828 protein-coding genes, 6 tRNA genes, 1 other RNA gene, 3 pseudogenes, 5 riboswitches and 2 other annotated features (2 of these 845 cut by a window edge) are annotated in these 922,746 nt (G+C 51.6%); of the genes and pseudogenes, 619 read left to right on the forward strand and 219 right to left on the reverse strand.

Annotated elements, in window-relative coordinates; all coding sequences use genetic code 11:
* Positions 1-436, reverse strand: partial view of a G1 family glutamic endopeptidase gene (locus NST84_RS09535; protein WP_342565352.1) — the 5' portion only. The gene continues 362 nt to the left of window position 1, outside the view; the window shows 436 of its 798 coding nt (coding positions 1-436); its start codon is at positions 434-436; its stop codon lies off the left edge, out of view.
* Positions 437-538: 102 nt separating this feature from the next.
* Between NST84_RS09535 and NST84_RS09540 the strand changes: the two genes are divergently transcribed.
* The 4 genes from NST84_RS09540 (at position 539) to NST84_RS09555 (ending at position 3,802) form a co-directional block, all read left to right on the forward strand.
* Positions 539-1,720, forward strand: coding sequence for an MFS transporter (locus NST84_RS09540; protein ID WP_342565353.1), 1,182 nt, complete (start codon positions 539-541; stop codon positions 1,718-1,720).
* A gap of 53 nt (positions 1,721-1,773) precedes the next feature.
* Positions 1,774-2,307 carry a thioesterase family protein gene (locus tag NST84_RS09545; RefSeq protein WP_342565354.1) on the forward strand — a complete coding sequence of 178 codons (534 nt, stop codon included), beginning with the start codon at positions 1,774-1,776 and terminating at the stop codon, positions 2,305-2,307.
* Positions 2,304-2,702 (forward strand): FxsA family protein, encoded by a 399-nt coding sequence (locus NST84_RS09550; protein WP_342565355.1) that lies wholly within the window; start codon positions 2,304-2,306, stop codon positions 2,700-2,702. The genes NST84_RS09545 and NST84_RS09550 overlap by 4 nt, the downstream gene beginning before the upstream one ends.
* A gap of 866 nt (positions 2,703-3,568) precedes the next feature.
* Positions 3,569-3,802, forward strand: coding sequence for a hypothetical protein (locus NST84_RS09555; RefSeq protein ID WP_342565356.1), 234 nt, complete (start codon positions 3,569-3,571; stop codon positions 3,800-3,802).
* Between the two features lie 44 nt (positions 3,803-3,846).
* On the opposite strand, the gene ytvI is transcribed toward NST84_RS09555, so the two are convergent.
* The gene (ytvI, locus tag NST84_RS09560) at positions 3,847-4,962 is read right to left on the reverse strand and encodes a sporulation integral membrane protein YtvI (RefSeq protein WP_342565357.1); all 1,116 of its coding nucleotides are present in this window, start codon (positions 4,960-4,962) and stop codon (positions 3,847-3,849) included.
* A gap of 400 nt (positions 4,963-5,362) precedes the next feature.
* On the opposite strand from ytvI, the gene citZ reads away from it, so the two are divergent.
* The 4 genes from citZ (at position 5,363) to NST84_RS09580 (ending at position 9,541) form a co-directional block, all read left to right on the forward strand.
* Positions 5,363-6,475 (forward strand): citrate synthase, encoded by a 1,113-nt coding sequence (citZ, locus tag NST84_RS09565; protein WP_342565358.1) that lies wholly within the window; start codon positions 5,363-5,365, stop codon positions 6,473-6,475.
* Positions 6,476-6,646: 171 nt separating this feature from the next.
* Positions 6,647-7,942: an NADP-dependent isocitrate dehydrogenase gene (gene icd / locus NST84_RS09570; RefSeq protein WP_342565359.1), complete on the forward strand. Its 1,296-nt coding sequence runs from the start codon at positions 6,647-6,649 to the stop codon at positions 7,940-7,942.
* Between the two features lie 108 nt (positions 7,943-8,050).
* On the forward strand, positions 8,051-8,992 hold the full coding sequence (gene mdh, locus NST84_RS09575; RefSeq protein ID WP_342565360.1) for a malate dehydrogenase: 942 nt from the start codon (positions 8,051-8,053) through the stop codon (positions 8,990-8,992).
* Between the two features lie 123 nt (positions 8,993-9,115).
* Positions 9,116-9,541: a hypothetical protein gene (locus tag NST84_RS09580; protein ID WP_342565361.1), complete on the forward strand. Its 426-nt coding sequence runs from the start codon at positions 9,116-9,118 to the stop codon at positions 9,539-9,541.
* Between the two features lie 364 nt (positions 9,542-9,905).
* Here NST84_RS09580 and NST84_RS09585 read toward each other — a convergent pair whose 3' ends face one another.
* On the reverse strand, positions 9,906-10,331 hold the full coding sequence (locus NST84_RS09585; RefSeq protein WP_342565362.1) for an NUDIX domain-containing protein: 426 nt from the start codon (positions 10,329-10,331) through the stop codon (positions 9,906-9,908).
* Positions 10,332-10,571: 240 nt separating this feature from the next.
* Here NST84_RS09585 and NST84_RS09590 point away from each other — a divergent pair, with 240 nt between their 5' ends.
* The 7 genes from NST84_RS09590 to NST84_RS09620 all read left to right on the forward strand — a co-directional run bounded on the left by NST84_RS09590 (position 10,572) and on the right by NST84_RS09620 (position 19,624).
* A complete protein-coding gene (locus NST84_RS09590) occupies positions 10,572-11,441 on the forward strand; it encodes an SDR family oxidoreductase (RefSeq protein WP_342565363.1) in 870 nt (289 codons plus the stop codon).
* A gap of 56 nt (positions 11,442-11,497) precedes the next feature.
* Positions 11,498-11,599, forward strand: a riboswitch (TPP riboswitch).
* A gap of 125 nt (positions 11,600-11,724) precedes the next feature.
* Complete coding sequence (locus NST84_RS09595; protein WP_342565364.1) at positions 11,725-12,354, forward strand: thiamine phosphate synthase; 630 nt, start codon at positions 11,725-11,727, stop codon at positions 12,352-12,354.
* Positions 12,351-12,554 carry a sulfur carrier protein ThiS gene (gene thiS / locus NST84_RS09600; protein ID WP_342565365.1) on the forward strand — a complete coding sequence of 68 codons (204 nt, stop codon included), beginning with the start codon at positions 12,351-12,353 and terminating at the stop codon, positions 12,552-12,554. The genes NST84_RS09595 and thiS overlap by 4 nt, the downstream gene beginning before the upstream one ends.
* 90 nt (positions 12,555-12,644) lie before the next feature.
* A complete protein-coding gene (locus NST84_RS09605) occupies positions 12,645-13,409 on the forward strand; it encodes a thiazole synthase (RefSeq protein ID WP_342565366.1) in 765 nt (254 codons plus the stop codon).
* A gap of 33 nt (positions 13,410-13,442) precedes the next feature.
* A complete protein-coding gene (thiH, locus tag NST84_RS09610; RefSeq protein WP_342565367.1) occupies positions 13,443-14,552 on the forward strand; it encodes a 2-iminoacetate synthase ThiH in 1,110 nt (369 codons plus the stop codon).
* A 211-nt stretch (positions 14,553-14,763) separates the two neighbouring features.
* Complete coding sequence (locus NST84_RS09615; RefSeq protein WP_342566385.1) at positions 14,764-16,416, forward strand: fumarate hydratase; 1,653 nt, start codon at positions 14,764-14,766, stop codon at positions 16,414-16,416.
* A gap of 214 nt (positions 16,417-16,630) precedes the next feature.
* Complete coding sequence (locus NST84_RS09620) at positions 16,631-19,624, forward strand: carbohydrate binding domain-containing protein (RefSeq protein WP_342565368.1); 2,994 nt, start codon at positions 16,631-16,633, stop codon at positions 19,622-19,624.
* A 74-nt stretch (positions 19,625-19,698) separates the two neighbouring features.
* On the opposite strand, the gene NST84_RS09625 is transcribed toward NST84_RS09620, so the two are convergent.
* Entirely contained in the window at positions 19,699-20,715 is a 1,017-nt protein-coding gene (locus NST84_RS09625; protein ID WP_342565369.1) for a LacI family DNA-binding transcriptional regulator, read from the reverse strand.
* Between the two features lie 222 nt (positions 20,716-20,937).
* On the opposite strand from NST84_RS09625, the gene NST84_RS09630 reads away from it, so the two are divergent.
* From NST84_RS09630 to NST84_RS09670, 9 genes are all read left to right on the forward strand, one after another.
* Positions 20,938-22,731 (forward strand): ATP-binding protein, encoded by a 1,794-nt coding sequence (locus NST84_RS09630; protein WP_342565370.1) that lies wholly within the window; start codon positions 20,938-20,940, stop codon positions 22,729-22,731.
* 190 nt (positions 22,732-22,921) lie between these two features.
* Complete coding sequence (locus NST84_RS09635; RefSeq protein ID WP_342565371.1) at positions 22,922-23,650, forward strand: response regulator transcription factor; 729 nt, start codon at positions 22,922-22,924, stop codon at positions 23,648-23,650.
* Positions 23,651-23,847: 197 nt separating this feature from the next.
* Entirely contained in the window at positions 23,848-24,603 is a 756-nt protein-coding gene (pstB, locus tag NST84_RS09640) for a phosphate ABC transporter ATP-binding protein PstB (RefSeq protein ID WP_039871790.1), read from the forward strand.
* 67 nt (positions 24,604-24,670) lie between these two features.
* A complete protein-coding gene (gene phoU, locus NST84_RS09645) occupies positions 24,671-25,330 on the forward strand; it encodes a phosphate signaling complex protein PhoU (protein WP_090715259.1) in 660 nt (219 codons plus the stop codon).
* Between the two features lie 221 nt (positions 25,331-25,551).
* Positions 25,552-28,212: a DNA polymerase I gene (gene polA / locus NST84_RS09650; RefSeq protein ID WP_342565372.1), complete on the forward strand. Its 2,661-nt coding sequence runs from the start codon at positions 25,552-25,554 to the stop codon at positions 28,210-28,212.
* Positions 28,213-28,263: 51 nt separating this feature from the next.
* Positions 28,264-29,106 carry a DNA-formamidopyrimidine glycosylase gene (gene mutM, locus NST84_RS09655; RefSeq protein ID WP_342565373.1) on the forward strand — a complete coding sequence of 281 codons (843 nt, stop codon included), beginning with the start codon at positions 28,264-28,266 and terminating at the stop codon, positions 29,104-29,106.
* A gap of 172 nt (positions 29,107-29,278) precedes the next feature.
* Positions 29,279-30,028 (forward strand): manganese efflux pump, encoded by a 750-nt coding sequence (locus NST84_RS09660; protein WP_342565374.1) that lies wholly within the window; start codon positions 29,279-29,281, stop codon positions 30,026-30,028.
* Positions 30,029-30,037: 9 nt separating this feature from the next.
* Positions 30,038-30,634 (forward strand): dephospho-CoA kinase, encoded by a 597-nt coding sequence (coaE, locus tag NST84_RS09665; RefSeq protein WP_342565375.1) that lies wholly within the window; start codon positions 30,038-30,040, stop codon positions 30,632-30,634.
* Positions 30,631-31,194, forward strand: coding sequence for a lytic transglycosylase domain-containing protein (locus NST84_RS09670; protein WP_342565376.1), 564 nt, complete (start codon positions 30,631-30,633; stop codon positions 31,192-31,194). The genes coaE and NST84_RS09670 overlap by 4 nt, the downstream gene beginning before the upstream one ends.
* Positions 31,195-31,275: 81 nt before the next feature.
* Here the strand turns inward: NST84_RS09670 and NST84_RS09675 are convergent, their stop codons facing one another.
* Positions 31,276-31,494 (reverse strand): alpha/beta-type small acid-soluble spore protein, encoded by a 219-nt coding sequence (locus NST84_RS09675; protein ID WP_039871799.1) that lies wholly within the window; start codon positions 31,492-31,494, stop codon positions 31,276-31,278.
* A gap of 164 nt (positions 31,495-31,658) precedes the next feature.
* Between NST84_RS09675 and nrdR the strand changes: the two genes are divergently transcribed.
* The 4 genes from nrdR (at position 31,659) to NST84_RS09695 (ending at position 32,767) form a co-directional block, all read left to right on the forward strand.
* Positions 31,659-32,135, forward strand: coding sequence for a transcriptional regulator NrdR (gene nrdR / locus NST84_RS09680; RefSeq protein ID WP_342565377.1), 477 nt, complete (start codon positions 31,659-31,661; stop codon positions 32,133-32,135).
* Positions 32,136-32,373: 238 nt separating this feature from the next.
* Positions 32,374-32,449 (forward strand) — tRNA-Ala (locus NST84_RS09685).
* A 16-nt stretch (positions 32,450-32,465) separates the two neighbouring features.
* A tRNA-Lys gene (locus NST84_RS09690) sits at positions 32,466-32,538 on the forward strand.
* A gap of 37 nt (positions 32,539-32,575) precedes the next feature.
* Positions 32,576-32,767, forward strand: a complete 192-nt coding sequence (locus NST84_RS09695) for a hypothetical protein (RefSeq protein WP_342565378.1) — start codon at positions 32,576-32,578, stop codon at positions 32,765-32,767.
* A gap of 418 nt (positions 32,768-33,185) precedes the next feature.
* On the opposite strand, the gene NST84_RS09700 is transcribed toward NST84_RS09695, so the two are convergent.
* Positions 33,186-33,833, reverse strand: a complete 648-nt coding sequence (locus tag NST84_RS09700) for a transcriptional regulator (RefSeq protein ID WP_342565379.1) — start codon at positions 33,831-33,833, stop codon at positions 33,186-33,188.
* 127 nt (positions 33,834-33,960) lie between these two features.
* Here NST84_RS09700 and NST84_RS09705 point away from each other — a divergent pair, with 127 nt between their 5' ends.
* The 3 genes from NST84_RS09705 to NST84_RS09715 all read left to right on the forward strand — a co-directional run bounded on the left by NST84_RS09705 (position 33,961) and on the right by NST84_RS09715 (position 38,707).
* Positions 33,961-34,827 carry a calcium-binding protein gene (locus tag NST84_RS09705; RefSeq protein WP_342565380.1) on the forward strand — a complete coding sequence of 289 codons (867 nt, stop codon included), beginning with the start codon at positions 33,961-33,963 and terminating at the stop codon, positions 34,825-34,827.
* Positions 34,828-34,932: 105 nt separating this feature from the next.
* The gene (locus NST84_RS09710) at positions 34,933-36,255 is read left to right on the forward strand and encodes an amino acid permease (RefSeq protein ID WP_342565381.1); all 1,323 of its coding nucleotides are present in this window, start codon (positions 34,933-34,935) and stop codon (positions 36,253-36,255) included.
* A 253-nt stretch (positions 36,256-36,508) separates the two neighbouring features.
* On the forward strand, positions 36,509-38,707 hold the full coding sequence (locus NST84_RS09715) for a rhamnogalacturonan lyase (protein WP_342565382.1): 2,199 nt from the start codon (positions 36,509-36,511) through the stop codon (positions 38,705-38,707).
* Between the two features lie 77 nt (positions 38,708-38,784).
* Here NST84_RS09715 and NST84_RS09720 read toward each other — a convergent pair whose 3' ends face one another.
* Positions 38,785-39,939, reverse strand: coding sequence for an MFS transporter (locus NST84_RS09720; protein ID WP_342566386.1), 1,155 nt, complete (start codon positions 39,937-39,939; stop codon positions 38,785-38,787).
* 287 nt (positions 39,940-40,226) lie between these two features.
* On the opposite strand from NST84_RS09720, the gene NST84_RS09725 reads away from it, so the two are divergent.
* Positions 40,227-40,826, forward strand: a complete 600-nt coding sequence (locus NST84_RS09725; RefSeq protein ID WP_342565383.1) for a TetR/AcrR family transcriptional regulator — start codon at positions 40,227-40,229, stop codon at positions 40,824-40,826.
* Positions 40,827-40,949: 123 nt separating this feature from the next.
* Here NST84_RS09725 and NST84_RS09730 read toward each other — a convergent pair whose 3' ends face one another.
* The gene (locus tag NST84_RS09730) at positions 40,950-41,315 is read right to left on the reverse strand and encodes a VOC family protein (protein ID WP_342565384.1); all 366 of its coding nucleotides are present in this window, start codon (positions 41,313-41,315) and stop codon (positions 40,950-40,952) included.
* A gap of 149 nt (positions 41,316-41,464) precedes the next feature.
* Here NST84_RS09730 and NST84_RS09735 point away from each other — a divergent pair.
* A tRNA-Lys gene (locus NST84_RS09735) sits at positions 41,465-41,537 on the forward strand.
* Between the two features lie 100 nt (positions 41,538-41,637).
* Here the strand turns inward: NST84_RS09735 and NST84_RS09740 are convergent.
* Together NST84_RS09740 and NST84_RS09745 are read right to left on the reverse strand one after the other, a co-directional pair.
* Complete coding sequence (locus NST84_RS09740; RefSeq protein ID WP_342565385.1) at positions 41,638-42,405, reverse strand: ABC transporter ATP-binding protein; 768 nt, start codon at positions 42,403-42,405, stop codon at positions 41,638-41,640.
* Positions 42,405-43,511, reverse strand: coding sequence for an iron ABC transporter permease (locus tag NST84_RS09745; RefSeq protein WP_342566387.1), 1,107 nt, complete (start codon positions 43,509-43,511; stop codon positions 42,405-42,407). The genes NST84_RS09740 and NST84_RS09745 overlap by 1 nt, the downstream gene beginning before the upstream one ends.
* Positions 43,512-43,710: 199 nt before the next feature.
* On the opposite strand from NST84_RS09745, the gene NST84_RS09750 reads away from it, so the two are divergent.
* The 3 genes from NST84_RS09750 to NST84_RS09760 all read left to right on the forward strand — a co-directional run bounded on the left by NST84_RS09750 (position 43,711) and on the right by NST84_RS09760 (position 47,339).
* On the forward strand, positions 43,711-44,790 hold the full coding sequence (locus NST84_RS09750; protein ID WP_342565386.1) for an ABC transporter substrate-binding protein: 1,080 nt from the start codon (positions 43,711-43,713) through the stop codon (positions 44,788-44,790).
* A gap of 170 nt (positions 44,791-44,960) precedes the next feature.
* Entirely contained in the window at positions 44,961-46,013 is a 1,053-nt protein-coding gene (locus NST84_RS09755; protein ID WP_342565387.1) for an LLM class flavin-dependent oxidoreductase, read from the forward strand.
* An 18-nt stretch (positions 46,014-46,031) separates the two neighbouring features.
* Positions 46,032-47,339: a DUF1963 domain-containing protein gene (locus NST84_RS09760; RefSeq protein WP_342565388.1), complete on the forward strand. Its 1,308-nt coding sequence runs from the start codon at positions 46,032-46,034 to the stop codon at positions 47,337-47,339.
* Between the two features lie 45 nt (positions 47,340-47,384).
* On the opposite strand, the gene NST84_RS09765 is transcribed toward NST84_RS09760, so the two are convergent.
* Complete coding sequence (locus NST84_RS09765; RefSeq protein ID WP_342565389.1) at positions 47,385-47,921, reverse strand: CDP-alcohol phosphatidyltransferase family protein; 537 nt, start codon at positions 47,919-47,921, stop codon at positions 47,385-47,387.
* Between the two features lie 154 nt (positions 47,922-48,075).
* Between NST84_RS09765 and NST84_RS09770 the strand changes: the two genes are divergently transcribed.
* A complete protein-coding gene (locus NST84_RS09770; protein ID WP_342565390.1) occupies positions 48,076-48,996 on the forward strand; it encodes a CPBP family intramembrane glutamic endopeptidase in 921 nt (306 codons plus the stop codon).
* Between the two features lie 94 nt (positions 48,997-49,090).
* Positions 49,091-49,642, forward strand: a complete 552-nt coding sequence (locus tag NST84_RS09775) for a hypothetical protein (protein WP_342565391.1) — start codon at positions 49,091-49,093, stop codon at positions 49,640-49,642.
* 67 nt (positions 49,643-49,709) lie between these two features.
* On the opposite strand, the gene NST84_RS09780 is transcribed toward NST84_RS09775, so the two are convergent.
* Positions 49,710-50,084, reverse strand: a complete 375-nt coding sequence (locus NST84_RS09780; protein WP_342565392.1) for a VOC family protein — start codon at positions 50,082-50,084, stop codon at positions 49,710-49,712.
* Between the two features lie 229 nt (positions 50,085-50,313).
* Between NST84_RS09780 and NST84_RS09785 the strand changes: the two genes are divergently transcribed.
* The gene (locus NST84_RS09785) at positions 50,314-50,979 is read left to right on the forward strand and encodes a hypothetical protein (protein WP_342565393.1); all 666 of its coding nucleotides are present in this window, start codon (positions 50,314-50,316) and stop codon (positions 50,977-50,979) included.
* Between the two features lie 492 nt (positions 50,980-51,471).
* Here NST84_RS09785 and NST84_RS09790 read toward each other — a convergent pair whose 3' ends face one another.
* Positions 51,472-57,273 (reverse strand): bacterial Ig-like domain-containing protein, encoded by a 5,802-nt coding sequence (locus NST84_RS09790; protein ID WP_342565394.1) that lies wholly within the window; start codon positions 57,271-57,273, stop codon positions 51,472-51,474.
* A 239-nt stretch (positions 57,274-57,512) separates the two neighbouring features.
* On the opposite strand from NST84_RS09790, the gene NST84_RS09795 reads away from it, so the two are divergent.
* Positions 57,513-58,232: a glycosyltransferase gene (locus NST84_RS09795; RefSeq protein WP_342565395.1), complete on the forward strand. Its 720-nt coding sequence runs from the start codon at positions 57,513-57,515 to the stop codon at positions 58,230-58,232.
* Between the two features lie 120 nt (positions 58,233-58,352).
* On the opposite strand, the gene NST84_RS09800 is transcribed toward NST84_RS09795, so the two are convergent.
* Together NST84_RS09800 and NST84_RS09805 are read right to left on the reverse strand one after the other, a co-directional pair.
* On the reverse strand, positions 58,353-60,044 hold the full coding sequence (locus NST84_RS09800; protein ID WP_342565396.1) for a M3 family oligoendopeptidase: 1,692 nt from the start codon (positions 60,042-60,044) through the stop codon (positions 58,353-58,355).
* Between the two features lie 87 nt (positions 60,045-60,131).
* The gene (locus NST84_RS09805; RefSeq protein WP_342565397.1) at positions 60,132-61,025 is read right to left on the reverse strand and encodes a LysR family transcriptional regulator; all 894 of its coding nucleotides are present in this window, start codon (positions 61,023-61,025) and stop codon (positions 60,132-60,134) included.
* Between the two features lie 160 nt (positions 61,026-61,185).
* On the opposite strand from NST84_RS09805, the gene NST84_RS09810 reads away from it, so the two are divergent.
* The 13 genes from NST84_RS09810 to NST84_RS09870 all read left to right on the forward strand — a co-directional run bounded on the left by NST84_RS09810 (position 61,186) and on the right by NST84_RS09870 (position 70,905).
* Positions 61,186-62,205, forward strand: coding sequence for an aminoglycoside phosphotransferase family protein (locus NST84_RS09810; RefSeq protein ID WP_342565398.1), 1,020 nt, complete (start codon positions 61,186-61,188; stop codon positions 62,203-62,205).
* A 213-nt stretch (positions 62,206-62,418) separates the two neighbouring features.
* The gene (locus NST84_RS09815; protein ID WP_342565399.1) at positions 62,419-62,985 is read left to right on the forward strand and encodes a YdeI/OmpD-associated family protein; all 567 of its coding nucleotides are present in this window, start codon (positions 62,419-62,421) and stop codon (positions 62,983-62,985) included.
* 47 nt (positions 62,986-63,032) lie between these two features.
* Complete coding sequence (locus NST84_RS09820) at positions 63,033-63,497, forward strand: DUF1801 domain-containing protein (protein ID WP_342565400.1); 465 nt, start codon at positions 63,033-63,035, stop codon at positions 63,495-63,497.
* A 52-nt stretch (positions 63,498-63,549) separates the two neighbouring features.
* A complete protein-coding gene (locus NST84_RS09825) occupies positions 63,550-63,933 on the forward strand; it encodes a DUF1801 domain-containing protein (protein WP_342565401.1) in 384 nt (127 codons plus the stop codon).
* Positions 63,934-64,244: 311 nt separating this feature from the next.
* Positions 64,245-65,075, forward strand: coding sequence for a metallophosphoesterase (locus NST84_RS09830; RefSeq protein ID WP_342565402.1), 831 nt, complete (start codon positions 64,245-64,247; stop codon positions 65,073-65,075).
* Between the two features lie 222 nt (positions 65,076-65,297).
* Entirely contained in the window at positions 65,298-65,519 is a 222-nt protein-coding gene (locus NST84_RS09835; RefSeq protein WP_342565403.1) for a hypothetical protein, read from the forward strand.
* Between the two features lie 444 nt (positions 65,520-65,963).
* Entirely contained in the window at positions 65,964-66,119 is a 156-nt protein-coding gene (locus NST84_RS09840; protein ID WP_342565404.1) for a hypothetical protein, read from the forward strand.
* Complete coding sequence (locus tag NST84_RS09845) at positions 66,094-66,357, forward strand: hypothetical protein (RefSeq protein WP_342565405.1); 264 nt, start codon at positions 66,094-66,096, stop codon at positions 66,355-66,357. The genes NST84_RS09840 and NST84_RS09845 overlap by 26 nt, the downstream gene beginning before the upstream one ends.
* 65 nt (positions 66,358-66,422) lie before the next feature.
* Entirely contained in the window at positions 66,423-66,608 is a 186-nt protein-coding gene (locus NST84_RS09850; protein WP_342565406.1) for a hypothetical protein, read from the forward strand.
* Between the two features lie 35 nt (positions 66,609-66,643).
* Positions 66,644-67,378, forward strand: a complete 735-nt coding sequence (locus tag NST84_RS09855) for a metallophosphoesterase (protein WP_342565407.1) — start codon at positions 66,644-66,646, stop codon at positions 67,376-67,378.
* On the forward strand, positions 67,375-67,758 hold the full coding sequence (locus NST84_RS09860; RefSeq protein WP_342565408.1) for a hypothetical protein: 384 nt from the start codon (positions 67,375-67,377) through the stop codon (positions 67,756-67,758). The genes NST84_RS09855 and NST84_RS09860 overlap by 4 nt, the downstream gene beginning before the upstream one ends.
* A gap of 143 nt (positions 67,759-67,901) precedes the next feature.
* Complete coding sequence (locus NST84_RS09865; protein ID WP_342565409.1) at positions 67,902-69,911, forward strand: helix-turn-helix domain-containing protein; 2,010 nt, start codon at positions 67,902-67,904, stop codon at positions 69,909-69,911.
* 97 nt (positions 69,912-70,008) lie between these two features.
* Complete coding sequence (locus NST84_RS09870; RefSeq protein WP_342565410.1) at positions 70,009-70,905, forward strand: GNAT family N-acetyltransferase; 897 nt, start codon at positions 70,009-70,011, stop codon at positions 70,903-70,905.
* Between the two features lie 99 nt (positions 70,906-71,004).
* Here NST84_RS09870 and NST84_RS09875 read toward each other — a convergent pair whose 3' ends face one another.
* Positions 71,005-71,895 (reverse strand): helix-turn-helix domain-containing protein, encoded by an 891-nt coding sequence (locus tag NST84_RS09875; RefSeq protein ID WP_342565411.1) that lies wholly within the window; start codon positions 71,893-71,895, stop codon positions 71,005-71,007.
* A 134-nt stretch (positions 71,896-72,029) separates the two neighbouring features.
* Here NST84_RS09875 and NST84_RS09880 point away from each other — a divergent pair, with 134 nt between their 5' ends.
* The 7 genes from NST84_RS09880 (at position 72,030) to NST84_RS09910 (ending at position 80,166) form a co-directional block, all read left to right on the forward strand.
* Positions 72,030-72,944: a nucleotidyltransferase gene (locus NST84_RS09880; protein ID WP_342565412.1), complete on the forward strand. Its 915-nt coding sequence runs from the start codon at positions 72,030-72,032 to the stop codon at positions 72,942-72,944.
* An 18-nt stretch (positions 72,945-72,962) separates the two neighbouring features.
* Positions 72,963-75,833, forward strand: a complete 2,871-nt coding sequence (uvrA, locus tag NST84_RS09885; protein ID WP_342565413.1) for an excinuclease ABC subunit UvrA — start codon at positions 72,963-72,965, stop codon at positions 75,831-75,833.
* Between the two features lie 177 nt (positions 75,834-76,010).
* Entirely contained in the window at positions 76,011-76,409 is a 399-nt protein-coding gene (tnpA, locus tag NST84_RS09890; protein WP_342563054.1) for an IS200/IS605 family transposase, read from the forward strand.
* Between the two features lie 9 nt (positions 76,410-76,418).
* Positions 76,419-77,492: an IS200/IS605 family element RNA-guided endonuclease TnpB gene (tnpB, locus tag NST84_RS09895; RefSeq protein WP_342565414.1), complete on the forward strand. Its 1,074-nt coding sequence runs from the start codon at positions 76,419-76,421 to the stop codon at positions 77,490-77,492.
* A 223-nt stretch (positions 77,493-77,715) separates the two neighbouring features.
* Positions 77,716-77,862 (forward strand): GNAT family N-acetyltransferase, encoded by a 147-nt coding sequence (locus tag NST84_RS09900; protein ID WP_342565415.1) that lies wholly within the window; start codon positions 77,716-77,718, stop codon positions 77,860-77,862.
* A gap of 53 nt (positions 77,863-77,915) precedes the next feature.
* Entirely contained in the window at positions 77,916-79,256 is a 1,341-nt protein-coding gene (locus tag NST84_RS09905) for an amidase (protein ID WP_342565416.1), read from the forward strand.
* Positions 79,257-79,380: 124 nt separating this feature from the next.
* Positions 79,381-80,166: a nucleotidyltransferase domain-containing protein gene (locus NST84_RS09910; protein WP_342565417.1), complete on the forward strand. Its 786-nt coding sequence runs from the start codon at positions 79,381-79,383 to the stop codon at positions 80,164-80,166.
* Between the two features lie 63 nt (positions 80,167-80,229).
* Here the strand turns inward: NST84_RS09910 and NST84_RS09915 are convergent, their stop codons facing one another.
* Both NST84_RS09915 and NST84_RS09920 read right to left on the reverse strand, forming a co-directional pair.
* Positions 80,230-80,577, reverse strand: a complete 348-nt coding sequence (locus NST84_RS09915) for a pentapeptide repeat-containing protein (protein WP_342566388.1) — start codon at positions 80,575-80,577, stop codon at positions 80,230-80,232.
* A gap of 28 nt (positions 80,578-80,605) precedes the next feature.
* Positions 80,606-81,775 (reverse strand): copper amine oxidase N-terminal domain-containing protein, encoded by a 1,170-nt coding sequence (locus tag NST84_RS09920; RefSeq protein WP_342565418.1) that lies wholly within the window; start codon positions 81,773-81,775, stop codon positions 80,606-80,608.
* Positions 81,776-82,051: 276 nt separating this feature from the next.
* Between NST84_RS09920 and NST84_RS09925 the strand changes: the two genes are divergently transcribed.
* Positions 82,052-82,870, forward strand: coding sequence for an alpha/beta hydrolase (locus NST84_RS09925; RefSeq protein ID WP_342565419.1), 819 nt, complete (start codon positions 82,052-82,054; stop codon positions 82,868-82,870).
* A 102-nt stretch (positions 82,871-82,972) separates the two neighbouring features.
* Positions 82,973-83,614 (forward strand): hypothetical protein, encoded by a 642-nt coding sequence (locus tag NST84_RS09930; RefSeq protein WP_342565420.1) that lies wholly within the window; start codon positions 82,973-82,975, stop codon positions 83,612-83,614.
* A 65-nt stretch (positions 83,615-83,679) separates the two neighbouring features.
* On the opposite strand, the gene NST84_RS09935 is transcribed toward NST84_RS09930, so the two are convergent.
* Entirely contained in the window at positions 83,680-84,948 is a 1,269-nt protein-coding gene (locus tag NST84_RS09935; protein WP_342565421.1) for a S8 family peptidase, read from the reverse strand.
* 199 nt (positions 84,949-85,147) lie between these two features.
* Here NST84_RS09935 and NST84_RS09940 point away from each other — a divergent pair, with 199 nt between their 5' ends.
* From NST84_RS09940 to NST84_RS09990, 11 genes are all read left to right on the forward strand, one after another.
* Positions 85,148-85,495, forward strand: coding sequence for a hypothetical protein (locus tag NST84_RS09940; RefSeq protein WP_342565422.1), 348 nt, complete (start codon positions 85,148-85,150; stop codon positions 85,493-85,495).
* A 121-nt stretch (positions 85,496-85,616) separates the two neighbouring features.
* The gene (locus NST84_RS09945; protein WP_342565423.1) at positions 85,617-86,585 is read left to right on the forward strand and encodes a hypothetical protein; all 969 of its coding nucleotides are present in this window, start codon (positions 85,617-85,619) and stop codon (positions 86,583-86,585) included.
* Between the two features lie 173 nt (positions 86,586-86,758).
* On the forward strand, positions 86,759-88,180 hold the full coding sequence (locus tag NST84_RS09950; protein WP_342566389.1) for an NAD(P)/FAD-dependent oxidoreductase: 1,422 nt from the start codon (positions 86,759-86,761) through the stop codon (positions 88,178-88,180).
* Between the two features lie 148 nt (positions 88,181-88,328).
* Positions 88,329-90,164, forward strand: coding sequence for a UbiD family decarboxylase (locus NST84_RS09955; protein ID WP_342565424.1), 1,836 nt, complete (start codon positions 88,329-88,331; stop codon positions 90,162-90,164).
* A gap of 363 nt (positions 90,165-90,527) precedes the next feature.
* Positions 90,528-91,145, forward strand: coding sequence for a GNAT family N-acetyltransferase (locus NST84_RS09960; RefSeq protein WP_342565425.1), 618 nt, complete (start codon positions 90,528-90,530; stop codon positions 91,143-91,145).
* 1 nt (position 91,146) lies between these two features.
* Complete coding sequence (locus NST84_RS09965; protein WP_342565426.1) at positions 91,147-92,067, forward strand: YafY family protein; 921 nt, start codon at positions 91,147-91,149, stop codon at positions 92,065-92,067.
* Between the two features lie 67 nt (positions 92,068-92,134).
* On the forward strand, positions 92,135-92,716 hold the full coding sequence (locus tag NST84_RS09970; RefSeq protein ID WP_342565427.1) for a GNAT family protein: 582 nt from the start codon (positions 92,135-92,137) through the stop codon (positions 92,714-92,716).
* A 64-nt stretch (positions 92,717-92,780) separates the two neighbouring features.
* On the forward strand, positions 92,781-93,044 hold the full coding sequence (locus NST84_RS09975) for a hypothetical protein (RefSeq protein WP_342565428.1): 264 nt from the start codon (positions 92,781-92,783) through the stop codon (positions 93,042-93,044).
* A gap of 477 nt (positions 93,045-93,521) precedes the next feature.
* Positions 93,522-97,322, forward strand: a complete 3,801-nt coding sequence (locus NST84_RS09980) for a PAS domain S-box protein (protein ID WP_342565429.1) — start codon at positions 93,522-93,524, stop codon at positions 97,320-97,322.
* A gap of 3 nt (positions 97,323-97,325) precedes the next feature.
* Complete coding sequence (locus tag NST84_RS09985) at positions 97,326-98,402, forward strand: two-component system response regulator (RefSeq protein ID WP_342565430.1); 1,077 nt, start codon at positions 97,326-97,328, stop codon at positions 98,400-98,402.
* A gap of 430 nt (positions 98,403-98,832) precedes the next feature.
* Positions 98,833-99,261 carry a hypothetical protein gene (locus NST84_RS09990; protein WP_342565431.1) on the forward strand — a complete coding sequence of 143 codons (429 nt, stop codon included), beginning with the start codon at positions 98,833-98,835 and terminating at the stop codon, positions 99,259-99,261.
* Between the two features lie 47 nt (positions 99,262-99,308).
* Here NST84_RS09990 and NST84_RS09995 read toward each other — a convergent pair whose 3' ends face one another.
* Positions 99,309-100,553, reverse strand: a complete 1,245-nt coding sequence (locus NST84_RS09995; RefSeq protein WP_342565432.1) for a glycosyltransferase family 1 protein — start codon at positions 100,551-100,553, stop codon at positions 99,309-99,311.
* A 112-nt stretch (positions 100,554-100,665) separates the two neighbouring features.
* Here NST84_RS09995 and NST84_RS10000 point away from each other — a divergent pair, with 112 nt between their 5' ends.
* The 3 genes from NST84_RS10000 (at position 100,666) to NST84_RS10010 (ending at position 107,347) form a co-directional block, all read left to right on the forward strand.
* On the forward strand, positions 100,666-104,739 hold the full coding sequence (locus NST84_RS10000) for a choice-of-anchor I family protein (protein ID WP_342565433.1): 4,074 nt from the start codon (positions 100,666-100,668) through the stop codon (positions 104,737-104,739).
* Between the two features lie 158 nt (positions 104,740-104,897).
* Complete coding sequence (locus NST84_RS10005; protein WP_342565434.1) at positions 104,898-105,308, forward strand: VOC family protein; 411 nt, start codon at positions 104,898-104,900, stop codon at positions 105,306-105,308.
* 245 nt (positions 105,309-105,553) lie between these two features.
* Positions 105,554-107,347 (forward strand): methyl-accepting chemotaxis protein, encoded by a 1,794-nt coding sequence (locus NST84_RS10010; protein WP_342565435.1) that lies wholly within the window; start codon positions 105,554-105,556, stop codon positions 107,345-107,347.
* On the opposite strand, the gene NST84_RS10015 is transcribed toward NST84_RS10010, so the two are convergent.
* Both NST84_RS10015 and NST84_RS10020 read right to left on the reverse strand, forming a co-directional pair.
* The gene (locus NST84_RS10015; RefSeq protein WP_342565436.1) at positions 107,327-108,220 is read right to left on the reverse strand and encodes an NAD-dependent epimerase/dehydratase family protein; all 894 of its coding nucleotides are present in this window, start codon (positions 108,218-108,220) and stop codon (positions 107,327-107,329) included. The two genes, NST84_RS10010 and NST84_RS10015, sit on opposite strands and share 21 nt — an antisense overlap.
* Before the next feature lie 29 nt (positions 108,221-108,249).
* A complete protein-coding gene (locus NST84_RS10020; RefSeq protein ID WP_342565437.1) occupies positions 108,250-108,999 on the reverse strand; it encodes an RNA polymerase sigma factor in 750 nt (249 codons plus the stop codon).
* 201 nt (positions 109,000-109,200) lie between these two features.
* On the opposite strand from NST84_RS10020, the gene clpP reads away from it, so the two are divergent.
* From clpP to nspC, 8 genes are all read left to right on the forward strand, one after another.
* Positions 109,201-109,782, forward strand: a complete 582-nt coding sequence (clpP, locus tag NST84_RS10025; RefSeq protein WP_342565438.1) for an ATP-dependent Clp endopeptidase proteolytic subunit ClpP — start codon at positions 109,201-109,203, stop codon at positions 109,780-109,782.
* 20 nt (positions 109,783-109,802) lie between these two features.
* On the forward strand, positions 109,803-110,009 hold the full coding sequence (locus NST84_RS10030) for a hypothetical protein (RefSeq protein WP_342565439.1): 207 nt from the start codon (positions 109,803-109,805) through the stop codon (positions 110,007-110,009).
* Between the two features lie 282 nt (positions 110,010-110,291).
* Positions 110,292-115,844 (forward strand): Ig-like domain-containing protein, encoded by a 5,553-nt coding sequence (locus tag NST84_RS10035; RefSeq protein ID WP_342565440.1) that lies wholly within the window; start codon positions 110,292-110,294, stop codon positions 115,842-115,844.
* 142 nt (positions 115,845-115,986) lie between these two features.
* On the forward strand, positions 115,987-117,651 hold the full coding sequence (locus NST84_RS10040) for an AraC family transcriptional regulator (protein WP_342565441.1): 1,665 nt from the start codon (positions 115,987-115,989) through the stop codon (positions 117,649-117,651).
* A 105-nt stretch (positions 117,652-117,756) separates the two neighbouring features.
* Positions 117,757-118,773 (forward strand): iron ABC transporter permease, encoded by a 1,017-nt coding sequence (locus NST84_RS10045; protein ID WP_342565442.1) that lies wholly within the window; start codon positions 117,757-117,759, stop codon positions 118,771-118,773.
* A 7-nt stretch (positions 118,774-118,780) separates the two neighbouring features.
* A complete protein-coding gene (locus tag NST84_RS10050) occupies positions 118,781-119,815 on the forward strand; it encodes an iron ABC transporter permease (RefSeq protein ID WP_342565443.1) in 1,035 nt (344 codons plus the stop codon).
* A gap of 739 nt (positions 119,816-120,554) precedes the next feature.
* Positions 120,555-121,754, forward strand: a complete 1,200-nt coding sequence (locus NST84_RS10055; RefSeq protein WP_090715366.1) for a saccharopine dehydrogenase family protein — start codon at positions 120,555-120,557, stop codon at positions 121,752-121,754.
* A gap of 11 nt (positions 121,755-121,765) precedes the next feature.
* Positions 121,766-122,911 carry a carboxynorspermidine decarboxylase gene (gene nspC / locus NST84_RS10060; RefSeq protein WP_342565444.1) on the forward strand — a complete coding sequence of 382 codons (1,146 nt, stop codon included), beginning with the start codon at positions 121,766-121,768 and terminating at the stop codon, positions 122,909-122,911.
* 371 nt (positions 122,912-123,282) lie between these two features.
* Here nspC and NST84_RS10065 read toward each other — a convergent pair whose 3' ends face one another.
* Positions 123,283-124,857, reverse strand: a complete 1,575-nt coding sequence (locus NST84_RS10065) for a stalk domain-containing protein (RefSeq protein WP_342565445.1) — start codon at positions 124,855-124,857, stop codon at positions 123,283-123,285.
* Between the two features lie 167 nt (positions 124,858-125,024).
* On the opposite strand from NST84_RS10065, the gene NST84_RS10070 reads away from it, so the two are divergent.
* From NST84_RS10070 to NST84_RS10135, 14 genes are all read left to right on the forward strand, one after another.
* Positions 125,025-125,648: a deoxynucleoside kinase gene (locus NST84_RS10070; protein ID WP_342565446.1), complete on the forward strand. Its 624-nt coding sequence runs from the start codon at positions 125,025-125,027 to the stop codon at positions 125,646-125,648.
* A complete protein-coding gene (locus NST84_RS10075; RefSeq protein ID WP_342565447.1) occupies positions 125,645-126,298 on the forward strand; it encodes a deoxynucleoside kinase in 654 nt (217 codons plus the stop codon). Before NST84_RS10070 ends, NST84_RS10075 begins: the two co-directional genes overlap by 4 nt.
* Before the next feature lie 423 nt (positions 126,299-126,721).
* On the forward strand, positions 126,722-132,253 hold the full coding sequence (locus NST84_RS10080) for a hypothetical protein (RefSeq protein WP_342565448.1): 5,532 nt from the start codon (positions 126,722-126,724) through the stop codon (positions 132,251-132,253).
* Positions 132,254-132,279: 26 nt separating this feature from the next.
* Positions 132,280-140,049: an S-layer homology domain-containing protein gene (locus NST84_RS10085; RefSeq protein WP_342565449.1), complete on the forward strand. Its 7,770-nt coding sequence runs from the start codon at positions 132,280-132,282 to the stop codon at positions 140,047-140,049.
* An 81-nt stretch (positions 140,050-140,130) separates the two neighbouring features.
* Complete coding sequence (locus NST84_RS10090; RefSeq protein WP_342565450.1) at positions 140,131-148,836, forward strand: chitobiase/beta-hexosaminidase C-terminal domain-containing protein; 8,706 nt, start codon at positions 140,131-140,133, stop codon at positions 148,834-148,836.
* Between the two features lie 22 nt (positions 148,837-148,858).
* Entirely contained in the window at positions 148,859-149,548 is a 690-nt protein-coding gene (locus NST84_RS10095) for a serine protease (RefSeq protein ID WP_342565451.1), read from the forward strand.
* A 122-nt stretch (positions 149,549-149,670) separates the two neighbouring features.
* Positions 149,671-150,033, forward strand: a complete 363-nt coding sequence (locus tag NST84_RS10100; protein WP_342565452.1) for a response regulator — start codon at positions 149,671-149,673, stop codon at positions 150,031-150,033.
* Positions 150,034-150,109: 76 nt separating this feature from the next.
* Positions 150,110-151,288, forward strand: a complete 1,179-nt coding sequence (locus tag NST84_RS10105; protein ID WP_342565453.1) for a MalY/PatB family protein — start codon at positions 150,110-150,112, stop codon at positions 151,286-151,288.
* A gap of 10 nt (positions 151,289-151,298) precedes the next feature.
* The gene (locus tag NST84_RS10110) at positions 151,299-151,448 is read left to right on the forward strand and encodes a hypothetical protein (RefSeq protein WP_342565454.1); all 150 of its coding nucleotides are present in this window, start codon (positions 151,299-151,301) and stop codon (positions 151,446-151,448) included.
* A complete protein-coding gene (locus tag NST84_RS10115) occupies positions 151,438-152,373 on the forward strand; it encodes a nucleoside hydrolase (protein WP_342565455.1) in 936 nt (311 codons plus the stop codon). Before NST84_RS10110 ends, NST84_RS10115 begins: the two co-directional genes overlap by 11 nt.
* A gap of 150 nt (positions 152,374-152,523) precedes the next feature.
* Positions 152,524-153,768: a stalk domain-containing protein gene (locus tag NST84_RS10120; protein ID WP_342565456.1), complete on the forward strand. Its 1,245-nt coding sequence runs from the start codon at positions 152,524-152,526 to the stop codon at positions 153,766-153,768.
* A 164-nt stretch (positions 153,769-153,932) separates the two neighbouring features.
* Entirely contained in the window at positions 153,933-154,892 is a 960-nt protein-coding gene (locus tag NST84_RS10125) for a radical SAM protein (protein ID WP_342565457.1), read from the forward strand.
* Between the two features lie 220 nt (positions 154,893-155,112).
* The gene (locus tag NST84_RS10130) at positions 155,113-157,146 is read left to right on the forward strand and encodes a methyl-accepting chemotaxis protein (RefSeq protein WP_342565458.1); all 2,034 of its coding nucleotides are present in this window, start codon (positions 155,113-155,115) and stop codon (positions 157,144-157,146) included.
* Positions 157,147-157,259: 113 nt separating this feature from the next.
* On the forward strand, positions 157,260-158,507 hold the full coding sequence (locus tag NST84_RS10135) for an AraC family transcriptional regulator (protein WP_342565459.1): 1,248 nt from the start codon (positions 157,260-157,262) through the stop codon (positions 158,505-158,507).
* A 55-nt stretch (positions 158,508-158,562) separates the two neighbouring features.
* Here the strand turns inward: NST84_RS10135 and NST84_RS10140 are convergent, their stop codons facing one another.
* Positions 158,563-159,879: a histidine--tRNA ligase gene (locus NST84_RS10140; protein ID WP_342565460.1), complete on the reverse strand. Its 1,317-nt coding sequence runs from the start codon at positions 159,877-159,879 to the stop codon at positions 158,563-158,565.
* A gap of 308 nt (positions 159,880-160,187) precedes the next feature.
* Between NST84_RS10140 and NST84_RS10145 the strand changes: the two genes are divergently transcribed.
* The 5 genes from NST84_RS10145 to NST84_RS10165 all read left to right on the forward strand — a co-directional run bounded on the left by NST84_RS10145 (position 160,188) and on the right by NST84_RS10165 (position 165,355).
* Positions 160,188-160,850: an HD domain-containing protein gene (locus NST84_RS10145; RefSeq protein ID WP_342565461.1), complete on the forward strand. Its 663-nt coding sequence runs from the start codon at positions 160,188-160,190 to the stop codon at positions 160,848-160,850.
* A gap of 33 nt (positions 160,851-160,883) precedes the next feature.
* Positions 160,884-162,329, forward strand: a complete 1,446-nt coding sequence (locus NST84_RS10150) for a DEAD/DEAH box helicase (RefSeq protein ID WP_342565462.1) — start codon at positions 160,884-160,886, stop codon at positions 162,327-162,329.
* Positions 162,330-162,576: 247 nt separating this feature from the next.
* Positions 162,577-163,875, forward strand: a complete 1,299-nt coding sequence (locus NST84_RS10155; protein ID WP_342565463.1) for a M20 family metallopeptidase — start codon at positions 162,577-162,579, stop codon at positions 163,873-163,875.
* A 302-nt stretch (positions 163,876-164,177) separates the two neighbouring features.
* Complete coding sequence (locus NST84_RS10160; protein WP_342561736.1) at positions 164,178-164,471, forward strand: transposase; 294 nt, start codon at positions 164,178-164,180, stop codon at positions 164,469-164,471.
* Between the two features lie 11 nt (positions 164,472-164,482).
* Positions 164,483-165,355: an IS3 family transposase gene (locus NST84_RS10165; protein ID WP_342566390.1), complete on the forward strand. Its 873-nt coding sequence runs from the start codon at positions 164,483-164,485 to the stop codon at positions 165,353-165,355.
* A 644-nt stretch (positions 165,356-165,999) separates the two neighbouring features.
* Here NST84_RS10165 and NST84_RS10170 read toward each other — a convergent pair.
* The gene (locus NST84_RS10170; protein ID WP_342566391.1) at positions 166,000-167,715 is read right to left on the reverse strand and encodes an ABC transporter ATP-binding protein; all 1,716 of its coding nucleotides are present in this window, start codon (positions 167,713-167,715) and stop codon (positions 166,000-166,002) included.
* Between the two features lie 207 nt (positions 167,716-167,922).
* Here NST84_RS10170 and NST84_RS10175 point away from each other — a divergent pair, with 207 nt between their 5' ends.
* Entirely contained in the window at positions 167,923-168,024 is a 102-nt protein-coding gene (locus NST84_RS10175; protein WP_342565464.1) for a YjcZ family sporulation protein, read from the forward strand.
* A 202-nt stretch (positions 168,025-168,226) separates the two neighbouring features.
* Positions 168,227-169,459 carry an MFS transporter gene (locus NST84_RS10180; protein WP_342565465.1) on the forward strand — a complete coding sequence of 411 codons (1,233 nt, stop codon included), beginning with the start codon at positions 168,227-168,229 and terminating at the stop codon, positions 169,457-169,459.
* A gap of 67 nt (positions 169,460-169,526) precedes the next feature.
* Here the strand turns inward: NST84_RS10180 and NST84_RS10185 are convergent, their stop codons facing one another.
* The 3 genes from NST84_RS10185 to NST84_RS10195 all read right to left on the reverse strand — a co-directional run bounded on the left by NST84_RS10185 (position 169,527) and on the right by NST84_RS10195 (position 171,454).
* Complete coding sequence (locus tag NST84_RS10185) at positions 169,527-170,285, reverse strand: methyltransferase domain-containing protein (RefSeq protein WP_342565466.1); 759 nt, start codon at positions 170,283-170,285, stop codon at positions 169,527-169,529.
* 99 nt (positions 170,286-170,384) lie between these two features.
* Positions 170,385-170,990, reverse strand: a complete 606-nt coding sequence (locus NST84_RS10190; protein ID WP_342565467.1) for a LysE family transporter — start codon at positions 170,988-170,990, stop codon at positions 170,385-170,387.
* Positions 170,987-171,454, reverse strand: coding sequence for an Lrp/AsnC family transcriptional regulator (locus NST84_RS10195; RefSeq protein WP_342565468.1), 468 nt, complete (start codon positions 171,452-171,454; stop codon positions 170,987-170,989). The genes NST84_RS10190 and NST84_RS10195 overlap by 4 nt, the downstream gene beginning before the upstream one ends.
* 204 nt (positions 171,455-171,658) lie before the next feature.
* Here NST84_RS10195 and NST84_RS10200 point away from each other — a divergent pair.
* From NST84_RS10200 to NST84_RS10215, 4 genes are all read left to right on the forward strand, one after another.
* Positions 171,659-171,742, forward strand: a tRNA-Leu gene (locus tag NST84_RS10200).
* Between the two features lie 227 nt (positions 171,743-171,969).
* Positions 171,970-174,738: a PAS domain S-box protein gene (locus tag NST84_RS10205; RefSeq protein ID WP_342565469.1), complete on the forward strand. Its 2,769-nt coding sequence runs from the start codon at positions 171,970-171,972 to the stop codon at positions 174,736-174,738.
* A 24-nt stretch (positions 174,739-174,762) separates the two neighbouring features.
* Positions 174,763-174,951, forward strand: a complete 189-nt coding sequence (locus NST84_RS10210) for a hypothetical protein (protein WP_342565470.1) — start codon at positions 174,763-174,765, stop codon at positions 174,949-174,951.
* Between the two features lie 85 nt (positions 174,952-175,036).
* On the forward strand, positions 175,037-175,435 hold the full coding sequence (locus NST84_RS10215) for a NusG domain II-containing protein (RefSeq protein WP_342565471.1): 399 nt from the start codon (positions 175,037-175,039) through the stop codon (positions 175,433-175,435).
* Positions 175,436-175,442: 7 nt separating this feature from the next.
* On the opposite strand, the gene NST84_RS10220 is transcribed toward NST84_RS10215, so the two are convergent.
* The 3 genes from NST84_RS10220 to NST84_RS10230 are packed head-to-tail and all read right to left on the reverse strand — an operon-like array spanning position 175,443 to position 178,396.
* Positions 175,443-176,309, reverse strand: a complete 867-nt coding sequence (locus NST84_RS10220) for a TIGR03943 family protein (protein ID WP_342565472.1) — start codon at positions 176,307-176,309, stop codon at positions 175,443-175,445.
* Between the two features lie 21 nt (positions 176,310-176,330).
* The gene (locus tag NST84_RS10225) at positions 176,331-177,320 is read right to left on the reverse strand and encodes a permease (RefSeq protein WP_342565473.1); all 990 of its coding nucleotides are present in this window, start codon (positions 177,318-177,320) and stop codon (positions 176,331-176,333) included.
* A 32-nt stretch (positions 177,321-177,352) separates the two neighbouring features.
* Positions 177,353-178,396 (reverse strand): GTP-binding protein, encoded by a 1,044-nt coding sequence (locus tag NST84_RS10230; RefSeq protein WP_342565474.1) that lies wholly within the window; start codon positions 178,394-178,396, stop codon positions 177,353-177,355.
* Positions 178,397-178,621: 225 nt separating this feature from the next.
* Here NST84_RS10230 and rpmG point away from each other — a divergent pair, with 225 nt between their 5' ends.
* The 9 genes from rpmG to NST84_RS10275 all read left to right on the forward strand — a co-directional run bounded on the left by rpmG (position 178,622) and on the right by NST84_RS10275 (position 185,553).
* The gene (rpmG, locus tag NST84_RS10235) at positions 178,622-178,771 is read left to right on the forward strand and encodes a 50S ribosomal protein L33 (protein ID WP_342565475.1); all 150 of its coding nucleotides are present in this window, start codon (positions 178,622-178,624) and stop codon (positions 178,769-178,771) included.
* A 45-nt stretch (positions 178,772-178,816) separates the two neighbouring features.
* The gene (locus NST84_RS10240; protein ID WP_342565476.1) at positions 178,817-180,025 is read left to right on the forward strand and encodes a GTP-binding protein; all 1,209 of its coding nucleotides are present in this window, start codon (positions 178,817-178,819) and stop codon (positions 180,023-180,025) included.
* A 513-nt stretch (positions 180,026-180,538) separates the two neighbouring features.
* Complete coding sequence (locus NST84_RS10245) at positions 180,539-181,246, forward strand: metal ABC transporter ATP-binding protein (protein ID WP_342565477.1); 708 nt, start codon at positions 180,539-180,541, stop codon at positions 181,244-181,246.
* Complete coding sequence (locus NST84_RS10250) at positions 181,192-182,055, forward strand: metal ABC transporter permease (protein WP_342566392.1); 864 nt, start codon at positions 181,192-181,194, stop codon at positions 182,053-182,055. Before NST84_RS10245 ends, NST84_RS10250 begins: the two co-directional genes overlap by 55 nt.
* A gap of 40 nt (positions 182,056-182,095) precedes the next feature.
* Positions 182,096-183,244, forward strand: a complete 1,149-nt coding sequence (locus tag NST84_RS10255) for a zinc ABC transporter substrate-binding protein (RefSeq protein WP_342565478.1) — start codon at positions 182,096-182,098, stop codon at positions 183,242-183,244.
* Positions 183,245-183,268: 24 nt separating this feature from the next.
* On the forward strand, positions 183,269-183,538 hold the full coding sequence (gene rpsN, locus NST84_RS10260; RefSeq protein ID WP_342565479.1) for a 30S ribosomal protein S14: 270 nt from the start codon (positions 183,269-183,271) through the stop codon (positions 183,536-183,538).
* A 155-nt stretch (positions 183,539-183,693) separates the two neighbouring features.
* The gene (locus NST84_RS10265) at positions 183,694-184,113 is read left to right on the forward strand and encodes a DUF6157 family protein (RefSeq protein ID WP_342565480.1); all 420 of its coding nucleotides are present in this window, start codon (positions 183,694-183,696) and stop codon (positions 184,111-184,113) included.
* A 22-nt stretch (positions 184,114-184,135) separates the two neighbouring features.
* A complete protein-coding gene (locus NST84_RS10270) occupies positions 184,136-184,888 on the forward strand; it encodes a GNAT family N-acetyltransferase (protein ID WP_342565481.1) in 753 nt (250 codons plus the stop codon).
* A gap of 38 nt (positions 184,889-184,926) precedes the next feature.
* Entirely contained in the window at positions 184,927-185,553 is a 627-nt protein-coding gene (locus NST84_RS10275; protein WP_342565482.1) for a class I SAM-dependent methyltransferase, read from the forward strand.
* 98 nt (positions 185,554-185,651) lie between these two features.
* Here NST84_RS10275 and NST84_RS10280 read toward each other — a convergent pair whose 3' ends face one another.
* Positions 185,652-186,236: a helix-turn-helix transcriptional regulator gene (locus tag NST84_RS10280; protein WP_342565483.1), complete on the reverse strand. Its 585-nt coding sequence runs from the start codon at positions 186,234-186,236 to the stop codon at positions 185,652-185,654.
* Positions 186,237-186,400: 164 nt separating this feature from the next.
* Here NST84_RS10280 and NST84_RS10285 point away from each other — a divergent pair, with 164 nt between their 5' ends.
* The 11 genes from NST84_RS10285 to NST84_RS10335 all read left to right on the forward strand — a co-directional run bounded on the left by NST84_RS10285 (position 186,401) and on the right by NST84_RS10335 (position 194,544).
* Positions 186,401-186,688 (forward strand): Dabb family protein, encoded by a 288-nt coding sequence (locus NST84_RS10285; protein WP_342565484.1) that lies wholly within the window; start codon positions 186,401-186,403, stop codon positions 186,686-186,688.
* Between the two features lie 217 nt (positions 186,689-186,905).
* Entirely contained in the window at positions 186,906-187,346 is a 441-nt protein-coding gene (locus tag NST84_RS10290; protein WP_342565485.1) for a HepT-like ribonuclease domain-containing protein, read from the forward strand.
* A gap of 60 nt (positions 187,347-187,406) precedes the next feature.
* Positions 187,407-188,078, forward strand: coding sequence for a metalloregulator ArsR/SmtB family transcription factor (locus tag NST84_RS10295; RefSeq protein WP_342565486.1), 672 nt, complete (start codon positions 187,407-187,409; stop codon positions 188,076-188,078).
* A 103-nt stretch (positions 188,079-188,181) separates the two neighbouring features.
* Complete coding sequence (locus NST84_RS10300) at positions 188,182-188,643, forward strand: YtxH domain-containing protein (RefSeq protein ID WP_342565487.1); 462 nt, start codon at positions 188,182-188,184, stop codon at positions 188,641-188,643.
* 295 nt (positions 188,644-188,938) lie between these two features.
* Positions 188,939-189,745: a glutamate racemase gene (racE, locus tag NST84_RS10305; RefSeq protein WP_090711066.1), complete on the forward strand. Its 807-nt coding sequence runs from the start codon at positions 188,939-188,941 to the stop codon at positions 189,743-189,745.
* A gap of 164 nt (positions 189,746-189,909) precedes the next feature.
* On the forward strand, positions 189,910-190,215 hold the full coding sequence (locus tag NST84_RS10310) for a hypothetical protein (protein WP_342565488.1): 306 nt from the start codon (positions 189,910-189,912) through the stop codon (positions 190,213-190,215).
* Between the two features lie 919 nt (positions 190,216-191,134).
* A complete protein-coding gene (locus NST84_RS10315; protein WP_342565489.1) occupies positions 191,135-192,349 on the forward strand; it encodes a M14 family zinc carboxypeptidase in 1,215 nt (404 codons plus the stop codon).
* Positions 192,350-192,455: 106 nt separating this feature from the next.
* Entirely contained in the window at positions 192,456-192,707 is a 252-nt protein-coding gene (locus tag NST84_RS10320) for a hypothetical protein (RefSeq protein WP_342565490.1), read from the forward strand.
* A gap of 134 nt (positions 192,708-192,841) precedes the next feature.
* Positions 192,842-193,144 carry a heme biosynthesis protein HemY gene (locus NST84_RS10325; protein WP_039871960.1) on the forward strand — a complete coding sequence of 101 codons (303 nt, stop codon included), beginning with the start codon at positions 192,842-192,844 and terminating at the stop codon, positions 193,142-193,144.
* A gap of 39 nt (positions 193,145-193,183) precedes the next feature.
* Complete coding sequence (locus NST84_RS10330; protein ID WP_039871963.1) at positions 193,184-193,426, forward strand: DUF1450 domain-containing protein; 243 nt, start codon at positions 193,184-193,186, stop codon at positions 193,424-193,426.
* Between the two features lie 293 nt (positions 193,427-193,719).
* Positions 193,720-194,544, forward strand: coding sequence for an aldo/keto reductase (locus NST84_RS10335; RefSeq protein ID WP_342565491.1), 825 nt, complete (start codon positions 193,720-193,722; stop codon positions 194,542-194,544).
* A 114-nt stretch (positions 194,545-194,658) separates the two neighbouring features.
* Here NST84_RS10335 and NST84_RS10340 read toward each other — a convergent pair whose 3' ends face one another.
* Positions 194,659-195,798: a class I SAM-dependent RNA methyltransferase gene (locus NST84_RS10340; RefSeq protein WP_342565492.1), complete on the reverse strand. Its 1,140-nt coding sequence runs from the start codon at positions 195,796-195,798 to the stop codon at positions 194,659-194,661.
* A 190-nt stretch (positions 195,799-195,988) separates the two neighbouring features.
* Here NST84_RS10340 and NST84_RS10345 point away from each other — a divergent pair, with 190 nt between their 5' ends.
* Positions 195,989-196,618, forward strand: coding sequence for an O-methyltransferase (locus NST84_RS10345; protein ID WP_342565493.1), 630 nt, complete (start codon positions 195,989-195,991; stop codon positions 196,616-196,618).
* A gap of 16 nt (positions 196,619-196,634) precedes the next feature.
* Here NST84_RS10345 and NST84_RS10350 read toward each other — a convergent pair whose 3' ends face one another.
* Entirely contained in the window at positions 196,635-197,855 is a 1,221-nt protein-coding gene (locus NST84_RS10350) for an MFS transporter (protein ID WP_342565494.1), read from the reverse strand.
* A 240-nt stretch (positions 197,856-198,095) separates the two neighbouring features.
* Between NST84_RS10350 and hemE the strand changes: the two genes are divergently transcribed.
* From hemE to NST84_RS10400, 10 genes are all read left to right on the forward strand, one after another.
* Positions 198,096-199,157, forward strand: a complete 1,062-nt coding sequence (hemE, locus tag NST84_RS10355; protein WP_342565495.1) for a uroporphyrinogen decarboxylase — start codon at positions 198,096-198,098, stop codon at positions 199,155-199,157.
* 19 nt (positions 199,158-199,176) lie between these two features.
* Positions 199,177-200,127 carry a ferrochelatase gene (gene hemH / locus NST84_RS10360; RefSeq protein ID WP_342565496.1) on the forward strand — a complete coding sequence of 317 codons (951 nt, stop codon included), beginning with the start codon at positions 199,177-199,179 and terminating at the stop codon, positions 200,125-200,127.
* On the forward strand, positions 200,124-201,575 hold the full coding sequence (gene hemG, locus NST84_RS10365) for a protoporphyrinogen oxidase (protein WP_342565497.1): 1,452 nt from the start codon (positions 200,124-200,126) through the stop codon (positions 201,573-201,575). Before hemH ends, hemG begins: the two co-directional genes overlap by 4 nt.
* 327 nt (positions 201,576-201,902) lie before the next feature.
* Positions 201,903-203,219, forward strand: a complete 1,317-nt coding sequence (locus tag NST84_RS10370; RefSeq protein WP_342565498.1) for a CapA family protein — start codon at positions 201,903-201,905, stop codon at positions 203,217-203,219.
* 90 nt (positions 203,220-203,309) lie between these two features.
* Complete coding sequence (locus NST84_RS10375; RefSeq protein WP_342565499.1) at positions 203,310-204,041, forward strand: glycerophosphodiester phosphodiesterase family protein; 732 nt, start codon at positions 203,310-203,312, stop codon at positions 204,039-204,041.
* A gap of 39 nt (positions 204,042-204,080) precedes the next feature.
* Entirely contained in the window at positions 204,081-204,704 is a 624-nt protein-coding gene (locus tag NST84_RS10380) for a fumarylacetoacetate hydrolase family protein (RefSeq protein WP_342565500.1), read from the forward strand.
* A gap of 19 nt (positions 204,705-204,723) precedes the next feature.
* Entirely contained in the window at positions 204,724-205,524 is an 801-nt protein-coding gene (locus NST84_RS10385; RefSeq protein ID WP_342566393.1) for a DUF92 domain-containing protein, read from the forward strand.
* Between the two features lie 61 nt (positions 205,525-205,585).
* Entirely contained in the window at positions 205,586-206,206 is a 621-nt protein-coding gene (locus NST84_RS10390) for a TetR/AcrR family transcriptional regulator (RefSeq protein ID WP_342565501.1), read from the forward strand.
* 36 nt (positions 206,207-206,242) lie between these two features.
* The gene (locus NST84_RS10395) at positions 206,243-208,150 is read left to right on the forward strand and encodes an ABC-F family ATP-binding cassette domain-containing protein (RefSeq protein WP_342565502.1); all 1,908 of its coding nucleotides are present in this window, start codon (positions 206,243-206,245) and stop codon (positions 208,148-208,150) included.
* Between the two features lie 63 nt (positions 208,151-208,213).
* Positions 208,214-208,705, forward strand: a complete 492-nt coding sequence (locus NST84_RS10400; RefSeq protein WP_342566394.1) for a tetratricopeptide repeat protein — start codon at positions 208,214-208,216, stop codon at positions 208,703-208,705.
* A gap of 1,184 nt (positions 208,706-209,889) precedes the next feature.
* Here the strand turns inward: NST84_RS10400 and NST84_RS10405 are convergent.
* The 6 genes from NST84_RS10405 to NST84_RS10430 all read right to left on the reverse strand — a co-directional run bounded on the left by NST84_RS10405 (position 209,890) and on the right by NST84_RS10430 (position 214,594).
* Positions 209,890-210,720 carry a hypothetical protein gene (locus tag NST84_RS10405; protein WP_342565503.1) on the reverse strand — a complete coding sequence of 277 codons (831 nt, stop codon included), beginning with the start codon at positions 210,718-210,720 and terminating at the stop codon, positions 209,890-209,892.
* A complete protein-coding gene (locus NST84_RS10410; RefSeq protein ID WP_342565504.1) occupies positions 210,704-211,747 on the reverse strand; it encodes a M42 family metallopeptidase in 1,044 nt (347 codons plus the stop codon). Before NST84_RS10410 ends, NST84_RS10405 begins: the two co-directional genes overlap by 17 nt.
* Positions 211,748-211,798: 51 nt before the next feature.
* The gene (locus tag NST84_RS10415; RefSeq protein ID WP_342565505.1) at positions 211,799-212,098 is read right to left on the reverse strand and encodes a lipopolysaccharide assembly protein LapA domain-containing protein; all 300 of its coding nucleotides are present in this window, start codon (positions 212,096-212,098) and stop codon (positions 211,799-211,801) included.
* Between the two features lie 95 nt (positions 212,099-212,193).
* A complete protein-coding gene (pepF, locus tag NST84_RS10420; RefSeq protein ID WP_342565506.1) occupies positions 212,194-213,984 on the reverse strand; it encodes an oligoendopeptidase F in 1,791 nt (596 codons plus the stop codon).
* 199 nt (positions 213,985-214,183) lie between these two features.
* Positions 214,184-214,354, reverse strand: a complete 171-nt coding sequence (locus tag NST84_RS10425) for a hypothetical protein (RefSeq protein WP_342565507.1) — start codon at positions 214,352-214,354, stop codon at positions 214,184-214,186.
* A 6-nt stretch (positions 214,355-214,360) separates the two neighbouring features.
* Positions 214,361-214,594, reverse strand: coding sequence for a hypothetical protein (locus NST84_RS10430; RefSeq protein WP_039872008.1), 234 nt, complete (start codon positions 214,592-214,594; stop codon positions 214,361-214,363).
* A 171-nt stretch (positions 214,595-214,765) separates the two neighbouring features.
* On the opposite strand from NST84_RS10430, the gene NST84_RS10435 reads away from it, so the two are divergent.
* Complete coding sequence (locus NST84_RS10435) at positions 214,766-214,963, forward strand: cold-shock protein (protein ID WP_342565508.1); 198 nt, start codon at positions 214,766-214,768, stop codon at positions 214,961-214,963.
* A gap of 183 nt (positions 214,964-215,146) precedes the next feature.
* On the opposite strand, the gene NST84_RS10440 is transcribed toward NST84_RS10435, so the two are convergent.
* Positions 215,147-216,457, reverse strand: coding sequence for an MFS transporter (locus NST84_RS10440; protein WP_342565509.1), 1,311 nt, complete (start codon positions 216,455-216,457; stop codon positions 215,147-215,149).
* Positions 216,458-216,660: 203 nt separating this feature from the next.
* On the opposite strand from NST84_RS10440, the gene NST84_RS10445 reads away from it, so the two are divergent.
* Both NST84_RS10445 and pfkA read left to right on the forward strand, forming a co-directional pair.
* Positions 216,661-217,743, forward strand: coding sequence for a tetraprenyl-beta-curcumene synthase family protein (locus NST84_RS10445; protein WP_342565510.1), 1,083 nt, complete (start codon positions 216,661-216,663; stop codon positions 217,741-217,743).
* Between the two features lie 65 nt (positions 217,744-217,808).
* Positions 217,809-218,780: a 6-phosphofructokinase gene (gene pfkA, locus NST84_RS10450; RefSeq protein WP_342565511.1), complete on the forward strand. Its 972-nt coding sequence runs from the start codon at positions 217,809-217,811 to the stop codon at positions 218,778-218,780.
* 139 nt (positions 218,781-218,919) lie between these two features.
* Here the strand turns inward: pfkA and NST84_RS10455 are convergent, their stop codons facing one another.
* From NST84_RS10455 to NST84_RS10470, 4 genes are all read right to left on the reverse strand, one after another.
* Positions 218,920-220,278 (reverse strand): MATE family efflux transporter, encoded by a 1,359-nt coding sequence (locus tag NST84_RS10455; RefSeq protein WP_342565512.1) that lies wholly within the window; start codon positions 220,276-220,278, stop codon positions 218,920-218,922.
* 108 nt (positions 220,279-220,386) lie between these two features.
* Positions 220,387-221,613 carry a putative glycoside hydrolase gene (locus NST84_RS10460; protein ID WP_342565513.1) on the reverse strand — a complete coding sequence of 409 codons (1,227 nt, stop codon included), beginning with the start codon at positions 221,611-221,613 and terminating at the stop codon, positions 220,387-220,389.
* A 236-nt stretch (positions 221,614-221,849) separates the two neighbouring features.
* On the reverse strand, positions 221,850-222,044 hold the full coding sequence (locus tag NST84_RS10465; protein WP_342565514.1) for a hypothetical protein: 195 nt from the start codon (positions 222,042-222,044) through the stop codon (positions 221,850-221,852).
* A gap of 162 nt (positions 222,045-222,206) precedes the next feature.
* Positions 222,207-223,040, reverse strand: coding sequence for a YitT family protein (locus NST84_RS10470; protein ID WP_342565515.1), 834 nt, complete (start codon positions 223,038-223,040; stop codon positions 222,207-222,209).
* A 316-nt stretch (positions 223,041-223,356) separates the two neighbouring features.
* On the opposite strand from NST84_RS10470, the gene NST84_RS10475 reads away from it, so the two are divergent.
* Positions 223,357-225,006 carry a DEAD/DEAH box helicase gene (locus NST84_RS10475; protein WP_342565516.1) on the forward strand — a complete coding sequence of 550 codons (1,650 nt, stop codon included), beginning with the start codon at positions 223,357-223,359 and terminating at the stop codon, positions 225,004-225,006.
* A 99-nt stretch (positions 225,007-225,105) separates the two neighbouring features.
* Here the strand turns inward: NST84_RS10475 and NST84_RS10480 are convergent, their stop codons facing one another.
* Positions 225,106-225,204 carry a YjcZ family sporulation protein gene (locus NST84_RS10480; protein ID WP_342565517.1) on the reverse strand — a complete coding sequence of 33 codons (99 nt, stop codon included), beginning with the start codon at positions 225,202-225,204 and terminating at the stop codon, positions 225,106-225,108.
* A gap of 179 nt (positions 225,205-225,383) precedes the next feature.
* On the opposite strand from NST84_RS10480, the gene NST84_RS10485 reads away from it, so the two are divergent.
* From NST84_RS10485 to NST84_RS10495, 3 genes are all read left to right on the forward strand, one after another.
* Positions 225,384-226,238: a DUF624 domain-containing protein gene (locus tag NST84_RS10485; RefSeq protein ID WP_342565518.1), complete on the forward strand. Its 855-nt coding sequence runs from the start codon at positions 225,384-225,386 to the stop codon at positions 226,236-226,238.
* Between the two features lie 104 nt (positions 226,239-226,342).
* Positions 226,343-226,535, forward strand: a non-coding RNA gene (ssrS, locus tag NST84_RS10490) — 6S RNA.
* A gap of 199 nt (positions 226,536-226,734) precedes the next feature.
* Positions 226,735-227,124: a DUF1499 domain-containing protein gene (locus tag NST84_RS10495; RefSeq protein WP_342565519.1), complete on the forward strand. Its 390-nt coding sequence runs from the start codon at positions 226,735-226,737 to the stop codon at positions 227,122-227,124.
* Positions 227,125-227,274: 150 nt separating this feature from the next.
* Here the strand turns inward: NST84_RS10495 and tpx are convergent, their stop codons facing one another.
* The gene (gene tpx, locus NST84_RS10500) at positions 227,275-227,793 is read right to left on the reverse strand and encodes a thiol peroxidase (RefSeq protein ID WP_342565520.1); all 519 of its coding nucleotides are present in this window, start codon (positions 227,791-227,793) and stop codon (positions 227,275-227,277) included.
* Between the two features lie 111 nt (positions 227,794-227,904).
* Between tpx and NST84_RS10505 the strand changes: the two genes are divergently transcribed.
* The gene (locus NST84_RS10505) at positions 227,905-228,531 is read left to right on the forward strand and encodes a rhomboid family intramembrane serine protease (RefSeq protein ID WP_342565521.1); all 627 of its coding nucleotides are present in this window, start codon (positions 227,905-227,907) and stop codon (positions 228,529-228,531) included.
* Between the two features lie 13 nt (positions 228,532-228,544).
* Positions 228,545-229,456: a LysR family transcriptional regulator gene (locus NST84_RS10510; protein ID WP_342565522.1), complete on the forward strand. Its 912-nt coding sequence runs from the start codon at positions 228,545-228,547 to the stop codon at positions 229,454-229,456.
* A 40-nt stretch (positions 229,457-229,496) separates the two neighbouring features.
* On the opposite strand, the gene NST84_RS10515 is transcribed toward NST84_RS10510, so the two are convergent.
* On the reverse strand, positions 229,497-230,162 hold the full coding sequence (locus tag NST84_RS10515) for a zinc metallopeptidase (protein ID WP_342565523.1): 666 nt from the start codon (positions 230,160-230,162) through the stop codon (positions 229,497-229,499).
* Positions 230,163-230,195: 33 nt separating this feature from the next.
* A complete protein-coding gene (locus tag NST84_RS10520) occupies positions 230,196-230,627 on the reverse strand; it encodes a MerR family transcriptional regulator (protein WP_342565524.1) in 432 nt (143 codons plus the stop codon).
* A gap of 593 nt (positions 230,628-231,220) precedes the next feature.
* Between NST84_RS10520 and NST84_RS10525 the strand changes: the two genes are divergently transcribed.
* From NST84_RS10525 to NST84_RS10535, 3 genes are read left to right on the forward strand one after another with little or no spacing between them, the layout of a single operon-like run.
* On the forward strand, positions 231,221-232,615 hold the full coding sequence (locus tag NST84_RS10525) for an ammonium transporter (RefSeq protein WP_342565525.1): 1,395 nt from the start codon (positions 231,221-231,223) through the stop codon (positions 232,613-232,615).
* A 35-nt stretch (positions 232,616-232,650) separates the two neighbouring features.
* Positions 232,651-233,724: a DUF294 nucleotidyltransferase-like domain-containing protein gene (locus tag NST84_RS10530; RefSeq protein WP_342566395.1), complete on the forward strand. Its 1,074-nt coding sequence runs from the start codon at positions 232,651-232,653 to the stop codon at positions 233,722-233,724.
* On the forward strand, positions 233,721-234,470 hold the full coding sequence (locus tag NST84_RS10535) for an exonuclease domain-containing protein (protein ID WP_342565526.1): 750 nt from the start codon (positions 233,721-233,723) through the stop codon (positions 234,468-234,470). Before NST84_RS10530 ends, NST84_RS10535 begins: the two co-directional genes overlap by 4 nt.
* Here NST84_RS10535 and NST84_RS10540 read toward each other — a convergent pair.
* Positions 234,452-234,925: a M67 family metallopeptidase gene (locus NST84_RS10540; protein ID WP_342565527.1), complete on the reverse strand. Its 474-nt coding sequence runs from the start codon at positions 234,923-234,925 to the stop codon at positions 234,452-234,454. The genes NST84_RS10535 and NST84_RS10540 overlap by 19 nt on opposite strands.
* A 135-nt stretch (positions 234,926-235,060) precedes the next feature.
* On the opposite strand from NST84_RS10540, the gene NST84_RS10545 reads away from it, so the two are divergent.
* Positions 235,061-235,618, forward strand: a complete 558-nt coding sequence (locus tag NST84_RS10545; protein ID WP_342565528.1) for a TlpA disulfide reductase family protein — start codon at positions 235,061-235,063, stop codon at positions 235,616-235,618.
* 89 nt (positions 235,619-235,707) lie between these two features.
* On the opposite strand, the gene cimA is transcribed toward NST84_RS10545, so the two are convergent.
* The gene (gene cimA, locus NST84_RS10550; RefSeq protein WP_342565529.1) at positions 235,708-237,327 is read right to left on the reverse strand and encodes a citramalate synthase; all 1,620 of its coding nucleotides are present in this window, start codon (positions 237,325-237,327) and stop codon (positions 235,708-235,710) included.
* 284 nt (positions 237,328-237,611) lie between these two features.
* Here cimA and NST84_RS10555 point away from each other — a divergent pair, with 284 nt between their 5' ends.
* The 3 genes from NST84_RS10555 (at position 237,612) to NST84_RS10565 (ending at position 240,935) form a co-directional block, all read left to right on the forward strand.
* Positions 237,612-238,904, forward strand: coding sequence for a DNA polymerase IV (locus NST84_RS10555; RefSeq protein ID WP_342566396.1), 1,293 nt, complete (start codon positions 237,612-237,614; stop codon positions 238,902-238,904).
* 159 nt (positions 238,905-239,063) lie between these two features.
* Positions 239,064-239,306 (forward strand): ferredoxin, encoded by a 243-nt coding sequence (locus NST84_RS10560; protein WP_342565530.1) that lies wholly within the window; start codon positions 239,064-239,066, stop codon positions 239,304-239,306.
* 186 nt (positions 239,307-239,492) lie between these two features.
* A complete protein-coding gene (locus NST84_RS10565) occupies positions 239,493-240,935 on the forward strand; it encodes a L,D-transpeptidase (protein ID WP_342565531.1) in 1,443 nt (480 codons plus the stop codon).
* On the opposite strand, the gene NST84_RS10570 is transcribed toward NST84_RS10565, so the two are convergent.
* Positions 240,932-241,069, reverse strand: a complete 138-nt coding sequence (locus NST84_RS10570; protein WP_342565532.1) for a hypothetical protein — start codon at positions 241,067-241,069, stop codon at positions 240,932-240,934. The two genes, NST84_RS10565 and NST84_RS10570, sit on opposite strands and share 4 nt — an antisense overlap.
* A gap of 210 nt (positions 241,070-241,279) precedes the next feature.
* On the opposite strand from NST84_RS10570, the gene NST84_RS10575 reads away from it, so the two are divergent.
* The 6 genes from NST84_RS10575 to NST84_RS10600 all read left to right on the forward strand — a co-directional run bounded on the left by NST84_RS10575 (position 241,280) and on the right by NST84_RS10600 (position 246,972).
* Positions 241,280-242,374: a quinone-dependent dihydroorotate dehydrogenase gene (locus NST84_RS10575; protein WP_342565533.1), complete on the forward strand. Its 1,095-nt coding sequence runs from the start codon at positions 241,280-241,282 to the stop codon at positions 242,372-242,374.
* 28 nt (positions 242,375-242,402) lie between these two features.
* Positions 242,403-243,215 (forward strand): GTP pyrophosphokinase family protein, encoded by an 813-nt coding sequence (locus tag NST84_RS10580; RefSeq protein ID WP_342565534.1) that lies wholly within the window; start codon positions 242,403-242,405, stop codon positions 243,213-243,215.
* On the forward strand, positions 243,181-243,657 hold the full coding sequence (locus NST84_RS10585) for a DUF309 domain-containing protein (RefSeq protein WP_342565535.1): 477 nt from the start codon (positions 243,181-243,183) through the stop codon (positions 243,655-243,657). The genes NST84_RS10580 and NST84_RS10585 overlap by 35 nt, the downstream gene beginning before the upstream one ends.
* A 99-nt stretch (positions 243,658-243,756) precedes the next feature.
* Positions 243,757-245,274: an RsmB/NOP family class I SAM-dependent RNA methyltransferase gene (locus NST84_RS10590; protein ID WP_342565536.1), complete on the forward strand. Its 1,518-nt coding sequence runs from the start codon at positions 243,757-243,759 to the stop codon at positions 245,272-245,274.
* 2 nt (positions 245,275-245,276) lie between these two features.
* Positions 245,277-246,047 (forward strand): pseudouridine synthase, encoded by a 771-nt coding sequence (locus NST84_RS10595; protein WP_342565537.1) that lies wholly within the window; start codon positions 245,277-245,279, stop codon positions 246,045-246,047.
* Positions 246,048-246,174: 127 nt separating this feature from the next.
* On the forward strand, positions 246,175-246,972 hold the full coding sequence (locus tag NST84_RS10600; protein WP_342565538.1) for an HAD family hydrolase: 798 nt from the start codon (positions 246,175-246,177) through the stop codon (positions 246,970-246,972).
* Positions 246,973-248,267: 1,295 nt separating this feature from the next.
* Here the strand turns inward: NST84_RS10600 and NST84_RS10605 are convergent.
* Positions 248,268-248,357, reverse strand: coding sequence for a sporulation protein YjcZ (locus NST84_RS10605; RefSeq protein WP_198536574.1), 90 nt, complete (start codon positions 248,355-248,357; stop codon positions 248,268-248,270).
* Between the two features lie 116 nt (positions 248,358-248,473).
* Positions 248,474-249,865, reverse strand: coding sequence for an RsmB/NOP family class I SAM-dependent RNA methyltransferase (locus tag NST84_RS10610; protein ID WP_342565539.1), 1,392 nt, complete (start codon positions 249,863-249,865; stop codon positions 248,474-248,476).
* A gap of 185 nt (positions 249,866-250,050) precedes the next feature.
* On the opposite strand from NST84_RS10610, the gene NST84_RS10615 reads away from it, so the two are divergent.
* The 3 genes from NST84_RS10615 (at position 250,051) to NST84_RS10625 (ending at position 255,859) form a co-directional block, all read left to right on the forward strand.
* Positions 250,051-251,187 (forward strand): glycosyltransferase family 4 protein, encoded by a 1,137-nt coding sequence (locus NST84_RS10615; protein WP_342565540.1) that lies wholly within the window; start codon positions 250,051-250,053, stop codon positions 251,185-251,187.
* 5 nt (positions 251,188-251,192) lie between these two features.
* Positions 251,193-252,548 (forward strand): DNA repair exonuclease, encoded by a 1,356-nt coding sequence (locus tag NST84_RS10620; RefSeq protein WP_342565541.1) that lies wholly within the window; start codon positions 251,193-251,195, stop codon positions 252,546-252,548.
* A gap of 68 nt (positions 252,549-252,616) precedes the next feature.
* Positions 252,617-255,859, forward strand: a complete 3,243-nt coding sequence (locus NST84_RS10625; protein ID WP_342565542.1) for an AAA family ATPase — start codon at positions 252,617-252,619, stop codon at positions 255,857-255,859.
* A 66-nt stretch (positions 255,860-255,925) separates the two neighbouring features.
* Here the strand turns inward: NST84_RS10625 and NST84_RS10630 are convergent, their stop codons facing one another.
* On the reverse strand, positions 255,926-257,041 hold the full coding sequence (locus NST84_RS10630; protein WP_342565543.1) for a hypothetical protein: 1,116 nt from the start codon (positions 257,039-257,041) through the stop codon (positions 255,926-255,928).
* A gap of 179 nt (positions 257,042-257,220) precedes the next feature.
* On the opposite strand from NST84_RS10630, the gene NST84_RS10635 reads away from it, so the two are divergent.
* The 4 genes from NST84_RS10635 to ltrA (NST84_RS10650) all read left to right on the forward strand — a co-directional run bounded on the left by NST84_RS10635 (position 257,221) and on the right by ltrA (NST84_RS10650) (position 260,408).
* Positions 257,221-257,793, forward strand: coding sequence for a xanthine phosphoribosyltransferase (locus tag NST84_RS10635; protein WP_342565544.1), 573 nt, complete (start codon positions 257,221-257,223; stop codon positions 257,791-257,793).
* A 104-nt stretch (positions 257,794-257,897) separates the two neighbouring features.
* A complete protein-coding gene (locus NST84_RS10640) occupies positions 257,898-258,215 on the forward strand; it encodes a hypothetical protein (protein ID WP_068728180.1) in 318 nt (105 codons plus the stop codon).
* An 85-nt stretch (positions 258,216-258,300) separates the two neighbouring features.
* Entirely contained in the window at positions 258,301-258,519 is a 219-nt protein-coding gene (locus NST84_RS10645) for a hypothetical protein (RefSeq protein ID WP_277470584.1), read from the forward strand.
* Positions 258,520-259,007: 488 nt separating this feature from the next.
* Positions 259,008-260,408 carry a group II intron reverse transcriptase/maturase gene (gene ltrA / locus NST84_RS10650; RefSeq protein ID WP_342561760.1) on the forward strand — a complete coding sequence of 467 codons (1,401 nt, stop codon included), beginning with the start codon at positions 259,008-259,010 and terminating at the stop codon, positions 260,406-260,408.
* A 92-nt stretch (positions 260,409-260,500) separates the two neighbouring features.
* Here the strand turns inward: ltrA (NST84_RS10650) and NST84_RS10655 are convergent, their stop codons facing one another.
* Entirely contained in the window at positions 260,501-260,956 is a 456-nt protein-coding gene (locus NST84_RS10655; RefSeq protein WP_342565545.1) for a hypothetical protein, read from the reverse strand.
* A gap of 178 nt (positions 260,957-261,134) precedes the next feature.
* Between NST84_RS10655 and NST84_RS10660 the strand changes: the two genes are divergently transcribed.
* The 3 genes from NST84_RS10660 to NST84_RS10670 all read left to right on the forward strand — a co-directional run bounded on the left by NST84_RS10660 (position 261,135) and on the right by NST84_RS10670 (position 263,750).
* Positions 261,135-261,218: transfer RNA gene (locus NST84_RS10660), tRNA-Leu, on the forward strand.
* A 191-nt stretch (positions 261,219-261,409) separates the two neighbouring features.
* Entirely contained in the window at positions 261,410-262,435 is a 1,026-nt protein-coding gene (locus tag NST84_RS10665; RefSeq protein ID WP_342565546.1) for an ROK family protein, read from the forward strand.
* A gap of 115 nt (positions 262,436-262,550) precedes the next feature.
* Positions 262,551-263,750 (forward strand): MFS transporter, encoded by a 1,200-nt coding sequence (locus NST84_RS10670; RefSeq protein ID WP_342566397.1) that lies wholly within the window; start codon positions 262,551-262,553, stop codon positions 263,748-263,750.
* Here NST84_RS10670 and NST84_RS10675 read toward each other — a convergent pair.
* Complete coding sequence (locus NST84_RS10675) at positions 263,747-264,628, reverse strand: SDR family NAD(P)-dependent oxidoreductase (RefSeq protein WP_342565547.1); 882 nt, start codon at positions 264,626-264,628, stop codon at positions 263,747-263,749. The two genes, NST84_RS10670 and NST84_RS10675, sit on opposite strands and share 4 nt — an antisense overlap.
* Positions 264,629-264,752: 124 nt before the next feature.
* Between NST84_RS10675 and NST84_RS10680 the strand changes: the two genes are divergently transcribed.
* Positions 264,753-265,211, forward strand: a complete 459-nt coding sequence (locus tag NST84_RS10680) for a MarR family transcriptional regulator (protein ID WP_342566398.1) — start codon at positions 264,753-264,755, stop codon at positions 265,209-265,211.
* A gap of 60 nt (positions 265,212-265,271) precedes the next feature.
* Here the strand turns inward: NST84_RS10680 and NST84_RS10685 are convergent, their stop codons facing one another.
* The 3 genes from NST84_RS10685 to NST84_RS10695 all read right to left on the reverse strand — a co-directional run bounded on the left by NST84_RS10685 (position 265,272) and on the right by NST84_RS10695 (position 267,695).
* Complete coding sequence (locus NST84_RS10685) at positions 265,272-266,426, reverse strand: DUF2812 domain-containing protein (RefSeq protein WP_342565548.1); 1,155 nt, start codon at positions 266,424-266,426, stop codon at positions 265,272-265,274.
* Complete coding sequence (locus NST84_RS10690; RefSeq protein ID WP_342565549.1) at positions 266,423-266,755, reverse strand: PadR family transcriptional regulator; 333 nt, start codon at positions 266,753-266,755, stop codon at positions 266,423-266,425. The genes NST84_RS10685 and NST84_RS10690 overlap by 4 nt, the downstream gene beginning before the upstream one ends.
* Before the next feature lie 97 nt (positions 266,756-266,852).
* On the reverse strand, positions 266,853-267,695 hold the full coding sequence (locus tag NST84_RS10695; protein WP_342565550.1) for a YihY/virulence factor BrkB family protein: 843 nt from the start codon (positions 267,693-267,695) through the stop codon (positions 266,853-266,855).
* 157 nt (positions 267,696-267,852) lie between these two features.
* On the opposite strand from NST84_RS10695, the gene NST84_RS10700 reads away from it, so the two are divergent.
* Positions 267,853-268,782 carry a hypothetical protein gene (locus NST84_RS10700; protein ID WP_342565551.1) on the forward strand — a complete coding sequence of 310 codons (930 nt, stop codon included), beginning with the start codon at positions 267,853-267,855 and terminating at the stop codon, positions 268,780-268,782.
* Positions 268,783-268,875: 93 nt separating this feature from the next.
* On the opposite strand, the gene NST84_RS10705 is transcribed toward NST84_RS10700, so the two are convergent.
* Entirely contained in the window at positions 268,876-269,754 is an 879-nt protein-coding gene (locus tag NST84_RS10705; protein WP_342565552.1) for an SDR family NAD(P)-dependent oxidoreductase, read from the reverse strand.
* 221 nt (positions 269,755-269,975) lie between these two features.
* Here NST84_RS10705 and NST84_RS10710 point away from each other — a divergent pair, with 221 nt between their 5' ends.
* Positions 269,976-270,479, forward strand: a complete 504-nt coding sequence (locus NST84_RS10710) for a MerR family transcriptional regulator (RefSeq protein ID WP_342565553.1) — start codon at positions 269,976-269,978, stop codon at positions 270,477-270,479.
* A 115-nt stretch (positions 270,480-270,594) separates the two neighbouring features.
* Complete coding sequence (locus NST84_RS10715) at positions 270,595-271,512, forward strand: divergent polysaccharide deacetylase family protein (RefSeq protein WP_342565554.1); 918 nt, start codon at positions 270,595-270,597, stop codon at positions 271,510-271,512.
* Here NST84_RS10715 and NST84_RS10720 read toward each other — a convergent pair.
* Entirely contained in the window at positions 271,499-272,272 is a 774-nt protein-coding gene (locus NST84_RS10720; RefSeq protein WP_342565555.1) for an N-acetylmuramoyl-L-alanine amidase, read from the reverse strand. The genes NST84_RS10715 and NST84_RS10720 overlap by 14 nt on opposite strands.
* Before the next feature lie 198 nt (positions 272,273-272,470).
* Here NST84_RS10720 and NST84_RS10725 point away from each other — a divergent pair, with 198 nt between their 5' ends.
* On the forward strand, positions 272,471-272,662 hold the full coding sequence (locus NST84_RS10725) for a YqzE family protein (protein WP_342565556.1): 192 nt from the start codon (positions 272,471-272,473) through the stop codon (positions 272,660-272,662).
* Between the two features lie 561 nt (positions 272,663-273,223).
* On the opposite strand, the gene NST84_RS10730 is transcribed toward NST84_RS10725, so the two are convergent.
* From NST84_RS10730 to NST84_RS10740, 3 genes are all read right to left on the reverse strand, one after another.
* Positions 273,224-274,306, reverse strand: a complete 1,083-nt coding sequence (locus tag NST84_RS10730) for a hypothetical protein (RefSeq protein ID WP_342565557.1) — start codon at positions 274,304-274,306, stop codon at positions 273,224-273,226.
* A 154-nt stretch (positions 274,307-274,460) separates the two neighbouring features.
* A complete protein-coding gene (locus NST84_RS10735) occupies positions 274,461-275,513 on the reverse strand; it encodes a YqhG family protein (RefSeq protein WP_342565558.1) in 1,053 nt (350 codons plus the stop codon).
* Complete coding sequence (locus NST84_RS10740; protein ID WP_342565559.1) at positions 275,510-277,255, reverse strand: SNF2-related protein; 1,746 nt, start codon at positions 277,253-277,255, stop codon at positions 275,510-275,512. The genes NST84_RS10735 and NST84_RS10740 overlap by 4 nt, the downstream gene beginning before the upstream one ends.
* A gap of 333 nt (positions 277,256-277,588) precedes the next feature.
* Here NST84_RS10740 and NST84_RS10745 point away from each other — a divergent pair, with 333 nt between their 5' ends.
* From NST84_RS10745 to NST84_RS10765, 5 genes are all read left to right on the forward strand, one after another.
* Complete coding sequence (locus tag NST84_RS10745; protein ID WP_342565560.1) at positions 277,589-280,228, forward strand: adenosylcobalamin-dependent ribonucleoside-diphosphate reductase; 2,640 nt, start codon at positions 277,589-277,591, stop codon at positions 280,226-280,228.
* A gap of 356 nt (positions 280,229-280,584) precedes the next feature.
* Positions 280,585-281,169: a TetR/AcrR family transcriptional regulator gene (locus NST84_RS10750; protein WP_342565561.1), complete on the forward strand. Its 585-nt coding sequence runs from the start codon at positions 280,585-280,587 to the stop codon at positions 281,167-281,169.
* A 158-nt stretch (positions 281,170-281,327) separates the two neighbouring features.
* Positions 281,328-283,265 carry an NAD(P)/FAD-dependent oxidoreductase gene (locus NST84_RS10755; protein WP_342565562.1) on the forward strand — a complete coding sequence of 646 codons (1,938 nt, stop codon included), beginning with the start codon at positions 281,328-281,330 and terminating at the stop codon, positions 283,263-283,265.
* A 345-nt stretch (positions 283,266-283,610) separates the two neighbouring features.
* Positions 283,611-283,991 (forward strand): ATP-binding protein, encoded by a 381-nt coding sequence (locus tag NST84_RS10760; protein WP_342565563.1) that lies wholly within the window; start codon positions 283,611-283,613, stop codon positions 283,989-283,991.
* A gap of 432 nt (positions 283,992-284,423) precedes the next feature.
* The gene (locus tag NST84_RS10765; protein WP_342565564.1) at positions 284,424-284,894 is read left to right on the forward strand and encodes an NAD-dependent epimerase/dehydratase family protein; all 471 of its coding nucleotides are present in this window, start codon (positions 284,424-284,426) and stop codon (positions 284,892-284,894) included.
* A 590-nt stretch (positions 284,895-285,484) separates the two neighbouring features.
* On the opposite strand, the gene NST84_RS10770 is transcribed toward NST84_RS10765, so the two are convergent.
* Positions 285,485-285,676 carry a hypothetical protein gene (locus tag NST84_RS10770; RefSeq protein WP_342565565.1) on the reverse strand — a complete coding sequence of 64 codons (192 nt, stop codon included), beginning with the start codon at positions 285,674-285,676 and terminating at the stop codon, positions 285,485-285,487.
* A gap of 66 nt (positions 285,677-285,742) precedes the next feature.
* Entirely contained in the window at positions 285,743-285,970 is a 228-nt protein-coding gene (locus NST84_RS10775) for a helix-turn-helix domain-containing protein (protein WP_342565566.1), read from the reverse strand.
* A 251-nt stretch (positions 285,971-286,221) separates the two neighbouring features.
* On the opposite strand from NST84_RS10775, the gene NST84_RS10780 reads away from it, so the two are divergent.
* The 6 genes from NST84_RS10780 to NST84_RS10805 all read left to right on the forward strand — a co-directional run bounded on the left by NST84_RS10780 (position 286,222) and on the right by NST84_RS10805 (position 294,766).
* The gene (locus tag NST84_RS10780; protein WP_342565567.1) at positions 286,222-288,009 is read left to right on the forward strand and encodes a histidine kinase; all 1,788 of its coding nucleotides are present in this window, start codon (positions 286,222-286,224) and stop codon (positions 288,007-288,009) included.
* Positions 288,003-289,598, forward strand: coding sequence for a response regulator (locus NST84_RS10785; protein ID WP_342565568.1), 1,596 nt, complete (start codon positions 288,003-288,005; stop codon positions 289,596-289,598). Before NST84_RS10780 ends, NST84_RS10785 begins: the two co-directional genes overlap by 7 nt.
* Positions 289,599-289,731: 133 nt before the next feature.
* Complete coding sequence (locus NST84_RS10790; protein ID WP_342565569.1) at positions 289,732-291,261, forward strand: ABC transporter substrate-binding protein; 1,530 nt, start codon at positions 289,732-289,734, stop codon at positions 291,259-291,261.
* A gap of 86 nt (positions 291,262-291,347) precedes the next feature.
* Positions 291,348-292,277, forward strand: a complete 930-nt coding sequence (locus NST84_RS10795) for an ABC transporter permease subunit (RefSeq protein ID WP_342565570.1) — start codon at positions 291,348-291,350, stop codon at positions 292,275-292,277.
* Between the two features lie 22 nt (positions 292,278-292,299).
* A complete protein-coding gene (locus tag NST84_RS10800; RefSeq protein ID WP_236334732.1) occupies positions 292,300-293,190 on the forward strand; it encodes a carbohydrate ABC transporter permease in 891 nt (296 codons plus the stop codon).
* A 22-nt stretch (positions 293,191-293,212) separates the two neighbouring features.
* Positions 293,213-294,766 carry a glycoside hydrolase family 43 protein gene (locus NST84_RS10805; RefSeq protein ID WP_342565571.1) on the forward strand — a complete coding sequence of 518 codons (1,554 nt, stop codon included), beginning with the start codon at positions 293,213-293,215 and terminating at the stop codon, positions 294,764-294,766.
* A gap of 114 nt (positions 294,767-294,880) precedes the next feature.
* Here NST84_RS10805 and NST84_RS10810 read toward each other — a convergent pair whose 3' ends face one another.
* Together NST84_RS10810 and NST84_RS10815 are read right to left on the reverse strand one after the other, a co-directional pair.
* Positions 294,881-296,053, reverse strand: a complete 1,173-nt coding sequence (locus NST84_RS10810) for an alpha/beta fold hydrolase (RefSeq protein ID WP_342565572.1) — start codon at positions 296,051-296,053, stop codon at positions 294,881-294,883.
* A 235-nt stretch (positions 296,054-296,288) separates the two neighbouring features.
* Complete coding sequence (locus tag NST84_RS10815) at positions 296,289-296,465, reverse strand: hypothetical protein (RefSeq protein WP_342565573.1); 177 nt, start codon at positions 296,463-296,465, stop codon at positions 296,289-296,291.
* Between the two features lie 187 nt (positions 296,466-296,652).
* Between NST84_RS10815 and NST84_RS10820 the strand changes: the two genes are divergently transcribed.
* The 8 genes from NST84_RS10820 to NST84_RS10855 all read left to right on the forward strand — a co-directional run bounded on the left by NST84_RS10820 (position 296,653) and on the right by NST84_RS10855 (position 307,748).
* Positions 296,653-297,477, forward strand: a complete 825-nt coding sequence (locus NST84_RS10820; RefSeq protein ID WP_342565574.1) for a polysaccharide deacetylase family protein — start codon at positions 296,653-296,655, stop codon at positions 297,475-297,477.
* A 180-nt stretch (positions 297,478-297,657) separates the two neighbouring features.
* Positions 297,658-300,045 (forward strand): beta-galactosidase GalA, encoded by a 2,388-nt coding sequence (galA, locus tag NST84_RS10825; protein ID WP_342565575.1) that lies wholly within the window; start codon positions 297,658-297,660, stop codon positions 300,043-300,045.
* A 29-nt stretch (positions 300,046-300,074) separates the two neighbouring features.
* Positions 300,075-301,808 (forward strand): sensor histidine kinase, encoded by a 1,734-nt coding sequence (locus NST84_RS10830; protein ID WP_342565576.1) that lies wholly within the window; start codon positions 300,075-300,077, stop codon positions 301,806-301,808.
* A 41-nt stretch (positions 301,809-301,849) separates the two neighbouring features.
* Positions 301,850-303,412: a response regulator gene (locus NST84_RS10835; RefSeq protein ID WP_342565577.1), complete on the forward strand. Its 1,563-nt coding sequence runs from the start codon at positions 301,850-301,852 to the stop codon at positions 303,410-303,412.
* Positions 303,413-303,595: 183 nt separating this feature from the next.
* Positions 303,596-304,522, forward strand: coding sequence for an ABC transporter permease subunit (locus tag NST84_RS10840; protein WP_342565578.1), 927 nt, complete (start codon positions 303,596-303,598; stop codon positions 304,520-304,522).
* Between the two features lie 44 nt (positions 304,523-304,566).
* The gene (locus NST84_RS10845) at positions 304,567-305,466 is read left to right on the forward strand and encodes a carbohydrate ABC transporter permease (RefSeq protein ID WP_342566399.1); all 900 of its coding nucleotides are present in this window, start codon (positions 304,567-304,569) and stop codon (positions 305,464-305,466) included.
* A 65-nt stretch (positions 305,467-305,531) separates the two neighbouring features.
* On the forward strand, positions 305,532-307,115 hold the full coding sequence (locus NST84_RS10850) for a DUF3502 domain-containing protein (RefSeq protein WP_342565579.1): 1,584 nt from the start codon (positions 305,532-305,534) through the stop codon (positions 307,113-307,115).
* 108 nt (positions 307,116-307,223) lie between these two features.
* Positions 307,224-307,748 carry a glycosyl hydrolase 53 family protein gene (locus tag NST84_RS10855; RefSeq protein ID WP_342565580.1) on the forward strand — a complete coding sequence of 175 codons (525 nt, stop codon included), beginning with the start codon at positions 307,224-307,226 and terminating at the stop codon, positions 307,746-307,748.
* 385 nt (positions 307,749-308,133) lie between these two features.
* Here the strand turns inward: NST84_RS10855 and NST84_RS10860 are convergent, their stop codons facing one another.
* Positions 308,134-309,483 (reverse strand): APC family permease, encoded by a 1,350-nt coding sequence (locus NST84_RS10860; protein WP_342565581.1) that lies wholly within the window; start codon positions 309,481-309,483, stop codon positions 308,134-308,136.
* A 237-nt stretch (positions 309,484-309,720) separates the two neighbouring features.
* A riboswitch (guanidine-I (ykkC/yxkD leader) is annotated at positions 309,721-309,829 on the forward strand.
* Positions 309,830-309,903: 74 nt separating this feature from the next.
* Between NST84_RS10860 and NST84_RS10865 the strand changes: the two genes are divergently transcribed.
* The 9 genes from NST84_RS10865 to NST84_RS10905 all read left to right on the forward strand — a co-directional run bounded on the left by NST84_RS10865 (position 309,904) and on the right by NST84_RS10905 (position 319,458).
* Complete coding sequence (locus tag NST84_RS10865) at positions 309,904-310,620, forward strand: urea amidolyase associated protein UAAP1 (protein WP_342565582.1); 717 nt, start codon at positions 309,904-309,906, stop codon at positions 310,618-310,620.
* On the forward strand, positions 310,620-311,294 hold the full coding sequence (locus NST84_RS10870) for an urea amidolyase associated protein UAAP2 (RefSeq protein ID WP_342565583.1): 675 nt from the start codon (positions 310,620-310,622) through the stop codon (positions 311,292-311,294). Before NST84_RS10865 ends, NST84_RS10870 begins: the two co-directional genes overlap by 1 nt.
* A complete protein-coding gene (gene uca, locus NST84_RS10875; protein ID WP_342565584.1) occupies positions 311,287-314,928 on the forward strand; it encodes an urea carboxylase in 3,642 nt (1,213 codons plus the stop codon). The genes NST84_RS10870 and uca overlap by 8 nt, the downstream gene beginning before the upstream one ends.
* Positions 314,925-316,676 carry an allophanate hydrolase gene (atzF, locus tag NST84_RS10880; protein ID WP_342565585.1) on the forward strand — a complete coding sequence of 584 codons (1,752 nt, stop codon included), beginning with the start codon at positions 314,925-314,927 and terminating at the stop codon, positions 316,674-316,676. The genes uca and atzF overlap by 4 nt, the downstream gene beginning before the upstream one ends.
* A gap of 226 nt (positions 316,677-316,902) precedes the next feature.
* Entirely contained in the window at positions 316,903-317,211 is a 309-nt protein-coding gene (locus NST84_RS10885; protein ID WP_342566400.1) for a PadR family transcriptional regulator, read from the forward strand.
* Entirely contained in the window at positions 317,208-317,555 is a 348-nt protein-coding gene (locus tag NST84_RS10890) for a DUF1048 domain-containing protein (RefSeq protein WP_342565586.1), read from the forward strand. Before NST84_RS10885 ends, NST84_RS10890 begins: the two co-directional genes overlap by 4 nt.
* An 11-nt stretch (positions 317,556-317,566) precedes the next feature.
* Positions 317,567-317,917, forward strand: a complete 351-nt coding sequence (locus tag NST84_RS10895) for a DUF1048 domain-containing protein (protein WP_342565587.1) — start codon at positions 317,567-317,569, stop codon at positions 317,915-317,917.
* Positions 317,918-317,932: 15 nt separating this feature from the next.
* A complete protein-coding gene (locus NST84_RS10900) occupies positions 317,933-318,691 on the forward strand; it encodes an ABC transporter ATP-binding protein (RefSeq protein ID WP_342565588.1) in 759 nt (252 codons plus the stop codon).
* Positions 318,691-319,458 carry an ABC transporter permease gene (locus NST84_RS10905; protein WP_342565589.1) on the forward strand — a complete coding sequence of 256 codons (768 nt, stop codon included), beginning with the start codon at positions 318,691-318,693 and terminating at the stop codon, positions 319,456-319,458. The genes NST84_RS10900 and NST84_RS10905 overlap by 1 nt, the downstream gene beginning before the upstream one ends.
* Positions 319,459-319,524: 66 nt before the next feature.
* Here NST84_RS10905 and NST84_RS10910 read toward each other — a convergent pair whose 3' ends face one another.
* Positions 319,525-319,914 carry a hypothetical protein gene (locus tag NST84_RS10910; protein WP_342565590.1) on the reverse strand — a complete coding sequence of 130 codons (390 nt, stop codon included), beginning with the start codon at positions 319,912-319,914 and terminating at the stop codon, positions 319,525-319,527.
* On the reverse strand, positions 319,911-320,435 hold the full coding sequence (locus NST84_RS10915) for a hypothetical protein (RefSeq protein WP_342565591.1): 525 nt from the start codon (positions 320,433-320,435) through the stop codon (positions 319,911-319,913). Before NST84_RS10915 ends, NST84_RS10910 begins: the two co-directional genes overlap by 4 nt.
* A 620-nt stretch (positions 320,436-321,055) precedes the next feature.
* Between NST84_RS10915 and kdpA the strand changes: the two genes are divergently transcribed.
* From kdpA to NST84_RS11040, 25 genes are all read left to right on the forward strand, one after another.
* The gene (gene kdpA / locus NST84_RS10920; protein ID WP_342565592.1) at positions 321,056-322,732 is read left to right on the forward strand and encodes a potassium-transporting ATPase subunit KdpA; all 1,677 of its coding nucleotides are present in this window, start codon (positions 321,056-321,058) and stop codon (positions 322,730-322,732) included.
* 15 nt (positions 322,733-322,747) lie between these two features.
* Positions 322,748-324,781 (forward strand): potassium-transporting ATPase subunit KdpB, encoded by a 2,034-nt coding sequence (gene kdpB / locus NST84_RS10925; RefSeq protein ID WP_342565593.1) that lies wholly within the window; start codon positions 322,748-322,750, stop codon positions 324,779-324,781.
* Positions 324,782-324,808: 27 nt separating this feature from the next.
* Positions 324,809-325,432 (forward strand): potassium-transporting ATPase subunit KdpC, encoded by a 624-nt coding sequence (gene kdpC, locus NST84_RS10930; RefSeq protein WP_342565594.1) that lies wholly within the window; start codon positions 324,809-324,811, stop codon positions 325,430-325,432.
* Positions 325,433-325,436: 4 nt separating this feature from the next.
* A complete protein-coding gene (locus NST84_RS10935; protein WP_342565595.1) occupies positions 325,437-327,773 on the forward strand; it encodes a histidine kinase in 2,337 nt (778 codons plus the stop codon).
* Between the two features lie 101 nt (positions 327,774-327,874).
* Positions 327,875-329,479 carry a response regulator gene (locus NST84_RS10940; protein ID WP_342565596.1) on the forward strand — a complete coding sequence of 535 codons (1,605 nt, stop codon included), beginning with the start codon at positions 327,875-327,877 and terminating at the stop codon, positions 329,477-329,479.
* Entirely contained in the window at positions 329,476-331,281 is a 1,806-nt protein-coding gene (locus tag NST84_RS10945) for a sensor histidine kinase (protein ID WP_342565597.1), read from the forward strand. Before NST84_RS10940 ends, NST84_RS10945 begins: the two co-directional genes overlap by 4 nt.
* Positions 331,282-331,325: 44 nt before the next feature.
* Entirely contained in the window at positions 331,326-332,906 is a 1,581-nt protein-coding gene (locus NST84_RS10950; RefSeq protein ID WP_342565598.1) for an ABC transporter substrate-binding protein, read from the forward strand.
* A gap of 103 nt (positions 332,907-333,009) precedes the next feature.
* Positions 333,010-334,527 (forward strand): family 43 glycosylhydrolase, encoded by a 1,518-nt coding sequence (locus NST84_RS10955; RefSeq protein WP_342565599.1) that lies wholly within the window; start codon positions 333,010-333,012, stop codon positions 334,525-334,527.
* Positions 334,528-334,826: 299 nt separating this feature from the next.
* Positions 334,827-335,693, forward strand: a complete 867-nt coding sequence (locus tag NST84_RS10960) for an ABC transporter permease subunit (protein ID WP_342566401.1) — start codon at positions 334,827-334,829, stop codon at positions 335,691-335,693.
* A gap of 21 nt (positions 335,694-335,714) precedes the next feature.
* A complete protein-coding gene (locus NST84_RS10965) occupies positions 335,715-336,620 on the forward strand; it encodes a carbohydrate ABC transporter permease (protein ID WP_231576452.1) in 906 nt (301 codons plus the stop codon).
* Between the two features lie 66 nt (positions 336,621-336,686).
* The gene (locus tag NST84_RS10970) at positions 336,687-338,297 is read left to right on the forward strand and encodes an extracellular solute-binding protein (RefSeq protein WP_342565600.1); all 1,611 of its coding nucleotides are present in this window, start codon (positions 336,687-336,689) and stop codon (positions 338,295-338,297) included.
* Between the two features lie 12 nt (positions 338,298-338,309).
* Positions 338,310-339,260: a hypothetical protein gene (locus NST84_RS10975; protein ID WP_342565601.1), complete on the forward strand. Its 951-nt coding sequence runs from the start codon at positions 338,310-338,312 to the stop codon at positions 339,258-339,260.
* Positions 339,261-339,391: 131 nt separating this feature from the next.
* Positions 339,392-340,234: an AraC family transcriptional regulator gene (locus NST84_RS10980; RefSeq protein ID WP_342565602.1), complete on the forward strand. Its 843-nt coding sequence runs from the start codon at positions 339,392-339,394 to the stop codon at positions 340,232-340,234.
* Positions 340,235-340,358: 124 nt separating this feature from the next.
* Positions 340,359-341,459, forward strand: a complete 1,101-nt coding sequence (locus tag NST84_RS10985; protein ID WP_342565603.1) for a glycoside hydrolase family 88 protein — start codon at positions 340,359-340,361, stop codon at positions 341,457-341,459.
* 144 nt (positions 341,460-341,603) lie between these two features.
* A complete protein-coding gene (locus tag NST84_RS10990) occupies positions 341,604-342,236 on the forward strand; it encodes a universal stress protein (RefSeq protein WP_342566402.1) in 633 nt (210 codons plus the stop codon).
* Positions 342,237-342,269: 33 nt separating this feature from the next.
* A complete protein-coding gene (locus NST84_RS10995; RefSeq protein ID WP_342565604.1) occupies positions 342,270-345,134 on the forward strand; it encodes a Na+/H+ antiporter subunit A in 2,865 nt (954 codons plus the stop codon).
* Entirely contained in the window at positions 345,122-345,457 is a 336-nt protein-coding gene (locus NST84_RS11000) for a Na(+)/H(+) antiporter subunit C (protein WP_342565605.1), read from the forward strand. Before NST84_RS10995 ends, NST84_RS11000 begins: the two co-directional genes overlap by 13 nt.
* Positions 345,454-346,938, forward strand: coding sequence for a Na+/H+ antiporter subunit D (locus NST84_RS11005; protein ID WP_342565606.1), 1,485 nt, complete (start codon positions 345,454-345,456; stop codon positions 346,936-346,938). The genes NST84_RS11000 and NST84_RS11005 overlap by 4 nt, the downstream gene beginning before the upstream one ends.
* A gap of 5 nt (positions 346,939-346,943) precedes the next feature.
* Complete coding sequence (locus tag NST84_RS11010; RefSeq protein WP_342565607.1) at positions 346,944-347,423, forward strand: Na+/H+ antiporter subunit E; 480 nt, start codon at positions 346,944-346,946, stop codon at positions 347,421-347,423.
* A complete protein-coding gene (locus NST84_RS11015) occupies positions 347,420-347,716 on the forward strand; it encodes a Na(+)/H(+) antiporter subunit F1 (protein ID WP_342565608.1) in 297 nt (98 codons plus the stop codon). Before NST84_RS11010 ends, NST84_RS11015 begins: the two co-directional genes overlap by 4 nt.
* Complete coding sequence (gene mnhG / locus NST84_RS11020) at positions 347,706-348,062, forward strand: monovalent cation/H(+) antiporter subunit G (protein ID WP_342565609.1); 357 nt, start codon at positions 347,706-347,708, stop codon at positions 348,060-348,062. The genes NST84_RS11015 and mnhG (NST84_RS11020) overlap by 11 nt, the downstream gene beginning before the upstream one ends.
* A 1-nt stretch (position 348,063) precedes the next feature.
* Positions 348,064-348,198, forward strand: a riboswitch (cyclic di-AMP (ydaO/yuaA leader).
* A 60-nt stretch (positions 348,199-348,258) separates the two neighbouring features.
* A complete protein-coding gene (locus tag NST84_RS11025) occupies positions 348,259-348,537 on the forward strand; it encodes a hypothetical protein (RefSeq protein ID WP_342565610.1) in 279 nt (92 codons plus the stop codon).
* Between the two features lie 127 nt (positions 348,538-348,664).
* Entirely contained in the window at positions 348,665-350,185 is a 1,521-nt protein-coding gene (locus NST84_RS11030) for a spore germination protein (protein ID WP_342565611.1), read from the forward strand.
* Positions 350,182-351,384, forward strand: a complete 1,203-nt coding sequence (locus tag NST84_RS11035; RefSeq protein ID WP_342565612.1) for a Ger(x)C family spore germination protein — start codon at positions 350,182-350,184, stop codon at positions 351,382-351,384. Before NST84_RS11030 ends, NST84_RS11035 begins: the two co-directional genes overlap by 4 nt.
* Before the next feature lie 265 nt (positions 351,385-351,649).
* Positions 351,650-352,711 carry an endospore germination permease gene (locus NST84_RS11040; protein ID WP_342565613.1) on the forward strand — a complete coding sequence of 354 codons (1,062 nt, stop codon included), beginning with the start codon at positions 351,650-351,652 and terminating at the stop codon, positions 352,709-352,711.
* Positions 352,712-352,746: 35 nt separating this feature from the next.
* On the opposite strand, the gene NST84_RS11045 is transcribed toward NST84_RS11040, so the two are convergent.
* The 3 genes from NST84_RS11045 to NST84_RS11055 all read right to left on the reverse strand — a co-directional run bounded on the left by NST84_RS11045 (position 352,747) and on the right by NST84_RS11055 (position 356,826).
* The gene (locus NST84_RS11045) at positions 352,747-355,215 is read right to left on the reverse strand and encodes a DsrE/DsrF/DrsH-like family protein (protein ID WP_342565614.1); all 2,469 of its coding nucleotides are present in this window, start codon (positions 355,213-355,215) and stop codon (positions 352,747-352,749) included.
* Positions 355,212-355,526: a metalloregulator ArsR/SmtB family transcription factor gene (locus NST84_RS11050; protein WP_342565615.1), complete on the reverse strand. Its 315-nt coding sequence runs from the start codon at positions 355,524-355,526 to the stop codon at positions 355,212-355,214. The genes NST84_RS11045 and NST84_RS11050 overlap by 4 nt, the downstream gene beginning before the upstream one ends.
* A gap of 112 nt (positions 355,527-355,638) precedes the next feature.
* Positions 355,639-356,826: an ROK family protein gene (locus tag NST84_RS11055; protein WP_342565616.1), complete on the reverse strand. Its 1,188-nt coding sequence runs from the start codon at positions 356,824-356,826 to the stop codon at positions 355,639-355,641.
* Between the two features lie 284 nt (positions 356,827-357,110).
* Here NST84_RS11055 and NST84_RS11060 point away from each other — a divergent pair, with 284 nt between their 5' ends.
* The 14 genes from NST84_RS11060 (at position 357,111) to NST84_RS11125 (ending at position 379,986) form a co-directional block, all read left to right on the forward strand.
* Complete coding sequence (locus NST84_RS11060; protein ID WP_342565617.1) at positions 357,111-357,746, forward strand: chromate transporter; 636 nt, start codon at positions 357,111-357,113, stop codon at positions 357,744-357,746.
* A 13-nt stretch (positions 357,747-357,759) separates the two neighbouring features.
* Positions 357,760-358,293, forward strand: coding sequence for a chromate transporter (locus NST84_RS11065; RefSeq protein WP_342565618.1), 534 nt, complete (start codon positions 357,760-357,762; stop codon positions 358,291-358,293).
* 39 nt (positions 358,294-358,332) lie between these two features.
* Positions 358,333-359,226 carry a prolipoprotein diacylglyceryl transferase gene (lgt, locus tag NST84_RS11070; RefSeq protein WP_342565619.1) on the forward strand — a complete coding sequence of 298 codons (894 nt, stop codon included), beginning with the start codon at positions 358,333-358,335 and terminating at the stop codon, positions 359,224-359,226.
* Positions 359,227-359,532: 306 nt separating this feature from the next.
* Positions 359,533-362,829, forward strand: coding sequence for a DUF5689 domain-containing protein (locus tag NST84_RS11075; RefSeq protein ID WP_342565620.1), 3,297 nt, complete (start codon positions 359,533-359,535; stop codon positions 362,827-362,829).
* Between the two features lie 212 nt (positions 362,830-363,041).
* The gene (locus NST84_RS11080; RefSeq protein WP_342565621.1) at positions 363,042-368,864 is read left to right on the forward strand and encodes an S-layer homology domain-containing protein; all 5,823 of its coding nucleotides are present in this window, start codon (positions 363,042-363,044) and stop codon (positions 368,862-368,864) included.
* 362 nt (positions 368,865-369,226) lie between these two features.
* Positions 369,227-370,723 carry a WG repeat-containing protein gene (locus NST84_RS11085; protein ID WP_342565622.1) on the forward strand — a complete coding sequence of 499 codons (1,497 nt, stop codon included), beginning with the start codon at positions 369,227-369,229 and terminating at the stop codon, positions 370,721-370,723.
* A gap of 47 nt (positions 370,724-370,770) precedes the next feature.
* Complete coding sequence (locus NST84_RS11090) at positions 370,771-371,343, forward strand: phosphotransferase (RefSeq protein WP_342565623.1); 573 nt, start codon at positions 370,771-370,773, stop codon at positions 371,341-371,343.
* A gap of 148 nt (positions 371,344-371,491) precedes the next feature.
* Positions 371,492-371,947 carry a GNAT family N-acetyltransferase gene (locus NST84_RS11095; protein ID WP_342565624.1) on the forward strand — a complete coding sequence of 152 codons (456 nt, stop codon included), beginning with the start codon at positions 371,492-371,494 and terminating at the stop codon, positions 371,945-371,947.
* A gap of 293 nt (positions 371,948-372,240) precedes the next feature.
* Complete coding sequence (locus NST84_RS11100; protein ID WP_342565625.1) at positions 372,241-373,842, forward strand: response regulator; 1,602 nt, start codon at positions 372,241-372,243, stop codon at positions 373,840-373,842.
* A 37-nt stretch (positions 373,843-373,879) separates the two neighbouring features.
* Positions 373,880-375,655 carry a sensor histidine kinase gene (locus tag NST84_RS11105; RefSeq protein ID WP_342565626.1) on the forward strand — a complete coding sequence of 592 codons (1,776 nt, stop codon included), beginning with the start codon at positions 373,880-373,882 and terminating at the stop codon, positions 375,653-375,655.
* A gap of 139 nt (positions 375,656-375,794) precedes the next feature.
* Positions 375,795-377,150 (forward strand): ABC transporter substrate-binding protein, encoded by a 1,356-nt coding sequence (locus NST84_RS11110; protein WP_342565627.1) that lies wholly within the window; start codon positions 375,795-375,797, stop codon positions 377,148-377,150.
* Between the two features lie 24 nt (positions 377,151-377,174).
* A complete protein-coding gene (locus tag NST84_RS11115) occupies positions 377,175-378,107 on the forward strand; it encodes a sugar ABC transporter permease (protein ID WP_342565628.1) in 933 nt (310 codons plus the stop codon).
* The gene (locus NST84_RS11120) at positions 378,107-378,943 is read left to right on the forward strand and encodes a carbohydrate ABC transporter permease (RefSeq protein WP_342565629.1); all 837 of its coding nucleotides are present in this window, start codon (positions 378,107-378,109) and stop codon (positions 378,941-378,943) included. The genes NST84_RS11115 and NST84_RS11120 overlap by 1 nt, the downstream gene beginning before the upstream one ends.
* Before the next feature lie 224 nt (positions 378,944-379,167).
* Positions 379,168-379,986, forward strand: coding sequence for a DUF2935 domain-containing protein (locus NST84_RS11125; protein ID WP_342565630.1), 819 nt, complete (start codon positions 379,168-379,170; stop codon positions 379,984-379,986).
* A gap of 54 nt (positions 379,987-380,040) precedes the next feature.
* On the opposite strand, the gene NST84_RS11130 is transcribed toward NST84_RS11125, so the two are convergent.
* Positions 380,041-380,454 carry a cupin domain-containing protein gene (locus NST84_RS11130; protein WP_342565631.1) on the reverse strand — a complete coding sequence of 138 codons (414 nt, stop codon included), beginning with the start codon at positions 380,452-380,454 and terminating at the stop codon, positions 380,041-380,043.
* A gap of 201 nt (positions 380,455-380,655) precedes the next feature.
* On the opposite strand from NST84_RS11130, the gene NST84_RS11135 reads away from it, so the two are divergent.
* The 24 genes from NST84_RS11135 (at position 380,656) to NST84_RS11250 (ending at position 410,116) form a co-directional block, all read left to right on the forward strand.
* Positions 380,656-381,204 carry a TetR/AcrR family transcriptional regulator gene (locus NST84_RS11135; protein ID WP_342566403.1) on the forward strand — a complete coding sequence of 183 codons (549 nt, stop codon included), beginning with the start codon at positions 380,656-380,658 and terminating at the stop codon, positions 381,202-381,204.
* Between the two features lie 139 nt (positions 381,205-381,343).
* Complete coding sequence (locus NST84_RS11140; protein WP_342565632.1) at positions 381,344-382,027, forward strand: response regulator transcription factor; 684 nt, start codon at positions 381,344-381,346, stop codon at positions 382,025-382,027.
* Between the two features lie 19 nt (positions 382,028-382,046).
* Positions 382,047-383,456, forward strand: coding sequence for a HAMP domain-containing histidine kinase (locus NST84_RS11145; protein WP_342565633.1), 1,410 nt, complete (start codon positions 382,047-382,049; stop codon positions 383,454-383,456).
* Positions 383,453-383,863, forward strand: coding sequence for a flagellar basal body rod protein FlgB (gene flgB, locus NST84_RS11150; RefSeq protein ID WP_342565634.1), 411 nt, complete (start codon positions 383,453-383,455; stop codon positions 383,861-383,863). The genes NST84_RS11145 and flgB overlap by 4 nt, the downstream gene beginning before the upstream one ends.
* 187 nt (positions 383,864-384,050) lie before the next feature.
* Positions 384,051-384,902, forward strand: a complete 852-nt coding sequence (locus NST84_RS11155) for a hypothetical protein (RefSeq protein ID WP_342565635.1) — start codon at positions 384,051-384,053, stop codon at positions 384,900-384,902.
* Between the two features lies 1 nt (position 384,903).
* Entirely contained in the window at positions 384,904-386,394 is a 1,491-nt protein-coding gene (locus tag NST84_RS11160) for a hypothetical protein (RefSeq protein WP_342565636.1), read from the forward strand.
* Between the two features lie 137 nt (positions 386,395-386,531).
* Positions 386,532-388,043: a spore germination protein gene (locus NST84_RS11165; protein WP_342565637.1), complete on the forward strand. Its 1,512-nt coding sequence runs from the start codon at positions 386,532-386,534 to the stop codon at positions 388,041-388,043.
* Between the two features lie 23 nt (positions 388,044-388,066).
* Positions 388,067-389,329, forward strand: a complete 1,263-nt coding sequence (locus NST84_RS11170; protein ID WP_342565638.1) for a Ger(x)C family spore germination protein — start codon at positions 388,067-388,069, stop codon at positions 389,327-389,329.
* Positions 389,330-390,421 carry an endospore germination permease gene (locus NST84_RS11175; RefSeq protein ID WP_342565639.1) on the forward strand — a complete coding sequence of 364 codons (1,092 nt, stop codon included), beginning with the start codon at positions 389,330-389,332 and terminating at the stop codon, positions 390,419-390,421. It abuts the gene before it with no gap.
* Between the two features lie 497 nt (positions 390,422-390,918).
* Complete coding sequence (locus tag NST84_RS11180; RefSeq protein ID WP_342565640.1) at positions 390,919-391,953, forward strand: LacI family DNA-binding transcriptional regulator; 1,035 nt, start codon at positions 390,919-390,921, stop codon at positions 391,951-391,953.
* A 16-nt stretch (positions 391,954-391,969) separates the two neighbouring features.
* Positions 391,970-392,896: a ribokinase gene (rbsK, locus tag NST84_RS11185; protein ID WP_342565641.1), complete on the forward strand. Its 927-nt coding sequence runs from the start codon at positions 391,970-391,972 to the stop codon at positions 392,894-392,896.
* A gap of 137 nt (positions 392,897-393,033) precedes the next feature.
* Entirely contained in the window at positions 393,034-394,545 is a 1,512-nt protein-coding gene (locus tag NST84_RS11190; protein WP_342565642.1) for a sugar ABC transporter ATP-binding protein, read from the forward strand.
* A complete protein-coding gene (locus NST84_RS11195) occupies positions 394,542-395,504 on the forward strand; it encodes an ABC transporter permease (protein ID WP_342565643.1) in 963 nt (320 codons plus the stop codon). Before NST84_RS11190 ends, NST84_RS11195 begins: the two co-directional genes overlap by 4 nt.
* A complete protein-coding gene (locus NST84_RS11200; protein WP_342565644.1) occupies positions 395,501-396,436 on the forward strand; it encodes an ABC transporter permease in 936 nt (311 codons plus the stop codon). The genes NST84_RS11195 and NST84_RS11200 overlap by 4 nt, the downstream gene beginning before the upstream one ends.
* 15 nt (positions 396,437-396,451) lie before the next feature.
* On the forward strand, positions 396,452-397,495 hold the full coding sequence (locus NST84_RS11205) for an autoinducer 2 ABC transporter substrate-binding protein (RefSeq protein ID WP_342565645.1): 1,044 nt from the start codon (positions 396,452-396,454) through the stop codon (positions 397,493-397,495).
* Between the two features lie 28 nt (positions 397,496-397,523).
* Positions 397,524-398,033 (forward strand): ureidoglycolate lyase, encoded by a 510-nt coding sequence (locus NST84_RS11210; protein ID WP_342565646.1) that lies wholly within the window; start codon positions 397,524-397,526, stop codon positions 398,031-398,033.
* A gap of 72 nt (positions 398,034-398,105) precedes the next feature.
* Positions 398,106-399,416 carry an ArgE/DapE family deacylase gene (locus NST84_RS11215; protein WP_342565647.1) on the forward strand — a complete coding sequence of 437 codons (1,311 nt, stop codon included), beginning with the start codon at positions 398,106-398,108 and terminating at the stop codon, positions 399,414-399,416.
* A 75-nt stretch (positions 399,417-399,491) separates the two neighbouring features.
* Positions 399,492-400,220, forward strand: a complete 729-nt coding sequence (locus NST84_RS11220) for a glutamine amidotransferase (protein ID WP_342565648.1) — start codon at positions 399,492-399,494, stop codon at positions 400,218-400,220.
* Between the two features lie 922 nt (positions 400,221-401,142).
* Complete coding sequence (locus NST84_RS11225) at positions 401,143-401,607, forward strand: phage tail protein (protein WP_342566404.1); 465 nt, start codon at positions 401,143-401,145, stop codon at positions 401,605-401,607.
* 96 nt (positions 401,608-401,703) lie between these two features.
* Positions 401,704-402,930, forward strand: coding sequence for an MFS transporter (locus NST84_RS11230; protein WP_342565649.1), 1,227 nt, complete (start codon positions 401,704-401,706; stop codon positions 402,928-402,930).
* Between the two features lies 1 nt (position 402,931).
* Complete coding sequence (locus tag NST84_RS11235; RefSeq protein ID WP_342565650.1) at positions 402,932-404,236, forward strand: alkaline phosphatase family protein; 1,305 nt, start codon at positions 402,932-402,934, stop codon at positions 404,234-404,236.
* A 299-nt stretch (positions 404,237-404,535) separates the two neighbouring features.
* Positions 404,536-406,599: a beta-galactosidase gene (locus tag NST84_RS11240; RefSeq protein WP_342565651.1), complete on the forward strand. Its 2,064-nt coding sequence runs from the start codon at positions 404,536-404,538 to the stop codon at positions 406,597-406,599.
* Between the two features lie 365 nt (positions 406,600-406,964).
* On the forward strand, positions 406,965-408,815 hold the full coding sequence (locus tag NST84_RS11245; RefSeq protein ID WP_342565652.1) for a sensor histidine kinase: 1,851 nt from the start codon (positions 406,965-406,967) through the stop codon (positions 408,813-408,815).
* Positions 408,812-410,116 carry an ABC transporter substrate-binding protein gene (locus NST84_RS11250; protein ID WP_342565653.1) on the forward strand — a complete coding sequence of 435 codons (1,305 nt, stop codon included), beginning with the start codon at positions 408,812-408,814 and terminating at the stop codon, positions 410,114-410,116. The genes NST84_RS11245 and NST84_RS11250 overlap by 4 nt, the downstream gene beginning before the upstream one ends.
* A 107-nt stretch (positions 410,117-410,223) precedes the next feature.
* Here the strand turns inward: NST84_RS11250 and NST84_RS11255 are convergent, their stop codons facing one another.
* Positions 410,224-411,396 carry a glycosidase gene (locus NST84_RS11255; RefSeq protein WP_342565654.1) on the reverse strand — a complete coding sequence of 391 codons (1,173 nt, stop codon included), beginning with the start codon at positions 411,394-411,396 and terminating at the stop codon, positions 410,224-410,226.
* Positions 411,397-411,655: 259 nt separating this feature from the next.
* On the opposite strand from NST84_RS11255, the gene NST84_RS11260 reads away from it, so the two are divergent.
* The 10 genes from NST84_RS11260 (at position 411,656) to NST84_RS11305 (ending at position 421,693) form a co-directional block, all read left to right on the forward strand.
* Entirely contained in the window at positions 411,656-412,423 is a 768-nt protein-coding gene (locus NST84_RS11260; RefSeq protein ID WP_342565655.1) for a response regulator, read from the forward strand.
* 311 nt (positions 412,424-412,734) lie between these two features.
* Positions 412,735-414,105, forward strand: coding sequence for an extracellular solute-binding protein (locus NST84_RS11265; RefSeq protein WP_342565656.1), 1,371 nt, complete (start codon positions 412,735-412,737; stop codon positions 414,103-414,105).
* Between the two features lie 148 nt (positions 414,106-414,253).
* Positions 414,254-415,135, forward strand: coding sequence for a sugar ABC transporter permease (locus NST84_RS11270; RefSeq protein ID WP_342565657.1), 882 nt, complete (start codon positions 414,254-414,256; stop codon positions 415,133-415,135).
* A 3-nt stretch (positions 415,136-415,138) separates the two neighbouring features.
* A complete protein-coding gene (locus NST84_RS11275; protein ID WP_342565658.1) occupies positions 415,139-415,972 on the forward strand; it encodes a carbohydrate ABC transporter permease in 834 nt (277 codons plus the stop codon).
* A gap of 41 nt (positions 415,973-416,013) precedes the next feature.
* Positions 416,014-417,036, forward strand: a complete 1,023-nt coding sequence (locus NST84_RS11280; RefSeq protein WP_342565659.1) for a glycoside hydrolase family 130 protein — start codon at positions 416,014-416,016, stop codon at positions 417,034-417,036.
* 23 nt (positions 417,037-417,059) lie between these two features.
* Positions 417,060-418,019 (forward strand): alpha/beta fold hydrolase, encoded by a 960-nt coding sequence (locus tag NST84_RS11285; protein WP_342565660.1) that lies wholly within the window; start codon positions 417,060-417,062, stop codon positions 418,017-418,019.
* Between the two features lie 221 nt (positions 418,020-418,240).
* Positions 418,241-419,263 (forward strand): FtsH protease activity modulator HflK, encoded by a 1,023-nt coding sequence (hflK, locus tag NST84_RS11290; RefSeq protein WP_342566405.1) that lies wholly within the window; start codon positions 418,241-418,243, stop codon positions 419,261-419,263.
* On the forward strand, positions 419,260-420,126 hold the full coding sequence (locus tag NST84_RS11295) for a protease modulator HflC (protein ID WP_342565661.1): 867 nt from the start codon (positions 419,260-419,262) through the stop codon (positions 420,124-420,126). The genes hflK and NST84_RS11295 overlap by 4 nt, the downstream gene beginning before the upstream one ends.
* Before the next feature lie 197 nt (positions 420,127-420,323).
* The gene (locus NST84_RS11300; protein WP_342565662.1) at positions 420,324-421,484 is read left to right on the forward strand and encodes a glycoside hydrolase family 27 protein; all 1,161 of its coding nucleotides are present in this window, start codon (positions 420,324-420,326) and stop codon (positions 421,482-421,484) included.
* A 50-nt stretch (positions 421,485-421,534) separates the two neighbouring features.
* Complete coding sequence (locus tag NST84_RS11305; protein WP_342565663.1) at positions 421,535-421,693, forward strand: hypothetical protein; 159 nt, start codon at positions 421,535-421,537, stop codon at positions 421,691-421,693.
* Here the strand turns inward: NST84_RS11305 and NST84_RS11310 are convergent.
* Positions 421,690-422,490, reverse strand: coding sequence for an AraC family transcriptional regulator (locus NST84_RS11310; RefSeq protein ID WP_342565664.1), 801 nt, complete (start codon positions 422,488-422,490; stop codon positions 421,690-421,692). The two genes, NST84_RS11305 and NST84_RS11310, sit on opposite strands and share 4 nt — an antisense overlap.
* A gap of 24 nt (positions 422,491-422,514) precedes the next feature.
* Complete coding sequence (locus NST84_RS11315) at positions 422,515-423,372, reverse strand: helix-turn-helix domain-containing protein (protein WP_342565665.1); 858 nt, start codon at positions 423,370-423,372, stop codon at positions 422,515-422,517.
* A 107-nt stretch (positions 423,373-423,479) separates the two neighbouring features.
* Here NST84_RS11315 and NST84_RS11320 point away from each other — a divergent pair, with 107 nt between their 5' ends.
* Positions 423,480-426,260 carry a sugar-binding domain-containing protein gene (locus NST84_RS11320; RefSeq protein WP_342565666.1) on the forward strand — a complete coding sequence of 927 codons (2,781 nt, stop codon included), beginning with the start codon at positions 423,480-423,482 and terminating at the stop codon, positions 426,258-426,260.
* A 109-nt stretch (positions 426,261-426,369) separates the two neighbouring features.
* Here the strand turns inward: NST84_RS11320 and NST84_RS11325 are convergent, their stop codons facing one another.
* Entirely contained in the window at positions 426,370-426,768 is a 399-nt protein-coding gene (locus NST84_RS11325) for a cytidine deaminase (protein WP_342565667.1), read from the reverse strand.
* Between the two features lie 540 nt (positions 426,769-427,308).
* Between NST84_RS11325 and rhaM the strand changes: the two genes are divergently transcribed.
* The 7 genes from rhaM (at position 427,309) to NST84_RS11360 (ending at position 435,713) form a co-directional block, all read left to right on the forward strand.
* Complete coding sequence (gene rhaM, locus NST84_RS11330) at positions 427,309-427,623, forward strand: L-rhamnose mutarotase (RefSeq protein WP_342565668.1); 315 nt, start codon at positions 427,309-427,311, stop codon at positions 427,621-427,623.
* Between the two features lie 391 nt (positions 427,624-428,014).
* Entirely contained in the window at positions 428,015-428,590 is a 576-nt protein-coding gene (locus tag NST84_RS11335) for a hypothetical protein (RefSeq protein WP_342565669.1), read from the forward strand.
* Positions 428,591-428,818: 228 nt separating this feature from the next.
* A complete protein-coding gene (locus NST84_RS11340) occupies positions 428,819-430,165 on the forward strand; it encodes an extracellular solute-binding protein (RefSeq protein ID WP_342565670.1) in 1,347 nt (448 codons plus the stop codon).
* Positions 430,166-430,267: 102 nt separating this feature from the next.
* The gene (locus NST84_RS11345) at positions 430,268-431,158 is read left to right on the forward strand and encodes a sugar ABC transporter permease (RefSeq protein WP_342565671.1); all 891 of its coding nucleotides are present in this window, start codon (positions 430,268-430,270) and stop codon (positions 431,156-431,158) included.
* Positions 431,159-431,170: 12 nt separating this feature from the next.
* Positions 431,171-431,995: a carbohydrate ABC transporter permease gene (locus tag NST84_RS11350; RefSeq protein WP_342565672.1), complete on the forward strand. Its 825-nt coding sequence runs from the start codon at positions 431,171-431,173 to the stop codon at positions 431,993-431,995.
* 36 nt (positions 431,996-432,031) lie between these two features.
* Complete coding sequence (locus NST84_RS11355) at positions 432,032-434,035, forward strand: beta-galactosidase (protein ID WP_342565673.1); 2,004 nt, start codon at positions 432,032-432,034, stop codon at positions 434,033-434,035.
* Positions 434,036-434,060: 25 nt separating this feature from the next.
* Entirely contained in the window at positions 434,061-435,713 is a 1,653-nt protein-coding gene (locus NST84_RS11360) for a glycoside hydrolase family 43 protein (protein WP_342565674.1), read from the forward strand.
* Between the two features lie 294 nt (positions 435,714-436,007).
* Here the strand turns inward: NST84_RS11360 and NST84_RS11365 are convergent, their stop codons facing one another.
* Entirely contained in the window at positions 436,008-437,612 is a 1,605-nt protein-coding gene (locus NST84_RS11365) for a response regulator (protein WP_342565675.1), read from the reverse strand.
* Positions 437,605-439,419: a sensor histidine kinase gene (locus tag NST84_RS11370; protein WP_342565676.1), complete on the reverse strand. Its 1,815-nt coding sequence runs from the start codon at positions 439,417-439,419 to the stop codon at positions 437,605-437,607. The genes NST84_RS11365 and NST84_RS11370 overlap by 8 nt, the downstream gene beginning before the upstream one ends.
* A 296-nt stretch (positions 439,420-439,715) precedes the next feature.
* Here NST84_RS11370 and NST84_RS11375 point away from each other — a divergent pair, with 296 nt between their 5' ends.
* Complete coding sequence (locus tag NST84_RS11375) at positions 439,716-440,810, forward strand: AI-2E family transporter (RefSeq protein ID WP_342565677.1); 1,095 nt, start codon at positions 439,716-439,718, stop codon at positions 440,808-440,810.
* A 28-nt stretch (positions 440,811-440,838) separates the two neighbouring features.
* The gene (locus NST84_RS11380; RefSeq protein WP_342565678.1) at positions 440,839-441,186 is read left to right on the forward strand and encodes an Asp23/Gls24 family envelope stress response protein; all 348 of its coding nucleotides are present in this window, start codon (positions 440,839-440,841) and stop codon (positions 441,184-441,186) included.
* Between the two features lie 84 nt (positions 441,187-441,270).
* Here NST84_RS11380 and NST84_RS11385 read toward each other — a convergent pair whose 3' ends face one another.
* The 3 genes from NST84_RS11385 to NST84_RS11395 form a co-directional block, all read right to left on the reverse strand.
* Positions 441,271-442,698, reverse strand: coding sequence for a HAMP domain-containing sensor histidine kinase (locus NST84_RS11385; RefSeq protein ID WP_342565679.1), 1,428 nt, complete (start codon positions 442,696-442,698; stop codon positions 441,271-441,273).
* Positions 442,679-443,389, reverse strand: a complete 711-nt coding sequence (locus tag NST84_RS11390; protein WP_342566406.1) for a response regulator transcription factor — start codon at positions 443,387-443,389, stop codon at positions 442,679-442,681. The genes NST84_RS11385 and NST84_RS11390 overlap by 20 nt, the downstream gene beginning before the upstream one ends.
* Before the next feature lie 83 nt (positions 443,390-443,472).
* Positions 443,473-444,324, reverse strand: a complete 852-nt coding sequence (locus NST84_RS11395; protein WP_342565680.1) for a sugar phosphate isomerase/epimerase — start codon at positions 444,322-444,324, stop codon at positions 443,473-443,475.
* A gap of 300 nt (positions 444,325-444,624) precedes the next feature.
* Here NST84_RS11395 and NST84_RS11400 point away from each other — a divergent pair, with 300 nt between their 5' ends.
* Positions 444,625-445,866 (forward strand): RICIN domain-containing protein, encoded by a 1,242-nt coding sequence (locus NST84_RS11400; RefSeq protein ID WP_342565681.1) that lies wholly within the window; start codon positions 444,625-444,627, stop codon positions 445,864-445,866.
* A gap of 122 nt (positions 445,867-445,988) precedes the next feature.
* On the opposite strand, the gene NST84_RS11405 is transcribed toward NST84_RS11400, so the two are convergent.
* A complete protein-coding gene (locus NST84_RS11405; RefSeq protein ID WP_342565682.1) occupies positions 445,989-446,540 on the reverse strand; it encodes a hypothetical protein in 552 nt (183 codons plus the stop codon).
* Between the two features lie 140 nt (positions 446,541-446,680).
* On the opposite strand from NST84_RS11405, the gene NST84_RS11410 reads away from it, so the two are divergent.
* Positions 446,681-447,268, forward strand: coding sequence for a TetR family transcriptional regulator C-terminal domain-containing protein (locus tag NST84_RS11410; protein ID WP_342565683.1), 588 nt, complete (start codon positions 446,681-446,683; stop codon positions 447,266-447,268).
* Between the two features lie 610 nt (positions 447,269-447,878).
* Here NST84_RS11410 and NST84_RS11415 read toward each other — a convergent pair.
* Positions 447,879-449,618 (reverse strand): SGNH/GDSL hydrolase family protein, encoded by a 1,740-nt coding sequence (locus NST84_RS11415; protein WP_342565684.1) that lies wholly within the window; start codon positions 449,616-449,618, stop codon positions 447,879-447,881.
* 265 nt (positions 449,619-449,883) lie between these two features.
* Between NST84_RS11415 and NST84_RS11420 the strand changes: the two genes are divergently transcribed.
* Positions 449,884-452,739, forward strand: coding sequence for a glycosyl hydrolase 115 family protein (locus NST84_RS11420; RefSeq protein ID WP_342565685.1), 2,856 nt, complete (start codon positions 449,884-449,886; stop codon positions 452,737-452,739).
* Here the strand turns inward: NST84_RS11420 and NST84_RS11425 are convergent.
* Positions 452,705-453,484, reverse strand: a complete 780-nt coding sequence (locus NST84_RS11425; protein WP_342565686.1) for a helix-turn-helix domain-containing protein — start codon at positions 453,482-453,484, stop codon at positions 452,705-452,707. The two genes, NST84_RS11420 and NST84_RS11425, sit on opposite strands and share 35 nt — an antisense overlap.
* Positions 453,485-453,520: 36 nt before the next feature.
* Positions 453,521-454,624 carry an endospore germination permease gene (locus NST84_RS11430; protein WP_342565687.1) on the reverse strand — a complete coding sequence of 368 codons (1,104 nt, stop codon included), beginning with the start codon at positions 454,622-454,624 and terminating at the stop codon, positions 453,521-453,523.
* A 164-nt stretch (positions 454,625-454,788) separates the two neighbouring features.
* Between NST84_RS11430 and NST84_RS11435 the strand changes: the two genes are divergently transcribed.
* From NST84_RS11435 to NST84_RS11445, 3 genes are read left to right on the forward strand one after another with little or no spacing between them, the layout of a single operon-like run.
* Entirely contained in the window at positions 454,789-456,303 is a 1,515-nt protein-coding gene (locus tag NST84_RS11435; protein WP_342565688.1) for a spore germination protein, read from the forward strand.
* Positions 456,300-457,508: a Ger(x)C family spore germination protein gene (locus NST84_RS11440; RefSeq protein ID WP_342565689.1), complete on the forward strand. Its 1,209-nt coding sequence runs from the start codon at positions 456,300-456,302 to the stop codon at positions 457,506-457,508. The genes NST84_RS11435 and NST84_RS11440 overlap by 4 nt, the downstream gene beginning before the upstream one ends.
* A gap of 7 nt (positions 457,509-457,515) precedes the next feature.
* The gene (locus tag NST84_RS11445; RefSeq protein ID WP_342565690.1) at positions 457,516-457,749 is read left to right on the forward strand and encodes a hypothetical protein; all 234 of its coding nucleotides are present in this window, start codon (positions 457,516-457,518) and stop codon (positions 457,747-457,749) included.
* 90 nt (positions 457,750-457,839) lie between these two features.
* Here the strand turns inward: NST84_RS11445 and NST84_RS11450 are convergent, their stop codons facing one another.
* Positions 457,840-458,073: a ferredoxin gene (locus NST84_RS11450; RefSeq protein WP_342565691.1), complete on the reverse strand. Its 234-nt coding sequence runs from the start codon at positions 458,071-458,073 to the stop codon at positions 457,840-457,842.
* A 337-nt stretch (positions 458,074-458,410) separates the two neighbouring features.
* Between NST84_RS11450 and NST84_RS11455 the strand changes: the two genes are divergently transcribed.
* On the forward strand, positions 458,411-459,322 hold the full coding sequence (locus NST84_RS11455; protein WP_342565692.1) for a hypothetical protein: 912 nt from the start codon (positions 458,411-458,413) through the stop codon (positions 459,320-459,322).
* A 104-nt stretch (positions 459,323-459,426) separates the two neighbouring features.
* Here NST84_RS11455 and thiD (NST84_RS11460) read toward each other — a convergent pair whose 3' ends face one another.
* The 3 genes from thiD (NST84_RS11460) to NST84_RS11470 form a co-directional block, all read right to left on the reverse strand.
* On the reverse strand, positions 459,427-460,239 hold the full coding sequence (gene thiD / locus NST84_RS11460) for a bifunctional hydroxymethylpyrimidine kinase/phosphomethylpyrimidine kinase (RefSeq protein ID WP_342565693.1): 813 nt from the start codon (positions 460,237-460,239) through the stop codon (positions 459,427-459,429).
* A gap of 154 nt (positions 460,240-460,393) precedes the next feature.
* The gene (locus NST84_RS11465) at positions 460,394-461,752 is read right to left on the reverse strand and encodes a DUF4850 domain-containing protein (protein ID WP_342565694.1); all 1,359 of its coding nucleotides are present in this window, start codon (positions 461,750-461,752) and stop codon (positions 460,394-460,396) included.
* Positions 461,749-462,285: an RNA polymerase sigma factor gene (locus NST84_RS11470; protein WP_342565695.1), complete on the reverse strand. Its 537-nt coding sequence runs from the start codon at positions 462,283-462,285 to the stop codon at positions 461,749-461,751. The genes NST84_RS11465 and NST84_RS11470 overlap by 4 nt, the downstream gene beginning before the upstream one ends.
* A 211-nt stretch (positions 462,286-462,496) precedes the next feature.
* Here NST84_RS11470 and NST84_RS11475 point away from each other — a divergent pair, with 211 nt between their 5' ends.
* A complete protein-coding gene (locus NST84_RS11475) occupies positions 462,497-463,624 on the forward strand; it encodes a glycosyltransferase family 2 protein (protein WP_342565696.1) in 1,128 nt (375 codons plus the stop codon).
* 131 nt (positions 463,625-463,755) lie between these two features.
* On the opposite strand, the gene NST84_RS11480 is transcribed toward NST84_RS11475, so the two are convergent.
* The gene (locus tag NST84_RS11480) at positions 463,756-464,799 is read right to left on the reverse strand and encodes a glycosyltransferase family 4 protein (protein ID WP_342565697.1); all 1,044 of its coding nucleotides are present in this window, start codon (positions 464,797-464,799) and stop codon (positions 463,756-463,758) included.
* 144 nt (positions 464,800-464,943) lie between these two features.
* Here NST84_RS11480 and NST84_RS11485 point away from each other — a divergent pair, with 144 nt between their 5' ends.
* Positions 464,944-465,441 carry a DinB family protein gene (locus NST84_RS11485; protein ID WP_342566407.1) on the forward strand — a complete coding sequence of 166 codons (498 nt, stop codon included), beginning with the start codon at positions 464,944-464,946 and terminating at the stop codon, positions 465,439-465,441.
* A gap of 15 nt (positions 465,442-465,456) precedes the next feature.
* On the opposite strand, the gene NST84_RS11490 is transcribed toward NST84_RS11485, so the two are convergent.
* A complete protein-coding gene (locus NST84_RS11490; RefSeq protein ID WP_342565698.1) occupies positions 465,457-466,269 on the reverse strand; it encodes a sugar phosphate isomerase/epimerase family protein in 813 nt (270 codons plus the stop codon).
* Between the two features lie 145 nt (positions 466,270-466,414).
* On the opposite strand from NST84_RS11490, the gene NST84_RS11495 reads away from it, so the two are divergent.
* Entirely contained in the window at positions 466,415-466,798 is a 384-nt protein-coding gene (locus NST84_RS11495) for a YkvA family protein (protein WP_342565699.1), read from the forward strand.
* Between the two features lie 11 nt (positions 466,799-466,809).
* Here NST84_RS11495 and NST84_RS11500 read toward each other — a convergent pair whose 3' ends face one another.
* Positions 466,810-467,208, reverse strand: a complete 399-nt coding sequence (locus NST84_RS11500) for a winged helix-turn-helix transcriptional regulator (RefSeq protein ID WP_342565700.1) — start codon at positions 467,206-467,208, stop codon at positions 466,810-466,812.
* Positions 467,209-467,353: 145 nt separating this feature from the next.
* Between NST84_RS11500 and NST84_RS11505 the strand changes: the two genes are divergently transcribed.
* The 3 genes from NST84_RS11505 to NST84_RS11515 all read left to right on the forward strand — a co-directional run bounded on the left by NST84_RS11505 (position 467,354) and on the right by NST84_RS11515 (position 469,433).
* Positions 467,354-468,037: an NAD(P)H-dependent oxidoreductase gene (locus NST84_RS11505; protein WP_342565701.1), complete on the forward strand. Its 684-nt coding sequence runs from the start codon at positions 467,354-467,356 to the stop codon at positions 468,035-468,037.
* Positions 468,038-468,330: 293 nt separating this feature from the next.
* Complete coding sequence (locus tag NST84_RS11510; protein WP_342565702.1) at positions 468,331-468,747, forward strand: CidA/LrgA family holin-like protein; 417 nt, start codon at positions 468,331-468,333, stop codon at positions 468,745-468,747.
* Entirely contained in the window at positions 468,744-469,433 is a 690-nt protein-coding gene (locus NST84_RS11515) for an LrgB family protein (RefSeq protein ID WP_342565703.1), read from the forward strand. Before NST84_RS11510 ends, NST84_RS11515 begins: the two co-directional genes overlap by 4 nt.
* A gap of 11 nt (positions 469,434-469,444) precedes the next feature.
* Here the strand turns inward: NST84_RS11515 and NST84_RS11520 are convergent, their stop codons facing one another.
* Positions 469,445-470,959 (reverse strand): alpha-N-arabinofuranosidase, encoded by a 1,515-nt coding sequence (locus NST84_RS11520; RefSeq protein ID WP_342565704.1) that lies wholly within the window; start codon positions 470,957-470,959, stop codon positions 469,445-469,447.
* A gap of 143 nt (positions 470,960-471,102) precedes the next feature.
* On the opposite strand from NST84_RS11520, the gene NST84_RS11525 reads away from it, so the two are divergent.
* The 8 genes from NST84_RS11525 (at position 471,103) to NST84_RS11560 (ending at position 475,894) form a co-directional block, all read left to right on the forward strand.
* Positions 471,103-472,005 carry an ArsR family transcriptional regulator gene (locus NST84_RS11525; protein WP_342565705.1) on the forward strand — a complete coding sequence of 301 codons (903 nt, stop codon included), beginning with the start codon at positions 471,103-471,105 and terminating at the stop codon, positions 472,003-472,005.
* A gap of 109 nt (positions 472,006-472,114) precedes the next feature.
* Entirely contained in the window at positions 472,115-472,288 is a 174-nt protein-coding gene (locus NST84_RS11530) for a hypothetical protein (protein ID WP_342565706.1), read from the forward strand.
* Between the two features lie 157 nt (positions 472,289-472,445).
* Positions 472,446-472,631, forward strand: coding sequence for a hypothetical protein (locus NST84_RS11535; RefSeq protein WP_342565707.1), 186 nt, complete (start codon positions 472,446-472,448; stop codon positions 472,629-472,631).
* Between the two features lie 197 nt (positions 472,632-472,828).
* On the forward strand, positions 472,829-473,401 hold the full coding sequence (locus NST84_RS11540; RefSeq protein WP_342565708.1) for a putative ABC transporter permease: 573 nt from the start codon (positions 472,829-472,831) through the stop codon (positions 473,399-473,401).
* 130 nt (positions 473,402-473,531) lie between these two features.
* On the forward strand, positions 473,532-473,990 hold the full coding sequence (locus NST84_RS11545; RefSeq protein ID WP_342565709.1) for a hypothetical protein: 459 nt from the start codon (positions 473,532-473,534) through the stop codon (positions 473,988-473,990).
* A gap of 52 nt (positions 473,991-474,042) precedes the next feature.
* A complete protein-coding gene (locus NST84_RS11550) occupies positions 474,043-474,516 on the forward strand; it encodes an NUDIX domain-containing protein (protein WP_342565710.1) in 474 nt (157 codons plus the stop codon).
* A 49-nt stretch (positions 474,517-474,565) separates the two neighbouring features.
* Entirely contained in the window at positions 474,566-474,994 is a 429-nt protein-coding gene (locus tag NST84_RS11555) for a DUF2809 domain-containing protein (protein ID WP_342565711.1), read from the forward strand.
* A 105-nt stretch (positions 474,995-475,099) separates the two neighbouring features.
* Positions 475,100-475,894, forward strand: coding sequence for a lipid II flippase Amj family protein (locus NST84_RS11560; RefSeq protein WP_342566408.1), 795 nt, complete (start codon positions 475,100-475,102; stop codon positions 475,892-475,894).
* A 54-nt stretch (positions 475,895-475,948) separates the two neighbouring features.
* On the opposite strand, the gene NST84_RS11565 is transcribed toward NST84_RS11560, so the two are convergent.
* Entirely contained in the window at positions 475,949-476,743 is a 795-nt protein-coding gene (locus NST84_RS11565) for a hypothetical protein (RefSeq protein ID WP_342565712.1), read from the reverse strand.
* Positions 476,744-476,935: 192 nt separating this feature from the next.
* Between NST84_RS11565 and NST84_RS11570 the strand changes: the two genes are divergently transcribed.
* The 5 genes from NST84_RS11570 (at position 476,936) to lepB (ending at position 480,691) form a co-directional block, all read left to right on the forward strand.
* Positions 476,936-477,802: an SDR family oxidoreductase gene (locus tag NST84_RS11570; RefSeq protein ID WP_342565713.1), complete on the forward strand. Its 867-nt coding sequence runs from the start codon at positions 476,936-476,938 to the stop codon at positions 477,800-477,802.
* Positions 477,803-477,861: 59 nt separating this feature from the next.
* Positions 477,862-478,539, forward strand: coding sequence for a response regulator transcription factor (locus tag NST84_RS11575; protein ID WP_342565714.1), 678 nt, complete (start codon positions 477,862-477,864; stop codon positions 478,537-478,539).
* The gene (locus tag NST84_RS11580) at positions 478,536-479,543 is read left to right on the forward strand and encodes a HAMP domain-containing sensor histidine kinase (protein ID WP_342565715.1); all 1,008 of its coding nucleotides are present in this window, start codon (positions 478,536-478,538) and stop codon (positions 479,541-479,543) included. Before NST84_RS11575 ends, NST84_RS11580 begins: the two co-directional genes overlap by 4 nt.
* A 196-nt stretch (positions 479,544-479,739) precedes the next feature.
* Positions 479,740-480,141 (forward strand): DUF4265 domain-containing protein, encoded by a 402-nt coding sequence (locus NST84_RS11585; protein WP_342565716.1) that lies wholly within the window; start codon positions 479,740-479,742, stop codon positions 480,139-480,141.
* A 52-nt stretch (positions 480,142-480,193) separates the two neighbouring features.
* Positions 480,194-480,691 carry a signal peptidase I gene (gene lepB, locus NST84_RS11590; protein WP_342565717.1) on the forward strand — a complete coding sequence of 166 codons (498 nt, stop codon included), beginning with the start codon at positions 480,194-480,196 and terminating at the stop codon, positions 480,689-480,691.
* Between the two features lie 27 nt (positions 480,692-480,718).
* Here the strand turns inward: lepB and NST84_RS11595 are convergent, their stop codons facing one another.
* Positions 480,719-481,024 carry a Dabb family protein gene (locus NST84_RS11595; protein ID WP_342565718.1) on the reverse strand — a complete coding sequence of 102 codons (306 nt, stop codon included), beginning with the start codon at positions 481,022-481,024 and terminating at the stop codon, positions 480,719-480,721.
* A 250-nt stretch (positions 481,025-481,274) separates the two neighbouring features.
* On the opposite strand from NST84_RS11595, the gene NST84_RS11600 reads away from it, so the two are divergent.
* From NST84_RS11600 to NST84_RS11630, 7 genes and pseudogenes are all read left to right on the forward strand, one after another.
* Positions 481,275-482,303 carry an HD domain-containing phosphohydrolase gene (locus NST84_RS11600; protein WP_342565719.1) on the forward strand — a complete coding sequence of 343 codons (1,029 nt, stop codon included), beginning with the start codon at positions 481,275-481,277 and terminating at the stop codon, positions 482,301-482,303.
* A 168-nt stretch (positions 482,304-482,471) separates the two neighbouring features.
* Positions 482,472-483,209, forward strand: coding sequence for a GTP pyrophosphokinase family protein (locus tag NST84_RS11605; RefSeq protein WP_090718067.1), 738 nt, complete (start codon positions 482,472-482,474; stop codon positions 483,207-483,209).
* 80 nt (positions 483,210-483,289) lie between these two features.
* Positions 483,290-484,156, forward strand: coding sequence for an HAD hydrolase family protein (locus NST84_RS11610; RefSeq protein ID WP_342565720.1), 867 nt, complete (start codon positions 483,290-483,292; stop codon positions 484,154-484,156).
* The gene (locus NST84_RS11615) at positions 484,149-485,786 is read left to right on the forward strand and encodes a glycoside hydrolase family 9 protein (RefSeq protein WP_342565721.1); all 1,638 of its coding nucleotides are present in this window, start codon (positions 484,149-484,151) and stop codon (positions 485,784-485,786) included. Before NST84_RS11610 ends, NST84_RS11615 begins: the two co-directional genes overlap by 8 nt.
* Entirely contained in the window at positions 485,783-486,460 is a 678-nt protein-coding gene (locus NST84_RS11620; RefSeq protein WP_342565722.1) for an HAD family hydrolase, read from the forward strand. Before NST84_RS11615 ends, NST84_RS11620 begins: the two co-directional genes overlap by 4 nt.
* A gap of 258 nt (positions 486,461-486,718) precedes the next feature.
* Positions 486,719-488,311, forward strand: a complete 1,593-nt coding sequence (locus NST84_RS11625) for a sensor domain-containing diguanylate cyclase (RefSeq protein WP_342565723.1) — start codon at positions 486,719-486,721, stop codon at positions 488,309-488,311.
* 138 nt (positions 488,312-488,449) lie between these two features.
* Positions 488,450-488,977 (forward strand): annotated as a pseudogene (locus NST84_RS11630) (cupin domain-containing protein); the annotation flags it as partial.
* A 323-nt stretch (positions 488,978-489,300) separates the two neighbouring features.
* Here NST84_RS11630 and NST84_RS11635 read toward each other — a convergent pair.
* Positions 489,301-490,293 (reverse strand): acryloyl-CoA reductase, encoded by a 993-nt coding sequence (locus tag NST84_RS11635; protein ID WP_342565724.1) that lies wholly within the window; start codon positions 490,291-490,293, stop codon positions 489,301-489,303.
* A gap of 140 nt (positions 490,294-490,433) precedes the next feature.
* Between NST84_RS11635 and NST84_RS11640 the strand changes: the two genes are divergently transcribed.
* The 5 genes from NST84_RS11640 to NST84_RS11660 all read left to right on the forward strand — a co-directional run bounded on the left by NST84_RS11640 (position 490,434) and on the right by NST84_RS11660 (position 493,159).
* Positions 490,434-491,030, forward strand: a complete 597-nt coding sequence (locus NST84_RS11640; RefSeq protein ID WP_342565725.1) for a TetR/AcrR family transcriptional regulator — start codon at positions 490,434-490,436, stop codon at positions 491,028-491,030.
* A gap of 94 nt (positions 491,031-491,124) precedes the next feature.
* Positions 491,125-491,670 (forward strand): AAA family ATPase, encoded by a 546-nt coding sequence (locus NST84_RS11645; RefSeq protein WP_342565726.1) that lies wholly within the window; start codon positions 491,125-491,127, stop codon positions 491,668-491,670.
* Positions 491,671-491,674: 4 nt separating this feature from the next.
* Complete coding sequence (locus NST84_RS11650; protein ID WP_342565727.1) at positions 491,675-492,139, forward strand: hypothetical protein; 465 nt, start codon at positions 491,675-491,677, stop codon at positions 492,137-492,139.
* Entirely contained in the window at positions 492,136-492,681 is a 546-nt protein-coding gene (locus NST84_RS11655; protein WP_342565728.1) for a histidine phosphatase family protein, read from the forward strand. Before NST84_RS11650 ends, NST84_RS11655 begins: the two co-directional genes overlap by 4 nt.
* A 34-nt stretch (positions 492,682-492,715) precedes the next feature.
* A complete protein-coding gene (locus tag NST84_RS11660; protein WP_342565729.1) occupies positions 492,716-493,159 on the forward strand; it encodes a GNAT family N-acetyltransferase in 444 nt (147 codons plus the stop codon).
* Between the two features lie 62 nt (positions 493,160-493,221).
* Here the strand turns inward: NST84_RS11660 and NST84_RS11665 are convergent, their stop codons facing one another.
* From NST84_RS11665 to NST84_RS11675, 3 genes are all read right to left on the reverse strand, one after another.
* The gene (locus tag NST84_RS11665; RefSeq protein WP_342565730.1) at positions 493,222-494,013 is read right to left on the reverse strand and encodes an ABC-2 family transporter protein; all 792 of its coding nucleotides are present in this window, start codon (positions 494,011-494,013) and stop codon (positions 493,222-493,224) included.
* A gap of 9 nt (positions 494,014-494,022) precedes the next feature.
* Positions 494,023-494,853, reverse strand: a complete 831-nt coding sequence (locus NST84_RS11670) for a hypothetical protein (protein WP_342565731.1) — start codon at positions 494,851-494,853, stop codon at positions 494,023-494,025.
* A 64-nt stretch (positions 494,854-494,917) separates the two neighbouring features.
* Positions 494,918-495,733 carry an ATP-binding cassette domain-containing protein gene (locus NST84_RS11675; RefSeq protein WP_342565732.1) on the reverse strand — a complete coding sequence of 272 codons (816 nt, stop codon included), beginning with the start codon at positions 495,731-495,733 and terminating at the stop codon, positions 494,918-494,920.
* Between the two features lie 383 nt (positions 495,734-496,116).
* Here NST84_RS11675 and NST84_RS11680 point away from each other — a divergent pair, with 383 nt between their 5' ends.
* Both NST84_RS11680 and NST84_RS11685 read left to right on the forward strand, forming a co-directional pair.
* On the forward strand, positions 496,117-496,608 hold the full coding sequence (locus tag NST84_RS11680) for a DinB family protein (protein ID WP_342565733.1): 492 nt from the start codon (positions 496,117-496,119) through the stop codon (positions 496,606-496,608).
* A gap of 99 nt (positions 496,609-496,707) precedes the next feature.
* On the forward strand, positions 496,708-498,864 hold the full coding sequence (locus NST84_RS11685; protein WP_342565734.1) for a CotH kinase family protein: 2,157 nt from the start codon (positions 496,708-496,710) through the stop codon (positions 498,862-498,864).
* A gap of 602 nt (positions 498,865-499,466) precedes the next feature.
* Here NST84_RS11685 and NST84_RS11690 read toward each other — a convergent pair.
* Together NST84_RS11690 and NST84_RS11695 are read right to left on the reverse strand one after the other, a co-directional pair.
* The gene (locus NST84_RS11690) at positions 499,467-499,925 is read right to left on the reverse strand and encodes a DIP1984 family protein (protein ID WP_342565735.1); all 459 of its coding nucleotides are present in this window, start codon (positions 499,923-499,925) and stop codon (positions 499,467-499,469) included.
* Positions 499,926-500,011: 86 nt separating this feature from the next.
* Positions 500,012-501,715 carry an ABC transporter substrate-binding protein gene (locus tag NST84_RS11695; RefSeq protein WP_342565736.1) on the reverse strand — a complete coding sequence of 568 codons (1,704 nt, stop codon included), beginning with the start codon at positions 501,713-501,715 and terminating at the stop codon, positions 500,012-500,014.
* A gap of 112 nt (positions 501,716-501,827) precedes the next feature.
* Here NST84_RS11695 and NST84_RS11700 point away from each other — a divergent pair, with 112 nt between their 5' ends.
* The 8 genes from NST84_RS11700 to NST84_RS11735 all read left to right on the forward strand — a co-directional run bounded on the left by NST84_RS11700 (position 501,828) and on the right by NST84_RS11735 (position 514,779).
* Positions 501,828-503,336: a DUF4173 domain-containing protein gene (locus NST84_RS11700; protein WP_342565737.1), complete on the forward strand. Its 1,509-nt coding sequence runs from the start codon at positions 501,828-501,830 to the stop codon at positions 503,334-503,336.
* A gap of 118 nt (positions 503,337-503,454) precedes the next feature.
* Positions 503,455-504,153, forward strand: coding sequence for a cyclic nucleotide-binding domain-containing protein (locus NST84_RS11705; RefSeq protein ID WP_342565738.1), 699 nt, complete (start codon positions 503,455-503,457; stop codon positions 504,151-504,153).
* Positions 504,154-504,464: 311 nt separating this feature from the next.
* Positions 504,465-506,162: a methyl-accepting chemotaxis protein gene (locus tag NST84_RS11710; protein WP_342565739.1), complete on the forward strand. Its 1,698-nt coding sequence runs from the start codon at positions 504,465-504,467 to the stop codon at positions 506,160-506,162.
* A gap of 539 nt (positions 506,163-506,701) precedes the next feature.
* Positions 506,702-510,553 (forward strand): discoidin domain-containing protein, encoded by a 3,852-nt coding sequence (locus tag NST84_RS11715; protein ID WP_342565740.1) that lies wholly within the window; start codon positions 506,702-506,704, stop codon positions 510,551-510,553.
* A gap of 156 nt (positions 510,554-510,709) precedes the next feature.
* Positions 510,710-511,627, forward strand: coding sequence for an AraC family transcriptional regulator (locus NST84_RS11720; RefSeq protein ID WP_342565741.1), 918 nt, complete (start codon positions 510,710-510,712; stop codon positions 511,625-511,627).
* A gap of 178 nt (positions 511,628-511,805) precedes the next feature.
* Positions 511,806-512,681 (forward strand): DMT family transporter, encoded by an 876-nt coding sequence (locus NST84_RS11725; protein ID WP_342565742.1) that lies wholly within the window; start codon positions 511,806-511,808, stop codon positions 512,679-512,681.
* A 118-nt stretch (positions 512,682-512,799) separates the two neighbouring features.
* Positions 512,800-513,720, forward strand: a complete 921-nt coding sequence (gene cysK, locus NST84_RS11730; RefSeq protein ID WP_342565743.1) for a cysteine synthase A — start codon at positions 512,800-512,802, stop codon at positions 513,718-513,720.
* Positions 513,721-513,786: 66 nt separating this feature from the next.
* The gene (locus NST84_RS11735; RefSeq protein ID WP_342565744.1) at positions 513,787-514,779 is read left to right on the forward strand and encodes a hypothetical protein; all 993 of its coding nucleotides are present in this window, start codon (positions 513,787-513,789) and stop codon (positions 514,777-514,779) included.
* 622 nt (positions 514,780-515,401) lie between these two features.
* Here NST84_RS11735 and NST84_RS11740 read toward each other — a convergent pair.
* From NST84_RS11740 to NST84_RS11755, 4 genes are all read right to left on the reverse strand, one after another.
* Entirely contained in the window at positions 515,402-515,977 is a 576-nt protein-coding gene (locus NST84_RS11740) for a VanZ family protein (protein WP_342565745.1), read from the reverse strand.
* A gap of 73 nt (positions 515,978-516,050) precedes the next feature.
* Positions 516,051-516,914: a M15 family metallopeptidase gene (locus NST84_RS11745; RefSeq protein ID WP_342565746.1), complete on the reverse strand. Its 864-nt coding sequence runs from the start codon at positions 516,912-516,914 to the stop codon at positions 516,051-516,053.
* Positions 516,915-517,028: 114 nt separating this feature from the next.
* Entirely contained in the window at positions 517,029-518,123 is a 1,095-nt protein-coding gene (locus NST84_RS11750) for a HAMP domain-containing sensor histidine kinase (protein ID WP_342565747.1), read from the reverse strand.
* The gene (locus NST84_RS11755; protein ID WP_342565748.1) at positions 518,116-518,811 is read right to left on the reverse strand and encodes a response regulator transcription factor; all 696 of its coding nucleotides are present in this window, start codon (positions 518,809-518,811) and stop codon (positions 518,116-518,118) included. Before NST84_RS11755 ends, NST84_RS11750 begins: the two co-directional genes overlap by 8 nt.
* Positions 518,812-519,144: 333 nt before the next feature.
* Here NST84_RS11755 and NST84_RS11760 point away from each other — a divergent pair, with 333 nt between their 5' ends.
* From NST84_RS11760 to NST84_RS11790, 7 genes are all read left to right on the forward strand, one after another.
* A complete protein-coding gene (locus tag NST84_RS11760) occupies positions 519,145-519,969 on the forward strand; it encodes a histidine kinase (protein ID WP_342565749.1) in 825 nt (274 codons plus the stop codon).
* A complete protein-coding gene (locus tag NST84_RS11765) occupies positions 519,938-520,603 on the forward strand; it encodes a response regulator transcription factor (protein ID WP_342565750.1) in 666 nt (221 codons plus the stop codon). The genes NST84_RS11760 and NST84_RS11765 overlap by 32 nt, the downstream gene beginning before the upstream one ends.
* A 43-nt stretch (positions 520,604-520,646) precedes the next feature.
* Positions 520,647-521,297 (forward strand): DUF1775 domain-containing protein, encoded by a 651-nt coding sequence (locus tag NST84_RS11770; RefSeq protein WP_342565751.1) that lies wholly within the window; start codon positions 520,647-520,649, stop codon positions 521,295-521,297.
* A gap of 277 nt (positions 521,298-521,574) precedes the next feature.
* Positions 521,575-522,006 (forward strand): SMI1/KNR4 family protein, encoded by a 432-nt coding sequence (locus NST84_RS11775; RefSeq protein ID WP_342565752.1) that lies wholly within the window; start codon positions 521,575-521,577, stop codon positions 522,004-522,006.
* A gap of 790 nt (positions 522,007-522,796) precedes the next feature.
* Complete coding sequence (locus tag NST84_RS11780; protein ID WP_342565753.1) at positions 522,797-523,072, forward strand: hypothetical protein; 276 nt, start codon at positions 522,797-522,799, stop codon at positions 523,070-523,072.
* Between the two features lie 73 nt (positions 523,073-523,145).
* Positions 523,146-523,601 (forward strand): hypothetical protein, encoded by a 456-nt coding sequence (locus NST84_RS11785; RefSeq protein ID WP_342565754.1) that lies wholly within the window; start codon positions 523,146-523,148, stop codon positions 523,599-523,601.
* Positions 523,602-523,826: 225 nt separating this feature from the next.
* Positions 523,827-524,180 carry a hypothetical protein gene (locus tag NST84_RS11790; RefSeq protein WP_342565755.1) on the forward strand — a complete coding sequence of 118 codons (354 nt, stop codon included), beginning with the start codon at positions 523,827-523,829 and terminating at the stop codon, positions 524,178-524,180.
* A 73-nt stretch (positions 524,181-524,253) separates the two neighbouring features.
* Here NST84_RS11790 and NST84_RS11795 read toward each other — a convergent pair whose 3' ends face one another.
* A complete protein-coding gene (locus NST84_RS11795) occupies positions 524,254-525,357 on the reverse strand; it encodes a PRK06851 family protein (RefSeq protein WP_342565756.1) in 1,104 nt (367 codons plus the stop codon).
* 358 nt (positions 525,358-525,715) lie between these two features.
* On the opposite strand from NST84_RS11795, the gene NST84_RS11800 reads away from it, so the two are divergent.
* From NST84_RS11800 to NST84_RS11830, 7 genes and pseudogenes are all read left to right on the forward strand, one after another.
* Positions 525,716-526,111 (forward strand): DUF4440 domain-containing protein, encoded by a 396-nt coding sequence (locus NST84_RS11800; RefSeq protein WP_342565757.1) that lies wholly within the window; start codon positions 525,716-525,718, stop codon positions 526,109-526,111.
* An 11-nt stretch (positions 526,112-526,122) separates the two neighbouring features.
* Positions 526,123-526,788, forward strand: a complete 666-nt coding sequence (locus NST84_RS11805; RefSeq protein ID WP_342565758.1) for a hypothetical protein — start codon at positions 526,123-526,125, stop codon at positions 526,786-526,788.
* A 62-nt stretch (positions 526,789-526,850) separates the two neighbouring features.
* A pseudogene (locus NST84_RS11810) lies at positions 526,851-527,268 on the forward strand (DUF2441 domain-containing protein).
* 37 nt (positions 527,269-527,305) lie between these two features.
* A pseudogene (locus NST84_RS11815) lies at positions 527,306-527,788 on the forward strand (DUF2199 domain-containing protein); the annotation flags it as partial.
* Between the two features lie 610 nt (positions 527,789-528,398).
* Complete coding sequence (locus NST84_RS11820; protein ID WP_342565759.1) at positions 528,399-529,112, forward strand: hypothetical protein; 714 nt, start codon at positions 528,399-528,401, stop codon at positions 529,110-529,112.
* A gap of 34 nt (positions 529,113-529,146) precedes the next feature.
* Positions 529,147-529,563 carry a hypothetical protein gene (locus NST84_RS11825; RefSeq protein ID WP_342565760.1) on the forward strand — a complete coding sequence of 139 codons (417 nt, stop codon included), beginning with the start codon at positions 529,147-529,149 and terminating at the stop codon, positions 529,561-529,563.
* Positions 529,564-529,851: 288 nt separating this feature from the next.
* On the forward strand, positions 529,852-530,352 hold the full coding sequence (locus NST84_RS11830; RefSeq protein WP_342565761.1) for a hypothetical protein: 501 nt from the start codon (positions 529,852-529,854) through the stop codon (positions 530,350-530,352).
* A gap of 317 nt (positions 530,353-530,669) precedes the next feature.
* Here NST84_RS11830 and NST84_RS11835 read toward each other — a convergent pair whose 3' ends face one another.
* From NST84_RS11835 to NST84_RS11845, 3 genes are read right to left on the reverse strand one after another with little or no spacing between them, the layout of a single operon-like run.
* Positions 530,670-532,532 (reverse strand): CotH kinase family protein, encoded by a 1,863-nt coding sequence (locus tag NST84_RS11835; protein WP_342565762.1) that lies wholly within the window; start codon positions 532,530-532,532, stop codon positions 530,670-530,672.
* A 17-nt stretch (positions 532,533-532,549) separates the two neighbouring features.
* A complete protein-coding gene (locus NST84_RS11840) occupies positions 532,550-533,287 on the reverse strand; it encodes a DUF4956 domain-containing protein (RefSeq protein WP_342565763.1) in 738 nt (245 codons plus the stop codon).
* A 2-nt stretch (positions 533,288-533,289) separates the two neighbouring features.
* Positions 533,290-534,003, reverse strand: a complete 714-nt coding sequence (locus tag NST84_RS11845) for a polyphosphate polymerase domain-containing protein (RefSeq protein ID WP_342565764.1) — start codon at positions 534,001-534,003, stop codon at positions 533,290-533,292.
* 227 nt (positions 534,004-534,230) lie between these two features.
* Between NST84_RS11845 and NST84_RS11850 the strand changes: the two genes are divergently transcribed.
* On the forward strand, positions 534,231-535,478 hold the full coding sequence (locus NST84_RS11850) for a metallophosphoesterase family protein (protein ID WP_342565765.1): 1,248 nt from the start codon (positions 534,231-534,233) through the stop codon (positions 535,476-535,478).
* A 95-nt stretch (positions 535,479-535,573) separates the two neighbouring features.
* Here NST84_RS11850 and NST84_RS11855 read toward each other — a convergent pair whose 3' ends face one another.
* Positions 535,574-535,978 carry a hypothetical protein gene (locus tag NST84_RS11855; RefSeq protein WP_342565766.1) on the reverse strand — a complete coding sequence of 135 codons (405 nt, stop codon included), beginning with the start codon at positions 535,976-535,978 and terminating at the stop codon, positions 535,574-535,576.
* Positions 535,979-536,993: 1,015 nt separating this feature from the next.
* Here NST84_RS11855 and NST84_RS11860 point away from each other — a divergent pair.
* Positions 536,994-537,617 carry a hypothetical protein gene (locus NST84_RS11860; RefSeq protein WP_342565767.1) on the forward strand — a complete coding sequence of 208 codons (624 nt, stop codon included), beginning with the start codon at positions 536,994-536,996 and terminating at the stop codon, positions 537,615-537,617.
* Between the two features lie 48 nt (positions 537,618-537,665).
* Here NST84_RS11860 and NST84_RS11865 read toward each other — a convergent pair whose 3' ends face one another.
* Positions 537,666-538,406, reverse strand: a complete 741-nt coding sequence (locus NST84_RS11865; protein ID WP_342565768.1) for an SDR family NAD(P)-dependent oxidoreductase — start codon at positions 538,404-538,406, stop codon at positions 537,666-537,668.
* A gap of 125 nt (positions 538,407-538,531) precedes the next feature.
* Between NST84_RS11865 and NST84_RS11870 the strand changes: the two genes are divergently transcribed.
* Positions 538,532-539,383, forward strand: a complete 852-nt coding sequence (locus NST84_RS11870; protein ID WP_342565769.1) for a LysR family transcriptional regulator — start codon at positions 538,532-538,534, stop codon at positions 539,381-539,383.
* Between the two features lie 37 nt (positions 539,384-539,420).
* Here NST84_RS11870 and NST84_RS11875 read toward each other — a convergent pair whose 3' ends face one another.
* Entirely contained in the window at positions 539,421-540,038 is a 618-nt protein-coding gene (locus NST84_RS11875; protein ID WP_342565770.1) for a nitroreductase family protein, read from the reverse strand.
* Positions 540,039-540,361: 323 nt separating this feature from the next.
* Between NST84_RS11875 and NST84_RS11880 the strand changes: the two genes are divergently transcribed.
* From NST84_RS11880 to NST84_RS11935, 12 genes are all read left to right on the forward strand, one after another.
* The gene (locus tag NST84_RS11880; RefSeq protein WP_342565771.1) at positions 540,362-540,805 is read left to right on the forward strand and encodes a DUF1641 domain-containing protein; all 444 of its coding nucleotides are present in this window, start codon (positions 540,362-540,364) and stop codon (positions 540,803-540,805) included.
* A 45-nt stretch (positions 540,806-540,850) separates the two neighbouring features.
* Complete coding sequence (locus NST84_RS11885) at positions 540,851-542,029, forward strand: NAD(P)/FAD-dependent oxidoreductase (RefSeq protein ID WP_342565772.1); 1,179 nt, start codon at positions 540,851-540,853, stop codon at positions 542,027-542,029.
* Positions 542,030-542,261: 232 nt separating this feature from the next.
* Positions 542,262-542,894 carry an SGNH/GDSL hydrolase family protein gene (locus NST84_RS11890; protein WP_342565773.1) on the forward strand — a complete coding sequence of 211 codons (633 nt, stop codon included), beginning with the start codon at positions 542,262-542,264 and terminating at the stop codon, positions 542,892-542,894.
* Between the two features lie 269 nt (positions 542,895-543,163).
* Positions 543,164-543,910: a type I methionyl aminopeptidase gene (map, locus tag NST84_RS11895; protein ID WP_342565774.1), complete on the forward strand. Its 747-nt coding sequence runs from the start codon at positions 543,164-543,166 to the stop codon at positions 543,908-543,910.
* Between the two features lie 121 nt (positions 543,911-544,031).
* Positions 544,032-544,616, forward strand: coding sequence for a DJ-1/PfpI family protein (locus NST84_RS11900; protein ID WP_342565775.1), 585 nt, complete (start codon positions 544,032-544,034; stop codon positions 544,614-544,616).
* A 26-nt stretch (positions 544,617-544,642) separates the two neighbouring features.
* Positions 544,643-545,431 carry a hypothetical protein gene (locus NST84_RS11905; RefSeq protein WP_342565776.1) on the forward strand — a complete coding sequence of 263 codons (789 nt, stop codon included), beginning with the start codon at positions 544,643-544,645 and terminating at the stop codon, positions 545,429-545,431.
* A gap of 59 nt (positions 545,432-545,490) precedes the next feature.
* Positions 545,491-545,913, forward strand: coding sequence for an Rrf2 family transcriptional regulator (locus NST84_RS11910; protein ID WP_342565777.1), 423 nt, complete (start codon positions 545,491-545,493; stop codon positions 545,911-545,913).
* 449 nt (positions 545,914-546,362) lie between these two features.
* The gene (locus NST84_RS11915; RefSeq protein ID WP_342565778.1) at positions 546,363-546,749 is read left to right on the forward strand and encodes a hypothetical protein; all 387 of its coding nucleotides are present in this window, start codon (positions 546,363-546,365) and stop codon (positions 546,747-546,749) included.
* Between the two features lie 181 nt (positions 546,750-546,930).
* Positions 546,931-547,803, forward strand: a complete 873-nt coding sequence (locus tag NST84_RS11920; protein ID WP_342565779.1) for a VOC family protein — start codon at positions 546,931-546,933, stop codon at positions 547,801-547,803.
* Between the two features lie 35 nt (positions 547,804-547,838).
* Positions 547,839-548,474, forward strand: a complete 636-nt coding sequence (locus NST84_RS11925; protein WP_342565780.1) for an NAD(P)-dependent oxidoreductase — start codon at positions 547,839-547,841, stop codon at positions 548,472-548,474.
* A gap of 114 nt (positions 548,475-548,588) precedes the next feature.
* On the forward strand, positions 548,589-550,613 hold the full coding sequence (locus tag NST84_RS11930; protein WP_342565781.1) for a Na+/H+ antiporter: 2,025 nt from the start codon (positions 548,589-548,591) through the stop codon (positions 550,611-550,613).
* Between the two features lie 2 nt (positions 550,614-550,615).
* Positions 550,616-551,140: an N-acetyltransferase family protein gene (locus NST84_RS11935; protein WP_342565782.1), complete on the forward strand. Its 525-nt coding sequence runs from the start codon at positions 550,616-550,618 to the stop codon at positions 551,138-551,140.
* 94 nt (positions 551,141-551,234) lie between these two features.
* Here NST84_RS11935 and NST84_RS11940 read toward each other — a convergent pair whose 3' ends face one another.
* The 4 genes from NST84_RS11940 to NST84_RS11955 all read right to left on the reverse strand — a co-directional run bounded on the left by NST84_RS11940 (position 551,235) and on the right by NST84_RS11955 (position 553,756).
* Complete coding sequence (locus NST84_RS11940; RefSeq protein ID WP_342565783.1) at positions 551,235-551,657, reverse strand: threonine/serine exporter family protein; 423 nt, start codon at positions 551,655-551,657, stop codon at positions 551,235-551,237.
* A 30-nt stretch (positions 551,658-551,687) separates the two neighbouring features.
* Complete coding sequence (locus NST84_RS11945) at positions 551,688-552,455, reverse strand: threonine/serine exporter family protein (RefSeq protein WP_342565784.1); 768 nt, start codon at positions 552,453-552,455, stop codon at positions 551,688-551,690.
* A gap of 81 nt (positions 552,456-552,536) precedes the next feature.
* A complete protein-coding gene (locus NST84_RS11950) occupies positions 552,537-553,118 on the reverse strand; it encodes a YitT family protein (RefSeq protein WP_342565785.1) in 582 nt (193 codons plus the stop codon).
* Positions 553,119-553,234: 116 nt separating this feature from the next.
* Positions 553,235-553,756, reverse strand: a complete 522-nt coding sequence (locus tag NST84_RS11955) for a DUF3231 family protein (protein WP_342565786.1) — start codon at positions 553,754-553,756, stop codon at positions 553,235-553,237.
* 186 nt (positions 553,757-553,942) lie between these two features.
* On the opposite strand from NST84_RS11955, the gene NST84_RS11960 reads away from it, so the two are divergent.
* Positions 553,943-554,161, forward strand: coding sequence for a hypothetical protein (locus tag NST84_RS11960; RefSeq protein WP_342565787.1), 219 nt, complete (start codon positions 553,943-553,945; stop codon positions 554,159-554,161).
* On the opposite strand, the gene NST84_RS11965 is transcribed toward NST84_RS11960, so the two are convergent.
* On the reverse strand, positions 554,153-555,025 hold the full coding sequence (locus NST84_RS11965) for an AraC family transcriptional regulator (RefSeq protein WP_342565788.1): 873 nt from the start codon (positions 555,023-555,025) through the stop codon (positions 554,153-554,155). The genes NST84_RS11960 and NST84_RS11965 overlap by 9 nt on opposite strands.
* Before the next feature lie 126 nt (positions 555,026-555,151).
* Here NST84_RS11965 and NST84_RS11970 point away from each other — a divergent pair, with 126 nt between their 5' ends.
* Together NST84_RS11970 and NST84_RS11975 are read left to right on the forward strand one after the other, a co-directional pair.
* Entirely contained in the window at positions 555,152-557,104 is a 1,953-nt protein-coding gene (locus tag NST84_RS11970) for a beta-L-arabinofuranosidase domain-containing protein (RefSeq protein ID WP_342565789.1), read from the forward strand.
* A gap of 212 nt (positions 557,105-557,316) precedes the next feature.
* Positions 557,317-557,823, forward strand: a complete 507-nt coding sequence (locus tag NST84_RS11975) for a hypothetical protein (RefSeq protein WP_342565790.1) — start codon at positions 557,317-557,319, stop codon at positions 557,821-557,823.
* Positions 557,824-558,369: 546 nt separating this feature from the next.
* Here NST84_RS11975 and NST84_RS11980 read toward each other — a convergent pair.
* The gene (locus NST84_RS11980; RefSeq protein ID WP_342565791.1) at positions 558,370-560,805 is read right to left on the reverse strand and encodes a glycosyl transferase; all 2,436 of its coding nucleotides are present in this window, start codon (positions 560,803-560,805) and stop codon (positions 558,370-558,372) included.
* 138 nt (positions 560,806-560,943) lie between these two features.
* The gene (locus tag NST84_RS11985) at positions 560,944-562,002 is read right to left on the reverse strand and encodes a LacI family DNA-binding transcriptional regulator (RefSeq protein ID WP_342565792.1); all 1,059 of its coding nucleotides are present in this window, start codon (positions 562,000-562,002) and stop codon (positions 560,944-560,946) included.
* Between the two features lie 299 nt (positions 562,003-562,301).
* Between NST84_RS11985 and NST84_RS11990 the strand changes: the two genes are divergently transcribed.
* The 7 genes from NST84_RS11990 (at position 562,302) to NST84_RS12020 (ending at position 569,970) form a co-directional block, all read left to right on the forward strand.
* Positions 562,302-563,327 (forward strand): LytTR family transcriptional regulator DNA-binding domain-containing protein, encoded by a 1,026-nt coding sequence (locus NST84_RS11990; protein ID WP_342565793.1) that lies wholly within the window; start codon positions 562,302-562,304, stop codon positions 563,325-563,327.
* A gap of 130 nt (positions 563,328-563,457) precedes the next feature.
* Positions 563,458-564,306: an ABC transporter ATP-binding protein gene (locus tag NST84_RS11995; RefSeq protein WP_342566409.1), complete on the forward strand. Its 849-nt coding sequence runs from the start codon at positions 563,458-563,460 to the stop codon at positions 564,304-564,306.
* Positions 564,303-565,013 carry an ABC transporter permease gene (locus NST84_RS12000; RefSeq protein WP_342565794.1) on the forward strand — a complete coding sequence of 237 codons (711 nt, stop codon included), beginning with the start codon at positions 564,303-564,305 and terminating at the stop codon, positions 565,011-565,013. Before NST84_RS11995 ends, NST84_RS12000 begins: the two co-directional genes overlap by 4 nt.
* 259 nt (positions 565,014-565,272) lie before the next feature.
* On the forward strand, positions 565,273-566,253 hold the full coding sequence (locus NST84_RS12005) for an ABC transporter substrate-binding protein (protein ID WP_342566410.1): 981 nt from the start codon (positions 565,273-565,275) through the stop codon (positions 566,251-566,253).
* A 119-nt stretch (positions 566,254-566,372) separates the two neighbouring features.
* Entirely contained in the window at positions 566,373-567,974 is a 1,602-nt protein-coding gene (locus tag NST84_RS12010; protein WP_342565795.1) for a helix-turn-helix domain-containing protein, read from the forward strand.
* 59 nt (positions 567,975-568,033) lie between these two features.
* Positions 568,034-568,819 carry a 5-oxoprolinase subunit PxpB gene (gene pxpB / locus NST84_RS12015; protein WP_342565796.1) on the forward strand — a complete coding sequence of 262 codons (786 nt, stop codon included), beginning with the start codon at positions 568,034-568,036 and terminating at the stop codon, positions 568,817-568,819.
* Positions 568,816-569,970: a biotin-dependent carboxyltransferase family protein gene (locus NST84_RS12020; protein WP_342565797.1), complete on the forward strand. Its 1,155-nt coding sequence runs from the start codon at positions 568,816-568,818 to the stop codon at positions 569,968-569,970. The genes pxpB and NST84_RS12020 overlap by 4 nt, the downstream gene beginning before the upstream one ends.
* Here NST84_RS12020 and NST84_RS12025 read toward each other — a convergent pair.
* Positions 569,914-570,519, reverse strand: coding sequence for a hypothetical protein (locus NST84_RS12025; RefSeq protein ID WP_342565798.1), 606 nt, complete (start codon positions 570,517-570,519; stop codon positions 569,914-569,916). The two genes, NST84_RS12020 and NST84_RS12025, sit on opposite strands and share 57 nt — an antisense overlap.
* A gap of 70 nt (positions 570,520-570,589) precedes the next feature.
* Here NST84_RS12025 and NST84_RS12030 point away from each other — a divergent pair, with 70 nt between their 5' ends.
* From NST84_RS12030 to NST84_RS12045, 4 genes are all read left to right on the forward strand, one after another.
* Positions 570,590-571,357, forward strand: a complete 768-nt coding sequence (locus tag NST84_RS12030; RefSeq protein WP_342565799.1) for a 5-oxoprolinase subunit PxpA — start codon at positions 570,590-570,592, stop codon at positions 571,355-571,357.
* Positions 571,358-571,388: 31 nt separating this feature from the next.
* A complete protein-coding gene (locus NST84_RS12035; protein WP_342565800.1) occupies positions 571,389-571,715 on the forward strand; it encodes a hypothetical protein in 327 nt (108 codons plus the stop codon).
* Positions 571,716-571,796: 81 nt separating this feature from the next.
* A tRNA-Val gene (locus tag NST84_RS12040) sits at positions 571,797-571,868 on the forward strand.
* Positions 571,869-572,031: 163 nt separating this feature from the next.
* On the forward strand, positions 572,032-572,703 hold the full coding sequence (locus NST84_RS12045) for a DUF1796 family putative cysteine peptidase (RefSeq protein WP_342565801.1): 672 nt from the start codon (positions 572,032-572,034) through the stop codon (positions 572,701-572,703).
* Positions 572,704-572,706: 3 nt separating this feature from the next.
* Here NST84_RS12045 and NST84_RS12050 read toward each other — a convergent pair whose 3' ends face one another.
* Positions 572,707-573,456, reverse strand: coding sequence for a hypothetical protein (locus NST84_RS12050; protein ID WP_342565802.1), 750 nt, complete (start codon positions 573,454-573,456; stop codon positions 572,707-572,709).
* 60 nt (positions 573,457-573,516) lie between these two features.
* Positions 573,517-573,717: a DUF6199 family natural product biosynthesis protein gene (locus tag NST84_RS12055; RefSeq protein ID WP_342565803.1), complete on the reverse strand. Its 201-nt coding sequence runs from the start codon at positions 573,715-573,717 to the stop codon at positions 573,517-573,519.
* Positions 573,718-573,823: 106 nt separating this feature from the next.
* On the opposite strand from NST84_RS12055, the gene NST84_RS12060 reads away from it, so the two are divergent.
* Both NST84_RS12060 and NST84_RS12065 read left to right on the forward strand, forming a co-directional pair.
* The gene (locus NST84_RS12060) at positions 573,824-574,030 is read left to right on the forward strand and encodes a hypothetical protein (protein WP_342565804.1); all 207 of its coding nucleotides are present in this window, start codon (positions 573,824-573,826) and stop codon (positions 574,028-574,030) included.
* Positions 574,027-574,452, forward strand: a complete 426-nt coding sequence (locus NST84_RS12065; protein ID WP_342565805.1) for an NUDIX domain-containing protein — start codon at positions 574,027-574,029, stop codon at positions 574,450-574,452. Before NST84_RS12060 ends, NST84_RS12065 begins: the two co-directional genes overlap by 4 nt.
* Positions 574,453-574,463: 11 nt before the next feature.
* Here the strand turns inward: NST84_RS12065 and metG are convergent, their stop codons facing one another.
* Positions 574,464-576,131, reverse strand: a complete 1,668-nt coding sequence (gene metG / locus NST84_RS12070) for a methionine--tRNA ligase (protein WP_342565806.1) — start codon at positions 576,129-576,131, stop codon at positions 574,464-574,466.
* Positions 576,132-576,189: 58 nt separating this feature from the next.
* Positions 576,190-576,453 (reverse strand) — a binding site (T-box leader).
* Between the two features lie 115 nt (positions 576,454-576,568).
* Between metG and NST84_RS12075 the strand changes: the two genes are divergently transcribed.
* The 3 genes from NST84_RS12075 to NST84_RS12085 all read left to right on the forward strand — a co-directional run bounded on the left by NST84_RS12075 (position 576,569) and on the right by NST84_RS12085 (position 577,672).
* On the forward strand, positions 576,569-576,793 hold the full coding sequence (locus NST84_RS12075) for a hypothetical protein (RefSeq protein WP_342565807.1): 225 nt from the start codon (positions 576,569-576,571) through the stop codon (positions 576,791-576,793).
* 112 nt (positions 576,794-576,905) lie between these two features.
* Complete coding sequence (locus tag NST84_RS12080) at positions 576,906-577,349, forward strand: GNAT family N-acetyltransferase (protein WP_342565808.1); 444 nt, start codon at positions 576,906-576,908, stop codon at positions 577,347-577,349.
* Positions 577,350-577,435: 86 nt separating this feature from the next.
* The gene (locus NST84_RS12085; protein ID WP_342565809.1) at positions 577,436-577,672 is read left to right on the forward strand and encodes a DUF3892 domain-containing protein; all 237 of its coding nucleotides are present in this window, start codon (positions 577,436-577,438) and stop codon (positions 577,670-577,672) included.
* Positions 577,673-577,877: 205 nt separating this feature from the next.
* Here NST84_RS12085 and NST84_RS12090 read toward each other — a convergent pair whose 3' ends face one another.
* A complete protein-coding gene (locus NST84_RS12090; protein WP_342565810.1) occupies positions 577,878-578,615 on the reverse strand; it encodes an MBL fold metallo-hydrolase in 738 nt (245 codons plus the stop codon).
* Between the two features lie 167 nt (positions 578,616-578,782).
* Here NST84_RS12090 and NST84_RS12095 point away from each other — a divergent pair, with 167 nt between their 5' ends.
* Both NST84_RS12095 and NST84_RS12100 read left to right on the forward strand, forming a co-directional pair.
* Positions 578,783-579,334 carry a copper amine oxidase gene (locus NST84_RS12095; RefSeq protein WP_342565811.1) on the forward strand — a complete coding sequence of 184 codons (552 nt, stop codon included), beginning with the start codon at positions 578,783-578,785 and terminating at the stop codon, positions 579,332-579,334.
* Between the two features lie 89 nt (positions 579,335-579,423).
* Positions 579,424-579,747, forward strand: coding sequence for a DUF1292 domain-containing protein (locus tag NST84_RS12100; protein WP_039872519.1), 324 nt, complete (start codon positions 579,424-579,426; stop codon positions 579,745-579,747).
* 109 nt (positions 579,748-579,856) lie between these two features.
* Here NST84_RS12100 and NST84_RS12105 read toward each other — a convergent pair whose 3' ends face one another.
* Entirely contained in the window at positions 579,857-581,332 is a 1,476-nt protein-coding gene (locus NST84_RS12105) for an aminotransferase class I/II-fold pyridoxal phosphate-dependent enzyme (protein WP_342565812.1), read from the reverse strand.
* Positions 581,333-581,428: 96 nt separating this feature from the next.
* Between NST84_RS12105 and NST84_RS12110 the strand changes: the two genes are divergently transcribed.
* The 5 genes from NST84_RS12110 to NST84_RS12130 all read left to right on the forward strand — a co-directional run bounded on the left by NST84_RS12110 (position 581,429) and on the right by NST84_RS12130 (position 586,029).
* The gene (locus tag NST84_RS12110; RefSeq protein WP_342565813.1) at positions 581,429-582,715 is read left to right on the forward strand and encodes an MFS transporter; all 1,287 of its coding nucleotides are present in this window, start codon (positions 581,429-581,431) and stop codon (positions 582,713-582,715) included.
* A 300-nt stretch (positions 582,716-583,015) separates the two neighbouring features.
* Positions 583,016-583,612 carry a hypothetical protein gene (locus NST84_RS12115; protein ID WP_342565814.1) on the forward strand — a complete coding sequence of 199 codons (597 nt, stop codon included), beginning with the start codon at positions 583,016-583,018 and terminating at the stop codon, positions 583,610-583,612.
* Positions 583,606-583,872: a hypothetical protein gene (locus NST84_RS12120; protein WP_342565815.1), complete on the forward strand. Its 267-nt coding sequence runs from the start codon at positions 583,606-583,608 to the stop codon at positions 583,870-583,872. Before NST84_RS12115 ends, NST84_RS12120 begins: the two co-directional genes overlap by 7 nt.
* A 22-nt stretch (positions 583,873-583,894) precedes the next feature.
* The gene (gene gndA, locus NST84_RS12125; RefSeq protein ID WP_342565816.1) at positions 583,895-585,307 is read left to right on the forward strand and encodes an NADP-dependent phosphogluconate dehydrogenase; all 1,413 of its coding nucleotides are present in this window, start codon (positions 583,895-583,897) and stop codon (positions 585,305-585,307) included.
* A 176-nt stretch (positions 585,308-585,483) separates the two neighbouring features.
* On the forward strand, positions 585,484-586,029 hold the full coding sequence (locus NST84_RS12130) for a shikimate kinase (protein WP_342565817.1): 546 nt from the start codon (positions 585,484-585,486) through the stop codon (positions 586,027-586,029).
* Positions 586,030-586,056: 27 nt separating this feature from the next.
* Here the strand turns inward: NST84_RS12130 and NST84_RS12135 are convergent, their stop codons facing one another.
* Positions 586,057-586,365: a rhodanese-like domain-containing protein gene (locus NST84_RS12135; protein ID WP_342565818.1), complete on the reverse strand. Its 309-nt coding sequence runs from the start codon at positions 586,363-586,365 to the stop codon at positions 586,057-586,059.
* A 115-nt stretch (positions 586,366-586,480) separates the two neighbouring features.
* Between NST84_RS12135 and aroA the strand changes: the two genes are divergently transcribed.
* The 8 genes from aroA to NST84_RS12175 all read left to right on the forward strand — a co-directional run bounded on the left by aroA (position 586,481) and on the right by NST84_RS12175 (position 595,923).
* Positions 586,481-587,773 carry a 3-phosphoshikimate 1-carboxyvinyltransferase gene (aroA, locus tag NST84_RS12140; RefSeq protein ID WP_342565819.1) on the forward strand — a complete coding sequence of 431 codons (1,293 nt, stop codon included), beginning with the start codon at positions 586,481-586,483 and terminating at the stop codon, positions 587,771-587,773.
* Between the two features lie 333 nt (positions 587,774-588,106).
* Positions 588,107-588,541 (forward strand): CoA-binding protein, encoded by a 435-nt coding sequence (locus NST84_RS12145; protein ID WP_342565820.1) that lies wholly within the window; start codon positions 588,107-588,109, stop codon positions 588,539-588,541.
* Between the two features lie 257 nt (positions 588,542-588,798).
* The gene (locus NST84_RS12150; RefSeq protein WP_342565821.1) at positions 588,799-589,464 is read left to right on the forward strand and encodes a hypothetical protein; all 666 of its coding nucleotides are present in this window, start codon (positions 588,799-588,801) and stop codon (positions 589,462-589,464) included.
* Between the two features lie 294 nt (positions 589,465-589,758).
* Positions 589,759-589,968 (forward strand): hypothetical protein, encoded by a 210-nt coding sequence (locus NST84_RS12155; protein WP_342565822.1) that lies wholly within the window; start codon positions 589,759-589,761, stop codon positions 589,966-589,968.
* Between the two features lie 193 nt (positions 589,969-590,161).
* Positions 590,162-592,045 (forward strand): glucose PTS transporter subunit IIA, encoded by a 1,884-nt coding sequence (locus NST84_RS12160; RefSeq protein ID WP_342565823.1) that lies wholly within the window; start codon positions 590,162-590,164, stop codon positions 592,043-592,045.
* Complete coding sequence (gene ptsP, locus NST84_RS12165; RefSeq protein WP_342565824.1) at positions 592,042-593,799, forward strand: phosphoenolpyruvate--protein phosphotransferase; 1,758 nt, start codon at positions 592,042-592,044, stop codon at positions 593,797-593,799. The genes NST84_RS12160 and ptsP overlap by 4 nt, the downstream gene beginning before the upstream one ends.
* A 194-nt stretch (positions 593,800-593,993) precedes the next feature.
* Positions 593,994-594,530 carry a sigma-70 family RNA polymerase sigma factor gene (locus NST84_RS12170; protein ID WP_342565825.1) on the forward strand — a complete coding sequence of 179 codons (537 nt, stop codon included), beginning with the start codon at positions 593,994-593,996 and terminating at the stop codon, positions 594,528-594,530.
* Positions 594,517-595,923: a hypothetical protein gene (locus NST84_RS12175; protein ID WP_342565826.1), complete on the forward strand. Its 1,407-nt coding sequence runs from the start codon at positions 594,517-594,519 to the stop codon at positions 595,921-595,923. The genes NST84_RS12170 and NST84_RS12175 overlap by 14 nt, the downstream gene beginning before the upstream one ends.
* A gap of 89 nt (positions 595,924-596,012) precedes the next feature.
* On the opposite strand, the gene NST84_RS12180 is transcribed toward NST84_RS12175, so the two are convergent.
* A complete protein-coding gene (locus tag NST84_RS12180) occupies positions 596,013-596,537 on the reverse strand; it encodes a type 1 glutamine amidotransferase domain-containing protein (RefSeq protein ID WP_342565827.1) in 525 nt (174 codons plus the stop codon).
* A gap of 207 nt (positions 596,538-596,744) precedes the next feature.
* Here NST84_RS12180 and NST84_RS12185 point away from each other — a divergent pair, with 207 nt between their 5' ends.
* The 3 genes from NST84_RS12185 to NST84_RS12195 all read left to right on the forward strand — a co-directional run bounded on the left by NST84_RS12185 (position 596,745) and on the right by NST84_RS12195 (position 599,290).
* The gene (locus NST84_RS12185) at positions 596,745-597,197 is read left to right on the forward strand and encodes a hypothetical protein (RefSeq protein WP_342565828.1); all 453 of its coding nucleotides are present in this window, start codon (positions 596,745-596,747) and stop codon (positions 597,195-597,197) included.
* Between the two features lie 274 nt (positions 597,198-597,471).
* Positions 597,472-598,482, forward strand: coding sequence for a catabolite control protein A (gene ccpA / locus NST84_RS12190; protein ID WP_074088561.1), 1,011 nt, complete (start codon positions 597,472-597,474; stop codon positions 598,480-598,482).
* Between the two features lie 106 nt (positions 598,483-598,588).
* Entirely contained in the window at positions 598,589-599,290 is a 702-nt protein-coding gene (locus tag NST84_RS12195; RefSeq protein WP_342566411.1) for a 5'-methylthioadenosine/adenosylhomocysteine nucleosidase, read from the forward strand.
* Positions 599,291-599,299: 9 nt separating this feature from the next.
* Here NST84_RS12195 and NST84_RS12200 read toward each other — a convergent pair whose 3' ends face one another.
* The gene (locus NST84_RS12200) at positions 599,300-599,932 is read right to left on the reverse strand and encodes a GNAT family N-acetyltransferase (RefSeq protein ID WP_342565829.1); all 633 of its coding nucleotides are present in this window, start codon (positions 599,930-599,932) and stop codon (positions 599,300-599,302) included.
* A gap of 161 nt (positions 599,933-600,093) precedes the next feature.
* Here NST84_RS12200 and acsA point away from each other — a divergent pair, with 161 nt between their 5' ends.
* Positions 600,094-601,821 carry an acetate--CoA ligase gene (gene acsA / locus NST84_RS12205; RefSeq protein ID WP_342565830.1) on the forward strand — a complete coding sequence of 576 codons (1,728 nt, stop codon included), beginning with the start codon at positions 600,094-600,096 and terminating at the stop codon, positions 601,819-601,821.
* Between the two features lie 70 nt (positions 601,822-601,891).
* Here acsA and NST84_RS12210 read toward each other — a convergent pair whose 3' ends face one another.
* Positions 601,892-604,849, reverse strand: a complete 2,958-nt coding sequence (locus tag NST84_RS12210) for a transglycosylase domain-containing protein (protein WP_342565831.1) — start codon at positions 604,847-604,849, stop codon at positions 601,892-601,894.
* 138 nt (positions 604,850-604,987) lie between these two features.
* Positions 604,988-605,252, forward strand: a binding site (T-box leader).
* Positions 605,253-605,310: 58 nt separating this feature from the next.
* Here NST84_RS12210 and tyrS point away from each other — a divergent pair.
* Positions 605,311-606,564 (forward strand): tyrosine--tRNA ligase, encoded by a 1,254-nt coding sequence (gene tyrS / locus NST84_RS12215; RefSeq protein ID WP_342565832.1) that lies wholly within the window; start codon positions 605,311-605,313, stop codon positions 606,562-606,564.
* 72 nt (positions 606,565-606,636) lie between these two features.
* On the opposite strand, the gene rpsD is transcribed toward tyrS, so the two are convergent.
* Positions 606,637-607,236, reverse strand: coding sequence for a 30S ribosomal protein S4 (rpsD, locus tag NST84_RS12220; RefSeq protein ID WP_342565833.1), 600 nt, complete (start codon positions 607,234-607,236; stop codon positions 606,637-606,639).
* A gap of 391 nt (positions 607,237-607,627) precedes the next feature.
* On the opposite strand from rpsD, the gene NST84_RS12225 reads away from it, so the two are divergent.
* The 6 genes from NST84_RS12225 to NST84_RS12250 all read left to right on the forward strand — a co-directional run bounded on the left by NST84_RS12225 (position 607,628) and on the right by NST84_RS12250 (position 614,513).
* Positions 607,628-609,631 carry a diguanylate cyclase gene (locus NST84_RS12225; RefSeq protein WP_342565834.1) on the forward strand — a complete coding sequence of 668 codons (2,004 nt, stop codon included), beginning with the start codon at positions 607,628-607,630 and terminating at the stop codon, positions 609,629-609,631.
* A 452-nt stretch (positions 609,632-610,083) separates the two neighbouring features.
* Positions 610,084-611,484 carry a group II intron reverse transcriptase/maturase gene (gene ltrA, locus NST84_RS12230; protein ID WP_342565835.1) on the forward strand — a complete coding sequence of 467 codons (1,401 nt, stop codon included), beginning with the start codon at positions 610,084-610,086 and terminating at the stop codon, positions 611,482-611,484.
* A 196-nt stretch (positions 611,485-611,680) separates the two neighbouring features.
* Positions 611,681-612,493: a hypothetical protein gene (locus NST84_RS12235; protein WP_342565836.1), complete on the forward strand. Its 813-nt coding sequence runs from the start codon at positions 611,681-611,683 to the stop codon at positions 612,491-612,493.
* Positions 612,494-612,586: 93 nt separating this feature from the next.
* Complete coding sequence (locus NST84_RS12240; protein WP_342565837.1) at positions 612,587-613,702, forward strand: aminopeptidase; 1,116 nt, start codon at positions 612,587-612,589, stop codon at positions 613,700-613,702.
* Between the two features lie 114 nt (positions 613,703-613,816).
* The gene (locus NST84_RS12245; protein ID WP_039872573.1) at positions 613,817-614,062 is read left to right on the forward strand and encodes an HPr family phosphocarrier protein; all 246 of its coding nucleotides are present in this window, start codon (positions 613,817-613,819) and stop codon (positions 614,060-614,062) included.
* Between the two features lie 148 nt (positions 614,063-614,210).
* Positions 614,211-614,513, forward strand: a complete 303-nt coding sequence (locus tag NST84_RS12250; RefSeq protein ID WP_342565838.1) for a YlaN family protein — start codon at positions 614,211-614,213, stop codon at positions 614,511-614,513.
* Positions 614,514-614,606: 93 nt separating this feature from the next.
* Here NST84_RS12250 and cax read toward each other — a convergent pair whose 3' ends face one another.
* On the reverse strand, positions 614,607-615,677 hold the full coding sequence (gene cax / locus NST84_RS12255; protein ID WP_342565839.1) for a calcium/proton exchanger: 1,071 nt from the start codon (positions 615,675-615,677) through the stop codon (positions 614,607-614,609).
* Positions 615,678-615,829: 152 nt separating this feature from the next.
* Between cax and NST84_RS12260 the strand changes: the two genes are divergently transcribed.
* Entirely contained in the window at positions 615,830-616,195 is a 366-nt protein-coding gene (locus NST84_RS12260) for an Asp23/Gls24 family envelope stress response protein (protein WP_019911482.1), read from the forward strand.
* Between the two features lie 79 nt (positions 616,196-616,274).
* Here NST84_RS12260 and ftsW read toward each other — a convergent pair whose 3' ends face one another.
* Entirely contained in the window at positions 616,275-617,522 is a 1,248-nt protein-coding gene (gene ftsW / locus NST84_RS12265; RefSeq protein ID WP_342565840.1) for a putative lipid II flippase FtsW, read from the reverse strand.
* Entirely contained in the window at positions 617,519-617,866 is a 348-nt protein-coding gene (locus NST84_RS12270; protein WP_342565841.1) for a YugN family protein, read from the reverse strand. The genes ftsW and NST84_RS12270 overlap by 4 nt, the downstream gene beginning before the upstream one ends.
* Positions 617,867-618,041: 175 nt before the next feature.
* Here NST84_RS12270 and NST84_RS12275 point away from each other — a divergent pair, with 175 nt between their 5' ends.
* The 11 genes from NST84_RS12275 (at position 618,042) to NST84_RS12325 (ending at position 628,882) form a co-directional block, all read left to right on the forward strand.
* Complete coding sequence (locus tag NST84_RS12275) at positions 618,042-619,211, forward strand: amidohydrolase (RefSeq protein WP_342565842.1); 1,170 nt, start codon at positions 618,042-618,044, stop codon at positions 619,209-619,211.
* Positions 619,212-619,290: 79 nt separating this feature from the next.
* Positions 619,291-619,722, forward strand: a complete 432-nt coding sequence (locus NST84_RS12280; protein ID WP_342565843.1) for a CBS domain-containing protein — start codon at positions 619,291-619,293, stop codon at positions 619,720-619,722.
* 122 nt (positions 619,723-619,844) lie between these two features.
* Complete coding sequence (locus NST84_RS12285; RefSeq protein ID WP_342565844.1) at positions 619,845-621,542, forward strand: DNA repair helicase XPB; 1,698 nt, start codon at positions 619,845-619,847, stop codon at positions 621,540-621,542.
* Complete coding sequence (locus NST84_RS12290) at positions 621,539-623,455, forward strand: helicase-associated domain-containing protein (protein WP_342565845.1); 1,917 nt, start codon at positions 621,539-621,541, stop codon at positions 623,453-623,455. Before NST84_RS12285 ends, NST84_RS12290 begins: the two co-directional genes overlap by 4 nt.
* A gap of 74 nt (positions 623,456-623,529) precedes the next feature.
* On the forward strand, positions 623,530-623,967 hold the full coding sequence (locus tag NST84_RS12295) for a YlbF family regulator (protein WP_342565846.1): 438 nt from the start codon (positions 623,530-623,532) through the stop codon (positions 623,965-623,967).
* Positions 623,968-624,009: 42 nt separating this feature from the next.
* Positions 624,010-624,273, forward strand: a complete 264-nt coding sequence (locus tag NST84_RS12300; RefSeq protein ID WP_039872590.1) for a YlbG family protein — start codon at positions 624,010-624,012, stop codon at positions 624,271-624,273.
* A gap of 194 nt (positions 624,274-624,467) precedes the next feature.
* Positions 624,468-625,376, forward strand: a complete 909-nt coding sequence (locus NST84_RS12305) for an EAL domain-containing protein (RefSeq protein WP_342565847.1) — start codon at positions 624,468-624,470, stop codon at positions 625,374-625,376.
* Positions 625,351-626,325 (forward strand): GGDEF domain-containing protein, encoded by a 975-nt coding sequence (locus NST84_RS12310; protein WP_342565848.1) that lies wholly within the window; start codon positions 625,351-625,353, stop codon positions 626,323-626,325. The genes NST84_RS12305 and NST84_RS12310 overlap by 26 nt, the downstream gene beginning before the upstream one ends.
* A 122-nt stretch (positions 626,326-626,447) precedes the next feature.
* Positions 626,448-626,885, forward strand: a complete 438-nt coding sequence (locus tag NST84_RS12315; protein WP_342566412.1) for a hypothetical protein — start codon at positions 626,448-626,450, stop codon at positions 626,883-626,885.
* A gap of 84 nt (positions 626,886-626,969) precedes the next feature.
* On the forward strand, positions 626,970-627,869 hold the full coding sequence (locus NST84_RS12320; protein ID WP_342565849.1) for a selenium metabolism-associated LysR family transcriptional regulator: 900 nt from the start codon (positions 626,970-626,972) through the stop codon (positions 627,867-627,869).
* A gap of 107 nt (positions 627,870-627,976) precedes the next feature.
* Positions 627,977-628,882: a PHP domain-containing protein gene (locus tag NST84_RS12325; RefSeq protein ID WP_342566413.1), complete on the forward strand. Its 906-nt coding sequence runs from the start codon at positions 627,977-627,979 to the stop codon at positions 628,880-628,882.
* Between the two features lie 144 nt (positions 628,883-629,026).
* On the opposite strand, the gene NST84_RS12330 is transcribed toward NST84_RS12325, so the two are convergent.
* A complete protein-coding gene (locus tag NST84_RS12330; protein ID WP_342565850.1) occupies positions 629,027-630,895 on the reverse strand; it encodes an NFACT RNA binding domain-containing protein in 1,869 nt (622 codons plus the stop codon).
* 193 nt (positions 630,896-631,088) lie between these two features.
* On the opposite strand from NST84_RS12330, the gene NST84_RS12335 reads away from it, so the two are divergent.
* The 5 genes from NST84_RS12335 to NST84_RS12355 all read left to right on the forward strand — a co-directional run bounded on the left by NST84_RS12335 (position 631,089) and on the right by NST84_RS12355 (position 638,964).
* Positions 631,089-633,908 (forward strand): calcium-translocating P-type ATPase, SERCA-type, encoded by a 2,820-nt coding sequence (locus NST84_RS12335; RefSeq protein WP_342565851.1) that lies wholly within the window; start codon positions 631,089-631,091, stop codon positions 633,906-633,908.
* Positions 633,909-633,993: 85 nt separating this feature from the next.
* A complete protein-coding gene (dapF, locus tag NST84_RS12340; RefSeq protein WP_342565852.1) occupies positions 633,994-634,830 on the forward strand; it encodes a diaminopimelate epimerase in 837 nt (278 codons plus the stop codon).
* A gap of 159 nt (positions 634,831-634,989) precedes the next feature.
* The gene (locus NST84_RS12345) at positions 634,990-636,648 is read left to right on the forward strand and encodes a spore germination protein (protein ID WP_342565853.1); all 1,659 of its coding nucleotides are present in this window, start codon (positions 634,990-634,992) and stop codon (positions 636,646-636,648) included.
* The gene (locus NST84_RS12350; RefSeq protein WP_342565854.1) at positions 636,635-637,846 is read left to right on the forward strand and encodes a Ger(x)C family spore germination protein; all 1,212 of its coding nucleotides are present in this window, start codon (positions 636,635-636,637) and stop codon (positions 637,844-637,846) included. Before NST84_RS12345 ends, NST84_RS12350 begins: the two co-directional genes overlap by 14 nt.
* A 17-nt stretch (positions 637,847-637,863) precedes the next feature.
* Positions 637,864-638,964, forward strand: coding sequence for a GerAB/ArcD/ProY family transporter (locus tag NST84_RS12355; protein ID WP_342565855.1), 1,101 nt, complete (start codon positions 637,864-637,866; stop codon positions 638,962-638,964).
* Here NST84_RS12355 and NST84_RS12360 read toward each other — a convergent pair.
* The gene (locus NST84_RS12360; RefSeq protein WP_342565856.1) at positions 638,937-639,194 is read right to left on the reverse strand and encodes a hypothetical protein; all 258 of its coding nucleotides are present in this window, start codon (positions 639,192-639,194) and stop codon (positions 638,937-638,939) included. The two genes, NST84_RS12355 and NST84_RS12360, sit on opposite strands and share 28 nt — an antisense overlap.
* Positions 639,195-639,363: 169 nt before the next feature.
* On the opposite strand from NST84_RS12360, the gene NST84_RS12365 reads away from it, so the two are divergent.
* The 16 genes from NST84_RS12365 (at position 639,364) to spoVM (ending at position 656,758) form a co-directional block, all read left to right on the forward strand.
* Positions 639,364-641,238: a bifunctional homocysteine S-methyltransferase/methylenetetrahydrofolate reductase gene (locus NST84_RS12365; protein ID WP_342565857.1), complete on the forward strand. Its 1,875-nt coding sequence runs from the start codon at positions 639,364-639,366 to the stop codon at positions 641,236-641,238.
* 38 nt (positions 641,239-641,276) lie between these two features.
* On the forward strand, positions 641,277-642,173 hold the full coding sequence (locus NST84_RS12370; RefSeq protein ID WP_342565858.1) for a YicC/YloC family endoribonuclease: 897 nt from the start codon (positions 641,277-641,279) through the stop codon (positions 642,171-642,173).
* 50 nt (positions 642,174-642,223) lie between these two features.
* The gene (locus NST84_RS12375) at positions 642,224-642,484 is read left to right on the forward strand and encodes a DUF370 domain-containing protein (protein WP_006209218.1); all 261 of its coding nucleotides are present in this window, start codon (positions 642,224-642,226) and stop codon (positions 642,482-642,484) included.
* Between the two features lie 18 nt (positions 642,485-642,502).
* Positions 642,503-643,072: a guanylate kinase gene (gene gmk, locus NST84_RS12380; RefSeq protein WP_342565859.1), complete on the forward strand. Its 570-nt coding sequence runs from the start codon at positions 642,503-642,505 to the stop codon at positions 643,070-643,072.
* Positions 643,073-643,127: 55 nt separating this feature from the next.
* Positions 643,128-643,328 carry a DNA-directed RNA polymerase subunit omega gene (gene rpoZ / locus NST84_RS12385; protein ID WP_342565860.1) on the forward strand — a complete coding sequence of 67 codons (201 nt, stop codon included), beginning with the start codon at positions 643,128-643,130 and terminating at the stop codon, positions 643,326-643,328.
* A gap of 388 nt (positions 643,329-643,716) precedes the next feature.
* Positions 643,717-644,952, forward strand: a complete 1,236-nt coding sequence (coaBC, locus tag NST84_RS12390; RefSeq protein WP_342565861.1) for a bifunctional phosphopantothenoylcysteine decarboxylase/phosphopantothenate--cysteine ligase CoaBC — start codon at positions 643,717-643,719, stop codon at positions 644,950-644,952.
* Complete coding sequence (gene priA / locus NST84_RS12395) at positions 644,952-647,483, forward strand: primosomal protein N' (protein WP_342565862.1); 2,532 nt, start codon at positions 644,952-644,954, stop codon at positions 647,481-647,483. Before coaBC ends, priA begins: the two co-directional genes overlap by 1 nt.
* Before the next feature lie 61 nt (positions 647,484-647,544).
* Positions 647,545-648,030, forward strand: coding sequence for a peptide deformylase (gene def, locus NST84_RS12400; protein WP_342565863.1), 486 nt, complete (start codon positions 647,545-647,547; stop codon positions 648,028-648,030).
* Between the two features lie 5 nt (positions 648,031-648,035).
* Complete coding sequence (gene fmt, locus NST84_RS12405; protein ID WP_342565864.1) at positions 648,036-648,974, forward strand: methionyl-tRNA formyltransferase; 939 nt, start codon at positions 648,036-648,038, stop codon at positions 648,972-648,974.
* 8 nt (positions 648,975-648,982) lie between these two features.
* Positions 648,983-650,467, forward strand: a complete 1,485-nt coding sequence (gene rsmB / locus NST84_RS12410) for a 16S rRNA (cytosine(967)-C(5))-methyltransferase RsmB (protein WP_342565865.1) — start codon at positions 648,983-648,985, stop codon at positions 650,465-650,467.
* A gap of 248 nt (positions 650,468-650,715) precedes the next feature.
* On the forward strand, positions 650,716-651,756 hold the full coding sequence (rlmN, locus tag NST84_RS12415) for a 23S rRNA (adenine(2503)-C(2))-methyltransferase RlmN (RefSeq protein ID WP_342565866.1): 1,041 nt from the start codon (positions 650,716-650,718) through the stop codon (positions 651,754-651,756).
* A 6-nt stretch (positions 651,757-651,762) separates the two neighbouring features.
* Positions 651,763-652,539 (forward strand): Stp1/IreP family PP2C-type Ser/Thr phosphatase, encoded by a 777-nt coding sequence (locus NST84_RS12420; protein ID WP_342565867.1) that lies wholly within the window; start codon positions 651,763-651,765, stop codon positions 652,537-652,539.
* Positions 652,536-654,773 (forward strand): Stk1 family PASTA domain-containing Ser/Thr kinase, encoded by a 2,238-nt coding sequence (gene pknB, locus NST84_RS12425; protein ID WP_342565868.1) that lies wholly within the window; start codon positions 652,536-652,538, stop codon positions 654,771-654,773. The genes NST84_RS12420 and pknB overlap by 4 nt, the downstream gene beginning before the upstream one ends.
* A 119-nt stretch (positions 654,774-654,892) precedes the next feature.
* Entirely contained in the window at positions 654,893-655,798 is a 906-nt protein-coding gene (rsgA, locus tag NST84_RS12430) for a ribosome small subunit-dependent GTPase A (RefSeq protein WP_342565869.1), read from the forward strand.
* Positions 655,799-655,801: 3 nt separating this feature from the next.
* On the forward strand, positions 655,802-656,473 hold the full coding sequence (gene rpe, locus NST84_RS12435; protein WP_342565870.1) for a ribulose-phosphate 3-epimerase: 672 nt from the start codon (positions 655,802-655,804) through the stop codon (positions 656,471-656,473).
* Between the two features lie 204 nt (positions 656,474-656,677).
* A complete protein-coding gene (gene spoVM, locus NST84_RS12440; protein WP_020431362.1) occupies positions 656,678-656,758 on the forward strand; it encodes a stage V sporulation protein SpoVM in 81 nt (26 codons plus the stop codon).
* A 106-nt stretch (positions 656,759-656,864) separates the two neighbouring features.
* On the opposite strand, the gene rpmB is transcribed toward spoVM, so the two are convergent.
* Positions 656,865-657,053: a 50S ribosomal protein L28 gene (rpmB, locus tag NST84_RS12445; RefSeq protein ID WP_036686205.1), complete on the reverse strand. Its 189-nt coding sequence runs from the start codon at positions 657,051-657,053 to the stop codon at positions 656,865-656,867.
* A gap of 191 nt (positions 657,054-657,244) precedes the next feature.
* Between rpmB and NST84_RS12450 the strand changes: the two genes are divergently transcribed.
* The 4 genes from NST84_RS12450 (at position 657,245) to NST84_RS12465 (ending at position 662,326) form a co-directional block, all read left to right on the forward strand.
* A complete protein-coding gene (locus NST84_RS12450) occupies positions 657,245-659,017 on the forward strand; it encodes a DAK2 domain-containing protein (RefSeq protein ID WP_342565871.1) in 1,773 nt (590 codons plus the stop codon).
* A 29-nt stretch (positions 659,018-659,046) separates the two neighbouring features.
* Positions 659,047-659,907, forward strand: a complete 861-nt coding sequence (locus NST84_RS12455; RefSeq protein ID WP_342565872.1) for a DegV family protein — start codon at positions 659,047-659,049, stop codon at positions 659,905-659,907.
* A 7-nt stretch (positions 659,908-659,914) separates the two neighbouring features.
* The gene (gene recG, locus NST84_RS12460; protein WP_342565873.1) at positions 659,915-661,972 is read left to right on the forward strand and encodes an ATP-dependent DNA helicase RecG; all 2,058 of its coding nucleotides are present in this window, start codon (positions 659,915-659,917) and stop codon (positions 661,970-661,972) included.
* A gap of 66 nt (positions 661,973-662,038) precedes the next feature.
* Positions 662,039-662,326, forward strand: coding sequence for a stage VI sporulation protein F (locus tag NST84_RS12465; RefSeq protein ID WP_342565874.1), 288 nt, complete (start codon positions 662,039-662,041; stop codon positions 662,324-662,326).
* An 85-nt stretch (positions 662,327-662,411) separates the two neighbouring features.
* On the opposite strand, the gene NST84_RS12470 is transcribed toward NST84_RS12465, so the two are convergent.
* From NST84_RS12470 to NST84_RS12480, 3 genes are all read right to left on the reverse strand, one after another.
* Entirely contained in the window at positions 662,412-663,284 is an 873-nt protein-coding gene (locus NST84_RS12470) for a YitT family protein (protein ID WP_342565875.1), read from the reverse strand.
* A 33-nt stretch (positions 663,285-663,317) separates the two neighbouring features.
* Complete coding sequence (locus NST84_RS12475; RefSeq protein ID WP_342565876.1) at positions 663,318-663,746, reverse strand: hypothetical protein; 429 nt, start codon at positions 663,744-663,746, stop codon at positions 663,318-663,320.
* A gap of 294 nt (positions 663,747-664,040) precedes the next feature.
* Positions 664,041-664,976 (reverse strand): NlpC/P60 family protein, encoded by a 936-nt coding sequence (locus NST84_RS12480; protein WP_342565877.1) that lies wholly within the window; start codon positions 664,974-664,976, stop codon positions 664,041-664,043.
* A 332-nt stretch (positions 664,977-665,308) separates the two neighbouring features.
* On the opposite strand from NST84_RS12480, the gene NST84_RS12485 reads away from it, so the two are divergent.
* The 4 genes from NST84_RS12485 to NST84_RS12500 all read left to right on the forward strand — a co-directional run bounded on the left by NST84_RS12485 (position 665,309) and on the right by NST84_RS12500 (position 669,252).
* Positions 665,309-666,346: an ABC transporter substrate-binding protein gene (locus tag NST84_RS12485; RefSeq protein ID WP_342565878.1), complete on the forward strand. Its 1,038-nt coding sequence runs from the start codon at positions 665,309-665,311 to the stop codon at positions 666,344-666,346.
* Between the two features lie 68 nt (positions 666,347-666,414).
* Positions 666,415-667,341: an ABC transporter permease gene (locus NST84_RS12490; protein ID WP_342565879.1), complete on the forward strand. Its 927-nt coding sequence runs from the start codon at positions 666,415-666,417 to the stop codon at positions 667,339-667,341.
* A complete protein-coding gene (locus NST84_RS12495; RefSeq protein ID WP_342565880.1) occupies positions 667,328-668,122 on the forward strand; it encodes an ABC transporter ATP-binding protein in 795 nt (264 codons plus the stop codon). Before NST84_RS12490 ends, NST84_RS12495 begins: the two co-directional genes overlap by 14 nt.
* A gap of 245 nt (positions 668,123-668,367) precedes the next feature.
* Positions 668,368-669,252 carry a GNAT family N-acetyltransferase gene (locus NST84_RS12500; protein ID WP_342565881.1) on the forward strand — a complete coding sequence of 295 codons (885 nt, stop codon included), beginning with the start codon at positions 668,368-668,370 and terminating at the stop codon, positions 669,250-669,252.
* A gap of 75 nt (positions 669,253-669,327) precedes the next feature.
* On the opposite strand, the gene NST84_RS12505 is transcribed toward NST84_RS12500, so the two are convergent.
* The gene (locus tag NST84_RS12505; protein WP_342565882.1) at positions 669,328-669,813 is read right to left on the reverse strand and encodes a DinB family protein; all 486 of its coding nucleotides are present in this window, start codon (positions 669,811-669,813) and stop codon (positions 669,328-669,330) included.
* Positions 669,814-669,985: 172 nt separating this feature from the next.
* Between NST84_RS12505 and NST84_RS12510 the strand changes: the two genes are divergently transcribed.
* The 6 genes from NST84_RS12510 to NST84_RS12535 all read left to right on the forward strand — a co-directional run bounded on the left by NST84_RS12510 (position 669,986) and on the right by NST84_RS12535 (position 677,260).
* Positions 669,986-670,777, forward strand: coding sequence for an SDR family NAD(P)-dependent oxidoreductase (locus tag NST84_RS12510; protein WP_342565883.1), 792 nt, complete (start codon positions 669,986-669,988; stop codon positions 670,775-670,777).
* A gap of 233 nt (positions 670,778-671,010) precedes the next feature.
* Positions 671,011-671,733 carry an MgtC/SapB family protein gene (locus tag NST84_RS12515; protein WP_342565884.1) on the forward strand — a complete coding sequence of 241 codons (723 nt, stop codon included), beginning with the start codon at positions 671,011-671,013 and terminating at the stop codon, positions 671,731-671,733.
* 84 nt (positions 671,734-671,817) lie between these two features.
* Positions 671,818-672,807 (forward strand): aldose 1-epimerase, encoded by a 990-nt coding sequence (locus NST84_RS12520; RefSeq protein WP_342565885.1) that lies wholly within the window; start codon positions 671,818-671,820, stop codon positions 672,805-672,807.
* 220 nt (positions 672,808-673,027) lie between these two features.
* A complete protein-coding gene (locus NST84_RS12525) occupies positions 673,028-674,833 on the forward strand; it encodes an LTA synthase family protein (RefSeq protein ID WP_342565886.1) in 1,806 nt (601 codons plus the stop codon).
* A gap of 171 nt (positions 674,834-675,004) precedes the next feature.
* Complete coding sequence (locus NST84_RS12530) at positions 675,005-675,673, forward strand: TraX family protein (RefSeq protein ID WP_342565887.1); 669 nt, start codon at positions 675,005-675,007, stop codon at positions 675,671-675,673.
* A gap of 69 nt (positions 675,674-675,742) precedes the next feature.
* Positions 675,743-677,260: a copper amine oxidase N-terminal domain-containing protein gene (locus tag NST84_RS12535; RefSeq protein ID WP_342565888.1), complete on the forward strand. Its 1,518-nt coding sequence runs from the start codon at positions 675,743-675,745 to the stop codon at positions 677,258-677,260.
* A gap of 82 nt (positions 677,261-677,342) precedes the next feature.
* Here NST84_RS12535 and NST84_RS12540 read toward each other — a convergent pair whose 3' ends face one another.
* The gene (locus NST84_RS12540) at positions 677,343-678,650 is read right to left on the reverse strand and encodes a metallophosphoesterase (RefSeq protein WP_342565889.1); all 1,308 of its coding nucleotides are present in this window, start codon (positions 678,648-678,650) and stop codon (positions 677,343-677,345) included.
* The gene (locus NST84_RS12545; protein WP_342565890.1) at positions 678,643-678,795 is read right to left on the reverse strand and encodes a hypothetical protein; all 153 of its coding nucleotides are present in this window, start codon (positions 678,793-678,795) and stop codon (positions 678,643-678,645) included. Before NST84_RS12545 ends, NST84_RS12540 begins: the two co-directional genes overlap by 8 nt.
* Positions 678,796-679,042: 247 nt before the next feature.
* Between NST84_RS12545 and NST84_RS12550 the strand changes: the two genes are divergently transcribed.
* Positions 679,043-679,642 (forward strand): nitroreductase family protein, encoded by a 600-nt coding sequence (locus NST84_RS12550; RefSeq protein ID WP_342565891.1) that lies wholly within the window; start codon positions 679,043-679,045, stop codon positions 679,640-679,642.
* Between the two features lie 66 nt (positions 679,643-679,708).
* The gene (locus NST84_RS12555) at positions 679,709-679,903 is read left to right on the forward strand and encodes a DUF2188 domain-containing protein (protein WP_342565892.1); all 195 of its coding nucleotides are present in this window, start codon (positions 679,709-679,711) and stop codon (positions 679,901-679,903) included.
* An 85-nt stretch (positions 679,904-679,988) separates the two neighbouring features.
* Here the strand turns inward: NST84_RS12555 and NST84_RS12560 are convergent, their stop codons facing one another.
* Both NST84_RS12560 and NST84_RS12565 read right to left on the reverse strand, forming a co-directional pair.
* Positions 679,989-681,167: a peptidylprolyl isomerase gene (locus tag NST84_RS12560; RefSeq protein ID WP_342565893.1), complete on the reverse strand. Its 1,179-nt coding sequence runs from the start codon at positions 681,165-681,167 to the stop codon at positions 679,989-679,991.
* Positions 681,168-681,408: 241 nt separating this feature from the next.
* On the reverse strand, positions 681,409-681,744 hold the full coding sequence (locus tag NST84_RS12565; RefSeq protein WP_054940276.1) for a LytTR family transcriptional regulator DNA-binding domain-containing protein: 336 nt from the start codon (positions 681,742-681,744) through the stop codon (positions 681,409-681,411).
* A 224-nt stretch (positions 681,745-681,968) separates the two neighbouring features.
* On the opposite strand from NST84_RS12565, the gene NST84_RS12570 reads away from it, so the two are divergent.
* A complete protein-coding gene (locus NST84_RS12570) occupies positions 681,969-683,075 on the forward strand; it encodes a lactonase family protein (protein ID WP_342565894.1) in 1,107 nt (368 codons plus the stop codon).
* Positions 683,076-683,152: 77 nt separating this feature from the next.
* On the opposite strand, the gene hfq is transcribed toward NST84_RS12570, so the two are convergent.
* Entirely contained in the window at positions 683,153-683,374 is a 222-nt protein-coding gene (gene hfq / locus NST84_RS12575) for an RNA chaperone Hfq (RefSeq protein WP_039872699.1), read from the reverse strand.
* 112 nt (positions 683,375-683,486) lie between these two features.
* Between hfq and NST84_RS12580 the strand changes: the two genes are divergently transcribed.
* Positions 683,487-684,131, forward strand: a complete 645-nt coding sequence (locus NST84_RS12580; protein WP_342565895.1) for a phosphatase PAP2 family protein — start codon at positions 683,487-683,489, stop codon at positions 684,129-684,131.
* Positions 684,132-684,199: 68 nt separating this feature from the next.
* Here the strand turns inward: NST84_RS12580 and NST84_RS12585 are convergent, their stop codons facing one another.
* Entirely contained in the window at positions 684,200-684,697 is a 498-nt protein-coding gene (locus tag NST84_RS12585; protein WP_342565896.1) for a hypothetical protein, read from the reverse strand.
* Between the two features lie 248 nt (positions 684,698-684,945).
* On the opposite strand from NST84_RS12585, the gene NST84_RS12590 reads away from it, so the two are divergent.
* The 3 genes from NST84_RS12590 to NST84_RS12600 all read left to right on the forward strand — a co-directional run bounded on the left by NST84_RS12590 (position 684,946) and on the right by NST84_RS12600 (position 689,843).
* Positions 684,946-685,977 carry an aromatic acid exporter family protein gene (locus tag NST84_RS12590; protein ID WP_342566414.1) on the forward strand — a complete coding sequence of 344 codons (1,032 nt, stop codon included), beginning with the start codon at positions 684,946-684,948 and terminating at the stop codon, positions 685,975-685,977.
* Between the two features lie 39 nt (positions 685,978-686,016).
* Positions 686,017-688,419 carry an RNA polymerase recycling motor HelD gene (gene helD, locus NST84_RS12595; protein ID WP_342565897.1) on the forward strand — a complete coding sequence of 801 codons (2,403 nt, stop codon included), beginning with the start codon at positions 686,017-686,019 and terminating at the stop codon, positions 688,417-688,419.
* Positions 688,420-688,574: 155 nt separating this feature from the next.
* Positions 688,575-689,843 (forward strand): MFS transporter, encoded by a 1,269-nt coding sequence (locus NST84_RS12600; protein WP_342565898.1) that lies wholly within the window; start codon positions 688,575-688,577, stop codon positions 689,841-689,843.
* 29 nt (positions 689,844-689,872) lie between these two features.
* Here the strand turns inward: NST84_RS12600 and NST84_RS12605 are convergent, their stop codons facing one another.
* The 3 genes from NST84_RS12605 to fsa form a co-directional block, all read right to left on the reverse strand.
* Entirely contained in the window at positions 689,873-691,072 is a 1,200-nt protein-coding gene (locus tag NST84_RS12605; protein WP_342565899.1) for an MFS transporter, read from the reverse strand.
* Positions 691,073-691,084: 12 nt separating this feature from the next.
* A complete protein-coding gene (locus NST84_RS12610) occupies positions 691,085-691,525 on the reverse strand; it encodes a MarR family transcriptional regulator (protein WP_342565900.1) in 441 nt (146 codons plus the stop codon).
* Between the two features lie 126 nt (positions 691,526-691,651).
* Entirely contained in the window at positions 691,652-692,305 is a 654-nt protein-coding gene (fsa, locus tag NST84_RS12615) for a fructose-6-phosphate aldolase (protein ID WP_342565901.1), read from the reverse strand.
* 216 nt (positions 692,306-692,521) lie between these two features.
* Here fsa and NST84_RS12620 point away from each other — a divergent pair, with 216 nt between their 5' ends.
* Together NST84_RS12620 and NST84_RS12625 are read left to right on the forward strand one after the other, a co-directional pair.
* Positions 692,522-692,998: a hypothetical protein gene (locus NST84_RS12620; protein WP_342565902.1), complete on the forward strand. Its 477-nt coding sequence runs from the start codon at positions 692,522-692,524 to the stop codon at positions 692,996-692,998.
* A complete protein-coding gene (locus NST84_RS12625) occupies positions 692,982-693,536 on the forward strand; it encodes a macro domain-containing protein (RefSeq protein ID WP_342565903.1) in 555 nt (184 codons plus the stop codon). Before NST84_RS12620 ends, NST84_RS12625 begins: the two co-directional genes overlap by 17 nt.
* 7 nt (positions 693,537-693,543) lie before the next feature.
* Here the strand turns inward: NST84_RS12625 and NST84_RS12630 are convergent, their stop codons facing one another.
* Positions 693,544-693,741: a hypothetical protein gene (locus NST84_RS12630; RefSeq protein ID WP_342565904.1), complete on the reverse strand. Its 198-nt coding sequence runs from the start codon at positions 693,739-693,741 to the stop codon at positions 693,544-693,546.
* Between the two features lie 73 nt (positions 693,742-693,814).
* On the opposite strand from NST84_RS12630, the gene rpiA reads away from it, so the two are divergent.
* From rpiA to NST84_RS12645, 3 genes are all read left to right on the forward strand, one after another.
* Entirely contained in the window at positions 693,815-694,501 is a 687-nt protein-coding gene (gene rpiA, locus NST84_RS12635) for a ribose-5-phosphate isomerase RpiA (RefSeq protein ID WP_342565905.1), read from the forward strand.
* Positions 694,502-694,571: 70 nt separating this feature from the next.
* Positions 694,572-694,976 (forward strand): VanZ family protein, encoded by a 405-nt coding sequence (locus NST84_RS12640; protein WP_342565906.1) that lies wholly within the window; start codon positions 694,572-694,574, stop codon positions 694,974-694,976.
* A gap of 13 nt (positions 694,977-694,989) precedes the next feature.
* Positions 694,990-695,430, forward strand: coding sequence for a GNAT family N-acetyltransferase (locus NST84_RS12645; protein ID WP_342565907.1), 441 nt, complete (start codon positions 694,990-694,992; stop codon positions 695,428-695,430).
* A gap of 235 nt (positions 695,431-695,665) precedes the next feature.
* On the opposite strand, the gene NST84_RS12650 is transcribed toward NST84_RS12645, so the two are convergent.
* Positions 695,666-696,337, reverse strand: coding sequence for a tetratricopeptide repeat protein (locus NST84_RS12650; protein WP_342565908.1), 672 nt, complete (start codon positions 696,335-696,337; stop codon positions 695,666-695,668).
* Between the two features lie 126 nt (positions 696,338-696,463).
* On the opposite strand from NST84_RS12650, the gene NST84_RS12655 reads away from it, so the two are divergent.
* Together NST84_RS12655 and NST84_RS12660 are read left to right on the forward strand one after the other, a co-directional pair.
* Positions 696,464-697,462, forward strand: coding sequence for an aldo/keto reductase (locus tag NST84_RS12655; protein WP_342565909.1), 999 nt, complete (start codon positions 696,464-696,466; stop codon positions 697,460-697,462).
* Positions 697,463-697,632: 170 nt separating this feature from the next.
* Entirely contained in the window at positions 697,633-697,791 is a 159-nt protein-coding gene (locus NST84_RS12660) for a hypothetical protein (RefSeq protein ID WP_342565910.1), read from the forward strand.
* 104 nt (positions 697,792-697,895) lie between these two features.
* Here NST84_RS12660 and NST84_RS12665 read toward each other — a convergent pair whose 3' ends face one another.
* Both NST84_RS12665 and NST84_RS12670 read right to left on the reverse strand, forming a co-directional pair.
* The gene (locus NST84_RS12665; RefSeq protein WP_342565911.1) at positions 697,896-698,201 is read right to left on the reverse strand and encodes an HNH endonuclease signature motif containing protein; all 306 of its coding nucleotides are present in this window, start codon (positions 698,199-698,201) and stop codon (positions 697,896-697,898) included.
* A 3-nt stretch (positions 698,202-698,204) separates the two neighbouring features.
* Positions 698,205-698,417, reverse strand: coding sequence for a hypothetical protein (locus tag NST84_RS12670; RefSeq protein WP_068727415.1), 213 nt, complete (start codon positions 698,415-698,417; stop codon positions 698,205-698,207).
* Between the two features lie 199 nt (positions 698,418-698,616).
* Between NST84_RS12670 and NST84_RS12675 the strand changes: the two genes are divergently transcribed.
* The 17 genes from NST84_RS12675 to NST84_RS12755 all read left to right on the forward strand — a co-directional run bounded on the left by NST84_RS12675 (position 698,617) and on the right by NST84_RS12755 (position 721,258).
* Positions 698,617-699,975 (forward strand): extracellular solute-binding protein, encoded by a 1,359-nt coding sequence (locus NST84_RS12675; RefSeq protein WP_342565912.1) that lies wholly within the window; start codon positions 698,617-698,619, stop codon positions 699,973-699,975.
* Between the two features lie 118 nt (positions 699,976-700,093).
* A complete protein-coding gene (locus NST84_RS12680; RefSeq protein WP_342565913.1) occupies positions 700,094-701,047 on the forward strand; it encodes a sugar ABC transporter permease in 954 nt (317 codons plus the stop codon).
* The gene (locus NST84_RS12685) at positions 701,044-701,907 is read left to right on the forward strand and encodes a carbohydrate ABC transporter permease (RefSeq protein WP_342565914.1); all 864 of its coding nucleotides are present in this window, start codon (positions 701,044-701,046) and stop codon (positions 701,905-701,907) included. Before NST84_RS12680 ends, NST84_RS12685 begins: the two co-directional genes overlap by 4 nt.
* 132 nt (positions 701,908-702,039) lie before the next feature.
* Complete coding sequence (locus NST84_RS12690; RefSeq protein WP_342565915.1) at positions 702,040-703,764, forward strand: sensor histidine kinase; 1,725 nt, start codon at positions 702,040-702,042, stop codon at positions 703,762-703,764.
* 35 nt (positions 703,765-703,799) lie between these two features.
* Complete coding sequence (locus tag NST84_RS12695) at positions 703,800-705,146, forward strand: extracellular solute-binding protein (RefSeq protein ID WP_342565916.1); 1,347 nt, start codon at positions 703,800-703,802, stop codon at positions 705,144-705,146.
* Positions 705,147-705,164: 18 nt separating this feature from the next.
* Positions 705,165-706,769 carry a response regulator gene (locus tag NST84_RS12700; RefSeq protein ID WP_342565917.1) on the forward strand — a complete coding sequence of 535 codons (1,605 nt, stop codon included), beginning with the start codon at positions 705,165-705,167 and terminating at the stop codon, positions 706,767-706,769.
* A 258-nt stretch (positions 706,770-707,027) separates the two neighbouring features.
* On the forward strand, positions 707,028-708,095 hold the full coding sequence (locus NST84_RS12705; RefSeq protein ID WP_342565918.1) for a fatty acid desaturase: 1,068 nt from the start codon (positions 707,028-707,030) through the stop codon (positions 708,093-708,095).
* Positions 708,096-708,226: 131 nt separating this feature from the next.
* Positions 708,227-709,366, forward strand: coding sequence for a sensor histidine kinase (locus NST84_RS12710; RefSeq protein ID WP_342566415.1), 1,140 nt, complete (start codon positions 708,227-708,229; stop codon positions 709,364-709,366).
* Positions 709,363-709,965 carry a response regulator transcription factor gene (locus tag NST84_RS12715; protein WP_039872754.1) on the forward strand — a complete coding sequence of 201 codons (603 nt, stop codon included), beginning with the start codon at positions 709,363-709,365 and terminating at the stop codon, positions 709,963-709,965. The genes NST84_RS12710 and NST84_RS12715 overlap by 4 nt, the downstream gene beginning before the upstream one ends.
* 272 nt (positions 709,966-710,237) lie before the next feature.
* A complete protein-coding gene (locus NST84_RS12720) occupies positions 710,238-711,674 on the forward strand; it encodes an SWIM zinc finger family protein (RefSeq protein ID WP_342565919.1) in 1,437 nt (478 codons plus the stop codon).
* 56 nt (positions 711,675-711,730) lie between these two features.
* Positions 711,731-713,581 (forward strand): HEAT repeat domain-containing protein, encoded by a 1,851-nt coding sequence (locus tag NST84_RS12725; RefSeq protein ID WP_342565920.1) that lies wholly within the window; start codon positions 711,731-711,733, stop codon positions 713,579-713,581.
* Positions 713,582-714,167: 586 nt separating this feature from the next.
* A complete protein-coding gene (locus NST84_RS12730; RefSeq protein WP_342565921.1) occupies positions 714,168-715,271 on the forward strand; it encodes an AAA family ATPase in 1,104 nt (367 codons plus the stop codon).
* Positions 715,268-717,613 (forward strand): DUF5682 family protein, encoded by a 2,346-nt coding sequence (locus NST84_RS12735; RefSeq protein WP_342565922.1) that lies wholly within the window; start codon positions 715,268-715,270, stop codon positions 717,611-717,613. The genes NST84_RS12730 and NST84_RS12735 overlap by 4 nt, the downstream gene beginning before the upstream one ends.
* Positions 717,614-718,825, forward strand: a complete 1,212-nt coding sequence (locus tag NST84_RS12740; protein ID WP_342565923.1) for a VWA domain-containing protein — start codon at positions 717,614-717,616, stop codon at positions 718,823-718,825. It begins immediately after the preceding gene.
* A 267-nt stretch (positions 718,826-719,092) separates the two neighbouring features.
* Entirely contained in the window at positions 719,093-720,178 is a 1,086-nt protein-coding gene (gene asd / locus NST84_RS12745) for an aspartate-semialdehyde dehydrogenase (RefSeq protein ID WP_342565924.1), read from the forward strand.
* Between the two features lie 123 nt (positions 720,179-720,301).
* A complete protein-coding gene (locus NST84_RS12750; RefSeq protein ID WP_342566416.1) occupies positions 720,302-720,475 on the forward strand; it encodes a DUF3934 family protein in 174 nt (57 codons plus the stop codon).
* A gap of 87 nt (positions 720,476-720,562) precedes the next feature.
* A complete protein-coding gene (locus NST84_RS12755) occupies positions 720,563-721,258 on the forward strand; it encodes a pseudouridine synthase (RefSeq protein ID WP_342565925.1) in 696 nt (231 codons plus the stop codon).
* An 88-nt stretch (positions 721,259-721,346) separates the two neighbouring features.
* Here NST84_RS12755 and NST84_RS12760 read toward each other — a convergent pair whose 3' ends face one another.
* Complete coding sequence (locus NST84_RS12760) at positions 721,347-723,197, reverse strand: ABC transporter ATP-binding protein (RefSeq protein ID WP_342565926.1); 1,851 nt, start codon at positions 723,195-723,197, stop codon at positions 721,347-721,349.
* A gap of 115 nt (positions 723,198-723,312) precedes the next feature.
* Here NST84_RS12760 and NST84_RS12765 point away from each other — a divergent pair, with 115 nt between their 5' ends.
* Positions 723,313-723,867: a GNAT family N-acetyltransferase gene (locus NST84_RS12765; RefSeq protein WP_342565927.1), complete on the forward strand. Its 555-nt coding sequence runs from the start codon at positions 723,313-723,315 to the stop codon at positions 723,865-723,867.
* An 82-nt stretch (positions 723,868-723,949) separates the two neighbouring features.
* On the opposite strand, the gene thiE is transcribed toward NST84_RS12765, so the two are convergent.
* The 7 genes from thiE to NST84_RS12800 form a co-directional block, all read right to left on the reverse strand.
* On the reverse strand, positions 723,950-724,615 hold the full coding sequence (thiE, locus tag NST84_RS12770; RefSeq protein WP_342565928.1) for a thiamine phosphate synthase: 666 nt from the start codon (positions 724,613-724,615) through the stop codon (positions 723,950-723,952).
* Positions 724,608-725,432, reverse strand: a complete 825-nt coding sequence (gene thiD / locus NST84_RS12775) for a bifunctional hydroxymethylpyrimidine kinase/phosphomethylpyrimidine kinase (RefSeq protein WP_342565929.1) — start codon at positions 725,430-725,432, stop codon at positions 724,608-724,610. The genes thiE and thiD (NST84_RS12775) overlap by 8 nt, the downstream gene beginning before the upstream one ends.
* 28 nt (positions 725,433-725,460) lie before the next feature.
* Positions 725,461-726,258, reverse strand: a complete 798-nt coding sequence (thiM, locus tag NST84_RS12780) for a hydroxyethylthiazole kinase (protein ID WP_342565930.1) — start codon at positions 726,256-726,258, stop codon at positions 725,461-725,463.
* 486 nt (positions 726,259-726,744) lie between these two features.
* Positions 726,745-727,800: an ABC transporter substrate-binding protein gene (locus NST84_RS12785; RefSeq protein ID WP_342565931.1), complete on the reverse strand. Its 1,056-nt coding sequence runs from the start codon at positions 727,798-727,800 to the stop codon at positions 726,745-726,747.
* Positions 727,797-728,573 carry an ABC transporter permease gene (locus NST84_RS12790; RefSeq protein WP_342565932.1) on the reverse strand — a complete coding sequence of 259 codons (777 nt, stop codon included), beginning with the start codon at positions 728,571-728,573 and terminating at the stop codon, positions 727,797-727,799. The genes NST84_RS12785 and NST84_RS12790 overlap by 4 nt, the downstream gene beginning before the upstream one ends.
* Positions 728,554-729,240 carry an ATP-binding cassette domain-containing protein gene (locus NST84_RS12795; RefSeq protein WP_342565933.1) on the reverse strand — a complete coding sequence of 229 codons (687 nt, stop codon included), beginning with the start codon at positions 729,238-729,240 and terminating at the stop codon, positions 728,554-728,556. Before NST84_RS12795 ends, NST84_RS12790 begins: the two co-directional genes overlap by 20 nt.
* Positions 729,241-729,431: 191 nt before the next feature.
* Positions 729,432-729,533, reverse strand: a riboswitch (TPP riboswitch).
* A gap of 65 nt (positions 729,534-729,598) precedes the next feature.
* Positions 729,599-730,216: a TetR/AcrR family transcriptional regulator gene (locus NST84_RS12800; RefSeq protein ID WP_342565934.1), complete on the reverse strand. Its 618-nt coding sequence runs from the start codon at positions 730,214-730,216 to the stop codon at positions 729,599-729,601.
* A 148-nt stretch (positions 730,217-730,364) separates the two neighbouring features.
* Between NST84_RS12800 and NST84_RS12805 the strand changes: the two genes are divergently transcribed.
* The 4 genes from NST84_RS12805 (at position 730,365) to NST84_RS12820 (ending at position 734,325) form a co-directional block, all read left to right on the forward strand.
* Positions 730,365-731,879 carry a DHA2 family efflux MFS transporter permease subunit gene (locus NST84_RS12805; RefSeq protein ID WP_342565935.1) on the forward strand — a complete coding sequence of 505 codons (1,515 nt, stop codon included), beginning with the start codon at positions 730,365-730,367 and terminating at the stop codon, positions 731,877-731,879.
* Between the two features lie 157 nt (positions 731,880-732,036).
* Complete coding sequence (locus tag NST84_RS12810; protein WP_342565936.1) at positions 732,037-732,870, forward strand: amino acid ABC transporter substrate-binding protein; 834 nt, start codon at positions 732,037-732,039, stop codon at positions 732,868-732,870.
* 22 nt (positions 732,871-732,892) lie between these two features.
* A complete protein-coding gene (locus NST84_RS12815) occupies positions 732,893-733,561 on the forward strand; it encodes an amino acid ABC transporter permease (protein WP_342565937.1) in 669 nt (222 codons plus the stop codon).
* A gap of 11 nt (positions 733,562-733,572) precedes the next feature.
* Entirely contained in the window at positions 733,573-734,325 is a 753-nt protein-coding gene (locus NST84_RS12820) for an amino acid ABC transporter ATP-binding protein (protein ID WP_342565938.1), read from the forward strand.
* A gap of 74 nt (positions 734,326-734,399) precedes the next feature.
* On the opposite strand, the gene NST84_RS12825 is transcribed toward NST84_RS12820, so the two are convergent.
* Entirely contained in the window at positions 734,400-735,065 is a 666-nt protein-coding gene (locus NST84_RS12825; RefSeq protein ID WP_342566417.1) for an S-layer homology domain-containing protein, read from the reverse strand.
* Positions 735,066-735,178: 113 nt separating this feature from the next.
* Positions 735,179-735,757 carry a hypothetical protein gene (locus tag NST84_RS12830; RefSeq protein ID WP_342565939.1) on the reverse strand — a complete coding sequence of 193 codons (579 nt, stop codon included), beginning with the start codon at positions 735,755-735,757 and terminating at the stop codon, positions 735,179-735,181.
* A 276-nt stretch (positions 735,758-736,033) separates the two neighbouring features.
* Here NST84_RS12830 and NST84_RS12835 point away from each other — a divergent pair, with 276 nt between their 5' ends.
* Positions 736,034-736,507, forward strand: coding sequence for a transcriptional repressor (locus tag NST84_RS12835; RefSeq protein ID WP_342565940.1), 474 nt, complete (start codon positions 736,034-736,036; stop codon positions 736,505-736,507).
* 82 nt (positions 736,508-736,589) lie between these two features.
* Here the strand turns inward: NST84_RS12835 and NST84_RS12840 are convergent, their stop codons facing one another.
* Together NST84_RS12840 and NST84_RS12845 are read right to left on the reverse strand one after the other, a co-directional pair.
* Entirely contained in the window at positions 736,590-737,270 is a 681-nt protein-coding gene (locus NST84_RS12840; protein ID WP_342565941.1) for a TIGR00266 family protein, read from the reverse strand.
* A 426-nt stretch (positions 737,271-737,696) separates the two neighbouring features.
* Entirely contained in the window at positions 737,697-738,515 is an 819-nt protein-coding gene (locus NST84_RS12845) for a helix-turn-helix domain-containing protein (RefSeq protein WP_342565942.1), read from the reverse strand.
* A 314-nt stretch (positions 738,516-738,829) separates the two neighbouring features.
* Here NST84_RS12845 and NST84_RS12850 point away from each other — a divergent pair, with 314 nt between their 5' ends.
* The 5 genes from NST84_RS12850 (at position 738,830) to NST84_RS12870 (ending at position 743,845) form a co-directional block, all read left to right on the forward strand.
* On the forward strand, positions 738,830-739,597 hold the full coding sequence (locus tag NST84_RS12850; protein WP_342565943.1) for a sugar phosphate isomerase/epimerase: 768 nt from the start codon (positions 738,830-738,832) through the stop codon (positions 739,595-739,597).
* Positions 739,590-740,693, forward strand: coding sequence for a Gfo/Idh/MocA family oxidoreductase (locus tag NST84_RS12855; RefSeq protein ID WP_342565944.1), 1,104 nt, complete (start codon positions 739,590-739,592; stop codon positions 740,691-740,693). Before NST84_RS12850 ends, NST84_RS12855 begins: the two co-directional genes overlap by 8 nt.
* An 85-nt stretch (positions 740,694-740,778) precedes the next feature.
* Complete coding sequence (locus NST84_RS12860; protein ID WP_342565945.1) at positions 740,779-741,849, forward strand: Gfo/Idh/MocA family oxidoreductase; 1,071 nt, start codon at positions 740,779-740,781, stop codon at positions 741,847-741,849.
* A 37-nt stretch (positions 741,850-741,886) separates the two neighbouring features.
* Positions 741,887-742,855: a sugar phosphate isomerase/epimerase gene (locus NST84_RS12865; RefSeq protein ID WP_342565946.1), complete on the forward strand. Its 969-nt coding sequence runs from the start codon at positions 741,887-741,889 to the stop codon at positions 742,853-742,855.
* 6 nt (positions 742,856-742,861) lie between these two features.
* Positions 742,862-743,845, forward strand: coding sequence for an aminoglycoside phosphotransferase family protein (locus NST84_RS12870; RefSeq protein WP_342565947.1), 984 nt, complete (start codon positions 742,862-742,864; stop codon positions 743,843-743,845).
* Between the two features lie 59 nt (positions 743,846-743,904).
* On the opposite strand, the gene fabV is transcribed toward NST84_RS12870, so the two are convergent.
* Positions 743,905-745,095, reverse strand: coding sequence for an enoyl-ACP reductase FabV (gene fabV / locus NST84_RS12875; RefSeq protein WP_342565948.1), 1,191 nt, complete (start codon positions 745,093-745,095; stop codon positions 743,905-743,907).
* Between the two features lie 154 nt (positions 745,096-745,249).
* Between fabV and NST84_RS12880 the strand changes: the two genes are divergently transcribed.
* The 3 genes from NST84_RS12880 to NST84_RS12890 all read left to right on the forward strand — a co-directional run bounded on the left by NST84_RS12880 (position 745,250) and on the right by NST84_RS12890 (position 748,640).
* A complete protein-coding gene (locus NST84_RS12880) occupies positions 745,250-745,789 on the forward strand; it encodes an HXXEE domain-containing protein (protein WP_342565949.1) in 540 nt (179 codons plus the stop codon).
* A 137-nt stretch (positions 745,790-745,926) separates the two neighbouring features.
* Positions 745,927-746,985: an ABC transporter ATP-binding protein gene (locus tag NST84_RS12885; protein ID WP_342565950.1), complete on the forward strand. Its 1,059-nt coding sequence runs from the start codon at positions 745,927-745,929 to the stop codon at positions 746,983-746,985.
* A gap of 221 nt (positions 746,986-747,206) precedes the next feature.
* A complete protein-coding gene (locus NST84_RS12890; RefSeq protein WP_342565951.1) occupies positions 747,207-748,640 on the forward strand; it encodes a glycoside hydrolase family 43 protein in 1,434 nt (477 codons plus the stop codon).
* Between the two features lie 100 nt (positions 748,641-748,740).
* On the opposite strand, the gene fabF (NST84_RS12895) is transcribed toward NST84_RS12890, so the two are convergent.
* Positions 748,741-749,976 (reverse strand): beta-ketoacyl-ACP synthase II, encoded by a 1,236-nt coding sequence (fabF, locus tag NST84_RS12895; RefSeq protein WP_342565952.1) that lies wholly within the window; start codon positions 749,974-749,976, stop codon positions 748,741-748,743.
* A 147-nt stretch (positions 749,977-750,123) separates the two neighbouring features.
* On the opposite strand from fabF (NST84_RS12895), the gene NST84_RS12900 reads away from it, so the two are divergent.
* Entirely contained in the window at positions 750,124-750,969 is an 846-nt protein-coding gene (locus tag NST84_RS12900) for a helix-turn-helix transcriptional regulator (protein ID WP_342565953.1), read from the forward strand.
* 122 nt (positions 750,970-751,091) lie between these two features.
* Positions 751,092-752,204 (forward strand): citrate synthase/methylcitrate synthase, encoded by a 1,113-nt coding sequence (locus NST84_RS12905; RefSeq protein ID WP_342565954.1) that lies wholly within the window; start codon positions 751,092-751,094, stop codon positions 752,202-752,204.
* A gap of 128 nt (positions 752,205-752,332) precedes the next feature.
* Here the strand turns inward: NST84_RS12905 and NST84_RS12910 are convergent, their stop codons facing one another.
* Both NST84_RS12910 and NST84_RS12915 read right to left on the reverse strand, forming a co-directional pair.
* Positions 752,333-752,620, reverse strand: a complete 288-nt coding sequence (locus NST84_RS12910) for a hypothetical protein (protein WP_342565955.1) — start codon at positions 752,618-752,620, stop codon at positions 752,333-752,335.
* 93 nt (positions 752,621-752,713) lie between these two features.
* Positions 752,714-753,058 carry a hypothetical protein gene (locus NST84_RS12915; protein ID WP_342565956.1) on the reverse strand — a complete coding sequence of 115 codons (345 nt, stop codon included), beginning with the start codon at positions 753,056-753,058 and terminating at the stop codon, positions 752,714-752,716.
* A 265-nt stretch (positions 753,059-753,323) separates the two neighbouring features.
* Between NST84_RS12915 and NST84_RS12920 the strand changes: the two genes are divergently transcribed.
* The gene (locus tag NST84_RS12920) at positions 753,324-754,091 is read left to right on the forward strand and encodes an exodeoxyribonuclease III (RefSeq protein WP_342566418.1); all 768 of its coding nucleotides are present in this window, start codon (positions 753,324-753,326) and stop codon (positions 754,089-754,091) included.
* A gap of 78 nt (positions 754,092-754,169) precedes the next feature.
* On the opposite strand, the gene NST84_RS12925 is transcribed toward NST84_RS12920, so the two are convergent.
* Genes NST84_RS12925 through NST84_RS12935 form a run of 3 tightly spaced genes read right to left on the reverse strand, consistent with a single transcriptional unit; the run spans position 754,170 to position 758,356 of the window.
* Positions 754,170-755,639: a serine hydrolase gene (locus NST84_RS12925; protein WP_342565957.1), complete on the reverse strand. Its 1,470-nt coding sequence runs from the start codon at positions 755,637-755,639 to the stop codon at positions 754,170-754,172.
* 42 nt (positions 755,640-755,681) lie between these two features.
* Positions 755,682-757,208, reverse strand: a complete 1,527-nt coding sequence (locus tag NST84_RS12930) for an amidase family protein (RefSeq protein ID WP_342565958.1) — start codon at positions 757,206-757,208, stop codon at positions 755,682-755,684.
* 14 nt (positions 757,209-757,222) lie between these two features.
* Positions 757,223-758,356, reverse strand: coding sequence for a VanZ family protein (locus tag NST84_RS12935; RefSeq protein WP_342565959.1), 1,134 nt, complete (start codon positions 758,354-758,356; stop codon positions 757,223-757,225).
* A 335-nt stretch (positions 758,357-758,691) separates the two neighbouring features.
* Between NST84_RS12935 and NST84_RS12940 the strand changes: the two genes are divergently transcribed.
* The 4 genes from NST84_RS12940 (at position 758,692) to NST84_RS12955 (ending at position 762,234) form a co-directional block, all read left to right on the forward strand.
* Positions 758,692-759,039: a hypothetical protein gene (locus tag NST84_RS12940; protein WP_342565960.1), complete on the forward strand. Its 348-nt coding sequence runs from the start codon at positions 758,692-758,694 to the stop codon at positions 759,037-759,039.
* A 178-nt stretch (positions 759,040-759,217) separates the two neighbouring features.
* Entirely contained in the window at positions 759,218-760,450 is a 1,233-nt protein-coding gene (locus NST84_RS12945) for an aminopeptidase (protein ID WP_342565961.1), read from the forward strand.
* 151 nt (positions 760,451-760,601) lie between these two features.
* Positions 760,602-761,114: a sigma-70 family RNA polymerase sigma factor gene (locus tag NST84_RS12950; RefSeq protein ID WP_342565962.1), complete on the forward strand. Its 513-nt coding sequence runs from the start codon at positions 760,602-760,604 to the stop codon at positions 761,112-761,114.
* Positions 761,107-762,234 (forward strand): DUF4179 domain-containing protein, encoded by a 1,128-nt coding sequence (locus NST84_RS12955; protein WP_342565963.1) that lies wholly within the window; start codon positions 761,107-761,109, stop codon positions 762,232-762,234. Before NST84_RS12950 ends, NST84_RS12955 begins: the two co-directional genes overlap by 8 nt.
* Positions 762,235-762,554: 320 nt before the next feature.
* On the opposite strand, the gene NST84_RS12960 is transcribed toward NST84_RS12955, so the two are convergent.
* The 3 genes from NST84_RS12960 to NST84_RS12970 all read right to left on the reverse strand — a co-directional run bounded on the left by NST84_RS12960 (position 762,555) and on the right by NST84_RS12970 (position 764,664).
* The gene (locus NST84_RS12960; protein WP_342566341.1) at positions 762,555-763,412 is read right to left on the reverse strand and encodes an IS3 family transposase; all 858 of its coding nucleotides are present in this window, start codon (positions 763,410-763,412) and stop codon (positions 762,555-762,557) included.
* A gap of 11 nt (positions 763,413-763,423) precedes the next feature.
* On the reverse strand, positions 763,424-763,720 hold the full coding sequence (locus NST84_RS12965; protein WP_342564345.1) for a transposase: 297 nt from the start codon (positions 763,718-763,720) through the stop codon (positions 763,424-763,426).
* A gap of 395 nt (positions 763,721-764,115) precedes the next feature.
* The gene (locus tag NST84_RS12970) at positions 764,116-764,664 is read right to left on the reverse strand and encodes a hypothetical protein (protein WP_342565964.1); all 549 of its coding nucleotides are present in this window, start codon (positions 764,662-764,664) and stop codon (positions 764,116-764,118) included.
* A 222-nt stretch (positions 764,665-764,886) separates the two neighbouring features.
* Between NST84_RS12970 and NST84_RS12975 the strand changes: the two genes are divergently transcribed.
* The 9 genes from NST84_RS12975 (at position 764,887) to NST84_RS13015 (ending at position 778,451) form a co-directional block, all read left to right on the forward strand.
* The gene (locus tag NST84_RS12975) at positions 764,887-765,216 is read left to right on the forward strand and encodes an antibiotic biosynthesis monooxygenase (protein WP_342565965.1); all 330 of its coding nucleotides are present in this window, start codon (positions 764,887-764,889) and stop codon (positions 765,214-765,216) included.
* Positions 765,217-765,363: 147 nt separating this feature from the next.
* On the forward strand, positions 765,364-767,313 hold the full coding sequence (locus NST84_RS12980) for a copper amine oxidase N-terminal domain-containing protein (RefSeq protein ID WP_342565966.1): 1,950 nt from the start codon (positions 765,364-765,366) through the stop codon (positions 767,311-767,313).
* Between the two features lie 445 nt (positions 767,314-767,758).
* Complete coding sequence (locus NST84_RS12985) at positions 767,759-769,000, forward strand: extracellular solute-binding protein (RefSeq protein WP_342565967.1); 1,242 nt, start codon at positions 767,759-767,761, stop codon at positions 768,998-769,000.
* A gap of 121 nt (positions 769,001-769,121) precedes the next feature.
* Positions 769,122-770,021, forward strand: a complete 900-nt coding sequence (locus NST84_RS12990) for a sugar ABC transporter permease (RefSeq protein WP_342565968.1) — start codon at positions 769,122-769,124, stop codon at positions 770,019-770,021.
* 40 nt (positions 770,022-770,061) lie between these two features.
* Positions 770,062-770,886: a carbohydrate ABC transporter permease gene (locus tag NST84_RS12995; RefSeq protein WP_342565969.1), complete on the forward strand. Its 825-nt coding sequence runs from the start codon at positions 770,062-770,064 to the stop codon at positions 770,884-770,886.
* A gap of 43 nt (positions 770,887-770,929) precedes the next feature.
* Positions 770,930-771,922: a LacI family DNA-binding transcriptional regulator gene (locus NST84_RS13000; protein WP_342565970.1), complete on the forward strand. Its 993-nt coding sequence runs from the start codon at positions 770,930-770,932 to the stop codon at positions 771,920-771,922.
* Positions 771,923-771,937: 15 nt separating this feature from the next.
* Complete coding sequence (locus NST84_RS13005; RefSeq protein ID WP_342565971.1) at positions 771,938-772,696, forward strand: alpha/beta hydrolase family protein; 759 nt, start codon at positions 771,938-771,940, stop codon at positions 772,694-772,696.
* 157 nt (positions 772,697-772,853) lie between these two features.
* The gene (gene bglX / locus NST84_RS13010) at positions 772,854-775,022 is read left to right on the forward strand and encodes a beta-glucosidase BglX (RefSeq protein WP_342565972.1); all 2,169 of its coding nucleotides are present in this window, start codon (positions 772,854-772,856) and stop codon (positions 775,020-775,022) included.
* 54 nt (positions 775,023-775,076) lie between these two features.
* Positions 775,077-778,451, forward strand: a complete 3,375-nt coding sequence (locus NST84_RS13015; protein ID WP_342565973.1) for a cellobiose phosphorylase — start codon at positions 775,077-775,079, stop codon at positions 778,449-778,451.
* 135 nt (positions 778,452-778,586) lie between these two features.
* Here NST84_RS13015 and NST84_RS13020 read toward each other — a convergent pair whose 3' ends face one another.
* Positions 778,587-779,186: a TetR/AcrR family transcriptional regulator gene (locus NST84_RS13020; protein ID WP_342565974.1), complete on the reverse strand. Its 600-nt coding sequence runs from the start codon at positions 779,184-779,186 to the stop codon at positions 778,587-778,589.
* A 291-nt stretch (positions 779,187-779,477) separates the two neighbouring features.
* Between NST84_RS13020 and NST84_RS13025 the strand changes: the two genes are divergently transcribed.
* Positions 779,478-780,245 carry a glucose 1-dehydrogenase gene (locus tag NST84_RS13025; RefSeq protein ID WP_342565975.1) on the forward strand — a complete coding sequence of 256 codons (768 nt, stop codon included), beginning with the start codon at positions 779,478-779,480 and terminating at the stop codon, positions 780,243-780,245.
* Between the two features lie 429 nt (positions 780,246-780,674).
* Entirely contained in the window at positions 780,675-781,034 is a 360-nt protein-coding gene (locus NST84_RS13030) for a hypothetical protein (protein WP_342565976.1), read from the forward strand.
* 77 nt (positions 781,035-781,111) lie between these two features.
* Here the strand turns inward: NST84_RS13030 and NST84_RS13035 are convergent, their stop codons facing one another.
* The 4 genes from NST84_RS13035 to NST84_RS13050 all read right to left on the reverse strand — a co-directional run bounded on the left by NST84_RS13035 (position 781,112) and on the right by NST84_RS13050 (position 785,494).
* Positions 781,112-781,819 carry a L,D-transpeptidase family protein gene (locus NST84_RS13035; RefSeq protein WP_342565977.1) on the reverse strand — a complete coding sequence of 236 codons (708 nt, stop codon included), beginning with the start codon at positions 781,817-781,819 and terminating at the stop codon, positions 781,112-781,114.
* Positions 781,820-781,882: 63 nt separating this feature from the next.
* On the reverse strand, positions 781,883-783,022 hold the full coding sequence (locus NST84_RS13040; RefSeq protein ID WP_342565978.1) for a toxic anion resistance protein: 1,140 nt from the start codon (positions 783,020-783,022) through the stop codon (positions 781,883-781,885).
* Between the two features lie 24 nt (positions 783,023-783,046).
* Positions 783,047-784,735, reverse strand: coding sequence for a VWA domain-containing protein (locus NST84_RS13045; RefSeq protein WP_342565979.1), 1,689 nt, complete (start codon positions 784,733-784,735; stop codon positions 783,047-783,049).
* Between the two features lie 15 nt (positions 784,736-784,750).
* Entirely contained in the window at positions 784,751-785,494 is a 744-nt protein-coding gene (locus NST84_RS13050; RefSeq protein WP_342565980.1) for a hypothetical protein, read from the reverse strand.
* Between the two features lie 189 nt (positions 785,495-785,683).
* Here NST84_RS13050 and NST84_RS13055 point away from each other — a divergent pair, with 189 nt between their 5' ends.
* On the forward strand, positions 785,684-786,667 hold the full coding sequence (locus tag NST84_RS13055; RefSeq protein ID WP_342565981.1) for a diaminopimelate dehydrogenase: 984 nt from the start codon (positions 785,684-785,686) through the stop codon (positions 786,665-786,667).
* Positions 786,668-787,005: 338 nt separating this feature from the next.
* On the opposite strand, the gene gdhA is transcribed toward NST84_RS13055, so the two are convergent.
* Together gdhA and NST84_RS13065 are read right to left on the reverse strand one after the other, a co-directional pair.
* Positions 787,006-788,379, reverse strand: a complete 1,374-nt coding sequence (gene gdhA / locus NST84_RS13060; protein WP_342565982.1) for an NADP-specific glutamate dehydrogenase — start codon at positions 788,377-788,379, stop codon at positions 787,006-787,008.
* 256 nt (positions 788,380-788,635) lie between these two features.
* Positions 788,636-789,823, reverse strand: coding sequence for an L-threonylcarbamoyladenylate synthase (locus NST84_RS13065; protein WP_342565983.1), 1,188 nt, complete (start codon positions 789,821-789,823; stop codon positions 788,636-788,638).
* A gap of 181 nt (positions 789,824-790,004) precedes the next feature.
* Between NST84_RS13065 and NST84_RS13070 the strand changes: the two genes are divergently transcribed.
* Both NST84_RS13070 and NST84_RS13075 read left to right on the forward strand, forming a co-directional pair.
* A complete protein-coding gene (locus NST84_RS13070) occupies positions 790,005-790,379 on the forward strand; it encodes a stalk domain-containing protein (protein WP_342565984.1) in 375 nt (124 codons plus the stop codon).
* 108 nt (positions 790,380-790,487) lie between these two features.
* Positions 790,488-790,600, forward strand: a riboswitch (purine riboswitch).
* Between the two features lie 87 nt (positions 790,601-790,687).
* Entirely contained in the window at positions 790,688-791,635 is a 948-nt protein-coding gene (locus tag NST84_RS13075) for a DMT family transporter (protein WP_342566419.1), read from the forward strand.
* Positions 791,636-791,718: 83 nt separating this feature from the next.
* Here NST84_RS13075 and NST84_RS13080 read toward each other — a convergent pair whose 3' ends face one another.
* Positions 791,719-791,994 (reverse strand): hypothetical protein, encoded by a 276-nt coding sequence (locus NST84_RS13080; RefSeq protein ID WP_342565985.1) that lies wholly within the window; start codon positions 791,992-791,994, stop codon positions 791,719-791,721.
* Positions 791,995-792,010: 16 nt separating this feature from the next.
* Here NST84_RS13080 and NST84_RS13085 point away from each other — a divergent pair, with 16 nt between their 5' ends.
* From NST84_RS13085 to NST84_RS13120, 8 genes are all read left to right on the forward strand, one after another.
* A complete protein-coding gene (locus NST84_RS13085; protein ID WP_342565986.1) occupies positions 792,011-792,460 on the forward strand; it encodes a cyclic nucleotide-binding domain-containing protein in 450 nt (149 codons plus the stop codon).
* Positions 792,461-792,528: 68 nt separating this feature from the next.
* On the forward strand, positions 792,529-793,461 hold the full coding sequence (locus NST84_RS13090) for a hypothetical protein (RefSeq protein WP_342565987.1): 933 nt from the start codon (positions 792,529-792,531) through the stop codon (positions 793,459-793,461).
* Between the two features lie 186 nt (positions 793,462-793,647).
* Complete coding sequence (locus tag NST84_RS13095; RefSeq protein WP_342565988.1) at positions 793,648-794,148, forward strand: hypothetical protein; 501 nt, start codon at positions 793,648-793,650, stop codon at positions 794,146-794,148.
* Positions 794,149-794,340: 192 nt separating this feature from the next.
* The gene (locus NST84_RS13100; protein ID WP_342565989.1) at positions 794,341-795,255 is read left to right on the forward strand and encodes a class I SAM-dependent methyltransferase; all 915 of its coding nucleotides are present in this window, start codon (positions 794,341-794,343) and stop codon (positions 795,253-795,255) included.
* A 144-nt stretch (positions 795,256-795,399) separates the two neighbouring features.
* Complete coding sequence (locus NST84_RS13105; RefSeq protein WP_342565990.1) at positions 795,400-796,359, forward strand: ABC transporter substrate-binding protein; 960 nt, start codon at positions 795,400-795,402, stop codon at positions 796,357-796,359.
* A 312-nt stretch (positions 796,360-796,671) separates the two neighbouring features.
* On the forward strand, positions 796,672-797,439 hold the full coding sequence (locus tag NST84_RS13110; RefSeq protein WP_342565991.1) for an SDR family oxidoreductase: 768 nt from the start codon (positions 796,672-796,674) through the stop codon (positions 797,437-797,439).
* Between the two features lie 147 nt (positions 797,440-797,586).
* Entirely contained in the window at positions 797,587-797,934 is a 348-nt protein-coding gene (locus NST84_RS13115; RefSeq protein ID WP_342565992.1) for a hypothetical protein, read from the forward strand.
* A 177-nt stretch (positions 797,935-798,111) separates the two neighbouring features.
* Positions 798,112-800,496 (forward strand): polyprenyl synthetase family protein, encoded by a 2,385-nt coding sequence (locus NST84_RS13120; RefSeq protein WP_342566420.1) that lies wholly within the window; start codon positions 798,112-798,114, stop codon positions 800,494-800,496.
* A gap of 93 nt (positions 800,497-800,589) precedes the next feature.
* Here NST84_RS13120 and NST84_RS13125 read toward each other — a convergent pair whose 3' ends face one another.
* The 6 genes from NST84_RS13125 to nikA form a co-directional block, all read right to left on the reverse strand.
* A complete protein-coding gene (locus NST84_RS13125) occupies positions 800,590-801,444 on the reverse strand; it encodes an alpha/beta hydrolase (RefSeq protein WP_342565993.1) in 855 nt (284 codons plus the stop codon).
* 138 nt (positions 801,445-801,582) lie between these two features.
* Positions 801,583-802,350: a dipeptide/oligopeptide/nickel ABC transporter ATP-binding protein gene (locus NST84_RS13130; protein WP_342565994.1), complete on the reverse strand. Its 768-nt coding sequence runs from the start codon at positions 802,348-802,350 to the stop codon at positions 801,583-801,585.
* Positions 802,347-803,138 carry an ABC transporter ATP-binding protein gene (locus tag NST84_RS13135; RefSeq protein WP_342565995.1) on the reverse strand — a complete coding sequence of 264 codons (792 nt, stop codon included), beginning with the start codon at positions 803,136-803,138 and terminating at the stop codon, positions 802,347-802,349. The genes NST84_RS13130 and NST84_RS13135 overlap by 4 nt, the downstream gene beginning before the upstream one ends.
* Positions 803,138-803,986, reverse strand: coding sequence for a nickel transporter permease (nikC, locus tag NST84_RS13140; RefSeq protein WP_342565996.1), 849 nt, complete (start codon positions 803,984-803,986; stop codon positions 803,138-803,140). Before nikC ends, NST84_RS13135 begins: the two co-directional genes overlap by 1 nt.
* Positions 803,983-804,930, reverse strand: a complete 948-nt coding sequence (nikB, locus tag NST84_RS13145) for a nickel ABC transporter permease (RefSeq protein WP_342565997.1) — start codon at positions 804,928-804,930, stop codon at positions 803,983-803,985. Before nikB ends, nikC begins: the two co-directional genes overlap by 4 nt.
* Entirely contained in the window at positions 804,930-806,438 is a 1,509-nt protein-coding gene (gene nikA, locus NST84_RS13150) for a nickel ABC transporter substrate-binding protein (RefSeq protein ID WP_342566421.1), read from the reverse strand. The genes nikB and nikA overlap by 1 nt, the downstream gene beginning before the upstream one ends.
* Positions 806,439-807,237: 799 nt before the next feature.
* Between nikA and NST84_RS13155 the strand changes: the two genes are divergently transcribed.
* Positions 807,238-807,600: a BlaI/MecI/CopY family transcriptional regulator gene (locus tag NST84_RS13155; RefSeq protein WP_342565998.1), complete on the forward strand. Its 363-nt coding sequence runs from the start codon at positions 807,238-807,240 to the stop codon at positions 807,598-807,600.
* A 2-nt stretch (positions 807,601-807,602) separates the two neighbouring features.
* On the forward strand, positions 807,603-809,744 hold the full coding sequence (locus NST84_RS13160) for a M56 family metallopeptidase (protein ID WP_342565999.1): 2,142 nt from the start codon (positions 807,603-807,605) through the stop codon (positions 809,742-809,744).
* 80 nt (positions 809,745-809,824) lie between these two features.
* Here the strand turns inward: NST84_RS13160 and NST84_RS13165 are convergent, their stop codons facing one another.
* On the reverse strand, positions 809,825-810,382 hold the full coding sequence (locus NST84_RS13165) for a DUF1697 domain-containing protein (protein WP_342566422.1): 558 nt from the start codon (positions 810,380-810,382) through the stop codon (positions 809,825-809,827).
* A gap of 192 nt (positions 810,383-810,574) precedes the next feature.
* Here NST84_RS13165 and NST84_RS13170 point away from each other — a divergent pair, with 192 nt between their 5' ends.
* The 7 genes from NST84_RS13170 (at position 810,575) to mnhG (NST84_RS13200) (ending at position 817,065) form a co-directional block, all read left to right on the forward strand.
* Positions 810,575-811,183 carry a hypothetical protein gene (locus NST84_RS13170; RefSeq protein WP_342566000.1) on the forward strand — a complete coding sequence of 203 codons (609 nt, stop codon included), beginning with the start codon at positions 810,575-810,577 and terminating at the stop codon, positions 811,181-811,183.
* Positions 811,184-811,250: 67 nt separating this feature from the next.
* Positions 811,251-814,121 (forward strand): Na+/H+ antiporter subunit A, encoded by a 2,871-nt coding sequence (locus NST84_RS13175; RefSeq protein ID WP_342566001.1) that lies wholly within the window; start codon positions 811,251-811,253, stop codon positions 814,119-814,121.
* Positions 814,121-814,456: a Na(+)/H(+) antiporter subunit C gene (locus NST84_RS13180; protein ID WP_342566002.1), complete on the forward strand. Its 336-nt coding sequence runs from the start codon at positions 814,121-814,123 to the stop codon at positions 814,454-814,456. The genes NST84_RS13175 and NST84_RS13180 overlap by 1 nt, the downstream gene beginning before the upstream one ends.
* Positions 814,453-815,934: a Na+/H+ antiporter subunit D gene (locus NST84_RS13185; protein ID WP_342566003.1), complete on the forward strand. Its 1,482-nt coding sequence runs from the start codon at positions 814,453-814,455 to the stop codon at positions 815,932-815,934. Before NST84_RS13180 ends, NST84_RS13185 begins: the two co-directional genes overlap by 4 nt.
* A gap of 6 nt (positions 815,935-815,940) precedes the next feature.
* Positions 815,941-816,420, forward strand: a complete 480-nt coding sequence (locus NST84_RS13190; protein WP_342566004.1) for a Na+/H+ antiporter subunit E — start codon at positions 815,941-815,943, stop codon at positions 816,418-816,420.
* Entirely contained in the window at positions 816,417-816,710 is a 294-nt protein-coding gene (locus NST84_RS13195) for a Na(+)/H(+) antiporter subunit F1 (protein ID WP_342566005.1), read from the forward strand. The genes NST84_RS13190 and NST84_RS13195 overlap by 4 nt, the downstream gene beginning before the upstream one ends.
* The gene (gene mnhG / locus NST84_RS13200; protein WP_342566423.1) at positions 816,685-817,065 is read left to right on the forward strand and encodes a monovalent cation/H(+) antiporter subunit G; all 381 of its coding nucleotides are present in this window, start codon (positions 816,685-816,687) and stop codon (positions 817,063-817,065) included. Before NST84_RS13195 ends, mnhG (NST84_RS13200) begins: the two co-directional genes overlap by 26 nt.
* Positions 817,066-817,177: 112 nt before the next feature.
* Here the strand turns inward: mnhG (NST84_RS13200) and NST84_RS13205 are convergent, their stop codons facing one another.
* On the reverse strand, positions 817,178-818,425 hold the full coding sequence (locus NST84_RS13205) for an MFS transporter (RefSeq protein WP_342566006.1): 1,248 nt from the start codon (positions 818,423-818,425) through the stop codon (positions 817,178-817,180).
* A gap of 237 nt (positions 818,426-818,662) precedes the next feature.
* On the opposite strand from NST84_RS13205, the gene NST84_RS13210 reads away from it, so the two are divergent.
* Positions 818,663-819,766, forward strand: a complete 1,104-nt coding sequence (locus NST84_RS13210) for a metallophosphoesterase (RefSeq protein ID WP_342566007.1) — start codon at positions 818,663-818,665, stop codon at positions 819,764-819,766.
* A gap of 70 nt (positions 819,767-819,836) precedes the next feature.
* Here the strand turns inward: NST84_RS13210 and NST84_RS13215 are convergent, their stop codons facing one another.
* The gene (locus tag NST84_RS13215; RefSeq protein WP_342566008.1) at positions 819,837-820,598 is read right to left on the reverse strand and encodes a DUF975 family protein; all 762 of its coding nucleotides are present in this window, start codon (positions 820,596-820,598) and stop codon (positions 819,837-819,839) included.
* Positions 820,599-820,853: 255 nt separating this feature from the next.
* On the opposite strand from NST84_RS13215, the gene NST84_RS13220 reads away from it, so the two are divergent.
* Entirely contained in the window at positions 820,854-822,830 is a 1,977-nt protein-coding gene (locus NST84_RS13220) for a methyl-accepting chemotaxis protein (protein ID WP_342566009.1), read from the forward strand.
* Between the two features lie 64 nt (positions 822,831-822,894).
* Here the strand turns inward: NST84_RS13220 and NST84_RS13225 are convergent, their stop codons facing one another.
* From NST84_RS13225 to NST84_RS13240, 4 genes are all read right to left on the reverse strand, one after another.
* Positions 822,895-824,553 carry an alkaline phosphatase gene (locus NST84_RS13225; RefSeq protein WP_342566424.1) on the reverse strand — a complete coding sequence of 553 codons (1,659 nt, stop codon included), beginning with the start codon at positions 824,551-824,553 and terminating at the stop codon, positions 822,895-822,897.
* Between the two features lie 262 nt (positions 824,554-824,815).
* Positions 824,816-827,107, reverse strand: coding sequence for a DEAD/DEAH box helicase (locus NST84_RS13230; protein WP_342566010.1), 2,292 nt, complete (start codon positions 827,105-827,107; stop codon positions 824,816-824,818).
* A 35-nt stretch (positions 827,108-827,142) separates the two neighbouring features.
* Positions 827,143-827,349 (reverse strand): helix-turn-helix transcriptional regulator, encoded by a 207-nt coding sequence (locus tag NST84_RS13235; RefSeq protein ID WP_342566011.1) that lies wholly within the window; start codon positions 827,347-827,349, stop codon positions 827,143-827,145.
* 227 nt (positions 827,350-827,576) lie between these two features.
* Positions 827,577-827,789, reverse strand: coding sequence for a hypothetical protein (locus NST84_RS13240; RefSeq protein ID WP_342566012.1), 213 nt, complete (start codon positions 827,787-827,789; stop codon positions 827,577-827,579).
* A 420-nt stretch (positions 827,790-828,209) separates the two neighbouring features.
* On the opposite strand from NST84_RS13240, the gene NST84_RS13245 reads away from it, so the two are divergent.
* Positions 828,210-830,048 (forward strand): serine hydrolase domain-containing protein, encoded by a 1,839-nt coding sequence (locus NST84_RS13245; protein ID WP_342566013.1) that lies wholly within the window; start codon positions 828,210-828,212, stop codon positions 830,046-830,048.
* A gap of 8 nt (positions 830,049-830,056) precedes the next feature.
* Here the strand turns inward: NST84_RS13245 and NST84_RS13250 are convergent, their stop codons facing one another.
* Positions 830,057-832,114 carry a methyl-accepting chemotaxis protein gene (locus NST84_RS13250; protein WP_342566014.1) on the reverse strand — a complete coding sequence of 686 codons (2,058 nt, stop codon included), beginning with the start codon at positions 832,112-832,114 and terminating at the stop codon, positions 830,057-830,059.
* Positions 832,115-832,210: 96 nt separating this feature from the next.
* Between NST84_RS13250 and NST84_RS13255 the strand changes: the two genes are divergently transcribed.
* The 3 genes from NST84_RS13255 (at position 832,211) to NST84_RS13265 (ending at position 834,527) form a co-directional block, all read left to right on the forward strand.
* A complete protein-coding gene (locus NST84_RS13255; protein WP_342566015.1) occupies positions 832,211-832,852 on the forward strand; it encodes a DUF4253 domain-containing protein in 642 nt (213 codons plus the stop codon).
* Between the two features lie 141 nt (positions 832,853-832,993).
* A complete protein-coding gene (locus tag NST84_RS13260; RefSeq protein WP_342566016.1) occupies positions 832,994-833,194 on the forward strand; it encodes a hypothetical protein in 201 nt (66 codons plus the stop codon).
* 175 nt (positions 833,195-833,369) lie between these two features.
* A complete protein-coding gene (locus NST84_RS13265; RefSeq protein WP_342566017.1) occupies positions 833,370-834,527 on the forward strand; it encodes an amidohydrolase family protein in 1,158 nt (385 codons plus the stop codon).
* A 120-nt stretch (positions 834,528-834,647) separates the two neighbouring features.
* Here NST84_RS13265 and NST84_RS13270 read toward each other — a convergent pair whose 3' ends face one another.
* Positions 834,648-835,931 carry a hypothetical protein gene (locus NST84_RS13270; protein ID WP_342566018.1) on the reverse strand — a complete coding sequence of 428 codons (1,284 nt, stop codon included), beginning with the start codon at positions 835,929-835,931 and terminating at the stop codon, positions 834,648-834,650.
* Positions 835,932-836,181: 250 nt separating this feature from the next.
* On the opposite strand from NST84_RS13270, the gene NST84_RS13275 reads away from it, so the two are divergent.
* The gene (locus tag NST84_RS13275) at positions 836,182-836,844 is read left to right on the forward strand and encodes a hypothetical protein (RefSeq protein ID WP_342566019.1); all 663 of its coding nucleotides are present in this window, start codon (positions 836,182-836,184) and stop codon (positions 836,842-836,844) included.
* 148 nt (positions 836,845-836,992) lie between these two features.
* Here the strand turns inward: NST84_RS13275 and NST84_RS13280 are convergent, their stop codons facing one another.
* On the reverse strand, positions 836,993-837,886 hold the full coding sequence (locus NST84_RS13280) for a sulfurtransferase (protein ID WP_342566020.1): 894 nt from the start codon (positions 837,884-837,886) through the stop codon (positions 836,993-836,995).
* A gap of 156 nt (positions 837,887-838,042) precedes the next feature.
* On the opposite strand from NST84_RS13280, the gene NST84_RS13285 reads away from it, so the two are divergent.
* Entirely contained in the window at positions 838,043-839,080 is a 1,038-nt protein-coding gene (locus NST84_RS13285; RefSeq protein ID WP_342566425.1) for a phosphotransferase, read from the forward strand.
* A gap of 700 nt (positions 839,081-839,780) precedes the next feature.
* Here NST84_RS13285 and NST84_RS13290 read toward each other — a convergent pair.
* Both NST84_RS13290 and NST84_RS13295 read right to left on the reverse strand, forming a co-directional pair.
* Complete coding sequence (locus NST84_RS13290) at positions 839,781-841,151, reverse strand: deoxyribodipyrimidine photo-lyase (RefSeq protein WP_342566021.1); 1,371 nt, start codon at positions 841,149-841,151, stop codon at positions 839,781-839,783.
* 88 nt (positions 841,152-841,239) lie between these two features.
* On the reverse strand, positions 841,240-841,611 hold the full coding sequence (locus NST84_RS13295; protein ID WP_342566022.1) for a hypothetical protein: 372 nt from the start codon (positions 841,609-841,611) through the stop codon (positions 841,240-841,242).
* A gap of 244 nt (positions 841,612-841,855) precedes the next feature.
* Here NST84_RS13295 and NST84_RS13300 point away from each other — a divergent pair, with 244 nt between their 5' ends.
* Genes NST84_RS13300 through NST84_RS13320 form a run of 5 tightly spaced genes read left to right on the forward strand, consistent with a single transcriptional unit; the run spans position 841,856 to position 845,378 of the window.
* Positions 841,856-842,827 (forward strand): ABC transporter ATP-binding protein, encoded by a 972-nt coding sequence (locus NST84_RS13300; RefSeq protein WP_342566023.1) that lies wholly within the window; start codon positions 841,856-841,858, stop codon positions 842,825-842,827.
* A complete protein-coding gene (locus tag NST84_RS13305; RefSeq protein WP_342566024.1) occupies positions 842,820-843,569 on the forward strand; it encodes an ABC transporter permease in 750 nt (249 codons plus the stop codon). The genes NST84_RS13300 and NST84_RS13305 overlap by 8 nt, the downstream gene beginning before the upstream one ends.
* A complete protein-coding gene (locus tag NST84_RS13310) occupies positions 843,569-843,949 on the forward strand; it encodes a GntR family transcriptional regulator (RefSeq protein WP_068725831.1) in 381 nt (126 codons plus the stop codon). Before NST84_RS13305 ends, NST84_RS13310 begins: the two co-directional genes overlap by 1 nt.
* 2 nt (positions 843,950-843,951) lie before the next feature.
* On the forward strand, positions 843,952-844,653 hold the full coding sequence (locus NST84_RS13315; RefSeq protein ID WP_342566025.1) for an ABC transporter ATP-binding protein: 702 nt from the start codon (positions 843,952-843,954) through the stop codon (positions 844,651-844,653).
* Positions 844,647-845,378 (forward strand): hypothetical protein, encoded by a 732-nt coding sequence (locus NST84_RS13320; RefSeq protein ID WP_342566026.1) that lies wholly within the window; start codon positions 844,647-844,649, stop codon positions 845,376-845,378. Before NST84_RS13315 ends, NST84_RS13320 begins: the two co-directional genes overlap by 7 nt.
* An 81-nt stretch (positions 845,379-845,459) precedes the next feature.
* Here the strand turns inward: NST84_RS13320 and NST84_RS13325 are convergent, their stop codons facing one another.
* A complete protein-coding gene (locus NST84_RS13325) occupies positions 845,460-845,795 on the reverse strand; it encodes a PilZ domain-containing protein (RefSeq protein ID WP_342566027.1) in 336 nt (111 codons plus the stop codon).
* A gap of 167 nt (positions 845,796-845,962) precedes the next feature.
* Here NST84_RS13325 and NST84_RS13330 point away from each other — a divergent pair, with 167 nt between their 5' ends.
* A complete protein-coding gene (locus NST84_RS13330) occupies positions 845,963-846,568 on the forward strand; it encodes a pentapeptide repeat-containing protein (RefSeq protein WP_342566028.1) in 606 nt (201 codons plus the stop codon).
* 207 nt (positions 846,569-846,775) lie between these two features.
* Positions 846,776-848,407: a diguanylate cyclase gene (locus NST84_RS13335; protein ID WP_342566029.1), complete on the forward strand. Its 1,632-nt coding sequence runs from the start codon at positions 846,776-846,778 to the stop codon at positions 848,405-848,407.
* 104 nt (positions 848,408-848,511) lie between these two features.
* Here the strand turns inward: NST84_RS13335 and NST84_RS13340 are convergent, their stop codons facing one another.
* Positions 848,512-848,637, reverse strand: coding sequence for a hypothetical protein (locus tag NST84_RS13340; RefSeq protein WP_342566030.1), 126 nt, complete (start codon positions 848,635-848,637; stop codon positions 848,512-848,514).
* A gap of 183 nt (positions 848,638-848,820) precedes the next feature.
* Between NST84_RS13340 and NST84_RS13345 the strand changes: the two genes are divergently transcribed.
* The 12 genes from NST84_RS13345 to coaD all read left to right on the forward strand — a co-directional run bounded on the left by NST84_RS13345 (position 848,821) and on the right by coaD (position 857,112).
* Positions 848,821-848,922: a YjcZ family sporulation protein gene (locus NST84_RS13345; RefSeq protein ID WP_342566031.1), complete on the forward strand. Its 102-nt coding sequence runs from the start codon at positions 848,821-848,823 to the stop codon at positions 848,920-848,922.
* Between the two features lie 162 nt (positions 848,923-849,084).
* A complete protein-coding gene (locus NST84_RS13350; RefSeq protein ID WP_342566032.1) occupies positions 849,085-849,882 on the forward strand; it encodes a glycoside hydrolase family 73 protein in 798 nt (265 codons plus the stop codon).
* 5 nt (positions 849,883-849,887) lie between these two features.
* The gene (locus NST84_RS13355; RefSeq protein ID WP_342566033.1) at positions 849,888-850,169 is read left to right on the forward strand and encodes a holin; all 282 of its coding nucleotides are present in this window, start codon (positions 849,888-849,890) and stop codon (positions 850,167-850,169) included.
* Between the two features lie 119 nt (positions 850,170-850,288).
* On the forward strand, positions 850,289-850,711 hold the full coding sequence (locus tag NST84_RS13360) for a hypothetical protein (protein WP_342566034.1): 423 nt from the start codon (positions 850,289-850,291) through the stop codon (positions 850,709-850,711).
* Between the two features lie 149 nt (positions 850,712-850,860).
* Positions 850,861-850,995 carry a sporulation protein YjcZ gene (locus NST84_RS13365; RefSeq protein WP_197071804.1) on the forward strand — a complete coding sequence of 45 codons (135 nt, stop codon included), beginning with the start codon at positions 850,861-850,863 and terminating at the stop codon, positions 850,993-850,995.
* A gap of 193 nt (positions 850,996-851,188) precedes the next feature.
* Positions 851,189-852,898 carry an alpha/beta fold hydrolase gene (locus tag NST84_RS13370; RefSeq protein ID WP_342566035.1) on the forward strand — a complete coding sequence of 570 codons (1,710 nt, stop codon included), beginning with the start codon at positions 851,189-851,191 and terminating at the stop codon, positions 852,896-852,898.
* A 174-nt stretch (positions 852,899-853,072) separates the two neighbouring features.
* A complete protein-coding gene (locus NST84_RS13375) occupies positions 853,073-853,675 on the forward strand; it encodes a hypothetical protein (protein WP_342566036.1) in 603 nt (200 codons plus the stop codon).
* 4 nt (positions 853,676-853,679) lie between these two features.
* Positions 853,680-854,210, forward strand: a complete 531-nt coding sequence (locus tag NST84_RS13380) for an accessory gene regulator B family protein (RefSeq protein ID WP_342566037.1) — start codon at positions 853,680-853,682, stop codon at positions 854,208-854,210.
* Between the two features lie 147 nt (positions 854,211-854,357).
* On the forward strand, positions 854,358-854,744 hold the full coding sequence (locus tag NST84_RS13385; RefSeq protein ID WP_342566426.1) for a LytTR family transcriptional regulator DNA-binding domain-containing protein: 387 nt from the start codon (positions 854,358-854,360) through the stop codon (positions 854,742-854,744).
* Positions 854,745-854,836: 92 nt separating this feature from the next.
* On the forward strand, positions 854,837-855,517 hold the full coding sequence (locus tag NST84_RS13390) for a hypothetical protein (RefSeq protein ID WP_342566038.1): 681 nt from the start codon (positions 854,837-854,839) through the stop codon (positions 855,515-855,517).
* Positions 855,518-855,947: 430 nt separating this feature from the next.
* A complete protein-coding gene (gene rsmD, locus NST84_RS13395; protein WP_342566039.1) occupies positions 855,948-856,610 on the forward strand; it encodes a 16S rRNA (guanine(966)-N(2))-methyltransferase RsmD in 663 nt (220 codons plus the stop codon).
* The gene (gene coaD, locus NST84_RS13400; protein ID WP_221799791.1) at positions 856,594-857,112 is read left to right on the forward strand and encodes a pantetheine-phosphate adenylyltransferase; all 519 of its coding nucleotides are present in this window, start codon (positions 856,594-856,596) and stop codon (positions 857,110-857,112) included. Before rsmD ends, coaD begins: the two co-directional genes overlap by 17 nt.
* On the opposite strand, the gene NST84_RS13405 is transcribed toward coaD, so the two are convergent.
* Positions 857,084-858,313 (reverse strand): nucleoside recognition domain-containing protein, encoded by a 1,230-nt coding sequence (locus NST84_RS13405; protein WP_342566040.1) that lies wholly within the window; start codon positions 858,311-858,313, stop codon positions 857,084-857,086. The two genes, coaD and NST84_RS13405, sit on opposite strands and share 29 nt — an antisense overlap.
* A 136-nt stretch (positions 858,314-858,449) precedes the next feature.
* Between NST84_RS13405 and NST84_RS13410 the strand changes: the two genes are divergently transcribed.
* Positions 858,450-859,499 carry a SepM family pheromone-processing serine protease gene (locus NST84_RS13410; protein WP_342566041.1) on the forward strand — a complete coding sequence of 350 codons (1,050 nt, stop codon included), beginning with the start codon at positions 858,450-858,452 and terminating at the stop codon, positions 859,497-859,499.
* Here NST84_RS13410 and NST84_RS13415 read toward each other — a convergent pair.
* On the reverse strand, positions 859,477-860,715 hold the full coding sequence (locus tag NST84_RS13415) for a nucleotidyltransferase (RefSeq protein ID WP_342566042.1): 1,239 nt from the start codon (positions 860,713-860,715) through the stop codon (positions 859,477-859,479). The genes NST84_RS13410 and NST84_RS13415 overlap by 23 nt on opposite strands.
* A gap of 150 nt (positions 860,716-860,865) precedes the next feature.
* Between NST84_RS13415 and NST84_RS13420 the strand changes: the two genes are divergently transcribed.
* The 23 genes from NST84_RS13420 (at position 860,866) to NST84_RS13530 (ending at position 885,772) form a co-directional block, all read left to right on the forward strand.
* Complete coding sequence (locus NST84_RS13420; RefSeq protein ID WP_342566043.1) at positions 860,866-861,387, forward strand: DUF177 domain-containing protein; 522 nt, start codon at positions 860,866-860,868, stop codon at positions 861,385-861,387.
* A gap of 53 nt (positions 861,388-861,440) precedes the next feature.
* Positions 861,441-861,614 carry a 50S ribosomal protein L32 gene (gene rpmF, locus NST84_RS13425; protein ID WP_019911234.1) on the forward strand — a complete coding sequence of 58 codons (174 nt, stop codon included), beginning with the start codon at positions 861,441-861,443 and terminating at the stop codon, positions 861,612-861,614.
* Positions 861,615-862,673: 1,059 nt separating this feature from the next.
* Positions 862,674-863,270: a transcription factor FapR gene (gene fapR, locus NST84_RS13430; RefSeq protein WP_342566044.1), complete on the forward strand. Its 597-nt coding sequence runs from the start codon at positions 862,674-862,676 to the stop codon at positions 863,268-863,270.
* A complete protein-coding gene (gene plsX, locus NST84_RS13435) occupies positions 863,254-864,243 on the forward strand; it encodes a phosphate acyltransferase PlsX (RefSeq protein WP_342566045.1) in 990 nt (329 codons plus the stop codon). The genes fapR and plsX overlap by 17 nt, the downstream gene beginning before the upstream one ends.
* Before the next feature lie 8 nt (positions 864,244-864,251).
* Positions 864,252-865,241: a beta-ketoacyl-ACP synthase III gene (locus NST84_RS13440; protein WP_342566046.1), complete on the forward strand. Its 990-nt coding sequence runs from the start codon at positions 864,252-864,254 to the stop codon at positions 865,239-865,241.
* Between the two features lie 78 nt (positions 865,242-865,319).
* A complete protein-coding gene (gene fabD / locus NST84_RS13445; protein WP_342566047.1) occupies positions 865,320-866,243 on the forward strand; it encodes an ACP S-malonyltransferase in 924 nt (307 codons plus the stop codon).
* Positions 866,244-866,288: 45 nt separating this feature from the next.
* Positions 866,289-867,038 carry a 3-oxoacyl-[acyl-carrier-protein] reductase gene (gene fabG, locus NST84_RS13450; protein WP_342566048.1) on the forward strand — a complete coding sequence of 250 codons (750 nt, stop codon included), beginning with the start codon at positions 866,289-866,291 and terminating at the stop codon, positions 867,036-867,038.
* Between the two features lie 123 nt (positions 867,039-867,161).
* Positions 867,162-867,395 carry an acyl carrier protein gene (locus NST84_RS13455; protein ID WP_019911228.1) on the forward strand — a complete coding sequence of 78 codons (234 nt, stop codon included), beginning with the start codon at positions 867,162-867,164 and terminating at the stop codon, positions 867,393-867,395.
* Between the two features lie 218 nt (positions 867,396-867,613).
* Complete coding sequence (gene fabF / locus NST84_RS13460; RefSeq protein WP_342566049.1) at positions 867,614-868,852, forward strand: beta-ketoacyl-ACP synthase II; 1,239 nt, start codon at positions 867,614-867,616, stop codon at positions 868,850-868,852.
* Positions 868,853-868,867: 15 nt separating this feature from the next.
* Positions 868,868-869,572 (forward strand): ribonuclease III, encoded by a 705-nt coding sequence (gene rnc, locus NST84_RS13465; RefSeq protein WP_090715744.1) that lies wholly within the window; start codon positions 868,868-868,870, stop codon positions 869,570-869,572.
* A gap of 205 nt (positions 869,573-869,777) precedes the next feature.
* Positions 869,778-873,347, forward strand: a complete 3,570-nt coding sequence (gene smc / locus NST84_RS13470; RefSeq protein WP_342566050.1) for a chromosome segregation protein SMC — start codon at positions 869,778-869,780, stop codon at positions 873,345-873,347.
* Between the two features lie 84 nt (positions 873,348-873,431).
* Positions 873,432-874,436 (forward strand): signal recognition particle-docking protein FtsY, encoded by a 1,005-nt coding sequence (gene ftsY, locus NST84_RS13475; protein WP_342566051.1) that lies wholly within the window; start codon positions 873,432-873,434, stop codon positions 874,434-874,436.
* Between the two features lie 381 nt (positions 874,437-874,817).
* On the forward strand, positions 874,818-876,281 hold the full coding sequence (locus NST84_RS13480) for a circularly permuted type 2 ATP-grasp protein (protein ID WP_342566052.1): 1,464 nt from the start codon (positions 874,818-874,820) through the stop codon (positions 876,279-876,281).
* Positions 876,282-876,344: 63 nt separating this feature from the next.
* Positions 876,345-877,304 (forward strand): alpha-E domain-containing protein, encoded by a 960-nt coding sequence (locus NST84_RS13485; protein ID WP_342566053.1) that lies wholly within the window; start codon positions 876,345-876,347, stop codon positions 877,302-877,304.
* Positions 877,301-878,167 (forward strand): transglutaminase family protein, encoded by an 867-nt coding sequence (locus NST84_RS13490; protein ID WP_342566054.1) that lies wholly within the window; start codon positions 877,301-877,303, stop codon positions 878,165-878,167. Before NST84_RS13485 ends, NST84_RS13490 begins: the two co-directional genes overlap by 4 nt.
* Before the next feature lie 154 nt (positions 878,168-878,321).
* A complete protein-coding gene (locus NST84_RS13495) occupies positions 878,322-878,567 on the forward strand; it encodes a hypothetical protein (protein WP_342566055.1) in 246 nt (81 codons plus the stop codon).
* A gap of 64 nt (positions 878,568-878,631) precedes the next feature.
* Positions 878,632-879,441: an SDR family NAD(P)-dependent oxidoreductase gene (locus tag NST84_RS13500; protein WP_342566056.1), complete on the forward strand. Its 810-nt coding sequence runs from the start codon at positions 878,632-878,634 to the stop codon at positions 879,439-879,441.
* Between the two features lie 164 nt (positions 879,442-879,605).
* Positions 879,606-879,950, forward strand: a complete 345-nt coding sequence (locus NST84_RS13505; protein ID WP_342566057.1) for a DUF1801 domain-containing protein — start codon at positions 879,606-879,608, stop codon at positions 879,948-879,950.
* 30 nt (positions 879,951-879,980) lie between these two features.
* Positions 879,981-880,373: a DnaJ family domain-containing protein gene (locus NST84_RS13510; protein ID WP_342566058.1), complete on the forward strand. Its 393-nt coding sequence runs from the start codon at positions 879,981-879,983 to the stop codon at positions 880,371-880,373.
* 118 nt (positions 880,374-880,491) lie between these two features.
* Positions 880,492-880,731 carry a class I SAM-dependent methyltransferase gene (locus NST84_RS13515; RefSeq protein WP_342566059.1) on the forward strand — a complete coding sequence of 80 codons (240 nt, stop codon included), beginning with the start codon at positions 880,492-880,494 and terminating at the stop codon, positions 880,729-880,731.
* A 101-nt stretch (positions 880,732-880,832) separates the two neighbouring features.
* Entirely contained in the window at positions 880,833-883,328 is a 2,496-nt protein-coding gene (gene hrpB / locus NST84_RS13520) for an ATP-dependent helicase HrpB (protein WP_342566060.1), read from the forward strand.
* A 569-nt stretch (positions 883,329-883,897) separates the two neighbouring features.
* Positions 883,898-884,557: a general stress protein gene (locus NST84_RS13525; RefSeq protein WP_342566061.1), complete on the forward strand. Its 660-nt coding sequence runs from the start codon at positions 883,898-883,900 to the stop codon at positions 884,555-884,557.
* Positions 884,558-885,412: 855 nt separating this feature from the next.
* Positions 885,413-885,772 (forward strand): helix-turn-helix transcriptional regulator, encoded by a 360-nt coding sequence (locus NST84_RS13530; protein ID WP_342566062.1) that lies wholly within the window; start codon positions 885,413-885,415, stop codon positions 885,770-885,772.
* On the opposite strand, the gene NST84_RS13535 is transcribed toward NST84_RS13530, so the two are convergent.
* Complete coding sequence (locus tag NST84_RS13535; protein WP_342566063.1) at positions 885,769-886,338, reverse strand: TraR/DksA C4-type zinc finger protein; 570 nt, start codon at positions 886,336-886,338, stop codon at positions 885,769-885,771. The genes NST84_RS13530 and NST84_RS13535 overlap by 4 nt on opposite strands.
* Positions 886,339-886,537: 199 nt before the next feature.
* Between NST84_RS13535 and NST84_RS13540 the strand changes: the two genes are divergently transcribed.
* The 5 genes from NST84_RS13540 to nagE all read left to right on the forward strand — a co-directional run bounded on the left by NST84_RS13540 (position 886,538) and on the right by nagE (position 892,912).
* On the forward strand, positions 886,538-886,918 hold the full coding sequence (locus NST84_RS13540) for a DivIVA domain-containing protein (protein ID WP_342566064.1): 381 nt from the start codon (positions 886,538-886,540) through the stop codon (positions 886,916-886,918).
* Between the two features lie 91 nt (positions 886,919-887,009).
* On the forward strand, positions 887,010-889,808 hold the full coding sequence (locus NST84_RS13545; RefSeq protein WP_342566065.1) for a CHASE3 domain-containing protein: 2,799 nt from the start codon (positions 887,010-887,012) through the stop codon (positions 889,806-889,808).
* Between the two features lie 205 nt (positions 889,809-890,013).
* Positions 890,014-890,880, forward strand: coding sequence for a PRD domain-containing protein (locus tag NST84_RS13550; RefSeq protein ID WP_342566066.1), 867 nt, complete (start codon positions 890,014-890,016; stop codon positions 890,878-890,880).
* 22 nt (positions 890,881-890,902) lie between these two features.
* Positions 890,903-891,409 carry a PTS glucose transporter subunit IIA gene (locus NST84_RS13555; RefSeq protein ID WP_342566067.1) on the forward strand — a complete coding sequence of 169 codons (507 nt, stop codon included), beginning with the start codon at positions 890,903-890,905 and terminating at the stop codon, positions 891,407-891,409.
* Positions 891,410-891,457: 48 nt separating this feature from the next.
* Positions 891,458-892,912: an N-acetylglucosamine-specific PTS transporter subunit IIBC gene (nagE, locus tag NST84_RS13560; RefSeq protein WP_342566068.1), complete on the forward strand. Its 1,455-nt coding sequence runs from the start codon at positions 891,458-891,460 to the stop codon at positions 892,910-892,912.
* A 228-nt stretch (positions 892,913-893,140) separates the two neighbouring features.
* Here the strand turns inward: nagE and NST84_RS13565 are convergent, their stop codons facing one another.
* Entirely contained in the window at positions 893,141-893,467 is a 327-nt protein-coding gene (locus NST84_RS13565; protein ID WP_342566069.1) for a helix-turn-helix domain-containing protein, read from the reverse strand.
* Between the two features lie 161 nt (positions 893,468-893,628).
* On the opposite strand from NST84_RS13565, the gene NST84_RS13570 reads away from it, so the two are divergent.
* The 7 genes from NST84_RS13570 to NST84_RS13600 all read left to right on the forward strand — a co-directional run bounded on the left by NST84_RS13570 (position 893,629) and on the right by NST84_RS13600 (position 899,356).
* Entirely contained in the window at positions 893,629-894,411 is a 783-nt protein-coding gene (locus NST84_RS13570; RefSeq protein ID WP_342566070.1) for a GTP cyclohydrolase II, read from the forward strand.
* 75 nt (positions 894,412-894,486) lie between these two features.
* Positions 894,487-895,542 carry an ABC transporter ATP-binding protein gene (locus NST84_RS13575; RefSeq protein ID WP_342566071.1) on the forward strand — a complete coding sequence of 352 codons (1,056 nt, stop codon included), beginning with the start codon at positions 894,487-894,489 and terminating at the stop codon, positions 895,540-895,542.
* Between the two features lie 43 nt (positions 895,543-895,585).
* Positions 895,586-896,380, forward strand: a complete 795-nt coding sequence (locus NST84_RS13580; protein ID WP_342566427.1) for an ABC-2 family transporter protein — start codon at positions 895,586-895,588, stop codon at positions 896,378-896,380.
* Positions 896,381-896,385: 5 nt separating this feature from the next.
* Positions 896,386-897,171 (forward strand): ABC-2 family transporter protein, encoded by a 786-nt coding sequence (locus tag NST84_RS13585; RefSeq protein ID WP_342566428.1) that lies wholly within the window; start codon positions 896,386-896,388, stop codon positions 897,169-897,171.
* Positions 897,172-897,367: 196 nt separating this feature from the next.
* Positions 897,368-898,357: an ROK family protein gene (locus NST84_RS13590; protein WP_342566072.1), complete on the forward strand. Its 990-nt coding sequence runs from the start codon at positions 897,368-897,370 to the stop codon at positions 898,355-898,357.
* A gap of 74 nt (positions 898,358-898,431) precedes the next feature.
* Complete coding sequence (locus NST84_RS13595) at positions 898,432-898,968, forward strand: hypothetical protein (RefSeq protein ID WP_342566073.1); 537 nt, start codon at positions 898,432-898,434, stop codon at positions 898,966-898,968.
* A gap of 49 nt (positions 898,969-899,017) precedes the next feature.
* On the forward strand, positions 899,018-899,356 hold the full coding sequence (locus tag NST84_RS13600; RefSeq protein ID WP_342566074.1) for a DUF6054 family protein: 339 nt from the start codon (positions 899,018-899,020) through the stop codon (positions 899,354-899,356).
* A 27-nt stretch (positions 899,357-899,383) separates the two neighbouring features.
* Here NST84_RS13600 and NST84_RS13605 read toward each other — a convergent pair whose 3' ends face one another.
* A complete protein-coding gene (locus NST84_RS13605) occupies positions 899,384-899,788 on the reverse strand; it encodes a DUF4395 domain-containing protein (RefSeq protein ID WP_342566075.1) in 405 nt (134 codons plus the stop codon).
* A gap of 237 nt (positions 899,789-900,025) precedes the next feature.
* Here NST84_RS13605 and NST84_RS13610 point away from each other — a divergent pair, with 237 nt between their 5' ends.
* The 3 genes from NST84_RS13610 (at position 900,026) to NST84_RS13620 (ending at position 903,056) form a co-directional block, all read left to right on the forward strand.
* A complete protein-coding gene (locus NST84_RS13610; RefSeq protein ID WP_342566076.1) occupies positions 900,026-900,604 on the forward strand; it encodes a TetR/AcrR family transcriptional regulator in 579 nt (192 codons plus the stop codon).
* A gap of 51 nt (positions 900,605-900,655) precedes the next feature.
* Complete coding sequence (locus tag NST84_RS13615; RefSeq protein WP_342566429.1) at positions 900,656-902,110, forward strand: DHA2 family efflux MFS transporter permease subunit; 1,455 nt, start codon at positions 900,656-900,658, stop codon at positions 902,108-902,110.
* 175 nt (positions 902,111-902,285) lie between these two features.
* On the forward strand, positions 902,286-903,056 hold the full coding sequence (locus tag NST84_RS13620) for a M15 family metallopeptidase (RefSeq protein ID WP_342566077.1): 771 nt from the start codon (positions 902,286-902,288) through the stop codon (positions 903,054-903,056).
* A 32-nt stretch (positions 903,057-903,088) separates the two neighbouring features.
* On the opposite strand, the gene NST84_RS13625 is transcribed toward NST84_RS13620, so the two are convergent.
* Positions 903,089-904,072 carry an ABC transporter substrate-binding protein gene (locus NST84_RS13625; RefSeq protein WP_342566078.1) on the reverse strand — a complete coding sequence of 328 codons (984 nt, stop codon included), beginning with the start codon at positions 904,070-904,072 and terminating at the stop codon, positions 903,089-903,091.
* Positions 904,073-904,302: 230 nt separating this feature from the next.
* On the opposite strand from NST84_RS13625, the gene NST84_RS13630 reads away from it, so the two are divergent.
* Entirely contained in the window at positions 904,303-905,070 is a 768-nt protein-coding gene (locus NST84_RS13630) for a stalk domain-containing protein (RefSeq protein ID WP_342566079.1), read from the forward strand.
* Positions 905,071-905,152: 82 nt separating this feature from the next.
* Here the strand turns inward: NST84_RS13630 and NST84_RS13635 are convergent, their stop codons facing one another.
* Positions 905,153-906,058 carry a DMT family transporter gene (locus NST84_RS13635; RefSeq protein WP_342566080.1) on the reverse strand — a complete coding sequence of 302 codons (906 nt, stop codon included), beginning with the start codon at positions 906,056-906,058 and terminating at the stop codon, positions 905,153-905,155.
* A 126-nt stretch (positions 906,059-906,184) separates the two neighbouring features.
* Here NST84_RS13635 and NST84_RS13640 point away from each other — a divergent pair, with 126 nt between their 5' ends.
* The 3 genes from NST84_RS13640 to NST84_RS13650 all read left to right on the forward strand — a co-directional run bounded on the left by NST84_RS13640 (position 906,185) and on the right by NST84_RS13650 (position 909,172).
* Positions 906,185-907,051, forward strand: coding sequence for a LysR family transcriptional regulator (locus tag NST84_RS13640; RefSeq protein ID WP_342566081.1), 867 nt, complete (start codon positions 906,185-906,187; stop codon positions 907,049-907,051).
* 86 nt (positions 907,052-907,137) lie between these two features.
* Positions 907,138-908,298 (forward strand): Gfo/Idh/MocA family oxidoreductase, encoded by a 1,161-nt coding sequence (locus tag NST84_RS13645; RefSeq protein WP_342566082.1) that lies wholly within the window; start codon positions 907,138-907,140, stop codon positions 908,296-908,298.
* Between the two features lie 67 nt (positions 908,299-908,365).
* The gene (locus NST84_RS13650; RefSeq protein ID WP_342566083.1) at positions 908,366-909,172 is read left to right on the forward strand and encodes a DUF3221 domain-containing protein; all 807 of its coding nucleotides are present in this window, start codon (positions 908,366-908,368) and stop codon (positions 909,170-909,172) included.
* Positions 909,173-909,237: 65 nt separating this feature from the next.
* On the opposite strand, the gene NST84_RS13655 is transcribed toward NST84_RS13650, so the two are convergent.
* Positions 909,238-910,125: an AraC family transcriptional regulator gene (locus NST84_RS13655; RefSeq protein ID WP_342566084.1), complete on the reverse strand. Its 888-nt coding sequence runs from the start codon at positions 910,123-910,125 to the stop codon at positions 909,238-909,240.
* 124 nt (positions 910,126-910,249) lie between these two features.
* Between NST84_RS13655 and NST84_RS13660 the strand changes: the two genes are divergently transcribed.
* On the forward strand, positions 910,250-911,137 hold the full coding sequence (locus tag NST84_RS13660) for a sugar phosphate isomerase/epimerase (RefSeq protein ID WP_342566085.1): 888 nt from the start codon (positions 910,250-910,252) through the stop codon (positions 911,135-911,137).
* A 15-nt stretch (positions 911,138-911,152) separates the two neighbouring features.
* On the forward strand, positions 911,153-912,226 hold the full coding sequence (locus NST84_RS13665; protein WP_342566086.1) for a Gfo/Idh/MocA family oxidoreductase: 1,074 nt from the start codon (positions 911,153-911,155) through the stop codon (positions 912,224-912,226).
* Between the two features lie 85 nt (positions 912,227-912,311).
* Here NST84_RS13665 and NST84_RS13670 read toward each other — a convergent pair whose 3' ends face one another.
* Positions 912,312-912,518, reverse strand: coding sequence for a DUF1657 domain-containing protein (locus NST84_RS13670; RefSeq protein WP_342566087.1), 207 nt, complete (start codon positions 912,516-912,518; stop codon positions 912,312-912,314).
* A 218-nt stretch (positions 912,519-912,736) separates the two neighbouring features.
* Here NST84_RS13670 and NST84_RS13675 point away from each other — a divergent pair, with 218 nt between their 5' ends.
* From NST84_RS13675 to NST84_RS13705, 7 genes are all read left to right on the forward strand, one after another.
* The gene (locus NST84_RS13675) at positions 912,737-913,597 is read left to right on the forward strand and encodes a DUF421 domain-containing protein (protein WP_342566088.1); all 861 of its coding nucleotides are present in this window, start codon (positions 912,737-912,739) and stop codon (positions 913,595-913,597) included.
* Positions 913,598-913,885: 288 nt separating this feature from the next.
* A complete protein-coding gene (locus tag NST84_RS13680) occupies positions 913,886-915,334 on the forward strand; it encodes a spore germination protein (RefSeq protein ID WP_342566089.1) in 1,449 nt (482 codons plus the stop codon).
* A complete protein-coding gene (locus tag NST84_RS13685; protein ID WP_342566090.1) occupies positions 915,331-916,491 on the forward strand; it encodes a Ger(x)C family spore germination protein in 1,161 nt (386 codons plus the stop codon). Before NST84_RS13680 ends, NST84_RS13685 begins: the two co-directional genes overlap by 4 nt.
* Before the next feature lie 22 nt (positions 916,492-916,513).
* Positions 916,514-917,605, forward strand: coding sequence for a GerAB/ArcD/ProY family transporter (locus NST84_RS13690; RefSeq protein ID WP_342566091.1), 1,092 nt, complete (start codon positions 916,514-916,516; stop codon positions 917,603-917,605).
* A gap of 94 nt (positions 917,606-917,699) precedes the next feature.
* Positions 917,700-918,677 carry a MoxR family ATPase gene (locus NST84_RS13695; protein ID WP_342566092.1) on the forward strand — a complete coding sequence of 326 codons (978 nt, stop codon included), beginning with the start codon at positions 917,700-917,702 and terminating at the stop codon, positions 918,675-918,677.
* 3 nt (positions 918,678-918,680) lie between these two features.
* The gene (locus NST84_RS13700) at positions 918,681-919,763 is read left to right on the forward strand and encodes a DUF58 domain-containing protein (protein WP_342566093.1); all 1,083 of its coding nucleotides are present in this window, start codon (positions 918,681-918,683) and stop codon (positions 919,761-919,763) included.
* Positions 919,760-921,097: a hypothetical protein gene (locus NST84_RS13705; RefSeq protein WP_342566094.1), complete on the forward strand. Its 1,338-nt coding sequence runs from the start codon at positions 919,760-919,762 to the stop codon at positions 921,095-921,097. Before NST84_RS13700 ends, NST84_RS13705 begins: the two co-directional genes overlap by 4 nt.
* Positions 921,098-921,167: 70 nt before the next feature.
* Here NST84_RS13705 and NST84_RS13710 read toward each other — a convergent pair whose 3' ends face one another.
* The 3 genes from NST84_RS13710 to NST84_RS13720 form a co-directional block, all read right to left on the reverse strand.
* Positions 921,168-921,494, reverse strand: a complete 327-nt coding sequence (locus NST84_RS13710) for an AzlD domain-containing protein (RefSeq protein WP_342566095.1) — start codon at positions 921,492-921,494, stop codon at positions 921,168-921,170.
* Positions 921,485-922,219, reverse strand: coding sequence for an AzlC family ABC transporter permease (locus NST84_RS13715; protein WP_342566096.1), 735 nt, complete (start codon positions 922,217-922,219; stop codon positions 921,485-921,487). Before NST84_RS13715 ends, NST84_RS13710 begins: the two co-directional genes overlap by 10 nt.
* Before the next feature lie 284 nt (positions 922,220-922,503).
* Positions 922,504-922,746, reverse strand: partial view of a beta-galactosidase gene (locus tag NST84_RS13720; RefSeq protein ID WP_342566097.1) — the final stretch only. 1,812 nt of this gene lie beyond the right edge of the window; only the last 243 of its 2,055 coding nucleotides appear in the window; its start codon lies beyond the right edge, outside the window; the stop codon is at positions 922,504-922,506.

Genomic DNA, 922,746 nt, shown 5'->3' on the forward strand with positions numbered 1-922,746 from the left:
TCCAGCGTTTGCTCAGATTGCACAGCCGGATGCACCATTTGCCGCGGCTCAGCTTTACAATGCTGGCCCTGATATGATCTCCGGGAGATACGGGAAGCGGAATGACAGTCTCGGCTTCAGGAAGAATCTCCCACCAGGCATAATAATGGACGGTTCCGTTCATGGATTCGTGTCCGGTGCCGCACTGGATCAGGCTGCTGTTTTTGAAGCCGTCGATTCCGATCCAAGCCGAAGAATAAGCGGGCTTAGCCGTAGGCTTTACGTAGGGGACTGTCCACTCGGCCGATATGCGCCGGAAGGCGCCTTTTTTGCCGGTGATGGCATATCCGCTCCAGTTGCTTGACGTCCAGCCGAAGCCGATGTGCCGGGTCCGGCCGGTATTGGTCTTGTCAGCAAGACAGGGCTGACTGCGCTGAAATCTATGAACTGTGCTCACTTGTCCACCGCCTTTTATAAGGTTCTGCTCTATTTAATGCGGTGAAGTCTCGTAAAGGTTGGGTTATCCGTTAAAAAGGAATGGAGAGGACTATTTGTACCTATGGAAAAATTAATGAAGCTGCGCGGCTTCTATCTTTTTTTGGGATTGGCCGGAGGCTCCTTCGGCTCTTACCTGACTCTGCTGCTGAAAGAGAATGGTATGGATCTCAGCCAGATCGGGATGATGATGGCGGCCGGTACACTGATTGCCATCTGTATTCAGCCGGTATGGGGGCTGATTGCCGACCGGTATAACCAGGCGCGTCTTGTGCTCATTCTGAGCGTAGCCGTACCGGCAGTACTGGCGGCCTTTTACCGGTTCGACTATTTTATCGTTATGCTGCTGATCTACACGGTGTCTACCATCTTCTCCGCCACACAGGCGCCTATCGCCGATTCTTACGCCATTGCTGCCGCGAACAAGGCGGGTTCCTCCTACGGCAGCATCCGGATGATGATGAGCATAGGAGCGGCTGTAGGGGCTTATGCGGGCGGGCAGTATATTGAGCTGTTTTCAGTATCGACCATCTGGCTGCCGTTTCTGCTGCTGAGCTCGGTAGCCGTAATTTTTGCCCTGACCCTGCCCAGACAGGCGGAAGAAAACCATATGATGAGCCAGTCCTTTTCACAGGGTGTAAAGCAGCTGCTCAGCAACCGGATTTTTCTGGCTTTTCTCGGCGGATGCTTTCTGGTTAACCAGACGATGGCCGCTTTCGGTACTTATTTTGTAGTCGCTTTTCAGTCAGTAGGGGGATCGGCGAGTTATGCCGGGATTGCCCTGTTTATCGCTTCTTTTACCAATGTGCCCTCCATGCTTTATGCCTCAAAGGTGATCCGCAAGCTGGGGCGCGAGCGTACACTGCTGATCGGGGCGCTGATCTATGTACTGCGCTGGGGCATCCAGGTGGCCTTCCCGTATCCTTCGGTTATGATCGGGGTGCAGGTGCTGCACGGGCTTTCCTTTGGCCTTTTCTATATCGCTGCAGTTGAATATGTATCCCAGATTACTTCTTCTGAGATTCAGGCGACCGGTCAAAGCGTGTTTAATATTGTTTTCTCCGGCTTTGCCGGCATTCTCGGCAACCTGCTAAACGGCCTGCTGCTCAGTGAGGGCGGTGTCGGGCTGATGAATCTGGCCTGCATGATAAGCGCTGCTGTCGGATCACTTCTGCTGCTTTATGTAGCCAGAAGCTCGCGCCGCAAGGTGCAGCTGCCGGTATCTTCAAACGGATTAAGCCTGTAGACGCAGGCGGCCGGCTGCAGCTTTTTAAGTAATTAGCGAAAGGGTGTTATGTTATGAAATCACGTGAACCGGTGCCGGCCAGCCGCTGGTACAGCACCGCTTTCCGCGTAAGATATCAGGAGACGGACCAGATGGGCGTGGTATATCATGCCAACTATCTGAGCTGGTTTGAAAGCGGGCGGACCGAGATGTTTCGCAGGCTTGGTTTTGCCTACCGCTCGCTTGAGGAGATGGGGGTCATGCTTCCCGTGACTGCTGCAGATTTGCAATTTAAAAGTCCGGCGCGCTATGATGATCTTATCGCCGTGTATGCACGGCTCAGCGTCTTTTCGCCTCTGAGGGTTGTATATCACTATGAAATCCGCCGGCTGGCGGACCGCACTGACAGTGGTGCTGACAACAGCTCCGGTAACAGCGTGAATTCCGGTCCGGTGGATGCGCCGCTTGCGGGCGAGCTTCTGGTCAGCGGTTCTACCTCTCATGTCTGGCTTAACAAGGACTGGAAGCCGGCAAGGCTGGACCGGGCGCTGCCCGAGCTGTACAATGCCATCACCGGGGCGCTGAGGGAAGAAGGAGGAACACAATGATTAGAAGCAAATGGCTGTGGGCTGCTATGTTTGTAATCCCGGCCGTGGAATTATTCGGGTTCATTTATGTAGCAAGTTTTCTCGGAGCACCCAAAACCCTGCTGATTATGGTAGTCACTTCAGTGATCGGCTTTCTGATGATGCAGTTTGAAGGTAAAAAGGTGCTGCAGGACAGCAAGGTACAAATGCAGGAGGGCAAGGTGCCCGGACGGACGATGCTGGACGGACTTTGTATTTTCTTCGGCGGCCTGATGCTGATCCTACCCGGCTTCGTTACGGATATAATCGGTTTTTCACTGGTATTTCCGCTGACCCGGCCGCTGTACCGGGTTTTTCTGCTGAAATGGATTGAGAAAAAAATGAAAAACGGCACTTTTACTTTTTACCGGAGGTAAAAGCGGGCGGCCGTTTGGAATGCTGGGATAGGTCAGGTAAGAGATAGCGCTTTGGTCGCAGTTTGCGGCCGGGGCGCTTTTTGTTTTCTTTGCATGGGAGCTCAATGGGGCTGGTGTGGAAGGCCGGGGAGGCATATTCCGGGTGAGTTATGACGGCGGATGCTAGAAAGTGCTTAAATTGCGGAGGACAGTACAGGCTAAAGCAATAAAGTGCCAGGCAATACTGAATAGTATTGCCTGATCCAAAAGGCAATCCCCAGATCCAAAAAGTACCTAGAATTATTGAACAGTAACTGCATAAGCCAGATGGTGCCAAGATAATGCTGAATGTGCCGGCATAGTAAGAAAGTACCTAACCGTACTGAATAGTACCGCCTGATCCTAGAAGTAACCCTCAGAAGCAAAAAGTACCTAGAAGTACTGAACAGTACCGCCAGATCCTAAAAGTAACTAGAAGTATTGAACAGTAACCACCTAAGCCAGATGGTACCTAGATATGCTGAGCAGTATCGGTTAACTATTGAAAGACCACTGGATCAAAAGTGTGTGAGTAAACTTGGGGTGTGATCTTTTGGTGCGACTATGCGTTAGTGAGCAGGCTAACGGACCGTAGCGACCTTATTTTCTCTAAAAGGAGCGTTTCGCTAAACTAACGGACCGTAGAGCCCTTATTACCTCATAAATCGCTGTTTTTGGGGGTGAATTCCTCAAATAAAGGCTCTGGTGTCCGTTAGCTTGTCCAAAACCCGATTATAGCGAAAATAAGGTCATCTGGGTCCGTTAGCACAGGTAGGGCAGCTAGATCAGCAACAAAAAGGCCCCTGATTCCGCCGCAAGCAGGCGAACGCGCCAAATCAAAGGCAAAAATGCCCCTGATCCCGCCGCAAGCAGGCGAACGCACCAAATCAAAGGCAAAAATGCCCCTGATCCCGCCGCAAGCAGGCGAACGCGCCAAATCAAAGGCAAAAATGCCCCTGATCCCGCCGCAAGCAGGCGAACGCGCCAAATCAAAGGCAAAAATGCCTCTGATTTCGCCGGAAGCAGGCAAACGTGCCAAATCAAAGGCAAAATTGCCTCTGATTTCGCCGGAAGCAACCTAACGCGCCAAATCAGCCGCAAACTAGCCTCTACCCACTCCACGCGCTTAATGCAATTTGCCATTCACAATATAGCTGTGCAGCGCCCGGAAGACGCCGGCGCGGCTGAAGGCGCCCAGCACGACGAGGACGACCGGGCCGACCAGAAGGCCGAGCATACCGAACAGCTGCAAGCCGGCGAACATGCCGATCAGCATGGAGAGCGGATCGACCCCGATGCTGCTGGCCAGCACCTTAGGCTCCAGCACCTGGCGGGTGATAAGGATAATGCCGTAGAGCACCAGCAGGCCGACGGCGAGTGCCAGATTGCCGGTCATGTAGGAATAGAGCGCCCAGGGTAGCATGATGATGCCTACTCCGAGGTAAGGGATGGTATCAATCAGGCCGATGGTGAGTCCAATCACAAAAGCGGAATTAACGCCGAGCAGCAGGAGGCCGATGATGACGATGAACGTCGTAACGGATATGAGCACTGCCTGGGCCCGCAGGTAGCCGACCAGCGCTTTGCGCAGATCATTCCAAATGTTAGTTACCGGGCGAAGAAGGGGAACAGGCAGAATTCCGGTCAGTCTGGCAGTATGACGCTCCCAGCCGGTGCTGAGGAAGAAGGCGGCCAGCACGATGACGATCAGGATCGTTCCGAGGCTGGGCAGCGCCGACACCAGCTTCAGAATCATATTGAAAAAACCGGTAATCAGCTCCGTTACGAATTGGCCGACTGTTTCTGTGGTCCGGTTAATATTGCTGTCAATTGTATCGTGATATCCCGGATTATCGTGGTAAAACTGGTTGATCTGGTTAATAATATTCTGGATACTTGCATTGCGGCTCAGTGACATCAGCAGCTCCCGCCATTCATCGGTATGCAGATCAAATGTCTGGAGCAGCACAATCAGCTCTTTGACAAGACGGGTAATCAGGGCAGTCAATACCAGTGCGGTTCCCCCGATATAAAAGAGCAGCGACAGCACGACGGCCAGCCAGCCCGGCAGCTTAAAGCCCTTCAGGATCAGCACCAGCGGATGAATGAGATAGGCCAGCAGCCAGGCGAGCAGCAGCGGATAGATCAGCGGCAGCAGCAGATATACGGCCAGCAGCAGGCCTGCACCGGCGAGGACGACCCACAGGCCGCGCAGCACTTTTTTAACCAGCGGCGAATCCATTGCCCATCCCTCCCGTCAGACTGTTTTACTCGGAATAACAGCTCGTCTTATGTATATTCAGGGATCGGATTTACAGACTATGAAACATAAAGAAGTGACGCATAACATCAAAAAACAGGACATTACATATAAACTGAAAGCGCAATCATGAAACGGGTGAGCGGAATGTTTTTTTCTATCTCTCCGATAAAATCATTTGATGCCAAACAAAGCTCCCATGTTGTTCACATAACCGTCAAAATCCGGTATGATAATTAAAGCTTCTGTTTCGAAAGTTAGTTGCAATCCCCGGAAGGGGTATTCCTGCCTATTTTTCATGATTCTTATCTTTTAAATTGTAAATGTTTTCATGATGAGAGGAACGGCTTTTACACCCTCGTTGGCAAAGGAGAGATATACTATGACAGCTACTAAAGGCCTGGAAGGCATCGTCGCTACGACTTCCTCAATCAGCTCGATTGTGGATGGCGTACTCACTTACCGCGGATATGATATTGATGATCTGGCGGCCAATGCGACATTTGAAGAGACTGCTTATTTGCTGTGGTTCGGGAATTTGCCGACTACTCCGGAGCTGCAGGCTCTGCAGCGTGACCTCAGTGCTTTTGCACAGGTTCCGGATGAGGTCATTGCCCAGATGAAGCTTTATCCCAAGGAAACGAACACGATGGCCGCGCTGCGTACCGCAGTATCGAGCCTTGCGCTGTACGATGAAGCCGCCGATGATATGAGCCGTGAAGCCAATGAAATAAAAGCAGTGAAACTGCAGGCACAAATACCTACGCTTGTAGCAGCTCTGGCGCGTATCCGTAAGGGTCTTGAGCCGGTAGCTCCCAAGGAAGGCGTTTCAATCGCCGAGAATTTCCTGTATATGCTCTGGGGCAGACAACCGGACATTGTATCTGTAAAAGCACTGGATGCGGCACTTGTGCTGCATGCCGACCATGAGCTGAATGCGTCCACTTTTGCCAGCCGGGTAACTGTGGCTACACTCTCCGACATTTATTCCGGTGTAACCTCGGCAATCGGCGCGCTTAAAGGACCGCTGCACGGCGGTGCAAATGAAGCCGTCATGAAGATGCTGGAGGAGATCGGCAGTCTGGATGCTGTTGAACCGTATATCAACGGCAAGCTGGAGCGGCGCGAGAAAATTATGGGCTTCGGGCACCGTGTTTACAAGAACGGCGATCCGCGCGCCAAACATCTGATGAAGATGTCGCAGGAGCTTGGAACCATGAAGAATGATACTACGCTCTACGATATGTCTGTAAAGATTGAAGAGCTGATTACCGGGCAAAAAGGGCTGAAGCCGAACGTCGATTTCTATTCGGCCTCCGTGTATACACAGCTGGGCATTGAACGCGAGCTGTTCACCCCGATTTTTGCAATTAGCCGGACTTCGGGCTGGACTGCACATATTCTGGAGCAATACGAGGACAACCGGATCATCCGTCCGCGCGCGGAATATACGGGAATGCTTGAACAGAAATATGTACCGGTAGACGAGAGATAGGCAGGGGACTTGCAGGCTGCAGCCCCCCTTAGTAGAATTAGAGCTATGCAAGTAATGCTATATATTGTACCGTTGAACCCGGCAGACGTTTCTGCTTCGCCTTTTCTTGAGAACGATTAAGCATTCCGGAGACGTCTGCTGCTACTATACTTTTAGGAGGAATCCCCACACATGTTGAAACTGGAGAAATATGACTTGCCTACAGAAGGCGAACAAATCACGATTGAAGACGGCAAACTGGTGGTTCCGGCTAATCCGATTATTCCGTTTATCGAAGGTGACGGCACCGGCCGCGACATCTGGAAAGCTTCCAAGCGGGTGCTGGATGCTGCTGTTGACAAGGCGTACGGCGGTGACAAGAAAATTGCTTGGTACGAAGTATTTGCCGGCGAGAAAGCCTTCAATACATATGGTGAATGGCTGCCGAATGATACGCTGGAAGCAATCCGTGAGTATATCGTAGCGATCAAAGGCCCGCTGACCACTCCGATCGGCGGCGGTATCCGTTCCCTGAACGTGGCACTGCGCCAGGAGCTGGACTTGTACGTGTGTCTGCGTCCGGTACGTTATTTTGACGGCGTGCCTTCACCGGTGAAGCATCCGGAGCTTGTGGATATGGTTATTTTCCGTGAGAATACAGAGGATATTTATGCAGGTATCGAGTATAAAGAAGGCTCCGAGGAAGTGAAAAAGGTAATCGAATTCCTTCAGAAGGAAATGGGTGTTAACAAGATCCGCTTCCCGGAAACCTCCGGTATCGGTATCAAGCCTGTATCCTCCGAAGGTTCGAAGCGTCTGGTGCGCTCTGCAGTGGAATATGCGATCAAGCACGGCCGCAAGAGTGTTACCCTGGTGCATAAGGGCAATATCATGAAGTTCACTGAAGGTGCCTTTAAGAACTGGGGCTACGAAGTGGCTGAGCAGGAGTTCGGCGACAAGGTATTTACCTGGAACCAGTACGATGTGATCAAAGAGAAGGACGGCGAAGCAGCAGCAAATGCAGCCCAGAGCGAAGCCGTTGCTGCCGGCAAAATCATCATCAAGGATGCAATTGCGGACATCGCACTGCAGCAGGTGCTGACCCGTCCGACAGATTTTGACGTTATTGCCACATTGAACCTGAACGGTGACTACCTGTCTGATGCCCTGGCTGCACAGATCGGCGGCATCGGTATCGCACCTGGAGCGAACATTAACTACGTGACCGGTCATGCTATTTTTGAAGCGACTCACGGAACAGCTCCTAAATATGCGGATAAGGATGTTGTGAATCCGGGCTCCGTTATCCTTTCCGGCGTTATGCTGCTTGAGCATCTCGGCTGGCAGGAAGCGGCGGACCTGATCTACAAGGGCATGAGCACTGCGATCAATAACAAGACAGTAACTTATGACTTTGCCCGCCAGATGGAAGGCGCGACAGAGCTGAAATGCTCCGCATTCGCTGACGAAATTATCAACAACCTGTAATTGGTAATCCGAATGAATCGGGCCGGAGGAAGCTGTATGCTTCCGAGGCCCGTTTTGTGCGAGAAGGACCATAGATAAAAATTAATCTAAAATTCAGGAGGTCCCCCAATGGCTATCAAACGTTATAAAATTACCGTCGTGGGCGCCGGTTTTACCGGAGCAACAACCGCGCTTATGCTCGCCCAGAAGGAGCTTGGCAATGTCGTACTGATTGATATCCCGCAGCTGGAGAACCCGACTAAAGGGAAGGCGCTGGATATGCAGGAAGCGGGTCCGGTTGTGAAATTCGACAGCCAGATCACCGGAACTTCGGATTATGAGGATGCGGCCGATTCAGATATCGTTATTATCACGGCAGGTATTGCCCGTAAGCCGGGAATGAGCCGTGATGATCTGGTGAATACCAATGCTTCGGTTGTCAAATCCGTATGTGAGAACATCAAACGCGTCGCTCCTGAGTCAATTGTCATTATTCTAAGCAATCCGGTTGATGCGATGACTTATGTCGCATACAACACTCTTGAATTCCCGAAGAACCGTGTGATCGGACAGTCCGGGGTGCTGGATACGGCCCGTTACTGCACCTTTATCGCCCAGGAGCTTAATGTTTCCGTAGAGGATGTACGCGGCTTCGTGCTTGGCGGACACGGTGATGATATGGTTCCTCTTGTGCGTTATTCCAGTGTAGGCGGCATTCCGGTGGATAAGCTGATTCCGGAGGAACGCATTGCCGAGATCGTGCAGCGTACCCGTGTAGGCGGCGGAGAGATTGTCAGTCTGCTCGGCAACGGCAGCGCTTACTATGCTCCCGCGGCTTCCCTGGTGCAGATGACCGAGGCTATCCTAAAGGACAAGAAACGGATTATTCCAGTAATTGCTCTGCTGGAAGGTGAATACGGCTATGACAGCCTGTTCATGGGAGTACCTGCTTTGCTTGGAGCAGACGGTATCGAGAAGATCTACGAGCTGGAGCTTACAGCAGAAGAGAAGGCGGCGCTGGATAAGTCGGCCGATTCCGTACGTGCTGTCACAGCTGCGGTAAACGTCTGATTGTCACATGGGACCAATGCCCATTCTATCATCAAAGAGAACGGGTCTTCTTTTCTTATACAGCATAGTCAGTTATAATTAGGATGTAACTTTTATCACAGCGACTAATAGAGGAGGTAAAGGATGGACCGTTTTCTGTATTTATTACATATGATCGGGACCCTGGCACTTGGCTTCTATCTGGTGCTGCCGTTTGTGCTAAGCGGGGCGCAGAAGCTCTCGGCTCCGGCAAGAGAGGGTACGCTGAGCGCGATTACCGGCTTTAACCGTTTTGCCCAGTACGGGCTGGTCATTCAGCTGCTGACCGGCGGCTACATGATGTCACAGGGTGATTATTCTGTAGCCTGGATGATCGTCGTGGTTGTGCTGCTTCTGGCCATGTTTGCGCTCGGAGGGATTATGGGCAAGCCGTTGCGTTTGGCTGCGGCGGGAATCCGCGAGAACCGTGATGTATCATCTTACACAGCCAAGCTGCGGACGATGAGTCTGCTGCTCATGATTGTTCTGCTTGCGATGATCTTCTTCATGGTGTACAGACGGATTATTTAACTGATGAATCGGGAAATAGCCCCGGCGGCTGCGGCTGCCGGGGCTATTAAATTTGTATTCGTGTAGCGGTGAAGCCCTCCTGATCGCCGGAGGCACTACGGATACAGGGCTGGTGCTGGCCCGTTCCGGTGTCCGGCTGGAGGAAAGCTCCGTGTCCGGCAAGGGTTTACTGACATTGAGGTTGCTGCGGAGCTGCAGACGGTGCTGTCGGCAACTGTAAATGATGGAGGCAAAGGCTCTCCCTTTACCCGGAAGTCCTGGAGCCGGACGGCAGCCAGAAAAACTCGGTTATAACTGGCATATTGTAACTGGAGAAGACCGCTTCCTCTGACAGCCAGCGGTCTTTAGTATAAGCGCTATACCGTTACAGCAGCTCCTCCAGAGCAAACACGCCGCTCCGCTCAAATTCAGCCAGAATGCCCGGAGGCAGCAGCATTTGCAGCTCTTGTCGGGTACACCATTTATAGGCGGTATGCTCTTCAGAGAGCAAAACATGAATATCTTCACTCCGGCAGAGGTACGTGATAATTACAACCTGTCTGCCGGGATCCGTCAGAAAGGAAGCAGCATATAAAACATTTCCGACTGTAACGCTCAGGCCGGTCTCCTCCGCAATCTCCCGCTCCAGTGCGGCTTCCAGCCCTTCGCCAAAATCAATTTTTCCTCCCGGGCATTCCCAGCTTCCCGCTCCAATTACATCAGCCGCAGCACGCCGGACGATCAGTATTTTACCTTGATGCAGTACGGCCCCCTTAACAGCCACGATGATGCTCCGTGAACTTCTGGTCATAACTCTTGCGCCTCCCTTTACGCTGCTTTTTTCCAGCCCTCTTAGACACCTTGATACATTATATCCGCACAACAGGCAGGCAACGACTGAATTTTTTTGTTTGGCCAGCTTTTAACTGTGGTAAGTAACATAGCGTAAGCGAAAAAGCGCTTAACAAACAGCGCATAAACCAGCTATCCTTAGCCATCCTAATACGATGTATAACTTCGAGAAGTGTAAAAGCGAAAGGAGAAATGGATCATGCCAGACAATCAGCAAACTAAAAAAACATTGCCCCCGCAGGTACAGGACCAGCAGCCCGGTATTGAGAGTGAGATGAATCCGTTGCCGGAGTTTGAAACCTCCACCTATAAAGCAGCAGGCAAGCTGCTGGGCAAGGCAGCGCTCATTACCGGCGGAGACAGCGGAATCGGCCGGGCGGTAGCTGTACATTTTGCCAAAGAGGGCGCCGATGTCGTTGTTTCCTATCTGAATGAGCATAGTGACGCGGAGGAAACGAAACGCCAGGTTGAGCAGGAAGGGCGTAAGTGCATTCTTGTAGCCGGAGATATCGGAGTAGAGGCTTTCTGCCAGGACCTGATAAACAAGACGGTCGAGGGACTCGGCAAGCTGGATATCCTGATCAACAATGCAGCTGAGCAGCATCCGCAGGACAATATTGAGGACATTACCTCCGAACAGCTGGAGCGGACATTCCGCACGAATATATTCTCGATGTTCTACCTGACCAAGGCAGCGATGCCGCATCTGAAAAAAGGGTCGACGATCATCAACACGACTTCGATTACAGCCTACCGGGGAAGCCCGCAGCTGCTGGATTACTCATCCACGAAGGGCGCGATTCTCAGCTTCACCCGCTCCCTGTCGATGAATCTGGCGGAAAAAGGCATCCGTGTTAACGCGGTGGCTCCCGGCCCGATCTGGACGCCGCTGATTCCTTCCACCTTTGATGCGGAAAAAGTCAGTGAGTTCGGTGCCACGCAGCCGATGAAACGTCCGGGACAGCCGGAGGAGCTTGCGCCAGCATATGTGTATCTGGCTTCCAGTGACTCCTCTTATGTCAGCGGCCAGGTCATTCATGTAAACGGCGGCGAGATTATTAACGGATGATCTGGATTTTTTATGCAAAATAGTGTTATTATATATGACGTCAGTAACAGCATATGAACTGTCACTAGGGGTGCCGCAAGGCTGAGACGAACGTTTGGTTCGGACCCTTTGAACCTGATCTGGTTTATACCAGCGTAGGGAAGTGGATGAACGTTGTTTTGCAGTGCGAACGGTCCGGAGATCCGGCTGTTATTTCTGTATACGTTTTTCACCGCCTCCTGGTTGGAGGCGGTTTTTTTGTGTGGATCTGAGAAATGAAAATGAAAGGGAAGGTGGAGGAGCGTTGGCCGAAATACATCTGCTCTCGGACGGGAAGCTGGATGCGGTTCAGTTTGCTGCCCTCGCAGCCGCTGTTCATCCGCAGCTTGACTATATTCATTTACGTGAAAAGAGGTTATCGGCGCAGGAGCTGCTTAATATGGCTTTAATCCTGCTGTCAGAGGGTGTGCCTGCCGCCAAACTGATTATCAATGACCGGCTGGATGTGGCAATGGCTCTTGGAGCTGCCGGTGTTCAGCTGGCCTGGAACAGTCTGCCTGTCTCTGCTGCACGGCTGGCAGCGGGCCACTCCCTGCAGCTGGGATCATCGGTGCATTCCGCTGCAGAGATTATAGAAGCGGGTAATCAGGGTGCTGATTATTGTCTGTTTGGACATGTGTTTGCTTCAATCAGCAAACCAGGCCTGAAGGAGCGCGGTTTAACTCTTTTGAAAGAGGCTGTGAATACTAGCAATATTCCAATAATCGCACTCGGGGGCATTACGCCGGAGAATATGCCGCAAGTGCTGCAGACTGGTGCAACAGGGATAGCGGTAATGTCCGGCATATGCGGCGCGGATGATCCTGCATCGGCTGCACAAGCCTACAGGACCGCAGCTGATGGGGCTGCCGCCAAAGGAGGTGAGAAAGCATGAATCTCATAGTCAATGGCAAAGCAGAAATATACAAAGAGAACTGCAGGACCGTGGCTGATTTGCTTAGTCTGCCTGCCTGGAACAGAAAAATGGTTATTGTTGAGCTGAACGGCGACATTGTTGCCAGGGAGAACTATAATACCGCTCTTCTGGGCGAGGGGGACAGGATTGAGGTGGTGCATTTTGTGGGAGGAGGCTAGTTTTCCTTATTAAAGTAGATGGATTCCGGGGGATATTTTGCGTAGCTTACAAAAAGCGGGTTACAAATTTAAATGCAGGAGGCTTATCAGATGTCAGATCCTTTAATAATCGGAGGCCAGGCCTTGTCCAGCAGACTGTTTATCGGAACCGGGAAATACAGCCGGAATACCCTTATCCCTGAGGTGGTGGAAGCTTCGGGCTCACAGGTCATTACAGTGGCCCTCCGGCGTGTAGACCCGGACAGCAATGATAATATCATCAGTCATATTCCGGACCGTATGATCCTGCTGCCCAACACTTCCGGTGCCCGGACTGCTGAAGAAGCGGTCCGTATAGCCAGACTGGCCAAGGCTTCCGGTCTAGGCAATTGGGTAAAGATCGAAGTAATCAATGATCAGAAATATCTGCTGCCCGATAATGCGGAAACGATCCGCGCCACGGAAATTCTGGCCTCCGAAGGCTTTGTGGTGCTTCCTTATATGAGCCCTGACTTATCCGCAGCCCTTCGCATGCAAGAAGCGGGTGCTGCAGCAGTCATGCCGCTTGGATCGCCCATAGGCACAAACCGGGGGCTAAGAACACGTGAGCTGCTGCGCATCCTGATTGCGGAGCTTGACCTTCCGGTTATTGTAGATGCCGGAATAGGCAGGCCGTCTGAAGCAGCAGAAGCGATGGAGATGGGCGCTGCCGGTGTGCTGCTGAATACGGCTATCGCCACCGCACGGAATCCGCAGCTCATGGCTTCGGCATTCCGCGATGCCGTAGCTGCAGGCCGTAAGGCCTACCTGGCCGGATTGGGCCCTGTTGAGGAGACGGCTGCAGCTTCGTCGCCACTGACGGGATTTCTGGACTGATAGACATAGGGACAAGCGCAAAGGAGGAGTGAAATGGGGTTTTATGAGACCGCCCGCCGTCTAAGCGAGCAGGCAGATTCTGAAATATGGGAGAAGTATACTAAGGACGATGTAATGCGTACACTCCGGAAAGAACAGCTGGATGAGCGTGATCTGCAGATTCTGCTGTCTCCTGCAGCGGCAGACTGCCTGGAAGAAATGGCCCGTTGTGCCCTAAGGCTGACCCGGACGCATTTCGGACATGTCATGCAGCTTTTTACACCGATGTATCTTGCAGATTTCTGCATAAATCACTGTACGTACTGCAGCTTCAGCTCCATTTATGATTTCCCGAGAAAAAAGCTCAGTCCTGAGGAAGTAAGGCAGGAAGCCAAGGCGATAGCAGCTACAGGCATCCGGCACATTCTGATTCTGACAGGGGAATCCCGCAAGGAAAGCCCCGTTTCTTATATCAAGGAATGCGTTAAAATACTCAGGGAGTATTTCTCTTCTGTCAGCATTGAAGTGAACCCGTTGTCTGAAGACGAATACAAGGAGCTTAAGGAAGCTGGTGTAGACGGGCTAACCCTGTATCAGGAAGTCTACCATGAGGAGACGTACCGCAAGCTGCATATCAAAGGGCCCAAAAAAATCTACCGCAACAGGATGGATGCACCTGAGAGGGGCTGCCGGGCCGGCTTCAGGACAGTAAATATCGGGGCCCTGCTCGGGATGTATGACTGGAGGCGGGAAGCTTTATTTACGGCTATGCATGCGAGATACCTTCAGGACAAATACCCTGAATGTGAAATCGGTGTGTCCGTACCGCGTTTCCGTCCTTTTCTGGGAGAATACAATCCGGAGCATATAGTCACTGACCGGGCTCTGGTGCAGATTATTCTGGCTTACCGGCTCTTTCTGCCCAGGGCGGGTATTACGCTGTCGACCCGCGAACCGTCTGCTTTAAGAGACCGCCTCATCCATCTGGGAGTAACCAAAATGTCTGCCGGGGTATCCACGGAGGTGGGAGGGCATACCCTGGAGGGTGGAACACCGCAGTTTGAAATCTCCGACGGACGCAGTGTGCAGGAAATAAGCAGGATGCTCAGAGCAAACAGCCTGCAGCCGGTATACAAGGACTGGGATATTCTAGAGTCTGTCTAAATGAGCGAGAACGGAAGAGAAGATATACAAAGGCCGCTTTACCTCAAAGCAGCGTAAGCTGTCCATGGTTAAGCGGCTTTTCGCGGTTCATCGTCCATTTTCCCCTAACTTTGAAGTAACCCCTTTCATGCGCGGCTGAGTGTGATATGATAATAACTAATTGCAGCAAATTTTAGACAACCTGGGACTGATGAGAGGAGCCGGAATGAAGATGCGGAATTTTGAAGAAAGCATTTATAATCTGATCGTAGAGACCTCCACTAATTTGCCGGGTGATGTGCGCCGGGCCGTTGCCAAAGGACGTGCAATGGAAGACCGCGCCACCCGTTCGGGCCTTGCCCTGACCACGATTGCGCAGAATATCGGCATGGCCGAGCTTCAGGTATCACCAATCTGCCAGGATACGGGGATGCCGACCTTTATCATTCATACGCCTGTCGGCGTCAATCAGATTGAGATGAAAAAGGATATCCACAGTGCGGTGATCCGGGCGACGAAGAACGGGAAGCTGCGGCCCAATTCGGTAGATTCGCTGACCGGTGAGAACAGCGGTGATAATCTCGGGGCAGGGACACCGGTTATTCATTTCGAACAATGGGAAGAAGAAAATATAGACGTAAGGCTGATCCTTAAAGGCGGCGGCTGTGAAAATAAAAATATCCAGTACAGCCTCCCGGCCGAGCTCGAAGGACTGGGTAAAGCGGGCCGCGACTTGGACGGCATCCGTAAATGTATCCTGCATGCCGTCTATCAGGCACAGGGGCAAGGCTGCAGCGCCGGCTTTATCGGCGTCGGCATCGGCGGAGACCGGACCACCGGCTATGAGCTGGCGAAGAAACAGCTGTTCCGCAAGGTTGAAGATATCAACCCGGTGGAAGATCTGGCCAAGCTGGAGGATTACATTATGGATAACGCCAACAAGCTGGGCATTGGCACGATGGGCTTCGGCGGGGAAGTTACCCTGCTCGGCTGCAAGGTGGGTGTGATGAACCGGCTGCCGGCCAGCTTCTTCGTGTCGGTAGCCTATAATTGCTGGGCCTTCCGCCGCCAGGGCATTCTGGTGGAGCCCGCAACGGGCAATATCGGGGATTGGCTCTATGAGCGCGGTACAGGCATTTCGGTAGAGGAAGCGGATGTGCCTGTGGCTGTAGCTGCCCACCATCCGGCTGCTGCAGAAGCAGGCGTTGTCTCCGGTGATGCGGTCATCCCGGCGGCCCCCGCGATTGCGGCTGCTGACGCTGCAGCTCCGGCCGGGTCTGACTCCGCAGCTGCTGCTGGAGGCTCGCGGGAAGTGCGGCTGACTACACCGATCAGCGAGGAGGATATCCGCAGCCTGCGGGTCGGCGACGTCGTCATTCTCTCCGGGGAAATGCATACCGGCCGTGATGCGCTGCATAAATACCTGATGGACCATGACACTCCGGTCGATCTGAACGGTGCGGTTATTTATCACTGCGGTCCGGTTATGCTGAAGGATGATGAAGGCTGGCACGTTAAGGCGGCAGGCCCGACCACCAGTATCCGTGAGGAGCCGTACCAGGGTGAGATTATCAAGAAATTCGGGATCCGCGCCGTCATCGGCAAAGGCGGAATGGGACCCAAAACGCTCACGGCGCTGCAGGAGCACGGCGGAGTCTATCTGAACGCCATCGGCGGAGCGGCGCAATATTACGCGGAATGCATTAAAAAGGTTAATGCTGTTGACTTTATGGAATTCGGGATACCAGAAGCGATGTGGCATCTTCAGGTAGATGGCTTTGCCGCCATCGTAACGATGGATTCACACGGTAACAGCCTGCATGCCGATGTAGAAAAGGATTCAGCGGCCAAGCTCGCCCAGTTCAAGGAGCCGGTATTCAAATAAACAGAATGAATCATAATCTTACAGGAAGCCTTCTTTCATATTCCGGAAAGAAGGCTTTTTGACATTAATTTAGCTTGACAGCGCATACATGGACATGGTAATTTTTACTTGGGAAACCGGTTTCCTTAATGACACCTCAGATTTGCAAGTGATGTGATTGGGATTCACAGGCAGCAGATTTCTTATGCAGTTAATAAGGAGAGGGAGATGAGGAATGAAACGCAACCGATGGTTAGCTCCGGTTCTGATCACGTCTATTGTTCTGTCTGTTATGATGAATTTGTTTGTAGTGGCGCCGCCAAAAGCTGAGGCCGCCAGCATCGGCACCATCACTGAGAATGACACGATTTATCAGATTATGGTCGACCGTTTCTATGACGGGGACAGCTCTAACAATGCCACAGGCGCCGCAATCCGTTACGGGGAAAATTCTGAAGAAGATTTTCGTTATATGAAGGGCGGAGACTGGCAGGGAGTTATCAACAAGCTGCCTTACATCGCCAATATGGGCTATACCGCAATCTGGATTTCTCCTGTGGCCGAACCGCAGATGACGAACCGTGAAAATAACGGTACAGGCAAGAATACGGCCTATCACGGCTACAACGTGAAGGACCCGAATGCAGCTAATCCCTACTTTGGAACCAAGGAAAAGCTGAAAGAGCTGGTGGATTCCGCACACGCTCTCGGTATTAAGGTCATCATTGATGTTGTGCCGAATCATATCGGTGACTATATGCTTGGGACCCAGGCTTTTTATGATATTCAAGGCTTGCAGCCTGCTGCACCGTTTAATAATCCGGCCTGGTACCACCATAACGGGGATATTAACTGGTCACTCGCCGACGGCAGATATGATCAGTGGGCGCAGGATTACCTGGAGAACCACGATCTGGGCGGTCTGGATGATATAGATTTTGATGTACCTGCCGCCAAGCAGGCCATCTTCAGCTCCATCAAAGCCTGGTTTGACTATACGGGCGCAGACGGCGCACGTGTCGACGCTGCCAAGCTGATGAAGCCGACAGACATCGGTGAGCTGCAAAACCTGCTGGGGGTTAACACCTTCGGTGAAAACTTTGACGGCAATGCCGAATTTGTTTCCCGCTGGGTCGGCGCGAACAAGGAGTGGGGCATGCTGGACTTCCCGCTGTTTTTCTCGGTGCTGAACAGCTTTGCTTACGGGCAGTCTTTTGAATCCAACATTAAGAGTACACTTGCCCAGGATTCCTATTACAACGGAAATGCGAACCACATGGTCACCTTTATCGATAATCACGACCGTAACCGGTTCCTGACGGAAGCCGGAGGCAGCGTTGAGAAGCTGCAGAATGCATTGTCCTTTATCTTCACAGTCCGCGGAACACCAGTTGTTTTCCAGGGGACGGAACAGAATAAGGGCAACGGCAACGGCCAGATTATGACTGGCGGCATAGCTGATACCTGGAACCGCTGGTCGATGGTCAAGCGGGATACTAACGGTAATGTGCTGGAAAATTATTTTAACGAGAATACCAGTACCTATAAGCATGTAGCCAAGCTGAACGAAATCCGCAAAAACAACCCGGCCCTGCGCACAGGCACCCAGCGTGAAATGTGGTCGGCGCAGAACCTGTATGCGTTCTCCCGGCGGATTGACAGCGGCACAAATGTCGGACAGGAAGTCATCTCTGTATTCAGCAACGCTTCCAGCGGTACACAGACCGTCACTATTCCGCTGCGCAGCGAAAGCACGCTGACTGTTGGTACTGTGCTGATCAATCAGCTCAATACTTCCGATACAGTGACTGTCCAGGCAGGCGGCGTTACAGGCAAGCAAATTACGGTGTCCGCTAATGCCAACTCGGCAAAAATCTATTCCAAGACACAGCCGGTAGTTGATACAGTGGCACCTACAGTTCCAAGCAACGTTACAGCAACCGTACAGAACGCTTCCAGTGCACAGATCAGCTGGGCAGCCTCCACCGACAATGTCGGAGTGACCGGCTATGAAATTTACCGCAACGGAGTCAAAGTGGGCACCTCTGCAACTACTTCCTATACGGACAGCGGACTTGCAGGACAGACCAGTTACACCTACACGGTAAAAGCTTTTGATGCGGCAGGGAACCTGTCCGCCTTCAGTGCGGCTGCTTTAATCACCACCCCGGCCGGCAACAGTGTGACGATCTACTACAAGCAGGGCTACAGTACGCCATATATTCATTACCGGCCGGCCGGCGGAACCTGGACGACAGCACCAGGTGTAGCGATTCCGGCAGCAGAAGTATCCGGTTATAACAAAATCACGATTAATATCGGCTCCGCCACCCAGCTGGAAGCCTGCTTCAATAACGGCAGCGGCACATGGGACAGCAACGGAGGCAGCAATTATCTGTTTAGCACCGGCACATGGACTTATACACCGACTGGAAACATTCAGGCCGGAGGGCCGGTGAGTCCGACGGCAACACCAACGGTAACGCCTACGGCTACGCCAACACCGACTGCAACACCAACCGTAGCGCCTACGGCCACACCTACACCGACGGTAGCGCCAACCGCTACACCAACCGCTACACCAACCGTGGCCCCAACAGCAACGCCAGTACCCACTGCTACTCCAGCTGGCAATTCCGTAACCATTTATTATAAAAATACATCGTTTACGAACTCTTATATTCATTACAGTGTGGACGGTTCCGGGGTATGGACCACCTCGCCGGGGCAGCAGCTGCAAGCTTCGTCTTACTCAGGATACAAGACAGCTACCATCCAGCTCGGCACTGCCGCCGGTCTGACGGCTGCCTTCAACAACGGTAGCGGTACCTGGGATAATAACGGCGGCAGCAATTATCATCTGACGGCCGGGACCTGGAGCCTGGTGAACGGCAGCCTGTCCTCAGGCGTGCCGCAGGCCGACAGTGTAACCTTCAGAGTCACTGTCCCAGGTACGACTCCGGCTTCCGGGCCGGTGTATCTGAGCGGTTCCTTCAACAGCTGGAATGCGGCTGATCCTGCTTATCAGCTGACCAAAGGCAGCGATGGCGTATACTCCATTACTCTCAGCCTGCCGGCAGGAACAGCGGTACAGTATAAAGTAACCCGAGGCAGCTGGACAACGGTTGAGACCAGCTCAAGCGGCGCCGAGATTGCCAATCGTACGCTCACGCCAGCCGGCGGAGCGCAGACTGTAAATCTGACCGTGCAGCGCTGGAAGGATCAATAAGCTTATAAAATATAATAACAGCGCTGCTCCGTATGGGGCAGCGCTGTTATATTTTTGATAAATAGAAGATGATATCAGCAATTAAGGCCTGCTGTAGACTCGCGGACAATCAGCTCAGGCTCTAGCAGCAGATGACGGGAGGCCGTACAGTTCTCGCGGATATGATCCATCAGCCACTGGCCGGAGGTTAGCCCGAGCTTGAAGGTGTCGATATTCAGTGAAGTAAGCGGCGGAGTGGTATAACGGGATAAAGGATATTCATCAAAAGCAGCGATGCCCAGCTGGCCCGGAACCTCTATCCCCAGCTCACGGGCCGCCTTTAATACTCCGAACGCTGTATAGTTGGTCATACAGACGACCGAGTCAGGCGGGTCTTCGCGCATTAGCAGCCGGAGTGCCGCGCGGTAGCCTTCATGCTCATCGGCCTGGCCGTTTACAATCCAGTCCTGGCGGACGATAACGCCGGACTGCTTGAGCGCCTGGAGATAGCCGCTCAGCCGTCGGCTGTAGATGCGTTCATTCCGCTGCCCGCCGACGAAAGCCGGTCTGCTGTAGCCCTGCTCCAGCAGGTGACGGGTCAGCATTCTTCCGCCTGCTTCATTGTCAAAGTCTACCCAGCTCGCTGCAGGTTCCATCTCTCCGATTGATACATATGGAAAGTTAAGCCGGTCCAGCTCATTGGCCAGCTCCTCGGTCAGTACTGAATTGTTGGCAATAATGCCGTCAACCCGCTGGTTCAGCACCAGCCTGTTCAGAAAATGATCCTCCGCAGCATGATGCTGGATGTTGCATAGCGTCAGCTCGTATCCGAGAGGACCCATCACGCTTTCGATCCCGCCGATAATATTGTAGAAAAACTGGTTCAGAAATTCACTTTCTTTGGACATGTCAACCAGCAGTCCAACCGTCTGCGAGCTTTGTCTGGCTAAACCGGTTGCGATACTGCTCGGTATATAATTCATCTGCTTCATAATCTCGCGCACGCGCTGCTTGGTCTCAGCCGATATTTTGGGTGAGTCGTTTAATACCTTGGAGACGGTGGATTTTGCCACATTTGCTGCCCTGGCTACATCCGAAATGGTTACTTTCATCGGGATCCCTCACAAAAAATAAGAGTAAAAGGTATTATTTAATAGTTTATCATTTTGCAGCGTCATATTCGACAGGCAACATTTCTGCAGAACACGGTTAGCGGCTATTTCAGATTTTACATTGCGTTGATAATTGCCCGGGGAACTGGTATTTTGACAGAAATGGAGGTAGGATGTTCACAAAGGCTCAAAGACACATGATAAGAAAGAGGACACCCTGCTATGAAACCGTTTCGCATTCGTCTCACCTTCATCCTCATGGCCCTGGTCGGTGTATCCATGATCGGAGCGGGCCTCACAATGGCCAAGCTGTTTAAGGATTCGCATATCTCGGCGCTGGAGGAGAACATGTCCCGGGAAATCATGCTGCTCTCCGGTACCTTCCAGTTTATCGATATGAACAGTCAGGAAGCAATGAGCTATTATACTGAGCATGCCAAGCATATTGCCGGGCTCACCAGCTCACGTATTACCTTTATCACAAAAGAAGGAAAGGTTATCGGTGATTCCGAACGGAATCCGCTGGAAATGGACAATCACTCTAACCGTGAAGAAGAAATACTCGCCGCAAAGGAAGGAATCGGCCGGGCTATCCGTTTCAGCGATACGCTGGACCGTGACATGCTTTATGTCGCTGGTGCAGTAACTTCGGCAGACGGTTTCGACGGCTATATTCGCCTGTCAATGGGGCTGGATGCAGTGACAGAGGGGCTAAGCAGGGCATGGATTATTATGGCGGCGGGACTGGTGCTATTGTTTATAGCAGCCACTTTTGTAAGCTATAAGGTAGCATCCAGCATGACCTCACCGCTGGAGCAGATTACAAGAGTCGCCCGGCGGATTACCGACCTGGATTATGATGCCAGGGTTCCGATGCAGCGAAAGGATGAGGTCGGACAGCTGGCCAAAGCGATTAACGCGATGGCAGACAGCCTGCAGGCCCAGCTCAAAACGATCAGGGACAATGAAGACCTGCTCCAGAGCGTACTGGATAACATGACCGGCGGTATCGTTATGGTCAATGCTGAAGGGGAATTTGCCCTGATTAACCGGGCTGCAGAACGTATGCTTGATGTGAAAAACAGTGAAATGACCGGTCATTCCTATAAAGAGCTGAAGCATCATTACGAGCTGAGCCGGTTAATTGAAGAAGGCGTAATGCGCTGCGAGCCTCTTCACGAAGAACGCAGCATTTATACTCCGGCAGAGCGTATTGTCCGGCTGGACGGGGTGCCGATGATGCAGGACGGCTCTCACCGGGGCATGCTGTTTCTGCTGCAGGAGGTTACCGAAATCCGGAGGCTGGAGAAAATGCGCAGCGAATTTGTTGCCAACGTATCCCATGAGCTGAAAACCCCGGTCGCCGCAGTCAGAGGTTTTGCCGAGACGCTGCTTGGCGGAGGTGTGACTGACGAGAAGACGGCACGCTCCTTCCTGCAAATTATTTATGATGAGAATGAACGGCTGAACCGGCTGATCGGAGATATACTGGAGCTGTCCAAAATTGAATCCAAACGGGTACAGCTGGATTGCTCCCCAATCTATTTAAAGGAGTTCTTTGAATCTGTGCTGGAAACGCTGAGCAAGGTAGCCGAGAAGAAAAAAATCTCGCTGAGTGCCAGCGTGCCGGATGAGCTCTTCATTGAAGGGGATGAGGACAAGCTGCGGCAGATCTTTATGAATCTGCTGTCTAATGCGATTAATTACACCCACGACGGAGGCAATGTCAAAATCACAATGGTTGACGGACATAAGCCGGATGGTACGGAAACGATCATCTTTACCGTCAGTGATACCGGCATGGGCATCCCACGCAAAGATCTTCCGCGGATCTTTGAACGTTTCTATCGGGTGGATAAAGCCCGGTCCAGAAGCTCCGGCGGCACGGGGCTGGGCCTGTCCATTGTGAAGCATCTGGTCGAGCTGCACCGGGGTACGATTACGGTAGAGAGCGATCTGGGGATCGGCAGCTCGTTCATCATGGAACTGCCGCTGCTGCAGGATCATGACAATTAACTGGAGGAATGCGAATCTGGCAGCTGATCAGGATAATGGATTTGCCAGAGGCAGCTTTGAGCGATACTATTGTACTGTAAAGTCATCTGCGAAATTTGTTGTTATTTTACACCAAGTTAACATTACGGTGATATGATGGGTTTGCTGCTTTTTTTGTAAATTATAAATTCATGTGAATACGGGGGAAACTATGGCACAACGATTGCTGGTCATTGAAGACGAACCGACGCTGGCCCGGCTGCTGTCTTATAATCTGACGCAGGAAGGCTATGAAGTGACAGTGGAGGATCATGGAACGGCAGGATACGACCGTGCGACTAGAGAACCTTTTGATCTGATCGTACTGGATCTGATGCTGCCGGGTATGAACGGGATCGATATCCTCGACAAGCTCCGCGGTCAGGGCATCCGTACGCCTGTTATCGTATTAACAGCTAAAAATGCCGAAGAGGATGTAGTCCGCGGCCTGAAATCCGGTGCTGATGATTATATAACCAAGCCATTTGGCGTTTCTGAGCTGCTGGCCAGAGTCAGCGCTGTTCTCCGGCGGATTTCCGGGGTGACGGAGGAGATTCAGACCGAAACACCGGTTTCCGCTTCGACCATTATTTTGGGACAGCTCGAAATTTATCCGGAACGGTATGAGGTCTCGCTGGGCGGGCACAGCATTAATCTGCGGCCCAAGGAATTCGAGGTACTGCTGTATCTGGCGCGTAAACCGGGGGTCGTGCTGACCCGCGATGATCTGATGAATGCCGTCTGGGGATTTGATTATATCGGCGGACAGCGCACCGTAGACGTTCATGTCAGCTCCTTGCGCAAGAAGCTGGAGCTCGATCCGGAATCGGTTCATATCGATTCTATCCGCGGCGTAGGCTACAAGCTGGTCGTAAACAAGAAAAGAGCACCGGTCATTTAAATGACGGTGTTCTTTTCTATATTGAAAAATGTACATAAAAATTGAAAGAATTTTATACAATAATATAACAATACAAACGCATGGACTCTGCACATGCCGGGCGATTTTACATTGCGTTAACAATTCTCTTCAACTCTATTTACACTGAAAGCTTATCATTGGGAACGAAGATGATGAGAAGGAGACTGCCAAAACACATGAAATCCATCATTGACATAGAGAAGCTTGATCTCTACTATGAGTCGTTTCACGCACTGAAGAACGTGGATCTGCAGATTCCGGAGAAACAGGTGACCGCTTTTATCGGACCATCCGGCTGTGGTAAATCCACCCTCCTGCGAACCCTTAACCGTATGAATGACATGATTCCCGGAACACGTATTGAAGGTAAAGTTAACATCGGCGGTAAAAATATTTACAGCGACGAAGTGGAAGTGGAAAGCCTGCGCAAGCAGGTCGGCATGGTATTCCAGCAGCCCAATCCGTTTCCGAAGTCCATCTATGACAACGTGGCCTACGGCCCGCGTCTGCACGGTACCCGCTCCAAGCAGGAGCTCGATGAGATTGTAGAGCAGAGCCTGCGCCAATCCGCCCTTTGGGAGGAAGTAAAGGATTTTCTGAAAAAATCTGCACTGAGCTTGTCCGGCGGACAGCAGCAGCGTCTGTGTATTGCCAGAGCGCTTGCTGTACAGCCTGATATTCTGCTGATGGATGAGGCAACCTCTGCCCTCGACCCTGTGTCCACGCTCAAGATTGAGGAACTGGTACAGGAGCTCCGCAGCAAATATACGATTGTAATGGTAACACACAACATGCATCAGGCTGCACGTGTATCCGGCCGTACTGTATTTTTCCTGAACGGTGTAATCGTAGAGGCTGCAGATACAGAAATGCTGTTCTCCAACCCGAAGGATTCCCGGACAGAAGACTACATCTCCGGACGTTTCGGATAATACCCATAGGGGCCCGTTCCTGGATTATCAGGCTGACCATACGTTTTTGAGGAGGATCGCATTATTTATGATTCGCAGAAAAGAATTCGATAAAGATCTGGAAGAATTGCGCAGCCTGCTGCAGCAAATGGGCGAACACGTAAATGATGCTCTTGAAGGTGCAATTGTGGCCCTTCAGACGCTGGACATTGTACGTGCACAGGAAATCGTAAAGGCGGATCTGCGCCTTAATGCAATGGAAGACCGTATTATGGAGATCGGTTCACGGCTGATTATTACCCAGCAGCCTGTAGCCAAGGATCTGCGCCGTATTATTGTTGCTTTCAAAATTTCCAGTGACCTTGAGCGTATGGGCGATCTTGCTCTGGATGTAGCAAAGGTTACGATGCGTATTCAGGGACAGACACTGATTAAGCCGCTTGTCGACATCCCGCGTATGGCAGAAATTGTTTCGGTGATGATCACGGAAGCGATCCAATCCTACCTGGATGAGAATACAGATCTGGCTTACAAAATGGCCCAGGATGATGATCAGGTTGACGGCCTGTACAGTGCAACAATTAACGAGCTGTACGCCTATATGGTCGAGAAGCCGGAGTCTTTGAACCAGGCTATGCTGCTGACACTGGTCGGCCGTTACATTGAGCGGATTGCCGATCATGCGACCAATATCGGTGAGAGCGTAGTGTATCTCGTAACCGGTAAACGTCCTGACCTGAACCAGTAAGATTGAGCATTGCCCAAACAGCAACCCCCTTAATAGGGTGGTTTGCTGTTTTTTTATTGCCATTCGAAGCTTTTACGGTTCAATACGGTAAAGATTGGCAATCCTGCATTTCATGCGGGATTATGCTTGGACCTGGGCGCAAATCGTGCGCTTTGGTTCATTTTGGTGCAGGGCATATGGTAAGATGTAAGGAGTAAGCATGAAAAAGGCGAGGTGCTACAGTGGACAAGTTGATTCTTATAGATGGAAATAATATTATTTACCGTGCGTTTTTTGCGATGCCGCCGCTGACGAATACAGCCGGACAGCAGACGAACGCCGTGTACGGCTTTACGACAATGCTGCTGCGTTTGATTGAAGAGCATAAGCCAAGCCACCTGATTGTGGCCTTTGATGCAGGTAAAATTACCTTCAGGCATGAAGGCTATGAGGATTATAAAGGCGGCCGCCAAAAAACACCGCCTGAGCTGTCGGAACAGTTCCCGCTGCTGAAGGACCTGCTGCGCCATCTTGGTGTGCCGCAGTTCGAGATCAGTGGTTATGAGGCTGATGATATTATCGGAAGTATCTCGCGTGAGGCTGATGCGGCCGGGCGTGAAGTGATGATCGTATCCGGGGATAAGGATATGCTGCAGCTGGCTTCGGAACATACAACCATTGCGCTGGTGCGTAAAGGCGTGACTGAAGTTGAAATGTACGGGCCGGAGCAGATCCGCGAGAAATACGATCTGACCCCTGAACAGATTATTGACCTGAAGGGCCTGATGGGCGACGCGAGCGACAATATCCCGGGTGTACCCGGCGTGGGCGAGAAAACGGCACTTAAACTGCTGCATCAGTTCGGCTCGGTAGAAGGCGTATTGGCTGGAACCGGTGAACTCAAGGGTAAAATGAAAGAGAAGCTGGAGGAGCATGCGGACAGCGCGGTTATGAGCAAAAAGCTGGCAACGATCTACCGTGAGGTTCCGCTGGAGCATGCCTGGGAGGATATGTCCTTTACGGGGATTAACCGGGATACGGCCGGGCCTGCACTGGCGAAGCTGGAGTTCAAATCCTTGCTGGAGCGTCTGTCGCTAAGTGCGCATTCCGGAGCAGCAGATGAAGTTGCAGCCGTTGAAGCCGCAGAGCTGGATATTACCATTGCCGGTGAAGCTGATCTGGAAGCGCTGATTGCCGCACTCCCTGGAATTTCGGCACTGCATGTGGAGACGAGCGGCGAGAATCCGCATCGGTCTGAGGTAATCGGTCTTGGCCTCTCCTCACCTGAGCGGCATTACTTCGTGCCGTTTGCCCTGCTGCAGAGCCCGGCAGCGGCACCGCTGCGGGACTGGCTTGGCGACAGCGATGCGCCGAAGAGCGGTTATGACCTGCACCGCGCAGATCTGGCATTACACTGGCAGGGGATTGCTTTTGCCGGAGCGGCCAATGATGTGCAGCTTGCAGCCTACCTGCTGGACCCGACGGAAGCGAACCAGAACCTGAATGATCTCACTTCCAAATACGGGCTGCCGCGTCTGTCACCGGATGAAGAGGTATTCGGCAAAGGAGCCAAATATAAAATTCCGGAGCTTGAAATCCTGGGCAATCACGTAGCCCGCAAGAGCGCCACGGTGCTCGGTATAGTAGAGAAGCAGCAGCAGGAGCTGAAGGAGACGGCAATGACGGGGTTGTTCGAGGACCTGGAGATGCCGCTGTCACGCATTCTGGCGGATATGGAGAAGCAGGGCATTGCTGTCAACAAAACAGAGCTGAAAGAGCTGGGTAAAGAGTTCGAAGCGCAGATTGCTGCTCTTGTCGCGGAAATTTATGAGATTTGCGGCACTGAATTCAACCTCAACTCACCTAAGCAGCTCGGCGAAATCCTGTTTGTGAAGCTCGGTCTGCCTGTAGATAAAAAGACGAAGACCGGGTACTCAACGAGTGCAGATGTGCTTGAGAAACTGGCTCCTTATCATGATGTAGTGCGTCTGATTCTGCAGTACCGTACGCTTGCCAAGCTTCAATCCACATATGTGGAAGGATTACTCAAGGAAATTTCCGAACAGACAGGCAAGGTGCATACCTTCTACCGGCAGACGATTGCGGCAACCGGACGGCTTAGCAGCCAGTTCCCGAACCTTCAGAATATCCCGATCCGGCTGGAGGAGGGCCGCAAGCTGCGGAAGATTTTTGTGCCGTCTGAGCCCGGCTGGTCGATTCTGGCGGCGGACTACTCGCAGATTGAGCTGCGTGTGCTGGCCCATATCTCCGGCGATGAGCGGATGAAGGAAGCTTTTCTGGAAGATATGGACATTCACACCAAGACAGCGATGGATGTATTCGGCGTAACGGCTGATCAGGTGGACAGTAACATGCGCCGTTCTGCCAAGGCGGTTAACTTCGGGATAGTATACGGAATCAGCGGATATGGACTTTCACAGAACCTGAACATTCCGCGAAAAGAGGCAGAACAGTTTATTGAGCAGTATTTTGAAATTTTCCAGGGTGTGCGCAAGTATATGGATGATATTGTGAAGGATGCCCGCAAGCAGGGATATGTTACGACCTTGCTGGAGCGCCGCCGCTATCTGCCGGAGATTAATGCCAGTAACTTCAATCTGCGCTCCTTTGCTGAACGTACGGCGATGAATACACCGATTCAGGGAACGGCTGCCGATATTATCAAACTGGCAATGGTGCATATGGACAAAGCGCTGTTTGAACGCGGACTGAAGAGCCGTATGCTGCTGCAGGTGCACGATGAGCTTGTGTTTGAGGTGCCGGAGGATGAGCTGGAGCTGATGAAGAAGCTGGTGCCTGAGGTTATGGCCGGAGCACTCAAGCTGTCTGTACCGCTTAAAGCAGAAGTGAGTTACGGGAATAACTGGTACGAAGCGAAATAGGCTCCCCGCTGCTTGCCTATATCCGTTATAATGGGGTAGAGGTGAGTTATTATGCCGGAATTACCGGAAGTAGAAACAGTCAGAAGAACACTTAATGAATTAATTACAGGCAAGCAGATAGAGCACGTCACCGTCCGGCTGCCGCGGATTATCCAGCGTCCGGACGATACCCAGGCCTTTGCCAACATGCTGGCAGGCCATAGCATTGTTACCGTTGAGCGCAGAGGCAAGTTCCTGCGGTTTGTGCTGGACGGACTCGTGATGGTCTCCCATCTGCGGATGGAAGGCCGTTACGGTCTGTACAGTCAGGATGATCTGCTGGACAAGCATACTCATGTTATTTTCCACTTCACCGACGGCACGGAGCTGCGTTACACGGATGTACGCCAATTCGGGACTATGCATCTGTTCGACCCCGGTGAAGATCTGCTGCTGAAGCCGCTGAACAAGCTGGGGCAGGAGCCGCTGGATGTTTCTTTCACGCCCGAACGGTTTAAGGAAATTGTCGGGAGCCGGAGTACCAAGATCAAGCCCTTGCTGCTTAATCAGGAATATATTGTCGGCATCGGCAATATCTATGTGGATGAGGCTCTACATCGTGCAGGGATTCATCCTGAGGAGACAGCAAAGCTGCTTTCGGACGGGCAGTTGAACCGGCTGCATAAGGCAATCGTATCAACACTGACGGATGCGGTTAATGCCGGAGGCTCTTCCGTCAAATCGTATGTTAACGGCCAGGGCGAGAGCGGCAGCTACCAGCAGCAGCATCTCATTTACGGCCGCAAGGACCAGCCGTGCACGACTTGCGGCACCCTGATTGAGAAAAGCGTCGTAGGCGGCCGGGGCACGCATATCTGCCCTACTTGCCAGCCTTTGACTGTTGTAATCATTTAAGATTAATCCTGTATTACAGGCAATACACACCGGAGCTGTTCAGCCCGGCGCAAATGTCCAGGAACCGACTGCCGGTCCCGCCCATATACTGTGTGAAGAACGCTGAAACAAGCAAACGGAGCCGGAGAGAGTCATCTTCCGGACTTCCGTTTCTTCACGGGAGGGATTGCGGGTGATCAGCCCATTGTTTTCACTGCTGCTGCTGGCTTTTGCGCTTAGTTTGGACGGTTTTGGTGTAGGTATTACATATGGTTTGCGCAAAATGAAAATACCGCTGCTCTCCATTCTGATTATCTCGCTCTGTTCGGGTATCGTCATTGGGGTCTCCATGCAGGTCGGTGTACTTCTAGCCAAGGTTGTCTCCCCGGATGCCGCCTCCATTATTGGAGCGGTTATTCTCGTCTTAATGGGCTGCTGGTCTCTGATTCAGATGCTGACCCAGAAGGAGCGCAGTCCCCAGGAAGAGGAGCAGGAAGTTTCTATTGAGCGGACAGCAGCGGCTCCGCAGGCCGGCCTGGAGGCTGGAGCTTCGGAAGTAACTGAGCTGCCTGCTGAGGCCGGAGAAGCCGGTCCTCAGCAGGCAGCGGTGTTTTCACTGGAGCTGCGGCATCTGGGCGTGGTCATTCAGATTCTGCGCACGCCTTCTTCCGCTGACATGGATTCCTCGGGCAGTATTTCCTCGATGGAGGCGATGATCCTGGGGATTGCGCTGTCGCTGGACGCTTTTGGCGCAGGGCTTGGTGCTGCACTGCTTGGCTTCAGCCCGGTGTGGACCTCACTGATGATTGCCCTGTTCAGCGGTACCTTTTTACTGCTTGGCATGAAAACCGGCCTCAAAATGTCGGGAAGCTTCTGGATGAAGCACGCTGCCGCTCTACCCGCGTTATTATTAATTGCTATGGGAATAATGAAGCTGTTATGAGGTGAGTACATGATTATGGGCTTAACCGGAGGCATTGCATCCGGAAAAAGCACCGTCTCCGCAATGCTTTTGCAAAAAGGAGCACGACTCGTCGATGCCGATGTCATCGCTAGAGGGGTCATGCTCCCGGGTCATCCCGTATTGGCTGCTGCTGTAGGGCATTTTGGCCAAGGAATCCTGCTGCCTGACGGCACGCTAAACCGGGCTGCGCTGGGGGAGATCGTCTTCAGCGACCCTGCCGCCCTGCAGGTACTGAACAGTCTGACACACCCGGCAATCCGCCGGGAAATCAAGGAACAGATGTATGCACTGGAAGAGGAAGACGCGCAGCGCCTGATTATTGTAGATATTCCTTTATTGTATGAATCCAAGCTGGACAACCTGTTCGATAAAGTTCTGGTTGTATATGTGCCGCGTGAGGTGCAGCTAGCCCGCTTAATGGAGCGTAACGGCCTTAATCCAGAGCAGGCTGCAGCAAGGCTGGATGCCCAGATGGATATTGAAGAGAAGCGCAGGAGAGCGGATTATATTATCGACAACAGCGGTGAGACTGGTGCGACTGAGCAGCAGGTAGCGATTTTGTGGGACAGGCTGGGGCTGTCATGAGCTGGCTCCGTAAAAAAAGAGTGCTGCTCCTGCTGTTCATCGGCTTTACCGCGATCCTCTTTCTCGGCACCAACTGGATGTCATGGTTTTATCCTATTCATTATAAGAACGAAATCCGTAAGCATAGCAGCACGTATGAGACCGATCCGTTTCTGGTCGCGGCCATTATCCGCGTAGAGACCAATTTCAAGACAGGCCGAGAGTCCAAAAAAGGCGCCCTCGGGCTGATGCAGCTTATGCCGGATACGGCCAAATGGGCGCTTGAGATGGCCAAGCTGCCTGATGTATCGCTGGATGAGCTCAAGGAGGAGCCGTCAGCTAATATTGAGCTGGGCACCTGGTACCTCTCCTCACTGTCCCGCCAGTTTGACGGCAACCGTACAGCGGTTATCGCCGCATACAATGCCGGACCCGGCAAAGTACAGAGCTGGCTTGATGGAGGCGACTGGGACGGTACAGAGGCTTCAGTAAAAGATATCCCGTTTGGCGAGACCCGGCACTACGTGCAGCGCGTGATTTATTATTATAATCAGTACACGGAGATTTACAGCGAATTCTAAGTTTGTTGCATATAAAAAGAAAAGAAGCATTAAACGGCTTGCGGCCGTTTAATACTTCTTTGGCAAGCTTATGGGGACAGGTTATTTGTACTGACCTGCCAGGGATTGCTCGGCGATTGTTACAAGACGCTTAGTGATGTAACCACCGATCGAACCGTTTTCGTAAGAAGTTTTATTGCCTTGGTATCCGTCTGGGGAAAGAGTGATACCCAATTCTTGGGCAACTTCATATTTCAGTTGCTCCAATGCACCGCGTGAGTTGGAAACTACCAGGTTGTTGCTGTTGTTGTTTTGGCTCATTTCTGTTCACCTCCTATCGGTTGGTAACTGTATTATGTGCCGGACCCGCCAGATTCATAACAATAATAAAACGGTGTTTTCTGGAAAAAAATTTAACCTCTAAACAACGCTGCACATTCTGCCGCAACCATTACTATTACAGCAAAAGAGGAGTGGCCTTACTTATGAAATGCCCTTACTGCGATCACACGAATACCAAGGTGCTTGACTCGCGTCCGGCCAATGAGAACAAATCGATCCGGCGCAGGCGTGAATGCGAGCGCTGCAGCAAGCGCTTCACCACCTTCGAGATGATCGAAGAGACACCGCTGATCGTCATCAAGAAGGATGGCAGCCGTGAAGAGTTCAGCCGTGACAAAATCCTGCGCGGTCTGATTCGTGCCTGTGAGAAGCGCCCTGTGTCCGTTGAACGCCTGGAATCCATTGTGTCAGAGGTGGAGAAGACGCTGCGCGGCATCGCCCTGGCAGAGATTGAGAGCCGCCAGATCGGCGAGTTCGTGATGGAGCAGCTCTATCCGGTGGATGAGGTAGCCTACGTGCGGTTTGCATCTGTATACCGCCAGTTCAAGGACATCAACATGTTCATGAAGGAACTGAAGGGGCTGCTGTCCAAAGGGGATGGCGAGCTGGAGGGACTTTAGACATGCTGCAGCACCTGTGCAAAAAACTGCTTAGTGTTATGTAGAGCTTTGCAGAGGTGCTGCAGCGGTTCTTCCGGAAATAATGCGCCGAAAATTTTTTTGCAAAAGTGTTGACATAAGTAACAGATTTCTGTATTATATAGAAGTCGGCTACGAAATAATAAATAACACGACGAAGTGAGCTTAAATCTCACATAAGAATTTAGAATACATAATGTAGTTCTAAAACGGTTAACATGGGGCCATAGCTCAGCTGGGAGAGCGCATCGCTGGCAGCGATGAGGTCAGGGGTTCGATCCCCCTTGGCTCCACCAATTATCTTAATATCATGGACTCTTAGCTCAGTTGGTAGAGCAGTAGACTCTTAATCTATTTGTCCAGGGTTCGAGCCCCTGAGAGTCCATACTAGAAGAAACGGCAGACATGCCGTTTTTTTTGTTGTGTTTAGTGATGAAGAAAGCAAGAAAAATATCAGCTGTGCTCGCGGCATCAACGATACCAAAGACTCTAAAGACTTTAAAGACTTTAAAGACTTTAAAGACTCTAATGACACCACCACTACCACCCTCGGCACCAATGCACCAACTCCACTATTGCCTCCAACTACTCTCATGATGCCTGTCCCTAACTAACCGTTTTTTTTAATTTGCTTCTTCTCCAAAGCTAATATAGTACGACTCCCACATCCTAACGGACCGTACAGCCCTTATTTCCGCCATTTGGCATGCTGGGAAAATCTAACGGATCGTACGCCGTTATTTCCTCATATCGCAGCCTTTTTGAGCCGAAATGACGCAAATAAGATCATCTGAGTCCGTTAGCCGGAGAAAACACTCGTTTTAGCGGAAATAAGGACTCCTCGGTCCGTTAGCTTGCAGTAGCGGGTGGCATTTGTTGCGGTATCTGTTTTCAGGCACACAGATGTCGTAGCAGCATTATACATCCTTAGTGCAGTTTGCATGTCTAACGTTGTAGCCTATGCATCCTTGTGCAGTTTACCTACCAAATGTAGCGCATAGTTACAACTGTTAAAGCAGCCCAACCAACGGGTTAAACCTTCAATTGATACGTCCGATACCGCTGAGCTCCGCCACCTGTGATGTCTAACAGCTTTTGTTCGGCTAACTGATGCAAGATTCGTCTGGCATGCCGGTCCGTTACATGGAGATGATCTGCGAGCTCTTGAGGAGTGAACGACCTCAGCAGGCGTCTGGCATAACGTATTGTTTCTGCTTCCAGCCAAGTTAATGAAGAAGGCACATCTGTCGCAATAAATTTGCCGATAAATGAAAGAACCAGCTGCTGGCATTGCTTAGGTTCCTCTACAATTGAAGGATAAGCGATAGGAAGAAAGGTCCAGCCATCCAAAGCCAGCAGGGAATGCCGGCGGCATAGATCCTTGAACCGCCGAACATCAAGATCCCTGGCGTGCGGCCCATATCCCTGAATCTCTATTCCACCCTTTACTCCACCTGGCATATATGCCAAATCAAGATAACGGTAACCGTTGTTAAAATCACGTACCTCCCACTCCGGCAGCAGATGATCCAAATTACCGATTGCCGGGAACCATACTCGGAGAAACTCGACTGTCCCATGCCCGAGCCCCTTTTCGAGTAACTCTCTCCGCCTGTGATTGCTTTCATTTTCAATATTAGTCAGTAACCATTCTTCATACAACGGGTTAAATCTCGACATGCGCATCATACTCCTTTTAACAATTTTTACGCAAAAAAGGAATCAATAGAGGATTGGTTTCGAGTCCTTCCGACATGTTATGCTAGGCATATAAATAGGCGAATTTTTTGGAAAACAGGAGGCAAACATGACTACAACTAAAAACCCGCATCTATTCAAAATCATCCTAAGCGACCGCAGCGGCGGAGTCCGCGGGCGTCCGTCACGCAAAATTGCAATTGCTGCTGGAGCATCATTATATGATCTTGCTGAAGCTGCTATCGAATCCTTTGATTTTGATCTGGATCATGCCTTCGGCTTTTATGACAATATTAAAAATTGGGCACGCTCTGAAGAAGGTTACGAATCGTTTGCCGATATTGGACATGGCGACAAATACCCGGGTGTTGAAAAAGTAAAAATCAGCAAAGTGTTTCGGATCCCTCAACAAAAAATGCTGCTTTTATTTGATTATGGAGAAGAGTGGCATTTTATTGTGCAGTATATGGGGGATGCAGAAGTGAAGCCGGGTCAAAAGCTGCCTCATGTTATAGAGAGCAAGGGAACAGCGCCTGATCAATATGACGATTACGAGGATTTTGATGAAGATGAAGAAGAAACGGATTGGGAAGAAGAAGCGAATGCGGAGTCTGATCCGAATGAAGACCCGGAGCGTGAAAAACGCATAAACATGGAGATCATTGTAGATGCGTACGATCCGGAAGAAGTGGCAATGGGCTGGTACTATTATCTTAAGGACAATATCCGTTTTCCCTTCAAGGCGAAGTGTAATCAGGTTCTGGTCAAGTCGCCGCTGAAGAGCGGTGAGGAAGTTACAGTTCTGCAAATGGCACCTACAAGTGAATGTACTCATAACATGTGGGTTCATATTAAATGGGCAGACAGGGAGTTTGCAGTTCCACTGGTTCAGCTGCAGCCGCTTCAGCCCGACCCAAAGACTAAATTGGCTATCGAAGACTGGGTATATTGGCTGGATAGAGGAAATCAATTTTAATATCCCTAGTGAATTTCCCCACTTCTAAATCTCACACAACATGGTAAGATAAGCAGGCGGAATTTTACCGTGATTACTGAGACAGGAAGGGTCAGAAATTACATTATGAAGACAAAGAGTGCAACAACCAAATCGCTGGGGAAAACAGTAACCTCCTTTGAAGCCCTGGCTATTGTGGTCGGGATGATTATCGGGTCGGGAATCTTTTTGAAGCCGGGGATTGTGCTAAGCAATGCGGGAACGCCGTGGATGAGTATTCTAGCCTGGGGAGTGGGCGGGATTATTACGCTGGCGTCAGCGCTGACCGTGGCGGAGATTGCTGCAGCGATTCCTAAATCCGGCGGATTATATACATATCTGGGTGAGCTGTACGGCGGCGTATTCGGCTATCTGCTGGGCTGGGTGCAGGCAGTGATCTCTTATCCGGCGTCTGTAGCGGCGCTGGCAATTGCTTTTGCCACGTATTCAGGATACTTTGTGCCGCTGAACGGCTGGCAGCAGAAGCTGCTTGCGGTTGCGATACTTGCGTTCATCCTCACTATGAATGTCATAGCCACCAGATTCGGCGGTATCATCCAGACGGTTGCGACGGTGGGCAAGCTGATTCCCGTTGCTGGAATTATCGGTGTAGGCCTCTTCTCGAATCTGGCACCCGGCTTTGACGGCATCAGTGTACCGGCAGCGGGAGCAGGCTTCGGAGCGGCAGTTCTGGGTACGCTATGGGCTTATGACGGCTGGATCAGCGTGACTAACATGGCAGGTGAAATTAAAAATCCGGCCAAAACGCTGCCAAAGGTCATCTCTTTTGGAGTTATTTTTGTGATTGCTGTGTATGTGCTGTTTAATGTGGCTGTGTTCAAAGCGCTGCCTTATGAGCAGATTATCAGTTCCCCGACTCCGGGTGCGGACGCGGCAGAAGCGTTGTTCGGCAACGGCGGCGGAGCTTTTATTACGGCAGGGATTATTATATCCGTGCTTGGTGCGCTGAACGGCTATCTGATGACAGCTGCGCGGGTACCGCAGGCGATGGGGGAGAAGCAGCAGATTCCATTTTCGCGGGTGCTGAGCAGCATTCATCCGAAGTTTCAGACTCCGGCGAATGCACTTATTTTTCAGAGTTTGCTGGCGGTAATCTACATTTTCTCGGGAACGTTTAATACGCTGACGGATCTGCTCGTGTTTGTATTGTGGATCTTTTTTACAATGGGTGTGTTTGGTGTCTTTCTGTTGCGCAAAAAAATGCCGCCCGTGCAGGGGCGCTATCGTGTACCGCTGTATCCGGTTACCCCGATGATCGGTGTGGCAGGCGGACTCTACATTCTGGGCAGCACGATTGTCAGTGACCCGCTGCGTTCGTTGATTGGGATCGGGATTACACTCGCCGGATTGCCGGTGTATTATCTTTTGTCGCGTAAAAAACATAACTAAATGCATATGTACCGCTATCCCGGATTAATGATGAAACGGCAGCTTCCTTTCTATAAGGAGCGGCCGTTTTTGCATATCACCAGCGAAGGCGCAAGAATGTGCAATCTGTACTAAAAAGTCCAAACCGCTAAAACCAGCGGGGCAAGATTGTCTTATTGCCGGAATAAGCGGAGATAAGTATGCTACTTGTGTTGATTTTTGGAGTTTTGGCGATTTTCCAATACAAATAGGCAGGTTATGGAGGAGAACGGGAATGAGCATTCAGATGGAGCGTTTGGACCGTGGCCTGGCGGCAGTCAGTACTTCGGAGGGGATATTTATCAGCTGGCGGCTGCTGGGAAATGAGGTGACTGGTGCTGCAGAGCAGGGCCTGACGGCTGCGGATTTCCGCCTGTACCGTAACGGTGAACTTATTGCGGAAATCACTGACAGCACGAATTATCTGGACCGGTCCGGCAGCAGCGAAAATAAGTACGCGGTGGCCGCAATGATTAACGGGGAGGAACAGGAGCGGTGTGCTGCGACCCGGCCCTGGGAAAATCCCTATCTGGAGATTCCGCTGCAGAAGCCGGCGGATGGGGTTACACCCGCTGGTCAATCTTATACTTACAGCGCCAATGACATGAGTGTAGGTGATGTGGATGGTGACGGGGAATACGAATATATCGTCAAATGGGACCCGTCAAATGCCAAGGATGTTTCCCATGTAGGCTATACAGGCAATGTGTATCTGGATTGTTACAAGCAAAACGGGACACTCCTGTACCGGGTCGACCTGGGCGTCAATATCCGGGCAGGCGCGCATTATACACAGTTTCTGGTTTATGACTTTGACGGTGACGGTAAAGCCGAGCTGATGTTCAAAACGGCTCCGGGTACGCGGACCATCCGTTACAAGGACGGCTCACCTGTGTCTGAAGCATTCATTACGCTGCTGCCCGAGGATGAAGCTGCCGGGTACAGCCATGACGATGATTACCGGATGAACGGAGCCGCTTATGCGGAGCATGTGGCAGATCTGTTCGAGGGCTGGCATGAACATGAGGAGGTAACAGCCGGGCACTGGCCGGCTACACTGGAGGAGTGCTTCGGTATTGCCCCCAAGTTTAAATATCCGCTGTCCAGAGAGGAGGCGGTGCGGCTCGCGGATTATTTTCTCGATGAGTATGCCCCTTCAAGAAGCGGACGCAACAAGCTGCGTGAGTTCGAAGGCTTTATTCTAAAAGGGCCGGAGTACCTTACAGTCTTCAGCGGCGAAACAGGAGCAGAACTGGCGACAATCCGCTACAAGCCGGGACGCCATGATGACGGGCTGATGTGGGGGGATTATTCCTGGAACCGGATTGAGCCGGGGAACCGGGTCGACCGTTTTCTGGCGGGAGTGGCATACCTTGATGGTAAAAAGCCTTATGCATTGTTTGCCCGCGGATATTATACCCGGGCTACAATGGCCGCGTACAGCTGGGATGGACAGGAACTGAAAGAAATCTGGTACACCGACAGCGGCTGGGTTACGATGAACAATCCATTTGCCGACACGCTGCATCTTCAGGACGGCCGGAATCCCGGCTTTGGCAGTCTGGCTAAGCAGGGCGCCCATGCCCTTTCCACCGCCGATGTAGACGGGGACGGCTGCCAGGAGATCATCTACGGGTCAGCTACAATTGACCATGACGGCAGCATCCTGTACAGCTCAGGCGGAACTCTGCCGGAGGGGAGCGCAGCTCCCGGTGAATACGCCAAACTGGGCCATGGAGATGCCTTGCATGTCGCGGTGGTCGATCCTGACCGGGACGGTCTGCAGATTTACATGGTTCATGAAGAGGGCATTCACGGCCCGTACGGATATACGCTGCGGGATGGAGCGACCGGAGAGGTGCTGTTTGGCGGTTTTGCCAAAGAGGATGTCGGCCGGGGTATGATCGGCAAAGTAGATCCGCACGTGCCCGGTCTGCAGACCTGGTGCAGCGAAAGCCATCTGGCCCATGAGCCTTCCAGGGGACTGCGCTCAGCCAAAGGTGAACAGCTGGATGAGCTGGCTCCGGGTACTAACATGAATATCAAGTGGGCGGCAGATATGACGACCCAGTTCATCAGCGGCACTTTCGACGAACCGGTTACCATTGAAGACTGGAAGCAGGGCACGCTGCTGACAGCGGAGGGCACGCGTTCCAACAATGGTACCAAGGGCAATCCTTGTCTGGTCGCAGACCTGTTCGGAGACTGGCGGGAGGAGCTGGTCGTGCGCATGGCAGACAGCTCGGCGATCCGCATTTATATGAATACAGAGGTGACAGACCGGAAGCTGTATACCTTGATGCATGATCCGCAGTACCGGACAGGAGTGGCCTGGCAGAACGTAGTGTATAATCAGCCTTGCTACACCAGCTTCTATCTGGGCACGGACATGAACTGGGCCAAGGTTCCGGTTCCCGATCTGGAGCTGCGGTAAATGAATCAAACGGGGAGCAATCAGCCTGGCGGCTGTAAGCTCTCCGTTTTTTTTGTACGTATAACTGACTCTATAAGTCAATAAAGCCTGCGGGTTAATGTCCAGAACAGCAGAGCTGCCACACTGACAACTGCTCCCAGCAGGCTCACCCCGCTCCAGCCGGCGTAATTATAGATGCTGGTTGAAGTGATGGACCCGGCAGCGCTGCCGATGGAATAAAAAATCATGTATCCGGCGGTAAGTCTGCTGCGCGCTTCAGGACGTACTCTAAAGATCAGGCTCTGGTTAGTGACATGTACGGCTTGTACCGCAAGATCAAGTATGATAATACCGAATATTAATGCGATGAGCGAATGCCGGGCATAGCTGATCGGCAACCATGAGACCAGCAGCAAGGCCAGAGCTGTGCCGGTGGTCCGTTGTCCCAGGCCGCGGTCAGCGAGCCGGCCCGCCCGCGCTGCGGCGAGTGCACCGGCAGCACCGGCGAGGCCGAACGCGCCGATTGCAGTATGAGAAAGGGAAAGCGGCGGAGCGCTCAGCGGGAGTACCAGTGAAGTCCACAAGATACTGAATGCGGTAAATATCAGGAGGGCTAATACAGCGCGGATACGCAGAACAGGCTCCTGTACAAACAGCATAAGCAATGAATGAAGCAGCTGCAGATAGGACAGTGTTTCTTTTGTGTGCTCGTGGCGGGGCAGTACCCGAAATAATAGACCTGTCATAATCAGGGTCAGTCCTGCGGATACCAGATAAACGGAACGCCAGCCAGCAAGATCAGTCAGTAAACCTGCAAAGGTACGCGCAAGCAGGATACCTATTACAATTCCGCTGGTTACCAGACCCACGGTCTGTCCGCGTTCAACCGGAGAGGACAGGGCTGCTGCGAACGCAACGAGCGTCTGGGCAACTACAGCAAGCAGCCCCACTACTGCTATGCCTATAAACAGAACTATGGCGGATGAGGCAGTACCGACGAGAATCAGGGCCAGCACGGATACAAGCATTTGACCGGTAATCAGGCGGCGCCGGTTAACCAAATCCCCGAGCGGCACCAGCAGCAGCAGACCCAGAGCGTAACACAGCTGGGTAATTGTAATGACAATACCTATGGAGGAAGGCGTGATCCCGAACTCACCTGCAAGGGTGTCCAGCAAAGGCTGCGCGTAATAAATGTTGGCAACAGCAAGTCCGCAGGTCATGGCAAATAAAAGGGCGAGCGGCCGGGGCATAGAGGCAGACGAAGGTGCTTTCTGTACTGAATCGGTTTCTGCATCTGTAAATTCTGTCATGCTGGCGATCAAAAGGTTATGACGTTTGTGCATACTGATCATTATCACTCCTTAGCATATAATAACATACTGATCGGTATGTTATTGTTTCGCTAACTATAATGGAACACCATTTATTTTGTCAATGACTGTTATCTAATCTTAATTAAATCAAGAGATTACCTTGACATAATAAACACGAAATACTACCTTTATTACATACCATTCGATATGAAAAGAGGGGTTAGATGGCAAGGCTACGGGAGTTTGACGAGGAAAAGGCCTTGGATGCAGCGCTGCAGCTGTTCTGGGAAAAGGGATTCGAAGCTACCTCATTAAGCGATTTGACATCAGCAATGGGGATTCAGCGGCCAAGCATATACTCAGCCTTCGGGGACAAAAAAGCATTGTTTGAAGCAGCGCTGCGGAAATACACGCGTTCTCATGCAGCGGACGTCCGGGCCAGGTTTCAGAATCATTCTTCGGTCAGGGAAGAATTCCGGACTTTTTTTGAAAATCTGGTGGAGACAGAGTACAGTCAGTCTACAAGCCGGGGATGCTTTTGCATCAATACGATGGTGGAGCTTTCGCCGCATGACGAGAAGTTTGAAATCCTGACAAGAGAACATCAAATGTATCTCTCGGTTATTTTTGAGGAAGCAATTGAACGGGGGCTGCAATCGGGTGAGCTGGACGACAGTGTAAATGCCAAGTCTCTGGCTCAGACTCTGACTGTATCCCTGATAGGGCTGACTGTACTTATGAAATCCCGTCCTGAACGGTCATTTGTTGATAATGCAGTGACAGTAACTCTTACATTGCTTAAGCCAAAATCGTACAGGAATTAGATGTAGAGAGCACCAGCCGGGCATTCCAGTTCATGCAAAAAAAGACTGCGCCCTTATGAGAAGGGGCAGCCTTTTTGCACATTATTTAACTGCGGGACCGGGTTGCTAAGCTAACAATTAAGACTAGCTATGCTCTGCAATCTGTACCTCAAAGCCGTCCGGGTCCAGCACATAAAAGAACCGCAGATGCGGGTTCGGCGAGATGGGGCCGCGGGCGACCGGGATGCCGTGACTGCTCAATTCTTCGATGGCATCGTCCAGTGACTCTGCTTCAAAGCCGACAGATACGCCGGATTCCGGTTTCAGTGCAGGCTCACTTCCCTGAATCAGCTCAATCTTGGGCTGCCCGTCTCGGCCTAACATCACAATCTGTCTGCCTCTGCTTTCAAATTGCCGTTCAATGGGAAGACCGAGAATCCCGTGATAGAAATGAAGGGAGGCCTCCAGATCGCGGACTCGAAGTGTAATCCAATTCAGGCTTAAGTTCATAAGACAGTTTCCTCCTCAATGTAGTTTGATAAATACCTCAAGTTTACTATGTTTAAATAAAATAAAAAAACAGTTGACATTACTCTCACCGCGAGGTATATTATAAGAGTTCCTTTTGAGAGCAATATTCAATACAGATTACATGATATGGACTCTTAGCTCAGTTGGTAGAGCAGTAGACTCTTAATCTATTTGTCCAGGGTTCGAGCCCCTGAGAGTCCATCACACAGAGAACGGCAGCGATGCCGTTCTTTTTTTATTTAGTTAAACACTAAGAGAGCGTCTCCTTAACCAACAGGAGGCGCTCTCTTTTATGCACAAATTATCTAGTCTCCAGATAAGCAATACCCAGTGCTCCGGTTACCGGATTACGATAGGTTTCGCAGGCTACGTCGAAGACCTGGCCGATCAGCTCTTTTGTCAAAATGTCCTCGGGCTTGCCGCTGGCGGCAACCTGTCCCTGCTTCATCACATACAGATAATCGCAGTATTCGGCAGCAAGTGTAAGGTCGTGGAGTGCGGCGAGGATGCCGATGTCCAGCTTTTTGACAATGTTTAGAATCTGCAGCTGGTATTTAATGTCCAAATGGTTGGTCGGCTCGTCGAGAATCATGAATTCCGGCTGCTGGGCCAGCACACGCGCCAGAATGACACGCTGCTTCTCACCGCCTGAGAGGGAGTTATAGCTGCGATCTGCATGCCCCTCCAGACTAACCTTGCGCAAGGCCCCGTTAACAATGTCCTGGTCCTGCTTATTGTCGTTCTCCAGCATCCCCTTATGCGGGGTCCGGCCCATCGCGACCATCTCACGTACAGTAAAATCAAAGCTCAGCTCATTGAACTGGCCAACAACGCCGAGCTTTTGCGCAACAAGCTTAGGGCTTGCCTTAATGACATCCAGATCAGCGAGAAAGACATCGCCCTGCTTGGGCTTGATGACTTTATAAATGCTTTTCAGAAGCGTGGATTTCCCGCAGCCGTTTGGTCCGATCAGGCCGACAAATTGCTTGTTACGGACCTTGAGCGATACATCCTTGACAATATTGATATTGGAAAAAGAAACCGTCAGATGTTCAACGTTTAAATTCATTATGATTTGCCTCCAAACGCGTAGCCTTTTTTGACCAGCATGTACATGAACATCGGTGCACCAATCAGGGCGGTGATAATCCCGATCGGCAGCTCCACATTCGGAACAATGGTCCGGGCGATAACATCTGTCCAGATCATGAAGATTGCCCCGAACAGAATGGAAGCCGGAAGCAGTCTGCGGTGGTCTGAGCCGACAAGTCCCCGGACCAGATGGGGGATAATCAGGCCGACGAAGCCGATCATTCCGCAGCTGGCGACCATGATACCGGTGATCAGGGCGGTGAGAATCATATAGGCTCTGCGGTATGCGCTTAAGGAAATTCCCAGCGTGACAGCAGCTTCATCACCAAGCAGCATGGCGTTCAGGGCGCGGAACTGCATCAGGAAGAATAAAGCGGCTACAGTGATGGATACGGCAATCAGCGGCAGCTTATCCCAGCTTGAGGCGGCCAGGCTGCCCATAGTCCAGAAGGTAACGGTTTTGATGCCTTCGGCATTGTTGGCGAAATAGACAATAAAGTTGGCAAAAGCGGTACATAACGCGTTTATGACCATACCGGCGAGCACAAGCTTGACAGAGGTCATTTTGCCGCCGGCATTGGCCAGGAGCAGTACAAGCAGGGAGGCGCCAACGGCACCGGCAAAGGCCCAGAAGGCTACGCCCGTCTGCCCGAGAAAACCCATAGTCCCAAAGCCGACAAGAATGGCGAAGGTTGCACCAAGCGACCCGCCTGAGGAAATACCTAGTATGTATGGATCAGCGAGCGGATTCTGTACAGCAGCCTGCATGATGGTACCGCACAGCGTAAGACCGGCACCGATGAACAAGGCCATAAGCACGCGCGGGAACCGGATTTTCCAGATGATATCTACAAAAGATCCGGAGGTCAGATCCTGTACGTTCCCGATTTGGATGCCTGTAATCTGATGGAGCAGAATCCGGTAGGATTGCGAGACGGGAATTTCTACTTGTCCAAAGGACACCGCTGCACCGGCAGACAGGACCGTAATGACCAGCAGCACGATAATAATAGCAGTGAATCCGTAACGACTGTTGATGATCGATTGCTTGGATGCCGGCTGCGCGGCTATCTCGGTTTGCATGACATTCATAGAGACTCCTTAATTATAGAGTTTTAATTTAAAATATACCGTATGATGAGAATCATTGTCAATGAGAATTATTATCATTGACAACTGCCCCAGCTTTCTATATTCTACGATTGTATTCCTTGCAGGACGGTAGGTTATACTGGCCCTGGCAAGGCTGTTTACCAGATATATAGAAAAGGGGATAGGAATAATGAAAAAAGGATTAAAAACGTTTATGCCGCTGCTGGCGGTTTTGCTGCTGGTAGGGATTCTTTCAGCTTGTTCATCTAACACGAAGAATGAGAACGCTTCTGCTGCTACAGCAGCACCTGCAGCGAATACAGCTGCTGAGGCGACTGAGGCTCCTACTGCTGCTCCAAGCACAAGCACGGTATATCCGCTGACTATTGAGAATTACTCGAATAACGGTGAAGGCACCGAATGGACAGCCAAATCCGTAACTTTTGACAAGGCGCCTGAGAAAGTGGTAGCCAATACCCAGGGAGCCGCTGAGCTTTTGATTAAGCTGGGCTTGACTGACAAAATGGTAGGTGTTGCTGCCCTGTATGGTGCAGGTGATCCTTCTGTCCAGGAAGAGTTCAAGAAGATCCCTGTAATCTCTGAAAACTATGCCAGCAAAGAGCTGGTTGTCGGAGCAAGTCCGGACCTGGTAATGGGACGTGCCGACCTGTTCGCTGATGCGGACTGGGGTGTAGGAACGGTTACGGGGTTGAACGAGCTGGGTATCCAAACCTATCTGCAGAATACCAGCGTAAAGGGTGCCACCCTGGAAAGCCTGTACAAGGATATCGAGCAGCTTGGTCAAATCTTTGATGTACAGGAAAATGCTGCTGCTTATATCGATGAACTGAAACAGCGTGCACAGAAGATTAAAGATGAGTCAGCTGGGAGCAACGCAAAAACGTTCGCTTATGTATCCGACGGCGGAAACGGAGCCATTGCCATTTACAGCGGAAATATTGATACATTTGCCGGCGATGTGCTGAGCCTGCTGGGCATTACTAACAGCTTCGGCGATGTTACCGGCGACGTCAGCAAAGAACAGCTGCTTGCTACTAACCCTGATGTGCTCTTGCTCTCCGTCTACACCGGCGGGGTTGATCCGCAGGAGACCCTGAAAGCTTTCTATGCTGACCCGTCGCTGCAAAGCCTGACGGCCATCAAGAATAAAGCCATCTACCTGATCGACTTCAACCAGTTCTGGGGCTACAGCTACTCTATCTTTGACGGGGCTGAGAAGCTGCTGTCCGATATTTTGGCTAACCAGTAAAACGTTAAATCTATGAAAGCAGGCCAGGCAGCGCAATAGCTGCCTGACCTGCTTTTTGCTGTGGCTGGGAGCCTAGTAAATATTAATTTTGAATGTTCAGCAATTTAGAGATAGAATGATGAAATAGTAAAAATGATAGTGATATTACAACAGCTTGGGGGAACAGATTCATGGAACTGGGAATCAGTACATTTGTGGAGACCACACCGGATGTGGTTACAGGGGAAACAATGAGCCACGCAGAACGGCTGCGTGAAGTGGTAGAGGAGATCGTGCTGGCTGACCAGGTCGGGCTGGACGTGTATGGTGTCGGGGAGCATCACCGGCCGGATTTTGCAGCTTCATCTCCGGCAGTAGTAATGGCGGCAGCAGCCAGCCTGACGAGCAAAATCCGCCTGACGAGTGCCGTTATGATTCTGTCATCGGCTGATCCGGTGCGTGTCTATCAGGATTTTGCCACCTTGGACGGTCTGAGTAACGGACGGGCTGAGATTATGGTCGGCCGGGGTTCATTTGTTGAATCGTTCCCGCTGTTCGGCTGTGATCTGAAGGACTATGAAAGTTTATTTGATGAAAAGCTGGACCTTCTAATGAAGCTTCAGCACTCTGAGCGGGTGACCTGGGAAGGCAAGCACAGACCCGCTATACATAACCTAGCAATCTACCCCCGTCCGGTACAGGACCCTCTGCCGGTCTGGATTGCCAGTGCAGGCAGCCCGGAATCTGCGGTACGCTCCGGAGCACTCGGTCTGCCGTTTGCGCTGGCGATGATTGGTCCTGTCCGCCCGCTGGATTTTGCCTCGCATGTGAAGCTGTATAAAGAAGCGGCAGCAGCCGCCGGGCATGACCTCACAAAGCTGCCAATTGCGGCGCATGCCCATGGCTTTGTAGCGGAGAGTACGCCGCAGGCAATCGGGCAGTTCTTCCCGTCGACCTTTGCCAGAACTAACGTGCGGGCGGTTGAGAAGAATCTGCCCCCGTATACCCGCGCTGATTATGATGCGGCAGTCAGACCGGAAGGCGCGTTATTCGTCGGCGATCCCCGGACCGTCGCGGACAAAATCATTCAATTACGCAAAGAAGTCGGAATCACCAGATTCCTGCTGCACGTCCCGCACGGCACCATGCCCCATGCCGAGGTGATGGAATCAATCCGGCTGCTTGGAACAGAGGTGGCTCCGCTGGTACGTGAGGAAATTGCGCGCTGGGAGGAGAATCTGTAGGGTAAAGGAGGTTGTCCAATGACAGAGCGTATCCCCTGTAAAAGTGAAGGCTGCAGCGCGACCATTCTTCCGGCTACCTTTCAGAAAACCGGCGGCTACTGCATGCCCTGTGTACAGGTTAAAGAGCGGGATGAGCGGCAGGCGTATATTTTGCAGCACCGTAAAACAGTAGATTTGTATGCAGGGGTTACAGACCCCGTTGAGGTACTGAAGATTATGCACGCATCCAGGCCGCATGATCCGTTAATGGTGTACGCGCCGTACAAAACCGGCAAGGAGGAGCTGTATAGCTCTCTTTCCGGGGAGGATGCAGGCCGGATGGAGGCTTATGCTGTTGAGCTGCTGCAGGCAGGTGATGAAGATACGTGCACCGAGGTTCTGATGTCGCTGGCCTGTTACAATAACAGGCTGCTGAGCGGCACGGGAACTCTTGCTGAGCTACTGCGCAGAGAAGTATATCATCCAGGTTTTTTGTATAAAGATGCACCTGCTGATATCCGGGATTTGCTGCTGGAGCAGGTCGATACAGACGCGGAGCACCGTAATTTCCTGCTGCTGGCTTTAAGCTGGATTGGAGACGAGGTTGTCGTTCAGCGTTTCAGGGATTGGCGGGAGCAGGCACCGGATTGGGCGGATGAGCTCTATGCCGCACCTGAGAAGTATGCTAATGAAGCCGGATGGGAGCTGACTGCGGAGGGGGAACGGCGGGATTTATTTTACCGGAATAATTATGCTGTTGAAAACCCCCCCCCCTCTTCTGCTGCAGTATACCCGGACGAACCGGCTGGAAGTTTTCTCTCTGAGAGCGGTCACCGTTGTGAGTGGTGCGGGAATCCGCTTACCATGCTTATGGATATTCATGCAGAACACACTGCGGTAAAACGTCTGCCTGTTATCGGGCAAAGGCTGCAAGTGCAGACCTGCATTATATGCAGCTGCTACGGCCCGGTATATATGGAGCTGGATTCCATGCATGGAGCACGTTGGAGTGCTTTTAACCAAAAACCTGATTATTTACCTGAGAGTGACCCGAATGAGGAGAGCCGGGAGTACCTGTCTGCCGGAAAGCAATTCCGGATAGCAGAGAAGCCGAGGAATACCTATTATGCCGCTGAGTGGACACTGGAGCCGTGGGCCTCGCAGCTTGGCGGGTATCCGACCTGGATTCAGGATGCGGAGTATCCGGTGTGCCCCTGCTGCTCGCAGAGCATGCATTTTATCGGACAGCTGGATTGGGAAGCCGTAGAGAAGTATGGGGAAGGAATCTATTATATGTTCTTATGCCCGGAAGGCCGGATGTCCGCCACGCTGTTTCAGCAGTCCTGATCTGTTTACGGACCGGTTAATGATCTGGAATTATCCTGCCTAACACTATCTTTTCCAGGTAAAATAACGGGCGTTCCTCCTTAGCTCCTTCGACCTCAGATTGACCGCCAGCTCCTCCATTGCTGATAGGCTTGCTACACTGCACAACAGGCAGGCGGTCACCGTCAGCCCAAGCAGATTGTAGAGAAAAGGGAAGCAGAACAACAGCAGTCCGGTTGCCTTATTAGCGTAAGTATGGATAAACGCCAGAGCGCGGTATCTTAACCAGCCGGCCAGTAACGAAGCAAAGCGGATGATTGCGATCCCGGCTATCCAGCCTATCGTCCACAGGGGTAACCGCAGGAGCGGAAGGAAGACCATCAGCAGCACGCCTATAAAAAAGGCATCGGCTACACTGTCCAGACTCGCGCCAGCTTCGCTGGCGCTGTTTGTTTTGCGGGCAATATAGCCGTCAAGCGCATCACTCGCCCCGCACAGGGCATAGACGGCAAGGAACAGGCCGGATAAGGGCTCAATAAACAGCAGGCCGAGTGAGCCGGTCATCCGCATGACAGTAAGCATGTTGGGGATATGTCTGATCATGGCGCCTCCAGATACGAATATTGATGTGCCGAAGTTTTTTTTATTTTGCAAATGCTGCTCATCTTAGGGAACGGTGGGGACTTTTATTATATCTGAGCCTGCTGCTTCTGTGATAGGGTAAAATTAACAATAATGGATACGGGTTGGTGAAAGCGTGCGCGGACTAAATGAGAGTTTAAAAGGAAATCCCTTATTTGCCGGGGCTGAATTCAGTAAGCTGAAGATAAGGCTGTACATGCTGGTACCGCTGTATTTTGTATTATGGATGGGGAGCCTGACTGCAGGGCGGTGGGTTTATTCAGGAGCTTCGTATGGGCTGATTCAGGTTTTTGGGCTGGGTGAAGGCGCGGTTCAGGTGTACCGGAAGGTTGTCGTATGCGGTATACAAGTGATTTTATTCTGCTTATGGATCATTATGATCGAAAAGCGTCCGCTCAGGTCGGCGGGATTCCCCGCAGTAAAACCGTTTAGAGTCTATTGGACAGGGTTCCTCATCGGGTTCGGTGCGATTTCAGCGGTAACTGCAATATTACTGGGTATGGGTATGGTGCAGGTGGAAGCTTATCATTGGGCATCCTTTATACCGCTGGCAGCTGTTATTGCTCTCGGGTGGATGGTTCAGAGTGCGGCGGAGGAGCTGGCTGTCAGGGGCTGGCTAATTCCCATGCTGGCAAAGGAAAGCTCACCGGCCTTTGCGATAATATTGTCATCGGTTATATTCGGGATCTTTCATCTGTTCAGCTCCGGGGTTACGGTGTTATCTTTTATTAATCTGATCTTGTCAGGCTTGTTTTTTGCCGGTTATGCGGTTGTTACTAAACATATTTGGGGAGTCTGCGGGATGCATTTTGCCTGGAATGTTACGCTCGGCAATCTTTACGGGTTTCCTGTAAGCGGGTTTCCGGATAACGGGCGGACGCTTGTGGAGATGAGTCAGACGGGTCCTGAACTGTTTACAGGCGGGGCGTTCGGTCCGGAGGGAGGCGTGATTACAACTTTGGTATTGCTGTCGGGGATCATCATTCTGGCAATACTCTGGAATCGGCAGCGGCTACTCTTTACTTCCACGAATTAACATTTTTCTAGTAACATTTGTAACAGTGTTTAATGCTAGAATTTGATAAAAATAGGTTGTAAGCGTTTTTTATAACTGGACTGGGGGAATCTTTGTGAAAAAAGTAACAAAACTAATGCTGGTGGCCGGAATCTCACTGGCACTTGTAGGCGTCGGCAACAGCGGTGCGCTTAACAACGTATCTTCTGCAGCGAGTGCGCCTCTGAAAGTGGGCCGTGTTGAGGCAGCAGCCCATGGTACCAAGTGCTTTACTGTAGCCGTTGCAGTCGTTCAGAACGGCGTAATCGTAGCTGCTTCCCTGGATGACTACCAGTTCCTGAGCACAGATGTGGCAACGGGAGTGCCTAACTCTGACAAGGACTTTGGACAAAACTATAAGGACCCTAACGTCGTGCTGGCTTCCAAAAAAAGCAATTCCAAGTATTACAGCGAACACATGAAGGAAGCGGCAGGCTCCACAGTTGCTTATGACAAGAACCTGGCTGCGATTGAAAAGTTCGCAACAGGCAGAACAATCAAATCATTGGAACAGACACTGACTTACAAATCGGCTGAGCAGGTAGTTGATGCAGTAAGCGGTGCAACGCTTGTAGATACTCACGGCTATCTGAAAGCAATCCTTGATGCAGCCAAGGCTGCTAAATAGGAAACAGTCTCTTGGATGTGCTACACCTTCACAGCAGCAGCTGTGAAGGTGTTTTTGCTTGCCGGGATTAAATCATGAAACACCAGCGGACGCCAAAAGTATCTGCAAACTGCACCATGCACGGACTGTAGAAAACCGGGCCCAGCGGGGTAATGGTTGTGCTTCCGGCCTTGATGCTGTCGTAAGCCTGTTTCAAAGCATCTTCGTGCTCGAATATGGCTACAAGCTCCTGGACTGACTCTGTTGGATAACCGGATGTGCCGCCGTAATCACTAAGCATGATCCGCTGGCCGAGAATGTGCATTTCTGCGTGAATGACAACTGTTTCGGGCTCTTGCCCCGGATCATACATAACCGAATCGGCAGAACTGTGAAAAGCCAGCGAGTATAGCCGGATCGCCTCGTTCGTACGCCCGTTCAAATAGAATTGCGGAATCAGCATCGAAAATCTCCTTCATAGGAATAGTGAGAGTATTAGCAGATAATTCTATAAATATTTTACAGGAAATAGTTTTCACTGTATTGTAAAAAAACGGCATGAGCTAGTATGAAATCGCGCCGCTAAAGGGTTTGTTATACGTGCGCATGTATTCCGGCTGCCGATAGGGTGAGGATTATATTTTAACCTTAGGCTGGATGATGGTATGATAGATAGCGGGGTGAAAATACGAATGAATAATGAGAATGAAACAGTAAATGAAACAGTAAATGAGACAGCAAATGAGGCTGTCAATGAGGAAACAGGCAATAACCCGTCAGGGATGACCGAAGAGAAATGGAATGAGCTGATCAAAGCGGTTCATCATAATGGCATGGTAGCGTTAAGAATGTATTTTAAAGAGGTGCAGAGCCAGATTATTAATCTGGCAGCTTTTGGACCGGTATTTGTATACCATGTGAAGGATGAAGCTGGCGATGTGTATTCGACCGGTTTCTTCCTGCGCGAGCTGGTCAACCGGTTCCAGGCGGACAAGAACCCAGAAGTATGGGTATCCTCCTTCTTCCATGAACTGATGAAGACGAAGGGAGGCCAGCCGCTTCCGAAGCAGCCGGAGAGTGAAGAGGAAGCCAAGGCGGTCATCGACAATCAGGTGATCCCGCTGTGCATCAAGACAGTCGAAGAGGAATTTGCACCTGAGAAGGTGCATGCAGGCCTGGCCTGGAATGAAGAACACGGGCCTGTATTTGAAGCAGGCTTCCCGGCTATTACAGACGGCAACAATGTCTGTGCAATTCCGCTTCAGCTGCTCTTTACACACTTCCAGCTGAACCGTGATCCATCCGAATTGCTGCTTACCGGAATGTACAACATCCGTAAACAGCATGGAATGGAATAGGACGGGCTGAGCACCACCTGCTACAGGTACACGGCAGACTATATTAAGAGAATCTAACGGACCTCAGAGGCGTTATTTGGCGGAATGGGCTCATTTAGCCGGACTAACGGACCGTAGCGCCCTTATTCTCTCTCTGGCGGCCGCTTTTGCGGCGAAAATCTGCAAATAAAGGCCGTGGTGTCCGTTAGCCGGAGAAAAGTGGTATTTTCGCAGGAATAAGGGCTGCTCAGTCCGTTAGAATCCGGTAGAAGGTGCGTGGGTGATGTGGGCGATGGCCGGAGGCTTAAGCCCCGCCGAAACGGCCTGGTTATGAAAGAAACTGAAATAATAGTGTCAGGTGTTTTACCTGATAGTGTCTTGTGTTCTACACAACTGCACATAGACTCGCACAAAGAGACGGCATTAATGCCGTCTCTTTGTGCTGTGTATAGTGCGGAACGGCGGAGTGATAACCCCGCATCCGCGGATCATTACTGGGCGGATAACTCCGCCTTATTGAGCTATCAGAATCCGGTAGAGCAATACCGCTGCTTCAGCGCGGGTGGACAGAGCTGACGGATGGAGCTGGCCTCCGGCATCTCCCTTGATGAAGCCTGCCGCAGTCAATGACGCAATGTCTGAGGCAGCGTAGCCGGCAATACCAGCCTGATCGGTAAAATTACCGGCTGCAAGGATGGCGGCTGCGGAGTCACCCTGCAGAATACCCGCAGCCCTGAGTGCTCTGGCCGTCATGACAAACATATCCTGACGGGAGACCGGATCTTGCGGATAAAAGCTGCCATCCTGCTGTCCATTGACCAGACCATGCAGCTTCGCTGTCATCAGCTCCTCATAGAAGTAATCATCCGGCTGGACATCCGTGAAGCCAGCAGCGGTGCCGCTGCCCGTTCCGGACAGATCCAGCAGCCGGACCAGCAGCAGGGCAAAGTCTGCACGGGTAATGGCTTCTCCCGGCAGGAAGCCGGCGCCGGGTACACCCTGGATAATCCCGCGCGATGCCAGCACTTCGATCTCCTTATTCGCCCAGTGCTGGCTGGAGACATCCCCGAAGGCCGGATGGTGAAGGACAGCAGCATATCGTCCGGCAGGAAGATAGGCAGTGAATACCGCTTGTCTGCCGGCGGCATCATAGCTGCTGTTCACAACAGGCGTAATGCTGCCGCTGCTGCTGACCTGCCAGGCTACGATAAAGGGATAATCGGAGGCAGATAATGCAGCCTGGTAAGGCAGCTTGAGCTCAATTGCCGAGTACAGGCTGTCAGCTCCTGATGCCTTGCCGTCAACCAGAAGCTCATAAGCTATGAGCGGAGAGCTGCCGAGCTTACCTTTGAGCTCAGCAGAAGGTTCAACGGTGTTTATCTTCAGCGTAACCGAATTTGCCCCTGTGAGCTCTGCTGCCCGGAATAGTGTACCCGGCAGCACAAAGCCGGCGATGACGGTATCCACCTCCAGCCGAAGCCGGGAGCTCCCGGCTGTAAAAGCAGCTGCGGGAAGTGTAACTTCATAGGCGCTGATGCCGGAAGCGGCATTCTCCTTCAGCTGGAGCCGGAGCAGCGTGGTGCCGTCAGCCTGGCTCTTAGCCTGATCCAGCGCCTTCTGCAGCACAGCATCTGTCAGCGCTGCCCGGGCAATGCTTTGTGCAGCCGTAACCGGCAATGTGATGCTGACGCTTCCATCCGGCTGTACAGCCGTTACAGCCGGATCGGCAGCAGCTCCGGTACCGCCCGGAATAGCCGGGGCCGGGGTAGGACTCGGACTCGGGGTAGCACTCGGGCTCGGAGATGCACTCGGGCTAGGACTCGGAATAGCACTTGGACTTGGAGTAGCACTCGGACTCGGAGTCTCAACAGGCTCTTCACCGCCGGGCCCGGTATCGCCGAATGGAACGAACTTCAGGAAGTCGCCCCAGACCACGTTCCCGGAGGCGTCTCTTGCATAGGAGCTGACCGGGGTCAGGCTGACAAAGCTGGCATCGCTGAGCTGTCTGCCGGACTTGTTCGCCGATATGGTTCCGTCATACATAAAGTTATTGTCTGCCGCAAGTCCTGCCGGATACTGGTCCTTGGCAATGCTGATGGTCCGGTAGGACAGGAAGCCGTCGATTGTGAAATCCGGCGTGATATGATCATATGTGGTGAAGCTCAAATTGCCGCGCGTATTGTTGAAGCCGATGTTGTTCTCGGCAATAACGCCGGGGTTGCTGTTGCTGGTATAGCCGTACGCCCCGTTGCCGAAAGCAACGGAATTACGGATGATATGATGGACAGAAATGCCTTCACCGCCGAGCTTGAACCCGTTCTTGTCGCCGGCGCCGACAGTTCCGTCTGTCAGATGACCGTTATTAAAGGCGGCGCTGTTCTCAATCAGCACAGGGCCGATTGCCCCGGTTCCCGCCTTGGTGTACAAATCCCACCCGTCGTCGATATTGTTGTATGACAGACAGCCTCTGAACACATTGCCGACCCCGGAGGTCAGCTTGGCCGCGAAGCCGTCGGCATTATTGTCGGAAGGGTCACGGTTATCGAACGAGGAGCTGTTCAGAATCAGATTGTACGACGGCCATTCCGCGATTTCTGCCGCGGTTCCATCTGTCCGGCTGATCTGCAGGCCGGTATCACCGTTGGCATAGAAACGGCTGTTTTCCACGATGTTATGATTTCCGCCTACTGTGAATCCTTTAGTATTGGCAGCGGTGCGGGTGAAATCCAGCCCCTTGATGTGCCAGTAGCTGCCGCTCAGCAGTACGCCTTCTGTCTTTTTGTCAAAATCAAACACCGGCCGTGCACCGGGAGCTGCCTCCAGCACCTTCGGGGCATCCACGGTCCCGTCATTATATTTCTTAATCTCCAGCTTGCTGCTGCGCACATACCGGCCGTCCAGAACGATAATATGCTGTCCGGGCTGCACGAAGTCAATGGCCGTATCGACATCGAGCGGATGCTCCGGTGTACCGTCCCCGTTGCTGGTTCCGGCAGGAGAGACGTAGATCTTGCCGGCTTCAGCAAAGCTTTTCATGGTGACGGTGAAGTTGCGGACGATTTTATCGTAGGAGGTCAGGTACTGGGTATCGTCGGGCAAAAAGCTGATGCTGAAATTCGTGTCCTGCTGTGCCGTAAGTGCAGCCGGAAGCGCAAGCCGTTTGCCGGCATCTGCCTTGATATCCCGGGCAATTACGGTTGAGCCCTGCTTCAGCGTTACGGTTCCACTGACATTCGGCCGCAGAATCAGCTGATAATCAGACTGTGAGGTCCGGCTCAGCGAGAGAATATCAAAAGCCGGCGTAACCGGATTATGCGGCGGATCTACCTTGGGGGCATCTGTTGCCGCCGAGGTGACACTCAGCTGAATGCTGCTGACGTCAATGGTAGCCAGCCGGGCTGTGTAGAAGCCGACATACATTTTGCCGTCCTGCACATTCAGAATATCCGGCGTGAAGAATATCGACTTCTGGCCGTCGTTAAGCTGGCCGGTGAAGCCGCTGTTATTCTTGGATAACGTCAGGCGGTAAGGCGCTGCCGGGAATGTATTGCCTGGAGCAGGCTGCTCATTCTTCAGCATAACGGTCTGGATGCCCTTACTGCCGGCTCCGTCAGACGATTCTACGCCGGTACGTACAAACAGCTGGGTTCCATTGCTGTTTTTGGTGCCGCCGCTGTAGCCGCCGATGGCCGCGATATTGGAAGCAAATACGCTGGAATTGCCTGCTGTGCCGATCACATCCCGGGCCATAATGCCAAAGGACTCCTGGCCGTCATAAGGTGACTTGGCATAAGCCGAGACCTGAATGTCAGCAGACAGTTCGAAGTTATCCTGAGCTGCATCAAGCACGGTGTAATAAAACGTGATGCCGTCGTGATCCTCGGTGACCTTGCCTCCGCCTTCCAGGGCAATCAGCCGGACGGAGCCGTCTTCCCGGACAATTGTCTGATTATTGGCAGCGGATGTAGACTGGCCAAAGTGGATGCTGTTCCATACCGGCTGGGCTGCTTCTCTGACCGTTACGGAGTAGGTAATCGGGTCAATCGAATGATCTGCCGGGATGATCCCGATCTCATACACACCGGCAGCTTTGCTGTTGAACTGGCTTGAATCGAGCGTATAGCTGCTGATCGTTTCCCGGTCCCCGTTATCATACACTTTGGAGACAGCCAGCCCTTCGCTGTCAAAGCTGTCGTTCAGCAGGAAGGTTGTTTGTGGATACGCAGTGACTTCAATACCGGCTAACTGTTTTATTTTCACCTGTACCGGGAAGGTCGCTGTAACGCTCTTGTGAGTCACTGTAAGATTCCTTGTCCCGGGAGCCGACGTATCAAGCGGGGAAACCGTATACTCCTCCTTCATCAGCCGCTGAGACGTCCCGTCACTGTAATACGCATAGAGCACCAGCCCCTCCAGCTTTAATGAATCTCCGATGTAGTAAAGGGTCTGCGCAGGCAGATTGCGGATCTCCAGTTTGCTAAGCGCTGCATCCTCCACCGTAATGTCAAAAGAGGTTGCAACCGCAGGTGTTTCCACCGAAGTAACAGTCACCGTATACGTCCCGGGATCGGTGAACAAAAATGGAGTCTGCTCTGTTAGCGCAACACCATTAATGGAAAGGGAGTAGAGGCTGGCATCCAGTTCCACCACCGCGTTGCTGCCGTTATAGCCGGCCTGCAGGACAAGCCCCTGCGGATCGAAGGCATCACCCGGATAATAAATGGTTTTGGCCGGATAGTATTTGACTGTGAGCGCGGAGACGGATAGCGGAAGAATCTGCAGGGTAATTGACGCAGATGCACCGTTGTAATGAATGGTTACCGTATTTGCTCCGGCTTTGCTGCTGTCAAAGCCTGTAACGATATAGTCAGCCGGTGACAGGACAGCTTCACTATTATCGGAATACAGTGCTTTTACGGTCAGTCCGGTCAAATCGAGCGCTTCCCCGATGTAATAGGAGGTTTTCTGTATTGCACTAGTATCAGCTGTTAAGGCTGTAACTTTTTTGTTCTCTAACACAATTTCAATATCGCTGAAGGCAATCACAGCATCCCTGGCTGTGTACACTCCGGCGAACAAGGTATCGCTGAAAAGGCCGTCCAGCGTAACGGTCTCCGTCTGCCCGCCGGCGCTGAGCTGCAGCGTATTACCGGATTTCTTAATGCTGAGCCCGTATTCTTCACCTGCTGCCGGGGCAGGAATACCGCTGAACGGAGCCAGCTTCACCTGCGACGCTTGTTTATAAAATCCCTTCATCACCTGATCCAGCGCTCCGACTGCGGCATAGCTAGAGGTTGCTACAGCCGGATCGCCGTTCACGCCGATGCTGTCCCGCAGCATCAACCCGAAGGACTTCTGATTAGGCGTACTGATGCTGCTGTCGCTGTTAAACGAAATGACCTTTGCCTTGGCTTTGAGCTCAAAATTGGCCTGGGCAGGGATCTCCCTAAAATAGAAGGAGAGCCCTTCTTCGCTGCCGGAGATTTTTCCGCCGTAGGTTTCCAGTGTCACGGAGGTATCAGTCACGGCAGCGGGCGGCGGATTCTTAAGTGGACTGGTGTTCCCGCCAAATGCGCTGAAGGTCCAGGGTCCAAGCTCAATTGTCTCCTCCTGAAGCAGCTGTACATTACTGAACGTAACCGTGGTGTTCCTTGCGGTATAAAGCCCGGCATATTGAACAGCACCGCCGAAGCCTTCGAGCGTTTTGCTGACACCGTCAAGGGTGAATACATACAGATTTCCGGTTTTCCGGATACTGAGGTCATAATCCTGACCGGCTGCCGGCTTGCTTGCTGTTTCAAACAGATAACCGGTCTTCTGCAGGCTCCCGCCACTCGACTTATAAAACGCTTTCATTTCTTGGTCCAAAGCGCCGACTGCGGTAAAATCCCCTGTGAACGCTCCGGACTGGTTCTCCCACACATTACTGCGCAGCATAATGCCGAACGACACCTGATTATTCGCTGCCCAGGCATCCACATGAGCTGTAGCCTTGAGCTCGAAGTCGGCTGCAGGTTCAAGCTGCTGAAAATAATAAGCGATCCCTTCGGTGCTGCCGGAGATTTTGCCGCGGTCAGCGGAGCTGCGCAGGGTTACGGTAGAATCCGCATTTTCTGTGATACCGAAGTTCGCCGCCGTAATTTTGTCCTGACCGCCCACATCACCGAATACACTGCCTTTCCAGCTGCTGCTGATATTGATCATACCGGCAGCCGGATCAGGGTCAGACACTTCTGCTGCAGAAACGGGCGGCGGAAGCGAGGATGATAATAACAGAATGGATGTGAGTACAGACAGCAAGCGTTTTTTATACAAAACCGGAATCCCCTCCATTTATACCTGTATTCGACCGGCCGGATGGCCTGATCAAGCGAAATTATACCGTACAGCCGAAAAGTGCGGCTACAATCAATAACTCACATCTTGCGGATCAGGGGAAGAATGGTAAAAATGTGAGCTAATGATACGTGGATTACCAGTACAGGACTGCCGCCCGAACGGCCTCTGGAAACAGCTCATATGTTGAATGGATAACAGGAGGGGAGAGAGGGGCAGTGGGAAAAGCGGCGGATCCGCATGTCAATGCAGTTTCTATAATTGTGTGTACGAATCGTCCGGAATTTTTTGATAATCTGCTTACCAATTTTAAGACACAGCAGGTGAAACATAAGGAACTGATTATTATCCTTAACAAAGACACCATGAAGCTGAAGGAGTATCAGAACAGGGTGAGGTCCGACCGGAATATATCTATATACAAGCTGCCTGAGTCGACCTCGCTCGGCCAATGCCTGAATGGTGCTATCACCAAGGCGCGTTATCCGCTGATTGCCAAGTTTGATGATGATGATTACTACTCCCCATATTATCTGAAGGAGCAGATCAGGGAGCTGAACCGGACCCGGAGCGATATTGTCGGCAAGCATGCCTGTCTCGTCTATCTGGAGGCAACCCGCCAGCTGATCATCAGATCGCCGAAGGAGCAGCATAAGCCGGTAGTCTTTTTGCAGGGAGGAACGCTGCTGTTCAGGAAACGGGTGACCAGGCAGGTGCTGTTCCCCGACCGCTCGGTTGGTGAGGATGTTAACTTTCTGAGACGCTGCAAAAGAAAAGGGTTCCGCACGTTTGCCACCTCAACGTATAACTACGTCTATGTGCGCAGATCTGACAAGGGCAGCCACACCTGGCGGGCCAAGGATTATTTTTACCTGAAGGGCAGCGTTCCGGTGGCGGTAACCGGGAATTTCAGGAGCTTTGCTGATAAGAGGCTATAGCTCCGGATTTAGAGTGAGCGAAGATAGTTCAGTAAAAAAAAGAGTCCCGCACTCCGGTTTATTCCGGGGAACGGGACTTTCTGTTATGTCCGCTGTCGCACAACAGACAACAACGCCGGATTACAACGCTTTATCGTCAATCGAATTCAGCCAGCTCTCTATTTCGCCGATGACGGAGCTGACGCAGCCGTCCTTAAACGGTGAGGTGAGACCGGCGAGTTCTACTAGCTCAACGAAAGACTTGCTGCCTCCAGCCTGGCAGAGCTGCAGATAATCGCTCCAGGCCTCGGCAAAGTTCTCGTTCGAACGTTTCCAGAACTGGAATGCGCACAGCTGGGCCAAAGTGTAATCAATATAATAGAACGGGGTACGGAAAATATGCGCCTGCTTGTGCCAAAAGCCGCCCTGTTCCAGATAGCTGTTGCCGTCATAATCACGGTGCGGCAGATATTTCTGCTCAATCTCCCGCCAGGCCTGCTTGCGTTCCTGCGGGGTTGCTTCAGGATTGCTGTAGACAAAATGCTGGAACTCATCAACCGCAACACCATAAGGAACGAACTCCAGACTGCCGGCCAGATGATTGAACCGGTATTTGTCGGCATCCTCTTCGAAGAACAGATTCATCCACGGCCAGGCAAAAAACTCCATGCTCATCGAGTGGATCTCTGCCGCCTCAAAGGTCGGGAAGGCGTATTCCGGCACATTGAGGCTGCGGCTGGAATAGACCTGGAATGCATGGCCCACTTCATGGGTCAGCACATCAATATCCTCGGAGGTTCCATTGAAATTAGAGAAGATGAACGGCGCCTTATATTTGTCAAAAAAAGTGCAATAGCCCCCGAACTGCTTGGAGCTTGTGCTTAACAGATCCATCAGCTCGTTGTCCTGCATAAAACGGAAAAACTCATCCGTTTCCGGCGACAGCTCCTTGTACATTCTGGCGCCATTTGCGACAATCCACTCCGGGTCACCCTTAGGTACAGCGTTGCCGCTGTTAAAGGTCAGCCCTTCATCATAGAACTTCAGAGTGTCCAGCCCCAGCCGTTCACTCTGGCGCTGCTTCAGCTTTCCTGCCGCAGGAACAATGTGCTCAAGCACCTGCTTGCGGAAGTTCGCTACCATATCCGCATTATAATCCGTGCGGTTCATCCGGTCGTAGCCGAGCTCAACAAAGCTGGGATAACCGAGCTTACGGGCCATTGCGGCACGTACGGCAACGAGCTCATCATAAATGCGGTCAAATTCAGCTTCATGTGCCGACATAAAGTCAAATCTGGCCTGAAAAGCGCCTTTGCGCACATCACGGTCCGCCGACTGTTCAAACGGAATGAGCTGTGCCAAGGTGCGCTCTGCACCGGCGAACATGATTTTGGCAGAGGCAAGCAGCTGGGTGTATTCCGTTGACAGCCTGTTCTCCAATTGCATATCTTCAATAATGTCCGGGCTGAACGTACGAAGTGAAATCTCGGCCAGGCTGATCAGCTGTGATCCCCATTCCTGCTCGAATTCCTTTTTGTATCTGGAGTTGACGATAGCCTTATAATATTCCGTTATGTACTCCTGAAAAATCGGGCCAATCTCATCAAAATAATCCTGCTCGGCTTTGTAGAATGCATCCGCTGTATTGATGGAATGGCGGACATAGACAATGTTCTGAAGCGTATCGAATTCGCTGCGCAGCTCATTCAGCGCGATGACCGAAGCCTTCTGCTCCTCCAGCGTATCTGCCTCCAGACCCTTGAGAAGTGAAGTGAACTCCTGCTTGAACCGGTCAAGGTCAGGGCGCTCATAGGGGTACTCTGTAAATTTCATAAAAGAATCAACATCCTTTCTCTGCCAGATGAAGTATATTATACTATGTGGAAGGAAAAACCAACACTCGTAAAATCGCAAACAAATTTACCGGCATGCCGCCTGCATCAGCTCGATCAGATATCCGATCGGAGGGGATAAGTGGCGGTCACGGTTATAGGAATAATAGATCCTCCGCTGGTAATGGTATTCCGGGATAGAGGCCATCATGAGCTTACCGGAGGCTACTTCCTCGGCAACAGCAAGCCGTGAAACGAACGATACATATCTGCCGCCCATCAGTGACTGCTTGATCGCCTCCAGGGAATCGAGCAGCAGAGAGGCATGGGGCTCACAGCCGCAATCCTCGAACCATTTGCTGGTAATCCGGCTGGTGCTGGACTGGCTGCTGTGCAAAATAAAATTGGCTGCTGAAATCTGCGGCGGCGTCAGCCCGGACCGGCCGGCGAATTCATGCGTCGGGGCAAATACAAGCACGAGCTCGTCTTCGCACAAAGACTGGCAATGGAGGCTGGGCAGATAAAAGGATTCGGTTGAGAGAATGCCCAGATCAAGCTCCTGATTGACCAGCATTTCTTTGATCACAGGCGAAGTCTTCACCGACAGCGAGACCGTTATCTCTGGATGCAGCTCACCGAACCGGCAGAGGATTTTAGGCAAAATATAAGTAGCCGGAACGTAGCTGGCCCCGACATTCAGTGTGCTGCGGCCTGCGTGGCTGAATTCCTTCACTACCCGTTCCGCCTCAGTGGCGAGGGCATTGATTTTGACCGCATAATGGAGGAAGGCCCGCCCGCTTTCGGTTAGAATCATTTTATCCATTCTAGGCTCGAACAGCTTTTCCCCCAGCTGCTGCTCCAGATTCTTCAGATGATAGGTTACAGTCGGCTGCTTCAGGCCGAGTACTGCGGCTACTGTGGTTATCTTTTTGTGCTTATGCAAGAGCTCAACAATCTGCAGCTTGATTAAATTCAAATTCATTCCGTTCACTCCCCCGCGCTATTAGCTACAGGTTAACATAGAAAAATTCTATGAATGTTAAAACTGATGCAGCAAAAAGTTAATATCACGCTAACATTCTGCAAATACACGTATGTTGCGGATACTAAGCTGCTTAAATGAAATGAAGGGACTAATTACAATGGCTGCTACAGATTATAGGCTGGATTTTGCGAAGCTGTGTGCCAAATATGAGCTGGGACCGCTGACCGTGGTGCCGGAGCAGGTGGTCGGGGGATTTATGCACAGAATGTACCGCGTTGTCACCGCTAAGGCGGAGTATGCGGTCAAAGCGCTGAATCCCCAGATTATGCTGCGCAGTGCAGCAATGGGCAATATGTTATTTGCTGAAAAGGTTGCGGTGCATGCACAGAAGCTGGGCATAAATGCCCTTCCGGCAATCATGTCCGGAGATACCTGCATGCATGAGACCGACGGTCAGTATTACCTTGTTTTTCCGTGGCGGGAGGGAAGGCCTTTACCTGCGGGAGGTGTTGATCTTGACTGTGCGGCAAAAATAGGCGCTGTGCTGGCGGCTATTCATACAGCTGATTTTGCTGACCTGCTGGCGATGTGGCCGGAGGAAACGTTGAATGCATCCGTGCCGGACTGGAAGGGTTATGCCACACGGTCAGGACAGCTGTCTCTGGAATATGCAGATCAGCTGGCAGGCTGTTGCCTGAGACTGCAAGAGTACACGGAGCGGGCTAATACTTCAGCTCAGCGCCTCCGCCATGAACGGGTGATCAGCCACAGAGATCTTGACCCTAAAAATGTGCTGTGGACCGGCGACCGGCAGCCGCTCATAATAGACTGGGAATCGGCAGGAGCGGTGCACCCGATGCAGGAGCTGCTTGAGGTGGGGCTATACTGGTCGGGCTTTGAAGCAGGGAATCCCAATAAAGAGGCCTTTCAGACTCTAATCCGGGCTTACCGCGAGGGTGGAGGGAAGCTCTGCCGGGACTGGACAGATGTGCTGAATCTTGGTTATCAGGGTAAGCTGGACTGGCTGGAATACAGCCTGAAACGTTCGCTTGGAGAAGAGTGCACAGATGAGGCCGAGCAGCAGCTGGGAACCAGTCAGGTCATCAGCACGATCACAGCGCTGGAGGAGTATGCGGCATTTTTACCGCTTTGCATGGAATGGCTGGCGGAGGTTTGAATGTAGCACTCCGTAACGGACCGTACAGCCGTTATTCTTAGATGTATACGCTTTCATTAAATCTAACGGACTGTAATGACCTTATTGTGTACCAGGTGGGCAATAATCGAGCAAAAATCACCAGATAAGGTCATCCGGGTCCGTTAGCTTGTGTTAACATGAGTGGTGAGTCCGGATAAGGTCATCTGAGTCCGTTAGGAGTGAATGCAAACTATGGAAAAGGAAAATATGTTATTAGCAGCAACACGCGAGGAACTGCAGAGCTGGCTGCAGGAATATAGCACAACGGAGAAATGCTGCTGGGTTATCGTAAGCATGACACCTGTCCCGGACAAGCTGCTATATCTGGATGCTGTTGAGGAGGCACTGTGCTTTGGCTGGATCGACGGAGTCAAAAAGAGCTCTGAGCAGGGTGTTGTGCAGCGGCTGTCCCCAAGATCCAAAAGAAGCTCCTGGACCGAGCTGAATAAAGAACGGGTACGCCGCCTGGACAAGCTGGGGCTGATGAGTGAGGAGGGCAGACGGGTGCTGCCGGATATGGCGCCGGAATCTTTTGTAATAGATGAAGGAATCGAGCAGAGGTTACAAGAGGACCCGGAGGTCTATGCGAACTTTCTGGCCTTCCCGCCGCTGTACCGCAGAATCCGGATTGATAACATACAAGGCTACAAGAAGCAGCCCGAGCTGTTTCAGAGCAGATTGGATAAATTCATTGCGAATACGCGCGAGAACCGGATGTACGGGGCGTGGCATGATAACGGCCGTCTAATCGATTACTAAATATTGATGCTGATCAAAATATCCCGACTGACCGAGGAGGAGCAACTATGCAATACAACGCCAGCAGTCCCGAAGATTATATCAGCCAGCTGCCGGAAGAGCGCCGGACTATTATCGCACGGCTTAGAGCTGTGATCAAAGAGAATTTGCCGGAAGGCTTTGCAGAGGTTGCAGGTTACGGTATCGAATACAAGGTTCCTCATGAGCTGTATCCGCCGGGTTATCATGTGACGCCGGAGCAGCCGCTGCCCTTCATTAGCATAGCTTCACAGAAAAATCATATCGCGCTCTACCACATGGGCATCTACATGCACCCGGAGCTGCTGTCCTGGTTCCGGGAGGAGTACCCGAAGCATATGAAAACCAAGCTGGATATGGGCAAATCCTGCATCCGGTTCAAGCCGGCAGGCACTATCCCTTATGACCTGATCGGTGAGCTAAGCCGCAAAATTACAATTACTGAATATATTCAGCTCTATGAGCGGGAAATTGCCCAAATGAAGAAGAAATAATTGAGCTGGATTTGACACAATCGGGCTATCAGAAGTCACGGAGGATGATGAAATGGACGCTAACAAGGTTACATTTGAGAGTATTGATGACTATATTGGACAGGCCGCACCGGAGGTCCGGGAGCTTTTGCAGAATATACGCAGGGTCATTCATGAAGCTGCTCCGGAAGCCACTGAGAAAATCAGCTATCAGATGCCTACGTTTGACCTGCACGGCAATCTGGTGCATTTTGCAGCGTTCAAAAAGCATATCGGATTTTATCCGGCGCCGCGGGGAATTGAGGCTTTTAAAGAGGAGCTGTCTGTTTATAAAGGGGCCAAAGGTTCAGTCCAGTTCCCGCTCGACCAGCCGATGCCGTATGACCTGATCACCCGGATTGTGAAGTTCAGGGCGGCAGAGAATATGGAGAAAGCCAAAGGAAAACGAAAATCCTGATCCGATGCGTAGGTTTACGAATACACGCCCTGCCGGGTGTGTATTTTTTTATAGCTTGCCAAGACACCTGCAGTTAGGTTTATGATCAGCACTGTTGATAATCCGAGGAGCTTCGCACAGTTCAGTATACTGTTCTTTATTCAGGAAAACGGGAAAATCATCCGCTCCCACCCATTTACTGCGGACATTAAAGGATGGTTGAGTGCTATCAATTCTAATGTTCTGCAAGCCAATGATCCATCGTCATTGATTCATAGGATTATAAAATGTGCGCTGAATATATAGTAATGTAACTTGAAAGGAGCACCCTCATGATCCAATTCGATCTAATTTCCGATATCCATCTGGACTTCTGGCTTAGGCGCAAGGGGCCGACGGCGGAGGATAATGTGCGGGAGGTTGAGCGGTTTGCAGAGCGTCTGCTGCCGCAGACAGTGTCAGAGGTGCTGGTTATAGCGGGGGATCTCGGTCACCGCAACCAGCAAAATGTTGAATTGCTGCATGCACTCAAGCGATATTATACCCATATTTTGGTGGTCGCCGGGAATCATGACTATTATCTGGTGAACAGCAAGGAGCGCTACAAGCTCCAGACTTCGATGAACCGCTGGTCAGAGATGAAGTCGCTGGGCACTGCCATCGAAGGGATACACTATCTGGAAGGTGACGTCTTTGAATGGAACGGGGTGCGGTATGGGGGAGCCGGCATGTGGTATGATTTCTCCTATGGCATCAATGTGCTGGGAAAAAGCCTCTCGGAAATGATGGGAATCTGGTCTAATCAGCTGAATGACCGCAACTACACGATTGGAGCACCGCGGCGTCCGCTGGAATTCTTCTGGGAGCAGAAGGCGCAGCTGGACCGGATTATTCATGACAGTGATGTAATTATCACGCATGTTCCCCCGGATTGGTCACATATTGCAGAGGAGCATGCTGCTGATCCGGTCAGCGGTTGTTATTATTTTGACGGTTCAGACTATGTTGCTCAAGTGGACGGCAAGGTCTGGTGCTCCGGTCATGTTCACATTAACCATTCGTACTGGAAGGACGGCTGCCTGTTTATTAATAATGCCCTCGGCTACCCGAATGAGCACAACCGTCCGCAGGGCAGGATAACATCTGTTATTGCAGAGTGTTAAGTCATTCATTAAATCCAACTCCGGTTGGACTGCTGAGAATATCCCGAACCAGAAACCAGGGTTGCCTGTTTGTAAACAATGCACTTGGCTATCCGGGAGAACATCCTTTTGCAGCTGCAGTCACCGTGCCGGTTGATCATCATAAGGCTGACGATTCCGTCAAAGCAGGAGAATAGGGAGGGACATTGAAATGGATTATGTAACGACGGCTCTGCCTTTAATATGAAGTTCCCGGAGCTGATCTTTTGCACCGAAGATTCCGGGAATGGCTGGTGGGAGAGCGATCTGGCGCTGTTTTCACATATCCGTACGCTTCACCTGTATGCCCCGACGAAAGATTTAGACTTTCTGGGCAAGTTCAATACATTGAAGGAGCTATATGTGCATGACAGTGAGACGCAGGACTGGGGCTTTCTATCCTTATTAACGGAGCTTCATTTTTAAAGCCTGTGGAGATGCCATTTCGCTGATTTAACGCCGGTCCAAGAGCTTTGCAGAAATCAGACAGAATATTTTGAGATTGCCGGAATTCGTATTCCCCGGAAATTAACAAATTTATCCTTGATTGATTGCGGAATTGAAGAACTTTCACCACTGCAGGAGTGCAGCAGCTTGTCCGATCTGAATCTTTCCCATAACCATATTACTGATATCCGTCCGCTAAAAGAAATCCAAAGTCTCTATTATCTCACATTAAGGTATAACCGCATTTCCGATATCACTGACCTAAAGGACATGTACTATCTCAATCTACGGCATATAATCCGTTTTTGTTCTATAACGATTTGATCCCGCAACCAAATAAACACTTGAAGTGCTTGTAGGTTGATAGTCTAGAATGGGACACAGAACAAGAAACGGACATGAAACGTTAGAGGAGGATTCAGTATGAACAAAAGAAAATTGATAGAGATCGTAAAGAGCCGGGAGCTGCCTTGCACAGACGGAGCGTTGCGTACGTACACCGGGACCCGGTACAGGCTGATTGAAGTGGAAAATACCAAGTCCGGCGTTCATAATGACTACAAGGAAAATACATATTGAACTGCTCTGTGAGCTGATTGCTGCGAACCGTCTGGGCCTGCCATTATCCAGAATGAAGGGTTATTTTGCTTCTGCCGACAAAAAGCGGACCCTGTTGAACGAAATGTTGGCTAATAAAAGTAAACTGCGCCAGCAGGTTGATTATATACAGAGATTACTCAGACTTACCGAGGAACTGGAACAAGGGAAGCATCACCATGTTGAACCTGAACAATTATATCTGAGGATGATGCAATAAGTGAAATCGATAGATGTCATCAGTGATCTGCATCTTGATATCAGCAGACCAATAAATTAAAGAGATTGTACTGCCTTGATGGAGACATAGTAGAGATTGAGGGGGTCAGAATCGGCGGCACCGACGGCTGGTATGACGGCTCACTGGGCAGAAGGCTTGGATGTTCGGGGGAATTCTTTGACGGAATCTGGAATACTTCTTTAGGGGATAAGGAATGGATTACGGGCTATCCGGACCCGGAGCAGCTATAACTATACTTGTGGAAGAAGAGGAGTGAGGCGGACAAATGGCAAGAACCATTGTGATTTCCGATATTCACGGCTACTATGAGCTTTTTATGAAACTCCTGGAACAGGTACAGTATGACCCGGCCTGTGATCAATTGTACCTGTTAGGAGATTATGTAGATGGAGGTCCCGAGTCTCTGGCTGTCATCCGGACAGTCATGCAGCTGACTGATGACCATAACCATGTACAAGCCATAGGAGGCAACCATGATGATATGCTGTTGCATTGGCTGGACGATAACGACTACCCCAGAATGCCCTACACCAGCCTCAAAAATGGAGGGTCCGCTACGATACGCTCCTTATGTCCCTGGTATCAGTCCGTGGCTGATGATTCCAGGGCAAGAGAGTTTATTAATGAGCACTATCCGGATGAAATCTCGTTTCTGCGCCGGCTGCCTTATTACATTGAAGATGAAAAGCACATTTATGTGCACGCAGGTATAGATCCTGAGATTGCAGATTGGCGGCAGACCTCTCCCAAAGATTTTCGCTGGATCCGCGGACGATTCTACCAGACTGACGGGAGTGCTGCAGTAACTAAAAAGGTGATCTTCGGGCATGAGGTTTGCGCGAGGCTCCATCAGGATGAGACTAATTTCGACCCGTGGTTCGGTAAGCAATTTACCGGAATAGACGGCGGCGTGAAGTTCGGGTATCAGCTGAATGCCCTGATCATTTATGAGAACGGCGGGTATCAAACGTCAAGCATACAGAGGAGGGACAGGGAATGATGCATAAACAGGAGGAACTGCTGCAGCGTTTTCCGTGGGCGGAAAGCAAGGACAGAAACGGTTGCGGCAGAGGGCATTTGGCTCCATGCTGGTGCGGGGATGGCTGGTATACCTTGATTTACAGCATGTTTGAAGAAATCGAAAACTTGTTCATAGCGGGAGACAGACTCGTTGATCTGCAGGTATATGAGATAAAAGAAAAATACGGGGAAATGAGGGTGAGTATAGGGAGTAGTCTGCAAGAAGTGTATAACATCGTTGATACATATGAGGTACGTTCGTCAAAAGTCTGCGAGGAGTGCGGTGAGGAAGGGAAGATACGTGACATTAACGGATGGCTGTCTGTCAACTGTGATTCGTGCTATCAGAAGCAGCTGTAAATGAACAGATAATTGTATCCGGTAAATAATCAATCCGGTAAACGGAAAATTGTTCGTCCAGTGTTCCAGTTCCATTGTTAGTGAGAACCATTATCATCTATAATGGATGCATGGAGTTGAGATTGGAGGCAGGACAGGCCGGAATGAATATCAATGATCATATTTTGCTATGGAATCACGTGTTTGTCAGAATAATAGATGTCCGCCACATGGTCGTAGCACCGGGGGAGGAGCTGCAGCCTTACCGTCTGCCGTCCAGTGCATTCCTCTATGTTGTGCGCGGCGAAGGCGACGTGTATCTGGACCACAGCAGGCACAGGGTAGAGCGGTTTCATGTGCTGCATGGGGGAAAAGGCACCAGACTGCAGATTCTCCAGGAAAGCGGGCTTGAGTATTATCTGCTTTTGTACCGGGCTACACCGGGTTCCGTGAATCTGAGAGAGATTGTCAGGCTGATGGAGCAGGATAATCCTTTTCTCGACCAGTATGCCTTTGTCCCGCATAATCCCTTGACATTATATAAAAAGGTTGAACTGCTGGAGCGGGAGTGGGGACACGGCTCAGGACTGGGGAAGCTGCACGTACGGGCGCTGTTCTACCAGTTCGTATATGAGCTGCTGAGCCAGCTGTACAGCCAGAATGTTCATGCGCAGAAGCCGGATCTTGTCATGCAGGCAGTGGACTATATCCGTGAGCACTATAGCTCAGCGGTCACACTGCAGCAGATTTCGGGGGAGCTGGACTGCAGCGCGGGCCATCTGTCCCGGCTGTTCAAGAACAGGATGGACACAAGTCCGATTCATTATCTGGGACAGGTGAGGGTGGAGCGGGCGATGGAGCTGCTGCTGCAGACGGACGCTACCTTACAGGAGATTGCCGAGAACGTAGGATACCCGGATGCCCATTCATTAAGCCGGAGCTTTAAAAAATATAAGGGGCTTTCCCCCATCCGCTTAAAAAAAGAGCTGCATAACCGCAAGATCAGTCAGGATATGCCCTTCCCGATGCTAAAATCTGCCGTTCAGCAGAGCCTGCTGTCAGGTTATAGTGATATTGAGAATCAATTTCACTACAGACCGAAAGGGGATCTATTCATGCAAGGAAGATTCAATCTCACCGCAATGACTCTGGTATTATGCTTGTCGCTGTTACTGACTGCTTGTTCGGGAGCAGCGGGTACCAATGCCAATACAAATGCTGCCGGTGCTGGCAGTGCCGCCAACTCCGCCAATGCAGCGGCAGAGACCGCGGCTCCTGCGTCAGCGAAGCCAACAGAACAGGCTGCTGCAGCGCAGACAACAAGAACAGTAACCACATTAATGGGGGATGTGGAGGTGCCTGCGAACCCGCAGCGTGTAGCTTCGGACCAGTATATGGGCCAGCTGCTGAAGCTGGGTATTATTCCGGTCGGTGTCCGCAGCTTTATGCTTAACGAAAGCTGGATTGCAGATTCTGGTATATCACCCGATACGATTGCCGGTATTGAGGATCTCGGCGGCTTTCCGATGAATCTGGAGAAGCTGGCCTATCTGGAGCCTGATCTGATTATCGGATCGATTGAGAAGAATATTGAGGATTACAAGAAAATCGGCGCAACCGTCTTCCTGCCGTACTGGGAAGGTGAATCCACGGCAGGACCACTGGATAAATTCCGCAGAATCAGCGAAATTTTCGGCAAGGAAGAGGTGGCAGAAGCTTGGATTTCCGAATATGAAGCCAAGGTGACAGAGGCCCGCAAGCAGATTGAAGGGATCGTCAAGGAAGGCGAAACGGTATCCAGTGTGCAGGTTGCCAACAACACCCTTTATGTGCTCGCAGCGTCCGGCGGCAATTACGGCAGCTCCACGATTTATCAGATGCTAAAGCTTCCGCCGACAGACAAAGCGCTGAATATGAAGGAAGGCTTTGAGAATATCTCGCTTGAAGTGCTTCCGGAGTATATAGGCGATCACGTATTTGTATACGGCTCCGGGGATGAAGGTGCTGCGGAAATTCTGAACAGCAGCATCTGGAAGGGGCTTCCGGCTGTAAAGAAAGGGCAAGTTTATCTGTATGGCTCATTTGGAAGTGAAGGCGATGAATTTGTTATGGAGGACCCTTATTCCCTGGAGCTGCAGCTGGATTCAATAGTTAAAGTAATGATGGGCGAATAGAAGGCTGTAAAGTTTATTTATAGTAAAATTGGGTATTTATAGAATTTGGTATTTCACCTACAATAAGGTTATAAAGAGTTGTAGGGAGGTTTCAGATTTGAATTATCATTATAGGGCTTATGAACGTACAGATATGCTGAAGGTCCGCCAGTTCCTGTCCGATGCTTACAGCAGATTTAAACGGCCAAACAGCTGGCTGATTGCCCGCTGGGAATTTGAGATTTTTTTCTTTCAGCTGAGGGCGGACACGCTGCATGAATGGGAACGAAACATCGGGCTATGGGAGGATGAGTCCGGCAGGCTTGCAGCCGTTGTCAGCAAAGACGGCGACTTCTACTTTCAGCTGGATTCGGATCATCCGCCGGACAGCCTTACCGGAGAAATGTTCGAATACATAGAGAAGAGGACCAGCCGGGAGCCTGCGGAGTATTGCAAGCTGGCCATTCCGAAATTCATGAGCAGCCTGGAAAGGCTGGCAGTGAGCCGGGGATATGAGCTGCTGCCGGATGAACACGACAGTTCGATCTCCATTACGCTCGACAAGGAATTTCCGGTGCCGCTGCCCGAAGGCTTCAGGCTGTGCAGCGGCACTGAGGTTTCTGACAAGGCCAAGGCTGAGGGCCATATTATGGCGTTTAATTATCCGGGGACGAAGGGGGCTGAACGGATGCTGCAGTTTTACGGCGGTATCCGTGAGGCACCGGGTTACTGTCCCGAGCTTGATCTGTCACTGCTTAATGAGCAGGGGGAGGTCGTAGCATTCTGTAATGTTTTTGTGGATGAAGCTAACCGGATTGGGATGCTTGAACCGGTAGGAACGCATCCTGCATACAGAAACCGCGGGCTCGGCAGGGCCGTAATCTATGAGGGGCTGAACAGGCTGCGCTCAAAAGGAATGGTGAAAGCCTTTACCGGTCCCAACCAGCCATTCTACGAACGGATCGGCTTCGTTCCGGAGGTTGAGCTGGGCGTGTGGCGCAAAAAAATAATCTGATGGCTAAGCCAGGCTCTGAACTCCGGAGCCTGGCTTGTTTATGTCTAAAACCGGTTGTGCGGGATGCTGCCCCGTAACACATTTTTCCGGCACCTCTATTCACAGCCCCGCAATCGGAAAATACAAATCACACTCGCAGTAATGTCTGTTGCCCTTGGCATAATTCACAGACTCATAGCTGAATTTCTCCTCCAGCTCAAACTGCACGGTCGGCATCCAGATTTCGAAGATATACCTCCAGATTTCACTCAGGGACTCTGCGGAGATTTCTTCCGGCCGGTGTAGGCCGATATAGGTGAACACCCCGTATTTATGCGGCTTGGTATGCCGGACATTCATATCCGGCGGGATGATGCTGCTGTGACTGATCTGCAGGGACGGCTGGTAAAAGGTCAGTCCCCGGAACGGCTCGGGGACAGCCGTGAATCCGATAAAGACATCCTTTTGTAACGGATTCAGAATCCGCATGCGGTCGAGGGTAAAGAAATCAACGCCAAGCCTGGCGGCATCCACGGAGTCGGCGCTGCGTCCGTTCTTTAATGTATATTCCGGACCGGCAATCGAAAAGGAAGGGACCACGCTAATGGAGCGGAAGAAGACCAGCCCATCGCCGGCGCGGCTCATAAAGTCGGCATTGAACCGGTCGAGGATACTTAGCTGTGACGGGGATTTGCGCCATTTTGCCGGAGTTAGGCCGTACTCTTCCTTAAAGCTGCGGTTATAGGTCCGCTCACAGCTGAAGCCGTATTTATCCGCAATAAAATCAATGCTGGTCTGCTGGGTCAGCAGATCTCCGAGTGAGCTGGCAATCCGCCTTCTCCGCACATATTCCATCAGCCCGGTTGCCGTGGCACCCTTCCAGATCCGCAGCAGATGAAACTTGGAGACGTTAACATGCTCTGAAATATCGTCAAGGCACAGCGGTTCGAGCAGATGCTCTTCAATAAAATCTGTAGTCCGGTTAATGGTTTCCAGCAAGTAATGATCCATGCGTTCCTCCTGTACTTCGCAATTAGTGTCCGGTTTGGCAAATGGATGAGGTGTATAATTCTACCATAGGCTGCTGAAAGGGCAAGCGATTTCAGTCATAGGATGAGCTGGAGTTAATAGAAGGAGGAACAGACATGGAGGAGAACGGGCTTCGGGAGCTGCAGAAGCGTTACAGGGCTGCAACGGACAGCTTTGTGGAACGGGTGAAGAAGGATGCTAATGTTATTGCGGTCATTGTGTGCGGAAGTCTGGCTTACGATACGGTCTGGGAGAAAAGCGACATCGACATGACCCTGATCATCCGCGATCAGACCCTGCAGCAGACATCATACTGCCTTGACGAGGATGGAATCATCATTAACGTGCAGCTGTTTGAGCGGAGCAGCTTTAAGCGGGGCATGGACCGGCTGCTCGGCGGCTCAATGCCGCAATCGTATTTTGCCAAGGGGCAGATGGTTTACAGCTCGGACGAGAGCCTGTATGACTATTTCGATGAGCTGAGGAGGATGGGCAGCCAGGATATTGCGCGGTCGCTGCTGTGGAGAGCCTGTGAGCTGATTGATATCTACCACAAATGCCAGAAATGGCTGACGGTGCGTAAGGACGCGAGATATACCCAGTTTTTTCTCTTGAAGGCTGCCGATCTGATCGCCGGTATGGAGCTGTGCGCGCAAGGTGAGCCGCCGACCCGCGAAGCAGTTTTGAGCATGCTGGAGCGGTCGCCGGAGCAGATGGCCCCCTTTTACCAGAATCCGTTGTCCGGGCAGTTAAGCGAAGCTGAGCTCTGGAGCTCCATCCGGGAGATTGAGCAGGTGCTGGACCGCCATCTGGAGGCCATGAGCCGTCCAGTGCTTGATTTTATGGGGGATCAGTCGCTTAAGACGATGACCATGCTGACCAGGCATTTTCATATGGAAGGGCATTTTCTGATCAATATCCTGGAGTATATGGCCGAAAAGGGGATCATCGAGAAGGTATCCCAGACGATCCGTCTTACAGCAAAAAGCAAACCGGCGGCTGAGGAAATCGGATTTCTATACATACCTTAACGGGGGGAGAACGGGTAAATGTCCATAAGAACGAGCATTGAAATCTCAGGGGCGAAGCAGAACAATCTCAAGAATGTGTCGGTGGAAATTCCGCGCGATAAGCTGACGGTGATTACAGGGGTTTCGGGCTCCGGCAAATCCTCGCTGGCGTTCGATGTGATCTATGGGGAGGGGCAGCGGCGGTTTCTCGATTCCATCTCCAATTTTGCCAAAAGCCGGATCAGCCAGCTCAAAAAAGCCAAGGTGGATTATGTACGCGGCCTGTCGCCGGTGATTGCAATTGAGCAGAAAAAAGGCAACAATAACCCGCGCTCCACGGTCGGAACGGTTACGGATACCAACGACTATCTCCGTCTGCTGTTCGCCACAGCGGGTACGGGACACTGTCCGGAATGCAGCAAGCCGATGCGCCAGCTGTCTGCTGCCCAGATTGCCGAGCACATTACAGGCCTGCCGGAGGGGACAGTTATTGAGCTGCGGGCTCCTGTCTACAAAATCTACGGGGAGGACTACAGTTACACCTTCCAGCAGCTGCGCGAAAAGGGCTTCAAGCATCTGCTGATCGACGGGGAGCCGGTATCGCTGGGGGATGAGCTGGAGACGGATGAGAGTAAGTCCCATGTGATTGAGATTGTGATTGACCGGATTACGCTGCGCCAGGATACCTATATTCAGCTTACGAAGTCGATTGAAGCGGCCATTCTGGCACTGGATGAGGATATTATGATCAAGGTGGAGGTGATTGGCGGTGCGCCAGAGGATTTCTACGAGCATTTTGCCTGCCCGGAGCATCACTTTTTCCTGTGCGATATGCAGCCGTTCCACTTCTCTTTTAACACGCCGGCGAGCGCCTGCCATACCTGTCTCGGGGTGGGGATGTCTTATGTGGTGGAGCCGCATTTTCTGGTGGTCGCCCCGGAGAAGAGCATCAGCAAAGGTGCGCTTAAGAATACGGTTTTTAACACCTCAGGCAAGGACAGCTACCGCACGGTGATGATGTACAGCCTGTCCCAGAAATACAACTTCAGTCTGGAAACCCCGTTTCATGAGCTGCCAAAAGAAATTCACGAGCTACTCTTCTACGGAACCAGAGGCGAGCTTGTGCCGATGCTGCAGCCGCCGTTTTCCCAGAAGAAAAACTGGATGACCGGCCGGGACCGGGCGTTTGGCGGGTTTGTTCATGAAATGGAGAGCTGGTACAAGCATTATATCCGCAAGTCCTCCACAACAGAGGCGTTTGAGCCGACCTTCATCAAGGACTGTATGATTGAAAAGGTTTGCCCGGAATGCGGCGGCGCCCGGCTTAAGAAGCAACGGCTGCAGGTAACGGTCGGCGGCAAAAACATCGATCAGCTCAGCCGGATGCAGCTGCAGGAGCTGCTGGCTTTTCTTACGGCGCTCACCTTTGAGCCGGAGGTGCGGGATGTGGCGGAGACCATCGTCCGCGAGCTGCATACGCGCATCAGCCTGCTGATCGAAATCGGCCTGCATTACATCAATCTGGGCAGACGCAGTGACAGTATCTCCGGCGGCGAGATGCAGCGGATCAAGATGTCCACCCAGATCAGCAGCGAGCTGATGGGCATGCTCTACATTATGGATGAGCCGAGCATCGGGCTGCATCCCCGTGATTCCGGCAGGGTCATTGAGACGATGAAAAAGCTGCGCGATCTTGGCAATACGGTAATCGTTGTGGAGCATGACCTCGAAACGATCGGCTGTGCCGATCATATTATTGAGATTGGTCCGGGTCCGGGGATTCACGGCGGTAACATCGTTGCCAGCGGAACGCTTGAGGATATAAAGGGTGCAGCAGAATCTGTCACAGGCGGCTATTTGTCCGGCAGAACGGTTATTCCTGTACCTGAGCGGCGGCGCAATCTAGGGGACTTTTTTCTCTCTGTTCAAGGCGCGCGGGAGAACAATCTGAAGGATGTCGATCTGGATATTCCGCTGAATGTGTTCATCTGCATTACCGGTGTATCGGGTTCGGGCAAAAGCTCGCTGATCAACGAAATCCTGACCAAGCAGCTCAAAATCGATAAGACAGGTGCACGAATCGTTGCCGGCAAGCACGACTATGTGTTCGGCGCAGACTTGGTGAACCATGTCATCAACATTGACCAGTCACCGATCGGGCGCAACAGCAAATCGAACCCGGCTACTTATATTGGACTGTACGATAAAATCCGCGATCTGTTCGCCTCGCAGCCGGAGGCCGTGGAGCGCGGCTATCAATCCATCGATTTCAGCCTGACCCATGCGAACGGGACGCGCTGTGAGCACTGTGCAGGAGACGGGATCATCGTCACCAGCCTGCAGTTCATGGCTGACATCGAAACAATCTGCCCGGTGTGCAAGGGCAACCGCTTTTCGGAGGAAGGGCAGGAGATCAAGATCCGGGGCAAATCGATCTCGGAGGTGCTGGAGATGACGGTGGAGGAGGCTGCTGAATTTTTTGCAGATCACAAGTACCTTAAGCATAAGCTGGGCATTATGAATGAGCTCGGACTGGGCTATCTGACGCTGGGCCAGAGCTCGACCACCCTCTCCGGCGGGGAGGCGCAGCGGGTTAAGCTCTCGAATGAGCTGGCGAAGATCAAACGGGGTGCACACAACCTGTATATTCTCGATGAGCCGACCACCGGCCTGCATCTGGCCGACATCCAGAAGCTGCTGCTGGCGCTGAACAAGCTGGTCGACGGCGGGCATTCGGTTATTGTCATTGAGCATCATCTGGATGTGATCAAGTCCGCCGACTACATCATCGACATGGGTCCGGAGGGCGGTAACGGCGGCGGATTAGTGGTGGCAGAGGGTACCCCGGAGCAGGTCGCGAAGGTGGAGACGTCGCATACCGGGCGGTATTTGCGGAGTGTGCTGGGATAGTAAGACTGGTGTACCAAGCTGTGAGTAACTGAATAGGAGCTTTTAACATTTTGCTGTCAGAATTCCCCCACTTCTCTAAGTGGGGATGAATGTCAGCGGTCTTTCTCATTGACAACTATAACCCATAATATTACAATTAAACTATTCAGTCGTATAAAAAAATGGGTTGTGATATCAGTGGAATTGGACACAAATAACCATTCAGTATTCTCCCTTAATTATCACCTTGTTCTAGTTGTAAAGTACCGTAGAAAAGTAATAGACGATGAAATATCTGAACGGTTAAAAGTGATATTTCAATCTATCCAGATGAATTACAATATTACTTTGCAGGAATGGAATCATGATAAGGATCATGTTCACATTCTTATGAAAGCTCACCCCAATAGCGATATTTCCAAGTTTCTGAATGCTTACAAAAGCGCTTCCTCTCGACTAATTAAGAAAGAATTCCATATTATTCGTAAACAATTATGGAAAGAATATTTTTGGTCAAGAAGCTACTGCTTAATAACGACTGGCGGAGCACCGATTGATGTCATCAGAAAGTATATTGAGTCACAAGGTCAGAAATGAGGTGGGCATGTGTTAAGAGCTTACAAATATCGAATCTATCCTACCCACGAACAAGAGCAGTACTTCGCTAACGTATTCGGATGCGTTCGCTTCATCTACAATAGAATGCTTGCAGATAAAATGGAGCATTACAAGCAGACGGAAACCATGCTTAAAAATACACCAGCCCAATACAAAAAGGATTTTGAATGGCTGAAAGAAGTAGATAGCCTTGCTTTAGCTAATGCCCAGCTTAACTTGGACAAGGCTTATAAGAACTTCTTCCGCAATAAGAAAGTGGGATTCCCTAAATTCAGGAGTAAGAAAACAAATAACCATAGCTTCACAACGAATAATCAAAATGGAACGATTGCGATTGAAAATGGAACCATCAAAATTCCAAAACTGAAAACTAAAATAAAAATCAAGTTGCACCGTCAATTTGCGGGTCTTATTAAGTCGTGTACGATTTCCAAAACACCAACAGGAAAATATTATGCTGCCTTATTGGTGGACACGGATATCCTCCCCTTGCTCAAATTAGATACTAAGATGGGTGTTGATCTTGGACTGAAAGACTTTGCGATTACTTCACATGGAGAATTCATACCTAATCCTAAATACTTGCGTAAGTCTGAAAAACGATTAGCCAAATTACAAAAGGACTTATCGCGCAAGAAGAAAGGGAGTCATAACCGATATAAAGCCAGGTTGAAGGTCGCCAAGCTGCATGAAAAAATAGCGAATCAGCGTAAAGATTTTTTGCACAAACTGTCCACCCAAATGATCAACGATAACCAAGTGATCGTGATGGAAGATTTGCGTGTAAAGAACATGATGCAAAATCACAAGTTGGCTAAAGCTATATCCGAAGTCTCATGGAGTATGTTCAGAGAAATGCTCGCCTACAAAGCGACATGGTACAGTAGAGAGTTAATCATTGCTCCAAAAAACTTTGCAAGCAGTCAGCTATGTTCATGCTGCGGTTACAAAAATGCAGAGGTGAAGAATCTGAGTGTACGTCAATGGGCTTGTCCTGTATGCACTACACTACATGATAGAGATGTAAATGCAGCAAAAAACTTACTTAAATTAGCAATGTAATATTGCAAAGATTGGGCTAGGAACTAGCCTATGAGCTTGGGTAAACTTAGAGCGGTAGTTCTATTGACCAAGAAGCACCCACCTCTTAGGTGGTGTGTAGTTCACAGTGAAGGGTCGGGTAAAAACGCCACTTAATTTGGATCTTGTTCAACAGAAAGGAAACCATAGAATGAACTTAAACTACAAAGTAAGATTAGCAGAGTAACCGGATCTCGACTCCTGGATGGCAATGATTGGACTTGTCCGTGACAACTTTACCAGCCTGGTCACGGCTGTGCACCCCGGCCACCGCAGACAAGGGATTGCATCAGCGATGCTTGAACGTATTGACAGCAGGTACCAGAGGCTGAGCAGGCAAGATGCTTCGTGAAAAGAATAGGAAGATAATGTAACTTTTGCTGGCGGGCTGCGTATATCAGGAGAATGTCCAAACTGAATCCTGGAGATGATGATATGCAGCTCATCCGCAATTCTCTTAAAGATCTGATACTTAACACTGAAGAGGCCGAGAGTTCACTCCGTAAGTCGATTTACAGTTATCTGACAAGATTCAGGGAACTGGAGCCGCAGCTTCATGCCTTTGTGCCCGAATCTCAGCAGGAGCAGCGATTGAAGATGGAACAGGAGCGCCTGCTGGCTTCTCTCGCCGGAACTGCCGGTAAGCCGGCTTTATGGGGAATCCCGGTCGGGATCAAGGATTTGATTCATGCTGCGGGCCTGCCCACACAAGCCGGATCCCGGCTGCCTGCTGAGACACTGGCCGGCGGGGAGGCATCTATAGTTACCCGGCTGCGTTCACTGGGAGCGGTTATTGCCGGAAAGACGGTAACCGAGGAGTTTGCCTATCACGGGCCGATCGCTACACTTAATCCGCATCATCCTGCACATACTCCAGGCGGATCCAGTGCAGGCTCGGCTGCTGCGGTTGCCGCAGGCTTATGTCCGCTTGCGTTGGGAACGCAGACGTTACGGTCTGTTCTCGCGCCGGCGTCTTTTTGCGGAGTGGTGGGTTTTAAGCCAAGCTATAACAGAGTACCGCTGGACGGGGTGATTAAGCTGTCGCCCTCATTTGACACGATCGGCTTCTTCACCCAGGATCTGTCCGGTATGGAGACAGCTGCTGAACTGCTTGTTCCGGACTGGAATGCCCGGCAGGTGAGCAGCAAGCCTGTGCTTGGTATTCCCAAGGGGATATACATGGAGCTGATGAGTACTGAGGTAAAAGCGGTTTTTACAGCGCAGATTCAATCCTTGGAGCAGGCTGGTTATCAGGTGAAGCATGTTCAAATGCCTTGGGAAGACGAGCTTATTTACGGGAATGCGATGCTGCGGTTTATTCAGGGGGAATTGGCCCGGGAGCAAGCAGAGCTGTTCGGAGCATATGAACAATATTACGGTGCCAGTGTCAGGGAAGCCATCATTAGTGGTGTGGCCATTCCGGAGGAGGAGCTGGCTGGATACCGGCTGCTGCAGCTCGATTTAAGGGAGCGTTTAAAAAGTCTCATGGTACACGAGAAAATTGATCTGTGGGTATCACCGGCACAGGGCGGGACTGCGCCCAAACTGGAGGAGGGTAACACAGGCTGGCCAGGCATGACAGCGGTCTGGGGATTTGCCGGTTGCCCGGCCATCAGTATTCCTGCGGCCAGCATAGACGGGCTTCCGCTCGGTTTTCAATGTGTCGGCAACTACGGGGAAGATGAATGGCTGCTGGCCCGGGCACGTCAGGTGGCATTGGAGCTTTGTCCGGACAAAATTGATTAATCTGACATACAATTTTTGGTATTCAGCGTATATAAGGATGTGCTATTATTTTATTAGTTATTTTATTCATTACTTAATTAATATATTCGTTAACTAATAGAACATAGCATAGGAGGGGCAGAAGGTGTATCCTCACCATCAAAAGGCAATTGAAGCCATCAGCAGTAAGCTGCAGGCCAGAGAAGAAGTGCTCGGCGTCATTATTGGCGGCTCCGTCGCGCACGGATATGCAAGTGAAACCTCGGATATTGACATCATGATTGTACTTTCTGAGGAAGACTACCAGCAGGCATTGAGGACCGGAGAGATCGGTTATTTTGAAACAGAATCCACACCGTATGAAGGCGGTTACGTAGATGGTAAATGCTTGTCGGCAGACTATATCAGAAAGGTTGCGGAAGCCGGAAGCGAACCTGCCAAATATGCGTTTAAAGATGCCTTTGTTGCCTATTCCAGAATCAACGGACTTGAAGAGCTGATCCGGGCAGCTTCCTGCTATCCTGCAGAGAACAAAGAAGAGAATATGCAGAAGTTCTACGCTCAGCTCGAGACGTGGAAATGGTATTTTTACGAAGGCTTAAAAAGAGATAACCAGCTGCTGATGGATTATTCCCGTACCAACTATGCCATGTTCGCCGGACGGCTGATCTTAGCCTATAATAACAGGCTGTTCCCCTCCTACAAATGGCTGCTCAAGGAGCTGGAGCTGTCAGAGGCTAAGCCAGACAATTTCATGGAGCTGCTGGAGGCTGTTGCTACGCTTAAGACCCCGGACTCCATCGAGCGCTTGTATGAGAGTGTTACTGGATTTCATAACTGGTATACATCTAACGAGCATTGGACTGTGAGATTTATGCTGGACAGCCAGCTGAACTGGGTAGACGGCATGGTGCCAGTTCTTGATATTTAATTAAAATAAAGCAGCCGCCGGACACGTTCTGTGTTCAGCGGCTTTTTTTTGCTGCTTCTAAATCTAGGCATTCATCTTATTATAAGCAGCCAGCAGTTCCTGCAATGGAATTCCATCGATGGTCAGACCTTCTGTGTTGCAGTGCTTGATATCCACACCTGAAAGGTCGCAGCCGATCATCCGGCTTCCTGTTAATCTCAGATCGCCGAGGAGTGAATGGGTAAGATTCAGGTTGGTGAATCTGGAACCGCTCATATTGCTGTCAGTAAATAAGCTGCCGGATAAATTAGTGTTGCTGAAGCTGGCCTGCTCCAGGTTCATATTGTAAAAATCCGCCCCGCTCATCAGGCAGTTCTCAAACTCCGCTTCCAGAAAAGCCAGTATCCCGGACTGCTGTTGCTCTGCGTATATTCATTGTGGTACACTCCAGATCTTTTAATTATTGCGGTGCAGGCAGGGTATAGATAAATTGTATATTCTTATTCTCAGGCCCTAAGTTGTAAGCGCGTATGGTTAGCTCATTGCCGTTGCGGCCTTCAAACCGCAGATCATCACCGGGGAACATGGAGTCCCACTGATCCAATATCCATTTGCTGTCGGCTGCAGGTAATTGCTCATATAAGAGCGTCTGGGTACCGGTGGAACGGTCAACAGCAGTCAAAAAGGCAGTATCACCCGGCCGGATCAGAGCAACATCAGGATAAAAAGCCTCCACATTGTAATAAACATCCCGCGTTACGCTGGTCCCCATTAATTTAGGCAGGTCGATGGTTTCTTTTACAGCACCGGTACCGTCCTCGATCAGACGCAGGGTCTGCCCGTCATTCAGCAGCAGTCTGCCCTCGGACCAGAGAGCCGGCTCGTCAAAGGTGGTATGAAAATCAGTATGTGCCTGACGAAGAAGTGCCCCGTTTTTAAGCAGATAGGTATAGTACTCCGCATAGAGATGCGGTTCACCGTAAGAGTTTCTGACCTGCAATACAGTCAATCCGCCTGGTGTATTCTCGAAGGTGAAATCCACAACATCCAGCCCCCTGCCCAGATGGGCGAGCTTACGTTTACTATCTTTGCCGGTTGAGATGTACAGGTCACCGGTATCAAGCGAGACGGAGTAACGTGTTCCTTTGTAGGTTTCTGAGTAACCCCGGTACATATGGAGACCGTTGGCCAGCAGGCTGCGGGTTTTGGCATCCCAGCGGACGCTGCCGCCTTCCAGTGCCTTAACCAGGAACTTGGCAGGCAGATACAGTACGTCCTGGACAAGGAAGGGAGTACCGCCGATGTCCATACTGACGTTATCCAGTACGCCATGTGTGCTGCCTAGCCGCACAGCAAAGCTTTTCTCCCAGCCGCTGAATGAAGCGCGTGTGCGGGTCTTGTCCCAAGTCATTTCGATTCCGAGACTATTAACGATATTAGCAGGCAGATAGGATACCCCGTTCTTAATGATAGCCGTACCTAATGAGCTTCCTGATATGCCGCTGTCACTGCTATAAGTCACATAATATCTGACTTCCTCAGTGCTTGATTTAGCAGATGCGGCGCCAGGTGCAGAGCCTGATAAGAGCATAAGCCCGACAGTGGACAAGAGCAGCAGTTTTCTGATCATAGAGGTTACCGTCCTTTCAGAATAAATAGGATCATTAACAGATATGCGATTTAAAAGATTAGACGAAGTAGAGAGGAGAATGTTTCCTTTTTTGTTATAAGAAATAGAAAAAATATACAAGTCACTTCCATGACCTGGGGAACGTACGTTCTTTACATAAGAGAGGTATAAGGATTATAATCACAACATAACGGAAACAGAGAACGCCTTGCCGATTAGTGAAGATTGTTCTTTTTTTACAAGTAAATTATAAATAGCTTAATTGGAGGAGTTCCTATGCCATATTGTCAAGTTGAGAACGCCAATATATATTACGAGGAAATGGGTACAGGCAAACCGATTATTATGATCCATGGTTTTTCACCAGACCATCGCCTAATGAGTGGATGTATGGAACCGATATTTGAAAAGATCCCCGGTTGGCGCCGTATTTATCTTGACCTGCCTGGAATGGGGCAAACAAAGGATTACGATCGGATAGGTAATTCAGATGATATGCTGGAGGCGGTTATTCAATTTATTGAAACGCTTGTCCCAAACCAAGATTATCTCATAGCAGGCGAATCATACGGTGGATATATTACAAGAGGAGTTATTAATAAACATAAAGATCGTATTGGTGGTGCTGCACTCATTTGTCCAATGATTATTCCTGAACACAAAAGAAGAGTAGTTCCCGGGCATTTGGTTGTTCATTATGATCGCGAATTTCTGGACACCTTAAGTGAGGAGCAAATAAATGATTTTAGCGCAAATCAAGTCGTTCTTAATGAATATAATTGGAAAAGGTATTCAGAAGAGATCGTTGCAGGCTGTAAGATCGCTGACTACGATTTTCTTAGCAAGCTTCAAAGAAACTATGGATTTTCGGCCAATATAGATGGACTGGTTTTTAATAAACCAACATTATTTACTCTCGGGCGGCAAGATGCAGTCGTTGGTTACAAAGATGCTTTTAGCATTTTAGACAATTATCCTAGAGCAACCTTTGCCGTTCTAGATCGGGCAGGCCATAATCTGCAGATTGAACAGGCTCAATTATTTGAGTCTCTTATGTATGAATGGCTTGAAAGAGTAGCAGAGTCTGGATTTTAATTTTAAAAATGATATAACTCAGTATTAAATGAATGTACATCAACGCTGAATCACTCAAAGTTTAATAACTAAAGGTTGCAGGAATCAGAAGGAGGAGGATTCATGGAAGCAGATGTGTTAGAGCGTTTACCAAATCCAGTCAACTTGAAAAGGTTAATGAAAATCCAGGCAACACTAAATATGATTCTCTGTCAGGATGAATGGCTTCGGTACCATAGCTTTGTTGAGGACTGGAATGCAGGTGTGAGTATGGCGAAAATAGATAATGGAGCAGGTGATCATTTAATTATTCTGTTTTCCCCTGAAGGTTCCATAATAAAGGGCTTCGATCATGAATCTGAATTAAGCCCTTATGCGCAAGATGAACATAAAGTATGGGAAGGGATCTATGATGACGTTCCGCAGGAATTACGATCTCTACTTAAAAATGAAGCAATTGAAGTAGACGATGTGACTTTTTGTATTTGGCGTAAAAATAGTGATACTAACTGGCACAAAGGTAAAGTTCAGATTCCAAAAGGTGAAAGTGATGGTTCTGATTTTTTGTTGGGATGTATCTTCCGTACACCAGACGATTTTGCAGCATTTGCAACGGATTATTTTGAGTTATCACTACCATTGAATGTTGTTGCAAAAATTTATGATGGTTTCCCCATTACGGAAGAAATGATCGCTATCTTAAATCCCGGCTGTGATGTAAAAGAGGTCTTTCTAGAATTAGGGTCATTAGGCTTAAGGGAATAGTGATGACTTAAAGGCACGGGCATTCGCCCGTGCCTTTAAGTCTTTCTGCGCTAGTAACCTGCTGCCTATTTCTGCTTCTTGCGGCAGTCCAGAAACCGCATATTCACTTCGCCGCTGCCCGCGGTGTTTGGCTTCAGCTTGAGCGGGAAAGCGTTACGCTTCAATGCAGCCTTAACCTGGCGCGGGGTCAGACAGGGACGAAGCTGCAGCAGCTGGGCGGCTGCGCCTGAAACAATCGGCGTAGATATCGAGGTACCGGACAGCTTGATGTAACATTTGCCCACCTTCAGCCCGGGCTGCTGGCGCGCCAGCCTGGAACCGGGTGCGAGGAGGGAAATGACCATTTCCCCTGGTGCCACGATATCAGGTTTTACTTTACCTCCAGGGGCTGGCCCGCGGCTGGAATAGAACGTAATCCGGTCATCTGCCTGGGTAACCGTCCGCCGGTCATTCACGGCACCGACCGTGATCGCCGAGGGGCTGACTCCCGGCGAATCTATTGTGCGGGGAGCCGGACCGCTGTTGCCGGCCGAGATGACGACCGTTAATCCGGCTTTGACTGCTTTTTCCGCTGCCTGAACCAGCAGGTCTTCTTCCGGCGAAGCCGCTGCAGGCCCGCCGAAGGACATGGACAGGATACGCAGCTTAAGCCGCTTTCTGTTGGCGATGCACCATTCTATCCCTTTTATGATGGTAGAGTCGAAGCCTTCGCCGTATTGGTCTAATACCTTCACTCCTACTATACCTGCTTTCGGGGCAGGCCCCTTGTATTTCCCCTTGCTTGACCATCCGTTCCCTGCCGCATCGCCGCTGATATGTGTACCGTGACCGTTATCATCGTATGGCTTTTTTCGGTGATTGATGAAATCTTTAAAAGCGATAATCCGGTTGACCGGCCGGGTCAGGTCAGGATGAGGATACACACCTGTATCAATAATGGCGATATGGACCCCTTTTCCGGTAACACCGCGTGTCTGCTGAAGGGCCGCTGATCCGATTGAAGGCGTTGCGATGTTCAGCGAAGCTTTTTTTACACCGTCCAGATACACTTTGCCGACTTCCCCGCAGCTGCAGATCCGCTCCAGACATTTCACGGAAACCTGTGCCGATACGGCATTCAACAGGTTGAGCTGGTGCTTTACAGGAAAGGGATGCTCCCCTAAATGCTTCCGCAGGGCTTCCATACGGGCAGGGGTCAGCTTGTGCTTGAACTGAACAATGACCGGAACCGGTTTGCGTGTTCTATCTGAGCTTCTGGAATGCTGGTGTAGTCTGCGTTTTAACGGCTTGTTAATTTTGGCGGCATGATGCCGTATCCACCCTAATTCACTCATGGCTGTCGTTTCACCTCTCCAATAGCACATCCTATGCAAAGAGCCGCCCAGGGGATACATATCTATGAAACTGTGACGATATCACATTTATTGCAAGAGTAGGTAAGCACCGCTTCAGAATGCGCAGGAATTGCATTTAATAGACTATCTTAAAAGAAAGTGGTGAAGCAAAGTGAGAGAAGCTGATAAGAAAGCATTATTGGCAAAAAAAGCATTACTGGCAAAGAAAGCACTGATGGCCCGCAAGTTTAATGCAAAGAAGGTTGTGAAAAGAAAACGCAGAATCAAACAAACCTTTAGCCGCTTTGTGGTTCTGGCAACAAGCACAGGCAATGTTAATAAGGATACTACCGGCTGGACAGCCTCTCTGACAAGCGGCGCAGTTACAACCACTACAGATTTCGACGATTTCGGAGTAGCTCAATTTCCGACGATCTCTACTCTGACAACAGTGTCTTATGTGCTGCGGATTAGAGATGAGGCAGGCAACCTTTTGACAACCAAAAGTGTTTCCGCTAACCGTGAGTTCTTTGTGGCCCGGTTCTAATAGTCCTGTAAGCCTGAAGTAGAATAGACACTTCTATATCCCCTATAATCATCCTGAATAGGATATTATAGGGGATATATTGATTTAATAGAGTTCCAATTCATAAGAGGAGGCTGACGCTTTGTTTGAATGGATACAGGACTACAGCTTACTGGAATATTGCAGCAGGCAGGAGCACATGAATTTTGGAGACCGCTCCCGGTTTTTTATGCATACAGTCACGGTAGATACTCCGTCAGGGATGACCGCGCTGGCGCAATATTTTATAGCGGGAAGTGTACTGCTTGATATGGATTTCAATATTACGGTTCCTGTACCGGCTGAACAGCTGCAGCAGCAGGTGGCTCCGCATTTCGGTGTGGTGAGACAGCTTGAACGCAAGGGGCGGATTGAATCTGTACATATGAATCAGCTGAAGCCCGGATCGGTCAAGCTGTTCCATGAAACGGAGACTGGCATTCTACTTATCATGAAGGATTTGTATCGCCATAACGACAGTGAGCACTGGTATTCCGGCCAAAAGCGCAGGCTGGTGCATTACACTGTCGATCCTACAGAGCTTGAACCATATGAGGATGCAGAGGTAAAAAAAGTTCAAGCCCTGCTGCAGCAGGCCTATTTCGGCGGTGAAGCTGTTGAATTCGGAATAATGCCGCTCGGCTGGCCGTTTGACGATTCCTTAAGACATTCAGCGGCGCTGCGTTTTGTTGCCGGGTTTGCCCCGAATCTGACCTTGTCTGTGGATGAGTACAGTAATGAAGTTATTCTGCTGAACATAGCGGCGAAAGAGCCTGTCCATAAGCTGTATCTGCCGTCAGCACAGCCGCAGCCGCCAAGAAGGGTGAATCATTATCTGTACCTGAATGTCGGCCACGGGCTGGTCTATGTGGTGAACCTGCTGGTGCAGCCGGTGATTACGAAGTGGGAGAGCTTTGCAGACGCTAAGCTGTACTCTCTTGGAGAAAATACTGATTTTGCGGATTTTGAACCCGGGACAGCGGAGTGTCTGGAAGGGATAAGCTTGTTTTTTGATGAGGATACTTTACAGAGGATGATGGATGAGGTTAACCAGGCACTGAAATTTGGTTGAAATGTACAATCATTTACTTGTTTTTTGGCTATAATGACAATTAACCTGACATATATATTTAAAAGCCAGCCCGCAGCAGATATAATATGGCCAATAAGATTACTGAAGAGCATGGGAGCAGCCTGCAAAGCTGGGAGCTCCTGATAATATGCCGGCGAAAGGTCTGAGGAATGATGAGCCTGGAAGCTTTGAATGAGCGAGTGAAAACCGATCTTTCCTATCTGGCCTACGGCGGAGCGGACTGGGTACGTCCCTTGGAGCATCCCGAAGGGCATGTGTATGATGTTGTCATTGTCGGCGGCGGGCAGAGCGGGCTTGGAGCAGCTTTTGGACTGCTGCGGGAGCGGATTTCCAATATTCTTGTTATCGATGAGAACAAGGAGGGGCGTGAAGGGCCGTGGGAGACCTATGCCCGGATGGTTACGCTGCGCACTCCCAAGCACCTGACATCCATTGATCTCGGCATACCGTCGCTGACCTTCCGCGCCTGGTGGGAGGCTGAGAACGGCCCCGGGAGCTGGGAAGCCGTTGATAAAATCCCGCGCGGTGACTGGATGAACTACCTGCGCTGGTACCGCCGGGTACTTAGCCTGCCGGTCATCAATGAAGTGACGCTGAAGCTGATCGAGCCCGGCGGGGACGGCGTGCACCGGCTGCACATTGACGGAGCAGGCGCTCCGTCAAGCCGGCTTCTCGCGCGTAAGGTGGTGCTGGCGACAGGCATCCAAGGCGGGGGCGAATGGCATGTGCCGCCGATGATTGCAGCAGGTCTGCCGGAGCACCTGTATGCACATACATCTCAAGCTATTGATTTTGCTGCCCTGGCCGGCCGGAGGATCGCCATTCTCGGTGGAGGTGCATCGGCCTTTGACAACGCCAACTATGCACTGTCGGAAGGAGCTGCAGAGGCTCATGTGTTCGTCCGCCGCGAACAGCTGCCGAATGTGAATCCGATCCGCCAGATGGAGCTGTCGGGGATGATCGAAAGGTTCCATACGCTGGCCGATGAGGACAAATACGGGGTCATCTCGCATTTCTTCAAATTCAATCAGCCCCCGACGAACGACACCTTTGCCCGCGCGGCGGGATGGCCGGGATTCCGGCTCCACCTCGGCTCCCCTTGGCTAAGGGTGGAAGCGGCAGGCGATCAGGCCGTGGTCACCACGCCTAAAGGTGAGCACACCTTTGACTTCCTGATCGTAAGCACAGGATTGCTCAGCGACCCCGCATTGCGCCCGGAGCTGCGGCTGGTCGAGCGCCATATTGCGCGCTGGAACGACCGCTATCAGGCTCCGCCGGATACGGCCAATCCGCTGCTTGACGCGCACCCTTATCTCAGCCCGGGCTTTGCGCTGCAAAGCCGTGATGAGGCAGGCGAGGGTCTGCTGCATGGATTGTTCGTTTTCAATTATTCCGCGCTGGCCAGTAACGGCTTGTCAGCCTCGGCAATCTCAGGGATGAGGAACGCGATTCCGAAGCTGGTAGGCGGTGTAGCGGATCAGCTGTTTACGGATGACCGGGAAGCGGTTCTGCACTCTTTTTACCATTATGGTGACGTTGAGTTTACCGGGGAGTGGCAGCCTGCCAAGGTCTGATCACTTCATTTATAAAGTGAAGCCTGTCCGAGTAATGATTCGGGCGGGTCTTTTTTTGCGGCTGCAGGTCGTCAGGGGTTTGACCTCGGCTCCCCGCTCATTGATAATAAAGAGGTTCATATTTCTTCTGCAGATTGGAGTAAGACCAATGACATACCGCAATTTGGAAGAATGCATTACTGACCTGGAAAAGCACGGGCATCTGATCCGGATCACCGAGGAAGTCGATCCCCATCTTGAGATGGCAGCCATTCATATGAAGGTGTATGAGGCAGGCGGACCCGCATTATTATTCGAAAAGGTAAAAGGCTCCAAATACCGAGCTGTGTCCAACCTGTTCGGGACGATCGAGCGGAGCAAGTTTATTTTCCGGGATACATGGGAATCTTCCCAGGAGGTTATAGCTTTGCGGGATGATCCCATGAAGGCGCTGAAGGCGCCGTTCAAATATGTCGGCACAGGGCTGGCTGCCCGAAAGGCGCTTCCGCTCAAGCTGCCCGGCGGACTGCCGTCAGGCTTCGAGGAGATTCAAATCTCCGATCTGCCGCAGATTAAGCACTGGCAGGGAGACGGCGGAGCTTTTGTAACGCTGCCGCAGGTCTATTCGGAGGACCCGGACAAGCCGGGGATCATGAATTCCAATCTCGGGATGTACCGGATCCAGCTCAGCGGCAATGATTATGAGATTAACAAAGAGGTCGGAGTCCATTACCAGATCCACCGCGGCATCGGCATCCACCAGAGCCATGCGGTCAAGCGGGGCGAGCCGCTCAAGGTCAGCTGCTTCATCGGCGGACCTCCGGCACATACACTCTCTGCTGTTATGCCGCTGCCGGAAGGCCTCAGCGAGATGACCTTTGCCGGCCTGATCGGCGGACGCCATTTCCGCTACAGCTATGTTGACGGCTTCTGCGTCAGCGCGGATGCGGATTTTGTGATTACGGGCGAGATCCATCCCGGGGATACGAAGCCGGAAGGACCGTTCGGCGACCACCTGGGCTATTACAGTCTGACCCATCCGTTTCCGGTGATGAAGGTGCATAAGGTGTATGCCAAAAAAGGCGCAATCTTTCCCTTCACCGTTGTCGGACGGCCTCCGCAGGAGGATACGGCCTTCGGCGAGCTGATTCATGAGCTGACTGGCAGTGCGATCAAGAACGAGGTGCCGGGGGTAAAGGAGGTGCATGCCGTCGATGCAGCCGGCGTTCATCCGCTGCTGTTCGCGATCGGCAGTGAGCGATATACGCCTTATCAGCAGCTGAAGCAGCCGGCCGAGCTGCTGACGATTGCGAACCGGGTGCTGGGTACGGGCCAGCTTAGCCTGGCCAAATATCTGTTCATTACCGCCGAGGAAGACCGGCCGGTGAGTACGCATGATATCCCGGACTTCCTGATGTACATTCTGGAGCGGATCAATCTGCACCGGGACATTCATTTTCAGACGAATACGACGATTGATACGCTGGACTACTCGGGAACGGGGATCAATACGGGGAGTAAGGTTGTTTTTGCAGCTGTAGGGGATAAGAAAAGAAACCTGTGCACAGAGGTGCCGGTGGCTCTGACATCTGTGGAAGGCTTCGGTGAAGCCAAGCTGGTGCTTCCGGGGATTGTGGCCCTGCAGGCCCCGGCCTTCACCACCTATGAGGATACGGAGCTGGAAATGCAACGTTTGAGTGCTGCTGTCGAAGCTAAGGGCCCGCTTGCGGAGTGCCCGATGATCATCCTATGCGATGACAGTGGCTTTATCAGCGAAGAGCTGAACAATTTCCTGTGGGCGACCTTTACGCGCAGTAACCCTTCGCATGATATCTACGGTGTGAACAGCAGAACCGTGCACAAGCACTGGTCTTGCGACAACGTGATCATCGATGCCCGCGTGAAGCCGCATCAGGCGCCGCCGCTCATTCCAGATCCGGATGTGCAGCGCAATATTGAACGGGTGTTTGCGCAGGGCGGAAGCCTCAGCGGCATCCGCAAGTAATTTAGGAATAGAGATGCTACGTCAGCCGGGTAACGGCTGGGCGGGCATCTCTTTTTTTTTTTCGAACAGTATGTTATTCTAACGGACCGAGTTGCTGTTATTTGCGGGTTTTACTGTGTTTTTAAATCCTAACGGATTCAGTTGCCGTTATTGCTGCTGAAATCGGACGGAATGCATGCTTTTCAACAAAATAAGATCTCTGGTGTCCGTTAGCCTGTGCGAATGCTCTAAATCTGCGGATTAGCGTCATCTGAGTCCTTTAGCCTTATCACATACCACATACCACATACCGCCTACCGCCTACCGCCTTCATATGTTCATTTGAAGAAACCCGTAAGCTCATTTATACTGGGTAGGAAAAATATGGATGGTAGTGTTGGTGCGTCCAATAACTATCGTTATGAGGTGAATACATTGGAAGTATTGGAGACAGAGCGGCTTATATTACGGCGATTTAAGCCTGAGGATGCCAGGGATTTGTATGAGTACCTTTCCAGGGAAGAGGTTGTGAAATTTGAGCCATACGGTGTACATAATGAAGCCCAGTGTGAGGCTGAGGCGCTGCGGCGTTCAGGTGATCCGGCGTTTTGGGCCGTCTGCCTGAAGGAATCGGGCAAGCTGATCGGCAACCTCTACTTTCAGCAGCAGCAGCAGCAGCCTGTCTCTTTCCGGACCTGGGAGCTTGGTTATGTGTTTAACAGCGGGTTTCACGGCTGCGGGTATGCGGCGGAAGCCTGCCGGCGGCTGCTGGATTACGGATTCACCGATTTGCAGATACGGCGAGTAACGGCTCGTTGTAATCCGGATAATGCACCGTCATGGCGGCTGCTTGAACGGCTGAAGCTGCGGAGAGAAGGCTTCTTCCGTGAGACCGGTTATTTTAAGCATGATGAGCACGGTGAACCCAAATGGCATGATACCTTTGCATACGGCATGCTTGGGAGTGAGTGGTTCAGTATGGCTGAGGAGCCGGTACAATAAGATGAAGGTAAACAGGCTGCTGGGCATAGTGGTATACCTGCTTAACAGGGACGTGGTCAGTGCACGTGCCCTGGCTGAGAAATTTGATGTTTCTCCGCGTACGATTCAGCGTGATATGGACTCGATTGGCGGGGCGGGCATCCCGGTAGGCTCCATACTGGGCAAAAACGGCGGCTATTATATACTGGACAGCTACAAAATGAACAGGCAGCTGCTCCAGTCAGAGGATTACATGTACATTCTGACCGCGTTAAAGGGGCTGGTCTCAGGCTATAACAGCAGGCGGGCAGAGGAAACAGTAGAAAAAATGATCTCCCTGTCCCCGGCGGGGCTTTCGTCTGAGCAGCCGTTCCGGCTGCAGCTGGATACGCTGCGTGAAGGCAGCGGAACCATACATTCAGTCGAAGTTATTGAAGAGGCGATCCGCAGCCGGACTGCGGTCCAGTTTCAGTACACAGATGCGCAGCAGTCTGTTTCCAGCCGTTATGTGGAGCCCTTGCTTTTGTCATACAGATGGCATGCCTGGTATCTGTTTGCCTATTGCTGCGGACGTGAGGATTACCGGCTGTTCCGTTTGTCGAGGATCAGGGAAATCCGGAATACCGGTCATACCTTTATTCATAGTCACGGAAACGCGGAGCAGCTGCTTGCTGCCCATCAGGATGTGCGGCCCTGCATCAGCATCAAGCTTGCCTGTCCTGCCGGAAGGAGGGTTCAGCTGGAAGAAGCTTTTCCGAATGCCAGAGTAGTTGAAGAACACGGTTCTGAGCTGATCCTGCAATTCAGTGTGCCTGAGACGGAAAGCGGCTGGTTCGGAATCCTGCTGCTGAACGCCGGTTCCTGTACCGTGCTGGAGCCTGAGACGCTGCGCCGGCGGCTGCAGAGCCATGCCCGGATGATTGTGCAGCAATATGAGGAATGACGACAGGCTGTTGTCCGGTTTACCTGCATATAATGGATTCATTCCCATTCAATAAGGAGGATTAACCATGAACCTTGGCATTACAGACCCTTATACCTGTTGTCCCGTATATGAAACCGGAAGCTTCAGCCTAAGGCTGGTCCAGATGGACGATGCTGCAGATTTGCTTAGATGCTATAGTGATCCCGATTCCCATCCTCTGTTCAACAGCGACAATTGCCATTCCGATTTCAGGATGACCACGCTTGAGGAAATGGGGCGTTGTATCGAAGCCTGGCTGGGAGAATATAAGACACGGGCCTATGTGCGGTTCAGTATTGTCGAACGGAAGTCAGAGCGGGCAATCGGTACCATCGAATTTTTCACAAGGAAGCTTGTGCAGGGGGATGAAAAGGGTGAGGCCGGTATTCTGAGACTGGATCTGGCCTCTGAGTATGAGCAGGCTGATGTTTTGTCTGAAATGATAGAGCTGGTAGAGCTGCAGTTTCCGCAGCATTTCACCTTCAGCGGCGTGTTAACCAAGGCGGTTCCGCAGGCGGTGCACCGGGTCGCAGTGCTTCAGAGACTGGGCTACCATAAGCTGGAGAGAAGCAGAGAGCTGCCTTTCGGGGATTATTACATAAAATATAAGCAAGAACTCTATCAATAAGTATGAATTATTGAGAGATGGAGACAATGGCATCTAAGAACTGTTTTTACAGGGGGATGCCATTATGAATGATGAAGAGGTTTATAGGCTGCATTTACAATTACTAAATGTGTATGAAAAAAGCATCCGGCCTTCCGGGGCAAGCCAGCGGCAGATTGATTATTATAAGCAGCAGCTGTTCATGTATGCAGAGGATAATGTCCAGCGGATTTTTGTGTTAAACCAGCTATTGAAGTTACATGAAGATTCCCGGGAATTTCTGGTCAAGGATTGTGCAGACCGGTACTTTTCGCGAGACCAGGATGAGGGTGCTGAAGCCAGCATGTAGCGACCACATTAATTTCACGGCCATCCCTAATAGTAGCCCGGCTAAACTCCCAGGTGGAGTCTTGGCCGGGCTAATTTTTGTGCAGAAGAATGTCGAAAAAAGTAGTAGGAATAAGATAGCATATGGAGGTAGAATGAAACAACACTATTAAGAGTCGGCAGAGTACCTGTTGTAAGGAGTTATTATAGAAATAGAGATTAAGGTGGTTAGCGGTGGATGGAGAAAGGCAGGACAAGCAGGTTATGGTTATGGACAGCTCTGGCGTGTTACATATTGGCCTGTATCTGGGTAGAGGTGCAGTACAGCAAGATACTGTGGATGATCATTATAGTAGGCGGACCGCTGCTGGTTTTCTGTGCTCACTGGAAAAGAGGGGGAGGCGGGAGGCCTGAAATAAGCCGATCACGGCACTGGATTCAGGCTGCTTTTCTGCTGTGGTCAGCAGCGAACCTCTTTATGGCTCTATTTCCCGGAGGCATGGAAATCGCATTTGGGGAAGCCCCGTATAGCGTGCTGCTGGCAGTGATGGTTCACATTCCGGCGAGAATGGCGATTCTGGTCGGCATTATGCAGATTTACATGTTGCTCAGGAAGCGGATCAGCAGGCTTCAGGTGCTGTGGGATCAGATTACAACCGCAGAGTGTATTGTGGGCAGTGTCTGGTTTATCTTTTTTCAGGATGAAACCTTTCGCTGGATGCCGGGCAGCCTGCAGGCGTTCGCCGTATTCTTTTATCTGCTCGTACCGCTGCTGGTGCTGTCCGGACTTATCCTGATCTGGATCTATATGGACAGCAGCCAGCGTACAAGCGGCTTTATGATCCTGATTTCGGGGATTGCCCTGATCGGGACACTTGATCTGATCCAGGCGCTGCACGGCGGAATGATCGCAAGTCCTTACATAGACAGCTTGTACAGGCTCTCCATCGCAAGCATTACGGCCAGCGGTATTATGATTGGGAAGCGTCAGACCAGCAAGGCCGAGACGGCAGCATTGCCGGAGAATAGTCCGCGAATGCTGAAGGGCGGGAGCCTCTTTTTAATCTACCCTGTGATGATTGTGCTGCTGAAGGGCTTCTCTGTTTATGTAGTTCTGTATTTTACGATCATCATTATGGCTTATTTCATCGTCCGCCTGTATGCCAAACAAACGATTGCCGCCAAAAAAATGCTCGAAACCGAAAGGGAGTACAACGAGAAGCTGCGGCTCTATCTGGATGTTATTGAGCAGGCGCCCTTGTCCATTCTGATTACTGATAAAGACAGGCGTATTGAATATATCAATCCTTATTTTACTGAGGTAACCGGATATTCCAAAGAGGAGATCCTCGGCAAAACACCATCTGTCCTGAAGACAGACAAGACCAGGCGTGAGATTTACAGCGAATTAAATGAAACACTGGGTGCGGGAGGGAAGTGGCACGGGGAATTTGTTAACCGTAAAAAAAACGGCGACGAATACACGGAAGCGGTGCTGATCTCCTCCATCAAAAATGAAAGCGGCGAGGTTACCCATTACGTCGGCATTAAAGAGGATATTTCCGAATACAAAAGGATGAAAAAAGAGCTGTCGGACCAGCTGTACTTCACCTCGCAGTTAATTGATACGCTGCCGCATCCGCTTTTTTATATTGATGACCGGCAATGCTTTCTTGGCTGTAATGACGCTTATGAGCAGGCTTTTCAGGTGTCGCGCAGTAGGCTTGCCGGTATTCCGATGAGTATGCTGCCGCATCTGCCGGAGGACGGGTACCGCAACCTCAGTGAGATGATGACAAAGGTGGCGGCAACAGGCAGATCCTCTGTCCGGCAGATTCTCAGAACCTTTGCTTCAGGAGAGGATCATCATATTCTGTATTCCCTGTCTGCATTCCGCTTGTCTGATCATTCGGTCGGCGGTTATCTGGGGATTATGACAGACATCAGTGACCTGAAGCATAAGGAAAAAGAGATCCTGGATAACCGGAATTTCCTTGACGCCATTATCAGCCATATACCGGTAATGATTACGGTGAAGGATGCCCAGCATCTGAAAATCTTTAAGGCCAATCAGGCGAGTGCGGATTTCCTGGGTATAACGCCTGATGAGCTGGTTGGTCTTGATCTGCAGACGGTGTTCCCGGAGGAGATTGCCCGCAGGCTGATGGAGGCCGATAAAAGAGTAATTGCCACAGGCCAGACCTTCAGCGAGATCGAGATCATTCCCGACGACGGCGAGCACTGCAACCTCAGATATGTGCTGACCACCAAGCTGCCGATTATGGACGCGGAGGGACAGCCCCTGTATCTGCTTAGCGTATCCGAGGATATCACCGAAGCCAAACGGAAGGAAGCGGAGCTGAAGTACGCGCTTAATCTGGCGGAGGAAGCGACGGCGGCCAAATCACAATTTTTGGCGAACATGAGTCATGAGATCCGCACGCCGATGAATGCCATAATCGGAATGGCCTATCTGGCGCTGAAAACCGCACTTAATCCTGTGCAGCAGGATTATATTTCCAAAATACATAATGCCGGTACTTCGCTGCTGGGCATTATTAATGAAATTCTAGAATTCTCAAAGGTGGAATCCGGCAAACTGGAGCTGGAAAACATGAAATTTACACTCATGGAGGTCATCTCTGGAGCGCTGGATCTGTCCAGCCAGAGTGCCGGGGAAAAAGGACTGCAGCTGCGGTGTGAAATTCTGCCCGATGTGCCTGCCCGGCTGAGCGGTGACCCGCTCCGGCTGGGGCAGATTATTACCAACCTGCTCAGCAATGCAATTAAATTCACCGAGGAGGGTGAGATTTCAATTGCTGTTGAACTGAATAGCGTGATTGACAGCAGAGTTAAGCTGCAGATCAGTGTGCGTGATACCGGTATCGGCATGAGCAAGGAGGCCGAAAGCAAGGTGTTTCAGGCCTTCACTCAGGCAGACAGCTCTACTACGCGGAAGTTTGGCGGAACGGGGCTGGGGCTGGCTATCAGCCGCAAGCTGGTAGGGATTATGGGCGGCAGCCTGTGGGTTGACAGTGAGGAGGGCAAGGGCAGTACCTTTGCTTTTACCGCCTGGTTCGACCTTGTGCAGCATGAGGAATTGCCGGCCGTGATGCTCCCGGAAACGGTTTCCCCCGTCCATGAAAAGGATTATAAGCTCACAGGAATCCGGGTGCTTGTTGCGGAGGACAATGAGATCAACCGGCAGATTGCCGCCGAGCTGCTGATCAGCCAGGGCCTGCTGCCGGATCTGGCCGTCAACGGAGCCGAAGCGGTGCGGATGGTGGAGGCGATGCCTGCAGACCGGCCTTACGGCATTGTGCTGATGGATCTGCAAATGCCGGAGATGGACGGCTTTGAAGCGGCTGCGAGAATCCGTGAGCTGGCACCGGGGCTGCCGGTGATCGCCATGACAGCCCGGACAATGCAGGAGGAGCGGGAGCGCAGCTTTGCGTCAGGCATGAACGGGCATGTCGCCAAGCCGGTTGATCCGGATATGCTGCTCACCACGATCGGCAGATGGGCTGCTGACGGGACGGCCAGGCGTGATGCAGAGAGTGAGGTTATTGCGGCTGGCCCGGGTGCCGGTGCGGGCGCAGATATAGTTACAGGTGTAGATACAGATACAGATAAAGATAAAGATAAAGATACAGAGGTAGATACAGAGACAGATGCTCTGTCAATCCTGCGGCTTAGCGGAATTGATACTGCCGGCGGCCTGAACCGGGTGGGGCAGAACCGGACATTATATATCAGCCTGCTGCTGAAATATGCGGACAGTCAGCGTGAAGCTGTTCAAAATCTGCGCCAGGCGCTCTGGAAAGAAGAGGCTGCGGCAGTGGAAATGCTTGCCCATAACCTTAAGGGGCTCTCGGGCAATATCGGGGTTACTCAGGTACAAAGCCTTGCCGGTACGTTGGGTAAAATGATCACAAGGGCTGCGGAGCCGGAAGTACTGGAGGTGCTGCTGCACAGACTCGAATCGGCGGTGCAGGACAGCTCTGAAGAAATACGCAGGCAGCTGGGCAGCCAAACGCGTTCTGCAGTGCCGGCAGTGGAGAGCGCACAGCTGGCAGACCCGCCTGTGCAGCTGCTTCAGCGTCTGCTGGGGCTGCTGCTGGACAATGACAGCGAAGCCGTTGATTATTATACCGCTATAAGAGGTTCGGTCACCGGTCTGATGCAGCCCGATACGGTTAACCGGCTGGAGCGAAGCATCGGCCGGTTTGAATACGAGGAAGCTGTTGAGATTACCCGGCAGACAATCCTTGAAAGTCATTATGAACAGAGGTTGATGTAAACAATGCTGGACACAAGACCTGTTATTTTAGCCGTTGACGACACGCCGGACAATATCGCACTGCTCAGTGGCCTGTTGAAAGAGAGTTACAAGGTAAAGGTGGCAACGAACGGCGAAAAGGCGCTGCAGATTGCCGGGGCTGCTCCCCCTGATCTGATTCTGCTGGATATTATGATGCCGGGCATGGACGGATATGAAACCTGCCGCAGGCTGAAGCTGGACGAGGTGCTGAGAGATATACCGGTGATTTTTTTGACGGCGAAGGAAGAAGTGGAGGATGAGAACAAAGGCTTCGATTCCGGTGCGGTTGATTATATTACCAAGCCGATCAGCGCACCGGTTCTTCTTTCACGTGTGAAGACACATCTGACCCTGAAACGCTCTAATGATTTTCTTGCCGATAAAAATCAGTATCTCGAAGCGGAAATCTCCCGGCGCATGCAGGAAATATCGCTGATTCAGGAGGTCTCGGTTATGGCGATGGCAGCGCTGGCGGAAATGCGTGATCCGGAGACAGGCAATCATATTCAAAGAACCAAGCTGTATATCAAGGAGCTGGCCACCCAGCTGAGCCGGACGGAAAAATATGCGGACATCCTTAGTCCCGAGCATATCAGCCTGATTGTTACCTCGGCACCGCTGCATGACATCGGCAAGGTGGGTATCCCTGACCATATTCTCCTGAAGCCGGGCAAGCTGACGGACGAAGAGTTTGAAGTGATGAAGACGCACACGACCCAGGGCAGGGATGCTGTGCTGCGTGCCGAGCGGCTGATGGACAGCACCGAAACGTTTCTGCGGTTTGCCAAGGAAATCGTCTATTCCCATCATGAAAAATGGAACGGTACCGGTTACCCGCAAGGACTGGCCGGAGAGCAGATTCCGTTGTCGGCGAGGCTCATGGCCGTTGCCGATGTATACGATGCGCTGACCAGCAAGCGTGTGTATAAGGAGGCGATGTGCCATGAACAGGCAGTCGAAATTATTGTCGGGGATGCCGGCCGGCATTTCGACCCCGATATTGTGGAGATTTTTGTGAAATGCTGCCAAAAGTTTCAGGAGATTTCTGAACAGTACTAGGGTTAGCGGACTGGACTTGTGCTACTATCAGGTGCCGATAGCAGGTGAAAAGCTGGTGCTATCAGCAGGGGAGTTAAGATTCCCGCTTGTAGAGCGGAGTGTCATACTAGTAATGAAGAATTGTGCACGCTGGCAGGTCGTTTGCTGATAGAACCAAAAGCTGATAGAACCAAAAGCAGATAGAACTAAAAGCAGATAGAACTAAAAGCAGATAGATTCTAAAGCTTATAGAGTAAATACTACCTAGAGTGCTAAATGAGTCCGTCCAACCTTCTATTGCAGGAGGCTGGGCGGGCTTTGTTGTTTACTTACAGCAAAGCGGTAGATGGGGGCAGTTGACTGGTGATGGCGGAGATAGTAGGAGTACTAGTTATTAGCAATCAAGGACATACGTGCCTCTGATTTCATCAGAAGCAGGCCGGATGGCGAAATGAGAGGCAAAAATGCCTTTGATTTCGGCGGAAGCAGGCCAGTTGGCGAAATGAAAGGCAAAAATGCCTCTGATTTCGGCGAAACCGGGCCGGATGGCGAAATGAAAGGCAAAAATGCCTTTGATTTCAGCAGAAGAAGGCCTGGTGGCAGAATGAAAGGCAAAAATGCCTCTGATTTCGGCGGAAGCAGGCCAGTTGGCGAAATGAAAGGCAAAAATGCCTCTGATTTCAGCAGAAGCAGGCCAGTTGGTGAAATGAAAGGCAAAAATGCCTCTGATTTCGGCGAAAACAGGCCAGATGGCGAAATGAAAGGCAAAAATGCCTCAGCTACCTCAAATTCCATCACCAATTGTCATACCGCCATCTCGCCAACCAGCCAGCCAACCCACGATCCCGACAATCCGTCGTCTTTCCATCTCATCAGCTAATTGGTCATACCGCCATCTCGTCCTTCCAACGTCCTGCAATCCCGCCGCTATGCTGTAAAAATCCCTGCGCTATCCTTCCCGCGCCGGGCCTCGATGACCTCCTCATAGTCCCTGATGAGCCGGTCAAAAATCTCATCCCACGAGCGGCTGAGCGCCAGCCGCCGGCCCTCCCGGCCCATCGCCAGCCGCAGCACCGGCTGCTGTGTCAGCCGGCAGATGGCTTCGGCCATCGCGGCGGGCTGCTGCGGCTGAAGCAGCAGCCCGCTCCGGCCGGGCAGAACCAGCTCGCCCGGGCCGCCTGCATCTGCGGCGATTACCGGCAGGCCGGAGGCCATGGCCTCCAGCACGACATTGCCGAAGGTTTCCGTACTGGACGGAAACACGAACAGGTCGCCGGAGGCATACAGCTCTGCCAGCTCCCCGCCTTGCCGGCTGCCGGCGAAGCTGACATTGCGGGGGGCGTCAGCCCGCAGCTCCGGCAGAAGCGGCCCATCGCCCACCACCAGCAGATGGACGGCATCGGCAACGGAATCCGGCAACAGGCGCATGGCCGCCATGAGGGTGGGGAGATCTTTTTCCGGAGCGACCCGTCCTACATAGAGCAGCAGCAGCGGAGCCTTGATCCCGAAATGATCCCTCACCTCTGACGAACGCTTAGCCGGATCATACAGTCCGCAGTCGACGCCTCTGGACCATTGCCGTAAGCCGGAAAAACCGTGTGCCCGCAGAACCCCGGCAGTCTCCTGGGAGGGTGCCAGCACGGCATCGCAGGTACGGTGGAACCATTTCATGTATTTCCAGTACAGCGGAATCAGCCCGCGCATCCGGTAATAGCCGAGATAACGGTCGAAATGGGTGTGGTAGGAGGCGATATGCGGGAGGTTATGCTTTTGGGCATAGCGCAGTCCGCTTAGGCCGAGGTTGAAGGGGGTAGCCATATGCAGGAGATCGGGGCGGAAGGAGCGCAGCTCATTCTGAATGGAGGATAGACCAGGCAGGGCCAGCCGGCACTCCGGATACAGGAAGAAGGGGATGCTGGAAATTTTGCGTACAGGATCGTCGCAGTTCTCCTCTGAGACCGATGTCGGGGTAAACAGCAAATGTTCGATACCGCGCCGGTGCAGATGGCCGGTCAGCCGGTGAAGCGTACGGGCAACGCCGTTAGTCTGCGGAAGATAAGTGTCTGAAAACAGGGCAAGACGCATCAATATCCCCTCCAGAGCTCTGATTGCCCTGATCATAACAGGTGAATATTTGATGGGAGTCAGCGGAATGTTAATGCTTTTTTTCAATTAGAGGGGCTTGTCCGGGTACTTTACGTTCCGTTGATACAAAACGGCATGCCAGTAAACACTCGTCTACTATAGTTATTTAAAAATTAACATAATAGGAGTGACAACGAAATTGAAAAGATCAGGTACAACCCTACTCTCTCTGCTGTTGGCTGCTGAACTCGTGCTGGTTCCCGCCTGGAGCGTAACTCCAGCTGCTGCCGCTGTGGCACAATTGCCGGGCACTCCGTATAATGCTGACGGCACTTATAATGTAAATGTTCCTCATATTATCGTGAACCAGGTGTATGGCGGAGGGGATGCGGATACTACCGGCGGTTATTTTTCACACGGCTATATTGAGCTTTATAACCCTTTAGATACAGATGTGGACCTGAGCGGCTGGTCGCTGCAATACTCCGATCCGGCAATGAGCGGGGCCTGGAGCAGGCTGGAGCTAAGCGGAACCATCAAGGCACATTCCTCATACCTCATTACGGATAGCAAAAATAACCCTACCTTCCAGAGCGACATCAGCGGGAAGGGCGATCAGACGTGGAACGGGCTTCTTTTTAATAACAAAGGCATGAAGGTTGTACTGCTGAGCAATACGGACCTGCTGACTGCAGTCAACCCGTTCACTAGCAAAACATCCGCTTACGTGGACATGATCGGCACGGCGGGTAATGACAAAGGCTCCGTCATCGACGGCTATGAAGGGGATTATCCGACAGGTAAGGAGGAGGGAACCTCCAAGCAGAAGTCCGTGCGCCGCGCAGACTTTACCGATACAGACAACAATAAAAGCGATCTGAAGCAGATCAGCTTCGACAATCTGGATGCGGCCGGAATGAATCTGATGAAGCCGCACAGCAGCACAGACGGAGCATGGGGAGTCAAGGCGCCGGCGCTCGGCGTAGGCACCACCGAACTGCCGGCGGCATCCGCAGGTGCACCATATACGGTTGCTTTGTCGGTGTATGGCGGCGTTCAGCCATACTCCTTCACAGCAGAGGGGCTGCCGGAAGGCCTTAAGCTGGATGCAGCTACCGGAACAATTAGCGGAACACCGCTGGCAGCAGGCATATCCACTGTAAGCTATACCGTTTATGACAGCTCGGCAACACCGGCCAAGGTTACCGGGATACTTAAGCTGGATGTGGGCAAGCCCGCTGCTGATCCCAAGCAGGATGTAATCAGCATTACCAAAATCGGCGGATATTCCGTTGGAACGACGAATAAGAACGGCGGTGTGGCCGAGATTGTCAGATATAACCGTGACAACGGTAAATTTTATCTGGTAAACGGTTCGGCGCAGCCGGCAACAGTAGATATCGTTAACCTTAAAGACGGTGCGCATCCGGAAAAAGAGACAAGCATCAATGTAGAGGAACTGTCCGAGACAGGCGGTTTTGTTTACGGTGATTTGACCAGCGTGGACATCAACACAGCAACCAAGCGGATTGCTGTTGCGGTGCAGGAAGCCGATGCAATGAAGAACGGCAAGGTGCTTGTGCTGGATTATGACGGCAAGCTGCTCGAAACCTTTGAAGCCGGAGTTCAGCCGGACATGGTCAAATACACGGCAGACGGCCGGTATATTCTGACTGCTGATGAAGCAGAGCCGCGTACGCTGGCAGGTGATCCTGAGGGCAGCGTGACTATTATTGACACTGTGACCAAAGTCGTAAACCGGATGAAATTCGATAACCCTGCGGTCATTGATGATCTTGTGCATATCCGCGGGGCGGTAGACCCGGAGACGAAGCTGATTACCGGTGAAGGCGCGAAGGAAGATGCCGTGCGTGATCTGGAGCCGGAATTTATCGAGCTGTCCGAAAACCAGAAAACGGCTTATGTCAGTCTTCAGGAGAATAACGCAATTGCAGCTGTAGATATTGCCTCCGGCAAGCTGCTGTCGGTTAAAGGTCTGGGAGTGAAGAACCTGAATGCTCCAGGCAACGCGCTCGACCTGGTGAATGACGGCAAGATCCAACTGGAGAATGTACCCTTCTTCGGTGTATACATGCCGGATGGAATCAGCCAGTACACGGTTAACGGTAAAACATATCTGTTCACAGCCAACGAAGGCGATGCAACGGAATGGGACAGCAAGGAAAATGCCAGCACCATCGGTAAAATAAAGGGCTCGCTCAATCCGGACTCGGATGCCGCTAAGTTCCTGGCCGGAACAACAAAGTATGACGGTGTTGAAGTGATGTCGGATATGGGGCATGACGGCATTTATCTGTACGGCGGCCGTTCCTTCTCCATCTGGGACGCTTCTGACATGAAGCAGGTGTATGACGGCGGCAGCGATTTCGAGCAGATTACGGCTGAACGGCTGCCGGCAACCTTCAATGCCAGCAACAGCAATACTACCCTGGACAGCCGCAGCAGCAAAAAAGGGCCTGAGCCGGAATATGTAAAGATCGGCAAGGTGGGACAGAAGGCGCTGGCTTTTGTCGGGCTGGAGCGGATCGGCGGTCTGATGACCTATGATGTGACCAACCCGGAGCAGCCGGAGTTTGTGAACTATATTAATACACGCGAGTTCACCCCGAAGAACAATCTGGAGACAGACACCGGTCCGGAAGGAATCGAGTTTATTGCGGCAGCTGACAGCCCGACCGGACTGCCGCTCGTGCTGGTCGCCAATGAAGTCGGAGGAACGGTTGCAATCTACCAGCTCAATGTGACCAAGGTAACGCTCGATAAGACTGCGTTGTCCCTGCAGGCCGGCAGTACGCCAGCTGTGCTTACAGCAGCAGTGCTGCCTGCGGGTGAAGGAGCGGAAGGGCTGAGCTGGAGCTCCTCCAATACAGCCGTTGCATCAGTAGATCAGGCAGGCAAGGTCACGCCGCTGACCGCGGGAACAGCCGTAATCTCTGTGTACAGTGCAGACGGCTATGGTCTGGCTGAAGCACAGGTGACTGTGCAGGCTGCCGATCCGGTCATCAGCCAGCCGGGTTCAAGTCCATCGGGCGGCTCAACTACAGGGGTAACCACACCGGCTACTGCTGTGAGCACTTCCAACGGTAAGACTGTACTGGAAGTAAAAGCAACAGTGGATACAGCAGGCAATTCTTCATATCCGGTCAGCGCTGCGGATGTGACGGCTGCTGTAGAGGCACTGAAAACCTCAGCGGCGGACGAACTGGTATTCCGCACGGCAGCGGGTGATGCTGCGGGGGCGGCTACGCTGACTATTCCTGCGGCAGCGTGGACCGAGATTGCCGGCAGCACAGCGCAGACCGTGACCTTTACAAGCGGAACCGGCTCAGTTTCCCTGGACCGTGCCGCTGTCTCGGCTATCCGGACTGCAGCTGCAGGTGAAGCAGTCAGCCTGACGATTGCTGCTGCAAATCTCACAACCGGCTCAAGCCTGATCGGCAGCCGCCCGGTAGTGAGCCTTGAGGTTAAGACCGGCAGCCGTAACGTTTCCAGCTTTGGCACCGGCGGAGCGGTAGTAAGTGTCCCTTATACACTCGCTGCGGGAGAAGATGCTGCTGCAGTGGTCGCTTATTATGTATCACCAGCAGGCGGGCTGACGGTGCTCCCGGCAAGCAGCTATAATGCGGAAACCGGCCAGCTGACCTTCGGAACTTCTCATTTCTCGGTATATGCCGTCGGTTATAACAAGCCGGCGTTTACCGATACAGCATCCAGCTACGCGCAGGATTCTATCACTTACCTGGCGGCACGCGGTATCATTTCCGGTATTTCGGCAGAGCAGTTTGGCCTGAAAAGCAAGCTGAGCCGCGGGGACGCAGCACTGCTGCTGGCCCGCCTCGCGGGTGCCGAGCTGGGTAATTCAACCTCCGGCAGCTTTACTGATGTGCAGGCAGGTGATTATTTCGCTGCTGCGGTCGGCTGGGCCAGTGTGAATGGAATCGTGAACGGTACAGGCGACGGCAAGTTTACGCCTGAGGCCAATGTTTCACGGGAGCAGCTGGCGGTGATGATTGTCCGTCTGGCTGAAGCGATGAACTGGAGCCTACCGGTGAACGGCGGGGCAGCTGCAAGCTTCGCTGATCAGGCATCAATCAGCAGCTACGCTCAGGAAGCTGCAAAAGCAGTCCAGCAGGCAGGCATCCTGTCCGGCCAGGCAGCGGCGGGCGGCAAGGTTAACTTTGCCCCGCAGGCCTCGGCAACCCGTGAAGAAACAGCGCAGCTGCTGGCTAAGCTGTTGAAGGCTGTGCAGTAACACTGGCGGACAGCAGGCAATATTCCGCGCCACAAATAAAGTGATACACATGCCGGACATTTTTTGCGGCGCGGGTATTTTAAATTTTATTGTTCTGGAACACTACATGCTATAATGGAGCGGTGCACCCCCAAATACATGTATGAGGTGATCAGCGAATGGGATTTCAGGCAGGCCAGCTGTTTATTAATTTGCCCGTAGCCAATCTGCAGAGGTCGATTGAATTTTTTACGGCAATCGGATTTGAGTTTAATCCTCAGTTTACGGATGAGAATGCAACCTGTATGATCATTAACGGTAATTCGTATGCGATGCTGCTGACACGGGATTATTTCGGCACATTTACGGACAAGACGATCATTGATGCTGCTGCCCATGCAGAGGTCATTACCTGCTTCTCCGCTGCAAGCAAAGAACAGGTGGACGAGCTGGTGCAGAAGGCGCTGGATGCCGGCGGTAAGCCGTTTAATGCTCCGGTCGATCATGGCTTCATGTATAATTGGAGCTTCCAGGACCTGGATGGGCATCTTTGGGAAGTTGTGTACATGGATGAGAGTGCTGCTCAGTAAAGCTTTTTACAAACGAAATGGTTCAGGCAGGTGCCCCCGGGGTGCTTGCCTTTTTATGTTCCATGGATGTATCCCGGTTTACAATATTGCAACAGATTCTTTACACTCCGCATACAAAACCCCGGAGAGCCGTTAATATCCAGCTTCTACAATGAGTTTGTCGCAAAAATTACATACATAAAGAAATGACAAAAGCTTTAATAGAAGGGATGATTGGCTTGAAAAGAAGGTTGCTGCACTTATCCATGAAATGGAAGCTGATTCTTAGTTTTACTGCGATTTCGCTGATCTTTTTAGGAGTTGCTCTGCTTCAGGGGCAGAAGATTAGCCAAGTGGAGCTGTCAATGGAACGCCAGAAATCGGAGATGGAAAAAAGAATTACCGTTTCGACCATCACCCAGCTGCTGCAGGAGCTGAACAGCCTGGAAACCTCACTTGCCGAATCCAGTGACCTGGAGCTGGCAGAGCCGTTTATGGACAAGCAGCAGCAGCTGAAGGAAGCTGTGGCCACGGTCAGTTTTGAAAAGGAAACCACCGCATGGAAGGATTTGCAGCTGCTGAATACCGCAATAAATATGTACACCGGTTATGTTGGTAAGCTGATAGTAACGCTTGAGGATCCCAGCCTTGACCCGTTGACTGTGCTTGAGGAGATCGACGGTCTGCATACAAAAGCCCTTGCTGTCCATCAGCAGCTGCTGAAGATCAACACCACGCTCTATACGTCGGCTGCTGATTATGCGGAGCAGGCGCAGGCTGAATCCTTCAGCTTGCTCCAGAATACCGTTTCCATTGTTTATTATGCCGCAGGTGCAGTAGTATTGTTCATGCTTATCCTTGCTGTCTTGCTGACACGTTCGTTCCTTACTCCGGTGGGTAAGCTGCAGCACGCACTGCGCAATATCGCCGAAGGCGATCTGCGCCAGCAGATCAATTCCCCGTATAATGATGAGCTGGGACGGCTCAGCTTCCATTTTGACCATATGGTAACCAGAGTGCGTGATATGCTGCGCCAGACAGTTCAGGTTGCTTCGACGCTGGCGGATTATTCCCGGTCCTTCCAGGAATCCTCAACGGTTACCGCGAATACAAATCAGGAAATTGTCAGGACGATTCAGGAAATTTCAGTGGGGGCTGACCAGCAGGCTGTACAGTCTGAACAGAGTGCACTGCTGCTGCAGGAGCTGGAGCGTGAGGTTGCAGAGATTACCGAATATACGGACGGCATGCTGGTTACAAGCGGAACAGCGGATCATAATGCACGCAAAGGCTCGGAAACCATTGGCGAGCTGCAGCGCATCTCACAACGCTCCAATACTTCTATCAGCAAAGTGTATAAGGCGCTTGAAAAGCTTGTTGAACAGTCCGGGGACATCTCACGAATCACCAATTCGATTACAGAAATCTCGAAACAGACGAATATCCTTTCGCTGAATGCTGCGATTGAAGCAGCGCGGGCAGGGGCGGCCGGCAGGGGCTTTGCTGTTATCGCCGATGAAGTCCGTCACCTCTCTGTACAGACCAGCGATTCCTCCATCCTGATCAGCCGGATTATCGGCGAGCTGCAGGAGAGCATGGCGGAATTCCAGGAGGATATGCTGGAAACCAAAAAAAGCCTGGAAGAGCAGGACTCCCAGGTTGCCGAAACACTTGCCTCCTTCAAGGCGATTGACAGCTCGATTGCCGGAATCAGCCGGCAGATTGCCCAGATCCACGGCAAGGTGGAAGTGACGCGGACCATCAATTCCCGGCTGGGCGAATCGATCCATTCCGTAGCTTCTGTAGCTGAACAGACAGCAGCAGGCGTTCAGGAGGTCAACGCATCGAGCACCCAGCAGGATCAGGCCATTCATGATATCGCCCGGCAGGCGCTGGAAATCAGCGAGATTTCACAGCGGCTGTTCAGGGAGATTAACGTATTTAAGATCGGACAGGAAGAGGATTCCAAGCCGCAGGGCGGGCAGCTGCTGATTATAGAGGAAGCCCGCAGCAGCAAGGACAACGAAGACGAGGCTCCGTTACTGGCGATCGCTGAGTGACGCGTGTAGTATTGCAGCCAGTTCAGGCAGCCAGCCGGTAAGCGGCAGGAAGACGAAGCCCGCAGAGCGGGCTTTTGTTGTATCCATATGCCAGGACTCGCTAATGCCAAACGGGGACATATCAGATTCTGCGGACCGGCCTGGGGTGATTGCCTGTCTGCCTGTAACGGCTTCGATCAGCGAGATAATTTCCTTAATTGAAATGGCCCCGTCCGAGCAGGCGTTAACAGGTCCGGTCAGCGGCGAGAAGCCCAGCCAATACAGGAAGTCAGCAGCCTCATCAGACCGGATAAGAGAGATCAGCGCTTCAGGATTCGGTATACCGACAGGCTTGCCTTCCAGAATGTGTTCAATATGAAAATGCAGCCGGCGCGTGTAATCATCTGTTCCCAGTACAATCGGAAAACGGACGGCTGCCGCAGGAAAAGCGGTCTGGTTCAGCAATATGGCCTCGGCCAGCCGTTTGCCTTCCTGATAGCTGAAATTTTCCTTGGGACCGAGGGTGACAGGATAATGTACCGGGTCAAAATCGGCTTCACGCAGCATTTGCTTGCTTGGATCATAGACAGACAGGCTGGATGTCAGAATATACCGGCCTGCAGTATCTGCAAAAATCCGGGCCGCCGCCGCCGCATCGTCTGGCGAGTAGCAGATGTTGTCGTAGACCACATCATAATGACGGCCGCGCACTGCATCAGCCAGCGCTTCCGCATCAGAGCGGTCGGCAGTCAGCCGGGTAACTTGCTCACCAAAATCATCCTCCGTCTGTCCTCTCGTTAATATGGTTACTTCCGTATCTTTATCCTTCAGCAGCCGCTGTACCAGCCGTTTACCGAAAAAACGTGTTCCTCCGAGTACAAGTATGCTTCTCATCATTTCCCTCCTCATCTGGATTTTTCCCTTTAAGAAGCCATTCTCAGCAGGCCGCCCCCGGAATTTCCGGTGCGGTCAGCAGCAGTGCGAAGCGCACTGTACCGGGCCTGGACAGTGCTGATGCCTGCCGCCATTGTAATCCCGGCGGCATTCTCCCGGCGCAGCAGCTCCAGCATGACAGGGAGCTGTCCCTGCTCATAGGCTTTGGCCAGTGCGCTCAGCAGCTGCCGGAAATCACTGCCTTCGGGCAGGGCGGGCCCATCCGCAGCCAGCTCCTTGCGCACAGCTCCGAGGGCCTGCCTTGCCCGGTACAGCGCTGCTTTGACAGCACCTTCGGTGGTGTCAAGCAGGTCTGCAGTATCCTGAGCCGGATAGCCAAGCACATCGCGCATCAGAAATACCGTCAGCTGGAGCGGCGGTAAAGCTTTAATCAAGGCATGGAAGGCCGTTTCGAGCTCTGTCAGGCTATGCGGTTCCTTATCCGCGGCGGCATCTGCCGGTTGAAGTCCACGCTCCATTGCCCTTCTGAGCGCGGATTTCCGCCGCAGGCTGTCTACCCATGTGTTTTTGGCAATCCGCAGCAGCAGGGCCTGCCGGTTAGGGCTGGCAGACCAGCCGCTGTAGTGCAGCGCCTTGGCCCAGGTATCCTGGACCAGATCCTCAGCCTCCTGTACGGAGCGGGTAAGCGCCAGGCAATAGCGGTTGAGTGCAGTGTTAAGCAGCTGTAAGCCCTCATTCGCTGCGGGTTCCGATAGATCATGTTCATCAAGTATTAACATGTGCGGTCCTCTCCTTTTTCGGCAAATCTGTTTCGGTAATCCTCACCGTATATTCAGTTCCCTCTATTATATAAGCGAACTTCTCCTGATAAAAGGTACGCAGCAGGCTCAGCTTTTTTTATCAACATTCTCCGTATCTTTTTCCGGCGGTCATCCGATTACCGGGTATCACGTGAAATGAAATCCCAGGAGGTATGGAGCATGAGTGTTATTCCTTATGTAGTAGAGCAGACAGGCAGAGGCGAGCGTTCCTACGATATTTACTCGCGCCTGCTGAAGGACCGGATCGTATTTGTCGGTGCGGCGATAGATGATCAGCTGGCCAACAGCATCATTGCCCAGCTGCTGTATCTGGCGGCAGAGGATCCGGAGAAGGATATTCAGATGTTCATTAACAGTCCCGGCGGGTCGACTACCGCAGGGTTCGGCATTTATGATACGATGCAGGTAATCAAACCGCAGGTCAGTACGATCTGCACGGGGTTTGCGGCTTCCTTTGGATCACTGCTGCTGCTAGCGGGGGCTCCCGGCAAACGGTTCGCACTGCCAAACAGCGAGATTATGATCCACCAGCCGCACGGCGGCGCACAGGGTCAGGCCAGCGATATTGCGATCAGTGCCAGGCGGATTCTGCAGATCAGGGAGAAGACCGTACAGATCACAGCAGAGCGTACCGGCCAGCCGGCTGATAAAGTCGCAAGGGATATGGACCGCGATTATTTCATGACGGCAGAAGAGGCGCTGAATTACGGCATCATCGACAAAGTGATTTCAAGTTTATAACCGAAAAGGAGCTGGGCAACATGCTGCAGGAATTGCTGGGACAGAAGGTGGCAGTACGTTTTCTGGACGGAACGAGTGTAAGGGAAGGCGTGCTGGAGGAGCTTGACGGGCAGTTCGTGAAATACCGGAGTGAATATCAGCTGCTCTATATCCCGATCTCGTCGATCCGGGCGGTTGCACTGGAGACCAAAGAGCGGGAGCGGCCGCGGGTCGGATTCGGGCAATAGCGGATGATCAAAAAATGCGCAAGCGGGCGAAAGCTCCTTGTGCATTTTTTTGCTTTTTAGACACTTCTAATTAAAAAGAAACAAGACTTTTAGCATATTTTCGAAAAAAATACCCTGTTTATGGTCTGATAAAACGGATTTTGTCGAGATTTGTTAAGAGTTTGTTTAGAGCTGCCTGATAAAATGGATCAAAGCTATGGAATAACTTTTAGATTGAATAAGGGGGAGAGCATTACATTGTTGATGAGCAGGAGTTTGAAAAAGTATACCTCGTTGTTACTCATGATCAGTTTGTTATTAACAGGAGCATTTCCTGTATATGCCCTGCCGGTAGAGACAGTTCCGGCAAGCTGGGAGAATATTAGTCCACTGCCAAGCGGTAACAAAGCAAATGGAGTAACGATAGGCGCAGGAACAGTAGTTGTAGTCGGTGAAGGGGGAAGCATTGGTACATTAAGCAACTCCACGACATGGGCGATCCGTAATTCAGGGGTAGCTGACGACTTGAACGATATTATTAATGCAGGCACAGGCGTAAACGCCAAGTTTGTGGCTGTAGGCGATAACGGGACAGTCATAACGTCTACAAATGGCACATCCTGGACACCCCAAACTACGGGTATCAATGATGACTTAAATGCAATCGTATACGGCGGCGGCAGATTAGTCGCGGTCGGCGATTCAGGAAAGGTAATTACTTCTTCAGACGACGGTGTTACCTGGTTTGCTCCTGCCTCGGGCGTTAATGTAGATCTGAACGCTGTTGTTTATGGTGACAGCAAGTTTGTTGCTGTGGGTGATAACGGCACAATCCTTCATTTCTCAGAAGGATCGGCCTGGGCGAAACAGGAATCCGGTTCGGATAAGGATCTGAATGGCATCAGTTATGGGGGCAATGTGTTTGTTGCAGCCGGAGCAGAAGGAGAGATTCTGAGCGCTCCGAACGCTTTGGGTACATGGACAAAAGGAACGAGCGGCGTTACCTCGAATCTCAACAGTGTATCTTTTAACAGCAACCGGTTTTTCATTGCCGGTGATTCAGGCAAGCTGCTATATTCAGGTGACGGCACGACTGGCTGGAACGGTTCAGTCTCGGTAGCTGGTACTACGGATAATTTGTTGAAAATCAAAGCCACTGATGCAGGCTATTATATCATTGGCTCAGAGGGTGCTATATTTTTTGCTACAAAGAGTACGAATGGAGTGAGCAATTGGGAAAAATTCAGCTCCCCTACTCCAAGCGCGCTGAAGACGATTACCTTTGCGAATAGTACCTATATTACTGCTGGTACCGACGGATTGATCGGTACTTCCACTGATGGCAGAGTATGGACTAAGGTTGTCAGCGGCACTACCGGCGATATTAACAGCATTGCTTATGGCAGCGGCAAGTTTGTAACGGTCGGAGCGAACGGACAAACCTTGACCTCCAGCAATAACGGCACAAGCTGGTCAGCAGGTACGTCGGTAGACAGTACTACGCTTAACGGCATCGTTTATGGCGGCAATCTTTTTGTTGCTGTAGGCAACAGCGGGAAAATTGTAACGTCTGCAGACGGGGTTAACTGGACGAAAGTCACTGACAGTAAGACCGTGAGTCATTTAAATGCTGTTGCATACGGCAATAACAAATATGTGGCTGTAGGTTCTGACGGCACCGTTGTCTCTTCCCTGAACGGAACGGAATGGAAAGCGGAAGTTTCTAAAGCAGACAGCAAGCTGCTGAATGATATCAGCTACGGCAGTGATAAATTCATGGCGGTTGGTGTTTCCGGAAAGGTGTTAGCCTCTCCGGACAGTACGAAAGGGGCGGCCTATACAGCCGATCCGCAGGTCAATCTGAATGGAGTTGCTTCCGGCAACAGCTTATTTATGGCAGCGGGAGACAACGGGTATGTGTATTACTCGAACGATGCGGGTCAGAATTGGCACTTGGATACATCAGGCACAACCAAAACGCTTAATGCCATCGGGTATTTTGCCGGCCTGAACCGGTTCATCGCTGTCGGTGATTCCGGTACGATGATTATGTCAAAGCCAGTGGTCAACACACCGCAGGTTATTGGCCTGTCCCCGGAGCATTCTGAAACGAATGTAGAGATCGATGCAGATCTTACGCTTACATTCAATCAGAAAGTAAAGGCGGCTAACGGAAAAATATATATTCACAGCATTTCGGATGCAACCCCGGCTGAAACCGTTCTTGTTGAAGAGATCCCGGCGAATGACAGCAGGGTAACTGTAGTAAACAATGAAGTGACAGTTAATCCGGAAAAAGATTTGGTTAACGGTACAGAATATGAAGTTACAGTAGAAGCTAATGCGTTCTATGACGAAAGTCAAAGTACGGGTAACCAAGCGATAGAAAGTGGTTCATGGAGATTTAAAACCGTTGCAGCCGTAGATACAGCTGCTCCAATTGCAGAAACCTATTCTCCAGAGAACGGGGCTACGGGAGTTGCCAGAGACGCTGTACTGACTCTTACTTTTGACGAGAAAGTAACGGCGGATAACGGTTTTATCAAAATCTTCAAAAGCGCTAATGGGGTTACTGAAGAGGTAGATACCATTCTGGCCACTACAGAAGAAAAAGTATCAGTTTCTGGCAAGACGGTGACCATTACTCCATATAATCTGTTCGAGTACGACGCTACCTATTATGTGAATATTGATAGCGGGGCGTTCCGGGATGAGGCAGGCAACGGCTACGCCGGTATCTCTGACAGCACAACCTGGAGTTTTAAAACCATTGAAGAACCGGATACGACACCGCCGGCAGTGAGCACATTGTCGCCTGCGAACGGGGCTACAGGTGTAGCTACCGGGACTAATCTTGTAGTTACCTTCAGTGAGGATGTACAAAAGGCAACCGGCAATATTGAGCTGTATAACAGCACGAATGTCACTGCCCAGCCAGTGGTCATTCCGGTCACTTCCCAGAATGTAAACATTGAAGGCAACGTGGTGACGATCAATCCGGATGATAATCTGGACTTCGGTTCAGGCTACTACGTTCATATTGCGGACAATGCATTCAAAGATACAGCAGGCAATGCTTATGCTGGTATCACGAACAATACAACCTGGAAATTTACTACGATTGGCGCACCGCCGACTGTAAGCCTGTATTCGCCTGTGAGCGGAGCAACAGGTGTTGCTAAAGATGCTAATCTGGTGCTTACGTTCAGCGAAAATGTAACGAAGGCCGATGGCAACATTAAGATTTTCAACAGTGCGGATAGCGTTAATCCGGTAATGACGATTTCTGTCAATACCCCGTTTGTAGCGGTCAAAGACAATGTGGTGACAGTTGATCTGCCGAATGATTTGGCCTACAGCTCTACCTACTTTGTACAAATCGAGTCTGGCGCATTCAAAGGTGCCGGAGGCAGCTACTTTGCCGGTATCTCTGACAGTACAACCTGGAAGTTTACAACTGTTGCTGCACCGGATACGACTGCTCCAACAGTAAGTGCATTTTCACCTGAGAACGGGTCAGCGGATGTAGCGGTTGAAACGAACCTGACGCTTACCTTCAGTGAGAATGTAGTGGCGGGTGAAGGTAACATTGTAATCTACAACAGTGCGAACAACACACCGGTAGCTACAATTTCCGCCCAGGATGCTGTCATTCTGGATAACGTAGTAACCATTAATCCGGCTAATGATCTGGGCTATGCTGCAAGTTACTATGTAAGAGTCGGATCTGGTGCATTCAAAGACACGGCAGGCAACAGCTATGCCGGCATCACGAATAACACGGCCTGGCAGTTTACAACAACAGCTGTACCTGATAGAACCTCGCCAACGGTAAGCACATATGCGCCGGAGTCCTGGGCAACTGAAGTAGCAACAAGCGCTAATCTGGCTCTTACGTTCAGTGAGAATGTAGTGAAGTCAGATGGCCGCATTGAGATTTTCAAAAGCACGGATGAAATGAATCCGGTTGTGACTATTCCGGCTAATTCCGGTAATGTCACGATCCAGAATAACGTAGTTACGATTAATCCGGTTAACGATCTCGAATATGGCACAAGTTATTTTGTACGGATTACTGAAGGAGCCTTTAAAGATTTGGCAGGCAATAGCTTTGCCGGTATCACCGGTATTACAGCCTGGCGGTTTATGACCACGAGCCTGCCGGATACAGCAGCTCCGTTAGTAACAGCCTTCAGTCCGGCAGATAATGCGGTCAATGTACCTGTCTCAACTGCGCTTACACTAAGCTTTAATGAGAATGTAACCGCCGGAGATGCAGAGATCGTGATTATGAATGCGGCAACTGATTCGGCTGTAACGGCGATTAAAGCAAATAACACAGCTCTTGTCAGCATCACAAACGCAACTGTAACGATTAAAACAAGCGGTCTGCTGGTGCAAGGAGGCAGCTATTATGTAGTGGTTCAGCCTGACGCCTTTAAGGATGAGGCAGGCAACAGCTTCGCTGGCTTTGCGGATAAAGCTGTCTGGAACTTCTCAACTGTTCCTGTGCCGGTCACACCAGATCCGGAACCGGCAAATCCCGGACCTTCAACGCCTGCAGCACCAGCACCTAGTGTTCCGTCTTCCTCGACAGAAACAATTTCTGCGAACGTTGAGAATGGTGCAGCACAAGGTTCAACAGTGTCATCCGTTGCCATCACCCGCACAAAGGATGCAAGCGGCGTGAAAAAGGATGAGCTGACGTTCACTCCGGAACAAGTGCTCCGGGCAATCAATGAGCTTAAGGCTGCCGGCTCCAATACGGCCAGAATCTTTGTTCCTGATGCAAACGATGAGGTTGCAGAAACGAAAGTCACCATTCCTGCAGCTTCCGGCAAACAAATTGCCGATAATCAGATCAATCTGGACCTCTTCACTGTGAATGCAGAAGTGAAGGTACCAGGCAGCTCCCTGATTAATTTTGTGTCAGATGTTTACTTCCATCTGGTACCGCTGAAATCACAGCAGCAGATTTCTGATGCGGAAGCCCGGGCGAGAACAGAGATTCAAAACTTGGCCAGGGGCGAGCTTGTTACGCTGGTGAGCCGCCCAATCAAGATTGATACTAACCTGCAGAACCGTCCTGTAACGCTCGTTCTGCCGATTAACAGCGCTTCGTTAACACCGGCAGAGCTTCAGCAGCTGGCAGTATATATTGAGCACAGCGACGGAACTAAAGAACTGGCCAAGGGTGAAATTGTACCCTACGGTCAAACCGGTAAGTCAGGAATTCAATTTAATGTAAACAAGTTCAGCACATTTACAGTCGTTCTTGCACAAGCGCCTGCGGTAGAAGTGAAGGCTTATATGACAGGTTATGCTGACGGTACCTTCAAGCCTGGCCAAAGTATTACCCGTGCAGAAATTGCCAGCATCATTGCCCGTACCTTTAACCAGTCAGCGGCTATTTCCGGCGCTGCTTACACTGATATTGCTGCCGGACACTGGGCGGCAAACGCAATTAATCAGGTGAGCGCTAGCGGAATCATGAAAGGTTATGAAGACGGCAGCTTCAAGCCAAATCAGACGATCACAAGAGCCGAAATGGCGACGATTCTGTCCCGTCTGATTACGGGTGCTCAAGGAAATGGGGTTAACTTCAGCGATATTGCCGGCCACTGGGCACAGGCAGCTGTAAAAGTGACAGCTGAGGCGGGTATTATCACCGGTTATGAAGACGGAACCTTCCGTCCGAACCAATCGTTAACCCGTGCTGAAACAGTAACCATCATCAACCGTGCCCTTGGAATCGCTCCATTAACCAGCGCGGCGCAAAAGTGGACTGATGTCCCTGCCCAGTACTGGGCATACGGCAGCATTCAAGCGGCCTCTGTGGATCATACCGCGGAATAATAACAATCAGAAAATCCCTTCCTTCGTCTTCTGACGGGGAAGGGATTTTTTTATTGGGAGCAGCTCGATTTCATTGCTAATGAGAATGGTTATCAATATACTTAAGGTATATTAATCAGTCAAGTATGGAGGGTGCAAGGAAATGGAATCTGTTCATTCCGTACAACGGTTAGCTTCTATAGAAGAACAAGAGGATGCAGTGGACTGGGACCGGCTCTCGTTCCGGCTTCTGTCTGTTCAGGCCCTGAAAGGGACGGGGGAGACTCCTCTGGGGCAGCAGCTGCTTTTCTCCTATGCACTTGTCGTGGTGACAAGCGGTTCTGTGCAGTTTTTCACTGATCATGCCCAGTATGAGCTGAGTGCGGGTTCAGCGCTGCTTCTTTTACCGGAACAAACCTGTGGATTCGTGCAGCCGGCCGGAGGACTTAAGATGTATATCTTGTATTTTGAAGCATATTCCTACGGCAAGTCAGGAGATACCGGACATCTGATCCCGGCGAAGGGAATCCGGTTATATGAGGGGGACGGCAGGCTGCCGTTTAATCCCTCAAGTGAGCTGGCTGCCAAATGGAGCAGGCTGTGTCAGCTCTCCGGCCTAACAGGCGGGTCAATCGGCTACCGGGATCAGCTTGCTTTCCAGGAGCTGCTGTATGAGCTCCGGACAGGCACTCTGCAGCGTCCGCGGGATACGAACTCGGCCCTGGAGCAAGCCAGGCAATACATAGAAGCCCATTATACGGAACCGCTGACCGTCGAACAGGTCGCCCAGTCCGCTGATTTCAGTGCTAAATATTTCGTGGATCTGTATAAGAAGAAGTATGGTAAAAGCGCAATGGAATACGCTGCCGAGCTGCGCCTGCAGCAGGCCAAGCGGCTGATGGCGGAGAGCGGCGCGAAGCTGAGGGAAATTGCCCATAAGGTCGGATATGCCGATGAATTTTATTTCAGCCGCAAATTTAAAAAGAGGATCGGCATGCCGCCTGCCGTCTATATGAAGAGCCGCCGGCGCAAGCTGGCTGCATATACCCCGGGTCTGCTCGGCCAGCTGCTGCCGCTGAATATTACTCCGTATGCGGCGGCGCTGCATCCGAAATGGACAGAGTATTATTACCGGAATTACCGTGCCGATATTCCTGTACATATCAGTGCTTACCGCAATAACCAGGAATGGTTGTCCAACATCGAGCTGCTGAAGCACTCCGGAGCTGAGCTTATTCTTGCCCCGCCGGGGCTTGCCGGTGAAGAGCGGGCAGAGCTTGAGCGGATAGCAGATGTGCATGATCTCTCCAGGGACAGCGCGGACTGGCGCGGACAGTTTCAGGAGCTGGCCAGGTTCCTGGGTGAAGAGTGGCAATGCGGTCAATGGCTGTCCGCCTTTGACTGGGAGGTACAGGCTGCCAAGGAACGCCTGCACGAAGGCGTAAGCGAGCGTTCTGTCACAGTGGTCCGGATGCTGGGCAGCCGGCTGTTCCTGCACTGCAACGAGGGCATGGCAAGCCTCCTGTACCGTGAGCTTGAGCTGCATCCGGCTTACGAATGCGGGCAGGAGGTGTACAATGTTCCCGTCACGCCGGCAAGGCTTGCAGAGCTGCAGCCGGATTATGTCCTGATGCTGATCCGCCAGGAATATGATACGCTTGGCGAGTGGAAGAAGCTGCAGGTTGATCCGCAGTGGCTGAGAATTCCTGCGGTCCAGCGTCATCAGGTCCATGCACTGAGCTCAGACCCATGGCGGGAGGAATCCGCGTATGCCCAGCTGCGGATGCTGCGCCAGCTTCTGCAGCTGCTTCCGGTCAATCGTCCATAGTTGTTCCGCAATTTGTCCATGGTGCTGGTTAACCACCTTCGTTATACTTCTAATTGATAATCATTATCACTTATGTTATCAATATAAAAGTACATAAAGAGTGGGATGACATTGAAACAGACAAGCGGAGTCAAGACAGCTTTCCTGCTGATGCTGGCGGCTGTGCTCATTATTATTGTTAGTGTATTATCCGTAGCCTACGGGTCGAAGTCGATGAGTTTAGCTACGGTCCGGGATGCGGTTTTTCATATGGACCCGGAGAACATTGATCATGTGATCGTCCAGACGTCGCGGATTCCCCGTACGGCCGGCGCACTGCTAATTGGTGCTTTTCTGGCTGTGTCGGGAGCCCTCATGCAGGGGATGACCCGGAATTACCTGGCCTCCCCGTCTATTATGGGGATCAGTGACGGCTCTGTATTTGCTGTTACGCTGTGCATGGTATTCCTGCCTGACGCTTCGTCCATGACGATGATTCTGTATTCGCTGGCCGGTTCCGCACTCGGGGCGCTGCTGGTCTTCGGTACGGCGAAGCTGCTGCCCGGGGGTGTATCACCGTTGACCCTGGCCGTGCTGGGCACAATCATCGGCACGTTCCTCGGCGGGGTGTCACAGGCGCTGGCCGTCTATTTTCAGGTATCGCAAAATATCAGCTTCTGGTACAATGCCCGCCTGCATATGATGGACCCGGCCATTATCAGACTGGCGATTCCATTCGCTGTTGTAGGGTTGTTGCTTGCCCTGCTGATGGCCCGGCCTGTGACGATGCTCTCACTCGGAGACGAGACGGCCGCCGGTCTTGGGCTGAAGGTGGACACGATCAAACTGCTGACGATGCTGAGTGTCGTCCTGCTGACCGGGATCTCTGTAGCTATTGCGGGTAAAATCGCATTTATCGGCCTGATTATTCCGCATATTACACGTTTTCTGATCGGGCAGGATTACCGGAAGATCGTCCCGTTTTCCGCTTTTGCCGGAGCCTTCTTCCTGGTCTTCTGTGATCTCATCAGCCGGTACATTCATTTTCCGTTTGAGACGCCGGTCGGTGTGGTAACGGCGCTGTTTGGTGTGCCGTTCTTCCTCTACCTGATCAAAACGAGAGGGGGCGGCAGCCATTCCTGAGGATATTATGAAATTGCAGCCTAAATCCAAGGCACGGACCTTCTGGAGCCTGTTCCTGCTCTTAACAGCCCTGACGGTCGTCTTAATGTATGTCAGTCTGACCAACGGCACGTTTGACATTTCGGAAGCAGATGTTGTGCGCACACTGCTGCGGTATCATCCGGTAGCCGATCACGATCTGGTCATCTTCGAATTCCGGCTTCCGCGTATTCTGCTGGGGGCACTGGTTGGCTTCGGGCTCGGCATTGCCGGGGCAGTGCTGCAGGGGATTACCCGCAACTCGCTGGCAGACCCGGGAATTCTGGGTATCCATGCGGCGGCAGGAGCCTTTGTTGTCGTATTCATGTTCCTAACCGGGGGCAGCATCAAAGCGCCGGGCTGGATCTCGGTAATGAGCATGCCGATGTTCGGATTTATAGGCGGTCTGGTATCCATCGTCCTGCTCTACCTGTTTGCCAGAAATCAGGGCGAATTTCATCCGCAGCAGTTAATTCTTGTCGGAATCGCTTTAGCGTCAGGTTTCGGTGCAGTGACGCTATATGTATCGCTCAAAATGGACCCGGAGAACTTCGAAATGGCCACTGTCTGGCTGGCGGGGAGTATCAACAATGCGAACTGGAGACAAATCCTCTCAACGCTTCCCTGGCTGGTTCTTCTGACTCCAGTCATCTGGCGGCGGGCGGCGGTGCTGGATCTGCTGCAGCTGCATGAGGTTAGCGTCAAAGGAGTGGGCGTAGCCGTAGGCAGGGAACGGCAGATTCTGCTGCTCTGCTGTGTCGGACTGGTCAGCGCGTGTGTGTCTGTCTCGGGAAGTATAGGTTTTGTCGGACTGATTGCCCCGCATATTGCCCGGCGCCTGATTGGTAACACCTACAAGTATATCGTTCCGTTATGCGGCCTGATCGGCATGCTGATGGTGATCCTGGCTGATTTTGTCGGAAAAACAGTGTTTGCTCCAAGTCAGCTGCCTGTAGGCATCGTAATATCGATTATTGGAGTGCCGTATTTCATCTTCCTGCTGTTCAGGAACCGTAGCAGATAGATATATCCCCCCCCCGATGTTCTTATAGGATTCCTTATAGGACCTTATTAGGATAAAAGTGCTGGAGCGGCAGAGATGCCGCTTCTTTTTTGTGTACTATTTTTATTCTGATTATGATGAGTATCGGGTGAATGGGACAACCTATAACAACTCTAAATAACGATTCGGATCCTCTTCCAATGCGCAGTGGTGCTGGGCCCGCAGTTAGTGGAGGGACAAAAAAGGGTAAAAGAACATATTGCGGCCTTTTTGCCGCGGTAAAAGCAGTCTTGATTGAGACCGGTTTGAACACCGTTTTGGCTGACTAAGACCTGGCAGATCTATGCGGAACGAACCGGGAGGTGAGGAGATTTTCATTCATTTTTAAATAAATTGTATGAAGAAGACCTCTGCTGTGATACAATAATCCGGTTGGCTTCATATGCGGAGGATCATCCGGCACTATCTGAATATCTGTAATTAAATTAAGCTAATAATTGCAGGAAAACGGAGTAATTGAGTGTATTCTTACGAATTGAAGAGTATTAATGGAGAAAACATTAGATTTTACAGGGAACATATCAATTTTTGTCGTTTTTTATTGATTTATTGAGAATGTTTCTGTATAATCAGCGTTGTTGATTTTTCATAGGATGTAGCCTGCCCAAGCTTGATGAAACGAAACGACTGACAACGAAACGGATCCAGAGCAGCAAGGCTAATAACTAATAACTTAAGCAAATTTAGGGGGTTATTAATTGTGGGAAAAGCGTTAATTATTGGCGCTGGCGGTGTAGCAAGCGTTGTTGTTCATAAATGCTGCCAGAACCCGGATGTATTCGAAGAGATCTGTATTGCCAGCCGTACGGTCGCGAAATGCGATGCTCTTAAGGAGAAACTGGATGGCGGCCAGACGAAGATTTCTACGGCTCAGCTTGATGCTGACAACACGGAAGAAGTTATTGAACTGATTAAGAGCTTCCAGCCGGATGTCGTGATTAATGTGGCTCTCCCATACCAGGATCTGACGATCATGGATGCTTGCCTGGCTACCGGAGTGCATTATGTAGATACAGCGAACTACGAACCGCAGGATACCGCGAAATTTGAGTATTCCTGGCAGTGGGCGTACAAGGAAAGATTTGAAAAGGCCGGAATTACAGCATTGCTGGGCAGCGGCTTTGACCCTGGCGTAACCGGTGTATTCACTGCGTATGCGCAGAAGCATTATTTTGACGAAATTCACACGATTGATATTGTGGATGCCAATGCGGGCGACCATGGTTATCCGTTTGCCACCAACTTCAATCCTGAAATCAATATCCGCGAAATTACGGCTAACGGACGTTACTTCGAGAACGGGGAGTGGATTGAAACTGCGCCGCTGTCCGAGAAAAAAGTCTACGATCTCCCGGAGATCGGTCCGAAGGATATCTATCTTTTGTACCATGAAGAGCTGGAGTCCCTGGCCAAAAATATTAAAGGCGTAAAGAAAATCCGTTTCTGGATGACCTTCTCGCAGAACTACCTGACTCACCTGAAGGTGCTTGAAAATGTCGGCATGACTTCGATCGAGCCGATCATGTATGAGGGCAAAGAAATTATTCCTTTGCAGTTCCTGAAGGCAATCCTGCCTGACCCGGCTTCCCTGGGACCAAGAACCAAAGGTAAAACCAACATCGGCTGCATCATCCAAGGCACCAAAGACGGCCAGCCAAAAACGTATTATGTCTACAATGTCTGCGATCACGAAGAATGCTACAGAGAAGTGGGCTCCCAAGCCATTTCCTACACAACTGGCGTTCCTGCAATGATCGGGGCTATGATGATCATCAAAGGCATTTGGAACAAGCCAGGTGTACACAATATCGAAGAATTCGATCCGGATCCATTCATGGATGCACTTAATAAACACGGGCTGCCTTGGCAAGAAGATTTCTCGCCGACGCTGCTGGACTAGGGCGTAAGGCAATGAAAGAAATCGATATCGACATCAGCTCGCTGCCGTCACCTGCCTATCTTGTCGATGAGCGGCTGCTCAAGAAAAACCTGGAGACCCTGAACTACGTGCAGGAGCGTACCGGAGCGAAGATTCTTCTGGCGCAAAAAGGGTTCTCCATGCACGCGCTGTACCCGCTGGTGGGCAAATACCTGCATGGTGTTACCTCCAGCTCCCTGTTCGAAGCCCGTCTGGGCTTCGAGGAGATGGGCAAGGAAGTGCATGTCTATGCACCGGCGTACATGGACCGTGAATTCGACGAGCTGCTTGGCTATACTGACCACATTGTGTTCAACTCGTTTGACCAGTGGAACCGGTTCAAGGACCGCGTACAGAATGCCGGCAAGCCAATCAGCTGCGGAATCCGTGTCAATCCGGAATATTCCGAGATTGAAGTGCCGCTGTATGACCCTTGCTACAACTACTCCCGTATGGGTGTAACGCTGCCGAACTTCCGTCCGGAAGAGCTCGACGGTATTGAAGGTTTGCATTTCCACACTATGTGTGAGCAGAACTCCGATACACTAGAGCGCACGCTCAAGGTTGTTGAGGAGAAGTTCGGTCAGTATCTGCACGGTATGAAATGGCTCAACTTCGGTGGCGGCCATCACATTACCCGTGATGATTACGATCTGGAGACACTGATCAAGTGTATCCTTCATATGAAAGAAACCTATAATGTACAGATCTACCTGGAGCCGGGCGAAGCGGTTGCGCTGAACACCGGATACCTTGTAGCTACTGTACTGGATACAATGCATAACGGCATGGACATTGCCATTCTTGACACATCGGCCGAGTGCCATATGCCTGACGTGCTGGCGATGCCTTACCGGCCGAACATCATCGGCTCCGGACAGCCTGGAGAGTTTCCGTATACGTACAGACTCGGCGGTATGACTTGTCTGGCCGGAGATATTATCGGGGATTATTCCTTCCCGGAACCGCTGAAATACGGCGACAAGCTGGTCTTCCTTGACATGGCGATTTATTCAATGGTGAAGAACCATATGTTTAACGGCGTGAACCTGCCGGCCATCGCATCTTATAACGATGAAGAAGGCCTGAAGATCATCCGCGAGTTTGAGTACAGCGACTTCAGCGGCCGTTTGTCTTAATTCTTTCTTATAATAGAGCGCCTTGTGGGCCGGCTGAAGCTGGCTTGCAGGGCGCTTTTTTACATTTGCTCGAGATAACTGCACTTTGTATACTTATTATGCTCATTTTCACTGTCGCCGCGGCTTTAGCTGCACTTTATACAATTAAAAGCGGCGAATTTGGTTCTGACGAGCAAAATGGGGGTTTTTAGTTGCACAGACTGCAGTTAAACTGAAAAATCAGCTCTTTTCGCGCCGATTAGTTGCAGAAAGTGCAGTTAAAGTATTGATGGTCTGTTTAAATGAAAAACAGCCCCGCATCACCGCATATTAGGCGGGATCCTGGACTGTTCTGTATAACTACACCATGGCTAAACCATATGAAGACTGCATCATTTCATACTAATTGCAATCTCCTCCTGCTGCGGCAGCCAGTTGACGGTGGCGCCGAGCTGTTCGCTGATAAAGCGCAGCGGAAGATAGATTGTACCGTTCACAATGAACGGCGGTGTGACGATTGTTACTGTTTTACCGTTGACGGTTGTTTCGCCGCTTACGGTATTAATTGAGATGGAGAGGGCCGGTTTGCTGGCAGCGGTGCGGGTAATGGTTACGATTTTCTCAACCTTTGAGGCTGTACCTCCATTACTGGTCGGGGTGGTCGTATGATTTTCTTTATAGGCGACGATAGCCCCCAGTTTATCAAATAGCGAGCGCAAAGGAACAAAGTTCTGGCCGCTGCGGGTAATCACACCGTTGGTCAGATTAACCGGTTCCCCGTTAAGGGTGACGGCTATCGGCTTCTGCATCGGCACCGGCTGGTCAAAGCTGAAATCATAGTTAGCGTAGCCGAGCTGCGCGTTTTTGTTGACGCCCCAGCCCCAAAGGGTGCCGTCACTCTTTTGCATGATAACATGGCGTCCGCCGCCTTTTATGGAGGTAATGTTCGTGGCTAGCAGCGAGAATTCTGCATCTGCGGTAATACGCTCTTCCCCGAGAGAAGTTGTATAGACTTTACCATCTGCTGTCAGAGCAACGATTGAACGTTCCATAATATAAGCGTCCGTTACATTGCTGATGCCGGTGAAGCGCAGCGGAACAGACTGCTCATGGAAGGTGGTGCCGTCAGAGCTGCCGGTAATGGTCATTCCGCGGAACCAGAGATTAGCGCTATTGTCGATAGCAAGCGTGCTGCGCCCGTTGTCGCGGAGGATACGGATGTCCTTCAGACTGGATGCCGGAACCGGATTCATCACATCACTGGCGGCAACCGGATTATAGATCGACTCGATCGGCCAGGTCCAGACGGTACCGTCACCGGCAAGTGCAAAATTACTCTCCAACTGGATGATTCCGCTCAGATTTCGGACGGGATGGAACGTGGCCAATTCGTCCGTCGAGGTCCAGACCGTCCCGTCCTGCTTCAGGAATAGGTATCTCTTCCAGTAGCTCTGGCTATTTTCTTCCGAATAGCCCCCGGCGGCAGTGACTCCATCGATCCCGGCTACAGGGGTGAAGGAGACCGATGTAACCCCGTATTCCGGTAATGCTGCCTGGTAGAGAGCACCCTCTCCGCATACAGCCAGGTATGTACCCTGTACCCATGCAAGATCCTTTAAGCCGGTCATTTCCGGCACTTGCACTGTTTCCAATACCAAAGTCTTGGGATTCGTCTGCCATTGCCAGACGGAAAGATCCTGCTTAACCGCAAGTCCGCCTCCTACAAGGCCAAAAGAAGCCTTAACCTCTGCGAGTCCCGGTACCTTGGTCGGAACGGAATGACTGTCGCCCCACACCCACAGGCTGCCGTCCTTTTTGATCAGGTGATCCGGCCCGTAGGCGGAGATACTGGTAACAGCGGCTGCAGTATCAGTTGCCTCCGCCCTTCCTCCGCTCCCTAGTGAAGGAATGCCTGCTGCTGTGGCTAAGCTTAGTGCGAGGCCGAGCAGCTTTGTCCATTTTTTCATATATAATCCCCTTTTACTGAAATCCATTAACTTACAATTAGACGCACATACCCTGTAAAAAGTTTCTGTACCAAAATTGTCGTCTCATTGGCGGCTGACCTGTGATACAATATCCTAGTCTGTTTTTTTAAAGTTTTGTCCGTATCTGAGGAGGAAATCAGCGTTCAATGAAACATGCACCTTTTATAGCAGTAGAAGGCCCGATCGGGGCCGGTAAAACCACCCTGACTACGATGCTGGCCGGAGAACTGGATCTGCCGATCGTTAAAGAAATTGTAGAGGAGAATCCGTTTCTGGACAAGTTCTATCAGAATATGGATGACTGGAGCTTCCAGCTGGAGATGTTCTTTCTCTGCAACCGTTATAAGCAGCTTGAAGATACCGTGACCGAGTACATAGAGAAGGGCAAGCCGGTCATCTCGGATTATCATATTTATAAGAATCTGATCTTTAGCGAGCGGACGCTGAAGGGAACGAAGCGGGACAAATACCGCGAGATTTACCATGTGCTAACCGATGATCTGCCCAAGCCGGATATTATTCTGTATATCAGAGCGGATCTGGATACTCTGCTGAAAAGAATTGCGAAGCGCGCCCGACCGTTTGAGGAAGAGATTTCCCGCGATTATCTGCAGCAGCTGATTGAAGATTATGACGATGCCATGGCTCAGCTGGCCGTCCGCGAGCCGGAGACGGTTATCGTGACCATTGATGGAAACAAGGTTGATTTTGTGGAGAATCAGGAAGATTACCGTGCAATCGCCGCACAATTAAAGGAGCTTATGAAATGAACTCATATCAAATCCCGGACAACGCCATTATTACAGTAGCCGGAACGGTAGGCGTCGGGAAATCGACTCTGACCGGAGCGTTGGCACAGCGCCTGAATTTCCAGACTTCACTGGAACAGGTGGACCACAACCCTTATCTGGAAAAGTTCTATCACGACTTTGAGCGCTGGAGCTTCCATCTGCAGATTTACTTCCTGGCGGAGCGGTTCAAGGAGCAGAAAAAGATGTTCGAGCTGGGCGGAGGCTTTGTGCAGGACCGTTCGATTTACGAGGATACCGGGATCTTTGCCAAAATGCATGCTGATCAGGGCACGATGTCGAAGACGGATTACGAAACCTATACCAGCCTGTACGAGGCTATGGTGATGACGCCGTATTTTCCGCATCCTGACGTACTGATCTATATCGAAGGGAGCCTCCCGTCGATCCTTAATCGGATCAATGAACGCGGCCGCGAGATGGAAATTCAGACCGATGTCTCCTACTGGGAGCATATGCACGGACGTTATTCCCAGTGGATCAACGAATTCAGCGCCTGCCCTGTGCTGCGGCTGAACATTGACGACTATGATGTAAATGATCCGGCTTCGATGTCTGCCATCCTGGAGCAGGTGGGCAAGGCAATTAACCGGAGTGCAGTATCGAAATAAACCTTCATATATAATGAGAGCCAGCCGGAAGCGGTTGGCTTTTTTTTTTGATTAAAAAGAGAGTGTTCAGAATCCGTGTGTGGGGACGGCGAATACTCTCTTTTTGCTATATAAGGACAAAAGAAGCCAATTTTTTTGAAGGAATAACAAAAAAAATTCATTTTCGGGCATAATACCCCCTTTTTACCCCTCTGAAACAGTATTTTGTCGAGATTTGTTAAGAGTTTGTTTAGAGCCTCCTGATAGAATGGGTTTCAGATATGAAAAAATAGGCAGCTAACATGTATTTGTTTTTTGTCCGCCGTAAGAGAGCCGAAAGGAGAGAAGGTACAGGCACATGGTAAATGAGACTTTACATTAACAATTCTTGTAGGACGGCGGACGAGGAATGATGAAACAATAAGGGGGAGCATTGATTTGCTTATGAGCAAGAGAATGAAGAAATATACCTCATTAAGTTTGATTCTCAGTATGCTGCTGTCGTTGATACCCGGTTCATGGAGCGGGCTGGCAGCGGCTGCGGGGGATGACTTTGAGGTACAGTTTAAAACCGGAGCGCATGTGGGGAATTTATCCTACCCTGCAGATAATACGTTTATCAACTTTTATAATAACCAGGTTGAAGGCTTTAAACAGACTGAGACCGATAAGGATGCCAAGTACGACTGGGCTAAGGGAGATATTTTTGCCGGGGTCGATGATAATGAAGCAACGGTTACGTTTGAAGTTCGTGTAGCGGATAATCCGATTTTGCGTGAAATGGCGCTGAGCGGACAGGCAGAAATGGTTACAGGCTTTGCCGTTCTGCGGCGCCACTCCGGGTTTATCTGGACGCGTCATTCGGCCATTACCGTGAGCATCGACGGAAGGAACATTATCAATGAAAGAACAGGCAGCAGCCAAAAATATAACAAGTCTGCTACTGCCCTCATTAAACCTGACTCTGTAATCAGAGTTTGGGTATACGGCGAAGGGGACGACGATGGTGAAGCAGCAGGCGTGCGCGGTTTCTACCTCAAGTTCCAGGATCTCAAGCGTCCGGTTCTGAACAGCTATACGTTCACCGGCAACGGTGTGGAACGCTTGAATACGAACATTAATCAGCAAGAGCTGTATGTTAAGAGAGATGAAAATATCACACTTGGCTATAACTTCACGGAGCCGGTTCAGCCGTCTTCGATCGTTCCAGCTAACTCTGATTATTTCCTGCGGCACAAGCTGTTTATCAGTGAGGACGGGACCGGACTTCCGGCTGCCGGACAGCAGCAGTATCTGACCAACATCACTTACAATAACAGCAATCTGAAAAGCTATCAGAGTAACATCAGCTACAAATATACAGGGGTGCCGTTCCATAACAGCGGAAACCGGCCATTGACACCGTTAATTACAGGCGGAACCAGCGGCGGGGCACCAATGGATATGTCGATGGAAAATAAATTAAAAGAAGCCGTGTTCCGTGATGCGGCCGGGAATAAAGCAACTGTAAATCTTAACAATCTGCCTAGCAGCGGGAGTAATGCCTATTTGAACGGCAAAAATGTAAACCCGTTTGACTATGACAGAAAAGGCTTCCGGGTCATTATCGATGCGGTGCGTCCTAAGTATTCCAAGACGGCCAACGGCATCCAGCCGGAGATTCTGACCGGAGTAACATTGAATAAAGGGGATGTCATTGACTTCACCCTGCAGCTGACGGAAGAAGCTATTATCAAAACCGGCTGGGATGAGAAGAAAACCTTCATTTTATTCAATAACGGAATGAAAGCCTATTATGTTACAGGCAAGAATACAAAAAATTGGACCTTCCGCATGACAGTGCCGGACGGACTAACCGTAGAAACACCTCTGCTCAAGGCCATTGCCGTATCGAATGATGCCAAGGGCGGCAGCTTGCCAATCAATATGGATACTGATGTTATCCAGGACTACGCAGGCAACCTGTTGATTCAGCCTGCTAACTATGACGGCCTGCATGAAGAGAAGATTGATCCGATCGGCAGCGACATCTCGCTGGCCAATTCCAAGATTGACTGGGCGAACCTGTTCATCGACAATACGAAGCCGATCATCGGTTACCGTTATGAAGAGGGCGGCGCGAGCAACACGACTTATTTAAATAAGGGCAAAGTTACGATTGATGCCAATGACCCATCGATTAAAGTTCCTTATCTTGATCCGACTGAAGCAGACCGTGGTACAGAGCGGCCGAGCCGCGGTATCTACCGTCCTTCCAACATGAGTGACGGGGCTTCACCTTCAGTTGGTCTTGTGTACTACTGGTGGAGTAAGGATAAGGCTGATCCGTTTGCTTCTGTAGCCGGAGACAATAACGCGGCAATCAAGCGTTACGCACTTTCCGCAAAACAGCCGTCGGAAGAGCTGTACCCTGGAGAGTTCCAGAATGTACAGCTGTCCGTTGTTAACAACAAGACTAACCTGCTCTCTCCTCCGGCTGAAGCATTCGAGGCCGAGAACAGCGGAGAATGGTATTTGCACACCTGGACTGCAGATATGACCTGGGATTCAGCACGGGAATTAATGCAGTATGAGAAGAAAAAGGCTTATGTCGCAAGTCACCAGGCGCAATATGATGCCTGGAAAGCAGAAGCTCCCGGCTCGGAAGCAGATAAAATCTTCTATGCCGATAACCAGGCGCTGGCAGCTGTCGGACAATATGGTGATCTGAGCGTCTGGAGTGTTGACGATTTCAAACACGATGATTCCAACTGGACGCATGAAGTCGGTATTCTGAAGCTGGATAACAATGGCCCTGCTATTACAATGGCGGCTGAGACCAGCACTACGGTACAAGCACTTGTTCAGGACCCGCACAGCGGAGTCAGCAGCGTTGAGTATCAGTGGGTGAAGGATGGCTCGACCACAGACAGCGCAAATTGGGCGCCTGCAGAATACTCTGGAACAACTGTAACACGTTCTACCTATGAAGATATCGATGAAGATGGTTCTTACTGGCTCTATCTGAAGGCAGTAGATAATGCGGGTAACGAGACGATCAAGACACCGCAGGAAAAAGCGGTTGTTGTAAGCTCTGAAGCAGAGATTCCGACGCGGTTCCTGCCGGAAGCTGATCCTGATTATGTGCAGAGCCATGATGTAAGCTTCCAGATCAGCGGAGTTACACCAAGCTTTGTAGGCTATGCAATCAGCAGCAGCTCTATTCATCCGGAGTCTGAGAGTGAATTTACCGGTCTTGAGGTTAGCAGCAACTTCATTCAGCCTATGACAATTCAATCTTTGATTGAAGGTGAAAACGGGGCTACAGATCTTGCGGCTCCAGCTGAACCTGAAGCACCAACTGTACCGGAAGTTACGGCCAATACGGGACCGGTAGCTATTCTTCAGCTCTTGTCCTCCGGACCGGTTCTGGCTTCACTGGCCTTGCTGCCGGCTGAAGAAACTCCGGCACCTGAAAGCAGTGCTGAGCCGGCGGAAACACCTGCTGCTGAAGCGGGAGCAACAGAAGAAATTGCTGCTCCGGAACCTGGGGCCATGCGTCTGAACGCTACCGTAAGTGAATCTACTTACAGTTATGTAGTTCCTGGCAACCCGGCGCTTAACGGTACGCAATACATTCACCTGATGGTGAAGCATAGCGATCGAACTTATTACTATTCCAAAGCTTATTATTTTGACAACGAAGCACCAGCAGTTACCTTAAGCATCAATTCTATTTCCTATCCGCTTCCGGAACATAAGACACGGGTGAACGTGTCGGAGTTCTACAGCACGAAAGGACTTGTCAGCAAATATCAATGGGTAAGAGAAGCTGAAGGTGCACCAGTGCCTACACAAGCATCCGGAGGCTGGCTGGATTTGCCTGCAGACGGAACAGCAGTCATTGACGGCAAGGATTTGAAGGCGGGGGAAATTGCTGATTACAAATTATATGTACTTGCGACTGACGGTGCAGGAAACAGCTCAGTTACGGCAAGTACAGGAACATTTAAAGTATCTGCATCATCCAAATCGGATACACCACCGGCTGAAGCAGACTCCTCACTCATCTATTTGTCAGGTGATGGACAGGATGGCTACACAGCCATTGTGAAGCTTAGCCTTGATACAGAGGATAAAGCGGGCTATGAATACTCGGTTTCCCCTGATAACGGGACAAGCTGGATCAACTGGAAGCCTTATACCAATTTCGTAGCCGTGAAGGTTCCGACAGGAAATCCTGAGCAGCTGCAGGTATGGGTGAAATACAGAACACCGGGCGGTTTGATCAGTGAAGCCGCCAAGCTGGATATTGAAGGTGCTTCTACATCTGTGCAGCCTGTTTATGCGCTTGCTGCTTTGAGCACTAACGGACCGGTAAATGCTACGGTAGGGGCAGATATTGAAATTACACTTCCGCCGGGTATCCGCGTAATGCCTTCGAAGATCAACCCTTCGGAGCCTGTACGCACAGGAAATAAATTTAAGATCTATGAAAATGGCTTCTATAGCTTTGATCTGACCGATCTTAGTGACACGGCCCGTACAGATACACTCTATCTGGTTGTGAAGAATATCGATGGAACCAAGCCGGAAGGCACTGTGGAGTATTCGAACTATGCTAAAACGAATAACAATGTAACCGCCTATCTCCAGAGTACTTCTGAACCGGTAACGATCACCAACAATGGCGGCAAGAACTCCTATACCTTCAAAGAGAACGGCACGTTCACTTTCGAAATTAAGGATGCTGCCGGGAATACCAATACGGTGAAGGCCGAAGTCAAAAATATTAACAAAGAAGCACCGAAAGTAGCAATTGTCCGTTCCTATCAATATGGTACGAATGGCAGCGGTACTTTTGGAACCCTGAAGGATAACTCAGGAAATGTGATGTTCTCCACTGGAGTCAGCTTAACGGCAGAGAAAGCAGACAGCTCCGATAAGCAGATCAAGATCATCAGCCAGGACAAAAATATTACATTAACTGAGAACGGAACCGTTTCATTCACAGTACTCGATGACTACGGCAATACGGCAGTCATTAAAGAAAAGGTTGACAATATTCTCTCCTCTTCACCGGAAGTCGGAAAGATAACGTATGCCTATGTAGATGCTGAAGGCAAGGCTGTTCCGGAAGACAAGATCGTTACGATCGGCGGACAGAAATATGCCAAGGGTAAAGTGAAGGTAACGCTGAGCGGTAAAGTCACTGCACCGAACAAAATGTTCTTCGGTGTAAGACCAATCTTAGACGGAGCGTCTTATACGAATCAGATCAGCGGCACTGATGGAACATTCAGTTACTCGCGTGACTTCGGAAGCAGCGGATCTGCAGTGGTTGCGATTTCGGATCTGCTGGGCAATGTGAACAAGGTTCCGGTTACGATAGCGGGACTTGACAACACACCGCCTGAGCTGACACTGAATAACGAAACAGCAGGTATTGCCCAGAACAAGAAAGACTTCAACTTCCGCTCGGATCTCGGCGGATTCACCGTTTCCGATAATGTATCGGCAGCGCCAGATGTAAAGGTGTCCGTCAGCGGATTGGATCTCAGCAAGCTTGGACGCCAGCGTGTAGCTTATACGGCGGTTGATCAGGTAGGCAACCAGACGGTTGTTTATCAGGATGTGGTAGTTGTGAAGGATGGCGGACTGCTCATCTTCGGTAACGATACCCTGATCTCGGCATCCTCCGGAGAGTCTGCACTGTTCAATACCAATACGCTTACGTTCAAGGTAACGGGCTACAACGTCATGAAGGTTGACGGTGTGGACAAGGTTAACCAGGCAGGAACCTTTGATATTCTGTATTACCCTGGTCTGTACCGTGAAGGACAGCTGAAGCTCGTGAAGGAAAAACTGACCTATAACGAACTCGTGAACAGCCAGTTTAAAGTCACCTTCCCGAAAACAGGCTGGTACACCATTGTCGTAAGAACCCAGGAGCGGGACCGCGAATTTGCGACCTTCTTTATCGGCAATCTGAAATAAATGAAAGATGAACAGGGGGAACACAGGTGAAGCTTGTTAAACGCATTACAGCGTTAATGCTCACATTTATATTGGTATTTCTGTCCACCTCAGAGAGCTTTCATGCGCTTGTAGAGGCGGCCAGCAGTACAAAGACAACCGTTATACAGAATAACTTCATTAAGGTTACTGTGGATAATGAAACCGGACGTTACGGAATCCGGACTGTGGAAGGCCAGCCCATCCGCAAAAATGATGACAACGTAAATTTACTTTTCCAGGGAGATGATCCGGAAACGTCGTTCACGACGTTCCGGATTGACGGAACGGATTATATTTACGGGAATAAGTACAAGTTCGACAACAGCCATTATTCAGAGACTACTACACCTAAAGTGGTAGAAAATTCGAACGGCACCAAGCAGCTGGAGATGATCTGGAAGATTAAAGGTGTGGAGATCAAGCAGATTCTGATGCTCTACACTGACAGCAAGGATGCTGTCAATTCCGGAAATGTCAACGTCCGCTATGAAGTAAACAACCGCAGCAATGCGGATGTTCAAATCGGAAGCCGGATCCTGCTGGATACGATGGTCGGCGGAAACGACGGGCCGCAATTTCAAATCGGAACAGCTTATAAGTCTCCGCTGCAGGTAGAGCGGAAGCTGGTGCATAATCCGGAAGATAATGCCGGAATCCCGGAAGAGGATAGAGCTTACTACAAGATTCCTTCCTACTGGGTTATGCGCGATAAGCTCGATCTGACGAACCCGCAGGCAACCAATGTTGTAGCCTATGGCTTCAATAACTTTGCCGAACAGAACATTAATATTGTTGATGAAATGATTGTCGGGCACTGGAACGGCCTGGCCAATACAAAATGGGGTTATGAAGTAAATCCGAATCTGGATTTCACCAGAGACACCAATGATTTCGGCACGGCGGATTCCGCCGTTGCCTTCTACTGGAACCCGGAGAAGCTGGCAGCCGGAGGCTTCCAGAGCTTCGAAACAGTATACGGACTCGGAGAGCTTACCGCTCCCGATAAAGTGTTCTCGATCCGTTATGTAGATCAGATTCAGCAGCTGGCTACTGCTCCTCTGAAAGAAGGGGAGACTGTAGCGTCGAGCTACGCCGACAACGGAGTCTTCACTGTCACAGCAGAGGTTGAGAATCTGCAGGCTTATAACATGGAGCATTCCAAGATTGAAGTGGAGATGACGCTGGAAAGCGGCCTCAGCTTCGTCAGGCAGGATGAAAACGGAAAAGACGTCCTTGACGCAAACGGGAAGCCTGTCCTGGAGAATGACCGCAGCAAAATGCTGGAATTCAAAAAGTCGGCCACTCCTGAAGAAGCTGCAATGGGAATTGAGCCGAAGTACAAGCCGGGTGACGCTATTACGGCGACATTCCGTGTACAGGCAAAGGGCAGACCTTGGCCGGTAACCAAGGAATATATGATTTCTGCAAGAAGCCCGGAAACACAGGGCAAGATTGAAGGCATCGAGGATGAAGGGATTAGAGCGCAATATGAATCAACGCGTACCAACTTCATTCTGCTGCCGCCGATCGGCGAAGCAACAGCTACGTATTCTTATGCTTTGTCACCGAAGGAGCTTTACAGCACAGATGTGAAGTATCTGACTGTGAACCTGTCGAATATTGAAGCCTATAATACAGGCAACGAGACTACCGCACCGAACTTTGACCTGTTCCTGAAGAATAAGGCAAACGGAGACCGGTACAAGGTGAATGTGCAGGATGCAGTGGTTATGCAGCCGACAGACGACGGGTTCTCCGGCGCTATGCGGATTACGTACCGCGGCGGAGAGCAGGTGGATAAAGGCGGCAATGTGCTGAAAAGCGGGCTTGGACCTGATCTGCCGCTTGGTGAATATCAGGTAGAAATTGATTATAAAGGTGATGCCGGGGGCGATGAGGAAATTGCGGCTTTATATGATATGACGACACCGCAATCCTTCCTGGTTACAGATAATAATGAAACGCGGATCCGCGAAGCCGGAGTACTGGCTTTATACAGAGAAGCTGTGGATGTCAGCGGTCTGGCAAACGGTTCTTCTGTAAAAGGTGAGCTGCTGGAGCAGTTGAATTCGCTGTTCCCGAACAAACCTTTTAAAGACGGCGCATTCCTGTACTCCGCTGTTACCAGCTATAAGCAAACCAAAGCTTTGATCGGGGCTGCAAGCAAAGCGGTAGATCCTTCCTTTGATCTCAAGGAATTTATGGATGATGCAGCTTTGAAAGAGACTCCAATGTATGCTTACAGATTGTTTGCAACGGAAAAAGATTACGATAAATTCGTAGCAGAAGTAGAGGACAAGAATGCTAAAATTGACCGCGAGATTCTGGTTACTGTCCGCGGGATGATCAAGCAGGTTGGTACCGGCAAGGATGAGACAGTCATCGTCGATACCAAAACAGAACCGGCGATTATCAACGATGCCGTAGCCTATACAGGCAAGGATTTGGCTTTTGTCCGCGGCAAGCTGGATATCTTCGGTAAATCCCAGCCTGCGGATATGCCGTTCCTGGATACCATGTTCATCAAGGGGGATGGAACCCTTAGCGTTGCGAGCAGCGGTTTTGTTTTCCATAAGGGTGAATGGACGCTAGACTTCTTCAACGGCTTCACCAAGTCCCTTGGAGACGGCGGGTTCAATCCTACTAATCTCCAAAAGCCTCAAACTGCGAAAAAAGATAATGAATCGAAGCATAATCCGGAAGACAGCAGTCTTAACGGCAGTCTGAAGTGGGCACTTGGCGCTGTCGGCGACAGACTGAACCCGCTGCGTCAGATTATGATCGAAGATGTTTACTTCAATAAGCAGTCGCTGTTTGGAGCTCCAAGCTTTGCCATTGACGGCTTTGGCTTCAGCTTCAATGACTATATTCTTAGAGAAGGCGGGATCTCCTTTGGAGGCTCACTGTCCCTCAAGGTTGTAAGTGCAGAAATCAAAAATGTCATCTTTAACAGCGCAGGCTTCTACGGCGTAGATGCCTCCCTTGGTTTCGGTCTTGAAAATAACATGGGCTTGTTCGAACCAGCTAAGAAGAAAAAGGATGAACCAGAATCTCCAAGCGGAGAAATTACAATCAAGCATGTGGTTCAGGGCGATGGTGAAGGAAATACCTACGGCCTGAAGTTCGATGCACAGCTGAAGAACATGCTTGGCGTAGAGGTTGAATTTGCACTCAAGAAGGTCAAGGACGGCCGGATTCTCCCGGATGTCATTGGCTTCGGGGCAACATTGCCATCTCCGGGTATCCTCATCACCGGGGCAACTTACCTGAACGAAGTACGCGGTGCTGTACGTGAACTGGCAGATACCATTGCCGGCGGTACATCTGCGGATCCGTTCCCGCTGACGATTGAAGCAGGGGTAGGCCTCCGGTTTGGTATAGCTCCGGCTTACTTCTTCGGAGATGTGGATCTGACGGTGAAACGTACGGGTCTCAAAATTGAAGGAAGACTGGATTTCTCGGCTGATGCAGATGCCGATAAAGGGGACCGGCTTCCGATGCTGACCAAAGCCCTGCTCGAAGCACAGTGGGTTACTCCATGGTTTGTGCGGGTAGAAGCGGAAATGGATATTGGCGGCTGGGATATCATCATTGGTAAAGCGGGGATCTTCGTCGGACAGAATCTGGAGAAGAACCGCACTGACTTTGAAGGCTATATCGGATCCAAAATACAGATCCCGAACAGTGTTCCGGTTGTCGGCGGCATGCCGCTGTCCAGTATGTTCCTCGGTGTGAACAATGATAAGGTATGGGGAAGTATCGGCATCCTCTTCATTTCACTGGGGATTACCTACTACTGGAGCGGAGGTATTGAGTTCGGTACTTCGAGTGATCAATTGCCTGACGGTATGATCCAGCTCGTAGTGGATGATCCAGACCTTGGACCGCGTCTCATGGTCATTGGTGAAGGGGTAGAAACACTTGCTACTTCAGCCGCCCCTAACGCAGAGGCAGAGAATCAGGAGATTATCTACCGTGAAGTAGCAGAAGGTGTAAAACTTGTTGAGAACGGATCGGTCAATGTCGGCGTAGGCGGCATTACTGTCAAGAACGGCGGCAGAATCCATGAAATTCCGATGGGCGCTGCATCCGGCAATGCGATCATTGAAATGGAATACAGCAGTAAGGCTATGCCGGAATTCAGGCTGCATGATGCTGCAGGCAAAGATTATCCGGTGGTATTCGAAACCTTTGCCAACCCGGATAAGGTTAATCCTAAGGCTAATGCTTTTACACAATATATTCCTGCAAGTGATGTATCACCGGATCCAACCAAGCTTAATGCTGAAGTGGATATCCGCAAAGCTTACATTATTATTCCTGAGAATGAAGCCAAGAAAGGCGGTACCTGGACGCTTACAGCTGTTTCACCTGTAGAAACCAAGCTGCTGAATGTTCCAACCCTGCCTCAGCTAAATGAAGTAAATCTCGCTAAGGATAACTCGAACGTTAATAAATTCACAGCATCATGGAAAGTAGCCAACGCAGCAGAAGGCGATACAGTGAACCTGTACCTGGCTGAAGATGCGGTAACTACAGAAAAGACTGTGATTGACGGGCAAGAGGTGCTCTCTCCGGGAGATCCGGGGATGCTGATTGCCAAAGATGTACCAGTAGGTGCCGGCGGCTCCGTCAGCAATGGCGTAACCAGCGGCAGCACCGTAATTGATGTAACGAATGTAACGCTGATGGGCAATCCCGAAGATATCCGCGGGCTGCTCAGACAAGGCAACTATTATCTGCGTGCAGAGCTGAAATCCAGTGCAACCTTCGGAACGAAGACTTCACCGCAGAAATTCGAGCTTATCGATCCGCTTGCACCGCAGACTGTCAGTGACGTCTCGGTTGTGCCTGCCGGTAACGGACTGTTCTCGCTCTCCTTCAAACCGGGAGCCAAAAAAGCGGGACATGCCGGTTACGAGCACAGCTTCGTAATTGATGCGCAATATGAAGTGGACGGCAAGCTGGAGTCATATTCTCCATTTGGTGAAATTTTGTACACCGAAGAAGAGCTCCAGCCTTATTGGAACGCAGCAACCGGCAAATACGAAGGTATTCTGATCGGCGGCTGGAAGGCAATGGATACTTCTAATGAAGTGGATACAACCAGTCTTGAAGGAACGGTTACAGATGTAACCAAGCTGAAGTATGTAGGTCTGGAAGTGGGAACGGAGTATGTTGTTGGTGTTACTTCCGCAACGGTTCCGACTGCTGATGCAGACAAGAATCAGAATTATCACTACGCTGAGCGCCAGGACAGCAGCAAGAAGCTGCTGCCGATTCCAAAGCTGCCTAAGCTTACTGTAGCAAGCGGAGCTGGCACAGTGCAGGATACCGGAAACTACATTAACCTCCTGACTAGTGAAACTAAGCAGAAGCTGACGCTCACTTCAGACCAGTCCAATGTGACTGTGGAAGTGTTCAATGCCGAGAAGTCTATCGGGACGGTAGCTTTAACAAACAAGACCGGCGGCGGAAGCCAAGGCGTCCTGAATCTTGACCAGTTCCAGACAGACGGACCGTTTGCGCTCGAGCTGAGAGCCAGAAACAAGACGACCCAGGACATCTCGGTCACCATGCTGTACCTGACTGTGGACACGATCGCACCGGTGCTGTATATCGACCAGCCGGTAACGGGTGAGAGAACAGAGAGCGGAGAGGTTAGTGTAGCAGGAACTACAACAACCGGAACGCTGCTTACTGCCCAGTACAAGGTGAACCAGAAGCAGGCTGACGGAACGGTTAAAGAAGTTAATATCTCTACGCCGATCACGGTGGATCCGCTGACGGGAGCTTTTGCCGGTAGCGTGAAAATTGATTCTGCAGACCCATCCGTAGCCCTTAATATTGTGGCTGCAGACGAAGCAGGCAATGAGAATACAGCGGTTGTGGATATTACAAACGCAGGCTACAAAGTTCCTGTTGCCCTGATTCTGAAGGGAGCGGAAACGCTGAAGCCTGGAGAGCTGGACAATGTGAAGGCTTATCTCAAGGTTTCGGACGGCAAGGACGAAGCTACAGGCAAGCCGAAATTCAAGGAAGAGCCGATTGCCGCAAAAGATCTGCAGAATCTGACTTATACAGTAGCCTCAGGTGATGCAATTTCATTGTCGGCAGACGGTAAAATTACTGCGCTTGCGACAGGCTCAAGCCTGATCGAAGCGGAGTATCAGGTATCTGAGGGTGTGACGCTTCAAGGCATGCTGGTCTCTACGGTAGCTGTACCTAAACCGGAGGCACTCGGCAAGCTGGAAGTAAGCTCCACGACCGTTTACGGTAATGCAAGCCGCACTAAAGTTACGGTTACTTCCTCCGGGGATATGACCGGACAGCAAATTGCTTATAAGGTTTATAACAGCAATGCGGTGTTACCGAAATTCAAAGAGGATGTAAGCACTTGGAGTCTGCTGCCGCTGGATGGAATTATCAGCGCGCAAAAAGGTGATGTTATTGTTCTGGCTAAGCGGACATCCACAGACAAGCTGGTAATGGCAGCAGGTCAAGTACCTGCCAGTGTGTGGATTGATTTACCAGGCACAAGTATCGGACCTGTAGGCGGCGGTGGTGGCGGAGGCGGCGGTGCTGTTGTCATTCCGCCAGCTGAAGAAGAAGCACCAGAAGGTGCAGCTCAGGTGTCGATTAACGGACAGCCGGTTGCCGCTGAGTGGAACGGACTTACAGCAGTAATCCGGATTACTGACAAAGAAGCAGCAGCAGGCAGTGATATCACAGTGACTTCTGCAGATACTGCCGCGCGCGCCTTCAGTATCCGTGTCGATCAGAATGTAGTGCAGCAGGCAGCAGCAGCCAAAAAGAATCTTGTCATCGAGGTTCCTATGGGCCGTCTGGTTATTACGCCAGAGAAGCTGGCCGCTGTAAATGGTGAGCTTGTGGTAGGCATTGGCCAGAACGGTAGTGCAGACCAGCAGGCGATGAAGGCCATTGCAGACCAGCAGGGCTTCACGCTAATGGCTGCAGGACAGGGCGTAACGGTTACGGCTAACCTGCCGGCAGGCAGCTGGACACCGGCGATTGCAGCTCAAATCGCCATTCCGTCGCCGCTTGCGGCTAAGGAAATTACGGCAATTGTGCTGAAGGATGCGGCGGGTAACTGGACTACCGTACCTTGGAAGCTGGATAACAGCGGAACAGCTGTGAACGTACAGCTGACCGGAGAGGGCAGCCTCTACTTCATCAGCAACCAGAAGAACTTTAAGGACATGCCTGCAGGCTGGGGCAAGGAAGGTATTGCAGCAGCATCCGCCAAGCTGTTCGTATTGGGCAAATCTGCAGATACCTTTGATCCTGCAGGTAAAGTGACAAGAGCAGAGTATCCAACGATTCTGCTGCGTGTTGCAGGTCTGATGAACAAACAGGCAGCTTCTGCAGGCTTCAGTGATGTCGGCAGCAGCAGCTGGTATAACCGCAGTGTCTCGATTGCTGCACAGCTGGGTATTGTCACCGGACTCGAAGGCGGCAAGTATGCACCGCAGGATACGCTGACACGCATTGAAGCCATGACGATGCTGGGCAGATTGCTGACCATCATCAGCACAGGCAGCGAAATCAGCGATGCTGAAGTGAACACGATTCTGGCCGGCTTCGCCGATAAGGACAAGGTTCCGGCATGGGCAAGACAGGCGGTGGCACTGAGCATCAAGAACGGTCTCATCCTTGGTGAAGGCAACAAGGTGAATCCGGCAAGCCCGCTCACACGTGAGCAGGCAGCAGCTATTGCTATCAGACTTGATCAATTCATTACAGCCGAGCAATAAGAGGAACGTGCCCGCACCAGAAGCTATTGAGTGCGGGCACACTCTGCTGGGAATTCACAATACAATATGGGTGGTGTCAACATGGCTTTGAAGCGGAAATCAATTATGGGTTATCTGATAGCGCTGGCAGTGGTTGTCGTTGCGGCAGTTGCCGGAGGCATCATGGCCAAGGCTGATCCGCAAACCTGGGACAGCAAGGCGGATACCAGCTGGTATGTCCCGACGAACCAAACCTTTAAGATTGACAGCGAGGCGAAGCTTGCAGGGGTTGCAAAGCTCGTTAACGAGGGAACCGTAGACGGTTTGAAAAACAAAATTCTTGAGATTACACGCAATATGGATCTCAAGGATTATCAATGGATCCCGATCGGTACAGCCGAGAATCCTTTCAAGGGTACTCTGATTACTGACGGCGGTTTGATCAAAACAATCTATAACATGAATACTGTTACCAATGTGTCCTTTCAGGGACTTGTCGGCAACATGGAAGGCGGCACGGTGGGCGGTCTGATTTTTGACCAGACGGGCTCAATCACCGTTACCGGTGTAACTTATGATGTATATGCAGGAGCTGCAGTAGGTAAAATGAGCGGCAGCAGTATTGTTTTTGATATCACCAATAATATCAAAATCAGCACTGACGCAGCTCCTTACAACGCCTATGCAGGCGGAATCGTCGGTATGGGCGAAGGAATGATTTCGAACTCCATTAATAACGGAACCGTTACGGCACAGGGTTCTGCTGAAATCGGCGGTATTCTGGGCTATGGCAGTTCCAGAGGCATTATTATTAAAAAAGTTACCAACAATGCAGCTATCCTTGCCCAGGGCACGGACAGTGCGGTCTTGACCGCCGGCGGGATTGCAGGTCACACTGCAGGAACGCTTAGTCTCAGTGATGAAGATACACCGATCATCAATAACGGCTCTGTCACGATTAGCGGAGGCAGCCAGGTTGCGGCAGGCGGAGTTATCGGGAAAGCCGTTAACACTGTGGTATTCTCCAACATGACTACTAATACTGGTGCAGTTACAGTGAATGCAACAGCGGCACAAAGCTCGGCAGCCGGTGCGCTGATCGGGGCAACCGGAGCCATTGCCAGTCCGGAGATCGGAATTACGTTTGTTAATACCGCTCCAGTAATGAATAACGGCGGCAATAATGTATACACCGGAGGAATTGCCGGATACACCGGCAGCAAATTCACCTGGACGCATGCATATATCAACACGCAGCCGATTACAGCTACAGGAACGCAGAATATAGCTACAGGCGGATTCGTAGGACACGCTGCAGGCGGGCTGGTAACCAGCAATGCTGCTGCAGCAGCGTTTGAGAACAAGGCGCTTCTCTCGGTTAACGGGGGAACAGCAGTATACACCGGCGGAATTGCCGGTTATGATGCAGGCGGGAATATCAGCCAGGCATCCTCCACAGGTACATTAAATGTAAAAGGTACAGCTGATGTATACACTGGCGGTATCGTAGGATATGAAGCCGGAGGAACCATCTCATCGGCTGTAACCGGTAAGACAGCAAGCGATTTGCTGGCAATCACTTCTGACGGTACGATCGGCGGAATCGCCGGCTATCTGGAAGGTACTATTAATGATGCAGCAGTTAAATATGCAACACTTCAAGTAACGTCTCAAGGCGGGGTTGTCGGCGGGATTGCCGGTAACGCGCAAGGAACAATGAACAACATCACTGCCGGAGATGCAGCTTCGCAAGGCTACAGCACCTTGATTCTGAAGGCTGCGGTGGCTGCTCCGGTTGATGGACAGGACAATATCACATTTGGCGGACTTGCAGGTGTGAATAGTAAGCCGCTTACCCTGACTGGCGGTAAGGCTGCCCGGATCAGCTTCCTGAATGAAGCCGGCAAAAGCGGCTATACCATTGGCGGCGCCGCAGGTAAGCTTACTGCAGAAGCGGTTATCGGTACTGCGGCAGTACCTGTAGACGTACGGGATATTCTGGTTGAATTGAAGGCCGATAAGGCAAGCTTCGGCGGCGGCGCAGGGAACAACTCGGCTGCCGAGTTCAACGGACACACAAACCGTATTGAAATCAAGGCAACAGGCGCTTCGGTAAAAGCGGGCGGAATGTTCGGTGAGAACCATTCGGCAGCAGCAAATCCGTACAACCATGCTGAGAAGGTAATCATCACCTCCACAGGTGCGGATAACCTGCTTGGCGGTAATACCGGCCTGAATGACGGACAACTGGTTAATGCTACAGTTACCCAGCTGTCTATTGAAGCAAAGGGTGTACGTGCAGAAGCCGGCGGGATCGCCGGACATTCGGAAGGAACAGCAGATCCTGCCGGACGGGCCGGAATCAAATCTGCTGTGCTGAATGTTCCGGGAAATGACCCGATGATTACGCTGGGCGCGGCGGAATCCAAAGCAGGAGCAATTGTAGGGGCTGCTAAAACTACGGACATTAAAGATCCGGAAGTAAACGCAGAGAATGGTGCTGAAATGTTTATCCAGGTTCTGGCTGCTAAACCGGCAGTCGGCGGCTTTGCAGGTACCCTGGAGAACAGCAGCATCACCAGTGACAGCAAAATCGTAAATCTGGAAGGCATATTCATTCTGGTTCAGCCAGCCGCTACAGATGGTTATATTGGCGGTATGGTCGGCTACAACGAATTCTCCAAGCTTGATCGTCTGACAGGTACAACGATCAGCCTGACAGTTAATGCGCCGCGTGCTACTGTCGGCGGGGTTGCAGGCTATAACCATGGCAACTCTTTTGGAATCATCGCGAACAGCTATATCAGTACGCTGAATCTGAAAGCGAACAGCGGAGCGGTTTCGTCTATGGTCGGGGGAATTGTGGGCTTGAATGCAGCCCAGACCATTGATCCCGTATTGAATCCCGCTGTAGCAGTCAGCACCATTCAGAATACACGTACGCTCGGTACGGTGTCCGCTGAGTCACCTACTTCAATTGTAGGCGGAATGGTCGGAGAGAACCGAACTCTGATTGCGAACAACAGTATTACAGATAAGATTACGGTAATCTCAAGAGGCAATTCATCCATCATCGGCGGTTTGGCTGGTGTAAATACGGCTTCAGGAACGCTCTACTATACGTATTCCAACTCCAACCTGACCATTGAGGGTACAGGTACCCATGGCGGAGGATTGGTTGGTGAGAATGCAGGGGCGGTTCTCGGTTCCTATGTAGATATCGACGTTACCGGTAATGCAAAAGGAACAGCAAGCGCTTCGGTCTACCTCGGCGGACTGATCGGCAGAAATACAGGTACCGTGGAGCAATCCTATTCTTCCTCTAAAGTTACGGCCAACAACATCTATACCATTGTCGGCGGTTTGGTCGGGGAGCACTCCAGCGGGACAATCAAGAACTCTTACGTCGCGAAAAGCGTAGCAGCTACCAAAGCTAATTCCTACGTAGGCGGCTTCATCGGCAGAATTACGAACGGTAAAGTAAGCAATGTATACTCGGCGGCGCAGGTTACTGCCGGTACAGGCGCTTATGCCGGCGGTTTCGCCGGACGTTACGACAATGCAAGCAAAGAACTGCTCTACAAGTCGTATTACATTAAAGATGAAGCACTGAATATCAACAGCGATCTGCCTGACTTTGCTGAGGGGAATCACCGCTGGCTGAATGTGCATGTCCGGCTGACTACCATTCTGTCGGAAACATTGAAGGACAGAATGGTGTTCCCAGGATTGTCGGGCTGGGACTTTGACGGAGCCTGGAAATACGGCTCGCTCAACGCGGTCTACCAGTATCCTGAGGTGAACCGTGCAGCTAATACCGGCGGCGATATCGGCAATGATGTCAATGCCAATATCAACTGGTATATGAAGGACAGAAATGCCATCCGCTTTGAGATAACTACTGAAGCGGAGCTTGCAGGTCTTGCAGCCATCGTCAACGGCACCATTGCCGGAGCGGATAAATTCGACTTTGCGGACAGAACCGTAACCGTCATGAATCCGATTCATATCCAGTCCAAACAATGGGTACCGATTGGCGACAAAGAAGAGAATCCTTTCGAAGGAACCTTTGAAGGAAGCAATCACTTGATTGACGGCCTGACGCTGCAGCCGGTGTACACTTATTCCGGATTGTTCGGGGTTATTGGAACAAAGGCTGTTGTGCAGAACATCAATCTGGAGCCGCTCTCTGTAGCCGGCAACCAGTACACCGGTGTTCTTGCCGGGATGAACCTGGGTACAGTAAACAATGTTGACCTTAAACTGCTGAATGGCATAAAAGTCAGCGGCGGAATTGTCGGCGGGATGATCGGCAGCAACTCAGGCCAAATTTCAGGCCTGCAGCTTACGCTGGACGGCGGAAGCCGGATCGAGACCATTGCTGACGGCGGCATTACCGGAGGTCTGATCGGCGAGAACAACGTGGATATTTTAGGATCTGACTATGTATTACACGATAAAGACGGCAGTATCGGCTCCACGGCAGATCAAGCGGTAGTCGGAGGACTTATCGGTGCCCAGAGCGGGGACGTAACCGATCTGAATTTTGAAGTGAACTCAAGATACAAAGTTTCCTCTACCGGAGCAGAAACGGTTACCGGCGGAATCATCGGGCATTTCCTGTCCGGTCAAGCAGCGAACCTGACGCTGACCTTTACTGACGGATCAGTGGCAGCAAGCGGTCTGGACTCCATCCTTGGCGGTATCATCGGACGGTCGGATGCCGGAAACACCATCAGCAATATTACAGTGACAGGCTCCGGCAGCGGCGTACAGCTGACTGCGAACGGTACTGTCGGTGGGGTTGCAGGTGTTAAAGAAGGCAAACTGGGCGGTAATAAGTTAGCCCGTACTGTGGAGGCTAACAGCTTTGACATCGACCATGCCGTTGTTCAAGATGTGAAACTGGCTACTACAGCAGATAGCCTGAAAGCTGTTGCCGGCGGGATCGCCGGAGCAACATCAGCAGTGGCGATCAATGATGTCCGTGCAGGTGCTGCAATTCAGGCAGCCGGTGAGACAATTTCAGCCGGAGGTATTCTGGGTGAAGGCATCAATTCGATCCTCTATAATGCGGATTCGTCTCCTGATCTTCAGGTAGCGGCCAAGAACACCGAAGTTTCAGTCGGTGGTATTGCCGGAATCATCTCAGCGGATGATATGGACCGGGGCTTTGACTTCGGAAAAGGCTATCCGTTGTACAACGGTATTTATGTTGCTAAGGTTCATAACAGCAATATTACAGTAACAGGAGCGGACAACACAGCTAATCTGTTCGTGGGCGGACTTACAGGCAAGAACAATAATGCCTCTATTTACAGCTCGGAGGTTGAATCCGGTCTGAACGTGACTGGCGGTAATACAGCTAATGTTGGCGGAGTAGCCGGATTCAGCAACGGTATCATTGTTGATACCATCGTGAAGAGCGGTCTGCATGCTGATAATAGCAGAGTGATTAATGCCGGCGGACTTGTTGGCTGGGGACTGGACGGAGAGATTCATTACAGTAAAGTAATCTCCGGCTCCGGACAAGCTCTTTCCATCGGCTCGGCAGTAACACTGGGGCAATCTGTACCGGCAACACGTGCCGGCGGAGTCATTGGCTTGGGTGATTTCATCCAAATCACACATACCCATACAGATATTCCGGTACTGGTTACAGATATCAATCAGGATAATACAATCTATGCAGGCGGCTTTGCCGGACTTCTGGGTGATACCGATACCCGCACTGGACAGATCCAGAAATCCTATGCAACAGGCAAGCTGAATGTCAGCGGCAGACTGGGTTCTTATGTCGGCGGCTTCGCTGGCTCAGTCGATCATTTCACGATCACGGATGCCTATGCTTCCGGTGATATCAGCAACACCGGCTTTGATACCCGCAGCGGCGGTTTCGCAGCATCGGTTGAGCGAAGCGGCAGCATCAGCAACTCTTACGCTTTGCAGAACAAAATTTCTACAGTAGGAGTGAAGTCTTCGACCCGCTCTTACAACGGCGGCTTTGCCGGCTATAATGACGGGACTTTGACAGGCGTATATGCAAATGTTCCGGAGATTTCAGTTAAAGTAACAGGCAATAACGTTTCTACAGGCGCGCTGGTCGGCTACAACTTCCGGGATGGCAAAATCTCCGGTTCGTCGTATACGAAAGGTACGCTGACGGCAGGCCTGAATGCTGTAGGTCATAATGCAGGTTCGGCAGCAGGTGCTGTGAGTTCAGAAGCGGTTAATCCGCTGACTTCGGACATCTGGTTCATGGATTATGACACAACATTCCTGAACGATTTGGCTGATGGAACGATTACGGTTCAAACTCCGCTGCAACTGGCGGGTGCAGTCATGTTCTATAACGAGACAGGATTGAGTTATTACAAGCTGTTCAACAGAACGGCAGAAGACAAACCGGAGCTGGCAACGATCCTGCTGGGGGCAGATATTAACCTTGCCGGAAACAAATGGATCGCATTTGACAGCTTCAAGGGAGTATTTGACGGTCAAGGCCATACGATTAGCGGACTTTCACTGAAATCGGCAGAGCAGAAGACAGCCGGATTCATTAAAGAAAACTATGGCCAGATTCTGAATGTAAACTTTACCGGAGCGGATATTTCCGGCGCAGTAACTTCCGGTATTGCTGCAGGGATCAACCACACAGGTGCAGTAATCCGCAATGTTAACGTCAGCGGTTCCGTAGCCGGCGGTACTACAGCGGGTGGAGCTGCCGGGCTGAATCAGGGAACCATCGAGAAGGTTTCTAATGACGGAGTCAAGCTTTCGGGACAGAGCCGCATTGGCGGAATTGCCGGACGCAATGCCGGTGTTATCCACAATACAGTATCCAAAGGCAATCTGGACCTCACCGCTACACTGGCAGGCGGCGGAATTGCCGGTGAGAACAGTGCGGAAGGTACAATTACCGAGTCGATGTCTTACGGAGATATCCGTGTGGCTTCGGCCCAGGCCATTGCCGGTGGAATCAGCGGCCTGAATGCAGGAGAGATAAAGAACAGCTATTCTGCCGGAGCCGTCTCCGCAGAAGGAATGTCAACAGCATGGGCTGGCGGTATTGCCGGTCTGGCTGAGAGCGGATCCATTTCTTCTTCCCTGAATACCGGGGAAGTCAAAGCTGGAGTGAAAGGACAGATTTTGCCGATGCAGGCCTTCTTCGGAGGGATTGCCGGACAGAAATCTGATCATGCAACGATCAGCCAGTCCTTATTCAACAGACAAATGCTGAAGAATAATATTGCCTACTACAACCTGGACGGCAAAGCAGTGGCTGGCAACAGCAGCAGTGCAATGGGGCTTCTCGGCACTGAACTTACCGGACCGAATCTTCCTGCAGGTCTGGATGCCGGAAGCTGGAACGCACAAACCAGCTTCTATCCGGTACTTCTGGCCTTTAATGGAACAGACGAAGGAACACTGGCATCAGCGGCAGTAATACTGAACCCGCGGGATCTGATTAACCGTGTAGGTTCGGCGTTTAACCTAAGCGCCAGCGGAGCACTGGTATGGAGTGCAGATCCATCCAAGGCTGTTGTGAACGGTGCTGCAGGATCATTGAAACAGGGAAGCAGTGCTGTGCTGACAGCAACAGCAGGCGGACATAGCAGAAATATTACCATTAATGCAGCTGCTCTGAAATACCCTGAATTTGCCAAAGCACCGGTAGCAACACCTGTTGCGAAGACCTTCACGGATGAAGTGAAGGTTGAACTGACAACGGATGAGCCGGGCGGCAGCATCTACTACACGCTGGACGGTTCAACTCCTACAGAGACTTCTCTGCCATATAGCGAAGCAATCGTTCTGAAGGCTACAACGACAATTAAGGCGATTACAATTGCTGAGGGTAAAGAGTACAGTCCGGTAACAAGCGGCACCTGGACGCTGGAAGCTCCTGTATCCAGCGGCGGCGGTGGCGGTGGTGGTGGCGGCGGAGGATTTGTACCTGCCCCGGCTCCAGAGCCGGAACCGGTAATTACAGCCATCACAAGCAATGCTACAGTAAACGGCGACAGTGAAGCACCAGTTACAGTTGCCAAGAACAGCAAGCTGAAGCTGACTGCTCCTGAAGGACAGGTAATCTACTACACGCTCGACGGCAGCACTCCAACGGTGAACAGCACGAAGTACACGGGAGAGCTTCTGATTACAGGAAATATGACGATCAAAATGATCACAGATCAGGATGATACCGTCATTACCATCGAGTACGCAGTTGAAAATGCCAAGTACAGCCTGAAGAGCACTGCCGGCGAGGTCAAGTATATGACTGCATATACAGACGGTACATTCAAACCAAGCGCAGCGATTACAAGATATGAACTGATCTCTTCCCTGGCGCCGCTGCTTAATATGGAGAATGTAAATGTAGGCAATCTGTTCAACGATGTAACAGCTGAGCATGAAGCGCTGACCGCATTCTTTGCTTCAGCCGGTATCATCCAGGGATACCCTGACGGCGGATTTGGCGGTACAAAAGGCTTGACAAGAGCCGAGTTTGCGAAGATTATGACTACAGTGCTTAATCTGGATATGAACACCGCCGGTACTACCAAACAGTCCGATCTGAAGGGCCACTGGTCCGAACAGTATGTTAATGCTCTGTCCAAAGCAGGGTATGTGCAAGGCTTCCCTGACGGAACCTTCAAACCGAACGCTCCGATTACGCGTGCAGAGGCTGTTGTTATGATCAACCGGATTGTCGGCACCAAGAAGCTGACCGTTACGGCTGTGAAATACAAGGATCTGCCTGCCACACACTGGGCGTTCAAAGATATCATGTCAGTAGTGCAATAAACGATAAAGGAATGATTAGCTGATGAAAAAGCAACTGGCCTATCTGTGCATTATAGTCTCCCTGTTGTCTGCAGCCTTCTTTTACAATGGTACTACCAATGCCGATACGCCAGTTGTCAACAATGCTGAACAGACCTATCAGCTTGCAGAGAAGGCAATGTTCTATCTGCGGGTATTGAAAAGCGACGGGACGGCAAGCTCCACGGGGACGGGAATTATCCTGTCCTCCGGCGGAACTGCGGTAACTGCGTACCATGTTGTAAAAGGTGCAGAGCGGATGGAAGGTATACTATCTGACGGGACTGTAATCAGCCCGCTCAGAGTGACCAAGTATGATGAGCTTAAAGATGTAGCTGTGCTTGAGCTGCCTTCACCGGCAGCAATGAAGCTCAAGAATAATGCCTACTCTTACCTTGAGGTGCGCAAATCTGCAGTGAAGCATGGTGAGTCGGTATTCGCGCTGGGGTACCCGCTGAAGAACACCAATATTATTACTGAGGGCATCGTCAATACGCCTGCAGCCGAGATTAACGGCCGCAGCCGGATTTTGACCTCGGCCCAGATTGCCAGCGGAATGTCCGGAGGACCGCTTATGGACGCACACGGCCAGCTGGCCGGAGTGATTTCGGGTTCCCTGAGAACGATGAATAATATTCATCTGATCATTAACAATGATGATCTCCGCAGCCTGCTGCCCGCGACGCTGAAGTAGAGGCGGCATTAGAGACAAAGGCTTTTACAATTTCAATTAAGGCTGTCCCAAGATGTCTGTTGACAGGCGCGGAGGACAGCTATTTTTTTAAATAAAATTACCTGGTGAAAGGCGGGAGAGGAATGATTAGAGCGTTTTTGCTGGATGTGAATCAGGAGGATCTCTACAATCTGGCTGCCATGCTGCACAGATCAGGAAAAATTGCTGTGATCGGGATGTCTTCTCATCCGCAGAGCGCTTTGGAGCAGATGGCCGGCCTGCAGCCGGATGTGCTGTTTCTGGATCTTCAGCTTCATGGCCTGCAGGGAGTGCTGGTTGCCGAGCAGATCAAGCAGCAGCTGCCGGAGATTCAGATCGTGGTTACGACGGGAAGCAAGCAGCATGCGCTATGGGCATTTGACCAGGCGATTGTCGACTATCTTTTAAAGCCGCTTGAAGAAGAAAGGCTGGGCCAATCGCTGGAACGGCTGCGTAAAGGCAGCTGAAGACAGTTAAGGATGCCGGAAGGACTCCCCCTGTGATACAATATTCTGAAAAGTCTAAAGATGGGGGATTGAAGAGATGTACGATTTCGAACGCAAAGTAGACCGCCGCAATACCCGATCCTATAAATGGGACCAGAGTGAAAAGCTGTTTGGCAACAGTAATATTCTGCCGCTGTGGGTAGCGGATATGGATTTTGAGAGCCCTCCAGCGGTAAAAGAAGCGCTAGTCCGCCGGATTGAATCCGGGATCTACGGCTACAGTGTGACCGGCGACTCTTACAAGCAGGCGATTGTCAGCTGGTACAGCCGGCGCCATGACTGGGAGCTTCAGCCGGAATGGATCACCGACTCCCCGGGGATCGTAACCTCGCTGAGTCTTTCCGTTGAGCTGCTTACCCAGCCTGGGGATGAGGTCATTCTGCAATCACCGGTGTATTATCCGTTTTATGATGTCATTAATATGAATGACCGTAAGGTAGCCAAGAATCCGCTGATTCTGAAGGACGGCCGCTATGAAATGGACTACGGGCATCTCGAAGGGCTGATGCAGGGCGGCGCCAAGCTGCTGCTGCTGTGCAATCCGCACAATCCGGGCGGAACTGTGTGGAAGCGTGAGGAGCTGCTGCGTCTGGGCGAGCTGTGCCTGCGTTACGGGGTAACGGTCATTTCCGATGAAATCCATTGCGATATGATCATGCCGGGACATAAGCATATTCCGTTTGCTTCACTGTCAGAGGAATTGGCTGACATTACGGTTACCACACTGGCAGCAACCAAAACGTTCAATCTGCCTGGCCTGCAGACCTCTTACATTGTGGCCAGCAATCCGGAGCTGCGCCGCAAATTCGAGCGTAAGCTGAAGGCGCTCAGCCTGCACATGTCACATTTTTTTGCCCAGGAAGCGGTAGAGGCTGCTTACAATGAAGGAGAGGCCTGGCTGGACGAGCTGATCCTGCATATTGCCGGAAATGCAGAGTATGCGATCAGCTATCTCGCGGAGCATCTTCCTGCTGTCAAGGTTATGCGTCCCGAGGCTACATATCTGCTCTGGATGAACTGCCGGGCACTCGGGCTGGATGCTGCCGGCCTGAAGAAGCTGATGTACAAGGAAGCGGAAGTTGCCTTTAACGAAGGCTCCGTTTTCGGCACGGAAGGCGAAGGCCATCTGCGCATTAATCTGGCCTGCCCGCGTTCGGTGCTTATTGAAGCCTTGCAACGCTTCAGCCGGGCGGCTGCTCCTTATGTCCAGCAGTAGAATAAACTAATTGTTACTTCACATTACAATTAAGCTTGCCGTTGGCCCCTTTGAACACAAGCTGTTCAAGAGGACCGCGGCAGGCTTTTTGCTTGACCTGGCCCAATACAGAGATGAATGGAGAGAACCTGCAAATGAGCTTAACCCGAATGATAATTGACTGTGATACCGGAATTGACGATGCGCTGGCGATCCTGTACGCGCTCCAGGTTCCGGATGTAGTGATTGAGGGGATTACCATGGTCTTCGGCAATACGAGCGTTGAACAGGCGGCTGATAATACGCTGAGACTGCTTGACCTGGCCCGGCCCGATTACGAAATACCTGTTGCCATTGGCGCCCCCAAAGCGCTGGCGCGTGAGCTTGGCGGCTTCTCGCCGCATGTGCACGGGGAGAACGGAATCGGTGATGTCCAGCTTCCCCCGTCTTCCCGGCAGCCTGTGAAAGAGAATGCCGCAGAGTTTATCGTGCGGTTGGCTAATGAACAGCCCGGTGAAATCGTGCTGGTCACGCTGGGACGGCTGACCAATCTGGCGCATGCGCTTGAACTCGACCCGGCTTTGAACGGCAAGCTGAAAAAGGTAGTCGTGATGGGCGGAACGATTTTCAAGCCGGGGAATGTGACGCCGGTGGCCGAAGCCAACCTATGGGGCGACCCGCTGGCAGCAGATCTGGTATTTACCTCAGGACTGCCTGTGCTGATGGTGGGACTGGATGTGACGCTGGAAACGCTGATTACCGCGGAGCATGTGGAGCTGCTGAAACGGCGCGGCAAGGAAGAGAAGCGGGCAGTTATCGATTTCATGGACCAGTCTCTGCAGCATTATTTCAATTTTTACCGTGAGGCGAATTACATTATTAACGCAGCACCGCTGCATGATCCGCTCGCGATGATGGCTGCGCTGCAGCCGGACCTACTGACCTGCCGGCAGATGAAGGTCCGTGTGGAGCATCAGGGTGAGCATACCTCGGGAATGGTTGTGGCCGATCTGCGGGCACAGCCAAAGGTTGGGGAGTTCATTGAAGTGGCCGTTGGAGTGGATGCCCGGCGGGCAGTCGGTGTCTTTTTAAGCGCGTTTATGTAAGTTGCCCGCTGCGCGATTCTGATAGCTATATTTCAACTTATATAGTCAAAAGTGACAATCTATTAATTTGCTAAATTGTGCTAGTTTGGTAAAATGATAGGGTCGTGATTGACCGTCATTCAGAATCTTACAGATTGGGGAATCGAATATATGAAAAGATTAAGCAAGCTGTTATTATGCGCAGCCATTACTTTTAGCGGGTTTACAGCTCTTCCTGTGCAGCCCTCACAGGCTGCCTCAAGCAGCATAACGATTATGCTGGACGGTTATCCGCTGCCGTTCCCGGCCGCACCTACGGTGATGAACGGAACAACGATGGTGCCGTTCCGGGCCATATCGGAAGCGCTTGGCATTAAGGTGGAATGGAATCAGACAGCCAAAAAAATTACCGCAACCAAAACGGAAACCGCCGGTTCTACAGTAGTCACGCTTACACTGGGCAGCAAGACGGCAACGGTGAACGGGGCGGCTGTGAAGCTGGCTGTTGCGCCGCAGAATATTAACGGTACGACCATGATTCCGCTGAGCTTTTTCGGACAGCAGTTTGGAGCAGGCGTCAGCTGGAATCAGGCGTCGAAGACTGTGTCCATCACTTCACCTAAAAGAGACCTGTATACACTCGGCTTCTACGCGCAGAAATCATACGGTGAGGTGTCGCTGATTCCAGACTTTGATGCGGTGGCCTTCGGCTGGAGCCGTATCGACCGCAGCGGCCAGTTTACAACGAGCAGTACGGACTTCTGGTGGCCGAAGGCTGACGGGGACGTAACGCCGGAGTCCATTGTGCAGAACGCCGCAGCCGGGGGCACTACTCCATATTTGATGGTCTATTCGGGAGATAAAGAGCTTGAGCTGACCAGGAATCTCGAAGATCCGGCTTTGCAGCAGCAGACGATCTCAAGCATCGTCTCGCTGGCGACCGAGAAGGGCTTTAAAGGCATTGGACTGGACCTCGAGGGGCTGGGGCTGACCGGTGACAAGCAGCAGGTGCAGAGCGAGTTTAATACGTTCGTGAAGAATCTGGCGGCGGTAGCCCGTCCGGCCGGTCTCAAGCTGACCGTTATTTTGCCGCCGCTGAACGGCTCTTATAAAGGCTATGACTACAAGACGCTGGCAACACTGGCCGATGATCTGGTCATTATGGCTTACGCCTATGAGGACGAATCCAGACCGGAGCCGCTGGCTATGGTCGACCAGGGCATCCGCCTGGCTTTAGAGCAGGTCAGTAAAGACAAGCTGATTCTCGGCATCTCGGTATATAGTGAGAATGAAACTTCAGTGAATGCGAAGATTGGACTGGCAAAGCGCTACGGCCTCAAAGGTATTGCCATCTGGCGACTGGGGCTGATCGGGCAGCCGGTGTGGAACGAAATGGGCAAATCAGTGGAATTATAATTTTTTTTTGTGAGGAAGGGACTGCCGTGTGCAGTCTCTTTTTTGCCGATTCCTATGAAGCCGGACAAGCTCACTACAACAAATGTCACATTAACCTGGGCGTGAAACCTTTATAATTTTCAGGGCTGACCGCAGAACAGAACATTTTATTTACAGGAGGACATTTGAGCATGAGCATAAAATATAAAGCACTGGAGCTTGATAAGCCGCTGACGTATGAGCTGGAGGGGCTTGAAGTAGGCGTTACCTCGAACTGCAATTTCCGCTGCGATTACTGCTGCGCCTATAATAGAAATGACGGGGAGGCCATCAACGGCAAGGAGGTTATCCGCATACTGGAGGAGCTTCCGGGGCTGAAGCGGGTCCGTCTTTCCGGCGGCGAGGTTACGCTGAAGTTCCAGGATTGTGTGGAGATTGTGGCTTACTGCTCATCCCGCGGTATCCAGACCCAGCTGAATTCCAACGGCAGTCTGCTGAATGCGGAGCGGATCGAACAGCTGGTGAAGGCCGGCCTGACTACGATACATATTTCTTTTAACTTTACGACTGCAGAAGGCTTTTCAAAATATTACAATATTCACCCGACCGTCTACGAAAAAATCAGAGAGAACATCACCATGTTCGCCAAAACGGATGTGAATGTGGTGCTGGAAACCCTGCTGTTCGATCAGACCCAGGATAATATGCAGGAGATCAGTGACCATGTCTACTCCATGGGTGTGCGGACCCACGAGATCCAGAACAGTATCATTATGGGCCATACCGGCTGGAAGGCGATTGCGGCACAGGAGAACCTGAAGAATGCTGTAAATCAGCTGATTGCTCACAGAAAAGAGGATACGACACTATACTTCACCTGCATGGACCGGTTTATGGACAGACTGGGCTTTGAGGAGCAGCCGGGTGTCTATTTCCCGCACTGTATTGAAGGCAAGAAGCAGCTGCATCTGCACGGCAACGGCGATATTCTGATCTCCGAGCTGTGCCATCCGGTTATTATCGGCAATATTTACAAGGGAACCTCGCTGAATGAGCTGTACAGCAACATGCCTAAACCGCTGGAGCGGTTTTTGGAGAAGCAGCCGTGCCCGGCGCTGGATGCGCTTTTTCCGGCAGAAGTGTAGGCTTTACAGTTAAAAGAGTATACGGCCCATTTCTCTAATTCAAGAGAAGGGGCTTTTTTTTATTTGCTAACATTCGACAAAGTGTGATGATTTTCGTCGAAAAACATCATTTCATCTACAATATTCTGCAGAATACTCCGATATAAATTGTAATAATTGTTACAAATTTAAGTCTTTTTTATGAACATTTATAAGATGAGGGTGGAAGGGTGTTTAGATAATGAAAATTCGGATGAAGCTATCGGTTTTGATGATTACCGTCACACTTATTTCTACTGCAATGATGGGCATTTCTACGTACTACAAATCTACCGGCACAATTATGGATCTCACCGAATCTGCAATGGCCCAGGTCAACACGAACAAAGCACAAACTATCGAAGCTATGATCGACAAAGAAAAGCGCAGCATGCAGCTGGTAGCCGGAGAACCGGAAATCGCTGAACTGCTGCTGAAGGATGCGGCTGGAGAATCAGCCGAGGGGAATGAGCTGCGGGCACAGATGAATGCCAGACTGCAGGAGCAGGTTAAAGATGCAGGTAATCTGGAGCATATGTTTGTAGTTAACATGCAGGGTATCGCGGTCGCTGACAGTGACACTTCACTGGTGGGCGCAGATTTCAGTGAACGGAACTATACTATTAATGTGATCAAGACCAAGGCGGCAGTAATCAGCGAAACGCTGAAGTCGAAGTCCACGGGGGCTTATGTGCTTGCTTTTGCCCATCCGGTAATGAATAACGGCGAAATGATCGGGTTCGTAGCTTCGGCCGTCAATGCGAACAGTATCATTAAATATCTGGCGGATGCCAAGGTAGCCAATGCCCCTTCTTCCTACGCTTATCTGATCGATGAGACCGGCAATATACTGTATCATCCGGATGAAAGCAAGATCGGCACCCCTGTAGAAAATGCACAGATCAAAGGTGTAGTGGAACGGATAAAGTCCGGGGAAACAGTTGCGGATGACAATGTGCAGTATGTGTACAATGGCATGCAGAAAAAAGCGGCGTATACCGTCCTCCCGGCAACCAAATGGACGCTGGTGCTGACCGGCGACCTGGATGAAGTGTTGCTGCCGGTTGATAATATGACGAATTATATTGTTTTGCTCGGACTGGGCAGCCTGCTGCTGACTCTGCTGATCGGAATAATGGTGGCTACCCGGATATCCTCGCCGATCATTAAGCTGACAGAGCTGATGAACAAGACGGCTGAGCTGGATTTGAAATATGATAAGCAGTATGTGTACCTGTCCCGGAATAAGGACGAAACCGGTACAATTGCCACGGCGATATTCCATACACGGGCCGTTCTGCGCGATATGGCCGGCAGCCTGGTCGGGATTTCAGGCAAGGTTCTGGATAATGCGGTGCTACTAGAAAAGCTGTCAGTTGACGTCCGCGAGAATGCGCACGACAACTCGGCAACTACAGAGCAGCTGTCTGCCGGGATGGAGGAGACTGCGGCCTCTACCCAGGAGATGACTGCAGCGATTTATGAGGTCCAGACTAATGTGCAGCTGATTTCCGGCCGGGTCAGGGAAGGTGCCGATGTATCCGGGCATATTACTGAACGGGCACTTGCCCTGCAGCATGATGCCATAGAATCAACAGACAGAGCTAAACGGATCTATGATGCGGTAAAGACGGAACTGGAACAAGCGATCCGGCAGTCAGGAGCAATCAATGAGATTAATGTGCTTGCAGATACCATCCTGTCGATTACGGGCCAGACCAATCTGCTTGCGCTCAATGCGGCGATCGAAGCTGCCCGGGCGGGTGAGGCAGGCCGCGGCTTTGCAGTCGTGGCAGGCGAGATCCGCAAGCTGGCGGAGAAGTCATCAGAGACGGCATCCGGCATTCATGATGTTGTCCAAAATGTCTACTCCGCTGTCGAACAGATGCGGGAGCATTCAGAGGCGGTGCTCGCTTTCATTGACCAGAACGTGCTTGGAGATTATGAGCGGCTTACCGAGGTCAGCCAGCAGTACAATGAGGATGCTTCCACGATCAATGAGCTGATGGGCCAGTTTGCCGAAGCCGCTGATCATCTGAATGAGACGGTATCCGGCATTTCCATTGCTGTGAACGAGGTTGCAGCTACGGTTAATGAAGGGGCTATCGGCGTACAGGATATTGCCGTCAAAACCGCTGACATCGTGGAGAAAACGTTCCACGAGGCGGCTATGGCAGATGAGAATACTCAAAGCGCCAGAGAGCTGCAAGGTCTGGTAGAGAGATTTAAAATTTAACTTTATTTGGCTCCCCAGCGGTTCTTCCTGGTATTTCGGTCCATAATAATAGTAAGAATATTAATGTGGATGTGAAGTGTAGTGCTTCATGCTGAAATAAAGGGGGATACGGGATGGTTGAAATCTCGTTAGAAGAGGAGCTGCTGCCGGCAAGCGGACAAGTGCGCCTGCTGCAGGAGAGCTTTCTCCTGCAATTGATCAGGGAAGACTGGCCGGGTACGGATCATGTCAGAACACGGCTGCGCCAGCTTAAGCTGGCTCCTCTTGCCGCTGAGGGGCTCAGGCTGCGGTTTGCCGCAGCAGAGCTGAAGCTGCCGGCTGAAGGCGTGTCACCTGCGGTGAGGCGCCGGCAGCTTGCCGCAGGCACCTGGTTCCAGCTTGTATGCCGGGAGGCGGCAGCCGGGTGGAAGCACATTTATCCGTTCGTAAATGAAGCTAATCCGCTGCAGGTTTTCTTCGTCATTCCTCTCAAGGAAGGTTCCGGGCATGCCGACCGGACCGGGCGCTTTCTGACAGAGCTGGAGCAGAAACTGAACGCCGCTGTGGAACAGGATTGTACTGTGGCTGTGGCAGCCGGACTTGAGATCAAGGGGCTGAAACGGCTGAGAAATGCCTTTGCTTCCTGCCTGTGTAATCTGGATTTGAATGGCCGGCCAGGTATGGGGCCAGGGGAAGCAGATGCGGCAATGCCTGTCATGACCTGGTTATCCCCGGAGGAAGAGCGCCGGCTGCTGCAGATTATTGAGACTGCGGACACCTTTGCTTTTGAGCAGGAGCTGACCGCCTTATTCGGAGCGGAAAAGCATTCAGCAGGTCTCTCTGCCGCCCAGCTGTATCAGGCGGTACGGCTCCAGCTGCTGCTCACCGTGGCCGCCGGAAAGTTTGCTTTCAGAGGCACTGCGCTCTGTAAATACCTGTGGAACAGCCATGCCATGCTTGCTGCCTGTACCTCTCCGGCACAGCTGACAGAGCAGCTGTCTGCCCTGGGGCTGCTGGTAATGGATGAAGTGAAGCTGGCCCGCCAGTCACCGGAAAGAGGTCTTGCCGAGGCCGTCCGTAAATATATAGAACGGAATTACGGCTGGGAGCTCCAGCCGGCGGCAGCGGCGCAGCTCTTCGGCGTGGAGGAGGGCAGCCTGACCAGGCAGTTCAAACAGCACGTTGGCATACCGTTTGCTGATTATACCGTCAAGATCAGGATGGGCAGAGCAGAGCAGCTGCTGCCGGATGAGAAGCTGAAGCTTACAGACCTTGCACCGCTCGTCGGCTATGCCAGCCTCAGCCATTTCGTCAGTGCATTCAAGAAATACAGCGGCAAGAGCCCGAAGGAATTCCGCGAGCGGCTGCAGAAGAGCCATTAACAGATAGATTAAAGAGGCCGCTCTGGTATGACAGATGCGGCCTTTTTTTGAGGTCTTAATCGGTAAAGTGGCTGGGAATAGCACCCTCCGGCTTCGAACAATCCCTAATCATTTCTATAGCCTCCTCCGCAGTAACCAATCGCTCGGTCTGCAGGACCATGTCTTTGAGCCGGAGTTTACCAAGCGCGGCTTCGCTTTCGCCCATCAGCAGGCACAAGCGGATGCCTTTGGCGGAGGCGGCGGCCAGTATTTTTTTGAGCTTGCGTGTACCGGTGTCCACACTTACGCGGATGCCTGCATTCCGCAGAACGGCTGCAGCTGACAGTGCCTGGGGCATGGTCCCGCCAATCGGAATCAGCAGCACACTTGAACTCGCTTCCTGCACCGGACGTTCACTCAGCAACGCCATAATCGACTCCATGCCAAAGGATATGCCGACTGTAGGAACATTGATATCGTCCCGTCCGATCAGCTTGCCGATAATGTCATCATACCGCCCGCCTCCGCCCAGGCTGGAGGTATAGCTGCCGGTGGCATCAAAAATTTCATAGACCGTTCCGGTATAAAACGACAAGCCCCGTGAGAGGAACGGGTCAAATACACATACTGTAGAGAGCCCCGTGGCCTCAATCAGCTCCTGTAGTCCTTGAACCTCAAGTGCGCCCGGCTGGCCGCTGAGCCCATATCTCTCTGTAAGAGTGCTGAAATCCGGAACTTCCGTCTCCAAAAGCCTGCTTATGGCAAGCACCGCCTGCTCGGTCAGCCCCTTGCCGCGCAGCTCGGCCAGCACACCCGGCAGACCGATTTTGGCCAGCTTGTCGAGGGTCAGCATCACCGACAGGCTTTCTTCTGCGGGAACGCCAGCCGAGGCAAGAATTTCACCCAGAAACCGGCGGTTATTCCATTTCAGAACGATGGGGATATCAAGCCTGCGGAAGACTTCCGCGGCCAGCTGCATCAGCTCGGCTTCGGCCTGCGGGCCTGCAATGCCGGCTACATCGGCGTCGCATTGCAGGAACTCGCGCAGCCGGCCTTTTTTGACTGGACCGTCCCGGAATACCTTGCCCATTTCATAGCGCTTATACGGAAATACGATGCCGGGATTCAGCGCAATGACTTTGGCAAACGGAATGGTCAGGTCATAACGCAGGCCCAGTCTCCGTCCGCCCTGGTCGGCCAGCTGGTACATCTCACGGAGAATTTCGTCGCCGCCGGCATATTTGGAGGTCAGCAGCTCCAGCTCATTCAGCAGGGCTGTCTCCATCGGTTCAAAATCATACAGCTCAAACAGCCCGCGCAGCACCGTCTGAACCTTTTGTCTTACCGCCTGTTCGCGTCCGAAATAATCATAGGTTCCTTTAATATTTTGCATAATTAGCAGCTCCCTCGAGTTTGGAATATAAAAAAACGCGCCGGACCCCGTGGTCCTGCGCGTTCCTATTCCGCAGGGAGGTCAAACGCGAATAGCGTTAGCCTCCCTGAATATGTTCAGGTGTGCTAACGCTGCTTGTGATGATGAAGCTGATTCTGTATGATGGAAATGCTGTTTATAAGGTTCACCGTGATCAGCTCCCTTGCAGATTTTGATTAATGCACATTATAGCGGATGATACGGAGCGGTGCAAGCGGCAAATGCTGCAGACGGTATAGAATGACTAATGGAAATGAGGCATTGCAATAATGGATCAGGTACAAATCGTAAAGGCAGCCGAGCATTTTGCCAAAGAGCAATTAAGTCTGGATACTACGGGGCATGACTGGTTCCATACGGACCGTGTACGTAATACTGCCGCACTGATCGCCGGTATGGAAGGGGCGGATGTGTTCATCTGCGCCGTTGCAGCCCTGCTGCATGACGTAGCCGATGAGAAGCTGAATGCTTCCAAGGAAGCGGGGCTGGACAAAGTACAGGTCTGGCTGGAGGCTCATCTGGAGGATGCAGAGCAGACCGGACATATTATGCAGATCATCGGGACAATGTCCTTCAGCGGCGGCGGGGGAGCCGGGATGGCAACGCTGGAGGGGCAGTGTGTGCAGGATGCGGACCGGCTGGATGCGCTGGGGGCAATCGGCATTGCGCGGACGATGGTTTTTTCGGGGGCCAAAGGCCGTCCGGTTTACGATCCGCTGGAGGCTCCGCGGGAAGAATCGCTGAAGAAGGAATACCGCGACTACTCCAAGGGGACGGCCGTTAATCATTTTTATGAGAAGCTGCTGAAGCTGAAGGATCTGATGAACACGCCGTACGGGCGCAAGCTGGCGGAAGAGCGGCATAACTTTATGCTGCTGTATCTCGATCAGTTTTATAAGGAATGGAACCAGGGCAGCGAGAAGCTGTTATAATGGGACAAGGCTTACAATGGAAGGAACAACTACATGAGCGAATTGCAGTTTAGAGATTATGGGTTAAATGAAGAAATCATCAAGGCGCTGGATGTGCTGGGCTATTCGAGCCCGACAGAAGTGCAGAGCAAGGTGATTCCTGTTGCCCTTAAGGGTCAGGATCTGATCGTGAAGTCACAGACCGGCAGCGGTAAAACCGCCTCGTTCGGCATTCCTGTCTGCGATCTAGTGGACTGGGCAGAGAATAAGCCGCAGGTGCTTGTACTGACACCGACACGCGAGCTCGCCGCACAGGTTAAAGAGGATATTACCAACATCGGACGCTTCAAACGGATCAAGGCCGTGGCCCTGTTCGGTAAGCAGCCGTTCGCCCCGCAGAAGATTGAACTGACGCAAAAAACACATGTCGTCGTAGGCACGCCGGGACGTGTGTTCGACCATATCGAGCGCGGCACATTGCCGCTGAATAAGATCAGGACGCTTGTCATTGACGAAGCGGATGAGATGCTCAGCATGGGCTTTGTCGAGCAGATTGAGAAGATTATCAAGCAGCTGCCCAAGGAGCGGGTTACGATGCTGTTCTCGGCCACTTTGCCGGAAGCCATCAAGAATCTGTGCCGCAAATACATGACCGAGCCGGTGGATATTGAAATTGAAGCCAGCGGAATCACGACGGCTACTATTGAGCATGCGCTGATTGAGGTCAGACAGGCGGCGAAGTTCGGGCTGCTGCTGGACCTGCTGACGGTGGAGAACCCGGACAGCTGTATTATTTTTTGCCGGACACAGGAGCAGGTAAATGACCTGTTCCGGGGGATGGCTGATCAGGAGCTGCCGGCGGACAAGCTGCACGGCGGGATGATGCAGGACGAGCGGTTTGAGGTGATGAACGCGTTCAAGCGGGGCCAGTTCCGTTATCTGATTGCTACAGATGTAGCTGCCCGCGGCATTGATATCGAGAATATTACCCATGTCATCAACTACGATATCCCGATGGAAAAAGAGAGCTACGTACACCGCACCGGCCGGACCGCCCGCGCAGGCAAAAGCGGCAAAGCGATTACGCTCGTTACGCCCAATGAGCATAAATGGGTGAAGGACATCGAAGGCTACATCGGATTTGCAATTCCGCAGATGAAGGCTCCTTCGGAGGATGCCGTAGCCTATGCCAAGCCGGCTTTTGAACAAAAGCTCGGTAAACAGCAGGTCCGCAAGGCCGGCAAAACCGAGGTGATGAACCGGAACATCATGAAGCTGTATTTCAATGGCGGCAAAAAGAAGAAGCTGCGTGCGGTTGATTTTGTCGGAACGATTGCCAAGCTTGAGGGGATGACTGCCGATGATATCGGGATAATTACCATTCAGGACAACGTAACTTATGTGGATATTCTGAACGGCAAAGGCGCAATGGTGCTGCAGGCGATGAAGGATACGACCATTAAAGGCAAGCTGCTTAAAGTGCATATCGCGAAAAAATAGCAGGTTTAAGCGGGTACCGGCCTCTGGAGCGTAATCAAAGTTTAGCTGCAGTCCGTAAATCCTGCGACAGCCCCGTTTCACTGTGGAGACTTGTACTCTGCAGGGAAACGGGGCTGTTTTTTTTGAAAGAGCAATCAAGCTGCCGTGTGCTGAAAACAACGTGACATTTTGGGCTGCAAACCGCGGCGGAATAGCGTACATTTCAACATAATTATTTGAAATTATGCTGCCAAAGGGGTTGTGGAAAATGATAGATGTGAGAAGCCGGGAATTTGCCGTTCCCTTTTTGCAGAGTCTGATTAAGGTGGATACCTGTAACCCGCCTGGGAATGAGCATCGATTAGCTCTGGTGCTGCAGGAGTATTTGCGCAGGGAAGGCCTGGAAAGCAGCGTCAGCATTGTCGGGCAGGGGCGCAGCAATCTTGAGGCGGTGATTGCCGGCTGCGGGGAACGGAAGCTGATGTTCTGCGGACATCTCGATACCGTCAGCCCATGGACTGCCGAAGCGGGAAAATACCCGCCGCATGGTGCTGTAATTGAGGACGGCCGGATGTACGGCCGTGGCACCTCCGATATGAAAGGCGGGCTGGCAGCCATGCTGCTCGCAGCCTTATCCCTGCAGCAGGAGGGTATCCGGCTTGGCGGGGATCTGATCGTGCTGGCGACAGCCGGTGAAGAGGTGGACAGCTGCGGGGCCCGGCACTATGCGGAGCAGCATAACCTGGAGGAGCTGGACGGCCTGGTGATTGCCGAGCCGACGGGCAGCCGGGTTGCTATCGGCCATAAGGGGGCGTTATGGCTGCGGATTACGCTGCATGGGCGGAGCGCCCACGGCTCGATGCCTCAGCTTGGGCTAAACGCTGTAGAGGGAATGCTGGAAGTGATAACGCTGCTCAAGCAGCATGCGCTGGAGTGGCAGGCCCATGATCCCGTTCTCGGATCAAGCAGCCTCTCCGTCAACACCATCGCCGGCGGCGTACAGACTAATGTGATCGCTGACCGCTGCAGCATCGACGTGGATATCCGGACGGTTCCGCCGCTGCAGCACAGAGAACTGCTGGCCGCAATCACGGCCAGGCTTGATGGCATGCAACTGAATGCCGGCTTCCGCTATGAGGTGCTGGAGCTGCTGGACCGGAGTGTGGTCTACACCGATCCGGGTGCGGAGCTGATCCGCACTGCGCTTGAGCTTGCCGGCGGGCCGGGGAGGACGGCTGCACAAGGAGTTGAGGCGATCGCTGCTGGCCCCAATGTGGCTGCTGATCATGCGGACGGGAACGTTGTGGCTAAAAGGGGCGGAGGAGCAGACGAGAACGTTAGCGCTACAACAGGAGGGGTTCCAGCTACTCCAGCTGTGCAGGGAGTGTCGTATTACACGGATGCTTCCGTGCTCCATAATCACGGCAAGCTGCCCGTGCTGATCTACGGACCCGGAGATCCCAAACTGGCCCATCAGCCTGATGAGTGGATCGATATTGAAGCGTATCTTGAATCGATCAGCTTTTATCGGGAGCTGGCGGTTCGTTTTCTTGGAGTAGCAAAATAGAGTCCTCGGCTACGCCGTCCACTATGCAGGCATATGCTGCCGGAGTGGGATGAATGCTGCAAGCGGTATTAACAGTATGTTTATCACTTTAGCAGAATCTTCATCTGCCCCAGCAGCATCAGTAGCAGCATCGCATCGAAATCGTCCTCCTCGAATTTGTCTATCCTAACGGACATAGATGACGCTATTCTTCGAAAAATCAGCTCTCTGCAAACCTAACGGACTCAGTGAGTTAGACTAATAAGTAGACACGGTAAATCCAACCCAAGATAATAGAATAAACTCTAAAAGAGGTGGTAACCGTGGCGGAACGGAAGCGATATAACAAACAGTTCAAAGAAGAAACGGTGAAGTATATCCAGGAACAAAGAAAATCCATGGACGAGATTGCCCTGGAACTTAATATTCCCAAGGGGACTCTCAAGAGCTGGATGATGACCTACCGGCAGTTCCCCGATGAACCGTTTGTAGGAAGTGGTAAGCTGCGTACTCAAGAACAACAGATTGTAACGCTAGAACAAAAGAACAAAGATCTCGAAGAGGAAGTCGCTATCCTAAAAAAAGCGTTGCACATCTTCAGCAAAGACCGGAGCTGAAATTTCAGTTTATTGAGGAGCACCGCTCAACATTCCGGATCGAGAAGATGTGCAGCGTACTCGGTGTATCCCGAAGTGGATATTACAAATGGCGGACAGCCCCTCCTAGTAAACGGAAGCAGAGCCGAGACTATCTGGTCGAGCGTATTAAGTACCACTTTCATGACAATGATGCGATTTATGGCAGTCCAAAAATCACCAGAAAACTGCATGAAGAAGGACTCTCGGTTGGTGAAAAAACCGTAGGTAGACTCATGCGGGCACATGAGCTCCGCTCCCAGGCGATGGGAAGATTTAAAGTCCAAACCACAGATTCAAACCATGACTCCCCCATTGCTCCGAATTGGCTAAACCAACATTTTGATGTGTGCACAAAACCTAACCAAGTTTGGGTTACAGATATTACCTATATCCGTACGCGCCAAGGCACGGTCTATTTAGCGAGTGTTCTTGACTTGTACACGCGTAAAATTGTGGGTTGGCAGCTCGGAAACCGAATGAAAGTAGAGTTGGTTTCTGCGGCGCTAGACAAGGCCTACGCAGCCCAGAAACCGGACAAGGGAGTCATTCACCATTCGGACCGGGGAAGCCAGTACGCCTCCGTAGAATACCGCAAGAAGTTAAAAGAGTACCATATGATTCGCAGTATGAGTCGCAGGGGAAACTGCTACGACAATGCGTGCATTGAATCGTTCCACAGCATTCTTAAGCGAGAAATGATTTACCGTAGGGCGACCTTCCAAACTCAGAAAGAAGCTGCAAACCATCTGTTCCGTTATATTGAGTTCTTTTACAACCGGAAACGAATACACAGTAAGCTAGGTTATCTCTCCCCGGATCGCTTTGAGTCACAGTATTACAGCACACTTAAACGTGCCAACTGACCCTTTTTACCGTGTCCACTCTGTTGACTTAAGCACACAGATGCACTTATTTGCCGCAAAACGGAGCTTTTTTGCCGGAATTGCTCCACATAAGGGCGCTGGTGTCCGTTAGAATTGGAAATGAAGCTATTTTGGTCGGATAAGGTCACTGGGGTCCGTTAGAAATCCGAAAGACTTGGCTGTTAGTTTGCAGAGGGCTTTGGACCGGTGGGGCTTACAATAGTACGCGTAGTAGTAGGATTGGAGTGGCAGTAATAGCAGATTTAGCAGTATTAATAGTGTCAGTAGTACTAGTATAGTTAGCCGAAGTAGCAAACTTAGCAGTAATAGTGGAATGAGCACAATCACAAGCAGTAAACAAAATTGTAACACCGCCGATCCGCAAAGGAACAGCCGCTGAATGGGAAGGTGTAGAAAGCCGGGTTAGTTAAAGTAACTAATTTATTGCAAGCGGCGCAGGCACAACTGCAGCAGAATGAAGATACACGCCGATCCGGTCGCCGCTTATGCCCTTTTATACCTGCACCCGCAGGTTATCATTCGTGCACCGGAGGCTTCACGCCACAACAAAACAACCTTCCGCCGGACGGCCAGCAGGCCGGGGAGCGGAAGGTTGTTTTTTTTAACCTATGTGGTTATTCAGCCTATGCGTTGTACTGGGCCTGATACAAGCGGCTGTAAGTACCGCCAGCGTTCACCAGGTCTTCGTGGCGGCCTTCCTCGGAAATGCCGTCCTCGTTCACGACAATAATCCGGTCGGCATTTTTGATCGTGGTCAGCCGGTGGGCGATAACCAGGGTAGTCCGTCCGACAGACAGCTCAGCCAGGGACTGCTGGATCGCTGCTTCTGTCTCGGTATCAAGCGCAGAGGTAGCTTCGTCCAGGATCAGAATCGGCGGGTTCTTCAGAAACATGCGGGCAATGGCCAGGCGCTGCTTTTGACCGCCCGACAGCTTCACGCCGCGTTCACCGATAATGGTATCCATGCCGTCCGGCAGGCTGTTGATCAGTTCCTCCAGATGGGCGCGTCTGGCGGCTGTCCAGATCTCATCCAGCTGGGCATCGAGCTTGCCGTAAGCAATGTTTTCGCGGATGGTACCCGAGAACAGGAATACATCCTGCTGCACGATCCCGATCTGCTTGCGCAGGGAATGCAGCTTTATATCACGGATATCCGTTCCGTCAACGGAGATGGCACCGCCGGTGACATCATAGAAGCGGGGCAGCAGGCTGCAGATGGTCGTTTTCCCGGCACCGGAAGGGCCGACAAAAGCAATGGTCTCCCCGGCATTGACCTTCAGGCTGATCTGATTCAGCACAGGCCGGTCTGCCTCATAACCGAAGCTTACGTTATTAAAGGTAATATCGCCGCGCAGAGAGCTTGCATCAACGGCCCCCGGCTTGTCGGCGATGTCCGGCTCTGTATCAATAATTTCAAGATAACGCTTGAAGCCGGCAATACCCTTCGGATAACTCTCGATAACGGCATTGATCTTCTCGATCGGCCGGAAGAAGATATTGGACAATAAAATGAAAGCGACGAATTCACCAATCTCCAGCTCCCCCTGGATAAAGAACCAGGCACCGCAGATCATTACAACAACAGTAATCAGACGGGTCATCATGTAGCTGACCGAGGAGCTTTTGGCCATCAGCTTGTAAGCCATCAGCTTGGTTTTGCGGAAATTCTGGTTCTCTACAGCAAACAGCGTCTTCTCATACTCCTCATTGGCAAAGGACTGCACAACACGGATCCCGCCGACATTATCCTCAATCCGGGCATTGAAATTACCTACATTGCCAAAAAGGTTGTGGTAGGTAGAAGTCATGTTGCGCCCGAAATAAATGATGACCCAGGCCATAATCGGCACAATAATGAAAGTAATAACCGCGAGCTGCAGATTCAGGTCTGCCATGAGAAGAAACGCACCGATGAGCGTCATGACAGCGATGAACACATCCTCGGGACCATGGTGGGCCACCTCGCCGATATCATTAAGGTCATTGGTAATCCGCCCGATCAGATGGCCGGTTTTATTGTTGTCGAAGAAACGGAAGGAGAGCTTCTGGATATGGTCGAACATTTTTTTGCGCATATTGGTTTCAATGTTGATCCCAAGCATATGGCCCCAGTAGGTAACCACGTAGTTCATAATAGTCGTCAGGGCATAAATCCCGAGCAAGGCTATACAAGCCAGCAGAATCAGCGGCCAGTCCTTGCCCGGCAGCAGATCATCAATAAATGTATTCACAGCCACCGGAAAAGCGAGCTCCAGCAACCCCGCGCCCACCGCACAGGTGAAGTCGAGAATAAACAGCCCTTTGTATGGCCGGTAATAGGAGAAAAAACGACGCAACATCTCTTGTTCACTCATTTCTGTAATAGTATGTATTGTTAGTTGAGAGTCATTCTCAACTACCTTATTCTTAGGATACTAAAGAGGGTAGCCGGATTTGTCAACCTTTGTCATACCGGAGTTGATCAGAGTTTTATGCCGCTTCACCCAGTCCAAGCTCATAAGCTTTACATATTTTATGGGTATTCCATCAAAAAAGGGGGGGTTAACATGAGCGAAAATATCGGCGGATACAGCCCGTTCACTTCTACCGGTGCCATTCTGGTTTTGTTCATCCTGCTTGTAATTATTTCTAAATCCTTTTTAGTGTAACGGAAGAAGGTCTCATGCTAAACCTGCCGGCCGTATAGCCGGCAGGTTTGCTCTGTACATATCCCGCCGGCAGTTATCCAAAAACATATGCAAATACAATCAGGCAAGGTTATAATATAACAATGTGTGTAAGAAAATTGGGTTCTAACAGCTGACAAGCCCAGGCTTGCCAGCTGTTTCTACTGCAGCCGGGAGGAACATCATGACTGTAAGATCTCAAGACAGGGCAACCGGAAAGCAGGAGATGTCCAGTGCACGTGCCGGCTCCGGCGGGCTTATGCTGGTGCTTGGCATCATTTTCGTAGCTGCCGCCCTGCGGGCACCGTTCACCTCTGTCGGACCGCTGCTCGGACTGATCCGGGACGATCTGGGTCTGTCCAATACGCTGGCCGGATTTATCACTACGCTGCCGCTGCTTGCATTTGCCCTGCTGTCGCCGTTTGCGCCGCAGCTGGCCCGCCGATTTGGACTGGGCAATGTGCTGCTGCTGGCCATGCTGACGTTAGCCGGAGGCATTCTGCTCCGCTCTGCCTCGGGCGCCGTTACCTTTTTCACAGGCACCGCGCTGATCGGACTGGCTATTGCCGTCTGCAACGTGCTGCTTCCCGGACTGATCAAGGGAAGCTTTCCGCTGCGGATCGGTCTGATGACCGGAATGTATACCGTATCTATGAATCTGTGCGCTGCGGCAGCCTCGGGCTTCAGCGTGCCGCTTGCGGGACAAGCCGGGTTAGGCTGGCGCGGAACGTTGTCGCTCTGGTTTATCATCGCTTTGCTTGCTGTTGCATTCTGGATTCCGCAATTAAAGGGCTTTGTCCAGGGTAACGGGGGAGGCGCAGCCAAATCTTCGATAAAGGTCTGGAAATCACCGCTCGCCTGGCAGGTCACATTATTCATGGGGCTGCAATCCCTGCTTTATTATGTGCTGATCTCCTGGTTCTCGGTAATTCTGGGTGAACGCGGCATGTCGGCCAGCCATGCAGGCTGGATTTTGTCTCTGATGCAGCTGGCCCAGCTGCCGTTTACCTTTTTTGTACCGCTGCTGGCCGGCCGGATGAAGAACCAGCGCAGTCTGGTCCTGATCACATCCATCCTGTTCTTTATCGGCATCCTTGGCATCTGGCTGGGCAGCACGGCCTGGATGGCGCTGTGGGCAGTCTGTATCGGCATCGGCGGCGGCTTCGCTTTCGGACTGGCTATGATGTTCTTCAGCCTGCGGACCCGCACAGCCCAGGAGGCAAGTGAGCTGTCCGGGATGGCCCAGTCTGTCGGCTATCTGCTGGCAGCAATGGGACCTGCACTGTTTGGGCTGCTCCATGATGCCACAGACAGCTGGAGTGTTCCGCTCGGCCTGCTGGCCGCTGCGGCAGTGCTTCTGTCTGCTGCAGGCCTGGGAGCAGGACGGGATAAAGTGGTTGAGAGCCGGACTTCCTAAAAGTAGCTGAATCAACCCCTGATAAAAGAAGAGCACGCCGGATTCGAACTTCCGGCGTGCTCTTCTTTTATCTTTTCACGGCAACAACCCGGATTCGCCGGTAATCCATTACCCAGACACCGTCATGGAACAGCTGCGGCCTCAGCTCCTGCTCCATAAAGGCCAGGACCTGCCCGCGCTGCACAGGAGTAAGTACGCTTAGAATGCCGTCCGCAAAAGTGTTCAGCCAGGTGACAAAACCCTGCTCGCCGCCGGCCAGCGGAGTGGGGCGGTCATAGCAGAGCGCAAGGCTTGCTGACAGCCCGCTCTGCTCAAGCAGAGTGGTGTACTCTGCGATGCCTGGGAAATACCAGGGCAGCGCAAGCTTATCCTGGCATCCGGCCGCAGCGAAGGCGAGCGGCAGCCCGTGGACGACCGACGCGATGTTGTCCTTGCCGCCGAACTCGGCAACAAAGCGGCCGCCGGTCCGCAGACTTGCGGCAATGCTGGCCGCAGCGCCCCTGGCATCGGTCAGCCAGTGCAGCGCCGCGTTGCTGAACACCGCATCGGCAGACGGCTCGGCGGTATAGCTCTGGCCGTCGGCCAGAATAAATGTAAGGTGCGGATGCTTAAGCCTGGCTGCAGCGATCATTTCCGGCGACGCATCAATGCCGGTGACTGCAGCGCCGCGGCTGGCGATAGCGGCCGCAAGATCTCCGGTGCCGCAGCCCCAGTCGAGGATGAACTCACCAGCCGCGGGCTTCAGCAGTTCAATCAGCGATTCGCCGTACTGGGAGACAAAGGCCATATCTGTGTCATAGGTTCCTGTATTCCATTTCTGGTTCATGGGGTAAAGCTCCTTTCGGTTACGAATGTTAATAACGTTGTAACACGCCGGATAGTTATAAGTAAAATATATAAACATTATAAAACTTATTGTTTTTACCTATACAAGTGCAGTGCACAGTTCATAAATGCTGAAGAGGATGAGGAAGACTGCAGACGTACGGCTCAGGATTCGGCTAAAGGATTCCGTAAGCCTGCTGCTGATCCAGCTTATGATTAAAGTCAGGAGCAGCCACCAGCAGAAAGAGCCGAGGGCTATGCCGGCAGGCAGAAGCAGGGAGCTTCCGGCTCTGCCGCCCAGGGAAGCAGCCAGCGCCATGAAGCCCAGGACTGTTGCCGGATTGGCCAGTGTCAGAAGAAAAGAAGAGAGCAGGCTGTACAGCCTGCTGCTGCGGACTGTCTCCGGCATAGCATCGGCTCCCGCTGCCCGCCAGGCGCTGATACCCAGATAAGCGATGAACAGAGAGCCGAGCAGCTTCAATGGTAAGGCGAATCCGGCTGTAAACGCACTTACCGCCTTGAAGCCTGTTACTGTTACCAGTGCATAAAAGGCGTCGGCCAGGGCAATTCCTGCTCCTGTAGCCAGGCCGGCGCTCAGACCCTGCCGCAGGGTCCGGTTCATGCAGAGCAGTGACATCGGTCCCACCGGCGCTGCAACAATGAAGCCGAAGCCCAGGCCGCTCAGCAGTGCAGACCAGAGGATCATGTTTCACCTTCTCCAAACGGCAGGACAACATTGGGTGTCTCCTTGACGGTCCCCAGAATAATGGTCGTCCGCGTGCGTACAATACCCGGCAGTCCCTTGAGCTCCTCACTGATAATCCGGTCCAGGTCCCGTGTTCCCCTGCAGCGGATTTTCAGGATATAATCATCATCACCTGCTGTATGATGACATTCCTGAATTTCCGGGAGCTTCTGTACGAGTGTAAGAAAAGCCTCCCGGTGTGACGGACGCTCAAGGGAGACGGCGACGAGTGCCGCCAGGCTGTAGCCTGTCGATTCTGCATCAATCAGAGCTGTGTAGCCTTTGATTATTCCCTGCTCCTCCAGCCGTCTTACCCGGTCAGCAGCGGCGGGGGATGACAAACCGAGCGCCCCGGCCAGTTCAGACCAGGTTACTCTTCCATTAGCGATAAGGGTGTTGACTATCTTTTTATCCAAAGCATCCATTAATATCATCCTTAATATATAAAGTGTTTATTTAATATAACCTTACAATATAAATAAAACAATAGCCTGATACTTAAAATGATAATTATCACTCAGGCGCTTTTATTAAACTTATTAATATTTTTTGTGAAAAACTCTTGCATTTCATCTCTGAAGAGTGTATATTCTTAATTACGGTGATTGAATCACTGAGATACATAATATGCGGTCGTGGCGGAATTGGCAGACGCGCACGGTTCAGGTCCGTGTGGTAGCAATATCGTGGAGGTTCGAGTCCTCTCGACCGCATTCTCTTTATCAGAAAACCCTTCGCAAGAAGGGTTTTTTCGTTTTTTAACTGCGCTTAAATACCTTTACCTGCTCTTAATCCCTCAGTCACGTCAGTGATTGAGGGATTTTGTGTAAGCAGCGGGCCCGTTCTGCCCAATGGCTTCAGATTCGCGGCAAATCAGCCGAAAAAAAGGTATACTATGAAAGAGCTATGACCCCCGAATTTTCCAGAGGAGGCAACATCCTTGTCTGATTCCCTTTATAAAACCCTATATATGCGGTCTTCCACCGGTTTTGCAGTCGTTTCTCTCAAGAACGGAATGATAGAGCTCGCGAATCCGGCCTTATGCGGTATGTTCGGTTACAGTGAAGAGGAGTTTTTGAGCCTCGGGTATCTGGACATAACCTGTGTGGAGGCGAAAGACCAGGCAGACCAGGAACGGGTGATGAAGCTCCTGCTGCAGAGTCCCGGTGCGTCTGTGGACAGCGAAGAACGGTTTATCCGCAAAAGTGGCGAAATATTCTGGGCGGCGCTGCACCTGTTTCTGACTTTTGATGAGGCTGCAGGCACTCCGGAGTATATGATTGCGGAACTGCAGGATATCACAGAACGCAAGCAGGCGGAGCAAAGGGTGCGCGAGGAATATAACCTCTATAATCTGATCACCCGGAACACGCCGGATATGATCTCATTGGCCGATCCCGAAGGAACCATTGTGTATGTATCCCCTTCTGTGGAAAAAATGCTGGGCTATCCCGCCAAGGAAATGATCGGTAAGAAAAGACTTGAATATTATCATGAAAAAGACGCCAGTGAGATGAGGGAGCCCGGTAAGCTCTTTTCCGACAATGATGTGTTCACCAGGAGAGTGCGCCACAAAAACGGTAATTATCTGTGGATTGAAAGCTCGTTTCAGATTATGCGGAATTCGCAGGGTGAAGTGGAGCAGGTGCTTACCGTAGCCAGAGATATTACTGCCCGCCGGATAATCGAGGAGCAGCTGCGCGAGAGTGAACGGAATTACCGGCTGATCTCGGAGAATTCCCAGGATTTCATTTCGCGCAATGCAACGGATAAGGATGCGACGTATCTGTATGCCTCTGCGGTCTGCCGGCAGATGTTCGGCTATACACCTGAGGAAATGGTCGGAACGAAAGGGATGGGTTATGTCCATCCTGAGGATAAGGCGAGAGTCCAGCAGTACATCCTTGACGGAATGAGCGGGCTGAAGCTGGAGCCGATCGTGTTCCGCTTTTTGTGCAAGGACGGCACCTATCTGTGGTCAGAAACGACGCTGCGCCATATCACTTACGGTTTCGGCGAGAATCCGGAAATTATCGGTGTAACCCGGGATGTCTCGGAGCGTAAGCAATATGAGCTGAAGATGATGGAGGATATCACTGAGCGGAAACGCCATCTGGAGCAGATTGAGAAGCTCAGCTATGAGCACTCACTGATTTTGAACTCTGTTACTGAAGGGATATTTGGCATAAGCCTCGAAGGAGAGACGGTGTTTATTAATCCGGCCGCCTCCGTCATGCTGGGTTATGACAGCCAGCCGGGCGGGGGCATCGAGCTGCATGCCATACAGCAGACGTGGCTGGACGGTGAGCCTTATCCGGGAGGCGGCATGACGCTGCCGGAATGGTTCGCAGAGCATCTGTCCTATGAGGAGAAGGAAGGAGTATTCTGGCGTCTGGACGGCTCCAGCTTCCTGGTCAGGTACCGGATAACTCCGCTGTTTGACAACGGGGAGCAGAAGGGCGTTGTTGTTGTATTCCGCGATATTACGGAGGAAAAAGCGATTGTGCGGGCCAAAGAGTCGGCCGAACAGGCGGACCGGGCGAAGTCGGAGTTTCTGGCGATTATGAGCCATGAGCTGCGCACGCCGATGAACGGGATTATCGGGATGACGGATCTGCTCACCACTACCGAGCTTAGTGAGGAGCAGCAGTACTATGCGCAGATTATCAACAAGAGCAGTGCATCGCTGCTGCATATCCTTAATGAAGTGCTGGATTTCAGCAAAGTTGAGGCCGGCATGATGACGGTGGATCTGCAGGCGGTTGATCTCCGGCAGGTGATGGCTAATGTAACTGAAATCTTTTATCCGCGGGTGAAGGAAAAAGGGCTTGCCCTGCATATGGAGATTGATCCGCAGCTTCCGCCGCTGCTTGTGACAGATGAGGGCAGACTGCGTCAGATTCTGATTAATCTGGCCGGCAATGCCGTTAAATTCACTGATGAAGGAACGGTCAGCATGACGGCTCAGCTGGAGGCGGTTTCTGAGAACGGAACGGTTATCCTCAAATTTACGGTAAAGGATACCGGGATCGGCATTGCGCCAGCCAGCCAGGGGCTGCTGTTCCAATCCTTTTCCCAGCTGCATCCTTCAATTAACCGCAAGTACGGCGGTACCGGACTGGGGCTTGCGATCAGCAAGAAGCTGGTCGAGCTGCTGGGCGGGGTAATCGGTGTGGACAGCCGGGAAGGGGAAGGGGCGGAGTTCAATTTTACCATTGAAGCCCTGATTCCGCGGGAGGATTATGCCCGGGAGACCTTAACGGCAGGTGAAGGGGATAAGCAGGTTACAGTACAGAACAGGCGCAGTGAGTACTCGTTCGGTGAATTTGGCCCGCTGTCCATTCTGATTGCTGAAGATCATCCGGTCAACCTGCAGATCCTGCAGGCGTACCTCAAGAAGCGGGGATATACTGCTGATACGGCCCTGAACGGACAGCAGGCAGTGGAGGCGGTACGTTTGCGCCATTATGACCTGATCTTTATGGATATCCAGATGCCGCTGATGGACGGGATTGAAGCTACAATGCGGATACGGGAGGAGCACGGGCTGTACCCGGTTATTGTTGCCGCCACTGCTTTCGCACAGAAGGAAGACAAGGAGATGTGCCTGAGAGCTGGTATGCAGGATTTCATCTCCAAGCCCATCCGTACCGAGGAACTGGACAAGATATTAAGAGAATGGTCGGCCCAGCTCCGTAAACTGGAATAACGGCGTCCGAGGGAGGTTGCGGGAATGAAAGGACTCCTGTATTTGCTGTTTGCTGCAGCGTACGTGCTGGTGACCTTTTTTGGAATGGGGCCGGTGCTATTCGCGGATGGAACGGCAGCTGAACGGGTGGTGACACTGATGACGGTGCTGCTGATCTATGTCCTGCTTACGCTCGGACTGCTGCTGGTGCGCAGGCGTTACCGAAAGCATTGACAATCTTTTCTTGGCTGGCTATATTAATATTATTCGTAACTTTTACGCATAAAATACAGGCAGCGAGAGGATTACACCACCGGATATGATGAAACGCGGAGATTTTATAGTAATTGTAGTGGTTCTGCTGCTGGCTGGCGGAATCTGTGGGGCTAAATGGCTGGATACCCGGGGTGAGAAGTATGAGCAGGGGGATTTACAGGCTGTGATTACAGTCAACGGTAAAGCCTATCAGACTGTCACGCTGACCAAGGAAGAGCAGGTCATTGATATTCAGACCAAATACGGCCATAACATCCTCAAGGTATACGACTATGGCATTCAGATGACCTATTCCGATGCCCCGCTAAGTATTGCGCTTGACATGGGCTTCATCTCCAGGCCGAAACAGCAGATTATCTGCCTTCCGGCCAGGCTGATGGTAGAGGTTGTTAATCCTGATTCCTCTATCGATAATGACGAGGAGCTGGACGCTGTTATTTAGCGTCTATTTATTCATCCGGACTGTCTGTGAGCTGATCCCAGGCGGCTACGGAATCGGCATTGGAATATACATAAGGCGTCACCGGCTGCGGAACCGGAGTTATGGTTTCGGGAATAATCTGAACAACGGCTTTCCCCTGAAATTCTGCTGTATGAAGCTTGCCCCGCACCTCAATCCAGGTGTCTGCGGGCAGGCTTATTTGCGTTCCGGGATCAAGCAGGATACCGAATGGCGTTGCGTCTGCCGTGCAGCACTGCACCAGAAAACGGCTTACGGCCAAAGAATCACCGTTTGCCCCCTGCTCCCTATACAGAAATCCGGAGACGGAAACTTCTTTGCCCTCAAACTGCTTTTTGTACAGGTCGATTGCCCCGAAGGTTTCGGAAAAGATCTCAGGATGCACCGTAATTACAGGCTGTTTATCCAGTTTTTCCGCCAGCTTGGCAAATTCCTCCTGATAGGGGCTGGAGGCGGCAAACCGCTCTTCCCGGCCTTCCTCGGGCGAAATATAGGTGAGCGAGACGCCTTTTCGTGCTGCGGCAGCAGTGCCAAGCGCCCGGTCGGGCAGTACAAAGCCGAGCAGGAGCGGCAGCAGGAACAGGCCGTATAAGGCGGTACTCCTGAGCACCGACCGGGGCAGCTGATGTTCACAGTCGCAGAGTGTGCTGCTTTTGCCGAACAGGGCTTGTAACCCCAGACTTGCGGCCATCAGCGCCAGCGGTACCGGACAGAGCGAAATCCAGCGGGCCAGCTTGGGGGCAACATAATAATGCAGCGCATCCTGCTGGCTCAAATGGGCGATATACAGCGCAAAGCCGAGCAGCAGGGCCGCCCGGAGCAGGTAATGCGCACGGATGCTTCGCGGGTCATTCATAGAAACCTCCTAGAGTAAAGACTAGAGCCAGAGAGAAGCCAGCACCGAGCCGATAAAAACGGCTGCTAAAATGAGAAAGAACAGATAGAAGGCGAATCTGGTTTTGAACAGGGAGAGCAGCATCAGCGAGTTTTTGAAGTCAAGTGTCGGTCCGAGCACCATAAAGGCCAGCAGGGAGCCGGACGGAAAGGTATGCAGAAAGGTGGCCGCAACAAAAGCGTCAGAAGTGGAGCATAGTGACAGCACGAAGGCGAGGCCCATCATGAACAGATACGAGCCCAGCGGCATGCCGCCGATGGCTTGAAGGCTGCTGTGATCCATAAAGGTCTGAATGCCCGCAGTCAGCAGGCAGCCGATGATCAGATATTTGCCCATCTCGAAAAATTCATCCGAGGTATGCACAAGCACGGAGACAAACCGGCCCCCGCGGGTGGCCAGCCGGTGTGCTTCGCCGCTCTCCCGCCGGATGGTCAGCCGCAGCGGCGACTTGGTCACAGTGGCGTATATGATAAGACCTACAGCAGCTGCCACGGCAAAAGCCAGTCCCATCCGCGCGTAAGCCAGCCAGGGATGGGTGCGGAAGGCAGTCAGCGTAGCCCCGTATACGACAGGGTTCAGGATCGGGCCGGAGAGGATGAACACAATAGCGACATACAGCGGCATCCCCTTCTGCATCAGCCGGCGGACAAGCGGAATCATTCCGCATTCGCAGACTGGGAAAATGATGCCCAGCAGGCAGCCGAACAGGATCGCCGGGACCGGGCGCCGCGGAATCCAGCGTGAGATCCATTCGTCCGGAACGAATACACGCAGCAGTGAGGAGAGCAGGGCGCCGAGCAGCACGAAGGGCATAGCCTCCAGCAGAATGCCGATAAAAGCTGCTTTAAAGCTGTGCATATAGGCGTTGTCCAGCAGCTCCGGATGTTCCGGCAGCCAGACTATGCCCAGGGTGATCAGAAAGACGGCGGGAACAAGCAGCGGCAGCAGTTTGAGCGGTGAAAATATAGTCAAGGCGTCGTCAGGCTCCTTCCCGTTTCATTGCTTCAGCTGAAAAGCTGAGACCAGCGGCTGCTCAGCTGCTCTTCATTTAAACCCAGACCGATAAATACAATATAAGGCTGGCCGGGATACCTTGAGGCTTCCCAGCTGATCCGGTTACCTGCGAACTGGACCAGCTGGACAGGCTGAAGTCCGTGCTCCTGGCCAGCCAGGCGGACATGGCCCTTGGCTCTAAGCAGGCTGGCACCCCATTGCCGCAGGAAGGCTTCCAGCTTCTCTCCCGAAATGCCCTGCTCCGCAGACTGCGGAAAGGTGAGTGTGACAGCGGATACCTGCGAGTAGGAGCCGCCGGTGCCGGTCTCCCGCTCCTGTACGGCGGTTGCTCCGGGAGTCTGTCCGGATTGCTGGCGTTTTAGCGGAACACCGCTGACAGGAAGCACACTGCGCAGGGCGGCGGCCTTACGGGGCTCCTGCGGAATTATGCCGGCGAGCAGCGGGGCAAGATTGATTTCACTGTAATGGGTAAAAACAATCTCCGAGTCCATATTGTATTTGCGGATTGTTTTTTCAATACGCCACAGCCGCTCCGGCTCGACAAGGTCGGATTTGTTGACGATCAGCAGATCAGCACCGGCAAGCTGCTTGCGGAGTGTCCGGACCAGCTGCTTGTCGGACGAGAAGCGGCTGTTGTATTCCAGCACGTTCTCCGCATCCAGTACGGAAACGGTATAATGCAGATTTACTTTTTCATTAAGCGGCTGCTCCTGCAGCGTCAGGGCGATTTCTTCAGGATCGGCCACCCCGGTAAGCTCGATATAGATAATGTCCGGCCGCCGGGCGAGTACGGCATTCAGGCTTCTGGGCAAATCCTCTTTGCGGCTGCAGCAGACACAGCCGTCCAGCAGCTTTTCCACATTGGCCCCGGTCTGCTCCTGTAAAATATAGCCGTCGACATCGCGTTTACCCAGCTCGTTCATCACAACCCCTGCATTCAGCCCCCGTGCCTTGCTCTCATGCAGCAGGGTGAGCAGGAGGGTTGTCTTCCCGCTCCCCAAAAAGCCGCTCAATATCATCACCGGTATCTTCATGGTCCACACTCCCGCCTTTTTTTTGTTATCAGTCAGTAACTGCAAGAATCATAGTTTCATAATTCCATCTATACGTGCTGCGGCGGACAGAAAGACCACAAATGTAAGAGAGTTCCTGCTGCGCTGATAGAATTTTTTTGGCACAGGCAGTTGACAGCGGGCTAAAGGAGCCTGTATGATGTGTAAATCGTAAAAATTACGATTAAATAAAAGGAGCTGATTATTGTGAGAGTAACTGTTACTTTGGCCTGTACGGAAACAGGTGACCGCAACTATACCACCGTCAAGAATAAGAAAAATAATCCCGAGCGTCTGGAAATGAAAAAATATTGTCCGCGTTTGAAGCGCGTTACACTGCACCGTGAAACCCGCTAATGCTCAAGTGTTAGTGCAAATAAAACTAAAGTAAGGGGCATAACCATGAAAAAAATTCCTGTAACCGTACTGAGCGGCTATCTCGGCTCCGGCAAAACTACACTGCTCAACCATATCCTGCAGAACAGGGATGGCCTGAAGGTGGCGGTAATCGTCAATGACATGAGTGAAGTGAACGTGGATGCCAATCTGGTCAAATCCGGTAACACTCTGTCACGGACTGAAGAGACGCTGGTGGAGATGTCAAACGGCTGCATCTGCTGCACCCTGCGCGACGATCTGCTGCGTGAAGTGAGCAAGCTGGCTGCTGAAGGCCGGTTCGACTATATCCTGATTGAATCCTCCGGGATCAGCGAGCCCGTACCGGTGGCCCAGACCTTTACTTACGCGAATCCGGAGCTGGATATTGATCTGACGGAGCTGGCCAGGCTCGATACGATGGTTACGGTGGTTGACGCGAACCGGTTCTGGCATGATTTTGCTTCAGGGGACAGCTTGCTTGACCGCAGCATGACCGCCGGGGAAAATGATTTCCGCGATATCGTCGACCTGCTGATCGACCAGATCGAGACCTGCGATGTGCTGCTGCTGAACAAATGTGATCTGGTGGAGGAACAGGAGCTGAACAAGCTGGAGGCCGTACTGCGCAGACTGCAGCCTTCCGCCAAAATAATCCGCACCGTTAAGGGTGTGGTGGATCCTAAGGAAATTCTCAACACCGGCCGGTTCGATTTTGAAAAAACAAGCATGTCCTCCGGCTGGATTGCCGAGCTGAACAAGGAGGAGCATACACCGGAGACGGAGGAATACGGCATCGCCTCGTTCGTTTACCGGCGCAGAGCACCGTTTCATCCGCAGCGGCTCAGCTTCTTCTTCAGCAACTGGCCGGAGGAAGTGGTGCGGGCCAAGGGTCTGGTCTGGATTGCCGCCAAAGGTGATCTGGCGGCAACCCTGAGCCAGGCCGGACCGTCAATCCAGTTCGGCCCGGCGGGCTACTGGCTGGCTACACTGCCGGAAAGTCAGCAGCAGGAGGTGCTGGCAACTGAGCCGGATGTGAAGGCCAAATGGGATCAGCAGTGGGGTGACCGGATGAACGAGATCGTGTTCATCGGCATCGGAACGGACCGGGCTGCATTGGAAGCGCGGCTTGACAGATGCCTCCTGTCCGCTGAAGAGATGGGAGAGGACTGGAAGCAGTTTAATAATCCGCTGCCTTGGCCTTCTGAGGAGCTGCTGGCTGCGGGGCAGGAGTAACAGTGGTGTTTAAGATGTGAACGATACAGAGGCGGAATCAAGGATCAGAATTAGAATGCTGTACGAGTAGCGCAGGCTTCGAATGATCGCATGTTACTGCTGGGGGTTCCGGTTTTCGGTTCGAGCTAAAGGAGTGAGAAGCTATAGATGTTGATTAATCGTAATTATTATGATTAATTTCGTCAAACCGGTTTACAAATCGTAATTATTACGATAAACTCATTGAAGTGAAAACGTAATAATTACTAACAACGGGTGCTGAATGCCCTTTGAATGTCCCTTGAACGCCACAGAATGACTCTAACGGACACCATAGCCTTTATTGGGCTGAAAACGAGGCTCAGAAATTTTTAACGGCATCTGAGTCCGTAAGAAATGGAAAGTGGCTCAGCAGGCGCATTTAACGGCATTGGAGTCCGTTAGAAACAGTGAAGGTGGGTGAAAGCCGGTGCGATTAAGTATGAGCCGGTGCAAGTGGATGGGAGCCGACGAGTCAAGAAGGGAGGCAGGGCCATGATATTATCGTCCATGCGTAATGTGGTATTTGGTTACGGTGAAGAGCCGGTAATTGACCGCCTCACGCTGGATATTCAAACCGGGCAGTTTATCGGCATTACCGGGCCGAACGGGGCGGCGAAGACTACATTGCTTAAGCTGATGCTGGGCCTTCTGCGGCCCTGGAGCGGGACGGTTGAACTGAATAAGGAGCTGGCTGCAGAAGGCAGGCTGAACGTCGGTTATGTTCCGCAGCAGGTAGCTTCATTTAACAGCGGATTTCCGAGTTCGGTAATTGAGCTTGTGCGGTCCGGCTGCTATGGGCAGCTGGGATTATTCCGCCGCTTTACCCGCGAACAGGATGAGCTTGTGGAGCGTTGTCTGCGGCAGGTGGAGATGTGGGACTACCGCAGCCGCAGGATTGGCGAGCTGTCCGGCGGACAGAAGCAGCGGATCTGCATCGCCCGGGCGCTGACCCAGCAGCCGCAGGTGCTGGTGCTGGATGAGCCGACAACCGGGATGGATGCGGCAAGCCGCGGCGGATTTTATAAACTGATGCGCCATTATGTAAATGCCCATGGCCGGACCGTCATTATGGTCACACACGGGCTGGAGGAAGCGGGCGCATATCTGGACAGTGTGATCAGTCTGGAACGCAAGGAGGAGGAGGGCTGGACATGTTTGGTTACGAATTCATGCAGCGCGCATTTTGGGCCGGAGGGCTGATTGGGATCATTGGCCCTTTGCTTGGCGTCTATCTGATGCTGCGGCGCCAGGTGCTGATGGCCGATACACTGTCGCATGTGTCGCTGGCCGGAGTGGCGCTCGGCTCAGTGCTCCAGCTTAATCCGGCGCTTAGCGGCTTTGCCGTCGCCGTTGCCGGCGGACTCGTCATCGAGCAGCTCCGCCGTTCCTACCGTACATACAGTGAACTCCCGGTAGCCATTATCATGACCACAGGACTGGCGCTGGCAGTGGTGCTGATGAGCCTGAAGCAGAATTTGAGCACAAGCTTCAGCTCATATCTGTTCGGCTCCATAGTCGCCGTCAGCGATACCCAGCTGAGGCTCATCGCGGTCGTTGCCGCTGTTGGCCTGGTCTATTTCATCGTACTGCGCCGGCCGCTTTACAGCCTGACCTTTGATGAAGAGACTGCCAGCATCAGCGGAGTCCGTACAGGACTTCTGTCCTTTTCGTTCGCAGTGCTTACCGGTATGACTGTCGCCGCTGCTATGCCGGTAGTGGGCGTGTTGCTGGTATCTGCGCTGATTGTTCTGCCGGCATCACTTGCCCTGCGCATTGCTTCCGGCTTCACCGCCGCTATTCTGATTGCAGTATCTGCCGGGCTGCTCGGCGTGTTCAGCGGCCTGACCGCCTCCTATTATATAAATACGCCTCCCGGAGGCACGATTGCGCTCATCTTGCTGCTGTTCCTGCTGACAGCCATTGCTATACAAAAGCTGATCAGGCTGAAACGCCGCCATAGTAAATACCGGGGCCCGCTGCGCAGCAGAAGCTCCGTTCAGGAAATATAAAGAATGAATCCATTGAAGAAAAGGAGTGTTACCCCTCATTATGCCAACGTTCAACATCCGTCATCTTGCCGTCCTTTCCCTGTCAGCCCTGCTTATTGCTGCAGGCTGCGGCAATAACAACAATCCATCGGGCAATACGGCTGCTACTAACGCTGCAGGCAATGCAAATACAACCGCTGCTGAAACGGCAGCAATTCCTGCTGACAAGCTCGATATCAAAGTAAGCTTCTACCCGATTTATGAGTTCACCCGGCAGATCGCCGGTGATCTGGCTGATGTCGAGCTGCTGGTACCGGCAGGAGTCGAGCCGCATGACTGGGAACCGACAGCCCAGGACATGGCCCGGATTACAGATGCGGACATGCTTATCTACAACGGGGCCGGAATGGAGAGCTGGACCGGTCAGGTCGTGGACGGTGCCTCCGGCAGCAAGCTGATCGCTGTGGAGGCCAGTAAGGGGCTGGAAATTATGGAGAGCGCCGAAGGCGAAGAGGCGGGTCATGACCATGAGCATGCGGAAGAGGCTCATAGCGCTGACGATCATGACCATGAACATGCAGATGAGGCTCACAGCGCTGACGATCATGACCATGAACATGCAGATGAGGCTCAAGCAGCTAACGATCATGACCATGAACACGGACATGCCCACGACCATGGCGGCCTGGACCCCCATGTCTGGCTGGCGCCTTCCCTGGCAATTCAGGAGGTACGCACTATTGAAGCTGCGCTTGCCGCGGCAGCCCCGGCACATGCTGCTGCATTCAAAGCTAACGCCGACAGCTATGTTACTGAGCTTGAGCAGCTGGATAAGGACTTCAAGGACGGCCTGTCCAATACCAAACGTAAGGATTTTATTACCCAGCATGCCGCCTTCGGCTACCTGGCTAAGGAATACGGCCTGACTCAGGTGCCGATTGCCGGCCTGTCACCGGAACAGGAGCCTTCCGCTGCCCAGATGGCTGAAATTGTTGAGTTTGCCAAGGCCAACAATGTAAAAACGATCTTTTTTGAAACTCTGGTCTCTTCCAGTGTCGCTGAAACGATTGCCCATGAAATTGGAGCAAAGACGGCCGTTCTGAACCCGCTTGAAGGTCTGACTGATGAGGAACGCAGCAGCAATCTCGATTATATAGCGATTATGCGCCTGAATCTTGAAGCGCTGAAGATAGCATTGAATAATTACTGATAATAGAAAGGAGCTTGTATAGCAATGGCCAAAAAATCCAAAGTGGTTAAAGAGCTCAAACGCCAGGAGCTGTTCGCTAAATACGCCGACAAACGCAGAGAGCTGAAAGCGAAAGGAGATTATATGGCACTGCAGAAGCTGCCGCGCGATTCCTCGCCGACACGCCAGAAGAACAGATGCGCTGTTACAGGCCGGCCTAGAGGTTACCTGAGCAAATTTAAAGTCTCCCGGATTGTTTTCCGCGAACTGGCGCTGAAGGGCCAGATTCCCGGTGTCACCAAATCCAGCTGGTAGCTTAAGCTTGCACGGAAGCAGTCTTTTACAAATAAACCTGACAGACAGCACAGACAGCCATTCCCGGTTTTTCGGGCAGTGGCTGTTTTTGTTGAATCTGGATCCCTTTACCTGATGAGTTCAGTACACTAATATAGAAGAAAGGAGGCGGGAAAATGAGCTATTCCAACACGTTTATCCGTGTCGCAGCGGATTGTCCGGTGGAGACAGGAGTCATACCGGTCAGCTCAAAACCGCAGCTGCCTGCGCATATCATCCAATACGAGCTGCTTGCAGACTGTCCCTACCGGTATACACATGAGGAGCTGCTGTATGAGGTTCATGTCCGCCACAAGCAAATTCCGGAGGAGGAGCGTACTTCCCGCAGGGCTGAATTATGGGCCGAGCTGTTCTCCAAAAAGCATCCCTGCCTCCGTGCCTCCATGCTGCCCAAGCGCTATGGCTGGGGTGTCCATTATGATGCTGAGGGCAGGATCGCCATTTACGCCATGGAATCCCCGGAATACGACGGGTTTATTTCCGGGACAGACAGCGGGCTAACCCTGCTGAATGCGATGCGGAGCAAACGGAGCTAGAGACATAAAGGAGGATGCGGCTGTGTACAAAAATATTGAAGAGCTGACCCTGAATACCTGGCCGGCGGAGCAGAGTGTGCTGCTGGATGGCTGGATTTTGCGGTCAGCCTCAGGCTATACGAAACGGTCGAATTCTGTGAATCCGTTATACGGACCGTCAGAGACGGGATATAGTCTTGATGTGGGGCAGAAAATCCGGCTTGCTGAGCAATATTATGAACAGGACGGGCTGCAGACGGTATTTAAAATCACCCCGTACATCCATCCTGCCGGACTTGATGACCTGTTAAGTGAACAGGGCTACCGGATGGACAGCCCCTCATCCGTCCGGGTTCTTGAACTGGAGCAGCTGCCGCCGCTGCAGAGCCGGCATACGCTCGTAATCAGCGGGCAGCTTACAGCTGAATGGCTTGCGGTTTTCGCCCGCCAGGCGGAGTTGTCCGAAGCACAGCGGGATACGCTCTCCCGGATGCTGTCATCCTCCAGCCTGCAGCAGGGATATGCGCTGCTCCTGAAGGACGGTGTGCCAGCCGCCTGCGGTCTTGGTGTTATACAGCATGGCTATATCGGGCTGTACGACATCATTACAGCACCTGAATACCGCAGACAAGGAATGGCGGAGGAGCTGATTCTCGGCCTGCTGCACTGGGGACGCACACAGGGTGCGTCGGCATCCTTTTTGCAGGTTGTTCTGGCTAACACCGGCGCATCCGCTCTATATGACAAGCTGGGCTATAAGGAAGCATATAGATACTGGTATAGGATTAGAGACTAGATTCTAACAGCAAAATTCCAACAGCAAAGGAGATAACCATGTCGCAATATTGGGATGGGCGCTTTGCCCGGGAAGGCATGATATGGGGTAGTGAGCCGAGTCCGTCGGCGGAGCAGGCAAGGAAGCTTTTTCTTGCAGAAGGTGTGAAATCGGTGCTGGTGCCCGGCGCAGGCTATGGACGTAACACCAAAGTATTCTCGGCGGGATTCACTGCCTATGGCGTTGAAATGAGCGCGGAGGCACTGGAGCTGGCGGCGGAGTGGGACCCGGAAACTGTTTTTATTGCCGGATCGGCGCTGGAGGTACAATTGAATACACAAGTGGACGCTGTATATTGCTATGATGTGCTTCATTTATTTATGGAGGCACAGCGGCGGCAGCTGGTTGCTGCATGCCTGGATCAGCTGCGGCCCGGCGGGCTGCTGTATTTCACCAGCTTTTCCGATGAGGACCCGAACAACGGCACAGGCAACCAACTTGAACCGGGAACCTATGAATATAAGGAAGGGAAATATGCCCACTTTTTCAGCGAGGCTGATCTAAGAGATCATTTTGCCGGAACGGAGATTCTGGAGACCGGATCATTTACCGAGCGGCTGCATAGCAGCCAGGGCGGGGCTCATGAATACATACTGCGGTACATTATTGCACGTACATTGTCCTAAATACCGAAGACGCCAATAGGCCCTTCTTTTATAGAAAGAAGGGCCTTAAGTATAGTTGTCACTAAGGAGTAAATAAGATCATCCGGGTATTATGTCCGCTATCTCAGCTCACAATCGGCGAACAAAATATGCCGCGGAATACGGAAGAAGCTCTCCGCCTTTTCCTGCAGAGCCAGGGTTGGAAGATGGCAGTGATGCAGCCATTTGCGGAAGGTGCCCGGGTGGACGCCGATCCAGATGCTGACATCCGTTACAGAGAAGTCATACACCATGCACAGCCCAGTAAGAATAACATTATTCTGCGGAGAGTGGGCAAGCGTTCTTTTCATAAAACGGGATGGGGTGGGCTGGCAGACAATCGGACTTTGCCGCAGCAGTGCCTCATTGAACAGAATATGGGACGGATAGCCCAGCAGCCGGCATACCTTGTCCAGATTGTTTCTGGAGGGGATGCGGCCTTCGTACACCCAGGCGCTTACACTGCGCGAGGATACGGAAAGCTCTTCGGCAAGCCTGGAGAGCTTCATGTCCTTGGCCATCAGAATGGCCAGCAGTACCCGGTTACGGATCTGGCTGCGTTTAGGTCTGCGGAACCGTTTTACACGTACGCCCTGTCCAAGATATTTGCGGTTGATCAGAGACCAAGCCTGAATTTTGTGAGGTTCTTGTTGATTCTTAGGCATACTTCCTCCGAATTTTTAACGTTATACTACAATACTTTCCGGTACGCTGCAATGGTTAATGCTGTAATTGCTGACATGGGGGTTAAGTTTCTTTCAGAAGTGTTGCCGTTATGATATATTTTTAGTAATCAAATTTACAATACTCACAGCAGGGAGCGAAATAGATGATCAAGCATATCGTATTTTTCAAATTAAAAGACCGGTCTCCGGAGAGTGTGGCCGTTACAGTAGGCGTACTCCGCAACATGGAAGGGAAGATTCCGCAGCTGCTCTCTATTGAGGTTGGTGCAGATGTGATTCATTCGGAGCGTTCCTTCGATATCGCGCTGGTGACTACCGTTGCTTCACTTGAGGATCTGCAGGCCTATCAGGTTCACCCTGCCCACAAGGAAGTTATTGCCCACATTAACGAGGTTAAAGAGCTTTCTATCGCTGTGGATTACGAAATTTAAGTGTAGCCGGCTGCGTAGGGCCGGGTTTTCATTTTATACCGGAAGCGGTGATGTGAATGCGTGAGCTTGAGTATCCGATGGAAGCGTTGACGTATCTGATCGTTTTTCTGGCTGCCTGTTTCATTATGCTGTTCTGGCTGAAACGCAAGGGCAGACGCGGCAAATAAGTATAGCATGTTATCGTTCTTCCACACCACCAGACTTGGAGGGTTAAGCTGTGTACTATGTTAACCGGAAACAAATTGAGAATATACTGGATCAGATTCCCGCAATCGGGACCGGTCTGCGCAGTGCTGCGGATTCCTGGGACGGTGGCATTATTAACGGACTTGTACAGGAGCGGTGTCTGCATCTGGCGATTGAGGTAGTGACGGATGTCGGCAGCTGCCTGATTGACGGCTTTATTATGCGCGATGCGGGAAGCTATGAGGATATTATTTCGATCATTAACGAGGAAACAGTGCTCGGGGACAGCGGAATGTACGATACCCTGATCGATCTGGTGGCGCTCCGTAAGCCGCTGGTGCAGGATTATTTTGTCTGGGACCGGAGCAGGCTTCACCCGCTGACCCTGCTGCTGCCGGGTATTCTGGACCGTTTTGCCCTGGAAGTGCGCAGATATCTGGATCAGGAGCTTGGGGCGGAAATACAGGTCTAATTCTATAAATGGGGTATACAATACGCGTGCGCCAGCCGCAAGGAAAGGGGGGACTTGAACATGAAAAAAGGGCAGGAGAGCGGTTCGACAAGACGCAATATTATGACGCTGCTCAAAATGAAGGGGCCGCTGACGATCGGCGCGCTGGCTGAGGAACTGGGCATTACCGAAATGGGTGTCCGCCGTCATGTGCTGCAGCTGGAGCAGGAGTCGCTGGCCAAAACGAGAGTGGTCCGCCAGGCGATGGGCAGGCCGATGCATGTGTATTCGCTGACCGAACGGGCGGAGGAGCATTTTCCCAAAACCTATCACAATCTGGCGCTGGAACTCCTGAAGGAGCTGGACCAGACGAGCGGGATTGAAGCGGTTAATGTGCTGTTTGAAGGCCGGCGCAGACGGATGCTTGCCCAGTACACGCCGATGATGGAGCACCGGGACCTGGAGGAACGGGTGGCTGAGCTGTCAGCGATCCAGAATTCCGGCGGGTACATGGCTGAATGGAGCAAGGAGGAGGACGGCAGCTTTGTGATGCGGGAGTACAATTGTCCCATCCGCCAGGTTGCCACGCAATACCGCAAAGCCTGCCAGTGTGAACAGAGCCTGTTCGAGGAGCTGCTCGGGGCAAAGGTGACGCGAAGCGAATGTATGGCCGAAGGCGGGCAATGCTGCCGGTATGCGATTACAGCGAATCCTCCGGCCAAGCGGGACAAAACGTACGAAAAGTCTTCCTGAACCAGTCACAGGACAAACTCTCTATGCTTATGATATAGCAGAACTAGGCGAACGCCCGGGGGTGACGGGCAGAGGCACTTTGAATCCAAAGGAGAGATTGACGATGAAAAAGGATACCAAAAGCTTGCTGTGGGGAATTCTGGCCGGTAGTGTAGTCGGTTCTGTGACTGCCCTGCTGTTTGCCCCTAAACCGGGAAAAGAGCTGCGCCAGGACATTGTGGACGGAACGAACGGTGCAATTGATAAGGTGCAGGAAATCGCGGGTGCAGCAGGCGAAAAAAGCACGGAGCTGTACGGGAAAGCCAAAGACGCAGTGGAGTCCGTGGTCAGCGAAGTGAAGGAATGGAGCAAGCAGTATACCCAGATTGATGCGGAGGAAGAAATTGCCGTAGTCAGCGGAATCGTTACTGAGGAAGCTGCTGTAAGTCTGGACGAAACGGAAACGGCAGAGATCATTGCGGCCGCTGCCGGGGATGCACAGGATGTGGCTGATGCGGAAGACAATGCGGACGCTGTTCTGGAAGATGGAGTTGCTGCAAAAGATGACAAGGACAGCATTCTCTAATATCGGGCGCTGAGCAGCCGGTGTGTCGGATCCAGGGGGAACCGGTTGCTGCGCTTTTGCTGAAAATGTAGACTGCCCAAACCTATAGGCTGAAGCCGGTCTCCGGCCGCTTGCCGCCGCTTCCCGCGTATCGTGCGGGAGGCGGTTTTGTATGTTTCCGGGGGTTATTTTAAATCCATTCTTGAACTGGCGCCGCAAAAAGAGTATTATCTGCAATTGGGGCTCAAACTCAGGTACACTTGTGTCTGACCTTACATAAGCTACTCAAAACAAGTAAAAAGGAAGCGGTGTGTTCGTGCAGCAGGCTATAGCTATACTAGACTCAGGTGTGGGGGGGCTTACAGTTGTCAAAGAAGTCATGAGACAGCTTCCCAGGGAAAAGATCATTTATTTTGGTGATACTGCCCGCGCCCCTTACGGACCCCGTTCGACCGAAGAAGTGAAATTGTTCACTGAACAAATCGTTGACTATTTAATTCAATTTAATCCTAAAATGATAGTAATTGCTTGTAATACGGCAACAGCAGCAGCACTCGATTATATTTCGGCCAAGGTGTCCATTCCCGTTATCGGTGTGATCCACCCCGGAGCCCGCGCGGCTATCAGCGCTACCAAAACCGGCCGGGTCGGTGTGATCGGAACGGTCGGAACCATAAAAAGCGGGGCGTATACCGCTGCGCTAAAGGAGCTGTCCCCGTTTGTAGAAGTGGTCAGCCAGGCTTGTCCGGCGCTGGTGCCCTTTGTGGAGCAGGGCATGTTCCGCTCGGAAGAGAGCCATATCGCAGTGGCTGAATCTCTTAACGGCATGAAATACGAGCCTATCGACACTATGATTCTCGGCTGCACTCATTATCCTTTTTTGGTAGAGCCGATCGGTAAAGTGATGGGGCCGGGAGTGAAGCTGATCAGCTCAGCGGATGAAACGGCGCGGGAGATTAGTACGATTCTCTATGACAAAGGCCAGCTGGCCCGGGGGGATGAAACCCCGATTCACCAGTTTTTCTGCAGCGGAGATGCCGAAATGTTCCAACGGATCGCCCGCGACTGGCTCGGCGAACAGCTCAAGCGGACCCCTGTGGTCTGGCAGGTATCCTCGCTGTAAGCCTAAGAATGACATTCGCCAGCTAAGGCGCTTGGAATGGGGACAAACCCATGCCGTATGGATGCAAATGAACCGGGAGATATTCCCGGTTTTTTTGTGTTTTTAGGGGCAAATGAAGAATAGTGTGGAGAGCGGCAAATGAGCGAAATGGACAAGTGCGCGGAATGAGAGGCAAAAATGTCTTTGATTTCGGGCAAAGTCGGCGAATGGGCGAAATGAGAGGCAAAAATGCCTTTGATTTCAGGCAAAGTCGGCGAAGGGGCGAAATGAGAGGCAGAAATGCCTTTGATTTCGGGCAAAGTCGGCGAATGGGCGAAATGAGAGGCAAAAATGCCTTTGATTTTGAGCGAAGCGGGCAAATATGCGATATGAGAGGCAAAAATGCCTTTGATTTTGGAGCCGCCTTTCGCCAACGTCTCGACGCTAGGTCATTCGGCTCAACCAGCGTTTTTGCCGCCAAACACATTTAAGTTAGTCAACTAACGTAAACAACCGGATACATTTGAGCTACTCAATCAACCTCTTCGTATCCAGACACATACGAGCTACCCAATCAACCTCTTCATATCCAGACACATTTGAGCTACCCAATCAACTTCCTCGTCGCCAAACACATTTATGCTACTCAACTAACATCCTCATATGCATACATATTTAAGTTATCCGAACCAACGCCCTGCCGCAGCCTTATTTAAGTTATTGAACCATCGCCAGTCGTATTGACAAGTTTAGCTACCCGAACCAAGTCCCTCTGCCAGCCTCATACAAGTTGCCCAACTATGATAAGTTACCTAAACAAGTATGTGTTACCAACCAGTATCCCACCGCCAAACACTTGTTAAGCTACTCAACCAACGTCTTTGCACACAAGCGCATTTGATCTCTCCGGACTAACGTACTACCACACAACCCCTTTTGGGTTCCCGAATCAATGCCTTGCTAAACAGACATTCAAGCTAACCTCACTTAAATAAACTGCCCCTAACAAAACGAGCTATCTGCTGTGACTGCCATTTTAACAATCCTTCATCTTTCACCAGGCCCTGCTGTTCACAAAACATCATGCCGATCTATCACAGTCATTTACCACATCCATTTGCAAAACCCCACTACCGTCCATTGCATGTCCTGCTCACTCACCTGTCACATACTCTGCGCTCCCACCTGTCACTTACGACACATCCACTTACAAGTATTCCTGTTTACCCGCTCCCATCCGTTATTACCATCCAATCATTTGTATGCGGTTACATTATTTATCGCTGACAGGCTATTCAGGGAGCTTTTCGTTCATGCCGGGTGCCGGGGGCTGCATACAATAAAAGGAGGCTGTGTCCCTTAGACTTGGCGGGGATGACGGCAACTAGAGAGTCTGAGAGGATGAGGCATATGCAGCAATATATTGCCCGCAAGGGAGATACAGTCGGCCGGATTGCCGCCAGGCATGGACTTACGCCGGAGCATGTCATTCAGGGAAACCCGTGGGCCGGGGGGCAGCCCTACCTGTACCCTGGGCAGGTTCTGTTCCTGCCTTCGGCCCCGCGAAAACGATACTCTGTCCAGGATGGGGACAATGCGGTGTCCATCGCTGCCCTGTTCGGCGTCGGTATAGCAGAGCTGGAGCTGCTGAATCCGGGCGTTACTTCCGGCCGGTGCTGTGTTCCGGGCAAAGTGCTGGTCATCCCCCAGTCTGCACCGGACAGCATAGTTGCAGTTAACTGTGAGTATGGACCCGTTCAGGCCGAGGAGGATATCAGGCTGCTGACGCAAAAATATCCCTTTATCACCGCCAGTAACATTGGAACAAGTGTGTTAGGCAAACCGCTGCACCTCCTGCGGATCGGCAGCGGCTCCCGCCATCTGCATGTGAATGCTGCGCTGCATGCCAATGAATGGCTGACCTCGCCTTGTCTGATGTCATTTATAGAACAATATGCAGAAGCTTATGCAACCGGCAGTGACTGGAACGGGCACGATCCGGCGCAGTGGTACGCAGACTGGACAATTTGGGCTGTACCGATGGCCAATCCTGATGGTGTAGAGCTGGTGCAGGAAGGGACGCTGCCGGGCCATCCCTATTACGCGGAGCTGATGAAATGGAACTGCGGCCGCCGCAGCTTCCGGCACTGGAAAGCCAATATCCGCGGCGTGGATCTCGGCGACCAGTTCCCCGCCCACTGGGAGAAGGAACGCGAACGCCGGCAGATTCCCGGGCCTGCTCCGCGTGACTACAGCGGTCCGGCACCGCTCAGCGAGCCGGAAGCAGCGGCACTCGCCGCACTTGCCGAGCGTTATCCGGGGGAAGCTGCCGTTTCCCTCCACAGCCAGGGGGCTGAAATCTACTGGAACTACCGGGGATATGAACCGCCGGGAAGCAGGGAGCTGGCGGCGCGGCTGGCGGCGGCAAGCGGCTACCGGGCGGTAGAGCTTACCGGAAGTGATGCCGGTTATAAGGACTGGTTCATCCAGCAGTTCCGGAGGCCGGGCTTTACAGTTGAGCTGGGAACAGGCAAAAACCCGCTGCCGCTGGCGGATTACGAAGATGCTGCACTGGAAACCGGGCTTATTTTAGCGGAAATCCTCTCGAATTTGCATAAAAATTGAAACAATAGCTGCAAATTTGCGTAATATAACAGCAAAGGGTACGGCCGCAAATCTAATTTCAATTGCTTCGCGGCCGTGTCCTTTTCTAAAGGGAGGAATGAAATCTATGAAACTAAGAAAACTGCTGTCACTGAAACAGTGGTCTCATATATTTGGAAATACCTGGAGGTACATCAGCTCGCCTGCAGTCACTATGGGGGACAAGCTGCTTTTTACTATTCCTGTGCTGCTGTACTGGGTTTTGCCTGACGTGATGCCTTTTATGCCGGTTGATGACATCGGGGTCACGATGCTGCTGATGGGCTGGTTTGTCTCACGTATGGACCGCAAATATCCTTCCTTAAGGGCCGGAAGATGAAAGTTTAAAGAATTTTGACGGTTTTTCATCCGTATAACCGCTCTCTTTTGTCCGGGAAGGTTGCTTTTACAGACGGCTTTCCTTAAAATGAATTATTGAGGTTTTAAAGTAGATGCAGAGGAGATGGATGAGAGATGAACGTCAAAATTACCCGCAATGCGGCTAAAGTTATAAAAAAAACCATGGAGCTTGAAGGCAACAGCGAGCTTAAGCTGCGCGTAGCGATTACGCATGCCCACGGCGACCACGCCCACTATGGTCTTGATTTGGACACGCCTAAAGAAAATGACATCGTGGTTTCCACCGACAAAGACATCGATGTTATTCTTGACCCGAACCAGCCGCTGCTGGACGGTGTGAAGATCGATTACTTGTATCTCCCGGAAGAAGGCTTTGTCATTACTAATCCGTCCAAAGGCAATCACGGCGACCACTAAACCGCTGCTGTAAATAAGGACAAGAAGAAGGGTTGCTCCATGGCTAACGAGATACAGATTTGTGATCAATGCAATCACACCAGAATGAAGACAATTATGCCCAAGCTGCGCAAGATGGCGCCCGATGCCGAGATCAAAGTCGGCTGCAAGTCCTATTGCGGACCTTGCGGCAAACGGGCCTTTATCTATATTAACGGACGTTATGTAAGTGCTCCTACTGAGGATGAGGTGCTGGCGAAGGCGGAAGCTTTTGTAAAGAAGCCGGCGGCAGTTAAGGAATAAATTCAGATATCGGGCTGCCGGTTGGACCGGCATACCTGAGCAGAAGTCTCCGCTTCCGGGCGGAGGCTTTTTTTGTGGCCTGCAAAATCTCCTGATTTTGGACCAGACTATGACACGTGTTATAATAGACAGGTTGTTGAATGGATTTTTAAAATATAAGGATTTACAGGTTGCACCTCATAAATGATCCTTATATTTCTCGCAGAAACGGAAACCGTCCCTTAAAGGACGGCAAAGCCGTTTCTACTTGCATAGGCGGCAGCCGCCAATAGTTGAGGAGGGAATGAAACGGTATGAAGCATCTTAATGGCAGCACGGTTCTGAATAACGGGGTTCATATGCCCTGGTTTGGTCTGGGCACGTTTAAAGCAGAGGGGGCCGAAGTGGCTAATGCGGTAACAACCGCACTTGAGCTGGGTTACCGGAGCATCGATACTGCGGCAGTATATGGCAATGAGGAAGAAGTCGGCCAGTCCATCGCAGCAAGCGGAGTGGCACGCGACAGCCTTTTCGTTACCACGAAAGTATGGAATTCGGATCAGGGCTATGACCGGACGCTACAAGCTTTTGACACCAGCTGCAAGAAGCTTGGTCTTGATATGATTGACTTGTATCTGATTCATTGGCCGGGCAGGGATAAATATAAAGACACCTGGCGTGCACTGGAGCGCTTATATGAAGAAGGCCGTGTGCGGGCCATCGGCGTCAGCAATTTCCAGATTCATCATCTGGAGGAGCTGCGCAAAGACAGCGGGATCGTGCCTGCCGTTAATCAGGTGGAGCTGCATCCGCGGTTTATCCAGAAGGAGCTGCATGACTATTGTGTCCGGCACCAGATTCAGATTGAGGCCTGGGCGCCGCTGATGAAGGGCAGACTGCAGGATAACGAGCTGCTGCAGGGTATCGCCGGTAAGCACGGCAAGACCGTATCCCAGGTGATTTTGCGCTGGGGTCTGCAGAACCGGATTGTTATTATTCCGAAATCGGTTACCCTGTCCCGGATCAAGGAGAACAGCGAAATCTTTGATTTCGAGCTGACAGCTGAAGAAGTAAGTGCTATTAGCGGACTGGATGCCGGTGAACGGATCGGGACTGATCCCGACAAGCTGATGTTCTAGGCTGGTTAAGCACAAGCACGGCTAAGCCATGAAATATAACGCACATTAAGTAATAAAAAGAGCCTTAGACCCGAACAGCGAAGCTGCGGTGGTCTAAGGCTCTTGAGCGGTCCCTTATTGCTGATTACGCGGCGGGAGCGGGCCCAGGTACTGATAGTACTGGCACTCGATCCGGCCGTTGTAGAGCTTGCGGCGTTTGTCGGCTTTGCGGCCGTAGTACTGCTCGAATTCCTTGTAGGGACTGATCGCGAAGAAGGACCAGGTCGGCAGGTACAGCATCATCTCGCCGAACTGGCGGGTCAGCTTCTCCACTTCCTTGTCATTGCTGATCCGCTCGCCGTAAGGCGGGTTCGTGATGATACAGCCGTATTCGCCTTCAGGACGCGCCTTAGCGGCGGCCATATGCTTGAATGTGATCTCGCCGGCCAGGCCTGCGCTTTTGGCAGCAGCTTCGGCAATCTCGATTGCTGCCGGATCAATGTCGGTACCTGTCAGCTGCAGCGGGTAATCATCACGTACAGCATCAAATGCCTCGTCGCGGGCTTCTTCCCATAGACGCTTCGGAATCTCCGGCCAGTGCTCGGACGGAAACGAACGGCGCAGGCCCGGTGCAATATTCCAGGCGATCATCGCTGCCTCAATCAGGAGCGTGCCGGAGCCGCAGCACGGATCATACAGCGGCCGGTGGCCGTTCCAGCGGCTGAGCTGGATGAGGGCGGCAGCCATTGTTTCCTTCAGCGGCGCTTCAGTTGCCTGGCGGCGGTAGCCGCGCTTATGCAGCGCAGGACCGGTGGTGTCCAGCGTAATCAGGGCGATGTCGTTCAGCAGAATGACTTCGACCACATAACGCGGGCCATTTTCCGGGAACCATTCCGTCCGGTAGGACTGCTTCAGCTTCTCGACAATCGCCTTCTTGACAATCCCCTGGCAGGCGGGTACGCTGGTAAGCTGGGATTTGTGGGACCGTCCTTCCACCGGAAACTCGCCGTTCTCGGGAATCCAGTCTTCCCAGTTAATAGCCTTGACGCCTTCAAACAGTTCGTCGAAGGTCCGGGCGGGGAATTGGCCCATTTTGATTAAGACCCGGTCAGAGGTACGCAGCCATAAATTACAGCGGCAGATATCAATAAGATCTCCGCTGAACAAGACCCGGCCGTTCTCGGTTGTGGTCTCATAACCCAATTCGTTTAATTCGCGTGCTACTACAGCCTCCAGCCCCATTGGGGCTGTGGCGATTAGTTGTAATTTACCCAATTTGTGTTCAACTCCGTTTAGCTTGTAGATGGTTGCTCCCAGCCAGTACAATAAGAAAAGCAGACAGTTAAAGAGGTACCCTGTGCCCTCTTCATCCTATACATGCATACGCTTAGTAAAGCTTGGCCTGTCCAATCCTTATAAGTATAGGGGAATGCGCGGGACTTCACAATATCAAAGGAGAATACATATGCTCAATCAGGAAGAATACAGTGAAATGTTGTACCAGGAAGACGAATTATTGCTTGAGGTAAAAAAAGCGATTGTGTCTAGCGGCATGCCTGAGGTCTCCGTTGCCCCGGGTTACGGACGGCTGCTGGCCATGCTCGTCCGCCTCTCGCGCTCCACGCGCATTCTGGAAATAGGCGCGCTGGGCGGATACAGCGGCATCTGCCTGTGCCGCGGCTTCGCCGGCGGAGGGCAGCTGACTTCACTTGAACTGAAGGCAGAATATGCGAAGCTGGCGCAGAGCCATCTAACCAAAGCCGGCTTCGGTGAAGCAGTAGAATACAGGATCGGCCCTGCACTGGACAGCATGAAGCAGCTGGAAGCGGAGGGCCGGACCTTTGATTTCTTTTTTATCGATGCGGATAAGCTGAACTATGCGGACTATCTGGAGTATGCAATCCGGCTGGCATCGCCGGGGGCAATTATTGCCGGAGATAATATTTTCCTGCGCGGCCGTACGCTGAATCCGGAACGTAATGGACCTGCGATCCAGGCGGTGCGGAGCTTCAATGAACGGATCGCCAGTGATGAACGGCTGATCAGCACCCTGCTGCCGGCTTACGACGGACTGGCCCTGGCGATAGTGAAGTAGGCACAGAGCCACAGCCTTAGCGGAACCATTGATGCCGGGCCGGCTTGTACAGCTTGAACCTTACCCAGACTGTATTAATCAGCAGGAAGCCGCCGGAGATGATGAACAAGCCTTCAATGCCAATATAACCCGACAAAAAACCGCCGATTACCGCACCAAGCATATTGCCGAGGGCCAGCGTGCTGCTGTTGAAGCCGAAGGCCCTGCTTTCTTTTCCGTCAGGAGTATAGGAGCGGATCAGTGCATTCACACTCGGCAGCAGTCCTCCCATAAACACACCCATCAGGAACCGGACCACAATCAGCTGCCACACACTGGTCACAAAAGCCTGCGGAATCAGGAACAGCGCGGCTCCAATTAACGCATACGTCAGTATGCGGTGGGCACCGACCTTGTCGCTCAGCTTGCCTAATAACGGAGAGGCCAGCATGTTGGAAATCCCGGTTACCGCGCTGACCATTCCCGCCCAGAAAGCGATATTAACGGCCGAGCCGTGCAGCTTTTCCACATAAATCGGCAGCAGTGACATCGGGCTGATCATCGCAAACTGCAGCAGAAAGGTTACACCGAACAGGGCAGGCAGCTGCGGCACCTTGGCCAGCTCCCTGAAGCCCTCAAGCACAGACACCTGCGGCACTTTGGCTGCTTCTACACGGTTGAATTTTTCTTTTACCAGGAACAAGGCTAGCAGTGAGGCTACAAACAGCAGGGCACCGACAACATAAAAAATCGGGCGGAACCCGATCCAGTCAGCAAGAAGGCCGCCGATAAGCGGTCCCAGGATAGTCCCGGCCACCGATCCTGACTGCATCAGACCCATGGCAAAGCCCATACGGTGCTTGGGTGTCGTACCTGACACCAGAGCAATAGAGGCCGGATTGAAGCCGGAGATCGTTCCGTTTAACAGCCGGAGCAGCAACAGCTGCATCGGAGTCTGGGCGAAGCCCATCAGCACGATGACGATGGCCATGCCGAAGCTGGAGCGCAGCAGCATGATTTTGCGGCCGTATTTGTCGGCAAGCTTGCCCCACAGCGGCTGGAATATAAATGAGGTCAGGAAATTTGCGGCAAAAATAAGTCCGGCCCAAAGTCCGATCGCCCTGTCGCCCGTAACACCCAAATCTTTAGCGAGATAAAGGGACAGGAACGGGGTAATCATAGTCATACCGGCATTTACAAGAAACTGGCCAAACCAAAGCACCATGAGGTTGATTTTCCAGGTCTCCCGATTCTTCAAAGTGCTTTCACTTCCTTTCAGCAGATTCAGAATGTTTGCGAAAAATATTCACGAAAAATTGACATTCTATCAGTATATCATAAAATTCAAGCTTCCCGGTGCAACACTTGTCATAGTAATGTCATTGGATTGTCATTCTAGGGCGGTGAGAACGGTTGTTACCATCTTTTAAAAGGGGCATAATAAGTTATATGCGTGTGCAACTATTCTATCAAATCTAAAGCTAATGGAGATCTTATCATGACCTACAATGACACTTTTATCCGCGCCTGCAGACGGCAGGAGACGGACCACGTTCCCGTATGGTACATGCGGCAGGCCGGCCGTTATGATCCCGAGTACCGTAAAATCAAGGAGAAATACTCGCTGCTCGAAATTTGCAGCCAGCCGGAGCTTGCGGCTGAAGTAACCTTGATGCCTGTGCGCAAGCTGGGTGTGGATGCGGCTATCCTGTATTCCGACATTATGAATCCGGTAGCTTCAATCGGTGTGAACTTTGACATCGTGAAGAATATCGGCCCGGTCATCGAGAACCCGATTGCGACCGCTGCCGATGTGGACCGGCTGAAACCGATCGATGTTGAGGGGGATCTCGGCCATGTGCTGGAGACAATCGCTATTCTCGACAAAGAGCTTGATGTGCCGCTGATTACCTTTGCCGGCGCTCCTTTCACAATTGCCAGCTATTTAATTGAAGGCAGACCTTCCAAGAGCTATCACCGGACCAAGGAAATGATGTTCAGCCAGCCCCGCGTCTGGGAAAAGCTGATGGATAAGCTGGGCGATATGGTCATCACTTATCTGCGTGCCCATGTAAAGAGCGGCGGCAAGGCGTTCCAGCTGTTTGACAGCTGGGTCGGCGCACTGGCTCCGCGTGATTTCGAGCGTTACGTGCTGCCAACGATTTCCCGTATTTTTGCCGAATGTTCGGATCTTGATGTACCGAAGATTTATTTTCCCGGCGTAAGCTCAGGAGAGCTCCTGCCAAGCCTGAAGGGGCTGCAGACCGATGTAATCGGACTGGACTGGCGTGTAAGCCTGACTGAAGGCAGACGCAGAATCGGAGAGGGCTATGCTGTCCAGGGGAACCTTGATCCATACCTGCTGACTGCACCGATGGAGCTGCTCAAGGAACGGGCGAAGGATCTGATTGACGAGGGAATCCGGGAGCCGGGATACATTTTTAACCTGGGGCACGGCTTATTTCCCGAGGCTTCGCTGGATACGCTAAGAGAGCTGACGGAATATATCCATGACTATTCGAAGCAGGCGCTGAAACAGGCGGCCAAGCCGCAAATCTAATAATTAGGAGCTGGAACTCATGACTGCAAAAATTGGTGTACTTGTGATGTCTTACGGCACACCCGAGAGCCTGGACGGAGTAGAGGCTTATTACACTCATATCCGGCGCGGGCATGCTCCGAGTGCAGAACAGCTCAAGGAGCTGAAGGACCGTTATGAAGCGATTGTCGGAGGCGTATTCCCGCTGCGGGAAAATACGGACCGGCAGGTTGAAGCGCTGCAGGAAACGCTGAATCAATCAGGCGGAGATGTACAATATGTGTGTTATCAGGGCTTGAAACACGCGCAGCCTTTTATCGAGGACGGCGTGGAGGCGATGGTGCGTGACGGCATCAATCAGGCGGTTGGTATTGTACTGGCCCCGCATTTTTCGGTAATGAGTGTGGGAACCTACATTAAACGTGCCCGAGAAAAAGCGGATGCCTGCGGGATCACCATGGAATTCGTGGAGAGCTACCACCTGCATCCTGAGCTGATCGATGTACTCAGCCGGCGGGTGTCGGCCAAGCTGGACCAGTTCGAAGAGACCGGCGCGGCACGCGGGGACGTCCGTGTATTGTTCAGCGCCCACAGCCTGCCGGAGCGGATTCTGTCGATTGGCGATCCGTACCGGGACCAGCTGCTGGCTACCTCGGAGGCGATTGCGGAGCAGACCGGTGTAACCAACTGGCAGTTTACATGGCAGAGTGCAGGCAGAACGGCAGAGCCGTGGCTCGGCCCGGATATTCTTGATACGCTGCGCGAGCTGGCGAAGAGTGAAGTGAAGTATGTTTTGTCGGCGCCGATCGGATTCGTATCCGATCATCTGGAAGTGCTGTACGATCTCGATATTGAAGCCCAGGCTTTGGCTTCAGAGCTGGATCTGCGTCTCATGCGCATCGAGTCACTCAACAGCGACCCGGCTTATATGTCTGTACTTAGCGATGTAGTCCGTGCGAAAGCGGGCGAATTAAAGGTGAACCAGCCATGACCGGTTCCCGCCGCAAAGTAGTAATTATCGGCGGAGGCCTCAGCGGCCTCAGCGCCGCTTTTTATGTGCGCAAGTATTACCGGGAAGTCGGCGTGCAGCCTGACATCGTGCTCCTGGAAAAAGCAAACGTCCTCGGCGGCAAGATCGAAACGCTGCAGCGCGAGGGCTTCGTTATCGAGAAAGGCCCGGATTCCTTCCTGGCCCGAAAAACAGCAATGGTCGAGCTGGCTCAGGAGCTGAAGCTTGACCATGAGCTGGTAACCACCAATCCTAATGCCAAGAAGACGTACATACTGCAAAAGGGCAAGCTGCATCCGATGCCGGCAGGCCTTGTGCTTGGCATACCCACTGAGCTGAAGCCGTTTCTGCAGAGCGGTCTGGTCTCCTTCGGCGGCAAAATGCGGGCGATGCTCGATTATGTACTTCCGCCGCGCCGCAGCACCGAGGATGAGTCGCTTGGCGAGCTGATTGAGCGCCGGCTGGGGACAGAGGTGCTGGAGAATATGACCGAGCCGCTGCTGGCCGGCATTTATGCCGGTGATATGCGCAAGATCAGCCTCCAGGCCACCTTTCCGCAATTCGGAGAGGTAGAGCGCAAGTACGGAAGCCTGATCCGCGGAATGACCACCGGCCGCAAGCCGGTGGAGACCCATACCGGGACGAAGAAGAGCGCTTTTCTCACGTTCCGCAAAGGATTGCAGAGCCTTGTGCAGGCGCTGATCCAGGAACTGCATGATGTTGAGCAGCGGACCGGAACGGCTGCGGCAGCGGTTCAGGAGAGCGGAGTGCCGGGCGCACCGCGCTATGCCGTGCAGCTGGAGAGCGGGGAAGTGCTGCAGGCGGATGATGTTTTCGTTACGGTTCAGGATTTTGCCGCTGCCGGCCTGCTCCGTCCGCATGTTGACGTGGCGCCGCTGGAGGACGTTAACTACGTTTCTGTAGCCAATGTAGTATTAGCTTTTGCCAAGAAGGATATTGTTACGGAATATGACGGCTCGGGCTTTCTGGTTCCCCGCAAGGAGGGCCGCAATATAACAGCCTGCACCTGGACCTCAACCAAGTGGCTGCACACCAGCCCGGATGATAAGGTGCTGCTGCGCTGCTATGTCGGACGCTCCGGAGACGAGCAGAACGTCGAGCTGCCGGATGAAGCCCTGACCGAGCTGGTGCTGAAGGATCTGCGCGAGATCATGGGGATTACCGCCAAACCGCTGTTTGCGGAAATCACCCGGCTCCGCCGCTCCATGCCGCAATATCCGGTCGGCCATCCGGCCCGGATTGCGGGCCTTCGCAGCGAGCTGGCGCAGAAGCTGCCCGGTGTATACGCTTTTGGCGCAGGCTATGATGCCATCGGCCTGCCGGACTGCATCAGGCAGGCGAAGGAGTCAGCCGGTGCTGCGGCTGCTACTCTCAAAGGCCAGACCGAGCTTGAGCCGGCGGCCAGATAAAGGAAACGGTGAAGCCGGGCTTCACCGTTTTTTTGTATTTTGAAGGGCAGCAGTGGGGGCGGCGGGTAAAAGTCCCGTTGCTTTGACCCGATCGCCCCGGCCGGGCTCATGCTTGTCCTATAGGGTGTTTTGCTAGATTAGCACCAGCCTTTGTAAGGTTTGGAGGGCTATGTATCAGATATGCTATAATAGAAACACTTTTATATATAAAGGAGATTATTTGTACTCATGCTTCCACCGCGATCCCAGAGTGAAGAGAAAGACAATCATAGCAGAAAACGCCGGCGCAGACCGGCTTGGGCATGGATTAACGTAAGTCTATTATTGTTGATTACCGCTATGCTAGCTTATTATTTTGCGGAAGACCGCAGCAGCCGTCCTGCCGCAGAACCTCCGGCGGCAGAGAGCACAGCCTCTCCGTCACCATCGCCATTATCGACGCCGGAGCTTCCGGCGGTTCAGCCGGCTGCAACGGCTACACCGCAGCCGGAGGCCACAGCAACCCCGGAGCCGACGGCAACGCAGACCCCGACGCCGGAGCCTACTCCAGAGGCAACCCCATCACCTACGCCTACGCCGGAGCCGGAGGTAACGTCGTCACCGGTGCCTTCACCAGAGGATAGTGAGCCTGACCAGGGAAGCAATGCTGCCCAGGGCGGCGCAACTTCCGGTTTGCCCGAGAATGCCGGCGGTCAGACGGTTACTTTAAATTTTGCCGGAGATGTGATCTTTGCCGGTAAGGTGGCAGAGCTGCTGCAGAAGCAGGGCTATAATTATTCCTACTCTGCACTAGACGGAATGTTCAAAAAGGATGATCTGACGGTTGTAAATCTGGAAACACCGATTACGACCGGCGGCGTTGGCGCCGCAAACAAACAGTATGTATTCAAAGGGGCTCCAGAGGCACTGGATGCGCTGAAAGCCGCCGGTGTGGATGCGGTCAATCTGGCCAATAATCATACGCTGGACCAGGGGGAGCAGGGTCTGCTGGACACCTTGAAACACCTCAATACACGGGGGATTCCTTACGTCGGTGCCGGAAAAAACAGCAAGGAAGCTTATACCGCCCAGTATTTTGAACGAAACGGCATCAAAATTGCCCTGCTGGGCTTTACCCGGGTAATCCCGGAGAGTAACTGGACCGCCGGTGCCAGCAAACCTGGTCTGGCTGCTGTCTATGACAGCACAGAGGCACTCAAAACAATTGCCGCTGTGAAGAAAAAAGCCGATATCGTTGTGGTAGTGGCCCACTGGGGAAAAGAGCGGGTGGAGCAATATGACTCCACGCAGCAGAAGCTGGGACGAAGCTTCATTGATGCCGGAGCCGATTTAGTTATCGGGGGGCATCCGCATGTCCTCCAGGGTATTGAACCGTATAAAGGCAAGTGGATTGCCTACAGTACGGGGAATTTTATTTTTACCCGTTCCGCAACGCCGGCAACATGGGAAACAGCGGTCTTTCAGGCGGAGTGCAGCATCAAAGGCCAATGCTCGTTGACGCTGCATCCGATGGATGCCGAACTGGGCCGGCCGGTGCCGATGAATGATGCCGACGGACAGCTGCTGCTGAACAAAGTGCAGTCACTGTCTGCAGGCCTGATCCGGATCGGCAATGACGGCCGTGTTACCCAGGCAGGCAGATAAACGACAGCCGGCGGCTTTCGCTCCATTTCATAGGCTGCACTTATACCCGCTGCCGTAGACAGACTACTTCTGCTGGAGGGATTGATGCTGATGCAAAACATATGTGTAGCCCACCGCGGTTTTTCCGGCAAAGCCCCGGAGAATACATTAGCTGCTGTACGCATGGCACTCGCCCTGCCTTTTGTCAGCTGGATGGAAATTGACGTGCAGCTGACCAGGGACGGTGTGCCGGTCGTGATTCACGACTTCACGCTGGACCGGACGACAAACGGGCACGGCAAGGTGAAAAATATGGATTTTGAGCCGATGCGGCGGCTGGATGCGGGGGGCTGGAAGGGGCGCGCTTTTCGCGGAGAGAAGGTGCCTTCGCTGGAAGAAGTGCTTACGCTAGCGTCCGGCAGGCTGAAGCTGAATATTGAACTCAAGACAAGCGGCGATATGTACCCCGGCCTGGAGAAGGCTGTAATTGATCTGATCAACTCCAAAGGTATGCGCGATGAGGTTGTTCTGACCTCCTTCGATGCAGGAGTCCTGAAGCGTGTAAAAGAGCTGGATGCCCGCTTCCGCACCGGACTGATCTATGATTCCCGGCTGGGTGACCCTGCGCGCAAGGTGAAGGAGCTGGATTGTTCCTTTCTCTCGATCAGCTTTGCCCGGATTAACCCGGTCCTGGCCAGGCTGCTGGCCGAGCGGGGGGTCAAAATGATGGCCTGGACGGTGGACAAAGCCAAGGAAATGCGCCGTCTGGCTGAGATGCACTCGGACATTATGATTTGTACGAACCGTCCGGATATCTGGGGCGACACTTTTTTGGAAGCCTGAAGAGATTTTCAATTTAAAGGGAAGAGAGCTGAAGTCAAAATGGCTGCTGATATTAATAACGTATATTGTGTTGGACGTAACTACGTTTTGCATGCGGAGGAGCTGGGCAATAAGGTCCCTGAGGAGCCGCTGATTTTTTTGAAGCCGTCCCATGCTGCGGTACCGCTGGATAAGGCTATCATTCACCTTCCGCAGGATGCAGGGATGATTCATTATGAAGGAGAGCTGGTGCTGCGCGTTGCCCGTGACTACGTTCCCGGTATGAGTGTCGAGGAGCTGGTGGACGTAATGGCGCTGGGCCTGGATTTTACACTGCGTGATGTACAGGATGATCTGAAGAAGAAGGGACTGCCCTGGACAGCGGCAAAAGGGTTCAAAAATGCGGCTCCGCTCACGCCGTACATTGCTTTTCCCGAGCAGGAGGAGCTGGAGTCTACTGACTTTACGGTCCGTAAAAACGGGGTCGAGGTGCAGCGCGGAAATGTACAGAATATGATTTTCTCTCTTCAGAAAATTGTTGAGTTTATAGCTGCCAGATACGGACTCGGCAAAAATGATCTGATTTTTACAGGTACGCCTGCCGGAGTCGGACCCGTAGTATCGGGGGATTCCTTCGAGCTGTTCTGGGGTGAGCGGCTGCTGGGCACCTGCATCATCGGATAAAGGAGCTGGCCGTTAAATGGTGTCTTGGATCATTGGCGCATTGGGCGCTATGCTGGTGGCAGGGGCGGCTTACCGTAAACATTCGCTCAGCTTCTCTGGCGCGATCGCTGCTTTTGTAATGGGGACGGTTTATTTCGGGGCAGGCAATGCGTTCTGGTTCGGCATTCTGCTGATCTTTTTCATTTCCTCCAGCCTGCTCTCTAAGCTTCATCATGAGAACAAGGCGGAGCTTGAGCTGACTTATGACAAAACAGGCACAAGAGATGCCGGGCAGGTGTTTGCCAACGGCGGAATGGGCATGCTGCTGGTTCTGCTGAACGCGGTGTATCCGCTGGAGCTGTGGGAGCTGCTGTTTATCGGCGTCATGGCTACCGTCACCTCCGATACGTGGGCGACCGAGATCGGTACGCTGGCTAAGCGGCCGCCGCGTTCTGTGCTGACCGGCAAGGTGCTGCCGGCCGGCACTTCCGGCGGCGTCTCACTGCCGGGCACGCTGGCCGCCGCAGCCGGCGGAGTCCTGATCGGTGCAGCCTCCTGGCTGCTGCAGGCGGTCTCCGGCATGGAAGAGCGCCCGTTCCTGCTGCTGACGCTGGCAGGACTGCTGGGCGGGCTCGCCGGCGCGTTCGCCGACTCGATCCTGGGGGCCACAGTGCAGCGGATGAACCGCTGCACTGTATGCGGCCGCGAGGTGGAGGCCTCGCGGCACTGCGGACAGCCTGCTGTGCATGCCAGAGGCTGGCGCTGGATGAACAATGACGCCGTCAACGCGCTTAGTACGCTGGCCGGCGGGGCTGCCGCCCTGCTGGTCCGCCTGCTCTGACCGCAGGCTGGCTGACCAGCTCCGCAAGGGGCGGGGAGATTAAGATGTGGAGGTGAACCGGTTGGGCAGCACAGTAAGTCACAAGCATACAGCCATTCTTGATGCTGGCTATGAACTCTTCGGTTCAGGAGGCTTTTACGAGACGAAGATGTCGGAAGTGGCCGAGAAGGCAGGGATTGCCAAAGGAACGGTCTATCTGTATTTTAAAAGCAAGGAAGAGCTGTTTCTCGCTGTCACCCGGCGTGATTGTGAAGGGTTCCTGGAGCAGCTGGATTTGAAACTGAAGGGGTGCGGCACTCTGCAGGAACAGCTAACCGTTATTGCAGAACACCATCTGATGTATTATTACGAGCGCAAGCAGCACACCAAGCTGTTCTTCCGGGCGCCGAACAATCATTCGGAGCTGATGGCCTATATGGCGCAGTTTATGGAGGAGTACATGCAGGCTGTGATGAAGGTTATGCAGGACAGCGGTGCTGCAGAGCCTGAGCTTTTGGCGGAATCCTATATCGGTACGCTCGACAGGCTCAAAATGGATATCATGCTGCGTCCGGGCTTTACGGAGGCGGATGCGCGCAAACGGGCGGAGTTCGCCGCAGGATTGTTTATCCACGGGGCGCTCGGCAGTCTGAAGGAAGCGCAGGAACAGGTACAGCCTGAACAAAGACAAGATGAAGCGTAATCCGCTACTAAACTATGAGGCAAGTGAGGACAGAGCATGAATATTATGACAGTGGAGCATCTTTCCAAAAGCTACGGGGAGAAGGTGCTGTTCCAGGATGCCTCGTTCGGCATGGATGAGCGGGATAAAATCGGTGTAATCGGTGTGAACGGAACCGGCAAATCAACCTTTTTGAAAATAATCGCAGGCCTCGATACGGCTGACGAAGGACAGATTGCCATCAGCAATGATGTGCGTGTCCAGTATCTGGCCCAGAACCCGCCTTACGAGCCGGACAATACGGTACTGCAGCAGGTGTTTGCAGGCGATGACCCGGATCTGCGGACGATGCGTGAATATATGGAAATCCTCAGCGGACTGGAAAAAGACCCCGCGAATACCGGGCTGGAAGCAGCCATGGTACGGGTCGGCCAAAAAATCGACGCTGCAGGCATCTGGCACCTGGAGAGCGAAGCCAAAACCGTGCTGACCAAGCTGGGCATTACACGGTTTGATGCGCTGATGGGTACGCTGTCCGGCGGTCAGCGCAAGCGGGTAGCGCTTGCTGCCGCCTTGATTACCCCTTCAGAGCTGCTGATTCTGGATGAGCCTACCAACCATATTGATACCGATTCGGTGGCCTGGCTGGAGCAGTACCTGCAGAAACGCCGCGGTGCGCTGCTGATGATTACGCATGACCGCTACTTCCTGGAGCGGGTGGCCAGCGTAATGCTGGAGCTGGACGGCGGCCGCCTGTTCCGCTATGAAGCGAACTATTCGCGGTTTCTGGAGCTGAAGGCCGAGCGCGAAGAGCGTGAAGCATCAGAGGAGCAGAAACGCAAAAATCTGCTGCGCACCGAGCTGGCCTGGATCCGCCGCGGAGCCAAGGCTCGTACAACAAAGCAGAAGGCGAGAATTGACCGGTTCGAAAAGCTGAAGGATAGTGTGGGTGGCAGCTCCGCCGGTTCCATGGATATTTCGGTGGCTTCAACGCGGCTGGGACGCAAGATTATTGAGATGAAGGATCTGACCAAGTCGATGGACGGCCGGACCCTGATCAAGGACCTGACTTATATTGCTGTTCCGCAGGACCGCGTCGGTATTGTCGGCCCGAACGGCAGCGGCAAATCGACGCTGCTTAACCTGATCGCCGGCCGGCTGCAGCCGGACAGCGGTGAGGTACAACTGGGCGCAACGGTTAAGCTCGGCTACTTCACCCAGGAGCATCAGGATATGGATGATACTATGCGTGTCATTGAATATGTAAAAGAAGAAGCGGAGATCGTACGTACAGCAGACGGAAGCGTTATTACAGCCGGCCAGATGCTGGAACGCTTCCTGTTCCCGCCTGCGATGCAGTGGACCCCGATTGCCAAGCTGTCCGGCGGCGAAAAAAGACGGCTGTACCTGCTGCGTGTCCTCATGGGCGCACCCAATGTGCTGCTGCTGGATGAGCCGACAAATGACCTGGACATCGGAACATTGGCGATACTGGAAGACTATCTGGATGAATTCCCCGGCGTAGTCTTTACCGTATCCCATGACCGCTATTTCCTGGACCGGACGATTGATAAGCTGATCGCGTTCGAGAACGGTTCAATCCGGCTGCATGTCGGCGATTATACCGAGTATGAGGAATGGCTGGCCAAAAACGTGCCGGCCTCTGTGAAAGAAGGGGCTGACAAACGGAGTGCGGTGCCGGAACCCGCTGCTGCGCCACAGGCCAAGGAGAAGATTAAGTTCACCTTCAAAGAGCAGAAGGAATATGAAACAATCGACGAAATGATTGAGCAGGCCGAGCAGCATCTGGTTGATATTTCCGCGAAGATGGAAGCGGCCTTTGCCGATTCGACCACCCTGCAGGAGCTTGTTGATAAGCAGAAGCAGGGCGAGGCGGAGCTGGAGCGCCTGATGGAGCGCTGGACATATCTGAATGAGCTGGCGGAGCGGATTGCCGGTAAATAGTTCCGGCGCTGCGGACAGCACATTGTACATCAGGAGGCGTCTACTGTGGATAAAGATAAAAGCATGCAGGATGCCATAGCCCTGCGGGAAGCCGGCCGGGCCGAAGAGGCGCTGGTGCTTCTGCTGGATTTGCTTGCGGCAGATAGCGGGCGTACCGGCGCTGGTAGCGATGCCGAATTGCTGTATCAGCTGGCCTGGACGCATGATGTGCTTGGTCTGGAGCGGGAGGCTGTGCCGTACTATGAGCAGAGCCTTGCCCTAGGCCTGCCGCCAGAGCAGCGGGCAGGGGCGTTGCTTGGTCTGGGCAGCACGTACCGGACGCTGGGCGAATATACCCGTGCCAGGATAATACTGCAGCAGGCAGCTGAGGAATTCCCGGAGCGGGCAGAGTTTCAGGCTTTTCTTGCAATGACACTGTACAACCTGGGAGAACACGGAGAGGGCATGGAGATATTGCTCAGGCTGCTTGCCGAAACCTCTGGCAACACGGGCATCCAGGACTACCGCAAAGCAATCTCGTTTTATGCGGACAAGCTGGATCAGGTGTGGAAATAACGTCTCGTTGTTTAAACAAAAAACAAGCTAAGACCGGAGCACACGGTGATTAGCTTGTTTTTTTGTTGCCACAAAAGCTGGCCTCCCGTTTGAGAGGGCCTGCTAGCAGCAGTGCCAGCTGATCAATGTCCTGCTAAGCACACGCCAACTGCTAAATGTTCTGTTATGAGCGGTCGCAGCTGTTTAAGGTCTGAATGAATACAAGCGGTATTAGCTCCTAAGTGTCTTGCTACAAGCAGCACCAGCCGGCCAATGCCCTGGGTACAATTAATGTTCTGTTAAGGGTAGCCATCAGCTATTCCTGTCCGACCGATCCGCATACGAGTAGTAACAGCTATCCAATGTCCTGCTAAGCAACATTAGCTACTAAGTATCCTGGTTAAAGACAACGCGGTTCGACGTGCTGCCAGGCATACTCCTCAGGCCGTCTATCTGTTCGCACACCTCATAACTCAGCTTCCCTGCTACTCTGCTGCTTAAACGAGCGATATGGGGAAGCAGCAAGGAGTAACGGACTGAGGGGACTTTATTTTTGCTGGGGCCCCTCATTCAGGCGGTCTAACGGACCGTATTGCACTTATTGGTGCTCAAGTTAGCATTATCGATGCAAATATGCCGAATTAAAGTCACTGGAGTCCGTTAGCCTGCAAAAAATAGCATAAGAGCGGAAATAAGAGCATCTGTGTCCGTTAGAGCAAGGGAATCCTGGTATTAGTAATGTAAGTATAGCAAAACCTATACTTATTGCTGATAGTCTACTTTCTTATCTGCTGTGCCTGACTTATTGCGGGGCAATACGGATTTCAATCACTCATTATAAATCCTACGATGTGGATTGCGTATTTACGGAAGGCTGCAGCAAGGAGCTACAGAGCAAACTAAGTGGAAAAATGCTATCTATTTATGCACACACAGCAAGTTAGAGGAATTTAGGTGAAAAAAAGCAACTTAATATTGCCGTTTGTACCCCAAAAGGGGGTTTTAAACAAAATGAAGTGCCGATTTGATAACTAATCATTAGAAATCGGCAGCCAGGGTGGAATTAGATGGCGAAAATCCATCTAGATTTGAGGAGCCGCGTAAAAAAATGCAGAACCGGCAGCCATGCTGCCTGATTCTGCATCTCATAATTCCTGCATCTCATATTTCCTTAGCTCATCAGCATGTCAAGTCAAGCCAATCCGCTATTCCCCGCCTGTCACTGCGATCATCTGCACGACCGGACGCGAGTCGCCGGTCAGCACGGCCTCATCGGCGTTCAGCTGCGAGGAGCCGTCGCCGTCGAGGAAGATGCCTTCCCGGCCTTCACCGGGAACGGCCTCGAGCACGGCCAGGCGGAAGGCCTCTGCCGTGCAAAGCGTAGGCGTGACGATCAGCCACAGCTTCCCGTCACTGTCATAGACAAGCCCCGAGCGCATGCGCTGCTCATCTGCAAAGGGGAGGTGCTCGGCCTGGCTCGCGGCCTCCCATAGCTCCTCATGCTGCAGATTCATGCTGATGCCGCCCTGGGCCCAGTAGCGGCTGCGGTCTGTGACAGCCAGCTCGTCGCCTGAGGAGACGGTCTGAACCGACAGCCTGCCGGCAGTGCCGTCCCAGACCAGCGTACCGCGGGCATATTTGGCGTTGAACCAGCCCGAGCCGTAAGCGCCTTTGTCCCCGTTAACGGGGACATCGTTCATGATCGCCACAGACAGGAGGTCTGTGCCGTAAAAGAAGCCGCCATTAATGCCGTAGGCGGCAATTTGACGCAGCGGCAGGCTGTCGGCCCGCAGGTTAACATCCTCCGGAGCTACAGCCAGCATATGCAGCTGCACCCCGTTCAGGCTCTCCGCTGACAGATACTCATAGTTATGCGGGAGCCCGCTAAAAGCCTCCCGCACCTGCTTGTCCGGCTTATTGAGCAGAACCGCCCCTGCCAGAATCAGCAGCACCAGCAGGGCGGAGCTAAGCTGCCAGCGCCTGCGCTGCCATAGCTGCCGCCATTTATGCTCTGCTGCTTCAGTTGGTACCGACATAGGCGGCCAGGAGCTTGGCTGTGTTCAGGACAGCCTGCTTATGCGTACGCTCCATGGAGTGGGAAGCATGCACTCCCGGGCCGATCAGCGCCCCGCGGATATTGTTGCCGCCACGCAGCGCAGCGGAAGCATCGGAGCCGTACTGCGGATAGATGTCTACCGCGAACGGGATCGCCAGGCTGTTCGCCAGCTCAATCAGGCGGCCGGTCATGTTGTAGTCATAAGGTCCGGAGGAATCCTTGGCACAAATGGAAACGTCCGTTTCCTTACAGCTCAAGTCATCGCCCATGGCGCCCATGTCTACAGCGATGAATTCGCTGATATCACCCGGAATCCAGGATGTACCGTGGCCGACCTCTTCATAGTTGGAGATCAGCAGGGCGAGGTTGTGCAGCGGTTTCCAGCCTTCGCGCTTGATGCTTTCCAGCAGGCCGAACAGAGCGGCAACGCTGGCTTTATCATCCAGGTGGCGTGATTTGATATATCCGCTAGGTGTGATAACCGCCCGTGCATCAAAGGAGATAAAGTCACCTACAGCAATACCAAGCTTGAGTACATCATCTTTTGTGGAGACCATTTCATCGATCCGGACTTCCATATTTTCTTCGGCGCGTTTGAAGTCACGCGCATCGGCATAGACATGCACAGAAGGGTGGGAAGTGAGAATGGTACCCGTATAAGTCAGTCCGCTGCGGGTATGAATGACGCAATATTCATTTTCGATGCTGTTCATTGTAAAGCCGCCGACAGAGGTCAGGCGCAGTGTGCCGTTTGGCTTAATTGAGCGGACCATGGCGCCAAGGGTGTCCACATGGGCACTGATACCGATGGTACGCGAAGGGTCGAGGCCCGGCACGGTGAGGATGACGCCGCCTTTTTCGTTCCAGCTGAGCGGGACGTTCAGTGCGGCAGCCTCCTCGGCTACCACGCGCATGACTTCGGCAGTGAAGCCGCTGGGACTCGGGGTATCAAGCAGTTTTTTGAGCAGGGATAGAATGTAGTCTTCATTAGGCTGGATTGTAAGCATGGGTTCAAATCCTCCATTCATCATTTAGGATAAGGCAGATGTAACAGGTGCTTAGACAGTCTCATCCGGCAGCGGTGCAAAAGAATCAAGCGAACGCTCGGCATCACGCAGCTTGGACAGCTCTGCATTCAGTGATTTGATCTGTTTCTGCAGCTTGTACTGGCGGAAAATCCCGTAGGAGCCGACGATAATGCCGCCGATCAGGGCGCAGCCCAAAATAACAAGAATCAGCGGAATGCTAACCTGGTCGAAGCCGAAGTTCACCTGAACCAGATCGACATTAATGACTGCAAATACAGCTGTAATCAGTGCAAAAATAAGACCTAAAATAAGCGACCATTGCATTTTCATATGAATATTACCCCCCATGGACGAGTGTGACAATATAAATCCCTTGCCCGAAGTGGGCAAGGGATTACAGCAGGGTTAAACGATTGGTTCGGGCTTTATTTTGTCAATTGCTCCATCTGCTCGATGACACTTTCGAATACGCTCATCGCTTCGCGGATCGGCTCAGGAGACGACATATCGACACCGGCCTTGGCCAGGATGTTGATGGAATAATCGCTGCCGCCGCTCTTCAGGAATCCGAGATAACGGTCCACCGCAGGCTTGCCTTCCTCCAGAATCTGCTTGGAGAAGCTGGTTGCGGCCGAGAAACCGGTGGCGTATTTGTATACATAGAAGCTGTTGTAGAAATGCGGAATCCGCGCCCATTCCATTTCAATATCTTTATCCACAACCATATCCTCACCGTAATATTTCACGTTAAGATCGTAGTAGATTGCCGACAGATCCTGCGGAGTCAGCGAATCACCTTCTTCAGCACGCTGGTGGATGATTTTCTCGAATTCAGCGAACATCGTCTGACGGAATACGGTGGTGCGGAACTGGTCGGCATAGTAGGTGAGCAGGTACATTTTTTCCTTAGGGTCAGTCGACTTGTTCAGCAGATAATCCATCAGCAGCGCCTCATTGGTGGTAGAAGCCACTTCCGCGAGGAAAATCGTATACTGTGCATCACGGTATTTAAGCGCATTGTCCGAATAGTAGGAATGCAGGGCATGCCCCATTTCGTGTGCCAGTGTGAACATGCTGTTCAGGTTATCATTATGGTTCAGCAGCACGTAAGGGTGTGTGCCGTAAGCTCCCCAGCTGTACGCGCCGGTACGTTTGCTTTCATTTTCGTAAATGTCGATCCAGCCGTTGTCATAGCCTTCCTGAAGCACACTGAGGTAGTCCTCGCCGAGCGGCTTAAGGCCTTCTTTGGTAATTTTCTTCGCTTCTTCAAAAGTAATGTCCAGCTTATATTCGTCCACGAGCGGAGCGAACAAATCATACATATGTAGTTCATCAACGCCGAGCAGCTTCTGGCGCAGCTTCATATAGCGGTGCATCAGCGGCAGGCTCTCGTGAATGGTGTCAATCAGGTTGGAATACACTTCCTTCGGAATATTATCGCCGTACAGCGACATTTCCAGTACAGACGGATATTTGCGTACCCGTGAGTAAAATACATTTTTGTTCACGTTCGCCCCAAGAGTAGCGGCAATTGTATTCTTTTGCTTAGCATAGGTTTCATATACCGCTTTAAAAGCGTTCTTGCGCACTTCGCGGTCAGGGCTTTCCAGGAACTGAATGTAGCTGCCGTGGGTCAGCTCGACTTCCTTGCCTTCCTCGTTCTTGATCTTCGGGAATTTAAGGTCTGCATTGTTCAGCATGCCAAAAATATTCTGCGGAGCCTGTGAAATGTTGCCGACCTGGGCCAGCAGTGCTTCCTCGGCCTTAGTGAGAACATGGGCTTTTTCCCGCTTCATTTCGGTCAGAGTAAAGGTGTACGCGGACAGGGAAGGGTCAGCGATGAACTGATCCAGCTTTTCTACAGGCAGGGACAGAATTTCCGGCGTGACAAAAGACAGCGCCTCTCCGGCTTCAACACTGAGCTTTTTCGCTTTTTGGGTAAGCGCCTGGTAGGTTGGGGCTGCAGTGTCTTCATCCTGGCGCATATGCGCGTATACATAGAGCCGTTCGGTCAGCTGTGACAGCTCATCATCCAGCTCGAAGCAGGCTTTGAGCTCATCTGCAGAATCCAGCTTACCCTGGAAGGCGGAGGCTTTCTTGATCAATGTTTTAACTTCGTTGTATTCCTTATCCCACTGCTCCTGTGACGCAAACATATCTTCAAGCTTCCAGCGGTTCTCAGCAGGCACTTCACTTCTTTTTACTAACTGTTCCATGGGAATCCTCCTTAAAAGATGGGATGGGGCAGGCATAGACTTCTGGGCCGCAGCGTTTGAGGATCCGCCCGGCAGCAGGCACAGTGCAAGCAGAAGCGGGAGAGATCTGGCGGTAAAGGGCATTACTGATGCCTCCTAAATCAATAGAGTCGGCTTAGTATGCCCTGCCAAATTCTGATTATGAACTTCTTAACAAGAGTTATGCCAGCAGGCTATAAATAATGAAAATAAAAGCAAGAGCAATCAGAATAACTGCGGTTAGAGCCATCCCCCGCTTAAGCCGCGGATGCAGTTTGTCCTTACTCATAATAAGAACGGCTCCGAGGCAGAGGACCACAACGATATAAATAACCAGACTTTCGTTATTCATACCAGCCTAGACCTGCTTGAATGCCGCAATGATATTTTTGTACTCTTCCTCGTTGTCCTTATAGGACTCTTTATTGAAGCGGTTGTTCACCCACTCCATCATGGCCGGACGGCTCATAAAGGTATGTGTTTCTTCGCCCCACTGGTCGGAAATTTCCCGGAGTATAATGTAGCGTCCCTGAACCTCAACGGTCATCATATTCCATTTGTCTGTTTTGTATATTTCGTGTTTTTTGATCATGTCATTACCACCCTGGCGATTTTTGGCTTTTGGCTCAATGATAACGCACCGGGGAAGTGAAAAGCAAATTAAATCACTAATATAGGGAAAAAGTGGATTGCTTTGCAGGAATAGCTGGGGTATAATGTAAGCATACGCCATATATGGCGGTATTTTTAGGAGGTTGTTCATTTGAAAGGTACAGTAAAATGGTTTAACGCAGAAAAAGGTTACGGTTTTCTTCAGGTAGAAGGCGGCGAAGATGTATTCGTTCACTTCTCAGCAATCCAGGGCGACGGCTTCAAGACTTTGGATGAAGGCCAAACGGTTGAATTCGACATCACTGACGGTAACCGCGGTCCACAGGCAGCTAACGTAGTTAAATTATAAGACTCGGCTGGGCAGTTTAGCTTCAGCTACAATATATATTTGATTTATGGCAGGCACTTGCAAGAGTGGTAACCATTAACTTACAAAGCGCACAGTTCTTTCGGGAACTGTGTTTTTTTATGCTTAACAGCCCTTTCAGAGTGCCACCGCTGGCGGACTGTAAGGGCTGTTGCTGACCGAAGGCTATAGTGAAGCTTTTTGTGCCGGAATAGGCTCTGCGGGCAGTGGTGTGATAACACGCTCTGATTCCGGCGGAGCTGCGGGAAGCGCCTTTTTGCGGAAATAGCTCCGGGAAGGCCCCCCGATATCCAGCAGATGTTTGGTGAAAAAGCCGATGAAAGCAAGTACGGAGAACAGTGCAGCTACCAGATAGAAAATGCCGCGTCCCGCATCCTCGTAGATCAATCCGCCGAAGGTGCCGCTGAGCAGACCTGAAGCGCTGGACCAGACTACAGTGAATATAGCCAGCCCGGTTGCCCGGAGATGATCGGGAATGATTCTGGTAATATAGCGGATCGCCGTTACAAAAAAGATACCGAATGAAATGCTGTGCAGGGCCTGAATCGCAATGATTGCGCCCGGATGGACAGCGAGTGACATGAACAGAAAGCGCAGGCCGTACATGAGACTGGCAAAAGCGAGCAAAGGCAGCTCCTTGAACCGTTCACCGTATTTACTGAGCAGGAAGAAGATCGGAATCTCACTCAGCGCGGATGAGAGCAGTGCCCACCCGATTACGTCATCGCCGGCATCCATGCTTTTGAGGCTCAAGGTCAGAAAGGCTTCATTCATCCGGTGTCCGAGGGCCAGAATAAATACACAGCCGAAGAACCACAGCACTTCCTTTTGCAGTAAAATCTCTTTCAGTCCGCCGCTTTTGGCAGCAGCCTTGGCCGGAGAGCCGGTAGCGGCTTCATCCTCTGCAGTACGTTTTACATCCTTTAACCCTATAGAAATCAGCAGGGCTGCAACAATAATAACAATACATACGCCGATGCTGTACGAGGAGCCGAGCGCTCTCAGCACATATCCGATAGTCAGGGCAAAAAAGGAATAGCCCAGGGAGCCGAATACGCGGATTGCAATAAAATTCCGTCCATGCCGCTGGGCAACTTTTATCGCCATGGTGTCCGCCAGAGGGAAAACAGGGTAATAGAAGAAGTAGAATAAGGATATTATAAGCATTACCGTGGAAAAACCAGTCGCTTTTGCCAGCATGATGGCGGAAACAAATTGCCCTGCCAGCAGAATAGCCATAATTTTTTTAATTGTTCCGAGCCGGTCGCTCATCATGCTCCAGAACAGATTGGACAAAATCGAAATGAGCGGCCCGATGGAATACAGCAGACCTACCTGGGTGCTGCTGAAGCCGAGATGGGTGTAAAAGAGCGGGAAATAGGAGACAACCAGTACACTGGTGCCAAAAAGCGTGAAGATGAAGGAACGCAGCCAATTCTGATCACTATACTGGCCGCCGGTCCGTCCTGATTCCATGTGTTTGCACTCCTTGGGGTATCAAATACGCTCAGTATAGCATAAAGACTGTACCAGATGTTTGTAAAAAGTTTATTAAAATGGAGTGATTTCTGAATTTTTCAAGGTTTTGCGAAAGTGATATTGTTGTTTGTACAAAAACGTTCCGCATATTATAATAATGATGATTTGGATAAGGAGACAACAATGTGGAGGCACTGTCATTGAATGAACTTGAGCAAGGCCGTAACCTAAGCCCGCGTGGCCCGATAGGGCTTATGAGCCGGGTTTACAAGTACGTGCTGCCGGAAGTGCGGGAGTGTCTGCACTCCTGGCGTGAGGATGCAGAAGGGATTCCCGATCCCGAGCTCCGGAAACAAGCGCTTGCCAGCATTGAAACCAAACAGTTTCATTGCGAAGGCGGCGGAATTTATGCTGCCGGCAATTTGTCGATGAGACATATACTGATTCCGCTTATTGTCGCCTATCAAACGATCAGTGATTATCTGGATAATCTGTGTGACCGCAGCACCTCGCTGGATCCGGCCGATTTCAGGCTGCTGCATCAATCGATGCTGGATGCCATTACTCCGGATGCCGAGCCTGTCAATTACTACGCGCTTCGCAGCGAGCAGAATGACGGCGGCTATCTGCACAGGCTGGTTCGTAAGTGCCAGGAGATGACGGCGCTTTTACCCGGTTATGCGGCAGCAGCAGGTGAGATCTATGATCTGGCTGTGCTGTATACAGACCTTCAGGTGTACAAGCATATCCGCCCTGAGCTCAGGGAAGATGCCCTGAAGGAGTGGTGGGCTGTGGAAGGCAAGCGTGCCCCTCATCTGGAATGGAATGAATTTGCAGCGGCAACCGGTTCAACGCTGGGGGTGTTTATGCTGTTTCTGTCAGCGTGCGATCCCCGTCTGAACAAGCCGAAAGCGGCTTTGATCCGTGCTGCGTACTTTCCGCATGTCTGCGGGCTGCATATTATGCTTGATTATCTCATTGACCAGGACGAAGACCGGGCCGGCGGTGACCTCAATTTCTGCAATTATTACGACAATACTGATACCATGCTGAATCGGATTGCTTCCATTGTGGAGTGGGCCCGCAAAGATGTCCGGAATCTGCCTGAGAACTCTATGCATCGGATGGTTATCGAGGGGCTTCTGGCACTTTATTTATCCGATCCAAAAGTCAGCGAACAGCGGGAGGTTCGTTCAGTATCCAAACGCCTGATGAGAAGAAGTCCGCTTACCCGGCTATTCTTTTTCGTCAACAGCCGCTGGATCCGCAAGCACATGTACTAAGGCTGTGAGGCTTCATTCCCGTTTACGGGAGCATGCTTCGCACAATTTAAGGAGGAACTAACAGGATGACAAACGTAAAAAAAATCGCAGTACTAACCAGTGGTGGAGACTCACAGGGCATGAACGCGGCTGTCCGCGCGGTTGTGCGCAGCGCAATCTTTTATGGTATTGAAGTATACGGAATCCAGCGCGGCTACCAGGGCCTGTTGAACCGTGATATTTTCCCGATGGATCTGCGCAGTGTAGGTGATATTATCCAGCGCGGCGGTACGATTCTGCAATCGGCACGCTGTCTGGAGTTCATCAAACCGGAAGGCCAGCAGAAGGGTGCGGACATCCTGAATGAAATGGGCATCGACGGTCTGGTAGTTATCGGCGGTGACGGTTCTTATCAAGGCGCCAACAAGCTTAGCAAGCTTGGTATCAAGACAATGGCTCTGCCGGGAACTATTGATAACGACATCTCCTTCACAGACTACACCATTGGTTTTGATACAGCGGTAGGTGTTGTTGTGGATGCCATTAATAAGCTCCGCGACACCATGTCCTCCCATGAGCGTTCTTCTATTGTTGAAGTAATGGGCCGCCACTGTGGGGATATCGCTCTGCATGCAGGTCTTGCTTCCGGGGCTGAAACAATTCTTGTGCCGGAAATGCCATATGATCTGAATGAAGTAGCAGACCGGATGAAGGATAACTTCACAAAAGGAAAACGCCACAGTATCGTGATTGTTGCTGAAGGCGTCGGCAAAGGCGAGGATGTAGCCCAGGCGCTTAAAGACCGCCATGCTTCACTCGACGCCCGCGTAACGGTGCTGGGACACATCCAGCGCGGCGGAACGCCGACTCCGGCTGACCGTAACCTGGCAAGCCGTCTCGGTGACTTCGCCGTGCGTAAGCTGATTGAAGGCGAATCTGCCAAAGCCTGCGGAATTATTAAAGGCGAATTGACAATTACTGATATTGATACTGTAGTAAATACGAAGAAGGCTTTCGATACTGAATTGTACGAATTGGCTTCCCGTCTCTCTCAATAACATCATAATAGATTACATCCGCCTAGGAATAGGCGGTTTTTTACATTTCCGGAACAAATCCGGAAATGTAAAGACGGCCCATTCCTTCCCGGGGGACCGGTGGAGGACTGGGCCGTTGCAGTGATGGTTAGCCGGTGATTTACCCGGTTGCCGAGGCGGAGAATCTCCGCTGAACTTTCATGAGCCGTGCCAGCAGCAGAATGGCTCCGATTGCCAGGCCGGCAATCAGCCCGACCCAGTAGCCGTAAGCACCCATGTCTGAATAGGTAGCAAGCAGGTAACCGGTAGGAAGCCCAATTACCCAATAAGCAATGAAGCAGATGATAAAGGCGGGATTGACATCCTTGTAGCCTCTTAGTACGCCTTGAGTCGGTGTGGCGATGGCGTCGGAAATCTGGAAGAAGATTGCGTAAATCAGGAAGTGCTGAATCAGGGCAATAACCTCAGATTCATCTGAGTAGAGACCGGCCACATGGCTGCCGGCGAACAGCAGGATGAGTGCCGTAAGCAGGGATAGGGCAGCAGCGGTACCGATGCCCATAATACTGTACTGGCGGGCGTCCTTCAACCTGCCGGACCCGCTCTCAAAGCCGACGAGAATGGTTAAGCTCATGCAGATGCTCAGCGGAATCATGTATAAAGTCGACGCGAAATTAATGGCTGCCTGATGGGCGGCTATCGTTACGGTATCAAAGCGGCTCATCAGCAGTGTCACAGCTGAGAATACAGCCGTTTCGAAAAAGATGGAGAACCCGATTGGCACGCCAATCTTAAGAAGCTCCTTGAAGCTGCTTAAGGATATCCCATAGAATTTGCGGAACAGCTGGAGGCTCTTGAACGGGTCATACCGGTAAATAAAATGCAGGGCAACTGCAAAAATAACCCAATAGGTTATCGCCGAGGCGACACCGGCTCCAACACCGCCCATCTGAGGGAAGCCGAACTTCCCGAAGATCAGCAGATAATTCAGGCCGACATTGACCGGAAGGGCAATTAGCGTAATCAGCATCGAGATACGGGTCTGGCCCAGGGCATCAATGGTGCTGCGCAGCACGGTATAACCGAACAGCGGGATAATACCGATTGAAATGGCGCAGAGGAAGCGGAAGGCGATATCCCGGACCTGCGGCTCCAGATTCATGAAATTTAACACAGGAGACAGAACAAGGCTGCCCGCCGCCAGTACAAGGAGTGAGATCAGTAAAGAAAGCCAGATCCCCTGGGTAACCTGATAGGATACATCTTTATTTTTTCGGCTGCCGATCAGGTGGGAGACGATCGGGGTTATCCCCATCAGAATTCCGCTGAGACCGGTTTGGATCGGAATCCACAGGCTCGTGCCGATTGCTACACCGGCAAGGTCATTAGTGCCGAATTTGCCGGACATATTGGTATCGAAGAAGGTAATGGCTGATAAAGCAATCTGGGTAATAAGGATCGGAAAAAGAATATGTAAGAACTGCCCGGCCTTTTGTTTAAGGGAATATGTTTGTTTCATGGATTAGCTGCCTCATTCTGATAAGATTTTGTTCAGGAAAAGACCCGGCATTCGCCGGGTCTTGAATCCGCTTAGCAGTCGGATAGGATGGATATGATAGCTGTAATATTATTGCTCGTAATCAACATCTGAGGTGTAACGGTTGTTGGCGTTCCACAGCAGGAATTCCTCTATATTCTCATCTTTAAGCGCTCGGATCTGATCTTCAACCTGCTGTTTGCCGTATTTGATGAAATGACCGCTTCCCAGCCAGCTGGCGGTGAAGTCCTGAATCCATGGACGGATAACCGGTTTGAAGCTGCCCAGCGGATCCAGCTTCTTATGGGTATCTACCATGGAGCCCTTAATAGTAGCATACGGATCTTTATCAGGGTCCTTTACATCGAACCATCCGGTGGAATAATGGCTTGGATAAACCATAGGGCTGATCACATCGACGTTCTTGGAAATTTTAACGAAATCCTGGCCGATGCCTTCAGCTGCAGGCACAGATGCCGCATATCCGAAAATGTCAACAGACACTCTGACTCCCAGCGGAGCAAGCTCAGCCTTGGCATATTTAACGAAGTCAGCAATGATTTCGACGCGCGGACGGTCGCTTTTGGTATATTTTAGCGTATCAGCACGCTTCTCAAAGCCTTCAGGGAAACGGACGTAGTCGAACTGGATCTCTTTAAACCCGAGCTTGGCTGCTTCCTTGGCTATATCCACATTGTATTTCCATACATCTTCATTATAAGGGTTAACGAAGCTGTCGCCGCCCTTGTTCTTCCAAACGCTGCCGTCAGTATTGACAAAAGATAATTCCGGGTGGTTCTTAGCCAGTACAGAATCCTTAAACACAACGATACGGGCAATCGGGTATACTTCATGCTCCTTCAGCCGTGTCATAAGCTTGTTGATATCACCGATGAAGTTCTGGGGAGTGCCCATTTCCTGCAGTTCAGCGTTGTCTGTTTTGTATGTGATGTATCCGGCGTCATCTTTAATGTCGATAACCATCGAATTCAGCTCACTTTTATCAAGCAGGGCAAGCAGTTGCTCCATCCGGGAGCCGCCCGCGCTGTAGGCTGTTACATAGATACCTTTGACCTTGGGCGCATCAGGCTGCGGGTCAGTATGAAGTGCACTATCCGCTGCAGGTGTGGCGCTTGGAGCAGGGGAAGCTGATGCATTGCCGGCTGCCGTATTCGTGGCAGCGGATCCGGCTTGTTCTGCGGTGATTGGCGGGTTAGCGGCTGATTTCAGGGTTGCTGAAACGTCTGCTTCATGTCCGCCGGACTGGACGCCAACGCCTCCCAGAGCCATCATAAGTAGTGCCCAGGTGATATTCATTGTGTTTTCTCTCCCTTTATGTACATTCCTTTAAAGTATAATGGAACGGCAGCATTCAAAAAGAACAGACTTGTAACAATCCGTTTAATTTTCGGAAGCCAGGATATTTACCGTCCTTTGTGTTTTTAAACGGTCTGTACAGATTCTAAACCTCCATATTAAAAGTAAATGCCGCCCGGAGCAGCGTTTAGCTGGCTCAGGGCGGCAACAATCAACTTGCCGTTAAGCGGTCGTGCTTATTGAAGGTACGCAGAATTCTGATGTTCACAAATGCTGTAGTGGATGATATCCATGGCATCCGCCGGTTCCAGAATGCTTAAACCGTCGCGCAGTACGATTACTGAATTCAGTTCGTCCTGCTTGAGAAACGGCATCATATCGGGATACCACCTCATGACGATTGCTGACAGTTTTACCGTTTCCATTTCCATAAGAGTCACCCTTTCCTTTTTCGAATGGTACTGAAGTGTTAATTCAGGGAACATCCGTAAAGCGAAGTGCCTGGAAAAAAGAGGGTAAAGCACAATCCTCATGAAATTATAAGATCCTGCGTGAGTCTAATATATCACAATTTTAAAATACGCGCATTTCTTTCAGTTGGATCTTCTCCGGAAGGAACCCATAACGCCTACAGTTTCCACAATATTGACAAAGGCCTGCGGGTCGCTGGCTTTGATAATCCGTCTGAGCTCTGCGAGTTCATAACGTGTCGTCACTGTCATTAGCATGTCCCGTTCAATATGAGAATAAGCACCTTCGGTTTTTATTTTGGTGACACCGCGCTGCAGCGGGAGAAGCTGCTCAAGCAGCTCTTCGGTACGGGTTGTTACAATATATACGGTAACCTTGATGTGGCTGACGTGAATCAGATCGACAACCTTACCGGTGACATAAATGGATACCATGGAGGCCAGCGCCAGGTTCCAGTTATCATCGAAATAGGCGGCAGCCAGAATCACCAATCCGTTTAGTGCAACCAATATATTCCCGATTGGAAAGTCGCGGTAACGGGTAATAATTGAACCGAGGATATCAAAGCCGCCGGAGGATCCGCCCATACGGAAGGAGATGCCGGCGCCTACGCCAACGAGCACCCCGCCGAACACAGAGGCCAGAAGCATATCAGAAGCAACAGTGACTTCCGGTATAAGGGCCATCAGCCAGGTGGTGGAGCCGACAGAAAGGATGCTGAGAATAATAAATCTCCGTCCCAGCTGAAACCAGCCGGCTGCAAGCAGCGGTATATTGAAGAGCAGATACAAAAGGCTGATATTGAACGGAGTAAAGTAACCGACCAGCATGGCCAGACCGGAGACCCCTCCGCTTAGCAGCCTGTGGGGGATCAAAAACAGGTTGAATCCGCAGGCAATCAGCGCTGAGCCGAAGATTACAGCAAGGCAGCTGCCGATTTGTCTTAGTTTTAACAAGTGTTTCACCTCTGACGTGTAATGTAAGTAATGAAAGTAAGGAATACACTGGTATTCCTAATTGGGTTTGTGATATAATGTATAGGATATTCTTGAGTAGAACGTTACAATGGTATTTTTGCATTGCTTCGGATGTGAAGCTACAATTGTTCAGGTCTTTAACCGGCCCTGATCTTACGGACATATTTTCGTCCCATACGCGTAAACCCATGCAGAGATTACGGCATGATTGGACAGCCTATAAAGGTGTTTACCGCTACTTAAGAATACAGATAAGCATGTGGAATGTCCACTGTATAGAAGGAGCATGAATAATTTGAAAACATTCGCAGAATTCGGCTTGGAGCCTAAAGTGCTTCAAGCAATCACAGAGCTAGGATTTGAAGAGTCAACACCGATTCAGGAGCAGGCGATCCCAATCGCGCTGACAGGAGCGGATATGATCGGCCAGGCTCAGACAGGTACCGGTAAAACCGCAGCGTTCGGTATCCCCCTCATCTCCAAGATCTCCCGGGAAGACGAAAGAATTACAGCACTTGTTATGACGCCAACCCGCGAGCTGGCTATCCAGGTTGCTGAAGAGATCGGCAAGCTGTCCCGCTTCAAAGGTCTCCGTTCCCTGGCCATCTACGGCGGACAGGACATCGGGCGCCAAATCCGCGGATTGAAGAAAAAGCCGCAGATTATTATCGGTACACCAGGCCGTCTCCTGGATCACATCAACCGCAAAACCATCCGCCTGGACGACGTTCAGACCATCGTACTGGATGAAGCTGATGAAATGCTGGATATGGGCTTCATGGAAGATATCCAGAGCATTCTTAAGCTGGTACCGGAAGAACGTCAAACTATGCTGTTCTCGGCAACAATGCCTCCTAACATTCAACGTCTTGCCCAGCAGTTCCTGAAGAACCCGCAGCATGTATCGGTTATCCCTAAGCAGATCAGCGCACCTCTGATCGACCAGGCTTACATTGAAGTGCCTGAGCGTCAGAAGTTTGAGGCCCTGAGCCGCCTGATTGACATGGAATCTCCAGAGCTGGCTATCGTCTTCGGCCGTACCAAGCGCCGTGTAGACGAGCTTGCTGAAGGCTTGCAGAAACGCGGATACTCCGCTGACGGACTGCATGGTGACCTGTCGCAGAACCAGCGTGATGCAGTAATGCGCAAATTCCGTGACGGCAGCATCGATGTCCTGGTAGCTACTGACGTGGCTGCACGCGGTCTCGATGTATCCGGCGTAACACATGTAATCAACTTTGACCTTCCGCAGGATCCGGAAAGCTATGTACACCGTATCGGCCGTACCGGCCGCGCTGGTAAAGAGGGTACAGCATGGTCATTCGTGACACCGCGCGAAATTGATCACCTGCACCTGATCGAGCGTGTTACCCGTCACCGCATTACCCGCAAACCGCTGCCTACAATGGCTGAAGCGATTGAAGGTAAACAACGTATTACAGCAGAACGCCTGCTGGCAATGGTTGAAACCGGGGATCAACTGAACGAATATAAAGGTATTGCAATTCAGCTGCTGGAGCAATATGATTCCGTACAGCTGCTGTCTGCAGCCATGAAGCTGCTGACTGGTGATTCCAAGGATGCGCAGGTTGAACTGACACCGGAGGATCCGATCCGTGCTAAACGCCGCGGCGGCAAATACGATATCCGCAGCGGACGCAAGCCTAACGGAGGCTATGGCGGCAACCGCTCCGGCGGAAGCGGCGGCGGCGGTTACAAGGGCAACCGTGAAGGCGGAAGCTACGGCGGCGGATACAAGGGTAACCGTGACAATGCCGGCGGCACAACTCGCGGCGGTTACAGCAGCGGATACGGCGGCAACAGCAGCAGCGGCGGCTACAAAGGCAACCGTGATGATGCAAACCGCAGCTCCGACCGTAAACCTTATTCACGTCCAAGCGGCGCAAGCACACGCCCTGCTAAGCGCGAAGACTCTGAAAATTAAGCAGCAGCCGGTATTACGGCATTAAGAAGGCGAGAACCGTTCTGCGGTTCTCGCCTTTTTTTTGAACAAATATAATGTAGGTCAGGAATGTTCTGTTGATTAAACCATGAATGTGCGGGTGATGATGACAAGCAGGATGAACAGGACCAGAATGGTGCCGGTGGAAGTCCAGAGGCCGTAGCCGACAGGTGTGGACATAGGGGTTAACCTCCTTTAAATAAGGTTGTTTCAGGGGTACGCTCCTAATATATGGACATTTCGTCAACACTGCATAGACCTTTACCCGGATTCACAAGAAATGGGCGCTGGAAAAGTCCGGGGTAAATAGGTTATAGTTAAGATACGCAGTATGCGCGAGACAGACAGGAGGAAGGGAATTGGAGTTTAAAGGAGCTATGGGCGGTTTATACCGCATCACGGAATGGATTTCACGCATTGCCTTCAGCAATATATTGTGGGGACTGTGTTCGATTCCGTTTCTGTTTATTGCTGTTATGAAGATCATTATGCTGGGTTCGGCGACTGGCGGGGCTAACGAACAGCTTACACTCAACTGGGCGCTGGGGATTTTGGCACCGTTCACAGTGTTTCCGGCTACAGCCGCACTGTTTACTGTTGTGCGCAAATGGGTGATGGGGAATACGGATGTCAGTACGTTCCGTACCTTTTTTCAGGGCTACAAAGAGAATTATCTCAAGAGCATGCTTGGGGGACTCATCTATACCGTGCTGTTTGTTGTAATGTACGTTGATGTGACCGTATACATGACTCAGATGGCCAATTTCAGAATTGTTGGAATTCTGATGCTGGTGCTGATGATTATTCTGTTTGTATCGATGTTTAACTTCTTTTCGATTGTCGTTCATTATCAGATGACCTTTAAGGAAGTGATCAAGAACTCTGTCCTGCTGACCATCGCCCGGCCTATCCGTGTGTTCTCCACATTGATTGGTTCTGCAGTGCTTGCATATATAGGTCTGCGGTACCCTGTGTTGTATGTGATCTGCATTCCTACACTGGTTGCTATGTTGGCTTTCTTTAACTTCTTTGCTACATACAACAAGCTGCAGCTGCAGGTTGAGAAGAAGCAGCAGCAGGAGCTGGAAGCCCGGGAGGCTGCAGAAAAAGAAGAGCAGGAGCGGCTTCTTGCGGAAGCCGATGACGATGATGACGACGATGATGATGACGATTACGATGACAAGGATGACTCCAAATCACCGAAGCGGATTTAACATCAGCGTTACAATCTGAGGCAAATAGGGACGAGAATTTTATTCCAGTGTAAATTAAAGCGCATACAGGTTTACTTTTTCGTCAAAACGCAATATAATAGTTATAAATCCTGCGATGTACGTTACGGTTGCTCGTTGTTTTGAACCAATGATAATGTCTCGGGAGACTTATTACGGAGCGCGGCTGAACAGCCCTGTCTATATGACCTGGGGAATTCAAAAACGACTTCTGCGGTCACCCACCTGCTCTCGCAGGTTCAGAAGACACTGTAGCCGGACGGCATAGGCGGGTTTTCTACTGATTTTGACAAGGTGCCCTGTATCCCGCAACTGCGGAGGCAGGGTACCTTTTTATTTGCAGCGTCTTTTTGGGAAGAGTGCCTGCGAATGCCTTTCTTACATAAGGATCAGGAAAGTGAGCAATGCTCTTTTGTTCCTGGGATAAGAATGTTACACTGATAATAATGAACTTGGGACTAAAAGAGGGGGAAACATTTTGTCGCTCAAAAGAACATTGGTCGGTATTTTCCGCAGTCATGACGGAACAAGCGACCGTGCAAAGGATCCGGCATTAAAGACACGTTATTACACTCTTTCGAAAGACAAGGCATGGGATGAAGTCTCTTCAACGCTGAAGAAGGTACCTGGTTACAAAGTGCTGCATGAAGTGCAGTCCGTAGGAGAAATTACCCTGGAGAAAAGAACAGGGTTTGGCCGTACGCTGGACATCACAGTATCCGTACTGAATACCTCGCCGGTACGCTGCGGCATCGATATTTATTCCGCATCCAGAGGATCGCTTGGCGATCTGGGTGCCAACTACCGTGTAATTCAGCGCCTGTATGAATCGCTGGACAAGAAGCTTGGCAAGTACAAGACGGAATAATCACACCTTCCGCTTTAGTTGTCCGGTGTTTGTATGCGGTTCCGGGAATCAATAATAGGATGTGTCATCTATATCAAAAAGCGGCGGAAGGAATAGCCTTCTGCCGCTTTTTTAACATATCATAGCTTTTAAAATGAAGGTTACAGCGGACTACAGCAGTTCCTTGACAGCGGCGACCGCTGCATCATAATTAGGGTGCTCAGTCATTTCGCCAAGGTACTCAACATAGGTCAGTTTGTCATTTTTGTCGATAACAAAGATGGAACGCATATCCAGGCGGAACTCCTTAATCAGTACGCCATAAGCTTGTCCGAATGCGGCATCCTTATGGTCCGAGAGCGTAATAACCCGGTCAATGCCGGCAGCGCCGCACCAGCGGGCCTGGGCGAATGGAAGATCAGTGCTGATCGTGAGGATGACTACGTCGTCTCCAAGCTCAGCAGCTTCGCTGTTGAAGCGGCGGGTCTGGGCGTCACATACACCTGTGTCCAGGGAAGGCACGACACTGATCAGCTTGATTTTGCCGGCATAATCACGGAGTGAAGCATCCTCCAGCAGGTTCTTGCTTACTGTGAAATCCGGAGCGCTGTCTCCGACCTTGAGTTCGGGTCCTACCAGAGTGATCGGATTACCCTTGAATGCGGCTACGCCTGTTCTTTCTTGCGTCATGTCCTTACTTCCTCCTCGAATTGCAATATTGGATTGTTACTGCCAGAATAAATTATAATCGTTTTAGAAGGCTTATGTCCAACCGGACAACATACATAAAGGATGGGTGCTATGATATTCATACGTTACGAAAACTGGAAAAGCTATTTGCGGTATTATCCCGTAACCGTTGTTCTTCTGCTGGCCAACCTGTTAATGTTTATCGTTGTGTCGCTGAACGGCGGTTCAACCAATCTGGATACGCTGGTGAAATTTGGTGCTGTCGTCGATAACGGGCCGGAAAAGGAAGAGCTATGGCGTTATTTTGCCGCTATTTTTTTACATAACGGATTTTCGCATCTGTTCTTTAACAGCTTCTCGCTGCTGGTATTTGCCCCGCCGCTGGAGCGGCTACTGGGCTGGTGGAGATATGCGCTTTTGTACATTATGGGCGGGTTCCTGGCCAATGTCCTCTCGGTTGCACTCGGGCAGACGCCTGAAGCTTATACGGCAACCGTATCTGTAGGCGCCTCAGGCGCAATATACGCTATTTATGGTGCGTTTCTATATATAGCCGTCCTGCAGAGGGGTATGATGGATGAGGGCTCACGCAAGACGCTGTACGGGCTGCTGGTAATGGGGATTGTTATGTCATTTGTTACGCCATATGTTAATTGGATAGCTCATCTGGGTGGCCTTGCCGCCGGATTTTTCCTGTATGGGCTGATTATCCGTTTACTAAAAAGAAGAAGGCGATAGGAGAGGTTAGGGAGTGGAACTTAGACAGCTGCAGTATTTTCTGAAGGTTGCCCAAAAAGAGCATGTAACCAAGGCGGCGGAAGAGCTGCATGTAGCCCAGTCTGCTGTAAGCCGCCAGATTCATCAGCTGGAGCAGGAGCTTGGGGTTGATTTGTTTATGCAAAAAGGCCGTAATCTGCAGCTTACCCCGGTAGGTCAGCTGTTTTGCAAGCGTGTAGAGACGCTGTTGAAGGATCTGGAACGTTCTGTGGCGGAGGTGCATGAATTTCTTGATCCGGAGCTGGGTGAGATCCGGATCGGCTTTCCGCATAGTCTGGGTACACATCTGATTCCCTCCATTGTTGCAGAGTTCCGCCGGCTTTATCCAAATGTCAGATTCCGCTTTAAGCAGGGGACTTACGCGTCGCTTATCAAGGATGTATTGTCGGGTGAGGTGGATCTGGCATTCATTTCCCCTTTCCCGGAAAATGACGGACATGTTGCCGGGGATATTGTGATGACCGAGGAGCTGTTCGCCATTCTGCCGCAGCACCATCCGCTGGCCGGGGAAGAAGTAATCCGGCTTGAGCAGCTGCGCGATGAGAAATTTGTTTTGTTCAGTCAGGGATACTCTCTAAGACCGATTGTCTGGCAGGCCTGTATCCAGGCCGGGTTTAAGCCAAAGATCGCCTTTGAAGGCGGGGAGACGGATACGATCCGCGGCCTGGTTGCCGCCGGCATGGGGGTCAGCCTGCTTCCGGAGACGGCCCTGTACCAGACGAATCCGATGCAGCCGGCTCAGGTCAGGGTGGTGGAGCCGGCGGTCACCCGGACGGTGGGCATTATTCACCGCAGTGACGGCAAGCTGCCGCTGGTAGCCAGATCCTTCCGTACCTTTCTGCTGACTTATTTCAAGGACAAAAACAACAAAAACCCGGAAGCCTAAAAGCCTTCCGGGTTTTTGTTTCTGAAGCGCACTGCAAATATTAGTCGCGGTTTCCGAGGAACATGGTGATCAGGCGAAGCAGCTCGAGCAGTGAGACCAGAGCGGCAGCTACATAAGTCAAGGCAGCCGCGTTCAGTACTTTGGCTACACCGCGTTCTTCTTCATTGCGGATGAAGCCCTGCTCAACCATAACCTGACGGGCCCGGTTACTGGCGTTGAACTCAACCGGCAAGGTTACAAGCTGGAACGCTACAGCAGCGGAGAAAAAGATAATTCCGAGGCCGATAAGGTTGGTTGCGCTGAAAATAAAGCCTGCCAGCAGCATGAACGGTGCGACGCCTGAAGCAAAGTTAACGACCGGGAACATCCGGTGGCGGAGCGTCAGCATCGGATAGTGTACCTTATGCTGAATGGCGTGGCCAACCTCGTGGCAGGCAACAGAGACGGCAGAAATAGAGTTTTCATAATATACCGGCTCAGACAGACGGACTACCCGGTTAATTGGATCGTAGTGGTCGGACAATGCTCCGCGTACAGGTTCAATAGGAACGTCGTACAGTCCGTTGGCATCAAGCATGCGCCGTGCCGCTTCATAACCGGTCAATCCGTTCGCATTCGGTACTTTTGCCCATTTATTAAAAGTACCCTTAACCCTGAACTGGGCCCACAAAGAAAACAGAAAGGCAACAATGACTAATAAAAACATATTTCATTCCTCCATCATGATGTGTGTAAGAAATTACATTGGCGGATTCTGCATGAGCAGAAGCTTGATCGCCTCCATACAGGCAACACCTTGCGGAATAAGGGCAGCCAGCGCACGTCTGGCTTGTACCGGCTTCAGGCCGTTAATCATAGGCTCCAGCGCTTTGACTTCGCGTTCCAGACGCTGCATTTGAAGCTCAAGCTCTACGAGTTTGTCCGAAACATCAGCTTCGGGAGCGGCTGTATTCCATTTGTCCATCATGGATTTGATTTCATCCAATGTATATTTCTCATGCTTTAGCTGATTAATACGTTCCAAGGCGGCTAAGGTTTCATGGCTGTACAGCCTGTAATTCTTCATGCTTCTTGATTCCGGCTTGATCAGGCCAAGCTTCGTATAATAGTCGATGGTCCGTTCGCTTAAGCTGGCGGCTTTGGCAAGCTCGCCAATCCGGTAAAGGATCATATCCCCATGTTAGTTCACCCCGCTGCATAATCTTCACGCTGAAAGAAGCGGAAGTTACTTATTTAAATTATTCCTATATTAAAATGATACCAAATGTCCAACCGTACAGTCAAACGTCATACTTACTTTAAGTATATGCAGCGTTAAAGGGAAAGATACTGTAACGAAACTGAAATACATGACATCATAATGTTATATATTGCATGAAAAATCATTTTGACGGACCGTTATTCTGCTGTAAACCTTGAGACAGACCAGGAATACAAGTGTTTCACAGTAATAGTAGCTTTGAAACAGGAATTTTACTTTAAAAGAAAAGGCATGTTTAAGCTAATGTGTTAATAAAAATGCAATATAAAATGACAGCCATGTGTATGCGGTTACAGAAAAATGGACCTTAAAATACTGATATTACGCCATTTTGTATGTCTAATAGTGTTTATGCCGATCAATTATTTGGAAAATATGCCATTCAAAAATAAAAGTAAAAACAATTAAAAAATTGTCTTGTCAATTTACCTGACTTCTGATTATAATGACATTAAGAGTTTCACGACTTGTTAGAAAATATAACATTGGGGAGTGGGGTTTAGATGAAGAAAAAGTTATTGATGATGTTTCTGGCTATGATTACTTTGATGATCTATCCGGTCAGCGCCTTTGCTGCTGAGGGTCCGGCAGCACCAGATCTGCAGATCGGATTGGACACAGCGTTTACCTTCCTGGCCTTTATCTTAGTATTCTTTATGCAAGCGGGATTTGCACTCCTTGAAGCCGGTTCGGTCCGGATGAAAAATGCCGGTCACGTAGCCGGTAAGACAGTACTGACACTGGCGATTGCCAGCTTATGCTTCTGGGCTGTAGGCTTCGGTCTTGGCTTCGGTAACGGTAACGGCTTTATCGGAACCACTGGTTGGTTCTACGGCGGAGATGCACAGGCATCCTCATTTGAATCATTGGCCTTCTCCGATGTAACCCTGAACATTAAATTCCTGTTCCAGATGGCTTTTGCAGCAGTATCCTTGGCAATTGTGTCCGGTGGTATGGCTGAACGTGCTAAACTGAGTGTGTACATTATCTTCGGAATTCTGTTCTCCGTTATTATCTATCCTGTCGTTGCACACTGGGTATGGGGCGGCGGCTGGTTGGCTAACCTCGAAATGCAGGATTATGCAGGTTCCACAGTTGTCCATCTCACTGGTGCAACAGCGGCTGTAGTGGCGACAATATTGCTTAAGCCACGTCTTGGCAAATTTAATAAAGAAGGCAAACCGGTTATTATCCCGGGCCACAACCAGGTGTTCACTGTACTCGGTGTAATCATTCTCTGGTTCGGCTGGTTCGGCTTCAACCCTGGTAGTGCATTGTCCCCTATGGGCGGCTTCTTCGGTCACGTAGCACTGACAACCAACATTGCAGCTGCTGCCGGCGGTCTGGCTGCACTGATTGCTTCCTGGCTGTACTTCGGCAAATCCGATATTCCGGCTATGCTGAACGGCGTATTGGCTGCACTGGTAGCGATCACCGGTGCCTGCGCATTCGTAGAACCTTGGGCGGCTATCGTTATCGGTCTGGTTGCCGGAGCATTCACTTTCATGACTTCGCAATGGCTGGAGCGTGCAGGTCTTGATGATCCAATCTATGCTTTCTCCGTACACGGTATTGCAGGTATGTGGGGTGCGTTGTCCACAGGTCTCTTCGCAACACCTGAACTGATCGAAAAAGGCGGACTCGTTGGTGAAGCAGGCCTGTTCTACGGCGGGGGCTTCCACCAGCTGGGCGTTCAGGCGCTTGGTGTAGTTGGAACCTTCGTATTCGTAGCTGTCCTGTCCTTCGTAATCCTGTATGTAATGAAGCTGGTTATGGGAATCCGCGTTACAGAAGAAGAAGAATTGATGGGTCTGGATATCAGTGAGCACGGTACTTACGGTTATCCTGAACAGATGAAGCTGATTACAGATTCCGAATCCAAAACCCACAAATTATAATTTTCTACTGACGGGAGGCGGACCGCGTGGCTGGGATGGAAACGACAGAGTGGAGCGAAGATAAGAGAATGCAATCCATCGCAACGGCCGGTTCGCCGCAGGAGCTGAAAGGCAGGCGTACAGCCTGCCAGGAGGCACTCCTGGAGCAGTTAAACGTGATACCGATTGAGGAATGGGTGTCCCGCGTCAATGCAATGCATGATCTGATTGCTGCGGCTGCGGTGAAGCTTTGTGAGGCGCAGATGAAGGAGGCGGGCTACGGCCCGCCTCCCTGCGCTTATTCCTTTATTGTATTCGGCAGTGCCGGCAGACAGGAATCCACTCTCTGGAGTGATCAGGATAACGGTCTGATCGTGGAGGGGGAGCCGGATGACGTCAAGCTGACCTACTTTACTGCTTTTGGCGAGTTGTTATCGGATATGCTTGAGGCCGTGGGTTATGAGAAATGCGAAGGCAGAGTGATGTGCTCTGAACCGCTCTGGCGCAAGACGCTGACGGAGTGGAAGGAGCAGTTAGGCAGCTGGATGAGCCAGCTGGAATGGGAGCCTATCCGCTATCTGATTATTGCATCAGATATGAGGCATGTGGCCGGAAGCGCAGAGCTGTCGGCTGAATGGAGGGAAGCCTTTCATGCCGGCTTTGTAGACAATGATAAATTGACTACGGCTGTTTTGCGCAACACTGTCCGCCACAAAGCAACACTCAATCTGCTTGGACAGGTATTAACAGAACGATTTGGCGATTATGCCGGCGGCTTTGATATTAAATACGGAATGTACATCCCGCTTGTAAATATAGTCAGGCATTTAGCCCTGCTGAATGCGGTTAAGGACAGTTCCACCCTGAAACGGATATCAAGACTCAGTGAACGGGAGGAATATGAACAGCTGCAGGAGATCCGCGGGGCTTTTTTGACAGCTTTGCGGATGCGTGTGAATACACCGTACATGGTACAGGACGGGCTTCTGTCGAGCAGTGATTATATTTCCGAAAGTGATCTAAAGAACAAACAGCTTATGTCTGAGCTGCGTGAAAGTCTGCTGCTGGTCAGAAAACTGCACAGGGCTTTACAGCGCCAGCTCCGCTCAGCGGAAAGGAGGCAGTCATGAAAGAGCCCAATAAAGGCGGCGGATTCTGGAGCAATCTGCGGCAGGGCGGTATGCCCTCCGCTATCGCATCCATCAGAGGCGGCGAATCCGCCCAGCAGACTGCGCAGCAGATGGCCTTTATCAGGTCGCTGATGCGTGAGAAGCGGCGGCCTGAAGTACTGCATACTCCGCTTTCGGAGCTGGAGACGGTTATATTCGATCTGGAAACGACCGGTTTTTCCCATCAGCATGGTGATGAAATTATGTCATTCGGGGCTATCCGGGTGGTCGGTGAAGAAATAAAAGAAGAGGAATGCTTCTATACACTGGTGAACTGCCAGACAGCTATACCGGAGGACATTACCAGATTAACAGGAATTACCGGGGAGATGACAGCTGCTGCTCCATCGCTGATTGACGGCCTTCATAACTTCATGTCTTTTGTCGGCCAGCGGGTGCTGGTGGCGCATGGCAGTGCGCATGATAAATCCTTTTTGAATGCAGCCTTGTGGAAAACCTCCAAGGTACAGCTGACCCACCGTGTCCTGGACACGATGATGCTGGCCCGCTGGCTGGAGCCGCAGCGCAGCAATTATACGCTGGATGAACTGCTCGCTGTTCATGAAATTCCAATCCAGGGGCGGCATCACGCGCTGGAGGATGCCAGAATGACGGCCCGGCTATGGGTCGCTTATCTCCGGGAGATTGCTAATAAACGTCAGGTTGACACGCTGGGCGACCTCTATGCTTATTTGAGCAGAGCCTGAAGCTCTGTATGCAGCAATTGCGCAGCAGGTTTGCCGTCTGGGCCAATCCCACGGCTGATTATAAACCCGTTAAGAAGCGGAAGGGCATTGCCTGTTCCCGGGGAGCCGATCAGATAGACCTTAAATTCCGGACCCAGAGCCTGAAGCCCCTGCATATCGGCCTGGGAGGGCCACGGCAGTGAAGCGGGATGGGAATGGAACAGGCCGATCGGGGCAGGGTCGCTGTACATTGCTTTGACCCACTCCCCCGGGTCGGGGACAAAGGTATGCAGCGGGTCAGGCGCAACGTTGCTCAAGGGCACATAGCTGCTGATGAGTATGCCTCCCGCTGCGGCAGTACCCAGCAGTAATCCGCAAGCTTCATGCGGAAGACAGGTCAGTAAATGCTTCCCCAGCATGAGCTGTACGGAGGAATCCAGCCGGATTGGCGGGGTTGTTCCCTGGAATGCTGTCATGTATTAACCCCTCTCTCTTCATAGGATTCCGTCTTTGGACGGAGTCCTCTTTTTTGTGCACGGGTAGTTTGAAATGGGCTGCATTGGGGGTACAATAGGAGCAACCCATCCCATATGTAAAGGAACAGACTACTTATGAGAGCTGTTAAAAGACGGAATGTTGCGGTCCTGGCATTAATTGTGCTGGTAACAGCCTTTGCTCTGGGACGCTGGCTGAACAATAAACCTGAGGCTGTTCCGGTAGCCCAGCAGGTCATGGCGGGCGGGACCGGCGCTGGCCAGGCAGCCCCTGCTTTTTCACTGAAGGATAACGCCGGCCGTGAGTATACGGTAGGCGGTCCGAGGGATAAGGCACTGATTGTGAACTTCTGGGCCTCCTGGTGCGGCCCCTGCCAGCAGGAGGCGCCTGACCTTAATGCGATGGCGCTGAAATACAAGGATGTGCTGGATATCTACGGAGTTAACGTGACCAGCCAGGATTATAAGCCGAATGCCGAACGGTTCATCAGGAAGTATATGCTGGCTTTTCCGGTTTTGTTCGATCTTAAAGGCGAAGTGTTCGACCAGTACAAGGGTCAGGTCTTTCCGACCAATGTGCTGATTGATAAGAATGGGGTAATCACTGAAGTTGTACTCGGTGTCCTGACCCCGGAGGAACTGGAGAAAAAAATTATAGCCCTGACCGGCAGCTGAGCAATCAGCAGCCGACAATGAAGCCCCTCTGCCATGCGGGAATTAAACTCCCGCTGCAGAGGGGCTTCGTATAATGCGGACAGTCTGCTTTAGTGGTTAACCAGACCTCTAGGTTCGCTGCTGTTCTTTGCACCATTCTCCAGGGAAATCTGCCCGAGCAGGGCATAACGCATACTGTCAACCAGTGCTTCCCAGCTGGCCTCGATAACATTGCTGGATACGCCAACGGTGCTCCAGGTATTATTGTAATCCTTGGATTCGATCAGTACGCGTACCTTGGCAGCCGTCTGATCCTGCTCATCAAGCACACGTACCTTATAGTCGGAGAGATGCATCTCATCAAGCCGCGGAAAATAAGTCTTCAGCGCTTTGCGCAGCGCATTATCCAGCGCGTTAACCGGTCCGTTGCCTTCGGCGGCGGTGTAGAGGCTGTCGCCGCCTACACGAAGCTTAACAAAGGCCTCGGAGACTACAGGATGGCCGGCATTTTTTTCGACCAGCATCTTAAAGGATTCAAAAACAAACAGCTCGTTCAGCTCACCTGTCGCTTCACGCAGCAGCAGCTCAAGGGAGGCGTCGGCTCCTTCAAACTGATAACCCTGATGCTCCAGGTTCTTAATCTTGTCAATGACCTTGCGGGCCTGCTCGCTGGTCGGATCGAGGCTAAGTCCCATATCCTGAGCTTTGGAGAGCACATTGCTCTGGCCGGCAAGCTCGGAGACGAGTACCCGCTGCTTGTTGCCGACAAGCTCGGGGGCAATATGCTCATACGTACGGGAATCCCGGAGGATTGCCGAGACATGAATGCCGCCCTTATGGGCAAATGCGGCTGTTCCGACATATGGCTGATTCACCGGCATGTTCACGTTGGCTACTTCGCTTACATAGCGGGCAGTGTTGGTCAGCTGCGGCAGGGAGTCACCCGGGATGCAGTGATAGCCCATCTTAAGCTGTAGTGTAGGGATGACGGAGCACAGATTGGCATTACCGCAGCGTTCCCCGTATCCGTTAATTGTACCCTGTACCTGACGGGCTCCCGCATTGATTGCGCTCAGCGCATTGGCAACTGCGAGCTCGCAGTCATTATGGGTGTGGATGCCCAGATCGGCGCCGGGAAGATGCCCTGAAATCGCAGTGACGATGTCATACACTTCATTCGGCAGCGTACCGCCGTTTGTATCACACATGACGAGCCAGTCTGCTCCGGCTTCGCGTGCTTTAGCTAGTACGGCAGCAGCATACACCGGATTGTTCTTGTAGCCGTCAAAGAAATGCTCGGCATCGAAGATGACCTCCAGCCCTTTTTGCTTGAGATAGGAGATGGAGTCGCCGATCATTGCGAGATTCTCCTCCAGCGTGGTCTGCAGTGCGGTGTGCACATGGAAGTCCCATGATTTGCCGACCAGCGTTGCCGCAGGCACGCCGGCATCAATCATTCTTTGCAAATTGTCGTCGTGCTCGGCAATAGAGTTTTTGCGGCGGGTGCTGCCGAAGGCGGTAATTTTGGCGTTCAGATACAATTCTTTGACCCGTTTGAAAAACTCAATGTCTTTATTGTTGCTTCCCGGGATGCCACCTTCAATGTAATGCACACCGAGATCATCGAGTTTCTTGGCAATTTTCAGCTTGTCATCCGCCGACAGACTGATGCCCTCGCCTTGTGTGCCGTCGCGAAGTGTCGTATCGAAGATGGAAATGGACTTAGACATTAAGTCTCCTCCTAAAAGTTTTGTGAGCATCTGCTCCATTGATTTCGGCTTCGGACAAAACTTGCCTCGGAAGCATATGCTTAGTTTTGTGAGCATCTGCTCCATTGATTTCGGCTTCGGAAGCATCAACTACGTATTGAAATAATTTTTATATTATAGCATTTTTACGCGGGAATGTAACAAAGAACTTTACAGGAGGGGTGCGGCCTTTATTGACCTCCCCCAGACAAAAGCGTTATGCTGAAATGAACAATGGAAACCATGAAGATAAGAAGGTAGATATTGTGCAGAATGTGGATCAGTATTATCCGGCAAGCGGCAGGGTAATCCTGCATGTGGATATGAACGCTTTTTACTGCTCTGTGCATGAAGCGGAAGACCCGGGACAGTATAAAGGTAAGCCTACTGCAGTTGCCGGCAGTGTAGAGCAGCGCAGAGGCATTATCGTAACCTGTTCCTATGCCGCACGCAGATTGGGGATCTCTACCGGAATGCAGGTGCAGAAGGCGCTGCGGATCTGCCCGTCCCTTACTCTTATTCAGCCGAATTTTCATCTATACCGCAAATATTCCAATGCCTTTATGCAAATCGCCTACAGCTATACTCCGTTGCTCGAAGCAGTCTCAATCGATGAATGTTATTTGGACATCACAGGCTCGCGGCAATTCGGTACCCCGCTTGAGATAGCCGGAGAGATTCAGCGCCGGATTATGGATGAGCTAGGGCTGCCCTGTTCCATCGGTGTTGCTCCAAACAAGCTGCTGGCCAAGATGGCATCTGATTTGAAAAAGCCTAACGGCATTTCAGTGCTGCGTCTGCGTGATGTGCCGGAGGTGCTGTGGAACAAGCCATGCGGTGAAATGTTCGGCATCGGCGGCAAAACCGCTGAAAAGCTGCGCAAACTCGGTATCTATAATATAGGCCAGCTCGCGGCCGCAGACGAGCGGATGCTGACAGATCATTTCGGCGTTATGGGCTCCTGGCTGAAGCGGGCCGGCAACGGCATTGATTATGGCGTAGTAAATCCTGAACGGGAGCAGAGCAAGTCGATCGGGCACACAACAACGCTGCCCAAGGATGTGGTCGGGCTGGCTGATGCAAGGCCGATTCTGCTTAATCTCAGCGATCAGGTGGCACGGCGGCTGCGTAAGCAGGGTCTGGTGGCCGCAGGAGTGCAGCTTACAATCCGGACTCCCGATATGAAGACTATAACGCGTTCACGCCAGCTTGAGGCACCTACCGAAACTGCGGAGGATATCTATAAGGTAGTGTGCGACCAGTTTGCCCGCCACTGGAAAGGCGACAAGCCCGTTAGACTGCTCGGTGTAACCCTGCAGAGCCTGAGCCCCAAGGAGGAATCCGCAATTCAGCTTGATCTGTTCGATTATGAACGGCAGCCGAAGAAGGAATCCCTCAATAAGGCGATGGATATGCTGCGCAACAAATTTGGTGAAAATGCCGTGCTTACTGCCGGCATGCTCAGTGACAGCCACTCGGCCCGTCTGCGTAACCATAAGGAGCGCGGCACCTCACTCCAGAAGGACAACCTGCAGCAGATGGACCCGGATAACGGCTGACAGAATCCCCCGGATTCCAGGGCGCCCGGCCGACAGATTATGCGGCAATACTGTAAACATGTTGAAATTTCATTGAAATTGTATTCTTTTTATATTAATATGAGTGAAATAACAGGCTGCTGCGGCAGGCTGTATTGTTTAACGGGAGGCAGAGATAAAATGGCTAAGTACACCTGGGTCGAAAAAGACACTTGCATCGCATGCGGTGCCTGTGGCGCAACGGCTCCTGATATTTTTGATTATGATGATGAAGGTTTGGCAGAAGTGATTTATGAGAATGACGGAAACCGCGGATGCACAGGGATTCCTGATGATCTGTTTGACGATCTGCAGGATTCGGCTGACGGATGCCCGACTGATTCCATCAAAATTGCGGACGCTCCTTTCAATAAGGAAGGTTAATCTTCCAGGCCGGCGGCTTCGCACAGGATATGAGGGCCGGATATAAGATATAGGCTTATATTTGATTCTTGTATACACATAAAGACATCCTTACGCCGGTACTGATCCGGCAGGGATGTCTTTTTTTCGTGGAGAAGCCGATATAAGGTGTAGAAGAACTTATTATCTTTACCCGCGGAGGCCCCGATGAAAAATTCGCAGCATCTCAAGGCTTATGTTCAAATGCACCCGGATAACAAAATGGCATGGTACCTGCTTGGTAAGGAATACTATAAGAACGGCCAGCAGGGAAAGGCCAACTACTGTTTTAACCAGGCCGGGGAAGTGTATGAAGCTTTTGAACGCAGTAAGGTTCCGGCAGAAATGCTGCGTGAATACGAGGATGGCCTGCTCAAGGTGGAGCATGAACGCCATCAGGCCAGGCTCAGAAAACGCCGGCTTCTGGTAGCTATGGCCGTTACCCTTTTAGTGCTCCTGCCGTCCACGGCTCCGGAAGGCACAGAAACGGGCACCCAAGCGACGCTGGCATCTCTGCTCAGCGGGGCAGATGAAACGGCTGCTGAAGCTGCAGCAGATGCATCTGAGGCTGATGAGCCGGCGTCACCGGAAGAAACAGAGCCGGAGCTGGCCTTTACCGCGCTGGCCGTTGACTCCGCGGCTTCAGGCGGGGCATTTGCGCAGCTGCTGCAAGGCGGAGCCAGGTCGGCTATAGCTATTCTGGGGATGGAGCGCTCAGGGAAATGGCTTTTGTGGAAGGATAAGCTGCCGCTGGCGGCAACGGTGGTCAAGAACGGAAAGGGGCGCGCCGTATATCAGTCCTATGACAAGACAGCCTGTGCCTGTGAGCCGCCCGAATCCGGAGCCCTGCAGCAGCAGGCCGGGCAATGGCAGCGTCAGCAGGAACAGCTGGCCGTATTGTGGAGCGCTATACGCGCCTACAAGAACAGTAAGGGAAATCTGCCGCAATCGCTGGCTGTGCTTACCGGAGCATTCCCCGGGAACTGGCTTGGCGGGACTACGCCGCTGATGAAGGAGAAATTTGCTTCTGTGCGGAGTGCAGCTGCCGCCGGAATGGCACAGCAGCCAGCCGCTGAGGCAGGCGGTAAAGATTCCTCTGCAGGCGGCGAAGCCGGCGCGGGAACGGCCCAAGCCGCTGGAAGCGGAGGGCGGGAGCTGCCCTATTTTACCGGACCGCTTACTATAATAGTAGATAAACAAAATCACCGTCTGGCAGTAACCAGCGGCTCCGTTATTTTGAGGAATTATGAGGTAGGACTGGGCGGCTCCAGGACACCGGAAGGATCTTTTACGATTACAGATAAGGTAGTAAATCCGAATGGCCGTGATAACGGGGAGTTCGGCAGCAGAGGCATGCAGCTCTCGGACAGCAATTATGCCATTCATGGAACAGATGAGCCGGAGAGTATCGGTAAAGATGAATCGCTGGGCTGTATCCGGATGAGCCGAAAGGACGTGGAGGAATTATTCGCAATGGTACCGATGGGCACGAAGGTGCAGATAAGTAAAGGGGGTCTGCCTGATGAACTGCTGGTTCCTGCGGACCGTTATCCTTCAGAAACACCCGCTAATCAGACGAACCCCAATAAAGTCTACCATTGGCTGAACTAATTGCCCGCTACCAGAAACAGCACGATAATCAGAAGAATTAACAGGACCAGGCTTGCACCAATCCACATAATGGCTTTGCGGTTCACTTCTTCTTTCTTCTGCTGAAGTGTTGGAGGTTTGCGTTTAGTTGACATAATAGCCATCCCTCTTTCTCTCTTTATCGGTGATTACCCTTACATTGTAATGGGTTTGGATGAAAATTACTATACTCCCGGCTTCAGCCCGGAAGATCGGCAGGGTAAAAAACTTTTCTTTTCGCCCGGAAACGGATAAAATTAAGAAGAAAACAAACGAAACGGGGAGTCGGAGGACGATTCGGGTAATCCCTTGAAGGAGCGAGAACGTTGCTGTATCGGCATTTAGGCAAACCTATTTTCTTTAAAATGGACCCGGAAAAGGCGCATCATCTCGTAATCGGCGGACTGCACAAGGCGGCATTTGTTCCGGGCGGCAGCGCGGCTATGCGGCTTATGTACGGTGTTCCCGAAACTGCGGATATGGCAGTTGATCTGTTCGGTGTGCATTTTCCTACGCCGGTTGGCCTTGCGGCAGGTCTCGACAAGAATGCCGAGGCAGTCGGCGGCTTCTCATCTATCGGCTTCGGCTTTATGGAGGTCGGCACAGTAACCCCTAAGGGGCAGCCGGGCAATGACAGTCCAAGACTGTTCCGCCTGATTCCAGACGAAGCGCTCATCAACCGGATGGGCTTCAATAATGAAGGTGCCGAAGCGATGGCGGAGCGCCTGAAAGGGCTGAAGCAGCGCAGAATACCGGTGGCAGTTAATATCGGGCGCAACAAAGCGACTCCGAATGAAACAGCGCACGAGGACTACCGTAAGTGTATCCGCACGCTGTATCCGTACGGCGATTTCTTTGTAGTTAATATCAGCTCGCCGAATACACCGGATCTGCGCAGTCTGCAGCATGGCAGTGAGCTGTCTAAGCTGCTCTCTGAGGTGAAGGAGGAAATGGCGGTCCAGCACAGAAAGAGCGGCACGGCCAAGAGCCTGCTGGTCAAGATTGCTCCGGATGTCAGTGACAGCGAACTGGAATTCATGGTACATACGCTTTCAGAAGCTGGAGTGGACGGCGTTATTGCCACGAACACTACGTTAAGCCGCGAGGGGCTGACCAGCGAAAAAGCCGGAGAAACGGGAGGGCTCAGCGGCAAGCCGCTGAGAGACCGGTCGACGGAAATCATCCGCAGCATTTACCGCCAGACTGGCGGCAAGCTGCCGATAATCGGCTCAGGCGGAATATTCAGCAGCCAGGATGCGTATGACAAAATCCGGGCAGGCGCCAGCCTGGTTGAAATTTATACGGCGCTCATCTATGAAGGACCGGAGGTTAACCGCCGGCTGCATGCCGGTTTGCGGCAGCTGCTGCGGCGGGACGGATTCTCTCATATCCGGGAAGCGGTGGGCGCCGATCATCACTGAAGGATGAATGGACAGGAGGACGAAGGCGATGGACGGCAGGGATTGGGGAACTTTTTTACTTCCATATGAACAGACTGTGGAGGAACTCAAGGTTAAATTCAAAACAATGCGCTCGGAACTCAAAAAGAGAGAAGAATATACGCCGATTGAGTTCGTAACCGGACGTGTGAAACGGCTGTCCAGCATACTGGAAAAGGCCAAGCGTCTGAACGTGAAGATGGAGGATCTGGAGACAGGCATTGAGGACATCGCCGGCATCCGGATCATGTGCCAATTCGTTGAGGACATCCGCAGAGTGGCGGAGTATATCCGTGCCCGCAAGGATCTTGAAGTGCTGTATGAGAAGGATTACATCACCAATTATAAGGAAAGCGGCTACCGCAGCTTCCATATGATTATTAAATATCCGGTACAGACCGCCCTGGGACAAAAGATCGTGCTGGCCGAAATTCAGATCCGCACGCTGGCGATGAATTTCTGGGCCACGATCGAGCATTCCCTGAACTATAAATACCGCGAAAGCCTGCCGGATGAAATGCGTGTACGCCTGAAGACGGCAGCGGAAGCCGCATCGATTCTGGACAGTGAGATGTCCAGCATCCGCGAAGAAATTCTGGAGGCCCAGAAGCTGTTTGAGGAAAATTCCAATACAACGACTCAGGTGCTGACGGCGATTCACCAGCTGTATTTCTATCATCTGGTGAATGAGGCGATTGAAAGCCAGAACCGCTTCAACGAGATCTGGCAGACACAGGATATGGAAGCGATGAAGCAGCTGCTGGAGCATGTGCGTGAGCTTATATCCAATGCCAAGAAGGATAGTCTGCCGGATGGCCTATGAACCGCTGTACCTGGCATACCTGGTCTACTTTAACCGGGACAGGGATTATTTTGAATGCCATGAGGTGCTTGAAGAGCTGTGGCTTGAAAAAGATAAAGACCCTTTATACAAAGCGCTGCTTCAGGTGGCAGTCGGACTCTATCATTTCCGCAACGGTAATGTGCGCGGCGGCCTGATCATGATGAACAGGTCGTATGGCGTACTGGGAACTTACCCTGCAGAAACGCTGGGCCTTGATCTGGCTAAGCTGGTCCGGGAAGTGGGGCTGTATGCTTCACAGCTGGATAGCTACGCTGAAAAGCCGTTTGCTTATTACGACCTGACGATTGAAATCGCTGATCCGGTTCTTGCGCAGGAAGTAGAGCTGGCTGCATCAGGCATTGTGCCTAACCAGCCGCAGCGGCGGGGCCCGCAAAGACCTGCGGGGGAGCACCGCAAATAACGACGTAACAATAGCAGTACCTAATCAGGAGCACCCGCAGGGGTGTTCCTTGATTATTGATCCCAAAAATTCAGGTAACACAAGCAGGAGGACGGCATCATGGCAGCACAACTGCCCGGCACTTTCACAGAGCGGATGAAGGAGCTGCTGGGAACAGAATATGAGCAATTTGCGGAAACCTATAAGGAGACACCTTATGCGGGTATCCGTGTCAATACATTGAAGATCACCGTTCAGGAGCTGCTGGAAATCTCGCCGTTCCGGCTTGAGCCGATCCCTTGGTGTCCTACAGGCTTCTATACGGAAGACGGTGCCCGTCCGGGCAAGCATCCTTATTATCATACCGGCTTGTATTACATTCAGGAGCCTAGCGCGATGGCGCCGGTTGAACTGCTGGATGTCCAGCCGGGTGACCGGGTGCTGGACCTCTGCGCCGCCCCCGGCGGCAAGTCCACCCAGATCGCTGCCAAGCTGCAGGGCACAGGACTGCTGATCAGCAATGATCTCCATCCGGACCGGACCAAGGCACTCGCCAAAAATCTGGAGCTGTACGGCGTAAGAAACGGCATCGTGCTTAATGAGAGCCCGGAGCGGATTGCTGCGTCTTTCCCGGGCTTTTTTGACCGGATTCTGATCGATGCCCCCTGCTCCGGTGAAGGCATGTTCCGTAAAGATGAAGACATGGTCAAGCAGTGGGAGCCGGGAACGCCCAAGAAGTATGCGGATATGCAGCGGGAGATCCTGCTCGCGGCAGCGTCGGCGCTGAAGCCGGGCGGGACGATTGTGTATTCGACCTGCACCTTCGCTCCGGAAGAGAACGAAGGATCGATTCTGGAATTCCTCGCCGGGCATCCGGAGTTTACAGCTGTCCCGGCGGGAGGTTCCGGCTGGTTCTCGCCGGGAATTGACGGGCTGCCCGAGGCCGCGCGGCTGTGGCCGCACAAGGTCAAGGGCGAGGGCCATTTCATGGCGGTGCTGCGCCATGAAGGCAGTGCTGCTGCGCCAGGAAGTGCCGGGGACGCGGATACCGCGCTCCCGGTTTCCGTGCGCAGCAAGGGCGGTTCAGCCGCCCGGCCGGTCAAGGCGGGCGGTGGCAGGGACCGCGAGGCCAAAGGCGGCCGCGGTCAAGGCAAGGGCGGCGGCGCGCGCGGGCAGCGGCCGCAGGGCTCCGGCGAGGAGGCGGCGCTGGCCGCATTCGCCGGGTTCTGCCGGGAGCAGCTCGGCTGGCAGCCGGCCGGCTACCCGGTGCTGTTCGGCGAGCATCTGTATCTCTCGCCGCTCCCCTCCTCAGCCCTGGACGGACTCAAAACCATCCGTCCGGGCTGGTATATGGGCCAGCTGCGCAGCGGCCGGTTCATTCCCGGCCATCCGCTGGCTACAGCGTTGAAGCCGTCCGAGTGCATCCGCAGCCTGTCGCTGGACAGCACAAGCGGCGAAGCTGTGTCCTACCTGAAAGGCGAGACGCTAGCTGCTCCTGAGCAGCGGCTGACTGTGCAGCCTGGAATTCCCCCCAAAGGATATGTCCTGGTCTGCATCGACGGATTCAGTGCGGGCTGGGGCAAATGGCAGGACGGTATGCTGAAGAATGAATATCCCGCAGGATGGAGGTGGACCTAGGTATGAGCGCACCAGGAAATGCCGGAAAAAAGCAGCGCATTGATAAAGTGCTGTCCCATATGGGCGTCGGTTCACGCAGCGATATCCGCAAGCAGGCCAAACAGGGCCTTATCACTGTAAATGGAGCCGTGGTTAAAGATAGCGGTTTTCATGTTGATCCCTACCAGGATACCATTGAGGTGGCCGGTGAGATTGTCCGCTACCGGGAATTTATTTATCTGATGATGAACAAGCCCGCAGGTGTCCTGTCAGCAACCGAGGATAAACGGGACCGGACGGTACTGGATTTACTGAAGCCCCAGCATGCCCTGTTCGAGCCTTTTCCGGTCGGCAGGCTGGATAAGGATACGGTTGGGCTCCTGCTGCTTACGAATGACGGCAAGCTGGCCCATGAGCTGCTCTCCCCCCGCAAGCATGTGCCTAAGACCTATGAGGCTACAGTAGAGGGGGATGTGGATGCTGCGGATGTGGAGGCTTTTGCCAAAGGGGTTGAGCTGGAGGACGGTTACGTGACCCTGCCCGCACAGCTGAGCATTCTTAGCCGCGAGCGCGGAAGCAAGACCATCTCGTACATTTCGCTGACGATTACGGAAGGCAAGTTCCATCAGGTAAAACGGATGTTTATCGCTGTCGGCAAAAAAGTGACGTTTCTGAAGCGGGTCTCGATGGGTGAGCTGAAGCTGGATGAGAGCCTGCCGCTGGGCTCCTGCCGGGAGCTGACCCATGCTGAGCTTGCATTGTTAACCGGCGGGGCGGAAACGTCCGCAGATTGACCCCGGGAGCTTTCAGGATGATTTTATATAAGCTTAATATAATGACGGGTTATCATTGACCTGGGTTTGATAAGCTAAGCTTGCTTAATACAGCCGGATAGAAATAGACAGACAAGGATGGTGGAGTATGAAATACAAGCTGATTGCGCTGGACGTTGACGGAACGCTGCTGAATGATGACCATAAGCTGAGTGATGAAAATAAAGAGGCGATCGCCGAGGTTACGCGCCGGGGAGGCCAAATCGTATTATGTACGGGCCGCAGCCCGCAGAACTCGATTCCTTTTATGGAGGAGCTGGGGCTGACGGGCTATGTCCTCGGCCACAACGGGGGTGCAACGGTATCGGTCAGTGACCGCAAGGTGCTTGATCAATACGGGATGGACGGCCGCGGCCTCGACCCCTATATCGAATACTGCCGGAAGCATGACATTCATTTCGATGTCAGCACAGCCTTCGAGATGTACGTGGACAACGTGGAGAACCTGACCAAGGAAGCCAACTATATGTATGAGCACTTCCGGATTATGCCGGCCTCTCTGCCGGCATGGGAGGAATTCCGCGAGCCGATCGTCAAATTCACGGTATTCACCAAGTCAGCGGTGCTGGATGAAGCAATGCGGGAATGGGGCACCTGGACCCAGCAGTATAATATGCTGCGCAGCGGAGAGTTTTTTGCCGATTTCATGCATCACGAAGCTTCAAAAGGCAATGCCCTCAAGAATCTAGCCGCAAGGCTCGGGATCGCGCAGGAAGAAGTAATGTCTATCGGTAACTACTACAATGATATCTCCATGCTGACCTATGCGGGCCTGGGCGTTGCCGTAGATAATGCTCCGGTTGAGGTTAAAGCGGCCGCTGATGCAATTACAGGAACAAACAATGAGCACGGCGTGCGGGATGCACTTGTGAAATATTGCCTCTAGTAACTCTCCCCCTTATTGCCTTATAATCCTTTTAAGCATAAACCAGTGCCGGATGGCGTTGGTTTATGCTTTTTTTTGTCTGGTTGGAAGGTGATGGGGAGAAGGGGTGCGGATAGATGAGGAAGGATGGAGAGGGCCGGTGAAATTGTGCTGGATAAAACGGTATTGGATAAAACGTGCTGGATAAAAGCTTCGGTATGTGTTAACTGCAGGCGAATTGGTTCGACTAATATTAGCTTTTTTGCTGGGGAAGCGGATTGGCTATGATTATGAGGCGTTGGGACGGTGAGGTGGTGCGGTGCGGCAGAAAGGGGGTGAGTCAGTGGGGCAGTGAGTCAGTGGCAAGTGGGGGAAGTGAGGAAGTGAGGAAGTGAAGTGATAAGGCAATGCGGCGGAGGGTATGAGCGGTGAGGCAATGAAGCGTTGAGGTTGAAGGCTAAGGACAAAGGGCGGAATTTAGGGTGTATTGTCTCCGTTTCTGCTATTTCAGCTCCGTTTTCTAGGCCGCCGACATAACTAAGTGGAAATTTGCTGCTTAAAAATTCATTAAACAACATAATTGAAACACTAGGTGGAAAAATGCTACTTAATTATGCGATTTTAGCGCTAAAGGGGGTCTGCAGGCTAAATTAGATGTCTTTTTTCCACTTAGTACTTAGAAATGTTCGAAAATCGAGAAATTAAGTAGCAAAAATCCAACTAGATAGGCTGAAATGGAATTTGTAAACAACGCAACATGAGCAACGAGAGAGTACGGAGCATGGATGGTGGGGATAGAGAGTGGAAAAGGTAAATGCAGAGCAGGTAGTGAGAAGTGGAGCCAGGTATTAGAGGCAGAAGGGGAAGCGCGGAAGAGAAATGGAGTTTTTTGATACTGTGAAAATGGAGTAGGTAGTGGGGGAGCGGATGTGGAGAATGGAAAGCGAGAACAAGGGGAAGTGAAGTGTACGTAATGGTGAAGTGTAGGCATTGATAATGTGGAAATTAGTGTAGTTAGTAGGGAATGGAGCGTGGAAAGCAGAAGGGTGAAAATGAGTTGAAGTGAAGATGAGAGTGGGTATTCAGTAAATGAAGAGTTTGGTCTGGAGTGTAGGTATAAGAAAATGAAGGGTGTGTGGTATGGAGCAGGAGTGGAGGCTGGTTAGTGGAGACTAGTTAGTGTAGACGAACCAAGTGCGGGTGGCGGATCGTCGAAAGAGTAAGTGGCGGGAAACGGAAACGCCAAATAGCGGCGGCACTGCCCTGGAAGGGCGGCGCGGCCGCTTGGTGTCACTGTCGCATTACTGCGGACGGAATTAGACAAACAACGAACGGGAAATGATGACGAGCAGGATAAAGAGCACCAAAATTGCACCGGTCGAAGTAAAGCCTGGCATTGCACCCATGTCTGATTCCTCCCTTAACTCATGTCTGGTTCCCATTACCGCGCCTGCTGCGGCTGCGGCGTCCTTGGGATAATGACATCATATGCATATGAGGGAGGTGTGAACTGGTTAGCTGCCTACACCTCGTCAATATGGGCTTTTAGAATTCTCAGGCCCTTGGGCAGATGGTTCTTCAGCTGGCCTGAGCTGGCTTTGCCCCAGCCGACGGGCAGGCCATCCACGGTGACGAGCGTCCAGCCATGAAGCTCAGCAGGAACGGGCAGGCTCTCGCCGCGCAGCCAGGCGTGAATATCCAGGCTGTCCGCTGACAGGTCGAAGCTGCGCGCAGCCTGCTCTGGTGAAAGAGCCATGGCCAGGGCATGGGCCGGTTCGATGCGGTTTTTTTTCAGATGGGCAATATGCAGTCCGGCACGGGGTACCTTGAGGCCCTCCAGCAGACCGGTGTGCAGACGCTCATTAAACGCTTCAGGCAGCAGATAAAGTGATTCTCCGAACAGTACAGGCAAGCCCTGGAAGCTGTAACCGGGCAGCTCTTTGGCGGTCCAGTCCAGAAACTGCTGGTATGCATCGCGGACTGAGGCATTCACACGCGGGCCGTTTTTGCTTTTGCCGTTGCTGCGTTTATTGCGGAAGCTGTCCGCTTCCCCGGATCCTGCTGCTTTATGCAGCAGCGCGACGAAATGTCCCTCGCCTTTTTCCAGATGCGGCCACAGCCGTTTGGCGGTAATCAGCTCCATATCGGGATAAGCAGCGGTAAACCGGCCGATTGTCTCTTCGTTCTCCTGACGGTTAAAGGTACAGGTCGAGTAGACCATACTGCCGCCCGGCTTCAGCATAATATAGGCATCCTGCAAAATATCCCACTGCCTGGAAGCGCACATCCGGACATGATCGGGTGACCACTCACGGATGGCTCCCTCATCCTTGCGGAACATGCCCTCACCGGAGCACGGGGCATCAAGCATAATCCGGTCAAATACCTCCGGAAACCGCAGGGACAGCTTGTCCGGCGCAGCGCTGGTTACGAGTGCATGGGGAATACCGAGCCGTTCGACGTTCTCGGCCAGAATTTTGGCCCGTTCGGGATGAATCTCATTGGAGACAAGCAGGCCCTGACCCTGCATCAGGGAGGCCAGGTGGGTTGTTTTGCCGCCTGGCGCAGCGGCCAGATCAAGCACGGTTTCACCGGGCTGCGGTGCCAATAGCTCGGCCGCGGACATTGCCGACGGTTCCTGAATATAATATAGTCCGGCGGTATGGAAGGGGTGTCTGCCCGGCCGGGCCGGGTCTTCATAATAATAACCTGCAGGACACCAGGGAACAGGCGTCAGGCCAAACTGCGCGATTGCCTTGGCGGCCGGGGCGCTGCCGGGGGTGTTTTTTAGAGTGTTAAACCGCAAGCCCTGGGTCCGCGGCAAGCGATAGCTGTGCAGAAAAGCGTCCGCCTCCTGCCCCAGCAGCTCTTTCATGGCAGTGGTATACGCGGCGGGCAGCCGTTCTTCGTTCATATGTCATTCTCCTCTTGTTGATTTCAAAACAGGCGCAAGTGTTCTTAATTAGTTGCTGTTTCAGGTAGATACCGATAAAATCAAGGTAAGGGACCTCAACGTGCCTGTATATGTACATATATATAACTATATCATAATTGCCAGGTCTCACCGTAATCGGGGCAATCGAAAAGGGGATGTACCTTATGAATTTGCTGCAAGCGCTATTCTTCCCGCCGGAGCAGCCCGGTGGCGTATCTTCCATGATTCCTTATCTGCAGGAACGGTTCCGCTCCAGCCGCTGGGATATGGATTTGTTCTGGCTGCCCAAGCGGATTCGGAACAAGGGACGCGAAGAGATTGTCTTTGAAACGTTTGACTGGACGGTGTACGGTGAAAGTCCGGTTGTGCAAAAATATATCCAGACCTACCGGGATTACATCTGGTGGACGAAGCTGCGGATGAGCAAGCAGTATGATCTGATCCATGCCCACCATCCGATAGCGGGCCTCGCCATGAAAAAGATTTATCCGGAGATCCCGCTGATTCAAACGCTGCACTCCAGTTACGAGCGCGAGCTCATTCTTAACGGTGTAATCGAAGAAGGCGGATTGGAGCACCAGTTTCTCGTTTCGATTTACCGCGAACTTGAGCATGTAAGTGACCGGCTGATGACGGTTTCGCGCGCTTTTGCCGATTATCTGACACCTTATACGGATCATCCTGCCGGCATCGGCATTATCCCGAACGGGTTTGACGAAAAAAGATTTAAGCCGGTTCCGCATGACAACAGCATTCCGCAGCTGGTTACGGTTACCCGTCTGGTGCCTGCCAAGGGTCTGGATATCCTGTTCAGGGCCTGTGCAGAGCTGAAAAACCGCGGACATGAATATGTACTGCATATTATCGGTGACGGGCCTTCACGCGGAGAGCTGGAGTCACTGGCGCAGGAGCTCGGAATCTATAATGAAACGATTTTTTACGGCTATACGCTGCATCCTGAGGAGTTCATGCCGTTTTTTGATATTTTTGTCCTGCCCTCACGGGCGGAGGCATTCGGTTCAGTGTTTGCGGAGGCTGCGCTCAGCTGTCTTGCCCTGGTGGGTACCAATGTCGGAGGGATTCCGGAGCAGATTGAAGACGGGGTGAACGGCCTGCTGGTTAATCCTGATGATCAGACCGCGCTGGCCGATGCACTGGAAAAAGTAATTTCAGATCCCGGCTACCGGTATGAGCTGTCGAGATCTGCCTGGGATAAGGCTAAAAGCCAGTATTCCCTGACCCGTGTCGCCAATGAGCTTAAAAAAATCTATCTGCAGTACCAGCCTGAAACAAAGGGGTGAGCCAAGTGATTCCTTTCCGGTTCCTGCATGCTGCTGATCTGCACCTGGACAGCCGCTTTGTCGGCCTGGCGCAGCTTCCGCAGGCTGTACGCTCCTATTTACGGGAGTCCACTTTCGCCGCCCTCGGGCGGCTTGTTGGCGTCGCTGTAGAGGAGGAAGTCGATTTTGTAGTCATCAGCGGGGATGTATACGATATTACGGATGCTTCGCTGCAGGGGCAGCTGCGTTTTCAGGAGGCGCTCAAACAGCTGGCCGGACACGGCATTCAGGTCTATCTGATTCACGGCAACCATGATCCGCTCGACGGGCCGCGCCTGAGTATGGAGCTGCCCGCGGGAGTCACCGTGTTTGGAGCAGGGGAGGCTGGACAAGCCGTTGCCTGCCGCCGGAGAGACGGGGCAGAGGTGGCAGTAATCAGCGGCATTTCTTATCCCACGGCAAAAGTAACGGAGAATACGGCACTGCTGTTTAACCGCAAGCCGGGCAGCAGCCTGTTTCATATTGCGCTTTTGCATGGTAATGTCGACGGAGATCTGCAGCATGAGACCTACTCGCCGTGCACACGCAAGGATCTGATCAGCCGGAGTTTTGATTATTGGGCTCTCGGGCACATTCATAAGCGCAGCATTCTGCATGAGCGTCCGGCTATAGTCTATCCGGGCAACATTCAGGGACGCAGTGTCAAGGAGACAGGCCCTAAAGGGTGTTACATAGTGGATGTGAATCCGGAGGGTCTGACCGACCTGCGGTTCCGGGAGCTGGATACCGTTCGCTGGCAGGTGAAGGAAATTCCGATCGACGGCCTAACGGATGAGGGGGAGTTGACGAATGCGGTTGAACAGGCGGTAGAGGAGATCAGGGGCGAGCTTCCGCAGCTGATGTCTGTTGTGCGCTTCCGGCTAACCGGCCGGGGAAGGGTGCACAGGATATTGTCTGAAAAAGGGGCGGCTGCCGACCTTCTATCCGAGCTGCAGCGGCGGGAGGCGGCACGTGCCGAACGAAAGGATTTTGCCGGTCTGGTGTGGACCGAAGGCTTCGCGGTAGAAACAGGCCTGCCGGTTGACAGGGAGCGGCTGCTTCAGGAGGACAGTTTCCTGGGCGAGCTGCTGCGGCTCTCCGGGACAAGCGGGGAGACAGCAGATGGCCTGGAGGAGCTGCTCTCGGCTGCACTAAAACCGCTGATGGAGAACCGTGAGCTGCGGAGGCTGCTAACCGCAATAGACGGTGTTGAAAAACAGGACTGGCTGCGCAGTGCCGAGGAGCTTGGCATTACACTGCTGAGCGGTGCGGAGGAAGCGGTGCGGGCTGGCGGCCAGCATCCGGCTTTTGCTGAGATGGGCGGTAGTGAAGAAAACGAGTGACCGACGGCAAGCAGCAGCCGGCATGTGCTTGAAGAAGCTGTATCAGGGCAGAAGCGGGGGAATGCGGGATGAAAATTGAACAGTTGCAGATCAGCGGGTTCGGCCGGCTGCAGCAGCGGGAGATGGAGCTCAAAGAAGGCGTTACTGTACTGTACGGGCGCAATGAAGCCGGTAAAAGCACTACACTGCAATTTATCCGGGCTATGCTGTTCGGGATTCCCGGCAGGGCCAATCCCGCGGAGCGGTATGAGCCGGTACAGGGCGGCCTGCATGGCGGGGGGTTGACAGCGTGTGACAACGAAGGAGCACGCTGGATCATCCGGCGCTACGCTGCCGGCGGAGAGCAGAGCCGGAGCGAAAAGCTGAGTGTCACTATCCGTTACCCGGATGGGCGGACGGAAGAGGCAACTCAGGAAGAGCTGGAACGCCGGCTGCTCGGCGGCATCTCGCGGAGCATGTTCCGGCAGCTGTTCGCGGTATCGCTGGACGAGCTTCAGGAGCTTGGCGCCCTGCAGTCTGAGGAAATGGGCAGCTACCTGTTCCACGCCGGTATGGGCGGCGGAGGAGATATTATGCGTGCAGAGCGCAGGCTGATTCAGGATGCGGAGAAGCTGTATAAGCCGCGGGGCAAAGTGCAGGAAGCGGCCAAAATCCTCCAGAGAATCGAGAAGCTGGAGCGCGAGATGGCAGAGAGCCGGTCTTTGCTGCCCAAATATAATGCGAATCTGGCTGCACTGGAGCTTGCGGAGCTGAAGCTGGCTGAGCTTGAGCTCTCGCGTACCCGTGCCGGCAGCCGGCTGACTCTGCTGCGTAAAGCGGCTGATATCCGTGAGCTGTGGCTGAAATGGCGTGAGGCCCGGTCAGAGCTGGACAGCCTTCCGGAAATCGCGGATTTTCCGGACAACGGCACGGTCCGCTGGCAGTCACTGGAGGCGGAAACGCGAAATGCGGCTGGTGCTGTCCAGCGGCTTCAACGCCAGCTTGACGAGCTTGCTGCCGAGCTGGCGCTTCATCCGCCGGACGAGCTGCTCATTGCCCAGGGGCCTTTGCTGGAGCGGCTGGACCGCGGGCGTTCAGGGTATAAAGACCGCCGCGCCGAGCGGCAGCGCCTGGAAGCCGAACTTGCGGCACATGAGGCTCATCTGGAGCGCATCCTTCGCAGCATTGGAGCTGGCTGGGGTCATGCGGAACTTGCGGCGTTTGCGGTTACTGCAGCCGAGCGCGAGGCTGCGCGGCGCTTTGCCGCCTCATTCGCCGCGTACGACCGGCGGATGGAGACCCGGGAAGCGGAGCGGCAGAGCCTCCGCTCCCGCATGGCCGCCGCCGCCGCTGCGCTGCAGGCGGCGGAACGCTCGCTTGCGCGTGAACACGCAAGCGGCGCTGATTTCGCGGGCCTCGCTCCGCGCAGCCCGCGTGAAGTGCTGCAGCTGTGGGACGAGCTGCAGCAGGCCGCCGAGCGCTGGCGCGAAGCGCAGCTCGGCATTGACGGGCCGCGCAGCGGCCCGGGGGACCGCCGGACGGCACGCTACCGGCGGGGGCTGGCCTCAGGCGCAGCGTTGACGCTGCTGCTGCCGGCGGCCCTGCAGCTGAGCGGTGCCCCGCCGCTCAGCGTCTGGTCCGCGTTCGGCCTGCTGGCCGCCGCGGACCTGGTGTTGTGGGCCGGCCTGCGCGCAGCGGGCCGGCAGGACTCCCCGCCGGGGCACGGCGGGGAGGACAGCGCAGCGGCCGCAGCGGAGATGCTGCGGCTGCGCGGGCTGCTGCTCTCCGGGGCGGAGCCGGAGAGCGGGACCGGCCGGCCTGGGCGCAGCACGGCCGGGGGCAATGATGCCGGCGCGCTTGAGGCCGGCATGCGGGAGCTGCGCCGCCTGATGGAGGCGTGGAACGCCTGGCGGCAGCGCGTGGACCGGCTGTCCGGCGAGCGCGATGCGTGCCGGACAGAAACAGAAGCGCTCGCGGGGCATGAGCGCGCCTTGGCAGAAGACCTGGAGCGTGCCGAGGCAGAGTTTGCTGAACTCGACGGCCGGTACACAGACTGGCTGCGTCAGCGCGATCTGCCGGAAGGCTTGTCTCCGGAAGGCCTGCCGGATCTGTTTGCACTGGTGGAGCAGGGAAACGAGCTGCTCCGCCAGCACGGCAAGCTGACTCAGCGGCTCCGTGAGCTTGGAGCGGAGTGCACAGCTTATGAGCATGAGATTTTATCCCTGCTGCGGCAGTCCGGGATACAGACGGACAGCAGTCTAGCTTCTGACACCGTATCGGCAAGTACGGTAGGTTCAGCACCCGGGGCCTTCTTAACAGCAGATACAGGTAACGAAGTTCAGCTGTCCACCTTGCTCAGCTGGCTGGAGAACCGGAAGCGGGAGTGGGATGAACTGCGGAATGAGCTGCTCCGCCGGGAAGGGCTATCGGCCCGGATGGCTGAAATCCATGAGGAGCTGGCCATGAACCGGCAGCAGCTGGAAGGGCTGGTGCAGCGGAGCAGCGCTCTCCTGCAGGAAGGCGGAGCTGCGGACGGTGAGGATTTTCTGCGGCGCGCTTCGGCAGTGCAGCAGAGAACAGAGCTGGTTAGAGCGATCCGTCAATGGGAGCTGGCAATGTTCACCGGCTGGGAAGGCGGCAGAGCGGAGCAATTGCAGCAGCTGCTGGAGCAGTATGATGCTGCTGCGCTTGCAGAGGAACGATCAGCGGCAGAAAATGCTGCGCTATCCTTGGAAGAAGAGCGGAATATCCTTCTGGAGCAGAGGGGCAAGCTGCTGCAGGAGCAGGACTATTTGAAGGAACGCTGCATGGGGGATACAGTCAGTCAGCAGCTGGAGGAGCAGCGTTCGGCACTGCGCCAGCTGGCAGGCCAGTATGCGGTAACGGCACTGGCGGCCGAGCTGATCGGGCGGACAAGACGGATTTATGAGCAGGAAAAGCAGCCGCAGGTGCTGCAGCTGGCATCAGGCTATTTCTCAACACTTACCGGGGGCGAATACCGGAGAATTCTTATGACGCTTGGCCATAAGGAGCTAAAAGCAGAGCATGAGACCTTCGGACTTCTGGACAGCGCTCTGCTCAGCCGCGGCACACAGGAGCAATTGTATCTTGCGATCCGGTTGGCCCTGGCCGAAACAATGACCCGGCAGACCACGCTGCCGCTGATGCTGGACGATCTGTTTGTTAATTTTGATGAACAGCGCCTGTCAGCAGCACTGGCCCTGCTGGGCGGACTGTCGGCAACCCGCCAGATCATTATGATGACCTGCCACCGCCATGTTGCGGAAGCAGCAGCGCGGATTATCCCTGCTTCAACAGTCATCTCCGTATAGCCAAACACGGGGGGTACCAACCGTACCCCAGTGTTTTTGCCCTATCTGTCTCGAATCTCCTGACCCTTATTTCCGCCCCCGCACAACGGGCTTAACAGCCACAATTGTTATGCCCTTAGCCTTGCCATTCCCTTCCGGTCCCTGAGGAGGTGGAGACAGCGGCGCGCGCAGCAGCATGCTCACCCAGACCAGGGCCAGGGCGCCGAAGATCGGGTAGAATACCCCGAGCAGGGAGCTGAAGCCGAATTGACTGAACAGATAACAGAACAGCATGAGCAGCGGAGTGACCAGGGCAGGGGCGACAGGCAGACGCTGCTGCAGCTGTACGCTGACGCCGTATATATTGGCGATGAAGGTACTGAAGATTTCAAGGAAGATCAGCAGCAGATAGATCAGCTGAACGATGGAGCCGAGCCGGAAGGCGATGCTGCCCATCGGGACTTCGAATTGCAGAATGCCCGGCATCTGTGAGCTCATCGCAAAATGTGCAGCAAGCAGCATGAAACCGATGCCGATCCCGCCCAGAATGCCGCCGCGCACCAGCGGCTGTTCATCCTCAGTATGGCGTGCCAGCGGGACAAGCACAGCCTGGGCCATACTGAGATTAAAGGCAGTGTAGAGTAAGGGTGACATCCAGGCACCGAAGGTGCTGCTGTCTGTCTGCAGGAACAGAAACCGTCCCGCTCCCGGCAGCCCGAATGTATTAAAAATGATGATCAGCGACAGAGTAAGCATCAGCGGTACGACCAGACTGTTAAGCTGCATAATCCCTGACATCCCGCGCTTCAGCAGAAAAAACGAGCCGGTCACAGTAATCAGCAGCCCCGCCTGATAAGGCAGGCCCAGATGCTCCTGAAAAATAGCGCCGGCGCCAGCCAGCATGATGCTGTTGACCCCGATCAGAATGACCATCGTGAACAGGCTGATGCGGCTGCCGGCTTTTTCACCGAACAGATGGCGGTTGAAATCCTCATAGGAATCCGCGCCGATCCGGCGGGCGATAACCATCATCTTGGTGCCGAGCCATATGAACAGGATCGCCGAGAGCATAATCGTAAGCAGGGCCCAATGGCCGTACCGCGTAAAAAAACGGAGAATTTCCTGACCTGTAGCAAACCCTGCACCTACAATAGTACCGATATAGGTAAAAGCAATTTGCAGCGTGCGGACATGCGATTTCATGGCTTCACTCCTTATATGCTGTGATTATAAAAATGGGCTTTGCCCGCCGGATTGCCTTGTGCAGTCCATATAGTACAGGTTATGATGATAGCCAGAGGGACATGACTTCCGCGCTGGGGAAATAAACGTTATCGGCTGTGGAACGTCTGGAATTATTAAGGTAATGGGGGTACTAAGTCATGGAAGTATTGAAACAGCGGATATTAGAGGAAGGGGTTGTCCTTTCAGATCAGGTGCTGAAGCTGGATGCTCTGCTCAACCACCAGGTTGATCCGATCCTGACGATGGAAATGGGACGGGAGTTTGCCGGGAGATTCGCGGAGGCAGGGATCACGCGGTTGGTTACTGTGGAATCCTCGGGTATTGCCGTGGCGTTTGCCACCGCTTTGGAGATGAAGGTGCCGCTTGTATTTGCCCGCCGCAAAAAAACACTGCTGGCTGATCCCGATATGCTGTGCGAACGGGTTCCGTCTTTTACAAAAGGGATTGTGACCGACATTATGCTGTCCCGTCAATATATCTCACCGGAAGATAAGGTCCTTTTTATTGATGATATTATTGCTAACGGTGACGCTGCGCGCGGTCTGATCAAGATTATCCAGCGTTCCGGGGCTGAGCTGGCCGGGATGGGGGTAGTCGTGGAGAAATGCTTCCAGGCAGGAGCCCGTACGATCAGAGAACAGGGAACCCGTCTGGAATCACTCGTCCGCATTACTTCGCTTGAAGACGGGAAGATTCATTTCGCCGATTAATTGGTGACAATTAAAGGAACATAGCCTATTTTTAAAACATCTTCTTTTCACCCTATAAGTTTTCCTTTATAATAAGGATTAGACATAGGAGAGGAGGCGTCACAATGGGGAAAGAACCGGTGACAGAGCAATTTTTTATTGATAAACTAACCGAGGCCAAGGATCATTTCGAGCGTGCTTTGGATTGTAAACACACAGAGTTCGACGATCTGTATCCCTATATGATTGAACATCCTCAATTTTTCTGGTATAAGCGTTATGTTGCCTGGTCGGAACTTTTAACGATCACCAGTCTGTGCCAAGAGCTGGAATTCAACTGGAAAGAGAATTTCACAGATAATCAGGTGGAATACCTGGAGCAACGTGTGATGTCCGCTAAAGTTCTTGATTTCTGGTTTGAGAAGAATGAAGCGCTGATATAGGATCTTAGTCAAGCAAGGCCCAAATGGATTCTCATTTGGGTCTTTTTTTGAAGAGACAAGCTATTTGTTAAGGAGGGTTAGGGACATGATCAGTGATGAAGAATTGGATGCTTACCGGTTGTCCGGTGAGAAGGTGCGTGTCATTCGTGACGCAATCCAGAGCAATGATGTAAGAGGCATAATCCTGGCCTGGAATGAGACCCAGGTGATGGTACGCCGTCCAAATAAGCATGTAGTGAAGCTCGACCGCAATTACATTTTTCAGCCGTATTCCGAGCCGCGCAAAGGGCTGGAGGATTTATAAGATAGAACGCGTTAAACGCAGAGAAGCCCCGTCCGGGTATGGACGGGGCTTCTCTGCTGTAGTGCGCCCGGCATGGGCGATAACTAGGCGGTGAAAGTCCGCTACAGGCTTGGCAGTAGGAACTGTTAGCCAAAGGCAAGGGTGTCCGCCGCGAGGCGGAATCTGAAGGAAGCCGGAGGCAAACCCTCGGTCTGACGAACAGAAATCACATACAAGGCATACTGGGACGGACGAGCTTGCTACATAAAGCGAAGTCCAATACTGCCCGAATCCCAGCATGTAAATGTGGCAGATAGATGAGGGGAAGGTTATCGCTCTTACCCGGGGAGGTCTCACAGACGTCCGGTAGGAAAAAAATCCGAACGACGGAGTAAAGCTTGCTGTGAGAAGTCAGCAGAGGCCATAGTACCGGGAAACTTTTTTTTTTCTCGCGGGAAGGGCCGAACAATCGTAAGTCTCGAGTACAGACCGGAAGGAGAGCTGGCGCGATGAAAGCAGAATACCGAAAGGGCTGCCCGCAAAGGGATAGCGTGGAACGCGAAGAGTATGCGGGAGTGCGGAGTGCCGGCATTCGGGAACGTAGAGAAAGAGGCGGTGCAATGGACCTGCTCGAGCAGATTCTGGACAGAGATAATCTGAACAGAGCCTACAAGCAGGTCAGACGCAACCATGGCGCGCCAGGAATCGACGGAATGACCGTCGAAGAGGCGCTGCCCTGGCTGCAGGAACACAAGGACGAGCTTTTGCAAAGCATCCGGGAGGGCCGGTACAAGCCTAGCCCGGTACGGCGCAAAGAAATCCCCAAACCAGATGGAAGTGGAGTGCGGAAGCTTGGCATCCCTACGGTGATAGACCGCGTGATTCAACAGGCGATTGCCCAGCAGCTACAGCCCTTGTTTGAGCCGCTCTTCGCAGACGGAAGTTACGGCTACCGCCCCGGGCGGAGTGCGCAGCAAGCCATCCGCAAGGTGAAAGATTACGCACAGCAAGGCTATAGCCACGCAGTCGAAATCGACCTCTCCAAATATTTTGACACCCTGAACCATGAACTGCTAATGAATCTGCTACGTAAGCAAATCCCGGATCACCGTGTAACCGAGCTGATTAAGAAGTATCTGAAAAGTGGAGTTATGGAGAACGGGGTGCATAGCAAAACAGAGGAAGGTTCTCCGCAAGGAGGCCCCTTATCTCCACTGCTTGCGAATATTTACCTGAATGAATTCGACCAGGAAATGAACAGCCGTGGAGTGAACGTGATTCGGTATGCAGATGACATCGTGGTACTAGCGAAAAGCAAACGGGCAGCGACGCGGCTTCTGGAATCCTGCCGGAAGTACCTGGAGAACAAACTAAAACTCCAGATGAACACGGAGAAGAGTAAGGTCGTGAGCGTAGTGGCGCGGAAGCATTTCAAGTTTCTTGGCTTTGCCTTGGGGAAGAACAGGGATGGGGCATATATCCGGGCCCATAGTCAATCTCTCGCCAAAGCAAAGAAAAAATTGAAAGAACTGACGAGTCGCAGTCAGGGCAGGAAGGTCAGGGAAGTGATGGAGAAGGTGAAAGTCTACATTCGCGGCTGGATTGGCTACTTTTATGTAGCCGATATAAAGCGAATTTTGCAAAGCTGGAGTCAATGGCTGCGTAGAAGACTGCGGATGTATATCTGGAAGCAGTGGAAAAAGCCCAAAACAAAGGTACAAAACCTACGGAAACTGGGAATACCGGAGTGGCAGGCCTACCAATGGGGGAACTCCCGCCTGGGTTACTGGCGAGTAGCCGGAAGCCCGGTACTGTCCCGTACGATAACAAATGAAAAGCTCGCACAGGCCGGGTATTATGACTTCCCGGCACAGTACGAGCATTTACGAAAATTGCACTTAAGCGGTTGAACCGCCGTATACCGAACGGTACGTACGGTGGTGTGAGAGGTCGGCTGCTCAGTTAATGAGCAGCCTCCTACTCGATTACACACAGATAACAATCAGATGGACAAGGCCATCTGTTCGACGCCTTCGTTGTTGGGCAGCACTGTAAGCTCGGGATTCAGTCCAAGATAAGCGCGCATCCGCTGCATCATCTCATTACGGAAGCCCGGCCACTGGATATTAATCTCGCCGGTATAGCCCCGGCAGGCATAGGAGGCTTCGACACCTTTCTGATCCTGGCGGATCGTGGTGATCTTAAGATTGTGGGAGGTCAGCTCGCGGGTTACCTCCTGAAGCATCAGCGAAGTCTTCTTCGTCGCACTTGTAACCAGCTCCATATAGAGCTGAGGGGTCTTGAATAATCCGCTCTTGCCGATTACACGGCAATCACGTTCAAATACTTTATGAATAAATGTTAGCAGCAGGTAGCTTCTGACAAGGGACAGTTCGTCTTTGGTTATATCTTCAGGAATAATTGGTGTGTTCAGAGTAGTTCTGGTAGTAGTCGCCATATAAATCACCTCATTTATAGTATGCGAACTTTTGTTCTTATTATACATTGAATTTATAATAAAAAGCAATAATTATCCAAAAAATAATGAAAAGAAATGAAAATAAAAAAGTGTTGACTCATATCCTTGTACATGGTAAGATCTATCTTGTGGCCGCGAGAGTGGTCCAACAGAATTTGCGGTCGTGGCGGAATTGGCAGACGCGCACGGTTCAGGTCCGTGTGGTAGCAATACCGTGGAGGTTCGAGTCCTCTCGACCGCATCCTAATGAAGAAAGACCCATAATCGCTCAGGCGGTTTCGGGTCTTTTTTTTTCATGAAATGGGCTTCTTTGTTCTTTTTGTCTGTATCGGCCCATTAATAAATATTCCCTTGACAGCAGCGTCCGAAGCCATTATATTTTCACTTATTAAAATAGTTTTAATAACCTGTTGCAACAGGAAGGAGACGGCAATGCCAATATCCCATAATACCGCTCAAGTCAAAAAAATGAATGTCGAGCTGGTTAAAAATTCGTTAAAGGCTGCGGGTACAGGCACGAAGGCCTCCATTGCCGGTATGACGCAGCTGAGTGTTGCTACTTGCGGCAGTATTCTGAACGAGCTGGCCCGCAGCGGTGAGGTGCTGGAATTGGAGCTGGAGGAATCAAGCGGCGGGCGTCCTGCGAGACAGTACATGTTCAATGCAGATTATGCTTATGTGCTGTGCCTGATGGTGAAGACGGAAGGCGGCCGACATTCAATCACATATCTTGTCGTCAACCTGGCCGGTGAGCAAGTGGATGAAGGGACGCGGGATTTTGACTACATAGATGCGGATACAGTTGATTCTCTGACCGGAGAGCTTGTCGGGCAATACAGCAATATAAAAGCAGCCGGCATCGGCATTCCGGGGGTCGCTCAGCGCGGGGTCATCGGAATTTGCGATGTGGCTGCACTGGCCGGAGTACCGCTGGGTGAACAGCTTGGTGAAAAGTACAATATGGACTTCATCATCGAAAATGATATGAATGCTACAGTGTACGGCTTTTATCAGCTGCAGAATCTGGAGGATGACCAGCCGTTTGCTGTCGTGACCTTTCCTGATCATCATTTTCCGGGAGCTGGCTTTATCGTTAACGGGCGTATGGTGACGGGAATAAGCCATTTTGCCGGGGAGATTTCTTACCTTCCGCTTGGAATTCCGCGAGAGGAGCAGCTGGAAAGGCTGCACAACAAGGATACGTTTGTGCCTGTAGCGGCACAGGTGCTGTCTTCCATTATTACGATTCTTAATCCGGTTGCGGTTGCGGTTACAGGCGATTTGACTCACCCTTCGATGAGGGAGGAGCTGCTTGAAAGCTGCCGTCAATACATTCCGGAGGAGCATCTGCCGGACCTGCTGATCAAAAATGATACACAGGAAGAATACAACACCGGTATCACCGCACTTACACTGGAGAGTCTGGCTTACCGGCTGCAGCTTGTGGAGCGGAAATAGCTGCCGGGATCAGACTCACGGTTTATCCGGTTTTTTTGCACCAATGCTCATCTATTATCCAATTATTCAGGAGGCCATCACGTTGAAACAGCGCACATTCAATAAAACCTATGCTATGCAGCTTGTGACGATCTTTTTAGGTTTTATCATTTTTGGTATTTCGGAAAATATTAAAGGACCCGCTATTCCGCGGATTCAGTTTGATTTTGCTTTGAACGAGGAGCAGCTGGGGAGCCTGCTGTCCCTGAATGCTCTCGGTTATCTGATAGCCTGTTCGTTTACCGCGATACTGGTACGAAAATTCGGAATCAAGGCGACCAGCATTATTTCGTTTGGCTCCATGCTGTTGTCCGGTATCTTTATCTTTATCTCCCATGCCTATCCGGCGTTTGCCGCATCCTATTTCCTGATGTATATCGGCAACGGGATGCTGGAGATTGCGCTGGCTATTCTGGGGGCACGTATTTTTGTCAAAAATGTCGGCACGATGATGAATCTGTCCCATTTTTTCTATGGACTAAGCTCAACGGTTGCTCCTCTGATTGCTACAGGAATGATGTCCGTGCACCTTTTTGGCCACGAGCTGGACTGGCGGGGAATGTATCTGGTGATGCTGTCGCTGTCACTGCTTCCGATCCTGACTGCGCTGCGCAGCTCTTTTCCAGGGGATGATATGCCGGCTGAACAACGCACGCCTTTTAAGGAATTAAGACGGGACCCGGCCTTATGGTGGATGGTATTAATCCTTTCCTTCGGCGTTGTGTCCGAGCTGGCTGTCGGCGGCTGGCTGGTCAATTTCCTGGAGAAGGCTTACGACTGGGATACCGTCAAGGCCTCGGGCCTGCTGTCTGTTTTCTTCCTGCTGTTTTCAGTCGGCCGGCTGGTGCTGGGTCCGGTTACCGATAAAATCGGCTTCACACTCTCGCTGATCATTTTCTCGGGTTTCGCGGCCGTTTGTACCTTTGCGGCGATTGCCGGCGGGGAGTCCCTGGCTTTTCTGTTTGCGGCAGCGGGTCTCGGGATTGCAATGATCTACCCGACCGTTATGGCCTTTATTGCCAAGCGTTATCCTAACGGGAGTGATACAGCCATTACTTTTACGGTTACCATGATGGGACTGGGCAGTGTAATCGGAAACTATGTGATCGGCTTTGTAATTCAGGCTGTGAAAAAGCTGTACGGTGAAAATGACCCGGTTGGCCTGCTGCGCGGGCTACAGGCGGGTTACGGCTTTATCGGGCTGTGTGCTCTGCTGTGCGCGGTGTGCGGCCTTGTGCTATACCGTTTCCTGAAGAAACGCGGCGAGCTGATCTAGACTGGCATCCGTTCATTTTTCTTACACAGCAGGTCTTCAGTGGCCTCCCACAGTTTTTTCTGCTGTACTGCATCATTACCCGGGAAGACCGGTTCGATGGACCTTCCGGTTCCGACATTGAAATAACCGCCGGTTACTTTACCGTATTCAGGCTCCAGAATGAGCCGGATGATGATATCTGTTCCTCTGCAGGGGTCGCCAATGTGAAGAATTTTTAACATTCGTTCGATTGCACCGGCGAACCTGAGCTCACGACCAAGGCCGGTTACATTAAATCCCGGATTCAGAGCATTCACAGTGATTCCGCTGCCGGTCCATCTGCGGGCCAATTCAGCAGTGAACATAATGTTGAGCAGTTTGGTTTTGCCGTACAGCGCGGATGAACCTCGGGCTGTAAAAGAGCTGGTGTCGCTTAAATCCCCGGGTAGCTGCAATATACCGTGACGGCGTGAAGCTTCAGAGGCAACATTGACCACCCGGGCCTGCCCGGCCTTCATTAAGGAAGGTTGAAGGATTTGGGTCAGCAGCCAAGGCGCGAAATAGTTAACAGCAACCATCTCGCCAAAGCCTTCAGCAGTGACTCTTAGTTCAAAGGCATGGATCCCGGCATTGTTTAACAGCACGTCGATTACGGCATGTGCTGACAGGATTTCTTGTCCGACTCTATGGACATCTTTCATTAACGAGAGGTCACCGTAATAAAAGTCGATTTGCGCCCCGGGCGTGTATTGTCTGATTTTGGTTGCTGTGGCTTCAGCGCGCTCCTTGCTCCTGGCAGTCAGAATAAGCCTGAAGCCGTGCCGGGCGAGCTCAATAGCAGCCAGCTGCCCTAAGCCGCTTGTAGCTCCGGTAATAACTGCAACGGGATTTGTGGGCATGAGTTCAGTCTCCTTAATATGATATAATTAAATAGTTGATATATATCCATCATAATAATTTAGTTGATATATGTCAACTATATTGAGGGCTCATTATGAAGCTGAATGAAGAAAGGTGAATGAATTGAAGGGAAATACCTTGCCTGATACCGGGAGAGAGGCGCTTGAAGCGGCGCTCGGGGAGCAGCTGAACGCGCTGCTTAGCGCATCACATGCCATAAATGTAAGGGCGGCGGCCAGGTTTGATGCTTCTATACAGCCTGCAGCTTTTCATCTTATACGCTGGTTGTATTCTTATGGACCAGCCAGTGCTGCTATGCTGGCGGAATCTACAGCCATGGACCGGAGTTCGGTAAGCCGCCTGATTAAACAACTGGAAGCCTTGGGATATGTGAGAAGAGAATCCTCTCCGGAGGACGGGCGGGCCGTTCAGCTCTCGCTCACTGAGCGCGGACAGCAGATGACAGCGGAGGCGCTTAAAGAAAAGGGTTCTGTCTTTTATGAGCGGATCGCTGGCTGGAAGGATGAGCAGCTGTATGATTTTGTGAAGATGCTTAAGCAGTTTAACGGCTTAAATCCTTGATTTTCTCCAACATTGCTGAAAAAAGGGTGCTTTCCTGTCATAGGAGAGCACCCTTTCCGGTTAATTCAGGCTAAGCTTAAGCCGTCTGTAATACAGCCAGGTTCTGCCCACAAACGAGCCGAAGATGATGATGGAAACGAACATCAGAAGAATATTCGTAAGCAGCGTGCTATTCCCCCAGTCGCCGCCAATAACGCTGATGAAGGTTGTCAAATTTAGAGAGTAGAGCAGCAGCATGGGCAGGAAAAGCAGCGTATAGTACATGGCAATCCTGCGGGCGTGCTTCAGGCGGTGGAAAGGATCACTGTACATCTGCGGGCGCTCCTCCCCGGCGGAGTATTCCCTGCTCCATAAAGTCCACTTCTGTGTGGAAAAGGAGGTGGTGTAGAGGTTCTTCCAGCCTGCAGACCTGTGCAGCTCGAAATAATCCGGGTCTGCGGTGAACTGGCAATCTGCATGATAACGGACCTGCCGCGGGCTGCCTTTGGTAAAATAAAAAAGCGTGCCCAGACGTCCCACTTTATACAAATTATATCCGCTGTGTTCCTGGGCTTCGAGCCATTTCTCCAGCCGGTCCGGGGAATACATCCAGCCGAGCTTGAGCCGGATGGCTTTCTGTCCTGTTGACTGAGGCAGAGAATCAGGCGTGTGCAGGTTTTGCTTTTGATGGTAAAAGTGCTTATTTTCTTTCCTGATTTTGTGCAGGGACAAGAGGGCAAGCAGCAGTAACATTAGAATTAGGACAGCAGCCAAACCGGTAACCAGCCACATAGGGCTCGGTACGATATGGACCGGCGTGCTGCTTAAGGCTGAAGCGGTCAAAAATACTAACGGAATTGCCGCCGTTGCCGCCGCATATACGGTCAAACCTGTAAAGAGCATGGAGTGGTTCCGGTTCCGCTTAAGCAGCGGTTTCCTTGACGGATAGATCTTGATCTGCTCCGGCTGCCCGCTGTTGGCATACAGAGTCCACTTGCCCTGCTGCATATGCTTCCTCCAACCGCCGGCGGCCAGAGCCCCCGGAACCTCCGGACTGCCTGCCGGATCGTAGCTGATCTGCCATGTCAGACGGGCCGGGTTATCCCGGCGGAATGTAAACTGCCGGAGCTTAAGATTCCAGCCCGCCGGCAGCCAGCCCTGGGCGGACATTTCACTTAACCAGGCTTCCGTCTGCTGCAGATCATAGCTCCAGAACGGCCGGTATACGGTCTTCAATAGAATTCCTCCTCGCAGGCGATGGCGTTACGGTGCAGCTCCTTGAGTCTGCTGATTTCCGCAGTCATCACTTTTTTGCCCTCTACAGACACCTCGTAGACGGTTTTTCGTTCCTCATCGGCAAACACGGTGATCAGCCCGTCCTTGTTCATTTTGGTCAATGTTCCGTAAACCGTTCCGGAGCCGAGTTTGAGCCGCCCGCCCGACAGCTCCTCCACATGCTTCACAATTCCGTAGCCGTGGCGCGGTCTGGACAGGGAGAGCAGAATATAAAATGCGGTTTCGGTCATCGGTACATATTTTTTAAGCAGCTTCTCGGTTGCGGACATCCTGATCACCTTTTCCTGTCATTCAGCATAGTTATTATGTCGTGATATGACTATGTCATGACGTGACTATATCACGTTGCGACATATTAAGCAAATGCTAACGGCTGATTGAGGAAGTCCGGCGGTTCAGGAGGATCGCATTGATCTCTCCGCCGACCAGAATAATAATCGAGCTGATATACAGCCAGATTAGCAGGATCATGACTCCGCCGAGGCTGCCGTAGGTCTTAGTAAAATCGCTGAACTGATTGACATAAACCGAGAAGAGTACAGAGGTGACGATCCAGCCGACCGTGGAAAAGAGCGCACCCGGCATGACCTCCTTAAGCCGCAGCCTGCGGCTGGGGGCAATCCAGTAGAGCAGCGTGAATACCACGAACATCACGAAGAGGGGAACGGCATACTGGAGCAGATCCCAGAGCTTTTGCAGACCATACGGCAGATCGGTTAATAAAAAGACCTGTGTTTTCAGCCAGCTGCCGAACACAAGCAGCAGAATGCTGAGCAGCACTACCAAGCCGATGGACAGCGTGGCGAGGAAAGCGATCCCCCGTATTTTCCAGAAGACTCTGCTCTCATCAATATCATAAGCGCGGTTAAGACCCTTAATTATGGCGTTAATTCCCTTGGAGGCGGCCCACAGTGTGGCCAGCATCCCGAACGACAGCAGGGCCTGGCTCCGTCCTTCCGAGACATCCTGCAGAATCTCCTCGATAATGGAATAGGCTTCCACCGGCATGATGCGCTCAAGCTGCCTGATCTTGTCCTCCAGGGAAATATGGGCATACCCGATCAGTGTCATAATGAAGATCAGAAACGGAAACAGGGAAAGAATCAGATAATAGGTTAATTGCGCGCTGACGCCCTGGACATCATCGTTTTTTATTTTGGTGAACAGCTCTTTGGCAAAAGAGTACATTCCCTCCGCGTTCTTTTTCATAATTCCCTCCTCTACGTAGTCTATAATATGCGCTGGTATGTTTATAATATTAACCTCATGCCGAACAACATCACAGCCATTATGCCGCCGGTGGGGTTTATAATACAAGTGTAAGGGAAGCTTGTGCAGAAGCAAATCAGATAAAAGGAGAATGAGGATGAAGCTTGCAGCGGAAGATTTTCGAGGTATCAGAAACTGGTTCTACCGTAATGCACGCCCGCTTGAACTGGCCAAATGGCAGTTTCATTTCGAGAATGGCGGAGAGGCTGCTGTCGTGAAGGCGCTGGCAGCTTACCAGAATGAGGACGGCGGATTCGGAAATGCCCTCGAGCCGGATGCCTGGAATCCGTATTCTTCACCGCTTCAGACGGCAACCGGGACGGATGTCCTGCTGGAGATTGGCTTTGAGGACAAAGATCATCCTGTTGTGCAGGGCATACTCAGGTATCTGGACAGCGGAGCCGAAATGGACGGGGACAATTGGCGGAATGTGATTGCCTCAAACAACGCTTATCCGCATGCGCCCTGGTGGAATCTGGAATCGGATAGTACGGCCCGCAACATTTTTAACCCGACCGCGAATCTGGCGGGCTTCATTCTGCTGTATGCTGACAGGGACAGCGCGCTGTTTACGCGGGGCCTCAGGATCGCGAAGGAACTTGAAGCCCTTTTTTTACAGGAACCGGGGCTCGAAATGCATCCGCTCAAATGCGTGCTTACATTGCTTGAGTACATCGCTCTGGCCGGATTGCAGGAGCAATTTGCTTATGAAGAGATGAACACAGCCGCTGAACAGCGGATTACTGCTCTGCTGCAGCGGGATGCCGGTGACTGGACCGGTTATACCTGCAAGCCTTCGTTTTTCATCCAAAAGCAGGAAAGTTTGGGCTACGTGGACAATGCAGCTATCGTGGAGAAGGAGCTGGATTATACGCTTGAAAACCGGAACAGGGAAGGTGTCTGGAACTTGAACTGGCGCTGGGCCGGCTATGAGCGGGAGTTTGCTGTCAGCGAAAACTGGTGGAAGGGCTGGATTGCGCTGGAGAAGCTGCTGTTTCTGCGGGCGTTCGGGCGGCTGGCTGAGTAGAATGAAAAGAATAAGGCGGTGCTCAAGCTGGTCTCCCTGGGGGGATGGCTTGCGGCACCGCTTTTTTTGAGAAGACACTGAGTTTAGTAGTAATTATAACACTGCTGAGCGTGTAGAGATATCCGAGAATTCCTGCCGGTAAATAGCCTGAACCTTGTTCAGGACAGCAGGGGCATGCCCGGTAAATTTAAGGCGGGATACCTGATTTTTCATCAGAAAAACACCCGGTTTATCTTTGTGACTGCCTAAAGCTGCATTATACAAGAGACCTGCGCCATAGCTCGGATGAGGGAAAAACATTTTCATTATAGGCTTGATGTAGAAGGGCAGACCGGAATTTTTATCCTTACGGATCGTATTGTTACCTCCCGGGTCGGCGCTGCGTATCATGATGCCCTCAGCAGCGAGCTGCGGGGCTATTTCCTCTGTCCACAGGGAGAGTGCCAGTTTAGAAACAGCGTAGGGACCGAACAGCTTTTTAAATGTAAGAGGCCGCTCCAGCAGGGCGGGATCGAAAGCTTTTACAGTGAGGATCGCATTGGAAGAGGTGTTGATAACGGTACGTTCAGAACCCTTCAGCAGCAGCTCTTTCAGTTCCATGGTAATAATATACGGAACCACTGTCTGAAGCTCAAAATGCAGCTCCCGCCCCTGTGCTGAATAGCTTAGCTCGGGGAAGCTGCCTCCGGCGTTATTAAAGAGCAGGTCAAGCTTGGACTCGGCGGCTTTAATCTGCCCCAGTGCTGTGCGCAGACTGCTGAAATTGGTCAGATCTGCCCTGTATATCCGCAGCCGGTTGTTGTTAATGGCTTCCGTTATCTGAGGATCATTGACGGGAAAAGCAGAACGGATCAGCGCGGCGACCTGCCAGCCCTCGTTAAGCATTTTACGGGTCAGCTCAAGCCCAATGCCGTTATTGGCTCCGGTAATCAGCGCGGTTCCGCGTGTAGCGTTTGTATATTGTTCATTCATGGCAATCTCTCCTTGGGTTGTTAATAGTGATCAGACGCGCGGCATGTAAGGCCGTTTATCTGTCAGTGGCCTCAGTCTATAACTTGGAGCCGGCTCCAAGTCAATACGTATTTTGGCGGCAGGTGAGGGGGTTGACTTGGAGCTGACTCCAAGTTATACAATAAGGTAATTGGATTATTAAGGCTGGCAGGCAAGCAATCTGAAATACGGAGGTGCAGGAAATGATGGAAGTGGTTGAAGGGATTGAAACGGTGGAAGCGGTTGGGGCGGGCCAGGCAGAAGAAGAACAAGGTAAGGTTAGCCAGGAGGGCTACTCGATTAAAAAGACAGCGGAGCTTACCGGTATAACAGAGGACACCATCCGCTACTATGAGAAGATTGGGCTGCTGCCCCGTGCCAAACGTAAAGGAAATACACACCGGATCTACAGCGGAGCAGATGTGGAGAAGATGAAGCTGATCGGCTGCCTCAAAAAAACCGGGATGCCGCTGGATGACATGCGTCCCTATTTAAGCCTGACCCCGGATACGGCGCTGAGCGAATACCCGGAGCTGTATGACAAAATCCTAACCCATAAGCAGAACATCCTTGATCAGATTGCTTCGCTGCAGCAGATTGTAGATTTTATAGATAATAAGGTGATTACGAGCGGGATTGGAACCAGAAATGAGGATTGCACGCTTACCGGAGATGCCAAACGGATGCCTGTGCGGAAAAAAGAATAAGGGGCGGCAGCCTGAATTAAACTGTTAATTATTGCGCATCCGGCCTGTACATATTCCCCCTTCGGATTTCAAACAATGAGAGCATTAGTTACAGAAGACGAAGGAGGCCTGTCTTATGAACAACGATTACCGCTCATTGTTTAGAAGCCGTAAGCTGTTCTTATATGTTACCTCAGCTTTCATAATAACCGCGCTGATTCCCGGAATTCCGTCTGCTGCAGGTGCAGGTTTAGAGGTGAGGGCGCAGGGCAGCAGGTCTGAGCTGGCTGCAAAAGCGCCCGGATCCGCCAAGCTGCCGGAGAGCGAAGAGCAGCCAGCGAAGACCGCCCGCAGCCGTGTAGCGATCATTATCGACGATTTTGGCAACAAGATGCGGGGGACAGAGGAGATGTTCGCGCTGCCGGTCAAAATTACCGCTGCAGTCATGCCGTTCCTGTCCACCACGGAGCAGGATGCCAAGCGGGCCCATGAACGCGGCTATGATGTGCTGGTGCATCTGCCGATGGAGCCACGCCAGGGTAAGCCGGAATGGCTTGGTCCAGGGGCCGTACTGACCAGTATGAGTGACGCCGAGGTGCGGGAGCGGGTGGAAGCGGCACTCGATAATGTTCCTTACGCCATTGGAATCAACAACCACATGGGCTCCAAGGTGACCGGAGATGAACGGGTAATGGGCATTGTGCTGGCAGTCTGCAGAGAGCGGGGGTTGTTTTTTGTAGACAGCCACACCAATTACCGTTCAATAGCCGGTAAGGTTGCCCGTGAGCAAGGGCTTCCCCCGGTGGAGAACCACATCTTCCTGGATGATGTCCACTCCGCAGGCCATGTTCTGAAGCAGATGCGGCTGGTCCGCGAGCATGCACTGGACCAGAGATACTGTGTAACGATCGGGCATGTCGGCATTCAGGGAAAAGAAACCGCCGCGGGCATCCGCAGCGGCATTGAAGAACTAAAAGACAGTGTCGAATTTGTCGGCATCTCGGATCTGGTCCGGGAAGAATGGAAATGGAATTCACAGCTCAAACTTCCATAAGGTATGCCGCGATCCCGCCGGCGATGGCCTCAGCAAGCTCCTCCTGGCCATGCGGTGTGCAGAGCCTGCTGCGGTCCTCCGGACTGCTTATAAATCCCGCCTCAACGATAACCGTTGTGGCGGTTATTTTGTTGAGCAGATAAAAGGGCTTGCCCGGCCTCGGATCTGCCTGCATGCCGTACAGATTGTTCAGCTGATCCTGAATGGATCTGGCCAGCAAAAAGCTGCGTCCTTCCTGGCGGTACAGTACCAGCGGCCCATGCTTGGCTGGTGAAGGCGCCCAGTTGATGTGAACGCTGACGACCACATTTGCCGGCAGAGTCTCGGCCAGCTCTTTGCGCTGGGCCAGATCGCGCAGATGGCGCGATTTGCTGCGCAGCCAGCGGTTCTCGTCGCTCGGGGCATAATCCCCGGTACGGTTAAGGATGGCGTCGAAGCCGTCACTGCGCAGCAGCAGGAACAGGCGGCGGGAAATAGCCAGGGTAATATCCTTCTCCAGAATGTCACCGTGGGAGGTTCCCCCGTCAATTCCGCCGTGTCCGGCATCAATCAGGATTATCCGCTGATCATGGCCGAGTACATGCTGCCGATCATTCTTTAGGACAGACGGCGGGGCGGAAGGTTCTTTGAGCGCGGCATCAGCTGGTCCGGCCAGCAGTGTCATCAGTCCTGCCGAAGCGAGCAGAATGATCCATCTGCGCCATGTGCGGTTAACAGCTCTATTGTCGCAGCCGGCTGTTCGCAAGCTTACATTTCTCAAGTGCATGACCTCCTTGCACATTGTTTTTGTTCATCCGTTGTAATCTTTGTTAGATTGTGCTGTAAAAGGCAAGTCTATACGGGGCGCCTCCGGTTTAGAGATGTCAGGTTCGGAGCACACTAGAAACATAGGAATCCGGCAGCTGCCGGATGAAGCAAAGCAAACTGCAGCTATCGATCTATAAAGGAGGTACGGAAAATGGCTTCCAGCGGGGATGATCTGGTGAAGTACATTACCGAAAAGGTAGTCGTCTATATGGAGGACCCGCGCGCAAGCCGGGAACGGCGTAAAGCGGAGAAGCAGCCGTGGGCGCAGAAATGGTTCGGCATGCTGCCGCTTGGACTGTCCATCTGGCGGAGCAAATGGACCAAGGAGGGCCGCCGGGATTAGGGAGATGCGGCAGGTTTATACGCAAATAAAACAACCTTCCCGGCTGTATTACGGCACTGTTCGGGAAGGTTGTTTTTGTGGGTTAGAGAGAGAAGTATCTGGATAGCGCGGGCTGTAAAACGGTAATTCGCCGCTCAAGTGATCGCAGATGGAAGCCGCAATCTGCAATCCTCAGGCTGTAAATCGTCAACTGCACCCCATATCGCCAGCCCGCTAACGGACCGTAATGACGCTATTTGTGCTGTATGAGACCGTTCGAATTTCTAACGGACCGTATCGCTCTTATTGTGCCCAAATCAGCCGTTTCAAAGGCAAAAGGGCGCATTTAACGGCGCTGGGGTCCGTTAGCATGTCCAAAAGTTGATTTTGACGGAAATAGGGGCTCTGGTATCCGTTAGCGTGGCTGATAGTAGTGGACGACCGTAAAAACGGATGATTCGCTGATGTTGCGAACGAACGTACATGAATCAGGCGCTACATCAGTGTATGCGTTACGTCACCAACTAACATAGTCTTTACAGCAGTCCCGGATTAGCAACAGCGGTCGTAATACCATTCCCGCTAACGCATCATCGTAACAGCATCAGCCTCGACTTCGTAAGCCAAGTCCTTGCCCTGGGCATCTGGCAGCTTATGCAGCGTTCCAGTCTGTTGCAGCAGCGCAAAAGGCAGGTAACGCCGGCCTTTAACACCTGTAGCGGCATAGATCACTATGTGGCTGTTTTTGGCATCGCCCTGGACGGAGGGCCGCCAGCTTTGATAGCCGGTGATCATAAATGGAGCGCCGGTCGCATCGTTCGCTCCGGGCGACTGATAAGCCAAAGCCCGGCCGCTACTCAGCAGGACGGCAACATTGCCGCTGTCCACAGCCTTCAGCTTGGAGCTGGCGAGCCACCGGAGATCCGCATAGGGATCATCCTGACCTCCGCTGAGGCTGGCAGGCATCGGTGACCAGCCGCTGCCAGGGCTAGTGGTTACAACTTCGGCGGATGGCAGTGCCGCCTTCAGTGCCGCATCAGCCTTTGCGGAATTCCACGGCAAAATTTCCAGAGTCACCGCGTTGATATAGTAGGTCTGCTTGTCCAGTGTAAGCTTCCATACCGGCAGCAGGGGCGCGTAAAGTGCAGTTAATTCGGCGGTGCCTGAATAGGATGAAGGGATAAGAGCCTCCCGCACCACATACTGGCGCAGTTCGGTCAAGCTGTAAGGAAGTCCGGTTGTGCCGGCACCGTATTCGCTGAGTGAATATCCGCCGTCTTCTGTCGCGGATATGATCAGATAACCGATGCGCTGCTCACCGCTCAGCACATTAACCAGCCAGCTGTGCGTGCCGGGTCCAAGCGGATAATAGGCGGTGCCTGCATTTTTCCAGGAAGTAAACGGAACGGCCGCGGATAGCCTGCTGATGGTGTCTGAAGTAAACTCCTGCAGGGATTTGGATGAAGGCAGCGGCTTCAGGGAGAGCTCCGGCTTGAGCACCTGTGAAACTACTTGTTTTACAGGAATCCGGCTGCCCTGGGCGATGGCTTCGCCGGCTGCGGGAAAAGCGTAGGCCACAGGCAACAGCGCCAGTCCGAGACAGAGCAGGGAAAGCAGCCGGCTGCGCCGCTTTGGCGCTGCCTGTCGTCTTGCAGATGATTTCATGTCATCATTCACCTTTCTTGGTCCAAAATCGTACGGGCTTGTCCTCTACATCTATTGTAGAAGACAAGCCCTGAAAAGGGTGTTGCTTGCTGTCGCGCGGCTGCAAGCAGCGCTGCCTGTTTTTTTGCCTGCTTTTAGCAGACCTGGTCGTATTCTATGAACTGCGCAGATGAAACAGACCATAAGTGACGGCAGAAACCGAAATTTGCGGCTCATACTGCCAGGCAGTCTCGGTCCGCCTGCTGTTATACTGCTCTTCGATCGCCTGCTTTTTCTCCTCATCCGGCTCTTTGAGCAGCTCGGTATAATAAAGATCGACAATGCTGAGCTCCAGCCGCAGCCGCTCCCGGGCTTCCTCGGCCCAGCTGTAGTCCAGTCCGGCAAGCTGACTGGTCAGATAGTTCTCCAGCCTGTCTGCACCGCCAGCTATGCTGAGGTCATAAGGCTGGATATGAATATTTTCCGGCAGCCGCGGTGTCAGCTCCAGACTATTCAGCCGGGAACCGAATTCGGCCGCTATTTTTCCCGTGGTCAGAGAGATCCCCAGAAAATGCAGCTCCTCCCGCTTCAGGTCACAGGTCATCTCGACCTTGTAACATACGCCCAGCCAAGGCTCATAGGCAGCGGAGAACAAGGTCATCCGCTGCCTGCTGCCTGGGTCCTCGAACAGCTGCAGGCATTTGCCCTCATCCCGGGCGGCTGCCCAGATCTGATTAAGCCGTTTGCTGCCGTATATTACGTCCTCGCGGCGGATCAAGCCCGGACCCAGGCGCGGAAGCGCCGGCATAACGCCGAAGTAGCGGGCGAGGATGCTGTCCTGCGGATCAGCTGACACGCCGGGCGGCACTCCGGCCGGGGTACCCCCTGGCGCTGTTCCTTCAGCGGCAGGCCCGGCAGCCGCCTCCATGTTCAAGCCGCCAGTCGGCAGATTTACACCGCCGCGCGGCCGGGCAGGTGTGGCCGACGCCTGGGCAGCGGCATGATCATACTGCTCCGGATCGAACACGAAGGTGAATGAAAGCGTCTCCGGCTCTGCGCCTGTGCGCTCCACAAAGCCCCAGTAATAGGGCCTGTCGGTCAGCATCCGGTCGGCACGGGGGGAGAGCTTGACGGTTACATGCAGCGGCGAAACCTCGATAACGGTGCAGTCAGTGGCCTCCAGATAATCCATCACATGCTTGCGGACTTCCTGTGTAGTCAGTGTCATAGCGAAGCCCCGCTTTCCTGCCGGGTTTCCTGGGTCAGCTCAGTCAGCGATTCGCCGATATGATCCAGGCTGCTGCGCAGCTCCTCGTCGCTGCGGGCCTCCAGCATGATTTTATAAAGGCTTTTTTCCAGCGATTCCTTCTGCTCAAAGCGTTCCAGAATGACATCCAGCCCCCCGATGACCATTTCAAACATGTTGATTTTTTCGTGCAGCAGGTGGAGAATATGCTCTTCAATGGTTCCTTGGGTAGACAGATTATAGATAACGACGTCATTCTGCTGGCCCAGCCGGTGTACCCGGCCGATCCGCTGCTCCACCCGCATCGGGTTCCAGGGCAGATCGAAATTGATCATATGGTGGCAGAACTGGAGGTTAATGCCCTCGCCGCCCGCTTCGGTGGCAATCATGACCTGGGCGCGCCCGCGGAACAGATCCATCATCCAGTCTTTTTTGCCGCGGTTCATCCCGCCGGAGTAAGGCACACATTGCAGCCCGTGATCACGGAAGTATTGCAGTAAATATTCCTGGGTGGCCCGGTACTCCGTAAAAACAATCACCTTTTCATTCATATCCCGGATCAGCTCCATCGTTTTCTCCGCCTTGGTGTTCGTCTTGACTGTGCGGATGCTCTGCAGCAGCTCCATCATCCGGTCGCGTTTGGGCGAATCGGCAGGCAGCTTTTTGATCAGATTAACGAGTGTGATAAAAACAGCGTCACGGCTGCTGCAGACTTCACGCTGAAGCGTTACAAGGGAGAGCATGCTGCTGAGATTGCCGCCGGATTCCTGATACGTATCTTTTACAAAAGCGGTAACGCCGTCATAGAGCGCCTTTTCCTCAGGTGAGAGGATGAGCGGGATATTCCGTACTTTACGCTTGGTAAAAGTGACAGGCCCCTCACCGCGCCGGTTGCGGATCATGACTTTGGAGAGCTCGCCGCGCAGCTGGACCTCGTTCTTCGGCTGACGTTTATCGACGACAAAATTGGCCGCAAAATCGCCCTGATTCCCGAGCTGACCCGGCTTCAGCAGTGTAATCAGATTAAACAGCTCACCGAGGTCGTTCTGCACAGGTGTGGCAGTGAGCAGCAGGCAGTATTTTTTGCGGAGCTGCTGTACGAACTGGTAATTGGTCGATTTCTTGTTCTTCAGCTTGTGGGCCTCGTCAATAATGAGCATGTCGAATTCGGAGCTTAACAGCAGCTCCTTATGCGGATCACGCTTGGCTGTGTCAAGGGACGCGACGACGATGTCGTTGCCCCAGGAGTAGGCTTTTTTCTGGGCGACGGCGGTGATTCCGAACTTGGCGTTAAGCTCACGGACCCACTGGAGCACAAGGGAGGCGGGGACCAGAATCAGCACCTTGCCCACCAGACCGCGCACCAGATATTCTTTTAAAATCAGACCGGCTTCAATCGTCTTGCCCAGCCCCACCTCATCGGCGAGAATGGCCCGGCCGGACATCTCAAACAATACTTTATGGGCGGTATCGAGCTGATGGGGGAGAGGCGACAGGCCGGACAGATGCTTCGTGCACTGCAGCTCGTCAAAGCTAGTGACAAGGCCGCATTGCTCACCCTGCACAGCCAGACGGGATAACTTCCAGTCGCCCCAGGGGCCGCCTTTTTCCAGCCTGGATTCCAGATCCTGCAGCCAGTTCCGTTCAAAGGATAGGGGAACCGGCAGCAGCGGGGCGGATATGCCTCCCTCCTGCGGTAAGGAATTGCGGGATACTTGCATCATGTTGCAGCCTCCTCCGGCAAGGTTTCATATCGGAATGCGTAAAAGTAGTATGCTCGTATTAAAGAGAATTCATAACAGAGACTAAAAAACCGCGAAATCAAGAGAAAAGGCGATCTGAATCTGTTTTTTCTGCGGAAAGGCTTCTATTTTCAAAAAGGAACTCTGTTACAATATGTGGTATAGTGATGAGGCATGTTGATACAATATATTGTTACAAAAGCTTGAATTGTTGGTGTACTGCTTATTTTTTGCAGTTGTTTTTATTGACAAGCTGGAGCAATAGCGTTACTGCAGTACCTGTGTTTACATATCACTTACCGGGAGGTTTTTGTATTGAGTACAGTGGAACCCAACCAGCGCCTTGAGGGCTTGAGCGAGAAAATATTTTTGGACCGTTATGCCTGGAAGGATGCGGACACGAATAATGCCAAGGTAGGCGATGTCGTGCTGGTGCTGACCAAGGATGACCCGAAATTTCCGACCAAGGAGGTCGGCGAAATTGTCGCGCGCAGCGGACGGATGGTGACCGTCAAGACCCGCAGCGGCGAGCTGGTGCAATCGGATGTGGAGAAGCTGACACTTAATATTGAAAAAACACCCGGGGAAATGTGGGACCGTCTGGCCGCAGCCATGGCTTCTGTCGAGAAAACGCCTGAGCTGCAGGAGGAGTGGACCGGCAAATTCCGTTCGATTCTCAATGACTGGAAGCTTGTTCCGGGCGGACGGATTGCGGCAGGCGCGGGGGCGAGCGAGGAGCTGACCTTATTCAACTGTTATGTGGTTCCTTCGCCAAAAGACAGCCGCGGCGGCATCATGCAGACCCTTTCCGAAATGACCGAAATTATGGCGCGCGGCGGAGGTGTCGGCATCAACCTGTCCTCACTGCGTCCGCGCCGGGCCATTGTCAGAGGCGTTAACGGCTCGTCCAGCGGCTCTGTATCCTGGGGCGGACTATTCAGCTACACAACCGGACTTATTGAGCAGGGCGGCAGCCGCCGCGGGGCGCTGATGCTGATGATCAACGATTGGCATCCGGATGTGCTGGATTTCATCACCGTGAAGCAGACAATGGGACAGGTGACCAATGCCAACCTTTCGGTATGCGTGAGCAACAGCTTCATGCTGGCTGTCAAAAAGGATCTGGACTGGGAGCTCGTCTTCCCGGACACCAGCGACCCGGATTACGATGAGCTCTGGGACGGGGATCTGGATAAATGGAAGGCGGCCGGCCGTGCGGTTATCCCTTACCGGACTGTAAAAGCGCGCGATGTGTGGCATACAATCATTGAATCGGCCTGGAAATCGGCGGAGCCGGGCGTTGTGTTTATGGAATACTATAACCAGATGTCGAACAGCTGGTATTTTAATCCGATTATTTGTACGAATCCTTGCGGAGAACAAGGACTACCGGGCTGGGGCGTCTGTAACCTGTCGGCGGTCAATCTTTCCAGGTTCTATGATGCGGAAAACCATGATGTGGACTGGGCGGATCTGGCGAGAACGACCCGTTATTCCGTCCGTTTCCTGGACAATGTTATCGACAAGACACCATATCATTTCCCGGAAAATGAAGCGAATCAGAAGCTGGAGCGCCGCGTAGGCATGGGCACTATGGGTCTGGCTGAGCTGATGATCAAGCTGAACATCCGTTACGGCAGCCCGGAATCGCTGGAGTTCCTGGACAAGCTGTATGGTTTTATGGCAAGGGAGGCCTATCTGGCTTCGGCAGAGATTGCCGGGGAGAAGGGCTCGTTCAAGGCTTTTGATGCAGAAAAATATTTGCAGAGCGGTTTTATGCGCAACATTACCGAGGTGTATCCGGAGGTCGGGAAATCTATCCGTGAGCATGGGATGCGTAACGTCACTGTTATTACACAGGCTCCAACCGGTAGTACGGGAACTATGGTTGGTACATCGACCGGGATTGAGCCTTACTTTGCCTTCAAATATTTCCGCCAGAGCCGGCTTGGCTATGACGAGCAGTTCGTGCCCATTGCCCAGCAGTGGCTGGAGGCCCATCCGGGTGAGGAGCTGCCGGAGTATTTTGTAACCTCGATGGATCTGTCCGCCAAGGACCATATCCGTGTGCAGGCAGCGATTCAGCGCTGGGTGGACAGTTCCATCTCGAAGACGGCCAACTGCCCGTCCGACTTCACTGTCGAGGAAACCGCCGAGCTGTACGAAATGGCCTTCGACCTCGGGTGCAAAGGCGTAACGATCTACCGCGACGGCAGCCGCGATGTGCAGGTGCTGGAAACGGCGAAGAAGGAAGAGAAAAAGGACGCACCTGCCGCAGAAGAACTTGCTGCTGAACCGGCCCCGGTGGCTTCTCCAGCTCCGGTAGTGGCAGTAAGCCCGGCACCGCAAGAAAGCGGGGGCGACAAACAATACAAAAAACGCCCGCACGTGCTGCGCGGCGCAACCTATAAGATCAACACGCCGTTTGGCATGGCGTATATCACTATAAACGACCTGAACGGCATTCCGGGCGAAATCTTCCTGAATGTCGGCAAGGCCGGCTCCGACGTCTTCGCCATGGCCGAAGCCCTGGGCCGTGTCTGCTCGCTGTTCCTGCGTTACGGCGACCACGGCGAAAAGGTCGAGCTGCTGATCAAGCATCTCAAGGGCATCGGCGGCTCCGGCGCCATCGGCTTCGGCGCCAATCGCGTCGAGTCCATCGCCGACGCTGTAGCTAAAGCCCTCGAAACCCATGTGCAGAACAACGCACATGACGACCACGTGGCCGCTCCGATCGCGGCCACCCTGGAGCTCGATTTCAATGAGGCGCTCAGCGCCGAGCTGAAATCAAGCGTGCCAGCCGCGGCTCCGGCGGATGCCGGGCACGGCGGACACGGGACGCACAGCAACTTGGCGGCTTCGCGGGATCTCTGCCCTTCCTGCGGGAGTGCATCGCTTATAAACATAGAGGGGTGTAAGACATGCGGGAATTGCGGGTATAGCCGGTGTGGTTAGGAATTTAATTGAGTTTTGTGATGGATCACCAATGCTGCAAAAAATGGCAATGAAAGCTGCAAAAAGTGAATCGCGAAAATTGATAATTATTGCGGGTATTCAGTATTCTGAATAAGATTAATCTTGTGCATATAATACTGCAAAAAAGTCCTGATTAGGGAATTCCTAAGACAGGACTTTTTTGATTTTAGAAGTATTGGGTGTTATCCAGGTTTTCTTGCTCTTTAACTTTTAAGAACAAGTGGTGCCAACTTAAAGGTCTTATTTTAATAAAGTTTTGGAAAAATAGTATCTATTGTTTATCATTATTGTTTCTAATTATAATGTCATAAGAGTGAATTATCGGAGGGGTAACAATGAGGGAGTTAAAAAATATTGAGGAACGAATTTTGGATCGTGCACTTTATCTAATGGGGAAGAATAAAAGCTGTAATATTGCGATTAGGGCAATCGCTAAGGAAGCCAATGTAAACGTGAGCGCTATTAATTATTATTTTAGAAGCAAAGACGAAATGCTCAAGCTGGTAAAAGAATTCTACATTGAAAATACCCTTGCCGTATTATCAATACTTCAAAATGAAACCTACAGTGAAAAAGAGAAACTGCTGTTATCTGCAAATGAGATCATGGAATATTCACTGCGTTTTCCCGGTAACAGAGTGATACATACGCATTCCTTAGAATGTGCGGATAATGATGAAACTTCAAGACGAATTATTGATCTCTCCCAGGAAATTGGTAACTTGCTCAAAGAATGCTTACGCAATCTTATCCCAGGAGATGAGACAAACTTCAAATTCAAATATTTAATTTTCACTTCATCTGTTAACTATCCAACGGAATACGAAGGAGTTATGAAAACAGATGGTTTAATCTTGGCCAGCAAAGAAGCTCGTATAGAGTATCTTAAATTATTGATGCATTCGTTGTTTTCTAAATAAGAGAGTTCGCGGAAATTTCAAACAAATTGTTTTAAACATATTGTAACATTCTCTTTTCTCAGGTATATTTGAGCTGTCAGTAATCAAGTAATGTTGATTATGTGAAAATTATTACAAAGTACCGGAACCTTATAAAAAGAATTAGAAGGAGAATGTTTATGGCCTATCCTACACTTTTCAGCCCAATTACAATCAGAGGTTTAGAGTTGAAGAACCGAATCATCTTTCCAGCTATGGGAACTAAAATGCCTGATGAAGAACGTTTTGTCACTCAGCAGCTGATTGATTACCATGTTGCAAGAGCAGAGGGAGGATGCGGCCTAAACTTCACCGAAGTATGCTCGGTATATGCTCCAGCTTCCCCTAAGAAGTTTTTGGCGATTTCAGAAGATAAATATATCCCGGGTTTAAAGCAGCTTACAGATGCCATTCATGAGGCAGGCGGCAAGGCAGGAATTCAGTTATGGCTAGGCGGATTGGCAGTTGCCAGTGATCCGGAGCAGATGATCATTATTCCAAGTCCCGTGCCTGTGCCCGGTACAGAATATACCATACCAGGAGCAGAGATTGAGACATTAAAAGCTGCAGCTAAAGCATTTGGAGAAGGGGCGCGGCGTGCCGTCCAAGCTGGCTTTGATACCATTGAATTTCATGCAGGCCATAACTACACCCCTCATTCCTTTCTAAGTCCCTTCTTTAACCGGAGAACCGACGAATATGGGGGAGACCTGAAGAACAGAGCCAGATTCCTGATTGAATGTATTTCGTCTATCCGCCAGAATATACCGGATGATATGCCGATTTTTATGCGTATTGACGCTCACGATGATTACCTGGAAGGTGGTCTTACTGTTGAAGATGTTATCGGATTCTGTAAGATGGCCCAAGCTGCCGGTGTCGATGTTCTCGATGTTTCCCGCGGCAATTTCTCCTCAGCAGCAATAAAATATGAGGTGCCACCTATTGACCTTCCCAGAGGGTTTAATGTAAATAACGCAGCCCGTATCCGTCGGGAAACTGGAATGCTCACTGTAGCTGTAGGTCGGATCAATGCACCTGCCCAAGCTGAAGATATTCTAGCTGATGATAAGGCGGATATGGTCGTTATCGGCCGGGCACAACTAGCTGATCCTGAGTTTTGCAATAAAGCGCGAAATGGAACAAGTGAGGATATCGTTGAATGTGTAGCCTGCAATCAAGGCTGCTACGATGGATTTGTTTCTACAGAAGTGCCATTTATCACATGTCTAAGAAATCCGGCACTGGGTAGAGAAGCTGAGTATAAACTGAAGCCAGCTGAAAAGTCTAAAAAAGTAATTATTGCTGGAGGCGGAATCGCAGGGTTGGAAGCAGCTATGGTCCTAAAACGTAGAGGGCATCAGCCCATTGTCTGCGAGGCGACTAATACATTGGGCGGTCAATTTGCCCTGGCTGGTGAAGCACCAAGAAAAGAAGAGATGAAGGCAGCGGCTATATCCCGAGGAGAACAGGTAAGTAGAGCGGGTATTGAGGTCAGACTGGATACCCCTGTTACAGAGTCATTGCTGGAAGAGCTTAACCCAGACGAAGTTATTGTGGCCATCGGTGCAGCTCCGATGCAGCTAAATATTCCCGGAAGCCAGTTGACGAAGGTTACAAATTCGCACGATGTACTATCTGGAGAAGCAATGGTTTCCGGAGAAGTCGTTATTATTGGCGGTGGCCTAGTTGGTCTTGAGGTTGCAGAATACCTTCATGGTAAGGCTTCTAAGATCACTGTAGTTGAGATGCTGGATAAAGTGGCTAAAGACTTGGGGGAGTTACGTTCGATCTGTGTAATGGAAAGCCTGCATGAATCAGGAGTTCATCTTTTGACCAGCACCAAATGCCTTGAAATTAATGAGTATGGCGTCGTCATTGAAAGCAAAGGTGTAGTTTCTGCGTATCCATGTGACTCTGTTGTTGTCGCTATCGGGGCAAAGTCACGCAGCTATGAAGGCCTTCATACTTTTTGCGATGAACGTCATATACCCATGCATGTGATCGGTGATGCATTACGTGCCCGCAGAGCTTTGAACGCCGTCAGCGAAGCGCATGAAGTGGCCAGAATGATTTAAATAAAATTGAAGCAATAACCAACTTTAGAACAACTCGAAAAACGGGTTGTTCTTTTAAGCTTTTATAATATATTTTTGAAATAATCAATCATTTGGACCAAGGGCTGAAATCAATAGTCGTACAGAAGAATCAATAAAGGAGCAGACAGGAGCCCTTATGACAGCACCAAGAGAATGCCTTCCGAAACTTAAATGGTTAAATAGAAGATGGAACAAATGGAGCCTGACCAGAAAGCTTGTTGTATTTTACCTTCCCTTATTTGTGTTGCCTTCTATAATTGGCCTTAGCCTGCTTGCCCAAAATTACAATACAGCGATTCGGGCAAACGCAGAAGCTTATTCAGGGTGTTAAATTTTCTGATTCAGCCTCTGCTTGAAAATGCTATCGTTCATGGCCTTTCTTCCATCAATCATTCTGGAGAGATTCACTTTGAGACCCGGAAAGAGGAGGGGCGGCTTCACATTAAGGTTTGGGATAATGGCAGCGGTATAGAACCTGAGCGGTTAAAACAAGTTCACGAGAACCTGAATAGCGGAGATGGCAACCATATAGGGTTATTGAGTGTAAAAGAGAGAATCGAGATCTTCTACGGGCCGCAACATGGAATGGAGATTTCAAGCCTGGCGGGTACTGGAACAACTGTCCAAGCAGAATTTATGCAGGCGAATTTGCTTATTAGGATTCCAATACAGAATATACACATAACGAAATATAAACTGTATTAGTGTGCATAAAAGCTGATTTTCTTTTAGAGGATTTATCAATTTCTATGAGCCAATCTAGGTGCTGCTGAACGAATCTAAATATCTTTATCATATTTAATGAGACATTATTCAAGTGAAATAAGGATTACCAGCCTTGTTTTTTGCAGCTTTAGTGCTCCATCATATTAGTTGGAAAATGGATAGGTATGCATCTCTAAAAAGTATACCCAAGCAAGCCCAGACCGTCATAAGTTTGGGCTTGTTTTATTGCTGATTAACCCTTTGATTTATATCATCCTCCAAGGCATCTGGTCTCCAATATGTTTCATAATGCTATCCATAATTAGATTAACAATTCTCAAACATCTCGTAATCAATCTGACAACATCTTCCCGATAGAATGTATCCAACAAGTGAGAGATCATTTGAATCATGCATGGAGGGAAATCTACTATGAAGACTAATACTATCTATTTATTGACCGGAGCAGCCGGACTGTTGGGAAATTCCCGAAAGGCTAAGAAACTGGTATACGTGAGCTCGACAGGCGCTATTCCAGAATTACCGCATGGGGAAATTATCCTTGAGCCAGAGATTCTGGATGCGGAAGCGGTTGTCGGATATTACAGTAAAACCAAAGCACTGGCGACCCAAATTGTCCAAAGAGCGGTAAAAGAGCATAATCTGGATGCGTCCATTGTTTATCCTTCAGGTATATGCGGACCTAATGACTATGCTTTTGGGCCGGTGGCGCATTTGATTATGCAATATTGCGACGGTAAAATGTCTGTAGGCTTTGAAGGCTCCTTCAACTCTGTAGATGTACGCGATTTGGCGGAAGGGGTTATCGCCTGTTCAGAAAAAGGAAACGTGCATGGTTGTAAAAGCGGATATATTGCTGCACAGCATGCCTCACCTGTTTAGCAGAGTGAAAGGAGTGGAGGTAGAAACAATCAGATTTAAAATGACCGAAGAAGTTCTCCATACAGGCATTGTCCCAGCAGTTACCCTTTCTGGACATACTCGCCTTTATCTCATATCGCTCCAGTAGTTTACTGTATTGGCAGCTAGTATATTGAAATCCTTGGTCGCTGTGCAAAAGAACACCTTTGGTGTCCCGCCGTTTTCTCGCCTTTTTGACTGTATCCAACACCAGCTTTAGATCATTCCGCGAGCTAATCTGGTACGCTACAATTTCATTGTTAAACAGATCTTTAATCGCAGACAAGTACAGCCTTTGTCCACCGAAGATAAGGTACGTAATATCCGTGACCCACTTTTGGTTCGGCTGCTCTGCTGTAAACTCTCTATTCAGGCGGTTGTCAGAGATCACGTAAGCCTCTTTCTTGCCATAGTAAGGTCTTTTCCTCCGTATAACTGCTCGAAGTCCTAGCTCGCCCATGAGTCGCTGTACACGTTTGTGATTCATATGAATGGCGTAGGTACGCTTTAGCCATACCTTCACTCTGCGGTATCCATAAATGCCTTTATTCTTCTCGTGGCATTCGACAACTTTAAGCTTCATCGCTTCGTCTTCGCGTTGCTTGGGTGAAACGAACGTTTGCCGGTTCAACCACTTGTAAAAACCACTTCTGGATACCCCAGCCAGATTGCATAGCAGGGTAAAGGCTGTATTTCTTATGAAGCAATTCCTTAATGACTGCAAGCTTTTTGCTGCTCGGAACAGCGTCCATTCCTCCTTTCACATCTGTAAGAGCTTTTTTAGCATTTCATTTTCTGCCTCAAGGCGCTTAATCTTGGCCTCTGGATCTTCAGGACGTGTTCGAGATCTGCCCATTCCTGGCCCTTTTGCTTTCCCTCTTTTTTTCTCCAAGGCCCTTTACTCCCTCTGCCTCAAAGTGCTTTACCCATCGGCGAACCAGTGAATCGTTGATGCCCATTTCACGCGCTACACTCTTATACCCCAATCCCTTTTTGAGATACAGGTCAACTGCCTTTTTCTTGAACTTCTCATCGTACGTTCTTCTCATTTCGCCCATAAAAAAATCCCCTCCATAGTAGACAGATTAAACGGCTTGCTTTTTTCTGTCTACTATAGGGGGATCATATCATTTGGGAGGCAGCCTGTTTTTTTATCCCAGAGCATCTTTTTTTCATCCCCGCCCCTTCTCACCTTACGTGAGTATCCTTTCCCACAACCAAATATACATATCGCCAATACCGGCTTAGTGATGTATTATCGTTCTGTCAGAATAGATATCGTATTCTCAGCACAGAGAGGAAGATCACCATGCTCCGTACACTCCGTATCCGGCATAATCCTTTTTTAACCTGGAAGTCCATCCGCGTGAAAATGCTGGCCGGCTTATTTCTGATTGTCACTCCGCTCATTGCATTCCTGATCTATTCCAATGTGTATGCCATTCATACGGTAAGAACCCAGGTCGCAGAATCGAGCAAGGATCTTCTGTCACTGTACAGAAGCCAGGTTGATGCCCGGCTGCAGGAAGCCGACAACTATCTGAACGGCCTGATGCTTGATCCGGAGCTGTCGGATTTTGATTTTTATACCGCGCCGGATGAGCGTCTCTTTGTAAAACAGCGGATTAACAACAATCTTTCAAATTCTATTCTGCGTTACTCTGTGCTGGACGGATTATTTGTGTTCCTGGCTTCGGATGATGCTTTTTTGTATTCCTTTCAGACCAGATCCACCTATATCGACAGGACGTACATGAAGGATTATATTGTCAATGATGTTAGCAAAAGCGAAAGCCTGCAGCGCCAGCATATGAAGAGCTGGTATGTTCAGCGCAGCGGGGACCAGACGTACCTGATGCGCTTTTTTGTAATGCCGAATCAATCGGTTGTAGGCGCATGGATCAATATGAATGCCTTTAAAACCCCGCTGGAGCTGCTGGGGATCGGCGATAAAGGAGCAGCTCTGCTCGTGGACGACCGCGGAAATGCGCTGGTTAACCAGAGCTTTATCCGTGATACAGGTGCCGAGATCAAGCTGAACGAGGGGTCCTATTATTTGACGGGGGCTAAGGAGCGTTATCTGACGGTTGGTGAACGATCCCACGAAGGAGATTTCAGCCTGTATGCGTTTATACCGGAGGAAAAAATATTGCAGCAGCTGCCGACGCTGCGGGCGATCTCGTTTATCCTGCCCTTTGCCTCCATACTCATTCTGCTGCTGGGGTTGATGCTGCTGCGCAAAACACTGCTTCTTCCGCTGAACCGCCTGTTAAAAGCAATGAACCGGATTCAGCAGGGTAACCTGGATACCCAGATTAAACAATTTCCTACTTCCAGTGAGTTCAGGGCCGTTAACGATACGTTCAACAATATGATGGAGCAGATCAAGAACCTGCGCATTAACGTCTACGAAGAGCAGCTGAACAAGCAGAAGGCAGAGCTCCAGCATTTGCAGCTGCAGATCAAGCCCCATTTTTATATCAACACCTTAAACCTGCTGCATACCCTGGCCCGGACCAAGGAAGTGAAGCTGTTGGAGGAGCTGTCGCTGTATCTGATCCGTTATTTCCGTTATATGTTTCAGAGTAATCTAAGCTTTGTCACGCTCAGGGACGAGCTGCAGCATGTGAGAAATTATTTGCGCATTCAGGAGCTGCGGTTTCCCGGTCAGCTGATTCCCGAGATCAAAGCTCCCGAATTTCTGCTGAATACGCCGGTGCCTCCGCTGGTCATTCAGACCTTTGTGGAGAACGCAGTCAAGCATGCCATTACTCTGGATGATCCGGTGTACCTGTATATCGAGCTTGAGATGAGTGAACAGCAACAGGCGGGAATCCAGATCCAGATCCGGGATACCGGGCCGGGCTTTCAGGATGAGATCATCCGCAAGATTAATCAGGAGGAGCGCATCGTTGATGAAGAAGGCGAACATATCGGCATACGGAACCTGAAGCAGAGGCTCCGCCTCCTCTATCACGGGCAGGGGGAAGTCACCCTCTGCAATGCTGTTCCGCACGGGGCAAGCGTTGGAATTACACTTCCGTTTGCTCTTGACAATCATTCAAACCATAGCCCTGGAGGTACTGCACCATGTTAACCATGCTGATTGTAGATGATGAAAAGCTGTTTGCGGATTCACTGACGAGTGAAATAGAATGGGCCTCCCTAGGGATAGGTCCCGTCTATACGGCTTATAATTCCCGCCAGGCCAAAGAAATCTATGAAAGTGCTCAGGTGGATTTCATGCTATGCGATATTGAGATGCCGCAAGGAAGCGGACTCGAGCTGCTGGCCTGGGTAAGAGAGCATTATCCGCGCACCGAATCTGTGTTCATGACCTGCCATGCCGATTTCCGGTATGCGCAGCGGGCGGTGCAGCTTGGGAGCTTTGATTATTTATTGAAACCGGTCGCTGAGGATGAGTTGCGTGATGTCGCCCGCAGGGCAGCGGAGAAAATCAACAAAGACAAGGAGACCAAGCAGTACAGCCGGTTCGGGGAGTTCTGGGCCAAGCACCAGCCGCTTCTGGCGGAGCGCTTCTGGCTGGACATCCTTAACCATACGATTCCGTCCAATCCGGAGCTGATCCGCAGGGAAGCAGAAGTACGCAACATTCCGTATGGTACCGACATGAGGCTGCTGCCTGCCCTTATATCCATCCAGCGCTACAACAAATCCTTTACACCCCGCGACGAAAAAATCATCGAATATGCCCTGATCAACTCCGGCGCCGAGCTGCTGGGTATTCAGGGCAGCGGCCTGCTGTTCGGCTTGCCGGAGCGTAAGCTGCTGGCGCTGATTCCTGTGGAGCGGAATGCACTTGAGATCCAGGAGACGCTGCAGGCACGCGGGCGTACTTTTATAGATACAGCAAGCACCTATTTCTATTGCGACATATCTGTCTACATCGGCAATGAGGTTCTTGGCCATGAGCTGACGGATATGGTAGGCCGGCTGGCGGAATGGGATCTGAACAATGTAGCCCACGGCAATAGAGTGTTGTTGTGGCGGAATAAACCCTATGGCCAGCAGAATATAGTTCTGCCGGATATGAGTACCTGGTCTGTGCTGCTGAAGGAGGGACACGGAGACAGGGTGCTGGAAGAGGCGGAGAAGTTCCTTCATAGCCTAAGCGGTGCAGAGACGATAGATGCAGACAGCTTATACCGGTTTCACCATAACTTTCTGCAGATGGTCTATTATGTACTGAAGTTAAGCGGCATTGAGGCCCAGCTCCTGTTCAACGATGAAACCTCCTCCGTGCTGTTCCAGCGGGCTGTCCGCTCCCTGACGGATATGAAGGAATGGATGAAGCATACCCTCTCCAAGGCGACCGGTTATGTAGGAACGGTTCAGCAATCACAGCCGATTATGAAGGATGCGGAGCAGTTCATCCTGCAGGAGCTGGAATCGGAGGATTTGACCCGCGAGGCTGTAGCCAGCCATGTGTTCCTGAACCCGGATTACCTGGACAGGCTTTTTAAGAAGGAATCCGGCCAGTCCGTCACGGAGTTTATTGTATCCAAAAGGATGCTGCTGGCCCGCGATTTGCTGACGGCAACCCATCAGTCGGTCAGCTCCATTGCCTCCCGCGCAGGCTACACCAACCTGGCCCATTTCTCCCGGAGATTCAAGCAGGTGGTTGGGATGAGCCCGAAGGACTACCGGAACAAGCATAAGCAGTAGAGGCATACAGGTCGAAAATGTGCAAATGTGAGGTCGAAAACAGAGTAGTGAGGAAATGTGGCCCGCTGTAACATTATAAACAGATTCGATGCAAATTCGATTCCAACTCATACACGGTACAGGGGGATGAAGAATGAAGAAAAAGCTTGGCTGGTTGAGTCTCATACTGGTATTTATGCTGGCAGTAACCGCTTGTTCAGGAAATGCCGGGGGTAACAATGCAGGTGGAGGGAACAAAGAAGCAGGCAGTGCCGATCCGTCCGGGAGTAAAGAGGAGCCTTATGAAGTGGTGTACGCTTATCCGGCGTTCTCCAATATACCGGCAGACATACAGGAGGTACAAGAGGCCATCAACAAGATTTCGGTGGACAAAATCAATGTAAAGGTCAAGCTTCTGCCGATAAGTAACAGTGCTTTCACCAACCAGATCAACCTGATGCTATCAAGCGGGGAAAAGCTGGATATGTTCGCCATGCTCAGCACCTATAGCAATCAGGTAGCCAAAGGAGCCTTGTACCCGATTGGCAATATCATGGAAGCCAATGCACAAGGGACAATCGATGCCCTTGGCGTCGATTACTATAACGCTACCAAGGTTGGCGGCGTCAGCTACGGTGTACCGAGTCTCCGCGATTTGGCGCAGGATTTCGGTATCGTAGTCCGCAAGGATATTGTGGACAAATATAACATCAACCTTGATGAGGTCACAACCTTTGATGATTTCGAGTTAATCTTTAAGGCAGTAAAAGAAAATGAGCCGGGAATGGCCGGTGCTACCAATCTGACGAACGGTTCGATTCTCAGTACTTACGGAATCCAGGACCCGCTCGGGAACAACCTGGGTGTCCTGCTGAATCATGGACTTGATGATCTGAAGGTCGTGAACCTGTTCGCTTCCGAGGAGTACAAACAGATTGTAACCAAGATCCGCGAGTGGTATCTGGCAGGCTACCTGGTCAAGGATGCTGCAACCAGCCCGGAATTAAACAATGTGATGGTGAAATCCGGCAAGGCAGCCAGCTGGTTATCCGCGATGAAGCCGGGCTTTGAAACGCAGGAAAGCCGCAATGTCGGGGTGGAAATGACTGCTGCACGTACGCAGAAGCCAGTGGCCATGACCGATACGGTGACTAACGTAGCTATCGGTGTTGCAGCCACTTCAGAGCAGCCGGAAAAAGCATTGCAGTTTCTGAACCTGATGTACACCGACAAGGACATTGTAAACCTGATCGACTGGGGCATTGAAGGCAAGCATTATGTAAAAGTCCAAGGTACGGATAATGTGATCAAATACCCGGATGGGGTCACAGGTGACAATGTCGGATACAAGAGTGACGGCTGGATGCACGGCAACCAGTTCCTCTCCTTTGTCTTCGAGGGCGATGATCCTGAAGTGTATGTGAAGATGAACGAGTTCAACCAGTCTGCGGCCAAATCCAAAGCCCTCGGCTTTACTTTTAATGGTGATTCTGTAAAGGCTGAAATTGCCGCCTGCAATGCGGTGCTTGACCAATACCGCCGGGCTATCGAGAGCGGCGTGCTTGAGCTGGACAAAGCGCTTCCCGAATTCCTGAAGAAGCTCGATGATGCCGGTATTAATACCATCATCACCGAAAAGCAGAAGCAGCTGGATGAATGGGCTGCCGGCAACGCGTCCAAATAGGAAGGCTTACGATCCAATCAGCAGAAGGCTGGTTGGATCGTATTTTTAAAATGCTATTTTGCCAAAGGAAAGGAAGTGCAGACCAAATGAAGCAGCTGAGCTTAAAGCAAGGCAGCAAGAAGCTTAAATATGCCCCCTTATACTTGCTGATGATTCCGGGAATCGTCTATCTGCTGATCAACAATTATCTGCCGATGCTGGGGATATTCATTGCTTTCAAAAATATCAATTTCACCAAAGGCATATTCGGCAGCGAATGGATCGGCTTTCAGAATTTCAAATATTTGTTCCAGACAAGTGACGCTTATATCATTACGCGAAATACGATCTTATATAATGCGGTGTTCATCGTGCTGGGAACGCTATTCGCGATCGCCTTTGCCATTCTGCTCAATGAGATCAAGAAAAAGGTGCTGTCCCGGTTCTATCAGAGTGTCATTGTTCTGCCCCATCTAATTTCATTCGTGGTTGTCGGTTACCTGGCCTATGCCGGACTGAGCCTGGAGACGGGATTTATGAATAAAACCGTCCTGCCGCTCCTGGGGATTGATCCGATTTCGTGGTACACCGAGCCGAAGTACTGGCCGTTTATCCTGACGATTATTCATCTATGGAAATCTATCGGCTTCAGCTGCATTATCTTTCTGGCTTCTATTATAAGTATTGATACGGAGTACTATGAAGCTGCAACGCTGGACGGAGCCTCCAAGTGGGCGCAGATCCGCTCCATAACGATTCCGCTGATTACGCCGGTTATTGTCATGCTGACACTGCTGGGTATCGGCCGGATCTTTTACTCCGATTTCGGGCTCTTCTATCAGGTGCCGATGAATGCCGGATTTATTTCGGATACGACGAGCGTAATTGATACTTATGTCTACAAGGGACTGATGGTATCAGGGGATATGGGGATGGCATCGGCGGCCGGCGTCTATCAGTCCATCGTAGGCTTCATCCTGGTGCTCGGGGCGAATCTGCTTGTCCGCAGGTTCAGCAAAGATAATGCGTTATTCTAAATAGAATCGGGGTGAGCGGATTATGATTAATGAGAGTAAAGCAATGAAATGGATTTCTAATATGGTCTTAGGGCTATTTGCTGCGGCGTGCCTTGTTCCCTTTGCCCTGCTGATAATTGCGTCGTTCAGCAGTGAAGAAAGTATCGTCCGGCAGGGCTATACATTCTTCCCGGAGGCGTTCAGCCTGAAGGCCTATGAGTACCTTTGGCAGCATCAGCTGGAGCTGGGCCGGGCTTACGGCATTACAATTCTTATAACAACGGTAGGAACTGCAGTAAGTCTGGCCATCACCTCGATGCTGGCTTATCCGTTGTCCCGCCGGGATATGCCGCTGAACAGGTTCTGGACCTTCATCGTCTTTTTTACCATGCTCTTTAACGGCGGTCTGGTGCCTACTTATCTGGTGTATACACAGCTTTTTGATATCAAAAACACACTCTTCGGCCTGCTCCTGCCAGGCCTGCTGATGAACGGCTTTAATATCCTGCTGGTCCGGACGTTCTTCCTGACCTCGATTCCGCCTGCACTGATTGATGCGGCAAGTATAGACGGGGCGGGGGAGATCAAAATTTTCTACCGGATCATCCTGCCGTTATCCATGCCTATTATGGCAACGATCGGACTGTTTCAGGCTATCGCTTACTGGAATGACTGGTTCAACGGCCTGATCTATATTACCGACACCCGGATGTTCGGGATTCAGACGATTCTCACCAAGATGGTGATGGACATCCAGTTCCTGACAAGCAACAGCAATGCTGCTGGCGTGAACGCCGGAGCAGCGATAGCGGAGCTCCCAAGCACTTCCGTCCGGATGGCCATTGCGGCTATCGGGGTCCTGCCGATCCTGATCGCGTATCCGTTCTTCCAGAAGTATTTTGTAAAAGGCATCACCATTGGCGCTGTCAAATAAAAAAGAGAGAAGGAGCATGGAGATGAAATTCAGCAATCCGATTGTCAGCGGAGCCTATCCGGACCCGAGCATCTGCCGGGTGGGTGACGACTATTACCTGGTTAACAGCTCGTTTGGTTATTTCCCCGGGCTGCCTATTTTCCACAGCAAGGATCTGATTAACTGGCGGCAGATCGGCCACGGCTTAACAAGGGAGAGCCAGGTGCCCTTGCTCAGCAGCGAGGGGGCAGACGGAGGCCCGTTGTTCAGCTATATGGGCATTTATGCGCCGACAATCCGCTTTCATAACGGACAGTTTTACATTGTGACAACCAATACGGTTGGCGGGCGGAACTTTATCATCCGGGCGGACAAGCCGGAGGGCCTCTGGTCTGAGCCGCTTTATCTGGACCAATGGGGAGGAATTGATCCGTCACTATTATTTGACGAAGACGGAAAAGTATATATTACAGGCACGGGAAGCTACAAGGATGCTGTTCCGGGAGTTTACCAGGCGGAAATGGATCTCTCTACTGGTGACATTCTGACAGAACGGCAGCTGATCTGGGAAGGGACCGGCGGCAGCTTTCCGGAAGGGCCGCATTTGTACCGGATAAATGACCTCTATTATCTGCTTATAGCGGAAGGCGGCACGGAGTACGGCCATATGGTGACGGTTGCCAGAAGCCGTCAGCCTTACGGGCCTTTTGAGACCTGCCCATACAATCCCGTTTTGACTCACCGAAGCATCAGCCATCCAGTCCAGGCTACCGGACATGCTGATTTCGTTCAGGCCCATGACGGCACATGGTGGACCGTACTGCTCGGCATCCGGCCGGTCGGATATCCCTTTCACCACCATCTGGGCAGGGAAACGTACCTTGCACCTGTAACCTGGACCGAGGACGGCTGGCCGCTGATTGGCGAAAACGGACGAATCGGATTGGAGATGGAAGCTCCCGGATTTTTCGGGGGCTATGACGCGGCGTTATCCCGCTTTGGCAGGGACGGCTTCAATGGCGGGGCTCTTGGCCTGCAGTGGAACTTTTTTAAGAATCCGCCTGAACAGAGCTACTCGCTTTCTGACCGGAAAAGCTGTCTTACGCTATATGGAACAGAATATACGCTGGACGACTCACAGCAGCTGGCCTTTGTCGGCCGCAGGCAGCAGGATTTCGATTGCGCGGTCTCAGCTCTGCTGCTGTTTGATCCGGTTAATGACGGTGAAGAAGCTGGATTGACCGTCTATATGAACGAAAGAGCCCATTACGAGATTGGGGTGAGAAAAGTTAACGGCCGGAGGACGCTGTTTCTGCGCCGGCGTATCGGTTCGCTGTGGAAGGTGGAGGGGGAGACGGAGCTGGAGGCAAGCGAGGTGGTACTGAGCATCCGGGCAGATTCCCTGCAGTATGTCTTCAGCTATTCTTTGGCCGGACAAGAGGCGGTTAGGCTCGGCAGCGGGGAATGCTCCTATGTGGCCACCGAGGTAGCCGGAGGGTTCACCGGGGTATACTTCGGGATGTATGCAACAGGAAACGGAAAGATCAGCCAGTCTCCTGCGCATTTTGACTATTTTGATTATTGTCAGGATATTTAAAATTACTGCAAATTAATAATGTAAAAAGGCCTGTAGCGATTGCAGCTACAGGCCTTTTTATGCCCAAAAGAAACCGGATTAAGAATTGCCCTATACCGGGAGCTTAAAGCAGCCTTACCCTCTATCAGGCACTGCCGAATAAATCCGTACAGTAAGCCCATCCGTATATCCTTCCAGCACTGCGGTTAAATCCTCCTGATTCAAGAAAGCCAGTGCCTTGCTGCCGGTTTCTATTGCGGGCTTCCACTCTCCGTTCACGTTCTGGTTGATAATATGTATCCGGCACTCCTCACCCGCATAATCGGTTCCTTCCAGAGTGTAGTCGGCCCTCATGCTCACTAATTGATCTGCAGAATAAACCTGTACATCCTCAGCCCCCGGTAATATAGCTCCTGTGAAATAGGGGGTGTCACTGTTGCCCGTGAAGAAAACCGCAATCTGCTTGTACGAGCCCTCCTCCTTGCGGCCCTCCGAGCCTGTAATCTGGACCTGGATGGTTAAAATCTCTTTTTTACCGAGCAAAAACTGCTGTATCGACACCAAGGCACTGGCACTCTGTGTTTCGGTAAAGGAATGCCCTGCCTCCTGGATCAGCTGCAGGTGACATTGCTCCGGCGCATAGGATTCCTGGGCTTTAACAGCGTAAGTATAAGGCACAGCCTGATCAGCCGTTCCGTGCATCAGCAGGACAGGACCTTTGTAAGCAACAATCTGTTCGAACGGGTCCATCTCAACTACAGCCTCATGAAACCCTTTACCAATACGCATATTCCAGCAATCGATTACCTCAGGGACATCATTGACATCATAGGAGGCGCCGGCCAGAGCACCCTCGCGGGCATGATCCGGTATGCAGAGTGCAGGGTAGATGAGTATCAGCGCTTCGACTTCATCCGGGCGCTTGGCTGCGGCCAGTGCCGAGACGAATCCGCCCTGGCTGAAGCCCATAAGCGTTATTTTGTCTGCATCAACAGCATCCAGACCCTTAACGTAATCCATAACGGCCAATAAATCAGCGCGTTCTGTCAGCACAGTCATCTCTGTGGTTGCCCCGTCACTTGTGCCTTGCCCGGGAGCACTGCCCCCGCAAAAATCAAAACAATATGCTGCATAGCCCCAAGATACCAGGGTTTGGCAGTATGTATAGAGATCCTTAGCATTGCCGCCGAATCCATGGCTTACAATGATGGCTGGAAGGTGATCCCCTGCCGGTATAAATGCTCTTCCGCGGATCGTTAACCCGTCCCGGGTACAGCTGAAATCACGTTCATCAATGATTGTATGCATCTCATCATCGCCTCTCTCTGCAAAAGTATACGCTTTCAGTATACTTGAATTCGGGCCTGATTTCTCTATTACGAAAAGGTATGAGATTATCATTCTTGTGAATTAATTAGATATTGTTATGCAACATAAAGGCTTTTACAGAGATTATGTCGAATTTAGAGCAGAAGAAAAAGAGAAGGTCGGCATTGCGCTATGGTAAGCGTAGCCAACCTGCTCCATTTGGTCACCAGCAGCTTCAGCCTGCATTTTTTATATAAACATCCTCGTTGGAGACAGGGACCGCAATAATATGGCGGAGAATGTAGCTTTGTTCTTCGTCCGATAATTGCGATTTTTGCAGCAGCTCGTGAATATTGCGTTCGATCGCTTTAACCTGTCTGAGAAATTGATCCACTTCATATTGTTCTGTCATACTTTATTCCTCCTCGGTGTGCCGGTTGCGGTTTTACAACTTTAGTGTAGCTGCTAATGATTAAATTACGGTAAAAAAAGATTAAGCAAACATAAACCTGCAGAATATTTTCCGGCAGCAAAGCTGACCCGGCTAATGCTTAATCTTCAGGAATTATCGGTGATTAAATGGACAAAGGAGCCCTCATATGAAACGGATAACCAAACTATGGCCCGGCGGTAAAACGAAAGCCTTTACATTAAGCTATGACGACGGTGTGGAGCAGGACAGAAGGCTGGTAGAAATCTTTAATAAGTACAAGCTCAAGGCAACGTTTAACTTGAATTCCGGAATTCAACATGAAGGCAGCTTCTGGGTGGATAAAGGGCATACGATTAAAAGGATGAATCGGGAGGGTCTGGAAGCCTTATATGAAGGCCACGAAGTTGCCGTTCACAGCTTGACCCATCCCGTGCTTCCAGAGCTTCCGCGAGAGCTTATGTTGAAGGAAATATTAGAGGACAAACAAAATCTGGAGCGGCAATTCGGTTATCTGGTGACGGGGATGGCCTATCCCTATGGGGCATATAATGCTGCGACTATCGAGGTGCTGAAAGCATCCGGGCTGGATTATGCCAGAACGGTTAATTCGCACTTGAGGTTTAATCTGCCGGACAATCCGTATGAATGGCACCCGACCTGTCATCATAACGAGCCTGAGCTGATGAATTTGACGGAGGCTTTTCTGGCTGGTGATTCCCACTCCTTATTCTATGTATGGGGACACAGCTATGAATTTGATGTGCAGGATAACTGGGAGCTGATTGAGGCATTCAGCCAAAGGATCAGCAATCGGGAAGAAGTCTGGTATGCAACAAATATAGAGATCGTCCGTTACTTAAAAGCTCACAACAACCTGAAATACTCCACAGACTGCACCCTTGTTTATAATCCGAGTGCCTTGTCCTTATGGATTTCTGTTGACGGTCAAGCAGTTGAGGTTCCGCCTGGTAAGACACTTCAGCTAGATTAGAGTTATTCAGTTTATCACAAACAGCACCGGTGCTTGGGCGGCCGGTGCTGTTTGGTGCACAATCGGGCCACTATCGCTGTACGCATGTTCATTTTGTGCTATTCATTAATAGGATTGTCCTAACGGAAGCCGGCGAATCTCCTCTACAATGAGAATATTATTTTACCGGGAGGTATTCGAATGAACAGTGGCAGAGGAAGAAGCAAGGTACAGTTTGACAGGGAATGGAGCTTTTATAAAGGGGATATAGAGATTCCCTATGCCGTTAAAGCCGGAATGACAGGCGGTATTACTGATGCAAGCACCCGCAAGGACGGGGAATGGCTGGATATCGCGTTTAACGATAAAGGAATGGGAGAGCAGCAGCTGGACTGGTCTTCTGTCAGCATTCCGCATGACTGGTGTGTGGAGCAGCAGTATGTTCAGGATGAGCACCTCGGTGCCAGAGACGGGAGTCACGGTTATTTGCCGGGCGGAACCGGCTTTTACCGCAAGGTGTTTGAACTGCCGGCTGAAGCTGAGGGCAGCAAATGGCTGATCCGTTTTGACGGAGTGTCGGGTACCAGCACGGTATGGGTGAACGGACATCTGATCGGCTCACATCAGGGCGGATATATCGGATACAGTTATGACTTGTCGGATGTGCTGCGTTACGGCGATGAGGGCAGAAATGTGATAGTCGTTAAGGTGGATGCGACGGAATGTGAGGGCTGGTGGTATGAAGGCTGCGGGATTTACCGGCATGTCTGGCTGGAAAATATGAATCTGCTGCATGTGGCGGAATACGGCACGTACATAACCACACCTGAAGTTGCCCAAGAACAGGCAACAGTTAATATCCGCACACGCATCCGCAATAATTACACAGAAGGTCTTCAGGTATCGCTGCAGACAGTGATTTATGACGGTTCCGGGGTGCAGGTCTGTGCCGAGCGAGCAGAAGCCTATGCAGAGTGGTACGCCGAGACGGAGCTGGAACAGAGCTTCGTGGTCGAGCAGCCGATGCTCTGGAGTCCGGATTCGCCGTATTTGTACAGGGCAGAATCGGTTATTATCCATGAAGGAAAAGAGCTGGACCGGTACGAGACGGTGTTTGGCATCCGCAGCATCCGTTTTGATGCGGAGGAGGGGTTCTTCCTGAACGGTGAGCCGCTGGTAATTAAAGGGACGTGCAATCATCAGGATTTTGCCGGAGTCGGCGTGGCCTTGCCAGATAGCCTGATTGAATATAAGCTTAAGCTTCTGCAGGAAATGGGCTCCAATGCTTACCGCAGTGCACATCATCCGCCGACCCCTGAGCTGCTGGACATCTGCGACCGGATCGGAATGCTGGTGATGGATGAGAACCGCAAGCTGGACAGCAGCCCGAACGGCTTAAGCCAGCTGGAACGGCTGCTCTACCGTGACCGCAACCATCCGTGCGTCATTATCTGGAGCATGGAGAATGAAGAGGTGCTGGAAGGAACCGTCACAGGCGCGCGGATACTCAAAACGCTGGCCGACACAACCCGCCGCATAGATCCGACACGCCCGACCTGTGCTGCGATGAATCACGGCTGGAACGAAAACGGCTATAATGATGCGGTTGATATTACAGGTTATAACTACGGACACCGGGATCATCTGGATGTCCGTGACCATGAGCAATACCCGGAACGACTGATGATTGGCAGCGAATGTGCCAGTTATACAGCTACCCGAGGCATTTATGAAGATGATCCGGTAAGGGGCTACTGCTCCGAATACGGCACGAACATTCCTTCATGGGGCTGCACGCCGCAGCAGGCTTGGAGAGACCTGGTAAATAACCGCTTTCTGACCGGCGTGTTTATGTGGACAGGATTCGATTACCGGGGAGAACCGACTCCGTATTTGTGGCCGTGTATAAACTCCCATTTCGGACTGATGGATACTTGCGGATTCCCGAAGGACAGCTATTATTATATGCAGGCTGTGTGGACGGAGGAGCCGATGGTCCATCTGCTGCCGCACTGGAATTGGCCGGGCTCGGAGGGCAAGCCTGTTGAGGTTCGGGTGTTCTCCAATACCGGTGCCGTGGAGCTGTATCTGAACGGCAGAAGCCTGGGCGAACAGCAGGTAGACAGAGACGGGTATCTGACCTGGAAAGTGATCTACGAGCCGGGGAAGCTGGAAGCAGTCGGAAAAAACAGTGGACAGGGAGTTGCACGGAAGTCTGTTGTGACAGCCGGCCAGCCTCAGCAGATTCAATTAATCCCTGACCGGCACGAGGCACGCGCGGACAGTTCGGATACGATTCCGGTACGTGTTGCTGTCCTCGACATGGATGGAAATATAGTGCCCACAGCCGATAACGAAATCCGTTTTGAGGTTTCCGGGGCCGGCTCCTTACTGGGCGTAGGCAACGGGAATCCGAGCAGTCATGAGCCGGACAAGTCCCCCCTGCGCCGTGCGTTTAACGGCTGGTGTCTGGCGCTGGTTCAAGCCTCCGGCCATGCAGGCTCTGTTAAGCTACGGGCTGTATCTGCAGGACTTGCTCCTGCAGAGCTGATGCTGCAGACCGTGTCCGGAGATCATATACAAAGCTAAAGAATTTTACACAGAGGATGGCTCGAACAATGCGCAGGTTAACGAAATACATGCCTTTCACCTACAAAATGATGATTCCCTACTTGCTTCTGGTTCTGCTGACGGATGTCTTCATTGGTTATATCTCCTACTCGATGCTGACCGATTCGCGGACAGAGATGGCAGAGACCAATGTCAGAACCGGGATGGAGCAGGCCAGAAACAATATACGGTATCAGATGGATGAGATTCAGAGGATGTCCGATAACCTGTTCGCAAGCCAGCCCTTTCAGCGCGCAATTGAGCTGAAAGGGAATCCGTTCGAGAATTACCTGACCCTGATTGATGATATTCTACCCCAGCTGACTGCACCGCTGCAGCTGTTCGGGAATAAGATCCGGTTTATGCTGTATACGCCTAATAATATTTATAATGTGATTCCCGGTGATGATCTCGATGAGCCGATAGAAGACAGCGACTATTATATCCTCCCTCTGGAGGAGATTACCGGGAAGGATTGGTTCCAGGCGCTGAAGGACTCCAAGCGGGATAATATATGGCTGCAGATTGATACCGACCAGAAGCTGAATAATATCTCGCATGTCCGCAGGCTGATCAGCTTCAGTGATAACAAAACGTTGGTTGGCTTTATACGGATCACTGTCCCGCTGGAGGATTTGTTCGGCGGCTTTGAGACCTTCCCCGTGGAAGAAGGGATTACATTGCGCCTGGTGGACAGGGCTGCCGGAACGGCTATATTTCAACGGGGAACTGCTGATTATGATGCCGGAAGCGAGAAATTTCTGAGTCTGCATGAGCAGATTCCGGGCAGTGATCTGGTCATTGAAACCCTTGTTCCGCAAAAGTATCTGACTCAGGATGCCGGCAGGCTGCGTATGGTCATTCTGGCTGCCTGTACGCTCAGCTTTGTGGTCATGACCCTGATCGGGTTTGTAGTAGCGCGTATTTCTGGGCGCAAGATGAGCCGGATCGTCGGACTTGTGCGTTCCTTCCAGGAGGGTAATTTTCAGAAGCGGATCAGGTTCTCAGGAAATGATGAATTTGTACAGATTGCCGATTCCTTTAATGATATGGCTGCTAACATTCAGGAGCTTATAGACAGAGTTTATGTGCAGGAGGTTTCGAAAAAACAGGCCGAGCTGGAGGCCCTGCAGGCACAAATCAATCCGCATTTTCTTTACAATACGCTTTCAACTATAGGCAGCCTGGCTAATCTTGGCGAAATTGAAAAGGTTACGCAGATGGTGGAAGGCTTATCGCATTTCTACCGGCTGACGCTGAACCAGGGCAATGTGTACATTGAACTGAAGAAGGAAATGGAGCAGGTGGAGACTTACCTGGACATCCAGCGGGTCAAATATGCCGATGCATTCAATCTGTATGTCGATGTTGACGAGGAGATTATGCATATGCAGGTCATTAAGCTCCTGTTGCAGCCGTTTGTCGAGAATGTATTCAAGCATGCCTGGTTTGGCAAAACGATTTCCATTCGTCTGACCGGCCGGAGAGTTGGCGATAATATTGAGCTGAAGGTTATCGACAATGGCGTTGGCATGCGGCCTGAAGAGATCAGGAGCATGCTGCACGGGCAGAGCCAGTCAGGCGGTTACGGCGTTAAAAATGTGAATGAGCGGATTAAGCTGAGGTACGGGGACGAATACGGTGTGACCATCGCAAGCATTTACGGGGCAGGAACGACTGTCCAGCTTCTGCTGCCGGCCGGGCTTACAGAAAGCGAAGAGACTGAAGGGCAACCCCGTTGATGAACGGTATAGGGCAACAGGAGCAACAGGAGGAATTCATGATGAGTACAATCAATGTACTGCTGGTTGACGATGAAGCCGTTGATCTGGAATGGCTGCGGCGCAGAGTAGTATCCAGCGGATTTGATATTGAAGTAGCGGGAACAGCAAATAACGGCTTTGATGCGCTTGAACTGCTGGAGCAGGAGCGTGTAGACGTCATCCTGTCTGATATCCGGATGCCGATTATGACCGGAACGGAATTTGCCAGAAGAGCCAAGGCAATCCATCCTAAGGTGAAAATCGTATTTATCAGCGGCCATGAGGATTTCAGCTATGCCAAGGAAGCTATTCAGATCAGTGCTTCGGGATATTTGCTTAAGCCTGTCAAGGATAAAGATTTGAACGAAATGCTGGGAAATTTATGCCATTCCATTGAACAGGAACGGGAGCAGAACCGGTCCTTGAACAAAGCCCTGTCACTTATTAACAAGGAGCTTATCTTACGCTGGTTCGATGAGGATTCACCGGAGCCTGCTGAGCCGCAGCTGAATGCTGCCCTGATTCCGCTGTTAATTAACGGGGCAACAGCAGCCATCATAGAAATTGATGATCTGGAATGGAAAATGCAGGATGTCTCCGAAGAAAATGCACGCATGATGATTCGTCAGACCCAGCAGTTGATCAGAGCCCTGCTTGAGGAGAACAAGAACGGAACGATGATTATCGGCTCCGGTCACCGGTCTATTATTCTATGCAGCCTTCCCCAAGAGGCGTTTCTGCAACAGATGGAGCTGCTGATCCGGAAAACCGCAGAGTCCTCGCTCTGCACTATAACAGCCGGCGCCGGCCGCTATGCCCGGAATGAAGCAGAGCTGCATGCATCGTATAAGCAGGCGCAGGCTGCACTCAGCGCCAAATGGCTGCTGGGCAAAAACAGGCTGATCCGCGATACGATGGAGCCTGTACCGCGCGGAACACCAGGCAGCGACGTAGACGAGATCCTGGATCAGCTGCTGGAGGCTATTATCCAGTATGATCTGGTGGCCATCGATGATCATCTATTGCAGCTTATGATGAATGCCGGCAAAAAGGATGTCTATGACCTGATTATCCGGATCACCTCAAAGCTCCATACGGATCTGCAGCAGCAGAACGAAAATCTGTACGAGCTGCTGCAGTGGGAATCCCATCAGCCGGAGATTCTGTTCCAGTTTGAGACGATACATGATATTTTGTCCTGGATGAGACGGAGATTTTTCGAGCTGTCCGAGCTGTTATACGTGAAGCGCCAGCGCCAGAAGCGCAAGCTGATTGATGAGATTATGAAGTACGTGGAAGACAATCTGGAGCAGAAGATTACACTGAAGGAAGCGGCGGTCCAGTTTAACTTTACACCGAATTACCTAGGGTATCTGTTCAAGGAAGACTATGGCATTCCGTTTATAGACTTCGTAAAGGAACGTAAAATGAGCCGGGTATTCGAGCTGCTCAAGGATCCTACACTGATGATCTATGAGATTGCCGAGCGGATGGGCTATAAGAATCTGATCTATTTTAACAGGCAATTTAAGCAGACTACCGGGATGACACCGGGAGAGTACCGTAAAAAGCATAAAGTATAACCCCTAGAAAACGTTGTCCGGGCTATTATGTCCGCGGCGGCGTTTTTTGCTGTTCAGGATAAACTTTTTATAAATGATCGTTGGAAAAGTATTAGTATTTGTTGGCGCGCTCAATCCACAAGCCTTAATCGCCTATCTATAATAATTACATAGAGATATTGAGTAGTGGAGAGGGGATTGGAGATGAAACAGAACAAATATGGATTCTGGCATAAGGTAAAAAAGAATAGAACCTTGCTGCTTATGCTAACTCCGGCAGTCTTGTTCTTCCTGGTATTCGCTTACGTGCCAATGGCCGGGATCGTACTTGCGTTCAAGCAGTACAACTATAGCGGAGGTATTTTTAACAGTCCGTGGAACGGGCTGGATAACTTCAAATTTTTCTTTGGCTCCGGTGACGCCTGGCGGGTAACCCGGAACACAGCACTGTATAATATTGCTTTTATTATCATCAATAACGTGCTGCAGATTTTTGCCGGTATTTTGTTGTTTGAGGTTGCGGGGAAATGGTTCCGGAAAATTACACAAACCATACTATTCCTGCCATACTTCATTTCCTGGGTAGTAGTCGGAGCGATTGCCTATAACTTGTTTAACTTTGATGTGGGTACGCTTAACGTACTGCTTAAAGGGCTTGGCATGCAGCCTATTGATATTTATAACACTGCATCCTACTGGCCGCTTATCCTGATCGTGGTCTCTGCCTGGAAGGCGCTGGGCTATGGTACGATTATGTATCTTGCCGCGATTACAAGCATTGATACAGAAATGTACGAAGCAGCACAGATTGACGGTGCGAATATCTTCCAGCGTATCATGAAAATCACCGTTCCGAATCTGATTCCTACTGTGATCATCCTGGTGCTTCTGGCGATAGGGAACATCTTCCGCGGAGACTTCGGCATGTTCTATAACATGGTAGGGAACAATGGACTGCTCTTCTCCAATACTGATGTTATCGATACGTTCGTATTCCGCTCCCTGACCACATCCAATGAGATCGGGATGTCAGCTGCAGCCGGCTTCTATCAATCCCTGCTGGGCTTTGCGACAATCATGTTCGCCAACTACGCCGTGCGTAAATACGATAAAGACCGTGCTCTATTCTAAACAAAGGAGGCAGCTTAATGAGTTCAACTACTATAAACGGCGATATGAAAAAAGTACGCAAGCGTGCTGATATCGATAAAATAACCTTGTCCATCATCGGATATGTTACACTAACCATTCTGGCAATATTCTGTATCGTGCCGTTCCTGCTGGTCATCTCCGCTTCTTTGAGTGATGAGAGCTCCATTATCGAGAAGGGATTCCAGATTATTCCGTCCACCTTCTCTACGGAAGCCTACAGGCTGCTCTTTGAGTATCCGGGTGAAATGCTCCGGGCCTACGGAGTGACCATTTCCGTCACTTTGATTGGTACGGTTGTCGGCCTGTTCCTGACCTCCATGACTGCTTATGTGCTCTCCCGGAGAGACTTTGAATGGCGGAACCGCTTTTCCTTCTATTTCTTCTTTACTACCCTGTTCAGCGGCGGCTTAGTGCCTTCTTACCTGCTGATCATTAACTTCCTGCAGCTCAAGGACACGCTGTTAGTCCTGATTCTGCCGATGCTGATGAATGTATTCTATATTATCGTCATGAAATCGTTCATGAGCAGCATTCCTGACGCAATCACGGAATCTGCCAAAATTGACGGAGCAGGCGACTTCCGAATCTTCATGCAGCTGATTATTCCTTTATCTAAGCCTGCGCTTGCTACTATTGGCCTGTTCATAGCTCTTGCTTACTGGAATGACTGGTACAATGCGCTGCTGTATATTTCCAAGTCTGATCTGATGCCGCTTCAGTATTATCTTTATAAAATGCTTGGTAATATGGACGGTATGCGCAAAGCCATGATGTCTTCAGGTGCGGTTGTGAATTCGGACCTGCCGACAGAAAGCTTGAAGATGGCAATGACGATTGTAGCTACAGGCCCGATCCTGCTTGCGTATCCGTTCATTCAGAAATATTTTGTACAAGGCCTCACCATCGGTGCTGTCAAAGGATAATTCCGGGGTAACCCGGTTATCAATATACTTTTCCAAACACTACTTCCTTAGGGGGAATACATGTCATGATGAAAAAGAAAAAGAAACTCACAGTCACATTGGCAACAATGATGGCATTAGGAACAATCCTCAGTGCGTGTGGAGGCGGCAATAATGCCGCTAACACAGCTGGAGAGGCAACGAATGGCAGCACTAATGCTGCTAATTCGGCTGCAAACTCCGGTGCTCCAGATACTTCCGAAGAAGTTAAGCTCAAAATGATTCTGGTCGGCGGACAGCCTGGTGATTACGATAAGGTGTTCGGAGAGCTGAATACTAAGCTGAAAGAGAAAATCAATGCTACGGTAGAAACGGAGTTTCTTGACTGGTCTGACTGGACACAGAAATATCCGCTGAAATTTGCTGCCAATGAGGATTTCGACCTTGTGTATACGGCTAACTGGGCTTTCTATAACGATCAGGCACTGAAAGGCGGCTTCATGGAGCTGACAGAAGACATGCTGTCCAAATATATGCCACAGACCTGGGCAAACATGCCGAAAGTAAACTGGGAGCAGGCTAAAGTAGACGGCAAGATCTTTATGGTTCCGAACAACAATGTTGAAGTAACAGATAAAGTGGTATTGTACCGTGAAGATCTGCGCAAAAAATACAATCTTCCGGAAATCAACAGTCCTGAAACCTATGCTAATTACTTGAAAACGGTTGCTAAAGATGAGCAGGGTGTAACTGCCTTTGGAGCAAAGCCTGCTGATGGCTGGAAGTTCCATGAGCTGGATCAGCTGCTGCTGGAGCAGAACAACGACTTCAACCTGGTGGATGCCAACCTGATGCCGCTGGCCTACAAGCTGGATGATGCAACCGGTCAGATCTTTAACATCTATGATACGCCTGAATTTACTGAATTGCTTAAGTACTATAAAGATCTCGCGGACAATGGTGCCTGGTCGAAGAACGTAGTCAGCAACAAAAATGACGTGTGGCAGGATGTTAAGGCAGGCAAGGTTTCCTCCTATGCCCATAACCTGGGTACCGTTGCTGCTAACCTTACCGAAATGCGCCGTGATAAACCCGATGTTGAGCTGGCAATTGCCGACCTGACACCGGACAAGAAGAAAATTGCTGCAATCGCTACACAGAACGGTATGTCCATCCATGCAACCTCTAAGAATCCGGAACGTGCCCTGATGCTGATCGATCTGCTGCAGAACGACAAAGAAATTCATGACTTGACCATGTATGGTATCGCTGGTACCCACTACAATCCGGAAGGCGACGATAAGTTCAGTGCAGGACCGGCAGCAGGTAACTACACAGGCTTCTCGAACTGGGGCTGGAATTCACCGCTGAACCGTCAGGATGCAGCTTACCCTAAAGAAGCTGACGACATGTTCAATGACTGGCAGGCTAACGTCTTCCACTTCCCGCTTGAAACCTTTGTCTTTGATACGGCAAATGTAAAAAATGAAGTAGCTAATATCGGTAATGTAATGCTGCGTTATGCTATTCCATTGGAATACGGCTTGATCGATGATCTTGAAAAAGGTCAGGCAGACCTGATCAAACAGCTGAAATCGGCTGGTATTGATAAGGTTCAGGCTGAAGTACAGACCCAGGTAGATGCCTTCCTGGCTGCTCAAGGACAATAAGATCAGTGCTTCGGGGCTGCGCCAAAGTTAGGCTTTGGCGCAGCCTTTTATATAAGCAAACCACCGGCTGCAGATGCAGCACAACAAAATTGTCAGGGAGGTCGTAATGTGAAACACAGAAAAAGAGTGCTGGCCATCCTTCTCTTCATCTCAATGATCTTATCTACGGTATCTGTTGGCGTACCCGCAAAAGCAGCGGCGGCCCCTGCTCCCGGCGCCTTTTCCAAAGGCGCTGATATCAGCTGGCTGCCGCAGTTAGAGGCGCTTGGGCATAAATTCTATAACGACAACGGGGAAGAACAGGATCTTCTGCTCATTTTAAAGGATCATGGAATTGATTCGATCCGGATCAGAGCCTGGGTTAATCCTTCGGATGATCCGTCCAACGGGCATAACAGTACGGAAGAGGTTGTTGCATTGGCCTCTCGTGTAAGCGCTCTCGGATTCCGGGTGATGATAGATTTCCACTACAGCGATAGCTGGGCCGATCCGGGGAAACAGGTTACGCCTGCAGCCTGGGCAGATGCTGATCTGGAGCAGCTCAAAGTTCATGTATCAGACTATACTGCCGATGTTATGAAAGCGCTGCAAGATGCAGGTGTTACCCCGGAGTGGGTACAGATCAAGGATTGATAAGCTCAGCGCTGGAGGGAATTCCGGCGCTGAGCTTACTCTGGTTACGGGCAATCCATGCCCGTATAAAGAACGGGTATGTTTGTACTGCTGGCAGGACGGCTTATGCGTAACATGGATCAGGAGAATTACGGAATTATGCTGATTTTATTCAACAATTCCCTGTTCGAATCCCACATGAAGTTCCGCCCTGGCTGATCTGGAGCCGGGGAGGCATCTGCTGATCTCCGCAGTCTGCGGGGCCCCTGCAGGCAGCCGTGCTGTTCCTCCACTGAAAGAAGCTTTGGACAGCCTTGGTATTTCACTGTCAGCACAGGGGGTTACGATTTCCCGCGAGGGTCTGTCAGACATCACTATTGAATTGTAATATCGGTAAATGCAATCATCAGACTACCAAATCCTCAGCCGGACTCTCTTTTATGATATGAGCCGGATTTTCCTTGGCGTTATATACAAATCTTCGGATTCCATAGTATATAAGGCCTGCAGCTAACCAGCCTGCACCGAGTATTAACGAAGCGGAATCGAGCAGAGCGATCAGATACAATACGAAGCCTGCGCCCAACAGCGGGCAGATGAAACGGAAAAGGATATCCCGGGGTGAACGCTGTTTCAGGCGGATCATGTAATGGGCAATGACGGACAAGTTGACGAACAGGAACGCCGTAAGAGCGCCGAAGCTGACAAACTTGATGGCAGTCTCCAGGCTGATGAAGAGTGCGGATAAGGAAACGATGCTCATCAGCACGATGTTGAAAACAGGAGTGCGGAATTTCGGGTGAACGGAGGCGAACCTTTGCGGCAGCAGCGAGGTCCGGCCCATGACGAACAGCAGCCGTGTGACGGTGGTCATGGAGGAGAGCCCTTGCGACAGGATGGAGAAGATAATAACAAAGGTGAATATACCGGCCAGCAGGCTGCCTCCGATATTCTGCATCAGCTCATATCCGGCAGAATCCACATTCACGTAGGAGAAGCCGGGAGCAGTCAGCTGGATCAGGTAAGCTGTAACAAAATACATGACGCCTGCAGACAGGACGATTAACAGAATGGCCCGGGGGATGGTTTTCTTCGGGTCTTTTGTTTCCTCTGCCATGGTCGTAATGGAATCAAACCCGAGGAACGAAAAGCATACGAGAGAGGCTCCGGCCAAAATGGCAGAGAAGGATACTCCTTCCTGGGCGGCTAATGGATTCAGGTCTGTGGTAACACCGCCCTCCAGCGCTTTATAAACCAGCAGCGCACAAAAGCCGGCGATAAAAAGGATTTGCATAAGTACGAAAAGTTTGCTGATATTGGCCAGCGGCTTAATGCCGATTACATTAATAATCATCACAATTAGCGTCAGCAGAATGATCCAAATTGAGGAAGGAACGGAGGGGAACTGGGCATTCAGATTGACGCCGAACATAAGGACAGCAACGATGCAGGAAAATAAATAATCGAGCAGGATCGCCCAGCCGACCAGGAAGCCGAGAAACGGATTCATTGCCTTGGAGACGTACGTGTAAGCCGAGCCTGATACCGGAAAAGCCCGGGCCATCTGGCCGTAGCTGGTCGCCGTGAACAGAATGGCGATAAAGGCGAGAGCATAGGCTGCCAGGAGCATGCCTCCTGAACTATCGTGCAGCACTCCGAAGCTGGTGAAAAAAATCATCGGCGACATCCACGCAAGTCCCATCGTAACGACGTGAGACAGTGATAAATCTCGTTTAAGCGTGATCGTATTATTCATATGTTCTCCAGCTCCCTCTAGTTTACGTTATAGACTGAATGTTATTAGATCTGACATCATTGAGATTGAGATGACTATAACAAGCTTTTTTTAATGTTGTAAATAGGAACATATGTTCCTTTATCAAGAAAAACCTGACATATTCATTAAAGCGAATCCGAAAAAATGATGATTTTTCATTTTATTGTTGCCTGAAGCTAAAACTTATGTTAGAGTTTGTGACATAAAAACCGAATACACAATGTCTTCTAGGGTTCCGGGATGTGTTCACATCCGGCTGGTCCGAGAGAAGACGCACCGGAGCCTGTTAGTCCGGTGTCCACGGCGGGATAAAAGCCCGGGAGAACTTTCAAAGCGATTGCGATTGCTTTGTCAGCTTCTCCCGGGCTTTTTTATTTTTATATTCGAGGAGGAGTCATCATGCTTTCATTCACCATTCAAGCCGGGGGCAAGTGGTCCGGCCGCATTGCCAAAGGGAAATTAATCACGCTGACTGCCAATAATGACCGTGCCAATCTGTCCACTCTCTTGTTCGATGCTTGGCAGCCTGCGGAACGGTATAACATGCCGGATACGCTCAAGGCGCAGCATACTGCCTTTTTGACGGCAGGCAATGTGCTGATGAGTGATCAGGGCAAGGTGCTTGCCTCGATCATCCGGGATTCGGTGGGCTGGCATGACCCTTTTGGCGGATATTCGACCAGACAGACCACAGACGGGAAATATGGGCTGACCCGCTATCAGGACCAGCGGAACGGCTGGTACCGCAGCGGTGAGGAAAATTTGATTGTGGAGCTCTACCGCCACCAATTGCTGCCGCGTGACTTAATGCCGCCGGTTAACTTTTTCTCAAAAGTGATTTGCGAGCTTGACGGCTCCATGCATTATGTTCCGCAGCTAGCCGCAGGGCGGTCAGTGACGCTCCGTACAGAAACAGATGTCCTGCTGGTCTGCTCCAATACGCCGAACCCGCTGGACCCCGGCTCTGCATATCCGGATGCGGCCATCCTCGTGGAGATAAGCCATGCGGAAGCGGTCAAGGACGATGATCTTTGTGTAACGCATTGCCCGGAGAACCGCAGAGCCTTTGAGAATACGTGGAATGTACATACTTTGCTGAGAGGAGCGAATCTGTAATGACAACCTACACATTTGAACCTGTATTAAGCAGACTGAATCCTGAAGATGCGATTTATGACAGTATTATTCCTGCTGGAGAAGGCTGGCTGCATGATCTGCTGCCGGGACAGATTTTAAGGATAGTGGATCTGGAGGGCAATCAGGCAGTAGATACCCTGTTTTATTCGGCAGATGACCCGGGCGACCATTACAGCGCGGTCCGGACCATTTCCAGCCAGCAGAATCTGTACCTGACAACGGGCTCTGTCTTGCTGGCAGAATCGGGACGTGAGCTGCTGAAAATTACCGCGGATACCTGCGGCCGCCACGATACGATTGGAGGAGCCTGCTCCGCCCAGAGCAATACAGTGCGGTATTCCCATGATACACTGCCGATGCATAACTGCCGGGATACGTTCATGCTGATGCTGTCGGGCCGCCCGGAATACTCCAAGCGTGATCTCGCTCCAAACGTAAACTTTTTCATGAACGTACCGGTGACGCCGGAGGGAGAACTGACTTTTGCCGACGGTATTTCAGGCCCCGGGCGTTACGTAGAGCTGACAGCTCTTGCTCCGGTTACTGTCCTGATCAGCAATTGTCCGCAGCTTAACAATCCGTGCAATGCCTATAATCCAACCCCGGCGCAGGTATTGATCTGGAATGGCAAAGGAGGGGAAGGCCATGTTTAAGAAGGTACTGATTGCTAACCGCGGAGCCATTTCTGTACGGATTATCCGGACGCTCAACAGGCTGGGAATTGCCTCTGTTGCTGTCTACACTGAAACTGACCGTGACAGCCTGCATGTAGAGCATGCGGATGAGGCTCTGCTCATTGGCGAGGGTCCGGCGAAAACAAGCTATCTTAATGCGGAGCTTATTCTGAGTAAAGCGCTGGAGGCCGGCGCCGATGCGATTCATCCCGGTTACGGCTTCCTCAGCGAGAATGTGGCTTTTGCCGAAGCCTGCAGAGCGAACGGGATTGCTTTTATCGGACCGGACCCGGAGAATATCAGGCTGTTCGGCTTGAAACATACAGCACGGGCAATGGCAGAGCAGGCAGGCGTTCCGCTGCTACCCGGCACGGGGCTGATTGATAGTCTGGAGGAAGCTGTAAGCAAGGCAGGGGAGATCGGTTATCCGGTGATGCTGAAGAGTACGGCCGGCGGCGGCGGAATCGGCATGCGGATTTGTTCCAGTGAAACTGCATTAATAGAAGCTTATGATTCCGTAACCAGGCTGGCTGTGGCCAATTTCAATGACGGCGGCGTGTTTCTGGAAAAATATATCGCCCGTGCCCGGCATATCGAGGTGCAAATTTTCGGCGACGGTACCGGTAATGCGGTCGCGCTCGGCGAACGGGATTGCTCCGTCCAGCGCCGGAATCAGAAGATTATTGAGGAGACGCCTGCGCCGCTGCTGCCGGAGGAGACCCGCCAGTCGATGCATGAGAGTGCAAGGAAGCTGGCGATGGAAGCCAATTACCGCAATGCCGGAACTGTAGAGTTTCTCTATGATGCCCTCACCGGCTGCTACTATTTCCTTGAGGTGAACACCCGGCTGCAGGTAGAGCACGGAGTTACCGAGGAAGTGTTCGGGGTTGACCTCGTAGAGTGGATGGTGCTTGAGGCGGCAGGAGAGCTTGGCCGGCTGCAGGGTAGAGTGAAAAAGCCGCAGGGACACAGCCTGCAGGTACGGCTGTATGCAGAGGATTGCCACCATGATTTCAGGCCGAGTGACGGCCGGATCGATGGGATTGTATGGCCGGAAGACACAAGGGTAGAGACCTGGATTCAGCCGGGACTGCAGGTAACAACGTTATATGATCCGATGCTGGCGAAATTGATCGTGCATGCGGATACCCGCGACGAAGCCATTCAAGCGATGATTGCCAGCCTGGAGCAGCTACGTGTTTACGGAATTACAACCAACCAGTCCTACATTGCAGCATTTCTGGCAACGGATGATTTCTGCGCAGGCCAGGTATTTACGAATATGCTGGGCGGCTACACTCCTGCTGAACAGGCTATAGAGGTGCTGGATGGCGGTGTTCAGACGACAGTGCAGGATTATCCCGGCCGGACCGGCTACTGGGACATCGGTGTCCCGCCGTCCGGTCCGATGGATACGCTGGCGTTCCGGATCGGCAACAGGCTGCTCGGGAACGGGGAGCAGGCTCCGGGCCTTGAGATGACGCTCCGCGGCGGAAGCTACCGGTTCCGTGGCAACATCCGGTTTGTGCTGGCCGGGGCGGATATGGATGCCCGGCTGGACGGCAGACCGGTTGTGCCATACACGCCGGTGCAAGCCGCTGCCGGTGCTGTGCTTACGCTCGGCGAGTCGGCGCTGGGGATGCGCAGCTACCTGCTTGTCGCCGGAGGCTTCGATCTGCCGCTGACACTCGGCAGCGCCTCAACCTTTACGCTAGGCGGCTTCGGCGGTTACGGCGGCGGCGCCCTGCGTCCGGGCTGCGTGCTTCGGGTCAAGTCCGGCGCTCCGCTTAGCCAACCGGAACCGGTGCGGCCGCTTCCTGAAATCTCGCAGCCGGATCTTTGCCGGGAATGGGTCATCGGGGTCATTCCCGGACCGCATTGCACAGCAGAATATCTGCTGGCAGCTTACATGGAACAGCTGACCGAAACGGTCTGGGAGGTGCATTTCAACAGCTCCCGCACAGGAGTGCGGCTCATCGGGCCGGCGCCGCTCTGGGCCCGGGAAGACGGGGGAGATGCCGGGCTGCATCCCTCCAACATCCACGACAATGCCTATGCCATCGGCGCGCTGGATTTAACCGGCGATATGCCGATTCTGCTCGGACCCGACGGCCCGAGTCTGGGCGGCTTTGTCTGCCCGGTAACGACGGCTTCAGCGGAGCTGTGGAAGATCGGCCAGCTGCGTCCGGGTGATAAAATCCGCTTCAAGCTGATAACCGTTGAGGAGGCTGAGCAGCTCAGGCTGGCTCAGGAACTCTTTTTAAATAAGATTGGGGATGGACAAAACGGGACAGAAGAGCTTAGGGTCCCAACACTGCCTGAGCAATCGAGCGGGCAATATATGCCGCTGCTGGCCTTTGAGGAACAAGGGCGCCGCTTCAAAATAGCGGTCCGCTGCTCCGGCGACGAGAATATTCTCGTAGAATACGGCGACCGTGAGCTGGATTTGCTGTACCGGTTTCAGGTCTACGTGCTGATGCAGGCTGTCAAGGACAGCGGCCGGATTCCGTATATCGAGATGACGCCGGGCATCCGTTCCCTGCAGATCCATCTGGACCGGACGCAGATCACAGTGAAGGAAGCAGCAGCGATTGTTCTTGAGATCGACCTCCATTTGCCGCCGCTGGATACAATCGAGGTGCCATCGCGCAAAGTGAAGCTTCCTTTATCCTGGGATGACCCTGCCACGCGGCTGGCCATTGAACGATACCAGCAGAACGTCAGACCTGACGCACCCTGGTGTCCGAGCAATCTGGAATTCATCCGCCGGATGAATGGCCTGGAATCGATCGATGAGGTCGCGGATGTCGTGTTTAATGCTTCTTATCTTGTTATGGGCCTAGGCGATGTTTATCTCGGCGCGCCGGTAGCGGTGCCGCTTGATCCGCGTCATCGTCTGGTGACAACCAAATACAACCCTGCCCGCACATGGACTCCTGAGAACGCAGTCGGGATCGGCGGCGCTTATCTCTGCGTATACGGCATGGAAGGACCGGGCGGTTATCAGTTCGTCGGCCGGACAGTGCAAATGTGGAATAAGTTCAGGGAGACGGCGAATTTTGAACCCGGCAAGCCATGGCTGCTGCGCTTCTTTGACCAGATTTCCTTCTACCCCGTGTCAGAGGATGAGCTTCTGCAGATGAGAGAGGACTTCCCGCGCGGAGCCTTCACGGTTGAAGTGGAAGAGACTACGTTTAATCTCGGGCAGTACTTGGCCTGGCTGGATACATTTGACCAGGAAGCAGCGGAATTCCGCAGTTCACAGCAGTCTGCTTTCCAGCAGGAGCGGGAGCTGTGGAAGGAGCTGGGGATCGCTGAGCACCTGGCTGAAGCAGAATCGGCGGCAGGATTGGATGTAAATGTGCTCCCTGAAGGCAGCTCCGGTATTAACAGTCTGATGCCGGGCAGTGTATGGAAGGTGATCGCAGAGCCGGGCCAGCGGGTACAGAAGGGCGATACTATTATAATAGAAGAAAGTATGAAAATGGAGTTCCCTCAGCAGGCGCCGTTTGCCGGTATTATTGCTAATGTGTTCGTATCACCGGGGGACCAGGTTCGTGCTGGCGATCTTATCGCGGCCATCTATCCGGAACAAGAGGAGGCGGTATCATGAGTATAAATAATGTGCCCGTACAGCTGACTATCAGTGCCCTGCAAAAGGGTTACCGGAGCGGCCGGTTCACTTTATCCGAGGTTATCTCCGTAATCGTTGAACGTTCAAAAAGGGATGAGAACAAAGCGGTCTGGATTTTGCCGCCTTCGCTGGAGCGGCTTCAGCCGTATCTGGAGCGCCTGCAGCAGCTGGACCCGCAGCAATTTCCGTTGTGGGGAATCCCCTTTGCTGTAAAAGATAACATTGAGGTCGCAGGCTGGCCGGTGACAGCCGGGTGCCCTGATTATGCCTACGTGCCGGATAAACACGCGGTTGTGATTGAACGGCTCGTTGCGGCGGGGGCCATCCCGGTAGGAAAAGCCAATCTGGACCAGTTCGCCACAGGGCTGGTTGGGGCGCGAAGCCCCTACGGAGCAACGCATAATGCGCTCCGGCCTGAGCTGATCAGCGGCGGCTCCAGCTCAGGCTCAGCCGTGGCCGTTGCACTAGGCCAGGCGGCCTTCTCGCTGGGAACTGATACAGCGGGCTCGGGCAGAGTTCCGGCAGCGTTGAACGGGCTGGTCGGCTACAAGCCGGCTGTCGGGGCCTGGCCTTCAGCAGGTGTTATCCCGGCCTGCCGCAGTCTCGATTGCGTAACGGTATTCGCGCACTCGATAGAAGATGCAGAAGCCGTCGACCGGCAGGTACGCGGTCATCTGCCGTCAGACCCCTACTCGGCTGACCGTCCGCTTGGACGTGCGGCAGATCCTCAGGTATGGCTGATTCCGTCAGCCCCGCTGGAATTCTTTGGCCCGTACGCCGCTGCCTATCAGCAAGCCTGGGAGCTTGCAAAGCAAAAATTGTTGAATTCCGGCCTGAATGTACAGGAGACGGATATCAGCCTGCTGCAGGAAGCGGCAGCGCAGCTTTATGAAGGGCCGTGGGTCGCCGAGAGATGGGCGGATTTAGCGGACTTTATTGAAAGTCATCCGGGCACTGCCCTTCCAGTCACGGAGAGCATTCTGCGTTCCGGTGAGAAAGCGGAATTTACCGCAGCTTCGCTGTTCCGCTCACAGCACCGGATAGCCGGGATCAGCAGCCTGGTCCACGAGCTGCTTAAAGGTGCGGTGCTGGTGCTGCCGACAGCAGGCGGAACCTGGACCCGCGGGCAGGTCATGGCCGATCCTGTCGTAACCAACAGCAAGATGGGACTCTACACGAATCATTGCAACCTGCTTGATCTGAGTGCCGTTTCGGTTCCGGCAGGTGAAGCGGAGGAGAAGCTGCCTTTCGGCATTACACTGTTTACTGTGCCGGAAGAGGAAGCTAATCTTGGAGCGGCAGCCCGCCTGTTTCTGAGCCAATCGGATAACATCACGGTCGCGGTCTGCGGACTCCATATGCGCGGCATGCCGCTGGAACGGCAAATGCTTAGCCTCGGAGCTGAGTTCATGGAGGTAGCGCAAACAGCGCCGTCGTATCAGTTGTATAGGCTCCCGACTACACCTCCTAAGCCAGGACTCATCCGTGTGCCGCAAGACGGTGCTTCGATCGAATTAGAGCTGTGGAGAATGCCGGCAGCATCCTTTGGAAAATGTACAGCCATGATACCGGCTCCGCTTGGCATCGGCAAGGTAGAGCTCTCAGATGGACGGCTTATATCCGGGTTTCTGTGCGAGGCTTATGCCGCAGAGCAGGCGGAAGATATTACAGCAAGCGGGGGCTGGAGGGCAGCTGTGACAGCCTCAAATGCCCGGGTGCTCTGCTGATAGTATAAGAATGGCATTTCACGCATAGTTCCTTAGATTGAGGTACACACTAAGGACAAGAATATAGTTTCTTTAGAACCCGCGCATTGCGCGGGTTTTTCTTTTTTTAGAAAGCCGGCTATTGACATCATCACTACTTAGTGTTACTTTATAGTAGTACTAAGTGATACTGCATACCAGTCATACAGAATAGTAAAGGATGATTACATTGGATAACCTGACAGAAATGCTCAAAGGCGTGCTTGAGGGCTGTGTTCTGGAGATTATAAGCCGCCAAGATACCTATGGCTACGAAATTACACGGCAGCTGAATGCCCTCGGCTTCGCAGATGTTGTGGAGGGAACGGTATACACCATCCTGATCCGGCTTGAAAAAAACAAGCTGGTGGATACCACCAAGAAGCCCTCCGAACTGGGGCCGCCGCGGAAGTTTTTTGCCATTAATGATGCGGGGCGCGAGGTGCTGCAGAAGTTCTGGGATAAATGGGAGTTCGTCTCATCGAAAATGAATGAGCTAAAGGGGAGAGAACAATGAACTTTTGGGATAAGATTACCGGCAGAGATATGACAAAGGAATTTATAGCGTTTGAATCACGGGTAAAAGAGCTCCCGGCGGATTATCAGGCGGCCTGGGAGTCCATTAAAACCAATCTTTGGCCGCATTCGGATTTCAGCGGCCGCAACCTGATGCCGGTCTTTGACGGTGTGCTCGGCCTGCTGGAAATAGCGGCAGCGGATGGCCAGAGTGTCCATGAGGTTTTGGGTGACGATATCAAAGGGTTCTGTGCAGCACTGGCAGGCGAAGAAGGCGCGAAGTCTTACCGCGACAAGTGGCGCGAGCAGCTTAATCATAATATAGCCAAAAAATTAGGCAAATAGGAGGACTGAATATGAGCATACGGGATATGATCGAGGGCAGAAAAGAGTGGAAGGCGCATATGGCGCGTGTTAAGTCACTCCCGCAGGATTACCAGTTTGTTTATAAGGAACTGCAAAAGTATCTTTTTAAAGTCGGGCCGGTGGAGCTGGGTGAGGGGACGGAGCTGCTCTCGGGAATTGTTGATCTGTTTGAAGAGGGCGCTGCCTCAGGGAAAGGGGTGCTCGAAGTGACAGGCAATGACGTCGCAGCCTTCTGTGACGAGCTGATCAAGGACTCCCAAACCTATGAGGACCTTTATCAGGAGGCGGTTGACCAGAAAGTAGCCAAGGCCATGAACCAGGCAACGGATAAATTGAAGTGAAGGGTGGTTAACGGGATGAAGAAAGCCATTCAAGTGCAGGGACTGCGAAAATCCTTTAAGCATACAGAGGTATTAAAAGGAGTCGATTTTGATGTAGAGCAGGGTGAAATCTTCGCCTTGCTCGGCAGTAACGGTGCTGGCAAGACAACGATAGTCCGCATTCTCGCCACGCTGCTCAGACAGGACGAAGGTACAGCAGCTGTTAATGGCTTCGACGTTACATCAGCTCCCGGCAAGGTGCGGCAGGCCATCAGTCTGACCGGGCAGTTTGCAGCCGTAGACGAGATGCTGACCGGACGGGAAAACCTGATCATGATCGCCAAATTGCGTCATTTGGAGCAGCCGCGTCAGGTTGCGGAGGATTTGCTGAACCGTTTTGGCTTGAAGGATGCTGCAGACCGTAAGCCCTCCACTTATTCAGGCGGGATGCGCCGCAGGCTTGATATCGCGCTCAGTCTTGCCGGGAAACCGCAGATCATTTTCCTGGATGAGCCGACTACCGGTCTTGATCCTGAGGCCCGGCTTGAGGTTTGGAAGATCGTAAAGGAGCTTGCCGCCGGCGGCACGACAGTGTTCCTGACCACACAGTATCTTGAGGAAGCAGAACAGCTTGCCGACAAGATCTCTATTTTGCATCAGGGCAGGATTATCGCGGGCGGTACACTTGCGGAACTGAAAAAACGTTTTCCGGCTGCCAAGGTAGAGTATATTGAGAAACAGCCGACCTTAGAGGAAATCTTCCTCGCAATTACCGGTAAGAAGGAGGCGATCTGATGGAGACGGCAAAAAACCATTTTTTTAGCGACATGAGTGTGATGCTGGGCCGTTCCATGCGTCATATAGTCCGGAGCGTTGATACAATCTTTACGGTCTGTATCACTCCGATTGCCATGATGCTGCTGTTTGTCTATGTGTTTGGCGGCGCAATTGAAACAGGTAGCGGTAATTATGTGAACTACCTGCTGCCGGGCATCCTTCTGATGGCGATTGCCAGCGGCGTAGCCTATGTGGCATACCGTCTGTTCTTGGATAAGCAGCGGGGCATCATTGAACGGTTCAACTCCATGCCGATTGCGCGTTCCACAGTGCTGTGGGGGCATGTGCTGACCTCAGTGGTATCCAACGTTCTATCTATTATCGTCATTATCCTCGTAGCCCTCCTTATGGGCTTTCGCTCACCGGCAGGGGTCTTAGCATGGCTTGCTGTGGCTGGTATACTTGTGCTGTTCACACTCGCCTTAACCTGGATCGCGGCAATTGCCGGTCTATCCGCCAAAACAGTGGAAGGCGCAAGTGCCTTCTCCTATCCGTTAATCTTCCTTCCCTTCATCAGCTCGGCCTTTGTGCCGACCGGATCTATGCCCAAAGCGGTGCGTGTTTTTGCTGAAAATCAGCCGGTGACCCCAATTGTTGAAGCGATCCGCGCCTTGCTCTCCGACCAGCCGGTAGGCTCTGATATTTGGGCGGCTCTGGCGTGGTGTACCGGAATCCTGATCGTTGCTTATCTGTTGGCGGTGCGTGCGTATAGACGGAATGCATAAATGGATAAAAACAAGACCCTGCCGGAAACCAATGGACAGGGTCTTGTTTTTTGATCTATCCTAACTTTACATAAGCGAATAGTAGGAAACAGCTTCTCTGAATAATACCGGGGCGTTCAGCTGACTGTGCTCCCTATTTGAATTGGCAAGCCTGTACTCAAGTGCGGCTTTAAGCAAAATAAGCTGATCAGGCGTCCATTCCCGGCCGTGTAATCGTACGTAATCATCAGCTTCCTCTATCGTGCAGTGACAGATCCCCTTCAGAAAAGAACCCCATTTGATCAAATCTACCGCATGATCACCCGCGCAGAGCACACAATCGCTATAGCAAATCTGTTTTCCGCATGTGAGCTTCAATACCCCATACCAGCAGCCGTAGGGTTCTGAATGATGCATAAAGGACGGCCGGCTGCTGAAGGCGAAAAGCTCGATACGTGACAGCCTGTCGTTAATCATAATTTTAGGCCTCCGGATGAGTCCGGCGTTTTGAATCTCCGCTGCAGATTGTGGGCTTGCTCCGCCCTGGTTATACATGCGGTTATTTCAGCTTCATTCTCACACACAGCAGCGTGCTCGAGCCAAACGGAATATCTGGTTTTGTGCACGATAGACAAGTGCAAAGGAAAGGCTTCACGCGATCGCAGCACATACCAGCCTGGAGGCGTGTCCTTCCAGGGCTTTTTAAATGCGGTCATAACAGGCAGTCTCTTGCGGGTCTCCCAATCCTGCTCCTGCTGTTTATTCCGGATGCTTGTATAAATATCAGTAAGAATTTGTTTATCCGAACAAGTAAGATGCGCGGAAAAAGCCCTGAATTGAGCGAGCACAGCAAGCTGCGCAGCCCCAAACCCGTAGCCGACAATGTATCTCTGATTATTTTCCACATACCAGAATGCGCCGAAGCTGGAATACTCCAGACTCGCCGGTTCCAGCACATTAGGGTGAATTCCGAAATAATAGACTCTATTCTCTGTCATTTTCCCTACCCCTTACAGCAATGGTTTGAAAGGAATCATACGCCGGGCCTTTCTGTTTGTAAAATACCGAAAAGATGCTCTGGTCTGGAAATAAGGACTTAAATGACCAAAAAGAAGCAAAAAATTAAAATAATAATGAGTTAACTCTGATTTTCTGGATTTATCGCGCTTTTTCCGGCTTTTTAATGCAATCTAAACAGGGACAAATGAATCTTAATGCTTCTTTAATGATGAGCTTTAGAGCAGTAAAAGGGTTCTTTACGAAATCTTAACTTGCTTAGGAGTTCTCTAACCCTGATCTAATGTTGAAGATGATAGGCTGAAATAGAAAGAGAAAAAGAGAATGTCCAAAACAGGAGAGGTGGTAAGGCGATGATGGATGTGTATATGGCAGCTGCGCTTGCAGTGATCTTCGCAGTGTTCTATGCATTTGCACAGTGGTGTGAGCGAGTGGTTGAAGACAAAGGGGGAGCGAAGCAATGACAGTGGTCATTATAGCAACCTTGCTATTGTTTCTGTATCTCGTATATGCCCTGATTCACCCGGAGAAGTTCTAACCATTTTTATACGAGATTCCTATAAAAAATATTTCTGGAGCATTAACTTAAGGAGGGGCATTCGTGGGTATTCTGCAAATCGTCATTGTCGTTGCCATACTGGTGCTGCTGGTCAAACCGGCAGGAACATATCTGTATCATGTATTCTCTAATGAGCCAAACCGTACGGACAACATATTCGGAGGGCTGGAACGGGGAATCTTCAGGCTCAGCGGACTCCGTAAACGTGGAGGAATGACGTGGAAAGGGTATGCGGTCAGCTTTTTGACCACGAATATTGTGCTGGTGGCCTTCGGCTATCTGATCCTGCGCCTGCAGGGTGTGCTGCCGTTTAACCCAAGCGGAATCGGCAAAATGGAAGAAACGCTAGCTTTTAATACAGTGATCAGCTTTATCACAAATACGAACCTGCAGCATTACAGCGGGGAAAGCGGAGTGTCCTATTTCACGCAAATGGCTGTGATGACCATGCTGATGTTTACCTCGGCGGCAAGCGGATTTTCTGTGGTGGTGGCTTTTGTCAGAGGAATAACCGGACGCAAATCGCTGGGGAACTTCTTTGAAGACTTTGTCAAAGCGCATACCCGGGTATTTATCCCGCTGGCTCTGCTGGTCACGCTTGCGCTGGTAGCCCTTCAAGTCCCGCAGACGCTGAAACCGACACTTGAAGTAACTACACTCGAAGGACAGACGCAGCAGATTACGGTGGGGCCGGTTGCCTCACTGGAATCCATTAAGCATATCGGAACGAACGGCGGCGGCTTCTTCGGTGCCAACTCGGCACATCCTTTTGAGAATCCGAGTCCATTGACTAATGTGGTTGAAATTCTGTCGATGTGGCTGCTGCCGGCCTCTCTGCCTTATATGTACGGCAAGTTCGCAAGGAACAAACGCCAGGGCTGGATGATTTTCAGTGCCATGATGACATTGTTTGTACTGCTGCTTAGTTTGAATTATTATGCGGAAAGCCAAGGCAATCCGGCAATTAACGCGATGGGGATCAATGCTTCGCAGGGCAGTATGGAGGGAAAAGAAGTCCGCTTCGGCATTGCGCAGTCTGCACTGTTCACTACAGTAACAACGGCTGCGACCACAGGCAGTGTCAACAATATGCATGATACGTTAACGCCTCTTGGAGGTATTACGCCGCTGGCTCTTATGATGCTGAACAACGTATTCGGCGGCAAGGGTGTCGGGCTGATTAATATGCTGATGTATGCTATTCTCGGTGTTTTCTTATGCGGACTGATGGTCGGCAGAACACCGGAGTTTCTGGGACGAAAGATTGAAGCCAGGGAGATGAAGCTGATTGCCATAGTCATTCTGGTTCATCCCCTGATTATACTTGCACCTACGGCGGGTGCGTTTTTGACGGACTTAGGCCATGGTTCCATATCAAATCCGTGCTTCCACGGGTTAACTCAGGTGTTGTATGAATACACCTCCTCTGCTGCTAACAACGGCTCTGGATTTGAAGGACTGGCTGACAATACCTCCTTCTGGAATATGACCACCGGTGTTGTCATGCTGATGGGACGCTACGTATCGATTATTGCGATGCTGGCGGTTGCCGGTTCTATGGTCCGTAAAAAGGCAGTACCTGAAACCATCGGAACCTTCCGGACAGACAACGGCTTGTTCACCGGTATTCTGATCGTTACGGTGCTTATTATTGGCGCATTGACATTCCTGCCGGTTATCGTGCTTGGTCCGGTTGCAGAATATTTGACTCTACGGTAGGGGAGAGAACATTAGATGAGTACTGTGCAAAAAAAGAAGCTGTTGACAGGGCCGATCCTGCAGAATGCAGTTAAAGAGAGCTTTATCAAGTTAAACCCGGTGACGCTGGTTAAAAATCCGGTCATGTTTGTGGTCGAGATCGGAACGGTGATCGTTCTGCTGATGATTTTGGCTCCGGGATATTTTGACGCCAGAGATTCGCTCGGCTTCAATCTTGCTGTATTCTGTATCCTGCTGTTTACAGTGCTGTTCGCTAACTTTGCAGAGGCACTCGCGGAAGGCCGAGGGAAAGCACAGGCGGATACACTCAAAAGAACGAAACAGGAGATATCGGCTAATAAAATATCAGGCGGCACGATAAAAATAGTCTCCTCCTCCGAGCTGAGAAAAGGTGATGTGGTTGTTGTCAGCCAGGGTGAGCTGATTCCCGGTGACGGTGAAGTCATTGAAGGGCTCGCTTCCGTAGACGAATCGGCGATTACCGGGGAATCGGCTCCTGTTATTAAAGAGGCCGGCGGCGACTTTAACTCCGTTACAGGTGGCACAAGAGTTGTAAGTGATGAAATTAAGGTGCGGATTACTAGCGATCCGGGGGAATCTTTCCTGGACCGGATGATTTCCCTGGTAGAGGGAGCCAAACGGCAGAAAACGCCGAATGAGATTGCCTTGAACACCCTGCTGATCAGCTTAACGATTATCTTTCTGATTGTGGTAGTCACACTGCGTCCGATTGCCGGATATCTGGATATTGATCTTGACATTCCGGTGCTGATCGCCCTGCTGGTCTGTCTCATTCCGACAACCATCGGGGGACTCCTGTCGGCAATCGGGATTGCCGGTATGGACCGGGTTACCCAGTTTAATGTGCTTGCCATGTCAGGTAAAGCGGTCGAAGCTGCCGGGGATATCAATACGATGATCCTTGATAAGACAGGCACCATCACCTTCGGCAACCGGATGGCCAGTGAACTGATTCCGGTTGGCCGCGAGACTGCTGAGGATCTGGCGGTCTGGGCAGCAGTCAGCTCCGTAAAGGATGAGACACCGGAAGGCCGGTCAGTCATCGAGCTGGTTAAGAAACTAGGCTGCAGCTATGATTCCGGTATGGTCGCCGGTGCACAATTTATTGAATTCCGGGCAGAGACGCGGATGAGCGGGATGGATCTGAACGACGGCCGGGTGGTCCGCAAGGGAGCGGTAGATTCCATTAAACGCTGGGTATTATCGCAGGGCGGATATATCCCGGATGATCTGGATCAGAACGCGAGTGTGATTGCCGGCAAAGGGGGAACTCCGCTTGCGGTAGCAGTAGGCAGCCGGATTTACGGGCTTATTTATCTGAAGGATACCGTTAAGCCGGGGATGAAGGAGCGTTTTGATGAGCTGCGTAAAATGGGCATCAAAACCATTATGTGTACGGGGGATAACCCGCTCACCGCTGCAACCATCGCCGCCGAGGCCGGAGTGGACGGCTTTATCGCCGAAAGCACGCCTGAGGATAAAATTGAAGTCATCCGCCGTGAACAAAGAGAGGGCAAGCTGGTTGCGATGACCGGCGACGGTACGAATGATGCCCCGGCACTGGCCCAGGCGGATGTAGGGCTTGCCATGAACAGCGGAACCTCGGCAGCTAAGGAAGCAGCCAACATGGTCGATCTGGACTCTGATCCTTCGAAAATCATCGAGGTTGTTGCCATCGGCAAACAGCTGCTGATGACCCGGGGGGCATTGACCACCTTCAGTATCGCCAATGATATAGCGAAGTATTTTGCGATCATCCCTGCGATGTTTACCCTGGCGATTCCGGAAATGAATGTACTGAACATTATGGGCCTGGGGTCACCAAGCTCAGCGATCATCTCAGCCCTGATTTTTAATGCAATCATTATTCCGCTGCTCATTCCGCTGGCGATGAAGGGTGTATCGTATAAACCGATGAGCTCCATCAGGCTGCTGCGCCAGAATATTTTTATCTACGGTTTTGGAGGGGTACTTGTACCGTTCCTGGGAATTAAACTGATTGATTTGCTAGTCAGTATCTGGATCTGATTTTAATGCACATACGCGGCAGAGAGGATGAACAAGAAAATGGATTATGATTATATACAGGAGCAAGAACAGGAGCATGAATCAAAAGCTTCCTATATTTTAAGTGTAGTGAGACTAAGTGCGATATGTATCATCCTCTGCGGGATTGTATACCCGCTGGCTTCCACAGCTATAGCACAGGCTTTAATGCCGTCCCAGGCGAACGGAAGTCTGCTGAAGGATAACAAAGGTCAAGCGGTTGGCTCAGAGCTGATTGGCCAGAGCTTTACGAACCCCGCTTTGTTCCACGGCCGGGTATCCTCAATTGAATATAACGCTGCAGGTTCCGGATCGAACAATTACGGCCCGTCCAATCCGGATATGCTGCAGCGCACAAGCGACTTCATTTATCAATGGCAGGCCGATAACCCGGATGTGCCTGTCGCTGAGCTTCCGGTTGATCTGGTTACCAATTCCGGATCAGGCCTCGACCCGCATATATCCCCGGCGGCGGCAGCAGTTCAGATTCCCCGGATCAGTAACCTGACCGGCATCCCGGCAGAGCAGCTCGAGGCACTGGTAGCAGAGTATACAGAGGGCCGCGACCTCGGGATCTTCGGTGAAGAACGTGTAAATGTGCTAAAGCTGAATATGGCTTTGCTGGATAAGTAAGCCGATGGCGCCGTACAAACGCAAGACACCTGAAGAAATTCTCTATTCCATTTCACGCCTGCACCGGGGACGGCTGAAGATTATTATCGGCTCGGTTAGCGGTTCGGGCAAAACCTATCAGATGCTGCATGAAGGAAGGCTGCTGAAGCAGCAGGGGATCGATGTTGTAATCAGCGCAGTCTCGACCATGCAGCGGGCGGATACAGTAGAGCAGTCCCTTGATCTGGAACGGGTGCCCAGCATCCGCTGGCACAAGGACGGCAAGGAGCTGAAGGACCTTCCACTGGAGGAACTGATTGAACGGAACCCGGAGGTGGTGCTGGTGGACGGACTTGCACACCGCAACCGCAGCGGGGCGCGGTTTCAGACAAGGCTGGAGGATATCCGCTATTTACTGGATCACGGAATCAGCGTCATTACAACAATCAATGTGTATGAGCTGGCCGGGGTAGCGATGATGATTTATGAAAAGACAGGGCTCCGGGCGGAAGAAACGGTCCCGCTGAACACGCTTGAGCTGGCGGACGAGGTCAGGCTGATCGATGTATCCCCCGAGACGATTTTAAACCGGATCAATGAAGGGGTGCTGGGCGATGAGCCCGACCCTGCCATATTCCACCGCGGAAACTTAGGGGTACTCCGTGAAATCTCACTTAGGCTGGTTGCGGAAGGAGTCAACGATTCCCTTGAAAAATACCGGGAGGAGCACGGGCTTATCGGCCCTTCCGGTGCTATAGAGCGGATTCTGGTATCCGCCCAATACCACTGGAATGGTTCGCTGTATGTGCGGAGGGGGCAGCAGATTGCCAAACGGCTGAACGGGGATTTGCAGGTTGTAACGTTTGTATTGCCCGACCAGAAGCTGACGAAGGATCAGCAGGTGTTCAAACGCTCTATTCAAAAGCTGGTGAAAAAGGTGGATGCCAGATTTGATGAGCTTCTGTTACCGCATCTTCGCAAGCTTCCTTCCATGCTGGTTCGTTACGCAACCCAAAATAATGTGACCCGGATTGTCATGGGGCATTCCAATAAAAACCGCTGGCAGGAATTCTGGCAGGGCTCCACCGGAAACAGGGTGCTGAGAAGAATCCGCAATATCGATCTGTTTCTGATGGCTGACCGTGCAGAGCAGGAAGGGGAGCGGATTCTTCCCGTTAAAGCGAAGCCTAAAGGGGCAGCGGATTCATTTCACCGGCTGAGCAGTACAGAAATTGAAAAGAAAATTGAAACCATCCGCCGGGGGACATTCAAAGTGTATATCGGAGCAGCACCGGGTGTGGGCAAGACCTATAAAATGCTTCAGGAAGGGAATATTCTGCTGAAAAAGGGGATAGATGCGGTGATCGGCCTTCTGGAAACACATGGCAGAAAGGAGACCATGGAGCAGCTTGGCGGGCTGCCAGTGATTCCGCGGGCCAGAATTAGCTACCAGGCAGCCCTCCTGGAGGAAATGGATACTGATGCTATTATCGCCCGTCATCCTGAGGTCGTGCTTGTCGATGAGCTTGCCCACACCAATGTCCCGGGGAGCCGCACTAAGAAGCGGTACGAGGATGTAATCCGGCTGCTGGACTGTGGGATTTCCGTGATTACAACCGTCAATGTGCAGCATCTGGAGAGTCTGAATGATGCTGTGGAACAATTAACAGGCGTCAGGGTCAGGGAAACCGTTCCTGATGCTGTTTTAAAAATGGCTGATGAGGTTGAGCTGATTGACGTCACGCCCAAAATGCTGCAGGAGCGGATGCGGGAAGGGAAAATTTATGCGCTGGAAAAGGTAAAGCAGGCCTTGGCCTCTTTTTTCAAAATGGGGAATCTCATAGCCTTAAGGGAGCTGGCGCTGCGTGAAATTGCTGATGACGTGGATGAACGGCTGGAGGCGTGGGATCGTGATATTTCATTGCGGGGGTCCTGGAGCAGGCGTGAAGTGATCTTTGTCTGTGTAGATCTGGGTCCGCGTTCCGAGAGGCTGATCCGCCGCGGCTTCCGTATCGCCTACCGCCTGAAGGCCGAATGGTTCGTCCATTATGTACATTGCGGTGCACTTAAGACAGAACAGGAGCAGAAGCGGCTGGAGGCGCTGCGTCATTTAACGGAACGGCTCGGCGGCAAAATGGAGGCAGCTGAAACAAGCCACCGGCGCAGAGTGCACAGCGATTTGCTTCAAAGAATGAATGAGGTTCAAACCACGCAGCTTATTGTCGGATACGCGCGCAAGCCGCTATGGTATACGCTTTTTAAGGAAAGCGCCGTTCATTACCTGCTGCGGAATGCCCGGCATATGGATATGCTGATTGTTGCTGATTTTGATCACGATGTGGGGGAGAAGGCGCCTTATTAAAAATCAAAGGAAATCGCAGCTTTTCAAAGTATCCAGAGTGGCCCAAATGTAATATAATACTAGCCTAGCTCATAGTTTGGTGCGTGCTCAGGGAGGTTTATATGATCAGGCTGCTAATTGTAGAGGATGAAAACAGAACCAGGGAGCTGCTGCGGAATTACATTCCCTGGGAGGAGCTCGGGATCGGCGAGGTCAGGGCAGCACGCAACGGCCTCGCCGCGCTTGAGCTGACGGCGGAGTGGACGCCGGATATTATTATTTGTGATGTGCGGATGCCCAAGCTGAACGGCATCGAATTCAGCAAGCGTTACAGGGAGCGGAATCCGCGATGCAAGATCATTTTTCTGAGCGGATTCTCGGATAAGGAATATTTGAAATCGGCCATATTTTTGAAAGCGTTAACATATCTGGAAAAACCGATCATTCTCGAGGAGGTGCAGGCGGCGGTTGAGGCTGCCGTCCAGCTGTGTACAGAGGAAAGACGGAAGCAGGCGGCGGAGCTTCAGCTGCAGGCTGAGGTTGACAGAAGTCTGCCCTTTCTCAGACAGGAAATGGTGCGCAAGCTGATTGTCCGGCCGGACTCTCCCCATGTCGGACCGGCCCTGCTCAGCAGTGAAACCTTTCTGTTACCCCTGAGCGGGCCGTATACGGTGCTCGCAGCAGAGCTGTACTGGAATCCTGCTGACCTTCCGGAGGATCCGCTACCAGTTCAGGATTCACTGCTGGATGCCATTAACCGCGAGCCGCAGATTCTGGCCTGGCGTGCGATAGCAGGCTTCGATTATGCTAACCGCCTGGTGCTTATTGTCCCGGGCGAATACCGCAGCTCTTACCGGGAGGGGCGGGAAACAGCCGAGAATCTTGCGGATGTGCTGCTGAAGCTTGCCGGACCGGCCATTGAACTGAAGATTGGCATCGGCGAACCGGCTGCTTCATTATTGGACATTCCCGCCGCGTACAGGCTTGCTGCAGATGCTTGTGCGCTGCAATATTATTACAGCCAGACGAAGCTTGTCTTTGCGGATGCCCTGGAACGTCATGAGCCGCTGGAGATGAACCGGGATGAGGTCCGCCGGATGCGCGGGCATCTGCAAAAAGGAGAGGTTGAGGCGGCGAAGGGCATCTTGCGCCAGTGGACGGAATATGCCGGCTTAAGGATGGACCTTGATATTTTGCGGTTAAAGGATACGTACTTTCAATTTCTGCTTACCGTTCTGGAATGTGCCGCCCAGCTGGGCGTTGCAGAGCTGTCTGAAGATGCGGAGCGCAGATACATGTGGAAGGAGCTGGACCGCCTATCGAGCCTTAAGGGGCTGGAGCAATATGTGCTGACTTTTCTGGAGCTGCTTCAGGAGCAGCCGGATGGGGAGCATGCGGCGGGGGCCGGGAAAATGCGGGAGATTATCCGGTTTATCCATTCCCATTTTCACGAAAAAGGGTTTACAATCAGGGATATCGCCGAGCATGTCCAGCTGAGTGAAACGTACCTGTGCGCCTTCTTCAAGAAGCAGCGGGGGCAGACGGTCAAGGAATTCATCACCGAAACCAAAATGAGCAAAGCGAAGGAACGGTTGCGTGAGCCCAATGTGAAGCTGCTTGAGATTGCACTGGACCTCGGATTCACGGACGCCAATTATTTTACTACCTTTTTCAAACGCTGTGAGGGCTGTACGCCGAGTGAATACAGGGAGCGTGCCATGAAATGAAGAAAAGAATCCGGTTCGCCAATCTCAGCATCCGTTACAAGCTTTTTGCGACCTATCTGCTTGTTATTGCGATTCCGTTTCTATTGCTTCTGTTCATCCATTTAAATCTCACCCAGCAGGAGAACAAGGAAGCGGCAGTGTACTCCTCGCGTAAAATGCTTGATGAAACAAAGTCCTACCTGGAATACAAGTCTCAGGCAATTACCGAGGTGCTCAATTTCATCTCCTTCAACTCACTGCTGCAGACCAGTGTCTCCGCTGACTCCCGGCAGTTTGAGGATGTTAACCAGTGGCATATGGAAGCGCTGCGGTTATCCCGGCTTGTCAATCAGTTCCGTTATAATGAAGATATTATTTCCATCCAGGTCTATATGAAGGACGGCCTGGCCGGTGCTACAGAAAATACGGACTTCCTGAATATGAGAAATTACAGGCAGACGGCCTGGCTGCAGCGCTTCACTGCGGAAAAGTCCGCCTTTATGTGGCTGCCCTCTGCTGATGTTGACGCGGAGTCTGGCGGAGGCGAGCTGTCCATCCTGCGCAAAATCCCGAGTGCTAATAACATTAGAGAGTTTGACGGCATTGTCCGTGCCAGAGTGCATGGCGAGGCGATGCACTCTGTGCTGGATCACGCGATTCTGACTCCGGGGACTTCTGCGCTTTTGTTCAACGAACAGGGGGAGCTGATCAGCCGGGCCGATTCCGGCCGGGATCTGCAGTATCCGGTTCAGGAGATCAATGCGCTCCTGTCAGCCGGGGAGGAGACCAGCTATTACGACGAGAATTACTCCTTTAACGGACAACGTCATCTCCTGGGCTTGCAGCACATTCCGAATACGTCGATGACGGTTGCACTGATCGTCCCCTATACGGATATTCTGGAGTCAAGCACCAAAGCGCGCAACCGGATCATTTCCATCTTTCTGCTGGTCATTCCGCTGATGCTTCCGCTTTCCTTTTTTGTGTCGGCATCGGCAACCAAACGGATCAGGCAGCTGATTCTGCATGTGCGCAAGGTCAAAAACGGCAAGTTTCAGCTCGCTCCGCTTCCGGCCAACGAAGATGAAATCGGCGAGCTTACCCATAATTTTAATATGATGGTCAATAACATGACCGGTCTGATAGAGGAGACCTATTCTCTCGGCAGGGAAGTCAAGAACAAAGAACTTAATGCGCTGCAGGCACAGATTAACCCGCATTTTCTGTACAACACGCTCGATCTGATCAATGTAATGGCCATCGAGTCGGGCTCACGGGAAATCAAGCGCGTCGTAGACGAGCTAGCCGTGTTCTATAAGCTCAGCCTGAGTAACGGAAAAGAGTATGTGACGCTGGAGAGTGAGCTGCAGCATATAGAGGCATATGTACGGATTCAGAATATGCGCTTCGGCAACGGAATTGCCCTGGTGCTTGAGGTCCCGCATGAACTGTACGAATGCGAGCTGCCCAAGATCGTCCTCCAGCCGCTCGTGGAGAATGCCATTCTTCACGGCATCATGGAAAAGGAGGAGGAAGCGGGTACCATCCGAATCACTGCCTCAGCCGATAAAGGCGATGTACGCATTGAAGTTATTGACGATGGAGTAGGGATGGACGCAGCAGCCTTGTCGGCTATTTTCCAGGAGAAAAGCGGAGGCGGGAGCAAGGGCGGAGGTTACGGGGTACGCAATATTGAAGAACGGCTAAAGCTGTCCTACGGGGTGATGTACGGGATTACCTTTGCGAGTACTCCGGGAAGCGGGACCCGTGTGTCCATGCGTGTACCTGACCGCAGAACCGGCACCGGCTTCTATTCCGCATAGCATGCAACTGACTGAGGGCGATTACAGCATTGGAGGTTAGTCCATTGAGGAGGGTTATATTCGGCTGCATATCCGTGCTGATGCTGGCAGCCGCAGTGCTGGTCTGGCTGGGCGGTGCGTTCAGGCACAGCGGCACGGAGGCAGAAGGAACTGTGCCGGCATCTGCTTCAGACCCGGCCTACAAGAATGAAGTGAAGCTGACCGGCTACCTGATCGGCGAAGCGCCTCCGGGCTTGCCGGAGGTGCTTCGTGCGCTTAATGACAAGCTGAAGCAGGATATCAATGCCACACTGGAGCTGAATTATATCGCCTGGGACGAGCTGGCCTCCAGATATTCACTGCTGCTTGAATCCGGAGAGAATATTGATTTCATATTCGCTGCCGACTGGTCCTCCTACACCGCCGAAGCGTCAAGAGGAGCATTTATGCCGCTCAGCAAGGAGCTGCTGCGTACGTACATGCCCCGTCACATGGCGCTGATGCCGGAAGAAGCATGGCGGGCGTCGCTGGTGAACGGCCAGTCTTATATGATCCCTACCGCTGTACAGGAACGCAAGATCAATCTGGCCTTATTCCGCAAGGATGTGATGGCAAAGGCCGGGCTCAGAGAAATTACTGCCTTTTCCGAGATTGAGCCGTATCTGGCCGTAATCAAAAATAGCTACCCGGGTATGATCCCCCTTAACCTGGATTCACAATTCGACCTGTCAACGCCTTACGGCTATTTATTGGCTGAACAGACAGGCTGGCCGGGCGCTCCTATAGACTCCGGAGATCCGTCCGCGCAGGGCATAGTCGGCGATATGGACGATCATTCAGGTGAGCTGTGGTCCATGGTTGAGGAGCCGATGCTCAGTATCCAAAAGAAGGCGGCTCGTACAATGAAGGACTGGTACGATAAAGGATACGTCAACAGAAACCCGTTTGCCAATCAGGTGCGGTCCAAACAGAGTTTCTGTTACGGGAAATCCGGTATAGCCTTCGGCAATACTAATGATCTGGCACAGGTGTTTACACTTTGCAAGGAAAAGGGGATCGAGGTGTATCCATTCCCCATGCTGTATCCCTCCGGTACAACGAGCCAGTCCTCCTGGCTGAATAACGGAGTGGCGATCAGCGCGAACTCCAGACATCCGGAGCGGGCGCTGCAGGCCCTTGACCTGATAATGGAAGAGCCCTCGTATGCTTTTTTGGCTTACTATGGAATTGAAGGACGGAATTATAAGATTCAGAGTGACGGCAGGATTGGACTGCCGGAAGGCGTGAGTGCCGAGAGTAATTCTTATCCGCCAGATGCCTCGGGCTTCTGGTTTGTGAACAAGCAGCTGTTTCCTCCGATGGCGGTATGGACGGACAGCTATGCAGAGATGAGGGGGCGGATCGACGGTTATCTGAAACCGACGATCTACCTGGGCTTTCTGTTTAATTCCGGAAATGTCAAAACCGAAATTGCCAATCTGAAAAGTGTCTCGATCGAGTACGCCCAGCCGATTTATATCGGAGCGGTGGAGGATGTGGATGCTGCCTTTGCCACGCTTGCCGTAAAGCTTAAAGCAGCAGGCATCGACAAGGTAAAAGCAGAGGTAAAGCAGCAGGCAGCAGTATTTTTAGAGGGGAAACAATAGGATTTAAAACAAAATCGCAGCTTTACTTACTGTTACCGGGAATCAGCTTCCTTATATAATGGGTGCGAATTAGCATAATCCATTTGAGGAAGGGTGTATGTAAATGAAGAAGGGCAAGCTGTTCATTATGTTTCAATGGGCATTGGTTGTTCTGATTACCGTATTTGCCTTCGGGCCGCTTCCGGCCAAGGCTGCAGCCGGAACGATTACCAACGACGTATTCTGGAAGGATACGGCTGGAAATCCGATTTATTCTCAGGGGGGCAACATACTCAAGGTAGGCAGTACGTACTACTGGTATGGTGTCAAATATAACGGGGCCGTTTCCTACTATAACAATCCAAGCGCCAAAAACAGTGATACCAGCTTTGCGGCGGTGACCTGCTACTCCTCAACCGATCTGGTGAACTGGACATTCCGCGGCAATGTTATTACAGCGGGTGCCGAAGGGACAACCTGGGACCCCGATTGGCTGGGCCGGCTGGGTGTCGTTTATAACACCAACACCCAGAAGTATGTGTTAATCACCCAGTACGCCGGGCCCGAGGGCAGCGGTGTGGCCTTTGCCACCAGCAGCACCCCGACCGGAGCCTTTGCCTTTCATCATGTACAGACCTCCATTACCAATGTGGTTAACAATCTCCCCGGAGACCAGTCCACCTTCGTTGATGATAACGGAAAAGCGTACCTGGTCTTCAGCAACGCGAGCGGGCGGTCACGGACCTATGTGTCAGAGCTGCGGGCTTCCGACTATCTGAACATTGAACCGGCAACCCAGGTGTTTCAGAGCACGTTAGGAGGACGGGAAGGCAATGCCATGTTCAAGTACAACGGCAGATATTACATCGCTTCCTCCGACCTGCACGGCTGGAATGCCTCTCACGCATATGTCATTTCGTCTACCAGTATAACCGGTCCGTATTCGGCGGAATCCATAATGGCCAATTCGGAAAAAGATTACTCGCATGTGTCGCAGACCGGTTTTTTCATCCATGTGCAGGGAAGTTCCGGGACGACCATCCTGTTCGCCGGTGACCGCTGGAGTGACTTCGCCGGCAACGGGCTCGGCTATAACCAGTGGATGCCGTTGTCTTTTAACGGTACGGAGCCAGTGCTGAATTCCCTGAGCAAATTCAATCTGGATGCAGCAGCCGGTACGTGGAGTGTTGCCGCAGGGAACAACTACATTATGAATCCGAGCTACGAGGCGGACCGGATTACGCTCAACACATTAACCGGCTGGTCCAACTGGAAAAATACGACGGCTGATCCCAACTCCAATATATCGCCCGGACGTACCGGACGTTATTCGATGACACAGTATAGTGATACCGCTTACAGCGCCAGCATGTACCAGAATGTATCAGGCCTGCCTAACGGGACGTATACCTTGAAGGCCTGGGTCAAGAGCGGCGGAGGCCAGCAGACAGCCCAGATTTTTGTCAAAAATTACGGCGGAGCCGAAAAAAATGCGGCGGTCAATACGGTGATGAATAACTGGACCGAGATTACGATTCCCGACATTGCAGTAACAAACGGCAGCGCACAAATCGGCGTATACAGTGTTGCGAATGCAGGCAACTGGCTGCGTGTGGACGACTGGTCGTTAACGAAAAACTGAATATTCCAAGTAAAGCAGCCGGCGGAGCATGTCACCGCCGGCTGCTTTTTTGCGTGTAAAATCCTTTACCAGCTTAAGTTTTCGAAGGTTATCGTAGCTTTGGCTCGTTACTGGCAGGGGGGCTGCTCTTTTACAATAAAAGAGGAGAGAGGCTAACAGAAACTAGACGGAAGGTGATCAATGTGAACATGAAAACCCGGCCCAAAACAGGTGCGGGAACACTGGCGGCGCCAAAGCCGGCGAGCTTACCGAAAGGGGGCTGGTTGAAGGATATCCGCTCCCATTGGGTGCTGTACCTGATGTTTGTCCCCATCGCGGTATATTTTATTATCTTTGCCTATATTCCGATGGCCGGCATTGTAATGGCGTTTCAGTCCTATACCGTGAAGGGCGGAATCTTTGGCAGTCCATGGGTAGGCCTGGACAACTTCAGCTATTTTTTCCAGTCCGGCAAAGCCTGGCTCGTAACACGCAACACGATTATTTACAATCTTGCTTTTTTAACCTGTTACACTGTCTTTTCCATTCTTGCTGCTGTCGTTATCTCGGAAATCAGGCAGAAATGGTTTAAAAAGCTGTCCCAGACCTTAATGTTTCTGCCGTATTTTATATCCTGGGTGACCGTATCTGCCTTTGTCTACAATTTCCTGAATTATGAATACGGCATCGTTAACCGGATCTTCGCCTCTTTCCATCTGGAAGCGATTGATATTTATTCGACGACCTGGTACTGGTATCTCATTCTGCCTTTCCTGTATGTATGGAAATGGGTGGGTTACGGCAGCGTGCTGTATCTGGCGGCCATCGTCGGCATCGATCAGGAAATCTATGAAGCAGCCACGATTGACGGGGCAACGAAATTTCAGAAAATAACGAAGATTACCCTGCCGCTGCTGAAGCCGACCATGATCATTCTGCTGCTGCTCGGACTGGGCCGGATTATGCGCGGGGAGTTCGATATGTTCTATCAGTTAATCGGAAATAACGGGCTGCTGATGGATGCTACAGATATTATTGATACGCTGGCCTTCCGCTCGCTGATGGGTACAGCCGATTTTGGAATGGCTTCCTCCGTCGGGTTCTACCAATCCGTACTGACGCTGATCATTATCCTTGGCGCCAACTGGATGGTACGCAGATACGACAAAGACCAGGCCTTGTTCTAACTATTATTCTTAAAAAAGCAGGTGATTACCATAGACAGCAACTCTGTTAACCCGAAGCTGAATTCGGCGCCGTTATTCACAGCCATTGCTTACACAATTGTGGGGCTTATTGCACTAATCTGTGTCCTGCCGTTCATCGTGCTGGTCTCGGGAGCCTTTTCATCCGAAAGTGCAATTCTGCAGGAAGGCTACTGGTTCTGGCCACGCGACTTCTCGCTTGAAGCGTTCAGCTATATTTTTCGTTATCCAGCAGACTTACTGAACGGTTATAAGGTCTCCATCATCGTTACGGTGGTAGGCACGGTGCTCTCGCTGTTCATCTCTATGATGGCAGCCTATGTCCTGTCCCGCAAGGATCTGAAGCACCGTAACGCCTTATCCTTCTTCCTGTTCTTTACAACACTGTTCAATGGGGGCCTGGCTCCATACTACATCTGGATCAGCCGCAACCTTGATCTGACCAACACCTATGCCGTACTGATTCTCGCGCCAATGTTCAATGTAATGTACATCCTGATTCTGCGCAGCTTTATCCGCGGGTCGGTACCGGAGCCGCTGCTGGAATCAGCCAAAATCGACGGAGCCGGAGATTTCCGGATTTTCCTGAAGATAGTGCTGCCGCTGACGAAGCCGGCGCTTGCTTCTATCGGTGTTTTTACAGCACTGGCTTACTGGAATGACTGGTGGACCGCAATGATGTTCACGAACAAAGACCACTTGATTCCGCTGCAGTATCTGTTGTACAAGATGCTGTCTTCCATCAACCTGTCGGCTGCGATGTCCCAGCATGTATCCAATCTGGATATGCCAAAGGAAACATTCAAGCTGGCAATGACTGTGATTGCCACCGGTCCGATTGTGCTGATCTTTCCGTTTGTACAGAAGTATTTCGTAAGCGGTATCACCATTGGTGCCGTCAAGGGCTGATATAGGTTCCGCCAGGCTGCGGAATGTATATAGATTCAGTTATCAGATACAAGGGAGGCCAGCATAATGAAAAGGGTAAAAAAAAGAGGGCTATTGGTATTGAGTGCAACTTTGCTGTTGACTACAGTGCTTGCGGGTTGCGGCGGGAACAACAATAACAGTACGCAGAATGCGGCTACAAATGCTCCGGCGGGAGCAGCAACCCAGGCACCGTCGGCAGAAAGCGGCAAGCCGGACAACAGCAAGGAAGTGAAGCTGTCCGGCTACCTGCTCGGTGAAGCACCAAAGGGCATGCCTGAGGTTATGGAGGCGCTTAACGAGAAGCTGAAAAAGGATATTAATGCTACGCTGGAGATCAACTATATCGGCTGGGGGGATGTAGCCTCCAAATATCCGCTGATCCTTGCTTCCGGCCAGGATGTGGACTTCATATTCACGGCAGACTGGAACTTCTATGTTTCGGAGTCGAACAAGGGCTCGTTTCTTGAGTTGAATGAAGAGATGATCAAGAGCAACATGCCGAAGTACTATGCCAATCAGGACCCGGCTGCCTACAAAGCAGCAGAGGTGAACGGCAAGCAGTATATGATTCCTACCACAACGCCAGACCGCAAGGTCAATGTGATTGTGCTGCGCAAGGATATTATGGATAAAGCCGGACTTACGAATCCGACCCGCATCTCCGAGCTTACTCCGTACTTTGAAGCGGTGAAGCAAAATTATCCCGATATGATTCCGCTTAACCTGGATTCCCAATATGACCTTCCGACCCCGTTTGGTGCACTGGCCAGCGAAAAGTTTGCTTACCCTGGTGCGCCGCTTGATTCCGGTGACCCTTCTTCAGTCGGCCTGTTCACCGACAATGAGGACCCTGAAGGCAAAATTCTCAGCATTACGGACGAGCCTGTACAAAGCGCCTTTAAATATGCGGCAGATACGATGAAGCAATGGTACGACGCGGGTTATGTGAACAAGAATCCGTATTCGAACAAGGTCCGTTCCAAGGATAATTTCGTTGAAGGCAAGGCAGGCGTTGCTTTCGGCAATTCCATCGACATCCAGGCTACCCTTGCCGCAAGCGCGGATAAAGGCATTGAAACCTATGTCATGCCGGTGCTGTCACCGACAGGCCATGCCCCTACCAGCAGCTGGCTGAACAACGGTGTTGCCATCGCTGCCAACTCGGCCAATCCGGAGCGTGCCCTGCAGGCGCTGGACCTGATTATGCAGGATGAAGCTTATGTGTACCTGGCTTACTATGGTATCGAAGGCAAAAACTACGCTGTAACCGCAGACGGCAAGCTTACCTTGCCGGAAGGCATTACACCGGAAACGAATACCTATCCCGCGGATGCGGCCGGGTTCTGGTTCGTCAACAAGGATTATTTTAAACCAAGTGTCTCTTGGACGGACTCCTACATTGAGCTGAACAACAAGATAAAGGATATGCTTGCTCCTCCAACCTATTTGGGCTTCTCCTTTAATTCGGAGAAGGTGAAATCGGAAATTGCCAACCTCAAAAATGTATCCTCCCAGTATTATCTGCCGATTACAATCGGCTCGGTAAAGGATGTGGACAAAGCGTTCGCCACTTTGAATGACAAGCTGAAGTCAGCCGGCATCGAGAAGGTAAGGGCAGAGGTGGAAGCCCAGACGAAGGCTTTTCTCGGCAAGTAAGGAAGCAGGCTGATGACACCGAACAGTCCGGTTAACATTACCGCCTCGACTTATAAAGGCTTCAATTCTCTGGTGCTTGAAAGTAGGCAGATCAGGCTGGAAACCGTGCCGGAAATCGGCGGTAAGCTGGTTTCGATTCTATATAAGCCGACGGGGAAGGAATGGATGCTGGATTCCGGCTTTCGCACTTTGCGGAAACCGGAGTATGGTTCTTCCTTCGGGGATTGGGATATGAGCGGCTGGGATGAGTGTTTTCCTTCGATAAACAGCTGTCAATGGGATGCAGGCGAGAAGGGTGCTGTGCCTGATCACGGGGAAATATGGGCGCTTTCCTGGGATTGCAGGATCAATGCAGATTCTATTATCAGCTCCGTCCGCAGTCCCCGGTTTCCGTATGTGTTCACTAGGACCATTTCCTGTCTTTCCGCAGACATCATCCGGTTCGATTATCATGTCGACAACCTGAGTAACGGCACCATGCCGTTTCTATGGGTGCCGCACCCGCAATTTGCAGTCATTGAGCCGACACGGGTGGTTATTCCTGAGACCATGAAAGAGCTGCTGTGTGTGTACGGGGGGCATGGCCTGAGGACTGGTGAGCTTTACCATTGGGATCAGCTGTCTCTGGTAGCTCCCGCAGTGACCGGAGATGGCAGGAAGCTGTATTACCCGGGTAATATTCCTCAGGGCTGTTCTGGTTTATATGGAGAATATAGCGGCGACTTCCTGTGCCTAACCGTTCCGCCTGACAAAGTGCCTTACTTGGGCATCTGGGTGGATAAAGGGATGTTCAATGACCGGGTAACCTGTGCACTGGAGCCGGGCATCGGCTATTATGATTCACTTGATGTGGCAGTACGCAACAGAACAGCCCGGCTGATCCCGCCCCGTGCGTCCTTTTCCTGGTATATGGAGCTGACTTTGGGGAATGGAATGAATCGTATGATGAAGGTTTTTGAATAAATATTGCTGTAAAGTCCCGGCCAGATCCTCTCTGTCCGGGACTTTTTTTATGGTATAACGCAAGCGCTTACGTTAAGCTATAGAGAAGTTATACTATCTTTCTTCGGGCTGTACCAAAAGGAGAAACGAACGTGAGTGAATTGAAATTCAGCAGGTTTGACAGAGCCTTCGAGCTGACCCACCGACAGGCGGAGTCCCATAATATGCCCATCTTCCACCTCCACAATACATATGAAATCTACTATTTGCTGTCCGGCAAAAGAGAGTTTTTTATCCGCGACCGGACAATGGAGATTCAAGCGGGGGATGTGATGATTGTGTCGCCCCATGTGCTCCACCGGACGACGAATGCAGCCGAGCCCCAGCATGAGCGGCTGATCGTAAACATTCACAGGGATCTGATGCTGCCCAGGCAGGTAGAGGATGCCGGCTTGGAGGTGCTCGCTCCGCTGCTGGGGACGGACTACCGGATCATCAGGTGCAGCATGCAGGAGCGGCTGTATACCGATGAGCTGGCCAGAAGAATGATTGGCGAGGTTCAGCGGCGTGAGCCGGGGTTTGAGCTGTTCTTGCTGACGCTGGTTCAGCAGCTGATTCTGTTCAGCTGCCGCAGGATGACAGATGACAAGGAGGAGCCGGCTGAATACCCCAGCCCGATGCATGAACGGATATCTGCTGTAGTCCGGTATATCAACGGGCACTATACGGAGAAGCTGTCGCTGCAGCTGCTGGCGGAACATTTCTTCATCAGCCCTTACTATCTAAGCGGGTGCTTTAAGAAGGCGACGGGCTTTACTTTGGTGGAATATGTGAACAGTGTCCGGGTCAAAGAGTCCATTAAGCTTTTGGCAGAAACCAGGCTGCCTGCTCATTTGATTGCGCGTAAGGTCGGGTTCGGCAGTGTGAGCCATTTCGGCAGGGTCTTCCGGCAGGTGACCGGTCAGCCGCCGTTATTTTACCGGAAGCTAACTTAAACGGGGCGCCCAATCTGATTCCGCAAGATATAAGAAGGATTACTTCTTTTCCGCAAAAAATGAGCAGATCGCTGTGTTACTATCGGGTTGAACATGATTCAATTCCCGAGGAGGACCACGACATATGACCGAGAAAACAGTACTTACCCCTATCGGCTGGGGAGAAAAAGCCTGTGAAGCCCTGATGCACAAATTTGAACCTGAGCAATTGCTTCCCAACTATTTTCACTATCACCAGGGCGTATTTCTGTCGGGTATGGAGAAGGTGTGGCAGCAAACTGGCGAACGTAAATATTTTGACTATATCAAGCGTTGGGTAGATTCCCAGGTGCAGCCGGACGGCACCATTAAAGAGTTCCACCGGGAACAGCTGGATGATATTCAGCCGGGCGTGCTGCTGTTCAACCTGTATAAGCAAACAGGAGATGAACGCTACAAAACAGCGCTGTTCACACTGGTTCCGCTTTTGAAAGAATGGAATGTTAATGAAGAAGGCGGTTTCTGGCATAAAGGCCACTATCCGAACCAGATGTGGCTGGACGGGCTTTATATGGCAGGGCCTATTGCTGCTATGTTTGCAAGGGCTTTCAACCAGCCGGAGTACCTCGATATGATGACGTTCCAGGCGCTGCTTGTGCATAGGCATACCTATGATAAAGCGACGGGCCTGCTGTTTCACGGCTGGGATGCCAGCAAAAAGGCCCCGTGGTCTGATCCCATTACCGGACGTGCGCCAGAGTTCTGGGGACGGGCCATCGGCTGGTATCCTGTCGCCCTGCTGGAAATGTTCGAGTATATGCCGGAGGACCACAAGGACAAACCCCGGCTGGCAGTGATCACGAAGGACCTGCTGATTGCTCTGACCAAGTTTCAGGACCCGGCCACGGGGCTTTGGTATCAGGTAACAGATAAGACAGACCGTCCGGACAACTGGCTGGAGAATTCCTGCACCGCACTTTATGTACATGCAATTGCCAAGGCTGTCCGTTTCGGCTACCTCGATGAAAGCTACATGGAATATGCCTGGAAAGGATATCAGGGGGTAATCGACACGCTTAAGTTTGATGACGAGGGTTATGTGGTCATCGGCAACATCTGCATCGGAACCGGCATCGGCAGCTATGAGCACTATATCGCCCGTCCGACCAGCGAAAATGATCTGCACGGCGTAGGCGGCTTTCTGCTGATGTGTGCGGAGATGAATCTGGCCAAATCTAAGGCCTAGCCGGTTATTGCTTTACTTTCCCTTACCGGGACTATATAATAGCTTTAATTGTATACGCAGTAAACCGGAGGAGCCTGCCAACAGCGGGCTCTTTTTGTGTTGTTATCTGGTAAAAATTAACTTTGAGGAGGCCGTGCGGTGGAAATGAGCAAGGAGAGCATTATGGTCTGTGTACATTACGGTCCCCACGGGCAGAGGCTGATTCAGAGAGGCAGCCAGCTGGCCGGGCTGCTACAGGCGCCGTTAATTGTACTTACAGTAGGCGCACTGGGAGACAACGAATACAACCGGGAGAAGCAGCAATACCTTTCGGGCTGGAAGGATCTAACAGAGTCTGCCGGAGGACAGTTTGTTATCCGCGACGGCAACGGCAAGAGTGTGTCTGAGGTCATTGCGGATACGGCGCGCGAGAATCACATTACGCAGATTATAATCGGGCAATCGGGTCAGACCTTTTGGGAGGGACTTACACGGGGGTATTTTATCAATGACCTGCTGGAGCTGCTCGGTCCGATCGATCTTCATATTGTGGCTGTACAGCGTTATCCTGAATTGCTCGAGCAGACTCATGAAAGAGGGGTTAAGGCTTACCTTGTATTCAGCAAAGACCGTTATGTCCTCGCAGAAAGCGCCGAAGACAGCAATGTGAATGTGATGAAGGGTGTCTTCTTCCGCGAGCTTCACACCGATTTTAACACCGGGTTGTTTAAAATCGTCAAAGACGGTGAGGCGCAGTATTTGCGGATTGTGCAAAATGAATGGGTGAAGCCGCACTAAGCTAAACTATCACAAAAGGAGGGCTGCTGAGCCGTGTTGTTCACTATTATTTTGCTTCCATTTTTATTGGCGTTACTGCTGCTGCTGATTAACAAGAGCCCGCGCTTTCATATAGGCTGGCTCGTCCTGCCCCTGCCCGCGGGTCTTTTTATCTTTTTCCTGACGAAGATTCCGCCTGTCCAGGCCGGCGATATTCTTCAGGACAGCTATTCGTGGATGCCGTCCTTCGGGGTGGATTTAACCATGATTCTGGATGGACTTAGTCTGCTCTTTGTCCTGCTGATTACCGGAATGGGTGCACTGGTTATTCTGTATTCCATCTATTATCTGAATAAGCAGACGGAGGGTATCCGCCAATTCTATATTTACCTGCTGTTGTTCATGGGAGCAATGCTGGGTGTTGTCCTGTCGGATAATTTGATTGTCCTTTACGGATTCTGGGAGCTTACCAGCATTTCCTCATTCCTGCTGATCGCCTTTTGGCACCGCCGGGAAAAATCCTCCTACGGGGCGCTTAAGTCCATGCTGATTACTGTATTTGGCGGACTGGCGATGTTTGCCGGCTTCAATCTGCTGTATGTAATGACCGGCACTTACAGTATACGTGAAATTATTGCCCAGGCCGGCGGATTGGCAGACCATGCTATGTTTATCCCGGCTATGCTGCTTATTCTGCTAGGTGCTTTCACCAAATCTGCCCAGTTTCCGTTCCATATCTGGCTGCCTGATGCGATGGAAGCGCCGACGCCAGTCAGTGCCTATCTCCACTCCGCTACAATGGTTAAAGCCGGGATCTTTCTGGTGGCCCGGCTCACTCCGTTATTTGCCGGGCAAGCGGAATGGTTCTGGATCGTCTCGCTGACGGGCCTGGTCACTCTGATCTACGGATCATTTAAGGCTATCCGCCAAACCGATCTCAAGGCTTTGCTGGCCTACTCGACCATCAGTCAATTAGGGCTGATTATGTCCCTTCTGGGGATCGGGTCCGCAGCAGCCTTTTTTACCGGTACAGGAGAAGCAGCCTTCTACACGATGGCAACGACAGCTGCGGTCTTCCACCTTATCAACCATGCCGTCTTCAAAGGCAGCCTGTTTATGGTGGTAGGCATTATTGACCATGAGACAGGAACCCGCGATCTCCGTAAGCTGGGCGGGCTGATGTCGCTGATGCCGGTCACCTTTTCCATAGCGGTCATCGGGACATTCTCCATGGCGGGCCTGCCGCCTTTCAGCGGATTCCTCAGCAAAGAGATGTTTTTTACAGCCGTCCTGAATATCCGCAGTTTTGATATCCTCAGCTCGGCATACTGGATAAAGCTCTTTCCTGTCATCGCCTGGGTTGCCAGTGTATTTACCTTTGTGTACAGCATGATTTTCGTCTTTAAAACCTTTGGCGGCAAGCTCCGGCAGGAGAAGCTGGATAAAGTCCCGCACGAGGCTCCGCTGGGGCTTTTACTGTCCCCGGTGATTTTGATATCACTAGCTGTCGTGTTTGCTTTCTTCCCGGGGCTGGTCTCAGGGCCGCTGATTAAACAGGCGCTGGCTTCCATTCATACCGGATTGCTAGGATCAGGTGAAGCCTTTGAAGTATCCATTCATTTCTGGCATGGCTTTACTCCGGAGATATTCATGACATTGGGCGTAATTGCCGCCGGTGTCCTGCTATTTGTAAGCTACAGCCGCCTTCGAATACAGGATCGTGAAGCATCAGGGGGCAATCTTCTTAACCGGCTCTATGACGGCTCTCTTAAGCTACTTGAACGAGGTTCAAAGGGCCTGACCGATGCTTATATGACCGGCTCCAACCGGCATTATCTGCTGTATATCTTCAGCTTTTTTACAATTAGTCTGCTGGCTGTTCTGCTGTCGCAGCAGGGTATACACTTCGGAATGGGGCAATATGCCGACTTATCCTTTTATGAAACGGCCGTAGTGGCGGTTATGCTCCTGGCAGCATTTGCGGTGCCTTTTGCCAAGTCACGGGTTAATGCCATCCTGTTTACAGGCGGCACCGGTTATATGGTCACACTGCTGTTTGTACTTTTCCGGGCACCCGACCTTGCACTTACACAAATGATCATAGAGACCGTATCTGTCATACTGTTCCTGCTCTGCTTCCGGTTTCTGCCGAAGCTGAAGCAACAGAAGGAGCCTTTGCGCTTCAAGCTGCCTAATCTGATTATTGCACTGGGAGGCGGCATTACAGTAACGCTGATTGCTCTTGCTGCAATGGGCAGCAGCCCCTTTGAACCAATCTCGGAATATTTTTTGAAGGAAAGCTACAGCTCGGCCGGAGGAAAAAATGTCGTCAACGTCATCCTCGTGGATTTCCGCGGTTTCGATACCTTGTTCGAAATTATGGTGCTGGGCATTGCTTCACTGTCCATTTTTGGTCTGATCCAGCTGAAAATGGACCCGGTTTCTCTTCAGCAGCCGGACGGCAAAGCCGGCTCTGCCCGGCAGCTGCGGAGCAATGATGTGATTCTGCAGACGATGTCCAAGGGAATTGTCCTTATTATTATTGTTTTCTCATTCTATTTGTTCTTTGCCGGCCACAATCATCCGGGAGGCGGGTTTATCGGGGCGCTGATGACTTCGGCAGCGCTTGTGCTGATGACGATTGCTTTTGGAATGGAGCAGGTCCGCAAGGCACTCCCGGTCAATTACCGTCTGCTTACAGCAGTCGGCTTGCTGCTGGCTATCCTTACAGCCTCGGGCTCTTTCCTGTTCGGAGCGCCTTTTCTGAGCCATGCTTTCGGGCACTTTGATCTGCCTCTGCTTGGAGATACGGAGCTTGCGACTGCCGTGCTGTTTGACCTTGGTGTATATCTGGCCGTTGTAGGTGTCACCATGAATATTATTTTATCGATCGGAGGGGATAAGCAATGGAACTCCTGATGGCTGTGGCGGTAGGCATTTTGTTTACTATAGGCATCTATCTCATTCTGTCGAAGAGCCTGCTGCGCATTGTGCTGGGCACATCCCTGCTGACGCATGGTGTCCATCTGCTGCTGCTTACCATGGCCGGACTCAAGAAGGGCGCGGCGCCCGTACTGGGCGGTACAGCAGATACTTATGTAGATCCGCTTCCGCAGGCATTGATCCTTACCTCGATTGTAATCAGCTTTGGTGTTACGGCATTCTTCTTTGTGCTTGCGTACCGGTCTTATCAGACCTTGGGTACGGATGAAATAGACAGCATCAAGGAGGAGAAGGAATGAGCAATTTACTGGTGCTGCCGGTTCTGATTCCCCTGGCTACTGCGGTTATTCTGATTTTCTTCAAGGAGAAAATCAGGCTGCAACGCGGAATCAGTACAACCAGCGGCTTACTGAATCTTTTTATATCCGTATTTTTAGTGCAACGCGTACATTCTGAAGGCATACAAACCTTGCAGATGGGGGGCTGGGCTCCGCCTTACGGCATTGTGTTTGTAGGTGATATGTTTGCCGTGCTGCTGGTCATGATGGCTTCACTGGTCAGCTTTGCCATCCTGCTGTACTCCTTCTCCAGTATTGGAGCAGAGCGGGAGCGGTTTTATTATTATTCTTTTTTTCATTTTCTGCTGGTCGGAGTATACGGCTCTTTCTTGACCGGTGACATCTTCAATTTGTTCGTGTTCTTTGAGGTTATGCTGATATCGTCATATGCCTTGATTTCACTCGGGGGTACCCGGCTTCAGCTGCGTGAAACCTCCCAATATCTGCTGATTAACATTGTGTCCTCTACGCTGTTCGTTGCTGCAGTCGCCTATCTTTATGCTGCGGTCGGTACCCTCAATATGGCGCATCTGTCCCTGCGGATCGCGGAAGCCGGCCAGAACGGTGTGCTGAACGTAATTGCCATTTTGTTTCTTATTGTCTTTTCATTGAAGGCTGGACTATTCCTGTTCTTCTGGCTGCCTGGATCATACAGTGCGCCTCCGGCTGCAGTCAGGGCGTTGTTCGGAGCGCTGTTGACCAAGGTGGGACTGTATGCGATTATACGTACTTTCACACTGCTGTTTGTGAACGACCCCGGTTTTACAGGAGACTGGATTGCCTGGATGGCCGCAGCAACAATGATCCTGGGCGGACTCGGAGCCGTGGCCTACAAGGATATTCCGCGGATTTTGAATTACAACGTCATTATCAGTGTGGGGTTCGTGGCCTTTGGTTTGGCTGCGGGAACCGCAGATTCCCTGAACGGTGCAGTGTTCTATCTGCTGCACGATATGCTGGCAAAAGCGCTCATGTTTATTCTCGGCGGGATGATTATTACAGCAGCAGGAACTGACCGGCTTGCCGGTATGGGCGGAATGATCAGACGGTATCCGCTGCTGGGCTGGATGTTCTTTATACTGGCACTGGCACTGGTCGGGATTCCCCCGCTGAGCGGCTTTGCAGGAAAGCTGCTCATTATCCGCGGCGCTCTGGATGCCGGAATGCTTACGCTTGCACTCATTGGTCTTGGATCAAGTTTTCTAGTGCTCTATTCGCTGATTAAAGTATTCAGACTGGCCTTTTGGGGTGATGATCCTGAGATTGTTGTGCCAAAGACAAAAAGGGGCATGAAAGGGACCTCAGCCGTGGCAGCCGTCCTGCTGCTGCTGCTTGTTATTCTGATGGGCCTTAAATCGGAGGCCGTATATACTTATGTATCTCAAGCCGGTGAAGTCCTGTCCACCCCGGCGCTTTATATTGAATCCGTGATGAAGGAGTAGAGGGAATGTTTCTGCAAATTCTGCTTAACCTGTTAATTGCCTTCTTGTGGATGTTTATTAATAATGATCTTTCTGTCTCCAGCTTCATCCTCGGTTATTTGCTTGGTGTTGCTATCTTGCTGCTTCTGCGGAGGCTGCGTCATACTCCGTTTTACCTCAGACGCTTATGGGCTGTGGTGAAGCTGCTGCTTATTTTTGTCCGGGAGCTGACGATTTCGAACTTTGTAGTCATCGGTCATATTATCCGGCCTAAACTGGCCATACGCCCCGGGATATTTGCTTATGAGACCAAGCTGTCTTCAGCGTGGGAGGTCACTCTGCTGTCCTGCCTGATCTGTCTGACTCCGGGAACCCTAACACTCGATGTTTCAGCAGACAACAAAATCCTCTATATCCATGCCATTGATATTAAGGATGCTGAGGAGATGGTACTGCAAATCAGAAGGAGCTTTGAGCAAACGATCATGGAGGTGACCCGTGGATGAACGAGCCGATATTAATGACTGCCCTGGTCATTCTGGCCCTCGCACTGCTCGCCTGCTTGTTCCGTTTATTGAAAGGGCCGACCCGCTCTGACCGGATTGCCGCACTGGATACAATCGGCATTCATGTGCTGGCAATCATTGCGGTGGTCTGTATGCTGCTGGACACACAGGATTTCCTGGAAATTATATTGGTGATCGGAATTCTTACCTTTATTGGAACTACGGCACTGGCCAGATATATTGAACGCGGCGTTGTGATCGAAGAGGAGGCAGGTGAACAGCATGATCGTTGAAATGCTCGGCAAAATTCTCGTTCTGGCGGGTGCCATTTTCTGCGGACTCAGTGCGTTTGGTTTAGTCCGGCTGCCTGATGTGTACCTGCGTTCACATGCGGCAACCAAAAGTGCGACGTTTGGTGTTTTATGCGTCCTGGGAGGCGCATTTCTGTACTTTCTTTTCGCGGACGGCACGATCAGCATTAAGCTGCTGCTCGCGATCCTGTTTGTGTTTATCACCTCTCCGGTTGCGGGGCACCTGAACGGCAGGGCGGCCTACCGTTCAGGTGTGCCGCTGTGGCGCGGAAGCGTCAGGGATGACCTGAAATCCCCGCAGGAGAACCGCAGTGAAGATAACCGTTAAGATTAAGTAAACGCTAAATACCATAAAAGGAAGCGGGGGAACCACCAATTCCGGGGTGAATCTCGAGCAATCGAGTAGGGCTCTCTTTCGGCCCGAATCCGTCAGCTAACCCCGTAAGCGTAATGAAAGGGGATTTATGCGCAATGCGGTATATTGAAGCCTTTCAGCATATATCCGGTGACTAGGAGGAGAATCAGTGATTATAGCCACTCAGCCATACTATAAAGTTGAACGGATTGTAACTGCTGACAGTATCGAGACCGTAGTTCATCAGCGGTCACTCTGCCTGTATGCTAACCGGATTGAATCGGCTTACCGGGAATTTCCGCTGGCAGAAATATTTGATGTTTCCTTCAGGGATCTTGGACAAGGGCATGGTGTGCTATATTTGCATACGAAGCATGGGGTCTATGCTTATCCTGTAGATTCGGCCGTGGAATCATTTATCACAGAGGTAAAGAGTTTGCTTGCTTAAATGCTCCTCAGCATTGAGTTTGTGTATAATCCCGTCAGCTTTCAGCTGGCGGGATTTTGCATGAAATCATTGGTTCTGGCAACACTACCCTTACCAGAATCAGGAGAACGGCCAAGGGGGATTATCCATGAGAAGCAATGATCAGAAAAGCAACCGGGATAAGGAGCAGAACGCAGTGAGCGGTCCGCTGGGAGCGGATTCATCGCTGAACGCTTCCATCATCACCCGTATCCTGGGGGAGAGTTCCGATCTGACGGTCCGCTCACTTGGGGTAGGACGAACACAGGGGGAAAAGGACATTACGGACTGTCAGATCCGGCTGGTTTATCTGGACGGGATGGTGGATAATCAGACGCTGCAGGAAAGTATCATTCCGGCTATCCAGAATATCGGACTGGTTCCTTTGGAAACCGATCTGATTGAGCTGTTCTCCAGGGAAATTCTGCCGGTGGGTCAGGTGAGCACGGTAGATAATTTCCCGCATGCGGTACGAACTGTCCTCACAGGCTGCCTGCTGCTGATGATTGACGGGTATGTGCAGGGGTTATCCCTATCCATACAAGGCTATGAAAAACGCAGTATTGAGGAACCCAAAACCCAGGCGGTTATTAGAGGACCCCAGGAGGCATTCACCGAGGATCTGCGCACCAATACTACGATGATCCGTCGTAAAATGAAGAACGAACGGCTGCGTATTGAAACACATACCGCCGGGCAGATGACGCAGACTGATATTTCCGTGATGTACATCGACGGTATTGCGGAGCAGCAATTATTGGATCAGGTCTGGAAGCTGATTGATCATTTGACATTAAAGACGGTACTGGAGGGGGAGTATATCGAAGAATATCTGCAGAGTAATAAAGGGACTATTTTCCCTACTGTGCTGAACACAGAACGGCCGGATACGGTGACCGCAGGCCTTTCAGAGGGACGGATTGCCCTGTTTGTCGACGGCTCCCCCTTTGCAATTGTTTTGCCCTCTATGTTTCTGGACTTTATTCAATCTGCTGAAGACAGCTACCAGCCTTATCTGTTCGCCAGCTTTATCCGGATATTGCGTATGGTTGCGGGCGGGATCAGCCTTATAGCTCCGGCTATCTATATCGCAATCACTACCTTCCATCAGGACCTGCTGCCCACTCAATTGCTGCTTAGCCTGATGTTCCAGCGCGAGGGTGTCCCGTTTCCGGCATTCGTAGAGGCGATCCTGATGGAAATCACTTTTGAAATTATCCGGGAAGCGGGCATCCGGATGCCGCGTAATATCGGACAGGCTGTCTCTATTGTAGGAACCATCGTAGTAGGACAAGCGGCTGTGGATGCCGGATTTGTATCGGCAGCAATGGTCATTGTGGTTGCCATTACCGGCATTTCAAGCTTTGTCATTCCCGCATATAATATGTCGATTGCCTTCCGGCTGGTGCGCTTTCTATTTATGGGGGTAGCGGCCTCTTTCGGTATTTTTGGACTGACCATTTGCTTTTGTGCGCTGGCGGTGCATCTGTGCAGTCTTGATTCCATGGGTATTCCTTATATGCGGCCTTACGCGCCTTACTTGAAGAATGAACAGGTTGACGGTCTAATCAGGGCGCCTTACTGGCTTCGCAACAAGCTCAAAAAAACCAAGGGCAGACAATCGGCATGAAAAGAACTGTGCTGGTTGTATGGACAGCCGTACTGATGACACTGGTGCTGTCCGGCTGCTGGAGCCGCAAAGAGTTGAATGAGCTGGCGGTGTCAATCGGTCTGGGCATCGACCAGACGGAGAACGGGTACCTCGTCACCACGCAGATTGTTGCTCCCCGCCAGGCCGCTTCGGGTGCGGGCGGAGCAAACGGCCCGCCCGCCCTGGTTATGGCTACTGAGGAGAGTACAGTGATTGAGGCGCTGCGCAAGCTGACCACTAAGCTGCCGCGTAAAATATATCTTTCCCATTTAAGCATTCTGCTGATTGATGAGTCCATTGCCAGAGAGGGGGTGCTGGATTCACTTGATTTTCTGTTCCGGGATCATGAGGTGCGGCCCAACTTCAATGTGGTTATCGTCCGCAACGGCACTGCACATGATGCCTTGTCAATACTGACCCCGCTGGAGCAAATGCCTGCCCGGGACATGTTTGATTCCCTGAATGAATCGGAAAAGGTATGGGCGCCGACAGCGGCGGTCCGGCTGCTTGATCTGATGAAGTGGTTTAATACAGAAGGGCAGCAGGCGGTATTGACTGGTCTTAAGGTCGTGGGGGACATAGAAAAGGGGATGAGCAAAGACAATATCTCCGTTCTGGACAGCCCTGCTAAATTTGAATATTCAGGCATAGGGGTCATGAAAGATGATGTCCTGCTGGGCTGGCTGAATGAGAGTGACAGCAAGGCTTATAACTATGTAACAGGAAAAGTCAAATCAACGGTAGGCAAAGTAGATTGTCCGAATCAAAAAGGGAAGTTTGTTATGGAGCTGATCAATTCCCGCACCAAAATCATTCCCGGACTGAAAGCGGGCGGACCCTCGGCAACCGTTGAGGTTTCCATTGAAGCCAATATCGCTGAAGTGGAGTGTAAGCTGGATCTAAATGACCGCAAGGTGCTTAAAGAGGTAGGGGAGTTGGCCGGCAGGAAGACCAGGGAACTCATTGAGCATGGCATTAAGGAAGTGCAAACCCGTTATGCATCCGACATTTTCGGTTTCGGACAGAAATTTCATCATAAATACCCGAAGCAATGGAGGGTATGGAAAGAAGACTGGGACCGTATGTTCAGCAGGATGGAGGTTGAAGTCGTCGTTAACTATGAGATTAAGGGCCGGGGCAGAATTGTTAACCCGATCCAGAAAGGGATTTTGGAATGAACCTTTTATTGATTGTAGTCACATCTTTGCTGTGGGTCTTGCAGTGGCTGCCCGTTCATAAGGCTGGAAGGGCGTGGCGGGAAAAGCTCGTCCTTCACGGATTGTACGGATGTGCGCTGGCGATGAATATCATTTATGCTCAAAAGTGGATCGAGCCTGTACTGATGCGGCCCTACATAACGCTGTTCCAAATGGTGAATAGGGCTCTTGGAATGGGATAGCAAGCCGGAGAAGAGAGAGGAGGCCCATATTGACCGCTCGTGAATTGGCACTGTTGCTGACGTTAAATTACTGGGGAAGCGCCCTTTTGGGTCTCCCTTCTTCACTAATCGGTGTATCCGGAAAGGATGCATGGCTGTCCATATTGCTCGGGGTCTGTCTGCAAATACTTCTAATTCCGCTATTTACGGGGATTTTCAAGCAGATGAACGGAGATACGGTAGGCAAGTACTTAAACCGGACTTTCGGAAAAGGGTTCGGAAAAGCGCTGCTCGCTCTTTGGCTTTTCTTCGTGCCCTTTCACATCTTTGTGCTGACCATGCGCAGCCTGGGTGATTTTACAAGCACTGATCTCTATATTGAAACGCCGCCTTCTGCGATCTATATCCTTATTTTGGCAGCCATGATGTACTGCCTGTTTAAGGGGATTAAAGCTGTGGCCAAATCGGCCGAGCTGACCTTTCCCATTGCCGGCTTTCTGCTGGCGGTGCTGCTGCTGTCCCTGCTTCATGGTGCGGAGTGGGACAACTTCCTGCCTGTAAAGGAGGACGGAATCCGTCCTGTCCTGCATGGGTCAGTAATGTTTCTGGCTTATCCGAACAGTGAAATTGCGTTAAGCCTTTTTCTGGCATCTTGTATAAAAAATAAGAAGACCTACAGTAAAGCCCTTTGGCACAGCACCTGGCTGACTGGTCTGGGTCTGCTGCTGTTGACTGTTATGGTAATAGCCGTACTCGGTGAGAATCTGCCGCAGAATATCCCTTATGCCAGCCAGTTTGCAGCCAAGACCGTTACCGTAGGCGGTTTCTATGAACGGATTGAGACTGCAGTAACGGTGATCTGGTTCATCGTGATGTTCTACCGTATGATTTTTACCTACTACATATGTACACAGGGTCTTGCTGAATTATTTGAGCTCAAAAATCACCAGCGGCTGCTGCCCCCGTTAGCGCTTTTGAGCATCCCGTTGGCCATGCTGGTCTGGGATAATCCGTCTGTTATTGCAGAGATTACGGCCGTGTGGCCGACATGTGTTATTTTCTTTAACATCCTGCTGCCTTTAGTCTGGTTTATCACCTTTAGGGCCAAGGGGAGGACGAAGCAATGATCCCCCCTTAGGCACTCCAAAGATATAGCCGCCTTTTAGATAAACAGATTATGGTTCGCTGAGGCCGCCTCACCCAAATAGTAACCGACTCCGCCGATTTTGATCCCGTCCATCAGCTCCTCCTGCCGGATACCCATAACATCCATAGACATTTGACAGGCCACCATTTCTACTCCCTGTGCAGCTGCGCTCTGAATGAGCTCTTCCAGTGAGGCAACATTGTTGGCCGACATGATGCTGCGGATCAGCTTCGGACCTGCACCGAGCATGTTCATTCTAGATAAGCCCAGCTTGCGGCTGCTCCCCGGCAGCATCATGTCAAACATCCGGCCAAGCATGGTTTTTGAAACAGATGGGGGCTGAGGCTTGCGTAATATACTTAGTCCCCAGAAGGTGAAGAACATCGTTACTTTACGGCCGCTGGCAGCAGCTCCGTTGGCTATGATAAAAGAGGCGATTGCTTTATCCAGATCACCGCTGAAGACAACCATGGTACTTGCAGGCTCTGCAGCAGAAGTAACTTCTGATTGAGGGGAAGGGGTCGGCGTCTTCTTCGCAATTATCGCCTCAATAGTTCCACCCTTTCCCCGGTCCAGCTGAAGAAGCTGTGAGCCGGACATGGCCGCCCATGCCTTCACATCCTCATAGAAGCCCGGATCAGATGCCTGTACACGGAGAGTCTGGCCTTCAGCAAGCTGATCCATGGCCTGCTTGACCTGCATTAACGGGCCGGGACAGCTTAAACCGCATACGTTTAAATCGTTGTCTATCTGAAAAGCAGGTTCTCTTTCAGCAGAAGCAATGCCGTTGTTCTTATGATCTGTCCCGCTGCCGCCATCCGGTCCGGAGAATGGAGCGGGCTTATACTGCGACTCCCGGTACGTTTTATATCCGCCGCTGAGATTTTTTACCTGATAACCATGCTGCCGCAGAATTTGGGTAGCTGTATATCCGCGCAGGCCAACCTGACAATAGACCCATATCTCTTTAGAGGCATCCAGCTCATGCATGCGCGCACGGAGCTCATCTACCGGTATGGATAATGAACCAGGGATGTGCCCGTTCTGATGCTCCAGAGCACTGCGTACATCCAGCAGGATCGTTTGCTCCGGCTCGCGTAAATGAAGCTGGTCATACGTATACAGCTGCACACGGCCGGCTATATTATTTTCTGCTGCATAACCGGCCATGTTAACCGGATCTTTGGCAGATGAGTAAGGAGGGGCATAACACAGCTCAAGCTCGGCAAGATCGCTGACCTGACCGCCAAAGTGAATGGCTGTCGCAATAGCATCAATCCGCTTGTCTACCCCGTCATAGCCGACTGCCTGTGCGCCAAGAATTTTACCTTCCGGCGTATACAGCAGTTTAAGGGTTATCGGACTTGCGCCGGGATAGTAGGAGGCATGTGACCCTGGATGTACGACGACTGTCTGATAGCTGACGCCAAGACGGTTCAATGTCTTCTCATTACTGCCTGTTGCTGCTCCGGTAAGTCCGAATACCTTAATAACAGAGGAGCCCTGGGTTCCTTTATAGACAGAATCGAGTCCGGCAATCCGGTCGGCAATGATCCGGCCTTGCTTGTTGGCAGGGCCAGCAAGCGGAACGGCAGTTCTGGTGCCATGAATGAAATCCGTAACCTCAATGGCATCGCCTGCAGCGTAAATATGCGGAAGATTGGTTTCCAGTGCTTCATTTACAAGGATATGTCCGCGTTCGCCAAGCCCGATTCCGCTGCCCCGCAGAAAACCTGTGTCCGGAGTAACCCCAATCGCCAGAATGACCAGATCTGCAGTCAGCATACGGCCGCCTGCAAGCTCTACACCAATACCTTGATTGAGGGAATGGAAGCCCTGGACACGCTCTGAGAATAGCAGATTTATGCCATGCTGTTCCATTTCCCGGGCAATGGGTGCTGCCAGCTCCGGATCAAATGGTGCCAGCAGCTGCCCGTTTCCTTCAACCAGCGTCACTGCTAATCCGGCTTCCTTTAGATTCTCGGCCATTTCAACACCGATGAATCCGCCGCCGATTACAATAGAAGATTGGTTGTTATGAGAAGTAATGAGTTCTTTGATACGGTCAATATCCGGAATGTTGCGGACGGTATGAATGAGCGGATGGTCCTTTCCGGGCAGATCGGGAATGATGGGCCGGGCACCCGGTGACAGGATCAGCTCATCATAGCTTTCTTCGTATCGTCCCCGTTCCCCGCTCTGGACTTGGACCGTACGTGCGACAGGGTCAACGCTTATGACTTCGCTCTGAATCCGCACATCAATCCGGAAACGGTCTGCCATGCCTTTAGGGGTTTGAACCAGCAGGCGTTCGCGGTCTGCAATTGTACCACCTATATAATAGGGTAAGCCGCAATTGGCAAACGAGATGTAGGGGCCTTTCTCAAAAAGAATAATATCGGCATGCTCATCGAGCCGGCGCAGGCGGGCTGCGGCGGAGGCACCTCCGGCAACTCCGCCCACAATCAATACTTTCTTGCTCATGATTCACAATCTTCCTCTCCGAATAAAATAGGTATAATCTGTTCGATCCGCTGATCAGCAAGCACGTAGTTCACTTCCAGGCCGTTGCGCTCGGTTTCTACAATGCCTGCACTGCGCAGCTTCTGCAGATGCTGGGACACTGTCGACTGCGGAAGATCCAGGCATTCCTGCATATAGGATACATTGCATTTTTTCTTGCGCATCAGACCGCGTACAATGCACAGACGGACAGGGTGAGACAAAGCTTTTAATAATTCAGCCAGTTCGTTAAATTGCCTGGAATCACTATTGGAAAAAGCGGACTGATTCATGGTATTCCTCCCATGTGGATATATCACTATATTCAAATAATACGATATAGTTTCAGCAAAGTCAAACCCTTACGGGAAATAAACTTTGCTCCAACTGGTAGTGCGGACTTGTTTATATCTCCAGATCCTGCAGAAGCTGAAGCGCTGCACCAGTCATAGCGCTTTCTTCTCTAAGAATACCGGGAGTGAATACAGGATGATAGCTTGGGGAGTCAAATATATTTTTCCGTGCCACGTTTACAGCTGTTTCATAGACCAGGGGATCAGCATTAACGAGTGCCCCGCCGACAATAACATATTCCGGAAGAAGCGTGTTAATCATATTGGCAAGCCCGACGCCCAGGTAGGAAGCTGTTTCAAGGAACATTTCCCGGACAAAAGAGTCATTACGTTCCAGGGCTTCGAGCAGAGCAGGAAAGGTAATATGCTCAGGCGGAACAGCCGGCAGAGAGCTTTCACGGCCGATCCGCAGCTGGGACTGTATGCGTTCCTCCAATGAAGGGAGGGACACATAGGCTTCGAGTGCACCGTAATTTCCCGTCTCCCCGAGTCTCCGCCCGCCTGTCTGAATGATCATCTGGCCGATGGCTCCCTCAGTATCAGCAGTGCCCCGGATAATCTGCCCCCCGGACATAATGGATGACCTGATATTAACGCCTGCGTGGACATACAGCATATTCTTGCAGGCTTCATCCCGGAGTGCCCAGTGCTCCGCCAATAATGCGGTGTTAGCCCCGTTATCAAGCTTGACCGGAAGCTGCATCCGTTCTGCAAACAGCCTGCAGATAGGCACACTGCTCCAGGCATCAGACAAAAAATATTTTGGCTTCAGGATGACCCCTGTTTTTGAATCCAGCGGACCGACTGCCCCGATTCCCAAACCTAATAACTGTTCATATTGTATATGGTGCTTTTGCAGCAGGATAGCTGTTTCTTTTACTACAAGTTCAATCAGGCGTTCAGGCGAAAGCTCAGGACTCATCTCCCAGTGTACAGAGGATAAACAGTTAAGCTGCAGATCGAACAAGCCAAGGGATGAGCTGATCCGCGAAATATCCAGTCCCAGTAAATAACGGTATGAGGGATTGGCCTGAAAAAGAATCGGTTTACGCCCGCCGGTTGATGTACCCAGTCCGGAAACAAGGATCAGCTCCTGCGCCAGCAGCTCTTCGAGAATCCGGGTCATGCTGCTGCTTGTAATGGAGAAATGCTCGAGTAGATCTGCTTTGGAGACCGTTCCCAGGTAGGCGATCCGGTTATAGATTTGCTTTTTAATAGAATAGAGTGAAGGATTAGGCATTAATAATCTGCTCCATTTCCTAGTGGATAGGTCGGGATATTTAGAGTATAGCGGATAAAACGGGTTTTATCCAGTTATTGATATAGGAATAATGAAGTTAATTTCATTTTGAATTAAAGATGGATTATTTTTCATGCGGAAAGCGGATTTGTAAGTCTGCAGTCTGAGAAAATTCAAGAGAATTTACGTAATGTGAATATACTTTTATCCAAAATGGAATTAACATGTTATAATTTATAAGCTGATAAGGCACACGGGGCAATAGGAGTTACGGAGGTTTTGCAATGAACGTACGGAAAAAGGAAAAGATTATCGTTTTGCTGCAGTTATTCATCCTTTTTTTAAAACTGGGGCCTTCGACCTTCGGAGGCGGATATGCGATGATTGCAGCCATTGAGCGGGAGATTGTGAATAAAAAGGGCTGGCTGAAGCCGGGCGAGATCGGGGATATGGTTTCGGTCGCGGGTTCTGCCCCTGGAGGAGTCGCCGTTAACTCGGCTGCTTTTGTAGGGTATAAGCTGGCGGGTGTCGCGGGGGCCGTCGTTGCAGTATTTGCCATTACGCTGCCCACTTTTCTGATCGTGCTGATCCTGAGCATTTTAGGCATGCTGTTTCAGGACGTTCCCAAAGTTGCGGCTGCCCTCAAAGGTGTGCATGCTGCAGTGGTCGCTTTAATTATTGTGGCCGCTTTTAAAATAGGCAAGGCATCAATTATGGATATCCCCACGTTGCTGATCGCTGCTATCACTGTTCTGCTGCTGCTGTTCACACCGCTCCACTCCTTCTATCTGATCCTGGGCGGACCGGTTGCAGGAGTAGCGATTATTGCGGTCAAAAGGGTGCTTGGTCTTTCAGCCCAAACAGAAAAGCAGGTGAAGGACCAGCAGCCTGATTTGAATTATCTTGAATATTACATCTGAAGGTGCTGGTAGCATGTTACTGGAATTATTTTTATTGTTCCTGAAGGTTGGATTGATCTCATTTGGCGGAGGGTATGCGGTGATTGCGCTGATTCAACGTGAAATTACTGAAAAAGGCTGGGTTACCGCAGGGCATTTTCAGGAGCTGGTTGCCATGGCGGGAATGGCCCCGGGCTCCATAGCAACCAATACAGCCACGCTGATCGGCTATTCGCAAATGGGTCTGTTGGGCGGAGCTGTTTCTACCATCGGCATTATTCTGCCGTCGCTCCTGATTGTCATCCTGCTGACGGCTTTTTTTCTGCGGATGCACAGCAATAACTGGGTACGGTCCTCTTTTTACGGATTACGTCCCATTATTGCCGGCCTCATCGCATATGCTGCCATTCATTTCTTCATAGGAAGCACAGAGGGGGACTGGCTGAGCTGGCCGGCCTTGGGGATGCTGCTGATTTGCGGGGCTAGTCTGATTGCGGTAATCCGGTATAAAATTCATCCGTTTGCAGTGATTCTCCTGTCGGCGGTAGGCGGAATTGTTTTGTTTTAATGAATCATCTGACAAAATAATAAGGAGGTGACCAGCGGTATGCTGAACCCGATTGCTTTTTCCATAGGGCCGCTTTCAGTACACTGGTACGGGATCATTATTGGAATTGGTGCTCTTCTGGGGTTAATGTTTGCTATTCGTGAGGGAAGTCGGTTTGGGCTAGCAAAAGAATTTTTCTACGATCTGCTGCTGATTGGACTTCCCTCTGCCATAGTGGGTGCCAGAATCTATTACGTGGCTTTTGAGTGGGATGGCTATAAGAATAACCTGGCTGAAATATTCATGATCTGGCACGGCGGTATCGCGATTTACGGTGCGTTGATAGGTGCAGTAATTGCAGCGGTCATTTACACAAAGAGAAAAGGATATCATTTCTGGAGAATTGCCGACATTTGTGCACCCGGATTAATTACAGGGCAAATGATCGGGCGCTGGGGAAATTTTGTCAATCAGGAGGCCCACGGCGGTCCTGTTTCGCAGGGATTTCTTGAAAACAGTTTGCACTTGCCTTCTTTTATCGTGAAGCAGATGTACATAGACGGCCAGTACTACCATCCAACCTTTTTATATGAATCGGTATGGAGTTTAACCGGACTTATTCTGCTATTGTTCCTGCGGCGGAGACGCTTTCTGAAAGCTGGTGAACTCTTTATGGGTTATTTCATTTGGTACTCCATCGGACGCTTCTATGTAGAAGGAGTCCGTACAGACAGCCTGTCCTTTGCCGGACCGGAATGGCTTGCAGATCTGTTAAAAGCATTATGGAGCCCGGTAAGCTTCTTGGGCTGGGGGACGATGAAGGCAGGAGAAAATATCCGGACCTCGCAGCTGCTGGCGGTTCTCATTATCCTGGTTGCAGCAGCTTTTATAATGGTTAGACGGATAGGGAAATCCGCGGTACCGTATCATTCGGATATTGAACGGGAAATTTGAGCAGGTTATTATTTGTAAAAGATTACCTATATTTCATAGATTATGTTAACGCATAATCAATATTTATCTTTCAGCAGCCGGCAAGAATAAGCCGGCTGCTGTTTTTATATTAGAAAAATGTGACTTTTTTCTTAGTTTCATTTTGGGATCCGACGGTTTTTCCCCACAGACTAGTCCAAAAGTATAATTTTGCAGCACTTTACATAAAACTGGGTTTTTCTTGATCCTTACATGATAGCATATAAGACGACAAGCGGTGGACAATTATGGAAAAGGCCGCCGATCTACTATCCAAGGAGGCATGACATGAAGGAGAAGCATTCAGGTTGGAAAAAGAAGCTGCTTAACGGTACGCTGGCCGCAGCGGTAGCAGTGCCGCTGCAATTGTTCGCATTCGGGGCCGGACAGGCAGCATACGCCGACGGGCCGACGGATCCCGCACCGTTTATTGAGGCTAAGGTAGTCAATGAGCACGCCGGCCAGAAAATTCTGTTCGACAATACCCATGCACAGACAGCCGGAGCGGCTGACTGGGTAATTGACGGTGCTTTTTCCGACTTTGGCAATGCGCTTGCCCAGGAAGGTTATTACGTCAAGGAGCTCCGCAAGACTACTCCGATTACGTCCAGTGATCTTTCCGGCTATGACGTTTTTATCGTGGCTGAAGCCAACATTCCTTACAAAGCCAGCGAGCAGGCGGCAATGGCGGAATATGTAGAGAATGGCGGCAGCATCTTCTTCATCGGCGACCACTATAACGCAGACCGTAACAAAAACCGCTGGGACGGCAGCGAGTCCTTTAACGGCTACCGCCGCGGTGCCTGGGACAACCCGGCCAAGGGCATGAGCGCTGAAGAAGCCGGCTCCGCTGCGATGCAGGGTGTAGTCAGCTCTGACTGGCTGGGGGAAGAGTTCGGCGTACGGTTCCGTTACAACGCACTCGGCGATATTAACGCGAACAATATCGTGGCTCCTGCCCAGGCCTTTGGCATTACAACAGGAGTTTCTGCAGTAGCGATGCATGCAGGCTCCACGCTGGCCATCCTTGACCCTACCCGGGCGAAGGGTATCGTCTATCTGCCGAAAACGAATGCTGCCTGGGGTAACGCTGTGGACCAGGGCGTATACAACGGCGGCGGTGTAGCAGAAGGCCCTTACGTGGCTGTTGCCAAAAAAGGCGCTGGTAAAGCTGCCTTCATCGGTGACTCTTCACCGGTTGAGGATATCACGCCGAAGTATGTCCGGGAGGATACCGGTGCCCGGAAAACAACGTACGACGGCTTCAAGGAAGCTGATGATGCTGAGCTTCTGGTGAATACCGTCAACTGGCTCGCCGAGCAGGAGAGCTATACGGATTTCACTCAGGTCAGCGGACTGACACTGGATCAGCCGACCCAGCTGCTGCCGTTCGAAGAGCCGGCGCTGTCTACCGAGCCGCAGCCGGAGCCATGGGCTGCACCGAACGCCGGCTACAAGTGGTATGACCGCACGACCTTTAAAGCAGGTTCCTATGGCGGACCGGCGTCTGCTGCCAATGCGGAGTACAAATTCACGCACCAGGCTGTGCTGCCGAACGCGCAGAATTTCCAGATCCGCGTCAGTGCGGTTAATATTCCTGCCGGCACCAGCGTATCCGGCTTCCAGCTGGGGATCTACCAGGTGAGCGGCGGGGCGCAAATTGCCAAGATCCAGAACAGTGATGGTACTTGGCCGGCAAGTTATGGCTACAGCACTAACTTTAGCCTGACTGCCGATCTGAACGGCCATGCCTACAAGGATCTGACCGTGCAGATCAAGCCGGGTACAACGGCGGCCTCCAATCTGCGTCTGCGCCAGAATGGAACGAACCTGGTGACCCGGGCGGTAACGCTCGGCAACGTTCCGGCAGAGCCGCTGCCGGCTGAGGAAGATCCGATCCCGGCGGCGGTACCGATTTCTGAGGCCCGGACCAAGACAGCCGGATCACTGGTGATGGTAGAGGGGGTTGTGACGACCGAGCCGGGTATATTCGGCGGTCAAACCTTTTATCTGCAGGATGAAACCGGCGGCCTTTATGTCTACCAGAGCCAAAGCGGCTTTCATGCCGGTGACAAAGTCAAGGTAACGGCAGCAACAGCACTGTACAATACAGAGCTGGAGCTGACTGAAGTTGTAAAGATTGAAAAGACCGGCACTACAGCGCTGCCGCAGCCTGTTGCCGCAGCAGCGGTGAATGCAAGTAATCAAGGCCAGCTGCTTCAGCTTAATAATGTGGAAGTAACCAATATTATTTCTGCGGCTCCAAGCGGTTCCTTTGAATTCGATGCTGTCGCCAGTGACGGGACCAGCAATCACATTCGGGTAGACGCGCGGACAGGCATCACGCAGGACGGCTTCCCTTATACGGAGGGACAGAAGCTGAATATTACGGGCGTTGCCGCGATTTTTAAAGACGTCTTCCAGCTTAAGCCGAGAAGTCTCGCCGATTTCAGTATCGTGGAAGAGGAAGCTGCTCCGGTAACGGCGGCGAAGCTGTCCGCGGAGCCTAATGCTGCCGGCTGGCTGAACAAGTCAGTAGAAGTGAGCCTCAAGGCTGATTCCGATGCAGCCCAAATCTATTACTCGCTTAACAGCGGCGCAGAAACCTTGTACAGCACACCGGTGGCCGTGACCGAAGACGGCCGGCATACGCTGACGTTCCATGCTGTTTCAGCCAAAGGTAAGGCAGAAGCAGCAAAGACATTGAGCCTTAACATTGATACCGCGCTGCCAACAGCGGAGCTGACAGAATCCGGACATGCAGTTGGCGATGTAGCAGAGGAAGCCCAGCTAAAGTTTGAGCTGGCTGCCGAAGATAAGCTCTCGGGCGTTGCTGCGAAGCAGCTTTTGCTGGATGGTCAGCCGGTTGCTGAAGGACAGACACTGAGTGCAGCGGCACTGGGTGCCGGTTTCCACGTAGTAAAATACATTGTGAGTGATGTAGCGGGCAACGCTGCCGAGAAGAGCTACACCTTCCAGATTACAGGCGGAGCCGTTCTGGCAACAGACAAGCCTGGACAAGCAGTGCTGTCCTCGAACAGCGGTCACAGCAACGGACTGAGCGACGGTAACTTTACTGTGACGATGGATCTCTGGTGGGGGAATAATGCTACCAGCTACAAGCTGTATGAGAACGGCACGCTGATCGATTCCAAGCAGCTGAAGGATGCTTCTCCGTCTGCCCAGACGGCCAGCACAGCTGTTCAAGGCAAAGCGGACGGTACTTATGTATACACAGCAGAGCTGACTAACAAATACGGCACGACCAAGAGCCAGCAACTCACGGTGACGATCCGTGATGCTGCTCCAGGCAAGCCGGTACTTTCCCATGACAACTGGGACGGAGACGGCTCTTATAAAGTGACGATGAATCTGTGGTGGGGCACTAACGCTACAGAGTACCGCCTGTATGAGAACGGTCAGCTGATCGACACGCAGGCGCTGAACGCCAATACGCCTGCAGCGCAGAGTGCAGTAACTGCCATCAGCGGCCGGTCTACCGGTGTATATGAATACCGGGCAGAGCTGGTTAATGCAGCGGGCGAGACTGTGAGTGACATTATTAAGGTAACCGTCAGCCAGTAATGTGCTGGGAAGTGTTAGAGGAGCAGCCGGATCATCGGCTGCTCTTTTTATTTGCGGCACCCTTGTAGAGCTTATATTACTTTATTGTTAAATACGTTAATTAAAATTTTACACCATTCTGATCCCCGCTTAATAAACGCCTCGTATACTTTTGAAAGTGCCGAAATTTGGAACGATGAGGGTTACTAGACCAATACGGGGAGTGTGCATCATTGAAAAGTCAACCGAGAGGTAAACGTTTATTCTCAGGCGTAGTTGCCGGTACCCTGATGATGGGGGCCGTAGCTCCGGGCAGTTACGCAGCGGAATTGGAAGCAGTACAAAATCAGCCGCTGCCGGCAAGTGTTCTGAACACAATTAATGAGCAGCTCCTTACGGAGGACTCCGCAGAAGCAGCATCCGTTACTGCTGCCGTGTATGCAGATCCCGTGCAGCCGGGCGGCTTGCTGATTACCGAGCTGGTGCCGGATACAGCTAACTTCAACAAGGCGGATGCCTATGAATTTGTCGAGGTGTATAACAATACCGACAGTGCAGTGAATTTCAAAGATTATTATTTCTTCTATAATAATAAAGATAATTGGATGTATGACCAGGATGCTGTGATTCCAGCCCATAGCAGCATTGTGTTTTGGGTAATGAACGGCACGAATGAGGAGCTTACAGCAGAGCAGTTTAACACTAATTTTAACGTGGCGCTGCAGGAGGGCGTGAATCTGTTCCGGATTAACGGCGGCGGCGGAATGGCTAATACTGCTGCGCGGAATCTGCAGATCGTCTCCCGGGCGAATGATCAAACGATTATTTCTGTTACCTATCAGAAAGAGCAGGTCAAAGAGAATAAAGGCATTATTTTTGGTTATCCTTCTGCGGGCGGTACGGATATGACTCTACTGCCGGAATCCGGCACTATCGATGCTACTCCGGGCACAATCCTTGCCAGCCAGCTGCCGGCTGCTGAAGAGCAGAAACCGGAGATCGTACATGTTCCTGCGGTAAGCACCGATCCGGCCGATCTGGAGATTCAGGCAACGATCAGCAACCTGCAGACTGATGGCAGCACAGCCGCACCGGCGGTAGAGCTTCTGTACCGCACGGAATCACAGCAGCGGGAAACGGTTGTCACCATGACCAAAGTCAGCGGAGAGGTGTACAAAGGTGTAATTCCGGCTGCGGCTCTGGAAGAACCGGAGCTGCATTACAGCATCCGCGTCAAAAACGCCGTCGAAAGCTATTCGGTCCATGTGAATCTGCCTGATTACAACAATGACGCTGTGCCGCCGCTGCTGATTACCGAGCTGCTGCCGAATTCAAGCAATGTAGCCGGGACAAGCAGCGATGCGTTTGAATTTATCGAGGTGTACAATAACACGGATCAGCCGGTCGATTTTAAAAATTACAAGGTGTATTACCGCTACCCCGATAAAGGAACGGCTGCTGATGTGAAGTGGCCTTCTACCGAAGAGAGCCTGATCATTCCTGCACAGCAGTCGGTGGTCTTCTGGATCATTAACAGTGCGAACACAGCGTATACGGTAAGTGATTTTAACACAGCGTTCCAGACTAATCTTGAGCTCGGCACGAATCTGTTCCAGATTAAAAGCGATGGCATGGCCAACTCGGGCCGCCGGGCAATCGTGATCAAGAGCAACACTGAGAAGGACATCTCCTCCGCTTATTATGATGCTGACACGCTTTATAGCGGCGGCTCGAAAGGTGATGAGACAAAGGAGAATAAGGCGCTTCTCTATAAATATCCGGTGAACGGTACGGATAAAATGCTGAAGATCAGCTCTGGCGCTGCTACCCCGACTCCCGGTAAGGCTGAAGCCTTCCAGGTGCCGGCAACCCCGTTGCATGTTGAGCCAGATACTGTGCCTCCTACGGTTGACGATCTGACGGATGTTACCGAGATCGACCAGTCCAAGGGGCTTGAGCTGAAAGCTTTTGCCGATGATGACAAAGATATCCGGTCTGTAGAGGTTCATATCGCCACCGACAAGAAGCCGGAATACGTATCGTATAACCTGTCCCAGGACTATAACGATACGCTGTACCACCACAAGCTGTCCTCAGCTGATCTGATCGGCAGAACAGAGGTCCGTTATTATTACACGGTTTCTGACGGCACCAATGTCACAGAGTCTCCAGTCTATACGGTAAAAATCACCGGCGGCCCCGACCAGTCGGCCCTCCGTCTGAATCTCAAGGATGACAGCCTGGTCAGCGGCAAAGTTACTGTAAAAGGAACCTCCGCTGCAGCCAAGCCTGAAGAGCTGGCCCTGCAAATCGACAGTAAGGCAGTGGATGCCGCAGACACTTATGTCTCATTGGAAAATGATGCTTATTTCGTCTTTGACGCCAAAAATGTAGATTACTATTTTAAAAACGGAATTACGATGGGACCTGAGGAACTGGGCGATGCCAGCATCCTGTATACTTTCATGGACCCGATTACTTCCTACACTACACTGTCTTTCCCGATTAAGGCAGCTGCTCTGAAGTCTGGACCGGACAATACCATCTACATCCGGGCAGGCTCCAAGTCATCGCCGTTTGATCCGCGTCCTGAAGAGAATAAAGATGATTTTGAGATTAAAAATGTGCGTCTCCTGCTGGCTGACGGTACAGAAATCCTGGACCCTGCCTACGCTGAACGCGACAAAGAAATCAAAATGGGCGACAGCGCCGGCAAACACGAATCGATCGGGTTCCAGTTCAATCTGAATCAAGAGCTGCTGGAGTCTAAATCCTTTGACTGGGATACTACAGCCTGGAGCGATGGCCCGCATAGCTTGTCATTGTTGCAGGACGGGGAAAAGATCGAGTCATCTGTGATCGTAGATAATACGGCACCCGTAATCCAGCCGAATATTAAAGACGGGGAGACGTACCGCGGCCAGTTTGAAATTAAAGCTGATGTTACAGATGAGTACGCGGGAGTAAGCGAAGTTAAGGTCAAGCTGGACGGTAATGCGATCATGCTGCCGTATCAGTCGAGCTCCGGCCAGTTATCTGCTGGCGGACATACCCTGCAGATAACCGCTGTGGACCTGGCCGGCAACAAAGCCGAACAAATCGTACAGTTCAATGTGCCGGACGAAAATCCGCTTGCGCCGCAATTGATCGCTCCGGGTGATGACGAAGCAGCTGTTGGAACAAGTCCTGAGCTGAAGGTGAAGGTAGAGGACCCGACTGGTGACGACATGCACGTTACTTACTATAAGGGCTTCAAGTATGACGGTGAACATCCGGAGCTGGGCTTCAGCGGCTACAAAAATGCTTCCGATACCGAGCCGCCTAAACAGCAGGTACCTGCGGGCGAAGCCGCATTGACGGGCGAAGAATATTCGGTTATCAGCTCGGTGGACGGGGATTATCTCGTTAACGATTCTGTAGAGCAGTTTCCTTATCAGCGTTATGAAATTAAGCTGGATGAGTCTGTGTCTGAAAAGGACCGCGTGGATGTGGAATGGAAGGGTAACTCTTTACCGGGCCGTAAGGTCAGCCTGTATGCCTGGAATCCTGCGGCAGAAAGCTGGAAGCTGCTGGATTACAAGATTGCCGGGGATCCTGATTTTACCCTGAGCGCAACTGTGCTGGCAGGCGAGTACAACCAAAATAACAGCATTTCCGTTATGGTGCAGGATGAGATTGCCAAGACAGATACTCCTGCAACGGTGACTGAAGACACCTATGATTATACGTTTGTATGGATGTCGGATACCCAGTACTATTCGCAGAGCTATCCTTACATCTATGAGAAAAATGTGCAGTGGATCGCCGACAACAAGGACAATCTCAATGTGAAGTATGTTATCCACACCGGTGACCTGGTGGACAAGTCGTATCAGGAATATCAGTGGCTGGAAGCCGACAAAAACATGGCTGTTCTGGAGGATGCGGGCATCCCATACGGCGTCCTGGCCGGGAATCATGATGTCGGTCACCAGACGGGGGATTATACGGAGTTCTGGAAGTATTTTGGCGAGTGGAGATTCAAGAATCTTCCGGGCTACGGCGGTACCTATAACAATAATATGGGGCATTATGACCTGATATCTGCAGGAGGCAACGACTACGTCATTGTATATATGGGCTGGGGTCTGGGAGACGAAGAGATCGGCTGGATGAATGAGATCGTCGCCCGCTATCCGGAGCGTAAAGCGATTCTGGCGCTGCATGAGTACCTGCTCGTTTCCAATAACCGTGCGCCGATTGCCGATCAGATTTTTGAAAAAGTGGTGAAGCCGAACAAAAACGTCATTGCTGCGTTATCCGGCCACTATCATGACGCCGAGCTGAAGGTGGATCAGCTGGACGATAACGGTGACGGCGTGCCTGACCGCAGCGTGTATCAGATGCTGGCCGATTACCAGGGGGCGCCTGAAGGCGGTCTCGGGTACATCCGTCTGCTGCAGTTCGATACTGCGGGCAACAAGCTGCATGTGAAGACATACTCACCATATCTTGACGATTATAACTACTACGATGAGCCGGAATATCCCGGCAAAGACGAGTTCACACTGGATCTGGACCTTCAGCCGGTGACGAAGCGTGTAGCCACAGACTATATCGGGATAAAAGTCTACACAGATCAGGAAATTTCTGCACAAAAGGTTGTAGCCAGCGGTTCTGAGGTTACAGCAGCATGGAACGGTCTGAATCCGGACAGCTACTATCAATGGTATGTAAAAGCGGAAGATCAGCATTCCGGTTCGGTGTTGTCCGATATTTGGGGCTTCTATACCGGCAAGCAGGAGATTCCGGTAGAAACACCAAAACCGGAAGTGACACCAACACCTGAGGTGACACCCGCGCCTGAAGCAACACCGGCACCGGGCGGTGTGACCACACCGGCTACGCCTTCGCCGACAGCAACACCGGCTCCTGCCGTTCAGGGAAGCTTGACGCTGGAGAAGAACAGCGAAGGTGTTTATAAGGCTGATCAGGCTGCGCTGAGCAAACTGGTGGATGAGTCCGCAAATGGTGAAATTAACCTTGAGCTTAGCGCTGCAGATGGACAAGCGAAGCTGCAGCTGGATGCTGCTGCCTTGAAGCTGGCTGTAAGCAAGCAGGTTGCACTGCGCATTTCGGCTGCGGGTATGGAGCTGTCCATCCCGGCGGGCTCGCTGCCTGAGCTGGCAGACGGTACACAGACCGTTCTGCTCAATGTGGATACCTCCATGACAGATGCGCTTAAGCAGGCGGTTCTGTCTGCAGGCGGCAGCTCAAGCGAATACAAGGAGCCGCAGGCAGTGATCACACTGGAATTGAGTACCGTGAGCAACGGTAATCCAACAGCGGTTCATCAGCTGAAGGGTAAAGTAAGGGTAACTATTCCACTTACAGCCCAGCAGCGCAGCGCCATCGATTCCGATTATGCCGGCGTGTACTACTTGAACAACGGCCAACTGAAGTACATGGGCGGCGAGCTGAAAGCTGGCGGATTCGAGTTCACAACTAACCACTTCTCTACCTTTGCCGTCGCAGAATACCATAAACAGTTCAGCGATACTGCAGGCCATTGGGCTGAGAGCTACATCTCCAAGCTGGCCGCCAAGCATGTCGCGACAGGTGTCGATGCTACTCATTATCAGCCGCAGGCCGGATTAACGAGAGCGGACTTTGCGGTGCTGGCTGTTCGCGCACTGGGGCTGGAAGCTGCGGGAGCAAGCACCTTTACGGATGTAGCTGCCAATGCTTATTACGCAGCGGCTGTTGCTAAAGCGGCTGAGCTCGGCTTCATCCAGGGGGCCGGCGGCAAGTTCCGGCCGCAGGATGAGATTACCCGCGAAGAAGCAGCTGTTATACTCAGCAGAATGCTGGAGTATAAAGGCGGAGCTCAAGCAGCGGCTTCTGCTGCGCCAAGCTTCAAGGATGCAGCTGACATTGCTGCATGGGCAGCGCAGGCAGTCGGCGAGCTGCAAGCGAAGGGCCTGCTCAGCGGCAAAGCCGATAACCGCTTTGACCCGCAAGCCGGGGTTACGCGTGCGGAAATGGCTAAGCTGTTGTACAGCTTTATGCAGCTGTAGGATTACAGGTTTTGAGGCAGACCGGAGGGGTTCCGGTCTGCTTTTTCTATTTAGTTGGATTTTCGCTGCTTAATTTAAGGATTTTCCTGTAATTCATATCATTAGGTGGAAAAACGCTGCTTATTTCAACTGAAAACCCCCGATGGACGCAAAAACAGTGAAATTAAGTGTCGTTTTTCCAACTAGAGTCCCCTCCCATTGCTATTCAACCAATTAGTTGCCGATTTTCCACTTAGTTTGATTAGCAATAAGGCCAGTCTGCCCGCCAGTCTCCTAAACCCTGCAACTATTTCACAATCCAAGCGTCTAATAGGGGGTATTCCAATATCATCCAAATAAACGTGTTCTAACAGGAGGATTATATGATAATCGTACAACGCTCATTTTTTCAGAAGCGCCGGCTGACGGCTGTACTGGCTACGGGCTTGTTCGCACTGGCTGCCTTTTTCGGACTTGGCAGCACCTATGCACATGCGGACCGCTGGGAGGTGTTTGATCAGGGTGAGCATTTATTTTTCCCGGAGGGGCCGATTGAGGTGGACGGGGTGGTTATGGTGCCCTTGCGCCCGATCGCAGAGCGGTTTGGCTATACTTTTGTATCTGTAAACAATAAGGAGATCGTTCTGAAGGATGCCAAAGGGTATAAGGCCGTAATCCGGCTGGGCACCAAAACGGCACTGCTCGATCATAACGGCGGCTCGAAAACGCAGCTGATGGTCCAGATTCCCCGCAACTACAACGGTGCCTGGTTTATTGATCTGGCGCTGGCAGGAGCTATGGGAGGCCAAGGCCATTCTACCGTCCCCGGAACGAACCTGATTCAGCTTCGTCCGGTGACTGGTGATGCCAAAACAAAGCTGGAGAGCCAATACTGGTTCAACTTCAATGACAAAGGGGAAACGGTATCTGTTAATAATCAGGGGCAGGAGCATTTGAGGACTTCTTATACAGCAGCGCCGGATTTCGGATATGAGGAACTGATTCCGGTAAAAAAATCCGGCTACACTGCAGGTTTTATGAACCGTTCAGGGGAACTGGCTGTTGATGCACCACACTACCAGCTGGGACAGTTCAGTGAAGGCCTTGCCTGGTTCAAGGATCTGGTCAAGACGGAAAACGGCGGATTTACTGTGAAAATGGGCTATATCAATCGTGCGGGGAAGGTCGTTATTCCGGCCGTCTACAGCCGGGTATATGATTTTTCGGATGGGCTGGCAAAGGTGGCAGGCGGCAAAACCTCCTACATTGATCACAATGGCAAAACGGTTATTCCAACGGTAACCGGGCTGCAGAACAGCGAGTCTTTTTCAAATGGCCTGGCTGCTGTTACTGTACGGACAACAAGCGGCGGCAAAAGCGTCATCCGGACAGGTTTTATCAACACAACAGGGAAGTGGGCAATCAAGCCCATCTATGACTATGCCAGCTCGTTCTCTGAAGGTATTGCTACTGCAACACTAAACGGAAAAAGCGGGCTCATCGACACCAAAGGCAACTGGATTATGAAACCCCAATATGGCAAGGGAAGCTCATTTATAGGGCAGTTCCATGGCGGTTACATCATGCTGACACTGAGCGGGAAATACGATTATACACAGCGGCTTGTAGACAAGCAGGGGAATGTTATTACCATCCCGGGCACTGAACAATTTTCCGGTTACGGTGACGGCATGATCTCCTACTATGACGATGAAGGTATGGGCTTCAAAAATCTGAAAGGTGAAGTAATTGTAAAGCCAGCGTACAGCTATGTATGGGATTTTACCGCCGGAGCGGGTAAAGGGTTCAAGGATATAAACAACGAGTACTCAGGATATCTGATTAACAAAGCAGGGGAAGTGGTGTGGAGTGCGGAGTAAAATGTGCGGCTCCCTCAATCGACCAAGTAGAATGCTCTGCTCAGCTTATGAACATATTTAGCCGGATGAATAACGTTGATCTGGGTGCTACCCGCGGGTTTGGCTGGATTCAGCCGTCAGGAAATGGAGCATTTCCCTCATGGAAGGATTACATAACTTCATTCTTCGGGGAAGAGCAGACGGGAACCTTCTGGGAAGGCTGGTACAGCTTGTTTCAGACAACATGTCTGGAAAAGGATGTGTTTGATGAATGCTATAACCGTCTGATGGCTTATTCCAGCTACAATGAGCTGCACCGCTATTTCATCCACGGGGATTTTCAGCCCTGGAATATCTTGTCGGATGGCCGGCATATCACGGGGATCATCGACGGTAACTTTGCTTATGGAGATTTCCTCGTAGATCTGGCTACCTTGGAAGGAACATTAGGTGAGCTTGATGTGGTGCAGGCTTATCAGGAACAGGAGGAGCATACGGGCCTGATTATCCCGGACTTTAACGGGCGGCTGACCGGTGCGCGTTATTTCAAAGGTCTGGACGGACTCCGCTTCTATGCAAAAATGGGCTGGGATGATGCCTATAATCAGCTGCGCAATCAGCTGCTTCAGCTCCCGGGCTGATTATAATTTACCGGCAGAAACCTCCGCTTGATTGTATGGGAACTCCATTCAACCAAGCGGAGGTTTTTTTATCATTCGTGTGTTGTATTTACAACAATAATGAAGCTATATATACTTATCAATAACATAAAGATAGGGAGTGGAAGGAATGGAAATCAGGATTGATGATCTGAGCGGTACGGAGATTGTTGCCCTCATAACGGAGCATCTGCAGAGCATGTTTGATCAATCTCCGCCGGAGAGTGTCCATGCCTTAGGTATAGAGAAGCTTAAAGCACCGGGCATCACCTTCTGGAGCGCCTGGGAAGAAGGAGAGCTTGTAGGCTGCGGTGCGCTTAAAGACTTGGGGGATCATCATGGAGAACTCAAATCGATGCGGACTTCAAAACAGCATCTCAGAAAAGGCGTTGCCTCCAAGCTGCTGGCTCATATTATTGAAGAAGCAGATAAGCTGGGATACCGGCGTTTGAGCCTAGAAACAGGATCTACGGAAGGCTTTGAAGCGGCCCGGAATTTATACGGGCGGTTCGGATTCGAATACTGCAGTCCATTCGCGGACTATGAGGAAGATCCGTACAGCGTATTCATGACACGGAAGCTGTGAGCTTTTAAAATAATTATTAGTGTATGCACTTACCAGCGTTAACAACTCCACCTAACCGAACGGGCTTATCTCCAAATGGAGACTTCGTTCGAATCAGGTGGAGTTTTTTTTGATGGATCAGTAAAAAATGATGGAGAACTTCTGCTGCTGATTATTCTGCCAAACTGCTGAAAAAACTGCACATAATGCTTAAATTATCGTACCCGGCACAGGAGCAAGCATGATAAAGTGAAGCATACGCTTTTAGGAACAGACAGCATTGCAGCTGAGCATTTCACGAAGGAGGACGAACCATGCGACCGATCCGCGTATTACTGGCCGATGACGAGCCGATTATCATCCGCGGGCTGAAGAAGCTCATTGCCTGGGAAACGCTGGGGCTGAGCATTGTGGGGGAAGCCAGAGACGGCAAAGAGCTTAAGCAGCTCATTGAAGACTCTAGCCCCGATTTAATTATCAGCGATATCAGCATGCCGGGATTTACGGGCATCGAGATTATAAGGGATATTCACGAATCGGCGCTGCCGATCAAGGTGGTATTTATCAGCGCCTACCAGGAGTTTGATTATGCCCGCCAGGCCGTTCAATACGGGGCGCTGGATTATCTGGTGAAGCCGGTCAACACCGGCCAGCTGGAGCAGGTCCTGACCAGGGCAGTTGCTGCCATACGCGAAGAGTCGGAGGGTGAACGCAATAAATTGATGCTGACCCATTATGAGAAGAAGAACCGCAGCATTACGATGGAAGAGCTGCTGGAACAGCTGGCTGACGGCAACCGCAGCAGAGCGGCCGAATTTATCGCTATGGCCGGCAGGACAGACACGCAGTGGGTTACGGTCTGTGTAATAGAAACCGACGAATATCACGGGCAGTCCTCCCGCTGGGAGGAGCGCGAGCGGAAGCTGGTGGCTTTTGCCCTGTCTAATATTATTAAGGAGACGGTCGAGGCGCAGAGCAACGGCTTTGTGTTCCGCAAAGGGGAGCGTTTCGGCATTGTGTTGCAGCATGACGATCCCGGTGTACCGCTTCAGCTGATGGAGGATTTGCACGGCAAAATCAACACCTTTTTAAAGCTGCAGGTTTCGGCCGGCATCGGCCAGTCTGTACGTGACATTGGACGTATGGATGAATCGTATACGAATGCGCTGAAAGCGTTGACAAACCGCTATTTTTCAGGACTCAACCAGGTTTACTTGTTCCGGGAGGAGGATCAGGAACCAGAGAATGAAGCACTGGAATGTCTGAAGAACCTGCAGGAGCAGCTGAATGAAGCATTGCAATCGCTGAATACGGACATGCTTGCACCTTTGCTGCAAAAGCTGCTGGAGACGGTAAAGCAGCAGGCGGAGGGCAGCCGTGGGAAAGCCGTGTCCAGCATCTACAACGTGATTTTGCAGCTTGAGCAGGAATTCGCCGGTTACGGTATTGAAGCCCGTATGGAGGACGGATCAGCGCAGCCGCTGCTGGAGATGCTGCATGAAGCACCTACCTTCGAACGGCTGGGCAATGAACTGGAGCAGGCAGTGGGCCGGATCGCGGAGCTGCTGGCAGGTAAAATCAAAGGCAGGGAGCCTGCCCAGCTCTCGCAGGTCAAAGCCCATGTCGAGCAGCATTATGCGGATAATATTACGCTGGAGTCTGCAGCTGCGATGGTCTATATGAACCCGTATTACTTCAGCAGCTTTTTCAAGAAGCATACCGGACAGAACTTTAAACAGTATGTCACTGAGGTGCGGATGCGCCATGCGCTCCGGCTGCTGCTGGAGAGTGATCTTATGGTGTACGAAATCGCCGAGCGGGTCGGCTACAATAATGCCCGCCATTTCAGTGATATGTTCAAACGCAAATTCAGCAAGCTCCCGCAGGAGTATAAACAGAGCTACAGAAACTCATAGTGCAGTTATTTAAAGGCTGCGGGAAGGGAGGCTTGTCATGTTTGGTAAAGGGCGTAAATCCGGAAGTCTGTTTATGAAGTTCTCGATATCGTTCATTCTGGTGGGGCTGATTCCGCTGTTTGCACTCAGTTTTTTCTCTGTGCGTACCTTTTCGGGGTACATCGAGCGGTACACGACCAGCAACCTGCAGCAGATGGTGCTCTATATGAGCTACAATCTGAACGCTACCTTCAACCAGTACAATGAAATCTCCAAAATCATGTACACCGGCAAATACGAGGGCTTTCTGGAGAGCTCCAGCCAGAACCAGACAGTGAATGTGAACGAGCTGGAGCAGATCAATAACATTCCGATCAATTCTTTTTTGAAAACACTGCTGTTAAGCGATCCTTATATTACAAGTGCTTCTTTTGTGCGCAAATCCGACCAGAAAATCTATGAACAGGAGAAGCAGAACAAATCGATCCTGGAAGAGGTGTGGCCCTACAAGGACTGGATTCACTCCATGGTTTCCCAGCCGTCCAAAGTAGGTATTTTTCCCAGCCACGCAGACCCTTATTACTTCGGCTCCGAGCGAAAGGTATATACGATAGGACGCAATCTGATTGATACGTCGCAGGGCATCAGCCGGACACCCAAGGTGGTCGGGACGCTTTTTCTCGATGTGGATGTCACGCTGTTTCAGCAGTTTCTGCAGGAGCTTAATCTAGGTGACAAGGATGAGCTGTATCTTCTGGACGGAGAAGGGCATGTCTTCTTCAGCAATCTTGCCGGCCGGGAGGAGCAGACCTACGAAGTGGAGGAGCTGGTGCGCAGCAACGCAAATATGATCACGCTCAGTGAGGAGATTCCCTTTCTGGATGGTCATCTGATCGCCAGAATTCACCGGGGAAATTTGTTTGAAAAGCTGCTGGCTGCCCGTACCACGATATATATTGCCATTCTCATCTGCTCGGTAGCGCTGATCATTATGGGCTTCTGGTTCTCGCGGCGCCTGGCTGCGCCGATCCGCAGTGTCATCAGGCAGATGGCGGTGGCGGAGTCGGGGAACCTGGATATCCAGCTGCCGGTGGAAAGCAATGATGAGATGGGGAGGCTGGCTTACGGCTTTAACCGTATGGTAGAGCGGCTGCAGGAGTATATCAATGAAGCTTATGTTGCCAAGATCAAACAGAAGCAGACCGAGCTCAATGCCCTTAAGTCGCAGATCCGTCCCCATTACCTGTACAACACTCTTGAAGTGATCCGGATGAATGCGGTAGATAAAGAAGCTAGTGAGGTGGCGGATATGATTCTGTCACTGTCCAACCAGCTGAAGTATGTGATCGACTACGGTGAAGACCGGGTGAGTCTACGCAGCGAGCTGGAGCATCTGAAGGATTATTTCTATATTATTTCAGTCCGCTATGACAATTACTATGAGCTTCATCTGGATATTTCACCGGAGATCGATCTGGACTGGCCCATTCTGAAGCTGTCGCTGCAGCCGATGGTCGAGAATGCGGTGTCGCACGGGCTGCGGCAAAAGGGCAGAGGTTCTGTCGGCGTGACGATTGAGAAACGGGATTTCGAGTATGCGGTTACAGTATATGACGACGGGGACGGAATGAATCCGGAGCGGCTGAAGGAGGTAGTGAAGCTTCTGGAAGAACCAAGCTCTCCCGGTAAAAGCGTTGGACTGAAAAACGTGCATGAACGCATCCGTACCGTATTCGGCGAAGCCTACGGACTGTCCATCAGCAGCAGGGAGCATATCGGGACATCCATAACGCTTACGTTTCCTATCCCGGACGCCCGGGAGCGTTCTTCTTAAATAACCCGCATATCCCGCTTAAAAAACTTCATTCTAACCCCGGAGCTGCGATGTTATCCTTATCACAAGGAAACGCTTTCGAAGATGATGCGCACATCGATACCTGTTTCCGGCATAACCATAGGGAGGTTATTTATACATGGCACACAAACAGACAATGATCCGGTTATCCGCTCTGCTACTGGCAGCAACAACCGTATTATCCGCTTGCGGGAACAACAATAATAACGCGGCTAACAGCGCTCCGGAAGGCCCGGCGGCACCGGAAGCTTCTGCGGGCAATGCAGCAGGCGAAGCGAAAAAGGTAAGCTTCACCATCGGCTATGCCTCAGGCGACCCCGCCACCAAGCAGGCCATCGCCGATACAGTTAAAGCCTTTATGGCAGCGAATCCGCATATAACGGTCAAGGACCTGAGCGAAACCTCCTCGGCTGCCTATCTGGATTGGCTGAAGACCAAGGATGCGGTCGGCGAGTTCCCGGATCTCGTTGAAATGCGTGACACACAGGTGTTCGCCGATGCCGGTAAAATTGTAGAGCTTCCGGCGGACCTGCTTGAGCTGTTCAAGGACCCGCCTCAGGTGGACGGCAAGGTATGGAACGCACCGCTGCAGGTAAACGTGCCGCAGGGCATTATCTACAGCAAAAAAGCCTATGCTGATGCAGGCATTACCGAGCTTCCTAAGACGTATGATGAGTTCATTCAGATTCAGGAAAAGCTGAAGACCAGCGGCATTACCCCGCTCGTAGTCGGCGGTAAGGATATTTTCCATATGGGCTTCTGGATCAACAAGTTCCTGATCGACGATGTGTATGCCAAAGATCCCGACTGGAACTCCAAGCGTACAGCCAAAACGGCCAGCTTCACCGACTCGAACGTTGTTCAGGCAATGACCGATTACAAACAGCTTTTCACTAATTATGTCGATAAAGGCTGGCTGAGCACGGCAGACAACCAGACGGCATCGTTCCTTGTCTCCGGCAAAGCGGCTCAGCTCTTCTCTGGCACATGGATGTTCTCGCAGATCAAGGAAGCTGATCCGAATTTCGACTTTGGCTTCTATGCGATACCGGACCGTGAAGGTAAAGTAAATGTGATTGGTCTGGCCTCGCCGGCCGGCTGGTCGCTATCCGCCGAAGCCGCCAAGGATGCGGACAAGACCGAAGCCATTAAAGAATTCATCCGCTTCTTCTTCCAAAAGGACAACTATTCCAAATATCTGGCCGGCATTAACGGCATTCCTTCCACTAAGGAAGAGGTAACCTATGAGACAGGAGAACAGATGCAGGTTGCACTTGACCTGATCGCAGATCCGAATGTAACCAAATCGCTGGCAATCAACAACTGGTGGGGCGATAACCTGATTCCTGCGCAGTTCCGCAACTGGTATTACAAGCTGATGCAGGAGCTGGTGGTTAAGGACGGCGATGTTACGGATTATATGAAGCAGGCCGACACCGAATATGACAATCAGGTCAAAGCCAATCAGATGTAATTAGCTACAGGAGGGAGAGCAGCCATGAGTGCAAACATCATGAAGGCTGAGCAGCTACAGGCCGTTGCCAATCCAAAAAGAAAAAGAAAATGGCAATCCTATGCGCTGCTGTTTATATTACCGTCATTTCTGATTTATACACTGTTCGTCATTGTCCCGACAGCCGGAAGCATCTATCTCAGCTTCACTTCATGGGACGGCATCAGTGATGACATCCGGTACATCGGCTTTGCCAACTTCACCGAGATTCTGCAAAGCACCCGGGTGCACAACGCATTGAAAAATACACTTATTATGACGGTCAGTCTGGTTGTTCTGGAGAATATCGCCGCGATCCTGCTGGCTATTCTGGTCGACAAGGTCCGATGGTTCAAAAACCTGTTCAGAAGCGTGTTCTACTTCCCGACTTTGCTCAGCGGTGTCGTCATGGGCTTCGTATGGGCCATGATTCTGAATTATAACTTTGGTGTCTTTAACCAGATGCTGGAGGCGGTCGGCCTTGGAAGCTGGATGGTCGACTGGCTCGGCAGTCCAAAATATGCAATGCTGGCGATTGTATTGTCTACAGTCTGGAAAGGTGCAGGCTATTATATGATCATTTATCTGGCTGGACTGCAGGGCATTCCGGCAGAATTAAATGAAGCAGCCTCGATCGACGGTGCGGGGGGATGGCAGCAGTTCCGCCATATTACCTTCCCGCTGCTCGCCGGCTCCTTGACGGTATGTATGGTGCTGTCGATGATCAGTGCGCTGAAAATTTTTGACCAGATCGCGGTTATGACAGACGGCGGACCGGGATTCGAGACGGAGACGCTGACTTATATTATCTATAAGGTTGGCTTCGGAGAACTGCGGCAGGGCTTCGGTACGGCGCTGGCAATGGTATTGTTCCTGCTGATCCTGCTGGTCACCCTCATTCAGGTGAAATTCCTCCGTAAACGGGAGGTGCAGATGTAATGACGATTCAGGCCAAAAAACGCTGGACAGAAATCATTCTGTTTGTCATCACGCTGCTGTTCGCCATTATCTTTTTCTTCCCGATTTTCTTTAACCTGATGTCGGCGTTCAAGAGCAATGCTGAGATTATGCGCGATGCGCTGGCTTTTCCGAAGGGGCTGTATCTGGAGAGCTTTAAGTATCTGCTGACCGAAACTAACTTCCCGCAGGCGATCGGAAACAGTCTGATCCTGACTGTTGTCTCCATCGCTGCCCAGGTGCTGATCATTCCGATGGCCGGTTACGCCATTGAACGTCGGAATGCCAGATGGACGCAGGCCATCTTCCTTTACTTCCTGGCAGGCATGATGATCCCGTTCCAGGCATACATGATTCCGTTATTCAAGGAACTTAAAGTACTGGGGTTGTACGGCAGTCTCATCGGTCCGATCTGTGTATATGTTGCCGGTGCTGTCGGCTTCGGCTGCCTGCTGTACACCAGCTTCGTCAAGGGCATTCCGCGGGAGATCGAAGAGGCGGCTGAAATCGACGGCTGTAACCGTTACGGCATCTTCTGGAAAATCGTATTCCCGCTGCTGGGACCTGTTACTGCAAGCATGGTCGTATTGAACGGCCTCGGGATCTGGAATGACTTCCTGCTGCCGATGCTGGTTCTGCCTTCGGGGCAGCCCAAGACGATGGTCGTGGAAATTTACCGCTACATTGGCGAATTCTCCTCCCGTTGGGATATGATCTTTGCAGGGACGGCGATGTCGGTCATCCCGGTCCTGATTGTGTTTGTCTCCCTGCAGAAGTATTTCGTGAAGGGAATCGCCTCGGGGGCTACCAAGGGCTGATTGCTGCATAGTATAGTTTCAATAATTCTTATAACAACGAATTTAAGCGGCCAGTCCATTTCCGGTTTTCCGGCAGATGAGCTGGCCGCTGTTTTATTTGTTCCACTGTTTTTTTAGAATGCAATAGATATGGAATCCGCTTAAGTTGTAATGAATATGGCCGGGCTGTATCCCGTATATTTTCAAAGGGTTTAATTTCGGGAGAAAAAGTGGGAGGGGTTCCATTGTCCGATCCTTTTGTAGTCCGTTCACTGGAAGAAATACGTTTTTGGTCGCGTATCATGAAGGAGCATTCGCTGTTCCTGAGGCTGGGATTCAGGTGTGAAGACACCCAATTGATCAACGAGGCCAATCAGTTTCAGGCTATATTTGAAGAAATTGAACGGAAGGCCAATGCTTTTAGCGCAGAAACAGATCCGCAGACGATCAGAGCGTTTAATGTAGAAGTCCATACTGCGGTCAGTCATATTTGGGTGTTCAAAAGAAGAGTACTGGGACTCATCCTGCAATGCAAGCTCCCCGGCCAGAACAACTTTCCGCTGCTGGTGGATCATGTGAGCAGGGAGGCGAATTATTTCCGCAACCGGCTGGAAGAGCTCAACAATGGCACACTGGAGCCTTTGCATGATGCGATTATCGACGAGAATGTATTTTTTCTGAGAATCATGGCCGATCATGCCAAGTTTATCAGCCATCTGCTGGACCCTTCTGAACGGAAGCTTGTAGCGCAGGCGAGGGAATTCAGTCATGACTTCGATACGCTGCTGTTCCAGGCAATAGACCTCAGCTCAATGCGTCCACAGTCTCAGACAGTACCTTTGCTCAGCCAATTTGTCGATGAGAACAAAGTGTCGGTTGAATCACTGCGTGACTTCAAAAAGACCGCCCGCGATCTGATCGCGGAATGCCGGATCAAGAGCATCATTCATCCGCTGCTGGCTGACCATGTATACCGGGAAGCGGAACATTTCCTGTTCATCCTCGATATGTTTGAGAAATCGCTAACTGGAGTCAAGATTAACAAGCGGGAGATCCTGATGTAAGCAGCAACTCATTACTATTAGAAAAAGCCCTGATAATCAGGGCCTTTCCCGGTTCTATGCTTGGATACTGCTATATTCCTCATCGGATACCGCTTCTAACCATTCCGGCTTGCCTGCAGTGATGGCAATGTGCTCAAACCAGCTGTCTTTGGCGGCGCCGTGCCAGTGCTTTACCCCGTCATGGGTAACGATCACATCCCCGGCCCTCAGGAATTGCGCAGGCTTGCCATCCTCCTGATACCAGCCCTCGCCGCCGGTTACCAGCAGAATTTGAAATCCGCCGCGGTGGATATGCCAGTTGTTCCGGCAGCCCGGCTCAAAGGTCACATTGCCGACGCCGATATTCAATTGCGGGTCAGTCACCAGGGACTGCAGATAGCTTTGACCTGTGAAATAGGCAGCGAATGCCTCGTTTTTTTCTCCGGCCGGGAAAATAACACCGTTTTTAACTTCCTCAAATTTTGCCATGCGAATTCCTCCAGTTTTATTAATATTTCGAGAAGACCGGTAAGGTGTTTTGCTCCCGCGTAATGTTGCGTTACCGCACAACTGTGTATAATATAAAATGAAAAAAGCGGTTCTACAACAATCAGAATGACCTGATCTGTATGTTACCGCACATCCGATTGGAAATTGTACGATAGGTATAAGGGAGCTTGATGAATGGAAATGGCTAAAATAGACAGAAGAGTGCAGAAGTCCCAGGATGCGATAAAGAAAGCTTTTATAGAACTGATGGCTGAAAAGAGTTTTGATCAGATCACGATCCAGGATATATCCGACAGGGCGAATGTAGGGCGGAGAACGATTTATGATCATTATCTGGATAAGGTTGATGTGCTGGACAAGCTGATTGAAGAGCATATTAACGAGCTGCGAAAATTGTGCAAAGCTGCGGCTGACTTAAGCTATGTGGAGGGAAATCTGCTGTGGTACCAATATTTTGAAACCCATTATCCGTTCTTTTCGACCCTGCTGGCCAGCAAAGGCGCTTCCGCCTTCCGCGAGCAGTTCCTGAAATTTGTAATAGAGGAGCTGGAGGGTGACGTGGATGTAGAGGCGGGGATTAACCGGGGAATGAACAGGGAGATGATCCTCCGGTTCTTTGGTGCGGCCATAGTAGAGACAATCATCGGGTGGATTACTAATGGTTTAGCAGAACCGGCTGAGGTTTTGGCGGAGCAGATGGGGATTTTGCTTGACAGGAATTTGATGTGAATTGATTTATGTAGAAAATATAAAGGGGAACGTGGCGGAGGGGGATTATGAAAAAAATTTCATGTTGCATTAAGCGCCGCGTTATTTTCACAAGGTATAATGGGTGCTGTAAGTGAAGTCAGTATTGGAGGCCTAAGGGATGCGCATCCTGGTTATAGAAGATGAGGAAGGGTTGTCCGATTTTATCATACTGGAACTGAAGCATGAGGGTTACGAGGCGCGGCCGGTCTATGATGGCAGAGAAGGGCTGGAGCTGGCATTGAGCGAGAACTGGGATATCATTCTGCTTGACCTCATGCTGCCTAATTTAAACGGAATCGAAATTTGCCGGCGGGTGAAGGCTGTGAAGGATACGCCAATCATAATGATTACAGCCAGAGACAGCGTGATGGACAGAGTGATGGGACTCGATACCGGCGCTGATGACTATATTCCGAAACCGTTTGCCATTGAAGAGCTGCTGGCGAGAATCCGGGTGATTGCCAGAAGGGCTGAGAAGCTGGGCAGCCAGCTGCCGCTGGTGCTGGAGTTCAGGGACTTGGAGCTGCACATTGAATCCAGAATGCTGAAAAAGGGTGACCGCTGGATCGAGCTGACCAAGAAGGAATACGAGCTGCTGTTTATTTTGCTGAAAAATATCAACCGGGTCCTAACCAGGGAAATGCTTGTCGCCCAGGTATGGGATTATGATGTCGGGATCGAAACGAACGTGGTTGATGTATATATCAGGCATCTGCGGAACAAGCTGGACACGGCCAATAAGGAAGAATATATACAGACGGTCAGAGGAATAGGATATTTAATACGGGATGAAAAAAATTAAGATGCTCTCCTTACGGAACATGAATATCAAGTGGAAGCTGACCCTGTGGGCGGCAGTTCTGATGCTGCTCCTGTTTCTCTCCTATAATCTTCTGCAATATACGGTGATCCAGAATTGGGTCAACAACCATGAAAAAGAAATCATCCGCAATAATATGCACGAGGTCGTTGCTTATCTGCAGGGTTTTGAGCCGGGGAGCAGGATTACGGACAGCGGTGACTATTTAAAAATATTGAACGAACGCTATCAGCTCATCCGGATTGTGGACGCAAAGGATGCTGCCATCCTCACCATTTCGGATAAAGTGCCGGAGCACTGGGTGCAGCCCAAATATGTTACCTCAGAGGAGCTGCTGGAAATTTCTCCGGGCGGTGATACGCTGTTAATTTACCGGCAGCCTCTGGAGATCAGCGGCTTCACCGGCTCTGTTGAGATTGTGCGCAATCTGGAAAATTTCGAAAGCCTGATCAACTTGATCACTACCCTGTTCATCATTACAGGCTTAGTAGCGATCATACTCAGTCTGATCGGGGGGAGGCTGATTTCATTCCAGCTGCTTAATCCTATCAACTCTATAATCAGAACAATGAAGCGGATCAGAGAAAACGGGCTGAAGGAACGGGTACAGATTACCAATCAGCAGGATGAAATGACCGAGCTGTCGCTGATGTTTAACGAGCTGATGGACAGCCTGGAGCAATCGTTCCGGCAGCAGCAGCAGTTTATCGAAGATGCTTCGCATGAATTAAAGACGCCGCTCTCCATCATCCATGGTCACCTTTCGATGATCAAACGCTGGGGCAAGGATGACCCGGAGGTCCTGAACAGATCGATTCAGCTCAGCTTGAATGAAACAAACCGGCTGATCCGGATGGTCTCCGAGCTGCTGATTTTGACCCGGGCCAACCATTCCGCAGCTGTGGCCGACTATGCCCCGGAGAATATCAGGGTCAAGCAGGTCATTGAGGAGATCATCGAGAATTTCCAGACCGTCAACGCAGAGTTCAGGATGCTTACCCGGCTGGATATCAGCGACGATTGTATCCTGCATGTGCAGAAAAGCCATTTTCAGCAGGTAATCATCATTATTCTGGATAATGCGATCAAGTACTCCAGGGACAGGAAGGAAATCCGGATCAGTGCGGCTGTGGAGGCCGGCAAATTGGTTATTGAGGTGAAGGATTTCGGCATGGGCATACCGGAGGATGAGCTGCATCTTGTTACTAACCGGTTTTACAGAGTCGATAAGGCACGCAGCAGAAAGCATGGAGGCAACGGGCTAGGCCTGGCTATCGCCACCCGTTTAATGGACAGCTACACCGGTGAGCTGGGGATCGACAGCGTCTATGGGGAATGGACCAGAGTGACACTGAAATTTCCCCTTAAACATGAACAAGCCGCAGGCGGCGGGAAGGAGGAATCCCCTTGATTGAGAGCAGCTCTTCACGGCTGAATGAATCTTTTTTGCAGGTGCTGAACGTACGCCACCGGGCGATCGCCGAGAATATTGCCAATGCTGACACGCCGAACTATAAAAAGCAGACGGTTGTTTTTGAGGAGGAGCTCAGACAGGCAATCAATGGCACCACACGGGATGAGCTGGAGATCAGGCAGACTCATTCCAGACACATGGCGATTAAGACTGACGATGCATCCCTTATCCCTCATAAGATTATTCGCAACACGGATACAACGATGAACAACAACGGCAACAATGTGGACATCGATCTGGAAATGGCAAACCTGGCCGAAAATCAGCTGATGTACAACTATATGGCGGATAAGGTGAGCGGACACTATACGAAGATCAGGGATATGCTGCAGAATTTGAAATAGTTGTGATAAAAGAGTGCAGACCGTTATAGGCGGCTGGGCTCTTTTTTTGCATGCAGTAAGAAAAGAGAGATAGGACTAACGCCTTGAATTTAATGAACTTTTTCCGACAACATGCGACAGACGATCGGGATGAAATATATTACTATGTAAAAAGACCCAGATCAATAGCAAAAAGGAGTAATCTATCATGTTAAACAGCTCATTGAAGAAGGAAGCTGTGGGGAAGCTGAAATCTGCACTGCATAAATATGAGGTTTCTACTGAGACGGTAAAAGGAAATGCAATCAAATTACATAATGCCCGGACTTACGGCGGCGATGTTATCAAAAAAGTAGAGGCTTATATTAATACACTTGCTAACACGCCAAAGGAGTTTGCCAAGAGTATTGAGCAGGTTCGTGTTAATCTGGCCAGCTTTAAGGCGTTGAGTGAAATCTCCTATGATGAAAAAGCAATGATTAAGCTGGCCGGGGGCGGCGCGGCAGCAGGAGTAGCAGCTGGTGTAGCGACGGCAGCGCTAGCACCGACGGCAGCGATGGCAATTGCGACTACCTTCGGCACAGCTTCAACAGGTGCCGCTATTTCCGGATTGACGGGAGCGGCGGCCACCAATGCGGCTCTGGCCTGGCTGGGCGGCGGTGCACTTGCTGCGGGCGGAGGCGGTATGGCGGGCGGCAGTGCCCTGCTTGCCCTGGCAGGACCGATCGGCTGGGGCATTGGTGCTGCGAGTCTTGCAGCTGGCGGTTTCCTCGCCAGCAAGAAGAACAAGGATGCAGCGATCAAAGCAGATAAAGAGCGGGTGGAGATTGTGAAAGCGACCAGGGTGCTGGAGGCCACTGATGCGGAGATTGTGCACCTGAAGGAATCCACGCAGAAGCTGGCAACCGGCCTGGAACAGAGTCTGTTGGCTTTTACCGGGACTGCCAGATCAATCCGGTCCTTTACCGAGTTCAGCCAGGATCAGCGGGATGTCCTGCGGGCGATCATTAACAATACAGAAAGCCTGTCGGCGTTGTTCATGAAGGAAGTCGGCAAATAAGATGGCTTCACAGGTATGGAAGGACCAGATTACTGCTGCCGGTATTGGCGCGTTTAATGACTGGAAACAGGAGGCTGCCGCCCGTAAGATTGATCAGACTGTCAGGGATGTGCTGGCAGCTCAGGGACAACAAGAGTCTTATTTTGAAAATGCCCTGGGTCATATGCAAAAAATGCGCCAGTTCCTTGCTAAACCGGATAATATCCTGGGGTCCGGGCAGACGAAGCATGGAGAAGTGGCGGAACATATGGAAGTGCATGTGCGCAATGCCCAGGCTGCATTGCACGGCATGCCAGAGGTAGCTACCTTTGAAGGGGTTGGAAGAACAGCGCCGGAGGATTTTATTCTAAACGGCGTTAAGGTTCAGTCGAAGTTTATCAACGGTACCAATAACACGCTCAAGCATGTGCTGGACCATTATGAGAAATATGAAAAATTATCGATGGACTATTCTATTCCCAAGGATCAGTACGAGATTATTCAGACTATCCGCTCCGGCGGTACACCGGCCGGTTTAAGTGAGAAATCTGTCTGGGCCATTCTTCAGAAGGTGGAGGAGCTTGAACAGCGTACCGGCCGGAGCTTTCAGGATGTAGTCAAGCCTTCCATCTCGGAATATAGTGAAGTCCAGCTGGGTAAGGCAGGCGAGACAGTCACCAAGGTTCAGGACAAGCTTGTGGATGAGAATCAGCGTATCCAAAAAGACATCCGTCAGGACGGGAAAGAAAAAGTCAAGCAGATTGAGTCCCAAAAGGCGCCTTCCATCCGGGAAGGAGTCAAAGCAGCGGGTACGGCAGCTGCTGTTTCCGCTTCGTTAACTGCCATAACCGTCATTTACCGTAAAGTGAAGGAGGGAAAGAAGCTTCAGGACTTTGAACGGGAGGATTGGCAGGAGATCGGGCTTGATGGTGCCAAGGCCGGAGCGAAGGCCGGCGTTACAGCCGGAACGATTTATGCACTGACCAATCTGACCTCACTTTCCGCCCCGTTTGCCGGGGCAGTGGCCAGTGCAATGATGGGGTTGTCTTCCCTGATGGCGGATCTGAAGCAGGAGCAAATCTCCATGGACGAATTTGTCACACAAGGACAGGTGCTCTGTATTGAAGCGGGCATTGCGGCGACCGGGGGAGCCATCGGCCAGCTGCTGATTCCGGTTCCGGTACTGGGTTCCATTATCGGGACAGTAACAGCTAATCTGATCTGGGGATTCGCCAAGGGGAAGCTTGAGGCAAGGGAGCAGGAATTAAAGCGTATGCTTGATGCTTACACAGATTCCATACTTGCAAAAGTCGATCAGGCATATCAGGAGATCATCACCCGGATTAACCAGACCTACAGCCGTTATCATTCACTGATTGAAGCAGCCTTCGACGTGAAGGCGAATTCGGCAGTGCTGGCCGCTGCTTCTGTGAATCTGGCAGTGGAGCTGGGTGTGGAGGATTCCAGAATTTTGCGGACCGATGACGATTTGTTTGACTTTTTTATGGGATAAGCTTTGTATACAGTACAGCAGAGTGTACATATGTAAAGGAGGCGGCGCAATGGGTCGTCTCTTTTTACATTTGAAATCATGGATAAGATGCATATTTCCCCTATTCCCTGCAAATACCAACCATGGGGGGATGGCAAATGAAACAGCAGACAACATTCAGTAAGCCCGAAGAGCCGGAGATGCTGTACCCGGATCTTGCTTATAATATAGAGCGGATGCAGCTGGAATTCCTGAATTGTTCAGATATTATGTACCGGAATTGCAGTATCGGCGGACTGAACCGGGCCACACTGATTTATATGGATGGCATGTGTGACGTCCAGGCGGTCGATGAATTTGTGCTGCAGCCGCTGTTTGCTCATTTTCGTAGTAGTGACCGGATAGATGAGGTGCGGAATGTCGAGCTGAAGGATATCTTTATTCCCACTTTGAAAATAAGCGTTGCGTTTGAAACTGACGAAGTGATTAAGGCGATCCTGCGCGGGGAAACGGCTGTTTTTACGGAGGGCAATGCTTTTGTGCTGCTGGCTGATCTGGTCAAAATGGAGCAGCGCTCCATTGAGGAAGCGACCTCGGAAAAGGTCGTCCGCGGGCCGCGGGATGCGTTCATGGAATCACTCCGGACCAACACCTCCCTGCTCCGGCGGCGCATCCGCTCCTCCAAGCTGAAGCTGGAAGGTATGACGCTGGGCAGGCTGACTGAAACGGATGTTGTGATCGGCTATATGGAGGGGATTACCAAGGAAAGCCTGGTCAAAGAAGTTAGGAAGCGGCTGCAAACCATCGAGCTGGACGGCATCATCCATTCCAGCAATATCGAAGAATATATTGAGGAGAATAAATTCTCACCTTTTCCGCAGATTCAGAATACGGAGCGGCCGGATGTAGCGGTTTCCAGCCTGCTTGAAGGAAAAGTTATCATTATTACGGATAACACGCCGTTTGTGCTTATTTTGCCTATGACCTATTGGTCCGGTCTGCAGGCGGTAGATGACTATACCGACAGGTCGATGTACGCTACTTTTGTGCGCTGGATCCGCTATACGTTTGTACATATTTCCCTGCTCCTGCCGTCTTTGTATGTGGCACTAACGACTTATCATCTGCAGGTTATCCCCACGCCGCTTGTGGTCAGCATTGCCTCGGCCAGAGAAGGGGTTCCCTTGCCGGCTGTTATTGAGGCGCTGATTATGGAGTTTATCTTTGAGGGTCTGCGTGAAGCAGGAATCCGGCTGCCTCAGCAGGTAGGTCCGGCGGTCAGTATTGCTGGAGCCCTGGTTATTGGACAAGCGGTTGTAGCCGCGGGAATTATATCTACACCAATGGTCATAATCGTATCGCTGACAGGAATTGCTTCCTTTGCTTTTCCGGTCTATAGCCTGGGGACGGCCTACCGGATGCTCCGATTTCCGCTGCTGATCGCTGCCGGGGTGCTGGGGTTTTATGGGATTGTTTTATTTCTTATCGTGCTCTCGGTGCATATGGTTATGCTTGAGCCTTTTGGTGTTCCGTATATGGAACCTTATGCACCGATGTCAGTACGCAATCTGAACGATGTACTTGTCCGGGCACCCAAATCCAAAATGCGCTGGCTGCAGCCATGGCTGACCCAGAGTAAGGCTGCGAGGTTCCCAAAACGAACCAAATAACAGGCAGGAAGGGACTCGGAACTATGTACAGGAAACTAGTAGCGTTATTCCTCATCCTGCCCTTGCTGCTTACCGGATGCTGGGACCGGCAGGAGCTGAATGACCAGGCGATTGTGCTGGGCTGGGGAATGGACCAGGCAGAAGACGGAGCCTATCTGGCGACTGCCAACCTGGTGCTGCCGCTAGCTTCCAAATCAGGCGGACAGCAGGGTGGGGAACAGGGCGGGCGGTCCGGGTTTATGACGGAAAGTGCATACGGCAGAAACAACAGGGATGCCGAGCAGAATATGCAAAGAAAGCTATCCCGGGTACTTTTTCCGGGGCACCGGCGAAATATCTTTATCGGGGAAAAGCTGGCCGAGCATGGCGTTTTCTCCATCCTCGATGAGTATGGGCGCAGCCCGATGGTCCGCCCGCGGACGAATATTTTTGTCGTTAAAGGGGGGACGGCCCAGGAGGCGATGAGCCTGGCTTATCAGCTTGAGACCAATCCGGCGATTGCTGTGCAGAAAATCCAGGAGAAGAGCGGGGCGCCGATCAGCCGCTCCCTGCTGGACTTCTTCATCATGGCCAATGGTACCGGCTGCGGGGTCATGCCTGCGCTTACCATTGTGCCTCCGGAAATGAAAACGGACAAAAAGAGCAAGAATGACAGCCCGCCGCAGACGACACTCGGTTTATATGGAGTGGCTGTGTTTAATGGACAGCTGGAGCTGGCCGGGTATCTGAGTAATGATGAATCCTGGGCCAGACTCTGGATCACTAATGAGTTAGCCTTTCGAAACTTTACTACCATTATTAATCCGGAAGATGCAGAACAATCCGGCGGAAAGGCGGGAATGGATGCCTTGTCCGGAGCGACTAAAGGTCAGACGGTAACTGTCAATGTAGACACGTTCAAAAGCCATATTACACCCATTTTCACTGATGGCCTGCCTAAATTTCGTATCCTGCTGGAGGGTAAGGGATTTATTGAAGAGAATAACTCACCGCTTAATCTCTCTAAGACGGCAAATGTAGAGAAGGTAGAAGCCCGGATGAACCAGTATCTTGTAGAGAAAATCCAAAAAGTTACGGAGAAGGTACAGAAGGATTTTAAAAGTGATATCTTCGGTCTTGGAGATACGATTCACCGCCGCCATCCCTACCGGTGGAAGAAGCTGGCTGCTGATTGGGAAACTATTTTTCCTGAAATTGAGCTGGATATCACGGTTAAGCTTGACCTCACCGGAACAGGAATTACGGGAGAATCCTTACTGCCAACGAGAGAAGGCGGTGAGAAGTAGATGAAGATCAGCAACCGTCAGCTGTTCTGGATGATTATGATGCTGGAGATCGGAATTAATCTGCTGGTTTCGATGACAGCGACAATCCGCTATGCCAGGCAGGATGCCTGGATTTCCTATCTGCTGGCCGGAGCGGCGGGGATCGTTATTACGTGGATTGCCGCCAAACTCAGCTCCAGATACCCCCGGCAGACCTTAATGGAATTTAGTGTAACTATTCTCGGAAGGTGGGCAGGCAAGCTAATCGTAATTCCTTTTATTCTCCAATGGTTTTGGGCGATGAGTCTGATCCTGCGTGATGAATTCCTGTTCATCCGCCTGAGTGTGCTGTACAAGACACCTGACTGGGTTGTCATCGGAACGATGATCGGTATCGTGTTCTATACAGTACACCGTGGGGGAATTATAGCGATCGGCAGGGTAAGTGAGCTGTGGGGACCTATTCTGATGCTTATTCTGGTACTGACCTTTGTCTTAACGGTTAACAATCTCAACTGGCCTATGCTGCTGCCGGTGTATGCAGATACTGGCCCGGCTTTAATAATGGAAGGAGCGCTTGCGCCGGTCTCGCTGCTGGGCGAATCGATCCTGCTGATGATGCTGTTTCCGTTTGCAGAGAATCCCGGAAAAGCAACAAGGATGGTGCTGCTGCTGGGTGTAGCCATATCTTCAATCTTCCTGCTGCTGGGCATATTATGGGTCATTATGACCTTCGGCCCGGCAGTCGGCGGGCGTCTGCAGTTTCCCTTTTTTGAAATGGTCAAGCTGGTCTATCTGATGGAGTTTATTCAGAATATGGATATATTCGTGATGGCGGTCTGGCTGGTTTGTATCTTCGTTAAGCTGTCCATTTGCGTGTTCGTAACCAGCTATGGTCTGGCCCAATGGGCTGGAAAGACACGCAGCTGGAAAAAACTCCTCTGGATCGTGGCGGCGTTAACATTCGGGCTGGCCATGCTGGTCATTAGGTTGAACCCTCCGGCCGGGGTGCTGCTAAAGGGTGTCTGGATCCGCTATGTGCTTCCGGTAAATATGATTGCAATTCCGTTATTCCTGCTGATTGTTTCATCGATCCGGGGAAGTCGGCAATAGAAATACTATAGTTACTGGTTTAAAACATGGTAGCGCGATATTGCGCTGCCGTGTTTTTTTGTGTTCAAAACATTAATTTGCGTAAACGTTTTTACAAGGTATAGCTGCAAATCTGAATCATTATGAGAAGTACTGTGATAAATCACTGTTTGGTGAAAAATTATAAATATAGTAAATATAAGAGACTGAACCAGTACGCCGAAAATAAAATCACATAGCAAATGGATCGATCATCCGACTATTTACGTTAACTAACATGACATATAAAAGTGAAAAATATATGTTTAATGGGATTTTTAGCCATAAGATATAACATGATTGCGTTACTTATGTAGGTTGAAACCGTTTTTATTTTGAAAATACGGTAAAAAGGGATTGTAATCCTGAAAAACCTATACTAAAATGAACCTAGAAATTGCGTAAACGTTTTTGCAAAGATGAGGATACTTCACATATCATAACGCTGGTATATAGAGGAAATATGTTGCGTAAACGTTATGACAGAGAGGAAAAATATGGCGGACAAAGAAATGACAATTAAAGACGTGGCCAGACTCGCCGGAGTTTCCGTGGCTACCGTCTCACGGGTGATGAACGGCAGGGACCGCGTAAGTGATGCCACCCGCAAGAAAATCCAGAGGATTATTGAAGAACTGAATTTTGTACCTAATACGATGGCTGCCTCCATGGTCAGCAAAAAGACGCATATGCTGGCAGTCGTTGTTCCGGAAATCCAGAATCCGTTCTATACAGCGGTCATCGGCGGTACGGTCGAGGCGGCCAAGAAGGAGGGTTTTTCCACACTCGTTGTATCTACCTATAATGATGAGGCTGAGGAGGAGGAGTTTTTCGAAGGCTTTCTGGGGCGCAATGTGGACGGCATCATCCTGATCGGCACGCACAAAGAGGCCGGCTTTTACCGGAATATCCGCAAGCCAACCATTCTGGTTGACCGTTATATCAATGACTGCGGGCATGACGGTGTACTGATTGATAACTTCCGCGGGGCATACGAGGCGGCCAGGCATTTTGTGGATTACGGCCATAAGCGGATTGCCATTATCGACGGGGCGCATGACTTCAACGACGGCAAGGACCGCTACTGGGGTTATCATCAGGCTTTGCATGAGCATGGGATTACGCCGCAGCCGCAGTATCATAAGCAGGGCAACTGGCTGGAAGAGGACGGATACAGGTTCACGATGGAGCTGATGCAGTCCGCTGAGCCGCCGACCGCAATTTTTGCCACCAACAACGTGATCTGCACCGGTGCCATTAAGGCGATCCGCGACCTTAATCTCCAGATTGGCGAGGAGGTTTCGCTGATCGGGTTCGACGAGAATGAGCTTGCCCAGTTTGTCCAGCCGCGGGTAACCGTAGTCGGCAGACCGATGAGGGAGATGGGCATACAGGCGACGGAAATGCTGATCCAGAAGATCAAGACCCCGCAGGGCGATCCGTCCAAGCTTAAAAAGGTAGTACTGGATGTGGAACTGATCAAGCGGGGTTCGGTTAAAAAGTTGAACGGTTAGCACAGGAGGCAGACATATGGCCAACATACTTGTCATAGGCAGCATGAATATGGATATAGTGTCACAGGTCCAGTGTCTACCTGTTCCGGGGGAGACGATACAGGGGCTGGGAACCGGCTTCCATGCCGGTGGTAAGGGAGCCAATCAGGCCTGTGCCGCCTCCCGCTCGGGGGCTAAAGTAACAATGGCGGGCGGGCTTGGCACGGACGCCTTCGGAACAGAGCTGCACAGGAAGCTGCAGGATGAAGGCATTGATACCGGAGCTGTAGCTATCAAGCCGGAGACGACCGGGATCGCGCTGATTACCACAGATGCTTGGGGGGAGAACAGCATTATCCTCTCTCCCGGTGCTAACTACAGCTATAGTGCAGAGGATCTGAAGACGTTAGATTTCACCCGCTTTGATGTCATCCTGCTGCAAAATGAAATAGCGGAAACGGTCAATGAAGCGGTGCTTGAAAAAGCTGAGGCGGCAGGAGTCCCTGTAGTAATGAACCCTGCTCCGGTCAGCGGATTTAAACGGGCTTGGCTCAGCCGCAGCAAGCTGCTGATCTTGAATGAAATTGAAGCGGAGGCACTTAGCGGAGTCAGGATTACAGACTTCAGTGAGGCTCAGACGGCGGGCCGGAGTCTGCTTGCAGTAGGGATATCGCAGGTCATCATCACTCTGGGGAGCAAGGGATCGCTCTACATGGACACAGACGGAAGGTTAATAGAAACCCCGGCTTATCCGGTCCAGGCAGTGGATACCACCGCAGCAGGAGATACCTTCATCGGGGCGTTGGCTGCCAGCTATTATGGCGGGATGGGGCTGAAGGACAGCCTGCATTATGCGTCAGCTGCGGCGGCACTGACCGTATCCGGTGCCGGAGCGCAAAGCTCTATACCGGTGAAGGAGCAGGTGAATGCGTTTCTTGGCAGGATGGGTTCATCAACGGATTAACCTGAACCATACCGTTTTTACCGGCGGGGAATACCATTCTGCATCTATGCACTTTTATCAATTAACGCTTAGACTTTTTAAAGTGAGGAAGCATAAACCCGGTTCCAGCACTGTGAATGAAGAAGGGGGTCAAGAGGATGAGCCAGCCAGTATTGTCCATGGAAGGAATCAGCAAAGAATTTCCCGGTGTGAAAGCTTTGGCGGATGTTGATTTTGAACTATATCCCGGTGAAGTGCATGCGTTAATGGGAGAGAACGGTGCCGGCAAATCGACACTGATGAAAATCCTCTCCGGCGTCTATTCGCCAACCGCAGGGGTCATCAGGCTGAAAGGCAAAGAGGCGGCCTTCCGCAATCCGCTGGATGCGCAGCTTCAGGGGGTGTCGATCATCCACCAGGAATTCAACCTGTTTACCAATTTGTCGGCAGCGGAAAATATTTTCATTGACCGTCCCGAAATGGTTGGCCGCTTCGGTGTAATCAAGTGGTCAAAAATGGTCGAGCAGGCGCAGGCGCTGGTTGATTCCATCGGAGGCGGCGAAATTGATGTCCGTCAGGAGGTGCGGCATCTGGGTGTACATAGCCAGCAGGTGGTCGAGATCGCCAAGGCATTATCTTTTAAGGCGGATGTGCTGATTATGGATGAGCCGTCGGCAGCGCTGCCCGAGAATGAAGTGAAAAAGATGTTCGAAGTCGTCCGGAAGCTGCGCTCGCAGGGAGTGGCCATTGTGTATGTCTCGCACCGGATGAAGGAAATTTTTGAAATCGCCGATAAGGTCACTGTGCTGCGGGACGGCCGCAAAATCGGCACCCGGCCGATCGGTGAAGTCACCGAACAGAGCCTGATTCAGATGATGGTCGGCAAAGAGGTACAGCAGCTGTATCCTGTCCGGGAGCAGCCGCCCGGGAAAGAGGTTGTGCTGAAGGTCAACGAAATGTCGCTGGATGCCAGCCACAAGATTTCGTTTGAGCTGCATAAAGGCGAAATTCTCGGCTTATTCGGCATACCGGGCTCTGGATCACATACCGTTGCCGAGCGGTTGTTCGGCCTCAAGCGGGGAACCGGCGGGGTGGAAATCAATGGCCGGCCTGTCAGGATTGCCAGCCCCGGCGATGCCAAAGCTAAAAAGTTAGCTTATGTCCCGCCCGACCGGCACCGCCAGGGCATTATCAAGCCGATGTCGATCAGGCAGAACATTTCCTTGCCGACCTTACCCGGATTATCCAAGGGACTGGTGCTGGACCGCGATGCTATCCGGGATGTAAGTGCAGAGTACATGGAGAAGCTGCGGATCAAGGCTCCGGGGGACGGACAAAGCGTAGATTTTCTCAGTGGAGGCAACCAGCAGAAGGTCGTCATCGCCAAATGGCTGGCGGCGAAGCCGGATATTCTGATTCTGGAAGAACCGACCCGGGGTGTGGATGTCGGCGCCAAGGCGGAGATTTACAGCATTATTCACGGGTTGGCCCAGGAGGGACTGAGCATCCTGCTGATTTCCTCCGAGATGCCGGAGGTCCTTGGCCTGAGTGACCGGGTGCTGGTCATGTATAAAGGGGAAATTGTCCATGAATTTGCCCGCGGTGAAGCCGACCAGGAGCAGCTGCTGCAGCGGGCATCCTATCCCCGCACGGAAGGAGCCGTCATATGAAACGTATTTTAAATGTGCATGAAGCACCGATTCTGATTTTCACGATACTTGTCATCATCTTGTTCTCGCTCATTTCACCGGATTTTTTCGCAATCAATAACTTTAAGCTGATTCTGGACCAGAACATCACCATGTTCATTGTCGCTATCGGGATGACAATGGTAATCCTGCTCGGCGGCATGGACTTGTCGGTCGGCTCCGTTCTGGCTGTCACGGCCACCTCGGTCGGGCTGTTCCTCAGTAAAGGAATTTCTCCCGTAGTTGCAGCTCTGCTGGGAATCGTGATCGGCGTCCTCTGCGGGATGGTCAACGGATATTTCATCGCCGTCCGCAAAATTCCCGACATTATCGTGACGCTTGCAACCATGTACATTTTCCGGGGCGTGGCGGTCGGGATCAGCGGGGGGACCTGGATGAACAATTTTCCCGAAGGCTTCCGCTTTTTCGGACAAGGGACGGTGGCAGGCGTTTCGTTTCCGCTCCTAGTAGCGATTCTGCTGATCGCCGTATTCATCTATTTGCTGAAATTCACCCGTGCCGGCCGGAGAATCTACTCCGTCGGAGGGAACAGCTCAGCGGCCAAGCTTGCCGGAATCCGCGTACCCAAAACCAAGTTTATGGTCTACGTGTTAACCGGACTGCTGGTCGGGATTGCCTCCGTCATTTTTGCCGCAAAGGTGGGCAGTGTCCAGGCTTCGACTGCGGGTAACAGCCTGTCTTTTGAAGTCATGGCTGCTGTACTGATCGGCGGCGGCAGTATCTTCGGCGGGGTCGGGACGATTGCCGGAACGATGCTCGGCGTACTGTTTATGGGCATTGTCAAAAACGGGCTGATCATCGCCAAGGTGTCGCCGTTCTGGGTGGATGCTACGACCGGTTTTCTGATTATCCTGGCTATAGTCATCAACACGCTGCAGCGGGCGCACCACAATAAAGGGAGAGAGGGGGATCTGGTATGAAAAGCTGGACAAGCCGTCTGCCGTTCAAATCAAATACGCTGCTCGTTCAGCTGGTTCTGCTGCTGTTTATTCTGATCCTGTTCAGCTTTCTGTCGCCCTATTTCCTGTCAGTAACCAATTTCACAAATGTGCTCAACCAGATGGTGGAGGTCGGGCTGATTGCCATCCCGATGACGATGATCATTATTTCCGGTGCGATGGACCTGTCGGTCGGCTCGATCCTGGCATTCTCGGCTGTATCGATGGGGGTTGCTTTTGAAAGAGGCTATAACATTTGGGTCTGTGTCATCTTCGGTCTGCTGGCTGGTCTCCTCTGCGGAGCCGTTAACGGTTATCTGATTGCCCGGCACCGGATGCAGGCAATTGTCGTCACCATCGGGATGCTGGTCATGCTGCGCGGTCTGGTTTATGTCGTGAATGAGGGCCGGCCGATCAGTGGTTACCCGGATTCCTTCTACTTTCTTGGCCAGACGTACATTGCCGGTATTCCGTTTAATGCAATCGTCCTCGTCGTGATGTTCCTGATTGCCCATTTCTTTATGAAAAAAACACGCTTTGGCACCTACATTTACGGGATTGGCAACAACGAGGAGGTCGTCCGGTTTTCCGGAATTTCCGTGGTCCGCGTCCGGTTTGCGCTCTTTATGCTCAGCGGATTGTTCTCTGCACTTGCGGGTGTATTCCTGGTGTCACGGCTGGCGAGCGCCGAAGCGACATCGGGTACCAATATAGAGCTTGACGTCATCACGGCTACCTTAATCGGGGGCACTCATATTTTTGGAGGGAGGGGGAGTCTTACCGGCACGTTTGTCGGTCTGCTGATTATCGTGTTTTTGCGTAACGGTCTGAATTTGCTGGGGGTTTCGGTGCTCTACCAGGCAGTGATTCTGGGAGCGCTGCTGCTTATTGCGGTAGGAAATAAAAAAAATTAGCGGAGAGTGATACCTATGAAAAAAATGACATTGGCTGTATTGACTGGCGTACTTGCTTTGACCTTGAGTGCTTGTAGCGGAAATTCGGGTAATTCTCCGGCTAATCATGCTGGCGCCTCAAGCAATGACGGAGCGGCTGCTTCCGGCACCAGAACATATTTCATTAATCCGAAATCGATCGGACCGGCTTACTGGGCGGCTGCGGAAAAAGGCGCTGTTCAGGCTGGCAAAGACATGGGAGTAGAGGTAATCTTTAACGCACCGACTGAGGCGGATTCCTCCAAGCAGATCAACATGATTCAGGATATGCTGACCCGCAAGGTTAGCGGAATCGGCGTATCGCCGAATGATGCCAAAGCGGTAGGGCCTGTGTTCAAAAAAGCAGCTGACCAGGATGTGCAGATCGTTACCTGGGACAGCGATGCACCGGATACGGACCGCCAATATTACGTAGCTCCGGCTACAGATGAGGAAGTCGGCGAGCTGCTGGCCAAGACAATCGGCGAGGAAATCGGCGGTGAGGGACAGGTAGCGTTCATGGTGGCCGGTCTCGGTTCGCAGAACCAGATTGCTAAATCCGATGCGGCAAAAGCTTACTTTGAAGCGAATTATCCCGGCATAGAGCTGGTAACAACGGTAGCGAGTGATGATGATCAGCAAAAAGCTTACGCCAATGCCCAGAACCTGATCCAGACGTATCCGGATCTCAGAGGGATCATCGGCTTTGCAGGCGGCGAACCGCCGGCAGCGGCTGAGGTGGTTGAGCAGGCAGTGAAAGCGGGCACGATTGAGCAGGGTCAGATTGCCATTACCGGTATTGCGGTACCAAGCGTAGTGAAGAGCTATATCGAGAGCGGTACGATCAAGACAGACATCATCTGGGATCCGGGCAAGCTTGCCTACACCACTGTGTATATTCTGGATCAGCTGGCTCAGGGCAACGAAATTACTGACGGCATGGAAATCCCGAACGTGGGAGCAGTCAAGGTTGACGGCCAGAACGTATTTATCGGCATGCTTGAAGTGACCAGCGAAAATGTAGGCAGCTTTGACTTTTAAGTCAGAGCTGTTATAGGAGGCAGCTTGCATGGAACATAAGATAATCATTGAAGAGTTGACGGCAGAGAGCTTTGCTCCTTACGGAAAAGTGGTGGATATCCCTGCAGCTGAGTCGTCCAAAAGCGGCGACGGCTGGGACTGCTGGAGCTACATTCAGATGCTCGATGTGTCGGAGCCGATCGGCTTCGGCCTGGTGGTCACGAAGCAGCGCGGGTTTACGGTGACGGCGATGGAGCGGCACGTCAGCCGTGAAGAGCTGCTGCTCACCTTCGACAAGGAGATTATCCAGCCGGTGGCACATTGTCTGGACATCGACGATCCGGAGGAGCAGCCTGATCCTTCTACGGTGAAGGCATTCCGTATCAAGCCGGGACAGGCCATCGTCATCGGCCGCGGTGTCTGGCACAGCCCGGCTTATCCGGCGGCAGAGGATGCACGCTATCTTTTTGCAATTGAAAAGAAAAAGGATACATTCGGCGACGAAATGATTAATCCGTGGGTGGATTTTGCCGGCCGGGACTCGGTTACTTTTGGTTAAATGAAGGACTACAGCTGATGCCGAAGCGCCGGGAATATTCCCGGCGGTGACGGCCAAGAAGGAGCAGAAGACATGGCACAGGAACAGCAGGTAATGAAATGGATTGATGAACATGAGGATGAAATCCTTGGATTTTTGCAGCAGCTGATTCAAATTCCGAGCGTCAATCCCTGGTTTTTCGATGAGCCGGGTCCGTCCAAGGAGAAGGATGTACAGGAATTTCTCTCCCGTAAGCTCGAAGGACTCGGCGCGGAAATTGAGATGTGGGAGCCGGTTGCTGACGACCTGAAGCAGTATGAGGGGATGGCGGGTTATTATCCGGGACGTGACTTCACCGGCAGACCGAATCTGGCCGCAACGTTCGGTAAAGGAACGAATGGCAAATCGCTTCTGCTGTTTGGCCATATCGATGTCGTAATGGCTGGTTCCAAATGGACGGTTGACCCGTTCGAAGGTAGAATCATCGACGGAAAAATGTACGGCCGCGGCACGGTCGATATGAAAGGCGGCGTGGCCGCCATGATTATGGCGGTTGAAGCGGTGCTTCGCAGCGGGCTGAAGCTGAAAGGCCCGGTTGTAGTCGGCACCGTGGTAGATGAGGAGGCCGGAGGCATGGGTGCGCTGGATTTCATCCACCATGGCTACCGGGCGGATGCCTGCATTCTGACTGAGCCGACTTCCCTGACAATCGCGCCCCTGTGCAGAGGTATCCTGTGGGGTAAGATCAAAATCCAGGGCCGCAGCGGGCATATCGAAATGCCGCAGGCGGACTGGAAGGATGGCGGAGCAGTGGATGCCATCAAGAAAGCGCGCTACATTCTCGATGCGTTCGACCGTTTGAATGAAAAGTGGGCTGTAAGCAAAACCCATCCGTACTTATCGATCCCTTGTCAGGTGCATGTAGCCCAGCTTAATGCCGGAGAGTACCCGACCTCTTTTGCCAATGAAGCGGAGATTGTCTTTAATGCCCAGTATCTTCCGTCAGAGCGTGACGAGAAGCTGGTCGGCGGCCATGTCAAGAAGGAGCTGACAGACTTCCTTCGTGCGGCAGCTGAACAGGACCCGTGGCTGAGTGAACATCTGCCGGCAATCGAATGGATGGTCGATGCCGACTGTGCTGAAACCGATGTGGCCCACCCGTTTGTGCAGACCTGTGTCCAGTCGCTGCAGGCGATCGGCGAAGAAGGCAAGATCGAAGGCCTCGGCTTCCATACCGATATGGGCTGGCCGGTCAATGTCGGCATCCCGACAATTAACTTTGGCCCTGGCGATCCGAGCCTGGCTCATCACAGCGACGAGTTTACGCCAACCGTTGAAGTGATCCAGGCGGTCAAAATGATGGCGAAAACGATTATCGACTGGTGCGGTACAGAAGAGGCTTAACTTTAAGGCTTTGACGGAAGAAGCTTACGGAAGAATTCTGAGGAGATCAAACTAAAACGGAGGTGCCATAACAACATGAAAATTCTATTTGTCGGTGAATCCTGGGTGGTGCATATGATCCATACCAAGGGATATGACAGCTTCACTTCAACGAAATACGAGGAAGGGGCGACTTATTTGCTGTCCTGTTTGCGGACGGAAGGCATTGATGTAACCTATATGCCGGCCCATGAGGTGCAGGTACGGTTCCCGCAGACACTTGAGGAGCTGAAAGCTTATGATGCCATTGTGATCAGTGACGTTGGTGCGAATACATTCCTGCTGCAGAATCCGACCTTCTACCAGATGCAGATTATCCCGAATGCGCTGGACAACATCAAGCAGTATGTGGCCGAAGGCGGCGGTATGCTGATGGTCGGCGGGTACCTGACCTTTATGGGGATCGAGGGTAAGGCAAACTATGTAAACACGGTTCTGGCCGAAGTGCTGCCGGTAGTGATGCAGCCTGGTGATGACCGGGTGGAGATGCCGGCCGGCTTTTCACCAGTGGTGAAGCAGGAGCATGCGCTGGTAGGCTACGGTGAGTGGCCGCGGCTGCTCGGTTACAACAAACTGGCGGCCAAGCCTGATGCCGAAGAGCTGCTGAGCTATAACGGCGATGCGATCCTGACCGTAGGTTCATACGGCGAAGGCAAAACCGCCGCTTTTGCCAGCGACTGCTCCCCGCACTGGGGCTCAACCGAATTTATGGATTGGAAGCATTACTCTGCGTTCTGGTCCAACCTGGTGAAGTCACTGCAATAGGTTAGATTGAGTTAGAGAAGAGAGAGGGAGTTAGAGTAGAGCGTTCTCCGTATGGGGGCGCTTTTTTTGTTGTTGTGAAATAGGAAGGGATTGTGTATAAATGCGGCTGGGAGCAGCTTCTTTATGGAACGGGGGGGCATGTGACAGGGAGTTGATCGGTTGGTGGATAGAGTTGTGAGTTGTAGGACAGTCGGCGGGAAGTAGGCTTTACGGGGAAATTGGCGGGACGGCTCGGTAGGTAGAGCAACTAATGGATAGATGAATGTTGAGGCGGTTGGCGGGAGATGGCTCGATGGTGGCCACCACCACACTAAGTGGAAATTTGCTATCTAATTCGCAGCTATCTAGGCGGAGGACGGGTGCTAGTTGGAAAAATGCCACTTAATTTCGCCATTTCAGTGCTCAGAGAGGGTTTGTGGCCTAAATAAGTGTCGATTTTCCACTTAGAAGTTTCAAAAGGTGAGAAATGATGGAATTAAGTGCCGAAAATCCAACTAGATAGATTGAACTAAAGACTAGACAAAGCGAAAAGTGGCGGAGGGGAATTTTGGAACTGTAGGAGCGAATGCGACCGCCTGAAAGCTTTTCGCAGAAAAGCTCACTTCGGAAGCATAAGCTGTCTGAGGAGTTCAACCGTTAAAAACAGTATAAATCAAGAAATCTGCAGGAGGGCAGCGGCTGGAAGTCCAAACATTCTCTGGAGTCACGGCCAATCCCAAAACATAAAAATCATTAGTTTAACTTATATAGATGCACCAGCCATTAGTTTCATCGTAATGTGATCGTTATCCGGGTGTTGGTTTTTTGTTTATGCCCGGGGAAAGGCGTAAATACTAACTCTTAAATTGAAGTTTCTGGTATCATAGTAAATATCAAATTTGATTGAAAACGAGTACAAATTCGAGAAAAGCGAGGAATGGACATGCCGTATACCGTTGATTTTAAAGAGGTGTCTATAGTCGGGCTGGAGTCATCCCCTGTAGCAGAGGCGCTGGCTGGCCTGCGGGCTAATGAAGCGCGTTATTTTATGAACAAGTACAAGCACGAGTTTACAACCGTACCGGCCGGTGAAAGCCAGAAGGATCTTGAGTATGTGAACCTGATTTTGAAGGAAGAGCGCAATATCGAGTTCGCAGCCAAACCGCTGGAAACCTCACGTTTTCAGGTGGAAAATATCCAGTTTACCTATGTCTTCTACGAGGACGGCCTGGCGATTAATGTGATGTATACCGTAGACGACCCGAAGAAGCGGGCTGTCGGCTTCAAGCTGTCCGAAGGGATGGATGTGCCTAAGGAGCTGGAGGAGAAGTTCAAATTCGCGCGGCAGAAATCGAAGCTGGCCGGAACGATCCGCGGCTCGTTTTTTGTGATCAAAGGGGAGTACTGAAGCATACCATTTCTATGATTTTACATCCGTTTAACTTGCTCCATACGTTCATGTGATATAACTGAACCATTCAGTTATGAAAGAGGAGAAGATTAGATGAAGCTGAGCAAAGAGGAGAAATCATGGATTCTGTATGACTGCGGCAATTCTGCGTATTCGATGGCGGTGACGACGGCGCTGCTGCCGATTGTGTTCGGCATGTTCAAGGGTGTGGACAGCAGTATGGATTTGGGCTACTTTAATTCCATCGCCAGTATACTGGTGGCCGTACTTAGCCCGATTTTGGGGACGATTGCCGATTACAAGGACCGGAAAAAGCGCTTTTTTATCTTTTTTGCGGCGATCGGGATATTGGCTACGGCTTCTCTGGCGTTTGTCTCACCGGATAGCGGACAGTGGCAGCTGCTGGTTGCTTTTTACATACTGTCGGCCATCGGGTTTGCGGGGTCTAATATTTTCTATGACTCGTTCCTGGTGGACATTTCTACGAATGAGCGGATGGACAAAGTATCAACGAGAGGGTTTGCGTTCGGTTATATCTTCAGCGTCATTCCGTTCGGGATCAGCCTGCTGCTGATTTTTGTTATGGGGATGGATAAGGCCATAGGCTACCAGATCGGGTTCATCATTACGGCGCTTTGGTGGGGGCTGCTGACGGTGCCGATGATCCGTGACGTGAAACAGAGATACTATATCGAACCCGAGCCTAATCCGGTTGCCAAAAGCTTTAAACGCTTAGCTGTTACCTTTGCCAACATCCGTCAGCACAAAATTGTGTTCGTGTTCCTGCTAGCGTATTTCTTCTATATTGACGGAGTGGATACGATTATCAAAATGGTGGTGCCGTATGCCACGGCGGTACTCGGCGCAGACTCGCTGGACACTTTTACACTGCTCGGTATTCTGCTTATTATCCAAGTTATTGCTTTTCCATGTGCGATTATTTACGGTAATATGGCCAAAAAATACTCTGCACGCACAATGATCATCATCGGCATTTTTACATACATCATCTCCTGTATCGCCGCTTTCTTTATCTCGTCAGTGTGGCATATCTTTGTTCTGGGAGCGCTGATCGGTTCTGCCCAGGGAGGAATTCAGGCGCTCAGCCGGTCGTATTTTGCCAAAATCATTCCGAAGGAGAACTCCAATGAGTTCTTCGGGTTCTATAATATTTTTGGAAAATTTGCTGCGATCCTCGGGCCTGCCCTGATGGCTCTGACAACTACGCTGACGGGTAACGCGACCTACAGCATTTTGTCAATTATCCCGCTGTTTCTGATCGGATTTTTTGTCTTTATCACATTACCTAAGGGGAACTAATATGGAACCGAACACGGCCCTTTCGCCAAAAGCGAAGCATCTGATCGTCATCTCCTACGATGCTTTCTCTGAGGACAACTGGGAACTGGCGAGCCGTCTGCCCAATCTGGGCAAATTAATGAAAAGCGGGGCTTACAGCAACCGGCTCCGCAGCGTTTATCCCACACTTACCTATGTCGTTCATACGACTACCGCTACCGGTGTTTATCCGTCCAAGCACGGCATCCATCATAACAATCCGCTGCAGCCGTTCGTGCCGGAGGAGGATCAGCGCTGGTTCTGGTTCCGCGAGGCGGTCAAGGCTCCGACGATTTATGATGCTGTGCGGAAGGCTGGGATGAGCACCGCAGGACTTCTCTGGCCGGTATCCGGCAAGTCATCCATTCAATATAATATCCCGGAGATCAGAGCCTTAAAGGGTGAGAATCAGGCGCTAAAAGTGCTGCGCAGCGGCAGCCCCTTATTCTGCATTCAAATGGAGCTGAGGCACGGAAAGATCAGGCAGGGGATTGAGCAGCCTTATCTGGATGATTTTACGGCCAAATGTGCTGTGGATACGATCAAGCGCAAAAAACCCAACCTGCTTATGCTGCATCTGATCGATCTCGATGATGCCAAGCATCAGTATGGGACCGACAGTGAGGAAGTGAAGCAGGTCATCCTGCGGATGGACAACCGGCTGGGCGAAATTATGCAGGCTGTCGAGGACGCCGGGATCAAGGAGGATACCGTAATGATGGTGCTCGGCGATCATGGCCAGTTCAATGTGCGGTACAAGGTGCATCTGAACAAGCTTTTGCAGGAAAAGGGCCTGATTTATGAAGAGAACGGTGAAAGGAAATGGCGGGCGTACTTCCAGTGCGGCGGCGGTTCGGCTTACCTGCATGTCCGGCCGGGTGATACGGAGGCAGAGCAGCTGGCTCTTGAAGCTGTAAAAGCGTACATGGAGGATGCAGCTTCAGGCGTTGAAAGTCTGTACACGAAAGATATGCTGGAAGCTCTACATGCCAGTCTGTTAACAGACATCATGCTTGAGGCCAAAAAAGGCTATAGCTTTGACGAAAGCCTGGACCAGCCGCTGGTTGTCGATCTGGAGGCAAAGGGTATCCGTTACGCCACACACGGTTATTCCCCGGATAAAAGCGGCTACCGCTGCAACATCGTTGTCTCCGGCAGCCAGATCCGCCAGGATTATGCCTTCGGGGAACTCGAAATGGTCGACATCGCCCCGACACTGGGCCGGATTCTGGGAGTTGATTTCTCTCATGGTGATGGCCGGGTGCTGGACGAGATTTTTGCGGAATAAGCTATGTTTGTTGCAGCCTGCCGGGATTTGCCGGCGGGCTGTTTGTATGCGAAACGCAGCTGAATCTTTACATACGTTTTTACCGGAAATGTTCATTATATACTAGTTTTTAAGTCTTATAATCCTAACGGCATCGTTAACCTCTACGTTACAATGGCAATGGGGTCCGGATGGCTCCAATAAATGAGACAGGCAAGAATATAATCCATGCTTAGCCGAATAAGTTCGATTGGCTTATGCCAAGGACTGCGTTACATTAGGAATATCTTTGAAGGAACTTGCAGAGAGGAAGATTATCAATGTATACATTTAAAGAGTATAAGCAGCCGGAGATCCTCCGCAATCATTTAAATCTTGGCGGAGATAATCCGGCAGGAGAGAGAATTGATGTAACGAGTCTATATATCACACGCGGCGGTAAGCCGTTCATTCCGGTGATGGGTGAATTCCATTTTTCCAGATGTGCCAGGGAAAGCTGGTATGATGAGCTGTGCAAAATGAAGGCAGGCGGCATCACGCTTGTGTCTACTTATGTGTTCTGGATTTATCATGAGGAGATCGAGGGTGTGTTCGACTTCTCCGGTGATAATGATCTGCGTGCGTTTATACTGGAGTGCCAAAAGGCAGAACTGGAGGTTGTCCTCCGCATCGGCCCTTGGGCGCACGGGGAATGCAGAAACGGCGGATTTCCGGACTGGCTGCTGGAGAAGCCGTTCAAGCTGCGCGAGAATAATCCGGAGTATCTTGCCAAAGCCAAGATCCTGTATGAGAAAATTGCTGAGCAGGTCCAAGGACTCTTTTATAAAGACGGGGGCAATATCATTGCTGTCCAGGTAGAGAACGAGCTGACGAATGATGCTGAACATTTGGCTAAACTGAAAGAACTGGCGATAGCATGCGGGATGATTGCACCTGTCTATACTGTAACAGGCTGGAACGCGGTCTCCGGTGCTAAGATCCCGGTTGATGAAGTGGTTCCTGTATTTGGAGGCTACTGTGAAGCCCCGTGGGAGGATCACCTGGATCCGCTTCCGCCGTCTCCGCATTATTTCTTTACAGGTATGCGTAACGATACAGGAATCGGGGCGGATCTGCTTCCCCGCAGCAGTGAAGAAGACGGCGAATGGCAGCTGCCGTATGAGCGTTATCCGTTTGCGACCTGCGAACTCGGCGGCGGCGTGCAGGTGACGCACCACCGCAGACCCCTTATCAAAGAGATGGATATTTACGCTATTTCACTGGTAAAGCTCGGAGACGGCAATAATCTGATCGGTTACTACATGTACCATGGCGGGACGAATCAGCTCGGTAAGCTGTCCACCTTCCAGGAGTCGAAGGCAACCGGCTACCCGAATGATTTGCCGATTCTTTCCTATGATTTTCAGACAGCTCTTTCTGAATACGGGGAAGCGCGGGGGCAGTACGGGCTGCTGAATCTGCTGCATCTGTTTGTACAGGACTTTGACCAGACCCTTGCTCCGATGACCCGGGTAGAGGCTGAGCATACGGTGAAACGGGAGGATACGGCCTCCTTACGGTATGCTATGCGTACAGACGGTAACAGCGGATTTGTGTTTGTGAACCATTACCAGCGGCTCTCACCGCTCGAAGATATTCGGGGGGCTGTGATAGATACAGGAACCGTTACCTTCCCGCCGATTGACGTGAGCGGAGATGTCAGCTTTTTTATGCCGTTCCGGATGGACCTGTCTGGCAACCTGTTGAAATACGCAACGGCTCAGCCGCTATGCAGACAGGGCGATACCTATTTCTTCGTACAGATTCCAGGTATTGCTGCTGAATATCAGTTTGAAGATGGACAGACATTCACTCCAGAAGCGGGACTGGAATCAGGTTTCCGGGTAAATGGCGTCAACGTTATTACACTCACCTGGGAACAAGCGAAATATTTGCGCAAGCTGGATGGGGAAATATATGTAGGTGAGGAGAGCGATCTGTACAAGGCAGAGGGAGAAATCCGTTCCATCAGTGAAGGTAGTTTCGGTTATTGGCACTGGGATGGCGGGGGCTTTGCCTACAACACCGTCCAGAAGTCTTTTACTGAGCCTTTTCTGTCTCTCGAGGCTGTAGAACATGTTCCTTTTGAGCCTAAGTATGCAGAGGAGCTGCACATCGGCGGTGAGCGCAAGGTCACTTGGCAGAAAATGATAGTTACAGGCTCCCAAGGCTTCGTAAATATTGATTATTACGGTGATGTTGCCCAGATTTATGCTGATGGTGAGCTGGTTGCGGACAGCTATTATTACGGAGAAGTCTGGAGAGTGCCGGCAAAGCTGCTGGAGGGAAAAGAGTGCTACCTGGCCGTTTCTGAAATCCGGGATGATTTTTATAGAGAATTTTAAGGATTAAGGGCAAACTGAAGAAGTGAGAAATGCAGTAAAAAGCCGCAACATTTGCGGCTTTAAGCAGAGCAGCGATTTTCCCGCTACCGGGAGCGTCGCTGTTTTGCGTTTGTGTCTACTTTCAAAATACAAACAGAGCACTATAAATGTAAATACAGCCCCTGTTTCTGTGAAAAACGAACTGATATGATAATAATTAAATCGCTTACATCAGTGAACCGTAATGCCCTTTCACTCCCCCGTGAGAAATGAAAGGGCATTTAATGTTACTATGATTATACTCAATCAGGATACAGCCAAAAAGGGGAAGACTAATGAAGGAACAAGGCAAATTCAACGGGTGGCCCTCTATTGGAGACATGAGCATGGAACGCAAACTGCTGCTGGTCTTCCTGGTTATCGTTACACTGCCGCTTTCCATTATCGGCATTATCAGTTATAAGAGCTATTCAGAGTCAATTGAAGCTAATACGGTTGCTTATTCAGAGAAGCTGATTGATCAAATGATGGACGGGATCGATGACTACATAGAAGATATGAAACGGATTTCTTCCATGCCGGCTTATGTGAATGAGATCAAACAAAATCTGATTGCCTCCAACCGCTATCATGAACAAAAGAGCGGGAGTGTAGGCGACACGGGCAGCAGAACCGTTGCACCGGGAGACTTTGACCTGCTGTTGTCCATCCAGCGGGGAATTGAAGGCAATATCTCTTTTATCAACAATATTAAACGGGGCACGAACTCTGTCTATATTTTTGATGCGTATGGAAACGGCTATTATTCTGCTAAAGACGGCGGTGTCCGGCTGGATCTGGATCAGAGCTACAAATTCTGGAGCCGGCAGGCGAGGGATTCCAGTGGTGAAGCCTTGCTTTTTGGTACTCAGGCCTATACTACTAACCTTCAGAGTACACGATATGCCTATACTGTAGTCCGAAAAATTGTTGACGGTCTCTGGAATCCTATCGGGCTGATTGCGGTAGAGGCTAATATAAGCAATATGGAAACCCAGGTGGCTGAACTGGACAAGGTAACCAGGGGTAAATCCCTGATCGTGGATCAGGACGGCAAGGTGGTTTATGACAGTGACCAGAAACTGCTGACGATGGATATTTCGCAAACCATGCTGTTCCGGAATGCTCAGGGAGCAGCCGGGAGCTTTTATGATACAGTGTCAGGCAAGCAGCGGCTTAATATCTATTCCAGTTCGGCCAAGACCAATTGGAAGGTGATTATCTCCATTCCTGTCGATGAGCTGACCCGTGATGTCAAGCTGACCCGCAACGCAACCTTACTGGCCACCTTGATTATTATTGTCGTGGCGTTATTCATTTCTATTATACTGTCCTTCGCACTGACCAAGCCGCTGAAGCAAATGATCCAGCTGATGAAAAGAGTTCAGAATGGAGATCTTGATGTAAACTTTCTTGTGAAGCGGCGGGATGAGATCGGGCTGCTGGGTCATCAGTTTAACCGGATGCTTGCCCGCATCAGGGAGCTGATTCAGGATATTTACCGGATTGAGGAGCAAAAGAAAGAAGCGGAGCTTCATGCCCTGCAGAGCCAGATTAACCCGCATTTCATATATAATACACTGGAATCCATACGAATGACCGCAGAGCTTAACGATGATGTGGAAGCTGCAGATATGATTTCGATTCTGGGTAAGCTTCTGCGTTACAGCACGGGCGAATTAACCGGGCAAACAACAATGAAGCAGGAGCTTTTGTATGTCCGCAACTATGTTGAGCTGTTAAACTGCCGTTATCCCGGAAGATTTGTGCTGCAGATTGATGTTCCGGAAGAATTAAATGAGTACAACATTATCAAGCTGGTGTTCCAGCCGATCATAGAGAATGCCGCCTATCACGGACTGGATGACAGTAAGGAGCACATGCATATCAGCATCAGATGTGAGTTCACAGCACAAAAACTGCTGTTCCATATCCGCGATGACGGCTGTGGAATGGATCAGCAGACCCTGGATAAGCTGAAGGACGATTTGAAGCGGGAAACCCCTCACAAGAAGAGCATTAACGGCGGAATCGGCATGAAAAATGTTCATCAGCGGGTGCAGCTCAACTATGGTGCAGCGTATGGTATTGAGCTGTTTAGTAAGCAAGGGGAGGGAACGGATGTAATCCTCTCACTTCCGCTTCCCACATACCGCAAAGAAAGCATATCAGATACAGAAGGGGGCGATGAGGATTGAAGAAGGCTAAAGAGCATTGGCCGCTGCATGCAGTGCTGCTTCTCCTTATCCTATTCTCTGCGGGATGTTACAAACCGGGCAGTAAACAGGCAATACCGGCTACACCGGCTGCAGATAATGAGCAGGCAAGCCTGTCCGGCAGCATTCTTATGCTAACAAACCGGATTGACCTGATAGAGAATGGCACGATGCAGGGTTACGCCGATCTGTTTAAAAGGAAGTATCCCGAGGCTGAGGTGGAGTTCGAAGGTTTATCCAACTATGCCACAGATGTAATGGTCCGGTTGTCTACCAAGGATGCCGGGGATGTGCTGCTGCTTCCGGTTAATCTGCCTGCGAAGGAGTTGAGCTATTTTTTTGAACCCCTGAGTGAGGAGATGTCAGCCGATGAGAAGTTCAAAAGCTTTACGGCGTTCGACGGTAAGCGATATGGTCTGTCCACCGGGACAACTACAAGCGGGATCATCTACAATAAAAAGGCGTTTGAGCAGGCGGGTATCGCGGAAATTCCGCAGACATTGGATGACTTCTATGCAATCTGCGATCAGCTCAAGCAGGCTGGCATCATTCCGCTGTACATGAATTATGGTGCGATCTGGCCGCTCCGGGAATGGGGCAACAATATGGTCAATTATATGACCGGTAATGCTGAATATCTGAATGAAATGGTTCATACCAATAATCCTTGGCAGACAGATAACGAATGGGGGCGCTCGCTTGGTATCGCCCGTACGCTGATTGCCCGGGGATATGTGGAGGATGAGCTATTCTCGAACAACTGGGAGGTTTCCAAAACAAGGCTGGCCAAGGGGGAAGCCGGGATGTATCTGAGCGGGAACTGGACGATCCGCCAGGTTCTTGATGCCGGGGCAGCTTCAGAGGATATCGGTTTTTTTCCGTTTCCTTATGATAACGGCCAGACACACTATGCCCCGCTGAATCCCGACTGGTTTATCGGCGTCAGCAAATTCAGTAAAAATAAGGAGCTGTCGATGGCTTGGGTGAACTTTCTGGTCAAGGAAACCGCTTATACCGCAGAGAGCTTTCTTCCGGTAGACGGTTCATCAGAGCCTTCTATGCAACAGTATAGAGAATTTAATGCTTATCAGCCTGAGCTGGTGGAAGCAGTGGTACAGACAGATGCATTTATTGATATGGCTAACCGCTCGAAGCTTTCTTTTGCGACCGGGGACTACATACAGGAGCTGATTGCCGCACCTGATCTGCAGAAATCCTTTGATGAGCTGAATGCAAGATGGAAGGAAGCCCGTGAAGGGCAGCCCGCTTCCTTTCAACCTTAAAAGGCCCAGCAATTCAATCCCCAAAAAGGCCAATGAGCACAAAGACGGCCCCGGACAGAACGTTAATTCTGCCGGGGCCGTCTTTGTTGATGCGCATAGGTTAATGATTACTGCTGCAGATTACGGTCTATCAGTTCAATGCGCTGCTGAACGCAGGCATAAGAACGGAGCGGGTCTTCTGGGGTATTCAGCACATAATCCAGCATTTGGTCAACTGTGGTGGTAGCGACATGTATACGGGTATCCGATGAGGCGTAATAGATATAAATCTCCCCGTTATCGCGGGCAATAACACCGTTACAGAACACGACATTGGATACATCCCCGACACGTTCTTCGCCGTCCGGGGCGATGAAATGGCCGCCGGGAGCATGGGTAACCTTGTTAGGCTGCTTCAGATCGGACAGGAAGGCGTAGAGCACGTAACGCAGACCGGCAGCCGTATTGCGTACGCCATGAGCAATGTGGAGCCAGCCGCGTGCCGTCTTGATCGGAGCCGGACCTTGTCCGTTTTTTACTTCCTTGATTGTATGGTAGTAGCGCTGATCCATGATTGTTTCGCTGGTGATGACAGCATTCTCGATGGAGTCAGACAGGCCCCAGCCGATACCGCCACCGGAGCCTGCGTCAATGAAGCCGTCCTGAGGGCGGGTGTAGAAGGCATATTTACCCTCGACGAATTCAGGGTGCAGGACAACATTGCGCTGCTGGGCAGAGCCGGTCTTAAGATCCGGCAGCCGTTCCCAGGTCTTGAGATCCTTGGTGCGGGTGATGCCGCACTGGGCTACAGCACTGGACAGGTCGCCGTGTGCAGCTTCCGGGTCTTTGCGTTCAGTACAGAACAGCCCGTAAATCCAGCCGTCGGCGTGTTTGACCAGACGCATATCATAGACGTTGGTATCGGGAATTCCGGTCTCAGGCAGGACGACCGGGTGATCCCAAAAGCGGAAGCCGTCTATCCCGCTGGTGCTCTCAGCCACAGCAAAGAAGGACTTGCGGTCATTGCCTTCTACACGGGCTACTATGTAGAATTTGCCGTCCAGTTCAATCGCACCAGGATTGAAAACACCGTTCACGCCGATTCTCTCAGCGAAATACGGATTGGTCTCAGGATTAAAATCAAAACGCCAGATTAGAGGTGCATGTTCTGCGGTCAGCAGCGGATATTGATAACGGTCGTAGATCCCGTTGCCGAAAGGCAGCTTTTCATTTTTACGGGCAAGCAGTGCCTCGTAACGTCCGGTTAACAGGGCTTTGCGCTCCTCGAATAATGTTGTCATTACACTGTCTCCTTTTCTCACTCTGTAAAATGAACAATAACAAAATGGATAATTTATTAATAAAATGTTATGTTAGCAATAACAAAACACATTTAAGTTATAGCTGTTTTTTTGCCGGATTACAAGAGGCGAATATGTAAGGTAAAGACAAGACTATAAAAATGCTATACAACACATTTTATCTTGAAGACATCAGGCCTATAATTAAAATGTTAGCGCCATCATTGCACATGTATTACAACCGGAGGCGATTTTCTAAGTGATTAGGATCATGATTGCGGATGATGAGGAAGTTATCCGCCGCGGGCTTGAAAAAATCACTTCCAGAATGGATCTGGAAGTGGAGGTTATCGGCTCGCACGGCAATGGCATGGAGGCATGGAACCAGCTTTCGACTATAACAGCGGAGGACATTGATCTGCTGATTACGGATATCAAGATGCCCAGGATGGACGGCTTTATGCTGATAGAAAAAGCCAGAGGCTGGATGAAGGATTTGCCGATCGCGGTGCTGAGCGGTTTTAGTGATTTTGAATATGCCCGGCGGGCGATACGTTTTGGCGTTCTGGATTATCTGCTCAAGCCGATAGAGAAAGCACAGCTGTATGAACTGCTGAAGCGGGTGGAGGAGAATAAACAAACTAACTTAACCGAACTGCAGCAGCCGGTAGTCCAGACTTCCGAAGGCGGAGAACATTACGTAGTCGAGCAGGCCAAAGCAATTCTTGAAAAGGAATACGGACACATCTTCGAGCTTGAACGTCTGGCAGAGACAGTCGGGATGAATGCCAGCTATCTTAGCCGCCTGTTTAAATATAAGACGGGTCAGACGATTACTGATTATCTTATCGGTATACGGATTGTCAAAGCCAAAGAACTGCTGATCAGCCAGCCGGATCTTAAAAATTACGAGATTGCCGAAAAGGTCGGCTATAGTGATCCTGTGTATTTCAACAAGCTGTTTAAGAAAATAGTCGGTGTGACGCCAAAGGATTATAAAGGCGGTTGCAGAATGCCAAAGGTCTAGGCTGCTAAAGCTACAACTTAATAGGGGGAAATTATCATCAGAGGGCGGATAGCCCTCTTTTTCTATTTTATTTGCATAAAGTGTAATAATAATAAAAACAAAAATAACAAATAGAAGACTAGAAAAAACAATTCAAACCATCGTTTTCGTACTTTTAAGACATTATAATGTGTTTGTAAGCGATAACAACACACTTCGGAAGAGTGAATAGGAAATAATCATCCTTTGCGGGTTGTCAATCGTTTGTGTATTTTGAGAATTTGTTATCATTTTGTTATTATGATGTTTGAATGGAGAGAGGGGTTTTAACAATGAAAAAAACAAAAGCAATTACCGGTTTGGCAGCGTTGACACTGATGGCAGGCTTATTCGCAGGCTGTTCATCGAACAATAATGCAGATAATGCTGCAGCAACCAACGCCGGAAATAATGGAGCCGGTACGGCAGCAACGGCAGTACCAGAAGGAGATGCGGCAAAGGACATTAAAGGCAATATCACCGTAATTACGCAAAGAACAGACATTGTTGATACCATATTCAAAGATTATGCAGCCAAATTTAATGAAAAATATCCGGATGTCAAAGTGAACTTTGAAGCGCTCTCCACTTACGAGGACCAGATCAAGATCCGTATGAGCACGGATGATTACGGTGATGTACTCCTGTTGCCTACGAGTGTGGCCATCAAGGACCTTCCGGATTTCTTCGAACCGCTGGGTCAAAAAGCTGACCTTGAGCAGCAGTATACCGGTCTGGAGGAACGCAGTGTGGACGGTGTTTCTTACGGCATTCCGATTACCGTTAATTACTCGGGAATTATCTATAACAAACAGGTGTTCAAGGATGCAGGCATCACTGAAGTACCAAGAACCATTGATCAGTTCATGACCGCACTGCAGAATATCAAAGACAAAACGGATGCTGTTCCGCTGTATACAAATTACGCAGCAGGCTGGACGCTGACCCAGTGGGAAGCTGTTCTGGCAACGGTTGCCGGCAACCGTGACTATGTAAATATTGCTCAAGTCGCTACAGATGATAACTTTGTGCAGGGACAACCTCACTACGATTTGTACAAGGTAATGTACGATGCGGCCAAAAATGGCCTGATTGAAGAAGACCCGACAACTACCGACTGGGAATCCTCCAAAGCTGACTTGGCTAACGGTAAAATCGGAACAATGGTACTCGGCTCATGGGCGATCGGCCAGGTTAAAGGCTTGGCAACCAATCCTGATGATGTGGGCTTCATGCCGTTTCCTACCAATGCCGAGAAGATTCTTGTACCTCTTGCTGACGATTATAACCTCGGGATTAGCATCCACAGTAAAAACAAAGAAGCAGCCAGAGCATGGGTGGACTGGTTCATTAATGAATCCGGCTATCCGACAACCGAAGGCGGCGGCATGAGTCCTGTTAAAGGCGCCGAGCTTCCGGAAATTCTGAAGCAATTCGAAGGGACAGAAGTTACATTTGATACCCTTACCCCTGCCAAAGAGGGTGAAGAAGGCTGGGTGGATGCGATTGACAAGGAAGCTGAAATCGGACTTTGGCAGCCTGACTTCAAGAAAGTCATTATTGAAGCAGCAATCGGCAACCGCAAAGATTCTTATGATGACATCATGAAGGATCTGAACGATAAATGGAAAGCGGCAAGAGCCAAGGTTACAGCTGCCCAATAAGTACTGGAATGGAAGCTGAAATTCATTAACGCAGGAGTGAAGACAGAATCAAGAGACCGGGAGGATGCGCCTGGCGCATTTTCCCCTTCACTTTTGCCGCGTTCGTTGAGGATCTGGAGTAAGTAGCCTGTGTTTGTTCCTGGGAGGTGTGGAGAGAGTGTCCAACTTAAGTTATAAAAATCAGCGTATTCTGATCATCTTTTTATTCTCGCTAGTTCCGGTTGTCCTGCTGTTAACATTCTCATATCTGCCTGTAATTAAAATGTTCCAGTACAGCTTCACAAGCTGGGACGGCTTCAGCAAAAATATGGAGTACGTCGGGTTCGACAACTATAAGACGATTTTTACGAGACCGGAGTATTTTGCCGTATTTAAGGTCAGTCTGTATTACTTCTTTGCCACGTTTGTGCAGATGGGGCTGGCTCTCTATTTTGCGACTATTCTGAGCTTTAATGTCAGGCTGAAGAACTGGTTCAAAGGCATTTTGTTCTTTCCTACACTGCTTAACGGAGTGGCGATCGGTTTTATCTTCCTGTTCTTCTTCAAACCGGAAGGTACTTTGAACACGCTGCTTGAACTGGCAGGCCTCGGAGCCTGGCAGCAGAAGTGGCTGCTGAACCCGCATTTGATTAACATTTCGCTTGCGTTTGCTTCGGTGTGGAGATATATGGGGATGAACTTTATAATTTTCCTGGGCGCTATTTCATCCATCGGCAGCGATATTTATGAAGCTTCGGAGATTGACGGCGCCAACCGTTGGCACCAGTTCAGACATATTATTCTGCCGAGCATCAAGCGTATTCTGCAGCTCAATCTGATTCTGGCTGTAAGCGGGGCAATCGGCGTATTTGAAATTCCATACGTCATGACTGGCGGTTCCAACGGCAGCAGTACCTTTGTCATTCAGACCGTCGATGTGGCCTTTAAATACAGCAAGCTGGGCCTTGCTTCGGCAATGGCAGTGGTTCTGCTGGGTATTGTTATCCTCGTAACTATTCTGCAGCGTGTTCTGATAAAGGAGGAGAAGTAAGAGATGCATACCCTTAAATACAGCGCAGCCTCCTTCTTTAAATATCTTACTTTGGTTTTTGGAGCTCTTGCCGCCCTTATACCCATTATTGTGGTCTTTTTCGCTTCACTCAAAACGAATACCGAATATGCCAATACCGGTCCGCTTACTTTGCCGGAGAACTGGCTTAATTTCAGCAATTACACCAAGGCCTTTGTTGACGGCAACATGCTGCTGGGCTTCATGAATACCATCATTATCGTACTGATCTCTATTGCAGGAGCAACATTGACCGGATCGATGATGGCCTACATTCTGGCCCGCTTCAAATTCAAAGGCAGCAAGCTGCTGATGAGCGCTTTTCTGCTGGCAACCCTGATTCCCGGAGTAACAACACAGGTTGCCACCTTTCAGATCATCAACTCGCTTGATTTGTTTAATACGCGCTGGGCGCCGATCCTGATGTACCTGGGCACGGACATTATAGCTGTTTATATATTCATGCAGTTCCTGGACTCGATCTCCGAGTCACTGGATGAATCGGCTATGCTCGACGGCGCCTCATATTGGACGATTTACTGGAGAATCATTCTGCCGCTGCTGAGTCCCGCAATTGTTACGGTCATCATTGTGAAGGGTGTCAATATCTATAACGACTTCTATACCCCTTTTCTGTATATGCCAAAAAGCAGCCTCCAGGTTGTCTCCACCGCGCTTTTTAAATTTAAGGGTCCTTACGGCTCGCAGTGGGAGGTAATCTGTGCGGCCATTATGATCGCCATTATCCCTACGCTGATTGCCTTCATTGCCTTGCAAAAATATATTTACAACGGGTTTGCCCAAGGCTCGGTTAAATAAAGCATGCTTAAGCAGAACCAGATTTGAGAGGAGAATGAAAGATGAAACAAGTAAAACTGATTGGAACTAATCTGCCGAATATCCCATGGCAGGACAGACCGGCCGGCAGTGACAATCCGGTGTGGAGACATAATGATAACCCGGTTATCAAACGGAATCCGGCCAAAGGGGTTGCACGGATTTTTAATAGTGCCGTGATTGCTTATGAAGGCAGCTTCCTCGGCGTGTTCCGTGTAGAGGACAACACGACCCGTCCTCATCTCCGGATGGGCTATAGCGCCGACGGCCTGGACTGGAAGATCGCGGATGAGCCGATTCCGTTCATTGACGAAGCGGGCAGCCCGTACGCACCGCGTTATGCTTACGATCCACGTCTGGTCAAAGTGGAAGATACGTATTATATCATCTGGTGTACCGATTTTTACGGAGCTGCGATCGGGGTAGCCCGGACGCAAGACTTCAAAACCTTTGTCAGCCTGGAAAATCCGTTTCTGCCGTTTAACCGCAACGGAGTGCTGTTTCCCAAGAAAATAAACGGTAATTTTGTAATGCTGTCCCGTCCGAGCGACAGCGGCCACACGCCGTTCGGTGACGTGTTCCTGAGCGAAAGCCCGGACTTTGTCTATTGGGGTAAGCATCGTCATGTTATGAGCAAGGGCGGACAAGGCTGGTGGCAGAGCACCAAAATCGGCGGCGGCCCGGCGCCGATTGAAACGAGTGAAGGCTGGCTGATGTTCTATCATGGCGTAACTACTACCTGTAACGGCCTAGTGTACAGCATGGGGGCAGTTATTCTGGATAAGGACGAGCCCTCCAGAGTCAAATACCGCTCCAGAAACTTCGTCCTTACACCTGAAGAATGGTATGAGGAGAGAGGCTTTGTTAATAACGTGCTGTTCCCTTGCGCCGCCCTTACCGATGCTGAAACGGGACGGATCGCCATTTATTATGGTGCTGCAGATACGTATGTGGGCGTAGCCTATACCACTGTTCAGGAAATCGTCAGCTATGTCATTGAAACCCATGAAGAAGTCGGTGACGATGCCGGGCTTGGTAAAATCTGAGCCGTGCATAAGGAGAGACAACTATGAACGAACGATCTTTGTCCCAATTGCAAGCCTATGAAGGGATCAGTCCGAAGCCGGAAGATTTTGACCGGTACTGGGAGCGCGCTTTAAGTGAATTGGATGCCCAGTCTCTGGATTATGAGCTGGTGCCAGCAGCATTTACCAGTCTACTTGCGGAATGCTTTCATCTGTATTTCACCGGTGTAGGCGGAGCCAGAATACACTGTAAATATGTAAGACCGAAGCTGCCGTCCGCCGGAAAAGGGCCGGGTGTTGTCATGTTCCACGGCTATGCCTGCGACAGCGGCGACTGGATGGAGAAGGTAGGATATGCGGCGCACGGCATTTGTGTACTGGCCATGGATTGCCGAGGCCAGGGCGGAATGTCTGAGGATAACCTTACGATCCAGGGCACGACGATCCGCGGTCATATCATCCGCGGAATGGATGATCCTGATCCGGATAACCTGTACTACCGGAATGTATTTCTGGATACAGCCCAGGCGGCACGTATTTTGATGGCCATGCCGGAGGTGGATCAGGAACGCGTCGGTGCGTTCGGACTGTCACAGGGCGGCGGCCTTACGGTTGCCTGTGCTTCGCTGGAGCCCCGGATCAAAATAGCAGTGCCTGTCTATCCGTTCCTCTCCGACTATAAGCGGGCGTGGGAAGCGAACATCACTGCGTCTGCCTATGAGGAGCTTAACTATTATTTCCGGTTCTTCGATCCGCATCATCTTCGTGAAGAGGGCATTTTTAACCGGCTCGCTTATATCGATATTCAAAACCTGGCAGACCGCATAAAAGGTAGAGTATTATGGGTCACCGGACTGATGGACCCGATTTGTCCGCCGTCGACACAATTTGCTGCATATAACAAGATTACGGCACCGAAGGAATTGCTGGTCTATCACGAATACGGCCATGAGTATCTGCCGTATCTCGCAGACCGGGCTCTGCAAATCTTTTTGACTCTTTAATGAAATAGCACTTCTTCCCGGCTGAAATGGAAGTGTTCTCTTATAGTGCTGGCCATGACGGCCTTGCAGACGAAAAGATGTCCTGAAAAGAGAGAAATGACGTAAAATCCAGCAAGCTTGAACAAAGTCGCGAAATTTGCGACTTTTTTGTTTTATTTACGTATATGTATCTCTATAGAGACTTAAATACGCAAAAAAAGGAGCGATGCATCTTGAATTTCATGAATGGGGATGGCGGGAATCCGGTGCCGGGACGCAAGCTGCCCGGGTTGAAACCGGGAAATTTTAAGAAGGTTGGACTATGGGGGGCCGCTGCAGTAGTGTTGATATACCTGGGCTCAACCTCCTTTTATACCGTACAGGAGCAGGAACGGGCAGCGATTCTCACATTTGGCAAGTATACGAACGAGTCCTCAGCGGGACTTCATTTTAAGTGGCCATATCCTATACAGGAAGTCATTACAGTGCCTGCGGAGCTGACCCAGAGAATACATATCGGGTACCGCCAGGAGGCCAACGGGTCCGTAGCAGTTGAAGAGGAAGCAATGATGATTACAGGCGATGAGAATATCGTATCGGCCGATGCTGTAGTCCAGTGGAAGATCAGTAATATACACGATTACTTGTATAACATTGATGATGCAGAACAATTCCTGCGTAACTCGGCCAGCTCGTCGATTCGCGCCGTCATCGGTTCCGAGAAGCTGGATTATGCGATTACTGACGGAAAGACCGTTATCCAGGATAAGGTCCGGGAGCTGCTCGTTGATCTGCAGAACAAATACAGCACCGGCATTCAGATCATCGATATCAAATTCCAGGATATTGAGCCGCCGAGCGGCCAGGTAGAGGAAGCATTCCGCGAGGTAACCAATGCCCGTGAGGAGAAGAACACGAAGATTAACAATGCCAAGAAATATGAGAACGATATCATTCCGAAAGCACGCGGTGAAGCGCAGGCGCTGCTCGAGAGGGCGGAAGGGGAGAAGAAGTCACGTATTCTGAATGCGCAGGGTGATGTGGCTCAGTTTAACGCTATTTATGCCGAATATATCAACAACAAGAGCGTAACCGAAAGCCGGCTGATTCTGGAGACGCTGGAGACCATTTTACCTAACTCCAAAATCTTCATAACCAACTCGAACAGTGATACTGTCAATTATCTGCCGCTGAATGAGCTGATGCGCAGTACTCCGGTCAGCCCGTCTGCTTCAGCCGCGCCGCAAGGAGGAGATGCACAGTGAAAAAAAACCAGATTATCGCACTCGTATCAGCTGTAGTTCTAGTCATTCTGCTTGCCGGCTCTATGTATGTAGTGAAGGAAGGCGAGTACAAGGTGGTTCTCCGTTTCGGTGAAGCGATGCGGACAGTGGAGGAGCCGGGACTGAAGCTGAAGATTCCTTTTATCGAAAATGTCTCAGCGCTTCCTAAATATCAGATGACATACGAAAGCTCGCCAACCAGCATCCTGACCAAGGACCAGAAGCCGATTGTGGTCGATAACTATACGGTCTGGAGAATTACCAATGCCTCACAGTTCCTGAGAACCGTACAGTCTGTAGGCGGCGGAATTCAGCGGATTGACGAAGCGGTATATAACTCGGTGCGACGCAAGCTGTCTGAGGTCAATTATGAAAATATTATCAGTGAGGACACCGGACGGGGCAATATTAACGATGAGATCACCAAGGACGTCATTTCTGCTTTAACCCGCGATAATTACGGGATTGAAGTAATTGACGTACGGATCAAGCGTACTGACCTGCCGGAAGAGAATAAGCAAAGTGTATATAACCGGATGATTTCCGACCGTCAATCCATTGCTGCACGCTATCTGTCCGAGGGTGATGAGGAATCCAAGAAGATCACCTCCAGAGCCGACCGTACCTCCACGGAGCTGATGGCCCAGGCTGAAGCTGATTCCAAGAAAATTATCGCCGAAGGCGAAGGGGAAGCTGCCAGAATCTATAACCAGGCTTATGGCAAGTCTCCCGAGTTCTACAGCTTTTACCGTACATTAGAGAGTTATGTAACCACGCTGCAGAATGAGCCGGTTATCATGATGCCGATTGATTCGCCATATGCCAAGATCCTTCTGGGGCAATAATCTTCTCATAAAAATCCCCCCGAATAAAGCAGCGGTTCTCCCATTCGGGAGGACCGCTGCTTTTTATTGTGGGCGATTTTACGGAAAACAACAAACGTCTATGTAGAAGCAACGCCAGCCTATACTTATCAAGTGCCAAATATGATTAAATACACTAAGCTTCTATATTCAAGTTGAAGAGAGGATGCATAATTCAAATGAGCACACAACAGCTTGGCCTGAAGCCCCCATTGGGCTGGAACTCCTGGAACACCTTTACCTGGGACATCAATGAACAGCTGATCCGCGAGGCCGCCGATACCTTTGTTGCAGGAGGCTACAAGGCTGCCGGTTATGAGTACATTGTCATTGATGACTGCTGGAGCCTGAAGGAAAGAGATGCGGAGGGGAATTTGGTCCCTGATCCCGAGAAATTCCCGAGCGGGATGAAGGCGCTTGCCGATTATATCCATTCCAAAGGGCTGAAGTTTGGAATGTACTCCTGTGTAGGCACTCATACCTGTGCGGGGTATCCGGGCAGCTTCGAGCATGAATTTCAGGATGCAGCCTTACTGGCAGAGTGGGGCGTGGATCTGCTGAAATATGATTATTGCTTCAAGCCCAGACATATTTCCGGAGAGCTGCTGTACAAACGGATGAGTCTGGCCCTTAAAAACTGCGGCAGGGAGATCTTGTTCTCGGCATGCAACTGGGGCGAAGATAATGTGTATCACTGGATTCGCGAATCGGGAGCGCATATGTACCGGTCAACGGAGGATATTCAGGACAGCTGGGAATCGATCAAAAAGCTGACCTTATCACAGCTGGATAAAGCGAGTTATACGGGAGCGTATTGTCATAATGACCTGGATATGCTGGTGGTCGGCATGTATGGGGGCAGCAACAGCAGCTTTATCGGGAATCAGATCGGCGGCTGCAGTGATGCTGAGTACAAGACCCATTTTTCACTATGGTGCATGATGGGGTCTCCGCTGATGATCGGCAGTGATATCCGGACAGCCAACCAGGTAACTAAGGATATTCTGCTGAACAGGGATCTGCTTGCCATTAATCAGGATGTGGAAGGGCGCGGTGCTTATCGGATCAAGCCGGAGCCGCAGTGGTTCCATACAGATGATGTGTTTATGCTGGTAAAAGTATTGGCAGACGGGGACCTCGCGATCGGCTTTTTCAATCTGAGTGACGGTCAAAGGGAGATATCGCTGCAATTCTGGGATGTCGGACTGCCGTATGCGTCAGGGAAATCATTGTCGCTATACGACTGCTGGGAGCACAAGGAAATCGGTGTATTCAAAGAAAGATATGCTCCCGTCGTTGCGGCTCATGATTGTCTGGTTGTGCGCGCTAAACTGGTGTGACGGACAGTATGAGTGTGAACAGGACATGCCGGACCTGCGGGGTTCCCTTAATGACGGATGATGTGGCAATATACCTGAAGCTTGTTACCCGAAACGCCAAAGACTTGTGTATAGACTGTCTTGGCGAGCAGCTGAAATGCGGACGCGGTCCGATTGAGCAGCTGATCAGATACTTCCGGGAATCCGGTAACTGTGTGCTGTTCCGCTAAGTTACACTGTAACCTTTTCTATACTCAGACGGGGTAAAGGATGTTGCTTTCTTGAAAACTCTGGAAAAGTATAACGGGTCCTGATAGCCGACGGAATAAGCCAGCGACTTGACGGATAATTCGGAATGAACGAGTAATTCACAGGCACGCTGAATCCTGAAGGCGGTCAGATAGCCGGATACGGATTGGCCGTTTGCTTCTTTAAATAACCGGAACAGGTAGCTGCGCTCTATTTTCACATAATTGACTACATCATGAACAGTCACGGAAGACTTCCAATAGTTGCTTTCTATGTATTCCTTAGCAGACGATGCATAGTCTTGTTTGAGCAAGGCCCGGGGACTGGGATAGTATTCCATATAATAGGACAAAAGCAGCTGCACTCCGGCATCCGCACGCTCCCGTTCAAACGGTGCTGTTCCGGAGGTTTTGAATAGTTGAAATAAAGGCTCGAAATTCTGCGGGGAAGCCTCCACCACCGGCTGGTCAGGCGCAAGGTTAATCATGGATAACAGCCGCGAGGCTTCCGGTCCGCTGAATTCAATCCAGTAATACTCCCACGGGTCCAGGGGATCAGGATAATAATACACTTCCATATGCGGGAAAATAATAAAGCTTTCGCCTGCCTGCACAGGAAAAGTAGCCCGGGACGTCTCTAAATAGCCCCTGCCGCTGACAATGTAATGCAGGGCATACACATCACGGACACCGGGCCCCCATGCATGTAAATTTGCAGGCTTATAGCCGTTGCCTTTACTGATTGAACCCTCGGTGAAGCTGTAATACATAGCTTTCATAGTCAGCGCTTCCTCCTTAATGGATCAGTATACCTTGTCCAGCTGCTGCTTACGGTATTGTGACGGACTCACGCCAAAGGAGCCGGTGAACCGCCGCGTAAAATAGTCCGGTGAATGAAAGCCGACATCGAGCGCGATCTCGGTAATCGGACGCAGCGTGTACCGGAGCATTTTCTCTGCCTGGTTTAAGCGGTATTTTACCAGTGTCTCAATGATGGAATCCCCCACCTGCTCCTTGAATAAATGGGAGAGCCGGGAGGGGGATAAGCTGACGCTGGCGGCAAGGTCCTCGATCATATGCTCGTCCATATAACGTGCGGCCAGAATATCCAGCACTTCACTGATCCGCGGATCGGTTTTTGTCTGCTGCCGGTTCTGGCTGGCCACGTTCAGAATAATCTCCTCCAGTGCGTTCATCGTCAGCTCGTCGCGCAGCAGGGCATCACTGTCCAGCCTGTAGGCCAACACTCTCTGAAAAGCTGATTCAATTGCCCGGCTGGTGCTGTCATTATCAATATGCAGCTGGAAGACAGGCCCGCCTGTATGGCCTGCCGGCAGCCAGTCCGCCCAGGTAAAGCGGGGCAGAAAATGGGCCCACAGCTTCTCCCATACGTATCCTTCTGCTGTGAAAAAATCCTGCAGGGTACCCGGCGAGACGATCGTTATCGTCCGTTCCGTGCATTCCAGGTAATCTCCGGCTCCATTATTGATAAGCCCTTTGCCTGATATAGTATACATAATCAGCCAGTCCCGGGTCCCTTCCGGACGGTAGCAGGTGTAGCCATGTCCTTTACGGTAATGTCCGGAGACAAGTATCCCGGATGGATGTGTGTATTGGGCATTTATTTCACGCATAGCAGGATCGTGCGGGTTATCAGCCATATCCTCGTTCCTTTCAGCAGCTTCTCTAATTTACAATTGTATACGAGCGGAACAAAAGAGAAAAGGGTTGAGCTTATACAATTGCGCGATAATCGGAGGGTGACGGTATGGAGGATACTAGTCGGAAGAACATTCTTGATTTAAGCGGGCTTTGGCATTATGCGCTTGATCCGGAGGACAAAGGTGAAGCGGAGCGCTGGTATGAATGTAATGGTTTGACGGCTCAAGGTAGCGTGACCCTTCCCGGCACACTGACTCTTAATGGTGTGGGAGAAGTGCAGGAGTGGAGCAGTGAAATGAACCGGGAGTCTGTCCGCTCTCTGCGGCAGCGCCATTCCTATTATGGTGCAGCATGGTACGAATTGGAGATTGAGGTTCCGGCTGAATGGTCAGGTAAACAATTGGGTGTGTCTTTGGAGCGTGTCATGTTCCAGTCCACGCTCTGGGTTAACGGCTGGCTTGCCGGACAGCAGGATAGTCTGTCTGTCCCTCATGGATTTGATGTGACTGCCTATGTGGTAACAGGTGCTGTAAACCGTTTTTCCATCCGGGTAGATAACCGGGATATTCAGAACCTGGGCACGTATCCAAGTGCTTATACCGAGGAAACGCAATCGATCTGGAACGGTATTATCGGCCGAATGGAGCTGCAGGCCTCTGAGCCGTTCCGGCTGACGGATGTGCAGATCTATCCTGAACCCGGGCTGCATGCAGTGCGGGTAAAGGGTATAGGGCATAACTTGACCGGGACTGCAATGGATGCTGAGATCAGCTTATCCGCAGAGAGCTTTAGCGGTGAACAAAAGCATCAAGTGCCAGTAGCAAGGCATCGTTTGCATCTCGCTGCTGGTTCAGCTGAACCCTTTGACTGGTTATACGGGATGGGGGAGGAGCCGCGGCTGTGGGATGAATTCAATCCTAATCTGTATGAGCTCAGGCTGACCGGCCGGACGATTCATGAAGGTGTGCAGCTGGAAACGGTAGTAAAGCAGACGTTTGGCTTGCGAAGCTTTGCAAGGAACGGCAGATTGCTCGAAATCAATGGCAGACCGGTTTTCCTGCGGGGGACGCTCGAATGCTGTATTTTTCCGCTTACAGGTCATCCGCCGATGGAGCAAGAGGCGTGGTTAAGTCTGTTCGGAACAGCGAGGGACTATGGCCTCAACCATATCCGGTTCCATTCCTGGTGTCCGCCGGAAGCTGCTTTTGAAGCGGCAGACCGTTTGGGCATGTACCTGCAGGTTGAAGCTCCAATGTGGATGGACAGCTGGAATATGCCGGTTGGCGCACATCCGGAGCATTATACGTACTTGCCTCTGGAAGCGCAGCGGATCATTCAGACATATGGCAATCATCCGTCATTCTGCATTTACAGCAACGGGAATGAGCTGAACGGGGATTTTGAGCTGCTGCACCGGATGGCTGCGGATTTGAAAAAGCTGGACAACCGCCGGCTGTATACGCTAACTACGAATTGGGACCGCCCGCTCGATCCTGCGGATGATCTGTTTTGCGCGCAGACCGTCGATGAGGCTGGAGTCCGCGGCCAGTATTTTCTGGAGAAGCTGTCGGCCTCGACTATGCTGGACTTCCGTGAGGCGGTATCGCAGCGGGAGGTTCCTGTCGTCTCACACGAGGTGGGGCAATATAGCGTATATCCGGACGTTGAGGAAATAGACCTGTACGGCGGGGCTTTGCGTCCGGTTAACCTGGAGGTCATCTCTGCTGACCTCGAACAACGCGGCATGCTGGCAGACATCCGTAAATTCGTGCACGGATCGGGTATGCTGGCCCTGCAGCTGTACCGTGAAGAAATCGAAGCAGCGCTAAGAACGCCGGAGCTTGGCGGCTTCCAGCTGCTTGATCTGCATGATTTTCCGGGACAGAGCACGGCAACGGTCGGTATTCTTAATGCCTTTTGGCAGTCCAAGGGACTCATTGAACCCCGGAATTTTAGGGGATTCTGCAGTCCGACAGTTCTTTTGCTGCGTATGCCGAAGCGTGAATATACTAATCGGGATACCTTTACCGCGGAAGTGAATATTGCGCATTTCGGTGAGGCGGAGCTGGCACCTTCCGTTATTGAATGGAAAGTGATAAGTGAGGAGGGAGCGGTTCTGGACCAAGGGGCTATAGGGACTGGAGCGATCCCGCTTGGAGCAGGGATTCCCCTGGGAGAATTGAGCACGGATGCTTTTGTAAGAGTAGCTACAAGCGCCAGATTAACAGTCTCACTGGAATTAAGCGGCTCGGGAATCCGTAATGAGTGGCCGGTTTGGGTGTATGCATCTACTGGAGAAGAAGCGGCCGGGAATACTGAAATAACAGTGACCAATAGCCTGGACGACGATTTGCTGCGCAGGCTGTCGGGAGGAGAACGTGTGCTTGTCCTTATTAAGGAGAATGACCTGGAGCATACAGCTCCCGGCAAGTTTCACCCGGTATTCTGGAGCCCGGTGCATTTTGCCACTGAAGCTCCGTGCGGGATAACTGTGGATGCTGCTCATCCGGCGCTGAGCGGTTTCCCAACCAGAGAATATGCGGAATTCCAGTGGCAGGACCTGCTGGAACATTCCGTGTCGCTTGCGGTGAGTGACGATCTTCCGTTTCAGCCGATTGTTCAGGTTATACCGAACTTTTATCATAACCGGAAGCTGACGAACCTGATAGAGTATACCGTCGGTGCAGGCAAGCTGCTGATCTGCGGTATCCATATTGAGGATGATCTGGCAGATCGGCCTGCTGCAGCGCAGCTCCGTACCAGCCTGATGGCATATATGAGTTCAGCGGCGTTCAACCCGCACCATTCGCTCGAACCGGGTGAATTAACTGAGCTGCTGAAGCCAAGAGCACTTGTTGACGGAACGGGAGCTGTACAGGACAGTTGATGAGGTCGATGCGGTTATCACCTGGACACTAGCTGATGAGCGCCCGCCAGGACACAAAAAAGAAGCTGCGCATGGTTGCGCGGCTTCTTGCTGTTTTATAAGCTGCTTTTTACATATCCAGATCGGTGAACGCATAAGGCAGCAGCTCTCTTAGCTTCAATTCCAATATATCCTGTTTGTTGTTGGTCAAATATACAGGCATTTCCGGGGAGCAGAATTCGGCCATTACCTGTCTGCAGATACTGCAGGGCGGCAGGAAATCCTCGGTGTCACCGGCTATTGCAATAGCCTGGAAGTCGCCTTTAGTGTAGCCGTTAGTAATTGCAGTGAAAAAAGCGGTCCGTTCAGCACAATTCGTTGCGCCAAAGGATACATTTTCTACGTTAACTCCGTTGATTACCGTTCCGTCCTTCAGCAGCAGTGCCGCACCAACCGGAAACTTGGAGTAGGGGATGTACGCCGCCTTATTAACCTTGCGCGCGCTTTCAACCAGTTGCTCTTTATCCATATAAACCACCCTTTTCAATAAGTATGAACCTGTAAGGCCAGGTCCCCTTATCGCCAGCAAACAGCTGGCAGGACTTCTAATATTATAGGGGGGCGGATTATTTGTCAATGAGCAGATGGCTACAGCAGCGTTAACCGGGTGTCTGAGCCTGAGTGTCTGCTAAATCGCGACTAAGTGGAAAAACGTCATCTAATTTTGGCCAAACCGCCGGGTAGAGAAATCTAATTGGAAAAACGACACTTAATTTTGCTGTTTTCGCGCCTGAAGCAGGTTTAGTGGCAAAATAGATAGCGGTTTTCCACTTAATTATTTGTAAAGGTGAGAAATGATGGAATGAAGTGCCGAAAATCCACTTAGATGCTGGAAGCCACATACTTATGGGGGGCGGAAGGGGGAGCACAGTGAATTAATGATAAACCTGCCTGCTCGATGGTTTATTTTCGTTTGTTTATCTTCAAAAAAGTTCATATGTATACTATAATGTTCAATATAGTTCATTTATGTATTTTTATAAACCAAACAGGTCTGGAGTGCTGAACAGTGATTAGAAAAGCGAGCATTATGCGTGTTTACCCGGAGCATTACGAGGAATACAAGCGCCGCCATGATGAGCTGTGGCCGGAGATGGCTGAAGAGCTGAGAAACCATGGTTCCCACAACTATTCTATTTTCCTCGACGAAGAAACCGGTAATCTGTTTGCTTACGTGGAGATTGAGGACGAGGCTAAGTGGGATCAGATGTCAGAGACCGAGATTTGCCGGAAATGGTGGGTCTACATGGAGCCGCTGATGGAGACCAATCCGGATAACAGCCCTGTGTCTAAGAACCTGAAGGAAGTATTTTACCTGAAATAACGCCTAAAGTGGAATGCCTGATGACGCGGGGAAGGGCCTCAGGCATACGGATGACTAGTGTAAAATCATCAAGATTGCTTCGGTGCCGTCCTTCCAGCGCGGCAAGTTCGTGCCGCCGTACACCGCGGTGGCTGGCACGATAATAGGTTTAGTGTCTTGACCCGGTAGCCATTAGGGCTACCGGGTCTTTTCGCATGGATTGGCGCATTATTAAAATCATTGCTGAGTCAACTGCTGGCGGCGGGCGTTTATATAGTTCTGTAAAGTAAAATGGCTTTGGTTTTAATGTTAATTGGTCAGCTGTAAACATTCGGCTGGCTTTTTTTATGTTGCGGGTGAGCGGAACGGCGATGCTGTGGCAAGCGGATGTAGCAAAGATGAAGAGTATGAAATGAAAGGCACAAATGCCTTTGATTCCGGCGTATGGCGGGGAAATGGTGAAATGAAAGGCACAAATGCCTTTGATTCCGGCGTATGGTGGGGAAATGGTGAAATGAAAGGCAAAAATGCCTTTGATTCCGGTGTATGGCGCGAAACTAGTGGAATGAAAGGCAAAAATGCCTTTGATTCCGGCGTATGGCGCGAAACTAGTGGAATGAAAGGCAAAAATGCCTTTGATTCCGGCGTATGGCGCGAAACTGGCGGAATGAAAGGCAAAAATGCCTTTGATTCCGGCGTATGGTGGGAAAATGGTGAAATGAAAGGCAAAAATGCCTTTGATTCCGGCGTATGGTGGGGAAATGGTGAAATGAAAGGCAAAAATGCCTTTGATTCCGGTGTATGGCGCGAAACTGGTGAAATGAAAGGCACAAATGCCTTTGATTCCGGCGTATGGCGCGAAACTGGCGGAATGAAAGGCATAAATGCCTTTGATTTCATCACAGGCGGTCGTTACTTCCAGCCAAGCGGGGAAAATCCCATTTTGTCAGCCATATGTGTAGCCCGTATGAATGTTACCCCGTTCTAATGAGCCCGAAAAAAGGGGAAGCTATAACAGAAAAAACGCCAATACGATTTAAAATTTAGTACAGTATAACTTTGCTGCAAATGTGAACGGTCTCGATAAATTTCAACCTTCCTCACTTTTTCTCTACTGTCGCCGGGGGACTGCTCTGATAATATGAGGTCAGAAAGAACGAACCACCACCACTAAGCCAGACAAACCAAACATAACGATCTTTGAGGGGGATTCATCATGAACAAAGGTTTACTTTCAGGCAGAAACGCACTTTTGGCCGGGGCGCTTGCAGCCACCGCTGTACTAAGCGCATGCGGCAATGATAACAGCAGCAATCAGGCGGCATCCGAAGGAAACAATACACCTGCAGCAGGCGGGGACCAGGTAACGCTGCGCGTCTTCTCCAACCTGCCGGACCGTAAGTCAGGACAGGGCTTAGCGGAGCAGATGGTCATCGACAATTACACCAAAGAAAATCCGAATGTCAAAATCGAGCTGGAAACACTGGCCGAGGAGCCATTTAAAAACAAGCTGAAAGCCTACATGGCCTCCAACGAACCGATTGATGTCACGATGGTGCACGGCGGTGCCGAGCTGAATACACTGGTACAAGCCGGTTATGTAAAAGAGCTTGATCCTGCCGAGTATGCAGGTGAAGAATTCAGCTTCCTGCCGGGCGTATACACCTCCTTCACGTTTAACGACAAGCTCTATGGCCTCCCGCGCAACAGTGACTATGAAGTAATTTACTATAATAAAAGGCTGTTTGAAGAAAACAACATCAAAGTACCAACCACTTACGCCGAGCTGATTGAAGCAGGCAAACAGTTCCGCGCAAAAGGCATTGAGCCGATGTCAATCAACGGTAAGGATCTGTGGAGCTTCGGTGCCTTCTTCCAGGATCTCGTGATCCGGGTCGGCGGTGACCAGAACCTGATGCTGGATGCTGTAGCCAAGAAGAAGGATTTCACGACTGACGATACCTTTAAGAAAGCAGCCGAGCTGCTGGGTGAAGCCAGAGACAGCGGGTTGTTCCAGGCATCATACATGACCTCCGATTACGGCGCATCCCAGAACCTGTTCACTCAGGAACGGGCAGCCATGTGGTACATGGGCTCTTGGGAAGCCGGAATGGCAACTAATGAAAATCTGCCGCAGACATTCCGTGATAATGTAGCTGTACTTAAGTTCCCCGTAGTAGAAGGCGGCAAAGGCAAAGATACAGATCTGCTGGCCTGGAACGGCGGCGGCTACTCCCTGGTTAACAGCTCGAAGCATCCGGAAGAAGCCAAGAAGTTCTTCGACTATCTGATGAGTGCTAACCAATGGGCCAAATCCGTATGGGATATCGGTGCAGCAGTTCCTGCCCAGACTTATCAGCTGAACGGTAATGAGAGCAGTCTTCAAAAGGAGCTTACCGAGGTACTGACCGGTGCGACTTCCACCGCAGGCTCACTCGGCCTTGATTACGGAACACCTAAATTCAAGGATGATGCCCAAAATCTCTTCGGCAAATTCTTTGCCGGCGGCTCCACAACAGAGCAGCTGCTGAGCGATCTGCAGTCTGCGGCGGCTTCCCAGTAAGACAACGCCTTTTACAATTATAAAGATAACGGTACGGATTAGGGCAGGGATCTCAAGTGAACCCCCTGCCCTTTGTCCGCCCGGAGGATGGAGGAAACGCCCATGCATAAAGTGCTTAACAACAAGCTTGCCATCTTTCTGTTTGTTTTTCCCGGCATATTATTATTCGCCCTAACCTTCCTGGCCCCGATTATTCTGAGCGGTTACTACTCATTCCGCGATACCCTCGCGCCTGGAACGAACTCGACTTTTATCGGACTTGGCAATTATACCGAACTGCTGTTTCATGACAGCCGGTTTTGGCTTTCCTTACGCAACGCTGTACTGCTGGGTCTTGGCTTTATCATCATCCAGCATCCGATTGCAATCTTCTTCGCCGTTATGCTGGACCGGATTGGCGGCAAAGCCGAGAAGTGGTTCCGGACCATTTTCTTCATTCCCAGTGTAATCTCCGTCGTGGTTATTTCAAAAATGTGGCTCTCGCTGCTTGATCCGACCTTCGGCGTATTTAATAAACTGCTTGATTCTGTAGGGCTTGGCGCCTTGAAGCATGCGTGGCTGGGCGACAGCAGCACTGCACTCGTCTCCATGCTGGTCATTCTGATCTGGGCCGGCTTCGGCTGGGGCCTTCTCTTCTACTATGCAGGAGTCAAGGGAATCCCGGAAGACCTGTATGAAGCGGCATCGCTTGATGGGGCCTCCGGCTTTAAACTGCACCTGCGTATCACCGTTCCGCTACTTATGCCGGTCATAACAGTTCAGATAACACTGGCAATGATCACTGCCTTGAAGCAGATGGAGATGGTGTTCCTGACCACCAACGGCGGTCCCGGAGACTCAACCCAGTTCCTCGCAGTCTATTTGTATAACAAAGCTTTTTCGGCCAGCCAGTACGGCTATGCTAATGCCATATCCATCCTGTTCATTGCCGTGTGTCTGCTGTTCACTTATCTGAGTAACAAGCTGACCCGCAGCGATGCTACCGAATACTAAGGGGGAAACACCATGAAGAAAAATACAAAAATCATGCTCTGGCTGTTCTTCCTGATCATCGCCGCGGTGCAGCTGTTCCCGTTCATCTGGCTGGTGAACTTCTCTTTTACAAGCAGCAGCGAGTTCTATTCCTCCAGCATTCTGAAATGGCCGGATGTTCCGCAATGGCAGAACTATATTAATGCCTGGGTGGACGGTAAATTTGCCCGGTATTTCTTTAACAGCTTTTTTGTAACGGCGGTTACGATTGTATTGACGGTTGTTCTTTCACTGACGCTTGGTTATGCGTTCACCCGGATGCAATGGAAGCTGCGTTCCCTGTTCTTCACAGTGATCCTGCTCGGGATTATGATTCCGATTCATGCGACGCTGCTGCCTAACTTTGCTATTTTTAAATCGCTGGGCTTAACGGATTCCTATCTTGGACTAATTCTTCCTTATACTGCAGTCTCCGTACCGCTCGGGACCTTTATGCTGACCGGCTTTCTGCGCTCCATTCCTAAAGCGATGGAAGAATCGGCAGTCATCGACGGCGCGAACATCTACCGGATCGTATTCGGGATTATTGCTCCGCTGACGGCTCCGGCGCTGGTAACCATTGTGGTAACGACCTTCTTGAACTGCTGGAATGAATTTATTATGGCCTCCACATTCCTGAGCAAGGATTCGCTCAAAACGCTGCCGTTCTCGGTCATGAACTTTACCGGCCAGTATTCCTCGGATTACGGTTCACAGTTTGCGGTTATGGTGCTGACTTCGGTGCCGGCGATCATTATTTATGCGATCTTCAACGAGCAGATTACCAAAGGGGTTACTGCAGGCGCGGTGAAGGGCTAAGGATACGTTACTTTTCGTCAAAAGGAGAAGGGAAAAATGGATAAGTTACTATACGGTGTTGCCTATTACGATGAATACATGCCTCACGAGAGGCTTGCTGAAGATATCGGCATGATGAAGGAGGCAGGAATCAATACCGTCCGGATTGCCGAATCCACCTGGAGCACGCATGAGCCGCAAAACGGGGTGTTCGACTTCACATCCGTGGACCGCGTACTTGACGCTATGCATGAGGCCGGTATCCATGTCATTATCGGAACGCCGACCTATGCCATTCCTGCCTGGATGGTCAAGGAGTACCCGGATGTGCTGGCGGTCACTGCGGCGGGACGCGGTAAATACGGTGCCCGGCAGATCATGGACATCACGCATCCGGTCTACCTGTTCTATGCCGAGCGGATCATCCGAAAGCTGCTGGAGCGGGTGCATAAGCATCCGGCAGTCATCGGTTACCAGACCGATAATGAAACCAAGCATTACGAGACAGCGGGCGATAATGTCCAGCTGAAATTTGTGAAATATATGCGGAATACCTACGGAACCCTGGAAAAAATCAACTACCAATTCGGCCTCGACTACTGGAGCAACCGGATCGACAGCTGGGAGGACTTCCCGTCAGTCGCCGGTACGATCAACGGCAGCCTGGGTGCGGAGTTTGCCCGCTTCCAGCGCGGGCTGGTGAATGATTTTCTGGCCTGGCAGGTAGCGATTGTCAATGAATACAAGCAGCCGGGGCAGTTCGTGACCCAGAATTTCGACTATGAGTGGAGAGGACATTCCTTCGGCGTTCAGCCTTCGGTGGATCATTTTGCAGCGGCTGAGCCGTTCGATATTGCCGGTGTGGATATTTATCATCCGTCGCAGTCCGAGCTGACCGGGGCCGAGATCGCTTTTGGCGGAGACATTTCACGTTCCGTGAAGCGGAGCAATTATCTGGTGCTGGAGACACAGGCACAAGCATTTCCGCAGTGGACACCTTATCCCGGACAGCTCCGTTTGCTGGCATTCAGCCATATCGGCTCTGGTGCGAACATGGTCGCCTACTGGCATTGGCACTCGATCCACAATTCCTTTGAAACGTATTGGAAGGGGCTGCTCAGCCATGATTTCCTGCCAAATCCGGTGTATAAGGAGGCTTGTACAATCGGTGCGGATTTCAAGCGGCTTAGTCCGCAGCTGACCGGACTCGTGAAAAAGAACAAAATCGCCTTTATGATCAGCAATGAGGCGCTGTCGGCGATGGAATGGTTCAAGCTGCCTGACGGCAAGAACTATAATGATGTGGTGCGCTGGCTGTATGATGCGTTCTACCGGATGAATGCGGAATGCGACTTTATCCAGCCTTCCAGCCCTTATCTCCATGAGTATTCCCTGGTGGTTGTACCTGCTCTGTACGCGGTATCGGATGAAGCGCTGCTCGCACTTAATGAGTATGTGCAGGGCGGCGGCCATGTTCTCTATACTTTCAAAAGCGGATTTACCGACGAGCAGGTCAAGGTGCGCACCGTGCAGCAGCCGGGCATCATTAGTGAAGCCTGCGGAATCGGGTACAGCATGTTCGTAACGCCGGGTGCAGAGACTGGACTTGCAGGCGGACTGTTCCCTGAAGGCGGGACCGGTACGGTGAACAGCTGGATGGAGCTGCTGGTTCCGGGAACCGCTGAAGTGCTCGCTTCCTATGACCATCCGGAATGGGGCCATTATGCGGCGGCCACGCGGAATACCTTCGGTGAGGGTACAGCAACCTATGTCGGCTGTATGATAGACACCGCCGATCTGGCAGTTATCGTACGCGATACTTTGCAGACAGCCGGATTGTGGGCAGAGCAGCAGGAGTATGCTTTCCCGCTGATCGTAAAATCAGCAGTGGCCCGTGAAGGTGCACAAGTAAGATTCTATTACAATTACTCCGGCAAACAGGTGGCGGGAGTACGTCCGGTCAAAGGTGGAACAGAATTACTCTCAGGTAACGTAGTTGCTGCAGATAGTGAGCTTCAGCTTGCACCTTGGGGTGTGCAGATTATTTTGGAGCAGGAATAGCGGATAGAGAGGAGGAGAGAGCAAATTGACTACCATAAAGATTCAAAATCCGGTACTGAAGGGCTTCAATCCCGATCCGTCGATTCTCCGCGCTGGTGACGATTATTATATGGCGACATCTACTTTTGAATGGTTTCCCGGTGTGCAGATTCATCATTCCAGGGATATGGTCAACTGGCAGACGCTCTGCTATGCGCTGGACCGGCCGGATCAGCTGGACATGAAGGGGATTGAAGCTTCCGGCGGTGTCTGGGCACCGTGCCTGACCTATGATCAGCAGGAGCAGACCTTTTACCTGATCTATACGATTATGAGAAGCACAAACGGCAACGCGTTTGATCTGGACAATTATGTGGTTACGTCCAAAAGCATTCTTGGCCCCTGGTCGGAGCGCATTTATCTGAACAGTTCCGGCTTCGACCCTTCACTGTTCCATGATGATGACGGTCGCAAATGGCTGGTTAACCTGGAGTGGGAGACGCGCAAAGGGTACGAGCATCCCGGCTCTATCGTCATTCAGGAGTATGATCCGGTGCGGCAGGAGCTGACCGGCACAGCGCGAAGTATTTTCCGCGGGGCAACAGATATGGGCTGCATGGAGGCGCCGCATATCTATAAACGGGACGGTTATTACTATATTATGACCGCTGAAGGCGGAACCGGCTTCGGACACGGTGTTACGATGGCCAGATCACGCGAATTGTTCGGTCCTTACGAATCCGACCCGTGTAATCCGATTATTACATCCGCCAGGCTGGTCAATCTGGACCGGCGGAATGTGGACGATTATTTGAAACCGTACCAATACAACCCGGATTCCCTGCTGCAAAAAAGCGGGCATGGCTCACTGGTGGAAACGCAGAAAGGGGAGTGGTACATCGCCCATCTGTGTGCCCGGCCTGTGCTGCCGCAAATCCGCAGTATGCTGGGCAGAGAAACGGCCATTCAGGCATGTGAATGGACGGAGGACGGGTGGCTGCGCATGATCGGCGGCGGGCAGTCGGCTTTGATTGAGGCTCCCGCTCCTGAGCTAACGCCTCATCCGTTCGCACCGGAACCGGCCAGAGAGGACTTTGACAGCGGGAAGTGGAACATTCATCTGAACTCCCTGCGCGTTCCGATTGATGAGGAATGGGCCTCTCTATCGGCCCGGCCGGGATTCTTACGGCTGCGCGGGCGGCAATCGCTATTCTCGCTGCATGAGCAAAGTCTGGTGGCACGCCGGCTGCAGTCTGTTAATGCAACAGTAGAGACTTGTGTGGAGTTCGAACCGGAGAATTATCATCAGTCGGCCGGGCTTACACTCTTTTATGACCAGAATATGTTCTATTATCTGCGGGTTTACTATAGTGAGAGCCTTGGAGGTAAGTGTCTTGGCATTCTGTATGCCGACAACGGTACAAAGGTTGAGCTCACAGAGTCCCGGCTGCCGGTCGCAGACTGGGAGAGCATCTATCTCCGCGCCGAGCTGCGCCAGGGGATGCTGACCTTCTCCGCCTCGCCGGACGGAGCCCAGTGGCAGCAGGTTGGTCCGGAGCTGGACGGCACGAAATGCTCGGATGAGTATTCCGCCTCCGGCCATTTCACCGGCGCCTTTCTCGGGATCAACTGCCAGGATTCCTACCGCAGACAGATCACAGCCGATTTCGATTACTTCGAGTACCGGGAGCATAGTTAGCATACTAATGCAGCAAAAGACCAGCCGTATTATCAGGCTGGTCTTCTTTGTGCAGCAGGCCAGGGGCAAGCATGCTATGTTCACCGTACCCATCACACTTAACTGCACTTTGTGCAACTAAAACACCTGTTTTTCCTCCAGGCAGCGTTATAACTGCACTCCATGCAACTATAATGCTGCAAATAGGCTCATTTCAGCTGATATATGCAACTTTAGTTGTACAGAATGCAGTTATACGGCGCTGCGGCTCATTTCAGCTGCTTTTAGTTGCACAAACTGCATTTATTAAGGCTTCTACCCGCTCCCCGTCTCATCCAGATTATTACGGTACTGGTTAGGCGTGAAGCCTGTGTATTTCTTGAACACCTGGAAAAAGTACTTTTCATCGTTGTAGCCGACCTTCATCGCGATGTCGCCGATTTTGCGGCTGCGGTCCTTGAGCAGGAGGCAGGCCTGGTCGATGCGGATTTTGTGCAGATAGTCGAGAAAATTGGTTTTGATCTGCTGCTTGAACAGCAGGCTCAGATAGCCGGGCGTAATGAACACCTCATTTGCGACCGTCTCGCGGCTGATGTCCTTATAGTAATTTTCTTCAATGTAGGCGAGGATGGACTCGAACAGCTTGTTTTTGTTCTTTTTGGCATTCAGCAGTTCATTAACTTTAACGGCGGCGGTAAGCAGCTCACTTTTGATGCCTTCCGGATCTTCCTTGGAGATACTCTGGATGTTGTCCTGCAGAGTCAGGGCGAAATCGTCCATCCCGCCGGTATTTTTCTCGATATAAAGCTTATATAGGGCAAAATAAAGCGCAAGCGAGCAGCTGACAATCTGTTCCTTGGAGGAAGGGAGCGAAGACATGAATGTGGCGAGACTCTCCCTGATGCTGTCCGCGTCGCCGTTCATTACACTCAGCAGCACCGTTTTTTCCTGCAAAATAGGATAAGACCAGCTCCCGTGCTCAGCTGCCCGGCTATCCTGGGCATTCACAAGCTTGCCGGGACCGAGGGCGTAGTGATCGTCCAGCGCATTTACGGCTGTAGTATAAGAAATGTTCAGGCTGGCCAGCTGGGTGCCGGTCACACCGATGCCGACGGAAACGGCTAGCTTGAGATAGTTTTTGGCATTGGACTGAAACTCCCCGGCCAGCGCCAGCAGTTCAGCACCGCCCAGCTCAGCCGGCATGTTAAGGATAGCGATGATATCATCCTGATGCTCGAAGCTCAGGCCGATATTCGGCTGGCGGACGGTTTCCTCGCTGATATTTTTGAGCCCGTATTTCAGCAGCTCCAGCTCAAACGCCGTATAGCTCTTTTGCAGGGTATGGAGATTGTCCAGCTGCATGACAAAGACGGCGAAATAGTCATAGGGAAAATAAATACCGTTAAGCTCCAGGCTGTCCCGGATTTTGTCATAGGAGACCTCCTCAGACAGGACCAGCTGGCTGAGCGTACGTTCCTTCAGCAGCGGCAGGCTCTCGCGGAAGCCTTCGGTTAACCGCTTCAGATGCGCAGTCTGCCGCTTCTCCTCCAGAATCCCGTTAACCACATTGACAATGGTATCGGTAATCTCCTGGCGTCTGCTCGGCTTCAGCAGGTAGTCGGATGCGCCGAGTGCGATCGCTTTTTTAACATAATGAAAATCGTTATAGCCGCTCATAATGACCGATTTCACATGCGGGAAGTCACGCTTGACCTGCTCAATCAGAGTCAGACCGTCCATCTCCGGCATCCGGATGTCAGCCAGCAGAATATCTACCTGGTGCTTGTGCATCAGCTCAAGGGCTTCCACACCGTCTCCCGCCTCGGCTACAATCTCCACATCATGGCTGGCCCAGTCGATCAGTGTTCTGATCCCGGTTCTGGCCCGCTCTTCATCGTCGACGATCATTAAGTTAATCATGGTTCTCCTCCAAGGGTTCTGATGTGACAGGAATGATCAGCTCTACACGGGTGCCTGACCCGGGCGTACTGGAATAACGGATGTTGAACTGATCCTTATAATACAGGCGGAAACGCTGAATCACATTGGCTACCGCATATCCGCCGGTGTTCACGCCGGTGTGAATGTCGTCTTCCTCCTGAACCTCGGTAATCTTCTCAATCGTTGCTTCATCCATGCCGATGCCGTTGTCTTCAATGACAAATCGCAGGTATCCGCCGTCCATCGTCCCGGTTATACTGACTGACCCGCCCTCACGTTTGCGCTCAATACCATGGACCAGAGCGTTCTCAATGAACGGCTGCAGGCTCAGCTTCAGAATCACATAGTTGTCGAGGGCATCCGGAATATCGGTCGAATAGCTGAGCTTGTCGCGGAAGCGCATCTGCTGCAGGGACAGGTAAAGCTGGATCAGCTCTTTTTCTTTGGCTACACTGGTGAAGCTTTTGCCGCGGTTCAGACTGAGCCGGAACAGCCGGGACAGGTTGATAACCATCTCGCTGATTTTGTCCTGGCCGGCGCTTTCCGCCTCCCAAAAAATCGTATCCAGCATGTTATAGAGAAAATGCGGATTAATCTGCGACTGCAGCGCTTTGAGCTCCGCTTCCTGCTCCTTGAGCTTCAGGACATACACTTCATCCACCAGTGTCTTGATATTGCCGACCATCGTATTGTAGCCGCGGCTTAACAGGCCAATTTCATCCCGGTAGCGCACCTCCACCTTTTCGTCAAAATGCCCGTTCTGGAACCGCCGCATGGAATACAGCAGCTTCTTGATCGGCGCAGTCAGGAAATTGGACAGTACCAGCATCAGCGGTATGCTCAGCAGCAGGCTCACGAGAATAGCAATGACAACAAACAGCTTGATGGAATTGAGCTCCTTGGTCAGCGTGTCCAGCGGAACCGCATATAGGATCTGCCAGCCGGCGTTGCTCTGAGTGTAGGTCAGCAGCAGCTCTTCCCCGTTCAGGCTGATAATGCGCGAGCCGTCTACCGCACCGTTCCCGACTTTTGGCAGCTGCAGCGGCTCCTTTTCATTGTAGAAAGACTTACCGGCAGTGAGAAACGGTACGCCGTTCTGATCAAGAATCATGATTCCATGGGACTCGTCATACAGATCCTTCAGGTACCGCTTGCGGATCGTTTCGGTATTAATACCGACGAAGATCAGCCCGATGTTCCGGCCGTTCAGCGTGCTGCGGACAATCCGGCTCATGGCGATTTTCTCATTGCGGTTCACATCGATAAAAACATTATTGGTGCTGTTAAGCGGATACCAGTAGGAGGCGCCGTTAAATTCCAGGGTCTGCTTATAGACATCGCTGGACAAAATCCCGCTGTAGCTGCCAGGACCGCTGCTGTCATCGGTGGCAACCTGATAGAGCGGCTGCTCCTCCTGCCCGTAAAGGGACAGGTAATCGAAATTTCCGGTAACCAGCATTTGATTCATAATGGCGGACATCGTCCCCGAATAGATTTGTGATTCCAGATCCACGTTGCCGTTCGGCTCATTCTGCAGTGCGTCCTGCACAACAGGGGAGAGGCTGAAGACGGTCACCCAGTCCTTGATGCTTTTCTGCATCTCTATAATATTATTATCGATCAGCCGGATCACCGACAGATTGGTCGTGCTGACCTTGTTAACGATCTGTTTCTTGGAGGTATGGAACGAGTACAGCCCGAGAGCCGATGTAATCAGGGTAATCATCACGATGAAGACAATGACAATTTTGGTTTTCAGGCTGGTGTTAAAAAAAGTGTCAACCATGTCAGGCCCCCTCTATCTTCATTCCAGTATATCGTTCACCAATAGGCAGGACAATCATCCCCGTCTAACATTCGACAATCTTCAACTTTATGCACTTTTTCTCTACTGACAGGCATGCGGATTACGCAGCAGAGAGGAGGAACAGCTGGAGTTTTATCTGCTGCCTTCGCGCATATTATTTAGCTAATCTTTAGGTTCAGCTTAGACAGCATTAAGATTGCCGGGTTACAGTTGTTACAAAACCGGCAATCGGTGTGCTCCGGCAGCCGGGTTGTTAACGGTGCAGGGGGTGGCAGATGAAGCAGCTGAACACATTTTTAACCATTGGGAAGGCAATACTGCTGGTTCTGCTGATTGTATATGTGGGGTCATTGGTCGATTTTATTTTTGAGCCGTTAAAGTCACTTACTGGTGTTATTCTGATTCCGGTACTGCTGGCGGTATTCTTCTACTATTTATTACGGCCGCTGCTGCCGCTGATGGAGCGCTGGAAGATCAAGCGCTGGAGGATGAAGCGCACGCAGGCCATTTTGCTGATCTATCTGGTGCTTGGCGTACTGGTCTTCGGATTCTTCGGCGGCGTTTGGCCTCCGTTGAAATCGCAGCTGCTGACGCTGGTACAGAATGCCCCGCAGCTGTTTGAAGCCGTAAACGAAAAAATCACTGATCTTGAGCACTCGGGCTTTTTCACCAAGCTGTTTCCCGAGGATTTCAGCCTGCTGTCCCAGTTGAACGATTATTTGAGCCAGGGCTTTACTTTGCTGACCAGCTATGTGACAGGATTATTTTCGGCGGTGTCCAATCTGGCGATCATTCTGTTCACCTTTCCGATTCTGCTGTTTTATATGCTTAAGGAAGGGGACAAGTTCGGTAAAGCCTTTGTCAAAATGGTACCCGGACGTTTCCGCGAGCGGGCAGGGATGATTACAGGTGAAATCGATGGCGCGCTGAGTAACTATATTGTGAGCAGAGTCATCGTCAATCTTGCACTGGGCGTGCTGATGTACCTTGGTTTCCTGATTATCGGGCTGCCTTATGCCCTTGTGCTGACCCTGATTGCGTTCATTATGAACTTTATTCCTTTTTTCGGGGCGATTATTTCTTCCATTCCGATTGTAATCATCGGGCTGACTGTCTCCCCTATGGTCGGCTTATGGTCACTAATTATTATTTTGCTGGCCCAGCAGATCCAAGACAATATTATTACTCCGCTGGTTTTTGGCAAAAGCCTCGACATTCATCCGATTACAACAACGGTGCTTGTGCTGGGAGTGGGGAATTTCTTCGGCATCATCGGCATGCTGATTATTATCCCCGTGTACATGGTAATCAAGATTATATCCAGGCATACATACCAGCTGTTTCTCAAGGAGAAGTGGGAGGGACTGTAGGCATATGAGAGCTGAAGGAGGAAACAGAATGCATCAACCGGAACAGGGCTTAAGCTGTATTGGAAAACTGACGGTGTCACAACAGGTTATATCGAAGATTGCCGGTATGGCTGTGCAGGAGACAGAGGCGGTTCAGGCGCTTGTGGAAGGCAGTACCAAACGAAAGAAGCGTGAGGAATTCTACAAAGCGATCAAGGTGAAAATCAGCGGCAGCGAGCTGTCTGTCCATCTTTTCCCGATTATCACCCTGGGCACTCCGCTTCACCAGCTGGCCCAGCTTCTGCAGCAGAGCATCAAGAGCCGGGTTGAAAAGCTGACCGGACTGCAGGTGACGGATGTAAACGTGACGGTGGTCGGTGTTGTTGCAGCACAGTAAGGCACAAGTCATGCAGCAGCACAAAGAAGCGGCAGACTAAGGAGAAGAGTCTTCTCCCTGGCTGCCGCTTTGCTGCGCTTCCGTTTAGATTGGAATAGTGATGGTAAATACCGTTGCTTCCAGCTTAGTGCCGGACAGCTCAAGGGTTCCTCCCATCCGTTCCGTATTCTTTCTGGCGATCGCCAGCCCCAGGCCTGTCCCGCCGGAGGCGGTTCTGGCTTCATCTCCCCGCACAAAGGGGTCAAAAATGGTGGACCGCAGCTCTTTAGCGATCCCGACGCCGTTATCGGCAATTTCGATGACTACCGCATCCGGTCTTGGAGTCAGGCTGACCCGCAATGTCGTTCCCGGCGGATTGTAAGCCAGCGCATTGGCGGTCAGATTCTGGACCACCCGTGACAGCAGCTCAGGGTCGAACTGGGCATAGACGTCGTGATCGGGTACTTCAAGCCGCAGGGTGAATTGCTTTTGTTCGATTTCCCCGTAAGCGCCGGCAATAATCTCCCGCAGGAAATCGCCGAGCTCGTGACGCCCCATTTTCAGCAGAAAATCGGGAGAGTCCGTCTTGAGCAGCTCCATCATATTCTGGATCAGCCTCGTAACCTGGAAAGACTTGTTGTAAATGTAAAGTAAATATTTCCGCTGCCGCTCGGCATCTTCTACCCGGCCTTCATATAAAGCCTGCGCATAGCCCTGGATACTGGTAATCGGCGTCTTGAGATCATGGGACAGATCCATAATCATCCGCTGCTTGCTGTCCTCAGCCCGCTGCTTGGCGACCGTGGTCCGCTCAATCATATCCGCCATATAATTGAAGGTTTCAGCCATCTGCTCAAATTCCTTCTCGGCATGAACCGTAAGCCGGGTGCTGTAGTTACCCTGGATCATTTCCTTGAGTCCTTGAATAATCGTCTTCAGCGGTTTCAGGATCCGCCGGGCTACAGAATAGCTGTACGTAATAACCAGCATCAGCAGCAGCATGGCGCCAAGCATAATATAGAAGGTTACCGACTGGTTAAAATGAGACATGAACGGGTAGCTGTTAATCGTAATGTCGATACGGTCCCGGGGAAGCTTCAGCAGCAGCCAGCCTGAGGAGCCTTCCTGCTGATAATCTGCCAGGGACACGTAGTATGCCTGCTCCGGATCATTCTCAAGCAGCTTATACAGCTGCTCCTCCGTATAGCTCTGCGGATCATCCTGTTTACTGCCGATCACCTCGCGCACCCTCTTGCTGCTGTCCAGCACCTCCAGCCAGCCCTGGCTGCGCAGCAGCTTGGCCGTTTCCGGCCCGTTCTGCGGATTATCCAGATACCGGCTGGCTTGCGTCTTCAGATCAGGGTCAGCGAGCTGGTAATCCTGCAGCTTCTGGGCAACATCGAGCTGCATGAAAGCATAGGTGCCGAACACAATAACCATGACTGTAAACAGTACAATAAGCAGAAACCGCAGAAAATCAATCGCCAGCGATGCCTGCAGCGGCCGCTGCTGTCTAGTTTTCCGCAGGCGCATTGATTTTGTACCCCAGTCCGCGGATCGTTTTCAGATATTCCGGCTTTTTGGAATCACGTTCAATCTTCTCGCGGATGTTGCTGATATGCACCATAATGCTGTTATCCTCGTACATGTAGAAATCCTCCCACACGGCTTCATAGATCCGTTTGCGGGTGAAGACCCGGCCCGGCTCCTCCATCATCAGCTTGAGGATTTTGTATTCGGTAGAGGTCAGCATCACAGGCTCGCCGGATACATACAGCATACATTCATTTAGATCCAGAGTGAGCGCGCCCAGCACAAGCTGCTTCACCTCAGGCTCCTGCGGAAGTGCAGGCACATCAAAATGATGGACCCGCCGCAGCAGGGCATTTACTCTCGCGACAACCTCCAGCGGATTGAAGGGTTTGGCGATGTAGTCGTCAGCACCAAGCTCAAGCCCCAGTATCTTGTCGTGATCCTGGCTTTTGGCCGATAAGAACAGTACGGGGAAGTGGTAGGTTCCGCGGATGCTTTTCAGCAGCTGAAGCCCGTCCATCCCCGGCATCATAATATCGAGAATCGCCAGGTCGACAGACTGCTCCTTAATCAGCTGCTGCGCCTCAAGACCCGATGAGGCGCTTAGAATATGGTAGTCTTTTTCAAGATAAAGCTGCAGCAGTTCAACAATTTCAGGCTCGTCATCAGCAATCAGTATCGTATATATAATCCATCACCCCTGGCCAGTATAGCGGTCTAATCTTTATCTATTCTAAACCAAATCTAAGGTTTGGATAAAGTTTTGGCCTGCGGCTATCCGCCGAGCACTTCTTTTCTCAGTCCCAGCAGCCACTCTGCCGATTGCTTCATGAACGCCAGCTGATCCTGCGCCCCGAAATGCTCGATGACGAAGGTGTCATCATAACCGCTGTTCAGCAGCTCCGTTACAAGCTCCCGCATTGGAATGCAGCCGCTCCCGGCAGGGATAGCATACATAGCACGGCCGTCAACCGTCAGCTTAGGCTCCTCACCGACGTGGATTTCAAACGTCCGGTCTTTGCAGTGGACGTAGCCGATATGAGGTCTGCAGCGGGCGTAGGCTTCCAGAACATCTTCTCCGCTGTACAGAAAATTACCGGTATCAAAGAAGCAGGACAGCTCCGGGATTTCTTCAATAAAAGACAGCAGCTGCGCTGTTGTGGCAAACGGTGCCCTGGCATCATCAAAATCCTCCATTCCGACCATGATCTCCAGCGGCTTGGCATATGCGCACATAGCAGCTACGGCGTCCTTCATTAACCGCACACTTTGCTGATATTCCCCGGAAGCCGGGTCCTGTTCATGCTCCCCGAGAAAGCCCGGAATAACCAGCACACGCGAAGCCCCGGCCCGGCTGGCCATGGACAGAAAGGCGGTAATCTGCTCCTTCTTCACTTCACTGCTGCTAATGTGTCCAAAATCAAAGAAGCCGTACATGCAGCTAACCGTTAGCCCGGTCTTCTCCAGCAGCGGCAGGATAGATGCTTCCTCTGCCTTGAAACGGTTTGCGTCCATCTCCAGCGCGTCAATGCCGAAGCCTTTAACGAGTGTGCAGACTTCTTCCAGGCTTAAGCCGCTCTGTCCGGCAGCGTCACGGATATGTTCATAGAATACAGATAGTTTCATTGTTGTGTCTCCTTGTAGGGTTGGATTATTTTGTGGCGGTGAATCGCTTTCATTAGTTTCGTTAGAGGGTTCTATATTGATCTCCTTAAATCTATGCTCCGGCCCAAGCGTTGTCAATAAGTCTGGTGGACAGCCTTGGCCGGATTCCTGTCATAATGCAGCCGGAAAGGATATACAATGCAAAGAGGTGGAAATAAAGCGGTTTCGTAACTCAGCTCCTGCTACAACAACGATTTCAAAGGCACGTTACGCGCGGCGTGTATTGAAATAGGCAGCTATCCGAAAAACTTTAGGAGGAATATGATGCGTAGAAGGAAATGGGCAGCGCTGTTTATGACTCTGGCACTTCTGATTACATTATTTCCGGCAGGAAAGGCGGCTGATGCCGCCGCAAGCTGGAATCTGGTGTGGAGCGATGAATTCAACGGAACATCGCTCAATACGGCGGACTGGACAGCTGAGATCGGTACCGGCAGCAGCGGCTGGGGGAATAACGAGCTGCAGTATTATACGAACCGTTCGCAGAACCTGCAGGTAACAGGCGGCAATCTCGTTATTACCGCCCAGAAGGAATCGTATAACGGCAGCAGCTATACCTCTGCCCGTATTAAGACGCAAGGCAAGAAGAGCTTCACTTACGGTAAAATTGAAGCCCGGATGAAGCTGCCTTCAGGCCAGGGCATATGGCCGGCCTTCTGGATGCTTGGCTCCAATCTGGATACGGTAAGCTGGCCGAAAAGCGGCGAGATCGACATTATGGAGCGGGTGAATAATAACGCTTATGTAAACGGCACCGTTCATTGGGATGCAAACGGCCATGCCGAGTATGGCAAGGTATCCGGAAATCTCGACTTCTCGCAGTATCATGTGTACAGCGTCGAGTGGGATGCCAAATACATCAGATGGTACGTGGACGGCAGCCTGTTTAATGAATTTTACATTGAAAATAATACCGGGAACACTGAGGAGTTCCAGAAGCCGTTCTTCCTGCTGCTGAATCTTGCGGTAGGCGGCAACTGGCCGGGCAGCCCGAATGCCTCGACTGCCTTCCCGGCACAGATGTCGGTGGATTATGTGCGGGTCTATCAGGCAGCTTCGGCATCAAGCATTATCAGCGGGGGCGTGTATACCTTTGCCTCGAAGGCAAGCGGTAAGGTCATGGATGTGGTAGAGGTATCAACAGCAGCCGGCGCCAAGATCCAGCAATGGACTAAATATACTGCCGCTAACCAGCAGTTCAGGGTAGACAGCACAGGTGACGGATACTATAAACTCACTGCAGTACACAGCGGCAAGGTACTCGATGTTCCGAACTCCTCCACTGCTACGGGAGTTCAGCTGCAGCAGTGGACCGATAACGGGACGGATGCGCAGAAATGGCGGATTGTCGATGTTGGCGGAGGCTACTATAAGCTGATTTCCAAGGTGAGCGGCCTGGCAGTGGATGTATCCGGCTCTTCTACGGCCGATGGTGCGGCAGTGCAGCAGTGGACCGATAACGGAACGGATGCGCAGAAATGGGCCTTGACCAAGGTGAACTGACGCAGTTTCCGGGAAAGAGGTACTGTCAGGTTGAATAGTTTCGTTTTTTTTAGCGGCAGCAGGCATGTCTACGAAAAAACACACCGGACGGTGTGTTTTTCGCTGTTTATACGGCTGTCTTGTTAAGCGGATATTTTCGTTTTTTCTCTGCGCGGCCAGAGGAAATAGGAGCCCGCGATCAGCAGATCAATGCCGACAACGATTGTCCAGATGCCGAGAATACTTTGCAATGCTTCTGTACGGGACGGGTCATCAATCCAGACAATCAGACCGTAGAGGAGCCCGGCTCCCAGCAGAAAAGCTAACAGATGCATTAGCCAGCTTTTGAAGTAATGCAGCGCATGGTCACGGCCGGTACGCTTGAGCGGGGGCGGGCCCTGCTTGGTGACATAGTAACGAAAGCGTTCGTCTGCCCAGCGGATCATGCTTTTGCCGAAAACAACTGAAACGGAAATATAGACGGCCGCCAGTGCATGGGCAATGGTAGCCGTTGCACCGTTAGACAGGTCTACTCCCGCAATAACCAGGAGTACTAGATCCATCAGCGGAGTCAGGGCAAGGAAGAAGAAGCCAAGTCTCTTGCGCTTGAAGAGATAACGTACGCTCAGACCGGTAATAATGACAACCCAGAACAGGATTTCACAGGCGACAATGGCCCAAGCTACAACATTCATATCGCACCTCATGTACACAATTTTTTAACAGGACAACCGTTCTCCAGGGGGGATTAATGAGATTATAGCAGCAGTTTTTAAATAATACAACCGTACTATTTAAATTGCGGCAGATGCTTGCTGTATGCTACAATACGGACATGCCAAAAATAGTAGATCATTCTGAGCGGAAATCACATATTGCCGAAGCTACCTGGCGTGTCATCCTGAAGGAGGGCATGAAGGGGGCGACGGTACGCAGAATCGCGCAGGAGGCCGGCGTTTCGCTGGGAGCCCTGCGGCATTATTTCACTACACAGCACGAGCTGCTTGCTTTTGCCATGAAGCTTGTCAGCGACCGGGCCAATGCCCGGATCAAAGGGGTTGTTGCACTCGGCCTACCGCCGAAAGAGCTGGTAACCAGGGTACTTATGGAGTTGCTTCCTTTAGATGAAAATTCAATGGCGGAAATGGAGGTCTGGTTCGCGTTTGTGTTTCACCTTAAGTATGCGGATGAGGATTACGGCGGACTGAACGATGGCATCTACCCGGGGATTGTCAATCTGCTTGGCCATCTGGAGAAGGAAGGACTGCTGCGGGAGAGGCTGGATATGAACAACGAAGCAGAGCGCCTGTACGCTCTGCTTGACGGCTTGGCTCTGCACGCGCTGCTGGAGCCCGGCCGCCTCGACAGGGAGCGGATCCTCCGCGTGCTGCACAGCCACATGGATTCTATCTGCAGGGAATAAGGTAGCCGGTGCGGCGGGAGAGGATGGCAGTCAAAGGGAAAAATCCCTTTGGTTGAGGTGAAAACGAGCGGGAGAGAGGAATTAAAGGGAAAAATCCCTTTGATTGAGGCGAAAACGAGCTGGAGAGAGAAATCAAAGGGAAAAATCCCTTTGATTGAGGTGAAAACGAGCGGGAGAGAGAAATCAAAGGGAAAAATCCCTTTGATTGAGGTGAAAACGAGCGGGAGAGAGGAATCAAAGGGAAAAATCCCTTTGATTGAGGCGAAAACGAGCTGGAGAGAGAAATCAAAGGGAAAAATCCCTTTGATTGAGGTGAAAAGGAGCGGGAGAGAGGAAAAGGTTACTTATATCTCCCCGCCCCATGTTACTACGTTTAAAGCACGCACCATGCACTATGCACCACGCACTATGCACCACGTACTATGCACCGCACACCGCATACCGCATACCGCACACCGCATACCGCACACCGCACACCGCATACCGCATACCGCACACCGCATACCGCACACCGCACACCGCACACTGCACACTGCACACCTATCTGGCTCCTTATCCCATCCAATATCCCATCCTCAATATCCGGCTCTCATCTGCGCTCCCGCCGTCGTCAGCAATACCCAAACCCTAGTATCGTAAAGCACTTGTCCTGATCGCCGCCGGCCATGGCGATTTCCACCGTATGCTCCCCGGCCGTATCTTGCTGGTACAAAAGGACGGCATTGCAGTGGGTCCAGTTGTTCTCATGCGGATCAGCGGTGAGCACGGGCCTGCCGTCCACGCGGATTTCGGCTGTGCCGAAGCTTGCGCTGCCGGAATCTTTGAATACCAGAATGAGGATTTTACTGGTTATTGTCAGCTTAAAAGGCTCAGGCCCGGCTCCCTCCGGACGCATCCAGTTATAAGGGAACTCCGGCGTCCCGTGCGGATTGTCATCCAGCTCTACCATCTGCAGGTCCGTATCCGTCCCTGTGAAGCTGCCCGGTTCGATCCGCACATTGCTTAGGGTGTGCGAGCGGTCCAGCAGGGTGATCGCCGTAAAGTCATTCCCGATGGCCGGCGGCACTGTAAGGTCAACATCGTCAGCATCCGCCGGTGCTTCAGCAGTCCGGTCGAAGAGATGAATCAGGCAATCCGCCATGACCCGGTGCCCGTCTCCCGTAGGATGATAAATATCGTAGAAAAACTGTCGTTTGGAGATGATATTTCCACCGGCTTTGGTCAGCTTGAACTGTTCTGTTACCGCATCCTTGATGCTGACCATCGGGAGGTTGTAGCGGAGCCCTACAGGAGAGAGGCGGTCCTGAAGATTCCAGTCATTCACAAAAACGCTGAACAGCAGCACGACCGCAGGCCGGTTAGCGGCAGACAAGATTTTCAGACACAGGCTTTCGTAGCAGTTACCCCTGGTTTCATCCCCGGCGTCGTTGACGGCGAACTCGACAATGACAATATCCGGCTGGACCGCACCGTCCCTGAGCACATCGCGTTCATAGCGGACAATACCAAGTTCGGACGGGGTGCCGCCAACTCCGGCTTTGATAAAATGAACATTCCCGCCTCCGTCTTTACCAAACAGCGCTTTGAATCCCAGATAGGACTGATAGGCATAACATTCACTATGGATCGGTTTGGCCCCCGCACCCTGGGTAATGGAGCCTCCTATATAGGCAATGGTAACATCTTCTCCGCGGGAGGCTTTGTCTATGGCGGCTTTCAGCCGCACATTGTTCCCCGGATGCATCAGGGAGCGCGCTACCATCTCCCGGTACGGCTCCGAACCGAAGGCTACCGGGGTTTCCGGCGTCAGCTCAGGTGCCGTATACCCGTCATTCAGATAAAAAATAATACTCGCCACCGCCAGGCTGCCAGTCTCTTCAAACTCAAAAGCAAATTTGCCGGGAACGTCATCGTCTGCAGACCATTCAATCTGATCCAGCTGCAAAATAAGCTCAGTCCCGTCCGCCGGACAGGGGACCCGGAGACAGGTGCCGGATGTGAATTTGTCTGATTTTCCCCAGTTCTGCAGCAGAAATGAGATCCCGCCCCGGCTATCCTCCGCTTTTACAGATATTCCGATGCTATGGACGAGCTTGCGGAATCCCGCACAGGTTCCAAGCAGGGACAGCATGTGCTCATCCTCAACCCCGCCGATATATTTGGCCTTATCAATCAGATAGCTGCCCTCCAGATAAACCTCCTGTGAAGGCTTGCCCGAAGGGCGCGCGGTTGCTTCAACTTGCGCTTCAAACAGCACAAAAAATCCGTTTCTGCGCTCAGCAGGGTCTTTAGGAGCTCTGGGGCCGTTGCCGGTGGTGTAGCTGTCGGTTGAGCTTATTGAATCTGACATGTAACGATCATCCTCACGGCTGATATTTTGAAGGCGCTTACCAATTTTGCTCGGGCATAAGGGGCACGTGCGCCATACAATGCCTGCATTTTATCAGAATTCAGTCTTTCCTGAAATGCATTCCCGCTCCATTTGAGCTATTCTATGAAAAATCATATCGGTTAATTACAAGAAGTATCTGGTTTACACATGGCTGCTGTAACCGCTTAACTTATATAATGTGCCTGAATAGCCTAAAAAGCCGACACGGAAGGAAGAGGAATCAATGATTGTTGTGGAGCGGGGAACAGCTGCAGGAATATATCTGGACACAGCAGCAGAATACGATGGAGGCTTGCGCCGGGTTGCAGAATCTTTTGCCGCCGATATAGAGCTGATAACAGATACCAAACCGGAAATAGTCGCTGAGCGAGAGCAGCTGGGCAGTACAGCCATTGTGATCGGAACCGCTGGCAGAAGCCGGCTGCTGGATGAGTGGATTGCTGCGGGGAAGGTGGATGTAACCGCCATCCGGGGAAAACGGGAATGCTACAGAATTCAGCGGATTGAACATCCGTGTGACGGAGTGCAGCAGGCACTGGTCATTGCGGGCAGCGACAAACGGGGGACCATCTACGGGACCTATGCTGTCTCTGAAATGATGGGAGTAAGCCCGTGGGTTTATTTTGCCGATGTCATGCCCGAGAAAAGAACATTGCTCGATCTGCCGGACTCTCAGCTGGATGTTAGCTCCAAAGAGCCGTCAGTCAAATACCGGGGGATATTTCTGAATGATGACTGGCCTTCCCTCGGTTCCTGGGTAACGGGGGCGTTCGGGGATTTCAACGAAGCTTTTTATGAAAGGATTTTTGAGCTGATTCTCAGGCTGAAGGGCAATTATCTCTGGCCGGCTATGTGGAGCGCAGAATTCAGTGTTAACGGCAAACGTCATCCGCTTGCTAATGCAGAGCTTGCCAGAGAGTATGGAATCATCATGGGCACCTCGCATCACGAGCCCCTGTTCCGGGCAGGCAGTGAATGGCAGAGGGTGTACAGGGATTACGGGACAAGCAATCTGTGGGATTTTTCCAGGAACCGGGAGGCGATTACGGCTTTCTGGGAGGACGGAATTAAGCGTAATAGAGAGTATCCGAACCTGATTACACTGGGCATGCGCGGAGAAAGTGATTCAGAGCTGGAAGGCAGCGACCGCTACAATATTGAACTGCTGAAGGAAATAATCCTCACGCAAAAGGAACTGCTAAAGCGTTACGGGCTTGAGCAGGCGCCGCAGGTTCTCGCCGTCTATAAAGAGGTGGAGAAATACTGGTACGGCACAGCTGATACGGAGGGACTGAAGGTCTGGGAGGTTCTTAATGATGTGACCATTCTGCTGTCGGACGATAACTTCGGCAATCTCCGCAAAATTCCGGCGGGACAGGAGCAGCAGCGCAGCGCCGGCTGGGGGATGTACTATCATCTGGATTATCACGGCGGACCGCATTCCTACGAATGGGTGAATACAACGCCGCTGGAGAAGGTCTGGGAGCAGATGAGTATGGCTTATGATTACGGGATCCGGGATATCTGGATTGTTAATGTCGGGGACCTGAAGCCGATGGAGCTGCCCATATCTTACTTTTTGGATTTAGCCTATGATTTCGATGCCTGGGGAACGGCCGCGATGAACAAGACAAAAGAATATACAGAGCGATGGGTGCGGCAGCAGTTCGGCCATGCGGCAGATGAAGCGGCTGTGCACGGAATTACCGGGATACTGGCAGATTACACAAGAATGAACGGTCGCCGCAAGCCGGAAATTATCCGGCCGGATACCTTCAGTGTCGTGCATTACAATGAGGCGCAGCGGGTGCTGCACCAGGCAGGTAAGCTTGCGGAGAGCGCTGAGCACTTTAGAAGGCTTATCCCGGAGCAGCTGCAGGATGCTTATTTCCAGCTTGTTTATTTTCCGGCTGCGGCATCAGCTAACGTCCTGCAAATGCAATTGTATGCCGGGCTTAGCCGTCTCTATGCAGAGCGGGGCAGTGTTCTTGCAAATACGTATGCAGAGCTGTCTGCCGAAGCCATTGAACGGGACAAGCGGCTGGAAGAGACGTATAACAACGGAATTTCCGGCGGAAAATGGCGGGGCATGATGAGCTCGGCGCATGTCGGCTACGTTAATTGGGATGCAGAAGGGTGGAGTTATCCGCAGGCAGCGTATACTGTTCCGGTAAATGGACCGCTCATGATCGTCGATGTGCAGGGCACGGAGCAAGGATATACTTCAGGTACAGCGGCTCTGCCGGTGTTTACGAATCTGCTGAGGGAGACATATACCGTCACGGTCAGCAACGGCGGAGACACGGGCTTTGCCTATGAAGCAGCGGCCAGTGCCGACTGGATCAGGCTGGACCCTCGCAGCGGCTGGTCAGAGACGGGAGAGACAATCACCGTATCCGTTGACTGGGATAAGGTGCAGGGTACATGCAGCGGCGATATTGTTATTAGCGGAGCCGAAGGCACGGTTACGGTTCGTGCAGAGATAGACTGGATTGAGCTGAGCGGGGTACCGCCTATGACTTTTGTCGAGACGCATGAGATTGTTTCTATTGAGGCGGAGCATACCGTTCATCGCGCCCCGGCGGACGGAGTAGAATGGAAGACTATCAGCAGTTATGGAAGAACCTTATCCTCGGTCAAAATGTACCCGGACACTGTCTCCTTCAGTGAACCGGCGCGATCGCCTTACCTGGAGTACCGGGTATTCATCCGTCAGGGCGGCGAATACAGCCTTACAGCCTACGTAGCACCGACGAATCATCTCTCGCCGGTCAGCGGCTTGAAGTATGCAGCAGGCTTTGAAGGTCAAAAGCCTGTTATCGCCGATGCGCTGCCCCCGGACTTTGAGGGCGGCAATCATGATAACGGGCCCTGGTGCCGGGCGGTAATGGATAACATCCATATTACCGTCACTCCCCACACCTTATCTGCAGGTATCCATACCTTGCGTTTCTATGGACTGGACGCAGGGCTGGTGCTGCAGAAGCTGGTGCTGTCCGCCGGTCCGCTGCCGTATTCTTATCTCGGGCCGGAGGAAAGCTATCTCACTTCAGCAGAGCTGACGGAGGATAGCCCTTGATCTGCTTGAATACATTGCTGAAATAGGCGGCGTCCCGGTAGCCGCAATGGGCTGCGACTTCGGATACATTGAAGCCGCCTGCTGACAGCAGCATCTCGGCGTTATTAACCCGCACCCGGTTGATGTACTCCTTTAAAGCGACTCCGGTGTTCTGCTTGAACAGCTTGCCCATGTATTCCGGATTCAGCCCGGCCGGTGCGGCCAAGTCGCCGATTGTGATTTCATCTGCGTAGTGATCCATAATATAAGCGGCCGCTTTTTGAATCCGGGGATCAATGAGCGGTGCCTGCTGATGGTTAGCGATGCTCAGCAGCCTGTAGATAATCTGCTGAAAGACGGCTCTAGCCTTCATCCGGTAGAGCGGCTGCTTGGCCATCCAGACATGGGAGAATTCCCGGATATCGTCCAAGACCTCCTTGGTCCGCCAGTTACGGGTCACCGTCTCAAAAGGAAGCTGCACTTCATTGCTCCCGCCCAGCCAGAAAAAGTTGAAGGCGAAGGAGTGCATCGGCGCTTCCCTGAAGGTGTGAGCCTCGCGGATACTGCCAGCCGGAGCATACAGCATATCACCGGCTTCTAGGGTGTAATTCACCCCGTTGATCGAATAAACTGCTCTGCCGCCTATAATAAAAGTGAGATCATGAAAATCAATTGTGTTCCGGCCGATGCTCCAGCCTTCAAAGCATCTGCGGTCAACAAACAGAAAAACATCCGGCACCAGCTGCTCATACTGATTAATATCCATGCTTGACTGAGCCTCCTCCGGATCAATCATAGCGCCTCATGACCCCCGGGACAAGCGTTTCCGCACCTTATTGACGCTAAGCATGATTACCGGGAGGACGAAGGCATAGGTGAAATTCCAGTCTACCCAGTAGGCTGGAATTTCTTTTACATAGAAGATAATATTTTTGGCAATCAGCTGTGAGAGCCCGTAGAGCAGGAAGGCTGTTGGAAAGATGAGCGGACGGTAGCTTTTCAGCTTTAAGAATTGGGCAGCCCCTAGTACAAAGGCATAATAAAACAATACGGTTTTAAAGTAGGTACTAATAATCCAGGCGGTAGCCATAATAGCTTCGATCCGCTGCAGGAAGTTTGCAATGTTGATTTTCCGGGCCAGAATATAGGCCGCATAGAAGTCATGCTCGGAGAAATAAACGCCCAATACAGTGAGTGAAAGAATCAGAATAATGTTAAGGGCGATCGCTCCCGCAAAGATGGAGATGAAGATGTCCCGGTTAAATTTGTCCGATTTTTGGACATAGGGGTAGATCATCAGAAATACACACATCTCCCCGAACGGGTAAAAGACACCGAACATTACCGAATGAACCATATCGGAAACCGGTGTATTAAGTATGGGCTGCAGTCGCTCAAGACGAATCTGCGGAAGCAGCAGGACCATCAGGCAGATCAGGAAAAAGACAAACAGCGGGAAAAAAATTTGGGATGCCCTCCCGAGCGTTTCCAGACCCAGACGCAGTCCGTAAACCAGCACAAAGATCGCCATAATTCTGATGACTCCGCCCGGCGTTCCCTCATAGATCTGTGTGCAAAGGAAATCTTCAATTTCTCGGATGTAAGTAGAGCCAGCCAGCAGATAAAAAAACAGATAGTAAAGTCCGACAGCTCCGCCAAGCCATTTGCCCAGAACCTGCCGGCTGAGCTCAATAATCGTTTTATCCGGATTGATATTGGCTAAGGATACCATCAGGAAAATCGTTCCGATCCCCAGCGGCAGACTGATCAGTCCGGTGATCCAGGCATCCTGGTGAGCGGTGGAAGCCATAACGGCAGGGTAGACCAGCGCCATATCCCCGATAAAAGCAAACAGACCAAGTACTATCATCTGAGCTGAGCTGATCCTGTCTTTTTCAAGCGTCATAATGTCTCCCCTGCCTCCGCTCCAAACGGATATCCTTGTCGATTTTGGCTTAGTATGGCTTATTCGGCCCATTTTATGTTAGCGCAGGAGGTTTTCTGCTAAGGAATAATTATCAAGATCTGAATTAAACTATACGGCAGACAGGTGAAGAGGGAGGCAGCATGATGAGAGAAAAGCACGAGGAGGCCTTATCCAGCCGCCTGGATGACAACCACCAGCAGCTTAGGGAGCTGCTTGGATCAAGCACGGATCTGGTAAGCAAAGAGCTGCTTCTTGGAGAGAAAACACGCATCTTTATATTTTATATAGACGGACTGGTGGATACAGGGCTGCTGCATAATTCGATTCTATACTCCCTACAGGGAAACAGGGTGCCGGATATGCTAGAGGGTCTTAATCCGGATAAGACTGTTGAGCTGCTGAGACAACGTATTCTGATGGCGGGCGATCTGACGGTCGTTAATCAACGGGATCAATTTGTCCATGATCTGATGTCCGGCAGTGTGATGCTGATGGTTGACGGCACCGCCAATGCGCTGCGGATCGGCCTTCCCGGCTGGGAGGACAGGGCAGTAAGTGAGCCGAGCTCACAAACGGTGGTACGGGGTCCGATGGAGGGCTTCACCGAGAACCTGCGGACCAACACGGCACTGCTCCGCCGCAAAATCAAAGACAGTCATTTGTGGCTGGAAACCCTGCAGATTGGCAGGGTAACGCAAACCAGCGTATCTCTCATGTATTTAAACAATATTGCCAATGACGAGCTGGTACAGGAGGTAAAGCGGCGTCTGGACAAAATTGACACCGATAGCATACTGGAGAGCGGGTATATAGAAGAATTTATCCAGGATACGGCGAAGACCCCTTTTCCTACAGTGTATAACAGTGACCGGCCGGATACGATCGCCGCGGGCATTCTTGAAGGGAAAGTCGCCATACTGATTGATGGAACACCTTTTGTGCTGCTCGCCCCGACGACGTTTGTCTCTTTTTTTCAATCGGCTGAGGATTATTACCAGCGGGCGGATATTTCGACCTTACTGCGGTTTATCCGGTTTCTGGCGTTTTTTCTGACCCTTCTGGCTCCGGCCTTTTACGTGGCGATTACAACCTACCATCAGGAGATGATTCCGACCAATCTGGTCATCAGCCTTGCCGCCCAGCGGGAGAATGTCCCGTTTCCGGCCTTTATTGAGGCGCTGCTGATGGAGCTGACTTATGAAATCCTGCGAGAGGCCGGGGTGAGAATTCCCAAAAATATCGGCCAGGCCATTTCGATTGTCGGAACGCTGGTAATCGGGCAGGCGGCGGTTGCAGCAGGCTTCATCTCTGCCGCAATGGTCATTATCGTATCCATAACTGCAATCTCAAGCTTTGTTATCCCGGAGGCCGGAATGTCCATTGCTGCACGGATTATCCGCTTTGCTCTGATCGGCCTGGCCGGATTTATCGGCTTATATGGCGTTCTGTGCGGGGTATTCGTGATTGTACTGCATTTAGCGAGCCTGCGTTCCTTCGGAATTCCGTATATGAGCCCTCTCGGTCCGTACCGGGCAGCGGATATAAAGGATTCCATCTTCCGGTTTCCATGGCCGTATCTCCGAACCAGGCCCAAAGAGAATTTAACCAAAAATTTCTACCGTCAGGGACCGGCGGGGCAAAGGAAGGATAAATCATGAGCCGGGCTGTCCGCAGAACCGTTAACGCGTTGCTTCCTTTGCTGCTGATGTCCATGCTGCTGAGCGGATGCTGGGAGAGGAAGGAGCTGAACGAGCTGGCATTTGTTCTAGCTCTGGGGATAGATAAGGCAGATGACGGATTCAAAATAACAATGCAGGTCGTGATTCCCTCAGCGATCTCCTCCCAGAGCGGCGGCGGAGTCCCTGTAGCTTCTTACAGCTTTACCGCATCAACCATATATGAAGCGCTGCGCAAATTTAATATGACCGTCTCACGCTCAGCCTATATGGGCCATATCCGGGTGCTGGTTATTGGGGAGCCGCTTGCCCGGGAAGGGGTTGGACCGACGCTGGATGTGCTTAAGCGAAGCCGGGAGCCGCGGATGGATTTCTACGTCATGGTGGCAAAAGGGGGGACCGCAGAGGAAGCGCTGAACGTCCTGAGTGCACTGGATAAGGTTCCGGCCAATAAACTGTTTAATGCCTTGGACAAGTCCTACAAAATTTCGGCCAGGACGGTTGCCGTTACATTGGACAGATTCATAGAAGATCTGCTCTATCAGGGTAAAAATCCCGTATTGACCGGGGTAGAGGTTATAGGTGATCCTGAAGCAGGCGGTGCTAAAGCCAATACGGAGCGTACCAATCCAAAAACCAAGTTGCGGTACGAGAGCGTTGCCGTATTTAAAAAGGACAAGATGCTTGGCTGGCTGAGTGACGCGGAGGTGGCCGGGTACAATTACATTACGAATAATGTGAAAAAGAATACGGGGCATGTTAAGGGGAATGTAGACAGTTTTGTTGTGATCGAAGCCCTAAGTTCCACAACCCGAAGGAAAGTCAGATTCATTGATGGAGAACCGCATATCTATCTAGATATTGAAGCCATTAGCAATGTCGAGGAGGTGACGGGCAAGGAACGGCTGGATGCGGAGCAGGATATTCTGGAGCTGGAAAAAAAGGCTGAGGAGCTGATCATCAGGAGGATGAAACTTTCTGTCGAACAAATTAATGAACGCTTCAACGTCGATATATTCGGCTTCGGAAAATCTATTTATGAGGCAAACCCCAAAGCCTGGGCGAAGCTGCAGGAGCAGAGCGGCGGTAACTACCTGAAGAGCCTTCCTGTTCATTACAAGGCTAAAGTCATCATTAACCGGATCGGGGCGATTGATAACTCGTTCGTAGATCAGATAGGGGAGTGAAACAGAGATGCTGCTTGTTCTTATGTGCCTGGTCATCGCCGTGCCCTGTATTGCAGCCGACCTGCCTTTACTTAAAGGCAGGCGCAAACGCCGCGACCAGGTTGTGTATATGCTGCTATGGGCGGCCGGGATCGCTTCGTCCATATGCGCGCTGCTGCGGGTGAACCTTCCAAGTCCGCTGCTGCTTCTCATCATGATCTATAAACCGTTCAACGATATGGTTTCTGTGTGGATACAATAAAGGGATAACCTGGAAACGGAGGGCAGCAATCCGGCTTCACGGGTAGCTGCCCTGCTGCTGTTTATTTAAAAGAGGGTACAGGGTATTCTGTCAGGCGAAAGGGGCATCCGAGCGCTGGATGCACTGGGTCGGACAGCTGTCTATTGCGTCCTGCAGCTCCTCCTGCAGCTCCTCAGCAATGGCAGTAACTCCGCGGTTGCCGTCCCCTGCAAAAATAACAGAAGCAATTCCGCTGTCATCCAGATCAAAAATATCCGGAGCCGCCGAATTGCAGGCACCGCATGCGATGCATTCCTCCTGATTAACGCTGGCGAATGTGAACATTTTCTCAAGCCTCCTTATGACTTGTAAAGACAAATTAATGTTTTGCCTAGTGGGATGTATATGTAATAAAGCGCTTTATATGTCTGGAGATATCGGAAACTTGCATCTGTGACGTTTCTTTTGTGGGCTTCAGGCAGCTAGGAGCTTTAATAGAGCGGGCCCTGACAACAGCATGGAATTTCTGGTTATGGAACGTTTTCTATGTTGAAGAGCAGCACAACGGTTTCAAGAAGAAAACCAGCCCGGGGCTAAACTGGAGTATTGGGGCCAATGTCTGCTAAAATAGAGTTATCATCATTATGAAGTTGGCATTATACATACTAAAGGAGAAATGAATGTGAATGAGAAGCTGAAGCAGGCCTATGAACGGTTAGGTTTATCTGAAAACGTATCCAAGGAAGAGATCAATAAACGCTTCGACCTGCTGATTAAACGCCGGAAATCGAAAGCTGCGGATGAGGAGCGCTCGGCGCCGGAGGAGGATTTTCAGGCGTTCAAGTTCATTCTGGACAGTCTGGACAAGCAGGAGATTGACGAAGCCGAGCAGCAGCGTCTGGCCAAATACGGAAAGCTTTCAGGTGCCGCGAGCAAATGGGAACGGTTCTTCCGCCTTTATAGAACGCATGTTATTGTATCGGTGATTGCAGTCATTGTGCTTGCCGTTGCCGGGAATGCCATCTATAACAACTGGCAGCACAGAAAGTATCTTGCTTCCCTGCCGCCGCTGGATGCCAAGATCATGCTCCTGGGCAATTTCGGCGTGCAGGACCCTGACGGCCAGACAGATGAGCTGGATGCGGCGATTGTTGCACTGTATCCGGAATGGAAGCGGGTGGAGACCAACCTGGTTTATCTGCCGAGAACCGGTGAAGGCGCTGATTCGTTCGATATGAACTATATGCAAAAAGCGGTCGTGGAGCTGGCAGCGAACCATCCTGATATTATTATCCTGGATGAAGCCACTCTGGAATGGATCGGCGGGCAGGACGGCTTCCAGGATCTGAAGGCCATCGTAGAAAGCGGGAGTCTGGACAAGGATGATCCGCGCCTGAAGTGGGGCACTAATCCGGATAGCGGGCAGGAAGAGCTGTATGGCGTGGATATTACAGATTCCGCCTTTGTTGCCGCATTGCCGGTTAACAAGGCTGAAGATGAGAATATGATCATCGGTGTCCTCGGTGTTGATGAAGCCAAGGACAAGGCCATTCCGTTTATTGAGCATATTGCCGGCGGGACGGCTGCTCAGTAAGCAAACGCAGGACATTACATTATGCAGAAAAAACCGTGTGCCCACGATTGGGTACACGGTTTTTTTGGCAGAACAATAAGCTCTCGTTCCAGTCCGGGCTTGTCCTATTTCTCCAGACGGTAGCCGCCGTGGAATACAGGGCCGACATACTGGTTAAAGGCATAACCGCTGCGGATAGCGGCAGTGACGAAGTCTTTTGCCTTGGATACTGCTTCATGTACAGTCAGGCCGTTAGCCAGACCGCCGGTGATAGCAGCAGCGAATGTGCAGCCTGCGCCGTGGTTGTATGCCGGCTCAATCTTTGCCGTTTCGAGCACAGTGAAATCTGTACCGTCAAAGAAAACATCGATTGCCAGATCGCCGCCCAGCGCCTTGCCGCCTTTTACAACGACATTTTTGGTGCCCAGCTTGTGGATCAGGCGTGCTGCTTCTTTCATATCTTCAAGGGTTGTAAGCTTGCCCAGTCCGGACAGTACGCCTGCTTCGAACAGGTTAGGCGTAGCTACAGTTGCCAGCGGCAGGAGCAGATCGCGGATCGCATTGGCGCTTTCCGGATTCAATACTTCATCTTCGCCTTTGCAGACCATAACAGGGTCTATAACTACATTTGTCTGCAGGTTGTCCTTGATTGCTTTTTCAGCGACATGGACGATTTCGACACTGCCCAGCATACCTGTCTTCATAGCGTCAACAGGACCGCCCGCAAAGACGGTTTTAAGCTGCTCGGCCACAATAGCGGCATCCACCGGGTACACATTGTGGTGCCATCCGTTATCCGGGTCCATTGTAACGATAGTAGTTAATGCGCTGAAGCCGTAAGTACCGTATTCCTCAAAGGTTTTGAGATCAGCCTGGATGCCTGCGCCACCGCTGGAGTCACTACCGGCTATAGTTAGGGTTTTAACAATTTTTGACAAGGCGAACGTCTCCTTCTTGTATATAAAGTTCTGAAGCACTGATTCTGGGCGAATCAATTTTACACACTACGACATTATATCAAAAAACACCGCTATCGTCGCCAAAAAAGCGCAGCACTATTTTTGAGTACTGCGCCCGGCTGTATCTTATTGTCTATTCACTGCTGTTGAATCCGGCCAGGGCCGTCTTTATCGCCTTGTCGTATTTGAAGCCGCCTTCGCCGCCCGGCCCCATCCAATACACAACCAGGAAGTTGCCGCCCCTGAAAACATGGGGATATATCCGGGCTCCGCCGTCATAGGTAGTGCGGTTAATCTCCAGCTTCAGCGCCTCAAGCCCGTCGGCACATGCTTCCGCACTTTCATAAGTATAGATCGACAGACGGTCGGAAATCGTCAGCGGCCCTTCATAATCGATAAGCTGCTCAGCAGGCCATACACCGGCCAGCTCTTTGTTGAACATATGCTCTTCACCGGAGCCTACAAAGGTCAGCCGGAGGCCTTGCTGCTCAAGGGCGGCTAACAGGTCACTGGTTGCATCCGGACTGGCCCCTGACAGAATCAGCGCTCCGTGATTGGCTGCAAAAAAGCCCATGATGTTCTCCAATATATCATTTTTGGAAGTATTGGAGGAGTGGCTGAGCTCCAGCCTGCGGAAGACATACCCCCAGCTTCCTTCTTCATAGTAAGCCGCCCCGTCTGCCTGCAGCCCGTCCTGGTCCGGCTGCAGGGCATAGCGTGCTGTACGTGCAGCCGCCCCTTTCGTACCCAGTACCTGCTGCTTAGTGAATTCCAGCGGCACGTAGACAGGAAAGCCCTGAACCTCGGCCCAGCCTGCTTGTTCCGGAAAATACAGCCCGATATCGCCAACCGCACAGCCCTGGCAGCTCCAGTTGGTATCAGAGTAGGCCAGCGTCTGTGACGGATCGGACGGGTCCAGGAAGGTTACGCCATAGGAGCCGTTGGCGCCGATAACCGCAGATGCTTCCCAGCCGGCAGGCGAGAGCAGCAGATAGCTTTCTTTGCCGTCTGACCCGTAGACCAGCGTCGCCTGCAGCAGGCCTGCCATCCCGGCAGAGAGCGGGAAAGTCATTTCCGGCAGGGGAGGAACCGGATTTTCCACTGACGGGAAGCCGTTATCCACACTGGGACGGGCAAGCACAGTAACAAGCGGTAGCCGTACCGTTCCGCCGGCGGTGTCTGCCGATGGGAAGGACAGTGTGGCCGCCGGTGTGTTAGCTGATCCGGCGTCCCCGGAATTTTCCCCGTCAGCAATTGAGCCGTGATCCGGCAAGGCCGGTAGACTGCTGAAGCTGGCGCTGCTATAGCCGATCACCACTATCAGCATAAGCAGTGGCAGCAAGGCAGCAGCATAGGTCCAGCCGTGCAGCTTCCGGGCTGGCGGATTGTCCAGGCGCTCATTCACATTCTGCTGCAGCTGTCCGGTGAAATGCTTCCCGGTGAACGGCTTTTCCTTAAGCTGCTGCTCCCAGTCCTGCGGTAATTTACTCATAAGCGGTTCAGCTCCTTATCCCAGCATTCACTTGCTTTATGCCGTGCCCGGCGCAGTCTCGACTTGGCAGCTGACAGGCTGATGTTAAGGGTATGGGCCAGCTCTTCCATAGACATTTCATAATGGGCATGCAGCATCAGAATTTCACGGTATTTCCGGGGCAGCCGGAGAACCAGCTGCCAGATTTCACTGCTTAGTGATTCATCCATTACGGCATCCTCAGCGGACTGCTCTGTACGAGCGGAATCCGGCTCCGCCTGTAACGTTACCCGTTTCATGAAGCTGCTGCTGCGGTACGTGTACCAGCGGTTGCGGGTAATCCGCAGCAGCCAGGTTTTTACCGAAGCTTCGCCCCGGAAAGCATGCATATATTTATAAGCCCGGATGAAGGTCTCCTGCGCGATATCGTCGGCAGCACTGCTGCTGCGCGACAGGAAGAAGGCATAATTCCAGACATCCTCACCATAGGTTTCCATCAGTGTTTTTAATGCGCCAGCGCTCATCGTGGCGACTTCATTCCGCTCCATTGACATGCCTTGCCCCCCAGTCTCTATAACATTGACCCTTCTGCAGCAGAAAAAGTTGCTTTTTTTCACAGATTAACTTTACGCATCATCTGCCCTGGCAGTATATTAGCGGAATGAACGAGCAGCATAGGTAGGAACAGGGTTGCAAAACCGCAGGGCTGCATATCCATATAGGAGCACAAATGCGGTTTACAACAGAACCGGTCAGGAGGACCTAATGATAGAAATCAGCTTATGTATGATTGTCCGCAATGAAGAAAACAGCCTGCCCCGCTGCCTTTCTACCGTCTCTGCCATTGCCGACGAGATCATTATTGTGGATACAGGCTCAAGCGACGGCACCAAAGCTGCCGCCTCGTCATTCGGGGCGGTCATTTATGATTTTACCTGGATTGATGACTTCTCTGCTGCGCGTAATTTTGCCTTCAGCAAAGCGACCAAGGAGTACATTCTCTGGCTTGACGCCGACGACTTTCTTAAAGAAGAGGATCAGCAGCGGTTTATGCAGCTAAAAAGCAATCTGCCGGAGGGGATAGACAGCGTAAACATGCAATATAATCTGGGTTTTGATGCGGCCGGGAATGTGACAGCTTCGCTGCGCCGCAACCGGCTCGTCCGCCGCAGCTGCCATTTTAAATGGATCGGGCCGGTGCATGAGTATCTGGAGGTATACGGGCCTTCGCTTAGCAGTGACGTCTGTATTACGCATGAAAAAGATAAAGCATATACCGACCGCAATCTGCGGATCTATCAGAAACGGGCGGAAGCTGGAGAACAGTTCACTCCGCGCGATCAGTATTATTATGCCAATGAGCTGCGTGACCATGGCAGGCATGAGGAGGCCTCCGGGTATTATGAGCAGTTTCTGGAAGGCGGAATGGGCTGGGTAGAGGATAATATTCAAGCCTGCCTGAAGCTGGCAGAATGCCGGGAACGGCTGGGGGATCAGGGAGCTGCCTTTGCTGCACTCTGCAGGACGCTGAAGTATGACCAGCCGCGTGCGGAGTTCTGCTGCAGACTCGGGGCCTGGCACCTGGACAAAGGCCAGCTGCAGACTGCAGTCTACTGGTATGAGCTGGCTGCCATGCTGCCCCGGAACACTGTATCCATGGCGATCAGGAATGAAGCATATGCGACCTGGCTGCCCCATCTCCAGCTCGCCCTATGCTATGACCGGCTGGGACAGCACGAAAAGGCCAATCAATATAATGAAACAGCGCTGCTGTTCCACCCGACACATCCCAGCATGCTGTATAACCGCAATTATTTTCAGAACCTGCTCGGGGACCGGTATATCCGGCTGCAATCCCCGGAAACAGCGGAGGACAATCCTCCATCGCCTTAAGGCTGAGACTGGATTACAAACAAACGGACAGCAGTACACCGGCGGTTGCCGCAGATGTGCTGCTGTCCGTTTGTTATACGCGCCCGTTCCGGAAGATACCCGCTGTACGGAGCCTGGATGCCGGCACCGGATCAATGTGCGGAGTTCTCCTGCATGTTCAGTACAGTCTGTTCCATGATCCGCACGCTGTTTTCCCAGGTCCAGCTGTTTGAATCAGCCTCACCCTGCGAGGCCAGCCTGATCCTGAGCACATGATCCTGCACCAGCCGGATCACATCTCCGGCCAGCCGGTTTTCATAACGGAAGGAGAGCAGGCAGTTATGCTCATGTCTGGCATACTCCATATTTCCCCCGGAGTATACGGTAGCCAGGGCCGCACCGCAGCGCATGGCTTCCAGTCCGGGCAGGGAGCCGCTGTCAAAAATACTCGAGCTGACAAAAATATCTGCACCGTTGTAATGATAATTTAGCTCTTCATCATTCTGCGGAGTGAAGAAACGGTATTTTCCGCTGGCTTTCAGCGCCTGCAGTGATTCCGAGGTGTAAAATTCATCGGGCGGGCTGATGAAATTGATCGTAACATGCGGCAGATTCTGTTTAACGATATCCAGCTGCTGAATAAGGTAATCCTGCTCCCGGTGCCAGGAAAATCCGTTCTCCACCTTGCGTAGAATAGCCGTAATATTTATGGGCTCCTGCAGTGTGTGGCGGATATGCCGGTTGCGAAAAATCGTGCTGATGCCGACCGGAACAATGCTGGCTGTAATTCCGTGATTCAGGGCAATAATATCCCGCTGCCATTTCGACAGTACAATCAGCTTTGGCGTGGTATTATAGCTGGGAAAAGAGACGTGGTTTTCCGGGAGGAAAAGCGGTTCATAGCATAACGACAGACGGACATGAAGCCCCTTGCCGCTCCGGCTTGCCGCTTCAGCCACCGGAACCGTTGTATAAAAATTGGATACGATAACATCACTGAACGGGAAGTCGGATTCCCGGAGTACAGTATGATCGGTCCGGTGCAGGACCGAATGGATTTCGTAAGAAACATCACCGTGGACAGGCATGACAATAACAACCTGGTGACCCAGCGCAGTCAGACCATTGGTGAGCTCCACCAGCATCCGTTGCGCCCCGCCATGGCATAAGGTAAGAATGGGGAATGTGAACCTCATCACTGATCTCTTCCCTTCCTGTGTAGCGCTGCTTTTGCATTCATGCTATGTCATAGCATTTTATTCAGCAGGCAGGGAAAGGTACATTATTTGGTCTTGTGTCTACTTTGAGCAGAATAACAGGAGGCGTTAGGATTGAGTGAAGTGATAACAGAGTGTATGAGAAGACTGGACCAATCTCTCGGATATGTGGAAACGGCGCTTGGAAGTCTTACAGAAGCCCAGCTATGGCTGCGTCCACGGCCAAGAATGAATGCGGTCGGCAATCTCTGTCTGCATATTGCGGGCAGTGAGCACCAGCATCTGGTCAGCGCAATAGGCGGTTTGCCTACCAGGAGAGACAGACCGGGGGAGCTGCTGCAATCAGGTGGATACAGTAAGAAGGAGCTGATCGCTCTGCTCAGGAACGTGAGGCAGGAGAGCTGGTCGGTGACCCTAAAGCTCACACCCGGTGATCTTGAGCGGTGTGTTACCGTTACCTATCCGGAAGCTTCTGGGATGGAAGGATACAGCTGGAGTATACAAAAAATTCTGATCGGTGCAGTAGAGCATTATGCCTACCACACCGGTCAGATTTTATACGCCTCAAGATGGCTGCAGGATGAAGACGAGCATCTGCTGGCCTGGAAGCATTACACCTGATGCTTCTTTACAGTACTAGCTGCGCAGACTGTGCAGCAGGGCAACCGTTTCGTTAAACACCGGAAGTGTAATCTCTTCCAGCGACACATCAAGCATCGGCTTTCGCGCCTGCAGCTTGCTGAAGAAGTCTGCTGTGTGGAACAGACCGCCGCCCGGAACGCCATGACGGTAAGCGTCGCCGTCAGCGTAAATATCCTTCAGATGGGCGAGAATGATCCGGTCCCCGAACAGGTCAAGGGAGCTGTCCACGATCTCATCCTGATGCGCGACATCTTGTCCGATCAGGTTGCAGGGGTCGAACACAACACCGATGTTGCTGGAAGGCACCTCGTCCAGAATACGGCGCATGTGCTGCGGGGAAGCCAGCGTGTGGGTGCTGACACCTTCTATGCCTACGAATACGCCCCACTTTTCCGCTTCCTCAGCCAGCTCCTCCAGAGTGGATCTGAAGGTCTGCCAGCCGATCTCCTCATAGCGTTCGGGATCTGAAGACTGATAGGTGGTTAAGCCCCCGCTCTCGGTAGCTACCATCGGTGCCCCGAACTGCTTGGCAAAGCGCAGATGCTCCTTGAAGCGGTTGATTTCAGCCCTGCGTACTGCCGGGTCAGGGTTAATCGGGTCAATGTAGCAGCCGAGCACACCTATGCGGATGCCTGCCTTGTCAAATTTTTCACCGATATAATTAGCCAGCGCGGGGCTGAACTTGCCCGGAGAAAGATCAATATCCTGAATAGCCTTGGTCAAGGCAAGCTGCACAAAATCAATATCATGAGCCTGCAGTGTGGAAACCAGCGTGTCTAGGGGCAGGCAACCTGCCGTGTGGGCCAAAGTTCCGAAGCGAATGGGTAACATCTCCTTTTAATATAATAATTGCGTATACCTATTAATAATAATTACGCTTTCATATACTTGCAACGTCTAACTGGCGACAGTTAACACAGATTAGGGTAAATGAGAGTAGGAGGGATCTGATATGGAACTGGAAAATGATAAGCTGCCGGCAGTACTCAAGGCGGAGGAGTTTAGGTATAGCAAGGAAAATGAGCAGATCGTCAAAAAGGATTTCTGGCGCAAAATGAAAAAGTTCGCCGGTAAAATTCCTTTTACAAAAGATGCGGTAGCCATGTATTACTGCGCCATTGATGCCAAAACGCCGCTTTGGGCTAAAGGAATTGCTTTTGGCGCACTGGCCTACTTCATCGCACCGATTGACGCGATACCCGATGCGTTTATCGGACTGGGCTTGACCGACGATGCCGCCATTATTGCCGCTGGTGTACGGGCAATCGCCGGACAAGTGACCGAGGAGCACCGGGAGAAGTCCGAGCAGTTTTTTGATGATGAACCCAAATTATAAGAGGCGAGGCGTTATGCCTGCACCTCTGTATCAGCTTCCGGCCGGCCGCAGCTCTCTCCGGAGAGCTGCTTGGCCTGGTAAGCCTCGCCCCAATCCCTCATTAAACGGATAATCGGGATCAGCGTCCGGCCAAATTCAGTCAGCGAGTATTCAACCTTAGGCGGAACCTGGTGATAGACCTCGCGGTGGACAACGCCGTCTTCCTCCAGCTCGCGAAGCTGCAGCGTCAGCATACGCTGGGTAATGCCCGGGCAGATCCTCCGGAATTCATTAAAGCGCTTAGTGCCGTCCATCAGATGGTACAGCAGCACCCCTTTCCATTTTCCGCCGATTACATCAAGGGTAAACTCAACGGGACAGGCCTTTGCGCCATCCGGGCATTCGCCAAAGCCCCCTTTTCGGTCACGCATATCTGCTCACCTCACAGTATCATTTTGTATACTACATAACAAAAATGTGCGTACTTCTAACTCTTATATATATATCTTAATATTAAGCATGCAAGCAGGTTATCGTCAAAATAAACTTTTAAGGATCAGAAAGGGTGTAACCGGTATGGTAACATTGGAAAAGAACGCAGCGCTAAAAGAAGAGATTCTGGCAGCTTATGCTTACAGACATGCTACAAAGGAGTTTGACGCCAGCCGCACAATCAGCAGTGAGGATTTCAGTTTTATTCTGGAAACCGGACGCCTGTCACCGAGCTCCTTCGGGTTTGAGCCCTGGAAATTTGTTGTCGTCCAGAATCCGGAGCTGCGCGAGAAGCTGCGGGTAAATGCATGGGGAGCACAGAAGCAGCTGCCAACAGCCAGTCATTTTGTGCTGATTCTGTCAAGACAGCCGGCAGACCTGGCAGCGGATTCGGCTTTTATCGGGGGGATGATGCACGAGGTACAGCAGCTGCCACCAGAGGTGGCTGCAGGAAAAGCCAAGGTGTTTGATGCTTTTCTTAATGATGATTTTGGATTAAAAGGCAATGACCGGGCTAAATTTGAGTGGGGGGCACGGCAGACCTACCTGGCGCTGGGTAACATGATGACCGCTGCGGCAATGATCGGTATCGATTCATGCCCGATTGAAGGCTTCAACAAGGAGCTGATTGAGCAGACGCTGGAAGCGGAAGGGATTCTGGACCGTGAACATTTCGGCCTTGCCTGCATGGCTGCCTTTGGTTACCGTAAAGCTGAACCGCGTGCCAAAACAAGACAAACCGCCGAACAAGTCATTCAGTGGGTGTAAGGCTAAAGTGTGACAAAAACCTCTCTGCAGAAGCTGGTGCTGTGAACGCCGGCTCTGCAAAGAGGTTTTTTCATAATATAAGAATGGATATGCTCTACGCTATCAATGCTCCTTATATTTCTCGCAGAAACGGTTGCCGCCTTCCATGAAGGACGACGAAGCCGTTTCTACTCGTTTTGTGAAAATATTGAGAAGGTGCGAAAAACAATTGAAAATTTGCTGAAAGGCCGCTAGTCTTAGAAGGTAAGTGTAACTTGTGATTACCTATTTTAGACTGAAGGGATTCCTGCAACATGAAAATAATCCGTGTCATTGCCGAGGTCGCAATACTGTATGTGTTCTATCTGGCAGGCGATGTTCTGCAGAAGCTCCTGCATCTGCCGGTTCCCGGCAGCATCGTAGGCCTGCTGCTGCTTTTTGTTCTGTTATTGTTAAAAATTGTACCGGTTAAGCTGATTGAAAACGGCTCATCGTTTATTCTGGCCTACCTGCCCATGTTCTTCATTCCGGCAACCGCAGGGATTATGAACCACCTCGATATATTCAGCGGCCGGGGGCTGCTGCTCATTGCGGTTCTGGTTGTCAGCAGCGTACTCACCATGGTTGTTACTGCCCATACCAGCCAGTGGATTGCCGGCTTCAGTGCAAGCCGTACCCGCAGACAGACCCTGCCTGCTGAAAGTCTGAGTGAAAAGAGGAAGGGTGCATGAGAATTCTGCTTGCGGCAGGATTTATCCTGTTCAATGTTGTCATTTATCTGTTCATGGCTATGCTGTACAAACGGTACCGTCTTCCTGTCCTTTTACCAGCACTGACAGCCACCTTTACCGTCGTGGTGCTGCTGCTTGGATTCGATATTTCGTATGATACATACATGATCGGCGGCGAATGGATCAACCGTCTGCTCGGTCCGGCGGTCGTCTCGCTGGCTTATCCGCTGTATAAGCAGCGGCATGTGCTGCGGGAGAATCTGCCGGCCGTGCTCGGCGGAACCGTAACCGGCCTTCTGGTCGGCATGCTGAGCGGCCTGCTGATGGCGGCAAGCCTCGGCTTTTCCAAAATCTATGTGCTCTCGATTCTGCCCAAATCCATTACAACGGCTGTAGCGATTCAAATCTCCGGCAACCTGGGAGGGGATTCCTCCCTGACCTCAGTCTTTGTAATGATTGCGGGCTTCACTGGAGCAATAGGCGGTCCGTACATCATCAAGCTGTTCAGGATTCGCAGCGAGTCAGGCATCGGCATCGGGCTGGGTACCGCATCTCATGCGCTTGGCACAGCCAAAGCGCTGGAATACGGTGAGCAGTCCGTATCAATGAGCTCGGTAGCAATGACTGTCTGCGCGATCGTCGGCTCCATTGTTGGTCCGTTTGTCGCCTGGATCATGTACCACTAGCCGGAAAGAGCTTATTCAGCTTTAACCTTCAGGCGGATTACGTTCCAGGAAGCCTTTGGCAGCAGTGCACTCACGCGTCCGCCGTCTGCTGCAGCATTTCCGCGGTCATGCGGCAGTACGTTGCCGGGATTCTGGCGTGTGTTGGCTGCATAGAGGTCTTCATGCTCAAGCACGGTATGCTGGATAACAGAGGCTTCGCCGAAGCTGCGCAGGTCAACAGAAAATTCCATGCCTTCAGTCAGATGGCGGTTTACTGCGAACACAGTAACCTCACCCAGCTCTTCATTGTATACGCTGACTGCTTCAAGGTAAGGAACATCAGTGAAGTCCTTGGAGTCATATTTCGGACTGGTAATCAGCGGGTGCAGAACGGTTCCCCGGCCGAACTGCGAAGCATGCATGTAAGGGTAGAACGTAGTCTGCAGCCAGAGCGGTCCGCCGTTCTCTGTCATAATCGGCGCGATGACGTTGATCAGCTGGGCGATGCAGGCCATTTTTACCCGGTCGGCATGCTTGAGCAGACTGATCAGGCAGCAGCCGACAACAAGCGCATCCTCCAGATTGTATACATCCTCAAATTCCGGCGGAGCAACCTGCCAGTACGTTTCGGCGCGGCTGGACCCCTGGGACTTCCATACATTCCATTCATCAAGCGAGAGGTATATTTTCTTCTTGCTTTTCTTTTTGGCCTTGATATAGTCGCACACAGCAGCTACACTGTCGATGAACTGATCTAAATCCAGCGAGCTGGCCAGGAAATTCGGGCTGTCACCCTCATTGTTGTTATAGTAGGTATGCAGGGACAGGAAGTCTACATTGTCATAGCTGAGGTCAAGGACTGTAGCTTCCCACTCAGCGAAGGTAGCCATGCTTCTGCCCGAGCTGCCGCAGGCGACAAGCTCAAGATTAGGATCCACCCAGCGCATTGCTTTGGCTGTTTCGTTGGCAAGTCTGCCGTATTCAACCGCTGTTTTGGCACCGATCTGCCACGGGCCGTCCATTTCATTGCCCAGACACCAGGTTTTGAATTTATGCGGCTCTGTAACCCCGTGGGAAATCCGCAGGTCACTGTAATAGGAGCCGGATGGATGGTTGCAGTATTCAACCAGGTTTCTGGCGGCGTCGATGCCGCGTGTGCCCAGGTTTACCGCCATCATTACTTCGGAGCCGACCAGCTTTGCCCATTTGGCGAATTCGTTGGTGCCGACCTGATTAGTTTCTGTAACCCACCAGGCCAATTCAAGAGAGCGCTTACGGTCTTCCTTAGGGCCGACACCGTCTTCCCAGTTATAGCCGGAGACAAAGTTACCGCCAGGGTAGCGGATAATTGGAACATTCAGCGAACGGATGGCTTGAAGAGCATCACCGCGGAAGCCGTCCTCATCGGCTGTCGGATGCCCCGGTTCATAAATGCCGCCGTACACAGCCCGGCCCAGATGTTCAATAAAGGAACCGTATACTCTCGGGTCAACCTCGGCCAGCCGGAAATCCTTGTCAACGATCATTGTCGATTTTATAGTCATCATTGCAGCTCCTTTGAGTTGAATTAATGATTTTGTTAATTAATTAATCTTTATATGATTACATAATACGAATTATACGTTAAAATAGGCAATATAAATCTTTAGGATTAATATAATTACTAATCCAAGAGGGGCAGAGGATAAGGATGTACTTAACTACTGATTCAGAATCGCTTAAAGTGTATGAAGCACTGGCCAGTGAGGTCCGGCTTAGAATCATTGATCTGCTGGGCACGGAAGAGATGCATATTAAAGAGCTGGCTGCCAGGCTGTATCTCAGCAGCGCAATCGTCAGCTCGCATGTAGCCAAGCTCCAGAAGGCCGGAATTGTCAGCTCGCAGATGAAACGGATTGACGGCGGAACCTATAAATATTGCTCCCTGTCAGCTAATTTTCTGCAGATCAAATTGTCGGGGGCGAAGGGCATCGCCCGTAAGGTGGTTGAGGTATCTGTTCCGGTGGGACATTATACAGATCTGCAGGCTTCCCCGACCTGCGGAATCGCCACTACCGAGAAGCTGATCGGCTACTATGATGATCCGCGTTATTTTCTTGATCCCGGGCGGGTGGATGCGGGCATCCTCTGGTTCGCCAAGGGATATGCCGAATATAAGGTGCCTAATTATTTGTTCATGGACCAGAAGGTGCAGGAGATTGAAATTTCACTCGAGCTGGGCTCGGAAGCGCCGAATGTCAATGAGAAGTGGCCGTCGGAGATTCTGTTTGCACTGAACGGGCATGATCTGGGTAAATGGACAAGTCCGGGCGATTTCGGGGTCATGCGCGGGCGGCTTACCCCTTCCTGGTGGAATTCAGATGTGAACCAGTATGGGCTGCTGAAGGTACTTCGGGTAAACCGGGGCGGCACTTATATAGACGGGCAGCAAATCTCATCTGTAACCCTCGATGATGTATGCTGGCAGAAGGATCAGTGGACCTTCAGGCTGACGGCAGAAGATTCAACCCGAAGGCGGGGCGGTCTGACGCTGTACGGACGCGGCTTCGGCAACTATGAGCAGGATATCGTGTTCAGGGTTTATTATGAATAAGGAGAAGAATAGCGTGAACTCCGGTATCCAGAAATGATGTTTGCAAAACAGTCTAACGGGTAACTATAACTAAGTGATCCAAAAAACTGTTAGCATAGGAGGAATTCACATGACTGATCATATTCAGGACGAAGCGGAAATCCGCAATAAAGAGAACAAAGACGGTGACTCCCTGGCAGAACGCAAAAAGATGGAGAATGGTGTGGATATCGAACCGGAGGCTGACGACTGGGTAGCCAAACCGGCGGAATCTGCGCATCCGGACCCGCTTCCAAAAAACTAAACTCACTTCAATCCAGACAGGCTGTCCTAAACGGGCAGTCTGTTTCTATGTCCGGCGGTACCTGGTGTATTGAGTATTACTAAGCCTCTGTTGTATACTCAGGTCAACAGCGCAGATTTTTCGGGACTCAGGCAAATGAACTTGAGGAGGTAAGAAAATGCGTAGCCGGAACGACAACGGCCGTTACAGGCAAAAGCGTGGAGAGGCACAGACAGGCAATCTGGAAAAAAAGTACGGTTCAGACTTTGGCGTGCGCAGCGAGCTAACGCTTGAGGCACTGCAGAAACAGCATGAGATTCCTTTGACAGTACAGCATCTAAAGGAACAGCAGCAGAAGGAGTGAACCCCAAGGTGTACAGTGTTGTATCGAGTTTAAGGATTACTAGGAGATGTCCCGTAAAGCCAGGTAATACCGGCTGTGGGGACATCTTTTTTTGTGAAATCTGATTTAAACGATTACTTCCGTATAAGATGAAAAGAGCAAAGGCATACTACCTCCCGAGCTACCTGTATAAAACTTACAGCGAGGGAGGCCGTACAGTGAACATTATTCCGCTGCTGCCGCCGGACAGCGATTCCGCTTTTGCGGCAGCTGGCCAGTATTTCTTTTACTTTGCAGTTTACTCTTTCTTAGGCTGGGTTCTGGAAGGGACATACAATCTTTACAGCCAGGGGAGCTTCCGCAAGGAAGGCTTTCTCAAAGGTCCGGTTAAGCCGATGTACGGCTTTGCCCCGCTGCTGCTGCTGGCTGTTCAAAGGCTGGAGCTTCCGCTTCCGTTGTTTCTGCTGCTGGCGCTGATTATTCCGTCGCTGGTTGAATACGTCAGCGGCTGGCTGCTCAAGACCTTTTTCCGCAAGCAATGGTGGGATTATTCAGACATGCCCCGCCAGCTGCACGGCCATATCTGTCTCAAGTTCTCACTGTACTGGTGGGTGCTGGCAGCCGGATGCGTCTACTTGCTGCACCCGCTGATCCAGCTGCTTTATCACTTTGTTGAGCCTCTATGGACACCTGTCCTGCCGCTGTTTGCTGTGCTGTTCCTGGCTGATCTGCTCTGGACCTTCCGGATACGCCGGCGCAGCCTGGCTGATCTGGAGCCGGGTGATAGCTGATATTTATCCGTAAGCGGTCACTTTATAATCAGGGACCTTTCTTTGTCATTCCGGCAAAGGAAGGTCCTATTTGGTTTGTCTGCAAGGAACAGAGGCATGCTGTGTCAAATATAAGTTAGGAGCAGTTTGAGTGAAGGAGGCGCTGCCGATGAAGCTTGCTACAACGGTCATTGTACTGGAGACATTGATAATAGGTATTCTTCTGGGGTTACTGCTGGCTGTTAATCAGCCTGTTCCAAGGGACCAGCCTGATCTGTTAACACACTTTGATCAGACTGACTTTGAGCGGATCAAAGAGATGCTCACCCGGTTTGAGGAAGGCAAAGGAGATAATCTGACGATTCTGAGATGGGGAATTGACAGCGGACCATTTGTATATGACTTTTATACAGACGGGCAGGTGCTGCACTTACGGGCAGATCTGACCAGAGACTACATGAGTACAGCTCCCGGGAAGACAGAATACGTCTGCAAGTCGGTTACTCTTGAAGAAACCGCCGAGTTTTATAATGTTGAATTATATGAATGTAAGGACTACCCCAAGGAACAGCACGTGCCGATGATTACCTTCCGCAAGGATGAGCTGTAATTCCTGCGCCGTCATTATCATACATTAGTACAAAATAGAGAGGGGAATTAGCATGCCGATATCTGATTATTACCGTGATCTGCGCAGCAGATTGGGGACAAGTCTGCTGATGATACCGTCTGTTGCTGCAATTATACGTAATGACGCGGATGAGATTCTCTTCATCCGCAAAGGAGGAGAAGAGCTGTGGGGCCTGCCGGCTGGGGCTGTTGAGCCGGGGGAGACACCCTCCAGGGCACTGCGCCGTGAAGTGTTCGAAGAGACAGGACTGATGGTAACACCTGTACGGATCAGCGGTGTATTTGGCGGAGAGAAGTATGCTTATGAGTACAGTAATGGTGACCGCGTCGAATACTCTGTTACAGTATTCGAATGTATAATTGTCAAGGGTACCCCAAGAAATATGGATGGAGAATGTGAGGAGCTTAGGTTCTTCAAGGAAGAGGAGCTTCCGCAGATTGCCATTCCCTATCCGCCCGCGCTATTCCGCCGGAAGTCAGAATCAGCAGAGGCGATTTTTGAATAAGACAGGCCGAAAGACGCCGGATTCAAAGCCTGTTAAGAGGATAACCGGCTTGAAAGAGGCAGGGGAGACGATCCGCACAAATAAAGTATATCTCCGCCTTAGAATCGTATATTGCTGCGCCATTCTCCTGGCTATTGGATCAGGTCTGAGCTCCAGAACATTTGGAGAGTATTTACCAGGATTCGCAGCGGCTCATCTGGGGGATGCCTTATGGGCAGCTATGGTGTATTTCGGGTTCCGTCTGCTTTGTACCCGCCGTTCACAGGTCACAGCATTAGTGCTAAGCTTCCTGTTCAGCTTCGGCATCGAATTCAGCCAGCTGTATCAGGCAGCATGGATTAATGAATGGAGAGCCACACTGCCTGGCGGGCTGATTCTGGGCAGGGGCTTTCTATGGATTGACTTAATCCGCTATACTGCGGGAATCTGCGGGGCCTATGTGCTGGATCGCTGCTGCCTGAACAGAAAGCCAGCATGAATGTACAGATGTCTGTCAATGTACTGAGATTGAGCTGGTTCGATGCCGGAAAGGCGCCAAGCTATCATATGCTGTATGATTTGGAGATGAGATTTCCTGATGACTATGACGAACAGCCTGATCGTGGTATGTCTGCTTACAATGATTATTAACACGGCAGAAACCTTGTCGTATTCCGTCCGTTTTGCCGGAGTGAAGCTGAACAAAATTGCGATTGCCCTGTCACTGACCGGAATTATCGTACTCATCTCAAGAACAGCAAACATGATTCAGGCTCCGCTGACAGCCAAATTCGTAGACTATTCCAATAATGTGGATACAAGCTTTCCGCTTGGCAATTATCTGCGGATTATTATGCTCGCCTCTACGCTAGGTACCCTGATTGCGATTGTACTCTTCCCGACGTTTGTCGGCTTGTTCAGCAGGGTGATTTCCAAGCTTGAAGTGGAAGGCTCAATTCCCAAGCTGCTGAGCAGCGTGACGGTCGAACAGCTGAAGAACACCCGCAAATATTTCAAAAGACCCGGCCTGCAGCTGCCGAGCTTCCGGTATCTGGGCATCCCAAAGCGGTTCATCATTATGAATATATTTGTCACCGGGTTCTATACCGTGGGCGTATTGTCTTCCCTGTATGCCGGGCATTTATCGCCCCAGCTGCTCGCTACCGCTTCCAATGCTTCCGGGCTGATCAACGGTCTCGCTACTATCCTGCTGACCGTCTTTATTGACCCGCAGCTGGGCATTATCACCCATAAAGCTACGGAAAGTATGGAATACCGTGACCAGCTCGGCAAAATCTATATTCTGTTAATGTTCTCCCGGGTACTTGGAACACTGCTGGGCCAGCTGGTATTCGAGCCGGCAGCTCATTTCATCAGCTGGATGGTTCAGCTGATCTGATAGGCCGGCAGTATAAGCCGGGCTGAACCTGCAGCTATGCATCAGCACAGGCATTTACTTCGGCAGCTTGGCTTCAGCCTGGCGCAGGGCAGCAGTGATCTTCTGCTCCAATACATAGTGCTGCTGCAGCAAGGTGCGGATTTCCGTCATTCTGGCACAGGAAACCTTCATGGCTGCCGCAGCGGTAACCGCATCTCCGGCCTTTACTGCAGCCTTGTATCGCTTGTCCGCATCTGAACGGCCCGTCTGGATTTCACTCAGCTGCTTGTTCCCGGCAGTAAGCTGCTTTCTCAAACCGGACACGGGTGACAAGGCATCCTTGGCAGGCTTGTTCTTCGCGGCAGCGGCAGATTTGGCTGCAGTAAGTGCAATATTCTTCGTCTTAATCTCGGCTTTGGCTGCAGTTGCCGCCGTCTTTAATTTATTGCGCTTCAAATCCAGCGCAGCAGCAGATTGCAGACTGCCCGCTTTGCGTGCTGCGGTTGCCTGCTTGCCGAGCGCAGAATATTGCTCCAGCAGGGCAGCATGCTTCTTCTTCGTAGCCTCAGCTTCCGTCTTCAGGCGGCTCAGCTGGCTCTGGTCGGTTGCCTGAAGTCTTGCATTAATGGCGGCAAGATCGCTGGTGTTCTGCTTACGGAGCTCCTGATTGCGTTTGTTCTCTGTCTTAACGGATTCCTGGAGGCCAATGTAACTGCTGTACAGTCCGTTAATCTGCTCGAGCGCCTCATCCCAGTCCGAGGCTGCATCGACCCGGGGAGTATTGCCGGCCAGGAGGGCCAGGATCAGCAGCAGACCAGTGAATTTGCGGATTCTGTTCATCATTGCGGGGTTAGCCATATTACTACTCATCTCCATTCTCCATGTTATTAGAACGCGCAAAAAAGCACCCCCAAGAAAGGCAATAATGCCTGTCCTGCGAGGTGCTTCACCCGCTCAACATGTGTAATTTATTCTCAGTATAGCTTGAATGAACTGGAAAGTCAAGGGATAAAAGAACATTAGTTCGCTGAATGAAATGAAATGAAACGGCAGGAGGAGCAAATGAACCAGATACAAACAGATACAAAGGATAGAATCGCCTTAATAACAGGAACATCGAGCGGCTTCGGGCTGTTGACGGCGCTTAAGCTGGCAGAGCAGGGATATCAGGTAGTTGCTGCTATGCGCGATCTGCAGCGCAAGGACGAGCTGGTCCGCCAGGCGGAAGAAGCAGGTATATCCTCAAAAATTCACCTAATGACAATGGATGTCACTCATTCCGGGTCCATAGCAGCGGCTCTTTCGGCAATTGTTGACCGCTTCGGTACGATTGATGTACTGGTGAATAATGCGGGCTTTGCCGTCGGCGGCTTCGTGGAGGAAGTCAGCATGGAGGAGTGGCGGCGGCAGATGGACACCAATTTTTTCGGACTGATCGAGGTTACCAAGGCTGTTCTGCCGGTTATGCGCAGCCAAAAGGCGGGAACCATCATCAATGTCAGCAGTGTCAGCGGGCTGTTCGGCTTTCCGGGATATGGTCCTTATGCCGCATCCAAGTTCGCGGTAGAGGGCTTCAGCGAGAGCCTGCGCCAGGAGCTGCTGCCTTTTGGAATCAAGGTTATACTGGTCGAGCCGGGCTCCTTCCGCACACCGATCTGGGGTAAAGGGATGGACGGCTTCCAGAGCAGTGAAGCTTCACCTTACAAAAAACAGCTCGATGAGGTGCTGCGCTACTCCCGGCGGACTGCGGAAACGGCGCCGGACCCCCGGCAGGTGGCCGAACTGATCGGGCGGCTCGTGAATAAGCGGAACCCTAAGCTGCGCCACCCTGTCGGCAAAGGCATCCAGAGTCTGATTATCGGCAAGATGCTGCTGCCCTGGAAGATGCTTGAACGCATCATCGCCAAATCTCTGTCAGGGCTGAAATAGAATCGTACATCTCTGCAGGACGGACAGCAGGAAACCATAGTTAGAGGGAAGTGTGTTACTTGAACAGAAAAGTATTATACATTGAAGATAATTTGAAAATAGGCAGCTGGGTTAAGGAAGAGTTGGAACAACGGGGGTTCACGGTTCAGTGGCTGCAGTCCGGTGAAGGAGCTGAACAAGAGGTAAACCGGCATGAAATCGTTATTTTGGACATCATGTTACCTGGCTTGGACGGATTTACTGTGGGAAGACGGTTAAAAAGGGCAGCTCCTGCTGTTCCGATTCTCCTGCTGTCTGCCCGGACATCGGTAAATGATAAGGTAGACGGTTTGCAATTCGCTGATGATTATTTAACGAAGCCGTTCCATACGGATGAATTAGTGGCGAGAATGGAAGTATTAATCCGCCGGAGGAGCGGGACATATCCCGGGCGTATTTTACTGGGAACTCATATCGAAGTAGACCAGCAGGCGCAAACGGTATATGACAAGCGTACAGGAGATGAAATACTTTTAACAGGTAAGCAGCATCAAATCCTGATGTACTTCTTGCGCCACCCTAACCAGGTGCTGCCGAAGGAACAGATTTATGAAGCCGTCTGGGAGGAAGCTTATATAACAGGTGATAAAACTTTGATGGTACATATCCGCAGACTGCGTCAAAAGCTGGAACGTAACCCGGATGCTCCGGAGATTATCGAAACATTAAAGGGGATAGGCTACCGGGTGAAGCTATGAAACAGGGCAGATCACTATTCCGCCGTTACTTAAAAGTACATTTTCTGTTTATCTTTTTTCCTCCTCTAATAATGCTTCTTTTTTCTGCGTTTGTCGGGTTTACTGTTAATGAAGTAAATCTGGATACGATAAATCCTTTTTTCGTTACACTTTTTTTGTTCAGTTTTATTATGGTTGCCTTTGTTATAATATCCTGGCTGTTCTTCCTGCGGCTCCGCAAACGTCTGATCAGTCTGCAGGAAGTCATGACATTTTCTGCTGATCATAACACCTTCCCTGAACCTGTACCTGTTCATAGTGACCGTATGGATGAAATAGACCAGTTAGGACTTTCTTTCAATTGGATGATTCAGCAGCTTGAAGACAGCCGTAAGCGGGAATACGAAGAGGAGTTATTAAGGCATCAGCTCATCGCGAATTTATCGCACGACCTGCGGACGCCGCTTACCATTTTGAGAGGACATATCAACAGATTACATAAAGAATCCATATGTCCGGAAGGGCAAGACTCATTAACAGAGATGGACCATACGATTACAAGAACCGGAGATTTGATGGAGGATTTATTTTCCTATACATTGCTTACCTCGGGAAAAGATCCTTTTGTGCCCGTTTCAACAGATATAGCCCGTCTGGTAAGAGCAGCTGTTGCCGCCTGGTATCCTGTATTCGAAGAGCAAGACATTCAGATCGATGCCGAACTGCCGGCTGATCATACTTTTTATTGGGACGCAGATCCTAAATGGCTGACCCGGGTTCTTGATAATTTGTTTCAGAATATAATCCGGCATGCAGCAGAGGGGAAATATGTAAACATCGTGGTTGATGTGGAAAATGAACAGATCATTCTTGCGGACAAAGGCCCGGGTATGGATAACTCCTCATATGAGGGTGGAGCGGGGATTGGCTTATCGGCTGCACATTATATGCTGCAAAAAATGAAGCTGAAAGCTGACTTTACATCAGATACAATTGGCACAAGAGTAGCAGTTGGCAGAGCTTAACCTAAAAGTAACCTAAAATTAAACAGGCTGATACCCGTGATGTAACTTTGTCTCTTTATAATGAGAACCATAGCCGGAAGGAGGTATTAAGCTTGCTGCCGCAGGCAGCGGTCCGATGAGCGTCCTCATTGCCAAACCAGACAAGTTTGAATACAATGAAGATTCACGGATTTTGCTAAGAGAATTGAGGTGTATTATGCCGGAAACAGTAGGGCTGCATATCTGTTTTGATGAGTCAGGGCGTGAAATTGAGGTGCTGGATGTGATTCCAGTGGCGAACGATAAATACAGAATCGAAGAAACACCGATTTTTTACCCGGGCATTACGCTTGGAGATATTATCCGGGTGAAAAAGAAGCAAGGTATATCCTATTACGTGGAGACGGTCCAAAAATCCGCATACGAAAGATTCGCCTGGCTGCTCAGCAAGGAAGCGGCGTCCTCACCGGAAATCACTGCCCTGAAGCGGGTTGTCGAAGAGAACGGCGGCAGGTATGAGCAGATCTTCGGCGGTTTTCTTGTGATACATATGAGCAGCAGCGCGGCAGTTGATGTGGAAGCTGAAATGACGCGGATTTTGGCCAAATTTGAACTCTAGCTCTAATTCCAATTCCAATTACTAATTCAAATCGGACAAACGGGGTGCCAACATGAAAAAAATTCTGAAGCAGTGGCTGCCAAGTATTGCGCTGGGTATAATCCTGTCCCTATTTATCCGTTCCTATGTTGCCGAAGCAATGAGAGTCCCGACCGATTCCATGGTTCCGACGATTGAAGTCAATGACAGGCTGTTTGTGGAAAAAATGCTTTGGATGACCAAGCTTGCGCATGGTGATATCGTTGTTTTCTACCCGCCGGTACCCGGCGAGGAAGGGAAACGTTATGTAAAACGGCTGATCGGACTGCCGGGTGATACGATTGAGATCAAAGACGGGGCACTTTACCGGAACGGCAGCCAGATCGATGAGCCGTATCTGAAGGAAACGATGACCTATACCTTCGGACCGGTTACCGTGCCGGAAGAGCATTATTTCTTCCTTGGCGACAACCGGAATGTCAGCTATGATGCCCATTTGTGGCCAACTCCGTTTGTCGCCAAGGATCATCTGGTCGGCAAGGTGCTTGCCGATGTAAACGACTTATTTTAGAGCAGCTGTCCGCCGAACTGCGCGGAATCAGCCATGTACCGGATAATCTACAACTACAACACTTTCAATAATCCCCTCAAGCATTGCCACAAAATTCTGATGGGCCGGATGCGGCCCATATGCGCGCAGGGCTTCCTGATCTGTAAAGGTCACGCGGAGCCCCAGCGTATAGCCATGGATATTCTCCGTTTCTTCGGTCACATTCACTCCTGCGGTTAAACCGGTTATTCCAGGTATTTGCTCCTTCAGATTCAAAAGCGTCTCTACCAGCTGCTGCTCCTGCTCAGGCTTATAGCTGCTGTTAAACTTAAACACTACCAAATGCTCGAACATAACAAACCTCCTTAACAATATGAGCTGGAATTGATTATACTATTGATTTGCATGCAAATGATAGGAAGGAAAGAAGTCTTTCTGCAGTAACCATTACATTTATGGAAAAAAGCGCGGCTAAAGTCGGGTTACATTTGACCTAGGCCGGACAGCTGAATGCGACTTTAACCATATTGTTACCGGGAGGGCATTTGGCTATGATCAAAGAATATAAGGTTTAATTATTTGCAATTTGAAGGAGTGCTGCAACTTGAAGGTTCATGTCACAGATCTTAAACCAGGTGACCGTCTCATGACTGACACTTTCAATAGTGTAGGCTTGCATATATTACCGGGCGGAACGGTAGTCCGCCGTGAAGAGATATCCTTGCTGATCAGACACCGGCTCGACTATGTGTCCATTCAAGTCCGTCAGCTGGCGGGAGGCGCTGAGGAGCAGAGCCATGGGCTGCATAATGAATTCGACCAGGTCATCATGAATTACGAGGCGACCTTTCTTGAGGCGTTATCCCAGGGATGCTTCACCCCGGCGCTGGTGGATGCTACGCTGCAGCCGCTGCTCGCGACTCTGGATAAGCAAAAGGACGTTGTTTCGCTGCTGCTGCTGCTTGACCGTGAAGATATTGATACGTATCAGCACTCCCTTCAAGTGGGGCTGCTGTCTTACTATATTGCCACATGGCTTGGTCATTCGAAAGAGGAGTGCTACCGGATCAGCCGTGCCGGCTATCTGCATGATATCGGCAAAAGCCAGGTGCCTTTGTCTATCCTGAACAACCCGGGACTGCTGAGCGCAGAGGAGACAGATGAGCTGAAACGCCATACTGCCTATGGTTACGATATCATCCGCAGTTCGATGAAGGATGAAGACACAGCGCTTGTTGCACTGCAGCATCATTACTTTGAAGAAGCTGCGGGTTATCCGTCGGGTTTCTCCAGATCGGAAATTCATCCCTACACCGAAATTGTTACAGTTGCAGATCTATACATGAAGCTGACCACTTCAAGACTGAGCCGTCCCAAGCAGGGGCTGGTAAGCGTTCTGCGCCAGGTGCATGAATGGGGCTTCGGCAAGCTGAACGGGAACGTAGTCCAGGCGCTGACAGGTCATCTTTTACCGGGCTTTGTAGGCAAAACAGTGCAGCTAAGCAACGGGGAAACAGGCACCATTGTAATGAACAATGCTCTGGATATTTTTAAGCCGCTGATCAAAGTGAATGAAACGTACCGGGACCTGTCCCGCGAACGTAACTTAATGGTAGATGAGGTTTTAGTATAAAGCAAGGCCAGTTCTACATTAATGTCCGAAAAAGTCACCCTTCAATCCCTGTGCGGGACGGGGGCGGCTTTTTTTGCTTTATGGTTATATTTGAATTCCTTAGGCTGACTGGCTATGATTAAAAGAGAACCTGCTAAACCTTTGGCAGCAGAAAGAGGAGAAATGAAGATGAACGCTGGCAACCAGATTGAGAATTTTAAACAGATCAAGTACGAACTGACCCGGTTTATGATGATTTACAAGTTTGCCCTGGAAGAAATAGAGACCAAAATTGAAATCCTGAAGCAGGAATTCCAGATGCTCCATGACTATAGCCCGATTGAACATACCAAGTCCCGCATCAAATCCCCGGAGAGTATCATGAACAAAATGCTCCGCAAAAACAAACCGTTTTCGCTGGACGCAGTAAGATCAAGCATCAAGGATATCGCCGGACTGCGGATCACCTGCTCGTTCATTTCGGATATTTATCAGGTCAGCGAGATGCTGCAGAAGCAGGACGACCTGAAGGTGCTGCAGGTTAAGGATTATATCAAAAATCCGAAGCCGAACGGTTACCAGAGTCTTCACCTGCTGGTGGAAGTGCCGGTATTCCTGTCGGACTGCACAGAGCTGGTATGCGTAGAGGTGCAGATCCGTACGATTGCCATGGACTTCTGGGCCAGCCTAGAACATAAAATTTTCTATAAATACAGCCAGTCTGTACCTGAGCACCTGACCCGTGAGCTGAAGAATGCGGCTATAAAAGCGAATGAGCTGGATCTGCAGATGGAACGCCTGCACCGTGAGATTCAGGAAATCAAGGATGCCCAGGCCGAGGATGATTCCATTGAGTTCCAGCGGATCATGATTAATAACCAGCAATTCAATCTGCCGGCCGGTTTTATGAAGCTGCTGGGGGAATAATCACAGCCGGAATGAGCGGCAGCGTATAGCATGTATTTAAGCAGATGGCGGGTGCCATCAAAACTTAAAGGAGAGTGCATATGACAGCTGAGGCCTATATCACGGATCTGGATGGTACGCTGCTCACTTCGGACCAGAGGCTTACAGACTTTACGGTGCAGGTGATAACGGAGGCGCTGGATCAGGGAGCGCTGATAAGCTATGCAACAGCCAGAGGCTATATCAGTGCAGCCCGCGTAGTTTCGCAGATTCCCTGGAAGCATCCGCTCATTCTCTACAACGGGGCTTTAATCTATGACGGAATTAATGGAAAAGTAATCGGCGGTTATTGGCTGGACCCAGTTATTTCCGGGGAAATTATATCTCTCGGCAGGAAAGCGGGCGGCTTAACCCCTTTTTATTTCTCGCTGGATGAAGATGATAATGAGCGGGTGCTGTATGAACCGCTGACAAGGAGCGGGGAGATCCGGTTTTATAACAGCCGGCCCGGAGACAAGCGGTTCAGGGAAGTGAACAGGCTGGAATGCCCGGACGGCTGCCGGACACTGATTATCAGCTATATCGGCTTGCTTGAGGAGCTTCAGCCTATCCGGGAGGCGGTGCAGGAGAGGTTCGGCGATCAGCTGCAGATCCATTTCATGCAGGATATATACATAGAGGATCACTATTTCCTGGAGTTTAGTCATCCCCGGGGCAACAAAAGCGACGGGCTGAAATTGTGGGCACAGCATATGGGCGTTGAGCCGGACAAGATCACAGTGTTCGGTGACCACATTAATGACCTAGGACTGTTTACGGCAGCAGGTACAGGAATTGCTGTGCAGAATGCCCAGCCTGAGCTTAAAGCACTGGCTGACAGGGTAATTGACTCCAATAATGAAGATGGTGTAGCAGTATATCTGGAACAGGCACTGAAATTAGAAAAGGAGTGTGTATCAGGTGAGTGAACACAATGTCCGCGCAATTACAGTGAATCAGATCGGGTATCCGGCCGGGGGGAGGAAGATTGCCCTGTTTACAGGCGGGGTGCATAAATACCGGGTTTTGGATGCCGGAACAGGCGTATCCGTGTTCAGCGGGGAAACATCTGCGGCATTAGCGGATAAGTCCAGCGGTGCTAATGTGCATGCAGGAGATTTTTCTGCTGTCACTGCTCCCGGCCGGTACTTCATTGAAGCCGAGAACGGGACAGGATCCGCTGAGTTTGTTATTGGAGAGCGTCCTTACGGGGAACTGCAAAAGGGATTATTGAAAGCCTTTTATTTTTACCGGTGCGGTGCGGAATTGTCCGGAGAATATGCCGGGCCATGGGGACATGCAGCCTGTCATCTGGCTGAGGGAACAGTGATCGGCCAGCCTGGCGTTAAGCTGGACAGCAGCGGAGGCTGGCACGACGCCGGGGACTATGGTAAGTATTCCGGTCCGGGGGCGAAGGCGGTTGCTGATCTGCTGCTGGCTTTTGAATGGTATCCTGCTGCTTTTTCGGATGCGTTTACACTGCCGGAGAGTGACGGCAAAACGCCTGATGTGCTGCTGGAATGCAAGGTCGAACTGGACTGGCTCTTTAAAATGCAGGAAACCGTCAGCGGCGGCGTATATCACAAGCTGACGACTGCGGGTTTTCCGGGTCTCGATGTGATGCCTGAGGATGATACAGGAGAGCTGTTTTTCTCGCCGGTTTCGGCAGCTGCCACGGGTGATTTTGCCGGGGTGATGGCAATGGCGGCAAGAGTATATAAGCCTTGGGACGGGGAGTATGCAGCCCGCTGCCTTGGGGCAGCAGAGTCGGCCTGGCGCTGGCTGGAGCTGCATACGGAGGAACCGGGCTTTACCAACCCGCCGGAAATTACAACTGGTGAATATGGTGACAATGTAGACCATGATGAACGCTTCTGGGCAGCGGCAGAGCTGTACCGGACTACGGGTGAAGAGGTATATCATCAAGCTGTACAGACGCTGGCACGTCAGCTCTTCCCGAAATTCGCTTTGGGCTGGGCAGACATGGGCGGTTACGGCACACTTGCTTATTTGCTTACCGGCAAAGAGCAGACGGATGAAGGATTGTACCGGACACTTCAGGAAGGTCTGCTGGAGGAAGCAGACCGGCTGGTTGCGGTAAGTGAACAGGATGGCTACCGCATCTCCCTGCGGGAAGAAGATTACATCTGGGGCAGCAATATGCTGGTGATGAACAATGCCATGCTGCTGCTGGCAGCGGAGCGGTTTAGCGGGAATCTTTCCTATGCCGATTGTGCCCTGGATCATCTTCATTATCTGCTGGGCCGCAATGTGCTGGATATCAGCTATGTGACCGGCTACGGCGACCGCCCGGTCCGCCATCCGCATCATCGTCCTTCGGTCGGAGACGGAGTGGAGGAGCCGGTTCCCGGGCTTGTATCCGGGGGGCCTGACCGCGGTCTGCATGATGAATATGTCAGGGAGCATCTGGAGGGAAGGCCTGCGGCGCAATGCTTTGCCGATCATGAGCTCAGCTACTCTACGAACGAGGTTACGATTTACTGGAACTCGCCGGCTGTTTTTGTGGCAGCCCGGTTTAATGGAGAAACGGGCAGGTGACAAGGCGCTATGAGGTGATCAGCCTGGATATGTTTCAGACTCTGGTGAATATTGAAGGCCGGAGGGAGCATGTGTGGAGGCCTATTCTGCAGCAGAATTACAGTGAGGAGCGGGCGAAGGAGCTTGGCAGCCAGCTATTGCGAAGTTATTATGAGTCGGCGGCAGAGATCAGGAAGCAGGGGAGCTTTTGGACCAGCAGAGAGATCTATTTCCGCGGCTTCAAGCGGGTATTCCAGCAGCATAGGGTGGACTTTGACTACGCTCAGGCTGTCGATATTTTGTTTGCACAACACCGGCGGTCTGCATTGTATGAAGATACTGAACGGTTTTTGCAAAAGGTGTGCCGGGAATATCAGGTGTGTATTGTAAGTGATACAGATAACCTGATGCTACCGGAATTCTATCTGGATTATCCTGTCACCTTATTTACTTCTGAAATATACCAGTCCTACAAAAACGATAGCCGGAACATGATGTTCCATGAAGTCATTACCCGTTACGGAGTAGCACCGGAACAGATTATTCACATCGGGGACGGCTCTTCGGATGTTCTGGGTGCAGCAAGGGCGGGGATTACCGCCTGCTGGATTAACCGGACTGATGCCTGTTGGGAGCATGAAGTCAAGCCGGATTATACAGTAGCTTCGCTGGATGAATGCTATAGGCTTCTATAGAATATATTTCGAACGAAAACCGCGATTACTCCGCTAAATTAACGTAGTGGATAGTGAGTACAATAAAGGAGCAGGCAGCTCGGGACCTTCCCTGGTGCCTGCTCCTTTTATTTGCTTAAATGGGCTAAAGTCTGCTAATCCCTGCCGGCCTGAACGATTTTGTCCACATGAAACTGGAAAAGAAATCTGGATGTTGATTCTTCACCAATCGTATATAATGAAAGCAAACAAGCCCGGCGGATTAGGGGGTTAAGAGAAATGCCCAGACCAGAAGGAGCAGAACACAGACCCAGGAAGAAGCTTAGCCTTACATTGCTGCTCATGGCGCTGGTGACTATGGTTTTTCTGCTTACCACAACGATACTGCTGATTGGTTCCTACCAATCCAAAAAGAAATCATTAATAGAAACAACACTTAACCTGAATTACACTAATGCGGACAGAATGAGTAAGACGATAGACTCGCTGTTTCGTTCGATGCGCAGCAGCCTGATTTTCAGCGCGGATCAGATTGCCAATCTGGGAGCTGTACCGCCGAAAAGTATTGATGCATATCTTGATTTGTCGCGCAACAGCAGCAACTATTTTAATTCGATTATTCTGGTTGATGCTGATGGAAACGTTTTGAATAATTCACCGGCTGCACTGGGTATGGAGGGCAGGCAGATTGCTTCACCCCAGGTCAAAGAAGCGCTCAAATTAAAAAATTCATATCTGTCGGCGCCTTTTATTGCCCCGTCAACCGGCAGAATGCTTTTCTTTATGAGCGAGCCGCTCTATAACAAAGACAGGCATTACCTGGGACAGCTCATCGGCAATGTCTATCTTCAGGATTATAATATCCTTAATATGATATTCGGAAACAATGAGATAGATGAGTCAGGATCTTATTACTATATTGTGAGCAAGGAAGGACGTTTGCTGTATCATCCGGACATTAGCAGATTAAATGATGATGTTACGGGCAACAAGGTTGTCGCGCAGTTAATGCAGGGTCAGAGTGGCAGAATGCAGGCGGTAAATACGCAAGGGGTTTCTATGCTTGCCGGCTATTCGTCTGTCCCCTCCAACGGCTGGGGTGTTGTGGTTGTCTCTCCGGCAGATGTTATACAGCAGCAGCTGTTGGTGCATCTGCGCAAAATCCTGGCCTACACCCTGATTCCCTTTGTGGTTCTGCTGTTCTGTGTATTTGTCCTGGCCCACCGGCTGGCTAAACCGTTCGTGGTGCTTGCTGACCTGGTGAACAGAATCGGCAAAGAGAATATAGAGATGCCCGAGCTGAAGCCGCATTGGAACCGGGAGGTCGATCTGCTTACTACAGCAGTTGTGCTGGCCTGGAGGGACATCCAGAAGCAGACTGACCAGCTGACCCAGGAAGCGATGACGGATCTGCTGACCGGCTTGATGAACCGCAGGGCGCTGGATATCAGTATGAGCCAGTGGATCGCCGCACGGGTGCCATTTTCGGTTGTTGTGCTCGATGTGGACAAGTTCAAGTTTGTAAATGACACGTATGGCCATCTGGCCGGAGATGAGGTGCTGCGCCGGGTTGCCCGAATTCTTGAGGTAAGTATCCGTCCCGGCGATATATGCGCGCGTTACGGCGGGGAGGAGTTTGTATTGCTGCTGCCCCGGACCAAGGCGGAGAATGCTTATATCGTTGCCGAACGGATTCGCAAAACATTGGAGCAGACAGAGGTTCCTCTGCCGGTAAAGGTCACTTCCTCACAAGGCATTGCCCATTATCCGGCACATGGACGTACCCGGGAGGAGCTGCTGGGACGGGCCGATGAGGCTTTGTATTCAGCGAAGCATAACGGAAGGAACCGCACAGTTATATATGGCGAGTAAGACAGAAGGGCATCTTTCGCGGGGAAAGATGCTTTTTTGTTGCGCGTGTCAGCAAATAAATCGTCACATGGGCATAGGCAGATACATATTCTACCGCAGAACGATAAAAATTGGGCTTCACAGAAAGGAAGACTTTTCATGACTTCTTACATGGATTATACATCTCCGACTACTCAATTTACGGCGGATGTGAACTGCAATACGCTGTTTAAAAAGGACGACTGCAACTTCATTAATGTCCTAGGAGTCAAGCAGCTGAATACGCTGGAAAATACATCATTGCTCGATATTTTTCTCAGCAAATCCAATGTAATTGAGCCGCATTACCATCAAAATGCCGCTGAGCTGGTCTATTGTATCTCAGGAGCTGCAGTGGTTTCGCTGATCAACCCGTTCACTAACGAGCTGCTGCACTTCCCGATTACTCCCGGACAGGTGGCCAATGTCCCCCAGGGCTGGTGGCACTATGAGATCGCTACAGCGGATTGTACCCATCTGCTGGCGATTTTCGATGCGCCTACGCCTCAAGTTATCCTGGGATCCGATATTTTAAGTAAAACACCGGCCAATGTACTGGCTCATACTTACTGCTTGAATGAGGCATTGTTGAAGGAAGCGCTGGCTCCGGTGAAGCCTAAAACCTTCATCGGTCCGCCTGCGGACTGTTGTGAGCCTGCAAAGGCAGCTGCAGAAAATATGCAGCCAGTCAATGTAGCGCCTAATATGGCTCCAAATATGGCCCCGAATATGGCTCCGGTGATGGCAGGGGCCAACATACCGTACTATACGCCTCAGCCTGCTACACAGGGCTTTGGATACCAGCCGATGAATGTGCATGCCTACTATGGCCAGCCTTATGTGCAGCAGCCATACCGCCAGCTGCCTTATGCTCAGGGTATTCCGGCTTATCCGAATGCGGGAACAGATAACGAACTGTAAGTTCCAGCATTTAAAAAAAGTCCCCGGGTCTAATGACCCGGGGACTGATACTAGGACAGGCGGACAAGCACTCTGCCTCTTGTATTAGACTTAAGGATATCTTCCAGCGCAGCCGGCAGCTCAGTTAATGTGATTTCACGGTCTACCAGCATATCGAGATTGTCCGGCTTCAGGTCACCCGCCATCCGCTCCCAGATAAGCTGCCGCTTGCCGGCAGGGCAGGCGACAGAATCGATGCCCAGCAGGCTCACCCCGCGCAGGATAAACGGCATTACCGTTGCAGGAACCGCGGTGCCTGCGGTCAAACCGCTTGCTGCCACCGACCCGCCGTAAGCAATCTTGCTTAGTACGGCTGCGAGCGGGCTGCCGCCGACGGAATCTACCGCAGCCTGCCAGAGCTGCTTGTCCAGCGGCTTCACGGCATCGCCGCCAACCTCTTCGCGGGAAATGACTTCGCCTGCGCCTAACTCCTGCAGGTAACCGGCTTCAGCCGTTCTGCCGGTGCTGGCTGTCACCTGGTAGCCAAGCTTGGCAAGCATGGCAACGGCCGACCCGCCGACACCGCCGGTTGCACCGGTTACCAGTACTTTTCCCTTATCCGGCGCGGCTCCGTGATCCTCCAGCGCCTGAATGGACATCGCAGCTGTGAAGCCGGCTGTCCCGTAAATCATTGCTTCCCGCAGGCTCAGTCCTTGAGGCAGGGGGATGACCCATTCGGCAGGGATACGGGCGTATTGACTGTACCCGCCATAATGGGACACACCAATCCCATAGCTCGTAGCAATGACCGGCTGGCCCGGCTGAAAGCGGCTATCTTCTGAGGACACGACTGTTCCGGACAGGTCGATGCCGGGAATGAACGGGTAGTTGCGCACAATGTTGCCGTTCGGAATGCTGGCAAGCCCGTCCTTATAATTTACGCTGGAGTAAGCGACCTTGATCAATACCTCACCGGCAGGCAGCTCCTCCCGGGTAATCTGCTTGACTTCCACTGAGAAGGTATCGTTCTTATCTACAACCAAAGCTTGAAAAGGTTCTGACATTAATGTATCCGCTCCTATCCGTTAACTGTATGCAGGTCAGTTATATAATATTTATTCTGACCGGTCAACTTTTTTATGACTATGATATACTACACATTAAACAAACTAAGCGAACAATTACGCTGCATGGCGGAGGACATATGGTAAAGTACAAGAAATCGGAAGAGAAACGTAAACAGATTCTTTCGGCCGCTTTCCGGGCTCTGTCGGAGCATGGATATGATGCGGTCACCCTGCAGACGATTGCGGATTATGCAGAGGTCAGCAAAGGGGTAGTCCATTATTATTTTGCGAGTAAGGAAGCTGTACTTGTGGAGCTGCTGGAATGGCTGACCGGCAAAATATCTGCCAGGGAAACGTCGGCGGTGGCAGAGCAGCACACTGCAGAGGGGAAGCTTACAGCTTATATTGATTCAGCATTTGCCGGTCCGGCGCAGAACCGTTCGTTTTACCGTGTATATCTGGATTTTCTGTCCAGAGCCAGCCGCAGTCCGGTCTACCGGGAGATTAACCAGCGGTTTTATGACAGCTGTGCGGGGATCAGTACAGAGGTGCTGCTGCTGGGGCAGCAGGAGGGGATTTTTAATACGGAGCTGACTCCGGGAAATACAGCACCAGTTATCCGGGCGATTATCGACGGCTGTCTGATCCAGTGGCTGATGGCCGATCAGGATGAACTGCATGCCCATTTTAAGGAATCGTGTTATATGGCAGTTATAAAGGTACTGAGCGTATAGGGAATGGTTACATTTTTGCAGAATCTGCAATCTTATAGTATGTTAAATTATGGATAGCTATATCCGCAGTTGCGGTAACATTCAGGGGGTGCGGATGAAACGCAGAATTCATATCATGGGAGCCTCCGGGGCGGGAACCAGTACTTTGGGTCAGGCGCTTGCCCGCCGGCTTCCGCATGTGCATTTGGATAGTGACGACTACTTCTGGGAGCAGAAGTTTTCGAAGCAGCGGGAAATAACCGAGCGGCTCAGCATAATAAAAGATGATCTGGAGCAGCGAGAGCCCTGGATTTTATCCGGTGCGGTATGCGGCTGGGGGGATGTCCTGCGGCCCTATTTTGACCTGGTGATTTTTCTGTATATTCCGCCAAAGCTCAGACTGGAACGGTTAAAGGCCAGAGAATACGGGCGTTACGGTAAGGAGAGTCTGCCGGGCGGGAGCAGGTACGAAGATGTGCAGGCGTTTCTGGAATGGGCGAGTCTGTATGACACGGCAGGTCCCGAGGTGCGGAGCCTTAAGCTGCATGAGGCATGGATGATGGAGCTGGAATGTCCTGTTTTGCGGCTGGAGGGGGACTTGTCGGTAGAGGAGCGTGTGGAGGCGGTCGTGAACTACTTATCCTTTGGAAAAGAGGGCTGAGCTTATGAGAAGGAACGCTGCGGTACGAATTTTTTTACTGAACGGTTTTATAGCGGTACTTATGCTACTGACTGCCTGCAACAGCGGTACACATCATGATACGTACACTTTTTCAGGTGAGGGCGAGCACTGGTCGGCCATTTACAGCGAGACAGTCACAGAGGAGCCGGCCCTGGCCAAGGGGGGAGATGCTTACTATAAGGCATCCAGCGAGTATAATTTTCAGTTGGCCTATAAAGGGGAAACCAAAGACCTGAAGGAGATCAAGCAATTCACCTACGGATATGAGGCGCTCGGCCACAGCTCCAGCCAGACGATGGAGGGGCCGGTAAGAATGGAGTCTCTTCGCATGCACGGCTCGGGCAGCGGAACGCCGAACCGGGGGCAGGCGGTCATTACAGTAAGTGTGGAGTGGGACGGACACAAGGAGCGGTTTGAGCTGATGACGGACGGGGATGAGCCGGAGTGAGGGTCGGGCTGGTCAGACATTTCAAGGTGGAGCATCCGCCGCTTCGGGGCTGGGTGACCGGAGATCAGTTTAACCAGTGGGTTGTTGGGTATGATGAAGCTGCTGTCCAGCCCGCAAAATTTTCTGATCAGGGCCATAGCTGGGACCGCTGCATTTGCAGCGATCTGCCCAGAGCAATGCATACTGCCAGCCGCATCTATTCTGGTGTTGTTACCTATAATCCGCAGCTTAGAGAGATTGGTGTAGCAGCGGCTTGGGGAAGCCTGCGGGGCTTCAGGCTGCCTGCCCCCTGCTGGATGGTGCTTGGCCGCTTATTATGGCTGGCCGGTCATGCCTCACAGCCGGAGAGCAGGCACGAAACTAGACAGCGTATTAAAAAAGTTCTGGATGAAATGGAGACCGGGCCACCGAATACCAACGTATTGCTTGTAACCCATGGCGCGCTTATGAAGCTGCTGGAAAGTGAGCTGCGGCGCAGAGCGTACACCGGCCAGCGGATGAACCACCCCCGAAATGGACAGCTTTATATATATGAAAAATAAATATCTGCCTTCGTAAGGAGAGTTGTACATACCTATGGTAACGATCAAAGAAATTGAAGCGGATTCACTCACGGCATTAAATGAACTTTACCGGGAGCTGATCGGTGCACCGGCAGAGCCGGGCAAATTTGGTGATACTTTTGCAGCAATCAAAGCAGACAGCAGGTATGTCTTGTTAGGCGCTTATGTGGACGGTGAGCTGATGGGCTCGCTGATGGGGATTACATGTCTGGATCTGGTCGGGGACTGCCGGCCGTTTATGGTCATTGAAAATGTCGTCGTCTCTGCCCGTGCCCGACGCCAGGGTCTGGGTAAACAGCTGATGGACGCTATTGAAAAAATCGCTCATGAACGCAATTGCTTCTACATCATTCTCGTCTCCGGGGAGAAACGCAAGGAAGCCCATGTCTTCTATGAGCGGATGGGCTACCGGGAGGAGAAGGTGGAGGGGTACCGAAAGCATCTGAGCTCGCATTAAAGTTTAGTTCTGCATACGGCTCCTCCGCAAGACTACAGAAGCTGACTAACGCATCCCGTTGGTCAGCTTCCTGTGCTTTTGTAATGCTTTACGCCAATCCGCCAGACTAGCAGTGACAGTCCGAGGAAAGCTGCCCCGGCGGGAAGCGAGAGATAACCCAGCCAGGCCGGATAATCCCAGCCGCATACGGTAGCAGCCGGGTAGAAGCTGATGAACAGCATCGGCAGCATAAAGCTGAACACATTTTTCAGCACCCGCGGCATATACGGCTCCGGACAGCGGGTAATCTGGTAGCTGGCATTGGTCAGCAGATAAATCCAGTCAAGCCCTTTAATCGTGAAAAAAGCAAGCCCCGAGGTCAGTACGAACACCCCGCAATACATGATGCACCCGCCTGCGAGCGCCATTACGAGAATTCCTATTTTGCCGAAAGTCAGCTGCACTCCAAGCTCATTCAACGCCCAGCCTGCTGCGCAGATTCCTGTTATGGGGCGGACGAGCCGGTGGAGGTGAAACCTGGAGGCGGCAACCTGTACGAACAGGGAGCGGGGACGCAGCAGCAGCCGGTCAAAGTCGCCGGAACGCAGCAGATGCCACGGAAAATAGTCAAAGCCCCGGCAAAAGCTCTCCGCGAGCCCGAAGGAAGCCACTGCCAGCGAATAGACAAGAATGATATGAGCGACGCTCCATTCCCCGATATTGCCGAAGCGGGAGAACAGCAGGACAGTGGAGATCGGGTCAGAGACGACAACCACCAGCACCTGGATCAGCATCAGCCACCAGCCTTTATACTCCATCCCGGATAAGAGATGCATCCGTAAATATTTGAAATAGATTTTACTTTCGGCAATCATGACGTGTGCTCACCCTCCCTGGACGATAATATTTTTCAGCTTACGGTTCATGATCATCCGCCCTGTCACGATAAAGATTGCACTCCAGATACACTGCAGTCCAATTGCTGGCAGCGCTGCGGCCGGCGGCATCGTCCCGATGTACAGCTGGGCCGGAATGTCGGCGAAGCCGCCGAACGGCTGAAGGTAGAGAAAGGTCTGCATGAAGTCAGGCCACAGCCGCAGCGGAAGATACGTCCCGGACAAAATCCCGCTCACCAGCAGAAGCATATGGCTCGGACCGTCACCCCAGGTAACATTGAGCCGGACTACTGTCACAAGCATCGCAAATGAGGAGCAGAGCACGAAAGCCATCACCACCGAGAGCAGAAAACAGAGCAATCCGGCGGATGACGCAGGAGCACCAAGCGCATATGTTGCGGGCATCAGCAGACCAACCAATACGGTAGCGGCACTGCGAATCCAGGAGGTGCCGAGCTTACCGGCTGAGCTTTTGACGAACCAGTGGGTGTACAGATTCATCGGCCGGCACAGCTCGATCCCGACATCGCCGTTGTTGATTTTGCCCATAATCTCTCCGTCAATGCTCATCGTCTGCAGCACGAACAGCCCCTGGGCGATCCATACATAGGAGAGGGTCTGCGGCAGACTCATCCCGTTGTTGTTCCACGAACCATGCTCGCTATATGTATAAAAGACTGTAAACAGCACGCACTCCAGCAGCGCCCAGAACACACCGACCACCGTTCCAGAGATCGCGGATACACGGTATTGCAAGCCCTCAGCCATACGTATACGAAAGAGGGAGGCTGAGGCCCGGCAGGTATTTTTAAAATCCATTGCAGTTGTACACCTCCTGAAAAAGTTGATAAGTAACGGCTCCTTTATGAGGCTGCATGCCCGGTTATGTCAGTGCCAGATCGTTGTACATGGCGGCAATCATCGCATCCGTATTGACCTTCGTCACAACCTCAGGGGCGTATTTCTCCTGCAGTCCGGCCAGCTTGCCGTCATAGAGCAGCTTGCCGTGCCCGATCACCATCACCCGCTCGCACAGCGCCTCAATATCGTCCATATCATGGGTAGTCAGCAGCATGGTAACTCCATGTTTACGGTTCTCTTCCTTCAAAAAATTGCGCAGTGCCAGCTTGGACACCGCATCCAGCCCGATCGTCGGCTCATCGAGAAACAGGATCTTCGGCCGGTGCAAAAGCGATGCCACCAGCTCACAGCGCATCCGCTGCCCCAGCGACAGCTGGCGGACGGGGGTTCGTAATAGCGCTTCCACACCGAGGGTTTGCGTCAGCTCGCCCAGTCTGATTTTGTAATCGCCAGCCGGGATCGCGTAAATATCCTTCAGCACGTCAAAAGAATCCGCCACCGGCACATCCCACCACAGCTGCGACCGCTGTCCGAACACGACCCCGATCTTGGACACATGCTCCACCCGGTTTTTCCAGGGGACTTTGCCGAGGATGGTGCATTCGCCGCTGTCCGGTGTCAGAATCCCGCTCATCACCTTGACCGAGGTGGATTTGCCGGCGCCGTTCGGGCCGATGTAACCCACCAGCTCACCCTCAGCAATATCAAAGCCGATCCCGCCGAGCGCCTCCACCTCCGTCACATTCCGCATAAAAGCTCCCTTTAAGAGCCCCCATTTGCCTTCCGGCCGTTTGTACACTTTAAAGCTTTTTTTAATATTCCTGAGTCTGATTTGCATGTGATCCGCCTCCTTCGCGCAGATGATCATATCATTACTTGGATATAGGAGACAGCGGCGCATAACGCCTTGTAGTTCCATCGCTGCTGGCAGCGGGGGGATAAAGGTTCTTTTTTCTCCGTTTTCCATAAAAATGCTTGCCAGGTTGACATTTCCGTGCTATATTAATTTTATAGTTAACGCAGGAAAACTAGATGTTTTTTTTGTATCATGTACATAATGAATTTACGTACCGGTGACCTTGGTTGCCGGTATTTTTGCGTTGTCTGGGCACGCTGGCAGCTGCTGCTGTTATAATCATTTTTCCCCTCGGACACGAAGAGCCGCTGTGATACACTGAATTCTAAGGTCTTGTTTAAATGTAAAATACCGGGAGGGTTAAAATGCAGACATTGTTCCGCTACAACTGGATGGTCCGTGAAGAGTGGTATAAGTGGTGCGAAACGCTGAGTGAAGATGAACTTCTGCAGCCAAGAACCGGCGGAGCCGGCGGCATTCTGAAGACACTGTTCCATATCGCAGATGTGGAGTGGAGCTGGATTATGGCGATGCAGGGCAAGCCTGATTTTGAAGAGGATTTTGCGGAATATAGTACCCTGAGTAAGGTAAAAGAGCTCGATGCCCGCTTCCGGCCGGAGGTCGAGGCGTTTGTGCTGGGCTGGCATGAGGGGCTGGAGCGTAATATTTTTGTGGATAAGCGTTATGAAGGAGAAAAGGTTACAGATGCCTGGGGCGAGATCATGCGCCACATTATCGCCCACGAGATCCATCATATCGGACAGCTGTCAGTCTGGGCGAGAGAGCTCGGGCATACGCCGGTATCGGCTAATGTGATTGGACGCGGGCTGCGGGAGACGTTGCCGGGCAAGGGATAAGCAGGGGATTCAGCCTTTTTTCAGGTTCGTATTTTAAGCTTTTACACAGGCTTTACAAAAATACGAATCTGCACAAGAGGAGGAATACACATTTTGCGAATGAAGAGGTTGTTCAAGAAAGTGATGCTGACAACATTGTCGCTTGCGGTAGTAGCATCGGTGGGAGGCGTTACGGGCAGCCCGTCTGCAGCTTTTGCCGCTGAAGCAGGGGTAAGCCAGGCCTATGAATCCCTGTTCACACCGGATAAAGTGATTAATGTAAAAGTGACGATTGACGATGAGGACTGGGAGAGCATTCTGGCCAATCCCCTGGAAAAAGAATATAAAAGTATAACGGTAGATGTGGATGGTACGGTGCTGGAGAATGTGGGCTTTTCAACCAAGGGTAATCTGACCCTGAAGTCGGTGGCGGCGATGACGGACTCCGACCGGTACAGCTTCCGGCTGAAGTTCGACAAGTATGACAAGACACAGACGCTGATGGGCCTGGATAAAATGGTGCTGAACAACAGCTACTCGGACCCGTCGTTCCTGCGGGAGTATCTGCACTATGAGGCGCTGCGGGCGATTGGTGAGGATGTGCCGCTGACGGTGTTCACGAATCTGTATGTCAACGGCGAGCTGTATGGTTTCTATATTGGTGTTGAGTCCGTGGATGACAGCTATCTGGAGCGTAATTTTGGTGAAGATGCGGATAGCGGCGTTCTGTATGATACCGAAGAGAAAAGCTATCTCCAGTATGAGGAAGACGGCGAATATGAAACATTGACGTATGACGCCGGCACTGAGGATGATAAAGCCTCGCTGAAAAATTTCATCAGTGTGCTGAACGCCATGCCGGACGGGGAAAAAGGCGAGATTGAGAGTGTGCTGGACGTCGATTCCGCACTGAAATACATTGCCGCTAATGCCGTGCTGGGGAACTACGACAGCTATAACGGCGATAAAGGCCATAACTATCTTCTGTACGGAGATGCGGCCGGTAAATACACCGTCATTCCGTGGGATATGAATATGAGCTTTAACGGGTATTCCACCGGTGGCGGCGGAGGAAGAATGCAGGGCGCGGCTGGAACAGCTGGAATTGCGGCTACCGGTGCAACCGCTGCTGCTGGAACGGACGGTACATCAGCCGGAACTGCAGGAGTAAGTATTACAACGGGCACATCTGGTACAACTGCAGCAACATCCGCAACCAATGCCGTGACTGCTTCGGTCGATACACCGACACTCGGCATCGATGTGGATCAGGTACCGCTGATTGGCAATCTGCTTGAGGTGCCGGAATACAAAACGAAGTATGACGGTTATGTAGCTGAGCTGGTAACTTACCTGGAAGGTATCCAGGACCGGATTACCGGACTTGCCACATTGATCAGACCTTACGTTCAGGCTGATCCGACCAAGTTCTACACGATGGATCAGTTTGAGAACAACGTGGCTTATACAGCCGATACTATGGGCAGCGGCGGCATGATGGGCGGCGGAGCCAATATGATGCCTCCATCCGGTACGGATGGAACCCCGCCGGCGCGGCCTGATGCTGCAGCGGCCGGACAAGCCGGCACGGCTGGCGGGACCACGGCAGCCGGAGCAACAGCTACCGGCACAGCGGCGGCAGGCAGTACAGCAGCTGCGGGAGGAACGGGCGCTACCGCACCGGCAGCTGCCGGTAACCAGGGCGCAGGCGGCGGACAAGGCATGGGCACGATGGCCGCAGGGTCACTGATGACCTTTGCCCTGAACAGGCTGGCCAATCTGCAGGAGCAGCTGGGTCTGGAGGTTACGCCGCTGCCGGAGGTTGTGGCAACCAAAGGCAGCACGGCAACGGCTGGAACGGCGGGTACAGCCGGCTCGGCCGGCTCTACATCAACAGCAGCTTCCTCCGGCAGCAAGGCGATTACAGTTTCGCTGAACGGCTCCGCTGTCAGCTTCCAGGATCAGCTTCCGCTGAACAAAGACGGCCGGGTGCTTGTACCGGTCAGTGCAATTTTCAATGCGCTGGGCGCTGAAGTGACTTGGGATCAGACCGCGAAGAAGATCACTGCCGTAAAAGGCAGCACAACCATTACGATGACCATCGGCAGCAAAACCGCGTACGTCAACGGAACAGCCGTTACGCTGGACGTCCCTGCCCAGATCGTTAATAACCGGACGCTGGTACCGGTGCGGTTCATCTCCGAAGGCTTGAACATGGATGTGAAGTGGGACGCTGCGGCTCAGACTGTTACAGCAACGGATAAGGTTGCAGAATAGCCGGGCAACCGTAGATGAGAAGAATACAAGAATTACCGTACTAAGATGGTTTGCATAATCACCACAAGAGGGTGCTGCACAGTGTGGCGATGGGAACTAAGTGGAAATTCGTCATCTATTTCCGGGCAAAATGCCGGGAGGAGGAATCTAGTTGGAATAACGTCACTTAATTTTACTGTTTCCGCTCCAAATGGGGAATATAGCCGAAAATAAGTAGCAATTTTCCATTTAATCTCTAGAAGTGAGCGGAAATGAAGAATCTAAGTAGCAAAAATCCAACTAAACGTTGAACAGTGACGCCCTTACTAACACAAAAGCGGCAGCCGGAAGGAACACTTCCCGGCTGCCGCTATTTTTACGCCTATTGAAGCTAACAAGTCCCCGAACCCGCCCTCACCGGAAGCATACATCAGCACATGGTAGTTAACATTTAAACAAATTCAGCCTGGTTACATGCTATCGCGCACTCTTGTTACATTATTGGGCTAATTAGTTAGGTTATAGATGGCCCTGCTTCTATCTTTGGAGGTCCAACATACCCTGTTGGCGGGTTGTGCTCACCTGTATGTGTCCGGCTACCAACTTGCCTTCATATATTACTATTACTCTATCAGATCCGTGCTCCAGTTCTTCTCCTGAATCCGGAAATCGAGCTCACGGTATTGCTTGGACAGTTCGTCGACTTCCTTCTGCAGGGCAGTGACTTCAATCGTTGTATAAAATTTGACCTCCTGCCGGCCGTAACGCTCCTGTTTGATCGAAGCTTCATTAAGCAGCTCATTCAAGATATTGCGGTGCTGCATAATCCGCTCCCGTTCAGCCAGTGCCTCTGACAGGGTGAGTTCAGCATTGAACGGACTCAGGGAGTTCGTTTTGTTGATCTTCTTCACCCAGACCGCGAGTTCATCCAAGGTCAGCTTCAGCTCCTGAAGCAGCTCAGCCGGCGGCTCGGAAGGCTGATCTCCTTCCTGAACCTTAATGACTCTTCCGAGGCGCTGCTTCAGCTGCGCCACCTTCCGCTGGCAGTCTGCCCGCAACACAAGTGCTTCTGCTAGTCTCATTCCATATCTCCCTCCGCTATAAACATAGTAATCTTAATATACCCGAACTACAGCTGGATTTACCAATTTTGCTCATAGAACCAGAGTTACAGCTCAGGCGGAAACCACAAATGGCGCAGATCCACCCAGCCCTGGCTGTTAAAGGTAACCCCGCGGACAGAGGGGAGGTAGGCGGTTTCAGCCGGTTTTTCGTACAAAATATGCAGCTGATGCTTCTCGCGCAGGCTGTCCTCAATTTCCCGGAAGCCTGCCGCTCTGGCTTCATTATCCGGCTCACGGGCGATCAGGCGCAGTCTGCCCTCGATATCTGCCCGTGTCCGCGGCTCCAAATGCTGTACCATAGTAGAGTAGAGGTCGAACAGCCGCAGCTGCTCATCCTGATCACGTAATAGCGAGAAGACAATCAGGTCGGCCTGCAGGCGCACCGGACCTTTGAATTCTTCCGGAGAAACGGATAATACGCGGCAACAATATCCGCAGCCGTTCAGCTTTGCGGCGACCGCTTCGGCATCTCCGGCATACTGCGGAATCGTTGCAATCTGCAGTGCCGTTGCAGCGGCATCATTACCTGCACGGACAGTATCAGAATCAACCGGAGACTTGCCAAGCGAATCACTCCCGGCGCTCAGGCAGGCAAGTACATCCGCGCGGATCAGCGGGTCGCTGAGCGGGCCTTTTTTCTTTGTATTGCAGGTCACGAATTTACGTACCGAATAATCCGAATGAATCCGGCTCCATTCAGCTGAACTGCCGGCGGAAGGATTGTGGACGATATGAAATGCTGAGCTTGTCTCTGGTGCAGCTGTAGCGATGTTCCACGGAACATGAAGAATCTCCACCCGGTCCAGGTGGGCCCGGCCCTGAAAATAATAAGGAAACACCTCCAGCGTGCACAGGTCCTCATTCATCTCCACCAGCTTGAACGGGCCGGTCCCTACGGGTCTGCGTCCGAAGCTGCCGGCCAAGGCTGTCTCCAGATCACGCGGCACAATTGCCGCCCGGCTGGTACACAGGAAAGGGAGAAACAGCTCGTTCGGCTGCTTCAGCAGGAAACGCACGGTTCCCGGATTAAGCGCCTTCACTTCCCAAATGTCTTTAAAAATGTTGCTGTACAACATCCGCTGCGAGGTTATCATCATCCGCTCGAATGAAAAGACAACATCCTCAGCGGCGAGTACTTTTCCGTGATGGAACAGCACATCCTTGCGCAGATGGAAGGTCCAGACAGTGCGCGGCTCATTGGTATCCCAAGTGTGGGCCAGGCCGGGGTTAATCCGCTCTTGTCCGCCGCTGCGGGCCACCAGACCGTCAAATATATGGCTGGACACAAAGGACTCCGCCAGCAGATTCATATACAGCGGGTCCAGATTATGCAGCTGCTGCCTGACCGGAAGCCGCAGCGTATCAATCCGCTTGTCACTGCGCTGCTCGGAGTGATAGCCGAAATAGGCCAGCAGCCAGCCCTGCAGGGTATCCTGCAGAGAGGAAGAGCGGGCATGCCCGCGGATGCCTTCGACGGCGGTGCGGATGTCGCTGCTGCTGATAGCCTGCATCATGGAGCTCAGCGCAACCTCTTCGGCTCCCGCGAGGAACTTCAGAGAGGAGCGCCGCCCCCGCCCCCGGCTGGGGGTCCAGCAGATCCAGCCCTGTCCGGCAAGCTTGTTAATGACATTTAGCGCGTTGCGGTGGGTGCAGCCCAGTGTATGGGCCAGCTCATCCAGGGTAACGGAAGCTTCAGCAGCTCCGCCATGCCGGGAGTGCAGCTTCAAAAATTGGCTGTGCAGCTTCATTCCAGCAGCTCCGTTCAATAAAATAGGAAATGAGAAGATTATTTTTTCTCTTTTTCTTCTTATTTTATCAGCTAGAATCAGGTTAAGAAAGTGAAAACTGGAGGGAGTTCCCATGGAAGAGAAAGTTCCCATTATTCCGAGGTCTGCGCTTTCCGCGCTGGCTGCGGCACTGCTGCTCGCAATCGTGCACCAGTATTTATTTTATGCACAGAAGCCCGGAGTTTCGTATCCGATTTTTGTCGTCCTGTTCTATTGTTTCATGCTGTACTATGCGAGGGAGCAGCTGCGTCCGCTGAAATGGTTCGACTATGTATGGCTGACAGCCATTTTTCTGCTCGCGATGACCTTTATGCTATTTTCCAGCTGGTTTTTCTTCGGGCTTAATTTCCTGGTGCTTCCGGGGCTGATTCTTTTACATATGACCTATCTGCTCAGCTACCGCCGGCCTTCCTGGAGCGGAATTCAGCTGGTTGGCGCGGCGCTGGAGCATTTTTTTGCCCAGGGTCCGCGCCACTGGCCTACAGTGTTCACCACAATCCGCAAATCTGGCGGAGAAGGCATGAAAAACGAACGTAAACAAGTCTACCTTAAAGTGCTGGCCGGTCTGCTGATTTCCTGTCCGCTGCTGCTGATCGTAGTCTCGCTGCTCTCCTCGGCAGACGGTGTTTTCCACCAGATTCTCAACAAATTCCCGGAGCTGCTGGAGCGTATTTCCTTCAGTGAAGGCTTCGGCCGGACGCTGTGGAGTGTGTTGCTGGGAATCGGGTTGTTCAGCTATTTATGGGGGTTTGTTGCATACAAACGCACAGAACGGCCGGTTATCGTACCGAAGGAAGGGGAACCGCAGATGGAACCCTTCGAGTTCTCTGTTGATCCGGTAATTGCTACAACCGTCCTGATGGCCGTTAATGCAGTCTATGTGCTGTTTGTAAGTGTCCAGTTCTCCTATCTGTTCGGTGCATGGGAGGGGGCCTTGCCGACGGGAAGTACGTATGCCGATTATGCGCGGAGCGGATTTTTTGAGCTGATTATGGTGACGTCGATTAATTTCGGCCTGCTCCTGCTGTCTCTACTTGCCCTGCCCAAGGCTAAAGCCAGACTGCTCGCTGTCATCCGCGTACTGCTGTATATTCTCGTTCTGTGCTCGGTAGTGATGCTGTATTCGGCCTACTCCCGGCTTGCTTTGTATGAACAGGCTTACGGCTATACAGAGATACGTTTTCTCGTGCATGCGTTTATGATCTTCCTGGGGTTGCTGCTGATTCTCGCGGCTGTGCGTATTAGCAAGAAGGATTTTCCGCTGATAAAATGGTACGTGGCCCTCGGTCTGCTCTCCTATGTTTTCATGAACTATATTGGAATGGACCGGATCATTGCCTCGCAAAATATCGCCCGGTATGAGGCCAGCGGAGATATCGATGCCGCTTACTTGAGCGGATTGTCTTGGGAGGCGGTTCCGCTGCTAATTGATTTCAGTAAACAGAATGATGATCTGCTCAAGCAGGAGCTTAGCAATAAATGGTCCCAGCGGGGAGAGTCGCAGCAGGCATGGCCGTCTTTTAACGTCTCCCAACACCGCGGGCAGCAGGCGCTTCAACAATATATAAATGCGTCAAAATAACCTTGAGACCGGCATCCTTTCGGAATTGTAGAGGGTTGTGTTAAAGTTAGGGCATCATGCTGGTGCTCCTGTGCGGAGCATAACCTTGTACAACGGCAAGTTTCAAGGAGGAAATACAATGCAGTCTATCATTGACCCGGAAGCTGTCCGGCAGCTTGCAGAAAGAAACGGTCTGGGTAAAATATTCAGCAGCGCTGACATTGCAGCGATGGAGCTGCGGCGCTACGGGGACGGTGATGTCATCTGCTCCGTCGGCGACCGGCTGGAAAGCATGTTCATTCTGATGGAGGGCAAGCTGAAGATTCATACGCTTTTGCCTAATGGAAAGTCAATGCTGGTGCGGTTCGCCAGGCCGATGTCCGTGATCGGGGATGTAGAGCTGCTGCGGCAATATCCGGTCAAAAATGAAGTGGTGGCTGTCGGCAGCAGCCTATTGCTCGTAGCCTCGCGGAAGATGCTGCTGAGGGAGCTGGAGGAGAATACGGCGCTGCTGCGCTTTCTGATGGGGGAGCTGAGCCACAAAATGTACACCCTCGGCCAGACCTCAGCGCTGAACCTGCTCTATCCGGTGGAGAACCGGTTTGCCAGCTACCTGATGTCCCTGTTCGAGGAGACCGTTGGCGGTCAGCGGGTCGAGGAGATCCGTACCTCCAGCCTGACCGAGACAGCGGATCTGCTTGGTACCAGCTACCGGCACCTGAACCGGATCGTCCGGCGCTTCATCGACGAAGGGATTATTGAGCGCAAACGCGGCAGGCTGAGCGTGCTGGATCAGACCCGGCTGGCCCAGCTGGCCAACGGGAATTTATACGAATAGATTTTGAAAGACTATGTATAAAAGAAGACCGCTATTTCCGGCATCTGGCCGGATATAGCGGTCTTTTTTGCGCGTGCCGCCGGACGCTCCGTTCGTTCAGCTAACGTTCAGTCCACACTCAGGCCTATTTAAGGCTCATTTAAGGCTAGGCATGTAGGATAAAGGGCATAGGAAATGTCTGGACACATACTAGCGGTGATAAGGACATTAGGCTGAAAGACTGGAGGATATGCACTGGGGCAGTGGTGAGGAAGTACATAAGGTTCAAATGGTTTGAGCAAAAAAGATTACATAATGGGGAGGCAACATTTATGTTAAGAGGAATTAGGGCAAAAATTCTGATGGGTTTTGCAGCCGTTATCATTGTTTTTATAGTCGCGATTGCCGGCAATACGCTGTTTCAGGGCAAGGCAACGATGCAGACGGAGCAGATTAACCGCAATTACAGCAAGCTGAATCTGGTACAGCAGTTAACGGATAAGATCCGTACAGCTGACGGGCTTGCCGCCAGATATGTAATGAGCAATACCGAGGGGGAGCGGACAACCTATCTGACTTCCTACGAAGCTATCATCCCTGAGATTACTGCAGCGATTACAGAGCTCCAGAATGCCGGGCTGAATGAAGCCGAGCTTTCCGGGATAACTAAGCTTCAAGGGGAATGGAGCAACTATTTGACGGTGCTGGAGGATGCCTTCGCGTTGGCTAAGGCAGGAGATTTCCCGGGTGCGCAAAAGGAGTTCACGAACCTCTCGCTCGATACGATTATTGATTCGCAGCTTGTGTTCGAGGACGTATTGAACAAAGAAATCACAGCGGCGCAGAGCCAGGCAGCCTCACACCGCGGTTCAGCAATGGGCATCAGCCTTGGATTAACAGGTCTGTCAGTGCTGCTGGCTGCGCTGATTGCCCTGCTCCTGTCAGGACGGATTCTGAAGCCGATCCGTGATGTAAACAGCCAGCTGCAGGAAATAGCCGACGGCAGGGCAGATCTGACCCGCAAGCTTACGGTCCGCACCAGGGATGAGATCGGGCAGCTGGCGTTGACCTTTAACCAGATGACCGGCAATCTGGGGAATATCATCGGGCAAGTGAGCAAATCGGCAGACAGCCTGGCAGCTTCTTCTTCACAGCTGACCGCTGACAGCGGAATGACAGCAGCTGTGACTGAAAAAATCGCCGGAATCATGGGCAGCGTAGCCTCCGGAACGGACAAACAGATGACCGATCTGCAGACCAATATGACAACCATACTGGAGATGTCCGCAGCGATTCAGCAGATTGCAGCAAGTGTGCAGGATATTTCAGACGCTTCAGTCCGCTCGGCTGATTATGCCCTTACCGGGGATAAGTCGCTGCAGGCTGCGGTACACCAGATGGCTTCGATTAATGATTCCATACAATCATTGTCCGGACAGGTTCTCGGATTTGTGAACCGTTCGCAGGAAATCGGCAGCATTGTCGAGGTTATCAAAGGCATTGCCTCACAAACCAACCTGCTTGCCCTCAATGCGGCGATTGAAGCGGCGCGGGCCGGAGAGCAGGGCAGAGGGTTTGCTGTAGTGGCTGACCAGGTCCGCAAGCTGGCTGAACAGTCTGGCGAATCAGCCGATCTGATTGCCAAAGTGGCCGCGGGTATCCAAAATGATGCCGAGAGCGCCGTCAAAACAATGAAGACCAGCATCAGCGAGGTTCAAGGCGGAACAGGTATTATCGAAAATGCCGGCAATGCCTTCGGTGAAATCCGTATCTCCATCGATTCACTGGCCGGACAGGTGCAGGAGGTCTCCGGTGCAGTCGAGGAAATTACGGCTGCTACCGATGAGATTGTCGAGTCCCTCCGCAAGGTGACGGAAATCTCAGAGACAACCGCCTCCAGTACACAGCATGTCTCCGCCGCTTCCCAGGAGCAGATGGCTTCCGTAGAACAGATTGCTTCCTCTGCCGGAACGCTTAGTACGATGGCTCAGGGTTTACAGGGGCTGGTGGCCAGATTCAATGTAGCGTGAAGCAGTGCAGAGGCTACTATTTGAAAAAGATCACATTCAAAGAGAGAGCTTCAGCGGGCTCTTGTGACCACAGGCCTCTGCCGGCAAAGGCAGGGGTCTTTCTATTGCCGTTCTTTTTTGGGGTAAAGGACCCTTCACGCGGCAAAAAGAATTCCATCCAGGTACGTTATTTTGCACATACTCCGCATAGAATCGGTCATCGATAACGGCCCGGCTATACCTTATATTATTACCATAATTAGTTAGCTGATAGCCTCACCATAAGTTCGGTCTGCCGATCCTGCGACTGCGGTTTGTGTTCTGCATTTATACGCAAGGGGCTAACCGTTCTTTTTGTTGTGTGCCTGCATGGTCTGAAGCAATTGCAATGACAGTCAGAGGGGATACGCAGCACCTTGAGGAATAAGGATTTACAGCTGACCCGGGAGGGGATAGGGCAAGGAATAAATTTGTAAGCGCATACTTTTTAATCAATACCATCAATTTACAGGAGGCGGCTGAACATGTTTACCGGAACCAGGACTGGTGCTAAAAGGTCAATGTGGATATATATCCTGATTACTCTGCTGATTACGGGCCAGATGGGGATTTTTCCGAAGGTAAGCGCTGCGGCGGGGAATCTGGCCCAGGGCAAGAGCATTACCGCAAGCTCGGTCGGTGATGTCTACACGGCGGTGAATGCAAATGACGGCAATCAGGGAACGTACTGGGAGAGCGCCAGCAATGCTTTTCCGCAATGGATTAAGGTGGATCTTGCAGCTAACAGCAGTGTTAATCAGGTTGTGCTGATGCTGCCGGCAGGCTGGGAGAGCAGAACGCAGACGTTGTCCGTGCAGGGCAGCACCAATGACTCTGCATACAGCAATCTTGCCGCATCTTCAAGCTATGTGTTTAATCCGGCGGCGGGCGGCAATACAGTAACGATTAATTTTACTGCTGCTACTGTCAGGTATATTAAAATCAATTTCACTGCCAATACCGGCTGGCCGGCAGCCCAGATATCTGAGCTGGAGGTGTACGGCAGTAATGTGACCACACCGGGAACGTATGAGGCAGAGGCGGCTGCTTTAAGCGGCGGTGCCAAGACCAATACCGACCACAGCGGGTATACGGGCAGCGCTTTTGTTGACGGTTACTTAGCGCAGGGAGCTTCCACCGCTTTCACGGTTACTGCAGGAGGAGCAGGAAATTACGATGCTTCCCTCCGGTATGCAAATGCCTCAGGCAGCTCCAAGACAATCAGCATCTACGTCAATGGTACGAAAATCAGACAGACTCAGCTCCCCAATCTGGCAAACTGGGATACCTGGGGAGTCAGAAGTGAGACATTGACACTAAACGCCGGGACGAACACGATTGCCTACAAATATGACGCGGCTGACAGCGGAAATGTGAATCTGGACCAGCTGGTGCTTACTGTCTCATCTGCTCCAACAGCCAGTCCGACAGCAGCCCCTACAATTGCACCGACTACGGTTCCGACTGTGACACCAACAACTGCTCCAACGCCGTCTCCGACAGTAGCTCCTACAACGGCTCCCACGCCAACGGCAACCGTTACTCCGGCCCCGACGGCTACGCCTACTACAGTTCCCTCCTCCAATCTGGCCATTGGTAAAGCCGTTAATGCCTCATCCTCTGTCTTTACCTTTGTCCCGGCTAATGCCAATGACGGCGATGTGACCACTTATTGGGAAGGCGCAGGCGGAAGCTATCCGAATACACTCAGTGTGAACCTTGGCGCGAACGCCAATATCACCTCAGTCGTTGTGAAGCTGAATCCTGCTTCTGCCTGGGCAACCCGCACACAAACGATAGAGGTGCTGGGCCGTAACCAGAACAACGCGTCATTCTCCACAATCGTACCGTCAGCAGCCTATACCTTCAACCCTTCCACCGGCAATTCGGTGACCATTCCTGTTACCGCTACGGCCAGCGAGCTGCAGCTGAAGTTTACGGCCAATACCGGCTCAAGCGCCGGCCAGGTTGCGGAGTTCCAGATCTTTGGAACACCGGCAGCCAATCCGGATCTGACAATAACGGCACTGTCCTGGAATCCGGCTGCTCCGGTTGAGACAGATACTATAACACTCAGTGCTGTAGTCAAAAACACAGGTACTGCGGCGTCCGCAGCAACGAATGTGAACTTCTACCTGGGAACAACACTTGCAGGCACTGCGCAGGCGGGAACACTTGCAGCCGGTGCTTCAGGCAATGTATCGCTGAATATCGGGGCGAAGGATGCAGGGACTTATGCGGTGAGCGCCAAGGTAGACGAAAATAACACGGTAATCGAGCTTAATGAATCCAATAACAGTTATACAAGCCCGTCTTCATTGACCGTCGTACCCGTGTCCAGCTCCGATCTGGTTACCGGAGCGGTCAGCTGGTCACCGGGAAATCCGGCCGGAGGCAATATCATTACCTTTACGGCAGCGATTAAAAACCAGGGGACAGCAGCATCGGCGGGCGGCGCACATAATATTACACTGACTCTGACGGATGCTTCGACGAATGCAGTCATCAAAACGCTGACTGGCTCCTATGGCGGTGTCATCAACAGCGGAGTCACCACAGCACCTGTTACTCTGGGCACCTGGACTGCGGTGAACGGAAAATATAACGTAAAAACACAAATTGCCGTTGACGGAAATGAGCTGCCAGTCAAGCAGGCCAACAACACCGAGACACGCCCGCTGTTCATCGGCCGCGGAGCGAATATGCCATATGACATGTATGAAGCAGAGGATGGTGTCACCGGCGGCGGTGCAGTCAAGCTGGCCGCAAACCGCAATATCGGCGATCTGGCCGGCGAAGCGTCCGGCAGAAGAGCGGTAACGCTGAATACAACCGGCAGCTATGTGGAATTCACAACCAGAGCCAGCACCAATACACTGGTTACCCGGTTCTCGATTCCCGATTCAGCCAGCGGCGACGGCATCAATTCAACATTAAACATTTATGTTAACGGTGTATTTACCAAGGCCATTAATCTGACTTCCAAATATGCCTGGCTGTACGGCTCCGAAACCAGTCCGGGTAACTTACCAGGTGCAGGCTCGCCGCGCCATATTTACGATGAGGCGAATATTATGTTTGACAACACCATCCCGGCCGGCAGCACGATCCGTCTGCAGAAGGACGCTGCCAATACCTCACAGTATGCCATCGACTTTATCAGTCTGGAGCAGGTAACGCCAATAGCAAATCCTGATCCGTCCAAGTACGCTGTACCAGCCGGCTTCACCCATCAGGATGTACAGAATGCCCTGGACAAAGTGCGCATGGATACAACCGGCAAGCTTGAAGGGGTGTATCTGCCTGCAGGCAATTATGAGACATCCAACAAGTTCCAGGTGTACGGCAAAGCGGTTAAGGTAGTCGGAGCCGGCCCGTGGTATACCCGGTTTTATGCCCCGGCCAGCCAATCCAATACGGATGTCGGCTTCAGGGCGACTGACTCGGCGAACGGATCAACCTTTACTGGCTTTGCTTATTTCGGCAACTACACCTCGCGGATCGATGGCCCGGGCAAAGTGTTCGACTTCGCTAACGTTGCGAATATAACGATCGACAACATCTGGACGGAGCATATGGTGTGCATGTACTGGGGAGCGAATACCGATTATATGATCATCCGCAACTCCCGCATCCGTAATACCTTTGCCGATGGCATCAACATGACCAACGGCAGCACTAATAATCTCGTGTCCAATAACGAAGCCCGGGCAACCGGGGATGACAGCTTTGCACTGTTTTCGGCCATTGATGCCGGCGGCTCGGATATGAAAGACAATGTATATGAGAATCTGACGTCCATCCTGACCTGGCGCGCAGCCGGTGTGGCGGTATACGGCGGTTATGCCAATACCTTCCGTAATATCTATATCGCGGATACACTGTGTTACTCGGGTATTACGATTAGCTCGCTGGATTTTGGCTACCCGATGAACGGCTTCGGCGCTACACCGACGACGAACCTGCAGAACATCTCCATTGTCCGGGCAGGCGGGCACTTCTGGGGCTCGCAGACCTTCCCGGCGATCTGGGTGTTCTCGGCGTCCAAGGTGTTTCAAGGCATCCGCGTTAGTGATGTGGATATCATTGATCCGACCTATCATGGCATCATGTTTCAGACCAACTATGTCGGCTCTGCACCTCAGTTCCCGGTTGCGGACACGATCTTTACCAACATTACCATCACCGGTGCCCAAAAAAGCGGCGATGCCTTTGACGCCAAGTCCGGAGTCGGCATTTGGGCTAACGAATCGGCAGAGCCCGGCCAGGGTCCGGCGGTCGGCTCAGTTGTCTTTAACAACCTGAAGATTACCAACACGGTAACTCCGATCAAAAATAACACATCCACTTTTACGATCACAGTTAACCCGTAAGCTGCTGTTCCATACAGGGCCGTTTCCCGGATCTTCCGGGGAGCGGTTTTTTGACTCCGGCCCGTTTGCCGGCCTCAACCGGTGATTCGTTCATTGCATGAACCGGCTGCTGCTTGTTATGCTGAATAGCAGAAGACAGAAAGTGGGGGATACCTGGTGAACAATGATTACAACCATCGTATAGGAGCAGTTCTGCAATTTATCGAACAAAACATCGGCGCAGACATCAAGCTGGAGATGCTCGCTGAGGTGTCTAACTTTTCCAAGTACCATTTTTCCAGAGTATTCTCCGCTATTATACATAAGAGTCCAATGAACTACTTGACGGAAAGACGTCTGCATTATGCTGTAACGTACCTGACCACAAGTAACAAGACCATGCTGGACATCTCAACCCTGTGCGGTTTCAGTTCGTTATCCAGTTTCAATGCTGCTTTTAAAAAGGCATATAATACCACTCCCAGCGCAATGCGCAAATCAGCCCGCGAACATAGCAACATTCCATCAGTCTCCGGCAATAATCCGGAGGATTTATCCTCTCCCAAAGACTATGATTTGAACAGTACCAGCAATAATTTTCTAAGGAGAGTATGGGAAATGAACATTGAGCTTAAAGAGCTTCAGGACTGTAAAGTGGCCTATGTAAGGCATGTCGGAAGTTATCTTGAAACGTATAAGGCGTGGGAGACACTTGGTGCGTGGGTGCAGAGCAGCGGTTTGCCGGCCACGGAAACTTTTATCGGCATCTCTCTGGATGATCCTGGTGTAACAGACGAAAATTCATGCAGGTATGATGCGTGCATAACGGTTCCAGAGGGATTTCCGGCAGAGGGGAATGAAAGCATTGCGTTCAGGCATTTACCCGGCGGTGTATATGCTCTATACAAATTCTATGACACGATTGACAAGCTCGCCATTGCGTACCAGAGTGTGTACGGCGGGTGGCTGCCTGAAAGCGGGTATGAGCCCGACGACCGTCATGCCCTTGAGTTTTGTATGAATAATCCATACCTGGACCCTGAAGGAAAGGCTAAGATTGACCTGTACATTCCGGTTAAACGTACCCTATCCTAATTTATAGCTTTCGTGTAAAATGTAATGAAATTAACCTTTTGAGAGGGAGTTGAGCTTATATGATAGCTGCACCACGGTTTGAGTGTGATGTACCTGCAGTTCTTCTTCCTTAACGGCAGAAAACTGCAACTCCGTTAAGGACAACCAGGAGCTTGTCTAACAAACGGAGGGTACAGAAGTGAACAAGAAGGCGTTATTGGGATCATTATATTTATCTTTGGCTGCCAGCATCTGGGGCGGTATGTATGTTGTCGTAAAACATGTGGTTGATATTGTGCCGCCGCTTGAAATTGTGTGGATCCGCTATATGATTGCGCTTGCCGCGCTGCTGATTATCGGTGTTGTGACAAAGCAGTCATGGCGTATTGAGAAAAAGGATATGCTGCTGATTCTTATGATTGGCCTGGCCGGTAACACGATTTCAATCCTGACCCAGGAAGCTGGCACGATGCTGTCAACTGCCCATATGGGTGCCATCATTACTTCAACGACGCCGGCGTTTATGGTGCTGTTTGCCCGGATCATTCTTAAAGAGCGGATTACGCTTAAAAAAGCACTGTCAATCGTACTGGCAACCATCGGCGTAGGTGTAATTGTAGGGACAGGGGATATTGACTCTTCGCTGCAGCTTGGCGGTGTATCACTGCTTGTTGCTGCACTTACCTGGGCGCTCATGTCTGTTCTGATAAAAAAAGTGCCGGGACAATATTCACAGATTGTTGTCACGTTCTACAGTATCATTGTTGCCTTTATTGTATTGACCCCGTTCACAATGGGCCGGCTGCCGAGGCTGGATGTTCAGGCTATGCTGCACCCGTCAATCTGGGGCGGTCTCCTGTATCTGGGGATTATTTCAACAGCCTGCGGCTTTCTGCTGTGGAACCGCGGCCTGCAGATGCTGAATGCCTCGAGCGGCGGACTGTTTTTCTTCCTGCAGCCGATTGTCGGTACGCTGCTGGGATGGCTGCTGCTTGGTGAGCAGATCGGGCTGTCCTTCTGGGCAGGTACTGCGTGCATTTTTGCAGGCGTACTATTGGTGGTCCAGGACAAATAAGTGATCCGCAAATGTAGCGGCTAAATAAACGGCGGCGGTCAGGGACTTGTTGGTTACAGGTCCTTGGCCGCCGTTAGTTGTATAATGTATAGAATGATGGATAAGGGAGGATGTAAGCATGAAATCCAAGGTAGTAAATAATATTGCTGAGCTGATCGGGGATACACCGGCGGTACGGCTGAACTGTCTGACCGGTCCGGATGATGCTGAGGTATATGTCAAGCTGGAGATGTTCAATCCCAGCGGCAGTGTAAAAGACCGTGCAGCCTATAATCTGATTCTGCAGGCAGAGCTGGACGGACGGCTGCAGCCGGGCGGAACAATTATCGAGCCGACCAGCGGCAATACGGGCATCGGCCTGGCGATGAATGCCGCCGCAAAGGGTTATAAGGCGATTCTCATCATGCCTGACAACATGACGATGGAACGAATTAACATCCTGAAGGCGTATGGCGCTGAAGTGGTGCTGACACCGGCTTCCGAGCGGATGCCGGGAGCGATTGCCAAGGCGCTCGAGCTGGGGGCAGCGATTCCGGGCAGCTTTATTCCGCAGCAGTTCGAGAATGCGGCCAACCCGGATATTCACCGCACGACGACAGCACCGGAAATACTGGAGCAGATGGAGGGGCGGCTGGATGTGTTTGTGGCCACCTCAGGAACCGGAGGCACCATTACAGGCACGGGCGAGGTGCTGCGCAAGGAGCTGCCCGGCATACGGATTGTAGTCGTTGAGCCGCACGGCTCCCCGGTTCTGTCCGGCGGCAAGCCTGGACCGCATAAGCTGGTCGGCACAAGTCCCGGCTTCATCCCGGCAATCCTGAACACTGACATATATGACGAAATTGTCCAGGTGGAGGATGAAGCGGCACTGGAAACCGTGCGGGCGCTGGCCAGCAAGGAAGGGATTTTGATCGGTCCGTCCGGCGGTGCGGCGGTCTGGACCGCGCTGCAGGAAGCACGCCGGCTCGGCCCCGGCAAGCGGGTGCTGTGTATTGCACCGGATACAGGGGAACGCTACCTGAGTATGGGAATATTTTAGCACTCCGACGGAGGGAATGAGATGGGGGGCATCATGAGAGAGTATCGTTGCTATAAAATATTCAGCATGTCTAAAAGACTCAAGCCGGCTGTTGTACTGCCGGCTGTTATGGCCATTACACTTGGCCTCGCGGGCTGTGCAGGTTCTGGTGGCGGGCAGAATGCTGATCGGGGCGGTGTAAGTCCGGCCGCGTCAGCTGCTGCTGCAGCCAGCGGGACCTCTGCAGCAGCAGCTTCTCCGGCAGCGGCAGAGCAAACGCCTGCTCAGGCGGATACGACCGCCCCTGCGGCGGTGATTGATCCGGCTGCGCTGCAGCCGGTGTTGGGGTTTGCCGGGGAAGCCGGCAAGCAGATCCTTGTCACCCGGGAGGGGAATGACGAGCAGGCGCAGATGGAGGCACTTGATACCGCTATAGGCAGCGGCGGACAGGTGTTTAAAGTGCGGTTCGAGCAGTGGCAGGAGGGAAGTGATCAGAACAACGGCCGTGAGCTGGCCGCCAATCTGCATAACTTATCCGGCTATGTGTTCACAGTAGAGGGCGGCGCGGCGGCTCCGGATGATACGTATTATCTGGCTGATTCATCAGCCTTCAATCTGGAGACTCTGGTGCCTGTTGAACCGGCTTCTTCTGAGGCTGGACAGCTGCCGGAAGCTGACCCGGTGCGCAAGAGCATAGCGGAGGCCAAGCAGCGGGAGATCATGTCCGCCTGGAAGCTGGCCTCTCTGCCGCCCGGCCGGGAGCTGTATCTAGTCCAGTTCGTAAGACAGGATAAGGATATGCTGTTCAGCCTGGTGCTGGAGGATAACGGTAAGCTCAGCTTTATGGATTATCCGGCCGAGATCACCGATAACGAATACTCGGTCTGGCGTGTCGACGACGGCGGTGAAGTCGTTCCGCAGATGTTCTCACTGTTGTTTGCAGCTGAGACACAAGGCGGATTACTGCTGGGCATCAACTGGCTCGGGGCAGAAGGGATCAACAGCTTCTTCCTGTCGCAGACCGGAGAGACGCTCAAGGAGCTGGACATCCAGTATAGCCGTTATACCTCGCCAATGTAGATGGAGGAAACAGGGGCTATAGCATGGCTGGATACAGACGAACAGCCTGCACCAGAATTGACAAATGGCCCTGACCAGCAGCTTCCCCACCCTGGACCCATGTAACTAGTTGGATTTTTGCTACCTAATATCAGCGTTCCCCGGATTTTGAGACTACTAAGTGGAAAAACGCTACTTATTCAGGCCCAAACATGGTATAGGCGAAAAAGTAGCGGAATTAGGTGTCTTTTTTCCAACTAGACTCGGCCATTGGGCTATTTACCCCCGAATTAGGTGGCGAATTTACACTTAGTTTGCTCGGCAGCAGACTGCACGGTTGTTCCAGTAACCTTCCTATCAGGTGCCCAACAGTTTTAGTTGGATTTTTGCTACCTAATATCAGCGTTCCCCGGATTTTGAGACTACTAAGTGGAAAAACGCTACTTAATTCAGGCCCAAACATGGTATAGGCGCAAAAGTAGCGAAAATAAGTGTCATTTTTCCAATTAGTCTCGACCATCGGGCTATTTACCCAAAAATAGGTGGCGAATTTACACTTAGTTTGCTCGTCGGCATGCAGCGTTGTTCCAGCACCAGCCAACAGCCTGCTGGCACTTACATCTGCACCTGTAACGGACGTTTTCTATGTTTGCCCGCTGTCACGTGATTGTGCCTGCCGGGCTTTTTGGCCTGCCTGCCATAACCTCAGCAGGCAATAGCCGACCACACCGCCCAAAGTGTTGAGCAGCAGATCGTCGACATCAAAGGTACCGATCGAAAACAGACCCTGCGCACATTCGAGCACAGCACTCACTCCGAAGGCCCGTAACATTACACCAAACCAGGTAATCTGCCGGTTAGAGGACAGCAGCGCTATAAATATACCAAAAGGGATAAATAACGCGACATTCCCGACGAGGTTTACCAGCTTTGTTACAGTAACGGAATCAAACGTATTGTAAACCGTCTCCAGCGGAGTAAAGTTGCCAGTCCACAGCTGGCGTAAGATGGTATCCGGACTGCGCTGCAGCTGATGCCACAGAAAACGGAAGTCGATCGGACTGAACTTGAACAGGATGATTTTGAAGAGTACATAAATATAGACGGCGAATAAGGCCTGCAGTCCGGCTGAACGGAGCTTGGCAAAAGAGACAGCCGGCTGCCCGGTGCTTTTCACAGGAGCAGTCTTTTTTTCACGCATAACTCTGGTCTGGTTCATAGATAATGCTCCTTTCTGAGATAAAAAATACCGCTGAGAAGAAATTATGAAAGAAGATATATGGAAGAAGATATTACGGATGTGCCGTCACGATTACACCGTCCATATTATTCCCGGAAATATTGTACTTCTGGCCTGCAGGTATGGGGATGAAGGTGCTGCTGCCGTTAATGGTATAATAGGAAATCTGATATACGATGCCCTGCACGTTTACCGAAATCGTCTGCTGCTGCTTCAAATACTCAAGGTATTCCTCGAGTGTGTACTGCTTGTCACGCATAATGATGCTGTGCGGCAAACCGACATAACGGAAATGCCAGGGCTCATACTGGATGCCGGTGATGTCCGACTTGTCCTTGGGATAACGCAGGATAAAACCATAGTCCCAGGCGTTGGCCTCCAGCCACCGCCCTTCCGGTGCACGGCTCATCTCCATCTGCGAGGACCCGATGTCCAGTGACAAGCCGAGGTTGTGTTCGCTGTGGCCGGGCGGAAGGGCGTAATCGGCTCCTTTTTGCTCATAGAGCTGCTGCTGTTTGTCCGTATCACGGTAGCCGCTGCTGATCAGAAACTGGCTGACACCATCTTTATCTGCTGCTCCTATCATTTTAGAGAATTGCAAGGCAACTTTTTTGGATAGCTGGATGCCGTTATCAAGCAGCGCGTACCCGCCGGTCAGCTCCCCGTGCTCTGCCAGACGGATCACATCCGCTGTTATGCCTTCTGTGTGTACCGGATAATCCTGGTTAACCAGCAGCAGATTGCCCTGATAGATCCGGTCTGCCGAAACGGCGGTTAAATCTGACAGGCTGTTGCCTCCATTCGTAACCTGCGCCGGCTGCAGCCTGTCCATACGCTCATCATTCCCCGTATACTGATGCAGCACTTCCCAGCCAAGCAATGCAATTATAACCGCACAAAAAACCCGCTTCTTCATTCCGGCATCCTCCTAATCCTGATAACTCAAGAATAGGGATGACCGTTTAAAAAGAAGCGGGGTAAAAATAAATTTTTTCTTAAAAGGAGATAAGCGGGCAGCCTGATTTGCAGTTTAGCGCTCCAATGGCAATCTGACCTCAAAGCTAGTCCGTAAGGGATCGCTGTTTACGGAGATTGTACCTTTGTGCTGCTCGACTATGTTTTTGGCGATGAACAGGCCAAGTCCTGTGCTGCCCTCCTGGTGGCTACGCGCCCGGTCGCCGGTATAAAACATATCAAATACATAGGGCAGATCCTCAGGCAGGATACTGCCGCCATAATTCGTTACCCGGACGACGGCCTGTCCGTCTTCCGCACTGCAGCTGATATCAACATACTGGCCGTCTTTGCCGTAACGGACCGCATTGGTCAGCAGATTCTCGAATACACGGGCCAGCAGCTCTCCGTCACCTTGAATCTCCATTACCGGAGCAAGCTCCAGCCGGGCGGTCAGCCCGTTGTTGTCAAGCAGCGGGTACAGCTCCTCATGGAGCTGGATAAGCAGCTCGCTCAGATCAAGCGGACTGCTGTCAATCTTCAGCATGCCGTAGTTCATCCGGGTAAGCTCAAACAGCTCATCGATCAGCCGTTCCAGCCGCCGTGATTTGGTATAGGCGATGGAGGTGTAATGCCGGACCTGCTCGGCAGACAATTCTTTATCCTTCAGCACATAATCGAGATATCCGAGTACAGACGTAAGCGGGGTGCGCAGATCGTGTGCCAGATTGAGCACCAGCTGGTCCTTGCTGTTCTCGGCAAAATCCCCGCGCTCCACTGCCTGCTGCAGCTTGCCGCTGGCCAGGTTCAGGTCGGCAGCAATATCCCCGAATTCATCCTTGGAGGGGATGATGATCCGGCTGCTGAAATTACCTTCGGCCAGCTGGCGGATCTGCAGCGAGATTTCCCGGAAATAACGGGCATATGGTTTCGTAAACAGATAGAAGAAAACAAGGGCCAGGGGGATGAAAAAGATCAGGAAAAAGTTAAGATCCCCGATGTTGCCGATTAAATAGCGGAAGCGGGCCAGCGGGTCTTCGGCCAAAACATTGGCCGTATAGTACTGCTGCAGCATTTTGTACAGCGCATAGGTCAGGATGCCCGAGCAGAGCATGCTCAGTGTGAGCAGGAAAATCATCTGAAAGCGGAAGCTGCGAAACCGTCTAGCCATTGAATGTATAACCTACTCCCCATATGGTTTTGATCAGTTTATTCTTGTCCTGTTCTTCACCAAGCTTCTTACGCAAGGTGCGGATGTGAACCATAACTGTATTCCCGCTCTCAAAATAAGCCTCGCCCCACACCTGCTGAAACAGATTCTCCGCACTGAATACCTTCTTAGGGTAGCTGGCGAGCAGGTACAGGATGTCGAATTCCTTGGGCGTGAGCTCGACATTGTTGCCGAACAGCTCCACAGTCCTGCGGTCAGGGTCAATAACCAGTCCTCCGGATTCCAGCACAGGTTTACGCTCCGCCTGGGGCTGGTTAAGCTGCATAAAACGGCGCAGCTGTGCGTTCACCCGGGCAACCAGCTCCATCGGATTAAACGGCTTGGTCATATAATCATCGGCGCCGATGACGAGCCCGGTGATTTTGTCGAGGTCCGAGGTCTTCGCACTCAGAAAAATAATCGGGAGCTGATGCTGCTCCCTGATCTGCCGGGTCACCTCATGCCCGTCCAGTCCGGGCATCATAATGTCGAGCACCGCAAGGTCAATATGGCGGGACTGGACGGCTTGTACCGCGGCTTTGCCGTCGGTCACCTTGACGGTATGATAGCCCTCTTTTTCCAGATGCAGAGCTACCAGTCCGGCAATGTCGGCATCGTCGTCGGCGATAAGAATCGTTATCCGTTTCATTTCGTATTCGCTCCTGTAACAATAAACTTGAGTACACGCCTGTACAGCGCTTTGCTCCTAGTGTACCTTATCGGAAGTTGTTTCGCGAACAGGAATCGTGAATAATAGAGGAGGCTGTACATAATTAATGCTGGTGTATCTGGCAGTCAGGTGTTTACGTCGAGTATCTGATAATTTTTAAAATACTTAATTTTGTAACATTTAATGTGAAGGTATAGCCCGAAAGAGTCATGCCGGGAGCCGGCTGGCAGTGATAAATTAAACGAAGGATTTGGGGAGGGGACGGCAACGTATAAGACAATTAAGCTGCTGATTCTGCTGATTCCCACATTAATGGTCGGGATCTGGGAGTTCGTGCGCCACCAGTTTCTGATGCCGTACATCTCGATGGATATGGGGAACTACTTAACGCCGGTGCTTGTTTTTGTATTCAGCATCATTCTGCTGCTGCCGCTGTTCCGGATTATGGAGCGCAATCAGCAGGAGCTGGAGCAGAAGCGGGCGGCAACCTCGGCCATGGAGGCCCGTGAAGGGCTGGCCAAGGAGCTGCATGATGGGATGGCGCAGTCTTTGTTTCTGTTGTCTGTGCGGATTGACCGGCTGGAGCAGAACCAGAAGAAGGGCACGGTCAGCGCAGAGAATGTAGAACAGCTCAAAAAAACAGTGCACGAGGTCAACCGCTATGTACGCCAGGCGATTGCCAGCCTGAAGGTGCCGGTCTCCGGCAGTGCGGATTTTTCGCTGGAACGTTCGGTGCAGGAGCAGCTGGGCAGAATCGCCGGTGAGGTGATGATTGACGTCGCACTGGACTGGCAGCTGCAGGAGGATGCATTGTCAAGCAAGGAACAGGCCGAGCTGCTGTCCTGCATCCGTGAGGCGATTATCAATGTGCGCAAGCATACGCGTGCCGGCCGGGTTGTCGTTACAGGTGCTGGCGATCATCAGTGCTGGAAGGTGAGCGTAGCCGATAATGGCGCCGGTATAGTGCACGAGGACCCTTTTCAGGTAAATGGAAGCTATGGTTTGCAGATTATGAGAGAACGCGCAGTCAGTATGGGCTGGAAGCTTGCGCTTGTATCAGGGCCGGCCGGAACGACAGTCGAAATTGCGAAGGGAGGAACCGCAGATGAACCGCTGCCGGGTGATGATCGTCGATGACCATGCGCATGCGCGTGAGGCCATGACCGAGATTGTGTCGCTGGATGAACGTTTTGAAGTAATCGGGGCAGTGGGAAGCGGTGCTGAGGCGATTGTCATGACCGGGCAGTGGATGCCCGACCTGATCCTGATCGATATCGAGATGCCGGGCATGGACGGGCTGGAAACCACGCGGCGCATCAAGCTGGAGTATCCGTATGTCAAGATCGTCATCGTCACCGTCTCGGATGAAATCTCTTATTTGTTCGAGGCGCTGAAGCAGGGCGCACAGGGGTATCTGCTGAAAAACCTGGCCCCGTCGACCTGGATTGAATATTTGCTGGCGATTGTCAGTGAGGAGGTTCCGCTGAGCCGGGAGCTGGCTTTTCAGATTCTGAAGGAATTTGCGGTGACCTCTGTAAAAGAGGAACAGGAAGCATTAACGGCGCGCGAGAAGGAAATACTGGGCTGTGTATCCTCCGGTTCCACAAACAAGGAGATTGCAGCCACCCTGGGGATTTCCGAGCATACGGTCAAAAATCATCTTAAGAACATTTTGCAAAAGCTGCAGCTCCAGAACCGTACACAGCTGACCCGGTATGCCCTGGAGCAGGGACTGGCCCGCCGAGAGCGGGATTTTCCGCGGAAAAGATAGAGCATTATTAGAAGAAACAATCATCGATTGAGGGGGAATTAACTTGAATAAACTGCTTCGTAAACTAATGACACTCGCTGCCCCTATGGCAGCTGCACTATCCCTGTTCGCCGCTGTAGCAAGCGCCCATGTAACCGTATCACCGGCTGAATCCACCACAGGCGCTTGGGAAACCTATACACTGAAGGTGCCATCTGAAAAAGACGTCGCTACCACGCAGATTGACCTGCGCATGCCGGAAGGTGCCGAGTTCAAACAATATGAAACGACGCCCGGCTGGACTGTAACCGTTGAAGGCAACAAAGTCAGCTGGATCGCATCCGGCGACGGCATTCTGGCCGGCCAGTTCCAGCGCTTCTACTTCACTGCCAAGAACCCCGACACCGCAGGCGACATCGCCTGGGATGCCTACCAGCACTATGCTGACGGCAGTCTGGTGCAATGGTCCGGTGAAGAAGGCAGCGAAAGTCCGCACTCGATCACTGAAATTGTCCAGGCCGCAGGCGGCAGTGACAGCCACTCCCATGGTGGAATGGACATGGGCTCCGGCTCGATGACGATGGATGAGCATGAGGCGATTATGGAAAATGCGGAGTCGGGCAGTACCTCACCGATGGTCTACATTACCCTTGGGATTTCCCTGCTGGCCTTCCTGCTGTCGGCGGTTGCGCTGCTGCGGGGGAAGAAGGAGTAGGCGGTTTAGGAAAACTGGATAAACGGTTAACAGACTTTTGGGAAACAGCGGAATAATGGTGAAAAGAGAAGTAACTGCGGATGGCTTTGTCCTGTACTGGGATGGGGTGTCCGCAGTTTTTTGTTGTGTATATGGTTAAATATGTCTACATTAAATGTAGAGAAGAGCAAGACTGCGTATTTCACTTGGATGCCTATTTTGAGGAGGAGCTATGATCAGGGATATTATTTCTACAATAAGACGTTTGGAAAGCTGTAAACTGTTGCCTCCTGTAGGAATGCCGGAAATATTGAATCCGAATCACCGGCTGCCGGCAGACCTGCTGGAGTTTTATTCGTTATGCGGCGGGGCAGTTCTGTTTGAAGGAGCTGATTATGACATTATCATCGTACCGCCAGATCAGCTCGTGCCTGCCAATCCGGTCATACTAGGCGAACAATTCGAAGAGGACAGGACTTCATCCTGGTACATTATTGGAGATGCCGGGAATTCGGATTATTTAACTATAGATTTAGCAACCGGACGGCTCGGAAAGTGCTATGAAAGCTTCCATGAAACCCACGGATTAATCGGCGACTGCCCGGTAATTGCCAAGTCTTTTACGGATTTGTTGCAGTGTCTGCTTGCCAATCAGGGCGGATATTTTTATTGGCTGGAAGATGAGTTTGTCTCTTTGGGGGATGGTTACGACGGTGTGGGTGAGGACTAACCTATGACTGTGTAGAGAAAAGATGCCGGAAAATCGGAGTTCTACCAACGGGTATCAGAAGTACTTGATGTTTTTGAGATTGACATTGAGCAGGTTGGCATTCTCAGATCCAAAATGCATGTTCTAAATACATTTTATGAAACTAATTATTCCGGTGTAGAATAAGAAATTAAAGATAAAATTATGATCCTGCATATTGATTTCTTTGGTGGGATGAATTTAACAGCACGCGACTTCGAAGAAAATAAACATTTAGCGGCACAACTTACAAGTGATATCAAAGATATAAGGAAATTATTAAATAATGAGGTGAAAAGTGAGAGACATTAAATTTGAAGGAGCGTTTGAATGAATTCCATAATCTTTCGATGCAGGTATGTCGGGTTTCTAATTCTGTTGATATTATCTTTTAAATTACTCTCAGTTACGCAAACTGGGCCAGGATGGGAAGTTCCCACTTTTGTCTTTGATGAAATTAGAAATATTCAGACCAAAATGAGCTTTCTATATTTAGTAGAAATTGTTTTAATCATTTACGACTTCGTTAAGAAAAACAAACCGGGTATCTTGAGCCTCATTTTGTACATCCCGGCTGTACTGCTGTCTTTTATTATTTATTCCTACGGGTCAGAACAGGTGATCTTTAATTTGCAAGGAGATGCCCCTCTTTTATCGGCACTGGTATCTAATTCTCTATTTATTGGCGTCCCGATAGCGTGTTTGTTGGCAGGTACACTTACATATCTTCGCTGGAGGCGTCATTTGAAGTATAGAACAGGAGATTTAAATAATGAGTGAAATTAAAGTGTATTTTCTAGAGGATACAGAACTGGCAGAGTACGAGGCTGTGAACAAGGGTTTTCGATTAGATGTCTATGTGAAAATAGCGGATGAGCTTTTTAATGTAGCAGTTTACGATATTGTGCGTCTTCAACAGGATTTGGAATTAGAAGTTGAGAACTACGGATATTATTCCGTGGACCCCAACCTAATTTTGGTCAGTGAAGTTAATAAAGATAAGATAGTGCACACAATAGAAAATCTATATAAACAGAATTACTTTTAGAAAATTAAACCTGTTAATGATAGGAAGCTAAAAGATTATTTTGGCTAGTAATAATTGAGTGGGAGGATGAAATATGTCCATATCCGCATGGATTGATATTCATTTAAGCGAACAGAGTAGCACCAATCTATCAGCCCAGGACTTAATTAAGCAGTTTGTAAAAGAAGGCTGGGATTACGTCAACCATAACGGAGAAGTCACATTTCTGCCTTTAGGGGATGGAGACCATTTTAACTGGCAGAGTGAAGTTATGAATAGCGCCTGTATCTTGAATATCATCGAACTGAAACAGGCACAACAAGAAATCGTGGGCATCCAGTTGTTACGGAGGGATTCGGACATCGGATGTGACATGCTGTTGTTTAACGCAAATCATATAGGATTTAGTTTATCGATAGCCAGAAAAAGTGTTGAAAATCAAGGTGAGATAGATATGACTGATTTTAGCTGGTACCTGGAAAGAGTATTGCCGGTTTTTAAGTATGCCGGGTTGCAGGTTGAGCGGGTACAGTGTGAACAAACGGTCTGAAGAACTTACATTTGGTGCGGAGGAGGAGAAGAATGCCAAGATAGGGATGATATTTTACGGACAAAGTAATGGTATGGAATGATTTAGTGGTGCCCGAGAGTATGAGGGGATTTTCATGAACTACTGCTGACTGAGGAAGAGTATGATGACATGATTAAAGCGCAGTGCTTGAAATATGAAATAAATATTTAAGCAGCACTAACACTGGTCGGGGGGGAATCAAACATGAGCAGATACAAAGATTTAATATCAGATTTTTATAAAATACAAAAGGGGTTCGGTTACTTAACTTCATTTAATTTAACGCGTGGTACAGAGTTAGAAGAATTCCAGATGTCTCTACAAATTACCCTAGCCAAGTCAACTTTTGATTACGACGAACAATTATTGATAACCTTTACGGGAGTAAAGGATCTGGAAATAGGACATCTACCGGGATTAATAGGTTGGTCATATTTTGATATCACGGATATTTCTAAAGACCAGCTGGAGGATATAAGATTCAAGGTCTTTGAATACGAAAATAATATTTTTAGTTTATATTGCAAACAGATTACATTTGAAATCACAAAGGGATAGTCTCAAAAAACTCTGTTCCAACCTTAGGTAATCGAAACAGAGTTTTTAAAGCGGTTATCTTACGTTCAACAAATCAATCTCCCCGGACAGCGCTCCACTCCACCAGCTCACTACGCACACGGTCCGTCAGCTCATCCACCACACGGAAATCCATGGCTGTGACATAAATCTTTTCTAATTGATCCCGGTGTACCTTCGCCTCGGCCAGGGCGGCTATTGCATCCTTCATTTGGGCTTTATATTGTGTGCTTACTTCGGCCAGCGGTCCGGCATAACGCTCATCTGTTCCTGATGCGACAAGGGTTTCGTACGTATCAATGATTACGTCTCCTTCACGGTCCGGAAAATATTCATGCGGACTCGTGCTGTCGAAGATCGCAAAACCAAGCTCACGCACAATAACCATATCCAGACTATGGGGATCGAAGCCGCAATGATAGATTTCCGTATCGAGGCCGCGGTTCTCCGCTTCGGCTGCAATCTTTTTGAGCATGGTGGATTTGCCTGTTCCGGCCCGGCCCTTGATGAAAAACCGTTTCGCCAGCCCTTCGGTCAAATTAGGTACAAAATCAACCGCCCCGGCAGGTGTCGCTGCTCCCAGGAACCGGTGCTTAACGACAGCGCTTTTGGAAAGGTGCGTTTCACCAAAAAGCTGCTCCAGCATCCCGGCTGTTAATTGATCCGCTTTGTTAAAGTCCATATGCTCAAAGTAAATCTTTTCCCACTCATCATGAATCTTTAAAGCTTCCGCAAATCCGCTGTACGCAGCTTTATAGGATTCCGCAACCCGCTGATTGATCTCGCCGATGATCTCCCTTTGGGCAATGAGTGCTCTCGAATCCCAAGCCGCGCCTAAATTTACATATTCCTCAACCGCTCCTGGAGCCTTGGGTTCAATGATATGAGGTGCGGTGCCGTCAACAATGCCTACGCTTAGCGCCGGAATAATGACCGCGTCGATGGAATCCTTATCTGATGAACAGTGGATCAGCTCAATATCGTACCCCTGTTCCGCCCACTCCGAGCCAATCGCCTTCATTAGAGATGATTTTCCGGTACCAGGACCGCCTTTCAGTATAAAGATCCGCCGGAGTCCCTGAAGATTCGATTCGAACAAATTAAAGAAACCAAGAGCTGTATTACCGCCTGCAAAATATCTTAAAATCCTTGCAGCCATACCTCCACTTCCTTCCCGTTGTTCGCCTGCTAGGCTATAACCATACAGTATGCGTCAGGTATTTGTAAGGTGTCTAGTGGCCAAGCAGTTGTCATAATCCACACCTCAAGCACACCGACCACCCCTGCAACAAGAAAAATAGGCTCCGTCTCCTTAGAATCAGTCAGCGTTTCCGAAAGCTTAATTAAATTCTCCATCGTGGTGTTAGTCTAGGAATGGATTTTACAAGGAAAAATAAGATATTAACAAAGCATGGCTGAATAGTATTATTGCTTTAAAATATCGATATGAGGCAATCATTATCTGTAATTTTGAACATATTTCTAAAAGTAGACGGGGATGCTGGGAGATTAATAGGATGGAGACGAAAAACGTTGATTTGATCCGAAGAGAACTATTAACACTTGAAGAAAAGTTACTAACAGGGGAGATACGTACTTCAGTAGAAGAACTCACAACTTTGCTTGCAGAGGAGTTCTTCGAAATTGGAAGTTCGGGTAAAGTGTGGCGCCTAAAAGACGGGATCGGCATAAATGGAATAGGTGTTGTTAAGATGCATCTAAGTGATTTTGATATTCACCCATTATCTGAAAATATAGTTCTAACAACGTATAAAATATTCAATGAAGAAAAAGAACAACATTCACTACATAGTTCAATATGGAAATATGAAAATTCTAAATGGCGAATGGTATTTCATCAAGGCACACCAAGCGCTGAAGAGAAGAAGCGAGGGGAAGCACGCCTATTTTAAAGGAGTTCGATTTGGATATCCCATATTCTAGTATGGGAACCATAGAGGATTATGAAGCAACCTGGAAACCAAAAAGAATTCAATTTCGGGATCACGTGCGCTGTGTTGCTTCGTTATTTAAAAGATATTTTGAAAAATTCAAAACCTCTGATTCATGGAAAGTCTTAATTGAATGTGTGGATGAAATAACTGAACCTGGGGTAAGAGTTTATTCGGGTGTTTGTACAGTTCAAGTTCAATTTCACGTAGACACCTTCTTTTCCATGAATGATCTCGAAAAGAAAGAAACAACATTGGATTTGATGAGGAAAGGTATATACACGATTATTTCTGAAGAGGGCTGGAATGAAGCTCCTTTTGAGAAGGCTTTCGAGCAAGTGATGGCCGTAAAGTTAGTGAATGAATGGTTTTGGAAAAAGCCCCTGCTAAGCTCTGATCGAAAATATAAAGCAAGTCTATATATTGTTCATGAAGTAACTGTTGTAAAAGCTTATCTAATTATCTTAAACAAAAATAATAGAGAGGTTCTGCGATTGGAGGCTTTTAAAGAGCGTCCCAATGAATGGAACTATGCACGTTATCTTGGCAAGCTAGTATGGTTATCACAGAATGAGGTAGTTCTGTTTAATAAAAATAATGAAACTGTCAGGAAAGCGACTGTATCTTACGAGGAGTAGCTACCTTTTGACTACTGCAATATGCCGAATCTACCTATGTAAACATTTAAGGGGGCAGGTTAATGCAAGAAAGAGAATTGTATGCTTATCACCTTGTAACTAAGGGTGAAGACTTCCTTTATATTTTGGAAAGTCATATTAGTAATGATGGATTGAAGCTAAATAAAGAGAATGCAGATGTCGCTATGAAGTATGTAGGGCAAACTATCCGGGCTATTAGAGAAGTAATCGTTGAAATGGTAAGAACTGTTTGATTCTTACCATCGAAAGGTTTTGCAGATAGTGAAGCTTCGGGTTATCGGGACTATATTTGAAGGGGACGGTAGTCTTTTACCAAAGGAAGACGGTACTCCTTTCTCCAAAAAAATCGAACAAGCCAAAGAATATTGGCAAGGCAATAAAAATAATGAACTTCCCGAGTTGCTGATTAATGGAAGGATTGAGGTAGTAGAAATTGTTGATGAATTTGCTTATTCTTAATAGTTTAGGAGTTTAACCGACTTACGGGAGGTGCTGAGTGAACACAATTAATGGATACACCTGCAGTTGCTGTGGGGAATATCGCAATGACCTTCCATTCAGCTATGGAACAATTGCTCCGGCTTATTATGAATACGCCCCTGCTAATGAGCGGGAAGAAAGGTTTGAGCTGAGCGAAGATTTATGCGTAATGGACAATGAGAACTATTTTATCCGCGGGTGTATTGAAATTCCGGTAATCGGGACTGAGCAAAAGTTCATTTGGGTAGCATGGGTATCATTAAGTATTGCGAATTTTGAAAAAGCACAAGAGTATTGGGATAGGCAGGAATTGTTGGAGCCAATGTTTGGATGGTTTTCATCGGTTCTCCCCTGTTACCCTGACACCTTAAATTTAATGGCGAAGATTCATTACAGGCAAGGTATTAGTCCATACATAGAACTCGAACCAACAGAACATCCGCTGGCGGTAGAAATGATTGATGGTATTACTGTTGAACGAGTGCAAGAAATAGCTGAAGGTTTTTGTGAAAATAATAAAGGCCACCTGTGGCCAGCTGATGATTTACAAAATGTAGCTGTCATTACCCTAGAGAAGATCCTGAACAGAGAAAGTCCCGTTTTATATGTAACCCATGATGCGGAGGATGGTATGTGGCAATTTCTTGATGGTGACGAGGTGAATGTAGAAGACGCGCGCTTGTTATCATTAATGGAGATGGTCAACCTTGATTCATCGCTAGCTCAACTTTTTGATCTTCCTCAAGGCTGGATGGCGTGGAGAGATAACGAAGAGAGTAAATGGTTCAGAGAACCTAAATAGTATTAGCCAATGAGCTAACAGGAATCGTTAGTTGAACGACAACAGCGGCAGTCTGAGACGTTAATCAAAGGGTTTTACTCTGTCGCTGTCTCATTTAATAGAATGGTATAGCCTTGTTTTATCCGCTAGCTATAGTAAGGGGTGTTTGCTTTTTGAGAAAATTTAGTTTTGTCACAACAAAAGAATCAGAGGAGTTTTGTGAGTTGGTCCAAAGGTCATGTGGTGGGAAAGAGAAGGTAATCCAACATTAACGCTTAGGCCGTATCCCAAAAAGGGAAAAAGTAACGTTGATCAATGAGATCACCATTTGGAGGATGATAAAGCTACTATGGATATAACTAACCTCTCTGCTGACAAAGTACTTTTTTCTAGTCCAGTTGAAGAAGAGATAAGCTTCCTTGCATGCACTAATGATGAAGTTTTTATTGCAAAGACTTGTATTAGAAAAATTGATTTTAACGGAAATGTAATCGGGAGTTCTGATAAAGAAATTAGAAGCAAATCTGTATGGAAAGTAAATCATAAAATAGATGTAAAACAGGAAATGATCCAAAATGGAGAATTTGATATACATGATATTTATCTAACTGAAAATTACCTGTATTATGTAAAAATTATTGATGAGGATAACGATGGGCTGCTGCTTGAAAATGATTATCTTAACGGAGAAATGTGGAGAGTACATAGAACAACGTTTGTTAATGATTTCTGTTTCAAAGTAACTCCTTTTTATTTTCACCGGTTTTTATCGGCAAATGATGCTTATGTCGTCTTTGTCTCTGAAGACCGGGTTCCTGATATTACTGAAATAGTCTTTTACGACTTGGCTGCAAAAAAGTATGCTGTATTCAATAATAGGTATGAGAAGAATTGGTACGATTATAGATTAGTAAATAACCAATATGGGGAGCCGGATTATTTTATCTATAAAAAAGTGGCAGACAAAAGGTCCGAACAAGATCTGTCTGATGTGCAGATGCTTAAATGGAGTGAGTTAATAATGCAACTGCAATGGGAGTAGATTCGTTCGATATCAGCGGTAATAAGGAGGTTTTATGAAGACGAGAGTGGAAGAGATCACGAGTTCACTTGATACAATTAGCAAAGAAATAGTTGTACCGCTGAGAGGGAAGGTTATTAACGAGACAGCATTCGGCAAGCTACTTGAGTTAATGGATGAACTGCAGGAATTACTGTGCAACGAAAAGCTTATACCGAAAAGACTGGTTGAGATATTATTTCATATATACACACAGCTTGATATGCAAATCGGTTATGTAAGGACAGAAGAGGTGAAAAAAGAATTCATTGCTTATCTTGCTAAAATGAGAAGCAAAATGAGAAAAATCTTTGGTGAGAGTATGCAACAGAATCCGGGCGTAAAGGAACTCTCAGTTGAAGATATTATGGAAAGTTCGGGTATTACTGATTTGCAAGAATTAATTGATGAATTAAAGAAATTATATGACTAATGGAGCTTAGCAGGAGCATGTCAAATATATGTCTTGTCTGTGGTTACGACAAATTATATGAACCTCCTGTAGACGATAGAGGTTTTTCATCCGATGAGATCTGCCCGAGCTGCGGATTTCATTACGGATATGATGACGATGATGTAAGGGATGGAATAAACGTATACATGGTGTGGAGAGAACAGTGGGTAAGTGGAGAATGTTTGTGGTTCTCTAAAGGGAGGCAGCCATCTGGTGACTGGAATCCGATACAACAACTACTCAATCTCAATCTAAGAAGGTCTCTAAATGAAAAAAAGAAATATAATTAGGCTATTGTACATCCTAGTTTCTGCTCTATTGCTTTCAATAATATTAGTTAAATACGCTTCATTAGAAAGACGGATATTACTGTTTGAGCTGTTTGGTGGATTGTTGGTCCTATATGCGTTGACTGTGGAATTACCGTTATCCATCATTCGCCATAAACAAGGAATAACTAAGGCATGGAAAAAGACGGTGCTATTTCTTGTAGATGCGTTTGCCGTTTTGTTGATCTTTGTAACAGCTCTGAATACGTATCTGTTAACAAAAGATATTATCACAGGATATCGGGAGGCAAATGTAGCTGCATTAAGCCGTCAGTCAGAGTACCGCTCCATGGACACAGTTTTGGTTGATGATGAGGGTACGATCAGTACATATAAGTTAGCCCCGGGATACGTTGAGGTACACGCTGGTAAACATTATACTGTAAGGATTTTTCGAAATTCAGAGATAATAGTGCCGGTTGATGAAGCTGAATTGTAGTTGCGGATCGGCAGTCTGATACTAAGTGGAAAATCGTCATCTAATTCTTGATAAAATAATGGTAAAAGGATATTAGGTGGAAAAAAGACACTTAATTTCACCGTTTTTGCATTGAAAGGGGTTTGTAGTCAAAACTAAGTGCCGATTTTCCAACTATTGATGTGAAATGTTAAGAAATCATAAAATTAAGTAGCAAAAATCCAATTAGATGTGCGGGCAAAGGCCTGAGTAGAGGAAAAGTGAACAAATAACCCCCAGACGCTCTGCCGTCTGGAGGTTATTTGGATTTATTAAGTATTGCATTCTAACTGTGCTGTCTACAGCCGCTTCCGCTTATAAAATGTAACGAACGCTGCAGCGAGGAGGAGCACAACAATCGCAACGCCAGTTGTGATGGCTTCACTGGTGCTGCCTTGCTGCTGGGCGTTGCCTGGTGCGCCGCCGAAGTCGCCGCCACCAAAGCCGCCGCCCATGCCGCCTCCGCCGAAGCCACCACCGCCAAAGCCGCCGGCCATGTCCCCGCCGGGGCCGTTGCCGCCCTCAGGGAGTGCCGGGCCGCCCATGGCGCCCGGCGCTCCGCCCTGGCCGCCGTACTGTCCGGCCGGCCAGCCTTGCCCTTGCGCGGCATCGCCTTGAGCCGCCGCGCCGTTGCCCTGCGCGGCCGTCGGCTCGCCGCCGCTCTGTCTTTGCGCGGCATCGCCTTGAGCCGCCGCGCCATTGCCCTGCGCCGCCAGCCCGTCAGCGGCGCTCTGCCCTTGCGCCGGCACCTGGCCCTGCGTTGCCGCGCCGTTGCCCTGCGCGGCCGCCTGCCCGCCAGCCGCACCGCCACCCGGCGCGCCGCCAAACCCGCCGGCACCGCCCATACCTGCGCCGCCGCCCATGCCGCCGCCAAAGCCGCCCATGCCGCTGCCGGAGCCGTCGCCGCTTGCGGCGATGGTGCCGTCGAGCTGGCCGGAGACACTCGCGGCCATCGTCGACATGAAGGTCTTCACGGACTGGACGCCGCTCTCATATTGCTCAAAGGTATAGAAGGCGGAAGGGTCAGCCTTCACATAGCTGGAGATCATGGCATCAAGCTCATCCATCCGGGCCTGGAAGGTGTCGTCCTGCAGGTAACCGTCAATCATCTGCTGGATAATCGCATGATATTTTGCCTTGTACTCGTCATTTGCTAATAGCTTCGCAACCAGCGGACGCTCGGCGAGTGCGCCTTGGGTCGGCTCGTCAATCAGGACGTCAGAGCCGCCCATGCCGCCGAAGGCCATGTTGTAGTCCCACGGCAGGATCGAGAAGACGCCGTCATCCTCGTACAGGTAATAGTTCTGCTTGTTGCTGCCGAGATAGCTGTCCATATTGCCGGTTACGGCATTTAGGGCAATGTAGCCGAGCGCGGCATCGACGTTGATGTATTTTTCATAGTCGGTGCCGTTATTCAGCTCATTTAGCATGTCGACCAGAATATCATCGTTCGATTTCTCCGACTTCATCTCAAGTCCGGTATAGAGGGAAGCATCGTCACCGAGCCAGGTCAGATCGCTGCCTTGGCCGGTCATAACCCCTTTATACAGTGCGCCGTAGGAGTTGCCAAAGTTGCGTTCCAGATAAGCATCACCGATCTGTTCCACCGCGAGATAGAAGCCCTTCAGCTCATCGTTGACATAAATGTTAACGAAGGAGTATTTTGGCGTCGGCAGGCCCATGGATTCGGCTAGCTCATAGGTGAGGAACTCCCGCATATAGGAAGCGTCACTGTAATTGTTGTTGAGATTGATCTTGGTAATCCCGAACAGATTCTGATTCACATACTCGTCAAAAGAAATCTTGAAGCTGTAACGGTCCGAATCGCTCATCTGCACGACACTGCGCAGGCTTAGGTTACCTTTGGTCCGGATACCGATATTGTCCATTTTGATCCCGTTATATTCAACCGATGCTGCTTTGTATTCCTCGGCGCTGGCATTGTCCAGCATGTCCTGGAAATCGTCCGGGTCAATGGTGATACGAACATCGACAACCTTGTCCTTCGGGAACACATCCGTATCCAGACTTTGCTCGTCGTTCGATACTACCCGATCCTGGGTGTCTGCCGCAGTATTATTATCCGGCTGACACCCGGCCAGAGCGGCAGCCAGCAGCAGGCAGCACACCATCAGGAGGAACGGCTTACCTCTTGCTTTCATCTCGGCACCGCCTTTCCTCAGGATACGTAGTCGCCGCTGTAACTGATCAGCAGGGCATTTTTGACACCGGTAATATCAGAGACAGTGTTGACGAAGCCGCCTTCCTTGTCGTCCAGCCGAAGCTCCAGCGTCAGCTCAATATTGCCTTTAGTAACGGTTTTTTGCTTCACGTTGTAGCGCTTCACGGATTTGTTCAGATGGCTGTGCACCTCGCGTTCGCTGTCATCACCTTCGCAGTTAATAACCAGCAGGTACGGAGTTTCCACGGATGAGCGTTTAATGAACAGGAACAGAATGAGGCCGATAATGACCGAGCCGACAATAGCCAGCGTGAAAAAGCCCGCCCCGGTCACAATCCCCGCCACCGCAGCCCAGAACAGGAAGATCAGGTCCGTCGGATCTTTGATCGGCGTTCTGAACCGGACAATGGACAGGGCGCCGACCATACCAAGTGACAGCACCAGGTTCGAGTTAATCGCAATAATGACGGTAGCGGTGATCATGGTCATGCCCATGAGCGAAACGTTGAAGCTTTTGGAATAGAGCACTCCGCTGAACACCCGCTTATAAAGCAGGTAAATAAAGAAGCCGATCAGAAAAGCAACTCCGAGAGTGATCAGGATTTTGGAGATGCTGATGTCTGATACAAAATTGTCCACTACCGAATTTTTGATCATATCCGAAAAGGTTGTTGCTGTGTCGTTGGCTTGCGCCGCCGTTGTTCCCGCAGCAGCCAGAGTAGATACAAAGCTCATTTTTAATAATCCTCCCAAGTGTTGGTCTTCAAAAATTTACGGCAAATCACATACTTCGAAGCCGACTGCCGGTTCAAACCTTCCAGCTGCAGCGCGATCCGGATGTACTCTGGAATGTACTCGTCGAATTTGACCTCGAAAATAATAAAGTTCTCATCCAGCGCCCGGACAGGCCGCAGCTCCTGATCAAAAATATCCGTAGCATGCAGCCCGGTCCGCAGCTCCTTGTCAAACGTAATCCGCACATTGCCGTTATGGCAGACATAGGGCTCGCGCACATAATCGACGATTACCTTCGGCCGCAGCAGGTTGTGGCGCATCTCGTTGTACAGCTCCATGAACAGGGGACTGCCTGGAACATTCAGCACCTCGTAGTTGCCGGCCATAATCTGGTCGTACATTTCACGGGTGAGCGGCTCTTTGATTTTGGCGATGTAATCGTCCATTTTGATTTTTTTCTCGAAGTGGATTACATTATCCTGAACATTGTAGATGCGGATCCGGTATTTGGCGCGTTCCCTCAGGCCCCCCAGCTTTTCAGCCAGGGCTGTATTATGCATATCGTCAAAATATAGGCTCCGGATATGATACTCCCCGCCTTCACCGGCATTCTGGTCGACATCCATCAGGCTGTGCAGGCGCTGGCGCAGGATCAGATATTGGTGGTAGTTAATAAAAAATTTCAGCTCATGCCGGAATTGCAGCTGTTTACTCATTTTCACACCTCGTTTCTCTCTCGAAGGTAACCTTCATTCACTGAACTTATCGTATGGGACAGACCTTATGATTGTCTTAAATTTGGCTGAGCGCCAGCTGAAAGTTTTTACACTGCGTTAACAAAAATCGTGATCTTTAGGCATAATTAAGGGGCGGAAGTTGACTTTTTGGATTAATGGAGGCTATCTTTGTAAACAAAGTAAAGTAGCTTTCAGGAGGGACCTGTGTGAAGGATTTGAAAATCGTACTCATCATCGGGATTATTTTTATAGTGTTAATAGTGGCTGCAGTAGCGCTCGAAAAAATGAAGGCCGAGCGGGCAGAGGCCGCGTTGTCACCGGGAACCCCGTATAATCTGGTCACTACCTTTAAGGGGGATACGGGAACGAGCCGCGCTTTTACCTGGTATACGGAGGATTCTGCTGCTGCAGGAGTGCTGGAGGTTGTAAAAGGAGGCAGTGCCTCTTTTGACGGTGCTTCAGTAATCAAGGTGCAGGCGGAAGATACAACAATCAAGACGGATAAAGGGAAAAGAGGCGTGCATAAAGCAGAGGTCAGCGGGCTTGAGCCGGGTACCGGGTACACCTACAGAGCGGGTTCAGGAGAGGAGGGGGAGTGGAGTGCTGCGGCCAGCTTTACGACTGCGGAAGCGGACACTGACGAGGTAACCTTTATTAATGTGACTGATTCGCAAGGGATAACGGCGGCGGATTTTGCGGTGTGGGGGCGGACGCTGAACAAGGCATTTACGACCTTTCCGGCGGCAGCATTTATTGTGCATAACGGGGATTTTACGGAGGAAGCGGAAGATTCCGCGGCGTGGGACAGCTTTTTTAGCAATGTGGACAATCTGGTCTCCGGCATTCCCCTGATGCCAGTCACCGGTAATCACGATGAGGCAGATGAGCAGGCGGCCGAATTTACCTCCCACTTCAACGTCCCGGATAATGGGGCCAAAGGCTCGATTGCCGGAACGTCATATTCTTTTGATTATGGGCCGGTGCATGTTACCGTACTGAACACGGAGAGCAATCTGAAAAAGCAGACCGAATGGCTGAAAAAGGACCTTGCGGGCACGGACAAAGCCTGGAAAATCGTTGCTATTCACCGGCCGGCGTATGGCGGAAATACTTATAAGAAGCTGGACGACTGGGTAGAGCTTTTTGATAAATACGGGGTTGATCTGGTGCTGCAGGGGCATAACCATGAGTATTCGCGGTCTTATCCGCTGCTGGACGGTAAGATTGTCACGGAGAAGCAAAAGACGGCCGGGGCAAGAGGGACTGTTTATGTAGTGACGAATGCTTCCGGCAACAAGTTTAATGAGAAAAAAGAGGACCAGTTCTACCATGCCGTACATTTCCAGAACAACAAGGCGATGTTCGCAGGCATTACCATCAGCGGCACAGTGCTGACCTATGAGGCCTATGATGTGGACGGCAATAAGCTGGATACCTTTACGCTGACCCATTAGACGGCAAAAAGCTGCTGACCCATTAAACGGGTTGAGCAGCTTTTTTTGTTTGGCACACCCAGCAGCATGGTTCAATTATTAGGTGACGTTACCGTTCAGCGCGTAGAAAAGCTCTTGAGTTTAAAGGTTTTTACAATCTGCGGAACCTCGTCATTCACCATGCGTTTCAACAGGGCGATCTCCCGGCCGAACTTCTTGTAATCATAGTCGTCACCGGCTTTGCTCAGGAACTCCTCAGGCAGCTCTCCCGGCACCGTGTAGGCGAAGATTCTTCCGCCCCGGGCTGCCAGAAGCTGGATTGGAGATTCGTCATATCCCTCGTCATGCCACTGCTGTAGCGTCATTTTGTAGACGAGAACACTTAGGACATCATCATATACTTTACCCTTGTACTTGAAGCGGAAAAACACCCCATACTCAGCATCCTCCAGCCGCCTGCTGCGTTCGACAGTCGTATAGCGCCTCCACGAGACGGGCAGCTTTAGTGCGAAGCCGTACAAGGGATCACGGTAAATGTAGTTTGCTGTGCGTTTGGTGCTGCTGGCCGGGCGTTTTGGGATTTTTCCGGCGTGAGGTGTTCCAGCCCGGCGCTTCAGAATTTTTTTGGAACGCAGGGTGGTGCGTGTTGGATGTTTAGGACGTTTTGCTGTTCGAGAGGTGCTGCGAGTAGGGGACTTGGGCTTTTTTGCAGAGTTTACTGTGCTGCTGGCTGATTGTTTCAGGCGCTTTCGCGTTTGCAAAGGGCTATTTGCTAGGAGCTTTGGTTCAGCGTTTGAAGAAGTTTGCGTTTCTATTAAGCCTTTATTTCTCCATATCCTGCCATTCAAAATAATCACATCCCCGCACATTGTTATCTCGGTATCAGATATAGGCATAATAACCAGGATATTCATGCAGGTGGTGATCTGATTGGACGGAGGCCCTTTTATACTAAAATAAACAAGTAAACCCCTATCATTGATTTGCATCAACAATAGAGGTTTACGTTGCTGGCACTATACCCATGTTATGCTCAGACTCCTTATCCTACTCTTTGAACTCAGCCGGGTAGAAATCGTCCGAGGCGGCAGTAAATTTGCCTATCCTGTGCGGTAAATCTTCTCTAATTCATCCTCTGCCACGAGTGGACTGCTGCTTTCCATTCGAGCTTTAAGAAGCTCACACCATTTCGTTCGGGGATGGATTGAAAGCTTTAGCGCCAGAATCAAAGATATAGTCTCAAGCTCAGGGATTACAGCTGCTCAGGATTGCTGCGGATAAAATGCTGCGCCCGTCAGACGTTCCTTCTAGCGGTGTAAGGTTCCTTGAGTTGATGTCTTAAGTATACCTGCGTGTGCCCATACTGTAAAAAGCGCTAATCCTTAAAAATGGTACAATTTATCAATTCATCCTCTTGTAAGCGCTATTATTCTGCCGTGTTCTTCGTTTTTCATTATTCGCAGCTTGTACCTTGGGTAATACCTAGTGGGATCTATCCTGTATAATGTAGCAATAGTCAGAAGGGGGAGCATCATAATGAAGCTGTTTCAGATGAAGACATCACCGCAGGGCGTGGAGCGGATTGCAGAGTTTTTGGAGAATAACTATGTTTGTATCGGCTATCCCGGCACCGGGAATCTGGAAGAGGCCAGTCCGGAGGAGATGCTGGTCAGGCTGCTGAAGAGCGGAGCTTATCAGGGCCAGGAGCTTGAAGTGGCAGTTGCCGGTCTTAATCTGTTCGTGCATGAGATGCAGGACGGGGATTATGTACTGGTTGCTGACGGGGAGTGGGTGCATCTGGGAGACCTGGGTGATTACTTCTATGACGATACGTACGATAAAATGGAGGACGGACGCTGCCACCGCCGGGGCGTAACCTGGTTGAAAAGCATTCCGCAAAGCGAGCTGAATCCCGCAGCTGCAGAACTGCTGGCTGATGAGAGCATCATTTCCCGTTACCGCGGAACATTGCCGGCGGGAAGAATGGAGCTGTGGATTGAAGGAACCGGCCAGGCGAATGCTGCAGTTGACGGAAAGCCTGCCAGGGTAGATGAGGTAACCGTGGCCAAAGCGATTTCTGTCCTTAAAGAAGCTCTGCATAGTGAAGATACGGAACGGCGTGAACGGGCAGCTATTGCCATTCTGCAATACGCAAAGTAGAGCACTCACGCAAATATACGCTTTTTGCAGATCGTACCTCTAAAACGATCATAACGTCTGCCCATTATCAACAACAAACACCTGGCCCGTAATAGAATCCTGCGTCAGTTGAAAAAGAACCGCTGCGGCTATATCTTCTGGCGCAGAGATTCTCTGGAGCGGCAGGTTTCCGGCAAGCTGATGCATTCGTTCTTCGTTGCCTGACCACCATCTGGTATCGACTGCACCTGGAGCGATGCTGTTTACCCGGATGTGAGGGGCCAGCGCGATGGCCAGCGATTTGGTCATCGTGTGGATGGCGGATTTGGTAGCCGTATAGGGTACAGATGAGCCTATCCCGGTGATTCCTGCCACACTGCCCATATTCACAATTGCGCCGGATTTTTGCTTTTTCATATAGGGGACGACCGCTTTTACACAGTGGAACATCCCCTTTACATTAACATTAAAAAGCCTATCCCATACCTCGTCCGTCACATCATCCAGGTTATCCATAGCGATCTGCGCTGTAATACTGGCGTTGTTTACCAGTCCGTCAATTGTCCCGTAAGTCGCTGCTGTATAAGCTGCCATATCATGTACTTCTTGTGCTACAGCTACATCTGCTTTATAGGCAAAGCCGCTGCCACCTGCATTTAAAATCTCCTGTACAACTTCATTTGCCTCTTCCTCAGACCGGCTGTAATTTACTACGACTTTTGCCCCTTTAACAGCCAGCATTAACGCAGTCGCTCTTCCCACACCTGTTCCGCCACCGGTGACCAGTATCACTTTATCTTTTAATTCCATTTGTCATCATCTCCGCTTTAGCTTTATTTGGCTCCATTATACTTTTACGCGGAGCTAAGGTATAATTCGGAAAAATGAACCGGGTATCAGTTTGAGTGATATCAGCGGGAGGTGTTGTTATTTTTATGGAAAGTAAGGATCTGAGAATCTTTAAACAGGTCGCCGAGCAGCAGTCGATCTCAAAAGCGGCCGAAAAATTAGGTTATGTCCAGTCGAATATCAGCCAGCGAATCAAGGGCTTGGAGCATGAACTGGGTGTTCCGTTAATTATCCGTAATAATCGGGGGGTTACCTTGACAGAAGAGGGCAGCGAATTACTTGAGTACACCCATCAGATTTTACAGTTACTGGATGAAGCCAGGGCGTCAATAAATCCGGAAAAATGGAAAAAATCTCTGGCAATCGGCGCCCCTCAGACTATTTCTGCTGTCCGCATACCACAGTTACTGACCTTATTTTTGCAGGATAACAGTATAGATATCAAGCTGAAAACGAATAGTGCAGAGCGGCTGCAAGAGATGCTTGCTTATGGTGAGGTGGATGGGATCTTTGTGAATGGTGCTTACAATAACGCACTTTTTCAGCCTGTGTATACTTATGATGAAGGGGTTGTAGTCATTTCACCTAAACGTAATCCGCAGCAGGGGATATGTAGCCAGACTTTAGTCATGAATAGTGATCGGAGTTGTGTTTACAGAAGGAAAATGCTCGATTTATTTATAAAAAATAATCCGCAAAACTGTGCGGTCATGGAATTCGATTCCCTTGAAGCCATCCTGCAGGCCGTTAATGACGGACTGGGGATCAGCGTCATTCCGGCAGATATCGCCTATAGCCGAAAGGAGCTGCAGAACGTTCAGTACGAGGAGCTTGCAGATCACATAAGAGTTAGCTTTTTGATTAAACAGAGCGGCAGACCCTCTCAGCCGTTAAAGAGTTTCATTCATTTTCTAAATGAAAAAGCCTTCCGCGGATAATGACGGAGGGCTTTTTGTGCTTTTTACAAAAGATTTATCAGATGAATTCCACGAATTCATGAACAGGCTTGCGGTAACCGCGCGGTCTGATTTTATGCTTGTTGTCTTTGCCGATGGTAATCATCAGGGCGGGGACAAGATTGTCCGGCACATTGAGTGTCGCATTGACAGCTTCCGGAACAAATCCGATCATCGGGCATGTATCCCAGCCTTTATCCTTAGCGATCAGCATGAACTGCATAGCAGACAAGGAGGCATTGCGGATGGCTTCGTCGCGCTGGAACTGTTCGTTACCTGCATAAGCGTCATTGATAGACTGAATCATGTTGTCGTACTCTTCCTGGCTCATGGCACCGAGCAGCTTGAGGCCATTGTAAATCTCGGGTGCCTGCAGGTAGGCGTTTTTATCCCCGTATACAAGAATAACAGCGGAAGCCGTATGTACTTTGTATTGATCGTAAGCATCCTTGCGGAGCTGCTCCTTAACAGCGGGATCGGTTATTACTTTATAATGTGTGTGCTGCAGATTGCTGTTGGAAGGAGCTAAGCGGGTAAGGGAGAACATTTCCTCCAGCTCCTGCCGGGAAATAGTGACACCTTCAACAAAATTCATGGCGGATCTGCGGGCTTGAATCAAATCTGAAAAAGTACTCATTGTTATGCCTCCGTTAGCTTATGTATTGGTTAATAAAAATCAATAACTTTTCTTTTATAATAAACTTACATTTAGTTACTTGCTTAATAAGATAGCATGGGATTAGTCGGTCGTCAATGATTTTAGGTATGAAATTATGAATATTTTATAAAAAAGAAGAAAATTCGAGAAAAAGACAATAAAGAAGTGATTATTATCACAAAATAGGGCTAAACGACTAAAAACATTGTGACATATTTAACAAGAACGGTGGTATAATAGGCACACTGACTTTGTGAGTTAGATTAGAAAAGTAGTCATGCTAATGTGAAGGAGAGACTAAAATGTCAGAAACGATTACTCAAACAGCATCTGAGCAGGAACAAGCGGCAGCTGCAGCAAAGAACCCGAAGGAGGATCTGCTCGAACAGCTGCTGAAACCGGAAGTTCAGGAATCACTGACACTGCTGGTGGAGGAACTGCCTAAGCTTACCCAACTGGTCGGAGTATTAACGAAATCCTTTGATTTTGTACAGGCGGTTGCAACGGACGATGTACTGAAAAATGATACTGTAGGCGCTATTAAGGAAATTGCCGAGCCGGTTGTAGAGTCGGTCAAACATATGGCAGCCAACGTCATTGAAGCAAAAGACCGGGCTGAAGCAAGCACAGAAAACATCAGCCTGTTCGGTATGATGAAAATGATTAAAGACCCGCAGGTGCAGAAGATGCTTCGTTTCATGAACGCTTATCTTCAAGTCAGCGGCGAACGCAATCCGCAGAAATAGCCTGAGTATATTATTAATAACACACGTATGGACGGAGGAAATAAGATGTCAAAACATATCGTTATTCTAGGTGCAGGATACGGCGGCTTGCTGAGCGCGCTGACTGTACGTAAATATATGAGCAAAGCAGATGCTAAAATTACCGTAGTTAATCAATATCCGACTCACCAGATCATTACTGAGCTTCACCGCCTGGCTGCCGGCAGCATTTCGGAGAAGGCGATTGCCATGCCGCTCGCGAAGCTGTTTAACGGTAAGGATATTGATCTGAAAATTGCCAAGGTAAAATCGTTCTCCGTTGACAGCAAGCAGATCAGCCTGTCCGACGGCTCCACCCTTTCCTACGATGCGCTTGTTGTCGGACTTGGCAGCACAACTGCATACTTCGGAATTCCGGGCCTTGAGCAATACAGCATGGTGCTGAAATCGGCTGAGGATGCCAAGAACATTCATGCCCACATTGAAGGTAAAATTGCTGAGTTTGCGAAAAGCAAAAATCCTGCAGATGCAACCATTCTGATTGGCGGCGGCGGTCTGACCGGCGTTGAGCTGGTTGGTGAAATTGCCGATGTACTGCCTAAGCTGACCAGACAGTACGGGGTTGACCCGAAGGAAATCAAGCTGCTGCTCGTTGAAGCCGGTCCTAAGATTCTGCCTGTTCTGCCGGATCATCTGATTGAGCGCGCGACAAAAAGTCTTGAAGCACGCGGTGTACAGTTCCTGACAGGACTCCCTGTAACCAATGTTGAAGGTAACACTATTGACCTTAAAGACGGACAAAAGATTGTTGCCAACACCTTCGTCTGGACTGGCGGGGTACAAGGGAATCCGTTGGTTGGCGAATCCGGGCTTGAGGTTAACAGAGGACGGGCGACCGTCAATGACTTCCTGCAGTCCACTTCGCACAAAGATGTTTTCGTGGCTGGAGACAGCGCTGTTTACTTCGCGGCTGACGGCCGTCCATATCCGCCGACTGCCCAGATTGCCTGGCAGATGGGTGAGCTGATCGGTTACAACCTGTATGCAGCCTTGAACAACAAGGCAATGGAAACCTTCAGCCCGATCAACTCCGGAACACTGGCCAGCCTTGGCCGTAAGGACGGGGTGGCAATTATCGGCGGAAGCTCCACTCCGCTTAAAGGCCTTCCTGCAACGATGATGAAGGAAGCCAGCAATATCCGTTATCTGACGCATATTAAAGGCCTGTTCAGCCTCGCTTATTAATATCGTACCGCGCTTGATCCCGTAAGGGGGATTGGCGTGCAAACAGCCCTTCCGCTCTTCCTGGATATTCAGCCTGCATAAGGCACAGGAGGACGGGAGGGCTTTTGGTTTGTTTTTTTATGTTGCACCCTTTTTCCGGAAGAGAGAATTATCCGTTGCTGTATTATTCTTTTTCCTTTGCTATAATAGCTTTGTTTCTATCAATCTAATGCCGTATGGGAGGACTTGAGGTATGGGATTTAAAGATAATGATGTGATCGTATTTATTGGCGACAGCATTACAGACTGCGGACGGAATTACAGTGATGCTGCATCACTGGGGAGCGGTTATGCCCTGATGACAGCTGCCCGGCTTGGACTGCAGTATCCGGAGAAGAAGCTTACGGTATACAACCGCGGGATCAACGGTAACCGGGTAACAGACCTGCAGCAGCGCTGGGACAAAGACTGTCTGGAGCTGAAGCCGGACTGGGTATCCATCTATATCGGAGTTAATGATACCTGGCGCTGGTATGATTCCGGCTTTGAGACAACGGCCGGGGAATTTGAATCCGCTTACCGTGATCTGCTTGAACGGACCCGGGCGGCAACAGATGCCAGGCTGGTGCTGGTTGAGCCTTTCGTCCTCCCTGTGCCGGAAGACCGCAAGGGCTGGCGTATTGATCTGGACCCGAAAATTCATGTGGTGCGCTCGCTGGCACGGGAATACGGTGCGGTGCTTGTGCCGCTTGACGGCCTGTTTGCGGCTGCGTCAGTAAAGGCAGAGCCGGCATACTGGGCGGGGGACGGCGTTCATCCTTCTCCTGCCGGACATGCATTAATTGCCGAGGCCTGGCTTAAAGCGGTTGGAGCGAGTGACTCATAAAGTAAGGGAGCATAAGACTGATCCGTGAGGTTACCGCTGCGGGGCGGTCTTTTTTTTTTGGCTGGCAGACTGGCGTTTTTACGGTGATCATTTTATTCTCCTGCCGGAGACTGTTATAATGGAAGGATACATATGGACTTGGAGGTGGAGCCTGTGAGGCGGCTGCACACTTTTCCGTTTAGCGAACAATATAATGAAGAATTAGAGTTTACGGATGGCGCTGTATTTCAAAAAGTTAAATAAAGCTATTCAACAAAGGAAGTGGACAGATGACAAGCGATAATGAACAGGATTTACAGGGCTTGAAGGCGGCAGGAAAAGTAGTCGGATATACGATTGCCGAGATGAAAAGACAAGTAGTTCCCGGGATGACAACGGCTGAGCTTGACGGGATTGGTGCTAAGCTGCTTGAGCGCTTTGGCGCAAAGTCGGCCCCTAAGGTAACGTATAATTTTCCGGGGTTTACCTGTATCAGTGTTAATGATGAAGTGGCCCACGGCATTCCCGGCCCGCGGGTTATCCAGCCGGGAGATCTGATTAACATTGATGTGTCGGCTGAACTGAACGGATATTTTGCGGATGCGGGAGTCTCCTTCCAGCTCCCTCCCTATAACGAGAAGCTGATTCACCTGTGCCGAAGTACTGAAGAGACTATGATGAGTGTAATTAATCATCTGCGGACCGGTATGAAGGTTAATGAGATCGGCCGGATAATGGAGCTGGAGGCGGGAAAACGCGGTTATAAAGTAATCCGCAACCTGTGCAGTCACGGTATCGGCAAATCGCTGCATGAGAAGCCGTTTGAAATCCTCCCGTTTTATAATCCGCGTGTAACAACAGTGCTGAAGGAAGGCCAGGTCATTACTGTAGAGCCTTTCCTGAGCACCGGGGATGATTTTGCGGAACAGCAAAGTGACGGATGGACCTTGAGTGTCACGGGGGGCAGCCGGGTTGCCCAGTTTGAGCATACGATTATCGTAACCAAAGGTAAGCCGATTATTTTGACAAGCGCATAAGAAGCTGCAGGCTGCAAAATAGCATGGCGGCATACAGATATGTAATTAGGGCTGTACTGGTAGTCAGGTTGAAGGCTGGCCGGGGCAGCCCTTGCTGTTTTATAGAAACGGGGGGTTCAGTATGAAAATGGCCTTTATTCTGTTTGACGGAGTGACGTTTCTGGATTTCGCGGGCTTCTATGATGTTATCTACCGGCTGGGGCAGTTTGAGGCGGGACAGGGACTGAAGTGGGATATCTGCGGGGTGCGCGGGGAAATTACTGATGAACTGGGTTTGACGGTCAAAATAGGCCGTGTGAAGCCGGACTTATCGGATTATGATCTGGTTTTTGTGCCGGGCGGCCTGGGGACCAGAAAACTCCGCTATGACGAGGATTTTATAGAATGGCTCCAGGGTGCAGCAAGTGTTCCTTACAAAATATCCGTATGTACCGGCTCACTGCTGCTTGGTGCTGCCGGTTTCCTGGCTGGCCGCAGTGCAACTACACATCCGTCTGCTTATGAGCTGCTGTCGCCCTATTGTACCAATGTCGTGAAAACGCGGATCGTCCAGGATGGCAATATCATTACTGGCGGTGGTGTATCCGCATCTGTTGATCTCGGGCTGTATGTGCTGTCACTGCTGGCCGGAGAAGAGGCGATGCTGTCGGTGAAGCAGCAGATTGACTATCCTTATGTAACACAGGGAATTGTGCAGAGGCAGTGATAATACTGTGATAGGGGAGATCAGATATGCGAAGTAAACAAGAGGACACCGCATCATTACAGGAGTGGGCGCAGAACCGGGAGAGCTGGCCGCTGCTGGCTGATTATTTGCAGCTCCGCAGCGGCCTGCCCGGACCACGTGCCAATCTGGAGCTGGCTGCCCGGTTCGCACAGTGTTATGCAAGTCCGGAGGTATCGGACACGGCATGGGCTTTGATTACAATATGGGCAGAGGATTCCGGTGAATATTTGCCGTTTTGTGCCGTCCAGGCCTGTGCAGCCCAATATAGCTTTGCAGACAGCCTGCGGCGCAGTACGATTAAGGGGATACTCAGAACGGCAATGAATGACGCAAGGTGGCGGGTCCGTGAGGCGGCTGCAATCGGACTGCAGTATATTGGCGAAGATGATTTCGGACTGCTGAAGGAGCTGCTGGACAGCTGGAGGCCGGAGGCAACTATGCTTGAAAAGCGTGCTTTTCTGGCTGGACTGGCTCACCCGCCACTGCTCAAATCCCGTAGTCAGGCGCAATACTGCCTGGATGTATCTGCAGAAATAATGGACGGAATCCTGCGGGCCCTGCCGGCGGGTTACGATCCTGATCAATTCCGGGTACTGTCAAAGGGGTTGGAATACAGTCTCAGCCTTTTCGCAGCTGCTGAACCGGAAGCTGGCTTTGCCCTGCTCGGCAGACTCGCCGCAAGCGGAGATGAGCGAATAATCCGAATCGTAAAGAGCAACCTGGCCAAAGCCAGGCTGTACAAAAAGTATCCTGTACAGGTGGGAGAACTGCTGGCGGGATTGACAACCGTTTAAAATGTAACTATTATAGTTGCATCTATTGCTTTGCCGAAGGCCTTAAAGGAGAGATACCCATGAACATCAGCACCCGTTTTGCGGTCGCTATTCATATTTTAACACTGATTGACAGCAACAAAGAGGGCAAGAGCACGTCGGAGTGGATTGCCGGCAGTGTAAATACGAATCCGGTTGTGATCCGCCGGCTTACCGGAATGCTAAATAAAGCCGGATTGGTCGAGGTCCGTCCAGGTGTGGCCGGAGCCAAGCTTACGCGCAGTGCCTCAGAAATCAACCTGCTGGAAATCTATAAGGCTGTAAATGCCGTGGGGGATGACAGCTTGTTCTCCGTACATGACCACCCGAATCCGGAGTGTCCGGTCGGCAAAAATATTGCAGGTGCAATAGTGCCTGTCTTTTCTATGGCTCAAAAAGCAATGGAAAAAGTACTGCAGGAGGTTACGCTTGACCAGATTGTGGAGCAGATTCCGGCCGGCTGAGAGAGGCCGGGTCAAGGCTAAGGTCTTTAATATGGTTCCCTCTAAAAGTAATTGTAGCTAAATCGTGACAAATTATCAGTTTTAAGTTAACTTTCAGCAGGATTTTATCTGATTTTAAGGTTTGAGCGGTATAGTTGAGGTCTCCACCCCCCAGTGGATGCATTATTGTAGATCCTGTCGTGCCTCGACAGGGTCTATTTGTTTGCAGAGGAGGTTCATTCCGTTTTTCATCAAACCTTTACCTGCGGTTCATATGTTTTTAAGCTTTGGGCGTTATAGTAGTCACATGACCCCCTTATAATAGAACTTGACCCTGCCGGACGCCGGCGGGGTCCTTTTTTTGTCCGGAAGGCCTCGGGGTATACATATTATTCCAAAACATATACACTGGCACAAGAGAAGCGAAAAACTACCGGCTAAACAACAAGGCTGGAGGAGGAAGAGCACAGATGAAAAATAATGTTATTGCTATTCTTGGTGCAAGTCTGATATTGGGTTTTTCTTTTATCATAGGATGCCTGATTATCAGTAATGGAGATAAGACCGGACAAGCTGTAGCGGATCAAGCCCGGATAGCGCAGCAGGAGGCAGAAAGTAAAGAATTATTATCGCTCCAGGAAACGGCACAGCTGCTGAATCTGCAGGAAGACCAGGTGCTTAATATCATTAAGGCGGAGAATGCCATTCTGAGCAATAATGGAGTATTTGCCGGACAACGGCTGCCCTTTTTTAAGGTGGATGCAAATTTTATGTTCAGCAGAACGGAAGTACTGAAGTGGATCTGGGCAGTGTCGTCTGCGAACCGGATCTATCAGGGAGAGAAAATCATCCAATAGCTGTTTGCGAAAGTAATTGACAAACTTTTGGACTGCAACTATACTAAAGTTAGTTAAAGTGTAACGGTAACAGTTACAAGTTCATCCCGGCTTTATAGATGCATGCATAGACAGGCAGAGGTTAACACTAAGCTGCAAAATGCCGGTGAAACGGCAGCAGCCATTTCAGGAGGGGTTCACAATGACGGCAACAGCAGTTTTACATGAAGATACTCAGATTGGGCTGGTGCAGATTAGAGTAAGCAATCTGGAGCGTTCACTCGCTTTTTATCAGAATGTAATCGGATTTCAGGTACTCCGCCAAAACGGGCGGGAAGCAGAATTGACAGCGGACGGCAAGCAGGTGCTGCTGGTGCTGCGGGAGATTGAACAGCCGCAGTTGTTAAGCCGCAAGCAAGCGGGATTGTACCACTTCGCCATTCTGCTGCCGGACCGCCCGAGTCTGGGGCTGGTGCTGCGCAATCTGATCGCCTCGGACATCGAAATCGGACAGGGCGACCATCTGGTAAGTGAAGCACTCTATATTCAGGATCCGGACGATAACGGAATTGAGCTGTACCGGGACCGTCCGCGTGATACATGGAAGCGTGACGCTGCCGGAGACTACATTATGACCACTGATCCGGTAGATGGTGAAGGATTGCTGGCAGCTTCTGAAGGTTTGGTGTGGAGCGGATTGCCCGCAGGTACTGTAATCGGGCATGTTCATTTTCATGTGGGCAGTCTTGCGGAAGCAGAGAAGTTTTATGTGAATGCGCTTGGCTTTGAGCCGACCACGCGTTACGGCAATTCGGCACTGTTCATTTCGGCTGGCGGATATCATCACCATCTGGGGCTGAATATCTGGGCTGGCCAAGGTGCACCGGCTACTCCGGCTAGCGCTCCGGGAATTGATTATTTCACTTTACAGCTGCCGGATGCACAGGAGATTGCTATAGTAGCACAGCGGGTTCGCGAGGCCGGATATCCGGTAACGGAAACGGCAGACGGTGTGATTTTAACAGACCCTTGGAATATCGGAATTCATGTAATCGTGCATCCGCACAGCAATTAATTACCACCAACCCTAACTTATCAGGAGGAACTATTATGAAAATTGCAGTCATCGGAGCAGCAGGTAAGGCCGGAAGTGAAATTGTAAAAGAAGCGCTGGACAGAGGACATAAAGTAACCGCCATTGTGCGCAGCGCCGCGAAAGTAACGGACAGCAGAGCAGCTGTACTGGAAAAGGATGTTTTTGACCTGTCGGCCGGCGACCTGAAAGCATTTGATGCTGTTGTAAATGCCTTTGGCGCACCGTTCGGCCAGGAGCATCTGCATGTGGATGCCGGAAATGCGCTAATTAACGCGCTTAAGGATGCACCGGAAACACGGCTGATTGTTGTCGGCGGTGCGGGCAGCCTGTATGTTGATGAAGCCAAGACAACCAAAGTTGTAGAAACTCCCGGCTTCCCTGACTTTGTTAAGCCGACCGCACTGAACCAGGGCAAGAATCTGGAGATTCTGCAGGGCACGGAAGGCCTGAAATGGACCTTTGTCAGCCCGTCTGCGAACTTTGCCGTCGGAGCAAGAACAGGCTCGTACGTTAAGGGCAAGGATCATCTGCTGGTCAACTCCAAAGGCGAAAGCTATGTCAGCTATGCAGATTATGCAATTGCCATCGTGGATGAGCTTGAGCAGCCGCAGCATATCGGCGAACGGTTCACGGTTGTTTCCGAATCCTGATCCGAAGATTACGAAGGAATAAATAGATTAAAGGAGGCATAGCCGGATGGTGCGGCTGTGCCTCCTTTTGGGCTATAATAATATAAAATATATCGGGATTGGAGCTGAGGCCGCTTGGAGACTTTTCTTGCCGTGCTTTTACTGTTGGGTCTGATTGCGGCATCCAACGTTGTGAACAGGTTCTTTCCGTTTGTGCCGATTCCCCTGATTCAGATCGGGCTGGGGGTTATCGCCGCACTGGTTCCGACAGGGATACATATGCATTTTGAGCCCGAGCTTTTCTTTGTGCTGTTTATTGCACCGCTGCTGTATAATGACGGCAGGCGTACGCCGCGCGGCGAGCTGTGGAATCTGCGGGCGCCGATTCTGCTGCTGGCACTGGGTCTGGTCTTTGTCACCGTTGTCGTGGCAGGCTACGCCATTAACTGGATGATTCCGTCGATTCCGCTGGCGGCTGCCTTTGCACTGGCGGCGATTCTTTCCCCGACCGATGCGGTCGCAGTCAGCTCGCTGGCCGGCAGAGTGCATCTGCCGGGCAGCATCCACCGGATTCTTGAGGGTGAATCGCTGATGAATGACGCCTCCGGCCTGGTTGCCTTTAAATTTGCGATTGCCGCTGCGGTTACCGGTGTCTTCTCGCTGCCGAAAGCAACATTAAGCTTTGTGCTGATTGCAGCCGGTGGTCTGCTGCTGGGAGCGGTGCTGTCTTTTCTGCTCATCCGTCTAAGCGTATTCCTGCGCCGGTTCGGCATGGAGGATGTTACCATGCATGTTCTGCTGCAGATTCTTACGCCTTTTATCATCTATCTGATCAGCGAGGAGATTGGAGTATCCGGTATCCTCGCTGTGGTTGCAGGCGGTGTAGTGTATGCGATTGAGAAGGACCGGGCTGCTTCACCGCAGTATAAGCTTCAGCTCGTATCGGCCAGCACCTGGTCTGTGCTGTTGTTTGTCCTGAACGGTCTGGTCTTTTTGATTCTTGGTGTGTCGGTTCCGGATGTCCTGGAGGTAATTTACCGGGATGAATCGCTTAATAATTTCAGGGTCTTCGGCTATGTGCTGGTCATTACGGCACTGCTGATCGTACTGCGTTTTGTCTGGGTCTATCTCTACTCCAAGATCGAAAGCCTGAGGTTCAGGGAGAAGCGGACACCGCTTAAATCTCTGGTAATCACCTCCATTTCCGGGGTGCGCGGAGCTGTTACACTGGCCGGGGCCTTCTCTATACCGCTGGCACTGGGCGATGGAACCCCGTTTCCCGAACGTGACCTTATTATTGCACTGGCGGCTGGTGTGATTCTGATGTCCCTGGTAATCGCCAGCATCCTGCTTCCGCTCCTCACTGGCAAAGAAGAAGAAACGGTGCTCGAGGTATCGGGCGGAGGCAATACCGAACTGGCGGCGCGCTCGGTAGTTATTGATGCCGGAATGAGTATGCTGCGCAGTCTGGTCACGGAGACGGGGGAGCGTACCAATCAGCCTGCCCTGCTGGAATTCACGGATAAGATTGACCGCATCTGTGCGCTTAAGACTGACAACGATCCGGCTGCGGAAAAAATGCGCCGCCTGGGCGTTGAAGCCCGGCTCAGCGGAATTGAGGCAGAGCGGACAGAGCTGCGGCGGATGACAGAGAAAGGCACGATACCGGCTCCAGTTGCAGTGAAAATGGAGGAGATGCTGGATCATTCAGAGTCAATATTGTGCCAGCGGTTTGATACGCATGTGAAGTTCTCCTTAACTGAACTTCAGCGGCTGTTTTCCGGATTATTTACCGGACGGCTGGGCAGTGAGGAAGGGCGGCAGGCGATTCAGAATGCTGAGGAGGCCCGCAAAGCCAAGATCGCCATGTGCCAGGCGGCTGTCAATGCGGTCAGCAGCGGGATCAATGCCGAGAACCGTGAAGCGGCGCAGCGGGTTATTCATAAATATGAACAAATCGAATCACGGCTGGAACAAGGCGAGGGCTGGAGCAAAGACGGGGTTGTTGACGATCAGAAGCTGGAGCTGAAGCTGAAGGCAATTCAGGAGCAGCGCGATACGGTGCAGCAGATGTATCAGAACGGGGCGATCAATCTTAAAATTGCCGGCAGATTGCGCCGGTTCGTAGATCAGTTAGAAACATCCATTTGGGAGGATTAGCTGTGGGAGAGAGAGAAAACGCTTCAGGTGGTCTGGCATTTGCGGAGATCACAGAGGAGCATCTGGCCGGCGTGCTGGATATATATAATTATTATGTGCTAAATACAACCGTTTCGTTTCATACAGAACCCCAGACGCAGGCAGAGATGCGGCAGTCGGTGTTAAGCGGAGATCCGCGCTATAAATCATATGCCATCCTGCAGGATGGCAGCCTGGCCGGTTATGTGCTGATCACCAGACATAAGAATAAGCAGGCCTATGATACCTCCGGTGAAATCAGCATCTATCTGCAGCCAGGCAGGGGGGGACAGGGCATAGGCGGTCAGGCGCTGGCTTTTATTGAGCAAACAGCGGCTGAACTCCGGTTTCACGTACTTGTTGCTACAATCTGCGCCGATAATGAGCCTAGCCGCCGTCTGTTTACAAGACACGGGTATGAGCAGAGCGCCTTGTTCAGGGAAATCGGCTATAAATTCGGTAGATGGCTGGATATCGCCAGTTATCAGAAGATCATCGGTTCAGTATAAAAGCAAAGTCCGCCTGCGGCTCGGGGTACTTCCCGGCCGCAGGCGGACTTTATTGTGCTAATACTTAATAACTTGTGCAGGAATTGAGCACCTGCTATACTTTCCTCCGGCGGAACATCTGGCCCAGTACCTCGCTGAGCACCAGACCGGTGGCAATAGCCCCTGAGAGCAGTAGTGCCTGTACGCCGATTTGGATCGCCTGGTTGTTGTCATTCTCCACGAATTTGCGCATGGCGTCATACGCCATTCCTCCCGGGACAAGCGGAATAATCCCGCCAACGCTGAAGATGATAACCGGCATTTTGTAGGTGCGGGCAAAAAACTGGCTGATTACCCCGACAACGACCGTAGCCAGAAAGGTGGCCACCACCGTATCGAGCTGCTTGTCCAGCTCCAGATACAGTACCCAGCCAATCATTCCGGCGAACCCGCACTGCAGCAGCGCCCGTCTAGGTGCATTGAACAGGATGCAGAAGGAGGCAGCCGCGAAAAAGCTGGTAACAAATTGCAGAATCATGAACGATAGACCTCTTTCACCCCGAAAATTTTAGAAAAGCGACAGCACAAGACCGATGCCTGTACCTATGGCGAACGCCGTCAGAAAGGCATCTGCTCCTTTTGATAATCCGGACACAAGATGGCCGGCCATCAGATCGCGGACTGCATTTGTAATCAGCAGCCCTGGCACGAGCGGCATTACCGAGCCGATGATGATCTTGTCCATTTCCTGGCCGATGCCGGCTTTGACTGACAGGAAGGCCAGCAGGCCGATCAGGAACGAGGCGGAGAACTCGGCGAAGAACCGGACCTGAACGAGCCGGTGCAGATAGGTTGCTGCAGCAAAGCCCAATGCTGACACCAGCAGAGCCGGAAGCGCATCCCACAGGCTGCCCTTGAACATGACAGTGAAGCATGATCCGGTCACGGCAGCCGCGGCAATCTGCATCCAGTCTGGGTAAGCATGGGCCGCGTCATCTACGACTCCCAGGCGCTCGCGGGCTTCGGCTGCGGTAAGCTGGCGCTCACTGAGCCGGCGGGAAATATCGTTAACCTCCGATACTTTCTTCAGATCAGTTGTCCGTTCCGCAATCCGGAACAGCTTCACCGGCTCGGTCCGGTTTGTCGTAAACATAATTACTGTCGGAGTTACATAGCTATGAGCTCCGGGAAAACCAAGTGCTGCTGCCATCCGTGTCATTGTATCCTCTACACGGTAGGTTTCCGCCCCGCTTTGCAGCATGATTTTACCGGCCAAGAGGCACAGGTCGACGATGTCATGCACGGAAGTATTGCTGTTGCTGCTCGAACTGTCCAACTTCGTTAGATCCTCCCCTGAAATGTTATATATCCGATTGTCGCCGCAAATCTGCAAAAGATCAACCATTAATCCGTTTTTTTATTTATCCAGAGTACATAATCCCGTTGCTACGCCTCCGGATATAATAGTGAGCAGGGAGTGGAAGAAGGTTTCCTTAGAAATTAGCAGGCCGCCCGCCGCGATAATCACAATATCACCCAGAAAAATAAGAACCCCGACATTCAGCGGAATATACCGTTTAATAAACTTGGCCAGCAAATCTGTTCCGCCAGTACTGGCTTTATAGCGCAGCATCAGCCCGAGGCCGCTGCCCATAAGAAAGCCGCCGATGATCGCGCTTGAGATCGAACCGATTTCAATATAATACAGAAAGTAATACTGAAGCGGGGCGAGCAGTTCAATCAGAAAGGAAGAAATTAAGAGCCCAAGAATACTGTTGTAAAAAATATCCCGTTCTTTCACCCAGGCGAGCAGGAAGATGGGCAGACTGCAAAGAATTACGGCCAGTCCGATTTTGACACCGCCGATGTAATTAATAATCAGGGCAATGCCGATTACTCCGCCATCTAGTATTTTGTAAGGGACCAGAAAAAAGTTGGTACCGGCTGCAATAAGCAGGCTTCCCAGCAGGATGACAGCGAACCGTAACAAAGAGCGCATATTCAACATCTCCACAATTGAGGCATGTCTTAATAAATATGCTTCAATCTGGAAAAAAATAGCTGAATACAAAAAATCCTGCTTACGCAGGATCAATGGGAGAGTGGCTATGTTAATCAGACAAGCGCAGGCTCCCGCGACTTAAGCTGAAGCGGCGGCGTCACCAGCCAGCCTTTCTTTTTGTTTAGCTTGAGCAAAGACAGTCCCAGTGCGTTCATTTGCGCATGGAATTTCATGTACATAGCTCCCAGATCCTCGCGGATTGACATCCCCATGGCCTGGCTGCACACAACAAGTCCGGTTGAAGAGGAGGAAAATAAAGCTGCAGCAATCTCCGGATCGGTGAATCTTGCTCCAGCCGGAATGTCCTCCAGTCTTGCTGAAGGACGGTCGGGCAGCAGCGGCGGTGAAACGAAGCCGTGCAGCTTAAGCAGCTTGTCGCATGCTTTGATCTCCCGTTGTACCTGATCGATAAAATCATCAATAATTTCTTTGAGTTCTTTATCTCCCGCATGATAATGAAACGCCTGAAAAGCGGATAATGCCATTTTGGCGGAAGCGGAAAATTGCCAGAGGCTATAAATCTCCCCGTAATGCAGCGGCTCATCCTTCGGATTGCCGTTAAGGATTCCAGACATATGCACATCTCCTTTCAAACTATATAATTGGGAATGTGGAGTTAGGTTGTCCGGCATAGCCTGATTTATGCAGCGGCAAACGGAAGGAGTAAGAAATTAGACTTGGCGACAGTAGCAAAAACAGTTATATTAAAAGTAATGATTACGAATAACGCATAATTTTTGAATAGCGCAGGTGAATAACAGTTGGATTATACATACAAGGTGCTGGTGAGTGACCTGGATCTTCTCGCAGCGGCATTATCTGAAATCCCGGTAGCTGTTGCGGTTAAGGAATATGAGGATGATATCCTGGAGGATGGCGGACGGATCCGGCAGTACACGCCCAATTCCGTCCGTATTCGCGGATTGTCTTACAGCAGGGAGCTATACGAATTCCGGGCCTATCCGGCAGATTTAACGTGAATACCGTTTACGGTAACGCAGCGGGGATATGCCGACCTTGCCGGTAAAACGCCGCGAGAAATAAGCTGTGCTCTCAAATCCGGTCCGGTCGGCAATGCCGGCGACAGATAGTTCTGTCTTCAGCAGCAGCAGCTTGGCCTGCTCAAGCCGGTAATCGGTTAAATACTCCATCGGCGTCAGGCCGTAGACACGCTTCATGCAGCGGGCCAGATAATTGTAGTGAAAATGCAGCTCTTCCGCCAGGACGCTGTTAGTCAGCGCCTCGGCATAATGGTTGCGGATATAGGCCTCCGTCTGCTCGGCGATCTCCACGGCATGGCTGCCTGCAGCATCCTGCTGTGCCAGATCCATCATCCGCAGCATCTCCTCAAAAATCCGCTGCTGCTGCCATACCGCGCCGGAACGTCTGGCCCGGTTCAGCTGCAGCAGCAGCTCAGCCTGGCCGCTCCGCTCGAACGGGTCCGGCAGCCGGCCAAACTGCGGTACCCGTATCGTATACGGGTGGGTGAGGAACTGCCTGAAGTGGGCTTCACGGTCAGCATAGACCGGTTCTCCTTCCGCTTCGGCCCATTCCCCGACTGTATGAAAATGAACCCAGATAAACGTAGTCTGTTCCTCGCAGGGTTTGGCAGAATAATGGTACCGGTCCGGCAGCAGCAGCAGGCTATGCCCCGCGGGTACGGCCCACTGCTTGTGCTCCTCTCCGATATACAAGCAGCCTTCCTCCACAAAAATCAGATCAAACTTGCCCATGGCTTTACGGTTAGGATGCTGGTCTCCCGCCTGATAGACGGTCCGGTCACATTCCAGAAAATAAGGAAAAGGCGGCGCCGCCATATGAATATATGAAGGTGTGGTTGTCATAATCATGCCCCATTTGTAGTGTGAAATAGTACAAAAACAGAGTTGCTTCTGATGCTGTTTTTGTTTTATTTTACCCTCTATAATGGCAATTAGCGAGAAGAAATAAATGGCGGAGGGAATAATAAAATGAACAAAATAACACAGACACAGAAGACGCTGCCGGGTACAACCGAAATCAAAGATGAATTTTGGGGACGGTATATCAGGCTTGTTCAGGATGTTGTGATCCCGTATCAATATGAAGCGCTGCATGACCGTGTGCCGGAAGCGGAGCCGAGCCATGCCATTGCCAATTTTGAAATTGCTGCCGGCAGACGGACCGGTGAATTTAAAGGCTGGGTATTCCAGGACAGTGACGTGGCTAAATGGCTGGAAGCGGTCGGTTACTCGCTGAGCATTAAACGCGATCCGGAGCTGGAGCGCCAGGCGGATGAGATGATCGAGCTGGTCGGTGCAGCTCAACAGCCGGACGGTTATCTGGATACTTACTTTATTATCAAAGAACCGGGCAACCGCTGGACCAATCTGCAGGATTGCCACGAGCTGTATTGTGCGGGTCATTTTATTGAAGCTGCAGTTGCTTATTATGAAGCAACCGGCAAAGACAAGCTGCTGAACATTGTCCGGAAGCTGGTTGATCACATCGCTGAGGTGTTTGGACCGGAAGAGGGCAAGCTTAAAGGATATGACGGGCATCAGGAGATCGAACTGGCGCTGGTGAAGCTATACAAGCTTACGGGTGAACAGAAATATCTGGAGCTTAGCAGCTTTTTCATCGACCAGCGCGGACAGGAGCCTAACTTCCTCCGTCAGGAGTGGGAGGCCCGGGGGCAGGTTACCCACTGGAGCGGCAAAACGGACAAGACTGATCTGGCGTATCTGCAGGCGCATCTGCCGGTCCGTGAGCAAAGTGTGGCAGTCGGCCACTCTGTGCGGGCGGTCTATATGTATACAGCGATGGCAGATTTAGCAGCGCTTACCGGTGACGCGGGGCTGCATGAAGCCTGCGAACGGCTATGGCAGAATATGACACAGAAGCAGATGTATGTAACTGGCGGAATCGGCTCCACTCATCACGGTGAAGCTTTCACCTTTGATTACGATCTGCCTAACGATACTGTATACGCGGAGACCTGTGCTTCCATTGGCCTGATCTTTTTCGCCAAGCGGATGCTGGAGCTTGCTCCAGATGCCAAATATGCGGATGTGATGGAACGGGCGCTGTACAACAACGTGCTTGGCTCCATGGCTCAGGACGGCAAGCATTACTTCTATGTTAACCCACTGGAAGTATGGCCGCAGGCCTGCTCCTGCAATCCGGGCAAGCATCATGTAAAAGCAGAGCGCCAGGGCTGGTTCGGCTGTGCCTGCTGCCCGCCAAACGTAGCCCGGCTGCTGACTTCATTGAACCAGTATATCTATACGGTGCATGGAGATACACTTTATACGAACCTTTACATCGGCAGTGAATCTGTCTTTACACTTGGCGGACAGGAGGTTTCCGTCAGCCAGCAGAGTAACTACCCGTGGGAGGGCAAGGTACAGCTGAAGGTGGAGCCGGCAGCGGCTGCTGAATTCGCTGTTGCGGTGCGGATTCCATCCTGGTGCAAGGGTGCGGAGCTGAAAGTTAACGGAGAAGCGGTAAACGCCGCTGATGTGCTTGAGCAGGGCTATGCTGTGATCCGCCGCGTATGGCAGGCCGGGGATGTCATCGAGCTGAACTTGCCGATGGAAGCAAGCCGAATTTATGCCAATCCCAAGCTGCGTGCAGATGCCGGACAGACAGCCATTCAGCGGGGGCCGCTGGTCTATTGTCTGGAGGAAGCAGACAACGGCGGGACGCTCAGCTCGATTTCCCTGGATGAGACAGGAGCGTTTGCCGAAAGCTTTGAGGAGACCCTGCTCGGCGGAGCTGTTATAGTGAGGACAGAAGGTTTCCGCGTAGATGAAGCGAGTTGGGATGGCGGATTGTACGGCAGTGTGAAGGCCGGGGTTAAGCCTGTTCAGGTTACGGCCATCCCGTATTACCTGTGGGGCAACCGCGGCAGCGGAGAGATGAAGGTGTGGATCAGGGATTAGTTGCAGTAAGGCGGCGTAACAGGCGTTAAACCTGGTGAATAGCCACACCAGAAGCGATGGTTCTGAATGCATAAGTATTGAGGGCCTGGAGCGGGTGTATTGTGCTCCAGGCAGCAAATGGTAAGAAGCCGGGCTGGAGCTGGTTGCTGAGGCAGCAACCTTTTGGGCGGTGCGAGCGTCTCATAAAGTATCCGGTACAAGGAGGATGCTTTATGAGACGTTTTTTGATTACGCTGCCTGTGCTTGCAGCTCTGCTGCTGGCAGGCTGCGGAAACGACGGTCAGCTGAACGATGCAGGTGGACAGGCTGCTGAAGCAACGCTACTGCCTTCAGGGACGCCGCCGCAGGCTGCTGACATAACGCAATCTACACGCGAAATTGCTTTTGATATTGATGGCATTGCTGATCCTATCGTTAATGATGAGATCAAGGACAGTCTGAAAGAAGCGCTGGGGGGAATTGTAAATGAGGATCTGGAGCAATTTAACCGTGCGTTCACAACACCGGAGCTGGCCAAGGCCAATGAGTACGGCTTTAAGTCCGGAGGCGGAATTATTTTCACCGGGGTGGATTATATCTCCGACCAGCCGGAGGGAAGAGTAGTAATGAACGTGAATTACAACTGGATTACCGCAGACGGTGAAGAGAGATCAGATAGCCCGAATTACTGGTTCATGGAGAGCAAGGAAGGGAAATGGGGCTTGGTTACGATTGACTGATCTGGTGTGGAGCGTTCGATTGCTTGGATAATATAATATGCCGTAGTGTCCTGCTCATAGCTTACTGCTTAGAGCATACTTTAATTTCAGTAAATTCTTATCTTTAATGCTCCAAAAGACACTCTACTCCAAGCCATAGCCTTATCCTTCTGACAGTGGAGGCTCTGAGTTACCATGACTAAAGTGTTTAACTGCACATTGTACAACTAAAACGGCTATATTTTAGCGAAAATGGGATATAGCTGCACTTTGTACACTTAAAAGTACTGAAAAACTCTGAATTCGGCTATCTTGCCTGTTTTAGTTGCACGAAATACACTTAAAACGCACCGAGGCAGATTTTTGCCGGATTTAGCTGTATAAAATGCAGTTAACCCAGTGTACTCGCACGTTATTCCCGGCAGCATAAAACACCCTGCAACATTGAACCCGTCAGCCGCACAAAAGAACCCGGTTACGCCGCATATGCGGATAACCGGGTTCTTAAGCATATATAAGTTATACTCACAAGTTAGCTTAATTCCGCCTAAGCGGCCTCAGCGTTAATTAACCAAGTTCAACAACAACCTGGTGCACAGCACCGTCGCCGACTGGCGTAATGATGTTGCCTTCAACAGCAGCGCCGTCGAGAGTCAGGCTGGCAACGCCCTTGGACACATGGTTCGGGTTCTTGATGGTGATGACATAAGTGTCTCCGCGGAAGACGCGGGTGATTTCGAAGCCATCCCACTCGGAAGGGATACAAGGATCAACCTTCAGACCGGCAAAGTCAGCTTGAATTCCGAGGATTGACTGGGTAATAGCAACATAGTTCCATGCAGCTGTACCAGTCAGCCAGGAGTTTTTCGCTTCACCGTGACGCACAGCGTCTTTACCGGCGATCATCTGGGAGTACACATAAGGCTCCATACGGTGTACTTCGCTGATGTCCTCCAGGTAGGCCGGAGCGATTTTTTTGTAGATTTCGAACGCTCTGTCCCCGTGTCCAAGCACGGTTTCTGCGATCATGATCCACGGGTTGTTGTGGCAGAAGATACCGGCATTTTCCTTGTAGCCCGGAGGGTACGTGGAAATTTCACCAAGGTTCAGATAGTACTTGGAGTAAGCAGGCTGCTGCAATACGATACCGTATTCAGTATCCAGGTGCTCCTCTACAGAAGTCAGAGCCTTGGCTGCCTGGCCGCCCTCAACGCCGATGCCGGCCATAACGCAGATGCCCTGCGGCTCGATGAAGATTTTGCCTTCTTCATTTTCGTTGCTGCCGATCTTATCGCCGTAGTGGTCGTAAGCGCGCAGGAACCAGTCTCCGTCGAAGCCGTGAGTCAGCGTGATTTCACGCATGTTCTCGATCTTGGCTACAGCGTCTGCAGCTACATCGTCAAGTCCGCGCATGCGGCAGATTTCTGCATAGTCCGGTCCAACGAAGACGAATAGTCCGGCGATGAACACGGATTCTGCTGTACCGCCTGCGATATTCTCAGTAGTCTGGAACGATTCACCCGGCACGGTGGAGAAGCAGTTCAGGTTGAGGCAGTCATTCCAGTCCGCGCGGCCGATCAGCGGCAGGCCGTGTGGTCCGAGATTGTTGGTTACATGCTCAAAGGACAGCTTCAAGTGCTCAAACAGGGTAGCGGTATGGTCCGGATTGCTGTCAAAAGGAACCTGCTCATCAAGGATCGAATAATCGCCGGTTTCCTTAATGTAGGCAGCAGTTCCCGAGATCAGCCAGAGCGGATCATCATTGAAGCCGGAGCCGACTTCATTGTTGCCCTTTTTGGTAAGCGGCTGGTACTGGTGATACGCGCTGCCGTCAGGGAATTGGGTAGCCGCGATGTCGAGAATACGTTCTCTGGCACGCTCAGGAATCTGGTGAACGAAGCCGAGCAGATCCTGGTTGGAATCGCGGAAGCCCATACCGCGGCCGATACCCGATTCGAAATAGGAAGCGGAACGGGACATGTTGAACGTAACCATACACTGGTACGGATTCCAGATGTTAACCATCCGGTTCAGCTTGTCGTCACCGCTCTGGATCTGATATTTGGACAGCAGGTTATCCCAGTGTGCAGCCAGGACAGCAAGTGCAGCGTCAACCTGCTCGTCTGTGGCGAACTGGTCGATAACAGCCTGTGCCGGTTTTTTGTTGATGACATTCAGTGCTTCCCATTTCTCGTCTTCCGGATTCTCGATGTAGCCGAGAACGAAGATGAAGGACTGCTGTTCACCCGGTTCGAGCGTAATATCCAGAGCGTGGGAGCCGATTGGCGACCAGCCGGAGGCTACGGAATTGTTAGCCTGTCCGGAAGCGACCACCTCAGGGTTGTCCAGTCCGTTGAACATGCCGAGGAAGGATTCACGGTCAGTATCGAAGCCAGCCAGCGGTTTATTTACAGAATAGAAAGCGTAGTGGTCTCTGCGCTCACGGTATTCGGTTTTGTGATAGATAACGGAATCCTTGACTTCAACCTCACCAATGCTCAGGTTGCGCTGGAAATTGGTCATATCATCATGGGCATTCCACAGACAGAACTCGGCAAAGGAGAACAGCTTAACGGTTTTCTTCACGTCGCCAGTGTTCTTAACGATGAGGCGGTGTACTTCGGCGTTGTGGCCCATCGGTACAAAAGCAAGCTGGTTAACGGAAATACCGTTGCGCTCACCAGTAATGGAAGTGTAGCCAAGACCGTGGCGGCACTCGTAGAAATCGAGGTCACGCTTAACCGGCATCCAGCCCGGAGTCCAGAAATCACCATCGTCATGCAGGTAGTAGTAGCGGCCGCCGTTGTCCAGCGGAATATTGTTATACCGGTAACGGGTAAGTCTTCTCATGCGTGCATCACGGTAGAAGGTGTAACCGCCGGCAGTATTGGAAATAAGACCGAAAAATTGCTCGTTACCGAGGTAGTTGATCCAAGGGTAAGGTGTTTTAGGAGTGTTAATTACGTACTCTTTGCGAGTGTCGTCAAAAGTTCCGAATTTCATTTAGGAGAGTCTCCTTTCGATTGTGAACGCGCGTTTACGGGAGTCAGAAAAAATTCCCTCGGGGCAAAGGGAGTTTCTCTTGAAGTATAATTCTCGCAGAAACGGAATTAAGGAAGGCAAAGCCGTTTCTGCTTCCTATTAAGTTGCTTTCGGCGGCTGACAGGAATCTCTTTCGACCAGCCGGGCCGGAAAGCTGATAGTGCTGAAGGTCGGCTGCTGTGAATCACAGAGCTCGATGACCTTCTCGACGGCAGCCTTGGACATTTCATAAATCGGCAGGCGCACAGAGGTCAGCTTGGGATGGATGCGGGCAGCGAGCTGCACATCATCGAATCCGGCAATCGAGATGTCCTCAGGCACGGAGATGCCGTGCTCGGCGAGCGCTTCCATGGCCGAAATCGCCATATCGTCGTTGGAGGAGAAGAACGCGGTCGGCAGCGGATTGCCTGAAGCAATCAGCTGTTTAACCTCCTCATAAGCCTTCTCCTTCAAAAAATCGCCCTGCAGGACATACTGATCTTTAGGAATAAGCCCGTGGCGCTTCAGCGTATCCGCATAGGCCATGTAGCGTTCCCTTCCGGAATAAGTGTTCATCCGTCCGCAGATCATGCCGATTTCCTTGTGGCCAAGTCCGATCAGATGCTCAATGGCTTCGACCGTGCCCTCATAATCCTTGGAGTTAACAATAGCCAGATGATTGCGGTCCAGATGCTCTGCCATGATCTCCGAAATATCATAATCGATCAGCACAAGCGGGGAATCAAGTCCCACCATTTCCCGTACGATATCAATATCCTTCTGGGTGCCGACGATGATGCCGCCGTCAATCCGTTTCTGCAGAAAAGCCTGCTTAACCTTCAGGAAATCATCGGGGGAGTAGACGGTGTGGATCAGCACATAACAGCCTCTGGCATTCGCCGTGTCGACTACGGCATCGACGAACGGGGCAAAGTAGTTATTCTGGTAGATCCGGGTCGTGTTCTCCTTCTCGTTCATGCTGATGGCAAAAAGCCCGATCGTATCGGTCTTCTTGCCGGCCAGAGCCCGGGCAAAGCTGTTGGGCTCATACTGATGCTGCTCAATAACCTTCAGTACCTTGGCCCGCGTCTCTTCAGGGACATTGGAATAATTGTTGATCACGCGGGACACCGTGCTTCGGGACACCCCTGCGAGCCTCGCTATATCTTCGCTGCGCATATTGCCCCCTTTTTGCTTGTAAACGCGCGTTTATGAGTTCATTGTAAAATATAATGTCCCGGAAATCAATCCTCTTTTTACAATTCTCTTTTTGAAAAACTGGTGAACAGAAGCTGCTATAATAGAATAGATTCATTATAAAGAGAGAAATAGAAGCGGAACTAAAAACAAACGGGTCAGGTGATGAAGTGACTGTGCTGTCAATAAGACAACTTGAAAGCTATACCGAACACTCTGTTGTATTTCCCGCATTTACTATGGAGGTTTCCCGGCAGGAAGCGGTTGCGCTGCATACGGGCATGAACGTACGGGCTGTGCTCCTCGGCATTCTTACAGGCAAATTGCCTGTGGCTGAAGGGGAAATCAGAATTAACGGCCATACATATACCGGACATATCCGGCAGGCGGTGCCTGAGACTGGTTTTTTGCTGCTGGAGGAAGGGGAATACACCAGACTAACGGTAAAAGAGAACCTGCGCTTTTACAGCAAGCTGTATGGCTACGGCCGTCCGGTCGAGGAAGTGATGCGGATAGTCAGGCTTGACGCCAAAGCAGGTGTGCGTTTATCCGCTCTGAGCCATTCCGAGAGAAAACGTGTGCAGTATGCCCGGCTGATTATCCAGGATGCGCAGCTGCTCGTCTGCGAGGAGCCGGACCAGAATGTTGATAACGAAACAAAGCTTGTGTTCAGGCGGCTTGTGCAGCAGCTGTGCGGCAGCGGTAAAGCGGTGCTTATTCTGACTGGTAACATGGAGACTGCACTCAGTATAACTAACCGGGTGTATCGGCTGGATGAAAAGGGACTACAGGCTTTTGATATACAGGATCAGGAGGAGCAGGCTGCGGAGTCAGCTGTACCTGAACCGTCTTTCATCCAGTCTGCGGATGAAACAGAATCATCACGTAAGGAAGACGGTCAGCCGGATGGTGATATTGTAAAAGAGGAAGAAGCAGCCGAGGAGATCGAGCAGACGCTCCAGCTGTTCCGTTTTGAAAAAATCCCGACCCGCATGAACGACAAAATCATTCTGTTCAATCCGCCGGAAATTGATTATGTCGAAAGCAGTGACGGTCAGACCCAGCTTTCAATCGGCGGTGAGCTTTATCCGACTGCTTTTAAAATTAATGAGCTGCAGGAGCGTCTGCATTCCTACGGTTTTTTCCGCTGCCACCGGTCCTATCTGGTTAATCTCCAGAAGGTCAGAGAAGTCATCACATTCACCCGCAACAGCTATAGTCTTGTACTTGATGATGTAGCGAAGACCTCGGTACCCTTGTCCAAGACCAAAATGGCCGAATTAAAGGAAATGATGGGGCTGAAATAGCTCCATTCAGGTATACATATGCTCCATTTACGCTCTTTTGTGCTCCTTTCACAGTGATTTTAGTGCACTGCTGCTGCGTTTGCCGTACGATTTGGACATAGACAGCAGAAGGGCGGAGGATGAGCAGGCGATGGAGAATATTATTGAAGTCACTTCATTACAGAAAGCATTTGGAGCTTCCAGGGCGCTGAAGGATGTCACGTTCAATGTAAAAAGAGGAGAGATATTCGGCTTCCTTGGCCCCAGCGGCTCCGGCAAAACAACTACTATTAAAATCTTGACTGCCCAGCTCAAGCCGACATCTGGAAGCGCATATGCTTTTGGAGTAAGCACTGAGCAGCTGAAGTCTGAGACCTACCGGCAAAAGGTCGGCATCGTCACAGACAACACGGCCCTATACGGCAGGCTGAATGTCTACGATAATCTGAAGCTGTATTGCGATCTTTACGGCGTGCCGTATCAAAGAATCGCTGAGGTGCTCCAGATGGTTAATCTGGCGGGTGAAGAGAAGAAGCCTGTATCTAAGCTGTCAAAAGGGATGCTGCAGCGGGTTATTCTGGCAAGGGCATTCCTGCACGAGCCTGAACTGCTGTTCCTGGACGAGCCGACTTCGGCGCTGGATCCGGTCAATACAAAGCATATTCATGAAGGGCTGCTTCTATTAAAGGAGAAGGGCACGACGATTTTCCTGACGACACATGACATGAATGAGGCAGAGGCGTTATGCGACCGGGTTGCGTTCCTGAACAACGGGGAAATCAGGCTCCTGGACAGTCCCAAAAAGCTGCGCCAGCAGCGGGGCGAGCCCACTCTGACGGTCGAGCTAGCGGACGGCAGTATGGTCATTGTGCCAAAGGGGCCAGAAGGTGCAGACCAGATGTTCCGCTATATGAGCACCAGCCAGCTTGTATCCGTGCAATCGAATCATCCGACATTAGGCGATATATTTGTAGAAGTGACAGGGAGGAAGCTGGCATGACATTTTCAACGAGAAGAATATTTGCTATTTTGCAAAAGGATTATAAGGACTTGTCCCGCAATTTGTTCGTATCCACCACATTAATTATGCCGCTCCTGATGGCTGTTTTATTCGGCCGCATGGGGATTGAAGGCATTGCTTCTCATTATTTGATCATTAATTTGGGCTTCATCCTGGTAGGGGCTTATGTCCAGTCCTCCCTGATTGCGGAAGAGAAGGAAAAGAACACGCTGCGCGGACTGATGCTGTCTCCGGCCAGTACTTTGGAAATCTTTTGCGGAAAAAGCCTGCTGAGCTTTATTGCAACAGCTGTTGTTGTTGCCGGATCAATCTGGCTCAGCGGCTATAATCCGCGGAATATGGCTGTAATTGCTATTGCCCTCGTGTTATCCGCTGTGTTCTATGTTGGATTAGGTACGCTGATCGGATTGTTTACCAAATCGGTTATGGAGGCCTCTGTAGTTATCGTTCCGATTATGTTCATCTTCAGCTCCGGCTCCTTCCTCACTCCGTTTATCGAGAAATATCCGGTACTGGCTGTGGTAGAATATATGCCGAATCTTCAATTGCTGGAGCTGGCGAACCGTGTAGAGGCTGGTGCCGGCCTGGGTGATGTTATGCTGCATCTCTTGGTCATCCTGGCATGGGTACTGGTGATACATGCTGTTGCTGCCTATGTGTATAAGAAGCGGATGGTGGATGAATAAAACTGAGTAGGCGAAGAGAGGGACAGTCTGTGACCGACATGTTTGGATTCGGCTGTCTCTGTCTGTTGCTGTAAACAGATTATAAACGAGTTTGTATAAAAAATCCGCTGAGAAAGTGCATTGAAACTCCAGTCAGGCATGTTAGTATTGAAAATGTGGTTATTGAGAATGATAATCAATTACATCAATGTCGGGAGTGGAGAGTTCAATGGTAGAGCGGGGTCGGAAATATATCTGGGCAGCAATGCTCCTAATGGTAATGGCAGTACTGGCTGCCTGCGGAAGCAATGATAACGCAGCCAGCGGAAATGCCGCGCAGACAGAAAATGCGGCAGAGACTGCAGCAAGCAGTGCGCCGGACGGCAATAAAGCGGCAGAGATGGACAATTCAGGCGGCGCTGAAGGCGAAATGCGTACCGTAACCGGAGAATTCGGTGATGTTCAGATTCCGGCGCATCCGCAGCGGGTTGCCGGTATTTATGTGGAGGATTATCTGAAGGCACTGGGTGTTACACCTGTGGTGCAATGGTATCATCCGAGCTGGGGCAAGCAGGATTATCTCGGACTGGATGTTCCGGAGTTTGATATAACCGGCAGTATGGAGGCACTTCTGGACCAGAATCCGGATCTGATCATTCTGGACGGTGGTGCAGACAAAACAGCCTACGAGAATTATTCCAAGGTAGCACCGACTTACCGGATGCCAGAGGCGGTACTTCAGGATTCCAGACTGATGCTTGCTGCGATTGCTGATGCCCTGGGTATTCCGGAAAAAGCCGAGAGTGTGCTGGCTGAGTATGACGCAAAATTAGTGGACGGTAAAGCCAAGCTGCAGCAGGCAGTCGGTCAGGAAAAGGTAGCTGTAATCCGGCTCAATGTAGCTGATAAGTCATTTGCCTTATTCGGCGTCAAAAACCGTTACACCGGGGTAATTTATGACCAGTTCGGGCTAACTCCTGTTGATATGGCAGCAGAGATGACGGACTACCAGTCGATTATCTCTGAAGAGGTCATTCCAGAGCTGGGCGCTGATCATATCATTGTGTTCCTGGATAACGGCGATTGGGACACGCCTGAGAATCAGGATGCCCTGAGCATTCTGGACGGGCCGCTTTGGAAGAACATTCCGGCTGTGAAGAACGGAAATATTTACAAAATGGAACGTTCACACTGGCAGTCCGGGGCTATTACCGCCAATTCCATGAAGCTTGACGATCTGCTTAAGGCTATAGTTAAATAAGTCATCCTATCCAATAGAGGCATATTATATAGAAGAAGGTCTATCAGCATGGTTGATAGGCCTTCTTTTTTGTTTTACACTGAATTAATGAAAATGATTCTCAGTTAGGGGGCGGGAAAATGGGGGGAAGGACAGATGATAAATATCCTAATAGGATATTATACAGTCTAAATACTATAGAGACCGTAGCACAGTCCTCGTCAGACTTTAAGCAAACCGTGATGTATCCGGTTCCTGCTCTGATCGTTATAACAGATGGACAGGGCTGGGCTGAAGCAGACGGGCAGCGCTATCCGCTGGAGAAGGGAAGCGGATTCCTGTTTAACGGCGGGGGACTAAGCAGTATTATTGCTGGAGAGCAGGGGCTGAGCTTTTACCGGCTTACCTTTGACATTATTACTTACGGGGAAAATGGGCAGATTTCAGTGAGCAGTCTGCCTGCGGAGGGGCTTCTGCATTCAGGTTCGTTACAGTGCCGTCCCTTCCCGCAAATGATTTTGCTGCTGGAGTCGATTCACCAGAGCAACAGGGATGCCGAGCGGATCGAGCAGTTTGCCGCCCAGAGCCGGTTCCAGGAATTGCTGCTGTTGCTCATGCGTGCCAATCCCTGTGCTGCCGTGCCTGCGGATGACCAGACGTTGGTTCAGCGGTCTGTACAATATATGCAGGAGCATTTTAATGAAACGATGACAGTCGACGATCTGGCGGAGATCGCGGGCCTGGGGCGCAGCCGTTATACCAGGCTGTTCAAGGAACAGACCGGTCAGATTCCGCTGGAATACCTTAACGGGCTGCGAATTGAACGGGCCCAGCAGCAGCTGCTGATGAGTAAAGACCGGCTGCATGAGATTGCCCTTGCAGTGGGCTATAGTAATGAGTACTATTTCAGCCGGCGTTTTAAAGGCAGTGTCGGGGTTACACCCGGCCGGTACAGAAGCCTGTACCAGGAGGGAACACGGATTTTCGCCCCGTTTCTGGAGGATTATCTGCTGGCGCTGGGTATCACACCTGTTGCACAGTATTGCCACGCGGATTGGGGCAAGCAGGATTATCTTGGGCTTCATCATGTGCCGGCATTTGATATTTCCACCGGCGACTGGCAGGGTTTGTCCCGTTATACGCCGGAGCTGATCATGCTTGACGACGGCTTTCAGCGCTGGAATCTGGAGGAATACCGTCAGGTAGCACCGCTGTTTAAACTACCGTTTCATCAGGAGAACTGGCGGGCTACCCTGCGTACGGCGGCAGCGATTTTCGGCAGGACCGGTAGCGTTCAGGAGGTTTTTAGCAGTTATGAGGACAAGGCGCGTGCAGCCAGGCAGCGGCTCAGCCGCTTAGCAGGAACGCAGACTGTAGCGGTGCTCCGGATCTCTTCCGCCGGCATTATGCTGTACGGATGTGACGGGCTGGGCTATACGGGAGGCGTGCTGCACAGCGACCTCGGGCTGCAGCCGCATCCGCTGGTCCGTCAGCTGTGCCGGGGGCAGAAGCAGGTGAATCTCAGCCTGGAGGCCCTTGCACAGCTGACGGCAGATCATTTGTTCATTACCTTTGACCGGCAGATGGGTGAAGGCCGGGAGCTGCTTGAAACACCGCTTTGGCAGAGCCTTCCTGCTGTACGCAGCGGCTGCGTATATGAGGTAGATTTTATGGCCTGGATGAATTATGGTGTAATGTCCCATCACCGGAAAATCGCTGATGTGCTGCAGGTGCTGGCGTGAGGCTGACTCATTAATCGGGTATAATAAGCATAATTATGGATTGGAAAGGGGGGCTATCCTTGGGTAACAAGGCAGAGGGCCGGGTACCTCATCTGCAAAATCATACTAGGACTGGATTGCCTCGCATTATCCCGTTAGGAGATTCAGCTGCGTCTGTACTCTTTGAGGCAGCAGTCAGTCCGCAGACCCACCGCCGTGTCAGGGCGGTTTGCAGCAGGCTGAGTTCTGCTCCTTTTGCGGGGATGCTTGAATTTGTCCCTTCCTTTCACTCGGTTGCCGTATATTACGACGGGCATGCTGTCCTGAAGGCATATCCGCAGTATATCGCCCCCGGGGAGGAAAACTATCCGTATCCGGTAGTGGCTGCCCTATTGAAAGATCTATTGAAGCATACAGAAGAACAGGAGGCTCCTGCTCCAAGAACGGTCAGAATTCCTGTATGCTACGGCGGGGAAAACGGTCCTGACCTGGAGTTTGTGGCCCGTCATAACGGGCTATCAGTACAGGAAGTTATTGATGTTCATTCTTCGGCTGATTATCTGGTCTATATGCTTGGCTTTGCCCCGGGTTTTCCTTATCTCGGGGGGCTGTCCCCGGCGATTTCTGCTCCGCGCCGGTCCTCACCAAGGCTGGTTATCCCCGCAGGCTCTGTCGGGATTGCAGGCGATCAGACCGGGGTGTATCCGCTGGAGACGCCGGGCGGCTGGCAGCTGATCGGCCGGACTCCGCTTGCTTTGTTTAAGCCGGATGCTATGCCGCCCGTATTGCTGCTGGCCGGCGATATAGTCCGCTTCTATCCGGTTTCATTCCGGGAATTCTCGGACATGGGAGATGAGAGACTATGAGCCTGCTGATCATGAAGCCGGGTCTGCTAACGACGGTTCAGGATCTGGGTAGATACGGCTTCCAGCAGTTCGGTGTGATTGCCGGGGGGGCGATGGACAGCTATGCTCTTCGCATGGCCAATCTGCTAGTCGGCAATGATGAACAGGCCGCCGGACTGGAAATGACAGTGCTCGGCCCGGAAATTACCTTCGCTGCTCCGGCACTGATTGCCGTCTGCGGCGGCGGATTAGCGCCGATGCTGGACGGGCAGCCGCTGCCGCTTTGGCGGTCAGCCTATGTGCCTAAAGGGACACGGCTGCATTTTGGGCGCCTGCCCGGTGGATGCAGGGCATATCTGGCTGTTGCCGGAGGCATCGATGTTCCGGTGCAGCTGAACAGCCGCTCGACCTACCTGCGCGCCGGGATCGGCGGCCATCAGGGCAGGGCGCTACGCTCCGGTGACGTGCTGCCTGTAGGCACGCCTTCGCGCAGGGCTGCCGCCTGGACAGAACGGCTGGCCCGGGGTTCAGGCGCGTGGCAGCTGGACTTGTGGGCGGGGCGGTTGAATAGAGGACTGGAAACAGGAGAATTCGATAATAGACAGGAAGCAGGACGGTTGAACGGTGGACTGGAAACTGGACAGTTCGATAGTGGTCAGGAAGCAGGACGGTTGGCTGGTAAGTTGGGAGCAGAAGTTATAGCTATAAGCAGCTGGTATCCTGCGCCGGCACTTATTCCTGAGTATCCAAAAGCCCCGGTGGTCCGGGTGATTGCCGGGGAAGAATACGGGCTGTTCAGCGAAGAGAGCCGGCGGCGCTTTCTGTCTGAGCCATATATGATTCTCCCGGAGTCGGACCGGATGGGCTACCGGCTGTCCGGGAGTGTATTGGAGCTGGAGCAGGAACGGAGTCTGGTCTCAGCGGCAGTCACCTTTGGCACCATTCAGGTACCATCCGGCGGAGCCCCGATCATCCTGATGGCGGACCGGCAGACGACCGGCGGTTATCCGAAGCTTGCGCAGGTCATTACGGCAGACCTGCCGCTGCTTGCGCAGGCGGGCCCCGGCAGCGCTATCCGCTTCCGGCTTGTCACCCTGCGGCAAGCACAGGAGCAGCTAATGCAGCGTGAGTTTGAGCTGCGCCGGCTGCGGCTTGTGCTGGAACATATGTAGGGGTTGCCCGGAGACAGGGCAGGCCAAATTAAAGGCAAAAATGCCTTTGAATCCGAGCCAACGCTGCATGTGGGCCAAATCAAAGGCAAAAATGCCTTTGAATCCGAGCCAACGCCTCGTGCGGGCCGAATCAAAGGCAAAAATGCCTTTGAATCCGTGCCAACGCGGCGTGCGGGCCAAATTAAAGGCAAAAATGCCTTTGAATTCGAGCCAATGCGGCGTGCGGGCCAAATCAAAGGCAAAAATGCCTTTGAATCCGAGCCAACGCTGCGTGCGGGCAGAATCAAAGGCAAAAATGCCTTTGAATCCGAGCCAACGCCGCCTGCGGGCTAAATCAAAGGCAAAAATGCCTTTGAATCCGAGCCAACGCCGCCTGCGGGCCAAATCAAAGGCAAAAATGCCTTTGAATCCGAGCCAACGCCGCCTGCGGGCCAAATCAAAGGCAAAAATGCCTTTGAATCCGAGCCAACGCCTCGTGCGGGCCAAATCAAAGGCAAAAATGCCTTTGAATCCGCGCGAGCGCCGCAGGTACGCACGACTCATCCGCAATTGCGCCCCATCCGGACTGTTGGCGCGGTTCTTAACAAATCACAAAAATACATACCGGAGGTAACAGCCAATGAAGTCTGTTGATTTAAACTGCGATCTGGGCGAGAGCTTCGGCGCGTACCGGATCGGGCGGGATGAAGAGATCCTCCCGTACATAACATCAGCCAATATTGCCTGCGGCTTCCATGCCGGCGATCCCGGCACCATGTCGCGGACGGTGCAGCTGGTGCTGAAGCATGGAGTGGCTGTCGGTGCGCACCCCGGCCTGCAGGATCTGGCCGGTTTCGGACGCAGGGAAATGAAGCTTTCGCCCCGGGAAGCTTACGAGCTCACGGTTTATCAGGTGGGGGCCTTATGGGGTTTTGTGCGGGCAGAAGGCGGCGTGCTCCGGCATGTCAAGCCGCATGGTGCGCTGTATAACATGGCGGCAGCCTCCTCAGCTCTGGCCGAAGCAATCGCAGAGGCGGTGTACCGGATTGAGCCGGAGCTGATTCTGTTCGGCCTGGCCGGCAGCGAGCTGATCCGGGCCGGGAACAAGGCGGGGCTGCTTACTGCGAGTGAGGTTTTTGCCGACCGGACTTATCTGAGCGATGGCTCACTAACGCCCAGAAGCCGGCCGGAAGCGCTAGTGACGGATGAACAGCAGGCCCGGCATCAGGTTCTAAGGATGGTGGGCGAGGGCAAGATGCGCTCCATCAGCGGAGAGGATGTGGCTATAACCGCTGAAACCATCTGTCTGCACGGGGACGGTCTTCACGCCGTAGAATTTGCAGTAGCTATCCGAAGCTCCTTGGAGAATGCGGGAATAGCAGTGCAGCGCATCAGGGCACGGGTATAGATGATTCTGAATAAACAAAGGCGGGCTCCACATGACCATTAATAAAAAGGACGGCAGAAAAATCACTGTACATGCTGAACCGTACATCTGGACCATCTCACCGGATAGCGGATTTATCGTTATGGTAGCGGAACATGCATCTGTTAAGGGAAACCGGCTTGAAGTGCACATACAGTCCGATATAGACAGCTTCTGGGTGAATTTTCCACATACGGAGCATCTGAATCAAAAAATCGCCAGACCTAAGGATGCCGCGTATTTCATTACTCAAGCTATAGAGCGGGGGTGGAATCCTGAAGAAATAGGTGCGCCTGCAGTTTTTGAGCTGGATGGAGATATTTTGAAGAGAAGAAGGTAGCTGCTTTACAGCCTCAATACTCCTCCACGAAAAAAATGGTTGCCACCAGCTAACATTCTGTGATATTATAACTTTTGTTGCAGGACGGTAGCTCAGCGGGAGAGCACTATCTTGACAGGGTAGGGGTCATGGGTTCGAACCCCATCCGTCCTATACGTGAAAGCCTTGATTTTCAAGGCTTTTTTTGTTGTTTAAACCCCTCAATACAGCTCCAGATTCTTTTACACCCTTCGTTAAAAAAGTCCAATCCAACTCCCTTTTCTGCGTATACACTTTAATAATGGAATAATTCCCGACGAAGCGGGTGAATCAACACATGAACCTTCAGGATATTCACAAAGAATACGACTTGATCGTCAGCCTCGGCTCCTCCTGCGCACCTGCCATTAATATGAGACGGTACGGCCTCCGCAAGTTCGCCATGCCCCTGGACTGGATGATCTCTGCATCACTCAGCGATGTGAACCGGTTAATCGGCAGCCGTTTTGACGGCTTCATGGAATTGGAGAATTTAAGCAAGCTGGAGGAGACCGACTTTTTCCTGAACGATGGGGATCCCCTGTATGACGACCCTGCAAGGCACAGCTTATCCAAATCCTATTTTATTAAGGACTCCCGGTACAATATTGTTTCCGCACACGATTTTCCGGTCATCCCGCAAGTAGATTGGCGCTCCTGTTATCCGGCTTACAGACAAAAGCTTGACCGGCGGATCACCCGCTTCTGGGCAAATCTGCTCTTAAGCAGCAACAGTCTGTTCATCCGGTGGCATGCCAGCTACGAACAGGTGTATGAGCTACGTTATATTTTATCCACATTACTTAGAGGAAGAAGCTTTACCATTCTGATCCTAAACCCTGCAGAACATCTGACGGTTACCAGGGAACTGCCCTGGGGTATGGAGCACGTGTGCGCACTTGAGGTTCCGGGAGATATGAATGATTATGCGAACTGGGATTATTTATTAAGCGGGATACGGCTGAAGTAACAGCTATTCATGGAGCTTTTGATCAAAGAAGTCTTTTAACCGGGGGGCTTGGACGTAAAAATATTTTTGATTCCGCTTATCCGTTATTTCTGCGTAAATTGCATGTTTGTCATATTGAATCCGGACCGATCGCTGATCGTTCTTTTTGAAGCTTAACCAAATTTCTGCAGCCAGTGTGCGCTCAGCATACTGAATTTCATTAACCGCAGATACCGGAATAGAGTTAAGCATTATCATTATCTGATCCGTCCCCTGTTCATTCAGCCCGATGTAGCGGTTCTCGGCATTCTGACCGTCACTGTAGATCCACATTCCGGCCCCCGCCACCTCCTCAGCCCCGACCTGCTCCCAACGGATTGACGGTTCATTGAGCAAACGCTCTATTGCGCTGCCGCCTGACAAGCATCCTGCCGCACCTGCAATACATACTGCAGCCATAATAGCGACGGACCCTCTGCTGATTCTCAGGTAACCATACAATATACAAACCAATGCCGCTGTAAAAGAAGGGATGACCAGAAAGGTCATCATTCCCGATGTCAGTGAATAACCCATCACAGCCTCCAGCGAAAATAGGACGGACGGCCCCTTAATATAGATGTACAAAAACGGGATGAACAAGCTGATGAGCACGCTTAACGGCATAATGATCCAATACATTCTCAGACGGCTTTTGTATTCAATGAACCGGAATATCCTATATAGTAGGACCGGATACAGTATAGAGGCTGCTAGCACTAATATTCCGCTCACGTTAAACCTCCTTTACAAAACCAGATACTACACAAGAAAATCTAATAAAAAGAAGCATTTTTAAAAAAATATAACCGGTATAAAAAATACGAAAAAGAGGATGAGGGCGAGAACGCTGCTGATCCGGCACATCAGAATATAAGCATTACTCGGCTCGGAATGTCCCTTAACCATCCACCCGTAACGCAGATACCAGCCGAAGGCCGGAAAGCAAAAGTTCAGTACGGCCAGCAAGACAAACAGAACAGCAAATACAACCATGAGAAACCTCCTTTTGTTTATTTTACTCAGGCATGATAATAAAGGCAGATTGCAGTTTATGAGAACTGTAACAGAATATGTATAACAATCATAGGAGGAAATAGACATGGCAGCTATTTTTAATGTGAACAACACTACTTTTACGCAAAAACAGTCCCCTGTTTCCGAGTTTGCCTGGCATACCAGTGGGAGACTGGCAGACGCGGCTGGCTCCAGGCAGCTATTTTTTGACATCCGCTCGCTGGATCCCGGAAAGTACTCCAAGACCCGCGAGAAATGGGAGCAGTTAGCTAAGGGGGATTCAAGCCGGTGAAAGTTACGATACATAGGACAGCTGTTAAAGATGTTGCACTAAAATATGTAGTGATTGTTGCAAGGCAGGGCGATCAGTGGATTATGGCCAGGCACCGTGAACGGTCTACATGGGAGTTTGCGGGCGGGCATATCGAGCCGAATGAACCGGCGGATGATGCGGCGGCGCGGGAATTATATGAAGAGACAGGAGCAGAGGAATTCTCCCTAACACCTGTCTGCGTATACTCAGTATCCATAGAAGGGGTGCCCGAGAGCTTCGGCAAGCTCTATCTGGCGGATGTTCAGAGCTTCGGGCAGATTCCCCAATTTGAAATGGCCGAGATCAGGGGCTTCGCGGACATACCGGAGGAAGTGACCTACCCGCTAATCGTTCCGGCGCATATGGCTGAAATCAAGAGATTTTTGCAGGAGGCGGAATAAATAACGATCCCCTATCCTCCCCCGGTTAATTGTGCTTTCAGCCGCTCTGTTTCTTCCTCTATACGCTTCGGATCGATCCGCTCAAAGAGCAGGGTTAAGTCCCGGATGGCCTGACCCGCGGGTACGGAGATGCTGTGCCAACAGGGCTGCCCTAACGAGAGGAAGGAGCGGATCTGGTTACAGGAAAAGGGAATAAACGGATTCAGCAGGTTAGCCAGATTAGCGATAATTTGCACACAGTTGTAGAGGGTATGGCTGCAGTCCGCCGGATTTTCCTTGAACATTGCCCAAGGCTTCTGTTCGTCGAAATATTTGTTAGCCTGGCGTACCGCTGCAAAGATGCTCTCCAGCGCGTCCTTGAACCGGCCTGCCTCAATAAGCTTACCGGCTTTTAGATACAATTCATTAATTGCATGATTCCACAGCGCTTCTGCTTCTCCTTGAGGCACCCGGCCGTCAAATGACTTGTTGATGAAAGCCAGGCTGCGGTTGACGAAATTGCCGAAGGCACCAAGCAGCTCACCGTTATGGCTATGGATAAATTCCCGCCAGGTGAAATCGGTGTCCCGCTTCTCGGGTCCGTTTGCTATGAGAAAATAGCGGATGGAATCCGGCTGATAGCGGCTGAGAATATCGGGAACCCAGACAGCCCAGTTACGGCTAGTGGAGAACTTTTGACCCTCCAGAGTCATGTATTCACAGGCCAGCAGCCGGTCCGGCAAATGCAGTCCGCCCGCCCCCATAAGAATGGCCGGCCAGATGAGACTATGGAACGGCACATTGTCTTTGCCGTGTACATAATAGGCGGTGATGCCCTGTTCGGGAGTGCCCTCACCGACGCTTTCCAGCCAGAAGTCCTCCCAGCTTTCGCCTGTCTGCCGGGCCCACTGTCTGCTGGCAGACAGATAACCGCTGACCGCCTCGATCCAGACGTAAATTTTTTTGCCGCTGTAGCCGTCGACCGGCACATCGACTCCCCAGTCCAGGTCCCGGGTTGCCGCACGGTCCTGAAGTCCTTCCTGCAGGTACCGCCCGGTTAACCGGACCGCATTTTCCCTCCAGCCATGCTCCGCCCCGGCATATGCGGCCAGCTCATCCTGCAGCTTCGATAAGGCCAGGTAATAATGCTCTGTGGGGCGCAGAACGGGCGGTGTTCCGCAGATTTTGCAGACCCGTTCCAGCAGGTCGGACGGATCGAGCAGGGCTGAGCAATAGTCGCACTGATCGCCGCGCGCCGGCTGTCCGCAGTGCGGACAAATGCCCTCCACGTAGCGGTCCGGGAGAAAGCGCTGGTCCTGCTCACAGTAGCACTGCAAAGCCGATCGGGTATACAGATATCCGTGATCCAGCAGCTGCAGAAATAACTCCTGGACTACCTCATGGTGTTCAGACTGATCTGTGCGTGTATACAGGTCAAACGTGAAGCCCAGCCGGCTGAAGCATTCCGTGAATTCGTGATGGTATCTGCCGGCGAATGCCCCCGGAGATACCCCTTCCCTGGCAGCCTGCACTGCCACCGGTGTTCCGTGACAGTCACTTCCGGACACATACAGCACCCGGTCGCCAGCCGCCCGGTGATAGCGGGCTAGAATGTCACCCGGCAGAATGCTTGCCAGCCTGCCTAGATGCAGGGAACCGTTGGCATAGGGCCAGGCGCCGCCGATAAAAATAGTCTTCATTATTCCTTCTCCTCCTGTGATTTACATTATCTGAACAACAAAAAAGACTCCTGTCCCCAAAAGGGACGGGAGCCTGTGCTCACGTGTTACCACCCAACTTCGTCAATGCCTTGCGGCATTCACCTCTTCAGGTACGCCGCTGGTAAGCGGTTATACCCTAGCATGTTAACGGATGCGGGTTCCGGCGCAGCCTACACCCCTTAAAGGGTTTCGGTGCGCAGCTCAGAGACCATATTCCCGTGGTTTTTCCCTGCTCCTTTTCAGCGGACGGAGCTCTCTGTGAGAGAATTGCCAAGGTACTCTTTCTCTTCCTAGCTTTTAAATATCCTAATTACTGGATATCTTAATGCTGTCTGCCGCTGAAGTCAAGCGCAAGTTTAATATCCCTTCCAATCGTCAAAGCTGGGAACAGCAGATAAGATAAGGAGGAGAAGAATATGCACAAATACAGCAAGAGTGTTACAGGCCTCTGTCTGGCTCTGCTGCTGATGCCTGCCGGCTGTTCGGCAGTGTATCAGGCGCCGGAGGCAGTTCAAATCAGCCCCGTAACGGAATTAGGCGGCAGACCGGACAGCCTGGACCGGCTGGACCCGCCGGTGTCCCCGGTTATGCAGGATGTGTATGACCGTTCTATTCCTGCTGAAGTATACTCCGCTGATTGAACCTGCGTGTCCTCAGATCAGCCGTCAGCCGGCAGGCCTCCCTATACAGACAATCGAAAATTCTGTATAATAATTCAACTGTTGTTTGACATAGAGAGGAGAGGCAGAGAATATGGCGGCGGAAATCGTACATGTAACTACAGATGAACAGCTTCAGATGGGGCTGGACATCCGCAAAAAAGTATTCGTAGAGGAACAGCAGGTTCCGGCGGAAGAGGAAATTGACGAATACGATGTAATCGGGGATCAGGTGCATCATCTGCTGGTTGTGGATGACGGCGTTCCGGTGGCTGCCGGCCGGCTGATTTACTATAAAGCAGGATCTGCCAAAATGCAGCGCATCGCTGTGCATAAGGAATACCGCAGCAAGGGATACGGGCGTGTCCTGCTGATGGCGCTTGAAGAGCGGGCCAAAGAACTGGGACTGGTCTTTTCGATACTGGATGCGCAGTGTCAGGCTGAAGATTTTTATGCCAAGCAGGGTTATGAGGTCATCTCCGAGGAGCCATTCTATGACGCAGGCATCCTGCATGTGAGAATGCAGAAGAAGCTTTAAACCCAAAGATACATACTTCTTCGCGGCGCAGGGGAATCTACCGGTATGCCATAGGGCTAATCCAAACGCGAAGGAGAGAATCCGCAGTGATCAACAATGAACGCGAACGTTTTACAGCGGCGCAGAGAAATGGTGACGGCGATCTGCTGAAGTTTCAGACTTCCTCTGGACGTGTACTCGATTACCAGCAGGCGCTGCAGGAGGTTCAGACCGGCAGTATTGCCGGAGTGAATGTGTTCAAAGGGAAAGACGGCGAAATGTATATCCGGGGAGATGCGGACGGGGATCCTACGAATAACCTGGATCAGCTGCCGCAGTTCTAGGACAGAAGGTGTATACGAAGACCGGACAAGCGCTGCAATGCGCGGGTGTCCGGTCTTTTTATTATGGTGGCGGATAATGTGGTTATAAAAAACGACCGGGGAGATGCTGAAGATTCCTAGCCTGCTGGCCATCGGGCCGGAGCTGGGCGGCAAATGACCTATCCGGTTATGAGGCTGCTCTGCCCAGACCGGAATGACATAAGCGTTATAGCGTATACAGCACCTGCTGCTCCATAAAAGTCATCTCTGCTGTTTTACCCTCAAAGGCGGGCTTCTGGTCGCTGTAATGCATCAGGCGGATCAGCTCACGAATGTCCTGGGGCAAAGATAACAGATCGCTAAGAGCTGTATGGATTACGCCCGGGCCCGTCAGCTGGCACTCATGAAAAATTTGACGGACCCCCTGCTTGCGGACCAGCTTCAGGAGCAGCTCAGGCTGAAAAGTCATGTCGGCACTGTAAAAAATATCACCGTTCAGCAGCAGGGAGTAACTGTCTTTACCGCGGATATGCGGTGTGCGGATCAGTTCCAGTGTGATTGCGGGAGAGAGTGTGCAGGATGCAGCAGGCGGCAGCAGCTTTACTTCGAAAGCCTCATCAAGGGTGCGGGGGGAGCCGGAATTCCCGGTGCGGTTTTTAAGGTAACCTTCATGGAGCGGATTCATTAACGGTCCGGCAGCGAACAGGGGCATTTTTGGCCCTCCGGCTGACCGGGTGAGCCTGCCAAGCTCAGGGAGACCGCCAATGTGGTCACTGTGAGTGTGGGTAATCAGCACAGCGTCCACCTCACTGACAGAACGGCCGGCTGCCTCCATGGCAAGCGGTGCGGTGGTTCCGCAGTCGATCATCAGAGTATAGTCCGGGCTGATGAGCAGCCCGTTATTATTATAGTAGTTTTTGGCATGGGCATCGCCGGTGCCGAGCATTTGCAGCTGCAGAGTCATATGGTGTTCCTCCAATAATAGTAGTGCTGCCGTGGCAGTAGTGGGCATTAATCTAAATATAGTATCATTTTACCCGGAATGATGAATTTTTTACCTAAACTCTCCGCAACTTGTAGCACCTCCTGTAGTATATATTAACAGCATGAATTATTTGGAGGGTCTCAAGGATGAGATGGAAAAAAATTGCTCTGTGCGTGGTTGTGTTTTCCCTGATGGGAGGCTCATTATTGTTCGCGGATTCTGTAAATCAAAAGCTTAGAGTATGGAGCAATGGAAAGGAGATGGCCGACGGGGGCTATCTGATCGACGGGAAGGCATATATTCCGGCCAGAGAAGCCGGAGGTGTCGTCAGCTGGGACGGTTCAGGCAAGGTGACGATCCTCAAGCCGAATGTGCAGATTGTACTGTTCAACGGCGACAAGGTGTTTGGCAATGTGAACGTAGGCAAGCTCAAGATCAAGGTGCTGACCCAGGTGGACAGCCTGACTGATGAAATTGCTGCCGTAAAGGTGGCTATTACTGACCCTTCGGGCAATGTAAAGGATATTCAATCCCAGGAGCTCGGCGGATCGAAGAAGGAGGATTTCTGGTTCCCGACTTCAGAATTCACGTATGACTTCAAGGACTCCGGCAAATACCGTGTAGGCTTCTACATTAAGGCTTCAAAAGGCTCCGATTACGTTCTTGTGGCAGAGAAGGTAATTACGGCGCTGGATTAAGCTTTTTCAGGCATCCGCAAATTGACCTGAACTTACCATACGTGTTACGATACCCTAGCAGGATAATTCAATTAAAGTGAGGTATTTCAATGAGCGATCACAAACATGAGCATGGCCATGAACATGGTGAAGCATGCGGTTGCGGACATGATCACGACCATGAGCACGAGGAGTTTGTGCTGACCTTGACGAACGAGCAGGGCGAAGATGTAGAAATGGTGCTGGTGGAAACGTTCGACGTAGGCGAGAAGTTGTACGCGCTGCTGCTGGAACGCGAAAACCCTGAGGCAGACGGTATCATTCTGCGTATGGAAGAAGAGAACGAAGAAATGGTTCTTTACAACATTGAAGATGAAGCTGAATGGAAAGCTGTTGAAGAAGCTTACAACGAGCTGCTTGCCCAGCAAGAATAGATTTCAGTGCAGCTGAGGGTATTCCTGCCGGACAGGCATTGGTGCCCCAAGCACAAAACCCCGATACTGGTTCAGTATCGGGGTTTTGTTTATCCCTGGAAGCTGCCCGTTAAGAGATCGGGTCAGCTTCCACAATGACTTTGACAAAGTTGATGCTGCGGTCTTCCGGTCCTTTAACCGGAAGGCCGATTTCAACGTGGTCGATGATATAGTCGATGTTATCCTGGGTAATAACTTCACCAGGCAGCAAAATCGGAATTCCCGGCGGATAAACATAAATGAATTCAGCAATGATGTAGCCGGCGGATTCACGGAACGGAACCAGCTGCGTATCTGCGTAGAAGGCATCCCGCGGAATCAGGGCAAGCTGCGGGATTTCCGGTACCTGTACCTTCAGTTCATAGATTTCGCCTTTACTGTAATGAACGGCTGAAAGCACGCGCAATGCGGAAATCAGCTTATCTACAGATTCACGGGTATCTCCAGGCGTAATCAGGCAAAGAATATTGTACATGTCGCTAAGCTCGACTTCGATGTTGTACTTCTGGCGGAGCCAGTTCTCTGTCTCATAGCCGGTGATGCCCAAGTGACGGACATGGATGTTCAGCTTGGTCGGGTCAAGGTTAAAGGTGGCCTCCGTACCGAGAATTTCTTTGCCAAAGCTGTACAAGCCGTCAATATTATTGATGGCTTCCCGCGCATAATTGGACAGCGCGATCGTCCGCTCAGCCATTTCGTGGCCGTTAAGAGCAAGGTTGCGTCTTGAAGTATCCAGGGACGCGAGTAAAATATAGGAAGTTGACGTTGTGGTCAGCATGCTGATGATCGTCTGAACCCGCTGCGGATTGACCAGGCCGGTCTTCGCATTGAGATTCAGTACCGAGCTCTGCGTCATGGAGCCGCCCAGCTTGTGAACACTGGTTGCTGCCATATCCGCACCGGCCGCCATGGCCGATACCGGCAGATCCTCATGAAAATGAATCAATACTCCATGTGCCTCATCCACCAGTACGGGAACTCCGTAGCTGTGGGCAAGATCCACAATCGAACGCAGGTCGGCGACTACACCGAAGTACGTCGGATTGATCACTAGAACTCCTTTGGCGTCCGGATGACGCTTTAATGCACGTGCCAGCGAGCTGGTGGTAATACCGTGGTCTATCCCAAGATTCTCATCCTGAACAGGTGAGACGAAAACAGGCTTGGCTCCGGAGAAAATAATCGCCGACATCACCGATTTGTGAATGTTGCGGGGAACAATTATTTTGTCTCCTTCCGAGCAGACAGAGAGGATCATAGTCATGATGGCATTGCTCGTGCCTTGTACGCTAAAATACGTATAGTCGGCGCCGAAGGCCTGCGCAGCCAGCTTCTGAGCTTCCAATATCACGCCGGTAGGCTGATGAAGATCATCAAGCGGTGCGATGTTGATCAAATCTATGGATAGTGCGTTATCGCCGATAAACTCACGGAATTCGGCATCGGTTCCTAGCCCCTTCTTATGCCCCGGAATATGAAATTGAACTGGGTTTCCGGCGGCATGCTTTTTAAGAGCAGTGAAGAGGGGAGTATCGTGTTGATTCATTTAATACTGTCACAACCTTTCACAAAGATTTATTTTTATTTTTTACGCAAGCACCAGTATAACAAATCAATCACCATAATACTAGGATGTGATAAAATGTCTGGCAAAGTTACAGGGCGTGTGCATATCAGTCTGGCTTCGCCGTTTATTCTTGAAATGTGGGTGATCATTTTTCTGGTAGAGTTTGTAAAAGGATCCCTGCTCGTTGCACTGCTTCCGGTGTATATGGAGAATATCCTCGGCCTGTCTGTAACGGTGGTCGGTTTCTCCTTTGCTCTGCAGTACCTGGGAGACAACCTCTTCCGCAGTCCGTTCGGCTGGGTGATGGAGCGGATCGGATACCGCTGGACGATGACCGGGGCGCTCGTACTGATTATTCTTGCTGTCGGCATGATTATCTATGCCAAGAATGCAGCCGCGCTGTCAGCCGCCTGCCTGATTCTCGGCATCGGAACCTCCCCGCTCTGGCCGTGCACGATGACCGGCATAACCGAGCTTGCCGGCTCTACAGAGAGCGGCAGCAGCGGCGCGGCCATGGGCGCCGTAGAGATGGCTTCACTGGCCGGAACGGGCATTGGACCCATCGTCGTCAATTTTATGATGGATCACGGGGGGCAGAGCTACCGGACGGTATTCCTTGTCCTTATGGGCTGTGCAGCCCTCGTTGCTGCTGTCGCGCTGCTGCTGCCGTCGAGAATCGCCGGACATGCGCCGCGGGCCGTGCAGAGCATGAATGGTGAGGCCGGGGCTGCGGCCCGGCGGCCGTTTCAGCCGCTGCAGAGCCTGAAGCGTACGATGCGGCAGGTCAGAACCTCGCTGAAGGTCAGCCGGCTGTTGTTCCCGGCCCTGTTCTTGCAGGCTTTTGCAATCGGGTTGATGACGCCTGTGGTAACGCTGTTCGCCCGCAGCGAGCTGCATGTGACGCCGAACCAGTTCAGCCTGCTGCTGATCGCCGGAGGCGGGATAACGGTGCTTACGCTCATTCCGGCAGGCAAGCTGGTGGACCGGATCGGAACCACCGTTTTCCTGAACATCGGCTTCCTTCTTGCTGCCTGCTCACTGGCCTTTTTCTCCCAGGTGCGCTGGCTGCCGCTGGCCTTCGTTGCTGTTGCGCTTGTCGGCATCAGCTATGCGCTGATCCTGCCGGCCTGGAACGCTTTTGTGGCCAAGCAGGTGCCAGCCGGGGAGCGTGGAACAGTGTGGGGCCTGTTCCTGACCCTGCAGGGCTCCGGGATGGTTGCCGGCCCCGTGCTGTCGGGCAGATTGTGGGATTCCGTCAGCCACAGCGCACCCTTCCTGGCAAGTGCTGTTGTAATGGTGCTGCTGGCCGGTCTGCATCTGCTGATCGTCCGCCGGACCAGGCTCAAGCACAGCGCCGGCTGATGGGCTTTATTTTGGCCGAAAGCAACCTTTTATTGAACAGGCCCCGGTTATACGGATCTATTTGATACCTGATAACGGGGCTTTTTTGTACCTTGACCAAGGAAAACACCCGACCCGTTTGGGAAAGGCGGGAAACGGGTAAAAATAGTCAATAAACCAAGTTACCGCTACATAAAATGAAGTATAAAATAACAGTAAGACGCAAGAAAAAAGATTGACGGCAGGTGGAGGTCCGGAGGGCGGTTCTGCTCTATGTATGCAGGTGAAGCTGCTTCAACAAAGCTGTTAGGGGGGAGTGCCGTGAACAAAAACGACGAGGTGGAATACTGCAACCTGGAGCTGCGCTTTGATAGGCAGGATATCCAGAACCTGATAAAGGATTTGATCAAGGAAGGTTATTCCCTGTACTGGAGTGAAAATGAAAGTGTATTTCTGATCTCGGTACGCACCGGCCGCAAGCTCGTTAAGCTGCGTTTTCAACAGATAAAGGACGGCTACAAGCTGGTCGGAGATTATATGATCCGCGACGCGCGGCTGTCTGAATGGATGGAGAAGCTGATCGGCGACATGCGCGGGCATGCAGTTGTCAAACGTTTCCGCGACCGGCAGATTATAATTGAGAATATTATGTTCGGTGAAGTGATCCGTCTGGTGGAAATATCCGGGTACCAGCAGCGTGTTCTGTATCAAAAGGGTCCGTTGCTGACTGATCAGGAGTTGACAAAGCTGTTTTATTCGGCAGAGGGTGAGGAAAGGATTCAGCAGCGCAGAGTGGAAGTGGACGAGGAGCTTGACCGGTATAACGAAGCGCTGCAAAACGGAGATATCGCGCTGATGGAAGCATGCAGAACGAAGCTTGCCGGTCTGTCCCGTGAACTGAATATGCTTGAATGGTGAATGAACAGGGCATCCCGCCTGCGGGATGCTCTTTATCTGTGCAGATAATTGGAGACTCTGATTCCTGCATGCGCTGTTCAACTTATGGACAGGGGTTCACTTCTGGCAGCAAAAACGTTAAAATAATCATTGTGAGCAATTTCCTGATAGCAGTGCGCTTTGTCAATGAAATTGATCTCTCTTTCGCAGGCGGAACTTTGCTGTATCTGACAAAGGATGGTATTCTGATACTGCGAGAAATGGATTTTACAAAAATATAGGGTGCAAAGGGTGGAGAACCAGATGGCAAAACAACAAATCGGCGTTATTGGCTTGGCGGTAATGGGTAAAAATTTGGCTCTTAACATCGAGAGCAGAGGCTTCAGTGTATCCGTATTTAACCGTTCCCCGGAGAAGACTCACGACCTGATCGCTGAGGCGGAAGGCAAGAACCTGGTGGGTACCTTCTCTGTTGAAGAGTTCGTACAATCACTTGAGGTGCCGCGCAAAATTCTGATCATGGTACAAGCAGGTAAAGCTACCGACGCTACAATCGAGCAGCTTTTGCCATATCTCGACCAGGGCGACATCATTATCGACGGCGGTAACGCATACTTCCCTGATACCGTACGCCGCAGTAAAGAGCTTGAAGATAAAGGCTTCCGCTTCATCGGCACCGGCGTATCCGGTGGTGAAGAAGGCGCACTTAAAGGACCTTCCATCATGCCGGGCGGACAGGAAAGCGCCTATAAGCTGGTTGAACCTATTCTTACGGCAATTTCGGCCAAAGTGGACGGAGAGCCTTGCTGTACATATATTGGACCGGACGGTGCCGGACACTACGTTAAAATGGTGCACAACGGTATCGAGTACGGCGACATGCAGCTGATCTGCGAAGCCTACCAGCTGCTGAAGGATGTTCTTGGCCTGGATGCCAAAGAACTGCACAGCATTTTCAAAGATTGGAACAGCGGTGAGCTGGACAGCTATTTGATTGAGATCACTACTGATATCTTTGCCCAGTACGATGAAGAAACCGGTAAACCGATGGTTGACGTGATCCTCGATTCCGCCGGCCAAAAGGGAACAGGCAAATGGACAAGCCAGAGCTCGCTCGACCTGGGTGTGCCGCTGTCCATGATCACTGAGTCCGTATTCTCCCGCTTCCTGTCTGCCATGAAGGAAGAGCGCGTAGCAGCCAGCAAAGTGCTGAGCGGACCTGAAGTGGAGCCGTTCCAGGGTGACAAGGCAGAATTCATCGAGAACGTGCGCAAGGCACTGTTTGCCAGTAAAATCGTATCCTACGCACAAGGCTTCGCACAGCTTCGCGTAGCTTCCGACGAATACGGCTGGGATTTGAAATACGGCAGCCTGGCTAAAATCTGGCGCGGCGGCTGCATCATCCGTTCCCGCTTCCTGCAGAACATTACAGATGCCTACGAAACCAATCCGGACCTGAAGAACCTGCTGCTTGATCCTTTCTTCAAGGACATCATGAGCTCCTACCAGGCTGCTTGGCGTAAAGTGGTATCTGCAGCTGTGGCACAAGGCGTTCCTGTACCAGGCTTCTCCAGTGCCCTTGCTTACTATGACAGCTACCGCACAGAGCGTTTGCCTGCGAACCTGCTTCAGGCACAGCGCGACTACTTCGGCGCCCATACCTTCAAACGTGTGGACAAGGAAGGCGTCTTCCACCACAACTGGATTAACGAATAGTATAGTCACAAGTACGATAAGTCCGGATGGCTTCCCGGTTACCGGGAAGCCTTCGGGCTTTTTTGCAGTAAGGGAACAACATTATATCACTTTAACCCGAAGCAGGGGGGAAGTGGATTGTGCAATCTTTTGAGCCTGTGTTATGATATGACAAATGTCGCGGTTGGAGGGTAGTTATGTCGGGGGAAACAGAACATCAAGGTTCAGCTGATGCTGGACAGCACAGGAATATCATTCTGGTAGGTATGATGGGTACAGGCAAATCAACTGTCGGTGCATTGCTGGCGGAAGAGCTTGGCCATGAGCTGGTAGATTTGGATCATATTATAGTAGAGAGTGAAGGCCGGAGCATTGCGGATATATTTGCCGCAGACGGTGAAGCGTATTTCCGGAAGGCGGAGTCAGCTGCGCTGCAGCGGATGCTTGAGGGCGAAGGCCGGATTATTTCGACCGGAGGCGGAGCGGTGCTTGCACCGGGGAACGCTGAGATGATGCTGGATAAGGGGCTTGTAGTAGCACTTACAGCAACTGAAGAGGCTATCATTAACCGTGTGAGCGGAGACTTGAACCGTCCGCTGCTCGCCGGCAATGCACAGGATAAGGTCCGCGCCATTATGGAGCAGCGGCGGGAGGCTTACCGGTTTGCACATTGCACGGTCGATACATCGGAGCTGAGTGCGGCAGAAGTGTCGCAGCATATTTTAATGCATTACCGCGGTTGAGCTTTTAAGTGTACTTGCGTAAGCGGCTTAGACCTCCGCTGTTTCATTCCATTCAATCATTCCGCCGCTCAGGTTGGAGCCTTGAATGCCGAATTGCTGCAGGTATTCGCAGACACGCTGGCTGCGTGCGCCGGACCGGCAGATAAAAATAATTCCGGTATCAGCCGGCAGCTCTTCGCTGCGCTGCGGGATTTGCCCCATCGGAATATGCTGTGCGCCCGGAATCATTCCGGCAGCGACTTCTTCATCTTCACGGACATCGATCAGAAGCAGGTCTTCGCCTGCCGCAAGGCGCTGCCGCAGCTCGTCTGGTGTAACTTGTGGAATATCGTTCATGAGTAAGTAAGACCCCTTTCTACTGCAGAATAATGTTATGATAACCAGCTTTGGACAGGCATGTCAAACAGGACACTACATACACACACTACATTATATAAGGAGCGTACAAATAATGGACGTTATTGTTAGGCCAACAGCCACCCTGCAAGGAGAAATCGGAGCTTTGTCCTCTAAAAACTATACAACCCGCTATCTGCTGGTTGCGGCGCTTTCTGAAGGCGTAAGCACCATCTATCATCCAGCCCACAGTGAAGACAGCGATGCGATCCGCAGATGTATTGCTGACCTGGGTGCTGTCCTGACCGAAGATGATGAAAAAATCGTGATCCAGGGCTTCGGCAAACATCCGCGTGATGTGAAGGAGCTGAATGTGGGCAATGCCGGAGCAGTGCTGCGTTTTCTGATGGCTGTAGCTGCGCTCAGCCCTGAGGTTACTTTTGTAAATACTTATCCTGATTCACTGGGCAAGCGTCCGCATGATGATCTGATCACGGCGCTTGGCCAGCTGGGTGTGGAAGTTGAGCATAATAACGGAAGACTGCCGATTACCATCCGCGGCGGCAAGCCGGCGGGCGGACGGATCACTGTCTCGGGGGCTGTCAGCTCGCAGTATCTCAGCGCACTGCTGTTCCTGACACCGCTGCTTGAAGAAGACAGTGAGATCATCGTGCTGGATGACCTGAAATCCAAGGTGGTTGTAGGCCAGACCCTAGAGGTACTGGAGCAGGCGGGCATTGTTGTACACGCTGCTGATGATTATATGTCCTTTAAAGTGCCGGGCCGTCAGGCTTATGCGGCCAAGTCCTATACTGTACAGGGGGATTACCCGGGATCGGCAGCTGTACTTGCGGCAGCGGCTGTAACGAAGTCCAATGTAAAGATCCACCGGCTGGCCGAGAAGAGCAAGCAGGGCGAGCGGGCTGTGGTTGATGTGCTGCAGATGATGGAAGTACCGCTGACCCACGAGAACGGTACAGTACATGTTCAGGGTAACGGAATCCTGAAGGCTGTAGAATTTGACGGTGATGCAGCGACCGACGCTGTGCTGGCGATGGTAGCCGCTGCCGTATTCGCAGAGGGGACTTCGCGCTTCTATAATGTAGAGAATCTGCGTTATAAGGAATGCGACCGCATTACCGATTACCTGGCTGAGCTGACACGTGCCGGTGCCAAGGTTGAAGAGCGGCGCGACGAGATCATCGTCCATGGTACACCGGAGGGTGTAGAAGGCGGCGTAACTATTAATGCGCATTATGATCACCGTGTCATTATGGCGCTGACTGTTGTCGGCCTGCGCGCCCGCCAGCCGCTGCTGATCAAGGATGCTCATCACGTAGCCAAATCTTACCCGCAGTACTTTGATCATCTTCGTGAGCTTGGTGCTGACGTGGAATGGGTAAAATAGAGTAAGGGCGGATAAGAGCGCTCTGTCGGGTGCTGACTTAGCCCAGTACTGAGTTAAGCTCCGCGGATTCTGCGGATATGGCTTTAAACCAGACTCCGCCTCTACATAGCGGGTGGTTTAAAGCAAGGTTTTGTGGAATACAAGGAGTGCAAAATAAGATGGTGCAGTATGCGGTGAGTACAGCTGTTGTTTGCTGATGCAGCCGTCCATCACATGTGTCTTATGACGCTGAAAGCTGCAGAGTCTTTGTGATATTCTCGGTGTTAGGACATTCGTATTGACATGGATAAGAATGGATTCAGACAAAGATCAGTGACAGGGAGGAACATTACAATGAGTTTTGAGAATCCGAGCCGTGAACAAATTGGAGATATTCTCGCTTCTGCGGGCAATATTGCTGTTGTAGGCTTGTCCGACAAATCAGACCGCACCTCATACATGGTGGCTTATGCCATGCAGAGCCGGGGTTACCGGATCATCCCGGTTAACCCAACCGTGGACGGTGACATTCTCGGAGAGAAGTGTTACCACACACTGGCTGAAATCCCGGAGCCGGTTGATATCGTCAACGTGTTCCGCCGGAGTGAATACTGCGCTGAAGTTGCGCAGGAAGCCGCTGACATCGGCGCCAAAGTCCTGTGGCTGCAGCAGGGTATCATAAGCCAGGAGGCTGCTGATATTGCATCCCGGCATGGCATGACCGCCATCATGGACCGCTGCATCAAGGTCGAGGAAGCGATCACGATGCACGGGCGCAGCCGGGGATAGCTGTCTTCCTGTGACAGTGTCAGCAGGAAGACATAGGGTTCGCCGTGAGCTTAGAGTCCAGCCTTTAAAATTAGGAATTCTGGTGGGGGATTGGAGTTCGAGGTGACGCCTTCGCTCCCGATACAATCCTGCCTTGCTCAGGCTGGAATTTGAAGTAGCGTATTGTTATACTGGCATTAGACGAAGAACGTCCATTACCTGAGAGTAACATTTCAGGCTGTGGGCGTTCTTTTTTATTTGCTGGGAGGGGGACGCAGATGGATTTCGAAGAAGCACATAGCTTGTGGATTGGCCGTCATGCAGCTGAGCGAAGCGGTGAGCGCAGAGGCAGGCTTTTGCGGGGACATAACTTCGCGGAGAAGCTATTTGTTCAAAATGTATGGTGGCCGCTGTTTGAGTCGCTGGAGCATTTGCATCCGGAGTACGAAATCTATGACTGGAACCGTAAATCGCAGTTTCTGGACTTTGCCTTTGTACCGCCTAATGGTCCGCAGATTGGCATTGAATGCGACGGATTTCAGAGCCATATTAAGGATATGGACCGGGAAAAGTTCAGCTATGCGCTGAACCGGGACAATTTTCTCACCGGCATGGGCTGGCGGATGCTTCACTTTTCGTTTGATGATATTCAGCAGCGTGCGGATGTGTGCAGAATGCTGCTGCAGCTGATGCTTACGCCGTATTTAGCAAGAAATCCCAGTGCTTCTGACCTGATCTCCAGAGAAAAAGAAGTGCTCCGCCTCGCCTGGCGATTAGGCAGACCGCTGCGTCCGAAGGATGTTGTGAACCACTTTGATGTTAATTTCCGGACAGCACAGAAGCTGCTGATTTCTCTAAGCGAGAAAGGACTGATAAAGCCAGTGTGTTCAAAAGAACGGGTGCGGTACTACGAGGTGAACAGTATGCCGAACCAGTTGTGGTGATTTAGTTTAGAATTTAGTCAGAAGTTAGCTAGGAGTTATCAGAAGTTAGTCAGAAGTTAGTCAGAAGTTAGTCAGAAGTTAGTCAGAGGTGATTGCTGAGTGTGGGTTCTGCTTTTTTTTGGAGGAATAACTGCACTCTGTACAACTATAATGGACAAATTTTGGGATTTATAGGTAATAACTGCATTCTGTGCAACTAAAATCCGCGAAATTGCTGATAAAGGCAAAAAACGTGAGGAATAGTTGCACAAAGTGCAGTTAAAATTAATTTTCGAGTTAAAGTAGTATTTTTAGATGTACAAAGTACACTTATTCAGGCTGGTGGCTGGTGGCTGGTGGCTGGTGGCTGGTGGCTGGTGGCTGGTGGCTGGTGGCTGGTGGCTGGTGGCTGGTGGCTGGTGGCTGGTGGCTGGTGGCTGGTGGCTGGTGGCTGGTGGCTGGTGGCTGGTGGCTGGTGGCTGGTGGCTGGTGGCTGGTGGCTGGTGGCTGGTGGCTGGTGGCTGAGTTAGAATTAGTTTGGCAACAAGGAAACCGGAGCATCTGGTGCAACAGAATTAACTGGCTCAGCAGATCTGGACGGCCAGATAAAACTTCCCATCCTCCCGCCACCCGTGGTATCCTAAATGTTGCGTATTCTTTTTGACAAAAACTGCTGGAGCGCTTACCATTTAGGATAGTATGAAAGGAGAGGGTCACCTTGAATTGGCTCGGATCACTGCAGCAGCTGGGCAGAGCCATTATGCTTCCCACCATGGTGTTGCCGGCTGCGGCTATTTTGCTGAGTCTGGGCAGCTTACCGTGGTCTGCATGGGGACTTTCTTCGGTATCTGAAGTGACTACATACGCGGGGCAGGGAATATTTTATTTCATGCCTTATTTGTTTGCTGTGGGCGTTGCCTGGGGATTGTCCAATCAGGCCGGACCGGCCGGACTTGCAGCATTAGCGGGAATGTTCACCTATGACCGGATTGTTTCCAATTTGGGAGACGGGCATGTTCAGCCTGCCACGCTCATCGGGATTATCCTTGGGATTGTCGCCGGTGTGGCGCATAATAAATTTAAAAATATCAAGCTTCCGGAAGCGATCCAGTTTTTTGGCGGGTCGCGTTTTGTGCTCCTGTTCATGGGGCTGTTCTCGGCCCTGTTTGCCTGGGTGATGCTAGGCGTGTCGCCGCTGCTCCAGGATGTACTCGATCATTTATTCCGTGATATACAGTCTGCCGGCGGGTATGGTGTGTTTGTGTACGGGGTGCTGTACAGGGTGCTTACCGCCTTCGGGCTCCATCATATCCTGAACAATGTGTTCTGGTTCCAGCTGGGCAGCTTCACCACTCCTGACGGCAGTGCGGTCGTGCAGGGAGATTTGCCGCGTTTTTTTGCGGGTGACCCGACTGCAGGCATATTTATGGCCGGACTGTTTCCGATTATGATGTTTGCCCTGCCGGCGATTGCGCTGGCTATTATTCAGGAAGCGCGTGAGGATCTGAAGCCGAAGATCAAAAAGACTTTTTTGCGTGCCGCGCTGGTCTGCTTTTTGACCGGGGTATCGGAGCAGATTGAGTTTGCGTTTCTGTTTGCATCCCCGTATCTTTTTGCGGTGCATGTGGTAATGTCGGGTCTTGCCATGGTGCTGACCTATTTGCTGGGCATTCATCACGGGTTCTCGTATTCAGCGGGAGCGATTGACTTTTTCCTGAATATGCATCTGTCACAGCGTGCCTGGCTGCTGATTCCGATTGGCATCGGCTATGCGATTGTGTATTATAATCTGTTCCGCTGGGCGATCCGCCGCTTCCAGATCCCGACACCGGGACGTGAGGAAGGCTCGGAGCTCGGTGACTGGGCAGGCAATATTCCGTATCAGGCTCCGCTTATTCTGGAGGCGCTGGGCGGCAAAGAAAACATCGTCCAGGTGCAGGCCTGTATCACAAGATTAAGACTAACGGTGCACAACGACCGATATATAGATACAACAGCACTCAAAGGCCTCGGCTCTGCAGGCATTATCAAGCTGGGCGGCGGCAATGTGCAGGTGGTATTCGGTACTTACTCCGAGCTGATCCGTGAGGAAATTGACAAGCTGATGCTGCGCGATCTGCCGCAGGTGCTGTTCTGTGCCCCGATTCAGGGCAGGATGATGCCGATTGAGGAAGTGCCGGATCATATTTTTGCCGCGAAGCTGGTTGGTGACGGGGTTGCCTTTTTTCCGGAAAAAGGAGAGCTGGTTTCGCCCGTGTTCGGCAAGGTGATGCACGTATACCCTACAATGCATGCAGTAGGCATTTCTACGCCCGAAGGGCTGGAAGTGCTGATGCATATAGGGATCGATACGTCCCAGCTTAAGGGACCGTTTGAGGCGCTTGTACAGGAAGGCGACAGCGTGGAGCCGGGGCAGCTGCTGGTGCGGTTTGATCTGGCTTATCTGCAGGAGCATGCGGCTTCGCTGGCAACACCGATGGTGATCACCAATCCGGACCGTGTCAAATCGTGGAGCTATGCTCCATTCAAAAATGTTAAAAAGGGGCAGTCATCGGTAATGTCCGTGGTATTACATGAAAGTGTTGGAGGGGTGGAAGCATGATTCAAGGCATAGGCGCTGCAGCAGGTGTAGCTATCGGGAAGGCCTTTGTCCTGCCTAACTGGGAATGGAGCCTGCCGGACACGCAGGTGAATCCGGTGGATCTGGCCCAGGAATTTGAGCGATTATATGAAGGAATCCGCACCTCTAAGGATGAGATTGAATTTATCAAAAAAGAATTTCGCGAGGTCGTAGGGCCGGAGGAGTCCAGCATCTTTGATGCACATCTGGCTATTCTGGATGATCCGGTATTTATGAGTGAAATCCGCGGCATTATCGAACGCCAGTATAAAGCGGCCGAGGTGGCTGTCAAGGAGGCTATTGATCATTTTGTGGCCATGTTCGATCTGTTGGACGATGAATATATGAAGGAACGGGCGGTTGACATCAAGGATGTCGGTAACCGGCTGCTCAAGCATCTGCTGGGGGCACCGGAGGTGACGCTCCCGTCCGACACACAGCCTTACATTCTGGTGGCGAAGGAGCTGTCCCCATCCCAGCTGGCCCACCTGAACCCGGTCTACGTGTTGGGGATTGTCACTATGATGGGCGGCAAAACCTCGCATTCCTCGATCATGGCCCGAGCGCTCGGTATTCCGCTGGTTGCCGGACTTGAGAACAAGCTCAGCAATCCGATCCAGACCGGTGATATGCTGGCGATGGACGGGGACACCGGCATTGTGCAACTGCATCCGGATGAAGCCACGATCCAGCTGTATGCCGCAAGACGCGAGAAGCAGCAGCGCAAAAAAGAACAGCTTGAGCTGCTCGCGACGGTGGAAGCTGTCACGAAGGACGGCGTGAATCTGCATCTGGCCGGCAATATCAGCTCGGTTAAGGAGCTGGATATGGCGCTGAAGTACGGGGCAGAGGGGGTTGGCCTGTTCCGTACGGAATTCCTGTACATGGACCGGCACTCCTTCCCGACAGAGGAAGAGCAGTTTGAGGTCTACAAGCTGGTTGCGGAGAAGGTCGGCAGCAACAACGTTGTTATCCGTACGCTGGACATCGGTGGGGACAAGCATCTGGATTATTTTCAGCTTCCTGAGGAGCAGAACCCGTTCCTCGGCTACCGGGCCATCCGTATCAGCCTGGACCGGAAAGACCTGTTCAAAACCCAGCTGACAGCAATCCTGCGTGCCAGCCATTACGGCAATGTCAAAATTATGTTCCCGATGATCTCCTCTGTTGAAGAGGTTCAGGCGGCTAAAGCGGTATTGGAAGAAGTGAAAACCGAGTTGGATCAGCGGGGCATCCCGTATAACCGCAGCATTCCGGTTGGCATCATGATTGAGGTTCCTGCCGCGGTGATGATTGCGGACCTGCTGGCCGAGGAAGTTGATTTCTTCAGCATCGGCACCAATGATCTGGTGCAGTATGTACTGGCTGTCGACCGGATGAATGAGCAGATCGCCCACATGTATCATCCATATCATCCGGCAGTCCTGCGTATGATCCGCATGACCGTACAGGCGGCGCGCGGCGCAGGCATCAACGTCAGCGTCTGCGGCGAGCTGGCGGCGGATGAACGTTCGCTGCCGCTCTGGCTGGAGCTTGGCATCAGCAACCTCAGCATGTCGCCGCAGGCGCTGCTGCGGGTGAAGCACCGCACGCTTAATACGCTGGCTTCCGATGCCAGAGAGACAGCCAAAGCCTGCTTCCGCTACAAGACGAGCCTGGAGACCGAAGAGTTGCTCGGCGCATTTGCCGGTCTGCGCGGAATAGCAGGCGAAGCCATAAAAGAAAAGACATCGTAGAATGAAGCAGCGGATAACCGATTCGCTGAATTGCAGGGTCCGGCGGATACGCCGGGCTTTTTGCGTTATCTGGGTGCTTGAAAATTGACTTGAAAAATAAGTAAAACCGTTTCCGGGCTACGTTAGTCAGTATAAATAGAAGTGCAAAGAGATGGTGTGGAAGCTGCACATAAAGGAGGCAGGAATAGCGGAGAATGGAAAATTTAATGGAGGTTGAACATGTACAGCTGGCTAAAGAGGATGCTCAGGCTTTTATAAGTCTTGTATCTGCACAGAGAAAAATCCTTTACGGGATCGCATACAGCTACTTCCGGAGCGAGACAGATGCGCTGGAAATGCTGCAGGAAGCGACCTACAGGGCATGGAGCAAGCGTAAAAGCCTGAAAGACCCGCAGCGGTTCGCACCCTGGATCACACGTATATTGATTAACTGCTGCAACGATGAAATGAAGCGGAGGAAGCGGATCGTTTCTGTGAAAACAGCCGATGTCCCAAGCGGGGAAGTCATGGTAATGACCAGTGACCGTAAGCTGGATATGGAGCAGGCGCTAGACAGTGTCAAGCTGAAATACCGGCAGGTGATCGTGCTGAAGTACTACCGTGACATGACGTTGACTGAAATTGCTGAGGTACTGGACAAGCCGGAGGGGACGGTCAAGACCTGGCTGAACAAAGGGCTGAAGCAGCTGCGCAATAAAATGAAGGGAGGGGCTGCGCATGGCTGGCAGTGAGGAGAAGCTGTTAGAGGAATATTTTAATGGAATATCGGCGGAGCTGGAGGGTATTTCGGAGGTCAAAATGAATGCAGCGATACGTAGTGGAATGTCAGGACCTGCCCGCTACCGCATATCTGCCGGTAATCGGTTTTCGGTGAGTATAGCCGTAGTATTAGCAGCTGTAATGCTGTTTACGATTCCCCGGATTGCTAAACCGGCAGGTACGCAAAGTGCCCAAGCGCCGTCTGCTCCGTTTCAGGTAGAGGATAGGCTCACAGCCCACTTATGGAATTCTATAAACAATACTACAATTTCAACGGCTATAGAAGCGGGGCGGGTACAGCCCGTCAGCGGCGTTTCAGCGCAGCAGAATGGATTTATACTGACAGTAGACGGCATTGCCGCAGACCGGAAAGGGATTCTGATATTGTATTCACTGCAAAACAATACGGATCAGAAAGCTCTTGTTAATTCTCTTCATCTTGAAGGAAAGGGGTATTCCTCTTTAAATTATCCGTACGGCTGGTCTTTAAATGTCAGGGATGTCCCGGCAGGCATTACACTCGGTTATGAAATATTGCAGTGGGCCGGAGGCTTCAGCTCGCTGCCGGAAGAAGTTTCTCTCGAACTGAGTCTTGGTGAAAACAAACCGGGTACTAAAGCTGCCGGAGATAAGCCGTTGGCTGAACTATCTGTTCCTATTACTCTGGACAAGGAAAAGATGGCTCAAGCCGGTGAGCTTAACACTATAAACAAAACGCTGACTGTAGGCGGACAGGAAATCTTCATCAAGGATGTGTATACTGCTCCAACGGGCATTTATCTGGAGCCTGCTTACAGTGAGCAAAATACCAAACAGATCTTTTCCCTGATTAATCCGCGTTTTTTACTGGGAGGTAACGGTAATTTTACAAGCTTCAGCCCGGTGCGCACATTGGTAGCAGAGGGCCAGGAGATTCTGGTATTCGGAAACGACAGCCGTTCCACTGAGCCGCTTAAACTGCAGCTCGACGGTATTTTGGCGCTGGATAAGGAGGCAATGAAAGTGGTTATTGATACGGAAAAGCAGCAGGTCATCAAAGCGCCTGACCATAATTTAACCGTGTCCATGTACACTACTGAAAGAGGAACAACCATGATTCTGAATCATTACTCGGCTCCGGGAAAGAAAAAATTCTATAACTCCTTAATATTTGACGGTAAGTTTACCGATTCAAAAGGTCAGATTCATTCATCCCAAGACTTGTATGACATTCCGCCGTATCAGGCGTCAGCGGACCAGAAGTCCATCCCGGTGCTAAATTACGTAGGGTTAGGCAGCAATAAGTACGCCCAGCCGCTGACCTTCACCATAACCAGCTATCCGGCTCCAATTAATGAGAAGGTATTCCTCACGGTCCGCGACTAGTGGCAGTACATTAAACCGCAACAAGCCCTAAACCTCAACAGCAGATGAGGCAGGGCTTGTTTATCTTTCATAAAAAATAACCTGTACGCTTATTCCCCGGCTAATGCATCACAGAAAGCTTTGCCGTATGGCGGGAGATCTGGCGGACGGCGGGCAGAAATAATGTGACCGTCGGTCACAACTGCTTCATCTTTCCAGATGGCTCCGGCATTCTCCATATCATCACGGATGCCCGGTGTGGAGGTTACGGTTACGCCGTCGAGAATTTTGGCGGAAATCAGGACCCAGCCGGCATGGCAGATCTGGCCGATCGGCTTCTTGGCTGCGTTGAAATCCTGCACGAGCTTCAGTACTGCGCTGTAACGGCGGATTTTATCTGGCGCCCAGCCGCCCGGTACAAGAATGCCGTCATAATCGGCTGCTTTCAGATCATCCCAGGAATATTCGGCAGTAGCAGGCACGCCGTATTTACCGGTGTAGGTTTTACCTTTTTCAAGACCAGCCAGATGGACCTCGGCGCCTTCTTCGCGCACCCGGTATACCGGATACCACAGCTCCAGATCCTCGAACTCCTCATCAACCAGCGCGATCACTTTTTTACCGGATAATCTCATTGTCAGCAGCTCCCTTCACATCTCAATATCCTGTCCATTCTATCAAATTTAAAATATGAAGTCATCTTTTCATAAACATTACTTTGCTTTATTTCCAAATAAATCATTTAATGCAAATCGGAAGGAGTTTGCGCGATAAAGGTCGAATATAGCTATGAAAAGGCAGGTGTCTGTGTTTTTCAATATTTTTAGCCTGAGGTGTAGGAGATGTTAAAAGATAATCTGGTTAAAAAGTCATGCGGCTGCGGCGGTATCATGACCATACATATGCACACGCTGCTATACAGCGCGAAGATCAAAATTACCCATGTCCCGGTCTATACCTGTGGAGAGTGCACCCGTTATGAGCCTCTGCCGTCCATTAAAAAGGAGCTGGGCAAGCTGATCGGTGAACTGGGCAAGGCCATTCCCGGGCGAAAGCTGTCTTTTGCCGAACGGAATGAGTGGGCGAGTGTGCTGAAGGAGGTCCTCAGTGCAGGCGAATTCCCCGGCGGGTTCAATGAACTGGAGGAGAGCATCCGCAAAGCCGCGGAGGCCAGGATCGATGTGCTGCTTGATGTATACCGTCTGGCTGTAGAGCTTTCCGACCTGAAATGGATGGAAGAAACTGGCATTAGACTAGCGCAATTGGCAATTCAGTTGGCAGAAAGTACGAAATGAAAAGATTTTTCTGCAAAAAAGATGAAAAATTTTCACGAATGTTGGATTTTTCACGGACTTTTTGTTACGATAGTAACAGGTTCATTATTTGTGCAAAATGAACGACCTGAATTTGCTGATAAAAGACAAATAACTTCATTATTTCCTTGGACTTTTGTACCGGTGAAAGAATTTGAAAGGAAAATGAAGCGTTATCATTGCACAATTGTACAAAGTATCGTATCATAATTTTAATTAGTCGAACGATAAAATTTATCGCAATGGAGAGAGTAATTTGACGGTAACCATTTACGATGTAGCTCGCGAAGCAGGCGTATCTATGGCTACGGTATCACGGGTTGTGAATAATAACCCCAACGTGAAGCCGCAGACCCGGAAGAAGGTATTTGAAGCAATTGAACGTTTGGGCTATCGTCCAAATGCCGTGGCGAGAGGTCTCGCCAGCAAGAAAACAACAACCGTAGGGGTTGTTATCCCCGATATCTCTAACTCGATTTTTGCGGAAATTGCCCGCGGGATTGAAGATATCGCAAACATGTATCATTACAATATCATTTTGTGTAATGCGGACAAACGCAAGGAGAAGGAGATCCGTGTTATTAACACACTCCTGGAGAAACAGGTTGACGGGCTGCTCTTCATGGGCGGAACAGTAACCGAAGAGCATATCCAGGCGTTCCAGACCTCCGCAGTTCCAATCGTATTGTGCGCAACACGAGATGAGAAGGGAACCTATCCTTCGGTTGATATCGACCACGAGACTGCAGCTTTTGATGCTGTGAATACGCTTATCCGCCACGGACACCGTGAGATTGCGATGATCAGCGGAACACTGCAGGATCCTGCCAACGGCTATGCCCGGTTCCAGGGTTATAAGAAGGCACTGGAAGCGGCGGGAATTGAGTATCAGGAAGACCTGGTGCGCATCGGTAACTACCGTTACGAATCCGGTGTCGAAGCGATGAAGTATTTCCTGGGCCTCAAGAAGAAGCCTACGGCAATCTTTGCTGCAACAGACGAAATGGCGATTGGCGCCATCCACAGCATTCAGGATGAAGGCCTGAAGGTTCCGGATGATTTCTCAATCATCAGTGTGGACAATATCCGCATGGCTTCCATGGTTCGTCCGCTGCTGACTACTGTAGCACAGCCGATGTATGATCTGGGTGCGGTAGCAATGAGACTTTTGACCAAGCTGATGAAGAAGGAGACGGTTGAGAATCCGCGGGTTATTTTGCCGCATGAAACGATTCTCCGTTTGTCCGTCAACCATGTCAACAAGTAAGAATTTGTTATAGCCGTTCATAGAAAGCTCCTTCGGGAGCTTTTTATGTTGCCTGGCTAATGTCTGGCAGATGCTCGTAGAAGCGGAATTAATGGAGGGGTACATAGTGGGCGAGGTTATCGGATTAATCGGCGCGATGGATGAAGAAATTGAGCTGCTGCTCAGCAGCATGAATGACAAGCAGAGTACAGTTAAGGCAGGGGTTACCTACTATTCGGGAGACATTTTCGGCAGAAAGGCGGTCCTCTGCAAATCTGGTGTTGGAAAGGTGAATGCCGCAGTCACAACACAAATTCTGCTGGATACGTTTGGCGTTTCCAAAGTGCTGTTTACCGGGGTTGCCGGTGCGGTTCATCCTGATCTGAATATCGGTGATATTGTCATTTCATCAGCATGTATCCAGCATGATATGGATGTGACGGCTCTCGGCTTTCCCAAGGGGGTCATCCCCTATCAGGAGGTGTCTGTCTTCAATGCGGATGAGAAGCTGGTGAAGCTGGCGGAGCAGGCCTGTAGAGAGCTGGAGCAGCATTTTATAACAGGAATTGTGCTTTCGGGAGATCAGTTCATTGCCAGCAGCACGGTGGTGGAAGCGTTACATATAGATTTGAACGGCGCCTGCGCGGAGATGGAGGGGGCCGCTGTAGCCCAGGTCTGTTATATGAATGCGGCTCCGTTTGTCATCATCCGTTCCATGTCCGATAAGGCTGACGGCTCGGCTCATGCAAACTATGCTGAATTCACAGTCACGGCAGCCCGGCGTTCCCATGCCATTCTCGAATATATGCTGAAGTCGCCGGAGCTATAGGGCTATGAGCTAATACATAAAACGCTGCCTGAAGCGGATCCGGTCAAAGCTCTCCTGGGAGGATAATGGCACCTTGCGCCCAATCCGTACCATCAGGCAGTTGGCCGGATGCGAGCAGATTTCCGGATCATCAGTGGCATACCAGACCATATCTGCGGATTTCATCAGTTTTTCCATCATATTGCGGTAGGCCCACACATCCAGGCCGCTGCCCTTAAGGTCCCAGTGCCAATAATACTCTGTAGTGAACACAATGCAGTTCTCCAGCTGTTCCTGCTCAAAAGCGGCGGCAAGCATCAGCCTGCCAAGCCCGCATCCCCTGTAATCATCAGCTACCTCTATTGCTCCCAACTCGATCAGATCAGCCATATTTGCCTGTGACCAGAGCTCCAGCTCATCGGGATAATGAAAAGTGACATAACCTATCAGAGTGTGGTTACAGACCGCGGCAATAACCCTGCCTTCAGGCAGTCTGGAAATTTCAATTAGAGCCTCCAGCTGTTCATGCGGCTTGCGGAAGGCATCGAGATCGGGGTGAATCGTGACCCTTTGTAAAAGTTCGGAAGACACGGGACCGCTTACAGTAATTGCGTTATTGTTATGCAAGAAAGTGTGTGTGACAGGGAATTTGCGGTGCTCCATGATCGGGCTCCTCTCATCCAACTAAAATATGGAATGTAATCGCTTACTGTGTTATACTGATTCCGACATAAAACATTCACAATTATCATATTGACAGTGTGGCGTGAAAATGAGGAACCGCCCTTAAAGCTTAAATCAATCCAGCAGGGGAGGCAAGAGTAATGGGGCAAGTCCACAGTGAAATTTTGCCGGGCCGTGTACAAAATGCGAATTTACGTGATTATTCCCTGGCAGTCAAACAATTCCGGTGGGAGGATGCAGAGCGGACTTTCTCCTGGTATCACACGGGCAAGGTGAACATGACTCATGAAGCAGTCGACCGCCATGTGCTGGAAGGGCACGGTGCGGCTACTGCACTGATCTACAGCGATCCCGTCAGGGACGAACGGTATACCTTCGCCGATCTGCAGGAACGTTCCAGCCGGTTCGGTAATGTGCTGCGCAAATACGGTATAGGTAAAGGGGACCGAGTCTTTATCTTTATGCCGCGCAGTCCGGAGCTGTATTTCAGTCTGCTTGGTACCCTCAGAGTGGGTGCGGTAGCAGGACCGTTGTTTGAGGCGTTTATGGAGACGGCGGTAAAGGACCGGCTGGAGGACAGCGGGGCAGTAGCTCTGGTGACTACACCGGAGCTGCTAAAGCGGGTAAGGCGCGAGGAGCTGCCTGAACTACGGCACATAATCGTAGTAGGCGGAACAGGCGGCGATACCGGTCAGGGAATGATCAGCTATGAGGCGGAGATGGCCGCTGCATCAGCGGAACTGGAGCCCGAATGGCTCACACTGGAAGATGGCCTGATCATGCACTATACTTCCGGTTCTACAGGTAAACCCAAAGGGGTCTACCATGTGCAGAGAGCAATGATTCAACATTATTATACAGGTAAAATTGTACTGGATCTGCGCCCGGATGATGTATACTGGTGCACAGCTGATCCCGGATGGGTCACAGGTACCTCGTACGGGATTTTTGCGCCCTGGCTTAATGGTGTAGCCAACGTGGTACGGGGCGGACGCTTCAGTCCGCAGGACTGGTACAGCACCATTGAGCGCTTTGCCGTCACTGTCTGGTACAGCGCACCCACAGCATTCCGCATGCTGATGGGAGCAGGAGAGAGCACGCTTGCCGGGACCGATCTCAGCAGCCTCAGGCATGTAATGTCCGTAGGAGAGCCGCTGAATCCGGAAGTTGTACGCTGGGGCGATAAGGTTTACGGGCAGCGCATTCACGACACCTGGTGGATGACGGAAACCGGAGCCCAGCTGATCTGCAACTATCCCGGGATGGATATCAAGCCAGGGTCCATGGGCCGCCCGCTGCCCGGCATCGAGGCAGCCATTCTTGATGACAGGGGCAATGAGCTGCCCCCTTATTCCATGGGCAATCTGGCGATCCGTACGCCGTGGCCTTCCATGATGGCCAAGATCTGGAATAACCAGGCTAAATATGAGGAGTATTTCCGGATTCCCGGCTGGTACATTTCCGGGGACTCAGCTTATATGGACGAGGAAGGTTACTTCTGGTTCCAGGGACGGATCGATGATGTGATCAACTCCTCCGGGGAGCGCATCGGGCCTTTTGAGGTTGAGAGCAAGCTGGTGGAGCATCCGGCAGTGGCCGAAGCCGGGGTGATCGGCAAACCGGATTTGCTGCGGGGAGAGATTATCAAAGCTTTTATCTCCCTCAGAGAGGGATATACTGCGACAGCAGAGCTGAAGGAAGAGATTGCCGCCTTCGTCAAAGCAGGGCTATCCGCGCATGCTGCGCCCCGTGAAATCGAATTTAAGGAGAAGCTGCCCAAGACTCGTTCCGGCAAAATCATGCGCCGGGTGCTGAAAGCCTGGGAGCTGGAACTCCCGGCCGGCGATCTGTCCACGATTGAGGATTAACGGAAACAGCTGTACACAAAAACACCGGTTCCAGCATATTGCTGGAACCGGTGTTTCTTCGTGGAAAAGATTAATGTGCGTTACCCGAGCCGGCAGTACTGTTGCCGCCAGCAGCATTGCCGGCGCTGCCGGCGGGCACTTCTGCACTGCCCGGGGGATTGACGATGATCATTCCGGGATCTTCTTCAGCCCCGTCAGGCAGGGTGTTGCCCTCAGGCGTAGCCTCTGTTCCGGGCAGCACTTCAGGTGTTGGAGTCGGTTCAGGTGTCGGAGCTGTACCGGCAACATTGCCTGAGGCCGTCTCATGTCCCGCTACGTCCACTGCGGTGACGAAGAAGGTGGCATTGGCACTCTGCGGTGTGCCTGGTTTAAAGACGGTGCTATCGCCTGCAGAGATGACAGCCTGCTTCTGGAAGGCACCCCCGTTCAGGGAGCGGTACAGGCGGTAGCCTACTACATCCGGGGAGCCGCTTGCTGCAAAGGCAATGACAGCCTTACCCGTGCTGTAGGACACACTGACATTGCCGGGTGGCGACGGAGCTGTTCCATCGTCGACACGCGGGTCAACCTCAGTCGGGAAATCGGATTTGGCATCGGAAGGCATATAATACTGCAGCGATTCGTGGTCCTTCATTCCGTCAAATGCGGCCAGAAGCTCCTTGATGAGGTCCTGAATCGGCTTCTCGCGCTTGACAACAATCTTCTCTCTGAGAAAATCGTCCGGCGTGCCTTCGAGCGGCAGATAGTTCACACCGTTATAGGAAATATATTTTGCCCTGGAAATGCCGTCATCACTGTCAGTCGGCACATACTTGGCATTGAACAGGTCTGTAGTGAACTTGTCGGTCAGCTTGGTAGGCAGCTTGCCGCTGTAAGCGGAGACGGTCTTCTTGACAATCCCTTCAGGCTGGGCGAACTCCTTGGTTACGAACAGGTCCGGCTGCTTCTCGATTACAGCATTCATAACCTTGGCCCACAGCGTCTGCGCCTGCCGTTTCTGGGTATCGCCCTGAAGGGTATTGATCTGCTCCTTGTAGCCTACCCACATACCAAGCGTAACATCTGGCGTATAACCCATGAACCAGACATCACCATAGTTTTGGGTAGAACCGGTTTTGCCGACAATCGGCACATCTTTGAAGTGATCGTAAGTATTTTTTACGGTTGATGCGGTACCTTCGGTAATTACAGTGCGCAGCATGTCTGTCATCAGATAAGCTGTCTGCTCGGAGAATACCTGCTCCGGAGCTACTTTATGCTGATAAATAATTTTGCCCTGGGAATCCACGATCTTCTCAATCATATAGGCATCATTAAAAGCACCGTTGTTGCCGATTGAAGAATAGGCGTTAGTCAGCTCCTCGACGGATACCCCGTAACGGAGTCCTCCGATAACCCCGGTCTGCGCATTGTAATCATCATCCTGAATGGTCGTTATGCCCAGCTTCTTGGCAAAAGCCCAGGAGTTATCAATTCCGACCTTGTCAATGAACAGCTTGAGCGCCGGCAGATTGAGCGATTTGTTCAGCGCATAACGGGCGGTTACAAGCCCCTGATAGCGGTTGTTGGCATTTTTGGGGATATGGAAGCCCTTGGAACCGTCCTTCAGGACAATCGGGGCATCGTCCAGGATACTGGCAGGTTGAATAAATCCGCTGTCGAGCGCAGGCAGATAGGCAGCAATCGGTTTCATGGTGGAACCCGGCTGGCGGATCATCTGTGTAGCGTAGTTCATCTGCTCAATATTGAAATCTCGTCCTTCGATCATCCCGAGGATCGCACCGGTCTTGTTGTCGATCATCATGCCGGCGGTCTGTTCCTTGCCTCTTTTTTCACTGTCCTTCGTAAAGTTGTCGCTGTTTTCGGAGATGCTGTGCATGGCGCTGTATACTTTTTTGTCAATTGTAGTGTATACGCGGTAACCGCCGGTCATCAGCTGCTGGCGGGCTTCCTCGAGCAGAACAGTGTCGTTGCCGGAAGCAGCAGAACCTTCAGAGCCTTCAGAGCCTTCAGTAGCCTCAGCATCCTCTGTGGTCTCTTCATTGTGCTTGCTTTCGTTAATGGACAGCAGGATTTCAGCCGCCTTGCGTTCCGTTTCCAGCATCAGGTAAGGGAAGGTGGCATATGCTTTCTTCGTATACGGGGCCAGCGAGGCTTGAATATCGAATTGCAGCGCCTCATTATACTGGGTGGTCGTGATCTTGTTCTCTTCAAGCATCCGGCGCAGCACAAGCTTCTGGCGTTCCATCGCCCGACCGAAGGCTGTCTCGTTGAATTCGCCTATCCCGTTGAAGGCGGAATACTTGGAAGGAAGCTGGGGAAGCCCTGCCAGATAAGCAGCCTGAGCAATATTGAGCTTATCGAGATCATCCAGTCCGAAAATTCCTTTAGCTGCTGCCTTGATACCGTAAACATTATAGCCGTTAGAGCCGTTTCCAAAAGGCACCTTGTTGAGATAAGCAGTGAGAATTTCCTGTTTGGACAAGAACCGCTCCAGGCGCAATGACAGCAAAATTTCTTTGATCTTGCGGTCTTCTGTACGGTCAAGATTAAGAAATACACGTCTGGCCAGCTGCTGGGTAAGCGTGCTGCCCCCGGTCTGCACAGACTCGTTAAGCAGCTTCTGCTTGACGGCGCGCAGTGTGCCGCTGAAATCAATACCTACATGCTCGTAGAAATTGTTGTCTTCAATAGCAAGAACAGCATCAATAACCAGCTGCGGAATATCATTAAATTCAATAATCCGGCGGTCTTCTTCGGTACGGAGCTGACCAATCGGCTGGCCGTCACGGAAATAAGCAAAGCCGGTAATGGCGTTCTGGCTGACTTGCTGCTGAATCAATTCCTCGGAGCGTACAGGATCGTCCTTCACTATGGAAGTGACGTAGCCTGCCACGGCGCCGCCGGCAAACAGCAGGCCCAGGATGCCGAGTATGAACACCCACTTTACGACTGAACCGAACCTGCGGAGCCAGGATCTGCGCGGGGGACGCTGTTTTGCGGTCTTCTTCTTTTTCTCCTCAACCATCGACGATAATCCTCCTTTTAACGGAACTATTATAGCACAATTTGCCGGTTTTGAATGCGCTTCTGCCTGAAAGTCCGATTAAGGGACTGTTGACTTTTTGAAACCTGGTGTGGTATAAATTTACTCAATTGGATAACGATAAAAGCTTTGAAGGACATCAGTAGAAGGGAAGCCATGTGTTTCAGAGAGCCGGTGGGTGGTGCGAACCGGCAGCTAGCCCCTTTGAATTACAGTCTGGAGCTGTCCGGAGGAACATCAGGTGCGTCAGAACGCCTGCCAGTAGTCCGGAACCGGGGCATACCCGTTAGAATAATGAAGTGAAGGATCTGCTGCTGCGCCTAATAGGCCGTATACAGGGATCTTTAATTAGGGTGGTACCGCGAGTCTTTTACTCGTCCCTTCAGGGGATGAGTGAAGGGCTCTTTTTGCGTCGCTTAAAACTACATTGAGGAGGAAAAGGAATGAAATGGGAACAATTGACCCCTGCACAGCAGGTGGAGGTGGAGCACCAGCTGGAAACAGCTGTACGCGGTGCGGCGGAAATTATACCGGTTGAGGAATTGCGAAGCAAGCTGATCAAATCGGTGGCTACAGGTGTGCCGCTTAACATTAAGCTGGGGCTTGATCCGTCGGCACCCGATATTCATATCGGGCATACTGTTGTGCTTCAGAAGTTGCGCCAGTTCCAGCAGTCCGGGCATCAGGTACAGCTGATTATCGGCGATTTTACCGGAATGATCGGGGACCCTACAGGCAAATCGGAGACGCGCAAGCAGCTCAGCAGGGAAGAGGTGCAGCGCAATGCGGCCACCTACAAGCAACAGATTTACAAAATCCTTGATCCGGACAAAACAAAGCTGCTGCTCAATTCGGATTGGCTCAGCCCGATGGACTTTGCAGAGGTTGTCAATCTGGCGGCAAAAGTAACGGTGGCCCGGATGATGGAGCGCGACGATTTCACCAAACGGTTCCAGACCGGCCAGGCGATCAGTGTACACGAGTTCTTTTACCCGCTGATGCAGGGCATGGATTCGGTGGCGAACGGGACGGATATCGAGATTGGCGGCACGGACCAGAAGTTCAATATCCTGATGGGACGGACGCTGCAAAAGGAATACGGGGCTGAGCCGCAGGCCGTTGTCCTCATGCCGCTGCTGGAAGGGCTCGACGGGGTCAAAAAGATGAGTAAGAGCCTCGGCAACTACATAGGCATCGATGAAGCGCCGAATGAAATGTACGGTAAAACAATGTCTGTACCGGATGAACTGATGCTGAGATATTACGAGATGGTTACCGACCTCAGTAATGAGGAGCTGGCCAAGCTAAAGCGGGAGCTGGATTCAGGGGCCGTCCATCCGCGGGACGCGAAGATGCGGCTGGCCCATACGCTGGTGCGGATGTACCACGGTCCGGAAGCGGCGGAAGCCGCGCAGCAGCATTTCATTACAATCTTTCAGCAGCGTGCACTTCCGGAGGAGATCGTGACGTACAGCCTTGCTTCTGCAGACCTGGAGAATGGGGCACTCAAACTGGTTAGGCTGCTGACGCTGCTTGGTTTTGCCGCGACTAACAGTGAGGCCAGGCGGAGTATACAGCAGGGGGCAGTAAAACTGAACGGGGGCAGGCTGGAAGATCCCGGCGCAGAAATCAGTCCGCAGGAAGGGGATATCCTGCAGCTGGGCAAGCGCAAATTCGCCAGACTGAGCCTGCTGTAGACAGGCAGTTCAGGCTATATGGAAAGAAAGACACAAAAAAGCCTCCGGAGAACCGGAGGCTTTGATGTAATCTTAACGGTTGTAGAACTCGACGATTTGCTTTTCATCGATATCCTGGGACAGCTCAGCGCGTTCTGGCAAACGGATATATTTGCCTTCGAATGCTGCATCAGCATATTCCAGGTAAGCTGGAAGGTGATTGCGGTTTTCCAGAGCTTCCTTGATGGATTTCATGGAACGGCTTCTTTCGCGAAGACCGATTACATCGCCTACGCTTACACGGTAAGAAGCGATGTCGACTTTCTTGCCGTTAACGGTTACGTGGCCGTGGGATACCAGCTGACGTGCGCCTGCACGGGAGTTAGCAAATCCAAGACGGTAAACCAGGTTGTCCAGACGGCTTTCGAGCAGGAACATGAAGTTCTCACCCGCGATACCCTGGATCTTTTGTGCTTTAGTGAACAGCGTTTTAAACTGCTTTTCACCCAAGCCGTACATGTGACGCAGTTTTTGTTTTTCCAAAAGCTGCATTCCGTAGTTACTTACTTTTCTGCGTTGGTTAGCGCCGTGCTGTCCTGGTGGGAAAGGGCGTTTCAGGTCTTTGCCTGTACCGCTAAGGGAAATGCCCAGACGGCGGCTGAGTTTGAATTTAGGTCCGGTGTAACGTGCCATATTAAAGTAGACTCCTTTATAATTGAAATTTCAGGGTAGGGCCTATTTGTGCCGCAACCGTCTTCGTGAAAGCGTGTATTTGGTTTCACTCTGTCAGGGAAGTTCAGCCGCTGCCCTGGCAGTAACGGGATGCGTGAGGGTGACACAACGTTACGCCCAATTAAGACTGGTTATCAGTCTTGTTCAACAATAAATATTATATGAAAACAACAACCAAAGTCAAGTTCTTATTTAATAAGATTTTGTCTTTCTTTGTCGTTAGTTCTTTGGTCCTAAAAAAAATCCCGGGTTTTAGGAAAATATAATGCATTGCAGAAAGAAAGAGAGTAAAATATAGCTAATTGGATGTTATCGGATTCATTTAAATTGAGATGCAAAGGGGATCCTAGTTATGTCGGAACAGGAAGCATGCGGTCATAAAGACACACGCATGCTGTTGCAGGACACAATGCAATCAAGCGGAGAATCGAGTGATCCCGCCGCATGGCTGAGGGAGACGGATATCGTATCCTATGATTTCCCTTACGCAGGCCAATTGCTTGCAGATAGTTTCAGAGAATGGCGGGGGCTTAAGGTGCCACCGTTCGCCCAGCAATGGGATTGGTCTTTACTTAATTATAGAGGGGAATGGACCGGGGCGGCGGATGCAGCCGGTGCGCAGGGCAGGCTCTGGAAAGAGGCATGGGAACAGTGCGCAGCAGCCAGTCTGATCTCCCGGGAGCCTGTTGCATCAGCTGCAGCTGCTCCCTCAGACAGTTCCGGGACGATGCTGCTGACCATCCCTGTGTTTACCAGAAGCAACGGCGAAATCTTTGCCCTGCTTGGCTGCGCCATGCCGGCAGCACAATATGAACAGGGCGGACAGCACACGGCAGAAGCGATGGCGCTGCACTTCCAGACCTGCTTCTACCGCAGGTTTGAGCATGTGTTTGTCTCCGATCTGGCAGGCGTTCATCAGCATGCCGAGCGTGAAAGCAGCCGCCGCTCGCTGCTGTTTCAGATTGTCCAGCGGATGCACGATAACATTGACGTCAATGCCGTGCTGACCGAAGTGATTGACAGCATCTCGGCTATGTATCCGGGAGCACGGCTTGAGCTGTTCATGTCTCAGGATCACCGCAGCACCCATCCGCAGGTCAAGCCGCTGCCGCTGCGCTGGGGGGAGGAAGATGTCTGTGCCAAGGCCTTTAAGGACGGGCGTGTAACTCTGCATGCCGGACGTGATAGCAATTCTGTGGAAATCGGCCTGCCGCTTGGCGGCAAGCAGGGGGTATACGGCGTGTTTCATATGATGCTGGACAAGCCGTCCTTCCCGGATGTGGATCTGCGGTTTCTGGCCATGGTTGCGGATACCGCAGGAACGGCCTTCGAGAATGCCAAGCTGTATGAGCGTTCAAATCAGCTGATCCGCGAACTGCGCATGAGCAATGAGCTGACCCAGCGCCTTAATCAGAGCCTGCATCTCGGGGATATTTTTCAGTATGCCTTTGAAGAGCTGCTGGAAATGTTTGACGCTGATTACTGCTGTATCCTGCATCTCAACGAAAAGAAGGGCGGGCTTGAAGCGATTGCCTGCAATTTCCCTCCGCTGCGCGGGGAGATAATTGAGAACGGGAAGGGCTTGGGCGGACAGGTCTTTGCTCTGGGAGAGCCGCTGATTCTATCTGAATACAGAAGTGCTGCAGGTATTTCTTCCAGACTAATGACAGCGACAGGATCAGAGTCGGCGATTGCCACTCCGCTGAGCGTGGGCGGAGAGGTGCGCGGCGCGATTATGCTGACCCACCGTGAGCCGCACTTTTTTTCCTATGACAGCTTCCGGCTGCTGCAGGCGATGGCCGGCCATATCGGACTGGCTGTCGGCAACGCGCGTCTGCATGCGGAAGTGCGTTATCTGGCGAACCGGGACAGTCTGACCGGGCTCTATGCCCGCCACTATCTGGACGAGGAGATCAAGGAGAGACAGACGAAGGACTTCTGCGGAACCCTGGTTGTAGTGGATATCGACCAGTTCAAGATGGTGAACGATACATACGGGCACCAGAAGGGCGATAAGATCCTTAAGCAGGTCAGTGAAATTGTTAAATCCTCGATCCGGCATGGGGATATTGCGGCACGGTGGGGCGGGGAGGAGCTGGCGGTTTATCTGCCGCAGCTTGGTATCCAGCAGGCCAGATTCGTGGCTGAACGGATCCGTAAGCGGGTGATGGCGGAGACGGAGCCGCGTGTCACCGTATCCTGCGGGATCGCCGAATGGAGCTGGGTCGATGAGCGGGTAAGCGTCGAATCCCTCTTTTACCGGGCGGATATGGCGCTCTACGAAGCGAAGAATAACGGCCGCAACCAGGTAGTGGTTGACAGCAAAAATGCAGTTAACAATATAAAGAATCCTTAGGCGTCACCCGTAAGGGTTCTTTTTTAAGTGCGCCCGGCATGGGCGATAACTAGGCGGTGAAAGTCCGCTACAGGCTTGGCAGTAGGAACTGTTAGCCAAAGGCAAGGGTGTCCGCCGCGAGGCGGAATCTGAAGGAAGCCGGAGGCAAACCCTCGGTCTGACGAACAGAAATCACATAGAAGGCATCTTGGGACGGACGAGCTTGCTTAACAAAGCGAAGTCCAATACTGCCCGAATCTCAGGGTGTAAATGTGGCAGATAGATGAGGGGAAAGTTATCGCTCTTACCCGGGGAGGTCTCACAGACGTCTGGTAGGAAAAAAAAAAATCCGAACCACGGAGTAAAGCTTGCTGTGAGAAGTCAGCAGAGGCCATAGTACCGGAAAGTTTTTTTTTCGGGAAGGGCCAAACAATCGTAAGTCTCGAGTACAGACCGGAAGGAGAGCTGGCGCGATGAAAGCAGAATACCGAAAGGGCTACCCGCAAAGGGATAGCGTGGAACGCGAAGAGTATGCGGGAGTGCGGAGTGCCGACATTCGGGAACGTAGAGAAAGAGGCGGTGCAATGGACCTGCTCGAGCGGATTCTGGACAGAGACAATCTGAACAGAGCCTACAAGCAGGTCAGACGCAACCATGGCGCGCCAGGAATCGACGGAATGACCGTCGAAGAGGCGCTGCCCTGGCTGCAGGAACACAAGGACGAGCTTTTGCAAAGCATCCGGGAGGGCCGGTACAAGCCTAGCCCGGTACGGCGCAAAGAAATCCCCAAACCAGATGGAAGTGGAGTGCGGAAGCTTGGCATCCCTACGGTGATAGACCGCGTGATTCAACAAGCGATCTCCCAGCAGCTACAGCCCTTGTTTGAGCCGCTTTTCTTAGACGGAAGCTACGGTTACCGCCCCGGGCGGAGTGCGCAGCAAGCCATCCGCAAGGTGAAAGAGCATGCACAGCAAGGCTATAGCCACGCAGTCGAAATCGACCTCTCCAAATATTTTGACACCCTGAACCATGAACTGCTAATGAATGTGCTACGTAAGCAAATCCAGGATCACCGTGTAACCGACCTGATTAAGAAGTATCTGAAAAGTGGGGTTATGGAGAACGGGGTACACTGCAAAACAGAGGAAGGTTCTCCACAAGGAGGCCCTTTATCTCCACTGCTTGCGAATATTTACCTGAACGAATTCGACCAGGAAATGAACAGCCGTGGAGTGAACGTGATTCGGTATGCAGATGACATTGTCGTGCTAACTAAAAGCAAACGAGCGGCCACGCGGCTTCTGGAATCCTGCCGAAAATACCTGGAGCACAAACTAAGACTCCAGATGAACACGCAGAAAAGTAAAGTGGTCAGCGTAGTGGCCCGGAAGCATTTCAAGTTTCTCGGCTTTGCCTTGGGCAAGAACAGAAAAGGGTTGTATATTCGCGCCCATGGTCAATCCCTCGCCAAGGCGAAGAAGAAATTGAAAGAACTGACGAGCCGCAGTCAGGGCAGAAATGTTCGTCAAGTGATGGAGAAGGTGAAAGTCTACATTCGAGGCTGGATCGGCTACTTCTACGTAGCCGATATGAAACGGATCTTGCAAAGCTGGAGCGAATGGCTGCGCAGAAGGCTGCGAATGTACATCTGGAAACATTGGGAGAAGCCCAAAACAAAGGTGCAAAACCTGCGTAAACTGGGAATACCCGAGTGGCAGGCCTACCAATGGGGAAACTCCCGCCTGGGCTACTGGCGAATCGCGGGAAGCCCAGTACTGTCCCGCTCCATAACAAACGAAAAGCTCGTACAGGCCGGGTATTATGACTTCCCGGCACAGTACGAGCAATTACGTAAATTGCACTTATGCGGTTGAACCGCCGTATACCGAACGGTACGTACGGTGGTGTGAGAGGTCGGCTGCTCAATTAATGTGCAGCCTCCTACTCGATTGAGCAGGGTGATTGTGCATAAGCCTCTTATGAAAGGATACTCTAAAAAGATAACCGATCAGGAAAGGCATGTGTGCCATGAAAATACCAGCCTTGTTACACAAGCGGAGGTTTCCGGCAGTGCTGGCTCTGCTGCTGCTAAGCGGCTGTTCTGCTGCCGGCAGCAAGCCTGCTGTGGAGGATTTAAGTCTCGCTCTGGCGGGGATGGACGGAAAGGATACAGTTTCCTTTGAGGGCTCAGCGGCATTGCTGATCGCCGGTAAGCCAGTACCGGAGTCAGCCCTCTATTATGGAGGTAAAGTGCAGGATCATACCCGTATCAGCCTGTATTCCCTGCTGCCTGATGAGAACAGGGAGACCAGGGCGGCAGCGGAACAAGGCATGAAAAAGCTCGGAGAAAGCAAGGCGGCTGCACCCGCATCCTACACGAGACTGGAGAAAAAAAACGGGGAGTGGCAGCTGCATCAATCTGCTGCGGCTTCCGGGTCAGGTGAGGCAGGCAGGCTTGCTGCGCTTAATCCCCTGCAGCAGCTGGAGGAGCTGCATCAGTCGGATAAGCAGGTAACCGTAGAGTCCGGATCATCCGGCGGAACCCGGGTGCTGAGGATCAGGATCAGCCCGGAGGAAGCCAAACGGCAGCTGGCCGAGGAACTGGAACGGGAGATGCAGGCTATCCGGCCGGATGCGGCAACCGCAGGGCAGTCTGCTGAAGTCAGAGCGGCAATGAATGCGCTTTGGGTGCAGAAGTCAGGGGAGCTGAAGCAGCGGATAAAGGAAGCTGAGGTGACCTCCGTCTACTTTTTGAAAGTGGATACCAGGCGGAGCCTGCCCAAGCGGTTGACCTGGACACGGACAATCCGTTATCCGGGTGCGGCAGATCCGGCAGACACAGAGGCGTATGTGACCAAGGTGGATTTCTACGGCTACCAATAAACGTACCGGTGAACAGAAGGCTTGCGCTGAGTAGAGGGCGTGCTACAATAGAACGGTATGCCATTTTTATGTAAGAGGAAGGAAGAGAGCAGGATGAAGGATCCAAGAATTCAAAAGCTGGCGGCAAACCTTGTGGGTTATTCCGTGGATGTGCAGCCGGGCGAAAATGTGCTGGTTGAAATGATCGGCAGTGAACGAGATTTGATTAAAGCGGTTGTGGAGGAGGTCGGCAAAGCCGGAGGAAACGCTTTTGTCCAGCTGACAGACCGTACCGTCCTGCGCAGCATGCTTAAATATGCAACCCCGGAAGGCATTAAGACCTGGGCTGAGATCGACCTGAACCGTATGAAGCAGATGGACTGCTATATCGGAATCCGCGCCGGCGAGAATGTCAATGATCTGGCTGATGTGCCGGAAGAAAATATGAAGCTCTACAATTCCCTGTATTCTCATCCGGTACATAGCGAGCAGCGGGTCAAGCATACCAAGTGGGTAGTTCTCCGTTATCCTAACGCGAGTATGGCACAGCTGGCCAACACGACTACAGAAGCTTTTGAAGACTTCTACTTTGAAGTGTGCAACCTGGATTATGCCAAAATGGACAAGGCCCAGGACGCGCTGGCCGAGCTTATGCGGAAAACAGACAAGGTGCGGATCTCGGGTCCGGGAACAGAGCTCTCCTTCTCGATCAAGGGAATCGGTGCAGAAAAATGCTCCGGCCAGAAAAATATCCCTGACGGCGAAGTATACAGCGCCCCTGTCCGTGATTCTGTCAACGGCACAATCAGCTATAACGCGGCTACCCTGTACAACGGCATTACTTTTGAAAATGTGAAATTCCGCTTTGAAAACGGCAAAATTGTGGAAGCAACCAGCAATGACACGGCGCGCCTCAACGAGATTCTTGATTCCGACGACGGCGCGCGGCATATCGGTGAGTTCGCTATCGGCTTCAATCCGTACATTCTGCACCCGATGAAGGACATCCTGTTCGATGAGAAAATCGCCGGCAGCCTTCATTTCACTCCGGGCCAGGCTTATGATGTCACCGATAACGGCAACCGCTCCTCCATACACTGGGATCTTGTGCTGATCCAGCGTCCCGAGTACGGCGGCGGGGAGATTTATTTTGACGATGTGCTGATCCGCAAGGACGGAATTTTCGTCATTCCGGAACTTGAAGGTCTGAATCCTGAAAACCTGAAATAAAATGTAATCAAAAGAAAACACCTTGCGCGAGTAAGCGGATTCAAGGTATCATGGAATTGGTTACAAATGAACAAGCGAACTAAGTTTTTCTAATCAAGTTGCGGAGGGATTCCTATGTCCAGTAACAATGCGGCAATCGTGGATATTGCCCAAACGGCAAGCCAGTTCAACTCATCAATCGTCCTTCAGGCGGACAACAAGTACATTGACGTTAAGAGTATCCTGGGGTTGTTTACAACTCTGGTTTCCAGTCAAAGTTACGAACTTCATGTTCACGGCACGGATGCCGAAGAAGCCAAAAAAGCAATGAGCGAAGTTTTTTCCAAACATGGTTTGAACTTTACAGTTGTAGCTGAGTAACGATCAGCCTTAAAGACGTCCTGCCTGTAGCGGCAGGGCGTTTTTTTGTTTAGTACAAACTGAATTCTTGTATTGGGTCTCAATTTCGACTAATATTAAACTAAATAGCAGTAACAGCTGTAACTTTTGGACATGGGGGGGAAAATGCATGACTTCATCGGATTTGCAGGAACAGCTTAATCTTAAAGCAATCACTCTTCTACAAGAAGATGCCGATAAAATTCAGAAGCTCATCGAAGTGCAGATGGAGAATCTGGCGACGCGTTACTGCCCTCTCTATGAGGAAGTGCTGGATACCCAGATGTACGGCTTCTCAAGAGAGGTCGATTTTGCGGTCAGAGCGGGGCTTGTACCTGAGTATACCGGCAAGCAGGTACTGAGTGAGCTGGAGCGTAATTTGGCTGTACTGTACGAAGCGCTGAACAAGAAAGCGGAAGAGCGCGAGAATTAGGCGTGGCTTCCATCTGTTCATAAAAACGCACATGAGGGCTATAGGCCGCTCATGTGCGTTTTTTTTGTTGTGCTGCGGAAGTGGAGGATCAATCTATACGAGGTAGAAGGAGACACCCAGAATCATATAGACCGCCAGCAGCAGCAAGCCTTCATACCAGTTGGTGGCACCGTCCTGAATAATAGACTTGGCTATAAACACAGAGACGGCGATCGCTACAATTTCTATTGTCGTAAAGACGATATCCATCGTATTGCCCATAAAGTAGCTGGCGAAGATGAGTACAGGTGCTACGAACAGGGCGATCTGCAGACTGCTGCCGACAGCGATCTCTACAGCAGCCCCAATTTTGTTCTTCATTGCCAGCATAATCGCCGCGCTGTGCTCAGCCGCATTTCCGATAATGGCGACAAGGAACGCGCCGACGAACAGCTCGCTGAAGCCGAAGCGCTCGGTCAGCGTCTCCAGAGTGCCGACCAGCCATTCGCTGACAAAAGCGACCATTACTGTGGCTAGAATCAGGTACATGATGGATTTTCTCTTGGACCAGGCAGGGGCATGCTCGTTAGGCAGCTCTTCCGCGCTGTCATCCGTTACATCGGCCAGATATTTTTTGTGTGTGATCATGGAGAAGACCAGCCAGGCCATATAAGCGGCAATCAGCAGACCTGCCACAACTAGGCTGAGCACATCAGTGTCCCGCTCGGTGATGGAGTGGGTGTTGAAGAACATGGCCGGGACAAACAGGGCGATGACCGCCACGATCATTAGTGAGCCGTTGAGCCCGGCCAGGGTAACGTTGAAATTCTGAACCTTGAACTTCATCCCTCCGGCAAAAATACTCAGCCCCAGCACCAGCAGCAGGTTGCCGATAATGGAACCGGTGAGACTCGCCTTCACCATGTCAAACAGTCCTTCCTTGACGAGGAAGAAGGCGATGATCAGCTCTGCGGCATTTCCGAAGGTGGCATTAAGAAAGCCCCCCAGCCGCTGTCCGGCATAGTGGGCTACGCTTTCGGTTGCCCGGCCGAGGAATCCGGCTACGAAAACAACCGCAATAGCGGATAACACGAACTGCAGCGTGTGATCCCAGTCCGCATAATGTCCGACTGCGCTTAAAATAAAGGTGATTATCAGCAGCGCCGGAGAAATCCATTTTTTCAAGTACAACACACCCCGATCTTTGTATGTAGGTTAAATTCATATTTCAATATACCCAAATTGATCCGGAGTGTAAACGGTGCTAAAGAAGTCATTTGCTTTTTAGCCTGTTTTCGAATTACAATAATTGATAATGAGTGTAGGGGGGATATGGCATGGCGGAACAACTTCAACTTGAAATGGGTAACATACGGATATCCAATGATGTCGTCTCAAAAATTGCCGGATTAGCGGCATTGGAGACTCCGGGGATAGCAGCCATGTCTGGCGGCTTATCCGAAGGCTGGGCCAAGCGCCTCAGCGGAAAGAATGTGCAGAAGGGCGTAACTGTCGAGGTCGGACAGCTTGAAGCTGCTGTGGATCTGCGCATCATCGTATTGTATGAGACTCCGATTCATGAGGTCTGCCGGATGCTTCAGCAGAATGTGCGTGAAGCTGTAGAGAGCATGACCGGCCTGCACATTGTTGAAGTCAATGTCAAGGTAGAAGGCGTGGCCTTTAAGAACGACGAAATTTCATAACTGGTTAATCAAAAAGGCAGCCCGGGATTTGTTTTCCGGACTGCCTTTTTGATTTATTGTGAGTCGGATGCAGACAGGCTTAGCGGGTGGCGCGTACCTGTCTGACGGTTCTGACTGATTTGGTAACCTCTTCTTTAGCCGGACGGTTTGATTCTCTGGAGATGCTCAGCATAATGCCCATGCAGAACATGGTGACCACCAGTGAGGAGCCTCCGTAGCTGATAAACGGCAGCGTGACCCCTGTCAGCGGGATGGTCTTGGTGACACCGCCGATGTTGACAAAGGCTTGAATGGCGATCAGGCCCATTACCCCTATGCCAACCAGTGTACCGAAGGGATCGGTGCATCTGAGGGCAATCAGGATGCCTCTCCAGATAAAGTACAGATAGACCAGCAGGAAGATGGCTGTGCCGATAAAGCCGAGCTCCTCGCCGATCACAGCAAAGATAAAGTCCGTATAAGGGTAAGGCAGATAATGCAGCTTCTGGATGCTCTGTCCGAAGCCGGCGCCGCTGGTACCGCCTTCTCCCAATGCCATCAGGGACTGGAGAATGTTATAGCCTCCGCCTTCAGCATCCTGGGTCGGATCAAGAAATGCCATGATGCGGTCCATTTTGTAGTTATTATCTGCGGCTACTGTAGCAGGCTGCGGCGAAATGGAGTCTATGGCAGTCTTGGCCCCCATTACAATCCCTACCCCGAGCACCAGAAGTGCGATCGAAGCTAGAATATGCTTCATGCTGGCGCCGCCGGCATAGATAACAAGGCCGCTGGTTGCTACAAGAATGAGGCAGGAGCCCAGATCCGGCTGCATCATGATAAGGCCGGCAACAATACCAACAATGACCATAACCGGGATATAGCCGGTGCGGAAATCCCTGAGCCGCTCGCCTTTTTTGGTAATCAGGGCGGCCAGATACAGAATGATCGAGATTTTGGCCAGCTCCGTTGGCTGGATGCCGAGTCCGCCGACATTAAACCAGCTCTTGGCGCCGTTAGTGCGCTCGGTGAAGGCGACAAGCAACAGCAGAATAAGCGTAAGTAAAAAGATCGGGGCATACCATTTCTTGAATTTGCTGTAGTGGATATTCATTACGGTGAACATTACGACGCTGCCGACCACAACCCATTGGATCTGATTCTTCAGGAAGTACAGCGGATCATTTCCGAACTTTTCACTGGCCAGTGTGAGGTTGGAACTGGAGCTGAACACCATGACGAGCCCGAAGCCGACAAGGAGCAGGGTCAGGATGAGCAGCTGAAAATCGGGTGTTCCTCTTTTGGGCAGGCTGACTTTGGATTTCGTCTTTCCCTTTACTGTACTCAAGCCTCAAGCAGCGCTTTCAGCTCTAGAATCCGCTGCGCGGCAGTCTCCAGGACGGGCTGGGGAACCGGGGATTCGTACTCCAGGCCATGGGGAAAGGTGGCCTTGCCCAGGTATACGGCTTCAATGGCCAGCATGGCGTCGGGCTTCTCAAGCTTGCCTTCGACAGCGCGTGTGTTGACCCGCAGGAAATATTCGCCGCCGTTCTGGTGGTCCTCAATCTTACAATCGTAAGTGGCGCGGTAGTATTCCCATTGCCAGCGGATAAATCCGGCTTTGGCCGCACTTTCATCCAGATACTGAAGGTCGCTTTGCAGTCCTACGAGGCCAGTGTTCTCAAATATCATAGCGCACATATCCCCCTTAAGAAGTATAATGATTCATTCATTGCATCATTGTAGATGTTCTACCTCATGATAGTATGTTTCCAGGGGTTGTGCAAGGTAGACAGGCCGTGCCAATACACAGTTTTTTGCGTTTCTGCTACAATATAAAGACATGGGAGAAGGGAATGGAACTTTAATGGATAAAAGAGAGATTGAACAGCTGCTTCCGGACATGGTGGAATGGCGCCGTCATCTGCACCGTCATCCGGAACCGTCTTACGAGGAGAAGGAAACGTCGGCTTTTGTAGCCGCGAAACTGGCTGAATTCGGGATTGAAGTGAAGCACAGCAGCGCCGGCTACGGGCTGACTGGCATTCTGAAAGGAAGCAAGCCGGGCAAAACGGTGGTGCTGCGTGCAGACATGGATGCGCTCAATATTACCGAGGAAAGCGGAAGTGAATATGCTTCGCAGAATCCCGGCGTGATGCATGCCTGCGGACATGACGGGCATACGGCGATGCTGCTTGGAGCGGCGGCTTATTACAGCGCCCGCCGGGACGGGCTTCAGGGCGAGCTGCGCTTCCTGTTTCAGCCGGCTGAGGAGATCTGCCCGGGCGGTGCGAAGGACATGATCGCTGAAGGCGTGCTGGAGGGGGCAGATGCCGTCTACGGCCTGCATCTGTGGACACCGCTGCCGCTGGGAACCATCGGCAGCGCACCGGGTCCGCTGATGGCTTCGGCGGACGAGTTCTTCATCGATATCACCGGAAAGGGCGGACACGGCGGGATGCCACACCGTACAGTGGACAGTATTGTAGCAGCAGCGGCGCTTGTAACCCAGCTGCAGACCATTGTCAGCCGTAATGTAGACCCGCTCCAGCCGGCTGTGCTTAGCATCGGAACGATCCAGGGCGGAACCGCCCAGAACATTATTGCGGAGCGCTGCCGGATCACGGGCACTGTCCGGGCTTTTGATGAGGAGACGCGGTACCTCATCCGCCGCAGAATTGAGGAGATGGCGGCGGCGGTTGCTGCGGTCTACGGGGCGGAGGCCAAAGTAGATTATCTGATGGGTTATCCGCCGCTGGTCAACGATGAAGCGGAATTTAACCGCTTCTTCCGGATTGCCCCGGAGACATTGGGGGAGGATGTGCAGATCATCCGGATGGACCAAATCATGCCGGCCGAGGATTTTGCATATTACGTCAAGGAAATTCCCGGCTGCTTCATCTTTGTAGGCGCCGGAAATCCGGTCAAGCATGCGGTTTATCCGCATCATCACAGTAAATTTGATTTCGACGAAGATGCCATGCTGCACGGCGCGAGGCTGCTGGTGGCACTCGCTGATACCCGTCTGAATGAATAGCTGTTCTGCCTATGCATAAACAGTCCGGACTATGGAGAACCTACTTCCGTATATTACGGAGCAGACAGGAGGTTCTTTTGTGAAGACAGTCCGGGAAGTTATGACTAGGCAGCCTGCAGTGGTTACGCTGCTGGATAATGTCTATGAAGTTGCCGTCAAAATGAGAGATCATAATACCGGGTTTATGCCGGTGGTAGATTCGGAAGCGGGAGGAAGGCTCATCGGGGTTATCACAGACCGGGACCTGGTGCTTAGAGGCTATGCCCAGAAGCATCCGGGCTCAACCGCTGTGGAAGCAGTGATGAGCAGCAAGGTTATCTCCATAGAGGAGTCCGCGACGGTAGATGAGGCTGCTGAACGGATGGGTTCAGCGCAGATCCGCCGTCTCCCGGTCACGCGCGGTAATCAGCTGATTGGTGTTGTATCGCTTGGTGATCTGGCTGTAAAGGACATCTTTGCGGACGAAGCAGGAGAAGCGCTGAGCGATATTTCGCAGCGCCAGCTGCATTGAACAGGTATTAAAGCAAGCTCATATCCGCAGCAGTGCGGAGGTGGGCTTTTTCCTGTTGGGCCTGTACTAGCACTCAGGCCTGCCGGACAGCTTATCGGTGATCATAGACAGGAGGAGAGAACATGAACGGAACAGGGCCATGTATTGCCCGCAAAGACAAAACGGTTCTGCTGGAATGCGGACACCCGGAATCCGCCGCCGCGGGCAGGGAGCTGGCCGGCTATGCCGAGCTTGTAAAAAGCCTCCCGGCTTATCATACCTACCGGATTACTCCGCTGTCGTTGTGGAACGCCGCTGCCGGAGGGATGAAGGCGGAACAGATCACCGCCAGTCTGCAGCGCCTGGCGCGCTGGGAGGTTCCGGCCGGGCTGGAAGAAGAAATCCGCAAGCTGGTCACGCGGTACGGAAAACTTACGCTGCATGCGCATGCAGCTGACAGCCGGCTGGTTGTGCTGCGCGCCGACAGCCCGGCGCTGCTTGATGAGCTGGAAGGACGCGCCGGACTGGACGGGCTGCACCTGGGCAGAAGCGGTCCGCTGGAATGCACATGCCCGGCGGTCTCGCGCGGGCTGCTGAAGCAGGAGCTGACCAGGCTCGGTTATCCGGTGCAGGACTACGCCGGCTACCGGGAGGGCCAGGAGCTGAGCCTTGCCTGGAAACAGGAAGGGCAGCGCAGTGCCGGCGACAATAAGGAAGACTTCGGACTCCGCCCGTACCAGGAGGAGGCGGTCCGCCTCTTTTACGGAATGGGCGGCAGCGGGGTTGTTGTCCTGCCCTGCGGAGCGGGCAAGACGGTCGTCGGGCTCGCCGTAATGGAGAAGCTGCAGTGTGAAACGCTGATTCTTACTTCTAACACAACCTCTGTAGAGCAGTGGCGGAAAGAGCTGCTCCAGCGGACCAGCCTGCAGGGCGGGGACATCGGGGAATATACCGGTGAGCGCCGGGAAGTGCGGCCTGTGACGCTGGCAACCTATCAGATGCTGACGCACCGCCGCTCAAAAGGGGAGTCTTTTGCCCATATGAATTTGTTCAACGAGCGGAATTGGGGCCTGATTATCTATGACGAGGTCCATCTGCTGCCCGCCCCGGTATTCCGGGCGACCGCCGACATTCAGGCGACAAGGCGCCTGGGGCTGACCGCAACGCTGATCAGGGAGGACGGCCGCGAGGGAGATGTCTTCTCACTGATCGGTCCGCGCTGCTATGAGCTGCCCTGGCGGTCATTGGAGAAGCAGGGCTGGATCGCCGCTGTCGATTGTGTGGAGCTTGTGGTGCCGATGGACACGGCTCTGCGGAGCCGGTATCTCTATGCCGGCGGCAAAGAGCAGTTCCGGCTTGCTGCCGGCAACCCTTCCAAAGCAGCTGCAGCGGCACGGATTATTGCAGGCCATGCCGGCTCCAAGGTGCTGGTCATCGGCCAGTACCTGGATCAGCTCGAGGAGCTTGCTGCCTGTCTGAATGCACCGCTGATCACCGGCAAGACTCCGCAGCGTGAGCGCAATGCGCTGTATGCGGCGTTCAACGAGGGAAGCCTCAGTGTGCTGGTGGTATCGAAGGTGGCTAATTTTGCGGTCAATCTGCCGGATGCCTCCGTTGCCATTGAGGTATCCGGCGCTTATGGCTCCCGCCAGGAGGAGGCCCAGCGGCTGGGCCGGATTCTGCGGCCCAAGCAGGGCGAGAACAAGGCGTACTTCTACACGCTGGTCACCGGGGACAGCCGCGAGCAGGAATTTGCGCTGCGGCGCCGCCTGTTTCTGACGGAGCAGGGCTATGAATATGCGGTCAGGACAGACGGGCCGCCGGGGGAGGCCATGTCATGACGACGCTGAGCCCATCGGCTACGGAGGTGCTGCGCCAGTTCTGCGCAGCTTATGCGGACAGGCCGTTTGCTGTGGAGAAGGCGGAACGGCTGCGGCCTGGAGACCTCTGCCGCGCCGAGCTGCAGCTGGCCATTCTGGAGCTGCGCCAGGCCGGCCTGGTAGAGCTGCGCCAGAAAATCTGGGGCGAGCAGTTCTACCAGATTCCGCCGCAGCAGCTGGCGGCGGTACAGCAGGAATGCTTTAGCTGTGACCTTGAACCCTTACACGGCGAGCAGGTGATGGTCGAGTGGCCGGCAGAGCCGGGACTGGCTGCCCAGCTGTTCCGTGCGCTGGCATTCATCCGGCAGGAGGGGCTTCCGCTGACGGCCAAAGGCGGCATTCATAAGAAGCATTTGAGCAAGCTGACCGCCCTGCTGCCGTTGCAGGACAGGCATCTGCAGGGCTTGTTTCCGGAATCTGCTGCCGGTGATGCGGCTGTGCTTCCTTTCACCGTGATTATCGATCTTGCGCTTGTACTCGGGCTGGCTGTACCCGGAGATAAAGCTTATAAGCTGGAGCATGAAAAACTGCAAAGCTGGCTGGAGCTTGAGGAAGCGCAGATGAACAGCATCCTGTACAGTCTGATCCTTGACCGCTATGCTGCTGCTGAACCTGCCCTGCAGCATTTCAGATATCTTCTGTCCTCTCCCGCGTTTGTACCGGGCAGCTGGTATGTGCTTGAAGATACTTTGGACTTCCTGCTGGTTTCAGGCCTGTCCGCCGGAAAGGAAGCTGATGCGCTGCGGCCAGGCTGCCTTAGCTGGCTGCATTGCCTGTCCGGCTTCGGCTGGTGCGAGCTGGGAGTAACAGACAGCGGGAAAGCCTGTTTCCGGTGGACTGCGCATAAGCCGGTGCTGACGGCTGTGCAACAACCGCAGGATTCCGGCCAAGACGGGCAGGCTCCTGCAAACGGGCACACCGCTTCCGCAGATGGCGGAGGCTTTATCATCCAGCCGGACTTCGAGGTGCTGGTGCTTCCGGAGGTGCCTTACCGGCTGCGCTGGGGGCTGGCAGGCTGTGCGGAGCTGCTGAGTAGCGACGACGGGCTGTGGAGCTTCCGGCTGAGCCGGGAGAAGCTGGAGGAAGCGGCAGAACGCGGGCTGCCTCCGGAGGAGATCATCAGCTGGCTTGGCGCCCGTGCCGAAGGAGGAATGCCTGGACAGGTCCGCCTGACGCTTGCCCAGTGGGCACGGAGCATCGGCCGGACCGCCTGGTCACAGGTCATCCTGCTGACCTGCCAGGCGGAAGAAGAGGCTGCTGACATTTCCGCGCATCCCCGGCTTGGAGACTGTCTGACCCGGATCGGCCCGCTGCATTTCATAGTCCGGCAGGACCGCACTGAACAGGTGCGCAAGGAGCTGGCGGCAGCGGGGCTGGCGCCGCCGCGGCTGATCAGCGGGGCAGGTGAAGGAGACGCACCTCAGCCGCTCTGTCTTCCGGATGACACCGCTTGGGCTGAAGCCGCATACGTCCTTCCATCGGCGGAAGCCGTTCCCGGCCTGCTCGGCAACCGGACTGCGCTGAGGACGGTACCGGCTGCTGCCGGGAAACCGGAGGAGCAAATGCTTCCCGGAGCAGACAGCGGAGACAGCATTCCGCAGATGTGGCTGCGGGAATGGAGGGAGTACCACACGACTACAGCGCAAAAAGTCATGGAGCAGGCCTTCCGGTGGGGAATAAAGGTCCGCCTGTCTATTAAGGGGGAAATCTGCGATTTCATCCCTGAGCAGCTCCGCGGAAATCCGTGGAGAGTAGCCGGCGGGCTGATGCCTGAAGGAACAAGGCAGTGTGAAGAAGCGGAACTGGCACCGGGGGACTGGACGGAAATGAAGCTGCTGCTTCCGGAGGGGTACAGAAATTCCTCTTCTGCTTAGGTGGCAGGATATGTTATGATAGGTTAGTCTACAGCCCCGCTGTAGAACATTTACACAGAAAAGAGTTGAAGTTCATGAGCGTAGCGGAATTGAATACGGTCGATATGGCCGAAGTGCTGACATACGCCTATGAATTAGGCGATATGATTAATCAATCCGCTGAAGTGTCGGATTATTTATACTGGAAGGGGCGCGTCAGCGCCAATCCCGAAATTCAGGCCATGGTTAGACGGCTGCAGGGCAAGAAGGAGCTGTTCGAAGAGACACAGCGCTTCGGGCATTTTCATCCGAACTATCACAGTGCGAAGGATGAAGTAGCAGCTGTCGAGCAGGAGCTCGAACAGTTTGAGGAGGTTTTACGCTTCAAACAGGCGGAGGCGACGCTGGACGATATTTTACATTCCATGTCGGAAGCAATCGCATTCTCGGTATCGGATAGCATCAAGGTGCCTAGCAACGATCCGGCGCCAAAGGGCGGATGCGGCAGCGGCGGCAAATGCTCCTGCGGATAAGCTGCCGCTTGCCGGGGAGAGACAGAAAGGGCGGATGAGCTTATGTTTGCGGAACGGACAGGATATATCGTATGGGTCAGCGATGTCAAGGCGGCACGCAACCTGGAGAAATACGGAACACTGCATTATGTCTCCCGTAGGATGCATTATGCGGTAATGTATGTGAATGCGGAACGTGCCGAGGAAGTCATGAAGAATGTCCGCAGGCTCTCATATGTGCGTAAGATCGAACGGTCCTACCGCAATGAACTGAAGACGGAATACACCAGCAACGGGCAGGACAAGTCGCGTTATTACGGATTGTAGGACAAGTTCATAAACGTTGGTATTTGGAAGCAGGCGCTGTAAGCGTCTGCTTTTTGCTGTACACTGAAACAGGTCTGAAATAAAGCGGGCATTTGTCGATATTTGGCAGAATATTTAATCGCCGCTTAATACTTTGCGTTTATGCTTGTGCTAAGAGTGATAAAATTCACGAAGACAGGCATACAGGTGATCAAATGAGTAAAGAACGGGCTCTGTCCCAAAAGATAAAATTAATTCCGCGATATCTGCAGCATTTAAATGTCAGGCTTAAAGGGGAGCTGCAGGAGCTCGGCCAGTTATCGGCCTTACTGGATATTATGAATAATGAGCGTCTGGATACCTATTTTCAGCCGATTCTGCAGCTGCGGACCGGACAAACAGTCGGGCATGAGGTGCTCAACCGTCCTCCGTCCTCCACCCATTTTCCTACCACTGAGCATTTTTATGAGTTCGCCGGGCGGACCGACCAGATGTTCCGCTTTGAGCAGAACTGCCGCCGGATCTCGCTGCTGCGGTATATGGAACGGCTGCCAATGGAGGAGCGTACCGGAAGTGCGCTGGTTTTTATTAATGTCCACCCCGGGGTGCTGAATGATGCCCGCCATAAGAGCGGGGAAACGCTGACCCTGCTGCAGTCGCTGGGGCTGTCGCCGGAGCGGGTCGTGTTTGAACTGACGGAACGGCAGGCGGTACAGGATTATATCGGTTTTGAAAAGGTGCTGTCCCACTACCGTGAACAGGGCTTCCGGATAGCGGTTGACGATGCAGGCTCGGGCTACAACAGCCTCAAAACGCTGGTCTATCTGAAACCAGAGTTTATTAAGCTGGACAAGTCGCTGATCCGCGGGATACACGGCTGCAGGGAGCAGCAGGAGCTGCTGGAGCTTATCCGGGAGTATGCCGACCGGTCTGCTACCCAAGTCATTGCAGAAGGTATCGAAACGGCGGAGGAACTGGTATATTTACAGAGAGCAGGCATTGAATTCGGTCAAGGGTATGCGCTTGGCAGGCCGGGGCAGTCTCCGGTCCGGGGAAATTGTCCGGTAGAGCCTATTAAAGCTGCTGGAAGGGGAGTCTATGGCTATGTTTCTTCAAATCGGTGAAATTGCGGAGCAAATCCCGGAGATTTCCCCGCAGCACAAATGTGAATATGTAGATCAGATTTTCAAAAGCAATCCCCGGCTGCAGGGCGTTTGCGTGACGGAGAACGGGCAGGCCGTAGCCCTGATTATGCGCATCCGCTTTTATCAGCAGATTGGAACGTTATACGGATATACGCTGTATATGGGCAGGGCAGTAGAGCTGGTCATGGACCGTAATCCGCTTGTGGTCGAATACAAGACACGGATTACGGAGGTCAGCCGGCTGGCCATGGACAGAAGTGAGGAAAACCTGTATGACTATGTGCTGGTTACGCATGAAGGGCGGTTGTTCGGTGCGGTGAGCGTACGTGATCTGCTGCTGAACTTTGCGGAAATTCAGGCGGTGGCAGCCAGCTTCCTCAATCCCCTTACCGGCCTGCCGGGCAATCTCAGCATCACGGAATGGATGGTAAAGTCGCTGCTGCAGGAGCAATTCAGTGTATTATACATAGATCTTGATCATTTCAAGGGTTATAATGACACGTACGGATTCAAGGAAGGCGACCGGCTGATTCAGGCAACTGCAGAAATATTGAAGCATTGCGCGTTGCAGTGGGAAGGCTTTCTAGGGCATATCGGCGGTGATGACTTCATCATTTTTATCAATGATTATCACTTTGAGGACTGCTGCAAGGCGATCATCAGGGAGTTTGAGCAGATTATTAAGGATTTTTATCATCCGGGTCATCTGGCGCAGCAGTATGTACTGACGGAAGGGCGTTCCGGCGGCATGGAAAAAATTCCGCTGGTCTCGATCTCAGTTGCGGTTGTGACCAACCGTTTCCGCCAGTTCGCTTCGATCGAGGCGCTGTCCGAGGAGTCGGCCCGGCTCAAAAAAAGATGCAAAAAAGTCAAGGGCAGCAGCTATGCGGATGACTCTGATCTGGCAGTGAGCAGAGTAAGCCAATAGCGCTGGCTGTTTGCTTCACAAAGGTGAGACCGGAGCGGGATGCTTGAACATGCTGCATCAATGCGGTAAGATTGACAACAATAAGAGCAACCTTTGGACCCTTCCGGTGGAGAGTGATGATGATGCATGGCAAAGGGATAGACTGGTGGGGGGCCTACGAGCCTTTCCACATCATGCTGAATGACTACAGGGTCGCAGATATTGTCGTGACAAGCCATGCGCAGAGCCGCTATGCGGACCGGGTCAGCCCGGAAGAAGAGGCTGCGGGAGACATTGCTGCATTTGTATGGCAATGTCTTAAGCAGAACCGGATCAAACCGTATCTGCAGAGCAAATACAATGCCTATCTGATCGACGAGGATACGGTTGTAATTGCGGAGTTCAAGGAACTGGAGGGCGTCACCAGCCTGTCCGGCCGTCCGCTGTATGTGATGGTGATTGTCTCCTTTCTGGGGCGGCTCTCGGCGACTCCACAGCTGCGTGATCTGCAGGGCTACTATTCTCGGCTGCGGAATTCCCGCCGCATGAAGCTGATGAAGAAGCGCCGCAGACGCAGATAGTGCACAGCAGTATAACGAAGAAGGCATGCGGCCGGGGGCTGCATGCCTTTTTGCAGGAAGAGAAGAATGAAGGAGTCCTGAATCATGAATTTTCATCAGCTTCACATTTTTTATACGGTGTCCGAGCAGGGCAGCTTCTCGGCGGCCGCCCAGCGGCTGCACATGACACAGCCGGCGGTAACTATGCAGGTGCAGGCGCTGGAGGATTATTTTGGCAGCAAGCTGTTTGACCGCTCCAGTAAAAAAATCGTACTCTCGGAAGCCGGCCAGGTACTGCTGCCGTATGCCCGGAGGAGTATCCAGCTGATCCGTGAAGCGGACCAGGCCATGTCGGCGTTCACGCATATGCTGGAGGGGCGGCTGCAGCTCGGAGCGAGCCTGACGATCGGCGAATATGTGCTGCCCCGCCTGCTCGGGCCTTTCGGTAAGGAATACCCGAATATTTCTATCACGATGAAGGTTATGAATACTTCACAGATCATAGAGGAGATTCATAAGCATCAGCTGGATTTCGGGCTGGTTGAGGCGCCGGTAGCCCATCCGGCAATGGTGCTGGAGCCTGTGATGGGCGATGAGCTGAAGCTGATTGTCCCGTGGGGGCACCCGCTGGCCGACCAGGAGGAGGTTACTCTGGCGGATGCGCTGCAATATCCGTTCGTCCTGCGAGAGCAGGGCTCTGGTACCCGCATTGTGATGGAGGAGCAGCTGCTCGACAAGGGGCTTGATCCGGGAGCCATGAGAATCGTCATGGAGCTTGGCAGTACAGGTGCGGTAAAATCGGCGGTAGAAGCCGGCCTGGGCATTACCATCATCTCCACATCCTCGGTCAAGCATGAAGTGGCACTGGGGCTGCTCAAGGTTGTCGATATTGCAGATGCCTCTTTTAAACGGCAGTTCTATGCCATTCATCTGAAATCGACCCTGTTGCCGATCCCGGCCGTCACCTTCCTGACTTATCTGCGGGAGCATAAGGACGACCGGTAGTCGGCAGGGCTTTTGAAAAGCATTACGACGCAATCAAGAGGGGCATTCTCCGGGAGGAATGGGAGAGCATGGCCCTATCACAACATTTACACAGCGGAGTTGAAGAGATGAATAACCAGCAGGATGACATCTTGGCAAAAGAAACTGGCAAGACCGGGCTGCAGGGACGCGCTGACCTGCATACGCATACCCAGGCCTCGGACGGCATGCAGCCTCCGGCGGAGAACGTGCGGATCGCCTTTGATAAAGGGCTGTCGGCCGTAGCCATTACGGATCATGACACTGTCAGCGGCGTTGCAGAGGCACTGGAGGCTGGCCGGAAATACGGAATTACGGTTGTACCCGGCGTGGAGATCAGCACCCGTGCAGAAGGCAAGGAGATCCATGTGCTCGGCTACTATATTGACATTGAACAGGAACTTTTCCTTTCCAGACTTGCCGCCCAGAGGGATACCCGGGCTGCGCGGAATGAAGCGATCCTGGCTAAATTGCGTGAGCTTGGCATCGGCATTACACTGGAGCAGGTGATTGCGAATCTGGGCCGTGAGCTGAAGCCGGATGAGAGCATCGGGCGGCCGCATATTGCAGATGAGCTGGTGCGGCTCGGGGCGGCAGCTGATATGCGGGATGCTTTTGATAAATACCTTGCTGACGGTGCAGCAGCCTATGTATCGCCTCCGCGTATTACACCTGAGGAAGCCTGTGAATGGATTATCGAAGCAGGCGGAACTCCGGTGCTCGCCCATCCCGGTATCTACGGTGATGATGCGCTGGTGCGGGAGATTATTGCCCGCAGCGGACTGCGCGGCATTGAAGCGTACCACTCTGATCACAACCCGGCTGACGCCGGGCGGTACCTGGCGATGGCCGAAGAATACGGGCTGCTGGTTACCGGCGGCTCGGACTTTCACGGCGCGCGTCAGGGGGTCATTTTCCATGGCGATCTGGGCAGTGTAAACGTGCCCGCGGCTGTGGTGGAGCAGCTCCGCGGCGCTGCGGGTGAACGGCAATAAACTTGACGCGGCACATCACAACGGTGCCGCCCAATCTATGAAACTTGCAGCTGCTCTATTAACCTGAGCAGGACACAAATATAAAAGCCGTACTGCAGGAATGCCTATCCTTCCTGCAGTACGGCTTATTTGGTTTATATCGGCTCAGCTTTTCAGTGTATTCGGCAGACCTTTGATCCGCGTTTCATCCGGCGTCACAAACAGCGTCTTCTGATGGTCATAGATGACGAAGCCGGGCTTGGCGCCGCTTGGCTTACGGACATGGCGGATCAGGGTGCAGTCAACCGGAACGCTGCTGGACTGCTTGGCCTGGCTGTAATAAGCAGCCAGCTGCGCTGCTTCCTCCAGAGTGGCATCCCCGAAGGACTCGCTGCGGATGACGACATGCGAACCCGGAATGTCCTTGGTATGCAGCCAGGTGTCATTGGGTGCGGCGAGGCGGTTCGTGACGTATTCGTTCTGCAGGTTGTTTTTGCCGACGTAAATATCGATCCCTTCGGATGAGGTGTAGACCTGGATGGTCGGCCGTGCCGTCTTTTTCTTCTTCTTGCCCTTTTTGCTGCGGTCACGCAGATAGCCCTGGCTGATCAGCTCATCACGGATTTCTTCGATATCGTTGAGTGAGGCATGAGCAAGCTGCTGCAGCAGGGTTTCCATGTAGGTGATCTCTTCGTGCGTCTTGGCTTGCTGTTCTTCAATCACAAGCAGGCTGTTCTTGTACTTGTTATATTTCTTGAAGTAACGCTGCGCATTGTCGGACGGTGTGAGCAGCGGATCAAGCGGGACCGTGATCTCTGCCTGATTTTCATCGTAATAATTCACCAGCCGGGCTTCCTTGTCGCCCTTGGAAACGGTATGCAGGGAGGCGAAAAGCAGCTCTCCCCAGATCCGGTACTGGTCCGCGTCGTCCGCTTCCTCCAGATCCTTCTGCAGCTTGGCCAGCTTTTTCACATTTTTGCTGCGCTCATTGCTGAGGAAGCGGATCAGGTCAGATACCCGCTGCTTTACTGTATCGCGTTCCGCTTTGTCCCCGTAATATTCCTCCAGGCAGCTGCTGATCGAGCTGTACTGCCGCACATCCCCGCCCAGTATAGTCAGTTGTATGGCAGAGAAGACCGGCTTGCCTTTGGCGTTATTGCCGGAAACCGGAGCGAACGCAAACTCCCTGACTGGCTTCATTACGGATTCAAAAGCTGCCCACAGCTGTGCCGGCGCCTCCGTACTCTGCGGGTTATACTCCTTGCCTGCCCTATGCAGGATTTCTCCGGCAATCAGCGGGCTTAAGCCGCTAAAGGCATGTACCATCCAGCCCATAGGATCTGCTGAGGGGGCAGGACCGCCGCTCCCGTCTTTCGCCGGTTCTTCCAGCGAGCGCAGCAGATCGGCAAGCTCCCCTTCGATCATGTCTTCAGGCGCCTGCTCCTCTTCGCTTCCGGCCAGCGCTGCTTCTTCGGCAGCGGCGACCAGGGCAATGAATGCCCCCTGATCTACGGCCAGCGGATTCAGCTTGTGCTGCTGCGGCGGTTCGGTGTAGGCGGCTCCGGGCATCACAACCCGGTAGCTGCTGATGGACGGGGTTACATGATGGATGCCGTCAATAATTGTACCGCTGGCAAGATCGGTCAGGATGATGTTGCTGTGGCGGCCCATCAGCTCGATGATCAGCTGCTTGGCCGAGACATCGCCCAGCTCGTCGCGGGTCCGGATGTTGATATGGATAATCCGCTCCATGCCGACCTGCGTAATGCTCTCGATGGTTCCGCCTTCACAGTGCTTGCGCAGCAGCATGCAGAACATCGGCGCCTCCGCCGGGTTGACACTGTTCCGCTCGGTTAGGTGCAGGCGGGGATAGGTCGGGTTCGCAGACAGCAGCAGCTTGCCGCCGCCTCCCGCCCCGCGCAGGATGAAAATAAGGTCGTGGGTGCTGGGCTGATATATTTTGCCGACACGCGCACCGATGAATGGCTGAAGCTCGTGCACGATCGCTCTGGTAACAATACCGTCTAATGCCATGATAAAAGCTCTCCTGTCGCAAAATGATGAAGTACTTCTTCCTATGATGCCACACTTTAACACATTCGCGCAAAAGGAGAAGCAGACGGGCAGTGATATTTTGGGACGACCATGAATACACTTGGTCATGAACAGGTGGAAAAGCTGTGCGCCGCCGGAAGTCAAGAAACGACCGGGAGGGGAAAGAAACGATATGGAACAAAAAAGCTGGCACCGGCTCGGTGCAGAGGAGCTGCAGAAGCTGTTCGGCGTTCAGCCGGGAGCGGGGCTGAGCGCGGAAGCAGCCGAGGAAAGACGCAAGGAGAGCGGATTCAACGAATTGTCGGAGGGTAAAAAAGTATCACCGCTGACCCTGCTGCTTAACCAGTTCAAGGATTTTATGGTGCTTGTGCTGATGGGGGCGACACTGGTATCCGGCCTGCTGGGAGAGTATCTGGATGCCATTACAATTGTCGCCATTATCCTGCTTAACGGAGTGCTGGGCTTTGTGCAGGAATTCCGGGCTGAACGTTCGCTGCGGGCGCTGAAGCAGCTGTCTGCGCCTAATGCCAAGGTGCTGCGCGGCGGCAGGCAGGAAGTCATCCCGGCCAGGCAGCTGGTTCCCGGTGACATCGTGCTGCTGGAGAGCGGTGACCGGGTTCCGGCCGATGTCCGCTGGCTGGAATGCAGTGCACTGTATGCGGAAGAATCAGCACTGACCGGGGAATCGCTGCCAGTATCCAAGCATGCCGAAGTCATTCATGCTGCCGAGCTGCCGCTTGGCGACCAGAAAAATATCGGCTTCATGGGCACCATGATTACCCGCGGCACGGGCAAAGCCATTGTCGTCCGCACCGGTATGGACACGGAAATGGGCAAAATCGCCGATCTGATCCAGAATACCGAATCGCAGGAAACCCCGCTGCAGCACCGTCTGGAGCAGCTGGGTAAAATTCTGATCTATGTCTCGCTGGGCCTGACAATTGTTGTCGTGCTTGCCGGTATCCTGCACGGGCAGCCTGCCCCGGCGATGTTCCTGGCAGGTGTGAGCCTTGCAGTAGCTGCGATTCCTGAGGGCCTGCCGGCTATTGTGACGATTGCGCTCGCTCTGGGCGTGCAGCGGATGATCAAACGAAAGGCCATCGTCCGCAAGCTGCCTTCTGTAGAAACTTTGGGCTGTGCCTCGGTGATCTGCTCTGACAAGACAGGCACATTGACCCAGAATAAAATGACGGTGACGCGGGTGTGGAACGCCGGACGGATTCTGGAGGTAACCGGTGAGGGCTATGCCCCTGCCGGACAGATTACGCAAAAGGGCAAGCCGGTTGATCTGAAAAATGACCAGAATCTGCGGCGCATGCTGCAGATCGGGGCGCTCTGCAGCAATGCCGAAATCGTGGAAACCCTCCCCGCCGAGCTGCGCGGCAAACGTAAAGGGAAGGAAAAGGGCGAAGCAGCGGAGAGCCCGCTTAGCAGCCAGCCGGTATGGGAGCTGAAGGGGGATCCGACAGAAGGGGCCCTGGTCGCTTTATCCGCGAAAATGGGCCTGACTGCACAGTCGCTGGCTGTAACGTATACCCGAGACCAGGAGTTTCCGTTTGACTCGGAGCGCAAGCTGATGTCCGTTGTCGTCAGCCATCCCGGCGGAAAGATGATCTGCACCAAGGGTGCACCGGACGTGCTGCTGAACTGCTGCACTTATATGCTGTGGGAAGGCGCAGTTGTACCCTGCACGCCGACGCTGCGCCAGAAGGTGCTGGAAGCGAACGAGGAGATGGCCTCCGGGGCCCTGCGGGTGCTGGGCATGGCCTACCGTGACCTGCGCTCCGGCGAGAGTGCCGGCAGCGAGAAGGAAGCGGAAAGCCAGCTCGTTTTTGCCGGCCTGGCCGGCATGATCGACCCTCCGCGGCGTGAGGTGCGTGATGCAATCAGCGTAACCCGCCGGGCAGGAATCAAGACAGTAATGATTACCGGCGACCACGGCACTACAGCCGAAGCCATTGCCCATCAGCTCGGCATCTTGCAGCGCGGCGGAACCGTGCTGACCGGAACCCAGCTCAGCCGGATGGATGACGACGAGCTGGATAAGATATCTGATAATGTCAACGTTTACGCCCGCGTGTCGCCTGAACATAAGCTGCGGATCGTCAAATCCCTGCAGCGGCGCGGCCATGTGGTCGCCATGACCGGTGACGGTGTCAATGACGCCCCGGCGATCAAAGCGGCGGATATCGGTATATCCATGGGGATCACCGGTACGGATGTTACGAAAGAAGCCTCAGCGCTGGTGCTCGGGGACGATAATTTCTCCACGATCGTCGCCGCCATTGAGGAAGGCCGGAATATTTACGAGAATATCCGCAAATTTATCCGTTACCTGCTGGCTTCCAATGTCGGTGAAATTCTGACGATGTTCTTCGCCATGATGCTGGGCCTGCCGCTCCCGCTGGTGCCGATTCAGATCCTGTGGGTTAACCTCGTAACTGACGGCCTGCCGGCAATGGCCCTTGGAGTTGACCAGCCGGAGAAGGATCTGATGGAGCATAAGCCGCGCGGAGCCAAGGAGAATATTTTTGCCCGCCGTCTGGGCTGGAAGATTATCAGCCGGGGCTTCCTGATCGGGCTGTGCACACTTGGCGCCTTCTGGCTGACACTGCGCACCGCTCCGGGCAGTGCGGAGCAATTGATACGGGCACAGTCTGTAGCCTTCGCTACACTGGTTATGGCCCAGCTGATCCATGTGTTTGACTGCCGCAGCTCGCGCTCTGTATTCCACCGCAACCCGCTGCAGAATAAACCGCTGGTGCTGGCCGTCCTGTCATCCGTTGTGCTGATGCTGGTCGTAATGTACCTGCCGGTGCTGCAGCCGGTCTTCAAGACTGTGCCGCTGAACTTCCGGGAATGGTGCCTGGTCTTCGTCAGCGCAGGCATTCCGACCTTCCTGATGGGCGCAGGCAGCGTATGGGGCGGTAAAAAGAACCGCAGCAAAAGCGGCGGCCGTCCGGTGATGAAAAGTACAAAAATTTCAGCATAAAGTCAATAGCATTGTCCCCGTTCCCTGAGGTATGCTTGGTTCACATGTGAATGCTACCAAACAACCTTTTAGGAGTGGACTTATAATGGAATTTACAAAAATGCACGGCCTTGGCAATGATTTTATTATCGTATTCGGTGAACAGGAGCTGCCGGCAAATGCAGCAGAGCTGGCAGTGAAGCTGTGTAACCGGTTCTTCGGAATCGGCGCTGACGGGCTTGTATACATTTTGCCGTCCGAACGCGGCGATTATATGATGCGCATTATGAACTCGGACGGCTCGGAAGCCGAGCAGTGCGGCAACGCCATCCGCTGTGTCTCCAAGTATGTCTACGAGCACGGGCTGGTGGAGTCGGAAGAGATCGTGATCGAAACCATCGGCGCAGGTGAGCAGAAGGTGTCGCTGAAGGTGAAGGACGGCGTGGTGGAGTCCGTGACAGTGGATATGGGCGAGCCTGTATTATCCGGAACACAGATTCCGGTAGCGATTGACGCCGAGCCGGTGCTGGACCAGCCGATTGAGACAGAGGGTACGGAGTTCAAGTTTACCGCTGTATCGATGGGCAACCCGCACTGTGTAATTTATGTGGAGGATGCGGTCAATTTTGATCTGGCCACCTGGGGCCCCAAGCTTGAAGTGCATCCTCTTTTCCCGAGAAAAGTGAACGTTGAATTTGCAACGGTGCTGGACCGCGGGCATGTGGACATGCGCGTCTGGGAACGAGGAGCAGGTCCTACCCTGGCCTGCGGCACAGGAGCTTGCGCAACACTGGTATCCTCTGTCCTGAATGGCCTGACAGACCGCAGCGCCGTAATCAGCCTTAAAGGCGGTGATCTGTTCATCGAATGGAATGAACAGGACAATCATGTGTACATGACCGGCCCGGCTCAGGTGGTCTATACAGGTACTGTAGAAGTTTAATCAGCCGATAGGCTGCAGCAGTTCATACGAAGGATGTCCGGTAAGCCTCACGGCTTACGGGCATCCTTTTTTTGTGTTTTAGCCTGGCAGGATCAGCAGCCGAATAATGGCAGGAGTAACCGCGAATAATAGAAACCATTATCAGAAGGGGGGAGTCCGATGAACGGCAGACGGCGGAGCATGGACAGCCAGGCGGGAGGGAAGGATCTACCCGGCACCAGCCGCGTAACGTCCGGATTAACTGAAGATCTGGAGGAGACGATCCGCAATATCCGGGCCGGGCTTGGAGAAAGTCCTGATCTTAAAGTGCGCAAAATACAGCTTGGCGGAGAGCATCCCGTCCAGGCGGCCGCAGTCCATATCAGCGGGCTGGCTGATGCTGATGCGGTCAATGAATTTGTAATCGGATCACTTCTGGCGGATCCGCAAAAGCTGAGCTCCGGCAATACGTCAGATCCTGCCCGGCTGCCGGAGCAGCTGCTCAGCGGCATTCTGGAACTTGGGGATGCCGAGCTCACGGATAATTGGAATGATCTCCTGCTGGCCGTACTGTCCGGGGATACGGCTGTGCTGATAGATGGTTCTACTAATGCGGTTATGTGCGATACCAAAGGCGGTGAAGCCCGTTCTGTGGAGGAGTCATCCTCACAGATGGTAGTGCGCGGACCTAAGGACGGGTTTGTGGAATCAGTGGCCACCAACATATCGCTGATCCGCAGACGGATTAAATCACCGAAGCTGCGGCTGGAATATACGAGAATCGGTACAGAGACACACACCCATGTAGCCATGCTGTATATGAAGGAGCTGGCAGGTGAGGATCTGGTAGAGGAAGTGCGGAACCGGCTGAACAAGGTGGCGGTCGACGAGGTGCTGGAATCGGGATTTATTGAAGAGCTGATCCAGGACAAGACGTTTACGCCTTTTCCGACCATCTATAATTCTGAACGTCCGGACGTAGCGGCAGGCAATCTGCTTGAAGGCAGGGTAGTCATTATTGTGGACGGAACCCCCTTTGTGCTGATCCTTCCTGCTGTATTCACCCAGTTCTTCCAGTCTGCCGAAGACTATTCCCAGCGGTTTGATATTGCGATTCTGATGCGCATTGTCCGGTATGTCAGCTTTATCGTGCTGCTGCTGGGCCCGTCGGTGTATATCGCCCTTACTACATATCACTATGAGATGATCCCGACCACCCTGCTGATCAACCTGCTCTCACAGCGGGAAACCGTACCGTTTCCGGCCTTTGTTGAAGCACTGCTGATGGAAGGCGCTTTTGAAATTCTGCGTGAAGCGGGAGTGCGGATGCCGCGGGTCATCGGTCAGACCGTTTCGGTTGTCGGGGCGCTGATTCTCGGCTCAGCGGTCGTGGAGGCAGGCATTATAACGCCTATCATGGTTATCGTTATTGCGCTTACCGGCATTGCGAGCTTTGCCATCCCTGCCTACAACATGGCGATTGCCGGGCGGATCATCCGTTTCGGCTTCCTGCTGCTGGGCGGAATGTTCGGATTCTATGGCATTACGCTTGGCCTCATCGTACTGGTTGCACACATGAACAGCCTGCGCTCATTCGGCATACCTTATCTGTCCCCGTTTGTCCCGCTGTCCGTGAAAGGGCAGAAGGACAGCATCCTCAGACTGCCGCTGTGGCTGATGAAGCCCGGTAAATCTCCGGCGCAGCTAAGGGCGGAAATGCCGGCTTACAAAAAGATAACGTCAGGACATGAGGCTGCGCTGGCACCGCTCATCCGGAAGAATGGGGACGGCGGCACCGTTCGGCAGGACGGGGAGGAGGTGCGTGATGAGAAGAAGTAGCTTATCCCTGGTTCTGCTCCTTACACTTCAGCTGTCCATTCTGTTTGTATTGAGCGGATGCTGGGACAGCGTCGAGCTCAACCGGCGGGCAATTGTATCCGGGGTTGCCATTGACAGGGGTGAAGGGGAGGACGAAAAATTTGTCCTCTCCTTCCAGGTCATTGTTGCCGACGAAATATCCGGAGAAAACGCACGCGGCATTTCGCCGGTTGCCTTATATACCGGCAAAGGGCATACGATGTATGAGGCGCTGGCTAATGCTTCACGCCAGACGGCACGTTTTCTCTCGCTGGGCCATGTCCGTGTTCTGGTTATATCCGAAAAGCTTGCCAGGGAAGGGATTAAGGATATGCTGGATGTACTTGAGCGGGAGAGCGACACCCGGCTTACCAGTTTGATTTTTATTGCCAAAAATCAGACTGCCAGAGACATTATGTCAACCATGACCGTATTCAGCAAAATTCCTGCCAATGATCTGGTAGAGAAGCTGGATACGACCTCCAAGCATTTCGGTTATAACTACCGGATGGAAGTTGACGACGTAATCAGGGGCATTCAGCTCAGGGGCGGGGGACCGGTTATTAACGGTGTCATTACTGACGGCAGCCGTGAAAGCGCGGATACGAATGACAATATGAAAACCATTGCCCCGCAAGCTGTGCTCAAAGTAACGGAGCTTGCCGCTTTCAAGGATGACAGACTGATAGGCTGGCTGAAGGGGGACACTGCACTGGCGACAGCGCTTTTGCATAATAAAATCAAAGGCTATCCGGCAGTGGTCCGGTATCCCGGTGCGAGCTTCCTTGCCTTTAATGTATACCAGTCCCAGCTTGAAGTAGGCGTAAAGGCGGCAGATCCGGAGCATCCGGTTTTTACTGTGAAAATCAGCCAGCAGGCCTCGATCAAGGAAAGCCCGAACAGCCTGGATCTTACTTCCCCTGAGACACTCCAGAATCTTGCCCCCATGCTCACAGAAGACACCGCCGAGAAAATCAAGGCAGCCATAGAGACAGCAAAAAAATATAAAAGTGATTATATAGGTTTCGGACAGGCGATGGAGCGGAAGAATCCGCGCAGCTGGAAAAAGATAAGAGACCACTGGGAGGATGTTTTTGCAGACTGTGAATATAAAATTGATGCTGATGCAGTCATCCGGCATACCGATATGCGCAGCAGCTCCTTTCAGGTGAATCCGTAGAGCGGAGGAGGGACAGAATGGGAAAAGTAAAAATCGGATTACTCCAGTTTTTCAGTATTACACTGCTGTTCGAGCTGGGTACTTCGCTGGTTGTCAATCTGGGCATGGGGGCCGGCAGGGATGCCTGGCTTTCGATCCTGGTCGGTTCGCTGGCCGGCCTGCTGATGTTTACGGGGTACGCTTATCTGTACAGAAAGCATCCTGAACTTACATTCGTCGGCTATACCCGCAAGCTGCTCGGAAGGACGGCGGGGACACCGGTTGCGCTGCTGTACATTATTTTGTATATGAATCTTTCGGGCAGGGGGCTGCGTGACGGAAGTACGATGCTGGCGATGGCCACAATGCACAATACACCGCTGTTTATCCTCAGTATGCTGATGATCCTGTCGAGCTCTTATGTGCTGCATAAAGGTACGGAGGTGCTCACGCGGACTTCACTGGTGTTTACGACGATTGTCCTGATGATCGGATTGTTCAGTATGGTGCTGCTGATGCTGTCAGGCTCTATTAATCTGCAGCATCTCCTGCCTGTGCTGGAGGATGGCTTCTGGCCGGTAGCGGAGTCAGTAGTGCATCAGAATTATATGTTCCCGTTCGGCGAAATGATTGTCTTTACGATGCTGATGCCCTATCTGTCGGATGCCCGTAAAGGCCCGTGGATCATTGCTGCCGCCATGCTATTTTCCGCGCTGCTGCTCAGCGCCACGATGGCCCTGAATATTTCAGTGCTGGGGGCGGATATCGTAAAGCGTTCCCCGCTGCCGCTGATGCCGACCATCAGTAAAATCTCGATTTCGGATTTCATCCAGCGGGTGGATATTTTTGTGGTGATGGTGCTGATTATCGGGGTCTTTTTCAAAATGTCGGTCTTTTTCAGCGCCGCTCTGATCGGAATTTCCGAATTGTTCAAGCTTCCGTACCGGCGGATGCTCTATCCCTGCACGCTGATTATCCTGTTTACTTCGATGCTTGACGCCCGCAGCTTCACTGAGCATCTGGATGAGGGCGGCAGGCTGCTGTACACGGTTTACCCGGTGTTCATGATTGTTATCCCTGTTATTCTGATCATTATTACGGCTGTCCGCAGCTATTTTTCGGAGCCCCGTCCCGGCTGAGTGCCGCGGATCCAGTAGATGATGTCGGGTACAACCAGTGCAAGCAGCATGACGGCAGCGGCCAGCTTTTCGGAAGCGGAATACAGCAGGTAATTGAGGATATAGGCAATATTCCCCTGTCCGTAGCCGAACATCCAGTCCAGCAGATATAGATACAGCAGGGATAGTACAGATAAAATAACGATAACAGTATATTTGCGGATCAGCAGCCTGCGCGTTTTTCTTTTCAACCGGAACAGTCCTTTGCTGGTTAATAAAAGTAGTATGGGCATTTTCTGTAATGCCATGCAGGCAAGCCGCCCGTCCGGCCGATATTTGCGGAGTCCGAATGCTTATCATCCATCCCGTTTTATGTTACATTAGTATGAAACTAATGACAGTATAGGGGAGGTTCTTGCGGTGAAGCCGGATTTGCGCTCTGCATGGAAGAATAACGTGTTGGTCGGAGACGGGGCGATGGGAACCTTTTTATATCAAAAGGGCTTCCCTGTCGGCATCTCCTATGAAGAATTGAATTTGAACTCTCCTGAGGTTATTGAAGATGTACACCGCAGCTATATAGAAGCCGGGGCTGTGCTCCTGGAGAGCAACACGTACTCCGCCAATTATGACAAGCTGGCCAAGTTCGGCCTCGAGGGCAAGGTGGAGGAGATTAACCGCGCCGGTGTGCGGATCGCGCAGAAGGCAGCCGGGGAAGCCGGTTATGTGGTTGGAGCTGTAGGCTCCATCCGTGCGGGCAAACGGGCGAATCTGTCTGCAGCAGAGCTTAAGCGCTTCTATACCCAGCAGTTTTCCGCTCTGCTGGAAGAGCAGCCTGACGGCATTATGCTGGAGACCTTCTATGATGTAGAAGAGCTTCATCTCGCCCTGCGGGCGGTCCGCAAGCTCAGCAGCCTGCCGGTCATCTGCCAGCTTGCCGTGGATGAGACGGCGCGCACGCTTGACGGATTGACCCTGCCGGAGGCTTTTCACATTCTGGAGCAGGACGGGGCAGACGTAATCGGCTTTAACTGCCGGACCGGACCTAACGGCATCAAGCGTGCCTTGAGAACGCTGCAGGGAAGTCTTGCCCTGCCGGTATCGGTCTATCCGAATGCAGGGATCGCCGACTATGTGGACGGGCAGTACCGCTACGGTGCAACACCGGATTACTTTGGACAGATGGCCCCGGTCTTTGCGGATATGGGCAGCCGGATCATCGGCGGATGCTGCGGTACAACACCGCAGCATATCGCTGAAATATCGGCTGCGCTGCGCGGCTATGTCGCACAGCCGCTGCCGGAGCCGGCAGTGAAACAGAGCACAGGCAGCATTACCGTACATGAGCATCTGGAGGATGACGGCAGCCGGAGCGGCCGCGAGCCGAATCTGGTTGATCTGGTGAAGGAGCGCCATACGGTAATCGTGGAGCTTGACCCGCCGCGTGAACTGGATATCACGAAGTTCATGAAAGGCGCGGAAGCGCTGCGCAGAGCAGGTGCAGATGCCCTGACACTTGCTGACAACTCCCTTGCTGTAACACGGATGAGCAACATGGCGCTCGGATCGCTGGTACAATCCCGTACCGGACTCCGGCCGCTTGTGCATGTTGCCTGCCGGGACCGTAATCTGATCGGAACCCAGTCCCATCTGATGGGCTTTGATGCGCTAGGCATTGATCATGTGCTGGCTGTTACCGGAGATCCGGCGCGGTTCGGCGATCTGCCGGGCTCCAGCTCCATTTACGATCTGACCTCCTTCGAGATCATCCGGATGATCAAGCAGCTTAATGACGGGATTGCCTTCTCAGGCAAGCCGCTCAAGCAGAAGGCCAAATTTGTGATCGGGGCTGCGTTTAACCCGAACGTGAAGCATCTCGACAAAGCGGTACAGCGCCTGGAGAAAAAGATCGCCTCCGGCGCAGATTATATTATGACCCAGCCTGTCTATGACCCTGAGCTGATTGCAAATATTGCGGCAGCGACGAAGCACCTGGACATTCCGATCTTCATCGGTGTTATGCCGCTGGCCAGCGGCCGCAATGCCGAATACCTGCATAACGAGGTGCCTGGAATCCAGCTGTCGGATGAGGTGCGCAGACGGATGCAGGGGCTGGAAGGCGAAGCCGGACGGGCAGAAGGTGTCGCTATTGCCAAGGAGCTGCTTGATGCGGCCACGGCGCATTTTAACGGCATTTATCTGATGACTCCGTTTATGTTCTACGACATGAGTGTACAGCTGCTTGAGTATATTTGGGCCAAGCAGGGGCGTAAATTGTCCCCCTTGTTTCGCTAGTAAGAATCAATTACAATAGTGTAATGGATGTGATTCCGTTGTCATTTAGCATGACCGGATACGGTCAATCATCCCTGCAATTCGGCGGTTACAAGATTACGTTCGAAGTCAAATCGGTGAATAACCGTTACTGCGAAGTTGTGCTGCGGATGCCCCGGGATTGGACGGTTTATGAGGATATGCTGCGCAAGACTGTGCAGAACCATATCAAACGGGGACGGGTAGATGTCATCATTAACAGGGAAACCGCGGAGGAGACGGCTGCTTTACAGGAGCTGAACCGGCCGGCGGTGAAATCCTATCTGGAAGCGGCGGAAGCGCTGAAGAAGGAGTTCGGGCTTACAGGAGAGTTGACTTTGCATGATATACTTTCTATGCCCGGTGTAATGGAACCCAGGGAGGGGCCGGCGGCCGTAAATGCCGGTACACCTGAAGAATGCTCCGAGATGCTTGAACGGGGATTAACGCAGAGCCTGCAGTCACTGCTTCAGATGCGTGCCCGCGAAGGAAGCTATCTTGCTGCTGATCTGTCGCGCAGGCTTGTCCATCTGGAAGAGCTGCATGCAGCGATGGTTGCACTTGCCCCTGAGGTTGTAAGTGAATACCGCGATAAGCTGCGGCAGCGGCTAGGCGAGCTGAATGACGGAACGTTCCCTTTTGAAGAGCATAAATTCGGAATGGAAATAGCTATCTTTGCTGACCGCTGTAATATTGATGAAGAGCTTACCCGGTTGTACAGTCATTTTGAACAATGCAGGACCCTGTTGAACGGAAGCGAGCCGGCAGGACGCAAGCTGGATTTTCTCATTCAGGAGATGAACAGGGAGACGAATACAATCGGGTCGAAATGCAATCATCTGAATCTGGTGAACCTTACGCTTGAGATGAAAGCGGAACTGGAGAAGATTCGTGAGCAGGCCGCTAATTTGGAGTAACAGGAATTTCGGCAAGCGATGATGTAACTTATGGGGGGAACAACCGGAACATGGCAATCAAATTAATTAACATCGGCTTTGGGAATATCGTATCGGCCAACCGTATTATTTCCATTGTCAGCCCGGAATCTGCACCAATCAAGCGTATTATCCAGGAAGCAAGAGACCGGCATATGCTGATCGATGCAACCTATGGCCGCCGGACGCGGGCTGTCATCATCACAGACAGTGACCATGTCATTCTGTCAGCCGTTCAGCCGGAGACAGTGGCACACCGCTTGTCCAGTAAAGATGACGATAACGACGAATAACAACAATTGGAGTGTACTATGTCAAAAGGATTGCTGATTATCTTATCCGGACCTTCCGGCGTTGGCAAAGGCACGGTGTGTACTGCACTTAGACCGAAAATGCCTGAGCTTGTCTATTCCGTATCTGCCACCACCCGGAATCCGCGTGAAGGCGAAGAGAACGGAGTCAACTATTTTTTCAAGAGCAGAGATGAATTTGCGGCAATGATAGAAGCGGATCAGCTGCTGGAACATGCAGAATATGTGGGGAACTATTACGGGACTCCGCGTGATTTTGTGGAGCAGACACTGGAGAGCGGCAAGGATATCATTCTGGAGATTGAAGTCCAGGGAGCACTTAAGGTCAAGGAGAAGTTTCCTGAGGGAATCTTTGTATTCCTGCTTCCGCCGTCGATGGATGAGCTCAAGGACCGGATCCGCGGACGCGGTACGGAGCATCCTGATGTAATCAGCCACCGCATGTCTGTTGCCGAGGATGAGATTGGGCTGATCCGGCACTATGACTACGCCGTAGTGAATGATGAGATCGACCTCGCCTGCAAACGTATTGAGAGCATTATAATTGCCGAGCACTGCAAGGTAAGATAATGCGCGCTTCCTGCAAAGAACCATATTTAAAGTAAACGATGAAGAGGTGTCTTACGTGCTATATCCGTCTATTGATGAAATGATGAACAAGGTTGACAGCAAGTATTCGCTGGTTGTCGCTGCAGCCCGCCGGGCAAGACTGCTCCGTGAAGGCGGCAAAACGGACATTAAAGCGCCAAAATCGCATAAGTTCGTTGGTGTTGCGCTCGAAGAAATCTACGAAGACCGCATTGTTGTAACCCGGGGCGAAGAGTAGGATATTCTCCCCTTTTGCTACACCTGCAGAAAACGGCTGCGATGAAGGAGCCGTTTTCTCCGGTTAGCGGAGGTTATGCTGTACAATGTCATATGTAGCCCTTATCAGGGCTGTTCCTGACAACCGGAAGGTTGTTATTTTTTTAAAATATGAGAATTTATATGTTCTACACTATAAATTATCCTTATATTTCTGCAGAAACGGATAGCGCCCTTGAAGGACAGCGCAGCCGTTTTTGTCTGACATTTGAAACGGGTGCCAGCCTCGACCTGAAGGCGGCGCAGCCGTTTCTTCATGCCGGTATAAGGATGAGTACACTATCATCTCGATTCCGGTTATCATTTCCGGTTCATTGGAGCCTGTTCACAGGCTTGAAACAGGGGGGATTATGTTGAACAGCTTAACAGGCAAAACCATTATCCTTGGCGTTACAGGAGGCATTGCAGCCTATAAGGCGGCAGCCTTGACCAGCAAGCTGACCCAAAAGGGAGCTGAGGTCCATGTTATTATGACAGCTTCGGCCAAACAGTTTATTACCGAGCTGACTTTTCAGTCGCTGTCCAAACAACGGGTATACAGTGATACCTTCCAGGAGCGTGACCCCGCTTCTATCTCTCATATTGATCTGGCAGGTGCTGCCGATCTGGTGCTGATTGCACCGGCAACCGCCAATATGATCGCCAAAATGGCCCACGGGCTGGCTGATGATATGCTGTCCACCACGCTGCTTGCCACGACTGCACCTGTTATGATCGCACCAGCGATGAATGTCCACATGTACCAGCATCCGGCGGTAGTCAGCAATATGAATACACTTGCTGCCCGCGGTGTGCAGTTTATCGAACCCGGCGAGGGTCTGCTGGCCTGCGGATATGTAGGCAAAGGCAGACTGGAAGAACCGGAATCCATCGTCCGCGTGGTCGAGAACTATTTCAATATTCAAACTGCTCAGGCTAAAGGTCCTTTAAGCGGCAAAAAAGTAGTGGTTACCGCAGGCGGAACCGTTGAGCGCATCGATCCGGTCCGCTACATTTCCAATGATTCCTCCGGCAAAATGGGCTTTGCGATTGCGCGGGCCGCGCGAGCAATGGGGGCAGAGGTTACCCTGATAGCCGCACGGACAGATGAAGCGCCGCCCCAGGATCCCGGTATTGAGCTGGTCCGGGTAGAATCAGCCCAGTCCATGCTGGATTCGGTTGCCAGCCGCCGGAATGGATGCGATATTTTAATCATGGCGGCTGCAGTAGCCGATTACCGTCCGAAGCACAGCGCAGATGACAAGATTAAAAAAAGCGGGGATACCCTGACGCTTGAGCTGGTTAAGACAACGGACATTCTGGAGAGTCTGGGCAAGTCGAAGGACGGCCAGTTCCTGATCGGCTTTGCCGCCGAAACGAGTAATTTGGAATTTTATGCAAGGGATAAGCTAATCCGCAAAAATCTGGATCTGATTGTTGCCAATGATGTCTCCAAAGCGGGGGCAGGATTCGGCACAGATACCAACATTGTGTCCATCTATGATGCGGACGGGCTGGTGCTGGATCTCCCGCTCAGCTCCAAGGATGAGGTGGCGCGCCGTCTGCTGGCGCTTGCAGCGGAACGGACATCCGGAGTAACGCGATAATGGAGATAGCGAAGGTCATTGTCGATGTTCCTGTGCGCAGCACCGACCGGCCGTTCGACTATTCTATTCCTGACGCTCTGCGGCTGTGGATTGAGGTCGGCAGCCGGGTAGCTGTGCCCTTCGGCCACCGGACGGTTCAGGGGTTTGTAGTTTCGCTGGAATCCGGCGAGACTGGTGCTGCCTCCGGATTAAAACCGATCCAGGAGGTGCTTGACCTGCTCCCGCCGCTGTCGCCGGAGCTGGTTGAATTAGGTGACTGGATGAGCCAGCGTTATGCCTGCCGGCGGATTTCTGCCCTGCAGGCTATGCTGCCAACCGCACTCAAAGGCAAAGCTGAACGCCTGATTTCTCTGGGGGAGGGGGCTGGAGCTGCAGATAAGCCTGCAGACGAACTGTTTCCGCTGTTCCTGGAGGAGGATCTCGAGGAGCAGACGATCATTGATTTCGTCAGAAAAGCGGGCGAAGTGTCCATGAAGCAGCTGACCCGCAGCTTCCCTGGAGCGGCAGAGACGGTGAAGTTTATGCTTCGCCGGGGAGTGTTGACCGAGAGCCAGTCCATCAAGGATAAGATGGGCAAGAAGAAGCTGAAGGCCGTTGACCTGGCGATCGGGCTGGCTGCAGCCCGCGAATCACTCAGCACCTTTCCGGCACGGTCTGCACGGCAGAAGGATGTGCTGTCATACCTGATTGACATGGAGCAGATGCTGCCGATGCCGATGAAGGATCTGCTGGCTGTTCTGCAGGTTACGGCAGGTACGGTAAAGGCGCTGGAAGAAAAGGGCTACATTGAGATCAGTGAGATTGAGGTTTACCGTGACCCTTACCGGGGCCGCGACTTCAAGCCAAGCACGCCTTTGCCGCTTACGCCGGAACAGCAGCAGGTTTACACGCGGATTGCCCGGACGGTTGATGAACAGCAGCATGAGGTTTTTCTGCTGCACGGGGTAACCGGAAGCGGCAAGACTGAAATTTATCTGCAGTGTATACAGCGTGCTATGGATCAGGGCAGACAGGCTGTCGTGCTTGTACCGGAAATCGCGCTCACCCCGCAGATGGTCGAACGGTTCAAAGGACGGTTCGGCAGCGGCGTAGCTGTAATGCACAGCCGCCTGTCTGTCGGTGAACGCTATGACGAATGGCGTAAGATCAGGGAAGGCAAAGCGATGGTTGCCGTCGGGGCCCGCTCGGCTGTATTTGCCCCGTTTGCCAACCTCGGCCTAATTATTATGGATGAAGAGCATGAGTCCTCCTACAAACAGGAGGAGAATCCTAAATATCATGCCCGGGATGTAGCTGTCCGCAGGGCGGAACAGGGGGGAGCGGCAGTTATTCTCGGCTCCGCCACCCCGTCGCTGGAGAGCTACCATGCAGCCAGATCGCAGAGCGACATTCACTTCTCGCCGGTGCTGCTGGAAATGCCGACCCGTGCCCTGGGCAATGCACTGCCTAAGGTGCATGTAGTGGATATGCGCGATGAGCTGAAGGAAGGTAACCGCTCGATGTTCAGCCGCAGGCTGCATGCTGCACTGGAGAGCAGGCTGGAGAAAGGGGAGCAGACGGTACTGCTCCTGAACCGTAGAGGCTTCTCCACCTTTGTCATGTGCCGCAGCTGTGGTTTTGTGGCCACTTGCCCGGAATGCGACATTTCGCTTACCTACCACAGCCGCAGTGACAATTTGCGCTGTCATTACTGCGGCCATGCGGAACCCTCGCCCAAGGTCTGTCCTGAATGCGGCAGTGAACACATCCGCTTTTTTGGTACAGGGACCCAGCGGGTCGAGGAGGAGCTGGGTAAGCTTTTCCCGGGGATCCGGGTTATCCGGATGGATGTGGATACAACAACAGAAAAGGGCTCGCATGAGAAGCTGCTGAACCAGTTCAGAGACAAAAAGGCTGATGTTCTGCTCGGTACGCAGATGGTGGCCAAAGGGCTGGACTTTCCGGATGTGACCCTTGTCGGAGTCATTACGGCAGATTCCGCGCTGAATCTGCCGGATTTCCGTGCCGGCGAGAAGACATTCCAGCTGCTTACACAAGTGGCCGGACGCGCAGGCAGGCACCAGCTTCCCGGTGAAGTTGTAGTGCAGTCCTACACGCCCGAGCATTACTCGATCGTGCATGCCAGCGGACATGATTATACCTCGTTTGTCCGCGAAGAGCTGAAGCACCGCAGAGCCCTGCATTACCCGCCTTACTGCCGGCTTATTCTTGTCACTCTCTCACATGAGCAGCTTCCGCTGCTGCTGAAGATGGCTGAGAATTATGCGCTGAATCTGCAGGGCCGGGCCAGGCAGCTCCGCTGGTTCGCCAGCCTGGATAAGCTGTCTGCGGATGCGCTTGACCTGCTTGGCCCGGTTGCTTCCCCGCTGCCGAAGCTGAAGGGAAGATACCGGTTTCAGTGCATCATCAAATGGCGGGGATCGATTGATGCCATCGGGCTGGCCCGAAAGATTGCCGAGGAGCTGGAGGATTCGGTCCGCGACAATAACCTGCAGATCAGCATTGATGTAGACCCGCAGATGTTGATGTAGCCTTATGGCGTGATACAATAAAGAGAATTTAGAAGTTCAGAATAAGGATGGTGTACGTGAAATGGCAATCAGATTAATCGTTAAAGAACCGGATGAGGTATTGCACAAAATAGCCAAGCCTGTAACCAAAATTACGCCTAACGTCCAGAAGCTGCTGGATGATATGGCTGATACTATGTATGATGCGGAAGGCGTCGGCCTAGCTGCACCGCAGGTGGGCATTCTGAAACGGCTGATCGTCGTGGATGCCGATGAGGAGCATGGGCTGATCAAGCTGATTAATCCGGAAGTCGTAAGCGCAGAAGGCGAACAGTTCGGACCTGAGGGCTGCCTGAGTATTCCGGGATTGAATGGTGATGTCCGCCGGGCAGAGACAGTAACCGTACGCGGGCTTGACCGTGAAGGCAACGAGGTTATCATTACGGGCAGCGGTCTTCTGGCCCGGGCATTTTTGCACGAAATTGACCATCTCAACGGTGTATTATTTACCGATATCGCCGAGAAAGTCTATGAGTATACTGCTGAGAACAGCGAGTCCGGGGAGTGAACGGAATGAAAATAGTATTCATGGGTACACCGGCCTTTGCCGTGCCGTCCCTGAAAATGCTTGTGGAGGAAGGCTATGAAGTGGTAGCTGTTGTAACACAGCCTGACCGTCCGCAGGGACGCAAGAAGACACTGGTGCCAACTCCTGTAAAGGAAGCGGCACTGGCACTGGGGCTTCCTGTGCTGCAGCCGGAAAGGCTCCGCCGTCCGGAGTCGGTGGCAGAGCTGGCAGAGTATGCGCCGGATCTTATCGTTACTGCCGCCTATGGCCAGATTCTGCCTAAGAGTGTGCTGGATCTGCCGCGTAACGGATGTGTTAATGTTCACGGCTCCTTGCTGCCACAATACCGCGGAGGTGCGCCGATCCAGCGCTGTATCATCAACGGAGAGACGGTTACCGGAGTTACACTGATGTACATGGCTGAAGGACTGGATACCGGTGACATGATTTCACGGGTTGAGGTGCCTATTGAAGATGAGGATACGGCAGGCGACCTGTTTGAAAAACTGAGTCTGGCCGGATGTGATCTGCTGAAGACGGAAATGCCGAGACTGGCAGAGGGCCGGGTAGAAGCGGTGAAGCAGGATGACAACGAAGCAACCTATGCGCCGAACCTTAGCCGTGATGACGAGCGGATCGACTGGAGTGCAGGTTCTCGTGAAATCTACAACCGGATCCGCGGACTTGTTCCGTTCTCAGGAGCGTTCACGCTCTGGAACGGCGAAACCTTTAAAGTGTGGGCAGCTGTTAAGCCGGCTGATAAGCAGTCATCAGCTTCCGCAGCACCGGGGACAGTACTTGCAGTTAATGAGCGCGGTGTAGAGGTGAGCACCGGTGACGGTTCACTGCTGCTGACCTCTGTGCAGCCGGCAGGCAAAAAGGCGATGAACGCCGGTGACTTCAGCCGCGGAGCGGCTATGAGTCCCGGGACGGTGCTGGGTTGAGCGCGGGCATGAACGGCGGAGGGTCCGGCCGTGGCGGACAACGCCTCGGCCGCACAGGCGGTGCAGGCAAGCCGCAGGGCAATAACAGCAGACAGGGCGGCAGTACGGCTGCCGCTAAAGGTGCAGATAAGGGCAGCCGTCCGGCAGCTTCTGCCCGCTCCGTAGCGCTTGATGTGCTGGTCCGGGTCGAGCAGGAGGGAGCTTACAGTAACCTGCTGCTGAACAGCAGCCTGCAGAAGTCCGGGCTCAGCCGCGAGGATTCCGGACTGGCTACGGAGCTTGTGTATGGTACATTATCCCGCCTGATTACACTGGATTATGTGCTGGAGGATTTCGTAAGCAAAGGAATAGCCAAGCTTGCACCTTGGGTTCGTAATCTGCTGCGCCTGAGCCTGTATCAAATCATGTATCTGGACCGGATTCCGCCGCATGCTGCCGTCAATGAAGCGGTTAATATCGCCAAGAAACGCGGCCACCAGGGCATCTCCGGGATGGTTAACGGGGTGCTGCGCAGCGTGCTGCGTGCCGGTGAGCTGCCTGTGCTGAAGAAGGGCCTGAATGAGGCTGAGCGGATCTCGATCCTCTACTCCCATCCGTTATGGATGGTGGAACGCTGGGCCGCTGAGTACGGAATCGGCACTGCAGAAGCGATGTGTGCCGCCAATAATGAGCCGCCGGCTGTCAGCGTCCGGGTGAATACAACAATGATCAGCCGGGACAGGCTGCTTGAAGAGATGCTGGAGGCGGGAGTGAATGCGTCTGCTTCCAGGCTTAGCCCGTATGGCATCGTCGTCAAGGGCGCCGGCAATCTTGCTCTGTCCTCCTGGTATACGGACGGCTATCTGTCCGTTCAGGATGAGAGCTCCATGCTGGTCGCCGAAGCTGTTGCTCCGGAGTCCGGCATGAGAGTGCTTGACTGCTGCGCTGCTCCGGGCGGCAAAAGCGCGCACATGGGCGAACTGATGAAGGACGATGGCTATATCTATGCCAACGACCTGCATGCCCATAAGGCCAAGCTGATCTCGGATCAGGCCGGGCGGCTCGGACTGGACTGCATCACGACAGGCAGCGCAGATGCGCTTGAGCTTGCAGCTGAGCTCCCGGCGGAGTCCTTTGACCGGATTCTGCTGGATGCTCCATGCTCGGGGCTCGGGGTGATCCGGCGCAAGCCGGACCTCAAATGGCGCAAGCAGCCGGAGGATGTGGACAGCATTGCCGGACTGCAGGCTGAGCTGCTGCAATCCGTCTCCAAGCTGCTGAAGCCCGGCGGAGTGCTGGTCTACAGCACCTGTACGACCGAACAGGCAGAGAACAGCGCGGTTGTGTCTGCTTTTCTGAATCAGAACCCGGACTTTGCTCCGGTAAGCTTCAACTCGCCGGTCTGGGAGCGGACCAGGGATACTGCCCTGGCGGCCGGCGAGGGAATCCAGCTGCTGCCGCACCATTTCGGGAGCGACGGTTTCTATATTGCCCGGCTGCAGCGACTCTTGTAAGTTAGCAGACCGGCCGAAGATTGACAGAGGTCCCGCCCGCAGATTCTGCTGCGCGGCGGGCTTTTCTTTTACCGTCTCTGAATTTTGTGTTAAAATAGGAAGAATGAGAAATAATACGCATATCCTTTAGAAGAAGGGACATATCGTCCATAGAGGATTGGTGTCCGTTTTGCGTAAAACCTCAGATTGTTGACAGCCGTCCCGGGATAATGTTTTATACTTTTATGAAAGAACAGGTGCTAATAATAATGAAACCTTTAATATATGATTTTTCTTTAGAAGAATTGCAGCAGTGGGCTAAAGACAACGGAGAGCCGGCTTTCCGCGGAGGGCAGATCTTCGACTGGCTGTACGTCAAGCGGGTCAATGATTTTGAATCGATGAGCAACCTGTCCAAGGCGCTGCGTGCAAAGCTGGACGATCAGTTCAGAATTAACGCACTGACTGAAATTACGAAGCTGGAGTCCAAGGACGGTACAGTGAAATTCCTGTTCGGCCTGCATGATGATCATGCAATCGAAACAGTTATTATGAAACACAATTATGGCAACAGCGTATGTGTAACGACACAGGTGGGCTGCCGGATCGGCTGTACGTTCTGCGCCTCCACGCTGGGCGGGCTGAAACGCGACCTTACTGCCGGCGAGATTGTCGCCCAGGTAGTTCGCTCCCAGCAAATTCTAGATGAGCGTAATGAACGTGTCAGCAGTATCGTTATCATGGGTACAGGTGAGCCGTTCGAGAACTACGATGCCACCATGAGATTCCTGCGGCTGATGATCCATGAAAAAGGGCTGAATATCGGACAGCGCCACATCACTGTCTCCACCAGCGGCATTGTGCCGAACATTTACAAATTCGCCGACGAAGACACCCAGATCAATCTGGCGATTTCGATCCATGCACCGAATGATGCGCTGCGTTCCAAGCTGATGCCGGTTAACCGTCGTTACCCGTTTGATGACGTAATTGAATCCCTGCGTTACTATCAGGCCAAGACAGGCCGCCGGATCAGCTTCGAATACGCTCTGATTGGCGGGGTTAATGACCAGCCTGAACACGCCAAGGAACTGGCCGGTGTCCTTAAGACGATGCTGTGCCACGTCAACCTGATTCCGGTTAACCATGTGCCGGAGCGCAAATACGTCCGGACTTCCCGTAATGATATATTTGAATTTCAGCGTATTCTGGCCGACCAGGGCGTGAACGTAACCATCCGCCGTGAGCAGGGCCATGATATTGCGGCCGCATGCGGACAGCTGCGCGCCAAACATATGGAGTTGGGGTGAGGATATTTGATCAGAACAGTTCATGCCAGTGATGTCGGACGGGTACGCTCCGTCAATGAGGATTCGGTCTGGATTGGCGCTACGCGCCACGGTTATACCTTAGGCATTATTGCAGATGGAATGGGAGGGCATCAGGCAGGAGATACGGCCAGCCGGCTGGCCCTTGAGACGATGCGCAGCACGCTGGATGAACTGCCGCCGGATCAGGCCGGCGGGGAGCTCAGCGATGCACTCTCTTCCGCAATCATGACAGCCAACCGCACAGTCTTTATCGAGTCATCACGTGATGAGAAGTACCATAACATGGGGACTACTGTCGTTGCGGCTTTGCTTAACGGGGCTGAAGGCTACATTGGCCATATCGGTGACAGCAGAGCCTATCTTGTCAAGGACAGCGCCGCAATTCAGTTAACCGAGGATCATACACTGGTCAATGAGCTGTTCAAGAACGGCCAGATCAGCCTGGAGGAACTCGGCAGCCATCCGCGCCGTAATGTGCTGATCCGAGCACTGGGAACGGATGCCGAGGTTAAGGCGGATATCGCTCCTGTAAGCCTTGCGCCCGGTGAGCTGCTGCTGCTGTGCAGCGACGGCCTAAGCAACTTTGTCAGCCAGGAGCATCTTGGCAAGGTGGCAGGCATACATGAAATTCCTTTAGAAGAAAGAGCGGACCGCTTGCTTCAGCTGGCATTGCTTGCCGGCGGCGGCGATAATATCAGCGTCGCCATGTTAGAACATCAAGGAGAGGCCGCTGTGCCCGAAACAAAGGAGTGGAACAGATGATCGGTCACGAATTGGGCGGCCGTTACCAAGTCATCGAACGGATCGGGGCAGGCGGCATGGCGCTTGTATACAGAGCCCATGATATCCTGCTTAACCGGAACGTCGCCATAAAAGTACTGAGGAACCAGTTTGTGCACGATGAGGAGTTCATCCGCCGCTTCCGGCGCGAGGCGCAGTCAGCTGCATCCTTGTCGCATCCCAACGTGGTCAGCATCTACGATGTAGGCCAGGAAGAGGATGTGCATTATATTGTCATGGAATATGTGGAAGGCAAGAACCTGAACGAAATTATCAAAGAACGGGCGCCGTTACAGGTGGACGAAGCAATCCGGATATCATCCCAGATTTGTGACGCACTGGATCATGCCCACCAGAACCAGATCATCCACCGGGATATCAAGCCTCATAACATTTTGATCGGCCGTAACGGACGGGTTAAGGTAACGGATTTCGGAATTGCCCGTGCGGTAACCTCCACAACCATTACCCAGACAGGCTCGGTAGTCGGCTCTGTGCACTATTTTTCACCGGAGCATGCCAAGGGGGTAACGACCGGGGAGAAATCCGACTTGTATTCGCTCGGTATTGTACTCTACCAGATGTTAACCGGTGTGCTGCCATTTTTGGGCGAAAGTCCGATCAGCGTAGCGCTTAAGCATCTGCAGGAGGAATTTGAGGAGCCGCGTGTGTTAAATCCGCTGATTCCGCAGAGTGTCGAGAATGTAATCCTGCGTTCCATGCGCAAAAATCCGGACGAGCGCTATCAGTCGGCCAAGCAGATGCTCCAAGATCTGGAGACCTGCCTGCTGCCGGAACGGCGCAGTGAAGCCAAAGCATCATTCCATGACGAGGATGATGAAGAGCGGACCCGGATTATTCCGGCAATCAAGCCGATCCAGCACACACTGGGCAGCCGCAGCGGCGCCGGGGATGACCGGATGCGCCGGATTGAGGATGATGAGGATATTGCGGCTGTGCCGAAAGGCAAGAAGAAATGGGGCATGCCGGCATTATGGGTCGGCTTAACGCTGCTCCTGCTGATTGCAATGGGCAGTGTGGCCTGGTATGTCCGGTCCCAGCTGGTTGTAGCAGAAGTAACCGTGCCGAATGTAACCAACCATTCGCTTGAAGACGCTACTGCAATGCTGGATGAAATCGGGCTGATTGTGGAAAATCCGGTTGTGCAGCAGTACAACCCTAACTTCGACGAGAACATCGTCTGGGAGCAGAACAAGAAGGAAGGCACTGTGGTCAAGGAAGGCACTCACATTATTCTTACGGTTAGTACGGCCAAGCCAACTTCTAATGTGCCGGCGCTCAAAGGCGGAACTTACGAGGATGCTGTAAAGGCGCTGGTTGCTGAAGGTGTGGAGCAAAGCCGGATCAGCCCGGACCCGCGGTTCAGTGAAGATTTCCCTGAAGGCCAGGTTATCGGCTCGGAGCCTGCAGAAGGCAGTGAATATGATCCGGAGACGGCTACATTTGTTGTGTTCGTCAGCAAAGGGCAGGAAAGCAAGCCGATGCCTGATCTGACAAACAAGACGCAGAATGATGCCAAAGCTATACTGGAAGGCATGGGTCTGGTCCTTGATGAAGTCAGTAAGGATACCAGTTATTCCGTCGAAGAAGGAAAAATTACCAAGCAGTGGCCTTATGAGCAGGGTGATCTGGTATCCCCTGGCGATAAGATCTCTATTTCCGTGAGTACAGGATACCCGCCGGAAGCACTGAATTATACGTTCAACGTGCCTGTGGCGCCATCCAGTGAAGGCAAGAAGACCAAGATCCGGATCGTTTATTCCGATGCCCGCAATAACGGCGAGCCGCAGGAATGGGGAACACGCACAATCGCCAAGTCCCAGGAGCTGTCTGTAAATCTGGTTCTTGCTCCTAATAAGGACGGTGCCGTCTCCATCTATCAGGACGGTGAATACATCGAAGCTTTTGAGGTACGCTATTCCGATGCGAAGAATGGTACGGTCCAGCAGCCGGAGCCGCCTGCAACGCAGACGCCGGAGCCTACTGTAGCGCCAACCCAGGCACCTCCGGATCCGACGATCGAGCCGGAAATTCTGCCGCCGGATTCTCCCGGAGATGAGGAGAATACAGGTGAGGCCGAACAGACGGGATTTCTGACGGAGGAAGCTGCCCAGGCCAAGCAGGCCGGAAATGCCCACGGTAATGGCAAGGGAAACGGTAATGGCAACAATAAAGATAAGAGCAAAGACCATTAACTAAGATAAGCTGCACAGCCTTTCTATACACAAGAAGGCGGTGACAGCAGCAGGATGACCCGGGTTGAATCTACGCTTGGGTCATTTGTGCAAAATCCGGAGAGGAAGGCTCAATATGTATGCCTGAAGGTATTATTGTTAAAGCGCTGAGCGGTTATTATTATGTGAAGCCGCTGCAGGATGGGAACATCGCGACGGAAGAAGAGGCGGTTCAGTGCCGGGGACGGGGGATTCTTAAGAAAAAGGGGACTTCACCGCTGGTTGGCGACAGAGTTCTTTATGTTTTGACCGAAAATGGTGAGGGGATGGTTGACGAAATCCTGCCCCGGGAATCCGAGCTGATCCGGCCGCCGGTAGCCAATGTCAAGCTGGCTGTGCTGCTGTTCTCGGTTCGTGAGCCGGATATGAATCTGAATCTGCTGGATAAATTTCTGGTACATATCGAGCATTCCGGTCTGGAGCCGCTGATTGTGCTGACCAAGCAGGATCTGGCTGAGGATGACGGCCAGGCTACAGCACAGGTGAAGGAGCTGTATGAAAATATCGGCTATGAGGTATTGGTCACCAGCTCCCTCAACGGCTCCGGCAGCGAAGAACTCCGTACGAGACTTGCAGGAGTAATCAGTGTGTTCTCAGGACAGTCTGGCGTAGGCAAATCAACGCTCCTGAACCGGCTTGTCCCCAGCCTGGAGCTGGAGACAGGCGAAATCAGCATGCGGCTGGGCCGCGGACGCCATACGACCCGCCATGTCGAGCTTATGGATATCGGCGGGGGAGGATTCGTCGCGGATACTCCCGGCTTCAGCCAGCTGGACTTTCTGGAGCTGGGAGTAGAGGAGCTGTCAGTCTGCTTCAGGGAGTTCGCCGCCTATGCGGAGAACTGCAAGTTCCGCGGCTGCAGCCATCTGCATGAACCGGGCTGCAAGGTTATTGAGGCCTGGCAGGCTGGTGAAATTGCAGACAGCCGTTACGGTCATTACAAGCTGTTTTATAATGAAATGAAGGACAAGAAACGGAGGTACTAACTTATGATCTTACTAGCCCCATCCATTCTATCAGCTGATTTTGCCGCCCTCGGAGCAGAAGTTGCCGTTGCAGAGGCCAGCGGCGGAGACTGGATACATGTTGATGTGATGGACGGCCATTTTGTGCCGAATATTACACTCGGCCCTCCGATTGTCAAAGCAGTCAAAGCCCATACGTCTTTACCGCTTGATGTCCATCTGATGATTGAGCATCCGGAACGTTACATTGCCGATTTTGCCGCTGCCGGTGCAGCCGTCATTACTGTACATGCCGAGGCTTGCGTGCATCTTCACCGTGTTATCCATCAGATTAAAGAGCTGGGCCTGATGGCCGGCGTGGCTATTAACCCGGGGACACCGGCTTCTGCTGTGCGCGAGGTGCTTGAGGATGTAGACATGGTGCTGGTGATGACCGTGAATCCGGGTTTTGGCGGACAGGCGTTTATTCCTAATACACTGCGCAAGATCCGGCAGATCCGTGAGTGGGCAGGTGAAATCAACCACCATAATCTGCGGATAGAAGTGGACGGCGGGATTGCGGAGAATACAGCCGGACTGGTGGCTGAGGCGGGCGCAGATGTGCTGGTTGCCGGAAATGCCGTATTTGGACGCCCTGACCGTGCAGCCGCCATACAGGCCATCCGGGAGGCCGCAGAGGCTGGTATCCGTTCATAAGCCTGCAAGGACAAGCATTAAGGGGATTAATGGTTTAAGGTATAGGCCAAGTTGTGGCCGCATAAATATGGTTACATGAGCAGAAATCTCATGTAGCCTTTTTTTGTACTTCAAGGGAGGTCTGCACCTCGTCAGGGTTATATGAGTAATATGAAATCCGGGTAGTCTCCTACCGTACGGCAACAATTGATGGGAGGGTTAATAATGAAATTTTACACGTTTAAGCTGCCAAGATTTTTGGGAGGTTTTGTTAAAGCGATCTTGAACACTTTTCAAAAGAGCTGAGTTTATAACAGAACAGAAAACATGAAAAAAAGCACCTTACGAATGTAAAGGGTGCTTTTTGCTTCATTCATATGAAAGATCGCTAGATCCTGGAATAATTCCAAGACTAAACGCGTTCAACTTTACCGGCTTTCAAAGCACGGGTGCTGACATACACGCGTTTCGGTTTGCCGTTCACAAGAATGCGGACCTTCTGAACGTTAACTCCCCAAGAACGACGGTTGCGGTTGTTAGCGTGAGACACGTGGTTACCGCTGCTCGGCTTCTTGCCAGTTACTGCACATTTGCGGGACATAGATTACACCTCCTTGTTACTTACACCTGCATAAAACAATACTTAAATATAATATCACAGCAAAAATTGCTACGTCAACCGATTCAAAAACATTTATTTCTTTTAGCTCTTATAGTACAATATAACTTAGTGCATTATGTCCAGTTAATCATAGAATTGATTAGGCATGAAGTTAGGAAGGGGAATTCTCATTGAGTAAGCGTTCTATAAACGGAGCAGATTTTACCGCAATGGTTCTTGCCGGCGCGGAGAAGCTGCAGCAGCATGCAGAGCACGTCAATTCCTTGAATGTATTTCCGGTACCGGATGGAGATACAGGAACCAATATGAATCTGACGATGACCGCAGGTGCGAACGAATTGAAAAAGAATAATACCGCCTCGGTCGGTCAATGTGCAGGAGTACTCTCCAAAGGTCTATTGATGGGCGCACGGGGGAACTCCGGCGTTATTTTGTCACAGCTGTTCAGAGGTCTTGGACGCTATGCCGCCCAATATGATGAGCTGAACACGCAGCAGTTCGCAGCAGCGCTGCAGACCGGTGTGGATACAGCCTACAAAGCAGTAGTAAAGCCTGTAGAAGGCACCATTCTTACCGTTGCCAAAGAAGCAGCCAGACATGCCGTATATTTTGCGCGCCGTACTACTGATATTACGGAGCTGATGACGGAAGTGCTGGCCAAAGCCAAAGAAGCGCTGGCTAATACGCCGGAGCTGCTGCCGGTTCTGAAGCAGGTCGGCGTAGTGGATTCAGGCGGACAGGGGCTTGTCTACATTTATGAAGGATTCCATCAGTATCTGACCAGCGGAAGTGCCGATGTACAGTATACAGCACAGGGACAAGCTCCCTCACCTGCCGCAGCGGCACCAGTACTGACCAAGCCGGTGAATGTACCTTCATCTGTACAGTCTTCGGCCCAATCCCAGCTACACACGGAAGATATTGAGTTTTTATATGATATGGAATTCTTCATTAACCGTCAGCTTGGCGGTACAGGAGCGAATTTCGATGAAGAAAAATTCCGGAAAGCGTTGTCAGTAAACGGCGACTCTATTATCGTCATTTCCGATGACGAAACCATTAAAGTTCATGTGCATTCGAAGACTCCGGGTGATGTGCTTAACCTTGCGCTCCTTTACGGGGAGATCACCCAGATTCATATCCTGAACATGCGTGAGCAGCATCGTGATCTGCTGACGGCAGGAATGGATATTGCGCCGATGCCTGAGCTGTTTGCCGAAATTCCGAAGGAGCACAGCACGGTGCAGGCACCTGCGGTACCGCCGGCGGATGATCTGGCTCCTTACGGCTTCATCGCTGTATCGTCCGGCGACGGCATTTCCGAGATCTTCAAAAGTCTCGGGGTTGATGTCGTGCTGGCCGGCGGCCAGACGATGAATCCGAGTACTGAGGATTTCGTAAATGCGATTTCATCGATCTCTGCGAAGCACGTATACCTGCTGCCGAATAACTCTAACATTGTCCTGGCTGCACAGCAGGCCAAGGAGCTGCTTGAAGGTGAACGTGAGGTTACTGTCATCCCGAGCAAGAGTATCCCGCAAGGGATAGCTGCTGCTTTCGCCTTCCAGGAGGATGATGCGGTAGATACGAACACCGAAAGTATGCTGGAGGCGATCTCCCTGGTGAAATCGGGACAGGTCACGAATGCGGTCCGCGATACCGTTATTGAAGAGCTGCAGATCAAATCCGGACAGTTTATCGGAATCTCCAATTCGAAGATTGTCGCGGCATCCGATGAGCTGCTGGCGGCAAGCCAGGCTCTGCTTGCTACAATGCTTGTTAATGGTGATGAAATTGTCACAGTGTTGACCGGCTCAGAAGCGGATGCAGGGGTTACAGAAGCGCTCGGCAACTGGCTGGAGGAAGCTTATCCGCAAGTGGAAGTAGAAGTACATGAAGGCGGGCAGCCGCTGTACTACTATCTTTTCTCTGTAGAGCCTTAGGTTGATATTATAGTTTGGGGAGGAAATTCATGAATCGTACGGTTATTGTCACAGACAGCACATCAGATATCCCGCCGGCACTGGCGGAGGCTTACGGCATTGAGGTTGTGCCGCTCACGCTAATGTTCGGAGAACAGGCTTTCCGGGATAATGTGGATATGACACCGGAGCAATTCTATGAGCGTCTTCCCCGCTCACAGCAGTTGCCAACCACCTCTCAGCCGTCACCGGTTGAGTATATGAATGTGTACCGCAGCATCATGGAACGTTATCCGGACAGCCCGGTCCTGTCCTTTCATATTTCATCCGGGCTGAGCGGAACCTACCAGTCTGCAGTGCTTGCCAAGTCGATGCTGGAAGAGGAAGGGGACCATATCACTGTAGTGGATTCGCTGTCCGCCTCCTACGGCTTCGGGTTTATGGTAGTTGCTGCCGGCCGGATGGCCGCGGAAGGCAAAGAGCCGGCGGAAATACTGGAGGCTGTTGAGAAGCTTCGGCAGTCCCGGAAGCTGTACTTTCTGGTTGATACGCTTGAATATCTGCAGAAAGGCGGCAGAATCGGCAAAGCGTCAGCCATTCTGGGTACGCTGCTGAATATCAAGCCGATTCTGTCCATTGATGCCGAGGGTATTATCTACGCGGTAGAGAAGGTCAGGGGCCGCAAAAAGGCGGTTGCCCGGATGATCGAGCTGTTCAAGAACGATCTGCCGGGTGTGGACAAAATCAACGTGGCCGTGGGTCATACGGCAGAACCGGCTTACGGCGAAGAATTTTTGAATGAGTTGGCCGGCCACTTTACTCTGGAAGAGAAGGTGCTGACCAATATCGGTCCGGTCGTAGGCAGCCATGTCGGCAACGGAACTTTAGCCGTGTTCATTTGGCCCGCGTAAATAGGGGATGAATAAGCTGCTATCACTTGATCAAATTGAAGTAAAACAAATAAATGGCGTGAGCGCTCAAAAGCAAAGCGAGCTTCACGCCTTTGGCATCTTTACTGTTAAGGATCTGCTGGAGTACTATCCGTTCCGTTACGAGGATTTCCGGCCTAAGTCACTAAGCGAGGTTAAGCATGGGGATAAAGCTACCCTGATTGCCAAAGTAATCGGAATTCCTGTATTGCAGCGGTACGGTGGGAAATCACGGATCAGCTGCAAAATGGTAGCCGAGCCGTGGATGTTCACGGCGACCTGGTTTAACCAGCCCTATGTCCGTGATCAGCTGACTGTGGGCCGGGAGATTGTAATCTCCGGCAAATGGGATCAGAAGCGCAGTCAGATAACAGTATCGAACTACGAGTTCCCTGACCGCGGCGAGGGCAAGACGGGGACACTGCAGCCGGTTTATTCAGTCGGCGGCAAGATTACCCAGACCTGGCTGCGCAAGATGATTAATCAGGGGATGCAGCAGTACGGCGAGCTGATTCCGGAAATCCTGCCGCAGGTCATCCTGCGTAAATATGACTTCATGCCGAGGAAGAAAGCCATAACCACCATCCATCAGCCGGAGGATACCCGGGAAGGGCAACAGGGGCGCCGCCGGATGGTCTATGAGGAGCTATTTCTGTTCCAGCTGAAAGTTCAGGCCTTCCGAGTGCTGAATCAAGGCAGAATGGACGGAGTGCGGCATACGGTTGATAATGCGACTGTACGCCAGTTCGTGCGCAGCCTGCCGTTTGAGCTGACCAATGCCCAGAAGCATGTAGAGCTGGAGATCTTGCAGGATATGCGTTCAGCAGCTTGTATGAACCGGCTGCTGCAGGGAGACGTGGGCTCGGGCAAGACGGTACTTGCCGCTATTGCGCTATATGCTTCGGTTAAATCGGGATTTCAAGGAGCACTGATGGTGCCGACCGAGATACTCGCCGAGCAGCATATGCGCTCCCTGACGAAAATGCTGGAGCCCTTCGGCATCACGGTCGGACTGCTGACAGGCAGTGTGAACGGCCGTAAACGTAAGGATCTGCTGGCTTCACTGCAGATGGGAATGATTGATATCGTGGTAGGCACCCATGCCTTAATTCAGGACGACGTGTTCTTCCGCGAGCTTGGCCTGGTTGTGACGGATGAGCAACACCGTTTTGGTGTGAACCAGCGCAGCGTACTCCGGCGTAAGGGTTATAATCCGGATGTGCTGACAATGACAGCAACGCCGATACCGCGTACACTGGCCATTACAGTATTCGGTGATATGGATGTATCAACGTTGTCGGAGCGCCCGAAAGGGCGCGTGCCGATTACTACCTACTGGGTTAAGCATGATCTGATGGAGCGCGTGCTGAAGCTGGTCAACCGTGAGGTGGATCAGGGCAGACAGGCCTATCTGATCTGCCCGCTGATAGAGGAATCGGAGAAGCTGGATGTACAGAATGCGATTGATCTGCATGTCCAGATGTCCCAGGCTTTTCCGGACTACAAAGTCGGGCTGCTGCACGGCCGGATGACCCCGGCGGAGAAGGATGAGGTCATGCGGGCCTTTTACAGCAATGACATTCAGCTGCTTATTTCTACTACGGTTGTAGAGGTTGGCGTGGATGTTCCGAATGCGACGCTGATGATCATTATGGATGCTGACCGCTTTGGATTGTCACAGCTGCACCAGCTGCGCGGCCGGGTTGGACGCGGTCAGCATGCCTCGTATTGCGTGCTGGTGGCTGATCCGAAATCCGAAATCGGACGGGAACGGATGACGGCAATGACCGATACCGATGACGGGTTCGAGGTATCACGCCGTGATCTGGAACTGCGCGGTCCGGGTGATTTCTTCGGGACGAAGCAGAGCGGCCTGCCGGAATTCCGGCTGGCTGACATGACCGCCGATTTCGAGGTGCTTGAGCAGGCGCGCGATGATGCGGCGATGCTGCTGAAGGACAGCTCCTTCTGGACCTCTGCTGACTATGCGCCGCTGCGCAGCTATCTGCAGGGTGAACAGATATTCCAGGGAGAGATCATTGATTAAATAGGCACATGTGGCGGCCTGCCCTCATATACTGTGAATGATTGGATATGACGGGAGGTGCTGCATGTGGGTTATCAGCAATATGGGATCAGTCCCCAGCTGGTGGAACGCATCAAGCTGAAGATGAAGAATCCGGCAGTGAAGGAACGGATCAAGAACATGATTAACGGGGTTTCCAAGCAGGAGCTGCAGGATACTGCGGTTGTGCGCAGACTTGTGCGCAATGCTTCGGCAGTGCTGAACGAGAAGCTGACCGGTGCCCAGGAAGAACAGATCGTAAAGTTTGTTATTGCCCAGAAGATTGATCCGAACAATACCTTTCACCTGATCCGCCTGTGGGGAATGTTCCGCTAAAGGGGATTAGAAAAGCCGGATTCAACAAAAAAGACGTCTCCGCAGCTTGTATGCGGAAACGTCTTTTTTGTTTGCTTATAAGGGGTTAGCTGATTTTGCGGCGTACCCACTCAGCGATACTGTCAGGCTGGGTATTGCTGACGGTAATTTTACTGTCCTGGTCAAAGGATCGGACGATAGAAGTGAGGGCATCCTCTTCCAGCCTGCTTGCCAGACAGAATAATACGCCAGGCTGGCCTTCCGGGCTGCTGGCCCGGACCAGCTTGGCATCCCGCTTCAGCGAAAGCTTCAGCGCTTTGCGGATATCCTCACAGCGGCTGCTTGTAATCCAGACTGCACGGGAGCGGGAAAGGCCGCGCAGGGAAAAGCGGACACCTTCAAATGCAAGCAGATAAGCAATGATTGAATACATCGCCTGATCCCAGCCGAACAGCATACCTCCGGCGAGCAGAATAGCGCAGTTAAACAGCATGATGACCACTTCAGCCGATTTGGCCGGACCACCGTCTGGCAACAGAAAGCCTTGTTCTCTGACATTCCGGGTAAGTCCCCCGGAGCGGATCATTACTCCTATTCCAAGACCAAGGCACAGTCCTCCGGCAATTGCAGCAATTAAAGGATCTGCCGACACTGCCGGAAAATGATGCAGCGCGAGGGAGCCGACAGTCAGACAGAACAAGCCGAGCAAAGTATATAAGGCAAACCGCAGATTAATCTGCTTGCGCGAGAGTAGTATAAACGGCAGGTTGAACAGAAACAGAAACAGGCCAAGACGCATTTCGGTAAGGTGAGAGAGCAGGGCGGAAAGGCCGGCTATACCGCCAAGTACCAGCTTATGAGGCATCAGGAACAGTTCAAGTCCGACCGCTGCCAGCAGCCCTCCGCAGATGACAGAAAGGATACGGATAAGCCGGCTCCGGCCGGAAGCCGAAAGTTCATGATCTAAAGGTTGATTCATCCTAGTGTTCCTCCTTCGGCAAGGAAACTTTATTTAGTTCCGCCGCAGTGGCGGGAGTAAGATTGACATTAGCGAAGACTTGGGGAATTCAGATGAAAAAAATTGAGCATGTAATTTTACATAATTGGACATATATTTAAGCGGCTGCAGCAGCAGCCGTTTCAGACGGTGATAAAAGGCTGGATACAGCAGGACGAAACAGACAGGCAGCCCCTGCTCCGGCTCAGAAGGCAGAGGGTTTCCGTGATAGACAGCGCGCATAAACGGAATAGACTTGGGTAGGGGAGGCAGCATACGTGCCGGCTGCGACATTTTATGTTCATAGCGTTCGATATGCGGCCTGTGCTCGGATTCTGCACTGCTGACGGCTCCTGAGGAGCTGCTTAGTGTCATGAAAAGCAATAGCGGAATCAAAGCTGCACGCAGCCAGATTGTAAGCGGTTTACGGGCTAGATATGCCATCTCGGAAACACCTCCTTACTGTATCTTGTAGTTTAAGCATACCATATGTTTTGCACAAGAACCAATGGATTGCCCGGAATTGTAACCCCAAATAGGCAGAGAAACCGAAAGATCGCCAGTAAATAAACGGTTTTTAAAGAATAACAGGCTTTAGAATAAAATTTTTGACGATGTTGTGGATAATTGGCCCGGGATGAATGATTTACAGGCTTGTTATTATGGAGCAGCAGTCCAAAAACCAGCGGCCGGTATCCGGTTCCTCCGCTGGTTTTGGCTGTTCTTATAAATGCTGTCCTACAGAACCCGCTGCATGTGGATAATGACGTTATGCCAATATCCGGAATCAAGCTCGCTGATCTGTACACCGGGTTCTCCCCAGGTATGAATGAACTTCCCATTACCGATATAAATACCCACATGTCCGGGAACTGCGTCGCTCTCAAAGCGTCCGGGGACGGTGAAGAAAATCAGATCCCCTGCTTTAAGATCATCGCGGCTCACCCGCCGGCCGATGTTGTCCTGATCCCGGGCTAGCCGCGGCAGTTCTACACCGAACTTCCTGAATACGTGGCGGGTGAAGGAGGAACAGTCAAACTTCTTGGTTTCTTCGTAGGTGCCTGCTCCGAAATCATAAGGGACACCTAAAAATTTCTTGGCATAGGCTACAAGCTCTCCGGTATCCACATCGGATGTGCTTTGAATCCGCAATGTATTCGGCGCTCCCGTGCCGGCTGCCTTGCCGTTTATTACACCAGAGTCCTTGTCGGTCGGAGCTGCAATATTAATTTCACCTGTTGTCGGATTCCAGCCGACCTCAGTCTGCAGCAGTTTGGACAGGGAGGTTGGCGTAATGTAAATTTGACCGTCCCGGCGGACGGGAGCATCGGGCAGTGTTACTTTATCACCAAGCGAGAACACTTGTGCTGAATTGGGCTTCAACATATACATCACGTCGGTATAACCGATTTTGGCGTAGCCTCCGCTGGAAGTGTCATCCTTCATCCTGTACCCAAGTGCGGCTGCGGCAGGCTTCAGCGGAATCCAGAATTTGCCGTTATCATCTTTAACATATGATTTTTCATAATAGCTGCCGGCAAATGCGCCGGAAGGGGTAATGGAGTTAACCTTGGGCTTCTGGTCGTTCTGATAATATCCGCAGGCACTGCCAGTCAGGGAAAGGGCAACTAACAGCGCTGCGGCGGCTGATTTTTTGGATACGGTATTCTTCATATGTCACGCTCCATCTTCAGACTGTAGCTTCAGTTTGTGCAGGATGCGGTAAATTATTAGCATAGAGTTACTGGGTCTGCTGCCTGTTCCTGCATAAGGCGGTCTCTTCGTACAGAGCTTGTCGATATTGTGCGTATATTGTAATAACTGGATTGGTGATAAACGATTGACGGATATACAACCTACATATAATATAAGTTTAATAGAAAGCTGTATTTGATGTGAGATTGATGTAAGCTTTTGCTTTAATGCTTTTAAAGATGAAAGCGATAATGCTGAGTCGCTCCCATTGATACACGCGCTGATACCGTAAACAGAAAAGGGGTTATCTGATGAAGAAATCGAAAATTTGGGCCGGTCTGGGCCTGTGCCTGATGCTGGTTGCTGCAGGCTGCGGAAACAACAATGCGGTTAACACGGACTCTGGGAATAGCAATGCAGGTACGGACGAAGGTAAATCCTACAAAATTGCCATCTCACAATATGTGGAGCACCCGTCCCTCGACGCTACACGCGACGGCTTCCTTGCTGCACTGAAGGATGCGGGGATTGTTGAAGGAGAGAATCTGACAGTTGACCTGCAGAACGCCCAGGCGGATCAGGCAAACAACCTGTCGATTGCCCAGAAGATTGCCGGCGACAAAAATGATCTCGTACTAGGTATTGCAACGCCTTCTGCCCAAGCTCTTGTGCAGAATGTGAAGGATACACCGATCCTGTTCGCAGCGGTCACAGATCCGCTGGATGCCAAGATTGTCAGCGATCTCGAGAAGCCGGGCGGTAACGTCTCTGGTGCTTCGGATACAAACCCTGAGGCGATTACCCGGCTGATGAACTTTATTGCTACCCAATTCCCTAATGTGAAAAAGCTCGGGCTTGTCATTAATGAAGGTGAACCGAATGCTGTAGTGATGGCGGGAATTGCCAAGGAAGAGCTGGACAAGCACGGGATCGAGCTTGTGAAGGCAGCGATTACCAACACTTCCGAAGTGAAGCAGGCTGCAGAATCTCTGGTTGGCCGGGTAGATGCATTCTACATCACACTGGATAACTCAGTTGTCAGCGGTGTGGATGCAATTATCCAGACGGCAAATGACAATAAGCTGCCATTCTTCTCCGCGGACCGCGATACCGTTGAGAAGGGTGCTTTTGCAACTGTAGGCTTTAAGTACTATGATCATGGTTATCAGGTTGGAGAAATGGCTGCAGATGTACTGAAGAACGGCACGAGCCCTGGCGATATGAAAGTTGCAATGCAGGAGAAGCTGGACTTGATTCTTAACCTCAAAGCAGCAGCTGCCCAAGGCATTGAAGTAACGGATGCCATGAAGGCTGAAGTGGCTGACCAGGCGAACAATATCATTCAATAATAGCCAGACATTATTATGGGGCGATCCCGGACGGGACGCCCCTTGCCGCTTGAAGGAGGAAGTCACCTATGTATAATTCAATGCTCGGCGCCCTGGAAATGGGCCTCTTGTATGCGTTTATGGCTTTAGGGGTATATATTACCTTCCGGATTCTTGATTTTCCGGATTTGACTGTGGATGGAAGCTTTACAACCGGCGGGGCCATTGCCGCTGTTATGATTACAAACGGGGCTGCGCCTTGGCTGGCTACACTATGCGCACTTGCCGGCGGTATGGTAGCCGGGATGTGTACAGGGCTGCTGCACACTAAAGGCAAAATTAACGGGCTGCTGTCAGGAATTCTCATGATGATTGCGCTTTATTCAATCAATCTGCGGATTCTGGGCAAACCGAATGTCTCGCTGATGGGTGAGACTACCTTATTCAGCTCGATTAATCCGCTGCTTGTTATGCCATTTGTAGTGATACTGGTCAAGATTCTAATGGACCTGTTCCTGCGGACAGACCTTGGACTTGCATTGCGGGCAACCGGTGACAACTCACGGATGATCCGCAGCTTCGGGGTCAACACGGATACTACGACAATTCTCGGCATCAGTCTGTCAAACGGCATGGTTGCACTTTCGGGTGCGCTGATTGCCCAGTATTCTACTTTTGCCGATTCTTCTATGGGTATTGGTATGATTGTTATCGGTTTGGCTTCCGTTATTATCGGGGAAGCTATTTTTGGAGCAGGTTCTGTCTTCCGGGCTACTCTGGCTGCGGTACTCGGCTCCATTGTATACCGGATTGTCGTCGCGCTTGCGCTGCGGGTGCCTTGGCTGGAAGCCTCTGACCTGAAGCTGATTACGGCTATCATCGTTATTATTGCCCTGCTGTTCCCTTCCATTCAGCGTTATTTGAAGACGAAGAGCAGCGCACGCAAACGTACAGCCGAGCTAGCAGAGCAGGCTCTGCGCAGGAAGAAAGGGGGAACAGCTAATGCTGAAGCTTGATAATGTCTCCAAGCTGTTCAATCCCGGCACACCGGATGAAAAAATTGCCCTGCTTGGCATTGACCTTGAACTGAAGGCTGGTGATTTCGTTACGATCATCGGCAGCAACGGCGCCGGCAAATCTACGCTGATGAATATTATTTCCGGGGTAATGAAGCCGGATCTGGGCGAAGCGCATATTGAGGGGAGTTCAATCAGCCATCTGCCCGAGTACCAGCGGGCCCGCTGGATCGGCCGGGTCTTCCAGGATCCGATGGCCGGTACAGCCCCGCACATGACGATTGAAGAGAACCTGGCGATGGCCTACAAACGCGGCCAGAGCCGCGGCCTGTCCTTTGGGGTGAATGCGGCAAGACGGACTATCTTCCGTGAACAATTGAGCCGTCTGGGCATCGGTCTTGAGAACCGCCTGCGGGCCAAGGTAGGCCTGCTGTCCGGCGGAGAACGGCAGGCACTCAGCCTGCTGATGGCCACTTTTACGCAGCCGCAGATTCTGCTGCTGGATGAGCATACGGCAGCGCTTGACCCTGCCCGTGCTGATCTGATTACGAAGCTGACAGAAACAATTGTACGTGAGATGAAGCTGACGACACTGATGGTTACCCATAATATGGAGCAGGCGATCCGTCTCGGTAACCGGCTCATTATGATGGATAAGGGCTCCATTATCCTGGACATCGATGAAACGCGTAAAAAGGACCTTACTGTTGAACGCCTGCTGGGCGAATTCGAAGCCATCAGCGGCCATAAGCTGGCGGATGACCGGATGATGCTGGGCTAAGGAACTACTTCCGGTAATCGGGCTAAAGACAGGAGCACAGCTAAGCAATAAACTGTGTTCCTGTCTTTTTTGTTGTGGCTGTATTGACAGTAGCGGAAATTGAAATACACTTGGAAGGTGCCTAATGGGTAAGACTTAAAAGGAGGCGTTACAATGGCAACTTTAACTAACCGGACAGAACTAAGAGGAATAATGCCTGATCGTCCATAAACTGCATAGTTCCCTCTAAAATGAGGTTATCCTTAATGCAGCACCTTATCTACAAAATGACAGATTACAGTGACGCTCAGCTTGAGCTGGTCCGCAGCCTGGAACAAATATGTAAAACAGCGGACAGCTCCAGTCTGCGGGTAGGCATTGAAAGCCTGAAGGAAGCTGGTGGTGATGAAGCCTATCTTTACCTGAGCGGCGGCCGGTTAACCGGATTTCTCAGCTGGTATACTTCAGACGGTATAGAAGCCAATCTTAATGCTATGGTTCATCCGGACTTCCGGAAACAGGGGATTTTCCGCAGCCTCTTGCAGGAAGCCGTGAAGGATATGCGCAAGCAGAGGCTGTCCACCTGCCGTATTCGGGTTCCCGCCGACTCTGAGCCGGGAATTCAGGCTGTGCGTATGTTAGGCGCAGATTTTGCCGCTGCCCAGTACACCATGATGTTAAACAACGGGAAGGCAGCTGCATTACACCAGTGCATCCATCAAACCCGGGATGTGGTCATCCGCCGGGCAGAGGCACTGGATTCAGAATTCATGGTAGCTTGCCTGTCGCAGGCCTTTGGTGATTCTGCGGAATGGACGCGCAGCTATCTGAAGCGTACCGCAACTCCGGACCGGGTGACCTATATTGCTGAGACAGGCGTTGGACCAGCGGGGATGCTCCGGATTCACTATCCGGGTCATTCGCTGGCCGTTATCCATGATTTTTGTGTTGTGCCTGATCAGCAGGGCAGGGGGATTGGCAGAAAGATTTTAGCCGCGGCCGTCGATCTCCTTTCACCGCAAGAAGGATTGAAGATTCGTCTAAGCGTAGTGACCGGAAACATCCAGGCTTTAAAGCTATATCAGAACACCGGCTTTGAAATAACGGCTGAGTCGCATTACTATGTAAGCCCCTTAAGCCGGTTAAGCTAGATAACAAAAATGGACCGCTGCAGATTATATTCTGCGCGGTCCATTTTGTGCTGCGTATAATCTCCATTTTCACACTCAGACCGCTGCCAGCGCCTCTTTAAGCTGGGCAAGGTGGCGCTCTTCATGAATGCCGACAAAATCAACCCACTGCGCCACATCCATAATTCCGAATACAGGATGCGGATACACCTTCCGGCTCCATACATCCCTGTCACTCTGGGCCAGCACCGCTTCCAGCGCTGCACGGGACTGGTCCAGCCGCGCCCGGACATCGCCAAGCGGAATGAATTCCTCAGTAGGTACCAGATGGGCCGGGGCATCAATAAACCGGGAGCGGTCAAGCGTCAGCTGATAAGGCTTCGGCTCAGTGGTTGTGTCGCTGTCAGCCGAGAGTGCCTGCATAATACCCGCGGTAATAGCTTTTTCCATTAGATAAAGATGCTCCATGACCTGCACAGCTGACCATTTGCCCTCAGCAGGCTTCTGATTCAGCGTTTCTGATGACAGGCCGGATACAGCCTCATAAATCTGCTCACGGATGTCTTCGTTATGTGTCTTCATATCACCAGTCTCCTCTGCATGCGTTTAAGTGTGAATGTCATTACAGATTGTTGCTGCTATTTCTAATGTTATCCACGTTAATGTCGGAAGTCAAAATCTCAAGAGCGCGGTTCATTTTATTGAATGCGAGGTAAAGGTTAGGGAAAGAACAACAACAGGAGGGAACATAACGATGGCAGAACTTAAATTAGCAGGCAAAGTAGCAGTTGTAACCGGCGGCGGTTCCGGTATAGGCAAGGCGTCTGTTCTGGAATTCGCCAGAAACGGAGCCAAGGTGATCCTGCTGGACCGTACCCTTGATAATGCTGAAAAAGTGAAGCGTCAGGTAGAGCAGGCGGGCGGTGAGGCGCATGTCATCGAGTGTGATATTGAACAGCCTCAGCAGGTGAAGGAAGCCATCAATCAGGCTGCGGCCAAGTGGGGCCGGCTGGATATTGTATTTGCAAATGCCGGAATTAACGGAGCAATGGCCCCGATTGAAACGATGGAGATAGAGGACTGGGATCAGACCATTCACATCAACTTGCGGGGGACATTTGCAACGGTCAAATACGCGATACCGCATCTCAAGGAGAAGGGCGGCAGCATTCTGATTAACAGCTCGATTAACGGTAACCGTGTCTTTTCCAATATCGGGTTCTCAGCTTACAGCACCACCAAGGCGGGGCAGGTCGCTTTTATGAAAATGGCGGCGCTTGAGCTGGCCCAGTACAATATCAGGGTCAACGCCATCTGTCCTGGTGCGATCACTACCAATATCGATGACAATACCTACCCTTCTGAGGATCTCCAGGAAGTGCAGATCCAGGTCGAGTTCCCGGATGGCGATCAGCCGCTTGAGGAAGCGCCGGGACGTCCGGATCAGGTAGCCAAGCTGGCCCTGTTCCTTGCTTCCAATGATTCCGATCATATTACAGGTACAGAAATTTATTGTGACGGTGCAGAATCCCTGCTGCATGGGTAGTCCATTCTAAACGGGAATAGCCCTGCATAAGCATTTAAAGAATAGTTCCTCCTTCCGAAGAAACGGATTCCATCAGCGGCACAGCTGCAGCAGCCTCTCACGGGTTAATGCAGTATGCGGCAGAGCGGCATGCGTTTCTTCTTTATTTTAATTTCCTCTTTATTTTAAATTGTATCAAGCCTGGCCGCCGTTTTGAGGTATACTGATTCTATCTGTTTTTTAGAGGAGGAGCCATGAGTATTGATCTTCATACTGAATCGATTGTAAAACTGCTGGTAGCCATGCTGTTCGGGCTGTTCATCGGCATCGACCGGCAATTAAAGCAGAAACCGCTGGGGATCCGGACCAGCATGGTTATCAGCATCGCAAGCTGTCTGGTGACGCTTGTCTCCATTCATGCCTACGACAAGTTTGGCGGGGCAGAACATCCTACGATGGACCCGATGCGTCTGGCGGCACAGATTGTCAGCGGGATCGGTTTCCTGGGGGCCGGTGTTATTTTGCGCAGGGGCGGAGATGCCATTTCGGGTCTGACCTCAGCGGCGCTGATCTGGACTGCCTCAGGGATCGGAATTGCGGTAGGCGCAGGCTTTTATCTGGAAGCGGGGTATGCGGTAGTGCTGCTTATGTTCGCTGTTAACGCAGTTCCGCTGCTGATCAAGGCGATTGGCCCTGAGGTGCTTAACAAGCATGAAATCTCCGTCAAAATCATCATGGAGCCCAACTACGTGCTGACAGAGGTTATCCAGAAGATTGAGGGGCGGCCAATGACAGAACAGCGTAAAACACGTAAACCGGGCCGGTCCATCCGCCGGATGAAAATCAAGGATCTGGATGACGGCAGACAGCTGATTGATATGGTTTTGTCCGCGCCTGACCATGATTATGCGACAGAAATCTACTATGATGTGAAAAAAATAGAACATGTCATGAGCGTCGAAGTGGAACAATTGTAAAAATGCCATGTTACCGCTTCCGCAGATGTGTTAATCTATTTAAGAGAGTCATTTTGAGAATATGGAAGGGAGAAGAAATTTACGATGTCGATTACTGCATATGAAGGACAATTTGAAGGTGAAGCTGCGGTCTGGCTGAAGGCCGGACGTTATGAGGCGGCCATTCTGCCGCACATCGGGGGCAACCTGATCTGCTTCCGCGATACTGAGAACGGATACCGCTTCCTGCATGAGCCCGCTGCTGAGGAAATGGAGGCTTTTAAAGCCAGTCCCGGGATTCACGGCATTCCGGTGCTGTTCCCTCCAAACCGTTATGAGGACGGGGAATTTCCGTTTAACGGCCAGACGTATCACCTTCCGGTGAATGAGACGGCGACCGGCAACCATCTGCATGGGTTTTTACATACTTCTGCCTGGGAAGTGGAGGAATTCGGCAGCGGTAAAAGCGAAAGCTTTGTCACAGTAGCCATCAAGGTGGATGAGGACCATCCTTCCTATCAATATCTGCCGTTCAAATATACCGTTAAGCTGCGCTATACGCTGGGTGAGGGCGGATTATCCAAGCAGCTGCTGGTGCACAATGACGGTGAAGAGCTGATGCCGTGTCTGCTGGCGTTCCATACTGCCATTAATGCACCGTTTGCACCGGGCAGTACACCGCAGGATTACAAAGTGAAGCTGACCATTGGTGAACGCTGGGAGCTTAACGAGCGTATGCTGCCTACGGGTGCTTATCAGGAGCTGACCGCGGACGAAATTGCCCTGCGTGATGAAGGTTTGTATCCGTTCTATGCGTCAATGGACAATCACTATACTGCAGTGGCCCAGAATGGCCGTAACCGGATGGAACTCACAGACAGCAAATCCGGGGTAACCCTGGTTTATGATGTTGGAACATCGTACAAGCAGTGGATGATCTGGAACAACGGGGCGACCGAAGGCTTCTTTTGCCCTGAACCGCAGATTAACCTAGTTAATGCGCCTAAGGTTGATCTTCCGGCTGATCAAATCGGCCTGTTCAGCCTGGCACCGGGTGAGTTCTGGGAAGAGACCAGCCGTCTGTATGTAAAATAGTACGGTCAAGCTTGGCTGGCCTTGCGTGTTGAAATGTTTAAAATAGGGCGGGATGCAGCCAAGGTGCTGCTTCCCGCTTTTTTGCTTGTATAAAAAAGTATATCCCCGGCAGACAGAGGTCAAGAATAGGAGCAGCGGCGCAAAAGGCTGGCCAAAATTTAATCCTGCTTTAAGGAAAATGGCGTATACTACACGTTTAGTATAGTTAGGAGTGATTATTTTGCGCCACACGCTGTTGTCCCGGAGAGTCTTCCTGCTGGCTGCCGGCCTGCTTTTTACCGGCTTTCTGCTAAATTCCTGCCTGCAGACCGCCTCATTTGGTCTGGATTTCCAGCGCATGTTCGGCTGGATTTCCCAGTATCCGCTGCTGTATATAACCGGCAGCCTCTTTTTCTTCTTTCTGCTGCTTGCAGCTCTGGTCATTCTGCCCAATATGTACATCGGGCCCGGAATCATTATACTGCTTGTTGCTATAACGGCTACTGCAGATTATAAAAAGCTGGCGACGACCGGGGAGCCGCTGTTTCCCTGGGATCTGCTGCTGCTTAAAAATGCGGCAGATATGCGCACTATTACAAAAGGCATGATCTCGCCGCTGATGCTGGCAGCAGCCGTGTTATCCGCTGCTGTGCTGATCTGGCTGCTGCGGAGGCTGCCGGTGCTGAAGCTGCGCCTGCCGCTTAGGTTTCTGCTGGGCTCAGCATCCATCCTTATGCTGGCCGGATTTATCAGTATGGTCGGCGGGCAGAGCTCACTTGCGTCCTCGCTGAAATACCAGAATGTATTCTGGAACCAGAAGGTGAATTATACACAGAACGGTTTTCTGTACGCTTTTACCGGTAATCTGAAGCAGAATCTGATGGAGCAGCCGGAAGGGTACAGCCGTCAGGCAATTAAAGAAATTGCCGCCAGGTACAGTGAACAGCCGGCTGCCGTGCGTGCGTCTGCTGCCGGGGAGCAGCCCAATATTCTGTTCATGATGGATGAAGCCTTCTTTGACCTTACCCGGCTGGAAGGGCTTGCTTTCAGTGAAGATCCGCTCAGCTTCATTCATGCGGCGGAGTCTAAAGTACCGTCGGGGTATCTGCTCTCACCGGAATTTGGCGGAAACACGGCCAACGTGGAGTTTGAAGCGCTGACCGGGTTGTCCATGTACTTTTTGAATGACGGGTCTATACCCTATCAGCAGCGGCTGGTCAAAATGTCCTCAATGCCGTCCATCGTCAGCATTCTGAAGGAGCGGGGGTACAAGGCGGAAGCGCTGCATCCTTTTGATGCAACCTTTTATAACCGCAACCGTGTGTATCCTGTGCTTGGCTTCGATTCCTTTACCAGCGAAAAGGATCTGGGTGACAGCGGCCGGATCACCCCTGACGGTTATATCTCCGACAAGTTCGCCGTACAGGAGGCGGTGCGCCGGCTAAAGTCAGCAGCAGACCCGCTGTTTCTTCATCTGGTAACGATGCAGAACCATTTTCCGTTCACCAAAGGGCTGAACGGGCCGAATACGATTAGTGTCAGCGGAGTTCAGGCCGGATATAAAGATGAAATCGAAACCTATGCCCAGAATGCCAGGCTTACAGACGAAGCGCTGGCCGACCTGCAGCAGGAGCTGCTTACGATAGAGCGGCCGACAATCGCCGTATTTTGGGGTGACCATCTGCCGGCGCTGTCGGCAGGAATTTATACGGATGCGGGCTGGGACGGTGAGCCCAGGCTGAAGCATGAGACCAAGCTGATGGTGCTGGCCAACTTTGATATCGGAGCCGATCCGCTCGGAACACTCAGCCCGGCGTTTCTGGGACCGGAGGTATTCCGGCTGTCCGGAATGTCTCTGCCACCGTATTATAAGCTGCTGGAACAAGTCCAAAATGAGATTCCCGGCCTCAGCAAAGCTGTCCTGCTCGGCAGCTCCGGTCCGTTTAGCGGGCTGACCCCGAAACAGCAGGGACTGCTGGACGATTACCGCCTTGTGGAATATGACCTGCTGGAAGGCGAGAACTATTCGGCAGGCCTGTTGTTCTGATCTGTACCTTCATGCCGTCTTCGCATCTGCGGAGGCGGCTCTCTTTTTATATAGGCTCCTAAATAGAAGGAAAACGGATGCATGCTGTGGAAATAATAGACAGGCTTGCGCTGTCCGGCAAAGCATTGGATAATAGCACTCAAAGAACTTTAACTGGAGGCCGGAGCTGAGATGCAGATTATTGCAATGCTGACGATGCTGATTGACCACATGGGCTACATCTTTTTCCCGGATGAGATGGGCTGGAGAATCATTGGAAGAATCGCTTTTCCGATTTACTGCTACGGGCTTGTGCAGGGGCATATACATACTAAGTCGAGACCCAGATACCTTATGCGGCTGCTGCTGATTGCGGTAATTGCCCAGGTGCCGTACAATATGGCGCTTGACCCCGGCGGCTGGAATGTTGTCTTTACGCTGCTGCTCTCGGCCATTGTCCTGCTCATACTGGATAAGCTGCCGTCCATCTGGCTGGGCATCCCGGTTGTGCTGATTGCTATTTATGTAATGGATGTTCTGCCGCTTGACTACAATGCTTACGGTCTGATCCTGGTTCTGATCTTCCGTTATACACGGTCGTATTATATGATTCTGGCACACTTTGTGCTGAATGCCTTTTACCTGTTCTACAGCGGCTGGTTTGTCCAGCTGTTCAGTATTGTACCGACTATCCTGATTGCCGTATTTCCGGCTGCATGGGCCTTTCTTGAAAAAAGAAGGCTGCCCCGCTGGGCTTGGTGGTCTTTTTATCCGGCTCACCTGGCGGTGCTGGCGGTAATGAAGATTATCCTTTACCAGGATTGGGTAAATATTGAATGGAAAACTTTGTTTATGCTGTAGCCTTAATTCAAGTCCTTCCTCTTTTGAGTTGATGGATAGATGTACAAATAACCGAAAAGGAGTCATGCTATGAGGAGATTGAAGAAGGGGACTAAATGGCTGCTGCCGGTACTTGCAATGCTGCTGATTCTGGCAGGTTGTCAGACGGTTGGAGGGCTGGATGTAAACAAGGCACTACTGGGGGATCTTGATGTCAAATCTGTGGAATCCAGTACAACCTTATCCTTAAAGGCGGTTCCGGCTGACGGAATCAGTGCTGAGGATCTGGAAATGGTCGAACTTATCAATTCTTTTTCTGTTAATGTCGCTCATGTTAAGCTGCAGGACAACGGAAATCTTTCCGCAGCCGGCTCGGTGACCTACAAACAGGCAACTGTACCGTTCACCCTGTCGATGGATCAGCAAGCCGTTGTATTTAATGCAGAGGGAGCTAAACAGCCATTCTACTTCCCGCTTGAGAATTATGAGGCTTCCCTGGGTGTAGAAGGGCTCGATGAGAGCAAGCTGCAGGATATCTCCAGGCTTGTTAGCGAATTTGTGGTTAAAAACCTGCCTAACCCTGCTGCAATCAGCGCTACCTCTGTTAGTGAAACTGTGTATGGCCAGCAGCTTAACCTGACGAAGCTACATACCGAAATTACAGGCGAAGAACTGCCTGCCCTGGTGAAGAGCTTCCTCAAATCCGTTTCGAAGGATACTGAAGGCTTCACAGCTTTGATTGGCGGTCTATATGACTATCTGTATCCGCTTCTGACTGCTGCCGGAGCTGATGATGAGCTGGATATGCTTGGCTTCGGCGACATTCCGCTGGAGGATAAGGAAGGCGTTGTAACCGTGGCCCATGATGCTGCCAAGCTGGCAGTGGATGCGCTGCTGCTTGTTTACGACAAACAGCTTGAGAGTCTTTATGAGACTACACCTGAGCTGGCTACGGTTCTGAGCAAGGATACCAAGCTGCAGGTAGATCTGTTTGTAGACAGCGGCTTCCATGTCCGCAAGCAGAATATTGACCTTACCGTTGCTTTGCCAACCAGTGAGGATCTGCCGCTGAAGAGCATTTCCGTACAGTCGGAGAGCCAGACCTGGAACGTGAACGGACCGGTTACTGCAGACCTGATCAGCAAGGAAGGCGCTCTTGATCTGAGCAGCACCGAGCTGACTCCGGGTGAAACGCTGCGTAATTTCGAGCCGGGCTCAACCGTCTACAATGTACTTAAGGATGACTTTAACATCACCGCCAAAACCTTAATGATTGAACCGTACGATGATGATTATTATTATCCTGTAAATATTGGCGGCACAACCTGGGTACCGCTGCGTTATGTAGCAGAAGATCTTGATGCCCAAGTGAAGTGGGATGGTGCAACCAAGTCCATCACAGTAACTGACGATGTCTACGGCGATTCAATTGTATTCAAAATTGGTTCCGATCAGGCACTCGTGAACGGGACGGCTGTGAAGCTGCCGCTTCCGGTGTTTGTGGATGAATACGGGGATGCTAATGTACCGCTCCGTGTACTGGCCGAAGGGCTGCATGCGAAAGTAGAGAAGGACGAGGAAGGCTATATCTGGATCGAACGTCCTTAATCTGCGGTAAAAGTTTAATTGTAACTATGAAAGCCGGAGTTCCCTGAATGGGGGCTCCGGCTTTTTGCTGCAGCAAAGCTGCCTACTGGGTGGTAAGGGTCACTTCAAGCGCTATATTGCTCTGTTCCTTGGGCCTTAGCATGCTGCTGATGTATCCGGACATAAAGCCTTCCTTCTGGCTTAGCCATAGCTGATAACCGGGCATCGCCTTAATAGCTTCAGCGTCATGGCCGGCTGTACCGGCAAAATATTTAACATTCAGCGCCGACATCATTTGGGCCATGGATTGCTTGTCGGCTTCACTGAAGCTGCTGTCCTGCAGATTCTTCATCGCTTTGTTGTAAGAGCTTTCGGCGAACGACTGCTCGGCATATTCTTTAAAGCTTAGCAGGTTGGGGTCCGTAATTCCATTGTCAGCGGCCCATTGCCCGACATTAACGGAAGCTGTATTATAGGTGACTTTGCGGGACTGCGGATCATAGGTCATTGCGCCATACTGGTGCGGGTTGACGGCAAGAGCGCTGGTGGCAATATCATAAACCGGAAGAGCATCTGCATCGGCCGCCGCCTGGCCCGCAGCAGGATCACGGCGGATATCCTGCATATGGATATGTCCGGATAAGACCAGATTAAGGCTCTCCCGGCGCAATGCGGCCAGTGTCTCCTGGCTGTTATTCAGCTTGAAGCCGGATACAGACATGGAAGTGTGGCTCAGCAGGTTATGGTGCATCACTGTGATAATGGAGGCATTCTGCTTGGCAGCAAGCTCTACACAATCATTCATCCAGGATAAGGTTGCCGGCAGAATCCGCCCGTCCGTCTGCGGGAATCCGTACTTCTCGTTATTAATATACTGGCTGCTGTCGATCATCAGCAGCCACAAGCCCGGTGCGGCATTGGCAACATAGCTCAGGCTGTTCGTATCTCTTGAAATAGCTTCATCGTACCCGTAATCGGCATACAGCTCCGTGAAATCCTGGCTGGTGATGTGGTCTGTAACAATCTGCTTATCATCCTTAAAGGATCTGGCCCAGGGATTAAACAGATCGTGATTGCCGGGAATCACGTAGACAGAGGTGCCGTGAGCTTCAATCCGCTTCAGCTTGGCGGCAAGCTCTTTGTGGCTGCTTGCTTCGCCGTTGTTCGTCAGATCTCCGCTCAGGATCAGGAATTTCGGCTGTTTCAGCTCGGTATCATGCACAAGCGCCTCCATAAGCTCATCGCTGTACGGCAGCATTTTGCCGTCTCCGCTGCTTACATAGCTCTGGAACGCCGTGCCGCCGTCCTGAAGCGCCTTGTCAAGGTAATGGGTATCTGTGGCCACCCAGAAGGATACCGGTAAGGCATCGTTGAGAGAGGCGTCTGCATTAACAGCTGCTGCTTCAGGCATAGCTGTTGACAATTTTGTGTCTTTGCAGCCGCTCAGGAAAGAAACGGCGGCCAGCAGTAGGGTTAAAGCGAATAAAGGTGATTTTTTGAACAGAAAGCTGTGTTTTGGAGCGGAAAACAACATATTTAGGACCTTCCTTCAGCAATTTGGCGGAACTATTGTAGCTTATTTACGGCTGTTTTGTATATCGGAAGGAGGCAGGTGTTTCGAATCCGGCCCAGGTGAGTATAGAAAATAGTGGAAAGCGAATAAAGGAGCGGATTACAGCGACAATAAGGTTGGTACAAACAATGGCAGCAGGAAAAAAATCTGATATGGGTGTTGTTTTATCGGAATAGAAGTGTTAAGATATACAAAAGTTAGTTACTAAAATAAGTGGAGGTAGTTATCTTATGTCTAAGAGTTTTCTGGAAGCAGTAGAAGCAAGACGGTCTGTATATGCAATCAGCAAGGAATCCCCGATTTCCGATGAGCAAATCAAGGAAATTGTTGAAGCGGCCGTATTACATAGCCCGACTTCATTTAACTCCCAAAGCTCCAGAGCGGTAGTTCTGCTGGGGGAACAGCATGATAAACTATGGGATATCACTGCTGATACACTCCGCAAAATTGTACCGACAGAGCAATTCGAAGGCACGGCTCAGAAGCTGGCTTCGTTCAAAGCAGGCTATGGCTCTGTACTGTTCTTCGAAGATCAGGCAGTTGTGAAGAATCTGCAGGAGAATTTTGCCCTGTATGCAGACAATTTCCCAATCTGGTCGAACCAGTCCTCGGGTATTCTGCAGTTCGTAGTATGGACAGCTTTCTCTGAAGCCGGTCTGGGCGCTTCGCTTCAGCACTATAACCCGCTGATCGATGAAGAAGTGAAAGCAACCTTCGGCATTCCGGCGGAATGGAAGCTGATTGCCCAGCTGCCGTTCGGCAAAACTGTTACAGCACCGGGACCTAAAGAATTCCAGCCGATCGAAGACCGCGTAAAAGTAATTAAATAAGCAGCTGTTTGAAACCTCCTTAATCAGGATAAGTACTACTATAACCTGATTAAGGAGGTTTTTGTTATGCCTTGGAACAAGGATGATTATCCGGATTCGTTGAAGAATTTTATGGCGCCGGTGCGCAACAAGGCGATCGAAATCGCCAATGCGCTGCTGGAGGAAGGATATGAGGAAGGACGGGCAATCGCAATTGCCACGTCACAGGCCAAAGAGTGGGGCGAGAATCACGACAAGCAAATCCGCAAGAAAAACACTTAGCACAGGCTGCACGCGGCCGGGAGTGACAGCATAAAAAGGACCAGCAGGTTAAGTTAACCCTCTGGTCCTTTTTTGATAATCAAGCTTATTCAGCAGCAGGTGCTTCTGTAGCTTCCGGTTCAGCAGAGGCTGCCGGGGTAGCAGAAGCTTCAGGCTCATCTGTAAGTGTGTTGGTAATCGTAGCGTTTGTAGTCAGATCCTGCAGCCAGGTGGAGGACATCTCGGACACCTTCTGGGAAATCAGGGTCTTTTTGATTTCTTCTTTCTTTTCTTCCAGCGTGTATTCATGAGCTTCTTTGCGGTCAGTTACCTTAATAACATGATAGCCGTAATCTGACTTTACAGCACCGCTGGTTTCACCAACTTTAAGGGCAAAGGCTGCATCAGAGAACTCTGTAACCATGTCTCCCTTTTTGAAGAAACCAAGATCCCCGCCTTTATCTTTAGAACCGGTATCAGAGGATTTTTCTTTGGCCAGCGTAGCGAAATCAGCGCCTTCTTTGAGCTGCTTAACGATCGCATCAGCTTCTTCCTTAGTGGCAACAAGGATATGGGAAGCTTGTACTTCTTCTTCCTGGTTAAAGGTGGCTTTATTCTCATTGAAATAAGTCGAAACATCTTCATCGGTCACGGTAACCTTAGGCTCAAGCAGCTTGCGGATCTCAACCTGCAGCGGCATTTGCGCTTTCAGATCATCAAGGGTCATTGAGCTCTGGGCCAATGCGGCATTCAGTGCATCTTCGCCGCCGAACTGAGTCTTCAGATCTTCAATTTCAGCGTTGATGTCTTCATCAGTGACCGTAATGTTGGCTTTCTTGGCTTCCTGGTCAACAAGTGTTGTTGTAATCAGATTCTGCAGGGTAGTTTCGCCGCCTGCTTCAACCAGCTTATCGTACAGCTGTGCTTTGGTAATATCGGAACCGTTAACGGTAGCGACCGCAGTGCTGCTGTCATCCTTCTGGAATGGCGGTTTGATCAATACTATAATCAGTGCTGCCGCAAGGACGATCGAAGCGATCATCCAGCCTTTGCCGCCCTTAGGGGAGGAAGGTGGTGTAGAGCCGCCGCCAACCTTGTTCATGACAGGGACAGCTTCAGGCGAAGCGTTTGCTGCAGCTATATTAGCTGGATTAACGTTTTCTGGCGCAGCAGAAAACGTTTCTGCTTCTACTGATGCTTCACTGGTGTTTGCAGAAGCAGCAGTTTCTTCCGGTGTTGCGTTGTTGTTCAATTGCTCGTTTCCTTCAAATTCTTTTTTGTCCATTATAATTAATGACTCCCTTCGATATAGGTGATGCCTGTCTTTCTACAACTTTACCAGAAATCCCGGTTCCAAACCTTAAGAAAGTATAAAAAAGCATAAAAGCTTTTTAATAATTCATTAAGATAAAGGAAAAAGCCGGGAGCGCAGGGGTTCCCGTGCACTTCCGGCTTATTGGCAGAAGTCATAAGAATGCATAAGGACAACCTGATTCTGCATTCTTATACTCTTAAACATTGGACGCTCAAGAAGTAAGCCCTTTCAGCAGATGGCGTATGCTTTCCTGTTTCCGTCTGGGAACACGGACATTTTTGGCGTAGAGCCCCTTTTCTCCGAAATAGATGCAGTCGTCCTCAATCGCGCTGATCTTGTTCAGATTCACGTAGCAGCTTCCATATACATGATAATAACTGGAGTTCGACAACAAACGGTTCAATTGCTCGGCAGTCATTCTCTTTTTAATATTATAGTTTCTGCCGTGAAAAATGACCAAATCATGGTCCCCGACCTTAAAGAACAGAATGTCTGTTTCCACCTCGAAGTCCTCATATACATTTCTGGCTTCCAGCAGGCTGCTCATTCGTGTTCCCCCTTTATACAATTTTAACGACGCGTGTTAGCGCTTTCATTATAGCACAATCTTTTTTCTTTGAGAAGTCTTATTTTTGAAATGTTTTTTGTCATTTTTTCCGTTGCATTTGTCATAGACGCTGAAAAATTGTAAATTATAAAGATGGCTGTTGTTTGAACGAGAGCCAGGTTGCATATAAAATACAGGATGGACTAATGGAGGAGGAAACCGAGATGAAAGAAAATACCAAATTACTGCTGTTTACCGGCTCCTACGCGAGTGCAGAGGATAACGGAGTGCAGGTGTATGAGTTTGACGGGGAGGCCGGAGGTACGCTGAAGCTGGTAGACAGTGTGCAGGGCATCGCCAATCCTACCTTTGTTAATGTGGATACTGCGAAGCACCGGCTGTATGCGATTGGTGAAAAGCTTAACAGTGAAGGGGTAAAAGAGGGCGAGGTCGTAACCTTTGCCATTGATCCGCAGACAGGCAGCCTGACTGAGCTTAGCCGGATTGGCACAATGCCGGCTTCCGCAGCCGGACAGACGACCACCTGTCATATAAATAGGGATGCAGCCAGCGAAGTTATCGTAGTTTGCAGCTATCATGGCGGCCTTGTGGGCCTGCTGAGCACAGATGCTGACGGAACGCCTGTGCGCCTGACAGATACTGCTGTACATACCGGCAAGGGAACGGTACCCGGCCAGGAGAAGCCGCATCCGCATTCAGCTGTTTTCAGCCCGGACGAGCGTTTCCTGTTTGTCTCCGATCTCGGCTTGGACCTGATCCGTACTTACCTCGTCAACCGCGAGGCCGGTACGCTTGAAGTACAGGGTGAAATTAAGGTGGAGGCCGGGGCAGGACCACGTCATTTTGTTTTCCATCCGGACGGCAAGTCTGCTTATGTTATTAACGAGCTGAACAGCACCGTTACCTCTTTCCTGTATAACAGTGAATCAGGAACCTTGAAGACAGCAGTTACTGTGCCGACGCTGCCTGCTGACTATTCCTATACGGACAACGGCTGTGCGGAAATCGCCTTCTCCAAGGACGGACGTTTCCTGTACGGTTCCAACCGCGGCCATGACAGCATTGTGGTCTATACGGTAAACGCCGAAACAGCGGAGCTTACCGTTGTTGAGCATGTGTCTACACGGGGAGGCCATCCGCGCCACTTCACGGTGACACCAGACGGCCAATATCTGATTGTAGCGAACCGCGACGGCAATAACCTGGTTGTATTCGCTCTTGATACAGCGACTGGACGGCTGACCTTCACAGGTAATGAAGCCGAGACATCCAAGCCTGTCTGCGTGAAGCCTGCGGTATTCCCTGCCTGAGACCATAGACCTGAACGACACTGATTGACTTAAAAAAAGGAACACCGGGAAGGCTGGCTCCGGTGTTCCTTTTGACCTTATTTAAGCGAAACGGGCTTGAGTGGTACTACTGTAGAGACCGCAGATTTGAACAATACATTCTGTTTTCCGTCGCCCTGGCCTGTCAGGGTGATTGTATAAGCGTCGTAAGAGGTGACGAGTCCCTGCATTTTTACTCCGTTTGTAGTAAAAATGGTTACCGGCACCTTTGTTGAAATGCACTGGTTCAACAAACGTTCCTGCAGCTTTAGACTTTCCACTTTGGCAGCACTCCATCTTTGTATGAATTGTCTTTACGGGTTTCATTATATCACGGCAAGACGGTTCTCAGGCAACGACTTCACAGAATACTTATCAGACAAGGGGTTAGTCATGCTTCAATATCGCCGATGGTCCAGAGGATTCCGGTTCTCTTTATGGTTTGCTTCAGGTTTTGCTGTTATTGCCCTGCTGGTGGCACTTAACAAGACCGCTTATTTTGACAATTCTATTATCCATGCCGTACAATCAGCGGAGTCACCAGGGCTGACCTCTCTGGCCAAAAGCCTGTCACTGGTCGGCTCCTCCAGTCTCGCCGTCATCATTTCACTAGTGACGATGGCGCTGCTCTTCTTTGTGTTGAGGCACAGGATGGAGCTGCTTCTGTTTCTGTGGGTAGGCCTTGGCTCTCAGCTGCTGAACACGCTGCTCAAGCTGTGGTTTCACCGCGAGCGCCCAACGATTCACCGTCTGATTGAACAGGCGGGCTACAGCTTCCCCAGCGGTCACTCCATGGCTGCCTTTTCCTTATACGGGGCTGTGGCTTACCTGCTATGGCGCCATATGCGGCGGCGGAGAGAGCGGATCCTCCTGATCCTGTTCACTGTCTTTATGACGATCGGCATCGGCTGGAGCCGGATTTATCTGGGGGTCCATTATCCCAGCGATGTGATTGGAGGGTATACGGCAAGCGGTGCCTGGCTGATGTTGTCCATTGCCTGCTTTGAAGCGTACCGGAACACGCGGAGACGGAAATGAATAAAGATCTGTTAATATAAAATGCGGACACCATCAGCCTATATAGGCTGTGGTGTCCGCACCTGGCTTTACTGGGCCGGCGTAACCGGTTTCTGTGGAGCCTTATCTGCGTGCGCATTTGCGGCAGAAGAGATGCTGAGCTTCAGCAGTGCAGGAAGTCCGGCCTTCAGCTTCTTGACTTCAGCCTTGGTCAGCTGGCCTTCCTTGAGGGACTCGTCCAGCTTGAGGCTGGCGGCTTCGCTCAGCTTCTGGATATACTGGTCCTCGCTCCAGCCCTTCTTTTCCTTGGCCAGACTGTAAAGGGTCTGCCCGCTCTTCAGGCGGTCCATCAGCTCTCTGCGGTCCATATCGAGGAGCTTTGCGGTTTCACCCAGGATGAAATGTCCGCCTCCCTTGAAGCCTTTGCTGTGATGGGGATGTGACGGCTGTTCTTTGGCGGAGCTGATATTGTCCGCTGCCGGAGCAGGCGTAGCGCCGGAACCCGTCTCGGCATAAGCAGCGGCCGGAGCCAGGCAGAGCATGACGGCTGCCGTAAATGCTGCAATTTTTCTGATCTTGTTGCTCATGCGTTCACCTCTTGGGATGGAATGGTACTGCCGTACACAGTATTACCGGGAAGCTGAAAGAAACATGAAGCCGGGCTTAAGCGCTGCTAAAATTCGCCGGCCTGGTTCATGGGTAATTACATTTGTACCCTAATAGAGATTGACGGAAGCTATACAGGATATACATATGAAATGTGAATAAACTTTAGATGAATGCTCCTCCGGCAAGATTTTGGGGGAGTTTAATGAAGTTTTTAGGAGGGATGGATTTGGCTTTTGGCGCCCGCATATTAAAAACAGGAATGGCAGTTACACTGGCACTTTATTTATCCGTACTCTTGCAGTTTTCTTCTCCTGTCGGTGCGGCCATCGCGGCAATTTTTGCCATGCAGCCGTCCATTTACCGCTCATGGCGGTATTTCCTGGACCAGATCCAGACGAGTACCATGGGAGCGGTAATTGCGCTGCTGGGCGGAATGCTCCTGTCCAATGAGCCGATTGCGGTCGGGCTCGTATGTATTCTGGTTATTATGATCAGTATGAAAATGAACCGCGCCGATACGATCGGCCTGACCCTGGTAACGGTAATCTCTGTGATGGAGGCGTCCGGGCAATGGGAGTTTGCGCTGACCCGCTTTTTGCTTACTTTAACGGGTATTGTTTCAGCATTCCTGATAAATATCAGTGTATTTCCGCCAAAGCCGCGTAAGCAGTATATTCAGCAGATTGAGAGTGTGTTCACCAGCCTGTCGCTGCTGCTGCGGACTGCAGTCTCGCATGAGATGAAGGAAAGCGTGTTCCGGGATGAAAAAAATGCGCTCGAAGGCTCAATCAAGGCGCTTGCCGATAAATACGGATTGTTCGAGGAGGAACAGAAACAGCTGCGCAGGGCAAAATACAGCCAGACCCGGCAAATGGTGGTGTACAAAAATCTGCTGCACACCCTGCAAAAGGGCTTTGCGGTTCTTGAAGCCATTGACCGCCACTATTTCCAGGCAGAGCGTACCGAACGGACGGATGAGCTGTTTGACCGTCACCTGGAGCAGCTGATTAAGTATCATGAGTACATTTTGCTCAAGTTTGAAGACAAATTGAAACCTGGAGCCAATGACTCGGAGCTGCTTGCCGAGGACAATGACCGTTTTCTCGAGGCAGCCATCCAAGGCTATGATCCGGAAAAATCTGGACAGCTGCGCTTGTCAGTGGTGGCAGCCGCGATTTATGATTATGGTTACCAGCTTGACCGGCTTGACCGGCTGGCCGATCAGATTAACCGTGTGAACAGTGACGAGAAGGAATAATCTGCAACAGAACTCAATTATATAAACTCAGACAAATGAATGGTTACAAAGAGACTTAAACGTCAACCTTTCAAAGGGGGATTTCTTGCAGTGGAGAAACATGATCAAGAATGGAAAGAAGAACAGGGGCGGGTAAGCGGGATTACCAGACTGCTTAGCGCCCGTATCCGGCAGCTCTCCGAGGAGCTGGGCCTGCACCGTACCGATGTTGTCGATATGCGTAAAGATTTCTGGGAAGAGGTTACAGTTAACTTCAGCAGCCCGGACGACCTGGGCGAGACCTCGACCAGTCTGCGGCAGCAGGCGCAAATTCTGAATGAACGTGAGCGTCACCATCTGCAGTCCAGCAAGGCGCTCAAAAAATATAGAAAACTGGTCAATTCACCTTACTTTGGCCGGATTGATTTCGCTGAGCAGCCGGACGCTGAAGGGGAGCAGATCTATCTCGGCATCGGCTCTTTAATGGAGGACGACGGCACCTTCCTGATCTATGACTGGCGTGCGCCTATTTCCAGCCTCTACTACGACGGGGCACCCGGACCGGCTGCCTATGAGACGCCGGGAGGTCTGGTGAGCGGAACAATGGAGCTTAAGCGCCAGTTCGTGATCGACAGCGGCCAGATTGAAGTGATGTTTGATACAGGAATGACCATTGGCGACGAGCTGCTGCAGCAGGTGCTGAGCCACAGCGCGGATGACCGGATGAAGAGCATTGTAGCCACGATTCAAAAGGAACAGAATGCGGTTATCCGTAACGACCGGAGCCGGATGCTGGTCGTCCAGGGGGCTGCTGGCAGCGGCAAAACCTCGGCGGCTCTCCAGCGCGTAGCCTATCTGCTGTATAAATACCGGCAAGTGCTGCAGGCTGACCAGATGCTGCTGTTCTCGCCGAATCCGCTGTTTAACAGCTACGTGTCTACTGTACTTCCTGAGCTGGGTGAGGAAAATATGCAGCAGACCACGTTCCAGATGTATCTGGAGCACAGGCTGGGCCAGGAGTTTCAGCTTGAGGACGTATTCAGCCAGACCGAGAGCCTGCTGGGCGATCCCGATCATCCGTCAGCGGCAGTCCGCCGGGAAGGAATCGGCTATAAATCCTCCGTAGCTTTTCTGGATGCGATCCGGCGGTATGTCAATCTGCTGGAACATGAGGGCATGCTGTTCAAACCGCTGATGTTCCAGGGAAAAGCGATCGTCAGCAAGGATGAGATGGAGCGTCAGTTCTATTCTTATGACCCCGCTATCAAGCTTGCGAACCGGATTGATCTGATGACCGGCTGGCTGCTCAAGCAGATTGCCGCTTTCAGCGTAGAGGAACGCAATGCGGCATGGGTAGAGGAGCAGATGGAGCTGCTTGACACCAGCGATTACCAGCGGGCGTATCAGATGACCCGGCGTAAGGGAGGCGGGCATAACGAAAGCTTTGATGATTTTGATACCGAAAAAAGCATGCTGGCCCGCTACATCGTCAGCCAGAAGCTGAAGCCGCTGCGCGGCTGGACCAAACGCGGCCGGTTCGTAGATGTCAAAGGGCTGTACAGCAGGCTCTTCGCAGACCGTGAGCTGATGGACCGGATGAATGCCGGGGCAGAAATGCCGGAAAGCTGGGACGAGATCTGCAGGCTGACGCTGGAAACCATTTCTGCCGGGGAACTGGCCTACGAGGATGCAACACCTTTCCTGTATCTGAAAGAGCTGAGCCAGGGCTTCAGGACCAATACACTGATCCGTCACGTCATTGTAGATGAAGTACAGGATTACTCCCCGTTCCAGCTGGAGTTTATGCGCCGGCTGTTCCCGCGGGCCAAAATGACAGTGCTCGGTGATCTTAATCAGGCGATTTATGCCCAGGGTGAGGTGCTGGGCGATCTGTCCAGCCTGGTTAGCATATACGGCGAGGAAAACACAGAGGTGATCTCCCTGACAAGGAGTTACCGCTCGACGTATGAGATTGTGGAATTTACCCGGGCCATGATTCCCGGGGGAGAAAGAATTGTTCCCTTCAACCGCCGGGGTGAGGCTCCTTCGCTAACTGTTGTGGAAAGTGAGCCCGAGTTGTTGTCTGCAGTGAAAGAGGACGTGCTGAAGCTGCATGCCGCAGGCTATCACTATGTTGCTGTGATCTGCAAGACAGCAGAAGAGAGCGCTGAGGTGCATGCCAAGCTGCAAAGCAGCCTGCCGGTCAGACTGGTTACCAAGGAAACCCCGAACTTCCAGAAAGGGACACTCGTGCTTCCCGCCTATCTGGCTAAAGGGGTGGAGTTCGATGCGGTTATCATTTATGACGGCTCCCAGGAAAAGTACGGCCGTGAAAATGAGCGCAAGCTGTTTTATACCGCCTGTACCCGGGCCATGCACCTGCTGCATATTTACAGTCTGGGCCTGCCCAGCACCTTTCTGCCTGCCGCAGCGAGGGAATCAATAGAAGCAAATCCCCTATAAGCTTGTTGAATATTGTACCTGTATAAATAAGAGGAATGGCGCAAGACTCTCCCTTTTTCCGGGAATGGTCCTGCGCCATTTTTTTTTCTGAATATAGATGAACGGAAGCAAGCACACTAACAGGGATTGTCAACGAAAGCAAAGGTGGTCACTCCATGAAGGATAAAAAATGGGATCTTATGGCGTTAGCCTCCATCCCGCTTATTATGACCCTCGGCAACTCTATGCTCATTCCGGTGCTGCCGCAAATTTCCCGGGAACTGCAGATCAGTTCTTTCCAGGTCAGTTTGCTGATTACGCTTTATGGTCTGATGGCGATCCTGATGATTCCGGTTGCGGGCTATCTTTCTGATCGTTACGGCCGCAAAAAAATTATTATGCCGAGCCTGATTATTGCTGCTGCAGGCGGAGCTGTCTGTATTGCCGCTGCCTGGTTCACGGAGGGCATTACGGCTTACTGGATTATACTGGGCGGACGTGTACTGCAGGGGATCGGTGCGGCAGGTGCTTTTCCCATTGTACTGCCATTTGTAGGCGATTTGTTCAAGGATGAAAAGCAGGTTAGCAAAGGCCTCGGCCTGATCGAAACCTCGAATACCTTTGGCAAGGTGCTCAGTCCGATTCTTGGTGCTTATCTGGGGCTGCTGCTGTGGTACGCTCCGTTTATTTCAATTCCTGTTTTGTGTCTTCTTTCTTTCTTGCTGGTATGGTTTCTTGTTAAAGAGCCTGAACGGAAGGGTGAAAAGCAGAGTCTTAAAGATTTTTTGTCCGGCATTATTGCAATTTTGCGGGAACACGGCCGCTGGCTGTATGCTATTTTTGCAATCGGCGGCATTTGTATGTTCGTGATTTTTGGAGTGCTTTTTTACTTATCCGAAACGCTTGAGGGCAAATATAATATTCACGGAGTCATAAAAGGTCTGGTACTGGCCATTCCGCTGGCCCTCTTATGTCTGGCTTCATACGGAAGCGGTAAAATAATCGGTCAAAATAAGCCGCGGATGAAGTGGATCGGCTGCGGCGGGATGTTCCTGGTGGCTGCGGCTATGGTTATTACAGCCTTTGGTTCCGGAATCTACTGGCTGGTAGGACTGCTTAGTGCAGGGGGGATTGGTATCGGTATAGCACTGCCCAGTATGGATGCTCTGATCACGGAAGGAATTGAACAGAAAAGCCGCGGGACAATTACCTCCCTGTACAGCAGTATGCGGTTCATCGGTGTAGCCCTGGGTCCGCCGGTTGTTTCGCTGCTGATGCCTAGGGGACAATGGCTGCTGTTCGGCACAATGGCCGGAGTAAGCGTTGTGGGGGGACTGCTGACGCTGCTGGCTGTAACCCCCGGTCAGAAGAGCGCAGGCAGCAACGGGAAGAGAAGGGATAAGCCGCTGAAGCTTCCAGCCGGCTACCGGCAGCGTGCCCGGTAACAGCTGGTAAAACTGCAGCCGGCTGCCGGTTAATCTGTAACGGGGCTGTTTGCTGAACGGCTGCGCCGCTTCATAAAGAGAATCAGGCTGTAAATCACCAGCAGCAGCAGCGGTGCCAGTGCGGAGTAACGGTACATCACGGCATAGGAGTTGTATAAAGCAACAGAGCCAAGAATCATTGTACCGATAGCAACTCCTAAATCCAGGGAGTTCAGGAACATCCCGTTGGCCGTCCCGCGCTGGCGGGGATCGACGGATTGGATCATCCAGGTCTGCAGAGCAGGCTGCATGGAACCGAAGCCGATGCCGTAACAGAGTGCTGCCGGAAACAGCGCAGCGGTTGAAGAAGCGAAGGAGAGCAGCAGCAGTCCGCCGATAATGAACAGGCTGCCTGGGATCAGCAGGGCTGCCGGGCCGAAGCGGTCATATATTTTGCCGGAAACCGGCCGGATAATGACAATAGCCACCGCATTGAACAGGAAAAAGTAAGCGATATGATCCAGGTGGGCTTCCTGTCCATACAGGGCAAGAAAACCAAGCAGTCCGCCGTAGGAAATGGACAGCAGCAGATTTAGCAGGCCGGGGATCAGCAACTTACGGAACACATTAGCTTTAGGCCCGGGTGTAGCAGCCGCTGCCGGCTCTTTGTGATGAGACGGCAGGCTTCGGGTCAACCGGTAGCCCAGCGGCAGAATAAGTGCAACGGCAAGGCCTGTGCACAGCAGCAGAGTGCTGAATCCGGGGCCCTGCAGCAGGCTGAGTCCAATCAGCGGACCGGCTGACATAGCCAGACTAGTCGAAAGGCCAAAGTAACCCAGCCCTTCACCCATCCGGCGGATCGGAATGACATCAGAGGCCATTGTCGGAAAAGCGGTGCTGGCCATGCCGAAGCCGATACCAAACAGCATGCGCATCAGCAGCAGGACAGTAATAGTGCCGGACCAGTAATAACCGGTTACAGCAGCAAGACAGATAGCGACGCCAAGGAAAATCAGCAGATTGCGGCCGCCTTTCTCCATCGTTTTGCCGGCAAATAGCCGGGAAGCGATAGCGCTTAACGCAAACAGGCTGGTAACCAGGCTGATCTGCACCGAAGTAGCTGAAAGGCTGTCTTTGGCGTAGACAGGTAGAGTCGATAAGGTCATCTGCAATCCGATAAACAATAGCAGATTACAGATGGTAAGGGTGATAAACGATTTGGTCCATAAACGTTCTATTGAATTATTCAATATGTTCTGCTCCTATTCTTGTGGTGTATTCGCTGTGTTGTGATAGATATGCTCCAGCATGACGCGGAGCTGTTCAAGCTGTTCTTCAGTAAGGCCGGTTACGGCTGAGCTAAGGACCTGCCGTTCAAGGGCCACGGTATCTTCAATCAGCTGCTTACCCTCATCAGTAGGATAAAGCAGGAAGGCACGGCGGTCATTCTGGTTCAGCGATTTCGTAATAAAGCCCTTCTTGAGCAGCAGCTCAACAATTCTTGCTGTAGTGGGCTGGTCTTTGGCCGCTGCCGCCGCGACCTCCTTCTGGTTAATGCCGCTGCGGTCGACAATCATAAGCAGGACAGACCACTGTTCAGGGGTAATATCGTAAGGCTTCAACGCACGGGCGAAGGCTGTGGAAATTCTCCGGTAGGTGGAGCCAAGCAAAAATCCGAGGAATTGCTGGGGGGAACCGGACATAGAAATCGTCCTTTCATAATTAGTTGTTATGACAATTATAATCATGACAACTAATGCTGTCAATCAAAAGTGCAGCAAAAAGCACCCCTGCCAAGGTAGAGGTGCTTTATACATATAAAATATTTGTTATTTAGCTTCCTTCGGTACGGTCTCCCAGTCCTTCAGGAAACGCTCGATCCCGTTATCGGTCAGCGGGTGCTTCCACAGGGAAGGGAGCAGGGAACCGGGAATGGTTGCAATATGCGCACCGGCAATTGCTGCCTCTTCGACGTGGGCAATGTTGCGGATGCTGGCTGCAATAATTTCGGAGGACAGCCCGTAGTTGGTCAGAATGGTCTTCAGATCCTTGATCAGCTTCATTCCGTCCACTCCGATATCATCCAGGCGGCCGACAAACGGACTGATATAAGTAGCGCCTGCTTTAGCAGCCATCAGGCCTTGGGCGGCGGAGAAAATAAGGGTTACATTAGTCTTGATCCCGCGCTTGGTCAGCTCGTAGCAGGCAGCCAGACCGTCTTCGGTCATTGGGAGCTTGATGACTACGTTCGGGGCCCATTCTGCAATTTCAAGAGCTTCGCTTAGCATTTCGTCGGTAGTCAGGCCGATAACCTCGGCGCTAACTGGACCGGGTACAATCTCAACAATTTCTCTGATTACATCTTTGAACAGTCTGCCTTCTTTGGCGATCAGCGACGGGTTCGTCGTCACGCCATCCACTAATCCGAGCCGGGTAATCCGTTTGATCTCTTCAATATTTCCGGTATCCAAGAAAAATTTCATTGAAGCTATTCCTCCTTGATATCTAATGGATTGACAAACAGCATGTACAAACCCATTATGAATCATGCTTCCGGAAGTTTCAACTGTTAATATGAATATTTCAAAGTAACTTTTAAGAAACCCGCCATAATTCGTCTTTACACCCCTAAGGACCATTTCCCGCATGATCTTCCCGTGATAATATAGTAACGGTGTATAAAAGAACGCGAATGGCAGGTGAGCATGATGATTTCGGCAATTGCCGGTGCCGCTCTTTTCCTGCTGCTTGCTGCCGGACTGATTGCCTATCAGAACAGCAGGCTGATCAGGCAGCAGGAGGCTGAGAGCGCAGCGGCTCCGACCGGTCTGTTCATGTATTCCGTATTTTTTGAGCAGTTTGGTGAGGATGAGGAAAGACCGGAGGCCGTCCCTTTATTTCAATATACTGTGCTCTCCGCACCGGAGGAACAGCTCCACAAGGGAGAGACCGGGACTACCTATGCCCTGTGCCGTGTACCGGCCGGAACCGGAGAAATGACGCTGGAGGATGCCCGGCAATGGATGCTGACGCGGATCCGCGGCGCATCGATTCAGGGTGTGCTGGCTGAACATCTATCGTTTCCCGGCAAAGCGGCCCGCAAAGGTGAAAAAGAGCTGATTACGAATCTGGAAGCTACGGTGAAGGAGGAAGCCGGATATGGAAGTCCGCATTGATCATGTGATTATTTCGGTGAGTTCAGGAGATATCACCGCCTGGAAGGGCGATCTAATCGTAAACGCCTCCAATTCGGGCTTGTACGGCGGCGGCGGTGTCGACGGGGCGCTTCACCGTGCCGGCGGGCCGCAGATTGCCGCTGAGTGTGCGGCGATCCGCCAGAAGCAGGGCGGTGTCATGCCGGGGGAAGCGGCCCTTACCTCCGCAGGCAGACTGCCTAACCTGGGGATTATACATACTGTCGGACCGATCTGGAAGGGCGGAGGTGCAGGAGAGACGGCAACGCTGGCCAGATGTTATATCAGCAGTCTTGATCTGGCCTGTGCACGCGGAGCGCGCAGCATAGCTTTTCCCAACATCAGTACGGGCATCTATAACTTTCCCAGACAGCTGGCCTGCGAGACTGCTCTCTCCGCAGTTGTAAACTATGTGCGGGGCGCTGAACCGGACAAGCTGCCGCTGAATAACATCACGTTTATCTGCTTTGAACAGGAGAACGCCCGGTTATATGGGGAAACGCTTAAAACCTATATTTAAAGCGGCATCAGGCGTGGTATTTGCCGACCGGCGCGTCGAGCACCCATTCCAGCATCAAGATCATATCGTCAAGCCTGCTGAGCTGGGTATCCAAGCTTGCCCGCTGGGGGCTGTCCTGCGGAAGCGGAGCCAGCCGGCTCATAAGTGATCTGCGCTGGAGCGTCAGCTCATTCATTTTGGATTGGATCTGATTTGCGGTTCTCATCGTGAATCCTCCCGGAAGTGATATTATATTGATATTTACAGACCATTATAACGGATAACATGGAGGTATTAAAATGAGTGTCAATGTTAAGCAGCTGGCTGCGGAAAAAGCCGTGGAATATGTACAGGACGGGATGAAGGTGGGTCTGGGAACAGGCTCTACCGCTTACTGGGCGATCCGGAAGCTGGGGGAGCGGGTCCGGGAAGGTCTCAATATTACGGCTGTGGCTACTTCACAGGCTTCCGAGGACCAGGCACGTGAGCTGGGCATTCCGCTGGTTGCCTTCGGAGATATTGACAGCCTGGACCTTACCATTGACGGGGCGGATGAATTGGACGGCAGGCTTCAGCTGATCAAAGGCGGCGGCGGCGCCCTGCTGCGTGAGAAAATCGTAGCGATGGGCAGCACGCGGATGATCGTTGTTGCCGACGAGAGCAAAGCGGTGGATACACTGGGCAAATTTCCGCTGCCCGTGGAGATTGTTCCGTTCGCCTGGGAATGGACGGTAGCCAAGCTGGAGAAGCTTGGCTGCAAGCCGGAGCTGCGCCACAGCGGGGAAGAACTCTACCGGACAGATAACGGGAATTACATCGCGGACTGCCATTTTGGAGCAATCGCTTCGGCTCCAGAGCTGGCTGGGCAGCTGCAGGGGATTTCAGGCGTGGTTGATCACGGACTGTTCATCGGCATTGCCAGCATGGCCATTATCGGCAAGCAGGACGGCAGCATTGAGATTATTGATGGTGAGACCCATAACTAAAGGGCCGAACAGGGGACGTGCCGGCAGGCGTCCCTCACGCAGGGCGGAGCTCCGTCCGGGATGGCGTTTTTTGGCGGGGGTACTGTTGTTTTTTTATAGCGCTGCTGTGTTATACTGGATGTTTCTCGGATTTGGCCGGACTGTGCGCACAGAAGGGGCAATGCAATATAATCTGGAGCCGCTGCATACAGTGAAGCTGTATTTCGATCTGGACAACGGAGTGTCTTTTAAGGGCAGACTGATTAATCTGTCTGGGAATATTATTGTTTTTATACCCTTCGGTATATTGATCCCGCTGGTACAGGCCAGATTCCGGCGAGTATTTACGCTTACGCTGTGGGCAGTTCCCTCCATCCTTCTGCTCGAAACCCTGCAGATGCTGCTGCGGGTGGGCAGCTTTGATGTTGACGATCTGCTGCTGAACCTGATTGGTGTGTGGACTGGCTTAATTATTCTTTACAAATTCAAATGGTAACGGAGGAAGTGTTATGTTTACAGACCTGAAGCCGCGTATCGGAACACCCGAAGTGGATGAGCTGCTGGCTTATGCGGTTATAGATGAACCTGATGCCCTGTGGCGCGCTTCAGCCGAATATAGTAAGCTGCCTGCCTTGCAGCTATACGGCTGGGAAGAGGAAGGAGTGCTGCTCGGACTTACAGGCTTTGAGGTAACTGAGGATGGTTCGCTGGAGATCCGCCACATCGCCGTATTGCCGGAGAACAGGGGCAAGGGCTATGCCCGGGGAATGATCCTGGAGCTGCTGGCTGAGCGCCAGCCGCGGTATGTGCTCGCGGAAACCGAGGACGAAATTGCCGCAGACTTTTACCGGGCCCTGGGCTTTATGGTGTACAGTCTTGGTGAGAATCCTGCGGGAATTGAAATGTTCCGCTGTGTGTATGAGGTTGAAGAAACAGAGGAAGACGAGTAGCTTGCAAGCTGCCGAAATCTGGGAGGAGCTATCCGGTGTGAATGACCGGATAGCTTTATTTGCTGTGAGGATTAAAGCGATTTACTTTATAAGCTGTGTAACCTATAGTTTACAGTGAAAAGGTAGCAGTGGAGAAAGGGAGCAGCAGCTGGTTAACGGACAAAAAAACCTCTGTGCATCACTGGCAGCCCAGTTCAGCCGAGAGGTTCTTTGGTAGAATATGTACATATGCAGTCTAGCGCATCTTCGCAAAATAGCTGCGCAGCGCCCAGCCGCGTTCCTGACGTTTTTTGTATTTCGGGAGTGAGCGGTAAATCGCTACGGATTCTTCAAAAGCACGTCTGGCCTCATCATTCCGGCCCAGAGCCTTATACATGGACCCGGCCAGATAATAAGCTTCGCTGGAGGAGGTTTGAATTTCCTGGAACTGGCTTACATAATGAAGTGCCTTATCCTGGTCAATTCCCCGGAACATTTCAGCCAGGCGGAGAAAAGGCTGGCCGTATTGTGTCCGCCGGTTGATCTCAAGCCCCTGCAGCATCTGGGCTTCGCCTTCCGGCAGCATTCCCAGCTTCAGGTTCGCATATCCAAGCTCGACCCAATATTCAGCTGACTGCTCATAACGGTCAGCGATTTGCAGCAGCAGCTCTTTTGCATCGCTGTAACGCTTGCGTTCAATCAGCAGGCGGGCCAGCTCGAATTTGGAGGAGACGTCATTGGGGTTGAGGGTGATGGTCGTCCGCAATCTGGACATTTGCCGTCCCCGGCGGAAAGGCTTGGCAATGCTGGGCATGATGCCGACATACCGGCGGTCCAGAAAATACAGGACCAGTAATAATACAATCAAGGCCAGTAAGGGATTACCTAAAAATTGTGCAAGAAACAAAAAGCCCAGGATTTTAAACATGAGGTCCCCCCGATAAAGTTGTAACTCCGGTCAGCGTTCACTTAGCATCTAACACGCAGAGCAGGGTAATTATACCATATTATTCAGTATTATTAACTCCAAAATTTTTGGGAAGAAGGATGAGTTATGAGCACTGTAACAGCACTAACTCCACTACGTCCGCTGGGACGGTCAGAGCTGTCCGTTTCACCGCTGGGTCTGGGCTGCTGGCAGTTCAGCCGGGGCAGCGGAATCGTCGGCAAGTACTGGAGCAATCTTACGGATGCCGATATTCTCGATATTGTCCGGGTAAGTCTGGAAGGCGGCATGAACTGGGTCGATACGGCTGAAATATACGGGGGAGGCAAATCAGAGCAGGCGCTGGCAGCAGCATTGGATCAGCTGAAGCTTGAGGGCAGTGCTTATGCAGAGCCGCTGATTGCAACCAAATGGTGGCCGCTGCTGCGGACGGCAGGCTCTCTGCCTGCAACCATTGATGAACGCATCCGCTGCCTGGGCGGACGGCAGATTGACTTGTATCAGATTCACCAGCCGTTCTCATTATCTTCCATTACCAGTGAGATGAAGGCTATGGCCGGGCTGGTTAAAGCCGGGAAAATCCGCTATGCCGGAGTGAGTAATTATTCAGCAGGCCAGATGGTCAAAGCGCACCGGCTGCTGCAGGAACACGGGCTGAAGCTGGTGTCCAATCAGGTCAAATATAATCTGCTTCACCGGAATATTGACCGGAACGGGACAATGGCTGCCGCGAAGGAGCTGGGCATCTCCATTATTGCCTATTCGCCGCTGCAGCAGGGCGTTCTGACCGGGCGGTTCCATAACGATCCCGCACAGATCAGCAAGCTGTCCATGATCAGAAAGATACAGTCCGGACTGGATGAGAAAGGTCTTGCCCGCAGCAGGCCGCTGATCGATCTTTTAGCGGCATTGGCCGGGAAGTACGGGGTAACCCACGGTCAGGTTGCGCTGAACTGGCTGATTCACTTCCACGGGGAGACCGTTGTCGCGATTCCCGGAGCGTCCAAAGTCCGGCATGCCAAGGAAAATATCGGAGCAATGGGCTTCCGGCTGGAGACACACGAGCTGGAGCAGCTGGATGACGCCTCATGGGCAGCATTGAAATAGCTTTACCGGATAGCTTTAGGCCTAAATCAGGGCCTGAAGCTATTTTTTTTTATGATTATGCAAAAAATATGCAGACAAAAGGGTTTAGGAATGGAAGCAGATGGTTAAATAAGGAATAAGTCATTCGCATCCGTGCAAGGGTGTAGATTTCGGGAGGAGGCTGAACCATTATGAATATGGCAGTACATAATCTTATGTCTTACAATCATCAATATTTTAGACCTCAACCGGTCACCGAGCACAAGCAATCCAGAGCCGAAGAGAAAACACAGAGCTTTCAAGACATACTTAATGAAAAGTTGAACAGCGGAAATATGATGAAGCGGTAGCCTGAAGATTACTCAAGCCCATTTCGCAGCTTAATTGCTGCAACAGAATATAAGCCGGACACCTGCCCTGAGTGCAGTGTCCGGCTTCTTTGTGTTATCCGTAGTCAGCGCTTTCCGCGGACATGCTGTGACTTGCGCAGCCTGGGCTCTGATCCCGGGGCCTGCTTGGCGATCCATTTCAGATAAGCAGCAATCTGCGGATCGCGCTGTAGGGCTGTTATCGTAGTAAGTCCAAGCGTCACCAGATCATCATTAGTATAGATGGCGTGAATCTGCCGGTGGCAGGCTTTGCACAGCAGTGCAGTCGGCTGGAGGGCGCCTCCTTTTTCCCGCGGGACCAGATGGTGGACGGTTGTTGCCAGGGGAGAACGGCCGCACAATTCACAGGTGCCGGAGGGCTGTCCTTTCATGATCTAGCCCCGGACTTCGAAAAACTGGCAGGTGCGGCGCGAATAATAGGTTAAGTCGCTGACCCGCGACTGGATAATGACATCGGAATCGGTAAAGCGGACAACCGTTGCACCTGAATTCACCAGATGGTCATCCTCAAAGACCCGTACCGGCAGCTTGCGGTCAATGGCTTCCTGCAGGTCGCTGTCGGTATATAGCGGGCGGTTGATAGGCATTAGAACATTCTCCTTTTTAACTGTGAATATGAACTTGAAATACAACCAGTATAACTGTGGAGGAGTGATAAATCCAATCCGGGCTGCCCGGAATCGTAAGTATTTCAACCCTAAATCGGAAGTTTGCCTCCTCTGCAAAAGGTTTCTCGTAAGGTACACTAAGTCTTGTAAGAGAAACCTTTGAGAGGGGTACAGAGGAATGAAAACAGGAAAGAATCTGGCGCTGGCACTTGCGTCCGTCATGCTCGTAGGATCACTGGCAGCATGCGGGGGCAACAACGCAGAGAACAATGCGAACAAAGATAATACGGGTAACAACGCAAAAGGTACAAATGCTCCGGCTACAGAAGCAGCAACTGCAGAGCCTGCTGAAAAAGTGGAGCTGTCCTTCTGGACACTCGGTAACGTCAACTATGAAGAGCTGGCGAACGAGTATACGAAGGAGCATCCGAACGTTACGATCAAAATCCAAAATACCGGTGACCAGACTGCGCATCACAACAATCTGACTACCGCTTTATCCGCAGGCTCCGGCGCACCTGATATTTTCCAACTTGAAATCGGTTTCATGGAGCGTTTCATCAGTGCCCAGGATAAATTCTACAACCTGAACGACCTTGGCGCGAAGGACATTCAGGCTAACTATCTGGACTGGAAATGGAAGCAGGCTTCCTCGATCGACGGCAGCTTCCAGCTTGGACTTCCGACCGATATCGGGCCAACTGTTGTTTACTACCGCACGGATCTGGCTGAAGCAGCCGGACTGCCTAGCGATCCTGAAGGCTTCAGCGCAGCAATTGATACCTGGGATAAATTTGCTGCTGTAGCGAAGGCCTACAAAGACAAGACCGGCAAATATTTCTCCGACTTGACTGATCTGACTTATAACGCGCTGCGCGACCAGTCTGCAGATGAAATCTACTTCAGCAAGGCTGACGGTAAATTCATCGGCGACACCAATCCGCAGGTCAAGAAAGCTTACGATTTCACAGTAAAAGGCATCCAGGAAGGCTGGATCAGCAACTACCTGCTGTGGTCGCCTGAATGGGGCCAAGGCATGAGCGACGGCTCGTTCGCCGTAGTCATGGGACCTGCCTGGATGGCCGGTAATATCAAGAGCAATGCGCCGGACTCGGCCGGCAAATGGAAAATTGCCCAGCTGCCTGAAGGCGCCGGTAACTGGGGCGGATCGTTCATCACCCTGCCGAAGGAAGGCAAACACCCGAAAGAAGCTTATGATTTCATCCAGTGGATGGTTAACAAGGACAATCAGCTGGAGTCGTTCAAGACCAAAGGCCTGATGCCTTCGATCCCTGCACTGTATGAAGATCCTGCATTCGTAGACTTCAAGGATGATTTCTTCGGCGGACAGCAGACGGCTGTGGAATTTGGTAAAGCGGCTAACCGCGTTAAACCAGTATATTACGGACCGCTGCATGACCAGACGGATACCTTCTTCAAGAATGCGCTCAAGAACGTAATCGAGAAGAAAGCGGACCCTGCAAAAGAGTGGGATGATGCTGTAAAACAGGCGAAGACTCTGGCAGAACGCAGCTAGGCTCTAAATCGTCAAGTGTGATATAAACCGGACATCCGGATTCCTGAGAGAGCAGGCAGCTCCCGGGAATCCGGATTCTTCGGGAAAAGAGTTTTCTTAATTATCCTGGAGGTGTGACATGGCTGAACCCGTAATTACGAGTCCGCATGCCGAGAGCAAACGCCCTTTTTTAACTGAACAAAGACGGAGCCGGATTACGGCCTATACCTTTATCTCACCGTTCTTTATTCTGTTCTCGATATTCGGACTATACCCGATCTTTTTTACCTTCTATTTATCCTTCTTCAAATGGGATGCACTCAATCCGATGAAGTTCGTCGGCTTCAAAAACTATGATCTGGTTACCAGTGACCCGACCTTCTGGATTTCGTTCAGCAACACGCTCATTATGGGCCTGATGGGTACCGTACCGCAGGTAATGCTGGCGCTGCTGCTGGCTGTGCTGCTGCACTCGGGAATGACCAAATTTAAAAAGACGTTCCGTATTCTTTATTTCATGCCGAATATTACGTCCATCGTGGCCGTTACGCTTGTATTCAGCACCCTGTTCGGCAATAACGGGATGATCAACTGGATGCTGAACGGTCTTGGGCTTGATAGTGTTGCCTTTAACTCCGGCTGGTGGGGTGTCAAAATTGCCATTTCCACGATGGTAATGTGGCGCTGGACGGGCTACAACGCCATTATCTTCCTGTCCGGTCTGCAGAGTATTCCGATGGACCTGTATGAATCCGCCCGCATTGACGGTGCCAACCGCAGACAGCAGCTGTTTTCGATTACACTCCCGCTGCTTAAGCCGTTCATTATTTTTGTATCCCTGCAGTCGACGATCGGCGCCCTGCAGCTGTTCACAGAGCCTTATGTATTCCTCGGCCAGGCAGGAACCGGTTCTACACGCCAGGAAGGGATTACTATGGTTACTTATCTGTACAGTGAAGCGTTCCGTAACGGCTTCTTCGGTACAGCGGCGGCAACAGCGGTTATGCTGTTCCTCGTCACTATTCTCTTCTCCATCCTTAACATGCTGATTTCCAGAGGCACAGGCGGAGACACTGGAGGCAAAAAAGCATGAGTACACTGCGAATGTTTAGAAAAAAACCGGATGATCTCGGATTCCTCGGCAAGCTGGGCTTTTATTTCCTGCTGATTCTCGGGGCGCTGGTCTCTGTATTCCCGTTCTATTGGATGTTTGTGGTCGGCACTAACGATAAAGGGGCCGTATTCCATGTACCGCCGCTTTTGACTGTCGGAGACCAGTTCTTTATCAACTTTAAGCGTGTACTGGAAAAAGCGGATTTCTTCCAGGCGCTCGGCAACTCACTGTTCGTATCCTCGATGGTAACGGTCTCGGTCGTGTTCTTCTGTACACTGGCCGGTTACGCTTTTGCCAAATATGAATTCCCGTTCAAAAACGCGCTGTTTGTGTTCGTTATCGCCACCCTGATCGTTCCGCAGCAGCTGGGCGTATTGCCGACCTATGTCATCATGGCCAAACTGCACTGGATCGACAGCTACAAGGCTCTGATTGTACCAGCGATGGTCAATGCCTTCGGGATTTTCTGGATGAGACAGTATATTACCTCGGCGGTGCCGACCGAGCTGATTGAAGCGGGACGTATTGATGGCGGCGGCCATTTCCGGATTTTCTGGAATATCGCCGTTCCTGTAATTACACCTGCGATGGCCACGCTGGGAATCCTCAATTTCATGACCGTATGGAATGACTTCTTCTGGCCGCTCGTCGTGCTGAAGAACAAGGAGCACTACACCATTCAGATTGCACTGCAGCAGCTCTTTACTACCCGCGACGGTCTTGACTACGGCATGATCATGTCTGCGACCTTTACGGCGACACTGCCGCTGCTGATTGTATTCCTGCTGTTCAGCCGCTGGGTTATCGCCGGTCTGACCTCCGGGGCAATCAAGAGCTAGAACAAAAAGGAAACTGGAGTATACGTGAAGAATAATAGAGGAGGCAGAAGCGGCGGAGCCGTCCTTGTACGCAGGGGCGGCATTATTTCCGCTTGAGTCCGGCTGAAGACAGCAGGGGGAAGGTAAACGGCAATGAAGCTAAGACGCAAAATTCTGTTCGCTATTATACTTCTCGTTTTCATTCCCGTTATTGTAATGGGAATCGTTACGTATGTTAACTTTTCAAAAACCATGGAGAAGAAATCGAGCAGCTTTTACTGGATCTCGTTACTTGAGACCGACCGCAAATTAAAATTCGCACTGAGCGAAATATCATCCATCACTAATTCGGCCATCACGCAGCCTGCCATTCAGCAGTCGCTGAAGCAGCCGAATTTTGTGCTGACTTACGACCGCAAGCAGGAGATCAACAACCTGCTGATCAATCATCCGATGATCACCTCCTTCAGTCTCTACGGGAAGGACCGGCTGCTGTACCAGTACAATGCGCCGATGTCTTTTGCCGATATGCGGAAGCAGGTATGGTATGGCGCAATGGAAGGCGCTGAAGGCAGGCCGGTCTGGTCAGGTCCGGGGGAAAACGGCTCGGAGGCTGCGGGCAAGCCGGTGCTGGTGCAGGCCAGAGTCATTAAGGATTATTACTCCCTTGAGGATATCGGCTATCTGGTTGTGTACGTCAAGCCGGATCTGCTGGACCAGATCTTCTGGGAGGCGGCGACGCTGAAGAAAGGCGACATTCTGCTGGTAAACAAGCAGGGCAATATCGTCTTTAACAAATCCGGGGAGCATATCGGGCAGCGGACGGAGTTTCCTTTTCTGCAGGCAGATTATACCCAAAGCCAGGACTATTACATCGACAATTACCAGGGAGAGAAGTCGCTGATTACTTTCCTGCCTTCACATAATGCAGACTGGTATCTCGCAGCAATCACCCCGATGAATCTGATCTCCTCGGAGTCCGATTCGATCCGCAATCTGGCGATTATTCTGGGAACGGTTTCACTGCTGTCTGCGTTTTTATTCGACCGCTATTTCGTCAGGCGGCTGGTACGCAGCATCAACAGTGCGGTCAACGGGATGAAGCGGGTTAAACAGGGGATCTTTATGCCGATTACTACACCGCTGCGTTCGGATGATGAGAGCGACCTGCTGATCGACGGCTTTAACCGGATGAGCTCGCAGATCAGTGAGCTGATCCAGCAGGTGCAGACCGAGCAGGGGCGCAAGAAGGAAGCGGAAATGCAGGCGCTGATGGCACAGATCAATCCGCATTTTATCTACAACTCTCTGGAATCGATCAACTCGATGGCTGTGCTGGCCGGCAACCGTGATATCAGTAGAATGGTCGTATCCCTCGGCAAGCTGCTGCGGATCAGCATCAGCCAGAACCAGGAGCTGATTCCGCTGCAGATGGAGCTGGAGCATGTGCGGCATTATCTGGATATCCAGAAATTCCGGTTCGAGGATAAATTCAGCTATAAGATTGACATGCCGGCTGATCTCAGGCAGGTGATGACCCAGAAGCTGATTGTCCAGCCGATTGTCGAGAATGCGCTCTATCATGCCATCGAACAGATGGAGGAGCATGGCGAGATCACGATCAGCGCACAGCAAAACGGCAAAGATATCATCATTATTGTAAAGGATAACGGACCGGGCTTTGATCTTTCTACAATGATGAGCCTGTGGAACACGGAACACAGCAATCCCAAAAAATATGCGGACAGCGGAGTCGGCCTGCGGAATGTACATGAGCGCCTGAACATCCGCTTTGGCCATCCTTACGGCATTATGGTCTGTTCCTCCCCGGGATTCGGCTCAACAATCTGTATCCGGATTCCGACCATACAGCCATGAAGTACTTTATCGGAACGAAAGCGGGGAGAAATGCTGTGAGATGGTTGACCAAATGGGGCTGGATTCTGCTGTATATTGCACTGATGGCCGGAGCCGTACTGTTTATTTCTTTTGGCAATAAAGAGCCGATTGAAGATAACTCTCCTGAGAAAATAACGCTGACCTTCCGCCATTTCTGGCTGAAGGAGCACGACCGGCCGCTGCTGGCGATCTTTGAGGAGGTCGTCCGGGAATATCAGCAGGACCACCCGAACGTTAAAGTAAACTTTGAGGGACTGGATCAGACGATTCACCGTGAGCAGAAGTTAAAAAGTGAAATGGTCACCGGGACCCCGCCCGATATGTTTGTACTGTTCGGAGGCGCTGAGATTGAGCCTTACGTCAGATCTAACCGTCTGATGGATCTGACCGGTTTTGTACAGGAAAACGGGCTGAACCATCAATTCAGTGACCTGCATCTGTGGACCTTTGACCAGCATATTTACGGGCTGCCGATCGAAGGGAACGCGGAGCCGCTGTATTACAATAAGACGCTGTTCAAGAAGCTGGGCATCAAGCCGCCGGAAACGGTCAGTGAGCTGGATAAGGCCATCCTTCAGCTGAAGGCTGCGGGGATAACCCCGTTTGCGCTTGGTAATGAGGACCGCTGGCCGGCCGGGATTTTTGCCCATTATCTGATGGACCGTTATGCCGGACCGGAGCTGATCCAGAAGCTGGTTGCCGGGAAAGACGGCGCGGCTTTTGTGAATAAGGAATATCTGGAGGCGTTCAGCCATCTGGAGCGATGGATCGGCGAAGGGGCATTCAGTGCAGATTCTAATGATACGTCACCGGAAAATGCGGTCCGTATGTTCAGCGGCGGAGAAGCCGGGATGTATTTGAACGGCAACTGGGATATTAACCTGTTCACAGGCGAGACAGCTCCGGAGGGCTTCGAAAATGAAGTCGGAGTCCTCCCGTTCCCGTCGTTAATTAAAGGGGCAGAGCCCTCCATCGCCGGAGGCTATACGATCGGCATCGGCCTATCGTCCAGTCTGACAGGGGCGAAGCGCGAGGCGGCGCTGGAGCTGATGAAAGCCTTCTATACAAAGGAGATTCAGACACGGATTGTGTATGAGGGATTAAGAATCCCCTCCATGCGGATTGCCTTTGATCCGGAGAAGACCGGTCCGGTATTCGCGCAGGTGATGGAGATTATGGATAAGGACCGCCAGAGCTTCGTGCCTTATGACAATCTGCTGTCGCCGGAAGTGAAAAAAACCTTTCTCAGTGTCATCGAAGACATGATAGACGGCGGGTTGGCGGCGCAGGATGCCCTGCAGCAGCTGCAGTCCGCGTCGGAGCAGTACTGGAATCTTATACAAAGCTCGGCTGTACAATAAATCTGGGAGGTGTGTGAAGTGGGGGGACGGCAAGAACAATACAAAGTGCTGCTGGTGGATGATGAGCCGATTATTCTGCGCAGCTTAAAGGTGGCTATTCCCTGGGAGGAGCTGGGTCTGAGTATTGCCGGCGAAGCCCGCAACGGGGAGGCTGCGCTGCGGCTGATTGAAGAAACTTCACCGCAGATCGTGATCAGCGATATCCGGATGCCGGTTATCGACGGTATAGCCTTAATGAAGGAACTGCTTCCGCGTAATCCGAAGCTGCTGTTTATTTTTATCAGCGGGTACGGGGAATTCGAATATGCGCGGGATGCGCTGCGCCTCGGTGCCTTTGATTACCTGCTCAAGCCGATAGACCATGACGAGCTGACAGAAATGCTGACCCGGGCGCGGGCCAAGCTGGACCGCCAGAAGGAGAACGAGCAGCTGATGCACTCGGTCCAGATGCTGTCCATGCTGGCCCGGGAACGGATGTTTTCCGAATTTACGCTCGGCAATCCGCGGCCGCTGCAGCATTTGAAATGGCTGGAGAACAGCGAGCTGGAGCGCGAGTATTTCATGGCTGTGGTCCGGCTGGACGATTACGCATCTCTTACCGCCAAATGGAGTTCCGAGGAGAAACATCTGTGGCTGTTTGCAATCCGCAATATTCTTGAGGAATGGTCGCTGGAGAACGGGGCATTATCCATTTTTCCGTTTTACAACGGTGAATGGGTGCTGTTGTTCCCCGGAAGCCTCGGCACGGTCCGGAAGGAGCTCGGTGAGCGGCTTGTTGCGGATATCAAACGCTATTCCAAGCTGCACTGCTCGGTTGGCATCAGCCGCACTACACAGGGCATTGACCAGCTGAGCACCGTTTATCCGCTTGCGGCCAAGGCGCTGTACCGCCGCTTTTATTCCGGAGAAGCCGGAGTGTTTATTGAAGAGGAAACCCCGGACACCGGTGAGCGGGATATTCAATATCCCAAGGAGCTGGAGCTGTCGCTTATCGAGAGCATCCGGACCTTGAACCTCGAACGGATGCTGCTGCTGTTTGACGAAATGTCCTGCTTCATTGAAGCACAGGCCTTGCCGAAAGAACTGGCACAGCGGGTCATCATCGAGCTTGTTGTTGTCCTGTACAGACAGTTCGAGCAGCTGAGCCTGCACGCGGAGTTGTCACTGGAGGGACTGCTGGGCAAGCTGCAGGGCCAGGGTACGCTGAGCGCAGTCATTAATGTGCTTAAGCAGGATTTCCGGGACTGGATGCAGGAAGGCAGCAGACAGGCAGCACGCGATGACGGCCGCAGTGTGGTCGATAAAGCCAAAAGGTATATTGAGGACAATTACCATAAGGATCTGAGCATTGAAGAGGTGGCCGAGGTGGCAGACCTGAGCATCAGCCATTTCTGCACGCTGTTCAAGCAGGTCTCCGGTTATACCTTCCTGGAGTTCGTCACCCACTGCCGGATGGAGAAGGCCAAATATATTTTGCAGAACAGCAGTGTCAAGGTATACCAGGTGGCGCCGCTTGTCGGCTATCAGGACCCGAAATACTTTACCCAGGTATTTAAGAAGGCTACGGGGAAGACACCGACGGAATACCGGGAAGAGGTAATGAGGGTGGCGGGTGAGGGCTGAGGGTAGGGCATCGGGAAGTGCTCTAACCTAAAATGTGAATAGCAAGTAAATATTGCAGCCGTAGCCGTCTCGGAGGGGAAAACCATCCGGGGTATCTGCGGCTTTTTTAATTTTCAAGTTAACCAAGCCGGATTCGCACGGTATGACAAATGTCATACCCGTTCCTTGATGTTTATGTCTTACGGACATGACACATTCTTCACTATAATTAAGGTAAATATATGAAGAGTGAGTGCACATACAAGGAGGAACCTACTGATGTCCAAGAGCAGCACTGCATCCCAGCTCTCCAGCCTGAAGAAAAGCGTGGCCCCTTTTGAAAAAAATGACCGCAATACGAGTATAAAGCAGATGATTAACACGCTTGGCCCGCTGTTCCTGCTATGGGCGGCTGCTTATTTCAGCTTGTCCGTATCCTACTGGCTGACCCTGCTGTTTGCTGTACCGGCAGCTGGCTTTGTCATCCGTACCTTTATTATTTTTCATGATTGCTGTCATGGATCGTTCTTCAAGAACCGCAAAGCGAATGATATTCTCGGAACCATCACCGGTGTGCTGACCCTTGTCCCGTACCGCCAGTGGAAAAGAAGCCACTCCATCCATCACGCCGGCAGCAGCAACCTCGACAAACGCGGCATTGGTGATATCTGGATTATGACCGTTGAGGAGTACATTGCAGCTAAACCGCTGCAGCGTCTTTGGTACCGGATCTACCGCAATCCGCTGGTCATGTTCGGCGCAGGACCGATTGCCGTGTTCCTGATCCAGTACCGTTTTAACGTAAAAAGCGCCAGACGCCAGGAGCGGATGAATACGTATCTGACGAATGTGCTGATTGTGGCGCTGTATGCCGGGATGATCTGGGCTGTCGGCTGGCAGGCATTTCTGCTGGTTCAGCTGCCGATCGTGTTCGTCTCAGGATTCCTGGGCATCTGGCTGTTCTATGTGCAGCATCAGTTCGAGGATACATTCTTTGAGCATGAAGAGGAGTGGAGCTATGTGATGGCAGCCGTAGAAGGAAGCTCGTATTACAAGCTGCCCAAGCTGCTGCAGTGGATCACCGGCAACATCGGCTTTCACCATGTGCATCATCTGGCGCCCAAAGTGCCTAACTATAATCTGGAGCTGGCCCACAATGCCACACCGCCGCTGCAGAAAGCAACAACCATTACGATCGGCACAAGCCTGAAGGCGCTCCGTTTCCGTCTGTGGGACGAGGAGAATAAAGGGTTTGTCGGCTTTAAAGAGATTAAAGACCGGTTGCGGCAGCCGCTGCCTTCTGTTGAAGGAATGAAGATACAGAAACCCGGACTGCAGGCCAAATAGAAGAGCTCCAGAGCCGGAGCCAGGAGAGGAAGCAGACACGCTAAAATGGCGGCGGGTACGCTTCTTCTCTTTTTTACTGCGGATTATGCTAAAATGGGGGTACAAACTTGCTGGTAAAAAGGATGGCGGATATGCAGAAGTGGCATCATATTTTTCATAAAAGCACGGGCTTAAGCCCTTATGTATGGGTTGTGTTCTATATTCTGCCGTTTTACTCGATCTTCCGCTTATCCTCGATGGACCGCTGGGTGTACGGCATTGTCATGATTATTCTGTTTTTTGCCTGTTATGTGCTTGCCTTCAAATCGCGGGGCTGGCTGGTCTACTTCTGGACGAGTGTGCAGATTATTGTTTCCATAACGATGACGCTGATGTTCGGTTATATGTATTTCGCGCTGTTTCTGGCCTTTTTTATCGGGAATATCCAGAGCCGGGCGGGCTTCTTCACCATGTATACGATTCATCTGCTGACGACGATTGTGGCGATCAATTATGAGCTGATTACGCGCAATCCGGTATTTTTGTCCCAGCTGCCTTTTGTATTGGTCAGTATTATTGCTGTAGTGCTGCTGCCCGTAACTACCTACAACCGCAACAATCAGGATAAGCTGCAGGGCCAGCTGGAGGATGCGAACAAGCGGATCTCGGAACTGGTCATTATGGAGGAGCGCCAGCGGATTTCGCGGGACCTGCATGATACACTGGGTCAAAAGCTGTCCCTGATCGGGCTCAAGAGTGACCTGGCCGGCAAGCTGATCAACAAAAATCCGGCGCAGGCTATTGTGGAGATTAACGACGTCCGCCAGACGGCAAGAAGTGCGCTCAAAGAGGTCCGGGAGATGATTACCCAGATGCGGGGTATCCGGCTGGAGGATGAGCTGGTGCGGATCAGGCAGCTTTTGCAGGCGGCGGAGATTGAATTTGAACTACAGGGCAGTCCCAAGCTGGAAAATACCTCATTGATAACAGAAAATGTACTCAGTATGTGTATTAAAGAAGCGGTGACGAATGTAGTCAAGCACAGCAGTGCTACCAAGTGCTGCATTCAGATTGAGCCCTCCCGCACGGATGTGGCGATCAGGGTGTCTGACAACGGAAATGGCCTTAACGGGGCTAATCTGAATTACAAAGGCCACGGCCTTCAGGGGATGAGGGAGCGGCTGGAGTTTGTCAACGGATGTATGGAGATTACGCAGAACAGCGGAACGACGGTTATGATTAAGGTACCGACAGTAATCCGGCAACTGGAAATGGAGGCGAAAGAAGGATGATTCATATTGTGATTGCTGAAGACCAGCGCATGCTGCTTGGCGCACTGGCTTCGCTGCTGGATCTGGAAGAGGATATGAAGGTAGTGGGCCGCGCGGGCAACGGGGAGGAAGCGGTCAAGCTGGTGCAGCAGCACAAGCCGGACATCTGCATCATGGACATTGAAATGCCGGCGATGACCGGACTAGAGGCGGCAGAAGCGCTGAAGGGCTCCGGCTGTAAAATCATGATCCTGACCACGTTTGCCCGGACCGGTTATTTCGAGCGTGCTGTAAAAGCCGGCGTGGATGCCTATCTGCTTAAGGACAGCCCCAGCGAGGAGCTGGCTCTCTCCATCCGCAGCGTTATGGCCGGCAGAAGAATCTATGCCCCGGAGCTGATGGATGAGGCTTACAGCAGTGAAGCCAACCCGCTGACCCAGCGCGAGAAGGAAGTGCTCGGCCTGATCGCCGACGGCAAAAATACGAAGGAAATCGCCAGCCAGCTCTATATCACAACCGGAACCGTGCGCAACTATATTTCGGTGATTCTTGACAAGCTGGATGTCGGCAACCGGATTGAGGCGATAACGCGTTTTAAGGAAAAGGGCTGGTTTAAATAGAGGGTTTAGGCAGACTGAAGCTTAAAAGGGAGGGACCATGGGTCCGTCCTATTTTTTTTGGAGAAAGTTATGAGTCGGGTAGGTTGTATAGTTCCTTTTGCCCAATTTTACCATAACAGGGCTTGTAAGATTGGAAGCACAGTTGATTTTTGTTAAGATAAATGCAAACATGTGATCTTATCTACCGGTATGGGTAATTGAGGTTATGTGCCTGTTTTCTGCAATAAGGTTATGTTCTCATATTCCAGCTTACAAGTCGGGAGGTATCTGCTTTGCCTGAACTTACTTCATCTTATGTGGATTCTCTAGCACCTAACACCGCCGCCATCAAGAACGGCCAGGGTCTGGTGCGCAAAAAGAGCTTCATCCAGCTTCACCGCACCGAGGACGGCGAGCTGCTGTTCGGACAATGTGCCGGCAGCGGTAAAACACCGTACGAATGCTCGGTAGACTTCGTTACCCCGGAGAGCCCGGTGTTCCGCTGCTCCTGCCCAAGCCGCCAGTTTCCCTGCAAGCATGCCCTTGGATTGCTGTATGCCTATGTGGAGGGCCAGACCTTTACTCCTGCTCCTGTTCCGGAGGATATTGCCTCCAAACGGGATAAGGCTGAGAAACGCGAAGAGAACAAGGCCAAACAGGCTGCCGAGGGCAGTCCGGCCAAGCCCAAGAAGATTAATAAATCCGCGCTCAAGAAAAAAATCACCGCCCAGCTGGAAGGGCTGGAGCTGCTGGAGAAGCTGGTGCTCTCGCTGGTCCGCGGCGGCTTGTCGACTATCGACGCCAAGACGCTGAAGGCGGTACAGGAGCATGTTAAACAGCTCGGCAACTATTATTTGTCCGGTGCTCAGATTGAGCTTCGCCGGTTTGCGCTGCTGCTAGGCAAAGGAGAGGACCGTGAACAGGGCTATACATATGCGGTCCGGCAGCTGACCCTGCTGCATGCCTTCATTAAGAAGGGCCGCAGCTATCTGACTGCGAGAAGCGAGGACCCTGAGCTGGCCCTCGATCATGAATCAACTATCGATGAATGGCTGGGTCATGCCTGGCAGCTGTCCGAGCTGAAGGAATATGGGCTGACAACTGAGAATGCAGAGCTGCTTCAGCTGGCTTTTTACAGCTATGATGACAAAGCCCGCCAGGAATTCGTGGACCAGGGCTACTGGCTGGATAAGTCTGCCGGAGCCGTTTATAAGACATTGCATTACCGTCCGTACAAGGCAGCCAAGCTGCTGCGTGAGGAAGACAGCTTCTATGAAGTGGCTGAAGTGCCGCTGCTATATAAATATCCGGGTGATATGAACCCGCGGGTCCGTTATGAAGGGATGACCGCAAGAACGGTCACTCCGGCAGATCTCGGGCAGGTTCACGCTCATGCCCACAGCTCCATCGCCGAGGCGGTCAAGAAGGTGAAGAACCAGCTGAAGAATCCGCTCAGCGACAAGGAGCCAGTGCTGCTGCTCCATGCTGTAAGTATCAGTCAGACCGATCAGGGCGAGTATCTGATTACAGATGAAGCCGGGGGACAACTGGTGCTGGAGGATATTCCCGCACTGCCCCAGGGTACAACCGCGCTGCTGCCTTTCCTGCCGGCGGTATGTCTGCAGAATTGCTCCCTGCTGGTCATGTTTGAGCATGATATGGACCGGGGCAGGCTTGCAGCTCAGCCGCTTGGCATCATCCACGCCGAAGGCATTACACGGCTTCTTTAACTATTTAAGGATCTGAAACATAGCCTTTGCATAATATTTCGGTAGGGGGAACGCCCATGAGTACAGCATTATTGCAAGAGCTTCATCAGGAGGTACGAAGACTATATATTGCGGGCAGCGATCTGGCTGCAGACGATTTCCGCCTGAAACGGCTGCTGCCGCAGTTCGAGCAGCTGGGCGAACGGGCTGCTGTGTTCAAGCGGCTTGGTGAGGGGATTTCGGCACTGATGTCAACTGAAGCTGCTGCAGGGCAGGGTTCCGCAGTGAAGCTGCAGGACCTGGCCCTGCTGCTGGAATCGGTGCTGTATACCCAGGGAAGCACCTCGCCGTCCGGCGGTGTACCCGATCAGCTGCAGGGCAGCGCATTTGGACTGGAGACCAAGGTATCCTCCCGGAAGCTGTCAGCTGTCCGTCAGGCATTAACGACAACAGGAAGCGGCAGATACGAGACAGTGCTTGAAGCGTTCAAGGATGGCGTGTTCGAGGATCTGCGCCTGCTCCCGCTGGCCGTCAGTGCGCTTGGCGATCCCTATGCGGAGCTTGCAGACTTCGCCATGAACAAGATTGTGCCATCCTATGGTCCGGCTGCAGCCGATTATCTGGTGGAGCATTTCAATCCAGCCGGCGGAAAAAGCGAAGTCCGCAAGCTGCATGTGATCAAAGCAGTAGGCCGTCCTGAGCTGCTTGAAGAAATCTTCAAGGCTGCCGGCAGCGGCAGCGATGATGTGCGGGCGGCGGCTATTCTCTGCCTGGCCGGTCAGCAGGAATATGTTCAGGCACTGCTTGATTGGACAACGGACAAGAAGAAGCCGATCCGCGAAGCTGCATATACAGCACTTGCGGAAGGGGGCTCAGCAGAGGGGCAGGAGCGGCTGTTTGAGGCTTTTGCCGGGAAGAAGGACCGGGAACTGGCGGCCTATGCGCTGGCGAAATGGCCGTCTGAACCGCTGGCAGAAAGGCTGTCAGTGAAGTTTATGGATGAGCTGCAGGAGGCCCTGGCAGCGGATCATAAAGACAGCAAAAAGAACGAGGCACTCTGGAACGTCATCTCGCTGTACCTGATAGCCCTTACTGATATCCGCAATCCGCAGCTTGATGAAATATTCCGTTTTATTATTGGAGAATATGACCGGTTTGCCGCTCTGGGCTGGCTGCATCTGCTGGACCGGGCTGCGCGGTATGAAGAAACTGCGCAGTCGGAGCAGGGACTTGAGCTGCTGCGTGAGCTGGATAAGAAGAGCGTACGCTACCTTTCTTACTACTTCCGCGCAGCGCAGCAGCTCCTCACAGCCGGGGAGCTCTACGCTGAGTTCGCCGGGGGATCGATGCTCGACAAGATGAAGGCGAAGCTGGCTAAAGATGCCGCCACGCGTAACCGTGTGCTGCAGGAGACGTTGGAGGAGCAGATCCTGAATGCGGAAAGAGTGACTTATGAGCTCTCCTGGGATTATTCGGGAAGCCGCCAGCAGTATGTGTGGGAGATGCTGTCTCCGGACCGGATCGCGGCAGAGTGGGACCCGCGGTGGCTGGACTGGGCGATTGACCGGGATGCCCCGGAGCTGGTATCCGCTCTTGCCCGCCCCGGTCATTCCGGTGTACAGGAGTATCTGATTGCCAAGCTTAACCGGGAAGGTAAACACCGCAAAGACTTTGACTTCGTGTCCAATCTGTTTAAAGGACTTGAACGCGCGGGGCTTCCTGAAGCGGAGCGGCAGGAGCTGCTGATCTCTGTGGTGGCGGAGCAGCGATTTCAGAATCCGTACTCCCTGCATTTTTATCTGCTTGAGCTGATGCTGAGCTTCCCGGCCAGCTATGCTGAACGGATTGAAGCGGTCTTGCCTAAATACCGCTACGAGAGCAAAACGCAGCTGGAGTATGTAGCCAGCCATCTGCGAGGCCGGCAGTAGGCTGGCTTTAGGCGGGGGCTTGGCGTTAGGCGTTAATGGACGGGTGCAATACCTATATAGATTGAACTTAAGAACTTATGTTAAGGAAAGAGTGGCGGAGGAGAATTTTGGAACTGGAGGAGCGGTAGCGACCGCCTGAAAGCTTTTCGCAGAAAAGCTCGCATCGGAAGCATAAGCTGTCTGCGGATTTCATCCGTTAAAAACGGTATAAATCAAAAAAATCTGCAGACAACAGCGGCTGGAAGTCCAAACATTCTCTGGAGTCACATGCAATCCCAAAACAGCAAAATTATTAGTTCAATCTATATAGTTGGATTTTCGACACTTAATTCCGGCTAATTTCAATTTTTGCAGTCATTAAGTGGAAAAAAGGCATTTAATTTGACCGAAATAGCCTTTCAGGCCTGATTTACGGGAAATTAAGTAGCGTTTTTCCAACTAGAATTTCAATAAGCATTATTCGTAGAAGAAATAAGCAGCGATTTTCCACTTAGTTGGTTGAAGCATGCTAAGGGGCAGGAAGAGCTTGAGAAATTGCCAGCCTTTCAAGGAATGTTTCATGATATTACACAAAGGAGAGGTGTACATGTCAACTGGACAAGAGCAGCTTCAGGATTACATGCGGCTGCCGGCGGAGGTATTGTACCGCGAGGAGCTTGAAGCGCTGATCAAAGAGGACAAAGGGAAAATCCCGGCCGGCTGGCAGATGTCGCCGCGTTCGGTTCTGACCTTCATCGCGGGAGGAAAGGCAGGCAAAAAGATTATTACCCCGAAATATATCGGCAATACACGGCTGATCGAAATGGCTGTAGCCACACTGGTGACGGACCGGGCGCTGCTGCTGATCGGGGAGCCGGGTACAGCCAAATCGTGGCTGTCCGAAAACCTGGCGGCGGCGATTTACGGCAACTCCGGACTGGTTGTCCAGGGAACAGCGGGAACAAGCGAGGAGCAGGTACGTTACTCCTGGAACTATGCAATGCTGCTGGCGAACGGGCCGACGCCCGAAGCGCTGGTCAGAAGCCCGATTATGCGGGCCATGGAGGATGGCGGGATTGCCCGCTTTGAGGAAATTTCACGCTGCGCCTCCGAGGTGCAGGATGCACTGATCTCCATTCTGTCGGAGAAGACGATCTCAGTGCCGGAGCTGGGCAAGGAAACAAGCGCGCGCAAGGGCTTCTCGATTATTGCTACTGCCAACACGAGAGACCGCGGGGTAAATGAAATGTCCGCCGCCCTGAAACGGCGGTTCAACATTATTGTGCTGCCGGCACCGTCAGATATCGAGACAGAGCTTTCGATTGTGAAGAAGCGGGTAGCCGAGATTGCGGCTTCCTACGAGCTTCAGGCCGCTGCTCCGGCTGATGATGCGCTGCTTAAGGTGGTTACGATTTTCCGCGAGCTGCGCAGCGGGATGACACTGGACAAAAAGGAGAAAGTGAAGACGCCGGCGGGAGTGATTTCAACGGCGGAAGCCATCTCACTGCTGACCAACAGTATGGCGCTGGCTGCGAGCTTTGGGAGCGGCGAATTGACAGACAGCGATCTGGCTGCCGGGCTTCAGGGAGCTATTGTGAAGGACGATGACAAGGATAAGCTGGTCTGGAAAGAATATCTAGATAATGTCATGAAGAAAAAAGGGACGGAGTGGCGCGGCCTGTATCAGGCCTGTAAGGAGATGAACGAGTGACTGCGGCTGCTGAAGCTGGGGTACGTATCTTCGGGGTGCGCCATTTGTCGCCCGGCGGGGCCAGGCATCTGCTGGACTTTCTGGATGAGCACAAGCCTACAGCGGTGCTGATTGAAGGCCCCAGTGATGCAACGGATGAAATCCGCCATCTGACCGAGGGGGCAACCAGGCCCCCGGTAGCTATTCTGGCGTTCACCGATCAGGTTCCTGTCCGCACGGTGCTTTGGCCGTTCGCTGTCTACTCTCCTGAGTATCAGGCGATGAAATGGGCGAGGAAGAATAAGGCGGAGGCTGCCTTTATTGATCTTCCGTCTTCCGTAACCCTCGGTCTGCAGGGCGCCATGAACCGGAGCAGAGCGGCCGGGCCGGAAGCAGTGCCTTCCGCTGACCAGACAGATGAGCCGGAAGCGGCAGAGGTCCAGGATGAAGAATCTGTATACAGCCGGATTGCCCAGCTTGCCGGCGAATATGATTACGACATGTACTGGGAACGCAATTATGAGCATAACGACAGCAGCGGGGCATACCAGGCAGCTATTCATGCTTTCTCGGCGCACATGCGTGAGCTGGGAGAGGAGAAGGAGCTCAGGGAGCAGCCTTCCGAGTATGCTTACAATGCGCTCCGCGAAGCCTATATGCGCCGTCAGATTCAGCAGGCGGTTACTGCGGGGCACAAGCCGGATAATATTGTAGTCATCTGCGGGGCTTATCATGCCTCGGCACTGGCGGCAGCGCTGCCGCCGATGAGCGATGAAGAGCTGGCTGCACTTCCCTCACGGAGTACCAAGCTGACGCTGATGCCTTACTCTTACTATAAACTGTCCACCATGTCCGGCTATGGCGCCGGTAATGCTGCTCCGCATTACTTTGAAATGATGTGGGACGCTATGGCTGCCGGCAAGCCGGAAGAGCTGCCGCACCGCTATCTCTCTGCGGTAGCCGGCCATGTACGCAGCGGCGGCACCTACCGCTCCACCGCTGAAGTTATTGAAGCGGTCAGGCTTGCGGAATCGCTGGCTGCCCTGCACGGCGGCAGCAGGCCGGCGCTGCGCGACCTGCGTGATGCAGCTCAGACGCTGCTTGGCCACGGGGATCTGGGCGCTATAGCAGAACCGCTGGCACGGGTTGATGTCGGCACGGCGATCGGATATTTGCCAGAGGGTGTCAGCCAAACCCCGATTCAGGACGACCTGAACCGGCTGCTGAAGCAATATAAGCTGGAGAAATATAAAGCGGCGGTTGCAAGTGACCTGCAGCTGGATCTCCGCGAGAACCGCAGAGTATCAAGCAGCGAAGCTGCCTTTCTTGATTTGCACCGTTCGGTGCTGTTTCACCGGCTGAGCCTGCTGGGCATTGCATTTGCCCGGAACCGCCCCAGCGGCCAGGACAGTGCGACCTGGGCGGAGCATTGGGTGATCCAGTGGTCACCTGAGGTGGAGATTCAAGTAGTTGAATCGACACTGCTGGGTGAGACCATTGAAGTGGCTGCAGCTTATGTGCTGCGCGAGAAGCTGCAGGAATGCCGCTCTATTGCCGAAGCCTCCGTGCTGATCCGGATTGCCTGCCAGTGCGCTATGACTGCCCAGATGGAGGAAGGTACCCGGGTGCTGCAGAATCTGGCTGCCCTCAGCCGGGACGTGGTTGGTATGGCGGCTGCAGCACGTGAGCTGTCAACCATCCTGAGCTTCGGGGATATCCGCAAAGTCGATACAGCACCGCTTCTGCCGCTGCTGGAGGAGCTGTTCAACAGAGGCTGCCTGTTTCTGCTCGATGCCAGCGGCTGCAACGACGAGGCCGCCGGCGCGATGCTGACGGCCATGAATGAATTGAACGGGATCTCGCTGGAGCACGGAGACAAGCTGGATGACGGGCAATGGCTGCAGGAGCTGCAGCAGCTGGCGGAGCGCGACGACCGCAATCCGCGCCTGTCCGGCTATGCCTGCGCGATTCTGCTGGAGCGCGGCAGTGTTTCGGCCGGGGAGCTTGCGGCTGAGGTGTCGCGCCGCCTGTCCCCGGGCATACCGGCCGATCTGGGTGCCGGCTGGTTCGAAGGCCTGTCCATGCGCGGCCATTACGGCCTGCTGTCACGCATGAGCCTGTGGGAGCAGCTGAATGATTACATCAATGCACTGGATGACGACCAATTCAAGCGGGCACTGGTCTTTCTCCGCAGAGCGTTCAGCACGTTCTCCCCGCGCGAGAAGACGATGATTTCCGAGCTGCTGGGCGAGCTGTGGGGCGTAAACAGCGAGCAGGCGGCTGAGGTGCTGACCGGTGAGCTGAAGGAGGAGGAAGCCAAAATGCTGGATGAGCTGAATGATTTTGACTTCGGTGACTTTTAGATGACGAATGAACATATAGAGGAACACACGCTGACCCGCTGGCGGCTGATTCTCGGCCAGGAGGCGGATGCTGCACTGTCCGGATACGGGGAAGGCGGACAGCTGTCGCTGACGGAAGAAGAGCGGGTAATGGACGCTGCCCTGGCCGCCATATATGATGAGACAGGAGCCGGCGGAGCTTCGGGAAAGACAGCCAGCAACAGGGGCAAGGGCGCAGGGTCCGGGCACGGTTCCCTGAACCTGTCCAAATGGCTAGGAGACGTACGCAGCTTCTTTCCGGAAGATGTAGTCTCGATTATCCAGAGTGATGCCATGGAGCGCAAAGGCTGGAAGCAGCTGCTGTTTGAGCCTGAGCTGCTGGCTGCGGTCAAGCCGGATATTCAGCTGGTGGGAACCCTGCTCTCCCTGAAGGGCAAAATCCCAGAGAAGACAAAAGAGACAGCGCGTATGCTTGTTAAGGCGCTGGTCGATGATCTCGTCAAGCTGCTGGAGACTGATATCCGGCGTGCGGTCACAGGCGCGCTGAACAAGCGCCAGCATTCTCCGCTGCCCTCACTGAGCGGTCTGGACTGGAAGCTGACGATCCAGCGGAATCTCAAGCATTATGACCAGGAGCGGCGGATTATTATTCCTGAACGTTTTTATTACTTTGACCGGGCCCGCCGCAGCAAGGAATGGACGGTAATCGTTGATATTGACCAGAGCGGCTCGATGGCGGATTCAGTGATCTGGGCTTCGGTGATCGGCTCGATTTTTGCCAGTATCCCGGCCTTGAACACCCGTGTAGTTGTTTTTGATACAGAGGTGGTAGACCTGACCGAGCAATGCGCCAATGACCCGGTAGATATGCTGTTTGGTATTCAGCTCGGCGGCGGTACGGACATTAACAAATCCGTGAAATACTGTGAGCAGTTTATTGAAGAACCCAAAAAAACATTGTTTATCATCGTCTCTGACCTCTATGAGAACGGGAACCAGTCTGCACTCGTGCGGCGGATGCGTGAGCTCAGGGAGTCCGGTGTGCGCACAATGACGCTGCTGGCTTTATCTGATTCAGGCAAGCCCTCGTATGACGAGCGTCTGGCACGGCAGCTGTCCAGGGATGGTACACCTTGCTTTGCCTGCACACCGGCGCTGCTGCCTGCACTGGTTGAAGGCGCGCTGAAGGGCCAGGATCTTGCCGAACTGGCGAAGCGGCTGGGTGCCCAGTAATTCTGGCAAATATGTGATCGCAACTATCACGCTTTCTGCCAATGTGTCTAAATAGTAAGATTGCTCTTATCATCTGGCCATGGGCCGCTGGATTAGTATAAATAGGGTTCGGCTGCAGACTGATACCATTACGTCCAGCCAGGAATGCTTTATTTTATCCAGCACTTACTTTTCATTCACATATTGTGTAAGCTGCGTATATCATTTATAATCGGTTATTAAAAAGCACCTAACAATAGGAGCTGCTTGAAAGGAAATGAATCCCTTATGGCAAGTAAGTTAAGAGCGGGTATCGTTGGCGGTACTGGTATGGTAGGTCAGCGTTTTATTGCACTCCTTGAGAATCATCCATGGTTTCAGGTAACAGTCATTGCTGCGAGCAAGAATTCTGCAGGCAAAACATACGAAGAATCGGTAAAGGGCAGATGGAAGCTGGAAACAGCTATGCCTGATGCGGTAAAAGGTATTATGGTTCTGGATGCGGCTAATGTAGAAGAAGTGGCTGCAGACGTCGATCTGATTTTCTGTGCCGTTGACATGAAAAAAGAAGAAATCAAAGCACTGGAAGAAGCTTATGCCAAGACAGGCACACCTGTTATCTCCAATAACTCGGCACACCGCTGGACGCCTGACGTTCCGATGGTCATTCCTGAGATCAATCCGGAGCATCTGGCGGTTATCGCCCAGCAGCGTAAACGTCTGGGAACGGAAACAGGCTTCATCGCCGTTAAGCCGAACTGTTCGATCCAGAGCTACATGCCGGCGCTGAATGCTTTGAGCGAATTCAAGCCGTCTAAGGTGGTAGTAACAACTTACCAGGCGATTTCGGGAGCCGGCAAAACGTTTACCGACTGGCCGGAAATGCTGGACAACGTTATTCCATACATCGGCGGGGAAGAAGAGAAGAGCGAGCAGGAGCCGCTGCGGATCTGGGGCCAGGTGACTGAGGAAGGCATCGTCAAAAGCGAACAGCCTGTCATCACCAGCCAGTGTATCCGCGTACCTGTGGCCGACGGCCATATGGCAGCGGTATTCGCTTCCTTTGAGCAGAAGCCGTCCAAGGAAGAAATCCTGGAGCGCTGGAACAGCTTTAAGGGACGCCCGCAGGAGCTTGAGCTGCCAAGCGCACCGAAGCAGTTCATCACCTATTTCCAGGAAGAAAACCGTCCGCAGACCAGACTCGACCGCGACATTGAGAATGGAATGGGTGTCTCTGCAGGCAGACTGCGTGAAGATACGCTGTACGATTACAAATTCGTCAGCCTTTCCCACAATACTGTCCGCGGTGCTGCCGGCGGCGCTGTGCTGATTGCAGAGCTGTTGAAAGCAGAAGGTTATATCCAGCCGAAATAAGATTGTTTTGTACAGCCTGCCGGACCTGTTCCGGCAGGCTGTTTGCGTATTTACCTGACAGGCCATGCTTATTAATGGTAAGATAGGTTAGATTGCATAGAAACTAGATACAGACGGAGTGATATTGTGGCAAAAAGTAAGGGCGGCGGCACAGGCAGAGGAACCGGCAGCAAAGGCTGGACCCGCTGGAACAAGACAGCGAAGCCGGTGAAGCCGAAAAAAGGAACAACAGGCAGCCAAGGGCCAAACGGTGCCGTTAAAGACAGCAGCGAAACTAAAAAGGGTGGACGTAAATAATCAGGCCCATCGCTTATAGATGTATGCAGCATCTGATTTGTACGCCAAAATCAGGTGTTTTTATTTTCCGGCGGAAGGGATCTGATCATGAGGATCGATAAATATATGAGCAAAACGGGCATTTATCCGCGCCGGGAGACTGCCAGACTGCTTGCCGCCGGCCGGATTACAGTAAACGGTGAGGTCTGCGGTAAAAATACTATTTTGGAGCCGGATGATCTGGTAGCTGTTGACGGAAAGCCGGTAAGCATGACCGTGCAGGAATCCGTCTATTTGGCCCTTAACAAGCCTATGGGCATTACCTGTACAGCGGCGCGCGGGGTAGAAGGCAATATTATTGATTACATCAACTATCCTTCACGCATCTTTGCTGTAGGACGGCTGGATAAGCATTCGGAGGGTCTGATCCTGCTCACTAACGACGGAGATATCGTTAACACCATGATGCGTTCGGAAAATCAGCATGAGAAGGAATACCGGGTAACAGTAGATAAGCCGGTGACCGTACCCTTCCTGGAAGCGATGTCCGCCGGTGTTGCCATACTGGGGACTGTCACCAAGCCTTGTGTTACTTACCCGATAGCAGAGCAGCAATTTGGCATTATACTCACCCAGGGACTTAATCTGCAGATCCGCCGGATGTGTAAAGAGCTGGGACAAAGAGTGCTCCGCCTGGAGCGGACCCGGATTATGAATATTACACTGGACGGCCTGGAAAGAGGAGTGTGGCGGCATCTGACCGGACAGGAGCTGGACACACTGATGGAGTCCCTGAACGGATGAAATCCGGGTGAATACTATTGCACACATTTAAAAATCCGTAACCCGGCCGTTTTAGCGGCAGGAGCTGCGGATTTTTTTCAAATACCGGTTAATCAGCAGCCGGCTGGTCAGAGAACACTTTTGGCTCAAACTGCTTGTCGTACAAGGCTTTATACACCCCGCTCTGTTGCAGCAGCTCATCATGTGTGCCTTTTTCAGCGATCATTCCATCCTTAACGACCAGAATCTGATCAGCAGCAATAATCGTGGACAGCCTGTGGGCGATGACAATCCCGGTTTTGTGTGCCAAAAGGGAGTGCATCGCCTGCTGAATGTAGAATTCCGAGACGGTATCGAGTGACGATGTTGCTTCATCCATAATGATAATTGGCGGATTCTTCAACAGCACCCGGGCAATCGAAATCCGCTGCTGCTCCCCGCCCGACAGCTTAATCCCGCGGTTGCCTACGATCGTCTCATATTTTTCCGGGAGCCCCATAATAAAATCATGGATGTATGCGGAGCGGCAGGCTTCAATCATCTCGGCTTCAGCCGCGTACGGACGGGCGTACAGCAGATTTTCCCGGATTGTACCGTTGAACAGATAGGTGTCCTGGGTGACCAGGCCAATCTGGGAGCGCAGCGACTCCAGTGTGAATGCCCGGATGCTTGTACCCCCTATGCTGATGGAGCCGGAAGCAATCTCGTACAGCCGCGGGATCAGACTGGTAATCGTTGTTTTGCCTGCCCCGCTTGGACCGACCAGGGCAGTCAGTGTTCCCGCATCCGCAGTAAAGCTGATCCCGCGCAGTGAAGGCTTATCCGGCTGATAGGAGAAATGGACATTGTCGAACCGGATGCTTTTTCCGGCGGCACTAACGGGCTGAGAGGCCGGTTGATCTGTTATGAACGGCTTCATATCGAAATACTCAAAAATCCGCTCAAACAACGCCACCGAACGCTTAATATCCACGTACAAATTCGTCATCTGCATTACAGGCCCGTACAGTCTGCCAAGGAGTGCAACGAAGGTGATGATAATCCCGATAGTCAGTTCCCCTTGAATAAAAAGAATTCCTCCGTACAGGTAGATCAGCATCGGACCAATACTCGTAAAGGTGGAGAGAAACATAATGAACCAGCGTCCGGCCATCGATTCGCGGATTTGCAGCGTGGTCGTTTCCACATTGATTGCGGAGAAGCTTTTATATTCTGCAGATTCCCGCGTAAACAGTTTCATTAAAAGATAACCGCTGATGCTCATCGTTTCCTGGATAATCCGGTTCTGCTCCGATACCTTCTCCTGTGTTTGTTTGGCGAGCTTCCAGCGGACATTACCCATTTTGCGGGTAGGCACAATAAACAGCGGCACGACGAGAATGCCCAGCAGAGCCAGCTTCCAGTTCATAATGAACAGCGCCACTGCGGTGGAGACGAGAATAAACAGGTTGCTTGCAAAATTGACAATCGTGTTGTTGAACACACTCTGCACCCCGGTGATGTCACTGGTCATTCTTGTAATGACCTCCCCCTGCTTCACTTCCGAGAAGAACTGCAGCGGCATCTGCTGAAGGTGGCGGTACATCTGGTTTTTCATATCATGCACAATATTCAGGGAGATAAAAGAATTCAAATAATTCTGCAGTACTCCAAGCAGGCCGGAAATGACCGTTGTACCCAGTGAAGCCAGTACGAGCAGAATGAGCAGACGCAGATTTTTGTCCGGCAGCGCATGGTCGATGATCTGCTGAATCAGAATCGGGGGCAGCAGTCCCAGCACCGCAGATACGGATAATAGTAGCACCACAATGAGCGTCTGCTTCCAGTAGGGGACAAAATATTTGCTGATCCGCAGCAGCAGTGCCCGGGAAATATCCGGTTTGCTTCCGCCTTCATCGTATTTAAACTTTCCGTGCCCCGGTCCTCCGCCGAACCCGCCGGGACTGAAGTCTCTTGCCATAAGTGTTCACCAGCTTTGATTGAATTTATGAAGATGTCCGGGTAATTCTACACCTGAAAGGAAGGGAGGTAAATGCTATAATTAACAATCGTTAGAAAAAGGAGGCACAAATCTTATGATCATTGGTCATCAGCAGGTGGAACGGAACGGAATCCGTTATATGATCAGATCAGCTGTCCGTGAGGATGCCGCGGAGCTGTCCGCAGTAAGGCTGCAGATTGACGGGGAAACCGAGAATATGGAGCGGCGGCAGGGTGAAGCTTTTATCGATGCCACGGGTTTTGAGGATGTTATCCGCAAAGATACGGAAGCAGAACGGAATTTGTTTCTTGTGGCGGAAGTAAAGGGGAGGATCGCCGGATTCGCCAGATGTGAAGGCAGCGGGCTGTCCAGAAATGCGCATAAGGTGGAATTCGGCATCTGCATTCTGCGTGCATTCTGGGGACAAGGGATCGGCTACAGTCTGCTGCAGCAAGCCACTTCCTGGGCAGATCAGCAAGGGATAGTCAAGATGGTGCTGACTGTGCTGGAGACCAATACGGGAGCCATCTCGCTATACCGCAAATTCGGATTCGAAACCGAGGGTATGCTGAAAAAAGACAAGCTGCTGGCAGACGGTACATACTATAGCACGCTGGTTATGGGCAGATTTAACAATTCGATTTGCTGACAGATGGAGGCCATTAATATTCATTTTCGATGAAAAAGAGCGGGCGGCAACCGGCATGCGGCCCGCTCTGTCTGCACCTACTCTAACTTTGGCTGCTTGCGGTGACCTTGTGCAGCAGATGCCTGGCAGCACCGCTGACATCCGGTGCTGCCGCAATCGCAGATATCACCGAGATGCCATCCGCGCCTGCGCGGATTACAGGTGGCACATTGTCTGCTGTGATGCCGCCGATCCCGACCAGCGGGATGCTGAGCCCGCTGCGCCGCAGCTGCTCTATCACCTGTGTTCCCTGCACCGCCCTGGCATCTGCTTTCGAGGAGGTAGGGTAGACCGGGCCGAGGCCGAGGTAATCAGCTCCGTCGGCAATGGCCTGCTCTGCCTCTTGCAGCGTATGCGCAGATACGCCGACGATTTTGCCGGTACCGAGCCTGCGGCGGATGGCAGCAGCCGGCTCATCCTCCTGGCCGACATGGACCCCGTCGGCATCCAGCATTTCAGCAAGCCCGATATCGTCGTTGACGATAAAGGGGATGCCGCGCTGCCGGCAGATGCCCTGCAGCTGGCGGGCCAGCTCGATGGCCGCGGCACCGCTCAGCGCACCGGGATCCTTTTCACGGAACTGGAACAGTGTAATGCCGCCGTCAATCGCCTGCAGCAGCGTGTCAGCCGGGGACAGGCGGCAGTTCACACTGCCCATAATAAAGTACAGCTTGAGCCATTCACGGATCTGCACACTGCGGTTATGCATCCTTATACCCCTCTCTTAAACTGCGCTGGTACGCAAAATGATTGGTCGGACCATGCCCGTTCCCGATACCCAGACCGTGTTCAATAGCCGCCTGAATAAAAGCTTTGGCTGTCCGGATAGCTTCGTTAACGTTATCTCCGGCAGCAATACCTGCGGCGATCGCTGCCGAGAAGGTGCAGCCGGTGCCGTGAGTATGTCTTGTATCTATACGGGGGCCATCCAGGTACGTAAAAGCCTGCCCGTCATAGATCAGATCCCGGACCCCGTCTGTTCCGTCGTCATGGCCGCCCTTGAGCACAACATACCTTGGGCCCATCGAGTGTATCAGCCTAGCTGCCTGCTCACGCTCTTTGAGCGCGGTAATGGTCATGCCGGTTAAAACTTCAGCTTCGGGAATATTGGGGGTAACGACCAGCGACAACGGCAGCAGCCCGCTGATTAGTGCGGCCACCGCCTCCTGCTGCAGCAGGGGAGAGCCGCCTTTGGCGATCATCACCGGGTCGACTACGAGCCGGCTCCAGCCGTATTCTCTTATTTTGGCGGACACGGTGCTTATGATGCTGCTGCTGAACAGCATGCCCGTCTTCACAGCATCCGGCGGCAGATCAGCTCCGACTGAGTCGAGCTGGGCAGCCACGGCCTCCTCCGTCAGGGGATAGACAGCCTGGACACCAAGCGTATTCTGGGCCGTTACGGCAGTAAGTGCAGACATGCCGTATACGCCCAGCTCCTGAAACGTCTTGAGATCAGCCTGGATGCCGGCACCGCCGCCGCTGTCCGAGCCGGCAATCGTTAGGGCCTTAGCTACTGTGGTCATGCTTTATTCTCCTTTTGCTCGCAGGCTGTTAGTTGTCAAACTGCTCTAGGCGTGATCTTTGGCTGTAGATTTCCGGGGTCACTGCTGACAGCTGATTCAGAAATTCAATCTGAAAAGCTCCCGGGCCCTGGCCTTCAGTCCGCTCTGCGGCAATCTCAGCCGCCACGCCGTAAAAAGAAAGGGCTTCTGCTGCCGCATCCAGCCAGGCACCTTCACTTACGGCGAGAAATGCACCGGTAACAGCGCTCAGCAGGCAGCCGGTGCCAGTCACCTTGGTCAGAACCGGGTGGCCGTTACTGGCAACAAAAGTGCGCGTGCCGTCGGTAATGACATCTTCACGGCCGGTAACGATCACTACACAGCCAAGCTTCAGGGCAGCCTTTTTGGCCAGTGCAAGTACATCGCCTTCACCTGCACCGGCATCCACACCTTTGCTGGCCCAGCTCTCACCGGCTACATTGGCTACCTCGGCCACATTGCCGCGCAGTGCGGTCAGCTGCAAGGACTGCACCAGCTTTTGCGTGACCCCGCTGCGGTAAGCGGTTGCTCCGGCTCCCACCGGATCAAGCACGAGAGGTACGCCGTGCGTGTTGGCGGACTCCCCGGCGATGATCATGGAGGCGATGGCCTGCTCGTTTAAGGTGCCGATATTCAGCACCACTGCTCCCGACATGGCGGCCACATCGGCCACCTCCTCACGCGCATCGGCCATAAAAGGGGATGCGCCCAGCGCCAGCAGCCCGTTAGCAGAAAAGTTGGCCACCACAATGTTCGTAATGTTATGTACGAGCGGATTGAGCTCGCGTACTTTGGCTAGATAAGACATGATTATTCCTCCTGGAAATTAGGATAAAGGATTAAATAAAAGTGTGTCCGGATAGCAGACAGCCAGGATAGTTGTACTTTGTGCAGTTAAAAGTCCGATTAAAGCTCTGATGCCGGGAATAACTGCACTCTGTGCAGCTAAAATTAGCAAAAGGAAGGAAAAACGTGATTTTGTCTGAGTTTAATTGCACAAAGTGCAGTTAAACCTGAAAAACGGTAAATTTACCCCGATATAGGTGTACAAAGTGCAGTTAAGTTGAAACGGTAGGGGTGGAGAAGCGTTTAGCATTCTGGCGAGCAGACAATAGACGCTAGTTCCGGCTGTCGTTCAACACACCATTAGTTCTCAAACCTAACTAAATTCCTGCAGCCCGTCTCACCCCGCCACCGCCGTACCTCCACGGCCGTACCTCCACAGCCGTACCCCCACCCTGAGCAATACCTCAAACCCTGCAATAGATGCTACTCCACCACACTGGCCATACCCTCACAAATTAATAAACGCCTCTTCGCTTACCGTTTCATCTGACAGCAGTCCGCTTCCGGACAGCCAGTCTGCGACTCCGCTCCACGACTCAGAGGTCTGGTAGCCGAAAGCCTCGTCCCCGGCATCCATCAGCGGCAGCAGAATATCGAGGCTCCGGCGCTCGATCTCACGGTCGAGCGGGGCGGTGCTGTCCTCATGGGCCAGCAGCAGATCCAGTGCTTCCTCCGGGTGATCCTGCACAAACTGCTGCCCTTTGCGGGCGGCGTTCATAAATTTGCTGTAGTAGTCCCGGGAGTCCTCGAGTCCCTGTTCTCCTGCAGCCAGCACCAGCTCGTAATAGTCAGGCACCCCATAAGCAGTGGGGTCAATAGAAGTAACAGGATGGTTTTCCTTCTCCAGAATCAGCTGCTCATGATTGATGAAGCCGCCGATGATGGCGTCGACGCGGCCCGTGGTAATGGCAGGGATCAGGTCAAAACCGACATCGATCAGGGTCAGCGATTGCGGATCACCGCCGTCATGTTTAACCATGGTCTTCAGCATGGCTTCATAGAGCGGTATGGAGGAGTAACCGGCGGTTTTGCCGGCAAGATCCTTGGGGCTTGCGATGCCGCTGTCTGCCGGGACAAGCAGGTGATTGAGCGGATGGCGGACAAGCGCCGCAACAGACACAACAGGAATGTCCTCTGCCCGGGCCATCAGCACCTGGGGCTGGTAGCTGAGGGCAAGATCAACCTTGCCGGCGGCGGCCAGCTTTAGGGCATCATTGCTGTCAGCAGGCATTTGCAGGTCAACCTCCAGGCCTTCCTCAGCAAAATAACCTTTCTCCTGAGCTGCATACAAAAAAGAGTGCACAGCATTCGGATACCAGTCCAGCATGACGGTTACTCTGTGCAGCTGCCCGCTGTCTGCGCCGGCGGCAGCATTCGCTCCGGGATCAGCTGAATCAGTCCCGCTGCAGCCGCTGATTACAGCAAGCAATCCGGTCAACAGCAGCGCGGTTTTAATCCGCAAATTTCGTTTAGACGATTTGTTAGAAAGGTGATTATGGCTCATCGGCGTAGACCTCTTTTCTTCAACACAATTTGTTCAGCAGTACAGATGCACAGGAATAATAGGACTCCCAGCGCGGAGAGCAGAAAGACAGCAGCGAACAGCTCGGCACTGTGCAGATTGCCGGCCATCCGGCGGCTGTAATAGCCGAGGCCCCGGCTGCCGCCGAGCCATTCGCCGATCGTTGCGCCAATGACGCAGTAGACAATGGACAGCTTCAGCCCGGAGAAATAAGATGGCAGAGCCAGCGGAATCTGTGTTTTGACCAGCAGCTGCCGGCGGCTTGCGCCCAGAGTCAGCAGCAGCTCCTTGTACTGCTCGCCGCTTTTATGCAGGCCGTCATATGTACTGACTACGACGGGGAAGAAGGCGGTCAGGAAGACAACCGCGATCTTACCTCCGAGTGTATACCCGAACCACATGATCAGGATGGGGGATAGCGCGATCAGCGGGATGGTCTGGCTGACAATCAGCAGCGGGTACACCGCTTTTGCCAGCGGCGGAAAGAGATGCATCCCCAGTCCCAGCAGGGTACCGCAGCCTGCGGCCAGCAGGAACCCGAGCAGGATTTCCTGCAGGGTTGCCGGCAGATGCACACTTAACAGCAGGCCCCGCTGCTCCACCAGTGCAATCCAGACAGCTGAAGGTGCCGGAAGGATGAACGCGGGAACCCCTCCGAACCGTACACCGGTTTCCCAGACCGCTAGGATTATCAGCACCAGAAGGGCGGCAGGGGCATAAGTATGCAGCTTCAGCTTAATTCGGGATACTCTCATGCAGCCTCCGTTCCAGCTCTTCCCGCAGCCTCATAAACTGCGGCTGATAGATCATCTGTCCCTGCCTTGGACGAGGCAGCGGAACCGTGATTTCCTGCAGGCTGCCGCGCTCCATCAGGCAGATCCGGTCACTGAGCAGCAGGGCCTCTTCCAGATCGTGGGTGATGAACGCTACGGTCCGGCCGAGGCTGCTCCATAGCTCGAGCAGCCAGCGGTGCAAGCTGCGCTTGGTCATGGCATCCAGCGCTCCAAAAGGCTCATCAAGCAGGAGCAGCTCACTCCCTGATGACAGTGTCCGGGCCAGAGCAATCCGCTGGCGCATGCCCCCGGACAGCTCCTCCGGATAAGCATTCTCTGTGCCGGCGAGGCCGAGGCTGTGCAGCAGGCTGCGGATCTGCTGCACAGCAGCCTGTCTGCTGCCTTTACGCTGCAGCTCCCAGGCCAGCAGGCAATTATCCAGCACGGTTCTCCAGGGCAGCAGCAGATCCTGCTGCGGCATATATCCGATTCTGCCGAGCCGGGAAGCGCTGCTGCCAGAAGGTCTGCCTTCAAATATAATTCCTCCGCCTGAAGGCTCGAGCAGACCGGCGATGATGCGCAGCAGCGTGCTTTTGCCGCATCCGCTGGCACCGACCAGCGAAATGAACTCTCCCTTCTGAACATTCATGGAGAGTCCTGAGATCACAGGTCCGCCTGTTCCGGTGCCGTATGAATAACTAAGATTGGTAACTGAGAGCATGGCAGTCTACTTACCTCCTTGAATTACGACAAACATTGAACGCAAAAAGACCCCTTCATTTCCGGAGGAAATAAAGAGGTCTGAAAGATACAGTCTGCCGGGTGGTTAAGACAACGCTGATCATTTCTGCTCCACTTCCCTCCGCTGGTATGATCCAGATCAGGTTCCAAGGGTCCGGAGCTTAGCTCCGTCTCAGTCGGCCGACTCCCCTAGTGAAATAACAGGTCCTATTCAATTCGTAATTGCTAATTAATATACCATAACCTGGAGGTTTGTAAAGAGAGGCTTATTGCCTTTTTTGGATTCCGGTCACGAACAGGGCGAGAATTCCGTCCGTAATCTGTTCTTTGGTTGAGCTGTGATGCTTCAGCTGATACAGGTACAAATCCGGGCTGAGCACGGCAATCAGGGCTGTGGCTGTGAACTGCGGATCAACATCAGTAATCTCACCGGCGGCAGCAGCGCGTGTGAGCAGCTGGGTCAGGAATTCATTCAATCTGCGGAAAAAAGGATGCTCAAACTGGGTAAGCTGTTTCTTGCCGGTGAACTCCGATTTGATCAGCTGCAGCAGCTCGGCATGCTGCTCGATAAAGCCGACAATCCGGCTGATGCTGCGCCGCAGGTGGCCAAGAGCATCACTCTCTGCTTCTGGAAGCGCCAGCTCCATTTCCAGACTGGACAAAAAACGTTCCGTACTGTCACGCAGCAGCAATGAACAGATTTCACCTTTATCGGTAAAACGGCGGTATAGCGAGCCTTGGCCGATGCCAGCCTTTTTGGCGATGGCATGCATGCTGACAGCCTCCAGCCCATTTGCGGTGAACAGCTCGCGTGCGGCCTCGAGGATACGTTCTTTATACAGGTCAGGTGCGGCGGATGAGTCATTAGGTTTAGAGGGATTCATGGTTTTTCCTTTCGGTTATTGACACAGCGGACAATTGTCCGTAGACTGTTGATGAATGAACGGACAATTGTCCGCAGAGTCATTATATAGAGAGAAGGGTGCAGCGGTCAATGACATTGAACGCGCACAAGCACAGGAGGAGAAAAGGATGCAAGGAGTAATAAAGGACGACGCCGAATTCCGCTTATCCGGTATTCTGGTACCGCTGCTGGCCATTATATTGGGTGTATTTATGGTTGTGCTCGACAGCACGGCGATGAATGTGGCCTTGTCCACGCTGGTAGAGGATTTTAACACCAATCTGACGACACTGCAATGGATTGTGACCGGCTATATGCTGGCACAGGCTTCCGTTATTCCGCTGTCCGGCTGGCTGTCTGACCGCTTCGGGGCCAAAACCGTTTTCCTGACCGCAGTGGTCGTATTCACTATAGGCTCCATTCTGTGTGCTACACCAAACAGTGCGGAATGGCTGATTGCCTTCCGGGTGCTGCAGGGTCTTGGCGGAGGCTGCGTTTTGCCGGTAGGTATGGCCTATGTATATAAGCTGGCACCCAAGAGCAAGGTCGGTATTGTGATGGGTATTATGGGTATACCCGTACTGTTCGCTCCGGCAATCGGGCCGGTCTTGTCCGGCTGGCTGGTCCAGTATCACTCATGGAGATGGATCTTTCTGATCAACATCCCGATAGGGATTGTCTGCCTGCTGATCGGGATGCGCAAGCTGCCGAATGCCAAACGCGGACAGGTACCGGGAATGGATAAGCTGGGCATGATCCTCGGGCCGCTGGCCTTTGCTTCTTTGACCTACGGGGTCAGTCAGGGGGCAGAAAGCTGGTCCTCCAATAAAACACTGATCGGCCTTGCGCTGGGACTGGCCGCCCTGATTGCTTTTGTTATCGCTGAGCTGCGATCCAAGACACCGCTGCTGGAGCTGCGTATTCTGCGATCAGTCGATTTCAGCACAGGCATTCTCGTCCAGTGGATTGCCCAGTTCGGCCTGTACGGCGCCCTGTTCCTGCTGCCGCAGTTTCTGCAGCAGGCCCGCGGCTTCGGTGCTTTTGACACCGGACTGACTTTGCTGCCGCAGGCGATTGCTTCAGGGCTGATGATGCCGATAGCCGGTATTCTTTTTGACAAAATCGGGGTTCGCTGGCTGGTTGTCTGCGGCCTCAGCCTAGTATCCGGCGCGCTTTATCAATATTCCCATGTGGATCTGACAACTCAGAGCCGGGATCTGATTGTGCCGCTGATCATGTGCGGAGCCGGGATGGGAATGATGATGATGCCGATGAATACCCATCTGCTGAATAAAGCGCCAGCCAACCTTGTTAACAGGGTAACCTCGCTGACCAACTCTATGCAGCAGGTGATTAACTCGCTTGCCGTATCGACGCTGGTTACCATTCTTACTTCCAGAGCGGCGTTGCGCGGGGCGGAAATGCAGGCCGCTGCAGCCGCATCCGGAGTTGACCCGGCCAAGGCTTCTCCGGAAGTGCTTAAGCAGGCTACTCAGACTGTGATGGCCCAGGGCTTTGCCGATACCTTCCACATCATGATTTTTGTCGCATTGGGCGGAGCGGTCCTTGGACTTCTGCTGCGCAGAGGGCGTAAGGGCGGCGACGGCGAATCCAGACCGCAGGCGGAAATCATGCACGGCTAACGCAATATCTGTTTTGATGGAGAATCCCCGCGGACCTGAACCGGTCCGCGGGGATTTTTTGCGCTGATGCAGCTGAATGAGGTAAAGAAAGGCGTTTGTTGGGCATGATAACGTCATTCTGGATCACTGCCAAACACAGCCTGAGGAGGAACATACAATGAGAAAATGGGCCCTGGCGCCGCTGCTGCTGCTGGTTTTACTGCTTGCAGCCTGCGGTACTGGCGATAACAAGAATAATGCTGAAGGGACAACAGGAGGGGCCGATGTAACGGCCGCCCCTGCGGAGCAGAATAGTCTGGAAACGGTAAAGGCCTCCGGCAAGCTGAGGATCGGCACAGAAGGAACCTATTCCCCGTTTACGTATCATGATGCGGACGGAACACTTACAGGCTTCGATGTGGATATTGCCAGGGAGATAGCCAAGCGGATCGGGGTAGAAGCAGAGTTTATCGAGACCCAATGGGACGGCCTGTTTGCCGGAATGGATGCGAAGCGCTTTGATGTTATTTTTAACGAGGTATCCATTACAGATGAACGCAAAGTTAAATATGACTTCTCCGAGCCTTATGTCATGGCCAAGGCCGTGCTGATTGTCAGCGAGAACAATAAAGATATCACCAGATTTGCAGATCTCAAGGGTAAAAAATCGGGCCAGTCGCTGACCACCAATCTTGCGGACATCGCCCGTGAGAACGGCGCCGAGATTGTGTCAGTGGAAGGCTTCAATCAGGCCATTGATCTGCTGGTGTCCGGACGGATTGATGCAACGATTAACGACGGGCTCTCCTATCTTGATCTGAAAAAGCAGAAGCCGGATGTCAAAATCAAGCAGGTAGATGAGATTGCCGAAGGTTCGCAGAGCGCTGCCGTTTTCCTCAAAGGGAATGATGAGCTGATTGCGGCGGTGGACGGGGCTTTGGCAGACATGAAGGAGGACGGGACGTATCTGAATATCTCCGAGAAATATTTCGGGGCAGACGTTTCCAAATAAAAGCCGGAGGAGCTTCTAAGCGATGGATGACCGTAAGCTGCATATTTTTCTGGACTCGCTGCTGCCCCTGTTTAAGGCCGGTGTGGCTTATACGATCCCGCTGGCGCTGGTTTCGTTCGTGCTGGGCCTGCTGCTTGCGGTTGCTACAGCGCTGGTGAGGCTCTCCTCATGGCGGATTCCGGGGCTGATTGCCAGATTTTATGTCTGGATTATCCGGGGGACGCCGCTGCTGGTGCAGCTTTTTATTATCTTTTACGGGCTGCCGGCGGCCGGCATTGTGCTTGATCCGTTTATTGCCGCTGTCATCGGCTTTACCTTGAGTGTGGGTGCCTACGCCTCCGAGGTTGTCCGTGCGGCCATACTGTCCATTTCCAAAGGGCAATGGGAAGCTGCGTATTCGGTGGGGATGTCAAGGGTACAGGCGCTGCGCAGGGTTATTTTGCCTCAGGCGGCGCGGGTATCGGTTCCGCCGCTTGCCAACTCTTTTATCAGCCTGGTAAAAGACACCTCGCTTGCGGCCGGCATCACCTATGTTGAGATGTTCCGGACAGCCCAGCAGATCACTGCGACCACCTACGAGCCGCTGCTGCTCTATTCAGAGGCTGCGCTATTCTACCTGCTGTTCTGCTCAGTGCTGTCAGGGCTGCAAAGCAGGCTCGAAAAACGGTTTGACCGCTATACGGCCAGATAGGAGGCAGGGGTATGATCGAAATCAGGGATCTGCATAAGGGCTTTGGCCCGCTGCAGGTGCTTAAGGGTATTAATCTTCGGCTGGAGCACGGGAAAGTGCTGGTTATCATTGGTCCCTCCGGCTCGGGCAAAACGACGCTGCTGCGCTGCTTCAATCTGCTGGAGCTTCCCGATCAGGGCAGTCTGACCATTGCCGGAATGGAGCTTTCGTTTGCGGAGGACATTAAAATTCCCCGCAGGAAGGTTCAGAGTCTGCGCCAAAAGACCGGAATGGTCTTTCAGTCTTATAATCTGTTCCCGCACATGACTGCACTGGGCAATGTGATGGAGGGGCAGATCACTGTACAGAGGCGTCCGAGAGAAGAGGCACACAAGCGGGGAATGGAACTTCTGGGAAAGGTGGGACTGTCGGACAAGGCTGCTGCCTATCCGCATCAACTGTCAGGGGGACAGCAGCAGCGGGTGGCTATTGCCCGGGCAATGGCGGTGGAGCCGGAGGTGCTTTTGTTCGATGAGCCGACCTCTGCCCTTGACCCGGAGCTGGTCGGTGAAGTGCTGAAGGTAATCAGGCAGCTTGCCTCTGAAGGTATGACAATGGTCATTGTGACCCATGAAATGAAATTTGCCGCTGATGTTGCCGATCTGATCGTTCTGATGGACCAGGGTATTATTCTGGAGCAGGGAAGTCCGCAGCAGGTGCTTGAGCAATCGCAGAATCCGCGGGTCCGGCAGTTTCTGAACAGGCTGAGCGGAGAAGAACTATAAAAGGCAGTCCGGGGTAATCCGGACTGCCTTTTACGGCCAGGATATCCATAGCCGGGGCTGATCAGCATTTGCGGTTAATTACCGGCTGCTGGCGTGCGTCCATTAAGATACTCCAGAGCGTTATAAAGCATGACTGCTGCTTCTGCGCGGGTAATCTCGCTTTTTGGATTAAAATTGCCTTTGGTATCAAGGACGTTGATCTTGTATTTAAGCGAACGCTGAATACTGCCCTGGTAGGACGGGGTCATCTGGGCTTCATCGTTAATCTCGGCAGGCACGATGTTGATCATCGGCAGATTGCCCGCCCGCTCCACACCCTGGACCAGCAGGCTGGTGAACAATTCCTTGGTCACCGGCTTGGACGGGTCAATGTCCGCCGGAATCTCAATATCATTATAGTGGGCATTGATGAATGCTTCGGCATACCAGGCATTGTCTTTCACTTTGCTGAATATGGCGCTGGCAACCGGAGCCTTGCTGAAGTCAATTGCCGCAAGGCTTAGCTGGAGGCCGCCGGAAATAAACTGCACCGCCTGGGCATTAGTGACGATGGAGCCGGGCAGAAACTGGGTATCGGACAGCCCCTTGATCAGCCCTTTCGACTTCAGCGAATTGATCTTGTCTCTGCCGTTCACATTATCAATATCCTTAAAGGTGCCGCCGGCTGCAAAAAGTGGACTCCCGAGCGAGAAGGAAAGGAGCGAAACGGTTGTAATCACTGCGAAAGCACGTTTTTTCATCATAACTGCTTCACCTCTGTATATAGGTTAGGCCGCTTGGCCTTTATTACCTATTGTGACGCAGCTGCTGATAGAAAGGTTGCGGTGTTACCGTGCAGACGGTGATTATTAAGCTACATATTTTCCTGAAAAAGCAGATTGCGGTACGGATATTTGCTGTACCGGGTCTTGAAGCGAAGCGCTACCCCGTGTTCTTCGATTGTTACGGTCTGCAGCGTCTTCGTTTTGATCAGTCTGCGGACCAGCGTATCCACTCTTTTTGTCTCATTACGGTTGATGGCCGACGCAAGAGCCGCAGCGTAAGCTGCAGAAGTCGCCAGTCTCCGGTAAAAGGGGATTACCGCGAGCGCTACCGCACGGTGAACCCGGGTATTAAAGGTGAATTGCACCGTGCCCGGCGGAATGGTTGTTCCATTGCTGTAAAAGACGACAGGCGGCGGGTAGGGAAAAGAGATAAAATAGCCGATCCCGTTCGTCCCGTAATTCTGAACGCCGGCAAGGACAGGGATTTGAGCCAGCAGAGCACCCATAAGATCGAGGTTTGCGCTGATTACAGCAGCAGACCATTGCTGTGCAAAGGTGCGGTTCCCGGCGATTTTTCGGTAGAAGGGCAGCATGGACCTGGCTACCTGGCGCAGGACACGCGCGGTTACAAGGGGCTGGGCTTGCTGACGGCGGCTGGGTTGTGCCATACAGACCATCCTCACTTAAATAGATTGCAGTCTCTATAAGGTATGGTTGGATGACCCTGTACGGATGGGCTTAAGCTCAGTCTGCGGTAAAATATATCATCCCGGTTTAACTTTAGCGTTATTTTTGATCTGCTATGCGGATTTTCCGGCAATAATGTTATAATCATGGCAGGTGCTTTTCATTTTTAGTACATTTTGCTATGCTTATATCGTAATGATTACTGATTACCAGCTAGTGACAGGCGGAATTGTTATACGGAAAGGTGGCGTTTCAGAATGAACCCGATTGCGAATATCAGCCAGCAGTTTGCCGCGCATAACTATAAATTGACCCCGCAGCGTGAAGCGATCGTGAAGGTGCTGCTTGATAATGAAGAGGAGCATTTGAGCGTAGAAGAAGTCTATATGAGGGTAAAACACGGCTATCCGCATCTTGGACTGGCTACAGTGTACCGGACTCTTGAGCTGTTATGTGAGCTGCATATCGTTGAAAAAATGAATTTCGGCGATGGTGTGGCCCGTTATGACCTGCGCGGTGAGGGGCATGACCATATGCACCATCATCTGATCTGCAGCGTCTGCGGCAGGCTTGAGGAAATCAAGGATGACTGGCTGCTGGAGCTGGAGCAGCGGCTGGAGGCGGAATACGGCTTCAGCGTAACGGATCACCGGCTTGATTTCAAAGGCACATATAAGAACTGCAGGAAGACCGGCTGCAGAGGTGACAAGGAACGCAAGGCGGTTTCCTGACAGCCGGGTGATTCTCACTAAAAAGAAGCAAGGCGGCGATAACGCGGCCTTGCTTCTTTTTGCGGTAAGCCTCTTTAACAGCTCAGGATTTACTCGGAACAAACGACCGGATCCAGCTGCCGAAGCTGCCGGGATTGCGGGACTGTACAAGGATTACGCCCTCACCGCGGAAGCGGCAGACAATCGCTTCACCGCTGGTCAAGCTGTTCAGCCAGCCTGAAGCGGCTTTTTCAATCTTGTAGTCCATATAGCTCGGCCATGCCACCAGATGCCCGTTATCAACAATCATCTCTTCACCCGGGGCAAGGTTAATGGCATGGATGGCTCCGAACGATGAGAGGAAGACCGTCCCGCGGCCGCTGATCTCTACAATGAAAAAGCCTTCACCGGAGAAGAGCCCTCTGGCCAGGTTCTGCATTTTGGTATTAACCTGAATACCCTGGGTACCGGCGAGGAAGCCGTCTTTTTGCACATACAGCTTATAGGAGCCGTCAAGCTCTATGGACTGGATATCACCAAGTTGCCCCGGTGCGAGCAGCACTTCACATTGCCCGCGCGTTGCAGTCAGCTCCTGGAAGAAAAATTTCTCACCGCTGAGCATCCGGCCCAGACCGCGCATGAGTCCCCCGTCAACCGTCCCTCTTAGCTCGATTCCCGGAGACATGGCAACCATGGCGCCCATTTCCGCTTTTACACTTTCACCCGGATTCAATTCCACCTTGAGCATAGCAAACGCACCGTCATATAATACATCGTACTTCATCGTTATCCCCCTCCGATTCTACCGCTGGTCCTGCAAAATTCCCTTATATCATACCATTTCCTGGATCATTAATCTGATAGGACGGAAGCGGTAAAGATAAGTTTACAAATACTGTACCGGGATTCTGCAGCGGAAATATGTTAAAATTGAATTATATTTACTGAAAAATAAAGGAGTGTTGGTTAATGGCACGTACAAAAACGCAAAAAGCATTGCGTAAAGCAGAGCGTACAGGAACATGGTGCGCTGAGAATAACCGGAGAACCGCCGCGGATTACGGTGCAATATCGCAGCATGTGAGAGTTACCCCGGACAAACGGGCGAAATTAAATAAGGTCAAACACCAGGAGCGGATCTTTCAGGATAGCGCTCCTTTTGCTTTGTTTATAGGGAAAAGGAAAGCCTGCTGATTACAACAACTTCCAATTATATTTGCTCTCTGCTGTAAATACGGTACTGCTTGGGCGACATCCCGAATCTTCCGCGGAACAGCCGGTGGAAATAGGTATAATTGGCAAAGCCGCACGTTTCGGACACATGCTCCAGCGGCATCGGGCTGAAGGTAATCCGTTCCCTGGCCATTTCCAGCCGTACTTCATTTACATACTTGACAATGCTTGTGCCAAACGCTTCTTTGAAGAGATGCACAGCGCGTGAGACCGAAATATCCGCGTAGGCGGCCACATCCTCAAGCCGGAAGGGGATGGCGGCATGCTCCTCCACATATTGCTTCATCCGGTAGGCAAGATAACCCTTGGGCGAAATAGCCCGCTGCTCTGTCATCAGCCTGTCGATCTCCATACATAAAATCTGCAGATAACAGGCAGTAATCTCCGGTGAAGTCTCGGACAGCCTGCGCTGCTCCAGGACAAGCTGGCGGAACAGGCCGAGAAAGTGCTCGGTAAGCGGCAGACGCAGCACAGCCGGACGCTGCTTGCGGCTCCACCAGTCCTCAATCCAGGGTCCGCCGCAAAAGATATGATAATCCCCGCTCTCCACCCGCGGCTTACCGGCGGCATAAATTTCCTTATCTATACTGAGATAATAGGGATCGCCCGGGGCAAACAGCATCAAATCCCCTGCTTCGACAGCAGACAGCACGCCGTCAATCCGGGTACGGCCGCGTCCTTCGGTCTGAAGGCGCAGCAGATAGTTCTGGACACCGTCAGCCCGGGACATGTGAAAAGGCTTTTGGTGAAAGGAAAATCCGGCTGTATAAACGTGGCATGGTGCGGTGTAAGTCATGATTCCTCCTGAGTGACAGAAATGAGAGCCAGATTGTTCATGTTTGAATCATATTATTCATTTTATTATATACGCTTTCATATTACCATGTAGCTATGCAAAAACATATACAGAATGCAAAGGAGGCTGTGCTGCTGCTCTGGGAGCTACATAAGCAGTTAGCGGAAGCGGAGAGTACTGATGCGGAGTATACAGGGCGTAATTATATAGCAGCCCTTTTGTTCAGGTGGCCTATAAGGCTGGCCTGAGCTTGTCTGATAGATACACCATTAGAGGTAATCACATTAACTTGATACGGAACAGGAGTGGTAGCAATGTTAAAACTGGGTCTTCAGCTGTATACGCTTAGAGAAGAACTGGAGCAGGATTTTGAAGGTACGCTGCGCAAGGTTGCGGAGCTGGGATATAGCGGTGTGGAATTTTTCAACTATTTCGGCCGGAGTGCGGAGGAAGTAAAGGCTCTGCTGGAGGAGACAGGACTTGTCGCGCTTGGAGCACACCGTCCGTATGATGCCATGCTTAATGATACAGAAGAAGAGATCCGCTACAATCTGGCTATCGGAAACCGGAATCTGATCATTCCTTATCTGACAGAAGAGCAGCGTAACTGGCCGGAAGTAGCGGCTAACCTGCGGATTATCGGTGAAAAGTGCCGTGAGCGGGGGGCAGTATTGTCCTATCACAATCATGACTTTGAATTCACGGAGTCCTATGGAGAGCGCACCGCTTTTGACGGGATTTTTGAGGAAGTGCCGGCGGATCTGCTTCAGGTGGAAATGGATACCTGCTGGGTACACTTCGCCGGCTTTGATCCGGTAGCTTACATCCAGAAGTATGCAGGCCGCCTGCCGATCATCCATCTGAAGGATGTAAAGAAACGGGAAGACGGTTCACCGGAAACAGTTGTTCTGGGCGAAGGGGAAGTAAACCTTTACGCTATTCTGGAAGCTGCAGCTGAAGCCGGTGTAGAGTGGGCTGTGGTTGAGCAGGACTTCTGCAGCCGTTCGCCGCTCGCAAGTGTAGAGGACAGTTATAACTGGGTAAAAGCTTACGCTAATCAAGGGGGAAAAGTTCATGTCTAACATTAAACACAAAATTGCTATTATCGGGTGCGGAGGTATCGCCAACGGTAAACATATGCCGAGCCTGTCCCGTCAGGAAGATGCTGAAATGGTAGCCTTCTGCGATATTATTGAAGAACGCGCACAGGAAGCTGCCGGTAAATACGGTGCTGAAGGCGCTGCAGTATATACCGATTTCCGTGAGCTGCTGGCCGCAGGCGGATTTGACATCGTACACGTATGTACACCGAACGACAGCCATTCCGAAATTACAGTAGCGGCGCTTGAAGCCGGCAACCATGTAATGTGCGAGAAGCCGATGGCCAAAACTACGGCCCAGGCTCAAGAGATGCTGGATGCTGCCCGCCGTACCGGCAAAAAGCTATCAATCGCCTACCAGAACCGCTTCCGTGCAGACAGCGAATACCTTAAAGGCATGTGTGAGTCCGGTGAGCTTGGAGACATCTACTACGGCAAAGCAATCGCTCTGCGCCGCCGTGCTGTTCCTACCTGGGGCGTATTCCTGGATGAAGAGAAGCAGGGCGGAGGCCCGCTGATTGACATCGGTACGCATGCCCTTGACCTGACGCTGTGGCTGATGGATAACTATAAGCCGCGTATGGTGGTAGGCTCAACCTTCCACAAGCTGGGGCAGCGCAAGAATGCCGCTAACGCATTCGGACCGTGGGACCCGGAACAATTCAAGGTTGAGGATTCTGCCTTTGGTTTTATTACTATGGAAAATGGGGCGACCATCTCGCTGGAATCCAGCTGGGCGCTTAACGTTTCCGAATTCGGCGAAGCCAAAACACTGCTGGCCGGTACCGAAGGCGGAGCCGATATGAAGGACGGCCTGCGCATCAACGGTGAACGTGCCGGACGCCTGTTCGAAACGAAGGTCGACCTCTCCTCGGGCGGTGTAGCCTTCTACAGCGGCTCCGCTGAGACCGAAGCAGACCGCGAGGCCCGCCTGTGGCTGGAAGCAGTAAGAGAAGACAAAGATCCGGTTGTTCTGCCGGAGCAGGCGCTTGTCGTCACCCAGATTCTTGAAGCGGTATATGAATCTGCGCGTACCGGCCGGGCCGTATATTTTGACGGCAGCTCGGACAACGAATAGAATAAAATTAGCCGGAAACCCTGGAAGAAATGTGCAGGGTTTTCGGCTATGAAGAGGAAACATCAGACAAACAGGAGTGGAATCCATGAGTTCTAATAAACATACTGTAGTTATCGTCGGATACGGCGGCATGGGAAGCTATCATGGCCAATTGATCAGCGAAAACCCGAATCTTGAGGTAGCAGGAACGTTTGACCTGCTGGAAGGGCGCCGCAAAGCGTCTGTTGAAGCCGGATACAAGGCTTATGAGAGTTACGAAGAGGTACTTGCAGATCCGGGAGTTGAGGCTGTACTGATTGCTACGCCTAACGATGTGCATAAAGAGCTGGCAGTCCGCGCACTGCAGGCCGGCAAACATGTGGTCTGCGAGAAGCCTGTCGCAATGTCTTCTTCAGAGCTGAAGGAAATGATTGCGGCTGCCGATGCAGCCGGCCGGGTGCTGATGGTACACCAGAACAGACGCTGGGATGAGGATTTCCGGATCATTAAGCAAATGTACGAGTCGGAGACGATCGGAGCCCTGTTCCAGATTGAATCCCGTGTGCATGGAGCGAACGGCATTCCGGGCGACTGGCGCCATGTTAAGGCACAGGGAGGCGGCATGCTGCTGGACTGGGGCGTGCATCTGCTGGACCAGCTGCTGTTCATGATTGACAGCAGAGTAACCAGCGTGTCCAGCACCCTGAGCTATATCCTCGGCAATGATGTGGACGACGGCTTTGAAGCGGTGCTGCAGTTCGAGAACGGCATTAAAGCCATTGTGGAAGTAGGGACAACCAACTTCATCACGTTGCCCCGCTGGTATGTGAAAGGGCTGGAAGGATCTGCGGTTATCGAAGACTGGTCGCTCACCGGCCGGATTGTGACCCGCAACCGTGAATCCGAGCACCGCGAGCCGACGCCGATCCGTGCCGGTGTAGGCCTCACCAAGACGATGGCTCCTCCGTCAGAGGGCTCCACAATCACTGCCGAGCTGCCGCCGGCCGCCGAGCTTGCTGACGGGTTCTACAGCAATTTCGTGGCGGTAATCGAGGGGACGGCAGAGCCGATTGTCAAAAACCCGGAAGTGCTGCGTGTCCAGAATCTGATTGAAGCCATCTTTGAAGCGGCAGAGAAAAATGAGGTTATCAAGAATTTCGATTCTTATGGAGTTTAACAGCTGACACTAATAATGGATGAGAGGCGGCAGGTCAATGAAACTTGGAGTATTTATGGTGCTTTTCGGCGGTCGCAAGCTGGAGGATGCACTGGATTATGTAGTTTCCAAAGGGCTCAAGGCAGTAGAGATCGGCACCGGCGGCTATCCGGGGAACAGCCACTGTGATGCAGCGCTGCTGCTGGAGAATGAGTCAGCGCTGCAGGAGTTCAAGCATCAGATCGAATCCCGCGGGCTGATCATCAGCGCGCTAAGCTGTCACGGCAATCCGCTGCATCCGCAGAAGGAGCTGGCACAAAAGGATCATGAGGCTTTTGTCAATTCCGTTAAGCTTGCCCAGAAGCTGGGGGTTCAGGTCGTTAACACCTTCTCCGGCTGTCCGGGCGACCATGAAGGCGCAAAATATCCGAACTGGCCGGTTGCCCCCTGGCCCAATGATTACCAGGAAATTCTGGCCTGGCAGTGGGAGAATAAGGTTATTCCTTATTGGAAGGAAATGGCCGACTTCGCTACAGAGCATGGCGTAAAGATCGGTCTGGAGCTGCACGGCGGCTTTTCCGTGCACACCCCTGCAACCTTGTTGCGTCTACGGGAAGCTGCCGGTGATGCCATCGGGGCCAACCTTGATCCGAGCCATATGTGGTGGCAGGGTATTGATCCGGTGCAGGCGATTCACATTCTCGGCAGAGCAGGAGCGATTCATCACTTCCATGCCAAGGATACGGTGATTGATCCGGTGAATGTCAACAAGCACGGGCTTACCGATATGCAGCCGTACACCAATATGCTTGACCGCGCCTGGCAGTTCCGTTCCGTGGGCTACGGGCATGACGTGAAGACCTGGGCTGATATCATCAGCGCGCTGCGTCTGGTCGGCTATGACTATGTGGTTAGCATTGAGCATGAAGACGGCCTGATGTCGATTGAAGAGGGCTTTTCCAAAGCAGTGGATAATCTGCGCCAGGTGCTTATTGAAGAGCCGCTTGGTGAGATGTGGTGGGTGTAAAAGCCGGTGGAAAGCTTTACTAAGGTCAAGCTGAATGATGATCAGCTGAAGGCTGCGGTGCAGGCTGCTTTTGGTGCAGAGAGCTTTATTGTATCTGTTACAGAGCTGACCGGCGGATTTTTTAATGCGGCTTATGATCTGGAGCTGAATGATGGAAGACAGGTTGTGTTGAAGGCTGCCCCTTCCGGGGGAAGCGGAATACTCCGTTATGAAGAAAATATTATTGCCGCTGAAGTGGAAGCGCTCCGCCTTGTTGCTGCAGACGGTCGGATTCCGGTTCCGGCTGTATACAGCTTTGATGACAGCCGGAGTGTTATACCAAGTCCTTATTTTTTTATGGAAAAGGTTTACGGGCAGCCATACAGTGAGGTGAAAGAAAGCTATCCGCCCGCTGTGCGGGCGGAGATCGAGCGTGAACTGGGCCGGTATCAGCGTCTGATTAACGGGATTACCGGAACCAGATTCGGCCTTTTCGCACAGGATCAGGCAGAAGACACGTTGACATGGCGGGAGTCGTTCACCGGGTTGATCCGCACACTGCTGGAGGATGCCAGGGAGCTTAAGGTGGTCTTACCGGCAGGGGAAGATAAGATCTGGCAGGTGATGGAGCATTATCTGCCTGCATTGGATGAGGTAACTGAACCGCGTCTGATCCATTGGGACTTGTGGAATGGCAATCTGTTTGTACAGGACGGGCAGATTGTCTCGATCATAGACTGGGAACGGGCACTTTGGGGCGATGTGCTGATGGAATATTATTTCCGGCATTTTGAGCATTCCAAGCCCTTTTATGAGGGCTACGGGCAGACCTTTGACAGTGCGGGAGAACGGCTGCGTATAAAGCTGTATGATTTCTATCTTGATCTGATTATGAGGATTGAATGTGACTCACGCCAGTATAAGGATGAGAACCATATACGCTGGGCTACACAGAACCTGGAAGAGAGCTGGAAATCCTTCAGCACCTCAGGGAACAGTCCGCTAGTATAACTTTAAGAAGGCCGGTCCGCCACCGCGGATACCGGCCTTCTGTTCGCGCTGCAGAATGTTCAGAATTGGTTAGGGACGGTTACAACCGGGTCAATATCGGCCTCATAGTCAACCCCGGCGGTTTCAAAGCCGAACAGCTGGAAAAAATCTTCACGGTAACTATGCAGATCGGACAGCTCCCCGATAGTATTTGTAGCCAGCAGCGGCCACAGCCGGTCCACTTCAGCCTGCACGGCAGGGTCAAGCTCCCAGTCATCGATGCGGATACGGCCGGCTTCATCAACCGGAGTGCCTCCGGCTGCATATAATCGGTCATTGAATAGCCGGTAAGCCTGCTCAATACAGCCTTCGTGAGTGCCCTTTTCCTTCATGATTTTGTAAAGGAGCGAGATATAGAGTGGGACTACCGGGAGTGCTGAGCTGGACTGCGTTACCAGCCCTTTGCTGACGGCCACATAGGCCTTGCCGCCGCCGGGAGCAAGCTGGCTGTCCAGCAGCCGGGCAGTCGCCTCCAGGTGGTCTTTAGCCCGTCCAATGGTGCCCTTGCGGTAAATCTCCTGGGTCAGCTCGGGTCCGATATAGGAGAAGGCCAGTGTTACAGCATTATCAGCCAGTACCCCGGCTGCTCTCAGGCTGTCAATCCACAGCTGCCAGTCTTCGCCGCCCATGACATGAACGGTGTCTTCGATCTCCGTCTCAGCGGCAGGCTCTACGGTGACCTGTGAGACTTCCCCGGTATGGAAATTGACGGTTTTGTTGGTATAGGGTTCACCTATAGGCTTTAGAGCGGAATTATAAACCTGACCGGTTGCAGGATCTGTCCGGCGGCCGGTGGCAACGCTGTAGATGACCAGATCCACCTGGCCCAGCTCACGCCGGATCAGATCAGCTGTGCGCTCCTTGGTTTCCTGCGTGAAGGCATCGCCGCATACACTGTAGGAGCGCAATCCTGCCTCAAGAGCCGCTTGTTCGAAGGCTGCCGAGTTGTACCAGCCTGCAGAGGCAGTGCGCGCCGCAGTAGCTGTACTTGGGCGGTAGACTCCGAGAGTGGCTGCTCCGGCACCAAAGGCCGCAGCGATTCTGGATGCCAGCCCGTAGCCGGTTGAAGCTCCAATCACCAGCACATTGCGCGGGCCCTTTATCGCCGGCAGGGTCCGGATATACTCAATCTGCTGCTGCACCTGCCGCGCACAGCCTGCGGGATGGGCAGTTGTACATATAAAGCCCCGCGTTCTTGGCTTGATAATCACTTATGAATCATTCCTTTCCGGGATGCTGTGAAATTTAGCTCAATATGACATAACTGTTAGCAGTATAATAATGAGTATACGGCCTAATGAGTCAGCTTGTACAACAGTGAACCCGCAAAAATGTCCGTATTCATGTGGGGGAGGACTGGTTAAAATGCTGGATTGGCTTAATCAGCACATAGACATGATAAGTCTATTATGGCTGCTGCCTGTTTGCTTCATGTTTCATGATTTTGAAGAGATTTTAACCGTGGAGAGCTGGGGTATTACTTACGGAAACAGAGTGGAAGCGGCTATTCCACCGAGGATGCGCAAAATGTACAAATCCTCTATGCAAATGACTACCAGAAATTTTGCGCTGGATGTGCTGTTTGTATATTTCCTGATCGTTTCAGTTACCGCAGCTGCAGTGTTCTTTTCCTTTTATACGCTGTATTTAGCTGTGACCGCCCTGTTTTTGCTGCATGTTTTTACTCATTTTGGACAGAGTATTTACTTGAAGCTGTATACACCCGGAGTTGTAACAGCGCTGTTCATTGCTTTGCCATATTCGCTGTATGCCTTTTATCGGCTTCTTTCGGAAAAGATCGTTGGTCTGCACGACTTTGGATGGGCGTTGCTGCTGCTGTTTCTGTTGACTCCTCCGGTTGTCTGGGGTTTGCTGAAGCGCAGAGGACGTCATCAAAGAACATAGCTGACACGTATTGTATGATTCATTTTCAGAAAAGCACTTGACTAAGGGGTATAATGCTAGATAAAATATTACTTATTGCCTATTCTATATAATGAGAATGATTTCGTACTTTTGAAAAGAGCAGAGAGGGTGACAGGATGGAGCGCCTTTTAGAGGTAAAGGACCTAGCAATTTCATTCAAGACACGCGGCGGAGAAGTGCAAGCGATCCGTGGTGTTAACTTTCATGTAAATAAAGGTGAAACACTGGCGATTGTCGGCGAATCCGGTTCCGGTAAGAGCGTAACGTCCCAGGCGGTTATGAAGCTTGTACCACAGCCGCAGGGACAATACAAACGCGGACAGATCTTGTTCGACGGACAAGACCTGATTCCGAAGACTGAGAAGCAAATGCAAAAAATCCGCGGGAAAGAAATCGGCATGATCTTCCAGGATCCGATGACTTCCCTGAATCCGATGATGAAAGTCGGAAAGCAGATTACCGAAGTATTGTTCAAACACGAAAAAATCAGCAAGGACGCTGCTTATAAACGTGGTATCGAGCTGCTGGGCCTGGTGGGAATTCCTTCCCCGGAACGCCGTTTTCAGCAGTATCCGCATGAGTTCTCCGGCGGTATGCGTCAGCGTGTGGTAATCGCCATGGCGCTTGCGGCGAACCCTAAGCTGCTGATTGCCGATGAGCCGACTACAGCGCTTGACGTTACGATTCAGGCTCAGATTCTGGATCTGATGAAGGATCTGCAGAAGAAGATTAACACTGCGATTATTTTCATTACCCATGACCTTGGTGTTGTTGCCAGAATGGCTGACCGCGTTGCGGTTATGTATGCCGGACAGATTGTGGAAATGGGAACAGCGGAAGAGATCTTCTACGATCCTAGACATCCTTACACTTGGGGTCTGCTTGCTTCCATGCCAAGCCTTGACAGCAAGGGCACTATGCTGACAGCTATTCCGGGAACACCTCCCGATCTGATCAAGCCGCCTAAGGGCGATGCCTTTGCATTGCGCAGCACTTACGCTATGGCAATTGATATGGAGAAGGAACCTCCAATGTATAAGGTTTCGGACTCCCACCTGGTGAAGTCCTGGCTGATGCATCCGATGGCTCCGGCTGTCGAGCCGCCTGCAGTCGTGAAGAAGAGACAGCGTGTTTTGCCCAACGCCTATCCGCAGCCGGTGCTTGTTGAAAATTAATACACTGTATTAATTAACTGCTGCAGCAGCATAATAGTAAGATCAGCGTCAGGCCGTTCAACGGCTTGGCGCTTTTTTGCGTCTTGTTTTCCACGCGGAACAACAATGAGTAGAATTATATTTTATGTTAATATGAAATAATATTTATTTATTTAAATAAAACTATTGACTATTTTACCTTTCCGCAGCAAAATGTAAGGGTATACATAGGAGGTAAATTGATGAAAAAACGTGCTATGACCACAATGTTACTGTTAACGGTTTTGTCAGGCTGCAGCGGAAGCGGCAGCAGTGCGCCAAGGTTTGAAAATGTATCTGTACATGATCCTTCAGTTCTCAAGGCAGGTGATACGTATTATGTATTCGGCTCTCACCTCGCTTCTGCCAAATCCAAGGACTTGATGGCCTGGGAGCAGATCTCCTCCGTGGTGGAGGACGGAAACGTACTCATTCCTAATGTAACCGAAGAGCTTAGCGAGACCTTCAGCTGGGCGCAGTCGGATACACTCTGGGCACCTGATGTCATTCAGCTTGCCGACGGCAAATTCTACATGTATTATGACGCCTGCCGCGGGGATTCGCCGTTGTCGGCGATGGGAATCGCTGTCTCGGATAAGATTGAAGGGCCTTACAAGGACCTCGGGGTTATTTTGAAATCCGGCATGGCCGGGATCGGCGATGACGGTGAAGTTTATGATGCCACCCGGAAGCCGAACGTTGTGGACCCGGATGTCTTTTTCGATAAGGAAGGCAAGCTGTGGATGGTTTATGGTTCGTACTCCGGCGGAATTTTCATTCTGGAGCTTGATCCTGCCAGCGGCTTCCCGCTTCCAGACCAGGGCTATGGCAAAAAGCTGCTCGGAGCCAATCATGCCCGGATTGAAGGGCCTTATATGCTGTACAGTCCTGAAACCGACTACTACTATCTGTTTCTCTCATATGGCGGGCTTGATGCGAACGGCGGATATAATATCCGTGTAGCCCGCTCCAAGAATCCCGACGGACCGTTTGAAGACTCCGAAGGCAAATCGATGCTGGATGCGGCCGGTAACCCTGACAAGCTGTTCGATGATCCGGTGTACGCACCATACGGCGTCAAGCTGATGGGCAATTTCGAATTTCTGAACACCGCAGATGAACCGGAGGCGACGGGGGAAGGTTACGTATCTCCGGGACATAATTCAGCCTATTACGATGAGAAAAGCGGCCGGTATTTCCTGATCTTCCATACACGGTTCCCTTACCGCGGCGAAGAGCATGAAGTGCGTGTGCATCAGATGTTCATGAACGAGGACGGCTGGCCTGTAGTCGCACCGCACCGCTATGGCGGAGAGACCATCGGCAGCTACCAAGCAGATGACATTACCGGCGAGTACAAATATATTAATCATGGCAGGGATATCAGTGCTGAGTCCGTAGAATCTGAAGTAATTGAGCTGACCGCTGACGGCAAAATAACAGGAGCAGTTAGCGGTACATGGAGCTTGGACGGCGGGCATACGGCGAAAATTACCGTTGAAGGCACAGTGTTCAGCGGTGTGTTCTTACGGGAATGGAACGAGGCTGTAAAAGGCGATGTGATGACCTTTACCGCATTATCCGGAGACGGCACTGCGATTTGGGGAAGCCATGTATCCCAAGGAAACTCGAAGTAATGTTAGTTATAAGCTGATTAGAAAAAGGCAGCCCGCTCAGCGCACTCTATGCGTCAAGCGGGCTGCTGCTGTGAATAAAGGTAAAGAGGAACTGATAAGATTACAGGTATTTCCGCAGCACAATAACTGCATTGTGTCCGCCGAAGCCGAATGAATTGGAGATGCCGATATCCAGATCTGCCTTCCGGGCGGTATTCGGCACATAGTCCAGATCACAGACATCATCAGGCGTCTGCTGGTTAATTGTAGGCGGTATCAGCCCCTGGGTGATGCTCTTGATCAGAGCGACAGCCTCCAGCCCGCCAGCTGCTCCCAGGGTGTGACCGGTCATCGATTTATTCGCCGTAACCGGAATGCGGTAAGCCGCCTCCCCGAACAGCTTCTTGATCGCTGCCGTCTCCGAACGGTCGCCGATCAGCGTGCTGGTAGCATGGGCGCTGATCAGGCCCACTTCTTCAGGCTGCACTCCCGCTTCCCGCAAAGCCAGCTTCATAGCCAGGTAAGCCCCCGTGCCTTCCGGATGAGTGGCTACCATATGATAAGCATCCGAACTGGCGCCATAGCCGGTAACTTCGGCATAGATGGCTGCATTCCGCCGGAGGGCGTGTGACAATGACTCCAGTATCAGAATGGCGCCGCCTTCGCCGATCACGAAGCCGTCCCGGCTCCCGTCAAACGGACGGCTGGCCTTCTCCGGCGCATCATTGCGGGTAGACAGGGAGGTTGCATTCCCGAAGCTGGCCAGCGAGATTTCAGTAACGGCTGCTTCCGCACCGCCGGCAATAACGCAGTCGGCACCGCCGTAACGGATCAGCCGGAAAGCCTCGCCGATGGCCGTATTGCCGATTGAACAGGCAGTGACAGGCGAGAGCGTAGGCCCTTGTGCCCCGAACCGTATACTGATCGTTGCCGCCGCCATATTGGAGATCAGCATGGGAATGAGCGTCGGGCTGACTCTTTCCGGCCCGCGTGTCCTGAGCAGCTCAGCCTGCTCCATTAGTGTATGAATCCCGCCAACGCCTGAACCGACATACACGCCAAGCCGCTCCCGGTCGATCTGCTCCAGCTGCAGACCGGAATCAGCCCAGGCATCCTCGGCGGCTGCCAGCGCAAACTGGGTGAACCGGTCCATCCGCCGGGCTTCCTTGCGGCCGAACCGGCCTTCCGGATCAAAGTCTGTGACTTGTCCGGCGATTTTGCTTTTATAGCGGTCTGTATTAAATGAAGTAATAGGCGAGATTCCGGATTCTCCGGCGCTCAGACGTCCCCAGAATTGCTCCACAGTATTGCCGAGCGGTGAAATGACGCCCAAACCAGTGATAACTACACGTTCCATATAAAATCCTCCTACAATCAGGCTATTATTCTCCCAAGCGGGTACATAGACTATTTTTCCACTTTGCTTATCCTATTACAAGTTGTGGTTTATACTAGTATAATTACTACCAGTGTAACAATGGGGACAGATAAGGAGGGCATAAAAATGTCCAATAAGACGAGATTGCAGGCATTGTCGGGGTTTCTCAAATCCCGCAGAGCAGCGCTTACACCGGCTGCAGTCGGGCTGCCGGAAGGGACGCGCAGACGCACCCCCGGTCTGAGACGGGAAGAGGTAGCACAGCTGGCAGGGGTGAGCAGTACATGGTACACATGGCTTGAGCAGGGGCGGGACATCAAGGTATCGCCTTCGGTACTTGAATGCATCGCCGCAGCGCTCCGGCTGACCAAGGATGAACGGAACTATCTGTTTGCACTGGCGCTGGACAACGGTCCGGGACCGGCAGCCTACCAGCAGGAGGAAATCACAATAATCAGCCCCTCTCTGCAAAAAATTCTGCAGGAGCTCACGACCTGCCCGACCATTATTTCTGACCGTCACTGCAATATTGTCGGCTGGAATGAGGCGGCCGCCCATGTATTTCTCGATTTTGCCCGGCTGCCGGCGGAAGGCCGCAATATGATCTCCCTCTTGTTTGTCCGCAAGGAATTCCAGCGACTGGCAGTGAACTGGGAGCAGTTTGTGCGGGGGTATTTAGCTATATTCCGGGCCTATTACGGGCAATATGTGGAAGACCGCTGGTATGATGATTTTATCGCGGAGATGAAGGGGCAGCATCCCCGTTTTCAGGAGCTGTGGGAGGAGAGCAGGGTCAGCAGTGCACCGGATGTGGTGCTTGAATTCCGTCATGCCAAAGCGGGGAAAATGCTCTTTCACCTCACCTCGCTGCAGGTGCACGGAACTGCTGATTTGCGCTGCAGCATCTATACTCCGGCTGACAATTCCGGTACAGAATCAAAGCTGCAGCAGCTGATGAAGGATGCTGTCTGATAAGTTGTGATAAAAAATATTTATGTATTCATAAAAAACAATAAATATGCAATATCTCGATTCCGGCATATACTTCTTATATGATGTTAACTATAGGGCGAACGGAAAAGGAGTATGTCACAATGGCGAAGGTAACCGGATTGGAAGGCGTAGTTGCGGGGGAAACAGATATTGGACTGGTGGACGGCGAGAAGGGCTATCTGGTCTACCGCGGGTATTGGGCGAAGGAGCTCGCCGTAAGCAGGAGCTATGAGGAGGTTGCCTATCTTCTGTGGAACAGCAGACTGCCCGATGCGGATGAACTGGGGCAGCTCAAGCAGGAGATGGCAGCAGCACGGACGATTCCGGCCTATTTGAAGCAAATTATCGATTTGCTGCCGCCGTCGATTCCGATGATGCTTGTCCTGCAGAGTGCAGTAGCAGCCTTGGGTGACAAGGATAATGCGACATGGCCGCCGACCCTGCAGCAGGCGATCCGACTGACTTCAGTACTGCCGGCAATTATTGCCTACAGATACCGCAGGCTGAATAATCTGCCGGCTGTGGAGCCGCTGGCAGAGCTGGGGCATGCCGCGAATTACCTGTACATGCTTACAGGACAGGTACCTGAGGAGGCTCATGTGCAGGCGCTCAGCGCTTATCAGATCCTGTGCATGGAGCATGGAATGAACGCTTCCACCTTTGCTTCACGTGTTGTCCTGTCGACCGAATCCGATATGTGCGCAGCCGTCTGCGGTGCAATCGGGGCGATGAAAGGGCCTCTGCACGGAGGGGCGCCGTCTGAGGTCATCTCGATGCTGGAGGAGATCGGCACGATGGACCGTGCTGAGCCTTGGATCCGCGGTGTGCTTGAGAACCGCGGCAAAATCATGGGCTTCGGCCACCGGATTTACAAGACGAAGGACCCGCGTGCGGAAGCGCTGATGATCGCCACGGAAGCGATGATCGGCAAGGACCCCTCCTTCGATCTTGCTATCCATGTGGAGCACACCGCTGTCCGGCTGCTAGAAGAATACAAGCCCGGCCGCCGGCTGTACACTAACGTTGAATTTTATGCCGCAGCGATCCTCAAAGCGTTGCACCTCGACCCTGATATTTTTACGCCGACCTTTACGGCGGGCAGAATCGTCGGCTGGACCTCGCATATCCTGGAGCAGGCGGAGAACAACCGGATTTTCCGTCCCCAGTCGGTATATACCGGTCCTATGCCGGAGACAGAAGCCGAGGTTGTATAACGGATCAGCCTGCTATAACAACACGAGACCCCTGGCCGCTCAAACGGCCAGGGGTCTTTTTTTTGAAGGAGGAGGATTATGAGCGAGTATGGCGGATACTCTGGTCTCAAATTTTTGCAAAAACTGAATTAGAAATCCGATGTTGCAATCTGGATATAGCCGAAGGTAGCTCCAGCTGCGGTACTTCGCAGTGCAGCAACAAGCAGGTGCGCCAGCTGGATGGTGAGGCTGTCAAACGGCGGGATAGTGTAGGTTACAATAGGAGCGTTGACAGCGTACAGTACCAGATCTACCGGGAAAGCGGAGTTATTCTGGACTGTAACAGCCGCATTTGCCCCGCCGTTTAAATTTTCGTAATACGACTTGCCGACTCCGGCCGGCAGGTTGAAATACTGCTGCGGTAACAAAATAGCCATGTTCATGACCTCCTTTTGCATTTGATAGATTATCATATTCAATAATTCTATTAATGCTGTTACGCCTGTCCCGGGAGATTCACACATTCTTGGTCAGCGGGATGGAGAGGTTTTGGAAGATGGACGTTTGCCGTAAATCCGGTATAGAACGAGTCCGAACACCGTACCTAGCAGCGACATTGCCGCAACGCTCAGAAAGAATGTTTTTCCGCCAAAAGCGCCGTAAAGCACGCCGCTGTCGTCTGGCCGACTTTCGGCCGAATCAAAGGCATTTGTGCCTCTCCTTTCGGCGTCCGGCCGGCTTTTTGCCGAATTAAAGGCATTTATGTCCTTCATTTCGGCGTCTGGCCGGGTTTCGGCCGAATCAAGGGCATTTGTGCCTTTCATTTCGGCATCCGGCCGGGTTTCGGCGGAATTAAGGGCATTTATGCCTTTCATTTCGGCGAGTCAGCCCAGGGAATACAGGAATACCGGCAGGAAAGGGATAAACATTGCTAGCAGGGCAAAGTACAGAAAGTTAAAGCTTCTAAGCAGAGCTGGTGTATTCATAGATTCAGGTTCCTCACATTTTCTCGGATAAAAAGCAATAGCCCAGTAATTGTATCATGCCGCCTTAACCTCGGACAGCCGATTCTATGATAAACTTAGTAGATTGGATTTAAACTATTATACAGGTGTGAATATAAGGAGAATGAGTAGTATGATCAAGCTGGTATCGTGGAATGTCAACGGACTGAGAGCCTGTGTGGGCAAGGGCTTTAATGAATATTTTAAAGAAACGGCGGCGGATATCTTTTGTGTACAGGAGACGAAGCTGCAGGAGGGACAGATTGCCCTGGATTACGGAGAGGAGTACTACCAGTTCTGGAATTATGCGCAGAAGAAGGGATACTCGGGAACGGCTGTCTTTACCAGAATCAAACCGCTTTCGGTCAGATACGGGCTGGAAGAGGATTCGGAGCCGGAGGGCCGGGTGATCACACTGGAGTTTGACGGCTTTTACCTGGTTAATGTCTATACGCCGAATGCCAAACGGGATCTGACCAGGCTGAACTACAGAATGGAGTGGGAGGACCGGTTCCGCGGCTATCTTCTGGAGCTCGACAAACATAAGCCTGTGCTGGTCTGCGGGGATCTCAACGTGGCTCATGCCGATATTGATCTTAAAAATGCAAAATCCAACCGCGGCAATTCCGGATTTACCGATGAAGAGCGCGCCAAGATGACGACGCTGCTGGATTCCGGCTTTATTGATACCTTCCGGTTCTTTTATCCGGAAACGGAAGGTGCATATACCTGGTGGTCCTATATGCCCAAGATCCGGGAGAGGAATGTCGGCTGGCGGATTGATTATTTCCTGGCTTCTTCCCGGCTGGCTCCGCAGCTGGTTGATGCGTCAATTGACTGCAATATACTGGGCAGTGACCATTGTCCGGTTGTACTGAAGATAAATGAGCCTGCAGTTGAATAGAATGGTATGTAAAAAGCGGCCATACAGCCCGGTGCGGGTTATATGGCCGCTTATTTGTACAGGCTTGTCGCCCGCCCGTTACGCCTGAAGTGTGCCTTGAATGGTTACAGGCTCCTGCGCGCCCATGCCTACGTTTGCAGACTGGGTTAGTGTTAAGGATTGTTCATTGAACGTAATATCCAATGTGAATATAAACGGCTGTTCAACCATCAGCAGTGTAAGCTGGAGCATGTCTTCAGCTGTCCAGGTGAAGCTGGACATCACAGCATCGGCTGCTGACGGGTCTGGCGTCAGCTTCAGCTGGCTTGCCGCCCATTGTCCGCGGCCAAGGAGAATCTCCTGACATCCGGAAAGGGGGCCTTGCAACGTCAGCCGGGCTTCCTTGTCAGCAAAATCAATAGCAAGTGACTCTATCTGCAGCTCGTTAGACTCCAGCAGGCAGATTCGTCCGCTTAATTCCTGCTCCAAAGCTGAAACAGACCTGATAACCGGCGGCATGATTGCCAGCGAGCGAAGCTGATCAGCTAACTCGGCCGCCGCCGGCTGCTGCACCGGTGTAGACTTCCCATCATTTAATGCCGGGAGCAGCAGCTCCATTACGGCATTCATTACTTCCTGCAACTCATTGGTACCGCTGGTGATGGCTACGACTGCATCCTGTTCCGGCATGACGATACAGAACTGGCCGAAAGCCCCGTCGCCGCGATAAATTCCATGCCGGCATCTCCAGAACTGATAGCCGTAGCCCTGGGACCAGTCGCCGCTCTCCGGCTTGCCGTCCCCGTTCGCAATCTGCAGTGCACTTGCTTCAGCCACCCATTCCTGCGGAATTACCTGCCTGCCGTTCCACAGGCCCTTTTGCAGATACAGCTGTCCAAATTTGGCGATATCCTCTGTAGTGATGCTGAGCCCGTAACCGCCGGTATTGATTCCGCGCGGACAGGACTCCCATACCGGATCAGCAATGCCTAGCGGGCTGAACAGCCGCGGGTGCAGATAATCCAGCAGCGTCTGTCCGGTTACCTTTTGCAGAATGGCAGACAGCATGTAAGTTGCTCCGGTATTATACAGGAAATGGCTGCCCGGCTCCTGTTCAACCGGTAGCTGCAGAAAAGCCCTAACCCAGTTGCCCCCGGCGTCCTTCAGCATTTCCGGCATGGTATCTGATGTGTGGCCTGTACCCATCATCAGCAGGTGCCGGATATTCATCCCGGCCAGCTTGCTGCCGGGGTTCTCCGGTGCTTCCTCCGGGAAGAAGGAGATCACCTTGTCCTCCAGCGACAGCAGCTGCTCAGCTGCTGCGAGACCGATGGCTGTGGACGTGAAGCTTTTGCTGAGTGAAAATAACATGTGCCGCCGCTCCGGGCTATACGGCGTCCACCAGCCTTCCGTTACAACATGGCCGTGCCGCAGCAGCATAAAGCTGTGAAGTGCAAGCTGAGACTCTTTAATCCGGTTCAAAAAGGCGGAAACGGCGCTTGATTGAATACCTTGCTCTTCGGGCAGGCTTCTAGGCAGTTGCGGTACAGGAATATTGGTCTTGTTCATAAGTACAGCTCCTCACTGAATGAATAGATAAGAGTGCAATATTTAAGACAGGCAGGGAGGGGTACGGCGCCTTGCTGCCTGTTCAAACCCGTAAGCAATCATCAGAAGTGCAGGCTCGCTGTAGGCGGTGCCGGAAAAAGTAACGCCATGCGGTCCTTTTGTCGTGTAGCCGCCAGGAGTGATCATTCCGTCAGCTGCGTATCCGGCAGGCACGGTAATTAACGGGTAGCCTGCCCTGGCTGCAAGATCTGCCCCGTGGAAGCCGGGAAACATCAGGGCATCCAGGCAGTGCTCACGCAAGGCAAAGTCTATTCCCTGATTCCGCGCAAGCTGCCTGGATATATGCAGGGCAGTAAGATATTCTTCTTCCGGTATACCGTCTCCGGAGCTCTCCAGCCACTCCAAGGTGCCTTGGCCGTATTTCAAGGCAATGCTGCTATGCTCAGCATTATAGGCAATAAGCTCCCTTAGGTTATGTACAGGTATGGACTCGGCGACTCTGCCCAGATACTGGTTGATCCCTCTTTTAAACTCATATTGCAGCATAACCGGACTCCAGTCTGCCTCCATACAGGGCAGTTCAACAGAATCTACGATTACAGCGCCGTTGTCTGCGAGAAGCCGGATGGCCTCCTCCATAAGTGCTAAGACATCCTTATCCAGCTCCTGATAAACCCTCCGTGGAATTCCGATCCTCTTTCCGTGCAAGCCGTTTACCTCCAGAAAAACCGTATAATCTGCCACAGCAGACGACCCGGAAGCCTCCTGCTCCGGCTGGCCGGGATCGTGTGCGCCTGTCATCGCGCCCAGCAGAATAGCGGCATCGGTGACCGTCCGCGCCAGCGGTCCGGCGGTATCCTGAGTGCCGATGCCGGGGATAATTCCGGCCATACTGACCAGGCCGACCGTCGGCTTGATGCCGACAACGCTGTTCTGGCTGGCCGGACCGATGATGGAGCCGGAGGTCTCGGTTCCGATTGCGGCAGCGGCCAGATTGGCTGCTACAGAAGCGGCGCTGCCTGAGCTCGAGCCCCCGACAAACAGCTCGCCGGGGCCGTAAGGATTCAGGACAAGCCCGCCGCGCGAGCTGTAGCCGGCCCACATGCCGGGGGCCATGAAATTGGCCCATTCCGTCATATTTGCTTTGCCGAGGACAATGGCACCGGCGTCACGTAAATGCCGGATCAGCTCGGCATCCCTGGAAGCAAATGAATCTGCCAGGGCGACTGAGCCTGCACTGGTGTGCAGCTTATCGGCAGTATCAATGTTGTCTTTGACCAGCAGCGGAATACCGTGCAGGCTGCTGCGTGCTCCCGAGGACAGCCGCTCCTGATCCAGCGCTGCAGCTATGTCCAGGGCATCGGGATTAAGCTCCAAAACAGAGTTAATAACGGTATCGTATTTGTTTATCCGTTCGAGATACAGTGTAACGAGCTGGACCGCAGTCAACACTCCTCTGGTCATCTCAGCCTGAATCGAAAGGATATCCGCTTCAATGATCCATTCCTGCCAGTTTAGTTGGGGATGGGGATCCTCACTAGTAATTCTGTTGTGTATAAATTCTGTCATTCACTCACTCCTTGCTATTGGGCTGCTTGCGGTAATTCGTCAGCACCAGCCTGCTGCACCTTCTCCGGCCAGGTTATCACATTCCGGGTACTGCTAAATCTTTCGTAGAACAGCTCCTTCTTGCTAAACATGCTGATGATTAGATGGATAAGGAACAGGAGATCAATCAGCAGCACCACACCACGGGCGGTAGCAGCCAGCTCCTCGTTCAATGCCGCAGCGTATGCCGAATCAAACAGCAGGATATTCATTCCCGGCAGGACAGCATACAGCAGCCCGAATCTTATAATGAGCATCCACAGCCGCAGCTTTCCGGATTTGCCCTGCAACCTGATGCGTACCACCCATTTTCCCGGTGTCCTTCCACCGGTTAAGCGCGGTATGAGCATGAAGTAGACAGCAAGTGTAATCCAGAGCGGATAAGGAACAGGGGACAGGCTCAGTAAAAATGCTGCAGGCAGCCATACGCAGGCATCCAGCATAAAAGCAATCCCGCGGCGGGTATAGGTAACCCGTTTCGCATCCAGATCCTCATTGGCATCCAGCCGTTCAATCTGCGGGAGAGCCGCGGATATCCAGAGGGCGATTCTGTATCCGGCAATCCCGCCGAGCGTGTTGGTGATCAGGTCATCCACATCAAACACCCGGTACGGATGATCAAAGAAGCCGTAAATTGCGGTTATCTGTGTAATCTCGAACAGCAGGGAGAGGCTAAATGAGAGCAGGATGCAGACTACCCATCTCGTACGGAAATAATAGCCCAGAAACATGCCGAACGGCACCGTCAGCAGCACATTAAATGCAGCCTGATAAAAGGGCGGCTCGCTCAGCAGCGACATATAAGTTGACGGATCGTCTACATTGAAGCGGCTGCTGTGCAGGATCTCCCCGATGAACTGCAGCGGGGTAAGCTGCAGGCTGCCGCCCGCAGGAGGCAGATTATGCCTGGAGTCCGGAAATGGCAGCATGATCAGATAGAAGACATTTAACAGATAGAGCAGCAACAGATAAAGGATCAGCGCCCGGAGCTTATGGATATAGCCGTAACGCCGGTACTGGACAATCAGGAAGGGCAGTGTAAAGAGCAGTGCCGCAACCGGAAAAGACATAAACGCATAGGAAATAGGGAAAAGATACGATTCAAACATAGTCCACCTGCCGTTAAAATAATTTGATCGAGCATACCTTATACTTACCAGTCTCACGGCTGAAGGAATCAGCGGCTGACCTTCAGGAAAACCGGCGGGTATAAAGAACGCACTAAGCTCCCCAGAACATCACGGCGTGAGCTCTGCTGGCTGTTAGACGTTCTAACCGGACAGAATCACTGCAGGTGATGCTCAGCAACCGGAACAAATCAAAGGAAGACAAAGCAGGCATTTTTATTATAAAAGTTATTGAAAGCGCCCTCAATGGATTTAATCATTATAATGATTTTTTCCGGCTTGGCATACATATGTCTGGAGAGGAGCGTGAGCCTAAAATGGAAAAGAAAGTGCAGCACTACTATAAGCTGAAAGCCAAGCATAAGGAGATCGAGAAGGAGCTGGCGGAGCTCAGGCAGGAAATTGTGGCATACTGCGCCGCGCAGGGAGAAACGGATACTGTTATCGGAAGCTACAGGGTCAAGCTGGTCACACAAAACCGCAAGGAATATGATGATGAAAAGCTCTACAATACCCTGGCGGATCCGCAGGTGTGGCGGCTAATGTCCAAAGTCGATCCGGCCAAGGTGGCCAGCCTCGCCAAGCTCAAGGTCATTGCGGAAGATAAGCTCGCGGATACTTACACAGTGAAGGAGGTAACTTTGCTGACGGTGGATAAACAATAAGCGGGCACAAACGGGGCTTTACCACAGGGCAGTTCCTGCGCAGGAGCTGCCTATTAAGGCTGCTGTTGAGGCGCTTTGCAGAACAAAAATCGCCATCCTGTCCATTTTGCGTTAAAATAACTACTGGAGCTTAAGAGAGACAGATAGCAATTTAGTCAGATATGGAGGAAAAACAATCATGAAGGATTTTGAACTGATGCTGGAGAAATATGCTGATCTGGTGGTTAAGGTCGGAGTGAATGTACAGCCCGGACAGGTGCTGATGGTTTATGCCCCGCTCGAAACGGCTGAGCTTACCCGTCTAATCGTGGGCAAAGCTTATGAAGCCGGTGCCAAATATGTAATGGTGGACTGGGATGACGAAGCTGTCACGCGTATCCGTTATGAGAAAGCGCCTGAAGATTCGTTCAGCTACTATCCGCAGTGGCATGCCGATATGCTGGAGGGCTTTGCGGAAGAAGGCGGAGCGATTTTACATATAAAAGTACCTGATCCGGAGCTGTTCCGCGGAATCGATTCGTCCAAGGTGTCTACCGCAGTCAAAGCGGCGGCCATTGCCCGCAAGAAATACCAGAACTATACCCGCAGCAGCAAAATCAGCTGGTCGCTGGTCAAGGCGCCGACCCGCGCCTGGGCTGATAAAGTATTTGCGGACCTGCCGCAGGAGCAGCGGATTGATGCGATGTGGGAAGCGGTGTTCCAGATGAACCGCGTAGGCAGCGAGGACCCTGTAGCGGCATGGCGCGAGCATATTGCCCAGCTTAAGGTGAGCCAGGACCGGATGAACGCCAAACGTTACAAGAGCCTGCATTACCGGGCACCGGGCACTGATCTTCACGTTGAGCTGCCGGAAGGCCATCTGTGGCGCGGAGGCGGCGGCGAGAACGGCAGCGGGGTATATTTTGTAGCCAATATGCCAACCGAAGAAATCTATACCATGCCGCTGCGCACCGGTGTAAACGGTACGGTATCCAGCACGCTTCCGCTGAACCTGAACGGCCGGCTCGTGGACGGGATTACGTTAACTTTTGCAGACGGAAAGGTTACCGCCTATGACGCAGCCTCCGGCCGCGAGCATCTGACCTCCCTGCTGGAAACGGATGAGGGTGCTTCTTACCTCGGTGAAGTGGCGCTGGTGCAGCATGATTCGCCGATCTCCCGCCTGAACAGAGTGTTCTACAACACTGGTATCGACGAAAATGCCTCCTGCCATTTCGCGCTGGGCAGCGCGTATCCGGTTAATATCGAAGGCGGCGTCGGCCTCAGCAATGAAGAGCTGCTCAAGCGCGGCGCCAATGTCAGCCTGACGCATGTCGACTTTATGATCGGCTCGGCGGAGCTTGAGATCGATGGTGAGCTGGCAGACGGTACCATTGAGCCGGTGTTCCGTAAAGGGAATTGGGTGCTGTAACCCGATTCGTATTGTTAAGAAGGGCCTTCCGTACCGGGGGCTCTTTTTATTTTTTATTTTTTATAGGGAAAACTGTTTGCGGCTGCTCTCCGTCTTATACTATGAAAGGCTAGAGAGAGGAGGGGGCTGGGTGACGAAGTCTGGTATAGAGATGAAAAGGTTGACAGGAGCGCTCTCCAGCGGGGAGACGATATTTTATGAGGCCGTGATGGAGCACAGTGACAAGCTGTATCAGATTGCCTACAGTTATCTGGGGAACCGTAATGATGCGCTTGAGGCGGTACAGGAGACGACCTGCCGGGCGTGGATCAAACGGAGAACACTGAAGGATCAGCGGGCGTTTAAAGCCTGGATTATCCGGATCTTAATCTATGTGTGTATCGATGAACAGCGCAGAAGAAAGCGGAGTGTGCCGACTCCGGACGAGCGTATGCAGGAGCCGGTCATGAAGCCGGACACCGGCAGGCTGGAAATGCGCTGGGCGCTGGAGCAGGTTAAGCCGAAATACAGGCATGTGCTGCTGCTGAAATACTACAATGACATGACTCTGGGAGATATTGCGGAATTGCTGAACAAGCCTGAAGGGACCATCAAAACCTGGCAGCATAAAGGGCTAAAGCAGCTCAGAACTATTTTGAAGGATCGGGGTGAGTGGAATGATTAACAGCAGGGAAGAGCAGGCGATGGCGGCCGAGGCAGTGCAGATGCAGCAGCAGCTTCAGGAGGAAACGGACAAGCACTACATTAGACTGGCGGTTCAAAACGGCCTGGAACGCGGGATGAACAGCTCGAAGCGGGCTGCGCTGATGAAAGGTTCCATCTTTGGGCTGGCTGCAGCTGCAATGGTTGCATTCCTGCTGTTCATCATCCCGATGCTGCATGATAAACAATCGACTGCTGCCGATCCCGGTCCGGTGGACTGGGGTGTGCTTGAGCCGTTCAGGGAGTTTAATGGTTATGACATCAACTCGGCTACCCTGGAATCAGCGGTGCGCAATGACTATTTTCAGCTGCTGGACAAGGGTGTGGAGATTGAAGGGTATATGGTTACACTGAATGCAGTGACGGCTGATGAGAACCGGATTATCCTTTTATATACGGCAGAAACATCGGACGATCAGGAAATTTATGGTTTTAGCAGCAGCAGAATGCTGGATGTACAGACCGGCAGCCAGCTGAACCGTAATGGCGGAGTTGGCGCACATGCCAAGATAAACGGGGAAGACAACTATCATAAGTATTACGGAAAAAGCGTGTTCGAGCTGGACCGCAGCAAACCGTTCCCTGCGCAGCTGGAGGCGGATTTTCAGATTGCTTCCGTTGATCCGGGCAAAATGGATGATCCCAAGACAGGCACCATCATGGCGGATATTCATTACTCCCCGCGGATTAAAATTTCTTTTGATCTGGATCAAACATTCAAGGAGATCCCGACAAAGGTGATTCATCCGGATAAAAGCGTTATGCTTGCCGGTCACGAGGTTGTCCTGAGCCAGGTGGAGCTGTCGCCTTTGATGATCAGAGCCCGGTTTGCCCTGAAGAATGAAGCGGAGAACGAGTGGGAGGTAAGACGGGCGATTTTTGAAGCTGGCGCTGGAAAGGTTGTGGCTGAGACCGGTAAGGGTGCGGTAGAGCTGCCTTTGCTGTCAGCGGCTGGGACTGATAATGGTTTTGAGGAGCTGTTCGCCAGCACCCTGCTGGATGATCCAGAGTCGCTTGTTCTGGAGTTTACAACGAAGACGGGGGATAGCGAGTCTGTGGTGGAGTTTGATTTGTTAGAATAGGCAGCTAAAGAGCTAAAGAGCTAAAGAGCTAAAGAGCAAAGATCTAGAGTTAAAATAGCGCTTGGTAACGCTTGGTAAAGCCCCGCTAATTTGTTAGCGGGGGCTTGTGCATGGACCGTCGCCGGGTGGCCGGGAGAAAGTTGTTTGTTGGATGGACTGACGCGATATAGGGGATTTTTCCCACTAATCGTAGCAAAAAGGCCGCCCCCAACCTTAACTAAAGGGATTTTTCCCACTAATCGCGTCAAACGGCTCGTCACCAGCCCTAATTAAAGGGATTTTGGACCTCCGTCAAGAAAGTAGACGTAACTTTAAAGGAATTAAGCTGCCTTCTGCTTAAATTTCGCTGCAAATTGAACCGGCGAAAGATAGCCTAGTGCACCATGGATTCGTTTGCGGTTATAAAAAAACTCAATGTACTGGTAGATCGCGTCATAGGCTTGTTTCTTCGTTTTGAATCGGGTGCAGTACACAAACTCTTTCTTAAGTAAGCTGTGGAAAGATTCAATACAGGCATTGTCATAACAGTTACCTTTACGACTCATACTGGCTTTCATACGGTACTTCTTCAAACGCTCACGGTACTCCTTGGAGGCGTATTGTGAGCCACGATCGGAATGGTGGATTAGGCCTTTCTTCGGGCGTTTCGCCTTGTGAGCGTCGTCCAGGGCATCTAAGACGAGGTCGGTAGTCATTCGATCGCCAAGCCTCCAGCCTACGATTTCTCGGGTGCAAAGGTCGAGCACGCTGGCCAGGTACAGCCGTCCCTCACGGCAGGGGATGTAGGTAATGTCTGCAACCCAGGTCTTGTTGGGTTTTTTTGTCTTAAATTGCTGATTTAGCAGGTTCGGTGCAATGGGTAACTCGTGATTAGAATCGGTCGTATGCACACGAAACTTCTTGGCGACACAGGAGCGCAGGCCGAGTTCTCTCATGTATTTTCCAACGGTACGTTCGCTGACCTTTTGCCCTTCACGCTGCAGGAGGATAGTGATTTTAGGGCTGCCATAGCGACCATGGGTATCGTGAAAATGATAAGTAATCCGCTGGCATAGCAACGCTTTTCGGGCTGCTTGCGGACCTGGCTTGGCCGTTCTCCACTTGTAATAGCCGCTCCTTGACACCTGTAGTACGCTGCACATCCTCTCCACACAGAACCGGGAGCGATGATCTTCGATAAACTGGAATCTTAGTTCTTTGGATTGCTGAAGATGTGCACTGCTTTTTTTAGGATTTCCATCTCTTCTGCCATTCTAGCGATGGTTTGATCTTTTTCCTCCAGTTGCCGTTTGAACTCACTCGTTTGCTCTGGGCTGGAAACGGGTTCGTTCTGGAACTGCCGGTATTTCCCTAACCATTGATGTATGGTTTTTGCAGGGATATCCAGCTCCTGGGCTAACTCCGCCACCGTCTTGGTCTGCTCCTGGATATACTTTACCGTCTGTCGTTTAAATTCCTCGTTGTAGCTTTTTCGTGTTCCACTCATGTGGACACCTCCTCGTTAATTGTATTTTCTCTCATTCTCTTAACGAGTGTCCACTATTTATACTAACAGCATTTTTCCCACTAATCGCGTCAAACGGCTCGTCACCAGCCCTAATTAAAGGGATTTTTCCCACTAATCGCGTCAAACGGCCGTTACCAGCCCTAATTAAAGGGATTTTTCCCACTAATCGCGCAAAAAGAGCCGTCGCCAGCCCTATTTAAAGGGATTTTTCCCATTATCCCGGCAAAAGAGCTGCCACCAGCCCTAACGAAAGGGATTTTTCCCACAAATCGCGGCAAAAGAGCCGTCGGCAACCGTAACTAAAGGAGGTTTTCCCACTAACCGCGGCAAAAGGTATGTTCACCGCCAAGCTCCATCGCGCAATTCCACCTAGTCTAACTGTTGTTACTGAACCGGAATACCAGCTTGTTCCCGTTAAACGTTTCTTCAACGGCCTCATGGTAGTTTTGGTTTGTGTAGCCCGCTACCGTCTTGCGCCAGAATTTTTGCCCGGTTATATTTTTGGCGGCCTGATTGGTATGCAGCTCCCAGACGCCTTTAAAGCGTTCGAATACGGTGACGGCAGCCTGCCGGGCAATGCCCGTTCCGCGAAACGGCTGAAGCACAAAGAATTCGTTAACAAAATAATCTACCCCTTGTGCACAGTGCGGCGGCGTAGCAATAAGCGTAAATCCGGCTGGTAGGGTACCCGCTTTAAATAGAAAAGGGTACAGGCAGCCCGGCTTCTCCCACCAGATATTCTGGACATCATATTGCTGCGCTAAAGTCCGGATTTCCGGCTCTTCTTCGTAGATCCCATGCTCATTCAGGACGGGACCGTCATTCAGCCCGTAATGGCCCGAAAGATCATGCAGATAGAGCGGGTAAAGATTTTTGATAATATAGGCTTCATGTGGTGCGGCAAGCTCAACTGTCAGATTCATAATCTACCTGCTTTCATCAGTTATAGTTAATTTATCCCAATGTAATAACTTATTCCTGATCAGTGCAAGGTAAAGTTTGGTTTAGACTAAACGGTACAGCCAAAACTCATGCTGGAAATGATAACGATTATCAATTAGAATATAGTTAGTTGCGTATTCAACTATATTAACCGGGGAAGAATGTGAGCTTTGGCAGTTCCCTGTACTTAGGAGGAATGATTGATGTTAATCCAGACAAGATCCATAGTTGTAGAAAAAGGGCACAGTGACAAGGTGATCGAGAGATTCAGCGCACCCGGGGCACTGGAGGAAATGCCAGGTTTGATTGATATCAGCATTGCCCTGAACAAGAAAGGCAAAGACAACGAAGAGGTATTGCTCCTGATCCGCTGGGAGTCTGAAGAAGCCTGGAAAAACTGGGAGAAAAGCGATGCACACCTCCAGGGCCACCGCAATAGCAGAGGACAGGAGAAACCGGTGTATATCCTTGGCACGACCGTCAATATGTATGAAGTACAGAAGGTTAAAGAGGGAAAGGTTAACGAAAAATAGCGGTTTTACTGTTGCGCAGAACTGCCGGCGATCTTAACGGATTGCAGGCAGTTTTTTTGCGTTCCGGCAGCTCAAAATTTCTCTGGAATATCTTTCAATTTGTGATACATTTATGATTGCGTCATACAAAAAGGGGGATTTTGGCAGATGAAAGGTTTAAAATGGATGCTGGCGGCAGCAGTCTCCGCTACTATGTTTAGTCAAACCGGGGGTACGCTGCATGCGGCGGGTACGGCAATCGTTGATTTTGACAGGGGGAGTTACCTGCTTAATGACGGTACCGCCTGGAAGCAGGATGTTGACAACGGAGGGTATACACAGCTTGATTTTGATCTGACCGAGATCGAGGGCGGCTATGGAATTACCACATCGGGTACTCTGGTTCAATTACAGGGTAAGGGAGAGCCCCAAGTATTGAAAAATAAAACCGGGGTGGTACACATTTCCGGAGATTATTATTTGGATAAATCCGGAGGTTTGCGGTCTCTTGGCGGGAATGGTAACCCGGTCTATACGGATATTGCGAAATTTGCTGATTCCGGAAATGGATTGGTAGTACTTACTAAGTCCGGGATTCTAAAGGCAGGCGGGTTCAGTGAGAAAATTGAACAATTCAGCACCAGCTCTGAAGTTACAACACTGGACGGCTATTCTGATTCATATAGTTCTGTCGACGATGTAGCTGTGGTTCTGCAATCCGGAAAAGTGCTGCTGTACAACCGGTTTAATTTTGACAGAGATAATCTCACCAAATATATTCCTGTCACCATCACTGAAAATGCAGCAGATGCCAAATTTGATGATGAAGGAAATCTGGTAGTGCTGATGAAGGACGGTACCGTTGGGAGAACGGGTTCTTCGGTGGCAGACCGCTATAAGCTGACGGAATCATTTCAGAATCTTAAAGGTATCACAAAACTAATTTCGGTCTACAGCCAAGGCATGTACGTAAAAACGCAGGATGGAAGTGTAGCGAGTTACGACGTGCAATTAGATGAGCTGGAGAAGCTGACGCTTCCGGGCGTCACCGATTTATCGTTGAAGATGGATAAAACAAACCTTACTGTAGGCGACAAGGTTCCTGTGCAGATAACGGAATTCTGGACAGGCGGGTCCACGAGAAAAGTGCCGCTGAAGGACGCGGATCTGACGATTGAGAAGCCGGCGCTTTTGCAAAAGTTGTCTGATGGAACCTTAAAGGCACTTGCGGTCGGGGTTACCAAAGTTACAGTAAAGTCAGGATCGCTTTCTAAAACGCTGGAGGTTTCCATCAGTTCAGACGATATTATCACAACAGGGGCGCTGATAGGCGGCTCCATGTATTTGCCGGTTCAGGCGGTATTCCAGCAGCTGGGTGCTTCGGTCCAATATAATGGCGGTACCCAAATCTTCAGCATTAAACTGAATTCCACGCCTGTTCAGCTCCAGCTCGGCAGTGATACGGCAGTAGTGAACGGCAAGAAGATCAAGATGAGCGGTAAAGTACAGACGGTTGATGGCGTAACTGTGTTTCCGGCAGCGCTGCTAAAATCGGCGTTTGGAGCCGGGCTTGCGTGGAATTCTTCCATTCAGAGCATGACGATAACCTTCGGCAAGGCAGAAATGCAGGTGCAGACCAAGCAAACGGCCCTTATCTACAAGAAAAAAGCGCAGGGAAATCTGGCGAACCTGATCGGGAAAAGCTACTGGATTAATTTCTTTGACACCGATTACCGGTTCCAAAAAGTAACCGTCGTTGATGTCCTCCCGGATTACAACGGGAATTTTGCCCTTGCCTTTAAATTTCCATCCGGGCAGATTTTGAACACTTACGAGACATCGGGTGAGGCCTGGATTCGCATATTGGCGGATAAAGAGGAGTTCTTTACAGCAGATCCTTACAAAACCTACAAGTGGTCCAGTGCAGTGTGGGCAGACATCAAGGAGGGCTATGTAAGCATCGGTATGACAAAACAGCAGGTTGAACTAAGCTGGGGGATACCGGATAGCAAATCTGCAGCCGTAGGAAGCGGTATTCGTGTTGAGACCTGGCAGTACGATGACTTTAATTATGTGACCTTTACAAACGGTGTAGTTTCATTTATATATACCAGCTAAGCTGGTTATGCTTTATAGGCCAGAGGCTGCTTCAAATGCGGATGCTTCCGCAAATGAGGCAGTCTCTGGCTTTTTTATACAAGCAGGTTCCTTATATTTACACCACATCCTCCAGCTGGTACAGGGAAAAAGTTTTTTTGCCGCAGGTACTTGAAATCGCTAACACATGGATTTATAATAGGCTTATCGAAACGATTCGAATAAAGGATGAAAGACTGATATCCAGTTGTAAGCCTGTAATGGGCGAATGGGAGTGAAAGCGTTATAATTCTCGTTTCAACAGCTTAGAAATGGGTTAATAATATCCTTATTAGGTAGTTTAGGCGGGAAATGATGTGCGGTAACTCGAATTTTTTTTCGATATTAATCGAAACGTTTCGATGAAAAGGCTTTATTTCATAGCGGCTACAAGTTTTGCACACACTACAACAGGGGTGAATGAAGAATGAAAAAGAGAACTGGAGTTAAAATCGCTGCACTATTGATGAGCTTTTCACTGGTTGCGGCAGGCTGCGGGAATTCAAACAATTCCGCTGCCGGAGACAGCAAAACCTTGAAAGTATGGTTCATGGGTACAGCGGATACGGTTGAACCGATTGCTGAAATGTATGAAGCCGCTAATCCCGGCATTAAAGTAGATGTACAGGCCATTCCTTGGGATACGGCACATGATAAATTACTGACGGCTGTAGCTTCCAAAAACGGCCCGGACGTTGTGCAGATGGGTACGACCTGGATTCCTGAGTTTGCTGCTGCAGGTGCCCTGAAGGATCTGACTCCGTATATCGAACAATATCCGAGCATGAAGGCGGAAAACTTCTTCGACGGAGCTGTTGAAACTACGAAGTACGAAGATCAGACAGTAGGTATTCCGTTTTATGTTGAGACACGCGCAATGTTTTACCGGACAGATCTGCTTGGCGAAGTAGGCTACCCTGAAGGCCCTAAGACCTGGGATGAGCTGAAGGATGCCAGCAGAAAGCTGGTTGAAAAGGGCGGCGCCGGCCACTATGCACTGCCAATTGAAGGTAAAGACTCTATCTACCCGGTTATTTTCGCCTGGCAGAACGGCAGTGATATCATTGACGCAAACCGCCAGCCGCAGTACAATCAGCCGGCTTATGTAGAGACTGTCGACTTCCTGAAGAGCTTCTATGACGAAGGCTTGTCGCCAAAAGGCACTGACCTTGATACCGTTGCAGCATTTAATGACGGCACAATGGCTATGTTCATCAGCGGTCCTTGGATGATCCAGTCTGTAAAAGAAAAAGCTCCTGATATTGACGGCAAATGGGGTGTAACTACACTTCCTGCAAAAGTAACCAACACATCTTCTATCGGCGGTGCAGATCTGTCGATCTTCAACTACAGCAAAAACCCTGACGAAGCCGCCAAGTTCATTGCGTTCATGGCTGAACAGGAAGCACAGCTGAAATACTATGAAACTTCGAACTCTATGCCTGCCCTGAAGGCTGCCTGGAGCAATGAAGCCCTTAGCGATCCGATGATTGCCGCTTTCGGTAAACAGCTGGAAAATTCGCGCCCTGCCCCTACTGTTAAGGAGTACGAAGAAATTGCCCAGGCGGCCATGGCCTCCTTCGAACAAATTACAATCGGCGGTGCTGATACGCAGACCGAGCTGGATAAGCTGAACGATAAAGCCAATGAGCTGCTCGGCAACAAATAAATAAGCGGTATACCAATCAGGCGGACTGCCGGGATCTCTCTTGAGGCTGAGGTTCCGGCAGTCAGCTTGTTTCTCTTCCGCAGGGGAGAGGCGTGAAAGAAAGGGAAAGGGTGTGAGGCTAGTGAGCTCATTTGTGAAGCAACTGAACAAGCATAAGGTACCATATTTCTTTATTGCTCCGGCAGTTATCCTGCTGACGCTGTTTTCGATCATTCCGATCATTATTGCACTTGTAATCAGTTTTACGGATATGGATCTGGTGGGCCTTGCAGATTATTCGAACATTGGCGGTGTAGGCTTTAGCAATTATTTTGATATTTTCAAGGATCCGATATTCCTGAAATCGATGTATAACACCATGATTTATGTTGTCATTGGCGTTCCATTGGTTGTTATTTTCTCTATGGCAGTTGCCATGCTGCTTAATTACGGCTCCGGCTGGCTGTTCAAAAGCTTCCGGGTCATTTACTATATGCCTTCCATCACTAATATCGTGGCTGTAGCCGTGGTGTGGGGCTATCTGTATAACGGAACCTACGGATTATTTAACTACGTACTCTCCTGGTTTGATATACCGGCCCAGCAGTGGCTTCAGGACCCCGTCCTGGCTAAATTGTCGCTGATTCTGCTGGCATTCTGGAAATCAATCGGACTAAATATGATTATCTTTCTGGCTGCACTGCAAGGCATTCCGCGTTCTTATTATGAAGCGGCCGAAATTGACGGTGCGACAGGCTGGAAGAAAATACGCTTCATCACGGTTCCCCTGCTGGGATTCGCCACTTTCTTTGTGACCATTACGACCTTGATCGGCTGGATTCAATTCTTCGAAGAACCGCTGGTAATGACCAAAGGCGGACCGCTGAATTCGACTATGTCCATGGCGCTCTTTATTTACAACAACGGGTTCCAGCTAAGTAAATTTGGTTATGCCGCTGCAGGTTCATTTGTGCTGTTCATTATCATTATTATCGTCACACTGATTCAATTCGCGGTCAAAAAGAAAGAAGTCGAATATTAAGCTTGAGCTGCGGCTGAGGTCTTGAGAAGGAGGAACTGGGATGGCACTAAGAATGAAAAGATTTGAGAAAAGTATTATGATCACGCTGCTCATTATCGGAGGATTGCTGATGATGGTGCCGTTTATCTGGATGATTGGTTCATCCTTTAAGCCTGAAAATGAATTTACGGTGATTCCGCCGTCGCTTTTCCCGAGTCACCCTACGTTCGACAATTACCGTGATTTGTTTGTGAAAATGGACTTTTTGGTCTATCTGAAGAATACGCTGATTATCGTGCTTTGCTCTTTTGCAGGACTGTTCCTGAATGCGATGGCGGGCTATGCCTTTGCCAAATTTGAATTTCCCGGCCGGGATAAATTTTTCTATATTATCCTGGCTACCATGATGATTCCGGGACAGGTTACGATGATCCCGACTTACCTGATTATTAATCAGATGGGTCTGGTCAATACAATGGCAGGGATCGTGCTGCCTGGACTCGTCGGGGCGTTTGCCATCTTCCTGTTCCGCCAGTTCATGACTACCATTCCCATGGATCTGCTGGAAGCGGCAAGACTGGACGGGGCGGGCGAGCTGCGGATCTTTTTCCAGCTGATGGTGCCGATTGTGAAGCCGGTCTTTGCAGTGCAGGGAATCCTGACCTTTATCGGGGCCTGGAACAGCTTCCTGTGGCCGCTGATTATCGCCAATGACGAACGCCTGTACACCTTGTCTGTCGGTCTGTCTCTGCTAAAAGGCCAATACGGTACAGCGTTTGGGTTGCAGATGGCCGGTGCTGCCTTTATGGTTGTTCCGATCGTTATCATATTTATCTTCTTCCAGAAACATATCATAGAAGGATATACGATCTCCGGCATGAAATAGTATACAGTACCATATTGGAATGATCAGGAAGGATTGAACTTGAATGGCAACGATCAAGGATGTGGCAAAGCTTGCGGGGGTGGCCTTGTCGACGGCATCCTACGCGATGAGCGGTGACAGCAAAGTCAGCGCAAAAACGAAACAAAAGGTGCTGGAGGCGGCGAGACAGCTCAATTATCAGAAAAATGGTTTTGCCATGGATTTGAAACGGAGCCGGACTAATACAATAGCTTTAATCCTCAGAGATCTCTCGGGTCCTTATTATTCGGAACTGATCCGCAGCATTCAGGATGTGGCTCTATCGAACTCGTATGACCTGATTGCCTGCAGCTCCATGGGCGGGAAGGAATCGACTGCTGTCCGCTACATGCTAGAAAAACGGGTTGACGGTGCAATTGTGCTGGCCCATAACATTTCAGATGAGATTTTGCATGCTGCCGCAGGACCGCGTTTTCCGATTGTGGTGATGGACCGTCTGATTGCCGGCGATGGCCTGATAAACGTTGTAGTGGACGGGGAACAGGGCGGTTATACCGCAACCCGGCTCCTGATTGAACAGGGACATAGCTCGATTGCATACATTAGCGGGCCGGCCGATTCCTATGATAATGCACTGCGTTACCAGGGATTTCTGCGGGCAATGAACGAAGCAGGGCTTACTGAAAAAGCGAAATGGAAGCTCAGCGGGAATTTTATCCGTGAAGGCGGCTATAAAGCTACTAAAATGATGCTGATGCAGGGCGAGCTGCCGACAGCCGTTTTTTTTGCCAACGATGAAATGGCGGTCGGTGGCATGAAGGCCTTCGAGGAAGCCAAAGTATCGGTGCCGGAGGATATTTCGGTTATCGGCTTCGATGATATTCAGCTGGCCGAATATATTCAGCCCCCGCTGACGACGATCCGCCAGCCGATGTACGAATCAGGCTCGCTGGCCGGCCATCTGCTGTTCCAGATGCTTAACGGGGATGCGGTTAATGATTTTTACAAACTCAAGATTGAACTGATGGAACGGAAATCGGTTATAAACTACGGTTAATCGGAGTGAATATCCTTGGCATACATGAAGATGTCGTTTTTTTCAGAGACTCTCGGAATGGCTACTGAAGCAGGCGTGATGCTGCCGCTTAATGCTCCGCCTGCTGCAGAGCGGGACGGGAAGTTCCCGGTGCTGTATCTCCTGCACGGACTGGGCGGCGATCATACGGAGTGGACAAGGCATTCCGCCATTGAGCGTTATGCCGAGAACAGGGGCCTGGCGCTTGTCCTGCCCCGGGCTGACCGCAGCTACTATACAGATATGAAGCAGGGCGGTGCCTACTTCACCTATCTTAGTGAAGAATTGCCCCGGCTGATCCAGCGGGCATTTGCTGTCTCAGACCGCAGGGAGGATACCTTTGTGGCCGGCATCTCGATGGGCGGTTATGGCGCTTTTAAGCTCGCCCTGCGCCATCCGCAGCGCTATGCTGCAGCGGCCAGCCTTTCCGGCGGCCTGGATATTGTCCGGCGTGTAAGCGGACCGAACAGCTTTCAGCCCGGAGAGGCCGCCCGTATATTCGGCCCGGCGGATGAGCTGCGCGGCAGCGGAGATGATCTGTTCGCGCTTGCCGGCCGGGCGGCTGAAGCTGAAGTCCAGCCCCGGTTCTATCAGTGCTGCGGGACTGAGGATATTATGTATGACGGGAACCGTGCTTTTCTCGATCGGGCCGTGTCGGCCGGGCTGGATATCTCCTACGAGGAAGGCCCTGGAGGTCATGAGTGGGACTATTGGGACCGGCAGCTGACAAGAATACTGGACTGGCTTCCTTTGTAGCAGCCTGTGAGGTTATATAAACAGGCGGCGTTTTATCGAAATAAAGTGAAACGTTTATGAATATGTTCCATTTTATACAAAATAGAACCTTTAAAATAAAGGGATTAGGAGAAAGAAACGATTCGAAAAAAATCGTTTTGATGGGGGGACTACAGCAATGTCAGAGCATTTATATAACAAATACGTGAAGCAGATGACCCTTGAAGAGAAAATCGCCCAGCTGCTGCAGCTGGCAGCTCCATTCTATGACGAACCGGGGGATGAGTCGGAGATCACCGGACCGATGGAAGAGCTGGGCATCGGCAGCGAGGCTGTCCGGAATGCCGGATCAGTACTCGGTATCGCCGGCGCTTCGAAAATGATGGCGGTGCAAGAAGAGCATCTAAAAAATAGCCGGCTCGGTATCCCGCTGCTGTTCATGGCCGACATTGTTCACGGCTTTAAGACCATCTTCCCGATTCCGCTGGCGATCGGCAGCTCATGGAACCCGGAGCTGGCTGAGAAGAGCGCCGAGGTCGCAGCCAGGGAAGCAGCTGTCTCCGGACTGCATGTAACCTTTGCTCCTATGGTCGACCTGACACGTGATCCGCGCTGGGGCCGGGTAATGGAATCGACCGGCGAAGATCCGTATCTGAACGGAGTGTTTGCCAAGGCGTTCGTGAAGGGCTTCCAGGGCGATGACCTGGCAGGGGATCATTCCCGTGTGGCTGCATGCGTTAAGCACTTTGCCGCTTATGGCGCTGCGGAAGGCGGAAGGGACTACAACACCGTTGATATGTCCGAGCGGCAGCTGCGGGAATATTACCTCCCTGCCTACAAAGCGGCAATTGACGCCGGAGTCGAGATGGTGATGACCTCGTTCAACATCGTAGACGGTATTCCGGCAACCGGCAACCGCAAGCTGCTGCGTGACCTGCTGCGCACAGAATGGGGCTTTGACGGAGTGATCATTTCAGACTGGGCCTCCATTAAGGAAATGGTCGCGCATGGTGCGGCAGAGGATGATAAAGAGGCGGCATTGAAGGCGATCCTTGCCGGTGTCGATATCGATATGATGACAACCAGCTATCTGCATCATCTGCCTCAGCTGGTGGATAAAGGCCTTGTTGATGAAGCCTTAATTGATGAAGCAGTACTGCGTATCCTGCAGCTCAAAGAAAAGCTCGGCTTGTTTGACAATCCGATGCGCGGAGCTGATCCGGAGCTGGAAAAGGAAATTGTATTCTCCGCTGAACACCGCCAGGCGGCGCGTCAGCTGGCTGAGAAATCGACCGTGCTGCTGAAGAATGAAGGTATACTGCCGCTCCAGCCGGAGCAGAGGGTAGCATTAGTCGGACCGTTTGCAGCCAGCGGCGATATTCTCGGCTGGTGGTCGTGGACCGGCTCCAAGGAAAATGCGGTGAAGCTCAGTGATGCCATGCGTTCGGCAGTTGGCAATCCTGATCTTATAACAGTAGCCGAAGGTTCAGGCATTGAGTCGATTACCGCTGAGCAGAAGGCAGAAGCACTGAATGCAGCTGAAGCGGCCGATGTGATTGTGCTGGCAGTCGGCGAAGCATCCGACATGAGCGGCGAAGGCGGCAGCCGCACCAATATAAGACTGCCGGAGGCGCAGCTGGAATTGATCTCGCTTATGAAGGGAGTCGGCAAACCAGTGGTTACCGTACTTTTCAACGGCCGTCCGCTTGATCTGCATGGCGTGTATAATCAGGCGGATGCGGTGCTGGAAGCCTGGTTCCCGGGTAGTGAAGGCGGTGCTGCACTGGCGGACCTGCTCTATGGCAAGGTTAATCCTTCCGGCCGGCTGACAATGTCGTTCCCGGATTCCGCAGGCCAGATTCCGGTTTATTATAACAACTTCAATACTGGCCGTCCTAAGCCGGACGTAGAGGATGGCAACCGTTATATCTCCAAATATATCGACGCACCAAATGAACCGCTGCTGCCATTCGGGTTTGGACTAAGCTACACCACCTTTGCTTATGAAGGACTGACGCTCTCCTCTGACACAATGACAGCGGATCAGCCGCTTGAGGTCAAGGTCACACTGACCAATACCGGCAAAACAGCAGGAACAGAGACAGTTCAGCTGTATGTACGCGACATTTCCGGTGAAGTTGTCCGTCCGGTCAAGGAGTTGAAGGCATTCCGGCAGGTTGAGCTGGCCCCTGGCGAAAGCACGGAAGTCACTTTTACGATCAGTGAAGAACAGCTGCGCTATCATCACAGTGACCTCAGTGTTACCAGCGACAATGGCAGGTTTAATCTATTTGTGGGCGCGAACAGCCGTGATGTGCTGACTGCCGGCTTCATTTTGCATAAGTAAACTAACAGACATAATAGCGGTGCAAAGCCGTATCAGATAAGGAAGTGAAGAGAAATGACAACTGCAACCGGATCAAAACTGACACTGCAAAAAGGCGGTCTAACATTTACTTTTCTGGAAAGCGGAGACCTGAGCCAGGCGACTGGCGGCCAAATGATGATTAACCAGCTGCTGGCAAACAGTGTTGACGGTGGTGCGGGAAATCTGTATATCCGCCTGCATCAGCCGGACGGTATTCAGGCCTATCCGCTGCTCGGAGTCAAATCGGGCAGCACCTTCAGCCGGGACGGGGAGCGGCTCGTGTGGCAGGGCGAAATTCCTGCAGTAAACGGGGCTCAGGAAAAGCTTACTTATCAGGTAACGTTTACTTTAGCGGACGAGGATACCTGGTTCTGGGATGTGCGGGTGAAAGGCAAGTCGGACCTGCTGGATGTTGTATACACCCAGGATGTCGGGATTGCTGCGCCGGGTGCCGTTACCAGCAATGAGGCTTATTTGTCCCAATATATTGATCAGGCCGTGTTCACGGATCAGGCCGGAGGTTATGTTGTCTGCTCCCGGCAGAACCAGCCGCAGGGCGGGAAGTTCCCTTATCTGCAGCAGGGGCTGATAGGCGGAGCAGCTGGCTATTCCACTGACGGCTTCCAGTTCTTTGGCTTGTCCTATAAAGAGACTGACAGACCGGAAGCACTGTACCAGGAGAGTCTGGCTAACAAAATTTATCAATATGAATTCGCCTATACAGCATTGCAGTCTCCGAAGACTGGGCTTGACGGTGAAGTCTCGTTTACCTTCTACGGCTTGTTCCGCGAAGATCATCCGGCAGCTGTAACAGAGCTGGAATTCGCCGATAGTCTGCGGATTGCCTGGAGCAGTGTGCAAGAACTTGCACCTGTGAAGCCAGACGGCGGCCGGCCGGAAGAGACAGCAGCAGCTTCCCGAATCGGGGCTCCGCTACAGACACAGGAGCTGTCCGAAGCAGAGATCGCAGCACTGTTCCCGCAACGGTTCCAGGAAGAGCGGGAGGATGGCGAGCTGTTAGCCTTCTTTACTGACACCTATGAGCATATTGTCCTTAAGCGCAAAGAGCTGCTTGTTGAACGGCCACATGGGCATATTCTGATGAGCGGGGACAATGCGCGGCTGAATGCAGAGGTCATTACAACTACTTCTTATATGTACGGGATTTTCAACTCCCAGGTTGTTATCGGCAATACCAATTTCAATAAAATGCTGTCAAATGCCCGCAACGCGCTGAACGTCAATAAAACGTCCGGCCAGCGTATTTATGTAGAGCTGGATGGACAGTTCCGTCTGCTGACTATGCCGTCGCTGTTTGAGATCGGCTTCAACTATGCCCGCTGGCACTACAAGACGGCTGAAGATACCTTCGTAATTACGAATTACACAGCGGTAAACGCTCCGGAAATCCGGCTGCATGTCCGTGCGGCCAGCGGAAAAGCATACCGTTTCCTGATCAGCAACCAGATAACCATGAACGTGGCAGAATATGAGCTGCCGTATCATATGGAACAGGATGCAGACGGCGGACTGGTCTTCCGGGCTGACGGGACTGGCTTAAGTGCATCTGTATACCCTGAGCTGGCATACAAGATCACTGTGGACGGTACGGCGTTTAAAGCAGGGGATGAATCCCTGCTGGCACCCGGAGCAGCGCCAGGCAGTGCTTCCCTGACCGTGCTTGAGCTGGATTCAAGCAGCGAGTGGACCCTTACCTTCCAGGGAATGCTGGACGGTCAATCCCGTCCTGCAGCAGCTGGCGGCTTCGAAGCGGAAAGAAACGGTTACCGTGAATTCCTGGCAGATGTCATGAACGGCTTCCAGCTGCAGAATGAAGGCGGGGAGCAGTCAGAGCTGTTTAAGGTAAATGCCTTGGCCTGGTGGTACACCCACAATATGCTGGTCCACTATTCCGTCCCTCACGGACTTGAGCAGTATGGCGGCGCAGCCTGGGGAACACGGGATGTGTGCCAGGGACCGGTTGAATACTTCCTGGCTACCCATAAATATGAACAGGTACGGGAGATTCTGCTGACCGTCTTTGCTCACCAGTATGAGGATGACGGCAACTGGCCGCAATGGTTCATGTTCGACAAGTACACTTCGATCCAGCAGGAAGAGAGCCATGGTGATATTATTGTGTGGCCGCTCAAGGTACTTGGTGATTACCTGCGGGCAACCCGTGATTATGCAGTGCTGGATGAGCAGATTCCATATACCCGCAAGCACAGCTTTGACTTTACAGAATCAGCTTACACCTTGAGAGAACATGCGCTTAAGGAACTGGATTACATCAAGACCCACTTCCTGCATAATACCTTCCTGTCCTCCTATGGTGACGGGGACTGGGATGACACACTGCAGCCGGCGAATGCCCAGCTCAAGCAGTATATGGTCAGCAGCTGGACTGTAGCTTTGACTTATCAGACAGTTCTGGGCCTGTCCAGTGTACTGAAGGATACTGATGCTGTCTGGTCCCAAGAGCTGAAGCAGATGGCTGAAGGGATAAAAGCCGACTTTAACCGTTATATGCTGGGCACCGAAGTAATCCCGGGCTTCCTGTACTTCGAGGATCCTGAGCAGGCGAAGCTGATGCTGCATCCGGATGACAACGAGACAGGCATCCAGTACCGTCTTCTGCCGATGACCCGCAGTATGATCGGCGAGCTGCTTACTCCGGAGCAGATGGAGGCGCACTACAAGCTGATTCAGGAACAGTTCCTGTGCCCTGACGGTGTGCGGCTGATGAACCATCCGGCACAGTATGCCGGCGGTGTCAGCACGCATTTCAAACGAGCAGAGCAAGCAGCTAACTTTGGCCGTGAAATCGGGCTGCAGTACGTGCACGCCCACATCCGCTTCGTCGAAGCGATGGCCAAGATCGGGAAGACCGATCAGGTCTGGAAAGGCCTTGCAACCATCAACCCGGTTGGTATCCGCGATGCTGTACCGAATGCCGAGCTGCGCCAGAGCAATGCTTATTTCAGCAGCTCCGACGGGAAATTTGACAACCGTTATGAAGCGCAGGAACGTTTCCACGAGCTGCGTGACGGGTCCGTTCCGGTCAAAGGCGGCTGGAGAATCTATTCCAGCGGTCCCGGAATCTACATGAACCAGCTGATTTCAAATGTGCTGGGGATCCGTGAAGACGGCGGCGATCTGATTCTCGATCCGGTACTGCCTGCTGAGCTGGACGGCACACGCTTTGATTTCGAATACGGCGGTTCGCCGGTGACCTTTGTTTATCACTGCAAAGAGGGCGTATTGCGCTCGGCTGCCGTAAACGGCCAGGAAGTACAGGCTGAGCGGCTCGCGAATCCTTACCGGCTTGGCGGTCTGCGTATTGCGCGTGAAGAGATTCAACGTTTTGCAGGTACAGAGAGAATAATCATCGATATTTATATGTAACCTTAGAATAAGCGGCACAGGCCAGCGTGTATCCGGATTACGGTACAGGCGGGCCTTTGCCGCTTTTTTTGCATTTTCAGGCTGTACCCTGATCCTTACCGGCTTAAGTTAAGGGTGGAGCGAGAAGCTATAAGCTCAGTTTCTTTTAAACACAATATGATCCATTCTGCTGTTAACGAGCGCCATTAATTGCCCGGCCATGTATTCGGCAGAATATTTAAAGTTTGTTTCGGCCCAGTAGTCAATGACACCTACAGTAGCCGACAGCTGATAGCTCAGCAAAATTTCATAATCGAGCGGGGGGCTGCCCCCCTCCATCTCGATATGCATATCCTCACGCATCGACCTCCGCATTGTATCGTAGAGCTCGACTGAGGTTTTTCCGCGCTGGGCGGAGGTTAAAGCAAGATATTCCCGTTTATGCAGCTCAATATGCTGAAACAGCTGCAGTGTGGAGGGATAAATCCGCGTAGCCGCAATCTGTTCCAGGCCTTCATAAGGCTGCAGCAGCACCTCCGAAATATTACGCAGAAAATCATCGTGAATGTCCCGCAGTAAATCCTCTTTGCTTACAAAATGTTTATAAAAGGTTCCGCGGTTATAGTCCGCACGCTCGGCAATATCCATAATGGTCACAGCCTCATAGCCCTTTTCCAGGATCAGATCAACAATGGCTGTCTTCAGTGCCTGCCGCGTGCGTCTGACCCTTCTGTTCAAATCCTCTTCGCGTTCCAATACCATCGGCCTCCGTAACGTTTGTATCCTATCGTTTTATTATAACCGCAAGGTCTGCATAGAAAAAAGGTTAATCGTTAAAAATTAAAGTAAACAAATAGCGTTAAAATGTTCAAAATGCGGAGTAAAGGGCTACATATTATCTTTCGGTGTCGCCTAGTCAACAATATCTTATATTTTGATTATTGTCACAACAATTAAAACGGGTGTAAGCTTGTCACATGAGATAAGGCGATTTTGTTACAGAATCCTCTTACTCGCCCACTATAAAACGAAGGAAGCGAATGTATAATGAGTCAATCACAAGTCAAAACAGCTGTCATCACAGGTGCCGCTGGCGGTATCGGAAAAGAACTTGCCCGTCGTTTAGCCGAACGCAAGCTGAATCTGGTTCTGGTCGATTTGAATGAAGAAGCCATTCGTGCAGTCATTCAGGAGCTTGGCTTAAACGACTCCAACTCACTGGCTGTTACAGCTGATGTATCCAAAGAGGAAGATGTGCAGAACTACGTGAATCAGGCGGTAGCAAAATTCGGTACAATCGATTATTTTGCCAACAATGCCGGTATTGAAGGCCCGTCGGGTCTGGTGGAAGAACTGAACGTGAAGTCGCTTGACCTGGTATATAACGTCAATGTCCGCGGCGTATTCCTTGGACTGCAATATGTCATTCCTGTGATGAAAAAACAAAAATCCGGCGCGATCCTCAACACCTCCTCACTGGCAGGCCTGATGGGTGCTCCGGGAATGTCTCCATATATTATGTCTAAGCATGCGGTGATCGGCCTGACCCGTGTTACTGCCAATGAGCTTGCACCGTTCGGTATCCGCGTCAACGCCGTACTGCCGGGAACAATCAACACGCAAATGATGCGCAAGATCGAGAAAAATTCAGGCAGCGCCGATGAATTCAAAGCAGCTAATGAGGCTGCTACACCAATGGGACGTTACGGTGAACCGCAGGAGGTTGCGGCTGTTATGAACTTCCTGCTTTCTGAGGAAGCTTCATTCGTTACTGCTTCGCTCTACACCGTAGACGGCGGGATGATCGGTCAATAAACAGCGGGCTGATAGCCTATGCTGAGTATATAAAGAATAGTTACTTATTAAATAGTGCTCCCGGGGTTCAAGTGCCCTTCAGGGGGCACTATTTTTTTTGACTTGTGAAAACAAGTAAATGTAGAGAGGCCTAACCGTAACTTAGTGGAAAAAAGCTATCAAATTCTGTGGTTATCAACTTTAGGTACAAAGTTGCAAAAGGTGCAACAAAGCAGGATTAAATCCAAAATTTTTGGATAACAATTCCTGAATATAAGAAGGGAAGTAGGTCTAAATGTCGAATTATAAATAAAGCTAGACACTAAATACAACAAGGGAGAGTTGGACATGCGGTAGTACAGAAAGCCTGCCCGGCAGGAGAGCTTTGACCAAGCCTTTGAACAATAGGATTAATCACAATTAAACAAACAGAACTGGAGATGTCCATACATGATCGCAGAAACGACGATGCACCCTGAATTGAATACGATATATATCAGCCTGAAGGGTTTTGCCGACCTTGATGAAACCATTAAAGAAGTGGATGTTTTCGAAGCCCAGATGCCGCATCTGCCGCTGAAGGAGATGTCCCTGATTATTGACTGCACAGACATGGCACCCTTCAAACCGGAAATTCTGCCGGTGCTGGAACGCTGCTATGTGATGTACAACAGCTTCAAGCATGCCGTACTTGTAAATCCGGTCAAAGTAGTAGCTAAGTCACAGCTGCAGCGTGTAGCCCCTAAGGCCGGCTTTGAGGGACATTTCGTAGATACCGTGGATGAAGCATGGGCCATTGTAAAAGGGTAAAGATGCTATAATCACTCAAAAGCCTGCGCACTCTGCGCAGGCTTTATCTTTTTCTCACGGCCACCCGGTTCTATAACTCAGTCTGCCGTTCCGATTGCAATCGCGGGGGAACGCTGAGGGTCAAGCTGTTTCATCAGCTTCAGCAGATTACTCTCCGACATGGCGATGCAGCCAGCGGTGGGCTGGCCCGCTCCTCTCCAGATATGCAAAAAGATTGCACTGCCCTTGCCGGGAACCACCGGCTCATCATTATACCTCACTACTATTGCATACTTATACAGCGGATGAAGAAGACGCTCGTAGGATGCCCAGCGGGTCTTGGGGTTTCCGGCATAAGTGATCCGCTGGTTATATTCGGCTGAGGAAGGATCATCGACCCAGTAGTCCTGGCTGCCGACTTTGCTGTACTGGATTTTGAGGCCGTCAGGTCCGGCTGCAGAACCGAAAGCTTCACCCAGCTTGTAAACCCCTGAGGGGGTGCGCTGGTCGCCTTCTTTTATTTTGCCGATGCCGCCTGCTCCAAGGGTTACGGGAATGCCCGACAGGACTGTCTTCCAGCTTCCGCCGATCTTCTCCCGCAATGAAAGCACTCCTGTAGTGGATCGCAGCGAAGAGGCTGTCACGACAATCATTTGGCTGGACGCCAGGCGGTCGGCCTTATACGGCCAGGAAGCGGCAAACCCCGCTGCTGCAGCCTGTGGAGTAAAGGAGAACAGCGACCCTACAGGCAGCAGAAAAAGACACATGACAGCTTGCAGGATACGTCTACAGGTTGAATTATGCATATGTATACCTCCCTTAGTGCTTATTACCTCAGGGAGGCAGGGAGGAATCGCGGACCGGGTGAATTATAAGCCGAGCGTAGAGCCTTTTTCCAGCCGGAGAATCTGCTTCTCTCCATTGTCGGCCAATTCGCGGAACTGGCTGATCGTCTCACGCATTTTGGGCAGAGCCTCCTGCTTGTAGGTGCTGATGGAGTCGAGGGCAGATAAAACGTCGGTGAACGCCTGCTTCAATGTATCGGCGGAAATGCTGGTTTCCAGCGACTGCTTGTGAATGGCTGCGCCTTGTTCTTTTAGCATTCTTGAAGTGCCGCTGATCAGGTTGTCGGTCGTCTGGTTCAGCAGCTCGATTTTTTTCAGGACAATTTTCTGGTTATATAAGGCACTGGCAACCGTGACGGAGATTTTCAGTGCGGAGACCGTCACATTTCTGGCTCTGTCCACACCGCGGATCAGCTCCTTGTTATTGCGGATGACTACCTCAATTGCCATAATGCCCTGCTGGTTCACGACCAGCATCTGCTGCAGATCCATCACCCGCTGGCGGAGCGGGAACAGCACTTCCTCGGTAATAAAGCGGACCTTTTCTTCGTCTTCCCCGCGCACCTTGGCTGCTTCAATCTGTGTTTCGATCTCCTGGTCCATCAGCAGGCCAAGCTCAATTTCCTTTTGCAGTTTACGGGTCAGCTCACGCAGCGACTGCTGCTCGATTTGCAGTGTCGTATTATCGTTTTTGAGGATGGTTTTGCCCTTATCCAGCGACACAATAATATCGGAGATGACCGCATCGGCTTTCTGGTATTTGGCAAAATAGTGGCGCAGCGGATTAAAAAACCTGCCCAGCAGCCCGCTTTTGGCAAAATCAACGACACTCGGGTCGAGATCCTTCAGCTGCAGATGCAGCTCCGTCAGGCCTTTGGCGACCTGGCCGCCTTCATCTCCGGTTTTGGACAGATTTCCTACGGACACCTGCAGAAGGGCGTTTTTGTCTGAAGAGGAGCGCATTGTACCCATGCCAAAGCTGTCAATGGACTGCAATACCGCCTTACGCTTTTCCAGAGATTCAAGATCAAGCTCCAGAATGCTGGAGACATTGCTTTTAGCTAACGCTTTAAGCCGGGTAACCTCTTCAGGTTCAGGCTTTACCTCCTGGGCAATAACCGCTTTCAGCTGCTCGGTGCTGGGGATTTCCATTGAAAAAGACATAACAGACCTCCTTTATAAGCTGGTTTACATTTGGACATTCAGCAGATTGCCGATTTTGTAGACAACGTCGTCTGTATCTGCATTAATGCTTGCTGCCTCGTTGATGCCGGAAATGCTCTCCAGCGCTTTAATGTTGGCGTTATAACCGATGGTGTAGACCGGGATTTTGTAGGTTTCGATCAGGCTTCTGATATCATCAAGCGAATGGCCTTCATTCGTCTCCCCGTCACTGAGCAGAAAGATGACCGGCTTCACGCCGGGGTTAGCCGCCAGCTCATCCTGCAGCATTTTCATCGCCACCACCATCCCGTCAAAAGTAGCCGTCCCCCCGGCAGCCTGCAGGCTGTTCACCGCCCCGACGAACATGGACTGCTGATTCGTATCATATTTGCCGACCGGCAAATGGACCGTAACGTCACTGGAGTAGGAGACAAAGCCGATGCTGTTGTCCTTCCCGAGATTCTTCTGTCCCTTCAAAAGCGACTCCTTCAGCCGGTTCAGCGGCTCTCCGGCCATGCTGCCCGATACATCAGCAACGAACACGGCTGCGAGCGGGGTGCTCCCGTTTTTCTTTTCCTTCCACAGCTTCTGGGCGGAGGTGAGCAGAGGGCCGTCAACCGGAGCCAGCTCGGAGGCATAATCATCCAGACCGTTGAAGCCTTTGTCCGAGGCCAGCTGCTGATATTTATCCTGACCGGCGAAATCAGCAAATTTCCGGAGAATTTCCCGTTTCTGATCGGGCAGATCGCCGAGTGCATAAAGCGGACTGTCATGCCGAACGCCGAACGGAGTGAAGACGTAACCGCTTTTGAGATCAGCGGCATTAATAAAGGTCTGATATTCCAGCACAAAAGCATCCAGCATGCCTGACTTGGCCGCATCCCGCATTTGCAGGGTGGTGGAGGCGGTGAACGGCACGTTAGACTGGAATTTCGCAAAGCCCTGAACCGCCTGCTCACTCAGAAGATCCGAGCTGTCGAACGTTCCGAGCGCAGTGATCAGAAAGTTAAGGCCGGTCGAGCTGGCAAAAGGGTCGGTATAGCCCATCGACAGCTCATTTGCGGAAATGGCATCTGTAATGGTTTTGACGTTCAAGGCACCGTATTTTGCGATCAGCTCGTCGTATTTCTTCTGGGCTGTCACCACGCCTGCAACATTTCCGGCCAGACGTTCGGTAACAAGTTCCGCCTGGATTCCGCCTGTTTTTACCATTTCGCCCCACAGCTCGTTGGACGGGGTGTAAGCATCCGGAATATATTTGCCGGATCTTATGTAATCAGCAGCTGTTCCGGAGGCGATATTGCGGATTTTTACGGATACAGGTGTCCCGTCCACGATGATATTTGCTTCATTAAAAGCGGAGGCCACTTCATTCAGCCAGCCGTCATTGCCAGTGCCGGATTTTTCTGTAGAGGAGAAAATTTCAACATAATTACCGGTCGTGTTTTCTACAGAAACCGGGAATTTAGCGATGTCAGGCAGCGAGTCACCGACGTCCGCCGGATCAAGATCAATCTGTCCCTTCACAGGCTCTGCCTGGTTCACCCTAATTTCCTTGTAGAGCTTAGCCAGCTTCTTGTCCGCGTCCTCTGCGGTAATTTCTCCCGTCGATTTGCCGAGATTCGAGGTGAGGGTAATTCCGAAATAGACTAATGCAAAAACTGCGGCGGAAATCACCACCAGTATCATGAACGTTTTGCCTTTCCTGGCCATAAGCAGCTTCCTCCTCTATTGATAGAGTTTCGTCTGGGTTATCAGCGCGCTCAGCTCCTGCATGCAGGGGATCTCTTCAACAGGCTGATCACTGGTGCTGTCCAGCTCAGAGATTTCCAGCAGCAGCTGATCCAGCTTGAGCAGAATCTCTTCATTGGCACCCAGATAGGCATTTATAGAAGCAAAAAAGTCGTCATACAGTGCGGTTTTCTTTTGGATAAGCTTGTCGGAGAACTGGGAAGGTTTACGGGAGCCGGCAAAAAGCGAAAACTCTGAGGTGTCGAACAAACTGAGCTTGCCCAGAATTCCCCTGATATTGAGGCGGAGGAGCTTTTCGACTTCATTAATGACAGTATTGAATTTCCGGTAGCTGAGTTCGGCCGGGTTGAACCTTTGCGACAGCACACGGATTAGCGCACTTTTTTTCTTATCCATCCGCTCCAGCTGGTCAAGGGCCAGGGTGGCGTCACTTTTCAGCACCTTTACCTTTTTATACTGCTCAAGCTGGGTGGCGTAGTCTTCAGATGAGGCAAAAGAGTGTGCGGCTTGCGTATCCGGAGATTTGAGTAATAAAGTGTAACTGGTATAGAGCACAATAAGCAGACTGATGAATAGCAGGGTAACGCCTGCAGCTGTCTCCAGGGCCCCGGCCCCGCCGATCTCTACAGCCAAAAGTCCCGGAGACAAGACAACAATGTTAAGAATGACAACGCCGGCGATCACGGCAAACAGCCTGACGGGTCTGTATCTGTTCAGCAAAAACACCTCCCCTGTATGAGTATATTTCGCTGTGGCTTCTTTTGATTCATACAATCGGTGGCTGATGCTTGCAGAATAAGCAGAACAGCTATAAATTGAAAATAAAATGTTTACATTTCATGTGATGTATATATACTTATAATTTAAGACACTATAATTAACCGGAAGCTTCCGGCAGGGAGGAACAACATGAACAGACGTATTAGAGTAGGAATTGCAGGCTATGGTAATTTGGGCAAAGGTGTAGAGCAGGCAGTTAAGCAGAATCCCGATATGGAGCTGGTTGCTGTGTTTACACGCAGAGATCCGGAAGGTCTTGCCAAGGAGACAGGCCTTAAGGTAGAGCGCCTGGAAGATGCAAAGGAGTACATAGATAAAATTGATGTAATGATTCTGTGCGGCGGCTCGGCGACAGATCTGCCTGAGCAGACTCCGCAGCTGGTCAAGCTGTTCAACACAGTGGACAGCTTCGATACCCACGCCAAGATTCCAGAATTTTATGAAAAAGTAAATGCAGCTGCTCTTGAAGGAGGAAAAGTCGGCGTAATCTCCACCGGCTGGGATCCGGGCCTGTTCTCGATGAACCGCCTGCTGATGCAGTCCGTGCTGGCTGAAGGACATGACTACACCTTCTGGGGTAAAGGCGTAAGCCAGGGTCACTCCGATGCCATCCGCCGTGTGCCTGGGGTGAAAGCCGGTGTGCAGTACACAGTACCGGTTGAAGAAGTTATTGAGCGCATCCGTTCCGGTGAAACACCTGAGCTGGAGACCCGTGAAAAGCACCGCCGCAACTGTTATGTCGTAGCTGAAGCTGGGGCAGATCAGGATTCCATCCGCGATACCATTGTGAATATGCCGGATTATTTCGCCGATTACGATACGACCGTAACGTTTATTACAGAAGAAGAGCTGACGAGCGAGCATTCCGGAATGCCGCATGGCGGCTTTGTTATCCGCAGCGGTGTTACCGGAAACGGCAACAGACAAATCGCTGAGTTCGGCCTGAAGCTGGACAGCAACCCTGAATTCACCGCCAGCGTGCTGATCGCCTATACCAGAGCGGCTGCCCGCCTCAGTGCGGAAGGCGTTGCCGGAGCCAAGACCGTATTTGATATTCCGCTCGGTTACCTCTCCCCGAAATCGCCGGAAGAGCTGCGCCGTGACCTGCTGTAGTAGCTTAAAAGCTGAATAAACAACCATAAAAACGCGCCGTCAGAAATTCTGAGGCGCGTTTTTTTATATGGAAGCTTTGTGAGCAAGTTAAGCGGGAAAATGACATCTAATTCGGTGGACACTCACCCCTTTGAGCTGGCTAGACGGAAAAACGCCACTTATTTTCACCGCAATCGCCCTCAAAGAGGGAACGGTCTAAAAGAAGTGGCGTTTTTCTAATTAATGTTCGGATTGATTGAGATTTCAACGAATGAATTGTGCAAAATCCAACTAAATGCCGGAGATGCCGTCTTGCCGGGCACCAATAGCAGTGGTGTCTTGGCCGATAGGGACAGGGCTTAGACTACACCCTGTGCCAGCATGGCATCTGCAACCTTCAGGAAGCCGGCGATGTTCGCCCCTGCAACAAGGTTGCCGGGCATGTCATATTCTTCGGCAGCACGGACGCTGCTGCGGTAGATGTTCTTCATGATCATGCGCAGGCGCTCATCCACTTCTTCAAATGACCAGGAGAGGCGCATGCTGTTCTGGCTCATCTCCAGGCCCGAGACAGCGACACCGCCTGCATTGGCAGCCTTGGCCGGTCCAAACAGGATTTCCTGCTCCAGGAAGTAATTGATCGCCGATAGGGTGGAAGGCATGTTGGCACCTTCACCGACTGCGATTACACCATTAGCTACGAGCGTGCGTGCCGCATTCTCGTCCAGCTCATTCTGTGTAGCACAAGGAAGGGCGATCTGGCAAGGAATCGACCAGATTCCTGTGCTGCCTTCAATATACTCAGCATGCGGATGTGCAGTAACGTACTCGCTGATCCGGGCGCGCTCCTGCTCCTTCAGCCGTTTAACCGTATCGAGATTGATACCCTGCGGATCATAGATGTAACCGCCGGAATCGCTGCAGGCCACAACCCGTGCCCCAAGCTGCTGCAGCTTTTCGATGGCATAGATGGACACATTTCCCGAACCGGAGACAACGACAGTCTGGCCCTGGAAGTCCTGTCCCTGTGCCGCCAGCATCTCCTGGACGAAATAGACAAGACCATAGCCGGTTGCTTCCTTGCGTGCCAGGCTTCCGCCGTACAGCAGGCCTTTACCGGTCAGCACTCCGGCTTCATGACCGCCGTGAATGCGTTTGTACTGTCCGAACATGTAACCGATCTCCCGTGCGCCTACGCCGATATCCCCTGCCGGAATATCCGTATCCTGGCCGATATGACGATGAAGCTCAGTCATAAAGCTCTGGGTAAAAGCCATCACTTCACGGTCCGATTTACCTTTTGGATCAAAGTCGGAACCGCCCTTGCCGCCGCCGATCGGCAGTCCGGTCAGTGCGTTTTTGAAAATTTGCTCAAAGCCGAGGAATTTGATGATGCCCAGGTAGACGGAAGGGTGGAAGCGGAGGCCGCCTTTATAAGGCCCGATGGCACTGTTGAACTGTACCCGGTAGCCGCGGTTTACCTGAACCTGGCCTGCATCATCAACCCAGGGTACCCGGAAGGAGATGGTGCGTTCCGGCTCAACCAGCCGCTCCAGAACGGCATTCGCCTCATATTGCGGATGGCGTGCCAGCACAGGGACCAGACATTCCAGAATTTCTTTGACCGCCTGATGGAATTCCTGCTCCAGCGGATCACGGCTGGTAACACTTTCGTAGACCTGGCGGACATAATTTGCGGCTGAGCCTGTTGCTTCTGCTGAGATAGTTGACACTTGAACGAACACTCCCTGTCTCTAATTAGGTTTCGATGGCGTATTGGCCATTGCTAAGAATTTAAATGAATTTTACTAAAACCTAACATGGTATTACCAATCAATTCTTTTTTGATAGCCAATCAAATAATTCTATAAAACTAACAAACAGTGTTATATTTATACAAACACAGCACGGTTGGCGTGCATTTTTATTAATAATAAATAAAAGGCAGATACAGCTCAGGAGAGCTACATCTGCCCTATAAAACCTTGCTTAATCCGTCTGGATAACCGATCCGCCGGCCGCTTTGCGCAGCCGGTTCATAATAGCGGAGCCCAGGCCGGAGTCCGGACAAGACTCGGCAATAATAAAGTCTGCCGAGACCTCATCAAAATAACGCAAAGCGCTGTAAAGCGTTCGCGCGCCCTCTTCAAGTGCCGCCAGATGGCCTAGTGAAACAATATGATCGGCGGCATTGTCTGAATAGCAGGCACGGTGCTCCTCGAACAGGAGCAGGCCGGTCTTCAGGCCGCGGGCGCGTGCTTCCAGCAGCAGCGCGGCTGCTGTTTCCGCTACACGCTGCTGCGATTCTCCGCTCACGATGGTGAGTGAGCCCTGCGGCGCATAATGCGTGTATTTCATGCCCGGCGAGCGCGGCGCCGGGCTGCTGCCTGCGCCGGCGTCAGCTCCGCCGGCCTGCACGGCTCCGCCGGGTTCCCCGGCTGGCGGAGCCGTGACTGCACCGGCTACTGCCGACAGCTGCTCGGCAGTAATCCCGCCCGGACGGAGGATGACGACGGTCCCGTCCGGCTGCACCTGGACAACCGTCGATTCCACGCCGACTCCGGTTGGCCCGTCATCGAGGACCCCGCCGATGTATCCGGCGAGGTCCTCCAGCACATGGGCAGCCGCCGTTGGGCTCGGCCGCCCGGAACGGTTGGCGCTCGGCGCTGCCACGGGGCAGCCGGAGCGCTCCAGCAGGGCCAGCGCTGCCGGGTGATCCGGCATGCGCACGGCAACGGTGTCCAGTCCCGCTGTTACACGCGGAGATAGGACACCGGGGCGCACCGGCAGCACCAGGGACAGCGGGCCGGGCCAGAAGGCATCCATCAGCGCAGCGGCGGCCGGATGGATGTCAGTGACAAGCCCGCCAAGCTGCTCCCGCTTGGCAATATGTACAATCAGCGGGTTGTCGGAGGGCCGGCCTTTGGCGGCGAATACAGCTTCAACCGCGGCAGTATTCCGTGCATCCGCACCGAGGCCGTAGACGGTTTCCGTCGGAAAAGCGACTGTTCCGCCGCCGGTAAGGATCGCGGCCGCTTCGGCAAGCGACTGCTGGTCTGCAGCAGAATACTGCCGGTCTGCACCTGAAATACCGGCAGATTCCAGCCGCCAGAAGCGGGTCTCACTGTATGGTTGTGTCCTTTTTTGGACAGCAAAGGATGAAGGGTCGGACTTCATAGTTACATCACGAACTTTCTGTTGGAATTTCTGTACAGCGGACTAAATCCGGTTCAGCTGATCCTGTAAATAGTAACATAACTTATCGTTAAATTACAGGCATTACCGTGTGTTCCCGCGACGGCAGATGAAGCTGATTTTTTACAGAAACGGTCATAAGGCTTGAAATGGGTACATTACTTTGGATGGAATATTACACGGACAAGCGGTTGATTTTTACGGTACATCCGCTGTGACCGGCGGTAAGCTGTATGTTCCGTATACCAGTGTGTTTAAGGCGCTTAGCGTAAAGGCGAACATGAGCCAGTCCAATCCTGATCCGAAATACAACAATAACCGCTTTACCGTATGGTCATTTGTATATGGTGATACCACCGTACACATCAAAACTACAGATCCGGCGCAGCTGTTCATTAACGGTAAAAAGTCAGCACAGGCGGTCAAACTGCATAGATATTCTGACACAACCCTGTTCCCGCTGCAGCAGCTCAGTGATCTGCTCGGTATACGCCTGGACTGGAATCAGGCCACTGGTGAAGTGCGGCTCGGAGGCTGAATAAACAATAGTGCCTCTATACAGAATGCCTTCGATTTTTCTCAAATTTAAATGAATTTAGGGTTGACACCACCTGACTGGCCGTGTAACATATGTAAAGTCGTCATGCTAATACCTTCAATATGTTCTCGTATAACCCCGCAGCCGTTAAGGCATGAAATAGGGCGGGGGTTTCTACAGGAAGCCTATTCTTCCTAACTACGATGATAAAGACGCTTTAAGTGGTCCTTATCCCGGAGTTAGGATTTTTTGCGTGCTGCGGCAATTCAGAAGTTCAAGATTCAGGAGGCCTATTTAACATGAAAGATATGAAATATTTAGTATCCGTGCTGATCGGAGCGATGAGCTACGGTATTCTGTCAACAATTGTAGTGCTGGCATACGGCGAGGGCTACAAGCTTGGTGAAGTGGTAGGTGCACAGCTGCTGACCGGCTGTATACTGGCCTGGCTGCTTGCTGCCTTCACCAAGGTGAGAGCAAGCCGCAAGCTGTGCAGCAGCGGAAACACACTTCCAGCAGGTAAGACGGCGTTTCAGGCGCTGACCTGGAAACGCCGGCTGCTGCTGATGCTGGCCGGAGCGCCGACTGTAGTAACAGGTCTGCTGTATTATCAGTCCCTGCGCTACATTCCGGCATCGCTGGCCATCATTCTGCTGTTCCAGTTCACCTGGATTAGCGTACTGATCCAGGCGGTCAGCAAACGGCAGCGTCCTGACAAAATCACGATGCTGACCCTGCTGCTGCTGTTCGGCGGCACGCTGCTGGCCGCCGGCATTCTGGGCCAGGGGACGTCACAGTTCAATCTGCTGGGGGTTGCGCTTGGGCTGCTGTCCGCTGTCAGCTACTCGATGTTCATTATTTTCAGCGGCAAAGCTGTTCCGGCAGCGCACCCGGCATACCGCAGCGCATGGATGGTCACCGGCGGCATGGTGCTGCTGTTCATTATGTTCCCGCCGCATTTTATCTTTAACGGTCTCCTGTGGGGACCGCTGCTGCTGTTCGGTTTCCTGCTGGGACTGTTCGGCGCGTTTATTCCACCGGTCATGTTCGCAATCGGAGTACCGCATATTGGCGGAGGAATGGCCGGAATTCTTGGCGCTGCCGAGCTTCCGGTAGCTGTACTGATGTCCTCGTTCGTGCTGAATGAGCATGTCAGCGGCCTGCAGTGGATCGGGGTTGTACTGGTTCTGCTGGGCGTTGTGCTGCCGGAGCTGTATAAGCTTCGCTGGAGAAATTCAGAGGCTGTTGCATCATAATGGCTCGTAATTAAAAAAAGAGGTGTCTCAAAAGCCGCATACGGCGGACTGAGGCACCTCTTTTTGCTGATTCAGCCCTGGAATTACTGCTTGCTGCTGCATAGTGCGATATAATTCAAATCTTTGCCTGCGTTATTGAAAAAGCTGTACATTTTTTGGAACTGCCCGCGGTTTTCCTTTTTCATGGCATTCCGGAAAATACGCAGCGTACCAAGCAGGCCTTCATCGCGGATCATGCCTTTGATGCTCATAAGTGACATTTGCCCGGTCGCATTATCGACCTTCTTGAAGCCGGCAGAGTAGAAGAGTCCTTCCCAATGGGCGACAGTCAGCGGTGTCACGTGTGTGGCACGATCCACCCGGAAGTAAAGAATCTTGCGGTTCGGGATAAGAAGAGATTACTCTTCTGTTCGCAAGAATCCGCCAATTCAAGCGTTAGCTAAGTGGGGAGAATTCAAGAATGAAATACAGGGCACCATCAGGGATTACGCCAGAAAGGATGTCATCTTCGGGCAGGAGGAGCTGCTCGATTCGGCAGGAATTATTCTGTACGGCAATGTACTGCTGTTTAAGGAGAATATCGCGGAGTCACGCTTTATTTTTTCTGAACTGGGAAGCGGGGATATTCTGGGGGAGACGGCGCTGCGCCTTGAGCAGGAGCCCAGCGGCTATGAGGCGGTAGCAGGATCAGACTGCAGGAGCCTGTTCATCCGGATTAACAGAATCATACGTCCGGGCCGTCAGACCTGCCAGCTGAGAGCGCGGATTATTGAGAATATGATGGTGCTGCTGGCAGCGGAAGAGCTCTCCCGGATGAAACTGTGATTCATCCATTCCATATATGTCCAATAGTCTCAATAGGCCAAATCATACAAACTACAGGAGGCTAAGACATGAAACGACTACAGAAAACTTTGGCGAAAACAGGCAGGGCTGTACTGCTGGGAGCGGCTATAACCCTTGCGGGAGGCACGTTTACGGCAGGGGCGCAGCCGGTCTCTGCGGCATCAGCAGCTGACGCCCAGGCAGTCTACAATCAGTTCCGTAAATATGTCAGCAATCCGTCGAGCCTGGCTCAGGCACGCAAATATCTGATCAACCATATTGATGAAGCCGGCTCCTGGTACGCAACCGTAATGACGCTGCAGCTGGAAAATGCCCAAAAGGCGGAGCTGGGGCGGTTCTCGGAAAAGATCTATCCGGAACGTGTGCAGAAGGTGCTAATGGAAGCTGACATCACCAATGATCTGACCTATACACAGCTGCTGCAGCGGATAAAGGATACAGGAGTCCGCCGGCTCATCGAAGAGACCTGGGATAAAGGGTATAAGCTGGAGAGCAGTGAAGGCATGTATTATCCGGTGATGCACTATGAAGGATTTAAGGTATTTAAGCCGTATATCGGCAAAGATATCTCGGCCTATATTGATATCATGGCAACAGAGAGCAATAAACCGGCAACTTTTGATGCTGCTGTCGTAATAAGCTGGGATGAGCTGGTCGGCAGAGCGGCAATCATGAGTGATTTTGTACAGGATTATCCAAAATCAAACCGCAATGCCGCTGTAAAGGAGGAACTATCCTATACTCTTCCTATGGTGCTGCTGGGAGCAGATAATACCCCTGCCTATGATTACGAGACCAATGAACTTGACCCTGAGCTCCGTCGGGCCTACGACGATGTCCTGCAGGAGGGTCCCGGTGACAATAAAGTGCTGAATATCATCGCCAAGCTGATTCCGCTGCTGGATGCTTCCGGAAATAAACATACTGAAGAGGTTTCAGCCTATCTGGAGCAGGTGGTAGAGAGTTATACTGAACGCTGATCTATTAAAAAGGCAAAAAGTAGCTGTCGTTAGCAGGCAGCTCTTTTTAGTCAATAAACAAGAATAAAGTCCGGGTTTACGTTTTAATTCATTATTTTAGATTGTTTCAGCCAGTCTCCATCAGGGTATTAGATAGTTTAATGTCCTGGGCAGCTTTAGGATAATATCATCAGGAGGTATTTGTTCGTGTCTATACATACTTATTTAACTAAACCGCTTCTCACCGGGGCTCTAATGCTGGCATTAACCGCCTGCAGCTCAGCCGCCGAGCCGGAGCAATCCGGTTTAGACAGCCTGCAGGAGCGTACGGCTGTACTGGAACAGGAGCTTGCCATGCAAAAGCAGCAGATTGCGGAGCTGGAGCAGCAGCTTGCTGCACTGCAGGCAGAGGGCATAGCCGCTCCGTTGCCATCTTCTGAAGCCAGTCCCTCCACCGGAACTTCCGGAAACGGGCCGGCAGGCCAAGGTGATGATGTAAGGATTACCTTTGCGCAATATCAGCAGCTCAGCATCGGTATGACCTATGATGAGGTGCGTGCAATCATCGGCGGAGACGGCCAGGCGCTAAGTGAATCTGAAGGGATGATCGTTTATTCCTACTTGGGTTCCGCGTATACAGGAGGCAATGCCGTGCTTACCTTTTCTGAAGGCAAGCTGCTGAACAAGGCACAGAGCGGCCTGAAATAAAAAAAAGGACTGAACAGCATGCCCGTAAGGGGAATGGTTCAGTCCTTTTTTGATATAAAAAAATACCTTGTTTGTGAATAAAGTGTGACATTTATAAAATTAGTATCTCTATTATACCATAAAATTACATAAAAATCAAGTATTGTTTGTTGGGATGGCTGGATGATACAACTGGAGTGAGGTGATAAAAGGATGAAAAATAGAAGCTTTACAGCCCTTGTCAGCGCGTTTGCCAGAGCCTTTCATGCTGAGCATAATCAGCATCCCGTTTTTAACGACAGTCTTGCCCGGACAATGCTGACAGACGAGGAGTATCAGAACATCGGATTCCATATGTCGCAAGGAATAGGGTTCTTTTTACCGGACTTCAGGGGTTCACAGGAAGAAGCGCTGCGCACAGTTGTTGATTACCAGCTGTCACCGTCAGCGCTTGGCCGGGCAGCCTTTGCCGAGCAGGCGCTGCAGAATGCGGTGATGCTGGGAGCAGGCCAGTATCTGATCCTTGCGGCCGGGTATGACACGTTTGCTTACCGCCAGCCGGATTGGGCAGAGCCGCTGCAAATCTATGAGGTTGATCATCCGGTAACCGCAGAAGATAAACGGCAGCGGGTTGATGCATTCCCCCAAGCCGGGCCGGCCAACCTGCATTATGTTCCAGCGGATTTAGCCGAGCCGGGCTGGGAGAGGGGGCTGCTGGCTGCACCGGAATTTGATTCGGCGAGAATTACCTTCAGCAGCCTGCTGGGCATCAGCTACTACCTGACCACGACCGAATTTAAGCAGCTGCTGTCTGTGCTCGCAGAGCTGCTTCCAGCCGGAAGCAGCTTTGTCTTCGATTATCCTGACGGGCATACCTTTACTCCTTTGGCAGGGGAACGGACACAGAAGCAGATTATGCTTGCTGAACAAGCAGGCGAGCCAATGCAGGCAAGCTATACTTATGACGAACTTGAGCAGCTGCTGGAGGAGTGCGGCCTTTTAATCTACCGCCATCTGACTCCGGCGGAAATCACCGGGGAGCTGTTTCAGACTTACAATGACAGCCAGCCGGAGCATAAACTCAGTGCGTTCGACAACGTTAATTACTGCCTGGCGGTTAAAAGGTAACCTGCCGGAACCGGTGTTTAGCAGTTCGTCCATGTTATTTGCCCGAAAAGTCCATGTTCAAAGCCTGCGGATTTCTCTATCATTACTACTATGATAATGATTATCATTATTAACAAAATCAAGTTTGGAGAGTGGTAGCAGGCTATGAAGAAGAGAATTACGGGTATGGTACTTGCCGGGGTAATGGCACTGGGGATCGGTTCTGCAGCAAGCGTGAGTGCAGCTCCAGTCAACGTTGCAAAAGCCGCAACGGCCACGCAGAAGATTACTTATAAAGGCAAGGTCTATACGGTACCGGCCAAGACTGACAATATTGTTATCGCCGGTGCGCTTGAAGCGATGGAAGATGCGCTGGTGTTGAACTTCAAGCCAAAGGGTATGATTACAGTCGGGGGTAAATTCCCTGCATTATTCTCGAAAATTTCAACCGGAGTGAAGGGAATCGGCGAAAAAACAGAGCCTGACTTTGAAGCCATCCTCAAGCTCAAGCCTGATGTTATTCTGGGCACCACCAAGTTCCCGGCTGAAACGACCGAGAAGCTGTCGAAGATAGCAACTACCATCCCTGTCTCCCATATCGCCACAGACTGGATGGACAACCTCAAGCTGCTTGCGAAGCTGACAGGTAAAGAAAAGGAATCAACAGCAGCTATCGTGAAATACCAAAATGAATTGAAGGTTGCCAAAGCTAAGCTTGCACCAAAATTGAAAGACAAGAAAGCAGTAGCGGTACGCATCCGCAGCGGCAACCTGTTCCTGTATCCTAAGGATGTCTTCTTCAACCGTTCCCTGTATGCTGATCTTGGTGCAGCAGTGCCGAAGGAAATTCAGCCGGTAAAAGCACAGCAGAACATTTCGCTGGAAGCCTTCGCGGCGATCAACCCGGATTACCTGTTTGTGCAATTCTCTGCGGATGAGAATGCAGACAACCCTAAAGCGCTGGAAGATCTGCAGAAGAACGCAATCTGGAAGAGCCTGAAAGCTGTTAAGAGCGGAAACGTATATGTCAATCTGGTGGACCCGCTGGCTCAAGGCGGAACAGCGTTCAGCAAATTCTCGTTCCTGGAAGCTTTGATGAAGACCAAGCTGTACACAGGCAAATAAAAAGAGTTCGCCCCATTTTTTAGCAATAGTGCAGGGAGCCGCTGGCCGGCTCTCTTTTTTTACTGCAAAAATAAAAAAAATCAGAATAAAGAAGATTCTTTTACAAAAACCAGTATTCGATTAGCTATTTCTATGGTACAATTTAACTAATTTGTCGAAAAAGCTCGCATGAGGGCGAATCGTAACAAAGCGGGGATGCTGCCGCTTCATTACCGGATTCCCGGAGAAAGCCTGCCAGGTCAATTTCCTGCTGGTTATTCCCTGGATTCAAACGGCAAAGCCAGCAAATTACATCAAGAAAGCGGTGTTTAGATGAGTAGCAGATTTAATGGGAAAGTAGCAGTCGTGACTGGAGCAGGAAGCGGGATCGGACGGGCTGCGGCCCTGAAGCTTGCCAGTGAGGGTGCATCTGTGGTCTGTGTGACTATTTCCGAGTCGGGAAAATCTACTGTCCGTGAAATCACTGAACAGGGCGGAGAAGCGCTCTTTATCCAGGGCGACGTATCCAAGGAGCCGGTTGTACAGGGCATTATTAAAGAGACGATCGAACGCTACGGTAAAATTGACTGCCTGTACAATAACGCGGCAATTACCGGTGACAATACGCTTGTCGTAGATTACCCTGTAGAAACGTTCGAAAAAGTTCTTGCTACTAACCTTATCAGCCAGTTCATGATGATGAAATATGCGCTTCCGCACATGTCAGCAGGTTCATCGATTCTAAACTGCGCTTCCCTTCACGGAACGATCGGGATGGCCGGCGATGCCGCTTATTCCGCAAGTAAGCATGCTATTATCGGCTTGACCAAATCCGTGGCAGCCGAGGTGGGTCACCTCAATATCCGGGCCAACGTGCTTGCACCAGGACCTGTACCGACAGTGATGATGGGCCGTTACGAGCGTCTTCTGTCTGACGATGTGGAAGGTCTGCAGTCGGCAATTGCCTCCGGGACTGCTCTGAAGCGTTATGGAACTCCGGAAGAAGTAGCGAATTTTGTCTGCTTCCTGCTGAGTGACGAGGCGGCATTTATTACCGGTACTGTTCACCTGATCGACGGTGGCTATTCAGCTACCAAATAGCAGCTTTTCCTGACAGAAAAATGTATATTGTTAAACACATTAATTATATTCATAATTCTCTTAACAATGCTTAAACAAAAACCGATATTAAATCATATCTACATATGATTTGATACTATATTTGGAGGAATCAGCATGCCGTTCACAATGGAAGTTAATACTCAGAAAAATCAAGTGGTTGTAAAAGCAATGGGTCTTACCGAAGCAGATGTACCTTCCTATATCTCCGAGTTTGAAAAAGCAATGAAACAGCTTAAACCGGGCTTCACCGGAATTACAGATGTAACAGGTTCCCCGACAATCCTGTCCCCTGAAGTGGCTGCAATGCTTGCTCCTACAGGCGAAATGGCTGTTGCCAACGGTCTTGGCGGCTGGGTATATGTAGCTAACTCCCCGATCTGGAAAATGCAGATGAAGAGACTCTTCGGAAGCTTTGCTGTACACTATCCGACTTATGAGGAAGCAGATGCTTACCTGCAGAGCCTGAAAAAATAAAGTGTTCATTTACAGGAAGGCCCTTCGGGGCCTTTTTTTTATGCCGTAAATGCCAGATAGTTTGCGTAACCATCCTGCTTATAGTCCGTATTAGGATAAAAAAGCCTGCTCCATGGTATCCCAACAGAAGGATTGCAGCTGATTTATAACAAATAAGAGCCGAGGGTTGTGCATCATATGAATGAAGACTTCAGGATAACAGCATCAGAAGAGTATAGTAACGCAGAGCGGAGAGCACTCGGATACTTTACTTCACTCTATAACCAGGTTATAGATAGATCGTACATCACAGCACTGACAGAAGATCTTCAGCTATGGAAAAGAAATCACTTACAGCGGTTCAACGGGCTGTCCCTTTTCTCCAGGGCCGGCCGTAAACCGGATACCCGGGATTTTTACCGGTACATTCAATGGCTTAAAGCGACAGGCAAGCTGAATGAATATCTGAACCGCAGCATCTCCTATATGTATATGAGAGATTTAGGCAAGGATCTGAATGCCCCGCAAGCGCAGCGGCGGATTCAGCGTATGGCTGATGACATGAGCCGTATGCTGCTGAAGCCGCCAAGCCGCAGCGGGGCTGCCCGGCCGGAGTTTATGAACCTGGCAGAGGTGTACCGCTGGGCACAGAAGGAAGGTATTGAAGAGGCAATAATCTGGCTGTTCCGGAAATTGCGGGCGGTTGCTGCCCATATTCCCGAGGGGATGAGTGCCGAGCATGCCCAGCGCAAGCTGATCAAGATTATTATCGGGGTCGTCCTGCATGTCATGGAGGAAATGGATGACCAAACAGCGCCTGAGGAGCGGTCCCGCAGACTGGATGCCTCACTGAGGATTGGTTATTCCTATGGTCTGACTTACCCGTTCGTGGACGATCTGCTGGACTCGCAGATTCTTACTCCCTCCGAACAAGAGCGGTATTCCGCCTTAATCGAAGCTGCATTATTGACCGGGGAAGTGCCCGGGCTTGGCGAGTGGAGCGGGCAGAACCTGCAGCTGATCCAATATATCCATAAAGAGCTGACGGAAGCATTTGTCTATATCAGGGAGTATCAGCGGGAGGAGAACCGGCAGGTCTTTTTTGCCCAGTCCTATGTCTTTTTTCAGGCTCAGGATGTTGACCGTGTCAAGCTGCTCACACAGGCGGGGTACACTAACGAGGAGCTCTATATCCCCGTCATTCTGAAATCCTCTTCGTCCCGGCTGATTGCCCGCTCAGTCATCGATGCTCAACCGGATGATGGTTTTGCGGAGCGGACCTTTTTCTTCGGCATCTATAATCAGCTGGCGGATGATTTTGCCGATATGGAACAGGATCTCAGGGATGGAGCGGTCACTCCCTATACCTATTATATGCAATATCATCAGCAAAGGCCTGATCTGATTAATCCTTTTGAAGTTTACTGGGCGGTGGTATCCAACCTGATTCATACCGTGTACCGTTCAGATTCCAAGGCGCGTGAGGTCATCCTGGACCGGGCGGTCAACGGGCTTAAACGCTACAAGGAACGTGCAGGTGCGGTGAAATATAAGGAGACGATGATGCTTTTTGCCGGCGGCATGCCGGAGTTCAACCGCATTTTGCAGAAAATGGTCAGCAAAGCGGTTGACGTGGACTTTTTTGACAAGCTGCTGCGTGACGGATTAATGGAGCAGCTCAAAACGGATGCCCGCGAGCAGGAGGAGTTCAGCAGCACCTTCAAAAAGGTCCGGTCGCTGATTAACAAGGAGCTTACATTTAGAAGCCCGCAGGGCATGCCGGTCATGCAGGAACGGCTGATTCATGCAGCCAATTATAGCCTGGAAGGTGACGGGAAGCGGGTACGTCCCATCCTGACCTGGGTCATGGGCGTGAACGGATACGGGCTGGAGTCCGCGGCAATCCTGCCTTTATTGCGGTCGCTGGAGTATATGCATACTGCATCACTGATTTTTGATGATTTGCCTTCACAGGATAACGCCCCGACCCGCAGGGGACGCGAGACGCTGCATCAGGTTCAGAGCAGTGCGGTAGCTGAATTAACCGGACTCTATATGATCCAGCAGGCTACCCTGCAGCAGGCCTCCCTTAAACGCTTCAAGCCGGAGACGGTGCTCGCCCTGATTCGTTATTCGGCGCAAAAGGCCGCGGATATGTGTACGGGGCAGATGATGGATCTGGATTCCAAAGGCATGGAGCTGAACCTGGAACAGCTGAACAGAGTATGTTTTTATAAAACCGGAGTTGCTTTTGAGGCTTGTCTGGTGATGCCGGCGATGCTGGCGGAGGCGGATGAATCGGAGATCGAAGCGCTCAAGCGGTTTGCCTACCATATGGGCATTGCTTTTCAGATCAGGGATGATCTGCTCGATGTGGAAGGGGAGGCGGGGGTGCTCGGCAAGCCGGCCGGCAACGATGCCGTTAACAACCTGTCGAATTTCGTCTCGATTCTGGGGCTGGATGGAGCCGCCAAGGAGATGTGGCAGCATTATTGCCTGGCAAGTGATGCGTTAAAAGAAATTCCCCGCAACATCACCTTCCTGAAGCATTTACTGAATTATGTGGTGCACCGGGAGCGTTAATAAAGGTGTTACCTAAAAAGCGTAAGCCCGCATTTTTTGCGGGCTTTTGGTGTTTTATTGGATGCTTACGGATGCTTATGGAGGAGCCTGCGGTTACAGAAGCATCCGCTGAACCTCGTCCACAATCAGCTGCGGCTCTGTATACATAATCATATGCCCGGAACGCCGGGCCTCGACGAGCCGGCTGCCGGTATGTCCTGCCGCAGACTTCCTATGAGCTTCATGCAGTACAGGCCGGGTCTTTTTCTCCATCCGCGAAATATGGGTGCCGGAGATGAGGGTCAGGGGGATACTGCCAAGCTGCACCGGCTGGTCCAGCAGATTTTTCAGATCACGCAGAAAGTCTCTGCCCTCAGCAAGGATGGTTTTACCCGCCTGCATCGTAAAGTCCTCACGCTTGTGATCAGCATAGACCTGTGCAGGCTGAACCCTGCCGGGTCTGCTCCCGATCAGCTTGTACAGGCCGCTTTTCATCATCAGCGGTACGAGGAAGTCCATTCTTCCATAGTGCTTCGCAGCCGCCGCGTCAAAATACATGCTGCAGTTTTCGTCTGTCGGATCGACCAGAATAAGCCCGCGGATCAGGCCGGGGTCAAGCGAAGCAGCGGCAGTACGTACAATTGGGCCGCCCCAGCTGTGGCCAACAAGGATAAACGGTCCGCTGCCAAGCTGCTGCAGCAGGAAGACCAGATCCCTGGTTATTCTGGCCAGCGTCCGGGGAGCCGGGTCTGGTTCACTGCGGCCGCTGCCTGCCCGGTCATAAACGACGGCGCGTGCACCGTTAATCTGCGGCTGCACGAGTCCCCAGCATGACCTGGACATACCCATGCCGGATTCAAACACCACAGTGACTGCTCCGCTGCCTTTTTCCATGTAATGAAGCTTGCGTCCGTCAGGTGTTTCTATGTAATGGCTGGTTCCAAATGGATGTGCCTCTGTACCCGGCATGATCGTCTCCCCTGTCAATTAAGAATGATTATCAATTGGTTTCATTGTAAGCGAAGGGGAGGGAATGGACAAGCGTTGTTATGTATATAGAAAAACAGAGCGGAGGCTTGGATGAAGCCAGGCTCTGTTTCAACCTGCTCAATAAATGGAAATCAGTTCTTTCGTATATTCATGCCTTTCCGCAGCGAACATCTCCTGCCTGGCGAACCCGTCAACAAATTGCCCTTCACGCATAACCAGTATGCGGCTGCTCATCCGGCTGACCGCAGCCAGATCATGGGAAATGAACAAATAAGCCAGCTTGAGCTTGCGCTGAAGCTCCTCCAGCAGCGTGAGAATAGCGCCTTGGGATAATACATCCAGACTCGCTGTCGGCTCATCGAGCACAATCATCGCCGGCTCGATGCTGATCGCCCTGGCTATGGTTACCCGCTGCTTCTGCCCGCCGCTCAGCTCATGAGGATAACAGCCGGCGAAAGAAGAGGGCAGCTCTACTGCTTCCAGCAGCTCATTAATAAATGCGGAGCGGGAAGTACAGCTGAAATAGGAGTGCTGCATGTGGCGGCCGTATTGGTTATACGGGTCCAGCAGACTGTCTTTGATGCGCAGCCGCGGATTAAGGGCAGCCGCCGGATTCTGGAATACAATCTGCATATCCCGGCGGTACGGGTTCAGCTGCTTCTCATTCAGCTGCTGGATCGGCTGCCCCTTAAAGATGATGCTGCCGCCGGTTATAGGTTCGAGGCGCAGCAGGCAGCGTGCCAGGGTGCTTTTTCCGCAGCCGCTCTCACCGACCAGGCCAAGGCACTCGCCCGGGTTCAGACTGAAGCTTACACCGCGGATGGCATGTTTGCCGCCCTTATATTCTTTGGTCAGCTGTTCTACCGACAGCAGAGGTGTGCTCATAGACCCGCCTCCTGCAGTCCCGACGGCAGGCGGGTCAGCACCGGGGCAGCAGATATCAGCTGGCGCGTGTACTCATGCCGCGGATGATCAAGCACCTTGTGCGTTCCGCCGGATTCTACAATCCGGCCTTCTTTCATTACGGCAATCCGGTCGGTATGCCGGCGGACATGCCGCCAGTCGTGAGTGATGAACAGAATGGAGCAGCCTGTCTCCAGCCGAAGCGAATTCAGCAGGCTTAGTACACGATGCCCGCTGACACTGTCGAGGGCTGTAGTAGCCTCATCCGCGATCAGCACATCCGGTGAGAACAGCAGAGCCAGCGCGATGGCGGCCCGCTGCAGCTGGCCGCCGCTAAGCTGGAAGGGATAACGTCCGGCCAGGCCTCCTTCAAGCCCGACGGATTCCAGGGCAAGAGCGGTGCGGCTGCGGGCCTCTTTAAGGTGCTCTTTATCATGGATAGCAATGGCTTCGCTGAAATGCTGGCCGATCGTGCGGAAGGGGGCAAAGGCAGCCTGATAGTCCTGAAAAATATAAGCCAGCTTCCGGCCCAGCACCTTCCTGATCTGCCCGCGGCTCATTGCCGCCAGCTCGGTATCGCCTAACCGGATGCTGCCTTCAGCGGACAGGTTGGGCGGCAGCAGCCGGCCGGCACTGCGGGAGAGCAGGCTTTTGCCGCTGCCGCTCTGGCCGACCAGGGCATGCCATTCTCCCGGCAGAACATTTAAAGATACACGGTCAACGAGCACCCGCGAACGGCTTCGTATTGTAACCTCATCAAAGTGCAGCATTATCCGCGCACCTCCTTTTTAACATCGTAATGATCTCTCAGTGCATCGCCCAAAATAGTGACGCACAGCACGACAAGCACAATCGCCAGTCCGGGGTAGAGCATCAGCTCCGGGGCAAGCTGGAAGTAGGGCCTGGAATCGTTCAGCATCGCTCCCCATTCCGGTGTCGGCGGCTGTACGCCAAGCCCGATATAGGACAGTGAGGAGATCAGCAGAATGACCTTGCCCAGATCAAGGCTGGCCAGCACCAGTACCTGTCCGGCAATATGCGGCAGCAGATGCCTGCTGAGCATTCTGGCCGGAGACAGGCCGCTAACACGGGCAGCGAGCATATAGTCCTGCCGGGATTCGGTGATAACCGTTGTGCGCACTACCCGGGCATAGCTGACCCATTTGACCATTACAATGGCAATGATCATGCTGTGCAGGCCTGGTCCCAGCAGTCCGCTTAATACAATGACGACGATCATATCCGGAAAAGCGAGGAAGCCGTCGGCAATGCGCATGAAGCTGCGGTCCAGCCAGCCGCCCCGGTACCCGGCAATCATTCCGGCTGCCGTGCCGATAACAAGTGCTGCTGCCAGAGCAAGCAGGCTGTAACCGATCGTCTGCTGCCCGCCCAGCATCAGCCGGGTCAGCACGTCACGGCCCAGATGGTCCGTTCCCAGCGGATGAGAGGGGCTTGACCCCTGCAGGCGCATGCCGAGATCCGTCAGTGTGGGATCATAGCGGAGAATAAAAGCGGTATAGATATAAACCAGCAGCAGGAGAGCAGCGAATAGGGCTGCTGAGCCGAGCCGGAGCTTTATACTGAGACTGGCCTGCGGCTGCTTTAACAAGCGTATCATTCCTGCATTCCTCCTCCTTTTAGTCTGAGTTCAGGCTTCAAATAGCGGTTCAGCAGATCAACTCCTGTATTAACAGCAAACACTGTAATAGCCATAATAAGAATATAGCCCTGAATTACCGGATAATCGCGCTGGCGGATGGAATCCACAATCAGTTTGCCGATGCCGGGATATGCGAACAGCACCTCAATGACGACGACTCCGCCGATCAGGCTGCCGAGGCTGACCCCGAACACGGTGATAACCGGCGGCAGGCTGTGGCGGAAGGCATAAGACCAGAAAATCCGCCACTCCGGAATGCCGCGTGCTCTGGCGGAGACAATGAATTCCTCCCCGAGCGAGTCCAGCAGGCTTGCGCGCAGCAGCCGGAGATAGAGGCTGGAAATCGCCAGGCCAAGTGTGAGGGAGGGCAGGATCATGGACAGGAATCCGCCGCGTCCCATTGTGGGGAGCCAGCCCAGCTGGACGGCAAACAGGTCAATCAGGATCAGCCCGAGCCAGAAGCTGGGCACGGCGGCGCCGATCACAGACAGAGAGCGGCTGAGCTTGTCCAGCCAGCTCTCACGGTAAAGCGCAGACAGGGAAGCCAGCGGCAGGGTGAGTATCAGCATTACCGCCAAAGAGCCTAAGGTCAGCTCCAGAGTAGCCGGCAGACTGGCGGCGATCAGCTCAAAGGCCGGCTCGCCTGTGGCATAAGACTTCCCGAAGTCCAGCTGTACAAACCGGAACAGCCACTGGCCATACTGAACGATAAGCGGCTCATTAAAGCCCATTTCCTCGCGCAGCGCCTCGATTTGTTCCTGGCTGACCGAGAGCTCATCGACGTTCAGGATGGTCAGCGCTGGATCTCCGGGAGCAAGCCGGATGAACAGAAAGCTGATAAAGGTTATAAACAGCAGAAACAGGGCGACCTCCAGAAACTTGCGGGAAATAAGCCGCAGCATTAATCCAGAATATCCAGTTCATTAGTAATCATGTAATACTCGCTCCGGGTCGTCACCCAGTTCTTAACCTTATCCTTGTTATAAGCGACAATGGTGGACGGGTGAAGAATAAAGGAGTTGATCATCTGCTCATGGACATAGCTGGCAGCCTGTTCTGCTAACATAGCACGTTCATCAGCGCCTACCGTCTGGTTCAGCTTATCGATAATAGCGGTCAGCTCCGGCTGTTCAGCCCCGCTGAAATTAAGGGCACCGTCCGGATGATAGGTAGCGTTCAAATAATAACCGGCATCTCCGCGCGGTGCGGTCAGGTTACTGTAGGTAGCCAGATCCCAGTCGCGGTTCGAGGCCATATAATCCTCCGGCGTATCAATCTGGCGGATTTCAACCGCCATTCCGATCCGCTTTGCGTCGGACTGGAACACCTGGGCAATCAGCGGCAGGTCAGCTCGGGCGCTGTATGTAAGCAGTACAAGCTGAAGCGGCTCGCCGTTCTTTTGCATCACCCCGTCCTGCAGGGTGTAGCCTGCTTCATTTAAGTATTGGACAGCCGCAGCTTCCCCGCTTGGACCCGGTTCAAAAGAGGGGGCAAACGGCAGGGAAGGCAGAAAAGGACCTTTGGCAGCTTCACCATAGCCGAGCAGGATAGTATCGACAATCTCCTGCCGGTTGATCAGCGCATCCACTGCCCGGCGGACCCGGACATCCTGCATGCTGGCGCGTTCCATGTTCATCGTCATCTGATGCACACGGAAGGTCGAAGTAGCTTCCACTTCAATTCCTGCCTGGGCGCGCAGCACTTCGAGGCTCTCCACTTCAGGACGGTAGACAATATCCACCTGGCCGGACTGGAGAGCAAGCGTCCGGGCATTGGCATCCTCATTGAAGGAGAAGGTGACGGAATCAAGCTTGGAAGCTCCGTCCCAGTAAGCATCATAGCGCGCAAGCTCCAGCTTGCTGCCCGGGGCGAAGGAGGTAAGCTTGAACGGGCCGGTGCCGGTAATCCGCTGGTTGAAATCCTCCTCGGTCACATCAATGATGGACACATTCGGATTGACCAGCTCGCTGATGAACTCCGGAAAGGGCCGGGTTGTCGTTATTTGCAGCTGATTGCCATCAGCTGCAATCTGTCCGATGTTGAGCGCATTACGGATGGCGACGTTCTCAGTCATGGCCCGCTCCAGCGATGCTTTTACAGCTGCACCGTCCATTGCTCTGCCATTGTGAAACGTGATGCCTTCCCGCAGGTTAATGGTCCAGTGGACACCGTCTTCACCTTCCCAGGTTTCGGCGAGCCACGGAACGACCTTGAGCTGTTCTTCGTCCAGCTTGACCAGTGTCTCGGTAATACCGGCACGCAGCGGGACATAGCTGGAATCGACATGCGGATCAAGTGAGCGGGTGGAGAAATTGTACAGGAAGTGAATATGCTTTTTATCTGCAGGTTGGTTGGATGCACTCTGTGAAGCTTCTGAACAGGCGCTTAATAGAGTCACTAGAATGAGCATAGGCAGACTCAGACAGAGCCGGAAGGCAGTGCGGGAGGAGAAAAAACGCAGCGGAGACAGTTGTGTAATCCTTTTCATGATGCACCCTCTTAATTAGTAATAGTTACGAATAAAGATATTATCGTAATAATTACGAATAATCAAGAATTAATTTCAGTGAGGTGTTTCAAGTGATCTGGAGAAATCGTTGATTGCACAGCACTCTGGAGCTCGCTTCCGGCAGTGAAAAACGGCAAGGTGACCTTTATCGACTCTATGTGGAACTATGATGATATGCTGACCAGCGGCATGCTGGTAGATGAATTCCCGGGCATGCTTGCGAAATAACAGGTGGAAATTTAACTATGTTAATCATACACGGAATCACAGCCTTCTCTGCGGAGAGGGCTGTTTTTTTGCGAAATGAAGGGCAAAAATGCCTTTGATTTTGGCTCGCGAAGCCTAATGGACGAAATGAAGGGCAAAAAATGCCTTTGATTTTGGCTTGCGAAGCCTAATGGACGAAATGAAGGGCAAAAATGCCTTTGATTTTGGCTTGCGAAGCCTAATGGGCGAAATGAAGGGCAAAAATGCCTCTGATTTTGGCTAGTGGGGCGCAATGGGCGAAATGAAGAGCATAAGTGCCTTTGATTTTGGCTCGCTCAATATAAAAAAATGTGGATAGCGTCTTCAGAAGAGCCCGAATGTTCACCGGTTAGGGTGATTTTGTGCCGTCTTAGTATCGACAAAACGGTCTACAAGTTGTAAACTGTTGAAAACAGGAGGTCTACAGATTGTAAACCCCAAGGAGCTGAATATATTGAAGGCAGTAAAGCTGACGGAAACAGAGGCCAGACTGGCAGAGCTGATCTGGAAGGGGGAGCCGCTGCCCTCCGGGGAGCTGGTGAAGCTGTGCGAAGCCGAGCTGGGCTGGAAGAAATCGACGACTTATACCATGCTGAAGCGGCTGGAGGGGAAAGGGGTGTTCATTAATGAAGACGGTACGGTGTTCTCGCGGATCAGCAAGGAGGATTTCCATGCTGATCAGAGCAAACAGTTCGTGGAAGAGACTTTCGGGGGATCGCTGCCGCGCTTCCTGGCTGCATTTACGCGCAGCCGCAAGCTGGAGGACAAGGAGATTGACGAGCTGCTGAAGCTGATCCATGAGAAGGAGGAGGAATAGGGATGACAGCTTTTTTTCAGACCCTGCTGCAGATGAGCATTGCCGGAAGCTATGTCATTCTGCTCGTACTGATTGCCAGGCTTCTGCTTAGAAAAGCACCCAAAATACTCTCCTATATTCTCTGGTTCGCGGTGCTGTTCCGGCTGCTCTGTCCGTTGTCCTTTGAAACACCCTATAGCCTGCTGCCTGAATTGGGAAAGGGCAATCTGCAGTCAGCCGGAGGCGGAGAACAGGCTATAATACAGCCGCCTGCGGATTCAGAGGCAGAGCCTGCAGGAACTGCAGGCGTTACGGAAGCAGGCACTGCTGGCGGTACTACTGCAGATGAAAACGGCGTGGCGGCGGGTTCTGCTGTAACGGGGATGGCTGGTACAATATCTGCTGCAACCGCTGCTAAATCATCCTCAGCAGAACGCTGGCAGACTGCCGCAGGTTATACCTGGCTCGGCGGATGTGCAGTTATGCTGGCCGGCGGCCTCATCTCAGCCATCCGGCTTAACCGGCGGCTGAAAGCGGCACGGCATGAGGGAGGCCGCATCTATGTGTGGAACGGAGCCGAGACTCCATTCGTGTTCGGCCTGCTTAGGCCCCGCATCATATTGCCTGAAGGTCTTGGGGAACATGAGCGAGGCTATATCATCCGGCATGAACAGGTTCATATCAGCAGGCTTGACCATCTGGTGAAGCTGGCCGCTTTTGCAGCGATCTGCCTGCACTGGTTCAACCCGCTGGTCTGGCTGGCCGTCCGTTTCATGGATGAAGATATGGAGAAATCCTGTGATGAGGCGGTCATCCGGCAGCTGGGCAGCGGGATCAAGAAGGAGTATTCAACCTCTCTGCTGGCACTGTCCACCGGAAAAACATTTACAGGCCGCACTCCGCTCGCTTTCGGTGAGAACAGTACAAAAGGACGGATCAGGAACATTCTGAATTACCGGAAGCCTTCCTTCTGGGCAGTTACATCTGCGGTAGCGTTAGTAGCTATTACCGTTGCAACCGCCGTTTTAACAGGGAATATACGCTCACAAAAGATGACCGAAGCAGATTATGCCAAGCAATATATAGAAGAGCAGATAGCCGGGATAGAGAACAGAATAACCGGTGCAGTCATTGCAGACAGTGAAATAACTCTGTTTGAGCTGGCTGGCCGGGTAGAGGGGCTGCTGGCTGAGCCGCTGGAGCTGTGGCGGCTGGAATACCGGCTGGAGCCGGAGGACATCAGCAGGCTGCCGCTGGCCGGCGGAATGAACGAGGTTGACGGTAAAATTACTGAGGATAGCGGAATGGGCAAGCCGTTTCTGGTTTTTGCTTATGAAGGAGATAAACCGCGTTATGAGGGGGTTATCTGGAGCGGGGAATACGATCTTGGCACACCAGCCGGACGGGAAACAGCCTTGCAGGTCTTTTTTGAAGGCAAAGGGCTGCTGGAACATGAAACCTACAGCGGTAATCATGCGATCGCGAAGTTTGTGATGTCGGATGGAACGACTGCCCATCTGCTGCTGTCCCAGCCGGCTGTGCAGGGCGGTTCCGGCATCTGGGTTGTTGAACGCTGGAAAGACGGCAACGGTTATGAGTATTACGAGACTCCGGATACTTCTCAGCCGTCCGCAGAGTACTTTGCAGGACTACAGGAGGAAGCAGACCAGGGGCACCAGACAGCTGAACTGCTGGACCCAGCGCAGGCAGCGGCCGCATTTATACAGAATGAGCTTGGCTGGAACCTTACCAAGGAGCAGATTGAACTGCAGTTTCCCGCAACAGCTGCAGATTTCACTATATCCCCTGTAAGTAAGCTGCTGGGCTATGTTAGCGGGATGACTCTGACGGAGCCCGGGTTTAAGTTCGATAATGTAGAGTGGCTGACAGATGATGAAGATCCGGCCCGGCTGCAGAGGCTGGGTATTGATCCGGAACGTGATATGCCGGGAGGCTTCTACATCCTGAATAAGCTTGCCGTTAACGATCCGCTGGAGCTGTCGGAAGAAGCGGAGTTTGCTATTATAGACGGCGCTGTACCGAAAACAGTCAGCAAAGCTGAATTTGTAGCGCGGCTGGAATTAATGGCCGGGTCCGGGATGCTGTGCACCGTTACAACACAGGACGGCAAAGTCCTCGGGATAGCAGAGAGGTATCTGCCATAATGTAAAAAGCCGGTCCACCGGCTGGAGATCAAACAGTTTCTGAAGCTGAGCCAGCTGTTCCGGCAAACCTTCCTGGCCGATTAATTGTTCTGCTGCGCTTCTGCCGCGAGCATCAGCTGATAGATTTTGCGGGTCGTGTTCACATTGCGGACGGTCATCAGCTTGTAGACACTGCTGCCGATAAGCTTGGCCATCGCGCTTTTGATAACATTCTCGCGTTCTACGGAATACAAAACGGCCCCTTGAACGTAGAGAAGGGTGCCGATTCCCGGCTTCAGCGGCAGCTTGTCCAGCACGGATTCGTCGTCTGCTTCATCCCACAGGAACATGACATCGCTTCTGAACATGTCGCCGTTGCTCCAGGAGTCGGGAAGGGCTTCCATGACTGTGCGGATTTCCGGCAGACTGCGGATTAATACTTTGATGCTCAGGCCGAAATCTTTTAAAATGGCTTGTTCGAGAATCTCCGGAAGCTGCTCTTGCGGATGATCAGCGGAGGAAAAGATAATATTTCCGGAATTAATATAAGTTGTCACGGAGGTCATTCCGGCCTGTTCAAACGTCTGCTTAAGCAGCTTCATGCTGATAATATTGTTTCCGCCGACGTTAATGCCTCTGAGTAGTGCAACATAGATCATCTGGATCCCTGCTTCCTGTAATCTTGACTTTTCCATGTCCGTAAACTTTACAAACAGTAGCTTAGTCGATATACTTTAAATATAACATTTCAGGGTGCAGAACAACAGAAAGGGGCTTACGCCAGTAGGCTCCTTTTGTATTTCTAACCCAATTCAAACAGGAGGGCGAAGGTCATTCACAAGGAAAAGATTATGGTATGTGTTCATTATGGTCCGCATGGAGAGCGTTTAATCCGGCGCGGGGTCCAGCTGTCAGAGCTCATCGGTGCGCCGCTGTATGTGCTCAATGTCGACAGTTCGGACAGTGATGAATATAACCAGAGCAAAGAAATGTTTATGGCTGTCTGGAAACGCTTAGCTGAGGAAGCCGGGGCTGAATTTATGGTCCGCAAACGGCGGGGTCGTAAGACAACAGATGTTATCGTCGAAGCAGCTGAAGAAAAAGAAGTAACCCAGATCATTATCGGGCAGTCCGCGCAGACCCTGTGGCAGGAGCTGACCAAACGCAACTTTGTCAATGAGCTGATCAGCAAGATGAAGATGATGGATCTGCATGTCGTGGCTGTACAGCGGATGCGCGCAGGCCTTGAAGAGACGCATGAAGAAGGCGTGGTCTCCTATCTGGTGCAAAGCGGCGGCGTCTACCAGCTCAGTGATGAGCCGGAAGGAACCGATTTCATCAAGGGGAAATTTTTCCACGAGCTGCACACCGAATTTGAGAATGGCTTGTTCAGAATTGAGCAAGATGGTAAGGCGAGATACTTGCATATCTGCGAGGGGATTTTGACCGACCCGCTGTAGCCGGTCTTGTCTTCTGGGAGTAAGTTCCAATGTTCACAACTTAAAAATACAGGGTGGAAAAGGAGGCTTGCCTTTGCTTCATATAACTGTTCTTGTTCCGTTTCTGCTGGCCCTAATGATAGCACTTCTACGCGGAAAGCTGCCCCGGCTCCATAGAGGGTGGCTGGTGCTTGCCGGGCCGCTGGCGTTATTCGTTTATTTTTTGACCCGCATACCGGTCATAAAGGGAGGGGATTCCGGATATGAGACTGTATCATGGATTCCGTCACTTGGCATTGATCTGGTGTTCCACCTGGATGGATTAAGTTTGCTGTTCACATTGCTGATTACAGGGATGGGGACACTTGTTATCATCTACTCTATTTACTATCTGGACAAACGCAAGGAAGAGCTTACCCCGTTTTATGTATATCTGCTGTTATTTATGGGAGCCATGCTGGGAGTAGTATTATCAGATAATCTGATGGTGCTGTACGGCTTCTGGGAGCTGACCAGTGTATCCTCATTCCTCCTGATTGCTTTTTGGCACCGCAGACAGAAATCGCGGTATGGTGCGCTCAAGTCCATGCTGATTACTGTCTTCGGCGGTCTGGCGATGTTCGCAGGTTTCCTGATGCTGTATGTAATGACCGGAACATTCAGCATCCGTGAAATCTGGAGCCAGGCCGGTGATATCAGCGGACAACCGCTGTTTATTCCTGCGATGCTGCTGATTCTGCTGGGCGCGTTCACCAAATCGGCCCAGTTTCCGTTTCATATCTGGCTGCCGGATGCAATGGAAGCCCCGACTCCTGTCAGTGCCTATCTGCATTCGGCAACCATGGTCAAAGCCGGTTTATATCTTGTCGCACGTTTCAGCCCGGTGTTTGCGGGGCAACATGAGTGGTTTTGGATTGTGTCGGGTGTCGGCCTGATCACCTTGGTCTATGGATCGATCCAGGCGATGAAGCAGACGGACCTGAAGGCTCTGTTAGCCTATTCTACAATCAGTCAGCTCGGACTGATTATGGGATTACTGGGAATGGGATCGGCAGCTTCATTCTATTCGGGTGAAGAGGCTGTATACTATACCGCCGCAACAACGGCAGCGCTGTTCCATTTATTTAATCATGCGATCTTTAAAGGCTCGCTGTTTATGGTTGTCGGCATCGTCGACCATGAGACCAATACCCGTGATCTGCGCAAGCTGGGCGGACTGGTATCATTGATGCCGGTAACCTTTACAGTGGCGCTGATCGGCAGCTTTTCGATGGCTGGTTTGCCGCCGTTTGCGGGCTTCCTGAGTAAGGAGATGTTCTTTACCGCAGTTCTGAATATCCGGGAGCTGGATATTCTCAGTGTGCAATCCCTGTTTACAATCGTTCCGGTAGTAGCCTGGATTGCCAGTATCTTTACTTTTGCGTATAGCATGATTATGGTGTTCCATACCTTTTTCGGCAAGTACCAGCCTGAGAAGCTGGATAAGAAACCGCATGAGGCACCGTTCGGACTGCTGCTGTCGCCGATTCTGCTGGCCCTGCTGGCAGTGGTGACCGGACTGTTTCCGAATATGCTGTCAAAGACGATAATTGTACCGGGGATGAACGCGATCCATCCGCAGCTTGCGGCAAGCTCCCCGTTTTACGTCAATATCTATTTCTGGCACGGGTTCAATACTGAAGTCTGGATGACGCTGGGTGTTATTATTCTGGGAATCGTGGTGTACCGGATTTACGGCCGCCTGAGCCTTGTTGATAAGGAATGGGGCCGAGGCCGAGGCTACACGCTGAACCAGGTGTATGACGGCAGTATCAGGCTGGTCGAGCGGACTTCGCGTTCGATTACGGGACTGTATATGACCGGCTCCATGCGCCATTATCTGATGTATATCTTTGCTTTAATTATCGTCATTGTGGGCGGTTCGATGCTGTTTTCAGACGGCATTACTCTGGGGCAAGGGGAGTATGCCCCGATATCCTTCTTTGAAGTCGTTGCTGTGCTGGTCATGCTGACCGGTGCGCTGGCCATTCCGTTTGCCAAGTCCCGTGTGTCGGCGATTCTGCTGACCGGGATGGTAGGCTACATGGTTACACTGCTGTTTATTCTGTTCCGGGCACCTGATCTGGCGCTCACACAGATGATTGTTGAAGTGGTGTCCGTTACCTTGTTCCTGCTCTGCTTCCGGCATCTGCCAAGGCTGGGGCGCGAGAAAGTTAAATTCCGGCTGAAGCTTCCGAAGCTGATCATATCCATCGGGTTCGGGGCAACGATGACGCTAGTCGCGCTAGCGGCACTTGGCAGCAGCCCGTTTGAATCGATCTCAAGCTATTACACGGAGAACAGCTATAAACTGGGCGGCGGCAAAAATGTTGTCAACGTTCTGCTAGTGGATTTCCGCGGCTTTGATACGATGTTTGAAATTACGGTGCTGGGGCTGGCTTCACTGGCGATCTATTCCATGATCAAACTCAAAGTGGAACCGGACAATAAGCCTGCAGCCATAAAAAGCATGTTTGATGATGAGAAGCCCCGCTACTCCCGCAGCAATGATGTGCTGCTTCAGTCGGTAGCGAAGGTAGCCTTCGTCATCATCATAACCTTCTCGCTGTATCTGTTCTTTGCCGGACATAACAATCCCGGCGGCGGCTTTATCGGAGCGCTGATGGCTGCGGCGGCACTGGTGCTGCTGGCAATTGCCTTCGGTATGGATTTTGTGGAAAAGGTCCTTCCGGTCAATTACCGCAAGCTGATTGCGGTCGGCATCATTCTGGCCTTCCTGACCGGTATAGGGTCCTTTGTATTCGATGTACCTTTCCTGAGCCAGGCTTTTGGCTATTTTGAACTGCCGGTGATGGGCAAGACCGAGCTGACCACAGCGATGCTGTTCGATCTCGGAGTCTATCTGGCAGTTATCGGTGTCACTATGAATATCATCTTTACGATCGGGAGGGATAACTGATGGAGCTCCTTATTGCCCTGGCGATCGGTGTCTTGTTTACTGTGGGTGTGTATCTGGTTCTCTCCAAAAGCCTGCTTCGTATTCTGCTGGGGACGACACTGATCACACATGGGGTTCATCTGCTGCTGCTGACCATGGCCGGACTGAAGACCGGCGCTGCCCCGCTGCTTGGCGAAAAGGCGGATTCTTATGTCGATCCCCTGCCGCAGGCGCTTATCCTCACCTCGATCGTAATCAGCTTCGGGGTGTCGGCTTTCTTTATCGTCCTTGCCTACCGGGCTTACCGCTCGGCCGGTATGGATGATGTGGAAGGCAGCAAGGGGGAGAGACAATGAACAACCTGCTGGTAATGCCATTGCTGATTCCGGCTCTTACAGCGGTGATCCTGATTTTCCTGAAAGAACAGATTGGCCTGCAGCGTATTATCAGTGCGGTCAGTGTGTTTCTGAATATTGCAGTTGCCGCAACAATTGTTTACCAGGTCAAAACAGACGGGATTCAAACGCTGCATATGGGCGGCTGGCTGCCGCCATACGGTATCGTTTTTGTTGCTGATATGTTTGCGGCGCTGCTCGTACTGGTAACGGCAATCGTAGGTGCAGCGTGCCTGTTCTTTTCCTTTGCCAGTATCGGCGAGGAGCGCGAACGGTTTTATTACTACACGTTTTTCCATTTCCTGCTGACCGGTGTGTTCGGATCTTTCCTGACCGGTGACCTGTTTAACCTGTTCGTCTGCTTTGAGGTGCTGCTGGTTGCCTCCTATTCGATGATCGTACTGGGCGGGACGAGAGTCCAGCTGCGTGAGACGCTGAAATATATCCTGGTTAATGTCATTTCCTCAGCTCTTTTTGTAGCGGCAATCGCTTATCTTTATGCAGCTACAGGCACGCTGAACATGGCGCATCTGGCCATGCGTGTGGCTGAAGCAGGACAGGGCGGAATAATGAATGTTATCGCCGTGCTGCTTTTGCTGGTATTCTCGCTCAAAGCGGGTTTGCTGCTGTTCTTCTGGCTTCCTGATTCCTACAGTGCTCCTCCTCTTGCGGTAAGGGCATTGTTCGGGGCCCTGCTGACGAAGGTAGGTCTGTATGCCATCACCCGGACCTTTACCCTTATCTTTGTCCATGATCCCGGTATGACCCATTCGCTGATGGGCTGGATGGCGGGAGCAACGATGATTCTCGGGGCAATCGGGGCGCTTGCGTATAATGATCTGAGCCGGATTTTTAACTATAATATTGTGATCAGTGTGGGCTTCATTGCTTTCGGTATATCGGTTCTGACCGAAGATTCACTGAACGGTGTCGTATTCTATCTGATGCATGACATGATTGCCAAGGCGCTGCTGTTCTTCCTGGGCGGAATGATTCTCGCCGCGTCGGGAACAGAGCAGCTGAAGCAGATGGGCGGCCTGATCCGCAAGTACCCGTGGACCGGATGGATGTTCTTTATTCTGACCCTTGCCTTGGTAGGTGTGCCGCCGCTAAGCGGCTTTGCCGGGAAGGTGATGATGGTCCGCAGCGGTTTTGGCGAAATGCATGTAGCCCTGGCCCTGATTGCGCTGGCGTCAAGCTTTGTTGTCCTGTACTCGCTAATTAAGGTGTTCCAGGAAGTATTCTGGGGAGGCGAGCGGAACGATGAGGCGATTCATCCTCAGCGCTACAAAGCGATGATGGCACCGGCAGCTGTGCTGTTTGTCCTCGTGATTCTGATGGGTATCGGTGCCGAGACGGTGAATGATTATGTTCTCCAGGCCGGAGCTGTGCTGGCTGATCCGGCACAATACATTAACGCTGTCTTGATGAAGGAGTAGATGCGGATGGCTTTTCAATTATTGTTAAATTTCATGATAGCATTCCTGTGGATGTTCCTGAATAATGACTGGACAGCTTCCGGCTTTATTGTCGGCTATATACTTGGTATCCTTGTAGTGTTCGGACTCCGGCGTTTTTTTGGCGGCCGCCTGTATCTCGGCAGAGGCTGGGCAATCCTTAAACTGGCTGTGCTGCTGCTGCGTGAACTGGTGGTATCCAGTTATGTGGTGGTAAAAGCGGTGCTGAGACCGAACCTTAACATCCGCCCGGCCATCTTGATGTATACAACAGAGCTGAAGGCGGACTGGGAGGTTGCCGTGCTGATCACGCTGCTCTGTCTGACTCCGGGATCGGTTGTGCTGGAGGTGTCCAAGGATAACCGGACTCTATATATTCATGCTATGGATATCAAAGATGCTGAACAGTTCAGAGACAACATCCGCAATACGTTTGAACGCGCGATTCTGGAGGTGTCCCGTTCATGATTCATTTCATACTCATGCTGGCGGTTTCAATCATGGTCATCTCGATCGGCATTTGCGCCTGGAGACTGGTGAAGGGGCCGTCACTGCCTGACCGGGTTGCTGCACTGGATACAATAGGTATCAATCTGCTGGCGATGGTGGCCGTTCTGTCGGTGCTGTTTAAGACTCAAGCCTTTATTGAATACATTCTGCTGATCGGAATTCTCTCTTTTATCGGAACGGTGGCCTTTGCCAGATATATCGAAAGGAGAGTGGTGTTTGAACATGGAGATCATCAAGACCGGGATTGAACTGCTGTTTGCACTGCTTATTCTGACAGGGGCGCTGTTAAGCGCCGTCAGCTCCTTTGGGCTGATCCGTCTGCCTGATGTGTATCTGAGATCACATGCTGCTGCCAAAAGCGCTACGCTCGGCGTGCTGTGCGTACTCAGCGGCGCATTTCTCTACTTTGCCTTCTTTCTTGATTTTATCAGCGCGAAGCTGCTGCTCGGCATTGTGTTCGTATTTATGACTTCGCCTTTGTCGGCTCACCTGACCGGACGGGCTGCTTACCGGACCGGGGTTCCGCTGTGGAACAAACGTATCCAGGATGACCTGAAAGAGGTTCTGGAGAAGGAACGGGTCAAGTCTGATCCCACAGCCTAAGCTTAAAAAAAGAAACAGGGATGTCCCAAACCGTAATTGGCTGGGGAACATCCCTGTTTTTAGGTTAGATGCTGTGTTGCGGTTCATCGCAGTTAGGTTAGAGCAGAGATCATTAATCTGTTAGCGGGATATTGCTGTTCTGCCCGGTACGTCTGCGGTATACATACAGCATGACATAGGAGAGGACAAACGCTGCTGTGACAAGCCACAGCGGAATCCGCGGGTCCAGCTTGTATGCCCAGCCGCCGATGATGCCTGCAGGTGCGGTGAACAGCAGGATTAACACGGACAGCATGGAGAAAACCTTGGCCCGTTTATCATCATCAATGGCATTCTGCACGGCAGCTTCCAGATAAGGCGAGCTGATCATCAGCCCTACAGCCGCCAGAATAGTGCTCAGCCCAAGCCACAGCAGGCTCGCTGAAGGATAGATCACCAGCATTACATTGGAGGCTGCAGAAAGTCCAAAGCCGGCCATCATAGCGCGGTGAGCGGCCTGGTCGGGAATCTTAGGCATAAGCAGCCATAACGTCACCAGCATAATAATAGAAGAAACTGCCGGGAACAGGGAGATGATGCCGCTGTCAATCCGCAGATAGTCGGCCATATAAAGCGAGAGATAAGTGGTCTTCAGCGTCGCCTGGAAATTAAACAGGATGTATACGCCGAAAATCAGCAGGAGATTGCGGTCCGTCCCCAGCTCCCGGAAAGCGCCGCCATATTCGACCATGATCTCTCTGAGTCCCAGCTCGCGGGTCTCCTGGCGTTTCCTGATCCCTGCTTCCGTCTCGCGTGTCGTCAATTGACGCCCGATAAACTGAAAGGTCATGAACAGAAAGGCGATCACATACATAATCCGCATGCCTGTGACCATACCGTACTGATTCACCAGCAGGCCGCCCAGCGGGGCGAATAACCCGCCGATTACACCAATGATCTGCAGCAGGGTGAATACGTAGGTCCGGTCAGACGGCTTGGTGTCTTCTACAATGAGACAGTAGAATGCGATATGCGGCACACGCTGGAAGCCGTTGATGACAGCAGCTGCCACAAAGAACCAGAGATTTTGCGAAAAGGCCCATAACAAGGTAGCCAGACTCCAGCTGAGCAGGTCAAAATACAGGATTGCCCGTTTGCGTCCCATGCGGTCGGTTAAATATCCGCTCAGTAAAGAGGAAAGTACCTGCACAATCAGCCCGATGGTTGTAATCCAGCCAATGTTCAGCTCGGTCAGGCCAAGCTCATACATGTACAGGGTAGCATAGGTAGAGAACATGCTGTACGGAATCAGGAAAAAGGGCTCAAAGGTCAGGCAGCCCCGGCTGTTGCCCTGCAGCCGCGGAAAAAAGGTTTTTGCCATGAAGAAGGTCCTCCGGATTGTCGTAAGAGATTATGAAGTCCAAATTATTAAATGATAATTATAAGATAATGTCAATGATAGAGCGGATAGAGCGGGCAGGACTGGAACTGGAATCCGGTGCGGTAACAGCGTAAGTTGCAGCGGGGTTAAAAGTTAAAGTAGACTAGGTATAGCAACAGCTGGCATCCAAAACGATTAATGAATGCTGCTCTCATTTCAATTAACAAGGTGGTTAACATGTTTATTTTCCTCGGACTTGTATTTATTGTGTTATACGCTGCAATTGTATTTTATATCGGCTGGAGCGGCTGGAGCTGGATTAAGCCTGCAGTGTCGGCCAGATTCCGTCTGATCTATATCATCCTGCTTGTTTTTCTGGCAAGCTCGCTGATTCTATCGAGAGTTGTTGCCGGCTCAGCTGTTCTAAGCGTAATCGGCAGCTATTGGCTGGCCCTGTTCAGTTTATCTGTGCTGGTGCTGCCCGTTATCCATCTTATCGTCTGGCTAACAAAGCTTTCCCGTCTGCCGCGGCACGCCGTCCAGAAATGGTCGGGAATTATCACTTTACTGCTGCTGGCTGGTCTGATCGGGTTCGGCAGCTTTAACGCCTTCAGTCCGGTTACACGCTCTTATGAGATCAAGATTGACAAGCCTGGTCCGGAGAGCGGCAAGCTGCATATTGTGATGGCTTCGGATATGCATTTTGGGTACCTGTCCGGCAAAAGCCACGCTGAGCGGATGGTCAAAGAGATCAATGCGCTGAAACCGGATATCGTGCTGCTGCCCGGGGATATTGTGGATGATGACATTATGCCTTACAAAAATAAGGGGATCGGCGATATTTTATCCGGGATTGAAGCGCCGCTTGGTGTATATGCTTCACTGGGGAACCATGACCGGTTCGACGGGGAGACACAGGAGCTGATCAGCCTGCTGGAGGAGAGCGGGATGCGGGTGCTGTATGACGAGAGTGTTCAGGTTGGAGACTGGCTGACGCTGGTCGGACGGAAGGATTACAGCGACAAGAACCGGGCGGGGCTGGCTGAGCTTACTAAAGAGCTCGACCCGAACAAGCCGGTTGTGCTGCTGGAGCATCAGCCGGTTGAACTGGGCACTGCAGAGGAGCAGGGGATAGATCTGATGCTGTCCGGTCACACCCACCGCGGGCAGATCGCACCTGCTAATCTGATCACCTCACGGATTTTTGAAAATGACTGGGGTTATTTGCAGAAAGGGCAAATGCACTCCATTGTATCTTCGGGGTACGGCTTCTGGGGACCGCCGATCCGTATCGGATCACGGTCGGAGATTGTGTCTATCCAGGTTACATTCACTGACTGATACGTCGAGCTTTTTAATAACATTTCAAAAGAAACAGGCGACAGCTGGGCAGCTGCCGCCTGTTTTCCATTTAACTAAAGAACGGCTTCTCATTTAGCCGGAGCTCATACTCGTTAGTCAATCCGCCCGCAAGCGCATTATGACGCAGGGCCAGATACAGCTCTGCTTTTGTTGCATTGACATAAGGCTGGACGAATAAGATACCGATGCCCAGAGCCAAGAGCCCGAGCAGAATCCAGCCGATAAAGCTCAGATCAAGCACAAACATACGGAATTTATGGCCGTGCGTCATCTGCCTGCTCAAATCAACTGCGCGGTTATAGCCGATGTTCGGGTTGTCCGCCAGGATGAACGGAACCTGACTGTAGGAGTAAGATTTGACGATCCCCGGAATAATCAGCAGCAGGAACCATAAGAAATTCAAAAAGTTCTTCCATAGCATAGTTAATACTACAGCCCAATACCGGTCCTTTCCGAATGCATAGCCTATATTACCCATATTGACTTCACCTTCAGCCGATTGCTTGAAATAGCGCTGTGAGCCAACGATGAGGGGAGTGGCAATCAGGGTATAAAAGGCGATCCCGATGATTCCAAAAATAATGATGAGTACAAAAGCAACAATCAGGATCGGGCCTGCAACGCCCCAATTCATATCCAGTCCGGCATTCTGCAGCTCTGTCCGGTTTGATGACTCGAAAAACCGGTCCAAGCTGGGAAGCCCCGTGCCTTCTCCAAGAATGATCAGCAGCAGGCTTACGACAAAAGCTTTCCAATATGATGTCCGCAGTACGCCCTTGGCCCTTCGTTTGAGTTCTCCGCGTTCCCACATAATAAAACCTCTTTCTGGTATGTATTTTTGTTCTTCACCTTACAATATATACTATGAAATATGCAATAAGACAAACTGTTCATGACAACCTGACGGCTGCTTTTGTAAATTATAGGCTTTCGATATCAGATTTTTTCGATATTGTAGATATGAATATTGGCTGCGATAAATGTTCTATTTTAATGTAAATGTAATGTTTTTTCTGAAAATACCGATATATCAAGTGATAAAAGAGATAGACAAAGGGGAATGCACGTGAATTTGAAAACAAAAGTAATGATCCTGGTAGTATCAATCTGTATCATTTTGGCGGTTCCGCTAAGTTATTTTTCATTGTATCTGATTCAAAAGCAGACACATGACTCGATTGACGAACAGCTGAAAAGCACCGTACAGAAGGCTGTTGCCGAAATAGACGGATGGGTCCAGATTAAGGCTAAAGTGATTGAAACCCTCGGCACGGTCATCGAACAGACAGTACCGTTTAATCAAATTGGTATGGAACATTTGCAGGCATTCCGGCTGCCTGAGAATAAAGCGGATATAGCAACCATTTATTTTGGCCTGGAGGATGGAACCTATCTGGACGGGGCAGGCTTTATCCCTGACAGCACTTTTGATGCCCGGCAGCGGCCCTGGTATCTGGCGATTAAGGAAGCGGACAAGCTGACCATCAGTGATGCTTACATAACGAAAGCAGGCGTTCAGTCTATCTACATAGGCGTTCCGCTTCATGATCAGAATGGTGTGTTTGACGGCGCGATCTCGGAGAATATCTCCCTGGATGCGATTAAGCAGCGAATCAGCTCGATTGAGACGGCAGACGGCTTTACTTTTTTGCTGGACCGCACCGGAGTCGTTCTGTCCCATCCGGATCAGGAGCTGCTGAACAAGCCGCTGGCTGAAGAGCCCGGTTATTCCGGACTTGTAGAGCAGATGCTCAAGCAGCCTTCGGGTCATACGGAGTATATGTATAATAGTGACAATCAATTGATTTATTTTGAAACCATTCCGAACACCGGCTGGATCGTAGGAACCTCCATATCCGAAAAGACAGCTTTTGCCGAGCTCGTATCCACACGTAGACTATTGATCAGCTTAGTTATCGTGTTTACGCTGGCTTTGGCTGCCGGTGCTTATTTCTTTGCTCTAAAAGCACTGAAGCCTTTGCTTAGTATGAAAAAGAGTGCAGAACAGCTCGCAGCAGGCGATTTGACGGTACAGGTGCCGGTGAAGGGACATGACGAAATCGCCCAGCTCGGTTTATCATTTAACGCTATGGCAGCTTCACTGCGCAAGCTGATATCTCAAGTAAATCAGTCGGCACAGGTTGTTCAGAATTCCTCCAGGGACATGTATAAGGATGCTCTGGGCAGTAATGAAATTGCCGGGCAGATCTCAGCGGTCATTGACGATATTGCCAATGGAGCTTCAGAGCAAGCTGAATCGATCCAGTCTGGTGCCGAAATGGTTGCAGATATCAATGAGGTTATCGATCAGATTGTTGATGAGGTACAGCATGCTTCCGCCAACATCCTGGATGTTAATCAGGCAATGGAGAGCGGTGTTGGAGCTGTCAGCCGTCAGAACGAGCTGGTACAGGCCGGAAAACAGAACACCGGACGGGTTGAAGCCGCGAACGGCCAGCTTTTGGGCAAAATCGACGAGATTTCGCTCATTACAGGAAGCATCCAGAACATTGCAGCCCAGACCAATTTGCTGGCCCTGAATGCTTCAATCGAGGCAGTGCGGGCCGGAGAACACGGCAGAGGGTTCGCCGTAGTCGCCGGTGAAGTGCGGAAGCTGGCTGAACAGTCCTCCCATTCTGTGACGGGCATTGACCAGCTACTGAAGGATCTGCATGCAGCAGGCCGGCAAAGCGCCGCAGAACTGGATGAGCTCCGTATAAACAGTGCAGACCAGTTAAGCTCGATGGAAGAGACGTCAGCAGCGTTTAACCATATCCGCGAATCGGTTGAGCATATCATAGCCAAAATCAATTTCATCACCGACGGCATGATGGAGCTTAAATCCGGCTCGGGGCAGGTATCCGACGTAATTACCGGTCTGGCAGCTGTCGCCGAGCAAAGCGCGGCCTCTACGGAAGAGGCGGCTTCCTCAACAACAGAACAGACCGCAACAATCAGCAATATCTCAGCTACAGCCAAAGAACTGACCGAAAATGCGGAACAGTTACTGCACGAAATCAATAATTTTAAAACCCAAATGTAGTTGGAAAAAACAAACAGCAGCTGCCCACGGTTAACGGGGGAGCTGCTGTATTAAGTTAAACCACCTATTGAATCAGATCAACCGCATCCTGCGGCACAAAGGCTTCTACGCCATTGTAGACAATAACTCCATTTAGCGAAGTTTTCTTGCCGTTAAGCACTGCGATATTTTTGTAAATTTGAAGCTCCAGCGTAGTAGTACCTTTGGTTACGAGGATCTTCGGATTTTTGGTGTCCGCCAGATCCAGCTTGTACGTTGCACCTTTAGCGGCAAAAGCCTGCTTCGCCGGCACAAACAATTGCTTGTTCACGCTGGCGAGGTCAAGGTTCAGCACACGGGCCATGTATTTGGCAACATCCGTGTTGTCGATGACACCAAACGGCCTGTCATTGTTCGGAGCGTACGTATACAGTACCACATCTCCGCCGGTATGGCCGCCAGTGGTCCAGCCGATTCCGGAACGTTTGCTGATCATCGGCCCGACTGTATAATTAAGGCTGCCTGGGCTGGCTGCTTTAATTGCGGCAACTTCCTCAGAAGTCAGATCGGTAATGCCAAAATACTGCTGCATCACAGCTTTAATATTCGTACGGCCCGTATCCAGCTTGGCTTCGAGACCTTCGCCGGTCAGTTTGGCCTTTTTCAGAGGACCGATAAATGTGGATAATGGTTCTTTATCATAAGTGCCGGTAGTTGCTGCATTTCCGATTGTCAGTCCGCCGTTTTGGTGATCTGTTACAGCGACAACAACGGTTTGTGTATCTTTTTTGGCAAAATCAACAGCAGTTTTAACTGCAGCATCAAAAGCAAGCACGTCGCTGATAATCCCGATTGGATCATTGGCATGCGCTGCCCAGTCTACCTTGCTGCCCTCAACCATCAGGAAGAAGCCGTCCTCGTCTTTGGACAGAACCTCAATCGCTTTGGCCGTCATTTCGGCAAGACTCGGCTGCTTGGCCGGATCACGGTCCATGTCATATGCCATGCTTGTAGAGGCAAACATGCCCCATAGTTTACCTGAAGAAGATGCTTTCATTGCTGCCGGGGTAGTTACATAATCGTATCCCAGTGCTTTTATAGAAGAGATCAGGTTCTCACCGTCTTTGCGTCCAGCCGGTTCCAGGAAGCTGCTTCCGCCGCCGAGAACGACATCCATGCCGTTATAAACCTGTTGTTTGCTTAGTGCATCATAGTTTTTGCGGTCAGGATAATGAGCCGAGAAGTCAGCCGGTGTGGCGTGCATGATTTCGGATGTGGCAATAATGCCTGTTGCTTTACCTGCCAGTTTAGATGCTTCCAGAACCGAGGCTACCGGTTTCTTGGCATCTCCCGGTGCGATCGGATTTTGTCCCGGCATAGTTGCTTTATCCGGCAGTACTCCGACATATCCTGTATGTGATTTGTAACCTGTAGCAAAGGCCGTTCCCGCAGGTGCCGAATCAGCAATCGGCGCATCTGCAGAGTGCGTGCGGACCATACCGCTGGCCATGGAGTCCAGTGTAAGCGCAGAGCCCTTATACCAGCGGGCCAAAGCTGTAGCGTCGTTCGCCATACCATCGGGGATCAGGATGATTACATTCTTGATTGGTGAAGCGGGAGATGCAGAAGATGCAGAAGATGCAGAAGATGCAGAAGATGCAGAAGATGCAGTATCTTCCTCAGCCCACGCAGCGCTGCTACCTCCCATAGTAGCCGCAACAATTGTCGTAACCGCGAGCATCATTTTGGCTGTCCGGACGTTGAACGGTTTAAACATGAATTATCCTCCTAATGTTGTGTGTAGTATGGTACCCAAAATCCAGTCTATACAACAAATGATAAGAGAGCGTATTCACTGGGTTAACGAAGTGTAAATGTTACGATTAGAATGGATCGGAGCTAAAGCAGTTTAAGGTGAGCTGACAGCAGCATGAATGATTATGTATTTTGAAAAAGAAAAGAGCTGTGACAGTTCGCCTCCGGCAATCTGTCACAGCTTCACTGAATCAATACTTCGGCAGTTTGATAACGGGCGATAACAACCACTTTAAAGGCCTGCGAAGCCAATAAGCAAATACGGTTGCTCCAGTCCATGAGCTGCGCTTATCCTGGATATACTGATCATTAATAATATAAGTCCGGGTGGAGGGAGGGCTGTTCAGGCCGAGCTTTTCCCAGTCTGCCGGATCATTAGAGCCGCCGAGTCTTACAAGCATATCTGCTGCCGCATCATTAATTTTAGTGTAAAGCTGCTCATAGGCCTTGGTGATCTGCTCGTGAAATTCGTCAATCGGATTACGGTTGGCAAGGCTCTCCAGATGAATGCTTTCGCGAAGGTAAGATATGTATGCCAGATGGTCAGCCCAAAACTCGTCGATATAAAAGAGCCGGACCCGCTGCTCCGATGGGCTCATTTCTTTGTTGCCTTTTAAAATATCCAGCCGTTCACTGTATAGAATCCGTCTCTGATCCTCAACCATATCTGAATAACTGTTCAGCTCCTGGTGAATTTCAAAGTTCTGGCCCATGATAACGCGCTGAATATGCGTGATTGTGCCGCGGAGTGCCGGATCTTCGAGTGATTCATCCTGTCTGGACGTGCGTGCTGCTCCATAGCTGCTGCCGAAACGCAGCATAAGCTCATCCTCCAGGCTTACAAAAAACACCGAGGCCCCCGGGTCACCCTGGCGTCCGGAACGCCCGCGCAGCTGATTGTCGATCCGCACACTTTCGTTCATATGGGTACCGATCACATATAATCCTCCCAGTCTGGCCACAGCTTCAGCCTGCTTCAAGCTACCGCCTCCGAGCCGGATATCGACACCGCGTCCTGCCATGTTCGTAGATACTGTCACAGCTCCCAGCTCTCCCGCTTTGGCGATAATTCCGGCTTCCTCAGCGTCATTCTTTGCGTTCAGGACATTACAGGGCACACCGGCGGCTATCAGTGCCTCTGCCAGCAGATCTGATTCCTCGACACTTGAAGTGCCTATAAGAATAGGCCGTCCTGCACTATGGATTGATGAAATTTCCTGTACAAGCGCTTTAAGCTTGGCTTCCTTGTGGGTATAAATCCTGTACGGAAGGTCAAGCCGTATGTTAGAACGGTTCGGCGGGATCTGCACGACCTGCAGACTATAGAGCTTTTCGAATTCCATTGCTGATGCACGGGCTGTTGCCGTCATGCCGCAAATGTTGGGATAGAGGCTGATAAAATGCTGGATGGTGATCGTTCCGAGGACTTTCCCGCCAGCTACGGACTGCAGTCCTTCTTTAGCAACAAGTGCTGCCTGTAATCCTTCGGGTAAATACCTGTTCTCCGCCACACGTCCCGTATATTCCTCGATCAGCTCGATGTTACCGTTCCGCACGATGTAATCGACGTCTTTTTTCATTAATGCTTCCACATGAAGGGCGCAATTCAGTGATGTTAACAAATGACTGTTATGGCTGTCATACAAATTGCCGCATCCCAGCAGCAGCTCCGCTTGTACAGCGCCAGCTTCATTCAGGTAGACATTCCGCTTGAAATCGTCGAAGTCGTAATGCTCTGCCGGCTGCAGCTGCCTGGCTACTTCTGCGTATTGGAGGCCTGCGCTTGCCGAAGCGCTTGTGTCCCCGCTGATAACCAGCGGTACCCGCGCTTCATCCAGAAGCAGTGAATCCGCCTCATCTACAATAACGTAGTGGAAGGAACGATGCACGGTATCGGCTTCGTTTAAGACGATAGAGTCGCGCAGGTAATCGAATCCTGCTTCTTTTGCTGTAACATAGGTTATGTCGCTGGCGTACGCTTCCCGTTTCAGGGCCAGACTCATGCCTGCTTGAACCGCACTTACGGATAATCCGAGGAAACGATAGACCGGTCCCATCCACTGCGCATCCCGGTTAGCCAGATAATCGTTAAACGTCAGCACATGCACGCCTTTTCCGGTCAGCGCGTTCAGATAGGCAGGCATGACTGCAGAGAGTGTCTTTCCTTCCCCGGTGTGCTGTTCGATCAGATAACGTTCGTGCAGGGCAATACCAGCCATAATCTGGACAAGGTAAGGCTGTAATCCGAGTGTCCGCTTCGCCGCTTCGCAGACTAAGGCATAAGCATCTACCAGCAGCTCGTCCAGAGGTGTACCGGACCTTGCTGCTGTCTGCAGCCGGTGCGATTCCTGCTGAAGCTGTCCGTCGTTCATATCACTCAGATTTCTTGCTCTAATAAGCCCTGTTCTCTGCTGAAGGCCTTTCAGTTTACTCTGGTTATCGTAGTCTCTAAAAGAACGGAATAATCTGCCGGCTAAATGCATTGGACCGATCCCCTCTCAAAGCATATCACTTGACCTTATTCAGCTTCATCTTTCAAATAAAATATATCCTCGACATTCAAATGGAAGGCAGCGGCGATTTTAAGAGCGAGAGTAACAGAAGGGGAATAGTCTCCTTTTTCAATCAGCCCTATGGTCTGGCGTGTGGCGCCAATGGCATCTGCCAGGTCCTGCTGTGACCATCTGAAGCGTGCTCTGAGTTCACGGACGTTGTTAACTAGCATTGTGCAGTTCCTTTCCGGATAATATTGGGATAATTGTAACCCTTACGGAGGGGGATGTAAATGATCTATTGCATTTTGGAAGGTTTATTAGTCATTTTGGGGATGAAGGTGGTTCATATCGCTGACTGAGGGTATTTTGCCGAGCTTGTTATATAAAAAAAGCCGGACTGTCATCCGCTTCATGAAAGTCGCGAAATCTAGTCCGGCCTGCTTTATTGATTGTCTGGTTATTCAGCTGATTCCGATTCCTGACGCTTGATCGCTTTTTCGTCGCGCACCGCATTCAATTCATGTTCGTTCTGATGAAATTCCTTGAGCATATTACGGTAAATATGGGCCTCCTGATGGTTAAGCCCGTCCCGGTTTTCTTTTAAAACCCAATTCTCGACCGTTTTTTTCAGAAGTTCACCTTTGCGTTCCAGCAGTTCTGTATAACTCAATGTTCTTCATCCTTTCCGGTTTACGGTTTCAGACTCCCTATTGAGCCTGGATATTTGGTGTTCCGTTCATTTAACTTCACACCCGGCGTAATGTTTATCATTATACAGGAAAGCCTGATGGTACCCAATTTGTGTTAGCCGTCCTTATACGGGGTGAGTATAGCACAGACAGGAACGGGTGAACTCAGCGACACCTCATCGTAAAAGTTCGGCCAAATACTCCGGTATGCTGGCAGATGCTTCTTATACATAAGGGTAATATTCATACTATTTCATAACATAAGACTTTACATGAGGAATTTTGGTAGAATAGGGAGACTGCAGGAATTTACTAGAATATAAGGAGCGGTCTCATTGTTAAAAAAAGGAATTACACTTGTGTTATCGATACTATTGCTTTTTTCTAGTGGTGTCACAGTGTTGGCGGCAGAAAAAACGGGAGGGGAAGCAACGCCTTCGGGAATTCCGCTGGCTGGCCTGGAAGCTTTTATGGACGATTATGTAAAAGAGTACATAGGACAGCAAACGGTAGGCGCATCCATCGTTGTGGTGAAGGATGGCCGGGTGGTATTGTCCAAAGGCTACGGCTATGCAGACGTGGAGCAGCAGGTTCCTGTCTCGCCGGATACGGTTATGGAGTGGGGATCAATCAGCAAGCTTGCCGTATGGACTGCAGTGATGCAGCTTGTGGAGCAAGGGGGAATTGATCTGAATCAGGATATCCGCAGCTATTTACCGCCGGATTTTCTGACCAAACTGAAATACGAAGAGCCGATAACGATGCTTAATCTGATGAACCATAATGCCGGGTTTGAAGAGTATATGTTTGATATGGCTTACCAGTCTCGTGAGGAAGTGCAGTCGCTGGAAGAGGGGCTGCAGCTGGCCCAGCCGGCACAGATTTTCAGGCCTGGAGAGACAGTAGCCTACTCTAACTTTGGGAATTCACTGGCAGCTTATATTGTGGAATTAATCAGCGGCCAGCCCTATAACGAATATGTACAGCAGCATATTTTTGAGCCGCTGGGCATGAAGGATTCCATTGCACATTCAGTCGTTGAAGACCGCCCGGAGCTGCTCGAGCATAAAGCAAAGGGATATTTCTTCGAGGGTGACGGGGACTTTACACAAGGATCATGGAACTATATGTCCATGTATCCGAACGGCGGGAATAACGGAACTGCGGAAGATTTGGCCAAGTTCGCAATGGCATTCATGCCTGAAGATGGAGAACAATCGCCTCTGTTCGAAAAGCCCAAGACGCTGGACACCATGCTGTCCCAAAGCTATTCTGCAGCCGAAGGGATGCCGGGCATTGCCCATGGCTTCTGGGAGTATCCCGGTTTGCACCGGACGCTGGGGCATGGCGGAAATACGATTGCTTTTGCTACCAATCTGCAGATTGTGCCTGAAGACCGGTTTGCCATCGTCATTATGACCAATCAGGCGGGTGAATCCAATATCGTTCATGGCTTAACCAAAGAAATTGTGGGCATGCGCGAGCTTACAGCTGCTGTAAATCTGCCCGATACCTCTGAGGTGCAGGGGGAGTTCATGGCTGCGCGCCGCCCGGGGTATGGCTTCATGAATCTATTTCCTTACCTTACACTGATGAAGCTTAAGCCGCAGGGAGAGAATCAGCTTCAAGTCTCACTTGCAGGCATGACCGCAAGCTATAAGCAGGTTGAGCCGTACCTTTATCAGAAAGTGAGCGGAGACTCGGCACTTGATGTCTGGCCGATGCTGTACGCTAAGATGGGGGATGGCAGGGTGGAGGCAATCTCGGTGTATACCTCAGATTATTTGCCGTTGCCTGCCGGTAAAAGTATGCCGGTACTTATTTTAAATGCAGCACTCGCAGTGCTGGCCGTTCTCTATTTTATCATTTCTCCGTTTGTTCTGGTGGTGCAGGCGTACTTGAACAAACGCAGAGCCAGAACACGCCCTGTATCCCGTGCGGGCAGCCGCAGACTGGTGACAGGCCTCACCTTAACGGGAACGGGCATTATGGTAAATAACCTGGTTCTGGCTTTACGGATGCTGAGCAACAATGAGCGTGCCTACTCCGAAGTATTTCCGCAGATTGTAATAAACTATTGTCTGACGGGCTTGGCAGTATTATTTTGTGCAGCGCTGCTGTTATCCTGGAGAAATAAACGGTCTGCCTTAACAGTCCGTGACAGATGGAGCTCCATTTTGCCTATTTTAATGATGGCTGTTCTGGTGGGATTACTTGTATTCTGGCAATTCTACAGTTAATCCCGGCACTAAACCTTAAACTGTTTCAACTCTTCCTCGAGCTGTAAGGAAATTTGGCTTAACTCTCTGGATAATTCGGCGACCTGATCAATACTGCTGAGTTGTTCCTGTGTATTGGCACATACCTCCTGGGTGGAGGCGGAATTTTCCTCAGTAGTCGAAGAAATAATCTCGATGGCCTGTAAAATCTCATCCTTGTGCGTGTATACGATGGATGTGTTATTACTGATCTGAATCATCCGCAGCTTTAACTCTTCCAAGTCTCTGTTCAGGTTAAAGAAGAGTTGCTTGGCGGTCTCTACAGAACGGGCATTTTCCCCGGCAATCTTCAAGCCGTGGCTGGTGTGTTCTACTGAAATGATTGTTTTTTCTTCAATTGTACTGACTTTTTTGTGGATTTCCTGAGTGGCGAGTGCTGTCTGTTCAGCAAGCTTGCGTACCTCTCCGGCAACCACGGCAAACCCTCTGCCATGTTCACCTGCACGTGCAGCTTCTATAGAAGCATTAAGCGCCAAAAGGTTGGTCTGGGTGGCAATTTGATTAACGGTGTTCACGATGCCTGAAATCTCATGGCGGCTCAGATCAATAGCCTCTATAATAGACGAAACTGCCTGTGTTGACTTGTGATTGTCTTCTGCGGATTGGGATAACTGCTCAACTAAGCGCAGACCGGATTCACTCAGCTGTGCAGAAATTTGCGCCATCGATTCTACGGCTTGTGCGTCACTGGTGATTTCGTTAATTTGATCCGACAGTGCACCGGTTTTGCGCAAAATACTTTCTGATTCAATAGACTGATAGTTTGTGGCGTTTGCGATTTCATTGATGGCTGTTGCCGTTTCATTCATGGTTAGAGCCGTTTTAGCAGAAATACTCTGCAAATGATCGGAAGACTGAGTCAGCACCTGAGTAGTATTACCGATCACTTGGATCATTCCCTGGATCTTCTGGACCATTGCAGAAATACCATGAGCGATTTGCCCGATTTCGTTGCTCGAACGCTCATTGATTTGCACCGTCAAATCCCCGTTTTCAATCCGCTTGATTGCGGTAAGCAGCTTCGGTATGGATCTTAGCAGGTAGCGGAGCGTAATGTAGCAGATCAACACCAGCAGAAGGGCTGCTGCTGAGAAGCTGCCGATCGTAATCCAGGTAAAAGCTTTCAATTCGCTCAGCGCTTCTTGCCGGGTAATGGTCAGACCTACAGACCAGCCTGTGTCCTTACTGGTAGCATAACCGATATAGCGGGGTTCCCCGTTATCATTAATCAGCTCTACGCCGGTCTCACCGTTTATCATTTTTGTGCCGATTTTGCCGAAATCCCCTGAGTCCTCATTGATTTTTTCCTTTAACACTCTGTCTTCGTCCGGATGATAAAGAATATCACCTGAACGGGTAGCCAGAATGGAATAACCGGTGCTTCCCAGAGAGTAGCTCTGCATAATAGCCGGGACGTCATTAAAAGCAATATCTGCAGCAATAAAGCCGATCAGCTGGTTGCTGTCATTTTTGATAGGGTAAAAAATACCCATAAGCAGCGTGCCCGTGTTAACGTCAGCATAAGGTTCGGAATAATACAGACCGTCTGCTTCTGAGGCAGGCTTGAAATAAGGACGCGAGCGGATATCAAAATCAGACTTGGAAGTGACACCGTCATTCTGGAGAAAATAGCCCTTCCCGGATATTCCGGCAACCCAGACATCGGCAAAGGATGGCTCTGTCTTTACAATTTCCGCCAAGGTCGCTATAGTATCGGCGGCAAGAGGAGAGGTGCTTACCTTGTCTGGAGTTGTACTCTCGATGTATCGCTTAAAAAGATCGTTCGTGGACATTTGTTTGACCAGTGAGCCCTTTTCTTTAAACAACGCATCAAATTGACCGACAATACCCTGTGTCTTAGTCATTAGGATGGATTCCTGCTGAGTGACCAGAATGTCCCGGGTATTCGAATAAATGAAGGTGCACAGGGCCGAGAAGACGACAACAATAATAACCAATAGAACAATAGCCAATGTGTTGGCAATGCTGGATGAGCGGAATGGCCGCTTTTTAGTAAGCTGTGACATATGACATCTCCCGGAACCATATTAGAGTGAGAACCCTTGAATAATATGTCGGAATTATGACGTATTTCGTTTAGAGGAATTAGAGAGGTGAGCGAAATGATGAAAAAAATGGTGGTATTACTGTCTGCATTGTTCCTTAGCTCCTGTAGCAAGGTCCAGCTTGACCAAGAGGAAATGGCTTTAATTGAATCCTTAGGAATTAGCGAACAGCAAGCCATAAAGCTTAAAACCTATGCTGAACCCAAAGCATTATTGCCCTTAGCCGAGCCCGATAACGGGTGGAATACTTCGGATTTAACGGGGATCTCATTTAATACTGAGGAGCGTAAAGTGCCGAAAATTTTTGATTTGCGCAGTCAGCTGCGTGAAGATGGATTTTTACTCTTCAGGAGTCAAATGAACTTCGGATACGAACCGGAGCAGATTAGTGTGATTAAAAGTGATGATCAGTACGATATTCTTAGGTACAGCGGCACAGACGGAGCTAATTATGATCTTTTGCCGGAGGATATTATTGCCAAGTTGAAGGAATGGGAAGAACGGTATCCCTTCGAAATCACCGGTGCCAGCCTTGATTGGCTGGAGGCCGAGTTAATCGATAAAGTGCAGGACTTGTCTGAGCTGGCTAAGGAGGTATATGAATTTTGTCCGGATGTGGTTGATCAGGGAACCGGGTCGGTAGAAGCGCTGGAGAAGGAGATGGAAGCCGAGAGAACACTATATTTGTGGTGGGATTGAGCATTTGAATATCAATAAAATCAGGAGGAACTCATTATTAAAATATTACCAAGTAAGCTATTTCCCGACTGCTCGTTTACATCAGATGAGGACGCTGGCTTTTATGATATTACCCCTGAAGGTTTCAAGCATGTTGTTTCTTTGTACTTAGACAGTGAAGTTGTTAAAGAAGATGATTCGATAGCAAAAGCTGCTGCTTTTTTTGATAGGTTATTTGAATGGAATGGATTTTGCAGAAATGCCTTTATGTCTGCTGAACAGAATAGCGAAGAATTTGAAACGATAATGGAATATTTCAGCTTTTACAAAGAGGAGGCCCCGGAAGTTTTTGCAGCGGTATAATGTTGATTTTACGCTGGGCTATGATCAGTTGCTGTCTGTTTATTTTGACAGTGACTGTAATTTTGGAAACATTGCATGGGAAAGCTGAATGAATATCCAAGTGGTGAACCTTGAAACGAATATCCATGTTACAATCTGATTAGAATTAAATAATAGTTATAGGAGGATATGGATAGTGGATCGCTATAAAACGTACATAGTCATATTAGCGGCATGCAGTATGCTTTTGGCGTCAGGCTGTACGGGAGGGCAAGCTGATTCTCAGGCAGAATCAGAGGTGCCTAATATTGTCCAGACGGCGGCGCCTGAGGTTAAGCTGTCAATCAAGTCTACAGACGTGCCAAAAGACACGGTATTGAGTACACCAGAAGCAGCGGAGGAGCCTTCCTTTGCCCAGTTAGTGGATACCTATGGAGATCTGGGACTGATTGACGCTCATAATCATGATGCATCTGCTATGCAGTATCTTAGAATGGAGAAATCCTGGACTGCCAATAAGGTACGCAATGTCGTGCTTTTTGGAGATGTTTCCGAGCCCAGTGCCATTCTGACTGATGTATTTAGCTGGGCCGCCTATCAGAGTAATCCTGATCTCTACATACCGTATTTCTCGGGCTTTGATCTCCATGATCCCGAATGTTTGAAGGTTATTAAAAACAATCTGGAAAAGGGTTACTTTGGTTTAGGCGAGATTGCGGCGGCGTCAAGCTATTCTCCTGTACTTGCAAACGTCGCCTGGAAGGCAAGCGATCCTATGGACGGATACTTTCCCCAGATCTATGACTTGATTGCGGAGTATAAGGCGCCAATTCTTTTACATATCGATCCGCCGAGCGGGCAGCCGGTAGCCAAGCTGGAACAAGCCTTGAGTGAGCATCCGGATACTATTTTTATTTTCGCACATATAAATGCCTACAATACTCCTGATGAAGTTGACCGCTTGATGGGCAAATATCCGAATCTGTACGCTGATTTTTTTGCCGGATACTCTGTCTATAACCCCGAAGGAGGGCTGCGACCGGAAAGATTCATTCCTGTAATTAAAAAATATCCCGACCGTTTTATGCTTAGTACGGATTCCGGTTATGGACTCGAAGGCGGCGAAGAGAAAGCAATAGAGGCCATGTACAGGATGCTGGATTTGTTAGATGACGCGCAGATCGCACAAATGATCGCCCGGGACAACCTTTTGAACTTGATTCAAGCGCAGCCAGCAACTGAAACGCAGCTAAAAGCGATCGCTGAACTGGAGAGGAACACCGGCAACTCATATGGGGAGAAGCTGAATAAGCTGGAAGCGGGGAAAATACTGGCACAGGTTATTAAAAAATGACGATTCCATTGTGATTCTGGTGTCGACGATTCCATTAAGAAACCGGCCTGGAATGAGATTCCAAGCCGGTTTTTTAACAGGTACTTAAGCTAATGAACCCATATGTGCTACCGCCAGGCACTATTTCAAAATGTATTTTGTCAAAGTATTATTGAACCAGTAGTCTGCGAGGTAGAGCTCGCCTTTCCCTGCATAGATGTATTGGTGTCCGGCGTGATAGTCGTTCCACAATGTGGAGAGATGGTAGTTAATCTGCAAATTCCCCGGATCAAGCACGTAAAAATCCTCTCTGGCTAAATCCCCCTCGAAAGTCTCCGGATCAATTACTGCCGGACGCTCCTGCCACTGGTACTGCTTCTCTACGGTAATTTCCCCAGAAGGTGTGATGAAGGAATTCCAACCGTTGTCACCAAGCTCGCCAATTTGCTGCTTGCCGAGCAGCTGGTTGTCTTTGCTGTACAGCCGGTACACGGCATTGTTACTCTGGACCAGATAGTTATTGCCGGTAATGCCGATGACACGGTCTTTTGGGTTAAGTGAGCGTATCCAATTCCTTTTGCCGTCCGCACCGAATCCGATTAATTTGTAGTCAGTCGTACTGTATAAAGAGATTAGTACAGACCCGCCGCTGAAGGACTGTACTCCCATATTGGCATCAACCAATCCTTTGGGTGCCGTGTAGCTGACGAATGGGCTTTTAGCATCCAGACTCCGGTAGACATTCACGCTGGACTGGTCAGAATTGTGCACAATATAGCCGTTCGGGAGTATCTCCAATGTACCTGTTGTTAATGCACCTTTGGTTATTGCCAGTTTTCGGACCTGCTTCCCGTCACTGCTGAATTCCTCAAAATAACGATCAGAGGTCTTGGTTGAAGAGTGGTAGGTGTTGTAATACAGCAGAAGATTTCCACTGTCCAGCACAACCAGTGTGAAGGGATTATTGAACGTTTTGGTCCATTTCAGCTTGCCGTTGGCATTGACTGCGGAGAGGAGGATTTTCGTTCCGTTGTCGTTTCTTTTATAGAAATAGCTGTTGCCATCCTTGCTGTAGTAGGGGTCCGATCCGCTGAACGATTTGTCATTGGCAATGTCATAGTAGTCATAAACCCAGTTGGCAGTGCCCGCTTTGCGGTCCGCAGATGCGTAGGTAAAAGTGGTGTATTTGGTTTTGGAGGGCGAAACTTCTACTTTCTTACGCAGCTGGAAAAACACACGGTCCTTGCTCTGTATGCTGTAGAGGGTGTTAAACGTGGTGTAGCCCTCGGGCAGCTTGTAGCTCCATTCCGGCTCCGGCAGCTGTTGGGATTTGTAAGCTGCGGAGGTTCTGTCCGGCACCAGCAGCTGGGCGGCAAGCAAAATAGCCAGCACAGCGGCAGACACCTTGAATCGTTTTGAACTCATGTTTCTATACCTCGTTTTCTATGTATTAGACTCTTATAGTAATAGTGAGGGACAGGAATGAACAAGGAAGGTAATACCAGAAATGGATAGGGCGTAAGTGGACGGGTGAATAAATCTAGGGAGCACTGCTTTAACCCGCCTGTGTTAGATTACATTGTTACGGGTACATAAGTACATGATGTGGGTCTATATCGGTCGACTCTGTAAGCACATTTTTCCGGACATCACCGCAAGAGAGGAGTAACTGTGAATGGATACGTGGATTTATCTAGTGATTACAATGTTTTATGCAGGGCTGGCTGTATGGGGAATATTGATGTATCCCCGGGGCAAAGCGAGGCTGGGCTATTATGCCCTGCTTGCAGTGACAGCCGCACTGATCTGGGATAATGGAGTTATGGCCGCGGGCACAACCATCGGCGAAGGCGGGCTGCTGGAATCCTTAAATACGGCGAGATATTGGCTGCATGCCTTTTGCACGCCGCTGCTTGTAATGGCCAGCTTCGATCTGATCCGTTGGGCAGGCAGTACATGGGCTTCAACAACCATTATGAAAGTCATAGCCTGGCTCTTTACGGCCGGTCTTATTGTATTGGAGCTGACAACGCACACCTTTTCCCTGCAGCTTAAGCCCATGCTTGAATACGGCGCGTTGCGTTATGTGCCTGCGAATGAAGCGTCCGGGCCGCCAATCATGGTCTTACTGATTATGATTCCGCTGTTTGCCGCCGGAATTATCCTCTGGAAGCGGAAGATAACTTCTGTTCTCTTCCTGGGAACAGCACTTATGCTTGCCGGCAGCATGATACCGATACCAGTGGAGAGTGCAGCCCTAACGAATGTTTTTGAGCTGATATTAATTGCGTCGCTCTGGTATGCAGTGTATGTGTTGCAAAAGCTGAAAGAAGATTGATCATCATCATGCCTGCCAGTTAGTTCAAGCTGAATATCCGGATGTCATTAACTAAAAGAAGGGTCAAATCAGTTATATAACGGATAGACCCTTCTGTACTAACTATATGGATCAGAGAAACTATGTGACTGGGCCTAGTTGCATTCATTTATGCTTCTAAACCGGTAGCAATGAGATTATCCCCATACGAAATCCAGTCGCTCCAGCTGCCTGCATACAGACGAACATTCTTGTACCCAGCCTTCTCCAGCGCCAGCACATTCGGGCAGGCGGTTACGCCGGAGCCGCAGTAGACGATGATCTCGCGGTCCTTGTCCAATCCGGCAAAATGTCCCTGCAGTTCTTCGGCGTTCTTGTAGCTGCCGTCAGCATTCTGCGAACCTTTCCAGAAGTAATTGAGCGCACCGGGGATATGGCCGGCTTTCTTATCCATAGTCTCGTTCTGTCCCTGGTAGCGGTCATTCGCCCGCGAGTCGATCAGGATTGGCAGAGCGGAGAGGGGCACTGTGAAATCAGCTTCTGCCGTTTCAGCCTTAGCTGCAGCCGTCTGCTCAGATACCTTTCGGACCTCATCCACTCCTGCCAGCATCTGCGGCTGCACATTTGCAGTGAAGGTACTCGGTACACGGATAGGCTGATGATCCGTCACCGGATATTTTTCCGCTTTCCAGGTGCTGAAGCTGTCTTCCAGAATGAAGACCTGCTCGTGCCCGAGGTAGCGCAGCAGCCACCAGAGGCGGGCCGCGTTCATGCCGCTTTCGTCGTCATAGGCAACAATGCGTGTATCGTTGCTGATTCCCAGCCTGGAGAGCCGGGCTGCGAGCACCTGCGGGTCAGGCAGCGGATGGCGTCCGCCGTGTTCACTGACCGGACTGGACAAGTCGAGCTCCAGATCGAGATAGACCGCCCCCGGAATATGCTCCTGCTCATAGCTCTCCCGTCCAGCCTGCGGCTTGCCAAGGGTAAACCGGCAGTCCACGATCGTCTGCTCCGGATCATAAAGTCTGGCCAGCAGCCAGCGTTTTGTAACAGTCGCTTCCATTGTAATCCCATCCTTTGCAGTGTGATATGTATTGGATTATTATAACGGAAAAAATACAGAGGCGCATACATACACGGAGATAGAATGTTCACTTTGTTTGACACATGCGGTTGACAATAATAGTATTGCTTTTGAACTGATAGACTTTTGAAGAGAATGTTGAGAAAGGGGCGTAAGCTTACGGAAACTATAGTTAACCAGACCTGGCCGGAGTGGGGCGGAAACCTGGAGAAGCGCAGCGGGGGCTGGAATAATACGACCTATATTGTGAGCGGAAGCAGCCGGAGAGCCATCCTGCGTATTTATGATACACACCGAGACCGTGAAAAAATCGAATTTGAGCATGCCGTCCTGCTGGAACTGGACAAGCTGCCATTACCTTTTGCCACACCGCTGCCTGTTCAAACCGTTAATGGAGACACACTGGTGCAGCTTGGGGAAAGGGACGGCAAGTTTGCCTGCCTGTTCAGATATATTGAAGGAGATTCACCCGGGGATGAGGATACCGGTTATTATGAGTCATTCGGTGTGGCGGCAGGACTGCTGTCTTCCGTATTGGCTGAAATAACTCCGGGTCCGCAGCCGGTATATCGTCCTTATTATGAGCTCCGTCAGGCTTATCCGTTGTGTACAGATGAGACGGTCCGGGAGCTGTGCTTGAATCCGCCGGAGCCGCTGGCAGAGCTGAGTGAGGAGCTTAACAGACTATATCAGGCCTACATAGACATTGCAGATTCGCTAAAAAAACTGGAAACGCTGCCGCATCAGCTGGTACACGGTGATCTGAACGCGTCTAATCTGCTGGTTGATAAGGATGATCATAGCCGGGTAGCGGCGCTGCTTGATTTTGAATTCTGCACCTATGATCTGCGGGCGATGGACCCTGCGGTAATTCTGTCGGGTCTGCTGGGACATCCGGAGCAGCAGCGGGCTGTCCGTGACTTCTGCCGGGGCTTCAGCCGCAGCGTTAGGCTAACCGATGACGAGCTTGCCGCTCTTCCAACCTTGATGCTGCTGCGTAAAATCGATGTGTTTCTGCATTTTGCCACCCGGTACATGGAAGGGACGGACGAAGGGAGTGTGCTGCATGAGCAGACGAGACTGCTGTCCGCGGACCTCATCCAGCTGTCGGCAGGAACGGCGGACATGGTGAGGATTTTGCGGGAAGAGCAGGATCGCGCTAATAGAGGTTAGTGCGGAGGCGGGAGGCATTCGAAAGAACGCGAGCGAGGGGATCGTATGATGCTGTTAAAATGCTGTTACGGCCCGCTACGCCGAGAAATGAGTGTTCACCAGGCGTAACGAAGTAATCTTTATAACTGGCAAGAGAATAACTGCACTCTGTACATCTAAAACCCGTGAAAAGCTGCATCTGCACGATATAAATGTATTTTGTGCAACTAAATCTTCCACTTTTGCTCAAAAAGATCCTTTTCGAGGATTTTAACTGCACAGAGTGCAGCTAAACTGGCTATACGACTAAAAAAGCTCATTTTAGTTGTATAAAGTACAGCTATGCGGATCAGCTTCTGAATGGACAAATTCTACAGGAGATAGTTGAGCGAGCTAAGTGTAAATAAGTCAACTAAATCCGGGTAAACTGACGGTTTGAGAAATCTGGTTGGGTAAATGACACTTAATGATCCGGTTTCCGCCGAAAATGAGGTCAGAGCTTCCTCGGCGTGGATTTAATAAGATTACGCTGGAGCGTGGGAGACCTTTCAACTTTTAGTTGGATTTTTGCTACCTAGTTTCATACAATCTCATCTTTTCTGATGATTAGGTGCGAAATCGCTACTTAATTTAGGCTACAGACGCTCCCGTTCAACAAATACAGCTGCAGTGAAGATCCCCTGGCAACATCTTCAGGGTATCTATGCTGCAGCTGTTTTGTTTACACGCCAGTAGGAGCAGGCTTGCCTCTCAATATTTCTTTATAGGTTTCGATTGCCAGCGCCCGGGAGCGCTTGAGATCAACGATGGCTTCCGGGCGGGGCAGATGGATCTCTTTGTCGGAGAGCTTGGACAGCTCCGGCAGCCAGGTGCGGATATAGCTGCCGGACGGATCATGGGTCTGCGATTGCGTGACCGGATTCATTACTCTGAAGTACGGGGAGGCGTCGTATCCAAGCGATGAGCTCCACAGCCAGCCGCCGCGGTTCAGTACATTGTCGTAATCCTTCAGCTTCAGCCGGAAGTAGCGTTCACCGTAAATAAACGGGCAGCCCAGGTTTTTGGTCAGGAACATGGCGGTGATCATCCGCAGCCGGTTCGGCATCCAGCCGGTTTCATTCAGCTGGCGCATGGCGGCATCAATGACCGGTATACCGGTATTGCCGCCGGACCAGGCTGTAAAGTGCTCCGTGCTTAGCGCTGACAGGTCATACACCTTTTCATAGCTGAAGAAGTCCGGGTCCAGCTGGGCCTGATACAGGTAAAAATCTCTCCAGCCCAGCTGCCGCAGCCAGTCCTCCCCGCTCCTGCCGTCCGCCGTCAGCCGGCTGTACAACGTCCGTACAGATATAGCTCCGGTATTCAGATGGCGGCTGATCATGCTGGTTCCCTGCTGGGCGTATTTGTCGCGTGACAGCTGGTAGCCCTGCAGCTCTGTCTCGAAGAAATCTTCGAGCATAAGATCCGGGCTCATGCTGCGCGCCGAAAGGGTAAGGTGCGAGAGCTGCCGGACGATTTCTTCAGGAAGACTGAACTCTGACATCGTCCCGGGATCTAATGCGGCTGTGTCCAGCTGCTGCAAACGGGCCGTATAAGGAGGGCGGAAGCGCTCACCCAGGAAAGTACGCCAGCGCCGGTAAAAGGGAGTAAATACCTTGAACGGTTCATTCCGGCCGCTCCACTGCATGAAATCATTCCGGTCACAGAGCATGCTGTCCTGGCAGGACAGGAAACGGATGCCAAGGCCTGCTGCGGTATTACTTAGCAGACTGTCTCTTTTTAGCGCATAAGGAGTGTAGTCAGTATGGGTTAATACCAGTTCAATCGGGTGCAGCTGAGCCAGCTTGCCCACAATTACGTCAGGCTCGCCGTAGAGAAGGTGAAGCAGCTTGCCTTCCCGCGCATACTCCTCCTGTAATCGGGCTACATGTGTCAGGAAGTTGATGCCGCTGTGTTCAAGATGGCGTCCGTTGCGCAGAAGAAAAGGCTCAAGGATCAGTACATGCAGCGAACGGTCCCCGGCCGCTTGAATGAGATCAAACGCCGGCAGATCATAGGTCCGCAGATCCTTGCGGTGGATGAATAGAATCATATAGGCAGCTTCCTTTCACATACGAAAAAAGTAATACTCATTATTAAACTGTGTTCAGGCCAATGAACTGTCCCGGCGCTAAATCATCTTAGATCAGCCGGTAGCCGGAGGGAAGTTCGCCGGTTCTGCGGATTTCACGAACTTGTGCCAGTGTGAGCCGCTGATTGGTAGAGATAATTGATTCTACATCATTACCGCGGATATAGTCATCCAGGTCACGGATATTGCGATTACCGCGGAGGACGAGGAAGCTGCCTCTAAACCGTGTTCTGCTGAACAGGACCAGGGTTGCATTGCTGCTGGTAGAGAAGAAACGCAGGCTTTCAATCCCATCAAGGATGTTATCTGTATTGCGGATACCCAGGTTACCGGTGTAGGTTCTTCTGCGGCCCCGGTAATTTTCTTCCTCATAAACTCTCAGGCGGGGGTAAGTCTGGGATACATGAACATTTGGTTTCATTGTCATTCCTCCTAGGGTTGTCAACTTGTGATGCAATTCTATTCTATGTACTGTCAAGGTTTTGGTGTGGTTGATAGACTAGCGGTCAATACATTAGGCAGTTAGGCTGAAAATGGCAGCAACTACGGCTGGACTCAACCGCAAAAAAATCAGGCTTTACTTCACCATTATCTTAGTGTACTATTTAACTAACACACAAACACATGAACAGCTTGCAGAAAAAACAACGGGAGGGACAACGGAAATGGAGCGGACTTCAGCGAATAAAGATCACTCTGCACCGGCAGGCGATCTGCCGGTGCTGCAGATGAAGAAGGTTACCAAAAGGATCAAAGGGAAGGCGATCGTCAACCAGCTGTCTTTTGAAATACGTAAGGGGGAGATTGTCGGGCTGCTCGGGCCTAACGGTGCCGGCAAAACAACAACAATCCGCCTGATGACCGGACTGATCAGGATGACAGAAGGTGACGTGCTGGTCCACGGGCACAGCATCCGCGATGATTTCCAGCGGGCTATCGCTAACATCGGGGCAATTATCGAGAATCCGGAATTTTATGCCCATATGACCGGGCTTGATAATCTGAAGCAGTATGTGCGGATGAGTGACGGGATTACCGAAACACGGATCTCCGAGGTGGTAGAACTGGTCGGACTGCAGAATGCGATGGATAAAAAGGTAAAAGCGTACTCGCTCGGCATGCGCCAGCGGCTGGGCATTGCCCAGGCCCTGCTGCACTCGCCCAAGCTGCTTATTCTGGATGAGCCTACCAACGGCCTTGATCCGGCAGGTATCCGCGAAATGCGCGAGTATATGCGGAAGATCGCCGAGGTGGAGGGCATATCCATTCTGATCTCCAGCCATATGCTGGGCGAAATCGAACAGATCTGCCACCAGGCGGTCGTCATCCAGAACGGAGAACTGGTTAGAGTAACCCGGCTCGGAGCACAAGCGGATACAGAGCATGAGGTCTCACTGACCGTTAGGGTGGATAATCTGGAAGCAGCGGCAGCGGTGATTCAGACGATGAAGGGTGTGCGGCTGACCGGCACGGATGAACTGCATTCCGAACTGATGATTAGCCTGCATGACCATAACGTTCCGGAGCTTGTTGCCTCGTTCAGTGCGGCGAAGGTTGGCGTATACCGGATTACCGAGCACAAACAAAGCCTGGAAGATGATTTCCTGAAATGGACTGGAGGGAACCGGATTGCGTAAATTTAATCTGCTGGTCGTAAATGAATGGGTGAAGATGGCCAAGAAACGCTCCTTTGTTGTACCTTATCTGATTCTTCTGATCTTCCCGCAGGTGCTGGGCTACATTATTCATTCCGTATCGCCTGACTCTATTGCTTCAGCAGCTGGTTTCACGCGGGAAATGCTGTTGCCGACCGGAATGGGCCAGGTGATGACGATTCTCTCCATCATCGGAACGGCGGGGATAGTCGCCAAGGAGCATAGCCGGGGAACGATCAAATTTCTGCTGATCCGCGCCCGCAGCCGTACAGCCATCCTGGCATCCAAGTATGTGACCGTTTTGCTCTATGTCCTGAGTCTGACTGCAGTGGCAGCAGCGGCGATTTTTCTTAGCGGAATGATCTGGTTTAACACAGGAGGCGGGGAGACCGGAGTAGCGGATATACTGCTGGCTCTGCTGTATGGCTGCATATATTCTTTTGTATATGTAACTTTAGCCTTTATGCTGGGTGTGCTGACCCATTCGACAGGTGTAGCCATCGGTCTGCCGATGTTCTTGTTAACGATGGACAAAATCGTAATTTACCGCAGTTTCTATAAGTACTTTCTGTTCCCCAACCTTGATTTGTCCGTGTACGGAAGCGGTCAGCAGCCCCCGGTGCCCGGCATGACGCCCGGCTTCTCGGTTCTAATGCTGGCGGTTTATATGGCGGTATTCCTGCTGGCGGGCTTTCTGGTATTCAGACGAAGGGACGTTGCTTGATGACAATCGAATTTGACAACAACCAGCCGATTTACTTACAGATTATGAACTATCTCAAAGGCGAGATCATCACAGGCAAGCTGAAGCCCGGTGACAAAATCCCCTCCGTACGCGAGCTTGCTGCAGAGCTGCAGATTAATCCGAACACTGTGCAAAGAACCTTTCAGGAACTGGAGCGTGAAGAGATTGTGGAGACGCGGCGCGGCATGGGCAGATATGTAACGGGGAGGGAAGAGACCATTATGAAGATTAAACGGGAGATGGCCCAGGACATTCTGGAGCGGTTCGTCCGCGGCATGCAGGAGCTTGGCTTCCAGAGTGAAGAGATCGTAAAGGCTGTGGCTGACAATATCGCGGCAAAAGAAAGCAGGGGGATGTAAGGGTGGACAGCATACTTAAGGTTCAGCAGGTATCCAAAGCATACGGCTCCAGACAGGTGCTGCATAATATTTCTTTTGAACTGGGCGCCGGAAAGATCGCCGGACTGCTCGGCAGCAACGGAAGCGGAAAAACCACGCTGATGAAGCTGATATCAGGGCTTGCGCAGCCGTCCGCCGGCAGCATTTCCGTGCTGGGCACACCCGTCGGGGAAGAGAGCAAGGCACTGGTATCCTTCATGCCGGACCGGCCGCTGACAGAGAACTGGATGAAGGTGGGCGATGCGCTGAGATTTATGCTGGACTTCTACCCTGATTTTGATCCGGAAAAAGCCCGCCGCATGCTGGACTTCATGAAGCTCAGTGAGCACAGCAAAGTATCCTCCCTGTCCAAAGGGATGAACGAGCGCCTGCAGCTTACACTGGCCCTGTCCCGCAGAGCCAGGCTGTATATGCTGGATGAGCCGATCGGCGGCGTAGATCCGGTGGCGCGTACGAAAATTCTCAATGCCCTGATGGAGTTTTATGAGGAGGACAGTACCATTCTGATCTCTACCCATCTGGTATCGGATATTGAACGGATTTTTGATGAGGTAATCTTTATTAAAGAAGGGAAAATGGTCTTGCATAGTGATGTTGAGGAGCTGCGGCTGCAGCGCGGCAAGAGCATTGATGAGCTGTTCAGAGAGGTGTATGCGGAATGCTGAAGCTGATTGCTTATGATTTCCGGCGCGGCCGTGACCGGATTCTTGCGGCGTTTGTTATTATGGTATTGTTTCAAATCGGGGTCTGGGTTTCCTCGGGGACAACAATTGAAGAGACCGTCTCCATCCATTTAATCATTTATTTTATATTGGGAATCATCTTCCTGTTCTTTGCTGCCTTCAGCTACAACCGGAACCTGAAATCCTATCAGCGCAGGCTGATTCCTGTTAAAACAATCTATACAGTGCTCTCGCCGCTGCTGCTGTACTGGCTGCTCCTGCTGTGTCTGCTGGTTACCGGACTGATTCATCTCGGACTGTACGTGCTGGTCTATTCGGCTGATTTCATACCTGCGAACTTCTGGCCGGTGGCGGCACGCAGCGCATTGCAGTGCACCTGGTCTGCCGGCTTTATTCTGCTGATGGTAATGTTCGCCTCCACTTTGGCAAGAAGTATTCCGTTAAAGGGGAAAGTATGGATCACCCTTGCTGTTCTCTTTATATTAGAAAATGGAGTGGCTTACCTGGAAAAGCTGCTGTTTAACAACTATTTCATCGGCATTGATAATGCTTTCCGGTTTGAAGTTGTTAAAGCGTCGGAGCTCCCTGGCAGCCTGGAGCTGGTATACGTAGGCTCAAACCTGTGGGCACTCGTCTTTGAAGTTGTAGTTGCTGTATTACTGGTTTACACGATGACCGTGCTGATCAAGAAAAGAACAGAAATCTAAACAGAGATTGCAATTAAAGAAGCAGAGCTGCTGTCAGCTCTGCTTCTTTTCGATTGTGAAAAACATAGTAAACAGGGGATTTCATAGAGCCGTGCGCGCATTAGTCCACAGCTCCAGTTCACGTGCCAGCTGACTGTCTTCCTGTTCGTTAAGCTCAAGTCTGATTCCGTATTGGAATTGCCCAATGCCGAACATCCAGCCCCAGCGCACACTGCCTTCAAACTGCAGATTCTGTTCGGCCAGCCGGAAATGGATAATCAGCTTGGTGTCGCCTGAGGTAAAGCGGAGGTTCAGTGAAGTGCGCACCTTGCAGCCCGAGCGGCTGAGATCAAGCAGCACCCCCTCGGTTAATTTACCGGCTCCCGGCCCGGTGTTACCAGCCGGAACTTCAAGCCAGCATTCGATCGGCTGGTTCATTACATATCGGAATAGTTCTTTTCTGCTGGAGTCGTCCATCATTTACCTCCGCCTGTTTTTTTGCTATTATATCGGAATGGCAGGATGAGAACAATCTACTATAGTGCCATTTTAAAAGTTAATTTTTAATATTTATTTCAGCGGGGAATAAAAGGGGCGTGCAGGGCTTGTATCAGTATGAGAATAAAAGCTTTCTCGAGCAGAAATTTGACTATGCTTCTCTGCAGGACGGGGAGCTGACCGGCTGTACCTTCGAACGGTGCTCGTTTCGGGGCGCATCGATGGAAGAGATGACCTCCAGCGGGTGCCGGTTCATAGACTGTGATTTTTCCGGGGCTCAGCTTAATGCATCACTGCATAGGGGAGCAGCGTTCACGAACTGCAAGTTTACGGGAGCCAACCTGTTTGTCGCCAAATTTATGGACTGCAAAATGGTAGGCTCTGATTTTGCCAATGCCTCGATGGACGGGATTACGCTGGACGGCGGGGACTGGTCGTACACGAACCTGCGGCACGTTAACCTGGCGAGGCAGGATCTGCGCGGTATCAAGTTTACAGAGGCGGATCTGCTGGGCTGCGATCTGCAGAAGAGCGACCTGCGCGGTGCTGATCTGAGCCGTGTGCGGCTGAGCCAGTGCAAGCTGGCGGGAGCCGATCTGCGGGATGCGAAGCTGGAGGGCATCGATCTGAAGAGTCTTGACCTGAAGAACGTGAGGATTGACGTAGAACAGGCTGTTCTGCTTGCCCGCTCACTGGGAGCCAAGGTAGGCTGAGGGATTAACAGAATAGGGCAGCAGCCCCGCTCTTTTGAATGAAGAGGCGGAGCTGCTTTTTTGTGCGGATGTGCAAATTGGACAAGATCAAACATTTTGATCCAACCTGCCGGCTTAATCAAGAAAAGTACATAACAGCATGCTTATTATCATTCGGGTTCTATCCGATATATAATTATCGACTCATTTCGACAAGGGGACATGTGTATGTCGTTTAACCTGCGGACGTTTTTTTCAGGCGCCTTCGCTGTAATTATTATTTTGCTTACAGGCCTGCTGATCTGGATTATCGGCAGTGAATCAACGAAATCAGTGGAACGGAGCATCGGCGGCTCACTGGCCGAGGAAGCTTATCAGATGGCCGAGAAGCTGGATCATTTCATGTGGTCGCGCTCGGGTGAGGTTCAAGTACTCAGCAGGCTCAATGCGTTTCAGGAGCCATATGACAAGGCGGAAATCAGCGGCCTGCTTAACCAGCTGAAGAGCAGCCTGCCGGTGTTTACCTGGGTAGGGTTCCTGGATACGGACGGTACTGTGCTGTCGTCCACGGACAATATTTTGGCAGGCCAGAATATCAGCCAGCGGCCTGTTTTCCAGGAAGGAATCAAGGGGCTGTTCATTGGGGATGTCCACGATGCCGTGCTGCTGTCCAAGCTGCTGCCGAATCCCGGCGGTGAAGAGTTGCAGTTTGTTGATGTCAGCGTGCCAGTTTATAACCAACAGGGGCAGACTACAGGGATTCTGGCAGCGCATCTCAGCTGGGAATGGTCGAGAGAGGTAGAGAAGTCGATTGTTACACCGCTGAAAGAACGGATGAACGGTGTTGAGGTGCTGGTGGTCAGCCGCAACGATGACACTGTGCTGCTTGGACCGGACAATCTTGTCGGTAGCCGGCTGCCGGATCAGGTGCTGCATAAAGCAAGAGAAGGTCAAAATTCCTGGATGATAGAGCGTGCAGACGGCAAGGGCGATTATCTGACCGGATATGCCTACGGTGACGGCTATCTGAACTATCCCGGGCTCGGCTGGACGGTCATCATCCGCCAGCCGGCGGATATTGCCTTTGCGCCCGTTCATCAGTTTGAACGTTTTATCATTCTGAGCGGACTGGCTGCGGCTGTAATCTTTGGGATTCTCGGCTGGTTCCTGGCCGGATGGGTGTCCCGGCCGCTGAATGCGATTTCCCGGACAGCAGATCAGCTCAGCTCGGGAGCATGTCTGGACATTCCAACCTCAGGAAGAATTAAAGACGTAGCACTTCTCTCGGCATCTTTGCAGAATCTGGTGGATAACCTGACCAAGACGGAGAAGAAGCTGAGCTATATGTCTGATAAGGCCATGCATGATTCATTGACCGGACTGCCCAACCGTACGGCACTGGATGAATTTATGGCTCATGCGGTCAGCAAGGCCAGACAGAACCAGACCACACTCAGCATTCTGTATCTTGATCTGGATGGTTTCAAGAAGGTAAATGATACATACGGTCATGCAACAGGCGATGTGCTGCTGCAGCAGGTTGCGGGAAGACTGCTGGAATCCACCCGGGATCATGAGATTGTTGCCCGGCTCGGGGGAGATGAGTTCGTAGTCATACTGCATACCTCGGCAGGCAAGCCGATGTATGAGGCCGAGATTGTGGCTACACGGATTATCAACAAGATTAATCTGCCTTTCCTGATCGGCGGCGGCAGTCTTCACGTCGGCTGCAGTGTTGGTGCTGCGGTATGGTCGCCGGAAGCGGGAGAGCCTGCCGAAACGATGCGGCTGGCGGATGAGGCGCTCTATATTTCCAAGCGCAGCGGCAAGAACCGGATTACCTTTGAGGCAGCGGGCTGAACGTCTGCTCCTTAAACAAAAGAAAGCTCTTTTGGCCTGCAGCGTTCCGGACGCTTTGCAGTTTCAAAAGAGCTTTTATGTGTGTGAAAGAGTATGTATTGTGATTAGCGCAGCTTTTTACGCGGGTTAGACCACCATTTAATCCAGAGCTTCTCCTCGTCGTCATGAAAAAACTTGATCCCGATCCATTTGAGAGGTGTCCACACCTCTTTAAAATAATATGAAGGCATAGTCCATTATAACCTCCTAATAGTTAATTTTTACTATATATTACGCCTGAATTTATATTTTAACAAGGACTATTAAGTTAAAATTAATTTAAGCGAACGGTCTACAGGCGGGTCAAATACCCAGTAAGGATTCGGGCGTTTGGCATATGCTATGCTGTAAGCTAACTTGAAGGAGGAATTCTGATGAGCGAAGCCGCAGGAGCAGGGTACGGAGGCTGGGCAACCTCAGCAACGACAATTCTGGTACTGTTTATATTACTTGTGATTATTACACGTACATTTTAGTAACGGTCAGCGACCATGATTTGCATATGGAACGCCGCGGGCATAAGCTCCGGCGTTTTTTGTGCTGCAGCTAAAGAAAGATGGCCGCTGACCGGGTCTTTAGGGATAAGCACAAGCCTTTCCGGCGGTGGTGCATTTAATATAGGGAAAGGATGTGAGGGCATGACCAATGCCGAATTTATCGCACGGATTGTTCCCTACGCGGTAGCCGACATGCAGCGCAGCCACATTGCCGCTTCACTCACAATTGCCCAGGCTGCACTTGAGTCCGGCTGGGGGAACAGCGGGTTAACGGTAAAGGCAAATAACCTGTTCGGGATCAAAGGCAGCGGACCGGCAGGAAGCATTGCTGTCCGCACAACGGAATATTTAAACGGCAAACCGGTACAGGTAACAGCCGCTTTCCGCGCTTATAATGACTGGGGCGAATCCGTAGCAGATCATTCCGCGCTTATTGTCGGGGGTGTCTCGTGGAACCGCAACCTGTACAGCAGGGTGATCGGAGTGGACGGGCAGACGGCCGCCCGGGAAATCGCTGCGGCAGGCTACGCCACTGACCCGAACTATACGGCAAAGCTGATTCAGATCATGGACACCTATAATCTGTACCAATATGACGAAATCAAGGAGGATGATGAGATGTCGGCGGAAGACAGACAGAAGCTTGCGAATCTGGAAACGGAGCTAAAGGACCTGCGTGTACTGCTGGCTGGTCTTACGGTAAGCAGGGATACCCTAAAGACCGGAGTGCAGGAGCAGGGCCAGGCGATCAAAAATGTTACAGACCGGCTAACCGTCATTGAAGGCCGTGCGGTTATGAATGTTCCGGCATGGGCGGAACCGGCAGTGAATGCGGCAGTTGCTGCTGGGCTGCTGGATACACCGACGGGCGGAAGCTATGACTTTTACCGGCTACTGACCGTGCTTCACAGGGCGGGCCTGCTGGTGACCGGGAGGTGAATACGATGGTTAACGAGGCGCTTAACAATGTGCTGGCCTTCGCCTCTGTGCTGGCTGTGTTTGTTATGGCGCTTGTCCAGCTGGTGAAGAACAGTGTCAATCTGCCCAAGCAGCTTGTGCCGGCGGTGGGCCTGGTAATCGGGCTCCTTGTCGGTGCTGTCTCATACCCCTTCACAGATATGACGCTCGTGCTCCGTTTATGGGCTGGGGGACTGGCCGGTCTATCGGCTACCGGACTGTTTGAGCTCGCTTTTAATAGACGGGACGGGTACACAAAGGACAAATAGCATATGCAGGGAACTAATCTGCTGTGAAGTTATTCTTTTACTTGTTGGTCATATGACCAAGCAATCGCCGGCTGCAGCTAATATGATGAACTATGCGTTACAGAAAGGAGGTGCTTTTTGTGGGAACTTATCTTGATGCGAGAACCTCTCAGAATGCCAGTACGGCGAACTCGATTGCCATTCCGATTCTGGTCATTAATACGCCGCAGCTGTTCGGTCAGATTGGCCTGTTAAGCGAAGGGGTTACGACCAATCCGCGCGTGCTGTTGAAAGGTACCGTCTCTGTTCAGCTGCCGCTGGCGCTGGTCGGAATCACCATCCGGATTGTCCGGGGAACGCTGGCGACTGATCCAGTTGTCTACTCCGCCACCTCAACGTTCAACTTGAGTCTGCTGGCTCCGCAGGTTATCACATTCTCTGCTGCCGACTTTAATCCGCCGGTTACCCCTCAGCTGACTTATACTGCTTTTGTATCCTCCAATCTGCTGGGAACGGTCCGTGTAGGTCCGGAAAGCTTTGATGGTATACTGGTTTCTGACTAAATGCAGCTCCTGCACCTTGTCATGCCTTATATTAAGTGCGGCAAGGTGCAGATTTACTGCTCAGCCTAAAAAAGTCCGTTTTGCCCAATCTGAATAGAACCCTGATACATATTCTATTCTGTAGTCATTATCTTGAAGGAGGTTATCTCATGGGTGCAGATTGCGGATACGGTGGTAATGTTGGCGGCGCTAATGTAGGTCCTGTAGGTCCTTGGACTTCTACTGGTGCGATTCTGGTTCTTTATATCCTGCTTGTTATTATCTTGAGTGCCTGCTTCATCTAAGGGGGTCCTCCCAGGCGTGTTTCCGGCTAAGCCGGGAGCATGCCTTTTTTTATTGCAGAAATCAGGAACGATTGCTTACACTGGATAAAAGTGGATTGAGGAATGGTGTTTTTATACTTACTTGGTAAATTGGCTGAACTTAACCTGTATTGTAAACGTATTAATTAGAAATTAGAACAAGGAGATGTTTATGATGAGAAAAAAAGCTGTAATGCTATCGGTTTGCGGTCTGCTAATGCTTGGAGGAGGGGGGATGCCTGCGCCGGCATACGGTGCTAATAACTACACAGGACTTATTCTTAATAATAAGCCGCTAAGTCTTCCTGAAGACGTAAGTACCTTCTTGCGCGGCTCTGAGATTATGGTGCCGGTGCGTCCGGTAGGGGAAGCTTTAGGCTACGGTGTAAACTACATAAAAGCAGAGAACCGTCTGGAGCTGAAGGACAAAAACCACAATTATGTAATTCAACTGGATGAGAGTACTGTTTATGTGGATGGAGGAGTGAAGGGACAGGATATTTCCGGTCAGCCGGTTTTGAAAAACAATCGTATTTATGTGCCGGTACAGTTTTTCCAGGTACTCGGCCTTATTACGGCTTATAATGCAGATTCTGCCCAAGCTGCAGTCACTACTCCGCAAAAGTATGCTGAGAATATTACAGGACTGCTCAGTGGAGGAAAATATATGGAATTGTGGCAGCAGGTATTCAGTAAAGAAGTTCAGCAGGGTCTACCGGTATTGAAAATGCAGTCCGTCTGGGAGACGCTGGTTGGAACCTATGGCAATTTTGTCCGGCTGGACTCTGTAGCAGCGGTCCCGGTTGACGGTTACACCGTTATTCAAGCACCTGCAGTATTTGCCCAAAGCAGCTTGATGATGACGCTTAGAGTCGACAGCTCCGGCCGCTTAGCCGGGTTATTGTTCGCACCTGTTGCGGCGGCCGATGACAAAGAGCTTCCGGCGGGACTTATTGAAGAGGAAACGATTGTAGGCGAAGGTACGGCATATCCATTAAAAGGCACGCTGACATTACCGGAGCATGCGTCAGGCCTGCTGCCTTCGGTTGTGCTGGTGCACGGCTCCGGCTCATCGGACCAGGATGAAACGGCATTTGGTTACAAAATTTTCCGCGATCTCGCCTGGGGACTTGCCCAGCAGGGGATTGCAGTCTTGCGGTATGACAAACGGACCTACACTTATGGCCAGCAATATGCAGGCGGGGCGTCGGCCAGCCTGACAGTAAAGGAAGAGACTGTGGACGATGCCGTACTGGCGGCGAAGCTGCTGAAGCGGGATGCGCGTTTGGATCACGGGCAGGTATATTTGGCCGGGCATAGCCTCGGCGGCATGCTGGCCCCGCGGATCGATGCCGGAGGCGGTGATTTCGCCGGACTCATTCTGTTGGCCGGATCACCGCGCAAGCTGTGGGAAATCTCCTATGACCAGAACATGGCTATTGTACAGGCTATGGATGACAGTGATCCGCGCAAAGCCCAGAATAAGGCTCTTGTTGACGCCGAGCTTCTTAAGGCTGAGGCCTTGGCTTCTATGACCACAGAGCAGGCAAAGCTGGCACAGCCGGTATTCGGAATGCCGGCGAATTATTTGCTGGATATGGAGCAGCATGATGCAGCAGCGCTTGCCGGGAAGCTGACCAAGCCGGTGCTCGTGCTGCAGGGTGCAGACGATTTTCAGGTATATGCGGATAAGGATTTTGTGCAGTGGAAAGAAGTACTGAAGAATAATCCGGCGGCAGCGTTTAAGCTGTATCCGGGACTGAATCACTTTTTTGTCAATTATGACGGGGAAGGCGCCGGAACAATCGAAGAATATAAAGTGCCGGGGAGTGTGGATGAGCAGGTTATTTCAGACATAGGAGAATGGATCAGCGGACAGAACTAGTTTACAGAAGGCTTTAATTAAGAAGGAGGACGATGGGAAAAACAGATGTTTAAAATTTTTCACATTTCTCATCTATACGGATATAGGACTATAGTTATATTATAGAATTGATCTTTTTTATGATGATAAATGAGCCGGGCGGTGTATGTGTTGTTGTGGGAAGTTGCCGGATTTATGTTTTTTTCAACAATTGAAGGTTTATCCTTGTACTACTTAATTATGTGTCTGTTCCGTTTTAAATGGAAAGAGTATGTGTGGCCAGCCATGGTCATCATTCTGCTTAATAATCTTCAGAGCTATTTGCTGCGCAATGAGCTGAACCTGGACAATCTCTCGCCGCTTATTACCGTTATCGTGTTCATTCTGCTGTTTGCTGCCGTTGTGCGGATGCCGGTTGTGCTGGCGGTGATTGCCACGATATCGGGATATGTCATTTTTGCGGCGGTTCAGACAGCGCTGGTCTTTATTCTGTTCGGATCGCTTGAGACGGTGAATGCGCATATTGCTAACGGTTATCTGCTGCAGACCGCTACCGCAGCGGCAGCTGTAGCCAGCTTCTGGTACCTGTACCGTAAAGGCAAGGGCTTCACGTTTGATCTGGACAAGCTCAGATTCAAGCTGGAGGATATTGTGCTCACGGGGCTGATCATTGTTTTTCTGCTGGCCATTTCTGTAGTGCTTTTTTATAATAATCTTCTATTTAACATTGTGTTCTTTATAGGGATGTCAGTGCTGCTATTGTACTATTCCACTAAGAAGGAGCAAGAGGATGCTTGAACGAATGGCAGGATGGGCTGCGGCCAGAATCAAACTGATGGTCCCCGAACATCCGGCTTCGTATGCAGTTCTCAGGTTTGCCCTTGCAGTAATCTTTAATATTATGCTGGTCATAAGCTGTACATTGCTGGTTTCGCTGGTTACAGGCAACACCGCGGAGGCTGGCCTGATTCTGATTTCGTTCGCTCTGCTGCGGCAGGTTTCCGGCGGTGTACATTTGAAGTCCGGCATGGCCTGTGTGATTGTTACAACAGTCATGTTCACTATTTTATCTTATGTGCAGGCCGGGCCGGCAGGCGTCCAGCTTATGAACGGTCTAAGCCTGCTGCTCGTCCTGCTGCTTGCCCCCGCCGGCATCGATAAGCAGACGAAAATACCAAGACAGCACTGGCCCAAGCTCAAAATAATCGCGGCTGTGCTCGTAACTATGAATTTCTTTATTGCTTCTCCTGTTATTGCGGCTGCTTTTGCAGCCCAGTCAATAAGTTTGGTACTTGCTTGGAGAAAGGGGAGCGGAAATCATCAGAACATTTAAGCACATAGCCGTGTATAAGCTGGCGTCAGTCCTGTTTGCCGTCGCTGCTTTTGTAGCAGATGCTGTACCGAGTATACTTTACATCCACCAGCCGGAGATTCCGGAAGAACTACTGAAATAGTATTGGAGCTGGTTTTATTGAGCAGTATGTCTGTAACCCGTGACGCCAAGGGGAACTCTGGATTGTCCGCCCTCGAAATCTCGGAAATCACTTACATGGAGTTTGAACGCAGTCTGTACAGAATCGTTCTCCATACGAAGGATGAAGTATTTTATACAGTAGGAACTCTGAAATACTGGGTAACCACCCTGAAGAGCTCGGGCTATAATTTTGTTCTGGCAGACCGCAACACCCTGATTAATGTCAAAAATATCGTTCAGCTGGACAAAACCTTCCACGTTGCCTATTTCGGCGAAAACCGCAAGGGCGTAGAACAAAAGTGTTTTCTGTCCGAAAAAGGCTATAAGCTGGTCGTTAAGGATGTCAAACTCTCGCATCCGAATATAACATTTATTGAGCTGCCGCTTTGGTAGTTCTTTTTTTATTGAAAGGAAAATATTGCATGCGGCGGGATGAGCCTATATACTCCATGTTAGCAGTTAAAATTTGAAATACATGGAGGGAAATGAACAAGGTGAAAAAGAAAATGACAGCTGCGTTTACCGCTTTTGCAGTTCTTGGCGGGATGGGAGCGGGAGTTGTAGCCGGTGCTAACCTGCAGGAGATTAAGGCATTCCTGAATCCGGGTATCAAATTTAAAGTGGATGGTCAGCCTGTCCAGCTGAAAAACAGCAGCGGCGCGGTGATAGCTCCAATATCCTACAACAATACGACCTATCTGCCGGTCAGATCGATCTCTGATCTGCTGGGGGTAACGGTTAGCTTTGATGCGGTCTCCAACACTATTTCTTTAGGCGAACAGACTGAGGGAGTATCGATTGCTGCCGGCTTTGACTCTGGCTATCACACTAAAGATCCTGATAAAACGGTCTACTTGGGCAAAGACTATAAGGATGTTCATTTCGATAACGGCAGCGGCTCACGCGGCAGCTCCTTCATGTTATATCCGGATAAAAAATACCAGAAGCTATATATCCAGGTGGCTGCCATCGGCGGCGACATTAAAGACTTCACCATTCAGGACAGTGATACAGATACTGTGCTGAAGAAACAGACCATTACAGCCGAGCAGGGGCTTGTTACCATTGAGGCCAACATTGCCGGAGTGAGTGAGATCTACGTAACGGGCCAGGTTAAAGACGGCGCTTCGATGTTTATTCCTTTGACTACTTCTTATTATAAATAGATTGTACGCATATTGATAAAGACATGAACAATGGTGTGCAGGCTGCCCGTTAACGGGTGGCCTTTTTCTGTCTTGTTGATAAGCTGCGAGTCTGGAATTGCCACCCGAATGCCACCTGATGTGGATTTAACTGGAACTAAGAAGGTTAGTGAATCTTGGGGATGCCTGATACATAAGGCTTTACACACAAAAAAATCGAGACCCTATTTCTAGGGTCTCTTTCATGGGAGAGGAGAAACCGGACGAAGAGCTTATGGGGAAACGTAAGCCTGCTCCGCGGTTGTCTACGACATTTTGTGATGTCGATAATTACATGATGTCCGGGAATGAACGGTTCTATACATCCTTTCTGAAACATTTTCTGCTGCACTTTAAAATGACACCGGTAGACAAACTTTTTATTTAACAGGACAATTGTGGTACTATAGGCTTGGACTTATGCCCCAAACGGCATAACAAACAGAGACATAGAGCAGGTGAATCGGTGAGAGTTGTATCGGGAAGTGCCAAGGGGAGACCCCTGAAAAGTGTTCCGGGTAACGGGACGCGTCCAACGACCGACAAGGTGAAGGAAGCGCTGTTCAGCATGATCGGGCCTTATTTTGATGGCGGCATCGCGCTGGATCTGTTTGCGGGTACCGGCGGACTTGGGATTGAAGCGCTAAGCAGAGGAATGGACCGTGCGGTTTTTGTGGACATGGAGCAGAAAAGCATCGACACAGTACGGGCAAATCTGAAAGCGGCAAAGGTGGAAGAGCAGGCTGAGGTTTACCGCAATGATGCCGGAAGAGCGCTTGGTGCGCTGGAGAAGCGGGGGCGGGCGTTTGATCTTGTGTTTTTGGACCCGCCGTACCGGCTGAAGCACGGGGATGAACTAATGCAGACCATGGCCGGCAAAGGATTGCTTAATCCTGAGGCGGTGATTGTACTGGAGCATGAGTCAAGCTATGCCTATCCTGAACATATTCCGGGATTCTACCGGACACGGCAGGCTATATATGGTGAGACGGCGATCTCCATCTATCAGTATGAAGCTGTTTCTGAGGAAGCTGGCGGAAGCGGCAAGGAGGGTAACGATGAGTCTGCAAATTAGAAAAGAACGTGTCGCCATTTATCCGGGAAGCTTCGATCCGGTTACGATGGGGCATATCGATATTATCCGGCGCGCTGCCAAACAGTTTGACCGGCTGATTGTCACCGTGCTTAATAATCTCAGCAAAAAACCGATGTTCACCGTGGAAGAGCGAACGGAGCTGCTGCGGCAGGCTACGGCGGATCTTCCGAATGTGGAGGTGGACAGCTTCCGGGATCTGCTGGTGAATTATCTGCGTCAAAAGAATGCCCAGGTCATCGTGCGCGGGATTCGTACGGTCACCGACTTTGAATATGAGCTGCAGACCGCTTCAATTAATCACAGCCTTGATCCTGAAGTAGAGACTATCTTTATGATGACGAATCCGAAATATTCCTATCTCAGCTCAAGTGTGGTGAAGGAGCTGGCGCATTTCGGCGGAAATGTATCCGAATTTGTTACTCCTGAAGTCGAGCAGGCGATGAAGCTTAAGTTTAGCCAGCTGGACGCCGGAACCAGATAATGATATAAACTGCTGCTGACAATACAGTAAGCAGCAGCAAAAGAAGAGCCTGCAGGCTGAGCAGCTGCGGGACCATATTCCAGACGGCCAGCGGACCGGCAATGCCTGCAGAGCCTGCCGGTTCTGTACCGCTGACCGCCGGCAGTGCAGCAGCCGGCACCTTCTGCAGCGGCTGCCAAAGTACAAAGGTTAAACCAAAAGCGTACAGGCTATGCAGCAGCCGGCCGGCGGCGAATGGAAGAAACCGGGCTTTGGCCTGCTTCAAGGCGGTCAGTGCCTGAAGCTGCCCGCAGATCCCGCTCCACCCGAGCAGCGCAGACAGGAGCGCAAGGCTGGTTACCCCCATTGCGCTAAAGGCAAACGGCTCTGCAACATGCGAAGTCACAGCATTGGCGCCCAGATGGATTTCAAGTATGCTGGCAGTAAGCCCTTGCGGCAGCCGGGGAAACCAGGCGGATATAATGTTGATAACAACGGAGAACATGATCATATATCCGCCGATGACCATTAAGCTCTGTACTGCGGTGGCTACGGATTCGCCCAGCAGTCTGCCGAAGCTCCGGCCATCCTGTTCGCGTGCATCGAGTATCGCCTGCCGGACCCTTGACGGCAACCGGGCGGTTTTAACAGCCTGCGGTTGTCTGGTGCCGGCAGCTTTAGGGTCCCTGTCTGAGAACAGGGCTGCGGTGAAGCCTGCGGCCAAACCGGAGAGCCAGTGAATGGCAAGCAGGGCATAACCTGCTGCAGGGCTGTGCAGGAAAGCCGCACCGACAACGATAATTAGCGTTACGGGGCTTGCAAAATGAGCGAGTGACGCAAGGCGGCCGGCATCCTTGTCCGAAATGCCGCCTTGCTTATGAAGCTGCTGCACACCGCCTGCCCCTGCGGGGAATCCGGCAGTCATCCCAAGGGCCAGTGTCCAGCCGCCGGCTCCCGGCAGCCGGAACACTCTGGTCATGAGCGGACCCAGCAGGACACCAAAGCCGTGCACGAAGCCTGAGGCGGTCAGCATTTCCGAGAGAATCAGGAACGGCAGCAGTGCCGGGAAAATCAGCGTCCACCAGAGCTTCAGGCCCTGGAGTGAAGCCGCAAAAGAGGATTCCGGGGCTGAAATGATAGCAGCCGCCAGCAGGATGGCTGCTGCCCCGGACAGAAAAGGTGCCGAAGCTGAAGTTATTCTCCGCATTTTAACGTTATTCATTTTGAGCATCACCTCTTCATAGGTTAAAACATGGCTTACGACTGTTATCAATTTATGCACAGCAGACAACCATCATGCCACAGCTGTCACGGGCTGCTTGAAGCAGGCAGAGAGCGCAGGAAAGAAGGGAATAGCATTGAGGCAGCAAAAACGCCGGGTAGGATTCCGCGCGATCGCCTACTTGTTTACTTTTGTGGTTATACTATACGTTACCGTTTTTATGAATACGCCTTATATTGTGTATCAGCCCGGGCGGGCCTCTGAGGTCGCGCCGATGATCAAGGTGGAGAACGCGGATAAGGACGAGAAGGGCACGTTCATGATGACCACCGTGTCGGCAAGCTATGCCAATGTAGCGCTATTGATAGCGTCCATTTTTAATTCCAACAGTGAGGTTGTGCTGAAGGAGACACGGCTGGGGGACAAATCGGAGCAGGAATATGCAGCAGAGCAGGTATATTATATGAACAGCTCACAGTCTTTTGCCGTACAGGCTGCTTATCATGCGGCGGGTGTTCCTTACGAGGACGTAGTGGACTACCTGTATGTGTTTTCTGTGCCTGATACGACTAATCCCGGACAGTTCCGCCCGGGAGACCGGATTATCAGTGTGGAGGGGCAGCATATCCCCGATCCTCAGGCTTTATCGGCACTGTTGTCCTCCCGGAAAATCGGGGACAAGGTGGAGGCCGTACTGCAGCGGGATGGCAAGGAAATCACCGAGCAGGTAACGCTGGTTGAAGTAAAAGATGCGGATACCGGAGCCGGGAAACCCGGGTTTGGCGTAGTTATCGGAGCTGTCCAGAAGGTCGAGCCAAAGGTTGCCGGCAAGGCTGTCAGCTTCACGGATACAGATGTCGGGGGACCGTCAGCCGGGCTTATGTTTACTATGGAAATCTATAATCAGCTTACACCTGGGGATTTGACCGGAGGGCATAGAATCGCCGGGACGGGCACCATTACTGCTGAAGGCACTGTAGGAGCTATAGGCGGGGTCAAGCATAAAATAGTGGCTGCCGACCGTGAGCAGGCCGAGGTGTTTTTTGTGCCTGTCAAAAACTATGACGAGGCCAAAGCCAAGGCAGACGAAATAGGCACCTCCATGAAGCTGGTGCCTGTATCCACACTGGATGAGGCGCTGGATTACATGACCAAGCTGCCGGCTACATCATCACCGGCGGCTTGAGATAGTCAGCGTACAGGTCAGCCCGCTGCGGGTTAGTGAATGCTCCTGCGTAGGCGGCAGCTGCCCGGAGGTCACGGTCCAATCCGGGATGGGAGAACTGCGAGGGTGAGAGGACAACAGGCCAGGCCGCGGTCTGCTTCATCTTTTTGAGCAGCTTGCGGCCGCTTTCCCGGAAGCCGAGCACGCGGATATATCCGGGGCCGCCGGCTAAGAGGGACGGAGCCAGCTCAGCTCTGCTGTGATTTAATAAGGTATGAACAAGCAGACGCTGCAGGCGGGTATGCGTGTAGCGTTTGCTTTTTAGCGCATCCAGGAGTCCGCTTACGGTGAATTGATGCAGGTGCGGCAATACCTTGAGCAGCCGGTTCTCGAGCCCCTCATTCATATCCTGGAGCTCCCGCAGCTCTTCGGCGGTCCGGGTTACGAGGACGTGGCGCAGCTGGCTGCGGAAGTCCTCGAGACTAACCGGGCCTCTGCCGGCCGCATGCTCCCTTTCCAGAATGGACATGCTATATTCCGGCATGTATGCCGCCGGAGAGCCGCCCTCCAGCAGCAGCCGGCGGATCGCCGTCGCGCTGGCGATGGACGACCCGCCCTGCAGCGGGTCGTGGAACCCCGCGCCGGTGCGCGGCACGGTGAGGGGCCTGATCGCGCTGCCGAGCCGGCGCAGCGCGATCAGGTAGTGCAGGCCGAGGCTGTTGTTGGGCTGCCGCAGCAGCGCCTCGGCCTGGGCCGGACTTCCGTGCCTGCCGGGAGTCCGGGACCACACGGCCGCCGCAGCTGCGCTGTAGGCGGCCGGGAAGCCCGCTCCGAGCGCCAGGCGGCGGCGGAGCTCCTCCTGCAGCTCGCTGCTCTCATCGGCCAGGAACTCCGCCAGCCCGAGCAGCTCGCTTAAATGGCCTGCTTCGGAGCCGAAGCACAGGCTGTCGATGGCCCCGGTCGCTTCCAGCAGTGAGACTGCTCCGAAGGCGAACCATTCGGCCGGCTGCAGGGCGTAGCCGACCGGCAGCTCCAGCACGAGGTCGGCGCCCATATGCAGCGCCATCTCCGTGCGGGCCTGCTTGCTCACCGCCGCCGGCTCGCCGCGCTGGGTGAACGGGCCGCTCATCACCACGATGGAGGTGTCTGCACCGGACAGTCTTTTGGCCTCATTAAAATGATGGACATGGCCGTTATGTAAAGGATTGTATTCCGCGATGATGCCGACAGTAGTCACTGGACGTGTCACTCCAAATCGTATTTGATATATTGGGTTAATAGTTATATCATAAGTTGTCCCGGTTATCGAAACAATATAAAGGAAAAATGGTTGACAAACTTCGGTAATTCTAGGTATAATAATTTTTGTTTGTTTGGAGTGATGAATATGAAGATTCACTTTCGCAAATTGGCTAATGCCGATGAGCCCCTGCATCTCCATGAAACACTGGATATCAGCGAGCTTGTCAAAGGGCGGAAGGATATACTTGCTGTTGCACCGCTTACAGTGAACCTTAAAGCGCTGCCCGCGGGAACCGATAGTGTGAACGTGGTGGGAACATTGGAAGGGAATGTGGACATGTTATGTGCACGTTGCCTCAGCGAGGTTAACAGCAAATTGAACATTCCTTTTGCTGAAACATTCAAATGGCTTAAGCAGCCGCTTCTTCCAGAAGACGAAGATGACGAAATCATCTACGTTGAGGACGAGATTGTGGATCTTGTTCCTTACGCGGAAGAAAACTTCGTACTGCACTTACCGGATTCGGTATTGTGCAAGGCAGACTGTCTTGGTCTTTGTCAGACATGTGGACAAAATTTGAACGAAGGCACCTGCAGTTGCGACAACACAGTAGTCGATCCCCGGCTTGCTGCGTTGAAAGGATTCTTTACCAAGCAAGATGACTAAGAACAAATCCCGGGTTATAACGGGTCAAACACAAATTCAGGAGGCTGATAATCATGGCAGTACCACAACGCAGAACGTCCAAAACTCGCCGCGACAAACGTCGCACTCACTTCAAACTGGTAGTACCAGGTATGGTGAAATGTGAACAATGCGGAGAGCTGAAACTGGCTCACCACGTATGCAAAGTTTGCGGAACTTACAAAGCTAGAGAAATCATCAAACAATAGTTTGTGATAGGGAATAGCACTTCATCTTAGGGTGGGGTGCTATTTTTTATGGGCGGAAGAGTTTTTCGGTACCTGATTGGATTTTTGTCACTTCATTTCACACATTAACTGGATTTTATTGATAAGTTGTTGTAAAATCGCAGCTGATTTTAGCCCGAAATCCGCTTTGGGTGCTCAAACTGTGGAATTAAGTGACGTTTTTCCAATCGAGCTTCTCTTTAATGCGTTCATCCCGGATTTAGTTGATCATTACCCGCTTACCCCGGCTGATAGTGCGCTGTAGAATCATTTCTTTGGGAATGCCGATCGGCAATAGTTTAGAACTTCTCAGAAAACATTGGAATGGTGGTAGAAAGGGTTACTTTCGCACAAATTTTAATGACTGCAGCGGTGGGAAACGCTCACTAAATCAGACAGTCAGTCTACACTTGAGTCTAACGGACACCAGCGCCTTTATTTTCACCAAAAGAGGGTGATTTCCCGTCTAACGGGCCGTAGTGTGCTTATTACCTATTCTAAAGCTGTTTTTTAAGTTGATGTTAGCTATTAACGGCGCTGGTGTCCGTTAGCCTGCTAAAAAGGGCATATCATCACAAATAAAGGCCGCTCAGTCCGTTACATCCGGTGGAGTATCAGGTGGCTGCAGATGTCGATTCCTCAAAACTCGTGCAGCCGGCACGAGTTAGTCCCGTTTCATACATAACAACATTCCGCTATTTACCGCTTGATCCCCAGCTTGCCGGTATCCTGTATTGGAGCTGACCCGCCAGGCGGAGGACGACTCGTGAATGTAACTTTCATGTCAATGCTTTATTTTTGGCGGCTGATGCTTTATACTACATATTAGTACCAGGTTCTAAAATGAAATTTTAACCATAACAGCTATGATGACAGCGGCCTTTCCGCGGCCGGATGCTTTTTTCACGATATAAGAATACTAAGGCATATTGCCATAAATCATTTTTATATTCCATGCTATTGCGATAGACCTTCCGCTTCCGGATGGTCCAGCCGTTGTAGCCCCGAGCATGTGCCAGGAGGTGAGCCGCCATAGAGCGGATGTCCAAGAAAGAGCGCCAGCAGAAGCTGCTGCAGATCATAGACGGCAATCCCTTTGTGACAGACCGGGAGCTGACCCGGCAGCTCAAGGTGAGCATCCAGACAATCCGGCTGGACAGGCTGGAGCTGGGAATACCGGAACTGCGAGAACGGATGAAGCAGATGGCAGAGCACTCCTATGATCAGGTCCGCTCATTGCCGCCTGATGAAGTGGTCGGTGATATTGTTGATCTGCAGCTGGATAAGAGCGGTATTTCCATATTCGAGATCCGTGATGAGCATGTTTTTTCCAGAAACGGGATCGCCCGCGGCCATTATGTGTTTGGCCAGGCGAATTCGCTGGCGGTAGCTGTAATCAACGACGAGATTGCGCTGACGGCTTCCGCCGATATCCGGTTTGTGCGGATGGTGCGGCTCGGAGAGAAATGTATTGCCAAAGCGCAGGTGCGTTCGCTTGCCGGCCGGGGCGGCAAGGCCGAAGTGGACGTGTTTACGTATGTAGGAGAAGAGTTAGTGTTTCAGGGACATTTCATAGTGTACCGCTCTGCAGTTGAAGAAAACAGCGAAGGGGGAAACCGCAATGCTGATCGCCATTGATGCCATGGGCGGAGATAACGCACCTGAATGTAATGTGGAAGGTGCGTTATCTGCGGCCGCAGAATGGAGCGATACCCAGCTGGTGCTGGTTGGCGACGAAGCCAGGCTTGCACCGCTGCTGAAGAATAAGCCTTCCAATGTGACAGTTCGTCATGCGGGTGAGGTGATCGGTTCAGATGATGAACCGGTGAAGGCGGTACGCCGTAAAAAGGATTCATCGATGGTGGTAGCCGGCAGAATGGTGCGCGAAGGCGAAGCTGATGCCATGATTTCTTCCGGGAATACCGGGGCGCTGATGACTACCGGGCTGCTGGTGGTGGGCAGGATGGACGGTATAGAACGTCCTGCGCTGGCCCCGATGATTCCGACACTTGATGATGTCGGCGTGCTGGCACTGGATCTCGGAGCCAATATGGATGCCAAACCGCACCACCTGGCCCAGTATGCGCTTATGGGCAGCATCTACCGCAGCAAGGTGCACGGAATTGCCAGACCCCGCGTCGGCCTCCTCAATGTGGGCACAGAGCCGGGCAAAGGCAATGAGCTGACCAAGGAAGCTTATCCGCTGCTAGAAGCGCTGCCGGGCATTCATTTTGTCGGCAATGTGGAAGCGCGCGATGTGCTTACAGGCGCATGTGATGTGCTTGTATGCGACGGCTTTGCCGGAAATATCCTGCTCAAGACACTGGAGGGAACGGCCGGAGCAATGTTCTCCCTCCTCAAGGAGCAGTTCAGCAAGTCCCTCAAAACAAAGCTCGGTGCAGCCATTCTGATGCCGGAGCTGCGAAGTCTCAAAGGCAAAATGGATTACAAGGAACACGGCGGTGCGCCGCTTCTCGGCCTAAGCGGTCTGGTCGTAAAGGGCCACGGCTCCTCAGACGGCAACGCTGTGAAGAATGCGGTCAGACAGGCGCGGATTGCGCTGCAGGCGGGCCTAGTGTCCAGCATATCCAAGGAAATTAGCGGGAAGTGAGTGACGATATGAATCAGTTGCGTTCAGTAGGGATTATCGGTACAGGAAAATATGTGCCCGAGCAAATATTGACTAACAGCGATCTTGAAAAGATAGTCGAAACAAATGATGAATGGATTGTCAGCCGCACAGGTATCCGTGAACGGCATATTGCGGCGCCGCATGAGGCGACTTCGGATCTTGCCTATGAAGCTGCGCTGAAGGCGCTGGAATCTGCAGGGATGAAAGCCGAAGATCTGGACCTTATTATTATTGCTACTATTACTCCTGACACATCGTTCCCGTCCACAGCCTGTATTCTGCAGGATAAGCTGGGAGCCAAGAGTGCAGCAGCTTTTGACTTGTCGGCGGCTTGCTCCGGCTTTGTTTACAGCCTTGCTACGGCTACAAGCTTTATTAAGACCGGAATGTATAATAATGCGCTGGTTATCGGTGCGGACACGCTTTCGCGGATTACCGATTATACCGACCGCAACACCTGTGTCCTGTTTGGTGACGGTGCGGGTGCGGTAATTCTCGGTGAGGTTCCCGAAGGACGCGGGTTCCAGTCGTTTGACCTGGGAGCAGAAGGCGCAGGCGGCAGTCTGCTGAAGCTGGAAGCGGGCGGCTCGCGTCTGCCGGCATCTAATCAGACGATTGAAGACAAGAAGCATTTCATTTATATGAACGGCCGTGAAGTGTTCAAGTTTGCTGTGCGGGTAATGGGGACAGCAACGGAACGTGTACTTACCAAGGCGGGGCTAAGCAAGGAAAACATCGATCTGTTTGTACCGCATCAGGCGAACATCCGGATTATCCAATCCGCGATGCAGCGTCTGGATCTGCCGGAAGAGAAATGCGTAATCAATGTAGACCGTTACGCTAACACTTCCGCAGCTTCGATTCCGCTTGCCCTGGTTGAGGCGGCAGAGGAAGGTCGGATGAAGGAAGGCGACACCGTGCTGATGGTCGGCTTCGGCGGCGGACTTACCTGGGGAGCTTCCGTATTGATCTGGTAAACGAATAATGATTCCGGTGTACCGGCGGCTGCGGACAGCAGCGAAGCGGTACATGGGTTACGTGAAGGAGTCCGTACAATGGGTAAAATTGCATTTGTCTTTCCCGGTCAGGGTGCGCAGGCAGTCGGTATGGGTAAGGATGTATATGACGCACTGCCGCAAAGCCGTGCTGTATTTGATAAAGGTGACGAGGTGCTCGGATTTTCACTGAGCCGGCTTGTATTTGAAGGGCCGGACAGCGAACTGAAACAGACTGTGAATACACAGCCTGCTCTTGTTACAGCAAGTGTTGCCTACCTTGAAGCGCTTGGCGTCAAGGGACTGAAGCCGGATTATGTTGCCGGCCACAGCCTTGGCGAATACAGCGCCCTGGTGGCTGCCGGTGTCCTTTCTTATGAGGATGCTGTACAGCTTGTCCGGCTGCGCGGACGCTTTATGGAAGAAGCGGTTCCGGGCGGACAGGGGGCAATGGCTGCTGTACTCGGCGCAGAACGTGAGGCGCTTGCCGGGCTGTGCCGCAGCATTACCGCTGAAGGTAATATTGTTGAGCTGGCCAATGTTAACTGCCCGGGACAGATTGTTGTATCCGGTTCGCAGGCAGGTGTCAGTGCTGTGGTGGAACGGGTTAAGGAAGCCGGCGGCAAGCGGGCGATTCCGCTTGAAGTCAGCGGACCGTTCCACTCTTCAATGATGAAGGAAGCTGCGGAGCGTCTGGCTGCTGAACTGCAGCGTGTAACCTTTACCGCTCCTGCTGTGCCTGTAGTGGTCAATGTAACTGCCGCACCTGTAACTGATCCTGAGGAAATCCGTGAGCTGCTTGTCCGTCAGGTATATTCACCGGTCCTCTGGCAGGACAGCGTGGAATGGCTGATCGCAAACGGCGTGGATACTTTTGTAGAGATCGGCTCCGGCAGCGTGCTGGCCGGCCTGATCCGCAAGATCGACAAGACAGTCAAGGTAATCGGCATTAACAGTCTGGAAAGTGTGCAGGCTGAAGTATAACTGCCGAAACCTATCACAGGCATATGAAGGAAAGGGGAATATACAATGTTCTCAGCATTACAAGGCCAGACGGCGCTCGTCACCGGCGGCTCCCGCGGGATTGGACGCAGCATTGCGCTGGCACTGGCGGAGCAAGGCGTGAAGGTGGCCGTGAACTATTCCGGCAGTGAAGCTGCTGCGCAGGAGACTGTTGCACGGATCGCCGAGCTGGGCTCGGAGGGCATCGCCCTTAAGGGGAATGTCGGTATCAGTGAACAGGCGGAGAACCTCGTCAAAGAGGTGATCAATACCTGGGGCAGAATCGACATTCTGGTTAACAATGCCGGTATTACCCGTGATAATCTGATTATGCGTATGAAGGAAGAAGAATTTGATCAGGTTATTGAAACCAACCTCAAAGGTGTGTTTAACTGTCTTAAGGCTGTTACACGTCCGATGATGAAGCAGCGCTACGGCCGGATCATTAATATTTCTTCCGTTGTAGGCGTAACCGGAAACCCGGGTCAGATCAATTATACCGCCGCCAAGGCAGGGGTAATCGGGATGACCAAATCGGCGGCGCGGGAGCTGGCTTCCCGCGGGATCACCGTGAATTGCATTGCTCCCGGGTTCATTGATACCGATATGACCCGTGAGCTGTCCGATGAAGTCCGCAGCGAGCTGGTGAAGGGGATTCCCCTTGCCCAGCTAGGGCGGCCGGAGGACATTGCTAACACGGCTGTATTTTTGGCCTCGCAGGGGGCAGCTTATATGACAGGCCAGACACTCCATGTGGACGGCGGCATGTACATGTAAGGCTTAAAGCAAACTTTGAGCAGCTATGGAGGAAACGGGAAGAGGCGGCCGGAAAGCGTTTTTTATGCTCTATGGTATTTTGACTTCATATCTCGTATAATACCAAAAGAGGAGGTGAACCGGATGTCCGATGTATTGGAGCGTGTAAAACGCATTGTCATCGACCGCTTAGGTGCCGATGAAGCAGAGGTAACATTAGAAGCGTCTTTCAAAGATGATTTGGGTGCTGATTCTCTTGATGTAGTAGAATTGGTTATGGAATTGGAAGATGAATTCGACATGGAAATCTCTGATGAAGATGCAGAGAAGATTACGACCGTGGGTGAAGTTGTGAAGTACATACAATCTCATACCTAGAGTCATATGATTGAGGGTCCCGCCCCCCTGGGGACGGGATTCTCCTCATTTTACACATCATTTGCAAGTCTGAAGGCTGCCAAGCGCACCTTTAACCGGGGAAAATTACAGAACCGCAGGCAGACAAGCTTTGGCGGGGATTGCAGTTTATATAGAGATTTTAAAGAGCAGTGCTTCGTTATTATGAAGTATACAGCCTACAGATGGGGTGATTGCGTTTGAGTCATAGAGTAGTTGTTACCGGTATGGGCGTGATAACGTCCCTGGGCAAGGATCTGGATACGTTCTGGGAGAGCCTGATGAACGGCAAATCCGGAGTATCCACGGTGGATGCCTTTGATGTCAGTGATTATACTACGAAGATTGCTGCTTCAATTAAGGATTTCGATGCGGAAGAGCGTTTCGGCCGCAAGGAAGCCCGTAAGATGGACCGGTTCGTGCAGTTTGCGGTAGCCGCCGGTGAGGAAGCGCTGAAGGACAGCGGACTCAAGATCGGTGAGGATATTGATGCAGAGCGGATCGGCGTATCTGTCGGCTCCGGTATCGGCGGTCTGGGAACATGGGAAGACAATCACAACCTGCTGCTCGAAAAAGGGCCTAAGCGGGTGAGCCCGTTCTTCATTCCGATGATGATTGCCAATATGGGCTCCGGACAGCTGTCGATCAACCTCGGCGCCAAAGGGCCTAACACTACGACCGTTACTGCTTGTGCAACAGGAAGCCACTCCATCGGAGAATCCTTCCGGCTGATCCAGCGCGGCGATGCTGATGCAATGATCTGTGGCGGTTCGGAAGCGACGATTCGTCCGACAGGTATGGCCGGTTTCTGCGCAATGCGGGCAATGTCGACCCGTAACGACGAGCCTGAGAAGGCAAGCCGCCCGTTTGACATTGGCCGTGACGGCTTTGTAATGGGTGAAGGCGCCGGCATTCTGATCTTGGAATCGCTTGAGCATGCTGAGAAGCGCGGAGCGAAGATCTATGCCGAAGTGATCGGTTACGGTCTCAGTGCCGATGCCCATCACATGACAGATCCGGACCCTGACGGTGCAGCACGCTGCATGAAGATGGCCATCCGTGACGCCGGAATTAATCCGGAGGATATTGATTATATCAACGCACACGGAACATCTACGCCTGCAGGCGACAAGTCGGAAACGACTGCCGTGAAGAAGGCGCTTGGAGATCATGCTTATAAGGTAGCAATCAGCTCGACGAAGTCGATGACCGGGCATCTGCTTGGTGCAGCCGGCGGCGTTGAAGCAATCATCTGCGGTCTTTCCCTGCAGAAGAATATGATTGCACCTACCATTAACCTGGACAACCAGGACCCTGAGTGCGACCTGGATTACGTTCCGAATGTTCCGCGTGAAGCGGATCTCAACGTCGTTATGTCCAACTCGTTCGGATTTGGGGGACATAACGCTACCGTTATTCTCAAAAAATACAAACAGTAAGGGGAGAACAGTGCAGTGAAAGGAGACCTGAAGCAGTTACAAAGCCAACTTCAAATCCAATTTCACGATCCTGTACTCCTGAAGCAGGCCTTTACCCATGCATCCTATGTTAACGAACACCGTTTCAACCAGCATCAGGACAATGAGCGTCTGGAATTTCTGGGCGATGCCGTGCTGGAGCTTACGGTTTCCGAATATTTGTACAACCTGCTGCCGGACAGGCCTGAGGGAGAATTGACCAAGCTGAGAGCCGCAATTGTATGCGAGCCTTCGCTGGTCAAATTTGCCGAGAGCCTGGGCTTCGGGCGTTTTGTACTGCTGGGCAAAGGGGAAGAACTTACGGGCGGACGAACCCGCCCGGCCTTGCTGGCCGATGTGTTTGAATCCTTCGTGGGAGCGCTTTATCTTGATCAGGGCCTGGAGACAGTGCGCCGCTTTCTGGATAATCATGTATTCCCGCTGGTGGAGACGGACGGCAAGCTGCAGATGCAGATGAGCGATTTCAAAACAGAGCTTCAGGAGCTGATACAGCATCACGGTTTAGGTACTCTGGAATATCGGATTATTGAAGAGCGTGGACCGGCGCATGAGCGTGAGTTCGTTTCTGAGGTGTACATGGCCAGCCAGTCGCTGGGCAGAGGCAACGGCCGTTCCAAGAAGGAAGCGGAACAGCAGGCAGCGGCAGCGGCGCTATTGCGTTTGAAGGAAGACGGTGCTTAAAACTGTAGTTGCAATCGTACAAGATAAGGCTACTCCAGGCAATTAGCGGAGGAGAGCAGCAATGGTCTGAATGCCGGCGTTTTGGCGGAGGTCAGACCTTTGCTGCTCTTTTTCGGTTTGTGATTCTGCATGCATGTACAGGACCTGTTTGAGGGGTTATTTCAGAAACGCTATGTTATAATAGGTCAGAGGTGATAGGCAAGATATGTTTTTGAAACGGATCGAATTGGCTGGCTTTAAATCATTTGCCGACAAGACGGAAATGGAGTTTGTGCGCGGCATCACGGCTGTAGTAGGGCCAAACGGCAGCGGCAAAAGCAATATTTCCGACGGAATCCGCTGGGTGCTTGGTGAACAGAGCGCCAAATCGCTGCGCGGGGGCAAGATGGAAGATATTATTTTTGCCGGAAGTGATGCCCGTAAAGCGGTGAACTATGGCGAGGTTTCACTTACTCTGGATAATGAGGATCATGTGCTGCCGCTGGATTTCAGTGAGGTCACAGTGACCCGGCGGGTGCACCGCAGCGGTGAAAGTGAATATCTGATCAATAAGCAATCGTGCCGGCTGAAGGATATTACAGAGCTTTTTATGGATACCGGCATCGGGCGTGAGGCTTATTCTATTATCGGACAAGGCCGCATCGAAGAGATTCTCAGCACCCGTTCTGAGGACCGGCGCGGGATTTTTGAAGAGGCCTCAGGTATTGTTAAATATAAATCGCGTAAAAAAGACGCCGGACGCAAGCTGGATGAGACGGAGCAGAACCTTTTGCGCATCCATGACCTGATCAGTGAGCTGGAGGACCAGATTGGTCCGCTGAAGGATCAGTCCGAGAAGGCGATTCGTTATAAAGAGCTGCGCGAGAACCTCAAGCAGCAGGAAATCTCAGTCTATGTTCATCAGATTGAAGGCATTCATACAGCCTGGAAAGAAGGAACTGCCCGGCTTGAGGTGCTTACTAAGGAACAGCTGGAGCTCTCCACCATTGTCTCGGCCCATGATGCCAAGCTGGAAAGCGGCCGGGCTGAGCTGCGGGCACTGGAGGAGCAGGTAGAGAAGCTGCAGGAGCAGCTGCTGCGCTACAGTGAAGCTTATGAGAAGAGCGAAGGCTATGGAGAAGTGCTCAAGGAGCGCAAGAAGAACCTGGAAGCGAACCGTGAACAGCTGCTGGCCACGCTGGGTTCCGTAGGTGAACGTTCGGCAGACCGGCAGCGTGAGCTGGCTGAGCTGGAGCAAAAGCTGCAGCAGGCCCGTCAGGCGCTGGAAGATCTTCGCAGACAGCTGGCCGATGAAGAGTCCAGACTGGAGGGCGTTGCCGGCGGCATCAGCCAGAGCAAGGAGGAGCAGCTCAAAAGCGCCTTGCTTGAGCTGATGAATCTGATGGCCCAGGCCCGTAATGAGATCCGCTATGCGGACCAGCAGAAAGAAAGCCTGGAGCGGCGGATGAGCCGCAGCGCTGAAGAAAGCGGTAAATGGGCTGCCCGTCTGGCGGAGCTGTCCCTTTCCCAAAAAGCGCTAAAGGACAAGATTGCCCGGCTGGGTAATGAGATTGCCAATCTGCGCAACAGCTATATTACTGAGAGTGAGCAGACCAACAAACGGCATAAGCTGATTGAAGAAACCCAGTCGGGTCTGCGCAAATGGGAGCAGAAGCGTGAAGCGCAGGTGTCCAGGCATGAAACGATGAAGGAAATGCAGGATGACTACGATGGCTTTATGATCGGCGTTAAGGAAGTGCTTAAGGGCGCCCGCAAAGGCCAGCTGAGCGGTGTACATGGCGCAGTAGCCGAGCTCATTTCCGTACCTGAGCGGCTGGAAATGGCGGTGGAAACCGCGCTGGGTGCTTCACTGCAGCATGTAGTCATGGAGAATGAAGCGGTATCCCGCCAGGCGATTGCTTTCCTGAAGCAGCGCCAGCTGGGCCGGGCTACCTTCCTTCCGCTGGATGTCATCCGGCCGCGCCAGATTAGCGGCAGTGACCGCAGTATGGTAGAAGGGGCAGACGGATTTGTCGGGATCGGCGCCGATCTGGTAGGCTTCGATGAGAAGTATAGCAGTATCGTCGGCAGCCTGCTGGGCAACGTAGTTATCGCTGAGAATCTGGAGCAGGCCAATAAAATAGCTGCCAGATGCCAATACCGCTACCGGGTTGTTACCCTTGAAGGCGATGTCGTGAATGCCGGCGGTTCCATGACCGGGGGCAGTCAGCATAAGAAGAACAATAGCCTGCTGAGCCGTAAGCGCCAGATGGATCAGCTGTTCAGCGAGATAGAAGAAAGCGAACGGCAGATCAGCAAGCTGAAGCAGGGCATCAGCCGGTTGAAGGACGAGCAGGAGAATGCGTCCCTCAAGCTGGAGCAGCTGCGCCATGACGGGGATGAGAAACGTCTGGAGGAGCAGCGTGTTACCGGTGATCTGAAGCAGCTTGAGCAGGAGCTGCGCCATGTGCAGGAGCAGGTGGATGGCGCCGGTGCGGAGCGCAGCGGCTTTGAAGCCGAAGTGAAGGCGCTGGAAGAAAGCCGGGTACAGGCAGTAGCTGAGCTTGCCCGGCTGGAACAGGAAGAGAAGGCTGCCCATGAGGCGATCCGCAGTGCCGAATCAGAGCGTAAAGCGAGTGAATCGGCTAAAGAGGAGCTGCAGGGCAAGTTGACCGGGATGAAGGTAACAGAGGGCAAGCTGGACCAGGAGATTTTCTCGCTTGAGGAGCAGCTGCGCCGGATGCGCCAGGATGCCGGATCACAGGATAAAGAGCTGCGCCAGAGCCGCGGCCTGCTTATGACCATTGAGCAGGATCTGGAAGAGAATGTCCGCGAAGCGGTGAAGCAGCAGGAGAGCCTGAACAGCTACCGGCTCAAGCGGGACGAAAGCGCGGCAGCGCTTGATCTTGCCCGGGCAGACCGGGCTGCGCTGACACGCAAGCTGGAGCTGGCTGAAGGGGAGACCAAAGACCAGCGGCAGGCGCTGCGCTCTGTTGAGGACAAGCTCCGTACAACCGAGGTATCTGTCGGACGGCTCGATGTGGAGCTGGACAATATTCTGCGCAAGCTGAGTGAGGATTACGAGCTGAGCTATGAGCTGGCCAAACAGCGTTATCCGGTTCCGGAGGATGTGCCGGCAGCCCAGGCGGAGGTGCAGCGGCTCAAGCGCAGCATTTCTGCCTTGGGTGAGGTCAACCTGGGTGCGATCGAGGAGTACCAGCGTGTGCATGAACGCTATACCTTCCTCAGCAGCCAGAAGGATGATCTGGTGGAAGCCAAAACAACCCTGTACCATGTTATTCATGAGATGGAAGAGGAAATGTCCAAACGCTTCAAGCAGACCTTTGATGCCATCCGGCGCGAATTCGGGACCGTGTTCTCAAAGCTGTTCGGCGGCGGACGGGCGGATCTGCAGCTGCTTAATCCCGAGAACATGCTGGAGACCGGCATCGATATTGTAGCCCAGCCTCCGGGCAAAAAGCTGCAGAATCTGCAGCTGCTCTCCGGCGGAGAGCGTGCTTTGACCGCTATGGCCTTGCTGTTTGCCATCCTGCAGGTGAAGCCGGTTCCGTTCTGCGTACTGGATGAGGTCGAGGCCGCGCTGGATGAAGCCAACGTTGTCCGTTTTGCCCAATATCTGCGCGAATTCTCGGAGCAGACCCAGTTTATCGTCGTTACCCACCGCAAGGGTACGATGGAGGAAGCAGATGTACTCTACGGGGTCACGATGGAGGAAGGCGGCGTATCCAAGCTTGTCTCCGTGAAGCTGGAGGATGAGGAAGCGATTATTGCCTAGTTAATTGAAAACAACAAAGGGAAGAGTGGCGGAGGGGAATTTGGAACTGTCACGGCTACCCCATAATAATTGAGGGGGACCATAATGAGCTTTTTTAAAAAATTGAAAGAAACCATTTCCGGCAAAACGGAAAGTGTAACCAAAAGCTTTCGCGACGGGCTGGAAAAAACGCGTAAGGGCTTCGTTGAGAAGGTCTCCGACCTGATTATCCGCCGCAAAAAGATCGATGAAGAGTTTTATGAAGAGCTTGAGGAAATTCTGATTGGTGCTGACGTAGGCGTTAACACCGTAATGACGCTCGTAGAGGAACTGCGGGCTGAAGTGAAGCAGAAGCGGATTGAGGATGCTGCAGAGCTGCAGCCGATTCTCTCGCGCAAGCTGATGGAGCTGCTGCGCGGCGATGATGATAACAGCCTGAAGGAGAACCCTGACGGCATCACAGTAATCCTGTTTGTCGGCGTCAACGGGGTCGGCAAGACCACGACAATCGGCAAGCTGGCACACCGTTATAAACAAGAAGGCAAAAAGGTGCTGCTGGCGGCAGGTGATACCTTCCGTGCAGGGGCCATTGAGCAGCTGGAGGTATGGGGTCAGCGGGCCGGAGTGGATGTTATCAAGCAGCAGGCGGGCTCTGACCCGGCAGCGGTTATGTTCGACGCCGTGCAGGCCGCGAAGCAGCGGAATGTGGATGTGCTGATCTGTGATACGGCCGGCCGTCTGCAGAACAAGAGCAACCTGATGGAAGAGCTGAACAAGATTTTCCGGGTCATCCAGCGTGAGATTCCAAGCGCGCCGCATGAAGTGCTGATGGTGCTTGATGCAACAACCGGTCAGAATGCACTGAGCCAGGCCAAGCTGTTCGGTGAAAAGAGCGGTGTTACCGGCCTTGTCCTGACTAAGCTGGACGGCACTGCCAAGGGCGGTATTGTCGTGGCAATCCGCCAGGAAATGAACCTGCCGGTGAAGCTGGTCGGCCTCGGTGAAAAAATGGACGACCTGCAGACCTTTGACTCCGGCCAGTTCGTTCATGCCCTGTTTGCCGGAATGATCAGCGAGGAAGCCGCTGAATCCGGAGAAGAGCAGGAGTAAGAATTCTCATAGAATCTGATCAGACAAGATGGATAGAATCCGTTTTCCGGCTTAGGCAGGAGAACGGGTTCTTTTTTATTAATTATTACAAAAATACATCATATGAAAAATTCATAATAGTACTGCTTGTCAGCCCTCCCGCATACAATTCATTGTATCCTTACAATACAGCACCCGGAAAATACGCTCAGGAGAAAGGAAGCGATTCCATTTATGCAAAATGGTTCATAAACTCCATTTTGCTGTTATATATATTGACATCAATAATATCATTTACGTATTATGAGATTAGAATTAAAGTTTTTCGTGATTAAATCTATAAATTTTAAAGAGTTTGTGAATAAACATAACACATCTGAACTTCCGAAAGGAGTCGGGCTCATGTCCAAACTAGATCCTTTGCCCGGTATTTCTCCGTATCCGCTGGAGCACTTTTATGATGAAATGTATGCTGACGAACGGAGTATCCGGCCTCATTACCGGCATGTTAGCCGGATGTTTTCCGGGATGAGCCCCGCAGAGCTGCAAGCCAAGCAGAAGCTGATGCAGCGGAGGATGATGGAAGAAGGAATTACCTTTACACTGTATAACCCGGCCCAGGATCAGCCGATGGAGCGGACCATTCCCTTTGATATGATTCCGCGGATTATCCCCAAGGGAGAGTGGGAGCGGCTGGAGGCTGGTATTGTCCAGCGGATTACTGCACTGAACTTATTCATTCATGACATTTACCATGAGCAGTATATTGTAAAGGACGGGATTGTACCGCGGCGCATGATTATCAGCAATGTCTATTTTCGTCCTGAGATGGCGGGACTCCGGGTGCCCGGCGGGGCTTATGTGACCACCTCCGGTATCGATCTGATTCGCCACCATGACGGGGAGTATTATGTACTGGAAGACAATCTCCGTACTCCATCCGGCTTTTCATATTTATTCAAAGGCCGGTCGCTGATGAACCAGCTGTTCCCTGAACTAGCTTTTGCCAGCTCTATCCGCGATGTGGATCACAGCCTGAACCGGTTCCTGTCGGTGCTGCGCAGCCTGTCTCCGTCCAGAACCAGAGATCCGGTTATAGCACTGCTGACCCCGGGCCAATACAACTCGGCCTATTATGAGCATGCTTTTCTGGCACAGCAGATGGGCATTCATCTGGTAGAAGGCCGCGATCTGGTAGCCCAGGATCATAAAATCTATTTACGGGAAATGAACAGCCTGCGCAAGGTTGATGTGCTCTACCGCCGTCTGGATGATGATTATATTGATCCGCTGGCGTTCCAGCCGAACTCGCTGCTTGGCGTTGCCGGGCTGATGAATGCCTACCGGGCAGGCAATATCGCGATCGCCAATGCTCCGGGGACCGGAGTCGCAGACGATAAAGCCATGTATGTCTATGTGCCGGACATGATCCGTTATTACCTTAACGAGGAGCCGATTCTGGGCAATGTGCCGACTTATCTGCTGTCACGGCCGCAGGAACGGCAATATGTGCTGGATAACCTGTCCGAAATGGTGGTAAAGGAAACCTCACTCTCCGGCGGCTACGGCATGCTGATCGGCAGCGAAGCGACCAAGGAAGAGCTGATGGATTTCCGGCTGAAGATTCTTGCCGACCCGGCCCGTTACATCGCCCAGCCAATCATGTCCCTGTCCCGGGCCCCTGTACTATCGGGCGCATCAATGGTTCCGCGTCATATCGATCTGCGGGCGTTTGTGCTGATGGGTGCGGACCGCAAGCCGCATGTCATCCCCGGCGGACTGACCCGGGTGGCAATGAAAGAAAACTCGCTCGTTGTGAACTCGTCACAGGGCGGCGGGGTTAAGGATACCTGGGTTATGGCCTGAGACCGGAATTTGGCCCGGTTAAGCTGAACCAAGTGCGGCATCAAAATGTTAGGTGGAGGAGTGATGACGATGCTGAATCGCAATGCGGAGGCTTTGTTTTGGATCGGAAGGTACATTGAACGGGCAGAGAACCATGCGCGGCTGATTGATGTCCACTATCATATTCAGCAGGAAGAGGACTTCCAGTCTGAAGGCCACAAATGGTCGAGGCTGATTGATGCATTAGGGGTCAGAAATGAGTACCTCAAGCAGTTTGAGAGTTTTGCTGAACAGGATGTGCTGTCTTTTATCACTCTGGATCTGGGCAATGCCAATTCTTTATTCTCGTGTGTGCACCAGGCGCGCAATAATCTGCGCACACTGCGCCAGCATCTGCCGAGTGAGCTGTGGGACATCGTCAACGGCTTTAATCTTTGGCTCGGCGAGCAGTCGGTCGCGGATATTATGAGCGGCCCGCATCCATTTTACCAGCAGGTCAAGGAGCGTGCGGCTATGTTCCTTGGCGCTGAGCAATCGGTGATGCTCCGGGGAAATGAATGGCATTTCATTGAGAGCGGGCGGTTTCTGGAACGGGCCGAGAATACGACGCGGATTCTGCAGGCTGTTACGGTATCGTGCAAAGACAAAGAGAACAGCACCATCTATACCCAGCTGCAGGCTGTACTGAAATCAGTCAGCGGTTATCAGGCCTTCCGCCGTTATTACGCCGATGATATGTCAGCGGAGTGCATTCTGGAATTCATGATCGTCAATGCCCGGTTCCCGCGCTCAGTGCGCTTCTCGTTCCATAAGCTGGAGGAGCATCTGGCCAGACTGGAGCTGGATTCTTCGGAGAAGGGCTCAGGACATGAGAAGGTGATTCGTCAGGCCGGCAAGATTAAGGCGGAGCTGGATTATATGGAAAAAGAGGAGATGTCAGGCGATCTCGTAGATGATGTTCTACATTCCCTGATGCTCTCCTGCCAGCGGTTAGGCAAGACAATGGAGGGCGCCTTTTTTCGCCGCGAAGGAGCCTATGTATGAAAATCCAGATCAATCACACCACAACCTATTCCTATCCCGAGCCGGTTACGGACAGTGTCAATGAAATCAGGCTGACTCCGCGCACCAACTACCGGCAGTCCTGCTACCATCATGAGGTGGAGGTGACTCCGGCGGCTAATCTTTTGACATATGAGGATTTTTTCGGCAACCGGGTACATGCCTATTCCGTGAACAAGCCGCATACGGAGATGGTGATTCATACCAAAGCGACTGTGGTGACACTGGATAAAGCACAAGGTGTTAACCTGCCGCATATCCCGCTCGAAGACCAGGTTAAGCTGCTGAACGATGAAAAGTTCCAGAACCGGTACATTGAGTTCATTCTGCCAACCCGTTTCACGGAGGTTACTCCGGAGCTGGTGGAGTTTGCGTCGCAGCACCCTTTTCATGAAGCGGATGATATGTACGCCTGGACCAAAAAGCTGTCCTCGACTATCTATGAACAGTTTACCTATGATCCCGAAGCGACAAGTGTGAATACTACCGTCAAAAAAGCGCTCAAGCTCAAGCGCGGCGTCTGCCAGGATTATGCCCATCTGATGATCGCCGTCTGCCGCAGTGTCGGGCTTCCTTCACGGTATGTCAGCGGATACCATTTCGTGGGTGATCTGCAGGGCGGAAACGCCGATTTTGAACAGGCCTCGCATGCCTGGGTTGAAACGCATATTCCCGGAACAGGCTGGCTGGGCTTCGATCCGACCAACAATGCCGAAGTCAACTGGCGCTATATCAAGCTGGGCCACGGCCGGGATTACAAGGATATTGTACCGGTAAAAGGCGTTTACCGCGGCGGTGCCGGGACACTCAGTGTTAAGGTGGATGTGCGCAAGCTGGACAGCTGAGGGTAGAGGATGAGACAGGGTTGCGGAAGGACATAATAGGTAAAAGATATGGAGCTTATCGGTTAATATTAAGCTAAGAAGCTGCTGTCCCTCTCCAATAAAAAGCCCCACGCTGTGGGGCTTTTTAGAGTTGGGGATAGGCGGGTAAGACCCGGTGAAAGGCAAAAATGCCTCTGATTTCGCCGAAGCAGGCGGAATGAGCGAAATGAAGAGCAAAAATGCCTCTGATTTCGCCGAAGTAGGCGGAAAGGGCGAAATGAAGAGCAAAAATGCCTTTGATTTCGCCGAAGCAGGCGGAATGAGCCGTGAGCAAAAAGGCAATATGCCAGCAGTGCATGCCCATGTGAGCAACAGTTGCACAAAATTTGTGCAAAATTTGCACAAGGGTGATTATAATTAAGCCGCAATTGGGTAATCTTGAAACAGAATCACGAATATGGATGATGTGGAAGGAGAGAGTGCATATGAGCCCAAATATAGCTAAAAAACAGCGGTTTGTCGGGAAAACAGCCATTATTACAGGTGCGGGCTCTGGAATCGGCAGGGCGGCAGCGATCCAGATGGCGCGCGAAGGCGCCAATGTCGCTCTTTTTGACCTGGTTAATGAACGCACATCGGTGCTGGAGCAGAAGCTGAACAAGCTGCGTAAGGATTGCGCACTGGCCATTGATGTTGATACTTCTGATGCAGAACGGATGGAGGAAGCGGTACGCAGAACAATTGAGCATTTTGGCAGCCTGGATATTGTATTTGCCAATGCGGGCATTAACGGTGTGGTCGGGCCGATTGAGGAGCTCAGCCTCAGTGACTGGCAGAATACGATTAACGTCAACCTGACAGGTACTTTTTTGACGCTCAAATATACCATTCCGCATCTCAAGGCAAAAGGCAAGGGCAGCATCATCATCACAAGCTCGATTAACGGAAATACCCGGTTTACGAGCTTCGGCTGGTCGCCGTATAGTACAACCAAAGCGGGGCAGGTGGCTTTTGCCAAAATGGCTGCACTGGAGCTGGCCAAATTCAAAATCCGCGTCAACGTCATCTGTCCGGGTGCGATCTCGACAAACATTGATGAATCTACCGAATTCAATGAGGATGTAGAGGAGATCGTTATCCCGATTGAGTTCCCGGAAGGAGCCCAGCCATTGGCGGACGGCCCGGGTAAGCCGGAGAATGTCGCGGATCTCGTATCATTCCTTGCTTCCGATGAATCCATTCATATTACCGGAGCGCAGATTGTGATTGACGGTGCAGAGTCACTGTTAAGCTAATCAGGATACACCAGTACGGATTGATAAACAGAAATATTAAGAGGCAGCCTTACTTCGGGTTCATGAAACCCGGGGTAAGGCTGTTTGTGGTCTGCAGGGTTGTAAACTGGACAAGTTATGGTAAAATCTGTGCATATAACGAAACGAATCCGGAGGATGATCATATGAATCAGGATGTGACAGACTTTATTAATAGTGTAAAGCAGCCTTGGCAGATTGAGATATGCAACAGGCTCCGCCAGCTGGTTCATGACTCTATTCCAGATGTGCAGGAGCGCATACAATACGGCAAGCCGCATTTTCTCAAAAATGGCAAGTATGCCGCGGTTATCACAACTGCGAAGGGGTGGGTCACCTTTACTATATTTAATGCGGCGGAACTGGAAGTGCCGGAGGGCGTATTCGAACCCGGAAAACCGGAACGGATCACAGCCAGGCTGCTGGAGGGGAAACCGGCTGATTATGGGCTGTTTGCAGACCTGCTGAAGCAGGCTTCGGCTGAGCTGTAGGGATATTATAAAGGGAGAGGGGATGAGGCGATGCTGTCATGGCTGGCGGAACAGCGGATTCAGGAAGCGATGAGAAACGGTGAGTTTGCAGATTTGCCGGGGCATGGCAAGCCGCTGGAGCTGGAAGACCTGTCAGGTGTTCCGGAGGAGCTGCGGATGTCATTCAAGATTATGAAAAATGCCGGGGTTCTGCCGGAAGAGCTGACGCTGCGGGCGGAGTGTGTGACTTTGGAGGAACTGCTGGCAGCCTGCCGCCGCAGCGGCAATGCGGATTCTGCTGAACAGAAATCGCTTGAATCCAAGCTGTCTGTAAAAAAAATGCGTCTGCAGCAGCTTTTACGAGAACGCGGTCTGGAAAACAGCAGCATTTTTACGGAATACGGGGAGCAGATCCGTCAGCGGCTGTCAGGTGAGGACGATTAGTAGCGTGTCAGGAATATATGTTGGTGACTGATGCAGGACCGTAATTCTACTTATAATATAGGAAGCGTAAACTACAGGCTTTCAAACTGAGCTTGAACGGTTAAGAATGCAGGCTGTCATGGGCTGGGAAAAAGAATTCCGTAATCTGCAGTGGTATGGTCTGCGCAGCGGTATGAGTGTGCTGGAAGTGGGGAGCGGCCCCGGTTTCGTAACTGAACAGCTGGTTCACAGACTGCCAGGCTGTGAGGTTACGGCTCTTGAAATCCCGTTTTGTCGGAAGAAGTTTTCCGCGGATTCTGGCGGCAGTAAATATCATCAGCTGAAGCAGGCCTGCAGCACAAAACTGGAGAATTCCTGAGGAACTGCTTGAAATCCCGGCCCGTTTCGCCCATGCTATAAAAAGCGACTGGTGAATCAATCAGAGTGCACATAAGACAGACACAGTTATGGAGATACCAAATGAAACAGCTTCCGATTATGCAGGTGCTTCCTGATCTAAAACAAATATTAAGCAATAACACGGCTGCCGTGCTGATCGCCGAGCCTGGTGCAGGGAAGACGACGGGAACGCCGCCTGCTTTTCTGGACGAGCCTTGGATGGCGGGCAAAACCATATTAATGCTGGAGCCGAGAAGACTGGCTGCCCGCTCGGCAGCTGTATATATGGCTGCCTGCCTTGGAGAACAAGTAGGGCAGACTGTCGGCTACCGGATGCGGATGGACAGTAAAGTAAGCAGACATACACGTATTACCGTCGTTACCGAAGGTGTCCTGACGCGGATGCTACAGAGTGATCCGTCACTGGGCGATACAGGGCTGGTTATTTTTGACGAATTCCATGAGCGGAGCCTCCATGCCGATCTTGGCCTGGCGCTGGCCCTTGAGGCACAGACCGTGCTGCGGGATGATCTGCGGATTCTGATCATGTCGGCTACGCTGGATGCGGAGCGGGTATCGGCTTTGCTCGGCGGAGCAGCCATCGTGGATTGCCCGGGGAGGACATTCCCGGTAGAGACGGTTTATGCGCCTGGCGGGGACGGTGCGGTGCTCGAACAAGCTGCAGCCTCTGCTGTACGCCGTGCCCTGGCTGAGCAGCCGGGCGATGTGCTGGTGTTCCTGCCGGGAGAGCGGGAGATCCGCCGGACGCAGCGCGAGCTTGACGGCGGCAGCCTGCCGGCGGGCACAGTCCTGCGGCCGCTGTATGGCCAGCTCCCGCAGGCGCAGCAGGATGCTGCGGTGGCTCCCGCTGTGCCCGGCCAGCGTAAGGTTGTGCTGGCGACCTCGATTGCCGAGACGAGCCTGACGATTGAAGGGGTGCGCACGGTAATCGATACCGGCCTGCGGCGCACCCAGGTGTTTTCGCCGCGCACGGGGATGCCGCGGCTCACGACCGTGCCGGTCTCCAAGGCATCGGCCGACCAGCGGCGCGGCCGGGCAGGCCGGACAGCGCCCGGAGTCTGCTACAGGCTCTGGAGCAGGGAGGAGCATGCCCGGCTGCCGGACGACAATGTGCCGGAAATGCTCGAGGCCGATCTGGCGCAGCTCGCCCTGGAGCTGGCACTGTGGGGCGTGCCGGGTCCCGCCGCGCTGCCTTGGCTGGACCCGCCGCCCGCTGCGCCTTACGCGCAGGGCACGGCGCTGCTGCGCCAGCTCGGCGCGCTGGACGCCGGCGGCGCCATTACGCCGCACGGCCGCAGCATGGCCGCACTTGGCGCACACCCGCGCGCCGCGCATATGCTGCTGCGCGCGGCTCTGCTTGGCGAAGCGCCGCTTGCCTGCCGGCTGGCGGCGCTGCTGCAGGAGCGGGACCTGTTCAAGGGTCCCGCAGGCCAGGGCAGCGACATCACGCTACGCGTGGAGGCGCTGCTTGCCTTTGAGCGCTCCGGCGTGAGCGGGAGCGCGGACCCGGCGGCTCTGCGCGCGGTGCAGCGCGAGAGCCGGAATCTCCTGGCGCAGCTGAAGGCAGCGCCGGGGGCAGTGCCCGGCGACCTCAGCCGCATAGGCCTGCTGTTGTCGTTCGCCTACCCTGACCGGGTAGGGCAGAAACGCGGCGACGGCGCGTTTCTGCTGTCCGGCGGCCGGGGGGCGGCGTTGGCCGAGGGGCAGCCGCTGGCCCGCTCGGCCTACATCGTTGCCGCCGGCGTGGATGACCGCGCCGGGCAGGGACGGATTCTGCTGGCGGCTGACCTGCCAGAGGGAGAGCTGCTCAAGCATCACGCAGACAGCCTGACCGAAGAACGGGCTGTCTTCTGGGACAAAGAAAGCGGAAGCGTGAAGGCGCACCGCCGGACGATGTTCGGTGCACTGGTATTAAAAGAAACGACACATGAGCGGCCGGATGCGGACGAAATTGAGGAAGTATTGCTATCCGTTATTGCTGATGAAGGATTGGATATGCTGCCGTGGGAAAAAGGATCGGCGCAGCTGCGTCAGCGGATGGCTTTTATGCACGCGGTCAGGAAGGACTGGCCCGATGTCTCTGATGAAGCATTGCTGGCGACCCTGGACGAATGGCTGCGCCCATATCTGCAGGGTATGCGCAATCTGCGGGACCTGCAGCGTCTGCCGCTGTCCAAAGCGCTGGAAGGGATGCTGGACTGGAACAGCCGGCAGACGCTTGACCGTGAAGCGCCGACACATATTACGGTACCCAGCGGGTCACGCGTGCCGCTTGACTACAGCAATCCTGGCTCGCCTGTATTAGCGGTAAGATTGCAGGAGATGTTCGGCCAGGTGGATACGCCGCGGATCGGAATGGGACAAGTCCCCGTGCTGCTCCACCTGCTCTCGCCGGCAAGACGGCCGATGCAGGTCACCGCAGATTTGGGCAGCTTCTGGCGCAGCACTTATTTTGAGGTTAAAAAGGATCTCAAAGGACGTTACCCCAAGCACTACTGGCCCGATGATCCCCTGCAGGCGGAGGCTACCAGCCGGACACGGCCAAAGAATAAATAATCTGTAGAGATGATTTCAACAGCTAAAGCATCTGCAGAATTCAGCTGCGATTAGAGTAAATGATTAGTATGGGTAAGGACATAGAAGCGGCTGGTAGTGCAACCATTCTGTTTTTCTGGAGCAACTGCCCTCCCTCATGGTAAAAACTCGATCGAATCAATATGCTAAGTGGAAATTTGCTATCTAATTCTCCGGGAAACCCTTTAAGTGGACAACTAAATGGAAAAACGTCACTTAGTTTCGCCGAAATTGCTCTCATAGCGGTAAATGGCCTGAATTAAGTGGCGTTTTTCCAACTAGCGGCCGCAAAAGCGGGAAAACACAGGAATTAAGTGCCGAAAATCCAACTAGATAGCTTGAACCTATAAATTTAAGCTAAGGAAAGCGGCCGGAAGTCCAAATATTCTCTGTAGACACAGCCACACAGGATATCAATAGTAATAATAGTAGAACTGCAGGTTCTCTCTATGTAGCCCCCTTATAAATGTTATCCCGCTCCCGTGTATTGTTTGACCGCTCGTTTAAAGGGTAATAATGTAGCGAACGACAATTACAAAGGAGGGCTTCAAGTGACTACCAAAAAAATCGTAGGAATCTTTGATACGGAACAAGAAGCAACCAGAGCAATTGAAGATCTGCAGAGCAAGGGTATCAGCAACGATGAAATTTCAATTATTACCCGGGACCGTGATGAATTACAAAGCATTTCTGAAGATACAGGTACTATGGCACCGGAAGGTGTAGCAACCGGAGCAGCAACAGGCGGCGTAGTCGGCGGGGTTGCAGGATTGCTTGCCGGAATCGGAGCGCTGGCCATACCTGGTATTGGACCGATTCTCGCAGCCGGACCGATTGTGGCTACACTGACAGGTGCAGCTATCGGTGCAGGAGCGGGCGGACTTGTCGGCGGTCTGATTGGACTGGGCATTCCGGAGGAAGAAGCGCGTGAATATGAAGGTTATGTCGACAACGGGAAAATCCTCGTTCTGGTCGATGATAACGGCAGAGGGCATGACATTCATGATATCTTCCGCGGTAACCGTTCATTGAACGCCAGCCGTTATGACACTATTTATAATGCCGATACTACAAGAGACACGCTGGCTGACAGAGGGGCTACTAACCCTGATCTCACACCAGATGATACAGCAGTAGGCAACACGCTGGGCAACAGAGGTTCAATGAATGCCGGCAGCGACCCGGATCTTTACAACCGTAACCGGATGTAACCGGAATCTTATTATAATGTAATTCAGGGCTGGAGACCGGCCAAACCGCTCAGCCAAATGAATAGAAGATAGTAACAAGACTGCATTTTCGGGATCTTAACCGGGATGCAGTCTGTTCTTTTTTAAACCGCTGCTCTTTTCCGGAAAAGATTTGTCTATTGCATCCGCAATTTTTTTTTTGATTCTAGTATTTAAACATGTGAAAAATTCATAATAACGGTTCATGCAATATTTTATTCCAATAAAAGCCATTGATAGAACAGAACAGAGAAATTTTTTCGCTGAGCTTTTTCATTCACTGGACTCTTCATTCGTAGGGCTCTTTCATTTTCTGTTTGCTCCACGCAACAAGGAATCAAGGATTAATGAAGCTCAATGAGGAACAGGCCGGGCAGCTCATCTTTCAGCTTTTCCCCAAAGGTCATCCCGACAAATTCCTATCCCCCAAACCCAACCCGAGCTAATGTAGCCTACCGCTAGTACTCGTGCTTTTTAACCTCCTTATTCTATTAAATTCATAATTCAACATATGAAAAATTCACAATAAAAGATCATTGACCCTTTCCACGTACACCCCGCATCCATACCGCTACAGCACACAGTCACCCACCCAAGCAACCGCCAACCAGGAAAAAGTGAAAGATCTTAGCCCGACTAATACTCAACCGCTCTAATAGTCACTCAACCGCTCTAATAGTCACTGGACCACTCAAGTAATGACTCAACAGCCCAAGTTTTCCTCAGCATACAACCCGACAATTTCAAATTATGAAAATAGAGAAATAGACGATATACTAGAGTTAATTAATCTGGCTAACGTTATAGCGTTGGCGGATGAGTAACAGGAGGGATAGCATGGCTTTTATGATCGCCCAGCGGGCATTTATTAAGGTGTATCTGATTACGTTGGTGGAGCAGCATAAGGGATATGGCTATCAGATGCTGGAGGATTTAAGGAGGGATTTCAAAGCCCACGGCTATTCGCCTCCCCAGAGTGAGGTATACCGTGCCCTGCATGAGCTGGTGCAGCAAGGGATTTTGTACCGTACCAAGCAGCTCAAGGGGAATGATCCCAAGGTCGATTTTCAGGAAATCGTCCTTTATCACTTCACGGCAGACGGGGAGGAGAAAGCCAAGCTGTACAAAAAACAAGTGAAAACAGATCTGGACCGCTGTTTAGGCATCCTAAACAAAGCGGTCGCAGATAATTATTAATCGCGGGAATCCTGATCGTCGACATCCTGGCCGGGAAGCGGTACCGGTGAGCTTGCACTGCCGTAATCTTCTACGGCTTCCCAGGCGTCAGCATCATCGAATCTTCCGCTATGCTCCTGACGGTTCTCGCCGGCTCCGGAAGGCGGAGGGGTCATTACCTGCTCTTCAACCGGGCGGTCGTCTGCTGAGCCGCGTCCTGGTACATGCTCTACGGCGTATGGCGTATATGGAATGGCCTCGAGGCGTTCATAGGGGATTTCCTCATTGCTGATGACGCAGATCCCGTAGGTACCATCTTCCATCCGCTGCAGCGCAGCTTCAATATCTTCCAGCTCATCTCTGAGCGCATTATTAATACCAAGATCACGGCTTCTTTCAAAGGCTTCGGTGCCTGAATCCGCAGGGTGGTTGTCAACAGTCGACAATTCTCCGGTCGATACCCGGAGCGAATCGCCAAGCAGGCTGTTTTCTTCATCATTATCTGCAAAATGCTGCTCCAGCTCCTGTCTGCGCTCTTCCAGCGCTTTTTTGAGCGTAGCCAGCTGTTGATCTGTTAAGTGGCTCATAGTTTGATCTTCCTTTCGGCATTTAGGGTAGTTTTATTGTCGTAATCTTCCTTACCCTATTCATCGAACAGGCAATCAGCGGGAATCAGCGGGAGCTGTGAAGCGGGAAAGTGCAACTTTAGTGATATTTTCAACCCGCTTTCCGCCTGATATAATGATTACTGCCAAAGAACATAGACAAAGCATGGAGGTCACAGCAATGGACGAACATATGAAACGCAGACTGGATAAACAAAGAAAGCTGTTTAGCCAACTCGGTATTACTCTCGATGCACTCACCATACATGAGAAGGAATTCAGCATGAAGCTCCGCGGTTACGATGCTGAAGAGGTGGATACTTTTTTGGATAGCGTGATTAAGGACTACGAACGTTTTTATGCCACAATAGCCGATCTGATGGATAAATGGCAGGAGCAGCAGCTGGAGCTGCGTGATTTGAAGGAGCAGAATCTGGCTGCTGCTGCCCCGGCGCCTGTAATCCGGGGAATTGACCCGCAGGATCTTGAGGAAATTGTGATCAGGCTGGAGGGCAATCTGCGCCAGTTAAAGGACAGAATTCCGCGTATAGAGAAATATTAATAATAATCTGCAGGTCCACCCGCAATCTTTTTAATATGAGTACCAGCGTCAGCAGGCAAATGCTTGTTTGACGCTGTTTTCATCGTTTACAATGAAATGGATAGAATCATATCCTGTCAGGGTGGAGGTTGAACTTGTGCTTACTAAGCAGCCTAGAAGTTTGAAGATAAGCGGCAAAATAGCCACCGGCTATGTTGTAATTCTTGTTATGCTGGGTCTGTTTCTTGTTATTGTCTCCAGCAGGATCACTGATCTGGAGAAAGAGACGGTTTATTTAAGTGATCATGATATTGAAGTACACGAGCTTACATACCGGATTGAAAAGAATGTGCTGGATATGGAAACGGGACAAAGGGGTTATGCGCTCACTGGAAACTCCAGCTACCTGGAGCCTTTTAACAACGGGCTGTCCGAGTGGACTGTTAATTACTCCAAGCTTAAGGCCCTTATAACCGATAATCCTGTCCAGATAGTTAACCTCGAAAGCATTAGACGTGATATTGAAAAATGGATTCAGGAAGCCGGACAGTACGTGGTTCAGCTGAAGCAGAGCGGACGGGATGAAGAGGTCGCGGTGTATTTCCAGAATGATTCCGGCAAGTCGGTGCTTGATTCGATCCGCACACAGTCGGATAATTTCCGCGATAATGAGCGCCAGCTGACCAATGACCGGATTACCAGACTGAAGGACAGCAATCAGAAGCTGATCACTACAATGTACATTTTGTGGGCATTGGTGGCACTGCTGGCTTTACTTATTACCTACCTGCTCTCTTTAAGTATCGTGAAGCCGTTGCAGCATGTAATACAGGCTATTAACAGCATCGCTGACGGTGGCAATATGTCCGAGCGGATCAAAGCCAAAACGATGGATGAAGTCTATGATCTTGGCGAAGCAACGAACAGATTGCTCGATAAGGTACAGGTGGACCAGTGGTGTTCGGAGCAGCTTGCTTCAACCTCGATTATTTTGCAGGAAACGACGGATCTTGCGGTTATGAGCCGGACTTTTGTGAACAAACTGGCAACAACCTTTGAGATTCAATACGGGGCCATTTATGTCCTCGATAAAGAGGATGCTTTCAAAAGATTGTATTCCTACGCCGGAAAAACAGATGCGGATACAGATACTCCTTACGGAGCTGCACGGATACGTCCGGGCGAAGGACTAATCGGACAATGTGCTGTCGATAAGGAAGTCATGTTTGTCGGCAATCTGCCCGAGGATTATATCAGCATTAATTCCGGGCTTGGCCGGACTGCACCAAGATTTGCTGTCATTGCTCCGGTACTTTTTGATAACAAGACACTGGCTGTGGTGGAGTTCGCCTCCTTGACCAAATGGGCACCTCACCACGTGGAGCTATTGTATGAGCTGATCAAAGCTTTGGGTGTATCCCTCAATTCGGTTAGAACCCGGATGGAGGTACAGTCCCTTTACCAGGAGTCCCAAAGTATGAATGAGGAGCTTCAGGTACAATCTGAGGAGCTTCAGGTGCAGTCAGAGGAGCTTCAGGTACAGACGGAAGAACTGCAGAATCACACCAGTGAATTGATGAACCTGAACAGGGAGCTGGAGAATCAGAAGTCTGTTGCCGAAAATGCAGCTGCTGAGCTGGAAAAGTATAATAAGCAGCTGGAGCTTAGTTCGCGTTACAAAAGTGAATTTCTGGCCAATATGTCGCATGAGCTGCGCACTCCGCTTAATAGCATGCTGATCCTCTCACAGCTGCTCGTTGAGAACCGCAATCATTCGTTAACAGAAGAGGAGCTGGAATATGCCTCGGTTATCCATTCCTCCGGGAGTGATCTGCTGGCGATGATTAATGATATTCTGGATCTCTCCAAGGTTGAAGCCGGTAAAATGCTGGTCGAGATGGATGCCGTTAATCTTACCGAGCTGCCGGCGCTGCTTTCCGGTTATTTTGATAAAACAGCAGCTAAGCAGAAACTGGAGTATTCAGTACATCTGGACGATAAAGTGCCGGATCTTTTCTTTACCGATGAAATGCGGATGCATCAGATTCTGCGTAATCTGCTGTCCAATGCCTTTAAATTTACCGAGCAGGGGTCTGTACGGGTACAAATCAGCTGTACTGAATATCAGCCTGATGAGGCGGACAGTGAGCCGCAGCAGATGGTGGCTTTTGCGGTTACCGATACGGGGATTGGCATATCGGAAGCTAACCGGGAGCTGATATTTGAAGCATTCAGACAGGCCGACGGCACAACTGCCCGTAAATTCGGCGGTACGGGGCTGGGCTTGTCCATTTCCCTCCAGCTGGCCAAGCTGCTTGGCGGATATATTACACTGCAGAGCGAGGAAGGGAAAGGCAGCACGTTCACCTTGTATCTTCCGTACCTGCAGGAGGAGTCTGATCTTTCGCAGATTCCGCTGAGGTCATGGTATCCTGCAGCAGCGACAAGTGAGCGTAATGAAGCGGAGACATACAAGCAGGAGCAGGTTTTGAATGACCGCATGTTATTTGAAAAAGAATACGCCAGGCTGCAGGGCCGGACTGTACTGATTGTGGATGATGATCAGCGTAATATTTACGCCCTGGAGAATGGCCTGATTCCTTATCAGATGAACGTTCTGACGGCACAGAATGGTTATGAATGCCTGCAGGCTGTCAGAGAGCATCCTGAGATCGATATTGTACTGCTGGATATTATGATGCCGAACCTGGACGGCTATGATACGCTCTCCATCATCCGCGAGGAGCTGCTTCTGCAGGATCTTCCAATAATTGCTGTCTCAGCCAAGACCATGAAGGAAGACAGGGAGAAATGCCTTGCAGCCGGAGCTTCTGATTTTATTAGCAAACCGTTAGTTATGCAGGATGTCGTTACACGGATGTGCAGGCTGATCCGCCCCCAGGATACATAGTCTAAACGCCCGGCTTGACTTTTCTAAAATTACCATTGACGAAAACCGGGACTATGATTTATGATTAGTTCATAAATGATCATTTATAACAAACGGCGTGTTACCTTTTAAGGGCATGAGCCAAGGATTGTCTTCATTCTATATGAGGCGGTTCTTGGCTTTTTTTGTTGCCGAATTTCTGAAGATCAGGGGGAGGAGGGAGAGCTTGTCGCAGGAAATCGAGCACTTTCTAGTGCAGCGGGTGATCGGAAATAATGTAGTTATGGTTCAGGGAAGCAGGAACGGCAAGGAATACGTCATTATCGGCAAAGGCATTGGCTTTGCGGTAAAGGACACCGGAGTAATTGAAATGGATGACCGGCGGATTGAGAAGCTGTTTCGCCTGGAAGACCGGGAGGAATGGGGCCAGTATCAGATCCTGCTGGAAGATATCGATCACAAAGTAATGAAAATTACCGATGAGATTATCGGGGATATCACCAGTCAATTTCCCGGCAAGTTAAACGACAAGATATATCTGGCACTCCCGAGCCATATCCAGTTCACCATTTACCGTTTGCGCAGCGGTATGGATATTATCAATCCCTTTTTGCAGGAAACCAAAATGACGTTCCCCAAAGAATTTGAGATCGCTTTCAAAGCGGCTGAAAAGATCAGTGCCGAATTCAATGTACAAATTCCGGAAGATGAAGTCGGATTTCTGACTTATCATGTCTATTCAGCGGTCAGCAATGTGCCCGTAGGTCAGCTGGTGAAAGTATCGAATATGGTCAATGAGCTGCTGGGCCTGATCCGTGCGGAGCAGAAGATTACGTTTGAGCACGGAAGCATGAATCATGTGCGGCTGATGATCCATCTGCGGTTTTCGCTGGAACGGATCCTGCAGGGCTCGCTAATTGATAATCCCTTCGTAAAGCATATTAAGAAAGAGTACAAGACGGAATACAAGCTGGCACAGAAGCTGGGAAAAGTCATTCAGAACAGACTGGAGGTTCAGGTTCCGGAGGAGGAGCTATGCTTCCTGGCCATGCACCTGCACCGGCTGTTCCAGACCATAGAGAAAAATAAATAGCAGGCTGAGAGGAGTGGTGCGGATGTTTTCCAGATGGAAATCCAAAAAAGAAGAGCAGCATACTGTACAAATGATTGAAATTACAGCACCCATAAGCGGGCAGACGGTTCCCCTGGGCAGCGTGCCGGATGATACCTTTGCCGGCGGGCACATGGGCAGCGGAATTGCCATTGAACCGGCAGAAGGGAAGCTGTTTGCACCTTTTGACGGCAGGATTGCCCATATTGTGAAATCAAGCCATGCGCTGATTATTGAACACGCTTCCGGACTGCAGCTGCTGCTACATATCGGCATTGATACGGTCAGCCTGAAGGGCAGCGGATTTCAGAGTCATGTTGCCTCCGGGGACAGTGTCAGGGCCGGACAGTTATTGATTGAATTTGATCTTGAGAAAATACGTGCTGCAGGCTGTGCGACCATTTCACCAGTGATCGTTACGAGTATGGAAGAGAAGGCTCCGGTGGTGGAGTGTCTGCACGGACAGGTCGCGGCGGGAAAAGATCTGATCCTGAAAGTAGCTTCACAGTAACAGTGCATAGGGCGGTATCTATTATGAAACTGAGGGGATGATAGTATTATGTTGGCTTTTCTACAGAAGTTAGGCAAGTCTTTGATGCTTCCGGTTGCGACAATGCCGGCGGCTGCAATTCTGCAGGGGTTCGGGCTGATTAATTATGAAAAGGATCTGCATCTGGGCAGCGCGGTCGGAGGGTTTCTGAACCAGTATGTAGCTCCTTTCCTGAATGCGGGTGCGAATGCGATCTTTGGAAATCTGGCGCTGATCTTCGCAATCGGGGTGGCGATCGGTTTTGCCGGCGACGCAGTTGCTGCACTATCCGCGCTTATAGCCTACATGGTGCTTCAAAATGTACTGGAAATTGTGCCCTTGCAGTTCTCCTTTATTAACGATGATGTAGTGCTGAACATGGGCGTGCTTGGCGGGATTTTTGCCGGAGCATGGGCTGCATTCCTGTATAAGAAATACCACAATATCAAAATGCCTGACTGGCTCGGCTTCTTCGCCGGTAAGCGGTTTGTGCCGATTATTACTGCAGCTTCCATGATGGTGCTCGCTGTATTCATCGGAATGGTCTGGAGCCCTATACAGGATGTAATAAGCGATTTCGGGAACTGGGTGGTCGGCCTTGGCGCAATTGGCGCATTTGTCTTTGGTACGGCGAACCGTCTGCTGATTCCGATCGGGCTGCATCACGTCATTAACACGATTGCCTGGTTCCAGATTGGTGACTTCACCAATGCGGCAGGCGAAATTGTGCACGGTGACCTTACCCGCTTCTTTGCCGGAGATAAAACGGCCGGTATGTTCATGACAGGCTTTTTCCCGATTATGATGTTCGCCCTTCCGGGTGCGGCATTAGCCTTCATTCATACAGCTAAGCCGGATAAGCGCAAGCTCGTTGCTTCTATCTTTATCGGTTCGGCAATCGCATCCTTCCTGACAGGGATTACCGAGCCGCTTGAATTCTCGTTCATGTTCGTTGCACCGGTACTGTATGTAGTGCATGCAGTATTGACGGGTCTTGCCGGATTGCTGATGTATGTACTTGATGTGAAGCTTGGTTTCGGTTTCTCGGCCGGTCTGATTGACTATCTGGTGAACCTGAAGTCGTCCACAAATGCCTGGATTCTAATTCCGGTAGGGCTTGCCTTCTTCGTCCTTTATTATGTATTGTTCCGCTTCATTATCGTGAAGTTTAATCTGAAGACACCGGGGCGGGAAGATGATGTTGAAGATGACCTGCAGGAGGTTGCTGTTGGAAAAGGTACTGTATCGGCATCCTCCAGAGCAGCAAAGATTCTGGAGAATATCGGCGGACCTGCAAACATCCGTACTATAGATGCCTGTATTACCCGGCTGCGGCTGAATGTAGCCGATGATAAAGCGGTTAAGGATGCGGCGCTGAAGCAGCTTGGAGCTTCCGGGGTTATGCGGCTCGGACAGGGCGCGGTACAAATCGTATTCGGCCCGCAATCGGAGCAGATTAAGGATGATATTAAAAAGCTGATGTAACGGTGTATAGAACGTTTATAATGGCAGTAGAGCAGGGCAGATGAAAAATCTGACCCTGCTTTTTTGTCAGAACTATTGCAATATTCATAATACCGAGTGTAATACTTGGTATTATACGGGTTAAGGAGTCGGTACACAGGGTTCCTGGATAGTTCAACACACAAATAATCGCCCTTTTGAGCCGGAATCCGGTTCAAAAAGGGCGATTATCTGCATACAGGGCGGCGGTCACTGCTTCACTCCCAGCTCAATCCATTCCGAAGACCAGCTGCTGATCTCACCAAGAATAGGAGCAAGGGCGTTGCCTTTGGCAGTGAGGGAATATTCAATACGCACCGGCATTTCAGGATATACGGTCCGCTGGATAATACCCTCGTTCTCCATTTCCTTTAGCCGGTCGGATAATACTTTACCGCTAAGATTGGCCAGGCAGCCTTCAATCTCACCAAACCGGCGGGGGCCCTGCATCAGGACAAAAACAATCAGGGCGACCCAGCGTTTGCTGAGCACATCTACCGCTTTTTCGAAGCGGGGACACATCTCAAACTCATTCATTTTGTTCACCTCTGCATTCATTATATCATAAACTTACAATAAGTAATTATAAATATTTAAATATATATTATAACTTGACGAACTTATATTACAATGATAAACTAACTTACAAATAGTTACTACTGAAAATTTTAATAATTAAATTTTAGGACGGTGCACTCATGATTAAACCGGATATCATTTCTATATTGCAGAATAAAATCAAATGGATTACTAATGGAGATAAAACGAATATTCTGGTCGGACCTATTACTTTACCTGTCAATCTGGACGGTGAAACGATCACTTTTAAATGGTACAGCTGGCTGAATGCGGCTGATGAAGACCTGCAGCAGGGCGATACCAAGGAAGCAACTGAGCTGTTAATCTCACGGCTCACCTCGCTGAAGCTTGCTGATTCGCAGCAGTCGAGCGTGCTGGTCTACGGTGATTTTGAACAATCGGACGAGGCCCTGATCCGGATGCACAGCATTTGCCATACCGGGGATATCTTTGGCAGCAAGCGTTGTGATTGCGGTTTCCAGCTCCGCCAGTCGATGAAGATGATCGCGCAGCATGGTTCTGGAGCGCTGTTCTATCTGGCGAATCATGAAGGAAGAGGCATTGGACTGTTCAGCAAAGCGATGGCCTACATTTTACAGGAAGAAGGCTTTGATACAGTAGAGGCTAACCTTGAACTGGGCTTTGTAGATGATTCCAGAGACTATAGCGACGCGATCAGCGTTCTGCAGCACCTGCGCAGCCAGCCTGTTACGCTGATTACCAATAATCCGAAAAAGCTGGAAGCATTGAAGGCTGCGGGCATGAACACAGGGAAGCGGATTCCGCTATGGGGAGATGTGTCTGTGTTTAACGAAAAGTACCTGCGGACCAAGGTTTCCCGTTCCGGTCATCTGGAGGCAGTGAAGACGGCAGATTTTTTTGACGGAAGAGTCGCTAAATAATGAGGGGTAGTTCTTTTCTGCTTTGTACATTATAATGAAGAACTGAATCCAACTTATAGCTTAGCGAGGTACTCTATGAATGCAATTGAAGTGCAGGACTTGCGCAAAACCTTTAAAGTCCAAAAAAACCGCGAGGGCCTCAAAGGGGCCTTCGCTGATTTATTTAAACGGCAGTATTCCGAGGTTACTGCGGTAAAGGATATTTCATTTACGATTCCCGAAGGTGAAATCTGCGGCTACATCGGGGAGAACGGGGCAGGTAAATCGACGACGATCAAGATGCTTACGGGTATTCTGGTTCCTACATCAGGCAAAGTATCTGTAGGCGGATTTGTTCCTTATATGGAACGCGAGAAGTTCGTGCAGAATATCGGTGTCGTATTCGGACAGCGCAGCCAGCTGTGGTGGGACATCGGAGTTATTGAGTCTTTTCAGCTGCTGCGTAAGGTGTACAGAGTGTCTGAGCATGATTTCAAAAAGCGCCTGGACGAGCTGGTAGAGCGGCTGGAGCTGCAGGAGCTGCTGAACCGTCCGGTCCGCAAGCTGAGTCTCGGCCAGCGGATGCGCTGTGAGCTGGTGGCTGCGCTGCTGCACAACCCGTCTATCCTGTTTCTGGACGAGCCGACCATTGGTCTGGATATTGTCGTGAAGTCCGAAATCCGCGATTTTCTCAAGGATATGAACCGCGAGCACGGTACAACGATTCTGCTGACAACCCATGATTTGCAGGATATTGAAGCTCTTTGCTCACGGGTTATTATGCTGGATGACGGACGTATTATTTATGACGGCGGACTTGAGGAGCTGAAGCAGCGCTGGGGAACCGGGCGTGAAGTGCAGTTCCAGTTCGGAGCGGCTACTAAGCTGGCTCAGCTGGTGCAATGGACAGACGGGATGCCGGTTACCTGGTCCGCAGAGAATGAGCTGGGAGCCAAGGTATGGATTCCGCTTGAGCTGAACGTATCTGATGTGCTGGCCCGTGTGGTTGGGTCGGCGGATATCACCGACATCAAAATTATCGAGACCAATACGGATGAGATTGTACGCAGCATCTATCAGTCCGGCTCTGCAGAGAAACCGGAGGACAAAATCGCGGCACTGCAGGAAGAGAAAGAGGCGGCACATGTCTAAATCTCTAGAGGCCGGCGTTGCGCAGGAGAAAGGGAAGCTGCTGCTGCTCGGTGCTTATTTTGATTTTATCCGCATCCGTTTTCTGACTATGCTGGCTTACCGGGTCAATTACTATTCAGGCATTTTAATTTACACATTGAATATCGGGGTTAACTACTTCACCTGGAAAGCCATTTACGGCGGCGGGGAATCCTTGGGCGGCTTTACGAGTGCGCAGATGACCACCTATGTAGCCGTTTCGTGGATGGCGAGGGCCTTTTATTTTAACAATCTGGACCGTGAGATTTCGACAGACATCCGTGACGGAAGCATCGCAATCCAGTTCATCCGGCCTTACAATTATGTACTGGTCAAAATGATGCAGGGACTCGGCGAAGGCCTGTTCCGCTTCCTGATGCTGATGATTCCGGGGATGATCGTGGCCATTCTGCTCTTTCCGGTGCAGCTTCCGACAGAGCCGGCCGCTTGGGCAGGCTTCCTCGTGATGCTCTTTTTCAGCTTCCTGATCAGCTCACAGATTAATGTGATCACAGGGCTGAGCGCTTTTTTTGTGGAAAATAATGAAGGTGTCATGCGTATGAAGCGGGTTATCGTCGACCTGTTCTCCGGTCTGATCGTTCCGATCAGCCTGTTTCCGGGCTGGTTGTCCTCTGTACTGAATGTATTGCCGTTTCAGGCGATTACATACCTTCCGGGCTCCGTCTTTACGGGCCGTGTTCAAGGGGTAGGCATTTGGAATGTGCTTGGGATTCAGGTCTTCTGGTTCCTGGTGCTGCTGATTCCGATTGTCTGGCTTTATCATGCGGCGCGCAAGCGGCTGTTCGTGCAGGGGGGTTAAGGTTGATGTATCATTTAGGATTATTACTTGAATATCTCAAAAATTATATGAAGACCCGGTTAACCTACCGCGCTGATTTCTGGGTGGAGGTCATTTCGGATCTGTTGTTCCAGGCGACGAACTTTATCTTTATTATGGTCATCTTTATGCATACGGAAAGTCTGGGCGGCTGGAATCAAAATGAGGTAGTCTTTGTCTATGGCTTCTTTATGGTTCCATTCGGTGTGTTCAGCTGCTTCGTGAATATGTGGAACTTCAGTGAGCGCTACATCGTCAAAGGCGAGATGGACCGTGTCCTGACTCGTCCGGCACATAACCTGTTTCAGATCCTGCTGGAAAATGTAGACCCGCCGTCCCTGATCGGCTCGTTCATCGGCCTGATTATTATGGCGATCAGCGGCGCTAATCTGGGGTTGCCTTTTGAGTGGTGGACCATTCCTGCGCTTCTGGTGCTTACACTCAGTGCGGTAGCGATCTATACCGGGATTTATACGGCATTGACGTCCTTGTCATTCTATTCGGATGCGCCGACCGGCATTCTGCCGCTGATGTACAACATTCAGAACTACGGGCGTTATCCCGTGACTATCTACAACCGGGCGATTCAGGTACTGCTTACCTGGATTATACCGTTTGCCTTTGTCGGTATATATCCGGCAGCCTTGTTCCTGCAGCGGGATGAGATGAGGGGAATGGCTATACTAACGCCGGTTGTCGGGGCTGTGTTCCTGGCTATCGGGCTTTTCAGCTGGAATTACGGAGTTAGACGGTATAAAGGTGCCGGCTCCTAAACGCATAGGTTATTGCAAGGCAGGCGGATGAGAGATCATCCGTCTGTTTTTTGCGTATACATATCTGCTAACACCATCAGAAAATACTACCCGGATGCGATAAAAATACTAACGGCTGATAAAGTTAAAGGCCATAATAATGAGTGTGATACATATATGCTATTTTTCAAAAAAAAAAAGGACGGGCTGACCTGAGATGAACACTTATACAATAGGCATTGATTTGGGCGGAACGAATATCAAGGCAGGTTTATATAACGCTGAATTTGCGCCGGTCCGGGAGCTGTCTATTCCCACAGAAGCGGCAAACGGACCGGCACATGTGCTTGAAAGGATCAGACTGGCAGTAAGCATGCTGACAGTTGATAACGGCATCTCGCTTCAGGAGATTGCCTGTATGGGCATGGGAGTACCGGGTCTGCTGGACCCGAAGGAGGGGCTGTCAATCTTCTCTCCTAACTTTCCCGGCTGGGAGCAGGTGCATGTTGTAAACGAAATGAAGCAGCATTACTGCTTTCCTGTCTTTATTGACAATGATGTGCGGGTAAATCTGTACGGAGAGTGGCTGCATGGAGCCGGACGGGACTGCAGCAATCTGGTGCTGCTGACGCTGGGGACAGGCCTTGGCTCGGGCATTGTCCATGACGGCAAGGTGCTGTATGGCACAACGTTCAGCGCCGGTGAAATCGGGCATATGAACATGTTTAGACAAGGGCGTCCCTGCCGCTGCGGCAGCTCAGGCTGTCTGGGGCGCTACGTCTCTGCTGTAGGCATGGTAAATACCTTCAAGGAAAAGCTTGCGGCCGGAAGAGAGAGCATCATTCAGGAGTGGACGGGCGGCGCTGAAGAGGTTATTACGGCTAAAATGATCTCGGAGGCTTATGATCTGGCTGATCCCCTGGCAGTAGAGGTTATGCACGAAACGGGTGAGCTGCTGGGCTTCGGTCTGGCTAATGTTATTAATCTGCTCAACCCGGAGCGGATTATTATAGGGGGCGGCATGGCTGCGGCCGGGGACCGTCTGCTGCAGAGCGTCCGCGAAACGGTAAGCGCGCATGCTTTGAAGCTGTCGGGCGGCAGCTGTGACATTGTACAGGCAGAGCTGGGCAGCAGGGCAGGTACCTTAGGTGCAGCGGCGTATGCGCAGCAGCGATTTGGCAGTGAGATTGTGAACAAAACCATATAGTTATAGTGGCGGAATTTTTGAATCAAAGCCCCGGCATGTTATGCTGTAAGCAAAGAATATGCAGGAGGGTAACCATGAAACGGGACATTCAGCATGTGCCTTACGGCTACGAGCCGCCGGCCAAGGAACGCAAAGGGACTTTGATTTTCTACGATTCATTTGAGCATATCTCCGATCAGGAGCTTGAAGAAGCAGCTAATATAGCGTCAGAACGCAAATTCACCAAGCTGGTGCTGTACCCGCTGCATGAGGAAACGGTGAGACGGATGAGCAAAGAGCCGGTCCGTTCCTACTACAAGCGTGAAGACCGGCTGCACGAGTGGAAAAGAGATCAGGGTCGCACCTTTATCACCATCGAGACACTCGAAGGCAAGCGGAAAAAGTACACCCCGCTCGATACCGCGCTCCGACATATCAGCGAAGTGTATTCGCCGCCTTATTTTTTGTACCTGACACCTGAAACAGCTAACCAGTTCGCTTCGTATTCTTCTTTTGAGGAGTGGATTGTCAAACTGCGCCTGATTCTGTCAGCGGCACCTCAGCAGCTTCACCCGCGCCTAACGAAATTCAGCCATCGCTGGGATGTTGCCGGGGCCGTGCGGGAAGAGTAGGCAGCGCAGACAGTCCATAACCAGGTTACTTTGGGGAGAGTGATCAGAAGTGGCGGATAAATTTCAATTAAATGTAACAGTAAATCCGGCTGTTGCTATGACACTGATTAAAGATGGGATGAGTTCGAATGCCGAACTGTTGCATGAAGAACTGAACAGCCTTGGTGACGGACGGATGATAGGAACATTGGTCTATGAACGATACTATCTCCGCTCCGGGAATCAAGGTGCACTTGTAATCATAGCGGATAATCTGCAGGGCATATGCAACATCAGACTGATTTCAGCGGGGAGCTCGAACAGTATGATTTTTAAAGTGGACTGGGGCGCAGGCAAAAGCTTCGCCTCATCCGTAGCGAAGATTCTGTCCGATTATACGATTGAGTAAAAAAAGACAGGCAGCATGGGCACGGGTTTATTTGTGCGATGCTGCCTGTTTGCGTCTGTACGTATACATTTTCCATTGGTAATGGATAAAGCAGCCTATGCAAAAGCCGAGGAGGGCCACTCTTGCGGCAACAGCTACCATTGCAGTGAAAATAGCAGATGCGAAGGTCCATCCGGCAAGGTAACTAATTAATCCGCCTGCCAGACAGAAAACAGCGATACTCTGGTTGAACTGCTGCTGATCCCAGTCCTCCTGCAGATAGGACGAGCGTTCCTTGCGGAGGAATTGTCCAGCCAGCTTAATGACCGGGTTGTAACCGAACAATAGACCGGACAGGCCGGCAGCCAGCGGCAATGCAAGAATCCAGTGAGCACCTGTTAACCAGGTCAACAGAACGGAAATAACGATAAAAGCCTGATTGGTTTTGACCAAGGGTCTGGGAATTCCTATGGGCTTAGCTGTTTCTGTCACACCAAACCACACCTTTCTTATGGGAATAGTGTAATTATACTTGATCCCGAATGGAGTGGCAATGTAAAACCTGTTGAGATCGCTAATATATTGTGTAAACGGACGAATAAATTTTAATATTGAAATATTTTGCTGTTGACAGATCGTTCAAATTTATGGTTTTATTATATAGACCGATTGTTATAAAAGGTAAAGGAAGTGTTGAGCTTGTCGAACAAGCACAATACGCGTGAGGCGATTGTGGACACCGCTTCGAGATTGTTTTTCACACAAGGCTATCACGCGACCGGCCTGAATCAGATTATTAAAGACAGTGACTCACCCAAGGGATCGCTTTATTATTATTTTCCCCGCGGAAAAGAGGAGCTGGCTTTGACCTGCATCAGCCGGACAAGTGTATTTGTTGCCCAGCTGCTAAGTCATTATGCAGAAACGCAATCGAGTACAACCGCCATGATACAGGATTTCATACTGGAAGTGGCCAGGAAGGCTGAGGAGACTTCATTTGAAGGTTTTGTTCCCTTCAGCTTCTGGGTCGCCGTTGAAACCTCCTGTGTCAGTGACGAGCTGCGCTCGGCCTGCCAATCAGTCTTTAAGGACTGGCAGGATGTGATTATGCACAGTCTGCTGAAAGAAGGCGTCGATGAGCAGCTTGCCTCGGACAAGGCTTCTGTCGTCGTTTCGCTGTATGAGGGTGCGCTGCTTCAGGCGCTGACTTATAAGAGCACACAGCCGCTGCTTGCAGCGGTACAGGTTATTCCAGCCATACTGGGTTAACAAACAGAGAGAAACTTTACAAATCAGGAGGATACAAGAGTGGAAGCAACAATGCAAGGCAAGCAACAACCAGAGGTAAAGAAGTTTAAAACAATTCCGATTCTTGTTTCCCTATTGCTCGCGGGATTCATCGGCATGTTCAGTGAAACGGCGCTGAATGTCGCACTATCAGATTTAATGAATATACTGCAGATTACAGCATCAACTGCACAATGGCTGACTACCGCCTATCTGCTGACTCTGGGCATCCTCGTTCCGATTTCCGGTATGCTGCTGCAATGGTTTACAACTAGACAGCTATTTGTAGCTGCGCTGAGCTTCTCGATCTTGGGAACCTTTATTGCGGCAATGGCACCGTCTTTTGAAATTTTGCTGCTCGCGCGCGTGGTGCAGGCGATGGGTACAGCCCTGCTGCTGCCGCTGATGTTTAATACGATTCTGGTCATTATCCCGCCTGAAAAAAGAGGAGCAGCGATGGGACTCATCGGTCTCGTCATCATGGTTGCACCTGCAATCGGACCGACAATTGCCGGTCTATTGATCTCCAACCTGACCTGGCACTGGATCTTCTGGCTGTCACTTCCGTTCCTTGTATTGTCTCTGATCAGCGGAATTCTTTTCATGCAGAATGTCTCTGAGGTTACCAAGCCAAAGATTGATGTACTGTCGATTATTCTGTCCTCCGCCGGTTTCGGCGGTATCGTATTCGGATTCAGCAGCGCCGGTGAAGAAGGCGGCTGGGGAAGCACCAAGGTTATTGCTGCAATTGCCATCGGCGTGATTGCCCTTGTCCTGTTCGTCATTCGTCAGCTGACGATGAAGCAGCCGATGATTAACCTGCGGGCTTTTAAATACCCGATGTTTACAGTAGCTGTACTGATGATCTTTATCTGTATGATGATCATTCTTTCCTCCATGCTGATTCTTCCGATGTATCTTCAGCAGGGTCAGGGCTACTCGGCGTTCAAAGCAGGTCTTCTGCTCCTGCCGGGCGGTATTATCAATGGTCTGATGTCCCCGATTATGGGTCGTTTGTTTGATAAATATGGTCCGAAATGGCTTGTTATTCCGGGTCTGGTAGTTGTGGCAGTATCGCTGTGGTTCTTCTCCAGCATTACCGCTACATCGACTGTTATTTTCGTAATCGTGCTGCACAGCGCCCTGATGATCGGGATTTCGATGATCATGATGCCTGCACAGACAAACGGTATCAATCAGCTGCCGCTGGAGTACTATCCTCACGGCACGGCGATCATGAACACACTGCAGCAGGTAGCCGGTGCAATCGGTACTGCGCTCGCTGTCAGCATCATGACTTCCGGTACCAAAAATTATATGGAAACTGTTACTGACGCTTCCAACCCGCTGAATGCGCTGGCTGCCTTTACCCATGGGGTACAGAACGCTTTTGTATTCGGAATGGTGATGGCTGTGATCGGCCTGATTGTAGCGTTTTTCATCAAACGTGTTGTTATACAGCATAAATCACAGGCACCGATGCACTAATAGTTTTTTTTGAGCATCCATTAATATTCAAAATTATGAGACATATCTGTATAAGGATATGTCTTTTTTTCATGACCAATTTTATAATAGGTTGATTAAACAGCTTTTGAAGCTGCTGGATAACAGCGGGTATCAGTTGACAGGGAAGTAATAAAAGGAAGGGGAAGCATGAGGAATGAGGCAAATTAATTACAGGTCAAAATGTTTTGCGTTAAGTCCGTTAATTACCGCTGCAATACTGTTAGTTTCGGCTAATAGTGAGGCATCCGCACAAGCCGCAACCGGCCAGGATACAGCCTGGAAACCGGCAATCAACAATGTTGTGAAGAAGGACAAGCTGCCGTCGGGGTTCGTTTACCTTGATGAGGTGATTCCGGAAGCACAATATCAGATCAGCTACTATGGAAAATACAATTTTACAGGTGCGCCGGTCAGCGGTTATAAGGCACCTTTAGCTATCTCTACCTCCAAGGCGGCAAACGCCCTGAAAAAGGTGAGTGAGGACCTCTCCGCTAAAGGTTACATTCTAAGAATTTATGATGCTTACCGTCCGCAAAAGGCGGTTAACCGCTTTGTCGCCTGGTCACAGGATGCTTCGGATGTTATCAATAAGCAGCTGTATTATCCGGAGCTTGATAAGAAGAATTTATTTAAACTGGGGTTTATCTCGAAGAAATCAGGGCATTCCCGGGGGAGCACGGTGGATCTCACGCTGGCCGACAAAAAAACGGGCACCCTGGTTGATATGGGCAGCCCGTATGATTTTTTTGGCGATATTTCTTATTATAATACTACATTGGTCAACACTGTCCAGCATCAGAACCGCAAAATCCTGAAGGATGCGATGGCCAAACATGGCTTTAAGCCGTATGCCAAGGAATGGTGGCATTTTACACTGAACAATGAGCCTTATCCGGCGAAATATTTCGATTTTAATGTGGAATAGAGCGTATCACAGATATAAGGGCAGCAGAGAGATTATTTAGCCATCAGCACTGGCAGCTCCTCAAGCAGGCGGTTCCGGGTAATCAGATCATCAAAGTTCCATTTGCTGTCTGTGACATACACATGGCCATTCTTCACCGCAGGAATGGTCTTCCAAATAGGGCCTTCCATTAAATCCTTTACGGCGGCGGAGGTTTCCGCCGTCTCATCACCGAGCACAAACACCTCGTCACCGGCATAATCAGCCAGAACCTCAGCTGAAATTTCCGCAAACCGCTCGTCCTTATCAATCATCTCCTGAACTTTAGGAGACGGCTTGAAGCCCAGCATATCATAGAGTGACACTGAAATCCCCTGATGCCCCATCACATACAGCGTCTTGCCTAGCTGCAGATAGATCGTAGCCGTGTCACCGGAGCCGAGATCCAGCTTAAGCTGGTCCTTGACCGCAGCTGCTTTTACTTCATACTCAGCAATCTTCTGATCGGCGACATCCTCTTTGCCCAGTGCCGCGGCAATCATTTTAAGACGTTCATAAGTGCCGCCTTCACCAATCACAACTGTAGGGGCAATAGCCGCTATGGAATCAATTCCCGATTCATCCCAGTCATTAAACAGAATGAGGTCCGGATTGAGGGCTACTATTTTCTCCAGTGAAGGGGGATAACCGACATCCTCGATTCCTTCGAGCAGGTCCGGATAGGCTACCTGTGGCCCGATAACACTGAGGCTGGCTCCGACTGGCTTCACATCCATTGCGAGCAGATCACCGGGATCACTGCCTACATATACAATCCGCTGCGGATCTGCCGGGATATCAGTCTGGCGTCCTTTGGCATCTTTAAAGCTCCGGGTATCGCCGGCAGCTGAAGGTTCAACAGTCTGTACCGGAGTTGCTGTAGTGGATGCATTAGCAGCCTCCGTGCTGTTATTGGTATTACTGCCGCAGGCGGCCAAGAGCAGAATAATGAGGATCGTGCAGCATAGCAGTGAACTGTATCTTTTTAAAGAAAACATGATGAACCCCCTCTATTTAATAATGATAATCATTATCACTAAAGATGAATTTACCATATCTTTTCTTATTGTACAATACTCTCGTTCTACTAAGGCAATAATAATGACAACCTGAGCTTGTTTTACATAAAACAGGTTATTACCGCCGGGAAAGGGTTATTGTTTACTATAAGACTAGTCCCTGCAGTCAGCGTGCATAATAATTCTAATACAGGAGAGGTGTGATCGGGATGAAGAGCAGAGTCGCAGCCGTGATCCTTAGTATTCTGTTATTGGGAGCAGGAACAGGGATAGGGACGGTTAATGAGGCAAAAGCAGCGGCAAACCTGAGTGTTGTTGTAAACGGACAAGCCCTTCAGCTGGCAGATTCATCTACTTACAAGAGCGGTGCAAATGTACTGGTGCCCCTAAGGGAAGTTGCAGAGTCGCTGAAGTACAAAATAACGTATAAAGGCAGCACTGGTACAGTACAGCTAAGCCGGGCAGCAGAAAGGATTGAGTTTAAGCTAAGCAGCCGGGAAATTATTTTGGCCGATAAGCAAAAGGTAACATATGAAGGCTCTATTGAAACGAGACAGGGACGGCTGTATGTGCCGCTGTCTTTTTTGACCTCGCTCGGACTAATTGCCGGGTATAATCCGGCAAGTAATCAGGCGGAAATTTATTCGCCTGAAGTAACGGCTGGTGCGGTGACCACCTTGCTGGCAACGGGGCAATATGAGGAGCTGCAAAGAAGATATATCAGCAGCGTCAGCAGTGACGCACTGGCCCTGCCGCTGATCCGGCAGAGCTGGGAGCAGGTGGCTGGGGCTGCGGGGAATTATCTCGGAGTCAAATCCGCCGTCAGTGAGTGGAAGGAGAATGCATACACCATTCAGAGTACGCTGACGTTTTCGGCGTCTGAAGCTGCTTTGACACTGATTGTGGACAGCACCGGTAAATTAACCGGATTGAAGCTTACGCCGGCAGATGCAGAGAAGGCTTTGGCTAATCCTTAGTAAACTGGCAGGTTTCTGGATCTAGCCGGATATATAAAAAACAGCCCCGGATTCTTCGCTCCGGGGCTGTTTGCACAGCAGCTTATAAATGGGCCCTGCGCTTCTTTAAGCCGCGCAGCGGGTGGGAATCCGCAGGCATTTTGCCCAGCAGCTCGGAAGCGACAATACCCAGCATCACCAGCGCTGCCCCGGCATACCCTTGCAGCGACAGCTGCTCCCCGGCGAACCAGTAGCCGAAGAATGCCGCGAATACCGGCTCCAGAGAGAAGATCAGTCCTGTGCGTGTCGGTGTTGTGTACTGCTGCGCAACAGGCTGGAGGATGAACCCGCAGGCGCTGCAAAGAATGCCGAGCGCCAGTATAGCAATCCAGCCGGGCATGCTGGACGGCAGTGACGGAGCTTCAAAAATAGCGGACAAAACCAGCGCATATCCGCCTGCGAATCCAAGCTGGAGAATACCGATATTCAGGGAGTCACAGCTTTTGACGGCTCTGGCTGTAACCAGAATCTGCACAGCATAAAACAAGGCGGCCAGAATGCAAAGGAAGTCGCCGGGCTGGATATGCAGCGAGCCGTTCAGCGTAAGCAGCCCGATTCCAGCGATAGCAAGCACAGTGCCGAAAATCTGCGGCGGAGCTACTTTTTTGCGGAAGACAAGAACTTCAAGCATAGGCACAAACACCACAGTCAGTGCTACCAGAAAACCGGCGTTGGACATTGTTGTTGTCTGGAGGCCGAAGGTGATGCAAGTGAACACGCCGAGCAACAGTAAGCCTAACAGGGATGCATATTTCAGTGTCCGGAGATTGATGCTGCTGCGCAGGCGTTTGTGGAACAGAATAGCTGCCAATATAAATGCGAGACCGAAGCGCAGGGCGATCAGATTAAATTCTCCTAGTGAATCCAGGCCCATTTTCATAAAAATATAGGAGGAACCCCAAAACAGCGTTACCATTATGAGCAGCAGCTCAGCCTTACGCGGCTTCATTTTAATCATCAGCATCCTTTTTCTTATCATGTGATTATAGTATAATACTGCCAAATACATAAGGTAACTGAATGTTTATCATGGGATACATGAGAGAAATTCATGTAAAGTACAGGAGCTGATTTTTTGAGTTTAAGCAAATATGAGGTGTTTCTGAGCGTAGTCGAGCTGGGCAGTTTGACCAGGGCAGCTGAGGTGATGGGCTTTACCCAGTCCGGGATCAGCCACACCATCAGCAGCCTGGAACATGAATTCGGGTTCCCTTTGCTGCTGAGAAGCCGTTCCGGTGTCAAGCTGACGGTCAATGGGGAACAGATCGTGCCGGCGATGCGGGAAATTCTCAAGTGGAATGAGCAGCTGAAGCAGCAGGTAGCTGATATTCACGGGCTGGAGACCGGGACGATTACAATCGGTACCTTTACCAGTGTGTCGGTTTATTGGCTGCCGGGCATGATTAAGGAATTCCGCAAGGAATACCCGTACATTGAATTCAAGCTGCTGGAGGGCGGGTACTACGAAATAGAACAGTGGATCGAGTCGGGGCTGATTGACTGCGGGTTCATTTCTTTGCCGACGCGTGATAAATTTGAGGTGTTTCCGCTGAAGCAGGACCGTATGCTCGCGGTTCTTTCCAGGGAACACCCCCTGGCGAATGCTCCCTATATGCCGCTTGCCCAGATCGCCCACGAGGATTTTATAATCCAGAAGCCGGGCTCCGATTATGATGCCAGACGGGTGCTGGACAAGGCGGGAATCAAACCGAACATCAAATTTACGGTAGGTGATGATTCAGCGATTATTGCCATGGTGGAAAACGGGCTGGGCATCAGTATCCTGCCGGAGATGATCATCACCCGCCAGAACCATAATGTTGCTATGCTGGAACTGGAGGAGCGCAGCTTCCGTTCGCTGGGGATAGCCGTTCATTCACTGAAATACGCTTCGCCTGCGACACGCCGGTTTCTTAAGCATGCCCGGGAGTGGCTGGGTTGATTTTCGGGAGGATGATAGAAGCCGGATGATTATGTTACAATAATAGAAGTTTTATATGAAAACGAATTCATTCGAGGAGGAGTTAGATGAAACAGCTTCGCATTGGAATGATCGGTTACAAGTTTATGGGGAAGGCGCACAGTAATGCTTACCGCAGTCTGCCGATGTTTTTTCCGCAGGCGCTGAAGCCGGAGATGGCGGTCATCTGCGGCCGCAATGAAGAGGCAGTGTCCGCTGCGGCCGGCCAGCTGGGCTGGTCCGAGAGTGTGACTGACTGGCAGGAGCTGGTTGGAAGAGAAGATATCGACCTTATTGATATCAATGCGCCAAGCAACGCCCACAAGGAAATTGCACTCGCAGCTGCAAAGGCAGGCAAGCATATCTTCTGCGAAAAACCTCTGGCGCTGAATCTGGCAGATTCACGCGAGATGCTGGAAGCAGCCGACGCAGCCGGTGTTAAACATATGATTGGCTTCAATTACCGGTTCTCTCCGGCAGTGCGGCTGGCCAAGCGGCTGATCGAGAGCGGACGGCTTGGACAAATCTATCATTTCCGCGCCTGGTTTCTGCAGGACTGGATTCTTGATCCGGAATTTCCGCTAGTCTGGAGACTGCAGAAGGAAGTAGCCGGATCGGGCTCACACGGCGATCTGGGTGCTCATCTGATCGATCTGGCTCATTTCCTGGTCGGTGATGTGCAGGAAGTAATCGGCATGAGCGAAACATTCGTCAAGGAGCGCCCGCTGGCCTCGGAGATGACCGGACTCAGCGCACGGGCAGGTAAGGATGCGCCAAGAGGCCCTGTTACTGTGGACGATGCGACGCTGTTCCTGGCACGGTTCGCAGGCGGGGCTATCGGCAGCTTTGAAGCAACCAGGTTTGCTGCCGGCCACCGCTCAACAAATTCTTTTGAAATTAACGGGAGCCTGGGGAGTGTAAAATTCGACTTTGAGCGGATGAATGAGCTGGAGGTGTATCTGACCTCTGACGCTGAGGATGTGCAGGGATTCCGCCGTGTGCTTGCCACTGATCCGGCACATGATTATGCCGAGGCCTGGTGGCCGCCAGGCCATACGATCGGCTTCGAGCACACGTTCATCCATGAAATGCTGGAGCTGTCCACGGCCATCGCCGAGGACCGCCAGCCGGAGCCCAATTTTAATGATGGCGTGAAATGTCAGGCTGTGCTGGAAGCAGTGGAACGTTCCATTGAAGAACGGCGCTGGGTTCAGGTATCGGAAATGTAGAAATTTAGCAACCTTTCCCGGTTTCTGTGCGTTAAGAGAAGTAGAAATCACGGAAGGGCGGCTGATTATGTTCAGATGGAAAACAGCAGGAATCTGCTTGGGCTTGTTTAGCCTTTTGCTTGCAGGCTGTGCGGAACCGGAGAATGCGGGAGATGAGAGCCGTAACGCTGCGCCAGCGGCAAGTTTTTCCCCGGAGCCGGCAAATGGAGCGGGAACATCGCCTAGACAACTGCCTGCAGCTGATCCTGAAGCGATCAAGCTCTTTCTGGCTGAAAAAGCTTTGGCTAACGGAGACATCTATCTGGAGAATAACCAGGTTCATATTAATATTGTTGGCTTGAACAGTGGAGTGGAGGAGCTTTTTGCAGGCAGCTTCTCTCCCGGCAGCTATACCTTACATGATGTGAAATTCTCTGCGGGTGAGCTTGAAGCCGCACAAAAGCTGCTGGCAGAGCGGGATCTGCACAATCAGCTTAATCTTTACGGTTCCTGGGTTGATGTCATGCAGAACAAGCTGGCCGTCTCCGTACCGGACGATTACCTGAAGAATGCAGAGGAGGCACTGAACCAGCTGATCGATCCCGGAATGATACGCTTTGAGGCACAGGAGCTGGGCGAGCCAAGCGTAACAGGAACGATTGTGGAAGTAAAGTCAGATACTGTAGACAGTATTCTGATCCTGGAACCGGGTAAAGAGCAACCGACCTACTGGTTCTCTTTCAATGACCGTTCGGAGCTATATGATGCTTCTGGGCAGAAAATAGAAGTTTCCGGATTGAAGACGGGACAGCAGGTGCATATCTGGGGGACGGGAACCGTTCTGGATTCCCTGCCCGCCCAAGCCACAGTCCGGAGAATTGAACTGATGGAGTAGCACATAAGGAAGAGTACCGTTCGCAATAGCTGAATGGTGCTCTTTTTTTTGTATGGACAAATCTGTTATTTTCGCGCTGCAGAAGGAGTAACCCCTTTATATTGCTTATAGAGCTTTGTGAAGTAATTGGGATTGTCACAGCCCACCTTGCCGGCGATTTCCGTTATGGTATCATTTGTCTCCAGCAGCAGGCGCTCAGCCTCATCTACCCTGCACAGGTTGACGTAATCGATGAAGGTGCGCCCAGTCAGCTTTTTGAAGGTTTTGCAAAAATGATAAGGGTTGAGATTTACGAATTTCGCCGCGAATTCAATGCTGATCTTCTCGTCATAGTGGCTGTCCAGATACTCCAGCAGCGGCTTGAAACGTTCACGGTTAACTGAATACCGATCACTCTGCTGCCTGCCCTCCACCTGCTGCGGGGGAAAGGAACGGGCCAGCAGCGTAAAAAACAGATGGAGCTGGTTCTTCACCACCAGCTGAAAAGCCGGCCCCTTGAGCTGAACCTCATGAATCACGGATTCCAGCAGGGGGTAGTAGTCAGCGCAGGCAGAAAGCTGGTCTGCCGGCTTAACCGGGAACTGGTACCTGTTCTCCAGATACGGTGCCACAAACTGCTCATGCTGGGAGTCCAGGTTCCTGTCTTTGAACAGCGAAGCATGGAACACGATGGAGACAAACTCTATGTCCCCGCCAGCGAGGCTGTAGCCGACATGCAGTCCGCCGGAAGGCACAATAATCACATCTCCTGCAGCTGCAGGATAGGGTTTGCTGTCCACATGAAAGATAGCGCTGCCTTTTTGCATAACGATAATTTCAAAATGCTCATGCCAGTGCAGAAACAGGATATTCTGCTCCGGCCGGGCATCCCTGCACCCGTTAAAGAATACGCGGAAGGGGTAGGTTTTTTCTTCAAGCTGAGGATACTCCTTAAGCTCTTTCGGATAGGACATGCCGGATTCAACTCCCACAAGATTCAGCTAGTTTAGCACAAGATAAGGAGAGATTTTGCTTGGAATGAGCCTTATACTTGGTTTATTCAGTTAACTATAAACCAATATTGGAGTGGTAGACAAGATGGAAGATACACTGAGAATCGGTACACTGGTCGGAGGCGGGGATGCAGTAAGAGTGATCCCGCAGATTGCGAAGCACGGCTTTGAATCCTACAGCCTGACCTTCTGGCAGACTACAGGCAAGACAGATCTGGCTGATACGGCGGCACGGGTGCGGGAGCTTGCTGAGGAGCATCAATTTGTAATTTCGGCGATCGGGGTGTTTGGTAATCCCTTAACCGGTGCTGGTGATAACGCGGACACACTGGCCAGCTGGGAACGGCTGATTGACCATGCCCGTTTATTCGGGACTGATATCGTAAACGGTTTCACCGGCCGGCTGACCGGCCTGTCCATAGATGAGTCGCTCCCCAAATTCGCTGAGGTGTTCGGCGAGCTGTCCAAAAGAGCAGCAGATCAAGGGGTCAGAATTGCTTTTGAAAACTGCTCTATGGACGGGAACTGGAAAACCGGCGACTGGAACATTGCGCACAACCCTACCGCCTGGGAAAAAATGTTCAATGCCGTTCCGGCTGACAATATCGGCCTGGAGTGGGAGCCGTGCCATCAGATGGTTCAGCTGATTGATCCTATTCCGCAGCTGCGCAAGTGGACGGATAAAATTTTCCATGTGCATGGCAAGGATGCGACAATTGCCTGGGACATCGTGAAGGAATATGGCATCCACGGACCTAAAGATTATGTGTGGCACCGCACTCCGGGCTTCGGGGACACCAACTGGACGGATATTATAAGCATACTGCGTCAGGCGGGCTATACAGGAACGATTGACATTGAAGGCTGGCATGACCCGGTTTACCGCGATCATCTTGAAATGACGGGACAGGTTCATGCATTGAACTATCTGAAAACATGCCGGGGCGGAAGTTTTGTGCCTAATCCGGTTTAAAAGGAGGCTGAAGCAATGACAGCACAATATCGTGTGGCTGTGGCCGGCTGCGGAGCCATGGCCAATGAGTGGATCAGCTATGCCCTAAAGCGGCCAGATACAGAAATTGTAGCTCTGGTCGATATCCGGATCGAGGCGGCTGAAGCAATGGCTGGCAAGCATGGTCTTGCAGCAGCTTCGTTCACAGATATTAAACAGGCTATTCAGGAGACAGGAGCCAATCTGGTTTTTGATGTGACTATTCCCTCCAGCCATTATCATATTGCTTCTGCAGCGCTTGAGCTGGGCTGTGATGTGTTCAGCGAGAAGCCGCTGGCAGAATCGCTGGAGCAGTGCACAGAGATTGTAGCCGTTGCCGGACGGACCGGCCGGTCCCATGCGGTCATGCAGAACCGCCGCTATGACCCGCGCATCCGCTCGCTCCGGCATCTGGCTGAAGCAGGGACGATCGGCCGGATTGGATTCGTGGGGGCAAGCTTTTTCCTGGCTCCGCATTTCGGCGGCTTCAGGGATGCAATGGACAGCCCGCTGCTGCTCGATATGGCGATCCATACCTTCGACCAGGCCAGGTTCATCAGCGGCGCCGATCCGGTTACGGTGTACTGCCAGGAGTTTAATCCTCCAGGCTCCTGGTATGCCGGCAATGCTGCGGCTGTCTGTATCTTTGAGATGTCGGACGGCTCCGTATTCTGCTATCAGGGCTCCTGGTGTGCTGAAGGGGCACCTACCTCCTGGGAGGCATCCTGGCGGGTGCAGGGTGAGCGGGGTGCTATCCTGTGGGACGGCACGGGTATGCCTTATGCCGAGGTGATCCGGGACAGCGGAAACGCGGAACCTTTTCTGCGGGAGTATGAGCGGATTGAAGCAGAAGAAGTTCCAATGGAAGAGACCTTCCATCACGGCTGCCTTCGTGAAATGTTCCAGTCTCTCAGTGAGCAGCGGCCTGCTGAAACAGACTGCCGGGATAACATTTATAGTATGGCCATGGTAATCGGTGCTCTGGAGAGTGCCAGAACCGGACGCAAGCTGGAAATCACCGACTTGTTGAACCGGGCAGGCGCGGAGCTGCAGCAGAAAGCCGGTATCTAGGCGGAAAGGATAATGACAAAGAGGCTGTCCCGTCCTGCAGAAGTGTGCAGGGAGACAGCCTCTTTTTTCATTTTGCCAACTAAAGCTAAAAACCTCTATACTGCGGCTCTTCCTTCTCCAGCTGGGTAACCCGGCCTTCAACCTGTTCAACGATCTGCTGAGTCTGTTCAGCGGCATTGGTAAACAGGGTCTTGGCTTCCTCATTCTGGGTCTCCATAGCAAACTGCTCAAGGCTGGCCTGGGCGCTTTTGAGCGAAGACAGGCAGGTTTTCACTTGCGAAGCAACGGTCATAACTTGTTTCCCTCCACATCTCTAGATTTACATTTGACTGTCAACTAGTATTAACAGCCTGGCCGCAGGCAATTCAGGTAATTTTAAGCAGCCTGTACGGATAAAAAACGTTGACGAAACATCAGAAGATGAATGGAAAGTGAGTAATTTACCCCTCTTTTGACAAATAATGAATAAGCACAAGCACGAACATAACTGGAATTTACGGGGGGATCAGCATGCCGGAATGGCTAGAGGTCATTGTACGAACTATATTTGCTGTTGTGGTCTTGTTCTTTTTGACCAAGCTGCTTGGCAAAAGACAGGTTTCACAGCTTTCTTTTTTTGAGTATATTACGGGAATTACCATAGGTAGTGTGGCAGCTTATATTTCGCTGGATACGGACAAGACATGGCATCTGGGGATAATTGCCCTGCTCGTGTGGGTGGCCTTTTCACTGGGGATCGAATATCTGCAGATTAAAAGCAAAAAGGCCCGTGATTTCATTGACTTTAAATCAAGCGTACTGATCAAGGACGGCAAGATTATGGAGGATACGCTGCGTAAAGAAAAGCTGACTACGGATGAGCTGCTGGAGGAGCTGCGCAAAAAGGATGTTTTTACGGTGGCCAATGTGGAGTTTGCGATTATGGAGTCGGACGGTGCCGTTAATGTTCTGCTTAAAAAGGAAAATCAGCCGCTGACCCCCAAGGATCTGGGGATGAAGGTGGCGCCTGAAAAGGAGACGCAGGCAGTCATCATGGACGGCAAAATATTGGATAAACCGCTGGATGATCTCAATTTGTCGCGCAGCTGGCTGAAGGGGGAGCTGGAAAAGCAGGGTCTTACGGTGGAGAATGTTTTTCTGGGGCAGGTGGATTCCTACGGGGAGCTGACGGTTGATCTTTATGCCGACAAGGTGCAGGTGCCGCAGCCCCAGGACAAGCCGCAGCTCTATGCCCTCCTCAAAAAATGCGAAGCGGATCTGGAGCTGTTCAGTCTATCCACCAGCAACCAGGAAGCGAAACAGTTGTACGGGGAAAGCTCGGACAAACTGCAGAAGCTGCTGCAGGAATTGAAGCCCTTTATTCAAAACTGACCTTGAGCATCCTGATAAAAAGCCTGTACTGTCTACCTTTTGGTTTTCAGACAGACAGCGTTATTGGATGTCTAGAGAACGAGTACTGAGAAAATCATCAGCCTGGGGGAGCCTTATGTGCCGCATCCGGTGATGGGACACTGATCGTCATAACAGAAGGATTAAATGGAGGACCGGCAGGATGCCGGTCTTTTTGCTGTACGCAGAGCGAGCCTGCGGTGTATATTTCCAGCGGGACTTGGCAAACTAAGTCAGATTCACCATTAACTCCGGAGGAGGCGGGAAGAAATGGCAGCAAGTGTACTGGACGCCATTAAAGAGCAGCTGCAAGGCTGCAGCGATGCTGTATACCAGTCAATTAATATTCACGGGCAGTCCTGTATGCTGATCTATATCCCGTCCATAGTCGATACGCTCAGCCTGCAGGAGTTCGTCGCCTCCCCGCTGAAGTCGGAGGCTAATGCAGAGCCGGACTGGCCGGGGTTTCTGAAACGTCTGGATCATGGATCAGCCTTTGCTATCCCCTACATCAAAGTCTATGAGGTAGACCGGGCGGTGGAGCTGGCTGTCAGCGGCAATGCGGTGCTGTACATCGAAGGACTGCCGTTTTTGTACTATTTTGAAATTGCCCATTATCAGAAAAGAGCGGTCTCCGAGTCACAGAATGAGCTGGTCGTTATTGGTCCCCAGGAGGCCTTCATTGAGGATGTGGCAACCAATTTGTCACTGCTGCGTCACAAGATCAAGCATGCCGATCTGAAGACCAAGCATTTTTCCATCGGGAAATATACAAAAACAGATGTTTATCTGGTCTATATAGAAGGTCTCTATAAGCCGGAAATCCTCGCTGAAATTGAAGAGGTACTGGAAAATTTGAATATGGACGGCGCCCTTGGCATCAGCTACATCGCTGAGCATGTGAAGCAGGGCAATTTTTCGCCGTTTCCGGTATTCCAGTATACAGAACGTCCCGATTCTGTCGCCGCCTCCCTGATGGAAGGGCGTGTATGCATCATGCAGGACGGTACGCCTTCCGCACTGCTGACCCCGGTGACGCTGTTATCACTGCTGCAGTCCTCAGAAGATTATTATCAGAGCTTTTACGCCGGCAGCTGGATCAGACTGGTCCGGTTCTTCTTTTCGCTGATTTCCATGGTGCTCCCGGCTTTTTATGTAGCTGTAACAACATTCCATTCCCAGATTATCCCGTCTGACCTGCTTCTGACAATCGCAGCTGCGCGCGAGAACATTCCTTTCTCGGCCCTGACGGAAGCGCTCATCATGGAGCTGACTTTCGAAGCTCTCAGGGAAGCCGGTACCCGGATACCGAAGCCCGTCGGACAGACTGTTTCCATCATTGGCGGTATCGTAATCGGCCAGGCAGCGGTTCAGGCGGGTATTGTGTCTGCGCCGATGGTCATTGTGGTCTCGATAACCGGGATCGCGTCATACATCATTCCGCATCTCGAGCTGGGGCTGACCTTCCGGCTGCTGCGGTTCGTGCTGCTGCTGCTTGGAGGTACTTTGGGGCTGCTCGGCGTTATTGTTGCCGTTTTTATTATTTACGGGCATCTGGCGCATTTAAAATCGTTCGGCACCCCATATCTGCAGCCGTTAGCTCCGCTCGTCATGGAGGACTGGAAGGATACCCTGCTGCGTGTGCCTAATCCGTTCATGACCAAGCGGAGCACTTCCTTTACCGGCAGCAAGAATGACAGGAGGCAGAGACCGAAATGAAGCTGCTCAAGCTGGGACTTGCTCTGCTGCTGCTGTTTGGCTTGACCGGCTGCTGGTCAAAGCTTGAGCTGGATCAGCTTACCTTTATATTCGGTATGTATGTTGATGCCGGAGCAGAGCCCGGAACCGTTGAACTAACCATTAGTACGCCGCTGCCCAACCGCCTCGTATCCGGCACCCAGGGAGGAACCGCCCAGGGCAAAAGCTACTCATCGGTAACCAAAACAGCACACACGATTACAGATGCCATCATTATGATTCAAAAGGACCTTTCCCGCCGTCTGGAAATTTCACATATTAAGGCGGTTGTCATCGGTAAGGAATATGCGGCTAATGGTATTCATGAACTGCTTGAGTGGTGTAAACGGCAGCCCGAAATTCCGCAGGGCGCCTACATTATGGCAGCACCGGGCAAAGCCAGCGAGGTGGCCAGATTATCTGCGATTTATGAGCAGCTTCCGGACCAGGTGCTGAGAAACTTTTCCGAGCTGAATCTGACCTATGCTACTACAATCCGTGATTGTCTGCTGGCAGAGGCTAACAATATGGGTTATGCCATGAACTATCTTTCCTTTGGCGTGAAGCCGGATGAAAAGGAGCAGGGCGAACCGGTGAGATGGGCGGGGGTACAAGGGGTGATGCTGTTCAACGGTAAGAAAATGACAGGAACCCTAAACAGTGAGGAGAGCAGGGCGCTATCCTGGGCAGCCGGAGACCTGTCAGGTCATCTGACGCTTCCCATGTACACTGTAATGTGGAACGAGCAGGAAAGTAAAGGAAAGGCCAGCGCTCTTTTCTACAATGATAAAGTATCCAGAAAAGTGCGGATTACTGCAGACGGACCGGTTTTCTACATCAGATTAAAGGGGAAAGCCAGCATCACTCTTTTTGACGACAATACTACTGACGAGGCAATGGATCACAACAGTCTGATCAAGTCCAAGCTTGAGGAGAAGGTCGTTTCTGAGGTGAAAAAAGCAATAGAGCATACCCAGGAGGCAGGAGCAGATGTTCTTCAGCTTGGAATGCTGCTCGAATGGAACCATCCCAAGGAATGGATGAAGCTAAGAGAACGCTGGAGCGATTATTATGCTGACAGGGCAGCGATCGTCGTGACGACTGATATAAGCATTGTAGATTATGGGGCAAGCAAATAAAGGATCAGGCAAAGGAGGACCTATGCGTACAACGAACTGGCAGATGTTCCGTTTCAGTCTGGTCTATTTCAACTCACAGACCTCCATTTTTCTGATTCCGATTATAGTTTCAGGCTCGGCATATCAGGGCTGGACGTCGATATTGATAGGGAGCGCATTATCGATCATCCTGCTGCTTTTTATGATCAAGGTCGGGAAGCTGAAACCGGGCCAGTCCTGGGTGCAGTTCGGAGAGCAGTATATGGGCAAATGGGTACACGGTGTTCTAGTGTTTTTACTGTTATGCTGGTGTGTATACTATGCCTCTTATGACATTGGAAATTTCGTGCTGTTCTTCGGTTCGAACTATATGCGGGGTACTCCGCCGCTCATTATCCAGCTCGTAATCGGCATGGTTATTGCGTATACGGCTGCTAAGGGATTAGCTACAATTATCTATATGGCGGACGGCGTTTTCCTGCTGCTGATCGTCACCACTTGCTTTTCGCTGTATCTTTTTCTGCCTAATGCCAATTTTCAGATGCTCCCGGCTTTTATCCACTACTTTGACCTTGGTAATACTATAAAGGGATCGTTTGGCGTCAGCTCATGGTTTGCGGAGTGGGTTGTGTTCCTGTTTGTTGCGCCTGAGTTAAAAATTAACAATAACATGCTTAAAAAAATTCTGTTTGCCGAGCTGGTATTGACTGTACTTGTGCTGTCCGGGTGGACGCTCACCATGCTGAATTTCGGTCCGCATCTGGGAAGGGATCTGCAGTATCCTTACCTTGATATGGTGCGCAGCTCGTCTCATGACGATATTCTGGGAAATCTGGACCCGATTCTGATCGGGATCTGGTCAGCGTCAATGTTCATTCATAGCTCCTTTATGATCTATGCGGCAAGCAAGTGCGCCATGTACTTAACGAAGCAGAAGGGGAAAAAGGTGGTGGTCCCGTTCCTCGTCATGTGTTCCGTACTTATTGCCTACCTCTATTCCCGCAGTATAACCAGGTACTACAAGGATTTCAGCTCATACACTGCGGTATGCGTTTGGCTGGTTGTAGAGTGTATTCCCGTCTATTATTGTATGGCCGCCTTCCTGAAATCCAAGTTAAATAAGCCTGCCAGCTGAACGCTGCGACTTATTTATTATAAATTGGATGCGCTTTCTGGTATGATTAAGCTTTAGTACATACCTTAAAGACGATAGGATGGTGGAATGCTTCATGAACATTCAAGAGGCCGGTGAGCTGATCGGCGCAATCCGTAACAATCTCTCAAAGGTTATCGTAGGAAAAGAGGCCGGGGTTGACCTGCTGCTAACAGCGCTGCTGGCCAACGGCCATGTGCTGCTGGAGGACGTTCCCGGCACCGGGAAAACCCTGCTGGCCAAGACACTGGCCCGCTCTCTGGACTGTCCGTTCAAACGCATCCAGTTTACCCCTGATTTATTGCCTTCAGATCTGAGCGGCATCAATTACTACAATCAGAAGACCGGGGATTTCGAATTCCGGCCGGGTCCGGTATTTGCCAGCATTCTGCTGGCGGATGAAATCAACCGCGCGACTCCGCGGACCCAGTCCAGCCTGCTGGAATGTATGGAGGAGCGCCAGATTACCATCGACGGTGTGACCCATGGGCTGGAAGCGCCGTTCCTGGTTATTGCTACGCAGAATCCGGTCGACAGCCAGGGAACCTTTCCGCTGCCTGAGGCGCAGCTGGACCGGTTCCTGCTGCGGATAACGAGCGGCTATCCTGCTTTTGAGGAGGGCGTGCGGATTCTGCAGCGGTTCCGGCTGAACAATCCGCTGGAGGACACGGCCGCTGTTGCCGATGCGAAGCAGATTCAGGAGGCCCAGCGGCTGGCAGCGGCAGTGAATATAAGCGATGATCTGCTGGCTTACCTGATGCAGATTGTGGAAGCAACCCGCAAGGCGCCGGCGGTCAAGCTTGGCGCCAGTCCGCGCGCAGGCTTCGCGCTGCTGCGCGCTTCTCAGGGCTATGCCTTGATTCAAGGCAGGGATTATGTGATCCCTGATGATATTAAGGCAGTGGCGGGGCCGGTACTTGCACACCGGCTGGTCATTCAGCGCGGCCCGGGGTCGCGGGAGGGACAGGCTGCGGAAACGGTGCAGCAAATCCTGCGCGAAGTGGAGGTTCCGGCCGAACCGGTTCCGGCGGGCAGAGGCGGAAGGGGAGCGTAGCGTATGTCCCTTCCCTGGTTTATTATCAGCACGCTTCTGCTGCTGGTGCTTGTGTCTGTAATCTACCAGCGCAATGCGCTCAAAAACCTCAGCTATACCCGTTATTTCTCTGTGTCCGCCGTCTATCAGGGCGAGCAGATAGAGATGGTAGAGGAGATTGTCAACCGCAAGCTGCTGCCGCTGCCCTGGCTGCGCCTGGAGTCCAGCATTGCCAACGGACTTGAATTCGGCAGCCAGGATAATCTTGGTGTCAGCAGCGGTGATATCTATCAGAATCATATCAGCCTGTTTTACCTGCGGTCCTACCGGCACATCAAACGCCGGCATCAGATCCGCTGCGCCCGGCGCGGCTTGTTCCGGCTGGAATCGGCAACGATGACGACCGGCGATTTGTTCGGGATGAGCCGCAGAAGCAAAACGTTCCCGCTGCAGCTGGAGCTGCTGGTGTATCCGCAGATGATGGATGTGTACGAGCTGCCGCTGCCTGTCCACAGCTGGCTCGGCGAGCTGCCGGTCAAACGCTGGATTGTGGAGGACCCGTTCCTGACGGCAGGCACCAGGGAATACAGGCCGGGTGACTCGCTCGGCGGCATGAACTGGAAGGCAACAGCCCGTACTGGCGTGATGCAGGTGCATCAAAAGGATCATACTGCCGATGCCAGGCTGATTATCTGCCTGAATGTGGAGGTCAGCGACGCGATGTGGCGTAATATTACAGAGCCGGAACGGATTGAGCTGGGGATCCGGTACGCTGCGACTGTAGCGGAGTATGCAGCCGGACACGGCCTTGAAATCGGGCTGATGTCCAACGGAAGACTGGACGGCGAGTCCGAGTCTGTGAATGCCGGACCGACGGGCAGCCTGCTGGAGATGCTCGGCCTGCTGGCCCGCCTGCAGCTGGACCGGACCATCCCCATGTCACGGCTGCTGGAGCTTGAAGCCGAGAGCAGCCCGGCTGACAATGACTATCTGATTATCAGCTGCCACCGCGGGGCTGAATTAATGTTTGCGGCAGAGGAGCTGAAGCAGCTCGGCAATGGTGTAGCCTGGCTGGATATCCCGGGAGAGGGGAGGGACAGCGCATGAGCAGCGGGTACAGGGAAACGTTGACGGCTTCCTTAAGGCTGTGGCTGGACTGTCTGATTGAAGGATTGCTGTTTCTTCCGTTATGGGTGTTCCTTGAAGTATATCTGCAGCCAGAGCAGGCTTTGTTTCCGTGGTATTTCATTCTGCCTCTGGTATCTCTGGCAGGAATCCTGCTGCGGCATGTCTTTAAGCGCAGGTGGCTGCAGATTCTGGCATCACTGCCGCTTGGACTTACCGCGGGGTTCATTTTAGGGGGAATGGAGCCTAATATCATTCCCTTGATGGCTGTCAGTGCCCTGTTTGCCTATCTGGGAATGAGTGCGGCTGGCCGGGAGCAGGGGTTGAAGACTTATGCCATCGGTCTGTTCGTCTATTTCGCGGCGGTTATTATATATGCACGGGTGCCCGAGCTTCAGCATAGTCTGACTCTGCTGAGCTGGTGCGGCGGCCTATGCCTTGTGCTTGCGCTGCTGAATACCAATATCAGCTTTATGCGCTATAACTCCTTCGCAGCCGGGACTGAACGGCTGCCGCTCGGGATGCGGCGGCATAACCGGATGTATGTACTGTTGTTCATTCTGGCAGCAGTATTGCTGGCTTCCGGCGCAGCCAAGGCCATTGCAACGCTGGTGTTGGGTGCATTCTATATGCTCTTTGGCCTGCTCTCCAGGCTGTTATCCAAATCTGAGGAAGCGCCGTTAGGGCGGCAGGGCATGCCTGCATCCCAGGAATTTCTGCAAACCGAGATTAAAGAGCCGGGTCTGCTGTCTGCAATTCTTGATATACTCTTCTATAGCCTTGCCGCGGTTGTCGTGCTTGCCGTACTCTATTTCGGCCTTCGCTGGCTGTACAGAAACAGCAGCGGCATTTTCCGCCGGGTGGTCGATGCGCTGCTGGCCATCCTGCGGCGGGAGAGTGCACAGGAGCAGACCGGATTTAAAGATGAAGAAGCAAGCGTTTTTGCCTGGGATAGAACCGTGCAGAACCTGAGAGAGTATTGGCGCAGCCGGCTGAAGCCCGGCGGGCGGAACGACCGCTGGGAAGCCATGGACGGCAGCCGCGAGCGTGTGCGCTGGCTCTACCGCCACTGGCTGAATGCCAGAGCAGCCGAAGGATACAAGCTCAAAAGCCACCTGACCCCGCAGGAGACCGGAGCCGATGTGGCAGAATGGTCCGGGGACAGGAAGCAGGGCCGCAAAGGAGAGCGCATAGGAAGTGAGGCTTCCGCAGCTGAATTGCTGCAGTTGTACAATGAAGCCCGGTACGGGCAGACGACAGCTTCCGCTAAAGAGCCTGAACAGCTGGATCAGCTCAAAAAACAGCTGAAGCTCTAACAGCCCCGGAGCAGCATGAAGTGCTTCCGGGGCTGAGGATGGTGATTGAGCTTTTAAAAGTCTGTGCTTATCAGAACAGCAGTCTTAGCAGCATCAGAGCCAGAACACCGGTCAGGACGGTACCCAGCAGGCTGCGGGTTTTGATGGCTACCCAGAAAGCAGGCAGGGCTGCGATCAGCTCCACATTGGTGGTCAGGGCGGCAAATTGCCCGCCATCGATGAACAGTTCCTGTGCGACAAGTGCGGCCATGACGGCAATTGGCATATAATTGAGCCAGCGCATTCCCCATTCGGGGATGCTAATCCGGCTTAGCAGCATCAGCGGCAGCACGCGGGGAATGAACGTAACCAGTGCCGCCCCGAGAATAATCAGGAATATATCGGGTCTCACTTCCATTTTTCCAGCACAGCTCCTATCGTTGAGGCTATAACCGCAGCGGCAATGACGCCGATACTGGGAGACCAGAGAATGGACAGGCCAACCGCGATGACCATGGCAATCAGTCCGACTGTTATATCCAGCGCATACCGGCTTCTGCTGATCAGGGTTAGCACCAGTAGTCCGATGAACATAGCCGGAAGGGCAAAGTCGAGGCCCCATTCCTCCGGACTCGAAATCCATTGCCCGAGTACCGCACCGGCAAGATTGGCGATGATCCAGTTCAGGTAGGCGGTAATGTTGAGCCCATGCATCCACTTCTCGCTGATGGCCTTCTTGCGTGCGCTTCGCTGGATCGCTACGCCGAAGGTCTCATCCGTCAGCAGGGTGCCGATCAGCAGGTTGCGCAGCGGTGTCAGGTGGCGGAAGTACGGTGAAAGGGCTGCACTTAGCAGCAGATGCCGGAGGTTAACCAGCAGAATCGTAATAATGATGCTGGTCGCCGTACTGCCGGCTGCAATCATTCCGGCGGCAATAAACTGGGCGGATCCGGCATACAAAATAATGGAAATCAGAGCGATTTCAGCCAGAGAGAGGCCGGCGGTTTTCTCGACAACACCGGCGGCAAAGCCGATGCTCAGGTAACCGAGTAAAGTTGGAATACAATCCTTGACTCCCTGCAGGAAGCCTTCTTCCTGGTCTGGTGCTGCAGGGAGCCCCGCCTGTACGGATTCGGATTTCATGAGTGCGGCCTCCTTTCAGCCTGTCTTTAATTAACGCAACGCAGGAAAAACACATTATCTTAATATCGTATAATTTCCGCCGGTTGGCAAGGGAAATCTTTCGATGCTGTGCAGCGGAAGTGTAAAAAAAGGTCCCGTCCGCATGGTTTCATGCGGCGGGACCTTTTGAATTAGCTCATCTCTTTTAGATAATGAAGTCCCCCAGTCCATGTGTGTTTTGGAGAAAACACCGGCTGAGGGGCTTCTTATTTTCCTGCAAGAGGGGCGCACCCCCGGACATTCGTTTATTGCAGCACCAGCACGCCGAATCCGTCCATAATAAACTTACCGACCAGCGTTTGACCGGTCAGCAGGTCTGTACGCGGTTCTTTAAGCAGAATCTCCACAGGCAGCTCGTTGTAGTTGAGCAGGAAGGTCAGACTGGAAGACTCGCTGCTGCGCACCTGCAGCTCCACTTCAGCCGGCAGCTCCAGCCATTCGGCGGCGGGGGAGACCAGCTCCAGACTGTCAATGATTCGCAGTGCTGC

Origin of the sequence: Paenibacillus sp. FSL R7-0345 (assembly GCF_038595055.1) — a bacterium.
In the GTDB taxonomy this organism is placed as follows: Bacteria; Bacillota; Bacilli; order Paenibacillales; family Paenibacillaceae; genus Paenibacillus_AQ.

Coding starts and splice junctions, on each gene's coding strand:
- NST84_RS09540 (WP_342565353.1), top strand. CDS start 539: ATGGAAAAATTAATGAAGCTGCGCGGCTTCTATCTTTTTTTGGGATTG.
- NST84_RS09545 (WP_342565354.1), top strand. CDS start 1,774: ATGAAATCACGTGAACCGGTGCCGGCCAGCCGCTGGTACAGCACCGCT.
- NST84_RS09550 (WP_342565355.1), top strand. CDS start 2,304: ATGATTAGAAGCAAATGGCTGTGGGCTGCTATGTTTGTAATCCCGGCC.
- NST84_RS09555 (WP_342565356.1), top strand. CDS start 3,569: ATGCCCCTGATCCCGCCGCAAGCAGGCGAACGCACCAAATCAAAGGCA.
- ytvI (WP_342565357.1), bottom strand. CDS start 4,962: ATGGATTCGCCGCTGGTTAAAAAAGTGCTGCGCGGCCTGTGGGTCGTC.
- citZ (WP_342565358.1), top strand. CDS start 5,363: ATGACAGCTACTAAAGGCCTGGAAGGCATCGTCGCTACGACTTCCTCA.
- icd (WP_342565359.1), top strand. CDS start 6,647: ATGTTGAAACTGGAGAAATATGACTTGCCTACAGAAGGCGAACAAATC.
- mdh (WP_342565360.1), top strand. CDS start 8,051: ATGGCTATCAAACGTTATAAAATTACCGTCGTGGGCGCCGGTTTTACC.
- NST84_RS09580 (WP_342565361.1), top strand. CDS start 9,116: ATGGACCGTTTTCTGTATTTATTACATATGATCGGGACCCTGGCACTT.
- NST84_RS09585 (WP_342565362.1), bottom strand. CDS start 10,331: ATGACCAGAAGTTCACGGAGCATCATCGTGGCTGTTAAGGGGGCCGTA.
- NST84_RS09590 (WP_342565363.1), top strand. CDS start 10,572: ATGCCAGACAATCAGCAAACTAAAAAAACATTGCCCCCGCAGGTACAG.
- thiS (WP_342565365.1), top strand. CDS start 12,351: ATGAATCTCATAGTCAATGGCAAAGCAGAAATATACAAAGAGAACTGC.
- NST84_RS09605 (WP_342565366.1), top strand. CDS start 12,645: ATGTCAGATCCTTTAATAATCGGAGGCCAGGCCTTGTCCAGCAGACTG.
- thiH (WP_342565367.1), top strand. CDS start 13,443: ATGGGGTTTTATGAGACCGCCCGCCGTCTAAGCGAGCAGGCAGATTCT.
- NST84_RS09615 (WP_342566385.1), top strand. CDS start 14,764: ATGCGGAATTTTGAAGAAAGCATTTATAATCTGATCGTAGAGACCTCC.
- NST84_RS09620 (WP_342565368.1), top strand. CDS start 16,631: ATGAAACGCAACCGATGGTTAGCTCCGGTTCTGATCACGTCTATTGTT.
- NST84_RS09625 (WP_342565369.1), bottom strand. CDS start 20,715: ATGAAAGTAACCATTTCGGATGTAGCCAGGGCAGCAAATGTGGCAAAA.
- NST84_RS09630 (WP_342565370.1), top strand. CDS start 20,938: ATGAAACCGTTTCGCATTCGTCTCACCTTCATCCTCATGGCCCTGGTC.
- NST84_RS09635 (WP_342565371.1), top strand. CDS start 22,922: ATGGCACAACGATTGCTGGTCATTGAAGACGAACCGACGCTGGCCCGG.
- pstB (WP_039871790.1), top strand. CDS start 23,848: ATGAAATCCATCATTGACATAGAGAAGCTTGATCTCTACTATGAGTCG.
- phoU (WP_090715259.1), top strand. CDS start 24,671: ATGATTCGCAGAAAAGAATTCGATAAAGATCTGGAAGAATTGCGCAGC.
- mutM (WP_342565373.1), top strand. CDS start 28,264: ATGCCGGAATTACCGGAAGTAGAAACAGTCAGAAGAACACTTAATGAA.
- coaE (WP_342565375.1), top strand. CDS start 30,038: ATGATTATGGGCTTAACCGGAGGCATTGCATCCGGAAAAAGCACCGTC.
- NST84_RS09670 (WP_342565376.1), top strand. CDS start 30,631: ATGAGCTGGCTCCGTAAAAAAAGAGTGCTGCTCCTGCTGTTCATCGGC.
- NST84_RS09675 (WP_039871799.1), bottom strand. CDS start 31,494: ATGAGCCAAAACAACAACAGCAACAACCTGGTAGTTTCCAACTCACGC.
- nrdR (WP_342565377.1), top strand. CDS start 31,659: ATGAAATGCCCTTACTGCGATCACACGAATACCAAGGTGCTTGACTCG.
- NST84_RS09700 (WP_342565379.1), bottom strand. CDS start 33,833: ATGTCGAGATTTAACCCGTTGTATGAAGAATGGTTACTGACTAATATT.
- NST84_RS09705 (WP_342565380.1), top strand. CDS start 33,961: ATGACTACAACTAAAAACCCGCATCTATTCAAAATCATCCTAAGCGAC.
- NST84_RS09710 (WP_342565381.1), top strand. CDS start 34,933: ATGAAGACAAAGAGTGCAACAACCAAATCGCTGGGGAAAACAGTAACC.
- NST84_RS09715 (WP_342565382.1), top strand. CDS start 36,509: ATGAGCATTCAGATGGAGCGTTTGGACCGTGGCCTGGCGGCAGTCAGT.
- NST84_RS09720 (WP_342566386.1), bottom strand. CDS start 39,939: ATGCCCCGGCCGCTCGCCCTTTTATTTGCCATGACCTGCGGACTTGCT.
- NST84_RS09725 (WP_342565383.1), top strand. CDS start 40,227: ATGGCAAGGCTACGGGAGTTTGACGAGGAAAAGGCCTTGGATGCAGCG.
- NST84_RS09730 (WP_342565384.1), bottom strand. CDS start 41,315: ATGAACTTAAGCCTGAATTGGATTACACTTCGAGTCCGCGATCTGGAG.
- NST84_RS09740 (WP_342565385.1), bottom strand. CDS start 42,405: ATGAATTTAAACGTTGAACATCTGACGGTTTCTTTTTCCAATATCAAT.
- NST84_RS09745 (WP_342566387.1), bottom strand. CDS start 43,511: ATGCAAACCGAGATAGCCGCGCAGCCGGCATCCAAGCAATCGATCATC.
- NST84_RS09750 (WP_342565386.1), top strand. CDS start 43,711: ATGAAAAAAGGATTAAAAACGTTTATGCCGCTGCTGGCGGTTTTGCTG.
- NST84_RS09755 (WP_342565387.1), top strand. CDS start 44,961: ATGGAACTGGGAATCAGTACATTTGTGGAGACCACACCGGATGTGGTT.
- NST84_RS09760 (WP_342565388.1), top strand. CDS start 46,032: ATGACAGAGCGTATCCCCTGTAAAAGTGAAGGCTGCAGCGCGACCATT.
- NST84_RS09765 (WP_342565389.1), bottom strand. CDS start 47,921: ATGATCAGACATATCCCCAACATGCTTACTGTCATGCGGATGACCGGC.
- NST84_RS09780 (WP_342565392.1), bottom strand. CDS start 50,084: ATGCTGATTCCGCAATTCTATTTGAACGGGCGTACGAACGAGGCGATC.
- NST84_RS09785 (WP_342565393.1), top strand. CDS start 50,314: ATGAATAATGAGAATGAAACAGTAAATGAAACAGTAAATGAGACAGCA.
- NST84_RS09800 (WP_342565396.1), bottom strand. CDS start 60,044: ATGAAATTTACAGAGTACCCCTATGAGCGCCCTGACCTTGACCGGTTC.
- NST84_RS09805 (WP_342565397.1), bottom strand. CDS start 61,025: ATGAATTTGAATTTAATCAAGCTGCAGATTGTTGAGCTCTTGCATAAG.
- NST84_RS09810 (WP_342565398.1), top strand. CDS start 61,186: ATGGCTGCTACAGATTATAGGCTGGATTTTGCGAAGCTGTGTGCCAAA.
- NST84_RS09815 (WP_342565399.1), top strand. CDS start 62,419: ATGGAAAAGGAAAATATGTTATTAGCAGCAACACGCGAGGAACTGCAG.
- NST84_RS09820 (WP_342565400.1), top strand. CDS start 63,033: ATGCAATACAACGCCAGCAGTCCCGAAGATTATATCAGCCAGCTGCCG.
- NST84_RS09825 (WP_342565401.1), top strand. CDS start 63,550: ATGGACGCTAACAAGGTTACATTTGAGAGTATTGATGACTATATTGGA.
- NST84_RS09830 (WP_342565402.1), top strand. CDS start 64,245: ATGATCCAATTCGATCTAATTTCCGATATCCATCTGGACTTCTGGCTT.
- NST84_RS09835 (WP_342565403.1), top strand. CDS start 65,298: ATGAAGTTCCCGGAGCTGATCTTTTGCACCGAAGATTCCGGGAATGGC.
- NST84_RS09840 (WP_342565404.1), top strand. CDS start 65,964: ATGAACAAAAGAAAATTGATAGAGATCGTAAAGAGCCGGGAGCTGCCT.
- NST84_RS09845 (WP_342565405.1), top strand. CDS start 66,094: ATGACTACAAGGAAAATACATATTGAACTGCTCTGTGAGCTGATTGCT.
- NST84_RS09855 (WP_342565407.1), top strand. CDS start 66,644: ATGGCAAGAACCATTGTGATTTCCGATATTCACGGCTACTATGAGCTT.
- NST84_RS09860 (WP_342565408.1), top strand. CDS start 67,375: ATGATGCATAAACAGGAGGAACTGCTGCAGCGTTTTCCGTGGGCGGAA.
- NST84_RS09865 (WP_342565409.1), top strand. CDS start 67,902: ATGAATATCAATGATCATATTTTGCTATGGAATCACGTGTTTGTCAGA.
- NST84_RS09875 (WP_342565411.1), bottom strand. CDS start 71,895: ATGGATCATTACTTGCTGGAAACCATTAACCGGACTACAGATTTTATT.
- NST84_RS09880 (WP_342565412.1), top strand. CDS start 72,030: ATGGAGGAGAACGGGCTTCGGGAGCTGCAGAAGCGTTACAGGGCTGCA.
- uvrA (WP_342565413.1), top strand. CDS start 72,963: ATGTCCATAAGAACGAGCATTGAAATCTCAGGGGCGAAGCAGAACAAT.
- NST84_RS09900 (WP_342565415.1), top strand. CDS start 77,716: ATGGCAATGATTGGACTTGTCCGTGACAACTTTACCAGCCTGGTCACG.
- NST84_RS09905 (WP_342565416.1), top strand. CDS start 77,916: ATGTCCAAACTGAATCCTGGAGATGATGATATGCAGCTCATCCGCAAT.
- NST84_RS09920 (WP_342565418.1), bottom strand. CDS start 81,775: ATGATCAGAAAACTGCTGCTCTTGTCCACTGTCGGGCTTATGCTCTTA.
- NST84_RS09925 (WP_342565419.1), top strand. CDS start 82,052: ATGCCATATTGTCAAGTTGAGAACGCCAATATATATTACGAGGAAATG.
- NST84_RS09930 (WP_342565420.1), top strand. CDS start 82,973: ATGGAAGCAGATGTGTTAGAGCGTTTACCAAATCCAGTCAACTTGAAA.
- NST84_RS09935 (WP_342565421.1), bottom strand. CDS start 84,948: ATGAGTGAATTAGGGTGGATACGGCATCATGCCGCCAAAATTAACAAG.
- NST84_RS09950 (WP_342566389.1), top strand. CDS start 86,759: ATGAGCCTGGAAGCTTTGAATGAGCGAGTGAAAACCGATCTTTCCTAT.
- NST84_RS09955 (WP_342565424.1), top strand. CDS start 88,329: ATGACATACCGCAATTTGGAAGAATGCATTACTGACCTGGAAAAGCAC.
- NST84_RS09960 (WP_342565425.1), top strand. CDS start 90,528: ATGGATGGTAGTGTTGGTGCGTCCAATAACTATCGTTATGAGGTGAAT.
- NST84_RS09965 (WP_342565426.1), top strand. CDS start 91,147: ATGAAGGTAAACAGGCTGCTGGGCATAGTGGTATACCTGCTTAACAGG.
- NST84_RS09970 (WP_342565427.1), top strand. CDS start 92,135: ATGAACCTTGGCATTACAGACCCTTATACCTGTTGTCCCGTATATGAA.
- NST84_RS09975 (WP_342565428.1), top strand. CDS start 92,781: ATGAATGATGAAGAGGTTTATAGGCTGCATTTACAATTACTAAATGTG.
- NST84_RS09980 (WP_342565429.1), top strand. CDS start 93,522: ATGGAAATCGCATTTGGGGAAGCCCCGTATAGCGTGCTGCTGGCAGTG.
- NST84_RS09985 (WP_342565430.1), top strand. CDS start 97,326: ATGCTGGACACAAGACCTGTTATTTTAGCCGTTGACGACACGCCGGAC.
- NST84_RS09990 (WP_342565431.1), top strand. CDS start 98,833: ATGAGAGGCAAAAATGCCTTTGATTTCGGCGGAAGCAGGCCAGTTGGC.
- NST84_RS10005 (WP_342565434.1), top strand. CDS start 104,898: ATGGGATTTCAGGCAGGCCAGCTGTTTATTAATTTGCCCGTAGCCAAT.
- NST84_RS10010 (WP_342565435.1), top strand. CDS start 105,554: ATGAAATGGAAGCTGATTCTTAGTTTTACTGCGATTTCGCTGATCTTT.
- NST84_RS10015 (WP_342565436.1), bottom strand. CDS start 108,220: ATGAGAAGCATACTTGTACTCGGAGGAACACGTTTTTTCGGTAAACGG.
- NST84_RS10020 (WP_342565437.1), bottom strand. CDS start 108,999: ATGTTAATACTTGATGAACATGATCTATCGGAACCCGCAGCGAATGAG.
- clpP (WP_342565438.1), top strand. CDS start 109,201: ATGAGTGTTATTCCTTATGTAGTAGAGCAGACAGGCAGAGGCGAGCGT.
- NST84_RS10030 (WP_342565439.1), top strand. CDS start 109,803: ATGCTGCAGGAATTGCTGGGACAGAAGGTGGCAGTACGTTTTCTGGAC.
- NST84_RS10035 (WP_342565440.1), top strand. CDS start 110,292: ATGATCAGTTTGTTATTAACAGGAGCATTTCCTGTATATGCCCTGCCG.
- NST84_RS10040 (WP_342565441.1), top strand. CDS start 115,987: ATGGAATCTGTTCATTCCGTACAACGGTTAGCTTCTATAGAAGAACAA.
- NST84_RS10045 (WP_342565442.1), top strand. CDS start 117,757: ATGACATTGAAACAGACAAGCGGAGTCAAGACAGCTTTCCTGCTGATG.
- NST84_RS10050 (WP_342565443.1), top strand. CDS start 118,781: ATGAAATTGCAGCCTAAATCCAAGGCACGGACCTTCTGGAGCCTGTTC.
- nspC (WP_342565444.1), top strand. CDS start 121,766: ATGAAAGAAATCGATATCGACATCAGCTCGCTGCCGTCACCTGCCTAT.
- NST84_RS10065 (WP_342565445.1), bottom strand. CDS start 124,857: ATGAAAAAATGGACAAAGCTGCTCGGCCTCGCACTAAGCTTAGCCACA.
- NST84_RS10070 (WP_342565446.1), top strand. CDS start 125,025: ATGAAACATGCACCTTTTATAGCAGTAGAAGGCCCGATCGGGGCCGGT.
- NST84_RS10075 (WP_342565447.1), top strand. CDS start 125,645: ATGAACTCATATCAAATCCCGGACAACGCCATTATTACAGTAGCCGGA.
- NST84_RS10080 (WP_342565448.1), top strand. CDS start 126,722: ATGAGCAAGAGAATGAAGAAATATACCTCATTAAGTTTGATTCTCAGT.
- NST84_RS10090 (WP_342565450.1), top strand. CDS start 140,131: ATGGCTTTGAAGCGGAAATCAATTATGGGTTATCTGATAGCGCTGGCA.
- NST84_RS10095 (WP_342565451.1), top strand. CDS start 148,859: ATGAAAAAGCAACTGGCCTATCTGTGCATTATAGTCTCCCTGTTGTCT.
- NST84_RS10100 (WP_342565452.1), top strand. CDS start 149,671: ATGATTAGAGCGTTTTTGCTGGATGTGAATCAGGAGGATCTCTACAAT.
- NST84_RS10105 (WP_342565453.1), top strand. CDS start 150,110: ATGTACGATTTCGAACGCAAAGTAGACCGCCGCAATACCCGATCCTAT.
- NST84_RS10115 (WP_342565455.1), top strand. CDS start 151,438: ATGATAATTGACTGTGATACCGGAATTGACGATGCGCTGGCGATCCTG.
- NST84_RS10120 (WP_342565456.1), top strand. CDS start 152,524: ATGAAAAGATTAAGCAAGCTGTTATTATGCGCAGCCATTACTTTTAGC.
- NST84_RS10130 (WP_342565458.1), top strand. CDS start 155,113: ATGAAAATTCGGATGAAGCTATCGGTTTTGATGATTACCGTCACACTT.
- NST84_RS10135 (WP_342565459.1), top strand. CDS start 157,260: ATGGTTGAAATCTCGTTAGAAGAGGAGCTGCTGCCGGCAAGCGGACAA.
- NST84_RS10140 (WP_342565460.1), bottom strand. CDS start 159,879: ATGCAAAATATTAAAGGAACCTATGATTATTTCGGACGCGAACAGGCG.
- NST84_RS10145 (WP_342565461.1), top strand. CDS start 160,188: ATGGATCAGGTACAAATCGTAAAGGCAGCCGAGCATTTTGCCAAAGAG.
- NST84_RS10150 (WP_342565462.1), top strand. CDS start 160,884: ATGAGCGAATTGCAGTTTAGAGATTATGGGTTAAATGAAGAAATCATC.
- NST84_RS10155 (WP_342565463.1), top strand. CDS start 162,577: ATGATAGATGTGAGAAGCCGGGAATTTGCCGTTCCCTTTTTGCAGAGT.
- NST84_RS10170 (WP_342566391.1), bottom strand. CDS start 167,715: ATGTTGCGTCGTTTTTTCTCCTATTACCGGCCATACAAAGGGCTGTTT.
- NST84_RS10175 (WP_342565464.1), top strand. CDS start 167,923: ATGAGCGAAAATATCGGCGGATACAGCCCGTTCACTTCTACCGGTGCC.
- NST84_RS10180 (WP_342565465.1), top strand. CDS start 168,227: ATGACTGTAAGATCTCAAGACAGGGCAACCGGAAAGCAGGAGATGTCC.
- NST84_RS10185 (WP_342565466.1), bottom strand. CDS start 170,285: ATGAACCAGAAATGGAATACAGGAACCTATGACACAGATATGGCCTTT.
- NST84_RS10190 (WP_342565467.1), bottom strand. CDS start 170,990: ATGATCCTCTGGTCTGCACTGCTGAGCGGCCTGGGCTTCGGCTTCATT.
- NST84_RS10195 (WP_342565468.1), bottom strand. CDS start 171,454: ATGGATGCTTTGGATAAAAAGATAGTCAACACCCTTATCGCTAATGGA.
- NST84_RS10210 (WP_342565470.1), top strand. CDS start 174,763: ATGAAAGGACTCCTGTATTTGCTGTTTGCTGCAGCGTACGTGCTGGTG.
- NST84_RS10215 (WP_342565471.1), top strand. CDS start 175,037: ATGATGAAACGCGGAGATTTTATAGTAATTGTAGTGGTTCTGCTGCTG.
- NST84_RS10220 (WP_342565472.1), bottom strand. CDS start 176,309: ATGAATGACCCGCGAAGCATCCGTGCGCATTACCTGCTCCGGGCGGCC.
- NST84_RS10230 (WP_342565474.1), bottom strand. CDS start 178,396: ATGAAGATACCGGTGATGATATTGAGCGGCTTTTTGGGGAGCGGGAAG.
- NST84_RS10240 (WP_342565476.1), top strand. CDS start 178,817: ATGAAAAAAATTCCTGTAACCGTACTGAGCGGCTATCTCGGCTCCGGC.
- NST84_RS10245 (WP_342565477.1), top strand. CDS start 180,539: ATGATATTATCGTCCATGCGTAATGTGGTATTTGGTTACGGTGAAGAG.
- NST84_RS10255 (WP_342565478.1), top strand. CDS start 182,096: ATGCCAACGTTCAACATCCGTCATCTTGCCGTCCTTTCCCTGTCAGCC.
- rpsN (WP_342565479.1), top strand. CDS start 183,269: ATGGCCAAAAAATCCAAAGTGGTTAAAGAGCTCAAACGCCAGGAGCTG.
- NST84_RS10265 (WP_342565480.1), top strand. CDS start 183,694: ATGAGCTATTCCAACACGTTTATCCGTGTCGCAGCGGATTGTCCGGTG.
- NST84_RS10275 (WP_342565482.1), top strand. CDS start 184,927: ATGTCGCAATATTGGGATGGGCGCTTTGCCCGGGAAGGCATGATATGG.
- NST84_RS10280 (WP_342565483.1), bottom strand. CDS start 186,236: ATGCCTAAGAATCAACAAGAACCTCACAAAATTCAGGCTTGGTCTCTG.
- NST84_RS10285 (WP_342565484.1), top strand. CDS start 186,401: ATGATCAAGCATATCGTATTTTTCAAATTAAAAGACCGGTCTCCGGAG.
- NST84_RS10295 (WP_342565486.1), top strand. CDS start 187,407: ATGAAAAAAGGGCAGGAGAGCGGTTCGACAAGACGCAATATTATGACG.
- NST84_RS10300 (WP_342565487.1), top strand. CDS start 188,182: ATGAAAAAGGATACCAAAAGCTTGCTGTGGGGAATTCTGGCCGGTAGT.
- NST84_RS10310 (WP_342565488.1), top strand. CDS start 189,910: ATGAGAGGCAAAAATGTCTTTGATTTCGGGCAAAGTCGGCGAATGGGC.
- NST84_RS10315 (WP_342565489.1), top strand. CDS start 191,135: ATGCAGCAATATATTGCCCGCAAGGGAGATACAGTCGGCCGGATTGCC.
- NST84_RS10320 (WP_342565490.1), top strand. CDS start 192,456: ATGAAACTAAGAAAACTGCTGTCACTGAAACAGTGGTCTCATATATTT.
- NST84_RS10325 (WP_039871960.1), top strand. CDS start 192,842: ATGAACGTCAAAATTACCCGCAATGCGGCTAAAGTTATAAAAAAAACC.
- NST84_RS10330 (WP_039871963.1), top strand. CDS start 193,184: ATGGCTAACGAGATACAGATTTGTGATCAATGCAATCACACCAGAATG.
- NST84_RS10335 (WP_342565491.1), top strand. CDS start 193,720: ATGAAGCATCTTAATGGCAGCACGGTTCTGAATAACGGGGTTCATATG.
- NST84_RS10345 (WP_342565493.1), top strand. CDS start 195,989: ATGCTCAATCAGGAAGAATACAGTGAAATGTTGTACCAGGAAGACGAA.
- hemE (WP_342565495.1), top strand. CDS start 198,096: ATGACCTACAATGACACTTTTATCCGCGCCTGCAGACGGCAGGAGACG.
- hemH (WP_342565496.1), top strand. CDS start 199,177: ATGACTGCAAAAATTGGTGTACTTGTGATGTCTTACGGCACACCCGAG.
- hemG (WP_342565497.1), top strand. CDS start 200,124: ATGACCGGTTCCCGCCGCAAAGTAGTAATTATCGGCGGAGGCCTCAGC.
- NST84_RS10375 (WP_342565499.1), top strand. CDS start 203,310: ATGCAAAACATATGTGTAGCCCACCGCGGTTTTTCCGGCAAAGCCCCG.
- NST84_RS10380 (WP_342565500.1), top strand. CDS start 204,081: ATGGCTGCTGATATTAATAACGTATATTGTGTTGGACGTAACTACGTT.
- NST84_RS10395 (WP_342565502.1), top strand. CDS start 206,243: ATGAATATTATGACAGTGGAGCATCTTTCCAAAAGCTACGGGGAGAAG.
- NST84_RS10400 (WP_342566394.1), top strand. CDS start 208,214: ATGCAGGATGCCATAGCCCTGCGGGAAGCCGGCCGGGCCGAAGAGGCG.
- NST84_RS10405 (WP_342565503.1), bottom strand. CDS start 210,720: ATGTCGGTACCAACTGAAGCAGCAGAGCATAAATGGCGGCAGCTATGG.
- NST84_RS10410 (WP_342565504.1), bottom strand. CDS start 211,747: ATGCTTACAATCCAGCCTAATGAAGACTACATTCTATCCCTGCTCAAA.
- NST84_RS10415 (WP_342565505.1), bottom strand. CDS start 212,098: ATGAAAATGCAATGGTCGCTTATTTTAGGTCTTATTTTTGCACTGATT.
- pepF (WP_342565506.1), bottom strand. CDS start 213,984: ATGGAACAGTTAGTAAAAAGAAGTGAAGTGCCTGCTGAGAACCGCTGG.
- NST84_RS10425 (WP_342565507.1), bottom strand. CDS start 214,354: ATGAATAACGAAAGTCTGGTTATTTATATCGTTGTGGTCCTCTGCCTC.
- NST84_RS10430 (WP_039872008.1), bottom strand. CDS start 214,594: ATGATCAAAAAACACGAAATATACAAAACAGACAAATGGAATATGATG.
- NST84_RS10440 (WP_342565509.1), bottom strand. CDS start 216,457: ATGGAATCAGGACGGACCGGCGGCCAGTATAGTGATCAGAATTGGCTG.
- pfkA (WP_342565511.1), top strand. CDS start 217,809: ATGACAAACGTAAAAAAAATCGCAGTACTAACCAGTGGTGGAGACTCA.
- NST84_RS10455 (WP_342565512.1), bottom strand. CDS start 220,278: ATGAAACAAACATATTCCCTTAAACAAAAGGCCGGGCAGTTCTTACAT.
- NST84_RS10460 (WP_342565513.1), bottom strand. CDS start 221,613: ATGAATATCACCTGGGCACTACTTATGATGGCTCTGGGAGGCGTTGGC.
- NST84_RS10465 (WP_342565514.1), bottom strand. CDS start 222,044: ATGGAAATGGAAACGGTAAAACTGTCAGCAATCGTCATGAGGTGGTAT.
- NST84_RS10480 (WP_342565517.1), bottom strand. CDS start 225,204: ATGTCCACACCTGTCGGCTACGGCCTCTGGACTTCCACCGGCACCATT.
- tpx (WP_342565520.1), bottom strand. CDS start 227,793: ATGACGCAAGAAAGAACAGGCGTAGCCGCATTCAAGGGTAATCCGATC.
- NST84_RS10505 (WP_342565521.1), top strand. CDS start 227,905: ATGATATTCATACGTTACGAAAACTGGAAAAGCTATTTGCGGTATTAT.
- NST84_RS10515 (WP_342565523.1), bottom strand. CDS start 230,162: ATGTTTTTATTAGTCATTGTTGCCTTTCTGTTTTCTTTGTGGGCCCAG.
- NST84_RS10520 (WP_342565524.1), bottom strand. CDS start 230,627: ATGATCCTTTACCGGATTGGCGAGCTTGCCAAAGCCGCCAGCTTAAGC.
- NST84_RS10525 (WP_342565525.1), top strand. CDS start 231,221: ATGAAGAAAAAGTTATTGATGATGTTTCTGGCTATGATTACTTTGATG.
- NST84_RS10530 (WP_342566395.1), top strand. CDS start 232,651: ATGGAAACGACAGAGTGGAGCGAAGATAAGAGAATGCAATCCATCGCA.
- NST84_RS10535 (WP_342565526.1), top strand. CDS start 233,721: ATGAAAGAGCCCAATAAAGGCGGCGGATTCTGGAGCAATCTGCGGCAG.
- NST84_RS10540 (WP_342565527.1), bottom strand. CDS start 234,925: ATGACAGCATTCCAGGGAACAACCCCGCCAATCCGGCTGGATTCCTCC.
- NST84_RS10545 (WP_342565528.1), top strand. CDS start 235,061: ATGAGAGCTGTTAAAAGACGGAATGTTGCGGTCCTGGCATTAATTGTG.
- cimA (WP_342565529.1), bottom strand. CDS start 237,327: ATGTCTAAGTCCATTTCCATCTTCGATACGACACTTCGCGACGGCACA.
- NST84_RS10560 (WP_342565530.1), top strand. CDS start 239,064: ATGGCTAAGTACACCTGGGTCGAAAAAGACACTTGCATCGCATGCGGT.
- NST84_RS10565 (WP_342565531.1), top strand. CDS start 239,493: ATGAAAAATTCGCAGCATCTCAAGGCTTATGTTCAAATGCACCCGGAT.
- NST84_RS10570 (WP_342565532.1), bottom strand. CDS start 241,069: ATGTCAACTAAACGCAAACCTCCAACACTTCAGCAGAAGAAAGAAGAA.
- NST84_RS10580 (WP_342565534.1), top strand. CDS start 242,403: ATGGACGGCAGGGATTGGGGAACTTTTTTACTTCCATATGAACAGACT.
- NST84_RS10585 (WP_342565535.1), top strand. CDS start 243,181: ATGCCAAGAAGGATAGTCTGCCGGATGGCCTATGAACCGCTGTACCTG.
- NST84_RS10590 (WP_342565536.1), top strand. CDS start 243,757: ATGGCAGCACAACTGCCCGGCACTTTCACAGAGCGGATGAAGGAGCTG.
- NST84_RS10595 (WP_342565537.1), top strand. CDS start 245,277: ATGAGCGCACCAGGAAATGCCGGAAAAAAGCAGCGCATTGATAAAGTG.
- NST84_RS10600 (WP_342565538.1), top strand. CDS start 246,175: ATGAAATACAAGCTGATTGCGCTGGACGTTGACGGAACGCTGCTGAAT.
- NST84_RS10605 (WP_198536574.1), bottom strand. CDS start 248,357: ATGGGTGCAATGCCAGGCTTTACTTCGACCGGTGCAATTTTGGTGCTC.
- NST84_RS10610 (WP_342565539.1), bottom strand. CDS start 249,865: ATGAACGAAGAACGGCTGCCCGCCGCGTATACCACTGCCATGAAAGAG.
- NST84_RS10615 (WP_342565540.1), top strand. CDS start 250,051: ATGAATTTGCTGCAAGCGCTATTCTTCCCGCCGGAGCAGCCCGGTGGC.
- NST84_RS10625 (WP_342565542.1), top strand. CDS start 252,617: ATGAAAATTGAACAGTTGCAGATCAGCGGGTTCGGCCGGCTGCAGCAG.
- NST84_RS10630 (WP_342565543.1), bottom strand. CDS start 257,041: ATGAAATCGCATGTCCGCACGCTGCAAATTGCTTTTACCTATATCGGT.
- NST84_RS10635 (WP_342565544.1), top strand. CDS start 257,221: ATGGAAGTATTGAAACAGCGGATATTAGAGGAAGGGGTTGTCCTTTCA.
- NST84_RS10640 (WP_068728180.1), top strand. CDS start 257,898: ATGGGGAAAGAACCGGTGACAGAGCAATTTTTTATTGATAAACTAACC.
- NST84_RS10645 (WP_277470584.1), top strand. CDS start 258,301: ATGATCAGTGATGAAGAATTGGATGCTTACCGGTTGTCCGGTGAGAAG.
- ltrA (WP_342561760.1), top strand. CDS start 259,008: ATGAAAGCAGAATACCGAAAGGGCTGCCCGCAAAGGGATAGCGTGGAA.
- NST84_RS10655 (WP_342565545.1), bottom strand. CDS start 260,956: ATGGCGACTACTACCAGAACTACTCTGAACACACCAATTATTCCTGAA.
- NST84_RS10665 (WP_342565546.1), top strand. CDS start 261,410: ATGCCAATATCCCATAATACCGCTCAAGTCAAAAAAATGAATGTCGAG.
- NST84_RS10670 (WP_342566397.1), top strand. CDS start 262,551: ATGCAGCTTGTGACGATCTTTTTAGGTTTTATCATTTTTGGTATTTCG.
- NST84_RS10675 (WP_342565547.1), bottom strand. CDS start 264,628: ATGCCCACAAATCCCGTTGCAGTTATTACCGGAGCTACAAGCGGCTTA.
- NST84_RS10690 (WP_342565549.1), bottom strand. CDS start 266,755: ATGTCCGCAACCGAGAAGCTGCTTAAAAAATATGTACCGATGACCGAA.
- NST84_RS10695 (WP_342565550.1), bottom strand. CDS start 267,695: ATGAAAAAGAACGCGGAGGGAATGTACTCTTTTGCCAAAGAGCTGTTC.
- NST84_RS10700 (WP_342565551.1), top strand. CDS start 267,853: ATGAAGCTTGCAGCGGAAGATTTTCGAGGTATCAGAAACTGGTTCTAC.
- NST84_RS10705 (WP_342565552.1), bottom strand. CDS start 269,754: ATGAATGAACAATATACAAACGCTACACGCGGAACCGCGCTGATTACC.
- NST84_RS10710 (WP_342565553.1), top strand. CDS start 269,976: ATGATGGAAGTGGTTGAAGGGATTGAAACGGTGGAAGCGGTTGGGGCG.
- NST84_RS10715 (WP_342565554.1), top strand. CDS start 270,595: ATGAACAACGATTACCGCTCATTGTTTAGAAGCCGTAAGCTGTTCTTA.
- NST84_RS10725 (WP_342565556.1), top strand. CDS start 272,471: ATGGCTTCCAGCGGGGATGATCTGGTGAAGTACATTACCGAAAAGGTA.
- NST84_RS10730 (WP_342565557.1), bottom strand. CDS start 274,306: ATGAAATCATCTGCAAGACGACAGGCAGCGCCAAAGCGGCGCAGCCGG.
- NST84_RS10735 (WP_342565558.1), bottom strand. CDS start 275,513: ATGACACTGACTACACAGGAAGTCCGCAAGCATGTGATGGATTATCTG.
- NST84_RS10740 (WP_342565559.1), bottom strand. CDS start 277,255: ATGATGCAAGTATCCCGCAATTCCTTACCGCAGGAGGGAGGCATATCC.
- NST84_RS10750 (WP_342565561.1), top strand. CDS start 280,585: ATGAGGGAGTTAAAAAATATTGAGGAACGAATTTTGGATCGTGCACTT.
- NST84_RS10755 (WP_342565562.1), top strand. CDS start 281,328: ATGGCCTATCCTACACTTTTCAGCCCAATTACAATCAGAGGTTTAGAG.
- NST84_RS10765 (WP_342565564.1), top strand. CDS start 284,424: ATGAAGACTAATACTATCTATTTATTGACCGGAGCAGCCGGACTGTTG.
- NST84_RS10775 (WP_342565566.1), bottom strand. CDS start 285,970: ATGGGCGAAATGAGAAGAACGTACGATGAGAAGTTCAAGAAAAAGGCA.
- NST84_RS10780 (WP_342565567.1), top strand. CDS start 286,222: ATGCTCCGTACACTCCGTATCCGGCATAATCCTTTTTTAACCTGGAAG.
- NST84_RS10785 (WP_342565568.1), top strand. CDS start 288,003: ATGTTAACCATGCTGATTGTAGATGATGAAAAGCTGTTTGCGGATTCA.
- NST84_RS10790 (WP_342565569.1), top strand. CDS start 289,732: ATGAAGAAAAAGCTTGGCTGGTTGAGTCTCATACTGGTATTTATGCTG.
- NST84_RS10795 (WP_342565570.1), top strand. CDS start 291,348: ATGAAGCAGCTGAGCTTAAAGCAAGGCAGCAAGAAGCTTAAATATGCC.
- NST84_RS10800 (WP_236334732.1), top strand. CDS start 292,300: ATGATTAATGAGAGTAAAGCAATGAAATGGATTTCTAATATGGTCTTA.
- NST84_RS10805 (WP_342565571.1), top strand. CDS start 293,213: ATGAAATTCAGCAATCCGATTGTCAGCGGAGCCTATCCGGACCCGAGC.
- NST84_RS10810 (WP_342565572.1), bottom strand. CDS start 296,053: ATGCATACAATCATTGATGAACGTGATTTCAGCTGTACCCGGGACGGG.
- NST84_RS10815 (WP_342565573.1), bottom strand. CDS start 296,465: ATGACAGAACAATATGAAGTGGATCAATTTCTCAGACAGGTTAAAGCG.
- NST84_RS10820 (WP_342565574.1), top strand. CDS start 296,653: ATGAAACGGATAACCAAACTATGGCCCGGCGGTAAAACGAAAGCCTTT.
- galA (WP_342565575.1), top strand. CDS start 297,658: ATGAACAGTGGCAGAGGAAGAAGCAAGGTACAGTTTGACAGGGAATGG.
- NST84_RS10830 (WP_342565576.1), top strand. CDS start 300,075: ATGCGCAGGTTAACGAAATACATGCCTTTCACCTACAAAATGATGATT.
- NST84_RS10835 (WP_342565577.1), top strand. CDS start 301,850: ATGAGTACAATCAATGTACTGCTGGTTGACGATGAAGCCGTTGATCTG.
- NST84_RS10840 (WP_342565578.1), top strand. CDS start 303,596: ATGAAACAGAACAAATATGGATTCTGGCATAAGGTAAAAAAGAATAGA.
- NST84_RS10845 (WP_342566399.1), top strand. CDS start 304,567: ATGAAAAAAGTACGCAAGCGTGCTGATATCGATAAAATAACCTTGTCC.
- NST84_RS10850 (WP_342565579.1), top strand. CDS start 305,532: ATGATGAAAAAGAAAAAGAAACTCACAGTCACATTGGCAACAATGATG.
- NST84_RS10860 (WP_342565581.1), bottom strand. CDS start 309,483: ATGAATAATACGATCACGCTTAAACGAGATTTATCACTGTCTCACGTC.
- NST84_RS10865 (WP_342565582.1), top strand. CDS start 309,904: ATGCTTTCATTCACCATTCAAGCCGGGGGCAAGTGGTCCGGCCGCATT.
- NST84_RS10870 (WP_342565583.1), top strand. CDS start 310,620: ATGACAACCTACACATTTGAACCTGTATTAAGCAGACTGAATCCTGAA.
- uca (WP_342565584.1), top strand. CDS start 311,287: ATGTTTAAGAAGGTACTGATTGCTAACCGCGGAGCCATTTCTGTACGG.
- atzF (WP_342565585.1), top strand. CDS start 314,925: ATGAGTATAAATAATGTGCCCGTACAGCTGACTATCAGTGCCCTGCAA.
- NST84_RS10885 (WP_342566400.1), top strand. CDS start 316,903: ATGCTCAAAGGCGTGCTTGAGGGCTGTGTTCTGGAGATTATAAGCCGC.
- NST84_RS10890 (WP_342565586.1), top strand. CDS start 317,208: ATGAACTTTTGGGATAAGATTACCGGCAGAGATATGACAAAGGAATTT.
- NST84_RS10895 (WP_342565587.1), top strand. CDS start 317,567: ATGAGCATACGGGATATGATCGAGGGCAGAAAAGAGTGGAAGGCGCAT.
- NST84_RS10900 (WP_342565588.1), top strand. CDS start 317,933: ATGAAGAAAGCCATTCAAGTGCAGGGACTGCGAAAATCCTTTAAGCAT.
- NST84_RS10905 (WP_342565589.1), top strand. CDS start 318,691: ATGGAGACGGCAAAAAACCATTTTTTTAGCGACATGAGTGTGATGCTG.
- NST84_RS10910 (WP_342565590.1), bottom strand. CDS start 319,914: ATGATTAACGACAGGCTGTCACGTATCGAGCTTTTCGCCTTCAGCAGC.
- NST84_RS10915 (WP_342565591.1), bottom strand. CDS start 320,435: ATGACAGAGAATAGAGTCTATTATTTCGGAATTCACCCTAATGTGCTG.
- kdpB (WP_342565593.1), top strand. CDS start 322,748: ATGAGTACTGTGCAAAAAAAGAAGCTGTTGACAGGGCCGATCCTGCAG.
- kdpC (WP_342565594.1), top strand. CDS start 324,809: ATGAACAAGAAAATGGATTATGATTATATACAGGAGCAAGAACAGGAG.
- NST84_RS10935 (WP_342565595.1), top strand. CDS start 325,437: ATGGCGCCGTACAAACGCAAGACACCTGAAGAAATTCTCTATTCCATT.
- NST84_RS10940 (WP_342565596.1), top strand. CDS start 327,875: ATGATCAGGCTGCTAATTGTAGAGGATGAAAACAGAACCAGGGAGCTG.
- NST84_RS10945 (WP_342565597.1), top strand. CDS start 329,476: ATGAAGAAAAGAATCCGGTTCGCCAATCTCAGCATCCGTTACAAGCTT.
- NST84_RS10955 (WP_342565599.1), top strand. CDS start 333,010: ATGAAGAAGGGCAAGCTGTTCATTATGTTTCAATGGGCATTGGTTGTT.
- NST84_RS10960 (WP_342566401.1), top strand. CDS start 334,827: ATGTTTGTCCCCATCGCGGTATATTTTATTATCTTTGCCTATATTCCG.
- NST84_RS10970 (WP_342565600.1), top strand. CDS start 336,687: ATGAAAAGGGTAAAAAAAAGAGGGCTATTGGTATTGAGTGCAACTTTG.
- NST84_RS10975 (WP_342565601.1), top strand. CDS start 338,310: ATGACACCGAACAGTCCGGTTAACATTACCGCCTCGACTTATAAAGGC.
- NST84_RS10985 (WP_342565603.1), top strand. CDS start 340,359: ATGACCGAGAAAACAGTACTTACCCCTATCGGCTGGGGAGAAAAAGCC.
- NST84_RS10990 (WP_342566402.1), top strand. CDS start 341,604: ATGAGCAAGGAGAGCATTATGGTCTGTGTACATTACGGTCCCCACGGG.
- NST84_RS11000 (WP_342565605.1), top strand. CDS start 345,122: ATGGAACTCCTGATGGCTGTGGCGGTAGGCATTTTGTTTACTATAGGC.
- NST84_RS11005 (WP_342565606.1), top strand. CDS start 345,454: ATGAGCAATTTACTGGTGCTGCCGGTTCTGATTCCCCTGGCTACTGCG.
- NST84_RS11010 (WP_342565607.1), top strand. CDS start 346,944: ATGTTTCTGCAAATTCTGCTTAACCTGTTAATTGCCTTCTTGTGGATG.
- NST84_RS11015 (WP_342565608.1), top strand. CDS start 347,420: ATGAACGAGCCGATATTAATGACTGCCCTGGTCATTCTGGCCCTCGCA.
- mnhG (WP_342565609.1), top strand. CDS start 347,706: ATGATCGTTGAAATGCTCGGCAAAATTCTCGTTCTGGCGGGTGCCATT.
- NST84_RS11030 (WP_342565611.1), top strand. CDS start 348,665: ATGAGAAGCAATGATCAGAAAAGCAACCGGGATAAGGAGCAGAACGCA.
- NST84_RS11035 (WP_342565612.1), top strand. CDS start 350,182: ATGAAAAGAACTGTGCTGGTTGTATGGACAGCCGTACTGATGACACTG.
- NST84_RS11045 (WP_342565614.1), bottom strand. CDS start 355,215: ATGAGCAAGAAAGTATTGATTGTGGGCGGAGTTGCCGGAGGTGCCTCC.
- NST84_RS11050 (WP_342565615.1), bottom strand. CDS start 355,526: ATGAATCAGTCCGCTTTTTCCAATAGTGATTCCAGGCAATTTAACGAA.
- NST84_RS11055 (WP_342565616.1), bottom strand. CDS start 356,826: ATGCCTAATCCTTCACTCTATTCTATTAAAAAGCAAATCTATAACCGG.
- NST84_RS11060 (WP_342565617.1), top strand. CDS start 357,111: ATGAACGTACGGAAAAAGGAAAAGATTATCGTTTTGCTGCAGTTATTC.
- NST84_RS11065 (WP_342565618.1), top strand. CDS start 357,760: ATGTTACTGGAATTATTTTTATTGTTCCTGAAGGTTGGATTGATCTCA.
- lgt (WP_342565619.1), top strand. CDS start 358,333: ATGCTGAACCCGATTGCTTTTTCCATAGGGCCGCTTTCAGTACACTGG.
- NST84_RS11075 (WP_342565620.1), top strand. CDS start 359,533: ATGAAGGAGAAGCATTCAGGTTGGAAAAAGAAGCTGCTTAACGGTACG.
- NST84_RS11085 (WP_342565622.1), top strand. CDS start 369,227: ATGATAATCGTACAACGCTCATTTTTTCAGAAGCGCCGGCTGACGGCT.
- NST84_RS11090 (WP_342565623.1), top strand. CDS start 370,771: ATGAACATATTTAGCCGGATGAATAACGTTGATCTGGGTGCTACCCGC.
- NST84_RS11095 (WP_342565624.1), top strand. CDS start 371,492: ATGGAAATCAGGATTGATGATCTGAGCGGTACGGAGATTGTTGCCCTC.
- NST84_RS11100 (WP_342565625.1), top strand. CDS start 372,241: ATGCGACCGATCCGCGTATTACTGGCCGATGACGAGCCGATTATCATC.
- NST84_RS11105 (WP_342565626.1), top strand. CDS start 373,880: ATGTTTGGTAAAGGGCGTAAATCCGGAAGTCTGTTTATGAAGTTCTCG.
- NST84_RS11110 (WP_342565627.1), top strand. CDS start 375,795: ATGGCACACAAACAGACAATGATCCGGTTATCCGCTCTGCTACTGGCA.
- NST84_RS11115 (WP_342565628.1), top strand. CDS start 377,175: ATGAGTGCAAACATCATGAAGGCTGAGCAGCTACAGGCCGTTGCCAAT.
- NST84_RS11120 (WP_342565629.1), top strand. CDS start 378,107: ATGACGATTCAGGCCAAAAAACGCTGGACAGAAATCATTCTGTTTGTC.
- NST84_RS11130 (WP_342565631.1), bottom strand. CDS start 380,454: ATGGCAAAATTTGAGGAAGTTAAAAACGGTGTTATTTTCCCGGCCGGA.
- NST84_RS11135 (WP_342566403.1), top strand. CDS start 380,656: ATGGCTAAAATAGACAGAAGAGTGCAGAAGTCCCAGGATGCGATAAAG.
- NST84_RS11140 (WP_342565632.1), top strand. CDS start 381,344: ATGCGCATCCTGGTTATAGAAGATGAGGAAGGGTTGTCCGATTTTATC.
- NST84_RS11145 (WP_342565633.1), top strand. CDS start 382,047: ATGAATATCAAGTGGAAGCTGACCCTGTGGGCGGCAGTTCTGATGCTG.
- NST84_RS11155 (WP_342565635.1), top strand. CDS start 384,051: ATGTTAAACAGCTCATTGAAGAAGGAAGCTGTGGGGAAGCTGAAATCT.
- NST84_RS11160 (WP_342565636.1), top strand. CDS start 384,904: ATGGCTTCACAGGTATGGAAGGACCAGATTACTGCTGCCGGTATTGGC.
- NST84_RS11165 (WP_342565637.1), top strand. CDS start 386,532: ATGAAACAGCAGACAACATTCAGTAAGCCCGAAGAGCCGGAGATGCTG.
- NST84_RS11170 (WP_342565638.1), top strand. CDS start 388,067: ATGTACAGGAAACTAGTAGCGTTATTCCTCATCCTGCCCTTGCTGCTT.
- NST84_RS11175 (WP_342565639.1), top strand. CDS start 389,330: ATGAAGATCAGCAACCGTCAGCTGTTCTGGATGATTATGATGCTGGAG.
- NST84_RS11180 (WP_342565640.1), top strand. CDS start 390,919: ATGACAGAGAGGAAAAATATGGCGGACAAAGAAATGACAATTAAAGAC.
- rbsK (WP_342565641.1), top strand. CDS start 391,970: ATGGCCAACATACTTGTCATAGGCAGCATGAATATGGATATAGTGTCA.
- NST84_RS11190 (WP_342565642.1), top strand. CDS start 393,034: ATGAGCCAGCCAGTATTGTCCATGGAAGGAATCAGCAAAGAATTTCCC.
- NST84_RS11195 (WP_342565643.1), top strand. CDS start 394,542: ATGAAACGTATTTTAAATGTGCATGAAGCACCGATTCTGATTTTCACG.
- NST84_RS11200 (WP_342565644.1), top strand. CDS start 395,501: ATGAAAAGCTGGACAAGCCGTCTGCCGTTCAAATCAAATACGCTGCTC.
- NST84_RS11205 (WP_342565645.1), top strand. CDS start 396,452: ATGAAAAAAATGACATTGGCTGTATTGACTGGCGTACTTGCTTTGACC.
- NST84_RS11210 (WP_342565646.1), top strand. CDS start 397,524: ATGGAACATAAGATAATCATTGAAGAGTTGACGGCAGAGAGCTTTGCT.
- NST84_RS11215 (WP_342565647.1), top strand. CDS start 398,106: ATGGCACAGGAACAGCAGGTAATGAAATGGATTGATGAACATGAGGAT.
- NST84_RS11220 (WP_342565648.1), top strand. CDS start 399,492: ATGAAAATTCTATTTGTCGGTGAATCCTGGGTGGTGCATATGATCCAT.
- NST84_RS11225 (WP_342566404.1), top strand. CDS start 401,143: ATGCCGTATACCGTTGATTTTAAAGAGGTGTCTATAGTCGGGCTGGAG.
- NST84_RS11230 (WP_342565649.1), top strand. CDS start 401,704: ATGAAGCTGAGCAAAGAGGAGAAATCATGGATTCTGTATGACTGCGGC.
- NST84_RS11235 (WP_342565650.1), top strand. CDS start 402,932: ATGGAACCGAACACGGCCCTTTCGCCAAAAGCGAAGCATCTGATCGTC.
- NST84_RS11240 (WP_342565651.1), top strand. CDS start 404,536: ATGTATACATTTAAAGAGTATAAGCAGCCGGAGATCCTCCGCAATCAT.
- NST84_RS11245 (WP_342565652.1), top strand. CDS start 406,965: ATGGAACGCAAACTGCTGCTGGTCTTCCTGGTTATCGTTACACTGCCG.
- NST84_RS11255 (WP_342565654.1), bottom strand. CDS start 411,396: ATGACAACATTATTCGAGGAGCGCAAAGCCCTGTTAACCGGACGTTAC.
- NST84_RS11265 (WP_342565656.1), top strand. CDS start 412,735: ATGAAAAAAACAAAAGCAATTACCGGTTTGGCAGCGTTGACACTGATG.
- NST84_RS11275 (WP_342565658.1), top strand. CDS start 415,139: ATGCATACCCTTAAATACAGCGCAGCCTCCTTCTTTAAATATCTTACT.
- NST84_RS11280 (WP_342565659.1), top strand. CDS start 416,014: ATGAAACAAGTAAAACTGATTGGAACTAATCTGCCGAATATCCCATGG.
- NST84_RS11285 (WP_342565660.1), top strand. CDS start 417,060: ATGAACGAACGATCTTTGTCCCAATTGCAAGCCTATGAAGGGATCAGT.
- hflK (WP_342566405.1), top strand. CDS start 418,241: ATGAATGGGGATGGCGGGAATCCGGTGCCGGGACGCAAGCTGCCCGGG.
- NST84_RS11300 (WP_342565662.1), top strand. CDS start 420,324: ATGAGCACACAACAGCTTGGCCTGAAGCCCCCATTGGGCTGGAACTCC.
- NST84_RS11305 (WP_342565663.1), top strand. CDS start 421,535: ATGACGGATGATGTGGCAATATACCTGAAGCTTGTTACCCGAAACGCC.
- NST84_RS11310 (WP_342565664.1), bottom strand. CDS start 422,490: ATGAAAGCTATGTATTACAGCTTCACCGAGGGTTCAATCAGTAAAGGC.
- NST84_RS11315 (WP_342565665.1), bottom strand. CDS start 423,372: ATGGCTGATAACCCGCACGATCCTGCTATGCGTGAAATAAATGCCCAA.
- NST84_RS11320 (WP_342565666.1), top strand. CDS start 423,480: ATGGAGGATACTAGTCGGAAGAACATTCTTGATTTAAGCGGGCTTTGG.
- NST84_RS11325 (WP_342565667.1), bottom strand. CDS start 426,768: ATGGATAAAGAGCAACTGGTTGAAAGCGCGCGCAAGGTTAATAAGGCG.
- NST84_RS11335 (WP_342565669.1), top strand. CDS start 428,015: ATGAAAGGCACAAATGCCTTTGATTCCGGCGTATGGCGGGGAAATGGT.
- NST84_RS11340 (WP_342565670.1), top strand. CDS start 428,819: ATGAACAAAGGTTTACTTTCAGGCAGAAACGCACTTTTGGCCGGGGCG.
- NST84_RS11345 (WP_342565671.1), top strand. CDS start 430,268: ATGCATAAAGTGCTTAACAACAAGCTTGCCATCTTTCTGTTTGTTTTT.
- NST84_RS11350 (WP_342565672.1), top strand. CDS start 431,171: ATGAAGAAAAATACAAAAATCATGCTCTGGCTGTTCTTCCTGATCATC.
- NST84_RS11355 (WP_342565673.1), top strand. CDS start 432,032: ATGGATAAGTTACTATACGGTGTTGCCTATTACGATGAATACATGCCT.
- NST84_RS11365 (WP_342565675.1), bottom strand. CDS start 437,612: ATGATTAACTTAATGATCGTCGACGATGAAGAGCGGGCCAGAACCGGG.
- NST84_RS11370 (WP_342565676.1), bottom strand. CDS start 439,419: ATGGTTGACACTTTTTTTAACACCAGCCTGAAAACCAAAATTGTCATT.
- NST84_RS11375 (WP_342565677.1), top strand. CDS start 439,716: ATGAAGCAGCTGAACACATTTTTAACCATTGGGAAGGCAATACTGCTG.
- NST84_RS11380 (WP_342565678.1), top strand. CDS start 440,839: ATGCATCAACCGGAACAGGGCTTAAGCTGTATTGGAAAACTGACGGTG.
- NST84_RS11385 (WP_342565679.1), bottom strand. CDS start 442,698: ATGCGCCTGCGGAAAACTAGACAGCAGCGGCCGCTGCAGGCATCGCTG.
- NST84_RS11395 (WP_342565680.1), bottom strand. CDS start 444,324: ATGAAACTATCTGTATTCTATGAACATATCCGTGACGCTGCCGGACAG.
- NST84_RS11400 (WP_342565681.1), top strand. CDS start 444,625: ATGATGCGTAGAAGGAAATGGGCAGCGCTGTTTATGACTCTGGCACTT.
- NST84_RS11405 (WP_342565682.1), bottom strand. CDS start 446,540: ATGAATGTTGTAGCTTGGGCCATTGTCGCCTGTGAAATCCTGTTCTGG.
- NST84_RS11410 (WP_342565683.1), top strand. CDS start 446,681: ATGCCAAAAATAGTAGATCATTCTGAGCGGAAATCACATATTGCCGAA.
- NST84_RS11415 (WP_342565684.1), bottom strand. CDS start 449,618: ATGTCAGATTCAATAAGCTCAACCGACAGCTACACCACCGGCAACGGC.
- NST84_RS11420 (WP_342565685.1), top strand. CDS start 449,884: ATGATTGTTGTGGAGCGGGGAACAGCTGCAGGAATATATCTGGACACA.
- NST84_RS11425 (WP_342565686.1), bottom strand. CDS start 453,484: ATGGATATTAATCAGTATGAGCAGCTGGTGCCGGATGTTTTTCTGTTT.
- NST84_RS11430 (WP_342565687.1), bottom strand. CDS start 454,624: ATGACGCTTGAAAAAGACAGGATCAGCTCAGCTCAGATGATAGTACTT.
- NST84_RS11435 (WP_342565688.1), top strand. CDS start 454,789: ATGAGAGAAAAGCACGAGGAGGCCTTATCCAGCCGCCTGGATGACAAC.
- NST84_RS11440 (WP_342565689.1), top strand. CDS start 456,300: ATGAGCCGGGCTGTCCGCAGAACCGTTAACGCGTTGCTTCCTTTGCTG.
- NST84_RS11445 (WP_342565690.1), top strand. CDS start 457,516: ATGCTGCTTGTTCTTATGTGCCTGGTCATCGCCGTGCCCTGTATTGCA.
- NST84_RS11450 (WP_342565691.1), bottom strand. CDS start 458,073: ATGTTCACATTCGCCAGCGTTAATCAGGAGGAATGCATCGCATGCGGT.
- NST84_RS11465 (WP_342565694.1), bottom strand. CDS start 461,752: ATGAGTAAATTACCGCAGGACTGGGAGCAGCAGCTTAAGGAAAAGCCG.
- NST84_RS11470 (WP_342565695.1), bottom strand. CDS start 462,285: ATGTCAATGGAGCGGAATGAAGTCGCCACGATGAGCGCTGGCGCATTA.
- NST84_RS11475 (WP_342565696.1), top strand. CDS start 462,497: ATGATAGAAATCAGCTTATGTATGATTGTCCGCAATGAAGAAAACAGC.
- NST84_RS11480 (WP_342565697.1), bottom strand. CDS start 464,799: ATGAGGTTCACATTCCCCATTCTTACCTTATGCCATGGCGGGGCGCAA.
- NST84_RS11495 (WP_342565699.1), top strand. CDS start 466,415: ATGGAACTGGAAAATGATAAGCTGCCGGCAGTACTCAAGGCGGAGGAG.
- NST84_RS11500 (WP_342565700.1), bottom strand. CDS start 467,208: ATGCGTGACCGAAAAGGGGGCTTTGGCGAATGCCCGGATGGCGCAAAG.
- NST84_RS11505 (WP_342565701.1), top strand. CDS start 467,354: ATGGTAACATTGGAAAAGAACGCAGCGCTAAAAGAAGAGATTCTGGCA.
- NST84_RS11510 (WP_342565702.1), top strand. CDS start 468,331: ATGAAAATAATCCGTGTCATTGCCGAGGTCGCAATACTGTATGTGTTC.
- NST84_RS11515 (WP_342565703.1), top strand. CDS start 468,744: ATGAGAATTCTGCTTGCGGCAGGATTTATCCTGTTCAATGTTGTCATT.
- NST84_RS11520 (WP_342565704.1), bottom strand. CDS start 470,959: ATGATGACTATAAAATCGACAATGATCGTTGACAAGGATTTCCGGCTG.
- NST84_RS11525 (WP_342565705.1), top strand. CDS start 471,103: ATGTACTTAACTACTGATTCAGAATCGCTTAAAGTGTATGAAGCACTG.
- NST84_RS11530 (WP_342565706.1), top strand. CDS start 472,115: ATGACTGATCATATTCAGGACGAAGCGGAAATCCGCAATAAAGAGAAC.
- NST84_RS11535 (WP_342565707.1), top strand. CDS start 472,446: ATGCGTAGCCGGAACGACAACGGCCGTTACAGGCAAAAGCGTGGAGAG.
- NST84_RS11550 (WP_342565710.1), top strand. CDS start 474,043: ATGCCGATATCTGATTATTACCGTGATCTGCGCAGCAGATTGGGGACA.
- NST84_RS11560 (WP_342566408.1), top strand. CDS start 475,100: ATGACGAACAGCCTGATCGTGGTATGTCTGCTTACAATGATTATTAAC.
- NST84_RS11565 (WP_342565712.1), bottom strand. CDS start 476,743: ATGAGTAGTAATATGGCTAACCCCGCAATGATGAACAGAATCCGCAAA.
- NST84_RS11570 (WP_342565713.1), top strand. CDS start 476,936: ATGAACCAGATACAAACAGATACAAAGGATAGAATCGCCTTAATAACA.
- NST84_RS11580 (WP_342565715.1), top strand. CDS start 478,536: ATGAAACAGGGCAGATCACTATTCCGCCGTTACTTAAAAGTACATTTT.
- NST84_RS11585 (WP_342565716.1), top strand. CDS start 479,740: ATGCCGGAAACAGTAGGGCTGCATATCTGTTTTGATGAGTCAGGGCGT.
- lepB (WP_342565717.1), top strand. CDS start 480,194: ATGAAAAAAATTCTGAAGCAGTGGCTGCCAAGTATTGCGCTGGGTATA.
- NST84_RS11595 (WP_342565718.1), bottom strand. CDS start 481,024: ATGTTCGAGCATTTGGTAGTGTTTAAGTTTAACAGCAGCTATAAGCCT.
- NST84_RS11605 (WP_090718067.1), top strand. CDS start 482,472: ATGAACGCTGGCAACCAGATTGAGAATTTTAAACAGATCAAGTACGAA.
- NST84_RS11610 (WP_342565720.1), top strand. CDS start 483,290: ATGACAGCTGAGGCCTATATCACGGATCTGGATGGTACGCTGCTCACT.
- NST84_RS11625 (WP_342565723.1), top strand. CDS start 486,719: ATGCCCAGACCAGAAGGAGCAGAACACAGACCCAGGAAGAAGCTTAGC.
- NST84_RS11635 (WP_342565724.1), bottom strand. CDS start 490,293: ATGTCAGAACCTTTTCAAGCTTTGGTTGTAGATAAGAACGATACCTTC.
- NST84_RS11640 (WP_342565725.1), top strand. CDS start 490,434: ATGGTAAAGTACAAGAAATCGGAAGAGAAACGTAAACAGATTCTTTCG.
- NST84_RS11645 (WP_342565726.1), top strand. CDS start 491,125: ATGAAACGCAGAATTCATATCATGGGAGCCTCCGGGGCGGGAACCAGT.
- NST84_RS11650 (WP_342565727.1), top strand. CDS start 491,675: ATGAGAAGGAACGCTGCGGTACGAATTTTTTTACTGAACGGTTTTATA.
- NST84_RS11660 (WP_342565729.1), top strand. CDS start 492,716: ATGGTAACGATCAAAGAAATTGAAGCGGATTCACTCACGGCATTAAAT.
- NST84_RS11665 (WP_342565730.1), bottom strand. CDS start 494,013: ATGATTGCCGAAAGTAAAATCTATTTCAAATATTTACGGATGCATCTC.
- NST84_RS11670 (WP_342565731.1), bottom strand. CDS start 494,853: ATGGATTTTAAAAATACCTGCCGGGCCTCAGCCTCCCTCTTTCGTATA.
- NST84_RS11675 (WP_342565732.1), bottom strand. CDS start 495,733: ATGCAAATCAGACTCAGGAATATTAAAAAAAGCTTTAAAGTGTACAAA.
- NST84_RS11680 (WP_342565733.1), top strand. CDS start 496,117: ATGCAGACATTGTTCCGCTACAACTGGATGGTCCGTGAAGAGTGGTAT.
- NST84_RS11685 (WP_342565734.1), top strand. CDS start 496,708: ATGAAGAGGTTGTTCAAGAAAGTGATGCTGACAACATTGTCGCTTGCG.
- NST84_RS11690 (WP_342565735.1), bottom strand. CDS start 499,925: ATGAGACTAGCAGAAGCACTTGTGTTGCGGGCAGACTGCCAGCGGAAG.
- NST84_RS11695 (WP_342565736.1), bottom strand. CDS start 501,715: ATGAAGCTGCACAGCCAATTTTTGAAGCTGCACTCCCGGCATGGCGGA.
- NST84_RS11700 (WP_342565737.1), top strand. CDS start 501,828: ATGGAAGAGAAAGTTCCCATTATTCCGAGGTCTGCGCTTTCCGCGCTG.
- NST84_RS11705 (WP_342565738.1), top strand. CDS start 503,455: ATGCAGTCTATCATTGACCCGGAAGCTGTCCGGCAGCTTGCAGAAAGA.
- NST84_RS11710 (WP_342565739.1), top strand. CDS start 504,465: ATGTTAAGAGGAATTAGGGCAAAAATTCTGATGGGTTTTGCAGCCGTT.
- NST84_RS11715 (WP_342565740.1), top strand. CDS start 506,702: ATGTGGATATATATCCTGATTACTCTGCTGATTACGGGCCAGATGGGG.
- cysK (WP_342565743.1), top strand. CDS start 512,800: ATGAAATCCAAGGTAGTAAATAATATTGCTGAGCTGATCGGGGATACA.
- NST84_RS11735 (WP_342565744.1), top strand. CDS start 513,787: ATGTCTAAAAGACTCAAGCCGGCTGTTGTACTGCCGGCTGTTATGGCC.
- NST84_RS11740 (WP_342565745.1), bottom strand. CDS start 515,977: ATGAACCAGACCAGAGTTATGCGTGAAAAAAAGACTGCTCCTGTGAAA.
- NST84_RS11745 (WP_342565746.1), bottom strand. CDS start 516,914: ATGAAGAAGCGGGTTTTTTGTGCGGTTATAATTGCATTGCTTGGCTGG.
- NST84_RS11750 (WP_342565747.1), bottom strand. CDS start 518,123: ATGGCTAGACGGTTTCGCAGCTTCCGCTTTCAGATGATTTTCCTGCTC.
- NST84_RS11755 (WP_342565748.1), bottom strand. CDS start 518,811: ATGAAACGGATAACGATTCTTATCGCCGACGACGATGCCGACATTGCC.
- NST84_RS11760 (WP_342565749.1), top strand. CDS start 519,145: ATGGTCGGGATCTGGGAGTTCGTGCGCCACCAGTTTCTGATGCCGTAC.
- NST84_RS11765 (WP_342565750.1), top strand. CDS start 519,938: ATGAACCGCTGCCGGGTGATGATCGTCGATGACCATGCGCATGCGCGT.
- NST84_RS11775 (WP_342565752.1), top strand. CDS start 521,575: ATGCCGGAAATATTGAATCCGAATCACCGGCTGCCGGCAGACCTGCTG.
- NST84_RS11780 (WP_342565753.1), top strand. CDS start 522,797: ATGAGTGAAATTAAAGTGTATTTTCTAGAGGATACAGAACTGGCAGAG.
- NST84_RS11785 (WP_342565754.1), top strand. CDS start 523,146: ATGTCCATATCCGCATGGATTGATATTCATTTAAGCGAACAGAGTAGC.
- NST84_RS11790 (WP_342565755.1), top strand. CDS start 523,827: ATGAGCAGATACAAAGATTTAATATCAGATTTTTATAAAATACAAAAG.
- NST84_RS11795 (WP_342565756.1), bottom strand. CDS start 525,357: ATGGCTGCAAGGATTTTAAGATATTTTGCAGGCGGTAATACAGCTCTT.
- NST84_RS11800 (WP_342565757.1), top strand. CDS start 525,716: ATGGAGACGAAAAACGTTGATTTGATCCGAAGAGAACTATTAACACTT.
- NST84_RS11825 (WP_342565760.1), top strand. CDS start 529,147: ATGAAGACGAGAGTGGAAGAGATCACGAGTTCACTTGATACAATTAGC.
- NST84_RS11830 (WP_342565761.1), top strand. CDS start 529,852: ATGAAAAAAAGAAATATAATTAGGCTATTGTACATCCTAGTTTCTGCT.
- NST84_RS11835 (WP_342565762.1), bottom strand. CDS start 532,532: ATGAAAGCAAGAGGTAAGCCGTTCCTCCTGATGGTGTGCTGCCTGCTG.
- NST84_RS11840 (WP_342565763.1), bottom strand. CDS start 533,287: ATGAGCTTTGTATCTACTCTGGCTGCTGCGGGAACAACGGCGGCGCAA.
- NST84_RS11845 (WP_342565764.1), bottom strand. CDS start 534,003: ATGAGTAAACAGCTGCAATTCCGGCATGAGCTGAAATTTTTTATTAAC.
- NST84_RS11860 (WP_342565767.1), top strand. CDS start 536,994: ATGAAGCTGTTTCAGATGAAGACATCACCGCAGGGCGTGGAGCGGATT.
- NST84_RS11865 (WP_342565768.1), bottom strand. CDS start 538,406: ATGGAATTAAAAGATAAAGTGATACTGGTCACCGGTGGCGGAACAGGT.
- NST84_RS11870 (WP_342565769.1), top strand. CDS start 538,532: ATGGAAAGTAAGGATCTGAGAATCTTTAAACAGGTCGCCGAGCAGCAG.
- NST84_RS11875 (WP_342565770.1), bottom strand. CDS start 540,038: ATGAGTACTTTTTCAGATTTGATTCAAGCCCGCAGATCCGCCATGAAT.
- NST84_RS11880 (WP_342565771.1), top strand. CDS start 540,362: ATGTCAGAAACGATTACTCAAACAGCATCTGAGCAGGAACAAGCGGCA.
- NST84_RS11885 (WP_342565772.1), top strand. CDS start 540,851: ATGTCAAAACATATCGTTATTCTAGGTGCAGGATACGGCGGCTTGCTG.
- NST84_RS11890 (WP_342565773.1), top strand. CDS start 542,262: ATGGGATTTAAAGATAATGATGTGATCGTATTTATTGGCGACAGCATT.
- map (WP_342565774.1), top strand. CDS start 543,164: ATGACAAGCGATAATGAACAGGATTTACAGGGCTTGAAGGCGGCAGGA.
- NST84_RS11900 (WP_342565775.1), top strand. CDS start 544,032: ATGAAAATGGCCTTTATTCTGTTTGACGGAGTGACGTTTCTGGATTTC.
- NST84_RS11905 (WP_342565776.1), top strand. CDS start 544,643: ATGCGAAGTAAACAAGAGGACACCGCATCATTACAGGAGTGGGCGCAG.
- NST84_RS11910 (WP_342565777.1), top strand. CDS start 545,491: ATGAACATCAGCACCCGTTTTGCGGTCGCTATTCATATTTTAACACTG.
- NST84_RS11915 (WP_342565778.1), top strand. CDS start 546,363: ATGAAAAATAATGTTATTGCTATTCTTGGTGCAAGTCTGATATTGGGT.
- NST84_RS11920 (WP_342565779.1), top strand. CDS start 546,931: ATGACGGCAACAGCAGTTTTACATGAAGATACTCAGATTGGGCTGGTG.
- NST84_RS11925 (WP_342565780.1), top strand. CDS start 547,839: ATGAAAATTGCAGTCATCGGAGCAGCAGGTAAGGCCGGAAGTGAAATT.
- NST84_RS11940 (WP_342565783.1), bottom strand. CDS start 551,657: ATGATTCTGCAATTTGTTACCAGCTTTTTCGCGGCTGCCTCCTTCTGC.
- NST84_RS11950 (WP_342565785.1), bottom strand. CDS start 553,118: ATGCGCTCTTTGTTACGGTTCGCTGTCATCCTGCTGGGAAGCCTGCTT.
- NST84_RS11955 (WP_342565786.1), bottom strand. CDS start 553,756: ATGTCTGGAATCCTTAACGGCAATCCGAAGGATGAGCCGCTGCATTAC.
- NST84_RS11965 (WP_342565788.1), bottom strand. CDS start 555,025: ATGACAACCACACCTTCATATATTCATATGGCGGCGCCGCCTTTTCCT.
- NST84_RS11970 (WP_342565789.1), top strand. CDS start 555,152: ATGAACAAAATAACACAGACACAGAAGACGCTGCCGGGTACAACCGAA.
- NST84_RS11975 (WP_342565790.1), top strand. CDS start 557,317: ATGAGACGTTTTTTGATTACGCTGCCTGTGCTTGCAGCTCTGCTGCTG.
- NST84_RS11980 (WP_342565791.1), bottom strand. CDS start 560,805: ATGAAATTCGGAACTTTTGACGACACTCGCAAAGAGTACGTAATTAAC.
- NST84_RS11985 (WP_342565792.1), bottom strand. CDS start 562,002: ATGCGCAGCGAAGATATAGCGAGGCTCGCAGGGGTGTCCCGAAGCACG.
- NST84_RS11990 (WP_342565793.1), top strand. CDS start 562,302: ATGAACGTACGGGCTGTGCTCCTCGGCATTCTTACAGGCAAATTGCCT.
- NST84_RS11995 (WP_342566409.1), top strand. CDS start 563,458: ATGGAGAATATTATTGAAGTCACTTCATTACAGAAAGCATTTGGAGCT.
- NST84_RS12000 (WP_342565794.1), top strand. CDS start 564,303: ATGACATTTTCAACGAGAAGAATATTTGCTATTTTGCAAAAGGATTAT.
- NST84_RS12005 (WP_342566410.1), top strand. CDS start 565,273: ATGGCAGTACTGGCTGCCTGCGGAAGCAATGATAACGCAGCCAGCGGA.
- NST84_RS12010 (WP_342565795.1), top strand. CDS start 566,373: ATGGGGGGAAGGACAGATGATAAATATCCTAATAGGATATTATACAGT.
- NST84_RS12020 (WP_342565797.1), top strand. CDS start 568,816: ATGAGCCTGCTGATCATGAAGCCGGGTCTGCTAACGACGGTTCAGGAT.
- NST84_RS12030 (WP_342565799.1), top strand. CDS start 570,590: ATGAAGTCTGTTGATTTAAACTGCGATCTGGGCGAGAGCTTCGGCGCG.
- NST84_RS12035 (WP_342565800.1), top strand. CDS start 571,389: ATGACCATTAATAAAAAGGACGGCAGAAAAATCACTGTACATGCTGAA.
- NST84_RS12045 (WP_342565801.1), top strand. CDS start 572,032: ATGAACCTTCAGGATATTCACAAAGAATACGACTTGATCGTCAGCCTC.
- NST84_RS12055 (WP_342565803.1), bottom strand. CDS start 573,717: ATGGTTGTATTTGCTGTTCTGTTTGTCTTGCTGGCCGTACTGAACTTT.
- NST84_RS12060 (WP_342565804.1), top strand. CDS start 573,824: ATGGCAGCTATTTTTAATGTGAACAACACTACTTTTACGCAAAAACAG.
- metG (WP_342565806.1), bottom strand. CDS start 576,131: ATGAAGACTATTTTTATCGGCGGCGCCTGGCCCTATGCCAACGGTTCC.
- NST84_RS12075 (WP_342565807.1), top strand. CDS start 576,569: ATGCACAAATACAGCAAGAGTGTTACAGGCCTCTGTCTGGCTCTGCTG.
- NST84_RS12080 (WP_342565808.1), top strand. CDS start 576,906: ATGGCGGCGGAAATCGTACATGTAACTACAGATGAACAGCTTCAGATG.
- NST84_RS12090 (WP_342565810.1), bottom strand. CDS start 578,615: ATGACTCTGCAGCTGCAAATGCTCGGCACCGGCGATGCCCATGCCAAA.
- NST84_RS12095 (WP_342565811.1), top strand. CDS start 578,783: ATGAGATGGAAAAAAATTGCTCTGTGCGTGGTTGTGTTTTCCCTGATG.
- NST84_RS12100 (WP_039872519.1), top strand. CDS start 579,424: ATGAGCGATCACAAACATGAGCATGGCCATGAACATGGTGAAGCATGC.
- NST84_RS12105 (WP_342565812.1), bottom strand. CDS start 581,332: ATGAATCAACACGATACTCCCCTCTTCACTGCTCTTAAAAAGCATGCC.
- NST84_RS12110 (WP_342565813.1), top strand. CDS start 581,429: ATGTCTGGCAAAGTTACAGGGCGTGTGCATATCAGTCTGGCTTCGCCG.
- NST84_RS12120 (WP_342565815.1), top strand. CDS start 583,606: ATGGTGAATGAACAGGGCATCCCGCCTGCGGGATGCTCTTTATCTGTG.
- gndA (WP_342565816.1), top strand. CDS start 583,895: ATGGCAAAACAACAAATCGGCGTTATTGGCTTGGCGGTAATGGGTAAA.
- NST84_RS12130 (WP_342565817.1), top strand. CDS start 585,484: ATGTCGGGGGAAACAGAACATCAAGGTTCAGCTGATGCTGGACAGCAC.
- NST84_RS12135 (WP_342565818.1), bottom strand. CDS start 586,365: ATGAACGATATTCCACAAGTTACACCAGACGAGCTGCGGCAGCGCCTT.
- aroA (WP_342565819.1), top strand. CDS start 586,481: ATGGACGTTATTGTTAGGCCAACAGCCACCCTGCAAGGAGAAATCGGA.
- NST84_RS12145 (WP_342565820.1), top strand. CDS start 588,107: ATGAGTTTTGAGAATCCGAGCCGTGAACAAATTGGAGATATTCTCGCT.
- NST84_RS12150 (WP_342565821.1), top strand. CDS start 588,799: ATGGATTTCGAAGAAGCACATAGCTTGTGGATTGGCCGTCATGCAGCT.
- NST84_RS12155 (WP_342565822.1), top strand. CDS start 589,759: ATGTACAAAGTACACTTATTCAGGCTGGTGGCTGGTGGCTGGTGGCTG.
- ptsP (WP_342565824.1), top strand. CDS start 592,042: ATGATTCAAGGCATAGGCGCTGCAGCAGGTGTAGCTATCGGGAAGGCC.
- NST84_RS12170 (WP_342565825.1), top strand. CDS start 593,994: ATGGAAAATTTAATGGAGGTTGAACATGTACAGCTGGCTAAAGAGGAT.
- NST84_RS12175 (WP_342565826.1), top strand. CDS start 594,517: ATGGCTGGCAGTGAGGAGAAGCTGTTAGAGGAATATTTTAATGGAATA.
- NST84_RS12180 (WP_342565827.1), bottom strand. CDS start 596,537: ATGAGATTATCCGGTAAAAAAGTGATCGCGCTGGTTGATGAGGAGTTC.
- NST84_RS12185 (WP_342565828.1), top strand. CDS start 596,745: ATGTTAAAAGATAATCTGGTTAAAAAGTCATGCGGCTGCGGCGGTATC.
- NST84_RS12200 (WP_342565829.1), bottom strand. CDS start 599,932: ATGGAGCACCGCAAATTCCCTGTCACACACACTTTCTTGCATAACAAT.
- acsA (WP_342565830.1), top strand. CDS start 600,094: ATGGGGCAAGTCCACAGTGAAATTTTGCCGGGCCGTGTACAAAATGCG.
- NST84_RS12210 (WP_342565831.1), bottom strand. CDS start 604,849: ATGGTTGAGGAGAAAAAGAAGAAGACCGCAAAACAGCGTCCCCCGCGC.
- tyrS (WP_342565832.1), top strand. CDS start 605,311: ATGAAATGGGAACAATTGACCCCTGCACAGCAGGTGGAGGTGGAGCAC.
- rpsD (WP_342565833.1), bottom strand. CDS start 607,236: ATGGCACGTTACACCGGACCTAAATTCAAACTCAGCCGCCGTCTGGGC.
- NST84_RS12225 (WP_342565834.1), top strand. CDS start 607,628: ATGTCGGAACAGGAAGCATGCGGTCATAAAGACACACGCATGCTGTTG.
- ltrA (WP_342565835.1), top strand. CDS start 610,084: ATGAAAGCAGAATACCGAAAGGGCTACCCGCAAAGGGATAGCGTGGAA.
- NST84_RS12240 (WP_342565837.1), top strand. CDS start 612,587: ATGAAGGATCCAAGAATTCAAAAGCTGGCGGCAAACCTTGTGGGTTAT.
- NST84_RS12245 (WP_039872573.1), top strand. CDS start 613,817: ATGTCCAGTAACAATGCGGCAATCGTGGATATTGCCCAAACGGCAAGC.
- NST84_RS12250 (WP_342565838.1), top strand. CDS start 614,211: ATGACTTCATCGGATTTGCAGGAACAGCTTAATCTTAAAGCAATCACT.
- NST84_RS12260 (WP_019911482.1), top strand. CDS start 615,830: ATGGCGGAACAACTTCAACTTGAAATGGGTAACATACGGATATCCAAT.
- NST84_RS12270 (WP_342565841.1), bottom strand. CDS start 617,866: ATGATATTTGAGAACACTGGCCTCGTAGGACTGCAAAGCGACCTTCAG.
- NST84_RS12275 (WP_342565842.1), top strand. CDS start 618,042: ATGGATAAAAGAGAGATTGAACAGCTGCTTCCGGACATGGTGGAATGG.
- NST84_RS12285 (WP_342565844.1), top strand. CDS start 619,845: ATGAACGGAACAGGGCCATGTATTGCCCGCAAAGACAAAACGGTTCTG.
- NST84_RS12290 (WP_342565845.1), top strand. CDS start 621,539: ATGACGACGCTGAGCCCATCGGCTACGGAGGTGCTGCGCCAGTTCTGC.
- NST84_RS12295 (WP_342565846.1), top strand. CDS start 623,530: ATGAGCGTAGCGGAATTGAATACGGTCGATATGGCCGAAGTGCTGACA.
- NST84_RS12300 (WP_039872590.1), top strand. CDS start 624,010: ATGTTTGCGGAACGGACAGGATATATCGTATGGGTCAGCGATGTCAAG.
- NST84_RS12305 (WP_342565847.1), top strand. CDS start 624,468: ATGAGTAAAGAACGGGCTCTGTCCCAAAAGATAAAATTAATTCCGCGA.
- NST84_RS12310 (WP_342565848.1), top strand. CDS start 625,351: ATGGCTATGTTTCTTCAAATCGGTGAAATTGCGGAGCAAATCCCGGAG.
- NST84_RS12315 (WP_342566412.1), top strand. CDS start 626,448: ATGCATGGCAAAGGGATAGACTGGTGGGGGGCCTACGAGCCTTTCCAC.
- NST84_RS12320 (WP_342565849.1), top strand. CDS start 626,970: ATGAATTTTCATCAGCTTCACATTTTTTATACGGTGTCCGAGCAGGGC.
- NST84_RS12325 (WP_342566413.1), top strand. CDS start 627,977: ATGAATAACCAGCAGGATGACATCTTGGCAAAAGAAACTGGCAAGACC.
- NST84_RS12330 (WP_342565850.1), bottom strand. CDS start 630,895: ATGGCATTAGACGGTATTGTTACCAGAGCGATCGTGCACGAGCTTCAG.
- NST84_RS12335 (WP_342565851.1), top strand. CDS start 631,089: ATGGAACAAAAAAGCTGGCACCGGCTCGGTGCAGAGGAGCTGCAGAAG.
- dapF (WP_342565852.1), top strand. CDS start 633,994: ATGGAATTTACAAAAATGCACGGCCTTGGCAATGATTTTATTATCGTA.
- NST84_RS12345 (WP_342565853.1), top strand. CDS start 634,990: ATGAACGGCAGACGGCGGAGCATGGACAGCCAGGCGGGAGGGAAGGAT.
- NST84_RS12350 (WP_342565854.1), top strand. CDS start 636,635: ATGAGAAGAAGTAGCTTATCCCTGGTTCTGCTCCTTACACTTCAGCTG.
- NST84_RS12355 (WP_342565855.1), top strand. CDS start 637,864: ATGGGAAAAGTAAAAATCGGATTACTCCAGTTTTTCAGTATTACACTG.
- NST84_RS12375 (WP_006209218.1), top strand. CDS start 642,224: ATGGCAATCAAATTAATTAACATCGGCTTTGGGAATATCGTATCGGCC.
- gmk (WP_342565859.1), top strand. CDS start 642,503: ATGTCAAAAGGATTGCTGATTATCTTATCCGGACCTTCCGGCGTTGGC.
- coaBC (WP_342565861.1), top strand. CDS start 643,717: ATGTTGAACAGCTTAACAGGCAAAACCATTATCCTTGGCGTTACAGGA.
- priA (WP_342565862.1), top strand. CDS start 644,952: ATGGAGATAGCGAAGGTCATTGTCGATGTTCCTGTGCGCAGCACCGAC.
- def (WP_342565863.1), top strand. CDS start 647,545: ATGGCAATCAGATTAATCGTTAAAGAACCGGATGAGGTATTGCACAAA.
- fmt (WP_342565864.1), top strand. CDS start 648,036: ATGAAAATAGTATTCATGGGTACACCGGCCTTTGCCGTGCCGTCCCTG.
- rsmB (WP_342565865.1), top strand. CDS start 648,983: ATGAACGGCGGAGGGTCCGGCCGTGGCGGACAACGCCTCGGCCGCACA.
- rlmN (WP_342565866.1), top strand. CDS start 650,716: ATGAAACCTTTAATATATGATTTTTCTTTAGAAGAATTGCAGCAGTGG.
- pknB (WP_342565868.1), top strand. CDS start 652,536: ATGATCGGTCACGAATTGGGCGGCCGTTACCAAGTCATCGAACGGATC.
- rsgA (WP_342565869.1), top strand. CDS start 654,893: ATGCCTGAAGGTATTATTGTTAAAGCGCTGAGCGGTTATTATTATGTG.
- rpe (WP_342565870.1), top strand. CDS start 655,802: ATGATCTTACTAGCCCCATCCATTCTATCAGCTGATTTTGCCGCCCTC.
- spoVM (WP_020431362.1), top strand. CDS start 656,678: ATGAAATTTTACACGTTTAAGCTGCCAAGATTTTTGGGAGGTTTTGTT.
- rpmB (WP_036686205.1), bottom strand. CDS start 657,053: ATGTCCCGCAAATGTGCAGTAACTGGCAAGAAGCCGAGCAGCGGTAAC.
- NST84_RS12455 (WP_342565872.1), top strand. CDS start 659,047: ATGAATCGTACGGTTATTGTCACAGACAGCACATCAGATATCCCGCCG.
- recG (WP_342565873.1), top strand. CDS start 659,915: ATGAATAAGCTGCTATCACTTGATCAAATTGAAGTAAAACAAATAAAT.
- NST84_RS12470 (WP_342565875.1), bottom strand. CDS start 663,284: ATGAATCAACCTTTAGATCATGAACTTTCGGCTTCCGGCCGGAGCCGG.
- NST84_RS12475 (WP_342565876.1), bottom strand. CDS start 663,746: ATGGCATATCTAGCCCGTAAACCGCTTACAATCTGGCTGCGTGCAGCT.
- NST84_RS12480 (WP_342565877.1), bottom strand. CDS start 664,976: ATGAAGAATACCGTATCCAAAAAATCAGCCGCCGCAGCGCTGTTAGTT.
- NST84_RS12485 (WP_342565878.1), top strand. CDS start 665,309: ATGAAGAAATCGAAAATTTGGGCCGGTCTGGGCCTGTGCCTGATGCTG.
- NST84_RS12490 (WP_342565879.1), top strand. CDS start 666,415: ATGTATAATTCAATGCTCGGCGCCCTGGAAATGGGCCTCTTGTATGCG.
- NST84_RS12495 (WP_342565880.1), top strand. CDS start 667,328: ATGCTGAAGCTTGATAATGTCTCCAAGCTGTTCAATCCCGGCACACCG.
- NST84_RS12500 (WP_342565881.1), top strand. CDS start 668,368: ATGCAGCACCTTATCTACAAAATGACAGATTACAGTGACGCTCAGCTT.
- NST84_RS12505 (WP_342565882.1), bottom strand. CDS start 669,813: ATGAAGACACATAACGAAGACATCCGTGAGCAGATTTATGAGGCTGTA.
- NST84_RS12510 (WP_342565883.1), top strand. CDS start 669,986: ATGGCAGAACTTAAATTAGCAGGCAAAGTAGCAGTTGTAACCGGCGGC.
- NST84_RS12515 (WP_342565884.1), top strand. CDS start 671,011: ATGAGTATTGATCTTCATACTGAATCGATTGTAAAACTGCTGGTAGCC.
- NST84_RS12520 (WP_342565885.1), top strand. CDS start 671,818: ATGTCGATTACTGCATATGAAGGACAATTTGAAGGTGAAGCTGCGGTC.
- NST84_RS12530 (WP_342565887.1), top strand. CDS start 675,005: ATGCAGATTATTGCAATGCTGACGATGCTGATTGACCACATGGGCTAC.
- NST84_RS12535 (WP_342565888.1), top strand. CDS start 675,743: ATGAGGAGATTGAAGAAGGGGACTAAATGGCTGCTGCCGGTACTTGCA.
- NST84_RS12540 (WP_342565889.1), bottom strand. CDS start 678,650: ATGCCTGAAGCAGCAGCTGTTAATGCAGACGCCTCTCTCAACGATGCC.
- NST84_RS12550 (WP_342565891.1), top strand. CDS start 679,043: ATGTCTAAGAGTTTTCTGGAAGCAGTAGAAGCAAGACGGTCTGTATAT.
- NST84_RS12555 (WP_342565892.1), top strand. CDS start 679,709: ATGCCTTGGAACAAGGATGATTATCCGGATTCGTTGAAGAATTTTATG.
- NST84_RS12560 (WP_342565893.1), bottom strand. CDS start 681,167: ATGGACAAAAAAGAATTTGAAGGAAACGAGCAATTGAACAACAACGCA.
- NST84_RS12565 (WP_054940276.1), bottom strand. CDS start 681,744: ATGAGCAGCCTGCTGGAAGCCAGAAATGTATATGAGGACTTCGAGGTG.
- NST84_RS12570 (WP_342565894.1), top strand. CDS start 681,969: ATGAAAGAAAATACCAAATTACTGCTGTTTACCGGCTCCTACGCGAGT.
- NST84_RS12580 (WP_342565895.1), top strand. CDS start 683,487: ATGCTTCAATATCGCCGATGGTCCAGAGGATTCCGGTTCTCTTTATGG.
- NST84_RS12585 (WP_342565896.1), bottom strand. CDS start 684,697: ATGAGCAACAAGATCAGAAAAATTGCAGCATTTACGGCAGCCGTCATG.
- helD (WP_342565897.1), top strand. CDS start 686,017: ATGGTTACAAAGAGACTTAAACGTCAACCTTTCAAAGGGGGATTTCTT.
- NST84_RS12600 (WP_342565898.1), top strand. CDS start 688,575: ATGAAGGATAAAAAATGGGATCTTATGGCGTTAGCCTCCATCCCGCTT.
- NST84_RS12610 (WP_342565900.1), bottom strand. CDS start 691,525: ATGTCCGGTTCCCCCCAGCAATTCCTCGGATTTTTGCTTGGCTCCACC.
- fsa (WP_342565901.1), bottom strand. CDS start 692,305: ATGAAATTTTTCTTGGATACCGGAAATATTGAAGAGATCAAACGGATT.
- NST84_RS12625 (WP_342565903.1), top strand. CDS start 692,982: ATGGAAGTCCGCATTGATCATGTGATTATTTCGGTGAGTTCAGGAGAT.
- NST84_RS12630 (WP_342565904.1), bottom strand. CDS start 693,741: ATGAGAACCGCAAATCAGATCCAATCCAAAATGAATGAGCTGACGCTC.
- rpiA (WP_342565905.1), top strand. CDS start 693,815: ATGAGTGTCAATGTTAAGCAGCTGGCTGCGGAAAAAGCCGTGGAATAT.
- NST84_RS12645 (WP_342565907.1), top strand. CDS start 694,990: ATGTTTACAGACCTGAAGCCGCGTATCGGAACACCCGAAGTGGATGAG.
- NST84_RS12650 (WP_342565908.1), bottom strand. CDS start 696,337: ATGTTTAAAATCCTGGGCTTTTTGTTTCTTGCACAATTTTTAGGTAAT.
- NST84_RS12655 (WP_342565909.1), top strand. CDS start 696,464: ATGAGCACTGTAACAGCACTAACTCCACTACGTCCGCTGGGACGGTCA.
- NST84_RS12660 (WP_342565910.1), top strand. CDS start 697,633: ATGAATATGGCAGTACATAATCTTATGTCTTACAATCATCAATATTTT.
- NST84_RS12665 (WP_342565911.1), bottom strand. CDS start 698,201: ATGAAAGGACAGCCCTCCGGCACCTGTGAATTGTGCGGCCGTTCTCCC.
- NST84_RS12670 (WP_068727415.1), bottom strand. CDS start 698,417: ATGCCTATCAACCGCCCGCTATATACCGACAGCGACCTGCAGGAAGCC.
- NST84_RS12675 (WP_342565912.1), top strand. CDS start 698,617: ATGAAAACAGGAAAGAATCTGGCGCTGGCACTTGCGTCCGTCATGCTC.
- NST84_RS12680 (WP_342565913.1), top strand. CDS start 700,094: ATGGCTGAACCCGTAATTACGAGTCCGCATGCCGAGAGCAAACGCCCT.
- NST84_RS12685 (WP_342565914.1), top strand. CDS start 701,044: ATGAGTACACTGCGAATGTTTAGAAAAAAACCGGATGATCTCGGATTC.
- NST84_RS12690 (WP_342565915.1), top strand. CDS start 702,040: ATGAAGCTAAGACGCAAAATTCTGTTCGCTATTATACTTCTCGTTTTC.
- NST84_RS12705 (WP_342565918.1), top strand. CDS start 707,028: ATGTCCAAGAGCAGCACTGCATCCCAGCTCTCCAGCCTGAAGAAAAGC.
- NST84_RS12710 (WP_342566415.1), top strand. CDS start 708,227: ATGCAGAAGTGGCATCATATTTTTCATAAAAGCACGGGCTTAAGCCCT.
- NST84_RS12715 (WP_039872754.1), top strand. CDS start 709,363: ATGATTCATATTGTGATTGCTGAAGACCAGCGCATGCTGCTTGGCGCA.
- NST84_RS12725 (WP_342565920.1), top strand. CDS start 711,731: ATGAGTACAGCATTATTGCAAGAGCTTCATCAGGAGGTACGAAGACTA.
- NST84_RS12730 (WP_342565921.1), top strand. CDS start 714,168: ATGTCAACTGGACAAGAGCAGCTTCAGGATTACATGCGGCTGCCGGCG.
- NST84_RS12740 (WP_342565923.1), top strand. CDS start 717,614: ATGACGAATGAACATATAGAGGAACACACGCTGACCCGCTGGCGGCTG.
- asd (WP_342565924.1), top strand. CDS start 719,093: ATGGCAAGTAAGTTAAGAGCGGGTATCGTTGGCGGTACTGGTATGGTA.
- NST84_RS12755 (WP_342565925.1), top strand. CDS start 720,563: ATGAGGATCGATAAATATATGAGCAAAACGGGCATTTATCCGCGCCGG.
- NST84_RS12760 (WP_342565926.1), bottom strand. CDS start 723,197: ATGGCAAGAGACTTCAGTCCCGGCGGGTTCGGCGGAGGACCGGGGCAC.
- NST84_RS12765 (WP_342565927.1), top strand. CDS start 723,313: ATGATCATTGGTCATCAGCAGGTGGAACGGAACGGAATCCGTTATATG.
- thiE (WP_342565928.1), bottom strand. CDS start 724,615: ATGCATAACCGCAGTGTGCAGATCCGTGAATGGCTCAAGCTGTACTTT.
- thiD (WP_342565929.1), bottom strand. CDS start 725,432: ATGACCACAGTAGCTAAGGCCCTAACGATTGCCGGCTCGGACAGCGGC.
- thiM (WP_342565930.1), bottom strand. CDS start 726,258: ATGTCTTATCTAGCCAAAGTACGCGAGCTCAATCCGCTCGTACATAAC.
- NST84_RS12785 (WP_342565931.1), bottom strand. CDS start 727,800: ATGAGCCATAATCACCTTTCTAACAAATCGTCTAAACGAAATTTGCGG.
- NST84_RS12790 (WP_342565932.1), bottom strand. CDS start 728,573: ATGAGAGTATCCCGAATTAAGCTGAAGCTGCATACTTATGCCCCTGCC.
- NST84_RS12795 (WP_342565933.1), bottom strand. CDS start 729,240: ATGAATGTTCAGAAGGGAGAGTTCATTTCGCTGGTCGGTGCCAGCGGA.
- NST84_RS12800 (WP_342565934.1), bottom strand. CDS start 730,216: ATGAATCCCTCTAAACCTAATGACTCATCCGCCGCACCTGACCTGTAT.
- NST84_RS12805 (WP_342565935.1), top strand. CDS start 730,365: ATGCAAGGAGTAATAAAGGACGACGCCGAATTCCGCTTATCCGGTATT.
- NST84_RS12810 (WP_342565936.1), top strand. CDS start 732,037: ATGAGAAAATGGGCCCTGGCGCCGCTGCTGCTGCTGGTTTTACTGCTT.
- NST84_RS12815 (WP_342565937.1), top strand. CDS start 732,893: ATGGATGACCGTAAGCTGCATATTTTTCTGGACTCGCTGCTGCCCCTG.
- NST84_RS12820 (WP_342565938.1), top strand. CDS start 733,573: ATGATCGAAATCAGGGATCTGCATAAGGGCTTTGGCCCGCTGCAGGTG.
- NST84_RS12825 (WP_342566417.1), bottom strand. CDS start 735,065: ATGAAAAAACGTGCTTTCGCAGTGATTACAACCGTTTCGCTCCTTTCC.
- NST84_RS12830 (WP_342565939.1), bottom strand. CDS start 735,757: ATGGCACAACCCAGCCGCCGTCAGCAAGCCCAGCCCCTTGTAACCGCG.
- NST84_RS12835 (WP_342565940.1), top strand. CDS start 736,034: ATGAACCCGATTGCGAATATCAGCCAGCAGTTTGCCGCGCATAACTAT.
- NST84_RS12840 (WP_342565941.1), bottom strand. CDS start 737,270: ATGAAGTACGATGTATTATATGACGGTGCGTTTGCTATGCTCAAGGTG.
- NST84_RS12845 (WP_342565942.1), bottom strand. CDS start 738,515: ATGACTTACACCGCACCATGCCACGTTTATACAGCCGGATTTTCCTTT.
- NST84_RS12850 (WP_342565943.1), top strand. CDS start 738,830: ATGTTAAAACTGGGTCTTCAGCTGTATACGCTTAGAGAAGAACTGGAG.
- NST84_RS12855 (WP_342565944.1), top strand. CDS start 739,590: ATGTCTAACATTAAACACAAAATTGCTATTATCGGGTGCGGAGGTATC.
- NST84_RS12860 (WP_342565945.1), top strand. CDS start 740,779: ATGAGTTCTAATAAACATACTGTAGTTATCGTCGGATACGGCGGCATG.
- NST84_RS12865 (WP_342565946.1), top strand. CDS start 741,887: ATGAAACTTGGAGTATTTATGGTGCTTTTCGGCGGTCGCAAGCTGGAG.
- NST84_RS12880 (WP_342565949.1), top strand. CDS start 745,250: ATGCTGGATTGGCTTAATCAGCACATAGACATGATAAGTCTATTATGG.
- NST84_RS12885 (WP_342565950.1), top strand. CDS start 745,927: ATGGAGCGCCTTTTAGAGGTAAAGGACCTAGCAATTTCATTCAAGACA.
- NST84_RS12890 (WP_342565951.1), top strand. CDS start 747,207: ATGAAAAAACGTGCTATGACCACAATGTTACTGTTAACGGTTTTGTCA.
- fabF (WP_342565952.1), bottom strand. CDS start 749,976: ATGGAACGTGTAGTTATCACTGGTTTGGGCGTCATTTCACCGCTCGGC.
- NST84_RS12900 (WP_342565953.1), top strand. CDS start 750,124: ATGTCCAATAAGACGAGATTGCAGGCATTGTCGGGGTTTCTCAAATCC.
- NST84_RS12905 (WP_342565954.1), top strand. CDS start 751,092: ATGGCGAAGGTAACCGGATTGGAAGGCGTAGTTGCGGGGGAAACAGAT.
- NST84_RS12910 (WP_342565955.1), bottom strand. CDS start 752,620: ATGGCTATTTTGTTACCGCAGCAGTATTTCAACCTGCCGGCCGGAGTC.
- NST84_RS12915 (WP_342565956.1), bottom strand. CDS start 753,058: ATGAAAGGCATAAATGCCCTTAATTCCGCCGAAACCCGGCCGGATGCC.
- NST84_RS12925 (WP_342565957.1), bottom strand. CDS start 755,639: ATGAACAAGACCAATATTCCTGTACCGCAACTGCCTAGAAGCCTGCCC.
- NST84_RS12930 (WP_342565958.1), bottom strand. CDS start 757,208: ATGACAGAATTTATACACAACAGAATTACTAGTGAGGATCCCCATCCC.
- NST84_RS12935 (WP_342565959.1), bottom strand. CDS start 758,356: ATGTTTGAATCGTATCTTTTCCCTATTTCCTATGCGTTTATGTCTTTT.
- NST84_RS12940 (WP_342565960.1), top strand. CDS start 758,692: ATGGAAAAGAAAGTGCAGCACTACTATAAGCTGAAAGCCAAGCATAAG.
- NST84_RS12945 (WP_342565961.1), top strand. CDS start 759,218: ATGAAGGATTTTGAACTGATGCTGGAGAAATATGCTGATCTGGTGGTT.
- NST84_RS12950 (WP_342565962.1), top strand. CDS start 760,602: ATGAAAAGGTTGACAGGAGCGCTCTCCAGCGGGGAGACGATATTTTAT.
- NST84_RS12955 (WP_342565963.1), top strand. CDS start 761,107: ATGATTAACAGCAGGGAAGAGCAGGCGATGGCGGCCGAGGCAGTGCAG.
- NST84_RS12965 (WP_342564345.1), bottom strand. CDS start 763,720: ATGAGTGGAACACGAAAAAGCTACAACGAGGAATTTAAACGACAGACG.
- NST84_RS12970 (WP_342565964.1), bottom strand. CDS start 764,664: ATGAATCTGACAGTTGAGCTTGCCGCACCACATGAAGCCTATATTATC.
- NST84_RS12975 (WP_342565965.1), top strand. CDS start 764,887: ATGTTAATCCAGACAAGATCCATAGTTGTAGAAAAAGGGCACAGTGAC.
- NST84_RS12980 (WP_342565966.1), top strand. CDS start 765,364: ATGAAAGGTTTAAAATGGATGCTGGCGGCAGCAGTCTCCGCTACTATG.
- NST84_RS12985 (WP_342565967.1), top strand. CDS start 767,759: ATGAAAAAGAGAACTGGAGTTAAAATCGCTGCACTATTGATGAGCTTT.
- NST84_RS12995 (WP_342565969.1), top strand. CDS start 770,062: ATGGCACTAAGAATGAAAAGATTTGAGAAAAGTATTATGATCACGCTG.
- NST84_RS13000 (WP_342565970.1), top strand. CDS start 770,930: ATGGCAACGATCAAGGATGTGGCAAAGCTTGCGGGGGTGGCCTTGTCG.
- bglX (WP_342565972.1), top strand. CDS start 772,854: ATGTCAGAGCATTTATATAACAAATACGTGAAGCAGATGACCCTTGAA.
- NST84_RS13015 (WP_342565973.1), top strand. CDS start 775,077: ATGACAACTGCAACCGGATCAAAACTGACACTGCAAAAAGGCGGTCTA.
- NST84_RS13025 (WP_342565975.1), top strand. CDS start 779,478: ATGAGTCAATCACAAGTCAAAACAGCTGTCATCACAGGTGCCGCTGGC.
- NST84_RS13030 (WP_342565976.1), top strand. CDS start 780,675: ATGATCGCAGAAACGACGATGCACCCTGAATTGAATACGATATATATC.
- NST84_RS13035 (WP_342565977.1), bottom strand. CDS start 781,819: ATGCATAATTCAACCTGTAGACGTATCCTGCAAGCTGTCATGTGTCTT.
- NST84_RS13040 (WP_342565978.1), bottom strand. CDS start 783,022: ATGTCTTTTTCAATGGAAATCCCCAGCACCGAGCAGCTGAAAGCGGTT.
- NST84_RS13045 (WP_342565979.1), bottom strand. CDS start 784,735: ATGGCCAGGAAAGGCAAAACGTTCATGATACTGGTGGTGATTTCCGCC.
- NST84_RS13055 (WP_342565981.1), top strand. CDS start 785,684: ATGAACAGACGTATTAGAGTAGGAATTGCAGGCTATGGTAATTTGGGC.
- NST84_RS13065 (WP_342565983.1), bottom strand. CDS start 789,823: ATGAAGTCCGACCCTTCATCCTTTGCTGTCCAAAAAAGGACACAACCA.
- NST84_RS13075 (WP_342566419.1), top strand. CDS start 790,688: ATGAAATATTTAGTATCCGTGCTGATCGGAGCGATGAGCTACGGTATT.
- NST84_RS13090 (WP_342565987.1), top strand. CDS start 792,529: ATGAAACGACTACAGAAAACTTTGGCGAAAACAGGCAGGGCTGTACTG.
- NST84_RS13100 (WP_342565989.1), top strand. CDS start 794,341: ATGAAAAATAGAAGCTTTACAGCCCTTGTCAGCGCGTTTGCCAGAGCC.
- NST84_RS13105 (WP_342565990.1), top strand. CDS start 795,400: ATGAAGAAGAGAATTACGGGTATGGTACTTGCCGGGGTAATGGCACTG.
- NST84_RS13110 (WP_342565991.1), top strand. CDS start 796,672: ATGAGTAGCAGATTTAATGGGAAAGTAGCAGTCGTGACTGGAGCAGGA.
- NST84_RS13115 (WP_342565992.1), top strand. CDS start 797,587: ATGGAAGTTAATACTCAGAAAAATCAAGTGGTTGTAAAAGCAATGGGT.
- NST84_RS13120 (WP_342566420.1), top strand. CDS start 798,112: ATGAATGAAGACTTCAGGATAACAGCATCAGAAGAGTATAGTAACGCA.
- NST84_RS13125 (WP_342565993.1), bottom strand. CDS start 801,444: ATGCCGGGTACAGAGGCACATCCATTTGGAACCAGCCATTACATAGAA.
- NST84_RS13130 (WP_342565994.1), bottom strand. CDS start 802,350: ATGAGCACACCTCTGCTGTCGGTAGAACAGCTGACCAAAGAATATAAG.
- NST84_RS13135 (WP_342565995.1), bottom strand. CDS start 803,138: ATGCTGCACTTTGATGAGGTTACAATACGAAGCCGTTCGCGGGTGCTC.
- nikC (WP_342565996.1), bottom strand. CDS start 803,986: ATGATACGCTTGTTAAAGCAGCCGCAGGCCAGTCTCAGTATAAAGCTC.
- nikB (WP_342565997.1), bottom strand. CDS start 804,930: ATGCTGCGGCTTATTTCCCGCAAGTTTCTGGAGGTCGCCCTGTTTCTG.
- nikA (WP_342566421.1), bottom strand. CDS start 806,438: ATGCTCATTCTAGTGACTCTATTAAGCGCCTGTTCAGAAGCTTCACAG.
- NST84_RS13160 (WP_342565999.1), top strand. CDS start 807,603: ATGACAGCTTTTTTTCAGACCCTGCTGCAGATGAGCATTGCCGGAAGC.
- NST84_RS13165 (WP_342566422.1), bottom strand. CDS start 810,382: ATGATCTATGTTGCACTACTCAGAGGCATTAACGTCGGCGGAAACAAT.
- NST84_RS13170 (WP_342566000.1), top strand. CDS start 810,575: ATGGTATGTGTTCATTATGGTCCGCATGGAGAGCGTTTAATCCGGCGC.
- NST84_RS13180 (WP_342566002.1), top strand. CDS start 814,121: ATGGAGCTCCTTATTGCCCTGGCGATCGGTGTCTTGTTTACTGTGGGT.
- NST84_RS13185 (WP_342566003.1), top strand. CDS start 814,453: ATGAACAACCTGCTGGTAATGCCATTGCTGATTCCGGCTCTTACAGCG.
- NST84_RS13190 (WP_342566004.1), top strand. CDS start 815,941: ATGGCTTTTCAATTATTGTTAAATTTCATGATAGCATTCCTGTGGATG.
- NST84_RS13195 (WP_342566005.1), top strand. CDS start 816,417: ATGATTCATTTCATACTCATGCTGGCGGTTTCAATCATGGTCATCTCG.
- mnhG (WP_342566423.1), top strand. CDS start 816,685: ATGGAGATCATCAAGACCGGGATTGAACTGCTGTTTGCACTGCTTATT.
- NST84_RS13205 (WP_342566006.1), bottom strand. CDS start 818,425: ATGGCAAAAACCTTTTTTCCGCGGCTGCAGGGCAACAGCCGGGGCTGC.
- NST84_RS13210 (WP_342566007.1), top strand. CDS start 818,663: ATGTTTATTTTCCTCGGACTTGTATTTATTGTGTTATACGCTGCAATT.
- NST84_RS13215 (WP_342566008.1), bottom strand. CDS start 820,598: ATGTGGGAACGCGGAGAACTCAAACGAAGGGCCAAGGGCGTACTGCGG.
- NST84_RS13225 (WP_342566424.1), bottom strand. CDS start 824,553: ATGATGCTCGCGGTTACGACAATTGTTGCGGCTACTATGGGAGGTAGC.
- NST84_RS13230 (WP_342566010.1), bottom strand. CDS start 827,107: ATGCATTTAGCCGGCAGATTATTCCGTTCTTTTAGAGACTACGATAAC.
- NST84_RS13235 (WP_342566011.1), bottom strand. CDS start 827,349: ATGCTAGTTAACAACGTCCGTGAACTCAGAGCACGCTTCAGATGGTCA.
- NST84_RS13250 (WP_342566014.1), bottom strand. CDS start 832,114: ATGTCACAGCTTACTAAAAAGCGGCCATTCCGCTCATCCAGCATTGCC.
- NST84_RS13255 (WP_342566015.1), top strand. CDS start 832,211: ATGATGAAAAAAATGGTGGTATTACTGTCTGCATTGTTCCTTAGCTCC.
- NST84_RS13270 (WP_342566018.1), bottom strand. CDS start 835,931: ATGAGTTCAAAACGATTCAAGGTGTCTGCCGCTGTGCTGGCTATTTTG.
- NST84_RS13275 (WP_342566019.1), top strand. CDS start 836,182: ATGGATACGTGGATTTATCTAGTGATTACAATGTTTTATGCAGGGCTG.
- NST84_RS13280 (WP_342566020.1), bottom strand. CDS start 837,886: ATGGAAGCGACTGTTACAAAACGCTGGCTGCTGGCCAGACTTTATGAT.
- NST84_RS13285 (WP_342566425.1), top strand. CDS start 838,043: ATGTTGAGAAAGGGGCGTAAGCTTACGGAAACTATAGTTAACCAGACC.
- NST84_RS13290 (WP_342566021.1), bottom strand. CDS start 841,151: ATGATTCTATTCATCCACCGCAAGGATCTGCGGACCTATGATCTGCCG.
- NST84_RS13295 (WP_342566022.1), bottom strand. CDS start 841,611: ATGAAACCAAATGTTCATGTATCCCAGACTTACCCCCGCCTGAGAGTT.
- NST84_RS13300 (WP_342566023.1), top strand. CDS start 841,856: ATGGAGCGGACTTCAGCGAATAAAGATCACTCTGCACCGGCAGGCGAT.
- NST84_RS13310 (WP_068725831.1), top strand. CDS start 843,569: ATGACAATCGAATTTGACAACAACCAGCCGATTTACTTACAGATTATG.
- NST84_RS13320 (WP_342566026.1), top strand. CDS start 844,647: ATGCTGAAGCTGATTGCTTATGATTTCCGGCGCGGCCGTGACCGGATT.
- NST84_RS13325 (WP_342566027.1), bottom strand. CDS start 845,795: ATGAACCAGCCGATCGAATGCTGGCTTGAAGTTCCGGCTGGTAACACC.
- NST84_RS13335 (WP_342566029.1), top strand. CDS start 846,776: ATGTCGTTTAACCTGCGGACGTTTTTTTCAGGCGCCTTCGCTGTAATT.
- NST84_RS13340 (WP_342566030.1), bottom strand. CDS start 848,637: ATGCCTTCATATTATTTTAAAGAGGTGTGGACACCTCTCAAATGGATC.
- NST84_RS13345 (WP_342566031.1), top strand. CDS start 848,821: ATGAGCGAAGCCGCAGGAGCAGGGTACGGAGGCTGGGCAACCTCAGCA.
- NST84_RS13350 (WP_342566032.1), top strand. CDS start 849,085: ATGACCAATGCCGAATTTATCGCACGGATTGTTCCCTACGCGGTAGCC.
- NST84_RS13355 (WP_342566033.1), top strand. CDS start 849,888: ATGGTTAACGAGGCGCTTAACAATGTGCTGGCCTTCGCCTCTGTGCTG.
- NST84_RS13365 (WP_197071804.1), top strand. CDS start 850,861: ATGGGTGCAGATTGCGGATACGGTGGTAATGTTGGCGGCGCTAATGTA.
- NST84_RS13370 (WP_342566035.1), top strand. CDS start 851,189: ATGAGAAAAAAAGCTGTAATGCTATCGGTTTGCGGTCTGCTAATGCTT.
- NST84_RS13375 (WP_342566036.1), top strand. CDS start 853,073: ATGTTTTTTTCAACAATTGAAGGTTTATCCTTGTACTACTTAATTATG.
- NST84_RS13380 (WP_342566037.1), top strand. CDS start 853,680: ATGGCAGGATGGGCTGCGGCCAGAATCAAACTGATGGTCCCCGAACAT.
- NST84_RS13385 (WP_342566426.1), top strand. CDS start 854,358: ATGTCTGTAACCCGTGACGCCAAGGGGAACTCTGGATTGTCCGCCCTC.
- NST84_RS13390 (WP_342566038.1), top strand. CDS start 854,837: ATGAACAAGGTGAAAAAGAAAATGACAGCTGCGTTTACCGCTTTTGCA.
- coaD (WP_221799791.1), top strand. CDS start 856,594: ATGAGTCTGCAAATTAGAAAAGAACGTGTCGCCATTTATCCGGGAAGC.
- NST84_RS13405 (WP_342566040.1), bottom strand. CDS start 858,313: ATGAATAACGTTAAAATGCGGAGAATAACTTCAGCTTCGGCACCTTTT.
- NST84_RS13420 (WP_342566043.1), top strand. CDS start 860,866: ATGAAGATTCACTTTCGCAAATTGGCTAATGCCGATGAGCCCCTGCAT.
- rpmF (WP_019911234.1), top strand. CDS start 861,441: ATGGCAGTACCACAACGCAGAACGTCCAAAACTCGCCGCGACAAACGT.
- fapR (WP_342566044.1), top strand. CDS start 862,674: ATGTCCAAGAAAGAGCGCCAGCAGAAGCTGCTGCAGATCATAGACGGC.
- plsX (WP_342566045.1), top strand. CDS start 863,254: ATGCTGATCGCCATTGATGCCATGGGCGGAGATAACGCACCTGAATGT.
- NST84_RS13440 (WP_342566046.1), top strand. CDS start 864,252: ATGAATCAGTTGCGTTCAGTAGGGATTATCGGTACAGGAAAATATGTG.
- fabD (WP_342566047.1), top strand. CDS start 865,320: ATGGGTAAAATTGCATTTGTCTTTCCCGGTCAGGGTGCGCAGGCAGTC.
- fabG (WP_342566048.1), top strand. CDS start 866,289: ATGTTCTCAGCATTACAAGGCCAGACGGCGCTCGTCACCGGCGGCTCC.
- NST84_RS13455 (WP_019911228.1), top strand. CDS start 867,162: ATGTCCGATGTATTGGAGCGTGTAAAACGCATTGTCATCGACCGCTTA.
- smc (WP_342566050.1), top strand. CDS start 869,778: ATGTTTTTGAAACGGATCGAATTGGCTGGCTTTAAATCATTTGCCGAC.
- ftsY (WP_342566051.1), top strand. CDS start 873,432: ATGAGCTTTTTTAAAAAATTGAAAGAAACCATTTCCGGCAAAACGGAA.
- NST84_RS13480 (WP_342566052.1), top strand. CDS start 874,818: ATGTCCAAACTAGATCCTTTGCCCGGTATTTCTCCGTATCCGCTGGAG.
- NST84_RS13485 (WP_342566053.1), top strand. CDS start 876,345: ATGACGATGCTGAATCGCAATGCGGAGGCTTTGTTTTGGATCGGAAGG.
- NST84_RS13490 (WP_342566054.1), top strand. CDS start 877,301: ATGAAAATCCAGATCAATCACACCACAACCTATTCCTATCCCGAGCCG.
- NST84_RS13500 (WP_342566056.1), top strand. CDS start 878,632: ATGAGCCCAAATATAGCTAAAAAACAGCGGTTTGTCGGGAAAACAGCC.
- NST84_RS13505 (WP_342566057.1), top strand. CDS start 879,606: ATGAATCAGGATGTGACAGACTTTATTAATAGTGTAAAGCAGCCTTGG.
- NST84_RS13510 (WP_342566058.1), top strand. CDS start 879,981: ATGCTGTCATGGCTGGCGGAACAGCGGATTCAGGAAGCGATGAGAAAC.
- NST84_RS13515 (WP_342566059.1), top strand. CDS start 880,492: ATGGGCTGGGAAAAAGAATTCCGTAATCTGCAGTGGTATGGTCTGCGC.
- hrpB (WP_342566060.1), top strand. CDS start 880,833: ATGAAACAGCTTCCGATTATGCAGGTGCTTCCTGATCTAAAACAAATA.
- NST84_RS13530 (WP_342566062.1), top strand. CDS start 885,413: ATGGCTTTTATGATCGCCCAGCGGGCATTTATTAAGGTGTATCTGATT.
- NST84_RS13535 (WP_342566063.1), bottom strand. CDS start 886,338: ATGAGCCACTTAACAGATCAACAGCTGGCTACGCTCAAAAAAGCGCTG.
- NST84_RS13540 (WP_342566064.1), top strand. CDS start 886,538: ATGGACGAACATATGAAACGCAGACTGGATAAACAAAGAAAGCTGTTT.
- NST84_RS13545 (WP_342566065.1), top strand. CDS start 887,010: ATGAAATGGATAGAATCATATCCTGTCAGGGTGGAGGTTGAACTTGTG.
- NST84_RS13555 (WP_342566067.1), top strand. CDS start 890,903: ATGTTTTCCAGATGGAAATCCAAAAAAGAAGAGCAGCATACTGTACAA.
- nagE (WP_342566068.1), top strand. CDS start 891,458: ATGTTGGCTTTTCTACAGAAGTTAGGCAAGTCTTTGATGCTTCCGGTT.
- NST84_RS13565 (WP_342566069.1), bottom strand. CDS start 893,467: ATGAATGAGTTTGAGATGTGTCCCCGCTTCGAAAAAGCGGTAGATGTG.
- NST84_RS13570 (WP_342566070.1), top strand. CDS start 893,629: ATGATTAAACCGGATATCATTTCTATATTGCAGAATAAAATCAAATGG.
- NST84_RS13575 (WP_342566071.1), top strand. CDS start 894,487: ATGAATGCAATTGAAGTGCAGGACTTGCGCAAAACCTTTAAAGTCCAA.
- NST84_RS13585 (WP_342566428.1), top strand. CDS start 896,386: ATGTATCATTTAGGATTATTACTTGAATATCTCAAAAATTATATGAAG.
- NST84_RS13590 (WP_342566072.1), top strand. CDS start 897,368: ATGAACACTTATACAATAGGCATTGATTTGGGCGGAACGAATATCAAG.
- NST84_RS13595 (WP_342566073.1), top strand. CDS start 898,432: ATGAAACGGGACATTCAGCATGTGCCTTACGGCTACGAGCCGCCGGCC.
- NST84_RS13615 (WP_342566429.1), top strand. CDS start 900,656: ATGCAAGGCAAGCAACAACCAGAGGTAAAGAAGTTTAAAACAATTCCG.
- NST84_RS13620 (WP_342566077.1), top strand. CDS start 902,286: ATGAGGCAAATTAATTACAGGTCAAAATGTTTTGCGTTAAGTCCGTTA.
- NST84_RS13625 (WP_342566078.1), bottom strand. CDS start 904,072: ATGTTTTCTTTAAAAAGATACAGTTCACTGCTATGCTGCACGATCCTC.
- NST84_RS13630 (WP_342566079.1), top strand. CDS start 904,303: ATGAAGAGCAGAGTCGCAGCCGTGATCCTTAGTATTCTGTTATTGGGA.
- NST84_RS13635 (WP_342566080.1), bottom strand. CDS start 906,058: ATGAAGCCGCGTAAGGCTGAGCTGCTGCTCATAATGGTAACGCTGTTT.
- NST84_RS13645 (WP_342566082.1), top strand. CDS start 907,138: ATGAAACAGCTTCGCATTGGAATGATCGGTTACAAGTTTATGGGGAAG.
- NST84_RS13650 (WP_342566083.1), top strand. CDS start 908,366: ATGTTCAGATGGAAAACAGCAGGAATCTGCTTGGGCTTGTTTAGCCTT.
- NST84_RS13655 (WP_342566084.1), bottom strand. CDS start 910,125: ATGTCCTATCCGAAAGAGCTTAAGGAGTATCCTCAGCTTGAAGAAAAA.
- NST84_RS13660 (WP_342566085.1), top strand. CDS start 910,250: ATGGAAGATACACTGAGAATCGGTACACTGGTCGGAGGCGGGGATGCA.
- NST84_RS13665 (WP_342566086.1), top strand. CDS start 911,153: ATGACAGCACAATATCGTGTGGCTGTGGCCGGCTGCGGAGCCATGGCC.
- NST84_RS13670 (WP_342566087.1), bottom strand. CDS start 912,518: ATGACCGTTGCTTCGCAAGTGAAAACCTGCCTGTCTTCGCTCAAAAGC.
- NST84_RS13675 (WP_342566088.1), top strand. CDS start 912,737: ATGCCGGAATGGCTAGAGGTCATTGTACGAACTATATTTGCTGTTGTG.
- NST84_RS13680 (WP_342566089.1), top strand. CDS start 913,886: ATGGCAGCAAGTGTACTGGACGCCATTAAAGAGCAGCTGCAAGGCTGC.
- NST84_RS13685 (WP_342566090.1), top strand. CDS start 915,331: ATGAAGCTGCTCAAGCTGGGACTTGCTCTGCTGCTGCTGTTTGGCTTG.
- NST84_RS13690 (WP_342566091.1), top strand. CDS start 916,514: ATGCGTACAACGAACTGGCAGATGTTCCGTTTCAGTCTGGTCTATTTC.
- NST84_RS13695 (WP_342566092.1), top strand. CDS start 917,700: ATGAACATTCAAGAGGCCGGTGAGCTGATCGGCGCAATCCGTAACAAT.
- NST84_RS13700 (WP_342566093.1), top strand. CDS start 918,681: ATGTCCCTTCCCTGGTTTATTATCAGCACGCTTCTGCTGCTGGTGCTT.
- NST84_RS13705 (WP_342566094.1), top strand. CDS start 919,760: ATGAGCAGCGGGTACAGGGAAACGTTGACGGCTTCCTTAAGGCTGTGG.
- NST84_RS13710 (WP_342566095.1), bottom strand. CDS start 921,494: ATGGAAGTGAGACCCGATATATTCCTGATTATTCTCGGGGCGGCACTG.
- NST84_RS13715 (WP_342566096.1), bottom strand. CDS start 922,219: ATGAAATCCGAATCCGTACAGGCGGGGCTCCCTGCAGCACCAGACCAG.